This is a genomic window from Spiroplasma endosymbiont of Acasis viretata, from assembly GCF_964031275.1.
GTDB lineage: Bacteria > Bacillota_I > Bacilli_A > Mycoplasmatales > VBWQ01 > Spiroplasma_E > Spiroplasma_E ixodetis_A.
Genome location: NZ_OZ035019.1, coordinates 115,343 through 1,038,088 on the forward strand (window position 1 = coordinate 115,343; position 922,746 = coordinate 1,038,088).

Here is a 922,746-nt window from a genome sequence, read left to right on the forward strand (position 1 = left end):
TCTAATTTCAATTAAATTTTTAATAATCGGATTAACTTTTCCTACAATTTTATTATTGACTTTTAAAATATCAATACTATCATCACCAACAAATAAGTGCCCATTACGTAATAAATCTAATGTTGTTTCTGATTTACCAATACCACTTTCACCTGTAATTAGGACACCATAACCAAAAATATTTACTAAAATACCATGTAAACGTTTAGATTCAGATAAACGTTCAACAATATACGTAGAAACTGTTGCTGCAAATTCAGAAGTAAAAAATAATACTTCAATAATTGGAACTGTTGAATTAATTGATTTAGCACAGTCACATAATTCTTTTTTAAATTTAAAATTAGGTGTTACAAAAATAGCAGGAATATGATCTTCTAAAATATTACTAAAATGGTTCTTAAATTCTGTTTTTGGTAAAGAGGAAATATATTCGCTTTCTTTACTGCTTAATAAAATTATACGACGACTACGTGAGATTTGTTTAGTTTTAAATCCTGTTAACTCTAAACCACCACGATTAGTACCAATATTAGTAATAATTCTTTTTTCAATTGGAATTTTGGGATTAATATATAAAATTGTTAAATTAAATTTTGTTACTATTTCGCCAACACTAAGGTTTTCCATACTTAATTTCCTGCCTTTTATAATTAAAATTTTTGATTAATTTTAAACATAATATAATTATATATAATATATCAACAGAAAGTTTATTATTAACAAAAATATACATAAGTTTCTAAAAACATTAAAAAAACTATTGAATAATATAATAAAAAATTACTAAACATTTCATTATCAAATAAAAATTATTATGATATAATTCTTTAAAAATTGTTAAAAATTAAAATATTAGAAATTAGTGTTAACTTTTTATGAATAGCAACTATATTCCTTTTCAATTAGTATTAAAAAATATTATCTCATCATCTATCAATCAAAATTTAAATCATATTTATGAAACTATTGATAAAAATAAGAATGAAAAAATACTGGTGATTTAGTTTCTGAAAAATGAGATTATCATTTTATTAATTATTTAGGACAACTAAGTCCAAATGGAAGTGGCACGCCTCCACAATTACCACCAAGAAATAAAATATAAATAAATATTACTAGTTAATATTATCTAAAATTTGAATAATAGTTTTAACTATCTTTGCAGCATTTTTTTCATTCTTAAGAACATGTAAATAATCTTTTAAATATTTAAAATTTTCTATATCATTTTCTATTTTTATAAATATTTCTTTAGCAGCATAACCAGTTGAAGCTATAGGAATTATTATTTTATTTTTATTTCTAGCAATTTCAAATTCATTTAATACACCTTTTGATAAAACAATATTATTATTTTCATCCATTTTATTACCAAAAATAAATAGTACAATGTCTGCTTTATTTATTAACTGATTACGATATTCTGGTCAACTTTTTTTAAATTGTTGAGGAAATGGTCATACATCAAGAATTTTATCCAAAACAATACTATTTTCTTTAGCATACTTAACAGCACCACTTACTATTTCATCACCAACGCCGATTCCAAATGCATTTATTATTTTCTTATTTTCTTTACATAAAAAATTTGATAAATCAAATACAAATTTTTTACTTTTCTTTATAGTACCAAATTCTTCATATTTATTAGCTATACCCGAAATAAAAATATTTCTCTTCAAATTATTATTAATTTCAGAATTAAATATTTCTGCTTTTGAATCGCAATAATTGTTTAATAATAATGTTTTAAAATTAATGTTTTTAAAACAATTGTGACTTATAGAATTGAATAACTTACCATAAATTGTCAGAGAAAAAGAATCGTTTGAAAACCGTAATTCTGTTTCAGGAATAAATTTACTATATAAACTATTTTCTCGTATTGTTCCATTGCCAACACCATAATATTTATCATTAATATCCAAATTAAGTGCAGTTAAATCAATTGCATAATAATATCATACTTTAGTGCTTATTTTTGAAGCATAATGAGTACCTAAAAAGTAAATAGGTGTATCTTTTGTTAAAAAAAATACCAGTTTCTTCTCACATTTCATTATAAACTGTTTCCAAAGGATTATTATTTCCCACTCCACCAGTAATTGAACTATATTTACCCAAATTATTTTTATTAAATAAAGGATTACTCTCACATGTTTGCATAAAATAACGACTACCATCATCTTTAATTATAAATGGTAATATTGCAACACCTTTGTTATTACATCAAGGTTCTTCAACACCATGCATAAAGTCTACTTTAATTAATTTAACTCATTCTTTTTTCATATTTATTTTTTCCTTTATAATAAAATTATAACTCTTATAAATAAATATTTCTAATTAATTCTTATTATTATTTATTAATTTAATTAATTCTTGAGCGATAATATTATGTGCTCATTTATTAGGATGAATGCTATCAAAAAAGAAATAATTATTAATATTTTCTTCATTAACACCTTTATTGAAATGAGGAACAATAATACCATTATTAATTATCTCACTAAAATCAGTAGTAACTGCTGCATCAATAATATTGTTATTAATATTCAAGTTTTTAAACTTATTAATAGCGTTTGTTATTGCTGCAAACATATCATATTTAATAATATTTTTTTTATTTTTATTTAATTCTTCAATAACACCATCTAACATTTTATTAAAATTAGTAGTTAAATTTAAAATACGTTCCTTATCTTTTTCTTTATTTTTAAATAAAGGGATAATACTCATATTAGGAACATTACATAATAAAATATCTTGAGCACCTTTATTTATCAATTTAGTTAAAGCATTTTTTATTAACTCAACTGCTTTATTAATAATTTCTTCTTGGTCCTTTAATAACGATTGTTTAAAAGCATATAAAATATCATTACCACCAAACTCTACTAAAATTATATCATTAATATTAATATGATGCTGACTAATTAAAGCATCTACTTGATGAGTAATATCAAAATGATTAATAACAAAACTTTCTACTGTTAATTCTTTTTTTCTACTAGCTAAAGCTCCACTAACTGCATAATTATTACCAATTTGCTCATCAGCAAATAAAAAAAGGTCAAATCTTCAAGCAGAAGTTAAATTTATATGCAAATAATCGGCAATAATTTGTGCTGCCACAGGACCATTAGAAAAAGAATTTTTATAAAATGGTGGTAACATTTTAACTATTTTAGGTATTTTTAAATGCTTAAAAAGAGCTGTAAAACCACTTACTAATGCTCCTGTGTCTGATAAACTATCTCCCAGAACATAAAAGTTACCTTTAATTTTTTCTTTATTATTCATAACTTCTCCTTCTAACATAAACTTAAACTGAAAATATCTTAACATAATTGATTTAGCTTGTCATAGTACGGTGGTTGGCCCTTAATTACTGGACCATTTTTGATATAAAATTCTAAATTTTAATTTGTAAAATTGGTGGTTTTAGAAATTTAGAATGTATTCTTTCATAATTATAAAACATAACATATTGATTTACATCATTTATAGCTTCATTGATGGATAAATATTGATTTGATCCTTTAGGTAGTCATTCTTGAGATAAATGAGAAAATCAGTTTTCAGATAATACATTACCACCAATATCATAAGGTTGTTTTTTGCTTAAAATTATTTGTTTATCCTCTGCTCATTTTGTGATATCGTGACAATAAAATTCGTTGGCGTTATCTGAATGTAAAATAACATTTTTTATTTGATTTCAAGAAAATTGTTTGTTGATTTTTTCAAGAGCAGGAAGAATTAAATCCTGATATGATTTATTAGGAGCAATATTATAACTAACAACATTATTTGAATAAAAATCAATAATTACAAAAAGATATAATCATCCTTCTTTAGTATTTATTTGTTTAGTGTCCATTGATCAAATTTGATTTGAAGAGGTTGTACTTTTATAATCTTTGTTTACTTTATCCATTGTAGGTATTCACTTATTTGGATTTTTTTTGTTTTTAGGATAGTTATTTTTAGTTTGTTTTAATCCTTGAATATTGTGTTCTTTCATAATTTTTCGCATTTGTTTTATTGATAATTCTATATTTAAAATGATATTTTTTTCTTGTTTTAATCACTCTTTAAAAGCTGAAAAAATTCTTAAATATCCATAAATTCTGCCTTTTCTTGTAGAATGAAATTCGATTAAAAGTTGGCATATTTTTTGATATTTATGATTGCATTTAATAATATGATTTTCTTCTTTTTTAATAGGTTTTTGTTTATTTTTTAAAAAGTAATATGTTGATCTGTTTAATTGAAGATATTGACATAGGTTTCTAATTGAATATTGATTTTTACAATCATCAATAATTTTAATTTTTTCTTTGATATTTAATTTGTTAATTACTAATGCTATTTGTTTAATTTTATCCATTAATAAAAATCCTTTCAGGTTAAAATTAGTGTTAATTATATAACACAATTGTTTTTAGAATACATTCAGGTTTTTTAAATTAATGGGCTAGTAAAAAGGGCTAAGTGGCAAGTGGCAAGTGGCAAATGAACAAGGAATAATTGAAAAATATTGCATTAGAATTTTTAATTGTTATACTCATAAAATTAATATTTATAAAAATAGAAATAAATTACAAAATAAAATATGAGCATATATGATATTTAAACCAAGTGATAATATAACTCAAGATAAAGTATATGATTTTATATATACAACTGCTATTAATCATTATGATATTAACATTAATCATTTAACTGATGTATTTTGACAAAATAATAATTTAATTATTGGGGGAGATGGTGCATTATGAATTAGAGCAATGGCTAAATGATTTGGTGGAAAATATGTATTAGATTGTTTTCATGGTATTAGTTATTTATGAAAAGCATTTATAAATGTAAAAGGAAAGAAAAAAACTGATACAAATTGACCTAATTATTTTGATACATCATTTAATTTTAAAAATGGTAATTATAATCAATTACTTGATATTTTAAAACCTAATGTTGATAAACAAACATTTAATTACTTTGCTAATAATGAACAAGGAATTATTAATCAAGGTGCAGATTGAAATATTGGTTGTCATGCTGAAAGTACTGTTTCACATTTAGTTAAATCTTTAAAAGGTTATGGTGCAAAATCATATAATTATAAAATATTTGTAAATATGTTAAATACAAGAATTGCTCATATAAATAATCAAAATATAGTTATTTGTTAATAATATAAAATTAAATAATTCTAAACCTAAATATTTAGGAATTTTTATTTTTTATTAATAAAATAAAACACTAAAATACTTTACTTATTAAATATAATATGATATAATTATATCAAAAATTAAAGATATTTTTCTCTCATAAAAATATACTTTATACGCATTTTTTAAACGGCCAAATAATTATGCTAAAAGTGGAAATTATTATATTTAAATAATAGAATTTCCTCTTTGTTTATAATCTTTAATAATATTAATAGTAATTAATGTTGCCATTAAACAAGTAATAAAACTAATAATATTTAAAACAACAGCAACAATAGTAATTTGATATGAAAAAACTTTATTATCATTAAATTGAGGTAAAAGCACAATAACACTAATAATTTCGCAACTTGTTCCAATAATACCTAAACAAAAACTAATAAAATCAAGCGAAACACTAAATTGATCTTTTCGATATAATTTCATATTTTGTTTTATCAAAGTTTTCTTTAATCTAATTAAACGGAACATTAAGAAAAAAGGTAGAAAAGCTAAAGTAAAACTAGTAATATCAAAAAAAATTGCAACAACAGTTATTCAAAGTGATGCTTTATCATTATCTCAAAAAGGTTGTAATGCTAAAATACTTAGAATTCCCAAAAAAATACCTATTAAACCAGTTCCAAAACTTATTAAATCCATTTTAAGAATTTTTTTATTAAATTTTAAAAAATATACTCTTTTTTCCAAAGTGACAAATCCTTTCATGTCTATCATGTCTATATATAAGTAACATTTTATCATATAAATGGATATATTTTCTCCAATTTTAGATTATAAATAAATAAAAAGAATAACTATAATTGTGTTATTAATCTATTGTTTGTTGAAATTTCAATATTTTGTACATTAGACTTGGTGCAAAACTAAGGTAATTCAAAATTATATATTCCTGCTATTAAATTAAATCTTAATGCAAATCTTCGTATTTTATTGCGATATTTTAAAGTTAAAATTTTAAAACGTTTTAGTTTAGCAAATACGTGTTCAATTTTAATTCTAATTTTGCTTAAAGTTTTATTGTATTCTTTTTGAATTGGTATTAATTTATTGTATTTACTTTTTTTAAATGGCAAAAATGTATTTTTATGAATATTTTGTATTCCTTGATAACCTGAATCAACAAAAACTTGTTTTTCTGGATGAATAAAAGTTTTAGATTTTAAAAGTAATTTAAAATCATGAATGCTTCCAAAACAAAAAGCGGTTGAAATAATTTTTCCATTTAAAATATCAATAATTATTTGCGATTTAAGAGTATGATGTTTGTTTTTACCCGAAAAAAGTAATTTTAGTTTTTTTTAATTCTTTCAATTGGAGTTTCAGTAGCATCAATAGCTAGTAAAGTATTATTGATTCCTTTATTTTTGATTAAATCTTTTTTGCCAGATAAATTAAAAATTCCACTTTTTATTAAAGTATTTTCAATTCAAAAAATATTACGAATGCAGCTAGTATGACTAATATTATATCTTTTTGCAATAACTCTATAACTACTATACTCTTTTCAGTATTCTAATGTCATTAATAAACGATTTTCTATTGATAATTTATTAGGTTTACCACCATCTGCTTTTTTAATTGCTTCAGCTTTTTTTAAAATTTCAACCATTTTTTGAAATGTTTGTAGTTTTATTCCCACTAAACTATAAAATTCTTGTTCATCTTTGTATTTTTTTAACATAATAATTATCACCTTTGATATTAATAATAACCGTTAAATTATTAAAATTAAAGGTTTTGCACCAAGTATATTAATTGAATTTATTTCCTTAACAAGAGAGACAATATTTTCTTTAAATAAATTAAGTCTTTGTCTTTTTTTTCTAATTTTTATTTCAACTTTATTCAAACTTTTTTTGATAGCCACTTAGCCCTTTTTACTAGACCATTAATTTAAAAAACCTGAATGTATTCTAAAAACAATTGTGTTATATAATTAACACTAATTTTAACCTGAAAGGATTTTTATTAATGGATAAAATTAAACAAATAGCATTAGTAATTAACAAATTAAATATCAAAGAAAAAATTAAAATTATTGATGATTGTAAAAATCAATATTCAATTAGAAACCTATGTCAATATCTTCAATTAAACAGATCAACATATTACTTTTTAAAAAATAAACAAAAACCTATTAAAAAAGAAGAAAATCATATTATTAAATGCAATCATAAATATCAAAAAATATGCCAACTTTTAATCGAATTTCATTCTACAAGAAAAGGCAGAATTTATGGATATTTAAGAATTTTTTCAGCTTTTAAAGAGTGATTAAAACAAGAAAAAAATATCATTTTAAATATAGAATTATCAATAAAACAAATGCGAAAAATTATGAAAGAACACAATATTCAAGGATTAAAACAAACTAAAAATAACTATCCTAAAAACAAAAAAAATCCAAATAAGTGAATACCTACAATGGATAAAGTAAACAAAGATTATAAAAGTACAACCTCTTCAAATCAAATTTGATCAATGGACACTAAACAAATAAATACTAAAGAAGGATGATTATATCTTTTTGTAATTATTGATTTTTATTCAAATAATGTTGTTAGTTATAATATTGCTCCTAATAAATCATATCAGGATTTAATTCTTCCTGCTCTTGAAAAAATCAACAAACAATTTTCTTGAAATCAAATAAAAAATGTTATTTTACATTCAGATAACGCCAACGAATTTTATTGTCAAGATATCACAAAATGAGCAGAGGATAAACAAATAATTTTAAGCAAAAAACAACCTTATGATATTGGTGGTAATGTATTATCTGAAAACTGATTTTCTCATTTATCTCAAGAATGACTACCTAAAGGATCAAATCAATATTTATCCATCAATGAAGCTATAAATGATGTAAATCAATATGTTATGTTTTATAATTATGAAAGAATACATTCTAAATTTCTAAAACCACCAATTTTACAAATTAAAATTTAGAATTTTATATCAAAAATGGTCCAGTAATTAAGGGCCAACCACCATATTACAAATTTTTAATCCAATTTTATAAAGTTGCTCTTTTTGATTATTTAAAACAACTTTTTCACATTCTATTCTATTAACTAATCTTATTTCAAAATTATAATAACCAAAAGTTAAAAACTTAACTAATTTACTTTTAAATTTAAAAATCTTACTTGTTTTTTGTTTTTGAAAAACTTCTAATTTTTTAAGACTATTATTATGAAAATTTAAAATAATTTCTTGTTGATTATTAATTTTATATAATTTCTCTTTCAATTGTCATTTTTTACTACTTAATTTACAATTTAATTCTATTTTTAATGCTGTAATTTTATCAATGAGTTTATCCTTTTCCTTCTGTTTTTGTTCCTCTCATATTAAAGTAAATTCAAGTAATTCAAACTCTAGTTCTTTATCTCATGGGAAAAAATTTTTTTTTCAAACTTAAAAGTAAGAAATTTAAGTTCTTTTCTTTCATCATTAATTACTTCGTCTTTTACTTTCACTAAAAATTTTTGCATTCATTGATACTGTTTTTTCCATTATTTTTAAATTTTTTTTAAAAAAAATCTTTTTCAAAAAAAATAAATCAATATTCTAAGTATTGTATATTAGAAGAAGTACTAAAAACTTCTTTTAACTTTATTATATTACTTTTAACATTTTGTATAGTTGAATTTATAAGTATTTCTTTTAAATTTGGTACTACTTCTAAAGACATTTTATTTCTCCACTTCTTTTGTTAAAATTCAAGAATACTACAGAAAATATTTTAATTATTTTCTATTCAAATCGCGATTAATAACTGCTTTTAAATATTGTCCAGTATAAGACTTAGGATTTGTTATTACTTGTTCTGGTGTTCCTGTAGCAATGATTTCACCACCAAATTTACCACCCTCAGGTCCTAGATCAATAATGTAATCAGCAACTTTAATAACTTCTAAGTTATGTTCAATTACAACAACAGTATCACCATGATTAACGATTTTATTTAAAACTTCAATTAACCTTTTAATATCATCAACGTGTAAACCAGTAGTTGGTTCATCTAAAATATACATAGTTTTGCCAGTAGCACGTTTTTGTAATTCTTTAGCTAGTTTCACTCTTTGTGCTTCACCACCAGATAATTCAGTAGCAGGTTGCCCTAATTTTACGTATCCTAATCCTACTTCTTGTATCATTGCTAATTTTTTATGGATTTTTGGATGATTAGCAAAAAAAGTTAATGCTAAATCAACAGGCAGTTCTAGTACATCATAAATATTTTTACCTTTATATTTAACTTGTAATGTTTCACTATTATAACGTTTTCCTTCACAAATTTCGCAAGTTACATAAACATCTGGTAAAAAATGCATCGCAATTTTAATAACACCATCGCCAGAACAACGTTCACATCTTCCTCCTGGTACATTAAATGAAAATCTACCTTTAGCATATCCTCTAATTTTTGCTTCTGGTGTTTGTGTAAATAAATCACGAATATCATCAAAAACTGAAGTATAAGTAGCCGGATTACTCCTTGGTGTTCTGCCAATTGGTTCTTGCGAAATAGCAACAATTTTATCAATAAATTCAATCCCTTTTATTGCTTTATGTTTTCCTGGTCGTTGTCCCTTTAAACCCAAATACTTTTGAATACTAGTATATAAAATATCATTAACAAGCGTTGATTTACCACTTCCTGAAACACCAGTAACACAAATAAATTTACCTAAAGGTAATTTAACATTTATTTTACGTAAATTATTAGCTTGTGCTTCTTGAATTTCAATAACTTTACCATTACCACTTCTTCTTGATTTAGGTAACGCAATAAATTTTTCACCATTTAAATATTTTCCAGTAATTGAATTAGGATTATTAGCAACTTGCTGTGGTGTACCTTCAGCAATTACTTCACCACCATAAATTCCGGCTTTTGGACCAATATCAATTAATCAATCTGCTGCTCACATTGTATCTTCATCGTGTTCTACTACTAATAATGTATTATCAAGATCTCGCATTTGTTTTAAAGTTTCAATTAACTTAACATTATCACGTTGATGTAAACCAATTGAAGGTTCATCAAGAACATACAATACTCCCGTTAATTGTGAACCAATTTGAGTTGCTAATCGAATTCGTTGTGATTCACCACCAGATAAAGTTTGTGCCATTCGTGATAAGTTTAAATAACCTAAACCAACATTAGTTAAAAAACTTAAACGATTAATGATTTCTACTAATATTAATTTAGCAATTTCTTGTTGATAAGCTAATAATTTAATATTTAACATAAATGTTAAACTTTCTTCGATGTCTAAATTAGTATAATGACTAATATTCATTTCTTTATTATTTTCATCTTTAATTTTAACTGCCAATGCAAATTCATTTAATCTTGTTCCTTGACAAGTTAAACAAGTGCGTTCACTCATAAATTTACGATAATAATCACGGGCAAAATCACTAGTTGTTTCTAAAAAACGTCTTTCAATTAAAGTGGCAATGCCTTCAATATAATCATGATTAGGATATTTACGACCATTTGCCGAAGTAATACTGAAAGTAATGGCTTCATCACTACCACGCATAATATAATTAAGTTGTGTTTTTGTTAAATTTTTTAATGGCTGATTCAAATCAATTAAATAATGATAACAAAGAACTTTTAATTTTTGTCATTCTAAATTACTAGTACCAACTAAGTTTTTATAATACTCAATGCCACCATCATTAATTGATAGTTTTAAATCTGGCATTAATAATGGTGGTTGGCCCTTAATTACTGGACCATTTTTGATATAAAATTCTAAATTTTAATTTGTAAAATTGGTGGTTTTAGAAATTTAGAATGTATTCTTTCATAATTATAAAACATAACATATTGATTTACATCATTTATAGCTTCATTGATGGATAAATATTGATTTGATCCTTTAGGTAGTCATTCTTGAGATAAATGAGAAAATCAGTTTTCAGATAATACATTACCACCAATATCATAAGGTTGTTTTTTGCTTAAAATTATTTGTTTATCCTCTGCTCATTTTGTGATATCTTGACAATAAAATTCGTTGGCGTTATCTGAATGTAAAATAACATTTTTTATTTGATTTCAAGAAAATTGTTTGTTGATTTTTTCAAGAGCAGGAAGAATTAAATCCTGATATGATTTATTAGGAGCAATATTATAACTAACAACATTATTTGAATAAAAATCAATAATTACAAAAAGATATAATCATCCTTCTTTAGTATTTATTTGTTTAGTGTCCATTGATCAAATTTGATTTGAAGAGGTTGTACTTTTATAATCTTTGTTTACTTTATCCATTGTAGGTATTCACTTATTTGGATTTTTTTTGTTTTTAGGATAGTTATTTTTAGTTTGTTTTAATCCTTGAATATTGTGTTCTTTCATAATTTTTCGCATTTGTTTTATTGATAATTCTATATTTAAAATGATATTTTTTTCTTGTTTTAATCACTCTTTAAAAGCTGAAAAAATTCTTAAATATCCATAAATTCTGCCTTTTCTTGTAGAATGAAATTCGATTAAAAGTTGGCATATTTTTTGATATTTATGATTGCATTTAATAATATGATTTTCTTCTTTTTTAATAGGTTTTTGTTTATTTTTTAAAAAGTAATATGTTGATCTGTTTAATTGAAGATATTGACATAGGTTTCTAATTGAATATTGATTTTTACAATCATCAATAATTTTAATTTTTTCTTTGATATTTAATTTGTTAATTACTAATGCTATTTGTTTAATTTTATCCATTAATAAAAATCCTTTCAGGTTAAAATTAGTGTTAATTATATAACACAATTGTTTTTAGAATACATTCAGGTTTTTTAAATTAATGGTCTAGTAAAAAGGGCTAAGTGGCAAGTGGCAAGTGGCCTGTTTAATTAATTAGACTTGGTGCAAAACTAAGGTAATTCAAAATTATATATTCCTGCTATTAAATTAAATCTTAATGCAAATCTTCGTATTTTATTGCGATATTTTAAAGTTAAAATTTTAAAACGTTTTAGTTTAGCAAATACGTGTTCAATTTTAATTCTAATTTTGCTTAAAGTTTTATTGTATTCTTTTTGAATTGGTATTAATTTATTGTATTTACTTTTTTTAAATGGCAAAAATGTATTTTTATGAATATTTTGTATTCCTTGATAACCTGAATCAACAAAAACTTGTTTTTCTGGATGAATAAAAGTTTTAGATTTTAAAAGTAATTTAAAATCATGAATGCTTCCAAAACAAAAAGCGGTTGAAATAATTTTTCCATTTAAAATATCAATAATTATTTGCGATTTAAGAGTATGATGTTTGTTTTTACCCGAAAAAAGTAATTTTAGTTTTTTTTAATTCTTTCAATTGGAGTTTCAGTAGCATCAATAGCTAGTAAAGTATTATTGATTCCTTTATTTTTGATTAAATCTTTTTTGCCAGATAAATTAAAAATTCCACTTTTTATTAAAGTATTTTCAATTCAAAAAATATTACGAATGCAGCTAGTATGACTAATATTATATCTTTTTGCAATAACTCTATAACTACTATACTCTTTTCAGTATTCTAATGTCATTAATAAACGATTTTCTATTGATAATTTATTAGGTTTACCACCAACTGCTTTTTTAATTGCTTCAGCTTTTTTTAAAATTTCAACCATTTTTTGAAATGTTTGTAGTTTTATTCCCACTAAACTATAAAATTCTTGTTCATCTTTGTATTTTTTTAACATAATAATTATCACCTTTGATATTAATAATAACCGTTAAATTATTAAAATTAAAGGTTTTGCACCAAGTCTATTATCAAAATTTTGTTTTAACAAATCTGAATTTTCAATAATCTTTTCAATAGATCAATCTCATCACTTTATATTTTGTAATTTTTGAACTATTTTTTTAGAAAAACGATATTTTATAATTTTAGCAAGATTACCACCAACAATAGCATAAGGAGGCACATTTTTTGTAACTACACTTTTAGCTGCAATTACTGCCCCATTACCAATAGTTAGCCCTCTTAAGATTGCCACATCATGACCAATTCAAACATCATTTTCTATCGCTGTTGATGATTTAATCGGAAATTTATCTAATTTATCTTTTTCTGTAACTTCTGATAAATTTAATGATTTATAAAATAATGGTAAAGGAAATGTTGAAACTACACAATAATTATGATTGCCACCATTCATTATAAATAAAACACCTTGTGCAATTGAACAAAATTTACCAATAATTAATTCATCATTTATCATATTTGGAAAATGATAAATTATATTTTTATTTTCAAAATCAATAGCTGCTTGCTCACCATTAAAATCATGATAATAAGTATAATCACCAATAAAAATTTTAGGTTTAGTAATATAATTTTTTATTAAAAATATTATTGGTATATGAGTATTAATTTTAGTATTTACTCCTTTATTTTTCACTTTCAATACTCAAAATTAAATCACGAAGTGAAGCTGCCTTTTCAAAATTTAAATCTTTAGCTGCTTGTAACATTTCAACTCTTAAATCAGCAATTATCTTTGTTTTAGCAGCTATTTTTGTTTTACCTTTACTTGAATTTAAAATTTTTAAATCAACATCTAATTCTCTAGTACTTACGATTTCACTCAACGGTTTTTTAACAGTAACTGGTACTATATTATGTTTTTTATTATAAGCAAGTTGAATTTCTCTTCTTCTTTGCGTTTCTTCAATTGCTTGTGTCATTGCCTCTGTCTTAATATCTCCATATAGTATAACATGACCATTAACATTTCGTGCTGCGCGACCAATAGTTTGGATTAATGATTTAGTATTACGTAAAAAACCAGATTTATCAGCATCCAAAATACAGATTAATGACACTTCTGGTACGTCTAATCCTTCACGTAATAAATTAATACCAACAATAACATCAAAAACACCTTTTCTTAAATCTAACAAAACTTTAGTACGTTCTAATGTTTTTAATTCATTATGAATATAAGCAACTTTAATTTTTTGTTCTTGTAAAAAATTTGATAATTCTTCTGCCATTCTAATTGTTAAAGTAGTAATAAATACTCTTTCATTATTTTTTGTTCGTAATTTTATTTGATTAATAATATCTTCCATTTGATTTTTAGTTGGTTTAATTTCAATTGTTGGATCTAATAAACCTGTGGGACGAATAATTTGTTGAACTGGTACATTAAAAGGCTCAACTTCATTTTTAATTAATGCTAATTCATAATCAGCAGGAGTTGCTGAAGTATAAATAACTTGCTTTAACTTATTAGAAAATTCATTAAAATTTAAAGGACGATTATCCAAAGCACTAGGTAAACGAAAGCCATATTTTACTAATGTTTCTTTTCTGCTACGATCAGTATTATACATTCCTCTAATTTGCGGTAATGTCATATGAGATTCATCAATAATTGTTAAAAAATCATCTGGAAAAAAATCAATTAAAGTATATGGTGCTGAACCCACTTCTCTATTTTCTAAATGACGAGAATAATTTTCAATACCACTACAAATACCAAATTCTTTTAAGGATTCTAGATCATGTTCTGTTCTTTGTTCTAATCTTTGCGCTTCTACTAACATATTATTATTTCTTAGTTGTGCTAATGTTATTTTTAACTCTTCAGTAATTTTAATAATTGCCTGATCAACACGATTTTTACTAGTAATATAATTTTGCGCAGGAAAAATTGTAATAAAGGGAAAACGCTCTAAAACATTAGCACCTAATGTATCAATACGTGCTATTTCTTCAATTTCATCACCAAATAAACTAATTCTTAAATAAAATTGATCATTTCAAGATGGAGCTAACTTTATTAAATCACCTTTTGCACTAAAACTACCCGGTTCTAATGTAATATCATTACGTACATATCCATTTTTAATTAGTCTTAATAATAAATCTTTTCTATTAATTTTTTGTCCTTTTCTCAATTCAAAAAAGTTATCTTTATATGCTGTTGGTTCTTGTTCACCATAAATTGCTGCTACCGATGCCACAACAATAACATCTTTACTAATAGATAAACCATTTAAAGCACTTAATCTTAACATTTCAATTTCTTGATTTTGTTTAGAATTTTTATCAATATAAGTATCGGTTTTTGGTAAATATGCCTCAGGTTGATAAAAATCAAAATATGAGACAAAATATTCAACGCGATTTTCAGGAAAAAAAGTTTTCAATTCTCCATATAATTGCATAGCTAATGTTTTATTATGTACTAAAATTAAAGTTGGTTTTTGCACTTGCGCAATAACATTGGCCATTGTAAAAGTTTTACCCGTGCCAGTGGCTCCCAATAATACTTGGTATTTAATATTATTTTTAATAGCTACTACTAATTTACTAATTGCTTCGGGTTGATCACCTGTTGGTTTATAAGGTGCTTTTAATTTAAACATAACTTTATATTCCTTTAAAACTTCTATATACAATAACATATTATTTTAAATAAAATAATAATAAAACTTTTATATAATTAAAATTATTATAAAATAATATAAATACTATACTTATTTTTTGATTTTTATAAGTATAAAAAATTATAATAAATTTCTTAAAAAATTTAAAGTTTAGTATCAAATAAATCCAATGTTTAAAATTGAGTTATTATCTTTTATATTTTATTTTACTTAAAATATAGTAAAATTTTAGCCAGATAATTAAAATAATTTTTATATAAAGTAAAGAAACTAAATAAGGGGGGGATGATTATGAAAAAACTATTAACAACAGTAAGTCTTTTAACATTTGCAACAACCACAGGAAACTTAAATTCTATTTTAAGCACCGAAATTAAAACTACAAATATTTTAAATAATGAACCAATAAAATATGATGGTGAAGATAAAATTATTACTAACTATGAATTTCAATATGAACTTGCTATATCGTATATATACATTAATAGTAGTACTTTAGATAGTTGATTTAAACTTTTTTCTTTAAATGACCTTGAAAAATTAAGAGAAAAAATATACTATGATACTTCATCTTTTCCTTATCAAGGTAATGGATGAGAAAAGATTAGCATATATGAATTAACTGAAAAGTTAATAAATAATTTTTCGTCTTTAATTAATATACGTGGATATAATACGTATGGAATTATAGTAACTTATCATGAAGCACCTAAGGAATTATTTTTTTTAGCACCACAATTTTCACCAAATACTCACGATAAAAATATAATAGAAAAATATTATAAATTTTTATGACATGATACTTTAAAAATTGCAATAAGTCGATATGAATGACAAAAAATTTTAAATACTAATAAAAATAAAACTGAAATTTTTAATATTATTTCTAGATTTCCCGAATGAGATGCAAGTGGTTGAAAAGGTTATATTTCAAACGAAGATTTATATACTTTATCTGAAAAAATTATTGAGAATTTTAATCAATTAAAAACTAAATTCGAAAATAGTAATACAGGATGAAAAGTAGTCACTAACACTACTGGCTCATGAACAGAACTTGAACAAGAATAAAATATACTTACAAAAAAATAATGAAAAGAAAGAGAGAAAAAATATAATGTTTAAAAAATTTAAAGAAATTTTCAAAAAGAAAAAATGACATTGTGATTATTGTAAAGAAAATTATCCTCTACTTTGTCCAATCAAAGGATTAGAAAAAGATGGAGAAGATTTTGAAAAAAAACCAAAAGATTAATTTTATACTTTAGACTTGGTGCAAAACTAAGGTAATTCAAAATTATATATTCCTGCTATTAAATTAAATCTTAATGCAAATCTTCGTATTTTATTGCGATATTTTAAAGTTAAAATTTTAAAACGTTTTAGTTTAGCAAATACGTGTTCAATTTTAATTCTAATTTTGCTTAAAGTTTTATTGTATTCTTTTTGAATTGGTATTAATTTATTGTATTTACTTTTTTTAAATGGCAAAAATGTATTTTTATGAATATTTTGTATTCCTTGATAACCTGAATCAACAAAAACTTGTTTTTCTGGATGAATAAAAGTTTTAGATTTTAAAAGTAATTTAAAATCATGAATGCTTCCAAAACAAAAAGCGGTTGAAATAATTTTTCCATTTAAAATATCAATAATTATTTGCGATTTAAGAGTATGATGTTTGTTTTTACCCGAAAAAAGTAATTTTAGTTTTTTTTAATTCTTTCAATTGGAGTTTCAGTAGCATCAATAGCTAGTAAATTATTATTGATTCCTTTATTTTTGATTAAATCTTTTTTGCCAGATAAATTAAAAATTCCACTTTTTATTAAAGTATTTTCAATTCAAAAAATATTACGAATGCAGCTAGTATGACTAATATTATATCTTTTTGCAATAACTCTATAACTACTATACTCTTTTCAGTATTCTAATGTCATTAATAAACGATTTTCTATTGATAATTTATTAGGTTTACCACCAACTGCTTTTTTAATTGCTTCAGCTTTTTTTAAAATTTCAACCATTTTTTGAAATGTTTGTAGTTTTATTCCCACTAAACTATAAAATTCTTGTTCATCTTTGTATTTTTTTAACATAATAATTATCACCTTTGATATTAATAATAACCGTTAAATTATTAAAATTAAAGGTTTTGCACCAAGTCTTTTAAATAAAAATAGGCAAATGCCTATTTTTATTTTTTTCTGTTTATAAATTGATATAAATTAATAAATTCTTTACTAATTTCAATCATCATTTGTGTTGTTAACAAATGATCTTCAGAATGCATAAACAATACTGAAAAAGGTAATTGATAACCTTTACCTTCTTCAACAATGACGCTCATATGTGATTGCAAAGCTTTAGTAATATTATCATTTGCTTCATCAATCATTTTTAATGCTGTTTCAAATTGTGCTTCCTTAGCGAGAGTAATTGCTTCTATTGCTAAAGATTTTGCTTTTCCAGCAGAAGAAATTATTTCAAGTGAAATTTTTTCAAAATCAATATTACTACTTTTCTCTTTTTCTTTAATGCTCATAGTATTATTTTTTAATTTCTAATAAACTCATTGCTAATTCTAACGTTTCTTTACCTTGAACCATCGCATAAACTGCTGCTGGAATAACATTAAGAGCAGCATTTCCAATAATATTAGTAAAATCATTTTTCATATAACTTACTTGTGGTCCTAATAAAACAACATCCCATTTTTCACCTTTAGCAAAAGATGATTTTGCTTCAGTAGCACCTAATGCTTTCACTTCATAATCTAAATTTAACTCTTTAATATACTCTTTCATATTTGCTTCTAGTCTTAAAGTGCTCATACCAGCTGAACACGTAAGTAATATCTTTATCATCTATTTTCCTCCTAATAAACAAAAAATCAAATATACATAACTAAGAATATTATACATTGATATTTTTAAATTTGAATTTTAATGGTTTTAAAAAAATATAACTTTTAACTAAAGATTAAAAATATATTACTAATATATATTGTAACTTTGATAACTATTGTGTAAAATTCATAATACTATCTAAAAATAAAGGGACTGATTATATGAAAGGCAAAAAGAAAAAAACATAACTACATGAGGATTTATTATGTCAGTACTAGGTGTGCTGTAGGATTAGGAAGTATTTGGGGATTTCCAAATCAAATGAATAAACATGGTGGTATCTTTTTAATTCCATTCTTTATTGCACTAATTGTCTGTGCTTTACCAATTTTATTAATTGAAATCAATTTAGGTAATAAATATCGTAAAAATCATGTTGAAATTTTTAAAGATTTAGCAAAAACTCCCGGGACTTTCTTTGGATTTTTACAAACTGCAGTTGTTTGAATAATGGGTGTATTTTATAGTGTTCTTGTCGCTTGATCATTATTGGCAATAGTTATGTCTTTTCTTCCTGGTTTAAATCAACAAGGATTTTTCTTAAATAAATTAATTGGTCAAACTTCCAACGATGTACCACAAAGTTTTAGTCAATTGGGTAATATTAGTATTTGAGTTTTAATTAGTTTAATTATGGTTTGAATTATTACTGGTGTTATTTTGTTGGGTGGCGTTGTTAAAGGGATTGATTTAGCAAATAAAATTTTTATTCCTAGTCTATTTATCATGATTTTAATGATGATGATTTACGTTTTAACTTTGCCTGGTGCTCTAGATGGTTTAAAAACAATGTTTAGTTTTAATAGTGAAAAAATATTAACTAGTAGCATTTGAACTGATGCTTTTGGACAAGCCTTCTTTATGCTTTCAACTTGTACAGGTGTTATTATTATTTTTTCAAGTCATGCGCCAATTGGTACTAGTAATACTAATAAAGGTTTAATTATTATGGTTGGTACTGTTATTGTTGCTTTATTAACAACATGTACTGTTTTTGGAGGAATTGGTGCAATTGCATATAATCAGCATAAAACTATTGATGAAGTATTTATTTCGGGTCCAACTTTAATTTTTCAAGTTTTTCCACAAGTTTTTGCAATGATTACTGAGCAAACACATCTTCCATTTTTAAGTCACACTTTAGCTTTCCTTTTCTTTTTATCAGTATTTTTTGCTGGTATATCTTCATTAATAGCAATAGCTGAAGCCGTTGTTAATCCTCTAATTAGTTGTTATGGTATTAAACGTTATCAAGCATTATTAATAATGATTATTAGTAGTTTTATGCTTGGTTTAATATTCTGCTTTAATAATAGTAGTCCTTTAATTGATGGGCTCGCAATATGAGTTACTGGTATTTGACAAATGATTATTGGTATTTGTGAATTAATTGGTGTTATCCTTATTTGAAAATGTTATGATAGTTTAAAAGAATTTAATAATCAATATTCATGAGTTAAATGAAATAAAGGTTTCAAATATTTATGTTTAATCCTTATTCCAACAATTATTTTAATTAACTTGGTCTTTGCTTTATATCAATTAATTAATAATATAATTACTAATCCTTTTATATTTCTAACTATTGGCTGGTGGTTGGCCCTTAATTACTGGACCATTTTTGATATAAAATTCTAAATTTTAATTTGTAAAATTGGTGGTTTTAGAAATTTAGAATGTATTCTTTCATAATTATAAAACATAACATATTGATTTACATCATTTATAGCTTCATTGATGGATAAATATTGATTTGATCCTTTAGGTAGTCATTCTTGAGATAAATGAGAAAATCAGTTTTCAGATAATATATTACCACCAATATCATAAGGTTGTTTTTTGCTTAAAATTATTTGTTTATCCTCTGCTCATTTTGTGATATCTTGACAATAAAATTCGTTGGCGTTATCTGAATGTAAAATAACATTTTTTATTTGATTTCAAGAAAATTGTTTGTTGATTTTTTCAAGAGCAGGAAGAATTAAATCCTGATATGATTTATTAGGAGCAATATTATAACTAACAACATTATTTGAATAAAAATCAATAATTACAAAAAGATATAATCATCCTTCTTTAGTATTTATTTGTTTAGTGTCCATTGATCAAATTTGATTTGAAGAGGTTGTACTTTTATAATCTTTGTTTACTTTATCCATTGTAGGTATTCACTTATTTGGATTTTTTTTGTTTTTAGGATAGTTATTTTTAGTTTGTTTTAATCCTTGAATATTGTGTTCTTTCATAATTTTTCGCATTTGTTTTATTGATAATTCTATATTTAAAATGATATTTTTTTCTTGTTTTAATCACTCTTTAAAAGCTGAAAAAATTCTTAGAACCTGTTTAAAATCTTTTAGAGAATAGGATAAAATGATTATATATTTTAAAATAAGAGGTATATATGTGTAAAAATTATCCTAGTAATGTTAGCAAAGAGCAATTTGAAAATATAAAATCAATTTTAGAAAATACTAAAAAGAGAACTAAACCAAGAAGTTTAGATTTATATGAAGTATTTTGTGCAGTTTTATATGTATTAAAAAGTGGTTGCCAGTGAAGAATGTTACCAAAAAATTTTCCAAAATGACAAATTGTATATTATTATTTTCAAGCTTGAAGTAAAAATAATGATAAAGAACCTAGTGTATTACAATTAGTTTTAAAAAAAATTAGTCAAGGCATTTCGTATCAATAATGGTAGAAAAGAACAAACTAGTTTTTGTATAATTGATTCACAAAGTGTTAAAAATACAGATACTACTAAAAATAAAGGTTATGATGCTGGTAAAAAGATTTCAGGAATAAAGCGTCATATTGCTGTTGATTCTCAAGGTTTACCACATGCAATTTACATAACCACAGCAGAAAAAACAGATCGTAATAGTGCTATAATAATGATTGAAAATGAAAAAGAGAATCTTTCTGCAGTTCAAAAAATACTAGTAGATGCTGGTTATACTGGTGAAAAATTGGTAATGTTTAGTAATCTGTGTAACTTACAAAAATAACTATGTTTAATTAATTCTAGTAAATAGGTGGTTGGCCCTTAATTACTGGACCATTTTTGATATAAAATTCTAAATTTTAATTTGTAAAATTGGTGGTTTTAGAAATTTAGAATGTATTCTTTCATAATTATAAAACATAACATATTGATTTACATCATTTATAGCTTCATTGATGGATAAATATTGATTTGATCCTTTAGGTAGTCATTCTTGAGATAAATGAGAAAATCAGTTTTCAGATAATACATTACCACCAATATCATAAGGTTGTTTTTTGCTTAAAATTATTTGTTTATCCTCTGCTCATTTTGTGATATCGTGACAATAAAATTCGTTGGCGTTATCTGAATGTAAAATAACATTTTTTATTTGATTTCAAGAAAATTGTTTGTTGATTTTTTCAAGAGCAGGAAGAATTAAATCCTGATATGATTTATTAGGAGCAATATTATAACTAACAACATTATTTGAATAAAAATCAATAATTACAAAAAGATATAATCATCCTTCTTTAGTATTTATTTGTTTAGTGTCCATTGATCAAATTTGATTTGAAGAGGTTGTACTTTTATAATCTTTGTTTACTTTATCCATTGTAGGTATTCACTTATTTGGATTTTTTTTGTTTTTAGGATAGTTATTTTTAGTTTGTTTTAATCCTTGAATATTGTGTTCTTTCATAATTTTTCGCATTTGTTTTATTGATAATTCTATATTTAAAATGATATTTTTTTCTTGTTTTAATCACTCTTTAAAAGCTGAAAAAATTCTTAAATATCCATAAATTCTGCCTTTTCTTGTAGAATGAAATTCGATTAAAAGTTGGCATATTTTTTGATATTTATGATTGCATTTAATAATATGATTTTCTTCTTTTTTAATAGGTTTTTGTTTATTTTTTAAAAAGTAATATGTTGATCTGTTTAATTGAAGATATTGACATAGGTTTCTAATTGAATATTGATTTTTACAATCATCAATAATTTTAATTTTTTCTTTGATATTTAATTTGTTAATTACTAATGCTATTTGTTTAATTTTATCCATTAATAAAAATCCTTTCAGGTTAAAATTAGTGTTAATTATATAACACAATTGTTTTTAGAATACATTCAGGTTTTTTAAATTAATGGTCTAGTAAAAAGGGCTAAGTGGCAAGTGGCAAGTGGCATTTACTAATTTCTTTGCTCTTACAATACAAACCTCATGAAATAAAACTAATATTAATCGATCCTAAATGAGTAGAATTAGCAATTTATAATGATATCCCACATTTAATTATTCCAGTAATTAATCAAGCAAACAAAACACCAGCAGCATTACAAGTAGTAATTTTAGAAATGATGCGTCGATACCAACTATTTGCAAAAAATGGAAATCGTGATATTGAAAGTTATAATAAAAAAATAAGTCAAGAAATTGATAAATTACCTTATTATATTATTGTTATTGATGAATTAGCAGATTTAATGGTACAAGCAAGCAAGCAAGTTGAAGAAGGAATCATGCGAATTACACAAATGGGTCGAGCGGCAGGAATTCATTTAGTAATAGCAACACAAAGACCATCAGTAGATGTAATTACTGGCGTAATTAAAAATAATATTCCAGCAAGAATTGCTTTTAAAGTTGCATCTTGAATTGATTCAAAAACAATCCTTGATACTGCTGGAGCAGAAAAATTATTAGGTGCCACTTGCCACTTGCCACTTAGCCCTTTTTACTAGACCATTAATTTAAAAAACCTGAATGTATTCTAAAAACAATTGTGTTATATAATTAACACTAATTTTAACCTGAAAGGATTTTTATTAATGGATAAAATTAAACAAATAGCATTAGTAATTAACAAATTAAATATCAAAGAAAAAATTAAAATTATTGATGATTGTAAAAATCAATATTCAATTAGAAACCTATGTCAATATCTTCAATTAAACAGATCAACATATTACTTTTTAAAAAATAAACAAAAACCTATTAAAAAAGAAGAAAATCATATTATTAAATGCAATCATAAATATCAAAAAATATGCCAACTTTTAATCGAATTTCATTCTACAAGAAAAGGCAGAATTTATGGATATTTAAGAATTTTTTCAGCTTTTAAAGAGTGATTAAAACAAGAAAAAAATATCATTTTAAATATAGAATTATCAATAAAACAAATGCGAAAAATTATGAAAGAACACAATATTCAAGGATTAAAACAAACTAAAAATAACTATCCTAAAAACAAAAAAAATCCAAATAAGTGAATACCTACAATGGATAAAGTAAACAAAGATTATAAAAGTACAACCTCTTCAAATCAAATTTGATCAATGGACACTAAACAAATAAATACTAAAGAAGGATGATTATATCTTTTTGTAATTATTGATTTTTATTCAAATAATGTTGTTAGTTATAATATTGCTCCTAATAAATCATATCAGGATTTAATTCTTCCTGCTCTTGAAAAAATCAACAAACAATTTTCTTGAAATCAAGTAAAAAATGTTATTTTACATTCAGATAACGCCAACGAATTTTATTGTCAAGATATCACAAAATGAGCAGAGGATAAACAAATAATTTTAAGCAAAAAACAACCTTATGATATTGGTGGTAATGTATTATCTGAAAACTGATTTTCTCATTTATCTCAAGAATGACTACCTAAAGGATCAAATCAATATTTATCCATCAATGAAGCTATAAATGATGTAAATCAATATGTTATGTTTTATAATTATGAAAGAATACATTCTAAATTTCTAAAACCACCAATTTTACAAATTAAAATTTAGAATTTTATATCAAAAATGGTCCAGTAATTAAGGGCCAACCACCTATGTTATTTTTAGCTCCAGGACAAAATAATATCAATCGCTTACAAGCACCATGAATTAGTGATGAAGATGTTTCGGAATTAATAAAGTTTATTAAAGAACAATCTTCGGTTAAATATGATAATAATTTTATTGAAAAAATAAAAGAAATTAAAGATTCAAAAAAATAAAATAAGTTTTCTGTTAATTAACAGAAAACTTATTTTCATATTCCAAATGTAAAATAATTATTTTATTATTGAGGTAATTTTATATCTTCATAAATGGGAAATTTATTTAAAAGTATATCAACTTTTTTTCTTAATTCATGTAAACCATCATCATTAATACCCTTAGGTAATTTTCAAGCACTAATAATAATCTTTCCTAATTCAATAAACTGCTCTTCTTTAAAACCTCTCGTTGTCATTGCTGGACTACCAAAACGAACACCACTAGTAATAACAGCTGGTAAAGGATCAAAGGGAACACCATTCTTATTAGCAACAATATTAATCTTTTCTAAAATATCAACAGCTTCTTTACCATTTAAACCGTTAATATTAGTAACATTAACAGTTAATAAATGATTATCAGTTCCACCCGCCACTACATGAAATTTTGCATCAAGAAAAGTTTTTGCTAATGCTTGCGCATTTTTAATTACTTGCATTTGATAAGTTTTAAATTCTGGTGTTAATGCTTCATAAAAAGCTTGTGCTTTTGCTGCAATAATATGTTCCAATGGTCCACCTTGATTACCAGGAAATACCGCACTATCAATTTTCTTTTTTAATTCTTCAGTGCAAAGAATAGCACCACCACGTGGTCCTCTTAATGTTTTATGAGTTGTTGTTGTTGTAATATCAGCATAACAAATAGGATTTTGATGTAATCCAGCAGCAATTAATCCAGCAATATGCGCCATATCAACCATTAAATATGCTCCAACAGTATCAACAATTTTACGAAACTTTGATCAATCAATAAGTCTTGAATAAGCACTAGCTCCTGCTACAATAATTTTTGGTTTACATTCTTTAGCAATTTTTAAAATTTCATCATAATCTAAATATTCATCCTTTTTACTTACACCATAATTAACACCGTGATAAATTTTACCAGAAAAATTAATTTTATAACCATGAGTTAAATGACCACCGGCATCAAGTTCCATACCAAGAATAGTATCACCTGGACGTAATATAGCAGCATATGCTTCAGCATTAGCTTGACTACCAGAATGAGGTTGTACATTAGCATGAAAATTACCTTTTTTACATTGACCTGGTTTATGACTACAATTAAATAATTGTTTAAAACGCTCTATTGCCAAATTTTCAATTTTATCAACATTTTCGCAACCATTATAATATCTTCTGCCCGGATAACCTTCTGCATACTTATTAGTTAATATTGTTCCAGCGAGTGTAAGTACAGCTGGTGATACATAGTTTTCTGAAGCTATTAATTCAATATGATTTTGTTGACGTTGTCATTCATCTTTCACAATTTTTTTTAATTCTGGGTCAAGACCTTTATTAAAAGATTTATCCATTTTTAAACATCCTCTCTTTAATAATTTAATAGTAAAATTATTTTAGTTTTGTAACTCTTAATTGATGTCTTTTTTCATCACTTGTTTTAGTATTTAAAAATAATTTCACAAGTTCTACTGCTTTATAATCAGAAATAATTCTAGCACCTAGTGCTAAAACATTAGCGTCATTATGAAGTCTTGCCAATCTTACTGTTTCTTCCTCATAGCAAAGAGCACAACGAACACCATTAATACGATTGGTAGCAATGCTAATACCAATACCAGTAGCACAAATTACAATACCAAAATCTGCTTTTTTACTAACAATAGCATTTGCAACATTAAAACCAAAATTAGGATAATCAACAGATTCACTGCTATTTGTTCCTAAATCTAAAATTTGATAGCCTTCTGTATGTAAAAATTTAATAATTGGTTGTTTAAATTCATAAGCGGTATGATCATTACCAATAGCAATTACTAAACCATTAGTTTTCAACTTTATCACTTCCTTAGTTTAAATATTAGTTTTATTATACCTATTAATTTTAAAATTAATATATTTTCTTTTTAAAATAATTTTTATTACAAAAAGAAAAATATTTTTTTCCTATAATAATCAATTTTAATCATTATTGCTATTAATAAATATGTTAAAATACTGCTAAAAGAAAGGTGAGATTCTTATTATGAAAATTAAAAAAATGATCGGAAATAAGTATGCATTAATTATTGAAAAAGATGAAATGATTATTAAAACTTTAGAGCAATTTGCTATTAAAGAAAACATAGGAATGGCACAATTCCAAATGATTGGTGCTATTACTAATGTCACTTTAGGCTACATTCCTAAAAAAAGTACTGATTATGTAAAAAAAACTTTTCTTGAACAATATGAATTGTTATCAACAATTGGAACAATCATTTGAGATGAAAAAGATAGAAATAAACCAATTATTCATTGTCATACTACTTTTGGTGATGATAATTTTAACGTAATTGGTGGTCATATGTTAGACGCGAAAGTTGCTATTAAGGCCGAAGTAATAATTGATATTTTAAGTAATGAAAAAATATCACAAGTTATTGATAATAAAAGTAATTTTCATATTTGAAATTTATCTTAATTTAAGGAAAATTATTTAAAAATGGTCATATTAGTAATAATATGACCATTTTTTTAAGATTTTCCTAATGAACCAAATTCTGTTAATAATTCTTTAGCTTTAAGTTTAATTGCTTCCATTCCTGGCTTAAAAATTTTTCTAGGATCAAACCCTTTATCTTCATTAAGTTTTCCTTCCGTAACATATTTTTCAATAGCTGCGGCGAATACTTCTTGTAATTCAGTATTAACATTAATTTTACTAATTCCTAAATTAATAGCTTTTTTAACCTGATCTTTTGGAATTCCAGAACCACCATGTAATACCATTGGCTTATTTGAAGCTACTGATAAATTTTTTAACACATCAAAATTTAAACCATCTCAATTTTTAGGATACTTTCCATGAATATTATTTATTCCGGCTGCTAAAAAGTCAATTCCTAAAGCTGCTAATGATTTACAATCTTCCTCACTAGCAATCTCACCACTACCAATAACTCCATCTTCTTCACCACCAATAGTACCTGCTTCTGCTTCAACAGATGCATTTTTTTTCTTAGCATAAGTAACTACTTCTTTGGTACCTTTTATATTTTCATTAAAATCTAAATGAGAACCATCAAACATAACTGAACTAAAACCAGCATCTAATGCTTTCTTACAAGAATCTATTGATTGACCATGATCTAAATGTAATGCCACTGGAATAGTAATATTTAAATCATTCAATAACGCTAAAGTCATACTAACAACTGTGTTAAATCCACCCATGTATTTAATAGCACCTTCTGAAACACCTAAAATAACAGATGATTTAGTTTCTTGTGCAACTTCAAGAATAGATCTTGTTCATTCTAAATTATTAATATTAAAGTGAGCAACGGCATATTTACCTGCTTTTGCTTTATCAATCATATTTTTTGCACTAACAAATTTATTCATTTCTTTTCCTTCTTTCTTAAAATATTATAACCTTATATTATATATTTTCATAAAAAATCTAGTTGCATATCTAGTTGCATATATATTTTGAGAATATACAATTCATAAAAATTATAACAATTTTAAAATTAAATTTTCTTACTTAATCATTATTTTTTAATAATACTTTTAATTAATCCTAAAAATAAAGGATTTGGTTTATTAATTCTTGATGTGAATTCAGGATGAAACTGACTTGCAATAAAGAATGGATGTACTTCTTTTGGCAACTCAATCACTTCTACCAAATCTTCTTTATTATATATACCACTAAAAATTAATCCATTTTTTGCAAGTAATGTTTTATAACTATTATTAAATTCATAACGATGACGATGACGTTCAATAATAATAGTTTGTTTATAAAGAGATTTTGCTAATGAATCATTAATTAAAGTGGTTGGATAATTACCCAATCTTAAAGTTCCCCCAATTTGATCATTTTTATTTTTACCACGTAATAAATCAAAAATAGGATTTTTAGTTTTTTCATTAAATTCAGTAGAATTAGCATCTTGTAAATTACATACATTACGAGCATATTCAATACAAGCTAACTGCATACCTAAACATAATCCCAAGAAAGGAACTTTATTAACTCGAGTATAATTAATTGCATTGATTTTGCCTTCAACACCACGATTACCAAAGCCACCAGGAACAATTATTGCTTGGAAAGGGGAAAGCATAGAATTAATGTTTTTACTATCTAAACTTTCGGCGTTAATAATTTTATAATTAACTTTAGTATTAAGACTATAACCTGCAATTTTCAATGATTCAATTACTGATAAGTAAGCATCACTTAAATTCGAATACTTTGCCACAATACCAACAGTAACTTCTTGATTAATATTATCTAACTTTTTAACAATTGCATGTCATTCTGACATATCTGGTTTAGTTTTATTTAACTTTAATAATTCTGAAACTACTTCATCAATTTTTTGTTGTTCTAAACATAATGGCACTTTATAAATATTATCAAAATCAGGAATTGCTAAAACATGACTGCGTTTAATATTACAAAATAAAGATAATTTATCAAAAATATGATCAGGTGGCATAGTTTTACTACGACAAACCAAAATATCAGGTTGAATACCTAATGATAATATTTCTTTTACTGAATGTTGACTGGGTTTCGTTTTAAATTCACCAACCGAATGTAAATAAGGAATTAATGTAGTGTGAATAACAATAACATTTTCATGACCTTTTTCGTTTTTAACTTGTCTAATGGCTTCAATAAAAGCTAATGATTCAATATCACCAACTGTTCCACCAATTTCGGTAATAATAACATCAGCCTTACTATTAATTGCGGAATTAAAAATATGTTTTTTAATTTCATCAGTAACATTAGGTACAACTTGTACAGTTTTCCCTTCATAAAAACCATCACGTTCCTTTTTTAAAACAGTTTGGTATACTTTTCCGGCAGTAATATTGGAATCTCTAGTCAGATTTTCATCAATAAAACGTTCATAATGACCTAAATCTAAATCAGTTTCAGCACCATCACTAGTTACATATACTTCACCGTGTTGATAAGGACTCATAGTACCTGGGTCAACATTAATATAAGGGTCAAATTTTTGCATAAAAATCTTAATATTTTTTTGCTTTAATATACGCCCAAGCGATGCTGCTGTAATTCCTTTACCTAAAGATGATACAACACCACCAGTAATAAATATATACTTTGAATTCATTAGTTTTCTCCTAAATATTAATTAATAATATCATTATTATTCATCATCATAACTATCTTCTAATGGTTTAATACTAATGGTATCTAAATCATCATCTTCATCTTCTACGTCTTCACTTAAATCTATAGTTTCATCATTATCTGTAACTGTTTCAGTACTATCAATTTCGTCTTTTGTATTACTTGGAATTTCTACTCTTGTCATATGTTCTTTAATTTCCTCTAATGAGACTTCATTACGTGGATATCAAAGTTTATCATTTTTTAAGAAAAAATTGGTATTTAAAATAATTCCAGTATAAAGTTCACCAGCAATTTTTTCTTCATCTTCTTTAGAAATATTACATTGTTTTTTAACATGTGTTCAAATTTCATTAAAACTGCTTTTTTTCTTTTTGCATAAAAAACTATATGCTACTTCTACTAATGTTTGTTTGTTTTGCATTTCTTAATCACCTTCTAAATTGTATATTATAAATAATAAAAAATATATTTTTTACATCTTTTTAGGCGCATCCACACCAATTAAATTTAAAGCATTGGCCATTATTTGTTTTATTGCTAAAACTAATGTTAATCGTTGAATTGTTAATTGTTGATCTTCACTAATAACTTTATGTTTATTATAATAAGAATGAAATAACTTAGCTAATTTCTGAATATAATTTGTAAGTAAATGCGGTTGATGCTGTTTTTCAATTTTTTGCAAAATAATTATATATTCATCTAATGTAATCAATAATTCTTTTTCCTTTTGTTCTGTTAATAAATTAATACTATTTGCAATTTCAAATTTTGGATAATTCTCTATAATTTGATTTATACGTGCATGAACATATTGTGCATAATAAACAGGATTTTCGTTAGATTGTTGTTTAGCAAGTGCTAAATCAATATCAAGATGTGATTCAACTGATCTTGATACTAAAAAATAACGTAAAGCATCCTTTCCAATTAAATCTATCATATGTCTTAAAGTTATTGATGTTCCTGCTCTTTTTGACATTTTTTGTTCTTTGCCATTATCAATAACCTTTACCATTTGCATACATAAAATATCAAGTTTAGTGGCATCATTATTAAGCATATACAATCCTGCTTTAATTCGTGGAATATAGCCATAATGATCTGCTCCTCAAATATTAATTAACACATCACTACGTTGAAATTTAATATGATGATAAGCTAAGTCAGGAAGCATATATGTATAAGTTTTGTCTTTCTTAACAATTACACGATCTTTATCATCTTCAAATAAAGTAGTTTTTAAAAAAATAGCACCATCAAGTTGATAAGTATTGCCTTGCATTTCAAATTGTTTGATTAAATTAGAAATAATATTTTCTTTATATAAAAATGATTCAGAAAATCAAATATTAATTTTAACTTTAAATTTTTTTAAATCTTTTTTAATTTCTGAAAGCATATAATTAATACCAAATTCTTTAAAAATTAAAGAAGAGGTTTCATCAAAAGGTTTATTTGCAAATTTATTACCATTTAATTTCAAAAATGATTGTGCAGCAGTTAAAATTTCAGAACCACGATAACTTTCTTTTGGTAATTCAACAGCATTGCCACAAAGATTTTGATAATTTATGAAAATTGAATTGGCCAAAACATTAATTTGATTACCAGCATCATTAATATAGTATTCTCTAACTATATTATATCCTCTATGTTCTAATATATTAGCTAAACTATCACCAATAGCCGCATTTCTTGCATGTCCTAAATGTAAAAGTCCGGTTGGATTGGAACTAATAAATTCAATATTATAAGTAATATTTTTTTTATTAGATTGACCATATAATGATTTCTCATTAATAATTTTCATTAATAACAAACTAAATACTTCAACATTAATATTAATATTAATAAAACCAGGGGTAATATAATCAATTTTTTTAATTAATGGGTGTTTCTGATGAATATTTTTAACTATAATTTCAGCAATGTCTAATGGTTTTTGTTTATATTTTTTTGCTAATATCATTGCTATTGATGTAGAATAATCACCTAAGTCATTATTTTTATTAATTTCAATAATAACTTGATTCAATTCTATTTCATAATTTGCAAATGCTACTGCATCAAGAATAATAGTAGTGAGTTCATTAATAACATAACTGTCCACAGTTCAGACCCCTTTCAATATCTAAAATATTATACTCATAAATTTAATTTATATCATATAAAAAAAGAAAAATAAATACTTTTTTATAAAAGTTGCTCAATTGTATCATTAACATACTGTATAAATCCAATTCTGATTAAAAATTCCAAAATAGCAACATCATTGTAATTTAAATCAATTAATTCTTGATAGTTACCAAAAATTTGATTATCCAGTACATTTCTTAATTTATCATTAATTTTTTTTGGATCATCTTCGATCTTAATTCCTGAAACTTTAACTAATTCTAAATCAATTTTTTTTTGCATTTTAACTTTAGTATTATCATCTTTATATAATTCTATTAATTTTAAATATAATTCTTGTAATAAACTTAAAGCCTTGACAAAATTACTTAGTAATTCTTGTTCATTAACAATATACGAATTTAAATTATGAAAATAATTATGATTTATCTCAGCTTCATATCTTGCTGCTTGACCACCAGGATTAATTTGTTCAAAATAACGCAAACGTTCTCTTAAATTTAATAATATTTTACTCATTTCCTCACTTTCAACTCTTGTAGTACTAATTAATTTAATCAATCGTATTAAATTATGAAAATTAAATTTTTTCTTACTAGCTGAAGGTTCAACTTGAATATATTTTCTTAAACAATGCTTTAGTTTTAATTCTAACGATTGATATACTGAAAAAAGAGTAATATGAAAATTATCATATCCAATCCCTTTTTTAATATTTAAAATAGCGTTAACTGCATACATATTAGCGCGATCATTATCATTACCCAAAACATTAGTTAAATGCAAAGTTCTTGGAAACTTATTAATCATTGTAAGTAATGTTTCTTTAAATTTAATTTTTAACGTATTATCTTTAAATTTAATTTGATTTATTTTAACTGATTTTAAATCATTATATTCATTACCTATTATAAGGTAGGCAAAAATAGAAAAATAAACTATTACTTTTTCTTTAAAATTTATTCAAGTAAAATTTAAAGTTTTAATAGCATTTTCAATTTTTTCTTTATTAATTAATACGCCCAATATCACTATTACTTCTTGCGTTGCTAAGTGATACTCATGTGAATTTAAGTAAAAATCTCCTGGCGTTAAATCTAAAATATTTGGATACTCAAAAACTTTATTAATTGATTTTAAAATTTTCATAATTACCTCATTTTATAACAGTTTTAAATTTCTATTTCTTTTTTAAAAAATAAATTGTATTTGGTGCTTTAATTGGATCTTGCAAAATTTGTGAGATTTTTTCTAAAGTAATATACTCTTCGTTTTTTGTTTTAATAATAATTGGATCTTTTTTAAAAAAATAAAGTACATTTTTTAAATCTTGTTTAACCCCAATAACATTAGTGTTATTTTGACTTGTTAATAACAACAATTCATTTTCTCAGTTAAAACAAAATAAAATTACTTTTGATATTTTTACTAACTCATTGTCGTTTTCAAAATTAATAATATCTTGCATTAACTTAATTAAAGTAGCATCTGTTCAATTTAAATATGTTTTTATTTCAACGCTTTTTCCCTCAAAAATAGCAATAAAATCATGAATATTGACTTTAAATGAATAAGTTTTATCAAAATATAATTCAGTTATTCTTGAAAATAATTTTTGTAAATTAAGATCAAAAAAAATTCCACTTTTATGATAATAAACTTGAGAATACATATGGAACCTTGTGATTAAATAATTTTCAATAGCAGAAATTGCCTTGTATGAAAAAACTAAACCCTCTTTAATATCAATTATCATATTTGTAATAATTCAATCAATATCAATACTTCCATAACCAACTCCTGTAAAATATCCATCACGCATTAAATAATCAATACGATCACAATCTAATTGCGATGATACCAATTGAATTTGATATTTAGGATAATTTTTATAATCCTTCTTAAGGATACCAATAATAGCATTAATATTAATATTAAATTGTTTTAAAATCATGTTAATTTCAGTATTATTATCATTAATAATAGCACAAGTATAATCTTCATGAGTAAAATTTTCTTTTTTATTAACATTAAGGTTTATGATTTTTTCAAAAGTGTGTGAAAAAGGACCGTGTCCTAAATCATGTAATAAACCAGCAATTTTAATGTTTATTTTTTCCTCTTTAGTTAATAAAGAAGAACCTTCAACTTCACTAAGAACACGATTTAATATATGATAAACACCGATACTATGAACATATCTAGTATGAGTTGCATTAGGAAAAGCAATTTGGACACCACCAAGTTGATTAATTCATCTTAATCTTTGAAATTCTTTACAAGATATTAACGCCTGAATAACGGGTTCGCTGATATTAATATTTTTGTGTATAGCGTCACGAATAAAAGTTACTTTATAATTATTGCTTGACATAAATTTTAACCTCTCATTAATATCTTAATAAATTTTAGGTATTATTAATTTTTTATTTTAATAGTAACATAATATAAAATTTTTCTTCTATTTTAATAATTATTTTGAGTAAAAAGAACAATTTTATAATTTTTATTTATAACAAAAGTAAATATTATATTTTCTATATAAGTAATAATAATTATTTTTCTTTAATATTTAAAATTTAATTTCACATTATTAATAATGGTATCATAACCTAATAGTTTAATGGTGCTAACTAAATCAGGTCCATGCATTTGTCCTGTCGTAATAATTCTAATTGGCATAAATAATAATTTGCCGTTAACATTAGTTTCTTTTTTAACTTCATTAATAATGTTTTTAACATTATCACTAGTTCAATTTTTACAATCAATAATCTTTTTAATAAATGTTGTACAAACTAAGTTACATTCATTATCATTCAAAAAAGTCTTTGCTTCTATATCTACCTTAAAATTATTTTTAAAAAATAAACTTACCAATTCATTAATTTGACTACCATATTCTAACTGTGATTGATAAATTAATAATACTTCTTTTCATCATTCAATAGTTTTGCTATTTCAATTATATTTTTCTTTAATAAAAGGTGTTACTAAAGCTAAGTATTGTTCAACATTTAATCTTTTAATATAATAATTATTCATTCACACTAATTTTTCTGGATCAAACATGCTTGGTGCTTTACTTAAATATTTTGGGGTAAATAATTTAATTAATTGTTCTTTAGTATAAATTTCTTTTTCTTCATGCGAACTTCATCCTAATAAAGCAATAAAATTAAAAATTGCTTCTGGTAAATATCCTTCTTTACGATATTGATGAATAAATTGGATAATGCTACCATCACGTTTTGATAATTTTTTACGTTTATTATTAACAATTAATGTTAAGTGGGTAAAAATTGGCATTTTCCAATTAAAATACTCATAAATAACTAATTGTTTTGGTGTATTTGACAAATGTTCTTCACCACGAAAAACATGACTTATTTCCATTAAATGATCATCAATAACAACAGCGAAATTATAAGTGGCCACTCCATTTGATTTAATAATAATGTAATCTCCTAAATCTACTGAATTAAATTCAACATTACCACGAACTAAATCTTTAATTTTATAACTTTTATTAGTGGGAATTTTAACTCTAATAGCATATGAAATTTTATTTTCTAAATTTTCTTCAATTACAGACTGCTCTAATTTTGAACATGTTCCATCATACTGGAAAGCTAAAATATTTTTATCTGCTTGTTTCTTACGCATTTCTTCTAGATATTGAGGTGTACAAAAACAATAATATGCTTTTTTTTCTTTTATTAGTATTAATGCATGTTGAATATATATATTTAAACGTTCAGTTTGTTTATAAGGACCATATTTACCTGGTAAATCAATAGTTTCATCAGGAATTATTCCCATTCAACGTAAATTATCTAATTGTGAACTAATTCCATCTTCAATATTGCGTTCTAAATCAGTATCTTCAATTCTAACTATAAAATCTCCTTTGTTATTTTTTGCAAATAAATAATTAAATAATGCTGTTCTAGCACCACCAATATGTAAATACCCAGTAGGACTAGGTGCATATCGTACACGAATTTTCATATTTTCACCATCTTTATTAAATTTAAGATTTTTTAATCTTACTAACTTTTTTTTCTACTTTATTAGTCTTTTTTTTAGAATTTAATTTTTTTTTATTATTTTTAGAGGATTTCATTATTTTTTTACGATTAGTTTTAGATTGTAATTTTTCATTTACTTCTTCATCAAGAAAAATTGTAATAGTCTGTGTATCATTTGGATCAAATTCATTAGAACTTGGTAATGGTTGTTTTAATTCTGGTTCAAATTCAATTGCTTGTTCAATACGTTGACGATAAAAGTGATATGTTTGAACATTAATTAAATTTAATTTAAGTAATAAAATAACTGCTGCAACAAGTAATGCAAAATAAAAACCAAAAATTGATCAAACAATTGTTGAAGAAACTCAATTTCGATAATAAAAACTTGGTGTTTCAATTGTTCCACCCCTATTAGGTATTATTTGTGCACTATCATTACTTCATTCACAATAAAGCAATTGACCAGAAAAACTTATTAAAAATCCAACAACAAAAATTATAAAGTTTACAACTAAAAATACAAATTTAAAACGAGGAGATTTTTCGAGAAAAACTCTTACCGTAAAAATACAACTTATCAACCCAAAACTACTTACAATCAAACCTATTACTGGTAAATAATAAACTGCAGTATAACTTGAAGGATTAAAACTTGGTGAAGGTTCTGCAATTTGAAAACCATAATAATATAAATCTTTTAAAACTGTATTTTTTGACAAAGCAATTAAAAAAAATAATTCATAAATAATAAATGTGCTTAATAATAAATAAAAACTAATAAACCACCAATTACGAATTCTCATAAATCTGTCCCCCTTATTTAATATTCAAAGTTTTTTTACTAAATCTCTTTTCTTGTTTTTTAATTTTTTTTAATTCTTGTTTTCTAATTCGTCTTTGTTTTTTTTCCATACTTCTAGTAGTATAAATTTCATAATCTGAGTTCATAAATGTAAACTTTCTACGCATAATTCAAAAAAATAGTTGTGTAATCAAAATTAAAAAAAGACTAAAAATAATAAATATTCTTGCAATAATTGGATTAATTCAATGATAATTTTCATTATATAATATTCCAGATTGTGAAATATAAGTTAATTGTACTTCTGAACTTAACATTACACTAAGAATTAATAATCAAAAAGCAGTATAAAACATTCTACTGCTATACTTTGAAGAGACAATACTTACTCTAGGAGCAAATATTAATAAAATCATACTTACAGTAATTGCAATTAAACAAACAATTGGTGCATAAAATAAATTCAAAATAGGATAATTAAAATCAGTAAGTACATTATATAATTTATATTTTGATACATTAATAGCAGCAAATAATGAAAAAATAAAAACTGATAAAAAAAGAACTATTGATATTGTCAAATAAACAAAATATGCATTTTTAGTTTTTTGTTCATATGGAATAAAACATGTTTCTTTGTTTTTAAGATTATCTAAATCTTTAATTTTCATTATTTTCACCTACTTTATTTTTCATTAGGTAATTCTTCAACTACTAAAATTAAAATAATCGCTGCTATTACTTCACATATTCATACAATTAATGAGATTAATGAAAAAAATAATAATACTGGTATTGATCAAAAAACTAGACTACCGCTTAACATTAATGTTGATAATATTAATGTTGAAATAGCAGTAATTCTAAATGAAGATTTCTTTTTAAGTTTCTTTGCTGGTATCATAAAACAAATAATACTGACTAAAATTGCAATTCCAACATATGATAATGATAAAGCTAATTGTAGTTTACTAAATTCAAACTCCATTTTTTGCCCAACAAATGCATTAACTATTAATAGTATTAAAAAAGCAATACTACCAATAATTTGCACAATTGGTGATCAAAAAAGTAAAGCTCTTGAAACTTTTATTTTATTAAGAACATCAAACTTTTTAGTTTTTTTATTTGGAACATAATTGTTTTCTTGAATGTCAGAATTAGGATTTTGTAAATTACTTTTTAACATAATAATTTTTTCCTTTCTTGCTAGTATATTTTCAAATTAATTATAGCAAAACTATAACCTTTTTATAATTAATATTATCTTAAAACTAAACATTAAAAAGGAAATGACAAATATCACCATCTTCAACTATATAATTTTTACCTTCAACTCTCATTTTTCCCTTTTCCTGAACATTTTTTTCACTACCCAATAATTCTATATCTTGATAATTATAAACTTTAAGTCTAATAAAACCTTTCATGAAATCTGTATGAATGATACCAGCACACTCTGGTGCTTTCATTCCTTTAATAAAAGTTCAAGCATGAACTTCTTTGGGTCCAACAGTAAAATAAGTACCTAAATTTAATAGTTTATAAGTTGCTAATACAATTTGATCAATTCCTGATTCAAAAATATTTAACTCTTTAAACATTTCTTTTTTTTCTTCTGCTTCTAATTCAGAAAGTTCACATTCTGTCTTAGCACAAACAACAATTACAGTAATATTTTTTTTGCTCATATATTGTTGTAATTGTTCAACATATTTATTAGTTTTAGTTATTAAATCTTTTTCATTAATATTAGCAATAACAATTATTGGTTTAGCAGTTAAAAAATTATAAGGTTTAATCATTAGTAATTCTTCTGAATTTAACTTTTGATTGCGAATAGCAATACCATTGTTTAATTCATTATTAATTTTTTCTAATAAATCTACCTCAGCAATACCTTGTTTATCTCTAGTTATTTGCGATTTTTTACGAACTTTTTCTTTTCGTTTACTTATTACTTCTTGATCAACTAACATTAATTCTAATTCAATAATTTCAAAATCATTAATTGGATCAATTTTATTTTCAACATGAGTAACATTAATATCATCAAAACAACGAATAACTTCGCATATTGCATCAACCGTTCTAATATTGGCAAGAAATTGATTACCTAATCCTTCACCTTTACTAGCGCCTTTGACAAGTCCAGCAATATCATGTAATTCTAAAATTGTTGGTACAACTTTTTGTGGATTAAAAATTTTTATTAAATTTAAAATTCTTGAATCATTGACTGGAACGCTACCAATATTTGGTTTTATAGTAGCGAAAGGATAATTTTCAATTAATACTTGTGAATTGGTTATGGCTTTAAATAATGTTGATTTACCTACATTAGGTAAACCAACGATACCAGCAGTTAACATATAATATACACCTGTTTCTTTTACTTATATGATTACATCGTATCATATAAATTATAAAGAAAAATATAAAATTAATTATCAATTAAGAAAAATTTAATTTTGGAGTTGATTTGGATGGTAATGGTACAGTATTTACGGTGGTTGGTGGTTGGACCTTAATTACTGGACCATTTTTGATATAAAATTCTAAATTTTAATTTGTAAAATTGGTGGTTTTAGAAATTTAGAATAGACTTGGTGCAAAACCTTTAATTTTAATAATTTAACGGTTATTATTAATATCAAAGGTGATAATTATTATGTTAAAAAAATACAAAGATGAACAAGAATTTTATAGTTTAGTGGGAATAAAACTACAAACATTTCAAAAAATGGTTGAAATTTTAAAAAAAGCTGAAGCAATTAAAAAAGCAGTTGGTGGTAAACCTAATAAATTATCAATAGAAAATCGTTTATTAATGACATTAGAATACTGAAAAGAGTATAGTAGTTATAGAGTTATTGCAAAAAGATATAATATTAGTCATACTAGCTGCATTCGTAATATTTTTTGAATTGAAAATACTTTAATAAAAAGTGGAATTTTTAATTTATCTGGCAAAAAAGATTTAATCAAAAATAAAGGAATCAATAATACTTTACTAGCTATTGATGCTACTGAAACTCCAATTGAAAGAATTAAAAAAAACTAAAATTACTTTTTTCGGGTAAAAACAAACATCATACTCTTAAATCGCAAATAATTATTGATATTTTAAATGGAAAAATTATTTCAACCGCTTTTTGTTTTGGAAGCATTCATGATTTTAAATTACTTTTAAAATCTAAAACTTTTATTCATCCAGAAAAACAAGTTTTTGTTGATTCAGGTTATCAAGGAATACAAAATATTCATAAAAATACATTTTTGCCATTTAAAAAAAGTAAATACAATAAATTAATACCAATTCAAAAAGAATACAATAAAACTTTAAGCAAAATTAGAATTAAAATTGAACACGTATTTGCTAAACTAAAACGTTTTAAAATTTTAACTTTAAAATATCGCAATAAAATACGAAGATTTGCATTAAGATTTAATTTAATAGCAGGAATATATAATTTTGAATTACCTTAGTTTTGCACCAAGTCTATTGATATTTTAAATGGAAAAATTATTTCAACCGCTTTTTGTTTTGGAAGCATTCATGATTTTAAATTACTTTTAAAATCTAAAACTTTTATTCATCCAGAAAAACAAGTTTTTGTTGATTCAGGTTATCAAGGAATACAAAATATTCATAAAAATACATTTTTGCCATTTAAAAAAAGTAAATACAATAAATTAATACCAATTCAAAAAGAATACAATAAAACTTTAAGCAAAATTATAATTAAAATTGAACACGTATTTGCTAAACTAAAACGTTTTAAAATTTTAACTTTAAAATATCGCAATAAAATATGAAGATTTGCATTAAGATTTAATTTAATAGCAGGAATATATAATTTTGAATTACCTTAGTTTTGCACCAAGTCTATTAAATAAATTGGTTAAAATTGCTACATCTTCTTCAAAAATTTTTCTTTCTTTAAACAAATAATTAATCATTTTTACTCAATTAATTTCATCTTTATATTTTCTAAAAATAATACGTTTAAATAACGTATTCTTATCTTTTTCTGGCATATTTAATTTTCCTTTCAATGTTTTTTAAATAACATTATAACATCAAATATAATGATAAAAACTTTTACAATAGTATATAATTATAAATAAGTAAGGCTTAAAAATAAATATAACTTTTAGGAGGAAAATATGGAAAAGAAACTTTTAACTTATCCTCATGATATATCAAAAAAATTATTAATCATACTAGGTATAAGTAAAATTGCAATTGGTTTGTCTATCTTATTTGTTTTTATTACAAACTTAATTATCTATACTAATTCAGGATTAATATTTCCTTTTAGAGAAATAACATAAAATAAATTTACAAAATAAAAAATGAGTATAAATGCTTTAAAACATTTATACTCATTTTAAATTTATATTAATTTTAAAAATTCTAAAATTCGATTTAATTCTTTGTGATTACTATAATTGATGATTAGTTGTTTTTTATTGATTTTTACTTTAGTATCTAAAGTTCTTGATAAAGTATTTTCTAATGCTACTAAATGAAGATCTAACTTTTTATTAACATTTTGTTTTTGATTTAAACTTAATTGTTGCATCTTAATAACATCTTCAACCTTACGAACACTTCATTGTTCACTATATGCCCTTTTAGCAATAGTTATCATTAAATTAAGATTAGTACCTAAACTTAATAATGGTTTAACATGACCCATTGTTAATTCATTGCGTTGAAGCATTTGTAAAATCTCTACTGGCAATTGCAAAATTCGTAAAGTATTAGCAATGTGACTACGTGATTTATTAACTTTTTGTGAGAGTTGTTCTTGAGTTCATTTCATTTTACTAATTAAAGTTTGATATGCCTGTGCTTCTTCAAAAGCATTCAAATCAACACGTTGAATATTTTCAATCAAAGCAAATTCCATTAATTGTTGATCTGTTACTTCAATAGTTACTGCAGAGATCTCTGTTAAACCTGCTAATTTTGCAGCTTTAGTTCTACGTTCACCAGCAACTAATTGAAAAACACCATCTGTTATCGTTTTTTTAACAATAATTGGTTGAATTAAACCATGAATTTTAATTGAATCACTTAGTTCTTTAATTTCTTGTTCATTAAATACTACACGTGGTTGATATGGATTAGGAATAATTTTAGCAAGAGAAATAGTTTGTGAAAAAGTTTTAGCAATTTCTGGTGAACTTTCAATGTTAGTTATCAAATCATTTAAACCTTCACCAAAAATTGATGCTAAACCTTTAGCAGAAATACGATTTTTTTTATCATTAGACATTATTTAACACCTCGTTCACTAAACTTTGATAAGCAATAGCACCACTGCAACGTGGCCGATAACTAAAAATATTTTTACCATGACTTGGTGCTTCACTTAGGGTTACATTTCTTGGAATATAATTTTTATAAACTTTTTCTCTAAAATTTTTTTGAATTTCTTTGATAACTTCAACAGAAGAAGTTGTTCTAATATTAACCATAGTTAATAAAATGCCTTCAATTTCTAAATTGGGATTAAATAATTTTTGTACTAAACGAATAGTAGATAATAATTGTACCAAACCACCTAATGCATAAAACTCAGCTTGTAACGGAATAATAACTGAATTAGCTGAAGCTAAAGCATTACGATTAACTAATCCTAAACTAGGCGGACAATCAATAATAATAAAATCATATACTTCCTTTACGGGTTCTAATTTTTCTAATAAAATATTTCTTTTATTACGAGATTGCTCTAATAAAAATATTTCGGCTCCCGCCAAAGAAATGGTCGATGGTAATAAATCTACTCCTTGACAAACTTCAGTTTTAATGACTTTTTCCAATGGAACATCATGTACTAAAACATCATATATATCTTGTTCAACTTTATCAGCAGCAAAACCCATTGAAATAGTAGCACTACCTTGTGGATCCAAATCAATAAGTAACACTTTTTTATTTTTTATACCTAAACCTGCAGCAAGATTAGTAGCAGTAGTTGTTTTTCCAACTCCACCTTTTTGATTAGCAATTGCAATAATTTTGCCCATAATAATTACCTTTCTAAATTAATAGACTAATATTTTATCCTACTAATTAAGTTTAACACTAATTTTAATTAATATTATTTACAAAGGTTTACTTTTAATTTGTTGATAAGGTCTTGGATATTTTAAAGCACATAATTTATATTTTTGAAAATGAAGGATTGTTCTTTGACCATAGTTGTTTGGTAATTGAACAGTAAATTGATTAATTAACTTTGCACCCATTGTGTTAATACTATTTTGTGCCAACGCAAGTTCTTCTTCAACTTTAAGACCCTTATAGGCAATAAATAATCCTTCAACTTTTACTAATCCTAAACATAATTCACTTAAAATATTTAGCGGTGCTAATGCTCTTGCTGTTACAATATCAAATGTTTCACGATATTGATGAGCAAATGCTTCTGCTCTTTGATTAATTATATAAACGTTTTCTAAGTTTAATTCAGTAATTACTGTTTTTAGAAATTGACATTTCTTTGTATTTGATTCAATAATGGTTAATTGTAATTTGGGAAAACAAATTTTTAAAATTATTCCTGGTATACCAGCACCACTACCAACATCACAAATATTTTGATCATCCAAAGTGATGTTATTACTAATTAAAAGAGCATCATAGAAATGTTTATAATAAACTTCTACTTCTTCAATAATTGTTGTTAAGTTATATTTTTTATTTTCAGCAATTAAAATTTTATAATACCGACTTAATTGTTGTTCCATTATTGGTGTTAAAGTTAAATTAGTTAAACCTATAGTTCAATCTTTATTCATTGCTTACTCCTAAATCAATCTTTTAATAAAATACTTTATTTAAAGTAGACTATAAATATAATGCTTTAAATAATTAAATATAATTTAATTATAATTTTATATTTAATTATAATGTTTTTTTAGTATATGCTTGAAATTTTATCACATAACTACTATCCTTCAAAATTTAATGTTATTTTTAATTAATTATTAATTAAATAATTTAAAATGCTTAAAATATCATTTTCGTTGTATTTTCTTTAAACTCAAATATAATTAACACATATAATAATAATTATTAAACAAATTATAAAAGTTTTTTAACTCATTGCTTAATTTAAAGTAAATGAGTTTTTATGTTTTAATTGATACCATTGAAAGGAAAAATAAAAAAATGAAAATTTTACTTAATTTTTCAAAGGAACTAACAAAATCTATTAATAATAGTTCATTAAACACCATTATAGAAATTAATAATTGAACAAATCCTATCCAAGAACATAAAAATAAACTTGAAGAAATATATCAAAATTTTCTAAAATCACAAGAATTATCAAAGGTTTTATTTAATAAATCAATAAATACATATAAACCACATTTCATAAATAAAATGAAAAGAGAAGTACTATTTATTAAAATAAATGAAGAAAAAAAAGATATAAATCTACAAAATATAAATAAATTAACTACACATGAAATTCAAATACTCACAAAAAAAGAAGTACAGAGATTGACAACTGAAGAAATAGTAATTTTAACACCAAGACAAATACAAGCATTTACAGAATGACAAATTACTTGATTCACCATTGAACAAATCCAAATATTGACAAAATTACAAATTCAATCATTGACAAAAAAACAAATAGAATCATTTACTACTTTACAAATTTCTTGATTCACCAAAAAAACAAATATCATGATTCACAAAAATACAAATTACTTGACTTAGAAAAAACAAATAGCAGCATTTACAGAAATACAAATAAAAGCATTAACCAAAAAACAAATACCAGCACTCACAAGCGAACAAGCAGCAGCACTTACTGTTTGACAAATCACTTGATTTACCAAAAAACAAATACCACAATTTACAGAAACACATATAGCAACATTCACAAAAGATAAGATTTCTTGATTTACGAAAAAACAAGTACCCACATTCACAATAGAACAAATAGAAATATTTACAAAAGAACAAATACAAGCACTCACAATCGAACAAATACCCGAATTCACAACACATCAAATTAAAGCAATGACTGAATGACAAATTAGTTTATTTACAAAAAAACAAATACCCTGATTTACAGCAGAACAAATAGCAGCATTTCTATCTGAACAAATAGCAACATTCACAATAGAACAAATACAAGCACTTACTACAGAACAAATACCCGCACTCACAGAAAAACAAATTCAAGCACTCACAGAAAATCAAATGAAAGAATTAACTCTAAATCAAATTAGATGATTTGATTATAAACAAATACAAGTACTAACAGAAAAACAAATTTCTACTTTTACACCGATACAAATACAAATGTTTATACCAGAACAAATACAAGCACTAACAGAAAAACAAATACCCGCATTTACAAAAGAACAAATACCACATTTTACAACAAAACAAATATCTGCCTTCATAATTGATCAAATACAAGAATTTACGGCTTCACAAATAGCAGCACTCACAAAAGAACAAATACCAGCATTTACCGAAAAGCAAATTCAAGCATTTACAGATTGACAAATTACTTGACTAACAACTGAGCAAATACCCGCATTTACAAGCGAATAAATAGCAGCATTTCTATCTGAACAAATAGCAACATTCACAATCGAACAAATTAGTTGACTTACAAATCAACAAATAGAAGCACTCACAAAAGAACAAATACCCGCATTAAGTCCAAGAAAAATGGGAGCATTAAGTCTAGAAAAAAGAAAAATATTAAAATTATTAATTAATAAATACCAAAATCAAGAACAAAAAAGCAAATCTAAAAAAGATTTAACAAAAAAAATTTACCAACAAGAAGCAGAAAAAAAAGAAAGTATTAGCAGTACAAATCAAGAATATAAAGAATCTATATTATTAGAAAATGTAAAACCATTAAATTCACACATTAAATGATCAAAATCTTTGCATGAAGAAATAACAAAATATGAAAACCAAGATCTTAATATAACAACTAATCAATTTATTAATAAATACTAGTATTTAACTCTAAAATCTTTCTTTTTTAAAAATTATTATACAAATTATAAAAAATATTTTCTTAAAAAATAAATGTTTTAATTTACATTACTATACACTTATTTTTTTTAGATTTAAAACTTATTTCTTCATCATCATTAATTTTTTGATAGTTAATATTAGAACCTCTTTAAAATCTTTTAGAGAATAGGATAAAATGATTATATATTTTAAAATAAGAGGTATATATGTGTAAAAATTATCCTAGTAATGTTAGCAAAGAGCAATTTGAAAATATAAAATCAATTTTAGAAAATACTAAAAAGAGAACTAAACCAAGAAGTTTAGATTTATATGAAGTATTTTGTGCAGTTTTATATGTATTAAAAAGTGGTTGCCAGTGAAGAATGTTACCAAAAAAATTTTCCAAAATGACAAATTGTATATTATTATTTTCAAGCTTGAAGTAAAAATAATGATAAAAAACCTAGTGTATTACAATTAGTTTTAAAAAAAATTAGTCAAGGCATTTCGTATCAATAATGGTAGAAAAGAACAAACTAGTTTTTGTATAATTGATTCACAAAGTGTTAAAAATACAGATACTACTAAAAATAAAGGTTATGATGCTGGTAAAAAGATTTCACGAATAAAGCGTCATATTGCTGTTGATTCTCAAGGTTTACCACATGCAATTTACATAACCACAGCAGAAAAAACAGATCGTAATAGTGCTATAATAATGATTGAAAATGAAAAAGAGAATCTTTCTGCAGTTCAAAAAATACTAGTAGATGCTGGTTATACTGGTGAAAAATTTGCTTCTAAAATTAAAACAATTATAAATGCAAATGTTGAAGTTATAAAACGTAATGAATTACATTCTTTTGTAGTATTACCAAAAAGATGAGTTGTAGAACGAAGTTTTGCATGATTAGAAAAATGCAGAAGATTATGAAAAAATTGTGAAAAAAAAGGTAATGTTTAGTAATCTGTGTAACTTACAAAAATAACTATGTTTAATTAATTCTAGTAAATATAATTAAATGACTAGAAAGAGTGAGTTACAGATGGCTAAAAAGCAAAATATTAATAATAATGATCCAATATCAAAAGCAGTAGATTTATTATTAGAAAATACTGAAGATTTAATAACAGTTTTTAAAGAGAAAGGATTGTATAAAGAATTAACAAAAAGATTAGTAGAAAAAATGTTGAATTCTGAGATGCAAAATTATTTAGGATATGATAAGAATCAACATAGTAATAGTGACAATGCTCGTAATGGTATAAGTTCAAAAAAATTAATAACTCAACAAGGTAAAATTGAGATTGATGTACCACGAGATCGCAATAGTAATTTTAATCCTGTAATAGTTGCAAAAAGACAAAGAAGATTTGATGGTTTTGATCAACAAGTTCTTTCTTTATATGCAAAAGGTATGACATTATCAGATATTAGAATGCAATTACAAGAGTTATATCATGGTGCTGATATTAGTGAAAGTGTTATTAGCCAAATTACTGATGATGTTATTGATGATGTAAAAGCATGGCAAAATCGACCATTAGAAAGTGTCTATCCGATTGTTTATTTTGATTGCATAGTAGTGAAAGTACGACAAGATAAAAGGATTATTAACAAATCAGTTTATATAGCTTTAGGAGTTGATTTAGAAGGCAAAAAAGATGTTTTAGGTTTATGAATTAGTGAAAATGAAGGTGCTAAATTTTGATTAGCAAATTTAACAGAAATGAAAAATCGTGGCTTAAATGATATTCTTATTGCCTGCAGTGATAATTTAACAGGCATGTCAGAAGCAATACAATCAGTTTATCTTAAAACAGAACATCAATTATGCATAGTTCATCAAATTAGAAATAGTTTGAAATATGTCTCATATAAGCATAGAAAATCTCTAGTTGCAGATTTAAAACCAATTTATACTGCATGTAGTGAAGAACAAGCAATGCAGGCTTTAGAATCGTTTGAAAGTAAATGAAATAAACAATATCCTCAAATTGCTAAATCTTGATATAAAAATTGAGATAATTTAATGGTTTTTATTAGTTATCCAGTAGAAATCAAAAGAGTGATTTATACTACAAATGCTATTGAATCTGTAAATAGTCAATTACGAAAAGTTATCAGAAATAAAAAAGTTTTTCCTAATGATATGGCAGTTTTTAAAATATTTTATTTAGCAATTGAAAATATAACAAAAAAATGAACAATGCCCATTCAAAATTGAAATACAGCAATTGCTCATTTTATGATAAAATTTGAAGATAGAATTAATCTAAACTAGTACTTTGTAAAACAAAGAGGTAATGTTTAGTAATCTGTGTAACTTACAAAAATAACTATGTTTAATTAATTCTAGTAAATATAATTAAATGACTAGAAAGAGTGAGTTACAGATGGCTAAAAAGCAAAATATTAATAATAATGATCCAATATCAAAAGCAGTAGATTTATTATTAGAAAATACTGAAGATTTAACAACAGTTTTTAAAGAGGGAGGATTGTATAAAGAATTAACAAAACATTTAGTTGAAAAAATGTTGAATTCTGAGATGCAAAATTATTTAGGATATGATAAGAATCAACATAGTAATAGTGACAATGCTCGTAATGGTATAAGTTCAAAAAAATTAATAACTCAACAAGGTAAAATTGAGATTGATGTACCACGAGATCGCAATAGTAATTTTAATCCTGTAATAGTTGCAAAAAGACAAAGAAGATTTGATGGTTTTGATCAACAAGTTCTTTCTTTATATGCAAAAGGTATGACATTATCTGACATTAGAATGCAGTTGCAAGAGTTATATCATGGTGCTGATATTAGTGAAAGTGTTATTAGCCAAATTACTGATGATGTTATTGATGATGTAAAAGCATGGCAAAATCGACCATTAGAAAGTGTCTATCCGATTGTTTATTTTGATTGCATAGTAGTGAAAGTACGACAAGATAAAAGGATTATTAATAAATCAGTTTATATAGCTTTAGGAGTTGATTTAGAAGGTAAAAAAGATGTTTTAGGTTTATGAATTAGTGAAAATGAAGGTGCTAAATTTTGATTAGCAAATTTAACAGAAATGAAAAATCGTGGCTTAAATGATATTCTTATTGCCTGCAGTGATAATTTAACAGGCATGTCAGAAGCAATACAATCAGTTTATCTTAAAACAGAACATCAATTATGCATAGTTCATCAAATTAGAAATAGTTTGAAATATGTCTCATATAAGCATAGAAAATCTCTAGTTGCAGATTTAAAACCAATTTATACTGCATGTAGTGAAGAACAAGCAATGCAGGCTTTAGAATCCTTTGAAAGTAAATGAAATAAACAATATCCTCAAATTGCTAAATCTTGATATAAAAATTGAGATAATTTAATGGTTTTTATTAGTTATCCAGTAGAAATCAAAAGAGTGATTTATACTACAAATGCTATTGAATCTGTAAATAGTCAATTACGAAAAGTCATCAGAAATAAAAAAGTTTTTCCAAATGATATGGCAGTTTTCAAAATATTTTACTTAGCAATTGAAAATATAACAAAAAAATGAACAATGCCCATTCAAAATTGAAATACAGCAATTGCTCATTTTATGATAAAATTTGAAGATAGAATTAATCTAAACTAGTACTTTGTAAAACAAAGATACACAGATTACATAAAAGCCTCTTTATTTCTTTATTATTAGAAAGAAATAAAAACCTATTTGTTCAAGATTAACTTAATTCATTTTTAAATTCATAAATATGAATATCAGTTTTATCAACAACAAAACCAATAACATACGAAATACCACAAAGAAAATCTATAATTCTTCTTCGATCATTTTCAACAGTTGTTGTTAAATTAACTTTAATTGGTTTTTGTAAAATCATAGCATTAGCAATTGATTCAATTTCTTGATAATTTTTAGGAGCAAATTCTTGTATTTGTTCTTGAAAACTGGTTTTATAATTACTATTTTCATCACTGTCTTTATATTTTTTACTTCTTCATCCCATAATTAATTAAACTTCCTTTCGTCTTCGTAAAAATGATGGTAAATCATCATCTGCTTCCATTGCTGCTTCTTGGACTAAATTTTGTTGTTCTTCTTCTTTTTTCTTTGTTTGTTCTTTAATTTCTTCGCTTAAATATTGAGTCTTATTAGTAATAAATTCATGATTATCAACTTTTGAACTATAAACAAAATTATTGCCATTAGCACCTTCTTCATCAAAACCAGTGGCAATAACTGTTACAATCATTTCATCATTTAAATTTTCATTAACAGCGACACCAAAAATGATATTAACATCATTACCCGCAGCATCACGAACTAAATCAACAGCAATATTAGCATCAGTTAATGTCATTGTTGTTCCACCAGTAACATTAACAATAGCATTTTTAGCACCCTTAATTGTCACATCATCAAGTAAAGGAGAAGAAATAGCTTTTGTTGCGGCTTGTTTAGATTTATGTTCACCCTTTGACATTCCAATACCAAATAAGGCATTACCTTTATTTTCAATAATAGTACGAACATCAGCAAAATCTAAATTTATTAAAGCAGGAACAGCAATTAAGTCAGTAATAGTCTGTACACCTTGACGTAAAATATTATCTGCTTCTTTAAACGAATCTTTAAGAGGAATATTACCAATTACTTGTAATAATTTATCATTAGAAATAATAATAATTGCATCAACTTGTTTCTTTAAATTTTCAATTCCAACTACGGCATGAGCATTACGATTACGTCCTTCAAATTTAAATGGTTTAGTAACAATAGCAATTGTTAAAGCACCACATTCTTTAGCAATTCTTGCAACAATTGATGCAGCACCAGTACCAGTACCACCACCCATACCAGCAGCAATAAAAACCATATCTGCACCATCTAAAGCACGTTTAATCTCTGCTTCACTTTCAATTGCGGCTTGTTTACCAATTTCGGGATTAGCTCCCGCTCCAAGTCCCTTTGATAATTCTTTGCCCAAAATAATTTTATTTTCAGCTGGAGATGCATTAACTACTTGTGCATCAGTATTAGCAACATAAAAATCAACACCTTGTACCTCTGCTTCAATCATTCTATTAACAGCATTATTACCAGCACCACCAATACCAATTACCCGAATTGATGCTATTGGTTTAAATTGTGAATTATTATGTTCCATTTTATTTTCCTCCTGATTAATCAAATTGTCTTCTTCTATTTACTACCATCATTATACTGATAATTTGGTTGAAAGGGGGAATTATAATGCTTATTATCATGATTATTAGAATGCGTATAATGATTTAATTTTGATACAATTTCTGGTTTATGTATTGATGAAATATAATTATTACTAAAAACATTTACTAAATGTTGGTAGTGAGTATTACCGATTAAAGTAGTTCACTGATAACTATATGCACCAAGAGTTTGGCTAAGCATATATTTTACTTCTTTTAGTTTGCTATTATTTTTAAAATAGTTGGCAAAACCACATAAACCAATAGTAATTCCCGTAAAAATAATTTCCATATCTGAACTATTATTATCACTAACTTCATCAAGAAAATATTCAATACAAGCAATAATTTCATTAATTTGTTTTTTAACTGTTGCTTGTAAATCAGTTTTTGTTAAACGAACAATAGATTTTGTCTGCTCATCAACATACTTATCAACAACAACATCGCATAAATAATTACTACTTATATTAATAATTTTTTGTAAATATCTTTCAGCTTTATCATAACCACAATGCATTTGCTTCATTAATGATTGAATTATTTGATTTCAACCAATTTTAATATTTGTTGTTGCAAATAATACTGAATTACTAAAAACACTAATCTTAGTACTATTAATATTTCAATCAACTAAAACTGTATTACGATTAAAATCAGTATTTTTAATATTACATACTAATGCAAATTGATCTAAAGTAACCGTTAACAATTCTGTTTCGGCATTAGTTAATACTTCGAGGTGAGAATTATATAAACTTTTAGGTAATGAATAAACTAAAGCATCAACATGCATAACTTGTCCTTTTTTAGCAATTGGTAATGAACAATTACCAATTGCATGATCAACTTTAAAATTGTATGGTTTAGTTAAACAAATAATTTCACTATTATCAATAGTAATGTTTTTAGCCATTTCAATCACTTTACTACAATCTTCATCAGTAATAATGTGGTTAGCATCTTTAAAATCAAGTGATGCTTGTGATTGATAAATTTTTAAATTATTTGAAGGTAAAGTTAAGGCAATACGTTGTACTTTTATATTTAAAGTATTATTAATTTTATTAATAATTTGCCTTAATAACTTACCTGTAGCAATTGAATTAATAATTACACCATTTTCAGAAAACTGTTCAGTATCAACAGTTTCTTTATATAAAACCTGAATTTGATTATTAACATAATTATTAACCATAACTTTTAAACTAAAGTCTTCAATTTGACATACAACATATAATTCTTGAAAATTCATATTGTTCACCTCCAAACATTTTTATGAATCAATATAAGTAATAACTCTTAACTTTGCACTTCGTGCTCTTGGATTTTTATTTATTTCATCAGGCTTTGGTGTAATTGGTTTTTTAATTATTAATTGATATTTTGTTTTTCAATTATTATGAACTGGTAATTTAGCATATAATTGCGCTTGTGGATCAATTAAAACTTCATTAAAAGTTTGTTTAACAATACGATCTTCTAAAGAATGAAAACTAATAACAACAATTCTACCATTAGAATTTAATAATTTCAAAGATTGTTTTAAAGAAGATTTTAATGTTTCTAACTCGTTATTAACAGCAATTCTTAATGCTTGAAAAGTCTTTTTGGCAGGATGATGATGCTTATTTAATACTCTTACTGGTAATGATTTTTTAATAATCGTAACCAATTGTAAAGTGGTATCAATTGGTTGAAAAGTTCTTATTTTAATAATATTTTTAGCAATACTACTAGCAAATACTTCTTCACCATAATTTTTAATAATTGTTTTTAATTGCTCATAATTATAATTATTAACAATATCTCACGCATTTAATTTTTGACTTTGATCCATACGCATATCTAACTTAGCATCTTTCATATAACTAAATCCTCTAATATCTTCATCAACTTGTGGTGATGATATACCTAAATCATATAATATACCATCAACTTTAGTAATATTTCTTTTTAAAAGCTCAGATTGAATATTAGCAAAATTACTTTTAATTATTTCATATTTATCTTTAAAATCTTTTAAAATAATTTTACTATTATCAATGGCCATTTGATCTTGATCAAAAGCATATAGTTTGCCAGAGGTAAGTTTTGATAGTATAACTTTACTATGACCTGCTCGTCCTAATGTACAATCGACATAAATACCATCAGGTTTAATATTTAAGAAATCAATTGCTTCTGTTAACATTACAGAAATGTGTCTTGCATTGATATTATTCATAATTTTTATATCTCATCTAGAGCTGCTGCCGCTGACTCAAATTTATCCTTGGTATCTTGATTAAAACTATTTCAATTAGTTTCTGATCAAATCTCAATTTTATTGGATAGTCCAATCATAATTACTTTTTGTTTAATATCAGCTAGTGTCAATAATGAATGTGGAATATTAATGCGACCTTTACTATCAATAGTTAATTCTTCTGAATTAGCAAATACTTGTCTTGCCAAAATTCTGGCTTCTTTCTGACCTTCAGATTGTGATAAGATTTTATCTTGTCATTTAATAAATTCAATTTCGTTACGAATAACTAAACAGCCTTCAAAACCTTTAGAAACAATAATAATCTCATTGTTATGAAAATAACTTCTAAACTTAGAAGGAATTATCATTCGTTTCTTTTCGTCTAATGTTGACAATGATTGTCCTAGTAGCATAATATCACCCACACTTTCCCACTATTACCCATATTATATAACCTTTGGCATATAATTGCAATTGATTACTTTAAATGTATGACTAGTCAGTAAAATAAAAGAGCATACAATAATAAAAATAAAAACTCATTTACTTTAAAAAAATAAAGAAATGAGTTAAAACTTTTTAAACTTACCGTTTGTCAATATTATATGCTTTTATAAAAAACAAATATAATATTTTATTATACTATTCTAAGTTTTATTATAGTTAATTACTTAGAAATTAAATACTTTTGATCAAATTAAATAGTGTTATTAATAAAAAAGTTTTTAAATTTAGGTAATTTATTAGAGCCACTTGCCACTTGCCACTTGCCACTTAGCCCTTTTTACTAGACCATTAATTTAAAAAACCTGAATGTATTCTAAAAACAATTGTGTTATATAATTAACACTAATTTTAACCTGAAAGGATTTTTATTAATGGATAAAATTAAACAAATAGCATTAGTAATTAACAAATTAAATATCAAAGAAAAAATTAAAATTATTGATGATTGTAAAAATCAATATTCAATTAGAAACCTATGTCAATATCTTCAATTAAACAGATCAACATATTACTTTTTAAAAAATAAACAAAAACCTATTAAAAAAGAAGAAAATCATATTATTAAATGCAATCATAAATATCAAAAAATATGCCAACTTTTAATCGAATTTCATTCTACAAGAAAAGGCAGAATTTATGGATATTTAAGAATTTTTTCAGCTTTTAAAGAGTGATTAAAACAAGAAAAAAATATCATTTTAAATATAGAATTATCAATAAAACAAATGCGAAAAATTATGAAAGAACACAATATTCAAGGATTAAAACAAACTAAAAATAACTATCCTAAAAACAAAAAAAATCCAAATAAGTGAATACCTACAATGGATAAAGTAAACAAAGATTATAAAAGTACAACCTCTTCAAATCAAATTTGATCAATGGACACTAAACAAATAAATACTAAAGAAGGATGATTATATCTTTTTGTAATTATTGATTTTTATTCAAATAATGTTGTTAGTTATAATATTGCTCCTAATAAATCATATCAGGATTTAATTCTTCCTGCTCTTGAAAAAATCAACAAACAATTTTCTTGAAATCAAATAAAAAATGTTATTTTACATTCAGATAACGCCAACGAATTTTATTGTCAAGATATCACAAAATGAGCAGAGGATAAACAAATAATTTTAAGCAAAAAACAACCTTATGATATTGGTGGTAATGTATTATCTGAAAACTGATTTTCTCATTTATCTCAAGAATGACTACCTAAAGCATCAAATCAATATTTATCCATCAATGAAGCTATAAATGATGTAAATCAATATGTTATGTTTTATAATTATGAAAGAATACATTCTAAATTTCTAAAACCACCAATTTTACAAATTAAAATTTAGAATTTTATATCAAAAATGGTCCAGTAATTAAGGGCCAACCACCTAGAAACCTATGTCAATATCTTCAATTAAACAGATCAACATATTACTTTTTAAAAAATAAACAAAAACCTATTAAAAAAGAAGAAAATCATATTATTAAATGCAATCATAAATATCAAAAAATATGCCAACTTTTAATCGAATTTCATTCTACAAGAAAAGGCAGAATTTATGGATATTTAAGAATTTTTTCAGCTTTTAAAGAGTGATTAAAACAAGAAAAAAATATCATTTTAAATATAGAATTATCAATAAAACAAATGCGAAAAATTATGAAAGAACACAATATTCAAGGATTAAAACAAACTAAAAATAACTATCCTAAAAACAAAAAAAATCCAAATAAGTGAATACCTACAATGGATAAAGTAAACAAAGATTATAAAAGTACAACCTCTTCAAATCAAATTTGATCAATGGACACTAAACAAATAAATACTAAAGAAGGATGATTATATCTTTTTGTAATTATTGATTTTTATTCAAATAATGTTGTTAGTTATAATATTGCTCCTAATAAATCATATCAGGATTTAATTCTTCCTGCTCTTGAAAAAATCAACAAACAATTTTCTTGAAATCAAGTAAAAAATGTTATTTTACATTCAGATAACGCCAACGAATTTTATTGTCAAGATATCACAAAATGAGCAGAGGATAAACAAATAATTTTAAGCAAAAAACAACCTTATGATATTGGTGGTAATGTATTATCTGAAAACTGATTTTCTCATTTATCTCAAGAATGACTACCTAAAGGATCAAATCAATATTTATCCATCAATGAAGCTATAAATGATGTAAATCAATATGTTATGTTTTATAATTATGAAAGAATACATTCTAAATTTCTAAAACCACCAATTTTACAAATTAAAATTTAGAATTTTATATCAAAAATGGTCCAGTAATTAAGGGCCAACCACCCTTTTTTACTATCTGGTAAAAATGTAAATGCTGTCCCAAAAACACCCCTATTTAAAGCATTTGCTAAATTTAATCATTGTGAAACTTGACGAGCATTATGTAATAATTTAGTAGTTGCACCAGCACTACCAGCACCAATAGCATTTAAAGCAATAGTAATAATTTTTTTATACTGTTCTTGATTATTTATCATTTAATTACTCTTCTTTCTAAGTTAAAATTTCTCTAATTAAACAGCAAAAAAACCTGTTTAGGTAATAATACTAAACAGGCTTAATGATTTAAGCACATATTTCTTGTCTGTTCATATACATTATAAAATCAAAACATTTAAAAAACAATATTCAAAATAAAGAAAATAGAAAAATATTAAGTAATGTAAATAACAATCTTTACATTACTTTTTTTCTTCAATGGTATTTAAAATATTGATTAAATTTCCTATGGTTGTTGCAAGTGTTTTAACACTTAATCTTGTTAATAATGATTTCATAATTAGTCCCCTTTATTTTCCCCAATAACTTTTTCTTAAATCTATAACTTATCTATATTTTAAATTGTTTAAAGAAAAAATGCAATAGCCGTCTTGTATATTAAGATACTTTTTAAATTAAAATATCTAATTATTGAAGAAAATTATTAAAAATTATTGACTAATATGAAATAATTTTATTTTAAAGATTTTACTTGTAAGAAAATTAGCATTTTTAAATGTAATATCATAACTTTTATTATCTAAATTATTTTTAATTTTATAACTTAAAAATGCACTAACACTACCATCATCATGTTTAAATGTATTGATTGCAATATCACTTAAAGTAAAATAACTATTATTGTTAATATCAAAATATTTACTATACATATCTTTATATAAATTTTCTTGGTCCTTTAACATATTATCAAGAATACCATTATGATGTGTTTTATCAACTATTATATTTAGTAAGGAATTTAAACTACTAGTAGAAGTATTTAATCAATTAGAAAAGTTTGCAAAAACACTATCTTGTTTAAAATTAGTTTCACCACCAAATTGAACACCTAATAATTGTAATATTTCTTTAGTTTTACTAATATTATCTGTTGTTGGATGATTAATAATATATTTAAGATTATTTAAAGCATTAATAAAATCTTTACTACCGAAAGTTAAATCTAAATATTTTACTAAATCTTTTAAATCAATTAATGGATTTGTTGTTAAATATTTATTAGTAAACTCAAATATTTTATTAATTGTGCCACTAATTGGAACATTTTTAATTGCTGATTCTAAACTATTAACAACTTGTTGAGGAATATCACTAATAGCTGAAATAAAAGAAAATTTCTTTTGAATCTCAGGTAATGTTCAATATGAATCAGTTCATGCAAAGGTAGCTTTCGCAATAATATCTTCACCAAAAGGTCCGGTCATTAAATTGGTAACTAATTTAAGCATATTATCTTTTGAAGATATTAATTCTTGAAAAATAGTTAATACTTTTTTTAGTTGAACTGTATTATTTTTAAGTAGTGTTTTATCATCTCAAGTAATACTATCAATGCCAAAAGTTGGATTAGTTAATTTTAATACTTCGCTTTTAACCATTGGTATTATTGTTTTTATTAAATAAGGTCATGCCACTGGATTTGTTAAAATCTTATTAAGAGTTTCACTAAATATAGCATTAAAATTATCAGAATTAAAACCAATAGGTCCAGCACCTCATAAAGCATATTTAATATTATCGCTAATCATTTCACCAATATATTTTCCTGATATTGACTTAAACATATAATTAAAATTAACACCAGCTATATATTCATAAAATTGATTTCAATTTCAATTTTTTGCTTCATATTTAACATAGTATCACTTTTCATGACTTGGAATATTTCAAGCTTGAGCAAATGTCGCTTTCTTTGACATATAATCTTGCATTTTTTCAAAAGTAGTATTACCACTAAAATTATCTTCTTGATCTGAATCTGCTAATAATTCATCAATAGTATTAGTTATAATTGGAATATAATTAGTATAAGATAAGTAATCATTAATATTTGGTATTAAATTTTTAATATTTTTTAACATTCCATCAATCATATTAACAGTATCATCATTAGATAAAATAGAATTATTTAAATAATTTTTAACCATTGGCAATATGTCACGATAACTACTATAGCTATTAATATTATTGGCGATAGTGTCAACTTTAGATTGATTAATACCATTACGTTGAAATAAAGACTGAATAGTATTAATACTATTAGCATCTAAGTTGCTAGTTCAATCATTAATAAAATCATTTCCATTATTCTTACCTGTAAGATTATCAATTTGAATAGAAGGGGCTTGATTATACATATTATTTAATAAATTATTAGTATTAAAACCTTTATTTTTACCAATTAATAACGATTTACCAACAATAGAGGTTTCATTAGCATACTTAGTTGCTGTTTTAGTATCAACATTGTTGTTAGCAAAATTATTAATACTAATATTGTTTGTATCAATTGTGAATGCTAAAAGCGACATACTAGAACTTAATAAAAGGCTGGTAGTAAAAAATAAATTTAATTTTCGTCTCATATTTTACACTCCATTTATAATGATTTTCTTATTATTATAAACTATTACAAAATAATGTACAGTAAATTTTATTTTTAAAAAAAATATCTACTAATAAGTTAAATTAGTAGATACTTAATACATTTTAATTATGAATTTAATTAGATATTCCGTTTTTGTTAAGTTAGGACTAATAACTAGTAAAGGAATATTTATAAATTTATGAGAAAGTATGTTTATTATGTTTTTTTTGGTGTAGAAGCATTAGTTTGTGTTTTATTAAAAACATGTGTTGGTTTAAATGAATGATTATTCTCTTGAGTAAAATGAGAATGTTTTTTGTGTTGATGTAATTTATTATTACATTTATTAAACAAATGTTTAATCAAATGTAAGGGATTTACTATACAGTGATGATGACATAAAATATCAACAATATTAGTTAATAAATAATTAACATTTTTATTAGCTTCCAAATTATATTGGATAGGTTTTTCTAAAATGCTATAAAAGGTAGGAATAATATTATTATAGTTAGCGATATCTCTTTCCTGTAAATATGTTAACATTTCCAAAACTTTTTTATTATTTACTAAATCATTATTACTTTTAAACTTTCTATTCTTGATAATGCTATGATAAGAATTTGGAACACATAAACAATATTTTATTTTCCTTGATGATTTTATTTTCTTTTTTTCTTAATTTCAGAAAAAATATTATTATAAAACCAATTAAAAAAATAATAATCATGATAATAATTAACTTCATATATTGCTCCCTAATTTTATTTTTAATTAATAAGTATTAATTTAACATTTTATTTTATAAAATAAAATACTTTTTATTAAAAATAATAACGTTTAGCAGAACCTATCTTTCTTTCAACTAAACTAAATAAGATAAAGATAAAAATAAATCTTAAAATTTCAATACCAAGTAAAATAAATAATATAATTACTGAATGATTATTAAAATTAAGAATATTATTATCATATTCATCAGGTCTTGGTAGGTTAGGACTAAAATAAAGTACTACTAAAGTTAAAGCAAAAGATAAAGTAGCAATAATCGCATTTAAGGGTACTATTACTAGACCAGCACTTATTTTTTTGATAGTATCTACTTTTAAATTTTTACTTTTATTGCACAATTTAAAAAGATAGTAGTAAATAAAATAAAAAGAAACAATAAATAAAATATTAGCAATATTATCAAAGAAAATTTGAATTGGTGGATGATCACTATCTGCTAATAAATGTAATCAAGGTTCGATAATACCAATTGCTAATGTATAATATAAACCAATAATTGGTAAAGCAAAAGCAATAATTAATGAATCAAAAATTCTTAATGGTAAAATTACTCCCATAAACTGAATAGGTATTTCAATTAATGAAGAAGCAACAGCTAATCCCAATAAAATTCCTGTCAAAGTAATATTAAAAATTTGTTGTTTTGAATTAATCTTTATTTTTTTCTTTGTTTTTATATCTACTTTTTCTTTTTCTTGGTCAACACTTTTAACTCTCATTATAACTTCTCCTTTTTAAAATAGGTATTTAATTAAATAAATAATTATTTATAAAAATTATAAATTAATTTTAATTAAAAAACAAGACATTTATTAAATTTTTATAAAAACTATTAATACTACTCTAATTTAGAAAATTAATTAACAATGAAAATATCATAATAATAATTTGATAAATAATTTTTATTACAATAAAAATAACAAAAACTAAAAAATAAATTATAATATTAATCATTAATTTAAACAGTGTTAAATCCTTATATAGATATTTTTCTGTATTAGGATTTTTATTAAATTAAATATTGAAAAAGAAAAGGAAGATTAAAAGATGGCAAAAAAATATACACTCGAAATAAAAGAAAAAGCATTACAATATTTACAAGATGGTAAAAGTTATGATGAAATCAAAAAAGAAACTGGCATTTCAAAAACAACAATTTGAATTTGAAAACAAAAAGCAAGAAAGAATGAACTTAAAACAAAACATTCAGTCAAGTCAACTCCAAAAGATATATTAGAAGAAGCTATCAATATTGCGGAAATAAATTGTGATAATAATGAGAATCAAAATTATAAAGAAGAATTTTTAAATCAACAACAAGCAATAAATTTATTATCAGTAAATATTAACAAACAAATAGAAAACAACTATTTTGATAATTCAGAAGAAGATAGTGATTCAGAACGATTAGTAATTGATGAAGATTATAAAGAAGAAGTAAATATTTGAAGACCTTGAGAAGAATCAGAAATAAAACAAAATAATGAAGAATCTTTAGTAATAGAAATAAAAAAAGATCAATTAAAATATATTATTTAAATATTAAAATGTTGTACTAAAATTTGTACTGGCCTAACTAATAATAAATATAAAAACAAAACTGAAGTAAATTTAATTAAATTAAATGGTACAAATACAATTCAAATCTTATCTTTAAGATCAGCAGCACCATACATGTCTAAAATAAAAGCTCAATTATAAAAAGCACTAATTAATGATACTAAAATACAAGTAATAACAATTGTTGGTATTTCAATAATCATTAATCGTTTTCAAGAATTATTAGATTGCGTTTTTCAAAATGGTAATTGCTTAAATAATAATTTAAAACTACTATATAATAACAATAAAGTAATAGTATTTAACATATAAGCAAATTGACCAATTGGTTCAGCATTACCAGAAGGAAAATGAGGTAAGATTAAACTTAGTCAAGGAACAATAATGGCAATTAACAAACTATAAGGAAGTTTAATAATTAACAATGCAATTAAATTAATAGTATTACCAAAATCAATTTTTAAAAAAGGTAAAAAAATAGGTGGTGTTTCTAATAAGCTCATTAATGTCGTAACTGCTAATAAACTACTAACTAATGCTATTCTATGAGTAGTTAGTTTTAAAGAATTATTCATATTACTTTTAAATTGTTGTCACTTTTTCTCATATTTTAAACTCATCTTTTACTCCTTAAAATACATTTATTATTTTAATTATATATAAAAAAACGTTTATTTATTATATAATAAAATTAATTTTTAAAAGGAGATGAAGTATTAATGAATAAAAGCGAAAATAACATTGTGCAAATGGTAGTTGAAATTCCCAAAGGATCAAGTAATAAATATGAATATGATTGAAAATCTAAAACTATGATATTAGATCGTGTTCTTTATGGTGCTAATTTTTATCCCGGTGAATATGGATATATTCCTGAAACTTTAGATTACGATGGTGATCCTTTAGATATTATTAGTTTAATTACTTATCCAACTTTCCCTAGTTGCTTAGTAGAAGTTAGAATTTTAGGAATGATTAAAATGATTGACGGTGGTGAAGTTGATACTAAATTATTTGGTGTTGTTAATTCTGATCCACGCTTTAATCAGTATCAAGATCTAAAAGATGTACCACAACATTTACGTGATGAAATTGTTAATTTCTTTCTACAATATAAAGAATTACAAAAAAAGAAAGTCATAATTGAAGGTTGAGGTAACTTAAAAGAAGCATTAACTGAACTTACAACATGTAAAAATATGTTTAAACAACATCAAAATGAAATGAATAATTTACCAAAAGCACAATTAGTGTCATTATTAAACAAAAAATAAAGAAAAAATTTAATATATTAAAAATATATTAAATCATTTATCATTAAATACAACTAAATAAAATTAAATAGATGAACAACTGTTCATAAAAGGGAATTAAGTAATCTTAAGCTGCCCCAGCAACTGTGATACTGATAAAAGTTACATAATCCATTGAAATCAAAGATTTTGAGAAGGGTAACAAGTAAAATGAAGTTAAGCCAGTAGACCTATCTATTTAATACTACTAAAATAATCTCTGGGTGCAGATAACATTTATATAATTTTAATTGATGTTTTATCTCCGATTAGTATAACTAAACCACCTTTATGAGGTGGTTTTAAATTTAAAAAATAAAGAAAGCCGAGAACAAATAGGTAATGTTTAGTAATCTGTGTAACTTACAAAAATAACTATGTTTAATTAATTCTAGTAAATATAATTAAATGACTAGAAAGAGTGAGTTAAAGATGGCTAAAAAGCAAAATATTAATAATAATGATCCAATATCAAAAGCAGTAGATTTATTATTAGAAAATACTGAAGATTTAACAACAGTTTTTAAAGAGAAAGGATTGTATAAAGAATTAACAAAAAGATTAGTAGAAAAAATGTTGAATTCTGAGATGCAAAATTATTTAGGATATGATAAGAATCAACATAGTAATAGTGACAATGCTCGTAATGGTATAAGTTCAAAAAAATTAATAACTCAACAAGGTAAAATTGAGATTGATGTACCACGAGATCGCAATAGTAATTTTAATCCTGTAATAGTTGCAAAAAGACAAAGAAGATTTGATGGTTTTGATCAACAAGTTCTTTCTTTATATGCAAAAGGAATGACATTATCAGATATTAGAATGCAATTACAAGAGTTATATCATGGTGCTGATATTAGTGAAAGTGTTATTAGCCAAATTACTGATGATGTTATTGATGATGTAAAAGCATGGCAAAATCGACCATTAGAAAGTGTCTATCCGATTGTTTATTTTGATTGCATAGTAGTGAAAGTACGACAAGATAAAAGGATTATTAATAAATCAGTTTATATAGCTTTAGGAGTTGATTTAGAAGGTAAAAAAGATGTTTTAGGTTTATGAATTAGTGAAAATGAAGGTGCTAAATTTTGATTAGCAAATTTAACAGAAATGAAAAATCGTGGCTTAAATGATATTCTTATTGCCTGCAGTGATAATTTAACAGGCATGTCAGAAGCAATACAATCAGTTTATCTTAAAACACAACATCAATTATGCATAGTTCATCAAATTAGAAATAGTTTAAAATATGTCTCATATAAGCATAGAAAATCTCTAGTTGCAGATTTAAAACCAATTTATACTGCATGTAGTGAAGAACAAGCAATGCAGGCTTTAGAATCATTTGAAAATAAGTGAAATAAACAATATCCTCAAATTACTAAATCTTGATATAAAAATTGAGATAATTTAATGGTTTTTATTAGTTATCCAGTAGAAATCAAAAGAGTGATTTATACTACAAATGCTATTGAATCTGTAAATAGTCAATTACGAAAAGTTATCAGAAATAAAAAAGTTTTTCCTAATGATATGGCAGTTTTTAAAATATTTTATTTAGCAATTGAAAATATAACAAAAAAATAAACAATGCCCATTCAAAATTGAAATACAGCAATTGCTCATTTTATGATAAAATTTGAAGATAGAATTAATATAAACTAGTACTTTGTAAAACAAAGATACACAGATTACATAAAAGCCTCAAAAAAAATTAAATACTAGCTTACAAATGGTTGTTCTTGCCTTTATTTCAATTTTATTGAAAAGATTTTAAACAGGTTCTTAGAAATTTTATTAATTATTTTCTTCTCATTATTTTTAAATGTTTTTATTTTTTTAATATTTTTTTCTAAACTCTCATTGTTCTGTTCAGCCAATTTCTCAAAACTGTCATTTAAGTTTTTTACCATAATTTAAATTTCCCCTTTTTTCATTGTTTAATAAATTTATTATACACAATAAAAATAAAAACTTAATTTATTAAAAAACATTTAAAACATTAGAACCTGTTTAAAATCTTTTAGAGAATAGGATAAAATGATTATATATTTTAAAATAAGAGGTATATATGTGTAAAAATTATCCTAGTAATGTTAGCAAAGAGCAATTTGAAAATATAAAATCAATTTTAGAAAATACTAAAAAGAGAACTAAACCAAGAAGTTTAGATTTATATGAAGTATTTTGTGCAGTTTTATATGTATTAAAAAGTGGTTGCCAGTGAAGAATGTTACCAAAAAAAATTTTCCAAAATGACAAATTGTATATTATTATTTTCAAGCTTGAAGTAAAAATAATGATAAAGAACCTAGTGTATTACAATTAGTTTTAAAAAAAATTAGTCAAGGCATTTCGTATCAATAATGGTAGAAAAGAACAAACTAGTTTTTGTATAATTGATTCACAAAGTGTTAAAAATACAGATACTACTAAAAATAAAGGTTATGATGCTGGTAAAAAGATTTCACGAATAAAGCGTCATATTGCTGTTGATTCTCAAGGTTTACCACATGCAATTTACATAACCACAGCAGAAAAAACAGATCGTAATAGTGCTATAATAATGATTGAAAATGAAAAAGAGAATCTTTCTGCAGTTCAAAAAATACTAGTAGATGCTGGTTATACTGGTGAAAAATTTGCTTCTAAAATTAAAACAATTATAAATGCAAATGTTGAAGTTATAAAACGTAATGAATTACATTCTTTTGTAGTATTACCAAAAAGATGAGTTGTAGAACGAAGTTTTGCATGATTAGAAAAATGCAGAAGATTATGAAAAAATTGTGAAAAAAAATTAAATACTAGCTTACAAATGGTTGTTCTTGCCTTTATTTCAATTTTATTGAAAAGATTTTAAACAGGTTCTTATATTTATTAAACTTGATAAAGATTTTAAAATATTGCTAACATATAATTTTATTGTCATTTTCTACCTGCTTTAACATAAGGTTGCGCTCAACTTTTTACCAATTCTGTATTAGGACGAAAAATCATTAATGATACTAATGCTATTAAATATGGAAACATACCCCATAATCAACTTGGAATATTATTACTAATAACTATAAATGTTTGTGAAGCATTTATATACTGATATAAAAAAGAAAAAATAAAACAAATAATAGAAGTTAAAAAAAATCTACTGTGTGCCATCATTCATAAAGCAATTGCCAAAAAACCAATACCAGCAAAATTATTACTATAAATAAAAGTACTTGGAAGTACATAAAAAAATAAAGCACCTGAAAAACAAGCTAAAGAACTAGAAAATAGCGAAATATAAAATCGAGAACGACGAACATGAATATAATTTAAAGCTACTGCGGTTGGATTCTCACCAATTCCTTTAATGTATAATCCAAGCTTAGTCAAAAATAAAATAGCTGCAAAAATATAAATTGCTAAAAAGGTTACCAAAATTGCAATTCAAGAAAATTGATAAATATAAATACTTGCTAATGAATAATTTATTTCTCCAGTAAATGTTAATGGTAAAATTACTGCTAATCCATAACCAAAGTAATTAATAACCATTGATACTAAAAATTGATTAGTTCTAAACAATAAGGTTGCTAAACTATGAATTAAGCCAAATACAATTCCAATGATAATAGTGATAAAAAATGCCAAAATTGCAACTCCACCACCCAAATTATTTTTTAATTGTGAAACAATTATACAATATGTGGCAGCACCAGTACACATAATACCATCAAAACCAAAATTAACAATTCCTGCTCTAGTATTTAAAATTCCACCTATACATAACAACAATAATGGACAAGCAAATAATAATGTATTAACTAAAATTGTTGAAAATGAGAGTAACATAATTATTTTTTTCTCCTTTTCCTTTTAAATATTTTATTTTTTTTAAAAATTTTTGAAGATTTTGATTCAACATTAACAATTTTAACATTTTGTTGTTCATCCTTAATTAATTCTTTTTTTCATATTAACTTCTTTTTTAGTCTTATTAAATATTCTTTAATAGCAATAGAATGAGTTAAGTAATGCCAAATAAAAGGATAAATACCAATAATGTAAATGGTTATTGATAATACTATTATTGCAATTTCTGGATTTTTCAAATACATAAAAGCATTATTTTCAATAGGACTAATAAATAAACTCATAAAAAATGATGAAAATAAAATAACTCCTGGCGTATATCCCGCTAAAGCAGCTACTACTACACCATAAAATCCTTCTTGAATTGGAGCAGAAAGCGAAGGTAAATTATTATTAACTCCTAAAAAATAAAGATAACCAGCAATTCCTGCTATCGCTCCTGAAATTGGTAAAATTATTAAACCCTGATATTGGGGATTTAATCTGGCATATTTTGCAGCAACGGGGTTTTTAGCAATTGCATTTAATTTAAAACCAAGAGTGCGATTATTAAAAATAATAATTGCGATTAATAAGACAATAATAGCAATAATAATACCAGCAGAAAATAAATTACTAATGCTAAAAGGTCCACTAATTAATGAAAATCTAAGATTAGTAATTTGTGTTGGAATTTTTAAGTTATGATAAACATTACTGGCTATTAAACCTTTATATCCTTCTCAAGCAATAAAATTAAATAAAATAGTGCTAATAATTTCATGAATTTTAAAATAAGTTTTTAAAATTGCAATAATTAAACCAGCTAAAGCACCAATTAAAACTGCAATTAATAAAAGAAAAGGAGTAATTCATTGACTATAACCACCACTTTTATAAATAGCTACTGCCAATACATATGTTATCATAGCACTAAATAACATTTGACCACTAACTCCAAAGTTATAAATACGATACTTAAAAGTAATAGCTACTGCTAATCCTGTTAATATTAATACACTATATGTTTCAATTAAATTACTAAAACTTACTAAATTAGTTAAAGGATTAATAAAAATAGTTTTCCAAAATGATAATGGATTAACTTGTAAACATAACATTAATAAACTAACAAAAAATAGAGTTATTAGTAATAATAATGCACCCACTAATCAAAAATTTCATTTTTTAATATTTTCCAACATCTTTTAACCCAACCTTGACCTAATATTTTCCATTTTTTATTAATTCAACTAGTAATTTTGACAAATGGTCTTTTCAAATAATTAATTGTTCTAATTATTTTTTTCTTTTTCAAACTTCACTTTGTTTGTGGCAATTGATACATTTTATCAGTTTTAACAATTATTTCATTTGTAATAGGATAATCATTCCATAGTGCTGGATTGTTCATTATTTCAACTTTAATATTTTTATTTTCCAATTTACAAACAAATTGTTTGTGATAAATAACTGCTACTCGTTGACACAATAATTGTAATAAGTACGGATCAGTATCAATAATTAAAATACTTGAACCACTTTCGCGTAACTCTATTATCTTTTTAATAATTAATAACGAAGAATTTTCATCTAAATCAGAAAATGGATTAGATAAAATTAATAATTGTGGTTGCTCTTCAATACTTCTTGCTAATACAAATTTCTGCATTTCTCCTTTTGATAATTTATTAATTTTAATAAAAATATTATTATCGTTAAATATTTGATATTTTTTAATAATTTCTCGTACCTTTTTATTAACAACGGCTGTTTTGACAACTCCGGATTTAGTTACATATTTTTCTTTATTATAATTTCAAAAGGTAAAATTTTCAAATAAAGTGGCATCAGGAATTATAGCAGTATTACTATAATGTCCAGATATTCAATCAATTCCTAAATTACTAATTTCTTGCGGTTTAAAATAAGTTACTTCTTGTTCTTGAAAAAAAATGCGTCCTGTTTGCGTTTTAATCATACGTACTATACTTTCAAGTAAAACCTCGCTATAAAGGTTTTCATAATCATAAATACCATATATTTCACCAGGGCGAATTGCAAATTCAATTTTATGAAAATTTGAAATATTGGGTTTATTCAAAGAAAGATTATCAATATAAAGCATTGGTACTGAATTTATCGATTTTGGTTTTTTATAATTAAAAATCTTACCTGAATAATTAGTTGTAAACAATTTAGTATTTTCTTCTAATTTCATTACTTTTGTTTTACCAATATTTAAGTTTTCAATTCAAGATACTCGGTTAGCAACCATTTTAGCAAATTCTTCATCTCTAGTTGTGAAAAGGACCGTTATTTCTTCATTACGAAATGTTTTAAAAATCATTCAAAACTCTACTTTTTGACTATCAGATAAACCAACTGTTGGTTCATCTAACAACAATATTTTAGGTTCTTTGAATAAAGCACGAAGTAAAGATAATTTTTTTAATTCTTCAATCGCAAGTGTTGATACTCTCTTATTTAAATTAAGCTTAATTTTATATTTTTCCATTAAATTATTAATTTTAAATTCAGCTTCTTTTCAATTAGGAAAAATTTTAGCAATAGTTGGTTCATTACCAAGTATAATATTTTGTTTAACAGTAAGATTGTCTAAGAAAAAATCATCTTGACCAGCATAAGCCATTCTAAAATAAAGCATTTCACTAGGATCACGAGGAAAATAACATCCTTTTCTTAAACTATTAATAACAATTTTTCCTTTAGAAGGTTGTTCAAAACCAGCAAGCATTCTAATTAATGTTGATTTACCAACGCTATTATTACCAACAATGGCATGAATTTCTTGTGTTATTTCTAAATTAACATTTTCAAATATAACACGAGTATCATAATATTTACTAATTTTTTGTAACTTCAATATTATTTTTTCCATAATTATATATCTCCATACTGATTAGTAAAATCAATGTTATTAACACCATAAGTTTGGATTTTACTTTCTGAAGCACTAGGTATAATTTTAAAATTAGGATTAATCTCTTCTTTAAATGTTTCATCAATAATTTCCAAATCAGGCATAAAACCAAAAGCTAAATAATTAATATTATCATAAACATAGTCATTATTATTAATAATATTCGATCCAACAAAACTAATAGTTTTACTATAGGTTGGACGTGAAGATATTAACCTAGCAGTATAGGCAATAATACTGTTATATCAATAATTAGTATTAATAATAAAATTAACACCATGTGTCTCATATAATGATTGGGCAATCTGACCAACACCGGCAACACTATCAGCACTATAAATATTACTTGTTACAAAACTATCATGAGGATTAGCATAAATAATTTTATATGTAATTTTTGGATTATCAATACCATTAATTATTTCAGCAAATTGATTCAAAATAGTTTGATCATAATCAATGCCAATATTATTAATAATACCAATTCTAACTATCAATTTACCGTTGTCATCAACATCAAAGTTATATTTTTTATTTATTATTCGATCCTGAACATTTTCAACAAAATGTTCAGCAATTTTACTGCCATAATTTAAATGGCTACTAGTTACGTTATCAATATTATATCTAATATCATAAATATTATTAGTGACTTTAACCGTATCAGCAATAATATTATTAAAAAAATAAAATTTAACATTCTGAAATTGTTGTAATACTCTAATTAAGTTTTTAGTAGAATAACTACTAGTTTCACTATGATGTGGAATATACTTTTGAAAACTAGGATTTAAAATATAAACTTTTTTGATATTATATGTAGATAAAAAGTTTCTCAACATTAATGCATAATAATTATCATCTTGAGAACTAAACAATGTTACTACATGATCTTTACCATAAAAAGTTTGTAACTTTTGATAAACAAGTCGGTCATAAATGTTTTGATTTTGTGCTTGTTGATAACTTGTTATTAATAAAACTGTTGGTTGTAAATTTCAAGTACAAGCATAAATACTACTACTAATAGTAGTTATTGTTGGCAAAATTATAGTGAATAATAGAAAACGTCGAAACATAAAAACCACCTACTAATAATACTTATTTATAATTATACAAGAAATCTTAGTTTAATATCAAACAATCAATTTATTGCAAATTAATTAAACAGTTTATTAAAAAAATAATAAAGAATATAAATAAAAAGGATTTATGACAATTAATTTTATTAATAGTAATATTTGGTTTGTTATTATTTTCAAAGTTATTTTCTTTTGTTATTTCTAAAATGTAATGATGAGGAATTTTAATTTTATTTTTAGTCCCATTTACGTTCTTATTTATATCTTTTGCTAGATCATTCATTTGAAACTCTAATTTTTCAATGATTTTAAAAAACAAAAAAATAAATCATTTACTATTAACTTTAACTTATTTATATAAATTTTACATACTTTAAATTTATTTTTAATAAAAACTTAATTAATTGTAAAATACATAAAATTTAATAATATACAACCGTTATATAGTATATATAAATTTTAACCAATTACTTTTATAGGAAAGTAAATGGATTTTTTGTTAAAAGGAGGCATTAAAATGGCAGACAAAAATAAATCAGAAATATTTCAAAAAATAACAGCACAGCAAGACATGCCACTTGCCACTTGCCACTAAACTATAAAATTCTTGTTCATCTTTGTATTTTTTTAACATAATAATTATCACCTTTGATATTAATAATAACCGTTAAATTATTAAAATTAAAGGTTTTACACCAAGTCTATTGATTAGTGTATTTAATTTTAGATTAAAATATTAATTAGTAAAAATATAGTCTAATGGTATATCTCAATTATCGTGATTAATTATATAAGGAATTTTTTGAATAGCAAAACCAAGTCCTATTTTACTAAAGTTAAATTTATTTTTAGATAAATAACGGTCGTAAAAACCTTTACCATAACCAATACGGTAATAATCTTTATCAAAGGCAATTAATGGTACTAACATACAATCAATTTGACTTCCTATAACTTTTTGGCAATTTAAACTTGGTTGTTCAATTTTAAAATCATTATCAAATACGATATCGTTTCAACTATTAATAAAGTAAAATTCCAAATGTTCACCATTCATTCTTGGTAAACAAACTTGTTTTAGATTTTTTCATAATAATTCAATAATTTCTTTAGTTTCTACTTCATATGGTAAGGAATTATAAAGAGCAAATACATTATTTTGTTTAAAATAATGTGATTCATTAAATTTATTGAAAATAATTTTATTTCATTTTTGATAATTATTTTTAGAAACATTTTTTAATTTTTTTAAATAAATGGTTCTTAAACTAATTTTATCCTTAATTTCCATTTCCATTTTTTTCACATTCTTTCTCAATTATTTTATTAATACCATTAATACCAATAAGGGCACATTTAATTCGATTACGCTGTCTTGGTACATTTTTAAAAGCAATCATATTTTCAATTATTTTATCATTAAATTGCTTTTCTGATAACATTGCTTGATAATTAATAATAATTTCTTTTATTTGTGATATTGTTTTACCTTCAATTAAAATACAAAAAAGATCGGTTGCTGCAGTTGAAATAGCACACCCAATTCCAGTAAAGCGTGCGCTATTAATAACTTTATTTTTAATAGAAATTTCAACATGAAAATTATCAAAACATGATTCATTGTTTTGATGATATGTTAAACTATTTGGTAAATTTTTAAAACCTTTATTTTTTGGATTACTATAGTGTTCAACAATTAGTTTGCGATAATAGTCTTGATTGTTATTAAAAGAATTCATTTAAAAAATCTCCTCCTTCATTAATCCCTTTTTTTAAAGATATTACTAATAAGTCAATATCTTTTTTACAATTATATATGTAAAAACTAAGACGAATTGTTACTTCAGCGTTAATTATATTAGGTAATAATTTAGCACAATAAGTTCCACTGCGTACGCATATATTTTGTGTTCCTAAAAAATTAGCAACATCTTGTGCAAATACTTTTTTAATATTAAATATTATGTTACTACTATTGCCATCAATATTATAAATTTCAATATTATTTCCTAAATGCGCTGTTAATTGTTCAATTGCGTATTTTTTTAGTAAAATTTCATGATTTCTAATATTTTCAATACCAATGTTTAATAAATACTTAATAGCTGCACCTAGCCCAAATACACCCGCAATATTTTGTGTTCCACCTTCAAAACGATAAGGACTATTTAATAAGTTAAATTTCCCATTTTCATAAATATCACCATTCATGCCTCCACCCAATATTAGTGGATCTAGCATATTTAATCATTCGTTTTTTCCTCAAAAGACACCGATTCCAGTTGGACCAAAAACTTTATGACCAGAAAATCCAAAAAAATCAATATTTCAATTTTTAACATCAGTTTTTATATGTCCTATTGATTGTGCACCATCTATTATTACTAAAATATTTTTAAAAATTCAATTATCACTTTTAACATTTTTTTTACCATATTCTTTAATAAAATTAGTTAATGTTTCAGTATCATTTTCTATTGCTAAAGAATTATTAATATTTGCAAAAGCAACTATTCTGGTTTTAGGTGTTAAAACTTTTTTTAAACTTTCAACAGTAATGAATCCTTGTTTATTTGTTTCAATAAATTTTATTTTAATTTTTTTAGTTTGTATCAAACGATAAAATGGTAAGAGTAATGAGCTATGTTCTAAAGTGGTTAATAAAATTTCATCATTTTCTTGTAAATATTTTTCTAAGCCAAAAGCAATTTGATTATAAGCAAAAGTTGCTGAAGGACAAAAAACTATTTCGTTTTTGTTACTATTAATAAATTTACTAATTGTTTTTCTAGTATCTTCAAATATATCATTTCCCTTAACAGCAAGTTGATAATCTTGACTATGTGGATTAATACAATATTTTTCATAATAATCGCTAACAGCATCAATAACTATTTGTGGTTTTAGTGAAGAAGCGGCTGTATCTAAATAAACTAAATCAGGATTATTTTTAAAAAAGGGAAAATCAGTTTTAAAGGTATTATCATTAATGTTTATTTTTTTATTCATATTTACTCCTATATCATTACACCAAATATAATATACTTATACTAATGATTATACACTTAATTTTGTGCTAATTTTCTTAAAATTAAAAAATGAATAAAATATTATTTGTGCACTATAAAGTAATAATATTTAAAAAAAATAATATTTTAAATTTTTTAAAATAAATAATTGGTAATTAGTTATTTCATTTTAAAATTAATTAGAAAAAACTATCCCTTAAATATAAATTTTATGTTAAGATATCTTAGTAAAATAAATTAAAAAATCTTTTTTTGCTATAGATTTAATTAAAAGGAGTGAATAAAGTGCGCAATATTCTTGCCTTAGTTGCAGCTTTCACGTTATCATCAACATCAACTATGTCTATTATAGCTTGTAATAATTCAAATGAAAGAGGCACAACTAATGTTTTCGACTGAAATAGTGCTTTTATAGATACAAGTACTACGACTGACACCTTTTTTAATTACTTATTAAATAATCCCAATAGTGGATGAGGTAAAACATTATATACTGATATTAATCAATATATTAATCTTTCAATTTTAAAAAATACTCCAGAATATAAAGATGATTATCTTGCTGCTTTGACAGCAGCTCAATCTGAAATGGAAAATAAAATAAAATCATTACAAGCAAAATATGGTCGTTCATGAGAAAAACAATGAAAGAAAGTATTGGGCGATGATGATGTTAATACTTACATTGATAATATTTTAAAAAAGAGTGCTTTAGGTATTATTCAACGTAGTTATGTTACTAGTAATTATAAGGATTATAAATACTACAATCAAAATGAAATTAATATTTGATTAAAGGATTTATGAGAACAAGTAAAGAGCGAAAACAATCCAAATGGTACTTATGATAGTGTACAAGAATACATTAATGGTAAAGCAGGTAGTATCGCTCTTGGTAAATATTCTAGCAAAATTTGAATTGTTGCTAATGCTAATAATTCAGAATCAGATGCTATTGCAAAATTAAACGATAATGTCAAAATTGCTAAAACATGAACTGGTGTTAATATTAGTCTTCCTGTTGTAAAAACTAGTGATGATAAGAATGATAGTAATTATGAAACAGATTCATACAATACTATTGATGGCTTATTAAGTGATAATCAATCTAAAATAGCTAAAGTAATGTTAAGAAATCAAGAATTAATTTGAACTCGTCAAATTGTTATTCCTTTTGACTCTACTGCTAAACCTTTACAAGAAAAGATTAATGCTTCTCAGTTTTCTCAAAATAAAACTAAAATTAATGAAATTTTAAAGAATATTAGAACCAATGGTTTCGATCAAACATTCACCGAAGAAAAAGGGGCCGCTATTACTGATGTTAGTAAAACTGGTGATTTAGGATTAATGGATATTACTAAATCTTCACAAGAGAATAGTCCTTTTTATTATTACTTATATCGTTATGTAACTAGTGCTGAAGGTGTTGGTAAAAATGTTGATGGTATTCAACCATATAAATTAACACAATTTAATTCACCAACTGACAAGGAAAAGGGTTTAGATGACTTAATTCCTTATATAGACCGCGATAGTATTAAAGATAAAGGTAAAGATGGTACTAGTCAATATAATGATTTAGTTTATATGAAAGATATAAAAGGACCACAACTTCCTAATGCTGCAGTTAATAATGGACCTGGAGTTGGCATTTTTATTGATACTGGTGGTATTCATTTTATTCAAACGCCAGGTATCACATATCAACAGCAAGACAAACCTAAAAGCGATGAATTAACTTATAATATAATTAAAACATTTAAAAATCATAGAAAAGATACTTATCAGTGAAAAGACTTAGCACCGTTATCTGAGCGTCCAGGTGGATTATCTGATTCTCCTTATCTTGATTATTTACAAACTGGTTTTTTACTACAAAAATATACTCCAAATACAACTCCTACTTTTAATTTAAATGATGCATTAACAGCCTTTACTGGAGGTACTGGTAGCCTTGGTGATGCAACTTGATGAGATTATAATTTATACTTTAATAATAACTCAAGTTTAATTCATTGAAATTTACAGGATATATTTGGTTCAAGTCCTCTTGATCCAACTGATAAGAAAATTAATGACTTTGTTGAAAAAATGAAAAGTTGATTTGATAAAACTAAAGAAAATCGTTGAAACAATAGACAAGGTATTAATATTAATGCAACATTTAAGGATAATATTATAAAAACTAATAATACATGAGATGGCTTTACACAAGATGCACCAGTTGCTCGTATGGATACTAATATTGCTAATTATCTAGATGTTGTTGGGAAACGAACATTATGATGATATGATCCAAGTATCATTAGTTCTTAGACGGGAGGTATAAAAAATGAAAAAGATAAAAAAGATTTTACCATTATTAACTTCAGTTACTCTTTTATCTGGCCCTGTATTATTATTAGTTGCTTGTGATAATGAACGTGATATGAGTAATTTACCTAGTGGTAAAATTCCTGATGATTATAAAAATCGTGTATTATTTAATTTTTTAGGAGTAAACTTTAATGAAACGATTTCTGCTCAGTTTAAGAATACTTATTCACAAGGTCTTGATTTTATTTTAAAAGATGTTGAAGGAACAATTGCTCAGCAAAAATTTTATGAATTTTTTCATAAGAAACTTCATTATAGTGAAGACACAAAAAATGCAAATGGTACTACTACAATGGGAGAAGCCAATAAAGCTTTTATAAAACTTAAAGATGATTTAGGATTAAATTTATTAACTCAAAAGTACTTAAGTGGTATTAATACAGCTAATTCAATAGATAAAGTATCAGCAGCAGATAATAATGAGTTATTATTTCAAAATCAAAGTTGACATCAGGATGGTACAAGTAAATTTAATTATCAAAATGTAGAATTTTATAAAGAAAAAAATAAAGATACTGATAAAGTTAATGATCCTGATCAAATATTTACTCCTGATAGTTTATATAAAGATTATGGTGATAAAGATGCTGCTTTTGATGAACAATTAGCTGCCATTGCTAAACATCCAGATGACAATTATAGTAATGAAATTGGTAAATTATTACCAAATGATGCTAAAAAATGAAATAGTAGTGCTGGTATTAATAAAACACAAAAAGGTCTTTCTGGTACTGATATTCCAACTTATTCAAAATATTTAAAACGTTTCCAATGATGATTACGTTTTCGTTATCAACAATATTATCAATATCAAATTTTACCAGAATTAAATCAAACTTTATTTACAATGTCTTATATTTTAGACAATATTGTTGATATTAAAGATAATGAAGCAGGTAAACCTATAATTTCAACCCAAACAAATAACCTTTACATAAGTCAATTACAAGATACTACTGGTTGACAAAAGAGTAACTATAATGTAAATTGAAACTTTACTACTGATTTAGCAAATGCGCAAAGCATTGATCAAAAATGAAATAGTAGTCCTTCTGAATCTCCAAAGTGAGAGTCGATTGTTAAAAATGATGATTCAGGAAAAGAAAAAACTTTAAATTCTGATTTTTTTACTCAATTAACAAGCGGTAATGCCTCAACTATTAGTGAAATTGATCCTAATTTTGGTGCTAATGGTTTCTTAAGTATTGCTACTACCCAAGAAGCTGCAAGTTGAGTAACTAATGGTGGATTACATTACACTACGAATAATAATATTGCTACATTTACTTACTCTGCTCCTATTTATTTCCTAAACCTTTTACAAAATTTAGATTTTAGTTTTTTAAATAATAAAAACAAAGGCTGAGTTCCAGAAATTAGTAATTTAATTCATTCATGAAACAATAGTGGTAATGCTAGTCTTGAGACAGATTTCTCTAAGTATATAAGGGGTGATGCTAACGAAAGCACTATTACCCAAGAAACAAAGTGAAATATATTTTGACAAATGTTATATTCTATATCTGCTAGTGATTCTGCAACTAACGATTCACCAGTAGCTGAAAACTTTAAAATCGCTGCTCAAAATTTATTTCCAACATATATTCCAAAAAATAATATATATGAAGAAGGATTTTGAAATAAGGTAAAAGAGTTTTATCCATAATAATAGTTAATATTTTAAGTTATACTTATAAAGTAAGTTGAGGTGAAATATATGACAAATAAAGCATGCATTTTTTGTACAATTATTAAAGATACAAATAACTTAATTTTTGAAGATACAAATACAGCAGCATTCATGGATATCAATCCCGTAACTAAAGGACACATTCTAGTAATTCCAAAGCAGCATTTTGAAACTTTTATTGATACTACACCCAAAATAGTAAGTGATGTTAGTATCACAACTCATAAAATTGCTAATTTGCTAATAAAAACTATTCCCGAAATTAAAGGATTTAATATTTTAACTAATAATGGTAGCGAAGCATTTCAAGAAGTGTTTCATTATCATGTTCATATTATTCCAAAATATATTCGTGAAAAAGGGTTTTTAATTAATAGGACAAAAGAAAATGTTACAATTGATGATATTAATAATATTAAAAAAATACTAAAATCACAATTAATGTAAAAAATATTTAAGGAGGAAAAAAATGAAAAGTCTTAAGTTATTAACTTTACCTAAAATATTAATGCTAATTGGTGCTGTATGAATTATTGTTTTTAGTTTATTGTATGCAGCGGGAGTTATAACTTATAGTTTCTATGGCTGAAATGAAAATGGAGCTACATTAGTTATAATAGGTATTATTTATATTCTAATACCATTTTCAGTTAAACCTGGATTATGATCAAGACTATGAGCACTATTTATATCATTTCTTTCAGTTATAATAGTTATTGGTTTATTTGTTGGCAAAGATGTAGATTATAAGTCAACATGAACTTATATTAATGCTTTACCACATATTATCATGGCGTTTGGCTCTATTTTATGAATATTTAATAGTAAATAAGTCATAAAATAATTATTAATAACTTAAAATATTGGTTGAAAATAGTATTAAACCAATTTTTAATAAATAATTAATTGATGAGTGGCATAACTACCTTTTTGTTTTCATCAAAAAAGCATTTTTTATTAATGATGCTATAATTTTAAGCATTAATAAAAAAAATAAAGGAGATTGAGATATGAAAAAAAAGAAAAGGGTGGTTGGCCCTTAATTACTGGACCATTTTTGATATAAAATTCTAAATTTTAATTTGTAAAATTGGTGGTTTTAGAAATTTAGAATGTATTCTTTCATAATTATAAAACATAACATATTGATTTACATCATTTATAGCTTCATTGATGGATAAATATTGATTTGATCCTTTAGGTAGTCATTCTTGAGATAAATGAGAAAATCAGTTTTCAGATAATACATTACCACCAATATCATAAGGTTGTTTTTTGCTTAAAATTATTTGTTTATCCTCTGCTCATTTTGTGATATCGTGACAATAAAATTCGTTGGCGTTATCTGAATGTAAAATAACATTTTTTATTTGATTTCAAGAAAATTGTTTGTTGATTTTTTCAAGAGCAGGAAGAATTAAATCCTGATATGATTTATTAGGAGCAATATTATAACTAACAACATTATTTGAATAAAAATCAATAATTACAAAAAGATATAATCATCCTTCTTTAGTATTTATTTGTTTAGTGTCCATTGATCAAATTTGATTTGAAGAGGTTGTACTTTTATAATCTTTGTTTACTTTATCCATTGTAGGTATTCACTTATTTGGATTTTTTTTGTTTTTAGGATAGTTATTTTTAGTTTGTTTTAATCCTTGAATATTGTGTTCTTTCATAATTTTTCGCATTTGTTTTATTGATAATTCTATATTTAAAATGATATTTTTTTCTTGTTTTAATCACTCTTTAAAAGCTGAAAAAATTCTTAAATATCCATAAATTCTGCCTTTTCTTGTAGAATGAAATTCGATTAAAAGTTGGCATATTTTTTGATATTTATGATTGCATTTAATAATATGATTTTCTTCTTTTTTAATAGGTTTTTGTTTATTTTTTAAAAAGTAATATGTTGATCTGTTTAATTGAAGATATTGACATAGGTTTCTAATTGAATATTGATTTTTACAATCATCAATAATTTTAATTTTTTCTTTGATATTTAATTTGTTAATTACTAATGCTATTTGTTTAATTTTATCCATTAATAAAAATCCTTTCAGGTTAAAATTAGTGTTAATTATATAACACAATTGTTTTTAGAATACATTCAGGTTTTTTAAATTAATGGTCTAGTAAAAAGGGCTAAGTGGCAAGTGGCAAGTGGCTTTTTAACATATTTATCTGTTTAAAATAACTACTTTTTAAACTTAAATTTAAAATTTTTGACAATTTTTCAAAATCTTATTCATGAACATAAATTGGTGTTTTTTTTAGCATTCATATATAAATAACTACGTAAATATTCATATAAACGCATTGAATATTTAGTAGTAACTTCTTTTGTATAAGGCAAAAAAATATTTATATAATAGACTTGGTGCAAAACTAAGGTAATTCAAAATTATATATTCCTGCTATTAAATTAAATCTTAATGCAAATCTTCGTATTTTATTGCGATATTTTAAAGTTAAAATTTTAAAACGTTTTAGTTTAGCAAATACGTGTTCAATTTTAATTCTAATTTTGCTTAAAGTTTTATTGTATTCTTTTTGAATTGGTATTAATTTATTGTATTTACTTTTTTTAAATGGCAAAAATGTATTTTTATGAATATTTTGTATTCCTTGATAACCTGAATCAACAAAAACTTGTTTTTCTAGATGAATAAAAGTTTTAGATTTTAAAAGTAATTTAAAATCATGAATGCTTCCAAAACAAAAAGCGGTTGAAATAATTTTTCCATTTAAAATATCAATAATTATTTGCGATTTAAGAGTATGATGTTTGTTTTTACCCGAAAAAAGTAATTTTAGTTTTTTTTAATTCTTTCAATTGGAGTTTCAGTAGCATCAATAGCTAGTAAAGTATTATTGATTCCTTTATTTTTGATTAAATCTTTTTTGCCAGATAAATTAAAAATTCCACTTTTTATTAAAGTATTTTCAATTCAAAAAATATTACGAATGCAGCTAGTATGACTAATATTATATCTTTTTGCAATAACTCTATAACTACTATACTCTTTTCAGTATTCTAATGTCATTAATAAACGATTTTCTATTGATAATTTATTAGGTTTACCACCAACTGCTTTTTTAATTGCTTCAGCTTTTTTTAAAATTTCAACCATTTTTTGAAATGTTTGTAGTTTTATTCCCACTAAACTATAAAATTCTTGTTCATCTTTGTATTTTTTTAACATAATAATTATCACCTTTGATATTAATAATAACGGTTAAATTATTAAAATTAAAGGTTTTGCACCAAGTCTAATCTCTTTTTAAATCAATACAATGTTTTTTAAAAATATTTGTATTAGGTTCTACATATATTATGCCATTATGATAGCCACCAGAATTAAACAAATTAATTAAATCATATTTATTATTTGCTTCATCTAAAAACTCAAATTTTAAACTTGTTAATTCATCTATTTCTTTTTTTAAAACAGTAGTTTCTTTTTCTTTATAAATTATAGAATTATATAAAGCATTTTGATTTATAGAAAAATATTTACAAAAATCAGAAGCAAAAAAATGTATTTTATTTTTATTACCTTTTATATCATTTAAATTTTGTTCTTGTACAGTTTTTATTAAAAAGTTAAATAATCTTTGAGTCATAATTCCAGCACTTTGATTAGTAACTGCACGAACAATAACATTTGACTTTTTAATAAATTTATTATCTTTTTTATCAACTAAACTATTTGACATAAATTTACCCCTTTAATTTTTTTAATCTAAAAATTATTATAGCATATTCATATCAGTATATGTTGTAATTAATATCAGTATATGTTGTAATTCATATCAGATTTTATATATACAATATAGAAAATATAATAACATATAATATATAATAAATATTAATAATATATGATAAATATCATAATAACTTTTAAATCATTTTAAATTTAGAAATTATTAACACATAAAATAGTTAAATATAATAAAAAATATTAAATATTGAAATATTTTTTTATTTTTATTTACAACATATACTGATATAAACATTATTTGTAAAAACTATTATTTATAATTCACAATTTAAGTAATTTATTATACAATAATAAGGTTACTGGTGTGGCTTTGAATCGGTGGCACTAGTAGCGATTGTATTTAATTAAAGATTACACTGTCAATATCGAGTGAAAATTTCCCAAAAATATTTATTAAAAAATTAAATTATTTTGGAAAATTACAGTGTTAAATAAATACAAATTTCAAATAATGCTTAAAAATTTTAGTTCCTTGTTTTCATATAGGAACTTTTTTTGTATAATTTAATTAAACTTAATATAAGTTTTTAACTCATTATTTTATTTTAAAATAAATGAGTTTTTTTATTTGAGAGGAAGATTTTATGAATAAAATTATATTTCGACAAATGTATAAAAATACTTATAAAGTAATATTTAAAGAACTAATAGAAACTAAAAAAATGATTGATTTTATAGAAAAGTCTAAATTTAAGTGTAACGATAAGGAAGAACCAGAATTTGATGGTCTTGATAAAGAAGCTCTTAAAGAGTTATTTGGCCTTATGTGAAAAGATAGATTAAGTGATGAAAAACAAAAATTTGTTAATTTAGGTGCAAATTATATTAATCAATCACCTATTTTTCAAAATAAAAAACAAGAAAGAAAATTTTTAATTAATAAAAGTGAAATACTAAAACAGATGAATTTATTTTCAAATAAACCTTGTTTAATAACAGGAAACATTTTTAATCCTAAATTTCTAAAATCAAACGAAATTTTTTCATTGAATTGTAAAAATGAAATAAATTCTATAGATTTGCAAAATCAACTTTCAACAAGTAGTACTAAATTAAACTCAGTAAAAATTTAAATTATTAAGGACTGAACTTATTATGAAAAAGAAAATGAATCCAGAATGAGAAACAATGTTTTTAGAAAATAAAGAACAAAAACAAGATAGTATTGAATTAAAAATAATAAATACTAATAAAAATGAAATTGGTATTGAAGTCTTTGATTATTTTAAAGATGAAATTAATAAATCGAAAAAAAGAAATGACAATTTATTTATAGAAAATATAAATCAAAAAGTAAATTATTTAAATAAAAAAAATAACAATCTTATAGTTGAAAATAAGCAAATTAATGAAAGATTAAAACATTTAGACAAAAAACTTTTAAATCTTAAAAAAATGGCGTTGGAAATTAACCAAATAGAAAATAAAATATCAAAAAATATTAAATATTTAACAAGTAGCACTAAACCAAGCTCACCAAAAATGTAAAAAATAAGATATGGTGATTTCAATATCTTTATATATTTAAAATTAATTTTAAATCATTAAATTTGCTTATATACAAACGATTTAAAAATTTATATGATTTAATATTCAAAAAATAAAAATCTCTAATTAGAGATTTTTTAAATTAAATATTTGGTAGTATAAAATAACTTTATTTTTAGGAAATTATTATTCGATAATCAATGGGAAATTTTCACTAAATAATGACAAAATTAAAGATTACACTTGAAATTTTAATTAAATGTAATAAGATTAATCTATAAAAATTAAATACTAAGTATTAGGTACACCGATTCAAAATTATTTAAGCCTATCTATTTTTTTTATTTTAATCTTTTTTTCATTTTAAAGAAGTTTAAAAATAAACGCGTTGCAACCTATTACCTTGGTTGCGATTTTTATTTCTAAATTTTATTTGAAAGGAAGATTTTTTATGAATAAAGAATATTTAAAACTTATTAAAGTAGAATTCATGCACGGAGTTGAAGAACCTTGATGCAATAATCAAGGAGTTGCAATATTACCCTATGTTTTAAAAGATAATGAGTTTCATTATTTACTAACTAAAGAATATAACCCATTATTTAAAAATAAGAAAATTAGTGAATATAGTACTATCACAGGTGGATTAGAAAATAATAACCATTATCAAACTGTTATCAAAGAAATGCTAGAAGAAACTGGTATTGATGTTAGAAATGAAAAAATTAAAATTCATTATTTAGGTAAACATTATGCAAATAAATCAAGTACAAAATTGTGATATTTTTATGGAATTGATTTATCTAAATTAGGTTTAGATTTAACTGCAATTTACAACGGTACTGGTGATGGGGTGGTTGGCGGTGGTTGGCCCTTAATTACTGGACCATTTTTGATATAAAATTCTAAATTTTAATTTGTAAAATTGGTGGTTTTAGAAATTTAGAATGTATTCTTTCATAATTATAAAACATAACATATTGATTTACATCATTTATAGCTTCATTGATGGATAAATATTGATTTGATCCTTTAGGTAGTCATTCTTGAGATAAATGAGAAAATCAGTTTTCAGATAATACATTACCACCAATATCATAAGGTTGTTTTTTGCTTAAAATTATTTGTTTATCCTCTGCTCATTTTGTGATATCTTGACAATAAAATTCGTTGGCGTTATCTGAATGTAAAATAACATTTTTTATTTGATTTCAAGAAAATTGTTTGTTGATTTTTTCAAGAGCAGGAAGAATTAAATCCTGATATGATTTATTAGGAGCAATATTATAACGGTGGTTGGCCCTTAATTACTGGACCATTTTGGTGGTTGGCCCTTAATTACTGGACCATTTTTGATATAAAATTCTAAATTTTAATTTGTAAAATTGGTGGTTTTAGAAATTTAGAATGTATTCTTTCATAATTATAAAACATAACATATTGATTTACATCATTTATAGCTTCATTGATGGATAAATATTGATTTGATCCTTTAGGTAGTCATTCTTGAGATAAATGAGAAAATCAGTTTTCAGATAATACATTACCACCAATATCATAAGGTTGTTTTTTGCTTAAAATTATTTGTTTATCCTCTGCTCATTTTGTGATATCGTGACAATAAAATTCGTTGGCGTTATCTGAATGTAAAATAACATTTTTTATTTGATTTCAAGAAAATTGTTTGTTGATTTTTTCAAGAGCAGGAAGAATTAAATCCTGATATGATTTATTAGGAGCAATATTATAACTAACAACATTATTTGAATAAAAATCAATAATTACAAAAAGATATAATCATCCTTCTTTAGTATTTATTTGTTTAGTGTCCATTGATCAAATTTGATTTGAAGAGGTTGTACTTTTATAATCTTTGTTTACTTTATCCATTGTAGGTATTCACTTATTTGGATTTTTTTTGTTTTTAGGATAGTTATTTTTAGTTTGTTTTAATCCTTGAATATTGTGTTCTTTCATAATTTTTCGCATTTGTTTTATTGATAATTCTATATTTAAAATGATATTTTTTTCTTGTTTTAATCACTCTTTAAAAGCTGAAAAAATTCTTAAATATCCATAAATTCTGCCTTTTCTTGTAGAATGAAATTCGATTAAAAGTTGGCATATTTTTTGATATTTATGATTGCATTTAATAATATGATTTTCTTCTTTTTTAATAGGTTTTTGTTTATTTTTTAAAAAGTAATATGTTGATCTGTTTAATTGAAGATATTGACATAGGTTTCTAATTGAATATTGATTTTTACAATCATCAATAATTTTAATTTTTTCTTTGATATTTAATTTGTTAATTACTAATGCTATTTGTTTAATTTTATCCATTAATAAAAATCCTTTCAGGTTAAAATTAGTGTTAATTATATAACACAATTGTTTTTAGAATACATTCAGGTTTTTTAAATTAATGGTCTAGTAAAAAGGGCTAAGTGGCAAGTGGCAAGTGGCGTAGTGATAATTTAACAGGCATGTCAGAAGCAATACAATCAGTTTATCCTAAAACAGAACATCAATTATGCATTGTTCATCAAATTAGAAATAGTTTAAAATATGTTTCATACAAACATCGAAAAGGTCTAGTTGCAGATTTAAAACCAATTTATAGTGCATGTAGTGAAGAACAAGCAATGCAAGCTTTAGAATCGTTTGAAAGTAAATGAAATAAACAATATCCTCAAATTACTAAATTTTGATATAAAAATTGAGATAATTTAATGGTTTTTATTAGTTATCCAGTAGAAATCAAAAGAGTGATTTATACTACAAATGCTATTGAATCTGTAAATAGTCAATTACGAAAAGTCATCAGAAATAAAAAAGTTTTTCCAAATGATATGGCAGTTTTCAAAATATTTTACTTGGCAATTGAAAATATAACAAAAAAATGAGCATTGCCTATTCAAAATTGAAATACAGCAATTGCTCATTTTATGATAAAATTTGAAGACAGAATTAATCTAAATTAGTAACTTTGTAAAACAAAGATACACAGATTATTAAAAAGCCTCGAAAAAATATTTTTAGCAAGTTTTATTTTAGAAATTACATTTTTAATTTTTAATTCAATTTCATTAAATTCCCTAAGAACCTGTTTAAAATCTTTTAGAGAATAGTATAAAATGATTATATATTTTAAAATAAGAGGTATATATGTGTAAAAATTATCCTAGTAATGTTAGCAAAGAGCAATTTGAAAATATAAAATCAATTTTAGAAAATACTAAAAAGAGAACTAAACCAAGAAGTTTAGATTTATATGAAGTATTTTGTGCAGTTTTATATGTATTAAAAAGTGGTTGCCAGTGAAGAATGTTACCAAAAAATTTTCCAAAATGACAAATTGTATATTATTATTTTCAAGCTTGAAGTAAAAATAATGATAAAGAACCTAGTGTATTACAATTAGTTTTAAAAAAAATTAGTCAAGGAATTTCGTATCAATAATGGTAGAAAAGAACAAACTAGTTTTTGTATAATTGATTCACAAAGTGTTAAAAATACAGATACTACTAAAAATAAAGGTTATGATGCTGGTAAAAAGATTTCAGGAATAAAGCGTCATATTGCTGTTGATTCTCAAGGTTTACCACATGCAATTTACATAACCACAGCAGAAAAAACAGATCGTAATAGTGCTATAATAATAATTGAAAATGAAAAAGAGAATCTTTCTGCAGTTCAAAAAATACTAGTAGATGCTGGTTATACTGGTGAAAAATTTGCTTCTAAAATTAAAACAATTATAAATGCAAATGTTGAAGTTATAAAACGTAATGAATTACATTCTTTTGTAGTATTACCAAAAAGATGAGTTGTAGAACGAAGTTTTGCATGATTAGAAAAATGCAGAAGATTATGAAAAAATTGTGAAAAAAAATTAAATACTAGCTTACAAATGGTTGTTCTTGCCTTTATTTCAATTTTATTGAAAAGATTTTAAACAGGTTCTTACTAAATTCAATATACTTTATTCCATAAAGTTTAGAATCTAATGGTGGCTTCTTGCCACTTGCCACTTAGCCCTTTTTACTAGACCATTAATTTAAAAAACCTGAATGTATTCTAAAAACAATTGTGTTATATAATTAACACTAATTTTAACCTGAAAGGATTTTTATTAATGGATAAAATTAAACAAATAGCATTAGTAATTAACAAATTAAATATCAAAGAAAAAATTAAAATTATTGATGATTGTAAAAATCAATATTCAATTAGAAACCTATGTCAATATCTTCAATTAAACAGATCAACATATTACTTTTTAAAAAATAAACAAAAACCTATTAAAAAAGAAGAAAATCATATTATTAAATGCAATCATAAATATCAAAAAATATGCCAACTTTTAATCGAATTTCATTCTACAAGAAAAGGCAGAATTTATGGATATTTAAGAATTTTTTCAGCTTTTAAAGAGTGATTAAAACAAGAAAAAAATATCATTTTAAATATAGAATTATCAATAAAACAAATGCGAAAAATTATGAAAGAACACAATATTCAAGGATTAAAACAAACTAAAAATAACTATCCTAAAAACAAAAAAAATCCAAATAAGTGAATACGCCACTTAGCCCTTTTTACTAGACCATTAATTTAAAAAACCTGAATGTATTCTAAAAACAATTGTGTTATATAATTAACACTAATTTTAACCTGAAAGGATTTTTATTAATGGATAAAATTAAACAAATAGCATTAGTAATTAACAAATTAAATATCAAAGAAAAAATTAAAATTATTGATGATTGTAAAAATCAATATTCAATTAGAAACCTATGTCAATATCTTCAATTAAACAGATCAACATATTACTTTTTAAAAAATAAACAAAAACCTATTAAAAAAGAAGAAAATCATATTATTAAATGCAATCATAAATATCAAAAAATATGCCAACTTTTAATCGAATTTCATTCTACAAGAAAAGGCAGAATTTATGGATATTTAAGAATTTTTTCAGCTTTTAAAGAGTGATTAAAACAAGAAAAAAATATCATTTTAAATATAGAATTATCAATAAAACAAATGCGAAAAATTATGAAAGAACACAATATTCAAGGATTAAAACAAACTAAAAATAACTATCCTAAAAACAAAAAAAATCCAAATAAGTGAATACCTACAATGGATAAAGTAAACAAAGATTATAAAAGTACAACCTCTTCAAATCAAATTTGATCAATGGACACTAAACAAATAAATACTAAAGAAGGATGATTATATCTTTTTGTAATTATTGATTTTTATTCAAATAATGTTGTTAGTTATAATATTGCTCCTAATAAATCATATCAGGATTTAATTCTTCCTGCTCTTGAAAAAATCAACAAACAATTTTCTTGAAATCAAGTAAAAAATGTTATTTTACATTCAGATAACGCCAACGAATTTTATTGTCAAGATATCACAAAATGAGCAGAGGATAAACAAATAATTTTAAGCAAAAAACAACCTTATGATATTGGTGGTAATGTATTATCTGAAAACTGATTTTCTCATTTATCTCAAGAATGACTACCTAAAGGATCAAATCAATATTTATCCATCAATGAAGCTATAAATGATGTAAATCAATATGTTATGTTTTATAATTATGAAAGAATACATTCTAAATTTCTAAAACCACCAATTTTACAAATTAAAATTTAGAATTTTATATCAAAAATGGTCCAGTAATTAAGGGCCAACCACCTACCTACAATGGATAAAGTAAACAAAGATTATAAAAGTACAACCTCTTCAAATCAAATTTGATCAATGGACACTAAACAAATAAATACTAAAGAAGGATGATTATATCTTTTTGTAATTATTGATTTTTATTCAAATAATGTTGTTAGTTATAATATTGCTCCTAATAAATCATATCAGGATTTAATTCTTCCTGCTCTTGAAAAAATCAACAAACAATTTTCTTGAAATCAAGTAAAAAATGTTATTTTACATTCAGATAACGCCAACGAATTTTATTGTCAAGATATCACAAAATGAGCAGAGGATAAACAAATAATTTTAAGCAAAAAACAACCTTATGATATTGGTGGTAATGTATTATCTGAAAACTGATTTTCTCATTTATCTCAAGAATGACTACCTAAAGGATCAAATCAATATTTATCCATCAATGAAGCTATAAATGATGTAAATCAATATGTTATGTTTTATAATTATGAAAGAATACATTCTAAATTTCTAAAACCACCAATTTTACAAATTAAAATTTAGAATTTTATATCAAAAATGGTCCAGTAATTAAGGGCCAACCACCGCCAACCACCAATAAACGATTTTCTATTGATAATTTATTAGGTTTACCACCAACTGCTTTTTTAATTGCTTCAGCTTTTTTTAAAATTTCAACCATTTTTTGAAATGTTTGTAGTTTTATTCCCACTAAACTATAAAATTCTTGTTCATCTTTGTATTTTTTTAACATAATAATTATCACCTTTGATATTAATAATAACCGTTAAATTATTAAAATTAAAGGTTTTGCACCAAGTCTATAGTTATTTTTGTAAGTTACACAGATTACTAAACATTACCTTTTAATTTGTTTATTTGTTATTTTTTCATGTAATAATAAAATTTATTTCATAATAACAGTGTTTATTATTTTTATATAATATCAATGATGTTTTTATTTATCATTTTAATTAGTAAAATTAATGTAATATAAAGTATGATTTTTGTATATTATTTGCAATACGTTTTATACATGCTATTATTTAGGAATAGTTATCTTAAATATTAGAGATAAACTATATGCATTACTATAGGTAATTAACAAGAGATTTTAGAAATTGTTAATTAACTTTTTCAAATAAATTATAACTAATTTATTTTAGAATTGTTCCTTTGCTTATTTTAATGAAAATTTAAAATAAAAAATTTAAAAAAATATGTTTTTCAAGCCCATTATTTTATTTTTAATAAAATAAATGGGTTTTTTATTTGAAAGGATGTAAAGAAGTGCCTACAGAAAGTCAAGAAATAGGTTCTGATAATAAAAAGCAAAAAAATATTAAGCATTTTAGAAAAGAAATAATTTCTAAGATTACAAATGCAAAAATAGAAAGAAAGTATTGCAAACAATTAATAGTGATGACCTTGCTATATTTTTTAATAGTTTAATTAAAGCAGATTCATTATTTTGATTTTTAAATATTGTTCATCATCTTTATCAAGAGTTATTTTCTCTTTATAATAATAAAAAGTTTTTAGTATTTGATGAACTTTTATTAGAAAATTTAAAAAATTCATGACAATGAATTGAAAAAGAACGGCAAATTTTTAATGAAGAACATAATTTAATTACTGAATTAAAAAATATAGCTAAAGAAGAATTTCCAGAACAATATTTTGAAATTATAAAATTTAAACAAGAACAAGCGCGAATTAATTTTGATTACTTTTTTCCTGAATTAAAACTTCCCAATAATGCGATTAATTTTTGAAAACAAATTATACAAGAAGAAAATCTAGAACAGTTTTTATCGGTAGAGTGAAAAGAAAAAATTGCTGAGTTGTGTAACGTTTTTATTAATTTTGAAAAAAATATTAAAAAATTTAAAATTATTGGTGAAGATTATCAAGAATTTATTTTAAATCATAAAAGAAATCTAGAAAAAGTTAAAGAATGTAGTGAACAAGTGGCATTAGTTAGTAATGTGATGAAAAGAAAACAATTTTTAATTGATTTAGAAGATTATAATAATGAAAGTTATTATAATAGTTTTCAAAAAAAGATAGCAAAAAGTATAAATTAATTAAAAAATTTTATTAATAATATTGAAGATTCTAGGATAATGGATTATTATTATCAATTTCTTATTCTTAATAGTACTGAACAATTTGCAGCAGATAGTTTAGAATGAAATATTAATAGAATATGTGGTGCTATCAATAATGAATTTACTATATTAAAAAAAATAAGTGATTCATATACAAGTGACTTAGCAAAAAATTTCATAATGAAATATATAACAGAAGCAGTAAAATTAACAAAAAGTACTTCTGAAAGAATAAAAGAAATTACATTACAGTTTGATAGACATTGTGAACAATTAGTTGAAGAAGAAAGTAAATCGATTGAAGTTATTAATAAAAAAAATAGCAGCATTAGAAAATATTAATAAAACAGAAAGAACAACATATGAAAATTTGTCAAGAACTTTAGAAAATGTAAGTTTAGACAATGATAAAAAAGTGCTAGCAGAGTTAAAACAGCAAATTGAAAACATTAGAACTATTACAAAAGAAAAAATAACAGAAAGTAAAAAAAAGCAAAAAGAAGCTATTGAAGAAGAAAAACAAAAAACGCTTCAATTAGAAGAAACTAAACAGGGAATTATTAATAATACAAATTTAATGAAAGATAATATTAAAAATTATCATCAAAAAATTATTGAATTTATTAAGTCTTTTACAATTTCACTTTATGAATTTATTTTATGATTTAAAAATAATTAATGAGATCGTGAAAAATATAAATTAAACAATACGATCAATAATATTTTACAACCAGGATTAATTATTAAAATTGAATATAAAAATGATAATTTACAATATAAGTTACCATGATCAAATTTTATTTAAAAACAGAAAATGATAATCATTTGGTATTAGCAGTTCCCGATAGTGAAGAAGCTAATTTTCAAATATTAAATAAAGAAGGTAGAAAAATTTTGCTTAAAAAATTAATTGAAGAGGAAAAATATTATTTTTTATCTAGAAAATTTTGTAATTTATACACTAAATTTATATTAGTTGAAGATAATTTCTTAAGTGAAAAGGAAGTAAGCAAAATTTTTAAAAAAATAGAAGTATTAAAGAATATTAAAACTATTGAAAATGAAACTCCTCAATTAACAAATAATAAACAAAAAGAATTTTTTCAAGCAAAACTTAATGAAATATTTCAAAAAATTGAAGAACAATATCAGTCACTTGTAACATCATTAAAAGAATTTTTTCCTATTGAAAGATTAAAAGTTATTGATAGTTGAAAGACAATTGATAATAATGAAAATGTAGGAACTAAAGATGAAAGTTCTTTATTATTTGAAATGATTATTAAATATATTGATCATATATAGAAGATTCAATTCCAAAAATTAAAGCAGAAATTGAAAAAGAATGAGAAGAAAGCGAAGATGAAGATTGAGATGCAGTTGAAGCAATAACTACTGCTTTTAAATCTGAGTTTGAAAAAAAAGATACTGAAATTAAACATTTAAAAAAAATTATTGAAGAAAGAGAGGAAAAAATTGCACAACTAGAGACACAATTAAAAAATGTGCTACCTAAAAAAATAGTCCAATTATGAGTTTTAATGATATAAAAGAGCAATGTGATTTAGAATTATTACCAATTTTAGAAAACAATTTTGATGAACTTGAACAAAGTAAAGAAAGTGATTCTAGTAGAAATTTATCTTCAACTTTGCTTACTTCTTATTAAAATATTCATGTCAAAATTTAATTAATACTTTTTTTGTTAAATTAGCAAAAAAATTGTTATTATTATATTTAATTAAATATGATTTTGTTTTTCGAAGAGGAATAATTTGTGTTTTTATTATATAAGCAAAAATTTAAAGATTGAAGATTTTTATATAAATTATTAAGCTGTATATTCATTTTTATTTTATCAATATTGACTATCATCTTTTCTGTATTTACTGAATTTTGATATGTTAATAGTACTAATAAAGATAATTTTTATAATTCTATAGTATTACAAAACTTTGATATAATGTTATCATTTTGGTCTTCTCAAACAATATTTATTGTTAATATTTGGTTTTTATTTTCTTTAATTTATCATCAAAAAGAGCAGACAAATAGATTCACTAATATTTATAGTCAAATTAATTTAACAATATACATAACTATTACTGCCCTTATTTTTTGAGTGGGGATATTTATTGATAGTGTTTCAAAGTTAGATTTAGAACTTAATTGATTTTGAAAATTGAATAATTTATCTTTATTTTGTTCCTTTTTAGATCATTTAGTATCACCAATATTGATGATTACTTTTTTAATTTTAACTTTTAAAAAAATAAATTTAATATCAATATTAAAAAACAATTTATATTAGTAGTTATTTATCTAACTTATATTTATATTAGAGCCAGCATTTTACAAACAAATGATGTTAAAAATTTTATTTATCCTTATAATATTCTCAACTTTAATTATTCAATTATTGGAATTCCATTATGAATTAATAGTATCTTAGTTATAATGTTAATTATTAGTACTATTATTAGTACTACATTATTTTATTTGTGAATTAATAAATTTTATTATAAAACAATTAAAGAACAAATAATAATGCAAATAAAGTAATATTTCTGCTAAATCTTAGCAATAAATATTAAACTCATTCATGGTAAAATATAAATATATATTTTAAAATAGGTGAGGTAAGATGGCATTCTTAAAAAGAATTGAAGCATATGGTTTTAAGTCATTTGCAGAGCCTTTAACAATAGAATTTGATACTAATATTGTAGGTATTGTTGGTCCTAATGGTTCTGGAAAGTCTAATATTAATGATGCTATTCGTTGAGTTTTAGGTGAACAATCAGTTAAATCATTACGTGGTGAAAATAGTGAAGATATAATTTTTAATGGTGCTAAAGGTAAACAGCCATTAAATAGTGCTCAAGTTACTTTAGTTTTTGATAATACTAATAAAATATTTAAAGTTGATTTTAATGAAGTACAAATTACTAGAAAAACTTTTCGTAATAATTCAGAAAATGAATATTACATTAATAAAGCTCGTGTTCGTTTAAAAGATGTACAAGAAATTATTATGGGTACAGGTTTAGCTAAAGGTTCACTTGCAATTATTAGTCAAGGTAATGTTTCAAAATTTGCTGATTCTAAACCAGAAGAAAGAAGAACTTTATTTGAAGAGGCTGCGGGTGTTTCAAAATACAAAAAGAGGAAAGAAGAGTCATTACGTAAATTAGAGCGTACTAATGAAAATTTAGTTCGAGTTAATGATATTATTAGTGAAATAAGTAGAAAAATTGAACCATTAGCAAAACAAGCACAGAAAGCTAAAACTTATATTGAATTACGTGATAATTTAAAAAAATATGAAATTACTATTATTGTTAAAGATTTGGAGACATATCATAATCAATTAAAACTTACAACAGTCAGTATAAATGATAATGAAATTTTACAACAACAACTTAATTTAAATATTAGTAAGAATGAACAACAATTAAAATTTTTAAAAAACAAAAGTTATGATTTAGATAAAAACATTAATAGTTTAGAAATGAATTTATCTAATGTTAATAGTTTATTGCAAGTTTTAGAACAACAAAAATCATTAATGAAAACAAAACAAAGTGAAATAAAAGATCAAACAGAAGTTGAAAAATTAAAAAATGAAATTGAAACTTTGCTTACTATTATTGAACAAAAAACTTTTTTACAAAAAAAAGAACAAGAAAATTTTGATAAAATTAATAATTTATTTGAAGAACTAAATGTTCAACATCAAGATTTAATTTTAGGACAAAATAATATTCATCGTGGTTTAGGCGAAAAAAAAGCACAATTAGAATCGGTAATTAATTATCAACAACGACAAAATCAAAAATATTTGGGTGTTCAAACAATTTTAAATAATAAAGATAAACTATATGGCATCATTGGAGTAGTGAGTGATTTAATTTCGGTGCCCGATCTTTATAGTGAAGCGATTGTTAAAGTATTGGGTAATACTTTAAAAAACATTGTTACGGCGACTAACAAAGATGCAACCAAGGCTGTTGAATTTTTAAAACAAAATAAAGCGGGAATTGCCACTTTTTTACCTTTAAATTCAATTCAAGTTCGAACAGCGACTAAAGAAGATGAAATTATTGTTAATAGCAAATCGGGTTATTTAAGTTTTGCTCATCATTTAGTTATAGCAGTTGATAATAGAATTCAGCCGATTATTAATTTTCTTTTAGGTCGTACTATTATTTGTGAAGACTTAGAAAGCGCAAGAGTTATTTCACAATTAATTGCTGCTAAATATCAATGTGTAACTTTAGATGGTCAATTAATTAAAGCTGGAGGTGCTATTGTTGGAGGTTATCAACATCAAAATAGTATTAATGTTTTTAAAGAAAAGTTAATAGTTTCTGAATTAAAAGAAGAAATTAAATCATTAGAACAACAATTAGTTAATATAAATGTCCAAAGAACAAGTATTGAAACCGAATTAAATAATTATCAAGGTCAAAAGTTGACAATTACTTTAACAATAAATAAATTGATTAGTGAAATTAGTGATATCACTAATCAATCACAATTATTAACTACTCAATATCAAACATTGACTGGTAAAAAATTAGATATTGATACTACAAATCAATTAAATGATATTTTTATTCAATATGAAAATTCTAAATATGATCAAGCGACAATAAAAAGTCAATTACAATTAATTCGTAAACAGAAACATCAATTATTAGAACAAATGCAAACTTTAGAAAATGAATTATATAGTTTAAATCAAGAACATTTTATGACTAGTGATAAATTAAATAATCAAAAACTTGAGCAAGTAAAAATGGAGTCAAAAGTAGAACAACATTTAAGATGTTTAGTTGAAACTTATAATTTAACTTATGAATATGCTAGAGAACATTATAGTGAACCATTAGCAGATGAACAACAAGCACGTAATTTGGTACAACAATTACGTAGTGAGATTGAAGATTTAGGATTTGTAAATATTAATGCTATTGAAGAATTTGAAAATGAAAATGAACGTTATTTACGTTTAAAAACTAAACATGATGAATTGCAATTAGCATCACAATCGTTGTTAACAGCTATTGATGAAATGGATAATGTTATGGTAACGCAATTTGATGAAACAATAAAAGATATTAATATGGTATTGCCCGAAACATTTCAAACTTTATTTGGTGGAGGAACTTGTAGTTTACGATATACATCACCTGATGATATTTTAAATACAGGTCTGGAAGTGCTTGCTAATCCTCCTGGTAAAAGAATTAGTAATTTAAACTTATTATCAGGTGGTGAAAAATCATTAGTTGCATTAGCAGTATTATTTGCTATTTTAAAAGTCAAGCCATTGCCATTGACAATATTAGATGAGGTTGAAGCGCCATTGGATCCAGCTAATTTAGAACGTTTTGCTAGATATGTTCGTAGTTTTTCACAATATACGCAATTTATTATTGTTACTCATCGTCCAGGCACAATGGAAAATTGTGATGTATTATATGGGACAACTATGCAAAATCAAGGAATTACGAAAATGGTAGCCATTAAATTAGCAGATGCTAAAAAAATTATTGAAAGCGATAAATCAGTGAAAAATGTTAATTATGTTGTTTAATTAAAAAGGTAGTAATAACTACTTTTTTATGTTAAATTTAAATTAATCTATAATAGAAAGATGCAAAATTAAATGGCAGATTCAAAAGATTGTTGGTGGTTGGCCCTTAATTACTGGACCATTTTTGATATAAAATTCTAAATTTTAATTTGTAAAATTGGTGGTTTTAGAAATTTAGAAGGTAATGTTTAGTAATCTGTGTAACTTACAAAAATAACTATGTTTAATTAATTCTAGTAAATATAATTAAATGACTAGAAAGAGTGAGTTACAGATGGCTAAAAAGCAAAATATTAATAATAATGATCCAATATCAAAAGCAGTAGATTTATTATTAGAACCTGTTTAAAATCTTTTAGAGAATAGGATAAAATGATTATATATTTTAAAATAAGAGGTATATATGTGTAAAAATTATCCTAGTAATGTTAGCAAAGAGCAATTTGAAAATATAAAATCAATTTTAGAAAATACTAAAAAGAGAACTAAACCAAGAAGTTTAGATTTATATGAAGTATTTTGTGCAGTTTTATATGTATTAAAAAGTGGTTGCCAGTGAAGAATGTTACCAAAAAAATTTTCCAAAATGACAAATTGTATATTATTATTTTCAAGCTTGAAGTAAAAATAATGATAAAGAACCTAGTGTATTACAATTAGTTTTAAAAAAAATTAGTCAAGGCATTTCGTATCAATAATGGTAGAAAAGAACAAACTAGTTTTTGTATAATTGATTCACAAAGTGTTAAAAATACAGATACTACTAAAAATAAAGGTTATGATGCTGGTAAAAAGATTTCACGAATAAAGCGTCATATTGCTGTTGATTCTCAAGGTTTACCACATGCAATTTACATAACCACAGCAGAAAAAACAGATCGTAATAGTGCTATAATAATGATTGAAAATGAAAAAGAGAATCTTTCTGCAGTTCAAAAAATACTAGTAGATGCTGGTTATACTGGTGAAAAATTTGCTTCTAAAATTAAAACAATTATAAATGCAAATGTTGAAGTTATAAAACGTAATGAATTACATTCTTTTGTAGTATTACCAAAAAGATGAGTTGTAGAACGAAGTTTTGCATGATTAGAAAAATGCAGAAGATTATGAAAAAATTGTGAAAAAAAATTAAATATTAGCTTACAAATGGTTGTTCTTGCCTTTATTTCAATTTTATTGAAAAGATTTTAAACAGGTTCTGACAATTATTTATTAAATATTTTATCCAAACCAAATGATGGTCTTGTATTACCTAAATTACCAACCACATCTAACATATCATTAAATAACTTTAATGATATTCCAGAATTTAAAATTGGACAACCTAAATCAAAATTATTAGTTGATACAGATTTAACAAACTATCTAAAAAGTCCAATTTATTCTTTAGGAGAAAGAATTGCTGATCTTATGAAACAAGGTGACCACTTTAAAGTTAAAGTAAGTAAATCCGTAAATGATGGAACTTATTTTTCAAAAGGTGATGTTATTAAAGTAAAATTTTCAATTGGTGAAATTCAATTTAATAATGAATATACGCTAACTATTATTTAAAATAAAAAATGAATATAATAATTATTCATTTTTTTATTATTAATTAAATATTAAAAGGAACTTTCCTCTAATCTGTGTTTCTTTGCTAATTTACAAATGAATTTTTTCTAAAAACACAGTTTTTAGGAAAATCCCAATACAATCAGTTTATCCTAAAACAGAACATCAATTATGCATTGTTCATCAAATTAGAAATAGTTTAAAATATGTTTCATACAAAACATCGAAAAGGTCTAGTTGCAGATTTAAAACCAATTTATAGTGCATGTAGTGAAGAACAAGCAATGCAAGCTTTAGAATCGTTTGAAAGTAAATGAAATAAACAATATCCTCAAATTACTAAATCTTGATATAAAAATTGAGATAATTTAATGGTTTTTATTAGTTATCCAGTAGAAATCAAAAGAGTGATTTATACTACAAATGCTATTGAATCTGTTAATAGTCAATTACGAAAAATCATCAGAAATAAAAAAGTTTTTCCTAATGATATGGCAGTTTTCAAAATATTTTACTTGGCAATTGAAAATAGCCACTTGCCACTTGCCCTTGCCACTTGCCACTTAGCCCTTTTTACTAGACCATTAATTTAAAAAACCTGAATGTATTCTAAAAACAATTGTGTTATATAATTAACACTAATTTTAACCTGAAAGGATTTTTATTAATGGATAAAATTAAACAAATAGCATTAGTAATTAACAAATTAAATATCAAAGAAAAAATTAAAATTATTGATGATTGTAAAAATCAATATTCAATTAGAAACCTATGTCAATATCTTCAATTAAACAGATCAACATATTACTTTTTAAAAAATAAACAAAAACCTATTAAAAAAGAAGAAAATCATATTATTAAATGCAATCATAAATATCAAAAAATATGCCAACTTTTAATCGAATTTCATTCTACAAGAAAAGGCAGAATTTATGGATATTTAAGAATTTTTTCAGCTTTTAAAGAGTGATTAAAACAAGAAAAAAATATCATTTTAAATATAGAATTATCAATAAAACAAATGCGAAAAATTATGAAAGAACACAATATTCAAGGATTAAAACAAACTAAAAATAACTATCCTAAAAACAAAAAAAATCCAAATAAGTGAATACCTACAATGGATAAAGTAAACAAAGATTATAAAAGTACAACCTCTTCAAATCAAATTTGATCAATGGACACTAAACAAATAAATACTAAAGAAGGATGATTATATCTTTTTGTAATTATTGATTTTTATTCAAATAATGTTGTTAGTTATAATATTGCTCCTAATAAATCATATCAGGATTTAATTCTTCCTGCTCTTGAAAAAATCAACAAACAATTTTCTTGAAATCAAGTAAAAAATGTTATTTTACATTCAGATAACGCCAACGAATTTTATTGTCACGATATCACAAAATGAGCAGAGGATAAACAAATAATTTTAAGCAAAAAACAACCTTATGATATTGGTGGTAATGTATTATCTGAAAACTGATTTTCTCATTTATCTCAAGAATGACTACCTAAAGGATCAAATCAATATTTATCCATCAATGAAGCTATAAATGATGTAAATCAATATGTTATGTTTTATAATTATGAAAGAATACATTCTAAATTTCTAAAACCACCAATTTTACAAATTAAAATTTAGAATTTTATATCAAAAATGGTCCAGTAATTAAGGGCCAACCACCAATTAAACAGATCAACATATTACTTTTTAAAAAATAAACAAAAACCTATTAAAAAAGAAGAAAATCATATTATTAAATGCAATCATAAATATCAAAAAATATGCCAACTTTTAATCGAATTTCATTCTACAAGAAAAGGCAGAATTTATGGATATTTAAGAATTTTTTCAGCTTTTAAAGAGTGATTAAAACAAGAAAAAAATATCATTTTAAATATAGAATTATCAATAAAACAAATGCGAAAAATTATGAAAGAACACAATATTCAAGGATTAAAACAAACTAAAAATAACTATCCTAAAAACAAAAAAAATCCAAATAAGTGAATACCTACAATGGATAAAGTAAACAAAGATTATAAAAGTATAACCTCTTCAAATCAAATTTGATCAATGGACACTAAACAAATAAATACTAAAGAAGGATGATTATATCTTTTTGTAATTATTGATTTTTATTCAAATAATGTTGTTAGTTATAATATTGCTCCTAATAAATCATATCAGGATTTAATTCTTCCTGCTCTTGAAAAAATCAACAAACAATTTTCTTGAAATCAAGTAAAAAATGTTATTTTACATTCAGATAACGCCAACGAATTTTATTGTCACGATATCACAAAATGAGCAGAGGATAAACAAATAATTTTAAGCAAAAAACAACCTTATGATATTGGTGGTAATGTATTATCTGAAAACTGATTTTCTCATTTATCTCAAGAATGACTACCTAAAGGATCAAATCAATATTTATCCATCAATGAAGCTATAAATGATGTAAATCAATATGTTATGTTTTATAATTATGAAAGAATACATTCTAAATTTCTAAAACCACCAATTTTACAAATTAAAATTTAGAATTTTATATCAAAAATGGTCCAGTAATTAAGGGCCAACCACCATGGATAAAGTAAACAAAGATTATAAAAGTACAACCTCTTCAAATCAAATTTGATCAATGGACACTAAACAAATAAATACTAAAGAAGGATGATTATATCTTTTTGTAATTATTGATTTTTATTCAAATAATGTTGTTAGTTATAATATTGCTCCTAATAAATCATATCAGGATTTAATTCTTCCTGCTCTTGAAAAAATCAACAAACAATTTTCTTGAAATCAAATAAAAAATGTTATTTTACATTCAGATAACGCCAACGAATTTTATTGTCAAGATATCACAAAATGAGCAGAGGATAAATAAATAATTTTAAGCAAAAAACAACCTTATGATATTGGTGGTAATGTATTATCTGAAAACTGATTTTCTCATTTATCTCAAGAATGACTACCTAAAGGATCAAATCAATATTTATCCATCAATGAAGCTATAAATGATGTAAATCAATATGTTATGTTTTATAATTATGAAAGAATACATTCTAAATTTCTAAAACCACCAATTTTACAAATTAAAATTTAGAATTTTATATCAAAAATGGTCCAGTAATTAAGGGCCAACCACCATAGAGTTATTGCAAAAAGATATAATATTAGTCATACTAGCTGCATTCGTAATATTTTTTGAATTGAAAATACTTTAATAAAAAGTGGAATTTTTAATTTATCTGGCAAAAAAGATTTAATCAAAAATAAAGGAATCAATAATACTTTACTAGCTATTGATGCTACTGAAACTCCAATTGAAAGAATTAAAAAAAACTAAAATTACTTTTTTCGGGTAAAAACAAACATCATACTATTAAATCGCAAATAATTATTGATATTTTAAATGGAAAAATTATTTCAACCGCTTTTTGTTTTGGAAGCATTCATGATTTTAAATTACTTTTAAAATCTAAAACTTTTATTCATCCAGAAAAACAAGTTTTTGTTGATTCAGGTTATCAAGGAATACAAAATATTCATAAAAATACATTTTTGCCATTTAAAAAAAGTAAATACAATAAATTAATACCAATTCAAAAAGAATACAATAAAACTTTAAGCAAAATTAGAATTAAAATTGAACACGTATTTGCTAAACTAAAACGTTTTAAAATTTTAACTTTAAAATATCGCAATAAAATACGAAGATTTGCATTAAGATTTAATTTAATAGCAGAAATATATAATTTTGAATTACCTTAGTTTTGCACCAAGTCTTTTATATAATTTTAAGAAAAAGATGATTACTATAAAATATTCGAATTTATTTTATGTTATTATTAATTAATGTTACGTGTTACTTTAATAATTAAAATAATAGGAGGTAAACATGAATACATTTGTAATAGTTGGTATTATTATAATAGCTATTGCTATTATTAGTTTTATGTTATTATTTAAAATTATAAAATGACTTGCTATTTGTATTATTGTTGGTGGTATCATTTTGGCTGCATTATTTTTTGGTTTTGGTATATGGCCATTAGATAATATTCATTTTACTAATTTTATTAATATTAATAAAAATTAAAATAATAAATAATAATTAGTTTAAATCTTAACTATTAACTATAATATATTTTTGAATAAGAGGTAAAAAATGGAACGAATTAAGCAAGCACAATTTTTAACTAGTGCTATTAAAGAAGAACAATGGCCGCAGGATGAAATTCCTGAATTTTGTTTTGTTGGTCGCAGTAATGTTGGTAAATCAACATTTTTAAATACAATTTGTAATAATGGTAAGTTAGCTAGAGTTTCACAAACACCTGGTAAAACACAAATGCTAAATTTTTTTACAATTAATAATAATATTTGTCGCTTTGTTGATGTTCCTGGCTATGGTTTTGCTAAAGTATCAAATGAAAAAAAAATCCAATTTGCGACAATGATGGATGAATATTTTCAGTCACGAAAAAATTTAAAAGCAGTTTTTTTATTATTAGATTTAAGACATGCACCCAGTAAAGATGATATTGATATGTTGGAATATTTACAACATTATCATTTAAAAATTCATTTAATTGCTACTAAAGTTGATAAAGTGAAAAATAGTCAATTAGTAAAAAATAAAAAATTAATATTATCAACTTTAAAACTTAGCACTAATACTCCTATTATTTTATTTTCTAGTATTAGTAAACAAGGAATTGATTTAGTAATTAGTAAATTAGCAGATGATGTTAATACTAATGAAGTTGAAGTAGAAACTTAATAGTATAATATTTGTTGCTATAAAAAAAGATAAAAGTTGTTTAATATGTATATATTTATTAAAAATATCAATATTCACTATAGAATATAATAATAATTAAACTTAATATAAGTTTTTAACTCATTATTTTGATAAAAATAAATGAGTTTTTATTTGAAAGGAAGATTAAAAGAAATGCCTATAAAAAATGAAATTTTACAAAATCTTGAAGCAAAATCAGAAGAAAATGTAAAACAAAAACCTACAAAATGAAAAGAATTTAAAACAAAACATCGAACAACCGCAAAAATTATAAAAGTGACTAAAGGTGTTGCTACTGGTGCTGCTGTTGGTGCTTTGTATATTAATCCTATTGCTCAAATGAGCGGTTTAGTTGCTGCTACTGTTCCAGGTGGTGTCAGTGCTGTTAGTAACCGTTCTGAAGAACAATTAGAAACTGATATTATAACTGCTGCTACTAGTGCTGCTGCTATTGGTGGGATTGCCAATGCTGTAATAACCTGTTTTTATTCCTGTTGGTGCTGGTATTGCTGCTGTTGGTGGTGCTATTATTTTTGGCATAGATGCAGCAAAAAAATTTGATGAAAAACAAAGAAGACAAATTGAAGTTGACAATGATAAGTTTGCAGATAAAAAAACCGCTATAAATAATATAGATTCACAAATTGAAGTAAAAATAGAATCAAAGAAAATGGCCAGTTTATAATGAAATTTTAGATTTAAGGTAGTCTATGTTATAATATAAATATATTACTTTTTAATTACTTTTTAAGGTAATAAATCCCCAATAACATGATTGGGGATTTAGTTTTTTTAATATTTTTTAACATTAAAATGTGTATAATTTATTTTTGTATATATTGTGTGTTAAAAAATAATAAAAAAGATTAAAATATTAAAATTTGAGGAGATGAAGTTAATATGAATAATACAAGTGATATAAATGATAATTTTGTTATTAGTAGAGCAGTACTGTCAGATGTTTTATGTACCTCTTGTGCTAGTGTTATCGAAAGACATTTTACTAAAGAAGATGGTATTACTGTTAGTATCAATTTTGCTACTAAAAAAGCACAATTTAGTTATGATCCTAAGTTTTGAAATGAAAAAAAAATTAAAAAAGCAATGCATCATTTAGGATATGAAATTTGTAAGTTTGAAACTGAGATTAAAGATATAAAAACGAGTCACCAAGTTGATATGAAAGATATTACAGATGATCATAGTAGTCATAGTCATCATAGTAGTCATAGTCATAGTAGTGAACAACATCAATCTCATATGTCAGAACAACATCATAATCATCAACATAATGTTAAATTACGTGATTTAATTGAACTTATTATTGGTTGAATATTGTTACTACCATTATTATTAATTATGATACCTAATACTTCATTTTTTGATAGTTTACGTAATCCTTATGTTCAATTTGCACTAGCAATTCCAATTCAATTTTATTTTGGTCGTAAATTTTATATTGGTATTTATCGAGAATTAATTAAACAAAAATGACCTGGTATGCATACTTTAGTAGCACTAGGAACAACAACGGCATTTATTTTTTCTATTTATTTAATGATAATTAATAAAACCGAACACTTATATTTTGAAGTTAGTGCTTCAATTATTATGATTGTTTTACTTGGTGATTTAATTAGTACTGTTGCACAGAAAAGGGCTACTAGTGGCTTAGAAAGTTTAATGTCATTAAAGCAAAAATCAATCTTAAAATATGATTATAATACCAAAACAGAAACTTTTATTAATATTGAAGATGTACAATTAAATGATATTTTAATTATTCGAAAAGGTGAAAATATTCCTACTGATGGTCAATTAATTAGTGAAGAAGCATTTATTAATGAATCAATGTTAACTGGTGAATTGCAAGTTATTACGAAACAAGTTAACCAAAATTTAATTGGTGGAACTAATAATGTTGGTGATAGTTTTAGGATGAAAGCAACTAAAATTGGTAAAGACACAGTATTAGCAAGTATTATTAAGGCAGTTGAAGATGCACAATCTCAGAAACCAAAATTACAAAAATTGGCTGATAAAATCTCTGGGTGATTTACACCAACTGTTATTTTAATTGCCATTTTAGTTTTTCTTATTCGTTATTTTGCAGTAGGTAATGGTGTGCAAGAATCATTAGAAATTGCAATTGCAACTTTAATAATTGCTTGTCCTTGTGCATTAGGAATTGCAACACCATTAGCAGTTGCTGTTGGAATTAATAAAGCAACAAAAATAGGAATCATTTATAATAAGGCTAGTGCTTTTGAAAAAATTACTAAGATTGATACCATTTGTTTTGATAAAACAGGAACATTAACTACTGGTAATTTGGTTATTACTAAAATTTATGGTCAAGAAAAACATGTTAATAAGGCAATTGCTATGGAAAAGCATTCAACACATCCTTTGGCTTTAGCTTTTTCTTTATATTCTAATACTAATAATGTTGGACAATCATTGACAATTACCGAGGTTAAAGAACAAATTGGTTTTGGTATTAAAGCAAAATATCAAACTGAAGAATTACAAATTTCATCACTTGAAAATTTACAAAAAGCAAAAATGCCATTTAGTCCATTTCTAAAAACATTTGACTTTGAAACAGTTACTCCTAGCCAGAAAGTATTGGCATTGGCAATTAATAAAGTTGTTACTAATATTTTTATTTTAGAAGATGAATTACAAACAAATGCATTATTAACAATTGAAAAAGTTAAAAAACAAGGAATTGAGGTTATTTTAATTAGTGGTGATAATGAATCACAAACACTTGCTATTGCTAATCGTGTTGGGATAGAAACATCCTTTGCTAATGTTACACCACAAGGTAAATCACAAATTGTTGCTGATTTACAAGCAAAAGGTAAAAAAGTAGCGTTTGTTGGTGATGGTATTAATGATGTTATTGCCTTAGAACAATCTGATTTAGCAATTGCAATAGGATCTGGTAGTGATATTGCTAAAAAAATTGGTGATATTACTATTCTTGATAATGATATTAGTATTGTTTATAAGGCTATTGTTTTAACTAAAAAAACTAAAAATAATATTTGAATGAATTTTATTTGAGCATTTAGTTATAATATTATCATTATTCCATTAGCTGCTGCCGGATTTATTATTCCACCGTTGGCTGCAATTGCAATGGCTCTTTCTGATATAACTGTTGTTGGAAATTCATTAATTTTTAAATGAAGAAAATATAAATATTAGATAATATATAAATTAATAATAAATAAAAAAGTACTTTAATTTTTTAAAAGGTGGAATTTAAATGGCTAGACAAAATCAAGAAAAAAAAGCAGAGCTTGATCAAAAGATATCTATTTTACAAAAAATGATAGGTATTATAGAAGAAAAAAAATAATGTTGAACCAAAGCCTGATGAAAAGTTGATTAGAATTAATCAACTGATAATTGATGATTATAAGAACAAACTTTCTCTATTAGTAAAAGAAAGAGAAAATAATGATTGAGAAACAATTAATTTAGAAGATATTGATAAACCATCTACAAGTCAAAATAAATGAAGTTTATCAAAAATATAAACTTACCTTTCTCTATAACCCTACTAGGTAAGTATTTTGATTATACTTTATCATTGTTGATTTGTATAGCAATTTTAGTGTTTTTTTAAAATTTCAATATTTTTTTATATTTAAAAGAGTCAGATTTTAAATCTGACTCTTTTAAGCAATTATCTGTCTATCTATTTGTTTTTGGGATTTTCTTCAGCATTAGCTCATAATGCTGCTGCTTTTCCAAAAGTCTCAGTGTGTTTTAATTCTGGGTGTTCTGCTTTAACCTTTGGCAATGTAGTTTTCATAAAAATATTAAAAACAGTAGGTTTTTTTGCTGCCATATTTTCCTTCTCCTTTCACTTTTCTTATATTATTATAATAATATATTTTAATTATTAGTGTGTTAATAAACTATAAGAGTATATTTTTAAAAATATTAAGTTTTTATTTTTTAAAAACATAATTATTAATAATGTATCCAACTCCATGCTCATCATTATTTGGAGCAATAGTTTTACCATATGGTTTTAAAGCAATATTAGCATTTTCCATTACTATTGGATGACCAGATACTTCAAACATTGGTAAATCATTAAATTCATCACCAATCGTTAATGCATCTTTAGTGTCAATATTTAAATGATTACATAATCATTGTAGTGCCGAACCTTTATTAATGTTTTTATTACCAATTGAAAAAACATTTGTATGATATTGAACAATTGTTAAATCTGGAAAGTTAGTTTCAAAACTATTAATGAATTTTGTAATTTCATTAGCCTTTCAATATTTTTCTAAAATAACCATTACTTTTGAGATTGGCATTTTAATATCAGTACTATTAGTTAACTTAATAATTTTAATTTGCAGATTTTCAACTCATGTACTTCAACTATTAGCCGCATGGTTAACATACAAAGTATCAATACTATTAAAATGTAAAATCATTTGTTTATTATATTTGGTTAATCATTCATAAAGTTTAATTGTTATTTCTGAATTTAATTGTTGTAAATAAATTCATTTTTGTTTAGTATATGATCAAATTTCAGCACCATCATTACCAATAATATAACCATCATATTTTTCAGCATTAATCATTTTACCAACACGAATAGCATTTTCACCATATCTACCTGTATTAATTACAACTTTAATATTATTTTTTTGAGCTTTTAAACAAGCATTAAGATTAATTTCACTTAAGGCACTGCCACTATCAAATAAAGTACCATCTACATCAGTAAAAATTATTTTTACCATCAATCATTTCCTGCTTTCTTTTTTTCTATTATTTTATTAATATTATAAAGATAAAATAATAAAATACTATATATTTCCATAGAATAAAATTTCTTAAATTAAAATAAAATATTATGTTTAAAATATAATATTTTATTTTAATTTTTTATTAGACTTGGTGCAAAACCTTTAATTTTAATAATTTAACGGTTATTATTAATATCAAAGGTGATAATTATTATGTTAAAAAAATACAAAGATGAACAAGAATTTTATAGTTTAGTTGGAATAAAACTACAAACATTTCAAAAAATGGTTGAAATTTTAAAAAAAGCTGAAGCAATTAAAAAAGCAGTTGGTGGTAAACCTAATAAATTATCAATAGAAAATCGTTTATTAATGACATTAGAATACTGAAAAGAGTATAGTAGTTATAGAGTTATTGCAAAAAGATATAATATTAGTCATACTAGCTGCATTCGTAATATTTTTTGAATTAGACTTGGTGCAAAACCTTTAATTTTAATAATTTAACGGTTATTATTAATATCAAAGGTGATAATTATTATGTTAAAAAAATACAAAGATGAACAAGAATTTTATAGTTTAGTGGGAATAAAACTACAAACATTTCAAAAAATGGTTGAAATTTTAAAAAAAGCTGAAGCAATTAAAAAAGCAGTTGGTGGTAAACCTAATAAATTATCAATAGAAAATCGTTTATTAATGACATTAGAATACTGAAAAGAGTATAGTAGTTATAGAGTTATTGCAAAAAGATATAATATTAGTCATACTAGCTGCATTCGTAATATTTTTTGAATTGAAAATACTTTAATAAAAAGTGGAATTTTTAATTTATCTGGCAAAAAAGATTTAATCAAAAATAAAGGAATCAATAATACTTTACTAGCTATTGATGCTACTGAAACTCCAATTGAAAGAATTAAAAAAAACTAAAATTACTTTTTTCGGGTAAAAACAAACATCATACTCTTAAATCGCAAATAATTATTGATATTTTAAATGGAAAAATTATTTCAACCGCTTTTTGTTTTGGAAGCATTCATGATTTTAAATTACTTTTAAAATCTAAAACTTTTATTCATCCAGAAAAACAAGTTTTTGTTGATTCAGGTTATCAAGGAATACAAAATATTCATAAAAATACATTTTTGCCATTTAAAAAAAGTAAATACAATAAATTAATACCAATTCAAAAAGAATACAATAAAACTTTAAGCAAAATTAGAATTAAAATTGAACACGTATTTGCTAAACTAAAACGTTTTAAAATTTTAACTTTAAAATATCGCAATAAAATACGAAGATTTGCATTAAGATTTAATTTAATAGCAGAAATATATAATTTTGAATTACCTTAGTTTTGCACCAAGTCTATTATATAAAAATGTTAAAAAAGAAAAAAACCTTTAATGAAAAACATAAAGGTTAACAAAATAATGTATGGTGCGGAACAAGGGACTTGAACCCTCATGCCTTTCGGCGCCAGAGCCTAAATCTGGTGCGTCTGCCAGTTTCGCCAATTCCGCATTTTGGTGTCCCGTATAGGCCTCGAACCTACAACCCTCAGATTAAGAGTCTGATGCTCTGCCAATTGAGCTAACGAGACATCTAGGGGAATAAAAAACAAGTAATTATAATACTTGCAGTCTAAATATTAATTAATGGTGACTCGTACGGGGATCGAACCCGTAATGTAGGAATGAAAATCCTATGTGTTTACCAATTCACCAACGAGCCGTAGAAAACAAGAGTTTAGAATAATGGCGCCCAGTATAGGATTTGAACCTATGACACTTCGATTAACAGTCGAATGCTCTGCCGCTGAGCTAACCGGGCATTTACTAAACCTTAATTATTATATTGAAGAAAAGTATAATTTGCAATAACTAATAAAGTTTTTTTTATTTTTTTCTTGATTACGGCAATGTATATGCTTTATTAATCATTTTTTTAAATTAAATATAATAATAACTTAAGTATTATTTGTAATAATGAATACTATTAATGGTAAAAATAATTAGAAAGAAGTAAACATAGAAATCATGTAGAATTACATTATCAATATAAAGGGGTTTTAATTTATGAAGTTATTATTAGCAACATTAAGTTTTTTAACATTTGGAACAACTGTAGGAACTTTTGGAAATGTATTAAGTACGAATCTAAGCAAAATAAATAATAGTATTAAAGAAACTTATACTATAATTCCTAATTCATTTAGTTTGAAAAGTGAATTAAGAAAAGAAAAAATGAATACTGATAATATTGATGTTGATATGTTAGATGGAATGACAAAGGCTATTATTCCTTATATGCCAGATACAACAGATTTACCTTTTTTAGTTAAAGAGGTTAATTTGCTTTGACTAAGTAATGATATTAGTCAAATAATAACTAAAAAAGCATTGCCTTATAGTAAAAGTTTTGAAAAAAACGGAATAGTTGATAAAGATTTAATTTTAGAAGCAATTAATATTATGAATGGTACTAAGTTTTCTAATAATGATTTAGATGTACTAATTAATCAAGATAATAAAAATATTTCTTTAATAGCAAAAAGTAATAGTCACTTTCAAGGGAAAATAGATATTTTAAATAAGCCAGTAGAATTTTCGGATATTTTTTATGAACAAAATCTTGGAAAAATTTATTTTAATACTGATATGTATGAAAAAAGCACATTCGCCACTTGCCACTTGCCACTTGCCACTTGCCACTTAGCCCTTTTTACTAGACCATTAATTTAAAAAACCTGAATGTATTCTAAAAACAATTGTGTTATATAATTAACACTAATTTTAACCTGAAAGGATTTTTATTAATGGATAAAATTAAACAAATAGCATTAGTAATTAACAAATTAAATATCAAAGAAAAAATTAAAATTATTGATGATTGTAAAAATCAATATTCAATTAGAAACCTATGTCAATATCTTCAATTAAACAGATCAACATATTACTTTTTAAAAAATAAACAAAAACCTATTAAAAAAGAAGAAAATCATATTATTAAATGCAATCATAAATATCAAAAAATATGCCAACTTTTAATCGAATTTCATTCTACAAGAAAAGGCAGAATTTATGGATATTTAAGAATTTTTTCAGCTTTTAAAGAGTGATTAAAACAAGAAAAAAATATCATTTTAAATATAGAATTATCAATAAAACAAATGCGAAAAATTATGAAAGAACACAATATTCAAGGATTAAAACAAACTAAAAATAACTATCCTAAAAACAAAAAAAATCCAAATAAGTGAATACCTACAATGGATAAAGTAAACAAAGATTATAAAAGTACAACCTCTTCAAATCAAATTTGATCAATGGACACTAAACAAATAAATACTAAAGAAGGATGATTATATCTTTTTGTAATTATTGATTTTTATTCAAATAATGTTGTTAGTTATAATATTGCTCCTAATAAATCATATCAGGATTTAATTCTTCCTGCTCTTGAAAAAATCAACAAACAATTTTCTTGAAATCAAATAAAAAATGTTATTTTACATTCAGATAACGCCAACGAATTTTATTGTCAAGATATCACAAAATGAGCAGAGGATAAACAAATAATTTTAAGCAAAAAACAACCTTATGATATTGGTGGTAATGTATTATCTGAAAACTGATTTTCTCATTTATCTCAAGAATGACTACCTAAAGGATCAAATCAATATTTATCCATCAATGAAGCTATAAATGATGTAAATCAATATGTTATGTTTTATAATTATGAAAGAATACATTCTAAATTTCTAAAACCACCAATTTTACAAATTAAAATTTAGAATTTTATATCAAAAATGGTCCAGTAATTAAGGGCCAACCACCCTTCCTGCTCTTGAAAAAATCAACAAACAATTTTCTTGAAATCAAATAAAAAATGTTATTTTACATTCAGATAACGCCAACGAATTTTATTGTCAAGATATCACAAAATGAGCAGAGGATAAACAAATAATTTTAAGCAAAAAACAACCTTATGATATTGGTGGTAATGTATTATCTGAAAACTGATTTTCTCATTTATCTCAAGAATGACTACCTAAAGGATCAAATCAATATTTATCCATCAATGAAGCTATAAATGATGTAAATCAATATGTTATGTTTTATAATTATGAAAGAATACATTCTAAATTTCTAAAACCACCAATTTTACAAATTAAAATTTAGAATTTTATATCAAAAATGGTCCAGTAATTAAGGGCCAACCACCAAAATGGTCCAGTAATTAAGGGCCAACCACCAGTTATAATATTGCTCCTAATAAATCATATCAGGATTTAATTCTTCCTGCTCTTGAAAAAATCAACAAACAATTTTCTTGAAATCAAATAAAAAATGTTATTTTACATTCAGATAACGCCAACGAATTTTATTGTCAAGATATCACAAAATGAGCAGAGGATAAACAAATAATTTTAAGCAAAAAACAACCTTATGATATTGGTGGTAATGTATTATCTGAAAACTGATTTTCTCATTTATCTCAAGAATGACTACCTAAAGGATCAAATCAATATTTATCCATCAATGAAGCTATAAATGATGTAAATCAATATGTTATGTTTTATAATTATGAAAGAATACATTCTAAATTTCTAAAACCACCAATTTTACAAATTAAAATTTAGAATTTTATATCAAAAATGGTCCAGTAATTAAGGGCCAACCACCGTTTTATTATTATTTATTTAAAAGTTATAGATTTAAAATTAGGTTGGCACCTAATTAAAAAGTTACCTTATTGGTAACTTTTTTTATTTATATTTTTGGAACATTTTGTTTGTTTTCAATTTTTGAGGATTTATTTTCTAAATGTTTAGAATTTATTTCTTTTTTTATTTTTTCTAATTCTATATTTTTATTTGATTTTCTTATATACAATTCATTAATTTTTTTAAGATTTTTTAATATATTTTCTTTTCTTCTTCAAAGAAAATTTATTTTTTGTTCCATTATTTTATTTTTATTGATTTTTCCAAAAGTAAATATTTTTAATATTGAAAAATAAATTTTTTTAAAATTATTAGGTTTTAATTTATTTATTTTTGTATCAATATCAATAATTATATTTACGGCTTCATGAACTTTTTCTCTAATAAATTCAGAAGTAAATTCATTTTTATTATTAATTATTTTATCTAATTCATCATTAATTAATTTTTCTTTTTTTAAATATTCAATAATCATTTTTATTTTTCCTTTCAAAATAAAAACTCATTTACTTTGAAATAAAGTAATGAGTTAAAAACTATTATTAAGTTTATATTATTTTTATATCATAAATATTTATTAAATATAGATAAATTAGTTATTATTCTCAATCAAATTCATTAAAACTATCTTGTATTATTCGCATATATTCTTTATCATTATTTTTTCTTGCTTCTAATCACTGTTCCATTAATCATTTTGCTAAATCTCATTTAGTCATTATTTACTCCTTATTTTATCATTCATTAATAATTTCAGTTATAATGCCAATTATTGTTGAAATTATCATTAAAAATAATATTACTGATACTGATACTATAGTTAATATTTCTCATCAAACAATTATTTACTCCTTAATTTTCATTATTATCATTTCATTTAGGTATACTATCTCAATCAATATTTATACTTGTTCATTTGCCACTTGCCACTTGCCACTTAGCCCTTTTTACTAGACCATTAATTTAAAAAACCTGAATGTATTCTAAAAACAATTGTGTTATATAATTAACACTAATTTTAACCTGAAAGGATTTTTATTAATGGATAAAATTAAACAAATAGCATTAGTAATTAACAAATTAAATATCAAAGAAAAAATTAAAATTATTGATGATTGTAAAAATCAATATTCAATTAGAAACCTATGTCAATATCTTCAATTAAACAGATCAACATATTACTTTTTAAAAAATAAACAAAAACCTATTAAAAAAGAAGAAAATCATATTATTAAATGCAATCATAAATATCAAAAAATATGCCAACTTTTAATCGAATTTCATTCTACAAGAAAAGGCAGAATTTATGGATATTTAAGAATTTTTTCAGCTTTTAAAGAGTGATTAAAACAAGAAAAAAATATCATTTTAAATATAGAATTATCAATAAAACAAATGCGAAAAATTATGAAAGAACACAATATTCAAGGATTAAAACAAACTAAAAATAACTATCCTAAAAACAAAAAAAATCCAAATAAGTGAATACCTACAATGGATAAAGTAAACAAAGATTATAAAAGTACAACCTCTTCAAATCAAATTTGATCAATGGACACTAAACAAATAAATACTAAAGAAGGATGATTATATCTTTTTGTAATTATTGATTTTTATTCAAATAATGTTGTTAGTTATAATATTGCTCCTAATAAATCATATCAGGATTTAATTCTTCCTGCTCTTGAAAAAATCAACAAACAATTTTCTTGAAATCAAATAAAAAATGTTATTTTACATTCAGATAACGCCAACGAATTTTATTGTCACGATATCACAAAATGAGCAGAGGATAAACAAATAATTTTAAGCAAAAAACAACCTTATGATATTGGTGGTAATGTATTATCTGAAAACTGATTTTCTCATTTATCTCAAGAATGACTACCTAAAGGATCAAATCAATATTTATCCATCAATGAAGCTATAAATGATGTAAATCAATATGTTATGTTTTATAATTATGAAAGAATACATTCTAAATTTCTAAAACCACCAATTTTACAAATTAAAATTTAGAATTTTATATCAAAAATGGTCCAGTAATTAAGGGCCAACCACCTATCAAAGAAAAAATTAAAATTATTGATGATTGTAAAAATCAATATTCAATTAGAAACCTATGTCAATATCTTCAATTAAACAGATCAACATATTACTTTTTAAAAAATAAACAAAAACCTATTAAAAAAGAAGAAAATCATATTATTAAATGCAATCATAAATATCAAAAAATATGCCAACTTTTAATCGAATTTCATTCTACAAGAAAAGGCAGAATTTATGGATATTTAAGAATTTTTTCAGCTTTTAAAGAGTGATTAAAACAAGAAAAAAATATCATTTTAAATATAGAATTATCAATAAAACAAATGCGAAAAATTATGAAAGAACACAATATTCAAGGATTAAAACAAACTAAAAATAACTATCCTAAAAACAAAAAAAATCCAAATAAGTGAATACCTACAATGGATAAAGTAAACAAAGATTATAAAAGTACAACCTCTTCAAATCAAATTTGATCAATGGACACTAAACAAATAAATACTAAAGAAGGATGATTATATCTTTTTGTAATTATTGATTTTTATTCAAATAATGTTGTTAGTTATAATATTGCTCCTAATAAATCATATCAGGATTTAATTCTTCCTGCTCTTGAAAAAATCAACAAACAATTTTCTTGAAATCAAATAAAAAATGTTATTTTACATTCAGATAACGCCAACGAATTTTATTGTCAAGATATCACAAAATGAGCAGAGGATAAACAAATAATTTTAAGCAAAAAACAACCTTATGATATTGGTGGTAATGTATTATCTGAAAACTGATTTTCTCATTTATCTCAAGAATGACTACCTAAAGGATCAAATCAATATTTATCCATCAATGAAGCTATAAATGATGTAAATCAATATGTTATGTTTTATAATTATGAAAGAATACATTCTAAATTTCTAAAACCACCAATTTTACAAATTAAAATTTAGAATTTTATATCAAAAATGGTCCAGTAATTAAGGGCCAACCACCTCCTGCGGTTTCTAATAATTCTTTACACATGTAAGTATGAACTACTCCAGTTGTACAAGAAGAAACTCCAACAATTTTTTTTGTTTCCTTATTTTTCATTGTTTTTATTTCTTTTTTAGTACTATTTTTAACTGTTTCATCATTAATAAGCGATATTATTTCTTGTGAATTTGTTGCATTTTTTAATTTTTTACGAAAATCTTCATTTACAAGTTTGATTGCAAGTGTACTTAAAATATCTAAATGTAAATTTTCTGATTGTGTTTTAGGAATTATTAAAGCAATAATAAAAGTTGTTAATTGTCCATCTATTGCTTTTCAGTCAATACCATTATTATTACATAATATTAGAATTGCAGGTTTTTTAATTGATTTAATTCTAGCGTGTGGAATTGCAATTCCACCTTCAAAACCCGTTGATGATTCTTGCTCACGAGGAAGAAATGCTTTTAGTAATTCATCACGATTAGTAATATAACCTAATGAAAATGCCAAATCAGTAATTTTAGTTAGTGCTTCTATTTGATTTTTAATATTAGATTCAAAAATAATATGTGAGTTGTTTAATAAATCATTAGTTATTTTCAATTTTACCTTCCTTTCCAATGATTATTTTATCTCCTTTTTTTAATAAAAACCAGATATTTTTTCAGATAATTAAAATATATTTTTAACTATTTATTCAATTAAATTTAATATTTATAAAATTAGATATATTAAATACTTCAAAGTTTTTGCTGTTTTTTAAACAAAATATAATAAATAAAAATTATCAACATTAATCCCATATTTCCTTATAAATTAATATAAATAACTTATTTATAAAATCATGTAAAATTAATTTAGATAAAATTTATAAAATTTAAGTATTTTAAAGAAAGGGAAAATTAGAGAAATGTTTAAAACAAGAAAAGAAAATTTAAATCAGAAAAATAACAAACTTAAATCAATAACTGATTATCAATGATTAGCTTTAGATATCGGAACAGAAAACTTTAAAGCTAGACATATTAATATAGGTCTTAGATATGATGCTCCAACCTATTTAGCTGAAGACTATGAAAAAAATAGAATTCTTTACGGTGAAGAGGCTAAGGCTTTAACTGACAAAACAAATGAAAACGTTATTATTAAACGTCCAGTTCGTGATGGTAATATTGCTGATCCAGATGCTTTACAACGTATTCTTACTAAAATTTTTCAAGATTTTAGACTTGAAATTAAAGATTTAAAACAAAGTAAAAACAATTCTATAAAAAAAGATGAAAAATTAGATAAAAATCGTAACTTGATTGTGTTGATGGCAACACCAAGTGAAATTAATTCAGTACAAAAAGAAGCTTTAGAAAATATTGTATATCGTTTAGGAGCACTCCGTGGATTTGTACAAGAAGAAGTAAAAATGGCAGCCTTAGGTTCAGGGCAAGATATTTTTGGAAGTGCAATTATGTGCATTGATATTGGTGGTGGCAGTACTGATGTTGCTATTATTAGTAATAATTCAATATTATATTCATATACAACACATTGTGCTGGTGACTATTTAATACAAAAAGTTCAAGAATATATTATAAAAAAACATGCCTTAAAAGTTGGAATAAAAGAAGCTGAAGATGTTATTAAAAATATTGGTTCACTTATGAAATATCAAGATGAAAAACCATACACAATTTCGGGTTTTTCATTACCTAGATTAAATTCTCAGCCAGGAGAAACAATGTCAATTTCTAAAACTATTGAAATTACACCAGAAGAAATTCGTGCAAATGTTATGCAAGTTCAATTCAAAGAACATATTATTCCAGTCATTCGTAGAGTACTAAGAACTGCTGGTGACAAGGCTGCTGGAAGTATTAGTGATTTAAAGAAAAAAGGTAAGGGAATCACAATTTGTGGTGGTGGAGCTTATATTAAAAAAGTTGATAAATTTATTGAAGAAGAATTAGCTAAAGAATATTATATTGAAGTTAAAACTGAAAAAGGTACAAAACCAATGCGTCAAAAATATGAAGGAGATCTTTTTGAAGTGCGGACTGCTCCAAATCCTTTAGATAATGTTATTGATGGTTGTGTAAAATATCGTGATACAATTTACAAACAATTAATAATTGAACAAAATCCTAGTCGTGAAATTCTAATAAAGGACGAAGATTTAGGATAAAAAACTATAAAAATCTTAAATCAATTTAAAAATAGTGCTAATTAGCACTATTTTTAAACTAACTAGTATTTTAAATTATTAAAAATTTTTTAAACTTTGGTAATTTTTTTGAGTTATCAATTCTTGATTCAAAAAAAACATTCGTATTTCATAACATTAGATACATCTCAATTTGATATATTTTGATTAAAAGATATAGCACCATGAAACATTCAATTCATATTCGTAACATTTGAAGTATCTCAAGATAATAAATCTTGATTAAATGTTTCATAAAATATAAACATAAATTGTAAAGATGTAATTTCTGATGGTAATTGATTAGGTACTTTTTCAATTGTTCTTGGCATATTAACAACTTGAATTTCTCCCTGATCATTTTTATAAAAACCAATTTGAACAATTTCTTTACTATTTATATTTGATAAATCTCTTTCATTAGTTGTTATTTGTTTGCCATTTTTATCAATGTAAATTGTATCTTGTTGAGTTTTATTATTTAAAACATCATTTTTTTGTGAATTTGTGTTTAAAACAGTTACAGTTAAATTTCCTACAACCGATGCAAGTGTTAAAAAACTTAATGCTGTCAATATTTTTTTCATTTTTTCATCCTTCTATGAAGTTAATTTTACTTTACTACTTTTTGAAGGTAAATTCACAAAAATTATATTTTTTGACTAAAAATTTTTATTTTTTAAAGTTAAAACTTTTTTGCTGTTTCTTTAATATACTGTTCAAATTTATCCATCGTTTTTTCTGGTCCTAATGCTGGTAAACCTCCACCTTTTGCTAATATTTTAGAACCAATAAGTAAATTAGCGTCATTTTGATGAAGTTCTTGAACCTTAGTACCACAAATAAGAATTGGTTCTACTACTTTAGCACCTACAAATTCTCATGTTCCTTTTAAATAAGTTGCATGATTACCTCATAAATATCAGCCATATGGTGCTCCTTGTGTCGCCAAAATTTGAACTTTTAAATGTGGTAATAATCCTCTAGCTTCACCTTGTTTGGTATATTTATAATCAAAAGTTTTACCAGCAACTAAGATGTGATCTAAATAATTTTTTGTCATGCTAGTAACATTAAAATTTGTCATTGGTGTTGTATATATAACTTTATTAACATTTTTTAGTTGATTAATATAATAATCAGAATCTTTTTCATTAAAATATGAAGTAAAGTTTTTTTGCGTAATAGTAATACTTGCCATTGGTATTTGATTTAAATCTAATTCAATTATTGAATCTTCTGGATGAAATTCACGATAATATTTAACAAAACGAGATACTAAACTTTCAGAATAAGATAGTTCTTTTTTAATCATAGAAGAACGAATTACTAATACTTTATTTGCCATTATTTTTGCCTCCGAAATATCTAAAATAACTTTGTAATTTGATTTTATCAGTTTTTATTTATTATTTTTTAAAAAATATTAAAAAATAATAAATAAAAATATAGTTTTATAAAAAAATGAAATATTTATTAGACTTGGTGCAAAACTAAGGTAATTCAAAATTATATATTCCTGCTATTAAATTAAATCTTAATGCAAATCTTCGTATTTTATTGCGATATTTTAAAGTTAAAATTTTAAAACGTTTTAGTTTAGCAAATACGTGTTCAATTTTAATTCTAATTTTGCTTAAAGTTTTATTGTATTCTTTTTGAATTGCTATTAATTTATTTTATTTACTTTTTTTAAATGGCAAAAATGTATTTTTATGAATATTTTGTATTCCTTGATAACCTGAATCAACAAAAACTTGTTTTTCTGGATGAATAAAAGTTTTAGATTTTAAAAGTAATTTAAAATCATGAATGCTTCCAAAACAAAAAGCGGTTGAAATAATTTTTCCATTTAAAATATCAATAATTATTTGCGATTTAAGAGTATGATGTTTGTTTTTACCCGAAAAAAGTAATTTTAGTTTTTTTTAATTCTTTCAATTGGAGTTTCAGTAGCATCAATAGCTAGTAAAGTATTATTGATTCCTTTATTTTTGATTAAATCTTTTTTGCCAGATAAATTAAAAATTCCACTTTTTATTAAAGTATTTTCAATTCAAAAAATATTACGAATGCAGCTAGTATGACTAATATTATATCTTTTTGCAATAACTCTATAACTACTATACTCTTTTCAGTATTCTAATGTCATTAATAAACGATTTTCTATTGATAATTTATTAGGTTTAGCACCAACTGCTTTTTTAATTGCTTCAGCTTTTTTTAAAATTTCAACCATTTTTTGAAATGTTTGTAGTTTTATTCCCACTAAACTATAAAATTCTTGTTCATCTTTGTATTTTTTTAACATAATAATTATCACCTTTGATATTAATAATAACCGTTAAATTATTAAAATTAAAGGTTTTGCACCAAGTCTAATAAAACTTTAAGCAAAATTAGAATTAAAATTGAACACGTATTTGCTAAACTAAAACGTTTTAAAATTTTAACTTTAAAATATCGCAATAAAATACGAAGATTTGCATTAAGATTTAATTTAATAGCAGAAATATATAATTTTGAATTACCTTAGTTTTGCACCAAGTCTATAGTAATAGTGACAATGCTCGTAATGGTATAAGTTCAAAAAAATTAATAACTCAACAAGGTAAAATTGAGATTGATGTACCACGAGATCGCAATAGTAATTTTAATCCTGTAATAGTTCCTAAAAGGCAAAGAAGATTTGATGGTTTTGATCAACAAGTTCTTTCTTTATATGCAAAAGGTATGACATTATCAGATATTAGAATGCAATTACAAGAGTTATATCATGGTGCTGATATTAGTGAAAGTGTTATTAGCCAAATTACTGATGATGTTATTGATGATGTAAAAGGATGGCAAAATCGACCATTAGAAAGTGTCTATCCGATTGTTTATTGGTGGTTGGCCCTTAATTACTGGACCATTTTTGATATAAAATTCTAAATTTTAATTTGTAAAATTGGTGGTTTTAGAAATTTAGAATGTATTCTTTCATAATTATAAAACATAACATATTGATTTACATCATTTATAGCTTCATTGATGGATAAATATTGATTTGATCCTTTAGGTAGTCATTCTTGAGATAAATGAGAAAATCAGTTTTCAGATAATACATTACCACCAATATCATAAGGTTGTTTTTTGCTTAAAATTATTTGTTTATCCTCTGCTCATTTTGTGATATCTTGACAATAAAATTCGTTGGCGTTATCTGAATGTAAAAGGTGGTTGGCCCTTAGGTGGTTGGCCCTTAATTACTGGACCATTTTTGATATAAAATTCTAAATTTTAATTTGTAAAATTGGTGGTTTTAGAAATTTAGAATGTATTCTTTCATAATTATAAAACATAACATATTGATTTACATCATTTATAGCTTCATTGATGGATAAATATTGATTTGATCCTTTAGGTAGTCATTCTTGAGATAAATGAGAAAATCAGTTTTCAGATAATACATTACCACCAATATCATAAGGTTGTTTTTTGCTTAAAATTATTTGTTTATCCTCTGCTCATTTTGTGATATCGTGACAATAAAATTCGTTGGCGTTATCTGAATGTAAAATAACATTTTTTACTTGATTTCAAGAAAATTGTTTGTTGATTTTTTCAAGAGCAGGAAGAATTAAATCCTGATATGATTTATTAGGAGCAATATTATAACTAACAACATTATTTGAATAAAAATCAATAATTACAAAAAGATATAATCATCCTTCTTTAGTATTTATTTGTTTAGTGTCCATTGATCAAATTTGATTTGAAGAGGTTGTACTTTTATAATCTTTGTTTACTTTATCCATTGTAGGTATTCACTTATTTGGATTTTTTTTGTTTTTAGGATAGTTATTTTTAGTTTGTTTTAATCCTTGAATATTGTGTTCTTTCATAATTTTTCGCATTTGTTTTATTGATAATTCTATATTTAAAATGATATTTTTTTCTTGTTTTAATCACTCTTTAAAAGCTGAAAAAATTCTTAAATATCCATAAATTCTGCCTTTTCTTGTAGAATGAAATTCGATTAAAAGTTGGCATATTTTTTGATATTTATGATTGCATTTAATAATATGATTTTCTTCTTTTTTAATAGGTTTTTGTTTATTTTTTAAAAAGTAATATGTTGATCTGTTTAATTGAAGATATTGACATAGGTTTCTAATTGAATATTGATTTTTACAATCATCAATAATTTTAATTTTTTCTTTGATATTTAATTTGTTAATTACTAATGCTATTTGTTTAATTTTATCCATTAATAAAAATCCTTTCAGGTTAAAATTAGTGTTAATTATATAACACAATTGTTTTTAGAATACATTCAGGTTTTTTAAATTAATGGTCTAGTAAAAAGGGCTAAGTGGCAAGTGGCAAGTGGCAAGTGGCATTTTGATTGCATAGTAGTGAAAGTACGACAAGATAAAAGGATTATTAATAAATCAGTTTATATAGCTTTAGGAGTTGATTTAGAAGGTAAAAAAGATTTTTTAGGTTTATGAATTAGTGAAAATGAAGTTGCTAAATTTTGATTAGCAAATTTAACAGAAATGAAAAATCGTGACTTAAATGATATTCTTATTGCCTACAGTGATAATTTAACAGGCATGTCAGAAGCAATACAATCAGTTTATCTTAAAACAGAACATCAATTATGCATAGTTCATCAAATTAGAAATAGTTTGAAATATCTCTCATATAAGCATAGAAAATCTCTAGTTGCAGATTTAAAACCAATTTATACTGCATGTAGTGAAGAACAAGCAATGCAGGCTTTAGAATCCTTTGAAAATAAGTGAAATAAACAATATCCTCAAATTGCTAAATCTTGATATAAAAATTGAGATAATTTAATGGTTTTTATTAGTTATCCTGCAGAAATCAAAAGAGTCATTTATACAACAAATGCTATTGAATCTGTAAATAGTCAATTACGAAAAGTCATCAGAAATAAAAAAGTTTTTCCAAATGATATGGCAGTTTTCAAAATATTTTACTTAGCAATTGAAAATAGCCACTTGCCACTTGCCTTTATTTCAATTTTATTGAAAAGATTTTAAACAGGTTCTAAGAAGAACATTTAAAACACATATCAAAGTTGCAAAACATCATGTTCATTTATATGCTAAAGAAGCTGCATATAAATTCAACAAGATACCTAGTTTTGAAACTGTAATGCTATGTTTGATTTAAAAATGTGGGGAGAAGTCCGTTATTTTTTTCTTTTTTAATTTTTAATTAAAATATTTAACGTAAATAAGTGTTAAAATATAAAATAAAAGTGTTATAATTAAATTGTTCTTATTTTTTATAGAACAAATAATTTTAAAAAATGAATATAATTTAAACATAAACATAAATTCCAAATAACTCCTAAAAATTTTAGTTCCTATTTTTAATATAGGAATTTTTTTATTTTAAATGTAGTTCTTCATCAATAATTTAATTAAATTCCATTGCAATGAATTAAAATTTACAAATGAAAACTAGCAACTTTCAAATTCCAAATATTTAATTTATAACTTTATTCATATATAATTATGAATAACTTTTGGTTAGTAAAGAATGGGGAAATTAATAATGTTTTGAAATTTGACTGACAAAATTAAAAATTATATTTTATCAACATTTTGTTTTAAGTTAATAATTTATTGTATAGGTTTATTGGGTAAATCATTAATATATTTTAAAGTAAAAGGAAATTTTTTAGGTATAGCAAAGTCATTAATAATGTTTGAAAGTTTTGTCAATTGAATTGATAATTTAATATCAAATTCTATATTTTTTTAATAAACTTAATTATTAAATTATTAGGAATAAATGAACTTATTAACTTTAATATTGAATTGATAAATTTTTCAATTATATGTTTTTTAATCATTATGTTTATTTTATTTTCAGTTAAATTTTTAAAATATATATTAAATCATAACCCAAATAACATTTCTGAAAATCTAAATATTGAATCAGAAAATAATCAAAATTTTGATTCATTTATTCGAAATACAGTAAATCATCAAGACCCACAACCTTCAACAAGTACAATATATCATTCAAATTCCATGTTATAGTTTATTTTATTTCAAATCACTATTTTTTAAAAAAATAGTGATTTTTTATTATTTATTACACATTTTTTGTTTTAAAAATATATAATTTTCTTTGATATTTTAAGTATAGAAAAAAATATTCAAAAATAATAAAAGGAGATGTAATATGTGAAAATCATGTAATGATTGAAGTCAAGCCGAAAAAGATGAATATAATAAAAGAGCTAGAGAAACAAACAAAGCTTGAGGAGAAAAAAACGAACGCGAAAGAAGAGAAAGAGTTGCTAATGCTCTTGGATTTGAAAAAGATAAACCAAAAGTAAACAGTGAAACTTCAATAACTAAAACTCAAAGTTCTAGTAGTAAATCACAAAAAATGTAAAAAATAAGAGGTTGTAATTACAACATATTATAATTAATTTTATATAATAAAAATTAAAAAAGGGGAAAATAAATTATGTTAAATATAAATGACGAAGAAGTATTGTTTGATTCTAAATATATTCAAGTAAAAAAACAATAAAAAATGGTTTTATTCATGTAGAAGAACCTTGATGTAACAACCAAGGAGTTGCTATTTTACTCTATGTTTTAAAAGACAATGAGTATTATTTTTACAAATTCATAATGAAAAAAACCCAGCTCATGAAATATCTAAAATCAGTCAGTATAGTACAATTACTGGTGGACTTGAAACTATGGATTATTATACAACTGTTGTAAAAGAAATGTGAGAAGAGACAGGTATTGATATTAGTGGAAATAATGTAGTAATTGATAAATTTAATTGATCTTTTGCAAATAAATCAAGTAACAAAAAATGATTTTTGTATGCCATTGATTTGACTAATTTAAATTTAAATATTACCAAAACTTATTATGGAAAAGGTGGTGATGGTACTTATTTTGAAAAAGATATTCATGCTAAATTTATTAATAGCTTTACATTAGCAAGTGCTGGTGATACTTTATCTACTAGTATTTGAGGAAAATTAAATTTATTTAAAAAATACAAAGAAAAACAATACCAAAATTTCTTAAAAAAAATAGAAGATAAATTATTAACAATAAACAATTTAAATCAAAAAATAAATTTAAGATTACTATTTGATGAAAAATTTCTTAATAATGAATTATATGTAAAAAACACAAAAGAAACTACTAGTATTCGTACAGGTTTTCCTTTACATTATGGAGTAGATAATGGTTATTTTGAAATAGCTAAATTATTACTTGAAAAAGGTGCAGATCCAAATATTAAAGATGTTGGAGGAACTCCTTTACAAATTGCTGTATCAAATTTTAATAACAATATTGAAATAGTAAAATTACTTCTTGAAAATGATGCTGATATTAATATACAAAATAAATATGGTAATAATACTATTTTAGATGTTCTTTTTAAGAACAATAAAATTGAAATTATTAAAGAAATATTAATAAAAAAAATTATTAATGATTATAATGAAAAAAAATATATTGATATACTTTTAATTTATTTTTCAAAATATAATGATATATTGTCATTTAAGTGATTAAATGAAAATTTTAAAATTGATTCTAATATTGAAGATAAAGAAACTTTTTGTTCACCTTTATATTATGCAGTAAACAATAATAATATTGAAATAGTAAAATTACTTCTTGAAAATGATGCTGATATTAATGAACAAGATATAAATGGATCTACACCTTTACATTGAGCTATAGAATGTAATAATATTGAAATAGTAAAATTACTTCTTGAAAATGATGCTGATATTAATGAACAAGATATAAATGGATGTGCACCTTTACATTGAGCTATAGAATGTAATAATATTGAAATAGTAAAATTACTTCTTGAAAATGATGCTGATATTAATGCACAAGAGAAAAGTTTGGCTACTCCTTTACATCTTTCTATATATACAAATAATTTTGACATGATTAAATTATTACTTGAAAAAGGTGCAGATCTAAATATTAAAGATATTGGAGAGTTTACTACTTTAAATGTGTTATTAAAAAAATACAATATTAGTTCAGAAATAAGTCAATTATTATTCAAACAATTGAATTTTAAGAAAAATATCAAAAGAAAGTTTTTAAAAAAAGAATTAACTAATTCAACAAAATCAAAATTACCTAAGTTAATATTTGAAAAAGAGGAGATAAATGCTATAAATTTACAAAATCAACCCTCAACAAGTAAAACTCAAAGTTCTAGTAGTAAATCACAAAAAATGTAAAAAATAAGAGGTTGTAATTACAACATATTATAATTAATTTTATATAATAAAAATTAAAAAAGGGGAAAATAAATTATGTTAAATATAAATGACGAAGAAGTATTGTTTGATTCTAAATATATTCAAGTAAAAAAAACAATAAAAAATGGTTTTATTCATGTAGAAGAACCTTGATGTAACAACCAAGGAGTTGCTATTTTACCCTATGTTTTAAAAGACAATGAGTATTATTTTTTACAAATTCATAATGAAAAAAACCCAGCTCATGAAATATCTAAAATCAGTCAGTATAGTACAATTACTGGTGGACTTGAAACTATGGATTATTATACAACTGTTGTAAAAGAAATGTGAGAAGAGACAGGTATTGATATTAGTGGAAATAATGTAGTAATTGATAAATTTAATTGATCTTTTGCAAATAAATCAAGTAACAAAAAATGATTTTTGTATGCCATTGATTTGACTAATTTAAATTTAAATATCACCAAAACTTATTATGGAAAAGGTGGTGATGGTACTTATTTTGAAAAAGATATTCATGCTAAATTTATTAATAGCTTTACATTAGTAAGTACTGGTGATATTTTATCTACTAGTATTTGAGGAAAATTAAATTTATTTAAAAAATACAAAGAAAAACAATACCAAAATTTCTTAAAAAAAATAGAAGATAAATTATTAACAACAAACAATTTAAATCAAAAAATAAATTTAAGATTACTATTTGATGAAAAATTTCTTAATAATGAATTATATGTAAAAAACACAAAAGAAACTACTAGTATTCCTACAGGTTTTCCTTTACATTATGCAGTAGATAATGGTTATTTTGAAATAGCTAAATTATTACTTGAAAAAGGTGCAGATCCAAATATTAAAGATGTTGGAGGAACTCCTTTACAAATTGCTGTATCAAATTTTAATAACAATATTGAAATAGTAAAATTACTTCTTGAAAATGATGCTGATATTAATATACAAAATAAATATGGTAATAATACTATTTTAGATGTTCTTTTTAAGAACAATAAAATTGAAATTATTAAAGAAATATTAATAAAAAAAATTATTAATGATTATAATGAAAAAAAATATATTGATATACTTTTAATTTATTTTTCAAAATATAATGATATATTGTCATTTAAGTGATTAAATGAAAATTTTAAAATTGATTCTAATATTGAAGATAAAGAAACTTTTTGTTCACCTTTATATTATGCAGTAAACAATAATAATATTGAAATAGTAAAATTACTTCTTGAAAATGATGCTGATATTAATGAACAAGATATAAATGGATCTACACCTTTACATTGAGCTATAGAATGTAATAATATTGAAATAGTAAAATTACTTCTTGAAAATGATGCTGATATTAATGAACAAGATATAAATGGATGTGCACCTTTACATTGAGCTATAGAATGTAATAATATTGAAATAGTAAAATTACTTCTTGAAAATGATGCTGATATTAATGCACAAGAGAAAAGTTTGGCTACTCCTTTACATCTTTCTATATATACAAATAATTTTGACATGATTAAATTATTACTTGAAAAAGGTGCAGATCTAAATATTAAAGATATTGGAGAGTTTACTACTTTAAATGTGTTATTAAAAAAATACAATATTAGTTCAGAAATAAGTCAATTATTATTCAAACAATTGAATTTTAAGAAAAATATCAAAAGAAAGTTTTTAAAAAAAGAATTAACTAATTCAACAAAATCAAAATTACCTAAGTTAATATTTGAAAAAGAGGAGATAAATGCTATAAATTTACAAAATCAACCCTCAACAAGTAAAACTCAAAGTTCTAGTAGTAAATCACAAAAAATGTAAATATAATAATTACTTCAAAACTGCACAATTGTGCAGTTTATTTAGCAATTTTGTTTTTTTTAAAAAATATTTAACATAAATAAGTGTTATAATTAAATTGTTCTTATTTTTGTATAGAACAAAATAATTATAAAAAATGAATATAAAATTTGGTGGTTGGCCCTGGTGGTTGGCCCTTAATTACTGGACCATTTTTGATATAAAATTCTAAATTTTAATTTGTAAAATTGGTGGTTTTAGAAATTTAGAATGTATTCTTTCATAATTATAAAACATAACATATTGATTTACATCATTTATAGCTTCATTGATGGATAAATATTGATTTGATCCTTTAGGTAGTCATTCTTGAGATAAATGAGAAAATCAGTTTTCAGATAATACATTACCACCAATATCATAAGGTTGTTTTTTGCTTAAAATTATTTGTTTATCCTCTGCTCATTTTGTGATATCTTGACAATAAAATTCGTTGGCGTTATCTGAATGTAAAATAACATTTTTTATTTGATTTCAAGAAAATTGTTTGTTGATTTTTTCAAGAGCAGGAAGAATTAAATCCTGATATGATTTATTAGGAGCAATATTATAACTAACAACATTATTTGAATAAAAATCAATAATTACAAAAAGATATAATCATCCTTCTTTAGTATTTATTTGTTTAGTGTCCATTGATCAAATTTGATTTGAAGAGGTTGTACTTTTATAATCTTTGTTTACTTTATCCATTGTAGGTATTCACTTATTTGGATTTTTTTTGTTTTTAGGATAGTTATTTTTAGTTTGTTTTAATCCTTGAATATTGTGTTCTTTCATAATTTTTCGCATTTGTTTTATTGATAATTCTATATTTAAAATGATATTTTTTTCTTGTTTTAATCACTCTTTAAAAGCTGAAAAAATTCTTAAATATCCATAAATTCTGCCTTTTCTTGTAGAATGAAATTCGATTAAAAGTTGGCATATTTTTTGATATTTATGATTGCATTTAATAATATGATTTTCTTCTTTTTTAATAGGTTTTTGTTTATTTTTTAAAAAGTAATATGTTGATCTGTTTAATTGAAGATATTGACATAGGTTTCTAATTGAATATTGATTTTTACAATCATCAATAATTTTAATTTTTTCTTTGATATTTAATTTGTTAATTACTAATGCTATTTGTTTAATTTTATCCATTAATAAAAATCCTTTCAGGTTAAAATTAGTGTTAATTATATAACACAATTGTTTTTAGAATACATTCAGGTTTTTTAAATTAATGGTCTAGTAAAAAGGGCTAAGTGGCAAGTGGCAAGTGGCATTTTGATTGCATAGTAGTGAAAGTACGACAAGATAAAAGGATTATTAATAAATCAGTTTATATAGCTTTAGGAGTTGATTTAGAAGGTAAAAAAGATTTTTTAGGTTTATGAATTAGTGAAAATGAAGGTGCTAAATTTTGATTAGCAAATTTAACAGAAATGAAAAATCGTGGCTTAAATGATATTCTTATTGCCTACAGTGATAATTTAACAGGCATGTCAGAAGCAATACAATCAGTTTATCTTAAAACAGAACATCAATTATGCATAGTTCATCAAATTAGAAATAGTTTGAAATATGTCTCATATAAGCATAGAAAATCTCTAGTTGCAGATTTAAAACCAATTTATACTGCATGTAGTGAAGAACAAGCAATGCAGGCTTTAGAATCCTTTGAAAATAAGTGAAATAAACAATATCCTCAAATTGCTAAATCTTGATATAAAAATTGAGATAATTTAATGGTTTTTATTAGTTATCCTGCAGAAATCAAAAGAGTCATTTATACAACAAATGCTATTGAATCTGTAAATAGTCAATTACGAAAAGTTATCAGAAATAAAAAAGTTTTTCCTAATGATATGGCAGTTTTTAAAATATTTTATTTAGCAATTGAAAATAGCCACTTGCCACTTGCCTTTATTTCAATTTTATTGAAAAGATTTTAAACAGGTTCTAAGAAGAACATTTAAAACACATATCAAAGTTGCAAAACATCATGTTCATTTATATGCTAAAGAAGCTGCATATAAATTCAACAAGATACCTAGTTTTGAAACTGTAATGCTATGTTTGATTTAAAAATGTGGGGAGAAGTCCGTTATTTTTTTCTTTTTTAATTTTTAATTAAAATATTTAACGTAAATAAGTGTTAAAATATAAAATAAAAGTGTTATAATTAAATTGTTCTTATTTTTTATAGAACAAATAATTTTAAAAAATGAATATAATTTAAACATAAACATAAATTCCAAATAACTCCTAAAAATTTTAGTTCCTATTTTTAATATAGGAATTTTTTTATTTTAAATGTAGTTCTTCATCAATAATTTAATTAAATTCCATTGCAATGAATTAAAATTTACAAATGAAAACTAGCAACTTTCAAATTCCAAATATTTAATTTATAACTTTATTCATATATAATTATGAATAACTTTTGGTTAGTAAAGAATGGGGAAATTAATAATGTTTTGAAATTTGACTGACAAAATTAAAAATTATATTTTATCAACATTTTGTTTTAAGTTAATAATTTATTGTATAGGTTTATTGGGTAAATCATTAATATATTTTAAAGTAAAAGGAAATTTTTTAGGTATAGCAAAGTCATTAATAATGTTTGAAAGTTTTGTCAATTGAATTGATAATTTAATATCAAATTCTATATTTTTTTAATAAACTTAATTATTAAATTATTAGGAATAAATGAACTTATTAACTTTAATATTTAATTGATAAATTTTTCAATTATATGTTTTTTAATCATTATGTTTATTTTATTTTCAGTTAAATTTTTAAAATATATATTAAATCATAACCCAAATAACATTTCTGAAAATCTAAATATTGAATCAGAAAATAATCAAAATTTTGATTCATTTATTCGAAATACAGTAAATCATCAAGACCCACAACCTTCAACAAGTACAATATATCATTCAAATTCCATGTTATAGTTTATTTTATTTCAAATCACTATTTTTTAAAAAAATAGTGATTTTTTATTATTTATTACACATTTTTTGTTTTAAAAATATATAATTTTCTTTGATATTTTAAGTATAGAAAAAAATATTCAAAAATAATAAAAGGAGATGTAATATGTGAAAATCATGTAATGATTGAAGTCAAGCCGAAAAAGATGAATATAATAAAAGAGCTAGAGAAACAAACAAAGCTTGAGGAGAAAAAAACGAACGCGAAAGAAGAGAAAGAGTTGCTAATGCTCTTGGATTTGAAAAAGATAAACCAAAAGTAAACAGTGAAACTTCAATAACTAAAACTCAAAGTTCTAGTAGTAAATCACAAAAAATGTAAAAAATAAGAGGTTGTAATTACAACATATTATAATTAATTTTATATAATAAAAATTAAAAAAGGGGAAAATAAATTATGTTAAATATAAATGACGAAGAAGTATTGTTTGATTCTAAATATATTCAAGTAAAAAAAACAATAAAAAATGGTTTTATTCATGTAGAAGAACCTTGATGTAACAACCAAGGAGTTGCTATTTTACCCTATGTTTTAAAAGACAATGAGTATTATTTTTTACAAATTCATAATGAAAAAAACCCAGCTCATGAAATATCTAAAATCAGTCAGTATAGTACAATTACTGGTGGACTTGAAACTATGGATTATTATACAACTGTTGTAAAAGAAATGTGAGAAGAGACAGGTATTGATATTAGTGGAAATAATGTAGTAATTGATAAATTTAATTGATCTTTTGCAAATAAATCAAGTAACAAAAAATGATTTTTGTATGCCATTGATTTGACTAATTTAAATTTAAATATCACCAAAACTTATTATGGAAAAGGTGGTGATACTTTATCTACTAGTATTTGAGGAAAATTAAATTTATTTAAAAAATACAAAGAAAAACAATACCAAAATTTCTTAAAAAAAATAGAAGATAAATTATTAACAATAAACAATTTAAATCAAAAAATAAATTTAAGATTACTATTTGATGAAAAATTTCTTAATAATGAATTATATGTAAAAAACACAAAAGAAACTACTAGTATTCGTACAGGTTTTCCTTTACATTATGGAGTAGATAATGGTTATTTTGAAATAGCTAAATTATTACTTGAAAAAGGTGCAGATCCAAATATTAAAGATGTTGGAGGAACTCCTTTACAAATTGCTGTATCAAATTTTAATAACAATATTGAAATAGTAAAATTACTTCTTGAAAATGATGCTGATATTAATATACAAAATAAATATGGTAAAAAAATTATTAATGATTATAATAGACTTGGTGCAAAACTAAGGTAATTCAAAATTATATATTCCTGCTATTAAATTAAATCTTAATGCAAATCTTCGTATTTTATTGCGATATTTTAAAGTTAAAATTTTAAAACGTTTTAGTTTAGCAAATACGTGTTTAATTTTAATTCTAATTTTGCTTAAAGTTTTATTGTATTCTTTTTGAATTGGTATTAATTTATTGTATTTACTTTTTTTAAATGGCAAAAATGTATTTTTATGAATATTTTGTATTCCTTGATAACCTGAATCAACAAAAACTTGTTTTTCTGGATGAATAAAAGTTTTAGATTTTAAAAGTAATTTAAAATCATGAATGCTTCCAAAACAAAAAGCGGTTGAAATAATTTTTCCATTTAAAATATCAATAATTATTTGCGATTTAAGAGTATGATGTTTGTTTTTACCCGAAAAAAGTAATTTTAGTTTTTTTTAATTCTTTCAATTGGAGTTTCAGTAGCATCAATAGCTAGTAAAGTATTATTGATTCCTTTATTTTTGATTAAATCTTTTTTGCCAGATAAATTAAAAATTCCACTTTTTATTAAAGTATTTTCAATTCAAAAAATATTACGAATGCAGCTAGTATGACTAATATTATATCTTTTTGCAATAACTCTATAACTACTATACTCTTTTCAGTATTCTAATGTCATTAATAAACGATTTTCTATTGATAATTTATTAGGTTTACCACCAACTGCTTTTTTAATTGCTTCAGCTTTTTTTAAAATTTCAACCATTTTTTGAAATGTTTGTAGTTTTATTCCCACTAAACTATAAAATTCTTGTTCATCTTTGTATTTTTTTAACATAATAATTATCACCTTTGATATTAATAATAACCGTTAAATTATTAAAATTAAAGGTTTTGCACCAAGTCTAATGAAAAAAAATATATTGATATACTTTTAATTTATTTTTCAAAATATAATGATATATTGTCATTTAAGTGATTAAATGAAAATTTTAAAATTGATTCTAATATTGAAGATAAAGAAACTTTTTGTTCACCTTTATATTATGCAGTAAACAATAATAATATTGAAATAGTAAAATTACTTCTTGAAAATGATGCTGATATTAATGAACAAGATATAAATGGATCTACACCTTTACATTGAGCTATAGAATGTAATAATATTGAAATAGTAAAATTACTTCTTGAAAATGATGCTGATATTAATGCACAAGATATAAATGGATGTGCACCTTTACATTGAGCTATAGAATGTAATAATATTGAAATAGTAAAATTACTTCTTGAAAATGATGCTGATATTAATGCACAAGAGAAAAGTTTGGCTACTCCTTTACATCTTTCTATATATACAAATAATTTTGATATGATTAAATTATTACTTGAAAAAGGTGCAGATCTAAATATTAAAGATATTGGAGAGTTTACTACTTTAAATGTGTTATTAAAAAAATACAATATTAGTTCAGAAATAAGTCAATTATTATTCAAACAAGTGAATTTTAAGAAAAATATCAAAAGAAAGTTTTTAAAAAAAGAATTAACTAATTCAACAAAATCAAAATTACCTAAGTTAATATTTGAAAAAGAGGAGATAAATGCTATAAATTTACAAAATCAACCCTCAACAAGTAAAACTCAAAGTTCTAGTAGTAAATCACAAAAAATGTAAAAAATAAGAGGTTGTAATTACAACATATTATAATTAATTTTATATAATAAAAATTAAAAAAGGGGAAAATAAATTATGTTAAATATAAATGACGAAGAAGTATTGTTTGATTCTAAATATATTCAAGTAAAAAAAACAATAAAAAATGGTTTTATTCATGTAGAAGAACCTTGATGTAACAACCAAGGAGTTGCTATTTTACCCTATGTTTTAAAAGACAATGAGTATTATTTTTTACAAATTCATAATGAAAAAAACCCAGCTCATGAAATATCTAAAATCAGTCAGTATAGTACAATTACTGGTGGACTTGAAACTATGGATTATTATACAACTGTTGTAAAAGAAATGTGAGAAGAGACAGGTATTGATATTAGTGGAAATAATGTAGTAATTGATAAATTTAATTGATCTTTTGCAAATAAATCAAGTAACAAAAAATGATTTTTGTATGCCATTGATTTGACTAATTTAAATTTAAATATCACCAAAACTTATTATGGAAAAGGTGGTGATGGTACTTATTTTAAAAAAGATATTCATGCTAAATTTATTAATAGCTTTACATTAGCAAGTGCTGGTGATACTTTATCTACTAGTATTTGAGGAAAATTAAATTTATTTAAAAAATACAAAGAAAAACAATACCAAAATTTCTTAAAAAAAATAGAAGATAAATTATTAACAACAAACAATTTAAATCAAAAAATAAATTTAAGATTACTATTTGATGAAAAATTTCTTAATAATGAATTATATGTAAAAAACACAAAAGAAACTACTAGTATTCCTACAGGTTTTCCTTTACATTATGCAGTAGATAATGGTTATTTTGAAATAGCTAAATTATTACTTGAAAAAGGTGCAGATCCAAATATTAAAGATGTTGGAGGAACTCCTTTACAAATTGCTGTATCAAATTTTAATAACAATATTGAAATAGTAAAATTACTTCTTGAAAATGATGCTGATATTAATATACAAAATAAATATGGTAATAATACTATTTTAGATGTTCTTTTTAAGAACAATAAAATTGAAATTATTAAAGAAATATTAATAAAAAAAATTATTAATGATTATAATGAAAAAAAATATATTGATATACTTTTAATTTATTTTTCAAAATATAATGATATATTGTCATTTAAGTGATTAAATGAAAATTTTAAAATTGATTCTAATATTGAAGATAAAGAAACTTTTTGTTCACCTTTATATTATGCAGTAAACAATAATAATATTGAAATAGTAAAATTACTTCTTGAAAATGATGCTGATATTAATGAACAAGATATAAATGGATCTACACCTTTACATTGAGCTATAGAATGTAATAATATTGAAATAGTAAAATTACTTCTTGAAAATGATGCTGATATTAATGCACAAGAGAAAAGTTTGGCTACTCCTTTACATCTTTCTATATATACAAATAATTTTGACATGATTAAATTATTACTTGAAAAAGGTGCAGATCTAAATATTAAAGATATTGGAGAGTTTACTACTTTAAATGTGTTATTAAAAAAATACAATATTAGTTCAGAAATAAGTCAATTATTATTCAAACAATTGAATTTTAAGAAAAATATCAAAAGAAAGTTTTTAAAAAAAGAATTAACTAATTCAACAAAATCAAAATTACCTAAGTTAATATTTGAAAAAGAGGAGATAAATGCTATAAATTTACAAAATCAACCCTCAACAAGTAAAACTCAAAGTTCTAGTAGTAAATCACAAAAAATGTAAATATAATAATTACTTCAAAACTGCACAATTGTGCAGTTTATTTAGCAATTTTGTTTTTTTTAAAAAATATTTAACATAAATAAGTGTTATAATTAAATTGTTCTTATTTTTGTATAGAACAAAATAATTATAAAAAATGAATATAAAATTTAAATAAACATAAATTCAAAAATTCCAAATAACCCCTAAAACTTTAGTTTCTATTTTTAATATAGAAACTTTTTTTGTATAATTTAATTAAACTTAATATAAGTTTTTAACTCATTATTTTATTTTAAAATAAATGAGTTTGGAATGGCAATCCTTTTTAGGACTATTTTTTCGTAGACATTTGTTTTTGATAACTAACTGGAGTTAGGTAGTTTAGAGTACTGTGAATTCTTATGTTGTTATATCAATTGATGTAATCAAATAATTCTAATTTTAATTGGATTAATGATGTAAAATTTTTATCATTAATAAATTCAATTTTGAAAGTTTTAAAAGTTGCTTCAGCAACAGCATTGTCATAAGGACATCCTTTTTTGCTTAAAGATCGAGTTATGTTGAAAGCTAATAAAAGTTTATCAATAGTTTTATTATTGAATTCATTACCGCGATCAGTATGAAATATTTCAATATCTTTTAAACAGTCATTTGATTGCATAAATGCTTGATATACTAATGATGCATCTTTTTTAACTCCAACACTATGTCCAATAATTTCGCGGTTAAATAGGTCGATTAATAGGCAAATATAGTTTCATTTACCATTAACTTGAACATAAGTTAAATCACTAACAATAACTTCATTTTTAATTCTATTATTAAAGTTTCTATTAACAAGATTGGTTATTTGACTATCATTGACTTTATTATGATAATTTTTGAATGATAATTTAGTGTATTTTGATATTAAATTATGCTTATTCATAATTTCTTTAATTTTTCTGCGTGATAAATAAATTTCTTGGTTTGCTAGTATGACTTTTAATCTTCTAGTACCATAAACTTCTTTATTTTCTTTAAAAGCACTAATAACAGCTTGTTCATAAATATTATTTTGAATTTTATTTTTTTTCTTTAAATTAAAATAATATGTTGATTTAGAGAGTTTTAAAAAATGACACATTGTGCGAATTTTATTTCGGACTTCTCCCCACATGTACTTGTGGAGGGAATAATGAAACTGAATGAATTCAACAATGCTTTTCAAACTGAACAGCAATGTCTTGCATATATAGCAAATTTGAAAGAAAACAAATGTATTAGGTGTTTTAGTTTTAATTTGAATACTTCTGATTTAAAAAGAATGAGATGTTTAATGTAATCAAACATTTAGCATTCTTATAGGCACCATATTTTCAAGGTCACAAACATCTTTAACATCTTGGTTTTATCTTATCTTTAGATGAATAAACACCAAACATGGAATTCCATCAACAGATATTGCAAAAGAATTGGGAGTGACTTTGAAAACTGCTTGAAGAATGACTCATAAAATCAGAACACGTATTGCACAAAAACCTCAATTTATTGTTGAAGGTACAGTGCAAATTGATGAAATGTATCTTTCACATATGGGTTTTAAAAAACAAGGAAGATCCTTGGTGAATAAAACCTTGATTGTTGGCATTTATCAAAAAACAACCAATAATTTAATTGTGAAAGTATTGAAAAACGCAAAGAGTAAAAATCTTTTGCAGTTTGCAAAAAACCACATTTCTTCAAAATGTCTTGTATATACTGATTCTTGAAAAGGATATTGCGATTTTAAATCAGTTTTCACTAAGCATGAAACAGTTAACCATCAAGATGGCTATGTTTCAAAAATTGGTGTAAATACCAACCAAATTGAATCAGTTTGAAAACATATAAGAAGAACATTTAAAACACATATCAAAGTTGCAAAACATCATGTTCATTAGACTTGGTGCAAAACTAAGGTAATTCAAAATTATATATTCCTGCTATTAAATTAAATCTTAATGCAAATCTTCGTATTTTATTGCGATATTTTAAAGTTAAAATTTTAAAACGTTTTAGTTTAGCAAATAAGTGTTTAATTTTAATTCTAATTTTGCTTAAATTTTTATTGTATTCTTTTTGAATTGCTATTAATTTATTGTATTTACTTTTTTTAAATGGCAAAAATGTATTTTTATGAATATTTTGTATTCCTTGATAACCTGAATCAACAAAAACTTGTTTTTCTGGATGAATAAAAGTTTTAGATTTTAAAAGTAATTTAAAATCATGAATGCTTCCAAAACAAAAAGCGGTTGAAATAATTTTTCCATTTAAAATATCAATAATTATTTGCGATTTAAGAGTATGATGTTTGTTTTTACCCGAAAAAAGTAATTTTAGTTTTTTTTAATTCTTTCAATTGGAGTTTCAGTAGCATCAATAGCTAGTAAAGTATTATTGATTCCTTTATTTTTGATTAAATCTTTTTTGCCAGATAAATTAAAAATTCCACTTTTTATTAAAGTATTTTCAATTCAAAAAATATTACGAATGCAGCTAGTATGACTAATATTATGGTAATGTTTAGTAATCTGTGTAACTTACAAAAATAACTATGTTTAATTAATTCTAGTAAATATAATTAAATGACTAGAAAGAGTGAGTTACAGATGGCTAAAAAGCAAAATATTAATAATAATGATCCAATATCAAAAGCAGTAGATTTATTATTAGAAAATACTGAAGATTTAACAACAGTTTTTAAAGAGGGAGGATTGTATAAAGAATTAACAAAAAGATTAGTAGAAAAAATGTTGAATTCTGAGATGCAAAATTATTTAGGATATGATAAGAATCAACATAGTAATAGTGACAATGCTCGTAATGGTATAAGTTCAAAAAAAATTAATAACTCAACAAGGTAAAATTGAGATTGATGTACCACGAGATCGCAATAGTAATTTTAATCCTGTAATAGTTGCAAAAAGACAAAGAAGATTTGATGGTTTTGATCAACAAGTTCTTTCTTTATATGCAAAAGGAATGACATTATCAGATATTAGAATGCAATTACAAGAGTTATATCATGGTGCTGATATTAGTGAAAGTGTTATTAGCCAAATTACTGATGATGTTATTGATGATGTAAAAGCATGGCAAAATCGACCATTAGAAAGTGTCTATCCGATTGTTTATTTTGATTGCATAGTAGTGAAAGTACGACAAGATAAAAGGATTATTAATAAATCAGTTTATATAGCTTTAGGAGTTGATTTAGAAGGTAAAAAAGATGTTTTAGGTTTATGAATTAGTGAAAATGAAGGTGCTAAATTTTGATTAGCAAATTTAACAGAAATGAAAAATCGTGGCTTAAATGATATTCTTATTGCCTGCAGTGATAATTTAACAGGCATGTCAGAAGCAATACAATCAGTTTATCTTAAAACAGAACATCAATTATGCATAGTTCATCAAATTAGAAATAGTTTGAAATATGTCTCATATAAGCATAGAAAATCTCTAGTTGCAGATTTAAAACCAATTTATACTGCATGTAGTGAAGAACAAGCAATGCAGGCTTTAGAATCCTTTGAAAGTAAATGAAATAAACAATATCCTCAAATTGCTAAATCTTGATATAAAAATTGAGATAATTTAATGGTTTTTATTAGTTATCCAGTAGAAATCAAAAGAGTGATTTATACTACAAATGCTATTGAATCTGTAAATAGTCAATTACGAAAAGTCATCAGAAATAAAAAAGTTTTTCCAAATGATATGGCAGTTTTCAAAATATTTTACTTAGCAATTGAAAATAGCCACTTGCCACTTGCCACTTAGCCCTTTTTACTAGACCATTAATTTAAAAAACCTGAATGTATTCTAAAAACAATTGTGTTATATAATTAACACTAATTTTAACCTGAAAGGATTTTTATTAATGGATAAAATTAAACAAATAGCATTAGTAATTAACAAATTAAATATCAAAGAAAAAATTAAAATTATTGATGATTGTAAAAATCAATATTCAATTAGAAACCTATGTCAATATCTTCAATTAAACAGATCAACATATTACTTTTTAAAAAATAAACAAAAACCTATTAAAAAAGAAGAAAATCATATTATTAAATGCAATCATAAATATCAAAAAATATGCCAACTTTTAATCGAATTTCATTCTACAAGAAAAGGCAGAATTTATGGATATTTAAGAATTTTTTCAGCTTTTAAAGAGTGATTAAAACAAGAAAAAAATATCATTTTAAATATAGAATTATCAATAAAACAAATGCGAAAAATTATGAAAGAACACAATATTCAAGGATTAAAACAAACTAAAAATAACTATCCTAAAAACAAAAAAAATCCAAATAAGTGAATACCTACAATGGATAAAGTAAACAAAGATTATAAAAGTACAACCTCTTCAAATCAAATTTGATCAATGGACACTAAACAAATAAATACTAAAGAAGGATGATTATATCTTTTTGTAATTATTGATTTTTATTCAAATAATGTTGTTAGTTATAATATTGCTCCTAATAAATCATATCAGGATTTAATTCTTCCTGCTCTTGAAAAAATCAACAAACAATTTTCTTGAAATCAAATAAAAAATGTTATTTTACATTCAGATAACGCCAACGAATTTTATTGTCACGATATCACAAAATGAGCAGAGGATAAACAAATAATTTTAAGCAAAAAACAACCTTATGATATTGGTGGTAATGTATTATCTGAAAACTGATTTTCTCATTTATCTCAAGAATGACTACCTAAAGGATCAAATCAATATTTATCCATCAATGAAGCTATAAATGATGTAAATCAATATGTTATGTTTTATAATTATGAAAGAATACATTCTAAATTTCTAAAACCACCAATTTTACAAATTAAAATTTAGAATTTTATATCAAAAATGGTCCAGTAATTAAGGGCCAACCACCGTTTTGCACCAAGTCTAATATATAATAAATACCAAAATAATTTTTAAATCATTTTAAATCTATACATTATTAACATATAAAATAGTTAAATATAATATAAAACAAAAAATAATTGAAGTATTTTTTTATTTTTAATTTGACCATATACTGATATGAATATGTTAAGAATAATTATTAATTGATATAAAAAAGATATTTATATAAATTAAAAGTAGAAAATAATCTATTATTGATAATAGTTGAAGAAATTTCTCATTTTATAAATTGAGTTGTATCTGCAAGAAAAAATTCTTCAAATATTAATTATAGTTATGAAGTAAAAGATATAGGGTTGTATTAATAATTATTTAAACCAAATATATTTGAATATTGAAAAAGAAAAAAATAATTTTGATCAAATTATAATTATTTATAAAAATGCCAAACCGTTTATAAAACATATTTATATGTATTTAAATAAATAATATATTTTACTATTTATAATTTAAAAATTAAATTATTTTTTTTGGTAATTTAAAATTAAATAAAAAATAAATGTAAAATAGATAAATGATATAATTAACTAGTGTTTTACTTCTTTTATAATTAAAAATAATAACAAAATAGGTGACTTAAATTTTATGAGTAAAAAATTAAATTCTAATTTAAATATTGCTAAAGTTAAAAAAGATGATGAATTTTATACTTTTTTAAGTGATATAGAGAATGAGTTGAAATTTTATAAAGATCAATTTTTAAATAAAGTTATTTTAATGCCATGTGATGACCCAGAATTAATTTCAAATTTGCCAATTGGTAATTATCCAGAAGATAGAGCATCTAAATTTTGAGTTTATTTTCATAAAAATTTTAAGCATTTAGGAATTAAAAAAATTATCGCAACACATTATAATGAAAATTCAACTTCATATGCAATTGAATATAATGGTAAAGGAAATGATAATGATATTTTAGAATTTAAAAAAATAGATTTAACTGATGATGGGGATTTTAGGAGTAAAGAAGTTCAAAAAATTTATAAACAAGCTGACATTATCATAACAAATCCACCATTTTCTTTATTTATTCCTTTTTTAAAAAATTTGATTGAATTAAATAAAAAATTTTTAATTATTGCTTCTGAGACAAAATCTACATCTAAAAATGTATTTAAATATTTTAAGGAAAATAAAGTTTGGTTTGGATATACATCAGTAAAACAATTTATATATTGTGATAAAGAAAGAAAAACAACAGAAGTTAAAAAATTTGGAAATATTGCTTGAATGACAAATATGAATGTTACAAAAAGAAATGAAGAAATAATTTTATTAAAAAAATATAGTAAAGAAGAATATCCAAAATTTGAGAATATTGATGCAATATCGGTAGATAAAATTAATTTAATTCCTAATGATTATTGGGAATTAATGGGTGTACCTTCTAGTTTTTTAAAAAAATATAATCCAAACCAATTTGAAATATTAGACATAGATGAAAATTTTAAAGAAAATTTATATCCAGGTAAGAGAGCTTATTTATTTGGAAAAAAGAAATATGCAAGAATTATAATTAGGAGAATTAAATAATAATATGCAAATAAGAGAATTAAGATTAACTATTAAAGAATTGGTAGAAAATTATTCAAATAATGAAGAGGATGGAGTAATTGGTTGAAACAATAAATTAAATATTCGCCCTGCTTATCAAAGAGAGTTTGTATATAAAGAAAAGGAAAGAAATGCTGTAATCAAAACTGTTTTAGATGGTTTTCCATTAAATGTTATGTATTTTGCCAAAACCAATGATAATCAATTTGAAGTTATGGATGGGCAACAAAGAATTATTTCAATTTGTGAATTTTTAGCAAATAACTTTTCACTAGATAATAGAGGAATTTATTTTTATTCTTTACCGAAAGATGTTCAACAGAAAGTATTAAATTATGAGTTAATTATTTATGAATGTGTTGGAAAAAATAGTGAAATATTAGATTGATTCAGAGTAATTAATATAGCTGGAGTTGTTTTAACTCAACAAGAATTAAGAAATGTTTCTTATACAGGTAGTTGATTAAATAGTGCTAAAAAATATTTTAGTAAAACTAATTGTCCTGCTATAATAATTGCAAAAAATTTTATTACAGGAATTCCTAACAGACAAGAAATTTTAGAACTTGCTCTAAAATGAATAATAAAATCTACTAATGATAAAAGTATTGAAGAATATATGGGTAAACATATGTTAGATAAAAATGCTAATGAATTGTGAGAATACTTTAATAAAGTTATAAATTGAGTTCAGAAAACATTTCTAATTATCAGAAAACAAATGAAAAATGTGGATTGAAATGAGTTATTTTTAAACTTTAAAGATACTAAAATCAATGTAGATAATTTAGAACTAGAAATTAAAAATTTAATGTCTGATGAAGAAGTATTAAATAAAGTTGGTATATATAAATATGTTTTAACAAGAAATGAAAGTTATTTAAATTTAAGAACATTTAATGAATCGCAAAAAACAACAATGTTTGAATTACAAAATGGTAAATGTAATATCTGCAAAAATACTTTTTCAATTGAAGAAGTGGAAGCTGATCATATTGATCCATGAAGTCAGGGTGGAAAAACAATTATTGAAAACTGTCAAATTTTATGTAAAACTTGTAATAGAAGAAAATCTAATAAATAATAAAGAATACTTGGTGCAAAACCTTTAATTTTAATAATTTAACGGTTATTATTAATATCAAAGGTGATAATTATTATGTTAAAAAAATACAAAGATGAACAAGAATTTTATAGTTTAGTGGGAATAAAACTACAAACATTTCAAAAAATGGTTGAAATTTTAAAAAAAGCTGAAGCAATTAAAAAAGCAGTTGGTGGTAAACCTAATAAATTATCAATAGAAAATCGTTTATTAATGACATTAGAATACTGAAAAGAGTATAGTAGTTATAGAGTTATTGCAAAAAGATATAATATTAGTCATACTAGCTGCATTCGTAATATTTTTTGAATTGAAAATACTTTAATAAAAAGTGGAATTTTTAATTTATCTGGCAAAAAAGATTTAATCAAAAATAAAGGAATCAATAATACTTTACTAGCTATTGATGCTACTGAAACTCCAATTGAAAGAATTAAAAAAAACTAAAATTACTTTTTTCGGGTAAAAACAAACATCATACTCTTAAATCGCAAATAATTATTGATATTTTAAATGGAAAAATTATTTCAACCGCTTTTTGTTTTGGAAGCATTCATGATTTTAAATTACTTTTAAAATCTAAAACTTTTATTCATCCAGAAAAACAAGTTTTTGTTGATTCAGGTTATCAAGGAATACAAAATATTCATAAAAATACATTTTTGCCATTTAAAAAAAGTAAATACAATAAATTAATACCAATTCAAAAAGAATACAATAAAACTTTAAGCAAAATTAGAATTAAAATTGAACACGTATTTGCTAAACTAAAACGTTTTAAAATTTTAACTTTAAAATATCGCAATAAAATACGAAGATTTGCATTAAGATTTAATTTAATAGCAGAAATATATAATTTTGAATTATCTTAGTTTTGCACCAACTCTAGAGAAGAAAAATTAAAAGAACATAGTAGACAATATATAATTTAAAATTTTATTAAAAAAACAAAATTTTAATAATTTATAATTCATTAATTGATATATTTATTATACAATTATCTAGTTACTGGTGTGGTCGTAGAGGGCTGGCATCAGTAACGATTGTATTTAATTAAAGAATCAAACTTGTAATTTTTAATTAAATGTGATAGATTTAAATCATAAAAATTAAATACTGAATATAGGTACAGCCCTCTAATTTATACCTAAGACCTATCTATTTTTTTATTTTATCTTTTCTTTTCATGTAGAGAAATTTAAAAATAAGCGCGTTGTAACCTATATTGTTACAATTTTTATTTTTAAAAACACTTTTATTGAAAGGAAGATATTTTTTATGAATAAAGAATATTTAAAATTTATTAAAGTTGAGTTTATGCATGGTGTTGAAGAACCTTGATGTAATAACCAAGGAGTGTCAATATTACCCTATGTTTTAAAAGACAATGAATATCATTAGTTATTAACTAAAGAATATAATCCATTATTTAAGAATAAGCAAATTAGTCAGTACAGTACTATTACGGGTGGTTTAGAAAACAATAACCATTATCAAACTGTAATCAATGAAATGTTGGAAGAAACTGGCATTGATGTTACTAACAAAGAAGTTAAAATTTACTATTTAGGTAGACATTATGCTAATAAATCAAGTACAAAATTATGATATTTTTATGGCATTGATTTAACTAAATTGAATTTAGATTTAACAAAAATATACAAAGGTAATGGTGATTGTTCAATTGGTGAAAAAGAAATTAGTACAAAATTTGTAAGTCATAGAAAATTAAATAAATCAAATGACGCTTTAAGTTTAGTTACTTATGGAAAATTAAAGTTAAAAAATATGATTAATTTTGATAATAACATAAATCAAAAATTAGATATGATTTTACAAATTTTAAATGAACAAAAAAATAATACTGATAAATCTAACGAAATATCTTGAAAAGATTAGGAGGATAAAATTATGCAATTAACTCAAGAAGAACAAAAGCTTCTATCAACTTATCAAAAATGATTAAAAGAAAATAATTTAAACGGTAATTGTAATGCTTATTTTATTTCTAAAACTTCGATGTTGGTGTTTCAAGTGTGAGAATTCGAAAAATTGATAAGTGAAACCATTTGATTAAAAAGTAATAATGAAGAATGACAGTTTTATATTAAAAATTTAGATGAAAAAATTAATAAAACTTTTTTATTAGAAGAAATTTTAAAAATCGAAAAAGATTTTGTTTTAAAAACTTTTAAAGAAAAGCAGAATTGGTAAACAATATGGAACAATGTATAATAATATAGTGTTTAACAAATATAAAGCGTTGAATTAAGAATATGAATATAAAAACCATTCGTATTCTTAAACATCGCTAAAAATGGCAAATATGAGCCAAATAAGGGATGGTAATTATGAATCAAAATTTTTCAGAAAAAAATATCATATTATTAGAAAATATAGTATTAAAAATTATTGGTTATGGAGTTGGTGGTATTTTGTGTGTACTTGGAATTATAACTATGCCAGTCACGTATATTTAAAATTACCTTATCCAGATTGATTGATTATTGGTTTAGTTTCTACAATAATTGGTTTTATTTTAGTTATGACTCATATAATTTTTAATTTTACTATTAAATTAATTAAAATTAAAAAAGAAAAATAATAAGGAGAACAATAAAATGAACAAAGTTATATTAATAGGCAGACTTGCTCGTGATTTAAAATTATATAAAACTCAAAGTGAAAAACCTTTTGTTTTTTTTACTATTGCAGTTAATAATATTTCAAATCAAGCTGATTTTGTTTCATGTGTTGCATGAAATAAAGTTGCTGAAAAAATGTGTGAATATTTAGGTAAAGGTTCTTTAATATCGTTATCAGGAAGACTGTCAGTAAGAAAAATAATAAATCAAGATAGAAAAGAACAATATATTACTGAAGTAGTTGCAGAAAATGTTACTTTTTTAGATTATCGCAAGCAAAATAATAATTTAAATAATTTTAAAATTGATAGTTCACTAATAGAAACTGATAAGAAAATTGATTTAGATAGCGCTTTTAAAAATGTTAATTACACTTTAAATAATTCAGAAATTGAAAATTTATATGAAAATAATGATTTGGATTTTACTGAAGAAGTTATTGTTTGAGATAATTAATTGCGTTAAATAATTATAAATTAAAGGAGAACAATAATATGAAAAAAATATTAAGTATGCTTGCAGTTTCTACTTTGGTAGGTACAAATGCAAGTAACTTAAAACCATTGTTTGCAAATAATGTTAGAACCTGTTTAAAATCTTTTCAATAAAATTGAAATAAAGGCAAGAACAACCATTTGTAAGCTAGTATTTAATTTTTTTTCACAATTTTTTCATAATCTTCTGCATTTTTCTAATCATGCAAAACTTCGTTCTACAACTCATCTTTTTGGTAATACTACAAAAGAATGTAATTAATTACGTTTTATAACTTCAACATTTGCATTTATAATTGTTTTAATTTTAGAAGCAAATTTTTCACCAGTATAACCAGCATCTACTAGTATTTTTTGAACTGCAGAAAGATTCTCTTTTTCATTTTCAATCATTATTATAGCACTATTACGATCTGTTTTTTCTGCTGTGGTTATGTAAATTGCATGTGGTAAACCTTGAGAATCAACAGCAATATGACGCTTTATTCCTGAAATCTTTTTACCAGCATCATAACCTTTATTTTTAGTAGTATCTGTATTTTTAACACTTTGTGAATCAATTATACAAAAACTAGTTTGTTCTTTTCTACCATTATTGATACGAAATGCCTTGACTAATTTTTTTTAAAACTAATTGTAATACACTAGGTTCTTTATCATTATTTTTACTTCAAGCTTGAAAATAATAATATACAATTTGTCATTTTGGAAAATTTTTTGGTAACATTCTTCACTGGCAACCACTTTTTAATACATATAAAACTGCACAAAATACTTCATATAAATCTAAACTTCTTGGTTTAGTTCTCTTTTTAGTATTTTCTAAAATTGATTTTATATTTTCAAATTGCTCTTTGCTAACATTACTAGGATAATTTTTACACATATATACCTCTTATTTTAAAATATATAATCATTTTATCCTATTCTCTAAAAGATTTTAAACAGGTTCTTATAAATCATGGTTTTAAATCAAATCAATTAAATAAAAATTTAACTATGATTAATAGTCCATTTATTAATGATTTTCAAGACTTAAAAAATAAGAAAATTCAAAAAGTTATAATTGCTCCAAATGGAACAATATATGCAGGAAGTAGCACAACTGGTTTATGAAAAAGTACAGATGGCGTTAATTTCAAACAAGTAAGTGGTATCCCTAATAGTTATATTCGATCTTTTATATCTCTCAACGCAATAGGATTATCAAAATTAAGATTTTTAAAAATAAATGCTCCAACTTCACCACCCACAGGAGGATAAGCACCCAAATACATGTTATCGTGACTATCAATATTTATAACATTAAATGGTTTACTGTCATCATTTAAACATCTTATTGGTTTACTTGCCACTTGCCACTTGCCACTTGCCACTTAGCCCTTTTTACTAGACCATTAATTTAAAAAACCTGAATGTATTCTAAAAACAATTGTGTTATATAATTAACACTAATTTTAACCTGAAAGGATTTTTATTAATGGATAAAATTAAACAAATAGCATTAGTAATTAACAAATTAAATATCAAAGAAAAAATTAAAATTATTGATGATTGTAAAAATCAATATTCAATTAGAAACCTATGTCAATATCTTCAATTAAACAGATCAACATATTACTTTTTAAAAAATAAACAAAAACCTATTAAAAAAGAAGAAAATCATATTATTAAATGCAATCATAAATATCAAAAAATATGCCAACTTTTAATCGAATTTCATTCTACAAGAAAAGGCAGAATTTATGGATATTTAAGAATTTTTTCAGCTTTTAAAGAGTGATTAAAACAAGAAAAAAATATCATTTTAAATATAGAATTATCAATAAAACAAATGCGAAAAATTATGAAAGAACACAATATTCAAGGATTAAAACAAACTAAAAATAACTATCCTAAAAACAAAAAAAATCCAAATAAGTGAATACCTACAATGGATAAAGTAAACAAAGATTATAAAAGTACAACCTCTTCAAATCAAATTTGATCAATGGACACTAAACAAATAAATACTAAAGAAGGATGATTATATCTTTTTGTAATTATTGATTTTTATTCAAATAATGTTGTTAGTTATAATATTGCTCCTAATAAATCATATCAGGATTTAATTCTTCCTGCTCTTGAAAAAATCAACAAACAATTTTCTTGAAATCAAGTAAAAAATGTTATTTTACATTCAGATAACGCCAACGAATTTTATTGTCAAGATATCACAAAATGAGCAGAGGATAAACAAATAATTTTAAGCAAAAAACAACCTTATGATATTGGTGGTAATGTATTATCTGAAAACTGATTTTCTCATTTATCTCAAGAATGACTACCTAAAGGATCAAATCAATATTTATCCATCAATGAAGCTATAAATGATGTAAATCAATATGTTATGTTTTATAATTATGAAAGAATACATTCTAAATTTCTAAAACCACCAATTTTACAAATTAAAATTTAGAATTTTATATCAAAAATGGTCCAGTAATTAAGGGCCAACCACCATTTCTGTTTATTACCAACATAAGATTTACCCCTAATATTTCCAACATTATTTAAAAAAGAAATAGGTAAAACAACGTTTTTAACATAAGAAGCATAAAAAACCTTTTTGATATAAAAATCTTGTTGAATATCCATATATAAAACTTCACAATCTAGTTTTTAAAAACTAATTTTATACATTTTAATAACAAACAAATCTTAACATAAAAAATTATAAAAGCAAACACAAAACAAAAATGATACTTAATTTTAAACAAATATTTAGCACAAATAAAAAAATTTAGTTTTTTTATTAATAAATATAAAAAAGAACGTCAACAATTATTTGAAATATTAAGTGAATTAAATTTATTTGTAGGTGAATTAATAAATCAAGAAAACATAACAGATGAAGAATTACAATATTTATTTACAATATCTCATCAATTTTCAGAACAATTAAAAATGAAAAACCATTAGATTTATCACTATCAAGTAAAAAACAAAGACTACAACAAGAACCATTAGATTTATCATTACCAAATAAAAATCAAATATGAAAATTAACAACAAAAATTAACACATCTTTAATTAATAAAAACATTATACTAATACATTAGAAACACACACTAAAGACAGTTTATTTATTGAAATAAAAATATCAAAACCTAGTAGCAGTTTTATATATACAAATAATTTTAATGATATACAAACATATTTATTAACCCAACAAATACAACAAAATAATTTTTTAAATAATAATGATAAAAGTAAATATAGAAACAAAACTGATGAAAATGAAAAAAAATCACAAATCATAAGATTTAGATAATTATTATATGTCAAAAAATCATTTTAAATAAATTATTTTTTTAATTATTTTACTAAATTTAAAAATATTGCGTATAATTTATATAATGTCAAAATTTAAGAATAACGGAGAATGAATAATGTCTGAACAAGAAAAAGTTTCTGCTGAACAAAAAATTATTAATATTGCAGTGATAGCACACGTCGATGTTGGAAAGTCAACATTAGTTGATGCTTTATTAAAGCAATCAAATATTTTTCATCAAAACCAAGTTATTGTTGAACAAATAATGGATAGTAATGATCAAGAACGTCAACGAGGAATTACTATTTATTCTAAAAATTGTTCAATCATGCATGGTAATACAAAAATTAATATTATTGATACACCTGGTCATGCTGACTTTTCCTCTGAAGTTGAAAGAATTATGAAAACAGTAGACTGTGTTATTTTACTAGTTGATAGTGTTGAAGGACCAATGCCACAAACTCGTTTTGTATTGCAAAAAGCACTAGAACATAACTTAAATCCAATTTTAATGATTAACAAAATTGATAAAAAGGACCAAAGAATTGAAGAAGTAAAAGATGAAGTATTAGAACTTTTTATGGAATTAAATGCTAATGATGAACAGTTAGACTTTCCAACACTTTATGGAATTACTAAACAAGGTATTGCCCAATATGAATTGAATCAACCAAGCGAAAATTTAGAACCATTATTTGAAACAATTATTAAACATGCTAAAATTTCTAAATTAGTAAAATATAATGAGCCTTTACAAATGCAAATTAGTTCATTAGATTATGATAGTTTTATTGGCAGAATTGGAATTGGTAGATTATTTCAAGGTACTATTTCTGAAGGACAAGAAATAATTGTTGTTGATGATTATGATTTAAAAAGAAAAGCAAAAGTAAAATATTTATTTGTTTATCAAGGATTAAAACGAGTAGCTGTTAAAAACGCTGTTGCTGGTGATATTGTTTGCATAGCGGGTATTGAAAATATAACAATTGGTAATACTATTTGTGATAAAGATAATGTTGTGCCAATGGAACCAATTACAATACAGGCTCCAACAATGTCAATGAATTTCCTTGTCAATAATTCACCATTTTCTGGAACTGAAGGTAAACTAGTAACTAGTAATAAAATTAAAGAACGTTTAACAAGAGAATTAGAAACTAATGTTGGTTTAAAAATAGAACAATTATCCGGAAGTAATGCTGATGGTTTTAAAGTTTTTGGTCGTGGTGAATTACATTTATCTGTTTTAATTGAAAATATGCGTCGCGAAGGCTTTGAATTAGGTATTTCTAAACCGGAAGTAGTATTTAAAAAAGATGAAAAAGGACACACCACTGAACCAGTCGAAGAAATTATTTTAAATCATCCTACTGAATATAGTAGTACTGTTATTAATAATTTAAATCTAAGAAAAGGTATTATGACTAATATGGATTCTGATAATGTTCGTGATAAAATTATTTTTCATATTCCAACAAGAGGATTAATTGGATTTGGTCGTCAATACGTTAATATTACTCGTGGAACGGGTGTTATGGTTCGTAGTTTCCTTACATATGAACCATTAAAAGGCGAAATTAATAATAATAGAAATGGCGTTCTAGTAAGTATGATTACAGGGACAACATTACCTTATGCTTTAAATTCTTTAGAAGAACGTGGTACTTTATTTGTTAAACCACAAACTAAAGTGTATGAAGGAATGATTATTGGTTTAAGTAATCGTGATAAAGATTTAGATGTTAATCCTTGCAAAGCAAAACAATTAACAAATACTAGAAGTTCAGGTAATGATGAAGCTGTTAGATTAACACCACCAACTATTTTTAGTTTAGAAGAATCTTTAGAATTTATTGCTAGCGATGAATTAGTTGAAGTAACACCACAAAATATTCGTATGCGTAAAAAATTCTTGACTGAAAATGAACGTAAACAAAATAGAAATCGTAAGTAATGGTGGTTGGCCCTTAATTACTGGACCATTTTTGATATAAAATTCTAAATTTTAATTTGTAAAATTGGTGGTTTTAGAAATTTAGAATGTATTCTTTCATAATTATAAAACATAACATATTGATTTACATCATTTATAGCTTCATTGATGGATAAATATTGATTTGATCCTTTAGGTAGTCATTCTTGAGATAAATGAGAAAATCAGTTTTCAGATAATACATTACCACCAATATCATAAGGTTGTTTTTTGCTTAAAATTATTTGTTTATCCTCTGCTCATTTTGTGATATCTTGACAATAAAATTCGTTGGCGTTATCTGAATGTAAAATAACATTTTTTACTTGATTTCAAGAAAATTGTTTGTTGATTTTTTCAAGAGCAGGAAGAATTAAATCCTGATATGATTTATTAGGAGCAATATTATAACTAACAACATTATTTGAATAAAAATCAATAATGGTGGTTGGCCCTTAATTACTGGACCATTTTTGATATAAAATTCTAAATTTTAATTTGTAAAATTGGTGGTTTTAGAAATTTAGAATGTATTCTTTCATAATTATAAAACATAACATATTGATTTACATCATTTATAGCTTCATTGATGGATAAATATTGATTTGATCCTTTAGGTAGTCATTCTTGAGATAAATGAGAAAATCAGTTTTCAGATAATACATTACCACCAATATCATAAGGTTGTTTTTTGCTTAAAATTATTTGTTTATCCTCTGCTCATTTTGTGATATCGTGACAATAAAATTCGTTGGCGTTATCTGAATGTAAAATAACATTTTTTACTTGATTTCAAGAAAATTGTTTGTTGATTTTTTCAAGAGCAGGAAGAATTAAATCCTGATATGATTTAGGTGGTTGGCCCTTAATTACTGGACCATTTTTGATATAAAATTCTAAATTTTAATTTGTAAAATTGGTGGTTTTAGAAATTTAGAATGTATTCTTTCATAATTATAAAACATAACATATTGATTTACATCATTTATAGCTTCATTGATGGATAAATATTGATTTGATCCTTTAGGTAGTCATTCTTGAGATAAATGAGAAAATCAGTTTTCAGATAATACATTACCACCAATATCATAAGGTTGTTTTTTGCTTAAAATTATTTGTTTATCCTCTGCTCATTTTGTGATATCTTGACAATAAAATTCGTTGGCGTTATCTGAATGTAAAATAACATTTTTTATTTGATTTCAAGAAAATTGTTTGTTGATTTTTTCAAGAGCAGGAAGAATTAAATCCTGATATGATTTATTAGGAGCAATATTATAACTAACAACATTATTTGAATAAAAATCAATAATTACAAAAAGATATAATCATCCTTCTTTAGTATTTATTTGTTTAGTGTCCATTGATCAAATTTGATTTGAAGAGGTTGTACTTTTATAATCTTTGTTTACTTTATCCATTGTAGGTATTCACTTATTTGGATTTTTTTTGTTTTTAGGATAGTTATTTTTAGTTTGTTTTAATCCTTGAATATTGTGTTCTTTCATAATTTTTCGCATTTGTTTTATTGATAATTCTATATTTAAAATGATATTTTTTTCTTGTTTTAATCACTCTTTAAAAGCTGAAAAAATTCTTAAATATCCATAAATTCTGCCTTTTCTTGTAGAATGAAATTCGATTAAAAGTTGGCATATTTTTTGATATTTATGATTGCATTTAATAATATGATTTTCTTCTTTTTTAATAGGTTTTTGTTTATTTTTTAAAAAGTAATATGTTGATCTGTTTAATTGAAGATATTGACATAGGTTTCTAATTGAATATTGATTTTTACAATCATCAATAATTTTAATTTTTTCTTTGATATTTAATTTGTTAATTACTAATGCTATTTGTTTAATTTTATCCATTAATAAAAATCCTTTCAGGTTAAAATTAGTGTTAATTATATAACACAATTGTTTTTAGAATACATTCAGGTTTTTTAAATTAATGGTCTAGTAAAAAGGGCTAAGTGGCAAGTGGCAAGTGGCAGTTGCAGATTTAAAACTAATTTATAGTGGATGTAGTGAAGAACAAGCAATGCAAGCTTTAGAATCGTTTGAAAGTAAATGAAATAAACAATATCCTCAAATTACTAAATCTTGATATAAAAATTGAGATAATTTAATGGTTTTTATTAGTTATCCAGTAGAAATCAAAAGAGTGATTTATACTACAAATGCTATTGAATCTGTTAATAATCAATTACGAAAAATCATCAGAAATAAAAAAAGTTTTTCCTAATGATATGGCAGTTTTCAAAATATTTTACTTGGCAATTGAAAATATAACAAAAAAATGAACATTACCTATTCAAAATTGAAATACAGCAATTGCTCATTTTATGATAAAATTTGAAGACAGAATTAATCTAAATTAGTAACTTTGTAAAACAAAGATACACAGATTATTAAAAAGCCTCAAAAAATCCGACAATTTTATTTTGTGATGAGCCAACAGGAGCACTTGATGAGGAAATGGGGCGTAAGGTATTAGAGATTTTATTGGATGTTAATCGAGAATATAAAACATCAATTATTATGGTTACTCATAATCCTAACTTCCAATATGTTGCAAATACTGTTATTAACGTTAAAAATGGTAAAATTATTAGTGTAAAGAATAATGAAAAACCAATGAAACCAAATGAAATAAATTGATCATAAGAAAAGGGTATAGATGGGGGTTGATTTAATAAATATAAGAAAAATGCATATTTTCATGCATTTTTCTTATATTTATATAGAGTAAATACTTGTATAAAGAAAAAAAATATTAAATTATAAGAATCTAATAGAAAATACTATATTTTATTTAGTTTAATTATTTTTTAGAAAGAAAAAGGTGCAAGGCAATGAGTATTGGTTTAATTACATTTATTATATGAATATGTTTAGTAATTTGAATAGTATTTTTAATTTGAGGTATAAGTTTATGTAATAGTAATAATGCATTAGGCATCATATTATTATTTTTAACATTAAATTTAATTGGTTTAATAATAGGAATTTCTTTATTATATAATAAAAATAAGCAAAATGTAGATAACAAAAAAAATATTAATAGTAATATTAAAATAGAAGAACTAAGTTAAATATTCCTTTTTAGAAATTTTAATATTAAATTAAAAAATCATACCTTAATTTAATACAATTAAAAATAAAATAATAATAAATATTATCATATTAAAGTATGACTTAAAAATATTTAAATGAAACTTGCAAAAAAGTAATTATTTTAACACTGATTGATAAATTATTCAGATATTTTTGTTGAAGATAAATCATAAAATTTACCTTTAATAATATATACTATTGTTTCACAAATGTTAACTAAGTGATCACCTAGTCTTTCAATATATTTCAACTGTTGCATTGTTGATGTATATTGAGAGAGTTGATCATTATTTTTGTTTACTTTTAACATATTGACAATGTTTTTCATTGATTCACGAAAACGATTATCAATATCAATATCATATTCTGCTGCTTGATAAGCTTTATTAATATCATTTTCATTTATAGATTCACCAATTAAATCCATCATTTTAAATACTTTTTTCATTAATCCTGATAATTGAGATGTTAATTTAATTTCTGGTTTATATTTGACATTAAATTTGGATAAATTTTTAGCATAATTTGAAATACGTTCTAAATCACGAATAATATTCATATAGCCAATAATAGTACGTAAGTCAGTAGCAAAAGGATTTTGTTGAGCAATACTTCAAATTGCAGTAATTGTTAAACTTTCAGCGACTGTTCTAATTTCTTTATCGGTTTCAACAATTCTTTTTGACATATCAAAATCTTGGGTTTCCATTGCTATTAAAGCGTCTTTATGTTCTTTTTTTACTTCTTTTAATAAAGTTAATAAGTTTTGTTTTAAATTTATGATATCTAAATCAAATCTACGGTTAATTATTTTCATTTTTTCCTCCTTTCTCTATAATTAATTATATATATTTTTAACCAAATCTGCCGGTAATATAATCTTCTGTTCTTTTATCTTTTGGTCGTGAAAATATTTTTTTAGTATTATTATATTCAATGACTTCTCCATTTAAGAAAAAGGCAGTTTTATCAGAAATTCGTGCTGCTTGTTGCATTGAATGTGTAACAACAATAATTGTAAAGTCTGATTTTAAATCATTCATTAAGTCTTCAATTTTAGATGCGGCAATCGGATCTAGAGCTGAAGTTGGTTCATCCATTAATAGTACTTCTGGTTTTAGGGCAATAGCACGAGCAATACATAAACGTTGTTGTTGTCCACCTGATAATGATAATGCTGAATCGAATAAGTGTTGAGCAACTTCATCTCATAAAGCCGCTTTTTTTAAAGCATCTTCGACAATTTGATTTAGAATCTTTTTATTTTTAATGCCTTGATTTTTTGGGCCATATGCCACATTTTCATAAATTGACATTGGAAAGGGATTAGGTTTTTGAAATACCATTCCAACTTTAGTTCGTAATGAAATAATATTTTTTTTATTTTCATAAATATCTTCATTATTAAATAATATTTGTCCATTAATTTTAACACCATCAATTAAATCATTCATTCTATTTAAAGTTCGTAGTAATGTTGATTTGCCACAACCACTTGGTCCAATAAAAGCGGTTACTTGATTACGACTTATTTCTAAATTTATATTAAATAAAGCCTGTTTTTTGCCATGATTATAGAAGAAATTTAAATTTTTAATAGTAAAAACATAATTACTTTTTGGAATATTTTCTATATTTGATAAATTATTTGATTTGTTATTTGGTTTTTTCTTAAATTTATCTTTCACTTTTAAAAAGTAAGGTTTAATTACATTTACTTTTCTTTTTTTATTGCTATTCGTTGATTCTTTCTTGCTTTCATTTTTTCTTTTAATAATTCAATTGAGCATTTTGTTTTCACCCCGATTCCTGTTGTTAAACTTTTTTCAAAATGTTTTGCTATAAAGTTTAAAATAAATATTAGTATAACTGTTATTAGTGCTGTTTGGTACATCATTCCTAATTTATTAGGGTCATTTGATTCTTTATTAACTAATAAAATATGGGTTGTTAAAGTTTGTCCTGAACTTAAGAAACCTTTATTGGGAAAAGCAACAGTGCTTCCTAATGTTAGATAAACTGGTGCTGATTCACCAATAATTCTACCCATTGATAAAATCATACTAGTAATAATGCCACCAATGGCAGCTGGAATAACTACTTTTCTTATTGTTTCAAATTTACTAGCACCTAGTGCTAATGATGCTTCGCGATATTCAATAGGTACTGATTTTAATGTATCTTCTACTGCTCTAATAATAAGTGGTAAAATAACAATTGTTAATGTTAAACTAGCAGCAATTGCTGAGAAACTTATTTGTAAGAAAGTAATAAAAAAAGTAAATCCAAACATACCAAAGATAATTGATGGCGTAGAAGCTAAGGTATTTAGCACAAAACGTAATATTGAAGCAAATCAACCATTTTTGGCATATTCGTGAAGATAAATTGCACCAATAATACCTAATGGCATAGCAATAGTAATTGTTGTTAATACCAATAAACATGTCATTGTGATAATTGATAAGTAACCTTCATCACCAGTTGTTGAAATTAAAGCTGCAAAATTAAAATTGAAAATGCTACTACCAGCATTACCACTAATGTTGAAGATACCATTAATAATAATATCACCAATAATTCAAATAATTAATCCCATAGTAATAAAACAAGCTAGCCCCATAAAGAATAATCGAAAATAGTCTTTAAAGTGTTTTCAGCCTTGATTTTTAATAGTTTTTTCACTAATAGTTAACATTAGTTGATTATCAGATAGATTTATTTTTTTTAAATTATAATTTCGTGGTTTTTTATGACCTTTTGCTTTTTTATCACTACGTTTATAAATTATTAAAACAATAAAGTTAATTATTGAAACTATAATAAATAAAAATAAACCAATTCTATATAATGCTGATATTTGTTGAGAACTAACTGCTTCTCCAATTTCTAGTCCAATTACTCCCGCTAAAGTAGAAATTGAACTAAATAAAAATGCAAGTGGACCATGTGCAAAATTTGGGGTTAGAGTACTATTACCAGCAATCATAACAACGGCCATTGTTTCACCGATGACTCTTCCAAATCCAAAAATTATTGCACCAATGATTTTGGTTTTTGCTGCTTTAAAAATGACTTTAAAACTAGTGTCAGTCCTGCTAATACCTAGTGCTAATGATGCATATAGATAAGATTTTGGTACTCGAGTAATAGCATTAACAGATAATGAAATAATTGTTGGTAATGCCATCATTGATAAAATAAAACTTGCTGTCATCATATTTTCTTTGGTTGGTGCTCCCATTTTTACAAAAATAGGGCCAATGGTCATTAAACCAAAAGCACCAAAAACAACTGAAGGAATACCAGATAATAATTCTACTAAAGTTAATGTTGTTTTTTTTAATTTTGGTGGTAAAAATTCACATATAAATAATGATGTTAGTAAACTTAAAGGAACAGCAAGTATCATTGAAAATAGTGCAACTCAAAAAGTGGCAATGATAAAGGCAATAATACCAAAACTATTAGCACTAGGTAATCATTTACTATTTCCTAACATTTTAAATCAATTTAGAAAACTCATATTACTAAATGTTTGACCGATAATAAAACCAATTAATAATGAAGCGGCAATTAGTGCTAATGAAGATATAGACAATACACAAATTTTAGCAATCAGATCATAAGTATGTTTTTTTTGTTCACTAATAAAAACATTTTTTGGATCATGATTTTTATTAAAATGATTAAAAGTTATTTTATGTCAAAACTTTTTAAAAGATTTGGATTTCATTTATTAATACTCCTTTATGGAAAATTGTTTAATCACTGATTTAAATCATAATTTAATTTGTCAGTTAATGCTACTGCTGATTGTGCGTACTGAGTTTCTGAAAAAGCAGGAACTACGTATTCGTTATGACCTGGATAGTCAGGAATAAACAAGAATTTTAGAAATTTAACTAAAGTATTAATTTGTTTAAAATTTTTATTTATTAAACCTGTAAATGGTCGTGATAACTGATAAGTACCATTTTTAATGGTGTCTAAACTTGGAGCAATATTTTCTCAATTAGCAATATGAATATTAGTGAATTGTTTATTCGAATCTAATTGTTTTTTATCTGAATATGAACTATAGCCAACACCACCACTAGACATATTAAACATTTGTGTACTTGAATTAACAGTTATTGCTTGTGGATAATATGCTTTTGAATCACCCAGAACTTTTTCATTAAAAACATCTCGTGTTCCTGAACCATTTTCTCTAGTATAAGCTAAAATTTTGAGGTCACAAGTTGGTTTGATTCAACCTTGATTTGGTTCTGAAGTATTTTGTGGAAATAAATCTCTTCAGAAAATAGGTGATTTCGATAAATACATTTTTTTTACTTTATCTTGTGTAAAATTTAGAGGTTTATTATTACCTAAGCAATCTTGTGGCAAATTATAAACTAAAATCATGCCATCTTTTGATAAAACAAAAGAAATTAAATTATTATTAGGAGTTGTATATTCTTTCGAAAGTCAGCCAATACCAAACATATTTTTATTAACTGGAATTACTGCTGCATCTGAACCTAAACTGTTATAAGTAAAGTCTGCTTCTTTATGATTATCGGTATAGTCTTCCATTAATGTATGCATTAAAGGTGCTACTGAAGTTGAACCCCCCATAATAAAATAGGGTTTATGACTAACTAAAGTTACAATAAAAATACTAATCATTGTGATTAATCAAAATAATGACAAAATTCTTTTTTTTAGCATATAAATCCACCCAACTGAGAGTTTTCTTTATCATACACGTATTATAACAATATAATTGATAAAAACTAGAAAAATTATTTCATTTTTATAAAAAATGTAGGTTCTAGACTATATTATTAATATTTTTAATTTAATATAAAAAATAAAAGAAAAGTATTTCTTTCTTTTATTAGTATTCTTTATTTATATATTTCAAAAGATAAAATAACTTTATTTTTTATTATCTAAAGCATTATTTTTCTTTAAAGTTTTTAAAGTACGAGCACTAATCATTAAAGTTTTTCCACCAATTTTTACTGGTTGTAAGTTTGGATTTCATTTTCTTCTAGAAGAGTTCATCGCATGCGAACGGTTGTTACCAGCTAGTGGACCAATACCACTTAAAGCACATTTTCTTGCCATAGTTATTTTCTCCTTATTAATGTTTTAACTAATAAATAATACCATATTTATTTATTTATTTTAAAAAAAATTAAAATTTATTTGTAAAAAATTGAATATTTACTAGGTCATTATTTTAATAAGAAAAATTTAAATTATATATTTTTTTTAAAAAAATAAAAAATATGTTATAAATAAACTATATTATACAAATTTTTAAGAAATCTTGGAGGAAAAAAATGAATTGTATTATTTATGCTGTGCAAATTGATGATGAAAAAAAGATTGGTTTACATGCACGACCAATAGCCAAAATTGCAGCTGCTATTAGTAAGTATAAAAATATTGAGGTAGAAGTCATTAAATTACCTGATAATGCAGATATTACGAAGTCAGTAAAACTTACTGGTAATGAAACTAAAGTTAAAGCTAAGTCAGTTCTTAATTTTCTAGGTTTACAAGCAAAAAATTTTAGTAAAATTGCTTTTATTTTTACAAAAATGGATGAAAAAGTAGAAGATAAAAAACTTGAAGAAGTTAAATCAGAAATTATTTCTTTATTAAAAGAAGAAAAATTAATAAAGTAAATGGTTTTAAAAAAAGTATTCTTTTGAATACTTTTTTTAAAACCATTTATCCTTATGATATAATTATTTACGTTCTTAAAATATTAAATTATATAAATGGAGGCATTTAATGAGCGAAATTAACAAAAATAAAGAAATAATAATTTCAGAACAAGGTTTAGAAAAGTTAAAAACTGAATTATATAAACGAATTAATGTTGAACGTGAATCAATAAAAGAACGATTAAAAGCAGCTAGGGCTGATGGCGATTTATCAGAAAATGCTGATTATACTAGTGCGCGTGAAGAGCAAGGCAAAAATGAAGCACGCATTCAAGAACTTGAAACGATTATTACTAGTGCTGTTATTCTTGAAGAACAAAAACAACGTAAAAATAGTAATATCAAAGCAGTTCGTGTTGGTAGTTGAGTAACAATTGTAAAAATTAAAGATGGTAAAATTGTTTCTGAATCAGAAGAAAAATTTAAAATTGTTGGAAGTATTGAAAGTAATCCATTTGAAGGATTAATTTCTAATGAGTGCCCATTAGCAGTATCAATTATGAATTGTGTTGTTGGTGATATTGTTGATATTAAAGGTATTAAAGAAACATATAGGGTAAAAATTATAGAAGTAAAAAATCAATTATAAGTTTTGTTTTCTTTAGTATCTAAATTACTTTGTTGTTTGATTTTTTCAAAATTATTATCTGGGATTTTTAAGCAATTATTTAGTAATTCTTTTATGTTAGAATTTTCAATATTAAAGTTTTCACATATTTCTTTTAAAGAAAGTTTAGTTTCAAAGTATGTTTCATCATTTTTAATAGTTATACCTTCTTTAATAATTTTATTTTTTAAGTCATTAATTTCAGTTATATATGATGAATTTGGTAATTTTTTTTGATTAATTTCAAATTTTGGTAAATTAAAAGTTGCTGTTATTACTCATGGGATATCTATTTTTTAGATGCAACTGCATTATGGTAAGCATTTTTTAAAAATTCTTGTAATTCTTTAGAAAAAATGGTTGCTTTTGAACTATTGTAAATTGAGTGTTGAACATTAATTAGATCTTTTTGATTATAATCAATCATTATTTCTAAATTTAAACGTTTACTTTTTAATTTAAAAGTATTATTTTTTAATATTGTTTTTATAATTTCATATGATTTTGGCATATAAATATCCTTTCTTTTTTTTAACTTATTAAATAATTATTTAATACTAAATTAATTATATATTATGTTGGATTTTAATGTGGTAATAGGATTTTTAAATAACATTATAAGTTTAATTTAAAAAGATATTATTAAAATATTATTATTTTAGAATAATAAGTTATTTGGTGTACGAGGAAAAGGAATAACATCTCTAATATTATTAATACCAGTAATAAACATTAAAAATCTTTCTAGACCTAAACCAAAACCAGCACTTGGTGCATATCCATATTTTCTTAAATCAAAATATCATTGTAGATCATTACCTTCAATTTTGAATTGAGTTTTATTTTTTAGTAATTGTTCATAATTATCTTCACGAACAGAACCACCAATTAATTCACCAATCCCTGGCACTAATAAATCCATAGCTGCCACTGTTTTTTGTTGTGGATGATTACTATCAATTGGATTAAGTTTCATGTAAAAAGCTTTGATGGTTTGTGGATAGTTAATAACAAAAGTTGGTTGTTTAGTTATTTCTTCACATAAATATCTTTCATGTTCTGATTGTAAATCAATTCCTCATTTAATTTCATTAAATTCAAATTTTTTTCCTTTTTTTTGTGCATTTAAAAGTAATTCAATGACTTCTGTATAAGTAATAACTTTAAAATCAGATTTAAAATCGGCAATTTTTTCTAATTTTTCAATTAGTGATTGTTCATTTTTAGTTTCTTGTTTTTGTTCTAAGAATTTTAATTCAGAATTACAATTATTTAGAACATCTCTAATAACAGTTTTTATTAGTTTTTGGGCTAGTATAATATTATCTTGTAGATTACTAAAGGTAAATTCTGGTTCTACCATTCAAAATTCTGCTGCGTGACGTGTAGTATTAGATTTTTCAGCACGAAATGTTGGTCCAAATGTGTAAACTTTTTGTAAAGATTGAGCGTAGGCTTCAGCATTTAACTGACCACTAACAGTTAATGAGGCTTTTTTCCCAAAAAAATCCTTTTCATATTTATCATTAGTTATAGTAGTAACAATAAAATTTTCACCAGCACCTTCAGCATCATTAGCTGTAATAAGAGGACTATGTAGGTAAATAAATTGATTATCATGGAAAAATTTATGAATAGATCATGATACTTGATCACGAATTCTAAATAATGACAAGAAAGTATTAGTACGAACACGTAAGTGTGCGTGTTCACGAAGAAATTCATTTGTATGTTCTTTTTTTTGGATTGGATAATCATTAGCGCATATGTTGTAGACAGTAGCAGTAATTACTTTTAGTTCAAATGGTTGTTTTGCATTTGGTGTTAAAATTAAATTACCAGTAATAGTAACAGCACTACCAGTAGTAACATTAGTTAAATTGTTATTATTTTCTAAATTTGGATCATATACTACTTGTAAGTTATTAATTGAAGAACCATCGTTTAAATCTAAAAACCCAACTTTTTTACTATTTCGATTAGAACGAACCCAACCGTTAACAGTTACTTGTGTTGGTATTTTTTTAGTTTTATCGTTACTATTAATAAATAAATTATTAATTGTGTAAATCATTATTGTTCCTCCTATTTATTTTTATATAATAAATAAATTATATATTAACTATTATCTTAGTAGGGAATTATTTATGATTTTTTTCATTAATATTTGGGATAAATTTTATTTTTAGTTAGTATAAAATTTGAAATTCAATTTTAAGTTAATGTTATAATATTACTTATAGTAAAGGGGGTTTATTATGGGCAAATTTTTAAAGTTAATTACTAATGGCTTTATGATAGGTGTTAGTGAACCATGATGTAATAATGAAGGAGTTGCAGTTTTACCTTTTGTATATAAATATAATCAATATTGATTTTTATTAATGAAAGAGGGAGCGTGTCGAAGATGTCGATAACTAATCATTTTCAAAAATAAAAACTTTCTTTTTTTACCCTTGAATTAAAAATAAATGACAAAAGACGAGAATAAAATTCTTGTCTTTTTTTGTAATTGTAAAATTTTAAAATTTTTAATAAATCTCTTTAACGCTATTATCAACACGTGTTAGAACCTGTTTAAAATCTTTTAGAGAATAGGATAAAATGATTATATATTTTAAAATAAGAGGTATATATGTGTAAAAATTATCCTAGTAATGTTAGCAAAGAGCAATTTGAAAATATAAAATCAATTTTAGAAAATACTAAAAAGAGAACTAAACCAAGAAGTTTAGATTTATATGAAGTATTTTGTGCAGTTTTATATGTATTAAAAAGTGGTTGCCAGTGAAGAATGTTAGAACCTGTTTAAAATCTTTTAGAGAATAGGATAAAATGATTATATATTTTAAAATAAGAGGTATATATGTGTAAAAATTATCCTAGTAATGTTAGCAAAGAGCAATTTGAAAATATAAAATCAATTTTAGAAAATACTAAAAAGAGAACTAAACCAAGAAGTTTAGATTTATATGAAGTATTTTGTGCAGTTTTATATGTATTAAAAAGTGGTTGCCAGTGAAGAATGTTACCAAAAAATTTTCCAAAATGACAAATTGTATATTATTATTTTCAAGCTTGAAGTAAAAATAATGATAAAGAACCTAGTGTATTACAATTAGTTTTAAAAAAAATTAGTCAAGGCATTTCGTATCAATAATGGTAGAAAAGAACAAACTAGTTTTTGTATAATTGATTCACAAAGTGTTAAAAATACAGATACTACTAAAAATAAAGGTTATGATGCTGGTAAAAAGATTTCAGGAATAAAGCGTCATATTGCTGTTGATTCTCAAGGTTTACCACATGCAATTTACATAACCACAGCAGAAAAAACAGATCGTAATAGTGCTATAATAATGATTGAAAATGAAAAAGAGAATCTTTCTGCAGTTCAAAAAATACTAGTAGATGCTGGTTATACTGGTGAAAAATTTGCTTCTAAAATTAAAACAATTATAAATGCAAATGTTGAAGTTATAAAACGTAATGAATTACATTCTTTTGTAGTATTACCAAAAAGATGAGTTGTAGAACGAAGTTTTGCATGATTAGAAAAATGCAGAAGATTATGAAAAAATTGTGAAAAAAAATTAAATACTAGCTTACAAATGGTTGTTCTTGCCTTTATTTCAATTTTATTGAAAAGATTTTAAACAGGTTCTTACCAAAAAATTTTCCAAAATGACAAATTGTATATTATTATTTTCAAGCTTGAAGTAAAAATAATGATAAAGAACCTAGTGTATTACAATTAGTTTTAAAAAAAATTAGTCAAGGCATTTCGTATCAATAATGGTAGAAAAGAACAAACTAGTTTTTGTATAATTGATTCACAAAGTGTTAAAAATACAGATACTACTAAAAATAAAGGTTATGATGCTGGTAAAAAGATTTCAGGAATAAAGCGTCATATTGCTGTTGATTCTCAAGGTTTACCACATGCAATTTACATAACCACAGCAGAAAAAACAGATCGTAATAGTGCTATAATAATGATTGAAAATGAAAAAGAGAATCTTTCTGCAGTTCAAAAAATACTAGTAGATGCTGGTTATACTGGTGAAAAATTTGCTTCTAAAATTAAAACAATTATAAATGCAAATGTTGAAGTTATAAAACGTAATGAATTACATTCTTTTGTAGTATTACCAAAAAGATGAGTTGTAGAACGAAGTTTTGCATGATTAGAAAAATGCAGAAGATTATGAAAAAATTGTGAAAAAAAATTAAATACTAGCTTACAAATGATTGTTCTTGCCTTTATTTCAATTTTATTGAAAAGATTTTAAACAGGTTCTTAGGGAACTAAAAAAGTGAACTACAACACAGTTGTTAAAAATAGTAGCTAGCATGTGGACTTGCATGGATAAATAAAAAGTGGAGTGATACCTAATAAAATATACTAACCATTTAATGGTAATTCTTGGGGGCCACTTGCCACTTGCCACTTGCCACTTAGCCCTTTTTACTAGACCATTAATTTAAAAAACCTGAATGTATTCTAAAAACAATTGTGTTATATAATTAACACTAATTTTAACCTGAAAGGATTTTTATTAATGGATAAAATTAAACAAATAGCATTAGTAATTAACAAATTAAATATCAAAGAAAAAATTAAAATTATTGATGATTGTAAAAATCAATATTCAATTAGAAACCTATGTCAATATCTTCAATTAAACAGATCAACATATTACTTTTTAAAAAATAAACAAAAACCTATTAAAAAAGAAGAAAATCATATTATTAAATGCAATCATAAATATCAAAAAATATGCCAACTTTTAATCGAATTTCATTCTACAAGAAAAGGCAGAATTTATGGATATTTAAGAATTTTTTCAGCTTTTAAAGAGTGATTAAAACAAGAAAAAAATATCATTTTAAATATAGAATTATCAATAAAACAAATGCGAAAAATTATGAAAGAACACAATATTCAAGGATTAAAACAAACTAAAAATAACTATCCTAAAAACAAAAAAAATCCAAATAAGTGAATACCTACAATGGATAAAGTAAACAAAGATTATAAAAGTACAACCTCTTCAAATCAAATTTGATCAATGGACACTAAACAAATAAATACTAAAGAAGGATGATTATATCTTTTTGTAATTATTGATTTTTATTCAAATAATGTTGTTAGTTATAATATTGCTCCTAATAAATCATATCAGGATTTAATTCTTCCTGCTCTTGAAAAAATCAACAAACAATTTTCTTGAAATCAAGTAAAAAATGTTATTTTACATTCAGATAACGCCAACGAATTTTATTGTCAAGATATCACAAAATGAGCAGAGGATAAACAAATAATTTTAAGCAAAAAACAACCTTATGATATTGGTGGTAATGTATTATCTGAAAACTGATTTTCTCATTTATCTCAAGAATGACTACCTAAAGGATCAAATCAATATTTATCCATCAATGAAGCTATAAATGATGTAAATCAATATGTTATGTTTTATAATTATGAAAGAATACATTCTAAATTTCTAAAACCACCAATTTTACAAATTAAAATTTAGAATTTTATATCAAAAATGGTCCAGTAATTAAGGGCCAACCACCTAATATTGCTCCTAATAAATCATATCAGGATTTAATTCTTCCTGCTCTTGAAAAAATCAACAAACAATTTTCTTGAAATCAAATAAAAAATGTTATTTTACATTCAGATAACGCCAACGAATTTTATTGTCAAGATATCACAAAATGAGCAGAGGATAAACAAATAATTTTAAGCAAAAAACAACCTTATGATATTGGTGGTAATGTATTATCTGAAAACTGATTTTCTCATTTATCTCAAGAATGACTACCTAAAGGATCAAATCAATATTTATCCATCAATGAAGCTATAAATGATGTAAATCAATATGTTATGTTTTATAATTATGAAAGAATACATTCTAAATTTCTAAAACCACCAATTTTACAAATTAAAATTTAGAATTTTATATCAAAAATGGTTCAGTAATTAAGGGCCAACCACCAAATATCAATAATTATTTGCGATTTAATAGTATGATGTTTGTTTTTACCCGAAAAAAGTAATTTTAGTTTTTTTTAATTCTTTCAATTGGAGTTTCAGTAGCATCAATAGCTAGTAAAGTATTATTGATTCCTTTATTTTTGATTAAATCTTTTTTGCCAGATAAATTAAAAATTCCACTTTTTATTAAAGTATTTTCAATTCAAAAAATATTACGAATGCAACTAGTATGACTAATATTATATCTTTTTGCAATAACTCTATAACTACTATACTCTTTTCAGTATTCTAATGTCATTAATAAACGATTTTCTATTGATAATTTATTAGGTTTACCACCAATTTTTTAATTGCTTCAGCTTTTTTTAAAATTTCAACCATTTTTTGAAATGTTTGTAGTTTTATTCCCACTAAACTATAAAATTCTTGTTCATCTTTGTATTTTTTTAACATAATAATTATCACCTTTGATATTAATAATAACCGTTAAATTATTAAAATTAAAGGTTTTGCACCAAGTCTACTGAATATTATTGTTAATTTACTAACCCAAGCAATCATGCAAGCCAGTAACGTAAATATGAAAAATATTGGTTTATTTATTTTTAATTCCTCATTTGATAATGGAATACACAATTTTGATTATGTACCAGCCAGTTGAACATTTACTGACAGTAGCCATTTTAACTATTTACTATGCTTGTTTTCAGAAGGATTTATGATATACATTTTTTTATTAATTAGTTTATTTTTATTTTGACGTACTGCTGAACTATTAATTCTTTATGTTTTATCACCAATTGTAGTAGTATCAGCAATTCAAGATGAAGGACGAAGATTTAAAAACTGAAAAGAATTAACTGTCGCTCGTTTTATTAGTTTTAATATTATTTTTTTAGCATATAGTTTATTTTTATGAAGTATTACAGTCTTTGCAGAAATCGGAAATGCAATTCCTGACGCAACTACAAGACCAATTTTTACTTTATTAGGTATTTTTGCTTTTGGTATTGTAGTTGTTAAATCACCACAATTATTATCTTCTATTATGGGGGCCAATACATTATTAAGTGATGGAATTGGCAACATTATGGGATTAAAAGTAGCAACAAGTGCTTTTATGACTGGTGGTGCATTAACTGTAAGTGGTGTAAAAGCAAGTTATAGTTTAAGTAAAAAAGCAGCTCATGGAGCTGGTGTTGCTCGTGCAGTTCATCAAGGTGCCAAAGACTATGGTTTAAAAAACATTGCTAAATCACAATTTAAAACGGCTGTAACTAGTGATTACGCCAAAGGACATACCAAAGCAAGCGCAAAAATCAATCACTGATTTAATGACAAATAAAAGTGCTATAAGTCAACAAGGAAATTTAAAATATGGAAATTAAATGTAATGATTGAATAACTGTAAATATTTTTATAAATCGTAAACTAAAAAAAGAAACTGAAAAAGCAAATTTGTTTTCAATTCCATTTAACAAAGGCTTATCTGTATGAATTAGTAAAAAATGTATTCATGGTTCACGCAATAATATATATCTTGGTGTTGGTATTAAAAATAATGATGAATACAACATATGAGCATATGATAATCAAAAAAAGATACATTTTAAAAAAGAAGTTTGAAAAGGATATCTTTTAATTAACTTATATCAAAAAGAATGAAGCATTAAAGGAGAAAAATAATTATGGATGATAACAAAGCACGAATTATAACTAAAAGAGCAAGCAAAATTCGTTTTAATATTTCAAATGCTCTTGGTGGAATTGGAAAAGTGGAAATTGCAATCATAGTCATTGATTTTTTTATTACAGCATTATTTTTTTCTTTTTTATTTAAATATCAACTAATTGCTAGTGTTGTTCTCATTATTTTCATATGATTAATAAGTTTATTTTTAATGTTTCCAACCAAAAATGGAACCAAATTATACAGTGTTTTATGAACAGCATTCAAATATATTTTTATTAAAAAACATAATAATGATGTTTTAAAAATTAGTAAAATCAAAAAAATTGAAGACAACATTATCAATTTTGAAAACAAAATTGCTATTGTATATCGTATTGAAGCTAGTGATATATCACTAGCTAATCAACAAGAACGTGACATCCCTATTTATAAACTAGCTAGTATTTTAAAAACAATAGATATTGATTATGAAATTTGTAAAATTCAAATTCCCTATGAATTTAACGATCAAATTCAAAATATTGATATGATTTTAAAAAACGAGAAAATGAAAAATAAAAAAGAACAATTAGAAAATTGAAAAAATTGATTTTTAAATTTACAATATAATAATCAAAAATTAAAAACAACCTATTTTTTAATAATAAACGGGAATAATATTACTTCAATCAATCAAAAAGTTCGCTATGTTATTAATGAATTTGATAATAATATTAAATTCATTAAAGCAAACTTTGAAGAAACAAGTTTAGTAGTTCAACGAAATATTATTCCAACTAATAATATTGTTGATAAACCACAAAAAATAAAACAATTTTCTAACTACGTAACAATTGATAACAAATATTTTTCTTATTTAACCATATCTCAATATCCTTTGTTGGTGCCAGATACTTGACTAGGTTTTCTTGCAAATTTAAATAATGTGAATGTAAATATTAAAGTTCATCATATTTCAGAACAAGAAGCTTTAAAATTACTTGATAGTGCCATTAATCGAACTGAAATACAAACTACAAGTAAAACTAGCGAAGAAATTAAATATCAATCATATCTAGAACACTTTACTGAATTAATGAATATGGTTCAAAATGGCGGAGAAACATTAAAAATGATTTCAATCATTTTTACTTGTTTCGCTGATACAAAAAAAGAATTAGATAATATTAGCACAATTTTAATTAGTGAAATGACAAAAAAAGGTTTTGTTCCAGATGAATTAAAATTTCAGCAATTAAAAACCTATAACTTTATTTGAAGTAATGATATTAAAAATACTAATGAATGGTGACAAGAAATGCCAGTTACTTCATTGGCAAGTAGCTATCCATTTGTGGCAATACCATTAAATGATAAGCAAGGTTTATTATTAGGAACTAATGATATTGATGAACCAATTATTTTTGATATCAAACATCGTGATAGTTATCGTAACAGTAGTAATGCTTTTATTGTTGGAATGACTGGCAGTGGAAAAACATTTAAATTGATTATATTGCAATAACACAAAAATATATATTATTGACCCTGAACGTGAATATCATAAACTAGCAATTGATTATGGTGGACAAATTATTCCAATTGGTAAATCTGACAATGCACGAATAAATCCATTAGAAATTTTTTGTGATGACTTATTAGAACACATTTCATTATTAGAACAGTGATTTAAAATATTATATTATTCTTTAAGCGATATTGATTTAAGCTTGTTACAACAAACACTTTTAAAACTATACAAAAATTTTAAAATAACTGACAAGACAGAATTTAATAAATTAACTGCTAGTGACTATCCTACATTATCAGATTTATTTAATTTAATTCAAAAACAAGAAACTACCAAAAAAACAAAATCTAATTTATACAATATTTTATGAAAACTTGCAAAAGGTGCTGATGGGCATTTATGAAACGGAATAAGTAATTTATCTTTGAAAAGTGATTTAATAATTTTTGATACTCATGAATTAACTTCAAATAAAAACAGACAAAATGCACAATTGTTCTTAATGCTTTCTTTTTTAGACAAAATTGTAAAACAAAACAAAGCTAAAAACGAAAAATTGCCAATTACAGAACAACAATGAATTTGTATTGCTATTGATGAAGCACATTTATTAATTAATGAAAATAATATCTTGGTGTTGAATTTTTATTTGAAATGACGAAACGAATTCGTAAGTATAATGGCATTTTGTACATTATGACACAAAACATAAATGACTTTATGGGTAATGAAAATATTAAAACACAAGCACAAGGAATAATAAACAACTGTTTATATCAATTCGTTCATCATTTAGCAGCCAGTGATTTACAAGATTATGATAATTTAATTTCTGCAAGTGGCAGATTAAATGAATATCAAAAATCATCAATTGCAAGCTCACCAACTGGTACTTGTTTATTTTCTATTGGTTCTAATAAAAGAATGATATTAAATATTGAAGCTAGTGATATAGAACAAAAAAAACTTTTAGTTAGGAATTAAAGTTATGAATAAAATAAAACAATGATTTACAAAAATGAATAAATTTGAAAAAATAGTTTTAATATTATTTGCAATGTTTTTAACTTTCATTTTTTTGATTTGTTTAATTAACGTTGTTGTTGCTATTGCTTATGCTGGTATAAAACTAAAATCTGTTAATTGAAATAATTTTTCAATAGCATTTGTAGAAGATATTTGTTTCAATATTTCTGCAATTATTGCTACTTTAATTACACTGATTTTTTCTTCTTTTATTCTTTATCAAAAATGAAAAAACTTTGATATGTTTAGTTATGACCAAAAGAAAAAAGAAAAGAAAATCGCACAAGAATTTAAAAAAATTCCACCAAATAATTTAGTCATGTTAGACAATAAAATTGGTTTAATAAAATCTAATTTAACTCAACACACTTTATTGATTGGTACTACTGGTAGTGGTAAAACTACAACATTAATCAAAATTGTAAAACAACTAACATTTAAATTTGGTGAAACTACCATAATTATTGATGGGAAAGGTGATATTGATTTAATAAACAAAGTTAAAACTATCGATAATAATGCTTTTATTTGAACAATCAATGGTGACAATCAATATAATCCCTTAGCTTCTAAAAATAATATTGTTTTAGCAGATAAAATTATAAGCTTGCCACTTGCCACTTGCCACTTAGCCCTTTTTACTAGACCATTAATTTAAAAAACCTGAATGTATTCTAAAAACAATTGTGTTATATAATTAACACTAATTTTAACCTGAAAGGATTTTTATTAATGGATAAAATTAAACAAATAGCATTAGTAATTAACAAATTAAATATCAAAGAAAAAATTAAAATTATTGATGATTGTAAAAATCAATATTCAATTAGAAACCTATGTCAATATCTTCAATTAAACAGATCAACATATTACTTTTTAAAAAATAAACAAAAACCTATTAAAAAAGAAGAAAATCATATTATTAAATGCAATCATAAATATCAAAAAATATGCCAACTTTTAATCGAATTTCATTCTACAAGAAAAGGCAGAATTTATGGATATTTAAGAATTTTTTCAGCTTTTAAAGAGTGATTAAAACAAGAAAAAAATATCATTTTAAATATAGAATTATCAATAAAACAAATGCGAAAAATTATGAAAGAACACAATATTCAAGGATTAAAACAAACTAAAAATAACTATCCTAAAAACAAAAAAAATCCAAATAAGTGAATACCTACAATGGATAAAGTAAACAAAGATTATAAAAGTACAACCTCTTCAAATCAAATTTGATCAATGGACACTAAACAAATAAATACTAAAGAAGGATGATTATATCTTTTTGTAATTATTGATTTTTATTCAAATAATGTTGTTAGTTATAATATTGCTCCTAATAAATCATATCAGGATTTAATTCTTCCTGCTCTTGAAAAAATCAACAAACAATTTTCTTGAAATCAAGTAAAAAATGTTATTTTACATTCAGATAACGCCAACGAATTTTATTGTCACGATATCACAAAATGAGCAGAGGATAAACAAATAATTTTAAGCAAAAAACAACCTTATGATATTGGTGGTAATGTATTATCTGAAAACTGATTTTCTCATTTATCTCAAGAATGACTACCTAAAGGATCAAATCAATATTTATCCATCAATGAAGCTATAAATGATGTAAATCAATATGTTATGTTTTATAATTATGAAAGAATACATTCTAAATTTCTAAAACCACCAATTTTACAAATTAAAATTTAGAATTTTATATCAAAAATGGTCCAGTAATTAAGGGCCAACCACCTTTTCTAGTAATAAATCTACTGCTTTTGATATTGGATCATTATTATTAAAGTTATCTTTTTTAGCCATCTGTAACTCACTCTTTCTAGTCATTTAATTATATTTACTAGAATTAATTAAACATAGTTATTTTTGTAAGTTACACAGATTACTAAACATTTCCGTCAATTCAGTTATTTTTATTTAATAGAAGTAGTTCAACCACGTGTTCTTTTAACTGCTTCTTGTCAACCCTTATAAAAAGTTTCTGCTTTTTTTTCTGTCATAATTGGTTTATATTCTTTTTCAATTTTTTTTATTTTTTTAATATCATTAATATTTCAAAATCCAATTGCAAGTCCTGCTAAGTAAGCAGTACCCATTGCTGTAGTCTCAGTATTTTTAGGTTTAATTAAATTAGTACGACTAATGTCACTTTGGAATTGCATAATATATGAATTATTACTTGCTCCACCATCAACTTTAATCTTAATTTTTAAATCTTTTAAATCTTTATTTAATTTAACATCTGCTTGCATTGCCAGAATAACATCTTGTGACTGATAAGCTAATGATTCAATGGTACCTTTAACAATATGTTCACGTTTCGTACCACGTTCTAAACCAAATATAGCACCACGTGCTGTTGAATCTCAATAAGGGGCACCCAAACCAACAAAAGCAGGTACTACATAAATACGCTGTTCTTCTTTAGTATCAACAATTTGTGAATATCATAGACTTTCATCGGAACGATATAACATTCGTAATTGATCACGTAAAAACTGAACAGCAGCTCCTGCAATAAAAACTGAACCTTCTAAAGCAAAAACTGGTTCTTCGCCTGATATTTGATAAGCAATAGTGGTTAGTAAACCTTGTTTTGAAAAAAGAGGAGTATTTCCAATGTTCATTAAAATAAAACAACCAGTACCATAAGTATTTTTGATTTCACCAGGTGTTAAACATAATTGACCAAATAATGCAGCTTGTTGATCACCAATTGCAGCAGTAATAGGAATTTCTTGCTCATCATTTTGGAATAACATTCCTTTATAAGTAGTTCCAATTTTACCTGAACTGGGAACTACTTCTGGTAGCATATTTTTAGGAATATCAAATAATTCTAGTAATTCTTCATCTCATTTTTTAGTATTAATGTTGAATAACATTGTTCGTGAAGCATTTGTAATATCAATAACATGTTTAGTTTTTTCAACATTATTTTCAATACCATTTGTCATTTTATAAATTAATCAACTATCAATAGTACCAAAAGCTAGTTTTCCTTTTTTTGCTAATTCACGTGCATTTTTAACATTATCTAAAATTCATTTTATTTTAGTAGCAGAAAAATAAGAATCAATTAGTAAGCCGGTTTTTTTATGAATTTTTTCTTTTCATCCTTTTTTTGTTAACTCTTCACAGTAATCTGCTGTTCTGCGATCTTGTCAAACAATAGCGTTATAAATTGGTAAACTTGTATCACGATTTCATACTACTGTTGTTTCACGTTGATTAGTAATACCAATTGCTTCAATTTGATTAGATTTAATATTACTTTTATTTAAAGCTTGTTGCATTGTTGTTAATTGATTATTTCAAATTCCAAGTGCATCATGTTCAACTCAACCTGATTGAGGGGGGTAGTGCTGAGGTATATCAATTTGATGGATACCAGTAATTTTTCCTTCTTTATCAATAATTAAAGTACGACAACTAGATGTACCTTCATCTAATGCCATAATATATTTTTTTTCTTCTGACATATTATTTATCCTTTCTGTACTTTTATTAAAGTATTTCAATTACTTGAATTAAACCACCAGCAATAATTGCTCCTAAAATTGGTCCAATAACAGGCACTGGAGCATATTTTCAATCAGAACTTCCTTTATTTGCTATTGGTAAAATAGCATGAATAATTCTTGGTCCTAAATCTCGAGCTGGATTAATAGCAAAACCTGTTGGTCCACCAATAGCAAGTCCAATAACCATAACACCAATACCAACAGTCGCAGGTCCAGTAATAAACGCAGAACCACTATTAAATATTTTATAATTAATAACTAAATTTTTAATACCAATAGTAGCACAAACAATCATAACTAGCATAAATGTTCCAATAATTTCTGTTATAGTATTTCAAATATAACTACGTTCGGCTGGGGCTGTTGCAAAAGTTGCTAAAATTTTATTATTATCTTCAGTAATGTTATATTGTTTAAAATATGCTAAGTAAACAACTAATTGTCCTAACATTGCACCTAAAAATTGAAATAAAATATAAAATGGAATATAAAGGAAGTTTTCCCCAATAAAAGCTGTTTTTTTATTAGCAACTCATAATCCAATAGTAACAGCTGGATTTAAATGTGCTCCTGAAATTCCACTTAACATTGCAGCAATAGCAACAGCAAATCCTCATCCAGTACAAATAACAAGCCAACCACTATTTTCTCCCTTTGTTTTTTTTAATAAAACGTTGGCAACAACACAATTTCCTAGTAAAATTAGGATAAATGTGCCAAATAGTTCACCAATAATTACTTGTGAGACTTCTGGCATAATATTTTCCTCCTTAAATTAAATATTTTTTATCATATTTGCTACTAGTAAAGCAATTGCTGGTGCTGAACTTAGACCTGGTGATTTAATACCAGCAACATTAATAAAGTTAGGATTATTACTAGCAAATTTTATGAAAAAATCATCAGTTTCAACACAAATTGCTCGTGAACCACTAATTACTTTACAAGTTTTATTAATATTTAAAGTTGGAATAATTTTTAGACCAATTTTATTAATAAGTTCAATATCTTCAATTGTAATTAATCTAGTATCACTTTTCGGTACATTTTCATGAGAAGTAGGACCCACCAAGATATGACCATCAAGCATTGGGGCAACTATTACTCCTTTACCATGAATAGTAGGTATCATAAATAGAATGTGATTATTTATAATATGATTTTCGGTTTTTTCAAGAATACAATACTGTCCTCTTCTAGTTTTTAAAGTGAAATCTTGACAATTTATTAACTTTGCAATATCATCAGCATAATGACCAGCAGCATTAATAATATATTTTGAAGTAAAAGTTACTTTTTTTTGATTATTTAAACAAGTAACTCGAAAACTTGAATTTAATGTTTCAATATTAATTACTTGATGATCAACTTTTAGTTGTCCTTTATTTTTAATCATGCGATTAATTAAAGATTGTGTTAATAATACTGGATCAACAGCATATGAAGCAGAACAAAGTAGTGCACTAGTAACTTTTGGATTAACATTAGGTTCTAATGAAATTACTTCTTCTCTTGTTAATATTGATAATTCTTTTTTAGCAAGACCATTATTAATACCGCGTGCATATAATTTTTGTATTTCTGAGTTTTCTTCTTTGCTAAAAGCAAGTATTAAAGAATCAATTTTTTTTCATGGAAAATCTAAATTTTTAAATCAATCATTTTCATATAATTTTCTGCCCTCTAGATTTAATTTAGCATTTAGTTTTCCTGGTGTTGGATCAAATCCACCATGAATGACTCCAGAATTTCCTTCTGATGTTTCTTGGGCAATTCTTAAATTTTTTTCTAAAATAACTACTTTTAAGTTTCTTTTTGATAATTCATCACTAATAGCAGCACCAATAACACCAGCACCAATAGTAATAACATCAAAATCAAATTCCATTACTTTCACCTCTCTCTAAACATCATTAAGAACAAAAGTTCTATCTGTGTATAGTTTAATTATAATATATTTTTTTATTATTAACTTAATTCCAAATATTAGGTTAATTTTTAGACATTTTTAAATGAGATTTTATTAAAAAAAATAAGAAAAATTTGTGTTATATTATAAATAACGATATAAGTTCAATATCGTTATAATTTTAATGAGTATATATAAAAAGATATCTAATTATTAAAATTGTATTATTTAAAAGGTAGGTATATGAATGAAACAATTACTAATGACATTAAGTACATTAACAACATTAACTTTAACAAGTAATACTGTTATTAATAGTATTAATGATAATATTGTTAATAACAGTAGCTTAACAAATAAATCATCAATAAAGAATTCTACAAATTCATTATTTAATAATCAATGAAATGTTTTAGATACTAGTGATTGAATTACTAACCAATCAATAACTGATTATAAGTTTTACAGTTATGATACTTCAGCATTAAAAAATTATACTTTTGCCAATGCTCAAAATACTTTTTTAGTAGATACAACAGGTAATCTAGTTTATAATACCAAAGTCATTGTTCCTGATAAAGATAAATCAGATATTGAAAAGGTGGTTAGCCCTTAATTACTGGACCATTTTTGATATAAAATTCTAAATTTTAATTTGTAAAATTGGTGGTTTTAGAAATTTAGAATGTATTCTTTCATAATTATAAAACATAACATATTGATTTACATCATTTATAGCTTCATTGATGGATAAATATTGATTTGATCCTTTAGGTAGTCATTCTTGAGATAAATGAGAAAATCAGTTTTCAGATAATACATTACCACCAATATCATAAGGTTGTTTTTTGCTTAAAATTATTTGTTTATCCTCTGCTCATTTTGTGATATCTTGACAATAAAATTCGTTGGCGTTATCTGAATGTAAAATAACATTTTTTACTTGATTTCAAGAAAATTGTTTGTTGATTTTTTCAAGAGCAGGAAGAATTAAATCCTGATATGATTTATTAGGAGCAATATTATAACTAACAACATTATTTGAATAAAAATCAATAATTACAAAAAGATATAATCATCCTTCTTTAGTATTTATTTGTTTAGTGTCCATTGATCAAATTTGATTTGAAGAGGTTGTACTTTTATAATCTTTGTTTACTTTATCCATTGTAGGTATTCACTTATTTGGATTTTTTTTGTTTTTAGGATAGTTATTTTTAGTTTGTTTTAATCCTTGAATATTGTGTTCTTTCATAATTTTTCGCATTTGTTTTATTGATAATTCTATATTTAAAATGATATTTTTTTCTTGTTTTAATCACTCTTTAAAAGCTGAAAAAATTCTTAAATATCCATAAATTCTGCCTTTTCTTGTAGAATGAAATTCGATTAAAAGTTGGCATATTTTTTGATATTTATGATTGCATTTAATAATATGATTTTCTTCTTTTTTAATAGGTTTTTGTTTATTTTTTAAAAAGTAATATGTTGATCTGTTTAATTGAAGATATTGACATAGGTTTCTAATTGAATATTGATTTTTACAATCATCAATAATTTTAATTTTTTCTTTGATATTTAATTTGTTAATTACTAATGCTATTTGTTTAATTTTATCCATTAATAAAAATCCTTTCAGGTTAAAATTAGTGTTAATTATATAACACAATTGTTTTTAGAATACATTCAGGTTTTTTAAATTAATGGTCTAGTAAAAAGGGCTAAGTGGCAAGTGGCAAGTGGCACTTATTTACATTAGAACCTGTTTAAAATCTTTTCAATAAAATTGAAATAAAGGCAAGAACAACCATTTGTAAGCTAGTATTTAATTTTTTTTCACAATTTTTTCATAATCTTCTGCATTTTTCTAATCATGCAAAACTTCGTTCTACAACTCATCTTTTTGGTAATACTACAAAAGAATGTAATTCATTACGTTTTATAACTTCAACATTTGCATTTATAATTGTTTTAATTTTAGAAGCAAATTTTTCACCAGTATAACCAGCATCTACTAGTATTTTTTGAACTGCAGAAAGATTCTCTTTTTCATTTTCAATCATTATTATAGCACTATTACGATCTGTTTTTTCTGCTGTGGTTATGTAAATTGCATGTGGTAAACCTTGAGAATCAACAGCAATATGACGCTTTATTCCTGAAATCTTTTTACCAGCATCATAACCTTTATTTTTAGTAGTATCTGTATTTTTAACACTTTGTGAATCAATTATACAAAAACTAGTTTGTTCTTTTCTACCATTATTGATACGAAATGCCTTGACTAATTTTTTTTAAAACTAATTGTAATACACTAGGTTCTTTATCATTATTTTTACTTCAAGCTTGAAAATAATAATATACAATTTGTCATTTTGGAAAATTTTTTTGGTAACATTCTTCACTGGCAACCACTTTTTAATACATATAAAACTGCACAAAATACTTCATATAAATCTAAACTTCTTGGTTTAGTTCTCTTTTTAGTATTTTCTAAAATTGATTTTATATTTTCAAATTGCTCTTTGCTAACATTACTAGGATAATTTTTACACATATATACCTCTTATTTTAAAATATATAATCATTTTATCCTATTCTCTAAAAGATTTTAAACAGGTTCTTAGACTTGGTGCAAAACTAAGGTAATTCAAAATTATATATTTCTGCTATTAAATTAAATCTTAATGCAAATCTTCGTATTTTATTGCGATATTTTAAAGTTAAAATTTTAAAACGTTTTAGTTTAGCAAATACGTGTTTAATTTTAATTCTAATTTTGCTTAAAGTTTTATTGTATTCTTTTTGAATTGGTATTAATTTATTGTATTTACTTTTTTTAAATGGCAAAAATGTATTTTTATGAATATTTTGTATTCCTTGATAACCTGAATCAACAAAAACTTGTTTTTCTGGATGAATAAAAGTTTTAGATTTTAAAAGTAATTTAAAATCATGAATGCTTCCAAAACAAAAAGCGGTTGAAATAATTTTTCCATTTAAAATATCAATAATTATTTGCGATTTAAGAGTATGATGTTTGTTTTTACCCGAAAAAAGTAATTTTAGTTTTTTTTTAATTCTTTCAATTGGAGTTTCAGTAGCATCAATAGCTAGTAAAGTATTATTGATTCCTTTATTTTTGATTAAATCTTTTTTGCCAGATAAATTAAAAATTCCACTTTTTATTAAAGTATTTTCAATTCAAAAAATATTACGAATGCAACTAGTATGACTAATATTATATCTTTTTGCAATAACTCTATAACTACTATACTCTTTTCAGTATTCTAATGTCATTAATAAACGATTTTCTATTGATAATTTATTAGGTTTACCACCAACTGCTTTTTTAATTGCTTCAGCTTTTTTTAAAATTTCAACCATTTTTTGAAATGTTTGTAGTTTTATTCCCACTAAACTATAAAATTCTTGTTCATCTTTGTATTTTTTTAACATAATAATTATCACCTTTGATATTAATAATAACGGTTAAATTATTAAAATTAAAGGTTTTGCACCAAGTCTATAATATCAAGCATATAAGATTGCAGAAATGAAAGCTACTGCCATTCATAATGCAAGAAAAATAAAACTTCATATCATTGCAAAAATTCAAATTTTATGAAAAATATTTTCTTGTCACTTGTCTTTAAATCAATTTATCATCATTTTTTACTCCTTTTTAGTTATATGCCTTTATTTGGCTTATATTTGCTGTTTTTAGCGATTTTTTGATTTTGAATACAAAAAACTATTCATCCAGCCTTAGTTATGAAAATTTTTTATGTATTTCCAACAATTTCTACTTCGTCATCAATTTGTAAAACTTGAATTGGTAATTGTTCTTGTTTTGAGATTTTAAATCAAAATTTACCTTGGCTTGCTTTTGCAATGTAAGTTTTAATAGCTTCACTAAGTCCACCCGATTGTTTGTACATATCATTCAAATTATTTAAGTCGTTTGGTTGCATGCCACCAACTAAGGTGTATTGAACATTGTTGATAATGCCAGTAAATTTCTTTTTAACATTTTCACTACCAGTAAAATCCGCAATGTTTTGTGTTGCAATAATTAATGAACTTTTGCATTTTCTAATTCTTTTCATTAGACTTGGTGCAAAACCTTTAATTTTAATAATTTAACGGTTATTATTAATATCAAAGGTGATAATTATTATGTTAAAAAAATACAAAGATGAACAAGAATTTTATAGTTTAGTGGGAATAAAACTACAAACATTTCAAAAAATGGTTGAAATTTTAAAAAAAGCTGAAGCAATTAAAAAAGCAGTTGGTGGTAAACCTAATAAATTATCAATAGAAAATCGTTTATTAATGACATTAGAATACTGAAAAGAGTATAGTAGTTATAGAGTTATTGCAAAAAGATATAATATTAGTCATACTAGCTGCATTCGTAATATTTTTTGAATTGAAAATACTTTAATAAAAAGTGGAATTTTTAATTTATCTGGCAAAAAAGATTTAATCAAAAATAAAGGAATCAATAATACTTTACTAGCTATTGATGCTACTGAAACTCCAATTGAAAGAATTAAAAAAAACTAAAATTACTTTTTTCGGGTAAAAACAAACATCATACTCTTAAATCGCAAATAATTATTGATATTTTAAATGGAAAAATTATTTCAACCGCTTTTTGTTTTGGAAGCATTCATGATTTTAAATTACTTTTAAAATCTAAAACTTTTATTCATCCAGAAAAACAAGTTTTTGTTGATTCAGGTTATCAAGGAATACAAAATATTCATAAAAATACATTTTTGCCATTTAAAAAAAGTAAATACAATAAATTAATACCAATTCAAAAAGAATACAATAAAACTTTAAGCAAAATTAGAATTAAAATTGAACACGTATTTGCTAAACTAAAACGTTTTAAAATTTTAACTTTAAAATATCGCAATAAAATACGAAGATTTGCATTAAGATTTAATTTAATAGCAGGAATATATAATTTTGAATTACCTTAGTTTTGCACCAAGTCTATTGTATGAAATAAAAAGTCTAGTGCAACACTATTATTTTCATTAGCTAACAAGTGTGCTTCATCAACAGCAATAATAATTCGTTTTCAATCTTTTTCTTGTTTATTTTCGTTGTATGACTGAACTGCTGAAAGTTCAATTCCTAGCATTCGTAAAATCAACATCATTTGTAAATTGATTATTTTTTTATTGCTGTTTTCAAAAAGTTCTCTTAAATCAAAACAAACTATATTGGTTTTGCACCAAGTCTATTGAAATTTAGTATGGCCATTTCAATATTTAGCATATGTACCTTGTGTTAAAGCTGTTAACTTTGATTTTAAATTATCTAACTTTAAAATATTTGATGATGATTTTTCATCTTTAATTTTTTGACAAATTAAATTATATAAATCAGTAAATGTTGGATAATCTGTTGCTTTTAATTTTTCAAAATTAGTACTTGGTAAAATATTTTTTTGAAAATATACTTCTTTAATCAATTCTATTAATAAGTTTGTAGTTATGTCATCATCATTTAAATTTGGATATAACATAACAAAAAATGCTTCTAATAATGATAGTTGACTATTAAATGTATCTGCATTATCATGACTATTGTCTAATTTATAAATTTCTAGTGGATTTATAATATTTCCTTTGGCGCCTGAACCATTAACAACTTGTCCATTTAAGTAATTAGTCAAATTACTAAATTCACGTTCAGGATCTAAAATAAATATTTTTCGATTATTTTGATATGCTTGATTCAAAAGAATTTTTTTAGCAGTAAATGATTTTCCACTTCCACTTTCTCCTAAAATAACCATATTATGATTTATGCGTTGAGAATTTTTTTTAAATAAATCTCAAATTACTGGTTTTCCGGAATTAGTTTCAGCAAGTAAAAATCCTTGTTCATCTTTAAGTGGCATATCAGGAATCGGAAAACTTGTTGCAAAAATATCAAATGTCATTTCAATATCAGTTATTTTGGCAATATGATTTGTTCATGTATAACTTGCTAAAAGACTATCTTGTTGTAGAAATAATAAAGTTTCATATTTTCAACTAATAGTACTTGCCAAATCAATTAATTGCCTTTTAGTATTATTTAGTGTTTTTTTATTTCCATAAGCAATAATGAATATTGACATATCTTTTAAAAAATCAACATCATCAATAATTGCTTGTTGTTGATCTAAAAAAGCAATGTAATACTGTTCTGATTCACTTTTTTGACTTGGAGTTAAAGCATATTGTTCATTCGTTTTAATTTTACTTAAAGCATTATCTAATTGTTTTTTTGCTTTTTGTTTATTAATAGGATTTAAATTAATACAAATATTTACATTACTTAAATCAAACAATTTATTTAATCAAAAATAATTTATTTGTTTTGGCAAATCATTAATAGCTCATAAAAATCCTTTTTCATTTTTTCCTTGAAAATTTGAATAATTTGTTTTTATATTTTCGTTATTAAATGTAAAATTATTTAAAAAAATATTAATTTCATCTTGTAATAATTTTTTTATATTTAAACTACTAAATGAGTTATTAGAAATTAATGATTTTAATTGTGATAATGTATTTTCTTTATTTTCACTAGACTTGGTGCAAAACTAAGGTAATTCAAAATTATATATTCCTGCTATTAAATTAAATATTAGAACCTGTTTAAAATCTTTTCAATAAAATTGAAATAAAGGCAAGAACAACCATTTGTAAGCTAGTATTTAATTTTTTTTCACAATTTTTTCATAATCTTCTGCATTTTTCTAATCATGCAAAACTTCGTTCTACAACTCATCTTTTTGGTAATACTACAAAAGAATGTAATTCATTACGTTTTATAACTTCAACATTTGCATTTATAATTGTTTTAATTTTAGAAGCAAATTTTTCACCAGTATAACCAGCATCTACTAGTATTTTTTGAACTGCAGAAAGATTCTCTTTTTCATTTTCAATCATTATTATAGCACTATTACGATCTGTTTTTTCTGCTGTGGTTATGTAAATTGCATGTGGTAAACCTTGAGAATCAACAGCAATATGACGCTTTATTCCTGAAATCTTTTTACCAGCATCATAACCTTTATTTTTAGTAGTATCTGTATTTTTAACACTTTGTGAATCAATTATACAAAAACTAGTTTGTTATTTTCTACCATTATTGATACGAAATGCCTTGACTAATTTTTTTTAAAACTAATTGTAATACACTAGGTTCTTTATCATTATTTTTACTTCAAGCTTGAAAATAATAATATACAATTTGTCATTTTGGAAAATTTTTTGGTAACATTCTTCACTGGCAACCACTTTTTAATAAATATAAAACTGCACAAAATACTTCATATAAATCTAAACTTCTTGGTTTAGTTCTCTTTTTAGTATTTTCTAAAATTGATTTTATATTTTCAAATTGCTCTTTGCTAACATTACTAGGATAATTTTTACACATATATACCTCTTATTTTAAAATATATAATCATTTTATCCTATTCTCTAAAAGATTTTAAACAGGTTCTTAGTTTATTTAGCTTATTTAAGTCCTTACACGAACTAATTTTTTTAATAAAAAAAATATTATCATTTTTCAGGATTTCTATTTTCGTTTTCATAAATTCAATATTAGTAATATCTTTTTTAATAAAATCACTAAAATCACTAAATAATAAAGGATGATTAAAAACATTAATTATTAAAATAATTGAAATCAAACTTTTCAAACTGTATAAATTGGCTTGATCAATATATTGCAAAGAACTATGCAAATTTTTTCTAAACAATTGACTATCAAATTTTTCATCTTCCTGTTGATAATATTTGGCAATATTACTAATAGAACTCAATAGCATTATATTCTGCACAAGTTATATAAATAATATTAAGTGCAGTAATAATATCTTCTTTAGTTAATGTTGGTACTTGTGATTTTATTTTTTGTAAAATGTTAGAACCTGTTTAAAATCTTTTAGAGAATAGGATAAAATGATTATATATTTTAAAATAAGAGGTATATATGTGTAAAAATTATCCTAGTAATGTTAGCAAAGAGCAATTTGAAAATATAAAATCAATTTTAGAAAATACTAAAAAGAGAACTAAACCAAGAAGTTTAGATTTATATGAAGTATTTTGTGCAGTTTTATATGTATTAAAAAGTGGTTGCCAGTGAAGAATGTTACCAAAAAATTTTCCAAAATGACAAATTGTATATTATTATTTTCAAGCTTGAAGTAAAAATAATGATAAAGAACCTAGTGTATTACAATTAGTTTTAAAAAAAATTAGTCAAGGCATTTCGTATCAATAATGGTAGAAAAGAACAAACTAGTTTTTGTATAATTGATTCACAAAGTGTTAAAAATACAGATACTACTAAAAATAAAGGTTATGATGCTGGTAAAAAGATTTCAGGAATAAAGCGTCATATTGCTGTTGATTCTCAAGGTTTACCACATGCAATTTACATAACCACAGCAGAAAAAACAGATCGTAATAGTGCTATAATAATGATTGAAAATGAAAAAGAGAATCTTTCTGCAGTTCAAAAAATACTAGTAGATGCTGGTTATACTGGTGAAAAATTTGCTTCTAAAATTAAAACAATTATAAATGCAAATGTTGAAGTTATAAAACGTAATGAATTACATTCTTTTGTAGTATTACCAAAAAGATGAGTTGTAGAACGAAGTTTTGCATGATTAGAAAAATGCAGAAGATTATGAAAAAATTGTGAAAAAAAATTAAATACTAGCTTACAAATGGTTGTTCTTGCCTTTATTTCAATTTTATTGAAAAGATTTTAAACAGGTTCTTAGATTTAATTAATGAAGAAATGACAAAAATAAAAAAATGTTAAAAGGTTATTATTTGGGATTAGAAACTGCAAAATCTTATTTTATTTGTAGAGATGGACAATAATTATGACTAATTATTTACTTTCAATTGACCCAATTATAAAAAATACTGGATTTACTTTATGAGAAAAAACAAAAAGAATTAGTGAATGTGAAGTTGATTATAGAGAAACTGAATATATATACAAATGAAAACCAATATGAATAAATAGTTATAGTTTTGAAAAATTTAAAAATATTAATCCAACATTTGATGAACAAATAATAGTTGAATTATTTATAATTGGTAAAATTAAACATTTTGATAATATGAATATAATTATTGAACGTGGTACTTTTCATAGTAAAAATGGTATTGGTTATGAAACTCAAGAACATTTACGTGGTTTTATTGCTGGACAATTTAATAAATTATTAACAAAAAATATGCTTATTAGTTCTTCTTCATGAAAAAAATGATATATAAATAATTTAAAAGATAATTATAATTTACCTAAAAAACAAGAATTTATTTGAATAAAAAATAGCCACTTGCCACTTGCCACTTAGCCCTTTTTACTAGACCATTAATTTAAAAAACCTGAATGTATTCTAAAAACAATTGTGTTATATAATTAACACTAATTTTAACCTGAAAGGATTTTTATTAATGGATAAAATTAAACAAATAGCATTAGTAATTAACAAATTAAATATCAAAGAAAAAATTAAAATTATTGATGATTGTAAAAATCAATATTCAATTAGAAACCTATGTCAATATCTTCAATTAAACAGATCAACATATTACTTTTTAAAAAATAAACAAAAACCTATTAAAAAAGAAGAAAATCATATTATTAAATGCAATCATAAATATCAAAAAATATGCCAACTTTTAATCGAATTTCATTCTACAAGAAAAGGCAGAATTTATGGATATTTAAGAATTTTTTCAGCTTTTAAAGAGTGATTAAAACAAGAAAAAAATATCATTTTAAATATAGAATTATCAATAAAACAAATGCGAAAAATTATGAAAGAACACAATATTCAAGGATTAAAACAAACTAAAAATAACTATCCTAAAAACAAAAAAAATCCAAATAAGTGAATACCTACAATGGATAAAGTAAACAAAGATTATAAAAGTACAACCTCTTCAAATCAAATTTGATCAATGGACACTAAACAAATAAATACTAAAGAAGGATGATTATATCTTTTTGTAATTATTGATTTTTATTCAAATAATGTTGTTAGTTATAATATTGCTCCTAATAAATCATATCAGGATTTAATTCTTCCTGCTCTTGAAAAAATCAACAAACAATTTTCTTGAAATCAAATAAAAAATGTTATTTTACATTCAGATAACGCCAACGAATTTTATTGTCAAGATATCACAAAATGAGCAGAGGATAAACAAATAATTTTAAGCAAAAAACAACCTTATGATATTGGTGGTAATGTATTATCTGAAAACTGATTTTCTCATTTATCTCAAGAATGACTACCTAAAGGATCAAATCAATATTTATCCATCAATGAAGCTATAAATGATGTAAATCAATATGTTATGTTTTATAATTATGAAAGAATACATTCTAAATTTCTAAAACCACCAATTTTACAAATTAAAATTTAGAATTTTATATCAAAAATGGTCCAGTAATTAAGGGCCAACCACCATCATATATGTTCACTATTTATTTTCTATAGCATTAATACCAGGTAAATCCTTACCTTCTAGATATTCTAATGAAGCACCTCCACCAGTTGAAATGTGGCTAAATTTATTTTCATATCCAAATTTAACTGCTGCTGCTGCACTATCACCACCGCCAATTAGTGTAAATGCACCTTTTAATTGTGAAATAGTTTTACAAATATTTTTTGTTCCATTAACAAAGTTACTCATTTCAAAAACTCCTAATGGTCCATTTCAAAAAACAGTTTTAGCATTAATTAAAGTATTTTCAAATAATTTAATTGTTTTTGGACCAATATCCATTCCTTCATATCCATCATGAATATTTTCATTAGTAGTAATTTTACCTTTGATGTCCTTAAATTCCGGAGCAATTACAAAGTCAATAGGTAGTATTAATTTTTCTTTTCCTAATTCAATAATTTCTTTAGCAATATCAATTTTATCTTTTTCTAATAATGAATCACCAATTTTATAATTCAATGCTTTCATAAAAGTATAAGCCATACCACCACCAACAAGAACTTTATCAGCTTTTGTTAATAATTGTTTGATAACATCAATTTTATCTGATACTTTAGCACCACCAAGTACTGCTATAAAAGGATGTTCTGGATTAACGGTGATTTTATTAAGCATTGTTAATTCTTTTTCAATTAATAAACCAACACAACTATTTTTGATATTAGTAGCAATACCAACATTAGATGCATGAGCACGGTGTGCAGTACCAAAAGCATCATTAACAAATACATCACCTAAATGTGCTCAATATTTACCTAATTCGGGATTATTAGTAGATTCTTTATTACCATTTAAATCTTCAAAACGAGTATTTTCTATTAAAAGTAATTCTTTGTTTTTAAGATTATTAATAGCTGTTTCAAGATTTGTACCACGAGTTTCATTAATGAATATTACATTTTCTTTTAAGATTTCACTTAGTCTTTTTGCAACAGGCGCTAAAGTATTCTTCGCTTTATCAGCTTCAGATTTAATTCTTCCAAGATGTGATAACATGATTATTTTTGCATCTTGATTTTGTAAATACTTAATAGTTTCGATGCTTGCTTTTATTCTTGTATCATCGGTAATTTTATTATTTTCTAATGGTACATTGAAGTCAAAACGAACAATAACTTTTTTATTTTTAAAATCAAGATCCTTTAATGTTTTTTTATTCATATAATTTTCATCTCCTTTTTTCATATTATAATTTTAATATATTTTTAAAACGATTAATAAAAATGCATCTTGTAATTGGTAAGATGCACTTTTGTAGTTTAATATTTTAATTAAACTATTTAAAAATTATTTTAGCTTTGCTAAGTGTATTACTGTTCTTACTAATTGTGATACATATGACATTTCATTATCATATCAAGCAAAAACTTTAACAATTTGTTTGCCTTCAACTTCAATAACTTTTGTTAATGTTGCATCAAAAATTGAACCAAAACTTGAACCAATAATATCAGTTGAAACAATTGGATCTTCATTATAAGCAAATGATTCGCTACTATGTTTTTTCATTGCTGCATTAACTTGTTCAACAGTAACATTTTTCTTTAATTCAATTGTTAAATCAACAATTGAACCAGTAATGATTGGAACACGCATTGCTGAACCATCTAGTTTTCCTTTAACAGAAGGGATAACTAAACCAATAGCTGCAGCAGCACCTGTAGCTGCAGGAACAATATTAGACATAGCACTACGTCCTCTTCTGAAATCTGAATGTTCTAAGTCTAGTAAACGTTGGTCATTGGTTGCAGCATGAACTGTTGTCATTCATCCTTTAATAATTCCAAATTCTGATTCTAGAGCATGAACAACAGGAGCAAGACAATTAGTAGTACATGAAGCACCAGAAATAATATTATCAGTACTTTTTAGAATATCATGGTTAACATTATAAACAATAGTTTTTAAGTCTCCCTTAGCTGGTGCTGAAATCACAACTTTTTTAGCTCCAGCATCAATATGTGCTTGTGCTAATTCTTTTGTTGTAAAACGTCCAGTTGCTTCAATTACGATATCAACAGCATTGGCTTTTCATGGTAATGCTTTTGGATCTTTTTCTTGACAAACTTTAATTATTTTACCATCAACATTAATAGTATTTTTTGATTTGTCTGCTTTGATTTTTCCGTGTTTTCAAGTTCTATGTGCTGAATCATATTGTAATAGATATGCTAGGGCTTCTACATTTCCTAAATCATTGATAGCAACAATATCAATTTCTTTTTTGTCAAATAATTGACGGAAGGCAAGGCGGCCAATGCGCCCAAATCCATTAATTGCAATTTTAATTGCCATTATTAAGTCACTCCTTTTGTGTGTTTGTTTTTTATATTGATTAATGACTAGGTATATTATAAACAAATATTGTTAATATTTGTCATAAAATATGGATTTATTTATAAAACATTTATTTTATTAGTAAATTATTTCCTTTATTTTAATTATAGTTTTCATTATTTTATTATTTTATTTTTTTATGAAAAATACTATATTTTATATTGGTATATATTCTATTTTATTATTAATATTGTCAATATTATTATTTTCAATTGTAGTTTGTGATTCTTCAACAGTTAATTCAATTGGTATAGTTAAAGTTTGAATACGTTCTAATAAGCGTTTAACTTTAATTTCTTCTGATTTACTATTTTTTAAATAATAATGTTGATATAGTTCACTAATGCTATAGTTAGAATTAATAAATGTAGTTTTTAATGGTAAAATTCGTGCATTAAGAATACTAAATAATAATTCATCACGCTCTCAAGCGCTAACGGTTTCACCGCCTAAATCATCAATAAATAATAAGTCACATGATTTTAATTGTTCAATTTGCTGATTAGTATCAGTATCATTTTTAAAACTTTTTTTAATGTCCATAACAAATTCAGGTCATACAATAAAACAAACAGTTTGATTTTTTTGAATTAATTTATTTGCAAATAAGATAAAAATAAAAGTTTTGCCACTACCTGTGTCACCATATAAGTATAAACCTTGATAACTTTTGTGTTTTAAAGATTGATGTAAATACTGGATGATTTCTTTTCTTGCATTAGTTGAGGCATTAAAATTTTTACTTCATGAAAGTGATAAAAGTTTATCATCATAGTATTTAATTAAAAAATTATTATGTACTTGTTGTTGGACAGATCTATTAATAGAATGAAGACAATCCGTTAGTACTAAACTTATTTTTTGATTAGGTAACATTACTAGTTTATAACGATATCCTTTAACATTTTGTAGACATTTGCTAAGATTTTCTCGTTTTTTACATAAATTGTAGCTATCAATATAAGTTTTTAATAATTCAACATATGGTTCTAGTTTGCTGTTAGTTAAGTTGTTTTTTTTAATAAAGTCATGAAGTTCAGCATTGTTAATGTTTTCTTTTAAGATAGTTGTCGCTTTAAGTTTCATGATAATCATTTCCTTACTTAATAATAGTGTCTTTTAATAATTAAATTAATGGGCATCAAATTCCTTTAAAATATTCTTTATTTCTTCTTGAGTTAATGTTATATCTTTTTTATTAATATTATCAACCTTATATTTTTTAATTAATTTTTTATTGAAATTATTTGTTGTTGATTGTTCTGTAGTAGATCATAATGATTCTTGTTGAAATTGTTGCTGTGGATTTTTTTTGCTACGAGCATAAGCAAGTTTTAAATGAGATAAAGCATCATCAATAGTATTAATTTGATTTTCTTGAAAGGTTTCAGCAATTTTAATAATATAGTTTGGTTCTAAACGTTTATTATTTTTAAATCAAACATATTCAATTAAGCAGTTAATTACAGCATTATTTAATTGAAAGTTATTAGTTAATATTTCTAATGTTGTTTTTAATTTATCAGTTGGTATTTTACCAGTTAAATTTTTTAAATATTCTTCAGGTAATTTTTGTTGCATTAAATTTAATGTGGTATTAATAACATTAGAATTATCTTTAGATATAATTGTATTACCATTAGAATTTAAATTAACTTTCATAGTGTTAATTTGATTTTTATTTTGAAATGAATAAATTGGTCTAGAGATTGATGTTTGTTCTTGTTTAGCATAAATATTATTAAGTGCTGTTTTTAATTTTAAAGATTGAGGGATAGTATTTTCCTGTTGAGTAATATTAACATAATTTTCTGTAATTTCAATATCATTTTTCAAAAAATAAAATTTTTGTCTTTCGTAATTTAAAGTTCCTAATTGTTTAAGTAGTTCTGAGTTTAAATGGGTATTAGCAAAAAAATCATCAGCAGATAAGGGAGAACACAATTGATAAATGTAAGTAGATTTTAAAGAATAGTAGTAAGTATTAATAAGGTTAACAGATTCAAGTTGTTGGAAAGCAACAAGTAATTGAGTGGAAGTTATTTTTAATAAAGATTTAATTCGTCCGTGATTGAAATCAAGATTAATACGTTTTGTTAATAACTTTTCTTGAACTAAAGTTAAATATAAATTTATTGCTTCAATACCAATTATTGGTTGATATAACATAAATAAAATTTGGTAATCTTCGTTACTAATATATTCTGATTGGTTCAACTTAAAAATATCAATATCATTTATTGTTCTGTTCATATTCATTCCCTAACTTTCTTTTTACTATCCATTTCTTTCATGGTATGATAATTATATGCACATAAAGAATATAAATAAAGTGAAATGATTAAAACACATACTTATCCACATTTATTCCACTTTTTTTTATTAAAAATATTCTTTATTAATATATACTTTTGAGTTTTCCAGAGTTAATATTTAATTTGACAGTGATTACAAAAGTAAGTTCCGCGAAGGTTTATTTTTATTTTTTTGATAATAGTATGGCATTTAAAACAAGGCATTTTTGCTCTAGTATGAACTTGTAATTCTTGTTGATAGTAACCTGTTACACCAAGGCTTGAAGTATAACTACTAATTGTTGATCCGCCAAGTTTTATTGATTTATTAAGCACAAATTTTGCTTTATTAATGATTTCTTGTAATTGTTTAAGTATTAAGTTTTTAGTAATACTTTGCGGATGGATACTAGCATAAAATAATACTTCATCTGCATAAATATTTCCTAAACCACTCATAACATTTTGTTCTAATAATGTTGCTTTAATACTTTGACTTTTATTTTTTCATTTATTTTTTAAATATTCAGCAGTAACATTTTTATTAAAAGGTTCTGGACCAATATTAATATAAGGTTTTATTTTTTGATATTCATTTTTAGTTTGTAAATGAAAGGTTCCAAACTGTCTTGTGTCATGATATCTTAATTCGTATTTATTGTCTAATTCTAATATTAATAAGACATGTTTTCAATTTATTGATTGATTATTTTGTTGAAAATAATATTTTCCTTCCATTCGTAAATGACTTAATAATACATAATCATCTAATATAAATATTAATAATTTACCAACTCTTTGAACATCATTTATTGTTTGTCCAATAATTTGTTTTGTGAATTGTTCAATACTTGGTGTTTTGATAATTTTATTTAAAAGAATTCTAACACCAATAATTTTATGATTAGTTAAAAGTGGTTGTAAAGTTTTGCGAACAGTTTCAACTTCGGGTAATTCTGGCATTTTTATTTTCCTTCCAATAAAATATAATAAACTAATTTATTTTAAATATTAATAAATTTTTAAAAATTTATTTTAATTCAAATCAGTTATCACCAATACTAGTATTAATTAATAAGGGAACTTTTAATTTAGTAACATTAGACATAATTTTAGTAATTTTAGTAATAACATCATTAACTTTATTATCTTCAACTTCAAAAATTAATTCATCATGAATTTGTGCAATTAATATTGCATCAATATTTTGTTTTTTTATTTCTTTATAAATTTTATTCATTGCTAATTTTAAAATATCAGCAGCACTACCTTGAATTGGCATGTTCATTGCTATTCGTTTACCAAAATTTTGAATCACCTTATTTTTATTTGTAATTTCCATTACTTCTCTTCTACGATTAAAAATTGTTTGAACGTATCCATTTTTTTCACAAAAATCAATTATATTATTAATATAACTTTTAATTTTTGGAAAAACCGAAAAATATTTATTAATAAATATTTTAGCATCTTCAACTTTAATTCCTATTTGTTGTGATAAACCAAAACTAGAAATGCCATAAACAATTCCAAAATTAATAGCTTTTGCATTTTGTCTTTGTTCGTTAGTAACTTCTGCTAAAGGTATATTTAATATTTTACTTGCAGTTTCGCGATGAATATCATGCTTTTGCTGAAAAGCTTTAATTAAATTTTCATCTTCACTAATATGAGCTAATATTCTTAATTCAATTTGCGAATAATCACAGGATAGTATTTTAGTATGTGGTTTGCTTGGAATAAAGATTTTGCGAACTTCTCTTTGCTCTTTATCGCGAATACTAATATTTTGCATATTAGGATCTAATGAAGATAACCTGCCAGTACTGGTTTGCACTTGATTATAAATGCTATGAATTTTACCATCATCAAAAATATATTTTTGTAAACCAAGTAAGTAAGTGGAATATAATTTTTGTAATTTACGATATTCTAAAAGAATATCGATGATTGGATGTTGATTTTTTAAACTAATTAAAACTTCAAAAGCAGTACTACCTTTTTTATAATTAGGTAATTTTAATTCTTTAAATAAGTATTCACTAATTTGTTTTGGTGAATTTGGATTTAAATTACTATTACTTTCTTTTTTAATTTGTAATTCTAAATCTTGGATTTTTAGTAAAGTTTTATCAGTTAGTAGTTTTAATTTTTTTTGATCAATGTTAACACCATTACACTCCATATTTACTAATACAAAAGCAGCAGGTAGTTCAATCTCTTGATATAAATTTCAGTTATTAGTATCTTTTAATTTTTTTATAAGAATGAGATGAGAATCTGTTAAAAAATTTAATTTTTTTTCTAAAAAAATAGCTATTTCTTTTTCATCATTGGGAATATTTTTTTTAATACCTTTGCCATAGAAATCATCAGCGCTTAAATTATCTTTAACATTGACATTGAGCATAACAGCAATGTTTTCTGGTAATATTTTTTCATTAGCATAAAGAAGGTAAGCAGCTAACATATGGTCAAAAATAATATTATTTATTATTAATTTTAAACGTAGTCCTGCGATAATAACCTTTTTTAAATCTCAAGTTATTTTTTGTAGTTTTTTATTTTGTAAGAAATGTTGAAAATTAGAACAATTAATTGCATTGATTTTATTAATATAAAATGTTCCTTTTTTATTTTTAATACCAAAACCAATAATATTATCACGATTATAATTATCACCAAAAATTTCTAATCATAAGTAATTTGAATCACAATTTCATTCTTGACTTCACTTATTTATAATTTGAACGTGAGATGTACTATTTTTATTAGTTTTAGGATTAGTGTCTTGTGTTAATAAAGACTTCATATTATATTGTTTGTAAAAGTCTTGTAACTTTTCATTATTTAAATTTTCAACATTATAATTAAACGTTTCTAAATTACCAGTAATTGGTGTATTTAAATTAAGTTGTGCTAGTTGTTTAGAAATAATACCATTATTAAAGTTAAGTTTAATTAGTTTACTAACATTTGGTTTTAATTGTTCTACATTTTCAATAATATTTTCTAATGTGTCATATTCTTTTAATAAACTAATAGCAGTTTTTTGACCAATTCCTTTAATGCCAGGTAAATTATCAGAACTATCACCCATTAATCCCTTTAAATCGGTAATTTGATAAGGTAATAATTCATATTCTGATTGAAATGTAGAAATAGTAATAACCTTTAAATCACTCATCCCTTTTTGTGGATTAAGAATTTTAATATTGTTATCTAATAGTTGTAATAAATCTTTATCACTACTCATAATATCAATTTGATAATTACTAGCAACTTTATTTTTAACAATGCTGCCAATAATATCATCAGCTTCATAATTATTTATTTGTCCCCAAGGAATTTGTGCTAAGTCTAAAAATATTTTAACTAAATTAAATTGTTCAATTAACTCAACCGGAGTTTCACTTCTTTTTCCTTTATATGTTGCTAAAGTTTCATGGCGAAATGTTTTACGACCAGCATCAAATGCAACAAAAACACTAGCATAGTTGTTAGATTTTAAGTACTTAGTCAGCATTCTAATAAAAGCATAGACGGCATTAGTTGGAATACCCTGTAGCGAATGTAGATTAACTCCTTGGTATGCAGTAGCATAATATGCTTTAAATAATAAATTGTTACCATCAATAATTAATGCTTTTTTCATTTATTCACCTAATTTCATAAAATTATTATAACAATAAGTAAGTATAACTTCATATAAAATTAAAAAATTAGCATATAAAAAAAACAAGATTTTTTTCTTGCTATCGAACAATAATTAAGTTACAGATTTAATTGTGTAGAAAACATTATAAATATAAGGTTTTAGGGTTAATTTTAAGAGAATTATTATATTTATAGTGATTAGAGTTCTGTAACTTAATATTTAAATTAAGGATATTTATAAATAGATCCTTAAGTTTTATTATAACATTCAATTTTTAATTTTTAAATTCATTTTTTCTTTTTTATATATAAAAAACAAGAGCTTTTCAGCTCTTGTTTACACAAGAATTATTGCTAAGGTATATGTCATTTATAAAAAAAAAGGGGGGTTATTTATAAATAAAACTTAAGGTTATTGGGGTTATAGAGTTTAAATTAGGGGTTTTAGATTAATTTTAAATTTTTATATTTAAAAATATTATAATTGAATAATGTTTTGACATATTACCTTAATTTTAAAGGACCTAGGCTATCTAAATCCTTATAAGAATAATAACAAATAATATTTAAATTGCAAGGAAATTTGTTATTATTTTTAGAAATAATTTATATTTTCATTTTTTTTTCAAAAATATATTCATACTCTATATAAGTTTTTGATTTTTTTGATAAATATTTTTGGAAAAATTGCAATAATTTTACCCTACTTATCTTAATTTTATAAAAAATCTTAGTGCATTAATGGAGTGTTTATTTTTAGTAAAAATTTTTACATATTCAAAGGGCGCATCACTTTAATCCTTAGAACCTGTTTAAAATCTTTTAGAGAATAGTATAAAATGATTATATATTTTAAAATAAGAGGTATATATGTGTAAAAATTATCCTAGTAATGTTAGCAAAGAGCAATTTGAAAATATAAAATCAATTTTAGAAAATACTAAAAAGAGAACTAAACCAAGAAGTTTAGATTTATATGAAGTATTTTGTGCAGTTTTATATCTATTAAAAAGTGGTTGCCAGTGAAGAATGTTACCAAAAAATTTTCCAAAATGACAAATTGTATATTATTATTTTCAAGCTTAGACTTGGTGCAAAACGGTGGTTGGCCCTTAATTACTGGACCATTTTTGATATAAAATTCTAAATTTTAATTTGTAAAATTGGTGGTTTTAGAAATTTAGAATGTATTCTTTCATAATTATAAAACATAACATATTGATTTACATCATTTATAGCTTCATTGATGGATAAATATTGATTTGATCCTTTAGGTAGTCATTCTTGAGATAAATGAGAAAATCAGTTTTCAGATAATACATTACCACCAATATCATAAGGTTGTTTTTTGCTTAAAATTATTTGTTTATCCTCTGCTCATTTTGTGATATCTTGACAATAAAATTCGTTGGCGTTATCTGAATGTAAAATAACATTTTTTATTTGATTTCAAGAAAATTGTTTGTTGATTTTTTCAAGAGCAGGAAGAATTAAATCCTGATATGATTTATTAGGAGCAATATTATAACTAACAACATTATTTGAATAAAAATCAATAATTACAAAAAGATATAATCATCCTTCTTTAGTATTTATTTGTTTAGTGTCCATTGATCAAATTTGATTTGAAGAGGTTGTACTTTTATAATCTTTGTTTACTTTATCCATTGTAGGTATTCACTTATTTGGATTTTTTTTGTTTTTAGGATAGTTATTTTTAGTTTGTTTTAATCCTTGAATATTGTGTTCTTTCATAATTTTTCGCATTTGTTTTATTGATAATTCTATATTTAAAATGATATTTTTTTCTTGTTTTAATCACTCTTTAAAAGCTGAAAAAATTCTTAAATATCCATAAATTCTGCCTTTTCTTGTAGAATGAAATTCGATTAAAAGTTGGCATATTTTTTGATATTTATGATTGCATTTAATAATATGATTTTCTTCTTTTTTAATAGGTTTTTGTTTATTTTTTAAAAAGTAATATGTTGATCTGTTTAATTGAAGATATTGACATAGGTTTCTAATTGAATATTGATTTTTACAATCATCAATAATTTTAATTTTTTCTTTGATATTTAATTTGTTAATTACTAATGCTATTTGTTTAATTTTATCCATTAATAAAAATCCTTTCAGGTTAAAATTAGTGTTAATTATATAACACAATTGTTTTTAGAATACATTCAGGTTTTTTAAATTAATGGTCTAGTAAAAAGGGCTAAGTGGCAAGTGGCAAGTGGCTTTTACCTTGTTGAGTTATTAATTTTTTTGAACTTGTACCATTACGAGCATTTTCAGTAGTACTATGTTGATTTTTTTCATATCCTAAATAATTTTGCATTTCAGAATTCAACATTTTTTCAACTAATCTTTTTGTTAATTCTTTAGACTTGGTGCAAAACCTTTAATTTTAATAATTTAACGGTTATTATTAATATCAAAGGTGATAATTATTATGTTAAAAAAATACAAAGATGAACAAGAATTTTATAGTTTAGTGGGAATAAAACTACAAACATTTCAAAAAATGGTTGAAATTTTAAAAAAAGCTGAAGCAATTAAAAAAGCAGTTGGTGGTAAACCTAATAAATTATCAATAGAAAATCGTTTATTAATGACATTAGAATACTGAAAAGAGTATAGCAGTTATAGAGTTATTGCAAAAAGATATAATATTAGTCATACTAGCTGCATTCGTAATATTTTTTGAATTGAAAATACTTTAATAAAAAGTGGAATTTTTAATTTATCTGGCAAAAAAGATTTAATCAAAAATAAAGGAATCAATAATACTTTACTAGCTATTGATGCTACTGAAACTCCAATTGAAAGAATTAAAAAAAACTAAAATTACTTTTTTCGGGTAAAAACAAACATCATACTCTTAAATCGCAAATAATTATTGATATTTTAAATGGAAAAATTATTTCAACCGCTTTTTGTTTTGGAAGCATTCATGATTTTAAATTACTTTTAAAATCTAAAACTTTTATTCATCTAGAAAAACAAGTTTTTGTTGATTCAGGTTATCAAGGAATACAAAATATTCATAAAAATACATTTTTGCCATTTAAAAAAAGTAAATACAATAAATTAATACCAATTCAAAAAGAATACAATAAAACTTTAAGCAAAATTAGAATTAAAATTGAACACGTATTTGCTAAACTAAAACGTTTTAAAATTTTAACTTTAAAATATCGCAATAAAATACGAAGATTTGCATTAAGAACCTGTTTAAAATCTTTTAGAGAATAGGATAAAATGATTATATATTTTAAAATAAGAGGTATATATGTGTAAAAATTATCCTAGTAATGTTAGCAAAGAGCAATTTGAAAATATAAAATCAATTTTAGAAAATACTAAAAAGAGAACTAAACCAAGAAGTTTAGATTTATATGAAGTATTTTGTGCAGTTTTATATGTATTAAAAAGTGGTTGCCAGTGAAGAATGTTACCAAAAAATTTTCCAAAATGACAAATTGTATATTATTATTTTCAAGCTTGAAGTAAAAATAATAATAAAGAACCTAGTGTATTACAATTAGTTTTAAAAAAAATTAGTCAAGGCATTTCGTATCAATAATGGTAGAAAAGAACAAACTAGTTTTTGTATAATTGATTCACAAAGTGTTAAAAATACAGATACTACTAAAAATAAAGGTTATGATGCTGGTAAAAAGATTTCAGGAATAAAGCGTCATATTGCTGTTGATTCTCAAGGTTTACCACATGCAATTTACATAACCACAGCAGAAAAAACAGATCGTAATAGTGCTATAATAATGATTGAAAATGAAAAAGAGAATCTTTCTGCAGTTCAAAAAATACTAGTAGATGCTGGTTATACTGGTGAAAAATTTGCTTCTAAAATTAAAACAATTACAAATGCAAATGTTGAAGTTATAAAACGTAATGAATTACATTCTTTTGTAGTATTACCAAAAAGATGAGTTGTAGAACGAAGTTTTGCATGATTAGAAAAATGCAGAAGATTATGAAAAAATTGTGAAAAAAAATTAAATACTAGCTTACAAATGGTTGTTCTTGCCTTTATTTCAATTTTATTGAAAAGATTTTAAACAGGTTCTTACTTGAACATTATCTTTATCTAATTTTGTTGGTAAATTATTAGAACCTGTTTAAAATCTTTTAGAGAATAGGATAAAATGATTATATATTTTAAAATAAGAGGTATATATGTGTAAAAATTATCCTAGTAATGTTAGCAAAGAGCAATTTGAAAATATAAAATCAATTTTAGAAAATACTAAAAAGAGAACTAAACCAAGAAGTTTAGATTTATATGAAGTATTTTGTGCAGTTTTATATGTATTAAAAAGTGGTTGCCAGTGAAGAATGTTACCAAAAAATTTTCCAAAATGACAAATTGTATATTATTATTTTCAAGCTTGAAGTAAAAATAATGATAAAGAACCTAGTGTATTACAATTAGTTTTAAAAAAAATTAGTCAAGGCATTTCGTATCAATAATGGTAGAAAAGAACAAACTAGTTTTTGTATAATTGATTCACAAAGTGTTAAAAATACAGATACTACTAAAAATAAAGGTTATGATGCTGGTAAAAAGATTTCAGGAATAAAGCTTCATATTGCTGTTGATTCTCAAGGTTTACCACATGCAATTTACATAACCACAGAAGAAAAAACAGATCGTAATAGTGCTATAATAATGATTGAAAATGAAAAAGAGAATCTTTCTGCAGTTCAAAAAATACTAGTAGATGCTGGTTATACTGGTGAAAAATTTGCTTCTAAAATTAAAACAATTATAAATGCAAATGTTGAAGTTATAAAACGTAATGAATTACATTCTTTTGTAGTATTACCAAAAAGATGAGTTGTAGAACGAAGTTTTGCATGATTAGAAAAATGCAGAAGATTATGAAAAAATTGTGAAAAAAAATTAAATACTAGCTTACAAATGGTTGTTCTTGCCTTTATTTCAATTTTATTGAAAAGATTTTAAACAGGTTCTTACAATTTGTTATATATTTACCAAGTTCATTAACTTCACTAAAACAACATGGTATATTTTCTTTATTCATTATCAATGTCTGCCACTTGCCACTTAGCCCTTTTTACTAGACCATTAATTTAAAAAACCTGAATGTATTCTAAAAACAATTGTGTTATATAATTAACACTAATTTTAACCTGAAAGGATTTTTATTAATGGATAAAATTAAACAAATAGCATTAGTAATTAACAAATTAAATATCAAAGAAAAAATTAAAATTATTGATGATTGTAAAAATCAATATTCAATTAGAAACCTATGTCAATATCTTCAATTAAACAGATCAACATATTACTTTTTAAAAAATAAACAAAAACCTATTAAAAAAGAAGAAAATCATATTATTAAATGCAATCATAAATATCAAAAAATATGCCAACTTTTAATCGAATTTCATTCTACAAGAAAAGGCAGAATTTATGGATATTTAAGAATTTTTTCAGCTTTTAAAGAGTGATTAAAACAAGAAAAAAATATCATTTTAAATATAGAATTATCAATAAAACAAATGCGAAAAATTATGAAAGAACACAATATTCAAGGATTAAAACAAACTAAAAATAACTATCCTAAAAACAAAAAAAATCCAAATAAGTGAATACCTACAATGGATAAAGTAAACAAAGATTATAAAAGTACAACCTCTTCAAATCAAATTTGATCAATGGACACTAAACAAATAAATACTAAAGAAGGATGATTATATCTTTTTGTAATTATTGATTTTTATTCAAATAATGTTGTTAGTTATAATATTGCTTCTAATAAATCATATCAGGATTTAATTCTTCCTGCTCTTGAAAAAATCAACAAACAATTTTCTTGAAATCAAGTAAAAAATGTTATTTTACATTCAGATAACGCCAACGAATTTTATTGTCAAGATATCACAAAATGAGCAGAGGATAAACAAATAATTTTAAGCAAAAAACAACCTTATGATATTGGTGGTAATGTATTATCTGAAAACTGATTTTCTCATTTATCTCAAGAATGACTACCTAAAGGATCAAATCAATATTTATCCATCAATGAAGCTATAAATGATGTAAATCAATATGTTATGTTTTATAATTATGAAAGAATACATTCTAAATTTCTAAAACCACCAATTTTACAAATTAAAATTTAGAATTTTATATCAAAAATGGTCCAGTAATTAAGGGCCAACCACCCAATTTTGTCGAAAATAATAAAATTTTAATCTATAAAATTAATACTATTTTCTCTTTTCTCTTATTTTATGGTTAATATTCATGTTATTATTACTAAGTAATTAAAAAATATTAATGAGGTATAAGATGAGTATTGTCACAATTGAGAATTTAACACATGCTAATGGTGGAAAAGTTTTATATAAAAACGCCACTTTACAAATTAATAAAGGTGAACATGTGGCATTAATTGGTATGAATGGTGTTGGTAAAACAACATTATTAAATATTATTAATGGAACAGTATCTGCAGATCATATTAATTTAAATATTCATCCTAAAATTAAAATTGGTTATTTGGATCAACATCAAGAGGTTAATTTAGAATTAACAGTTTTACAATATTTGCGTGAAAGTTATCAAAAACTTTTTGAACGCGAACAACAAATGGAAAACTTATATGCAGAAATGGCTAATAATTATAGTGAAGAGTTATTAACGAAAGCAATGAAAATTCAAGATGAATTGACACACCAAGGATTTGATACTATTAGTAAAAAAATTGGTCGTTTAGTTGATGGATTGGGTATTAATTTACAACTTTTAGAACAAACTTTAGGTAGTTTAAGTGGTGGTCAAAGAGCAAAAGTGTTATTAGCAAAATTATTATTAAATGAAGATGATTTTTTATTACTTGATGAACCAACTAATTTTTTGGATATTGAACAAATTAATTGATTAGCTAAGTTTTTACAAAATTACCCTAGTGCATTTTTATTGGTGTCACATGATCGTAATTTTATTAATACAACATGTAATATTATTTTTGATATTGATAATTATATGATTACTCGTTATGTTGGTAATTTTGAAAGTTTTTTAGAACAAAAAAGTTTACATCATCGTCAATATGAATCAGCATATTCAAATCAAAAGAAATTAATTGAAAAATTAGAAACTTATATTAGTAAAAATGCAGCACGTGCTTCGACTGCTAAAAGTGCTGAATCAAGAAGAAAACAATTATCCAAAATTAATGTTTTAGAAAAACAGCAAATCCAGTCTCCTCCAAAGTTTTATTTTAAGTATTATAAAACAACAAGTTCAATTGCTGTCCAAGCTAAAAACCTTGAAATAGGTTATCATAAACCATTAATTAAGCCGCTTACTTTTGTTATTAAGACTGGTAGTAAGTGAGTTGTTAAAGGGTATAATGGAATTGGTAAAACTACTTTCTTGCAAACGTTAGCTGGTAATATTTCAGCACTTGCTGGAAATATTAATTTAGATGATCGAATGCAAGTAGCGTATTTTCATCAAACTGAAGTAATGACTAGTACTACTCCATTTAATTATTTAAAAGAGTTAGATATTAAATTAAATGATGTTGAGATTAGAAGAATTTTAGCAAGTTTTGGTTTGCGTAGTAATTTAGTAATGAAACCAATGAACTTACTTTCTGGTGGTGAACAAACTAAGGTTAGATTAGCAGCATTGGCATTAAAACCTTATAACTTATTAATTTTAGATGAGCCAACTAATCATATTGATGTTTTAGCTAAAGAGTCTTTATTAAAAGCATTGCAAGAATTTGAAGGCACTGTATTATTGACAACTCATGATACTAATTTTAATAATAGTTGAGTTGATGGGGTTTTAGATTTTGAAAAATTAACAAATTAGTGAAATTAAAATAGTTATTTTTAATATTTAATTTATACATTTAAACAAATAAAAAAAACTTATAACTAAATCTTAGTTATAAGTTTTTTTTATTTGTTTAAATTATCCTTTACGATTACGGTCGTCACGGTCTCGTCTGCTAAATCCACCACTGTTTCCTCAACTAGAATCACCACGGTCAGAACGTGGTCTAAAGTTTCCACGATCAGAAGAATTTCTATCCCCTTGTGTTCTTGCTCCACGTTCAGCAAAACGTTTTTCACGTTCTTCTATGATTTTTACAAGTGTTGTTAAACTTGCATTAATAGTAATTACTGTTTCTTTTAAAACTTTAATTTCTTCTAATAATGCTTCTATTGTTTGATTGTTTTCCATTAACAATGCCTCTTCTTTCTGGCGCCTAATTGATAAATCTGATAATAATATCTGATATAATGAGATTAATAAGCACTTAATTAAGTATAGCATTAAAATTAAAATTGTATAGTATATAGTCATATATTTTATAGTTAAAAATAATTATTATTATGATAACTATTATTTGTTTATTAGACTTGGTGCAAAACTAAGGTAATTCAAAATTATATATTCCTGCTATTAAATTAAATCTTAATGCAAATCTTCGTATTTTATTGCGATATTTTAAAGTTAAAATTTTAAAACGTTTTAGTTTAGCAAATACGTGTTTAATTTTAATTCTAATTTTGCTTAAATTTTTATTGTATTCTTTTTGAATTGGTATTAATTTATTGTATTTACTTTTTTTAAATGGCAAAAATGTATTTTTATGAATATTTTGTATTCCTTGATAACCTGAATCAACAAAAAGTTGTTTTTCTGGATGAATAAAAGTTTTAGATTTTAAAAGTAATTTAAAATCATGAATGCTTCCAAAACAAAAAGCGGTTGAAATAATTTTTCCATTTAAAATATCAATAATTATTTGCGATTTAAGAGTATGATGTTTGTTTTTACCCGAAAAAAGTAATTTTAGTTTTTTTTAATTCTTTCAATTGGAGTTTCAGTAGCATCAATAGCTAGTAAAGTATTATTGATTCCTTTATTTTTGATTAAATCTTTTTTGCCAGATAAATTAAAAATTCCACTCTTTATTAAAGTATTTTCAATTCAAAAAATATTACGAATGCAGCTAGTATGACTAATATTATATCTTTTTGCAATAACTCTATAACTACTATACTCTTTTCAGTATTCTAATGTCATTAATAAACGATTTTCTATTGATAATTTATTAGGTTTACCACCAACTGCTTTTTTAATTGCTTCAGCTTTTTTTAAAATTTCAACCATTTTTTGAAATGTTTGTAGTTTTATTCCCACTAAACTATAAAATTCTTGTTCATCTTTGTATTTTTTTAACATAATAATTATCACCTTTGATATTAATAATAACCGTTAAATTATTAAAATTAAAGGTTTTGCACCAAGTCTATTAAATATCAAGTATATAGGGACTACGTCCCTCGCCACTACGTGGCTCACCCAAATTATAGTCCCAGTGAACCTACTGGGACTATAATTATTTTTATTTATCTTTATTTTTAGGTTTATCTTTCTTTTTTAATATATTATCTAATTTATCCAAACCAGCAGATTTAATATCACTATAAGTCATATCAATACTACTTGCTTCTTTAAGAACCTGTTTAAAATCTTTTAGAGAATAGGATAAAATGATTATATATTTTAAAATAAGAGGTATATATGTGTAAAAATTATCCTAGTAATGTTAAGAATGTTACCAAAAAAATTTTCCAAAATGACAAATTGTATATTATTATTTTCAAGCTTGAAGTAAAAATAATAATAAAGAACCTAGTGTATTACAATTAGTTTTAAAAAAAATTAGTCAAGGCATTTCGTATCAATAATGGTAGAAAAGAACAAACTAGTTTTTGTATAATTGATTCACAAAGTGTTAAAAATACAGATACTACTAAAAATAAAGGTTATGATGCTGGTAAAAAGATTTCAGGAATAAAGCGTCATATTGCTGTTGATTCTCAAGGTTTACCACATGCAATTTACATAACCACAGCAGAAAAAACAGATCGTAATAGTGCTATAATAATGATTGAAAATGAAAAAGAGAATCTTTCTGCAGTTCAAAAAATACTAGTAGATGCTGGTTATACTGGTGAAAAATTTGCTTCTAAAATTAAAACAATTATAAATGCAAATGTTGAAGTTATAAAACGTAATGAATTACATTCTTTTGTAGTATTACCAAAAAGATGAGTTGTAGAACGAAGTTTTGCATGATTAGAAAAATGCAGAAGATTATGAAAAAATTGTGAAAAAAAATTAAATACTAGCTTACAAATGGTTGTTCTTGCCTTTATTTCAATTTTATTGAAAAGATTTTAAACAGGTTCTAAAGAGTTGAGGAAATTTAGGAGAATTTGATAATGAATAAAGAAAAATTAATTAATTGATTAAATAGACTTGGTGCAAAACCTTTAATTTTAATAATTTAACGGTTATTATTAATATCAAAGGTGATAATTATTATGTTAAAAAAATACAAAGATGAACAAGAATTTTATAGTTTAGTGGGAATAAAACTACAAACATTTCAAAAAATGGTTGAAATTTTAAAAAAAGCTGAAGCAATTAAAAAAGCAGTTGGTGGTAAACCTAATAAATTATCAATAGAAAATCGTTTATTAATGACATTAGAATACTGAAAAGAGTATAGTAGTTATAGAGTTATTGCAAAAAGATATAATATTAGTCATACTAGCTGCATTCGTAATATTTTTTGAATTGAAAATACTTTAATAAAGAGTGGAATTTTTAATTTATCTGGCAAAAAAGATTTAATCAAAAATAAAGGAATCAATAATACTTTACTAGCTATTGATGCTACTGAAACTCCAATTGAAAGAATTAAAAAAAACTAAAATTACTTTTTTCGGGTAAAAACAAACATCATACTCTTAAATCGCAAATAATTATTGATATTTTAAATGGAAAAATTATTTCAACCGCTTTTTGTTTTGGAAGCATTCATGATTTTAAATTACTTTTAAAATCTAAAACTTTTATTCATCCAGAAAAACAAGTTTTTGTTGATTCAGGTTATCAAGGAATACAAAATATTCATAAAAATACATTTTTGCCATTTAAAAAAAGTAAATACAATAAATTAATACCAATTCAAAAAGAATACAATAAAACTTTAAGCAAAATTAGAATTAAAATTGAACACGTATTTGCTAAACTAAAACGTTTTAAAATTTTAACTTTAAAATATCGCAATAAAATACGAAGATTTGCATTAAGATTTAATTTAATAGCAGGAATATATAATTTTGAATTACCTTAGTTTTGCACCAAGTCTAATAAACAAATTAGTATTTGTTTATGTGATTCTTTAAAAGAAGCCGGTAAACTTACTGCTTATTATAAAGTACTTGAATTTATAGAAAATGGAGAAGCCACTTGCCACTTGCCACTTAGCCCTTTTTACTAGACCATTAATTTAAAAAACCTGAATGTATTCTAAAAACAATTGTGTTATATAATTAACACTAATTTTAACCTGAAAGGATTTTTATTAATGGATAAAATTAAACAAATAGCATTAGTAATTAACAAATTAAATATCAAAGAAAAAATTAAAATTATTGATGATTGTAAAAATCAATATTCAATTAGAAACCTATGTCAATATCTTCAATTAAACAGATCAACATATTACTTTTTAAAAAATAAACAAAAACCTATTAAAAAAGAAGAAAATCATATTATTAAATGCAATCATAAATATCAAAAAATATGCCAACTTTTAATCGAATTTCATTCTACAAGAAAAGGCAGAATTTATGGATATTTAAGAATTTTTTCAGCTTTTAAAGAGTGATTAAAACAAGAAAAAAATATCATTTTAAATATAGAATTATCAATAAAACAAATGCGAAAAATTATGAAAGAACACAATATTCAAGGATTAAAACAAACTAAAAATAACTATCCTAAAAACAAAAAAAATCCAAATAAGTGAATACCTACAATGGATAAAGTAAACAAAGATTATAAAAGTACAACCTCTTCAAATCAAATTTGATCAATGGACACTAAACAAATAAATACTAAAGAAGGATGATTATATCTTTTTGTAATTATTGATTTTTATTCAAATAATGTTGTTAGTTATAATATTGCTCCTAATAAATCATATCAGGATTTAATTCTTCCTGCTCTTGAAAAAATCAACAAACAATTTTCTTGAAATCAAATAAAAAATGTTATTTTACATTCAGATAACGCCAACGAATTTTATTGTCAAGATATCACAAAATGAGCAGAGGATAAACAAATAATTTTAAGCAAAAAACAACCTTATGATATTGGTGGTAATGTATTATCTGAAAACTGATTTTCTCATTTATCTCAAGAATGACTACCTAAAGGATCAAATCAATATTTATCCATCAATGAAGCTATAAATGATGTAAATCAATATGTTATGTTTTATAATTATGAAAGAATACATTCTAAATTTCTAAAACCACCAATTTTACAAATTAAAATTTAGAATTTTATATCAAAAATGGTCCAGTAATTAAGGGCCAACCACCGTTAGCAAAGAGCAATTTGAAAATATAAAATCAATTTTAGAAAATACTAAAAAGAGAACTAAACCAAGAAGTTTAGATTTATATGAAGTATTTTGTGCAGTTTTATATGTATTAAAAAGTGGTTGCCAGTGAAGAATGTTACCAAAAAATTTTCCAAAATGACAAATTGTATATTATTATTTTCAAGCTTGAAGTAAAAATAATGATAAAGAACCTAGTGTATTACAATTAGTTTTAAAAAAAATTAGTCAAGGCATTTCGTATCAATAATGGTAGAAAAGAACAAACTAGTTTTTGTATAATTGATTCACAAAGTGTTAAAAATACAGATACTACTAAAAATAAAGGTTATGATGCTGGTAAAAAGATTTCAGGAATAAAGCGTCATATTGCTGTTGATTCTCAAGGTTTACCACATGCAATTTACATAACCACAGCAGAAAAAACAGATCGTAATAGTGCTATAATAATGATTGAAAATGAAAAAGAGAATCTTTCTGCAGTTCAAAAAATACTAGTAGATGCTGGTTATACTGGTGAAAAATTTGCTTCTAAAATTAAAACAATTATAAATGCAAATGTTGAAGTTATAAAACGTAATGAATTACATTCTTTTGTAGTATTACCAAAAAGATGAGTTGTAGAACGAAGTTTTGCATGATTAGAAAAATGCAGAAGATTATGAAAAAATTGTGAAAAAAAATTAAATACTAGCTTACAAATAGTTGTTCTTGCCTTTATTTCAATTTTATTGAAAAGATTTTAAACAGGTTCTAACAAACTCATTTGTACCTTTACGAACAACCCTTAAATCAATACCCTTAGCATTACCAGCATGTGGTCATCAATCGCGTATCATATTATAAGGTATTTTTCTATTAAAAATTATATGAAAATGAACTGCTCCACGCTCTTGATATTCATAAACATACATATATTTTAATTCACCCATATATTTAGCACGCTTACGGTCATTTCATCATTTCTTTAATTTAAGAAAAAATAAACGAATATCTTTTTTTGATTGTTTAACATCTTGCATATTTTCAGCATAAGTTAAAGTAACAAAACTTAACATATTACTATTATAAAAATTATGTAATGCTTTTTGAATTAAATTAGTTTTAGTACGAACAGTACTATTTCTTAATTTTTGCTTATTACCAACATAACATTTACCTTTCTTATTTCCAATATTATTTAAAAAAGAAATAGGTAAAACAACGTTTTTAACATAACAAGCATAAAAAATCTTTTTAACATAAAAATATTGTTGAATATCCATATATAAAACTCTACTATTCTAAGTTTTAAAAACTAATTTTATACATTTTAATAACAAATGAATTTTAACATAAAAAATTATAAAAACAAATATAAAACAAAAACGTTACTTAACTAACCTAGTAAATAATACATTAAAATTAGTTTTTTATTTTACTAAAGTAATACTTTTAAATTTAAAAGTACGTATACCTTGAAAATCAATTAAATTTTCAATATCAATAGCAGTGATAATAAAATGATATGTAGTGTTTTTAATTTTATATGTAAAATCATATTTTAAATTAATTGTTTCGATATTATTGATGGTAGTTTTAGTCATAGTAATATCAGAAGTATTACCTATTTTTTTATTAATGCCGGTTGTGTTATCAGCATCAAAATAAACTTCATAGTTATCTTTAATTCATTGATTATTATTAGCAGTAATAATATTTTTAATTCCTAATTTATGACTTTCATAAGTAGTACCAAGTAATAAATTTAAGATATTATTTAGTTGACTGTTTGGTTCAAGCATAGTTTTTTGTAAAATATCAAGTATTGAACCTTGAGTAAAAGTTGGATATTCTCGATCATCTTTATTAATGTGTCCACCTAATGATTTATATAATTCTTCGACATCGGTTGCTGTTACATCACTTTTATTAATTATGTTTTTTAGAGTAACAATAGTATCATTTTTAAGAATTATTAAGAGACCAGTAGTATTATTAAATAAAAAATTCTCTAAATCTTGTAGATCAATATTAATACCTTCATTACCTGGGTATTGTTCTGAAATTTTGGTAATTAGATCAGTAATACTAGTAATAATGTTTTTAACACTATATGTATTAATTGCTTTGATAATGGTATCAATTAATGGACTAGGATCATATGCACTATCACCAATAAGCCCGCCTAAGGTTAAATTTGCTGATATAGGTAAATGACCAATTTTAACTTTTAAATTAAGTTTAACATCATAAAGAAATGTATCGAAACCATGAGTTTCTTCTGTAGTTTTACCAAATACGGTTAGAAGTATTTGTTTTAATTTTTCTGGTTGGCTAATTAAAGATTTTATAGTATTGATAATATCAAGTAAATTATAGCTACCAGGACTTGGCTTTGATGGATAACCATTACCAATTGTTAAATTTTTAACACCTTCAGTAATATCGGGCATATCTAATATTCATTTTTTAATAACCGGAATAATTGCTTCAATAATTGTTAAGATATAAAGTGGGTTAGTTAAAAGATAGGGAAAGTATTTTTCAATATCAGCAAAAAATCCTTTATCATCAAATTGAACATCCGGTGGATTTATACCATTAACAGTTATATATTCTGAAAGAATATTACCTAAATACCTTGGAGTTTTACCATCTTTACCAAAAATTTTATTGTCTTCACTCATTTTTCAAAACAAGTAATTAATTAAAGTTCCACCATGATATAAATCATAATCTTGTTTTGATTTTCAATTTTCAACTTTATGACCAGGAAATTGACCAAAACTTGGACTTATTTTTCATTTTCCATCATCATTTCAAGCGCTATAAGGTTGACCACTATCATCTTTTCAATTATTCATAAACTTAGTTAATGTTTCTTCATCAGTGGGTGTAGAAGTTTGTTGATCAGATCAACTGCCATTGACTAAATTACCAAATATTCTAGTTAGCGGATTTAAAAAATTAGGACCATAGTTATTAATTAAATTAGCAACTAATTGTAATCCAGCTGGTAAACTGCTTAAGTCACCTTGTAATGATTTTAAAAAACTAGAAATGGGGTCCATACCAGCACCTACAACTATATTTTCTAATTGTGGGTTAGCCATAATTGATATAGTTCTAATATAATCAAGTGATGAAAAAACATCATTAACTTGCTTTTTACTATTGATGGTTTTAGTTAATTCACCTGTTCCAGAAGCTTTAAAAAAATTATTAGGATCAAAGTTATTTACATCAATTTTTCCATTTTCCCCTCAACGTGTTTGTAAATCACCTCAATTATTTAAACTAGTATTTTTAGTTAAATTATTAATACTATTATTTTTAATTTTTCCCATAATATCATCATTAGTACTACTAGTATCAGCACCTAACTCTTTTGACATAACCATACTTTTAATTAAAGCAGAAGTTTGGTCAGCAAAACTTTTAGCGATACTATTAGTTACACGGTTAACATAAAAATTAAAGGTACAAGCCGATAGAGGTAAAATAGTGGCACTTGTTATTAAGATAATTCCTAACTTGGTAAATACTTTTTTCATAGCAGTTCTCCTTAAATAAACTGTTATTTTTGTCAATTTTATTTTACTAAAATTTAATATATTTAACTCTGAAAATAATTAAATTCATTTCTTACAAATTGTATCATTAGTTATTTTAATTTTAAAATTTATTTAAATAAACAATTTAAATATGGTAATATATCAAACAGAGAAAAATTAAACATTATAAAAACTATCTATTATTTATTTTAAAATTATCCTATATATTAATTTTGTATAAGTGTGATATTATTAATCCATATGTGAACTTAATAATTAAAATTAAATGCAAAATTTTAATTTCAGGAATTAGGGAGAACTGTAATGGCAAGGTTAAATAAACGCGAAAAAGCGAATAATAAAAAAATGGTATCTACTAATAAGAAATCAAAAAAAAGTTTATTTAAGAATGCGTTACTATTAAAGCAGACTTTAGTTGCTACATGAAAAAGTAAATTACAATTAGTTATTTTACTATTACTTACTGCTTTTGCAACTTCGTTGGTTACTGGAAGTTGAATATCATACGTTAGAATGATTGAAGGAAGTAATCAATTAGGATTAAATGATCTTAAGTTTGATGCTGTTTTACCTTATTCACCAGTGTCGCAAGGTATTAAACAAATTGCTAATCAAGCTTTTAGTTTAAAGTTAGGTCGATTTTATGTTCAAGATGGAACTAATAGTAAAAGTACTAAAGCGCTTTATTTTGATGATACAAAAATAGGTACAGATCAAGAAATACTACCAATCACTAAAGATAACTTAACTATTGATTATACTCGTGATAATACTGGCAATATTACTGGGTTTAATGATATAAGATGAACAAATCCGGATAATCCTTTAGTTTTTAATTTGAATAATAATAATGTTAAAGCAAGCATCTATGGTCAATTATTATTAAAATCAAAAAATGCTGCTAATGAAAATTTAAAAAACCATTTTAAAACAGCAGCAGATGATTTATATCGCGATGTTTTCTTAAAAAAAACAGCACCCAATATTCTTCAATCTATTAATACTTTTATTAAGGAATGGATTACAAAACATTCAACAGATCCGATATTAAAGGAAACTGATAATGATAAAGTTACCACTTGAATTTTAGAAAATAAAATAAATTTTAGATCTTCTTCTAATGATGCTACTATTCCTGATAGTGTTAATTTGCAAGATCCAACAGAAAGAAATGAACTTTTTATTAAAGTAGTTAAGGAAACTGAAACTGATCCAAAATTAGATAATGAGTATGGTATGAATGGTCAATGAATGAGAATTTATCGTAATTTTTCTGCAGAAGAATCAGATAGTAAGATTTATACTAATTTTACTAATACTTCTATTGGTTATCATTCACCTTTTAACTATAATGTGATTAGTGATGGCACTGAAAGAGATGCATTTTCTACATATTTAATTCGTGCGGTTGCAGCATTACAAATGCGTGATTTATATGTTCGTAATCAATTTACTGCCAGTGCTGGAGTAATTAATAATACTCAAATTAATACTAAAATTATTGATATTAGTTTACCTAATGCTTTAAATCATACTAATCTAAAAGTATTTGAAGGTGTTGCACCAACAAGTAAAAATGAAATAGTTATTACGCCACAATATGCAAGAAAAAATAAAAGTAATAAAGCGTATAAACCAGGCTATCATATTAATATTAATGGTACTGACTTTATTGTTAGTGGTATTGGTGGTGATGCTTATGATATTTATCCAACGATTAGTGACTTAGATCCAATTCCTAATACAAGAACTGAATTTATTGCTTATGTTACACCTTCAGCATGAAATGATGGAAATTGATATAAGACAGCAGATAAAACCGATAATACTTTAATGTATTTTACAAAATGAAATAATATTCCTAAAAATAGTATTCATGAATTTGATGTTGATTTATTTAATGATTTTTTTCAAAAAACAATATTTAGTGATAATGGTGTTAGTGATTTAAATCAATATGATTATAATAAGTATTTAGTTGAGAAATATGGTAATACTAACCCAACACCACAATCATCTTCTACATATCTTATTAATCCAAATCCTGTAGTTACAAGTAGCAATAGTCAGTTTTCGCTTTATAATAGTAAAGAAAAGATATTTAATTCAGCAATAATTGGGTTTTTATTTGCAGCAATAGCAGGCGTATTATTTTTACTAGCGGTTGTTATTTTTATCACCACTTTAATTGTTAAAAAGGCAATCCAACATGGACAAGTTTCAATGGGTATTTTAAAATCAATAGGTTATAAAACATGACAAATTACGATTTCTTATTTGGCATATCCATTATTAACGCTATTAATTGCAATTCCAATTGGCTGAATTGTTGGTCTTGTAATTCAGGTATATTTAACTGAGATTTTTAATACTTTATTTGTTTTACCATATAATGTTTTTAACTTTGATGTTGTTCCATTATTTATTTCAATTGTTTTAATTATTGGTTTTATTACAGTTGTTACTTTATTAACTGCCTTTCGTCTTTTAAAACGTGATCCTTTATTTTTAATTAAAAAAGATAGTGATTTAGCTTTAGGTGTTCCTAAAAGTAGAGCTAGCAAGTTTTTACAAAATAATTTTCGTCTTCGTTTTTTATTATCATTATCAAAAACTAGTTGAAAAAAAATTTTAGTTACTTCGGGAGTTATTACTTTAGCTTCACTTTCAATTGTAGCAACAACACTAGTTCCTGCCACTATTAATAGTTTAAAAGTTAATTATTTCAAAACTCAAAAATATAAAAATTATTATGAGTATCAAACACCAATGCCGAATATGCCGATGAGTAAATATGGATTATATTCATGAGATTTTTTTAATCGACCAAGTGGTGAGAAATATTATCCAACTTATGGTGCTATGCCTTGACCTGAAGATAAAATTGTTTATGATGAGAAAAAGGCACGTGTTGGATGATATAATCCATTATTGTTTAAAAAAGAAAAATTAACTAATAATTTTGCTGATATTTTTACTTTCGATTCATCTTTTCCTGAATCTGAAAGAGCAGAGTTTATAAAAAAAATGTCCTCTTATTATCAAGAACAATCAACAGGGACATTAGATCTTAATGATTTAGTTTGATCATATAGTTGATTAGGTGGCAAAGCTTTTAGTAATCAGTTAATAACTGATTTAAGTAAAGAAGATAATACACCATCAAAAATATTTTCATATAATATTGTTAATTTTGCAAGTGGCCAATTACCTAATATTTTGCAGGTTCCCAATCCTGGAGTGCCCCCTGGTCCAGAGGCAATTAAAGAAATTTTAAATCAAGTATTACCGGGGTTTGTTCGTCAGAGTATTGATAGTTTGCCAAGACCTAATATTAAAGAAGATCCTTATGATTATTTTAGTATTGGTCATAATACTATTGCTTTTAATCCAAAAACTACTAATAATGGTGATATTAATGGACCAGATGAAGAATTAGTAACACAGTTTAAAGTTGGTGTTGATGAAAGTACAAAAATTGCTAAAAAAGAACTAATGGATGTTATTGGGATTAATCCCAATACTGCAATGTTAGTATTAAAAAATGATGAAGTTAAAGCTTTAAAATATAATGCTAATGCTAATGCTATTCCAATGGTTATCAATCGTGCTTTTCAATCTAAATTTGGATTAGATGTTGGTTCACAATTTAGTGGTGTACCACAAGTTAATACTTTATGTTATAAAAATATTCATGGTAAAAGTATTCCTTTATCAAAAGAAAATTGATATTACGGTGAAACACCACCAACAGATTCTTATACTACAAATGGTGGCATCTGATCAAAAAGTGGAACAAAATGAAATTATCGTGGTGATCAAAAAATAAAATTATCTGATAATAGTAAAGAATATAGTGATATCCATGGTACTAGGTATAATGGTATGTATGATGAAAAAGGACAACCAATTATAAATAATGAACCTAGTACTTGAAATAATGTTAATGATATTTGATTAAAATTGCCTTCTGATATTGATCATCATGCTATAGAGGGTACAATTCCAACAGCTGATGGGACTAAAATTATTGAATTTAATTTAGAAAATATTTCCGATTTAACAGGTAAATGAATTAGACCTTTTTCATATGATTTGGTAAAGTCATATAATGGATTTGATCCTAAAGATCCATTAAGTATTTTATTAAACCGCCCAGCAGAATGATTTATGGGAATGGTTAATAATAATATTTTAACTAAAGAAAATAATATTAATGCTGATAGTTTACAAGCAGATATTAAAAATAACATGCCAACATGATGAAAAAATATTACGGGTAATGATAATCCACTTCATACATATCAAGTTGTGGGAATTCAAGATTCTTATGATACTCCTAAAGCCTATGTTGATCAAAAATGAGCTAATGAAATTATGGGTTATAGTTATATTGATGATAATCCTTATTATTCAGGAACGGATGTATTTCAATGATTTAATGGTAAGTTAAGTGCTAATGCTAATGTTTTTGATTTAATTGGAAGAATGAGTTTTAAATCAAATTTAGATGATTATACTATTTATGCAACGACTAGTTTAAGTGGTAATCAAAATATACCAATGGTCAAAAAAAATTATTTATTATCAAGACAACAAGCAATGCTTACTAAAATGTCAGATATTGCTTTCAGTGCTAGTGCTTTATTTATTGTGACAACGATTATTTGTTCAATATTAATTGTTATTATGATTACTGATTTATTTACCGATCAATTTCGTCGTTTTATGGCTCATATGAAAGCAGAAGGATATACTAATTGAGAAATTAATTCTTTTACTTTAGGTATTTTTACACCTTGAGCATTACTTGGTTATATTGTAGGGTTTGCCCTAGGTTACCTTGCTATTTATGGTTTAATTAATATTCTTATTAGTTTTGTTGGTGTGGCTTTACCATTTACAATAACATGATGAATATTACCAGTAAGTTTTATCATAATTGGTGGTATATATATTTCAACATTTATTATTAATAATCATGAATTAAATAAAATGAATTTAATTGAATTATTAAAATCTGATGAATAAAATAAAGTTCACTAAAGAATGTTTGGTAAATTTAAATATTTAAATTTACCAAATTAATAGTCAAATATGTATACTTTATTTGAAAACTAAATATTGTTTTTAACTCATTACTTTATTTTAAAGTAAATGGGTTTTTTATTTTGAAAGGAGAAAAAAGAATTTTGAAAGATAAATCATTAATTTCTAATTATTATGATATATTAAATGTATTACCAACAGCATCAGTAGCAGAAATTAAAAAAAAATTCAAACAGACTGCTCTAAAAACTCACCCAGATAAAAATAATAATCCTCAATCAAAACTTAAAATGCAAGAATTGAATGAAGCAAAAAGAATATTAACAGATGAAAACTTAAGAAAAGTTTTTGATCAAAAACTTTTTATTTACTTTTTACAAAATGGTAATAATAAGGAAGTTATTTATTTTCTTACTAATAAAATAAATAATTTAAATATAAATGAAAAAGATAATTCTGGTAATACTCCTTTACATTATGCATGTTTTCATAATTTTTTAGAAACTGCAGATCTATTAATTAAATATGGCGCTAATATAAATATCAAAAATAATAGAGATAATACTCCTTTACATTATGCTATAATGGGTAATGCTGATTTAAAATTTATTAATTTATTAATTGATAAGGGTGCTAATTTTATTGAAAAAGATAAAATGGGTAATGATAGTTTATCTTTTGCCAAAGATTTTTCAAAAGATAAGAAAATTTCTGAATTTTTTTTAAAAAAAATGAAAAAATTAAAAATAAAACAAAATCAAAAAAATTTATTAAATATAACTAAAAAAATTACCAATATTGAAAGAGAAATTACCAATATTGAAAGAGATATTGCACATTTTGAACAGAAAAAAATAAATTCAGTATTAAATTATATTATTATTATTTTTACTTTTGGTTGTGTTAATAAGAACAAAGATATAAATAAGGATATTTTAATTAAAACTGATCAACTTAAAAATTTATTATTAGAAAAAGAAATTGCTAATAATGAGAAACATGTATTTGAAGAAAAAATCAACCGATTAAGTTTTAATAAAACTAAAAAAATAAATGCAATGGATTTACAAAATCAACCTTCAACAAGTGGATATAAACCATCAAATTCATCATGTATTTAATAAAACAAGTTAAAAAGATTGCAAAAGCAATCTTTTATTTTTAGTTAAAATCAAGAAAAATTGATTGATAGGTGGTTGGCCCTTAATTACTGGACCATTTTTGATATAAAATTCTAAATTTTAATTTGTAAAATTGGTGGTTTTAGAAATTTAGAATGTATTCTTTCATAATTATAAAACATAACATATTGATTTACATCATTTATAGCTTCATTGATGGATAAATATTGATTTGATCCTTTAGGTAGTCATTCTTGAGATAAATGAGAAAATCAGTTTTCAGATAATACATTACCACCAATATCATAAGGTTGTTTTTTGCTTAAAATTATTTGTTTATCCTCTGCTCATTTTGTGATATCTTGACAATAAAATTCGTTGGCGTTATCTGAATGTAAAATAACATTTTTTATTTGATTTCAAGAAAATTGTTTGTTGATTTTTTCAAGAGCAGGAAGAATTAAATCCTGATATGATTTATTAGGAGCAATATTATAACTAACAACATTATTTGAATAAAAATCAATAATTACAAAAAGATATAATCATCCTTCTTTAGTATTTATTTGTTTAGTGTCCATTGATCAAATTTGATTTGAAGAGGTTGTACTTTTATAATCTTTGTTTACTTTATCCATTGTAGGTATTCACTTATTTGGATTTTTTTTGTTTTTAGGATAGTTATTTTTAGTTTGTTTTAATCCTTGAATATTGTGTTCTTTCATAATTTTTCGCATTTGTTTTATTGATAATTCTATATTTAAAATGATATTTTTTTCTTGTTTTAATCACTCTTTAAAAGCTGAAAAAATTCTTAAATATCCATAAATTCTGCCTTTTCTTGTAGAATGAAATTCGATTAAAAGTTGGCATATTTTTTGATATTTATGATTGCATTTAATAATATGATTTTCTTCTTTTTTAATAGGTTTTTGTTTATTTTTTAAAAAGTAATATGTTGATCTGTTTAATTGAAGATATTGACATAGGTTTCTAATTGAATATTGATTTTTACAATCATCAATAATTTTAATTTTTTCTTTGATATTTAATTTGTTAATTACTAATGCTATTTGTTTAATTTTATCCATTAATAAAATCCTTTCAGGTTAAAATTAGTGTTAATTATATAACACAATTGTTTTTAGAATACATTCAGGTTTTTTAAATTAATGGTCTAGTAAAAAGGGCTAAGTGGCAAGTGGCAAGTGGCTTTTTTGGATTTATTATTAAATTAAAATATAATAAATTACTTATTAAATAAAACTTTTAAATCGTACTATTAATATTTTAATAAAATTAAAGTATTAATGTCATAAATAACTAGTTATTTATTGGTATAATAAACAATGTAGGTGAAAATATGGCATTTTTTAAAAATTTAAAGACAAAATTATTTGGTCAAAAGACAACTAAATATGATCAGGGCCTTAAAAAGTCAAGAACATTATTTGCATCTAAAATTAAAGCATTAGCAGCGCGTTATCATCAACTTGATGAACAATATTTTGAAGAATTAACTGAAGTATTAATTTTAGCAGATGTTGGATACAAAATGGCAGAAACTATTACTGATGAAATTCGTCATGAATCCAAAATCCAAAAATTAACAAAACCAAAAGATATTAATGATATTATTATTGATAAAATGTTTGTTATTTATACTGATGGTCAGTTGGTTTCTACAAGATTAAATTTTAGTAGTAATAATATTTCGTTATTTTTAGTTGTTGGTGTTAATGGTAATGGTAAGACAACATCAGCATCTAAATTAGCAGCTAAATTAAAGACACAAGGTAAAAAACCAATTCTAGTTGCTGCTGATACTTTTCGTGCTGGTGCAGTTGAACAATTACAAATTTGAGCAGAAAGAATTGGCATTCCTTGTTATTTAGGAACACCAAAGCAAGATCCAGCTAGTGTTGTTTATGCTGGAGTTGAAGCAGCTAAATCTGAAGGTTGTGATGTTATTATTGTTGATACGGCAGGAAGATTAGAAAATAAAGTTAATTTGATGCAGGAGTTAAAAAAGATTAATAAAATTATTACTCAGAAATTAGGACATGAAGCTAATGAAACATTGTTAGTAATTGATGGTACAACTGGACAAAACGGTATTAATCAAGCACAAGAATTTATGAAAATTGTTTCTTTGACTGGCATTATTTTAACAAAAATGGATGGCACTGCTAAAGGTGGTATTATTCTTGCTATTAAGGAAGAATTAGATATTCCTGTTAAATTAATGGGTTTTGGTGAAGATATTAATGACTTGGAAGAGTTTGATTTAGATAAGTATATTTTTAGTTTAACAAGTGATTTGTTTGTGGAGTATGAAAATGAATAGTTTAGAAAAACAAGTTTTATATTATAGTTTATTTGCTTTTTATAATACATTATTAACAGCAAAACAAAAACAATATTTTACAAATTACTTTATTGAGAATTTATCTTTACAAGAAATTGCTGATTTACAAAAAGTATCACGAACGGCTGTTCATGATAGTCTACAAAAAGTTATTATTTTATTAAATAAATATGAAAGTAAGTTGCATCTTTATGAAAAATATAAACAACGACAAGTAATATATGAAAAATATACGGAAAAGTATAATTTTATTAAAGTTTTACAAGAAATTGATAAAATAGAATAAAGCAGGTGGAAATTAATGAAAATTTTAATAATTGGTGATATTTACAGTATTGTTGGTAGACAAATGGTTAAATATTGAATTCCTAAAATAAAAAAGGAATATGAAAATCAATTTAAGATTCATTTAGTAGTTGCGAATGGTGAAAATACTACGCATGGTAAATCATTATGTAAAAAACACTATGATGAATTAAAAAATGCTGGTATTGATATTATTACTACCGGTAATCATATTTTTGGTCATCCTGATGTTCCTAAGTATATTAATACAACTCCCGATTTATTGCGTCCTTTAAATTATAATCCTTATCATCCAGGTAATGGTACAATTTTAGTTAAAGTTGGTAATAAAAAAGTGCGTGTAACAAACTTAATTGGTCGTACTTTCATGGATAAATCTGATAATCCTTATTTTGCTCTTGAACAACTTATTACGATTGATAAACAAAATAGTGAAGAAAAAAGTGACATTCATATTATTGATTTTCATGCTGAAGCAACAGCGGAAAAGTTATCTTTTGCTTGAAATTTTGATGGTCAAGTTACTTGTGTGGTAGGAACTCATACTCATGTTCAAACAGCAGATAATCGTTTATTACCAAAAGGTACCGCTTTTATTAGTGATGTTGGAATGACAGGTCCGTTTTATTCTATTATTGGTGCTAAAGCTGAAGAAGTTATTATTCGTGATAAAAAAAGTATGCCAGCAAAATTTAGTCCAGCAGATGGTGAAGGTCAATTTTCAGCTGTTTTATTAACTATTAATGATGAAACAAATAAAGCACAAAAAATTGAACGTATTTTTATTCATCCACAAGCACCTAATTTTAAAATTTACGAATAATTAGAAATATAGGAAGGGACTAACTTTAACATGATATGAAACAATGCTAATTTTTTTACTGAGCAAAATGGTTTATATTCGATTTTAATTGGGATTAGTATATTAGTAATTTTAAGAATTTTAAGAATTTTATTAATGGCAAAAATTAAAGACAATGTTCATGTACAACAAGCTGCTGAAATACGAGAAAAGGTAATTATTTTACGTGATGGTTATGAAGTAAAATTATTTAAGCAAATGGTTGATAAAAGTACAGTCATTATTATTGGTGCTCATGGCTTGCAAGGTCAAAAAGATGATTTTAAATTACTAAGTTCTTTTTATAAAAAATCACAACTATCTTTGATTACTTATGATCGAAGAGGTAATGGTAAAAATGGACAAGATTGAAAATTTAAATCATTAGGTACTGATATTAATGATTTAAAAGATATAATAAGTGCAGTAAAATCTAAATATCCCAATCAAAAAATTATTGTTTTTGGTGAATCATTAGGCGCAGCTATTGCTAGTCATGCTGTTAAAAATAATTCACAAGTATCAGCATTAATTACTAGTAATTTAGTAACTAAAAAAAATCTTTATCAATTTTCATTAAGTTTTATTATTTGTTTTTGTTTTGCTTTTATTTTTAATTCTAATATTCAAATGCCAATCTATGTTGAAAATCAAGATATTTCTAGTAATAATGCTCATATTACTAATATAAATCAAAGATATAGTAATCGTCAAAATTGATCATTACGTTTTTTACTACAATTTAAAAAAATTAATAAAAAAAGTATAATGGAAATTAGTAATTCAAAACTTCCAACGTTAATCTTGCAAAGCGCTGATGATGTATTTAGTGATTTTCATCAACTTAAAATTAATAAAAAATATTGGAAGAAACATCATAGTTATGTTTTTATTTTTGATGGTAAACATGCTTTAATTAATGAACCTAATATTAAAGATATATTTGATAATGAAATTATGCCATGAATTACAAAAAATATTTTACTTGAGAAAGGTTAAAAAATATGAAATTAATACCTAATATTACCCATCCTCTTTTTACTAGTGAGTCTGTTGCTCCTGGTCATCCTGATAAGATTTGCGATCAAATTGCTGATGCAATTTTCGATGCTTTTTTAAAACAAGATCCACATGCCAAAGTAGCATGTGAGGTTTTTATTACTACAAATTTTGTTTTAATTGGTGGTGAAGTTCATAGTCACGCTCAAGTTGATTATCAAGTAATTGCGCGAAAAGTTATTACTGAAATTGGTTATATAAATGATGAAATTGGATTCAATGGCTTTACTTGTGAAATTAAAGTGTTAATTCATGAACAATCACCTGATATTTTACAAGGTGTTGAATTAAAAAATCATCAAATTGGTGCTGGTGATCAAGGAATAATGTTTGGTTATGCATGTCAGCAAACATCAGAATATATGCCATTAGCAATTGTTTTAGCACATGAATTAATTAAACGAGCTACAAAATTACGAAAGGAAAAAAAATTTAAGTATGCACTTCTTGATATGAAAGCGCAAGTTACTATTGATCAAGAAGACCCTAAAAATTTAAAAATACATACTATTTTAATGAGCATTCAACATCAAGCAAATTATGATGAAAAACAATTTAAAACATTTATTCATACAGAAATTATGCAATATATTGCTAATAAATATCATTTAAATCTTGATTTTAAATATTTAATTAATCCAACCGGTAAATTTGTAATTGGTGGACCTGCTGGTGATACTGGTTTAACAGGAAGAAAATTAATGGTTGATACTTATGGTGGAGCTGCTTGTCATGGTGGGGGAGCTTTTTCAGGAAAAGATCCCACTAAAGTTGATAGAACTGGTGCTTATTATGCTAGGTATATTGCTAAAAATATTGTTGCTGCTAACTTAGCAAAGATTTGTGAAGTACAATTAGCTTATGCAATTGGAACTCCTGAACCAATTGCAATATTTGTTAATACTCATCAAACTATTATTTCCGGTTTAACAGAGGCAAAATTAACAGAAATAATTTATCAAGTCTTTGATTGTTCTGCTAGTGCTATGATTGATAAATTAGAGTTATTGAAACAAAATTATCAACAATTATCAACTTATGGTCATTTTGGTAGAAATGATTTACAATTACCTTGAGAGAAATTAGATAAAGTTAGTTTATTGAAAACTTATTTACCAAAAAAATAAGATGGGGAGAAATATTTTATGTTTTTAGAAGTAATAGCTACATCTTTAAAAGATATAGAAAAAATTAATAATTCTTTAGCTGATCAAGTTGAACTTTGTACTGCTATGGAATTTGGTGGTTATACTCCAAGTTATGAATTGATTGCTGAAGCATGTAAAATTTCATTGAAACCAGTAATGGTTATGGTTAGAAATAATAATAATGGTTTTAATGTTACTGATAATGATTTTAAAATCTTTAAAAGAGATATTGAATTTATTAAAACAACTCATGCATCAGGTATTGTTTGTGGTATTTTAACTAAAGATAATAATATTGATGTTGAAAGAATGAGTGAAATTATTAAATTAGCAAAGCCTTTAAAAATAACTTTTCATCGTGCTTTTGATGAAATTTTTAATAAAAAACAAGCTTTAGAACAATTAGTAAAATTAGGTGTTGGTGGTTGGCCCTTAATTACTGGACCATTTTTGATATAAAATTCTAAATTTTAATTTGTAAAATTGGTGGTTTTAGAAATTTAGAATGTATTCTTTCATAATTATAAAACATAACATATTGATTTACATCATTTATAGCTTCATTGATGGATAAATATTGATTTGATCCTTTAGGTAGTCATTCTTGAGATAAATGAGAAAATCAGTTTTCAGATAATACATTACCACCAATATCATAAGGTTGTTTTTTGCTTAAAATTATTTGTTTATCCTCTGCTCATTTTGTGATATCGTGACAATAAAATTCGTTGGCGTTATCTGAATGTAAAATAACATTTTTTATTTGATTTCAAGAAAATTGTTTGTTGATTTTTTCAAGAGCAGGAAGAATTAAATCCTGATATGATTTATTAGGAGCAATATTATAACTAACAACATTATTTGAATAAAAATCAATAATTACAAAAAGATATAATCATCCTTCTTTAGTATTTATTTGTTTAGTGTCCATTGATCAAATTTGATTTGAAGAGGTTGTACTTTTATAATCTTTGTTTACTTTATCCATTGTAGGTATTCACTTATTTGGATTTTTTTTGTTTTTAGGATAGTTATTTTTAGTTTGTTTTAATCCTTGAATATTGTGTTCTTTCATAATTTTTCGCATTTGTTTTATTGATAATTCTATATTTAAAATGATATTTTTTTCTTGTTTTAATCACTCTTTAAAAGCTGAAAAAATTCTTAAATATCCATAAATTCTGCCTTTTCTTGTAGAATGAAATTCGATTAAAAGTTGGCATATTTTTTGATATTTATGATTGCATTTAATAATATGATTTTCTTCTTTTTTAATAGGTTTTTGTTTATTTTTTAAAAAGTAATATGTTGATCTGTTTAATTGAAGATATTGACATAGGTTTCTAATTGAATATTGATTTTTACAATCATCAATAATTTTAATTTTTTCTTTGATATTTAATTTGTTAATTAGTAATGCTATTTGTTTAATTTTATCCATTAATAAAAATCCTTTCAGGTTAAAATTAGTGTTAATTATATAACACAATTGTTTTTAGAATACATTCAGGTTTTTTAAATTAATGGTCTAGTAAAAAGGGCTAAGTGGCAAGTGGCAAGTGGCTTTTTTGGATTTATTATTAAATTAAAATATAATAAATTACTTATTAAATAAAACTTTTAAATCGTACTATTAATATTTTAATAAAATTAAAGTATTAATGTCATAAATAACTAGTTATTTATTGGTATAATAAACAATGTAGGTGAAAATATGGCATTTTTTAAAAATTTAAAGACAAAATTATTTGGTCAAAAGACAACTAAATATGATCAGGGCCTTAAAAAGTCAAGAACATTATTTGCATCTAAAATTAAAGCATTAGCAGCGCGTTATCATCAACTTGATGAACAATATTTTGAAGAATTAACTGAAGTATTAATTTTAGCAGATGTTGGATACAAAATGGCAGAAACTATTACTGATGAAATTCGTCATGAATCCAAAATCCAAAAATTAACAAAACCAAAAGATATTAATGATATTATTATTGATAAAATGTTTGTTATTTATACTGATGGTCAGTTGGTTTCTACAAGATTAAATTTTAGTAGTAATAATATTTCGTTATTTTTAGTTGTTGGTGTTAATGGTAATGGTAAGACAACATCAGCATCTAAATTAGCAGCTAAATTAAAGACACAAGGTAAAAAACCAATTCTAGTTGCTGCTGATACTTTTCGTGCTGGTGCAGTTGAACAATTACAAATTTGAGCAGAAAGAATTGGCATTCCTTGTTATTTAGGAACACCAAAGCAAGATCCAGCTAGTGTTGTTTATGCTGGAGTTGAAGCAGCTAAATCTGAAGGTTGTGATGTTATTATTGTTGATACGGCAGGAAGATTAGAAAATAAAGTTAATTTGATGCAGGAGTTAAAAAAGATTAATAAAATTATTACTCAGAAATTAGGACATGAAGCTAATGAAACATTGTTAGTAATTGATGGTACAACTGGACAAAACGGTATTAATCAAGCACAAGAATTTATGAAAATTGTTTCTTTGACTGGCATTATTTTAACAAAAATGGATGGCACTGCTAAAGGTGGTATTATTCTTGCTATTAAGGAAGAATTAGATATTCCTGTTAAATTAATGGGTTTTGGTGAAGGTATTAATGACTTGGAAGAGTTTGATTTAGATAAGTATATTTTTAGTTTAACAAGTGATTTGTTTGTGGAGTATGAAAATGAATAGTTTAGAAAAACAAGTTTTATATTATAGTTTATTTGCTTTTTATAATACATTATTAACAGCAAAACAAAAACAATATTTTACAAATTACTTTATTGAGAATTTATCTTTACAAGAAATTGCTGATTTACAAAAAGTATCACGAACGGCTGTTCATGATAGTCTACAAAAAGTTATTATTTTATTAAATAAATATGAAAGTAAGTTGCATCTTTATGAAAAATATAAACAACGACAAGTAATATATGAAAAATATACGGAAAAGTATAATTTTATTAAAGTTTTACAAGAAATTGATAAAATAGAATAAAGCAGGTGGAAATTAATGAAAATTTTAATAATTGGTGATATTTACAGTATTGTTGGTAGACAAATGGTTAAATATTGAATTCCTAAAATAAAAAAGGAATATGAAAATCAATTTAAGATTCATTTAGTAGTTGCGAATGGTGAAAATACTACGCATGGTAAATCATTATGTAAAAAACACTATGATGAATTAAAAAATGCTGGTATTGATATTATTACTACCGGTAATCATATTTTTGGTCATCCTGATGTTCCTAAGTATATTAATACAACTCCCGATTTATTGCGTCCTTTAAATTATAATCCTTATCATCCAGGTAATGGTACAATTTTAGTTAAAGTTGGTAATAAAAAAGTGCGTGTAACAAACTTAATTGGTCGTACTTTCATGGATAAATCTGATAATCCTTATTTTGCTCTTGAACAACTTATTACGATTGATAAACAAAATAGTGAAGAAAAAAGTGACATTCATATTATTGATTTTCATGCTGAAGCAACAGCGGAAAAGTTATCTTTTGCTTGAAATTTTGATGGTCAAGTTACTTGTGTGGTAGGAACTCATACTCATGTTCAAACAGCAGATAATCGTTTATTACCAAAAGGTACCGCTTTTATTAGTGATGTTGGAATGACAGGTCCGTTTTATTCTATTATTGGTGCTAAAGCTGAAGAAGTTATTATTCGTGATAAAAAAAGTATGCCAGCAAAATTTAGTCCAGCAGATGGTGAAGGTCAATTTTCAGCTGTTTTATTAACTATTAATGATGAAACAAATAAAGCACAAAAAATTGAACGTATTTTTATTCATCCACAAGCACCTAATTTTAAAATTTACGAATAATTAGAAATATAGGAAGGGACTAACTTTAACATGATATGAAACAATGCTAATTTTTTTACTGAGCAAAATGGTTTATATTCGATTTTAATTGGGATTAGTATATTAGTAATTTTAAGAATTTTATTAATGGCAAAAATTAAAGACAATGTTCATGTACAACAAGCTGCTGAAATACGAGAAAAGGTAATTATTTTACGTGATGGTTATGAAGTAAAATTATTTAAGCAAATGGTTGATAAAAGTACAGTCATTATTATTGGTGCTCATGGCTTGCAAGGTCAAAAAGATGATTTTAAATTACTAAGTTCTTTTTGTAAAAAATCACAACTATCTTTGATTACTTATGATCGAAGAGGTAATGGTAAAAATGGACAAGATTGAAAATTTAAATCATTAGGTACTGATATTAATGATTTAAAAGATATAATAAGTGCAGTAAAATCTAAATATCCCAATCAAAAAATTATTGTTTTTGGTGAATCATTAGGCGCAGCTATTGCTAGTCATGCTGTTAAAAATAATTCACAAGTATCAGCATTAATTACTAGTAATTTAGTAACTAAAAAAAATCTTTATCAATTTTCATTAAGTTTTATTATTTGTTTTTGTTTTGCTTTTATTTTTAATTCTAATATTCAAATGCCAATCTATGTTGAAAATCAAGATATTTCTAGTAATAATGCTCATATTACTAATATAAATCAAAGATATAGTAATCGTCAAAATTGATCATTACGTTTTTTACTACAATTTAAAAAAATTAATAAAAAAAGTATAATGGAAATTAGTAATTCAAAACTTCCAACGTTAATCTTGCAAAGCGCTGATGATGTATTTAGTGATTTTCATCAACTTAAAATTAATAAAAAATATTGGAAGAAACATCATAGTTATGTTTTTATTTTTGATGGTAAACATGCTTTAATTAATGAACCTAATATTAAAGATATATTTGATAATGAAATTATGCCATGAATTACAAAAAATATTTTACTTGAGAAAGGTTAAAAAATATGAAATTAATACCTAATATTACCCATCCTCTTTTTACTAGTGAGTCTGTTGCTCCTGGTCATCCTGATAAGATTTGCGATCAAATTGCTGATGCAATTTTCGATGCTTTTTTAAAACAAGATCCACATGCCAAAGTAGCATGTGAGGTTTTTATTACTACAAATTTTGTTTTAATTGGTGGTGAAGTTCATAGTCACGCTCAAGTTGATTATCAAGTAATTGCGCGAAAAGTTATTACTGAAATTGGTTATATAAATGATGAAATTGGATTCAATGGCTTTACTTGTGAAATTAAAGTGTTAATTCATGAACAATCACCTGATATTTTACAAGGTGTTGAATTAAAAAATCATCAAATTGGTGCTGGTGATCAAGGAATAATGTTTGGTTATGCATGTCAGCAAACATCAGAATATATGCCATTAGCAATTGTTTTAGCACATGAATTAATTAAACGAGCTACAAAATTACGAAAGGAAAAAAAATTTAAGTATGCACTTCTTGATATGAAAGCGCAAGTTTCTATTGATCAAGAAGACCCTAAAAATTTAAAAATACATACTATTTTAATGAGCATTCAACATCAAGCAAATTATGATGAAAAACAATTTAAAACATTTATTCATACAGAAATTATGCAATATATTGCTAATAAATATCATTTAAATCTTGATTTTAAATATTTAATTAATCCAACCGGTAAATTTGTAATTGGTGGACCTGCTGGTGATACTGGTTTAACAGGAAGAAAATTAATGGTTGATACTTATGGTGGAGCTGCTTGTCATGGTGGGGGAGCTTTTTCAGGAAAAGATCCCACTAAAGTTGATAGAACTGGTGCTTATTATGCTAGGTATATTGCTAAAAATATTGTTGCTGCTAACTTAGCAAAGATTTGTGAAGTACAATTAGCTTATGCAATTGGAACTCCTGAACCAATTGCAATATTTGTTAATACTCATCAAACTATTATTTCCGGTTTAACAGAGGCAAAATTAACAGAAATAATTTATCAAGTCTTTGATTGTTCTGCTAGTGCTATGATTGATAAATTAGAGTTATTGAAACAAAATTATCAACAATTATCAACTTATGGTCATTTTGGTAGAAATGATTTACAATTACCTTGAGAGAAATTAGATAAAGTTAGTTTATTGAAAACTTATTTACCAAAAAAATAAGATGGGGAGAAATATTTTATGTTTTTAGAAGTAATAGCTACATCTTTAAAAGATATAGAAAAAATTAATAATTCTTTAGCTGATCAAGTTGAACTTTGTACTGCTATGGAATTTGGTGGTTATACTCCAAGTTATGAATTGATTGCTGAAGCATGTAAAATTTCATTGAAACCAGTAATGGTTATGGTTAGAAATAATAATAATGGTTTTAATGTTACTGATAATGATTTTAAAATCTTTAAAAGAGATATTGAATTTATTAAAACAACTCATGCATCAGGTATTGTTTGTGGTATTTTAACTAAAGATAATAATATTGATGTTGAAAGAATGAGTGAAATTATTAAATTAGCAAAGCCTTTAAAAATAACTTTTCATCGTGCTTTTGATGAAATTTTTAATAAAAAACAAGCTTTAGAACAATTAGTAAAATTAGGTGTTGGTGGTTGGCCCTTAATTACTGGACCATTTTTGATATAAAATTCTAAATTTTAATTTGTAAAATTGGTGGTTTTAGAAATTTAGAATGTATTCTTTCATAATTATAAAACATAACATATTGATTTACATCATTTATAGCTTCATTGATGGATAAATATTGATTTGATCCTTTAGGTAGTCATTCTTGAGATAAATGAGAAAATCAGTTTTCAGATAATACATTACCACCAATATCATAAGGTTGTTTTTTGCTTAAAATTATTTGTTTATCCTCTGCTCATTTTGTGATATCTTGACAATAAAATTCGTTGGCGTTATCTGAATGTAAAATAACATTTTTTATTTGATTTCAAGAAAATTGTTTGTTGATTTTTTCAAGAGCAGGAAGAATTAAATCCTGATATGATTTATTAGGAGCAATATTATAACTAACAACATTATTTGAATAAAAATCAATAATTACAAAAAGATATAATCATCCTTCTTTAGTATTTATTTGTTTAGTGTCCATTGATCAAATTTGATTTGAAGAGGTTGTACTTTTATAATCTTTGTTTACTTTATCGATTGTAGGTATTCACTTATTTGGATTTTTTTTGTTTTTAGGATAGTTATTTTTAGTTTGTTTTAATCCTTGAATATTGTGTTCTTTCATAATTTTTCGCATTTGTTTTATTGATAATTCTATATTTAAAATGATATTTTTTTCTTGTTTTAATCACTCTTTAAAAGCTGAAAAAATTCTTAAATATCCATAAATTCTGCCTTTTCTTGTAGAATGAAATTCGATTAAAAGTTGGCATATTTTTTGATATTTATGATTGCATTTAATAATATGATTTTCTTCTTTTTTAATAGGTTTTTGTTTATTTTTTAAAAAGTAATATGTTGATCTGTTTAATTGAAGATATTGACATAGGTTTCTAATTGAATATTGATTTTTACAATCATCAATAATTTTAATTTTTTCTTTGATAGGTGGTTGGCCCTTAATTACTGGACCATTTTTGATATAAAATTCTAAATTTTAATTTGTAAAATTGGTGGTTTTAGAAATTTAGAATGTATTCTTTCATAATTATAAAACATAACATATTGATTTACATCATTTATAGCTTCATTGATGGATAAATATTGATTTGATCCTTTAGGTAGTCATTCTTGAGATAAATGAGAAAATCAGTTTTCAGATAATACATTACCACCAATATCATAAGGTTGTTTTTTGCTTAAAATTATTTGTTTATCCTCTGCTCATTTTGTGATATCGTGACAATAAAATTCGTTGGCGTTATCTGAATGTAAAATAACATTTTTTATTTGATTTCAAGAAAATTGTTTGTTGATTTTTTCAAGAGCAGGAAGAATTAAATCCTGATATGATTTATTAGGAGCAATATTATAACTAACAACATTATTTGAATAAAAATCAATAATTACAAAAAGATATAATCATCCTTCTTTAGTATTTATTTGTTTAGTGTCCATTGATCAAATTTGATTTGAAGAGGTTGTACTTTTATAATCTTTGTTTACTTTATCCATTGTAGGTATTCACTTATTTGGATTTTTTTTGTTTTTAGGATAGTTATTTTTAGTTTGTTTTAATCCTTGAATATTGTGTTCTTTCATAATTTTTCGCATTTGTTTTATTGATAATTCTATATTTAAAATGATATTTTTTTCTTGTTTTAATCACTCTTTAAAAGCTGAAAAAATTCTTAAATATCCATAAATTCTGCCTTTTCTTGTAGAATGAAATTCGATTAAAAGTTGGCATATTTTTTGATATTTATGATTGCATTTAATAATATGATTTTCTTCTTTTTTAATAGGTTTTTGTTTATTTTTTAAAAAGTAATATGTTGATCTGTTTAATTGAAGATATTGACATAGGTTTCTAATTGAATATTGATTTTTACAATCATCAATAATTTTAATTTTTTCTTTGATATTTAATTTGTTAATTACTAATGCTATTTGTTTAATTTTATCCATTAATAAAAATCCTTTCAGGTTAAAATTAGTGTTAATTATATAACACAATTGTTTTTAGAATACATTCAGGTTTTTTAAATTAATGGTCTAGTAAAAAGGGCTAAGTGGCAACCACCGAAAAATAAACTGCTCAAATGGAGCAGTTTATCGTAATATTTATTAAACATTATCCAATTTTTAAATTGAATTACTTCTTTGTTTTTGGTTATTATCATTTTTAATAGAATTCTCTTTCATATTCTTATCAAAAATTATGTTTGCTATTTTTTCATATTTTTCGATTATTTTAGTTTTTATTTGTGATTTTTTGTCATCAAAATGACTAATTTCGCCCATCAAATATTTAATTTTTGTATTATTGTCTTGAATTTTGTGATTTAATTTTTTCTTTTTTAAAAAATTAAATAATCCAAAACTAATTACATTTAAAAAAGCGTATTTTTTGATAACTGATTTTTTATTTAAATTTAATTCTAATTCTTTATGTAGTGGTTCTATTTCTAAAACTATGTTTTTTATTTTTTCATCTAATTTTATAATTTCATTTTCAAAAATTTCAATTTCTTCTTGTAAATCTTTCTTTTTATCTTTCATCTAAACTTTCCTTTCAAAATAAAAACTCAATTACTTTAAAATTAAAGTAGTGAGTTAAAAACATGTATTAATTTTATATAAATAAATTATACAAAAAAAATTCCTGTATAAAATAAGGAACTAAAAGTTTTAAAGGTTATTTGAAATTTGTGTTTATATTTAAATTTTATATTCATTTTTTAAAATTGTTTTGTTCTATAAAAAATAAGAACAATTTAATTATAACAATTTTATTTTATATTTTAACACTTATTTATGTTAAATATTTTCATTAAAATTATACAAATAAAATTGCTAAAAAAAACTGCACAATTGTGCAGTTTTAAAGTATTTAAAATTTACATTTTTTGTGATTTACTACTAGAACTTTGATTTTTACTTGTTGAAGCTTCATTATTTATTTTTTTAATTTCTTTGAATCCCAAAGAATTACCAACTTTTTGTTTTTCTGTTCATACTTCTTTCAACTGTTCTTGTTCTTTTTTTATAGTGTCTTCTTTTTCAAATGCAAGAGTATTGGCAACTTTTTCTCGTCTTTCACGTTCGTTTTTTTCTGCTCAAGCTTTATTTATTTTATCAGCATTTTTAGCATGTGCATCTTTTTCAGCTTGACTTCATTTGTCATATGGTTTTCATGGCATGTTTGTCTTCTCCCTTATTATTTTTTGAATATTTTTTCTACCTTCAAATACTCACAAAAAATTATATATTTTTAAAACTAAAAATGTTAAAAAAATAATAAATAATCACTTTCATTAGAATTGTTAATTAATTATGTTGTTAATAAGCGTTTAACTTTATTTCAGTTATGATTTGAACTTGTTGAAGGTTGTTGTTCTTGTTGATTTATTGTATCTCGTACAGATGAATCAAAATTTTGATTTTCAGATTCAATATTTAGATTTTGAGAAATATTATTTAAATTATGATTTATAATGTTTTTATTTATTAGTTGGTCTGGATTTTTTTCTTTTTTGTTATCTAGTTCTTGTTTTAAAATTTCATATTGTGTTTGTAATTTAGTTTCTAATTTATCAGTTGATAAATTTTTAATTATTGATTGACGTTCTTTTTTTTCTTTCTCTTTTTGTTCTTTGTTTTTATAAAGTTTATTACCAAATCATACATCAACTTTTCTTGTTGCAGAAGAAAACAATGATGCAAATATTCTTATAAAACTAATACTAGAAAGTGTACCTACAACTTTTAATCCTATTGCTACAGTAGGTATAACAGCTACAGTTGGAAAAAAAAGAATTATGACACCTATGAAAGTAGATATGCCAGCTAATACAGCAATTGCTGTAAAAATATATCATAAAGTTCTTTCAATTTTAGTTGGTTTTAGTTTAAAATCTTGTTGTTGTTTTAAAAAATCTTTTACTGTTATTTTATTTAAAAATTGATTTTTTTTATCAATTAAACAAGTATTTTTTTTATATTCTTCAATATTCTGATATCTTTTAGCTTGTTTTCAAACTTCAATTTCATTTTTTTCATTATTATCAAAATATATTATTTCTTCAAAAATTGATCCATCATTATAAATTAAAGTTATTATAAAAAATAATTTATCTTCAATTGGTAAAATTTCTTCATGAATTTTATTAATATTTTTTTTTTCTTTGTTTTTCATCATAAATTGTTAAAGCATTATATTTAAACTTATCAAAATTAATATTGCTTTGTTTTAATTTTTCATTTTCTTTTTTAAGTTGTTGAATTTCCTGAGTTTGTTTTTGAATTGTTGTTTGTAATTTTAATATTTTTTCTGCTAAAATATCATTTAAATCATCTACAGTATCATAAGTATCATAAAATATTTCGTTTTCTGATAAGTCGTCATTAATTATTTGATTATTAGTATTATTAATTACAATTAATTTAAATGTTTTTCCACCATGTCTTCTTTTTTTTCTAATCTCAATGTTTGCTTGCTTTTTAATATCTTCTATGTTTTTATTTTCTGATAGAAAATTATATGTTTGAGATTTTGTCTTATTTATTGTTGCCATTATAATATCTCCTTTTAAACATTAAAACCCATTTACTTTGGCATAAAAGTAATGGGTTAAAACTTATATATTTGATAACAACTACATGTTATCAAATTTTGTGTATTTTACAATTAGGGTGGTTGGCCCTTAATTACTGGACCATTTTTGATATAAAATTCTAAATTTTAATTTGTAAAATTGGTGGTTTTAGAAATTTAGAATGTATTCTTTCATAATTATAAAACATAACATATTGATTTACATCATTTATAGCTTCATTGATGGATAAATATTGATTTGATCCTTTAGGTAGTCATTCTTGAGATAAATGAGAAAATCAGTTTTCAGATAATACATTACCACCAATATCATAAGGTTGTTTTTTGCTTAAAATTATTTGTTTATCCTCTGCTCATTTTGTGATATCTTGACAATAAAATTCGTTGGCGTTATCTGAATGTAAAATAACATTTTTTATTTGATTTCAAGAAAATTGTTTGTTGATTTTTTCAAGAGCAGGAAGAATTAAATCCTGATATGATTTATTAGGAGCAATATTATAACTAACAACATTATTTGAATAAAAATCAATAATTACAAAAAGATATAATCATCCTTCTTTAGTATTTATTTGTTTAGTGTCCATTGATCAAATTTGATTTGAAGAGGTTGTACTTTTATAATCTTTGTTTACTTTATCCATTGTAGGTATTCACTTATTTGGATTTTTTTTGTTTTTAGGATAGTTATTTTTAGTTTGTTTTAATCCTTGAATATTGTGTTCTTTCATAATTTTTCGCATTTGTTTTATTGATAATTCTATATTTAAAATGATATTTTTTTCTTGTTTTAATCACTCTTTAAAAGCTGAAAAAATTCTTAAATATCCATAAATTCTGCCTTTTCTTGTAGAATGAAATTCGATTAAAAGTTGGCATATTTTTTGATATTTATGATTGCATTTAATAATATGATTTTCGGTGGTTGGCCCTTAATTACTGGACCATTTTTGATATAAAATTCTAAATTTTAATTTGTAAAATTGGTGGTTTTAGAAATTTAGAATGTATTCTTTCATAATTATAAAACATAACATATTGATTTACATCATTTATAGCTTCATTGATGGATAAATATTGATTTGATCCTTTAGGTAGTCATTCTTGAGATAAATGAGAAAATCAGTTTTCAGATAATACATTACCACCAATATCATAAGGTTGTTTTTTGCTTAAAATTATTTGTTTATCCTCTGCTCATTTTGTGATATCGTGACAATAAAATTCGTTGGCGTTATCTGAATGTAAAATAACATTTTTTACTTGATTTCAAGAAAATTGTTTGTTGATTTTTTCAAGAGCAGGAAGAATTAAATCCTGATATGATTTATTAGGAGCAATATTATAACTAACAACATTATTTGAATAAAAATCAATAATTACAAAAAGATATAATCATCCTTCTTTAGTATTTATTTGTTTAGTGTCCATTGATCAAATTTGATTTGAAGAGGTTGTACTTTTATAATCTTTGTTTACTTTATCCATTGTAGGTATTCACTTATTTGGATTTTTTTTGTTTTTAGGATAGTTATTTTTAGTTTGTTTTAATCCTTGAATATTGTGTTCTTTCATAATTTTTCGCATTTGTTTTATTGATAATTCTATATTTAAAATGATATTTTTTTCTTGTTTTAATCACTCTTTAAAAGCTGAAAAAATTCTTAAATATCCATAAATTCTGCCTTTTCTTGTAGAATGAAATTCGATTAAAAGTTGGCATATTTTTTGATATTTATGATTGCATTTAATAATATGATTTTCTTCTTTTTTAATAGGTTTTTGTTTATTTTTTAAAAAGTAATATGTTGATCTGTTTAATTGAAGATATTGACATAGGTTTCTAATTGAATATTGATTTTTACGGTGGTTGGCCCTTAATTACTGGACCATTTTTGATATAAAATTCTAAATTTTAATTTGTAAAATTGGTGGTTTTAGAAATTTAGAATGTATTCTTTCATAATTATAAAACATAACATATTGATTTACATCATTTATAGCTTCATTGATGGATAAATATTGATTTGATCCTTTAGGTAGTCATTCTTGAGATAAATGAGAAAATCAGTTTTCAGATAATACATTACCACCAATATCATAAGGTTGTTTTTTGCTTAAAATTATTTGTTTATCCTCTGCTCATTTTGTGATATCTTGACAATAAAATTCGTTGGCGTTATCTGAATGTAAAATAACATTTTTTACTTGATTTCAAGAAAATTGTTTGTTGATTTTTTCAAGAGCAGGAAGAATTAAATCCTGATATGATTTATTAGGAGCAATATTATAACTAACAACATTATTTGAATAAAAATCAATAATTACAAAAAGATATAATCATCCTTCTTTAGTATTTATTTGTTTAGTGTCCATTGATCAAATTTGATTTGAAGAGGTTGTACTTTTATAATCTTTGTTTACTTTATCCATTGTAGGTATTCACTTATTTGGATTTTTTTTGTTTTTAGGATAGTTATTTTTAGTTTGTTTTAATCCTTGAATATTGTGTTCTTTCATAATTTTTCGCATTTGTTTTATTGATAATTCTATATTTAAAATGATATTTTTTTCTTGTTTTAATCACTCTTTAAAAGCTGAAAAAATTCTTAAATATCCATAAATTCTGCCTTTTCTTGTAGAATGAAATTCGATTAAAAGTTGGCATATTTTTTGATATTTATGATTGCATTTAATAATATGATTTTCTTCTTTTTTAATAGGTTTTTGTTTATTTTTTAAAAAGTAATATGTTGATCTGTTTAATTGAAGATATTGACATAGGTTTCTAATTGAATATTGATTTTTACAATCATCAATAATTTTAATTTTTTCTTTGATATTTAATTTGTTAATTACTAATGCTATTTGTTTAATTTTATCCATTAATAAAAATCCTTTCAGGTTAAAATTAGTGTTAATTATATAACACAATTGTTTTTAGAATACATTCAGGTTTTTTAAATTAATGGTCTAGTAAAAAGGGCTAAGTGGCAAGTGGCAAGTGGCATCCAAGTAAAAGTTATAAAGAATTAATTAGTAATATAAATAGTTTTGATGAATTTAAGTCAACACCATTAGCTGCTGGTTATCAACTTCAATTTTATAACGAAAATAATCAAGAAATAACAAACAATAAACAAGAACTTGAAAAAGTATCTAAAATAGTTGTCAAAATAAGTAGTAATTCAAATGATCCGAATTATCAAGGTTCAACAATGATTGATATAACTAAGCAAACAATTATTTCAGATAGTGATATGCAAAATTATTTTTCAAAGACAACTTTGCCATTCGCTTCATTAGCACCACCAAGTTCAACTAAAGCAACCATAAATAAACAAGAAGCCGTAACAGATGTTATAAATAAATTAAAAAAATTACAAAAAGATTCAGAATTAGTTATTAAATTATTATTAAAAGGTATTTATAAAGAAAAAATTGATTTTAATAAGCTTAGAAATGAAAATGAAATTTATGATAAAAATAAAGAGCCAGTACCTAATGATTGATTTAAAGATAAAGAAACAGATAAAGAAGCAAATGTATTGATTTTTTATGGTAATACAGAAACTGGTTATTTTTACCCTATAAAAATAAATATAAATTAATTAATTTATTAAAATTTATGATAAATAATAAAAACTCTCTTTTAATTAAAAGAGAGTTTTTATTATTTAAACTTTTTTATTATTTTCCTTTAAATTTTGATGTTTATAAAACATTCTATTTTCAATACTTGCAATACGAGCAGTTGATTCACCAACATTAATATTAACCAACGCTTCATCAATTGCATAGATTTTTGCATCTAAGTTATCTAAATGATGTAAAATTTCAGCTTCTATTGTTTTTGGTAAGACAGGTGAGCCATATTCATATTTACCATGACTAGCTAATATTAGATGCTGTAATAAAACTACGATTTCTTCCTCTAAGTTAATATTTAATTCCTTACAAGCAAGTGTAACTTGCATTGCACCTAATGAAATATGACCAATCATTTTACCTGATAGTGTATATGAACTAATAGGATTATTATTTAATTCAACCATTTTTCCATAATCATGCATAATGATTCCTGCATATAATAGTTCACTATTAATATTACGATCATTATAAAGTGCTACTACTTGTTTTGCCATTCTTAGCATTGTTACTGAGTGTCATAATAAACCGCTTTGAACAGCATGATGCATTTTAACTGCTGCTGGTCATTTTTTATAATCATCAATATTTTTTTTATTAAAAGATTGGATTAATACTTTTTTTAAAATTGGATTTTTAAATTCCTTTATTGTTTGACTAATTTCAGTTCATGCTTCAATAATATTAATTGGTGCTTGTGTAAGTAATAAATCATAATATTCACTAGGATTAGTAATAATAGTTCAATTATTAATTTTTAGTTGTATTTCATTATTATAATTAATGCTATTTGCTTCAATTTTAATTACTTGTCCTATTGTTAATTGTTCAATAGTTTCTTTGCTTACGTCTCAAATTCTTGCTGAAATTGTCCCAGTTTTATCTTGTAATTGTAAGTTTAAATAATTAGTATTGTTAGAAGCAACACCTTGAATTACTCGATTAATAATTACTACTAAACTTAAAACATTATTAGGTTTAATATCTTTAATTACAGTCATTTTTTAGTTCCTTTCTATCATTTTATATCTTTGATATTTAGATGTTTGATAGCTAATTCTTCATACATTTTTCTCATTTTTAATTGTGCATCATTAATGGTTTTATCAACACAAACAAAATAGAATTTAATTTTTGGCTCAGTTCCACTAGGTCTAACAGCAAATCATGAACCATCACTGAAGTAAAATTTTAGTAAATTTTGCGATGGCATTCCATGTAAACCAGTTTGATAATCTTCAACTTTAATTGTTTTAATATTATTAAGCGTTGGTATTTTACTAGTTCTTAATGTTTCTAACATATTATTAATAGTATTTTGTCCTGTTTTTCCTTTTAAAATAAGATTAACAGTATAACAGTAATAATATCCAAATTTTTGATAAATATTTTCTAAAACATCAACTAATGTTTTTTGTGAATTTTGATAATATCAAGCTGCTTCTGCTGCTACTATTGCTGATTGAATACCATCTTTGTCACGAGTAATATCTTTAATAACATAACCATATGCTTCTTCAAAACCAAAAACAAAGTTAATGTTACGTGCTTTTTCTTTTAGCATTTCTGCACCAATTCATTTAAAGCCAGTTAACGTTTTAATGACTTGACATCCGTATGATTTAGCAATCATATCAGATAAATTGGAAGTAACAAATGTATTGTACATAACGGGATTTTTTGGCATTGTTTTATTAAGTTGATAATGGCTTAATAAATATTCTAATAAAATTGGTGCTGTTTCATTACCTGTTAATAATACATAATCATTATTATGTTTTACAGCAATACCAATGCGATCAGCATCAGGATCATTTAAAATAATTAATGGTGCATCATGTTTTTTAGCGTGTTTAATTGCTAAATCAAATGTTGGTTTTACTTCGGGATTGGGCGACACCACACCTTTAAAATCAGGATCATAGTTAGCTTGCTCTGTTACTAAAATAATTTCATAACCGCATTGTTCTAAAATTGGTTTAACTCATTCACGACTAGTACCGTGTAGATTAGAAAATACAATTTTAAAGTTACGATTTTTAACTTGTGGATAAAACTGTAAATTTTTAATATCATCACGATAATTATCTTCTACTGTTGAAGGCACTTCTTTAATTAGGTTAGTATCATAATCGAATGTTAATTGAAAATCATCAGGCAATTGTTCCATTTTATTGCTAATTATATTGGTAACATTAGGAAGAAATTGACAGCCATATTGATCATAAATTTTATAACCATTATATTCAGGAGGATTATGACTGGCCGTAATAACAATTCCAGCAAGAGCATTAACTTTTCTAATACTATATGAAAGTACTGGTGTTGGTCTTAAATCATTATTTTTAAATAAAAAAATAGGAATTTTATGTTTGGCTAAAGTTTTTGCTGTTAACAATGTAAATTCTGCTGAAAAGTGACGATTATCATGAGCAATAATAACACCACGAAGTAAGTCTTTTTCAGAAAAAGCAGATTTTAAATATTGAATAAATGCGACAGTTGCTTTCATAATAATAATTTCATTAATTCTGCCGGTACCAACTCCAGTAATACCACGCATGCCAGCTGTACCAAATTCTAAAGTTGTAGTAAAAGCATCTTCAATTTCACTTTTAGACATTGTAGTTAATTGTTTTTTTAAGTGTTGTGGTAAGTTTTGCTTTTTTCAAATCTCATATGTTTTTAGTACATTCATTATTATTTCTCCTTTATAATAAAAAATTAAGTTTATAGGTAAATCATACTATAAAATAAGAAGAAAATAAATTTTAGTAGTTAATCTAAACATAAACTTTTAATTAAATAATAAAAAATAAAATTATTAAAAATTTCAATTTCAATCTTTAATAATTTTATTTTATTTTTATATTGATTGTGAATTGGTTTTATTTAGAATTGTTATTGGTTGTTTGTCGTTTTTAATAGAATTTATTGCTTTAATGTTTATTTTTTATTTGGTTCTGAAGTTTTAATTACTTTATATAATGGTACTTGTTTGTTATCTTTATTAAGATACTGATCACTAGTAATAGTACCAACAAGCTTTTCATTATTATTTAGTAATATTTCAGCAAGAGATGTTGTTATTGGTAATTGTGGTTTAATTTTTCTTGAATTTGTTGTTGTTTTTTCTTTAAAAACTTGTTTTTCTTTTTCTGTTATAAGATTTTCTGTTTTTTTACTATATAGCACTTCTAAATATCTCCTTTTTTAAATTAAAAACCTATTTACTTTAAAATAAAAGTAAATAGGTAAAAACTTATATTAATTTTAGAAAAATTATATCATAGTATCTATATTTAATATAGATATTTTTCATTTATTCTTGTATTAGATAACTATTGTTTAATTAGAAATAGTTATTTCCTTAGAAGTTTTATAATTTAATTATTTATAAAAAATACATGTATAGGAAATTAAATATTAATACTTATATAAGTGTTAATTATAATTTTCATCAAAAGTATTATTTTTTATGTTATTATATATTCATAATTTAATAACTGTTCAGTCCTAATATAGATATATTTCTATGTTAGGATTTTTATTAAATTAAAGTTTTAAAGAAAAGGAAAAAAAAGATTAAAAGAAATTCCTAAAGATAAAACTAAAACAAATTAATTAAAGTAGCAGTAAGCAATAGAACAGTTCTTGCTTATGCTTGAGACGCCAGATTAGTCAATAAGAAACATTGTGAGGTTGAGTTACAAATTATGAAACAAATGATTATTTTTGTTTCTATTGTTACACCTGACTATGTAGAGATGAAAAACTTAGTTAAAAAATGACAAAAACAAGTGAGTGATTTAATAAATAAAACTGAAGTTCCAATCAGTGAATATAAAAAATTTTGTTTTAAAAACAATTTCAGGACAATTATAAATAAAGATTGCATTTGCAATCTTTATTTATCTCTTTATATTAATTTTAAGTTATTAATTTTTTTTATTGATTTTACTTGGAATTTCTTGTAAATGAGTTACAATTGTATTAAAGTTTTAAAGGAACTTTGGAACAAAATATTTTGGTTTTTTTTATAGACCTCGTTTAAATTTTTGTATTTAAATTAGGTTTTTTGTTTTATTATATCGTTTAAAGGAGTGAGAAATATGAAATCACAATTTTATAGAGATGGAATAATTTATTATGCAATGAATTTAGAAAAGTGAGCAAATGTTGAAAATAAAACTTATTTTATAAAATATCATGATGTGATTTTAAAATTAACTGATATAATTAATTGTTATGATTTAAAAAATATTTCTGAAGTAAAAGTTTATAAGTTCTTAGCAGACGCTTTTAATAGTCGAATTTTAAAAGAAGTAGGGGATAACTAATGAAAATTAATTTAGAAGAATGCACAAATAATAAAATAAAATATTTAGAATCATTACCAGAAAGAACTAATGGAATGTCTTTAGTTATGTATCCAGTAAATTCATGAGCAGAAATAGTTAATAAATGTGCTTGCAGTAATTATAGTGATGAAGAAACAGCAGTAGTACTACAAACTAAAAAAGGTCCTAAAATATAAACCATTATAAAATAAAAAAAGGCGTATTAATTACGGCTTTTATTTTTTTATAATGGAGCGGGTGATGGGAATCGAACCCACGTCTTCAGCTTGGAAGGCTGTAATAATACCATTATACGACACCCGCAGTTATGTTAACCACCATGTATTTATATCATATTACTAAAATTAAAGTCAACTACTTTTGATAAACAAGTTAAAAAAAATTATTTTTTAATCTTTTTTTCAATATGTTTATTTTTTTTCTTTTTAAATAAAAGAAGTTTTTCTTTAAAGAAAAAAGAAAAAAAGAAAAAAAGAATTGAAGCTATAGCAAAAAAATGAGCAATTAATCATATAATTCAGAATTTATTAATATTTAAACTGAAAAGAAAAGTTGAACACAATATTGTGATAATTAGTGACAATGTTAAAAATACTAATAAAATTTCTTTTTTATTAGTAACTCATATTGGCATAATAAAAATAAATAGAATTATACTAGTAATTGGTCAAATCATAATTTGAATTGAAGTATTCATAATTTTGGCAACAAATGAGTTTTGAGATTTAGGAAAAAAATTATTAGTCATAAACATTAGTCAAACTAAAAATAAAAATAAAGAAGCAATTGTTAAAGTTATTTTGCTAATTAATAAAATTTGTTTTAATTTATTTTTTTCCATTTCACTCACCATTTAATAATAAGTTTTGTAATCTGGCATTTTGATGCCAGATTACAAAAAAACCTAATTATAATACTTTATCATAAGTATACTAAAATATTTTAAAAAATATTATTCTTTGTTATTTTCTTTTCTTTTTTGTTTTTTATGACTTTTAAAATCCATTATGACAAAGAAAATAAAAAGACCAATAATACTTACTAAAGAAATTACCATTAAAATAATTGCTCCAACATCCATGTTTTTTAACCTCTTTCAGTTTTTGTTTTTATTTTAAATAATTTATTAAAACCATTATGAATATTTTTATGATAAGTTAAGATAAAAGTTAAAAGTAAAACTAATCCAACACCAAGTGTTAGACCAACTGTACCATAGACAAAATTAGCATTGATAATATTAATAATAAAATCATAGATACCAGTAGCAATATTAATTAAAATTAAAATTGGTGCGATAATTAAAATTACTATTTTATATCCTTTTGTTCATTTCATTCATGAATTTTCATTATTATATAATTTTAATGTATCATATAATTTTCAGCCATATGGACTAATACCAATTAATAAAATAAACCCAATTATTAGTAATCAAATTTGTGCTACTCAGATTGCTAGCCCATTAAACAGCGCTGGTGAATTACTAAAGGTAAATAATACTGATACTGCCATTGCTCCTAATAATGATATTGCTAATGCTTGTTTGCGCTTTAAATGAATTTCATATTCTAGACCATTTACCATTGATTCAACTTGACCAATTAGTGAGGACATACCCGCAAAGAAAAGTGTAACAAAAAATAATATTGCTAAAATATTTCCTAAAATAGGAACTTGATTATTAATAATAGCAAATAATTTTGGTATTACTTGGAAAATCAAAGCAGGACCTGCTTGAAATACATCTTTAATATCAGTTTTACCTTGATTTTGAGCAATTGCACCTATTGAATTAAAAACAATAATTGTTGTTAATATACCAATAACGCTAGTACCAAAGGCTACTACAAAAGCTTGATTAGTACTATCTTGTTTTTCGGGAGCATGAGCTGCATAAATATAAATGGTTCCTGTACATGTTGATAACATAAAGAATGATTGACCAAAAGCATCTTTTCATAATCCAGGATTTAATAATTCTTTAGCATCTAAATCAAACATTACATTTAATCCAAGTTTAGCACCCGATAATGTACTAGTATAAATTGCTAAAATAATAATCATTAAAAATAAAAATGGAATCATAATTTTATTGGCTTTTTCAATTCCTTTTTCAACACCACCTAATAGAATGATACCCAAAATAATTCATACACCAATTGTTGCAAGTAAAATCATTCAATTTAAGTTACCTAGGCTATTTAAATTGCTAATATCTTGATCATTTGTTTGTTGTAAAATATTATGATAAAAATAAGAACCTTTATTTAAATTAGAAGTAAAACTAATAATAATATTAATTAAAGTTCATCCTACTAAAACACTATAATAAGTACTTAGTAAAATAACGGTTGTTGAATGCAATCAAGAGAAAAAAGCACCTTTTTTACCTCCAACCTCACTAAAAAATTCAATATGATTTTTGCGATATTTATTACCAATTGTCATTTCAATAAATAAAACTGGTATTGCACAAATTACCATACATATTAAAAAAGGGATTAGAAAAGCACCATGATGGTTATACATTTGAGTTGTAAATCCTCAAATACCACCTAATCCTACTGCCGAACCCATTACTGAAAGTAAGAATCCTAATTTTGAGATATTTAAGCGTTGTTTTTTCATATTAATAAATGACCTCCTTTATAACAGTTAATTATACAAAAAAAATATTTTATTAAAACCAATTTCAGTAAATAAAATTTTGCGATGTTATTTATTAATAATGTGTATTGAAAAATATATAGAAAATCAAAATTTTATTTTATTAAATAAAATGATATTATTAAAAATAAATAATAAGAAAAAACAAGGGTTTTGAGTAAATTTTAAAAAAGATTAATAAAAAATAAAACTTTTCCTTATATAAGGAAATAATAAAAATTTATTTTTTAGTGTTATTAATTTAATTATTTAAGTTTTTAAAATTATTTTTCATAATTTTAATATTAATGATTATATTACTTTCATTTATTTAATATAGGGTTATAATACAAGAAGTAATAAATAAAGACTAGAGTTTAGCTCATATTTAAGGATTATAATTCTTAATATGGGTTTTTTTATATTAATTTTATTACTTTAAATTATTTTTTAGAAAGGATGAAAAATATGGATTCATCACCAGCAAGAAGTTATTCTTCTACAGAACAATTATTACCAAATGATTTAATATCAACTAATAATAGAAATAGGGTAGCACCTACTATAAGAGATGTATTACTTACTATTGGTAATTCAATGGTAACTGGGGGTAACTATTTATTATATCAAGATGGAGTATTATCACTAGTACCAGCATTATGTTTTATGGTGGAAGGCGCAGTTAATTCAAAAATTTCGTTAACTAATTTAATATTAAGATATCGAAATATTAATAATGTAAGGATTAATAATTTATTAACAGGAGTAAGTTTTGCAACAGCACCATTATTACCACTAGCAGTAGCTTGACTTAACTGACCAACACCCAATCCAGATACATTACCTGTTACATATGCTTTTATTACAGCAGCAGCTTCAAGTTTAAATCACATAGTGACAATCAGTAAAAAAATATCAGAATGTTGTGCACCTAATAATCAAGAAAATGTAATAAATCAACAACGTAATATATGACAAAAAATAGGTAATACAGCAGCAAGTTTATTAGCACCAATAACTATTGTTAGTGCAATTACTGGTGTTAGTCTTTTTGCATATCATGAATTAAGTAATCCAAATAATAATGATGATGATCAACCATTTTATAAAAAAAGATCAATTGCTTTTTGAGAAACAATAGCTGGTCTTGCAACAGTTGGTACTGGTTTATTAATAAATACTGGAATGGAATTATATGAAAATTGATGTGCGGATGTTAATAATTTTGATGAAGAAGATACTTATGAAAATGTTTCTAGCAGTACATCTTCGCCATCATCATCAAGTTCTGAAGATAGTGATGATAATACTTCATTATTAAATAAATCTTTTAATCCAGAAAAAATTAATAATGGAGAGGAAACACAATCAGTCATGTCAACTTCTCATGTTGTTGAAATACCTGATCCTAAACCACTTAATATAGCAACATTAAATTCTGAAGAACGTTTGCCTATTAAACAACGATCTTCAGAACGTCGATTATCAGTTTAATAATATTTAATGTTATAAAAATAAAAAGCTATTCTTAAAATAATACCTTTTTATACTAATAATTTAATATTAGTGGTGCCCAGAGCGGGACTCGAACCCGCATGATTTCTCGGTAGATTTTGAGTCTACTGCGTCTGCCATTTCGCCATCTGGGCAAAATATAGTTTACTTATTTATAAAAAATGAGGAATACTTCCTCGTCATTAATAAATATATAAAATGGTGCCCAGAGCGAGACTCGAACTCGCACAACCTGTAAAAGTCATCGGATCTTAAGCCCGACGTGTCTGCCATTTCACCACCTGGGCATCAAATGGTGTCCCCGGCAAGGATCGAACTTGCGACACCTCGGTTAAAAGCCGAGTGCTCTACCGCTGAGCTACGAGGACAAATTAATAAAATATATGGCTGAGGTGGTTGGATTTGAACCAACGCATGACGGCGTCAAAGGCCGTTGCCTTACCGCTTGGCTACACCCCAATAAGTAATATGGTGGAGGGGGAGGGAGTCGAACCCCCGAACTCGAAGAGATCTGGTTTACAGCCAGGTGCAGTTGGCCACTTTGCTACCCCTCCATAAATAATAATGGTGCTGATGACAGGAATCGAACCTGCAACCTACGGTTTACAAAACCGTTGCTCTGCCGGATTGAGCCACATCAGCAGGTAAATGGTGGAGTATGACGGACTTGAACCGCCGACCTATTGCTTGTAAGGCAATTGCTCTCCCAGCTGAGCTAATACTCCTTATTTTTTGTTTTATTAGAATTATTTATTCTTAAAAAACCTTAATCATTATAATAGATATTTTTCACATTTACAATTATTTTTTAAAGATAATGTAAAATTATTTTATTTTTAATTATTTTTTAAAAGAAAACTTAAGAGAAAAAACCAAAAAAAGTAATTTTATGTTAAATATTACTATTTTATACCTATTTTCAGTTTTTATATATTTTAAATATAATATTTTTTTAGAGTTTGGCCACTTGCCACTTAGCCCTTTTTACTAGACCATTAATTTAAAAAACCTGAATGTATTCTAAAAACAATTGTGTTATATAATTAACACTAATTTTAACCTGAAAGGATTTTTATTAATGGATAAAATTAAACAAATAGCATTAGTAATTAACAAATTAAATATCAAAGAAAAAATTAAAATTATTGATGATTGTAAAAATCAATATTCAATTAGAAACCTATGTCAATATCTTCAATTAAACAGATCAACATATTACTTTTTAAAAAATAAACAAAAACCTATTAAAAAAGAAGAAAATCATATTATTAAATGCAATCATAAATATCAAAAAATATGCCAACTTTTAATCGAATTTCATTCTACAAGAAAAGGCAGAATTTATGGATATTTAAGAATTTTTTCAGCTTTTAAAGAGTGATTAAAACAAGAAAAAAATATCATTTTAAATATAGAATTATCAATAAAACAAATGCGAAAAATTATGAAAGAACACAATATTCAAGGATTAAAACAAACTAAAAATAACTATCCTAAAAACAAAAAAAATCCAAATAAGTGAATACCTACAATGGATAAAGTAAACAAAGATTATAAAAGTACAACCTCTTCAAATCAAATTTGATCAATGGACACTAAACAAATAAATACTAAAGAAGGATGATTATATCTTTTTGTAATTATTGATTTTTATTCAAATAATGTTGTTAGTTATAATATTGCTCCTAATAAATCATATCAGGATTTAATTCTTCCTGCTCTTGAAAAAATCAACAAACAATTTTCTTGAAATCAAATAAAAAATGTTATTTTACATTCAGATAACGCCAACGAATTTTATTGTCAAGATATCACAAAATGAGCAGAGGATAAACAAATAATTTTAAGCAAAAAACAACCTTATGATATTGGTGGTAATGTATTATCTGAAAACTGATTTTCTCATTTATCTCAAGAATGACTACCTAAAGGATCAAATCAATATTTATCCATCAATGAAGCTATAAATGATGTAAATCAATATGTTATGTTTTATAATTATGAAAGAATACATTCTAAATTTCTAAAACCACCAATTTTACAAATTAAAATTTAGAATTTTATATCAAAAATGGTCCAGTAATTAAGGGCCAACCACCGTAATTAAGGGCCAACCACCCTTAACTAAAGTAATTTTATCATTTTTTTAGAAAAAAAATACATTTTATGGTTCACTTTATAAAATGTTACTATATAATTTGATTACAGACCAGTAACATTTTTAAATTGGTTTGAAGATAACGTAGTTATAATAATATCTATAATAGACATTATAATTATAATTCTTAAAACATTAGGAGGAAATCTTTTATGGCAAAAAGTAATTCTAAAACAAAGACAGAAATTATTAAGATAGTGGCGCAAAAGTCTGACGTCACAATTGCCTTAGCGACTAATATTATTGATTTATTTTTTGAAGAGATAAAAGTTGAAGTTGCAAATGGTGGTAAAATTAATATACCAAAATTTGGAATATTTGAAACTATTATTCGTGAAGCAAGAACAGGTCGTAATCCCCAAACTGGTGAATCTATTGTAATTAGTGCTTCTAAAGCACCTAAATTTAAAGCTAGTTCTGAATTTAAAAAACATACTAATCAACAAACAGAAACTTTAGTTTCTTAAATTAAAAATTTTAAAAAATCAAGATAAAATGGATATATAATTTCTAATTTATATCCATTTTGTTCTATTTTTTTTATATGTCAGTGCTTTTTTTTGAACTTTTAAAAATTTTAATTTTTCTCAAAAAACTAAGAACCTGTTTAAAATCTTTTAGAGAATAGGATAAAATGATTATATATTTTAAAATAAGAGGTATATATGTGTAAAAATTATCCTAGTAATGTTAGCAAAGAGCAATTTGAAAATATAAAATCAATTTTAGAAAATACTAAAAAGAGAACTAAACCAAGAAGTTTAGATTTATATGAAGTATTTTGTGCAGTTTTATATGTATTAAAAAGTGGTTGCCAGTGAAGAATGTTACCAAAAAAATTTTCCAAAATGACAAATTGTATATTATTATTTTCAAGCTTGAAGTAAAAATAATGATAAAGAACCTAGTGTATTACAATTAGTTTTAAAAAAAATTAGTCAAGGCATTTCGTATCAATAATGGTAGAAAAGAACAAACTAGTTTTTATATAATTGATTCACAAAGTGTTAAAAATACAGATACTACTAAAAATAAAGGTTATGATGCTGGTAAAAAGATTTCAGGAATAAAGCGTCATATTGCTGTTGATTCTCAAGGTTTACCACATGCAATTTACATAACCACAGCAGAAAAAACAGATCGTAATAGTGCTATAATAATGATTGAAAATGAAAAAGAGAATCTTTCTGCAGTTCAAAAAATACTAGTAGATGCTGGTTATACTGGTGAAAAATTTGCTTCTAAAATTAAAACAATTATAAATGCAAATGTTGAAGTTATAAAACGTAATGAATTACATTCTTTTGTAGTATTACCAAAAAGATGAGTTGTAGAACGAAGTTTTGCATGATTAGAAAAATGCAGAAGATTATGAAAAAATTGTGAAAAAAAATTAAATACTAGCTTACAAATGGTTTTTCTTGCCTTTATTTCAATTTTATTGAAAAGATTTTAAACAGGTTCTAAGAAAAAGGCATTATGTTGTGAAAAATAAATAATAACAAAACTAATAGCATTAAGATAAAAAGCATTTTCTAAGTATTCAAGTTGATATTTTTTAAAATTATTTCATGGTAATGTTAAAGACTTAGTACTTTTTGCTTCAAAACACAAATATTTACCATGATAAACTCCATTATAATCAACATTACTTTTGGTAATGTTTAGTAATCTGTGTAACTTACAAAAATAACTATGTTTAATTAATTCTAGTAAATATAATTAAATGACTAGAAAGAGTGAGTTACAGATGGCTAAAAAGCAAAATATTAATAATAATGATCCAATATCAAAAGCAGTAGATTTATTATTAGAAAATACTGAAGATTTAACAACAGTTTTTAAAGAGGGAGGATTGTATAAAGAATTAACAAAAAGATTAGTAGAAAAAATGTTGAATTCTGAGATGCAAAATTATTTAGGATATGATAAGAATCAACATAGTAATAGTGACAATGCTCGTAATGGTATAAGTTCAAAAAAATTAATAACTCAACAAGGTAAAATTGAGATTGATGTACCACGAGATCGCAATAGTAATTTTAATCCTGTAATAGTTGCAAAAAGACAAAGAAGATTTGATGGTTTTGATCAACAAGTTCTTTCTTTATATGCAAAAGGAATGACATTATCAGATATTAGAATGCAATTACAAGAGTTATATCATGGTGCTGATATTAGTGAAAGTGTTATTAGCCAAATTACTGATGATGTTATTGATGATGTAAAAGCATGGCAAAATCGACCATTAGAAAGTATTTATCCGATTGTTTATTTTGATTGCATAGTAGTGAAAGTACGACAAGATAAAAGGATTATTAATAAATCAGTTTATATAGCTTTAGGAGTTGATTTAGAAGGTAAAAAAGATGTTTTAGGATTATGAATTAGTGAAAATGAAGGTTCTAAGTTTTGATTATCTAATTTCACAGAAATGAAAAATCGTGGCTTAAATGATATTCTTATTGCCTGCAGTGATAATTTAACAGGCATGTCAGAAGCAATACAATCAGTTTATCTTAAAACAGAACATCAATTATGCATAGTTCATCAAATTAGAAATAGTTTGAAATATCTCATAAGCATAGAAAATCTCTAGTTGCAGATTTAAAACCAATTTATACTGCATGTAGTGAAGAACAAGCAATGCAGGCTTTAGAATCCTTTGAAAGTAAATGAAATAAACAATATCCTCAAATTGCTAAATCTTGATATAAAAATTGAGATAATTTAATGGTTTTTATTAGTTATCCAGTAGAAATCAAAAGAGTGATTTATACTACAAATGCTATTGAATCTGTAAATAGTCAATTACGAAAAGTTATCAGAAATAAAAAAGTTTTTCCTAATGATATGGCAGTTTTTAAAATATTTTATTTAGCAATTGAAAATAGCCACTTGCCACTTGCCACTTAGCCCTTTTTACTAGACCATTAATTTAAAAAACCTGAATGTATTCTAAAAACAATTGTGTTATATAATTAACACTAATTTTAACCTGAAAGGATTTTTATTAATGGATAAAATTAAACAAATAGCATTAGTAATTAACAAATTAAATATCAAAGAAAAAATTAAAATTATTGATGATTGTAAAAATCAATATTCAATTAGAAACCTATGTCAATATCTTCAATTAAACAGATCAACATATTACTTTTTAAAAAATAAACAAAAACCTATTAAAAAAGAAGAAAATCATATTATTAAATGCAATCATAAATATCAAAAAATATGCCAACTTTTAATCGAATTTCATTCTACAAGAAAAGGCAGAATTTATGGATATTTAAGAATTTTTTCAGCTTTTAAAGAGTGATTAAAACAAGAAAAAAATATCATTTTAAATATAGAATTATCAATAAAACAAATGCGAAAAATTATGAAAGAACACAATATTCAAGGATTAAAACAAACTAAAAATAACTATCCTAAAAACAAAAAAAATCCAAATAAGTGAATACCTACAATGGATAAAGTAAACAAAGATTATAAAAGTACAACCTCTTCAAATCAAATTTGATCAATGGACACTAAACAAATAAATACTAAAGAAGGATGATTATATCTTTTTGTAATTATTGATTTTTATTCAAATAATGTTGTTAGTTATAATATTGCTCCTAATAAATCATATCAGGATTTAATTCTTCCTGCTCTTGAAAAAATCAACAAACAATTTTCTTGAAATCAAATAAAAAATGTTATTTTACATTCAGATAACGCCAACGAATTTTATTGTCAAGATATCACAAAATGAGCAGAGGATAAACAAATAATTTTAAGCAAAAAACAACCTTATGATATTGGTGGTAATGTATTATCTGAAAACTGATTTTCTCATTTATCTCAAGAATGACTACCTAAAGGATCAAATCAATATTTATCCATCAATGAAGCTATAAATGATGTAAATCAATATGTTATGTTTTATAATTATGAAAGAATACATTCTAAATTTCTAAAACCACCAATTTTACAAATTAAAATTTAGAATTTTATATCAAAAATGGTCCAGTAATTAAGGGCCAACCACCGATATTAGAGCAGTAGGATTAGATAAGTTGGATAATATATTACAAACTGAAAAGAAAGAAACTGAAAATACTGTATGCCGTGCTTGTTATTATAGAAATAAATATTCTCAGAAAAATAAGAAAAATGTTAAAATGAAATCATAAAATTAATATAGTTTTTAACCCATTACTTTATTTTTAAGTAAATGGGTTTTTATTTTGAAAGAAAGGTTAAAAGATTATGTGAAATTGAAATAAACAAAATAATGATTCAAATAGAGAACAATGAGAAAAACAAAAAGAAAGAGAAAGAGAAGCAGAAAAACAAGCTAAGCAATTAGAAAAAATAAAAGAATGAGAAAAACAAAAAGAAAGAGAAAGACAAAAAGACCAAGAAAAAAGAAATGAATTAATGAAAAGACAAGAAAAACAAAAAAGAGCTGATGATTTAAAAGAAAGAGGTAGAAGAGCTGAAGCCGAAGAGCAAAGAAAAAGAGAAGCTGAATATCAAAGAAACAAAGATTTAAAGTCTGGAAAACGTTTTAATCCATTTATGTAAAAAAGAAAGAGGTAAAAAAGTTATGGATACAAAAAATAAATATTTAAAACAAGAAAATAAATTATTTAAACAAAGATTAGAATTAGTTAGAAAAAAAATAGCGCTTAGCAGTAATGAAAATTTAAGTGTTGATGATCAATTAAAATGAAATCAGTTATTTAATGGTAAATCATTTAAAGTTAATATCAATAAAATTAATTCTATGAATTTACAAAATGAACCTTCAACAAGCGAAAATAAACAAAATTCACCTAAAATTTAAATAAACTTATATTATTGGTCGGAGCCAACCAGAACCTTGGTTGGTTGGCCGCGGGGTTTAGCCCCGCTGGGGTGAGTTGCGAAGCAACGAGGGGCAAAGCCCCTATTACTTGATTATTAAACGATTAATTTTTAAAAAATAGAGGTGAATAATGAAAAATAATGATTCATTTATTGAAATGATAAATAAAACTTTGGATAAAACAGTTAATTTAGATTTTAAAACTTTAAAAGGTCATAATATTATATTTATTGTTGATATGGTTAATGGCTTTGCTAAAAAAGGAAATTTATTTTCACCTAATATTAATTCAATTATTAAACCAATTAAAAATTTATTAGCAAAAGTAAATACTAATGAAACCAAAGTTATTGCTTTTAATGATGCTCATAATGAACATAGTCCCGAATTCCATACTTTTCCTAGTCATTGTTTGGAAAATACTATTGAATCAGAGTTAGTAGAAGAATTAAAATTTGACAATATTAAGATTATTAAAAAAAATAGTACTAATGGTTTTTTTGCTTTTGATTTTAAGCCAAATTTACAATGGGATAACATTATTATTGTTGGTTGTTGTACTGATATTTGTATTTATCAATTTGCTATTAGTTGTAAAACTTGATTTAATCAGCACAATAAAGAAGTAAATGTTATTGTTCCAATGACAATGACAAATACTTATGATCAACCAGAGCATCCAGCTCATATTTTAAATCAATATGCATGATATTCAATGCTTAAAAATGGCATTACTATTGTTAAGGATGTTATTTAATTAAAGTAGAGTTTTAAATAAAATAAATTTATATAAATAATAAATTTTATCCATATTATTTAATAATTTTTATATTTAGAATAGAAATTATGATAAAATAATAAAATAATTTAATAAATCTATAAATCTTTATACCTAATATAGAAATTAATCTATATTAGGTTTTATTAAATTAAAATATTAGAAAAGGAAGATTAAAAGATGGCTAGTAAAGTAATCCAATCAGAAAGTGAGTATCAAGAACTTGAAAATCAACAATTAATAATAAATATTTTTGAAAAATTTGAATTTAATTTAAATTTTATAAATATGAGTTATGAAGATTTATTAATATTAAATATAAAATTATTAAATAATGAATTTAATGATGTTTATCAAGAGATTATTAAGAATAATGAAATAAATGAAAAATTATCTTTCATTTTTATTGAATAGACTTGGTGCAAAACCTTTAATTTTAATAATTTAACGGTTATTATTAATATCAAAGGTGATAATTATTATGTTAAAAAAATACAAAGATGAACAAGAATTTTATAGTTTAGTGGGAATAAAACTACAAACATTTCAAAAAATGGTTGAAATTTTAAAAAAAGCTGAAGCAATTAAAAAAGCAGTTGGTGGTAAACCTAATAAATTATCAATAGAAAATCGTTTATTAATGACATTAGAATACTGAAAAGAGTATAGTAGTTATAGAGTTATTGCAAAAAGATATAATATTAGTCATACTAGCTGCATTCGTAATATTTTTTGAATTGAAAATACTTTAATAAAAAGTGGAATTTTTAATTTATCTGGCAAAAAAGATTTAATCAAAAATAAAGGAATCAATAATAATTTACTAGCTATTGATGCTACTGAAACTCCAATTGAAAGAATTAAAAAAAACTAAAATTACTTTTTTCGGGTAAAAACAAACATCATACTCTTAAATCGCAAATAATTATTGATATTTTAAATGGAAAAATTATTTCAACCGCTTTTTGTTTTGGAAGCATTCATGATTTTAAATTACTTTTAAAATCTAAAACTTTTATTCATCCAGAAAAACAAGTTTTTGTTGATTCAGGTTATCAAGGAATACAAAATATTCATAAAAATACATTTTTGCCATTTAAAAAAAAGTAAATACAATAAATTAATACCAATTCAAAAAGAATACAATAAAACTTTAAGCAAAATTAGAATTAAAATTAAACACGTATTTGCTAAACTAAAACGTTTTAAAATTTTAACTTTAAAATATCGCAATAAAATACGAAGATTTGCATTAAGATTTAATTTAATAGCAGGAATATATAATTTTGAATTACCTTAGTTTTGCACCAAGTCTAATGTATTAATCAAGGTTTTTCTGAAGAAAAAGCACAATATTCTATTCAAGAACAAATAACTAAGCATATAGTAGAAAGTTTTTTAATTAAAGAACAAGAACAAAAAATGGTAAATGAAATAAATCAATTTGATTTTATAAATGCACCATCAACTAGTACTGGTATATATCATTTACCATCATTTAAAATACAACTTAACTTATAATTACATTTATTTAGATTATTATTTGCAAAAAAATGTCATAATATAATATTGTAAATTAATAAGTGAAAAACAACTAAGTAAATTATATAAAAACCATTCTTTTCAGAATGGTTTTTATATAACTATATTTTAATGTTTTATTAAATTTATTATTAGAAAATTATTTTTTACCTAATAATGTAAACATTTTCTTTTTGTATACTTCAACACCAGGTTGGTTAAATGGGTCAACACCTAATAATTTTGCACTAACAGCACAAGCCTTCATAAAGAAATAACTAGCATAACCAAACATTTTGCTATCCATTGTATCCCATTCTAATAAAATATTTGGAGTTTTTCCTACTATTTCATCACTATGAGCTTCAATAGTTCCTTGTAAGGCAATATTATTAATTTCATGTAAAGAATGTTTTGTTAAATAGTTTAATTGATCATTGTTTTCTTTATCAAGTGGAATTTTGATATCTTCATTAGGTTTTTTGATTTTTATTACTGTTTCAAAAAACATTTTTGAACCTTCTTGAATAAATTGGCCCATTGAATGTAAATCAGTTGAAAAAACAACACTAGCTGGTAATAATCCTTTGCCATCCTTACCTTCTGATTCACCAAATAATTGTTTTCATCATTCACATAACATTTGCATTTGTAATTCATAGCTTACTAAAATTTCAACTGCTTTATTATTAGTTTTATGTAAATGATAGCGAGAAACTGCATATAAATAAGCATTATTAACATCAATTTTATCACTTTTACATTCTTTTGCTGCTAATTGTGCACTAGCAATAATTTCTTCACAGTTAATTCCTGCTACCATCATCGGAAAAATACCAACAGGAGTTAAAACAGAGTATCTACCACCGATATTATCGGGGATAACAAAGCTTTCATATCCTTCTTCTTTTGCCAAATCATGGAGTACTCCTCTTGTTTTATCAGTAGTAGCGATAATTCTGTTATTAACAATATTCTTATTTTTCTTTTGTTTAATTAATAGTTCTTTTAACAAACGAAAGGCAATTGCTGGTTCAGTAGTAGTTCCTGATTTAGAAATAACATTAATGGCAAATTCTTTATCTTTTAAATATGATAAAACTTGGTGAACATAAGTTGAACTCATAGTATTACCCATATAAATTACTTTAACAGGAGCAGTATTATTAAATAAACCTTGCACCATATCAATTCCTGCTCTAGCACCTAAATATGATCCACCAATACCAATTACTACTAAAACTTGTATTTCTTTTTGTAGTTTCAATGCTAGAGTTTTCATTCGCTTTCAAGACTCTTGAAAAGTAATGTCTTTTTGGTATGCAAATGGAAAATCAATTCATCCTAATCAACCATCTTCATTTTTAGCATTACTTTCCAGTTCGGCGTTAATCGCCGTTACTTTTTCTTGATATAAAGTTGATAATTCTTTCATATCTAAATTAGTAAACTTTAAATTAGTTTTTATCACTATTCTATAACCTCCTTATAGTATTTAAAATTAAAATATTAATTCGTAATAATACTATTTAATATTTATAATAAAAATATAGTTGTAAAAATTTTAGATTGCAAGAAAAAAATAAAAAATATTGCCATTAAATAGCAATATTTTTTATTATTTGGAAGAAAAATAGTATTTTAATTATTTTCTTCTTTTTTAAATCAATTATCAACAGTTTCTCTTATTGGTGCAAATCCTTTACCATTTTCTTCAATTGAAGAATTATTGTTTGCCACTAATCCTTGTTCTTTTGTACTTAAACTTAATTGTTGTTTAGTATGATCAATACCTGTTATTTCTGCTTTAACTGATGTACCAATTGTAAAATAATCACTAACATTTTTAACAAATTTAGTGGTAATACGACTAATGTGAATTAAACCAGAAAATCCATTTGGACACTTACAAAAAACTCCAAATTCCTTTATTCCAGTTGGAGTTACGGTAATAATGTCACCAACTTGAAATTGTTGAACATTTGATTCATTTTCTTCATTTTTAATAATTGTACTCATAATAAGTTAATTCCTCTTTCTTTTGTATAATTTAATAATACATAAAAATATTATAACATTATATTTAATCTTGAAGTTAAAATTAATAATATTAATTTTATGAATTTCTAAACATTAGAATGAGAAATTATTAATTGATTTTAAATTTAAAGATTATTAGAATATTAAATTTGTTAGCAACTTGTTTGTTTTTAAAGAAATGAATGTTATTTGTAACAATATCACTAATTTTTTTTAATATTTTTCTTTATGTTATACTTAAAACGGTAATTTAAAATAAATATTTTTATTTTAAAAATATTATTAAAAATATTGGAATTTATTATAGTAATCCAGATTTTTCAAGTAATTCTTCTAGAAAAGTTCCCTTGATTTTTTTTAATGCACCTCTACGGAAAATTTTTAAGATGAGAGGAACTTGTATATCATTAATTTTTTTCTTATCTCATAAAATATGAGTTGAATTCAATAGTACTCTAATATCATATGCTGAAGCAAAAACTTCTGGTATTCCTCTATCAACGTTTAATAATTTATAGACGGCTTCCATAGCAGTTCTCACTGAATATTCGGTTTTAAAAACTGTATCATCTTCAGTTTCACTAAAATTACCAATAAATGCTAAATTTTTTGAACCTTCTGGAACTACTAAAGGACGATCACCAATTTCTCTTGGCATAAAATATGAGGTAATAAATGGCATATAAACTGGTACCACATTACATGAGTTTTTAGCAAGTTCAAAGATTTCTTCTTCAGGAACACCAATATGATATAATCACTCTTGAGCTATTTCCATGCCAGAACATTCAGTAATACTTTTTTTAATATAATCTCCTTCCTTATTTGAAAGTAATCCATACATTCAAACAACTAATTGATCATCTGATTGGCTTTTAAAGTGTGGTTGACGATTTAAGGTATAACTTAAAATTCAACTGGAATCGATAGCTGTAACAATTCCACCGGTAATGTTTAGTAATCTGTGTAACTTACAAAAATAACTATGTTTAATTAATTCTAGTAAATATAATTAAATGACTAGAAAGAGTGAGTTACAGATGGCTAAAAAGCAAAATATTAATAATAATGATCCAATATCAAAAGCAGTAGATTTATTATTAGAAAATACTGAAGATTTAACAACAGTTTTTAAAGAGGGAGGATTGTATAAAGAATTAACAAAAAGATTAGTAGAAAAAATGTTGAATTCTGAGATGCAAAATTATTTAGGATATGATAAGAATCAACATAGTAATAGTGACAATGCTCGTAATGGTATAAGTTCAAAAAAATTAATAACTCAACAAGGTAAAATTGAGATTGATGTACCACGAGATCGCAATAGTAATTTTAATCCTGTAATAGTTGCAAAAAGACAAAGAAGATTTGATGGTTTTGATCAACAAGTTCTTTCTTTATATGCAAAAGGAATGACATTATCAAATATTAGAATGCAATTACAAGAGTTATATCATGGTGCTGATATTAGTGAAAGTGTTATTAGCCAAATTACTGATGATGTTATTGATGATGTAAAAGCATGGCAAAATCGACCATTAGAAAGTGTCTATCCGATTGTTTATTTTGATTGCATAGTAGTGAAAGTACGACAAGATAAACGGATTATTAACAAATCAGTTTATATAGCATTAGGAGTTGATTTAGAAGGCAAAAAAGATGTTTTAGGATTATGAATTAGTGAAAATGAAGGTGCTAAATTTTGATTAGCAAATTTAACAGAAATGAAAAATCGTGGCTTAAATGATATTCTTATTGCCTGCAGTGATAATTTAACAGGCATGTCAGAAGCAATACAATCAGTTTATCTTAAAACAGAACATCAATTATGCATAGTTCATCAAATTAGAAATAGTTTGAAATATGTCTCATATAAGCATAGAAAATCTCTAGTTGCAGATTTAAAACCAATTTATACTGCATGTAGTGAAGAACAAGCAATGCAGGCTTTAGAATCCTTTGAAAGTAAATGAAATAAACAATATCCTCAAATTGCTAAATCTTGATATAAAAATTGAGATAATTTAATGGTTTTTATTAGTTATCCAGTAGAAATCAAAAGAGTGATTTATACTACAAATGCTATTGAATCTGTAAATAGTCAATTACGAAAAGTCATCAGAAATAAAAAAGTTTTTCCAAATGATATGGCAGTTTTCAAAATATTTTACTTAGCAATTGAAAATATAACAAAAAAATGAACAATGCCCATTCAAAATTGAAATACAGCAATTGCTCATTTTATGATAAAATTTGAAGATAGAATTAATCTAAACTAGTACTTTGTAAAACAAAGATACACAGATTACATAAAAGCCTCAATAATTTCTTATCTATTATAATTATAACACTTTTCTATTATAATTAGAACACTTTTAATAATTGAATGAAGTATTTTTTGATTATGTAAAATAGTTATTAACTTGCTTTTAAATGAAAAAAGTTGGATGGGGCCACTTTATTCGACACTAATTACATAGACAAGTGAACAAATTAGTTAAAAGAAAGGAATTATAATTATGGTCACTATTAACTCATATTCAGATGAATTTAAAAAACAAATAGTAGCTTTATACCAAAGTGGCAAATCGGTATCTTGCCTTGCTAAAGAATACAATATACTTGGTGCAAAACCTTTAATTTTAATAATTTAACGGTTATTATTAATATCAAAGGTGATAATTATTATGTTAAAAAAATACAAAGATGAACAAGAATTTTATAGTTTAGTGGGAATAAAACTACAAACATTTCAAAAAATGGTTGAAATTTTAAAAAAAGCTGAAGCAATTAAAAAAGCAGTTGGTGGTAAACCTAATAAATTATCAATAGAAAATCGTTTATTAATGACATTAGAATACTGAAAAGAGTATAGTAGTTATAGAGTTATTGCAAAAAGATATAATATTAGTCATACTAGCTGCATTCGTAAGAACCTGTTTAAAATCTTTTCAATAAAATTGAAATAAAGGCAAGAACAACCATTTGTAAGCTAGTATTTAATTTTTTTTCACAATTTTTTCATAATCTTCTGCATTTTTCTAATCATGCAAAACTTCGTTCTACAACTCATCTTTTTGGTAATACTACAAAAGAATGTAATTCATTACGTTTTATAACTTCAACATTTGCATTTATAATTGTTTTAATTTTAGAAGCAAATTTTTCACCAGTATAACCAGCATCTACTAGTATTTTTTGAACTGCAGAAAGATTCTCTTTTTCATTTTCAATCATTATTATAGCACTATTACGATCTGTTTTTTCTGCTGTGGTTATGTAAATTGCATGTGGTAAACCTTGAGAATCAACAGCAATATGACGCTTTATTTCTGAAATCTTTTTACCAGCATCATAACCTTTATTTTTAGTAGTATCTGTATTTTTAACACTTTGTGAATCAATTATACAAAAACTAGTTTGTTCTTTTCTACCATTATTGATACGAAATGCCTTGACTAATTTTTTTTAAAACTAATTGTAATACACTAGGTTCTTTATCATTATTTTTACTTCAAGCTTGAAAATAATAATATACAATTTGTCATTTTGGAAAATTTTTTGGTAACATTCTTCACTGGCAACCACTTTTTAATACATATAAAACTGCACAAAATACTTCATATAAATCTAAACTTCTTGGTTTAGTTCTCTTTTTAGTATTTTCTAAAATTGATTTTATATTTTCAAATTGCTCTTTGCTAACATTACTAGGATAATTTTTACACATATATACCTCTTATTTTAAAATATATAATCATTTTATCCTATTCTCTAAAAGATTTTAAACAGGTTCTAAGAACCTGTTTAAAATCTTTTCAATAAAATTGAAATAAAGGCAAGAACAACCATTTGTAAGCTAGTATTTAATTTTTTTTCACAATTTTTTCATAATCTTCTGCATTTTTCTAATCATGCAAAACTTCGTTCTACAACTCATCTTTTTGGTAATACTACAAAAGAATGTAATTCATTACGTTTTATAACTTCAACATTTGCATTTATAATTGTTTTAATTTTAGAAGCAAATTTTTCACCAGTATAACCAGCATCTACTAGTATTTTTTGAACTGCAGAAAGATTCTCTTTTTCATTTTCAATCATTATTATAGCACTATTACGATCTGTTTTTTCTGCTGTGGTTATGTAAATTGCATGTGGTAAACCTTGAGAATCAACAGCAATATGACGCTTTATTCCTGAAATCTTTTTACCAGCATCATAACCTTTATTTTTAGTAGTATCTGTATTTTTAACACTTTGTGAATCAATTATACAAAAACTAGTTTGTTCTTTTCTACCATTATTGATACGAAATGCCTTGACTAATTTTTTTTAAAACTAATTGTAATACACTAGGTTCTTTATCATTATTTTTACTTCAAGCTTGAAAATAATAATATACAATTTGTCATTTTGGAAAATTTTTTGGTAACATTCTTCACTGGCAACCACTTTTTAATACATATAAAACTGCACAAAATACTTCATATAAATCTAAACTTCTTGGTTTAGTTCTCTTTTTAGTATTTTCTAAAATTGATTTTATATTTTCAAATTGCTCTTTGCTAACATTACTAGGATAATTTTTACACATATATACCTCTTATTTTAAAATATATAATCATTTTATCCTATTCTCTAAAAGATTTTAAACAGGTTCTTAAATTTGGAACACGAATAGGCATAGTAACAAAATTATATAAATCTTGCTGGTAAATATCATTATCAACCTTACCTTTAAAAACATATTTTGTATCACCAACATTATCTAAAAAAACTAAAAACAAAATTAGCAGTAAAAGTTTTAAAATATTCATATTCAAAATAAAACATAAAACCTTGAATATAAAAACTTAAAGGTTTATCAATTTCAAAATTTAACTGTGTTTGAAAATTTATAATACTTTTACCAGTATTAACAAAATTTAAATTATTAGTATTATTCTTTGCAACATAATTATGATTAAACATAATACGTGAAAATTCATCTAATTGTTTTCTATTAAAAGTATAAACACCAGTTCCCATATCTATCATTTGTGACGGAACACCAACTGTATCACTATAATAATAACACGTATATAAACCTTCATTATTACCTATAAATTCACCACTAACTAATTTTAAGTCTGGTTGGTCAACATCAAAATAAGCAGAATTTCATGGAATTGTTGCTCAATCATCAAAATCATGATATTTAACATGTTTAACCATTTCTTTTGTAGCCACTTGCCACTTAGCCCTTTTTACTAGACCATTAATTTAAAAAACCTGAATGTATTCTAAAAACAATTGTGTTATATAATTAACACTAATTTTAACCTGAAAGGATTTTTATTAATGGATAAAATTAAACAAATAGCATTAGTAATTAACAAATTAAATATCAAAGAAAAAATTAAAATTATTGATGATTGTAAAAATCAATATTCAATTAGAAACCTATGTCAATATCTTCAATTAAACAGATCAACATATTACTTTTTAAAAAATAAACAAAAACCTATTAAAAAAGAAGAAAATCATATTATTAAATGCAATCATAAATATCAAAAAATATGCCAACTTTTAATCGAATTTCATTCTACAAGAAAAGGCAGAATTTATGGATATTTAAGAATTTTTTCAGCTTTTAAAGAGTGATTAAAACAAGAAAAAAATATCATTTTAAATATAGAATTATCAATAAAACAAATGCGAAAAATTATGAAAGAACACAATATTCAAGGATTAAAACAAACTAAAAATAACTATCCTAAAAACAAAAAAAATCCAAATAAGTGAATACCTACAATGGATAAAGTAAACAAAGATTATAAAAGTACAACCTCTTCAAATCAAATTTGATCAATGGACACTAAACAAATAAATACTAAAGAAGGATGATTATATCTTTTTGTAATTATTGATTTTTATTCAAATAATGTTGTTAGTTATAATATTGCTCCTAATAAATCATATCAGGATTTAATTCTTCCTGCTCTTGAAAAAATCAACAAACAATTTTCTTGAAATCAAATAAAAAATGTTATTTTACATTCAGATAACGCCAACGAATTTTATTGTCAAGATATCACAAAATGAGCAGAGGATAAACAAATAATTTTAAGCAAAAAACAACCTTATGATATTGGTGGTAATGTATTATCTGAAAACTGATTTTCTCATTTATCTCAAGAATGACTACCTAAAGGATCAAATCAATATTTATCCATCAATGAAGCTATAAATGATGTAAATCAATATGTTATGTTTTATAATTATGAAAGAATACATTCTAAATTTCTAAAACCACCAATTTTACAAATTAAAATTTAGAATTTTATATCAAAAATGGTCCAGTAATTAAGGGCCAACCACCTGTTTTATAATTATGAAAGAATACATTCTAAATTTCTAAAACCACCAATTTTACAAATTAAAATTTAGAATTTTATATCAAAAATGGTCCAGTAATTAAGGGCCAACCACCTAAATAGCAACCAAATTGAATCAGTTTGAAAACATATAAGAAGAACATTTAAAACACATATCAAAGTTGCAAAACATCATGTTCATTTATATGGTAAAGAAGCTGCATATAAATTCAACAAGATACCTAGTTTTGAAACTGTAATGCTATGTTTGATTTAAAAATGTGGGGAGAAGTCCGTAGATAGGCTCTTCTCAGCATTTATGTGATAAAATTAAAATAGTACATAAAGGGAGAAAAGCCTTAGTAAATTGCTTAATTCAATTGTAAGTAGCTGCTCTTGTAACATTGTATTCTTTAGCAAGGCAAGATACCGATTTGCCACTTTGATATAAAGCTACTATTTGTTTTTTAAATTCATCTGAATATGAGTTAATAGTGACCATAATTATAATTCCTTTCTTTTAACTAATTTGTTCACTTGTCTATGTAATTAGTGTCCAATAAAGTGGCCCCATCCAATATAAAAATAATAAAATGAAATATTTATAATGCAAAAATACCTTTTACTACTAATTTTAGTAAAAAAAGATATAATTAGTCCTTATTATTCAATTAAAATTTATTAAAATTTTTAATTTATGATCAACTTTTAAAATTTTTTTCATTTTAATTGAAAGAAAACTAATTGAATTATTAATCAATAAAAAATTAAAAAAGGTTTTAAAACCTTTTTTAATTCCTTACGGAAGTAAGGCATACTTTTTATAGAGTGAAATCAGAATTCTAGTCAAATTATACACAAAAGTAATAATAATCTTTCAATTTTATTTTTGTTTTCTTTTTTCTAATCAATTTTTAACTGCATGATGTTTTATTAAATGTAAGAACCTGTTTAAAATCTTTTTAATAAAATTGAAATAAAGGCAAGAACAACCATTTGTAAGCTAGTATTTAATTTTTTTTCACAATTTTTTCATAATCTTCTGCATTTTTCTAATCATGCAAAACTTCGTTCTACAACTCATCTTTTTGGTAATACTACAAAAGAATGTAATTCATTACGTTTTATAACTTCAACATTTGCATTTATAATTGTTTTAATTTTAGAAGCAAATTTTTCACCAGTATAACCAGCATCTACTAGTATTTTTTGAACTGCAGAAAGATTCTCTTTTTCATTTTCAATCATTATTATAGCACTATTACGATCTGTTTTTTCTGCTGTGGTTATGTAAATTGCATGTGGTAAACCTTGAGAATCAACAGCAATATGACGCTTTATTCCTGAAATCTTTTTACCAGCATCATAACCTTTATTTTTAGTAGTATCTGTATTTTTAACACTTTGTGAATCAATTATACAAAAACTAGTTTGTTCTTTTCTACCATTATTGATACGAAATGCCTTGACTAATTTTTTTTAAAACTAATTGTAATACACTAGGTTCTTTATTATTATTTTTACTTCAAGCTTGAAAATAATAATATACAATTTGTCATTTTGGAAAATTTTTTGGTAACATTCTTCACTGGCAACCACTTTTTAATACATATAAAACTGCACAAAATACTTCATATAAATCTAAACTTCTTGGTTTAGTTCTCTTTTTAGTATTTTCTAAAATTGATTTTATATTTTCAAATTGCTCTTTGCTAACATTACTAGGATAATTTTTACACATATATACCTCTTATTTTAAAATATATAATCATTTTATCCTATTCTCTAAAAGATTTTAAACAGGTTCTAATATTTTTTGAATTGAAAATACTTTAATAAAAAGTGGAATTTTTAATTTATCTGGCAAAAAAGATTTAATCAAAAATAAAGGAATCAATAATACTTTACTAGCTATTGATGCTACTGAAACTCCAATTGAAAGAATTAAAAAAAACTAAAATTACTTTTTTCGGGTAAAAACAAACATCATACTATTAAATCGCAAATAATTATTGATATTTTAAATAAAAAAATTATTTCAACCGCTTTTTGTTTTGGAAGCATTCATGATTTTAAATTACTTTTAAAATCTAAAACTTTTATTCATCCAGAAAAACAAGTTTTTGTTGATTCAGGTTATCAAGGAATACAAAATATTCATAAAAATACATTTTTGCCATTTAAAAAAAGTAAATACAATAAATTAATACCAATTCAAAAAGAATACAATAAAACTTTAAGCAAAATTAGAATTAAAATTGAACACGTATTTGCTAAACTAAAACGTTTTAAAATTTTAACTTTAAAATATCGCAATAAAATACGAAGATTTGCATTAAGATTTAATTTAATAGCAGAAATATATAATTTTGAATTACCTTAGTTTTGCACCAAGTCTAATGTTACAAGAGCAGCTACTTACAATTGAATTAAGCAATTTACTAATTCAGATAGTTTTAAAACTAAAAATAATCTTTCAGATTTAGAAAAACAATTAATTCAAGCAAATAAAGAATTAAAACAGTTACGAATGGAAATTGATATTTTAAAGCAAGCAGCACCAATAATAGGCAGAAAGTAGAGATTATTGCAAATAATAAATCTAAATATAAAATTCGCACAATGTGTCATTTTTTAAAACTCTCTAAATCAACATATTATTTTAATTTAAAGAAAAAAAATAAAATTCAAAATAATATTTATGAACAAGCTGTTATTAGTGCTTTTAAAGAAAATAAAGAAGTTTATGGTACTAGAAGATTAAAAGTCATACTAGCAAACCAAGAAATTTATTTATCACGCAGAAAAATTAAAGAAATTATAAATAAGCATAATTTAATATCAAAATACACTAAATTATCATTCAAAAATTATCATAATAAAGTCAATGATAGTCAAATAACCAATCTTGTTAATAGAAACTTTAATAATAGAATTAAAAATAAAGTTATTGTTAGTGATTTAACTTATGTTCAAGTTAATGGTAAATGAAACTATATTTGCGTATTAATCGACATATTTAACCGGGAAATTATTGGACATAGTGTTATGCATCATTAGTATATCAAGCATTTATGCAATCAAATCACTGTTTAAAAGATATTGAAATATTTCATACTGATCGCGGTAATGAATTCAATAATAAAACTATTGATAAACTTTTATTAGCTTTCAACATAACTCGATCTTTAAGCAAAAAAGGATGTCCTTATGACAATGCTGTTGCTGAAGCAACTTTTAAAACTTTCAAAATTGAATTTATTAATGATAAAAATTTTACATCATTAATCCAATTAAAATTAGAATTATTTGATTACATCAATTGATATAACAACATAAGAATTCACAGTACTCTAAACTACCTAACTCCAGTTAGTTATCAAGAACAAATGTCTACCAAAAAATAGTCCTAAAAAGGGTTGCCATTCCACAAAATTTGTTGTAATCATATTAAATAATATTTATCATATTTATATTAGTTTTTTTAAAAAACTTTAAAATATTATTTTTTTTATATTATCATATTTATAGCATAAATATGATAATATAAAATTAAAAGAAAGGAGCAAAGGAAAATGCCAATTATACCTAAAAAAAATATTAATATTTTAGATAAAACAAAAAATACTGTTTCTCTTAATAAAGAGTTATATAAAAAAAAACAAATTAAATTGAATTCTATGACTTGTGATATTATTTTAATTTCAAAATTTAGTGAATTAGCAAAAAAAAGAAAATGAAGTAAAACAATGCTAATGAATGAAATTTTAAAAGATTATTTTAATAGATTGGAGAATAATAATGAAAATGATTAGTTTTTGTAATAAAAAAGGTGGAGTTGGAAAAACTACTATTTGTAAAAATATTCCTTATAAACTTGCTTTAGATAATAAAAAAGTTTTAATTATTGATTTAGACACGCAGGCAACAATATCATTTCTTATGCAAAATGAAAATATAGATATGTCAAAATCACTACATAAAGTAATTGCTAGTGATTGTGAAATGGTGGTTGGCCCTTAATGGTGGTTGGCCCTTAATTACTGGACCATTTTTGATATAAAATTCTAAATTTTAATTTGTAAAATTGGTGGTTTTAGAAATTTAGAATGTATTCTTTCATAATTATAAAACATAACATATTGATTTACATCATTTATAGCTTCATTGATGGATAAATATTGATTTGATCCTTTAGGTAGTCATTCTTGAGATAAATGAGAAAATCAGTTTTCAGATAATACATTACCACCAATATCATAAGGTTGTTTTTTGCTTAAAATTATTTGTTTATCCTCTGCTCATTTTGTGATATCGTGACAATAAAATTCGTTGGCGTTATCTGAATGTAAAATAACATTTTTTACTTGATTTCAAGAAAATTGTTTGTTGATTTTTTCAAGAGCAGGAAGAATTAAATCCTGATATGATTTATTAGGAGCAATATTATAACTAACAACATTATTTGAATAAAAATCAATAATTACAAAAAGATATAATCATCCTTCTTTAGTATTTATTTGTTTAGTGTCCATTGATCAAATTTGATTTGAAGAGGTTGTACTTTTATAATCTTTGTTTACTTTATCCATTGTAGGTATTCACTTATTTGGATTTTTTTTGTTTTTAGGATAGTTATTTTTAGTTTGTTTTAATCCTTGAATATTGTGTTCTTTCATAATTTTTCGCATTTGTTTTATTGATAATTCTATATTTAAAATGATATTTTTTTCTTGTTTTAATCACTCTTTAAAAGCTGAAAAAATTCTTAAATATCCATAAATTCTGCCTTTTCTTGTAGAATGAAATTCGATTAAAAGTTGGCATATTTTTTGATATTTATGATTGCATTTAATAATATGATTTTCTTCTTTTTTAATAGGTTTTTGTTTATTTTTTAAAAAGTAATATGTTGATCTGTTTAATTGAAGATATTGACATAGGTTTCTAATTGAATATTGATTTTTACAATCATCAATAATTTTAATTTTTTCTTTGATATTTAATTTGTTAATTACTAATGCTATTTGTTTAATTTTATCCATTAATAAAAATCCTTTCAGGTTAAAATTAGTGTTAATTATATAACACAATTGTTTTTAGAATACATTCAGGTTTTTTAAATTAATGGTCTAGTAAAAAGGGCTAAGTGGCAAGTGGCAAGTGGCATGAACATCAAAAAATACTGTTAAATGTCTTAGAACCTGTTTAAAATCTTTTCAATAAAATTGAAATAAAGGCAAGAACAACCATTTGTAAGCTAGTATTTAATTTTTTTTCACAATTTTTTCATAATCTTCTGCATTTTTCTAATCATGCAAAACTTCGTTCTACAACTCATCTTTTTGGTAATACTACAAAAGAATGTAATTCATTACGTTTTATAACTTCAACATTTGCATTTATAATTGTTTTAATTTTAGAAGCAAATTTTTCACCAGTATAACCAGCATCTACTAGTATTTTTTGAACTGCAGAAAGATTCTCTTTTTCATTTTCAATCATTATTATAGCACTATTACGATCTGTTTTTTCTGCTGTGGTTATGTAAATTGCATGTGGTAAACCTTGAGAATCAACAGCAATATGACGCTTTATTCCTGAAATCTTTTTACCAGCATCATAACCTTTATTTTTAGTAGTATCTGTATTTTTAACACTTTGTGAATCAATTATACAAAAACTAGTTTGTTCTTTTCTACCATTATTGATACGAAATGCCTTGACTAATTTTTTTTAAAACTAATTGTAATACACTAGGTTCTTTATCATTATTTTTACTTCAAGCTTGAAAATAATAATATACAATTTGTCATTTTGGAAAATTTTTTGGTAACATTCTTCACTGGCAACCACTTTTTAATACATATAAAACTGCACAAAATACTTCATATAAATCTAAACTTCTTGGTTTAGTTCTCTTTTTAGTATTTTCTAAAATTGATTTTATATTTTCAAATTGCTCTTTGCTAACATTACTAGGATAATTTTTACACATATATACCTCTTATTTTAAAATATATAATCATTTTATCCTATTCTCTAAAAGATTTTAAACAGGTTCTTAAATTTGGAACACGAATAGGCATAGTAACAAAATTATATAAATCTTGCTGGTAAATATCATTATCAACCTTACCTTTAAAAACATATTTTGTATCACCAACATTATCTAAAAAAACTAAAAACAAAATTAGCAGTAAAAGTTTTAAAATATTCATATTCAAAATAAAACATAAAACCTTGAATATAAAAACTTAAAGGTTTATCAATTTCAAAATTTAACTGTGTTTGAAAATTTATAATACTTTTACCAGTATTAACAAAATTTAAATTATTAGTATTATTCTTTGCAACATAATTATGATTAAACATAATACGTGAAAATTCATCTAATTGTTTTCTATTAAAAGTATAAACACCAGTTCCCATATCTATCATTTGTGACGGAACACCAACTGTATCACTATAATAATAACACGTATATAAACCTTCATTATTACCTATAAATTCACCACTAACTAATTTTAAGTCTGGTTGGTCAACATCAAAATAAGCAGAATTTCATGGAATTGTTGCTCAATCATCAAAATCATGATATTTAACATGTTTAACCATTTCTTTTGTAGCCACTTGCCACTTAGCCCTTTTTACTAGACCATTAATTTAAAAAACCTGAATGTATTCTAAAAACAATTGTGTTATATAATTAACACTAATTTTAACCTGAAAGGATTTTTATTAATGGATAAAATTAAACAAATAGCATTAGTAATTAACAAATTAAATATCAAAGAAAAAATTAAAATTATTGATGATTGTAAAAATCAATATTCAATTAGAAACCTATGTCAATATCTTCAATTAAACAGATCAACATATTACTTTTTAAAAAATAAACAAAAACCTATTAAAAAAGAAGAAAATCATATTATTAAATGCAATCATAAATATCAAAAAATATGCCAACTTTTAATCGAATTTCATTCTACAAGAAAAGGCAGAATTTATGGATATTTAAGAATTTTTTCAGCTTTTAAAGAGTGATTAAAACAAGAAAAAAATATCATTTTAAATATAGAATTATCAATAAAACAAATGCGAAAAATTATGAAAGAACACAATATTCAAGGATTAAAACAAACTAAAAATAACTATCCTAAAAACAAAAAAAATCCAAATAAGTGAATACCTACAATGGATAAAGTAAACAAAGATTATAAAAGTACAACCTCTTCAAATCAAATTTGATCAATGGACACTAAACAAATAAATACTAAAGAAGGATGATTATATCTTTTTGTAATTATTGATTTTTATTCAAATAATGTTGTTAGTTATAATATTGCTCCTAATAAATCATATCAGGATTTAATTCTTCCTGCTCTTGAAAAAATCAACAAACAATTTTCTTGAAATCAAATAAAAAATGTTATTTTACATTCAGATAACGCCAACGAATTTTATTGTCAAGATATCACAAAATGAGCAGAGGATAAACAAATAATTTTAAGCAAAAAACAACCTTATGATATTGGTGGTAATGTATTATCTGAAAACTGATTTTCTCATTTATCTCAAGAATGACTACCTAAAGGATCAAATCAATATTTATCCATCAATGAAGCTATAAATGATGTAAATCAATATGTTATGTTTTATAATTATGAAAGAATACATTCTAAATTTCTAAAACCACCAATTTTACAAATTAAAATTTAGAATTTTATATCAAAAATGGTCCAGTAATTAAGGGCCAACCACCAAAATGGTCCAGTAATTAAGGGCCAACCACCTAAATAGCAACCAAATTGAATCAGTTTGAAAACATATAAGAAGAACATTTAAAACACATATCAAAGTTGCAAAACATCATGTTCATTTATATGGTAAAGAAGCTGCATATAAATTCAACAAGATACCTAGTTTTGAAACTGTAATGCTATGTTTGATTTAAAAATGTGGGGAGAAGTCCGTAGATAGGCTCTTCTCAGCATTTATGTGATAAAATTAAAATAGTACATAAAGGGAGAAAAGCCTTAGTAAATTGCTTAATTCAATTGTAAGTAGCTGCTCTTGTAACATTGTATTCTTTAGCAAGGCAAGATACCGATTTGCCACTTTGATATAAAGCTACTATTTGTTTTTTAAATTCATCTGAATATGAGTTAATAGTGACCATAATTATAATTCCTTTCTTTTAACTAATTTGTTCACTTGTCTATGTAATTAGTGTCCAATAAAGTGGCCCCATCCAATATAAAAATAATAAAATGAAATATTTATAATGCAAAAATACCTTTTACTACTAATTTTAGTAAAAAAAGATATAATTAGTCCTTATTATTCAATTAAAATTTATTAAAATTTTTAATTTATGATCAACTTTTAAAATTTTTTTCATTTTAATTGAAAGAAAACTAATTGAATTATTAATCAATAAAAAATTAAAAAAGGTTTTAAAACCTTTTTTAATTCCTTACGGAAGTAAGGCATACTTTTTATAGAGTGAAATCAGAATTCTAGTCAAATTATACACAAAAGTAATAATAATCTTTCAATTTTATTTTTGTTTTCTTTTTTCTAATCAATTTTTAACTGCATGATGTTTTATTAAATGTAAGAACCTGTTTAAAATCTTTTTAATAAAATTGAAATAAAGGCAAGAACAACCATTTGTAAGCTAGTATTTAATTTTTTTTCACAATTTTTTCATAATCTTCTGCATTTTTCTAATCATGCAAAACTTCGTTCTACAACTCATCTTTTTGGTAATACTACAAAAGAATGTAATTCATTACGTTTTATAACTTCAACATTTGCATTTATAATTGTTTTAATTTTAGAAGCAAATTTTTCACCAGTATAACCAGCATCTACTAGTATTTTTTGAACTGCAGAAAGATTCTCTTTTTCATTTTCAATCATTATTATAGCACTATTACGATCTGTTTTTTCTGCTGTGGTTATGTAAATTGCATGTGGTAAACCTTGAGAATCAACAGCAATATGACGCTTTATTCCTGAAATCTTTTTACCAGCATCATAACCTTTATTTTTAGTAGTATCTGTATTTTTAACACTTTGTGAATCAATTATACAAAAACTAGTTTGTTCTTTTCTACCATTATTGATACGAAATGCCTTGACTAATTTTTTTTAAAACTAATTGTAATACACTAGGTTCTTTATTATTATTTTTACTTCAAGCTTGAAAATAATAATATACAATTTGTCATTTTGGAAAATTTTTTGGTAACATTCTTCACTGGCAACCACTTTTTAATACATATAAAACTGCACAAAATACTTCATATAAATCTAAACTTCTTGGTTTAGTTCTCTTTTTAGTATTTTCTAAAATTGATTTTATATTTTCAAATTGCTCTTTGCTAACATTACTAGGATAATTTTTACACATATATACCTCTTATTTTAAAATATATAATCATTTTATCCTATTCTCTAAAAGATTTTAAACAGGTTCTAAAAGAACAAAAGTAACCTTACCCCTAGTCCCCCTTTATATTCAAAATTAAAACATCGCTAAAAACAGCAAATATGAGTGTTTTAAGACTATATAGTAAAATTACATAACATAATCATATTTTTTCTTTAACTTTTTAAAAGTTGTAATATTAAACTTAGATTTAGATTTTATAAAAATAATTTTAAGGGGTAGTATTATTATGAAAAAAAATATTGCAAATATTTTTGTTTTAGCAACACTGTTAGCTACAAGTCCACAAATTAGTATCTTAACAACAGCAAATACTAAACTACACAAGGAAAACAATTTACAAAAATGAATATCAACACCAGAAGATTTTGAATATATAGAAAAATATTTTAATTTTAAAACTGAACAAGAAAAACAAGAATTAAAAGAAAATTTATTAACTGCTATTGGTTTAAAAAATGATGTAGTTGTATTTGATAAAACAAAATTAAATGAAAAAAAATGAGATTTAAAAATTTATCAAATTATTACTAGTGATGAGTATTTAAAAACTTTAAACTGACTTTATAAAAACAAAATGCTAACTTTTGATGAACAAGAAAAAGCACATTTTAATTTCCCAAAAATAAAAAATCTAAAAATTGATGGAATTTGATATGAAACATATTGATACTGATTTGGTTGAGCAAAATTGCATTTAAGTTCAAATAAAATTGAAGCATTTACTGATTTTGGAGAATCAACCACAGAAATTGCTGAGCAAATCATAGAAGCAGCACCTTATTTAGTACCCGTAGCACTAATTATTGCTAGCGTAATAACAACAAATGCAGCTATATTAAAATCTTATGATTATGGAAATGGTGCTTGGTTAGGTTTACTTTGATTTATACCAGATATGGGTTTTGGAAGTAATTAAGGGTGATTTAAGTGTTTAAAAGTCTATGAAAATATTTTAAAAATGATCCGTGTTGAAAAAATATAATGAAAATATGTGTTATTTATTCTTGTATCGGTATTCTTACTTTTTGATTATGTTTTGCATTAATGTTGATAAGTAAATTAAATAATGCAGATAAAAAATTTATTTCATATTCCATTTATGTTTTTGAAGCAGTTATTATTTCATATAGTTTAAGTATTTTTGTAATTAATAGTAATGAAATTCAACAACAAAAATATCGATTTTTATGATTATTTTTGTATTTTTTAGCATTAAATTCTTTTGGAATAATTAGTATTTTATTACTAATGAAAAAACAAAAAAACAAAAAAAATGATGTTGTAGCAATAAAAGAAACATCACAAATGATTAAAGTTGAAAAATGATTTATGTTATGAGCAATATATACATCAATTGCTATGATGATTTGTATTGTGACTATTCCATTATCAATCATAAATTTAATTAACATCAAAAAAAACTGAAAAAAAAAAGAAATTGATATTAAAGAACTAAAAAAAAATGCTTATTTTAGTAGTGACTGAACTTTAATACTTGCAAGCAAATTCGCTTTTTAAAAAAACTATAAAAACACTCAAGTTTGAGTGTTTTTATGGCTTTTCTCCCTTTATGTACTATTTTAATTTTATCACATAAATGCTGAGAAAAGCCTATCTATGGACTTCTCGCCACATTTTTAAATCAAACATAGCATTACAGTTTCAAAACTAGGTATCTTGTTGAATTTATATACAGCTTCTTTAGCATATAAATAGACTTGGTGCAAAACGGTGGTTGGCCCTTAATTACTGGACCATTTTTGATATAAAATTCTAAATTTTAATTTGTAAAATTGGTGGTTTTAGAAATTTAGAATGTATTCTTTCATAATTATAAAACATAACATATTGATTTACATCATTTATAGCTTCATTGATGGATAAATATTGATTTGATCCTTTAGGTAGTCATTCTTGAGATAAATGAGAAAATCAGTTTTCAGATAATACATTACCACCAATATCATAAGGTTGTTTTTTGCTTAAAATTATTTGTTTATCCTCTGCTCATTTTGTGATATCTTGACAATAAAATTCGTTGGCGTTATCTGAATGTAAAATAACATTTTTTATTTGATTTCAAGAAAATTGTTTGTTGATTTTTTCAAGAGCAGGAAGAATTAAATCCTGATATGATTTATTAGGAGCAATATTATAACTAACAACATTATTTGAATAAAAATCAATAATTACAAAAAGATATAATCATCCTTCTTTAGTATTTATTTGTTTAGTGTCCATTGATCAAATTTGATTTGAAGAGGTTGTACTTTTATAATCTTTGTTTACTTTATCCATTGTAGGTATTCACTTATTTGGATTTTTTTTGTTTTTAGGATAGTTATTTTTAGTTTGTTTTAATCCTTGAATATTGTGTTCTTTCATAATTTTTCGCATTTGTTTTATTGATAATTCTATATTTAAAATGATATTTTTTTCTTGTTTTAATCACTCTTTAAAAGCTGAAAAAATTCTTAAATATCCATAAATTCTGCCTTTTCTTGTAGAATGAAATTCGATTAAAAGTTGGCATATTTTTTGATATTTATGATTGCATTTAATAATATGATTTTCTTCTTTTTTAATAGGTTTTTGTTTATTTTTTAAAAAGTAATATGTTGATCTGTTTAATTGAAGATATTGACATAGGTTTCTAATTGAATATTGATTTTTACAATCATCAATAATTTTAATTTTTTCTTTGATATTTAATTTGTTAATTACTAATGCTATTTGTTTAATTTTATCCATTAATAAAAATCCTTTCAGGTTAAAATTAGTGTTAATTATATAACACAATTGTTTTTAGAATACATTCAGGTTTTTTAAATTAATGGTCTAGTAAAAAGGGCTAAGTGGCAAGTGGCAAGTGGCAAGTGGCCTTATAGGAAAAAGAAAAATGTTAGGTAAAAACCAAGATGGAGAAAGTAATGGGGTTTTAAATAGATTGCAAAGTGGTGGACTTGCAAAATTCGCCAAGTTTAGTACCAAAACAACTGTTGGTTCGGTCTTAGCTACAGCCGGATTTATTGGAGGAACAGTTGCTACATATAAAACATTTGGAGCAAAGGGTAGTTTAAAAAGAGCAGGTAAACATGCAATTGTAATTCCAACTAAAAAACTGGCAAATATTGTCAAGTCAAAAAGTTCTCAACAATATGCAAAAGGTACATCAAAACATGAATCACATAATTTAAAAAATCAATTTAAAAAACCTCCTTTAAAAAAAGAAAACATTGATAGTTCAACAAATATTGGTGAAACTACTAGTGTAAAAAAGGGTGTTATTTATGGCACAACAGGAAGATATACAAATAAACCTAGCAGTGAAGTTGACCAAAAGATTGTTGATAAATATTTTGAAAATGGTCAACCAAATTGATATGAAAATCAATCTAAAAATAATACAGAAAAACATAAAAGTGACTGATACGATACCAAAAAATTAGGTAAAAAACCTATGAGAAAAACAAAATCTAATTTGTCAATTGGTATAAAAAAAGATAATAAAGGAGAATAAAAATGGAAAAAGTAAATTTACCAAAAAGCACTAAAAAAATTCATTATCAAATTTTTCGGGGCATAAATCTAACTGATTTATTAGTATTATTGATTTTTATAAGTATATCTATTTCAATAGCATTCTTATTGTCGATTAATGTTTATTTAAAATTTTCTTTAAGTTTAATAATAATTGGACTTGGTTTTATTAGTATTCAAAAATTAAAAAATGAAACAAAAGCATATGAAATGATTATTCGTGCTTTTAAATATTTAACAATGATTGGTAAAAGTTCAACTGTAAATTTAAATCCTAATTTTGAATTAGAAAATGATAAAAACATTGTTAAATTGCCACTTGCCACTTAGCCCTTTTTACTAGACCATTAATTTAAAAAACCTGAATGTATTCTAAAAACAATTGTGTTATATAATTAACACTAATTTTAACCTGAAAGGATTTTTATTAATGGATAAAATTAAACAAATAGCATTAGTAATTAACAAATTAAATATCAAAGAAAAAATTAAAATTATTGATGATTGTAAAAATCAATATTCAATTAGAAACCTATGTCAATATCTTCAATTAAACAGATCAACATATTACTTTTTAAAAAATAAACAAAAACCTATTAAAAAAGAAGAAAATCATATTATTAAATGCAATCATAAATATCAAAAAATATGCCAACTTTTAATCGAATTTCATTCTACAAGAAAAGGCAGAATTTATGGATATTTAAGAATTTTTTCAGCTTTTAAAGAGTGATTAAAACAAGAAAAAAATATCATTTTAAATATAGAATTATCAATAAAACAAATGCGAAAAATTATGAAAGAACACAATATTCAAGGATTAAAACAAACTAAAAATAACTATCCTAAAAACAAAAAAAATCCAAATAAGTGAATACCTACAATGGATAAAGTAAACAAAGATTATAAAAGTACAACCTCTTCAAATCAAATTTGATCAATGGACACTAAACAAATAAATACTAAAGAAGGATGATTATATCTTTTTGTAATTATTGATTTTTATTCAAATAATGTTGTTAGTTATAATATTGCTCCTAATAAATCATATCAGGATTTAATTCTTCCTGCTCTTGAAAAAATCAACAAACAATTTTCTTGAAATCAAGTAAAAAATGTTATTTTACATTCAGATAACGCCAACGAATTTTATTGTCACGATATCACAAAATGAGCAGAGGATAAACAAATAATTTTAAGCAAAAAACAACCTTATGATATTGGTGGTAATGTATTATCTGAAAACTGATTTTCTCATTTATCTCAAGAATGACTACCTAAAGGATCAAATCAATATTTATCCATCAATGAAGCTATAAATGATGTAAATCAATATGTTATGTTTTATAATTATGAAAGAATACATTCTAAATTTCTAAAACCACCAATTTTACAAATTAAAATTTAGAATTTTATATCAAAAATGGTCCAGTAATTAAGGGCCAACCACCTATCAAAGAAAAAATTAAAATTATTGATGATTGTAAAAATCAATATTCAATTAGAAACCTATGTCAATATCTTCAATTAAACAGATCAACATATTACTTTTTAAAAAATAAACAAAAACCTATTAAAAAAGAAGAAAATCATATTATTAAATGCAATCATAAATATCAAAAAATATGCCAACTTTTAATCGAATTTCATTCTACAAGAAAAGGCAGAATTTATGGATATTTAAGAATTTTTTCAGCTTTTAAAGAGTGATTAAAACAAGAAAAAAATATCATTTTAAATATAGAATTATCAATAAAACAAATGCGAAAAATTATGAAAGAACACAATATTCAAGGATTAAAACAAACTAAAAATAACTATCCTAAAAACAAAAAAAATCCAAATAAGTGAATACCTACAATGGATAAAGTAAACAAAGATTATAAAAGTACAACCTCTTCAAATCAAATTTGATCAATGGATACTAAACAAATAAATACTAAAAAAGGATGATTATATCTTTTTGTAATTATTGATTTTTATTCAAATAATGTTGTTAGTTATAATATTGCTCCTAATAAATCATATCAGGATTTAATTCTTCCTGCTCTTGAAAAAATCAACAAACAATTTTCTTGAAATCAAATAAAAAATGTTATTTTACATTCAGATAACGCCAACGAATTTTATTGTCAAGATATCACAAAATGAGCAGAGGATAAACAAATAATTTTAAGCAAAAAACAACCTTATGATATTGGTGGTAATGTATTATCTGAAAACTGATTTTCTCATTTATCTCAAGAATGACTACCTAAAGGATCAAATCAATATTTATCCATCAATGAAGCTATAAATGATGTAAATCAATATGTTATGTTTTATAATTATGAAAGAATACATTCTAAATTTCTAAAACCACCAATTTTACAAATTAAAATTTAGAATTTTATATCAAAAATGGTCCAGTAATTAAGGGCCAACCACCATTTAAATATTTAAAAGACAATCTTTTTATGTCCGGTATTAAATTAGAAACAATAAATTTAACTTTATTAAATGAATCTCAACAAGCAACAGTGCTTGCTGATTTTGCTGATTTATTAAAAACAATTACAATGCCATGTAAAATCATAAAAACAAATCAAAATTATGATTTTATAGAACAAATTAATAATTTAAAATCACAAAAAACAAAAAGAAGTAGTGATGAAAATAATTATTTAATTGATTTACAAATTGAACAATTACAATCAATTCAAAAAACAAAATTATTAACTACACCATCAGTTTATATTGTTTTTTGTAGTAGACTTGGTGCAAAACCTTTAATTTTAATAATTTAACCGTTATTATTAATATCAAAGGTGATAATTATTATGTTAAAAAAATACAAAGATGAACAAGAATTTTATAGTTTAGTGGGAATAAAACTACAAACATTTCAAAAAATGGTTGAAATTTTAAAAAAAGCTGAAGCAATTAAAAAAGCAGTTGGTGGTAAACCTAATAAATTATCAATAGAAAATCGTTTATTAATGACATTAGAATACTGAAAAGAGTATAGTAGTTATAGAGTTATTGCAAAAAGATATAATATTAGTCATACTAGCTGCATTCGTAATATTTTTTGAATTGAAAATACTTTAATAAAAAGTGGAATTTTTAATTTATCTGGCAAAAAAGATTTAATCAAAAATAAAGGAATCAATAATACTTTACTAGCTATTGATGCTACTGAAACTCCAATTGAAAGAATTAAAAAAAACTAAAATTACTTTTTTCGGGTAAAAACAAACATCATACTCTTAAATCGCAAATAATTATTGATATTTTAAATGGAAAAATTATTTCAACCGCTTTTTGTTTTGGAAGCATTCATGATTTTAAATTACTTTTAAAATCTAAAACTTTTATTCATCCAGAAAAACAAGTTTTTGTTGATTCAGGTTATCAAGGAATACAAAATATTCATAAAAATACATTTTTGCCATTTAAAAAAAGTAAATACAATAAATTAATACCAATTCAAAAAGAATACAATAAAACTTTAAGCAAAATTAGAATTAAAATTGAACACGTATTTGCTAAACTAAAACGTTTTAAAATTTTAACTTTAAAATATCGCAATAAAATACGAAGATTTGCATTAAGATTTAATTTAATAGCAGAAATATATAATTTTGAATTACCTTAGTTTTGCACCAAGTCTATTGAAATATTTAATAATATTGATATTTAATAATTCAATTTTGGTTAAAACTTTAAATAATTGTAAAATACACAAAATTTGATAACATGTAGTTGTTATCCAATATATAAGTTTTAACCCATTACTTTTATACCAAAGTAAATGGGTTTTAATGTTTAAAAGGAGATATTAAAATGGCAACAATAGATAAGACTAAATCACAAACATATAATTTTCTATCAAAAAATAAATCCATAGAAGAAATTAAAAAACAAACAAACATTGAAGTTTTAGAAAAAAGTAGACATGGTGGTTCAGCATTTAAAATAATTGAAAAAGATGATGCTAATAATCAGCTAGTTAATAATGACCTATCAGAAATAAATCAAGAAAATTTAGAACCAATTGCAACTAGTTTAACAAATAACGAAAAAGAGCAAGAAACAAATAATGATATATGAACAAAATTAACTAATTACTTAAATTTACCAAAACCAAATGCAGAAGAACTAATACAAGTTCAAAGAAAAATTCAAGAACTAAAAAAGGAAATTCAACAACTTAAAAAAGAAAATGAAGAATTAAAACTAAAGCAAGGCAATGTAAATTTTGCTAAATTTAAATATAATGCCATAACAATTTATGATGAAAAGCAAAGAAAAGATACAGGGATTGAAAAAATTCACGAAGAAATTTTACCTATTAATAATGAACTATATTTTATTACAACTTTTGTTAATGCAAATAAATCTATAACTGAAGAAATATTAACTTTTCATAATATTAATGATGATAGTTTAAAAATAATAAAACAAACCAAATACTACAAAAATATAAATGAATATAAAAGTAATATTTTTTTAATTGATGAACAAAATCAAAATTTAAAAAAAATAACAGCAAAAGATTTTTTAAAACAACAACAAGATTTTAAACTAAAACCAAGTAAAAAAGAATGAAAAACATGAGGTATTATTATTGGAATTACTTTATTTCTTGGAGTTGTAGTTCCTATTTGTACTTTTGTTATTCCTGCACTTATACCTGCAACTGCAACAGCATTACTACTTGAAACAAAAGTTATAATTGCCGTTTCTTTTGCTGTTGCAGGTATTGTCTTTAAAGAAATTTCGTCACTATATGAAAATGCTACACAAAAAGTTAAATCATGATTTAGAAATAAATATTTTAAAAGTACAAACCAAAAAGTTAAAGAAAAAAAAGAGCGTGAAGCAATAATTAAAAATCTTACTAGTGATAAAAAAGAAATAAAATTAGAAACAAAATATAAGATTTTAAAACAAGAACTAGATAACAGAAAAGAAAAAAATACCAACGAACTAAGTAACAACATAATAAATCATAATTTAAACAATATTTCTGAAAATTTAGATATTAAATCAGAAAATAATCAAAATTTTGATTCATCTATACGAAATACAGTAAACTAACAAGAACAACTACTAGCAACAACTTCAAATCATAACTGAAATAAAGTAAAATGCTTATTAACATAATTAATAAAGTTTTAATCACTATTTTTGGTAATGTTTAGTAATCTGTGTAACTTACAAAAATAACTATGTTTAATTAATTCTAGTAAATATAATTAAATGACTAGAAAGAGTGAGTTACAGATGGCTAAAAAGCAAAATATTAATAATAATGATCCAATATCAAAAGCAGTAGATTTATTATTAGAAAATACTGAAGATTTAACAACAGTTTTTAAAGAGGGAGGATTGTATAAAGAATTAACAAAAAGATTAGTAGAAAAAATGTTGAATTCTGAGATGCAAAATTATTTAGGATATGATAAGAATCAACATAGTAATAGTGACAATGCTCGTAATGGTATAAGTTCAAAAAAATTAATAACTCAACAAGGTAAAATTGAGATTGATGTACCACGAGATCGCAATAGTAATTTTAATCCTGTAATAGTTCCTAAAAGGCAAAGAAGATTTGATGGTTTTGATCAACAAGTTCTTTCTTTATATGCAAAAGGTATGACATTATCTGACATTAGAATGCAATTACAAGAGTTATATCATGGTGCTGATATTAGTGAAAGTGTTATTAGCCAAATTACTGATGATGTTATTGATGATGTAAGAACCTGTTTAAAATCTTTTCAATAAAATTGAAATAAAGGCAAGAACAACCATTTGTAAGCTAGTATTTAATTTTTTGAGGCTTTTATGTAATCTGTGTATCTTTGTTTTACAAAGTACTAGTTTAGATTAATTCTATCTTCAAATTTTATCATAAAATGAGCAATTGCTGTATTTCAATTTTGAATGGGCATTGTTCATTTTTTTGTTATATTTTCAATTGCTAAATAAAATATTTTAAAAACTGCCATATCATTAGGAAAAACTTTTTTATTTCTGATAACTTTTCGTAATTGACTATTTACAGATTCAATAGCATTTGTAGTATAAATCACTCTTTTGATTTCTACTGGATAACTAATAAAAACCATTAAATTATCTCAATTTTTATATCAAGATTTAGCAATTTGAGGATATTGTTTATTTCATTTACTTTCAAAGGATTCTAAAGCCTGCATTGCTTGTTCTTCACTACATGCACTATAAATTGGTTTTAAATCTGCAACTAGAGATTTTCTATGCTTATATGAGACATATTTCAAACTATTTCTAATTTGATGAACTATGCATAATTGATGTTCTGTTTTAAGATAAACTGATTGTATTGCTTCTGACATGCCTGTTAAATTATCACTGCAGGCAATAAGAATATCATTTAAGCCACGATTTTTCATTTCTGTTAAATTTGCTAATCAAAATTTAGCACCTTCATTTTCACTAATTCATAAACCTAAAACATCTTTTTTACCTTCTAAATCAACTCCTAAAGCTATATAAACTGATTTGTTAATAATCCTTTTATCTTGTCGTACTTTCACTACTATGCAATCAAAATAAACAATCGGATAGACACTTTCTAATGGTCGATTTTGCCATGCTTTTACATCATCAATAACATCATCAGTAATTTGGCTAATAACACTTTCACTAATATCAGCACCATGATATAACTCTTGTAATTGCATTCTAATATCTGATAATGTCATTCCTTTTGCATATAAAGAAAGAACTTGTTGATCAAAACCATCAAATCTTCTTTGTCTTTTTGCAACTATTACAGGATTAAAATTACTATTGCGATCTCGTGGTACATCAATCTCAATTTTACCTTGTTGAGTTATTAATTTTTTTGAACTTATACCATTACGAGCATTGTCACTATTACTATGTTGATTCTTATCATATCCTAAATAATTTTGCATCTCAGAATTCAACATTTTTTCTACTAATCTTTTTGTTAATTCTTTATACAATCCTCCCTCTTTAAAAACTGTTGTTAAATCTTCAGTATTTTCTAATAATAAATCTACTGCTTTTGATATTGGATCATTATTATTAATATTTTGCTTTTTAGCCATCTGTAACTCACTCTTTCTAGTCATTTAATTATATTTACTAGAATTAATTAAACATAGTTATTTTTGTAAGTTACACAGATTACTAAACATTACCATTGTATTGCTTCTGACATGCCTGTTAAATTATCACTACAAGCAATAAGAATATCATTTAAGCCACGATTTTTCATTTCTGTGAAATTAGATAATCAAAACTTAGAACCTTCATTTTCACTAATTCATAATCCTAAAACATCTTTTTTGCCTTCTAAATCAACTCCTAATGCTATATAAACTGATTTGTTAATAATCCGTTTATCTTGTCGTACTTTAACTACTATACAATCAAAATAAACAATAGGATAAATACTTTCTAATGGTCGATTTTGTCATGCTTTAACATCATCAATAATATCATCAGTAATTTGACTAATAACACTTTCACTAATATCAGCACCATGATATAACTCTTGCAACTGCATTCTAATGTCAGATAATGTCATTCCTTTTGCATACAAGGAAAGAACTTGTTGATCAAAACCATCAAATCTTCTTTGCCTTTTAGGAACTATTACAGGAGTAAAATTACTATTGCGATCTCTTGGTACATCAATTTCAATTTTACCTTGTTGAGTTATTAATTTTTTTGAACTTATACCATTACGAGCATTTTCAGTAGTACTATGTTGATTTTTTTCATATCCTAAATAATTTTGCATTTCAGAATTCAACATTTTTTCAACTAATCTTTTTGTTAATTCTTTATATAAACCGCCAGGTTTAAAAACTGTTGTTAAATCTTCAGTATTTTCTAGTAATAAATCTACTGCTTTTGATATTGGATCATTATTATTAAAGTTATCTTTTTTAGCCATCTGTAACTCACTCTTTCTAGTGATTTAATTATATTTACTAGAATTAATTAAACATAGTTATTTTTGTAAGTTACACAGATTACTAAACATTTCCATAAAAACTATGAAATTAAACCAGCAATTTCTTTCACACTATGTGGATCAATTGGTGTTATTTGTGCTTACTTAAGTGTATTCTTATTATTACAAAATGGTCTTGGCTTAAATAAAGAACAACCTACTATGATTAATTATCGTAATAATTTGATATACATCTTCTTCACTAATAATTACATCAGTAAAAAATTTACGTAATTATAAAAAACAAAAATCACATCAGAAATTAATTATTGACTCTTAAACATCATAAAAGGTTGTTAATTAACAACCTTTTATTATTACTACTTAAATTTTATTATTGCTAAAATCATCAATTCCTTTTTTAATAATATTAAATACTTGCTTTGATAATACATCAGTAGATAATTTAATAAATTCACTTGGCTCAATTAGCTTATGAAAAATAAGATGAATATCTTTTTTGCCTTTATATTTTCGATCAAAAATTTGATAAGAATTAATAATAGTAACAGGAATAATTGGTACATAAGATTGATATGCCATATTAAAAGCACCTGCTTTAAATTCTTGCATTTCTTGTTGATGACTTCTTGTTCCTTCTGGAAAAATCATCATTGTACGCGGAATTCTAATTAATTCCTTTGCTTCTTGAAAAGCCGTAACGGCTGTTCGTGGATTATTACGATCAATAAATAAAACATCAATTAAAAAAATAAATCTTCGTGCCAAATGGCTTTTTTTTAATTCTTCTTTTGCAATAAAACCTAAAGGTGCATATAAACTATAATCATTTACCGATAATACTAATAATGGATCAAAATTTGATTGATGATTGGCAACCATTACACAACCTTTTCTTTTTGGTCAATTCTCAATGTTATGAACGGTTAATTTAATATTATATAATCATTTAATATAACGGACACGTTTTTTCAATCAAATATATCGTTTTGCTTCAGAAACTAAACTTGGGTCTTTTAATACCTTTCTTGTCATTGAACCTGATTTACTATAAGTTTGTAATAAATAAGGTCATGTTAAAATTGCTTTTCAAATGTTCATTATTATTTTTTTCCTTTCTTTGATACACATTCGCCACAAATTCTGCAAATTCTGTTGTTTTGATTAATTTAAAATCAGAAAAATTACTAATAGGAAATAAAAGATCACCATTATATAAATTTTTAATGACTGAAACATATAAATAATCAGCATAATCTCATGCCTGCTTATAAATTTCAGCACCACCAATAATACAAATATCTGTTTTTTTATTACCTTGATATTGTTTTAAATATGAAATAATATCATTTGTGAAAGTAATATTATTATCATTTAGAAATTGTTGATAACGTTCTTGATGATTAGTAACAACTATATTGTAACGATTTTTTAATGGTTTGCCAATACTTTCAAAAGTTTTTGAACCCATTAATACATTTTTATTTAAAGTAATGCTCTGAAAATATTGCATTTCTTCTTTAATTTTTCAGGGCAATTTATTATTAAAACCAATTACCTTTTCTTTGGTCATTGCTCAAACTAAAATTACCATTATACTGCAACCTGACCTCTAATCAACGGATATGGATCATATTGTTCTAATTTAAAATCTTCAAATTTAAAATTAAATAAATTAGTAATATTTTTATTAATAACTAAAATTGGTAATGATTTTGGTTTTCTACTTAATTGTTCATTAATTTGTGAAAAATGATTACTATAAATATGAGCATCACCTAAAGTGTGAATAAATTCTCCTAACTGATAGCCACATATTTGTGCTAACATTATTGTTAATAATGCATAAGAAGCAATATTAAAAGGAACTCCTAAAAAAATATCTGCACTACGTTGATATAATTGACAAGATAATTTTTTATCATCAGAAACGTAAAATTGAATTAAAGTATGACATGGTGGTAGTGCCATATTTTTAATTTCTGCAGGATTTCATGCTGATAAAATGTGTCTTCGTGAAAAAGGATTGTTGTTTAAATTTTCTATTAACTCCTGCAACTGATCAACACCATTAAAATTACGTCATTGTCTACCATAAACAGGTCCTAAATCACCAAATTCAAGAGCGAATTGATGATCAGTTTTAATTTTTTCAACAAATTCTTCTAAAGTTTCATTTTGATATTTTTTACTTTCCATAAATTTCTTATAAGGTCACTCATTTCAAATTCTAATATTATTTTTAACTAAATATTCAATATTAGTATCACCAGCAATAAATCATAATAACTCATGAACAATAGAAGCAAAATGAACTTTTTTTGTAGTTAATATGGGAAAACCTTTTTGTAAATCAAAACGCATTTGATAACCAAAAGTAGAAACAGTACCAGTGCCTGTTCTATCAGCTTTTTTATATCCTTTTTCTAAAACATATTGACATAAATCTAAATATTGTTTCATAATCATTACCTCTTTCATAAATCAAATCAAGTAATAGGGGCTTTGCCCCTCGTTGCTTCGCAACTCACCCCAGGGTGGTTGGCCCTTAATTACTGGACCATTTTTGATATAAAATTCTAAATTTTAATTTGTAAAATTGGTGGTTTTAGAAATTTAGAATGTATTCTTTCATAATTATAAAACATAACATATTGATTTACATCATTTATAGCTTCATTGATGGATAAATATTGATTTGATCCTTTAGGTAGTCATTCTTGAGATAAATGAGAAAATCAGTTTTCAGATAATACATTACCACCAATATCATAAGGTTGTTTTTTGCTTAAAATTATTTGTTTATCCTCTGCTCATTTTGTGATATCTTGACAATAAAATTCGTTGGCGTTATCTGAATGTAAAATAACATTTTTTACTTGATTTCAAGAAAATTGTTTGTTGATTTTTTCAAGAGCAGGAAGAATTAAATCCTGATATGATTTATTAGGAGCAATATTATAACTAACAACATTATTTGAATAAAAATCAATAATTACAAAAAGATATAATCATCCTTCTTTAGTATTTATTTGTTTAGTGTCCATTGATCAAATTTGATTTGAAGAGGTTGTACTTTTATAATCTTTGTTTACTTTATCCATTGTAGGTATTCACTTATTTGGATTTTTTTTGTTTTTAGGATAGTTATTTTTAGTTTGTTTTAATCCTTGAATATTGTGTTCTTTCATAATTTTTCGCATTTGTTTTATTGATAATTCTATATTTAAAATGATATTTTTTTCTTGTTTTAATCACTCTTTAAAAGCTGAAAAAATTCTTAAATATCCATAAATTCTGCCTTTTCTTGTAGAATGAAATTCGATTAAAAGTTGGCATATTTTTTGATATTTATGATTGCATTTAATAATATGATTTTCTTCTTTTTTAATAGGTTTTTGTTTATTTTTTAAAAAGTAATATGTTGATCTGTTTAATTGAAGATATTGACATAGGTTTCTAATTGAATATTGATTTTTACAATCATCAATAATTTTAATTTTTTCTTTGATATTTAATTTGTTAATTACTAATGCTATTTGTTTAATTTTATCCATTAATAAAAATCCTTTCAGGTTAAAATTAGTGTTAATTATATAACACAATTGTTTTTAGAATACATTCAGGTTTTTTAAATTAATGGTCTAGTAAAAAGGGCTAAGTGGCAAGTGGCAAGTGGCAATATAACAAAAAAATGAACATTGCCTATTCAAAATTGAAATACAGCAATTGCTCATTTTATGATAAAATTTGAAGACAGAATTAATCTAAATTAGTAACTTTGTAAACAAAGATACACAGATTATTAAAAAGCCTCAATTCATTCTAAACAGCCCTAAATTAGGGCTGTAAAAAAAACCATATAAATTTTAAATAGTTTGTATATGAGCAAATTTGGTGCCTTAAAATTAATTTTAAAGATATAAGAGATTGCTGTTGCAATCTCTTATTTTTACATTTGTGATGAACTTGGTTTATATGCACTTATTGAAGGTTGATTTTGTATATCTATCGAATTTATTCATTCTCCAATACCTTCATCATCAAAAGAATTTAGACTTATTTCTTCAAAATCATCTGTTTTTATATTTTCACTTTCTAAGAACCTGTTTAAAATCTTTTCAATAAAATTGAAATAAAGGCAAGAAAAACCATTTGTAAGCTAGTATTTAATTTTTTTTCACAATTTTTTCATAATCTTCTGCATTTTTCTAATCATGCAAAACTTCGTTCTACAACTCATCTTTTTGGTAATACTACAAAAGAATGTAATTCATTACGTTTTATAACTTCAACATTTGCATTTATAATTGTTTTAATTTTAGAAGCAAATTTTTCACCACTATAACCAGCATCTACTAGTATTTTTTGAACTGCAGAAAGATTCTCTTTTTCATTTTCAATCATTATTATAGCACTATTACGATCTGTTTTTTCTGCTGTGGTTATGTAAATTGCATGTGGTAAACCTTGAGAATCAACAGCAATATGACGCTTTATTCCTGAAATCTTTTTACCAGCATCATAACCTTTATTTTTAGTAGTATCTGTATTTTTAACACTTTGTGAATCAATTATACAAAAACTAGTTTGTTCTTTTCTACCATTATTGATACGAAATGCCTTGACTAATTTTTTTTAAAACTAATTGTAATACACTAGGTTCTTTATCATTATTTTTACTTCAAGCTTGAAAATAATAATATACAATTTGTCATTTTGGAAAATTTTTTGGTAACATTCTTCACTGGCAACCACTTTTTAATACATATAAAACTGCACAAAATACTTCATATAAATCTAAACTTCTTGGTTTAGTTCTCTTTTTAGTATTTTCTAAAATTGATTTTATATTTTCAAATTGCTCTTTGCTAACATTACTAGGATAATTTTTACACATATATACCTCTTATTTTAAAATATATAATCATTTTATCCTATTCTCTAAAAGATTTTAAACAGGTTCTAATATTTTTTTCTGCTTCTTTTAATTGTTGTTCTAATTTTTCTTTAATACCTTTAGATTCTCTTAATTCTGCTGCTTGTTTTGCTATAGTATATCTAGATTTTCTTAATTCTTTTTCTAAATTTTCATTATTATCCTTATAATCTTTAAGTTCTGTTTCTAGTTTTTCTTTATCATTTTCTACTTCTTTTAATTTTATTTCTAGTTTTGCATTATTATCTTGACTTTCTTTTAATTCTTCTTCTAGTTTTTCTCTATTATCCATATAATCTTGGATTATTTCTTGTAAATGTTCAATACTTTCTGTTGCTTCTTTTAAGTTTGTTTCTAATTTTGTATTTTTATCTTGAGTTGCTTTTAGTTCTTCTTCTAAATTTTGATTATTATCCTTATAATCTTTAAGTTCTGTTTCTAGTTTTTCTTTACTGTCTTGAAATTGTTTTAATTGTGTTTCTAATTCTTTTTTATTGTTTTTTGAATCATTTAATTCTGTTTCTAATTTTGTATTATTATCTTGAATTTTTTTTAATTCTTCTTTTAGTTCTTTAACTTTATATTCAAAATTTTTGTTTTCTTTTACTGATTTTGTATAAAGATTGCTTATTTCGTCTAATTTATTACATGTTTCTTGTAATTTTTTATTTAATTTCTCAATTTTTTTATCACATTTATTGCTAGTGGTAATACCTCATCAACTATCAACATCAGATTTTTTTACTATATTTTTATCTTTATCATTTATCATTTTTAAAGTACCCCTTTTTAAATATAAATATTTATTTTTAATAATTGAGATTTATTAAAATATTTTTAATTAAATTTTCATTTATTTTTTTAAATTACTTTAAATAAATCTCAAATAAAGTTTATATGTGAAAAAACAATATACAATAGACTTGGTGCAAAACTAAGGTAATTCAAAATTATATATTCCTGCTATTAAATTAAATCTTAATGCAAATCTTCGTATTTTATTGCGATATTTTAAAGTTAAAATTTTAAAACGTTTTAGTTTAGCAAATACGTGTTCAATTTTAATTCTAATTTTGCTTAAAGTTTTATTGTATTCTTTTTGAATTGGTATTAATTTATTGTATTTACTTTTTTTAAATGGCAAAAATGTATTTTTATGAATATTTTGTATTCCTTGATAACCTGAATCAACAAAAACTTCTTTTTCTGGATGAATAAAAGTTTTAGATTTTAAAAGTAATTTAAAATCATGAATGCTTCCAAAACAAAAAGCGGTTGAAATAATTTTTTTATTTAAAATATCAATAATTATTTGCGATTTAAGAGTATGATGTTTGTTTTTACCCGAAAAAAGTAATTTTAGTTTTTTTTAATTCTTTCAATTGGAGTTTCAGTAGCATCAATAGCTAGTAAAGTATTATTGATTCCTTTATTTTTGATTAAATCTTTTTTGCCAGATAAATTAAAAATTCCACTTTTTATTAAAGTATTTTCAATTCAAAAAATATTACGAATGCAGCTAGTATGACTAATATTATATCTTTTTGCAATAACTCTATAACTACTATACTCTTTTCAGTATTCTAATGTCATTAATAAACGATTTTCTATTGATAATTTATTAGGTTTACCACCAACTGCTTTTTTAATTGCTTCAGCTTTTTTTAAAATTTCAACCATTTTTTGAAATGTTTGTAGTTTTATTCCCACTAAACTATAAAATTCTTGTTCATCTTTGTATTTTTTTAACATAATAATTATCACCTTTGATATTAATAATAACCGTTAAATTATTAAAATTAAAGGTTTTGCACCAAGTATAATATATTTTTTCAAAGATAAAACTAAATAAAAAAACTATTTATTTGATTTTAAGCAAATTAATAAAAACACCTATAAGTTTTATTTTAATATATAATTTTTCATATATGAAAATAACTTAAATGATATTTAACATTAAAAAAATGTTTTTTTAATTTTCATAAAGCAAAAATGGTTTACAAAAAATATTAACTAGATATAGTAAATTATTATTTTTTTAACAATAATATCTGTATACTAAAATTATATGAAAAATAAAATAGTATTTTACACAAAAATGTTAACACTATATAATAAGAGTTTTTATTAATATAAAAAAGGAGTAAGAAATGCGTTTTATAGATGTAACAAAATTAAAAGTTACTGCTGGCAAAGGTGGTGATGGTGTTGTTGCTTTTCGTCGTGAACTTTATGTAGCCAAAGGTGGTCCATCTGGTGGAGATGGAGGAAGAGGCGGTAATATTATCTTTATTGGTGATTCGGGTATGAATACTCTATTAGACTTACGTAAAAATAAAGAGATAACTGCTGAAGATGGTAAAAATGGTGCACCCAAAAATATGCATGGACGTAAAGGAACCAATACTTATGTAAAAGTTCCATTGGGTACCATTATTAGAGATAACAAAACTCAAAATATTCTTGGTGATATTATTAAAGATAAACAAGAAATAAAAATTGCTGCCGGTGGTCTTGGTGGACGAGGAAATGCTCGTTTTGCTTCGGCAATAAATCGAGTACCTAAAATATGTGAAAAAGGAATGCCTGGACAACATTTTGAAATAATTTGTGAGTTGAAATTATTGGCTAATGCCGGATTAGTTGGGTTGCCTAACGCCGGTAAATCAACATTATTAGGAGCTATTTCTGCTTCAACTCCAGCAGTTGCTGATTATCCTTTTACTACTCTTAATCCGCATTTAGGTGTTGTTAGAGTTGATAAAAATAATAATTTTGTTATGGCGGATTTGCCTGGATTAATAGCGGGAGCTAGTTTAGGAAAAGGATTAGGTTTACAATTTTTGCGTCATATTGAACGTTGTCAAGTTTTAGTACATATGATTGATATTAGTGATAAGACTCAAGATCATTTTTTAAATTATCAATTAATTATGAGTGAATTAGAAAGTTATAATAAAGATTTGACAAAAAAACCGCATTTAATTGTTGCAAATAAAATTGATTTACCAGATGCAGAAACTAATTTAGAGAAATTAAAAGAACAAATTAAATTACCAATAATTGCAATTTCTGCTATGAAACATATTAGTTTGGATATATTAATTAAAGATATTGCTAAAGCTGTTGAAAAAGAACAACTGCATCAAGTTAATAATGATGAAAATAATGAAGAACATATTCTTTATGAATATATTAATAAAGAAGAAGTTCCACAAGTTTTTATTACTAAAATTGCAAGTAATCAATGAACTATTTCTGGTAAAACCGTTGAAGTAATATATCAAAAAAATCCTTTAAATAATTATCATAATATTTTATTATTTAAAATTAAATTACAAGATTTAGGAATTTATGATGAATTAAGAAAGCAAGGAATAAAAAAAGGTGATCATGTTAAGATTTTTAATTATGATATGATTTGAGAAGAAGAATAAAAAAGGGCAAAGGAAAATAGGAAATGGAAATAGTAATTAGTTTATTGGTAGTTATTTTAATTATTAGTAGTATTGGTGGATTAATAATTTATATGCAAATTAAAAAAAGTCAGAATGTTACTAGTGACCCAATTGCACAAGATTTTTTAAAAATGCAAGTAGAAACTTTAAAAGAACAATTAAATGATTTTAAAATATCATGAAATGGTTCAGATCGTGATAAAACCGAAAAATTAATTAATTTAATGAGTAATATTGATAATTTTCAAAAAAATTTAGATAAAAAAGAAGATGATTATAAACGCAATGCTGATGTCATTCAAAGACAAGTAGTAGATGTTATTAAAGATTTAGCAAAGTTACAAGAATCATCAACTGTTTTAGGAAAAATTAATGATAATATTCAAAGTTTACAAGAAGTTTTTATTAATACTAAAAAACGTGGTAATGTTGGTGAATTTGTTTTAGAAAAAATTTTGACTAATATGTTGGGTTCAAATCAAAAATTATGAGAACGACAATATAAAACAATTGATGGCAAAGTTGTTGATGCCTATGTAAAAACAGATTCTGAAAAAGAAGGAATTGCTATTGATTCAAAGTTTTCAATTGATAACTATCAAAGGTATTTAGTAAGTGAAGATATTAAAGTTAAAGAAAATTATTTAAAAGATTTTCGTAATGATATTCGTAAACGAATTGATGAAGTTGGAAAATATATTAATATTAAAAATAAGATTTCTAGCGCAGTAATGTTTATTCCTTCTGAAGAAATATTTGCTTTTATTTACGCACAATTTGCTGATGATATTGTTGAATATGCTTTTAAGAAACGTGTTTGAATTACCTCTCCTACTACTTTATCCGCTGTTTTATTTACAGTTGATAAAAATCGTAAAGACATTGATTTCAATAAAAATTTAGAAAAAATGGCAAAAAAATTACGTTTATTCAAAGATGATTTTGATCGTTGGGTTGATAGATGAGAAAAAGTTAAGTCTGGTTTTGATACAACTAATAAAGCTATTGAAACTTTAGATAAAACCCATAATAAAATTGCTGGACATTATAACAATATTTTTGAAATGTCTGAAGAAATAAAAGATAGTGAATAATTATGAATTTAGAACAATATTTAGATGAAATTATTAAATTTTTACAAAGTGAAGTAAAAAAAGCAAATGCCAAAGGTTTAATTGTTGGTTTAAGTGGTGGTGTTGACTCGGCAGTAGTAGCATTATTGATTAAAAAAGCTTTTCCTAATGATCATTTAGCATTAATTATGCCTTGTTTTTCACCAGATATTGATTTAGAATATGCAAATAATTTAGTTAATATTCATAAATTAAATGCCAAAGTAGTTAATTTAAATAATGTTTTTTTAAGTTTTAAAAAAACATTAGAAACTGAAATTAATATAGAAAAATCAAAATTAATTTTAGGAAATTTAAAAGCTAGATTAAGAATGAATACTATTTATGCATATGCACAAAATCATAATTATTTAGTTGTAGGAACAGATAATAGTGACGAATGACACATTGGTTATTTTACTAAATATGGTGATGGTGGTGTTGATTTATTACCAATTATTCATTTGTTAAAAAAAGATGTTTTTGCTGCAGCAAAGATATTAAAAGTTAATGAAGAGATCATTATTCGTAAGCCAACTGCTGGTTTATGAGATGGACAAACCGATGAAATGGAAATGCAATTTAAGTATGAACAATTAGATCAATATTTACTAGGAAATAAATCATTAATACCATCATCAGTAATTAATAAAATTGAATTTATGCATCAGAATAGTGCACACAAAAGAATACCTGTACCGCAAGCTCCAAAATGAACAAGAAAAAAATAAAGGAAGCCACTTAGCCCTTTTTACTAGACCATTAATTTAAAAAACCTGAATGTATTCTAAAAACAATTGTGTTATATAATTAACACTAATTTTAACCTGAAAGGATTTTTATTAATGGATAAAATTAAACAAATAGCATTAGTAATTAACAAATTAAATATCAAAGAAAAAATTAAAATTATTGATGATTGTAAAAATCAATATTCAATTAGAAACCTATGTCAATATCTTCAATTAAACAGATCAACATATTACTTTTTAAAAAATAAACAAAAACCTATTAAAAAAGAAGAAAATCATATTATTAAATGCAATCATAAATATCAAAAAATATGCCAACTTTTAATCGAATTTCATTCTACAAGAAAAGGCAGAATTTATGGATATTTAAGAATTTTTTCAGCTTTTAAAGAGTGATTAAAACAAGAAAAAAATATCATTTTAAATATAGAATTATCAATAAAACAAATGCGAAAAATTATGAAAGAACACAATATTCAAGGATTAAAACAAACTAAAAATAACTATCCTAAAAACAAAAAAAATCCAAATAAGTGAATACCTACAATGGATAAAGTAAACAAAGATTATAAAAGTACAACCTCTTCAAATCAAATTTGATCAATGGACACTAAACAAATAAATACTAAAGAAGGATGATTATATCTTTTTGTAATTATTGATTTTTATTCAAATAATGTTGTTAGTTATAATATTGCTCCTAATAAATCATATCAGGATTTAATTCTTCCTGCTCTTGAAAAAATCAACAAACAATTTTCTTGAAATCAAATAAAAAATGTTATTTTACATTCAGATAACGCCAACGAATTTTATTGTCACGATATCACAAAATGAGCAGAGGATAAACAAATAATTTTGAGCAAAAAACAACCTTATGATATTGGTGGTAATGTATTATCTGAAAACTGATTTTCTCATTTATCTCAAGAATGACTACCTAAAGGATCAAATCAATATTTATCCATCAATGAAGCTATAAATGATGTAAATCAATATGTTATGTTTTATAATTATGAAAGAATACATTCTAAATTTCTAAAACCACCAATTTTACAAATTAAAATTTAGAATTTTATATCAAAAATGGTCCAGTAATTAAGGGCCAACCACCAACCACCGAATGAGAATATGGCTGGACATTCACAATATGCAAATATTAAACATCGTAAAGATACCCAAGATAACAAACGTGGTAAAATTTTTCAAAAATTATCAAGAGAAATTTATGTTGCTGTTAAATTAGGTCGTGCAAATGTTGAAAATAATCCACGATTAAAATTAATGTTAGAAAAAGCACGACGTATAAATATGCCAAAGGATAATATTAATCGTGCTATTAATAAAGCTAGTAATAAAAATGAAACAACTAATTATGAAGCAGTCACTTATGAAGGATATGGACCAAGTAATATTGCCATAATTATTCATTAGACTTGGTGCAAAACTAAGGTAATTCAAAATTATATATTTCTGCTATTAAATTAAATCTTAATGCAAATCTTCGTATTTTATTGCGATATTTTAAAGTTAAAATTTTAAAACGTTTTAGTTTAGCAAATACGTGTTCAATTTTAATTCTAATTTTGCTTAAAGTTTTATTGTATTCTTTTTGAATTGGTATTAATTTATTGTATTTACTTTTTTTAAATGGCAAAAATGTATTTTTATGAATATTTTGTATTCCTTGATAACCTGAATCAACAAAAACTTGTTTTTCTGGATGAATAAAAGTTTTAGATTTTAAAAGTAATTTAAAATCATGAATGCTTCCAAAACAAAAAGCGGTTGAAATAATTTTTCCATTTAAAATATCAATAATTATTTGCGATTTAAGAGTATGATGTTTGTTTTTACCCGAAAAAAGTAATTTTAGTTTTTTTAATTCTTTCAATTGGAGTTTCAGTAGCATCAATAGCTAGTAAATTATTATTGATTCCTTTATTTTTGATTAAATCTTTTTTGCCAGATAAATTAAAAATTCCACTTTTTATTAAAGTATTTTCAATTCAAAAAATATTACGAATGCAGCTAGTATGACTAATATTATATCTTTTTGCAATAACTCTATAACTACTATACTCTTTTCAGTATTCTAATGTCATTAATAAACGATTTTCTATTGATAATTTATTAGGTTTACCACCAACTGCTTTTTTAATTGCTTCAGCTTTTTTTAAAATTTCAACCATTTTTTGAAATGTTTGTAGTTTTATTCCCACTAAACTATAAAATTCTTGTTCATCTTTGTATTTTTTTAACATAATAATTATCACCTTTGATATTAATAATAACCGTTAAATTATTAAAATTAAAGGTTTTGCACCAAGTCTATTGTTTAACTGATAATAAAAATCGAACTGCAAGTAATATTCGAAGTTATTTTAATAAATTGGGTGGTCATTTAGCTGCTACTAATTCTGTTCAATATTTATTTCAAACAACGGGGGTAATTCAATTTTCAAGTTTATTATCAGTTGAAGAAATATTGGAGTTAATAATTGATTTTGAAATTTTTAATATTGAAAAAAATGAAGATATTATTGATATTGAAGTTAATCCTAAACAGTTAAATGCTGTAACTAATTTATTAGAAAAAAATAATATTAATGATTTTATTAGTAATGAAATTGTTAATATTCCCCATGAATTGATTACCATTACTGATCAACAACAAATTAAATTAATTGATATATTGTTAGAAACAATTGAAAATGATGATGATGTGCTTTCAATTGAACATAATTTTAAAAAATAAAAAGGTTTATTTTTCTTTTTCATCTAATTAATAGTAAGAATAGAAAAGGAGGAATAAGTTATGGATGAATATTTTTAGGTATTATTAAAGAATTTTATGAAAATAAAATTATTTTTGAATGTAATGATCATGGATATATTATTGAAGGTGTTAATTTACAAACATTACCATTAAATATTAAAGTAAAAATTTATGTTTATTTTCATCAAAAACCAACTTATGAACAATTTTTTGGGTTTGTATCAAAACCAATAAAAACCTTTTTTATTCACTTACTTAATATTAGTAATATTGGACCAAAAACTGCTTTAAGATTATTAAATCAACTATCACTTGATAGTATTAAGTTGGCTATAAGCAAACAAGATTATAAGATATTGCAACAGTGTAAAGGTATAACTCATAAAATTGCTAATAATATTATTAATTATTTTAGTAATCATATTAAAGTAGTAAGTAATTTAACAACTAGTCAAAATGAAAAATCAGATTTAGTATTTGATACATTATTAAAATTAGGTTTTAGTTCAATAGTAATTAATAATTTTTTATTAAGAAATATTAATTGAGATTTGGCAGTTGAAGAAATTATTGCATTAGCTATTAAGGAAATAAAATATGGGTATTAGTAGTTTTAATAATTTTGTTGGACAAAATAATGTTATTGAACGTATTCTAATTTTAATCAAAGGTAGTAAAATTCAAAATATTGCTTTAAGTCATATTTTATTGATTGGTCCTCCTGGTATTGGAAAAACAACTATTGCACGATTAATAGCAGAAGAATTGCAAGTAAATTTTCATAGTTTAGAAGGAACAAGCATTAATAAAACTAGTGATATTATTAGTATTTTAGCAAATATCAAACAATCTGATATAGTTTTTATTGATGAAATTCATGTTGTTAACTATGAAATATTAGAAGTATTATATTCTGCATTAGAAGGTAATTTTATTAATATTATGATTGGTAAAGATTATAATAATAAAATTGTTAAAATTAATTTACCCACTTTTACATTTATTGGTGCTACTAATAAAGTAGGAATCTTAACTAAAGCGTTGATAAGTCGTATTCCTAATATTTTACAATTATCTGATTATAATTATCAGGATATTAAAAGTATTATTTCACAAGTTTCTTTGAGTTTAAATTGAAAATTAGAAAATAATATAATAAATATTATTGCTAATCATTGTTGTAATATTCCGCGACTCATTATTAACATCATTAAACAATTGTATAATTATTGCGTTGTTATGAATGTAGATTTAAATGAAACTAATATTTTGCAAATTTTATTTTTTTTGCAAATTTATCCTTTAGGGTTAGATAGTTTACAATTGGCATATTTAGCATTGTTTAATAATGTAAATTTAGATAAAAGTTTGAGTATTGAAACTATTTGTCAACTTTTGAATGAAGAAAGAAAAAATCTTGAAATTCATTATGAACCTTGACTTATTCATTAGACTTGGTGCAAAACCTTTAATTTTAATAATTTAACGGTTATTATTAATATCAAAGGTGATAATTATTATGTTAAAAAAATACAAAGATGAACAAGAATTTTATAGTTTAGTGGGAATAAAACTACAAACATTTCAAAAAATGGTTGAAATTTTAAAAAAAGCTGAAGCAATTAAAAAAGCAGTTGGTGGTAAACCTAATAAATTATCAATAGAAAATCGTTTATTAATGACATTAGAATACTGAAAAGAGTATAGTAGTTATAGAGTTATTGCAAAAAGATATAATATTAGTCATACTAGCTGCATTCGTAATATTTTTTGAATTGAAAATACTTTAATAAAAAGTGGAATTTTTAATTTATCTGGCAAAAAAGATTTAATCAAAAATAAAGGAATCAATAATACTTTACTAGCTATTGATGCTGCTGAAACTCCAATTGAAAGAATTAAAAAAAACTAAAATTACTTTTTTCGGGTAAAAACAAACATCATACTCTTAAATCGCAAATAATTATTGATATTTTAAATGGAAAAATTATTTCAACCGCTTTTTGTTTTGGAAGCATTCATGATTTTAAATTACTTTTAAAATCTAAAACTTTTATTCATCCAGAAAAACAAGTTTTTGTTGATTCAGGTTATCAAGGAATACAAAATATTCATAAAAATACATTTTTGCCATTTAAAAAAAGTAAATACAATAAATTAATACCAATTCAAAAAGAATACAATAAAACTTTAAGCAAAATTAGAATTAAAATTGAACACGTATTTGCTAAACTAAAACGTTTTAAAATTTTAACTTTAAAATATCGCAATAAAATACGAAGATTTGCATTAAGATTTAATTTAATAGCAGGAATATATAATTTTGAATTACCTTAGTTTTGCACCAAGTCTATTGTGGTTTAATTACTAAGACAACTAAGGGTCGTAAAATAACAATTATTGGTAAAGAGTATATTAATAATAATATAATTTTATTTAGAAAATAATTATTTTTGATATTACTGTAAAACAATTGTTATTTATAACGAATGTTGGTATTCTTATATAGTGCTTAAATAATATATAATCTATGTTTATACAAATAAATTGATTTAGGAGTGAAGAAATATGAACACTTCTTCTAAGACAAGAAAAACTAAAAATCTTGGATTTTTTTTAAGAATTTTTAGTTTAATAATTATTGTTTCTACAATAATAATTTCAGTAGTGTTTAGTGCTAAATATGTTGAAAATAATAGTAAATTAAGTATTGAGTTTGCTGGTGGTTATCAAACACAAGTTCAATATGATGGTAAAGATAAACAAAAAGATGTTATTAATTTATTAAAAGACAGAGTTGACCCTTTAGGTACTAGTAACGTTGACATTGAAAGCATTACTAGCAGTAATAATAATAAGTATAATTTAGCGTTGAGTAAAGATGCGGGAGTTGATATTTCTACTTTTGTTCATAGTGTATCACGACGTGGTTATTCTTATATTGTTGATAAAGATGGTAATGACTTATTAGCAACCGAAAAGAAAGATGACAAAGATACTACTTGAACAAAAAGAGATAAAAGATTATTAACTAGTGATGTGTTTTCTGCTATTAAAGCTGTTAATAATTCTGTTACTCATCGCCCAGAACTTGTTTTTGATGTTAAAAATGATTCAGTTTTAAAAGAACTTACTTCTGCCAAAGAAAATACATTTTACATTTATTCAGATATTGGTCAGTTATTAGATTATATTCGAAGTAGTATGGAGGGTATTCGCTCCCTTGCTTTTATAATTGATAATCTTAAAAATGATACTGATGGTAAGATTAAAGCATCATTAACATCATTATTAGATAATAATACACCAGGTCTTGGTAAAGGTACTGATATTTTAGCTAGAGCTAAAGCACAAGACCCTACTTTAGCACGACTATTAAATCCTAATCAAAATGGTCAATTTGGTATTAATTGAATTTATTCTGATAATTTAGGTTCAGTTCATAGTCTTTCTGTTGATACTAATGATGAAAAAAATACATATGATCCTGCTAATCGCTTTGATCCTTTTGCTTCCCCTATTGTTGGTTCACCTATGAATGCATGATTGCCTTATATTAAAGATTTATTACGTTTACCAGATGTTTCAGATATTTTACATGAAGATGTTATTGATTATCGTTATATTCCATATTGAGTTGGTGAAGTTAAAGTAACTAACAATAGTATTTCAATTAATTCAGATACTTTTAATCTTGAAACAGTTGAACAAATGAAAAGTGTTTTAACATCAGGATTGTCAAAAAATAATTTTACTATGTTATCTTATGCTAATGTTAGTCCAACGCTAGGTGCAACATCTTTAAAAATTGCAGTTGTTATTATTATATTAGTTACCTTTGTTCTTATGACTATTGTTCTGTTTTATTATCGTATGTTAGGAGTTATTGTTCTAATTATAATATCATTATTTTTATTATTTACTATTATTAGTTTTGTTTTCATTAATGGCATAATTGCTCCTGAAAGCGTAATTGCTTTAATTATTGGTTTTGCACTATTATTAGATACGATTATTAATTTGTTGGAACGTTTTAAAAATAAATATATGCAAGGTAAAACTTTGATTAGTGCTTTTAAATCAGCAAATAAGAAAACATTATATTCTTCATTAGATTGTAGCGCTATTATTTTAATTGTTAATTTAACTATTTTCTGATTTGGAACTCGTGCTATCAAAGGTTTTATTATTATGACTTCTATTGCTACTTTTGGTGTAATTATTTTTGGAATTATCTTATTAAGATTAATGTTATGAACATTATTACGAAATAACTGGTTAGAAAATAAACCTCAACTTTTAGGAACTAATAATATTAGTAGAAAAAGCACTATAGTTTTAAATAATTCAATAGATACAAATAATATTAAAACTGATGATAAAAAAATAAAAAAACAATTAATTTCAGAAAAATGTCAGTTTAAAATTAATTATAAAAATAAAGTTAAAGCATTAATTAAAAAATTTAAAGTTGATAAGCAGCAATTAAAAAAAGAACATAGTAAATCAAGATCAGTTTATAAGTCAAAAGTAAAAGATTTAAAATTAAATCTTTCACAAGAAATTAATAAATTGAAACAAGAATTAATTAATGCATTAAAACCGTTAAAAATTCAAATAGTTAAAGCAAAAGACAAAAAAATATTAGTTAATTTTAAAAATGTTTTTTCAAAACTTAAAATAAGTAACTGAAATTATTTTCATAAATTAACAAAATGAATTCTTTCAGGTTCTGCTGTTATTGTTCTTGCTTCAGGTATTACTTATGGTGTAATTGGTTCTAATTTTGGTTCTGGTTTTGATCAACGAACTGATTTTGTTGGAATGGGTACAATTACTCAAGATCCAAGTGATCCTAGTTACAATATTATTAAAGAAGCAGAATTAGCAAAAGATTTTATTAATAAAGAAATTCAAAATAATAGTCAATTTAGTAAATATTTTAAAAATATTAATTTTTCCTTAATTGCTGGTGGTGAAGGAAAACCATATCAGTTTAAGATTATTGTTCAAACAACAGTAAATTCTCAAAGTATGCAGCAAAGGTTTAAGAATTTTTTAGGAGAGATTACTAGAAATTGAAAACAAGAATCTATTTTACAATGAGGAGAAATTGATCTAGTTGTTGCTAAGTCAGGTGTAGATTTATTAGTTAATATGATTATTTCAATTGCTTTATCTTTTATTGTTATTTTAATTTATATTATTATTAGATTTCAATTGACTTATGTTATTCCTTTAATTTTAGCTATTATTTTTAGTTTACTAATGACACTTGCTATTATTAGTATTTTCCAAATTGTAATTTCTACTTCAATTGTTGGAATATTATTGGGAGTAATGATTTTAACAATAATTAGTATTATGTCAATTTTTGATAATATTCGTGAAATTAAGATTAATAATAATCAAACACAAGTTATTAGCACAGAAGAAATAATTCAAATTTCAAATAAAAGTGTTCAAAAGGCTTTACTAAGAACATTAGTTATTAATGGTGTAGTGTTAATAACATCAGTAATTGTTATGTTTATTATTCCTAGTTTCTGAATAGTTAGTTTATCATTATTAATAGGTTGTATAGTAAGTTTAGTATCATCTTACTTTATTGCTCCTTTTATTTGAACTTATTTTGAGAAATGAAGAGTTTATAGATATAAAAAACGTATTAATAAAATTAAAAAACATTTCATTGGTGCAGATGAATATGTTATTAAAGGTATTAATGAATAGGTGGTTGCAATGACAAAAGAATCATTAAAAAAAATTATTATTAATATTCCTGATTTTCCAATTAAAGGTATCCAATTTAAAGATATTAACCCAATATTAAGTAATCCAGAAGCATTTCAAAGTGTTGTTAATATTTTTGTAGATTTTATTAAAAAATGTGGATCAACAGCAATTTTAGCACCTGAAGCAAGAGGATTTATTTTTGGTGCTGCTATAGCATATAAGTTGGGTATTAAATTAGTTCTTGCACGTAAAAAAGGTAAATTACCAGGTAAAACCTATAAAGTAACTTATGATTTAGAGTACGGTACTGCTATATTAGAAATGCAGCAAAATGTACTTTCAACAAAAGATAAAGTAGTAATAATTGATGATTTGATTGCAACTTCAGGGACAATTAATGCTTGTCTTAATTTAATAAAGCAAAGTAACGCTCAATCAGTTGGTATTGCTGCTTTAATTTCGCTTTCTGAATTTGCTAATAAACATCATTTTGATAATATTCCGCTGTTAGAAATAATTAAGTTTTAATAAGTAGTAAATAATGAATAATTTAACTTGTAAAGATTTTAATCAATTATTAGCGGAAGCAAAAACATTTATCAAAGATCCTAAGCAAATTACAAAAATTAAAGTAGCTTATGAATATGCATTATTAAAACATAAAGATCAATATCGAAAGAATGGTGATCCTTATGTTTATCATGTTTTATCAACAGCATACAATTTAGTATTATGGCATTTAGATGTCTCTTCAATACAAGCAGGATTTTTACATGATATTTTAGAAGATACACCAACAACTTTTGATGAGTTAGTAGCAGAATTTGATTTGGAAGTTGCTAATTTAGTTTTAGCTGTAACTAAAGTTAGCCATTTTGCAAAAGAAAAAAGAAATGAAATTAAAGCTAATTATTTACGTAAATTATATTTAAGTTTAGCTCATGATATTCGTGTCATTATTATTAAAATGGCAGATCGTTTACATAATATTAGAACTATTAATTTTTTAAATCCTGAAAAACAAATAATTATTGCTAAAGAAACTTTAGAAGTTTATGCTTCTATTGCTCATCGTCTAGGTATGCGTAAATTACAATCAGAACTAGAAGATCGTTCTTTTGCAGTATTACATCCTAAAGAGTATAAAAAAATTGATAACCTTATTAATTTAGATCGTGAAAAACGTGAAAAATTAGTTAATGAAATTATTAAAGAATTAAGTAAAACATTATCACAACATAAAAATTTAATTTTTAAAATTTATGGTCGTAGTAAACACTTATATTCTATTTATCGTAAAATGTATTATTTTGGAAAAGATTTTGATGATATACATGATATTTTAGCAATTAGAGTTGTTACTAATTCTATTGATAGTTGTTATGCCATTTTGGGTTATATTCATCAAAGTTTTACTCCTGTTCCGGGTAGATTTAAAGATTATATTGCAACACCAAAAAATAATATGTATCAATCATTACATACATCTGTTGTTTTTGATAATGAAATTTATGAATTACAAATTAGAACTGAAGAAATGGAAGATTTTGCTGAAGTAGGTGCAGCTTCGCATTGAAGATATAAAGAAGGGGAAAATAAAAATCCTAAGAAACGTCAAGCAGAAATTGATGAAAAATTAAATATTTTTCAAGAAATATTAAATTTAAATGACTTAAATCCAAATGTTGATGAAAACATATTAGCAGATAATATTGCCAAAGATAATAATTTAGAAAAAGAAATTCGACAAGATATTTTTAGTGATTTAATTTATGTATTAACTCCAAATGGTAATGTTATAACATTACCATTTGGTTCAACTGTTTTAGATTTTGCTTTTAAAGTTCATACTGAAATTGGTGAAACAACAGTGGGTGCAAGAATAAATGGTATTTATTCTCCTATTAATACTGTTTTAAAATCAGGGGATATTGTTGAAATTAAAACTGCTAAAACTGCACGTCCTTCTCGTGATTGATTAAATATTGTTAAGACCAATTTTGCTCAACATAAAATAAAAAAATATTTAAATAATCAGCAAGAAAAATTTAATCAAGAAAATAAAATTAAAGATACAGAAAACAAAGAGAAAATAAAAAAAACAAAGGAAAAAATAGAAGAATATATTATTGAAAATCACATTCGTTGAAAAATTGCAAAACGTAATGTTATTATGTCAAGAATTAGATCATTAAAATATAAAACGTATGAAGATTTTTGCTTAGATGTTGCTAATGGAACTTATACAATTGAACAGGCGGTTACTACTATTTTATATAGTGATTCAGCAACATTTCAAGAATTAAAAACTAAACAACAAACAACAATGAATTTAAGTAGTAATAATGAAATTATTATTGAAAATGCCTCCAATACTAAAACATCATTGGCTCATTGTTGCTTACCTATTCCTGATGAACCAATTGCGGGTTATATTACTAAAGGGCAAGGTATTAAAGTTCATCGTTTAATTTGTCCTAATGTTAGTTTGCCAGAGCGGAAAGAACGTATTATTGATACTAAGTGAAATTTATTAGCAACCAGTCATCATCTTTATAATTCAAAAATTCAAATTCAATATTTAGATCGACCAGCATTGATGACTGATGTTTTAAATATTTTGTGCTATTTAAAGGCACAAATTCAAAGTATTGATGCTAATAATAAACTTAAGGAAAATCATGGAAGTTTAAAAATTTTAATTAAAGTTTCTAATATTGAACGTTTACATCAAATTATTTCATCAATTAAAAAAATTCCTGATATTATTGCAATAAACAGAATAATTATGTAATATTTTAGTATAATATTTTCAGCATTTAAAAGTAAATTTAGGGTAAACATTAAGAGACGGTGTGGTTGGTGCAAACACTGGTTAACTAATTTTATGACATTAAATAGCTTGTATTATTAATTAATTAAATATGATAAATTATAATTAAGTGCATTTATTTTGTAAATGAATTAGGATGGTACCGCGTTAAGAAACGTTCCTAAAATAAAGGAACGTTTTTTTAGAAGATTTATTTTTTATTAAAAGGAGTAAAAAAAAGTATGCAATTTCAAAAGCCAAGAGGAACACGTGATATGTATAATGAAGAGGTTATTATATATCGTAATATTATTAAATCTTTAACACAGTGTGCAATTAAATATAATTATCAAGAATTTATTACTCCTATTTTTGAAAATGCTCAATTATTTTTACGAGCTGTGGGAGATACAACTGATATTATTCAGAAAGAAATTTATCAATTTAATGATAAAAATGATAGATTATTAGCTCTTCGTCCTGAAGGAACAGCAGGTATTGTTCGTGCTATAATTGAAAATAAATTATATAAATCTAAGCAAACGTTAAAGTATTTTTATTATGGTTCGATGTTTCGATATGAAAGACCTCAAAAAGGGCGTCAACGTCAATTTAATCAATTTGGTATCGAAACTCTTGGTGTTAAACATCCTTTAGTTGATGTTGAAGTAATGATGATGGCCTTAGAAATGATAAAAAGTTTTTCAATACCAAATTTAACTTTAAATATTAATTATTTTGGATCTAATGAAACAAAAAATAAATATCAAATAGCACTTAAAGAACAATTATTAAATCAAAGTAAGCAATTGTGTGAAAATTGTCAAATTAGAGTTAATGTATCACCACTAAGAGTTCTTGATTGTAAAATTTGTACTAAATTAAATTTAGAAATACCATATTTAAATGATTTTTTAACTAATGAAGAAAAAACATATTTTACAACTATTATTAATAGTTTAAAAAATAATAAAGTTAATTTTATTATTGATGAGCATTTAGTTCGTGGTTTAGATTATTATAATGGTATTATTTTTGAAATAACTACTATTGATTCACGAATTGGTGAAAGTCAAAATACTTTACTTGGTGGTGGTAGATATGATAATTTATTTAATGAATTGGGCTCACCATTAAAAATTCCTGCTATTGGTTTTGCAATTGGTATTGAAAGATTAATGTTATTATTGGTAGAAAATAAAAATATTAATAAACCACCAATTATTGATTTACAAATTATTGCTTTAAGCGAATTAGGATTAATAATGGCTTCCGATTTATTATTACAATTACGTAAAGAAAATTATCATATTGATATGGAATATAATTTATATCAAGATAAAAATAAGTCACAGATTATTGATCGTAGTTTAGCCAAAAATATACTATTTTTAAAAGAAAAAAATCAGGTTAGTTTTTATTCTTTTGTTAAAAAAGAAATGATAAAATTAATTTTTGATACTGAACAGCAATTGCTTAGTAAGGTTAAAAATCTATTATTAGAGGAGAATGAAGAATATGGAAAAACTCTTTAGAACTCATACATGTGGTAATTTAACGCAGGGTGATATTACAAAAGAAATTATTATTAGTGGTTGAGTTAAAGATATTCGTATTAATAAATTTGGTATTTTTATTGATTTACGTGATATGTACGGAACAACACAAGTCATTGTTAAACCAGATAACGGATATTATCAAGAAATAAAAAATGTTAAAGTTGAATCTGTTTTAAAAGTAATTGGAACAGTTGTCTTACGAAAAAATAAAGATGCAAAAACTGCTAATGATATGATTGAAGTAGTAGCAAAAGATATTGAAATATTAAGCAATTCTATTAATTTACCATTTGTTATTAAAAATGATAATACGCTTGCTAGTGAAGAATTACGTTTACAATATCGCTATTTAGATTTAAGAAGACCAGCAATGAATTATAATATTAAATTTAAACACCAAGTTCTTAGTTGTTTACGAACATTTTTGAATCAAAATAATTTTTTAGAAATTGATACTCCTTGCTTAACAAAATCAACACCAGAAGGTGCTCGTGATTTTTTAGTTGCTGCTCGTATTCAAAAAAAACATTTTTATGCTTTACCACAATCACCACAAATTTATAAGCAATTATTAATGATATCAGGTATTGACAAATATTATCAAATCGCTAAATGTTTTCGTGATGAAGATTTTCGTGCTGATAGACAACCCGAATTTCAACAATTAGACTTAGAAATGGCATTTACTACTAGTAAAGAAATTAAATTAATAGTAGAAAATATGCTAATAAGTCTTTTTAATACTTTAAAAATTGGTAATATTCCTTCAACATTTTCATCAATTACCTATGATCAAGCAATGGATTTATATGGTAGTGATAAACCCGATTTACGTTGTACATGTAAGTTAATAAATATTAATATTAACAATAATAGTGATGGATTTATTTATAAGGGTTTTATAGTTAATGATAAAATGAACGAAACAACTATAAAAAAATTAACAGAAATTAGCAATCAGCATGGAGGAAAAACATTAATAATTTATGACTTAATTAAGAAAAAAATTATTCATAATAATTCTAAAGTAAAATTTGATGATTTAGTTTTATCAGAAGAAATATCAAAAATAAAATATAATAATAATTTTTTAATTTTCGTATATGAACAACAAGATATTGCTAATAAAGTTATGGGTGCTATTAGAAGTTTTTATATTAATGATTTGTCAAAACGAATTAATCATAAAGATTTTATGAATAATATTGAAAACTTTGAATTTATTTGAATTATTGATTGACCAATGTTTGAACAGGAAGAAAATAAATGACAAGCTTGTCATCATCCTTTTACAAGTCCAAAAAATATTGAAAAATTATTAGATATAAAAAATAAAGATTTAGGAACTTTAACTGCAGATGCTTATGATTTGGTTTTAAATGGTTTTGAAATTGCTGGTGGGAGCATTAGAATTCATGATTATAAATTACAGAAAAAGATTTTTGAATTATTAGATTTAAGTAAAACAGAAATTGAAAATAAATTTGGTTTTTTCTTATCAGCTTTTAATTACGGAGTTCCTCCACATGGTGGTATTGCTTTTGGCATTGATCGTTTATTAATGCTTTTAATTAAGAATGAATCAATTCGTGATACTATTGCTTTTCCTAAAAATAATCGTGGTATTTGTTTATTAACAAATAGTCCTAGTGAAATTTCATCTGATCAGTTATCAATATTAAATTTGGAATTTAAGAAGTAAAATTTTAATTTTAAAGTGATTAGAAGTTTAATAAAATTAGAAAATATAAATATTAAAAATCTCTAATGAAAAATAATTTAATTATTTTTCATTAGAGATTAATTATGTAATTTAATTGAAATCAATTTTTCAATAATGTTAAATTAATAATTATTAATTTCAATTATATTTTTTTGATATTTGTTAATATTCAAGTTCAATAAATGGTTCACTATCTTTGGTTTTTAGAACCTGTTTAAAATCTTTTAGAAAATAAAGTAAAATCATTATATACTTTAAAAGTAAGAGGGGTGGTTGGCCCTTAATTACTGGACCATTTTTGATATAAAATTCTAAATTTTAATTTGTAAAATTGGTGGTTTTAGAAATTTAGAATGTATTCTTTCATAATTATAAAACATAACATATTGATTTACATCATTTATAGCTTCATTGATGGATAAATATTGATTTGATCCTTTAGGTAGTCATTCTTGAGATAAATGAGAAAATCAGTTTTCAGATAATACATTACCACCAATATCATAAGGTTGTTTTTTGCTTAAAATTATTTGTTTATCCTCTGCTCATTTTGTGATATCGTGACAATAAAATTCGTTGGCGTTATCTGAATGTAAAATAACATTTTTTATTTGATTTCAAGAAAATTGTTTGTTGATTTTTTCAAGAGCAGGAAGAATTAAATCCTGATATGATTTATTAGGAGCAATATTATAACTAACAACATTATTTGAATAAAAATCAATAATTACAAAAAGATATAATCATCCTTCTTTAGTATTTATTTGTTTAGTGTCCATTGATCAAATTTGATTTGAAGAGGTTGTACTTTTATAATCTTTGTTTACTTTATCCATTGTAGGTATTCACTTATTTGGATTTTTTTTGTTTTTAGGATAGTTATTTTTAGTTTGTTTTAATCCTTGAATATTGTGTTCTTTCATAATTTTTCGCATTTGTTTTATTGATAATTCTATATTTAAAATGATATTTTTTTCTTGTTTTAATCACTCTTTAAAAGCTGAAAAAATTCTTAAATATCCATAAATTCTGCCTTTTCTTGTAGAATGAAATTCGATTAAAAGTTGGCATATTTTTTGATATTTATGATTGCATTTAATAATATGATTTTCTTCTTTTTTAATAGGTTTTTGTTTATTTTTTAAAAAGTAATATGTTGATCTGTTTAATTGAAGATATTGACATAGGTTTCTAATTGAATATTGATTTTTACAATCATCAATAATTTTAATTTTTTCTTTGATATTTAATTTGTTAATTACTAATGCTATTTGTTTAATTTTATCCATTAATAAAAATCCTTTCAGGTTAAAATTAGTGTTAATTATATAACACAATTGTTTTTAGAATACATTCAGGTTTTTTAAATTAATGGTCTAGTAAAAAGGGCTAAGTGGCAAGTGGCAAGTGGCAAGTGGCCTCCCCCTTTTATTCCAGACATTGGTTTAAAGTTTGTTTCTCCTGCTAAACATTTGTAAACTTCACCATTACTAGGAGATTGATATGAACCGGTTCAAACTCCTGCATAAATATTATCATCATTGTCAAAAGTTAAAGAAGAAACAGATTTATTTATACCATCCATTTTTTTAAAAGTATTTTGATTTTTTTGATATTTATAAACGTTACGTTTAAAACTACTTTCTCTAGTACCTATATAAACATTTTCATTTTTATCAATAGCTATTGTTCATATTTCACCATATATTCCTAATATTGGTTTAAAGTTTGTTTCTCCTGCTAAACATTTGTAAAAAGCACCATGTCAAGAACTATTTCTAGTTCCAAGATAAAGATTACCTTTTGTATCAGTTGCTAAAGAACATATTTCACCAGGTATTATTAAATTTATTTTTGGAATTATAATTTTTTTATTATTATTTTTTATTTCTGCTTGTTGTTGAGTTTCTGTTAACTGTGTTTCTAATTCTGTAATTTTATTTGCAAGATTTGTAATTATTTTTCTTTTATCTAATGCATCTCTTTCTGATTTTGCATAGAGATCACTTATTTCTTTTAAATCATCAAGAGTTTCTTGTAGTTTTTTATTTAATTTTTCAATTTTGGTTTTATATTTATTATTAGTTAGACTTTTTTTTCTAATATTTTCTTTTTATTATTTATCATTTTTTAATAAGTACCTTTTTCTTTAAATTAATATAAATATTAATTTTTAATATTAAGATTTACCAAAAATTTGATTTTTTATTATTTAATATCGTAGGTTTAGAAAAAAAATGTAAAATATTGTTAATTAATTTAATTCATATAAAAATTAGTCTTTTTATATTATTTATAAAGTTAAAATAGTAATAATAACATCATATATATATATATATAATTTAATCAATAATATATTACTAGTTTTGTTATAGATTTAAAAAAGTAGATTAATACTTAATTTTGTTGAAACAGTTTTGTATAAATTAGTAATGATAAATTCTAATATTTTTAATACTTATTTTAGGTAAATCTTAATTAAAGTTTATATGTGAAAAAAATAATATACAATAGACTTGGTGCAAAACTAAGGTAATTCAAAATTATATATTCCTGCTATTAAATTAAATCTTAATGCAAATCTTCGTATTTTATTGCGATATTTTAAAGTTAAAATTTTAAAACGTTTTAGTTTAGCAAATACGTGTTCAATTTTAATTCTAATTTTGCTTAAAGTTTTATTGTATTCTTTTTGAATTGGTATTAATTTATTGTATTTACTTTTTTTAAATGGCAAAAATGTATTTTTATGAATATTTTGTATTCCTTGATAACCTGAATCAACAAAAACTTGTTTTTCTGGATGAATAAAAGTTTTAGATTTTAAAAGTAATTTAAAATCATGAATGCTTCCAAAACAAAAAGCGGTTGAAATAATTTTTCCATTTAAAATATCAATAATTATTTGCGATTTAAGAGTATGATGTTTGTTTTTACCCGAAAAAAGTAATTTTAGTTTTTTTTAATTCTTTCAATTGGAGTTTCAGTAGCATCAATAGCTAGTAAAGTATTATTGATTCCTTTATTTTTGATTAAATCTTTTTTGCCAGATAAATTAAAAATTCCACTTTTTATTAAAGTATTTTCAATTCAAAAAATATTACGAATGCAGCTAGTATGACTAATATTATATCTTTTTGCAATAACTCTATAACTACTATACTCTTTTCAGTATTCTAATGTCATTAATAAACGATTTTCTATTGATAATTTATTAGGTTTACCACCAACTGCTTTTTTAATTGCTTCAGCTTTTTTTAAAATTTCAACCATTTTTTGAAATGTTTGTAGTTTTATTCCCACTAAACTATAAAATTCTTGTTCATCTTTGTATTTTTTTAACATAATAATTATCACCTTTGATATTAATAATAACCGTTAAATTATTAAAATTAAAGGTTTTGCACCAAGTCTAATAAAAAAAGTTTTTATTATTATTAAATAATAAAGAAATAAAAAAATAAAGATAGATGAAAAATAAATTTTATTTTTTTATTGATTACTAATAAGTATATCAGTAATCTACTGTTAAGAATCATGTACAATATTTTTACACAAGATTTATATAGAGAGGTGTTTGGATTTATGAAAAAATTTAAAAAAATATTAGCAACGACAGCTACTGTGGGAATATCAACAACAGCAACCCTTAGTACAGTTGCATGTGATAATTATTCATTACCACAATTAGACAGTAAATATGCACAATTATTAGGTTGATATGATACTGATGGTAAAAGTTTAATTTTACAAAAATTAAACTATGATAATACATCTGATAGTGAAAAATATTCGGTTATTGCAGATGATCACTTAATGAAAATTAATGATCTTTTTAAAAATAAATTGTTAAGAACATGTGTACCACCTCATAAATATAGGGCAGAAAATGCTAATGCAGCACATTTTTAAAAGATTTAGGTTTCAAAACTGGTGATGAAATTGGTATTTATTCAGATGAAGAATATGCTGAAATTGTTAGTTTAACTGTTAGTATTAAAAATACTTTTCCAGGAGAAATTAAAGAAAAATATACCGAAGATGGTTTTGAATTAGAAGCAGGTAAATGTCAAATTGATATTATCAAAAATAATGAAATTTTAAAATCTTATATTATTAATACAGCCGACAATAAGGATTTAGATGTTAGTGAAGAATTTCGAAAAATTTTACCTGATTTGAAACTTTATAATAATCTGGGAGTTAAAAAAGGAAGTTTAGCCTCTGGTTTTAAATTAGAATTTTCACCATATAAACAAAAGCAATGAGAAACTTTAATTGGTTTATTAAATACAAAAGTTTATACATTTTTTTATGATGCCGCTAAAAATGGTAATAAAATTACTAGATTTATTAATGTTCAGAGAGTGTGATTACAAGTAGATTTTGGGAAAGTAAATGCACTAAAAGATTCAAGAATTGGATCATTACCAGTTTTAGAACCTGTTTAAAATCTTTTAGAGAATAGGATAAAATGATTATATATTTTAAAATAAGAGGTATATATGTGTAAAAATTATCCTAGTAATGTTAGCAAAGAGCAATTTGAAAATATAAAATCAATTTTAGAAAATACTAAAAAGAGAACTAAACCAAGAAGTTTAGATTTATATGAAGTATTTTGTGCAGTTTTATATGTATTAAAAAGTGGTTGCCAGTGAAGAATGTTACCAAAAAATTTTCCAAAATGACAAATTGTATATTATTATTTTCAAGCTTGAAGTAAAAATAATGATAAAGAACCTAGTGTATTACAATTAGTTTTAAAAAAAATTAGTCAAGGCATTTCGTATCAATAATGGTAGAAAAGAACAAACTAGTTTTTGTATAATTGATTCACAAAGTGTTAAAAATACAGATACTACTAAAAATAAAGGTTATGATGCTGGTAAAAAGATTTCAGGAATAAAGCGTCATATTGCTGTTGATTCTCAAGGTTTACCACATGCAATTTACATAACCACAGCAGAAAAAACAGATCGTAATAGTGCTATAATAATGATTGAAAATGAAAAAGAGAATCTTTCTGCAGTTCAAAAAATACTAGTAGATGCTGGTTATACTGGTGAAAAATTTGCTTCTAAAATTAAAACAATTATAAATGCAAATGTTGAAGTTATAAAACGTAATGAATTACATTCTTTTGTAGTATTACCAAAAAGATGAGTTGTAGAACGAAGTTTTGCATGATTAGAAAAATGCAGAAGATTATGAAAAAAAATTAAATACTAGCTTACAAATGGTTGTTCTTGCCTTTATTTCAATTTTATTGAAAAGATTTTAAACAGGTTCTCAGAAGCAATACAATCAGTTTATCTTAAAACAGAACATCAATTATGCATTGTTCATCAAATTAGAAATAGTTTGAAATATGTCTCATATAAGCATAGAAAATCTCTAGTTGCAGATTTAAAACCAATTTATACTGCATGTAGTGAAAAACAAGCAATGCAGGCTTTAGAATCCTTTGAAAATAAGTGAAATAAACAATATCCTCAAATTGCTAAATCTTGATATAAAAATTGAGATAATTTAATGGTTTTTATTAGTTATCCTGCAGAAATCAAAAGAGTGATTTATACAACAAATGCTATTGAATCTGTAAATAGTCAATTACGAAAAGTTATCAGAAATAAAAAAGTTTTTCCTAATGATATGGCAGTTTTTAAAATATTTTATTTAGCAATTGAAAATATAACAAAAAAATGAACAATGCCCATTCAAAATTGAAATACAGCAATTGCTCATTTTATGATAAAATTTGAAGACAGAATTAATCTAAACTAGTACTTTGTAAAACAAAGATACACAGATTACATAAAAGCCTCAATAAATCTACTGCTTTTGATATTGGATCATTATTATTAAAGTTATCTTTTTTAGCCATCTGTAACTCACTCTTTCTAGTCATTTAATTATATTTACTATAATTAATTAAACATAGTTATTTTTGTAAGTTACACAGATTACTAAACATTTCCTAAATTTCATTAACAACTGTTAAAATCATAGGTAACTTACCAGTTTCTTTTTTAATATAATCTTGTAAATCATTTTTCATTTTAGTCTTAACTTCACTAAGACTAAAAGCAGTATTAGTTTTATATTTTTCAATAACATTAATAATAATGTTTTGCAATTTTTTCAACATTTCTTCATTATTAGTTAAATAAACAACACCACGCATTTGTGCATCAATTAAAGAAACAATTTCCTTAGTTTTACGATTTATTGTCACTCCTGTAATTAAAATACCATCACGTTGTAATTGTTTTCTTTCACTAATAACAATTGAACCAATATCACCAACACCAATACCATCTACATATACATCACCAGTTTTTATTAAGTTATCTGTTGTTTTATTAGTAGCATTTTTATCATTAAAACGAGAAGGACGTGCAACATACTGTTTAACAAAATTATCAATTAATTTACCATTTTCAAAAGTAATAACTTCACCATTATCATGAATTAAAGCATTGTTATGTAACACACCAGCATCAATGGCTGCTGCTTGTGCTGCTACAAAATCTTTATATAAACCTTTAACTGGTAAAAAATATTTTGGTTCAATAATATTAACCATTAACTTAATATCTTCATAAGAAGCATTTAAACTTCAAGCTTGTTTTTCTGATATATTAATAACTTTAACATCAGTACGTGCTAAGTCATCTAATAAGGCTGCATGAGCCAATTCATTTCCTGGAATTGGTGGAGTTGCTAAAATTATTGTATCTTGCGATTCAAGTTTTAAATAATCATCATTACCAATAGCAATTTTATTCATTCTAGTAAATAAACGTTCACCACTACCAGTAACAATAATTACTGTATCTTTAGTACCAATTGTTTGTGCTAAATTAATAATTTGTGATTTATCAATATTGAAAGCGTTTAAATCATTAACTTTTAATAAAATATCATATAAAGTTGCACCATAAACTGCAATTTTACGTTTAGAGTCAGTTTCTTTAATAGCATTAAGAATTTCACTAACACGATATAAATCTTGATCATAACATGCAAGAATAACCCTTCCTGGTGCTTCTTTTAATACTGGTTCAATAATAGTTTGAATTTTATGCTTAGGAGCTGTAAAAGCTTTTCTATTGGCACATGTTGCTTCACTAATTAATAATAAAACATCATTTTTAGAAACACTAGCTAAATGTTGAATATCAGTAGTAAAATCACTACGATGTTCACCATCAAAAATATAATCACCCGTATAAACAATTGTTTCATTTAATTTAATATTTTCACCATTATTTACAGTTAAAACAAAACCTAAACTACCTGGAATTGAAGTAGTTGTTTTAAATGTTTTAACAACAACATTACCAAACGATACTTTTTGTTCAGGCTCAATAGTTTTAATTATAATTTCATTTTGATTAATAAAACGAAAACGTTCTAATTTCTGCTTAATCATAAAATCAGTTAATTTACTAGTAAAGATTGGAACTTTATACTCGGGTTTTATTTTATTAAAATCTTTTAAAATATAAGGTAGTGCTCCAAAAGCATCATCAGATGGTTTTGAAATAAATATACCTTGAATACGATGTTTATTTTCTTTTAAATATGTATAATCTGGAATAATAATATCAATTCCTAAAATTTCTCTTTCTGGGAGTCTAATGCCGGCATCAAATACAAATATCTTATCATTTACTTCAACAACATATAAGTTTTTACCACGTTCATCTAATCCACCCAGAGCAAATACTTTTATCTTTACCATGTTTTCACCAGTTTTCAACTTTCTTTATTTTTATTTTATAAAATTTAATATCTTAGAAGAACATAAAAATTAAAATTTTAACTTAAATTCCCAAGATGCTGCTATATTATGTTATTAGTATTTTAACACTAATTTAATAATAAAACTGTAATTAATTTTCATTAAAAATAGTTTCAAATTATTTATCAATAATTTCTAAGCTAAGCTTACTATTATCTTCAACTTTAATTACTCGAACTTTAATTATATCATTGATTTTAACGACATTATTTAAATTATCAATACGTTTATTAAATTTTTTTGAAAATTCTGAAATATGAATTAAACCATCAATCTTATCTTGTAAATTAACAAAAACACCAAAATTAACAATTTTTACAACTTTACTATCAAATTCAGAACCGATTTTAATTTGAACAGGATTAACAATACTTTCAATAATTTGTCAAGCTTTATCAATGGCTGATTGTTCATTATGATAAATCATCAATCGTCCATCATCTTCAATATCAATTTTAACATTATCACAGTCGGTAATAATTTTATTAATAACTTTCCCACCAACACCAATAATATCACGAATTTTATCAATTGGAATTAACTTTTGAATAATTTTTGGAGCATTAGGTGCCAATGTAGTTCTAGGCTTTTTAATTACTTCATTCATGTTTGCTAATACTTGTAATCTCGCAACTCTGGCTTTTTCCAAAGCTTGTGTAATAATATTAAAATCAATACCAGTAATTTTAATATCCATTTGTAAAGCACAAATACCATTGGCTGTTCCTGCCACTTTAAAATCCATATCACCTAAGTGATCTTCTAATCCTTGAATATCAGTTAAAATTGTAAAATCTTTTTCTTCTTTAATTAAACCCATGGCAATACCAGCAATTGCAGCTCTAATTGGTACGCCACCAGCCATTAATGCCATTGATGAAGCACAAATTGCTGCTTGTGAAGTTGAACCATTTGATGCTAATACTTCTGATACTAATCTAATTGTATAAGGGAAATCTTTTTCAAGAGGAATAATTTGTAATAATGCTTTTTCACCAAGGGCGCCATGACCAATCTCACGTCGTGAAGGAACACCCATTCTTCCGGTTTCACCAACAGAAAATGGAGGAAAATTATAATGATGAATAAAAGGTTTATACTCTTCTTTACCTAATCCATCAATAATTTGATGTTCAGCAAGTGCACCCAACGTTAAAACTGATAAAACTTGTGTTTCACCACGAGTAAACATTGCACTACCATGAACAATAGGTAAAACATCAATCATACTTGTTAATTTTCTAATATCATCAGCTTTTCGTCCATCAACTCGTACATTATTTTTTAAAATCATAGTACGCATTACTTTTTGTAATAATTGATCAATACTTTTGCGTAAATTATGAATAGTTGTTTCTTCACCAATATTTAAAACTTCTTGATTAAATTCATTTTTAAAACTTTGAAATGTTTCTTCAACTAAATTTTTAATCAAGTTGCTTCGACTTTTTTTATCAACAGTAGTACTAATTTTACTAATTTGTGATTGACAATTTGTAGAAACAAATTGTTCAATATTAACAGGAATTAATGCTAACTGTGGCTCAAATTTATTTGGTTTTAATTTTTCAATGATACTTTCTTGAAAAATTATTAATTTAATAATATGTTCATGTGCAAATTTTAATGCTTTAATCATATCTTTTTCTAAAATATCATGACATCCTGCTTCAACCATATTGATGGCATCTTTTGTTCCACCAACAATTAATTCCATTTTTGAATTTAATAATTGCTCTTGTGTTGGATTAAGGACAAGTTCATCATTTATTTTACCAACAACAACAGTAGCACTAAGAGCCTGAAATGGCAAACTACTTAATCCTAAAGCAAGTGAAGTCCCAAAAGCTGCATTTACTCTAACATCACAAGCATCATCTAACGCAAAAACATTATTTACAACTTGCACTTCATTAACAAAACCTTTTGGAAATAATGGACGAATTGAACGATCAATTAATCTAGCACATAGTGTTGCATATTCACTAGGTCGACCTTCACGCTTTAAAAAACCACCCGGAATCTTACCAACTGAATATAACTTTTCTTGAAAAACTATTTGTAATGGAAAAAAATCTTGATTATTAATAACTTCATTATAAGATACAGTTGTTAATACAACTGTATTTCCATAAGTAATTTTTACTGATTTTTCTGCTAAATTAGCCATTGTACCTAATTCAACAATTAATTCATATTTTCCTTCTTTAAAAAGGAATTTTTCTTTTAACATTATTTTACTCCTTAACTTCCATTTTTTGTCGCAACTATGAGCATTATAGCATAATAAAATGTTAAAATAAGTTATAGAACAATTTTATTTTAGGAGGTCATAACTTATGTTTAAACATAAAATACAAAATGAAATTTCAATTTCAAATAAAGACTTTGATAAAATTAAAAATAAAGCTTTAATTATTGATGTTCGTGATGTTGCTGAATATCAAATTTTAAAAAAAATAACAAATGATAATGGTGAACTTAATATTGTTAATATTCCTTACTATGATTTGATTAAAAATCCTAGTAAATATATTGAAAGCAAAAATCAAGTGATTATAACTATTTGTAATGCAGGAAATCGTTCAACTGCTGCTGCACTAACACTCAGAGAATTGGGCTATACTAACACTTATGTTTTAATTAATGGTATTTATGGATATTACAAAAAATAACTTATTTCTCATTATTTAATTTAATAAGATCATTAATAGCAATACTTAAATTATTACAATAAGTTCCTAGGACTAAACTAACACTATCGTCTTGGTCTAAAATACCACGATTTTTAATTTTTTTAAGATTATTAAAATTAATTTTTGAATGATCAATAATCTCTACCTTAATTTTATTTGCTGTTGCTGTTGTCCCTTTAATATTATCAATTCCTCCTAAATCAACAATAAAATTTTGTAATTTAAATGGGAATTTTTGTGGTTTATTAATGGGTTTTAAACTACTTTCTTGTTGATTGCGTAATTTTTTAGCTGTACTAACATTTCATATTCAAATCCCAATACTAGCCACAGCAAATAACAATGCAATAACTAATAATACTATTTGTCAAATTGGCATGATTACCTTCCTTAATTAATATATTTTTAAATATTTTCTTAATCTTCTTGAATAAAAGCTTTTTTTACTTTAGCAAGTAAAGAATGATGATTAAGTCGATATTCTAAAACTTGTAACGTTAATTTTGATAATTTAATTGTTACCTTATCATTTAGTTTATCATTAAAATCAAAAGTATCAACAATTAATTTTCCAAAATCCCTCAATTTACTATCTTTTTGAATATTTTTCAAAGTAATTTCATGATTTTCATCCAAAATTAGTGGTGAATTTAAACTGCGATAACTATTATTAGCTACTGGAGCAATTTCATGAAATTGCATTAAGTTATGATTTGAAATTAAAACAGCACCACCAAGTGATTTCATTAAACCCGTCGAACCAGTTCTTGTTGCAATAACTAAACCAGAACCACGAAAGTTTTCAAATAATTGATTATTAATTAACACTTGACATGAAAGAGTTGTTGTTAAATTAACAAATTTAACTTCATTAATAGCATATAAAATCTTATTATTAATATTTACTTCTAATAATGAAAATTTATTTACTATTAAATTATTATCATTTTTATCAATTCACATTAATACTTTGTCAACTTCTGTGTTTAAAAAGTTTTCATAAAAACCAAGATTACCACATTTAAAACTAACAAACTTAACAGTATTGAGTATATTACTATAATCATGAACAGCTTTTAAAAATGTTCCATCACCACCAATAATAAAAACAATATCTGGAAAAGAAGTATCTTCAAGTGCTTTAAGGGCCAATAACTTGGCCCTTAATTCCTTAGCTAATGATTGAGAATTCTCATATTTATTAGCAATAATTGTAAATTTATAATTTTTCATCATGTATTCCAATCATATTTCAATTAAAATATTTCACAAGAATCTTCAAATTCGTTTTCAATAGAACCACGTAAAAATAATTCAATCTCATCTTCATTATAACCAATTTGAATACGTTGTTTATTTTCTTGAACAATAATTGGACGTTTTAAAACAGTTGGTGAAGTTTTAATTAAATCAAAAACTTGTAACATTGTTAACTTTTCAATATTAATAGCATGTGTTTTAATAAACTTTGCTCTTGTTGAAATAATATCACCAACACCATTTGGTACAAATTTTAATAATAATTTAATTTCAGTATCGGTCAATGGATTATGGATAATATTACGTTTAATATATGGAATTTTATGCTTATCAAAAAATTGAATAACTTTTTTTGAAGACAAACAACTTGGCGAAACATATATTTTAATCATGACAATACCCCTCTTTGCTTTTAGACTACATTTGATTTAAATACTCTTTTTTTAAAATTAATATTTTTTTATCTTTTAAAGATAAAAGTTAATAAACTCTACATTACTATAATAATATATATTTCCACACTATCTTTGACCAAACTTAGAAAATAAGTACATGAAAGACCTTTTCCGCTATATCCTTCACCCACATATTATATCATATTATTTTTTGAAAAATAGATACTTTTATTCCTTAAATTTTATAAAAAAATTTAACATATATTTTACTGTCAAATTTTATTTATAATTTGAATTATAATATAATGAAATTATAAAATTAAATTTTCTTTATTTTAAAGTAAATAATTAAAAATAAATAATTTTTATGCGTAAAAAACAAGGAGTTAACTAAACATGCCTATTCAAAATAATAACAGTAAATATTTTAAAGAATTTATAATTGGAACTATAATTAGTTCCACCGGAATATTATTAACTGGTCTTAGTTTATCAACTATTTTATTTTTTTTATGATAATACAAGAAATGGAAAATCAATAAAAGATAAATTAAATACTATTTTAAATCCAAATAATTTAGTAGTATGCATAATGGGTTCTGTATCTTTAATTCATAGTTTAAACATAACACAATTTGGTAATAAAAAAAGGTGGTTGGCCCTTAATTACTGGACCATTTTTGATATAAAATTCTAAATTTTAATTTGTAAAATTGGTGGTTTTAGAAATTTAGAATGTATTCTTTCATAATTATAAAACATAACATATTGATTTACATCATTTATAGCTTCATTGATGGATAAATATTGATTTGATCCTTTAGGTAGTCATTCTTGAGATAAATGAGAAAATCAGTTTTCAGATAATACATTACCACCAATATCATAAGGTTGTTTTTTGCTTAAAATTATTTGTTTATCCTCTGCTCATTTTGTGATATCTTGACAATAAAATTCGTTGGCGTTATCTGAATGTAAAATAACATTTTTTACTTGATTTCAAGAAAATTGTTTGTTGATTTTTTCAAGAGCAGGAAGAATTAAATCCTGATATGATTTATTAGGAGCAATATTATAACTAACAACATTATTTGAATAAAAATCAATAATTACAAAAAGATATAATCATCCTTCTTTAGTATTTATTTGTTTAGGCCACTTGCCACTTGCCACTTAGCCCTTTTTACTAGACCATTAATTTAAAAAACCTGAATGTATTCTAAAAACAATTGTGTTATATAATTAACACTAATTTTAACCTGAAAGGATTTTTATTAATGGATAAAATTAAACAAATAGCATTAGTAATTAACAAATTAAATATCAAAGAAAAAATTAAAATTATTGATGATTGTAAAAATCAATATTCAATTAGAAACCTATGTCAATATCTTCAATTAAACAGATCAACATATTACTTTTTAAAAAATAAACAAAAACCTATTAAAAAAGAAGAAAATCATATTATTAAATGCAATCATAAATATCAAAAAATATGCCAACTTTTAATCGAATTTCATTCTACAAGAAAAGGCAGAATTTATGGATATTTAAGAATTTTTTCAGCTTTTAAAGAGTGATTAAAACAAGAAAAAAATATCATTTTAAATATAGAATTATCAATAAAACAAATGCGAAAAATTATGAAAGAACACAATATTCAAGGATTAAAACAAACTAAAAATAACTATCCTAAAAACAAAAAAAATCCAAATAAGTGAATACCTACAATGGATAAAGTAAACAAAGATTATAAAAGTACAACCTCTTCAAATCAAATTTGATCAATGGACACTAAACAAATAAATACTAAAGAAGGATGATTATATCTTTTTGTAATTATTGATTTTTATTCAAATAATGTTGTTAGTTATAATATTGCTCCTAATAAATCATATCAGGATTTAATTCTTCCTGCTCTTGAAAAAATCAACAAACAATTTTCTTGAAATCAAATAAAAAATGTTATTTTACATTCAGATAACGCCAACGAATTTTATTGTCACGATATCACAAAATGAGCAGAGGATAAACAAATAATTTTAAGCAAAAAACAACCTTATGATATTGGTGGTAATGTATTATCTGAAAACTGATTTTCTCATTTATCTCAAGAATGACTACCTAAAGGATCAAATCAATATTTATCCATCAATGAAGCTATAAATGATGTAAATCAATATGTTATGTTTTATAATTATGAAAGAATACATTCTAAATTTCTAAAACCACCAATTTTACAAATTAAAATTTAGAATTTTATATCAAAAATGGTCCAGTAATTAAGGGCCAACCACCAATCTTCAGTATTTTCTAATAATAAATCTACTGCTTTTGATATTGGATCATTATTATTAATATTTTGCTTTTTAGCCATCTGTAACTCACTCTTTCTAGTCATTTAATTATATTTACTAGAATTAATTAAACATAGTTATTTTTGTAAGTTACACAGATTACTAAACATTACCATTATTGATGATTGTAAAAATCAATATTCAATTAGAAACCTATGTCAATATCTTCAATTAAACAGATCAACATATTACTTTTTAAAAAATAAACAAAAACCTATTAAAAAAGAAGAAAATCATATTATTAAATGCAATCATAAATATCAAAAAATATGCCAACTTTTAATCGAATTTCATTCTACAAGAAAAGGCAGAATTTATGGATATTTAAGAATTTTTTCAGCTTTTAAAGAGTGATTAAAACAAGAAAAAAATATCATTTTAAATATAGAATTATCAATAAAACAAATGCGAAAAATTATGAAAGAACACAATATTCAAGGATTAAAACAAACTAAAAATAACTATCCTAAAAACAAAAAAAATCCAAATAAGTGAATACCTACAATGGATAAAGTAAACAAAGATTATAAAAGTACAACCTCTTCAAATCAAATTTGATCAATGGACACTAAACAAATAAATACTAAAGAAGGATGATTATATCTTTTTGTAATTATTGATTTTTATTCAAATAATGTTGTTAGTTATAATATTGCTCCTAATAAATCATATCAGGATTTAATTCTTCCTGCTCTTGAAAAAATCAACAAACAATTTTCTTGAAATCAAGTAAAAAATGTTATTTTACATTCAGATAACGCCAACGAATTTTATTGTCAAGATATCACAAAATGAGCAGAGGATAAACAAATAATTTTAAGCAAAAAACAACCTTAGAACCTGTTTAAAATCTTTTCAATAAAATTGAAATAAAGGCAAGAACAACCATTTGTAAGCTAGTATTTAATTTTTTTTCACAATTTTTTCATAATCTTCTGCATTTTTCTAATCATGCAAAACTTCGTTCTACAACTCATCTTTTTGGTAATACTACAAAAGAATGTAATTCATTACGTTTTATAACTTCAACATTTGCATTTATAATTGTTTTAATTTTAGAAGCAAATTTTTCACCAGTATAACCAGCATCTACTAGTATTTTTTGAACTGCAGAAAGATTCTCTTTTTCATTTTCAATCATTATTATAGCACTATTACGATCTGTTTTTTCTGCTGTGGTTATGTAAATTGCATGTGGTAAACCTTGAGAATCAACAGCAATATGACGCTTTATTCCTGAAATCTTTTTACCAGCATCATAACCTTTATTTTTAGTAGTATCTGTATTTTTAACACTTTGTGAATCAATTATACAAAAACTAGTTTGTTCTTTTCTACCATTATTGATACGAAATGCCTTGACTAATTTTTTTTAAAACTAATTGTAATACACTAGGTTCTTTATCATTATTTTTACTTCAAGCTTGAAAATAATAATATACAATTTGTCATTTTGGAAAATTTTTTGGTAACATTCTTCACTGGCAACCACTTTTTAATACATATAAAACTGCACAAAATACTTCATATAAATCTAAACTTCTTGGTTTAGTTCTCTTTTTAGTATTTTCTAAAATTGATTTTATATTTTCAAATTGCTCTTTGCTAACATTACTAGGATAATTTTTACACATATATACCTCTTATTTTAAAATATATAATCATTTTATCCTATTCTCTAAAAGATTTTAAACAGGTTCTTATGATATTGGTGGTAATGTATTATCTGAAAACTGATTTTCTCATTTATCTCAAGAATGACTACCTAAAGGATCAAATCAATATTTATCCATCAATGAAGCTATAAATGATGTAAATCAATATGTTATGTTTTATAATTATGAAAGAATACATTCTAAATTTCTAAGAACCTGTTTAAAATCTTTTCAATAAAATTGAAATAAAGGCAAGAACAACCATTTGTAAGCTAGTATTTAATTTTTTTTCACAATTTTTTCATAATCTTCTGCATTTTTCTAATCATGCAAAACTTCGTTCTACAACTCATCTTTTTGGTAATACTACAAAAGAATGTAATTCATTACGTTACTTCAACATTTGCATTTATAATTGTTTTAATTTTAGAAGCAAATTTTTCACCAGTATAACCAGCATCTACTAGTATTTTTTGAACTGCAGAAAGATTCTCTTTTTCATTTTCAATCATTATTATAGCACTATTACGATCTGTTTTTTCTGCTGTGGTTATGTAAATTGCATGTGGTAAACCTTGAGAATCAACAGCAATATGACGCTTTATTTCTGAAATCTTTTTACCAGCATCATAACCTTTATTTTTAGTAGTATCTGTATTTTTAACACTTTGTGAATCAATTATACAAAAACTAGTTTGTTCTTTTCTACCATTATTGATACGAAATGCCTTGACTAATTTTTTTTAAAACTAATTGTAATACACTAGGTTCTTTATCATTATTTTTACTTCAAGCTTGAAAATAATAATATACAATTTGTCATTTTGGAAAATTTTTTGGTAACATTCTTCACTGGCAACCACTTTTTAATACATATAAAACTGCACAAAATACTTCATATAAATCTAAACTTCTTGGTTTAGTTCTCTTTTTAGTATTTTCTAAAATTGATTTTATATTTTCAAATTGCTCTTTGCTAACATTACTAGGATAATTTTTACACATATATACCTCTTATTTTAAAATATATAATCATTTTATCCTATTCTCTAAAAGATTTTAAACAGGTTCTAAAACCACCAATTTTACAAATTAAAATTTAGAATTTTATATCAAAAATGGTCCAGTAATTAAGGGCCAACCACCCTACTCCTTTACTTAATCAATTTTATTTAATAATTAATTGTTTTTAAATTTAAAAATTAATGAATATGTTGTGTTACCAACATATTAATTATAGTTAATATAATTAATACTTTTTATATAATTTTTTATTTTATAAATAAGATTTTCAATTTTTTGATTTTCATTATTGATAACTTATCATCTCTTAAATTTGAACATATTTACAATTTTTATTTTTGTTCATCATAAATGCAATCTATGCTAAATTTTAAAAATTAAAATCAAAAAAGATTTCATTTTAAAAAAATATTTAATAGACTTGGTGCAAAACTAAGGTAATTCAAAATTATATATTCCTGCTATTAAATTAAATCTTAATGCAAATCTTCGTATTTTATTGCGATATTTTAAAGTTAAAATTTTAAAACGTTTTAGTTTAGCAAATACGTGTTCAATTTTAATTCTAATTTTGCTTAAAGTTTTATTGTATTCTTTTTGAATTGGTATTAATTTATTGTATTTACTTTTTTTAAATGGCAAAAATGTATTTTTATGAATATTTTGTATTCCTTGATAACCTGAATCAACAAAAACTTGTTTTTCTGGATGAATAAAAGTTTTAGATTTTAAAAGTAATTTAAAATCATGAATGCTTCCAAAACAAAAAGCGGTTGAAATAATTTTTCCATTTAAAATATCAATAATTATTTGCGATTTAAGAGTATGATGTTTGTTTTTACCCGAAAAAAGTAATTTTAGTTTTTTTTAATTCTTTCAATTGGAGTTTCAGTAGCATCAATAGCTAGTAAAGTATTATTGATTCCTTTATTTTTGATTAAATCTTTTTTGCCAGATAAATTAAAAATTCCACTTTTTATTAAAGTATTTTCAATTCAAAAAATATTACGAATGCAGCTAGTATGACTAATATTATATCTTTTTGCAATAACTCTATAACTACTATACTCTTTTCAGTATTCTAATGTCATTAATAAACGATTTTCTATTGATAATTTATTAGGTTTACCACCAACTGCTTTTTTAATTGCTTCAGCTTTTTTTAAAATTTCAACCATTTTTTGAAATGTTTGTAGTTTTATTCCCACTAAACTATAAAATTCTTGTTCATCTTTGTATTTTTTTAACATAATAATTATCACCTTTGATATTAATAATAACCGTTAAATTATTAAAATTAAAGGTTTTGCACCAAGTCTAATATATAAAATTAGTAATTTTTCAATTAAAAAACTACTAATTTTTGTATTATCTATCTTTAAGGTTTAATAATTTTTTTTAAATTATTATATTAACTTCAAACATTATTATCACCCTCTATTACCGCATAAGTTGGAGCAAAAGAATATGCTAAAGATAAAACATAACCATTAAAATACATTCAAATATCAACAGTACCTAAAGACAAATTATCTATAATATATTTATTATTTTTTAATTTAGAATTTAATTGCGTGTTTTGTCATCTAAGACCTTTTTGCCCTAATTCATGACAATTAATTAATTCTAGTGAATCATTATTTTGAAAAAAACGATTCTTTTTTGCTAAATCAGTAGTTTTATCTTTTAAATATTTTAAAGTATCATTAAAATTATTATTTTCGTAAGCTTTAAAATCATTTTTATTCATTTTCATTGTAAAGTCACCTTCAAACTTACTGATAGTAAGACGATTGTTTCAAATACCATCTTTAGAACAAAATTTGGCTAATTTATCAGCAGTATTATTAATTCGATCTTGTATTGACATAGTATCGCGGATGACAACAGGAATTTTAATAGGGTCTAATGTTAAATTATGATATGTTCAACTATTAATTTCAAATTCTCCAAACAAACTTACTTTATCTAGATCTGAAATAATTTTGTTTCTATATTTTCAATTTTCAAATTTATTTTCAAAGGTTTGTGCATATGAATTAGCTTTATTAGTAAAAATTGATTTAACATCAGAACCTGATTGATTTAAAAATACTTTTTGTGCCATACTTTGAAAATCATTTTGTGTTTCTTTAGTGACACTTCAATTATTATTATTATTTGGCAATTGATAATTATGAAATTTCGTTTGATCACGAGCAATAAACTTAGCTCCCAATTTTGTTTTTATTTTTTCTAAAATCTTTTCTTTTAACTCATTACTATTTCATCATTTTGAAATATTTCATTTTAAATCTAAAGTAGTTTCGACAATATAATCTTTTAAACTATCTTCAATTTTGCTTGCTACTTTTTCAATTACGCCTTCAGTATTAGCATTTTGATTAATAAAGTTTATATCAAAAAAATCTATACTTAATTCACGATCTAATGTATTACCATCAAAATCTTTTCATTTTAAATCAAATTTTAGGCTTGATTTTAGAAGATTTCAAGATTCAATTTGATACTTTTCTTTATTATAATCATCCATCCCAAAAGCATTATTATTTTTTCATTCATTAAATTCAACTTTAGTAATTTTTGATTTATCAGTATTTAATTTTAAAATTTCATTAATATTAATACCAGAAAATAATGATTTTAAATTAGAATCATTACGTAGTTCAGAACCAAAATTACTAATGTTTTCTTTAATTACGTCATAAAAATGTTTAGTTAAATCTTGATTAGTAATTTCTTGATTATCAGGAATATTATTAATTTGATTTAATAGTTCTTGTCCAGAACTAGCAAAGTTATCTGGTCTTAAAATATTTTTTTTCTCTTTTATTAGATCCCCAAATAAACTGTTAACTTTTTCTTCTGCTATTTTTAATAAATCAGTATCACTCTGTTCTTTACCATGCTCTTCTGGTATTGGTTCATCATTATTTCCGCCACAAGCAATAATATTTGTAGTAGCAGTAGTACTTAAAATTATTGCCCCCAAAATACTTAATAATTTTTTCATAATTTATACCCCCATAAATAAATCTTTTTATATAATTAAATATATTCAGTACAACTATTATTGACATTAGTAATAAAAATGATTATTTTTTGTTTTAAAACATAATATTATTAAAATCAAACTTGGATAAAATATGTTTTTAATTTAATAAATTAAAGACATATTTAAATTGTTGAATATATTTACTTCATTTTATATTATTCTAAAATTATTTTTTATATTATGTTTTAAAGTTTTATAATAAACACCAATAGTATCATATTTAGTGATTTTTTATAAGTTTTTTTATGTTTTTACTTATTTTATTTTTTTAAAATAATAACTAGTTTTAAAATTTAACATTTACTGTATTTAATACTATTAAAACAAGATTTATTATATAAAACATAGTAAAATTTTACTAAGAAATTTTTCATATTATGCTTAATATTGATTATATAATTGCTAGTATATATTGTTGTTTCTAAATTAATAAAATTGTTTTTTTAAATAAAAATATTATAAACTAATACATTGAGAGGTTATTTAAGAGAGCTATGGTTGAAAAAGCAAATTTAGGTAAATTATTAGAGTTTATTTTTATTAAGGTTTATTATTCTTTTATTACAGTTTTTTTATTTATTTTATCAATATTTATATCTTTAACAATATCTATTGTTTTTTTTACTTTGAAATTAAGTTCAAATACTTTTTTCATTATTTTTCAATATTATATTATGATTTTGTATAGCATTTTTCTTTTTATTTTTGCTTTAATGAATTCTATTAAGTTATTTGGTACACAATTTGAAGATAATTCTTTTCTTCTAATACTAACAAGGCCATATTCAAGAAAAGTAATTATCATTTCACAATATTTCGTGTTATTTTTATCTTCATTATTTTTTATCGTATCTAATATTATTACTTTATTAGTTTTTGGAGGCATCATAGGAGTAATTCTAAAAATAATATATATTAAATTTTATATTTTAATTATTTTAAAATTATTTCTTTTTTTACTTTTTTTCTCAATTTTAGTAACTAATGGATCGGTAGCTATGTTAGCGTTTTTTTCATCAGAAAAGGTTTTTTTAATATTTGTTATTTTTTGTAGTTTATTCCTTTTGGGTGGTTTGCCTTCTTCTTTGATATTAAATAAAACAGAAAATTTACCAATTTCTTTTAAAGAAGGTGTTGGACCTTATTTGGTTAAACAAATTAAAGAAGCAATGTTATTTAATAAATATTATAAAATGGGATTAATTCGTTATCCTAATTTAACTAAAGATATTGCTGATTTTTATAATAGTTTAACAATTGATGAATTACAAAATATTAATAAAAAGGAAGTTATTAGTAAAAGACAAGATTTTTATAAAAAAGAAGGATTTCTTTTAAATAGTTCATTTAATAGTGGTGAAATGGAAGGTAAAATTGATGTTTGAAATGGACATAATGATTTTAATGGCAAAACAGTTAAAATAGTTTTAGTTTTTAATAAATACTTTATTAATTTAAAAGAATTAAAACAAAAAATTGAAGAATCTAATAACGATACTCAAAAAGATTTATTTCAATTATATGAAGATTATAATAATGAATTTGAAATTAATAATTTTTGTTATTTACAAAAATCAAAAATACCTGATTTGTTAGAATATGATCTTGCTAAATCTTATGTTGAGGAAGGTAGTAATAAAAAAACATTAACTAGTGATGATTGAACAAGAGCTTTTAAAGATGGTGGATATTATGTTAAATTTAGCAGTCCATTACGTAACAAATATGATAATCTTTTTTTTAATCCAATTTATATTTTATTAAGAACTGTGGAAGATTACATTTATAATCAAATATGAATTTATTATCAAGTTAAATCAGAAAAAGTTTTAAATGATGAAAATTTTATTGCATTTAAAAATAATATGAATTTATATACTTTGATTAACTATTTTAATTTTATTGAGCATTGAAACCAAATGTGAACAAATTATATGGGATGTTATGGTAATTTTTGATTTAAACCATTAGCTTTATCAAGTATTGATTTTAATGTTCAAAAAAATACTTTATTTAGTTATCCTGATTTTACTTTTCATTTAAATAGCGAATATAAAATTGATGTTAATAATACTACAAGCATACAAAATAATTTGATTGTTAGTTTATTTTACGGTGTGTTGTGTATTGTTTTATTTTTCTTATCATTTTGTTTTTTCTTAAAAAAGAATATTGGATAAGTTAGTTAGGAGAGTATTTATGTCAACAAATGATAAAAATAAAATTTTAATTAATGTTCAAAACTATAGTAAAAAATTTAAGAAATTTCACATGAATAATATTAGCTTTACTGTATTTGAAGGAACTATTCATGCTTTAGTTGGCCGTTCAGGAAGTGGTAAATCAGTACTGTTGAAATCAATTATTGGTGCTATTCCAAAAAGTAATTACGAAGGATTAATTACCATTAATGGCTATAAAGCGGGAACAACTTTTTCAAAAAATAGTTTAGGCTATTCTTTGAATATAGAAAATTTTCCTCAGGGATTAAGTGCTTATAATTTTTTGAAATTTTTAGGTAAAACAACAATAATTTCAGAAAGTAAATTACTAGTAAATTTAGAAAGATTATTAAAAAATTTTGGTTTATGAGAATCACGTAATAAATCTTTAAATTCATTTTCTTCAGGAATGAAAAATAGAATTATGTTGATTGTTGCCCTAGCACATGATCCAAACCTAGTTATTTTAGATGAACCAGGAGCTAATTTAGATTCAGAATCAAGAAAATTTTTTACTTCTGTTTTACAAGATTTAAAAAAAGAAGGAAAAACTATTTTATTAACAACTCATATGATTGATGAAACAAAAGATATTATTGATAATTGTACTATTATTGAATATGGTAAATTAATTTATACTGGGCCAATTGATAAATTTGGAGTTGGTAAAATTTTTGTTTTAAAAACAAGCAATAATCTTGTAGCATCATCACTTTTAAGTTTATATAATTTTCAATTTAAATATAATAAAGATACTGATAGTATTTTAATTAAATTAATTGATAAAAATTATATATCACAACTTAATTTTATTTTGAGTGAAAAGAAAATTGTTATATATGATTTACATGAAAAAGAATTAGATTTATTTTTTATCAATTCATTTTTTTAATTTATTTTTATTTTATAAATAAGATTTTCAAATTTTTTGATTTTCACTTAAAACATGTGCAGTAGGAGGATATTCATCAGCTAATTTGTTGATTGCATTTACCATTACTTCTTTTTGATAATTATTATTAAATTGTAATTCTTGTTTTGTTTTTTTCCTTTTTTGATATCATTTTTGATTATATATTTTCCTTTTTGCTTTTACCTCGGATTTTTGCTCATATTTTTGTTTTCTTGCCTTCACTTCTGGCTTTTGAGCATATTCTTTCATTTTTTCTTTATTTTTGATATCAAGCTTGATCATATTTTCTCCTTCTTTCCTTCACTTCAGGTCTTTGAGCATATTCTTTCTTTTTTGCTTTCACTTCAGGTCTTTGTTGATATTCTTGTATTCTTTTTTTATTTTTTTGAAAGTCAAGGTTTTTCTTATACTCTTTTTGTTTTTCATTATTCATAAATTTATCACCCCTTAAATATGTGTCATTGTTTCAGATTTACAATTTTTATTACTAGACTTGGTGCAAAACTAAGGTAATTCAAAATTATATATTTCTGCTATTAAATTAAATCTTAATGCAAATCTTCGTATTTTATTGCGATATTTTAAAGTTAAAATTTTAAAACGTTTTAGTTTAGCAAATACGTGTTCAATTTTAATTATAATTTTGCTTAAAGTTTTATTGTATTCTTTTTGAATTGGTATTAATTTATTGTATTTACTTTTTTTAAATGGCAAAAATGTATTTTTATGAATATTTTGTATTCCTTGATAACCTGAATCAACAAAAACTTGTTTTTCTGGATGAATAAAAGTTTTAGATTTTAAAAGTAATTTAAAATCATGAATGCTTCCAAAACAAAAAGCGGTTGAAATAATTTTTCCATTTAAAATATCAATAATTATTTGCGATTTAAGAGTATGATGTTTGTTTTTACCCGAAAAAAGTAATTTTAGTTTTTTTTAATTCTTTCAATTGGAGTTTCAGTAGCATCAATAGCTAGTAAAGTATTATTGATTCCTTTATTTTTGATTAAATCTTTTTTGCCAGATAAATTAAAAATTCCACTTTTTATTAAAGTATTTTCAATTCAAAAAATATTACGAATGCAGCTAGTATGACTAATATTATATCTTTTTGCAATAACTCTATAACTACTATACTCTTTTCAGTATTCTAATGTCATTAATAAACGATTTTCTATTGATAATTTATTAGGTTTACCACCAACTGCTTTTTTAATTGCTTCAGCTTTTTTTAAAATTTCAACCATTTTTTGAAATGTTTGTAGTTTTATTCCCACTAAACTATAAAATTCTTGTTCATCTTTGTATTTTTTTAACATAATAATTATCACCTTTGATATTAATAATAACCGTTAAATTATTAAAATTAAAGGTTTTGCACCAAGTCTAATGAATGAATTATTAGGAAATATAACTGAAACTGAAATTGGTACAAATGTAAGTGATTTTATTGGTGCATTAGGATTTACTCCAATGTTACAATTAACAAAAGCATATTTAAGATTAAATTATGGTCAAATTGCAGCAGATACTGTAGCAAGTGGCCAATTATATAAACAATCAGTATTTGGTATGTTTTTATATAAACATATGTTTTTAAATAAAGATATGGTTAAAGATACTAAAACTGGTTTACATTTAGAAAAAACATTTGATTTAAAAAAAGTATTAGGAGTTTTTGTACATAGAAATGCATTTGCACAACCTAATAGTTTTCAAAAAATTGTTAATTTAATTGATAATAATACATTAAATCAAAAAACATTAGGTAAAGCACTTTATGGTATAACAACAGCAATTCGTGGTTGATTATCATTTATTATTATGGAAAAAATGCCAACTGCTTATGAAATTAAAGAAGCACAAAAACGTTGTTGAACTAATTGAATTAAATTAACTCCAGCAGAAAGAGAAAAATCACCAGTAACATTTAAAATTGCTGATTTTGATGATTTTAGAATTAGTTTAAATGATTTAATTTATTTTAAAAATTTAGGAAAAATAACTATGGCTGGTGATACACCAACTAATGATGAATTAGAAACTGCAATAATAAATGCTGGTAATAATGGTTATGAAAAAGGTAAAGCAACATTTAGTAATATTACATCAACAAGTGCTACTATGACTGGTAATGATAAAGATTATATTAGACTTGGTGCAAAACTAAGGTAATTCAAAATTATATATTTCTGCTATTAAATTAAATCTTAATGCAAATCTTCGTATTTTATTGCGATATTTTAAAGTTAAAATTTTAAAACGTTTTAGTTGCCACTTAGCCACTTGCCACTTAGCCCTTTTTACTAGACCATTAATTTAAAAAACCTGAATGTATTCTAAAAACAATTGTGTTATATAATTAACACTAATTTTAACCTGAAAGGATTTTTATTAATGGATAAAATTAAACAAATAGCATTAGTAATTAACAAATTAAATATCAAAGAAAAAATTAAAATTATTGATGATTGTAAAAATCAATATTCAATTAGAAACCTATGTCAATATCTTCAATTAAACAGATCAACATATTACTTTTTAAAAAATAAACAAAAACCTATTAAAAAAGAAGAAAATCATATTATTAAATGCAATCATAAATATCAAAAAATATGCCAACTTTTAATCGAATTTCATTCTACAAGAAAAGGCAGAATTTATGGATATTTAAGAATTTTTTCAGCTTTTAAAGAGTGATTAAAACAAGAAAAAAATATCATTTTAAATATAGAATTATCAATAAAACAAATGCGAAAAATTATGAAAGAACACAATATTCAAGGATTAAAACAAACTAAAAATAACTATCCTAAAAACAAAAAAAATCCAAATAAGTGAATACCTACAATGGATAAAGTAAACAAAGATTATAAAAGTACAACCTCTTCAAATCAAATTTGATCAATGGACACTAAACAAATAAATACTAAAGAAGGATGATTATATCTTTTTGTAATTATTGATTTTTATTCAAATAATGTTGTTAGTTATAATATTGCTCCTAATAAATCATATCAGGATTTAATTCTTCCTGCTCTTGAAAAAATCAACAAACAATTTTCTTGAAATCAAATAAAAAATGTTATTTTACATTCAGATAACGCCAACGAATTTTATTGTCACGATATCACAAAATGAGCAGAGGATAAACAAATAATTTTAAGCAAAAAACAACCTTATGATATTGGTGGTAATGTATTATCTGAAAACTGATTTTCTCATTTATCTCAAGAATGACTACCTAAAGGATCAAATCAATATTTATCCATCAATGAAGCTATAAATGATGTAAATCAATATGTTATGTTTTATAATTATGAAAGAATACATTCTAAATTTCTAAAACCACCAATTTTACAAATTAAAATTTAGAATTTTATATCAAAAATGGTCCAGTAATTAAGGGCCAACCACCGCCAACCACCAATTTTGCTTAAAGTTTTATTGTATTTTTTTTGAATTGGTATTAATTTATTGTATTTACTTTTTTTAAATGGCAAAAATGTATTTTTATGAATATTTTGTATTCCTTGATAACCTGAATCAACAAAAACTTGTTTTTCTGGATGAATAAAAGTTTTAGATTTTAAAAGTAATTTAAAATCATGAATGCTTCCAAAACAAAAAGCGGTTGAAATAATTTTTCCATTTAAAATATCAATAATTATTTGCGATTTAAGAGTATGATGTTTGTTTTTACCCGAAAAAAGTAATTTTAGTTTTTTTTAATTCTTTCAATTGGAGTTTCAGTAGCATCAATAGCTAGTAAATTATTATTGATTCCTTTATTTTTGATTAAATCTTTTTTGCCAGATAAATTAAAAATTCCACTTTTTATTAAAGTATTTTCAATTCAAAAAATATTACGAATGCAGCTAGTATGACTAGTATTATATCTTTTTGCAATAACTCTATAACTACTATACTCTTTTCAGTATTCTAATGTCATTAATAAACGATTTTCTATTGATAATTTATTAGGTTTACCACCAACTGCTTTTTTAATTGCTTCAGCTTTTTTTAAAATTTCAACCATTTTTTGAAATGTTTGTAGTTTTATTCCCACTAAACTATAAAATTCTTGTTCATCTTTGTATTTTTTTAACATAATAATTATCACCTTTGATATTAATAATAACCGTTAAATTATTAAAATTAAAGGTTTTGCACCAAGTCTAATATATAAAATTAGCGAACTTAATTAAAAAATCGCTAATTTATTAAATATTTAAATTTGGATATTTGCGTTTTAAAAAAAATAATAAAACTTGAATATCAGCAGGACTAACACCAGAAATTCTTGTAGCATGACCAATTGTTAATGGTCTAACACGCTTTAATTTTTCTCTAGCTTCACCAGTAATACTTTCTACTAAATCATAATCAATATCACCAGGAATTTGTTTTTTTTCTAAACTATTAGTTTGTTGCGCCATTTTTAGTTGTTGATTAATATACCCTGAATATTTAATTGTAATTTCTAATTCCATTAATTGATGATATTGTAAATCATTTATTAAAGGTAACTGTGAAGTAAACATTGATAATTTGACACCTGGACGTTTTAATAATTCATAAGCAATAATATGATTATCGGGAATTGGACCTAAATTATTATTATTAATATACTTAGCAACTTCTGAATTGGGACTAACTTTAATAGTTTTTAATTTTTCAACAATATTAGACATTAATTTTTGTTGAATTTTAAATTGTGATCAACGTTGTTCACTAACTAAGCCAACTTGATAACCATATTTAATTAATCTTGTTTGAGCATTATCATTTCGTAATAATAAACGATGTTCAGCTAAAGAAGTTAATAAACGATAAGGTTCAACTGTTCCTTTTGTTACTAAATCATCAATTAAAACTCCGATATATGCTTCATCACGCTTTAAAATTAATGGTTTTTCTTTTTTTATTTTTAAATGTGCGTTAATTCCGGCCATTAAACCTTGACACGCTGCTTCTTCATAACCACTAGTACCATTAATTTGACCAGCACTAAATAAGTTTTTAATTAATTTAGTTTCCAATGTTGGTCATAATTGTGTTGGTTCAAAAGCATCATATTCAATAGCATATGCTCATTTTAATACTTCACAATTTTCTAAACCAGGTAATGTTCTCAACATTTTATCTTGCACATCAATTGGCATCGATGTTGAAAAACCTTGGACATAAATTGAATCCAAAGCAAGTGATTCTGGCTCTAAGAAAATTTGATGACGAGGCTTATCAGCAAAACGTACTACTTTATCCTCAATACTTGGACAATAACGTGGTCCAGTACCTTGTGCTTCACCATTATACATTGGTGATTTATCTAAATTACCATTAATAATGGTATGAGTTTTATCATTTGTATAAAGTAAATAACAAGGTAACTGTTTTGCTAATGGTAAAAAATTTTTAGTTTCATGTGAAAATGCTAAAGGTAAATTACTACCTAGTTCAATATTAGTTTTGTCAAAATCAATACTATTTTTTTTAATACGAGGTGGTGTTCCTGTTTTTAAACGTATCATATTAAAGCCTACAATTTTTAATTGTTCAGAAATACCATTACTTGTTCTTTGACCATCTGGTCCTTCTGATTTCTTATTATGACCTTGTAAAGTTAAAGCTGTCATATAAGTGCCAGTAGTTAAAATCACAATTTCACTAGTAATTTTTTCGCCATTCTCTAAAATAACACCCTTAGCAGTGTTTTCTTCAATTATTAATGATTGTACCATAACTTCTAAAATTGTTAAATTTTCTTGTTTATTTATTGCATTTTGCATATATTGTGAATAAGCAATTTTATCAGATTGAGCACGAATAGCTCAAACTGCTGGACCACGTGAATGATTTAATAGTTTCATTTGCAAAGCAGTAGCATCTGCTGCTTTAGCCATTTCGCCACCAAGTGCATCAATTTCACGAACCACAACTCCTTTGGCGGGTCCACCAATAGAAGGATTACATGGCATTAATGCAATTTTAGTTTTATCAAGAGTAATAATAGCGGTTTTATGACCTGCTCGTGCAGAAGATAATGCCGCTTCAACACCAGCATGACCAGCACCAATTACAATAATTTCATAGTCATATTTCATTGATTTCACCTCCATTTCATAAAATATTACATATCAAAATTCATAACATCAAAAATCAGAAATTTTATTTTTAATTTCTTTAGTAAAGTTATCATAAACAAGCAAAATATTCATGTACTTTTTAGACTTTTATTAAATAAAATTGAATTTTAGTTAATAATCTTCTCAATTATAATTCATTATCTTTTATACAAGATATAAATATTATTTAAAGAATTAGTGCTGCACCTAAAAATAGCAACTTTTTTAATTAATAATCATTAATACTAATTAAAAGCCAGTAATTACTTACTTTTAAGTATTTTATTTATTAGCACAAGATGTGTTTTTATTGAAAAGACACTTTTATCATTAACATTGGTGACTGTATCCAATGGTGATAAAACATATGCAACATCTATTTCTTTTTCCATAACTGTAACCTCTTTTGTATACAATTTGACTTAAATAATTTATCTTAATATCCCTACATAAGTATAATTATAATGTTAATTTTTAAATTTGCAAATTTTTATTTACTATACCTTTAAACTTAAAAAGTATTTTTATATATAAAAATACATCTTAGAACCTGTTTAAAATCTTTTCAATAAAATTGAAATAAAGGCAAGAACAACCATTTGTAAGCTAGTATTTAATTTTTTTTCACAATTTTTTCATAATCTTCTGCATTTTTCTAATCATGCAAAACTTCGTTCTACAACTCATCTTTTTGGTAATACTACAAAAGAATGTAATTCATTACGTTTTATAACTTCAACATTTGCATTTATAATTGTTTTAATTTTAGAACCTGTTTAAAATCTTTTCAATAAAATTGAAATAAAGGCAAGAACAACCATTTGTAAGCTAGTATTTAATTTTTTTTCACAATTTTTTCATAATCTTCTGCATTTTTCTAATCATGCAAAACTTCGTTCTACAACTCATCTTTTTGGTAATACTACAAAAGAATGTAATTCATTATGTTTTATAACTTCAACATTTGCATTTATAATTGTTTTAATTTTAGAAGCAAATTTTTCACCAGTATAACCAGCATCTACTAGTATTTTTTGAACTGCAGAAAGATTCTCTTTTTCATTTTCAATCATTATTATAGCACTATTACGATCTGTTTTTTCTGCTGTGGTTATGTAAATTGCATGTGTTAAACCTTGAGAATCAACAGCAATATGACGCTTTATTCCTGAAATCTTTTTACCAGCATCATAACCTTTATTTTTAGTAGTATCTGTATTTTTAACACTTTGTGAATCAATTATACAAAAACTAGTTTGTTCTTTTCTACCATTATTGATACGAAATGCCTTGACTAATTTTTTTTAAAACTAATTGTAATACACTAGGTTCTTTATCATTATTTTTACTTCAAGCTTGAAAATAATAATATACAATTTGTCATTTTGGAAAATTTTTTGGTAACATTCTTCACTGGCAACCACTTTTTAATACATATAAAACTGCACAAAATACTTCATATAAATCTAAACTTCTTGGTTTAGTTCTCTTTTTAGTATTTTCTAAAATTCATTTTATATTTTCAAATTGCTCTTTGCTAACATTACTAGGATAATTTTTACACATATATACCTCTTATTTTAAAATATATAATCATTTTATCCTATTCTCTAAAAGATTTTAAACAGGTTCTAAAATAAATATTTTTCGATTATTTTGATATGCTTGATTCAAAAGAATTTTTTTAGCAGTAAATGATTTTCCACTTCCACTTTCTCCTAAAATAACCATATTATGATTTATGCGTTGAGAATTTTTTTTAAATAAATCTCAAATTACTGGTTTTCCGGAATTAGTTTCAGCAAGTAAAAATCCTTGTTCATCTTTAAGTGGCATATCAGAAATCGGAAAACTTGTTGCAAAAATATCAAATGTCATTTCAATATCAGTTATTTTGGCAATATGATTTGTTCATGTATAACTTGCTAAAAGACTATCTTGTTGTAGAAATAATAAAGTTTCATATTTTCAACTAATAGTACTTGCCAAATCAATTAATTGCCTTTTAGTATTATTTAGTGTTGCCACTTGCCACTTGCCACTTGCCACTTAGCCCTTTTTACTAGACCATTAATTTAAAAAACCTGAATGTATTCTAAAAACAATTGTGTTATATAATTAACACTAATTTTAACCTGAAAGGATTTTTATTAATGGATAAAATTAAACAAATAGCATTAGTAATTAACAAATTAAATATCAAAGAAAAAATTAAAATTATTGATGATTGTAAAAATCAATATTCAATTAGAAACCTATGTCAATATCTTCAATTAAACAGATCAACATATTACTTTTTAAAAAATAAACAAAAACCTATTAAAAAAGAAGAAAATCATATTATTAAATGCAATCATAAATATCAAAAAATATGCCAACTTTTAATCGAATTTCATTCTACAAGAAAAGGCAGAATTTATGGATATTTAAGAATTTTTTCAGCTTTTAAAGAGTGATTAAAACAAGAAAAAAATATCATTTTAAATATAGAATTATCAATAAAACAAATGCGAAAAATTATGAAAGAACACAATATTCAAGGATTAAAACAAACTAAAAATAACTATCCTAAAAACAAAAAAAATCCAAATAAGTGAATACCTACAATGGATAAAGTAAACAAAGATTATAAAAGTACAACCTCTTCAAATCAAATTTGATCAATGGACACTAAACAAATAAATACTAAAGAAGGATGATTATATCTTTTTGTAATTATTGATTTTTATTCAAATAATGTTGTTAGTTATAATATTGCTCCTAATAAATCATATCAGGATTTAATTCTTCCTGCTCTTGAAAAAATCAACAAACAATTTTCTTGAAATCAAATAAAAAATGTTATTTTACATTCAGATAACGCCAACGAATTTTATTGTCAAGATATCACAAAATGAGCAGAGGATAAACAAATAATTTTAAGCAAAAAACAACCTTATGATATTGGTGGTAATGTATTATCTGAAAACTGATTTTCTCATTTATCTCAAGAATGACTACCTAAAGGATCAAATCAATATTTATCCATCAATGAAGCTATAAATGATGTAAATCAATATGTTATGTTTTATAATTATGAAAGAATACATTCTAAATTTCTAAAACCACCAATTTTACAAATTAAAATTTAGAATTTTATATCAAAAATGGTCCAGTAATTAAGGGCCAACCACCGAAAATCATATTATTAAATGCAATCATAAATATCAAAAAATATGCCAACTTTTAATCGAATTTCATTCTACAAGAAAAGGCAGAATTTATGGATATTTAAGAATTTTTTCAGCTTTTAAAGAGTGATTAAAACAAGAAAAAAATATCATTTTAAATATAGAATTATCAATAAAACAAATGCGAAAAATTATGAAAGAACACAATATTCAAGGATTAAAACAAACTAAAAATAACTATCCTAAAAACAAAAAAAATCCAAATAAGTGAATACCTACAATGGATAAAGTAAACAAAGATTATAAAAGTACAACCTCTTCAAATCAAATTTGATCAATGGACACTAAACAAATAAATACTAAAGAAGGATGATTATATCTTTTTGTAATTATTGATTTTTATTCAAATAATGTTGTTAGTTATAATATTGCTCCTAATAAATCATATCAGGATTTAATTCTTCCTGCTCTTGAAAAAATCAACAAACAATTTTCTTGAAATCAAGTAAAAAATGTTATTTTACATTCAGATAACGCCAACGAATTTTATTGTCAAGATATCACAAAATGAGCAGAGGATAAACAAATAATTTTAAGCAAAAAACAACCTTATGATATTGGTGGTAATGTATTATCTGAAAACTGATTTTCTCATTTATCTCAAGAATGACTACCTAAAGGATCAAATCAATATTTATCCATCAATGAAGCTATAAATGATGTAAATCAATATGTTATGTTTTATAATTATGAAAGAATACATTCTAAATTTCTAAAACCACCAATTTTACAAATTAAAATTTAGAATTTTATATCAAAAATGGTCCAGTAATTAAGGGCCAACCACCATATCTTCAATTAAACAGATCAACATATTACTTTTTAAAAAATAAACAAAAACCTATTAAAAAAGAAGAAAATCATATTATTAAATGCAATCATAAATATCAAAAAATATGCCAACTTTTAATCGAATTTCATTCTACAAGAAAAGGCAGAATTTATGGATATTTAAGAATTTTTTCAGCTTTTAAAGAGTGATTAAAACAAGAAAAAAATATCATTTTAAATATAGAATTATCAATAAAACAAATGCGAAAAATTATGAAAGAACACAATATTCAAGGATTAAAACAAACTAAAAATAACTATCCTAAAAACAAAAAAAATCCAAATAAGTGAATACCTACAATGGATAAAGTAAACAAAGATTATAAAAGTACAACCTCTTCAAATCAAATTTGATCAATGGACACTAAACAAATAAATACTAAAGAAGGATGATTATATCTTTTTGTAATTATTGATTTTTATTCAAATAATGTTGTTAGTTATAATATTGCTCCTAATAAATCATATCAGGATTTAATTCTTCCTGCTCTTGAAAAAATCAACAAACAATTTTCTTGAAATCAAATAAAAAATGTTATTTTACATTCAGATAACGCCAACGAATTTTATTGTCACGATATCACAAAATGAGCAGAGGATAAACAAATAATTTTAAGCAAAAAACAACCTTATGATATTGGTGGTAATGTATTATCTGAAAACTGATTTTCTCATTTATCTCAAGAATGACTACCTAAAGGATCAAATCAATATTTATCCATCAATGAAGCTATAAATGATGTAAATCAATATGTTATGTTTTATAATTATGAAAGAATACATTCTAAATTTCTAAAACCACCAATTTTACAAATTAAAATTTAGAATTTTATATCAAAAATGGTCCAGTAATTAAGGGCCAACCACCGTTACCGTCCCAAATAATTTCCCCATTTTAATATTAAGATTATTACATAAAGTTTTTAAATGGTAATGTTCACTGAAATGTATATTAATTAATTTATGTAAAGTGGTAACATCTGTCAATGGATCATGATGATCAAATTTAATTTGATTACTATGAGCAAGAGCACTTAAACGGTTATTAAGATAATCATATGTTCTTCTAAATAACTTAACTGAACAAATGTAAAAAAAATTAGGACATTTTAAATCATAATGATTAATTAATGATCTTAAGATATTAATGTTAAAGTTAGCGTGATGAGCAATAACAACAGTATTTTCAGTAAAAAAAGTAACGATGTCTACTCATAATTCTTTAAAATTTGACATTAAAGATACGCTTTCACTTGTAATTCCATGAACATGAGAAAAAGTAAATTCTTCGGGATGTGGTTTAATTAATGAACTATAAGTTTTGACAATTTTACCTTGTGTTACTTTTATCATAATTAATTGACAAGCACTTGTTTTATTAGAATTTGCAATTTCAAAATCAATAAAAACATAATTAGTATTATCAATCCCTCAATCATGAACACTAAATTTTTTCTTACTATTTAATTTTGATTGCTTTCTTTTTAATAACATTTTTTTAGCAAAAAGATTTTTACTATCTTTACTTTTATACTGTTTAAAAGGTGTAATTATTTCTTGTTTTCCTTCTATATTACCTTTTGATTCAGAATTATCATCTGTTTCAAAATCATCATTTGTCTTCTTGAATTTTACACTTTTAAAAAACATATTAATGGCAATAGCACCTTTCTATCTAAATTTTCATAAATTAATATTAGTTATTCCTTTGATAAATTATAACATTGATAAGTTAGAGTAACTATATTTTTACTTATAAAACTTCATTTTTTGCAAAATTCATTAATTAATTATCATTCTTTAACAAATAACTTAATATAATTTATAAAAATAATATTATGAATAAAATATTATATTGTTGACAATAAAAAAGATGGTGGTTGGCCCTTAATTACTGGACCATTTTTGATATAAAATTCTAAATTTTAATTTGTAAAATTGGTGGTTTTAGAAATTTAGAATAGACTTGGTGCAAAACCTTTAATTTTAATAATTTAACGGTTATTATTAATATCAAAGGTGATAATTATTATGTTAAAAAAATACAAAGATGAACAAGAATTTTATAGTTTAGTGGGAATAAAACTACAAACATTTCAAAAAATGGTTGAAATTTTAAAAAAAGCTTAAGCAATTAAAAAGCAGTTGGTGGTAAACCTAATAAATTATCAATAGAAAATCGTTTATTAATGACATTAGAATACTGAAAAGAGTATAGTAGTTATAGAGTTATTGCAAAAAGATATAATATTAGTCATACTAGCTGCATTCGTAATATTTTTTGAATTGAAAATACTTTAATAAAAAGTGGAATTTTTAATTTATCTGGCAAAAAAGATTTAATCAAAAATAAAGGAATCAATAATACTTTACTAGCTATTGATGCTACTGAAACTCCAATTGAAAGAATTAAAAAAAACTAAAATTACTTTTTTCGGGTAAAAACAAACATCATACTCTTAAATCGCAAATAATTATTGATATTTTAAATGGAAAAATTATTTCAACCGCTTTTTGTTTTGGAAGCATTCATGATTTTAAATTACTTTTAAAATCTAAAACTTTTATTCATCTAGAAAAACAAGTTTTTGTTGATTCAGGTTATCAAGGAATACAAAATATTCATAAAAATACATTTTTGCCATTTAAAAAAAGTAAATACAATAAATTAATACCAATTCAAAAAGAATACAATAAAACTTTAAGCAAAATTAGAATTAAAATTGAACACGTATTTGCTAAACTAAAACGTTTTAAAATTTTAACTTTAAAATATCGCAATAAAATACGAAGATTTGCATTAAGATTTAATTTAATAGCAGAAATATATAATTTTGAATTACCTTAGTTTTGCACCAAGTCTATTGAAATATTTCTTTTAATAATTTCAAAAATATTATCACTTCTAAATGATTTTAATATTTCTTGTTCTAATTTTTTAGAATCTTTTCTTAGAACCTGTTTAAAATCTTTTCAATAAAATTGAAATAAAGGCAAGAACAACCATTTGTAAGCTAGTATTTAATTTTTTTTCACAATTTTTTCATAATCTTCTGCATTTTTCTAATCATGCAAAACTTCGTTCTACAACTCATCTTTTTGGTAATACTACAAAAGAATCTAATTCATTACGTTTTATAACTTCAACATTTGCATTTATAATTGTTTTAATTTTAGAAGCAAATTTTTCACCACTATAACCAGCATCTACTAGTATTTTTTGAACTGCAGAAAGATTCTCTTTTTCATTTTCAATCATTATTATAGCACTATTACGATCTGTTTTTTCTGCTGTGGTTATGTAAATTGCATGTGGTAAACCTTGAGAATCAACAGCAATATGACGCTTTATTCCTGAAATCTTTTTACCAGCATCATAACCTTTATTTTTAGTAGTATCTGTATTTTTAACACTTTGTGAATCAATTATACAAAAACTAGTTTGTTATTTTCTACCATTATTGATACGAAATGCCTTGACTAATTTTTTTTAAAACTAATTGTAATACACTAGGTTCTTTATCATTATTTTTACTTCAAGCTTGAAAATAATAATATACAATTTGTCATTTTGGAAAATTTTTTGGTAACATTCTTCACTGGCAACCACTTTTTAATACATATAAAACTGCACAAAATACTTCATATAAATCTAAACTTCTTGGTTTAGTTCTCTTTTTAGTATTTTCTAAAATTGATTTTATATTTTCAAATTGCTCTTTGCTAACATTACTAGGATAATTTTTACACATATATACCTCTTATTTTAAAATATATAATCATTTTATCCTATTCTCTAAAAGATTTTAAACAGGTTCTTAGAACCTGTTTAAAATCTTTTTAATAAAATTGAAATAAATGAAAGAATAATAATTTGTAAACTAGTATTTAATTTTCTTTCACAATTTTTTCATAATCTTCTGCATTTTTCTAATCATGCAAAACTTCGTTCTACAACTCATCTTTTTGGTAATACTAGAAAAGTATGTAGTTCATTATGTTTTACAACTTCAACATTTGCGTTTATAATTTCTTTTATTTTAGAAGCAAATTTTTCACCACTATAACCAGCATCTACTATTATTTTTTGAAATGCAGAAAGATTTTCTTTTTTATTTTGAATCATTATTATAGCGCTATTACGATCTGTTTTTTCTGCTGTGGTTATGTAAATTGCATGTGGTAAACCTTGAGAATCAACAGCAATATGACGTTTTATTCCTGAAATCTTTTTACCAGCATCATAACCTTTATTTTTAGTAGTATCTGTATTTTTAACACTTTGTGAATCAATTATGCAAAAACTATTTTGTTCTTTTCTACCATTATTGACTCGAATTTTTATAACTTATTTTTTTTAAAATTAGTTGCAATACAATAAGTTCTTTGCCATTATTTTTACTTCAAACTTGAAAATAATAATATACAATTTGTCATTTTGGAAAATCTTTTTGTAACATTCTTCATTGACAACCACTTTTTAATACATATAAAACCGCACAAAACACTTCATATAAATCTAAATTTCTTGGTTTTGTTTTCTTTTTGCTATTTTCTAAAATTAATCTTATGTTTTCAAATTGCTCTTTGCTAACATTACTAGGATAATTTTTACACATATATACCTCTTATTTTAAAATATATAATCATTTTATCCTATTCTCTAAAAGATTTTAAACAGGTTCTAAGGATAGAAAAAAATATTTAAAAATAATATAAAGAAAGGAAAAATAATTATGCCATGAGAACCATATGACAAATGAAGTCAAGCGGAAAAAGATTCATGAAAAAAAGAGCTGAAGAAACAAACAAAGCATGAGGAGAAAGTAAGGAAAAAGAAAGAAGAGAAATAGTTGCTAATGCTCTTGGATTTGAAAAAGAAGACACTATAAAAAAAGAACAAGAACAGTTGAAAGAAGTATGAACAGAAAAACAAAAAGTTGGTAATTCTTTGGGATTCAAAGAAATTAAAAAAATAAATAATAAAGCTTCAACAAGTAAAGGTCAAAGTTCTAGTAGTAAATCACAAAAAATGTAAATCTTAAATACTTTAAAACTGCACAATTGTGCAGTTTATTTAGCAATTTTATTTGTATAATTTTAATGAAAATATTTAACTTAAATAAGTTTTAAATATAAAATAAAAGTGTTATAATTAAATTGTTATTATTTTTTATAGAACAAAATAATTATAAAAAATGAATATAAAATTTAAACATAAACACCAAGTTCAAATAACCTTTAAAACTTTTAGTTCCTTATTTTATACAGGAACTTTTTTTATTTTCAAATTTTTACTTAGCAACTTGATAATATTTAATATGTTAAACATTACCCTTTTATTTTTTCATTTTATTTTTTTGATTGTCAAAAATTGATTTTAATTTTTTATCAGCTTTAATTTCTGATTTATTTTTCTGATAATTAAAAGCAAATTTTACTTGTTCTTTATAATTATCAATTGGTTTAAATTTTAATCATATACACCTCTTACTTTTAAAGTATATAATGATTTTACTTTATTTTCTAAAAGATTTTAAACAGATTCTAACACTTTTATTTTATATTTTAACACTTATTTATTTAATATATATTTTTAAACAGATTTTTACAACTTGCTGTTTTGTCTTTAAATAAAGGTCATATATGACCTTTATTTAATTATTTATGCTCGGTTTCGTTTTTATTTTCAAATTCTGATTTTGCAACTGGTTTATTTTTATTTTCACATGAACCAGTTTTACATTTTCTATTTTTAAATTTTTCTTTTAATTTATTAAACATTTGTTTTTACCTCAGTTTCTTTTTGAATAATTGCTGATTTAAATTGTTTGTTTGTAAATAGATTTTGGTTGAAATTTTGGTGAGTAATATTCACTCATTTGTAAAGTTTGACCAGTTCTAGGATTTCTTACTATTCTTGCGTTCTTTTTAACAATCATGAACTTTCCAAGATTTGAAATATCAACAAATTCCCCAGTTGAATTTTTAGTGATGATGATTTCTGAAAGTTTATCAATGCAGTTTTCAACATCTTTTTGATTTAGATTAATTTCATTACTTATTCCTTTTACTAATTATTTTTTATTCATACTATCCCTCCAAAAATTTTAATTTTTAATTATTTTTATTCTTCGGAACTTTCCTCTAATCTGTGTTTCTTTGCTAATTTACAAATGAATTTTTTCTAAAAACACAGTTTTTAGGAAAATCCCTATTCTTTTTTAAGAATTTCACGGTTAGGATTTTGTTCAGCTATTATTTGTTTATAAATTGTATCACGATATTTTACACAACCATCAATAACATTTTCTAAAGGATTTTGAGCAATACGTACTTCAAAGATATCTCCTTCATATTTTTGACGAACTGGTTTTGTACCAGATTTATTAGATTTAATTTCAATGAAATATTCTTTAGATAATTCTTCCATAATAAATTCATCTATTTTTTTAATATAAGCTCCACCACCACAAATTGTGATTCCCTTACCTTTTTTCTTTAAGTCACTAACACTTCCAGCAGCTTTGTCTCCGACAGTTCTTAACACTGTTCTAATTGTAGGAATAACATGCTCTCTAAATTGAACTTGCATAACACTTTCACGAATTTCTTCGGGTGTAATTTCAATAGTTTTAGAAATTGACATTGTTTCTCCGGGTTGAGAGTCCAATCTAGGTAATGAAATCCCCGAAATAGTATACGGTTTTTCATTTTGATATTTCATAAGTGAACCAATTTTTTTAAGAACATCTTCAGCTTCTTTTGTTCCAATTTTTATAGCATGTTTTTTAGCAATGTATTCTTGAATTTTTTGTGTTAAAAAATCTCCAGCACAATGTGTTGTATATGAATATAAAATTGAATCATTATTAATGACAGCAATATCAGTGCTTCCTCCACCAATATCAATACACATAATTGCTGTTCCAAAAATATCTTGTCCCGAACCTAAAGCTGCCATTTTAACTTCTTCTTGTACAAATCCACGAAGTGCTCCTAATTGATGAACAATATTTTCTAAGAACCTGTTTAAAATCTTTTAGAGAATAGGATAAAATGATTATATATTTTAAAATAAGAGGTATATATGTGTAAAAATTATCCTAGTAATGTTAGCAAAGAGCAATTTGAAAATATAAAATCAATTTTAGAAAATACTAAAAAGAGAACTAAACCAAGAAGTTTAGATTTATATGAAGTATTTTGTGCAGTTTTATATGTATTAAAAAGTGGTTGCCAGTGAAGAATGTTACCAAAAAAATTTTCCAAAATGACAAATTGTATATTATTATTTTCAAGCTTGAAGTAAAAATAATGATAAAGAACCTAGTGTATTACAATTAGTTTTAAAAAAAATTAGTCAAGGCATTTCGTATCAATAATGGTAGAAAAGAACAAACTAGTTTTTGTATAATTGATTCACAAAGTGTTAAAAATACAGATACTACTAAAAATAAAGGTTATGATGCTGGTAAAAAGATTTCAGGAATAAAGCGTCATATTGCTGTTGATTCTCAAAGTTTACCACATGCAATTTACATAACCACAGCAGAAAAAACAGATCGTAATAGTGCTATAATAATGATTGAAAATGAAAAAGAGAATCTTTCTGCAGTTCAAAAAATACTAGTAGATGCTGGTTATACTGGTGAAAAATTTGCTTCTAAAATTAAAACAATTATAAATGCAAATGTTGAAGTTATAAAACGTAATGAATTACATTCTTTTGTAGTATTACCAAAAAGATGAGTTGTAGAACGAAGTTTTGCATGATTAGAAAAATGCAGAAGATTATGAAAAAATTGTGAAAAAAAATTAAATACTAGCTTACAAATGGTTGTTCTTGCCTTTATTTCAATTTTATTGAAAAGATTTTAAACAGGTTCTAAGAGACCACGTACTTTACATACGCTTAGTAATCATAACGGTATACGGTTTATCTTAAAGGACTTTATTACATTATAACATATTAAAAACTTATTAAAGTAAACTTTAATAAGAATTTTTGGATTATTAAAGTAAGTATTATTGTTGACTAATATTTTTCAAGTGTTATGATTAGCATACAATTGCATATTAAAGTCTAAATTATTCTCGTCTAACTTTATAATTTAAAGACAATAAATGAATGTTATAGACAACATCGGTATGCTCCCAAAAATTTTAAAAATTTTCTTTTCTTTAAAGTATTTATTTTTAATTAAAATTTGATAATTATTAAGTATTTTCACTTAATTTAAACATTATATATCAAAACAAAAAACCTTAATATATTTTTTTCATTTTTTAAATATTTTTTAATAAATTATATGTATCTTGACAAATCATTAATTCTTCATTTGTTCTAATTTTAAAAATTTTCTTTTCTTTAAAGTATTTATTTTTAATTAAAATTTGATAATTATTAAGTATTTTCACTTAATTTAAACATTATATATCAAAACAAAAAACCTTAATATATTTTTTTCATTTTTTAAATATTTTTTAATAAATTATATGTATCTTGACAAATCATTAATTCTTCATTTGTTCTAATTTTAAAAATAGGAACTTCTGATTGTTTATCACTAATTTCTAAGTAATCATTATACTTATCATTATTTTTATTAGTTACTAATTTTAAAGTAAACACTTTAATTTCGTCAATAACTAATTGACGAATAATTGCAGAATTTTCACCAATACCTGCTGTAAATACTAATGCATCAATATTACTATCTAAATCATTACCATATTGAACAATATAATTAGCAATTCTTTGAACAAACATTTTTATTGCTAATTGTGATTGTAAATGATATTTATGGTTTTTATCATTACTACTTGCAAGAACATCACGTAAATCAGAAGAATGTCCACTAATTCCTAATAAACCTGAACTTTTATTTAAATCATTAGTAATAGTTTCAATAGTTGCTTCTGCTTTAACATTACACATATAACCATGAATAGAAGGGTCAATGATACCACTTCTAGAACCCATAATTAAACCATCTAATGGTGTTAATCCCATGCTAGTATTAAAACTTTTACCATTTTTAATAGCACAAATACTAGCACCATTACCTAAATGACAAATAATAGCATTAATCTTATCTTTTGGTTTATTTAAAATATTAGTTAATTTATCTAAAATATAACGATAACTAGTACCATGAAAACCATATCTTCTTACCTCATATGTTTTATATCAATCATATGGAACTGAGTAAAGATATTTTTCTTCAGGAATAGTACTATGAAATGAAGTATCAAATACTGCCACATGTTTAGCATGTGGAACTAATTTTTGAAAAGATGATAATCCTTTTAAAGCTGGTGGATTATGTAATGGTGCTAATGGAATACATGCTTTGATACCAGCAATGACTTTCTCATCAATAACAATTGAGTTATTAAATTTTTGACCACCGTGAACCATACGATGACCAATTCGTTTAATATCATCAAAATTATTAATGACCTTATACTCAATTAATGCATCAATAACTGTTTGTGCTCCTATAACATGATCGGCAATATCTTTCGTTACTTCATGTTTAATAAAGTTATCACCATTAGCAATTTCAATAATAAAATTACTATTTTTAATAGCTATCCTTTCAACTAAACCTTTACAAAGAATAGTAAAATGAGGTTGTTTATCATTATTAATAGCATTAAAAAGTTGAAATTTAATAGAACTACTTCCAGCATTAATAACTAAAATTTTATTTTGTTCTGACATATTTGTTTTATCTCCTTATTAATTCTTAATTAATGTTTGAATAGCAGTGATCAATGCTGTGTAATAAATGTCATCAATAGTAGCACCACGAGAAAGATCATTAACTGGCTGATTTAAACCCAAAACAATAGGACCAATAGCTTTATAATCACCTAATCTTTGAGCAATTTTATAACCAATATTAGCAGCATCTAAAGTTGGGAAAATAAATGCATTACAATGATTTTTAATTGTTAATTCTGGGAATTTTTTATTTCGCACTTCTTGATCTCAAGCAGCATCAAATTGAATTGGTCCTGCTACTTGCACATTCTTTAATTTTAAATGCTGAACAAAGTTAGTAGCATTACGTACTTTATCAACACTTTCACCACTACCACTAGTATTAGTAGAATAAGATAACATTGCTAATTTAATTGGATTAAATTCTAAAAGTTCGCCAAAGTGAATTGTAGATTTTGCAATATCTGCTAATTGTTCAGCTGTTGGATTTAAATTAATTGAACCATCACTAAATAAAAATATTTCTTCATTTTTATTCATAATAAATGTACTTGAAACAGTTTTAGTACCTGCTTTTGGTCCAATAATTTGTAAAGCCGGACGTAAAATATCAGCAGTAGTAAAAGTAATACCACCAACAAAACCATTAACTTCTTTATTATTTAATAACATCATTCCATAGTAATTACGACTTAATACCAATTTATTAGCTGCTTCTAAAGTTAAACCCTTTGCTTTTCTTAATTCATATAATTGATTAGTAAAATTTGTTACTTGATTTTCTTCAATAGATAATGTTTTAATATTAGAATTTTTAATATTACTAGGAATTTCTTTATCATTATTAAATAATAAAACTGGTGTAATAAAATTTTTAACAGGTGAATTATCATTAATAATTTTTAAAGCTACTGCCTGTACTTTTTCATTATCACCTTCTGGAAATAAAATTCTGATTGATGTTTTGCTTTTTTGTAAAATAGATAAAATAAAATCTAATAGTTTCATATTATCTTCTCTCCTTTAATTTGTTAATTTTGATTGCTAATAATAGTTGCAATTGCTTTATTTTGTACTGCTTTAATGATATTATTTTCAACCTTAATATCAAATACCATAATTTTCAAGTTAGCTTCCATGCACATTGTTGAAGCAGTTAAATCCATTACTTTTAATTGTTTATTAGTAATATCTTGATATGATAAATGTGAATAACGAATAGCATTTTTGTTAATATTTGGATCTTTATCATAAACACCATCAACGCCATTTTTTGCCATTAATAATATATCCGCATTAATTTCAATAGCACGAAGTGCTGCTGCAGTATCCGTTGTAAAGTACGGTGAACCAGTACCACCAGCAAAAATACAAACATAGCCTTTTTCAAAACTACTAATAGCTTTTTTGTAATAAAAAGGTTCAGCAACTTGATTAATATCTAATGATGTTTGCACAATAACTTTTACGTTAAGAGCTTTTAACTTTGATTCAATTACCAAAGCATTCATAATAGTTGCTAACATTCCCATATAATCAGCATTAATTCTTTTTAAACCAATCTTTTCTCCCTGTTTAGCACCACGTCAAATATTACCACCACCAATTACTAAACCAACTTCTACTTTTGCCTTAACTAGGGTTTGAATTTGTTGACAAACATTATCAATACTTTCATTATTATATAATTCATTACTACCATCACCTAAAGCTTCACCACTAATTTTTAATAATATTCGTTTATATTTAAATTGTTCCATTTTTGATCATCCTCCTTAAATTTAATATTATAAAAAGCCACAGATTGCTTTGTGGCTTCTTATTTATTTACTGTTATCACTAGATAATGAATCATTATTTGCGCTTTCAGCGACAGTTTCTAATTCAACGTTAGCAATAACTTTTTGTGCTAAATGATCTTTAACAAAAAGTTGTGCTTGTGGAGTAATAATTGTTAAACGTTTTTTAATTTTTTTAATACCCTGTTCATAAACAATTTTTAAAACATTTTTCTTTTGTTCCAATGCAACAATTTTACTAGTATTAACGCTTTGTCCAAAGAAATAAATATTATGTTCATCAACTGCGATACCAAAATCAAAACTAAAAATATATGCTAATCCTAACATGATAACTAAAAATATATACTCTACTATTAATAAACTTAAAAAAGCAGGATCAGATTTAATATATTCTGGTTCAAATCTTCAAACTTGCATTCCAATTGGAACAATCGAGATAACTAAACCAATTACCCCAACTATTAATGTTGCTATTAATAATTTTAAATTCAAAAATTTAATAGTTGTTTTTGGTTTATTAAAACTATATCATCCTCAAACAAGAATAACTAATAATAATATAAACATTACTAATGCAATATAATATATAATTTGAAAATTCACTTTATTTACCTCCTAAATGTTTATTTGGCAGAACTATCAATTTTTTCACCTAATTGATAACGTATCATAGCTATAATTGTAGCATGATTTTTAGTTAAATACTCTTTAACCTTAATTGTATTATCTTTAATATAAAGTTGATCAACAATAGTTAATTCAGATAATACTTTTTCAAAACGACCTCTTATAATATTTTCAAGAATATTATCAGGACGTTTTTTTGCTTTCAATTTTTCTTCTTCTTTTGTTTTTTCACTAATAATTGATAATTCTTTATCACGAACTGTTGCGGGTATGTGATCAATATCAATATATTTAGCATCTGCTGATACTAATTGCATAGCAACATTATTTGGAATATCACTTTCCTTATCAACACCTTTGATAATAACTAAACCACTATATTTACCACCACCATGGACATATGAACCAAAAACTTCATCACTATTTTTACTTAAATATTGAAAACGATTTAAAACAATATTTTCACCTAATTTAGCGATAGCAAATCTTATCTCATCATTTAAACTTTCACTACTTCCATCAGCTTTTAACATTAAAGCTTCTTCAATAGTTTTAGGTTGATGTTTTAAAATTGTTTCTAAAATCTTAGTAAATAAATCATTAAAATCTTCTAAATCAGCAACTTGTTCAGTTTGACAATTTAATTCAGCAATAATTGCATTATTACCACTAATAACAACTTTAGTAACCCCTTCAGTGGCTTTATTAATACTTTTTTTCTCTGCTTTTGCTAAACCTTTAATTTTTAATAGGGAAAGTGCTGCTTCAAAAATATTATTTTTTTCCATCAAAGCTTCTTTACAATCAGTAATTGGTAAATCGGTTGTATCTCTTAATTTTTTCAATAATTTAACATCTACTTTAACTTCTGACATATAAACTATTCTCCTTTATTCTTTATTTTTTCAATTCCATTTTCAGTTTTATTTTGATCAAGACTAGTAGTTTCTTCTAGTACTATTTCTTTTTTATCAATAACTGGTTTTACACTTTGTCCTTCATTAATAGCTTCAGCAATTTTCTTTGTAATTAAAGTAATTGATTTTGTAGCATCATCATTACCAGGAATAATATAATCAATATTATCTGGATTTGAATTACTATCACAAATCGCAATAATTTTGATACCAAGTTTAACTGCTTCTTCGACAGCAATTTTATTAGTAATAGTATCAGTAACAAAAATAGCTTCTGGTAATTTATACATATTTCTAATACCACCAAGATTACGTTCTAAACGCGCTTTTTCTTTAATTACTAGCATTTGCTCTTTTTTTGTTAAAAGTTTAATTTCTCCACTTTTTTCTTTATTTTCAATATCAATTAACTTTTTAATACTTGATTTAATAGTTTTAAAATTAGTTAAATTACCACCTAATCAACGTTCTGTTACATAAGATGAATTACAACTAATTGCAAGTTCTTGCACAGCTTCTTTGGCTTGTTTTTTTGTACCTACAAATAAAACTTTACCACCATTTTCACTAGTTTCTTTAACAAAGTGACAAGCTTCATCTAATTTACGCATTGATTTTTGTAAATCAATAATATGAATACCATTTCTTTGACCAAAAATATATTTACGCATCTTTGGATCTCATCTTTTAGTTTGGTGACCAAACTGAACTCCCGCTTCAAGGAGTTGTTCACGTGTTACAACTGACATATTGTCTCCTTCTAATTTGTTTTTCTTCCATTTATTTCTAACATTGGCCACTTTTTAATTAAAAAGCACTAGGCAATGAATTCACAAATGTGTTGCTTATTTTCATTAAATTAAGCCTATATATTTTATCATATTTTTTATATTTTAAACAAATTATTTTTAAACATAAAAATAGAATTGTATTTTAATAAACTATATTATAAAAATATTTTTTTATTTTTCTTAAAAAAATAATACCAATAAAAACGGTGGTTGGCCCTTAATTACTGGACCATTTTTGATATAAAATTCTAAATTTTAATTTGTAAAATTGGTGGTTTTAGAAATTTAGAATGTATTCTTTCATAATTATAAAACATAACATATTGATTTACATCATTTATAGCTTCATTGATGGATAAATATTGATTTGATCCTTTAGGTAGTCATTCTTGAGATAAATGAGAAAATCAGTTTTCAGATAATACATTACCACCAATATCATAAGGTTGTTTTTTGCTTAAAATTATTTGTTTATCCTCTGCTCATTTTGTGATATCGTGACAATAAAATTCGTTGGCGTTATCTGAATGTAAAATAACATTTTTTACTTGATTTCAAGAAAATTGTTTGTTGATTTTTTCAAGAGCAGGAAGAATTAAATCCTGATATGATTTATTAGGAGCAATATTATAACTAACAACATTATTTGAATAAAAATCAATAATTACAAAAAGATATAATCATCCTTCTTTAGTATTTATTTGTTTAGTGTCCATTGATCAAATTTGATTTGAAGAGGTTGTACTTTTATAATCTTTGTTTACTTTATCCATTGTAGGTATTCACTTATTTGGATTTTTTTTGTTTTTAGGATAGTTATTTTTAGTTTGTTTTAATCCTTGAATATTGTGTTCTTTCATAATTTTTCGCATTTGTTTTATTGATAATTCTATATTTAAAATGATATTTTTTTCTTGTTTTAATCACTCTTTAAAAGCTGAAAAAATTCTTAAATATCCATAAATTCTGCCTTTTCTTGTAGAATGAAATTCGATTAAAAGTTGGCATATTTTTTGATATTTATGATTGCATTTAATAATATGATTTTCTTCTTTTTTAATAGGTTTTTGTTTATTTTTTAAAAAGTAATATGTTGATCTGTTTAAGGTGGTTGGCCCTTAATTACTGGACCATTTTTGATATAAAATTCTAAATTTTAATTTGTAAAATTGGTGGTTTTAGAAATTTAGAATGTATTCTTTCATAATTATAAAACATAACATATTGATTTACATCATTTATAGCTTCATTGATGGATAAATATTGATTTGATCCTTTAGGTAGTCATTCTTGAGATAAATGAGAAAATCAGTTTTCAGATAATACATTACCACCAATATCATAAGGTTGTTTTTTGCTTAAAATTATTTGTTTATCCTCTGCTCATTTTGTGATATCGTGACAATAAAATTCGTTGGCGTTATCTGAATGTAAAATAACATTTTTTACTTGATTTCAAGAAAATTGTTTGTTGATTTTTTCAAGAGCAGGAAGAATTAAATCCTGATATGATTTATTAGGAGCAATATTATAACTAACAACATTATTTGAATAAAAATCAATAATTACAAAAAGATATAATCATCCTTCTTTAGTATTTATTTGTTTAGTGTCCATTGATCAAATTTGATTTGAAGAGGTTGTACTTTTATAATCTTTGTTTACTTTATCCATTGTAGGTATTCACTTATTTGGATTTTTTTTGTTTTTAGGATAGTTATTTTTAGTTTGTTTTAATCCTTGAATATTGTGTTCTTTCATAATTTTTCGCATTTGTTTTATTGATAATTCTATATTTAAAATGATATTTTTTTCTTGTTTTAATCACTCTTTAAAAGCTGAAAAAATTCTTAAATATCCATAAATTCTGCCTTTTCTTGTAGAATGAAATTCGATTAAAAGTTGGCATATTTTTTGATATTTATGATTGCATTTAATAATATGATTTTCTTCTTTTTTAATAGGTTTTTGTTTATTTTTTAAAAAGTAATATGTTGATCTGTTTAATTGAAGATATTGACATAGGTTTCTAATTGAATATTGATTTTTACAATCATCAATAATTTTAATTTTTTCTTTGATATTTAATTTGTTAATTACTAATGCTATTTGTTTAATTTTATCCATTAATAAAAATCCTTTCAGGTTAAAATTAGTGTTAATTATATAACACAATTGTTTTTAGAATACATTCAGGTTTTTTAAATTAATGGTCTAGTAAAAAGGGCTAAGTGGCAAGTGGCAAGTGGCTATTGTTATCAATGATAATGTTTGATGTGAAGTGTTAAATATTTCAGGTAATAGAAACGAAATTACATCAACTATAGTAGCAAAAGCAGTAGTTATTTTAAAAAAAATTTTATTAAGTTTTTAAAATTTAAAAAGGAATTATCTTAGAACCTGTTTAAAATCTTTTCAATAAAATTGAAATAAAGGCAAGAACAACCATTTGTAAGCTAGTATTTAATTTTTTTTCACAATTTTTTCATAATCTTCTGCATTTTTCTAATCATGCAAAACTTCGTTCTACAACTCATCTTTTTGGTAATACTACAAAAGAATGTAATTCATTACGTTTTATAACTTCAACATTTGCATTTATAATTGTTTTAATTTTAGAAGCAAATTTTTCACCAGTATAACCAGCATCTACTAGTATTTTTTGAACTGCAGAAAGATTCTCTTTTTCATTTTCAATCATTATTATAGCACTATTACGATCTGTTTTTTCTGCTGTGGTTATGTAAATTGCATGTGGTAAACCTTGAGAATCAACAGCAATATGACGCTTTATTCCTGAAATCTTTTTACCAGCATCATAACCTTTATTTTTAGTAGTATCTGTATTTTTAACACTTTGTGAATCAATTATACAAAAACTAGTTTGTTCTTTTCTACCATTATTGATACGAAATGCCTTGACTAATTTTTTTTAAAACTAATTGTAATACACTAGGTTCTTTATCATTATTTTTACTTCAAGCTTGAAAATAATAATATACAATTTGTCATTTTGGAAAATTTTTTGGTAACATTCTTCACTGGCAACCACTTTTTAATACATATAAAACTGCACAAAATACTTCATATAAATCTAAACTTCTTGGTTTAGTTCTCTTTTTAGTATTTTCTAAAATTGATTTTATATTTTCAAATTGCTCTTTGCTAACATTACTAGGATAATTTTTACACATATATACCTCTTATTTTAAAATATATAATCATTTTATCCTATTCTCTAAAAGATTTTAAACAGGTTCTTACAGAGTTATTAATATTTTGTAGGGTGATTTTATGGAAATAAACATTAAAGAAAAAGAGCAATTATTAGAAAAGGCCATTAAGCAAATTGAAAAAGAATTTGGCAAAGGTGCTATTATGTTACTAAGTGATAGTGGTATTGGCGATATTGAAGTTATTAGTTCAGGAAGTATATTATTAGATGATATTTTAGGTGTTAAAGGTTTTCCAAAAGGTCGTATTATTGAAGTTTATGGACCAGAATCTGCAGGTAAAACTACATTAGCATTAATGGCTTTAGCAGAAGTTCAAAAACAAAATGGTAGAATAGCATTTATAGATGCTGAACATGCATTAGATCGTAAATATAGTCAAAAATTAGGTGTTGATATTAGTCGTTTATTAATTACACAACCAGATTCAGGAGAACAAGCATTAGAAATACTAGATATTCTTGTTAAATCAGAGGCTTTAGATATGATTGTTGTTGATTCAGTAGCTGCATTAGTTCCACAAATTGAACTTGATGGTGATATGAATGATCAAACAATTGGTGCTCAAGCGCGATTAATGTCTAAGGCATTACGAAAAATTAGTGGAAATATCGCAAAAACTAATTGTATTGTTTTATTTATTAATCAAATTCGAGAAAAAGTTGGTATTATATATGGTAATCCTGAAATAACACCCGGAGGAAAAGCATTACGTTTTTATAGTACAATTAGACTAGAAGTACGTAAAGGTGAACAATTAATCAAAAGTGCCACTTGCCACTTAGCCCTTTTCTTTCAAAAATAAAAAACCACTTGCTTTAAAACTAAAGCAATGGCCAAACACTTTTATTTTTGTAATTACATTTTATAGAAATTATGATTATAGTTAAGGAATATACTTACTTATATTATTGAATATAATAAAGAAATTTTTATCTTTGATTCTTATTATTTTTAATGTTAAAATTATTCAAATTAAATATGTAAAATGCCTTTTATATATAAAAATTATTAATAAGCAAAGTACGAAAAATTTATAGATTACATTTTATAAATAAAATAATATAAAATAATATTAGAAGGATATGGGCAAACAGATAGGGTTGATTTTTATGAACGCAAAAGAATTAATTGCAAGAGTATCAGATAAAACTAAATTTAACATTCAAGATATTGAAATAGTTTTTAATTGTGTAATTGAAGAAATTAAAAATATTAACCAACTAGGTAAAGTAATTACTATTTCTAATTTTGGTACTTTTAAAATCAAAAAAGTAAAACCTTGTTTACGACGAAATAGTAAAAATAATGGACAACACGTAGTTAGCAAATACAAATATATTAAATTTATACCTTATAAAAAATACAAAAAATATATTCGTTGTAAACCAAAACCAACAATACTAAATAAGATCGACTATTAAAATGTATGACCTAAAATGTGAGGAAAACTAATGAAACAAAGTAGTATTAATAGAATAAAATTAAGACAAAAAGTTAATATAAATTCAATTGAAATGTTTAAAGCATGCTTGCAATATAATTCTCAATCTCAACCGAAAGTTAAAATTGAATTAGCAAAATGGCCAATGTATTTTGAATATTGAGAATACCTAGAAAAACATGAAAATATAATTCCTTTTTCAATTAAAACATCAATTGACAATTTAACATTATACGGTAATCTTTTAAAAAGTCCCCTTAAAAATGAAAATAATAATAAAACAATAATTTTATTACACGGAATAACTAATACAAGATTTTGAATATTTAAACAGGCTTTCATTTTTTTACGTGCTGGCTATAATGTTATTTGATATGATGCTCGTAACCATGGTGAAAGTGATGCATCACCAACAACTTTTGGTTTAAAAGAATCACAAGATTTACAAGACATTATTGAATACTGTTGTAAAACATATAAGCAAGAAACTACTGCTTTAGGATTATATGGTTTTTCATTAGGTGGCGCAACAGTAGTAATGTGAAGCGATTTATATGCAAAACATAAAATTAATCAAAAAGTAAAATTCATTATTTCTGATTGTACATTTAGTCGCTTAGATCGTACGTATAGTGAAAAACTATACAATTATGCTTTCTTACCTACTAATTTAATGCTGAAATTAAGTCGGAAAAAAGCACAAAAAACATTTGGTGTCAATGGTTTACAAGAAATACAACCAATTAAATATTTAAAATTAATACCTGATATGCCAATGTTATTTCTTCATGGTCAAAATGATCACTTTATTAACTACACTAATGCTAACGAATTATTTCAAGAAAAAATTCGATATGAAATACCAAAAAAAAGTTCATTATACACTATCCTTGATGCTAACCACGGTCAAAGTTTTTTAATTGGTGATTTAGACCACACAGTTGTTAATAAATATAATTTAGTAACTGATAAAGGTATTAGTGACACTACTTTAGAATTTGTTCAAAAATGAATCAATACTTAAGATAAATACTATTAATTGATATTTTTATTAAATATATATTAGACTTGGTGCAAAACCTTTAATTTTAATAATTTAACGGTTATTATTAATATCAAAGGTGATAATTATTATGTTAAAAAAATACAAAGATGAACAAGAATTTTATAGTTTAGTGGGAATAAAACTACAAACATTTCAAAAAATGGTTGAAATTTTAAAAAAAGCTGAAGCAATTAAAAAAGCAGTTGGTGGTAAACCTAATAAATTATCAATAGAAAATCGTTTATTAATGACATTAGAATACTGAAAAGAGTATAGTAGTTATAGAGTTATTGCAAAAAGATATAATATTAGTCATACTAGCTGCATTCGTAATATTTTTTGAATTGAAAATACTTTAATAAAAAGTGGAATTTTTAATTTATCTGGCAAAAAAGATTTAATCAAAAATAAAGGAATCAATAATACTTTACTAGCTATTGATGCTACTGAAACTCCAATTGAAAGAATTAAAAAAAACTAAAATTACTTTTTTCGGGTAAAAACAAACATCATACTCTTAAATCGCAAATAATTATTGATATTTTAAATGGAAAAATTATTTCAACTGCTTTTTGTTTTGGAAGCATTCATGATTTTAAATTACTTTTAAAATCTAAAACTTTTATTCATCTAGAAAAACAAGTTTTTGTTGATTCAGGTTATCAAGGAATACAAAATATTCATAAAAATACATTTTTGCCATTTAAAAAAAGTAAATACAATAAATTAATACCAATTCAAAAAGAATACAATAAAACTTTAAGCAAAATTAGAATTAAAATTGAACACGTATTTGCTAAACTAAAACGTTTTAAAATTTTAACTTTAAAATATCGCAATAAAATACGAAGATTTGCATTAATATTTAATTTAATAGCAGGAATATATAATTTTGAATTACCTTAGTTTTGCACCAAGTCTATTATAATTAATGAGAGTGGAGCGATGATAAAAATGAAAATTAAAGTTATTATTATTGGTGCTGGCGCGACTGGGATGGGAGTTGCGAGTAAATTATTACGTAGTGAAAAAAATAGTGATAAAAATTTTGATATCCATGTTTATCAAGAAAAAAACTATATTTCACTTGGTGCTTGTGGTATTCCTTATTATATTGCTAATGAATTTAAAGATAAAAAACTTTTAAATGATCGTACAAAAAAAGATTTTTCAGAAAAAACTAATAATAAAAATAAAATTAAAATTCATTTAAATCAAAATGTTATTAAAGTCTATACAGCAAAACAAGAAATTCATGTCAAAAAAACAACAGACGATAAAAATAAAGCAAAAGTTGTATCTTATCATGCCTTAGTTATTGCAACAGGAGCCAAACCAAAAATTCCGCCACCTTTTAGTCATGGTATTTTGCCACATAATGTTTATAATGTTTTTACTAAAGAAGATGCCATAAATCTAAAAAAAGCAATGAAAAATGCTAAAAAAATAGTTATTATTGGCGGTGGATTCATTGGCATGGAAATGGCAGAAGCATGCTTAAAACAAAAAAAAGATGTCACAATCGTTGAAATGAAAGATCGATTAATGGCAGACGCTGTTGATAAAGAATTTAGCCAATTAATTTATGATGAAATAACCAAAAAAAATATTAATCATAAAACTAAATCAAAAAACGATGCCACTATTTTACTAAACTATCAAGTTGAAGAACTAATGATGACTCATAATAATGTTAATGATTTGCGTTTAAGAAGTGTAAGTGATAAAAAAAATGGAAAAACAATACCTTGTGACTTAGTAATACTAGCAGTTGGTTTTGAACCAAATACGAATTTTTTACAAAATAGCAACATTGAATTAAATAAAAATAAAGCAATTATTATTAACGAATTCTGTCAAATTCCTTCTAAAGAAAATGTTACAAAAAAGTTTTCAAATATGTATAGTGGTGGTGATTGTGCACAAATATATAGTCAATTTGATAAATCATCAATATATGTTCCCTTGGCAACTAATGCTAATAAAATGGCACGTATTATTGCTGATAATATTAAAAACCCAGAACATAAATATCCAGGAACTTTAGGATCAAGTATTTTACGTGTTGGTAATTTAGAAATAACAAAAACTGGTAGTTTCGATACGATTGATAAAAATAAAATTGGTAGTGTTTATATTAAAGATTATGATCTACCAAGATACTTAAAACAATCTCGTCCTTTATACTTGAAACTATTATTTCCAATTACTGGCAGCACAAATGGCAGGCTATAATCATGCCACATTAAGAATTAATGCTCTTGCTACTGCCATTTGAAATAAAATGGACATCCGTGATTTACAAAATTTAGATTTAGTTTATTCACCTCCTTTTGCTCGTACTAGTGATATTATTCATATAGCAAGCAGAAAAGTAACATCGTCATAACCTATAAAAAATAAAAAGAATGAGGTAGCAACTATGACAACTCTTAGTAATGACAATATTAACTTATTAAGAGACTTTGTTGGTATTTCACACTGACAAAGTCTAATCGGGATAATTGTCTTTTTTAGTATTATCCTAGAACTTTCTATTTTTATTAAAAAAACTAAACCTAAATTTCCAATTCGTATTTTTACTGGAATGGGATTAGGACTAATTTTTGGTATTATTATCCAAGTTATTACTGGTTTTAATAATCATAACATTACTTATCCTAACTTACCTGGAACACCAATAAAACCTAATCCTGACTATATACCCTGAGTTGCAGAAATTGTACACTGAATTGAATTATTAAAAACTATTTTTATTATTGGTATTACTATGTTAACTATTCCATTAGTATTTTTAGCTATTGCTAGAATTACTAGTAAAAAAAATAGTAACTCAAAAACAATAACTAAAGTTTCAGGAGTTGGTATTACTATTTTATTAATAAATGTGGCTATTGCTTTTACTATTGCCTTTGGACTAGGAATTGCTTTTAAAATTGGCCAAGGTTTTAATTTAACTGATGGTGGTAGTTACGATAAAACTACTGCCAAAACAATTCCCGAAATTATCATTAGTTACGTTCCTAGCAGCTTAATTGGTGTTTTTACTCAAACATTAATTATTCCAATCATTGTCCTTGGTGCTTTAATTGGATTTGCAATTAAAAAACTAACTAAGCATAATGAAGAACGAATGGACAAAGCAAGAAACACTTTAGAAACAATGTGAAAAATTATTATTTCAATATTAATGATGTTTATTAAAACTATGCCATTTGCTGTTATGAGTATGCTAGCAACAGCAATTATTAATCAACCAATTGGTGCACTTGCTAATATTGGCATTATTATTGGAGTCGCTTATTTAGCACTACTTATTACTTTCTTATGACATTTATTATCATTATATTTATTTGGTATTAATCCTTATCGTTGATTATTAAAAGCACAGAAACCAATTATTGCTGGTTTTACAACTCAGTCTTCTAATGCCGCTTTACCAATTGCTATGAATACCTTAAAAGAAGATTTAAAAGTGAAAGAAGAGGGTAGTGATACAGTAATGCCACTTTCAACAACAATAGGTTTAAGTGGCTGTGCTGGAGTGCAAGCTGGCATTATTTTATCTTTCTTATGATTTAGTGTTATCCTTCCTGGTAATTTCCCCAACTGAACAATTGCTATTTTATTTATTAATGGCTTAATTGTAACATTAGTTGCTTCATTAGGAATTGCGGGAGTACTAGGAACTGCTGCTGTTGTAACAGCTGGTGTTTTAGGTGGTCTTGGTTTTGGTAGCTATTATGCTGCTGTTTATGGTATTATTGGTGCTTTAGATGGTTTATTTGATATGGGCAGAACTGCAGTTAATATTTCTGGTGGTTTACAAGCTACTGTTATTGCTTCTCGCAATCAAGAATTAATTGAAGATGAAAAACTTTTATTAAAAAAATACCCTTTTATGGGTTTACACATTTTAACAAAGAAAGTTGGAGCCAAATTGTTAATTAGATCTGAAAAAAATGATAAGATTCAAGCATTAAAAAAAGATACTAAAGTTAAAATTGAAGCATTAAAAAAAGTAAAAAATAGTGAGAATGATATTAAATTTTTAAAAGAGCAGTTAAAAAAAGATATTAAAACAATTAAAAGTGGTAAAGATATCTAATTTCCAATTATTATCTAAATAAATTTTTAGTAATCTATTTCATAAAGATATCACAAAACTAAATATATAGTAGAAATTAAGTGAGGAAAATAACTAATTTTTTGATATGGACTAATAAAAATTAATTGATGCGCTAATACATTTCTACCTTCAATAATACCTTTTATTAAAGGACTCTTACCAAATCTTAATGTATAATCATTATACTTTGATTAAATTTTTGAATTTTCTTTAAACTATCTGTAACATTTGCAATTGCCTGCTGTTTATCTGATGTTACTGGTTTAGTTTTCTCTGCAAAATAATTTTGCATATAAATATCTGAAATATTTGTTTGTTTAGTTATATCAATAATTATTGAACTTTGATAACTTTTATCATTAAAACTACTAATTATTTTTACACTTTATTTTAGAAATTTTTTGTCATTCTTATTTATTGCCGTGAATAATATTATATAATGGTATTTAAGTTTTATTTTATATAATTTATATGAAGGTAAATGAATTTAAAGGAGAAAAATAAAATAGACTTGGTGCAAAACCTTTAATTTTAATAATTTAACGGTTATTATTAATATCAAAGGTGATAATTATTATGTTAAAAAAATACAAAGATGAACAAGAATTTTATAGTTTAGTGGGAATAAAACTACAAACATTTCAAAAAATGGTTGAAATTTTAAAAAAAGCTGAAGCAATTAAAAAAGCAGTTGGTGGTAAACCTAATAAATTATCAATAGAAAATCGTTTATTAATGACATTAGAATACTGAAAAGAGTATAGTAGTTATAGAGTTATTGCAAAAAGATATAATATTAGTCATACTAGCTGCATTCGTAATATTTTTTGAATTGAAAATACTTTAATAAAAAGTGGAATTTTTAATTTATCTGGCAAAAAAGATTTAATCAAAAATAAAGGAATCAATAATACTTTACTAGCTATTGATGCTACTGAAACTCCAATTGAAAGAATTAAAAAAAACTAAAATTACTTTTTTCGGGTAAAAACAAACATCATACTCTTAAATCGCAAATAATTATTGATATTTTAAATGGAAAAATTATTTCAACCGCTTTTTGTTTTGGAAGCATTCATGATTTTAAATTACTTTTAAAATCTAAAACTTTTATTCATCTAGAAAAACAAGTTTTTGTTGATTCAGGTTATCAAGGAATACAAAATATTCATAAAAATACATTTTTGCCATTTAAAAAAAGTAAATACAATAAATTAATACCAATTCAAAAAGAATACAATAAAACTTTAAGCAAAATTAGAATTAAAATTGAACACGTATTTGCTAAACTAAAACGTTTTAAAATTTTAACTTTAAAATATCGCAATAAAATACGAAGATTTGCATTAAGATTTAATTTAATAGCAGAAATATATAATTTTGAATTACCTTAGTTTTGCACCAAGTCTAATGAAAAATTTATTAAAATTATTATCAATTTTAGCAATATCAACACCAATACCATTAACTGTAGTTGCTTGCGATACACCAGACTCAAAAAAAAGATACAAAAATTGATATTTCAACAAAAATTCCTAATAATATAAATTTAGATACATTAAAATTTAAAAAAAATATAAAATCTGAATTTTTAAATAAATTACAAGCAAAATTAGTAGCAATATCAGGTTTAAAAACTATTACAAGTGATGACTATGATGTTTATATAAAAATTTTTGAAAAATATTTTTACTTTAAAGATTTATACTTGCCACTTGCCACCATTTTTGTTTTGAAGAAGGATTTTCAAAAATTAGTGAAATCATTACAATTGCTGTTGAGAAAGAAGTTATTAATAAATCTGGTGGATGATACACTTATGAAGATGTAAAATTAGGACAAGGAAAAATAAAAGCAAAAGAAAGTTTAGAAGCAAATACTTTTCTTTTAGAACAAATTAAGGAACGAATCATGTTTTAAATATTAATATTTAAAACATGCTAAAATTAATGTAGGATTATTATCCTACTTATTTGTGTGTAGATATTAAAGAAGAAAAATATAAAATTTTAATTTTATTTAAGTTTTTGAGTGTAATGATTCTTTTTCTTGTAGGTGTTTTACAGCAAGGAGAGAAATATAAATGGAAAAAAATATGTTAGCTATATTATCAAATATAAGTAGTCAACAGTTTGGAATGTGAGTAGGTATATCAATTTTTCTAGCAATGATAGTAGGGATAATTGCTGGATTTCTAATTAGAAAAATGTATTTAAAAATTAAAGAACAACAAAGTTTTATTAATATTTTAAAGAGAAAAAAAGAATCTCAAAAATTAATTCAATCCTCAAGAGCCGATGCAAAAATTGAAATAAGTAAAATGAAAAAAGATTTGTATTTAGAGATTGAATATCGTAAAGAACAAAATTTAGAATATGAGAAACTTTTAAATAAAAGAGAACGCAAATTAAGTGAACGTGAAGAAATAATTGAAACACAAACACAAAATCTTTATCATCAACGTGAAATTGTAAAAAATGTTAAATTAGAATATCATCAAAAAATTGATCAAATTATTATGGAATTAGAAAAAATTTCTGGTATGAGTCGAAATGAAGCAAAAGATGAATTGTTTAGTAAATTAAAAGAAAAATTATCATTAGAATTTAATAAAATTATTAAAAATCATGAATATAATATTAAACTTCAATCTAAAGAGTTAGCCAATAATATTGTTAGTGAAGCAATAGAACGTTATGCAAGTAATTTTATTGTTGATAAGTCAGTATCATACGTTAAGTTGCCTAATGAAGAAATGAAAGGCAGAATTATTGGTAAAGAGGGTAGAAATATTAAATCTTTTGAGTTAACAGCAGGTGTAGATATTATCATTGATGATACGCCAGAAACAATTCAAATTTCTTCATTTAATCCGATCAGAAGAGAAATTGCAACTAGAGCTTTAGAAGATTTAGTTAAAGATGGAAGAATTCATCCAATTAGAATTGAAGAAATCTTGAGATTTCATGAGCAGGAATTAAATGAAGGTTTTAAAGTTGATGGTAAAAAAATTATTGATGAGTTAAAATTAACTGGTTTTGAACCAGAGTTAGTATCTTATATTGGAAGATTAAAATATCGTACAAGTTATGGTCAAAATGTTTTATTGCATTCCTTTGAAGTTGCCAAACTTGCAGGAGCAATGGCAGCTGAATTGGGTTTAGATGTTAATATTGCAAAACGTGCTGGTTTATTACATGATATTGGTAAAGCCGCTGATTATGAATTAGAAGGTTCACATGTTTATAATGGTGTGATTTTAGCAAAAAAATATGGTGAAAGTGATATTATTATTAATGCTATTCATTCTCATCATGGTGATGTTGCAAAAGATAATGTTTATTCTTCTTTAGTTTCAGCTGCTGATACATTATCAGCAGCTAGACCTGGTTCAAGAAATAATTCATTAGAAGAATTTATAACTAGAATTAAAGAAATTGAAGATTTGTGTAAATCTGTTAAAGGCGTAGAAAAAGCATATGCTGTTCAGGCCGGAAGACAAATTAGAGTTATTGTTGATCCTAAAGTTATTAATGATTTTGATGCTCATATATTAGCAAGAAACTTAAAACAAAAATTAGAACAAATGATTACAATACCAGGTGATATTCATATTACTGTTATTCGTGAAGTAAGAGCAACAGAATTAATTAATTAAAAATTTTTTAGAGAACCCTTAGGTTCTCTTTTAACTTTATAAAATATATAATTTGTTAATTCAAATATTTATTTTTTCATTATTATTTTAGTGTTAAAATAATATAGTCTTAAAAATAGAGGAGAATATAAATATGAGTTTTGCTGACATTATGTCAAAAAAAGTACAAAAAACATTAGAAAAAAATTTAAGTAAAAAAACTTTAACCATGGAAAATATGGAAGCAACAATTAAAGAATTCAGATTAATTTTGTTAGAGGCTGATGTTAATTTTAGGGTGGTTAAAACTTTAACTAATGAAATTATTAATAAAGCAAAAGGTGAATTTATTAAAGAAGGCTTAGATGAAAAAGAAATGTTAATTAAAATTATTCATGATGAATTAACAAAGATTATGGGTACTAAGAATGTTGAATTAGATTTATCTACTAATCCTACTGTTATTATGATAGTTGGTTTACAAGGTTCTGGTAAAACAACAACAATATCTAAACTAGCAAAGTTGTTAACAGATAAATATCAAAAAAAATGTTTACTAGTTGCAGGAGATATTTATCGTCCAGCTGCTGTTGAACAATTAAAAGTTTTAGGAAAACAATTGAATATTGAAGTTTTTTCCCAAAAAAATGAAACCCCTACTAATATTGTTAAAAATGCTCAAATATATGCTAATAAAAATAAGTTTGATGTAATATTAATTGATACAGCTGGAAGATTACACATTGATGAAAAATTAATGCAAGAACTAGCAGAAATAAGAAAAATTACTTCACCAAAAGAAGTTTTACTTGTTTGTGATGGTATGGCAGGACAAGATATAATTAATGTTGCTATTGAGTTTAATAATACTATTCCTATTACTGGAAGCATAATCACTAAATTAGATGGTACTGCTAAGGGTGGTTCAGCTCTTTCAATTTCTTATTTAACAAAGATTCCTGTTAAGTTCTTAGGAATGGGTGAAAAGGTAACTGATTTAGAGGTTTTTTATCCAGAAAGAATGGCAGAACGTATTTTAGGAATGGGTGATCTTACTACATTAATGGAGAAGGCCGAAAGTATAGTTTCAACTCGTGATGTTGAAGAAACTATGAATAGAATGATGTTAGGTCAATTTGATTTGAATGACCTTGTTAATCAAATGAAGCAAATTCAAAAAATGGGTAAATTGGGATCACTTGTAAAAATGATTCCTGGTATGTCTGCTAAAATTAGTGATGCTAAAATTAGTGATGCTGAAACTGATTTAAAAATAGCAGAATATATTATTGCTTCAACAACTGCTCAAGAACGTGAAAAGCCACAAATTTTACGTTATCCAACTAGAAAAGCAAGAGTATTAAAAGGCTCAGGTCGTTCAGAAAAAGAATTAAATAAAGTTTTAAACCAATTTGAAAAAACTAAAAAAGTTATGGATCAAATTGCTGGTCAGATTAAAAAAGGAGAAATGCCAAATATTCCAGGATTAGATAAGTTAATAAAAAGTTAGAAAAATAAAAAAAATTTGTTATTTTTTGTTAATTTGTTAAAATTTATTTAACTCAAGAAATGTATAAAACTTTGATTTCTTGAGTTTTTATAGATATTATTTTATTAAAATTTTTTTAAATTTTCTTCTTTGTTTTTAAAAATTTAATTTATTTTTTAAAGTAAAACTAGATTTTAAAAAGAAAATAGTGTTTAAATAGTGGGTTATTTTAAATTAAAAATATAACAAAAATTTATTTTTTCTTTTTCAGTTGATTAATAATATTTAGGGAACAAGATAACTTTGAATTGTGTTTAGTAAACAAATTAAATTCAGTTAGGAGACAATGATTATGAAAGATACGTATACATCTGTTCGATTAGCTCAAAAGCCACAAAATTCTTTTGCTTGCTATCGATGTGGTAGAGTAATTTTGATAGCTGATTACTTAGAAGGAATAAATATTCAAGTTAATTGCAGTCGTTGTGGCTTTAAGAAGCGTGTTAATAGTATAAAGATAGAGAAAATAAACAGTAAACCAAATTCAGCGCTAAATTCTAATGAAATTTCAAAAGAAAAGATAAATGAAATTTTTAATTCCTAAAACTATTAAATTTGTAAAATTACAAATTTGGAGAAGTGTTGGTTTAATTGATTTATTAATTATTTTAATGGTAGTTGGATTTGCTTCAATTATTATTTTATTGTTGCAAATTGATATTATTTTTAAAATATTAGCTGTTATTTTAGTTGGTTGTGCTACTATTCCGCTTACTTTTTATTGACAGCCAAGAAAAAAAGGATGAGAAATTATTTTATTATGATTTAAATTTCATAGTAAAAATCGTTATTATAAATCTGAAAAAAATTCACAAATATTAGTACCATTTAAAAAAATTATTAGTAAGAATGTGATGCAATTAAATGTGAAAAATACAAATTATACTAGAGCTTTATTATTGGAGGGTTTTAATATTACATTATTATCTAATGAAGAAGCCTCAAATAAAATTAAAGATTTAGCTGCAGCTTTTAAAATTATTAATATTTCTATGTCTTTAATAAAGATTGATATGCCTTTAGATATAACTGTACAAACTAATTTTTATAAAGAACAACTCGAAAAAATTGATTTAGAAAATATTAGTGAAAAAGCAAAATTAGCAAGAAAATTTCAAATGATATCAGCAATTAATGCTAATAATGAAATTCAAAATCAAAATGAAATGACGCAACCATTTTTTTACTTATTTTTTTATTCATCAAATCAAGAAAAATTAAAAGAAGAAGTAAATGCTTTTAAAAATTATATCAGTCGTAGTGGTGTTAAAGCTAGTGATATTAATTGTTTTGAAATGATGGTTGTTTATAGTAAATTAATAAATTCTAATGAAAATGCTTCCTTAGAAGAAATGTTTACTACAAAAAAAGAAGAAACTGTTAAAAGTAAAGATTTAACTAATGATTTGGCGATTAAAGAATTATTAGTTCATAAGAATAATTTAGAATTTGCTAATTGTTTTCAAACTGTTTATAACATATATGATTATCCATTTGAAGTTTCAGCAGTCTGATTAGCAAATTTAGTAAATATTCCTAATACTAGTTTAATCTTTACTTTTAATAGTATCAGTGAAGAAAGTGCTAAAAAACAATTGAATAAAGCTATGCAAAATTTAGCAACTTTAAATTTTATGACAAAATCATTATCAGAACGAAGAGATTATGATTATCATTATCAATCATTAAATGAATTATTAGATCAAATTGCTGGTGGTGGTGAAAAAATATTTAATACTAATATGTATTTGTTAATTAATGGTGCTGATCGTAAGCAACTTAAACAAAATATTAGTACTGCCGAATACGAAATAAAAAATAATAATATGAAGTTTGATAAATTATATTATCGTCAATTAGAAGCTTTTTTATCAGTAATGCCAGATAGTGCTGATTGATTTAAAGAAACAGGTCACGAAATGCCATGTTTAACAATAGGTGCTAGTTTTCCTTTTTTAAATCAAGAATTAAATGATAAACAAGGATTATTTCTTGGATTTAATGAAAGTGGTAATAAAGTATTTTTTGATCAAAGAACTAAAAGTAGTACTCGTAAAAATCATAATCAACTAATTATTGGTACTAGTGGTTCAGGAAAATCTTATACTTCTAAAAAAGAAGTAAATTATCAAATTATGCTTGGTCATAAAGTAATTGTTATTGATCCTGAACGTGAATATCGCGATTTATGTAATTATCATGATGGAAGTTGAATTGATGTTGGTGATGGTTCTTCTGGCAATATTAATCCATTTCAAATTACATTGGCACTGAGTGATGATAATACTAATGATAATAATACTCGTGATATTTTAGCACCACATATGCAATTCTTAGAACAATTTTTAAACGTTGCTACTGGTGGATTAACGAGAAATGAATCAAGTTTATTAATGATTTATGTAAATTTAATGTATGAAAAATTTGGTATTACTTCTCGAACAAAAATTCATTTATTAAAACCAAATCAATTTCCAATTTTTCAAGATTTATATGATATTATTGAATCTGATATGGTTAAAGAAGAAGAGATTAGAAGTAAAAATGAATTAAAAAATTTACTAATTATATTATCAAGATTTGCAACTGGTGGTACTGATGCTAATTTATGAAATGATCATACTAATATTAATAGCAGTAGTTTATTACAAGTTTATGATTTATATACTTTAACGCAATCAGGGAATAAACGTTTAGTTAACGCTCAAATGTTTTTAATTTTGAAATATATTGAAAATGAAGTACGAAAGAATAAAAATGATAATGAAATTAATAATAAACAACAATGAATTTCAATTACTATTGATGAAGCCCATTTACTTATTGATAAAGAATTTCCAGCAGCATTATTATTTATGTATCAAATTGTTAAGAGAATTCGTAAGTATACAGGTATGATAAATATTATTACACAAAATATTAACGATTTTCTTGGTTCTGAAGAAATTAAAAAATATACTACTGCTATTATTAACTCAAGTCAATATTTAAAAGTATTAAACTTACAACCTCATGATTTAGCAGCATTAAATGAATTGTATTCTTCATATGGTGGCATTTCTGCTAATGAAACTGATTTTATTGCTCGTGCTAAAGTTGGTGAATGTCTTTTTGCTATTTCTAGTTTATATCGTATGTGTTTAAATATTAATGTTAGTGATGCTGAAAAACAAGCAATTAAAAATATAAAAAATAAAGAAATTGAAAATTAGTATATTTTTTATACATTAGACTTGGTGCAAAACCTTTAATTTTAATAATTTAACGGTTATTATTAATATCAAAGGTGATAATTATTATGTTAAAAAAATACAAAGATGAACAAGAATTTTATAGTTTAGTGGGAATAAAACTACAAACATTTCAAAAAATGGTTGAAATTTTAAAAAAAGCTGAAGCAATTAAAAAAGCAGTTGGTGGTAAACCTAATAAATTATCAATAGAAAATCGTTTATTAATGACATTAGAATACTGAAAAGAGTATAGTAGTTATAGAGTTATTGCAAAAAGATATAATATTAGTCATACTAGCTGCATTCGTAATATTTTTTGAATTGAAAATACTTTAATAAAAAGTGGAATTTTTAATTTATCTGGCAAAAAAGATTTAATCAAAAATAAAGGAATCAATAATACTTTACTAGCTATTGATGCTACTGAAACTCCAATTGAAAGAATTAAAAAAAACTAAAATTACTTTTTTCGGGTAAAAACAAACATCATACTCTTAAATCGCAAATAATTATTGATATTTTAAATGGAAAAATTATTTCAACCGCTTTTTGTTTTGGAAGCATTCATGATTTTAAATTACTTTTAAAATCTAAAACTTTTATTCATCTAGAAAAACAAGTTTTTGTTGATTCAGGTTATCAAGGAATACAAAATATTCATAAAAATACATTTTTGCCATTTAAAAAAAGTAAATACAATAAATTAATACCAATTCAAAAAGAATACAATAAAACTTTAAGCAAAATTAGAATTAAAATTGAACACGTATTTGCTAAACTAAAACGTTTTAAAATTTTAACTTTAAAATATCGCAATAAAATACGAAGATTTGCATTAAGATTTAATTTAATAGCAGGAATATATAATTTTGAATTACCTTAGTTTTGCACCAAGTCTATTATCGATTTCATCAATAATTGTTAATTTATTTTTAAATTAAATAAAGATACTTTCATATTAATAAAACTTATAAGTTTTATTAATATGATTTTATTTAAATAATAAATTTTATAAAATAATAAAAAATAAGTTGATAAAATTGAAAATTTTTATTTACTTTATTTTAAAACCAACTATAATTAATGTGTATCAACATTATTTATAACATATGAATTTGACTGTAAGTCCTAATTTATCTCTTTAAGGAGTAAAATAAGGCTTATTATATTATTAGATAAATTCATGCTTTATAAACAATTTTGATTAGTAAATAATTTTATTTTTTTATTATTTAAGGAGAAAAAACTTATGATTTTTAATTATCTATCAGATGGACCTGATATAAATAAAATCATTGATGTAGCAAAACCTTATGTTTCGGCACTTGCAGGATTGCTAATTGCTGCTTTAATTGCATTTAGTGTTTTTAAAATAATTATATTGGCAAAAGATTTAGCGGCTGCTGGTGATGATCCACAACGTAGAAGTGAGATTAAAAAAGCGTTTATGTATACATTAATTGCACCAATTATTGGTATTACTGCATCAGCAATAATAATTGCTCTTGTGCAAGCCTTTGGTGGTAATCCAAATATTCTTCCTACTAACTAAAGAAAGTTATATATTAACTTGATATTAAGTTATAAGAGAAAAGAGATGAAAATATGGATTGACTAACAGATATTATACTAGGAGCTTTATTATTTATACCTTGACTTATTTTCATTCAAGGACCATTATATTTAATTGACATTTTATTGAGATCACCTAATCATGGTCATGGCGGCATATTTGATTATTTAACAACTGATGCGATAACTAATTTAGTTTTTGGAGATTTTACTAAAGACCCACTTAATAGTAAAAATTTACCAGTATTTTTTTCAGCATTAGCAATTGTTTCAATTGGCGTAATACTTATTATGTTTATTATGCAATTAATTATTATCCAATTTACTGAAACACATACAATTAGAGAAAAATTAGGTAAGGCTATAAAAAATACATTTTTAGCTTTTTTAGTAATTGTTTTCATTCCATTTTTTATGAGTACTATAAATTATTTAATAACAGGATTATTGGCAGTTTTACAAATTACAGCTTTAGGAAAAAATGCTAGTTTAGCTGATTTATTATGAGGTATTGGTGCACCCGATGCTAATGCTGCTCAGCATGATCCTGGTGTTTATTCAATGCCATCTATTTCTCAATTAAAACATTGAAACTTTATTCTTGAAATTATTGCGGTGTGATTTACTTTATATGTATTATTTGTTGCATCAATGACATTGGTTGAAAGAATTATTGATTTATTACTTTTATTTTCAATATCACCAATTGTTGCTTCTATGATGCCTGTTGATCAAGGAAAAAGATTGGGTGTTTGAAAAGAAATGGTAATAGGTAAGTTTATTATTGGTCCAGGAACGATGTTACCTATTTATATATTCCTTGAAATATTACCAAAAGCAATAGTAGATATTACTAATAATACTAATTTTAGTTGACTTGAAAAACAAGTTTTATATACATTATTTTGTACAGCCGGTGCTATTAGTTGTTTAAGAACTCAAAAAATTATTAATCACTTAGTAACACAAAACTTAGGTGTACAAAGTGCTATTGATTCTAATGGAGCAGCTATTGCTGGAAATATTATGGGTAAAGCTCGGACTTTTGCTAGCCTTGCAGCCGGTGGTGCTGGTGCATTAAAACTTGGAAAACAAATTGCATTTGGTGGTGCTAAAGATGGAAGAAATCCTGATGGTAGCGAAAAGAAAGCAAATGGACTATTAAAAAATGGTATCGCGGGTTATTTAGGTAAAGGTACTAAAGGAGTTGCTAAAGGAATTGGTAAATTTCAAAATTCTAATGATCATGGTACTAAATGACAAGATACAAAAAATAATTTAAAAAATCCTTTCGTTGGATTAAAAAATATGGCTAATGCTGCTTTTAAGCAACCTGTTGTAAATTTAAATAATATTAGAAAGAATGCAAGAAGAGGAGATTCTGATGAATAAAAAAGTAAAATATTAAAATCTTGGAGAAATAATCATGAAATTTAAAAAAACAAAAAATGAATTTAAAAAGAAAAAAAGTTATCGTTGAAGACGTAATGTAACTATTGGTATTTTATTATTAATAATATCAAGTATTGCTGGTGTTATTTCCCAATATGGGTAAAATATAAATTATTATAAAATATATAAAAAATAAAGGAACATAAAAATGAAATTTATTCGTGAAAAAAAATGAGTACTACCAGCAGTAATTATAATTGTTATACCCTTTTTAGTATTAATAAATACTTTATTAGTTTATGCTTTAGTCTTTGTTCGTAACATGTTTTCTCATATTGGCGATAATCAACAACCATTTACACTTAAATTTTTAATACAGGATGTTATTAATTATTGATTAATATTTTTAATTCTATTTCTTATTGAATTTTCAGTTTTATTATCTTACTTTATGATTCATAAATATAAAATTTATCGTGAAACTCATAATAAAAGTCGCTTTTTACGTGATTCAAAAAATAAAGTGTATGGATCTGCTGCTTGATTAACACCCACTGAAATTGCTAATACCTTTCCTTTATCAAAAACTGTTGAAAATGATTACGGTATTGTTGTTCAAACAACAAAGACTAAAATTGGTGGTGTCCAATTTAATATTAAGTCTGATGCTCATAATATTGTAATTGGGGGAACAGGAAGTGGTAAAACTCAAAAATTAGTTATTCCAACTATATATTTAAATGCCCAATCAAAAATTAAACCATCAATGGTTATTACTGACCCAAAAGGAGAATTATTTCAAAATCATTCTAAAATATTAAAAGATAATGGTTACGATGTTTATGTTATTAATTTACGTGATACATCAGTATCTAATTCATGAAATCCTTTTGTTAAAGTATATGATTTTTATGTAGAATCAATGCGTTTAAAAAAAGAAAATAATCCTTTAAATGAATCAATTACTTATGAATCAATGGCATTATCATGAATTAATGATATTGTTGAAGCCTTATTTCCTGAATCAGATCCAAAACAAAAATTTTGAAATCAATCAGCGATGCAAGTTGTTAAATCAATTATGTTATTTATGCTAGAACAACTTGAAGATCAACCTGATGTTCCGTTAAAATACTTTAGTATGTCAAATGCTGCTATTGTTGCTACTAATCGTCAACGATATGTTGAAATTCTAAAAAAAATGCCAACTCATAGTTTAGCTCGTCAAATTGGTTTAGGTGCATTAGAAGGTGCTGAAGAAACTGCGGGATCAATTAGTCAAATGGTTGCTAATGGATTACGTTTATTTACTGATCCAGTGACACGAAATATTAGTTGTAGTAATGATATAAATTTAGATGAAATTGTAAAAAAACCAAGTGCTGTTTTCTTAGTTGTACCTGATGAAAGTAATGAACGTAATGCTTTTGTATCAATGTTTATTGCACAGTTATATAAAAATACAATTCGTTATGCAAGTACTTTGCCTGATATTAAATTACCACGTCCTTTATACTTTTTATTTGATGAGTTTGGTAATATACCAACGATTGCTAGTATGGCACAAATGATTACTGTTGCACGAAGTCGTAATATTTTTTTCATGATGATTATGCAAGATTTACAACAATTAACACAAAAATATGGTAAAGAAACAGCAGAAACTATTTTTAATAACTGTATTTTGCATACTTTTTTGCAAACTATGGATTTACAAACTGCTAATAAATATTCAGATATGTTCGGTGAAAAAACAATTATTAATTATAGCCATTCTGGTAATAAAGATAAAAAAGCTGATAATATTAATTCATCATTACAAGGTAAAAAATTAATTACAGGTAGTGAGTTAATGAAATTAGATTTTGATACTGCTGTTATTTTTTTAGCAAAACATAATCCAGCAAAAACACGTTTAATTCCGTTTTATGAATGAGGAAGTAAACCGGCAGGACAAGCAACTGTTACAAATGCTTCACGTTTAATTGATTTTAATAAAGATTATTATTTAAGTTATATTGGCTTATTCTATTATATTGAGAAAAGAAAAAATCCACAAGCTGCTGCCGAAAGAGAAAAATCAGAAAAATAAAAAACAAACAATAGTTAAGAAATTGTATATAAAAGAATATTTATTTTAATATATAAATGTATATTATTGATAGATATAGAAAATAACGATATACTTATTTCATGAATAGATCAAAAATATAAGTTTTACTTTTTATAAATTATGCTAAAAAAGGTAAGTACATAATAATGTTAAATATTATAAATAAACTTATATGAAAGGATTTTAAATATGAATGTTCCCAATATTATTTCTTTAATAAGATTAATATTAGTTCCAATTATTGTTAGTTTAATGATTATCGGTCCAATAGATAATGATAATTTTTATCATCTTTGAATAACAAGTATTAATATTAATAATTATAGTTTACCAATTAGTTGGTTAATAGCAGCAATTTTATTTATTATTGCTGCCATTAGTGATTTTATTGATGGATGATGAGCAAGAAAATTTAATCAGGTAACAACTTTTGGTAAATTTTTTGATTCAATTGCAGATAAACTTTTAACTAATGGTGTTTTAATTGTAATGGCATGTGGTACTATAATTCCGGTTTGAATGGTAGTTATTTTGGTATTACGTGATTTTATTATTGATGTAGTTCGTCAAATTTTGGCTACTAAAGGCACAGTAATGGCTGCTGATAAATATGGTAGAATAAAGGCAGCAGTACAAATGTTAGGAATTACAATTTTATTTTTTATTAATTGACGATTTTTAAATGGTAGTGTTAATGGTCATAGTAATAATGATCAATATGGTTTAATTAATCAATTAGTAATGATACCAATGTATGTTGCTACAGTATTAAGTATTTTTAGTGCTTATAATTATATTAGTTCAAATAGTAAAAAAATGTTTAATATCTAAAAATAAAAGGAGTATTAATATAAATGATAAATAAAGTAATTGTTTTGAATCAGTGAGCAGTAGTTACAGGAGCGTCTAAAGGATTGGGATATTATTACTGTCAAGCATTATTAGCACAAGGTTATCACGTATTAGGGGTATCACGTGATAGTAAAAAAATATTAGAATTAGCAGATAAGTATCCATACTTACAAGTTAAAAATTATGATTTAGATTTATCTGATTTAAAAAATATTTATAAATTATTTGAGTTATCAAAAGAATTAAATATAACAGTAGTTATTAATAATGCTGGTTATGGTGTTTGAGGAACATTTGCAGATAGCATGTTAGAACAAGAATTAAATATGATTAATTTAAATATTTCTTGTTTACATATTTTAACAAAGTTATTTGTTCAACGTTTTAGTAAAAATAATTATGGTCGTGTTATTAATATTGGAAGTATGGCAGCTTTTAGTCCAGGGCCTGTTTTTGCTAGTTATTATGCTTCTAAATCATATGTTTGAAGTTTAGGTGTTGCAGTTAATTATGAATTAAAAAGAGCAAAAAGTAAAGTAAGAGTAATTACAATTTGTCCAGGTCCATTAAAAACTGAATTTTGAAATCGTAGTAGTAATGGTAAAGGAAATAAAGAACATTATAGTTCATTATTACCAGTTTTAGATACTGAAACTTATGCTAAAAAGTCTTTACAAACAGCCTTAAAAACAAAAAGAAAAAGTTTTATTATTACAGGAATTTCTAATAAAATTACAAGAACTATTATTAGAATATTACCCTTAAAAAAGGTACTTAAATTAGTATATAATTATCAAAAAAATCGCTAATGGTGGTTGGCCCTTAATTACTGGACCATTTTTGATATAAAATTCTAAATTTTAATTTGTAAAATTGGTGGTTTTAGAAATTTAGAATGTATTCTTTCATAATTATAAAACATAACATATTGATTTACATCATTTATAGCTTCATTGATGGATAAATATTGATTTGATCCTTTAGGTAGTCATTCTTGAGATAAATGAGAAAATCAGTTTTCAGATAATATATTACCACCAATATCATAAGGTTGTTTTTTGCTTAAAATTATTTGTTTATCCTCTGCTCATTTTGTGATATCTTGACAATAAAATTCGTTGGCGTTATCTGAATGTAAAATAACATTTTTTATTTGATTTCAAGAAAATTGTTTGTTGATTTTTTCAAGAGCAGGAAGAATTAAATCCTGATATGATTTATTAGGAGCAATATTATAACTAACAACATTATTTGAATAAAAATCAATAATGGTGGTTGGCCCTTAATTACTGGACCATTTTTGATATAAAATTCTAAATTTTAATTTGTAAAATTGGTGGTTTTAGAAATTTAGAATGTATTCTTTCATAATTATAAAACATAACATATTGATTTACATCATTTATAGCTTCATTGATGGATAAATATTGATTTGATCCTTTAGGTAGTCATTCTTGAGATAAATGAGAAAATCAGTTTTCAGATAATACATTACCACCAATATCATAAGGTTGTTTTTTGCTTAAAATTATTTGTTTATCCTCTGCTCATTTTGTGATATCTTGACAATAAAATTCGTTGGCGTTATCTGAATGTAAAATAACATTTTTTATTTGATTTCAAGAAAATTGTTTGTTGATTTTTTCAAGAGCAGGAAGAATTAAATCCTGATATGATTTATTAGGAGCAATATTATAACTAACAACATTATTTGAATAAAAATCAATAATTACAAAAAGATATAATCATCCTTCTTTAGTATTTATTTGTTTAGTGTCCATTGATCAAATTTGATTTGAAGAGGTTGTACTTTTATAATCTTTGTTTACTTTATCCATTGTAGGTATTCACTTATTTGGATTTTTTTTGTTTTTAGGATAGTTATTTTTAGTTTGTTTTAATCCTTGAATATTGTGTTCTTTCATAATTTTTCGCATTTGTTTTATTGATAATTCTATATTTAAAATGATATTTTTTTCTTGTTTTAATCACTCTTTAAAAGCTGAAAAAATTCTTAAATATCCATAAATTCTGCCTTTTCTTGTAGAATGAAATTCGATTAAAAGTTGGCATATTTTTTGATATTTATGATTGCATTTAATAATATGATTTTCTTCTTTTTTAATAGGTTTTTGGGTGGTTGGCCCTTAATTACTGGACCATTTTTGATATAAAATTCTAAATTTTAATTTGTAAAATTGGTGGTTTTAGAAATTTAGAATGTATTCTTTCATAATTATAAAACATAACATATTGATTTACATCATTTATAGCTTCATTGATGGATAAATATTGATTTGATCCTTTAGGTAGTCATTCTTGAGATAAATGAGAAAATCAGTTTTCAGATAATACATTACCACCAATATCATAAGGTTGTTTTTTGCTTAAAATTATTTGTTTATCCTCTGCTCATTTTGTGATATCGTGACAATAAAATTCGTTGGCGTTATCTGAATGTAAAATAACATTTTTTATTTGATTTCAAGAAAATTGTTTGTTGATTTTTTCAAGAGCAGGAAGAATTAAATCCTGATATGATTTATTAGAAGCAATATTATAACTAACAACATTATTTGAATAAAAATCAATAATTACAAAAAGATATAATCATCCTTCTTTAGTATTTATTTGTTTAGTGTCCATTGATCAAATTTGATTTGAAGAGGTTGTACTTTTATAATCTTTGTTTACTTTATCCATTGTAGGTATTCACTTATTTGGATTTTTTTTGTTTTTAGGATAGTTATTTTTAGTTTGTTTTAATCCTTGAATATTGTGTTCTTTCATAATTTTTCGCATTTGTTTTATTGATAATTCTATATTTAAAATGATATTTTTTTCTTGTTTTAATCACTCTTTAAAAGCTGAAAAAATTCTTAAATATCCATAAATTCTGCCTTTTCTTGTAGAATGAAATTCGATTAAAAGTTGGCATATTTTTTGATATTTATGATTGCATTTAATAATATGATTTTCTTCTTTTTTAATAGGTTTTTGTTTATTTTTTAAAAAGTAATATGTTGATCTGTTTAATTGAAGATATTGACATAGGTTTCTAATTGAATATTGATTTTTACAATCATCAATAATTTTAATTTTTTCTTTGATATTTAATTTGTTAATTACTAATGCTATTTGTTTAATTTTATCCATTAATAAAAATCCTTTCAGGTTAAAATTAGTGTTAATTATATAACACAATTGTTTTTAGAATACATTCAGGTTTTTTAAATTAATGGTCTAGTAAAAAGGGCTAAGTGGCAAGTGGCAAGTGGCAAGTGGCAAGTGGCTTTAGTAATTTGAGGATATTGTTTATTTCATTTACTTTCAACGATTCTAAAGCTTGCATTGCTTGTTCTTCACTACATGCACTATAAATTGGTTTTAAATCTGCAACTAGACCTTTTCGATGTTTGTATGAAACATATTTTAAACTATTTCTAATTTGATGAACAATGCATAATTGATGTTCAGTTTTAGGATAAACTGATTGTATTGCTTCTGACATGCCTGTTAAATTATCACTACAAGCAATAAGAATATCATTTAAGCCACGATTTTTCATTTCTGTGAAATTAGATAATCAAAACTTAGAACCTTCATTTTCACTAATTCATAATCCTAAAACATCTTTTTTGCCTTCTAAATCAACTCCTAATGCTATATAAACTGATTTGTTAATAATCCGTTTATCTTGTCGTACTTTAACTACTATACAATCAAAATAAACAATAGGATAAATACTTTCTAATGGTCGATTTTGTCATGCTTTAACATCATCAATAATATCATCAGTAATTTGACTAATAACACTTTCACTAATATCAGCACCATGATATAACTCTTGCAACTGCATTCTAATGTCAGATAATGTCATTCCTTTTGCATACAAGGAAAGAACTTGTTGATCAAAACCATCAAATCTTCTTTGCCTTTTAGGAACTATTACAGGATTAAAATTACTATTGCGATCTCTTGGTACATCAATTTCAATTTTACCTTGTTTGAGTTATTAATTTTTTTGAACTTGTACCATTACGAGCATTTTCAGTAGTACTATGTTGATTTTTTTCATATCCTAAATAATTTTGCATTTCAGAATTCAACATTTTTTCAACTAATCTTTTTGTTAATTCTTTATATAAACCGCCAGGTTTAAAAACTGTTGTTAAATCTTCAGTATTTTCTAGTAATAAATCTACTGCTTTTGATATTGGATCATTATTATTAAAGTTATCTTTTTTAGCCATCTGTAACTCACTCTTTCTAGTCATTTAATTATATTTACTAGAATTAATTAAACATAGTTATTTTTGTAAGTTACACAGATTACTAAACATTTCCTAATTTAGAAATTTAACTTATTTTTTTGAATACCTTTTTCTGTTGGATATTCTCTTAAAGTTTCTTCTGATGGTTTAATTTTTTCTTTTAGATTATTAATCACTTTTGGTATTTGTGGTTTTTGTTGTTTATTTAAAGACAATGAATTACTTGAAGGTAAAGAATTTGTTGATGTAGATTTCGAATGAAATCGTTCATCACTACTGCTAGATAATAATTTATTTTCTAAATCACAAATTTTCTCATTAAGTTTAAATATTTCTGATTCATATTTTTCAATCGTTTGTTCATCAACTTTGATAATTACTTTTTGTTGTTTTTGATTTAATAAGTTAAATAATAAATTACTATTATTTTGTAATAATTTATTATTATGGTTCAATAATTTATTTATATTTTCAGTTATTTTATTAATATTAGTTATTAAATTTTTATGATTTTCTTTTTTTTCATTATAAGTTAAATTTAAAGTTTCAATTTTTTTCTGATTATTTAAATTTGTTTCTTTTAATAATTCACAATTTTTCTCTTCTTGTTGAATTAAATTATTAATATTTTGATTTATATTGATTTTTCCAAATGAAAAAATTTTAATAAAAAAATTTTTAAATATATTAATTTTTTGTTTTTTTAACTTTAAAATTTGATTTTTATAATTAATTATTTTTGTTTCTATTTTTTCCTTTTGTTCACTTCAAAAAATAATATTAGTTTTAAAATTTTTTATTGTAATTTCATTTATTGAAATTTCGTTTTGAAAATAATTTCTTTCTTTTTCTAAATTTTGAATTTGTTTTTCAATTTCTTCAATATTTTTTTGATTTTCTAATATTTGACCATTAATAAAATCTTGTTCTTTTTTTGTAATCATATTTTTTAAATCTCCTTAAAAATAAAAAAATCATTTACTTTAAAAATAAAGCAATGAGTTAAAAAAAATTTATTTAGTTCTTATTGAAATTATATATGTTTATATATAAATATCAATATTATTTGTTAAAATATCCATCGGGATATTTGCCATCTCAGTTTATATCTCCTTGATGTCTTGATTTAATATCAAAATACAAAAATATTTTGTGTTGATTATTCATAGGTTGTGACCATATAATTGCTCCTTTACCACCAACAGTTTTTATACGGTCATAATTATAAAATGATAAATCTTTACTATTTTCGTGGGTAAGCACCCCCCATGATTAATCCTATTGTTCCGGTTGTAGCACCAGTTAGTGCTAATGCTAATGTTATTTTACTTAAATTTGTTTTTATTCATGTTTTCATCTTTAATTACTCCTTTTTTCCTTGATTTTACTTATAAATTGTACTATTTTTGATTATTTTTACAAGTATCCTTTTAAATGCAAAATATCGCCTAAATTAAAAGCGTTTATTTTGTGAGACCTATACTATTAATTATATGTAACTTGTTGATTATATTGAAAATATGGGTGGTTGGCCCTTAATTACTGGACCATTTTTGATATAAAATTCTAAATTTTAATTTGTAAAATTGGTGGTTTTAGAAATTTAGAATGTATTCTTTCATAATTATAAAACATAACATATTGATTTACATCATTTATAGCTTCATTGATGGATAAATATTGATTTGATCCTTTAGGTAGTCATTCTTGAGATAAATGAGAAAATCAGTTTTCAGATAATACATTACCACCAATATCATAAGGTTGTTTTTTGCTTAAAATTATTTGTTTATCCTCTGCTCATTTTGTGATATCGTGACAATAAAATTCGTTGGCGTTATCTGAATGTAAAATAACATTTTTTATTTGATTTCAAGAAAATTGTTTGTTGATTTTTTCAAGAGCAGGAAGAATTAAATCCTGATATGATTTATTAGGAGCAATATTATAACTAACAACATTATTTGAATAAAAATCAATAATTACAAAAAGATATAATCATCCTTCTTTAGTATTTATTTGTTTAGTGTCCATTGATCAAATTTGATTTGAAGAGGTTGTACTTTTATAATCTTTGTTTACTTTATCCATTGTAGGTATTCACTTATTTGGATTTTTTTTGTTTTTAGGATAGTTATTTTTAGTTTGTTTTAATCCTTGAATATTGTGTTCTTTCATAATTTTTCGCATTTGTTTTATTGATAATTCTATATTTAAAATGATATTTTTTTCTTGTTTTAATCACTCTTTAAAAGCTGAAAAAATTCTTAAATATCCATAAATTCTGCCTTTTCTTGTAGAATGAAATTCGATTAAAAGTTGGCATATTTTTTGATATTTATGATTGCATTTAATAATATGATTTTCTTCTTTTTTAATAGGTTTTTGTTTATTTTTTAAAAAGTAATATGTTGATCTGTTTAATTGAAGATATTGACATAGGTTTCTAATTGAATATTGATTTTTACAATCATCAATAATTTTAATTTTTTCTTTGATATTTAATTTGTTAATTACTAATGCTATTTGTTTAATTTTATCCATTAATAAAAATCCTTTCAGGTTAAAATTAGTGTTAATTATATAACACAATTGTTTTTAGAATACATTCAGGTTTTTTAAATTAATGGTCTAGTAAAAAGGGCTAAGTGGCAAGTGGCAAGTGGCTATTTTCAATTGCTAAATAAAATATTTTAAAAACTGCCATATCATTAGGAAAAACTTTTTTATTTCTGATAACTTTTCGTAATTGACTATTTACAGATTCAATAGCATTTGTAGTATAAATCACTCTTTTGATTTCTACTGGATAACTAATAAAAACCATTAAATTATCTCAATTTTTATATCAAGATTTAGCAATTTGAGGATATTGTTTATTTCATTTACTTTCAAACGATTCTAAAGCCTGCATTGCTTGTTCTTCACTACATGCAGTATAAATTGGTTTTAAATCTGCAACTAGAGATTTTCGATGCTTATATGAGACATATTTCAAACTATTTCTAATTTGATGAACTATGCATAATTGATGTTCTGTTTTAAGATAAACTGATTGTATTGCTTCTGACATGCCTGTTAAATTATCACTGCAGGCAATAAGAATATCATTTAAGCCACGATTTTTCATTTCTGTTAAATTTGCTAATCAAAATTTAGCACCTTCATTTTCACTAATTCATAAACCTAAAACATCTTTTTTACCTTCTAAATCAACTCCTAAAGCTATATAAACTGATTTATTAATAATCCTTTTATCTTGTCGTACTTTCACTACTATGCAATCAAAATAAACAATCGGATAGACACTTTCTAAGAACCTGTTTAAAATCTTTTCAATAAAATTGAAATAAAGGCAAGAACAACCATTTGTAAGCTAGTATTTAATTTTTTTCACAATTTTTTCATAATCTTCTGCATTTTTCTAATCATGCAAAACTTCGTTCTACAACTCATCTTTTTGGTAATACTATAAAAGAATGTAATTCATTACGTTTTATAACTTCAACATTTGCATTTATAATTGTTTTAATTTTAGAAGCAAATTTTTCACCAGTATAACCAGCATCTACTAGTATTTTTTGAACTGCAGAAAGATTCTCTTTTTCATTTTCAATCATTATTATAGCACTATTACGATCTGTTTTTTCTGCTGTGGTTATGTAAATTGCATGTGGTAAACCTTGAGAATCAACAGCAATATGACGCTTTATTCCTGAAATCTTTTTACCAGCATCATAACCTTTATTTTTAGTAGTATCTGTATTTTTAACACTTTGTGAATCAATTATACAAAAACTAGTTTGTTCTTTTCTACCATTATTGATACGAAATGCCTTGACTAATTTTTTTTAAAACTAATTGTAATACACTAGGTTCTTTATCATTATTTTTACTTCAAGCTTGAAAATAATAATATACAATTTGTCATTTTGGAAAATTTTTTGGTAACATTCTTCACTGGCAACCACTTTTTAATACATATAAAACTGCACAAAATACTTCATATAAATCTAAACTTCTTGGTTTAGTTCTCTTTTTAGTATTTTCTAAAATTGATTTTATATTTTCAAATTGCTCTTTGCTAACATTACTAGGATAATTTTTACACATATATACCTCTTATTTTAAAATATATAATCATTTTATCCTATTCTCTAAAAGATTTTAAACAGGTTCTAAGTAAATTTAGTAAATATGAAATTGATTTAAATTCATTATTAGACCCTACATTATTAATTAATACTTTTAATGATTTACAAAGATTTTACAAAAGTATAACAATATATTATAGTTATAAGATTGAAACAATATCAAATTTAAAAAGTTCTGATTTAAATACTATTGATATTAATAACGAAACTTTTAATCCTTCAAAAGAAGTAAAAGCTACAAGTATAACTATTGATTTAAAAGATTTAAAAATAAATAAAGGCAATTTTCCAGAATCTGAATTTTTTAGTAAGTTTGGTACAATTGTTCCTAATGAAGTTAATGATTATTTTGCAAATGCTTATTATAAAAGTTTTAGCAAATATAATATTTTTACTTCATATTCTTTCTGTAATTACGAATTTGATTTAAAAATTAAGAAGAGTTATAATTCTTATGAACAAAAAATAAATAATGATTATCCTATAGTGTTTAGCATAGTTAATAACTCTGAAAAATTAAATTGAATTATTTATTTACAAGGTAATTTAGGTAAAATAGAATATACCAATTCTGCACAAAGAGAACCAGATAAAAGTTGAGCATATAGATATATATCAAATATTAAATCTAATATTAATAAAGTAGTTTTAAATGCAAGATAATTTGGTAAAATAAAAATATAATTAAATTTTAGGAAGTGAATAAAAATGTATTTTTTAAATCGTAATGAATTTTGACCATGATGAAATGATTTTATAAATTCTCCTTACACAATTTCAATTGCAATATCTCTAACATTTTTATTTATAATGTTTGTACCATACAAATTATTTATTCGTTTTTGTGATAATAAGAATTTTAAAAACTATATATACTAGTTTAACTTTTTTTCTTATATGTCCTTTACTTTTTTATTTTTTTGCTAATAATTTAAATATAAAAAGTGTTTATTACATATTTATTATTTTTGGATGTATTGAGTTATTATGTTTTTACTTTATTCCAATAATTCTAAAAATAATTAAAAAATTTCCAAAATTAAAATCCATTTTTAAACTTAAAAGAAAATCTAATCAAAATAATATTTCCTCACAATCTTAAATAATGTATAATTATAGTACTTACATAAGTAAGTATATGAAATAAAAAAGTTCTCAAACTTATATTGTTGTTAGGTTGGCACCTAATTAAAAAGTTACCAATTAAGGTAACTTTTTTTATTTATAAAATAATACAATGATTATGATTAGAATAATTATCTGTATTTAGTAAATTTTCTTCATTATTTATATTTAATATTTGTTCTTGCAATAGTAGACTTGATTTATCTTCATGTACTTGGTATGAAATATTTAAATTAGATTTATTTTCTTCTTCTCATAACTTATAAAGTTCATTATAAATTTCACAAATTTCTTTTTGATATTTTTCAATTTCATGATTATAAAATTTTATAAATTTACTGTCTGGATTTTTTTTATTAATTTCAATATTATTTTTTTTCTCAATAAAGTGAATCATTCCATTTTTTATTTCAATCTCTTTTTCTAATTCTTTAATTCGTGATTGTAAATTATTCATAAAATCTTCCTTTCAAAATAAAAACTCATTTACTTTGAAATAATCATTTAATAATTCAATTATTTCATTTATAAAATTTTCATTAAATGAACTAGATAATGCTATATTTTCATAAATTAAATCATTTTCAAAATCTAATTTAATATTTTTATCTTTATCAATTTTTCATTTAATTAAAAATTCACGTTTAGTCATTATTTACTCCTTATTATAATTTAATCTTTCTTTTTTTGTATCTGGAAATAATCTGGAAAATGATTATAATTTTGTATTAATTGATTATCTAATTTAATAAATACCATAATTTCATTTGGATATTGTTTATATGATAAAACTTTTCAGTCTGCTAATTCATAACCTAGTAAAATACGGTCATCATCTAATTCACTACTTCCACCATTTCATGAAAAATATATTTCTTTATCTTCAGTAAATATTTTAAAAACATTATATTTATCACTATATTTTAAAAAGTCTCATAAATTCATAATTTACTCCTTATTTTTAAATTCATTTTTAATTTCTTTTATTTTATTTTTAAATTGTTTTTTATGAAAATAACACATATTAAAAAATTGAATTACACTATCTTCAATAGACTTGGTGCAAAACTAAGGTAATTCAAAATTATATATTCCTGCTATTAAATTAAATCTTAATGCAAATCTTCGTATTTTATTGCGATATTTTAAAGTTAAAATTTTAAAACGTTTTAGTTTAGCAAATACGTGTTCAATTTTAATTCTAATTTTGCTTAAAGTTTTATTGTATTCTTTTTGAATTGGTATTAATTTATTGTATTTACTTTTTTTAAATGGCAAAAATGTATTTTTATGAATATTTTGTATTCCTTGATAACCTGAATCAACAAAAACTTGTTTTTCTGGATGAATAAAAGTTTTAGATTTTAAATTACTTTTAAAATCATGAATGCTTCCAAAACAAAAAGCGGTTGAAATAATTTTTCCATTTAAAATATCAATAATTATTTGCGATTTAAGAGTATGATGTTTGTTTTTACCCGAAAAAAGTAATTTTAGTTTTTTTTAATTCTTTCAATTGGAGTTTCAGTAGCATCAATAGCTAGTAAAGTATTATTGATTCCTTTATTTTTGATTAAATCTTTTTTGCCAGATAAATTAAAAATTCCACTTTTTATTAAAGTATTTTCAATTCAAAAAATATTACGAATGCAGCTAGTATGACTAATATTATATCTTTTTGCAATAACTCTATAACTACTATACTCTTTTCAGTATTCTAATGTCATTAATAAACGATTTTCTATTGATAATTTATTAGGTTTACCACCAACTGCTTTTTTAATTGCTTCAGCTTTTTTTAAAATTTCAACCATTTTTTGAAATGTTTGTAGTTTTATTCCCACTAAACTATAAAATTCTTGTTCATCTTTGTATTTTTTTAACATAATAATTATCACCTTTGATATTAATAATAACCGTTAAATTATTAAAATTAAAGGTTTTGCACCAAGTCTAATATTTAAAGTTTTTAAAGTAACTAATACTTTACTATTACAATCTTTAACAATACATTTAAGTAATACTTTTTCTTGTTTTTGCTTTTGCATTATTTTACTTCCTTTTTACAAGTACATAAATTAATTGATATTTCTAAGTTTTTTAATTTTTTTAATTTTCCTATATTTTCACTAAATTCTTGTATACTTTTCATTGCATAATAATCTGTTTCAAACTTACTCATTTTTATTCTCCTTATTTAAATAATATCAACCAATTAATAAACTATCTGCTTCATCATGATTTGATATTGTTATATTTCAATTATTTTGTTCAATTAATAATACTTTTGCTAGTCTTATTGAACTTTCTTTATCTCATTCATCATTAATTAAAATATTTATAAATGATTGACTTCTATATCATTTCTTTCATGAAGAAGGACTAATTAACATATTTTTTGTTAATAATTTATTAAATTGTCCAGCAATAAAACCTCTTAAATGTTCTTGTGTTTCATAACCAATACCATTTTTGGAATGAAAAGTACCACGTTCAATAATTAAATTTAATTCATCATTACCAGCTTTTATAGCTCAATAAAAACTTCTTTTTCCTTTATAATTTTTAAAACTATAACTAGTTACTAATATTGGTCTTTTATTTTCTCATAAAGTAAATCCAGTATTTTTTATACTTGGGTCAATTGAAAGTAAATAATTAGTCATAATTATTTCTCCTTAATTTAAACTTAGTCTTTTTAATATTTTCATTAATTGTTTTTCTTTTTTTGCTACTTTAATTCCATGTTCAACTTGTTTTCTTTTATTCATTTTTAAATACCAAATTATCTAATTTACTTATATTTTCTTCTAATTGTTGAAAATTTATATTATTTTCAATTACATTATTAGTATTTGGATTATCAATATATATTTTTTCATTTTCACTAATAATTGCTTGGTCACTTTCATATGCAATTTGCATTTCAGTACTCATAATTCCCCATTTTCTTAATAATTGAGTTAATACAGTTTTTAATGCCATACTATCAAAATCACTAACAACAAATTCTTTATTTTTTGCATAAGTTTTTGAATATTTTAAAAAATGTTTTTCAATTTGTTCTTTTGACATATATAAAGTTTTTTCAAAACCATTTACTAACTGAAAATATGCTACATAACCAATAATAGGTTGTTTCAATCTTTCTAAATCATCTTGTATTCAATTAAATTCAATTCCCTTAAGTCTATCTACTTTTTTAATTTCTGTTAATCTAACATCACTTACATTAATTTCTTTATATTGTTGTGAACGTAATGCTAATTGAATATAACCTTTATATCCCATTTGAAATTGAGCATTATTTACTTTTGTATTACTATCTCAATAAGGTACAATATAACAATAACCAAAATTCTTTTCTAATGGTAAATTCAATAATACTGCTTGATAACAACTATTAATAATAGTTTCTGGATATGCTTTATCTAAACCATATTGATTTGAAATTGATAATACATTACTTTTAAATTTTTGAATTTCTAAATTATTAATAATACCTTTTTGTCTAATAAATTTTTCTACATTACCATTATTAATATTTTTAACTAATAATTCATTTGCCATTTTATTTTAATTCCTTTCATGTTCAAATTGCTTTTTCTCATTCAATTAATAATTCATTTGTTATTTCTACTTTTATTAATTCAATTTCAGTTTCTTTAACTCAACATATAAAATGAATATTTGATAATTCATAATTATTATTTTTTAATAATCAATAATATGCTATTATTTGTAATTTTGATTTTTCTAATAATTCTTTAGTAAAAACTTTATAAGTTTTAAAATCTATTATTATATTTAAATTATTTTCTTTATAAATTAAATCTGGTGTTCCAGCAACAATATCATAATTAAATATTTTTTCACTAATATATTCATTATTATTAATAAATTTAATAGGTAAATAATCTAATAATGTATAACAATAATTTAAATAATTTTGTGAAAATAAATCTTTAATATAATTTTTAATTTGATTACTAATATTTTTAATATTTATATTTTTAAAATATAATTCTGCTACTTTATGAACTGCATTACCACGAATTTTTGCATTATAAATATTAAAACAATATTTACATTTATTACATTTACAATATGAATTACCTAAATAATAATCAAGTATTTTACTTACTGATATTAATTCTTTATTTTTAATAAAATATTGATGTGTTTCTTTTTTAAAAATTAAATTATTTTTTTGATTGTTTAATTGCATTTTTAATTAAATTCTTTACAAAACTATTAATTGTAATATCATATTCTAAACACATCTTTTTTAATTCATAATAATCATTTTTATTTAATCTAATATGAATTTGTTTAATAATTAAATCTTCTGGTTTCTTTTTTGGAGCTGCTACCATATTTATTCATTTCCTTTAACCTTTAATAATTCTTTTATAATCAATAATTGCTTGTTCTAATTTATTTACATTTTCATAATTAAAATAATCATTACTAATGTTTAATTCATAATCATCATCAATTCTAACGTCTAAACTATTTTCATATTTACTATTAAATTCTTCTTGTAATTCTTCAAATTTTTCTATTAATTTTCTTGCATTTTTTAATTCTAATCTATTCATTATTTTTACACTCCTTTAAAATTTTCTAATTGTAATTCATTAATATAATATTCTTCTAAGTAATCTCAATTATCACTTGTTAAATACATATCTGGACGTATTGCAACCTTAGTTAGATTTAATAAAAATATAAATGAGAGATAAAACTCTCATTTTTAATTGTTTAACAATTAAAATTAATTATTTTATTAAACCAGCACTTTATTAAAGTAATTAATTATTCCATAACTAAATAAAAAATTATGTAGGCTATTGTGCTGGAATATTCCAATAGTAATTTTTGTGTTGCTCTTTGAAAATTTCAGAAATTTTGGTTCCCTTCCCCTAGAACCCCTACCCTCCAAGGCTTTGCTACTTACAGTAGCATAAGCCTATACGTAGAGTAGTATAAGTATTTAGTTAGTAGTATATAAGCCTTTTATCACTGTAGGTGATAAGGCTTATACGTAGAAGTAGAAAGGATTCATAATGATTAATGTTAATTTAGAACCTGTTTAAAATCTTTTCAATAAAATTGAAATAAAGGCAAGAACAACCATTTGTAAGCTAGTATTTAATTTTTTTTCACAATTTTTTCATAATCTTCTGCATTTTTCTAATCATGCAAAACTTCGTTCTACAACTCATCTTTTTGGTAATACTACAAAAGAATGTAATTCATTACGTTTTATAACTTCAACATTTGCATTTATAATTGTTTTAATTTTAGAAGCAAATTTTTCACTAGTATAACCAGCATCTACTAGTATTTTTTGAACTGCAGAAAGATTCTCTTTTTCATTTTCAATCATTATTATAGCACTATTACGATCTGTTTTTTCTGCTGTGGTTATGTAAATTGCATGTGGTAAACCTTGAGAATCAACAGCAATATGACGCTTTATTCCTGAAATCTTTTTACCAGCATCATAACCTTTATTTTTAGTAGTATCTGTATTTTTAACACTTTGTGAATCAATTATACAAAAACTAGTTTGTTCTTTTCTACCATTATTGATACGAAATGCCTTGACTAATTTTTTTTAAAACTAATTGTAATACACTACATTCTTTATCATTATTTTTACTTCAAGCTTGAAAATAATAATAATATACAATTTGTCATTTTGGAAAATTTTTTGGTAACATTCTTCACTGGCAACCACTTTTTAATACATATAAAACTGCACAAAATACTTCATATAAATCTAAACTTCTTGGTTTAGTTCTCTTTTTAGTATTTTCTAAAATTGATTTTATATTTTCAAATTGCTCTTTGCTAACATTACTAGGATAATTTTTACTGTGTTATATTGGTAAAAAAGGCCAATTAATAAAGTGAAAAAATTAATATATAAAAAATAAGAACATATGTTCTTATTTTTTATATATTAATTTATTAAATTCTTTTTATTGCACTATTAACAAAATCTTCATTTGGATCAAATTTAGTTTCGTTATTAATATTTCATAATTTTTCTTGCTCTGTTTTAGTAACTTTATTAGGCATTTGTATATCAAGAATAACATGTAAATCACCACGTTTACTACTATTAGGGTAATAGAATCCTTGATTTTTTAAAGTAATTTTGTCACCGTATTGTAGTCCTAATGGTAATTTATGTTTAATTATTCCTTCAAAGGTAGGAATCATAATAATATTTCCCAAAATAATATCTAAGTAAGATACTGGTAATTTAATATACATATCACTACCTTGACGATCTAAGAAAGCGTGTCGCTTAATATTAATACCAACAAATAAATCGCCTTGAGTGCCACCATTATGACCAATTTTACCTTTACCTTTAATTCTAATTTGTTGACCATCAAAAATACTGCGAGGAATATCAAATTCTAATTTTTGATTTTCAATATAATAGCGATGTCCTTTGCATTTTAAACATTTTTGACGAATAATTTTACCAAGTCCTTGACATTGGTTGCAAACACCTTGATGTCTAAACATACCTAATGGTGATTGTTGAACATATTCAAGAACTCCTTTACCTTTACATTTATCACATGTACTAATATCATTAGGAGTTCTAGCACCAGTTTCTTTACAATCCTTACAAGCAACATCAATGTTAATACTAATGGTCATTTTTTTGCCAAAGAATACATCACGATAACTAATTTCAACTTTTGTTAGGATATTATCACCTGGTGTTTTACCATTATAGCGTTGTTGTTGTTGTCTTCTATTACCACCAAATAAGTCACCAAATAAGTCACCAAATGCTGAACTAAAGTCACCGAAACCACCAAAATCACCGAAACCAGAAGAACTGCCAACTCCAGGCATATCATGACCAAATTGATCATATTTTGCTCTTTCATTAGTATCAGATAAAACTTGATAAGCTTCACTTATTTCTTTAAATCGAGCTTCATCACCACCACTTGGTGAATCAGGATGATATTTTTTTGCAAGCGTACGAAACGCTTTCTTAATTTCATCTGGAGTAGCATTACGTGAAACTCCTAGAATTTCATAATAATCACGTTTTTTACTTGCCATTTTGTCCACCTCTAATTATTTTATTTAGTTGTTGCGTCAACATCAATAACATCATCACTTTTATTATCATCTTTTTTAATATGATCTGTTGGTTCTTGTTTTTGTTGGTTCATAAATTGTTGTGCAGCAGCAAACGCTTGTTTTAATTGTTCTAGTTTTTCTTTTAAATCATCATATTTTTTTTCATCTAGTGATTTTTGTAAGTCATGACGTAGTTTTTTTATTTCAGCAATTTGTGGATTTTCTGCTTCACCTTCTTTTGCTGATTTAGTAACTTCAGCAGTCATTTTATCAATATCATAAATATAGGCTTGTGCTTGATTAGATAATTCAATTTCTTCTTTATGTTTTTCATCGTTTTCACGATTCTTTTCAGCATCTTGTACCATTTTTTCAATTTCGTCTTTACTTAAAGTACCACTATTGCTGATAGTAATTTTTTGTTCTTTATTAGTTTTTAGATCTTTAGCACTAACAGATACAATACCATTAACATCTATATCAAAAGTAACTTCAATTTGTGGAACACCTCTTGGTGCTGGTTCGATGCCACTTAATTGGAAACGACCTAGTGAATGATTATCTTTAGCTAGTGGACGTTCTCCTTGTAAAACACTAATATCAACAGCGGGTTGATTGTCTTCAGCAGTTGAAAATACTTGTGACTTTTTAGTAGGAACAGTAGTATTACGAGAAATTAATGGTGTCATTACTCCTCCTAAAGTTTCAATACCTAATGATAAAGGAGTTACATCTAATAGTAAAACGTCAGTAACATCACCCGATAATACTCCTCCTTGAATAGCAGCACCTAAAGCTACTACTTCATCAGGGTTAACACCACGATGTGGTTCTTTACCAATTTCGTTTTTAATAACTTCTTGCACAGCAGGGATTCTTGTTGAACCACCAACTAAAATAACTTCATCAATTTCATTTTTGCTTAATTTAGCTTCTTTTAAGGCATCACGAACAGGAGCAATAGTTCTTTCAACTAGTGATTTTGTTAGTTCATTAAATTTGGCACGTGTTAATTTTTCATTTAAATGTAATGGACCTGAGGCATTCATTGAAATAAACGGTAATGAAATATCAGCTTGTACTACTCCTGATAAGTCTTTTTTCGCTTTTTCAGCAGCATCTTTTAAACGTTGCATTGCCATTTTATCTTTTGATAAGTCAACACCATTACTTTTTTTGAATTCACTAACTAAATGTTGAACAATTAAGTCATCAAAGTCATCACCACCAAGTTTGTTATCACCACTAGTTGATAATACTTCAAATGTTCCACCCGCTAATTCTAGAACTGAAACGTCAAATGTTCCACCACCTAAGTCAAATACTAAAATTTTGTGATCTTTATCTTGTTTATCTAAACCATAAGCAATGGCAGCAGCAGTTGGTTCGTTAATAATTCTTTCTACTTTTAATCCCGCAATAATTCCTGCATTTTTAGTAGCTTCACGTTGTTCATTGTTAAAGTAAGCAGGAACAGTAATAACTGCTTTTGATATTTTTTTACCTAGTTTTGATTCAGCAAAGGTTTTAATAGTGCGTAAAATTTCTGCAGACACTTCTTCTGGTTTACGTGTTTTAGTACCGGCTTTAACTGTTTCTTTAGTTCCCATAATTCTTTTAATTGAACTAACAGTATTATCTGGATCAGTAATAGCTTGACGTTTAGCAACTTCACCAACCATAATTTGACCATCTTTGTAAGCAACAACTGATGGTGTTGTTCTTCCACCTTCGGCATTTTCAATAACTTTTGGCTTATCACCTTCCATTACGGCAACACATGAATTAGTTGTTCCTAGATCGATTCCTAAAATGATTTCTTTATTTGTTGTTTTATTTGTAGACATAATATTTTCACTCCTTAATTTTTCTTTGTTTCTGTTTTTTCTTCTTTAGTTTGAAAAACTTTAACTTTAGTAGTGCTAATGACACGATTATGCAATTCATAACCATTAGCTATAACTTCAACAATAGTATTATTTTTTACATTTTGATAAGCATTGTTTGTATTATCATTAATAATTTCTACTGCCTCATGTTGGTGAGAATTAAATTGATCTCCAACTTTAGCAGTAATTTCTTTTAAACCTTCTTTACCAAGTGCTTTAATTAATTCTTCATAGATAAATTTAAAACCAACTAGGAAATTTTGAACTGCTGCATTATCAGTTTTAAAGTTTAGTGCTCGTTGGAAATTTAATAAACTATGAACTAAATCTTTAATAATTTTTTGGTTAGCATATTTAATGTGTTCTTTATTTTGAATTTCTAATTCTTTAATGGTATTTAATCTAGTAGCTAGCATTAATTGCTTTTGCTGTGAATTAATTTTATTAAGTTCTGTTGTTAATTCTTTAATTTTTGTTTCTAATTCGATTTCTTTATTTAATGATATTTTTTCTTCTTCGACACTTACTGGTGTTTCAGTAACAGGAGTTGAAATAGTTGTATCTTTAGTTTCTGTTGCTGATACGTTATCAATGTTATCTTTTTTAGCTTTTGTCATTTTATCATCTCATTTCTATTTAAAGTTTTTAATCAATGTTTGATTAATCCAATTTAGAATTTCGGTTAGTTTTTCATATTCTAAACGTTTTGGTCCAACAATTGCAATTTGTCCTTGTTCACCATCATGAATTTTAAAAGTAGTAGTAATCATTGCCATATCGTTATTTTCATTGCCCAGTTCTTCACCAATTTTAATTTGTAGTTGATTATTATTTAATTCATCAAAATACATTCATGGTGATTGTGATTCAATGAATTTAATAATTGTTTTAACCTTATTAATATCATTAAATTCAGAATTTTCTAACATATATTGAACACCATGTGTTGTTGATAGTGGTCGTGAGAAATTAATTAAAGTGTTAACAAATCCTTGAATAATATATTCTGATTTTTGTACTTGTTGTTCAAGAATTGGTTTTAATAAATTTACTTTCTCACTAATTTCACTAATTTTAGTACCAATTAATCTGGTGTTAAAAATATCAATAGCAATTGATAAATCGGTTAATGATGTTTCTTGAATATTAAACATTTTGTTTTGAACATGACCATTACTAGTAATACAAATTGTTAAAGCATTATCATTACTAATCGGTATTAATTCAATTTTCTTTAAAGTATCTTCATTAAGATTAGGACCAGTAACAATACTAATCAAATTAGTCATTTCACTTAAAATACTACTAGTTTTATTTAATACTTCGGTAATTACTAAGTTACGGTTATTAAATACTTCTGCTATTTTTTTCTTCAAGATTTCTAGTTCTTGGTGTTCACCCATATTCATTAAATTATCAACATAATAGCGATAACCTTTTGTTGAAGGAATACGACCACTAGAACTATGTGCTTTTTCTAATAATCCTAATGTTTCTAATTCAACACATTCATTACGAATAGTAGCACTAGAAAAATTAATATTGTTATTATTTTCTAAAATAGTTTTGCTACCAATTGGTAATCCTGTTTTAATATATTTTTCAACAATGATTTTTAAAATTTGTGATTGTCTGTTACTTAACATTGTTCACCACCTTTTTTAGCATTCATTAACATTGAATGCCAATACTTATATAATTATAACTGAGAGTGTAATAATATCAAGACTTAATTGAATTTTATTTTTTTACTGAGAATAAACATATTATCTTTATTGATAGTAATTACCATTCGTTTGTGGGGTATTAGTTCTTCTTTAATAATAGCTTGTGCGATAATAGTTTCAATATAGTGTTGAATATAGCGTTTAATCGGTCGTGCGCCATATTCTTCATCATAAGCATCTTTTAGTATTTTATTAACTACTTCTGATTCATAAGATAATTGTAAATTTTTTTCTTGTCTTAATCGTAATAATAAAGTATCTAATTCTTTAATAATAATTTCTGTTATTACTTTTTTACTTAATGGATTGAAGATAATAATTTCATCAATTCGATTAATAAATTCTGGTCGAAATGATTTTTTTAAGATATTTAATGCTTGTTCTTTACTGTTATCTTTACCACTTAATAGTTCTTGTGAACCAAGATTTGAAGTCATAATAATTATTGTGTTTTTAAAGTCAATTAAGAGACCGTGACTGTCTGTAATTCTACCTTCATCAAGAATTTGTAATAAAATATTTAATACTTCAGGATGGGCTTTTTCGATTTCATCAAAAAGAATGATACTGTAAGGATTTCTTCTTACTTTTTCGGTTAATTGTCCACCATTTTCATAACCAACATAGCCAGGAGGTGAACCTAGTAATTTGCTAACTGCGTGTTTTTCCATAAATTCTGACATATCAATACGAACCATATTTTTTTCGCTATCAAATAAAATATCAGCTAAGGTTCTGGCAACTTCAGTTTTTCCAATACCGGTTGGACCCAAGAAAATAAATGAACCAATTGGACGATTGGGATCTTTAATACCAGCACGAGCTCTAATTAAAGCATCACTTACCAACTGTAGGGCATTACTTTGACCTTTAATTCTTGTATTTAAAGTTAAGGGTAATTTTAATAATTTTTCTTTTTCGGTTGCTAATAAACGAGTAACAGGAATGCCGGTTCATTTTGCAACAACTTTTGCAATATCTTCACTAGTAACATCTTCGCGTAGTAAAGGATTATCTTTTTTTATATTTTCACTATCTTTAAGTTCTTTTTCTAAGTTGGGAATAATACTATATTGTAGTTCACCAGCTTTTGTAAAATTACCTGATAATTGATACAATTCTAGTTCTGATTTAGCATTTTCTAATTTATTTTTTAAACTAGTAATATGGTCTAATGCTGACTTTTCTTTGATTCATTTATCTTCTAATTGTTGTAAAGTATTTTTTTTAGTTTTTAATTGTTTATCGACTTCAATTAGTCTTGTTTGCGAGTTTTCATCTTTTTCTTTGCTTAAGGCTGCTTGTTCAATTTTTAATTGTAAGACTTTTCTTCTTATATCATCTAAATCACTAGGAACCGAAGCAATTTCAGTTTTAATACTAGCACAAGCTTCATCAATTAAGTCAATTGCTTTATCAGGTAAGTAACGATCATTAATATATTTATTAGATAGATAAACAGCTTCTCGTAATGCACTATCATGAATTTTTACACCATGATAAGCTTCAAAACGTTCTTTTAAACCACGTAAGATAGCAGTTGTATCTTCTGTTGTTGGTTCTTTAATAATCATCTTACGAAATCTTCGTTCAAGGGCTGCATCTTTTTCAATGTATTGACGATATTCGTCAAGCGTTGTGGCACCAATACAACGTAGCTCACCACGCGCTAACATTGGTTTTAGTAAATTAGAAGCATCCATTGAACCTTGTGTTCTACCAGCACCAACAATTAAATGTAGTTCATCAATAAATAAAATAATTTTTCCATTAGAATTTTTAATTTGGTTAATAACCGCTTTTAATCGTTCTTCAAACTCACCTTGGAATTTAGCGCCAGCAATTAGTGCTCCCATATCTAGTTCATAAATAATTTTATCTTTTAAGTTACTAGGAACATCACCACGAACAATACGTTGGGCTAAACCTTCAATAATAGCAGTTTTACCAATACCAGGTAAACCGATTAAGACGGGGTTGTTTTTAGTTTTTCGTGAGAGTATTTCTTGTACTTTACGAATATCTTCATCACGTCCAATAATAGGATCCATTTTTCCTGTTTTAGCTTGTACAATTAGATTACGAGCGAATTTATCAAGAATTTTAGGATCATTACTATAGTTAGGGATTTCATTTAATTGCATAATGTCACTCCTTTTTTTAGCACTATAATTACTTGATTGCTAATCATATTAATATACTAACAAATAAAATTAGCAGTTTCAAGTAGTAACTGCTAATTTTATATTTAATTGACTTAGGGATAAGTATTTTCAATTAAAGAAACTTAATATAATATTAATATTTGTGATAGATCTTGTAGGTATTTTAGATCTTAAATATATATTTCTCGTGTAAATAATATATATCATATTTTTAAAAGAATTGATATACTAATTACATAATTGCTAGATAAAAATAAATAATAGTAATTTATTAAGTAACACAATTCACCGCAAGATAATTTATTAATTATTTTGTTTTTTTGTTATGATTATTTTGTTATTAAATTATATAAAATAAAAAAGATACTTGATAACTTTTAAATATTAAATTTATAAGGAAATATTATGAAACAATTTAAACAAAAATTAATTTTATTACTTAGTGCTAGCAGTTTATTAGTAACCTCAGTATTAAGTATTAGTTTTAATAATAAAAATCATCAAACTAGTAATAGTAAAGTTAGCGGCTTTCATATTACTGTTAAGTCATCAAATCGTAACTTAGTTAATAGTATTAAATCTTGAAATAATGATTCACAATATTTATATAATAATGTTAAAAATAAACCATTAAATGTTAATTTTGATAGTTATGATCAAATTATTAATAATGATTGAACACATAGTAATATTGAAACCAATGATATTATTAATGATCAAGGTTATAGTCAATTAAAAAATATTATTAATGATAATAGTAGTTATTTTAAAAATGCAGAAGGTTTTCTTACTGCAGGTGTTTTTGGTCATACTTTTAATGAAAAAAGTAATAATTTAATTTTACAATATCATCAAACAATTAAAGAAAGTATTGATGCAGGACTTTTTGCAACAATATATGAAGCAAGTGACATTAATACTTTAATGGAAGTTCCATATAATTTACAACCAACTACTAATTTTCAAAAATCTAATTTTGAAACGCGTGCTAAAATATTTCCAATTGGACCATTTGCAAATACTAAGGATAGTTTTAGTAATGAAATGTTTGTTTTTTATGTGCATCCTCCTTTTAAAAAATTAGGATTAGAAATTTCTATTAATAATGAAAACAGAGAAATAAAAAAAATTGTTAAAACTAATAGTAATAAAACTTTTGACTATGCTATTTTAAACCAAGATTATAGTAAAAATAAGCCCACTATATATAATGTTAAATGAAATGATAGTGATGGTAGTACTGTTTTAAGACAAGAAACACTTACTATTAATAGTTCTATGCCAGACATTCAAGTTATTAATGAAAAAGAAGATAAATCTTGATTAATTCATCAATATTTTATTAATGATGAAAAAAATAGTAATTTACAAATGATTGCTTTTAGTCAAATTAAATCAGAAGCTGTTATTACTGCTAATGTTAGTGAAGATAAATGAACATATCAGCGTGTTGATGATAATCTTGTTCCGCAAGAAGAAAAGGTAACACCTATTTCAAATCAACCATTAAAAACATATCAATCTGAAGATCATACTATTTATTTATTACAAAGAATAGTAAATGATAAAGTTGATAATTCTTCAAGACAATATTTAAATATTTATAATATTAATCCTTTATCAACTAAGTTTTCTGGTTTTACTAATTTTGCTAATAGTCAATCTGGTATTCAATTTAATCAGTATTTACAAGAAACTACTAATATAGATTGTGCAATTGATGTACTAAATCCAGGTCAATTACATTATTGATTATTATTTTATGAGCACGATTTAATTACTCATTTATATGCTAATGTTAAACATGATGAAAAAAATAAAAATAACCCTTTTGCTTTAGCAGAAATAAAACCAAAGACAACAACTTTAATTAATAATTGAAATATTATAATTATTGGTAGTACTTTTTTATTAGTTATTATTGCTATTCCAGTAGTTATAGCAATATTAAGAAGAATAAAAATTAAAAAGTAAGTGGTTAATTGAAGTAAGCCTAGTCATTATAGATATAGTTTATTAAATTTTAATCATATAGATAGTATAAAAATTTATGTAATATTGATAAAAATAATTAAATTTTCGATACTAAATATAGAAAATATGATATTATTTTTTTAAAAATTAATATAAGTTTTAAATTCATTACTTATTCAAAAGTAAATGAGTTTTTTTTATTTTTTTAAAAAAGGAGAAGTTAATAATGACTTGATTAGAAGTAGAAAAGGCAATTGCAGATTTAGATGAAAGACAAAAAGATGAAACTAATTTTATATTAGTTGATAGTAATTATCATCCAGAAATGACTAAGAAAAAATACAAATACTGAAAAAAATTTAAAACAAAACATTCAACAGCAGCAAAAACATTAAAAATTATTTCTGCATCTACTAAAGGACTTGTTAAGGGGGGTTATGAAGGTATTCCTGAAGGTGCTGTTAGAGGTACTATTATTGGTGCTGGTGGTGTTTTGGTTACAACTTTTTTTGTATCTCCACCTGCCGGCATTATTGTTGCAGGAGCTGCTGTTGCTGGTGGTGTTACTTATGCAGTTGTTAAAGGTAGTCATGTAGATATTATAAAAGGAAAAGTAGCAGCAAAAAAATTTGATGAAAAGAAAAAAGTACAAAAACAAGATTTAGAAGAAGCACAAAAACACGCAATAAATTCTAAGAACCTGTTTAAAATCTTTTAGAGAATAGGATAAAATGATTATATATTTTAAAATAAGAGGTATATATGTGTAAAAATTATCCTAGTAATGTTAGCAAAGAGCAATTTGAAAATATAAAATCAATTTTAGAAAATACTAAAAAGAGAACTAAACCAAGAAGTTTAGATTTATATGAAGTATTTTGTGCAGTTTTATATGTATTAAAAAGTGGTTGCCAGTGAAGAATGTTACCAAAAAATTTTCCAAAATGACAAATTGTATATTATTATTTTCAAGCTTGAAGTAAAAATAATGATAAAGAACCTAGTGTATTACAATTAGTTTTAAAAAAAATTAGTCAAGGCATTTCGTATCAATAATGGTAGAAAAGAACAAACTAGTTTTTGTATAATTGATTCACAAAGTGTTAAAAATACAGATACTACTAAAAATAAAGGTTATGATGCTGGTAAAAAGATTTCAGGAATAAAGCGTCATATTGCTGTTGATTCTCAAGGTTTACCACATGCAATTTACATAACCACAGCAGAAAAAACAGATCGTAATAGTGCTATAATAATGATTGAAAATGAAAAAGAGAATCTTTCTGCAGTTCAAAAAAATACTAGTAGATGCTGGTTATACTAGTGAAAAATTTGCTTCTAAAATTAAAACAATTATAAATGCAAATGTTGAAGTTATAAAACGTAATGAATTACATTCTTTTGTAGTATTACCAAAAAGATGAGTTGTAGAACGAAGTTTTGCATGATTAGAAAAATGCAGAAGATTATGAAAAAATTGTGAAAAAAAATTAAATACTAGCTTACAAATGGTTGTTCTTGCCTTTATTTCAATTTTATTGAAAAGATTTTAAACAGGTTCTAACAAGCAACAGAGATATTAAACATATTAAAGTTTTAGAACATGATTATTGAATGAATCATACTTTATTGGCACCTATTAACTTTATTAATTTTAATATTAATATTGAAGGTCAAAATAAATCTCCTTATGGATTTGGTTTAGGACCATATTTCATGTGTATTGGAATGTGAGTAGGTACTTTATTATTAACTTTTACTTTTATTAGAAATAAAGATATTCCAAAAACTAAATTTTGATCAAACTATTTAGCTAAATCAGCATGAATGATTATTTTTGGTTTAATTCAGTCAACAATTTTAGTAACTTCATTATTACTATTATTTAATAATATTGATTTATGACAACGTTTTTGACAAGTGTTTTTATACATGTGATTAATAGCAATTATTTTTGACTTGGTTGTTCAATCAATTGCTCACATGTTTCGTAATCATGATTTAGGTAGATTTTTAATTGTTATTCTTTTAATATTACAACTTTCTTCATCAAGTGGTACTTTTCCTGTTGAATTAGAACCCAAGTTTTTTCAAGTAATGTATAATTTTTTACCATTTAGTTATGCAATAAAAGGACTAAGAGAAATTCTTATTAATCCTAATCCAATGACTATTTTATGAAGTATTGGTTGTTTATTAATATTTATTATTATTTTAGTACCATTATCATTGTTACTTAATTGATGATATGATCATAAAGATGCAAAAAATCAAGTTGGAAATAAAAAAATTAAATTAGTTGTTAATAATTCTTCATCATTAAATAATAAAACTACTACTGATGAAAATTAAACATTATATTTTTAGGTGTCCTTTTTTATTAATATTTTCTAATAAAAATAGAGTACTTTAAAGAATGTTATATATTATTTTTTCAAAAAAACTTAATTTATAAAATAAAAAACATAAAAAAGTAAAAGAAGAAAATGACTTATGTATTAAAAAATTATTAATAATGTTACTATAACATATTTTGCTAGTTAAGGGACTATGCTTTTAATTAATACTCATGTTTCTAATAATAAATTGATTAAAATTTCTTTTGTAATAACCATGAAACATTTTCAAAATTGGAAGGAGTAAGTGGTGTAATTTAATTAATAACTAGCGAACAAAAAGGAATGTTTATTATGTGTAGAAATATATGATATATTCATATAGTTTAAAGATAATTTTATGATGTATTGTTAGCTGTTTAATAGTAATAATTAAAGTACTTTAATTATTAATCAAAGTGGAAAATTTTCTTAGCCCACACTTTATATATAATTTGATAAAATAGACTTAGAAAATATTAGAGTTAGGAGTAGAAAATGAAGAAAATTATTTTAAATCCAAATATTTGTGCTGATGAGATTGAACTTACTATTAAAAAACAAGGATGAGAAATTATTGATAAAAAATATGATTTTTATCAACCATACGTTAGTATTTTTGATAATTTAAATTATGAAGCAAAAGTAGATTTGTATATTGCTTTTAAAACTGCAGGTAACTTTGTTCATAAGGTATATTGCTATTTTTTAGAATTTGATACAAATAATATTTTTAAAATATCAGAAATTAAATCACCAGAACATCCTAAGGGACAAATGACAACACGAATTGCTGATTTTAAGTATTATAAAACTACTGGTAATCTAGGTTTTACTCCTTATAAAAGTCCAATATCTGGTCAACCATATAACTTAAGTCATAATTATCACAGTTTTTTTAATTCATTAATTGAATCAGAAGCAAGAAATGAATTAAACTATGTTTGTATTTTATTAAAATATGATAATCATGCTCGAAGCAAGAAAAGACTTCGATATTTTGTTAATTCGTATAAAAAGTTTATTAAATCATTTCTTTTTAAATTTGAAAAATTTGAAATTAGAAAAACACGTGCTTTATTAAGAGCAGAAATATTAAAAGGACAAAAAAAGAAAAAAGTTACCAATCCCGCAAAGCGAAACGTTATTAAACCTAATAATACTGAAACCGTTATTATTGAAGGTAATTTAAAAACTATTTTTGATCATAAAAATATGACTGTTAAAGTTATTAAAGAAACAGATAATATAGAAAAATCTACTTTAGAATCTAAAAATAAACTTAAAAATAGTAATCAAAAAAATAAAAAATAAATGTTGATAAACCTTCACTTAAAATTGTTAAAGAAGTGTTATAATTATTTATAAAAGGGAGGAAATATTTATTATGCTACTAACTTTTATTTTATATACAACTTCATTTGAATCCGAACACTTAGATTCTTTTTTAGCAAAGATTTTTGTAAATAAAAAAACTAATTTTGAAGTTGTTGTTGTTGATGATGGCATTAACAATAAAAATTTGGAGATATTTAGTAAATATTTTAAATTATATCCACAAAATTTAAAAATGATTACTAATTATCAAGTATCAGGTATTGCCATTAGTCGTAATCTTGGTCTTAAATATATTTCCGGACAATATGTAGTTATTTTAAATCCAACTGAAATTCTTAGCGTTAATTTTATTGAAACAGTTAATAAAATTTTAGATAATAATAAAGATTTAGATTGTATTGAATATTGTGTTCGTTATGAATTTGATATAAATAATGTTTTTCATTCAACAATTAGAACTGAAGTTAATAAATTATATAATTTAAATACAACACAAGGAAAAATAGTCTTTGCTTTAACAACACCAGTTTTAACAACAAAAATCATGAAAGTTAGTATTATTAATGAATATAATTTACAATTTCGTAAAGAAATCCAATTTGATAGTTTATTTTTATACTCATTTTTAGCACATTGTAAAACATATTATGCAATTAATGAAACATTATTAACGTCTAAAAATAACACATTGGAAAATGATAATATTTTTGAACTAATGCATCAATGAATACATATTTTAAACTATTATAATAATTATAAAATTAAAAAAGTTTTATATGAAGAGTTGGAATATGCTTTTGTTAGATACTATCTATATACTCTTTTAAGATTTATTAGTATTTCTAAAAAACCTGCATTAATTGAAAAAACATATAATCGTGTCAAAGAAATTATTGAATTTAAATTTAAAAATTTTAAAAAAAATTCTTATTTTAATACTATTAATCCAAATGATAAATTTACCACTTATGCTCCTGATCTAAGTACTTATTTTAAGAAATATTTTAAAGATAATAATATTAGAGATGATTCAAAATATTGAGAGTAAAAAAATGAATATTAAAAAATTAGATACAACCGAAACATATATAATAGCTAAAACATGAAAACGTATTATTGCACGTATTTTTGACGTGATTTTTGTTAGTTTAATCCCATTAATAATTGGATTAGCAATCCATTATTTAGATAATAAAGGTAATCAAGAATTATGACAATTAATAATTATTTTTATTATTAATATAATTATTGTTATTATATATTTTGTTATTATTCCATGAAAATGTAAGGGTCAAACTTTAGGAAAATTAATTTTTCAAATAAGATTAGTAAATGAAAAAAATCAAGATTTAAAGTTAAAACATTTTTTTTATCGTGAACTATTTTTAGTTTTTATTCCTTTATTATTAACCACTTCAATAATTCTTTTTATGAAATTGACTTTTAATGAAAACATTGCTACTATTAATAGTAATAGTACTTTAAATTCTTGATTAAATATTCTTATTCGTTCTGTAGTTAGTTTTGATTTTGCTTGGTATTGTGGGATTATGATCGTCACTAAAATTGATAAATATCATCAGCTATTCTTTGATCGTAATCATAAAACTTTTGTCATTAACAAGAAATCGCTTGCAACTAATAAACGGAAGATATTAACTAACGTTAATGATGCACATATTCATTTAGTTTATTCTCAACCAGGAAATATTAATGATGACGAATTAGAAAATATAAATAGTCTTTAATAGTATATACTCTTACTAACTTAAGGATAAATAACATGGATAAAACAAAACTTTTAGAAAATCTAAATGAACAACAACTACAAGCAATTATTAATGTTAATGGCCCATGTCGTATTATTGCGGGGGCTGGAGTTGGAAAGACGCGGGTTATAACATATAAAATTGCTTACTTAATTAATGTAATTAAAATTGCTAGTGAAAAAATATTGGCATTAACTTTTACTAATAAAGCAGCACGCGAAATGAAAGAACGAATAATGCAACTTTTAAATGATATCAACATTAATGTTAATATTGTTACTTATCATGCATTATGTGCCAAAATATTAAGAAGAGATATTCATCATTTAAATATTAATAATAATTTTAATATTATTGATCAAGAAGATCAACGAAAAATATTAAAAGATATTTTTCAAAAAGAATTTTCACATAAAGCTGAATTGCAGGAGTTAAGATTATTAAGTTCTAATATTTCTAACTGAAAAAATAATTATCTTTCTCAAGATGAATTATTAGCTGATTATCAAAATCAAGATGAGTGAATTTTACGTATCAAAGTTTTTGAATCGTATAAAAAATATCAATTTATTAATTCATGTTTAGATTTTGATGATTTATTATTATTAGTTGAACGTCTATTTAAAGAATTTCCACATATTTTAACAAAATGAGAAAAGAAATTTGATTTTATTTTAGTTGATGAATTTCAAGACACTAATGATATTCAATATAATATTTTATTGTCACTTGCTAAAAATCATAAAAATATTACTGTAGTTGGTGATCCCGATCAAACTATTTATAGTTGAAGAGGAGCAAATATTAATTTAATATTGAATTTTACTAAACAATTTCCTAATACACAAACATTTATTTTAAATCAAAATTATCGTTCAACAACTAAGATTTTAAATACAGCTAATAGTTTAATTAAAAATAATGTTCAACGTATTGAAAAAGAACTGTTTACTAAAAATGATCTTGGTAATGATATTGTTATGTATCATGCTAGTAGTAGTGATCAAGAAGCACATTGAGTTGCAACAACTGTTAAAAAAATTCATTTAAAATATCATTTAGATTTGAATAAAATTGCTATTCTTTATCGTAATAATTATTTATCAAAAGATTTAGAACAAGCTTTGATTAATAATAATATAAATTATAAAATTTTTGGTGGTTATAAATTTTTTGAACGTAAAGAAATTAAAGACATTTTGGCATATTTAAAAATTATTGTTTGAAATGATAATATATCAATGATTAGAATTTTAAATGCAACACCTAAAATTGGACCAAAAGCTATTGATAACTTATTATTACTTGCTAATGAACAATCACTAACTTTAAATGAATACTTATTTAAATTTCAGTATGGATTACCAAAAAATTATCATCAACATTTACAACCTTTAATTAATTTAATTAATGAGATGCAAACTAATATCAAAGATGTTACTTCTTTACATAACATGGTTGAAAATTTATTAAATAAAACTAATTATTTAAAAAAACTAGAAGATAACCTTGAAAAAGAAAGAATTGAAAATGTTCAACAATTATTAGAACAATTGCTTGAATATGATAGTAGTAATAATGAATTACAAGGCGAAGAATTATTAACGTCATTTTTACAAGAAGTAAGTTTATATACTGATTTAGATGAAAATAGTACTAATAAAGCCGTTAATTTAATGACAATTCACAGTGCTAAAGGTTTAGAATTTGATGTTGTTTTTATAGTTGGCATTAATGAAGGTATTTTGCCTGGAATAGGTAAATCTAGTATAGAAAACTTAGATAAAATTGAAGAAGAACGACGACTTTTTTATGTTTCAATTACTAGGGCAAAAAAATGATTATTTTTATCTAGTGCCGGTGGATATTCATATATCTTGGATCGTATGAAACAACCATCTCGTTTCTTAAAAGATTTAGATCTTAAATATTTAAAAATCATTAATAACGAACATCAAGAAATGGCAGCAACTTATCAAAATCGTAATCATTCTAAATTTAATTACTATAAAGCTGATAATAAAGATAAGGTTGAAATAACTAATAATTGAAATGTTGGAGATATAATTATTCATGAAATTTTTGGCAAAGGTATTATTACTAAATTAATTGGTGATAAAATTCAAGTTGCTTTTCATAAAAATCATGGTGGTATTAGAATTATTAGTTCTAATCATAGTGCTATTAAAAAATTTGTATAAATTTATTTTTAGGTGGTTGGCCCTTAATTACTGGACCATTTTTGATATAAAATTCTAAATTTTAATTTGTAAAATTGGTGGTTTTAGAAATTTAGAATGTATTCTTTCATAATTATAAAACATAACATATTGATTTACATCATTTATAGCTTCATTGATGGATAAATATTGATTTGATCCTTTAGGTAGTCATTCTTGAGATAAATGAGAAAATCAGTTTTCAGATAATACATTACCACCAATATCATAAGGTTGTTTTTTGCTTAAAATTATTTGTTTATCCTCTGCTCATTTTGTGATATCTTGACAATAAAATTCGTTGGCGTTATCTGAATGTAAAATAACATTTTTTACTTGATTTCAAGAAAATTGTTTGTTGATTTTTTCAAGAGCAGGAAGAATTAAATCCTGATATGATTTATTAGGAGCAATATTATAACTAACAACATTATTTGAATAAAAATCAATAATTACAAAAAGATATAATCATCCTTCTTTAGTATTTATTTGTTTAGTGTCCATTAGACTTGGTGCAAAACCTTTAATTTTAATAATTTAACGGTTATTATTAATATCAAAGGTGATAATTATTATGTTAAAAAAATACAAAGATGAACAAGAATTTTATAGTTTAGTGGGAATAAAACTACAAACATTTCAAAAAATGGTTGAAATTTTAAAAAAAGCTTAAGCAATTAAAAAGCAGTTGGTGGTAAACCTAATAAATTATCAATAGAAAATCGTTTATTAATGACATTAGAATACTGAAAAGAGTATAGTAGTTATAGAGTTATTGCAAAAAGATATAATATTAGTCATACTAGCTGCATTCGTAATATTTTTTGAATTGAAAATACTTTAATAAAAAGTGGAATTTTTAATTTATCTGGCAAAAAAGATTTAATCAAAAATAAAGGAATCAATAATACTTTACTAGCTATTGATGCTACTGAAACTCCAATTGAAAGAATTAAAAAAAACTAAAATTACTTTTTTCGGGTAAAAACAAACATCATACTCTTAAATCGCAAATAATTATTGATATTTTAAATGGAAAAATTATTTCAACCGCTTTTTGTTTTGGAAGCATTCATGATTTTAAATTACTTTTAAAATCTAAAACTTTTATTCATCCAGAAAAACAAGTTTTTGTTGATTCAGGTTATCAAGGAATACAAAATATTCATAAAAATACATTTTTGCCATTTAAAAAAAGTAAATACAATAAATTAATACCAATTCAAAAAGAATACAATAAAACTTTAAGCAAAATTAGAATTAAAATTGAACACGTATTTGCTAAACTAAAACGTTTTAAAATTTTAACTTTAAAATATCGCAATAAAATACGAAGATTTGCATTAAGATTTAATTTAATAGCAGGAATATATAATTTTGAATTACCTTAGTTTTGCACCAAGTCTATTGATATTTTAAATGGAAAAATTATTTCAACCGCTTTTTGTTTTGGAAGCATTCATGATTTTAAATTACTTTTAAAATCTAAAACTTTTATTCATCCAGAAAAACAAGTTTTTGTTGATTCAGGTTATCAAGGAATACAAAATATTCATAAAAATACATTTTTGCCATTTAAAAAAAGTAAATACAATAAATTAATACCAATTCAAAAAGAATACAATAAAACTTTAAGCAAAATTATAATTAAAATTGAACACGTATTTGCTAAACTAAAACGTTTTAAAATTTTAACTTTAAAATATCGCAATAAAATATGAAGATTTGCATTAAGATTTAATTTAATAGCAGGAATATATAATTTTGAATTACCTTAGTTTTGCACCAAGTCTATTGATCAAATTTGATTTGAAGAGGTTGTACTTTTATAATCTTTGTTTACTTTATCCATTGTAGGTATTCACTTATTTGGATTTTTTTTGTTTTTAGGATAGTTATTTTTAGTTTGTTTTAATCCTTGAATATTGTGTTCTTTCATAATTTTTCGCATTTGTTTTATTGATAATTCTATATTTAAAATGATATTTTTTTCTTGTTTTAATCACTCTTTAAAAGCTGAAAAAATTCTTAAATATCCATAAATTCTGCCTTTTCTTGTAGAATGAAATTCGATTAAAAGTTGGCATATTTTTTGATATTTATGATTGCATTTAATAATATGATTTTCTTCTTTTTTAATAGGTTTTTGTTTATTTTTTAAAAAGTAATATGTTGATCTGTTTAATTGAAGATATTGACATAGGTTTCTAATTGAATATTGATTTTTACAATCATCAATAATTTTAATTTTTTCTTTGATATTTAATTTGTTAATTACTAATGCTATTTGTTTAATTTTATCCATTAATAAAAATCCTTTCAGGTTAAAATTAGTGTTAATTATATAACACAATTGTTTTTAGAATACATTCAGGTTTTTTAAATTAATGGTCTAGTGTTACCAAAAAATTTTCCAAAATGACAAATTGTATATTATTATTTTCAAGCTTGAAGTAAAAATAATGATAAAGAACCTAGTGTATTACAATTAGTTTTAAAAAAAATTAGTCAAGGCATTTCGTATCAATAATGGTAGAAAAGAACAAACTAGTTTTTGTATAATTGATTCACAAAGTGTTAAAAATACAGATACTACTAAAAATAAAGGTTATGATGCTGGTAAAAAGATTTCAGGAATAAAGCGTCATATTGCTGTTGATTCTCAAGGTTTACCACATGCAATTTACATAACCACAGCAGAAAAAACAGATCGTAATAGTGCTATAATAATGATTGAAAATGAAAAAGAGAATCTTTCTGCAGTTCAAAAAATACTAGTAGATGCTGGTTATACTGGTGAAAAATTTGTTTCTAAAATTAAAACAATTATAAATGCAAATGTTGAAGTTATAAAACGTAATGAATTACATTCTTTTGTAGTATTACCAAAAAGATGAGTTGTAGAACGAAGTTTTGCATGATTAGAAAAATGCAGAAGATTATGAAAAAATTGTGAAAAAAAATTAAATACTAGCTTACAAATGGTTGTTCTTGCCTTTATTTCAATTTTATTGAAAAGATTTTAAACAGGTTCTTAGAACCTGTTTAAAATCTTTTAGAGAATAGGATAAAATGATTATATATTTTAAAATAAGAGGTATATATGTGTAAAAATTATCCTAGTAATGTTAGCAAAGAGCAATTTGAAAATATAAAATCAATTTTAGAAAATACTAAAAAGAGAACTAAACCAAGAAGTTTAGATTTATATGAAGTATTTTGTGCAGTTTTATATGTATTAAAAAGTGGTTGCCAGTGAAGAATGTTACCAAAAAATTTTCCAAAATGACAAATTGTATATTATTATTTTCAAGCTTGAAGTAAAAATAATGATAAAGAACCTAGTGTATTACAATTAGTTTTAAAAAAAATTAGTCAAGGCATTTCGTATCAATAATGGTAGAAAATAACAAACTAGTTTTTGTATAATTGATTCACAAAGTGTTAAAAATACAGATACTACTAAAAATAAAGGTTATGATGCTGGTAAAAAGATTTCAGGAATAAAGCGTCATATTGCTGTTGATTCTCAAGGTTTACCACATGCAATTTACATAACCACAGCAGAAAAAACAGATCGTAATAGTGCTATAATAATGATTGAAAATGAAAAAGAGAATCTTTCTGCAGTTCAAAAAATACTAGTAGATGCTGGTTATACTGGTGAAAAATTTGTTTCTAAAATTAAAACAATTATAAATGCAAATGTTGAAGTTATAAAACGTAATGAATTACATTCTTTTGTAGTATTACCAAAAAGATGAGTTGTAGAACGAAGTTTTGCATGATTAGAAAAATGCAGAAGATTATGAAAAAATTGTGAAAAAAATTAAATACTAGCTTACAAATGGTTGTTCTTGCCTTTATTTCAATTTTATTGAAAAGATTTTAAACAGGTTCTAAGAAAAATAAGAAAGATGTTAAAATAGAGTAAACCTATATTATTGGTCGAAGCCAACCAGAACCTTGGTTGGTTGGCCGTGGCGTTTACGCCACTGGGGTAAGTTGCGAAGCAACTAGGGGCAACGCCCCTATATACTTGTTCTTTTTTAGTATTTGATATTTTTATTTTTTGTTGTTTATAAAGATTATTTAATTCATTAAATTTGTCGATAAGAATTCATATTGATTCATGATATTTTTTATTTCTAAATTTAGTTGATTAATTTCTATTTTCTGTTTTTCAGTCATTTTAACTACCTTTTATAAATTAATTATTTAAAAAATAATTAATTTATATTTCCTTTCATTTTTCTAAATAAAAAACTATTATTCTTATTTAAAAAATAATAGCTTAAAAACTCATATGAAGTTTAACTAAATACTATCATATTTGATTAATAAATATAGAAAATTGATTAGAAGATTTATAATTATATTTCAACTCCTTTTAAATCATTGATGTTTACTCCTATTTTTGATATAAATAATTTGTATTTAAAATAATACAAATTTTTATTGAAAATAGAAGAATATTATTCTTAAATATTTGGTAGTTTTAAGAACTTTATTCACTAAAATAAAGTTCTTTTGATTTTAGTATACAATTAAATTATACGTTTGAAGAAAGGTTGGTTGATAATGCAATTTTTTAAAAAGAAGCATATAGAACAAAAAACAACAACCATGTTTAAACAATTTTCGCAACTATCGAAAGAAGAAGTTATCCAACAATTAGATGGTAGTATGTACGGATTAAAAAAGGAAGAAGTAGAAGACAGACTTAAAAAATATGGTAAAAATGTTTTTTCTCATAAACGATTTGTTTGATACAAAAAATTAATGCACAATATTTTTAATCCTTTTATTATTGTTTTAATGATAATAGTTATCTATAATTTTATTAGTTACAGTATTATTGATACTAATACTGATAAAAATGTTGATTTGTACAGTGCTATTATTGTTTTAGTAATGATTATTTTGAGTGTTTTTATATCTTACTTTCAAGATTATCGTTCCTATAAATCTTCAGAAAAATTACGACAATTAATTGAAACAACAGCCAGTGTTTTTAGATTTAGTAATAAAAATAAAAAAATTGATTTTAATGCTTTAAATAGTGTTGCGAATTTTACAAAAGAAGTATTAATTGAAAATTTAGTACCAGGTGATATTATTTTCTTATCTTCTGGTGATATGATTCCTGCTGACGTTCGAATTTTAGTTTCAACCGATCTATTTATTAATCAATCGGCACTAACTGGTGAAACATTTCCTGTTGAAAAACACGCTATTCATACTAAAGATCATAATAAAAAAAGTAGTATCCTAGAATTAGAAAACATATGTTTTATGGGTACTAGTATTGTTTCAGGTGGTGCTATTGCTATTGTTATTGCATCAGGTGTTAATACTTATTTTGGATCAATTGCTAGTGCAGTAACTAGTAAACGTCCTGTTACTAGTTTTAGTAAAGGTATTAAAAAAGTTACTCACATTCTTATTGGTTTTATGTGTGTAATGGTACCATTAATATTTATTGTTAATGTAATTACTAAAAATAATATTTTAACAGCGTTAATATTTTCAATATCAGTTGCTGTTGGTATTACCCCCGAAATTCTACCAATGATTGTTAGTGCTAACTTAGCAAAAGGTGCAATTAGATTATCACATAAAAAAGTAATTGTTAAAAATTTAACTAGTATTCAAAGTTTTGGTGCAATGGATGTTTTATGCACTGATAAAACTGGTACTTTAACTGAGGATAGAATTGAGTTGGTTAAACACTTAGATCCAGAAGGTGTTGAATCAAACAAAGTTTTAGAAATGGCATATTTAAATAGTTCTTTACAAACTGGATTAAAAAATAATATTGATAAAACAATTGTCCAACACATTAAAGCTCATCATAATAAAATAGTTGAAATGCCCTATCGTAAAATTGATGAAATACCTTTTGATTTTATAAGAAGACGAATGTCAATAGTAGTTTCAAAAGATAAAATTAATAATACTTTAATTTGCAAAGGAGCAGTAGAAGAAATATTAAAAATTTGTACTAAAGTTGAAATTGGAGGGAAAGTAATTGCCTTAACTGATAAAATTAAAGAAAATGTTTTAAAATTAAGTACGGAATTAAATAATGATGGTTTACGAGTAATTGCAATTGGTTATCAAGACTTTGCTAGTGACAAAACAATTTTTAAAATAGAAGATGAATCCAATTTAGTTTTATTAGGATATATAGGTTTTTTAGATGTACCTAAACCTAGTGCTATTAAAGCAATAACAACTCTTAATCAACACGGAATTGATGTTAAAATTTTGACTGGTGATAATGAAATTGTTACTAAAGCAATTTGTAAAAAGGTGGGGTTAGAACCAGGAATTCCTTTATTAGGTAGTGACATTGAAGATATGGATGATCAACATTTACAAGCATTAGTAAATAAAACTACTATTTTTGCGAAAATGGAGCCATTACAAAAATCAAGAATTATTGATATTTTAAAGTTAAATGGTCACACTGTTGGCTTTTTAGGTGATGGTATTAATGATGCTGTTGCTTTGCATCACGCTGATGTTGGAATATCTGTTAATAGTGCTACTGATATTGCCAAAGAAGCATCTGATATTATTTTATTAGAAAAAGATTTAGATGTTTTAGAGCAAGGAGTGATCAGTGGTAGAAATACTTTTGGTAATATTTTAAAATATATTAAAATTACTATTTCCTCTAATTTTGGTAATTCATTAAGTATTTTAATTGCTTCAATTTGATTACCTTTTTTACCAATGATGGCAATTCAAATTTTACTACAAAATTTATTATATGATATTTCTCAATTAGCAATTCCTTGAGATAGGGTTGATGAAGACTTTATTAAAAAACCACAAAAATGAAATGCAAAAAGCATTTTACCTTTTGCATTCTGGAATGGACCGCTAAGTTCAATATTTGATATAACCACCTTTTTATTTTTAGGATACGGTTTACATATATTTGCCAACTTTGCTAATGTAGATCCTAATAGTGCTGCTGGCATATATCAACAATCATTATTTCATACTGGATGATTTATTTTAGGAGTTACTTCACAAACATTAATTGTACAATTATTACGAACTTCTAAGGTACCTTTTATTCAAAGTATGCCATCTCATCAGCTATTTTTAACAACAATTATAATTACTATTATTGGCATTAGTATTCCATATACACAATTAGGAGCTACTATTGGTTTAACACCAATTCCTTTAATTTTTTATGCTTATTTAGCTGGCGTTGTCATTGTTTATTTCATTGCTAGTCAATTATTAAAAATGATATATATAAAGGTTAATAAACGCTGATTGTAAACTAAATTTTAATTTTAAGATAAATGTATTCGATTTTTTTAAAAATTATGATATAAATAAGTGTAAAACTAAAGAAAGTTTTTGTATTCCTGTTACTTTTAATAAAGTAACAGGAATTTCATATTATAGATAGGAACAGATAAAAGTATGCTAACATTAAATTACCTTATTGATCAATTTCAAAATAAAAAAATTCAATTTTCTATTATTGAAGATTTTATGAATAATCCAAACATTAGTGATGAGGAAGTTATTGGTTTAGATAATAATAGAAATGCCCTTCATAATAGTTTTTTATTAGATTTAGATGAAGGAGCAGAAATAGAAGATGAATATAACTATGATCCACACGAGGAAGGTTGAGAAACTTCAAGTGAATTAATAGAATTTACAACTAATAAAATAAAACTTATTAATTGATTAATAAATTTTAAAAAAAATGATAAAAATTTTTTAAATCAACAAGATATTGAAGGAAATTCACCTTTACATTTAGCAATTATGAAACAATATATTGTAGACTGAAAACTTGGAGGAGAGTTTAAAAATATAGCAAAGCAACTAATTAATAATTCACAAGTTAATCCCAATTTAGTAAATTTGCAAAATGAAACTCCATTTTGCAAATTATTAATACAAGAAATTAATAAAGCTGATGCATATCCGACAAATAAAGAAATTCGTGAATTAGTTAATGATTTTCAAAATAATTCTCATTTTAATATTAATAGTGTTAATATTAAAAATAAAAATCTTTTACATATTATTGCTAAAGGGTGGTTGGCCCTTAATTACTGGACCATTTTTGATATAAAATTCTAAATTTTAATTTGTAAAATTGGTGGTTTTAGAAATTTAGAATGTATTCTTTCATAATTATAAAACATAACATATTGATTTACATCATTTATAGCTTCATTGATGGATAAATATTGATTTGATCCTTTAGGTAGTCATTCTTGAGATAAATGAGAAAATCAGTTTTCAGATAATACATTACCACCAATATCATAAGGTTGTTTTTTGCTTAAGAACCTGTTTAAAATCTTTTAGAGAATAGTATAAAATGATTATATATTTTAAAATAAGAGGTATATATGTGTAAAAATTATCCTAGTAATGTTAGCAAAGAGCAATTTGAAAATATAAAATCAATTTTAGAAAATACTAAAAAGAGAACTAAACCAAGAAGTTTAGATTTATATGAAGTATTTTGTGCAGTTTTATATGTATTAAAAAGTGGTTGCCAGTGAAGAATGTTACCAAAAAATTTTCCAAAATGACAAATTGTATATTATTATTTTCAAGCTTGAAGTAAAAATAATGATAAAGAACCTAGTGTATTACAATTAGTTTTAAAAAAAAATTAGTCAAGGCATTTCGTATCAATAATGGTAGAAAAGAACAAACTAGTTTTTGTATAATTGATTCACAAAGTGTTAAAAATACAGATACTACTAAAAATAAAGGTTATGATGCTGGTAAAAAGATTTCAGGAATAAAGCGTCATATTGCTGTTGATTCTCAAGGTTTACCACATGCAATTTACATAACCACAGCAGAAAAAACAGATCGTAATAGTGCTATAATAATGATTGAAAATGAAAAAGAGAATCTTTCTGCAGTTCAAAAAATACTAGTAGATGCTGGTTATACTGGTGAAAAATTTGCTTCTAAAATTAAAACAATTATAAATGCAAATGTTGAAGTTATAAAACGTAATGAATTACATTCTTTTGTAGTATTACCAAAAAGATGAGTTGTAGAACGAAGTTTTGCATGATTAGAAAAATGCAGAAGATTATGAAAAAATTGTGAAAAAAAATTAAATACTAGCTTACAAATGGTTGTTCTTGCCTTTATTTCAATTTTATTGAAAAGATTTTAAACAGGTTCTAAAATTATTTGTTTATCCTCTGCTCATTTTGTGATATCTTGACAATAAAATTCGTTGGCGTTATCTGAATGTAAAATAACATTTTTTACTTGATTTCAAGAAAATTGTTTGTTGATTTTTTCAAGAGCAGGAAGAATTAAATCCTGATATGATTTATTAGGAGCAATATTATAACTAACAACATTATTTGAATAAAAATCAATAATGGTGGTTGGCCCTTAATTACTGGACCATTTTTGATATAAAATTCTAAATTTTAATTTGTAAAATTGGTGGTTTTAGAAATTTAGAATGTATTCTTTCATAATTATAAAACATAACATATTGATTTACATCATTTATAGCTTCATTGATGGATAAATATTGATTTGATCCTTTAGGTAGTCATTCTTGAGATAAATGAGAAAATCAGTTTTCAGATAATACATTACCACCAATATCATAAGGTTGTTTTTTGCTTAAAATTATTTGTTTATCCTCTGCTCATTTTGTGATATCTTGACAATAAAATTCGTTGGCGTTATCTGAATGTAAAATAACATTTTTTATTTGATTTCAAGAAAATTGGGTGGTTGGCCCTTAATTACTGGACCATTTTTGATATAAAATTCTAAATTTTAATTTGTAAAATTGGTGGTTTTAGAAATTTAGAATGTATTCTTTCATAATTATAAAACATAACATATTGATTTACATCATTTATAGCTTCATTGATGGATAAATATTGATTTGATCCTTTAGGTAGTCATTCTTGAGATAAATGAGAAAATCAGTTTTCAGATAATACATTACCACCAATATCATAAGGTTGTTTTTTGCTTAAAATTATTTGTTTATCCTCTGCTCATTTTGTGATATCGTGACAATAAAATTCGTTGGCGTTATCTGAATGTAAAATAACATTTTTTATTTGATTTCAAGAAAATTGTTTGTTGATTTTTTCAAGAGCAGGAAGAATTAAATCCTGATATGATTTAGGTGGTTGGCCCTTAATTACTGGACCATTTTTGATATAAAATTCTAAATTTTAATTTGTAAAATTGGTGGTTTTAGAAATTTAGAATGTATTCTTTCATAATTATAAAACATAACATATTGATTTACATCATTTATAGCTTCATTGATGGATAAATATTGATTTGATCCTTTAGGTAGTCATTCTTGAGATAAATGAGAAAATCAGTTTTCAGATAATACATTACCACCAATATCATAAGGTTGTTTTTTGCTTAAAATTATTTGTTTATCCTCTGCTCATTTTGTGATATCTTGACAATAAAATTCGTTGGCGTTATCTGAATGTAAAATAACATTTTTTATTTGATTTCAAGAAAATTGTTTGTTGATTTTTTCAAGAGCAGGAAGAATTAAATCCTGATATGATTTATTAGAAGCAATATTATAACTAACAACATTATTTGAATAAAAATCAATAATTACAAAAAGATATAATCATCCTTCTTTAGTATTTATTTGTTTAGTGTCCATTGATCAAATTTGATTTGAAGAGGTTGTACTTTTATAATCTTTGTTTACTTTATCCATTGTAGGTATTCACTTATTTGGATTTTTTTTGTTTTTAGGATAGTTATTTTTAGTTTGTTTTAATCCTTGAATATTGTGTTCTTTCATAATTTTTCGCATTTGTTTTATTGATAATTCTATATTTAAAATGATATTTTTTTCTTGTTTTAATCACTCTTTAAAAGCTGAAAAAATTCTTAAATATCCATAAATTCTGCCTTTTCTTGTAGAATGAAATTCGATTAAAAGTTGGCATATTTTTTGATATTTATGATTGCATTTAATAATATGATTTTCTTCTTTTTTAATAGGTTTTTGTTTATTTTTTAAAAAGTAATATGTTGATCTGTTTAATTGAAGATATTGACATAGGTTTCTAATTGAATATTGATTTTTACAATCATCAATAATTTTAATTTTTTCTTTGATATTTAATTTGTTAATTACTAATGCTATTTGTTTAATTTTATCCATTAATAAAAATCCTTTCAGGTTAAAATTAGTGTTAATTATATAACACAATTGTTTTTAGAATACATTCAGGTTTTTTAAATTAATGGTCTAGTAAAAAGGGCTAAGTGGCAAGTGGCAAGTGGCAAGTGGCGAAGGTAATAAAACTGATTTTAGAATTAATTTTGCCATCACTAAAAAAACTAATTTTTATCAAATAGATGATAATGGTAATATACCTTATGAAATAGCAATCCTAAACAACAATTTTGATATGTTAGAAATAATAGAAAATTGCAAATATTTTGATATTAATACACCTATTGATGAGTTTAATAACACTATATTACATAGAGCAATTAGAAGTAATAATAAAAAAATTATAAGAACACTATTATTAAAAAATGAAAATGGTGATTTAGAAATTAATTTTGATATTAAAAATAAAAATAATGAAAAACCTTTTAAATTTGAAGATATGATAATTGATTGATTACATCAATTACCAAGAAATCAAAATCAAATTGAAATGATGATTATTGATTTTTTAATAACAAATGAATGTAATTATAATAATTATATAACTAGAGAAGGATTAACTTGATGAACTTTAGCTATTAAATATAACTTAAAAGAAGTTACTAATTATTTGGTTAATAGTGTATTAACTGATATTAACAAAATAGATAGTAATCCTTTTAAAAATAAAAATTATCTTCTTGATAATGAGATAAAAGAAGAAGTAGATAGTATGTTAGATGATTTATCATATGTTGATTCAAAAATTATAACATTTATTAAAAAACTTCCAAATTGTCCTAATTTTAATGAATTACAAAAAGATGTTTTAGAACAACGAGTAACTGCTTTTCATAATTTCAAAAAATATCAAACTGATCAAAATTTATCTGATAATGAAAAAGCAATTTTTAAGATATACCTAGATGCAATATTAGATGAAGATGATACAAATTGATCAGAAGAAAAGAAAACAGATTTTAATAAAGTAAAAGAATAATTAACAAAAGAAGAAGTTAACAAAGAAAAGCGTAAATTAGAAAATACAGAAAAAAATGATAGCGAAAAAAGAAGAAAGTTATCAATTGGATAACTACTACTAAAAATTTTCTTAAAAATTAATATTTTAATAAAAAAAACTGTAAAATAATAATAAATAGTTTCCATATTATTTATAAAAATAGATAAACATTAGAGGCTTTTTAATAATCTGTGTATCTTTGTTTTACAAAGTTACTAATTTAGATTAAGAGGCTTTTATGTAATCTGTGTATCTTTGTTTTACAAAGTACTAGTTTAGATTAATTCTATCTTCAAATTTTATCATAAAATGAGCAATTGCTGTATTTCAATTTTGAATGGGCATTGTTCATTTTTTTGTTATATTTTCAATTGCTAAGTAAAATATTTTGAAAACTGCCATATCATTTGGAAAAACTTTTTTATTTCTGATAACTTTTCGTAATTGACTATTAACAGATTCAATAGCATTTGTTGTATAAATCACTCTTTTAATTTCTGCAGGATAACTAATAAAAACCATTAAATTATCTCAATTTTTATATCAAGATTTAGCAATTTGAGGATATTGTTTATTTCATTTACTTTCAAAGGATTCTAAAGCCTGCATTGCTTGTTCTTCACTACATGCATTATAAATTGGCTTTAAATCTGCAACTAGTGATTTTCGATGTTTGTATGAAACATATTTCAAACTATTTCTGATTTGATGAACTATGCATAATTGATGTTCAGTTTTAGGATAAACTGATTGTATTGCTTCTGACATGCCTGTTAAATTATCACTGCAGGCAATAAGAATATCATTTAAGCCACGATTTTTCATTTCTGTGAAATTTGCTAATCAAAATTTAGAACCTTCATTTTCACTAATTCATAAACCTAAAACATCTTTTTTACCTTCTAAATCAACTCCTAAAGCTATATAAACTGATTTATTAATAATCCTTTTATCTTGTCGTACTTTCACTACTATACAATCAAAATAAACAATGGGATAAATGCCTTCTAATGGTCGATTTTGTCATGCTTTGACATCATCAATAACATCATCAGTAATTTGACTAATAACACTTTCACTAATATCAGCACCATGATATAACTCTTGTAATTGCATTCTAATATCTGATAATGTCATTCCTTTTGCATATAAAGAAAGAACTTGTTGATCAAAACCATCAAATCTTCTTTGTCTTTTTGCAACTATTACAGGAGTAAAATTACTATTGCGATCTCGTGGTACATCAATCTCAATTTTACCTTGTTGAGTTATTAATTTTTTTGAACTTGTACCATTACGAGCATTGTCACTATTACTATGTTGATTTTTTTCATATCCTAAATAATTTTGCATCTCAGAATTCAACATTTTTTCTACTAATCTTTTTGTTAATTCTTTATACAATCCTCCCTCTTTAAAAACTGTTGTTAAATCTTCAGTATTTTCTAATAATAAATCTACTGCTTTTGATATTGGATCATTATTATTAAAGTTATCTTTTTTAGCCATCTGTAACTCACTCTTTCTAGTCATTTAATTATATTTACTAGAATTAATTAAACATAGTTATTTTTGTAAGTTACACAGATTACTAAACATTACCTAGATTAATTCTGTCTTCAAATTTTATCATAAAATGAGCAATTGCTGTATTTCAATTTTGAATGGGCATTGTTCATTTTTTTGTTATATTTTCAATTGCCAAGTAAAATATTTTGAAAACTGCCATATCATTAGGAAAAACTTTTTTATTTCTGATGATTTTTCGTAATTGACTATTAACAGATTCAATAGCATTTGTACTATAAATCACTCTTTTGATTTCTACTGGATAACTAATAAAAACCATTAAATTATCTCAATTTTTATATCAAGATTTAGTAATTTGAGAATATTGTTTATTTCATTTACTTTCAAACGATTCTAAAGCTTGCATTGCTTGTTCTTCACTACATGCACTATAAATTGGTTTTAAATCTGCAACTAGACCTTTTCGATGTTTGTATGAAACATATTTTAAACTATTTCTAATTTGATGAACAATGCATAATTGATGTTCTGTTTTAGGATAAACTGATTGTATTGCTTCTGACATGCCTGTTAAATTATCACTACAAGCAATAAGAATATCATTTAAGCCACGATTTTTCATTTCTGTGAAATTAGATAATCAAAACTTAGAACCTTCATTTTCACTAATTCATAATCCTAAAACATCTTTTTTGCCTTCTAAATCAACTCCTAATGCTATATAAACTGATTTGTTAATAATCCGTTTATCTTGTCGTACTTTAACTACTATACAATCAAAATAAACAATAGGATAAATACTTTCTAATGGTCGATTTTGTCATGCTTTAACATCATCAATAACATCATCAGTAATTTGACTAATAACACTTTCACTAATATCAGCACCATGATATAACTCTTGCAACTGCATTCTAATGTCAGATAATGTCATTCCTTTTGTGCATACAAGGAAAGAACTTGTTGATCAAAACCATCAAATCTTCTTTGCCTTTTAGGAACTATTACAGGAGTAAAATTACTATTGCGATCTCTTGGTACATCAATTTCAATTTTACCTTGTTGAGTTATTAATTTTTTTGAACTTGTACCATTACGATCATTTTCAGTAGTACTATGTTGATTTTTTTCATATCCTAAATAATTTTGCATTTCAGAATTCAACATTTTTTCTACTAATCTTTTTGTTAATTCTTTATATAAACCGCCAGGTTTAAAAACTGTTGTTAAATCTTCAGTATTTTCTAGTAATAAATCTACTGCTTTTGATATTGGATCATTATTATTAAAGTTATCTTTTTTAGCCATCTGTAACTCACTCTTTCTAGTCATTTAATTATATTTACTAGAATTAATTAAACATAGTTATTTTTGTAAGTTACACAGATTACTAAACATTACCGATTTTTTGCTAGTGCTCTACCAATCGATACTCTTTGTTGTTGTCCACCTGATAATTGAGTTGGAAATTTATTCATATGTTCATCGATTTCAATAACTTGAAAAATATCATCAATACTCATATTTTTATTTTTAGCAAGATTTTCACCAACTTCAGCATTTTCACGAGCAGTTAAGTTAGTTAATAAATTAGACTTGGTGCAAAACTAAGGTAATTCAAAATTATATATTCCTGCTATTAAATTAAATCTTAATGCAAATCTTCGTATTTTATTGCGATATTTTAAAGTTAAAATTTTAAAACGTTTTAGTTTAGCAAATACGTGTTCAATTTTAATTCTAATTTTGCTTAAAGTTTTATTGTATTCTTTTTGAATTGGTATTAATTTATTGTATTTACTTTTTTTAAATGGCAAAAATGTATTTTTATGAATATTTTGTATTCCTTGATAACCTGAATCAACAAAAACTTGTTTTTCTAGATGAATAAAAGTTTTAGATTTTAAAAGTAATTTAAAATCATGAATGCTTCCAAAACAAAAAGCGGTTGAAATAATTTTTCCATTTAAAATATCAATAATTATTTGCGATTTAAGAGTATGATGTTTGTTTTTACCCGAAAAAAGTAATTTTAGTTTTTTTTAATTCTTTCAATTGGAGTTTCAGTAGCATCAATAGCTAGTAAAGTATTATTGATTCCTTTATTTTTGATTAAATCTTTTTTGCCAGATAAATTAAAAATTCCACTTTTTATTAAAGTATTTTCAATTCAAAAAATATTACGAATGCAGCTAGTATGACTAATATTATATCTTTTTGCAATAACTCTATAACTACTATACTCTTTTCAGTATTCTAATGTCATTAATAAACGATTTTCTATTGATAATTTATTAGGTTTACCACCAACTGCTTTTTAATTGCTTCAGCTTTTTTTAAAATTTCAACCATTTTTTGAAATGTTTGTAGTTTTATTCCCACTAAACTATAAAATTCTTGTTCATCTTTGTATTTTTTTAACATAATAATTATCACCTTTGATATTAATAATAACCGTTAAATTATTAAAATTAAAGGTTTTGCACCAAGTCTATTGTATTGTTGAAAAATAAAACCAACATTATCTCGTCTAAATTTAGTTAAATGACTATCTTTTAATAAAGATAAATTGTATCCCGCCACAAAAACATCACCAGTATTAGGTTTATCCAATCCCGAAATAATATTTAATAATGTTGTCTTACCACTTCCCGATGGTTCTAAGATAACAACAAAATCACCTAATTTAATTTTTAAATTAACTCCTTTTAATACTTCATATTCTAAGTCTCCAGTTAAGTAAGATTTTTTAAAATCAAATAATTCAATAACATTAGTTTGAGTATCAGGAGTATTATTAGTCATTGATATAATTTTACCTGCTAAAATTTCTTTTGAATGAGTTTTTGTTAATTTTTAATTGCTTTTTGATTATCTTTAAAAGCTTGCAATTTGGCTTTATTAGCTTCTATTTCTTCCTTTGATTCTGGTTTATCATGAGATTTATGGGTTACTGGTGGTATTGCACCTTCATTTTTAGATACTGACTTCTTTGTAAAACTAGATTCTAACTTATTTTTAGTTACTTGTTCACTTGAATTTTTAGTGTTTTTTTTATCATTTTTCATGTTTTTATTCCCTTCTGCTTTTAATCAATTTCATTTAAAGTTTTAATTGGATTAATCTTCTTCATGGCATATCAATCAATAATAAAGGTTGTTGCATAAATACCAAAGACAATTAAACCAACCACAAGCGGTAATCATCAAACAAAGAATAATGGTAAAACCCATGTTGTATTAGCAGCTAAATAGTTAAGAATAAACTTAACAATTATTCATCCTACGGGAAAACCAATAACAAACATAACAGCAATCACTGGTAAATACATACCAATAACAATATTAGTTATTTTTGCATCACTATAACCAAGTGTTTTCATTGTTGCTATTGTTTTACGATTTTCATAAATTACTAAATTACTTGTTAATAAAATAATAAAGAACGAAATGATTAATGAAAAGATAATAAATGCAACCAATACTGTATCAACTAAAGCAGTAATTTGATTTAACAACTGATGATGGATATCTTGTGGCGTAATATTAACAGCACTACCTGCACCATAACCTTGATAAGTACCAGAACCATCAGTACCACCATTTAAACCAAAAGCACTGTAATCTCCATACATTTGCGAAGTTGAAAATGAATTAGTTATATCTGGTAATGATTGCGAATTTGAAAATTTAAAATTAAAAATTGGATTTTCATTTTCAAATATTTGATTAAGTTTATAAATAACGGGATCATTTAATTGATTAAGAAAATTTTGATATTCATTAAATGATTTTAATTTACCAAAATCAACATCACAAGTTGTTTTTTTGTCTTCTCATTCTTTTTTAAATAATAAAAATAAAAATTCTTTTGTTTTATTAAATGATAAAACTTTATCAGCATTAGTTTTACTAATATAAGCATTAGGTTGACCATAACCATTATATATACCAACTACTTTATACGTTGGTGTTTTAGAACTTATCTTATCATTATAAGAATTAACAACCTTACCAGCAGTAACTTCTTTTAACATATTTGTAACATTAATACCCATATTATCATAAGCCCCATCCTTTAACTCATCAACTTGTGTATAACCAGTTTGTTGTCTTAATAATGTAACATTATTAACATTTTTACTATCACCAACAATGTTATCAATATTAATTTTATCCAAATCAAAAGGTTTCAATTTATTATTATCTTTAAATTTCATAGTATTACCATTACTACTCATTTTAAATTCATCATTTATTTTTAAATTTAATTGTTTAGCAATCGTTTGATTAATAACAAGACTAATACTATCATCACTATTTTCTTGTTCTAAAAGTGGATTTAATGAAGAACCTCCAGCATCATATAATTGCATCATTGAAGGTTTGCCTAACTGTTGTTGATTTTGTAAACCATAAACTTTCATTAAATATTTGTTCTGTTTAAATAATTTTTCAGGAGTACCAATAAAGTAAGTTCCTAATTCATCAGTTTCTTTATCAAAAGGCACAACATTAAAAGCAACATTAAAAGGAGCATTGGGATCACTATAAGCTTTGGCAATATTTTGACGAATAAAATATGGGCTTTTAGTATAAGCACCTTGCACTACAGTTTGTCCCATTCTATTATAAAATAAAGCACCAAATCAAATTCCAACTTTATTAATTCAACTATCACGCTCTTTGTCACTAATTTCAGATGCATTATTATTCAATAATTGTGTTTCATTAGTTAAATGTCACGGATATAATTTATCGCTAGTATCAAAACTTAAATTATCAATATCATTAATAAAAGTAGGACCCTTACTTGAGGCATTTTTGTAAGCAGGAATATTACTATTTGCTCAATCTTTGAATTTTGTAATATCTAAATCATTAGGATTAGTACTAATCTTACCAGTCTTTGAAATCGTACCACTAATATTCATTGCCACTGTTGTTCGATAGTTTTGATAAAATTTTCTAATAATATTATAAGTATTCTCACTATAAAAACTGTTAATATTAGTATTTTTTAAAACTGTGTCATACATTGGTAATGCATTTGGTCAAGCCATTTGTACCATAATTCCAACAATCACAGAAGCATCTTTAATATCACTAGAATCTAATCCATTTAAAAAGTTTTTAGTAAGCATTTTACCATTTAAATACGTTAAACCAGTATATCCTAAATCACTAATAGCACCACGGGGATTAGATTCATCTGACATTGGAGCATATGCTTCAGCATTAATATTATTTTCTAATAATTCTTTAACAAAAGTATCATTTAATGGTCCAGAATTATCAAAACGTGGTGGATGTCAATATGTATCACCAGTAGTACTATCAACAGTAGAAGTATAAGTTCAATCATCTTTATTATTTGGATTATAAGTTTTATAAAAACTATATGGAGAATTATAAGTCGGAATGTCATATTCAACTAAGGAGTGATAATTCATACCAGTAAAAGAAAGTAATTTATTATCAGCCATAATTTTTGGACCAATAATAGATGTTGTCATTAACGTTGTTCCTAAAAACATAGTTAATGATGCTGCTGCCATTTTTCCAATTGATGATGTAAATAGTGATAAACGGAATCTTGTTAAAAATCCACGATTAATACTTTTTGTTTTAATAATTCGACTAAAGCGAGAATTAACAGTAGCTGATTCGTTTTTAATTAAATCTATTGGTTTTTTAATAACTGTTAAAGCGCTAATAACTCATGCAATAATTGATAAAAAACCAAATATTAAAATTAAACAATATATAAATCCTAAACCATCAAAAATAAAACGACCAAAATCTAGATTAAAATAGTTGGCAAATGTTTGAACTATAATTACTTGTAAACCACTTGCTGGTAAAAACACTAAAATAGTACCAATAAGTGCTGCTACCATTGGATAAGCTAAAGATGTAATTAAAATTTTAATATTACTATAACCTAATGATTTTAAAATTCCAATTTGTGTTCGTGAATTATCAATATTTTTATAAGTAATTAATATTACTGTAATTCCTGTAATAATTAAAACAATTAACAATAAACCAATTAATAAACTTTTAAATCCAATAATAGTTGCATTCAAAGTAGCAGTACGATTATTAAATGTATACTTATTATTTCCTAACTTATATACTAAAGCAGCATCAGAATCAATAGTATTAATATATTTACTTCTTAAACTTTGTGAAATTAATTTAATATCATTAATTTTACCTATTGTTGATTTTCCAACAAAATAAATTTCGCGATCATTATCAGAAGAAATTGTGATTTTTTCATTAGCTTTATCATATGATCAAATATAATTATTTTTTTCTAACCTTTTACTCAAACCAAATTGCATTGGATCAACGTATAATAAACCTTCACGAGTTTTATTTGGAATTGGTGTAGTTTGATCAATAATTGGGGTTGTGAAATCAGCAGATACACCATATCCAACAATTTTTAATCAATTATAACTACTATAAGCAGCATCATTTAAATCATATCCTGAAACTTTTAAACTACTTCCTAATTGATCTGATTGCACACGAATTGTATCATTAATATGCAAATTATTTTTTTGAGCAAATTCTTTATTAATAACTACCTGTTTTCAACTTGGATTTTTATCTGGATTTTTACTATCTCCTATTTGATAACCATCACTAATGATTAATTTATCAATACGAGCATCTTGATTATAAGTTAATATTTTTAAAATTCTAGGATTACTATTATTATCTAATTGCATAGTTCTGCCTTCAACACGATCTCATATAAATTCATTACCAGCATCATTTGCAATATTGTTAATATCAAAATCATTCTTTTCATCAACAGCAGTTGTTGATGTTGAGATTTTATTAGAAACAGTTTTTGGAGTAGTATTAGATAAATCAATAACAAAATCATGTAAATTAGATTTTGCAACTAATGTTGAATATTCATCAGAAATTCTTGCTAAACTTGTTTGCATTAATGAAAAAATAGTTGATGATAATAATACTAAAACAATTAAACCAACTAATTGAATTTTATTACGAAATGCTTGTTTAAACGCATTTTTAAAAAGCAAAAATGATTGTTTTTTCATATTCGTTCTTCCTTTCTTTTAAATTTTAAAACAAAAAAAGTTATTGAATTAAAGCCATTTTTCAACCATTAATTAAAGTTTTTAAATCTTGAATAGTTTTAGTAATAAGTAGTGTTAATTGGGCACTTAAAAAATAAGTTAAATTCTTCTTAAAAATAGCAATTAAAAGTTTTTTATTATTATCAGTAATAAAAACTTGGTGGTCAAAATTAGTAAACATTTGTTTTTTAAATTGCCATGTTAAAATGATAATTTTAGTTTTAGTATATGCTTTTACTGGAAATTGTTTATTAATAATATTAGGTAATGAAGAATTACTAAATAATGTCACTCAAGTTTTTTTCATTAAATTAAAAATTGTAAATAAATTATCACTAAACATTTTTCATGAAAAAAAACCTAATCAATAGTAAAAGAACACTAAAATTAGTATTGAAACAAAGTTATTTATTGATGGTAATGATATTTTAATCATAGTAAAATTAAATTGTAAAATAATGGCAATTATAATAATTGACAAAATAGTAAAAGGCATCACTTTCATAATCTGATTATTATTACGGCTTAAAAAACTAAAACAAATAAATAAATGTAAAATTGAAATCAATGATAGCATTGGTAAACTTTCTAAATCTAAAAAATTAATATTAATTACCATTTCTTGAACTGGTAATAAAAATAAACAAAATTGTGCTAAAAATCATAAACTAAATTGAAGAATAATGATTTTTGTTTTATTAAATATTTTTTTATTATTAATACTATTTTTATGAAAATTAATAGTAATTAAAAAAGTTAATTTCATAATTAAAAGTAAAAAAAGAACTGGTAAACCAAAAAAAATAAATAATTGTTCAAAATTATTAATACTATTAATTTTTAAAATATTACTACTACGTAACATTATATTCACCTTTAAATAAACTTTGCTATTATTATAATTATAAACTATTAAAATTAAATAATGCAATTATTTAGTTTTAGATAGTGTTCAAATATTCAAAAAAAAAGGAAAAAAAGAAAATGTTATGAAACTGCTGTATTAAATTCTTTAGTAATAATTTTGATAATGAATATCAATATTTACAACCTATGGATTCAAACTATATGTACTACCCCACTAGTAATGGTGGTTGCCACTTGCCACTTGCCACTTAGCCCTTTTTACTAGACCATTAATTTAAAAAACCTGAATGTATTCTAAAAACAATTGTGTTATATAATTAACACTAATTTTAACCTGAAAGGATTTTTATTAATGGATAAAATTAAACAAATAGCATTAGTAATTAACAAATTAAATATCAAAGAAAAAATTAAAATTATTGATGATTGTAAAAATCAATATTCAATTAGAAACCTATGTCAATATCTTCAATTAAACAGATCAACATATTACTTTTTAAAAAATAAACAAAAACCTATTAAAAAAGAAGAAAATCATATTATTAAATGCAATCATAAATATCAAAAAATATGCCAACTTTTAATCGAATTTCATTCTACAAGAAAAGGCAGAATTTATGGATATTTAAGAATTTTTTCAGCTTTTAAAGAGTGATTAAAACAAGAAAAAAATATCATTTTAAATATAGAATTATCAATAAAACAAATGCGAAAAATTATGAAAGAACACAATATTCAAGGATTAAAACAAACTAAAAATAACTATCCTAAAAACAAAAAAAATCCAAATAAGTGAATACCTACAATGGATAAAGTAAACAAAGATTATAAAAGTACAACCTCTTCAAATCAAATTTGATCAATGGACACTAAACAAATAAATACTAAAGAAGGATGATTATATCTTTTTGTAATTATTGATTTTTATTCAAATAATGTTGTTAGTTATAATATTGCTCCTAATAAATCATATCAGGATTTAATTCTTCCTGCTCTTGAAAAAATCAACAAACAATTTTCTTGAAATCAAATAAAAAATGTTATTTTACATTCAGATAACGCCAACGAATTTTATTGTCACGATATCACAAAATGAGCAGAGGATAAACAAATAATTTTAAGCAAAAAACAACCTTATGATATTGGTGGTAATGTATTATCTGAAAACTGATTTTCTCATTTATCTCAAGAATGACTACCTAAAGGATCAAATCAATATTTATCCATCAATGAAGCTATAAATGATGTAAATCAATATGTTATGTTTTATAATTATGAAAGAATACATTCTAAATTTCTAAAACCACCAATTTTACAAATTAAAATTTAGAATTTTATATCAAAAATGGTCCAATAATTAAGGGCCAACCACCCAATTACCAGCATTTTTAAAGTTATATTTGATAATAAACTATATTAGAAAATTAAACTATTATTTATTCAAACTCTGATTTAGGAAATACATATTTATCGATAGCTTTTGCAACACCACCACAAGTATTTTTACTAGTAACATCATATGCTATTTCTTTTAAATTAGGATGAGCATTTTGCATTGCAATACCATATTTAGCCCACTTTATTAATTTATAATCATTCATACCATCACCACAAGCTAGTACTTGGTCAGGAGTAATATTTCATTTTTTGCATAAAAATTGTACAGCAGCAGCTTTATTAATACCAATTGGATTAATTTCGATAACACTATGAGAAGAAGTAGCAAGTTCTAAATCTTTTATAGTATTTAATTGTTCTAAAATTGGATTAACTTGTTTTTTCTTTTTACAAAATAATAAAATTTTATACATACCCTCATCGGTATTCTCATCAATTTGTTTAGTTGGTAGGTTATTAAAATTTTCCATAATTTTAACTTTTAGTGATCTGCGATTAATTAAGCCTGTTTTATTATCGGTACTATATCCTCACATTGCTAAATTATTTTTATTAGCAAATTTAACTATTGTTTGTATTTGCTCTTTTGTTAATGATTTTTCATATAATATATCTAATCTATTATCATTAGTAATATCAAGGATGTTACCACCATTATAACAAATAATATGACCGGTTTTTTCGTGCATTAAACATGCTTTTGCAATATCAATGGTTGAACTTGGTGATCTTCCTGTTGCAATAATAACTTTAATATTTTTTTGATATGCTTTTTGAATTGCAATTAGATTTTTAGGATGAATTTTTCATCTACTTTTTAGTAAAGTTCCATCTAGATCAAGAACAATTAATTTAATAGCCATTATAAATACCTTATTTTCCCATTTCTTCGATAATATTAGTCATATCTTTTTCAGAAACTAAACCAAAAGTTTTTTTAACTTCTTTTCCTTCTTTATTAAAATAAATTAATGTTGGAATTGATTGGATTTCATACTCTTTTGCTAGTTCTTTAGCTTTGTCAACATCAACTTTAATAAAATTAATATTTTTGTGTTTTTCGTCATTAGCAACATTTTCAAATCTTGGCCCTAACATTTTACAAGGACCACATCATTCTGCTGAAAAATCAATTACTGTTATTTTTTTTAATTGTAAAAGTTGCTCAACTTCTTTTATAGAATTAATATGTTGTATTTTGCTTTCATTATGCATCTGTTCACTACCTTTTCTTTTAATTTATTTTATGGTTTAATTTTATCATTAGTTTTAATTTTTAAAACATTAAACGATAAAATATTTTTTTAATTTTAGTTATTACTATATAAATATTTATAATTTTTTTAGAATAAATTTATAAGAAAATTGTAAATTATTTTGTTTAAAATTAAAAAAATATCTTTTCAATTTTAGAATATATCTGTTATAATCTGAAATATATAGGTTAGGACTAAACAATTTGAGAAGGGGATAAATAAATTATTAGTATATTTTATAAAACTGTTTAATAAATAGATGTAAATGAATTTTAAAAGGTGTAGAGTTAATATTTATTTATGGTATTTCAAAAAAAATAGTTTGGTAGAGAGTTATTTTTTAATTTTTAATATTATTTATTTTTCCACAAAAACAAAAATTGTAAAAACCTATGTGTTAAAGTATGTTTATATTAAGTTTTTAAGAGCAGGTTATTTGGGTTACTATAATTTATGCATCCTTTTAGAAGGAGAGTAAAAAATGTCTGTTTTTAATAGACTTGCATGTGTTTTTAAGCCACCTGCAAAAAAAGAAATTTTTAGTGAAGACTTAAAGCAAGTTAATAAAAAATTTATTATTTTACGTAATCAAGTTTTTGGTTTTAGCATTTTATCATATATTCTTTACTACTTTACTCGTCAAGCGTATACAGTAGCGGGTTCTGCTTTAGAAAGCAATGGTAGCATAACTAAAATGGAGTATGCTTTAATGGGAACAATTTTTGCGGTTGTTTATGGTGGTGCTAAATTTATTCTTGGAAATGTCGCTGACCGTAGTTCAGGAAGAGTAATCATGATTGTTGGATTATTTGTTTCTTCTATTTTAAATATTATTATGGGTGGTGTAGTTGCTTTTGCTGGAACTAAAATTAGTGTTGGCCCATTTGTAATGATGTTGAGTTTGATTGCGATGTTGGCTGTTTTCCAAGGTATGGGTTGACCAGCTACAGCTAGACTATTTTCTCATTGATTTACTGATAAAGAACGTTCAGGACGTATTGGAATTTGAAACTCAGGACAAAATATTGGTGCTGCTTTATTACCAGTTGTTGTTATTTCTTTAGTAACAGTACTTGATCCGGGTGGAACAATTTATGGTTTATATTTTTGAATTCCTAGTATTTTTGCTTTAGCTATGATTCTATTATGTTTATGAGGATTACGTGATCGCCCCGAAGCAGAAGGGTTACCTACTGTTGAAAAATGAAAAGGTGTTCTAGAACATAAAGAAGAAAAAGCAGAACTTAATTGAAAAGAAATTTTTGTAAAGTATATTTTAAAAAATAAATTTTTATGAATATTAGCATTTGCTAATATTTGAGTATATGTTGTACGACAAGGACTGGCAGGATGAACATTAATTTTAATGAAAGATGTTCATGGTTTAGATTTAAAACATAGTAAATGATTTGCTGCCTGTTTTGAATTATCTGGTTTATTTGGTGGTATTTCTGCAGCATATTTTGCTAAGTGATTTTTTAATAATCGTAAAGCACCATTAATGATATTTGGATTATTAATTGCACTTTGTGGACTGGTTTTATTGCAAGTTGCTCCTCGTGCTAATATGCCTATGCTTATTACTGCTTTAATGATTGCTGGTTTTGGTGTTTATATGCCACAAGCAATGATTGGTGCTACTGCTATTGAACTAACAAATAAGAAAGCAGCTGCTACTGCTTCAGGATTTACAGGATTATCTGGTTATTTTCTTGGTGATGCTCTTTTTTCAAAAGTAGTAATTGCTGGTATTGGTAATGAAAACTGAGATTATGTATTTTATTACTTTTATGGTTGTATTGCTGCTGCTATTATTTCATTAGCTTTACTATGAACAAAAAATCAAGATAATAAAATATTATAAAAATATTATTAAATTAGCACCATAATAAGGGTGCTAATTTTTTTATTTAAAATGATATTTTAATAATAAAATTAATAAAATTTTATTTATTTTCAAAGTTGCGGTGTTATAATAAATTAAGTATCCCAATTGTTTTGTGTTTGCTTTTTTAATTTTTTATGTTAAGATTTGTTTGTTATTAAAAAATATAAAATTGGTTTTTAAAAACCTAGAATTCAGGAATTTTATATATGGATATTCAACAAGATTTTTATGTTAAAAAGGTTTTTTATGCTTGTTATGTAAAAAATATAGTATTACCTATTTCTTTTTTAAATAATATTGGAAATGTTAGTGGTAAATCTTATATTGGTAATAAACAAAAATTAAGAAATAATACTGTTCGTACTAAAAATAATTTAATTCAAAAAGCCTTACATAATTTTTATGATAGTAAAATGTTGAGTTTTGTTACTTTAACTTATAAAGATAATATACAAGATATTAAAAAAGCAAAGAAAGATATTCGTTTATTTTTTCTTAAATTAAAGAAATGATGAAATGACCCTAAACGTTTTGAAAATTTAGGGGAGTTAAAATATTTTTATGTTTATGAGTATCAATCTCGTGGTGCTATTCATTTTCATATAATTTTTAATAGAAAGATACATAAAAGTATGTTATTAGAATGATGAACTCACGGTTTTAATGATTTAAAAGTCGTTAAAAAAGGTACAAATGAATTTGTTATTAAATATTTAGGAAAATATGTTACAAAAGCAATGGATGATGTTAAATCTATAAATCAGACAGATGTAGGTGTAAGAGCGTATGCTTTTAGTCGTAATTGTAAAAATCCTATTATAGTTCGTGGAATTAAAAAAAATAACAATTGGAGATATAATTAAAGCAAGTTTTAATGCAACAAATGTATTTTATTTTAAAACTCAAAGAGATAGTAATGGTGATACTGTTATGATTGGTGGTATTATTGAAAGTACTGTTGTTAATGATTATTTTAAAGACTATGAAGATTATGAACGATATGTATATTTAAGTGCTTTATCGTATAAAGAATATTTGCGGACTAGTGAAATTGGTTATTTAATTCAAAGAGATAAAGATGTTTTGACTTGGTCAGAGAAAATTTTTGGTAATAAAGTTGAGAAAATTGATTTTAAGAAAAGAGTTTTACATTAGAAAAAAAACTAATTTTTTCTATAATTTTACTTGTATATATATATATATATATATATAATGGTTAATAGCACTAATAATTACCTGAATTCTTATTAGTGCTTTTTTTTATTTGATTTTTATTTTTTTGTGTTATACTTAATTTGTAAGTATACGTTTACCCTACTATGCTTAACTTATTAAGTTTTTAATTTAATGAATTCAGGAGGTTAAGTATTTTTTTATGTTTAAAGTACAGTTAGTTAATATTGAAAAAGGGCGTATTATTCCCGATAAAAATAATAAAGGTCAAACATTGAAGTTTGATGTTTTGAAGTTTGTAGAAATAAATAAGCAAACAAGCGTGCCAACTGGTCAAACACGTGATAAATGATATAATCCGGAATTTGCTAGTGATTTTAATAATTGTTTATCTGCTGTTGATTTAAAAGTTGGTAATTTTTATTCACTTGAACTTGATTTAAGCTGTAATATTAAAAAACTTTCTAATTGAAAATAGTTATTTATTAAAAGGGTAATTTTAAATAATTATTAATATGTTAGGAGTTAAGTTTAAATTATGGTTAAAAATGATAATTGTTCATGTGAGCAAGCATTTCATTTAGCAATTTATATATGTAAACTTTGTGACCAAGTTATTTGTCCTAAAAGAGTTTTACAAAACTTATATACTAAAAATTATTATTGTCCTAATTGTATATTAGATATTGCTTTAAATAAGGCAATGAGACAACAAGAAAGTAAGTTTAATTATGAGACATAAGTGTAGTGATTGAACTTATGAACAAGTATATGGTTGTGAAATGTGTTAGAACCTGTTTAAAATCTTTTCAATAAAATTGAAATAAAGGCAAGAACAACCATTTGTAAGCTAGTATTTAATTTTTTTTCACAATTTTTTCATAATCTTCTGCATTTTTCTAATCATGCAAAACTTCGTTCTACAACTCATCTTTTTGGTAATACTACAAAAGAATGTAATTCATTACGTTTTATAACTTCAACATTTGCATTTATAATTGTTTTAATTTTAGAAGCAAATTTTTCACCAGTATAACCAGCATCTACTAGTATTTTTTGAACTGCAGAAAGATTCTCTTTTTCATTTTCAATCATTATTATAGCACTATTACGATCTGTTTTTTCTGCTGTGGTTATGTAAATTGCATGTGGTAAACCTTGAGAATCAACAGCAATATGACGCTTTATTCCTGAAATCTTTTTACCAGCATCATAACCTTTATTTTTAGTAGTATCTGTATTTTTAACACTTTGTGAATCAATTATACAAAAACTAGTGGCAACCACTTTTTAATACATATAAAACTGCACAAAATACTTAATATAAATCTAAACTTCTTGGTTTAGTTCTCTTTTTAGTATTTTCTAAAATTGATTTTATATTTTCAAATTGCTCTTTGCTAACATTACTAGGATAATTTTTACACATATATACCTCTTATTTTAAAATATATAATCATTTTATCCTATTCTCTAAAAGATTTTAAACAGGTTCTTATAGAGTTGCTAATGAAATGGAACGAATAAGAAAAGAAAATAAAAGAAATAAGTAAAAATTAAATAAGCTCCTTATTAGTATATAAAGTAAGGAGTTTTATTTATGCCTAATGATTTAGAACAAACTAGTAATTATACTTTAACTAAAATTTTAAGAACTGGATTAAGTCCATTAAGTGCTATGGTAGGAGTTAGTGCTTATTATGGTCAATATTTAAAAGACCCAATTTTAGGTTCTATTAATTCTTTGTTATTTAGTAAAAAGTTAGGAAGGTGGTTGGGCCACTTGCCACTTAGCCCTTTTTACTAGACCATTAATTTAAAAAACCTGAATGTATTCTAAAAACAATTGTGTTATATAATTAACACTAATTTTAACCTGAAAGGATTTTTATTAATGGATAAAATTAAACAAATAGCATTAGTAATTAACAAATTAAATATCAAAGAAAAAATTAAAATTATTGATGATTGTAAAAATCAATATTCAATTAGAAACCTATGTCAATATCTTCAATTAAACAGATCAACATATTACTTTTTAAAAAATAAACAAAAACCTATTAAAAAAGAAGAAAATCATATTATTAAATGCAATCATAAATATCAAAAAATATGCCAACTTTTAATCGAATTTCATTCTACAAGAAAAGGCAGAATTTATGGATATTTAAGAATTTTTTCAGCTTTTAAAGAGTGATTAAAACAAGAAAAAAATATCATTTTAAATATAGAATTATCAATAAAACAAATGCGAAAAATTATGAAAGAACACAATATTCAAGGATTAAAACAAACTAAAAATAACTATCCTAAAAACAAAAAAAATCCAAATAAGTGAATACCTACAATGGATAAAGTAAACAAAGATTATAAAAGTACAACCTCTTCAAATCAAATTTGATCAATGGACACTAAACAAATAAATACTAAAGAAGGATGATTATATCTTTTTGTAATTATTGATTTTTATTCAAATAATATTGTTAGTTATAATATTGCTCCTAATAAATCATATCAGGATTTAATTCTTCCTGCTCTTGAAAAAATCAACAAACAATTTTCTTGAAATCAAGTAAAAAATGTTATTTTACATTCAGATAACGCCAACGAATTTTATTGTCAAGATATCACAAAATGAGCAGAGGATAAACAAATAATTTTAAGCAAAAAACAACCTTATGATATTGGTGGTAATGTATTATCTGAAAACTGATTTTCTCATTTATCTCAAGAATGACTACCTAAAGGATCAAATCAATATTTATCCATCAATGAAGCTATAAATGATGTAAATCAATATGTTATGTTTTATAATTATGAAAGAATACATTCTAAATTTCTAAAACCACCAATTTTACAAATTAAAATTTAGAATTTTATATCAAAAATGGTCCAGTAATTAAGGGCCAACCACCTCTTCAATTAAACAGATCAACATATTACTTTTTAAAAAATAAACAAAAACCTATTAAAAAAGAAGAAAATCATATTATTAAATGCAATCATAAATATCAAAAAATATGCCAACTTTTAATCGAATTTCATTCTACAAGAAAAGGCAGAATTTATGGATATTTAAGAATTTTTTCAGCTTTTAAAGAGTGATTAAAACAAGAAAAAAATATCATTTTAAATATAGAATTATCAATAAAACAAATGCGAAAAATTATGAAAGAACACAATATTCAAGGATTAAAACAAACTAAAAATAACTATCCTAAAAACAAAAAAAATCCAAATAAGTGAATACCTACAATGGATAAAGTAAACAAAGATTATAAAAGTACAACCTCTTCAAATCAAATTTGATCAATGGACACTAAACAAATAAATACTAAAGAAGGATGATTATATCTTTTTGTAATTATTGATTTTTATTCAAATAATGTTGTTAGTTATAATATTGCTCCTAATAAATCATATCAGGATTTAATTCTTCCTGCTCTTGAAAAAATCAACAAACAATTTTCTTGAAATCAAGTAAAAAATGTTATTTTACATTCAGATAACGCCAACGAATTTTATTGTCAAGATATCACAAAATGAGCAGAGGATAAACAAATAATTTTAAGCAAAAAACAACCTTATGATATTGGTGGTAATGTATTATCTGAAAACTGATTTTCTCATTTATCTCAAGAATGACTACCTAAAGGATCAAATCAATATTTATCCATCAATGAAGCTATAAATGATGTAAATCAATATGTTATGTTTTATAATTATGATAAGATATTTTTATATTTATATTAGTTTTTTTGCTTTTAAATTTTTTTTTTATTAATAAAATAAATAAAAGGGTTTTGGTCTTTAAAAAAAACTGGTGTAAATAAAAACAATTATTTAGAAAATCAATATCAAAATAATTAGAGATAAATTGTTTTTTAACTTTTTACTAGCAAATAATGAAATATTGATATTTAAAATAAATAAATGCAGTATTAGTTGGATTGTTAATCTTAAGGAATTAAAAAAATTAACGTATAATTAAACTATCAATAATATAATATAATATTATTTAAGGTTTCTTAAATTATTTTTTGTTTTTAGGAGGAACTATGAAAATTGCTTTTGATGTAATGGGTTCAGACCATGGTAGTTTGCCCGCTATTGCTGCAGCGTTAGAAGTTATTAAAGAATTCAAAAACGTTGAAATTTGTTTAGTTGGTGATGAAAAACAAATTAATGGAAACTTGCAGATTTTATTAAAAAATAAGCCATTATCATCAAGAATAACAATACTAGCAACAACCCAAGTAATAACTATGAATGATGGTCCACTCGCTGGTATTAGAATGACTGATTCTTCTATGAATCAAGCCATTCAGTTATTTAAAAATAAAAAAGCAGATGGGATTCTAACTTCGGGTTCAACTGCTGCCTATCTTGGTGCTTGTCATTTTTTATTAGGCGAAATCAAAGGCATTAAACGTCCGGCATTCATGCCAATTATGCCTACTTTAATAAAAGATCGACAAGTAGTATTATTGGATGTTGGAGCAAATATTGAAAACACTGTTGATGAATTAATTAATTTTGCATTAATGGGTCATATTTATTGTCAAACTATTCAAAATATTTCACGTCCTAAAATTGGTTTATTAAATATTGGCATTGAAGAAAGCAAAGGTCCAGAAGTAACTAAAGCAACATATGCTAAACTAAAACAATTAACACAAAAAAATGAAAAGTTAAGTTTTTTAAATTTTCACGGTAATATTGAACCACGAAATGTTTTAAGTGGTGATGTTGATATTATTATTTGTGATGGTTATTCAGGTAATATTGTTTTAAAATCAGTTGAAGGCATGGCATCATTATTATTTACATTAATTAAAAATGGTTATAAAAAAAATTTATGAACTAAATTTTTAGGTTTAATGTCAATTGGTATTTTTAAAAATATTAAAAAGACTTTTGATTATAAGAATACAGGTGGTGCTCAATTAATAGGTATTAATGGCATTGCTTTTAAAGCACATGGATCTAGTGATAAAAAATCTTATTATAGTACTTTAAAACTTTTAATTCGTGCTATTGAGCAAGATGTTACTAATAAAATAGCTAAACAAATTCAAGAATTATAATTTATAAATAAGTATTAAGGAGAAAAATATGATTAATATTGAACATATTTTAAAATCGAGTATTTTAGAAAAAATTAAATCTAATCGTAATTATCGTGAAGCGTTTACTCATAGTTCTTTTTCAAACGAACATAATTTAGATTATTCATATGAGCGATTAGAATTTTTGGGTGATTCGATTTTAGGGGAAAATATTTCAACTTACATTTGGCACTTATTTCCAAATAAAGATGAGGGACAATTAACAAGTTTACGTAGTAAAGCAGTTAGACAAGAAACATTGGCAGCAGTGGCAATTGCTCTAGGATTACAAGATTATTTATTTTTGGGAAATGGTGAAAAAAATACAGGTGGGCAACAACGCGAAAGTATTTTATCAGATGTTTTTGAATCATTTCTTGCTGCAGTATATCTTGATTTAGGAAATAGTGCCGTTAAAAAAATCTTAGATTTAACTTTATTTGAATTAATTAAAACTAATCAGTTAGAAACAATTATTGATTATAAAACTAAATTACAAGAATTAGTACAGGCAGAAAAAAGAGATCCTATTAATTATAAAACTATGGAACAAATTAAAAAAGATAATATTACTTATTTTATTGTTCATGTGTATTTAGATAATAAAATACTAATGGGGAAAGGAGTAGGAACAAATAAAAAGAAAGCTGAGCAAGAAGCAGCAAAGTCAGCTTTAGCAAAACTGTCAAAATCTAATTTATTAATAAGTGATCATAAGAAGGGATAATCATGTTTAAATTATTACGTAATTATATTCGTGAACAAAAAAACAATTTATTACAAATGTTTGGTTTAGGTTTTTTAGTAATGATTATGATTATTGCCTTTTTATCATTAAATTTTTCTAATAATTATTTATTTGAACAATATGTTAACGATATTGCTCATAATGAATTTAACCAATATACATTTTTTTCACCAGTGGAATATGTTAATTTTGATGGAAAATATAATGAAAAAGATAAAAATGGTTCTTATTTAAATAATATTAATTATTATCAAAAAGATAATACTATTGATAAAGAAAAGATGGCAAAAGCTACTTTTCAGTTAACAATACCAGATGCTACTAGACCTGATATATATCGTTTTACTTTTTATGGAGGACTCGCTAATAGTAAAGAATATTTTGCTATTGGTGATAGTCTTTTTAATGATACTAGCCATAAATATATTGATTTTAAAATTAATATTCCTATTAATTATCCATCTTATGATACTCATAAAGCAACGATAGAACAATATGCTAATATTCTAAATCAATATCTATATGATCCATTACATCCAGAAAATGCAACAAATTTTATGATTACTAGTGAAGCTGCTTTACAGTTTTATAATGATAATTTTAAAGGAAAAACTGAGTATCCATATGCTAATCGAAACTATAGTGAAATAGATATTAAAAATGAAGCTAAGTTATATGAAATAATGTCAATGGGAATGTTATATAAAGATATTGAATGACAACATGCTGTTATGGTCCGTGATTTATTAATTACTAGTAAAAATTTTGCTTTTATTGAAACAGGACTTGAATATATTGTTAATAAAGCAATTATTGTCAAAGATGGTGGCCCAAGTTTAACAGAAAAACCATTACAAGATAATGAAATTTTAATTTACAAACATTTTGCTGAACTAAATAATTTACATATTGGTCAAAATTATGTAATTGCTGGACAAACGTTTATTATTCGTGGTTATGCTACAAGCTCATTAGCAGCATTTGTTGGTCGTTATTTTGGTAATTCACTTGATTTAAAAAATAATACTGTTGCTTTTACTAATGGTAATACGATGCACAAAGTTGAATCTGATTTAAAGGCATTTAGCAGTAATATTGATGATTTTTTTTTAGGTATTAATCCTGATTTGGCTAAAAATATTGATTCACAAATAAATAATGAATGAATTTATAATTATCTTCATGCAACTTATAAAACACCTACTGATATAGCAAGTACAAAATATTATAATAATGGTATTGAATATAATAAAATAGTTTCACCTTTAAATATCAATAATCCTAGATTTTATACTAGTATGCAAGAATGATCTTTTAGTTCCATTAATAATAGAATTAATGTTATTGAAGAGATTTCTAGTTTATTTTTAATTTTAATTTTTATTGTGACTACTATTATTATTTTTATTATTACTTTTAAAATGATTGATCGTAATAAAAAATTAATTGGAATTTTAAAAGCAACAGGATATAAAAGTTGACAATTAAGTATATCATTAGTAATTTCAATTATTGCTCCTTTATTTATTTTTGCTATTATTGGTTTTTTAATTTCGATTCCAGTTGCGCATTATTTAATTTATATTACTAATATTAGTACTGTTGCCTTAATTAGTTATGGTTGGTATTTTAATATTGTTACTGCTATTTTATTACTTGTTATTCCAATCATTAGTTTAACTTTCATTAGTTTTTTAATGGTATTATTCTTATTAAAAAATAAACCCTTAGATTTAATTACTAATAATATTTCAAAACAAAAATATAAAATAAATATTAGTTCAACTTTTACTTTTATTGCAAGATATGTGATTGGTAGATTTAGTTATCGTAATAAGTTGGCCGTTACTACTTCACTACGTAGTTTTGGTAAAACATTAATTATGTGTTTTACTAGTATTTTTGCTGCAACATTAGTATTCTTTGCGCTTGCTGCTAGTGGTTTAGTTAATAATATGTTAGGTTCACAATTTGCGGGAACTAATTTTAATTATCAAAATGGTTATCAATTTGATGATAATATTAAAACTAACTTTATTAATAACGAAAATAAATTAATGTATCAATTTAATAGTGTTGATAATATTAAAAGTAAAATTTCATTATATCCAGAATTATTAGCGGCAATTAAAAAATTTGATCCTCTTAATCCTAATAAATCAATTGTGATTAATGTTCAAAATCGTTATATTATGGGTAGTGAATTATTAAAAATAAAACAATGAATTGATGCTAATCCATCAAACATTCCATCAATAATTAAGAATTTTTTAGAAAAAAATAAAATATTATTTAATTATTTAACCAATAATAATGGTAAAAACAATACTGATTTATTGATAAGTTTTGGTTTAATTCCTTATGATGAACAGTATGAAGTACCATACACACAATTAGAACTTGATAAGGCTAATCTGTTACTTCCTAATCAGCGTGGTGCTGTTTTTGATAATGATACACAAACCTTATCAAAAGAATCTTTTAAAAATTGAAGTGCACCAAGAACTGCTTATGGTATTGATGATAGTTTAAGTGATTTTTTATCTCTAAATTTTAGTATAAGTGATTTCTCTACTTTTAGTAAATTAAATTTAACTGATATGGAAGTTTCTAATAATTGGCAAGATAAACAATTTATTAATATTCGTAATCATTTAATTCAAAAATTAGGAATTAAAAATCCAGATAGTAGTCCTGTTCAATTTATTCCAATGGCTACTTCTGCTTTACCTTCGGTTGTTAATGTTTATAATGGTGGAGAACAACTTAATAATAGTGTTATTTATAGGTATAAAGGATTAGATAATCAAACAAAATATATAATTGGTGTTGCTTATGATTATATTAATAAATTAGATCCAAAAATAATAGTAATGCCCAAACTTTGACTTAATGAGATTTTATTTGGTAGTAAAAGTGATTTATTAGAAAATAATTTTGCTAATAGTAAATTAAGCAAATTTACTGATAATGAGTTTAAACATTACTTACCAATTATTAGTAATAAAAATGATTATAATATTGATTTAGCACAAATTTCACACTCAGGATATTTGGAAAGTAAAGGTATTAGTACTTCATTATCATCGCTGTATGATATTAGTAATTTACGTAGTATTATGAAGAATAATCAATATAGTTTACAAATAATAATTTCATTTTTTGGTATTTTTAGTGTTACATTATCACTAATGATTATTGTTATTGTTACTAATATTAGTGTTCGTGATAATTTAATATTAATTAATATTTTACGAAGTTTAGGTTATACTGCATTAGAAGTTTCTTATAATTTCTTTCTGGTAATAATACCTACATTGGTAATGAGTAGTTTGGTTGCTGTTTTTATTGTTCCTTCTTTAGTAATGGTACTTTCTAATTTATTAGCAACTTTTGCAAAAATCGCATTTCCTATTGTTTTTCGTTGATGATATTTTGCATTGATGATTAGTATAAATATTTTAATTTATTTAGTCTCATACATTATTACTTGAAAGTTAAACGTTAATAATAAACAATTAATGACATTAACTAAATAATATATAATCTGGTTTACTGCTTAAAATAAAAAATTACACATTAAAATGTTTTAATTTTAAAAAATATTTTTAAATTGATAAAATTAACTTGAAGTATCAACTGGGGTTAGTGGAATATGGTAAAAATATTTTTCAATTATTTGCGTGAACAAAGAAAAAATATTATTCAAGTTTTAGGGTTAGGCTTTTTAGTTATGATTATGATTATAACTTTTTTAAGCATTCAATTTTCTGATCAATATGTAGAAAATCAATATTTAAATGATATTAGTCAAAATACTAATTTTCAAGAATTAAATGAATTACCAATTGAAAAAATAGTTTTGAAAAAGAATATAATTATTATAAGACACATTTAGGATTATGATTGGAAAATATGTCATATTATGGTGGTTGGCCCTTAATTACTGGACCATTTTTGATATAAAATTCTAAATTTTAATTTGTAAAATTGGTGGTTTTAGAAATTTAGAATGTATTCTTTCATAATTATAAAACATAACATATTGATTTACATCATTTATAGCTTCATTGATGGATAAATATTGATTTGATCCTAGGTAGTCATTCTTGAGATAAATGAGAAAATCAGTTTTCAGATAATACATTACCACCAATATCATAAGGTTGTTTTTTGCTTAAAATTATTTGTTTATCCTCTGCTCATTTTGTGATATCGTGACAATAAAATTCGTTGGCGTTATCTGAATGTAAAATAACATTTTTTATTTGATTTCAAGAAAATTGTTTGTTGATTTTTTCAAGAGCAGGAAGAATTAAATCCTGATATGATTTATTAGGAGCGGTGGTTGGCCCTTAATTACTGGACCATTTTTGATATAAAATTCTAAATTTTAATTTGTAAAATTGGTGGTTTTAGAAATTTAGAATGTATTCTTTCATAATTATAAAACATAACATATTGATTTACATCATTTATAGCTTCATTGATGGATAAATATTGATTTGATCCTTTAGGTAGTCATTCTTGAGATAAATGAGAAAATCAGTTTTCAGATAATACATTACCACCAATATCATAAGGTTGTTTTTTGCTTAAAATTATTTGTTTATCCTCTGCTCATTTTGTGATATCGTGACAATAAAATTCGTTGGCGTTATCTGAATGTAAAATAACATTTTTTATTTGATTTCAAGAAAATTGTTTGTTGATTTTTTCAAGAGCAGGAAGAATTAAATCCTGATATGATTTATTAGGAGCAATATTATAACTAACAACATTATTTGAATAAAAATCAATAATTACAAAAAGATATAATCATCCTTCTTTAGTATTTATTTGTTTAGTGTCCATTGATCAAATTTGATTTGAAGAGGTTGTACTTTTATAATCTTTGTTTACTTTATCCATTGTAGGTATTCACTTATTTGGATTTTTTTTGTTTTTAGGATAGTTATTTTTAGTTTGTTTTAATCCTTGAATATTGTGTTCTTTCATAATTTTTCGCATTTGTTTTATTGATAATTCTATATTTAAAATGATATTTTTTTCTTGTTTTAATCACTCTTTAAAAGCTGAAAAAATTCTTAAATATCCATAAATTCTGCCTTTTCTTGTAGAATGAAATTCGATTAAAAGTTGGCATATTTTTTGATATTTATGATTGCATTTAATAATATGATTTTCTTCTTTTTTAATAGGTTTTTGTTTATTTTTTAAAAAGTAATATGTTGATCTGTTTAATTGAAGATATTGACATAGGTTTCTAATTGAATATTGATTTTTACAATCATCAATAATTTTAATTTTTTCTTTGATATTTAATTTGTTAATTACTAATGCTATTTGTTTAATTTTATCCATTAATAAAAATCCTTTCAGGTTAAAATTAGTGTTAATTATATAACACAATTGTTTTTAGAATACATTCAGGTTTTTTAAATTAATGGTCTAGTAAAAAGGGCTAAGTGGCAAGTGGCAAGTGGCAAGTGGCCTATACAGAAATTATTGCTGATCGTATTATTTATTTAACTTAAAACTAATTAAAAAATAGTCTTAATTACTCAATAATTAAGACTATTTTTATTTTTACTACTAATAAGTTTATAGTCACTTTATATTTTTTCAAATTAAAACGATATATAGTAAAATAAATTTGTTATAATTTTACTATAATTTATTAGTATAAAAGGTTAGGAGCAAACAAAATGAAAATTGGAATTGTAAGTGATTCAGCTACTGGTTTTACCCTTGAAGATATGAAAAAATATCCTGAAATAATAATTATTCCTTTAAATATTATTGAAGGAGAAAATGCTTATGATGATAATAATATTGATATTGATAGTGAAACAATTCGTAAAAAGATGATTGATGAACACTATATTTTAAAAACTAGTCAAACTAGTCGTGGTAAAATTGAACAATATTGAGATAATGCTTTGAGTAAATATGATCAAATTTTATTTTTACCAATTGCTAATAATGCTTCAGGACAATATGCAAGTTCGCAAGTTTTACAAAAAGAAGAAAAATATAAAAATAAAGTCCATATTTTAGAAACAGGTGCTGCTTCAATACCTTTAAAATTTATGGTTTTAATTGCTTTTACTCTTGTTAAAAATGGAAAAAAAATTCCTGAAATTTTAGAAATTTTAAATAAATTCCGCAAAACTTATGAATCTTATATTGCTCCTAATGATTTAAAATTTTTAGCTCGTGGTGGTAGATTACCAATGAGTAAAGCAAGAATTGGTAATTTTTTACGTTTTAAACCAATTTTAAGATGTAAAGAAACAATTGATAATATTGGTAGAGTTAGAACTTTAAGTAAAGCTATGGAAGAAATGTTAGATATTATTACTAAAATTAAAGATGTTACTAAAGAAACAATATATATTATTGATGGTTGATGTAGAAAAGATATTATTGATGAAGCAATTAAAAAAGTAAAAAATAGAGGATTTACCAAATATAAAGTTGAACCATTATGTAATATTTTAAAAACACATACTGGTAATAATACTATTGGTTTTTCAGTAGTACCTAATCAATGAGTAAAAGAAGTCTAATAAAAAAGTAGTTTTATAAAAGATTGATTAAGTATGCTGTTTTTTTAGAAAAATATATAAAAAAATTTAAATCTAAAAAAGAATGTTAGTAAAGGTTAATTTAGTTTACTAACATTCAGATTTTTTTCAAATTATAAATAATAAAATATTAAATATTATGATTTAAATTCTTATTAATAGTTAAATTTTTAAACTAAAGAAATAATTGAAAAAATTTAATAAAATAAATATCTATAAATCAAAGTAATGGTTTTTTAATTTATTGAGCTTTAACTATAAAATTAAAAAATATTTTTATTAAGTATCCTTAACCATTTCATAGTATAACTATTTTATTTTTTTAATTTTAATAGCGATTTTCATTTAGTGGTATTTTAAATCAAAAACCTTCATAACAAACAACATTTCCAAAATTATTTTTATATTTTTGATAAGAACGACAAATATTATTATAGGCTTGATAATAGCGTTTTTTATTAGTTTTATCAATGTGGTAAACTTTTAATATTGCTTCTTCCATAGTGTCATAAACACCTAAACAGTTATCTTCTTTATCATATCTCGCATAAATAAAATTATTTTTTTTCATTTTTAACTCCAATACTTTTTTATATATTCCCATAATTTAAGATTTACTTAGAACATAGATTATATTTATAATATTTAGGATTTTAAAAAAATACGAAATGGTGTAAGAACATTAAATTAGTTTGTAAATTTATAAAAAATAAAATGATAAGTTAAATTTATGACAATATTAAAAATATTGTTAATAACATAAATTGATAACAAATTATTTTTTATAGAATATAGTTTTAATTGAAAAATTATTATTTATTGTTTATTTTTGAATTCTAAGTAAATCTTAATTTAAGTCTATAATTAAAAAAATGAATATACAATAAAAAAATCACTTTTTTATAAAAAGGCGAATTTATTTCATAATTTTATATTTATTAGACTTGGTGCAAAACCTTTAATTTTAATAATTTAACGGTTATTATTAATATCAAAGGTGATAATTATTATGTTAAAAAAATACAAAGATGAACAAGAATTTTATAGTTTAGTGGGAATAAAACTACAAACATTTCAAAAAATGGTTGAAATTTTAAAAAAAGCTGAAGCAATTAAAAAAGCAGTTGGTGGTAAACCTAATAAATTATCAATAGAAAATCGTTTATTAATGACATTAGAATACTGAAAAGAGTATAGTAGTTATAGAGTTATTGCAAAAAGATATAATATTAGTCATACTAGCTGCATTCGTAATATTTTTTGAATTGAAAATACTTTAATAAAAAGTGGAATTTTTAATTTATCTGGCAAAAAAGATTTAATCAAAAATAAAGGAATCAATAATACTTTACTAGCTATTGATGCTACTGAAACTCCAATTGAAAGAATTAAAAAAAACTAAAATTACTTTTTTCGGGTAAAAACAAACATCATACTCTTAAATCGCAAATAATTATTGATATTTTAAATGGAAAAATTATTTCAACCGCTTTTTGTTTTGGAAGCATTCATGATTTTAAATTACTTTTAAAATCTAAAACTTTTATTCATCTAGAAAAACAAGTTTTTGTTGATTCAGGTTATCAAGGAATACAAAATATTCATAAAAATACATTTTTGCCATTTAAAAAAAGTAAATACAATAAATTAATACCAATTCAAAAAGAATACAATAAAACTTTAAGAACCTGTTTAAAATCTTTTCAATAAAATTGAAATAAAGGCAAGAACAACCATTTGTAAGCTAGTATTTAATTTTTTTTCACAATTTTTTCATAATCTTCTGCATTTTTCTAATCATGCAAAACTTCGTTCTACAACTCATCTTTTTGGTAATACTACAAAAGAATGTAATTCATTACGTTTTATAACTTCAACATTTGCATTTATAAGACTTGGTGCAAAACTAAGGTAATTCAAAATTATATATTCCTGCTATTAAATTAAATCTTAATGCAAATCTTCGTATTTTATTGCGATATTTTAAAGTTAAAATTTTAAAACGTTTTAGTTTAGCAAATACGTGTTCAATTTTAATTCTAATTTTGCTTAAAGTTTTATTGTATTCTTTTTGAATTGGTATTAATTTATTGTATTTACTTTTTTTAAATGGCAAAAATGTATTTTTATGAATATTTTGTATTCCTTGATAACCTGAATCAACAAAAACTTGTTTTTCTAGATGAATAAAAGTTTTAGATTTTAAAAGTAATTTAAAATCATGAATGCTTCCAAAACAAAAAGCGGTTGAAATAATTTTTCCATTTAAAATATCAATAATTATTTGCGATTTAAGAGTATGATGTTTGTTTTTACCCGAAAAAAGTAATTTTAGTTTTTTTTAATTCTTTCAATTGGAGTTTCAGTAGCATCAATAGCTAGTAAAGTATTATTGATTCCTTTATTTTTGATTAAATCTTTTTTGCCAGATAAATTAAAAATTCCACTTCTTATTAAAGTATTTTCAATTCAAAAAATATTACGAATGCAGCTAGTATGACTAATATTATATCTTTTTGCAATAACTCTATAACTACTATACTCTTTTCAGTATTCTAATGTCATTAATAAACGATTTTCTATTGATAATTTATTAGGTTTACCACCAACTGCTTTTTTAATTGCTTCAGCTTTTTTTAAAATTTCAACCATTTTTTGAAATGTTTGTAGTTTTATTCCCACTAAACTATAAAATTCTTGTTCATCTTTGTATTTTTTTAACATAATAATTATCACCTTTGATATTAATAATAACCGTTAAATTATTAAAATTAAAGGTTTTGCACCAAGTCTATAATTGTTTTAATTTTAGAAGCAAATTTTTCACCAGTATAACCAGCATCTACTAGTATTTTTTGAACTGCAGAAAGATTCTCTTTTTTATTTTCAATCATTATTATAGCACTATTACGATCTGTTTTTTCTGCTGTGGTTATGTAAATTGCATGTGGTAAACCTTGAGAATCAACAGCAATATGACGCTTTATTCCTGAAATCTTTTTACCAGCATCATAACCTTTATTTTTAGTAGTATCTGTATTTTTAAGACTTTGTGAATCAATTATACAAAAACTAGTTTGTTCTTTTCTACCATTATTGATACGAAATGCCTTGACTAATTTTTTTTAAAACTAATTGTAATACACTAGGTTCTTTATCATTATTTTTACTTCAAGCTTGAAAATAATAATATACAATTTGTCATTTTGGAAAATTTTTTGGTAACATTCTTCACTGGCAACCACTTTTTAATACATATAAAACTGCACAAAATACTTCATATAAATCTAAACTTCTTGGTTTAGTTCTCTTTTTAGTATTTTCTAAAATTGATTTTATATTTTCAAATTGCTCTTTGCTAACATTACTAGGATAATTTTTACACATATATACCTCTTATTTTAAAATATATAATCATTTTATCCTATTCTCTAAAAGATTTTAAACAGGTTCTTAATCCTTCAAAAGAAGTAAAAGCTACAAGTATAACTATTGATTTAAAAGATTTAAAAATAAATAAAGGCAATTTTCCAGAATCTGAATTTTTTAGTAAGTTTGGTACAATTGTTCCTAATGAAGTTAATGATTATTTTGCAAATGCTTATTATAAAAGTTTTAGCAAATATAATATTTTTACTTCATATTCTTTCTGTAATTACGAATTTGATTTAAAAATTAAGAAGAGTTATAATTCTTATGAACAAAAAATAAATAATGATTATCCTATAGTGTTTAGCATAGTTAATAACTCTGAAAAATTAAATTGAATTATTTATTTACAAGGTAATTTAGGTAAAATAGAATATACCAATTCTGCACAAAGAGAACCAGATAAAAGTTGAGCATATAGATATATATCAAATATTAAATCTAATATTAATAAAGTAGTTTTAAATGCAAGATAATTTGGTAAAATAAAAATATAATTAAATTTTAGGAAGTGAATAAAAATGTATTTTTTAAATCGTAATGAATTTTGACCATGATGAAATGATTTTATAAATTCTCCTTACACAATTTCAATTGCAATATCTCTAACATTTTTATTTATAATGTTTGTACCATACAAATTATTTATTCGTTTTTGTGATAATAAGAATTTTAAAAACTATATATATACTAGTTTAACTTTTTTTCTTATATGTCCTTTACTTTTTTATTTTTTTGCTAATAATTTAAATATAAAAAGTGTTTATTACATATTTATTATTTTTGGATGTATTGAGTTATTATGTTTTTACTTTATTCCAATAATTCTAAAAATAATTAAAAAATTTCCAAAATTAAAATCCATTTTTAAACTTAAAAGAAAATCTAATCAAAATAATATTTCCTCACAATCTTAAATAATGTATAATTATAGTACTTACATAAGTAAGTATATGAAATAAAAAAGTTCTCAAACTTATATTGTTGTTAGGTTGGCACCTAATTAAAAAGTTACCAATTAAGGTAACTTTTTTTATTTATAAAATAATACAATGATTATGATTAGAATAATTATCTGTATTTAGTAAATTTTCTTCATTATTTATATTTAATATTTGTTCTTGCAATAGTAGACTTGATTTATCTTCATGTACTTGGTATGAAATATTTAAATTAGATTTATTTTCTTCTTCTCATAACTTATAAAGTTCATTATAAATTTCACAAATTTCTTTTTGATATTTTTCAATTTCATGATTATAAAATTTTATAAATTTACTGTCTGGATTTTTTTTATTAATTTCAATATTATTTTTTTTCTCAATAAAGTGAATCATTCCATTTTTTATTTCAATCTCTTTTTCTAATTCTTTAATTCGTGATTGTAAATTATTCATAAAATCTTCCTTTCAAAATAAAAACTCATTTACTTTGAAATAAAGTAATGAGTTAAAAACTTATATTAAGTTTATATTATTTTTATATCATAAATAATTATTAATTATAAATAATTTAATTATTATCTCATTCAATATTTTTATAATCATTTAATAATTCAATTATTTCATTTATAAAATTTTCATTAAATGAACTAGATAATGCTATATTTTCATAAATTAAATCATTTTCAAAATCTAATTTAATATTTTTATCTTTATCAATTTTTCATTTAATTAAAAATTCACGTTTAGTCATTATTTACTCCTTATTATAATTTAATCTTTCTTTTTTTGTATCTGGAAATAATCTGGAAAATGATTATAATTTTGCATTAATTGATTATCTAATTTAATAAATACCATAATTTCATTTGGATATTGTTTATATGATAAAACTTTTCAGTCTGCTAATTCATAACCTAGTAAAATACGGTCATCATCTAATTCACTACTTCCACCATTTCATGAAAAATATATTTCTTTATCTTCAGTAAATATTTTAAAAACATTATATTTATCACTATATTTTAAAAAGTCTCATAAATTCATAATTTACTCCTTATTTTTAAATTCATTTTTAATTTCTTTTATTAGACTTGGTGCAAAACCTTTAATTTTAATAATTTAACGGTTATTATTAATATCAAAGGTGATAATTATTATGTTAAAAAAATACAAAGATGAACAAGAATTTTATAGTTTAGTGGGAATAAAACTACAAACATTTCAAAAAATGGTTGAAATTTTAAAAAAAGCTGAAGCAATTAAAAAAGCAGTTGGTGGTAAACCTAATAAATTATCAATAGAAAATCGTTTATTAATGACATTAGAATACTGAAAAGAGTATAGTAGTTATAGAGTTATTGCAAAAAGATATAATATTAGTCATACTAGCTGCATTCGTAATATTTTTTGAATTGAAAATACTTTAATAAAAAGTGGAATTTTTAATTTATCTGGCAAAAAAGATTTAATCAAAAATAAAGGAATCAATAATACTTTACTAGCTATTGATGCTACTGAAACTCCAATTGAAAGAATTAAAAAAAACTAAAATTACTTTTTTCGGGTAAAAACAAACATCATACTCTTAAATCGCAAATAATTATTGATATTTTAAATGGAAAAATTATTTCAACCGCTTTTTGTTTTGGAAGCATTCATGATTTTAAATTACTTTTAAAATCTAAAACTTTTATTCATCTAGAAAAACAAGTTTTTGTTGATTCAGGTTATCAAGGAATACAAAATATTCATAAAAATACATTTTTGCCATTTAAAAAAAGTAAATACAATAAATTAATACCAATTCAAAAAGAATACAATAAAAATTTAAGCAAAATTAGAATTAAAATTGAACACGTATTTGCTAAACTAAAACGTTTTAAAATTTTAACTTTAAAATATCGCAATAAAATACGAAGATTTGCATTAAGATTTAATTTAATAGCAGGAATATATAATTTTGAATTACCTTAGTTTTGCACCAAGTCTAATATAATCTTTATCATTACCAGTCATAGTAGCACTTGTTGATGTAATATTACTAAATGTTGCTTTACCTTTTTCATAACCATTATTACCAGCATTTATTATTGCAGTTTCTAATTCATCATTAGTTGGTGTATCACCAGCCATAGTTATTTTTCCTAAATTTTTAAAATAAATTAAATCATTTAAACTAATTCTAAAATCATCAAAATCAGCAATTTTAAATGTTACTGGTGATTTTTCTCTTTCTGCTGGAGTTAATTTAATTCAATTAGTTCAACAACGTTTTTGTGCTTCTTTAATTTCATAAGCAGTTGGCATTTTTTTCCATAATAATAAATGATAATCAACCACGAATTGCTGTTGTTATACCATAAAGTGCTTTACCTAATGTTTTTTGATTTAATAGACTTGGTGCAAAACTAAGGTAATTCAAAATTATATATTTCTGCTATTAAATTAAATCTTAATGCAAATCTTCGTATTTTATTGCGATATTTTAAAGTTAAAATTTTAAAACGTTTTAGTTTAGCAAATACGTGTTCAATTTTAATTCTAATTTTGCTTAAAGTTTTATTGTATTCTTTTTGAATTGGTATTAATTTATTGTATTTACTTTTTTTAAATGGCAAAAATGTATTTTTATGAATATTTTGTATTCCTTGATAACCTGAATCAACAAAAACTTGTTTTTCTAGATGAATAAAAGTTTTAGATTTTAAAAGTAATTTAAAATCATGAATGCTTCCAAAACAAAAAGCGGTTGAAATAATTTTTCCATTTAAAATATCAATAATTATTTGCGATTTAAGAGTATGATGTTTGTTTTTACCCGAAAAAAGTAATTTTAGTTTTTTTTAATTCTTTCAATTGGAGTTTCAGTAGCATCAATAGCTAGTAAAGTATTATTGATTCCTTTATTTTTGATTAAATCTTTTTTGCCAGATAAATTAAAAATTCCACTTTTTATTAAAGTATTTTCAATTCAAAAAATATTACGAATGCAGCTAGTATGACTAATATTATATCTTTTTGCAATAACTCTATAACTACTATACTCTTTTCAGTATTCTAATGTCATTAATAAACGATTTTCTATTGATAATTTATTAGGTTTACCACCAACTGCTTTTTTAATTGCTTCAGCTTTTTTTAAAATTTCAACCATTTTTTGAAATGTTTGTAGTTTTATTCCCACTAAACTATAAAATTCTTGTTCATCTTTGTATTTTTTTAACATAATAATTATCACCTTTGATATTAATAATAACCGTTAAATTATTAAAATTAAAGGTTTTGCACCAAGTCTAATGAATGAATTATTAGGAAATATAACTGAAACTGAAATTGGTACAAATGTAAGTGATTTTATTGGTGCATTAGGATTTACTCCAATGTTACAATTAACAAAAGCATATTTAAGATTAAATTATGGTCAAATTGCAGCAGATACTGTAGCAAGTGGCCAATTATATAAACAATCAGTATTTGGTATGTTTTTATATAAACATATGTTTTTAAATAAAGATATGGTTAAAGATACTAAAACTGGTTTACATTTAGAAAAAACATTTGATTTAAAAAAAGTATTAGGAGTTTTTGTACATAGAAATGCATTTGCACAACCTAATAGTTTTCAAAAAATTGTTAATTTAATTGATAATAATACATTAAATCAAAAAACATTAGGTAAAGCACTTTATGGTATAACAACAGCAATTCGTGGTTGATTATCATTTATTATTATGGAAAAAATGCCAACTGCTTATGAAATTAAAGAAGCACAAAAACGTTGTTGAACTAATTGAATTAAATTAACTCCAGCAGAAAGAGAAAAATCACCAGTAACATTTAAAATTGCTGATTTTGATGATTTTAGAATTAGTTTAAATGATTTAATTTATTTTAAAAATTTAGGAAAAATAACTATGGCTGGTGATACACCAACTAATGATGAATTAGAAACTGCAATAATAAATGCTGGTAATAATGGTTATGAAAAAGGTAAAGCAACATTTAGTAATATTACATCAACAAGTGCTACTATGACTGGTAATGATAAAGATTATATTAGACTTGGTGCAAAACTAAGGTAATTCAAAATTATATATTCCTGCTATTAAATTAAATCTTAATGCAAATCTTCGTATTTTATTGCGATATTTTAAAGTTAAAATTTTAAAACGTTTTAGTTTAGCAAATACGTGTTCAATTTTAATTCTAATTTTGCTTAAAGTTTTATTGTATTCTTTTTGAATTGGTATTAATTTATTGTATTTACTTTTTTTAAATGGCAAAAATGTATTTTTATGAATATTTTGTATTCCTTGATAACCTGAATCAACAAAAACTTGTTTTTCTAGATGAATAAAAGTTTTAGATTTTAAAAGTAATTTAAAATCATGAATGCTTCCAAAACAAAAAGCGGTTGAAATAATTTTTCCATTTAAAATATCAATAATTATTTGCGATTTAAGAGTATGATGTTTGTTTTTAGAACCTGTTTAAAATCTTTTAGAGAATAGGATAAAATGATTATATATTTTAAAATAAGAGGTATATATGTATAAAAATTATCCTAGTAATGTTAGCAAAGAGCAATTTGAAAATATAAAATCAATTTTAGAAAATACTAAAAAGAGAACTAAACCAAGAAGTTTAGATTTATATGAAGTATTTTGTGCAGTTTTATATGTATTAAAAAGTGGTTGCCAGTGAAGAATGTTACCAAAAAATTTTCCAAAATGACAAATTGTATATTATTATTTTCAAGCTTGAAGTAAAAATAATGATAAAGAACCTAGTGTATTACAATTAGTTTTAAAAAAAATTAGTCAAGGCATTTCGTATCAATAATGGTAGAAAAGAACAAACTAGTTTTTGTATAATTGATTCACAAAGTGTTAAAAATACAGATACTACTAAAAATAAAGGTTATGATGCTGGTAAAAAGATTTCAGGAATAAAGCGTCATATTGCTGTTGATTCTCAAGGTTTACCACATGCAATTTACATAACCACAGCAGAAAAAACAGATCGTAATAGTGCTATAATAATGATTGAAAATAAAAAAGAGAATCTTTCTGCAGTTCAAAAAATACTAGTAGATGCTGGTTATACTGGTGAAAAATTTGCTTCTAAAATTAAAACAATTATAAATGCAAATGTTGAAGTTATAAAACGTAATGAATTACATTCTTTTGTAGTATTACCAAAAAGATGAGTTGTAGAACGAAGTTTTGCATGATTAGAAAAATGCAGAAGATTATGAAAAAATTGTGAAAAAAAATTAAATACTAGCTTACAAATGGTTGTTCTTGCCTTTATTTCAATTTTATTGAAAAGATTTTAAACAGGTTCTAAGCAAAATTAGAATTAAAATTGAACACGTATTTGCTAAACTAAAACGTTTTAAAATTTTAACTTTAAAATATCGCAATAAAATACGAAGATTTGCATTAAGATTTAATTTAATAGCAGGAATATATAATTTTGAATTACCTTAGTTTTGCACCAAGTCTATTGTAAAATTAAAATTTTATTTAATTTTTAACTAATATTTTTTAAATTTATTATTTTATTTTAAATAAATTTTTACTATTTTAGTGGTTTTTTATTTTTTTATTATAAATTATTTTTAATTTTTTTAGATTTATTTGAAAAAATATTAATTAAACACTTTCTATTTTAAATGATTAAAAGTAAAATAATGTTGTTTTTAATAAAACAAGAAATAAATATATTAATAGTTTTAAAAAAACTACTAAAATATTTTTAAAATTTAATGGAGGATGAAAATGCAAACTTTTATTGGAATTATAGGTTATTTAACCGGAATATTATCTATTATAACATTTATTCCACAAGCAATAAAAACAATAAAAACTAAGGAAACTAAACATATAATCTTATCAACTTATATAATTTATAATATTGCTAATCTTTTTTTCTTGATATTTGGAATACTTTCAGTAACATTACCAGTAATGTGACCAGAAGGTGCTGATACTCTTGAAATTGCAATTTGAGGTTCTACCTTAATAATACCGTATACAGTAACAATGACTGCAACTAATTGTATTATTTATGTTAAAGTAAAAAATATGAAAACGTTGGGCGAAAATGCTAGAACTTTGGAGGAATAAAAATAATGGCAAATACTGAATGATGAATTATTACTATAATAGGGATTATTGGAGCACTTATTGCTGTTATAGCATTTTGTCCACAATCTTTAAAAACAATAAAAACTAAAAAAACAGATGGTATTTCTTTACTTACATTTATTCTTTATACAACAGCTAACAGTTTATGAGTATTATGGGGCATTATTCATTTATCATATCATGGCGGATCTGAATCAACAATTTTAATGAAAGATTTAGTTATAATTTGTGCTAATACACCTTGTGCAATATGATCAGGAATTATTCTTGGTATTAAAATTAATAATATGTATAAATATTGTGAAGTTTGTAAAAAATGAAAAGGTAAAGTAAATATAAAGAGCAACTTTTAATAGTTTATTTTTTATTAAAAATAATAATTTATTACTAAAAATGCATTGTAATGATGCATTTTTTAATAGTTATAATAGTAAAATACTTATCAAAATTAAAAATAATAATTTAAGTTATAATATATGTATAATTAAAAATTTTGTGGGGTTAAATAATGATAATTCAAAATGATGTTTATAAAATTCTAGTACAAGTAATCCTAGAAAAAGGTCATTGTAATGTTTTATTAGCACAAATGATGCGAGATAAAAATCTAACATTATCAGAAAAAGAAGCAATTGAAAAGATAGTACTAGGAACTTTAAAAAATCAAATTTATTTAGATTATATATTAAATCAAATATGAAATGTTTTCAAATCAGTAATTACTATTCCTTTTCACATAACTATTTTATTATGAATAGTTTTATATGAAATCTATTTTTTAGAAATTACTAATAAAGAAATTTTCATTGAAAATACTTTAAAAAAAGTAAGCACCATTGATAATAAACTAACATTTATTATTTCTAAAGTATTAGATTTATGTTTTACTGAATTTAGATCAGAATTTAACTTACAAAAAGAAAGTAAACAAAATATTAAATTAATTAAATATAGTTATCCTAGTTGATTATATTCTTTAATAAAATCACAATTTAGTATTAATATTGCAAATCAATTGATAAAAGATAACTTAAGAATGCCATTAATTAGTTTTAGAGTTAATACATTAAAAACTACTGTTAATAAAGTGTTAAACAATGAAAATTATAAATCTTTTAACTTTTGTTTAAGCGAGATAGTATCTGATGGTATTATTAGTTCAAAGTCAATTTTTAACACAAAATTATATGAAAATGGTGAAATTATTAAACAAGACCAAGCAAGTATGTTAGTTAGTCATTTTTTAGATCCACAACCATATGATGAAGTATTAGATATGTGTGCAGGAATTGCTAGTAAAACAGCTCATATGGCAGCTTTAATGTCTAATCACGGTAAGATAGTTGCTTGTGATATCAATGAAGAACGATTAAAAATTGGTGCTACTTATTTAAAAAAATTAGGCGTAACAAATACTGAACTTAAATATGGTGATTCTACAATATTGGATTTTAATAATAAGTTTGACAAAATTTTAATTGATGCTCCTAGTACTGCTTGAGGTTTAATTAAAAGAAAACCAGAAGTTAAACTTATCAATTGAAGTAAAGAAGAAATTAATCACTTAATTACTGTTCAAGCAAAATTATTAAATAAGGCTTATCAACTTTTAAAACCCGAAGCGATAATTGTGTATGTTACTTGTACTTTCAATATTAAAGAAAATCAAAATCAAATTGAGAAGTTTGTTAAAAATCACGCAGATATGACAATCATTACAGAAAAACAATTTTTTGGTTTTAATAACAATACTGATGGATTTTATATTTGTAAATTAAAAAAAGGAATATAGGGGGTCAGTTTATGAAAATAAATGCTAGTTATAAAACAGATGTTGGTAATTATCGTACAAATAATCAAGATGCCGTTTTATATTTAACAAATAATATGGGACAAGTTATTGGTGTTGTTTGTGATGGTTTGGGTGGTCATAAATGTGGTGAAGTGGCCAGTAATATGGCTGTTAGTATGTTAAAAAAATTTTTTGAAACAACAGATTTTACTAAATTAAAACATGATAAACAAATTCATGCATGATTACAAGAAAAGATAGATATTATTCAAATTGAAATGAATAATTTTAGTTTAAGTAATGAACAAGCGCTTGATATGGGAACAACTATGGTAATAATTTTAATTACTAATAACAAAGCTTATTTAGTAAATATTGGTGATTCACGTATTTATCAATATAGTGAACAAGGATTAAAACAGTTAACAGTTGATCATAATATTTTAAATCTATATTTACAAAAAAACACAACTAAAGAATTAAGTGTTGATTTAAATCACACTTATTGAAAGGCATTAACTAGTGCTCTTGGTCCACGTAAGCCATTAAAAACCGATATTTTTCATTTACCCTTAATAATTCCATCATATTTTCTTTTAACTAGTGATGGTGTTCATGATTTTTTAGAAGAATATGAAATAGTTAATATTTTAGAAAAAAATGGAAATATTAATAACAAAGTTAAGTTATTAATTAAGCAAGCATTACTTAATGTTTCAACTGATAATGTTACTGTATTATTAATGGAAATAAAATTTTAGTCTTTTGACATTTTTGTGTAAAATATAAATTATAAATAAGTTAGTAATTTTTAAAAAATAAATTTAAAAGTAATGGTGAAACTAATGGAAATAAATAAATTATTGAATAATCGTTATCATATTTTAAAAATTATTGGTTCGGGTGGTATGGCTAAAGTTTATGAAGCACAAGATAAATATTTAAATCGGCAAGTTGCTTTAAAAGTAATTAATCCAATTTCACCACTAGATGACTTAATAAAAGAACGATTTTTGCAAGAAATTAGAGCAGTATCTAGAGTTAGACATCCCAATGTTATTTTGGTATATGATGTTTTTATTGATAAGAAAGATTGATGCTTAGTTTTTGAATTATTAGAAGGTAAAACATTAAAAGAATATTTAAGTAATTATTCAGTTTTATCAGTTAATGAAGTTATAGTTATTATGAAAGAAATTTTAAAAGGGGTTAATGCGTGTCATGCAGTCAATATTATTCATCGTGATTTAAAACCCGAAAATATTATTTTAACTAGTAGTGGAGCAATTAAAGTTTTAGACTTTGGTATTGCTGTTATTGATGATTATGAAGTTAAAAAACACGCTAATCAAGTTGTAGGAACAATGAAATATATTGCTCCAGAAGTAGTAAAATTTCAAAAACCAACAATTCAAAGTGATATTTATGCTTTAGGTATTATATTATATGAATTATTAGTTGGTAAACCACCTTTTTTTCATAAAAATCCACAAATATTAGCGGCCAAACATATTAAAGAACCAATGCCATTAATTCATGAAATTAATAAAAATATTCCACAAAGTTTAGAAAATATTATTTTGAAGGCAACTGCTAAGGATATTAATGATCGCTATCGGACAATTAGTGAATTGAGTAATGATTTAGATTGTTGTTTAAAAATGGAAAATAAAAATAATATGTTATTTAAGAAAAATTACTTAAATTCACAAAAATTAAAAAAACCATTTTATTTAAAAAAAGAATTTTTATCATCTTTAATTTTAATTATATTATTACTTATTGGTGTTATTATAAGCATATTAATTTTATATTAATTGGAGGACACTATGAACTTTAAACAAGGAATAGTTATTGGAGTTGCAAATAACTTTGTTGAAGTAAGAATTCAAAATCAAATTTATTCTTGTTTAATCAAAGGAAATTTAAAATTTCAAACAGCAAAAATTTTAGTTGGTGATTATGTTAAAGTTAATTTTAAAGATGATAAAAATCCTTTGGTTGAATCAATTTTACCTCGATTTAATGAACTATATCGACCAAGCATTGCTAATGTTGATCAAGTATTAATTGTTAGTTCTCTTGTTAATCCTTTTCTTAGTAGTTTTCTATTAAATAAATTATTAACTATTTTTAATTATTATCATTTAAAAATAATTTTAATATTTACAAAAATTGATTTGGTAACTAAAGATAATGAAGTTTGAACAAAAGTTAAAGCATATCAGAATTTAAATTTACCAGTAATTTTTATTTCAAATGTTAAAAAAAATGGTATTGAAGATTTAAAAAAAGTTTTTACAAACAAGTTATCAATATTAACAGGTACTTCAGGAGTGGGAAAGAGTTCAACTTTAAATAGTTTGGATAATAATTTAAAACTATGAACACAGGATATTTCTAAAAGTTTAAATCGTGGTAAACATACCACAACTAAAACTCGCCTTTATTTTTTACATGATGGTATTATTGCAGATACACCTGGTTTTTCGGTCTTTCAATTGCAAGGTTTAAGTAGTATTGATATTGCTACTAATTTTCCTAGTTTTACTAATATTTGACAAAATTGTAAGTTTCGTACTTGCTTACATCAGCAAGAACCAGAATGTGCAATTAAAAAAGCAGTTGCAAATAAAATAATTTCTGGTTTTTTTTATGAAGATTATTGTAAAATTTTAATAGAATTCAATAAAATTAATAATTTAAAATAAAGGATGGTAATATATGAAAAAAGAAGTAACAATTGCCGCTAGCATTTTAACTGCTAACTTTCTATCTTTAAAAGATGATTTATTAAATTTACAAAATGCAGGAATTAATTGAATTCATTTTGATGTTATGGATCATCATTTTGTTGAAAATTTAAGTTTTGGTGCAAAAATATTAAGTGATGTATGTAAATTTAGTTCTAATATCAATATTGATTGTCATATGATGGTAAAGATAACAACATTAAAAGTATGTGATTATTTAAAACCATTTATAATTTTACCGCAAGTTAAAAATATTACTTTGCATTATGAAGCATTAACAGAAGAACAATTAAAAGAATTTCTGCAGTGAAAAAAACCTGGTTTTAAAAAAGGAATTGCCATTAATCCTGATACACCAATTTCAAAAATTTATGATTATTTGAAAGATCTTGATACAATTTTAATTATGAGTGTGCAACCAGGTGCGGGTGGACAACGTTTTTTAGATTTAACTATTAATAAAATTAAAATGTTAGTAAAACATATCGATAATAATTTTCCAAATATTACAATTGCTGTTGATGGCGGCATTAATAATTTAACAGCAAATGATTGTATTACTGCTGGTGCTAATTACCTAGTAGCGGGTAGTTATTTATTAAATAGTGATAATTCAGTAAAAAAACAAGTTGCGATGTTAACAAATTATGAAAAATAGTGATATTAAACAATTAGTAATTGTTTGTCGTGATTATAATTTAAATTGAGAACAATTTATTAATCCAATTTTTATTGGTGTTGAAACTGGTGTTTTATCATTATTAAAATATAAAAAACCAATTAAGTTTATTTGTGGTGATAATGATACCATTAATAAACAACAGTTAAAGATTTTAAATGATCAAAGTAAAATAGACTTGGTGCAAAACTAAGGTAATTCAAAATTATATATTTCTGCTATTAAATTAAATCTTAATGCAAATCTTCGTATTTTATTGCGATATTTTAAAGTTAAAATTTTAAAACGTTTTAGTTTAGCAAATACGTGTTCAATTTTAATTCTAATTTTGCTTAAAGTTTTATTGTATTCTTTTTGAATTGGTATTAATTTATTGTATTTACTTTTTTTAAATGGCAAAAATGTATTTTTATGAATATTTTGTATTCCTTGATAACCTGAATCAACAAAAACTTGTTTTTCTAGATGAATAAAAGTTTTAGATTTTAAAAGTAATTTAAAATCATGAATGCTTCCAAAACAAAAAGCGGTTGAAATAATTTTTCCATTTAAAATATCAATAATTATTTGCGATTTAAGAGTATGATGTTTGTTTTTACCCGAAAAAAGTAATTTTAGTTTTTTTTAATTCTTTCAATTGGAGTTTCAGTAGCATCAATAGCTAGTAAAGTATTATTGATTCCTTTATTTTTGATTAAATCTTTTTTGCCAGATAAATTAAAAATTCCACTTTTTATTAAAGTATTTTCAATTCAAAAAATATTACGAATGCAGCTAGTATGACTAATATTATATCTTTTTGCAATAACTCTATAACTACTATACTCTTTTCAGTATTCTAATGTCATTAATAAACGATTTTCTATTGATAATTTATTAGGTTTACCACCAACTGCTTTTTTAATTGCTTCAGCTTTTTTTAAAATTTCAACCATTTTTTGAAATGTTTGTAGTTTTATTCCCACTAAACTATAAAATTCTTGTTCATCTTTGTATTTTTTTAACATAATAATTATCACCTTTGATATTAATAATAACCGTTAAATTATTAAAATTAAAGGTTTTGCACCAAGTCTAATACATAATTTTGAAATTATTACTTTTAATAAAGAAAAAGATTTTATTGATAGTGAACTTGCGATAGTTACTGCAATTTCCAAAAAAATTAATTTTCAACAAATAGTGATAGTAAGTGATGGAATACGTTGGGATATGTTACTTGCTAGTATTAATATAATAAAAAAATATGAATGTTTTAACCCAATTTTATTAGGTGAAAATAATTATTGTTTTTTATTAAAAGCAAAATCAGAATATATTTTTTACAATTGACAATTAACATATAAATATATTTCTTTTTTTATTTTAGACAATAGACTTGGTGCAAAACCTTTAATTTTAATAATTTAACGGTTATTATTAATATCAAAGGTGATAATTATTATGTTAAAAAAATACAAAGATGAACAAGAATTTTATAGTTTAGTGGGAATAAAACTACAAACATTTCAAAAAATGGTTGAAATTTTAAAAAAAGCTGAAGCAATTAAAAAAGCAGTTGGTGGTAAACCTAATAAATTATCAATAGAAAATCGTTTATTAATGACATTAGAATACTGAAAAGAGTATAGTAGTTATAGAGTTATTGCAAAAAGATATAATATTAGTCATACTAGCTGCATTCGTAATATTTTTTGAATTGAAAATACTTTAATAAAAAGTGGAATTTTTAATTTATCTGGCAAAAAAGATTTAATCAAAAATAAAGGAATCAATAATACTTTACTAGCTATTGATGCTACTGAAACTCCAATTGAAAGAATTAAAAAAAACTAAAATTACTTTTTTCGGGTAAAAACAAACATCATACTCTTAAATCGCAAATAATTATTGATATTTTAAATGGAAAAATTATTTCAACCGCTTTTTGTTTTGGAAGCATTCATGATTTTAAATTACTTTTAAAATCTAAAACTTTTATTCATCTAGAAAAACAAGTTTTTGTTGATTCAGGTTATCAAGGAATACAAAATATTCATAAAAATACATTTTTGCCATTTAAAAAAAGTAAATACAATAAATTAATACCAATTCAAAAAGAATACAATAAAACTTTAAGCAAAATTAGAATTAAAATTGAACACGTATTTGCTAAACTAAAACGTTTTAAAATTTTAACTTTAAAATATCGCAATAAAATACGAAGATTTGCATTAAGATTTAATTTAATAGCAGAAATATATAATTTTGAATTACCTTAGTTTTGCACCAAGTCTAATGAAGAAGTAATTTATAATTTTAGTGGTTGTAAGTTTTATCCAAATCAGGATATTACTGTTACTAATAATAGTACACAAACTATTAGTAATGAATTGCCACTTGCCACTTGCCACTTGCCACTTAGCCCTTTTTACTAGACCATTAATTTAAAAAACCTGAATGTATTCTAAAAACAATTGTGTTATATAATTAACACTAATTTTAACCTGAAAGGATTTTTATTAATGGATAAAATTAAACAAATAGCATTAGTAATTAACAAATTAAATATCAAAGAAAAAATTAAAATTATTGATGATTGTAAAAATCAATATTCAATTAGAAACCTATGTCAATATCTTCAATTAAACAGATCAACATATTACTTTTTAAAAAATAAACAAAAACCTATTAAAAAAGAAGAAAATCATATTATTAAATGCAATCATAAATATCAAAAAATATGCCAACTTTTAATCGAATTTCATTCTACAAGAAAAGGCAGAATTTATGGATATTTAAGAATTTTTTCAGCTTTTAAAGAGTGATTAAAACAAGAAAAAAATATCATTTTAAATATAGAATTATCAATAAAACAAATGCGAAAAATTATGAAAGAACACAATATTCAAGGATTAAAACAAACTAAAAATAACTATCCTAAAAACAAAAAAAATCCAAATAAGTGAATACCTACAATGGATAAAGTAAACAAAGATTATAAAAGTACAACCTCTTCAAATCAAATTTGATCAATGGACACTAAACAAATAAATACTAAAGAAGGATGATTATATCTTTTTGTAATTATTGATTTTTATTCAAATAATGTTGTTAGTTATAATATTGCTCCTAATAAATCATATCAGGATTTAATTCTTCCTGCTCTTGAAAAAATCAACAAACAATTTTCTTGAAATCAAATAAAAAATGTTATTTTACATTCAGATAACGCCAACGAATTTTATTGTCAAGATATCACAAAATGAGCAGAGGATAAACAAATAATTTTAAGCAAAAAACAACCTTATGATATTGGTGGTAATGTATTATCTGAAAACTGATTTTCTCATTTATCTCAAGAATGACTACCTAAAGGATCAAATCAATATTTATCCATCAATGAAGCTATAAATGATGTAAATCAATATGTTATGTTTTATAATTATGAAAGAATACATTCTAAATTTCTAAAACCACCAATTTTACAAATTAAAATTTAGAATTTTATATCAAAAATGGTCCAGTAATTAAGGGCCAACCACCCCCAAATTAAATATCAAAGAAAAAATTAAAATTATTGATGATTGTAAAAATCAATATTCAATTAGAAACCTATGTCAATATCTTCAATTAAACAGATCAACATATTACTTTTTAAAAAATAAACAAAAACCTATTAAAAAAGAAGAAAATCATATTATTAAATGCAATCATAAATATCAAAAAATATGCCAACTTTTAATCGAATTTCATTCTACAAGAAAAGGCAGAATTTATGGATATTTAAGAATTTTTTCAGCTTTTAAAGAGTGATTAAAACAAGAAAAAAATATCATTTTAAATATAGAATTATCAATAAAACAAATGCGAAAAATTATGAAAGAACACAATATTCAAGGATTAAAACAAACTAAAAATAACTATCCTAAAAACAAAAAAAATCCAAATAAGTGAATACCTACAATGGATAAAGTAAACAAAGATTATAAAAGTACAACCTCTTCAAATCAAATTTGATCAATGGATACTAAACAAATAAATACTAAAGAAGGATGATTATATCTTTTTGTAATTATTGATTTTTATTCAAATAATGTTGTTAGTTATAATATTGCTTCTAATAAATCATATCAGGATTTAATTCTTCCTGCTCTTGAAAAAATCAACAAACAATTTTCTTGAAATCAAATAAAAAATGTTATTTTACATTCAGATAACGCCAACGAATTTTATTGTCAAGATATCACAAAATGAGCAGAGGATAAACAAATAATTTTAAGCAAAAAACAACCTTATGATATTGGTGGTAATGTATTATCTGAAAACTGATTTTCTCATTTATCTCAAGAATGACTACCTAAAGGATCAAATCAATATTTATCCATCAATGAAGCTATAAATGATGTAAATCAATATGTTATGTTTTATAATTATGAAAGAATACATTCTAAATTTCTAAAACCACCAATTTTACAAATTAAAATTTAGAATTTTATATCAAAAATGGTCCAGTAATTAAGGGCCAACCACCGAAAGTTTGTTAACATTTATTTGAAATAATATTACAACATAAATGTAAATATTGATATAATTTAATCAAAAAGAAGTTAGGTAGATAAATGCCAGCAAAAATTAATATTGTAAATATTTACAATGATCATAACTATGACATTAAAAATTTTAATATTTTATCAGAAAAAATTTTAAATGCAGTAGCTATTAAGTTAAAACAGAAAATTACATGGTGTATTGCTGCTATTTTTAATGACGAACAGACTAGTATTGAATTAAATAAAATGTATCGTCATAAAGATTATGTTCCTGATGTTTTATCATTTGGAAATAATGATGATGATTTTCCAAATATTAATATTGATATTAGAGATTTAGGTGATGTTTATATTTGTTATTCAAAGGCAGTAGCGCAAGCACAAGAATATGGCCATAGTTTAATTAGAGAATTATCATTTCTTTTTATTCATGGATTACTTCATACATTAGGATATGATCATCAAAATAGCGTAGAAGAAAAGGTTATGTTTGATTTACAAGATGAAATTTTAAATATTCTTGGTATTACTAGAAAATAAGGGGTGGTATAATGGAACAAGATATAGATTTATTAGTATTATTGAAAAAAGCAAAAGCAATACAAAAAAATGCTTATGCTCCTTATTCTTTATTTAGAGTTGCTGCAATAGTACTTTTGAAAAATAGTAAAGAAGTGTTAGGAGTAAATGTTGAAAATGCTGCATACTCAGTAGGCATTTGTGCTGAAAGAGCGGCTTTGTCACAAGTTATTGCTCAAGGTTATAAAAAAGAAGATATTATTAGTCTATTTTTAATTACTGATAGTGAAACTGTTGGTTCTCCTTGTGGTATGTGTCGTCAATTTATGATTGAAATTATGCCAGAAACATGTCCTATTTATATTAGTAATAAAAATGAAAATAATGATACTAAAACAATTTGTAAAATATTAGTAAAAGACTTATTACCTTTAGCGTTTAAACCAAGTTCATTGAAAGGGAATTAATTTATGAATAATAATTTTAAATCAGGTTTTGTTAGTTTTATTGGTAGAAGTAATGTTGGAAAATCAACTTTATTAAATACCATTCTTCAAGAAAAAAAGGCAATTGTGTCTAATAAACCACAAACAACCAGAAATCAAATTCAAGGTATTTATAATAGTGATGATATGCAAATCATATTTTTTGATACTCCCGGCATTCATAAACATAATAACCAACTTGGACGAATGATGAATCGCGATGCTAATCGCGCCATTAAAGAAACTAACATTATTTGTTTATTAGCGCCATGTAATGAATACATTGGAAATAGCGATAAACATATTATTAAATTATTATCAGAAAGGGTAAATACAACTATTCTACTTTTATTAACTAAGGTTGATTTAGTAACAAAAGAAAAATTAATGGATAAAATTAATGAGTGAAAAGATTTATTACCATTTAAAGAAATAATTCCAATTTCTGCTATAAAAGAAATGAATTTAGATATATTATTGAAAAAACTATATGAGTATTTACCAATTGGTGAAAAGAATCATTTAATCGAAAATAACGATGATGTTTCAGATAATACTTTAATTAAGGAAATTATTCGTGAAAAAATTTTAAATTTAACAGAAGAAGAAATTCCTTATAGTGTAGCAGTATTAATTGAAAGTATTAATTATAATCCAAATACTAATATTACTGATATTAATGCTGTTATTGTTGTTGAACGAGACTCACAAAAAGGAATTATTATTGGTAAAGGAGGTAGTATGATTAAAGAAATTGGAATAAGAGCTAGAACAGATTTAGAAAGTATTTTTGATTCTCATATTATATTAAAAACTTTTGTAAAAGTAATACCTGATTGAAGAAATAATCCTAGAAAATTAAAAGAGTTAGGTTATAGTTAAAATATGTTTAATATTGATACTGGTTTGATTTTAAACATTAACTACATTAAATCAATAAATAATGTTACTATTTTAACATCAAATTATGGTGTTAAAATAGTTTCTTTACCAGAAATAAAAATCAATTTAAATAAATATAGTCTTTTAGATTGTTGAATTTTTATTTTTAATCAAAATTATGATTGTTCAAACTTATGTATAACATATAAAAAAATAAAAAGTTTTAATAGTTTTATAAATGAAAAAAGTTATCAATTGATTAAGAGTTTTAACAAGATAGTTATTAATTATTTAGAAAAAATTATTATTAATAATAAAAATATCTTTTCTTTTTTATTTAATTTATATGAACAGTTAATGATAAATAGTAATTTTAAGAAAGTTTATGTTTTTTTCTTATTTCATAGTTTAATATTTCAAGGAATTCAGTTTAACTTTACTAATTGTATTAATTGTAATCAAATAACTAATTTGTATTTAATTAATTATGATTTGGGTGGTGTTTTTTGTAAAAATTATTCTTTAAAATTAGCTATAATTAATTTTGACATTGTTTTGTTTAAAAAAATATATCAACTTTATTTATTAAATTATCAAGATATTAATAAATGAAAAGTTGAAAAAGAAGAACTTAATAAAATTCTTAATATTTTAGAAAACCACTGTCAAAAATATAATAATAAATTAATAATTACATAAATATTTTAATAACTAGTTGTTATATTTTTTTTAATAATATATAACACTTATAATAGGTTGACAAAAACTATCTATGAACATATTATTAACAAGATTATTCTTTTTAGAGATTTTATGTATTATTTAAGATATTTAAGAAAATTTTTATGATTAATGGAGGGGCAATGATTAATAAAATTATCAATGATAAGTCAATGAAGGAAATAATTACTCATTTAAAAGAAAATGGTTTTATTTTTCAAGGATCAGAAATTTATTCAGGTCTTGCTAATAGTTGAGATTATGGTCCGCTTGGTGTAGCACTTAAAAATAATATTAAGAAAAGTTGATGAGTTTTTTTTGTCGAAAAAAATCCATACAATGTTGGGCTAGATAGTTCAATTATTATGAAATCTAAAGTTTGAGAAGCTTCAGGGCATTTGAGTAATTTTAGTGATCCATTAATTGATTGTAAAAAATGTAAGTCTCGCTTTCGAGTTGATAATTTAATTAATCATTATTTTCCTAGTATTAATTGTGATAATTGAAGTAATGAAAAATTAGAAACATATATTAATCAAAATCATATTAAATGTATTAAATGCAATAATGAAGATTGAACTAAAGTTAGACAATTTCAATTAATGTTTGAAACATATCAAGGTGTTTTAAAAGAAGATAAAAATAAAATTTATTTAAGACCTGAGACCGCACAAGGAATATTTATAAATTTTAATAATGTAAGAAATAGTTGTAATAAAAAAGTACCATTTGGTATTGGTCAAATTGGTAAAAGCTTTAGAAATGAGATAACTCCTGGTAATTTTATTTTTCGTACTAGAGAATTTGAACAAATGGAATTAGAATTTTTCTTTATTCCAAAGGATAAAAATGATAATACTTGATTTAATTATTGAGTTGATCAATGTAAAGAATTTCTCTCTCTAGTAGGTTTATTGAATTCAAAAAATATAAAATTTAAAAATCATGAACAAAATCAACTAGCACATTATGCATTAGCAACTACTGATATTGAATATAATTTTCCTTTTGGTATGAGTGAATTATGTGGTATAGCTAATCGTGGGAATTATGATTTAACAAAACATAGTGAGAATTCTGGTGTAAATTTTGAGATTCAAGATCCTAATGTTACAGTAAAAAGAATGGTTATTCCTTCAGTTATTGAACCTTCAATTGGTGTTGAAAGGCTTTTATTAGCTTTAGTTTGTGAAGCATTTACAAAAGAAGTTTTAAAAGACGATAAAGAACGGTTAGTGTTAAAATTAAATAAGAGTATTTGCCCTTATCAAGTAGCTGTTATGTCTTTAAATAAAACAAAATTAGGTAAAGAGGCATATGAAATTTTTGAAATGTTAAATAAAACACAATTAAGAGTAATTTATGAAGCATCATCAAGTGTTGGTAAATCTTATCGTTATCAAGATGGTATTGGTACTATGTATTGTGTAACAATTGATTATTACACAAAAACTAAAGGTACTGTTACAATTAGAGATCGTGATACTACAAATCAAGTTATAGTTAAAGTTGATCAACTTAAAGAATATTTATATGACAAATTAGACATTATTTGTTAGAATTGTGTGAAAAAATATGGATATCGAGTTTAATAAAAAAATTAATGAAGTTAAAGCAAAAATTAATATTGTCGAAGTTATGGGTAAATATTTAAATTTGATCCGTAAAGGCAATAATTTTTGAGCTATCTGTCCTTTTCATGAAGACTCTACTCCTTCATTATCAATTTCACAAGAAAAACAAATTTATAAATGTTTTTCTTGTGGTGAACAAGGAAATGTTTTTATTTTTTTACAAAAATATAAAAATATTAATTTTATTAATGCTCTTAAAGAAGCAGCAGATAATGTTAATTTAAATTTAAAAGAGTTTGATATTAATTTATCTGAATTTAATGTTGAAACTAAAAAAAATCCACTAAAAATTTTAAATAATATTGCAATGAATTTTTTTAGTTATCAGTTACTAACTGATATTGGTCAAGAAGCAATGAAATATTTACAAAATCGTAATATTACTACTGAAAATATTAAATATTTTAATATTGGTTATGCACCTATTAATAATGAATTAATAGATTATCTTAATGCACAAGGTTATAAAGATAATATTGAATTTGTAAAATTAGGACTTATGAAAATTAATAATAAGGATCAACTTCTTCCTACCTTTTCAAATCGAATTATGTTTGCTATTAAAGATGAAGATGGAGACTGTGTTGGTTTTTCTGCAAGAAATTATAATAGAGAAGATAAAAGTTATAAATATATTAATAGTCAAGAAACAGATTTTTTTAAGAAAAGTAAAATTTTATATAACTTTAATAATGTTAGAAATTATATTAAAAAAAATGAAGTTATTTATTTGACTGAAGGTTTTATGGATGTTATTGCTCTAAATAATCAAAATATTAAAAATGTTGTTGCTTTAATGGGAACAAATTTAACAAAAGAACATATTTTACTTTTAAAAAAAATTACTACTATTATTATTATTTTTTTAGATGGTGATTTACCAGGAAAAATAGCATCTTTAAAAATAGCTAGTGTTTTATTATCAAATAATTTTAAAGTACAAATTATCAATAATGATACTAAATTTGATCCTGATGAATTAATAAATAAATTTCCTCAAAAATTTTATGAAATAATAAAAAAAACTATTCATCCTTTTGAATTTGCAATTAATTTATCATTAACTAAATATAACATTAAAAAAGATAGTTATGAACTTAATGAATTTTTAAAATCATTAGTTCCAATTTGAACAAAAATTAATGATGTTATTACTCAAAAGTTTTATTTAAATATGTTAGCAAAAATAACTAATTTATCCACTGAAGACTTAATACAAATTTTAAATATTGATAATAATTTAGTAACTACAACTTTTAGTATCAAAAATAAATCTAAAATAGAAGTAAAAAATATTTTTTTTGAAGCACAAGAACAACTTATTTTTTTAGTAATGTTATCAAGAAATGTTTATTTAATTTTAGAAAAAGAAAAATTTATTTTTCCAAATCAAGATTTTATGAATTTATACTTTTTAATTAGTCAAAAATATCAAAATAATCAAATAGAAGCAATTAATTTTGATTTAATTTTAGAAGAACTTAAAGGTAATTCACTTTTAAATATTTTAGAAAAACTTCTTGATAAGTATAAAAATAAAAAGTTTGATTTAAAACCTCAAATTATTAATGATTACTTAAAAATTATTAATAATCAACTAATTGATTATGAAATAAAAATGATCAATGATAAATTGAAATCTGAAAAAAATATTGAAAAACAAATATTGTTATTAAAAGAAATATCAGTATTAAAAAATAAAATAAAGAAAAAATAAGTTTGATGATAAATTAAGGATAAGGTGAAAATATGGCTGCTATACAACAAAAAATGAAATTGAAAAAACTTTTAACTTTAGAGGAAGTAGAAAGTAATTTAATTAAAAAATTAGAAAAGAGTCAAACAAAAGAATTAAAACAAGAAGATGTCATTAAAGAGTTTGCACATTTAAAATTAGATGATGATACAATTGAGGAAATTTTTGATCGGTTAGAAAAAGAAGGAGTAGTCTTTACTGATATTTTGATGGATGAAGTTGAAGATGATGCTAATTTTCCCGATATTGATGATGAACAATTACCTGATGATTTAGATATTGATATTTTAGTTAGTGATTTGAGTTTTAAAAATACAATGGGGATCTCTAATGATACAAGAAGAAAAGATGGAATTAAGTCTTATTTTAATATTTTGGGAACAAGTCAAATATTGAGTCAAAGTGAGGAAATTAAATATGCTAAAATGTTAGAATCAAAAGATGTTGAGGAAAGAACATATGGTCGTGAGCAATTAATTAAATCAAATTTAAAATTAGTAGTTTCTGTTGCTAGAAAACATTTAAATCGTGGTTTAGATTTTGCTGATTTAATTGAAGAAGGTAATATTGGTCTTATTAAAGCAGTTGATAAATTTGATTATCGCCGTGGTTTTAAATTTTCAACTTATGCTACTTGATGAATTAGACAATCAATTACACGAAGTTTAGCTGATCAAGGTAAAATGGTTCGTGTACCTGTTCATATGGTTGAAAGAATTAATAAGTTAACAAGAATTGAAAGAAACTTAACACAAGAATTAGGTCGTGATCCTACTCATGAGGAAATTGCCAATAAAATGGGACAAAACATGACAGCCGATCGTGTTCGTGAAATTAAAAAACTTGCTATTGAACCAGTATCTTTAGAAAAACCAATTGGTGAAGAAGATGATACACATTTTGGTGATTTTATTAAAGATAAAAATATGCTATCTCCCGATGAATATGCTGAAAGACATTGATTAAGAGAACAATTGGATCGTGTTTTTGCTGAAGTATTAACAAAACGAGAAGAAAAAGTTATTAGAATGCGTTTTGGAATTTTACCAACAAAATTAAGAAGATTATTAGAACTTTGTGAAGATGAAAAAGAAATTACTGAATTAAAAACAGTAGTTAATAATTTACAGTTACACTATGATACTAGTTTAGATAAAACAGAATTGTTAAGTGATAAGGTTGTTCATCGTCATATTACTAAGTACGATTCTCCAAAAACTCTAGAAGAAGTTGGTAAAGAATTTATTGTTACAAGAGAAAGAATTAGACAAATAGAAGCAAAGGCAATTAGAAAATTAAAACATCCGTCTAAATCTAAACATATTAAAGAATTTTATAAAGGATAATAGTTAACATGTTAACTATCAATAATATAATTAATGTTTTAGAAACATATTTTCCTTTAAAAGATGTTTGTGAATGAGATTTTTCAGGAATACAAATTAAATCAAAAACAAAAACCAATATTAATAAAATTTTAGTTTGTTTAGATGTTACTAATGAAGTTTTAACTGAGGCCATTAATAATAATATTGATTTAATAATTTCTCATCATCCATTAGTTTTTGCTAAAGATATTAATCAATCTAATATTTCAAATTGAAAAAAAGAATTATATAGTAAAATACTAATAGCAGATATTAATGTATATTCATTACATACTAATTTTGATATATCATTAGTAGGTATGAATATGTTGATGGCTAAAGAATTAAAAATTAAAAATATTCATTTTATTAATGAAGAAAACTTGGCAATAGTTGGTAAATTTGATAGACAAATGCCATTAAAAGAATTGATTAATAACTTAAAAAAATATTTTAATGTTGCAAATATACAATTGGTTAATAATAAATTGAGTGATAACAATATAGTGACTGTTGCTTTATCTGCTGGTGCTGGTGGTGATATTATTAGTAATTTATCTAACAATATTGATTTATTAATTACTGGAGAAATGAAATGAAACTATATTATGGAAGCTAAAGATAGAAAAATTAATGTTATTTTGGTTGGTCATTATATGGAACAAAAATTTGTTGATTTTCTTTTTCAATTACTTATTGAAAAATTATCAACAAAAGTTAAAGTTTTTAAATATAATTTAGAAAATCCTATTACTTTTTTTTAAACTTATAAAATTTAAAAAGGAAAAAACTATTTTTTAAATAAAAATAAGTTTTAGGGGGTTGATAAATATGATTTTAGAAGATTTAGAACCAATGACTGATCAAGAGTGTCAGGCAGTTAGTGGTGGTTTTGCTCAATTTTTAATGGGTGCCGTGTTAGCGGGGATAGCAATTCCTGTTATTAAAAATTTATGAAATAGTGTTTCAGGAAGTACTAAGTTACCAGGTGGTATTGAAAGTAAATGAGACAGTTCTAAAGATGATAGTAAAGATTTAGCAAAAATTAAAGATGAATTTAATAAATTTCAAGAAAAATTAACACATTTAATACCGCCTTTTATGAATTTTAAAGAACTTAATAATACAAAAAAACCAAGAGAAAAAGCCATTAAATATGGCTTTGACGCTCTTAGTGATAATGAATTATTAGCAATTATTTTGCGAACAGGAACTAAAGAAAAAAATGTATTATTTTTAGCGCAAGAAATAATTACTAATTTTAATGGTCTTGAAAATTTAAATAAAGTAACTATTAAATCTTTAATGAGTATTAAAGGTATTGGTGTTAGTAAGGCTTTAGAAATTTTAAGTTGTTTAGAAATAGTAAAAAGAATAAGAACTATTGAAAGTCAAAAAAAATATTTTAAAATTATTATTCCCGAAGATGTTTTTAATTTAGTTAATGCATATTATCAAAATTTAACGCAAGAACATTTTTATTTATTATTATTAAATAATCAAAATAAATTAATTCATCAAAATTTATTATATAAGGGTACTAATGATACTATGAAAATTGATGTTAAAGATATGTTGCATCTGGCACTTATTCATAAATCAAGTAAAGTAATTTGTATTCATAATCATCCTAGTGGTAATAGTGAACCCTCACTATCTGATTTATATATCACCGAAGAAATTAAAAAAAATTTTCAGGTTTTTAATATTACCTTAGTTGATCATATTATTATTGGCAAAGGTAATTATTTTAGTATAAATTTAAATAAAAAATATTATAAGCTTAAATAAAAACTTAAAAAAATACATTACTTAAATTTAAAAATATAGTAAAATTATTATGGTTTAGTGTGTAAATAATATTTAATTTACCAAGAATGGACTAGTTATTAAACATAGTTTGTTATTAGATATTGATAAGAAAGGAGAAAATTATGTCAACAATTAAACCTAGCAATGAATCATTTACTGCCCAACCGTCACTATTTGGAAAAATTATGGTTTATTTATCTTTTGTTTTAATATTTCCAATAATTTTATTTATTGTTTCTCGTAATAATTTTCTAAGATTACAACAATCAATTGAAGAAACTGCTTCTGATATTGATGTACAATTAAAGCGTCGTTTTGATTTATTAACAAAATTAGTAGATGCTACTAAAGGTTATATGAAATTTGAAAAAAGTACATTAACAGATGTTGTATCTTTACGAAGTGGAAAAATGGAAACAATGAGTGATCTTTCAAAAGCAGATAGTGGACTTAATGCAGCTTTTGGAAAATTTAATGCTTTATTAGAAAATTATCCTGATTTAAAAGCAAATACTACTGTTTTACAATTACAATCAGGTGCCAAAGATTGTGAAGATAATATTGCTGCTGCTAGAAGATTTTATAATGCTAATGTTAAAGTGTTCAATAGTAAAATTAAAACCTTTCCAAGTAATGTTGTAGCATCAACATTAAATTTAGTTTCAAAAGATTACTTTCTTGCATCAGATAGCGATCGTCAAGATATTAAAATTGACTTATAAAATTAAATTTATTTTTGAAAATATATTTAAATTAGTTTTTTATCCCTTTCTTTAGACAAATAAATTGTTTTGAATAAACATTTATGATTTGTTTGAAGAAAGGGTATTTTATTTAAAATTAAAATTTATATTAATTAGATTTAATTATTTTATTCTTTATTTCATTTTTTTATTTAAGAAAAATTATATTTTGGTATAATCTAACTCATTAAGTAAGTTCTTAATAAATATTAAAGAAAGTAGTAAAGTAATATGAATATTTTTTTTCAAATTTTTTCAAATTTTTCTTTTTTAATGTTTTTATTATGAATTTTTTTGTTTGCATATTTATTTTTTTAAAATTATTAAAAATAAATTAGTTATTAATTATAAAATATTAAATTTTCAAAGAAAACATGTTTTTGGTGATATTAGTTATCAAAAGATTTTTTATTTATTGTTATTAATGTTTTTATGGGACGGTAACAAAAACGGAGGATATAATTACTTTTTAAACATTTCTTTTAAATTATAGACAAGAAATAATTGTAATTATATGCAATTGTATATACATCTTACTACTAAATTAAATGAATTTCAATTAAAATACAAATATTAAAAAAATAACTAATAAAATTTAATATTTATACACAACAAAAATTCTTATTAACTTTTAATTTAATAAGTTTTTAAAATTTTAATAAAAAAAATTAATTAAGTTATGTTTTTAAATTTATTTGATTACATTTAAAAATAACCATTTTAATATAAATATTTATGTTATAAGGGTAATGTTTAGTAATCTGTGTAACTTACAAAAATAACTATGTTTAATTAATTCTAGTAAATATAATTAAATGACTAGAAAGAGTGAGTTACAGATGGCTAAAAAGCAAAATATTAATAATAATGATCCAATATCAAAAGCAGTAGATTTATTATTAGAAAATACTGAAGATTTAACAACAGTTTTTAAAGAGGGAGGATTGTATAAAGAATTAACAAAAAGATTAGTAGAAAAAATGTTGAATTCTGAAATGCAAAATTATTTAGGATATGATAAGAATCAACATAGTAATAGTGACAATGCTCGTAATGGTATAAGTTCAAAAAAATTAATAACTCAACAAGGTAAAATTGAGATTGATGTACCACGAGATCGCAATAGTAATTTTAATCCTGTAATAGTTGCAAAAAGACAAAGAAGATTTGATGGTTTTGATCAACAAGTTCTTTCTTTATATGCAAAAGGAATGACATTATCAGATATTAGAATGCAATTACAAGAGTTATATCATGGTGCTGATATTAGTGAAAGTGTTATTAGCCAAATTACTGATGATGTTATTGATGATGTAAAAGCATGGCAAAATCGACCATTAGAAAGTGTCTATCCGATTGTTTATTTTGATTGCATAGTAATGAAAGTACGACAAGATAAAAGGATTATTAATAAATCAGTTTATATAGCTTTAGGAGTTGATTTAGAAGGTAAAAAAGATGTTTTAGGATTATGAATTAGTGAAAATGAAGGTGCTAAATTTTGATTAGCAAATTTAACAGAAATGAAAAATCGTGGCTTAAATGATATTCTTATTGCCTGCAGTGATAATTTAACAGGCATGTCAGAAGCAATACAATCAGTTTATCTTAAAACAGAACATCAATTATGCATAGTTCATCAAATTAGAAATAGTTTGAAATATGTCTCATATAAGCATAGAAAATCTCTAGTTGCAGATTTAAAACCAATTTATACTGCATGTAGTGAAGAACAAGCAATGCAGGCTTTAGAATCCTTTGAAAATAAGTGAAATAAACAATATCCTCAAATTGCTAAATCTTGATATAAAAATTGAGATAATTTAATGGTTTTTATTAGTTATCCAGTAGAAATCAAAAGAGTGATTTATACTACAAATGCTATTGAATCTGTTAATAGTCAATTACAAAAAATCATCAGAAATAAAAAAGTTTTTCCTAATGATATGGCAGTTTTCAAAATATTTTACTTGGCAATTGAAAATATAAAAAAAAAATGAACATTGCCTATTCAAAATTGAAATACAGCAATTGCTCATTTTATGATAAAATTTGAAGACAGAATTAATCTAAATTAGTAACTTTGTAAAACAAAGATACACAGATTATTAAAAAGCCTCGATATAAGAGATTGCAACAGCAATCTCTTATTTTTACATTTGTGATGAACTTGGTTTATATGCACTTATTGAAGGTTGATTTTGTATATCTATCGAATTTATTAACTCTCCAATACCTTCATCATCAAAAGAATTTAGACTTATTTCTTCAAAATCATCTGTTTTTATATTTTCACTTTCTAAAAAAGATTTGTCTCTAGATACATCAAGATATAATGTTTTAAGTATGTCTGACAATGTTTTTAAACGTTTTTCGAAAATAGTCTTTTCTATTTGTATTTTTAGTGATTTAATTTTAAATTCACCAAATCAATTTTCATATTGATTTAATTTAAGAATTCTATGGTTTTTATCTTGAAAATAATCATCTAATACTTTCTTTCATATTTTATTTTCTAGATTTCGTATTTCTCTATCTTCTTTTGATAAACAAATTTCATTTTTATCACTATTTTTTAGTAATTCACATCTTTTTAATTCTAAATTTTTAATCTTTTCTAAATGTTCTTCTTTAATCAAATTTAATGTTTTGATTTTTTTCTTTTTTTCAGTCATTATATTTTCACATTGTTGCATTAACTTTTCATTTCTTTTTTCAGTTGCTTTTTGATATTTTTTTGCAATTTTGTTTTTTGAATTTTCTTTTTTTCTAATTTTTTTTTCTAATTCTTCTAATATATTTAATATTTTTTCTTCTTCAAGAAATTCAAAATTATAATTTAAATTATAATTTTTATTATATAATTTCATATATTCTGAATTTTTTATTTCTTCTTTTTCGATTTTTTGTTTGAAAAGATTCATTCAATCATTTATTTCTTTTGAATTAACTAATTCTAATATTTTTTCTGTATTCATATATTTTTTCATACCTCTCCTCTTCTTATTTTTATTTCAATTTTATAAAAAAACCCATTTACTTTTAAAATAAAATAATGAGTTAAAAACTTATATTAAGTTTAATTAAATTATACAAAAAAAGTTAGCAAATAAAAATTTGCAACTAAAGTTTTAGGGGTTATTTGGAATTTTTGAATTTATGTTTATTTAAATTTTATATTCATTTTTTTAAAATTATTTTGTTCTATAAAAAATAAGAACAATTTAATTATAACACTTTTATTTTAAATTTTAAAACTTATTTAATTTAAATATTTTCATTAAAATTATACAAATAAAATTGTTAAGCAAACTGCACAATTGTGCATTTTTGAAGTATTTAAAATATTTACATTTTTTGTGATTTACTACTAGAACTTTGATTTTTACTTGTTGAAGCTTCACTGTTTACTTTTGATTTATCTTTTTCAAATCCAAGAGCATTAGCAACTCTTTCTCGTCTTTCTTTCTCTTTACTTTCTCCTCAAGCTTTGTTTACTTCATCGGCTTTTTTATTATGAGCATCTTTTCTGTCTTGACTTCATTCATTACATGATCTTCACATATTTATATTCTCCTTTATTATTTTTGAATATTTTTTTTACCTTTAAAATATTCACACAAAAAGTATATATTTTTAAAACAAAAAATGTGTAAAAAATAATAAAGAATAGTGATTTGAAATAAAATAAACTATAACATGGAATTTGAATGATATATTGTACTTGTTTTAGGATGTGCTTCTTGTTGGTTTACATTATTGACATTTACTGGTTCAATATTTGAACTATTATTTAAGAGTTCATTTATAGTTTTATCTTTTCTATTGTCTAATTCTTGTTTTAAAATTTCATATTGTGTTTGTAATTTAGTTTCTAGTTTATCGTTTGTTAAATTCTTAATTATTGATTGACGTTCTTTTTTTCTTTATCTTTTTTTTCATCATTTTTGCATATTTTATTATATCATCAAGATTCTACTTTTTTTGTTGCAGGCCACTTGCCACTTGCCACTTAGCCCTTTTTACTAGACCATTAATTTAAAAAACCTGAATGTATTCTAAAAACAATTGTGTTATATAATTAACACTAATTTTAACCTGAAAGGATTTTTATTAATGGATAAAATTAAACAAATAGCATTAGTAATTAACAAATTAAATATCAAAGAAAAAATTAAAATTATTGATGATTGTAAAAATCAATATTCAATTAGAAACCTATGTCAATATCTTCAATTAAACAGATCAACATATTACTTTTTAAAAAATAAACAAAAACCTATTAAAAAAGAAGAAAATCATATTATTAAATGCAATCATAAATATCAAAAAATATGCCAACTTTTAATCGAATTTCATTCTACAAGAAAAGGCAGAATTTATGGATATTTAAGAATTTTTTCAGCTTTTAAAGAGTGATTAAAACAAGAAAAAAATATCATTTTAAATATAGAATTATCAATAAAACAAATGCGAAAAATTATGAAAGAACACAATATTCAAGGATTAAAACAAACTAAAAATAACTATCCTAAAAACAAAAAAAATCCAAATAAGTGAATACCTACAATGGATAAAGTAAACAAAGATTATAAAAGTACAACCTCTTCAAATCAAATTTGATCAATGGACACTAAACAAATAAATACTAAAGAAGGATGATTATATCTTTTTGTAATTATTGATTTTTATTCAAATAATGTTGTTAGTTATAATATTGCTCCTAATAAATCATATCAGGATTTAATTCTTCCTGCTCTTGAAAAAATCAACAAACAATTTTCTTGAAATCAAATAAAAAATGTTATTTTACATTCAGATAACGCCAACGAATTTTATTGTCACGATATCACAAAATGAGCAGAGGATAAACAAATAATTTTAAGCAAAAAACAACCTTATGATATTGGTGGTAATGTATTATCTGAAAACTGATTTTCTCATTTATCTCAAGAATGACTACCTAAAGGATCAAATCAATATTTATCCATCAATGAAGCTATAAATGATGTAAATCAATATGTTATGTTTTATAATTATGAAAGAATACATTCTAAATTTCTAAAACCACCAATTTTACAAATTAAAATTTAGAATTTTATATCAAAAATGGTCCAGTAATTAAGGGCCAACCACCTAATGTTGTTAGTTATAATATTGCTCCTAATAAATCATATCAGGATTTAATTCTTCCTGCTCTTGAAAAAATCAACAAACAATTTTCTTGAAATCAAATAAAAAATGTTATTTTACATTCAGATAACGCCAACGAATTTTATTGTCAAGATATCACAAAATGAGCAGAGGATAAACAAATAATTTTAAGCAAAAAACAACCTTATGATATTGGTGGTAATGTATTATCTGAAAACTGATTTTCTCATTTATCTCAAGAATGACTACCTAAAGGATCAAATCAATATTTATCCATCAATGAAGCTATAAATGATGTAAATCAATATGTTATGTTTTATAATTATGAAAGAATACATTCTAAATTTCTAAAACCACCAATTTTACAAATTAAAATTTAGAATTTTATATCAAAAATGGTCCAGTAATTAAGGGCCAACCACCGAAATTAATAAATATCATCATGATCATGATGGAAGTAGTCCATCAGCAATGGCAATTTCAGTTTCTTAAAATTATTGTTATATTCATTTACTGAACAAAGAAAGAGTTGTAACTATTAAATAAAAAGTGATAAAATAATGTATATATTTGTATTTGTGATTACACAATAAAAGAAATTGAAAAAAAGTAATAAGTAAGAGAGGATTTTAGCATGGAAAGAAAACAAAAGATAGTTGTTATAGGTGTTAATCATGCCGGAACAACAGCATTAAAGGCAATTATGAGGTCTAATCCAAATAGTGAAGTAGTAGCATATGATCGTAATGATAATATTTCATTTTTAGGATGTGGAATTGCGCTTTGAGTTGGTAAAGAATTTACTGATCCAAAAGGATTATTTTATGCCACAATTGAAAAGTTAAGAGCATTAGGTGTTAAAATTAAAGAAAAACATGAAATGATTAAATATGATAGTAAAGCAAAAACTGTTACTATTAAAAATTTAGATACTAATGAAGTATTTATTGAAAGTTATGATAAGTTAGTATTAGGAATTGGTTCATGACCAATCTTAAATCCAGGTGGTAAAGAAATTCCTGGTTTAATTGCTCATAAAGATGGTGCGATTGTTAAAGATACTTTAAATGGTGTTAAATTAACAAATGGCATTCATTTATCAAAACTATACCAACATGCTCAAGAAATTATTTCTGATTTGAGTAAACCGGAAGTAAAAAAAGTAGTAGTAATTGGTGCAGGTTATATTGGTATTGAATTAGTAGAAGCTTTTTATAAAGATAAAAAAGAAGTTACTTTAATTGATTTTGAAAATCGTATTATGCCTCGTTATTATGATGAAGAATTTACAAATGATGTTGAAGCAGATATGAAAAAAGTAGGAGTAAAATTACAATTAGGAGAAACTTTACAAGAATTTATTATTAAAGATGATAAAGTGAGTGAAGTAAAAACTAATAAAGGAACATATAAAGCTGATTTAGTAATTATGGCTGTTGGTTTCTTACCAAATACTGCTATCTTGAAAGATGAGAATGGTAAAGTTCAACTTAACTTAGATCCTCGTGGTGCAATTGAAGTTAATGAATATTTTCAAACTTCAGATCCTAATGTTTATGCAATTGGTGATTGTATTAATATTCGTTCAAATGCTTGAAATAAAAATGTTAATATTGCCTTAGCAACTAATGCTGTACGTAGTGGTTTAATTGCTGGATTAAATGTTGCAAAAACAGATCCTAAAACAAGAATCGCCTTTCCTGGTGTTCAAGGAACAAATGCAATTGCTGTTTTTGGTTGAAAGTTATGTGCTACTGGTTTATCAGAAGTTTCTGCAAAAGCAATTTTAGGTTCTAATAATGTAGAAGCATATTTTTATCAAGATACAGTGTTTCCACCTTTTATGAGTGAAAATCATGAAGTAAAAATTAAAATTATATGAGAAAAGAGTTCTCGTCGTATTGTTGGAGCTGAAATTGGTTCAACTCATGATCATACAGAAACAATTGCAATGTTTTCATTAGCAATATTGAAAAAGGTTACTATTGATGAAATTCCATTAATTGATATGTATTTTTTACCACACTTTAATAAGCCTTATAACTTTGTTACTGCGGCAGCACTTTTAGCAACAGGAATTTTAACAAAAGAAGATGTTACATATCCAGATCCATATTTAAAAGGTAAGAAAAAATAGATTGCCTTATCAAATTAATTTTGAGAGGAATAAAATATAATGGTTAGTAATGAAAAATATTTAAAACTTAGAGCAAGAATGACTTCACCAGTTAAAGAAAGTAAATATAAAATTGCTTGATGATTAAAAATTATTTTGATATTTACTTTTCCATTATGGATTATTCCTTTTTTAATTACTAATTTTTTTATTGGTTTAATGATGCGAAATGTTATGGAAAATTTTCAACGAATTGGACGAAGTACTAATCCAAATTTTGATAAAATTGATCTTAATACTTTGAGTTTTTATAATCGAGATATGGAATTACAAAATTCTCTACAACTAATGATTGATGATAGTAATTGGGATATGATGGAAGCACAAGATATGACGATAACTACTTATGATAATCGCTTGTTATCAGCTTTTTTCATTAATAATCATCAATCTAATAAAAATCATAAATGAATAATTGCAACTCATGGTTGACAACAAAATCGCTATAGCATTTTATATTTAGTTAAACATTTTTATGAGCAGGGATATAGTATTGTTACTTATGATACAAGAGGTCATGGTAGTAATAATATTCATGATGCAATTACTTTTGGCAATAAAGAAGCAGATGATTTATATGCTGTTATTTTAAGTCTTAATAATTATTTAACAGAAACAGATTTTAAACAACCCCCCAATATTACTTTAATTGGTAATAGTATGGGTGCTAGTACTGTTTTGGAAACAATATCTCGATTTGATACTGGTAAATTTGGTGTTAAATGTGCAATTTCTGATTGTGGATTTGATAGTTTTAGTCATATTATTAAAATTATGGGTAAACAATACTTTAACCTTCATTGATTTTGATTTTATTATGGTGTTAAATTTTTCTTTAGGTTAAAAGATAAATTTAATATTAATAGTATTGATCCTATTAATAAATTAAAATATTGTTCTTCAATTCCTGTATTATTTATTCATGGTAATGATGATGAAACTGTACCAGCAACAATGGCACAAAAAATGTATGAAGAGAAAATAAATTATGAAGAAGAAACAATAAGTGAATTATTAATTATGCCATTTGCTAAACATATAAGAGCCGTCACTACCGATTATGATACATATTGCAAAACTACTTTAAAATTTGTTAATAAATGAACAAATTTTAAAACTGAAGATAAAGGAGATTAAATTAATAATGATTTATTATATTAATAATAGCAAAGACCCATATTTTAATTTAGCAGCCGAAGAATATTTGATTACTAATCCTTATATAACTGATGAAATCTTATTATTATGACAAAATAATAATACTATTGTTGTTGGTAGAAACCAAAATACAATTGAAGAAATTAATAATGAATATGTAAGAACAAAAAAAGTTAATGTTGTACGAAGATTATCTGGTGGTGGAGCTGTTTATCAAGATTTAGGAAATTTAAATTTTACTTTTATTTTTGATAAAAATAAAGATAATGCTCGTAATTATGCTCTTTTTACAAAACCAATAGTTAATGTTTTACAAAGTCTAGGTTTAAATGCTCAATTTAGTGGTAAAAATGATATTTTAGTTGATGATAAAAAAATATCGGGTAATGCCCAATATACATATAAAAATCGAATTTTACATCATGGTACTATTCTTTTTAATGTTGATATGCAAATGTTACCAAAAGTATTAAAACCTGATTTGGATAAATTAAAATCAAAAGGTATTAAATCAGTACAAGCACGAGTAACAAATATTTTACCATTATTAAATCCACCAATAACAATTGAAGAATTTCAAAATTTAATTATTGAACAATTAAAAAGTACAAAAAATACAAAGATTATGGAATTTTCTGAAAAAATGATTGCTGATATTGAATTATTAGCAAATACTAAATATCGAACTTGAGATTGAGTTTATGGTAAATCTCCAGATTTTGATTTAAAGCATAAAACACTTTTTCCTAGTAAAGGAACTATTCACGTTTGAATGAATGTTAAGGCAGGAATTATTGAAAATATTAAAATATATGGTGATTTCCTAGGCTCAGCAGGTACTACTAGTTTAGAAAAAAAACTAGAAAAACAAAAATATAATTTAGCAACTATTACTAATATCATTGAAAATGCTAATATTAATGAAATTTTTGGTGAAAATTTTCTTGTTGAAGAAATCATAAAAAGTATAATAAAATAATGAATAAAATTCTTATTTATGATATTCTTACTTTTATAACTAATATTAAAGAGGAAATATGAAGAAATATTTATGGATTTTATTTATAATGTTTATTTTTATAAAACCAATTAGCAATGTTATTACATTTTGAGGCTTTTATGTAATCTGTGTATCTTTGTTTTACAAAGTACTAGTTTAGATGGTGGTTGGCCCTTAATTACTGGACCATTTTTGATATAAAATTCTAAATTTTAATTTGTAAAATTGGTGGTTTTAGAAATTTAGAATGTATTCTTTCATAATTATAAAACATAACATATTGATTTACATCATTTATAGCTTCATTGATGGATAAATATTGATTTGATCCTTTAGGTAGTCATTCTTGAGATAAATGAGAAAATCAGTTTTCAGATAATACATTACCACCAATATCATAAGGTTGTTTTTTGCTTAAAATTATTTGTTTATCCTCTGCTCATTTTGTGATATCGTGACAATAAAATTCGTTGGCGTTATCTGAATGTAAAATAACATTTTTTATTTGATTTCAAGAAAATTGTTTGTTGATTTTTTCAAGAGCAGGAAGAATTAAATCCTGATATGATTTAGGTGGTTGGCCCTTAATTACTGGACCATTTTTGATATAAAATTCTAAATTTTAATTTGTAAAATTGGTGGTTTTAGAAATTTAGAATGTATTCTTTCATAATTATAAAACATAACATATTGATTTACATCATTTATAGCTTCATTGATGGATAAATATTGATTTGATCCTTTAGGTAGTCATTCTTGAGATAAATGAGAAAATCAGTTTTCAGATAATACATTACCACCAATATCATAAGGTTGTTTTTTGCTTAAAATTATTTGTTTATCCTCTGCTCATTTTGTGATATCTTGACAATAAAATTCGTTGGCGTTATCTGAATGTAAAATAACATTTTTTATTTGATTTCAAGAAAATTGTTTGTTGATTTTTTCAAGAGCAGGAAGAATTAAATCCTGATATGATTTATTAGGAGCAATATTATAACTAACAACATTATTTGAATAAAAATCAATAATTACAAAAAGATATAATCATCCTTCTTTAGTATTTATTTGTTTAGTGTCCATTGATCAAATTTGATTTGAAGAGGTTGTACTTTTATAATCTTTGTTTACTTTATCCATTGTAGGTATTCACTTATTTGGATTTTTTTTGTTTTTAGGATAGTTATTTTTAGTTTGTTTTAATCCTTGAATATTGTGTTCTTTCATAATTTTTCGCATTTGTTTTATTGATAATTCTATATTTAAAATGATATTTTTTTCTTGTTTTAATCACTCTTTAAAAGCTGAAAAAATTCTTAAATATCCATAAATTCTGCCTTTTCTTGTAGAATGAAATTCGATTAAAAGTTGGCATATTTTTTGATATTTATGATTGCATTTAATAATATGATTTTCTTCTTTTTTAATAGGTTTTTGTTTATTTTTTAAAAAGTAATATGTTGATCTGTTTAATTGAAGATATTGACATAGGTTTCTAATTGAATATTGATTTTTACAATCATCAATAATTTTAATTTTTTCTTTGATATTTAATTTGTTAATTACTAATGCTATTTGTTTAATTTTATCCATTAATAAAAATCCTTTCAGGTTAAAATTAGTGTTAATTATATAACACAATTGTTTTTAGAATACATTCAGGTTTTTTAAATTAATGGTCTAGTAAAAAGGGCTAAGTGGCAAGTGGCAAGTGGCTATTTTCAATTGCTAAATAAAATATTTTAAAAACTGCCATATCATTAGGAAAAACTTTTTTATTTCTGATAACTTTTCGTAATTGACTATTTACAGATTCAATAGCATTTGTTGTATAAATCACTCTTTTGATTTCTACTGGATAACTAATAAAAACCATTAAATTATCTCAATTTTTATATCAAGATTTAGCAATTTGAGGATATTGTTTATTTCACTTATTTTCAAAGGATTCTAAAGCCTGCATTGCTTGTTCTTCACTACATGCAGTATAAATTGGTTTTAAATCTGCAACTAGAGATTTTCGATGCTTATATGAGACATATTTCAAACTATTTCTAATTTGATGAACTATGCATAATTGATGTTCTGTTTTAAGATAAACTGATTGTATTGCTTCTGACATGCCTGTTAAATTATCACTGCAGGCAATAAGAATATCATTTAAGCCACGATTTTTCATTTCTGTGAAATTTGCTAATCAAAATTTAGCACCTTCATTTTCACTAATTCATAAACCTAAAACATCTTTTTTACCTTCTAAATCAACTCCTAAAGCTATATAAACTGATTTATTAATAATCCGTTTATCTTGTCGTACTTTCACTACTATGCAATCAAAATAAACAATCGGATAGACACTTTCTAATGGTCGATTTTGCCATCCTTTTACATGGTGGTTGGCCCTTAATTACTGGACCATTTTTGATATAAAATTCTAAATTTTAATTTGTAAAATTGGTGGTTTTAGAAATTTAGAATGTATTCTTTCATAATTATAAAACATAACATATTGATTTACATCATTTATAGCTTCATTGATGGATAAATATTGATTTGATCCTTTAGGTAGTCATTCTTGAGATAAATGAGAAAATCAGTTTTCAGATAATACATTACCACCAATATCATAAGGTTGTTTTTTGCTTAAAATTATTTGTTTATCCTCTGCTCATTTTGTGATATCGTGACAATAAAATTCGTTGGCGTTATCTGAATGTAAAATAACATTTTTTACTTGATTTCAAGAAAATTGTTTGTTGATTTTTTCAAGAGCAGGAAGAATTAAATCCTGATATGATTTATTAGGAGCAATATTATAACTAACAACATTATTTGAATAAAAATCAATAATTACAAAAAGATATAATCATCCTTCTTTAGTATTTATTTGTTTAGTGTCCATTGATCAAATTTGATTTGAAGAGGTTGTACTTTTATAATCTTTGTTTACTTTATCCATTGTAGGTATTCACTTATTTGGATTTTTTTTGTTTTTAGGATAGTTATTTTTAGTTTGTTTTAATCCTTGAATATTGTGTTCTTTCATAATTTTTCGCATTTGTTTTATTGATAATTCTATATTTAAAATGATATTTTTTTCTTGTTTTAATCACTCTTTAAAAGCTGAAAAAATTCTTAAATATCCATAAATTCTGCCTTTTCTTGTAGAATGAAATTCGATTAAAAGTTGGCATATTTTTTGATATTTATGATTGCATTTAATAATATGATTTTCTTCTTTTTTAATAGGTTTTTGTTTATTTTTTAAAAAGTAATATGTTGATCTGTTTAATTGAAGATATTGACATAGGTTTCTAATTGAATATTGATTTTTACAATCATCAATAATTTTAATTTTTTCTTTGATATTTAATTTGTTAATTACTAATGCTATTTGTTTAATTTTATCCATTAATAAAAATCCTTTCAGGTTAAAATTAGTGTTAATTATATAACACAATTGTTTTTAGAATACATTCAGGTTTTTTAAATTAATGGTCTAGTAAAAAGGGCTAAGTGGCCATCATCAATAACATCATCAGTAATTTGGCTAATAACACTTTCACTAATATCAGCACCATGATATAACTCTTGTAATTGCATTCTAATATCTGATAATGTCATACCTTTTGCATATAAAGAAAGAACTTGTTGATCAAAACCATCAAATCTTCTTTGTCTTTTTGCAACTATTACAGGATTAAAATTACTATTGCGATCTCGTGGTACATCAATCTCAATTTTACCTTGTTGAGTTATTAATTTTTTTGAACTTATACCATTACGATCATTGTCACTATTACTATGTTGATTCTTATCATATCCTAAATAATTTTGCATCTCAGAATTCAACATTTTTTCTACTAATCTTTTTGTTAATTCTTTATACAATCCTCCCTCTTTAAAAACTGTTGTTAAATCTTCAGTATTTTCTAGTAATAAATCTACTGCTTTTGATATTGGATCATTATTATTAAAGTTATCTTTTTTAGCCATCTGTAACTCACTCTTTCTAGTCATTTAATTATATTTACTAGAATTAATTAAACATAGTTATTTTTGTAAGTTACACAGATTACTAAACATTACCTTGAGATAAAGTTAATGATAGAATAATAATTTCTTTACAAATGCAAAATGATACCATTGCTATCGTTAGTGACCCTACAAGATTTGGCCAACTTTTAAAATTAGAAGAATTACAGGAATAATATTATGTTTTTTAAAATTATAAAAATTATTTTAGGTTTAATTGGAGTTTTATTATCTTCTGCTGTTGCTGGTTTAATTATATTTATTATAGTAAAAATTGTATTAAAAATTAATCAAATATTTTAGAACCTGTTTAAAATCTTTTCAATAAAATTGAAATAAAGGCAAGAACAACCATTTGTAAGCTAGTATTTAATTTTTTTTCACAATTTTTTGGGCGTATCAAGTTAATAGTTAGATTTAATAAGAACTTAAATGAGAGATAATACTCTCATTTTTAATTGTTAAACAATTATAATTATTAATTTTTATAAACCAGCACTTTATGAGAATTAATAATTATTACATAACTAAATAAAAAAATTATTTAGGCTATTGTGCTGGAATTAACCAATAGTAATTTTTGTGTTGCTCTTTGAAAATTTCAGAAATTTTGGTTCCCTTCCCCTAGAACCCCTACCCTCCAAGGCTTTGCTACTTACAGTAGCATAAGCCTTACGTAGTAGTAGTATTAGTTAGTAGTATATAAGCCTTTTATCACTGTAGGTGATAAGGCTTATACGTAGAAAGGATTCGTAATGATTAATGTTAATTTAGATATTAAAAATAAAGTTAGAGAAACAACTAAAGGTATGTTATTAGAAATTGGTGAATATGAAACATGATTTCCAATTAAAGATACTACTATTAATAAAAATAATAAAAAAATAACATTAAAAATAATTGAAGATTTTAATTATAAATTAGGTAAAAAATCAATTACAAAAGATATTGAAAGTATTAAAGGTAGTGATATTTTAAAATATATTAAAAATATTTCAGATATTACTACAAATGAAAATGAATTAATATCTTGTGAATTTTATGAACAATATAATGGTTATTATATTTTTAAAAATAATAATAATCAAGAATGTTTTAAATATAACATTACATGAGAACAAGATATGAAAAGTTTTAAAATAAATAATCCATATAACGATAATGATTTAGCAATAAATTATATTGTTATGCCAATGAAAGATATAAATACTCATAATGAAAAAATATTTTATTTAAAGTATTAAAGGAAATTAATATGTTATTAAATGTTGAAAAAATAGAATTAATAAAAAATTTATGTAATGAAAAATTACTTAAAAATAAAAAATATATAGAAATTGAAGAAATATTAAAAATTATAGAAAGAGAGAATTAATTATGTTGAATTTAAACGAAGAAAAAAGAATGTATTTAAAACATGAAATAAAAGTATATGGTTCATGTGATATTTGTCATAAAAATTCATCATTTGCAAATAGAACTTGTAATAAATGTTTTTATAAATTAATAGGTGAAAATAATGAAATGTAATATTCATAATGAAAAATATATTTGATTTAGTGAAATAGATAATACATATTATTGTAATAAATGTATTGATGACATGATTGAAGAAGATATGTATTTAACAAGTGATAATTGAGATTACTTAGAAGAATATTATATTAATGAATTACAATTAGAAAATTTTAAAGGAGTGTAAATATGAATAGATTAGAATTACAAAATGCAATGAAATTAATAGAAAAATTTGAAGAATTACAAGAAGAATTTAATAGTAAATATGAAGATTTTGAAGTTGAAATTGATAATGATGGGGATTTAAAAATTAGTAATGATTATTTTATATATGAAGATGTAAATAAATTAGAACAAGTAATTATTGATTATAAAAGAATTTTTAAAGGTTAAAGGAGATGAATATAAATGGTAGCAGCTCCTAAAAAGAAACCAGAAGATTTAATTATTAAACAAATTATTGTTCATTTAAGATTTACTGAAAAAGATTATGAAACATTAAAAGAAATTTGTGAAGAAAAAAATATGAAAATTAATGGATTTGTAAGGAGTTTAATTAAAAATGCAATTAAACAATCAAAAAAATAATTTAATTTTTAAAAAAGAAACTCATCAATATTTTATTCAAAATAAAGAATTAATATCAGTAAGTAAAATACTTAATTATTATTTAGTAAATTCATATTGTAAATGTAATAAATGTAAATATTGTTTTAATATAAATAATGCAAGAATTCGTGGTAATTGTGTTCATAAAGTAGCAGAATTATATTTTAAAAATATAAATATTAAAAATATAAGTAATCAAATTAAAAATTATATTAAAGATTTATTTTCACAAAATTATTTAAATTATTGTTATACATTATTAGATTATTTACCAACTAAATTTATTAAAAATAATGAATATATTAGTGAAAAAATATTTAATTATGATATTGTTGCTGGAACACCAGATTTAATTTATAAAGAAAATAATTTAAATATAATAATAGATTTTAAAACTTATAAAGTTTTTTCAAAAGAATTATTAGAAAAATCAAAATTACAAATAATAGCATATTATTGATTATTAAAAAATAATAATTATGAATTATCAAATATACATTTTGTATGTTGAGTTAAAGAAAATGATATTGAATTAATAAAAGTAGAAATAACAGATGAATTATTACATGAATGAAATATGGCAATTGCACTTTGAAAGGAAGATAAATATGGCAAATTTAATATTACCTAAAACAATTACACAAAATCAAATTAATGATTTTAAAAAATATTATGAAATTACTAAATTAAATGATAAAAAATTATCCACATTTAATCCACAATCATTATTAAATACATTAGCAACTATATTTGAATTAAATTTATCAAATAATCCTATTAAAAAAGAATTAGCATTAATTCCATATGGAAATGATTTACAAGTACAAATACAAGAAGATGGTTTTTTAACTTTATTACAAAGAAGTAATTGTATTATTGATTTTCAAAGAGAAATTATTACAAATAAACATATTTATAATGATAAAACAAAACATTGAGAAATTAATCCAGCAAAAATATTTGAATCAAAAGAAATTATTGGTTATTATGGCATGATTTGTATTAAAGATTATTTAGGTAAAAATATTACTTTTATTAAAGGAATGACTAAACATGAATGTGAAGAACATAGAAAGAAATATAGTAAAGCAAATGGTAATAGTCCTTGAAATACTAGTTTTGATGCTATGGCTTTAAAAACAGTTATAAAAGCAATTATTAGAGATATTAATAAAAATCCAAGTATTAAATTAGAAAATCAAAATTTAATTAATAAAGCATTACAAGTTGACCAATCAGCAATAATTGATGAAGAAATTGTTTATATTGATAATCCAAATACTAATAATGTAATTGAAAATAATACAAATTTTCAACAATTAGAAGAAAATATAGATAAATTAGATAAAGTGGTATTTAAAAATGAATAAATGTAAATATTGTAAGAAAAAAATTTGATTAACAAATTATTGATGTATGAATTGTTTAAAAATATTAGTTATTAATTTAAATAAAAATAAGGAGAAAAAATAATGAATAAAAGAAAACAATTTAAATATAATGAAAAATTAGTTGAACATGGAATTAAAGTAGCAAAAAAAGATAAACAATTAATGAAAATATTAAAAAGACTAAGTTTAAATTAAGGAGAAATAATTATGACTAATTATTTACTTTCAATTGACCCAAGTATAAAAAATACTGGATTTACTTTATGAGAAAATAAAAAACCAATATGAATAAATAGTTATAGCTTTAAAAAATATAGTACTGGAGTTGAAATTAGTAAATCAGATTATATTTATAATAATAACTTTAATTATTTAATACTTAATCAAATAGAAAAAGAATTAGATTTTCAATTAGGAAGTAAAAATTCAAAATCCAACTTTAATTTAATTATTGAACGTGGTACTTTTCATTCAAAAAATGGTATTGGTTATGAAACTCAAGAACATTTAAGAGGTTTTATTGCAGGAACATTTAATAAATTATTAACTAAAAATATGTTAATAAGTCCTAAAGAATGACAAAATTGATATTTAAAAGAATTAAGATATGAAGAAGATGATTTATTTAAAAATAAAAAATGAAATAAAGAAAAATCATTATATATAGTTGGAGGTTTAATTAGACAACAAAAATGAAATATAAAAATATCAAATCATGATGAAGCAGATAGTTTATTAATTGGTTGATATTATTTAAATAAGGAGAATAAGTAATGAAAAAAGAAAAATTAGTTAATTATATTAGAAAAGAACAAGAAAAATATGAAGGTACAGAAATAGATGTAGTACTGGATATTTTATTACAAAAAATAAATAATGGAGTATTTAATTAATGCCAAAACAAGAAAAAGTATTACTTAAATGTATTGTTAAAGATTGTAATAGTAAAGTAGTAGTTACTTTAAAAACTTTAAATATAGAAGATAGTGTAGTTCAATTTTTTAATATGTGTTATTTTCATAAAAAACAATTTAAAAATAAAGTAAAAGAAATAAAAAATAAGGAGTAAATAATGACTAAACGTGAATTTTTAATTAAATGAAAAGTAGATAAAGAAGTAGATATTAAATTACATTATGTTGGTAAAGCTAATTTAGTTTTAAAACATGAATATGAAGATGAATATGATGAAGAAAAATTTGATTTTGTAAAAAATGATATTGATAATTATATTGAATTATTAAATGATTATAAAAATGTTGAATGAGATAATAATTAAATTATACATATTTAGTAAATATTTATGATATAAAAATAATATAAACTTAATAATAGTTTTTAACTCATTACTTTCTTTCGAAGTAAATGAGTTTTTTTATTTTGAAAGGAAATGAAAATGAAAAATAAAATTTTTAAATCACAACCAAGTACTTCTCAAGAAATAAATGAAAATACACCATTATTAATAAATTCACAACCAAGATTAAATGAAAATAAGTTTTTATTAATTAATACTAGTGATGAAATACAGAACCAATCATTAATTCAAGAAATAAATAATTCTCAAAATGAAAAAAATATTGCTGATTTTTTTAATGAAACTATGATAGAAATAATTTCAATGAAATGTACAATTTCATAAAATAAAAAAAGTTACCTTATTGGTAACTTTTTAATTAGGTGCTAACCTAATAATTACATAATTTTGAGAACTTTTTTATTTCATATACTTACATAAGTAAGTATTTTTATTATACATTATTTAAGATTATGGGGAAATATTATTTTCTATTTTTTGTTTTGTACTAAGTATTAGCAGAAATTTTTCCAGAAATATAATAAAAATTAACATAAGATGCATATTTAACAATTGTAATATAACCATTATAAATACTAGTATTATTTATTATATTTTCAATAATTTCTTCATTATTATTTATATTTAAACCATAAATATTTAAAAATTTTTCAAGTATTTCTCCACCAATTTCAAATTTTATATAACCATAATTATTATAAAAATCTCTAAGAAATCCAGTAGGTTTTATAACATCTTTTTTGTAAAGTAATAAATCCATTACTGGTATTGAGAGTTTTGTATTAATGATACTAACAGAAAATTTATTAATTTTATCAAATGTTCCTGTAAAAAGTTCTGGTGAACCTTGTTTAGTACCACAAGCATTTACATTTATAACTGATAATGATGTTAAAATAACTGATGATAATAATTTTAAAATGAATTTCATATTTTATATTTCCTTATCTATATAATATTGATAATAATTAATTATATATTATTTTATCTTGCGTTTAAAACTATTTTAATAATATTAGCATTTGCTTTATTTGTATATATTTTAGCATAATTATTATTAGAACCAGAATTATATTGTTCTGTATGTGCTTTACTTGGTGTTATAAAAATATTAATTTTTCAATTTAAATTATTATTTGAATTACTTAAAATATCAAAACCAATTGGATTTTTATTAATAAAATCTAAAGAAGAAACTGAATCATATACTTTAAAAGAGTAATTTAATAAATTAAATTGTGATTTATTACCTTGATAATAAGCATAAGAAAAAGCTCTTCAATTGCCACTTCCACCTAGTGGTTTAAATTCAGTTTTTTTATCAATATTAGGTATTGATTTTGAAAATATTAAATTTTTTAAATTAATTTCAATTGAACTAGTTAATTCTTTTGCAGGATTAAAAGTTTCATCAGTTCCTCATTTATTAGCATTAGAATCGCTAACAGAACCTATATTATAATTATAATATATAGTTATTGATTTATAATATCTTTTTAAATCATTAAAAGTATTAATTAACAATGTTTGGTCTAAATAATCTTTTAAATTAATATCTATATTTTTAGAAACTGGACTATTTTTATTAAATCATTCTTGTGTATTATTATGTGGGTCACCAGTATTATTAATTACTAGTGGTATATCAGTATAATTTAATTCTATTTTTAAATCTGGATTAATAATAATTGATTTTGCTATATTTTGTGGACTTGGTGGTAATATTTTTGCTGGATAACTAAATGTAGTTTCTTCACTTTCTTCATATTCATCATGATTTAATTTATACAAAGTCGTTCAATTAAAAGCATTACCAGTTAAATAACCCATATTATTATAACGAAATTGAGCAACTGATATTTCATTATAATCACCTTGATAAGTAAAAGGATTATCACTATAAAATGTATGTCTTTCTTCTCCTTGATGTAATGATTGAGTTACAATTGTATCAATAATATAAGCATAATTTGAACCATCAATAACTCCATTACTTGTAGGATTTCATTCACAATCTTTATCTTCATTTGTAAAAGGACTTGCTATATCTAAAAACTCTGTATCTTCTGCTAAAATATAAACTTTATTATTTTTCTTTTGTGATAAATCAACAGTTGATATTTGCTCTTTTGTAGTTAATTTCTTACCAGTAGTAGGGTCTCATGGATAAACACTTATTCTATCACTTAATTTCATAGTCATAGCAGTTGTTGAAACATTAGCACCTAATAATTTACCAATAGTAAAATCATTATCATTTGTAAATGCATTTAATGGAATTAAACCACCATTACCAATAATACTTTCTAAATTACTTGTAAAAAATGCACTCATAAAACCATTAAAATATAACATTTTTTTATATTGTTGAGCATTTTGAGTAATAACTCAACTACTTCATATACCTAATGTTAAAGCATTTAATAATTTACCAATTAAAGGAATATCACTTAAAGCAAATGGTAATCATTGTTGACTATCATAAGGCATTTGTATTAAAGGACTAAATACTACACTATTAAAATTTAATATTGCTGACATATATTTTTGACTTATTTTTGAATAATCTACAGTTGGACTACCAATAATTAAATGAGTATCTGGGTCTTTATATTTAAAATTACTTGACATATCTACATTATAATTACCCGTTAAATTATTTATATTTCATTCACTATCTCAAAAGAATTTAGCTTCTCCTACTGATGTACCATTACTTAATCTTGCCTTATCTTTATCAAAAGCAAGCATACCTTTAAAATCTTTTGTTACAAATAAATTATCTTGAAAATTTAATGAAGTTTTTAATCATTCTGTAAAATTTTTAAAATTAGTAAATCCAGTTGGTTTTGCGTCCATAATATTATAAAATGTAGTTTCTGGATGACTACTTGTTGTTATTTTATCATTTATACCAGCAATTAAACCACCATTATTTTTAATATCAGTTGTAGATTTTTCATTATTACCAGCAATAAATAATCTTCTTGAAGCAAATACTTTACTTTCAAATATTTCTTCATTATTTTGTTGAATAGGTTCTTGACCTTGAATTATTGGTCTTCCATAATAATAACAACTTGATAATAATTCTAATCCATAACTTTGTCTATGACTATATCTTACTCCTATATCACGCATTAAAGTACGATTTAATGTTACTTTTCCTTGTTGAATAGTAGGGAAAGCATAACCACTACCCGGGCTTGCATATTGTACAAAATCAAGTGTATTTTGACCACTTGCAACTACTCTATCATTTAAACTACTAAAAGTTAATACTTGCATACTAAATGCACCATTATAAGGACTATAATAATTTGTTACATTTGAAATATATAATAATTGTCTATCTTGATTTTTACCTGAATTACCACCAATATTTTCATTTTCATCATTAAATACAACAAAAAATTGTAAATAATCATCAATTGTAATATGTTCTTCAAACATAACTAAAGTATATTGTCTTTTTGTTTGTACTGTTTTAAATATTTGACTATTTGGTAAATTACTAAAATCAACACCACTTGTATCATCAATTAAATAAGCATTTCAATAATCACCAATTTTATATTGTTTTGTATAAAATTCATCTTGACCATTAGGTTTATGTGTTATAGGGTCAATTTTACCTTTATTTTTTTGATATATTTTTGTACTATTTTTTCAAATACATACAACTGGAGTAGTACCAGTTAATATTAATTCATATTGACCAAAATCACTTATTTTACTATTAATTGGTTTATAACCAGTTTCAGTTAAAGGAATTGCACCATTATTTATAACAAATGGAAATATTTTTCAATAACTACATCTTTTAATTAGTAATTGTTGTCTTTTTAATTGAAGATGTAGATGTTTCATTAATTGAATTTGTTGATGTATCATTTTCTTTTTCTCCTAATAATTTTATTTCTTCTTTATCTTCTTCCATTATTTCTTTATAATGTTTTTTTGCTTGTTGTTTTGTTACTTCATCTAATTCAGCAATAGCTTGTGTATATGACATTGTTCTATCTGCTAATCTTTGACTAATCATTTCTTGTTTTAATAATTGGTCAGTCATAGCAATAGGTAAAAATTTAAAACTATAAGGTCTATCACCAATACCATCTCATAATTTTTCATGAATTAATAACATATCAAAAAATCTATAAAAATAATATGAATAATGACTTATTTTAGTTTCTGTAGTTTCCATATCATTTTTATTATTAAATAATGATTTAGTTTTATTTTCATAATTTACACCAGAAAATTCATTATAATCATATCCAGCACCATTTCATATATCTTTCCCTAAATCATCTTTATCTAAAATATAATTACTAGCTTTAAAATCACCTTGTATAACTTCCATACCACCAGCACCAGATTTATTATAGCCAGCAGTACCTACATTAACTACAATATTTTTTTTAGGATTATCAATTATTTTTCCATGTTCAATCATATTTTTAACAGTTTCATTATCAAATGCACCAAATAAAGTTGTAACATTTAATTCTCTATCAACATTTCTTTGAGTATAAGATTTATGATAATATTCAATTAAATTTCAAACTGGATAAGTATCTGGATATGCATTTAATGTTGTTGAATTACCATAAAAATTAACCATTGGTAAATTTGTTATTTCTAATATTGGTAAATAATTTCAAGGATTTTTAATTTCATAACTATATTTTGGTGTGAATTCTGGTTTTAATTTTGTATGTGCTGTTCCTAAAATAATTTCTTTTTCATTTTTATTATCATTTTTATAAGTTTCAAATCTTATTTTTCCATTTTCAGCAATTACTCAAGTTAAAGTTGCACTATCTGCTTGTTCATTTATAAAAAAGAATTCTGCACATTGTTCTTCTTCATTATATTTAGCAACTCTACCAGCAAATGAATTAGGTAATACTTTTAAACTTGTACTATTATCTTTATAAATAATAGGCATTATATATACTTTTCCAAGTAAACTTTCTTGTATTCCAAATTTATATAATTTTTCAAATCATTTATCACTAATAATTTTATTAGTAAAATATTTTAAAATATTTTCTTTTTCACTATCAAATAATAAACCTTTACCTAATCATAATTTAGTTGATTTTTGAGCAATTCTCATAGGAATATCACTATATCATTCTCTTCTATTACAAGAAAGATATTCTAATGGATTATTCATTTTTATCACTCCTAAAATTTATTTTTATTAATTAATAATTCATTATTAATATTATTAATTAATCATTTCATTTTATGCATTGAAGCATACATTCTTGCGTCTCAACAATTATCATATAAATCAAGCATTTGTGGTTCATTATTTGAATTTTCTAATTTAGATTTTGCTAATCATTGCATTTTTGATAATTCTTCATGTGTATTAGGACATCTTTTTCAATTAATACTTAATATACCTTTAATCATACAAATAGTATCTCAATCAATTCTATCTCTTAAATACATTGTAGTTTTATCTACTGGAGTAAAATGTAATCAATTTATTTTTCTTTTTTCTACTTCTTTTTTTAAAATATCAATAACTGCTAATCCACCACTACCATAATCAACATAACAAGTAAATCCAAATTTCATCGCTTGAAATTTAATACTTTCATCTAAATAATAATCAATAATATTATTTGCTAATTCATAAGTATCTTTAAATTTCATTATTGCATTACTATGATAAAATTCACTTTCTTGATGTATTCTTCTAGTTTTTTCATTTTCACCAATAAAACATAAAACAGCAACAGTAGGATGTGCTTGTGAACTTGTAGCAAAACCTAAATCTAAACCACCAACTATTTCATTAACATTAAAATCTAATTCAGTTTTAAGTTTATCTAAATATCTTGCAAATATAGAACCTTGTAAAACACTAGGTACACCATAATATCAACTTTGTGCTTTAATAGGGTCTAATTCTTTTAATTCTTCTAAATCATTAATTTTATCTTGTTTTAAATTATGTTCATTTAATTTTCAATTTGAATAATGAAATAATTTAAACATTTGATTTTCTTCTATTGATTTAATTTGTTCATTATTTTTTTTCATTAATTCTAAATTAAAAGGTACACGTTTATTCATATATTCAATAAAATATTGATAAATATTATCTGGATTACAACTTCTAATTTTAATAGTTTTTTTAGCATTACCTAATGCAAAAGTAATTGCTTGAAATTCTGCTTGACTAAATTCATTTGCTTCTTCACATCATTCAATTGCTAAATCAAAACCTTTTATTTCACTACGAGAAAGCCCTTTAAGTGGTATTCTATCATTACTATTACTATATACACCCATAACTCTAATAAATGATTTACTACCTTTAAAACGAAAATCTGCTTGTTTATTTGGATATTTTAAATTAAAATCTTTATAATCAAAACCAATATTAATTAATGCTTCATCAATTTCTTTAGTTAATTCATTAATATCTTTATTTAATTTTCTAAAACAATATATAGCAATTGATTTATTAACTTTAATTGAAATTGCTATTAATATTACTAATTCTTCTGCAATACTATATGTTTTACTTGAATATCTACTACCACTTAAATTATATTCACTATGAGTAAAATCACTTTTATTTAATAATCAATAACTAATTTCATGTAAATAAGTAAATTCTTTATTCATAATATTATTCCTGTAATTCTTCTAATTTTCATGTATTACCTTTATCATTACCTTTTAAAGAATAAATAGTAATAAATTTTGCATGATTTACTGATAAAACTAATACATTAGTATTATTGTTAAAAACTTCTATGGGTACACCTGCTATTTTTGTATCAGTTATAATAAATTCTTGAATTGCAAAAACCGGATTATATATATTTCAAGAATAATAAACTCTGTATCGTTTATTAACTATAAAATCATAAGTAATTTGTCAATTATCTCATTTATTCTTTTCTCGTGTGCCAACTTCTTTTCAATTGTCTTTACTTGGACTTGGTGTTGGATTATTTTTTAATTCAATATCTCAAATATTTTCTTCTACTTCATTTGTAGTTAAACTACCCGACCTTATTTGTAATTTTGATTGAATATCTACTTTAATAGTATCTTGTAATTCTTCTAATGAAAATATATTCCCATATTGGTTATTTCCACCAATAATAATTAATTGACTTTTATTACCATCAACAGTTCCTAATTTAATAATTAATGAAGCATCTTCATTATCAATTTTACCTTTAACAAGCATATAATCTCCACCTATATATGCAGAACTTTTAAACTCTATTTTTAGTTTTACACTTGTTTGATTAAAAGGTGGTTTATCTCATGTTATAAATACTCTATAATATTTATTAAAACTAAGAGCAAAATCTTCTCATGTACGATTATCAAGACTTTTACCTATTATTTTTCAATTTTCTTTATCTTGTTTTTTATCAATATTAGTTTTATTTTCATTAATAGCACCAACAATATTTTTTTTATTAGTTTCTAATCTTTCATAAGTATTATTATGTAATAATGATATAGCAAGAGAACTACTTGAACTATCATTTATTCATAATTGGTCTCTATCATCTTTATATGTAAAATATCCTTTCACAAAAACAGATTTTTTATAATAATCAGATAAATCTATTTTACCACCAGTAGCACTAATAACTTTCTTTTCTTGACCTTCTTTACCATCAACTAATTTCATAGTATCATTACTAAAATATTTAGTAAATAATTCAAGTGTTGTTAAATTATCAAATGATTTTATACCACTAGTATCAATATCAACTATTGTTCCAATAATATTTTTTTGATGTATTTTTTTAATTTCAACTCTTGGGTCACTTGATTTTAAATTTGTAATTTCAACATATCTTGTAAAAGGACTATCTTCACCATAATTACTATAAAAATTACTAAAAAAATCATTTCTTTTAGGTAAAACATCTAAATTAAAACCAGTAATATTTGGATATTCTTTAATTTTTCTTAAACAATTAAATACTTCTGGAACAATATAATAAGGTTCATTAGGATTATTTTCACTATAAGTCATACCACCTTGACTAATACTTGATTGACCACGAATATAATTACTATCTTTTGTTAATAAAAATCTAACATAATATGCAGTTGCAGTTTGTATTTCATCAGTAAATTCTGTTAATGTAGTTTCTGGTCATTTTTTTGAAATAGAATGTCCACTTAAATAATCAATATTATTACTTGCAACTGAAATAGCAAATCAAATTTCATTATCTGGTGTTGTAGTATCATCAAATTCTAATTTATTAAAACCTTTTCAATTTTTAAATTCTTCAATTGTAATAAACATTAATGGGTCTTTAATAGCCATAATAATTTACTCCTTAATGTAAAATAAAGGGTATTTAAACCCTTTAAATTTTAAATTTAGTTACTTTCTTTTTATCTTTTTCAGATAATTCTTTCTTTTTAGATTTTTGTGCTATTACAAAATTATCTATTTGTTCTTGTTCTACATTAAAACTATCAAGTAATTTAGCAGTTGATGTAGTTTCTAATTGTAATTGAGAATTTATTTGTTTAATATTTGCTTTAATAAATTCTAATTCTTTATTATTTTTTAATTCTTTTGCTAAATTTGATTGTTTTGATTTTTTAATAAATTTTGATAATAAAAGTAAAACAATAGTAACTATTACTCCACTAGCAACTGCTCCACTTAATAATGCTGATATTACTGTTGTAGATAAATTCATTTTTTATTCCTCCAATTGTATTTTATTTGAATGTTGTTTACATAAATGACATTCTTTTTTATGTTTTCTAATTTCTTTATATTGATATATTAAATAAGGACTTGTAATAATAATTGGTATTGTTATCAATGCATATTTAATTAATTTTCCATAATTACCTAATTTAGTTATTAAATTTAATCCAATATGACCAAACATAGGAAATAAAGTTAATATTAAATGGTCAGGTCAAGTAAAATTATATTGATTAGTATAATTACCTATTCCCATTTCTATTGGTATTTTAGGTATTAATCAAGGTGTTATTGTAAAAAATAATGTTATAAACATACCTATAATATGACTTGTTATTTTTAAAATATTTGATATTAAAATTTTTATTTTATCAATATGAGTACTATTTTTATTAAATCAAATCTTATTTAATCTTTTATATTCTTTATTATCTTTACTTAATGGATTAATAGTATTTCATATACCAATTGGTTTAATTGGTTTATCTAATTGAATAATAATTACCACCTACTTTCATGTTTTATAAAAATTAGAATTTCTTTTAATTTTTATATATTTATTTGTACGTAAAGAATTTTTTAATAATTGTTTTCTTTCATATCTTCATTGTGTACTTCCAATTTCATTTTTAGATAAAGTTTTATATTCTTTTAATTTAAAAAAACCTTTTTCTAATCTATTAATAAAATGCATAGTTTTTTGTACATTAATATTATTTGGATAAATTACTTTGGTATCTTGTGAACCATAATATTTACCTTTTTTTGCTAATTCACTTTTAACATATTTTCTTAATTGACTTGGTAATCATTTTCTATTTCAAAATTTTCAAAATATAGTTCCAGCACCAGAACCATTTTTACCTTTTGCTTGTGTCATTAATATTCATATTTCTTGTGGAAATGTTGGATAAGTATATGGACCATATCATATTTGTCTTTTATCATTATCACTTTGAAATAATGTTGTTAAAGTTCCAATTTTTAAATTTTTATTATCAACAATAAATCTTCCTTTTTTAAATCATGAACTTGATAATACTTCTCATGCATTATTTGGGATTTCTTCTTCATTTTCTTTAAATAAATTATCAAATTTATTTACATAATTTTTAACTGTTCTAATTTCTGTTGGTATAATTAATTTTTTAATACTATTTATTTGATTTTTAAATTTATTAATTTCATTTTGTAATAATGATAATTCAGTTGGTTTTAATACACTTATTAATTTTTTAAGTATATTTGGATTAAAAACACTATATGGTTGATGTATTTCTTTTTCACTAATATTTTCACTATCAAATACTGCTTTTAATGATTGATTTTTATAATAAGTTTTTAAAGCATTAATTAATGCTAATTTAATATCATTACTTGCTAAAGCATAATAAATTCATTCAATAATTAAAGGTAACATTATAAACTCATGTGATTATAATCTCAATTTAATGAAGAATTATTTAGTGAAACTTCACTCATGTTATCACTACCATAAGTACTTCTATTATCATTTATTAATCTTGCAGTTTCATTTGTAAATGGTGTTTCTTGCATTTCTTCAATATGATTTGTAGTTTCCATAGGTAGTAAATTATGGATAATTTCACTTCCACCAGCAACAATGGTAGGTACTGCATAAGCATTATTAAAATCATTATTAATACCCATTGCTACACCACTTGATATTAAACATCCACCATTAGCCATATTTGCTATTTTACGTATATTTTCAAATCTATTTGGGATTAATTCAGTTAATCCACTAATAAGATTTGAAATACCATAAGCATTTAAACTAATATATGTATCTCAATCCATTAAATGATTATCAGTGCTATTATTACTAAATAATAAATCATCTGGAAATGGATTAATTGGTGTTGTAGTAGTTATTGGATTTTCTGTTGGATTTGGATTAATAGAAGAGTTAGTAAATTTACTATAATTTGCTAAACCAATTGTTCCTAAACCTAATAATATTTTTTTACTACTATTAATTAATTTAGTTTTAGTAGTTGGTCTTTGATTTAAATTTCAAATATCTAAACCTAATTTTTTACCAAATAATAAACTATTAATTGAACCTAATATTGGATTACCTATTAATTGACCATAATAAGCACTAGTTCCAATCATTGCTGAAATTGGACTAATTCCAGTTCTTATTAATTTAGTTAATGTATAGTTATTTGATTGTATATTCTCAGAAATTGGCATTTTCATTAACTCCTTTTAATAAATTAGTTTGTTTTTTAACTTGAATTCTAACTGTTCCTTGACAATTTATATTATCTCCAACACATATAGCAAAATTATCATGTACATTACTTACTATAAAATAATCATTTCTTAATTTAGGATATTCATCTAATAAAATTGCTCTTATATCATTAGATGTAGTTAAATCCTCTGGTTTGGCTGAATAAATAGTAATATGTGCTTTTTCATCAAAATATTTATAAATATATTCCATAATTATTTTTTAGTAAATTCTAATTTTACTGTTCCATAATAATCTTTATTATCACCAGTCATAGTAGCACTTGTATCAGTTATATTACTATATACTGCTTTAGTTGCTTCAAATCCATTATTACCAACTTTAACTATTGCAGTATCTAATTCATCATTAGTAGGTTTATCACCAGCCATAGTAATTTTTCCTAAATTTCTATAATAAATAACATCTTCTAAATTTAATTTATTTATATCATCATATAAAGTTGATTGATAAGTTGCATTTTCATTTTTAGGATTAGTTAAAAAATCTTTTTTTCTTGCTTCTTTTATTTCTTCAACTGTAGGCATAGTTGGTCTAATTAAATACATTAAATTTGGTCTAATAGCACTAGGTAATGCAAATAAACATTTACCAATAATTTTAATATTATCTGTATCATTATCTAATTTTTGTCTTATTTTAGTAAATGAAATAGGCATACCTCACATATATCTATTAACTACAAAACCATGTGTATTTTTTAAACTATAATCTTTTTCTAAATGCATTGCTTTTTCAGTATCATGAATAAATTCTTGTTCTAAATAAAAACTTTCTCAAAATTCCATACCAGCAATTAAACTTGTATATCTTCTACCATATGCTAATGTATCTGCTGAAATTTGACTATAATTTAAAACAGTAAATGCTTTTGATAATCCTAAATTACTATCAATACCAGTTGCTCCCATTAAATCTTCTCTATTAGTTCCTACAGTAATATAATTTACTAATTTAATTAATTTATTATTTCTTGCTCAAATTTTATAATAAGCTTCTTTTGCTTGTTCTGCATTCATATTAATTAAATCTAAAGGTAATACTAATGATTTAGCAATAGCATAATCTTGAATACCATTTAAAAATATTAATTCTAAATTTTCTCCTAAATTTCTCATAAATGAAGCTGTTCAATTTGAAACAATTTGTACTGCAATATCTTTTGGTGCTTTCATAAATCTTTCAATATCAAATTCTGGAATTTCAAAATCAATTGTTAAATATTTATTAATTTCTAATTTAGTTGTATATACATCACCTTTTTGTCTTTTAGTACCTTGTTTTCAATCTCATGTTGAACCTCATAATACACGAACTGTTGCACGATATATTGCAATACCAACTCCAGCCATTTCACCAATTTGAGCAGCACTACAAGTTCCACGCATAAACATTGTTGATTTTTCACTTGTTAATTCACCACGTACTTGTGCTTCAAGTACACTTAAAATAGCATTTTCTGTAGGATTATTACCTTTAATAAAAAATGCTTCAGGTATTTTTATTGCTCCCATAATAAAACTTCTTTCTATTTACTAATAGATTGAAAAGCTTCATTTCTAGTAATTTCAACTAAATCTTCTAATTCTTTTTTATTAGTCATTCCTTCTGTTTTTGCTTTATTTTTTAAATCTTGAGCAATTTTAAAATGGTCTAATGAATTATTATGTAATTGTAAAATTAAATCAGTAGGATTAATTGAATTATCTTGTTGTTTATTTTCTTGTTTAATAGGTTCTGTTTTATCAATTAAAAAATCTTTATAATCTTCATTTATTTTATTAAATGCTTCTTGTTTAGATAAAGATTTATAATTATCAGTACTCATTAAATTTTTAATTAAATTTACTTTTTTAGTATCTTTAATATTTGAAAATAATTGTTGCTCTTCAAAACTATTAATTTTATTTTCATATTCTTTTATTTTTGTTTGATATTCATTTATTTTTGGTTCTAATTCTTTTTTAAGAAATTCATCTTTTGCTTGAGCATAAACAACATTTCTTTGTTGTTTTAAAGTTTCTTGTAATTCTTCAAAAGTATAAGTTTCTTTTTTTTCTTTAACTTCAAAATTAGACATAAAAATACTCCCTTGTTAATAATCGCTTTTTTGATAATCCCTTGTAACTTATGTTAATAAATAACATAATCGCTTTATTAAATTATATCATTTTTTCCCTTTAAAATAAAGAAAAAACCTATATTTATTATAGGTTTCTAATCATTATTTTCTATTTTTCTAGGTTCAGAAATATTGATAATTATATTACTTTTTGAGTTATGTTCTTCTAAATTATTTTGTAAATCATCAAATTCTTCTGGATGACATTTTCTTAAATATTCTCATTGATATTTTGGGTCTTTCATAGTACTTCGTAATAAATAATTAGCAATTTTTTGACATGCTTTATCATAATCTTTTAGGAAATTTTGTTGTCATTTTGTCTGGTAGCGTCGGCAATCAAATATATATTTTCTATCAATTCCCAATGCTAAATTCAAACCAGTTTTTGTCATTCTGGTTGGTACATTTTTATTGTCTCTAAAATAATCATTGATCTTTTCTTTATAATTTCCTAATTCTTTTCTTTTTGCTGGCATATTATCACCTTATTTAAAACTTATATAGTAATTATAACATTTTCAAAATTATTAAATTACAACATTTTATTTTTAATAAAACTATAATCAAATCATAAATTAAGAAGGGGATTAATATTATGAATTTTCTTAGTGATGAACTTAATTATGATGAACTTGATAATCAAATTATTAATAATGGTTTAAATTATTTTACAAATCTATTAAAAGCATATGATGATTTTTGACATAAAAATATATATGATAAAAGTAAACATAAATATGTTAAAACCGCTCCTAGAAGTCCAAATACTCAATATGGTAAAGTAAATGATTTTTATCGTAGATGTTATTTAATATTAGAAACTAATAAATATTATTATCCTTTAGATGATTATATAAAAATTAAAAAAAGAAAAAGAACACTTACAAGTTTAGAACATACAATAATAAAAAATTCAGGTAATGGTAAAAGACAATCTGATGTACAAGATATAATAAAAAATAGTAATTTTTCTAAAACATATATGACTAATGTAATGAAAAATTCAGTAATAAATATTGAAGAAATAAAGGAAAAGAAAGTAGTATTACCAACTGAAAAATTATTTATAAATATGGATGATTGTTTTATATCTTCATTATTTAATAATAAAAAACAAAAAAATCGTATTCGTACAATTAGTGCAAATAAAGGTAAAGATTTAGAAAAATCTACTAAAAGTAGAAACGTTTTAAAAGATAAAAAAATTACTTATATGAAAACTAAAAATGGTCAAAGAATTAAAAAACAAGAATTAATTGATAAAATTTATGAATTTCTTGATTTACAATTTATTTATAGTAAAAGTAGTTTAGTATTTATTGGTGATGGTGCACCTTGAATTAAAACTACTGCTAAAAAAGAAAATATTCCTTATGTAATTGATAGACATCATGCATTTAAAGCACTTAAAAAAGGATTTATTATTAATAGAAAAGTAGATAATAAAAAATTAACAAATGCATATGATTTATTTGTTAATGGTGAATATTATCAATTATTAGATTTTTTAAAAGAAAATAAAGTTGATGAACAAATATATAAATATTTTAAAAATAATAAAGATGGTGTTATAAATCAAAAAGAAAATTGAAATCAAGGAGTTTGTGCTGAAAGTGATGTATCACATTTAGTTAAATCTTTAAAAGGATATGGTGCTAAAATTTTTAATGATAAAGTACTTGATAATATGCTTATAATTAATTCAGCAAGAATTAATAAGTTAAAACTTTTACTTTAATTTTTTAAAACTTAATAAATCTAAACCTAAATAGTTAGGAATTTTTGTTGTTTATAATTGTAAAATAATAATCTAAAACACTTGATTATATTCATAAAAAGGTATATAATTTAACCAACAATTAATAATTTATTTTGTCTTTTATTTAAAGAAAATTAAATTATAACTATTAACTTTACTCACCCCAATTTTTTCATAATCTTCTGCATTTTTCTAATCATGCAAAACTTCGTTCTACAACTCATCTTTTTGGTAATACTACAAAAGAATGTAATTCATTACGTTTTATAACTTCAACATTTGCATTTATAATTGTTTTAATTTTAGAAGCAAATTTTTCACCAGTATAACCAGCATCTACTAGTATTTTTTGAACTGCAGAAAGATTCTCTTTTTCATTTTCAATCATTATTATAGCACTATTACGATCTGTTTTTTCTGCTGTGGTTATGTAAATTGCATGTGGTAAACCTTGAGAATCAACAGCAATATGACGCTTTATTCCTGAAATCTTTTTACCAGCATCATAACCTTTATTTTTAGTAGTATCTGTATTTTTAACACTTTGTGAATCAATTATACAAAAACTAGTTTGTTCTTTTCTACCATTATTGATACGAAATGCCTTGACTAATTTTTTTTAAAACTAATTGTAATACACTAGGTTCTTTATCATTATTTTTACTTCAAGCTTGAAAATAATAATATACAATTTGTCATTTTGGAAAATTTTTTGGTAACATTCTTCACTGGCAACCACTTTTTAATACATATAAAACTGCACAAAATACTTCATATAAATCTAAACTTCTTGGTTTAGTTCTCTTTTTAGTATTTTCTAAAATTGATTTTATATTTTCAAATTGCTCTTTGCTAACATTACTAGGATAATTTTTATACATATATATACCTCTTATTTTAAAATATATAATCATTTTATCCTATTCTCTAAAAGATTTTAAACAGGTTCTAAAAACAAACATCATACTCTTAAATCGCAAATAATTATTGATATTTTAAATGGAAAAATTATTTCAACCGCTTTTTGTTTTGGAAGCATTCATGATTTTAAATTACTTTTAAAATCTAAAACTTTTATTCATCTAGAAAAACAAGTTTTTGTTGATTCAGGTTATCAAGGAATACAAAATATTCATAAAAATACATTTTTGCCATTTAAAAAAAGTAAATACAATAAATTAATACCAATTCAAAAAGAATACAATAAAACTTTAAGCAAAATTAGAATTAAAATTGAACACGTATTTGCTAAACTAAAACGTTTTAAAATTTTAACTTTAAAATATCGCAATAAAATACGAAGATTTGCATTAAGATTTAATTTAATAGCAGAAATATATAATTTTGAATTACCTTAGTTTTGCACCAAGTCTAATATAATCTTTATCATTACCAGTCATAGTAGCACTTGTTGATGTAATATTACTAAATGTTGCTTTACCTTTTTCATAACCATTATTACCAGCATTTATTATTGCAGTTTCTAATTCATCATTAGTTGGTGTATCACCAGCCATAGTTATTTTTCCTAAATTTTTAAAATAAATTAAATCATTTAAACTAATTCTAAAATCATCAAAATCAGCAATTTTAAATGTTACTGGTGATTTTTCTCTTTCTGCTGGAGTTAATTTAATTCAATTAGTTCAACAACGTTTTTGTGCTTCTTTAATTTCATAAGCAGTTGGCATTTTTTCCATAATAATAAATGATAATCAACCACGAATTGCTGTTGTTATACCATAAAGTGCTTTACCTAATGTTTTTTGATTTAATGTATTATTATCAATTAAATTAACAATTTTTTGAAAACTATTAGGTTGTGCAAATGCATTTCTATGTACAAAAACTCCTAATACTTTTTTTAAATCAAATGTTTTTTCTAAATGTAAACCAGTTTTAGTATCTTTAACCATATCTTTATTTAAAAACATATGTTTATATAAAAACATACCAAATACTGATTGTTTATATAATTGGCCACTTGCTACAGTATCTGCTGCAATTTGACCATAATTTAATCTTAAATATACTTTTGTTAATTGTAACATTGGAGTAAATCCTAATGCACCAATAAAATCACTTACATTTGTACCAATTTCAGTTTCAGTTATATTTCCTAATAATTCATTCATTAGACTTGGTGCAAAACCTTTAATTTTAATAATTTAACGGTTATTATTAATATCAAAGGTGATAATTATTATGTTAAAAAAATACAAAGATGAACAAGAATTTTATAGTTTAGTGGGAATAAAACTACAAACATTTCAAAAAATGGTTGAAATTTTAAAAAAAGCTGAAGCAATTAAAAAAGCAGTTGGTGGTAAACCTAATAAATTATCAATAGAAAATCGTTTATTAATGACATTAGAATACTGAAAAGAGTATAGTAGTTATAGAGTTATTGCAAAAAGATATAATATTAGTCATACTAGCTGCATTCGTAATATTTTTTGAATTGAAAATACTTTAATAAAAAGTGGAATTTTTAATTTATCTGGCAAAAAAGATTTAATCAAAAATAAAGGAATCAATAATACTTTACTAGCTATTGATGCTACTGAAACTCCAATTGAAAGAATTAAAAAAAACTAAAATTACTTTTTTCGGGTAAAAACAAACATCATACTCTTAAATCGCAAATAATTATTGATATTTTAAATGGAAAAATTATTTCAACCGCTTTTTGTTTTGGAAGCATTCATGATTTTAAATTACTTTTAAAATCTAAAACTTTTATTCATCCAGAAAAACAAGTTTTTGTTGATTCAGGTTATCAAGGAATACAAAATATTCATAAAAATACATTTTTGCCATTTAAAAAAAGTAAATACAATAAATTAATACCAATTCAAAAAGAATACAATAAAACTTTAAGCAAAATTAGAATTAAAATTGAACACGTATTTGCTAAACTAAAACGTTTTAAAATTTTAACTTTAAAATATCGCAATAAAATACGAAGATTTGCATTAAGATTTAATTTAATAGCAGAAATATATAATTTTGAATTACCTTAGTTTTGCACCAAGTCTAATGTAGTTTCTGGATGACTACTTGTTGTTATTTTATCATTTATACCAGCAAGTAAACCACCATTATTTTTAACTTCAGTTGTAGATTTTTCATTATTACCAGCAATAAATAATCTTCTTGAAGCAAATACTTTTTGTTCAAATATTTCTTCATTATTTTGTTGTATTGGTTCTTGACCTTGAATTATTGGTCTTCCATAATAATAACAACTTGTTAATAATTCTAAACCATAACTTTGTCTATGACTATATCTTACTCCTATATCACGCATTAAAGTACGATTTAATGTTACTTTTCCTTGTTGAATAGTTGGGAAAGCATAACCACTACCTGGTGAAGCATATTGTACAAAATCAAGTGTATTTTGACCACTAGAAACTACTCTATCATTTAAACTACTAAAAGTTAATACGCCACTTGCCACTTAGCCCTTTTTACTAGACCATTAATTTAAAAAACCTGAATGTATTCTAAAAACAATTGTGTTATATAATTAACACTAATTTTAACCTGAAAGGATTTTTATTAATGGATAAAATTAAACAAATAGCATTAGTAATTAACAAATTAAATATCAAAGAAAAAATTAAAATTATTGATGATTGTAAAAATCAATATTCAATTAGAAACCTATGTCAATATCTTCAATTAAACAGATCAACATATTACTTTTTAAAAAATAAACAAAAACCTATTAAAAAAGAAGAAAATCATATTATTAAATGCAATCATAAATATCAAAAAATATGCCAACTTTTAATCGAATTTCATTCTACAAGAAAAGGCAGAATTTATGGATATTTAAGAATTTTTTCAGCTTTTAAAGAGTGATTAAAACAAGAAAAAAATATCATTTTAAATATAGAATTATCAATAAAACAAATGCGAAAAATTATGAAAGAACACAATATTCAAGGATTAAAACAAACTAAAAATAACTATCCTAAAAACAAAAAAAATCCAAATAAGTGAATACCTACAATGGATAAAGTAAACAAAGATTATAAAAGTACAACCTCTTCAAATCAAATTTGATCAATGGACACTAAACAAATAAATACTAAAGAAGGATGATTATATCTTTTTGTAATTATTGATTTTTATTCAAATAATGTTGTTAGTTATAATATTGCTCCTAATAAATCATATCAGGATTTAATTCTTCCTGCTCTTGAAAAAATCAACAAACAATTTTCTTGAAATCAAGTAAAAAATGTTATTTTACATTCAGATAACGCCAACGAATTTTATTGTCAAGATATCACAAAATGAGCAGAGGATAAACAAATAATTTTAAGCAAAAAACAACCTTATGATATTGGTGGTAATGTATTATCTGAAAACTGATTTTCTCATTTATCTCAAGAATGACTACCTAAAGGATCAAATCAATATTTATCCATCAATGAAGCTATAAATGATGTAAATCAATATGTTATGTTTTATAATTATGAAAGAATACATTCTAAATTTCTAAAACCACCAATTTTACAAATTAAAATTTAGAATTTTATATCAAAAATGGTCCAGTAATTAAGGGCCAACCACCAATTAAAATTTAGAATTTTATATCAAAAATGGTCCAGTAATTAAGGGCCAACCACCGCCAACCACCGTTTTTGTATCAGTAATGATTATCACAATTGAAAATGTTTTTTTAACAGATAATTCTGATATGACCTTTGCACAAGTAATTTTTGATGTTTCAAGTGCTTTTGGAACAACAGGACTTTCATTATTTGATAATTCCAAATTAGGTATTTTTAGTCAACTTAGTTTAATTTTTGTCATGTTTGTGGGACAATTAGGAGTATCAACTACTGTTCTTGCTTGAAGTGATCGTAAATCAAAACCAACGATAAGTAGAGTTGAAGAAAACGTATTAATTGGATAAATTAAGAAACGGTGAACACATATGATAAAAATTTTAGATGGTAAAATAATTGCCCAGCAAATTAAAGCAAAAATTAAATCACAAGTAATAACTATTACTAATCGCAAACCTAAACTAGCAGTAATAATTATTGGTGAAGATTTAGCATCACAAATGTACGTACGAACTAAAATTAAAGCATGTCAAGAATGTGGTATTGATGGACAAGTATTTTCACTAACAACAACAGTAACACAAAAAGAAATAATTAATAAAATTGAACAATTAAATAGTGACAATAATATTGATGGAATTTTAGTACAATTACCACTACCAAAACATTTAGATACATTAGCAATTATTAATAGCATTACTATTAATAAAGATGTTGATGGTTTAACAAATATTAATGCCGGAAAATTATTACAAGGTGATAAAAAAGCAATGTTGCCTTGTACAGTAAAAGGTATTTTAAAATTACTAAATCACTATCAAATTCCCATTTCTAAACAAAATATTACTATCATTAACGATAGTAATATTGTTGGTAAACCATTGGCTTTATCATTAACTAATATGGGAGCAACTGTTAGCATTGTTCATAAATTAACCAAAGACTTAACTATTTATACTAAAGAAGCTGATATCATTTGTAGTGCTACTGGTGTCTATAATATTATTAATAGTAGTCAAGTTAAACGTGATGTTGTTATTATTGATGTAGCAATTAATTATCAAGGTAAAGAAAAAAAAGTTGTTGGTGATATTAATTTTGAAATAATGAAAAATACCGCTTCAGCAATTACTCCTGTGCCTGGTGGTGTTGGACCAATGACTATTGCCATGTTATTAGAAAATTTAATGATTTGCTATCAATTAAATAATAAATATAATTAAATTGGAAAATTAAATGTTAAAGAAAAATTGGATTAAAAAAAGATTAAATAATATTGAAAAAAATAATTTAGAATTATTAAAATTTAATTTTTTAAAAGAAACTATTTCAACAAATAGTGTTTATTTTGATAGTCCTTTACATTTTTTAAAACCTGAAAATTATTCAGATTATCAAATACATAATGAAAATAATACTATTATTTTTAAAATAGAAGTTAATACACAAAAATTATATGATGATTGAATAAAAGGAATGAATAATTTTGCTTGAGATTATATTTTAAGTAAAAAATATATAAATATTAACACTGAATATAATTTAAAAACTAATGATTTTATTAATAAACTTAATCAAAACTTATTTCTTTTAAAAAATAATTTAATATCAAAAAATAATATTTATGTTGTAAGAGTTTGAACTTCAAAAATAAAAAAAATAATTTCAATATTTCTTCCTTTGAAAAAGATTGAGAAGAATTTAGCGATGTTGGATATTGATGAACAGATAAAGACACTTTAAATAAAGAAGTTTCTTTAAATAAAAAATTACGTTTTACTTTTAGAACCTGTTTAAAATCTTTTCAATAAAATTGAAATAAATGAAAGAATAACCATTTGTAAACTAGTATTTAATTTTCTTTCAGAATTTTTTGATAATCTTCTGCATTTTTCTAATCATGCAAAACTTCGTTCTACAACTCATCTTTTTGGTAATAATACAAAAGTATGTAGTTCATTACGTTTTACAACTTCAACATTTGCGTTTATAATTTCTTTTATTTTAGAAGCAAATTTTTCACCACTATAACGATAATCTACTATTATTTTTTGAACTGCAGAAAGATTTTCTTTTTCATTTTGAATCATTATTATAGCACTATTACGATCTGTTTTTTCTGCCGTAGTTATGTAAATTGCATGTGGTAAACCTTGAGAATCAACAGCAATATGACGTTTTATTCCTGAAATCTTTTTACCAGCAGCATAACCTTTATTTTTAGTAGTATCTGTATTTTTAACACTTTGTGAATCAATTATACAAAAACTAGTTTGTTCTTTTCTACCATTATTGACTTGAATTTTTATAACTGATTTTTTTTTAAAATTAGTTGCAATACACTAGTTTCTTTGCCATTATTTTTACTTCAAACTTGAAAATAATAATATACAATTTGTCATTTTGGAAAATCTTTTGGTAACATTCTTCATTGACAACCACTTTTTAATACATATAAAACCGCACAAAACACTTCATATAAATCTAAACTTCTTGGTTTTGTTTTCTTTTTGCTATTTTCTAAAATTAATCTTAGAACCTGTTTAAAATCTTTTCAATAAAATTGAAATAAAGGCAAGAACAACCATTTGTAAGCTAGTATTTAATTTTTTTTCACAATTTTTTCATAATCTTCTGCATTTTTCTAATCATGCAAAACTTCGTTCTACAACTCATCTTTTTGGTAATACTACAAAAGAATGTAATTCATTACGTTTTATAACTTCAACATTTGCATTTATAATTGTTTTAATTTTTTCTGCTGTGGTTATGTAAATTGCATGTGGTAAACCTTGAGAATCAACAGCAATATGACGCTTTATTCCTGAAATCTTTTTACCAGCATCATAACCTTTATTTTTAGTAGTATCTGTATTTTTAACACTTTGTGAATCAATTATACAAAAACTAGTTTGTTCTTTTCTACCATTATTGATACGAAATGCCTTGACTAATTTTTTTTAAAACTAATTGTAATACACTAGGTTCTTTATCATTATTTTTACTTCAAGCTTGAAAATAATAATATACAATTTGTCATTTTGGAAAATTTTTTGGTAACATTCTTCACTGGCAACCACTTTTTAATACATATAAAACTGCACAAAATACTTCATATAAATCTAAACTTCTTGGTTTAGTTCTCTTTTTAGTATTTTCTAAAATTGATTTTATATTTTCAAATTGCTCTTTGCTAACATTACTAGGATAATTTTTACACATATATACCTCTTATTTTAAAATATATAATCATTTTATCCTATTCTCTAAAAGATTTTAAACAGGTTCTTATGTTTTCAAATTGCTCTTTACTAACATTACTTGGATAATTTTTAATCATATACACCTCTTACTTTTAAAGTATATAATGATTTTACTTTATTTTCTAAAAGATTTTAAACAGGTTCTTAGAACCTGTTTAAAATCTTTTCAATAAAATTGAAATAAAGGCAAGAACAACCATTTGTAAGCTAGTATTTAATTTTTTTTCACAATTTTTTCATAATCTTCTGCATTTTTCTAATCATGCAAAACTTCGTTCTACAACTCATCTTTTTGGTAATACTACAAAAGAATGTAATTCATTATGTTTTATAACTTCAACATTTGCATTTATAATTGTTTTAATTTTAGAAGCAAATTTTTCACTAGTATAACCAGCATCTACTAGTATTTTTTGAACTGCAGAAAGATTCTCTTTTTCATTTTCAATCATTATTATAGCACTATTACGATCTGTTTTTTCTCCTGTGGTTATGTAAATTGCATGTGGTAAACCTTGAGAATCAACAGCAATATGACGCTTTATTCCTGAAATCTTTTTACCAGCATCATAACCTTTATTTTTAGTAGTATCTGTATTTTTAACACTTTGTGAATCAATTATACAAAAACTAGTTTGTTCTTTTCTACCATTATTGATACGAAATGCCTTGACTAATTTTTTTTAAAACTAATTGTAATACACTAGGTTCTTTATCATTATTTTTACTTCAAGCTTGAAAATAATAATATACAATTTGTCATTTTGGAAAATTTTTTGGTAACATTCTTCACTGGCAACCACTTTTTAATACATATAAAACTGCACAAAATACTTCATATAAATCTAAACTTCTTGGTTTAGTTCTCTTTTTAGTATTTTCTAAAATTGATTTTATATTTTCAAATTGCTCTTTGCTAACATTACTAGGATAATTTTTACACATATATACCTCTTATTTTAAAATATATAATCATTTTATCCTATTCTCTAAAAGATTTTAAACAGGTTCTTAGAAATTCATCAGACTCTTTAATAAAAGAACTATTATTTAAAGGAAACCATGAAATTACAATAAAATATGTTGAAACTGAAACTGAAATTACTAATAAAGGTTATTAATATAAAAATTCTAATTGATGAAAAAGAAATTGATCATCATTTATTTCAATATTTATTTCAATTTTAGCACTTTTATTGGTAATGTTTAGTAATCTGTGTAACTTACAAAAATAACTATGTTTAATTAATTCTAGTAAATATAATTAAATGACTAGAAAGAGTGAGTTACAGATGGCTAAAAAGCAAAATATTAATAATAATGATCCAATATCAAAAGCAGTAGATTTATTATTAGAAAATACTGAAGATTTAACAACAGTTTTTAAAGAGAAAGGATTGTATAAAGAATTAACAAAAAGATTAGTAGAAAAAATGTTGAATTCTGAGATGCAAAATTATTTAGGATATGATAAGAATCAACATAGTAATAGTGACAATGCTCGTAATGGTATAAGTTCAAAAAAATTAATAACTCAACAAGGTAAAATTGAGATTGATGTACCACGAGATCGCAATAGTAATTTTAATCCTGTAATAGTTGCAAAAAGACAAAGAAGATTTGATGGTTTTGATCAACAAGTTCTTTCTTTATATGCAAAAGGAATGACATTATCAGATATTAGAATGCAATTATAAGAGTTATATCATGCTGCTGATATTAGTGAAAGTGTTATTAGCCAAATTACTGATGATGTTATTGATGATGTAAAAGCATGGCAAAATCGACCATTAGAAAGTATTTATCCTATTGTTTATTTTGATTGTATAGTAGTTAAAGTACGACAAGATAAGCCACTTGCCACTTAGCCCTTTTTACTAGACCATTAATTTAAAAAACCTGAATGTATTCTAAAAACAATTGTGTTATATAATTAACACTAATTTTAACCTGAAAGGATTTTTATTAATGGATAAAATTAAACAAATAGCATTAGTAATTAACAAATTAAATATCAAAGAAAAAATTAAAATTATTGATGATTGTAAAAATCAATATTCAATTAGAAACCTATGTCAATATCTTCAATTAAACAGATCAACATATTACTTTTTAAAAAATAAACAAAAACCTATTAAAAAAGAAGAAAATCATATTATTAAATGCAATCATAAATATCAAAAAATATGCCAACTTTTAATCGAATTTCATTCTACAAGAAAAGGCAGAATTTATGGATATTTAAGAATTTTTTCAGCTTTTAAAGAGTGATTAAAACAAGAAAAAAATATCATTTTAAATATAGAATTATCAATAAAACAAATGCGAAAAATTATGAAAGAACACAATATTCAAGGATTAAAACAAACTAAAAATAACTATCCTAAAAACAAAAAAAATCCAAATAAGTGAATACCTACAATGGATAAAGTAAACAAAGATTATAAAAGTACAACCTCTTCAAATCAAATTTGATCAATGGACACTAAACAAATAAATACTAAAGAAGGATGATTATATCTTTTTGTAATTATTGATTTTTATTCAAATAATGTTGTTAGTTATAATATTGCTCCTAATAAATCATATCAGGATTTAATTCTTCCTGCTCTTGAAAAAATCAACAAACAATTTTCTTGAAATCAAATAAAAAATGTTATTTTACATTCAGATAACGCCAACGAATTTTATTGTCAAGATATCACAAAATGAGCAGAGGATAAACAAATAATTTTAAGCAAAAAACAACCTTATGATATTGGTGGTAATGTATTATCTGAAAACTGATTTTCTCATTTATCTCAAGAATGACTACCTAAAGGATCAAATCAATATTTATCCATCAATGAAGCTATAAATGATGTAAATCAATATGTTATGTTTTATAATTATGAAAGAATACATTCTAAATTTCTAAAACCACCAATTTTACAAATTAAAATTTAGAATTTTATATCAAAAATGGTCCAGTAATTAAGGGCCAACCACCGCCAACCACCAACATTTGCATTTATAATTGTTTTAATTTTAGAAGCAAATTTTTCACCAGTATAACCAGCATCTACTAGTATTTTTTGAACTGCAGAAAGATTCTCTTTTTCATTTTCAATCATTATTATAGCACTATTACGATCTGTTTTTTCTGCTGTGGTTATGTAAATTGCATGTGGTAAACCTTGAGAATCAACAGCAATATGACGCTTTATTCCTGAAATCTTTTTACCAGCATCATAACCTTTATTTTTAGTAGTATCTGTATTTTTAACACTTTGTGAATCAATTATACAAAAACTAGTTTGTTCTTTTCTACCATTATTGATACGAAATGCCTTGACTAATTTTTTTTTAAAACTAATTGTAATACACTAGGTTCTTTATCATTATTTTTACTTCAAGCTTGAAAATAATAATATACAATTTGTCATTTTGGAAAATTTTTTGGTAACATTCTTCACTGGCAACCACTTTTTAATACATATAAAACTGCACAAAATACTTCATATAAATCTAAACTTCTTGGTTTAGTTCTCTTTTTAGTATTTTCTAAAATTGATTTTATATTTTCAAATTGCTCTTTGCTAACATTACTAGGATAATTTTTACACATATATACCTCTTATTTTAAAATATATAATCATTTTATCCTATTCTCTAAAAGATTTTAAACAGGTTCTTAAAATAAAACCTATATATCATAGCAAGACATGCCAAACCACAATCATTTTCTGTTTCTTGTTGAACAAAAGGATATTTCATATAAAAAATCACCGCCAATAATAATTAACAGTGATTACCATTTTTTCCTTTTTATTACTTACGATGTTTTTTCTTTTTAGCAGCAGCGCTTTGTTTTTCGCGTTTTTCATCACGCGCAGAAAGAAAATGTTTATGTCTTTTTTCTGCTCTTTTAGTCTCTTGGGCCTTTTTACTAAATCCTTTTAAAAGACGTTGAAACTCTTGTTCACTACTTGTTCGTTCTTCGTTTTCTTTGTTGTCTGATGATGGTGATTTTTTCACTGAATGCATTCATGTCAGCTCCTATTTTTTATTTTACTTTAACAATTATATTAGTAAATTAAAAAATTATCAATATTTTTATACAATATTAAACTTTTTATTTTAAAAAAAATTAAAAGTAAGATTATCTTTTAAAATTTCACGGTGGTTGGCCCTTAATTACTGGACCATTTTTGATATAAAATTCTAAATTTTAATTTGTAAAATTGGTGGTTTTAGAAATTTAGAATGTATTCTTTCATAATTATAAAACATAACATATTGATTTACATCATTTATAGCTTCATTGATGGATAAATATTGATTTGATCCTTTAGGTAGTCATTCTTGAGATAAATGAGAAAATCAGTTTTCAGATAATACATTACCACCAATATCATAAGGTTGTTTTTTTGCTTAAAATTATTTGTTTATCCTCTGCTCATTTTGTGATATCTTGACAATAAAATTCGTTGGCGTTATCTGAATGTAAAATAACATTTTTTATTTGATTTCAAGAAAATTGTTTGTTGATTTTTTCAAGAGCAGGAAGAATTAAATCCTGATATGATTTATTAGGAGCAATATTATAACGGTGGTTGGCCCTTAATTACTGGACCATTTTTGATATAAAATTCTAAATTTTAATTTGTAAAATTGGTGGTTTTAGAAATTTAGAATGTATTCTTTCATAATTATAAAACATAACATATTGATTTACATCATTTATAGCTTCATTGATGGATAAATATTGATTTGATCCTTTAGGTAGTCATTCTTGAGATAAATGAGAAAATCAGTTTTCAGATAATACATTACCACCAATATCATAAGGTTGTTTTTTACTTAAAATTATTTGTTTATCCTCTGCTCATTTTGTGATATCTTGACAATAAAATTCGTTGGCGTTATCTGAATGTAAAATAACATTTTTTATTTGATTTCAAGAAAATTGTTTGTTGATTTTTTCAAGAGCAGGAAGAATTAAATCCTGATATGATTTATTAGGAGCAATATTATAACTAACAACATTATTTGAATAAAAATCAATAATTACAAAAAGATATAATCATCCTTCTTTAGTATTTATTTGTTTAGTGTCCATTGATCAAATTTGATTTGAAGAGGTTGTACTTTTATAATCTTTGTTTACTTTATCCATTGTAGGTATTCACTTATTTGGATTTTTTTTGTTTTTAGGATAGTTATTTTTAGTTTGTTTTAATCCTTGAATATTGTGTTCTTTCATAATTTTTCGCATTTGTTTTATTGATAATTCTATATTTAAAATGATATTTTTTTCTTGTTTTAATCACTCTTTAAAAGCTGAAAAAATTCTTAAATATCCATAAATTCTGCCTTTTCTTGTAGAATGAAATTCGATTAAAAGTTGGCATATTTTTTGATATTTATGATTGCATTTAATAATATGATTTTCTTCTTTTTTAATAGGTTTTTGTTTATTTTTTAAAAAGTAATATGTTGATCTGTTTAATTGAAGATATTGACATAGGTTTCTAATTGAATATTGATTTTTACAATCGGTGGTTGGCCCTTAATTACTGGACCATTTTTGATATAAAATTCTAAATTTTAATTTGTAAAATTGGTGGTTTTAGAAATTTAGAATGTATTCTTTCATAATTATAAAACATAACATATTGATTTACATCATTTATAGCTTCATTGATGGATAAATATTGATTTGATCCTTTAGGTAGTCATTCTTGAGATAAATGAGAAAATCAGTTTTCAGATAATACATTACCACCAATATCATAAGGTTGTTTTTTGCTTAAAATTATTTGTTTATCCTCTGCTCATTTTGTGATATCGTGACAATAAAATTCGTTGGCGTTATCTGAATGTAAAATAACATTTTTTATTTGATTTCAAGAAAATTGTTTGTTGATTTTTTCAAGAGCAGGAAGAATTAAATCCTGATATGATTTATTAGGAGCAATATTATAACTAACAACATTATTTGAATAAAAATCAATAATTACAAAAAGATATAATCATCCTTCTTTAGTATTTATTTGTTTAGTGTCCATTGATCAAATTTGATTTGAAGAGGTTGTACTTTTATAATCTTTGTTTACTTTATCCATTGTAGGTATTCACTTATTTGGATTTTTTTTGTTTTTAGGATAGTTATTTTTAGTTTGTTTTAATCCTTGAATATTGTGTTCTTTCATAATTTTTCGCATTTGTTTTATTGATAATTCTATATTTAAAATGATATTTTTTTCTTGTTTTAATCACTCTTTAAAAGCTGAAAAAATTCTTAAATATCCATAAATTCTGCCTTTTCTTGTAGAATGAAATTCGATTAAAAGTTGGCATATTTTTTGATATTTATGATTGCATTTAATAATATGATTTTCTTCTTTTTTAATAGGTTTTTGTTTATTTTTTAAAAAGTAATATGTTGATCTGTTTAATTGAAGATATTGACATAGGTTTCTAATTGAATATTGATTTTTACAATCATCAATAATTTTAATTTTTTCTTTGATATTTAATTTGTTAATTACTAATGCTATTTGTTTAATTTTATCCATTAATAAAAATCCTTTCAGGTTAAAATTAGTGTTAATTATATAACACAATTGTTTTTAGAATACATTCAGGTTTTTTAAATTAATGGTCTAGTAAAAAGGGCTAAGTGGCAAGTGGCAAGTGGCAAGTGGCTATTTTCAATTGCTAAATAAAATATTTTAAAAACTGCCATATCATTAGGAAAAACTTTTTTATTTCTGATAACTTTTCGTAATTGACTATTTACAGATTCAATAGCATTTGTAGTATAAATCACTCTTTTGATTTCTACTGGATAACTAATAAAAACCATTAAATTATCTCAATTTTTATATCAAGATTTAGCAATTTGAGGATATTGTTTATTTCATTTACTTTCAAACGATTCTAAAGCCTGCATTGCTTGTTCTTCACTACATGCAGTATAAATTGGTTTTAAATCTGCAACTAGAGATTTTCGATGCTTATATGAGACATATTTCAAACTATTTCTAATTTGATGAACTATGCATAATTGATGTTCTGTTTTAAGAACCTGTTTAAAATCTTTTCAATAAAATTGAAATAAAGGCAAGAACAACCATTTGTAAGCTAGTATTTAATTTTTTTTCACAATTTTTTCATAATCTTCTGCATTTTTCTAATCATGCAAAACTTCGTTCTACAACTCATCTTTTTGGTAATACTACAAAAGAATGTAATTCATTACGTTTTATAACTTCAACATTTGCATTTATAATTGTTTTAATTTTAGAAGCAAATTTTTCACCAGTATAACCAGCATCTACTAGTATTTTTTGAACTGCAGAAAGATTCTCTTTTTTATTTTCAATCATTATTATAGCACTATTACGATCTGTTTTTTCTGCTGTGGTTATGTAAATTGCATGTGGTAAACCTTGAGAATCAACAGCAATATGACGCTTTATTCCTGAAATCTTTTTACCAGCATCATAACCTTTATTTTTAGTAGTATCTGTATTTTTAACACTTTGTGAATCAATTATACAAAAACTAGTTTGTTCTTTTCTACCATTATTGATACGAAATGCCTTGACTAATTTTTTTTAAAACTAATTGTAATACACTAGGTTCTTTATCATTATTTTTACTTCAAGCTTGAAAATAATAATATACAATTTGTCATTTTGGAAAATTTTTTGGTAACATTCTTCACTGGCAACCACTTTTTAATACATATAAAACTGCACAAAATACTTCATATAAATCTAAACTTCTTGGTTTAGTTCTCTTTTTAGTATTTTCTAAAATTGATTTTATATTTTCAAATTGCTCTTTGCTAACATTACTAGGATAATTTTTACACATATATACCTCTTATTTTAAAATATATAATCATTTTATCCTATTCTCTAAAAGATTTTAAACAGGTTCTAAGATAAACTGATTGTATTGCTTCTGACATGCCTGTTAAATTATCACTGCAGGCAATAAGAATATCATTTAAGCCACGATTTTTCATTTCTGTTAAATTTGCTAATCAAAATTTAGCACCTTCATTTTCACTAATTCATAAACCTAAAACATCTTTTTTACCTTCTAAATCAACTCCTAAAGCTATATAAACTGATTTATTAATAATCCTTTTATCTTGTCGTACTTTCACTATTATGCAATCAAAATAAACAATCGGATAGACACTTTCTAATGGTCTATTTTGTCATGCTTTGACATCATCAATCACATCATCAGTAATTTGGCTAATAACACTTTCACTAATATCAGCACCATGATATAACTCTTGTAATTGCATTCTAATATCTGATAATGTCATACCTTTTGCATATAAAGAAAGAACTTGTTGATCAAAACCATCAAATCTTCTTTGTCTTTTTGCAACTATTACAGGATTAAAATTACTATTGCGATCTCGTGGTACATCAATCTCAATTTTACCTTGTTGAGTTATTAATTTTTTTGAACTTATACCATTACGAGCATTGTCACTATTACTATGTTGATTCTTATCATATCCTAAATAATTTTGCATCTCAGAATTCAACATTTTTTCTACTAATCTTTTTGTTAATTCTTTATACAATCCTTTCTCTTTAAAAACTGTTGTTAAATCTTCAGTATTTTCTAATAATAAATCTACTGCTTTTGATATTGGATCATTATTATTAATATTTTGCTTTTTAGCCATCTGTAACTCACTCTTTCTAGTCATTTAATTATATTTACTAGAATTAATTAAACATAGTTATTTTTGTAAGTGCCACTTGCCACTTGCCACTTAGCCCTTTTTACTAGACCATTAATTTAAAAAACCTGAATGTATTCTAAAAACAATTGTGTTATATAATTAACACTAATTTTAACCTGAAAGGATTTTTATTAATGGATAAAATTAAACAAATAGCATTAGTAATTAACAAATTAAATATCAAAGAAAAAATTAAAATTATTGATGATTGTAAAAATCAATATTCAATTAGAAACCTATGTCAATATCTTCAATTAAACAGATCAACATATTACTTTTTAAAAAATAAACAAAAACCTATTAAAAAAGAAGAAAATCATATTATTAAATGCAATCATAAATATCAAAAAATATGCCAACTTTTAATCGAATTTCATTCTACAAGAAAAGGCAGAATTTATGGATATTTAAGAATTTTTTCAGCTTTTAAAGAGTGATTAAAACAAGAAAAAAATATCATTTTAAATATAGAATTATCAATAAAACAAATGCGAAAAATTATGAAAGAACACAATATTCAAGGATTAAAACAAACTAAAAATAACTATCCTAAAAACAAAAAAAATCCAAATAAGTGAATACCTACAATGGATAAAGTAAACAAAGATTATAAAAGTACAACCTCTTCAAATCAAATTTGATCAATGGACACTAAACAAATAAATACTAAAGAAGGATGATTATATCTTTTTGTAATTATTGATTTTTATTCAAATAATGTTGTTAGTTATAATATTGCTCCTAATAAATCATATCAGGATTTAATTCTTCCTGCTCTTGAAAAAATCAACAAACAATTTTCTTGAAATCAAATAAAAAATGTTATTTTACATTCAGATAACGCCAACGAATTTTATTGTCAAGATATCACAAAATGAGCAGAGGATAAACAAATAATTTTAAGCAAAAAACAACCTTATGATATTGGTGGTAATGTATTATCTGAAAACTGATTTTCTCATTTATCTCAAGAATGACTACCTAAAGGATCAAATCAATATTTATCCATCAATGAAGCTATAAATGATGTAAATCAATATGTTATGTTTTATAATTATGAAAGAATACATTCTAAATTTCTAAAACCACCAATTTTACAAATTAAAATTTAGAATTTTATATCAAAAATGGTCCAGTAATTAAGGGCCAACCACCGAAAATCATATTATTAAATGCAATCATAAATATCAAAAAATATGCCAACTTTTAATCGAATTTCATTCTACAAGAAAAGGCAGAATTTATGGATATTTAAGAATTTTTTCAGCTTTTAAAGAGTGATTAAAACAAGAAAAAAATATCATTTTAAATATAGAATTATCAATAAAACAAATGCGAAAAATTATGAAAGAACACAATATTCAAGGATTAAAACAAACTAAAAATAACTATCCTAAAAACAAAAAAAATCCAAATAAGTGAATACCTACAATGGATAAAGTAAACAAAGATTATAAAAGTACAACCTCTTCAAATCAAATTTGATCAATGGACACTAAACAAATAAATACTAAAGAAGGATGATTATATCTTTTTGTAATTATTGATTTTTATTCAAATAATGTTGTTAGTTATAATATTGCTCCTAATAAATCATATCAGGATTTAATTCTTCCTGCTCTTGAAAAAATCAACAAACAATTTTCTTGAAATCAAATAAAAAATGTTATTTTACATTCAGATAACGCCAACGAATTTTATTGTCAAGATATCACAAAATGAGCAGAGGATAAACAAATAATTTTAAGCAAAAAACAACCTTATGATATTGGTGGTAATGTATTATCTGAAAACTGATTTTCTCATTTATCTCAAGAATGACTACCTAAAGGATCAAATCAATATTTATCCATCAATGAAGCTATAAATGATGTAAATCAATATGTTATGTTTTATAATTATGAAAGAATACATTCTAAATTTCTAAAACCACCAATTTTACAAATTAAAATTTAGAATTTTATATCAAAAATGGTCCAGTAATTAAGGGCCAACCACCTGATCTTTATTATGAGCTGGAATTATGTTTGGTGGTACTTATGGGTGAAGTAATATAGTAACAGCAAATTTTATTGGAGAATCTATCTCATTTATTATCTTAATTTTCTTTTCATCAATGGGTTTAGGAATGTTATTAGCCTCAATTTTCAAATCAGTAACTGCTTTAGTTGCAGCATCAAATGTAATTTATTTTCCAGTTGCACTTTTAAGTGGGGTATTTTTCCCGGCTGAGTTAATTAATAGTAGTCCTGTTTTAAAATACGCAACTTACTTTAATCCATTCAAATACGCTATGGATCCATTTATTCAAGCTTTAAGTGGAACAAGTTTTACTTTTACAACAACTTATGGAATATATCTAGGAGTTGCACTTGGATTGATTGGTATTTACACAATAGTTGCAAGTTCAAAATTACGTTGACAAGCATAATAAAACTAATAATTAAAAATAATAAAATTAAAAAGGACTAAAAGTCCTTTTTAATTTTATTATTTAAATAAATCACTATTACGTCAAAATTTATGATCTTTTGTATCTTTTTTATTATCATTATCTCAACTATCATCAAAAAGTGATGGATCGATTTCATAGGGTTTACCACTTAAAGCATTATTAATAACATTTTGATATTCCGAATTGGCTCTCATAATTTTATTACGATCAATTTTTGGATTAAGAATAGCAATAACTAGTATAATAGCAATTGGTAAAATTGCTGATGCTGCTGTAATATATGTTAATATTTGAAAAGCTTTAAAAGTTGCTAATCCTTTTAATCAGGGTAAAGCATTAGGATTAATTTTGTCACCTTTATCTAAAAAAGAAGTAAATGTTCTTAATAATGAATCATCTGTTGTCATATAAAATAAATTTGAAATTGTATAAATTATTCAAAAAATTAAAATAACTATTAAAAAATATGATGTTCGATATAAATCACGACCTAATTTTGGTGGTTTTAAAATTGAATATAAAAAGCCTCCATTTAAAACTATTGTTGTAACAATAGTGAAAACTATAGTTTTTGATTGTTGTGCAAAATTATAATAAACGGGTGATGTAATATTATCTTTAATTTGAAAAGTACCTGCTATAAAATAAGTTAGTATATAAGTAGCTATTGCTAGCACTGTTGTTAATAAGAAAAAAGCTGATAATATTTTCTTTAAAAGTGGAATATATTTTGGTTTATTCATATAAGGGTAAAATTTAGGATTTGTGGCGGGATGTTGCGGTAATACACCTAACTTCGCTAAATTTGCTAAACTATTATTATCAAGATTATTAATATTTAAATTATTACCTAGATTCCCAATGCCACCAATATTAGGATTTGTATCAACATTATTATCAACATTCTGATTATTTGGAGTAACACTTGGCTTAACCTCAGTAGCATCATCACTAAAATTATTTAATGCAGTAATTTGATCATTTAATTCATTAAAAGTATTATTATCAAACTGTCTTATTCGTTCAAGAGTTTCTTTTTCCACAGTCTTACAAATATTAGTAATTGTAACTATTAATAAGTTACGCTCTTCAAGAATTTCAATACGATTTTTAGGAGAACTTTTAGTAATACTCAAACTACGATTTACCAAATTAGAAATTAACTGCAAAAATTCTATTGCATACTTTTTATCTTTTAATTCTTTTAGTTCTTTTTCAAGAAAAAATAAATTAGAAATTTGTAATTCTAAAATTTTTAAAAGTTCTTCATTAGCAAAAATAGATTTTCTAACAATTAAATTATTTAAACTGTTATATATAGTACTTGATATTTCATAGTATAATGCAACATTTAAATCTTCTTCTGAGTACACTTTTTCGGTTTTTTTCTTTGTAACTCTTTTTACTTTTGGTTTAACCAATGTAATGTCACTATTTTCTTCTACTAACTTTTTTTCTGTAACATCAGTATTTTTATTACTTTTCATTATATGTATCACCTCTTGAGTTTAAAACATCTATAATTATATACTAAATATTCAAAAAAAATAAATCAATTGCAATATTTTTATTAAACTTTCCTTTTTTGATATTGTAATCTAATTCATATAATTTTAACAAAATATTATTAATATTTAAATTAATATTTAAATATTGTTCTAATATTTTTACTTGAAACTTGGAAATATTTAATATATTGGAAATATCTTCATTACTTTTTTTTTGTTTAACTAAAATTTTGATATCTCTAATTAATTCTAATTGATATACAAGAATATTAATCAATTTAATTTTATCATAATTAATAACATTATAATAGTTATATTGTGTTCAAAAATTGTTATAATCTTTTTTTAATATATATTCAACAGTTTTAAAAATATTTGTTTCAAAATATTTAGGAACCACCTCAATAATAATATCTGAAGTTATTTTTTTTCCAATTAACCTTAATTTTGATAACTCATTTAAAATAATACTGACATCATTTGGCAAGTATTCTAAAAGAAAATTAGTTGCTTCTTGAGTAATGTTAACTTTAAAACTATTGCAAACTTTATTAATTAATAATAATAATTGTGATTTTGTATAATTTTTAATTTTGATAATATTAAATTGTTGAAATTCTCTACTAATTTTAAAATCAACATTTAAACTTTTAATAATTATCATTGTTTTTTGATTATGATTAAGCAAAGCATTAACAAATTTTTTTTCTTTAATATATTTTTGCCATAAATTACTGCTATCATTAATTACGATTACTTTATTTTCTTCAAATATACTCATAATTTGAATTTCATTAATAATATTAACAATTGTATCCTCTTGTAATTCATATAGATTATAATCATAATTTTCTTTTTTATGATTTTTTTTAATTAATTGTTCAATATTTTTTCTTACTAAATACTCATCTTGACCATGAACAATATAAACCATGTTTCCAACCTCACAAAATTATTAATATATTTTATGTTAATGTTATAATATCATAATGTTTCATATATAATCACACTTTTATTTTTTCCTCAATAATAAACTTTTTTAAGATTATTCAGTGTTTCAATATTCGGAAAACACTTTCGTTTTTGATAATATTCCAAATTTGAACTTTTATCTTATATACTAATTGTTATATCTAATGTTTTAAAACATTATCACTTTTCAACTAAATTATAAAGATCTTCAGCAACTGCTTGTGCACTAATGTTGTTGGATGAACTTCATCAAAAGACTTGGTGCAAAACTAAGGTAATTCAAAATTATATATTTCTGCTATTAAATTAAATCTTAATGCAAATCTTCGTATTTTATTGCGATATTTTAAAGTTAAAATTTTAAAACGTTTTAGTTTAGCAAATACGTGTTCAATTTTAATTCTAATTTTGCTTAAAGTTTTATTGTATTCTTTTTGAATTGGTATTAATTTATTGTATTTACTTTTTTTAAATGGCAAAAATGTATTTTTATGAATATTTTGTATTCCTTGATAACCTGAATCAACAAAAACTTGTTTTTCTAGATGAATAAAAGTTTTAGATTTTAAAAGTAATTTAAAATCATGAATGCTTCCAAAACAAAAAGCGGTTGAAATAATTTTTCCATTTAAAATATCAATAATTATTTGCGATTTAAGAGTATGATGTTTGTTTTTACCCGAAAAAAGTAATTTTAGTTTTTTTTTAATTCTTTCAATTGGAGTTTCAGTAGCATCAATAGCTAGTAAAGTATTATTGATTCCTTTATTTTTGATTAAATCTTTTTTGCCAGATAAATTAAAAATTCCACTTTTTATTAAAGTATTTTCAATTCAAAAAATATTACGAATGCAGCTAGTATGACTAATATTATATCTTTTTGCAATAACTCTATAACTACTATACTCTTTTCAGTATTCTAATGTCATTAATAAACGATTTTCTATTGATAATTTATTAGGTTTACCACCAACTGCTTTTTTAATTGCTTCAGCTTTTTTTTAAAATTTCAACCATTTTTTGAAATGTTTGTAGTTTTATTCCCACTAAACTATAAAATTCTTGTTCATCTTTGTATTTTTTTAACATAATAATTATCACCTTTGATATTAATAATAACCATTAAATTATTAAAATTAAAGGTTTTGCACCAAGTCTAAAGAAGAAATAATTATTTAATGTTTCTTTTGTTGAACCATTAACATATGTTGCTGTAACAGCACCATCTAATGCCATATGAGCATAATCAGATTCAATTGCATTTTGAGTAATATTTTTTCCTTCTTGTTGAAATATCAACGCATATTTAGTTAATTCTTCTCTTAAACTAAATCTTCTAATAAAATTAGGATAATTAGTTGTATATAAAGATATCTCATGATTTCAAAGTGTTTTATAAGAATCAGATAATTGTTTTGCTAAAACTTGCGATTTAGTTCCATGCCACTTGCCACTTGCCTATTCAAAATTGAAATACAGCAATTGCTCATTTTATGATAAAATTTGAAGACAGAATTAATCTAAATTAGTAACTTTGTAAAACAAAGATACACAGATTATTAAAAAGCCTCTATATATTTATTGATACAAATTAATTACATACTCAAATTCTATTTTTATTATATTAATAATTTAAAATATTTTTACTTATAATATCAACTATCTGTTTAGAAACTTCCACTTTTGAACCAATCAAATTATAATTATTATTTTTAAAATAAAAATTAATTTCTGTTTCATTTTTACCCATAACACTAATATTATTAATACAAATACCATCGCAATTTTTAATTTTCATTTTTTCGATACCAAGATTTTTATCATTAACTTCTTGAGCAGCAAAACCAATTAAAACTTGTTGTGCTTTCTGCTTACCTAAAAATGCCAATACATCAATATTAGCAATCAGTGATAAAGATAAATTTTCATTCTTATTTTTAATTATTTTATTAGGAATATATTTACTTACTTTATAATCATTTAAAGCAGCACCACATATTACAATATCAGCATTATCAAAGTTTTCTTTCATTGCTAAGAACATTTTTTCATTAGTATTCGCTTTAATAATAGTTAGGTTTTTTTGCGATTTAATTTCAAAATCACAATCACCTGCAACTAATACTACTTTAGCGTTAGTTTTAAGAAAAGCATCTACTAATGCTTTACCCATTTTTCCTGAAGAATTATTAGTAATATAACGAATTGGATCAATATAAGTTCTAGTGCGACCAATATTAATTAAAATTTTTTTATCAGATAAATCAATATTTTTTTTAAAAAAATCTTTAATTATTGCTAATGCATTATCTGGACTTTTAACCCGTCCATCACCAATCATCTTACAGGCTAACATTCCTGAATCTGGAGGAATAATAGTAATATTTTCAAAATTAGATAATTCTAATAAATTTTTTTGAAAACTTTGATTGTGATACATATTATGATTCATTGCTGGAAATAATATCTTTTCTGCTTTGGAAGCTAAAAATACTGATAATGCTAAACTATCAGCAATTGCTAAATTTGCTTTACTAATAAAACTCATAGTAGCAGGATAAACAACAATTAAATTTGTTTTAATCGCTAAATTAGTATGAGTAATTAAATCTCCTTTAACATATGATTCTTGTTCAAACATTTCAGAATAATAAGAAAATGTTTTATCTTCTAGAAAATGTAAAGAACTTTTAGTACAAATAATATCAACTAAAAATTCTTTTTTTAATTGTTTTAATAAAATTAAGGCTTTGTTTGCTGCAATACTACCAGTAATTATTAAAGTAATATGTTTCATTATTTTCTCCTATCATATCATTAAACATAAAATAAACAAACAAAACCTATCTTCAAAATATGATAGCATTGAAAATAGGTTTTTATTATTAAAAATTTATTTTTACTTTTTATCAAGTATAACTGAAACTCGTGTTTTATTTTTTTTAAAAATAGTATACTTAACAATTCCTGATTTTAAAGCAAATAAGGTATCATCACCACCACGTCCTACATTTTCACCAGGGTGAATTTTAGTTCCACGTTGACGATAAATAATTGTTCCCTCTTTTAAACTTTGTCCATCACCAATTTTAGCACCTAAACGTTTAGAATGTGAATCACGACCATTACGAGTTGAACCCACTCCTTTTTTTGAAGCAAATAATTGTAAATTTAATTTATAAAACATAATTACACCTCCTTTATGTTAATATATTTTGGATATTGTTCTTTAATAGTTTTTAATTGTCAAAGCATTGTTTTTAAAATGATTTGACTATTATTAGTGAAACTAGCAACTTTAAGTTTAACTAATCCAGCAGTATTATTAATTACTTGAACTTGATTATTATCAAGTTCATGAAGTGCATTTAATGTACCAATAACAATGGCTGAAATCCCTGCACAAACAATATCATTTCCAATTTTTGAAAAATTAGCATGACCAGTAATTATAACTTCTACAATGTTACTATTTTGGTAATTATAAGTAACTTTAACCATAATTTAATATTACCTTAAATTATTTTTTATTATTTTCATCATCTTCTTTAACAACTTTAACAGTCATATTTTTATGATCAAAAATAGTTTTTAAATTACCTTCACTAACAACAGTTTTAGTGTTATCTGGTTCTGTAATATTATCCTTAACAACTGATTTAGTTTTAACAACTTTTTCTTTTGTAAGTTCTTTTTTTACTTTACTAACTACTGATTTTGGCTCTTTAATAATAGGAGTTACTACTTCAGAAATTACTTCTTTTTTTACTTCATCTTTAATTACTGGTTTTGATTGTTCAGTCTTCTTATCAACAAGACTTTTACCACCAAGTAAGATATCAGTAATTAATACCTTTGTATATGGTTGACGGTGTCCATACATTGTTTTTGAATTTTTCTTAGGTTTATATTTAAACACTCGAATCTTTTTTGATTTATCTTGTTTAATAATCTCACCATGAACTTCAGCACCTTTTAGGAAAGGTTTACCGAATTGTTGATCAATCATCAATATTTTGTCAAAAATAATCTTATCTTTAGCTTTGCCAACAAGTTTTTCAACAAAAATCTCTTGACCATAGGAAACGTTAATTTGTTTTCCTCCTGTTTGAATAACTACAAACATTTTTCTTATTACCTCCAGTTTAGACTCGCCTTATAGGTGGAATAAATCACTTGTTAACCTAAAGTAGAGCGGTTGAAACTGCATAAACAGTCTTAAATATTATAAAGTATTTTTTATTAAAAGCAATACAAAATTTAGTAATTATATACATAATTTAAATATAAAAATTACTAAAAAAGAAAAATAAAAAAATATATCTTTAATATTTAATGTAACTATAATTATATCTACACTAAATTATGTAATTAATATTTTTTTATAATTATTATTAAAATTATGATATTATTTTTCTAAACTTAATATAAGTTTTTAACTCATTACTTGTTAAAAAGTAAATGATTTTTTTTATTTTTAGAAAGGAAGATTAAAAGAGATGGCTAAAGATAAAAATATCATTAATGAAACAATTGATTATTTACCGTTGTTTGGTGCTGGATTAGGAGCAATTGACGGTCTTTCATGAACAAATCCAGTGCCTGTTACCAACATTGCGATTGGTGCTGCAGCCGGAGGAATAGCAGGTTATCAAATTAAAAAAGCTGTAAAAAATAAAGATAAAAATAAAACTAAAGTTGGAACATCATTAATTTGTGGTGCTGGTGCTGGTGTATTAAATGCAGTATTAAATCCAGAAGCATCATTAATGAATACATTAAAAGCAACTGCTGGTGGTATTGTAATTGCTAAAGGTGGTAAATATATTGTTGATAAAGGCAGTAGTTATGTAAAATCTAGACCAGAATATCAAATATTAAAACAAGGATATCAAATTAATAAAAAAGTAAATAAGATTCAAGATTTTTCTTCAATAGACTTGGTGCAAAACTAAGGTAATTCAAAATTATATATTCCTGCTATTAAATTAAATCTTAATGCAAATCTTCGTATTTTATTGCGATATTTTAAAGTTAAAATTTTAAAACGTTTTAGTTTAGCAAATACGTGTTTAATTTTAATTCTAATTTTGCTTAAATTTTTATTGTATTCTTTTTGAATTGGTATTAATTTATTGTATTTACTTTTTTTAAATGGCAAAAATGTATTTTTATGAATATTTTGTATTCCTTGATAACCTGAATCAACAAAAACTTGTTTTTCTGGATGAATAAAAGTTTTAGATTTTAAAAGTAATTTAAAATCATGAATGCTTCCAAAACAAAAAGCGGTTGAAATAATTTTTCCATTTAAAATATCAATAATTATTTGCGATTTAAGAGTATGATGTTTGTTTTTACCCGAAAAAAGTAATTTTAGTTTTTTTTAATTCTTTCAATTGGAGTTTCAGTAGCATCAATAGCTAGTAAAGTATTATTGATTCCTTTATTTTTGATTAAATCTTTTTTGCCAGATAAATTAAAAATTCCACTTTTTATTAAAGTATTTTCAATTCAAAAAATATTACGAATGCAACTAGTATGACTAATATTATATCTTTTTGCAATAACTCTATAACTACTATACTCTTTTCAGTATTCTAATGTCATTAATAAACGATTTTCTATTGATAATTTATTAGGTTTACCACCAACTGCTTTTTTAATTGCTTCAGCTTTTTTTAAAATTTCAACCATTTTTTGAAATGTTTGTAGTTTTATTCCCACTAAACTATAAAATTCTTGTTCATCTTTGTATTTTTTTAACATAATAATTATCACCTTTGATATTAATAATAACCATTAAATTATTAAAATTAAAGGTTTTGCACCAAGTCTAGTAAATAAAAAACATATATTTAAAAAGGTGCGTAACATATATTACGCGCCTTTTTTTCGTTTTATTTTTTTAGATTTATATCACTTATTATAACTTAATATATGATTTTTTTTGTTTTTTTCTTAATACTAATAATAAAATAATACTCGTTAAAAAAATACCAATAACAGCACCAGCGATTGAAATAATAAAACGTATTAAAATTTGTTGAGGAGTTAAAAAGTATCCTGACAAATAAAATAATGATAAAACAAAAGCAAATGGAATACTATATGTAAATTGATCTAATTGATGTAATTTTAACTTATATGTAATAAAGGTTATAATAAAAGTAAATATAATTAAACTTAAACTAGAAAGTACCATTATTCAAAAAGGCAATTTAAAAGTAAAATCAGTACTAGTAGTAAAAAAAAGAATAATTCCTGGAATTAATACTTGTATTATTAAATAACCAACACTTAGAAAAAAATTAGTTCTTGGAAATGTATTTTCACTATTATTTTCAAAATTAACTTCTTGGTTTTTATTTTCCATACTTATCCTCTTCTATAATATAATTCTTTACAATTTTAACATGCTTTTATCAATAATTAAATAAGATTTATATTTATTAAATAACACTTATTTTAATACAAAAATTTAAAATAAAAATAAAAATAGTTTTCCACAATTTAATGAAATTAAAAATTACCTATCCTATAAATTAATTGATTTTTTTGATTTAGTTTTTGTTTTATTTTGTAAATCTGTATTAGAACCTGTTTAAAATCTTTTCAATAAAATTGAAATAAAGGCAAGAACAACCATTTGTAAGCTAGTATTTAATTTTTTTTCACAATTTTTTCATAATCTTCTGCATTTTTCTAATCATGCAAAACTTCGTTCTACAACTCATCTTTTTGGTAATACTACAAAAGAATGTAATTCATTACGTTTTATAACTTCAACATTTGCATTTATAATTATTTTAATTTTAGAAGCAAATTTTTCACCAGTATAACCAGCATCTACTAGTATTTTTTGAACTGCAGAAAGATTCTCTTTTTCATTTTCAATCATTATTATAGCACTATTACGATCTGTTTTTTCTTCTGTGGTTATGTAAATTGCATGTGGTAAACCTTGAGAATCAACAGCAATATGAAGCTTTATTCCTGAAATCTTTTTACCAGCATCATAACCTTTATTTTTAGTAGTATCTGTATTTTTAACACTTTGTGAATCAATTATACAAAAACTAGTTTGTTCTTTTCTACCATTATTGATACGAAATGCCTTGACTAATTTTTTTTAAAACTAATTGTAATACACTAGGTTCTTTATCATTATTTTTACTTCAAGCTTGAAAATAATAATATACAATTTGTCATTTTGGAAAATTTTTTGGTAACATTCTTCACTGGCAACCACTTTTTAATACATATAAAACTGCACAAAATACTTCATATAAATCTAAACTTCTTGGTTTAGTTCTCTTTTTAGTATTTTCTAAAATTGATTTTATATTTTCAAATTGCTCTTTGCTAACATTACTAGGATAATTTTTACACATATATACCTCTTATTTTAAAATATATAATCATTTTATCCTATTCTCTAAAAGATTTTAAACAGGTTCTTACACTATCAATATTAGCATTAAATTGTTCACCATGAAGACCTAAACCAGGAACAGCAATTGAAAGAATACCATAAATTTCTTTTAAAATTGGTTGTAAATGCTGATAACCTGAATCAGAAGCATCTTTATCTCAATAATCAAATACTTGATCACTAATAACAACAGGTAAAAACTTACTAAAAATATTATCTTTTAATGCATTTAAAGCAAAATCATTAATTTCACCTAAAATCGGACTAACTTTATATGAAGCTTGTAAACTAATTTTTGGTCTAATAGTAATTTGATTAATAAGATTCCAAATTCTTCCTGGAGTTTTAATATTTTCAATAACTACTTTAAAAGCTTTTTTAAAAAAATCATTAAAATCCTTAGTAAAACAACTATCAATAATAATTTCAGTTAAAAAAGTTTTGTCATTTTGATGTTGATAATAACTTTTTCAATCATCATAATAATAAACAGTAAATGTTTTTTTCTCATTGTTAATTTGTAAATCATTAATTTTAAATTCATAAGCACCACTACTATTAGGATTTTCATCATCCAAATTTAAATTATGTCTATTAATAACACGATTAATTCCTACTGCAGAACTATCATTATTAACTAAAGCAATTGGTAAACAATTAATATTTCCCAATGGATTAAAAAAAAGCTCATAAAGCAATAAACGCATATAAAAATGGAATAAAACATGAGGCTTTTATGTAATCTGTGTATCTTTGTTTTACAAAGTACTAGTTTAGATTAATTCTATCTTCAAATTTTATCATAAAATGAGCAATTGCTGTATTTCAATTTTGAATGGGTATTGTTCATTTTTTTGTTATATTTTCAATTGCTAAGTAAAATATTTTGAAAACTGCCATATCATTTGGAAAAACTTTTTTATTTCTGATGACTTTTCGTAATTGACTATTTACAGATTCAATAGCATTTGTAGTATAAATCACTCTTTTGATTTCTACTGGATAACTAATAAAAACCATTAAATTATCTCAATTTTTATATCAAGATTTAGCAATTTGAGGATATTGTTTATTTCATTTACTTTCAAAGGATTCTAAAGCCTGCATTGCTTGTTCTTCACTACATGCAGTATAAATTGGTTTTAAATCTGCAACTAGAGATTTTCTATGCTTATATGAGACATATTTCAAACTATTTCTAATTTGATGAACTATGCATAATTGATGTTCTGTTTTAAGATAAACTGATTGTATTGCTTCTGACATGCCTGTTAAATTATCACTGCAGGCAATAAGAATATCATTTAAGCCACGATTTTTCATTTCTGTTAAATTTGCTAATCAAAATTTAGCACCTTCATTTTCACTAATTCATAAACCTAAAACATCTTTTTTACCTTCTAAATCAACTCCTAAAGCTATATAAACTGATTTATTAATAATCCTTTTATCTTGTCGTACTTTCACTACTATGCAATCAAAATAAACAATCGGATAGACACTTTCTAATGGTCGATTTTGCCATGCTTTTACATCATCAATAACATCATCAGTAATTTGGCTAATAACACTTTCACTAATATCAGCACCATGATATAACTCTTGTAATTGCATTCTAATATCTGATAATGTCATTCCTTTTGCATATAAAGAAAGAACTTGTTGATCAAAACCATCAAATCTTCTTTGTCTTTTTGCAACTATTACAGGATTAAAATTACTATTGCGATCTCGTGGTACATCAATCTCAATTTTACCTTGTTGAGTTATTAATTTTTTTGAACTTATACCATTACGAGCATTGTCACTATTACTATGTTGATTCTTATCATATCCTAAATAATTTTGCATCTCAGAATTCAACATTTTTTCTACTAATCTTTTTGTTAATTCTTTATACAATCCTCCCTCTTTAAAAACTGTTGTTAAATCTTCAGTATTTTCTAGTAATAAATCTACTGCTTTTGATATTGGATCATTATTATTAATATTTTGCTTTTTAGCCATCTGTAACTCACTCTTTCTAGTCATTTAATTATATTTACTAGAATTAATTAAACATAGTTATTTTTGTAAGTTACACAGATTACTAAACATTACCTAAAACATACTGCAATACTTTTAATAACTGTTCTTTTATTTTTATAAATGTATTTAGTCCCCACTGCTTTAAAAACCACTTTAAATTCTTGAATCACAATTTTAAATTTATTTAAAATTTTTAACACTTTGTTACTCCTTAATAGATTATCTTTAATAAATTTAGTTATAATAATATTATAAATACATTTGATAAAAAGGGAGAAAAAATATTATGTTGCAATTAACAATTAAAGGTAAGCCCGTTCATATTAAAAATGAAATAATCAAAGTTGGAGATACTTTATCATTTTCTGCAGTTAATAAAACAATGGATAATATGAATTTGGAAAAATTCACTAATAAATTTAAAATTATTTCTAGTGTACCAAGCATTGATACTAAAACTTGTGCTTTACAAACTATACACTTTAATAAAGAGGCCACTAAATTAAAAGATTTAGTTATTATTACTATTTCCAAAGATTTACCATTTGCTCAAAATCGCTTTTGTGAAAAACTAAAAATGAATAATAATTTTCATATTTTAAGTGATTATCGTAATAATGAAAATAATTTTAGTAATACTACTAATTTATTAATTGATGAAATCCAATTATTAGCACGTACTATTATCATTGTTGATAAAAATAACAAAGTTATATATTTACAAATTGTTAAAGAAGTAACATTAGAACCAAACTATAATGAAGTTCTAAAATTTATTAAAACTTTAACATAAAAAAAGTTAGGTAATATTTTTAAAATAAGTATTACCTAACTTTTTTTTATTTATCAGTAGACTTTTAAAAAACTATTTATTTTGAAAATGAAATATGTTTTTTTGATTGCTGTTCTTTTTTAGTACTATCTGCTTTTTCCTTTTCACGTGCTGCTTTCTCAGCTTTTTGTGCTAGTCTTTCTTTCATATCTTTAGCTCTTTGCATAGCTGATTTAGTAAGTATTTTATCTACTTTTTCTTTTTCTTTTTCATCCATAATGTGTCTCCTTTTTTAAATTATAAACTTGCTCTTCTCATATTTTTAACTGGTGATTTCTTTCTAATATCTTCTCTTTCAAGATTATCATTTTTTTCAGGATTTTCAAATAAATTTCTTACATTTTCCATTTTTTTTCTTCTTGAAATTCTTCTCATACTTGTTTTGGTTTATAAAAAACCATCACACATATGCTTTTTAGTTGCATCACTTTCATTAAAAACTTCTTTTATTTTGCTGATATCTCTAGGTTTTAAATTTTGTGAAAATTCAACTGTTTCATTTCAATTTTCATTTCATTGTTGAACTTTTTGAGCATAAATTTTTGAAAATTCTTGAGTTTTTACATCTTGTTTATTTTTTCAAATTTTTTACTTAATTCTTTTTGAATATTTTCAAATGTTTTATTTTTATTACTATCTCAAATTTTACCAAAACTTTTTGCAAATGCCTGTACTTTTGCTTCACGCGTTAAACTTAAAAATCATTGTTTTGATTTTGTCTTTCCTTTTCTTAATTCTTTTTGTAATTGTAAATCTTTTTTACGTTTTCAATTAGGTAATAATCATGCTTTTATTTTGTCTTTATATGTTTCTCATGCTATAACAGTTCCACCAACGATAGCTCCACAAGTTAAAGCAATTAGTGCTCCTGCAACAAGTGGTGGTACAAGGCCACTTGCCAAATCAATATTCAATTAGAAACCTATGTCAATATCTTCAATTAAACAGATCAACATATTACTTTTTAAAAAATAAACAAAAACCTATTAAAAAAGAAGAAAATCATATTATTAAATGCAATCATAAATATCAAAAAATATGCCAACTTTTAATCGAATTTCATTCTACAAGAAAAGGCAGAATTTATGGATATTTAAGAATTTTTTCAGCTTTTAAAGAGTGATTAAAACAAGAAAAAAATATCATTTTAAATATAGAATTATCAATAAAACAAATGCGAAAAATTATGAAAGAACACAATATTCAAGGATTAAAACAAACTAAAAATAACTATCCTAAAAACAAAAAAAATCCAAATAAGTGAATACCTACAATGGATAAAGTAAACAAAGATTATAAAAGTACAACCTCTTCAAATCAAATTTGATCAATGGACACTAAACAAATAAATACTAAAGAAGGATGATTATATCTTTTTGTAATTATTGATTTTTATTCAAATAATGTTGTTAGTTATAATATTGCTCCTAATAAATCATATCAGGATTTAATTCTTCCTGCTCTTGAAAAAATCAACAAACAATTTTCTTGAAATCAAATAAAAAATGTTATTTTACATTCAGATAACGCCAACGAATTTTATTGTCAAGATATCACAAAATGAGCAGAGGATAAACAAATAATTTTAAGCAAAAAACAACCTTATGATATTGGTGATAATGTATTATCTGAAAACTGATTTTCTCATTTATCTCAAGAATGACTACCTAAAGGATCAAATCAATATTTATCCATCAATGAAGCTATAAATGATGTAAATCAATATGTTATGTTTTATAATTATGAAAGAATACATTCTAAATTTCTAAAACCACCAATTTTACAAATTAAAATTTAGAATTTTATATCAAAAATGGTCCAGTAATTAAGGGCCAACCACCATATTTCTTTTTAAAATAAAATAATAAATTTAGAACTATATTAAATTTTATTTCATAAGTTTTTATCTAAAATTAAATAATGAGATTTAAATTTTCGGATTTCTTGATTTATGTTTGTTTATTTGTTTTTCTTCTTCAATTTTTTTTAATGTCTCTTCTTGTTTCTTAGCTTTTACAAGTAATAAATCAAGTCTTCTACTTTCTTGTCCTGCATCATGTAATAATTTTGCTGCTTTTTCTTTTTCATTCATAATATTTTTTCTCCCTTTCTTTTAAATATTTATTTTTAAAAATATCCAAAATACAGTATAAAATTTTTCATAAAAATTAAAAGATAAAATAAATATTTTTAAATAAAATTATGATTTATTAACTCAAAAGTAAGGATGTTATTTTTTTAATTATTGTGCTTAAAAATTGAAAATATGTTATACTAACAACATAATAAACTAAATTATTAAAGACCATTAGGTTCGACTTATTCTTTTTTATTAGATAAGTGGAACCTAATTATTTTTAAATAAAAAAGGATGTGAAAAATTATGTCAGCACAACAACAGCAACAACCAAATAAAGAAATTTTTGATAAATTACAAGGTGAAAAAGATAAAAAAGAAAAAGCAAATACTTCTTCTGGTGGTAGTAGTAGAAATTGAATTGTAAAATTTGCAAAAGATGTCGCTTATATTTCTTTTTTTCCATACATATGATTAAAAAAACTTTTAGTTTCACTATTTAATAATCGAACTAAAAAACCTAAACTAAATCAGTCAGTTAATATTATTAAAAATAAAGATAATGTTAATCAAAACAATAATGTTATTGCTCGTAGTAATGGACAAGTTAGTTTTAAAGAAGTAGATGCACTAGATCCAGAAAATGAATCAGTAGCAGAAACAACAGCAGAAGCACTAAAATTAAAGGGTAATACTACTAATCCATTCCAAAATGTTGCACATAGTTGTAATCGTGAAGAAATTCCAGTAGTTTCAACATCAACTTCTGGAAAAAAATTAACTACTTAAATTATTTAAAATATTTATTAGTTCGTTCTAAATCAATAATATTATCAACATCCCAATGACAATCAAATGATAAAACATAAGGTTTTAATTCAAAATTATGTTTAATACTATTACTAATTAAATATTTACCAACCATTGTTGTTTGCAATACAAGTTCTTGTTGTGGATTTATTAAATCTTCACCAAGAACTTTTGCTCATTTTTTAGTAATATAACTTCATTCTCCTGCCAAGAAACTATCCTTTTTTTTATTTTTAATAATATCAATAATATTACCATTCTTGTTTAATTTATAACTTCAATCTTCTTTGATATTATCATGATCACGATTAATAGCGGCCATCATATTAGTTGAAAAATTATTTAAAAAAATATTTTTTGTACTAATCATATCACCAGAAATAATAAAAATATCATCTTGACCATTAAAATATGATGATACTAATGTCAAAGCATAACCACTATTATAATCAAGGAAATGTTGATTATTTATTAAAATTAATTTTGAATATTTATGAGTAAGAAAATTAAATTCATCTTTTAAATGACCAGTAATGACAATAATTTTTTTTAAATCATGTATTTCAATTAAATGATTAATTATATGTTCAATTAAAGTTAAACCTTTAAATTTAATTAACGATTTATGAACATTATTTGAGATAGGTTGTAATCTAGTGCCAATTCCTGCTGCAAAAATAATAGCAACTTTCATTATTCCTCCTTTACTTAACAACAAAATTAACAATCTTATTTGGTATACAAATTGTCTTAATAATTGTTTTATCTTGCAATCAATATTTTACTTTTTCTTCATTATTAACTACTTTTAAAAGTTCTTGATTATTTAAATTTTCTTTTACTACTAAAGTTATTTTCGTTTTACCATTAATCTGAATAGCAATAGTAACTTCACTAGTAATCAAAAATTTTTCATCATAACTTGGAAACTGACTTTTATTAATACTTTCTTTATTACCAAATTGAAATCATAATTCTTCAGCAATATGTGGAGCAAATGGATTTAATAATTTTAAAAAATTAACTAAATATTGTTGATAAATAGTTGGTGCTTTATAACAAGCATTGATAAAAATCATAAGTTGTGCAATAGCAGTATTAAAATTTAAATCGTTAATATCATTAGTTATTTTTTTTACAGTTTGATGATAAATTGTATCTAATGATTTATCATTCTTAGTAGTAATTTTTATTTTATACTCATCTTTATTAACAAGACGATAAATACGCATTAAAAACTTATAACAACCAACTAAACCACTATTTAATCACGGTAAAGATGCTGTTAATGGTCCCATAAACATTTCATATATTCGTAAAGTATCAGCACCATACTCATTAATAATATCATCTGGATTAACAACATTACCGCGTGATTTAGACATTTTTTCATTATTTTCACCAAGAATCATACCTTGATTTACCAATTTTAAAAATGGCTCTTTAACACTAACTAATTTTAAATCATATAGTACTAAATGTCAGAAACGAGCATACAATAAATGTAAAACAGCATGTTCTTGACCGCCAATATATAAATCAACTGGTAATCAATAGTTAAAACGTTTTTGCGCAATAGCACTATTAAAATCACAATAAGTACCATCATCATTTTTTAAAATATATGCTAAATAATATCAACAGCTACCTGCTCATTGTGGCATTGTATTAATTTCTCTTTTTCCTTTTACACCATCTTTTCTAGTTACATGTAATCAGGAATTTGGTGCATTAGTTAAAGGTGCATTCCCCGAATTAGATGGCTTAATATTAGTCATTTTTGGTAATAATACTGGTAATTGTTGTTCATCTACTGTTGAGATTGTACCATCTTCTCAATAAATTATCGGAAAAGGTTCACCTCAATAACGTTGACGAGAAAAAAGTCAATCTCGTAACTTATATGCAGTATGTACTTTTCCTTGTTTTAAAGTTAGTAATTTTTTAACAATTAAATTAGTAGCTGTTTCTAAATCCTTACCATTAATAAAATCAGAGTTAATATATTCACTAGTACCCAAAAATGGTTCATTTTTATTATTAGTTTTCATAATAAAATTGATTGGTAAATTTTTATTTTTAGCAAAAATAAAATCACGACTATCATGTGCAGGAACACCCATAATTGCTCCTGTCCCATAATGATTTAAAACATAATCACCAACTCAAATTGGTAATTTACTTTTAGTAAAAGGATGAATAGCATAACTTCCAGTAAAAACACCAGATTTTAAAGTATCATCTCCTTGACGCATTAAATCTGTTTTAGTTTTAGCATCTAAACAGTATTGAGTAATTGCTTGCGAATATTCACTAGTTGTTAAATCATGAATTAATGGATGTTCAGGAGCAAGTACTAAAAATGAAACACCAAAAATAGTATCAACCCTTGAAGTAAAAATAGAAACCTTACATTTATTATTTTCAACTACAAAATCAACTAATGTTCCAACACTTTTACCAATTCAATTACGTTGTAATTCCTTAACACTATTTGGTCAGTCTAAATCATCTAATCCTTTTAATAATTTTTCAGCATACTTAGTAATTTTTAAAACCCACTGACGCATTGGTTTTTTAATAACTGGGAAATTACCACGTTCAGAAACCATATGACCATTAATGTTAATTATTTCTTCATTAGCTAAAACAGTTCCTAACTGTTCACAAAAATTAACTTCAACATCTTTAATTTCAGCTAACCCTTGTTCATAAAGTTTAATGAAAATTCATTGTGTTCACTTATAATATTGAGGGTCTGTAGTATTAACTTCTTTATTATAATCAAAACTTAGACCAATACTTTGTAATTGTTTACGAAAATTATTAATGTTTTGTTTAGTAAATGTCTCTGGATTATTACCTGTATTTAAGGCATATTGCTCAGCTGGTAAACCAAAAGCATCTCAACCAATTGGATGCAAAACATTAAAACCATTCATTATTTTAACTCGAGAAATAACATCAGTAGCACAATAACCTTTAGGATGGCCAACATGTAAACCTGATCCTGAAGGATAAGGGAACATATCAAGAATATATGATTTTGGTTTTTTATTATCATCAATGTTTGTTTTAAAAGTTTCATTTTTTAATCAATACTGCTGTCATTTTTTTTCTATTTGTTGGTGATTATAACTCATGTTTTTCTCCTTTAATATGTTCAGGTAAAGTAATCATAAAACCATAATATCATAATCATTTAACAAGTTGCAATGTTTACTTATTGATTAAATTATATTTTAAATATTTTGTTAATTATCGCCACTTGCCCTTGCCACTTAGCCCTTTTTACTAGACCATTAATTTAAAAAACCTGAATGTATTCTAAAAACAATTGTGTTATATAATTAACACTAATTTTAACCTGAAAGGATTTTTATTAATGGATAAAATTAAACAAATAGCATTAGTAATTAACAAATTAAATATCAAAGAAAAAATTAAAATTATTGATGATTGTAAAAATCAATATTCAATTAGAAACCTATGTCAATATCTTCAATTAAACAGATCAACATATTACTTTTTAAAAAATAAACAAAAACCTATTAAAAAAGAAGAAAATCATATTATTAAATGCAATCATAAATATCAAAAAATATGCCAACTTTTAATCGAATTTCATTCTACAAGAAAAGGCAGAATTTATGGATATTTAAGAATTTTTTCAGCTTTTAAAGAGTGATTAAAACAAGAAAAAAATATCATTTTAAATATAGAATTATCAATAAAACAAATGCGAAAAATTATGAAAGAACACAATATTCAAGGATTAAAACAAACTAAAAATAACTATCCTAAAAACAAAAAAAATCCAAATAAGTGAATACCTACAATGGATAAAGTAAACAAAGATTATAAAAGTACAACCTCTTCAAATCAAATTTGATCAATGGACACTAAACAAATAAATACTAAAGAAGGATGATTATATCTTTTTGTAATTATTGATTTTTATTCAAATAATGTTGTTAGTTATAATATTGCTCCTAATAAATCATATCAGGATTTAATTCTTCCTGCTCTTGAAAAAATCAACAAACAATTTTCTTGAAATCAAATAAAAAATGTTATTTTACATTCAGATAACGCCAACGAATTTTATTGTCAAGATATCACAAAATGAGCAGAGGATAAACAAATAATTTTAAGCAAAAAACAACCTTATGATATTGGTGGTAATGTATTATCTGAAAACTGATTTTCTCATTTATCTCAAGAATGACTACCTAAAGGATCAAATCAATATTTATCCATCAATGAAGCTATAAATGATGTAAATCAATATGTTATGTTTTATAATTATGAAAGAATACATTCTAAATTTCTAAAACCACCAATTTTACAAATTAAAATTTAGAATTTTATATCAAAAATGGTCCAGTAATTAAGGGCCAACCACCGTTCAAAAAATACTAGTAGATGCTGGTTATACTGGTGAAAAATTTGCTTCTAAAATTAAAACAATTATAAATGCAAATGTTGAAGTTATAAAACGTAATGAATTACATTCTTTTGTAGTATTACCAAAAAGATGAGTTGTAGAACGAAGTTTTGCATGATTAGAAAAATGCAGAAGATTATGAAAAAATTGTGAAAAAAAATTAAATACTAGCTTACAAATGGTTGTTCTTGCCTTTATTTCAATTTTATTGAAAAGATTTTAAACAGGTTCTTAAATCGCAAATAATTATTGATATTTTAAATGGAAAAATTATTTCAACCGCTTTTTGTTTTGGAAGCATTCATGATTTTAAATTACTTTTAAAATCTAAAACTTTTATTCATCCAGAAAAACAAGTTTTTGTTGATTCAGGTTATCAAGGAATACAAAATATTCATAAAAATACATTTTTGCCATTTAAAAAAAGTAAATACAATAAATTAATACCAATTCAAAAAGAATACAATAAAACTTTAAGCAAAATTAGAATTAAAATTGAACACGTATTTGCTAAACTAAAACGTTTTAAAATTTTAACTTTAAAATATCGCAATAAAATACGAAGATTTGCATTAAGATTTAATTTAATAGCAGGAATATATAATTTTGAATTACCTTAGTTTTGCACCAAGTCTATTATATCTTTTTGCAATAACTCTATAACTACTATACTCTTTTCAGTATTCTAATGTCATTAATAAACGATTTTCTATTGATAATTTATTAGGTTTACCACCAACTGCTTTTTAATTGCTTAAGCTTTTTTTAAAATTTCAACCATTTTTTGAAATGTTTGTAGTTTTATTCCCACTAAACTATAAAATTCTTGTTCATCTTTGTATTTTTTAACATAATAATTATCACCTTTGATATTAATAATAACCGTTAAATTATTAAAATTAAAGGTTTTGCACCAAGTCTAATGGATAAAGTAAACAAAGATTATAAAAGTACAACTTCTTCAAATCAAATTTGATCAATGGACACTAAACAAATAAATACTAAAGAAGGATGATTATATCTTTTTGTAATTATTGATTTTTATTCAAATAATGTTGTTAGTTATAATATTGCTCCTAATAAATCATATCAGGATTTAATTCTTCCTGCTCTTGAAAAAATCAACAAACAATTTTCTTGAAATCAAATAAAAAATGTTATTTTACATTCAGATAACGCCAACGAATTTTATTGTCAAGATATCACAAAATGAGCAGAGGATAAACAAATAATTTTAAGCAAAAAACAACCTTATGATATTGGTGGTAATGTATTATCTGAAAACTGATTTTCTCATTTATCTCAAGAATGACTACCTAAAGGATCAAATCAATATTTATCCATCAATGAAGCTATAAATGATGTAAATCAATATGTTATGTTTTATAATTATGAAAGAATACATTCTAAATTTCTAAAACCACCAATTTTACAAATTAAAATTTAGAATTTTATATCAAAAATGGTCCAGTAATTAAGGGCCAACCACCTCATATTAATTGCAATTGCGATTAAGTTTTTAATGTTTTGAGTATTTATTATAATTGCTACTATTATTTATTTTACTTATTATAAACCAAAACTAAAACAAAGATTAATAACAAATCCAGAATATCAAAATCAATTAGATAAAGAATTTATTTTTAATTCTCATCTAGTAGTTAATTAAATTACTTAAAAATTATATTATCTTATTATCGCCAAAAATAAACTAAATGAGTTGCTGGTTTTTTACAAAAACAAGTACCAGTAGTAGTTGTACTTTTTAATTTAGCATATGCTTGAAAATGTTCAGATCAACCAATATCAATTGTATGTTGAGCATGTTTTCCTAATTCAATTGCTGCTAATACAACCTTTTTCTCATTTAATGCTTTATTCATTAATTTAATATCACCATCCATAATAATAATATCTTCTTTGATTATTTCATCATTTTTCATTATAATCACCCTTTCTATCAATTAATATTATAACGCTATTTAAAAAAGAAATAGTAATTACAATTACTATTCTAACGATATCTTTCTACATAGTGACTAACTAAACCACGATAAATAAAAGGTATTGTTAATTGCATAATTGGATAAGTAAACAAAAAAATATGAATAAAATTGTAAACTAATGAGTAAAAAAGAGGATTAAATCCTGATCAAATATTTTTACTTCCGTCAGCATTAGTAATTTGTGATCAAATAAAATATCCTGCTATTGTTTGTCAAAAATAAATAATTAAACAAACTAAAAAACAATGTAAAAAATAATTAATATAAGTAAAAATTGATTTATCAGCTTTTAAATTAAAACGTAATAATGAAATAATAGCGGGCGTTGTCATTGGCAAAAAATAATCTAATAAATAACTTCAAGCATTAATAACATAACCACCACCAATAAATAATAATGACATTAAAGCACTAATCATACCCGTTAATCATCCACCTGCAAAGCCAATAATATAACTAATAACCATTAAAGGTATATATTTAATAGCAATACCGCCGCCGTATGGCATTTTTGGTAATAAATTTTGTTCAATAAAAGCACAAGCAATAGTTACACCAGTAAATAAACCAATAATTGTATAATCAATAACTAATCATCGTTTAATACCAAATGCAAATTTAAAATTAGTTCATCATCTTGTTTTTAAAATGGCAAAAGTTTCTTCTTTTTGTCATTGATAATGTTTAATTCAATTAAAAATTAATGCAATGGGATTGATACTAAAAATTGATAGTAATGTAAAAATAACAATATTTTTATGCATATCTTCTATTTTAACTGTTCATGTAATAACAGATAATAAAATTGCTGAAATTAATAATAAACAAAGAATTAATATTAAATAAATTTTACTGCTATAAAATTGTCAACCAATAATAGTAGTAACTTTAAAAAAGTGATTAATACTACTAGCAGGTAAAATACTAATAATAACTGTTAATGTTAAAAGAGTAATTAAACTAAAAATGGCTGATGCTTTAATTAACATTCCTACCCCCAGTTTGCTTTTAATTTTATTATAATTGATAGTTGTTAATAGTTGTTCTTTAAACATAATAAAATGATAACTCCTTTAATTTATCTTACATAACAAAAAGGAGTTATCATTTTTTAAAATATAAAAAATAAAGTCTCCCTCCGCTAGTACTAACTAGATCAGGTTATAGGGTATTTCTCAGGCAATGCCACCCCTGCTTTATATAATATATGCAAATTAATCCATATTTAGTACTATTATAACATTCAAAATATTTTTTTAAATATAAAATATATTTTTTTATGATTTTTAGTTTAAATTAAAATTTGTTCTATTTTTATTTGAAATTTATTTGAAAAAAAATAAAATATATTCACTTCTTAAAAATAAGAACCTGTTTAAAATCTTTTAGAGAATAGGATAAAATGATTATATATTTTAAAATAAGAGGTATATATGTGTAAAAATTATCCTAGTAATGTTAGCAAAGAGCAATTTGAAAATATAAAATCAATTTTAGAAAATACTAAAAAGAGAACTAAACCAAGAAGTTTAGATTTATATGAAGTATTTTGTGCAGTTTTATATGTATTAAAAAGTGGTTGCCAGTGAAGAATGTTACCAAAAAATTTTCCAAAATGACAAATTGTATATTATTATTTTCAAGCTTGAAGTAAAAATAATGATAAAGAACCTAGTGTATTACAATTAGTTTTAAAAAAAATTAGTCAAGGCATTTCGTATCAATAATGGTAGAAAAGAACAAACTAGTTTTTGTATAATTGATTCACAAAGTGTTAAAAATACAGATACTACTAAAAATAAAGGTTATGATGCTGGTAAAAAGATTTCAGGAATAAAGCGTCATATTGCTGTTGATTCTCAAGGTTTACCACATGCAATTTACATAACCACAGCAGAAAAAACAGATCGTAATAGTGCTATAATAATGATTGAAAATGAAAAAGAGAATCTTTCTGCAGTTCAAAAAATACTAGTAGATGCTGGTTATACTGGTGAAAAATTTGCTTCTAAAATTAAAACAATTATAAATGCAAATGTTGAAGTTATAAAACGTAATGAATTACATTCTTTTGTAGTATTACCAAAAAGATGAGTTGTAGAACGAAGTTTTGCATGATTAGAAAAATGCAGAAGATTATGAAAAAATTGTGAAAAAAAATTAAATACTAGCTTACAAATGGTTGTTCTTGCCTTTATTTCAATTTTATTGAAAAGATTTTAAACAGGTTCTTAGGCAAATCCCTTAATTAGGGATTTTTATTTTAATTTATAATAACATGGCAGTATTTATTTGATAGCATTTAAAATTAACCATTTTTGTATACATATCAATGTTATAAGTTCTATCACCAATCATATGCTTTAAAATTTGTTTAATATTAGTTTCAGTAAAGCAACCAATATTTTCAACTAATGCTTGGTTTAATACACCATCTTTTGCATTAATAAAATAACCAACTTTTAATTTTTTATATTAGACTTGGTGCAAAACTAAGGTAATTCAAAATTATATATTCCTGCTATTAAATTAAATCTTAATGCAAATCTTCGTATTTTATTGCGATATTTTAAAGTTAAAATTTTAAAACGTTTTAGTTTAGCAAATACGTGTTCAATTTTAATTCTAATTTTGCTTAAAGTTTTATTGTATTCTTTTTGAATTGGTATTAATTTATTGTATTTACTTTTTTTAAATGGCAAAAATGTATTTTTATGAATATTTTGTATTCCTTGATAACCTGAATCAACAAAAACTTGTTTTTCTAGATGAATAAAAGTTTTAGATTTTAAAAGTAATTTAAAATCATGAATGCTTCCAAAACAAAAAGCGGTTGAAATAATTTTTCCATTTAAAATATCAATAATTATTTGCGATTTAAGAGTATGATGTTTGTTTTTACCCGAAAAAAGTAATTTTAGTTTTTTTTAATTCTTTCAATTGGAGTTTCAGTAGCATCAATAGCTAGTAAATTATTATTGATTCCTTTATTTTTGATTAAATCTTTTTTGCCAGATAAATTAAAAATTCCACTTTTTATTAAAGTATTTTCAATTCAAAAAATATTACGAATGCAACTAGTATGACTAATATTATATCTTTTTGCAATAACTCTATAACTACTATACTCTTTTCAATATTCTAATGTCATTAATAAACGATTTTCTATTGATAATTTATTAGGTTTACCACCAACTGCTTTTTTAATTACTTCAGCTTTTTTTAAAATTTCAACCATTTTTTGAAATGTTTGTAGTTTTATTCCCACTAAACTATAAAATTCTTGTTCATCTTTGTATTTTTTTAACATAATAATTATCACCTTTGATATTAATAATAACCGTTAAATTATTAAAATTAAAGGTTTTGCACCAAGTCTATTATATAAATAATTTAAATATTATTAAATTTTGAGATATATAATAATTATTTAAAATAAAAGAGTTACCATTATTGGTAACTCCTATTCACTGTTAGGTGCCAACCGCAATGAATATTTACTTACCCTTAACTAAGTAAGTATTTTTATTATACTACTAAAATAAAGTTTTTTTTAGTTTTATTTACTAAAAAAAATAAAACCTTTTTAATTTTATATATTTTTGATAATAATTTGATTTAAAAAAAGAAATCAACAAATAAATATTGAATAGTTGCAGAAATAGAGTCTATATTATTCACTTTTGTTTTAATGTCTTCAAATAAATTTTTTTGTGATTTCTGTTTTTGTGAAGAGAAATAACAATTTAGTTTATTGCCACTTGCCACTTAGCCCTTTTTACTAGACCATTAATTTAAAAAACCTGAATGTATTCTAAAAACAATTGTGTTATATAATTAACACTAATTTTAACCTGAAAGGATTTTTATTAATGGATAAAATTAAACAAATAGCATTAGTAATTAACAAATTAAATATCAAAGAAAAAAGTTAAACAAAATTAATAAAATTATTGATGATTGTAAAAATCAATATTCAATTAGAAACCTATGTCAATATCTTCAATTAAACAGATCAACATATTACTTTTTAAAAAATAAACAAAAACCTATTAAAAAAGAAGAAAATCATATTATTAAATGCAATCATAAATATCAAAAAATATGCCAACTTTTAATCGAATTTCATTCTACAAGAAAAGGCAGAATTTATGGATATTTAAGAATTTTTTCAGCTTTTAAAGAGTGATTAAAACAAGAAAAAAATATCATTTTAAATATAGAATTATCAATAAAACAAATGCGAAAAATTATGAAAGAACACAATATTCAAGGATTAAAACAAACTAAAAATAACTATCCTAAAAACAAAAAAAATCCAAATAAGTGAATACCTACAATGGATAAAGTAAACAAAGATTATAAAAGTACAACCTCTTCAAATCAAATTTGATCAATGGACACTAAACAAATAAATACTAAAGAAGGATGATTATATCTTTTTGTAATTATTGATTTTTATTCAAATAATGTTGTTAGTTATAATATTGCTCCTAATAAATCATATCAGGATTTAATTCTTCCTGCTCTTGAAAAAATCAACAAACAATTTTCTTGAAATCAAATAAAAAATGTTATTTTACATTCAGATAACGCCAACGAATTTTATTGTCAAGATATCACAAAATGAGCAGAGGATAAACAAATAATTTTAAGCAAAAAACAACCTTATGATATTGGTGGTAATGTATTATCTGAAAACTGATTTTCTCATTTATCTCAAGAATGACTACCTAAAGGATCAAATCAATATTTATCCATCAATGAAGCTATAAATGATGTAAATCAATATGTTATGTTTTATAATTATGAAAGAATACATTCTAAATTTCTAAAACCACCAATTTTACAAATTAAAATTTAGAATTTTATATCAAAAATGGTCCAGTAATTAAGGGCCAACCACCTACATTCTAAATTTCTAAAACCACCAATTTTACAAATTAAAATTTAGAATTTTATATCAAAAATGGTCCAGTAATTAAGGGCCAACCACCCTTTTAAGTTTTATAAAATCTTATTATTAAAATAAAGTAAATATTATACAAATTTCAAGTAATTACTAGTATAATGATTTAAGAATAAAAAAGAATAATTAGTACAAATAAAACTTGTTATTTTAAAGGAGAATAATATACATGAATAAAAACTATAAAGATACATTATTAATGCCTCAAACTAACTTTGAAATGCGTGCTAATTTAACTATAAAAGAACCACAACTACAAAAATATTGACAAGACCAAAAAATATATCAACAACTAATTAACAAAAATAAAAAATCTACGAAAACTTTTATCCTTCATGATGGACCTCCATATGCTAACGGTGATCTACATTTAGGACATGCATTAAATAAAATTTTAAAAGATATTATTGTTCGCTATTATAATAGTAGCAATTATTATGCACCCTATATTGCAGGTTGAGATACGCATGGTTTACCTATTGAAACAGCAGTTACTAACTCAGGAATTAATCGTAAAACAATATCAGTATCAGATTTTAGAAAACAATGTCAAAAATATGCAGAACTGCAAGTTGCTAATCAAATTAATCAATTTAAAACATTAGGATTACTAACAGATTTTGAAGATCATTATGTTACTTATGATAAAAAATATGAATCTGAACAAATTAAAGTTTTTGCTAAAATGGTAGAAAAAAAACTAGTATATCGTAATTTATATCCTGTATATTGATCACCATCAAGTGAAAGTGCCTTAGCTGAAGCTGAAGTTGAATATTTAACAAAAACTAGTGCTGCTATTTATGTTGCCTTTTTACTAAATGATGAAAAAAAAATATTTAACTTACCTACCTCACTAGTAATTTGAACAACAACACCATGAACCATTCCTAGCAATCAAATGTTAGCAGTAAATGAAGAATTTACATATAGTATTATTAAGACTAATGAACAACAATATATTATTGCACAACCATTGATTGATTCTTTTACTAAAGCAAACAACATCACCGATTTTACAATTGTTAAAACAATTTCTGGTAAAGATTTAATTGGATTAACAGCATTACATCCATTATATCAAAGAAAAACCCCAATCGTTCATGGTTCTCATGTTACTATAAATGATGGAACTGGAATTGTTCATACTGCTCCAGCGTTTGGTGAAGAAGATTTTGATTTAGGATTAAAACATAATATCAAAATTCTTTGTCCAATTAATGATCAAGGTCAATTTACAGCAGAAATCAATGATGAACAATTAGTCAATAAGTTTTATGATGATACTAATAAAATTATTGTTGAGCGCTTAAAAAATAATGGTACATTAATTGGTATGAAATGATTTAAACATCAATATCCACATGATTGACGAACTAAAAAACCCGTTATTTATCGTGCTACTTTACAATGATTTATCGCTATTGAAAAAATCAAACCATTACTTACTAAAAATATTAATAAAGTAAATTTTGTTCCTGAATGAGCAAAAAAAAGAATGTTATTAATGACAAATAATCGCTATGATTGATGCATTTCTCGTCAACGTGCTTGAGGATTACCAATTCCAATTTTTTACACTGAAAAAAAAGAACCAATCATGGATATAAACCTTATTAATCATGTGGCTGATTTATTTGCTAAACATGGTTCAAATATTTGATTTGAAAAAGAAGCAAAAGATTTATTACCACCTAAATATCAACATAAAGATAGCCCAAATGGTATTTTTTATAAAGAACAAGATATCATGGATGTTTGATATGATAGTGGTGTTTCCCACTTAGCAGTTATTAAAAATAATAATTTACCTTGACCAGCAGATTTATATTTGGAGGGTAATGATCAATTTCGTGGTTGATTTAATTCAAGTTTAACAACAGGAACTATTACTAATAATAGTAGTCCATATAAAAACTTGTTAGCACATGGTTTTGTAACTGATGCTAAAGGCAATAAAATGTCAAAATCAATTGGTAATGTTATTAGTGTTAAATCAATTTGTGATACTAATGGTGCTGATATTTTACGATTATGAGTAGCCAGTGTTGATTTTACTGATGATACAAGAATTGGTACTGAAATTTTAAAACAAGTTAGTGAAAACTATCGTAAAATCAGAAATATTTTTCGTTTCTTACTAGGTAATTTATTTGATTTAGATATCAAAACTATTGAAAATAAAACAGAAGAAGAAATTATTAATAGTTTATCAGAAGTTGATCAATATATTTTAAATAAATTAAACGGATTAGTGATTAAAATTAATGAAAATTATCAAACTTACCAATTTAATACTATCTATCATTTAATTTTAAATTTTGTTACTAATGATTTGTCTGCTTTTTATTGTGATTTTACTAAAGATATTTTATATGTTAATAGCAAAAAAGACATTAGAAGAAAACAAGTACAAATAACAATGTTTTTAATAGTAAAAACTTTAATTGGTTTATTAGCCCCTATTTTACCACACACTACTGAAGAAGCATTCCAAAGTTTAACTAAAAAAGATTTAAACACAAGCAGTGATTCTATTCATTTAAAAAAATTTCCACAACCATGAAATTTAAACAAACCAACAAAACTAATGGAAAAATGAGAATATTTTATTAACTTTAAAAATGAAGTTAATAAAGTTATTGAACAAGCTAAAAAAGACAAAATTGTTAAAACAGCCCTAGAAACAATAGTAAATATTATTTTTAAAGATAATCATAATATCTTATCAACAATTGATGAAAAAGAATTAGCACAATTATTAATTGTTAGTGAAGTTAATATTAATTATAATAATAGCAACGTTAATGATTGAACTATTAATGTTAAAACAAAAGATGGTACTAAATGTCCTCGCTGTTGATTAATTGTTAATGAAACAAAAGAAGATGTTTGTAATCGTTGTTTTGAAGTGTTATCATTAATAATGTAAATAACTAATATTAGTTTAGAAAGAAGTAATTATGGAATTTTCTTGATTAGCAATTAAAAATCATTTAAAAACACGTGATTGAAAATGATTAACTAAAATAATTTGTTTTTGCGTAATTATTATTCTAATTATCACTGATCAAATGATAAAATTAGCAGTACAAAATGGAATAAAAGCTGGTGAAGAATATAAATTCATACCCGGATTTATTAATTTAAAATTTATTATTAATTATGGTTCTGCTTTTAGTTTTTTTCAAAATCAAAGAATCTTTCTAATAACTTTTGCTTTTCTAGTAGCAATTGCTAGTAGCACCTGACTATTATTTACTAAATCTATTAACAGAGCACTATGTCTCAGTTTTGTTATTGCAGGAACAATCGGTAATTTAACAGATAGATTTTTACACAAAGGTGGTGTTATTGACTTTTTATTATGACAACTATTCCAACCATATACTATTTTTAATACTGCGGATATATTCATTACCATTGGTATCACAATTATTATTCTACAAATAATTATTGGAACCATAATTAATGCCTATCAAGAAAAGTTTGGAGAACACAATAATGAAGTCAACAATGGAACATTTACAACAATCATCAATGACAGAAAATCAAAAGATGATAAAACTAAAATATCATGAAAACAAAAATATCCGCATCGACAAATATTTAGCAATGGTATTAACAGAACATCATTATTCACGAAATTTTATCCAAAATTTAATCACTAATGGGCAAGTAATAGTTAATAATAAAACTATTTCATCAGCTAACTTATTATTAAAAAATAATGATGAAATAAATATTATTATTAAAAATGACAAAGATAACACTTTAAAAACAACTGCAATTGATTTTGAAATAGTTTATGAGGATAATGAAATTCTTGTTATTAACAAACCTAATAATTTGGTTGTCCACCCAGGAGCAGGTAATTGAGATAATACTTTAGTTAACGGATTATTATTCCAGTCTAAAATTGAAAATATTGAAGAAAATAATTTACGTCCAGGCATTGTTCATCGTATTGACAAACAAACGACAGGATTATTATTAGTAGCTAAAAATAAAATTAGTCATCATATTTTAGCAGAACAATTACAAAAACATGAAATTAAACGAATTTATATTGCATTAGTTCATGGTACAATTAAAGGTAGATCAGGAACGATTAAAGCACCTATTGCTAGAAGCAATAATAATCGTCTAAAAATGATGGTCAATGAACAAAATAGTAAGAAAGCAACTACTCATTTTACAGTTATTGAGCGATTTAAAGACTATACTTTAGTTCAATGTCAATTAGAAACTGGCCGAACACACCAAATTCGTGTTCATTTTCAGTGAATTGAACATCCAATTGTAAATGACCCTTTATACAGCAAGTTTAAATTGGAAAATGCTAATATTGGACAATACTTACATGCTAAAGTCATTACTTTTACTCATCCCACAACTAAAAAAGTTATGACTTTTGAATGTAATTTACCTGATTTTTTTGAAAATAAATTACAATTATTACGAAAGGAAAGTGTTAAATAATGGATGATAATATTCTAGATATTTTAGGTTTACAATTAGTTGATTATTTTATTAGTCATCAAGATTATCGACCATTTAATGTTCCTAAAGAATTAAAACTACATGTTAAAGGTGAAGTATATCTAACTAATAAAGATACTAATACTTATCATATCATTAAAATTATTAAAGAAAATAATTTTAATCCTCACCATTTAAAAAACAAAGATGAAGTTTATGAAATTTTACATAAACAATTAGCAGATGAAGGTGTTAAAGATATTCGTTATTTAATGGTTATCTTAAATGATGATAACCAAAACGAAAATCGAATGTCACCAGCAGTTGATGTTATTATTGCTACTAGTGATAAAATTGTTCAAGAATTATCTAAATTTTATCCTAGTATTACTAAATTTATTAAGGTAGACTTACCCCAACTTGAAACTGAAACTGAAAATAATGAAGAGACTAATGAAGATAATAGTACTGGAACTTTAAGTGATAATTGAAAAAAAGTTAATTTTCAAAATCGTCGTTACTTAAGCGAAACATTAAAAAAATGTACTAATGCTAATTTGGCAGTTACCTGATTTCTTTTTATAATTCCTATTATTACACTTGTTGTTTTTCTAGTAATTATAAATCTTAGTCAAGATGATTGATTAGCATTAGATTATAAAAAACAACATTTGCTTTTTGGTGCCAATTATCATAACTTAATATTTGGTGCTTATCAATATTGAAGGTGATTAATTTATCCATTTGCTGGTAATGATATAAATCCTTCAGCTCCTATTAATTTAATATTTTCACTTTGAATTTTTTATCGTGTTGGCAGATTTGTTGAAGGATTTTATGGATGATGAAAAGCAATTTTCATTTGAATTGGTGCAATGATTCTAACTGGTATTTTACAAAGTGTTGTTGATAATATTAATATCATGTCAGGATTTTGAGTTTTTCCTGTAATTTCATTAGGAGCAATGTTACCTTTCATTTGAAATTATAAATTATTTAAAACTCCAATTATGAGTCGTTTCTTTACAACTATTTTATTAATGTTAATATTTTGATTTATAACTGATCAACAAGTAGTGACATTATTATATTGAATGATTGCTTTTGTCACAGGATGATTATTTGCTTCTTTAATCGGATATCATAATCGTAAAATAACTGTGTATTATGCTTTTAATCCAATTGCTATTGGTTCATTAGTATTATTTGCTGGTTTGCTTTGAGGTTTAAATAATTATTATCCTGCTGATGATAATAACTATACTTTAGAAGTATTAAAACAATTTCAAAAACTTGGCTTAATTAGTCAAAGTACTATTAATAGCATTATGCTTAATTACTTTCATATACAAGTATAAAAAAAGTAGGATTTTTCCTACTTTTTTTATAAATAAAATTCTATATTTTTTTTAATGCGTCAAATAAATACTTTTCTTCCTCTTTCGTAAGAAGATTAGTATTAATAACTATTTGTCTACTATTAATATCAATAATTTTAAAATCTATAGCAATATATGAATAATTATTAAAATTAATTTTTAATCTTTCTGATCATTCAATTATCATAAAATTATTCATCATTATTTCATAATATTCTTCTAAATGAGGATTAATTAAACGATAAGCATCCATATGAATTAAATTTCATTCATATTTAGTTTGATACTTATTTCAAATAATAAAAGTTGGTGAATTAATAATATTTTTAACTCCAAGTAAATTACCAATTAATTTAGCAATTTGCGTTTTACCACTACCAAGCGGACCATTTAATAATAAAATTAAATTTGGTTTAGCAATTTTACCAATTATTTTGGCAAGAGTATTAGTGTCATCTAATTTTTTTAATATATATACATTTTTTTTCATAATAACCTTCTTTGATAATTATTTTATACTTTACAAACTATTATACAAAATAATAACTTATTTTCTAAATTATTATTTTTCTTATTTAAAAGTTATTACTGGGTGGTTGGCGGTGGTTGGGGTGGTTGGCCCTTAATTACTGGACCATTTTTGATATAAAATTCTAAATTTTAATTTGTAAAATTGGTGGTTTTAGAAATTTAGAATGTATTCTTTCATAATTATAAAACATAACATATTGATTTACATCATTTATAGCTTCATTGATGGATAAATATTGATTTGATCCTTTAGGTAGTCATTCTTGAGATAAATGAGAAAATCAGTTTTCAGATAATACATTACCACCAATATCATAAGGTTGTTTTTTGCTTAAAATTATTTGTTTATCCTCTGCTCATTTTGTGATATCGTGACAATAAAATTCGTTGGCGTTATCTGAATGTAAAATAACATTTTTTATTTGATTTCAAGAAAATTGTTTGTTGATTTTTTCAAGAGCAGGAAGAATTAAATCCTGATATGATTTATTAGGAGCAATATTATAACTAACAACATTATTTGAATAAAAATCAATAATTACAAAAAGATATAATCATCCTTCTTTAGTATTTATTTGTTTAGTGTCCATTGATCAAATTTGATTTGAAGAGGTTGTACTTTTATAATCTTTGTTTACTTTATCCATTGTAGGTATTCACTTATTTGGATTTTTTTTGTTTTTAGGATAGTTATTTTTAGTTTGTTTTAATCCTTGAATATTGTGTTCTTTCATAATTTTTCGCATTTGTTTTATTGATAATTCTATATTTAAAATGATATTTTTTTCTTGTTTTAATCACTCTTTAAAAGCTGAAAAAATTCTTAAATATCCATAAATTCTGCCTTTTCTTGTAGAATGAAATTCGATTAAAAGTTGGCATATTTTTTGATATTTATGATTGCATTTAATAATATGATTTTCTTCTTTTTTAATAGGTTTTTGTTTATTTTTTAAAAAGTAATATGTTGATCTGTTTAATTGAAGATATTGACATAGGTTTCTAATTGAATATTGATTTTTACAATCATCAATAATTTTAATTTTTTCTTTGATATTTAATTTGTTAATTACTAATGCTATTTGTTTAATTTTATCCATTAATAAAAATCCTTTCAGGTTAAAATTAGTGTTAATTATATAACACAATTGTTTTTAGAATACATTCAGGTTTTTTAAATTAATGGTCTAGTAAAAAGGGCTAAGTGGCACTTACAAAAATAACTATGTTTAATTAATTCTAGTAAATATAATTAAATGACTAGAAAGAGTGAGTTACAGATGGCTAAAAAGCAAAATATTAATAATAATGATCCAATATCAAAAGCAGTAGATTTATTATTAGAAAATACTGAAGATTTAACAACAGTTTTTAAAGAGGGAGGATTGTATAAAGAATTAACAAAAAGATTAGTAGAAAAAATGTTGAATTCTGAGATGCAAAATTATTTAGGATATGATAAGAATCAACATAGTAATAGTGACAATGCTCGTAATGGTATAAGTTCAAAAAAATTAATAACTCAACAAGGTAAAATTGAGATTGATGTACCACGAGATCGCAATAGTAATTTTAATCCTGTAATAGTTGCAAAAAGACAAAGAAGATTTGATGGTTTTGATCAACAAGTTCTTTCTTTATATGCAAAAGGTATGACATTATCAGATATTAGAATGCAATTACAAGAGTTATATCATGGTGCTGATATTAGTGAAAGTGTTATTAGCCAAATTACTGATGATGTTATTGATGATGTAAAAGCATGGCAAAATCGACCATTAGAAAGTGTCTATCCGATTGTTTATTTTGATTGCATAGTAGTGAAAGTACGACAAGATAAAAGGATTATTAATAAATCAGTTTATATAGCTTTAGGAGTTGATTTAGAAGGTAAAAAAGATGTTTTAGGTTTATGAATTAGTGAAAATGAAGGTGCTAAATTTTGATTAGCAAATTTAACAGAAATGAAAAATCGTGGCTTAAATGATATTCTTATTGCCTGCAGTGATAATTTAACAGGCATGTCAGAAGCAATACAATCAGTTTATCTTAAAACAGAACATCAATTATGCATAGTTCATCAAATTAGAAATAGTTTGAAATATGTCTCATATAAGCATAGAAAATCTCTAGTTGCAGATTTAAAACCAATTTATACTGCATGTAGTGAAGAACAAGCAATGCAGGCTTTAGAATCCTTTGAAAGTAAATGAAATAAACAATATCCTCAAATTGCTAAATCTTGATATAAAAATTGAGATAATTTAATGGTTTTTATTAGTTATCCAGTAGAAATCAAAAGAGTGATTTATACTACAAATGCTATTGAATCTGTAAATAGTCAATTACGAAAAGTCATCAGAAATAAAAAAGTTTTTCCAAATGATATGGCAGTTTTCAAAATATTTTACTTAGCAATTGAAAATATAACAAAAAAATGAACAATGCCCATTCAAAATTGAAATACAGCAATTGCTCATTTTATGATAAAATTTGAAGATAGAATTAATCTAAACTAGTACTTTGTAAAACAAAGATACACAGATTACATAAAAGCCTCGATATTCTTATTGCCTGCAGTGATAATTTAACAGGCATGTCAGAAGCAATACAATCAGTTTATCTTAAAACAGAACATCAATTATGCATAGTTCATCAAATTAGAAATAGTTTGAAATATGTCTCATATAAGCATAGAAAATCTCTAGTTGCAGATTTAAAACCAATTTATACTGCATGTAGTGAAGAACAAGCAATGCAGGCTTTAGAATCCTTTGAAAGTAAATGAAATAAACAATATCCTCAAATTGCTAAATCTTGATATAAAAATTGAGATAATTTAATGGTTTTTATTAGTTATCCAGTAGAAATCAAAAGAGTGATTTATACTACAAATGCTATTGAATCTGTAAATAGTCAATTACGAAAAGTCATCAGAAATAAAAAAGTTTTTCCAAATGATATGGCAGTTTTCAAAATATTTTACTTAGCAATTGAAAATATAACAAAAAAATGAACAATGCCCATTCAAAATTGAAATACAGCAATTGCTCATTTTATGATAAAATTTGAAGATAGAATTAATCTAAACTAGTACTTTGTAAAACAAAGATACACAGATTACATAAAAGCCTCGTTATAAGTTCTATTACCAAGCATTTCTTTTAAAATATGTCAAATATTACCTTCTGTAAAACAACCTATATTTCACTTTGCACCTTGATTTTCAATACCTTGTTTATTATTTTTAAAATATTGTTTTTTTAATTTTTTATGGTTTTTTAATATTTCATTCATATATTTTATTAACTCATCATATTGACCATTTTCAATAAAATTTCTACAAATATTATATTCATCTCAATATTTTCCTTTATTTCCAGCAATAATTCCAACATATAATTTTTTAACTAAATGAAATTTATCTAAGAACCTGTTTAAAATCTTTTAGAGAATAGGATAAAATGATTATATATTTTAAAATAAGAGGTATATATGTGTAAAAATTATCCTAGTAATGTTAGCAAAGAGCAATTTGAAAATATAAAATCAATTTTAGAAAATACTAAAAAGAGAACTAAACCAAGAAGTTTAGATTTATATGAAGTATTTTGTGCAGTTTTATATGTATTAAAAAGTGGTTGCCAGTGAAGAATGTTACCAAAAAATTTTCCAAAATGACAAATTGTATATTATTATTTTCAAGCTTGAAGTAAAAATAATGATAAAGAACCTAGTGTATTACAATTAGTTTTAAAAAAAATTAGTCAAGGCATTTCGTATCAATAATGGTAGAAAAGAACAAACTAGTTTTTGTATAATTGATTCACAAAGTGTTAAAAATACAGATACTACTAAAAATAAAGGTTATGATGCTGGTAAAAAGATTTCAGGAATAAAGCGTCATATTGCTGTTGATTCTCAAGGTTTACCACATGCAATTTACATAACCACAGCAGAAAAAACAGATCGTAATAGTGCTATAATAATGATTGAAAATGAAAAAGAGAATCTTTCTGCAGTTCAAAAAATACTAGTAGATGCTGGTTATACTGGTGAAAAATTTGCTTCTAAAATTAAAACAATTACAAATGCAAATGTTGAAGTTATAAAACGTAATGAATTACATTCTTTTGTAGTATTACCAAAAAGATGATTTGTAGAACGAAGTTTTGCATGATTAGAAAAATGCAGAAGATTATGAAAAAATTGTGAAAAAAAATTAAATACTAGCTTACAAATGGTTGTTCTTGCCTTTATTTCAATTTTATTGAAAAGATTTTAAACAGGTTCTTATATAATTAACACTAATTTTAACCTGAAAGGATTTTTATTAATGGATAAAATTAAACAAATAGCATTAGTAATTAACAAATTAAATATCAAAGAAAAAATTAAAATTATTGATGATTGTAAAAATCAATATTCAATTAGAAACCTATGTCAATATCTTCAATTAAACAGATCAACATATTACTTTTTAAAAAATAAACAAAAACCTATTAAAAAAGAAGAAAATCATATTATTAAATGCAATCATAAATATCAAAAAATATGCCAACTTTTAATCGAATTTCATTCTACAAGAAAAGGCAGAATTTATGGATATTTAAGAATTTTTTCAGCTTTTAAAGAGTGATTAAAACAAGAAAAAAATATCATTTTAAATATAGAATTATCAATAAAACAAATGCGAAAAATTATGAAAGAACACAATATTCAAGGATTAAAACAAACTAAAAATAACTATCCTAAAAACAAAAAAAATCCAAATAAGTGAATACCTACAATGGATAAAGTAAACAAAGATTATAAAAGTACAACCTCTTCAAATCAAATTTGATCAATGGACACTAAACAAATAAATACTAAAGAAGGATGATTATATCTTTTTGTAATTATTGATTTTTATTCAAATAATGTTGTTAGTTATAATATTGCTCCTAATAAATCATATCAGGATTTAATTCTTCCTGCTCTTGAAAAAATCAACAAACAATTTTCTTGAAATCAAATAAAAAATGTTATTTTACATTCAGATAACGCCAACGAATTTTATTGTCAAGATATCACAAAATGAGCAGAGGATAAACAAATAATTTTAAGCAAAAAACAACCTTATGATATTGGTGGTAATGTATTATCTGAAAACTGATTTTCTCATTTATCTCAAGAATGACTACCTAAAGGATCAAATCAATATTTATCCATCAATGAAGCTATAAATGATGTAAATCAATATGTTATGTTTTATAATTATGAAAGAATACATTCTAAATTTCTAAAACCACCAATTTTACAAATTAAAATTTAGAATTTTATATCAAAAATGGTCCAGTAATTAAGGGCCAACCACCATTTTTATTCAAATAATGTTGTTAGTTATAATATTGCTCCTAATAAATCATATCAGGATTTAATTCTTCCTGCTCTTGAAAAAATCAACAAACAATTTTCTTGAAATCAAATAAAAAATGTTATTTTACATTCAGATAACGCCAACGAATTTTATTGTCAAGATATCACAAAATGAGCAGAGGATAAACAAATAATTTTAAGCAAAAAACAACCTTATGATATTGGTGGTAATGTATTATCTGAAAACTGATTTTCTCATTTATCTCAAGAATGACTACCTAAAGGATCAAATCAATATTTATCCATCAATGAAGCTATAAATGATGTAAATCAATATGTTATGTTTTATAATTATGAAAGAATACATTCTAAATTTCTAAAACCACCAATTTTACAAATTAAAATTTAGAATTTTATATCAAAAATGGTCCAGTAATTAAGGGCCAACCACCATCATAACTATAATATTTATGATCAGTTATTGATTGATTAGTTATTATATCACTATCATTTAAATAACCATATTGATTATTAAATAATGAAGTTACAGAATCACTTATTGATGATTTATTTGCTAATAATTTATTAATGGTAGTACTAGTATCATCAATAGTATTAATAATACTACCATTTGTTAAAGTTAATGTTGTTAATGTACTTAAAATGATTAGTAATTGTTTCATATTAGTTTTTCCTTTTTTTAACTTACTAACTGGTAATTAAAATTAAAATTAAAATCAGGGAATGTTAAAGTAGCACGATCACTAATAGTTTTGCCAGCAAATCTTTCTGATAAATCAAGAGTATAAAGTGTATTATCTTTAGTTGGTTGTGTTTCGCTGTCAGTAAATACTAGTTTTACATTATTTAACTCTCAACCCGATTTTGTTGTTACTGCAACATCGGTTTCTAGAAAAATACTTTTTGTTTGAGTAATTAAATCTCAGAAATTATTTACCTTACCAACTTTAATATCTTTACTAATATCAACTGACATACCACTTGGTTTTGTTTCACCATCTAATAAATAATTCATAGTGAACTGTCCAGTAAATGCATTCTCAACTGGACGATAAGAATTGTTATTAATTGTATTTAATAAACTATCTTTATTAGTAATTCAATTACCTAATAAATTATCTTGTTCATAAAAATGTTGACCTTCTTGTAAAATATTTGCATCTTGACCATCTTTTAATCAAATACCTTTTAATGCAAAATTTTTTGGTGAAGAATAATTACCAGTAATATTATTTTTATTATGACCATGAACAATTGCTTTAATGCTATCTAAACTTTTTGTTAATTTATGATCATTAGGACTAGCAGTTATTTTTATTTCAATATTTTTACCTAACTTATTATTAAAGATATTATCACCAACTTTTAAATTTGTTGATATTGTATAATCACTATCTTCAATATTAAGATCTGAATAATTTTTTTGGAAATAATTTTGACAAATTGTTTGAACACCTTTAATAATTTGATCATTAATAAATTTAAGATTATCTTCTGATAAACTAACATCAGCATTAATATAGTTACCATTTTTATCTTTTTGATTATCTAAAGTAATTTGAAAGTTTTTATTATCTTTATCATTATTATATTGTGCTTCAATTTCATTAGTTAATTCTTTCATACTACTTAAATCAGCAATATCATTTTTAACATTTATAGTGCAATCATCTTTTTTTCCTGTAAAGTTTCAAGGATTATTATCTAAAGATGTAATTGAAAATTGAACAGGAACACTTTTAGTAAAGTTTTGTGATTCTGAACCATTTTGAAATTCAATTTTGTAATAACTAGGTTTAATTTCTTTTTTGGGTACATTTAATGCTTTACTTAAAGTTGTTGCAAATTGATCTTGAATTGTTGGAATTAATCATTTATCTTTTATTGAATCAATAGTAGCATTTTCAGGATTAGTAATATTAATAATTTTATCAGGAAAGTTAACTGGTAAACTAGCAATATTAATTGCAACTTGATTTATAATATTAATATTAATTTCGATATTAATGTTAGTATTTTCAATACCAAAAATTGATGCTTGATCATTAGTTGTTAAATTTAAAACATAACTTTTAGACTCATTAAAGTTCTTTGGCAAAATAAAAGAAGTATTAGTTATCGGTTTTTTATCCTTACCAACAGTAAACTTAACTGCTGGATTATAATTAGCATTTAAGAAAAAATTAATTGGTAATAAATTTGAATTATCATTATCAATATCACTTTCAATTTTAGGATCAGTTTTTTGTAAATTATTATCAATACTACTTAAAACATTTGTAAAATCAATATTACCATTATCAACAGCATTTTCAATAACATTAAAATTAACAATATTTGTTGATTTACTAAAATAAGCAATAGTAGAATTTAAACTAATAGGTTTAGAGTTACGATGATGTTTTTGATAATAATCATCTCATAATTTATTATTAGAATTAGGATTAAATTCAGAATTATTGAAAGCAGCAGTAGTATGTAAGAGTAATATTGTAGTAACTGTTGTAGAACCAAATGCTAATAAATACAAGGAAAATAATAAGATTCTTTTCTTCTTATTTTTTTTAACATTAATTGTATATATTGAATTAGATCCTGTTTTTATTTTTTTATGTTTATCCTGATTAACCATATCTTTACTCGGCTATTACTATTTATTTTATATTTCATTTTAACAATCCTTTCCTAGCATTATTTTTTAAATAATCTAAAGATTAATAATTTTAATAATTATATAAACTTTGCTATACACCTATTAAAATTATAAGGAAAGAAATACTCTGTCCTTAAAAATAATATTACACTTATTATAAAAAAAGACAATATTCTTTTTAAAAAAAGATTGAATATTTTTAATTAAAAAGAACACTAATAGTAAAATAATTTTCAAAATAATTTTTTTTAATTAAGATAAAAATTAAATTAAAAATTCAATGATTGAATTAAATAGTCATTGAATTTTTAATTTATGATTAATTTTTTTTAATATTACATTCAACATGCATTGGTTGTAAATTTTCTAAACTATTATTATTTGGATCACCATCAATGTGATCAATATTTCAAGCAAATGCTGAAGTTGGTTGTTCACCTTGATAAGCACCTTTTATCATTGGCAAACAACATCACGGACAAGGAGCTTGCACATTCAATGTTCAAAATTCAGATAATCCTTTAAAATATTTCTCCATTTTTTGAATAGAATAGTTTCATATTTTTTCTTTGTCTTCTTTTTCTCACTTTTTACGACGTGCCACAATGAATTAACCCCTTTCGTATTAAATTATACTATAAGTTACAATATTTTTTTATATTTTTTTAAACTTAATATTACAATTTATTTTATTAACGTGCTAATAATCTATTATAAGCAGTTTGCATTTGTGGGTCAAAACTACGAGTATATAAACCGTTAAAATATCCTTCATGATGCTTACTTGGATCTAATGGATCAGGTAATTGACCATTTTTTGGAATATATACATGCTTTCAAATTTCTGCTGAAAAATTAGTACTAACTTCATCCATAGCTGCTTGTAAAGGTGAGGTATAACCAAATTCACTACTTAAATCAACTTGTGTTTGTTTTTGCATTATATAATTAATAAATTTAAAAGCTAAATCTTTATGAGGAGAATCTTTACTAATTACCATATCATCATTTCAAACATTAGTCCCCATATATGGTCTAACAACAAGGTACTTACCATTATAAGAAGCAGGATCATCAGCAATTGCAGATAATAAATCACCGTTATACATCATTGCTACATCCCAATTATTTTCATTACTAATTTCATCAACAATATCATCATTTAATAATTTTGTATTTTTATTTTTGACAACTGGTTCTAACCAATCACTTGCATCTTTAATTTCAATTGGACTATGAGCATTAATATTATCAGAAAATTCATTTCCTACTTGATTATATTGACCTGAACCAGTATTTTCTCCTCATTTATTTTTATAGTGTAAATCAGTAAGCGCAGTCATAAATAAGTTATGCATATCATCATTTAAAACGATACGTTTACCCAATTTTGCAGCATCTGTTAAAACACTTCATTGAACATTTGAACCATCAGCTTTAATACCAAGATCACTAAGATTATTTGTATTAGTAGTATTAATTACTAATACAACATCACCTCAAAAATAAGGAATACTATAACTATTTAAACCAAATTTATTTAAAATTCCATCACTATTTTCAACTCGATAATTATTCATTAATTCATATAAATCATGATTTATATCTTCTTTGGGATTAAAATCAATTCTACTATCATATTCAATATCACCTGCAGAATTTTTTGATGCAATTGGAAAAAGTCTATCTTCACTTGCTAATTTAGCCACCATATAATCACTAGGAACCATTACATCATAACTAGTAGTATACAATTTAGCATACAATGATTCATTATCATCAAAAGTTGAATATTTTATTTTAACTTGATATTTATTTTCAAATTCTTTTAAAATATTGGGATTCATATATTCGCCTCAATTAGCAATTGATAAATCATAAACATTAGTATAAATGTAGAAAGCACCCAAACTAATAAAACTTGATAATAAGATGATACTAATCATAATTAATTTTCACGGTCATAGTAAAAAACGATACTTCTCTCTTCTTAATTTTGAGCGTTCTTCTTTTAACTCTTTCTTTTTTTTAATCTTATTCTTTATATGTTCAATTCAAATTGATTCCATCTCAAGTTTTGCTTCAAGTTTAGAAATTTGATTAATAAGTTTCGGGTGATTTTTAATATAATCTTGAATTTTAATAATATCTTGCTCAGTTACAATTTCAAAATTACCATCACTATATAATGATTTACGCTTTCTACCTTTACTCTTAACCTTTTTATAGTTAAAACCATTTAATTGTAAATAATATTTAGTTAACAACTTCTCAGTTTTAATAATTTTTTTATCATGATAAATACCTTTATCAATTTTTTCATTACGTTGTTTAATTTGTTTTTTGCAAAGAATATAAGTATTTCAAGAAATAATAAGTACTGCAATTAATAAAATAATTATTGTTGAAAAAGCATTAATATAAGGCTTAATTCGTTTTAAAGAATAAATAAAAGTTGAAACGTTAGAAGTATTACCGCCAGTAAAATAAGAAATTAAAAAATCATCAAAACTCATAGCAAACGCAATAGCTGCACCGGCAATTATTGCCGGTTTAATTGTTGGTAATACAATTTTACGTAGCGTATATCAAGGGGTCGCTCCTAAATCTTGACTTGCTTCTAATTGTGACATATTTATTGATCTAATTTTTGGTAAAACAGTAATAATAACATAAGGAATATTAAAAGAAATATGAGCGAAAATTAATGTTCCAAGACCAAAACTAAAACCAAATGCCATAAATAATAACATTAAAGAAACAGCAGTAACAATATCAGCATTAACTAAAGGAATATTAGTAATCCCTAAAGTAATATTACGTGTTATTTTTTTTGTTTTACTTAAACCCAAAGCAGCAAACGTACCAATAATAACAGCAACAAAAGTAGAAATAAAAGCAACAATTAATGTTACACTAACCGATTCTCAAAGTTCACTTTGTTGAAATAAATCGTAATAAGGTTGCAATGATCAAGAATTTCAACTGCGAACTGAATCGCCACCATTAAAAGAGAATATCATTAAAACTAAAATTGGAGTATAAAATAATAAAAAGATAATAGCTAAATAACTATTTTTAAAAAAAGATCTCATTAATTAATACCTCCTATTTTTTTACCAGTAGCTCAACTACCAATCGCTTTTAAAGTAAAAATAATAATTAAAACAATAATACCTAAAATAACAGAAATAGCAGCACCATAAGCAAAATTAGCACCACGATAAAAATATGATTCAATAATATTTGCAATTAAAATAGTTTTTCCTTCACCAATATATTTAACTACTACTAGTGAAGTCATAGCACTTAACATCATTAAAGTAAAACCAGAAACAATACCAGGCACTGAAAAACGAAAGGTAACTTTTCAAAATGTTTTCATCTTAGAAGCTCCTAAATCTTGACTTGCTTCTAATAAATTGCGATCTGTTTTTTCTAAAGAATTATAAATTGGTAAAATAACGAAAGGCATAAACATATAAACCATTGCTAAAATAATACCAATTGGAGTTCCTAATAAAACATTAGGACCTAAAATACTAAAAATAATTTGTAATCCAATTGTACGTAATAAAATGTTAATTCAAATTGGTAAAGTAACTAAAACCCAAATATTTTTTGAAGCAATTTTTGTGGACATAAAAGCCATAATATAAGCAATGGGATAACCAAAAATAACAGCAATTAAAGTGGCAACAAATGAATAACCAATTGAACGTAATAAAACCATAACATAACTATTTTCTTTAAAAAAATCATTAAAATTACTAAATGTAAAACGAAATATTCAAGCATTATTAGTTGCTTTAATAATTGAATATAAAATTACAATTAATAATGGCAATACAATTAAAATTACCATCACCAATAAATATGGATAAGCAAGCGTAACTCATGATTTAAAACCAAAATTTACTGATTTATCTTTGATTTTATTTTTAATAAAACTTATTTTTTGGTTTGTTTTTTTTCAACATAACAATGCTTTTTTCTTTTTTACTCGTTTCATTTTCGATTTATTTTTTGCTACCTCTTGTAAAGAAACATTATTTTTTTTAAGTTTAAACCATTTTTTAAATCTATACTTTTTTTTATTTTGATTATCAATAATTTTTTCTGGATTTGAATTATTAACTAACATATCTTGTGATTTTAAATTTTTCATTTTACTCTTCAATTTCCTTTCACATAACATGAATATCTTCAACATTTCATTTTAAACCAACACGGTTACCTACTTCAAAATTATCAGTAGTATGAACTATCCATTTGCGTTTATTAGCAATAATTTCAATTTCTCATAATAATCCTTTAAAAGCAATAGTTTTAATAGTTCCATCAAAAAAACCACTACCTGCATTAACTAAATCAATATCTTCTGGTCGAATAACAATATCAATATTACGTTCTTGTTCACCAAAACCAGTATCAGAGCATGCAAATTTTTTACCGTCAAAACGAACACAATAATCATTAACAAATACACCATTTTCAATAACATTCGAGCTACCAACAAACTGTGATGTTCATTTATTTTCAGGCTCATTGTAAATATCTTGTGGTGTCCCAATTTGTTGAATTTGACCTTGATTTAAAACAACTACCCGATCTGACATAATAAATGCTTCTTCTTGATCATGAGTAATAAAGATAAAAGTAATATTAATTTCTTCTTGAATTTTTTTTAATTCTACTTGCATTTGTTGACGTAATTTCAAATCCAAAGCAGCAAAAGGTTCATCTAATAATAAAATTTTAGGATTAAGAACTAATGCTCTAGCTACTGCTACTCTTTGTTTTTGACCACCAGATAAATCATTAACATCTTTATCTTCCATACCATTTAATTTAGCCAAATCTAAAGCTTTTTTAACTTCTTTTTTGATTTTTTCACGATCAATTTTTCTTAACTTTAAACCATAAGCAATATTATCAAAAACATTTAAATGTGGAAATAAAGCATAATTTTGAAAAATAGTATTTATTTCTCTTTTATGAATTGGAATTTTAGTTAAATCCTTACCTTTAAACAATAATTGACCATTGTTTGGTTGTTCAAAACCAGCAATAATCCTTAATAATGTTGTTTTTCCACAACCACTAGGACCAAGAATGGTAAGAAATTCACCTTCATGAATATTTAAACTAATTCCTTTTAAAACAACTTTACCATCATATTCTTTGGTAATATTACGTAATTCTAAAATATTTACACTCATAATTTCCTCCTTTAAATGGTTTAAAAAATTGGTGGATTTGAAACTCATAAAATAGTTGCAATTGAATTATTGGGATTTTCTAAATAATGTTTTTCATTACCTTTAATATAAAATGCTTCATTAGCTACTGCTTTTACTCTCGTTGCACCATAATGAACAAATACTGTTCCACTTAATACATATCCAAAGATCTGACCTTGAAATGGCGGAATTTTATTTGAATTACCAAATGGTTTTAAAGTTAAAATTACTGGTTCTAATGTTAATTTTTGAGCATTAGGAATAATTCATTTTATTTGATAATCTTCTTCGTCACTAACAGTAACATCTTGTGATTTAAAAACTATTTTTTCTTTTACTTCACCAGCAAAAAAGGTTGATAATGGACAATCAAAAATGTCTAAAATACTTTTTAGTGTTTCAATACTGGGTGAAGAAACATCATGCTCTAACTGACTAATAAATCCCTTTGATAAATCACAACGTTTCCCTAACTCTTCCATAGTTAAATTGTGTTTCAATCTTAAAGTTTTTAACTTTCTTCCAATTTTCATATTGATTATTTTCTCCTTTTGTTTATTTATACTAAACTTTAAGTTAAATAATACAAATAAAATTATATAATATTTTTTTAAAAAAACAATTATTTATTTTATTTTTAATAAATAAAATAAATATAAAATTATTAGTGTAAAAATGTGTAATAAAAAGAATAATTTTTTCATTTTTCTACTATAAAATTAAAATAGACTTGGTGCAAAACTAAGGTAATTCAAAATTATATATTCCTGCTATTAAATTAAATCTTAATGCAAATCTTCGTATTTTATTGCGATATTTTAAAGTTAAAATTTTAAAACGTTTTAGTTTAGCAAATACGTGTTCAATTTTAATTCTAATTTTGCTTAAAGTTTTATTGTATTCTTTTTGAATTGGTATTAATTTATTGTATTTACTTTTTTTAAAGGTGGTTGGCCCTTAATTACTGGACCATTTTTGATATAAAATTCTAAATTTTAATTTGTAAAATTGGTGGTTTTAGAAATTTAGAATGTATTCTTTCATAATTATAAAACATAACATATTGATTTACATCATTTATAGCTTCATTGATGGATAAATATTGATTTGATCCTTTAGAACCTGTTTAAAATCTTTTCAATAAAATTGAAATAAAGGCAAGAACAACCATTTGTAAGCTAGTATTTAATTTTTTTTCACAATTTTTTCATAATCTTCTGCATTTTTCTAATCATGCAAAACTTCGTTCTACAACTCATCTTTTTGGTAATACTACAAAAGAATGTAATTCATTACGTTTTATAACTTCAACATTTGCATTTATAATTGTTTTAATTTTAGAAGCAAATTTTTCACCAGTATAACCAGCATCTACTAGTATTTTTTGAACTGCAGAAAGATTCTCTTTTTCATTTTCAATCATTATTATAGCACTATTACGATCTGTTTTTTCTGCTGTGGTTATGTAAATTGCATGTGGTAAACCTTGAGAATCAACAGCAATAGCCACTTAGCCCTTTTTACTAGACCATTAATTTAAAAAACCTGAATGTATTCTAAAAACAATTGTGTTATATAATTAACACTAATTTTAACCTGAAAGGATTTTTATTAATGGATAAAATTAAACAAATAGCATTAGTAATTAACAAATTAAATATCAAAGAAAAAATTAAAATTATTGATGATTGTAAAAATCAATATTCAATTAGAAACCTATGTCAATATCTTCAATTAAACAGATCAACATATTACTTTTTAAAAAATAAACAAAAACCTATTAAAAAAGAAGAAAATCATATTATTAAATGCAATCATAAATATCAAAAAATATGCCAACTTTTAATCGAATTTCATTCTACAAGAAAAGGCAGAATTTATGGATATTTAAGAATTTTTTCAGCTTTTAAAGAGTGATTAAAACAAGAAAAAAATATCATTTTAAATATAGAATTATCAATAAAACAAATGCGAAAAATTATGAAAGAACACAATATTCAAGGATTAAAACAAACTAAAAATAACTATCCTAAAAACAAAAAAAATCCAAATAAGTGAATACCTACAATGGATAAAGTAAACAAAGATTATAAAAGTACAACCTCTTCAAATCAAATTTGATCAATGGACACTAAACAAATAAATACTAAAGAAGGATGATTATATCTTTTTGTAATTATTGATTTTTATTCAAATAATGTTGTTAGTTATAATATTGCTCCTAATAAATCATATCAGGATTTAATTCTTCCTGCTCTTGAAAAAATCAACAAACAATTTTCTTGAAATCAAATAAAAAATGTTATTTTACATTCAGATAACGCCAACGAATTTTATTGTCAAGATATCACAAAATGAGCAGAGGATAAACAAATAATTTTAAGCAAAAAACAACCTTATGATATTGGTGGTAATGTATTATCTGAAAACTGATTTTCTCATTTATCTCAAGAATGACTACCTAAAGGATCAAATCAATATTTATCCATCAATGAAGCTATAAATGATGTAAATCAATATGTTATGTTTTATAATTATGAAAGAATACATTCTAAATTTCTAAAACCACCAATTTTACAAATTAAAATTTAGAATTTTATATCAAAAATGGTCCAGTAATTAAGGGCCAACCACCCAAAAAAGATGTTTTAGGATTATGAATTAGTGAAAATGAAGGTTCTAAGTTTTGATTATCTAATTTCACAGAAATGAAAAATCGTGGCTTAAATGATATTCTTATTGCTTGTAGTGATAATTTAACAGGCATGTCAGAAGGAATACAATCAGTTTATCCTAAAACAGAACATCAATTATGCATTGTTCATCAAATTAGAAATAGTTTAAAATATGTTTCATACAAACATCGAAAAGGTCTAGTTGCAGATTTAAAAACAATTTATAGTGCATGTAGTGAAGAACAAGCAATGCAAGCTTTAGAATCGTTTGAAAGTAAATGAAATAAACAATATCCTCAAATTACTAAATCTTGATATAAAAATTGAGATAATTTAATGGTTTTTATTAGTTATCCAGTAGAAATCAAAAGAGTGATTTATACTACAAATGCTATTGAATCTGTTAATAGTCAATTACGAAAAATCATCAGAAATAAAAAAAGTTTTTCCTAATGATATGGCAGTTTTCAAAATATTTTACTTGGCAATTGAAAATATAACAAAAAAATGAACATTGCCTATTCAAAATTGAAATACAGCAATTGCTCATTTTATGATAAAATTTGAAGACAGAATTAATCTAAATTAGTAACTTTGTAAAACAAAGATACACAGATTATTAAAAAGCCTCTTATTTGCTTAGAATCTTTATTAATACAGTTCAATACTACTGATTGTAAACATTCTTTTTCTAATCCTAATAATTGCTTTGAAATAGTTATTTCTGTTGTTAATTCTTTACGAAATACTTGTGTTGCTGCTACTCAAAGTATTTTTAACGCAGCCGCTTTTTTATTAGGTGATGTTTTTAACTTTAATCTATCTAAATGACTAATCTTTGTTTGACTTTTTTCTTTATTCATAAATTTTCTCCATTCAAATTAATAATCTTATTTAATTTTATTATATGACCAAGTTCTCCATTAATGCCTAATATTTTAACTATTAATAAATTCATTATTTAAATAACATAGTTATTCGAAAATTATTATTTTTATTTATTTTACTGTTTTATTTAACATATCTTTTTATCTTCCTTTTCTCTAAAACTTTAATTAAAACTTTAATTTAATAAAAATTATAGTTTATTTTTTTAGTCTATCAATAAATATGCTTGTTACTAATTTTATTAACACTATAAAATGTAAGTAAATATTATAATCTTAATAAAAAGACTTTCATTTTATTTAAAAAACCAATATTAATTAGAATAATATATTAATATTATTCATTTTTCCAGTCCAATTAATTACACGACACTATCTTAATTTTTAATTTGATATAATTATAAAAAGAGTAAGTATATTAAAAATAGATTGGGGTATTTTTATGATAGAGGAAATAAATTCTAGTTCAATGAAAGAACCAAAAATTTATCGTATTGGTCTATATAGCAAATTAACAATTCTTATTAATGGTCTTCTAATTACTACAAGTTTAATGATAGGTTGGGCTTTATGAGCAACTATTGGTCGAGATGCAGTTGATAACTATATTAAATGATTCAATAATCCACAACAGCCTAATTCTAATTTACAAATTAGTTTCAATATAATAAGTATTATTGTTTTCATAGTTTCTGGTTTATCTTTAGCATTAGTAGTCGTACCTTTTATTTTTTTAAAAACTAAAAATAGTGTATCAGCACTTTTTTGTTTAATAAGTTTTATTTTTTCAGCAATATTTGTTATCTTTCTTATTGTATTTTTTATTTTTAGATTTAAAACTTTTACTTTCTTAGCTAATAAAAAAGACGGCGAAATAATAAATACAACTGGTAACTTTCTAATAACTTTTTTACCATGAATGTTGGCTGAGCTATTTGCAATACTTTTATTAATCCACAGTCTTTGATTAATTATTAATATTACCTCTAAATACAAATCAAATACACTATTAATGCCTATTCCTAAACCAAAAGCAAAACAAGAAACAGTAATAGCAAAACAAGAAGTTGATGATACGATAACGCTTCCTAACGTCGTACCAATACCAGTAACTCAAAATAATGAAGAACAACAAATAGCAAAGCAAGAAACTAACAATACTGTTCTTAAGCAAGATCTAACACAAGAAAAAATAATCACTAACCCTTCAACAGCAACTGTCCATTATACTAATCATGAACTATCACAAACACCAACGCAAGGTGCCTATCATGCCGAAACTGTTTCACCAACACCAGGTACTCTTACTAATCTTAAATCCGAATCTATTACAAATGAAGAAGAAATAAATGATAATATTGAAAATATAAGAATATATTCAGAACCAACAGTTGAAAAAACAAGTGTAGAAGATACAACAATATATTCAAAATCACCAACAACAGAAAGTAATATTAATACCGAAACTAATTACCAACCAAAAAATCAAGGTGGTTTTGATGTTAAATACAGTAGTTATTCTGAATCTGAAACATCTAATTTTAATGAACAAGCAACAACAATAACTGTTCAAGAAACACAACCAATAATAGAGAAAACAAACACAAAAACAAAAAAAGAAACAATCGAAGTGCAAAAAGTTACTACTCACCATTGAACATTAGAACAAATTGAAGCTGTTTGAGAAAAAGCGGAAATAATTGATGGTGTTAGTGATAAATTATATCGTAAAGATTATAGTGGTGCTTGAATGTTTCGTGATTCATTTACCACTGATTATAGCGCAGCAGATAACTTAGAAACTTACTCTTGAACTATTGTTCTACATCGTCCTACTAGTCAACAAGGAACAACTGAATTATATAATCTAGATCCAATGAATATTGTTAATGCAAAAAGTAAAGATGAAAATTACCCTTCTTGAAAAACTAAAATTTCTTCAAAAGGAAATAAAAATATTGCGAAAGAACAACATTGAAAAGCAAGAACATAATAAATATAATATCATTTATTTATGAATGGGGTAATGTTTAGTAATCTGTGTAACTTACAAAAATAACTATGTTTAATTAATTCTAGTAAATATAATTAAATGACTAGAAAGAGTGAGTTACAGATGGCTAAAAAGCAAAATATTAATAATAATGATCCAATATCAAAAGCAGTAGATTTATTATTAGAAAATATTGAAGATTTAACAACAGTTTTTAAAGAGAAAGGATTGTATAAAGAATTAACAAAAAGATTAGTAGAAAAAATGTTGAATTCTGAGATGCAAAATTATTTAGGATATGATAAGAATCAACATAGTAATAGTGACAATGCTCGTAATGGTATAAGTTCAAAAAAATTAATAACTCAACAAGGTAAAATTGAGATTGATGTACCACGAGATCGCAATAGTAATTTTAATCCTGTAATAGTTGCAAAAAGACAAAGAAGATTTGATGGTTTTGATCAACAAGTTCTTTCTTTATATGCAAAAGGAATGACATTATCAGATATTAGAATGCAATTACAAGAGTTATATCATGGTGCTGATATTAGTGAAAGTGTTATTAGCCAAATTACTGATGATGTTATTGATGATGTAAAAGCATGGCAAAATCGACCATTAGAAAGTGTCTATCCGATTGTTTATTTTGATTGCATAGTAGTGAAAGTACGACAAGATAAAAGGATTATTAATAAATCAGTTTATATAGCTTTAGGAGTTGATTTAGAAGGTAAAAAAGATGTTTTAGGTTTATGAATTAGTGAAAATGAAGGTGCTAAATTTTGATTAGCAAATTGGCAAGTGGCCATATATTAAAACAGAAGATAAAGCAATAATAATTACTAATAGCAATAACATTAATAATAACAATCAAAAAAATAGTATCTTATCAACAAATGAAATTTTAATCCAAAAATTAATACAAGGTTTATTACTAAAAAAGGGAATAAAATTTAACAAAAGTGATAACATTCTAGAGCAGCCACTGATTAGTAAATTAATCAAAAATAAACAAGTAAAAATAAAAAATAATCATTTATCTTGCACAAATAGTTCCTGATTATTGTTAAATGATTTAATAGTTGATATTATAACTAATACTACTATTTAAATTTATATATCAAGGAGTGAATAAATATGAAATTCAATGAAAAATTGTTAAAAGAAAAATATTTTCCGCAAGCACTAACAAAAATAAAAGAAATTGTTAAAATTCAATCATATGCTCAACCACCCACAACAACAGCACCTTATGGTCCTGGTGTTAAAGAAGGAGGCTTTTATGTAATCTGTGTATCTTTGTTTTACAAAGTACTAGTTTAGATTAATTCTATCTTCAAATTTTATCATAAAATGAGCAATTGCTGTATTTCAATTTTGAATGGGCATTGTTCATTTTTTTGTTATATTTTCAATTGCTAAATAAAATATTTTAAAAACTGCCATATCATTAGGAAAAACTTTTTTATTTCTGATAACTTTTCGTAATTGACTATTTACAGATTCAATAGCATTTGTAGTATAAATCACTCTTTTGATTTCTACTGGATAACTAATAAAAACCATTAAATTATCTCAATTTTTATATCAAGATTTAGCAATTTGAGGATATTGTTTATTTCATTTACTTTCAAACGATTCTAAAGCCTGCATTGCTTGTTCTTCACTACATGCAGTATAAATTGGTTTTAAATCTGCAACTAGAGATTTTCGATGCTTATATGAGACATATTTCAAACTATTTCTAATTTGATGAACTATGCATAATTGATGTTCTGTTTTAAGATAAACTGATTGTATTGCTTCTGACATGCCTGTTAAATTATCACTGCAGGCAATAAGAATATCATTTAAGCCACGATTTTTCATTTCTGTTAAATTTGCTAATCAAAATTTAGCACCTTCATTTTCACTAATTCATAAACCTAAAACATCTTTTTTACCTTCTAAATCAACTCCTAAAGCTATATAAACTGATTTATTAATAATCCTTTTATCTTGTCGTACTTTCACTACTATGCAATCAAAATAAACAATCGGATAGACACTTTCTAATGGTCGATTTTGCCATGCTTTTACATCATCAATAACATCATCAGTAATTTGGCTAATAACACTTTCACTAATATCAGCACCATGATATAACTCTTGTAATTGCATTCTAATATCTGATAATGTCATACCTTTTGCATATAAAGAAAGAACTTGTTGATCAAAACCATCAAATCTTCTTTGTCTTTTTGCAACTATTACAGGATTAAAATTACTATTGCGATCTCGTGGTACATCAATCTCAATTTTACCTTGTTGAGTTATTAATTTTTTTGAACTTATACCATTACGAGCATTGTCACTATTACTATGTTGATTCTTATCATATCCTAAATAATTTTGCATCTCAGAATTCAACATTTTTTCTACTAATCTTTTTGTTAATTCTTTATACAATCCTTTCTCTTTAAAAACTGTTGTTAAATCTTCAGTATTTTCTAATAATAAATCTACTGCTTTTGATATTGGATCATTATTATTAATATTTTGCTTTTTAGCCATCTGTAACTCACTCTTTCTAGTCATTTAATTATATTTACTAGAATTAATTAAACATAGTTATTTTTGTAAGTTACACAGATTACTAAACATTACCTAAAGAAGTATTAGAACCTGTTTAAAATCTTTTCAATAAAATTGAAATAAATGCAAGAACAACCATTTGTAAGCTAGTATTTAATTTTTTTTCACAATTTTTTCATAATCTTCTGCATTTTTCTAATCATGCAAAACTTCGTTCTACAACTCATCTTTTTGGTAATACTACAAAAGAATGTAATTCATTACGTTTTATAACTTCAACATTTGCATTTATAATTGTTTTAATTTTAGAAGCAAATTTTTCACCAGTATAACCAGCATCTACTAGTATTTTTTGAACTGCAGAAAGATTCTCTTTTTCATTTTCAATCATTATTATAGCACTATTACGATCTGTTTTTTCTGCTGTGGTTATGTAAATTGCATGTGGTAAACCTTGAGAATCAACAGCAATATGACGCTTTATTCGTGAAATCTTTTTACCAGCATCATAACCTTTATTTTTAGTAGTATCTGTATTTTTAACACTTTGTGAATCAATTATACAAAAACTAGTTTGTTCTTTTCTACCATTATTGATACGAAATGCCTTGACTAATTTTTTTTAAAACTAATTGTAATACACTAGGTTCTTTATCATTATTTTTACTTCAAGCTTGAAAATAATAATATACAATTTGTCATTTTGGAAAATTTTTTGGTAACATTCTTCACTGGCAACCACTTTTTAATACATATAAAACTGCACAAAATACTTCATATAAATCTAAACTTCTTGGTTTAGTTCTCTTTTTAGTATTTTCTAAAATTGATTTTATATTTTCAAATTGCTCTTTGCTAACATTACTAGGATAATTTTTACACATATATACCTCTTATTTTAAAATATATAATCATTTTATCCTATTCTCTAAAAGATTTTAAACAGGTTCTTAGATTATGCTATTAATTTAGGGCAAGAATTAGGTTTTAAAACTTATCGTGACAAAAACAATAAATATGGATATTTAGAATATGGTGAGGGTAAAGAAATATTTGCCATATTAGGTCATCTTGATGTTGTACCACCAGGTAATTTAGAAGAATGAAAAATTTCACCTTTTTCGCCAGAAATTATTAATGATATTTTATATGGACGAGGTGTATTAGATGATAAAGGTCCAACAATTATTATTCTATACTGTTTAAAATATTTAAAAGATCATGGTTATCAACCAAATCGTCGAATTAGAGTTATCTTTGGTTTAACTGAAGAAACAACATGAGATTCAATTAACACATATATAAAGCAAGAAGGTACTCCAACTTTTGGTTTTACTCCTGATGGTATGTTTCCGCTAGTATATGCTGAAAAAGGAATTATTAACTTAGATATTATTGGTATAGGTCATAAATCCATTGTTATTAATGCAAGTGATGCTTACAATGTCACTTGTTCTACTAGTAATATATTAATGGTGTTGATATTGAATCATTTGTTAAAATTGGGAAAAATAAGAACTATCGAATTGAAAATAATAATCAACAAATTACCATTCATGGTAAACCAGCACATGGGTCACGACCAGATGAAGGAATTAATGCAGGATTAAGAAGTTTATTAATTTTAAATGAACTTAAAGTTGAACACAATCTAATTAAATTTGTTGGTGATATTTTACAAGAAGATACTGCTTTAACAAAATATTTTGGTGATTTAGATGATGAATCTGGAAGTTTTACTATTAATGTTGGCATCGTTGAAATTAATAGCAAAAATTCAAAATTAGGATGTAATATCCGTATTCCAGTTAAAACTGATTTACAAGAAATTTTAAATAGATTAACAAAAATATTAAAACCTTATAATTTAACAATAAAACAACAACATTATGATAAACCATTATATATGCCACAAGAATCAACAATTGTTATTAAATTAATGGAAATTTATCAAGAAGTTACTGGTGATAAAAAAGCAAAACCAATTGCAATTGGTGGTGGAACTTATGCTAGAGCAATGCCAAATTGTGTAGCATTTGGTGCAATATTTGATCATACTAACTCAACTGAACATCAATATAATGAATGTATTAAAGTTGACGAATTATGAAAATCAATGTTAATTTATGTACGTGCTATTAGTACACTGGGAAGTTTAGAAATTGGTAAATTATAAAAAAAGTTAGAATAGTTTATTCTAACTTTTTTTATTTTCATTCAAATAAATTTTATGCAATTGAAGGATTTCTAGGAGAACCACCAAATGCAGGACCATTAATACTATTAATAACACTCACCAATTCATCATTAAAGTTATTAGTTAATTGTCGTTCATCACTACTATTAATACTCATATAATTACTATTAGTTACTATTTCCTCTAATTCATTATTTGGAGTAGACTTAAAAAATTTCTGTCATTGTTTTTTAGCATATTTATTTAATACTTTATTACCAATAGTATCATTGATAATTAAACCAAACATAATAGCAAACATTGGAACTTGAAAAAATATAGATTCAAATTCTGGTAATCTATCAGCAGTATACATAACAGCTGCAGTTTTAATTGCATTATCTATTATAGTTGCTATTACCATTGCTGTTAAATAACCACCACTTTTTAAAAGACTCATACATTTTGATTGTTGAGAAAATAATGATTCTAACTCATCATTTTCATTAATATTATTATTTAAACAATTAAAATATCTTTTGAAAGCAAACCACATATGTGTTTTTGTTAAATATTCTATACCCTTATCTATTAAGATAGAAGTATAACATAAAACTTCTGCTCGTATAATTGTTGATAAAATATTTGGTCCATAAATAATTTTACTTCAATATTCAGCTAAACTAGTTAAAGAACCAACTGAATACATACTAGAAGCAGTAATCATAAAATGATTCGAAATTCAATATCCAACTTTTGCTATTAGCATTTTTCCAAAAATAGATGTTTTTGAAAGACATGAATAACCTTCTTCAACACCAATTTCGGAATATAAAGATAAAAGTGGACTCATTTCTTGATCAGCAGTTCTATTAAATACTGTTCTTCCTTCTTGTCAAATTTTTTCTGCTCCCCATTTTCATAAATTCATTGCTTGTGTACTAATTACCAATTGTACTGGAGTTACTCCAAAATCAACTAAATTATTTAAAGGATTTACTTTATTTCAATCAAATGATCCAATACTAGTAACTGCTACCTGAAATACTCGTTGTACAGTTTTCAAACCAACTGCTGCTGTTAATAAACCAGCTGTTCCAATTATTTTTTTAGTATCTGATCATATTAAACTACTTCAACTATTATTAATAGTATTTGCTTCTATATTACTATCTATATCATTATTTATTAATAACTCTTCTTCTTGTGGCATTTTTTCTCTTCTCTCTATTTCTTTATTAAAACATAAAAAACACATTAGTAACAAACTTTACAAAAGTGGTTATAAACCATATTTTGTTAAATTGCTTTTATGTGTTTTAACATTAGTATAAAGGATTATCACTTAATAATCAATATGTAAATTCAATAATTTAAAAATATTTATTTGGGTATTTATTATATATTTGTTACAATTATTAAGCATTTATGAAAAGTACTAAGGAGTAATAAAATGACAGAAAAAAAACGCATTGTTGTTGGTATGAGTGGTGGAGTTGATTCATCAGTAACAGCAGCACTTTTACAAGCAGAAGGCCATGAAGTTATTGGTCTTTTTATGCGTAATTGAGATTCACTTTTAAATAATGATTTACAAGGTAACAATAATCAAGATATTTGTCCACAAGAACAAGATTATCTTGATGCTTTAGCTGTTTGCCAAAAATTAAATATTAAATTAGAAAGAATTGATTTTGTTAAGGAATATTGAGATAATGTTTTTACTTATTTTCTTGAAGAATTTAAAAAAAGCCGTACTCCCAATCCCGATATTTTATGTAACAAATATATTAAATTCGATGCTTTTTTAAAATATGCACAAAAAAATTTACAAGCAGATTATATTGCAATGGGGCACTATGCACGAATTAACTACAACCCAATTACTAAACAATATCAGTTATTAAAAGGAATTGATGATAATAAGGATCAAAGTTATTTTTTATGTCAATTAACACAAAAACAATTAAAATATAGTTTATTTCCTTTAGGTAATAAAACTAAAACTGAAGTTAGGGAATTAGCAAAAATATATAATTTACCAACAGCAACAAAAAAAGATTCTACTGGCATATGTTTTATTGGTAATCGTAATTTTCAAACATTTTTAACAAATTATTTACCAGCTAATCCGGGCAAAATTGTTGATATTAATACCAAAACTACTATTGGTAATCACAATGGTGTTTACTACTATACACTTGGCCAAAGAAAAGGTATTAATCTTTCAGGAATGAAAGTTCCGTATTTTGTTGTTGAAAAAGATGTTACTAATAATATTCTTTATGTTGCTAATGAAAATGAAAATAAATGACTAATGAATAGCGGTTGTACTGTTAAATCATTGAATTGAATTAATAATAGTACATTAAAAAATTCTTTAAAATGTAATGCAAAATTTCGCTATCGTCAATCTGATGTTGCTGTTATTATTAATTTTATTAATAATGATGAAATTAAGGTTGAATTTTCAGAAAAGATACGCGCTATTACGCCTGGTCAAACCGCTGTTTTTTATGATGGTGATATTTGTCTTGGTGGTGGAGTTATTGACCAAATATTTCGCTAATCAATTATTAAAAAACTAATATAAATAATAAAATTTTAATTACATATTTTTTTATAATTTTCAAGATTCAAAAATTACTATTAAACTATTTTTTTAGTTTTTAGATACTTTTATTGCATTTTCTTTTTTACGTTCTTAAAATATAAAATAACCTATTATTATAAAAGTTATAGAAAAAAACAAAAAGGAGAGTTTTAATGAAAAAAATATTAACAATATTAACTACCTTAGCATCTACAATAACTATTGAAAATTGTATTAGTAATTTTAACTTAAGGACAATCACATTACAAAATGATTGTTTTAAAAAAAATGTTCATCAAAGCAATAATGATTTTATTTTTTCTGATTTATATAAAAATAATAAAGGCGAAATATATTCAATAACTAATGATGGTATTTATAAATATACTAATGATAAAAATACATTCATAAAAATAAAAGGCATAAATGGATTAATAATAAGTTTAAAATTTGACGCAAAAGATAATATTTATGCTTTAAAAACTAATGGCATTTATAAATGTCTAGTCAATAAAAATGAATTTAAAAAAATGAAAGTAACAACTAATACTAATAATTATTCTTTTACAAATATTAAAATAGATTCATCAAACAATGTATATGTATGATCAAAGAAAGATGGTGTTTATAAATGTCTAGTCAATAAAAATGAATTTAAAAAAATAGGAGGTATCTATTTAAGTCAAACAGATAATTTTAGAATATATTTACTTTTTTCAAAAAATAATCTTTATGCTTTAACAACTGAATATAATGATTATCATAATAAAATAATTTATAAACTTTTAGCTAATGAAAATGAATTTACTTTAATTGACTATAAAACAGAAATAAATAATAACTATAATATTGAATCATACCGTTTTGCTGTTGATAATATTGGAAATATTTATATATTAAGTAAAAACTGAAATAATAACACAACAATTGTTTATAAATATTTATTTGAAAAAAACAGTTTTATAGAATTAAATGGTTTACCAACAAAAAATATTATAAACAGTAGCGTTGATCTAAGAGTTGATAGTAAAAATAATATTTATATATTAAACTTACATAATAAATTTTATAAATGCTTAGCTAATGAAACTCAATTTAAAGAAATTTTATTAATAAATAATAATAATAACATTCAGATAAGTACTATAGTATTTGATAGTGAAAACAATATTTATGTTGCACAAACTGATGGTGTTTATAAATGTCTATCTAACAAAATGAAATTAAAAAAAATGACAATAGAAGATAATTACACACCAAGAAGCATATCAATTGATAAAAATAATAATATTTATCTAATAGATACTGATGGTCATATTTATAAATGCTTAGCTAATGAAATGGAATTTAAACGTATATTAGGATAACCAGGCATGCCATGTACTTTATTATTTGATAAAAATAATAATACTTATGCTTGATTTAAAAACGGAATTTATAAGTGTTTAACTAATGAAATGGAATTTAAACAAATGACAGGATTAGCAAGATCTATTACAAATGTAAAATTTGATGATAAAGATAATATTTATGTATTAGCTAAAAAAAATTATCCTTATAAATGCTTAGCTAATGAAATGAATTTTAAAGAAATTTGTAATAAACAAACATTCAATGATGAAAATCAATTTCAAGTAACGTATCGTTTTGCTGCTCACGATTGAATAATTATAAAAATTAGTTATGATATTTTTTTGAATATGGAACAAATATATAATAGACTTGGTGCAAAACCTTTAATTTTAATAATTTAACGGTTATTATTAATATCAAAGGTGATAATTATTATGTTAAAAAAATACAAAGATGAACAAGAATTTTATAGTTTAGTGGGAATAAAACTACAAACATTTCAAAAAATCGTTGAAATTTTAAAAAAAGCTGAAGCAATTAAAAAAGCAGTTGGTGGTAAACCTAATAAATTATCAATAGAAAATCGTTTATTAATGACATTAGAATACTGAAAAGAGTATAGTAGTTATAGAGTTATTGCAAAAAGATATAATATTAGTCATACTAGCTGCATTCGTAATATTTTTTGAATTGAAAATACTTTAATAAAAAGTGGAATTTTTAATTTATCTGGCAAAAAAGATTTAATCAAAAATAAAGGAATCAATAATACTTTACTAGCTATTGATGCTACTGAAACTCCAATTGAAAGAATTAAAAAAAACTAAAATTACTTTTTTCGGGTAAAAACAAACATCATACTCTTAAATCGCAAATAATTATTGATATTTTAAATGGAAAAATTATTTCAACCGCTTTTTGTTTTGGAAGCATTCATGATTTTAAATTACTTTTAAAATCTAAAACTTTTATTCATCTAGAAAAACAAGTTTTTGTTGATTCAGGTTATCAAGGAATACAAAATATTCATAAAAATACATTTTTGCCATTTAAAAAAAGTAAATACAATAAATTAATACCAATTCAAAAAGAATACAATAAAACTTTAAGCAAAATTAGAATTAAAATTGAACACGTATTTGCTAAACTAAAACGTTTTAAAATTTTAACTTTAAAATATCGCAATAAAATACGAAGATTTGCATTAAGATTTAATTTAATAGCAGAAATATATAATTTTGAATTACCTTAGTTTTGCACCAAGTCTAATGATGAAAATCAAAGTAATTTTCAAAAATTATTTTATAACATTATTATTGATTTTACTAAAAAAGATGAGACTGGGTTTGCTGGTGGTATTTTAGAATCAGATTATACTACAGCAATTTCAATAATAATTGAACATTTTGAAGAAATTAATCAATTTTTTAAAACTTTATCACAAGGTCAAGGTATAAAAATTATTACAAATAGAATTGGATCATGAGATAAAAATGATAATATGGGAATATTTAATTAGTAAAACCTAATTATAATTAAGTAATATTTAGTTTTTATTTTGATATTTTTTTCTAAAATTAAATTGTAAAAAAATATTAATTTAAAATTCGTGGTTTAGATTGAAAAGTATTACTAATACCATTATTACTACTATTACTATCAATAGTATTATTTATAATTGGCTTAATACGCATATCAAATATAGTAATAGCAACATTTTTAATACTAATAAAAAATTGCTTTAAAAAATCTAATTGTTCAAATGTAAAATTTAGTTCTTGATTACTAATCAAATCATTAATTTTTTTAATATCATAATTATTTTCATAATACACAGCAAAATTATCACATTGATTTTGTTTGATCAACATAAAAAAAGAATCAATAGTATTATTATCCAACTCTTCAATTGGTAATGCTTTTAAAATTTTAGGTTCAGTATCATTATAAGTTGTTGTTACTTTATATAAAATTTTTAAATCATTATCAATTTTATATTTTTCTAATTTATAATTTTTTAATTGATTGTTATTATTAACATAATATGATTTGTTTGCCATTTGATTACCACCTTTAAATAAAATAAATCCTTTTTCAATTTAAATAAATGAAAAGAGATTTAAGAAATCAAGTATTAGTTCTTATTTAATTTTACAACTAAATTATTTAGAAATAAAGTAAATCTATAATAAAATAATATATTTTATTATAGATTTAAATTTAATTTATATTAATTAGAAAATTTATTATTTGCCTGGAGTTCCAACAGCCATTTTTTGTGCAAGAATAACACTATCAAAATGTAACTGTAAAAATGCGGGTTCACCATCATTAAAAGTTTTTATTTCTTCTGTGCCGGTAGGTGAACTAAAAAAATGAGTTGTAAAAGATGTATTTAATACTTTAAGTAAAGACTCAAACTTTGTTTTGTTTAATTCATCAGTAAACTCTAATTTAAAACCAGAAGTTGGCTGATCGACCTTGAATCCTTGATCAGCAGTTAGTTTTAAATCATTTAAAGGTTCTTTTATAATATTACTTGTTATTACCTTTGAAACATTTAAATTTGCTGCCTTTATATTAATATTATAAGATTTAACAAGCTTAGCAGCAGTTTTGCTACTCATAATATCAATTTGACAAATACCACATCCGCTACTTTAAAGTCAGTTGTGTCAGCAACTGATATTTCACCTGGAGCAGCAGTTTTAATTGTTACAATTAAATTGGTAATAGCATCAACATCGGGTTCTGAATAATCATTATCTTGATTACCAGATGTAAATCCCAATTCCCTTAAAAAGGTTGCAGAATCAGTATTTTTTGCTTTCCATTTACCATCAGTAGAACCTTCAACTAATAACTTTTCTTTAAACAACTTATCTTTAATAAGATTAGTAGAGTCAGCAGTGATAATACAAGTTCCAAGATTATCAAAATTTATTACTTCATCAATTATACTTGTATTTTCATCACTATATCATCCTAATAATTCTGCATATTTGCCATTTAATTGCGGATTATTAGGAATATTTGAACCATTATTACCGCATGCAACAACTGAAGGAGTTGCTCCTGCTGTTAATGCAAGGGCACCCATTAATCTTAATATATTTTTCATATTCACATATACCTCCAATAATATTATTTAAACTTATTATAATAACTATAAATTAACAACTTAGTTACTTTTTTCCAAATATAATATCATATAATAAGTTATCCAATATTTATATGTTTATAATGTTTAAAAATATGAAAAAAATAAACATTTTGTAAAATAAAATACTCCTTTTAAATTAAAAGGAGTATTAATATTATTTTTATTTTATAAAATTATGCAAGTGTTAATTCAGTTTTTGCTTCAAAAGTAACATCACCAGTTTTATAAGTTATTTCTAATTTATCACCAGCAGCTCAAGCATCACCACCAGCAGTAATTGTTCCTAAATTTGCCGCAATTTTTAAAGCAGTTAGAGTATTTAAAGCATTAAACTGTTTTACTTGATCTGATTCTCCTTTAATTTGTATTGGTTCTCCTGGTTTTTTTGCAGTTTCTGGAATTGTAGTACCATCTACAAACATAATTTTTTGATTTGTAGTAACATCAGTATCTACTATTTTAATTTTAGCAGCTATTGTAGTAAGAGCAGCAGCAATAACACCTTTTGTTTTATCAGCTTTTAACTTAATACCATAAACATTACCAAGTGCCTCTTCACCTTTTTTAAATTGGAAATTAAAAGTACCACCAGTAATAGCATAATCTTTACCATCATCCATTTTAGCTAATTCTGGTTTAAAATCAGTAACTGCACCAGTAATTTTATCTAATTCTTCTTTATTAAATTTTCCATCTGTAGCTGTTTGTTTTAATTTACCAGTAAGAAAATCAGCACATGCTTGATTAGCAGCTTTATTATCTTCTCCTAATAATGCACTAGCTTTAATTGGTGTTTTTAAAGCATCAACAGTTCAAGTAACATTATCCTTGACAGTTGTATCAAGTGAAGCTGCTTGTACACCTTCTCCTTTATCATCTGTTAACCCTAATTGTTTTGATACTTCTACGTTCATGGCTACACCAGCTTTATCACCACAAGCAACAACTGAAGTAGTAGCTGCTGTTGTTAATGTTAATGCACCCATTAATCTTAATATATTTTTCATATTCATATATAGTACCTCCAATAATATGACTTTTGAACTACAAATACAATAACCACAATTTAGAATTACTTCTAAACATAATATTGAAATGAATCCAATTAACATTATACATCATATTTTACTTTTTACCATCAATATACTTTATAATAATATAAAAAAATATTCATTATTAACACCTTTAATATTACTATAAAAATTTGTCAAAAATAATAAATACTAAAAATGTATTAGTTATAATAACTAATACATTTTTAAACTTTTTTTATTCTTCATCTTCACGCCATTCGCCTTCTGACATCAATAATTCTTTACGTACATTTTTAGCAATTATATAATTAGGGTTTTTATCATCACCATTAATTAAAACATTACGTACTAAATAATTTTCAATTTCATTTTGTAGATTTTTTGCAACAAAAGGTCAATCATCTTTCACTCTAAATTCGCTATCCAATTCTTCTTGTAATTTAGGATTTGTAAGTGCTCTTTTTCTTTGCATTGGTTTATAATAAGCAAAGTATCAAATTAGAGCAAATGCAATGCTAGCAATTAAATAAACTAATTGTAAAACATTAGAAGTTATATCAGATATTCCTTTTGTAGTATCAGTTCCACCTTTACCAATAAGATTTGCTCCTGAAATTAAACCATTGATTAAAGATCTTAATCATTCTTCAAATTGTCAAACTAAGAAAAGTGTTGCTGCAAGTCAAATAATAATTTCAAAAATATTTTTTTTCAATTTCTTTTCTATAGACAGTTTAATTGCAATGGAAAGTACAAAAACATAAATAATAACCATAATAATACCGGCTTCAGCAGTTAATGTTCCATAATTAACAATCGAACTTAAAACTAATTGTCCATCCTTATAAACAGGATGTAACGTATCAACTATTACTCCAATAATATCAGGTAAAATTAATCATACAAAAGCTGAAGAAAAAGTAATAATTAAATTTAATCTAGAAGCTTTAAACGGAATGTTATCTTTTGATAATTCTTTATATTTAGGTGAAATATACCCTTCAACAGATAATGGTTCTAAAATAGCACCACTATATAAAGCATTTTGCATTCCAGCATTAGACTTTAATGAAATAGTACAAATTAACATTACAAGGATACCAATTATTCCTAATCATTGTGCATGAGCTTTATCACCTAAAATTTTAAAAATACTTAAGTTGGGATTATCTAAAAAATTGCCAGCAACAGCACCAATCATAAGAATTGTTACTGCCATATAAAAAATAGTAGATAAAATCATAACAATAACTAATGAACGACTAATATTTTTTTCAGGATTTCTAACATTTTTACCAATTGTTGAATAGGTTTCAAATCCTAAAAAGAAAAAGAAACACATGGCAAAAGCTTGTGAAAAGTTATTGGCAGTTAATTGTTGATGAGAAGTAGTCATATCTCAATTTGAAGTTCCTGCCATCACAAATAATATAATAGTTGCTATGATTAATAAAAAAGTTGTTCCTCATTTTAAATAACTAGAAATATTGACAAATTTTTTAAATGCAGCCATTCCTAAAAATAATACACAAGAAGCTAAACCATAAATTAGAATTCCAATCAAATCTAATCCTAAATGTTGTAATACTCCTCAATTAGCATATAAAAAAGAAGATGGATCAGTAAAGTTAATTCTAATCATTGATACAATTTGTGAACTAACTATAACAGGTAAAGTAGCATACTGTAAAAAAGAAATTAATCAACCTCAGAAGCGACCATAACTACTTCTAACATAAATATAAGCAGCACCATTATTACCCGGATGTACTCTTGAAAGTCTTGAAAAAGCTCAAGCACAAGTTCCTGCAATTAATCCTTCTACTAAAAAAATTCAAATCATATGAGAACCTAAATTTAAACTATCTTTATTAATTAAAATTGCAAAGTTAGCAGTAAAAGTAATTCCAACAGTATAATTAAAACCAAACCAGACTAATTCTGATAAAGTTAATTTATGATTTGTCCTTTCTTTTTTCTTAAAAAATTTTAACATAATATTCTCCTTTCAATTATAATAATTATATACCTTTAAAGTGATTTCATTAATTAATAAAATAGTCAATAAAATCAAAAAAATAAAAAAATATATGTAATTTATAATAACTAATTTTATTTTAAAATACTACTAATATTTAATTAAATTTTCAAATAATACTAATAAAAAAATAACATTTTTTTAAAAACTATTATTATAATAGTGTTACTTAAATAAAAATACTACTTTTTTAATAAGTTATTTTAAAAAATAAGCTTAAACATCTTTTATTCTACATGATAAATAGTGTATTATATAATAATACTTTTAAAAAAATAAAGAAGGAGGTATTAATCATATATGGGAATTACCAAAAAGAAAAAATTTCGTTTATTTCCATTTAAAATGCCAACAGCAATTACAGTCTTATTCTTTATTATTGCTCTAATTATCATTATTTCTTGGATTCCAGGAACAACAGGTAAATGATTAGAAGATGAATCAAAGCCTGTAAGCACCGATAACCCTTGACAAGACGGTGGGCCATTAGGTATCATGGACTTATTTTTGGCTCCAATTAAAGGTTTCATTGGTAGCAGTGATATTATTGTTTTTGTTTTAGTAATTGGTGGATATATTGGCATAGTTATGAAATCAGGTGCACTAGATGCAGGAATTGGTCGTTTAGTTAAACGTCTAAACGGAAAAGAAATTTGAATTATTCCTTCAATTATGACTATCCTATCGATTGGTGGAACAGTTGAAGGAATGTGTGAAGAAACTATTCCTTACTATTTAATTATTATTCCAGCAATGTTAGCTGCTGGTTTTGATGTTGTTACAGCTGTATTAATGATTTTATTGGGTGCTGGTGTTGGTGTTATGTTTTCAACACTTAATCCCTTTGCTATTGCTACAGCTTCACAAGCTAGTGGTTTAAATCCTGGTGATGGAATCATCTGACGTTTAATTTGTTGATTTTTAGCAACTATCGGTACTATTGCTTTTGTTATGTGATATGCAATCCGTGTTAAACGTAATCCTGAAAAATCAGTTGTTTTTCACTTACATAGCGAGCATCATGAAGAATTTATTAATAAAGAAGAAATACCTGAATTTACTAAACGTCGTAAAATTATTTTAGCACTATTTGGATTAACATTTTTAATTATGGTGCTTTGTATTATTCCATGAGGTAAAATTACAGGAACAACTATTTTTGATGATTTTCACAATACATTAATTAAATATTTTCCATATTTCACAAGTCAAATTAATGCATTTGGTGACTGAAACATTGAAATGTTAGCTTTCTTATTTTTCTTTGTTTCAATTATCATTGCAGCAATTGATTGAAAAGGCGAAGAACAATATGTTCGTAATTTTATTAGTGGTTCTTCAGAATTATTAGGTGTTGCTTTAATAATTGCTGTTGCTGGTGGAATTGGCTGATCATTACAACATTCAGGAATGCAACATGTTGTTGTTGGACAATTGCAAAGTATTGATAAATTACCAAGATTTGCTATTGTTATTATTGGTTTTTTTGCTTTTCTTTTGATTGCCTTTGTTATTCCTTCAACATCAGGATTTGCAAAAGCCGTTTTCCCTATTGTTTCAAAAATAGTAATTCCTTTAGGATTAGGTTCAGGAATGATTACTACTTTTGTTATGGCTAGTGGTTGAATTAATTTATTTGCACCAAGTGCAGGTGTAATGATGGCAGGACTTGCCATTGCTAAAGTTCCCCTAACAAGTTTTTATCGAGCAATTTGACCATATACTATTGGTATTACTGTCTTTGCCTTAATAATGTTAAGTATTGGAACTTTATTACCTCAATCAATATTTTAGTAGAATTTAAAGCACTATGTTAATTAAAACTTTTCTCTAATTAGAGAAAAGTTTTTTTATTTTTTATTTCATTTTTATAAAATTAAACAGTATTTGGGAAAACATTCACTTTCACGATTTGTTTGCGTTTGTTCATTATTTAGTAGACTTAATTGATCATCTGCTAATTCTGAAATTTCTACAACTTCATCTTCTGGTAAAAAAATTTGTTCTAATATTTTATTAATATTATTTCAATCATTTACAAAATTTTCACTCATTTTACTGTCTTTAATTATTTTTTCCAGTAGCAGGATCATATTCTGTTGATTGACAAGAATTTAACAACATTTCTTCAACAAAAGCAGAAACTTTATAAATAATTAATAATTTTTGGTTAATATTATCATCACTTTTTTCTTTCTGTAATTGCTGTTTATACTTACTTAATTCATCTCATAATGATTTAATATTTTCCTTTTTTGCTGCTATTTTTCTAAAAATTTCTATAATTTCTTTATAATCAAATTTTATTTCAGATAGTAAAGATTTTAAATTCATATTTTTCCCCTTTCAAAATAAAAAACCTACTTGCTTAAAACTTAAACAATAGGTCAAAAACTTATATTTTTTTATTTATAGAAATATTAGAACCTGTTTAAAATCTTTTCAATAAAATTGAAATAAAGGCAAGAACAACCATTTGTAAGCTAGTATTTAATTTTTTTTCACAATTTTTTCATAATCTTCTGCATTTTTCTAATCATGCAAAACTTCGTTCTACAACTCATCTTTTTGGTAATACTACAAAAGAATGTAATTCATTACGTTTTATAACTTCAACATTTGCATTTATAATTGTTTTAATTTTAGAAGCAAATTTTTCACCAGTATAACCAGCATCTACTAGTATTTTTTGAACTGCAGAAAGATTCTCTTTTTCATTTTCAATCATTATTATAGCACTATTACGATCTGTTTTTTCTGCTGTGGTTATGTAAATTGCATGTGGTAAACCTTGAGAATCAACAGCAATATGACGCTTTATTCCTGAAATCTTTTTACCAGCATCATAACCTTTATTTTTAGTAGTATCTGTATTTTTAACACTTTGTGAATCAATTATACAAAAACTAGTTTGTTCTTTTCTACCATTATTGATACGAAATGCCTTGACTAATTTTTTTTAAAACTAATTGTAATACACTAGGTTCTTTATCATTATTTTTACTTCAAGCTTGAAAATAATAATATACAATTTGTCATTTTGGAAAATTTTTTGGTAACATTCTTCACTGGCAACCACTTTTTAATACATATAAAACTGCACAAAATACTTCATATAAATCTAAACTTCTTGGTTTAGTTCTCTTTTTAGTATTTTCTAAAATTGATTTTATATTTTCAAATTGCTCTTTGCTAACATTACTAGGATAATTTTTACACATATATACCTCTTATTTTAAAATATATAATCATTTTATCCTATTCTCTAAAAGATTTTAAACAGGTTCTTATACTTTATTATTTTTATTTTTTTCAGATATTACTTTATAAAAATAAATACTAATATAATTTTAATTTTTAATATAATAAAAATATATTAAAAATTAAAATTATAAGTGTTTTTTTATTTAATTTTACTATTAATAATTTACAAATACACTCTTAAAGGTTTAAAAAAACAATAAAATTTTTTTTATGTATTATAATAGTGTTAGTGAGTTATTTAAAATAATATGTTTTACATAAGATTATTGAAGATAATTTCTCACATCTATTCTAGATTTAACTGAGGAGGTTAAGAGAAAAATGAGGAATATGAGAACTTTATTAAAGTTATTAGGTGCTAGTGTCATAACAACAGTACCAGTAACTACTGTTATAGCTTGTGGTAACAACAAAGAAGATCAGGTAAAAATATTACTAGATCAAGTATCAATAAATTTAGGTTTAACAAATGATGAAGGAAACAGTTTAAAAACTATTAGACTTAATTGAGAAAAAGATACATCCTTTTTCTGAATTGATAATTCCGATATTTTGGTTACTAAATTATTAGAAAAAGAGGCAACTACTGGTCAAGCCAAAGCTAAAGATAAAGACAGTTTCTATTTTTTAAAATCTGTTTTACAACAGAAATTAACATCAGGAACAACACCTGAAGATGGTACTTTTGATGCAGCGGAAGTTGCTAAAATTAAAAATAAAATATCTAATATAAAAGTTTCTACTAGTAAATTTGTAGAACCAAATGATGATGAAAAACTTGTAGTTGGTGATGGGACATATAATTTACAATTCTTTAAAGAAGATGGTAAAACAAATTTAGGGGATAAATATACAGTAAAAGTAATGACTGGAACTGATGCTTTATTTAATATTTTTGCAAGTGATAGTCCTGCTAAGTTAAGTTATAATGAATTTGTTTATGAAGGAAGTTCTATTGAGTATTTCCAAGCGGGTTATAAATTAGAAGAAACTGTTAATAAATGATTAAAAGATAAAACAGAAGTACCATTAATAAGCAAAAGCAGAACTGAAAAAGCTATTAAATTTAATAACTTTGAACAATTGGTTGGTTGAAAAGCAAAATTTAATGTTATAAATTTTGAAAGAACAGGAATAACTCGTCCAAATAATTTAACAGACGGAGATGAACTAACACTTTCTATTGCTTTAGTAAAAAACCAAGAAACTATTTCTTTAAAGTCAACAATAATAATAAGAATAAACAATTAATAGTAAAATAATAATGATATGATTAGCATAAAATTATTATTCAACTTTTCTAAAATATATTAATTAAGGTAATACTAGTCTAGTAGGACGTATAAGTTTAACTCATAGAATTAAATAACATTTACAATATAACTTGAAAATTCTATGATTTGTTAATTAAATTATACCATAAAATTTAAAAATACTAAAAAATATAATTATAAAATTACATTTAAATAACACAAAAATACTAATCTTAAAATTAGTTTATAAAAATATTAAGTTTTAAATTTTTAAGTACTATTAAGATAACTTCTAGAATTTAAATAATTTGCTTTTGCTATTAACATATTATTTAATGTTTGATAATTATATATTTTTGCTCCATTAGTTAAAGATTTTAAAAAATGATATACATCACTTTCAGCAGAACAACCAATATTTCAACTAGCATTTTGATTGACAATACCATGAGCATTATTTTTAAAATAATTATAAGTTTTTTCATTAACATTTGGTTTTAAAAAACTAAGTAATTGATTACAATCACCACTTGCAAAAGTAGTTGTTCCATCAATATATTTAGTTCAATCATGAGATTCTTTTTTCTTACCACGAACTCCAACAAAAGATTTTCATAAATAACTATAAGCATGATATTTATCTAAAATATAGTAACATCCCAATCAAGTAGCCATTGCTTTAATTCATAATGCACCATCACCAGCAACTACTAAATTATAATTATGATATTCTCATTGAACACCTAATATATTTAAATTAATATCATAATGATTCAAAATAGTTTGTGTTGTAAAATTATATAATTGTTCTTGATTTAAACCATTACCAGATTTAAATAATAAAAATGCAGTTATTTTCTTGTCTAATTTATTTCTATATGAATAAATTTCTTTTTTTCCTAAATTAAAAGTTAAAATTCTACAACAATATTGCTGTTTTAAACCATTTTCATCTCAACAAGTAATAAAAGCATCATCTGCACATATATTTAATTTTTGATTATCTAATACTTTAATTTTTTCTTCTGGTATTCATTTTTCAATTTTTGCATTTTTAAAAATTCTTGAAATAAGATTTTTAGAAAAAGAAGTATATTTAAATTCTGATTGAATATTAAAATAACCTTTTTTACTTATTAAGTTTTCAATTAAATTATCTAATATATCAAAATATAAATCATTAGTAATTCTTGCTCTTTTTTTAATACCAAACTCTTCATAAATTGGATAATAATATTGTTTATTAATTTTATCTCAATAAACTCTTTGTCTAAAAGTTCCCATTCCAATTGGAGTATTTACTGTTCTATTAACTCTTGAATCAATTTTATATTGATTTTTATCTCTATTTTGAAAAAAATATTCATCAAAATCATGGATTTTTTGAAAATATTTTGCTAAAATATTAGTGATTTCAGATTTTAGAAATTCTTTAAAACTAAACATTTTTCAACAGCTTTCTATTGATTTTTTTGTCCTAACTATTCTAACAAATTTGTTAAAATATTGTTGAAAAATGTTTGGTTTTAGAGTATAATATTAACAAACGTTTAATAACTTGAAAATTCTATTTACGTTTAAAAGATAACTTTTATTAGTTATCTTTTCTTTTTTAATAAAATAATGTACAATAAAGAAAAATGTAAATAGAAAAGGAAAATAAAAATGCAAATATTATGATTATGAATATCTTTAGGAATAATAGGTTTAATAGCAATAATTTTAATTACTATTAAAGGATTAATGTTATGTTATAAAAATAATGGATTTGGTTTATTGTTATTATTTGTTTCATTAAACTTATTTGGTTTAATTACAGGTATAGCAATTTTGTGAAATAATAAAAAAATTGAAGAAGAAACATATAATAAAAATTATTGAAAAATAAAAAAAGATATTGATAAAAAAAATAAAAATGAAAAATTTAAAAATAAATGAGAAAATGGTAAGATAATTAAATGAGAAAAAGACCAAATAATAAAAAAATAGCACTATAAATGCTATTTTTTGTTATAATTATATTATAAAAATTAAATAAAAAAATATATGAAGTAATTAATAAAATTCATAAGTTATTTTTCAGCACATTTAACTTAAAGATTATATTAATTATATCATAAATTTTTGTGTTTTAAAAGCATATGAAAGGAGATTTTTATGTGCAAGAAGAAAAAATAAAAATAAGAACAATTTTTAATGATGCAAAAGCATTAAGAGAAAAATTAGAAGAATATTTTAATCATTGTAAACAAACCGAAGAAGTACCTACTAAAATTGGTGTGTTAGTTTATTTAGATATTACAGAAAATACTCTTTATAGTTGAAAACAAAAAAAGAGAAATACTTTTTTACAACAAATTAATTGAGCATATTTACAAATACGCCATATTAATACACAAAGATATTTAAAAGCAAATGCAAATAATACTGCATGATATTTAGAAAGAGCATTTGTGAAAGAATATCATTTATCTACAAAAATTGATATAAAAAGTAGTGATAATACAGCCCCTATAGCAATTAGTTTAGAAAATAAAGGTAAGAATAAATGTTAAGTAATTTTGGTTATTTATTAGATATTGCTAAAAGAATGTATTTAAAACAACCTTTAAATATTAATAAAATTAAGCAATTAGGTTCACGAAAATCTGGTAAAACATTTAGTGATATTGAATTTCTTGGTATTTTATTAATGTTAGAAAATATTAATATTCATGCTTATTTAATTCGTAATATGTCAAAACAATTAAATGATAGTTGACAAGAATTAAAGCAAATTATTAGAGCAACCTATCCTAGTATTAATTTTATTATTAGTGAAACTAAAAAAACTATTGAATTTAATGGTAGTAAAATAACTTGTAAATATTTACATTCACAAGATAATAGTAATGTTAAATTAACTGGATTAGCAAGTAATTATTTATATGATTATGTAATTATATGAAGTGATGAAAGATATGAAATTACTGAAAATGATTATCAAGATTTAAAAGATGCTATTCGTGGAGCAAATCAATTATTAGAAATTGAGAGTTGTAATCCTTGGTCAATTCTTAATGAATTTATTAAAAAAACTATAAATGCTTGTCCTCAAAATGAAAAACAAATTATTAATGAATATGAACAATTTACTATTATTGATAATACTATTTATCATTATCAAAATTAAAAATTAAATACTTATTTAAAAGATAGTGATAAACAACAATTATTAGAAATAGAAACTCTTGACCCAATATCTGCAAGAGTAAGAAGTCATGGTTTAGTAGGTTATGAATCTGGTGGGATATATTCACATCTTATTCATAAAATTAGTAGATTATTACAACCAAGTTATAGATTTAGTGCTGGATTAGATTATGGGTTTAAAGATGATGCTTTAGCATGTATATTAATAGGTTTTGATTATAATTTTAAATTTGTTAATGTTATTGATTGTTTAAAAATAGAAAATAAATTAGTACGTTATGATAATAAACAATTAGCAAGATTAGTAGTTGAGTTTTATATTAAATTAGCAAAAGAAAATAATTTGTTATATGAATATGGTTTAACTGTATATTGTGATTTTAGTAATTATACATTTATTGAAATGTTAAATGATACAGCAATTAAATATAACGTTAATTCATGGCTCTATTTTAAAGATTGTGTGAAATTAAGACTTGAGTTTAGAATAGGTAAGAATGTGGCTTTAATGGAATCAGAACGCTTAAATATTAGTATGAATGCACAAGCATTATTAGATGAGTTTAGATTGGCTGTATGAGACCCTAAAAGTATTAAACAAATACCATTAGCAGGTAATGACCATTTACGAGATGCATTTGATTATGCTATAGAACCATATATGAGAAATTTAAGTGCAAATATAAATCCTTATTTTGAAAGGAAATAACATATGAATAATCATAATACTGAAATATTAACTCCTAATTGATGTATGATAAATCTTCAAGAAATTATAGCAAATCATGCAAGTAAATTATTATGAGGTAATGGTTATACTTTAACAAGTGAATATGAAGAATATAAAAGAGCAATTGAAAAATTAAAAAGAATGAAATAATTTTGATTCATTATTTTATCAAGATTGTCATATTAAATCTGGTTATGGTTATAGTATTGTTCAAATTGATAGAAGTAAAACTGGAAGAATAGCATTAAATTTTGCTCAACCACATGCTCAATCAAGGATGGCAAGAGTATTAGAAACTGAATATAGTGCATCAACATGGTTAAGAGTACAATATGATGACCAAAGTATTTATGTTAAAACAACATATACTCCAAATCAAATTATTAGATATTTTACTAGTGATTATGTTACTTTAGATGGTTTACAAGAAAAAATAAGTAAAGATTTACAATTACCATTAATAAAAAATCATAATTTAGGTATTATTCCAGTTAAATTTATGCAAAATTTACCAAAGAAAAACTTTTTTGGTGGAGTAATTGGTGATTATTATCCGGATATGACTCCAATTAAGAAATTACAAGAATTATTAAATAAAACATTTGAATCAATTGAACATGAACTTGAATATAATGTTACTCGTGTATTTTTAGATATTACTGAACAAGAAATAAATCAATCTAAAACTGCTTTTGATTTAAAAAAATTAATAGGTAAATTTATTTTACAAGCAAATTTAAGAAGTTTAGGAAGTACTAGTGGAACACCACCAATTGCAATATTACAAGGTAATCCAATATTAGATAAATATGCAGATTTTATACAATTTATTATTGATAAAGCATTTGAGGGTAGTGGATATAGTCCAGTAAATGATACTACAAGTCAAAAAACAGAAGCAGAAGGGTGGTTGGCCCTTAATTACTGGACCATTTTTGATATAAAATTCTAAATTTTAATTTGTAAAATTGGTGGTTTTAGAAATTTAGAATGTATTCTTTCATAATTATAAAACATAACATATTGATTTACATCATTTATAGCTTCATTGATGGATAAATATTGATTTGATCCTTTAGGTAGTCATTCTTGAGATAAATGAGAAAATCAGTTTTCAGATAATACATTACCACCAATATCATAAGGTTGTTTTTTGCTTAAAATTATTTGTTTATCCTCTGCTCATTTTGTGATATCTTGACAATAAAATTCGTTGGCGTTATCTGAATGTAAAATAACATTTTTTATTTGATTTCAAGAAAATTGTTTGTTGATTTTTTCAGGTGGTTGGCCCTTAATTACTGGACCATTTTTGATATAAAATTCTAAATTTTAATTTGTAAAATTGGTGGTTTTAGAAATTTAGAATGTATTCTTTCATAATTATAAAACATAACATATTGATTTACATCATTTATAGCTTCATTGATGGATAAATATTGATTTGATCCTTTAGGTAGTCATTCTTGAGATAAATGAGAAAATCAGTTTTCAGATAATACATTACCACCAATATCATAAGGTTGTTTTTTGCTTAAAATTATTTGTTTATCCTCTGCTCATTTTGTGATATCGTGACAATAAAATTCGTTGGCGTTATCTGAATGTAAAATAACATTTTTTACTTGATTTCAAGAAAATTGTTTGTTGATTTTTTCAAGAGCAGGAAGAATTAAATCCTGATATGATTTATTAGGAGCAATATTATAACTAACAACATTATTTGAATAAAAATCAATAATTACAAAAAGATATAATCATCCTTCTTTAGTATTTATTTGTTTAGTGTCCATTGATCAAATTTGATTTGAAGAGGTTGTACTTTTATAATCTTTGTTTACTTTATCCATTGTAGGTATTCACTTATTTGGATTTTTTTTGTTTTTAGGATAGTTATTTTTAGTTTGTTTTAATCCTTGAATATTGTGTTCTTTCATAATTTTTCGCATTTGTTTTATTGATAATTCTATATTTAAAATGATATTTTTTTCTTGTTTTAATCACTCTTTAAAAGCTGAAAAAATTCTTAAATATCCATAAATTCTGCCTTTTCTTGTAGAATGAAATTCGATTAAAAGTTGGCATATTTTTTGATATTTATGATTGCATTTAATAATATGATTTTCTTCTTTTTTAATAGGTTTTTGTTTATTTTTTAAAAAGTAATATGTTGATCTGTTTAATTGAAGATATTGACATAGGTTTCTAATTGAATATTGATTTTTACAATCATCAATAATTTTAATTTTTTCTTTGATATTTAATTTGTTAATTACTAATGCTATTTGTTTAATTTTATCCATTAATAAAAATCCTTTCAGGTTAAAATTAGTGTTAATTATATAACACAATTGTTTTTAGAATACATTCAGGTTTTTTAAATTAATGGTCTAGTAAAAAGGGCTAAGTGGCAAGTGGCAAGTGGCAAGTGGCTATGTAAAATATCCTTTCATAAAAACAGATTTTTTATAATAATCTGATAAATCTGTACTTCCACCAGTAGCACTAATTTTATTATTTTCATCAATAGTTATATTAGTACCAGCAGTTAATTTATCTTGTTTTTTATCTAATAAATTATTAGTTTCTAGTTTTGTATAATAATCACGTTCAGTACCTTCTTCTGCTATAAATTCAGTTGGTGTCCCAGTTCCTTGATATTGATATATATTATGAATTATTGGTGTATACTTTTTTGTGCTATTAGTAATAGTAAACTTTATTAAATCAACATCATATAATAATGTTACTTTGTCAATATTAACATCAATATTTTCAATTATTATTTGTTTTTGTTCTATTTGACCATTAGTAATTCTTATATTAGATTTAGTTAATTTATTATTACTTATAATAAGTTGTTTACTATCGATAAAATAATATGTTCAATCAATAATATATCATGTATCTGTTTTAATATTTTCATTTTTAACTTTTTTTCATAATGGACTAGTTTCAATATTAAATCAATTATTTTTAACATCATTAATACTTTCATTTGCTTTAATTAATTCAGTATTTAATTTGGTAATTTCATTTTCATTAGTAGTAATTCGTTTTTGTTGTTTAGCAGAAAAATCACAAGTTGGTGCATGTGTATAATCACCAATTTGTGGATTATTTTGTAATGCTTCGGGTGGTAATGTACCAATTTCATCAGGTCAATCTAAAATCATTGTTTCAGTTTCTTTATCATAACCAGTTGCAACATAACCTTTATTAACAAATTTACTAACAGGACCTCTATATATTTCATTTTCATTATCATCAACTAAATCATCATATAATTTAATTTGTTTGTGTTCTTGCAGAAGTTGACATTTTAGAAGAAGAATTTAAAAAAATGCTCAGTGAAAAAACTAATAATGAACCTGAATGTGAAATTGCAGAGGAAGCAATTGAAGTACTAAGTAAAAAAAGAAGGTCATTTTGTTCACAAGATAGTGGTTTTGACTCAAATGCAAGTAGCGATAGTGAAGAATCTTCTTATCCAGAAAAATTAAATCCATTTATTAATGATGATGTAAGTTCTCAATCAACCAGTATTTTTAGTAAACCAATTTTGCCAAAAATATAAATAGATAAATGTAGTTATTAAAATTAACAATTATTTTAATAATTAAATATTAATAAATAAATTATTTAAATACTTATATCAGTAAGTGTTTTTAATAAAAAAACTTATTTATTTAAAAAAATATGTAACTTAGTAAAAATAAAGAAATTATTATTTTAAAATCTTTTTATCTGTTAAGTATTTTAACTTGACATCATTATGTGAATAAGATATTATTAAAAAGGTTTATTTGCCACAAATTAATAGAAGGAGGTAATTTATGGTTAAATTACGCTTAATACCAACAGGAAAAAGTAAATCAGTGCAACCTAGTTACAGAATTGTTGCGATTGATGCAAGAACAAAACTTAATGGTAGATATATTGATAAATTAGGTACTTATAATCCAACAAGCAAAGAAAAACAAGTAACTATCGATGAAGTAAAAGCATTAAAATTTTTATCAAATGGTGCTCAACCAACAGAAACTGTTCGTAGTTTATTATCAACAGAAGGAATTATGACTAAATTTCATAATTTAAGACAAGAGAGAAAAAGTAGCAAACCTAAAAAAATAACAAAAAAAGTTACTGTAAAAAATAAAAAAAAAGAAGAAGCACCTGCTACTTAATATTAAAATATGCTACAAGTGATTAATTAATATGTATGTAACATTGTTAGAACATTTAATTGAACCAATTTTACTTGATAAAATTTGTGAAGTTGAGATTCGCGAATTAGTAGAAAAAAATCACTATGATTTAATATTAATGGTACCAAAATCATTAATATCAGTATTGATTGGTAAAAAAGGAAATACTATTCGTGCATTATCAACAATTATTGAAAGTAAAGCATATTTAGAAAATAATACTATTAAATTAGTAATTAATGAGTTTTAAGATGAAATATTTAGAATTAGGTACTATTGTTAATACTCATGGTCTTATTGGTGAAGTTAAGGTTTTATGTAATTATTATGGTAATAAATTTTCATGAAAAGAAAAAACAACAGTTTATTTAGAAGAAACTAAACAACTAACACCTTTAATTATTTCAAGAGTAAGAAATCATAAGCAGTTTTTATTATTAAAATTTGAAAATTATAATACTATTGAGTTAGTAGAAGGTATGAAAAATAAAAATTTAGTTATTAATACTGAAGAAATAATTAATGACAACTTACCTTGATTTTATGAAGATATTCTAAATTATGAAGCATTTGATGCTAATAATAATGCTTTTTTAGGAAAAGTTATTGCTTTCTTAGATAATAATCATCAAGGTTTATGAGAAATAAAAATGACTAATAAAAAAACCTTTTTTATTCCTAATAATAAAGTATTTATTAATAAAATTAATAAAGAAGAACAAAAAGTTTATTTTAATATTATTGAAGGATTAATTAATAATGACTAAAAACCAATTCACAATTATAACTTTATTTCCCAATGCTTTTAATGATTTTATGCAAACATCAATTATCAAACGAGCTATTACTAAAAAACAAATTAGCATTGATATTATTGATATTAGAAATTTTGCTAATAATAAACACCAACAAGTTGATGATGCTCCTTATGGTGGTGGCAATGGTATGGTTTTACAAGCAATGCCAGTAATTAATGCTATTAATAGCGTAAAACTTAAATATCCTGAGGCTAAAACAATTTTACTTAGTCCACAAGGTCAACAATGAAATCAACAATTAGCTTATAAATATAATCAAAAAAATATTAATTATATTTTAGTTTGTGGTCATTACGAAGGTATTGATGAACGCATTATGTCTTATATTGATGAAGAGATTTCAATTGGTGATTATGTATTAACTGGTGGTGAATTACCAGCAATGGTTATTATTGATTGTATTACTAGGTTAATTCCTAATGTTATTCAACATCAATCTCATCTTAATGATTCTTTTAATAATTCATTATTGGATTATCCAACATATACAAGACCAGAAGAAGTATTAGGTATGAAAGTTCCAGAGGTTCTAATTGGTGGTCACCATGAAAAGATAGCAGAATATCGTCATCAACAAGCATTAATTAATACTTATAAAAAAAGAATTGATTTATTTAAAAAATATCAATTATCTGCAAAAGATAAAATAATAATTGAAGAATATAAATCTTCACTTAAAAAAAAAATAAACGAAAGGAGAAATAAAACATGCAAAATGCAATTATTAAATTAGTTAGTGAAAGTCAACTAAATCATAATCTTCCTAATTTTAAATCTGGAGATACAATCCAAGTATTTTCTAAAATTAAAGAAGAAAAAAAAGAACGTATTCAAATGTTTGAAGGGGTAGTTATTGCTCGCAAAGGTTCAGGAATTACGCAAAATGTTATTGTTCGTAAAACTGTTGGTGGTAAAGGTGTCGAAAAAACATTTGCTTTACATTCACCATTAATTGATAAAATTAATGTTATTCGTAAGGGTAAAGTAAGAAGAGCACGTATTTTCTACTTACGTAAATTAAGCGGTAAAGCTGCTAGAATTAAAGAAATTAAAACAGTAAAACCTGTTAAATAATAATTAAACCACCGTTATTAAAATCAATGGTGGTTTTCTAAATTGATATAAAATAATAATAAAATGTATTAAAGGAGTTAAAAAAAATGCCTAATGAAAGTACCCATAATCAAATTCATTGATTCCCTGGTCATATGATGAAAGCCATTAAAGCAATTGAAACTAAGTTACCAATTATTGATGTTGCAATTGAAGTTTTAGATGCACGAGCACCATTAGCAACAAAAAGTACTTTATTAGATCGTTTATTAGAGAAAAAAATAAGAATTATTGTTCTTAACAAAGTTGATTTAGCAGATGATAATTTTACTAAAGAATGAGTTAATTTTTTTGAAAGTCAAGGTTTTTCTGTTTTATTGGCAAAATCATTAACTACAAAAATGAAACCGCAGTTATTAAATTTAATTACTAAATTAATGGAGCCACAAATGGAAAAACAATTGGCAAAAGGTATTGTTAATCCAAAAATTAAGGTATTAATTATGGGATTACCAAATACGGGGAAATCAACATTTATCAATAATTTATTACAACGTAAAGTAACACAAACTGCTAATATACCTGGTGTTACTAGAGGTCAACAATGAATTAAATTAAATCCAACGATTGATTTGTTAGATAGTCCTGGTATTTTACCACCAAAAATGAATGATCAAAAAGTAGTAATGATTTTAGCTTTAATTAAAGCAATTCCTGTTAAACATTTATTTTTAGAAGAAATGGCTAATTTTGCTTTAACCTTTTTACTTGAGAATTATTATGAAAGATTAGTAAAATATTATAATATTAATTTTGAAATTAAAAATATTAATGATGAAACATTATTTCTTTATTTTAAGAAATTAGCACAAAAATATCATTTAAAATTGGCTAATGATGAAGATAATACTCATCGTGCCATGAATTTATTTATTAATGATTTACAAGTAGGGAAATTAGGATTAATTTCATTTGAAATACCACGTAAGATTTTAAAACATGAAAAGTAGTTTACGATACGAAATTGATAATTATTCATCAGGAACATTAATTGCTGGTTTTGATGAAGTGGGAAGGGGAGCTATTGCAGGACGAATTGTTGTTGCAAGCGTTATTCTTAAACCAAACTTTAATCATCCTTTAATTAAAGATTCAAAACAATTATCAACAAAACAACGAATAGCAATGTATCAAATTATAATTGATAATGCACTAACAGTTGCTGTTAGTATTAAAAGTCATCAATTTGTTAATATTCATAATCCTAAGCAGACTAGTATTTTAGCAATGATAGAAGCATTTAATAAATTAAAAATAGTACCTGATGTGTGTTTAGTTGATTTTGAAAAACCACAATTTCCTAATTTTCTAGGAAAAGTTGAAGCAATAGTTAAAGGTGATCAAAAATCACTTAATATTGCTAGCGCTTCGATTATTGCTAAAGTAGTAAGAGATAAAATTATGATTAATTATGATACTAAATATCCTAATTATGGGTTTAAAAATCATAAAGGGTATTATACAAAAAATCATCAGATAGCATTACAAAATTATGGTATTTGTGATATTCATCGTATTAGTTGTGCGCCCGTTAAAAAATATAGTGGGATTATATAATAGAGAAACTTTTATTATTACAATTATTTATTGGTAATAAGTTATTATCTAATTTATTTATATCTGTGGTAATGTTTAGTAATCTGTGTAACTTACAAAAATAACTATGTTTAATTAATTCTAGTAAATATAATTAAATGACTAGAAAGAGTGAGTTACAGATGGCTAAAAAAGATAACTTTAATAATAATGATCCAATATCAAAAGCAGTAGATTTATTATTAGAAAATACTGAAGATTTAACAACAGTTTTTAAAGAGGGAGGATTGTATAAAGAATTAACAAAAAGATTAGTAGAAAAAATGTTGAATTCTGAGATGCAAAATTATTTAGGATATGATAAGAATCAACATAGTAATAGTGACAATGCTCGTAATGGTATAAGTTCAAAAAAATTAATAACTCAACAAGGTAAAATTGAGATTGATGTACCACGAGATCGCAATAGTAATTTTAATCCTGTAATAGTTGCAAAAAGACAAAGAAGATTTGATGGTTTTGATCAACAAGTTCTTTCTTTATATGCAAAAGGAATGACATTATCAGATATTAGAATGCAATTACAAGAGTTATATCATGGTGCTGATATTAGTGAAAGTGTTATTAGCCAAATTACTGATGATGTTATTGATGATGTAAAAGCATGGCAAAATCGACCATTAGAAAGTGTCTATCCGATTGTTTATTTTGATTGCATAGTAGTGAAAGTACGACAAGATAAACGCATTATTAACAAATCAGTTTATATAGCTTTAGGAGTTGATTTAGAAGGTAAAAAAGATGTTTTAGGTTTATGAATTAGTGAAAATGAAGGTGCTAAATTTTGATTAGCAAATTTAACAGAAATGAAAAATCGTGGCTTAAATGATATTCTTATTGCCTGCAGTGATAATTTAACAGGCATGTCAGAAGCAATACAATCAGTTTATCTTAAAACAGAACATCAATTATGCATAGTTCATCAAATTAGAAATAGTTTGAAATATGTCTCATATAAGCATAGAAAATCTCTAGTTGCAGATTTAAAACCAATTTATACTGCATGTAGTGAAGAACAAGCAATGCAGGCTTTAGAATCCTTTGAAAGTAAATGAAATAAACAATATCCTCAAATTGCTAAATCTTGATATAAAAATTGAGATAATTTAATGGTTTTTATTAGTTATCCAGTAGAAATCAAAAGAGTGATTTATACTACAAATGCTATTGAATCTGTAAATAGTCAATTACGAAAAGTTATCAGAAATAAAAAAGTTTTTCCTAATGATATGGCAGTTTTCAAAATATTTTACTTAGCAATTGAAAATATAACAAAAAAATGAACAATGCCCATTCAAAATTGAAATACAGCAATTGCTCATTTTATGATAAAATTTGAAGATAGAATTAATCTAAACTAGTACTTTGTAAAACAAAGATACACAGATTACATAAAAGCCTCGATAATACATTACCACCAATATCATAAGGTTGTTTTTTGCTTAAAATTATTTGTTTATCCTCTGCTCATTTTGTGATATCTTGACAATAAAATTCGTTGGCGTTATCTGAATGTAAAATAACATTTTTTATTTGATTTCAAGAAAATTGTTTGTTGATTTTTTCAAGAGCAGGAAGAATTAAATCCTGATATGATTTATTAGGAGCAATATTATAACGGTGGTTGCCACTTAGCCCTTTTTACTAGACCATTAATTTAAAAAACCTGAATGTATTCTAAAAACAATTGTGTTATATAATTAACACTAATTTTAACCTGAAAGGATTTTTATTAATGGATAAAATTAAACAAATAGCATTAGTAATTAACAAATTAAATATCAAAGAAAAAATTAAAATTATTGATGATTGTAAAAATCAATATTCAATTAGAAACCTATGTCAATATCTTCAATTAAACAGATCAACATATTACTTTTTAAAAAATAAACAAAAACCTATTAAAAAAGAAGAAAATCATATTATTAAATGCAATCATAAATATCAAAAAATATGCCAACTTTTAATCGAATTTCATTCTACAAGAAAAGGCAGAATTTATGGATATTTAAGAATTTTTTCAGCTTTTAAAGAGTGATTAAAACAAGAAAAAAATATCATTTTAAATATAGAATTATCAATAAAACAAATGCGAAAAATTATGAAAGAACACAATATTCAAGGATTAAAACAAACTAAAAATAACTATCCTAAAAACAAAAAAAATCCAAATAAGTGAATACCTACAATGGATAAAGTAAACAAAGATTATAAAAGTACAACCTCTTCAAATCAAATTTGATCAATGGACACTAAACAAATAAATACTAAAGAAGGATGATTATATCTTTTTGTAATTATTGATTTTTATTCAAATAATGTTGTTAGTTATAATATTGCTCCTAATAAATCATATCAGGATTTAATTCTTCCTGCTCTTGAAAAAATCAACAAACAATTTTCTTGAAATCAAATAAAAAATGTTATTTTACATTCAGATAACGCCAACGAATTTTATTGTCACGATATCACAAAATGAGCAGAGGATAAACAAATAATTTTAAGCAAAAAACAACCTTATGATATTGGTGGTAATGTATTATCTGAAAACTGATTTTCTCATTTATCTCAAGAATGACTACCTAAAGGATCAAATCAATATTTATCCATCAATGAAGCTATAAATGATGTAAATCAATATGTTATGTTTTATAATTATGAAAGAATACATTCTAAATTTCTAAAACCACCAATTTTACAAATTAAAATTTAGAATTTTATATCAAAAATGGTCCAGTAATTAAGGGCCAACCACCAACCACCAACCACCAATGCTAATGTTATTTTACTTAAATTTGTTTTTATTCATGTTTTCATCTTAAATTACTCCTTTTTTCCTTGATTTTACTTATAAATTGTACTATTTTTGATTATTTTTACAAGTATGCTTTTAAACAAAAAATAACGCCTAAATTAAGGGCGTTTATTTTGTGATACCTATACTATTAATTATATTGAAATTATTTATTATATAGCAAATGTGAAGATACTTTTTTTCACAGTAGCATTATTTTTACCCCTAATTACATTTTTATATGGATACAAGGCATAAAACAAAGCATCATATGGGTCTTGGTACATATTTTTGTCTGGAATGTTAGTTTTTGTTTCGTCATAACGTAATTCTTCTAAACATTGAGTAGTTTTTGGTAAATCATCTTTATTAGCATAAAAATTTCCATAACTCATAATATTACGCATTCAAACTACTCTATTAGTTAATCCTGCTTCTTGATTTAAATTTGAAGCATGTTTAATAGCAGTTTGTGTTATTAGAATAGTATTATGCTCATCTATTAATTTTTGACTTAATCAATCAATAGCAGTTCTAGCTTTATCATCATAAAAATAAATTGCTTGTTCAAAATTCTCAAAATTATCCATTAATCCTAAAATTTCATTAACATAAGCATTAATTTTTTCATTTTCATTAATAAAATCATTTGGAGTAACTACTAATTCACAAATAATATAAGCATCATAATAACCAGTATTATTATATTCTTTAAAACCAACTACCATAAATACAGTATGGTCTTTTGGTCCCGTAGCTCAATCAATACCAACACTATAAAAATCAAATTTATACATTTCTTTTTCTTGATTATAAAATTGTTTTAAATCATATGATTGTCAATATTTTACTGTTTTTTGAAATGGGAAAATTGTTGCATCACTATCTAAAAATTCAAAACCATAATAAACAGTATTAAATTCATCGGGATTACTTTTTTTCATTTCTAATAATGTTCTTTTTTGAATGTCTGGTAATTTATTTCAAAATGGTTGAATAGTAAATCTTAAAACAAATAAACCTAAGCCACTAAACATTTCTTTATTTTCATAATAAACTTTACCAACTTTTTTAAGATTTTCCATAATTTTATCATTTAATGGTAAAAATGGCGTGCAATACTTTAAATAAAATGGATAGTATTTATCGTATGGATTACATGTAAAAGTAATAAAGAAACTTTTATAAAAATAACGAGTAATCTTTTGTCCAAAGATAGAACTATATATATTATTATCAATAAAAGTTCAACTTCATTCTTTAATAGGTTCATTTGATACTTTAATACGATTACTTCTAAACATAGAGTTTTGTAAACGTTCATATCGATAGGTTAATTGCTTTTCAGTTAATGTTTCTTTTTCTTCTGCCATAATAATTTCATCTGTTCTTGAACCTAAAAAACTTGAACCACCTGCTTCTTTTCCAAAAATTTTATTACCATTAGCATAACCAATAAAGTCAATTTGTTGATTATTAGGAAAAATAATACAACCACCATCCTTAGTAATTTTTCATTTAATTCCATGTGGATTATTAGGTAGTAAATTAATATTATATGTATCTAATAAAACTTGACAAACATTCATTAAAGCACCAATTGTAGTTTCACTATGAGTATTTTCATATCTTCTTACTTCTTGAACACTACTATCACTAAAATTACAACATATAAATAAATCAAATGCTAAACAGTTTGAAGTTTTTCTTGTTCCACGTGCAGTTGGTACAAAACGATAAAAACAATTGGTAGTAAAAAAATCTGCTCATTCATCACCAACAAATTGTTTAAAAATATCTCAACTAAAACCATAATTATTATCACTAAAATTAAGACTATATTTTTTATTTAATTGTGCATAACTAGTGATAAAAGCCATATTTACTCGTTATTAACATATATAAGAACCTGTTTAAAATCTTTTCAATAAAATTGAAATAAAGGCAAGAACAACCATTTGTAAGCTAGTATTTAATTTTTTTTCACAATTTTTTCATAATCTTCTGCATTTTTCTAATCATGCAAAACTTCGTTCTACAACTCATCTTTTTGGTAATACTACAAAAGAATGTAATTCATTACGTTTTATAACTTCAACATTTGCATTTATAATTGTTTTAATTTTAGAAGCAAATTTTTCACCAGTATAACCAGCATCTACTAGTATTTTTTGAACTGCAGAAAGATTCTCTTTTTCATTTTCAATCATTATTATAGCACTATTACGATCTGTTTTTTCTGCTGTGGTTATGTAAATTGCATGTGGTAAACCTTGAGAATCAACAGCAATATGACGCTTTATTCCTGAAATCTTTTTACCAGCATCATAACCTTTATTTTTAGTACTATCTGTATTTTTAACACTTTGTGAATCAATTATACAAAAACTAGTTTGTTCTTTTCTACCATTATTGATACGAAATGCCTTGACTAATTTTTTTTAAAACTAATTGTAATACACTAGGTTCTTTATCATTATTTTTACTTCAAGCTTGAAAATAATAATATACAATTTGTCATTTTGGAAAATTTTTTGGTAACATTCTTCACTGGCAACCACTTTTTAATACATATAAAACTGCACAAAATACTTCATATAAATCTAAACTTCTTGGTTTAGTTCTCTTTTTAGTATTTTCTAAAATTGATTTTATATTTTCAAATTGCTCTTTGCTAACATTACTAGGATAATTTTTACACATATATACCTCTTATTTTAAAATATATAATCATTTTATCCTATTCTCTAAAAGATTTTAAACAGGTTCTAAGTTAAAATTAAATTATTTAAAAGAAAGGAACATTAAAAATGTTAACACTACCATTCCCTAATCATTTTGATTGAGACAAACACTATTTTAATCAAGATGAATTAAATTTACAACAAACAGAAGAATTATTTAAAAAAATAGATGATTATTTATGAAATACATGTAATAAATCTTTATATAAATCATATAGATTTAGAAAAAGAAAATTAAAAACAAAAAAAGGTTTATTAAATTATAAACGACGTATTTGTACATATTATAACCCAAAAACACAAAAAAAGGAATTTGTTTCATTATTAGATATATATCTTGGTGTTAAAAAGTATAGTAAATTAGCACCAGATGTTATTAAACAAATTTTAAAATATTTTGCTGATGGTAAAAAGTATCGTGATGTTTGTGATACTTTTATTGAAGATTTAATAAGTAATAGTACAGTTTGTAGAAGATATCAAAAATTTGAATTACCAAAAGCAAATATTCCCAAAATACCATTACAACCAAATCAAAATTTATATGTAAATATTGATGATGGTCATCGAAAATTTAAGTTTAATGAAAAACACAATACTAAAAATTGTAAAAAATGTTCGATGAGATTAATAGTAATGTGTACTGGTAAAAAGAAAAATGGAAAATTAATTAATAAAAGAGCAGTTTGTAAAATAAGAGTTTCAAAAACAGAAATTGGTGCTGAAAAAACCGCAAAATTAATAGAAAAATATGGTAATTTATTTTTTGAAAACTTTGACCAAGCAAATTTAATAGTTTGTGGTGATAGTGCAAAATGAATTAGAAAAACTGCTACAATTTTAAATGCCAAATTTATTTTAGATAAATTTCATGCTTTTCATGTTTTATTTCTTGGTATCATGGCTGGAAGAAGAAAAAATCAAATTGCTAAATTACACTATCAAAATGCAATAAATTTATTTGCCAAAGGTGAATATTATGAATTAATTGATTTTTTACAATAGACTTGGTGCAAAACTAAGGTAATTCAAAATTATATATTTCTGCTATTAAATTAAATCTTAATGCAAATCTTCGTATTTTATTGCGATATTTTAAAGTTAAAATTTTAAAACGTTTTAGTTTAGCAAATACGTGTTCAATTTTAATTCTAATTTTGCTTAAAGTTTTATTGTATTCTTTTTGAATTGGTATTAATTTATTGTATTTACTTTTTTTAAATGGCAAAAATGTATTTTTATGAATATTTTGTATTCCTTGATAACCTGAATCAACAAAAACTTGTTTTTCTGGATGAATAAAAGTTTTAGATTTTAAAAGTAATTTAAAATCATGAATGCTTCCAAAACAAAAAGCGGTTGAAATAATTTTTCCATTTAAAATATCAATAGACTTGGTGCAAAACTAAGGTAATTCAAAATTATATATTTCTGCTATTAAATTAAATCTTAATGCAAATCTTCGTATTTTATTGCGATATTTTAAAGTTAAAATTTTAAAACGTTTTAGTTTAGCAAATACGTGTTCAATTTTAATTCTAATTTTGCTTAAAGTTTTATTGTATTCTTTTTGAATTGGTATTAATTTATTGTATTTACTTTTTTTAAATGGCAAAAATGTATTTTTATGAATATTTTGTATTCCTTGATAACCTGAATCAACAAAAACTTGTTTTTCTAGATGAATAAAAGTTTTAGATTTTAAAAGTAATTTAAAATCATGAATGCTTCCAAAACAAAAAGCGGTTGAAATAATTTTTCCATTTAAAATATCAATAATTATTTGCGATTTAAGAGTATGATGTTTGTTTTTACCCGAAAAAAGTAATTTTAGTTTTTTTAATTCTTTCAATTGGAGTTTCAGTAGCATCAATAGCTAGTAAAGTATTATTGATTCCTTTATTTTTGATTAAATCTTTTTTGCCAGATAAATTAAAAATTCCACTTTTTATTAAAGTATTTTCAATTCAAAAAATATTACGAATGCAGCTAGTATGACTAATATTATATCTTTTTGCAATAACTCTATAACTACTATACTCTTTTCAGTATTCTAATGTCATTAATAAACGATTTTCTATTGATAATTTATTAGGTTTACCACCAACTGCTTTTTTAATTGCTTCAGCTTTTTTTAAAATTTCAACCATTTTTTGAAATGTTTGTAGTTTTATTCCCACTAAACTATAAAATTCTTGTTCATCTTTGTATTTTTTTAACATAATAATTATCACCTTTGATATTAATAATAACCGTTAAATTATTAAAATTAAAGGTTTTGCACCAAGTCTAATATAAAAAATTAAAAGTTGGTTATTTTATTAATGCAAAAGATGGTGTATTAAACCAAGCATTAGTTGAAAATATTGGTTGCTTTACTGAAACTAATATTAAAGAAATTTTAAAGCATATGATTGGTGATAGAACTTATAACATTGATATGTATACAAAAATGGTTAATTTTAAATGCTATCAAATAAATACTGCCATCCAGTTATTATAAATTAAAATAAAAATCCCTAATTAAGGGATTTGCCTAAGAGACCACGTACTTTACATACGCTTAGTAATCATAACGGTATACGGTTTATCTTAAAGGACTTTATTACATTATAACATATTAAAAACTTATTAAAGTTTTCTTTAATAAGAATTTTTGTGTTATAAAAGTAAGTATTATTGTTGACTAATATTTTTCAAGTGTTAAGATTAACATACAATTGCATATTGAAGTCAAAATTATTTTCGTCTAACTTTATAATTTTAAGACAAATTTGAATCTTATTGACATCTTCGACACGCTCCCTTTTTATAAACTTATTTATATTAACTAAATCATTTATCATTCTTCTTTACCTCTTATTTTTTTTTATTAATAAACCCATTTACTTAAAAAAAGCAATGGGTAAAAAACTTATATTAAACTTAATAATTATATTGTACATATTATTTTTTGTTTTACAAAATTTATTTATTTTTCATAAAATTAGTTTTTTACTCTTATTAAAGTCAAAATACTACGATTTTAATAATCTATTTTATAATTAATTTATAGTAAAAAATGCTTTTAACCAATAATTATCGCTAATACTAAATTTTTTTTTACAATTAATAATAATTTCCAAAAAGAAGAAGTTTCAAATATTATGTGTTAGAATAAGAATACAAGATTCACACTATCACATCTTGTCCCATAAGTGTTTAACTAAGTTTTTGATTATAAAATTAATATTTAAAAAATTAGAAAAAATATAAAAGTTTATAAAAAACTTGCATAACAAATTATACTTATTTAAAAATTATTAGACTCTCTTGTATAAAGAATTTGAGATAAAATATGAGCATTACTTCAATTTTAAAGTATATGTTGATGTTATATAAATATAATAATAATAATAACCTACTTTAAAATCATTAAATAATTTTAAAAATAACATTTTAGAATTTAAAGTTAATAATATTTTTAACTTGTTTAAAAAATATTAAAATTGGTAATTTTTACTAAAATTTAAAAAAAGTCATTTATAATGATAGAATATTAAAGAAAATAGTTGACCTTAAAACACTTTTTAATTAAATTATTAAAACTACAAAAAAAGAAAGTTAGGTGCCAAATAATGTTAATTAATATAACAACTAATAATTGCATCATTAAAATAGATTTTTTTATTTCAATGTTTCATTGATGCAAACTTAACTATTGAACAAAAAAAATACATCTGATTATCTAATGATTTAAAAAATTTTTAAATATTTTTTCAAGTCATTTAAAAAACTAAAGTTAATAGTCATTTTTTAACTTGTTTAAAAAAATATTAAAATTGGTAATTTTTACTAAAATTTAAAAAAAGTCATTTATAATGATAGAATATTAAAGAAAATAGTTGACCTTAAAACACTTTTTAATTAAATTATTAAAACTACAAAAAAAGAAAGTTAGGTGCCAAATAATGTTAATTAACAAAACAGCTGATGAGTGTATCATTGAAACTGGCGGTGCTTTATTCCAATGTTTCGTTGATACAAATTTAACTGTTGATCAAAAAAAAATGTGTATAAATTGAATTGTTTTATTTTTAAACTATCAAGATGCAGTTATTCTTTGTGATGAAGAAAAAATTAATAGTTTACAAAAAGAACTTTCAGAAACATTCACAACAGATTATTATAAAAATGCTTTAAAAGAATTTAATAATGCAAATCTTATATATAAAAAAACTATACTTACCAATTTTAAAAACGTATGTTTGGAAAATACTTCACAAGATATTATTAATATTATCACTCAATTCCATCAGTCATTTATTAAAACAATAGATGAACATAAAAAATCAATTACCTTTTTGAATTTAAATAAAATATATGAAAATCTTTTATTATTATTTTTTATAATTCACTACCATTTAGGCTATCAATTTAAACAAGAATTAATTCCAATCATTAGAAGTTTCACTAATATGATTAAAATTCCTATTTATATTGAACAAAATGATAGTCATGTTAAAATGTTATTAATGAAAAAAATTTTGCAAGATAATGAACAATTATTTGAAGATCTTGAATTAATTCAATTGAGAAATTTTATTCATAGTTTAGATGATATATTTGCTAATGGTCTTAATATTAGTAGTGCCATTGAAAAATTAATATTAACTAGACCACATAAAATAAAACATTCAATGAATATGTTATTTAAAAAACACGGTATTAAACTACAAGAAATACTTTGAAAAAATAACAAAGAAAGTAATCCTACCATTGGTAATATGATTATGCACTTATTTGCTTATGAAACATATTATGTGCAAAGAAATCACAACTATGAAACATATGAACAACTAGTATTAAATAATGTTTTAACAGATCCTCTTTTTCAAAAAATATTTGTTGAATATAAAACAAAAAATCAAATTAATAAGGTTATTTAAAAATAATAATTACTTTAATTTTCTAAGTAAAAAATTAAAGTAATTTTTTACACTTTTTTATACAAATTAAAAAACATAAATCAAAATATATATTATTTTTTTTATATCTAATCTTGATATTTAAAAATATTTATATTTTTAAATATCATTATAAAATTAACTTGTCACTACTATTGGTTTTTTCTCCAAAGTGACATAATTAACATTTTTTTTATATTGAAAGGAACAATAATAAAATGTCAACAAATAAATATGATTTTGATATTGAAAAAGATAAAAATTGAGAACAAGCAGTGAAATGTAAAGAAAATATTTTTATTAAATGCCGAACAGAAAAAAATAGCATTATATGCAAATTATTAGAAGATAAAGATAAAACAGAAATGCAACAAAATGAAGTAAAAACATTTCAAACACTATTTAAAAAAAAGAACGTCAGAAAATAATAATTTATGTAATGAAAATTTAGAAAATATACAATTTGAACAAATAACTACATGAAATAAATATTTACAAAAAGAAATTAACAGTAATACCACTAATTATTTTTTTGATAAAAAAAGAAGAAGCAATACTTTCAAGTATATAGGGGCGTTGCCCCTAGTTGCTTCGCAACTTACCCCAGTGGCGTAAACGCCACGGCCAACCAACCAAGGTTCTGGTTGGCTTCGACCAATAATATAGGTTTACTCTATTTTAACATCTTTCTTATTTTTCCAGGCTTTTATGTAATCTGTGTATCTTTGTTTTACAAAGTACTAGTTTAGATTAATTCTATCTTCAAATTTTATCATAAAATGAGCAATTGCTGTATTTCAATTTTGAATGGACATTGTTCATTTTTTTGTTATATTTTCAATTGCTAAGTAAAATATTTTGAAAACTGCCATATCATTTGGAAAAACTTTTTTATTTCTGATGACTTTTCGTAATTGACTATTTACAGATTCAATAGCATTTGTAGTATAAATCACTCTTTTGATTTCTACTGGATAACTAATAAAAACCATTAAATTATCTCAATTTTTATATCAAGATTTAGCAATTTGAGGATATTGTTTATTTCATTTACTTTCAAACGATTCTAAAGCCTGCATTGCTTGTTCTTCACTACATGCAGTATAAATTGGTTTTAAATCTGCAACTAGAGATTTTCTATGCTTATATGAGACATATTTCAAACTATTTCTAATTTGATGAACTATGCATAATTGATGTTCTGTTTTAAGATAAACTGATTGTATTGCTTCTGACATGCCTGTTAAATTATCACTGCAGGCAATAAGAATATCATTTAAGCCACGATTTTTCATTTCTGTTAAATTTGCTAATCAAAATTTAGCACCTTCATTTTCACTAATTCATAAACCTAAAACATCTTTTTTACCTTCTAAATCAACTCCTAAAGCTATATAAACTGATTTATTAATAATCCTTTTATCTTGTCGTACTTTCACTACTATGCAATCAAAATAAACAATCGGATAGACACTTTCTAATGGTCGATTTTGCCATGCTTTTACATCATCAATAACATCATCAGTAATTTGGCTAATAACACTTTCACTAATATCAGCACCATGATATAACTCTTGTAATTGCATTCTAAGAACCTGTTTAAAATCTTTTAGAGAATAGGATAAAATGATTATATATTTTAAAATAAGAGGTATATATGTGTAAAAATTATCCTAGTAATGTTAGCAAAGAGCAATTTGAAAATATAAAATCAATTTTAGAAAATACTAAAAAGAGAACTAAACCAAGAAGTTTAGATTTATATGAAGTATTTTGTGCAGTTTTATATGTATTAAAAAGTGGTTGCCAGTGAAGAATGTTACCAAAAAATTTTCCAAAATGACAAATTGTATATTATTATTTTCAAGCTTGAAGTAAAAATAATGATAAAGAACCTAGTGTATTACAATTAGTTTTAAAAAAAATTAGTCAAGGCATTTCGTATCAATAATGGTAGAAAAGAACAAACTAGTTTTTGTATAATTGATTCACAAAGTGTTAAAAATACAGATACTACTAAAAATAAAGGTTATGATGCTGGTAAAAAGATTTCAGGAATAAAGCGTCATATTGCTGTTGATTCTCAAGGTTTACCACATGCAATTTACATAACCACAGCAGAAAAAACAGATCGTAATAGTGCTATAATAATGATTGAAAATGAAAAAGAGAATCTTTCTGCAGTTCAAAAAATACTAGTAGATGCTGGTTATACTGGTGAAAAATTTGCTTCTAAAATTAAAACAATTATAAATGCAAATGTTGAAGTTATAAAACGTAATGAATTACATTCTTTTGTAGTATTACCAAAAAGATGAGTTGTAGAACGAAGTTTTGCATGATTAGAAAAATGCAGAAGATTATGAAAAAATTGTGAAAAAAAATTAAATACTAGCTTACAAATGGTTGTTCTTGCCTTTATTTCAATTTTATTGAAAAGATTTTAAACAGGTTCTAATACACTACGTTCTTTATCATTATTTTTACTTCAAGCTTGAAAATAATAATATACAATTTGTCATTTTGGAAAATTTTTTGGTAACATTCTTCACTGGCAACCACTTTTTAATACATATAAAACTGCACAAAATACTTCATATAAATCTAAACTTCTTGGTTTAGTTCTCTTTTTAGTATTTTCTAAAATTGATTTTATATTTTCAAATTGCTCTTTGCTAACATTACTAGGATAATTTTTACACATATATACCTCTTATTTTAAAATATATAATCATTTTATCCTATTCTCTAAAAGATTTTAAACAGGTTCTAATATCTGATAATGTCATTCCTTTTGCATATAAAGAAAGAACTTGTTGATCAAAACCATCAAATCTTCTTTGTCTTTTTGCAACTATTACAGGATTAAAATTACTATTGCGATCTCGTGGTACATCAATCTCAATTTTACCTTGTTGAGTTATTAATTTTTTTGAACTTATACCATTACGAGCATTGTCACTATTACTATGTTGATTCTTATCATATCCTAAATAATTTTGCATCTCAGAATTCAACATTTTTTCTACTAATCTTTTTGTTAATTCTTTATACAATCCTTTCTCTTTAAAAACTGTTGTTAAATCTTCAGTATTTTCTAATAATAAATCTACTGCTTTTGATATTGGATCATTATTATTAATATTTTGCTTTTTAGCCATCTGTAACTCACTCTTTCTAGTCATTTAATTATATTTACTAGAATTAATTAAACATAGTTATTTTTGTAAGTTACACAGATTACTAAACATTACCTATTTTTCTTAGAATATTTATTTCTATAATAACAAGCACGGCATACAGTATTTTCAGTTTCTTTCTTTTCAGTTTGTAATATATTATCCAACTTATCTAATCCTACTACTCTAATATCATCAACAGTAAAATCTAATGCTTGTGATTGTTCATAGTCTTTAACAGTACTTAATTCACTCTTTAAAGAATGAATATAATTTAAAGCACGACTATTATATCTTTGTAAATAAGACCTAGGAAATCATAAACTAAAAGTCATAGTTTCACCACTATAACTTGGTGGTAAACCATCACGTTTAATTATTCGCTTTGTTTGTCTTTTAGATAATACAACTTTATTAGACTTGGTGCAAAACCTTTAATTTTAATAATTTAACGGTTATTATTAATATCAAAGGTGATAATTATTATGTTAAAAAAATACAAAGATGAACAAGAATTTTATAGTTTAGTGGGAATAAAACTACAAACATTTCAAAAAATGGTTGAAATTTTAAAAAAAGCTGAAGCAATTAAAAAAGCAGTTGGTGGTAAACCTAATAAATTATCAATAGAAAATCGTTTATTAATGACATTAGAATACTGAAAAGAGTATAGTAGTTATAGAGTTATTGCAAAAAGATATAATATTAGTCATACTAGCTGCATTCGTAATATTTTTTGAATTGAAAATACTTTAATAAAAAGTGGAATTTTTAATTTATCTGGCAAAAAAGATTTAATCAAAAATAAAGGAATCAATAATACTTTACTAGCTATTGATGCTACTGAAACTCCAATTGAAAGAATTAAAAAAAACTAAAATTACTTTTTTCGGGTAAAAACAAACATCATACTCTTAAATCGCAAATAATTATTGATATTTTAAATGGAAAAATTATTTCAACCGCTTTTTGTTTTGGAAGCATTCATGATTTTAAATTACTTTTAAAATCTAAAACTTTTATTCATCTAGAAAAACAAGTTTTTGTTGATTCAGGTTATCAAGGAATACAAAATATTCATAAAAATACATTTTTGCCATTTAAAAAAAGTAAATACAATAAATTAATACCAATTCAAAAAGAATACAATAAAACTTTAAGCAAAATTAGAATTAAAATTGAACACGTATTTGCTAAACTAAAACGTTTTAAAATTTTAACTTTAAAATATCGCAATAAAATACGAAGATTTGCATTAAGATTTAATTTAATAGCAGGAATATATAATTTTAAATTACCTTAGTTTTGCACCAAGTCTATTATAATCATCAATATTAGTGTAAATATTTAGTTTAAACTTAACTAAAAATAACAAAATACGCATTCTTTTAACTTGCACAATATATTCCACTTTTTCACGTGCTTGTTTTGGTATTCTATCGCGGTGTTGTTCAATCATATACATAATTCCATTAAAATTATGAGCTATTAATTTACAAAACATTCCCAAACTTTCTTGTGTTTCTTTAAATTCGGGTGACAAATCATTACTATTAATTTTCAAACCTAACTCATCTAAAACAACCATATCACACTCTTTAAAAGCATAATTACTATTTAATTGATTAAATTTAAAAACATCATCATAAGAACAACGATAACTATATTCATTGCGTACTTTAATAGGAATAGGACTTACTACTCTACCTTTATGTTTTTGTGCTAAACAACAAGCAAGAGCAGATTTACCAGTTCTTGGAGGTGCAGAAATAATATAACTACCTACACGTTGTAATATCTTTATATTTTTTCTAGTTATTAAAAATGGATACAATATTATTAATAATAAAAGTCCTAAAAGAACATAACCATATCAAGGCATTATTTCAACTCCTAACCAACTAAAAACCCAACTGCTTTTAAAAATACTCACAATGTTAAAACTTGTTCTAAACCACTAGTAAAATCAACATTTAAAACAGAACTAATAGTATCATCAAAAATACGTCTCAATAATCCGTCAAGTTTAGTAAAAAACTCTCTTAATGGTTCTACTGGTAAAACTTTACCAACAACGCCATAAAGTACTCACCTAAAAGCATTACGCAAATGACCAAAAACATCATATCAACTAACACGCTCATACTCAGGATTAAAAGGACTATTTGGTGGTACTGGGGTTACTTTCTCACTTGAAAAAATATTAATTTGACCAAAATTTAACCGTGGTGACATATGTGAAAATGAATCACCATGAACATCAAAAAATACTGTTAAATGTCTTAAATTTGGAACACGAATAGGCATAGGGTGGTTGGCCCTTAATTACTGGACCATTTTTGATATAAAATTCTAAATTTTAATTTGTAAAATTGGTGGTTTTAGAAATTTAGAATGTATTCTTTCATAATTATAAAACATAACATATTGATTTACATCATTTATAGCTTCATTGATGGATAAATATTGATTTGATCCTTTAGGTAGTCATTCTTGAGATAAATGAGAAAATCAGTTTTCAGATAATACATTACCACCAATATCATAAGGTTGTTTTTTGCTTAAAATTATTTGTTTATCCTCTGCTCATTTTGTGATATCGTGACAATAAAATTCGTTGGCGTTATCTGAATGTAAAATAACATTTTTTATTTGATTTCAAGAAAATTGTTTGTTGATTTTTTCAAGAGCAGGAAGAATTAAATCCTGATATGATTTATTAGAAGCAATATTATAACTAACAACATTATTTGAATAAAAATCAATAATTACAAAAAGATATAATCATCCTTCTTTAGTATTTATTTGTTTAGTGTCCATTGATCAAATTTGATTTGAAGAGGTTGTACTTTTATAATCTTTGTTTACTTTATCCATTGTAGGTATTCACTTATTTGGATTTTTTTTGTTTTTAGGATAGTTATTTTTAGTTTGTTTTAATCCTTGAATATTGTGTTCTTTCATAATTTTTCGCATTTGTTTTATTGATAATTCTATATTTAAAATGATATTTTTTTCTTGTTTTAATCACTCTTTAAAAGCTGAAAAAATTCTTAAATATCCATAAATTCTGCCTTTTCTTGTAGAATGAAATTCGATTAAAAGTTGGCATATTTTTTGATATTTATGATTGCATTTAATAATATGATTTTCTTCTTTTTTAATAGGTTTTTGTTTATTTTTTAAAAAGTAATATGTTGATCTGTTTAATTGAAGATATTGACATAGGTTTCTAATTGAATATTGATTTTTACAATCATCAATAATTTTAATTTTTTCTTTGATATTTAATTTGTTAATTACTAATGCTATTTGTTTAATTTTATCCATTAATAAAAATCCTTTCAGGTTAAAATTAGTGTTAATTATATAACACAATTGTTTTTAGAATACATTCAGGTTTTTTAAATTAATGGTCTAGTAAAAAGGGCTAAGTGGCTAGTAACAAAATTATATAAATCTTGCTGATAAATATCATTATCAACCTTACCTTTAAAAACATACTTTGTATCACCAACATTATCTAAAAAACTAAAAACAAAATTAGCAGTAAAAGTTTTAAAATATTCATATTCAAAATAAAACATAAAACCTTGAATATAAAAACTTAAAGGTTTATCAATTTCAAAATTTAACTGTGTTTGAAAATTTATAACTCTCCTATCAACATTAACAAAATTCAAACGATTAGTATTCTTTTCTGCAACATAATTATGATTAAACATAATACGTGAAAATTCATCCAATTGTTTTCTATTAAAAGTATAAACACCAGACCCCATATTTATCTCTTGTGACGGAACACCAACTGTATCACTATAATAAGAACATATATAAGTACCTTGATTACCAATAAATTCACCACTTACTAATTTTAAATCCTTTTGGCATACTAATCACCTCCCTCCTCTAACTCTTTTCTTGCTCTTTCTTTACGCTTTTGTTCTTTACAATATCAACAATCTGGATCAACTATATTGTGTTTTCTATGTTTAAATTTTCAAACTATCTTTTTAATAGTACCTTTAAAAGCCCAAGAAGTACCAAGCACAGCAATTATCACAACTATTCACTTAACCATTATTTTTTACCCCCTAATAAAAAATCATCATAATTCATATTTTCACTTAATCTTTGGTCAAAATTTCTTTTTGCTTTTTTCTTATGCAACTTTTGTCTTGACATATTTTTTCATTTATCTTTTTTCATAAAATTAATTCACTCCTTATAAAATAAATGTTCTTATAGTTTTATTTTGTTCATTATTTCTTAAATTTTCATTATTAATTTCTAATAATTTACTTTGAAATTCTAATGTTTGTTTTAATTCTTTTACTTGATTATTTAAATTTTGAAATTTTCTTTCTAATTTTTGTTTTTCATATCTTTTTCTTTCAACTTTTAAATCATTCTTTTTAATAAATTTATTTTCTTTTCTCTTAAAAACTCAATTTGTTATTTTATTTTGCCACTTGCCACTTAGCCCTTTTTACTAGACCATTAATTTAAAAAACCTGAATGTATTCTAAAAACAATTGTGTTATATAATTAACACTAATTTTAACCTGAAAGGATTTTTATTAATGGATAAAATTAAACAAATAGCATTAGTAATTAACAAATTAAATATCAAAGAAAAAATTAAAATTATTGATGATTGTAAAAATCAATATTCAATTAGAAACCTATGTCAATATCTTCAATTAAACAGATCAACATATTACTTTTTAAAAAATAAACAAAAACCTATTAAAAAAGAAGAAAATCATATTATTAAATGCAATCATAAATATCAAAAAATATGCCAACTTTTAATCGAATTTCATTCTACAAGAAAAGGCAGAATTTATGGATATTTAAGAATTTTTTCAGCTTTTAAAGAGTGATTAAAACAAGAAAAAAATATCATTTTAAATATAGAATTATCAATAAAACAAATGCGAAAAATTATGAAAGAACACAATATTCAAGGATTAAAACAAACTAAAAATAACTATCCTAAAAACAAAAAAAATCCAAATAAGTGAATACCTACAATGGATAAAGTAAACAAAGATTATAAAAGTACAACCTCTTCAAATCAAATTTGATCAATGGACACTAAACAAATAAATACTAAAGAAGGATGATTATATCTTTTTGTAATTATTGATTTTTATTCAAATAATGTTGTTAGTTATAATATTGCTCCTAATAAATCATATCAGGATTTAATTCTTCCTGCTCTTGAAAAAATCAACAAACAATTTTCTTGAAATCAAGTAAAAAATGTTATTTTACATTCAGATAACGCCAACGAATTTTATTGTCAAGATATCACAAAATGAGCAGAGGATAAACAAATAATTTTAAGCAAAAAACAACCTTATGATATTGGTGGTAATGTATTATCTGAAAACTGATTTTCTCATTTATCTCAAGAATGACTACCTAAAGGATCAAATCAATATTTATCCATCAATGAAGCTATAAATGATGTAAATCAATATGTTATGTTTTATAATTATGAAAGAATACATTCTAAATTTCTAAAACCACCAATTTTACAAATTAAAATTTAGAATTTTATATCAAAAATGGTCCAGTAATTAAGGGCCAACCACCCAATAAAACAAATGCGAAAAATTATGAAAGAACACAATATTCAAGGATTAAAACAAACTAAAAATAACTATCCTAAAAACAAAAAAAATCCAAATAAGTGAATACCTACAATGGATAAAGTAAACAAAGATTATAAAAGTACAACCTCTTCAAATCAAATTTGATCAATGGACACTAAACAAATAAATACTAAAGAAGGATGATTATATCTTTTTGTAATTATTGATTTTTATTCAAATAATGTTGTTAGTTATAATATTGCTCCTAATAAATCATATCAGGATTTAATTCTTCCTGCTCTTGAAAAAATCAACAAACAATTTTCTTGAAATCAAGTAAAAAATGTTATTTTACATTCAGATAACGCCAACGAATTTTATTGTCAAGATATCACAAAATGAGCAGAGGATAAACAAATAATTTTAAGCAAAAAACAACCTTATGATATTGGTGGTAATGTATTATCTGAAAACTGATTTTCTCATTTATCTCAAGAATGACTACCTAAAGGATCAAATCAATATTTATCCATCAATGAAGCTATAAATGATGTAAATCAATATGTTATGTTTTATAATTATGAAAGAATACATTCTAAATTTCTAAAACCACCAATTTTACAAATTAAAATTTAGAATTTTATATCAAAAATGGTCCAGTAATTAAGGGCCAACCACCCAATAAAACAAATGCGAAAAATTATGAAAGAACACAATATTCAAGGATTAAAACAAACTAAAAATAACTATCCTAAAAACAAAAAAAATCCAAATAAGTGAATACCTACAATGGATAAAGTAAACAAAGATTATAAAAGTACAACCTCTTCAAATCAAATTTGATCAATGGACACTAAACAAATAAATACTAAAGAAGGATGATTATATCTTTTTGTAATTATTGATTTTTATTCAAATAATGTTGTTAGTTATAATATTGCTCCTAATAAATCATATCAGGATTTAATTCTTCCTGCTCTTGAAAAAATCAACAAACAATTTTCTTGAAATCAAATAAAAAATGTTATTTTACATTCAGATAACGCCAACGAATTTTATTGTCAAGATATCACAAAATGAGCAGAGGATAAACAAATAATTTTAAGCAAAAAACAACCTTATGATATTGGTGGTAATGTATTATCTGAAAACTGATTTTCTCATTTATCTCAAGAATGACTACCTAAAGGATCAAATCAATATTTATCCATCAATGAAGCTATAAATGATGTAAATCAATATGTTATGTTTTATAATTATGAAAGAATACATTCTAAATTTCTAAAACCACCAATTTTACAAATTAAAATTTAGAATTTTATATCAAAAATGGTCCAGTAATTAAGGGCCAACCCACTGCCAACCACCTAAAAATCTTGTTGAATATCCATACATAAAAATCGCTAATTCTAGGTTTTAAAAACCAATTTTATATATTTTAATAACAAACAAATCTTAACATAAAAAATTATAAAAACAAACAATAAAACAAAAACGTTACTTAATTTAATTTAATCAATATTATATTAATTTTACAATAAAAATGTACCTAAAAATTTAAAGGTACATTTTTATTATTTTCTATTTTTTATTAACTTTGTATCATTCTAATTCTAAATCTTGTGCAACATCCATAACTACTTCTGACATTGTTGGATGTGGATGACAAGAAGAGGCTAATTCAACAATAGTACCTTCCGTTTGCATAATATTAACAATTTCAGCAATTATATCAGTAGCCGTTGAACATAAAATATGAGCACCTAGGATTTCTCCATATTTTTTATCAATAATTATTTTAACAAAACCATCAGTCTCACCATCAGCCAATGCCTTACCATTAATAGTAAATGGTATTTTCTTCATCAAATATTCTTTACCTAAAGATTTACATTCAGTTTCAGTTAAACCAACACTTGCCACTTCTGGGAATGAATAAATACAACTAGGCATTTTATTATAATCTACTTCTTGCTCTTTCAATGGATGATTATCAGTATCCGTTCTACCTTCTTTAACTAAAATATTATTAAGCGCTGCTAATCCTTGTGTTGATGCAACATGAGCAAGCATTCTTTGACCATTAGCATCTCCAATTACATATATATTATCAATAACATTATTGTTAGCATCTAAAGCTTCCAATTTATTATTTACGGCAAATGCTTGATTAGGCTTAATTTGAATTCCCAAATTAGTAAAACCTTCAGTAATCGGCGTTCTTCCAGTACTTAATAAACAATAGTCACTAGTTACTGTTAATGGTTTTTTATGTTCTTTATCGGTTGCAGCATAATAAGTTAAAGTTTTATCCTTTAATTCATTAACACTATGACCAGTAATAATATTAACAGCATTTTTTTCAAGAATTTTAGTTAAAGTTGTGCTAATATCTTCATCTAGTAATGCTAAAATACGATCTAAATATTCAATAATAGTAACTTTAGTACCAAGTGTACTAAATAAACAAGCAAACTCAATTCCAATAACACCACCACCAATAATAGTTAGTGTTTTTGGAACTTCTTTTAAAGAAAGAATTTCAGTCGAAGTTAATAATGTTTGGTTTGTTTTTAAATCTTTTTCACTTAAACCTTGTGGACCATTAGGATTATCAAACATTTTTACTTTTGAACCAGTAGCAATTATCATATATTTAGTAGTATATTTCTTTTCTTTACCATCTTTAGCTTTCACTAAAATCGTATTTTTATCAATAGCACTTCCAATCCCTAATAATTGTTCTACTTTATTAGCTTTCATTAAAAAGCCAACTCCACCAGTTAAACCTTTAACAACACCAGTTTTACGATCTTGCATTACTTTTCAATTAATTTCAATATTTTTTTTATCTTTAATAGCAACACCATATTTATCAGCATTTTCAATATAATGAAAAACTTTTGCGCCCTTTAGTAACGTCTTAGTAGGAATACATCCAACATTTAAACAGACTCCACCTCAGTTATCTTTTTCAACAATTGCAGTTTTTAAACCCATCTTTGCTGCTCGAGCCGCTGTTACATAACCACCAGGGCCTGCCCCGATAATTATTAAATCAAAATCATAGTTAGACATCTTTTACATTTTCTCCTTAAGCTAAAATTAATGTTGGATTTTCTAATAACTCTTTAAGTCGAGAAAGGAAATAACCAGCAGGTGCACCATCAATAACACGATGATCAATTGAAAGTGATAATGGAAAGAACTTATGTTCAACAATTTTACCATCAGCAATAATTAGTTTTTTTTGCATCATCCCTAGACCCAAAATTGCTACCTCTGGATAATTAATAACTGGTGTTCCCATTTCAATTCCTGCTGAACCAAAATTAGTAATAGTAAATGATCCACCTTGCATTTCATCACCTTTTAATAGCCCCTTACGAGCTTTATCACCTAATGAATTAACTTGTCTTGCTATTTCAAATAATGAAAGTTGATCAGCATTTTTAATAACAGGAACTACTAAACCCTTTTCAGTATCAGCTGCCATACCAATGTTATAATATTTTTTAACAAGAATTTCATTATTAACCATGTTCAAAGTTGAATTAAGTAATTTAAATCGTTCTTCTTTTAACGCTTTAGCAACAGCCTTTACAAAGAATGGCATAAATGTTAATTTAGCACTACCATCTGGATCTTTTTCCGCTGGTTCTTTTAAAGTTGCACGTAATTGTACTAAGTTTTCAGCATCAACATTAATCATTAAACTAACATGTGGTGCTGTATAAACTGATAATGACATTTGATTAGCAACAGCCTTACGAATTCCTGATAATGGTAAATGTTCAACATTACCAAAACTTTCGATTTTAGTAACATTAATACCTTGTGAACTAATAGTTGTAGCAGAAACTGAAGATATTGAATTAATAGGTGTTGTTGATGCAGTAGTACTGGTTGTTGTACCACCATTCTTGGCATTTAATAAATCATCTTTTAAAATTCTACCACGAGGACCAGTTCCTTTAATTGTTCCCATATCAACACCTAAGTCACGAGCCATTCTACGTGCTAATGGTGTTGCTAATACTTTACCCGTTTGTTGAATAGGTTGCACATTTTGTTTTGGTAATTCAACTGGTGATACTGTAGATGTACTAGCAACTGATTCAGATTTTGGTGAAGAATTTGTTGATGAAGGACTTTTATTATCACTAATCGTTCCACCAAACTCAACAATAACAGCACCTGATTTAATACTATCTCCTTCTTTAACAAGAATCTTAGAAACTTTACCATCCGCTTCGGCTTTAATACTATCTGAAGCTTTATCTGCTTCAATATCAACAACATTATCACCTTTTTTTACATTATCTCCAACTTTAACATGAATTTGAGTTACAGTAACTTCATCGATTCCATCCATATCTTTAAACTTCAATTCCATCTTTTCACTTTCCTTTCTTTAAACAACTAACTAAACTGGATAATTCATCATTAGTTTAACTTTTTCCATAATTTTATCTGGACTAATTATAAATCATTTTTCACCTTTAGACAGTGGAACAGTAATATCATAACCTGTTAATCTTGTTGGAGGACATTCTAAATATTCAAAACACTTTTCATTAACAACGGTAATAATTTCTGAAGCAACTGAAAATGAACGAACCGCTTCTGAAACAACTAATAATCTTCCTGTTTTTTTAACAGAATTAACAACTGTTTCTTCATCTCATGGTTGTAATGTTTGTAAATCAATTAATTCAATTTTAAAATTTTCTTTTTCTTCTAAAATTTTAACAGCAGCTTCACAATCATAAACTTTTGAACCATAAGTTACAATCGTTAAATCAGGTTTTTCTTCAGACTTATATTCTTTAAGAACTTTAGCTTTACCAAGAACAGCCACTTCATAAGCATCACTAACTTCTTCTCTAACATCATATGTATAATTATTGCTAGTATAACTATTGAAATAAGTTCCTAAACATTCTAAAACAATAACAGGATCTGGACTTTCAATTGCTGCCAATAATAATTTTTTAGTATCATTAGGTTTTGAAGTCATAACTACTTTTAAACCTGGAATATGACAAAATAAAGCTTCAATTGCTTCTGAATGATGCTCCAAAGCACCATTATTACCGTTATTTCAATCATATGAAGGCATACGTACTACCATTGGACAAGTGAATCTACCACGAGAACGATTTCTCATTCGTGCAGCATGACATAACAATTGTTGAAAAGCAGGGAAAGCAAATCCTGAAAATTGCATTTCAATAATTGGATTTAAACCATTAATTGCCATTCCAACGGCACTACCAGCAATAACTGCTTCAGCAATTGGTGCATCAAAACAACGATTAACGCCAAATTTTGCTTGTAAACCTTTAGTTGCTCGAAAAACACCACCAACATTACCGGAATCTTCACCATAAACAACAACATTAGGATTTTTTTTCATTGCTAATTCTAAGCCTAAAGTAATAGCTTGCACATTATTTCTTTTCATAATTATTTTTTCTCTCCTTCATTGAAGAAAGCTTTTGCTTCTGCTTTTTGTTCTATTAATTGTGGTGTTAATTTTTCATATGTATAATCAAATATTTCATCAATTGAAACATTTTCATTTTTTAATGCTCAAGTAATTGCATCATTAACCTTTTTAGTAATTTGTTTATCTAATTCTGCTTGTTTGTTGTCATCTCAAAGTTTAATTGATTTTAAATATTCTCTAATACGATCAATTGGATCTTTTTTTAATCATTCTTGTTCAATTTTATAATCTTCAGCAGAAAAATAATCTTTTTTAATATCAAAAGCAGAATGCGCATTTTGACGATAAGTAACAGCTTCAATTAATGAAGGACCATTACCTTTTTTTGCTCTTTCAATTGCTTCTTGTGTAGCATAATAAACAGCAAAAAAATCATTACCATCAACACGAATATTAGGTACGCCAAATGCTGTTCCTTTTTGTGCAAAAGTTGGACTCATTGTTGCTTTAGCAGTTGGTGTATCTAATGACCACTGATTATTTTCAACAAAGAAAACAACAGCTAATTTATGGATAGCAGCAAAATTAATTGCTTCAGAAAACTCACCTTCAGAAGTACCACCATCACCAATCGTAGTAATAACAATTCCTTTATCTTTTTTATATTTTTCAGCAAAAGCAATACCTGTTGCATGTGAATATTGAGTAGCAATTGGAATATTAACTGGTAAAATATTAACACCTTTCGGCATTTGACTTCCCATTTCATTTCCTAATCAATATTGAATTACTTTTTCAACTGGATATCCAGCAGTAATTCATGCTGCATTATTACGATAGGCTGGTACTAATCAATCAATACCTGGTCGTAAACAACTAGCATAAGCAACTTCAACACCTTCTTGACCTTTTGAAGATAAAAAGTTAATAACTTTTCCGATTACTTTTGGAATTCCATTTACTAATTTAACTTGTCCTTTTTCATCTTTTTCATAGTTTAATTCCATTTGCATTTGTTCTTGTATTCGTGAAAAACACATGTTTTCATATGCTTTTAATAAAACCTTACTATCAAATTTTTTTAAATAATCAACAAAATTAGGATTAATTACTCCTTTTTCATTTAATATTTGAAAAATTTCTTTTTGGGGATTATCAAATTTCTCAACTCACATTTAAATTTTCCTCCTAAATATTTTAGCTAATTGCAGTTACACTTTTAATTATACTAATTCTTAAAATAATGAATGAACATACCTTTTCATTATACTACTAATAATTGTTGGTTCAAGATAATTTGTAGTAAAATATTAATTTATCTCCCGTTTTATTAATATCGTATTTTTTTATTTCCTATTATGGTGGTTGGCCCTTAATTACTGGACCATTTTTGATATAAAATTCTAAATTTTAATTTGTAAAATTGGTGGTTTTAGAAATTTAGAATGTATTCTTTCATAATTATAAAACATAACATATTGATTTACATCATTTATAGCTTCATTGATGGATAAATATTGATTTGATCCTTTAGGTAGTCATTCTTGAGATAAATGAGAAAATCAGTTTTCAGATAATACATTACCACCAATATCATAAGGTTGTTTTTTGCTTAAAATTATTTGTTTATCCTCTGCTCATTTTGTGATATCTTGACAATAAAATTCGTTGGCGTTATCTGAATGTAAAATAACATTTTTTACTTGATTTCAAGAAAATTGTTTGTTGATTTTTTCAAGAGCAGGAAGAATTAAATCCTGATATGATTTATTAGGAGCAATATTATAACTAACAACATTATTTGAATAAAAATCAATAATTACAAAAAGATATAATCATCCTTCTTTAGTATTTATTTGTTTAGTGTCCATTGATCAAATTTGATTTGAAGAGGTTGTACTTTTATAATCTTTGTTTACTTTATCCATTGTAGGTATTCACTTATTTGGATTTTTTTTGTTTTTAGGATAGTTATTTTTAGTTTGTTTTAATCCTTGAATATTGTGTTCTTTCATAATTTTTCGCATTTGTTTTATTGATAATTCTATATTTAAAATGATATTTTTTTCTTGTTTTAATCACTCTTTAAAAGCTGAAAAAATTCTTAAATATCCATAAATTCTGCCTTTTCTTGTAGAATGAAATTCGATTAAAAGTTGGCATATTTTTTGATATTTATGATTGCATTTAATAATATGATTTTCTTCTTTTTTAATAGGTTTTTGTTTATTTTTTAAAAAGTAATATGTTGATCTGTTTAATTGAAGATATTGACATAGGTTTCTAATTGAATATTGATTTTTACAATCATCAATAATTTTAATTTTTTCTTTGATATTTAATTTGTTAATTACTAATGCTATTTGTTTAATTTTATCCATTAATAAAAATCCTTTCAGGTTAAAATTAGTGTTAATTATATAACACAATTGTTTTTAGAATACATTCAGGTTTTTTAAATTAATGGTCTAGTAAAAAGGGCTAAGTGGCAAGTGGCAAGTGGCAAGTGGCCTATAAGAATTAGTACAAGCATGTGAAAAAGCAAAAGAATTTTATTTATTTAAAACAAAACCAAATGAACAAGGTATTACTAATTTAATTGGTGGAAGTTATGATTATGTTGCTAATACCGATTATTTTAAAGATTTTCAATATTATGTAAGTTTAGAAAGTTTGAGATTTAGATATTGATTAAAAAATAAATTTAATAAAAATGATGTTTTAGAACCTGTTTAAAATCTTTTCAATAAAATTGAAATAAAGGCAATAACAATCATTTGTAAGCTAGTATTTAATTTTTTTTCACAATTTTTTCATAATCTTCTGCATTTTTCTAATCATGCAAAACTTCGTTCTACAACTCATCTTTTTGGTAATACTACAAAAGAATGTAATTCATTACGTTTTATAACTTCAACATTTGCATTTATAATTGTTTTAATTTTAGAAGCAAATTTTTCACCAGTATAACCAGCATCTACTAGTATTTTTTGAACTGCAGAAAGATTCTCTTTTTCATTTTCAATCATTATTATAGCACTATTACGATCTTTTTTTTCTGCTGTGGTTATGTAAATTGCATGTGGTAAACCTTGAGAATCAACAGCAATATGACGCTTTATTCCTGAAATCTTTTTACCAGCATCATAACCTTTATTTTTAGTAGTATCTGTATTTTTAACACTTTGTGAATCAATTATACAAAAACTAGTTTGTTCTTTTCTACCATTATTGATACGAAATGCCTTGACTAATTTTTTTTAAAACTAATTGTAATACACTAGGTTCTTTATCATTATTTTTACTTCAAGCTTGAAAATAATAATATACAATTTGTCATTTTGGAAAATTTTTTGGTAACATTCTTCACTGGCAACCACTTTTTAATACATATAAAACTGCACAAAATACTTCATATAAATCTAAACTTCTTGGTTTAGTTCTCTTTTTAGTATTTTCTAAAATTGATTTTATATTTTCAAATTGCTCTTTGCTAACATTACTAGGATAATTTTTACACATATATACCTCTTATTTTAAAATATATAATCATTTTATCCTATTCTCTAAAAGATTTTAAACAGGTTCTTAGATTTTCTTTATAAAGTTTTTGATAAAAGTAAAATTGAAAAAATATTTTTAAATAAACGAATTTTACATTAGTTTTTTTAATATTTGTATTTTTTTGTTGTTTTGTTATACTTTAATTGTAGTAAGTATTTTAAGTTGTTCTTCCACGAAGCTTAGAATGCTTACTTATTTTTTATATTTGTTGAAAATATTATTAATTATGTTAGAACCTGTTTAAAATCTTTTCAATAAAATTGAAATAAAGGCAAGAACAACCATTTGTAAGCTAGTATTTAATTTTTTTTCGGTAATGTTTAGTAATCTGTGTAACTTACAAAAATAACTATGTTTAATTAATTCTAGTAAATATAATTAAATGACTAGAAAGAGTGAGTTACAGATGGCTAAAAAGCAAAATATTAATAATAATGATCCAATATCAAAAGCAGTAGATTTATTATTAGAAAATACTGAAGATTTAACAACAGTTTTTAAAGAGAAAGGATTGTATAAAGAATTAACAAAAAGATTAGTAGAAAAAATGTTGAATTCTGAGATGCAAAATTATTTAGGATATGATAAGAATCAACATAGTAATAGTGACAATGCTCGTAATGGTATAAGTTCAAAAAAATTAATAACTCAACAAGGTAAAATTGAGATTGATGTACCACGAGATCGCAATAGTAATTTTAATCCTGTAATAGTTGCAAAAAGACAAAGAAGATTTGATGGTTTTGATCAACAAGTTCTTTCTTTATATGCAAAAGGTATGACATTATCTGACATTAGAATGCAGTTGCAAGAGTTATATCATGGTGCTGATATTAGTGAAAGTGTTATTAGCCAAATTACTGATGATGTTATTGATGATGTAAAAGCATGGCAAAATCGACCATTAGAAAGTGTCTATCCGATTGTTTATTTTGATTGCATAGTAGTGAAAGTACGACAAGATAAAAGGATTATTAATAAATCAGTTTATATAGCTTTAGGAGTTGATTTAGAAGGTAAAAAAGATGTTTTAGGTTTATGAATTAGTGAAAATGAAGGTGCTAAATTTTGATTAGCAAATTTAACAGAAATGAAAAATCGTGGCTTAAATGATATTCTTATTGCCTGCAGTGATAATTTAACAGGCATGTCAGAAGCAATACAATCAGTTTATCTTAAAACAGAACATCAATTATGCATAGTTCATCAAATTAGAAATAGTTTGAAATATGTCTCATATAAGCATAGAAAATCTCTAGTTGCAGATTTAAAACCAATTTATACTGCATGTAGTGAAGAACAAGCAATGCAGGCTTTAGAATCGTTTGAAAGTAAATGAAATAAACAATATCCTCAAATTGCTAAATCTTGATATAAAAATTGAGATAATTTAATGGTTTTTATTAGTTATCCAGTAGAAATCAAAAGAGTGATTTATACTACAAATGCTATTGAATCTGTAAATAGTCAATTACGAAAAGTCATCAGAAATAAAAAAGTTTTTCCAAATGATATGGCAGTTTTCAAAATATTTTACTTAGCAATTGAAAATATAACAAAAAAATGAACAATGCCCATTCAAAATTGAAATACAGCAATTGCTCATTTTATGATAAAATTTGAAGATAGAATTAATCTAAACTAGTACTTTGTAAAACAAAGATACACAGATTACATAAAAGCCTCTTTTTTTCACAATTTTTTCATAATCTTCTGCATTTTTCTAATCATGCAAAACTTCGTTCTACAACTCATCTTTTTGGTAATACTACAAAAGAATGTAATTCATTACGTTTTATAACTTCAACATTTGCATTTATAATTGTTTTAATTTTAGAAGCAAATTTTTCACTAGTATAACCAGCATCTACTAGTATTTTTTGAACTGCAGAAAGATTCTCTTTTTCATTTTCAATCATTATTATAGCACTATTACGATCTGTTTTTTCTGCTGTGGTTATGTAAATTGCATGTGGTAAACCTTGAGAATCAACAGCAATATGACGCTTTATTCGTGAAATCTTTTTACCAGCATCATAAACTTTATTTTTAGTAGTATCTGTATTTTTAACACTTTGTGAATCAATTATACAAAAACTAGTTTGTTCTTTTCTACCATTATTGATACGAAATGCCTTGACTAATTTTTTTTAAAACTAATTGTAATACACTAGGTTCTTTATCATTATTTTTACTTCAAGCTTGAAAATAATAATATACAATTTGTCATTTTGGAAAATTTTTTGGTAACATTCTTCACTGGCAACCACTTTTTAATACATATAAAACTGCACAAAATACTTCATATAAATCTAAACTTCTTGGTTTTGTTTTCTTTTTGCTATTTTCTAAAATTGATTTTATATTTTCAAATTGCTCTTTGCTAACATTACTAGGATAATTTTTACACATATATACCTCTTATTTTAAAATATATAATCATTTTATCCTATTCTCTAAAAGATTTTAAACAGGTTCTTATATTTTTAGTATAAGTTTATATTAATTTGAAATTAGTTTTTAAGTTAATGTTTAACTTATTTAAATTGGTTAACAATTTCGTGGAAGAAATAGTTAAATATTAATATTAAGAACTTTTTATTTATTAAATTAATTTTATAGTTTTGTATTTTTAATTTAATTATTTATAATTGTTTGCCAATTTAATCTATTTTTAAAATTATAGAAAGGGTTGGCAATTTTTATGTTTAAAGTTCAATTGGTTAATATTGATAAAAATAGAATGATACCAAATAAAAATAATCATGGTCAAAATTTGAAATTTGATGTTTTAACTTTTTTAGAAATTAATAAACAAACTAATATACCTACCGGTAAAGTACGCGATAAATGATATAACCCGTTAGTAGTTAATGATTTTACACAATATTTACATAAACTTAGTTTTAAAGTTGGTAATTATTATGATTTAAAATTAGATTTATCCGCTACTATTGTAGATATTACTGAATGAAAATAATAATAGACTTGGTGCAAAACCTTTAATTTTAATAATTTAACGGTTATTATTAATATCAAAGGTGATAATTATTATGTTAAAAAAATACAAAGTATGAACAAGAATTTTATAGTTTAGTGGGAATAAAACTACAAACATTTCAAAAAATGGTTGAAATTTTAAAAAAAGCTGAAGCAATTAAAAAAGCAGTTGGTGGTAAACCTAATAAATTATCAATAGAAAATCGTTTATTAATGACATTAGAATACTGAAAAGAGTATAGTAGTTATAGAGTTATTGCAAAAAGATATAATATTAGTCATACTAGCTGCATTCGTAATATTTTTTGAATTGAAAATACTTTAATAAAAAGTGGAATTTTTAATTTATCTGGCAAAAAAGATTTAATCAAAAATAAAGGAATCAATAATACTTTACTAGCTATTGATGCTACTGAAACTCCAATTGAAAGAATTAAAAAAAAACTAAAATTACTTTTTTCGGGTAAAAACAAACATCATACTCTTAAATCGCAAATAATTATTGATATTTTAAATGGAAAAATTATTTCAACCGCTTTTTGTTTTGGAAGCATTCATGATTTTAAATTACTTTTAAAATCTAAAACTTTTATTCATCCAGAAAAACAAGTTTTTTTTGATTCAGGTTATCAAGGAATACAAAATATTCATAAAAATACATTTTTGCCATTTAAAAAAAGTAAATAAAATAAATTAATACCAATTCAAAAAGAATACAATAAAACTTTAAGCAAAATTAGAATTAAAATTGAACACGTATTTGCTAAACTAAAACGTTTTAAAATTTTAACTTTAAAATATCGCAATAAAATACGAAGATTTGCATTAAGATTTAATTTAATAGCAGAAATATATAATTTTGAATTACCTTAGTTTTGCACCAAGTCTAATGTATAAATTAAAAATTAAATAAGGGGCTTATATATGGATTATATATTTTTCGTTAAGCCCCAATGGATTAGATTATAATTCATATACAAGCTCCTTATTAGTATATAAAGTAAGGAGTTTTATTTATGCCTAATGAGTTAGAACAAACTAGTAATTATACTTTGACTAAAATATTAAGAACTGGATTAAGTCCTTTAAGTGCTATGGTAGGAATTAGTGCTTATTATGGTCAATATTTAAAAGACCCAGTATTAGGTTCTATTAATTCTTTGTTATTTAGTAAAAAGTTAGGAATTGATATATGGAATATTAACCAAAGACGCCACTTGCCACTTGCCACTTAGCCCTTTTTACTAGACCATTAATTTAAAAAACCTGAATGTATTCTAAAAACAATTGTGTTATATAATTAACACTAATTTTAACCTGAAAGGATTTTTATTAATGGATAAAATTAAACAAATAGCATTAGTAATTAACAAATTAAATATCAAAGAAAAAATTAAAATTATTGATGATTGTAAAAATCAATATTCAATTAGAAACCTATGTCAATATCTTCAATTAAACAGATCAACATATTACTTTTTAAAAATAAACAAAAACCTATTAAAAAAGAAGAAAATCATATTATTAAATGCAATCATAAATATCAAAAAATATGCCAACTTTTAATCGAATTTCATTCTACAAGAAAAGGCAGAATTTATGGATATTTAAGAATTTTTTCAGCTTTTAAAGAGTGATTAAAACAAGAAAAAAATATCATTTTAAATATAGAATTATCAATAAAACAAATGCGAAAAATTATGAAAGAACACAATATTCAAGGATTAAAACAAACTAAAAATAACTATCCTAAAAACAAAAAAAATCCAAATAAGTGAATACCTACAATGGATAAAGTAAACAAAGATTATAAAAGTACAACCTCTTCAAATCAAATTTGATCAATGGACACTAAACAAATAAATACTAAAGAAGGATGATTATATCTTTTTGTAATTATTGATTTTTATTCAAATAATGTTGTTAGTTATAATATTGCTCCTAATAAATCATATCAGGATTTAATTCTTCCTGCTCTTGAAAAAATCAACAAACAATTTTCTTGAAATCAAATAAAAAATGTTATTTTACATTCAGATAACGCCAACGAATTTTATTGTCACGATATCACAAAATGAGCAGAGGATAAACAAATAATTTTAAGCAAAAAACAACCTTATGATATTGGTGGTAATGTATTATCTGAAAACTGATTTTCTCATTTATCTCAAGAATGACTACCTAAAGGATCAAATCAATATTTATCCATCAATGAAGCTATAAATGATGTAAATCAATATGTTATGTTTTATAATTATGAAAGAATACATTCTAAATTTCTAAAACCACCAATTTTACAAATTAAAATTTAGAATTTTATATCAAAAATGGTCCAGTAATTAAGGGCCAACCACCATATTTAAAAATATTAAAATCATTTTTATTTATAAAAAGTTTAAATTATAATAAATATTTTATACAATATTTCATTTTTTTTATTATAATTTAGTAGACTATTAATAAACATATTTTATAAGGAGTGAAATATATATAATGTTAAAAATGAAAGGTATTGGTGCTAGTAATGGCATTGCTCTAGCCAAAGCATTAATCTTAAAACATGAAACTATCAAAACTAATCCTAAAAAAATTAATGAAAAAGAAATAGAAGGAGAAGTTAAAAAGTTACATGATGCCTTAAAAATAGTAGGTGATGAAATTAAACAACTCATCCAAAATACAACAAAAACTTTGGGTGAAGAAAAAGCCGCTGTTTTTGAAGCTCATTTTTTAGTAACAACTGATCCAGTATTAATTGAAGATACTGAAAAGTTAATTAAAGAAGAAAAATATAATGCTGCTAATGCTTTAGAAAGTACTGCTAATAAAGCAATTGCAACATTGCAAGCAATGGATGATGATTATTTTCGTGAACGTGCTGCTGATGTTATTGATGTTCGTGATCGAATTTTACGTAAAATTTTAAATATTAAAACTATTGATTTAAGTGCAATTAAAGAAGAAACAATTATTGTTAGTCATGATCTAACACCTTCAGAAACAAGTCAATTGAATCCTAAGTTTGTTAAAGGATTTTTATGTGATATTGGTGGTAGAACTTCTCATGCAGCAATTATGGCTCGTAGTCTTGGTATTCCAGCAGTTCTTGGGTTAAAAAATGTTACTACAAAAGTAAAAAATAATCAATTTTGTGTATTAGATGGTAATACTGGTGAAATTGAAATTGATTTAAATAGTAGTGAAAAAAATAAATGAGTTGCTAAACAAAACGCATGAATTGAAGAACAAAAAGAATTATTAGTATTTAAAGGTAAATTAACTAAAACCAGTGATAATCATGAAGTAAAGTTAGAAGCAAATATTGGTTCACCTAAAGATATGATTAAAGCAATTGAATATGATGCACAAGGAGTAGGACTTTTTAGAAGTGAATTTCTTTATATGGAAAGTAGTGATTTTCCAAGTGAAGATATTCAATTTGAAGAATATAAAAAAGTATTGTCTGCTACTAAACATAAAGTTGTTATTAGAACTTTAGATATTGGTGGTGATAAAGAATTATCATATTTAGATTTACCAAAAGAAATGAATCCTTTCCTTGGTTATCGTGCCATTCGTTTGTGTTTAGATCGTAAAGATATTTTTAAAACTCAGTTACGTGCTTTAATTCGTGCTTCAGCTTTTGGTAAATTAGCTATTATGTTTCCAATGATTGCTACTGTTGAAGAATTTAAAGCAGCTAAATCATTATATGAAACTTGCAAAAAAGAATTAATTAAAGAAAAAGTTAAAGTTAGTGATGATATTCAAGTTGGAATGATGATTGAAATTCCAGCAGCAGCAGTTAATGCAGAAATATTTGCTAAATATGCGGATTTCTTTTCAATTGGAACTAATGATTTAATTCAATATAGTTTAGCCGCTGATCGTATGTCAGAAAAAGTGTCTTATTTATATCAACCATATCATCCATCAATTTTACGTTTGATTAAGATGACAATTGATGGTGGACATAAATATAATCGTCCTGTTGCCATGTGTGGTGAAATGGCTGGTGATAAAATTGCTGTTCCACTACTAGTTGGTCTAGGGCTAGATGAATTTTCAATGTCTGCATCTAGTGTTTTAGAAACTAGAAAAATTATTAGTACTTTAAATAAAAAGGATACAGAAATATTAGCATCAAAAGCATTACAATGTGAAACCAATGAAGAAGTTAAATCATTAGTAGAAAAATTTTTATCAAAAAAATAAAAATATTATTTATTTTTAAAGTTACATTATTTAATGTTAAAATTATAAACATCTAATTTACATAATTTTGAGGAGAATCGACATATGTTTTTCAAGAAAAAAAAACAATTACCTTTATTAATTTATGCACCAGTTACTGGTAAAGTTATTAACCTTAGTAAAGTTGAAGATCCAGTATTTGCTCAGGAAATGTTAGGGACTGGTTTTGCTATTATTCCTGAATATAAAGGTAAAGATGGAGTTGAATTTGTATCACCATTTGATGGAAAATTAGCAACAGTATTTAATACAGGACATGCTTATGGTATTAAAGATGTAAATACAGGTATTGAATGTTTAGTTCATATTGGTATTGATACTGTTGAATTAGCTGGTAAGGGCTTTGATATTAAAGTTGAACAAGGTAAACCAATTAAAAAATCAGAAGTAATGGTAGTTGCTAATTTACAAGAAGTTAAGAATAAAGGTAAAAAAGTAACAACACCAATTGTTTTCACTAATGAAACAATGGAAGGTTATGTTGTAAAGCAAGTAGTAAAAGATGATGAACAAGTAACGGTTGGTCAATTAATTGCTGAAGTCACTAAGAAATAAATATTTTTATTAAAACAAAACCATTTAAGGTTTTGTTTTAATAAAAATAAAATTAATTTGATAAAATATTAATAAGTATTTATATATTATTGGAGGGTATCATTTATTATGGATAATTTTTGGCAACATTATTGATGAGCAATACTTATCGTAGTTTTAGCTATGTTAATAATACTTTATATTTTATATAGAATTTATCAAATTTTCCATATTGATTATCACTGAGAACTGAATCCTCATTTTCCACAATGAAGTAACGAGGGAATCATCACTAGGGATAACTATTTTTTACATACTAAATTTAAATCTGTTGATAATAGTAAATATATTATTATTGGTATTCATGGTATGGGTGCCTCTTTAACAGACTTTAAAACAGCTGCTAAGTTTTTTACTAAACATGGTATTTCATTTTTAAGTTTTGATCAACGAGGTTGAGGAGAAAATGAAAAATGAAAATATCATACTTTAGGAACAACTATTAATGATATTAAAGATATTATAACAGTTTTGAATGAACGTTATCCTAATAAAAAAATTTTATTAATGGGTGAATCATTAGGTTCTGCATTAACAGCATTAGCAATTAAAAGATTACCAAAAATGATTGATGGTGCAATTTTAACTAATTTTGTTACGGTGGTTGGCCCTTAATTACTGGACCATTTTTGATATAAAATTCTAAATTTTAATTTGTAAAATTGGTGGTTTTAGAAATTTAGAATGTATTCTTTCATAATTATAAAACATAACATATTGATTTACATCATTTATAGCTTCATTGATGGATAAATATTGATTTGATCCTTTAGGTAGTCATTCTTGAGATAAATGAGAAAATCAGTTTTCAGATAATACATTACCACCAATATCATAAGGTTGTTTTTTGCTTAAAATTATTTGTTTATCCTCTGCTCATTTTGTGATATCGTGACAATAAAATTCGTTGGCGTTATCTGAATGTAAAATAACATTTTTTATTTGATTTCAAGAAAATTGTTTGTTGATTTTTTCAAGAGCAGGAAGAATTAAATCCTGATATGATTTATTAGGAGCAATATTATAACTAACAACATTATTTGAATAAAAATCAATAATTACAAAAAGATATAATCATCCTTCTTTAGTATTTATTTGTTTAGTGTCCATTGATCAAATTTGATTTGAAGAGGTTGTACTTTTATAATCTTTGTTTACTTTATCCATTGTAGGTATTCACTTATTTGGATTTTTTTTGTTTTTAGGATAGTTATTTTTAGTTTGTTTTAATCCTTGAATATTGTGTTCTTTCATAATTTTTCGCATTTGTTTTATTGATAATTCTATATTTAAAATGATATTTTTTTCTTGTTTTAATCACTCTTTAAAAGCTGAAAAAATTCTTAAATATCCATAAATTCTGCCTTTTCTTGTAGAATGAAATTCGATTAAAAGTTGGCATATTTTTTGATATTTATGATTGCATTTAATAATATGATTTTCTTCTTTTTTAATAGGTTTTTGTTTATTTTTTAAAAAGTAATATGTTGATCTGTTTAATTGAAGATATTGACATAGGTTTCTAATTGAATATTGATTTTTACAATCATCAATAATTTTAATTTTTTCTTTGATATTTAATTTGTTAATTACTAATGCTATTTGTTTAATTTTATCCATTAATAAAAATCCTTTCAGGTTAAAATTAGTGTTAATTATATAACACAATTGTTTTTAGAATACATTCAGGTTTTTTAAATTAATGGTCTAGTAAAAAGGGCTAAGTGGCAAGTGGCAAGTGGCTTGTCTTTATTTCTAACTTCTAAATTTTCTTGATGATATCCATTAACATGTTCTTGACTTGTTGATGGTTGATCTTGACTTTTGATTGCATTGTAATTATTGTTATTTTTATTTAATAAAGGTGTTTGTTCTGAATTGTTTTTTGTTTTCATTTTTCCCCCTTTTAATTATAAAAGTCCTGCTTTACTTTTAATAAGTAAAATAGGACTACTTAAACATACATTTCAATTGAATGACATTCTCTTTTAATACTTATAAATAAAAATTATAATTAATAAACTAGATTGTTACTAAATTATTTTTATTGTTTTACAATAAAAGAGTGTAAATAAAAATTAGAAATTTTAATAGTAACTAATACTAACTATGATATATAATTTTTATGATTTAACTTTACCATATTTAATTAAAAAAAATAGAAAAATAATAATATCAGTATAGTTATTAAAATGGTTCAATATATATTTTATTAAAGAAGATTTTGTTGTGAATTTGAACAACTGTTTAAAAAGGGATTATTTAATTCTTCATCATTTGCTGATTGTTTATCAAATTTTTTTTCATCAGTTACTCTTTGATCTTGTAATAATGGCATAGTTTCCCTTGAAATTAATGGTGAATTTGGTGTTTCATTATTTTTTATCTCTAATAACAAATTTTTAATTTCAATATTTTTAGCATTTATTATTTCTTTTATTTCTTTATTTTTATTAATACATCCAAAACTAAAAATTTTAATAATAAAATTTAAAATTCGATTTATCTTTTTTTTCTCTAGCTTGACAATATCACTTTTTAATTTTGTTATTTTTTCTTGTTTTAATGATAATTTATCTTCTAAATGTCTTTCTTCTTGTTTTATTTTATATTCTTCTTCAGTTATGAATATAATAAATGAAGTTCCTAGACGTGAATTTATTTCATTTATTTTTTCTAATATTTGTTTTTGTTTATTAGGTGGATGACTATCAAATTCCAATTTTGATAAACAAATTTGTTTTATATCACGTGCAAATAAGATTCTAGAATAAACATGAGCCTCTATATAATTTCCTTCACTTTTACCATAATTACTATGAGGAACAAAATTTTTTCCATTAGCTTTATTAATTAAACTTTCTAAACAATTATATCCAAATAAATCATTTTGACAATATCTTATCAATCTTGGGAAGTGTAAAAAAGTAGATATTTTATCTTTTAATTTCCCACGAGTGAACGTAGGTCGTGAATACGTATCATAAGGACTATATGTACAATTATGTTTTACATAATCTTTTAGTATAATAAAAGATTTTCCATACATAGAAGCTCCACCCATAGGATTTTCCAAAAAATCTAATGCCGCATAGCAAGGTCTACTTGTTCACTGAAAATTAGCACTTCTTTTTGTTTGATCACCAGTAGGGGTTGAAAAACGTCCAAATTTTTCATATTTACTATTATCAAATAATTGATTTAGATAAAATGCAACTTCCTCTACACTTGCTCGACCTACATTATAGTTAGAAATTTCATTTGGTTTTTTCTTATAAGCAAAACAATTTAAAACCTCTGGTCATTTATTATTAATATCGTATATTTTTGAAAAATCAAAATTAATTGTTAACCTTGATGATTGTAATATTTTAGTAATCTTTTCTAATAAATCTTTTGCATTTTCTTGACTCATCTTGCATTTTTTAGATAATATTTTTAAAGCAGATTCATAATCTTCTTGTTGAGAGGATTCGCATAGTTCATAAATTTGATGTAAAATTTCACTTCTAAACAATTGACCATAAATCTCTTTTTTTAATCTTTCTTCATCTTTTGAATTATTTGATGAAGTTGAAGGCAAACCACCATTAATATGTGATAAATCAGATTGTTTGTTATATGCCATAATATTTATCTCCTCTATACTTAAGATGGACATTTGAAATCTATTTTATTGGTCTAAACAATAGAGTATTTCCAATACACCTATTGTATTTTTTATGTTTTTTATTTATTAAATATAATAAAAACTCATTTATTTTTTAAATTAAAATAATGAGTTAAAAAACCAATATTTAGTTTACACTTAGTTATTTTATTAAATTTTAGAAAAAATACAAGTTATTAATTAAAAAAATATATTTTTTTCAAAATTATTATCACTACTATTTTCCTATATTTCATCAATAAGAAATTATAAAAGATTCTGCAATTACTATAATAATGTTATATATGATTGTAAAAAATTATTGACGTTGAACATATATTATTGTATATTATAATATTTATATAAATTAATACATATAAGTATTAAGTTTAATAGACTTGGTGCAAAGTTTTATTGTATTCTTTTTGAATTGGTATTAATTTATTGTATTTACTTTTTTTAAATGGCAAAAATGTATTTTTATGAATATTTTGTATTCCTTGATAACCTGAATCAACAAAAACTTGTTTTTCTGGATGAATAAAAGTTTTAGATTTTAAAAGTAATTTAAAATCATGAATGCTTCCAAAACAAAAAGCGGTTGAAATATTTTTCCATTTAAAATATCAATAATTATTTGCGATTTAAGAGTATGATGTTTGTTTTTACCCGAAAAAAGTAATTTTAGTTTTTTTTAATTCTTTCAATTGGAGTTTCAGTAGCATCAATAGCTAGTAAAGTATTATTGATTCCTTTATTTTTGATTAAATCTTTTTTGCCAGATAAATTAAAAATTCCACTTTTTATTAAAGTATTTTCAATTCAAAAAATATTACGAATGCAGCTAGTATGACTAATATTATATCTTTTTGCAATAACTCTATAACTACTATACTCTTTTCAGTATTCTAATGTCATTAATAAACGATTTTCTATTGATAATTTATTAGGTTTACCACCAACTGCTTTTTTAATTGCTTCAGCTTTTTTTAAAATTTCAACCATTTTTTGAAATGTTTGTAGTTTTATTCCCACTAAACTATAAAATTCTTGTTCATCTTTGTATTTTTTTAACATAATAATTATCACCTTTGATATTAATAATAACCGTTAAATTATTAAAATTAAAGGTTTTGCACCAAGTCTAATATATAATTTTATTAATTTCTTTTTCTGTAATAAACTTATCAATCTTCCCTTGCGCTAAGATTGGGCTACCACCACCCTTACCATTATATGTTTTTAATATTTTTTGTAAAATATTATTACTTTGATACTGTTTATTATTATGCAATTCTTTACTTGAAGCAACTAATACTAAATATTCTTGATTATTAATTTTATTAATAAAAATAATAATAATATTTTGATATTGATTACGATAATGTTCAATTATTTCTCTTAATGTTTTAATATCTAAATTTTCAAAATTTGCAATTAATAATTTATAATTATTTTCATTTTTTGGAACTAAAGTTAAATATTTTTTCACTATCTTCTGACGATTTAATTCTTCAAAATTAATTTGTCATTTTTTAAATAAACCATGTAATTCTAGTAATAACATTTTTCCTTTTCTTCAATCAGCAGCTACCACTTTTAAATTATTAATAGTATCATATATTTTTTCAATTTCTTCTTGCATACAATTATCTTTATTTTTTTGATATTGAATAAATAAACTATTGCTTTGTTCTTTAATCATCATTATTTGTTGTGTTAAGTATTCATTAATAGTTTTTAATGATGTTAAAGCATGAATTCGATAAGAACCAGATCCTTTTGACTCAACATTAGTTATTAATAATTGTTCTACTTCTTGTGAATTATAACAATGAGTACCCCCACAAAGTTCAATTGAAAAATTACCAAACTTAATTACTCGAACTTTTTCTTCATATTTTTCACCAAAAAAAGCTAAAGCTCCAATTTTGATTGCTTCTTCATATGTACAATAAATAATTTCACAAGGATATTTACCTTTAATTCATTTACTTACTTGTTGTTCTATACTTATAATTTGTTCTAAAGTTAACATTTGATAATGACTAAAATCTAATCGTAAATATTGATAATTATTAAAACTTCCAGATTGCATAACATGTAAACCTAATAATTTTCTTAAAGCAGCATGTAATAAATGAGTTCCTGAATGATTTTTTCTTGTATAAAAACGATGTGAACTATTAATTTGTGCTTCAACAATTTCTGTTTGTGTTAATTCACCTTTTACTTCCACTTGATGAATATGCTGTTTTTGTGGTCCTTGTTGTACATCAATAACAGAGGCCGTTCCATTTTCTCCTGTGATAATGCCATCATCAGATGCTTGTCCCCCCTTTTCTGCATAAAAAGGTGTTTCATTTAAAATTAAATAACCTTTTTCATTTTTTAAAAATTTTACCTCATGCTCTGATTTAAACATAAAAACAATATTTGTATTTATTTGTTCTTTATCATAACCAACAAAGGTTGAAGGAACTTTTAAATTAGTTAGTAATGAAGATTGAATTGTTAATGCTTGATGATTAATTCTTACTTTTCTTGTATTATCTTTACTGTTATCCAATAACTTTTGAAAACCTTTTAAATCAACAGTAGCATTTTCTTCATTTGCAATCTCTAATGTTAATTCAATAGGATAACCATAGGTATCAAATAATTTAAAAGCCGCAGTTGCATCTACTTTTTTATTATCACTAATAACTTGTAATAATAATTGTTTTCCTGTTATTAATGTTGTTCAAAATTTTAATTCTTCGCTTTTAATAATATTAGTTACTAAATCGACTTTTTCATGTAATTCTTGATAATGTTGACCCATAACTTTTATAATAATTGAAACTAACTTAAACAAAAATGGTTCATTAATATTAAGTTTTTGTCCATATACAACAGCTCTTCTAATCAATCTTCGTAATACATAACCACGATCTTTATTACTAGGAAAAACACCATCACTAATTGCAAAAACTAAGCAACGAATATGATCAGCAATAATTTTAAATGCAGTATTAATAGTTTTTTGCTTAATCTCTTGTGTAAAATAATTATTAATATCATAACGAAAATTTGTCAATTTTTCACATTCATGAATAATATTTTGAAATAAATCAGTATCAAAGTTAGTTGGCACATCTTGTAAAATTGCTACTAGTCTTTCTAATCCTGCACCAGTATCAATATTTTTTCTTGGTAAATCAGTATAATTATTTTTGCCATCATTATTAAATTGTGAAAAAACAATATTTCAAATTTCAATATAACGATCATTTTCAATATCATCTTTTAATAATTTAATACCAATATTTTTAGGATCATATTTAATACCACGATCATAATAAATTTCAGTATTAGGACCACAAGGACCTTGACCCATATCTCAAAAGTTAGTAGATCTTGTACCTTTAATAATACGTTCTTTTGGTAATTTAATAATATTTAATCATAAATTATATGTTTCTTCATCTTCATTAAAAACTGTTACATATAATAAATTAGCATCTAAATTTAATCATTTTTTACTAGTTAAAAATTCTCATCCTCAAATAATAGCTTCTTTTTTAAAATAATCACCAATTGAAAAATTACCTAACATTTCAAAAAAAGTTTGATGTCTTGCTGTAATACCAATATTTTCAATATCATTAGTTCTAATTGCTTTTTGTGAATTTGCTAATCTTTTAGCAATTGGGGTTTGTCGTCCATCAAAATATGGTTTTAATGTAGCAACTCCAGAATTAATCCACAATAATGAAGGATCATCATTTGGAACAAGTGATGCACTTTCTAAAATGTGATGATCATAACTTTTAAAAAAATTTAATCAAGTTGTTCTAACTTTATCTGTTGTTCATTTTATTAACATAATAATTTCTCCTCAAAATAATAAAAATTCCTATCAAAATAGGAACGTTTTTTAACGCGGTACCATCCTAATTCACTTACAAAGTAAATGCGCTTAATTAATGATTAAAATTGTTAAATTAGGAGCTTCTAATTAATAATGGTTAAGTGCTTACACTATTCACTCTCGCTGAAAACTAATTATTATTAATTATACTTATCTAATTTAGATTAATATAAATATTAATTTCAATTTTAATATTAACCATAAATATTAGTTATTACAAGCAAAAAGATAAAATTATGAAATATTTTTAATTAAATAGAAAAAAATATTAATTATTAACTTTATATAATAAAAATTACAAGAAAGATTTTTTCTATTTAATTAAAAATATAATTTAACTGGTATTTTTTTTATTGTATATTCATTTTTTCAGATATAAACTTTAGTTAAGATTTGCTTAGAATAACTTTTAAAAAATAAAAATTTATCATTAAATTATATAAAATTAATTCATTTAATTCAATATTACTTACTATTTAATATAGTAACTAATTTAATATATTAATGCATTTTTTATATTTTTAAATCTATAATTTTAAATAAAAAAATATTTTAAGTAAATCTTAAATATAAAAAATAAAAATGATAATTAATTGAAGTTTTACAATCAAATCTAGCATTAAAAATTTTATTAATTTATTAAAATTAATCCTTGTAAGAACAATAACTATTAAATTACTATTCATTTTTTTAAAATAGACTTGGTGCAAAACCTTTAATTTTAATAATTTAACCGTTATTATTAATATCAAAGGTGATAATTATTATGTTAAAAAAATACAAAGATGAACAAGAATTTTATAGTTTAGTGGGAATAAAACTACAAACATTTCAAAAAATGGTTGAAATTTTAAAAAAAGCTGAAGCAATTAAAAAAGCAGTTGGTGGTAAACCTAATAAATTATCAATAGAAAATCGTTTATTAATGACATTAGAATACTGAAAAGAGTATAGTAGTTATAGAGTTATTGCAAAAAGATATAATATTAGTCATACTAGCTGCATTCGTAATATTTTTTGAATTGAAAATACTTTAATAAAAAGTGGAATTTTTAATTTATCTGGCAAAAAAGATTTAATCAAAAATAAAGGAATCAATAATAATTTACTAGCTATTGATGCTACTGAAACTCCAATTGAAAGAATTAAAAAAAACTAAAATTACTTTTTTCGGGTAAAAACAAACATCATACTCTTAAATCGCAAATAATTATTGATATTTTAAATGGAAAAATTATTTCAACCACTTTTTGTTTTGGAAGCATTCATGATTTTAAATTACTTTTAAAATCTAAAACTTTTATTCATCTAGAAAAACAAGTTTTTGTTGATTCAGGTTATCAAGGAATACAAAATATTCATAAAAATACATTTTTGCCATTTAAAAAAAGTAAATACAATAAATTAATACCAATTCAAAAAGAATACAATAAAACTTTAAGCAAAATTAGAATTAAAATTGAACACGTATTTGCTAAACTAAAACGTTTTAAAATTTTAACTTTAAAATATCGCAATAAAATACGAAGATTTGCATTAAGATTTAATTTAATAGCAGGAATATATAATTTTGAATTACCTTAGTTTTGCACCAAGTCTAATGAAATTTTAAACAACTGAATTTATTTATTATTTCAAAAAACAAAAAAATAATTTAATTTCTACTCTAAATTTGTGTTTTATTAAAATATTACTATAAAAGGAGTCCAAAAATAAATCAAATTAATAAATAAAAAGGAGACAAATTTTATGTCAAGTAAACTAAATAATAATGAAATAGATAATACAATAAATGAATTTGAAGAAGAAACTGAAGAAGAAAAAGAGGAAGAAGAAAATGTTAACACAGAATTAGAAAAAATTAAACAAGAGAAAGAAGAAATTCAATCTAAATTAAATGAAACACAAATTAAATTAGAAGAAGCCAACAAAGAAATAGAACAACTATTAGAAGAAATTGAAAACAATAAAGATAGTGAATAACTACAAGAACTAAAAAATAAACTAGAAAATACAGAACTTGAAAAAAAGCAATTGAAGATAAATTAAATGAAATAGAATCTAAGTGGCAAGTGGCATTTTGATTGCATAGTAGTGAAAGTACGACAAGATAAAAGGATTATTAATAAATCAGTTTATATAGCTTTAGGAGTTGATTTAGAAGGTAAAAAAGATGTTTTAGGTTTATGAATTAGTGAAAATGAAGGTGCTAAATTTTGATTAGCAAATTTAACAGAAATGAAAAATCGTGGCTTAAATGATATTCTTATTGCCTGCAGTGATAATTTAACAGGCATGTCAGAAGCAATACAATCAGTTTATCTTAAAACAGAACATCAATTATGCATAGTTCATCAAATTAGAAATAGTTTGAAATATGTCTCATATAACCATAGAAAATCTCTAGTTGCAGATTTAAAACCAATTTATACTGCATGTAGTGAAGAACAAGCAATGCAGGCTTTAGAATCCTTTGAAAATAAGTGAAATAAACAATATCCTCAAATTGCTAAATCTTGATATAAAAATTGAGATAATTTAATGGTTTTTATTAGTTATCCAGTAGAAATCAAAAGAGTGATTTATACTACAAATGCTATTGAATCTGTAAATAGTCAATTACGAAAAATCATCAGAAATAAAAAAGTTTTTCCTAATGATATGGCAGTTTTTAAAATATTTTATTTAGCAATTGAAAATATAACAAAAAAATGAACAATGCCCATTCAAAATTGAAATACAGCAATTGCTGGTAATGTTTAGTAATCTGTGTAACTTACAAAAATAACTATGTTTAATTAATTCTAGTAAATATAATTAAATGACTAGAAAGAGTGAGTTACAGATGGCTAAAAAGCAAAATATTAATAATAATGATCCAATATCAAAAGCAGTAGATTTATTATTAGAAAATACTGAAGATTTAACAACAGTTTTTAAAGAGAAAGGATTGTATAAAGAATTAACAAAAAGATTAGTAGAAAAAATGTTGAATTCTGAGATGCAAAATTATTTAGGATATGATAAGAATCAACATAGTAATAGTGACAATGCTCGTAATGGTATAAGTTCAAAAAAATTAATAACTCAACAAGGTAAAATTGAGATTGATGTACCACGAGATCGCAATAGTAATTTTAATCCTGTAATAGTTGCAAAAAGACAAAGAAGATTTGATGGTTTTGATCAACAAGTTCTTTCTTTATATGCAAAAGGAATGACATTATCAGATATTAGAATGCAATTACAAGAGTTATATCATGGTGCTGATATTAGTGAAAGTGTTATTAGCCAAATTACTGATGATGTTATTGATGATGTAAAAGCATGGCAAAATCGACCATTAGAAAGTGTCTATCCGATTGTTTATTTTGATTGCATAGTAGTGAAAGTACGACAAGATAAAAGGATTATTAATAAATCAGTTTATATAGCTTTAGGAGTTGATTTAGAAGGTAAAAAAGATGTTTTAGGTTTATGAATTAGTGAAAATGAAGGTGCTAAATTTTGATTAGCAAATTTAACAGAAATGAAAAATCGTGGCTTAAATGATATTCTTATTGCCTGCAGTGATAATTTAACAGGCATGTCAGAAGCAATACAATCAGTTTATCTTAAAACAGAACATCAATTATGCATAGTTCATCAAATTAGAAATAGTTTGAAATATGTCTCATATAAGCATAGAAAATCTCTAGTTGCAGATTTAAAACCAATTTATACTGCATGTAGTGAAGAACAAGCAATGCAGGCTTTAGAATCCTTTGAAAGTAAATGAAATAAACAATATCCTCAAATTGCTAAATCTTGATATAAAAATTGAGATAATTTAATGGTTTTTATTAGTTATCCAGTAGAAATCAAAAGAGTGATTTATACTACAAATGCTATTGAATCTGTAAATAGTCAATTACGAAAAGTCATCAGAAATAAAAAAGTTTTTCCAAATGATATGGCAGTTTTCAAAATATTTTACTTAGCAATTGAAAATATAACAAAAAAATGAACAATGCCCATTCAAAATTGAAATACAGCAATTGCTCATTTTATGATAAAATTTGAAGATAGAATTAATCTAAACTAGTACTTTGTAAAACAAAGATACACAGATTACATAAAAGCCTCCAAATGCTCATTTTATGATAAAATTTGAAGATAGAATTAATCTAAACTAGTACTTTGTAAAACAAAGATACACAGATTACATAAAAGCCTCTATATGATTTTTAATTACTTTTTTTAACTTAGATATTTTTTTAAAACTTTTTTTAATTTTTTTATTCATAAAACCTTTTTCTCCTTATTTTAATTAAAAACCCTTTACCTTAAAACTTAAGTAAATGGGTATAAACTTATATTAAGTTTATAAAATTATACCATATTGTCTATATTAGATATCAATAATTGATAATAAGTAAACTATTCTAAAACAGTTATTTTTTTATTTTTTAAATAATCAAATTCTTGATCATTTCAAAAACTATAATTTGATCTAATCTTATTTTTACTAAGAGCATAATAAAGTGGAATAGCAACAAAATAAGCAAAGATAGCTTGAATACTATCAGTAATTAATTCATTAACTGTAATAGCATAATCTTGATAAATTACTAAATAAGACAATGGGTAAATAAGTAATAAAATACCAGCAAAAAAGAAAGTATAAATAGTACTTCATCAAGATTTATTAATTAATAACTTAATAACAAAAAACATTAAAATTCTAATAAAAATTGTAATAGGAATAACCACAATTTTAACACCACTAATTAAATCAAAAATGCCACCCGCAATTGGTCCTGCAAATAACAGCATTGGCCCTTCAAAAAAAGCACAAAACGGAATAAAAACAGCATCAAATAATTGCAAAGTAGAATTTCCACCAAATAAACTAGTAATTGCTCAACCAAAAAGAAAAGTTGAACAATAACCAATTGTTACTAATAAACCAGTAATAATACCAGTCATTGCTAGATATTTAATTGAGCGAAAACGATACATCTTTTCCTCCTAGATTACCAAAAAATATTAGTTATTTTTTTATTACTATTTAAAGATAAAACCAATTGCAATTGGATTAATTTTAGAACCATAGTAACAAGCTGCTATAATTTCTTTTTTACCTGCTGGTTGAATAACCTTAATTACTATGTTATTAGTTTTAGTGGCAACAATAATACCTAATTTATTTATTGCAACAATTGTTCCTGGCAGAGCATTTGATAATTCATTAGTTACTGTTACTTGATGAATTTTGTATATATTATCATTCAATGTAGTATAAGCGATTGGTGTATTATACAATCCACGAACATGACATGAAATTAATTGTGCTGAAAGATTTCAATTAATTTTTTCATCACTTCTTTTAATATTTAAACCAAAAGTTACTTTATTTTCATCTTGTTCTTGCTCTTGTATTTCATTATTAATGATTTTTAATAAATATTTTATTAACATATTTTGTGCTAAAGTTATCAACTTATTAACTAAAGAAGTATATGTATCCTCAATACCAATTGAAACTTGTTCTTGAACATAAATTGCTCCTGCATCCATTTTACTTACCATTTTCATTAATGTAATACCAGTAGTTTGTAATCCATTAATAATTGCTCATTGAATAGGGGCACCACCACGCAATGATGGTAATAATGAAGCATGAATATTTAAACATTTATATTTTGGTAAATTTAAAATTGCTTTTGGTAAAAATTGACCATAAGCACAAGTAAGAATAACATCAATATTTAATAATTGTAAACTTTTTAAACTTTCAATAATATTTTCTGGTTGGAAAACAGGGATTTGATATTCTTCTGCCAATTGTTTAATTGCTAAAGGAACAACTTCTTGTTTACGACCAATTTTACGATCTGGCTGACAAACAACACCAACTATTTCAACTTCATTTTTCATTGTTATTAATAATGTTTTTAAAATATTTTCAGAAAAAAAAGAAGAACCCATAAATAAAATTTTAAATTTTTTCATAATTTTCGCCCTCAATTTTTGCTTTGTACATTTCAATAATATTTTTTACATGTCAGAATAATACTACCATACCTAAAGTATCTTGAGCACAATATTTTAACATATTTTCACGAAAATTATGAATTCAATTAGTTAAACTAATGTTATTTTCAACTCTTCTACGAAAAACTTCTGATGCCATATCTCCTTTTTTAATAACTAATCCTTCATAAGAAAAGGAAGGTTCAAATGCTGGTAAAGTTTTTTTAATTGAAAGAGAACCATAAAACTGTTCTTTATAAATTTTAAATTCTTTAAAAAAATCTTGTAAATCAATAGTACCATCATGGATTAATGATAATTTATTTTTATATTGAGGATAATAATAAGCTAATTTTTTAAGAACAGATTTCTCAAATGATTGATTATAAGCAACATACGTACCCTTACCATGAATATTAATTAAATCATGACATAATTTTTTTGTTAACATTTCTCTTGGATCATCATTTCCATCTGCTAAAAATTCATAATGTTTAATTGATTTATAAGTTTTAAAATCAAAATCTGGTGCCAATAATACATGGACAGAATATTGAAAAGGAATTTGTTGATATGGTTTACTATTTTTAAACTTAGGTATTGCAGATTTCATAGTCTCAAAATCATACATATAAATTGGATATTGGTACTTTTTATATTCAATTTTTAAATCAACAAATTTATTGCCATCAATTAATTTTTCACCATTTTTAATTACATCATATTGTCTTAAATGTAAATTAGACTTTGTTAAAAATGGTAATAATCTTTCATCATTAATTTCTAACAAATCTTCTTCATAATATCACAATGCTTTCTTAGTTTTTCTTAAACGATATAATTCAAAAATAGTATTATGAATAGAAAAATATTTAAAAATATGAGGACAAAATTGATTACTATTTTCATGACAATAAGGTAAAGTTAATAATTTAACTATTTCATCAATATCACTAATTTTAATAATATTCTTAATATTTTCATATTGTAATTTCAAATTATTATTTAAAATTTCATCTTGAATTGATTCAAAAAGACTAAAACTTTTTTTAGTATTAGGACTTTTTTGCCAAGTTGATCCATTAACAATAAATAATTCATTTAAATCTATTTTTTCTTTTTTAACATAATTATTATTTAAATACATAATATAAGTATTAACTACTTTAATTCCACATTTGGTTAAAATATCATACTGATAAAGTAAATCTCACATATGTTCTTCTTTAACTCAAGTTACTGCTTTTACTTCAATTAAATCCCAACCATCATTATTTCGTTTTAAAATATCACACTTAGTAACACAGCCCTGATATTCAAATCTTGGTTCAAATAAAACATCATACTCTTTATTATTAATAATTTCTATGACATTATTACCCGGTTCAGACTCAAAATTAAAATAAGAATATTTTACTTTAAAATATTCTTGAGCATAGTGCCCAGTTTCAATACCATCTGCAATTGTTTCACCAAGATAAAATTCAGAATCATCTTCTTCATTATAATTATTTTCAAATGTATCATCATCTAAATCAGAAATAGTAATTAAATTAGATTTAAATTTACTACTTGTTTTAGTATGCGTTAGTTCAACAAAATTTATTATCTTTTTCTCTTCAATTAAATGCTTAGCTAAAGCATAATTTTTTGCATTTAAAAATCATGAAAGTTTTCGACAAATACGGAAATGCTTATAATCATCTTTATAAATTTTCATTACATATCACCCAATTGCCTACTTAAAAATAAAGATTTATTTATCTTTTCATCCAGAAAATTTATCATGAATTGCAATTTTAGGTTTTTCTAAATTTTTAGCACGTTTTTTATTTTCTTTATTTTGTAAACGTTCTTCTTCAATTGCAAGTTTAACGGCTTCATTTTCTTTTTTAATTGCTGTTTTTTCTTCTGCTGTCTTTCTTTTTATTTTAATTTTACCACTACGTTTTTTTGACATTTCAATTTTCTTAAGTGTTTCTTCTAAATCCAATTCACAATTTACTTTTCAAATTGTTTCAAATTCTTTCTTTGATAATTGCTTAGTAAATCCTTCTACCTCAAATGCTTTAGTTGCAAATAAATCATTTTTCTTAGAATCATATAATTTTACAATTACATCAAAAACATCACGATAGCGATATTCTTTACTACTACGTGAAACTACTTGTTCAAACTCTACTGTTTTATGTTGCAATTTTAATTCATCACGCATAAAGGATTTAATAATATTTTTTACTTCTTTTTGACGTTGTTTTTTCTCTTCTTTTTTCTTCTTTTTTGCTGAAATGGTTGTAAAAATAAAAATTATTAAAACTACTCCTATAAGCGCTAACATTCATCATTGACTAGATAAATTTCCCATTTTTTATTCCTCTTTTTTTGATTTATAAATTTTCCTCGATTACTGCTAATAGTTTAGTTGGACTCATCGGTGAAATTGTTAAAATTAAATTAACATCTTTTTTAATTACAAAATAAAGATGTGTTTTATTTACTCTAATATATTTAAAACTTTTTGTCTCTTCAATATCATAAGACTCATTAATCAATTTTAAACAATATTCACGTAATTGGATATCATTTAAGTCTTGCAATTTTAATCTTGTTCTAATCCTACCAATACTATGGTAAGAAAATTGATAAGGGTTACGAAAATAGTAACTCATTTATTTACCACACCTACATTTATCATTAAAGTTTTTAAACAAATAATTTACATTAAAAGTGTAAAAAAATTAAAATATACTATTAACAAAAAGCTAACACATTAATTATACTGAAAAAATAAAAAATATTATACAACATTTATGATTTTTGTTATAATTATTTTTGTTGTAATTAATCTATAAAACATGTTCAAAACAAAAAAGGAGAAAAAATGGCTAACATTGCATCACAAATTAAAAGAATTAAAACAAACCAAAAAAGAAATGAAATTAATAAAAGTTATAAATCTAAAGTTAAAACTGCTTTAAAAAAAGCTGAAATATCAATAAAAAACAAAGCAGAAAATGCTACAGTACTTGTTAATGAAGTATGTAGTTTAATTGATAAAACTGTTGTTAAAGGCATTTATCACATTAATAAAGCTGCTCGTCAAAAATCTAAAATTATGACTAAATTAGCAAAAGCAAAATAACTATAATTTATTTTAAAAAGAGACACTATTAATAGTGTCTCTTTTTAAAATATAATTGATATTTTTAAACTAAATTTTTGGGTGGTTGGCCCTTAATTACTGGACCATTTTTGATATAAAATTCTAAATTTTAATTTGTAAAATTGGTGGTTTTAGAAATTTAGAATGTATTCTTTCATAATTATAAAACATAACATATTGATTTACATCATTTATAGCTTCATTGATGGATAAATATTGATTTGATCCTTTAGGTAGTCATTCTTGAGATAAATGAGAAAATCAGTTTTCAGATAATACATTACCACCAATATCATAAGGTTGTTTTTTGCTTAAAATTATTTGTTTATCCTCTGCTCATTTTGTGATATCTTGACAATAAAATTCGTTGGCGTTATCTGAATGTAAAATAACATTTTTTACTTGATTTCAAGAAAATTGTTTGTTGATTTTTTCAAGAGCAGGAAGAATTAAATCCTGATATGATTTATTAGGAGCAATATTATAACTAACAACATTATTTGAATAAAAATCAATAATTACAAAAAGATATAATCATCCTTCTTTAGTATTTATTTGTTTAGTGTCCATTGATCAAATTTGATTTGAAGAGGTTGTACTTTTATAATCTTTGTTTACTTTATCCATTGTAGGTATTCACTTATTTGGATTTTTTTTGTTTTTAGGATAGTTATTTTTAGTTTGTTTTAATCCTTGAATATTGTGTTCTTTCATAATTTTTCGCATTTGTTTTATTGATAATTCTATATTTAAAATGATATTTTTTTCTTGTTTTAATCACTCTTTAAAAGCTGAAAAAATTCTTAAATATCCATAAATTCTGCCTTTTCTTGTAGAATGAAATTCGATTAAAAGTTGGCATATTTTTTGATATTTATGATTGCATTTAATAATATGATTTTCTTCTTTTTTAATAGGTTTTTGTTTATTTTTTAAAAAGTAATATGTTGATCTGTTTAATTGAAGATATTGACATAGGTTGGTGGTTGGCCCTTAATTACTGGACCATTTTTGATATAAAATTCTAAATTTTAAGGTGGTTGGCCCTTAATTACTGGACCATTTTTGATATAAAATTCTAAATTTTAATTTGTAAAATTGGTGGTTTTAGAAATTTAGAATGTATTCTTTCATAATTATAAAACATAACATATTGATTTACATCATTTATAGCTTCATTGATGGATAAATATTGATTTGATCCTTTAGGTAGTCATTCTTGAGATAAATGAGAAAATCAGTTTTCAGATAATACATTACCACCAATATCATAAGGTTGTTTTTTGCTTAAAATTATTTGTTTATCCTCTGCTCATTTTGTGATATCGTGACAATAAAATTCGTTGGCGTTATCTGAATGTAAAATAACATTTTTTATTTGATTTCAAGAAAATTGTTTGTTGATTTTTTCAAGAGCAGGAAGAATTAAATCCTGATATGATTTATTAGGAGCAATATTATAACTAACAACATTATTTGAATAAAAATCAATAATTACAAAAAGATATAATCATCCTTCTTTAGTATTTATTTGTTTAGTGTCCATTGATCAAATTTGATTTGAAGAGGTTGTACTTTTATAATCTTTGTTTACTTTATCCATTGTAGGTATTCACTTATTTGGATTTTTTTTGTTTTTAGGATAGTTATTTTTAGTTTGTTTTAATCCTTGAATATTGTGTTCTTTCATAATTTTTCGCATTTGTTTTATTGATAATTCTATATTTAAAATGATATTTTTTTCTTGTTTTAATCACTCTTTAAAAGCTGAAAAAATTCTTAAATATCCATAAATTCTGCCTTTTCTTGTAGAATGAAATTCGATTAAAAGTTGGCATATTTTTTGATATTTATGATTGCATTTAATAATATGATTTTCTTCTTTTTTAATAGGTTTTTGTTTATTTTTTAAAAAGTAATATGTTGATCTGTTTAATTGAAGATATTGACATAGGTTTCTAATTGAATATTGATTTTTACAATCATCAATAATTTTAATTTTTTCTTTGATATTTAATTTGTTAATTACTAATGCTATTTGTTTAATTTTATCCATTAATAAAAATCCTTTCAGGTTAAAATTAGTGTTAATTATATAACACAATTGTTTTTAGAATACATTCAGGTTTTTTAAATTAATGGTCTAGTAAAAAGGGCTAAGTGGCAAGTGGCCTAAACCAACATACATTATTGATTGGAGCAACTGGTTCGGGGAAAACTACAACAGCATTATCAATAATCAATCAACTTGTTTATAAATTAAATCAAACAGTAATTATTGTTGATGGAAAAGGTGACAATGATTTAATAGACTTGGTGCAAAACTAAGGTAATTCAAAATTATATATTCCTGCTATTAAGGTAATGTTTAGTAATCTGTGTAACTTACAAAAATAACTATGTTTAATTAATTCTAGTAAATATAATTAAATGACTAGAAAGAGTGAGTTACAGATGGCTAAAAAGCAAAATATTAATAATAATGATCCAATATCAAAAGCAGTAGATTTATTATTAGAAAATACTGAAGATTTAACAACAGTTTTTAAAGAGGGAGGATTGTATAAAGAATTAACAAAAAGATTAGTAGAAAAAATGTTGAATTCTGAGATGCAAAATTATTTAGGATATGATAAGAATCAACATAGTAATAGTGACAATGCTCGTAATGGTATAAGTTCAAAAAAATTAATAACTCAACAAGGTAAAATTGAGATTGATGTACCACGAGATCGCAATAGTAATTTTACTCCTGTAATAGTTGCAAAAAGACAAAGAAGATTTGATGGTTTTGATCAACAAGTTCTTTCTTTATATGCAAAAGGAATGACATTATCAGATATTAGAATGCAATTACAAGAGTTATATCATGGTGCTGATATTAGTGAAAGTGTTATTAGCCAAATTACTGATGATGTTATTGATGATGTAAAAGCATGGCAAAATCGACCATTAGAAAGTGTCTATCCGATTGTTTATTTTGATTGCATAGTAGTGAAAGTACGACAAGATAAAAGGATTATTAATAAATCAGTTTATATAGCTTTAGGAGTTGATTTAGAAGGTAAAAAAGATGTTTTAGGTTTATGAATTAGTGAAAATGAAGGTGCTAAATTTTGATTAGCAAATTTAACAGAAATGAAAAATCGTGGCTTAAATGATATTCTTATTGCCTGCAGTGATAATTTAACAGGCATGTCAGAAGCAATACAATCAGTTTATCTTAAAACAGAACATCAATTATGCATAGTTCATCAAATTAGAAATAGTTTGAAATATGTCTCATATAAGCATAGAAAATCTCTAGTTGCAGATTTAAAACCAATTTATACTGCATGTAGTGAAGAACAAGCAATGCAGGCTTTAGAATCCTTTGAAAGTAAATGAAATAAACAATATCCTCAAATTGCTAAATCTTGATATAAAAATTGAGATAATTTAATGGTTTTTATTAGTTATCCAGTAGAAATCAAAAGAGTGATTTATACTACAAATGCTATTGAATCTGTAAATAGTCAATTACGAAAAGTCATCAGAAATAAAAAAGTTTTTCCAAATGATATGGCAGTTTTCAAAATATTTTACTTAGCAATTGAAAATATAACAAAAAAATGAACAATGCCCATTCAAAATTGAAATACAGCAATTGCTCATTTTATGATAAAATTTGAAGATAGAATTAATCTAAACTAGTACTTTGTAAAACAAAGATACACAGATTACATAAAAGCCTCGCTATTAAATTAAATCTTAATGCAAATCTTCGTATTTTATTGCGATATTTTAAAGTTAAAATTTTAAAACGTTTTAGTTTAGCAAATACGTGTTCAATTTTAATTCTAATTTTGCTTAAAGTTTTATTGTATTCTTTTTGAATTGGTATTAATTTATTGTATTTACTTTTTTTAAATGGCAAAAATGTATTTTTATGAATATTTTGTATTCCTTGATAACCTGAATCAACAAAAACTTGTTTTTCTAGATGAATAAAAGTTTTAGATTTTAAAAGTAATTTAAAATCATGAATGCTTCCAAAACAAAAAGCGGTTGAAATAATTTTTCCATTTAAAATATCAATAATTATTTGCGATTTAAGAGTATGATGTTTGTTTTTACCCGAAAAAAGTAATTTTAGTTTTTTTTAATTCTTTCAATTGGAGTTTCAGTAGCATCAATAGCTAGTAAATTATTATTGATTCCTTTATTTTTGATTAAATCTTTTTTGCCAGATAAATTAAAAATTCCACTTTTTATTAAAGTATTTTCAATTCAAAAAATATTACGAATGCAGCTAGTATGACTAATATTATATCTTTTTGCAATAACTCTATAACTACTATACTCTTTTCAGTATTCTAATGTCATTAATAAACGATTTTCTATTGATAATTTATTAGGTTTACCACCAACTGCTTTTTTAATTGCTTCAGCTTTTTTTAAAATTTCAACCATTTTTTGAAATGTTTGTAGTTTTATTCCCACTAAACTATAAAATTCTTGTTCATCTTTGTATTTTTTTAACATAATAATTATCACCTTTGATATTAATAATAACCGTTAAATTATTAAAATTAAAGGTTTTGCACCAAGTCTAATAATAAAATATTTAATAAAACTGCTCAATTGAGCAGTTTTATTTTAAAAAATGTTATTTTTGAATTAAATATTTTATATAAACTTTAAATTGGTTGTTCTGGATTGACTGTAACATCTAATTCATTAGATTTACCATATAAGGTTAATGGAATAGAATAATATAGTTCGTTATTGTTAGCATACATTAAACAATTATTAGCAAATTGATTTTTATTTAATTCTGTTAGAAGCTCATAGAAATTATATGTTTGTCAACCTTTATTAACATTATCTTCTCAATAATATAAATTTCCAGAAAAAGTTGAACTCTTATCTAATTTTAAAGTTAGAATATAATCAGATTTAGTATTATTTAAAAATATATCATAATCTATGTTTACCTTTTTATGAGGTAATACATTTATTTTTTGAGATGGATATTTTAATGTTACTGATTCAGAATTTGTATTTGTGGTACTATGACCAAAGTTAAAATTAAAGGTTGTTTCTTCAAAAGGTATTGATATTTTTTCACTTATACCAACATCATATGTATTAGTAACAGAATAAGTATTTGTTACTTCTTTATCGTATTCTTGTGTACTAAGTTGTTGTTCAAGGTTTGTATTATTTTTAAGTTCTGTTTGTTCAGAAGTTTCAAAGGTCTTAGTTAAATTTATTAATGAAATTTTATCAAATGATAAAATTTCATTATTTTTAATATTAAGTTTCATATTTTCTAATCAATAACCTTTATTTTTCATATGACCCATTACAAGAATGTCTAGAAAATTTCATATATTAAAATCAAATTCTTGTCTATAACTTAAAGTAATTTCACCTTTATAGTCGCCAGTTCCTTCAATTATAGCACTTGTACTATTAATAGATCCTTTAATATTAAAATCATTAATAGTTAAAATACTAGCATCATAATTTATGCTTTTGATACCAATTAAAAGTTCCTCTTTGGTTGGAATTAAATTTTTTGCTAAAATTTTAATAAATCCTAGATTTTGATTTGCTATAAGTAAATTTAAGTCTTTTTTCTCTTGTGTGGTTGTAATATTTATATTTATCGTTTTTTCACCTATAAAGTTTATAGAAGTACTTAATCCAATTATTTTTATAATTAATTTTCTATTTTTAATATCAGCATCTTGTAGAGGTGTATTATTATTTTTACTAATTTTTACATCGCTTAGTTGTAAATTTGAAAATGTTTTTTTTCTTAATTTATTAATTAATTCAACTTTAAAAACTTTTACATTATTATCAAGTGTTGTAATGTCTAAGTTATCAGATAAACCTTTTAAATCTTTTTTATGTACAGGATATACTGTTCCTCCACAAGCAACTAAACTAATACTTGTTGGTGTTGCAACCATTAAAGATAATATAAATTTTAGCAGTTTTCTCATAATTATTTACCACCTTATTTTTTTCTTATTATTTTTTTTATTGTTTAAATTTTGGTAATTTATTGGGATTATCAATTTTTGAGCCAGTAGCAAAATTACTGTGTTCTATTATTTTTTTTACATTTCATTTTGAAAGGTTTTGATTGAATGATCTTGCATTAAAAAACATTTTATTCATATTTGTTACATTAGAAGTATTTCAATTTGAAATATTTTGATTAAATGTTAAAGCATCAGCAAACATTGAATTCATATTTATTACATTTGATGTATTTCAATCTGCAAGACTTTGATTAAATGCAATAGCATTTTGAAAGATAAGACTTAAATCTGTTACTTTTGAAATGTCTCACTTTGAAATATCTTGATTGAAGACAATAGCATCTCAAAACATGTGTTTTAAAGAAGTTATTTCTGGTGGTAATTGATCTGGCACTTTTTGAATTGTTTTTGGCATTTTAACCACTTGAATTTGATTAATGATGTTTTTATAAAATCCAATTTGAACAATTTCTTTGCTATTTATATTTGATAAATCTGTTTCATTAGTTGTTATTTGTTCTCCATCTTTGTCAATGTAAATTGTGTCTTGTTGAGTTTTATTAATTATATGTGCATTTTGTTGCGAACTACTATTTAAATTAACATTATTTACATTTCCAACAGTAATTGTAATTGCTAAAATACTTAATGTTGTTAATATTTTTTTCATATTACTAACACCCTCCCTCCTTTATTTTTTGTTATTATAATTTTACATGATTTTAAAAACTAGTTATTTATGTATATATCTTTTCATATATTGTTAAGTGATAGTTTAATTATATTTATAAGATTATCTGCAACTTTCGATTTAATTTTATTTAAACTTTGATATACTAAAACATAGTAAATAGTTTATAAGCAAAAGATAGGTGAATAAATAATATTATGAGTATCGATAAAAAATACATTAGAAATTTTTCAATTATTGCCCATATTGATCATGGTAAATCAACTTTGGCTGATCGTATTTTAGAATTAACTAATGCCGTTTCAAAAAGGGAAATGAAAAATCAATTGTTAGATTCACTGGATTTAGAACGTGAACGTGGCATTACAATTAAACTAAATAGTGTACAGCTTAAATATCAATCATTAGATGGTCATACTTATTTGCTTCACTTAATTGATACTCCAGGTCATGTTGACTTTACTTATGAAGTATCGCGTAGTTTAGCAGCATGTGAGGGTGCCATTTTAGTAGTTGATGCTGCTCAGGGTATTGAAGCACAAACTTTAGCAAATGTATATTTAGCATTAGATAATGACTTAGAAATTATTCCTGTTATTAATAAAATAGATTTACCAAGTGCTGAACCAGAAAAAGTTAAAGAAGAAATTGAAAAAGTATTGGGTTTACCTGCTGATTATGCGCCTTTAATTTCTGCAAAAACAGGTATTAATATTCGCGATGTTTTAGAAGCAGTTATTAAATATATTCCTTATCCAATTGATGCTGACGATAATGAACCATTACGTGCTTTAATTTTTGATTCATTATATGATAAATATCGTGGAGTGATGGCATTTATTAGAATCAAAACTGGTGTAATTAAAGTTGGTGATAAAGTAAGAATGATGTCAACTGGTGCTGAATATGAAATTACTGAATTAGGAGTACGCACACCAAAAGAAGAAAAGAGAGAAATGTTAACAGCTGGTGAAGTTGGTTGAATTAGTGGTGCAATTAAAATAATTAGTGATATTCATGTTGGTGATACGATTACTAGTGTTATTAATCCTGCTGATGCACCATTACTAGGTTATAAAACTTTAAAACCAATGGTTTATTGTGGTTTATATCCAATTGATACTAATAAATATCAAGAATTAAAGGATGCATTATATAAAATTCAATTATCGGATGCCTCATTAATTTTTACTGCTGAAACATCACAAGCATTAGGTTTTGGTTTTCGTTGTGGTTTTTTAGGGTTATTACATATGGATGTTATTCAAGAGCGTTTAGAGCGTGAATATAATTTAGTTTTAATTTCAACAGCTCCTTCTGTAATTTATGAAGTAAATTTAACTAATGGTGAAAAGTTAATAATTGATAATCCAGCAAAATGACCAACTGTGCAAACAATTAAAAGTGTAGAAGAACCATTTGTACAAGTAACAATAATGACACCAGAACAATATGTTGGTGCATTGATGCAATTATGTCAGGATAAACGCGGAACTTATTTAGATCTAAAATATGCTGATAATTTACGAAGAACTCTTATTTATAATATGCCACTGAATGAAATTGTCATTGATTTTTTTGATAAATTAAAATCAATATCAAAAGGTTATGCTTCATTAGATTATGAGTTAATTGATTATCAGGAAAGTAAATTAGTGAAAATGGATATTTTATTAGCAGGTAATATTGTTGATGCATTATCTGTTATTGTTCATAAGGATTTTGCTTATGATCGTGGGCGTGTTTTATGTGAAAAATTAAAAAAATTAATTCCGAAACAAAATTTTGAAGTTGCTATTCAGGCTGCTATTAATAATAAAATTATTGCTCGTCAAACTGTGCAAGCAGTTAGAAAAGATGTTATTGCTAAATGTTATGGTGGTGATATTACAAGAAAAAGAAAACTTTTAGAAAAACAAAAAGAAGGAAAGAAAAAAATGAAATCGATTGGTAATGTTGAATTACCACCAGAAGCATTTCGTGCTGTTTTAAAAATAGATGAAGAAAATTAAAAAAAATGTATATATATTTGATTTGTATTTTTCTAAATTGAATTATTTGAAAATAAAAAAATAATTGACTTAAATAGAACAATTATTTTTTTATTTTTATAAATCATATTTTTAGATTAAAATCAGATTTCTCACAATTTTATGTTAAATATATAGTATTTTTTTTAATTCTGCAATTATTTCCATTTTAATTTTGATGTAATTTTTTTGCATTTCAATATTAATTAAATTTTCTTGAGTTTTTGACTGATTATTTTCTAAATTATTTTTAATTATTGCGTGACACTCAATTTCTCTAGAGAAATTTTTAATCATATTTTTTATGTTATTAATCATTTTATATTCCCCATTTCAAAGTTTTATAAATAATTTATTTATATTTTTTATTATATCATTTTATTTATAAAAATTATAAATAAAATGATATAATTTTCTATAATAAATCTAGTATTCATAGAAAAATAAATTAAAAGCAAGTTTAAATAAAATGATATAATAAAAAAACAATTCCCTAAGAACCTGTTTAAAATCTTTTCAATAAAATTGAAATAAAGGCAAGAACAACCATTTGTAAGCTAGTATTTAATTTTTTTTCACAATTTTTTCATAATCTTCTGCATTTTTCTAATCATGCAAAACTTCGTTCTACAACTCATCTTTTTGGTAATACTACAAAAGAATGTAATTCATTACGTTTTATAACTTCAACATTTGCATTTATAATTGTTTTAATTTTATTTTTCACCAGTATAACCAGCATCTACTAGTATTTTTTGAACTGCAGAAAGATTCTCTTTTTCATTTTCAAGAAGCAAATCATTATTATAGCACTATTACGATCTGTTTTTTCTGCTGTGGTTATGTAAATTGCATGTGGTAAACCTTGAGAATCAACAGCAATATAACGCTTTATTCCTGAAATCTTTTTACCAGCATCATAACCTTTATTTTTAGTAGTATCTGTATTTTTAACACTTTGTGAATCAATTATACAAAAACTAGTTTGTTCTTTTCTACCATTATTGATACGAAATGCCTTGACTAATTTTTTTTAAAACTAATTGTAATACACTAGGTTCTTTATCATTATTTTTACTTCAAGCTTGAAAATAATAATATACAATTTGTCATTTTGGAAAATTTTTTGGTAACATTCTTCACTGGCAACCACTTTTTAATACATATAAAACTGCACAAAATACTTCATATAAATCTAAACTTCTTGGTTTAGTTCTCTTTTTAGTATTTTCTAAAATTGATTTTATATTTTCAAATTGCTCTTTGCTAACATTACTAGGATAATTTTTACACATATATACCTCTTATTTTAAAATATATAATCATTTTATCCTATTCTCTAAAAGATTTTAAACAGGTTCTAAGAAATTGATAAAATTTTAATTTATAATAAGTATATTAATAATAATTACTTAAATGGGGAGTAGGGGGTTATGTGAAAATTTTATTAAAAATAATTGATTGTTTGAACCCAATTTCTATTTTTAAAAGTATTAAAAACTATAGACTTGGTGCAAAACCTTTAATTTTAATAATTTAACGGTTATTATTAATATCAAAGGTGATAATTATTATGTTAAAAAAATACAAAGATGAACAAGAATTTTATAGTTTAGTGGGAATAAAACTACAAACATTTCAAAAAATGGTTGAAATTTTAAAAAAAGCTGAAGCAATTAAAAAAGCAGTTGGTGGTAAACCTAATAAATTATCAATAGAAAATCGTTTATTAATGACATTAGAATACTGAAAAGAGTATAGTAGTTATAGAGTTATTGCAAAAAGATATAATATTAGTCATACTAGCTGCATTCGTAATATTTTTTGAATTGAAAATACTTTAATAAAAAGTGGAATTTTTAATTTATCTGGCAAAAAAGATTTAATCAAAAATAAAGGAATCAATAATACTTTACTAGCTATTGATGCTACTGAAACTCCAATTGAAAGAATTAAAAAAAACTAAAATTACTTTTTTCGGGTAAAAACAAACATCATACTCTTAAATCGCAAATAATTATTGATATTTTAAATGGAAAAATTATTTCAACCGCTTTTTGTTTTGGAAGCATTCATGATTTTAAATTACTTTTAAAATCTAAAACTTTTATTCATCCAGAAAAACAAGTTTTTGTTGATTCAGATTATCAAGGAATACAAAATATTCATAAAAATACATTTTTGCCATTTAAAAAAAGTAAATACAATAAATTAATACCAATTCAAAAAGAATACAATAAAACTTTAAGCAAAATTAGAATTAAAATTGAACACGTATTTGCTAAACTAAAACGTTTTAAAATTTTAACTTTAAAATATCGCAATAAAATACGAAGATTTGCATTAAGATTTAATTTAATAGCAGAAATATATAATTTTGAATTACCTTAGTTTTGCACCAATTCTTATATAGAAAATAGATCTAAGATTGAAGCAAAATTAATTGATAAAGAAAAGCAAAGACAACATGAAAAAGATTTACAAGATTCTAGATTTAAACATGAATCACTTGAAAATGAAAAAGACAGAAAATTACAAAAAGAATTAGCTGAAGAAAAAACTAAAAGATTAGGGTTAATATTAGAAAATAAATTAATTATAAATAGACAAAATTATTATTTAAAACATGATAATAATCCTAAATTAGAATTAGATTGTTTAAATTTCATTTTCATTCCCCCTTTTTTTAAAAAATAAATTAAGATTTATCAAAAATACATTATTTTTTGTATTTGTTTTTTGGTAAATCTTAATTTAAGTTTATATTTGCAAAAAATAATATACAATAAAAAATCTAAAAAAATGTGAATTACAATTACACTTTATCAAAATTATATATGCAATATGTATTGTTTGTCTTTATTTATATTGTGATTCTTAGTTAGTTATGGTATTCTATTATGGTATTCTATATTAAAAGATGGTCTTGTAAGTGAGGTGTTTGTTATGTTAAATTTAGATTTTGTTGGACCTCACGGCATTACTGATACTTATGGTGGATGATTTCATGTTTATGCATTTGCTATTATGTCAGGTATTTTTGCTTCAATTATTGCTTCTTGAGTAAAATTTAAACGTTATCGTGTTCCTACTGATTCTTTAGCATGATCAATAATATTTATTATTCCTGCTTCATTATTTGGTGCTAGTTTTCTTGGTAAGGATGATCCTGATAAGTCAATTAGTTTTTTTGAAAAATTTGCATTTTGAAAACCAGGGATGTCTATTCATGGTGGTGTTTTATTTGGCATTATTGCTGGTGCAATTATTTTTTACTTTGTTGGTCGTAAGTATAAAATATCATTATGAATATATGGCGATTTAATTATTCCTAATATTTTATTAGGGCAGATATTAGGACGTTGAGGTAATTTCTTTAATCATGAATTACTTGGTAACGTTGTAAGTTATGATTCATTATCATGATTACCTGCTTTTATTCGTGATAATTGTTTTAAATTAATTGGTGGACCAAGTGGTAATCCCGAAACGATTAATGGTGAAATTGTTTATCATGCACCAATATTTCTTTATGAATCAATTGCTAATTTAGGTTTATGATTAGCGATTACATTTATTGTTCCAAATCTTGGTAAATGATTTGGTAAAAAGCCATGAAAAGTGGAACCAGATAAGTTTCAATTTGATTTTAAAGATAATTTTAAATACTGAGGAAAAATAACTTTTAATCCAAAATATTGAAATAAAGTAAATCGTGACCCAAAGCATTTGACTTGAACTAAAATGTGAAATGAAGTTTACTATTATAATCAAGTACCAAAAAATGTAGTAAATAAAGCATTAGCAGAAGTCAAACTTTCTGGTAAGAAAATTAATGATTATATAAATAAAAGCAAAAAACTTTATGAAATAAATAATCCACATCATTATCGAATGATGCATGCAGGTGTTCAAATGGGACTTTACTTTTTTGGATGAAATTTAATTAGATTTATTTTAGAGTTACAGCGCCCACCAGAAGATTTATTTTTAATTAATCGTCCAATCCTTGATTATACAATTTTATTATTGATTACTTTCTTTGGTCTGTTTCTAGCAATATTTGCACAATTTGTTGCAGCAAAATATTTACGTAGCGAAGGATGAACATATGAAAAAGAATATTAATAATATTCTTTTTTATTATTAAAATAATTATTATAACAGAAAATAAGCTATTAAATAGATAATATTAATTAGATTTGGTGTTTTTGTTATAATATTTATATACTAATGTATGAGGTGAAATTAGTGTTAGCAGTAGTAAGTGATGATAGTAGTACTAATACCATTAAGTTTTTAGGTTTTGAGATTCCAATTACTACTTTTTTATATTCAATGGGTGGGTTAGCACTTTTGATTTTTCTGTTATTATTATCAATTTTATTAATAATGTATTTACGCAAAAGGATTTCTATTAAAGGATACTTAAGTTTAGAAGAAAAAGATTATCAATTTGAAGATAAAATTTTGGAAATTGAACATGAAATTGCCAAATTACAAAGAAAATTTTATTCAAGTAAACATATTTCTAAAAAGACAAAAAAATATTTTAACTAATTAAATGTAGGTGATGTATATGTCTAAAATAAAATTTAAATTATTTGATAAATTTTTTTCACAAAAAAATAGGTTATCAGATAAAGAAGATTATCAAAAATCAACTAATAATAACACTTATTTTAGCAATGTTGTACCACCAATTAATAAAAATAAAGAAAATATTCATAATTCTGATTTTAATGAAAACGATTATAATGAAAAAAAATATGATGGTAAAAATATACAAGTTACTAGTTCTTATATAATACCTTTACAAGAAAAAAAGACAGTGCCGATCAATGAAAACTTTACTAAAGAAAAAGATATGTATTATGATCAACCACAAACATTTAATACTATGGAAATAGTTAGTTATAAAAATAGTTTTAAAATTCCAAAACCAATTAGCAGAGAAATTAAATCAGAGAAGCTAAAACAATTGATTTTATTATTTATTGGTGTTATGACATTAATTATTGCTTCAACTTTTATTAGTTTATATTTTGGTATGATTAACATAAAAATTATTCCTCATCCTGTAATTACTATTGCATTAGCAATTATTGCTCTTACTATTATTTTGATTAATATTATTGAATTTGTGACATTAAGAAGAGAAGTGGATTTATATATTGAAAGAACACTAAAAGGATCGCTATTACCTCCTAATTTTATAATTAGAAATTATCGTAAAATTCATGCTAACTTGATAATTATTAATTGAATAAGTATTAGTAGTTATATTGTTCTTGGTATTATTATTGGCATTATGTTTTTGATTAGTGGTCAGAAATTAACTTTTATTATTCAAAAATGAACAGTTAATGTTCCTGATATTATTAAAGATGCAATAACATTAACAATTATTTTAGGTGTTATTTTCTTTATTCATATGATTAATATTGTTATTTTTAAATTTCGTAAACGTAATATTATAAGTTATTATGGCTATGAAATTATTAATCCACAAGAGTTAAATCAGTACAAAAAAAAGATAAATAGAATATGTATGATTATTACTATTGGTTTTACTGCTTTAATATTTTTTGCAATTGTTATTCCAATATTTGTATTAAAAATAAGAAAGAAAAAGTAGTTATTATTTATAATATATATAGTAATAATCATTTTTATAAGGTGTTAATTATGTCAAAAAATTTAAATAAATGAGGAAGAGAAACAATTACTTTCAATGAATTCCAAAATAAAAAATGTCAATTTAAAAGTTCTGAAGAAAATATTTTTAGTCATAGTTTAGATTTAAATTATTTTAAAAAAATGATTTCTGAACATTTAACAAATTTAAATAAATTAGAACAAGAACAAGAGTTATTTAAATTTAGTAACTCTATATATGCAGATGATTTTTGTAAGAATCATTTAATTAAGATATACTTATCTTATCTAAAAGAAATTGATTTTATTAATTTTTTAGTTCCCCATTCTAATGAATAAATAGAATCATGATTGGTGGTTGGCCCTTAATTACTGGACCATTTTTGATATAAAATTCTAAATTTTAATTTGTAAAATTGGTGGTTTTAGAAATTTAGAATGTATTCTTTCATAATTATAAAACATAACATATTGATTTACATCATTTATAGCTTCATTGATGGATAAATATTGATTTGATCCTTTAGGTAGTCATTCTTGAGATAAATGAGAAAATCAGTTTTCAGATAATACATTACCACCAATATCATAAGGTTGTTTTTTGCTTAAAATTATTTGTTTATCCTCTGCTCATTTTGTGATATCGTGACAATAAAATTCGTTGGCGTTATCTGAATGTAAAATAACATTTTTTACTTGATTTCAAGAAAATTGTTTGTTGATTTTTTCAAGAGCAGGAAGAATTAAATCCTGATATGATTTATTAGGAGCAATATTATAACTGGTGGTTGGCCCTTAATTACTGGACCATTTTTGATATAAAATTCTAAATTTTAATTTGTAAAATTGGTGGTTTTAGAAATTTAGAATGTATTCTTTCATAATTATAAAACATAACATATTGATTTACATCATTTATAGCTTCATTGATGGATAAATATTGATTTGATCCTTTAGGTAGTCATTCTTGAGATAAATGAGAAAATCAGTTTTCAGATAATACATTACCACCAATATCATAAGGTTGTTTTTTGCTTAAAATTATTTGTTTATCCTCTGCTCATTTTGTGATATCTTGACAATAAAATTCGTTGGCGTTATCTGAATGTAAAATAACATTTTTTACTTGATTTCAAGAAAATTGTTTGTTGATTTTTTCAAGAGCAGGAAGAATTAAATCCTGATATGATTTATTAGGAGCAATATTATAACTAACAACATTATTTGAATAAAAATCAATAATTACAAAAAGATATAATCATCCTTCTTTAGTATTTATTTGTTTAGTGTCCATTGATCAAATTTGATTTGAAGAGGTTGTACTTTTATAATCTTTGTTTACTTTATCCATTGTAGGTATTCACTTATTTGGATTTTTTTTGTTTTTAGGATAGTTATTTTTAGTTTGTTTTAATCCTTGAATATTGTGTTCTTTCATAATTTTTCGCATTTGTTTTATTGATAATTCTATATTTAAAATGATATTTTTTTCTTGTTTTAATCACTCTTTAAAAGCTGAAAAAATTCTTAAATATCCATAAATTCTGCCTTTTCTTGTAGAATGAAATTCGATTAAAAGTTGGCATATTTTTTGATATTTATGATTGCATTTAATAATATGATTTTCTTCTTTTTTAATAGGTTTTTGTTTATTTTTTAAAAAGTAATATGTTGATCTGTTTAATTGAAGATATTGACATAGGTTTCTAATTGAATATTGATTTTTACAATCATCAATAATTTTAATTTTTTCTTTGATATTTAATTTGTTAATTACTAATGCTATTTGTTTAATTTTATCCATTAATAAAAATCCTTTCAGGTTAAAATTAGTGTTAATTATATAACACAATTGTTTTTAGAATACATTCAGGTTTTTTAAATTAATGGTCTAGTAAAAAGGGCTAAGTGGCAAGTGGCAAGTGGCAAGTGGCATTTTTCAATTTTTTAATACATAATAAAACTAATGATGAATGATTAAGATACTATCATGATAATAAAGAACCCGATATTTTAAGACCTAGTTTAAAAAAAATAATTCCTAATACATTTTTGAAACAACTAATTACCGAAAAATTTTCAAAAGTGCATAATATTGATAGTGAAATTAGATGATTTAATGAATCTAGACATTATTTATCTATTCCTATAATTATAAGAAAGAATTATATTTTAAAAGAATATATAGGTACTACAAAAGAACAAGGTAGATTAAATGGCCCAGATTTTATTTTAGAAAATATAAATAATAAAAAAACATTAGGACTTGAAATTGTTGAATTAAATCCTGTGTTGTTTGTTTTTCCTAATGGAGTAAGAGATTTTGAAAAAGTTGGTAAAAAGTTAGATAAACAAATTAATGAACAAAAAGGTGGAAATTTTTATAGAAATTGAATTAATTTAATTAAAATAGTTGAAGATAAAATTAATAAGTGAAAAAAATTTCAAAAAACTGATGAAAAGGCAATTGGAATAATATTAAATAATTCAGTTCCGAGGCTTTTATGTAATCTGTGTATCTTTGTTTTACAAAGTACTAGTTTAGATTAATTCTATCTTCAAATTTTATCATAAAATGAGCAATTGCTGTATTTCAATTTTGAATGGGCATTGTTCATTTTTTTGTTATATTTTCAATTGCTAAGTAAAATATTTTGAAAACTGCCATATCATTTGGAAAAACTTTTTTATTTCTGATGACTTTTCGTAATTGACTATTTACAGATTCAATAGCATTTGTAGTATAAATCACTCTTTTGATTTCTACTGGATAACTAATAAAAACAATTAAATTATCTCAATTTTTATATCAAGATTTAGCAATTTGAGGATATTGTTTATTTCATTTACTTTCAAAGGATTCTAAAGCCTACATTGCTTGTTCTTCACTACATGCAGTATAAATTGGTTTTAAATCTGCAACTAGAGATTTTCTATGCTTATATGAGACATATTTCAAACTATTTCTAATTTGATGAACTATGCATAATTGATGTTCTGTTTTAAGATAAACTGATTGTATTGCTTCTGACATGCCTGTTAAATTATCACTGCAGGCAATAAGAATATCATTTAAGCCACGATTTTTCATTTCTGTTAAATTTGCTAATCAAAATTTAGCACCTTCATTTTCACTAATTCATAAACCTAAAACATCTTTTTTACCTTCTAAATCAACTCCTAAAGCTATATAAACTGATTTATTAATAATCCTTTTATCTTGTCGTACTTTCACTATTATGCAATCAAAATAAACAATCGGATAGACACTTTCTAATGGTCGATTTTGCCATGCTTTTACATCATCAATAACATCATCAGTAATTTGGCTAATAACACTTTCACTAATATCAGCACCATGATATAACTCTTGTAATTGCATTCTAATATCTGATAATGTCATTCCTTTTGCATATAAAGAAAGAACTTGTTGATCAAAACCATCAAATCTTCTTTGTCTTTTTGCAACTATTACAGGATTAAAATTACTATTGCGATCTCGTGGTACATCAATTTCAATTTTACCTTGTTGAGTTATTAATTTTTTTGAACTTATACCATTACGAGCATTGTCACTATTACTATGTTGATTCTTATCATATCCTAAATAATTTTGCATCTCAGAATTCAACATTTTTTCTACTAATCTTTTTGTTAATTCTTTATACAATCCTTTCTCTTTAAAAACTGTTGTTAAATCTTCAGTATTTTCTAATAATAAATCTACTGCTTTTGATATTGGATCATTATTATTAATATTTTGCTTTTTAGCCATCTGTAACTCACTCTTTCTAGTCATTTAATTATATTTACTAGAATTAATTAAACATAGTTATTTTTGTAAGTTACACAGATTACTAAACATTACCTCAGTTCCCGATATTTGATATTATATTTTTGAAATATCTTTAAAATTTTCCAAATTTAATAATGAAATTGATTATTTTTTTATTCTTTAAAACAAAATTATTTTTTTTATTTTTATGAAAGCAATAAAAGAATTTTAGAAAACAATTATTAGTAGATGAAATTAATGATTATAGATTGACATATTATAATAAAAGTTATCTAATGGTAACTTTTATTATAATTAAATTTTTAAATATGATTACTTCCATAAGAAGGTAAATCAATTATTGCTCATTCATCTTCATCATTTATTGCTTCTTTTGCATCATCTAACATATCATATTCTTCTTCAACATTTTTGCTATTGTTATTATCTAAAATTATTTGATTAATTTTAGTTGCATTATCTAATTTCATATTACATTCATATTTACTTATATTACTTGCTTCATTATTTACTAGATTGTTTGAGTCTAATGTAGTTTTTTCTTTATATTCATCTAAATATTTTTTTTCATTTTCATTTTTTTCTATTACTTTTATATTTAATTCTTGTTTTTTATTTTTGTAAAAATTTCATGAATAGTAATCAATTCCACCAGCAAGACACACTAATCCCACTGTAAGAACCTGTTTAAAATCTTTTCAATAAAATTGAAATAAAGGCAAGAACAACCATTTGTAAGCTAGTATTTAATTTTTTTTCACAATTTTTTCATAATCTTCTGCATTTTTCTAATCATGCAAAACTTCGTTCTACAACTCATCTTTTTGGTAATACTACAAAAGAATGTAATTCATTACGTTTTATAACTTCAACATTTGCATTTATAATTGTTTTAATTTTAGAAGCAAATTTTTCACCAGTATAACCAGCATCTACTAGTATTTTTTGAACTGCAGAAAGATTCTCTTTTTCATTTTCAATCATTATTATAGCACTATTATGATCTGTTTTTTCTGCTGTGGTTATGTAAATTGCATGTGGTAAACCTTGAGAATCAACAGCAATATGACGCTTTATTCCTGAAATCTTTTTACCAGCATCATAACCTTTTTTTTAGTAGTATCTGTATTTTTAACACTTTGTGAATCAATTATACAAAAACTAGTTTGTTCTTTTCTACCATTATTGATACGAAATGCCTTGACTAATTTTTTTTAAAACTAATTGTAATACACTAGGTTCTTTATCATTATTTTTACTTCAAGCTTGAAAATAATAATATACAATTTGTCATTTTGGAAAATTTTTTGGTAACATTCTTCACTGGCAACCACTTTTTAATACATATAAAACTGCACAAAATACTTCATATAAATCTAAACTTCTTGGTTTAGTTCTCTTTTTAGTATTTTCTAAAATTGATTTTATATTTTCAAATTGCTCTTTGCTAACATTACTAGGATAATTTTTACACATATATACCTCTTATTTTAAAATATATAATCATTTTATCCTATTCTCTAAAAGATTTTAAACAGGTTCTAAGAGGATTATTTGGAAGTATTGATTTTAATAAATTAGAAAGTATTTCAGAATTAATTTCGCTCTCATTTGTGTTTAAAAACTTCATTTTTATGTTCCTTTCAAATCAAAATAAAAACCTATTTATTTACAAAAATAAATAGGATAAAAACTTATATTAAATTTTTACTAAATAAATATAGCATAATTTATATATTAATTGTTAATAAGTTATTTAAAATTTTTATAAAAAAGCATATATCCAAAAAAATATTGACTTTCGCGTTAAAGTTATATATATTACAAAATAGTATTTGAATAAAGTTAATAAATTATATATAGAGGAAGATATAAGATGCCATCAAAATTAGTAATCATGGAATCTCCAGTTAAAAGTAAAGCAGTACAATCATATTTAGGTAATGATTATTTAGTGTTATCTTCGGATGGACACATTCGTAATTTAGCAATTAAAGGTCAATATGGTTTGGGAATTGATTTAGAAACTTTTGAACCAATTTACAAAATTGATCGCAAAAAAATGCCAAAGGTAAAAGAATTAAAAAGTAAATTAAAAAGTATTACTCATGTTTATCTAGCAACCGATCATGATCGCGAAGGAGAAGCAATTGCTTATCATTTAGATCAAGTATTAGCAACAAGTAATATATCATCACGAATAACTTTTAATGAAATTACTAAAGATGCAATTTTAACAGCATTTAAATCTCCACATAGTATTGATTTACCATTAGTTCGTAGTCAAGAAGCAAGAAGAATGGTTGATCGTATCATTGGTTTTCGCTTAAGTAATCTATTACAAAAAAAGATCGGTTCACGTAGTGCAGGGAGAGTACAATCAGTAGCATTAAAATTAATAGCAACAAGAGAACGTGAAATTACTAATTTTATTAGTAAAGAATTTTGAACAATTAATAGTACTTATCAAAAAAAAATAATATTAAATTGTGAAAAATATAAAGAAGAACTGTTAGTTATTAATAATGAACAAGAAGCAGTTGCTATTAAAAATGCATTAAGTGATAGTTATCAAGTAATTTCTGTTACTGAACAAAATCGTAAGCGTAATTCATTAAATCCATTTACTACTAGTAGTTTATTACAAGCAGCATCAACGCAATTAAATTTTAGTACTGCTAAAACAACGCTTATTGCTCAGCAATTGTATGAAGGAATTGATGTTAATGGAACACTTACCGGATTTATTAGTTATCCTCGTACTGATTCAATACGTTTAAATGATAAATTTATTGAAAATGCCAAAACATTAATTGTTAATGAATATGGTGACCAATATCTTGGGCAGAAGAAAGAACAGACTAATAAAAAAAATGTGCAAGATGCTCATGAAGCAATCAGACCAACTGATTTAACAATGAATAATAAACGTGCTATTGATTTTTTAAATAAAGATCAATTAAAACTTTATAATTTAATTTATTTTCGTGCCCTTAGTTCATTAATGCCACCAGCACAATTAATTAGTACTACTGTTTTATTTAAAAATAATGATTATCAATTTCGTTTAACAGGACAACAAATCAAGTTTAAAGGATTTTTAACGCTTGATATAGAAAGTCTTGAAAATGAAGAACTTTTAGTTTTACCAAAATTTGAAAAAAATCAAATTATTAAAGTTGAGTCAGTAAATTTACAGCAACACTTTACTAAACCAAAGCCAAGATACACAGAAGCTAAATTAATTAAAACATTAGAAGAACTAGGAATTGGTCGACCATCAACTTATAATCCAATTATGAACACTATTAAAGAACGCGGTTATGTTATTATTGAAAATAAGTCTTTTAAAGCTACTGAGAAAGGTCTTTTAACTAATGATAAACTTCAAGAGTTTTTTTATGATATTATTAATGAGACATATACTTCACAAGTTGAAACTCAATTAGATCAAATTGCTCATGGTAATTTTGATATGCATCAAGTGGTAAAAGACTTTTGAGTTAAGTTTGAACCAAGGATTGATGATGCTTTTGATAAAATGACTGAGTTTAAAATTAAACCAGTTTTATTAGATCAAGATTGTCCACTTTGTGGTGCCCCACTTGTGCAAAGAACAGGAAGATATGGTAAATTTAACGGTTGTTCAGCATTTCCAAAATGTCGATATATTCAAAAACAATTAGAAAAAATTAAACCTTGTTTAGTATGTACAGATGGTTGAATGGTTGTTAAATCTTCAAAACAAAATCGAAAATTTTTAGGGTGTACTAATTATCCAAATTGTAAACATGTTGAAAAGTATCAAGAAATAGCTTCTGATAAAGAAGTAAAGTAGGTGAAACGCATGTTAAAAGATTATATATTATTAATAGATAAACCTTCATTTATGACATCACAAGATTGTCTTGTTGTTATTAAAAAACGTTTGAAATTAAATAAAATTGGTCATACAGGTACGTTAGATCCTTTAGCAACAGGACTAATGGTAGTACTTGTGAATGAAGCAACCAAAATTAGTGATTTTATTTTAAAAAGTGATAAAGTTTACATTGCAAAAATGCAACTATTTTTAAAAACCGACACCGGCGATATTACTGGTAAAATTATTGAATCAAAACCACATCTTGATTTAAAAGAATCAGAAATTGTTAAAGCACTTGAATTTTATAATAATCGTCAATATGAGCAAATAATTCCTGCTTATGCAGCAGTTAAAATTAATGGTAAAAAACTTTATGAATATGCTCGCGAGAATATTCCTGTTGAATTACCAAAACGTAAGGTTTATATTAAATCTTTAAAATTAATTAGTTTTAATAATGATTTAGTTACTTTTGAAGTAGTATGTTCAAAAGGAACTTATGTTCGAGCTTTGGTTACTGACATTGCTAGAATTTTACATACATCAGCAACTTTAACTTATTTGAGAAGAATTCATCAATCGGGTTTTGATTTAAGTAATGCCTTAAATTTAGATGTTATCAATGAAGAAACAGTTAGTAAAAATCATATTAGTATTTATGATGGTGTTAAAAATATTATGCCAGCGATTGTTGTTGATAATAGTAAAAGTGTTATTGATGGTAAACCTTTAGTTATTGATAGTACTAATGAGCCATATGTTTTAGTTGTTAATTCTGAACATTTGCCATTAGCTATTTATCGTAATCAAAAAAATAATTTATACGTAAGCCAACGAGGTTTTAAATGTAATGAAGATATTAAAATTGAAAAATCTAAATATTCAAAATCAAAAATTGATGTCTAAACCAATTATTGCTTGTTGAGGATTTTTTGATGGTATTCATCAAGGTCATCAAGCCTTATTTAAACAATTATTAGTTAATTCAACAATAAATAATTATCAAACATGTATTATTAGTTTTGATAGAAAACCACAAAGTGTAATTAGTAATAAAAATAATGAGGTTTTATTAAGTAATGAAGATAAAATTAAAACAATTGCTAAATATAATTTTGATTATTATTGGGAAATTAAGTTTAGTAAAGAAATAGCAACACTTTCACCAGAGCAATTTATTTCGTGATTATTGGCAAATAATGTTAAAGCAGTAGTTGTTAATCCAAATATTAGGTTTGGTTATCAAGGGCAAGGTAATATTAAAACATTACAACAATCTTCATTACAAGTTTATCTTTGTAATGATATTATTATTAATAATAACAAAGTTTCTTCAACTTATATTAAACAACTTTTACAAAATAAAGATATTAGTAGTGCTAATCTTTGTTTACAACAAGAGCCATATACAATTAGTGGTAAAGTAGTTCATGGTATTAAAGAGGCTAGAACGATTAATTTTCCAACTGCTAATTTATCGTTATTAACAAACTATGCACTACCAGGTCTTGCTACTTATATTACGCTTACTGAAGTAGATAATAAATGATATCAAAGTATGACAGTAATTATGTTACGTAATAATAAGCCGTTAGTTGAAACTTACTTATTAAACTTTAATCAAGATTTATATGGAAAAATCATTAAAGTTAGATTTTTAGATTTTCTTCGTGATAATTTAAAATTTACTAATTTAGATGATTTAAAAAAACAAGTGGATAAAGATTTAATAGAAACATTAAATTTTATTGTATATGCTAATGAAAAATAAAAAAGAAAAAAGGGAGTAAATAAATAATGAAATATTGAGTAAAAGAATTTATAAATCAAATAAAAGATAATAATGAAATTTGTGCAAACTGTGATTATAAAGAAAATTTACATAAAAATATTACTTCAAATGATAATTGTCAAATTGTAAATGATGAAAGAATGCCATTGTTACAAGAACACACTTCAAATAATAAATGTATAGTTATTGAAATAGAATCAAACATTTCAGCTGTTAATAATATAGTAGAAATAAATTTACAAGGAAAACAAATTGAACAAAAAAAACAGACTACTAATAAATTACCTAATTATGGTTCAATTTGTTAAGAAGTTAAAACTACATAATCAGACTTAAAATGATGAATTATTTAAATAACTTATTTTAATAGATTAGTTAATTTACTTTCACTAATTTCTTTATATATGTTTAAATTAGTTTGTTCGTATAAATAACAAGCTCAATAATATCAAATTAAATTTTGATAATTCATTCATTTTTTAGCAATAATTGTTTGTTCATTATTTAAATTAAAACAATTAAATCAAGTATTAATTTCGGTTTCAGAAGTTAAACTTTCAGAAGCAAAAGAGGCAATATCAAATAATTCATCATTTCAACAGGCAAAATCTCAATCAATTAAATATCAGCAATTATTTTTTTTAACAAAATTATTTAATGTTAAATCATTATGAGATAAAACAATTGTTGTTGGTTGATAAGTAGCAATTCATTTGATTACCTCACTGGTTATTTTTTCTAAGCAAGGATTACTAGTAGTTAAATTACAGTATAAATTAAGTTGTTCTAAGCCTTTTCAAGTTTTAATTAATGATTTATTATCAAATTTAATATTATGTAGTTGTTTTACCAATGATGAAATTTGTTCTAATATTTGTTTATTAATTATTTGTTCGCTTAAATTAATTAAATTATGATAATATGGCATTAAGGTTAATAGTTTATTATTATTAATATTGACTTCATTAATAGGTAATGTAAATTTTTTTGATTTAATTAATTTAATAACATTAATTTGATTTGTAAAATTCAAAAAAGGTTGCAAAATATCTTTAGATTGTTTTAAAAAAAAATGTTTATTTACTAAAAATAAGTCATTGGTTAAACCTTTTGTTTTTAATAGTTCTAATTGATATGGTGGTTTAATAGTTTTAAATTTCAAAATGACACCTCTATTTTGCTTGTATTATCCGTAATAAAATTATACAATTTATTAAATAAAAATTATTGAAAGTAAGTGATAGTATGTTAAAAAAAGGTTATATTCATATTTATAAAGGTGAAGGAAGAGGTAAAACATCAATTCTTAATGGTATGGTAATTAGAGCATTGGGTAATAATCTTAATGTTAGTTACTTACGTTTTTTAAAAAATCGTCCTTCTGGTGAAATTAATTTTTTAAAACAAAATACTAAACTTAAAATTGAAAGTTTTTATGAATCTTCGCAAAAATTTTTTTGAGAAATGGATGAAGAAGAAAAAAATAAATTAAAACAAGAAACTAATTATGGTCTTAATTGTTGTTGATAAAATTTTAGGGTGTATTCAAAATAATTTGATTAAAGAACAAGACTTAATTGAAATTTTAAAAAATAAAAAAAGACATATTGAAATTGCATTATATGGTAGATATGCATCTTTTGCCTTAGAACAATGTGCTAATTTAATTAGTGAAGTTAAATCAATTAAACATTATTTTGAACAAGGTCAAATTGCTCGTGAAGGGATTGATTATTAATGACTGCTAAAACGTTATGGTTTGCATCTAATAATATCGGTAAAATTAATGAATTAAAGAGTATATTACAAACAAAGGGATATAATGTCAAATCAATGTTAGATCTTAATTCTCCTCTTGAAATTAATGAAACAGGTACATCATTTATTGAAAATGCAATTTTAAAAGCAACAACACTTGCAAAATTAGTGAATGGTCCTGTTATTGCTGATGATTCAGGATTAGAAATATTGGCTTTAAATAATTTTCCTGGTATTAACTCAGCACGATGAAAGGGAGAAATGTCCTATCATGATGCAATGTTAGACATTTTAGAACAAATGGAAGGTGAAACTAATCGTGCAGCAGTATTTATTTCTGCTATTGCTTATGTTGATTTTGATCATAAGATTACTAAAGCATTTATTGGTAAACTTGAAGGTGAAATCACTACTGAGATAAAAGGTAATGATGGTTTTGGTTACGATCAAATATTTTATGTTCCAGTAGTACATGCTACTTTAGGTGAATTGTCATTAGCAGATAAAAATAAAATTTCTCATCATAATTCAGCAATTGAGCAATTATTAACATTTTTACAAGAACAAAATTAGATAGTTAAAATGAAAATAAAAATGATGATTTAATTTTGTCATAATCATTAACAGATTCATAATTACCATTATTAACTGGTAATAACAATAATATTAAAACTACCACTACTCCTATTTGAAAATCAGGAATAAAACCATTTAGTTTAATTAGTTTATCATGAACAGTTTCAATAATTATGTCACCAATTGTGGCAATAACTAACTATTGAAAAAATACTACCAAATTTGAATTTGTAAATGGATGAAATGACTTTATTATGAGACCCACTACTTTTATTAGTAGTGAATTAATTAATTCTTTTTTATAGTTTTTCTTTTTTAAAGATTAATTTTTGTTTAGAAACTATTTTAAATAATAGTTTAAGTAAAATAGATAAATTAAAAAAATTTAGTAAAGATACTATGTTAGTTATATCATTTTAGTAATAGTTTACTTGCTTATTTTTTAGTGATATTTTTAAAAAATGAAAGAATGGTTTTATATAAAAAAATAAGGCAAAATGAAGTTGATTCATTAGACTTGGTGCAAAACCTTTAATTTTAATAATTTAACGGTTATTATTAATATCAAAGGTTTTGCACCAAGTCTAATATAAGTTATTTTAAATTGATTTTTAAAAAGATTGTAACTTTTAAGTTACAATCTTTTTTTACATTTTTGGTAAATTTGGCTTAAATTCAGTTGTTGTTGATTGATTTTGCGAATCCATGGTGTTAATTTTTGTGATTACTTGTTTTGGTCAAAATACTTCTTTTTGTTCTTTTGTAAAGAGTTCAATTTGTTCTTTGGTGAATGCAGGTATTTGTTCACTTGTAAAACTTTGTATTTGCTCAGGTAATAATGCTTGTATTTGTTTTTCTGTTAGTACTTGTATTTGTTCTGTTGTAAAAGCAGAGATTTGTCAAAATGTAAATTGTTCAATTTGATGTGGCATTAATGCGGGTATTTGTTCGCTTGTGAGTGCTTGTATTTGTTGAAGTGTAAAACTTTTTATTTGTTCTGCTGTAAATGTTTTAATTTGTCAATTTGTTAATCATTTTATTTGTTTTGTTGATAATCTTTGTATTTGTTCAGTTGTGAGTGTTGAAACCAATATATTTGTGCTTCTTTTTTTATGTCTATTTTTGTTTTTAGTTGTTGTTAATGGCGTTGTTATTTGTTGTCTTAACTTTTTTCCTCATTCTTGTGATTTTAAAAAATTTTGATATGTTTGTTCAACTTTATTTTTGTATTCTTGAATAGAATTTTTTCAAGTAATATTTTTTATATTAGTAGGATCTGTACTGTTAGTATTAAAAGTTACCAATTCACTGGTATTATTAATAAGTAAATCATTCATTTTAGATACCTCTTTTAACTATAAAACTCATTACTTTTTTTAAAGTAATGAGTTAGAACCTGTTTAAAATCTTTTAGAGAATAGGATAAAATGATTATATATTTTAAAATAAGAGGTATATATGTGTAAAAATTATCCTAGTAATGTTAGCAAAGAGCAATTTGAAAATATAAAATCAATTTTAGAAAATACTAAAAAGAGAACTAAACCAAGAAGTTTAGATTTATATGAAGTATTTTGTGCAGTTTTATATGTATTAAAAAGTGGTTGCCAGTGAAGAATGTTACCAAAAAATTTTCCAAAATGACAAATTGTATATTATTATTTTCAAGCTTGAAGTAAAAATAATGATAAAGAACCTAGTGTATTACAATTAGTTTTAAAAAAAATTAGTCAAGGCATTTCGTATCAATAATGGTAGAAAAGAACAAACTAGTTTTTGTATAATTGATTCACAAAGTGTTAAAAATACAGATACTACTAAAAATAAAGGTTATGATGCTGGTAAAAAGATTTCAGGAATAAAGCGTCATATTGCTGTTGATTCTCAAGGTTTACCACATGCAATTTACATAACCACAGCAGAAAAAACAGATCGTAATAGTGCTATAATAATGATTGAAAATGAAAAAGAGAATCTTTCTGCAGTTCAAAAAATACTAGTAGATGCTGGTTATACTGGTGAAAAATTTGCTTCTAAAATTAAAACAATTATAAATGCAAATGTTGAAGTTATAAAACGTAATGAATTACATTCTTTTGTAGTATTACCAAAAAGATGAGTTGTAGAACGAAGTTTTGCATGATTAGAAAAATGCAGAAGATTATGAAAAAATTGTGAAAAAAAATTAAATACTAGCTTACAAATGGTTGTTCTTGCCTTTATTTCAATTTTATTGAAAAGATTTTAAACAGGTTCTTAGAAATGTTTAGAATTATTGTTATTTTTACTAAATTTGCTTATCTACTAAAATTTTAGCACCTTATAAATAAAATACAATAAAAAATAAACACTTATTTTAGTTATATAAATTTATAAAAAATGGAATAAAAAATATTAAGAAATAAAAAAGTAAAAGAAGATATATAATTATCTTCTTTTAAAAATTATATAGTTTTTTAGCAGCAGTTTTTAATAGACTACCTGTGATTAAAGCTGTTAGTTGATCAAAAAACTGATTTGGACCATCAATAGTTCCTCATTTTTGACCAACAGTTATTAGTTTACCTTTATTAACAATAAAAACAATTGGTAAAGCTTTAAATGCTCTTTCTTTATCAACAGGATTTTGAATTTCCTTGACACCTGAATCAGCAACAGGTGCTGAACTATTATCAGAAATTTTATGGTCAAGTAGTCAATGATAAATTTGTTGTTGTCAACTAATTTTTTTATCATTTCAAAATTGGTTAACAATATCACTACTAGGGTTGGCATAAGGAGATTTTTCATAAATTTTAATATCAATAGTTCCATTAGTAGTAACACTGTTTATTTCAGTTTTCATTTCTGTTAATCAGTTATCTCATTTACTTGGTACATTATTATTTTTGATTTGCATTGTGTGTAAACCGTCAATAATTTGCTTAGAAAGTGGATTATCAGCAGCACCAAGTATGCCAAAAAAAGCATGCCCACTATTAACATCACTAATAAATTCTTGATATTTTGAATCATCTGTACAAGCACTAACTTGTAAACTAGTTGTTGTGCCTATTATTAAGGCTGCTATTAGTCCAAATTTTTTACGCATTTATTTTCATCACCTTCAATATAATATCATAAAGTTATATGAGTAATAAATTAATAATATATAACGTACTAAGTATACTATGTTATAATCTTAATAACAATATAAAAATCAAAAGGAGTAGTTTTTTTCTATATGGACAGTAATTGGTATATTTATTTAATAATATTGCTAGTTTTATTATTTTTAAGTGGTTTTTATTCATCTGCTGAAACATCATTAACTTCTTTAAATGTTATAAGAATTAAATCTATTGGTAAATTACGTAGTAAGAAAAGTCGTCGTGCTAATATTGTATTTAAGTTAGTTAAAAATTATAATGTAACTTTAACAACAATTTTACTTGGTAACACAGTAATTAATGTTGGAATTGGTACTTTAAGTACCATATTATTTATTGATTCTTTTCATGTTTCTCCTACTTATGGTCCTTTAATATCAACTTTAGTTTCGGCGATTGTTGTTTTAATTATTGGTGAAATTATACCTAAAAGTGTTGCAAAATTACATCCTGAGACAATAGCTTTAAATTATGCATATATTTTGTATATTCTTAATATTATTTTTTATCCAATAACTTTTATTGTTACTTTATTTCAATTTAAAAGTAAAAAACCAACAAGTTCTGAACAAGAACTTATTGAACTGATTTCAATAATTGAAAGAGAAGGAGTTCTTGAAAAAGCAGAACGTGATTTAATTGAATCTGCAATTAAATTTGATGAAAAATCAGTTTTTCAAGCTATGCATCCCAAAAGTAAAATTAAATATATTTATGATGATACGCCACCTAAAGTTATTAAACATCTATATTTAGAAGAAAAATATAGTAGAATTCCTGTTTTAGATCATGTTAATCAAAATGTAATTGGTATTTTAAATATTAAAGAATTTATTATTAATATGTTAGAAAATGAAAATCCAGATTTATTACAATTAATGTTACCAGCAATTTTTATTTCTAAGCGTATTAAGTTAAATGAAGCATTGGAAATTTTACAAACCGAAAGAATGCATATGGCTATTGTCTGCAATAATAAAGATAAAAAAGATTTTAATGGTATTATTACACTTGAAGATATTCTTGAAGAATTAGTTGGTGAAATTTATGATGAAACTGATGAAATTGGATTGATACAAGAAATAGGAACACATAAGTTTCGTGTTGATGGTTCTTCAAAACTTGAAGTATTATTTAAACGTTATTTAAAAAGAAAACCTCCAAATTATAATAAACAAACTGTCCAAGAATGATATATGTTTAAAACAAAAGTAAAGAAAGTAAGGAAAAATAGCCCACTTTTAAAATTTCGAAATTTTTCATTTAAAGTTATAAAGGTTCGCAAAGAATTTGCTGTTTTTGAAGTTGAAATTTTTACTAATAAAAAAATTAAAAATAAATGAGAATAGTTAGTGCAGTATTTTTATTTAAATGCTACAATGTAAAATCATAATTATAATTATGATATGAAGGGGAGGTTAATTATGAAAAAAGGTATTAAATTAGTAACTATGATTACAGCATTAAATCTTGTAACAGTTAATGGTTTAATGTTAACGTTTTCTCCAGACAGTGATCATTATGTCTATTTAAATAAGCATGAGGTGGCTGATGCTAATGCTAGTTTATTAAAATGAAAACTTTCACCAGAAGATGCAAAGATGGTAAAAAAATATGAATATAAAATACATCAAATGGCAAGTAAAGAAAGTATTGATGAATTTAATAACTTGTATGATAATAATAAAAGTGATGTAATTTGAAGTAATTATGATAGTTTACAATATGATTTAACTCATACTAAAATTGGTGGTAAAACCATTGATGTTAATTGAGTTGAAATGTATAAAAAAGCTGGTTTAAATAATAGACTTGGTGCAAAACTAAGGTAATTCAAAATTATATATTCCTGCTATTAAATTAAATCTTAATGCAAATCTTCGTATTTTATTGCGATATTTTAAAGTTAAAATTTTAAAACGTTTTAGTTTAGCAAATACGTGTTTAATTTTAATTCTAATTTTGCTTAAAGTTTTATTGTATTCTTTTTGAATTGGTATTAATTTATTGTATAGACTTTTTTTAAATGGCAAAAATGTATTTTTATGAATATTTTGTATTCCTTGATAACCTGAATCAACAAAAACTTGTTTTTCTAGATGAATAAAAGTTTTAGATTTTAAAAGTAATTTAAAATCATGAATGCTTCCAAAACAAAAAGCGGTTGAAATAATTTTTCCATTTAAAATATCAATAATTATTTGCGATTTAAGAGTATGATGTTTGTTTTTACCCGAAAAAAGTAATTTTAGTTTTTTTTAATTCTTTCAATTGGAGTTTCAGTAGCATCAATAGCTAGTAAAGTATTATTGATTCCTTTATTTTTGATTAAATCTTTTTTGCCAGATAAATTAAAAATTCCACTTTTTATTAAAGTATTTTCAATTCAAAAAATATTACGAATGCAGCTAGTATGACTAATATTATATCTTTTTGCAATAACTCTATAACTACTATACTCTTTTCAATATTCTAATGTCATTAATAAACGATTTTCTATTGATAATTTATTAGGTTTACCACCAACTGCTTTTTTAATTACTTCAGCTTTTTTTAAAATTTCAACCATTTTTTGAAATGTTTGTAGTTTTATTCCCACTAAACTATAAAATTCTTGTTCATCTTTGTATTTTTTTAACATAATAATTATCACCTTTGATATTAATAATAACCGTTAAATTATTAAAATTAAAGGTTTTGCACCAAGTCTAATGAACAATTACAATTAGCAGAGCAACAACAATTACGTTTTTATAATATTTTTGGTAAAGTTTTTCATAAAAACACTGTTATTAAACTAATTCAAAAAGTAGCACCAGTTGCTGTAAGTGATAGCACAGTAGCATGAACTGCTTTTAATTCAAAAGCTGATAATCAACGTATGGGTTATGGTCCTGAATTTGCAAATATTAATTTAATTGATCAACAATTTCAAGAGGGATTTTGATCTTCAGATCAAATAATTAGTGTTACAACTCACGAATATGGTCATGCTTTAAGTAATTTTATTGGTTTAAGTGCTGATGAAAGAAATTCATTTAATGCTAATTGAAAGTGACCAGATAGCAGTTATAGTGATATTAATACTAATATGACATCAGTTTCTCATAAACTAACCGTTAACAATGATAACAAACAAATTTATGATCGTACTTGATATTTAATTGATTATTTAGGTCAACAAGCAAAATTAACTAATATTAAGCAAAAATTATTATTTGGTTTAATAACAGTTAATAGTAATTATGGTCGTAGTGCCTGATTTAATGGTAAATATAATATAAATCTTGATGATGAATTTTTTGCCGAAAGTTTTGCTAGGTGAATTTTAGCGCCCCAGAATCAGCGTGATTGAGGATGAGAATTAGAAAATAGTTTTTTCTTACATTATTTACCAACGGTTTTATAGCATTTTACTAGTTAAAAAGGAGAATTATTTCTCCTTTTTTATTATTTGGTATAATAAATTTAAATAAAAGAATTGAGGAAAGTAGGTAATTTTATGTTTGGCAAAAATATCCATGATCATGAATCACAGCAAAAAAGTTGTTTAAAATGTCAGTATGAAAAACTTTTTAAAACAGGTAAAATATTATTTGATGAATGAGATAAACAACCACCAGCATCTGCTCAATTACTTAAAATAAAAAAGCAATTAAATGAATTAAAAATTAAAATTGAAGAACAAAAAAATGATTCGGAATTAAAGTTTTGTGCCAATCACCCAGAAATTTTTGACTTCTTGCCTTTAGAAGTTTTATAGTTTTTTTGTATTAATAGTATTAAAATATTTATATTTAGTAGAAATTAATGCCCTATTGTTTTAAAAAATAAAACAATAGGTTTTTTTATTTTAGTATATTAAATTTATAAAAAACTTTTTTAAATAAAAACCTATTTACTTTAAAAATAAAGTAAATAGGTTAAAAACTTATATTAATTTTTAAAAACTATATCATATTACAAATATAGAAATAATAGTTAATATATTTTCATTCCTATTAAATATAAATTTCACTTTCTTCATAAAGATTTAATAATTTTGCTAAATGATCACCAACTCCACCCTCATCATTAGTTTTAGTAGTAATATCATTGGCAATACTTTTAATAACAATATTACCATTTTTCATTGCTACACCATAGCCAACTTCCATCAACATTTCTTTATCATTAATTTCATCACCATAAGCAATAACATCTCTAATATCAACATTATAATATTGAGCCAAAATGCGAGCTGTCATTCCTTTATCAATAAATTTACTTGAAATTTCAAAGATTAGTTTATTATTATCATAGCGATTTCAAGTATTTACCTTAATTGAGTTTGAATATTTTTCTAAGTCACGATATACTTGATCAAGATTAGTATTTTCTTTAAATTCAATTAAAATGGCATTAGCGCTCCCTTTTCAATCACGAATTAATTTACTAATTGTAAAAGTATCATTCTCAATAGTATCTAAATGAAAATAAGTTTCAAAGAAATCATCTTTTTTTCAACATACTGCTTTGTTGTAATATTCAATAACCGCGTTTTCAATTTGTTGAAAAATATAGTCTTCATTTAAAATATGTTTAACAATTGTTTCAGAAATTGGAAAAACTAATCGTTTGAATTTTTTGATTTTTGGATCATGAATATGGCCACCATTAAAATTGCATAGTAATGTATTAAGACCTAATTCACGATAAAATTTAATTGATCCACGATAAGGTCGACCAGTGACAATACAAACAATATGACCTTGTTTTTGAGCATCAATTAGTGCTTTTTTAGTATTAATATGAATTTCTCGACCACCATTTTTTAATAGAGTACCATCTAAATCAACTAGGATTAAATGTTTTTGTTTTTTATTGTATAAAGACATTATATCTTCCTCCTATCTTTCTTTCTCGATAAAATTAATACCCATTGTGTCTTGAACAAAGTTTAATTTTTTAGTAGCAATATTATTAGCAAAATTTGCACCTTCTTCTAAATATTTTGCTAATTGTGATGATTTTTCGTTAATAAATTCTTGGTGTTTTTTTTGCATTGGTTCTAATAAATGATTTATTACTTTAATTACTTCTTCTTTTAAAAAACCATAATTGTGATTGCTGAAGTATTGTTCACAAGTTTTGATATCTTTTTTAGTAATGCTAGCATAAATAGTTAATAAATTACTAACTCCAGGCTTATGTTCTGGATCAAATTTAATAATATTTTCTGAATCAGTAACTGCTTTTTTAATTTTATTGGCAACTTCTTGTTTGCTATCGCTTAAAAAAATAGTATTTTTTAGATTAGTATCAGATTTTGACATTTTTTTTTCAGGTTCTTGTAAACTCATAATTTTCTGTGCTTGTTTATCAATAATGATTTTAGGAATTTTGAATAAATCAGTTTTATAATTGTTATTCATTCTTGTTGCTAAAGTTTTTGTCAATTCTAAATGTTGAGTTTGATCAACACCAACTGGCACAAAATCAGCGTCATATAGTAAAATATCAGCAGCCATTAATGCTGGATATGTAAGAATACCTGTTGGAATACTAATCGTTTTATTTTGTTGATTTGTCATTTTTTGACTTTTATCTTTAAATTGTGTCATTCGTTCTAATTCACCGACATAACTATTACATAATAATATATATCCTAATTGACTATGGGCTAAAACATCAGATTGAATAAAAATATGAGATTTATTTGGTATAATACCAGCAGCAAAATATCAAGCGGCAATATCTTTAATATTATCTCTTAATTCTTGTGCTTTTATTGGTAGTGTTAATCCATGTAAATTTGCAACAAATATTAAGAGTTCATGTTCTTCTTGCAATTTTAAAAAATTATTAATTGCTCCCAAGTAGTTACCAAGAGTTAATTTTCCAGTGCTAGTTATTCCGGATATAATACGAGCCATATATTTTGCTTCCTCCAAATTATTTTTTTAATATAATTAATTATCAATGATAAAGTTAAATAATTCAATTAATTATATTAAAATTTGTTTGATTTTGATATAATAAAAACATAAATTAAAAATAGTTTTTTACCCATAGCTTTTATTTTTTAAGAGTAATGGGTTTTTTACTTTATAAAGGAGTTTTTTTATGTTATTTGGAGAAGAAAAATATAAGGATGATTTACAAAAATATTTAAAGAAAATAAAAGATCGAAACAATGTGAAAGAATATCTTCAAACTCTTGGGTTAAAACTCGAGGAATTAGAAATCAAGAAACAAAATATTGCTGAAAAACAAGCAAGTTTTGAATTTGAAAGAAAACAACTAGAAGATATATTGAAGAAAGCTGAAAGTCAATTAAGAAATATCAAAGATAGTGAAGATAAAAAAACATTTATTGAACAATATGTTAATCAGATGACTGATAAATTAAAAGCAGTTAATGAATATATATACTTTAGAAGTTGAAAGTAAAGAAACTAGTAAAGATATAAAAAACAGAAATCTAGACAGAGTAGATAACAGAAGAACCTTAGAAAGAATTAGAAATGAATTATTTAATTTAAAAAAAATAATTCAAGAATCATCTTTTTTTAATGGTAGTTTAAAAGCATTAAAAGAAAATATGACAAAATTACAAGAAGAAAAAACTAAAATATTAAATTTAAAAAAAGAAATTTTAAAAAAAGAAGAATTGAAAGTGGAATTACAAAGTTTAGAAAAGTTAATTGCATTAATAAAACAAAAATCAGAAATTGAATTAGAAATTGAAAGATTAGAAAAAAACAAGGAACAATTAACAACAGAGATTGATGTAAATAACGGTCAAATACAATCTATTTTTAATGATAATGAAACTTCTAAAGAACAATTAATCACAAAAATAGATGAAATAAATTTAAATATTAAAACATTAAATGACAAGATAGATGCAAAAACTAATTCAATTTCTCGTTTAGAAGAAGAAATTGAAAGTAATGATAAAGATATTAATTTAAAAGTAAAAGATTGAAGAGATAGTAATTGACGTCGTGTTATTGCAATATTAACTTTTGGCATTTTTTGTAGTTACAAAAGTGTTCAAAAAAAATTAGATAAAGAATTTGTTAATCGAAGTAATATAAATAAAGAAATTGCTGATTTACGAATGACAAATGAAAGTAAAATAAAACAAAAAAAAGATTTGTCTGATGAAATATTAAAACATAAAAAAGAGACAAATATATTAAAGGAAAATTGACTAGTATTAAAAGCACAATTAAGCAAAAAGAATAATACTAAAGAAATAGAAGATTTAAAAGTAACTAATAGTCAAAAACAATTTTTATTAGAAAATACAATACTAAAAATTAAACAACAAAGAGAAAAATTAAAAAATATTTCAATTGAAAATACGCAACCATTAACTGATTTAGAAATACTTCAAAAAGAAAAAAGTGATAAATTAAATTGATTAAATGCCATTAGTTTAGATAAACTTGATAAAAATATAGAAACAGTAATAGTAAGAGAAAGTGAATTAAAAATAAAAATTAATGAAAATGAATCATCTATTTCAGATTCTAGTTTAGATAATTTTAAGATAGAAGTAGAAATTGAAACAAAAAAACAACTTTTAGAAATAGAACCATTTACTAAAGTAAAGCCACTCTTAGAAAAGAGTAATTCTAACGATTCTGGTATTGATATAACAACAGAATCAATTAAAATGATAAGTTCAGTTTAATTTATTAAAGTATTTAAATTAAATTTTATTCATAAAATAAAAAGACTTAGTAAAAATACTAAGTCTTTTTATTTGTCTTTAAAAGATAAATATTTATAAAGTATTAATTGTTACTTTATTATTTATATTATTGACTGGGTTTTGTAATTCAAAGTTATTGATGTTCGTTACATCATTATTTGCTAATAAAGGAGTTGTTTTTTTAGATTTTGAAAATGATGGTAATGTTTAGTAATCTGTGTAACTTACAAAAATAACTATGTTTAATTAATTCTAGTAAATATAATTAAATGACTAGAAAGAGTGAGTTACAGATGGCTAAAAAGCAAAATATTAATAATAATGATCCAATATCAAAAGCAGTAGATTTATTATTAGAAAATACTGAAGATTTAACAACAGTTTTTAAAGAGAAAGGATTGTATAAAGAATTAACAAAAAGATTAGTAGAAAAAATGTTGAATTCTGAGATGCAAAATTATTTAGGATATGATAAGAATCAACATAGTAATAGTGACAATGCTCGTAATGGTATAAGTTCAAAAAAATTAATAACTCAACAAGGTAAAATTGAGATTGATGTACCACGAGATCGCAATAGTAATTTTAATCCTGTAATAGTTGCAAAAAGACAAAGAAGATTTGATGGTTTTGATCAACAAGTTCTTTCTTTATATGCAAAAGGAATGACATTATCAGATATTAGAATGCAATTACAAAAGTTATATCATGGTGCTGATATTAGTGAAAGTGTTATTAGCCAAATTACTGATGATGTTATTGATGATGTAAAAGCATGGCAAAATCGACCATTAGAAAGTGTCTATCCGATTGTTTATTTTGATTGCATAATACTGAAAGTACGACAAGATAAACGGATTATTAACAAATCAGTTTATATAGCATTAGGAGTTGATTTAGAAGGCAAAAAAGATGTTTTAGGTTTATGAATTAGTGAAAATGAAGGTGCTAAATTTTGATTAGCAAATTTAACAGAAATGAAAAATCGTGGCTTAAATGATATTCTTATTGCCTGCAGTGATAATTTAACAGGCATGTCAGAAGCAATACAATCAGTTTATCTTAAAACAGAACATCAATTATGCATAGTTCATCAAATTAGAAATAGTTTGAAATATGTCTCATATAAGCATAGAAAATCTCTAGTTGCAGATTTAAAACCAATTTATACTGCATGTAGTGAAGAACAAGCAATGCAGGCTTTAGAATCCTTTGAAAGTAAATGAAATAAACAATATCCTCAAATTGCTAAATCTTGATATAAAAATTGAGATAATTTAATGGTTTTTATTAGTTATCCAGTAGAAATCAAAAGAGTGATTTATACTACAAATGCTATTGAATCTGTAAATAGTCAATTACGAAAAGTCATCAGAAATAAAAAAGTTTTTCCAAATGATATGGCAGTTTTCAAAATATTTTACTTAGCAATTGAAAATATAACAAAAAAATGAACAATGCCCATTCAAAATGGTAATGTTTAGTAATCTGTGTAACTTACAAAAATAACTATGTTTAATTAATTCTAGTAAATATAATTAAATGACTAGAAAGAGTGAGTTACAGATGGCTAAAAAGCAAAATATTAATAATAATGATCCAATATCAAAAGCAGTAGATTTATTATTAGAAAATACTGAAGATTTAACAACAGTTTTTAAAGAGAAAGGATTGTATAAAGAATTAACAAAAAGATTAGTAGAAAAAATGTTGAATTCTGAGATGCAAAATTATTTAGGATATGATAAGAATCAACATAGTAATAGTGACAATGCTCGTAATGGTATAAGTTCAAAAAAATTAATAACTCAACAAGGTAAAATTGAGATTGATGTACCACGAGATCGCAATAGTAATTTTAATCCTGTAATAGTTGCAAAAAGACAAAGAAGATTTGATGGTTTTGATCAACAAGTTCTTTCTTTATATGCAAAAGGCATGACATTATCAGATATTAGAATACAATTACAAGAGTTATATCATGGTGCTGATATTAGTGAAAGTGTTATTAGCCAAATTACTGACGATGTGATTGATGATGTCAAAGCATGACAAAATCGACCATTAGAAAGTGTCTATCCGATTGTTTATTTTGATTGCATAGTAGTGAAAGTACGACAAGATAAAAGGATTATTAATAAATCAGTTTATATAGCTTTAGGAGTTGATTTAGAAGGTAAAAAAGATGTTTTAGGTTTATGAATTAGTGAAAATGAAGGTGCTAAATTTTGATTAGCAAATTTAACAGAAATGAAAAATCGTGGCTTAAATGATATTCTTATTGCCTGCAGTGATAATTTAACAGGCATGTCAGAAGCAATACAATCAGTTTATCTTAAAACAGAACATCAATTATGCATAGTTCATCAAATTAGAAATAGTTTGAAATATGTCTCATATAAGCATAGAAAATCTCTAGTTGCAGATTTAAAACCAATTTATACTGCATGTAGTGAAGAACAAGCAATGCAGGCTTTAGAATCCTTTGAAAGTAAATGAAATAAACAATATCCTCAAATTGCTAAATCTTGATATAAAAATTGAGATAATTTAATGGTTTTTATTAGTTATCCAGTAGAAATCAAAAGAGTGATTTATACTACAAATGCTATTGAATCTGTAAATAGTCAATTACGAAAAGTTATCAGAAATAAAAAAGTTTTTCCTAATGATATGGCAGTTTTTAAAATATTTTATTTAGCAATTGAAAATATAACAAAAAAATGAACAATGCCCATTCAAAATTGAAATACAGCAATTGCTCATTTTATGATAAAATTTGAAGACAGAATTAATCTAAACTAGTACTTTGTAAAACAAAGATACACAGATTATTAAAAAGCCTCTTCAAAATTGAAATACAGCAATTGCTCATTTTATGATAAAATTTGAAGATAGAATTAATCTAAACTAGTACTTTGTAAAACAAAGATACACAGATTACATAAAAGCCTCTTGCATCTCAGAATTCAACATTTTTTCTACTAATCTTTTTGTTAATTCTTTATACAATCCTTTCTCTTTAAAAACTGTTGTTAAATCTTCAGTATTTTCTAATAATAAATCTACTGCTTTTGATATTGGATCATTATTATTAATATTTTGCTTTTTAGCCATCTGTAACTCACTCTTTCTAGTCATTTAATTATATTTACTAGAATTAATTAAACATAGTTATTTTTGTAAGTTACACAGATTACTAAACATTACCTCACTATTACTATGTTGATTCTTATCATATCCTAAATAATTTTGCATCTCAGAATTCAACATTTTTTCTACTAATCTTTTTGTTAATTCTTTATACAATCCTTTCTCTTTAAAAACTGTTGTTAAATCTTCAGTATTTTCTAATAATAAATCTACTGCTTTTGATATTGGATCATTATTATTAATATTTTGCTTTTTAGCCATCTGTAACTCACTCTTTCTAGTCATTTAATTATATTTACTAGAATTAATTAAACATAGTTATTTTTGTAAGTTACACAGATTACTAAACATTACCTCACTATTACTATGTTGATTCTTATCATATCCTAAATAATTTTGCATCTCAGAATTCAACATTTTTTCTACTAATCTTTTTGTTAATTCTTTATACAATCCTTTCTCTTTAAAAACTGTTGTTAAATCTTCAGTATTTTCTAATAATAAATCTACTGCTTTTGATATTGGATCATTATTATTAATATTTTGCTTTTTAGCCATCTGTAACTCACTCTTTCTAGTCATTTAATTATATTTACTAGAATTAATTAAACATAGTTATTTTTGTAAGTTACACAGATTACTAAACATTACCTCACTATTACTATGTTGATTCTTATCATATCCTAAATAATTTTGCATCTCAGAATTCAACATTTTTTCTACTAATCTTTTTGTTAATTCTTTAGACTTGGTGCAAAACCTTTAATTTTAATAATTTAACGGTTATTATTAATATCAAAGGTGATAATTATTATGTTAAAAAAATACAAAGATGAACAAGAATTTTATAGTTTAGTGGGAATAAAACTACAAACATTTCAAAAAATGGTTGAAATTTTAAAAAAAGCTGAAGCAATTAAAAAAGCAGTTGGTGGTAAACCTAATAAATTATCAATAGAAAATCGTTTATTAATGATATTAGAATACTGAAAAGAGTATAGTAGTTATAGAGTTATTGCAAAAAGATATAATATTAGTCATACTAGCTGCATTCGTAATATTTTTTGAATTGAAAATACTTTAATAAAAAGTGGAATTTTTAATTTATCTGGCAAAAAAGATTTAATCAAAAATAAAGGAATCAATAATACTTTACTAGCTATTGATGCTACTGAAACTCCAATTGAAAGAATTAAAAAAAACTAAAATTACTTTTTTCGGGTAAAAACAAACATCATACTCTTAAATCGCAAATAATTATTGATATTTTAAATGGAAAAATTATTTCAACCGCTTTTTGTTTTGGAAGCATTCATGATTTTAAATTACTTTTAAAATCTAAAACTTTTATTCATCCAGAAAAACAAGTTTTTGTTGATTCAGGTTATCAAGGAATACAAAATATTCATAAAAATACATTTTTGCCATTTAAAAAAAGTAAATACAATAAATTAATACCAATTCAAAAAGAATACAATAAAACTTTAAGCAAAATTAGAATTAAAATTGAACACGTATTTGCTAAACTAAAACGTTTTAAAATTTTAACTTTAAAATATCGCAATAAAATACGAAGATTTGCATTAAGATTTAATTTAATAGCAGGAATATATAATTTTGAATTACCTTAGTTTTGCACCAAGTCTTTTATACAATCCTCCCTCTTTAAAAACTGTTGTTAAATCTTCAGTATTTTCTAATAATAAATCTACTGCTTTTGATATTGGATCATTATTATTAATATTTTGCTTTTTAGCCATCTGTAACTCACTCTTTCTAGTCATTTAATTATATTTACTAGAATTAATTAAACATAGTTATTTTTGTAAGTTACACAGATTACTAAACATTACCGATTTTCTCATTTATCTCAAGAATGACTACCTAAAGGATCAAATCAATATTTATCCATCAATGAAGCTATAAATGATGTAAATCAATATGTTATGTTTTATAATTATGAAAGAATACATTCTAAATTTCTAAAACCACCAATTTTACAAATAAAAGAATATGCTTGAACACCAACATCTTTTTGATTCAAAGATTTAATATTCTCTTGTACTTTTGTTACATATTTACTTAAATATTTAACTACAAATTCATTTGTACCTTTATGTACTACTTTTAAATCAATACCTTTATTATTACCAACATGTGGTCATCATGTAGTTATCATACTATAAGGTATTTTACGATTAAATAATATATGAAAATGAACTGCACCACGCTTTTGATATTCATAAACATAAAAATATCTTAATTCACCTAAATGTTTAGAACGTTTAGGGTCATTTCATCAACGTTTTAAACGTTTAAAAAATAATTGTAAGTCATGTTTTGCTTTTTTAATATCAGTTTCATTTTTATGATAAGTTAAGGTTAAAAAACTTAAAATTCTTGCATTATAAAAATTATGTAATGCTTTTTGAACTAATTTACATTTAGTACGAACATTATTATTTCTTAACTTAGTAACATTACCAATATTCTTTATACCTAATTTATTTCTTTCATTTTTTAAAATATCAATAGGTAAAACAACATTTTTAACATAACAAGCATAAAAAATTTTTTTAACATAAAAATTATATGAAATATTCATTTAAAACCATTCTTCCACGAACTTCTTAAATATTAAAAAATTAATGATTTATAAATAAATATAAATCTTAATATATCTTATCATAGAAAATAAAAAATTATCAAACTTTACACTTGCGGTGAAAAATGATACTTAACTAAATCAATTATATTTTAACAAAAAATATTTTTTTATCTAAGTTTTAATTTTATTATTTATTTTATATACATATTCAAAAATTTGTAAAATACACTAGACTTGGTGCAAAACCTTTAATTTTAATAATTTAACGGTTATTATTAATATCAAAGGTGATAATTATTATGTTAAAAAAATACAAAGATGCCACTTGCCACTTAGCCCTTTTTACTAGACCATTAATTTAAAAAACCTGAATGTATTCTAAAAACAATTGTGTTATATAATTAACACTAATTTTAACCTGAAAGGATTTTTATTAATGGATAAAATTAAACAAATAGCATTAGTAATTAACAAATTAAATATCAAAGAAAAAATTAAAATTATTGATGATTGTAAAAATCAATATTCAATTAGAAACCTATGTCAATATCTTCAATTAAACAGATCAACATATTACTTTTTAAAAAATAAACAAAAACCTATTAAAAAAGAAGAAAATCATATTATTAAATGCAATCATAAATATCAAAAAATATGCCAACTTTTAATCGAATTTCATTCTACAAGAAAAGGCAGAATTTATGGATATTTAAGAATTTTTTCAGCTTTTAAAGAGTGATTAAAACAAGAAAAAAATATCATTTTAAATATAGAATTATCAATAAAACAAATGCGAAAAATTATGAAAGAACACAATATTCAAGGATTAAAACAAACTAAAAATAACTATCCTAAAAACAAAAAAAATCCAAATAAGTGAATACCTACAATGGATAAAGTAAACAAAGATTATAAAAGTACAACCTCTTCAAATCAAATTTGATCAATGGACACTAAACAAATAAATACTAAAGAAGGATGATTATATCTTTTTGTAATTATTGATTTTTATTCAAATAATGTTGTTAGTTATAATATTGCTCCTAATAAATCATATCAGGATTTAATTCTTCCTGCTCTTGAAAAAATCAACAAACAATTTTCTTGAAATCAAGTAAAAAATGTTATTTTACATTCAGATAACGCCAACGAATTTTATTGTCAAGATATCACAAAATGAGCAGAGGATAAACAAATAATTTTAAGCAAAAAACAACCTTATGATATTGGTGGTAATGTATTATCTGAAAACTGATTTTCTCATTTATCTCAAGAATGACTACCTAAAGGATCAAATCAATATTTATCCATCAATGAAGCTATAAATGATGTAAATCAATATGTTATGTTTTATAATTATGAAAGAATACATTCTAAATTTCTAAAACCACCAATTTTACAAATTAAAATTTAGAATTTTATATCAAAAATGGTCCAGTAATTAAGGGCCAACCACCATTATGAATTTAATCAGACCAATCTTAATTGCTAGTAGATCACTAACAAAAATAGATACTAATGGTAATTTCATCATTAATGATGAAAATTTAAGCAAAGAAGAAATCGAAAATTTTTGAAAACAAATTGATAAAGTTAGAAAAGATTTAATAGAAAACAAATACTTATATTTTATTTCAATACTTTCACTTTCAACTGCAACTAATGAACAAATCAAAAAATTATTAAACTACACAGATCAGTATAAAATACATAAAAAAGAAACATTATAAAAATAATTTTTTTTAAAAAATTCTTATATTATGTTGCTTTTTAATAGATTTTTTAAATTATATATGTGTATAATTAAAATGGAATATTATTATTAATATCATAATAATTTTCAATAAATATTAATAAGAAACTAAAATAAAATTAATAACTAACACAAAACAAGTAACTATTTAATTAAAAAATTATAATACTAAATTTTTTTATTTTTTTTAAACTAATACCCCAAATTATAAATATAAAAGTTATATATTTTTTTCTCGTATTATGTTTAACATTTTATGGATAAAACTAAGGAAAAGCAGATTGACTACAACTAAAATATTTAATTGAATAGCTTATATTTCAAGTATTGCTTTACTTATTTTTTTCATATTACTTTTAATGTTTTTACTAATAAAATTTTTATTAAATTATAAACAAAAAAACAAAGTTAAAAGGATACTTTCTTCAAATGATTTTAATCAAATCATAGGAACGAAAAAAAGAATTAAAAATAAAACTAAGAAAATATTTTAAAGAAATATTTATTAGAGATGTTGATATAAATTTATTTAAAAAATTCCTAAAATCAGAAAGTGGAGTTAATAAAAAACCAACAAAAATTGCCTGAAATTTTTTTATAATTTTGACAAGTTCAATATTAGTAAATAAATCCGAAGGAAGAGTTTCTGAAGCAATCAAAAGTATTAAAAATACTTTTGATGAAAGTAAACAAATATTATTAACTTCCGATAAGAATAATTTAGTAACAGATGTAATTTTAAAAATTATGAATTTAAAAATCAGACCAATCTTAATTGCTAGTAGATCACTAACAAAAATAGATACTAATGGTAATTTCATCATTAATGATGAAAATTTAAGCAAAGAAGAAATCGAAGATTTTTGAAAACAAATTGATAAAGTTAGAAAAGATTTAATAGAAAACAAATACTTATATTTTATTTCAATACTTTCACTTTCAACTGCAACTAATGAACAAATCAAAAAATTATTAAACTACACAGATTAAAATATTAAATGTTTAAATAAAATATAAGTAAAAAACAAATTTAAATTTTTAAAACAATATCTTTAAAATTACCTATTAAGACTTATGTTTTATAATCAAAAAAATTATAAAACATAATTTTTAATAATGTTAAAAAAGGAGTTAAACAGTGAGAAAAATTTTTATTTCATATCATCATCTAAGAGAACAAGAAGAAAAAGACCAATTAGCAGAGTTAATTAAAAAGTATGCTAATTATTTAAATATAAAAGACATGTCTGTAGAAATAGGGGATATTGATACCACATGATCAAATAATGAAATCGCTAAAACTATTAGACAAAATCATTTAAAAGATACAACTATTACTATTCTTATTCTAGGAATACATACAAAATGTAGACAACATATTGACTGAGAAATTGAAGCTTCATTAAATAAATATGGAAGTTTAAATAGAAGAAAGAAGATAAATAGTTTTATAATACTTTTAACTGCTGATTTTATTAAAAAAGCAAAAATAAATTGTAATTTTAATAACACTTGTGATTATTCTTCTTTAATCACCCAAGAAAATGCTGGTCAAAGAATATATGAAACCGTAATAAATAAACATGCAATTATTGCTACTTATGATGAAATCTTTTCAGATATAATAATTCTTAAAAATTTACTTGATAAAGTTCAATCTAATCATAAAAAAGAAGAAATGTTTTATCAAAATGTTATCAGCCCTAGTTTTTTAAAACCAACTGTTTTAAAAGATAATACTAAAGATAGTGTTTTTAATGAAAAAAAAGAAATAGATAATGCAAAATTATCTTCAAATAAAGATAATGGTTTTAAAGAAGAAGATAGTGATATTGAAATACTTTCTGAATCAGACGAAGAAATAGAAAATGCAAAATTATCTTCAAATAAAGATAATGGTTTTAAAGAAGAAGATAGTGATATTGAAATACTTTCTGAATCAGACGAAGAAATAGAAAATGCAAAATTATCTTCAAATAAAGATAATGGTGTTAACAAAGAAAATGATGATAATGATAGTGTAGTACCTTCTAAATCAGAGGAAAAAATAAATAATGAAAAATTAACTTCAAGTCAAGATAGTGGTTTTAACGAAGATGATGATAGTAATATTGTAGTACCTTCTAAATCAGAGGAAAAAATAAATGATGCAATATTAACTTTGAGTAAAGATAATGATTTTAACAAAGATGATGATAGTAATATTGTAGTACCTTTTAAATTAGAGGAAAAAATAGATAATGTAATATTAACTTCAATTCAAGATAGTGAAATTAATAATCAATTACTACAAGAAACTACAACCAACTTTACTAAAGATGATAATAAAAGTAATCTTTTAAGAAAATTATCTTTAAAACATAATAGTAAAGATAGTGGAATTGGTAGTCAACTACAAAAAATAAGTATAATGAAAGATGAAAATTTTAAAAGAATACATCTCCATAAAAAAGGTAATTCAGAAGAATGTGAAGCAAAAGAAAAAGAAGAAAAAACAATGGAAGAGTTTACTAAAAAAACAAAAAAATTTATAAATTCTGGTAAAACTAATTATACAGAAGAATGTCCAGAAATAGGTGGTTGGCCCTTAATTACTGGACCATTTTTGATATAAAATTCTAAATTTTAATTTGTAAAATTGGTGGTTTTAGAAATTTAGAATGTATTCTTTCATAATTATAAAACATAACATATTGATTTACATCATTTATAGCTTCATTGATGGATAAATATTGATTTGATCCTTTAGGTAGTCATTCTTGAGATAAATGAGAAAATCAGTTTTCAGATAATACATTACCACCAATATCATAAGGTTGTTTTTTGCTTAAAATTATTTGTTTATCCTCTGCTCATTTTGTGATATCTTGACAATAAAATTCGTTGGCGTTATCTGAATGTAAAATAACATTTTTTATTTGATTTCAAGAAAATTGTTTGTTGATTTTTTCAAGAGCAGGAAGAATTAAATCCTGATATGATTTATTAGGAGCAATATTATAACTAACAACATTATTTGAATAAAAATCAATAATTACAAAAAGATATAATCATCCTTCTTTAGTATTTATTTGTTTAGTGTCCATTGATCAAATTTGATTTGAAGAGGTTGTACTTTTATAATCTTTGTTTACTTTATCCATTGTAGGTATTCACTTATTTGGATTTTTTTTGTTTTTAGGATAGTTATTTTTAGTTTGTTTTAATCCTTGAATATTGTGTTCTTTCATAATTTTTCGCATTTGTTTTATTGATAATTCTATATTTAAAATGATATTTTTTTCTTGTTTTAATCACTCTTTAAAAGCTGAAAAAATTCTTAAATATCCATAAATTCTGCCTTTTCTTGTAGAATGAAATTCGATTAAAAGTTGGCATATTTTTTGATATTTATGATTGCATTTAATAATATGATTTTCTTCTTTTTTAATAGGTTTTTGTTTATTTTTTAAAAAGTAATATGTTGATCTGTTTAATTGAAGATATTGACATAGGTTTCTAATTGAATATTGATTTTTACAATCATCAATAATTTTAATTTTTTCTTTGATATTTAATTTGTTAATTACTAATGCTATTTGTTTAATTTTATCCATTAATAAAAATCCTTTCAGGTTAAAATTAGTGTTAATTATATAACACAATTGTTTTTAGAATACATTCAGGTTTTTTAAATTAATGGTCTAGTAAAAAGGGCTAAGTGGCAAGTGGCAAGTGGCATGATCCAATATCAAAAGCAGTAGATTTATTACTAGAAAATACTGAAGATTTAACAACAGTTTTTAAACCTGGCGGTTTATATAAAGAATTAACAAAAAGATTAGTTGAAAAAATGTTGAATTCTGAAATGCAAAATTATTTAGGATATGAAAAAAATCAACATAGTACTACTGAAAATGCTCGTAATGGTACAAGTTCAAAAAAATTAATAACTCAACAAGGTAAAATTGAAATTGATGTACCAAGAGATCGCAATAGTAATTTTACTCCTGTAATAGTTCCTAAAAGGCAAAGAAGATTTGATGGTTTTGATCAACAAGTTCTTTCCTTGTATGCACAAAAGGAATGACATTATCTGACATTAGAATGCAGTTGCAAGAGTTATATCATGGTGCTGATATTAGTGAAAGTGTTATTAGTCAAATTACTGATGATGTTATTGATGATGTTAAAGCATGACAAAATCGACCATTAGAAAGTATTTATCCTATTGTTTATTTTGATTGTATAGTAGTTAAAGTACGACAAGATAAACGGATTATTAACAAATCAGTTTATATAGCATTAGGAGTTGATTTAGAAGGCAAAAAAGATGTTTTAGGATTATGAATTAGTGAAAATGAAGGTTCTAAGTTTTGATTATCTAATTTCACAGAAATGAAAAATCGTGGCTTAAATGATATTCTTATTGCTTGTAGTGATAATTTAACAGGCATGTCAGAAGCAATACAATCAGTTTATCCTAAAACAGAACATCAATTATGCATAGTTCATCAAATTAGAAATAGTTTAAAATATGTTTCATACAAACATCGAAAAGGTCTAGTTGCAGATTTAAAACCAATTTATAGTGCATGTAGTGAAGAACAAGCAATGCAAGCTTTAGAATCGTTTGAAAGTAAATGAAATAAACAATATCCTCAAATTACTAAATCTTGATATAAAAATTGAAATAATTTAATGGTTTTTATTAGTTATCCAGTAGAAATCAAAAGAGTGATTTATACTACAAATGCTATTGAATCTGTTAATAGTCAATTACGAAAAATCATCAGAAATAAAAAAGTTTTTCCTAATGATATGGCAGTTTTCAAAATATTTTACTTGGCAATTGAAAATATAACAAAAAAATGAACATTGCCTATTCAAAATTGAAATACAGCAATTGCTCATTTTATGATAAAATTTGAAGACAGAATTAATCTAAATTAGTAACTTTGTAAAACAAAGATACACAGATTATTAAAAAGCCTCCTTTTTATTTTTATTTTAATTTAGTATTCTTCTTCAAGTGAAGAATTACCCATACCTATTAACTTCTCAGTTGGCATTAAACCAGTACCGGCCGGTATCAAGTTTCCTAAAATAACATTTTCCTTTAAACCACGTAAATTATCTTGTTTTGACTTAATAACAGCATTAGTTAATACTCTTGTTGTATCTTGGAAAGAAGCAGCAGCCAAGAATGATTCTGATTCTAATGGTGCTTTTTTAATCCCTAAAATAATTGGATGACCAAAAGCGGGTTTTTTACCAGCAACAATAATTTTGGCATTAACATTCTTAAATTCTTTGATATCAACAATCGCTCCAGGCAATAATGGTGAATCATTACCTTCAACTACAAAAATACGATTCAACATTTGTTTTACAATAATTTCAATATACTTATCAGAAATTTCAATTCCTTGTAAACGATAAACACGTTGTACTTCTTTTAAAATATATTGTTGAACTTCAATGATTCCTGCTACTTCTAGTAATTGTGTAATATTAATTGCACCTTCAGTTAGTTTTTGGCCAATCTTAACATTATCACCAATTTTAATTCTTACCTGCGCATTATATTGAGTTTTATATTCTTTATAGTCAAGTTTTGACTTTACAGTAATTGTATAAATTCCTTGCTCTTCACGAATATCTGTTACTTTACCATCAAACTCACTAATAATAGCAACAGCACCTTTGGGATTAGTAATATCTAATAATTCTTTAATTCTTGGTAATCCTTGGGTAATATCACTACCACCAGCAACTCCTCCAGTATGGAAAGTTCTCATCGTTAGTTGAGTTCCTGGTTCACCAATTGATTGCGCTGCAATAATTCCAACTGCTTCACCAATAGCAACAATAGAACCTGTTGTTAAATTAATACCATAACATTTTTGACAAACACCATAACTTGCTTCACAAGTTAAAATTGAACGAATATTTATTTTTGTAATTTTTGCCTCTAATATTGTTTCTACTAATTTTTCAGTAATTAATTCATTATTTGCAACAATTACATTATTGTTACTATCAACAACATCACCTTGAACAAAACGTCCAAATAAACGGTCACGTAAGGGCACAATAATATTATTACGTTTTTGGTCAACAACGTCACTAATTATAAAGCCATTACCGGTATTACAATCTTCTTCAGTAACAATAATATCTTGTGAAACGTCAACTAGTCTTCTTGTTAAATAACCTGAGTCAGAAGTTTTAAGCGCCATATCTGCCATTCCTTTACGAGCACCATGGGTAGAAATAAAGAACTCTGAAACATTTAATCCTTCACGGAATGAAGATTTAATTGGTAATTCAATAACTTCTCCTTTTGGATTATTCATTAAACCACGCATCCCTACTAATTGAGTAAAGTTACTAATATTAGTTCTAGCACCTGAATCTCACATCATAAAGATTGGATTTTCAATATCTTTTCTTAAAACTGTTTCTAGTTCAACTTGAATATTATTTTTAATACCACTTCATTTATTAATAATATGGTAATGACGCTCACGATTAGTTAACATACCTTGTTTATAAAACTTGTTAATTGTTTTAACATATTCATCTGCTTCTTTAAATAATCTTGTTTTACCTGAATAAGATACAACATCGCCTGCAGAAATTGTTGTTCCTGAAATTGTTGAAAATTTAAAACCAAGATTTTTCATTTTATCTAACATTTGTGCAGTTAATTGAGTTCCAAAAGTTTTAAAATATTTATGAATAATATCTGCTAAAGCTTTTTTCTTAAATGGTTCAACAATAACTCTTTTTTTAATAAATTCACGAAAATCAACATCAGTTGTAACTAAATCTTCATTATGGGTTTCAGTTAAATTAATAATATTTGGGCGATTAATAAATGGCATTCTTTCTGAAAACATTTGATTAAAAATAATCTTACCAATAGTAGTAATTAAAAATTTGTTTTGATCGGTAGCAGCAAATTTACTTGCACCTAAACTAGCAACACGAATTCCAATAATAGCATGTAATGAAACTTGTTTTGTATCATAAGCTTTAATTGCTTCATTAACATCTTTAAAAATTGAACCTTGACCTAATTCATCTAATTTTTCAATAGTTAAATAATAATTACCAAGAACCATATCTTGAGTTGGCGTAACAATTGGTTTACCATCTTTAGGACTTAAAATATTTTTTGAACCTAACATTAAACTTCTTGCTTCAGCTACTGCTTCTTGGGTAATTGGCACGTGAACAGCCATTTGGTCACCATCAAAGTCAGCATTAAAAGCAGGAGTTACTAGTGGATGTAAACGAATAGCTTTCCCTTTAACTAGAATTGGTTCAAATGCTTGAATTCCTAAACGGTGTAAAGTTGGGGCACGGTTTAATAAAACAGGACGATCTTTAATTACTTCTTCTAAAACATCTCAAATTCGTTCATCTTGGATTTCAATTAATTTTTCAGCAATTTTAATATTTAAAGCTAATTCTTGATGAACTAATCTTTGCACAACAAAAGGTTTGAACAAAATAATTGCCATATCACGAGGAATACCACATTGATACATTTTTAATTCCGGACCAACAGCAATAACACTTCGACCTGAATAATCAACACGCTTACCTAATAAGTTTTGACGGAAACGTCCTTGTTTTCCTTTTAATGTTGAAGTTAAAGATTTTAATGGACGTTTATCTCTTCCTGTTACTGGACGTGCTTTACGTTCATTATCAAATAAAGCATCAACTGATTCTTGCAACATTCTTTTTTCATTATTAATAATTAAGATTGGTGCTCCCATTTGTTTTACTTTTTTTAAGCGTTCATTACGAATAATAATTCTTCGATATAAATCATTAATTTCTGATGTTGTAAAACGACCACCATCTAACTGAATAATTGGACGAATATCAGGTGGAATCACCGGAATAGCGTGTAATACCATTCATTCTGGTTTATTTCCTGATTTAGCAAATGAATCAATAACATCTAAACGACGTTCTAGTTTTCTACGATCAGTTTGTGATTTCTTGTTTGTCAATTGTTTTTTAATGGCAAGAAATTCTTTTTCTAAATTAATATTTTTTAATAAATACTCAATAGCTGAAGCACCAATTCCAAATTTTGTTCCAGTATGTTTAGTAATAAATTGAGCACATTCATCCATTGAAAATGGACGTGAAGTATCTGCTAAAGTATCAGTTAACATTTGAGCACGAGTATAAGCAAAAGAAGAAGGTTCTAATTGTTCTAAAATTTGTGCAAATACTTTACGTAAACGATTACGAGTATCAGTTGAAGATTTAGCATTACCTAAATCCATAATCATTTTTTGTTTTAAACCTTTAGCGGTCCCTGGGTCTAAAACAATATAAGAAACAAAATATGCTACTTCTTCTAAGTCTTTAGCTTTCATATCTAATGCTAACGCAATTCTTGAAGGAGAAGCCTTTAACATTCAAATATGAGTTACTGGGTCTTCTAACTCAATGTGTCCTAAACGTTCACGTCGAACAATTGCTTCAGTAATTTCTACTAAACAACGTTCACAAACTTTACCTTTATTTTTTATTTTCTTATATTTACCACAAGTACATTCATAATTTTTAGTTGGTCCAAATATTCGTGCATCAAATAATCCATCTTTTTCAGGTTTTAATGACTTATAATTAATTGTTTCTGGCTTTGTAATTTCTCCATGTGATCATGAGCGAATTTGATCGGGAGAAGCAAGAGAAATTTTAAGGGCAGTATAATGTTTTGAATTTTTTTGCATTTGCATATATTTATTACTCCTTTTCTAATCCTCAAGATAACTTTCGACTTCTTCATCGTAAGTTACCACTTTTTGTTCTTGACCTTTTTCGTCAATTAACACAATATTTATTCCTAAACCTTGTAGTTCTTTTGTTAAAACATTAAATGATTCAGGGATACCTGGCGTTGGAATCTGTTTATTACGTAGAATCGCTTCATAAGTTTTAATTCTACCTTTAATATCATCAGATTTAATAGTTAGGATTTCTTGTAAAGTATGAGCAGCACCATAAGCTTCTAATGCTCAAACTTCCATTTCTCCAAATCTTTGTCCACCATTTTGTGCCTTACCACCTAATGGTTGTTGAGTAATTAATGAATATGGACCCACATTACGAGCATGTAATTTATCATCTACCATATGTGATAGTTTTAGCATATACATAACACCAACAGAAATTTTCTTGGCAAACTTTTCACCAGTTAAACCATCATATAATGTTAATTTATCAAAATCATTATATTTTGCTTCTTTCATAATATCTAACAAGTCTTGATTTTTTGCACCATCAAAAACAGGGGTTGCTACTTTAATTCCTAAAGTTTTAGCAGCCATTCCTAAGTGTAATTCAAGAATTTGTCCAATATTCATCCGCGATGGTACTCCTAATGGATTTAACATAATATCAACCGGTGTTCCATCTTCTAGGAAAGGCATATCTTCAATTGGTAAGACTTTAGAAATAACACCTTTATTTCCGTGTCTTCCAGCCATTTTATCTCCTTCTCGGATTTTACGTTTTTGGACAATAAATACTTTAACTACTTCTTCTACTTCTGAAGGTAAGTCAAAACCATCTTCACGTTTATAACGTTTAATACCTTGAACAATTCCAGCACCACCATTAGGTACTCGTAATGAATTATCTTTAACATTACGTGATTTTTCACCAAAAATAGCTGCTAATAATTTTTCTTCAGCAGTTGATTGTGTTTGACCTTTTGGTGTAACTTTACCAACAAGAATTTCTCCTTCTTTAACTTCAGTTCCAATTAAAACAATTCCTTCATCATCAAGATAACGTCTTGATTGTTCAGAAGTATTAGGGATTTCACGTGTAATTTCTTCTTTACCTTGTTTTGTTTTTCGACATTCTAAATTATATTCTTCAATATGCATTGAAGTATAAACATCATCTTTTACTAAACGTTCACTAATAATAATAGCATCTTCATAGTTATAACCATGTCAAGTCATGAAAGCAATAATTACATTTTGTCCTAATGCAAGTTCGCCATCTTTCATCGAAGGTCCATCTGCTAAAATTTGATTAACTTCAACTTTATCACCAACTTTTACTAATGGCACATGAGTTACTGCTGTTCCTTGATTACTACGTTCAAAACGACTTAACTCATAAGTTGTTATTTCATCTTCTGATTTAATAATAATTTCATGAGAATCAACATATTGTACAACTCCCGGTAAATTAGCAACAATAGCTAATCCTGAGTCACGAGCAACAGCATACTCAACACCCGTACCAACAATTGGTGTTTGGGGTTTTAATAATGGAATTGCTTGACGTTGCATATTAGCTCCCATTAAAGCACGGTTAGCATCATCATTTTCTAAAAAGGGAATACAACTTGTAGCTATTGACACAATTTGTTTTGGTGAAACATCAATATATTCAACTTCGTTTGGTCCAACAATAATATTTTGACCATTACTACGAGCAATAACATTATTATTTTTAATAACATTATTAGTATCTAATTCAATATTAGCTTGTGCAATGATATAATTCTTTTCTTCACCAGCAGTTAAATATTTAATTTCATTAGTAATTTTACCTGCAATTACTTGACGGTAAGGTGTTTCAATAAAACCGTATTCATTAATACGAGCATAAGTGGCTAAATTATTGATTAAACCAATATTAGGTCCTTCAGGAGTTTCAATCGGACAAATTCTTCCATAGTGAGAATAGTGAACATCACGAACTTCTAAACTAGCACGATCACGTGATAATCCACCAGGTCCTAAAGCAGTTAAACGTCTTTTATTAGCCAATTCTGCTAATGGATTAGTTTGATCCATAAATTGTGATAATTGTGATAAGTTAAAAAACTCACCAATAACAGCTGTTAATGGTTTATTATTTGTAATATTTGCTGGTTTCATTTTATCACTATCAGTAGTTGACATTTTTTCTTTAACGTTTTTTTCAATACGTCCCATTCCAATACGAAATTGGTTTTGTAGTAATTCACCAATTGTACGAATACGACGATTTGCTAAGTGATCAATATCATCAGCATTACCAATACCATGAACAAAATTTAAAATATAAGAAAGAGTTGCTAAAATATCAGCAATAGTAATAATTACTTCTTTACATTTAGGATTAATTCCAACAACATTAATAACTTCATTTAATCTTTCTTTATCATTATAAACTTTAATTAACTGCACATAATGTTTTGGTTCACTATCACTGATTGATGTTTTTAAAGGTACTAAACATGCTCCTTCTTCTAATACTGTTTTTAGAATTTCTAATTGTGATTTACCAATTACTGTTTTTTTGGATAAAACAACATTACCTCTAATATCTTTAATATCTTCAGCTAGAGTATAATTTAAAACACGATCTGTAATAGCTAATTTTTGAATTAGCTTATATCTTCCTGCTTTTGTTAAATCATATTTTTTTGAATCAAATAATAATCCAGTTAAAAATTTTGCAGCACCATCAACACTGGCAGTTTCTCCGGCTTTAATTTTTTTATAAATTTCTTGTACTGCTGCTGGTCAATTTTGATGTTCATCATATTCATAAGTATTTAATAAAACATCATCTTTACCAATGATATTAATAACATCATCTTTAGTTAATCCTAAGGCAGTAAGTAAAGTGGTTACTGCAATTTTACGTGATTTTTCAATTTTAACTTGAATAATATCTTTAATTGCATTTTTATTACGAACTAATTTATTACGTTTAGAATCAGTTTCAAATTCTAGTCAAGTTCCACGTGATGGAATTAAATCACCTAAAAATTTATATAATCCGGTTTTTGGATCAATTTCAATTTTAAAATATGCACCTGGTGAACGAACTAATTGTGAAACAACAACCTTTTCACTTCCATTAATAATAAATGTTCCTTTTTGTGTCATTAATGGAAAATCACCTAAAAATACATCTCCTTCACGAGTTAATGTATAATCAACAATTAAAACATCTTCTTCTCTACTTTTAATAGTAACTTCAATAGTTGAAAATTCACTATTAGCATGAACATTTTTTTCTTCAAAATAATATATATTATCGCTAACTTTTGGTTCATTAATGTTTTTAATACCAAATTGGTCTTTAATTCAACGCATTAAATAATCTAAAATATTATCTTTAGCAGCAATAGTTAAATGACGATTATTTTCATGAATTGATAGAGATAATTTTGTATAGATTGGTGCTTCATAAGTTTTTGACTCATCTTTTGCTTCTTTTAATGTTCTTCTTGGTTTACGAAATTCTCAATCAATCAATGATAAAATAATACGATTATCATTATCAGTTACCGGAAATATTTCATTAAATACTTCTTGTATTCCTGTATCAATAAATCATTTATAAGTATCACGTTGAATTGAAATTAAATCAGGAAGATCTAAATTTCCTGATACTTTAGTATAGTCACGTCTTTTAGCATAATGACCAAATTGTTTTGTAGTATATGACATTGGTTCATCTCCAATTTTAAAAATTTATTAAAATCAAATAATTTGATTTCAGTTAATTAGTATTAAATTACTAATTAGTTTGATAAAATATTAAGTTTTAAGTTGATAATTTTTAGTTAAATAACAAACAGAAAACCAGTTTTAATTAATACTGGTTTTCATATAAATTTTTAATATTTGAACTACTTAACTTCAACAATAGCACCAACGGCTTTTAACGTTGCTTCGTGTTCTGTTGCTTTTGCTGTATCAATATTTTCTAAAATCTTTTGTGGTCCTGTTGCTACTGCATCAACCATTTTTTTAGCATCCATTAAAGACATTGTTCCACCAACAATTGCCTTAACTGCTTTAATAACATCAACTTTTTTGTCTCCTACTTCTTTTAAGATTACAGAAACTGTTGATGGTTTTGTTGCTTCTTCTTTAGCTGCTGCTGGTGCAGAAGCAACTGCTGCAGTTACTCCAAAAGTTGTTTCAATTAATTCAACTAATTCTTTTAATTGAACTGCTGTCATTGTTTTAACATGTTCAATAATTTGTTTATTTGTAATATTTTCCATTATTTTTTCCTCCATATATTTTTTTATTTAATAAGTGTTAATTATGCGTTTTCTTTTTGTTGGGCTACTGCTTTAATTGCTAAAGCCAAATTGCGAACTGGTGCTTGTAAACAAGAAGCTAACATTGAAATTAATTCTAATTTTGATGGTAATGAAGCTATTTTTTGTAACTCACTTTGGTCAATAACTTTCCCTTCAAAAATGCCACCTCTTAATACTAATAATTTATTAATTTTAGCATAATTAGAAACTATTTTAGCTGTTTCTAAGTCGTTTTCAAATCCAAAGATAAAACCATTTGGACCAACTAAACTACTTTCAAGCGATGAATATTCTTTTTTTAAAGCACGAGCAACTAAATTATTCTTATAAATAGTGAATGTTGCACCTTTAGCTCTTAATTCCTTACGTAAAGAACTAATTTCTTCAACATTCATACCTTGATATTGTACAACAATTGTTGTTTTTGAATCATTAATTTGCTTAGCAATTAAATCAATAGTTTTTTGTTTTTCAACCATTGCTGGGCGCATAAGTACACCTCCTTATTATTCTGAAATAACTAGCAATAAGTAGTAAATAAAACTCGTAGCAAAACCGAGTAAATCACATGCATATATAATGATGGAAATTACCTGAGCAACATAATTAAGACAAAAGTCCGTTGCTGTCTTTGGCTTATTCTAGCTTGTATATTATATGATATATATATATTAAAATCAAGAAAAATTTACAAAAGATTAAATAAATAATTTTTTATTATATATCTTTTAAGATATAAACACTATTTTTAATAACATAAATGCTAATTTCATCAATATCTTAATTAAGATTAAAAAAATAAATTAAAATAAACTTCATATTGAAGTTTATTTTAATTAAAAAAATTGTTTTTTTTATAACTGATTACTATTTTTACTACTAGAGTTTTTGCTTTCACTTGAAGAAGATTCACTATTTATTTTTGATTTATCTAACTCAAGATTTTTACGGTGGTTGGCGGTGGTTGGCCCTTAATTACTGGACCATTTTTGATATAAAATTCGGTGGTTGGCCCTTAATTACTGGACCATTTTTGATATAAAATTCTAAATTTTAATTTGTAAAATTGGTGGTTTTAGAAATTTAGAATGTATTCTTTCATAATTATAAAACATAACATATTGATTTACATCATTTATAGCTTCATTGATGGATAAATATTGATTTGATCCTTTAGGTAGTCATTCTTGAGATAAATGAGAAAATCAGTTTTCAGATAATACATTACCACCAATATCATAAGGTTGTTTTTTGCTTAAAATTATTTGTTTATCCTCTGCTCATTTTGTGATATCTTGACAATAAAATTCGTTGGCGTTATCTGAATGTAAAATAACATTTTTTATTTGATTTCAAGAAAATTGTTTGTTGATTTTTTCAAGAGCAGGAAGAATTAAATCCTGATATGATTTATTAGGAGCAATATTATAACTAACAACATTATTTGAATAAAAATCAATAATTACAAAAAGATATAATCATCCTTCTTTAGTATTTATTTGTTTAGTGTCCATTGATCAAATTTGATTTGAAGAGGTTGTACTTTTATAATCTTTGTTTACTTTATCCATTGTAGGTATTCACTTATTTGGATTTTTTTTGTTTTTAGGATAGTTATTTTTAGTTTGTTTTAATCCTTGAATATTGTGTTCTTTCATAATTTTTCGCATTTGTTTTATTGATAATTCTATATTTAAAATGATATTTTTTTCTTGTTTTAATCACTCTTTAAAAGCTGAAAAAATTCTTAAATATCCATAAATTCTGCCTTTTCTTGTAGAATGAAATTCGATTAAAAGTTGGCATATTTTTTGATATTTATGATTGCATTTAATAATATGATTTTCTTCTTTTTTAATAGGTTTTTGTTTATTTTTTAAAAAGTAATATGTTGATCTGTTTAATTGAAGATATTGACATAGGTTTCTAATTGAATATTGATTTTTACAATCATCAATAATTTTAATTTTTTCTTTGATATTTAATTTGTTAATTACTAATGCTATTTGTTTAATTTTATCCATTAATAAAAATCCTTTCAGGTTAAAATTAGTGTTAATTATATAACACAATTGTTTTTAGAATACATTCAGGTTTTTTAAATTAATGGTCTAGTAAAAAGGGCTAAGTGGCAAGTGGCAAGTGGCAACCACCTAATTATTGATTTTTATTCAAATAATGTTGTTAGTTATAATATTGCTCCTAATAAATCATATCAGGATTTAATTCTTCCTGCTCTTGAAAAAATCAACAAACAATTTTCTTGAAATCAAATAAAAAATGTTATTTTACATTCAGATAACGCCAACGAATTTTATTGTCAAGATATCACAAAATGAGCAGAGGATAAACAAATAATTTTAAGCAAAAAACAACCTTATGATATTGGTGGTAATGTATTATCTGAAAACTGATTTTCTCATTTATCTCAAGAATGACTACCTAAAGGATCAAATCAATATTTATCCATCAATGAAGCTATAAATGATGTAAATCAATATGTTATGTTTTATAATTATGAAAGAATACATTCTAAATTTCTAAAACCACCAATTTTACAAATTAAAATTTAGAATTTTATATCAAAAATGGTCCAGTAATTAAGGGCCAACCACCTTATTTCAAAAATGAAAAACTTGATATGTAACTTTTTTTGGTTTAAATAAAAATTGCTCGTTAATCAGGCTCCTTTCTTTACGTAATTTTCTTTTAAATAAAAAAAAACACAAGAAAAATAATACCAACACAAATCAAACCAATGATAAACATTATTCACATTGCCGATGTTGATAAACTTTTATTGTGCGATTCTAATGTTAAAAAATTTAGCATAATCATTTACACTTTCTAATCATTAGTTTTTTATCTTAATTTAATAAATATTATTATACAATAATTTTCTTTAAAATAAATATAATCACAAAATTTTACACTTTTTTATTGTTTATTATACAATGACTTACGCATTCTAAATCTTAATTTAATTGGTACACCCTGAAAACCAAATCGTTCACGAATTTGATTAATTAAAAAACGTTCATAAGAAAAATGACATCGTTGTGGATCATTTACCATTAAAATAAAAGTAGGCGGATTTTTTTCAACCTGTGTTGTGTAATATATCTTTAATCTACCACCTTTAAAGTAAGGCGGCTCATTAATTAATTGAGCTTTATTAATTATTTCATTAAGAATACTTGTTTTAATTCTTAAATTCATATTAACTAATACTTCATTAATAGTAGCAAATAAAGTATGAATTCTAGTATTTTCTAAAGCAGATAAATATACAACAAAAGAATACTCAAGATATTTAAATTTTTCTTTAATTTTTTTAGTAAACTCTTGCATTGTTTTTTCATTTTTTTTAACTAAATCTCATTTATTAACAATAATAATAACTGGCTTATCTAAATTTTTTGCCATTCCTGCTATTGTTAAATCTTGTTCTTGAATTTCAACACTACCATCTAATAAAAACAAAACAATATCACTACGTTCAATGGCATTAGTAGTTCTAATTAAACTATATTTTTCTAAATCTTCAGTAATTTTTCCTTTTCTACGAATTCCCGCAGTATCAATAACACAATATTGTTTTTTATTATAAACAAAATTACTATCAATAGCATCAGTTGTTGTTCCTGCTATTGGTGAAACAATAACTCTATTCTCTTGAAGAATAGTATTAACTAAACTTGATTTACCAACATTGGGACGACCAATAATTGCTAAATTAATATTTTCTTTTTTTTCTGTATGAACCTCTTTTGGTAACTTAGTAATTATCATATCTAATAAATCACCAAAACCAACACCATGACTAGCAGATACTAAAATTGGTTCGCCAAAGCCAACTTTTAAATAATCATAAATTTTATCATTATCTTTTTGAACATTATCATATTTATTTGCAATAATAATAACCGGTTTCTTAGTTCTGTATAATAATTTGGCAATATCTTCATCTTCGTGAGTTAGACCTTCTTGATAAGAACAAACAAATAAAACAATATCAGCCTCAGCTAAAGCAATATTAACTTGTTGATTGATTTGTTGAGTAAAATTAGTAATCGTTTTAGTAATACCACCCGTATCAATAATCACAAAATTTTGTGTTAATCATTCACCAATGCCATAAATTCGATCTCTAGTTGCTCCAGTCATATCTTCAATTATTGCTACTTTTTTTTGTAATATACGATTAAAAATTGAAGATTTACCAACATTAGGGCGTCCTACAATTACTACTTTTGGTAACTTATTCATTTTATTCAAATCCTTATATTTAAAATATTATTTTTTATGACTAAAGTAATTATCATATAAAATTTTTAATTTATCAACGGTCGTTTGTAAATTATAATCACTATTATCTAAAATAACTGCATCTTCAACAATTACTAGTTGGCCAGTGCTACGAGTTTTATCAACATTATCACGAATTACCATATCGTTATATACTTGTTCTTGCGTAATATTAATACCCTCTTTAATATACTGTTTATATCTTCTTTCACTACGAGCGTGTAAACTAGAAGTTAAAAAAATCTTTAATTGAGCATCAGGTAAAACAACACTACTAATATCTCTGCCAACGACAATAAAGCCTTGACTTCTAACCATTTCTTGAATTCTAGCAACCATAACTTTTCTAACTTCAGATAACGAAGCAATTATTGGTACTTTACTAGTAACATTTTTATCATAAATTTCTTCTGTTGGTGGTTGATCATTAAATAAAAAATGACCATTAACTCATCTTATATCAAAAAGTTCTAGTGCTGCAAGTATTAAATCTTCACTTTCAAAAGCAATTTTATTTTTTAAACAATGATTAGTAAAACTACGATACATAATTCCTGTATCCATAAATTGATAATCAATTTTTTTAGAAAGCAAATATGCTGCCGCTGATTTACCACTAGCTGCTGGACCATCTATTGCAATATTAATCTTTGGGTACATTGTTTTTCTCCATTCTCTACTTAATAAATAATATTAATGATAATACTAACACGACTATTAAAATTAAACAAATAATGATAATACTAAATACTGTTAAACTTCATTTATAATTATGCTTAATTTTAATTTTTTGTAATTCATCTTGAAAATTATTATGTTCTTGATTAATTTCTTTTAGTACTTTATTAAGATCACTATTATTTATTTTATACTTTTTATATTTAAATTCTAAATTTTTAACAAAATTTTTGACATCATGAATTTTACTTTCTAAGTCTTTTTGAAATTCATTTATTTTATTATGCATACTATTAATTAACGTTTGATATTCCAAGTTAGTACTTATTAATGGCACATCAACTATTTCAAAATCAATATTTTCACTATATTTTTTTAAAATATTATTAATATTTTCTAACATATTTTCCAATATTAATTTATCATTATCATCTAAATGTTCTTCATTATTTTTAATAAAATAATTTTCAAAATTAACTAAATTTAAATCAGAATTTAATTTTTGAAAAATTGGCTCAAAATATGATTGATCAATTTTTATTAGTTGCTGATAATAATTTTCTATTTTTTGTTCTTGTTCTCAAAGCTTACTATTTTCTTTAATTTCTTTAGTAATTTGTTCACGTAAACTTTTATACTTTTCCATTCTTGTCATTAAAGCACCCACAAATTAATATTTAAAAAATTCCAATACTGATTTATTTTTAATAGTAATAATAATTTTCTTGATTATAACATAAATATATAAAATCATTATAATATACAAATTTAACTATTGATAATATTGATAATATTTTAAAAAATAATTGTTTTTGCTTAGTTTTGTTTTAAACATTATTAAAATAAAATATTAGAACCTGTTTAAAATCTTTTTAATAAAATTGAAATAAATGAAAGAATAATAATTTGTAAACTAGTATTTAATTTTCTTTCACAATTTTTTCATAATCTTCTACATTTTTCTAATCATGCAAAACTTCGTTCTACAACTCATCTTTTTGGTAATACTACAAAAGTATGTAGTTCATTATGTTTTACAACTTCAACATTTGCGTTTATAATTTCTTTTTATTTTAGAAGCAAATTTTTCACCACTATAACCAGCATCTACTAGTATTTTTTGAAATGCAGAAAGATTTTCTTTTTTATTTTGAATCATTATTATAGCGCTATTACGATCTGTTTTTTCTGCCGTAGTTATGTAAATTGCATGTGGTAAACCTTGAGAATCAACAGCAATATGACGTTTTATTCCTGAAATCTTTTTACCAGCATCATAACCTTTATTTTTAGTAGTATCTGTATTTTTAACACTTTGTGAATCAATTATACAAAAACTAGTTTGTTCTTTTCTACCATTATTGACTCGAATTTTTATAACTTATTTTTTTTAAAATTAGTTGCAATACAATAAGTTCTTTGCCATTATTTTTACTTCAAGCTTGAAAATAATAATATACAATTTGTCATTTTGGAAAATTTTTTGGTAACATTCTTCACTGGCAACCACTTTTTAATACATATAAAACCGCACAAAACACTTCATATAAATCTAAATTTCTTGGTTTTGTTTTCTTTTTGCTATTTTCTAAAATTAATCTTATGTTTTCAAATTGCTCTTTACTAACATTACTTGGATAATTTTTAATCATATACACCTCTTACTTTTAAAGTATATAATGATTTTACTTTATTTTCTAAAAGATTTTAAACAGGTTCTAAGAGTTATTGTTGTTAATATTTTTTTCATATTATTTGTTCTCCTCTTGTTGTAATGATACTTCTGATTTAGAAGAAATGTTAATATTTTTTGATTCAGAAATTTCATTTTCAATATTTTGTTTTTTTACCATTGCATTTTTTTGATTATTAATTTTTATAATCATTTTATTGGTTTGTAATATTTTTTCTTTAAATAATTCTATTATAGAATTATTATATTTTATCTTGTTTTCAATTTTTCTATTTCAATCATAAAACCCAAAACTTATTATTTTAAAAAAAATATTTTTAAATTTTCCATTTTTTTGTTTTTTTAAATCTAATATATCCTGATTACATTTTTCTATAACTTCATTAAATTCTTTTATACTTTTTTTAAGTTTATTTTCTTTTTTAGTCATTATTTTATTTACTCCTTATTTTTTGTCTATATTTAAATTTTTAGTACTTAATGAAAGTTTTTTATTATCATTATCAATACTAATAATTTCAACTTTGATGACTTCACCAATTGAAAAATAATCTCCTACATTATTTACAAAACTGTTACTTATATTAGAAATATGTATTAGTCCTGTGTAATTATTTGGACATTTACAAAAAACACCAAAATTTACAATATTATTAATTGATACTTCAATAATATCTCCAATTTTAAACTGTGCTTGTTTCATTAATTTCACCCCTTAAATTTTTATAAAATTAATTAAATTTGAAATAACTTGACTTTGAGAAGTATTTTTTAATTTTGCAATCTTTTTTAATTTTTCAACATCATGTTTTGATAAATAAAAAGTTGTATAAATTTTTTTTCTCGATTTCCTGTTTTAATTATTTCAAGATTACTTTGATTTTCTAAAATTAATTTTTCTAAATTATCTGTTTCATTAATAGTTAACTTATCTTTCTCCTGTTTTGGTTTTAATTCTAAATCTTTATTTCAATTTTTAAAAGCATCTAATTTCGGTTCTTTTTTAGTCATTATTTTTCATCCTCTCTTAGAACCTGTTTAAAATCTTTTTAATAAAATTGAAATAAAGGCAAGAACAACCATTTGTAAGCTAGTATTTAATTTTTTTTCACAATTTTTTCATAATCTTCTGCATTTTTCTAATCATGCAAAACTTCGTTCTACAACTCATCTTTTTGGTAATACTACAAAAGAATGTAATTCATTACGTTTTATAACTTCAACATTTGCATTTATAATTGTTTTAATTTTAGAAGCAAATTTTTCACTAGTATAACCAGCATCTACTAGTATTTTTTGAACTGCAGAAAGATTCTCTTTTTCATTTTCAATCATTATTATAGCACTATTACGATCTGTTTTTTCTGCTGTGGTTATGTAAATTGCATGTGGTAAACCTTGAGAATCAACAGCAATATGACGCTTTATTCCTGAAATCTTTTTACCAGCATCATAACCTTTATTTTTAGTAGTATCTGTATTTTTAACACTTTGTGAATCAATTATGCAAAAACTAGTTTGTTCTTTTCTACCATTATTGATACGAAATGCCTTGACTAATTTTTTTTAAAACTAATTGTAATACACTAGGTTCTTTATCATTATTTTTACTTCAAGCTTGAAAATAATAATAGACTTGGTGCAAAACTAAGGTAATTCAAAATTATATATTCCTGCTATTAAATTAAATCTTAATGCAAATCTTCGTATTTTATTGCGATATTTTAAAGTTAAAATTTTAAAACGTTTTAGTTTAGCAAATACGTGTTCAATTTTAATTCTAATTTTGCTTAAAGTTTTATTGTATTCTTTTTGAATTGGTATTAATTTATTGTATTTACTTTTTTTAAATGGCAAAAATGTATTTTTATGAATATTTTGTATTCCTTGATAACCTGAATCAACAAAAACTTGTTTTTCTGGATGAATAAAAGTTTTAGATTTTAAAAGTAATTTAAAATCATGAATGCTTCCAAAACAAAAAGCGGTTGAAATAATTTTTCCATTTAAAATATCAATAATTATTTGCGATTTAAGAGTATGATGTTTGTTTTTACCCGAAAAAAGTAATTTTAGTTTTTTTTAATTCTTTCAATTGGAGTTTCAGTAGCATCAATAGCTAGTAAAGTATTATTGATTCCTTTATTTTTGATTAAATCTTTTTTGCCAGATAAATTAAAAATTCCACTTTTTATTAAAGTATTTTCAATTCAAAAAATATTACGAATGCAGCTAGTATGACTAATATTATATCTTTTTGCAATAACTCTATAACTACTATACTCTTTTCAGTATTCTAATGTCATTAATAAACGATTTTCTATTGATAATTTATTAGGTTTACCACCAACTGCTTTTTTAATTGCTTCAGCTTTTTTTAAAATTTCAACCATTTTTTGAAATGTTTGTAGTTTTATTCCCACTAAACTATAAAATTCTTGTTCATCTTTGTATTTTTTTAACATAATAATTATCACCTTTGATATTAATAATAACCGTTAAATTATTAAAATTAAAGGTTTTGCACCAAGTCTAATATACAATTTGTCATTTTGGAAAATTTTTTGGTAACATTCTTCACTGGCAACCACTTTTTAATACATATAAAACTGCACAAAATACTTCATATAAATCTAAACTTCTTGGTTTAGTTCTCTTTTTAGTATTTTCTAAAATTGATTTTATATTTTCAAATTGCTCTTTGCTAACATTACTAGGATAATTTTTACACATATATACCTCTTATTTTAAAATATATAATCATTTTATCCTATTCTCTAAAAGATTTTAAACAGGTTCTTAGTTTTAATAAGTTTAATTCTTTACATAAATCAAAATATATTTTTGAATGAACATTTTTAGGCTTATTTAATATTACTGGTAAATTAAAAAATGTTATAGTTTCGGCTTGTTTTATTGATATTGGTATATTTGTTTTAGTTATTATTATTTTTTCTTTTTTAGATTCTTTTTTAAGTTGCTCAATCATAATTTTATGTAAATTTGTTCTTTGATTTACCATTGTTGGAATTATTGCTTTAATTAAAGTTTTTAATCCATAATCTTGTTTAAATCGGTTGATATATAATAATAGCCTATTAAAACCTTGATAACTATATGCTTCTGGTTGAATTGGAATAAAAATTTCATCAACAACAAATAAAATATTATCCATAACAATACTAGTACTTGGAGGACTATCAATAAAAATATAATCATAATCATTTTTTAATTTTTGAATTAAATTTATTAAATTTTTATACATATATATTTCATCTGTTTTTTGATTTAAGAATTTTTTTATAATTGTTTTTTCAAAAAAAATCATATTTGAATTTGAAGGAAGTATATCAATCTCACCACCTAAATCATTTTTAATAACTAAATTTAACAAAACTTTTTTAAAATCTATTTCGTTAAATATAACATCATAAATAGTATATTTTAATGCTTCTACATTTTGACCAAAACTAGATCCAACATTACCTTGTGCATCCATATCAATAATCAATACTTTATATCCCTTAATTGCTAAAACACTAGCACAATTTATAGTTAAAGTAGTTTTTAAAACTCCGCCTTTATTATTAATAAAGGATAAAACCTTTGACATAAGAAAAACTCCTAAATTTATTTAAAAATAAACATTTTAATAAATACTTATTTAAATTTTTTATTATATTTTTATTTTATATTATTGATTACTTATTAAATTATTTAAATAGACTTGGTGCAAAACCTTTGATATTGATAATAATCATTAAATTATTAAAATTAAAGGTTTTGCACCAAGTCTATTATATATTCTATTGAAATCTAAAACTTAAAAATTGTTTTTATATGAATAAAAAAATATTATTTACATAATTGATACATTTTTCAGTTAATTAAATACAATAAAAAATATTTACTTTCAGTAATTAAAGATAAAACTTTAATTTGTAAATGATTAGTACTGCTTTGATATTTTTTAATACCTAATGCTAAATTAGAAAGATAAACATAACGATATTTATATTTATCTCAATGTTTATATCGATTGATGGCTATAAGTTAAAATCACCAAAGATATTATTAATTTTCCTTTTTTTGATTTTGAATGGAATGTTTCTTTATCTTCATATTCAAACTTTAAATCTTCTAATGCTCTTTTAAAAACATCAACTAATTTTTGTGATAAAAAACAATACTAATTTGTTCTTGTATTGATATCAATTTCCTATTCTGCTTTTAAAAATTAATTAATACTACATTAATTTTACTAAGTAAATAAAAAATAACCCACTTAAAAGTTTAACTCTAAGTGGGGAATATGGTGTTACAATTTTAAATTAATAATTCTTTTTTTATTTTTAAAATATCTTCTTTAATTAATTTAATTTCTCTATTAAATATATTTGCAAATGTTAAAACTATTTGATTATTTATATTTTCTTTATCTTCTTTAATTAAAGATAAATTAATTATTTCGCTTTTTTCTAAATCTTTTTTGAGGCTTTTATGTAATCTGTGTATCTTTGTTTTACAAAGTACTAGTTTAGATTAATTCTATCTTCAAATTTTATCATAAAATGAGCAATTGCTGTATTTCAATTTTGAATGGGCATTGTTCATTTTTTTGTTATATGCCACTTGCCACTTGCCACTTAGCCCTTTTTACTAGACCATTAATTTAAAAAACCTGAATGTATTCTAAAAACAATTGTGTTATATAATTAACACTAATTTTAACCTGAAAGGATTTTTATTAATGGATAAAATTAAACAAATAGCATTAGTAATTAACAAATTAAATATCAAAGAAAAAATTAAAATTATTGATGATTGTAAAAATCAATATTCAATTAGAAACCTATGTCAATATCTTCAATTAAACAGATCAACATATTACTTTTTAAAAAATAAACAAAAACCTATTAAAAAAGAAGAAAATCATATTATTAAATGCAATCATAAATATCAAAAAATATGCCAACTTTTAATCGAATTTCATTCTACAAGAAAAGGCAGAATTTATGGATATTTAAGAATTTTTTCAGCTTTTAAAGAGTGATTAAAACAAGAAAAAAATATCATTTTAAATATAGAATTATCAATAAAACAAATGCGAAAAATTATGAAAGAACACAATATTCAAGGATTAAAACAAACTAAAAATAACTATCCTAAAAACAAAAAAAATCCAAATAAGTGAATACCTACAATGGATAAAGTAAACAAAGATTATAAAAGTACAACCTCTTCAAATCAAATTTGATCAATGGACACTAAACAAATAAATACTAAAGAAGGATGATTATATCTTTTTGTAATTATTGATTTTTATTCAAATAATGTTGTTAGTTATAATATTGCTCCTAATAAATCATATCAGGATTTAATTCTTCCTGCTCTTGAAAAAATCAACAAACAATTTTCTTGAAATCAAATAAAAAATGTTATTTTACATTCAGATAACGCCAACGAATTTTATTGTCAAGATATCACAAAATGAGCAGAGGATAAACAAATAATTTTAAGCAAAAAACAACCTTATGATATTGGTGGTAATGTATTATCTGAAAACTGATTTTCTCATTTATCTCAAGAATGACTACCTAAAGGATCAAATCAATATTTATCCATCAATGAAGCTATAAATGATGTAAATCAATATGTTATGTTTTATAATTATGAAAGAATACATTCTAAATTTCTAAAACCACCAATTTTACAAATTAAAATTTAGAATTTTATATCAAAAATGGTCCAGTAATTAAGGGCCAACCACCCTCTTGAAAAAATCAACAAACAATTTTCTTGAAATCAAGTAAAAAATGTTATTTTACATTCAGATAACGCCAACGAATTTTATTGTCACGATATCACAAAATGAGCAGAGGATAAACAAATAATTTTAAGCAAAAAACAACCTTATGATATTGGTGGTAATGTATTATCTGAAAACTGATTTTCTCATTTATCTCAAGAATGACTACCTAAAGGATCAAATCAATATTTATCCATCAATGAAGCTATAAATGATGTAAATCAATATGTTATGTTTTATAATTATGAAAGAATACATTCTAAATTTCTAAAACCACCAATTTTACAAATTAAAATTTAGAATTTTATATCAAAAATGGTCCAGTAATTAAGGGCCAACCACCATGGCACATTGGCAAAATAAATTCCACAATTTATAATATTATGCATTTAATAAACCTCATTTTCTAAAGTTTTAATAATACTTTTACTATAAACAAACTTAATTACCATAAAAGAGTAAATTTGACCTTAAACTTAATACTTTTAAATTATAATGATATAAATTTTAAAATGTTTTTAATTATTAGTCTGTATAAATTTTGGTTTAAGGGTAAGTGGGAATATTAATTTATGAAATTGGAATAGATATTAAATTGAGTTTTTAAACTAAATTAAAGACTCATATCAATAAATTAAAATACAAAACCCTTACATGAAAATTACTCATATAAGGGCATAAAGCCAAATTTACAATTTTAAATTAATTAAACTGATGTTTTGTCCTAAAGTTTTAGGACAAATATAATAATAACAAATTTAAACCAAATTACAATAGAATCTCATACTGTATATAATATATTTTGATTAATCATTATTATAAATTATTATTAATGCTTTAATTAATTTTATAATATAAATAGGGAGCATACCGATGTTGTCAATAATATTCAAATTTGTCTTAAAATTATAAAGTTAGACGAGAATAATTTTGACTTCAATATGCAATTGTAAGTTAATCTTAACACTTACTAAATATTAGTCAACAATAATACTTACTTTTATAAGTCAAAAATTCTTATTAAAGTTTACTTTAATAAGTTTTTAATATGTTATAATGTAATAAAGTCCTTTAAGATAAACCGTATACCGTTATGATTACTAAGCGTATGTAAAGTACGTGGTCTCTTAGGCAAATCCCTTAATTAGGGATTTTTATTTTATAATAATTGTACTGCTGTGTTTATTTGATAGCATTTAAAATTAACCATTTTTGTATACATATCAATGTTATAAGTTCTATCACCAATCATATGCTTTAAAATTTGTTTAATATTAGTTTCAGTAAAACAACCAATATTTTCAACTAATGCTTGGTTTAATACACCATCTTTGGCATTAATAAAATAACCAACTTTTAATTTTTTATATTGTAAAGTTAATGATTGTAAAAAATCAATTAATTCATAATATTCACCTTTTTCAAATAAATTTATTGCATTTTGATAGTGTAATTTAGCAATTTGATTTTTTCTTCTTCCAGCCATTATACCAAGAAATAAAACATGAAAAGCATGAAATTTATCTAAAATAAATTTAGCATTTAAAATTGTAGCAGTTTTTCTAATTCATTTTGCACTATCTCCACAAACTATTAAATTTGCCTGGTCAAAATTTTCAAAAAATAAATTACCATATTTTTCAATTAATTTTGCAGTTTTTTCAGCACCAATTTCTGTTTTTGATACTCTTATTTGACATGCAGCTCTTTTATTAATTAATTTTCCATTTTTCTTTTTACCAGTACAAAATACTATTAATCTCATAGAACATTTTTTACAATTTTTAGTATTGTTTTTTTCATTAAATTTAAATTTTCTATGTCCATCATCAATATTTATATATAATGTTTGATTTTTTTCTAATACTATTTTAGTAATATTAACTTTTGGTAATTCAAATTTTTGATATGTTCTACAAACTGTACTATTACTTATTAAATCTTCAATAAAAGTATCACAAACATCACGATACTTTTTATCATCAGCAAAATATTTTAAAATTTGTTTAATAACATTTGGTGCAAGTTTACTATATTTTTTAATACCAAGATAATTATCTAACAATGGGAAGTGATAATTTATATTCAACATAATCAATAAGAATAGATTGTTGTTTATCTTTAACAATTTGTTCTTTTTTAAATTCTATTTGCATAATAATCCTTTCCTAATATGTTCTGTTGCTTCTAGCATAAAGAACATATATTTTGATTTTTAGATTATTAATAATACTACTATTCGTTTTATTAATTCCAGCAATTCTGGGCTCAAAAATAAATTGTGAAATTTTAAAAAATATTGAGGCATTCGATTCAATATTTATTTAATTTGCATTTAGCAAATTAATATTTTAATTGAACCGGCCCCACTCATTTTTTTTACAAGTTTGAAATTTATTTTCTCGCCCAAAAAAATTTTTCAAAAAAAATAAAAAATAAAACCAACACTTGCTCACTGGGGAGTGGCAAGGTTGGTTAAATAAAGAATAGAATTAATACAATAGGTCCCTATAATAGGTCTATATATACTAGTTTCCAATTCGCTCCCACCCCAAGAATTACCATTAAATGGTTAGTATATTTTATTAGGTATCACTCCACTTTTTATTTATCCATGCAAGTCCACATGCTCTGGCTACTATTTTTAACAACTGTGTTGTAGTTCACTTTTTTAGTTCCCTAACACGTGTTGATAATAGCGTTAAAGACGGTTATTAAAAATTTTAAAATTTTACAATTACAAAAAAAAGACAAGATTTTTATTCTCGTCTTTTGTCATTTATTTTTAATTCAAGGGTAAAAAAAGAAAGGATCTATTTTTAAAACTTTTTAGTTACTGACATCTTCGACACGCTCCCGTTATCCAGTAGAAATGAAAAGAGTGATTTATACTACAAATGCTATTGAATCTGTTAATAGTCAATTACGAAAAATCATCAGAAATAAAAAATTTTTTCCTAATGATATGGCAGTTTTCAAAATATTTTACTTGGCAATTGAAAATATAACAAAAAAATGAACATTGCCTATTCAAAATTGAAATACAGCAATTGCTCATTTTGTGATAAAATTTGAAGACAGAATTAATCTAAATTAGTAACTTTGTAAAACAAAGATACACAGATTATTAAAAAGCCTCAAGTTTTTCCTAATGATATGGCAGTTTTTAAAATATTTTATTTAGCAATTGAAAATAGCCACTTGCCACTTGCCCTTAGCCACTGCCACTTGCCACTTGCCACTTAGCCCTTTTTACTAGACCATTAATTTAAAAAACCTGAATGTATTCTAAAAACAATTGTGTTATATAATTAACACTAATTTTAACCTGAAAGGATTTTTATTAATGGATAAAATTAAACAAATAGCATTAGTAATTAACAAATTAAATATCAAAGAAAAAATTAAAATTATTGATGATTGTAAAAATCAATATTCAATTAGAAACCTATGTCAATATCTTCAATTAAACAGATCAACATATTACTTTTTAAAAAATAAACAAAAACCTATTAAAAAAGAAGAAAATCATATTATTAAATGCAATCATAAATATCAAAAAATATGCCAACTTTTAATCGAATTTCATTCTACAAGAAAAGGCAGAATTTATGGATATTTAAGAATTTTTTCAGCTTTTAAAGAGTGATTAAAACAAGAAAAAAATATCATTTTAAATATAGAATTATCAATAAAACAAATGCGAAAAATTATGAAAGAACACAATATTCAAGGATTAAAACAAACTAAAAATAACTATCCTAAAAACAAAAAAAATCCAAATAAGTGAATACCTACAATGGATAAAGTAAACAAAGATTATAAAAGTACAACCTCTTCAAATCAAATTTGATCAATGGACACTAAACAAATAAATACTAAAGAAGGATGATTATATCTTTTTGTAATTATTGATTTTTATTCAAATAATGTTGTTAGTTATAATATTGCTCCTAATAAATCATATCAGGATTTAATTCTTCCTGCTCTTGAAAAAATCAACAAACAATTTTCTTGAAATCAAATAAAAAATGTTATTTTACATTCAGATAACGCCAACGAATTTTATTGTCACGATATCACAAAATGAGCAGAGGATAAACAAATAATTTTAAGCAAAAAACAACCTTATGATATTGGTGGTAATGTATTATCTGAAAACTGATTTTCTCATTTATCTCAAGAATGACTACCTAAAGGATCAAATCAATATTTATCCATCAATGAAGCTATAAATGATGTAAATCAATATGTTATGTTTTATAATTATGAAAGAATACATTCTAAATTTCTAAAACCACCAATTTTACAAATTAAAATTTAGAATTTTATATCAAAAATGGTCCAGTAATTAAGGGCCAACCACCGGTAATGTATTATCTGAAAACTGATTTTCTCATTTATCTCAAGAATGACTACCTAAAGGATCAAATCAATATTTATCCATCAATGAAGCTATAAATGATGTAAATCAATATGTTATGTTTTATAATTATGAAAGAATACATTCTAAATTTCTAAAACCACCAATTTTACAAATTAAAATTTAGAATTTTATATCAAAAATGGTCCAGTAATTAAGGGCCAACCACCAACCACCATCAAATTTATCACAAATATAAAAAAAATTTATATAAAAAAAGTAAATACTTGTTTTTAGTATTTACTTTTTTAAAGTTATAGTTATTAATAATTTAATTAGATTTTAACCTTCATCAATAATACTTGAAGTTGGTTTAATATTATTAATAGGTGATTGAATTTTTGCTTTATGTTTATTAAAAATAAAATCATATACTTCAGAATAAAATTCAACTGAAACAATATTTAATTTTTTCTTTACTTCTTCTGGAATATCTTCTAAGTCTTTTATATTAGCTTTTGGAATTAAAATTGTTTTTAGTCCACTACGATGAGCAGAAATTGATTTTTCTTTTAATCCACCAATTGGTAATACATGACCACGAAGTGTAATTTCACCTGTCATACCAATATCTTTTGATACAGGTCTACTTGTCAGAGCAGAAATAATTGCAGTTGTTAAAGTAATACCAGCACTTGGACCATCCTTTGGCACTGCTCCTTCAGGAACATGGATATGAATATCATGTTCTGCAAAGAAAGTATCAGGAATATTGAAAGTAATAGCATTTGCTTTAATATAATCTAAAGCAATAGTAGCAGATTCTTTCATAACTTCACCTAATTTACCAGTTAATACTAAATTACCTTTTCCTTTAAAGTAGTTTACTTCAATTGGTAAGATATCACCACCATATTGAGTATAAGCAAGACCAGTTACCACTCCAATTTGTGATTCATTTTCTTTTTTAGTATAATCGAAAATTTGTTTTCCTAAATAATCTTTAACATTATCAGCAACAATTTCTTCAGTACTAATTTTTTTATTCAAAAGTTTAACAATAAATTTACGAGCAATTTTATTTAATAATCTTTCTAATTGTCGAACACCTGATTCTCTTGTATAATATTTAATTATTTCTTCAATTGAATTTGGTTTAAATTTTAACATTTTATTATTTAAACCAGTAATTTCAATAACACGAGGAATTAAATATTTTTTTGCAATTTCAAGTTTTTCTAATTCTGTATATGAAGAAAGCTCAATAATTTCCATTCGATCTTTTAATGGTTCAGGGATACCTTCCATATAATTAGCTGTTGCTAGAAACATAACTTGTGATAAATCATAATTTTCTTCAATATAATGATCTGAAAAATTAGCATTTTGTTCAGGATCTAATACTTCTAACATAGCACTAGCTGGATCACCACGATAATCAGATGACATTTTATCAATTTCATCTAATAAAAATAATGGATTAATAACTTTAGCACGTTTCATACCTTGGATAATTCTTCCTGGCATCGCACCAATATAAGTTTTACGATGACCACGAATTTCAGATTCATCTTTAACTCCACCAAGTGAAACTTTAACGAAAGTACGCCCCATCGCTTCAGCAATTGATTTAGCTAAAGAAGTCTTACCAACACCAGGAGGACCAACTAAACAAATAATTTGCCCTGGCATTGCCTTAGCCATTTTTTTAACAGCAAGATATTCAATAATTCTTTCTTTAACTTTTTCTAAACCATAGTGATATTTATCAAGAATTTTTTTTGCATTAATTAAATCAAATTTTTCTTCACTTTTTTGAAATCAAGGTAAAGTCATCATTCAATCAATGTATGTACGAATTATATTTGATTCACTTGAAGCTTGTGGCATATCTTCATAACGACTAATTTCTTCTTTAACACGAGTTTTGATTGCTTCAGGAAACTCTTCTGTTTCTAAACGTTCTAAATAACGTTTCATTTCATTAGACTTACCATCAATTTCGCCTAATTCTTCTTTAATAGCACGCAATCTTTCTCGTAAATAATATTCACGTTGTTGTTCATCAATACGATCTTTAATTTTAGCTGTTAAATCCTTTTCAATAGCACCAACTTGTTTTTGACCACCAACATCTTTCAATAATAAATCTAAACGTTTATTAATATCAATTTCTTGTAAAATTTCTTGGCGTTTATTGATAGTTAAAAATGGTAAAAATTGAGCCATTTTATCAATAATTTCACTAGCTTTCATTCCATCGGTGATTTGACTAATTACACCTTGTGGAATTGAACCATGAACATCTAAAATCTGTTGTAAATTATTTACAATTCTTTGGATCAACTCTTCTTCTAATGATTTTGAAACATTAGGACTAACTAAAGTTTCAGCATCTCCTGTATAAAATTTATCATCATAAAACTTAGAAACTTTAACTCTTTGTTGTCCATAAAAAAATACGGTAAGTGTACCATCATTATGATTTTTTTGAATTTGCACTTTACACAAAGTACCATGATTGTAGACTTCACTTAATTGAGGATTATCTACTTTTGGATCCTTTTGCGAAACTAAAATAATTTCTGAATTAAACTTAGCTACCGATTCATTAATTGCCGCTACTGATTTATGTCTGCCAACTTCTAGTTCTATTTCAACTGTTGGGAAAACAAAACTTCCTCTTGTTACTAGTACTGGAATATTAGTAATATTTTTTATCTTCATTGTCTCACCTCAAATAATGTATTAACTGGATTATAATATAAAACATTAGCACTTGCAATACTTAATTGCTAAAATATCTAATTTTTGATTTATACTATACTATTACAGCAGCACTTATTAATTCATATTTAATTTATACTAGTAGTATTTTATTACATTTATTTTTTTTTTGATAATTTTTACTTTTTGAAAAAAAATAAACGATAAAATAACCTAATTATTAAATTGGTAATTAGGTTATATAATAATTATCAAATTAAATTAATTAAGCACTTGTTGTTTGCTTTTGGTTTTTACCGTTACTTTCTCATAATAAATCAAAGGCTTTATTACGTTTTAGGGTAGTAGTCACTAAACTTAAATCTTTAATATTTGCTTTAACTTCTTCAATGCTTATTTTAAATTGGTCGGCAAATGTTGTTAATTGTTTTTGAACTTCTTCTTCGGTAATTTCTATTTTTTCTTGTTTAATAATTTCTTCAATAACTAAAAAATTCTGAAGTTGCATAATTGCATCCTTTTTTATTTCATTAATAATTTCTTCATGAGATAAACCAGTTGCTGCCATATAGTTTTCAATTGTAAAGTTTTGATTAGCTAATTGTTTTTTAAATTCATTTTCTAAACGTTCAGTTTCATTTTTAACAGCAAAATTTGGAATTATTATTTTTGAATCTTTAACAATTTTAGCAATAAGTTCTTCCATAAATTGTTCCTTAATTATCATTATTTTTTGTACTTCAATTTGTTTTTTAATATTTTCTAATAATTGTTCAGTAGTAGTAACATCTGGAATGTTAACATCTTTTACTAATTCTTCTAAATCTTCATTAATAACTTTTGTTTTTATTTCGTTTAATTCAATTTCAAATTGTACTAATTGACCTTTTAAATTTGGAACATGATAATCTTCTGGGAAAGTTACTTCAATAGTTTTTTTAGATTTAGGTTCCATACCGATCATTCCTTCTTCAAAACCAGGAATAAATTTACCAGAACCAATTTCTAATTCCATGTTTTTAGCTTCACCGCCAGGGAATTTTTTACCTTCTAAAAAACCAGTAAAATTAAAAACCGCAGTATCACCTTTTTCTAATTTTCCTTTTTCTTTTGGATTAAAAATAGCAAAACGATCTTGTAATAGTTTAATTTGAGTATCAATTTCTTCTTGATTAACAGTTGCTACAGGTTTTACTATATCAATAGCACGATATTTACCAATAGTAATTTCTGCTGGTAAATCAAATACAAACATTATTTCACACTCTTTAATAGTAGATTTTTCCACATTAACTTCGGGTTGATTAGTAGGCATTAAGTTAGGTTTTTGTTTTAAGGCAAAATCATAAGCAATAGTAATAACTGCTTTAGTTGCTGTTTGTAAAGTTTGTTCTTCAGTTACATGTTTTTTAGCCATTTTAGTAGGAACTTTTCCTTTACGAAATCCAGGAATTTCTACTTGTGCAATCAATTTATTTTCAGCTTTTGCCAATTGATCTTTTCAAGTTTTAGCATCAATGGTAACATGTCATTTTCCAAGACCATTTTTTTCATCTTTTATAATATTTAATGTCATTTTTCAAATCTCTCCTTATGTAATTTGTTGTTGAATCATAATACTTAAGTATTTTTTTATTAAAGTAGTAGTAGTTTTAAATTTTTTAGCACTTTCTACCAATTTTACACTAATAAATTGGAAACTACAAGCACGAATATACAAAGCAGCTGCTAATGCTGCTGCTTGATTTTTATTAGGTAATGTTGGAAACAAATTCTCAAAATAACTATCCAATAAAAACAAGCAAATACCATAAATACCTGGATTATCAATATGAACTTCATCTTCAAATATTTTTGTAATCTTTAAATAAACGAGTGATTCTTGTCATTGTGTTATTTTTTTTGGATTAATTTTAAATGTATCATGACCTTTTATTACTTCTATTTCTTCATCAATACCTTGATTATTTAATATAAATAATAGTTGTGTTTTATTTATATTATTTATATTTTTATTTGTAAGATAAATCTTAATTGTTGGCAAAATTAACCTAGCATTATGACTTTGTAAATAATAAAATGCCACCGGATGAAGATCTTCATCAAATGGATTCATTAATACATGACTTATTCTCTCTAAATTTCACTCATGACTTTCATTTTTACTATTTAATCTAATATGAGTAGTAATATTATGATGTAACTCTTGTAATGTAACTTCATGATGAATAGGAATATAAGGCATCTCTAATTCATGTTTGACCAACTTCATTGCTTGATCTCATTTATTTTCACTAATGAGGTGGTTAATTTTACCAATAATGTCTTGATAATAATTGTCATGATTTATCATTATTTAGTTAAACCTTCTTAGTATTTTAAAATTTAATGGCGCCCACGAGAAGATTCGAACTTCTGACCCCCGCCTTAGAAGGGCGGTGCTCTATCCACTGAGCTACGTAGGCATAACATTTACCATAAGTAATCTTAACTTGTTTGATTAAAAAATGCAATTATTAATTGGCTACTTTTCAATAAAATAATAATAATATATTTAATATTATTTTGATATTTCATTATGTACCTTTAAGTAATATTTTTTTTAAAAAAAATAAAATATTTTCATTTTTTTATATTATAATATTTTTTATAATTTAATAATTGTTCATTACTAATATAGAAATAATTTCTATATTAGGATTTTTATTAAATTAAATATTGAAAAAAAAGGAAGAAAAGTATTATGCCTAGTGAAATAAGTACAAGGTGGTTGGCCCTTAATTACTGGACCATTTTTGATATAAAATTCTAAATTTTAATTTGTAAAATTGGTGGTTTTAGAAATTTAGAATGTATTCTTTCATAATTATAAAACATAACATATTGATTTACATCATTTATAGCTTCATTGATGGATAAATATTGATTTGATCCTTTAGGTAGTCATTCTTGAGATAAATGAGAAAATCAGTTTTCAGATAATACATTACCACCAATATCATAAGGTTGTTTTTTGCTTAAAATTATTTGTTTATCCTCTGCTCATTTTGTGATATCTTGACAATAAAATTCGTTGGCGTTATCTGAATGTAAAATAACATTTTTTATTTGATTTCAAGAAAATTGTTTGTTGATTTTTTCAAGAGCAGGAAGAATTAAATCCTGATATGATTTATTAGGAGCAATATTATAACGGTGGTTGGCCCTTAATTACTGGACCATTTTTGATATAAAATTCTAAATTTTAATTTGTAAAATTGGTGGTTTTAGAAATTTAGAATGTATTCTTTCATAATTATAAAACATAACATATTGATTTACATCATTTATAGCTTCATTGATGGATAAATATTGATTTGATCCTTTAGGTAGTCATTCTTGAGATAAATGAGAAAATCAGTTTTCAGATAATACATTACCACCAATATCATAAGGTTGTTTTTTGCTTAAAATTATTTGTTTATCCTCTGCTCATTTTGTGATATCTTGACAATAAAATTCGTTGGCGTTATCTGAATGTAAAATAACATTTTTTATTTGATTTCAAGAAAATTGTTTGTTGATTTTTTCAAGAGCAGGAAGAATTAAATCCTGATATGATTTATTAGGAGCAATATTATAACTAACAACATTATTTGAATAAAAATCAATAATTACAAAAAGATATAATCATCCTTCTTTAGTATTTATTTGTTTAGTGTCCATTGATCAAATTTGATTTGAAGAGGTTGTACTTTTATAATCTTTGTTTACTTTATCCATTGTAGGTATTCACTTATTTGGATTTTTTTTGTTTTTAGGATAGTTATTTTTAGTTTGTTTTAATCCTTGAATATTGTGTTCTTTCATAATTTTTCGCATTTGTTTTATTGATAATTCTATATTTAAAATGATATTTTTTTCTTGTTTTAATCACTCTTTAAAAGCTGAAAAAATTCTTAAATATCCATAAATTCTGCCTTTTCTTGTAGAATGAAATTCGATTAAAAGTTGGCATATTTTTTGATATTTATGATTGCATTTAATAATATGATTTTCTTCTTTTTTAATAGGTTTTTGTTTATTTTTTAAAAAGTAATATGTTGATCTGTTTAATTGAAGATATTGACATAGGTTTCTAATTGAATATTGATTTTTACAATCATCAATAATTTTAATTTTTTCTTTGATATTTAATTTGTTAATTACTAATGCTATTTGTTTAATTTTATCCATTAATAAAAATCCTTTCAGGTTAAAATTAGTGTTAATTATATAACACAATTGTTTTTAGAATACATTCAGGTTTTTTAAATTAATGGTCTAGTAAAAAGGGCTAAGTGGCAAGTGGCAAGTGGCCAAAAAGAAAAGTAATTGCTGGTGTCACAATAACTACAGGAATAACAACAGCTTGTGTTGCTGCAGCACCTATGACTGGTGGTGCTTCATTATTACCAGTTGCTATTGGTACAACTTTAATAGCTGGTGGAATGGCTACTACTACAAATTTTGGAAGAAAAGAATCAAGAATTAACAAATTTTTAAGAACAAATCCTACTATCTCCACAGTAAGAGTATCAAAAGAAAATGTTAATCCTAATGACATTAAAGAATCACGATTTAAGGAATTTTTAAGATTAAGTGGTTTTGTTTCTACAAAAAAAGTATCAAAAGCAAATATTACTCTTGATTACATTAGAGTATCTAATGAACTAGAAAATTCATCAAAAGAACCAGTTATGAGAACCAGAAGTTTAACAGTAACTTCTGTCTAAAAAAACAAATTACATATTCATTTAAAAAATATTAAATTATAATTCATAAAATGCATAATATAACAAAAATAATTAATTTATATTATAATTATTTTATAATTTAATAAATGTTCAATAAATGTTCATACCTAATATAGAAATTATTTCTATATTAGGATTTTTATTAAATTAAATTTAAATGAAAGGACAAAGATTAAAAGATATGCCTACAGAAAATCAAATATTATTTAGCAAAGCAGAACTTAAACGACTTACTAAAACACAAATACAATCATTTACAAACACTGTCAATAAACAAGAAATTGATAAATTTATTTTAAGTATCATTAAAGCAAATGATAATAATGGGTTACCAATTTGAAGACAATTATTGCAACTATTAAGCCCATATCAAGTTTCAACAATTAATTCCAACTTAATTCCCTTATTTACAAAAAATAATTTACTGCTTTATGCTTTTTCAAAAAAACAAATGAAAGCACTTACAAAAATACAAATACAAGCATTTACAACAGAACAAATAAAAAATTTCAGTTATAATAAGTTTTCACTACTAGAAAAAGGAATAAGAAAAGCATTAAAAACAATTAATAATCAATTAACAATAGAATATGATTTTTATGAATTTAAATTTCAAATTGAATCATTAACTCCAAAACAATTAAAATGATTTACTTCTAAGAACCTGTTTAAAATCTTTTAGAGAATAGGATAAAATGATTATATATTTTAAAATAAGAGGTATATATGTGTAAAAATTATCCTAGTAATGTTAGCAAAGAGCAATTTGAAAATATAAAATCAATTTTAGAAAATACTAAAAAGAGAACTAAACCAAGAAGTTTAGATTTATATGAAGTATTTTGTGCAGTTTTATATGTATTAAAAAGTGGTTGCCAGTGAAGAATGTTACCAAAAAATTTTCCAAAATGACAAATTGTATATTATTATTTTCAAGCTTGAAGTAAAAATAATGATAAAGAACCTAGTGTATTACAATTAGTTTTAAAAAAAATTAGTCAAGGCATTTCGTATCAATAATGGTAGAAAAGAACAAACTAGTTTTTGTATAATTGATTCACAAAGTGTTAAAAATACAGATACTACTAAAAATAAAGGTTATGATGCTGGTAAAAAGATTTCAGGAATAAAGCGTCATATTGCTGTTGATTCTCAAGGTTTACCACATGCAATTTACATAACCACAGCAGAAAAAACAGATCGTAATAGTGCTATAATAATGATTGAAAATGAAAAAGAGAATCTTTCTGCAGTTCAAAAAATACTAGTAGATGCTGGTTATACTAGTGAAAAATTTGCTTCTAAAATTAAAACAATTACAAATGCAAATGTTGAAGTTATAAAACGTAATGAATTACATTCTTTTGTAGTATTACCAAAAAGATGAGTTGTAGAACGAAGTTTTGCATGATTAGAAAAATGCAGAAGATTATGAAAAAATTGTGAAAAAAAATTAAATACTAGCTTACAAATGGTTGTTCTTGCCTTTATTTCAATTTTATTGAAAAGATTTTAAACAGGTTCTAATCAAAAGGCAGCATTTACCAAAGAACAAATACAAGTGTTTACAAAAGAACAAAAAAAATCTTTTAATAAACCATCTATACAAACAAGAAATCAACAATTAAATTCAAATTTTAATGTGAATAATATAAATGCTATTTTTGAAACCGAAACATTACCTAAAACAAATAATCCAATAACACCTTCATGATAAAAAGTAATGCCTAATATTTAGGCATTACTTTTTATTGTAATTAAATTATTTTGTTTTTATTTTTTTATATAAGAATAAGAATAAGAATTTTAATTAAGTTATAATTAAAATATGAAATTTGATTAAACATTAGAATAATGATTTAATATATTTTAATTAAAATATAGTTATTATTGTTAATTATTTAGTATTAAGAGAGGGAAAAATATATGAACCAAGATTTGCAAAAACTTTTCCATGAAATGGATTTTAATGATGTTAATAATGAATTTAATCATGCCACTATTAAAAAAGTACAATATTTTCATCATAATCAACAAGTAATAATTACCATCAATTTACCTAATTTTCTAACAACTACTACTTTAAAAAGTTTTGAACAACATTTTGAAAAATTACCTGTTTCGAATATTAGTGTCGATTTTAATGTTTCTCTTACTGCTGATGAATCAACTGTATTAACATATTTTCATTATATTAAAACTCATAAATTGCAACTATTAGCTGGCATTTATTATTCTTTACCCGACTCAGCAATTAATTATAAAAATAATATTATTACCATTACTATTCATAATAGTATTGAAGAGAAATTAATAACTAATGAATTTTTACAATTTATTAATTACTTTCAACAATATGGTTTTAAAAAAATTCAATTAAAAACTAAAATAAATAAAGCAGAGCAACCATTTATTAGTTATGAAAATGAATCTAAAACAGAAATTAGCAAAATTACCAACAATTTAAAAACTAAAATTACTAAAAATAATGTAAGTAAAAATTTTAGTACCACTACTTATCGCAAAAAAGCAAAAGTTAATTTAGAAATAACAGACCCAACTCATAGCATTAAAGATATCATTGGCGACGAACCCAATATTATTATTAGTGGTAAAGTTTTTAAAATTAATAAATTTTTAACCAAAACTCAAAAATGATTTTATTCATTTTGAATTACTGATTATAGCGATGCAATTACTTGCAAAGCATTTATTAATAGCGATCAACCAGATGAGAAATTTGATAATATTAAAGTTGATGATTGAATAAAAATTAATGCTAATAGTCGTTATGATAATTATAGTAAAGAACAAGTACTATGAATTGATGATTTAATTATCGATTTAAATAATAAAAATGCTAACAATAATGATGATGCTAAAACTAAAAGAATTGAATTTCATACTCATACTAAAATGAGTGCTATGGATGGTATTACTTCAGCAAGTGATTATATCAATCAAGTAGCTAAATGAGGACACCAAGCAATTGGTTTTACTGATCACTTAAATATACAAGCATACCCAGATATTGCTAATGCTGCTAAAAAACATCCAAACTTAAAAGTAATGTATGGTGTTGAAATGGATTTAATCCCCGATAATATTAGTATTACTAAAAATAATATTAATACATCATTATTAGATTTAGAATACATTGTTCTTGACTTAGAAACAACTGGTTTATCAACCAATTATCACGAAATTATTGAATTTGGTTATACAATTGTTAAAGACAATATGATTTTAAAACAAGATACAATTTTAATTAAACCAAATAATCCCATACCTGAACATATTACTGAACTTACTAGTATTACCAATGTTATGCTAAAAGATAAACAAACATTACAACAAATATTGCCAACAATTATTGAAATAATTGGTAATAAAACAATAGTTGCTCATAATGCTAACTTTGACTTTGGTTTTTTACAAGCAGCAATGAAACAATTGGGTTTCATGCCTTTAAATAATCCTGTCATTGATACTTTGCAATTATCTAGAGCAATTCTACCACAACTAAAATATTATCGATTAGGTACTATTTGTCGTACTTATGGCATTAAATATGATGATGAAATTGCTCACCGTGCTGATTATGATGCTAATGTATTAGCACAAGTATTTTTAAAAATGTTACAACAATTAAAAACAGAATTTAATTGTATTAATTTACAAGAAATTAATAACTTAATTAATGAACAAATTAATTATAAACTTCGTGGTGAACATATTACTATTTTTGCAAAAAATCAATTAGGTTTAAAAGATTTATATCAATTAGTTTCACTATCTCATACAAAGTATTTTTATAAAACACCAAAAATCATATCAGAAGCAATTAATGAAAATAGAAAAGAATTATTAATTGGTAGTAGTTGTATAAATGGTGCTGTTTTTGAAACAGCATTAAATAAAAGTGAAGAAGAACTAATTAAAATAATGAAGTGATTTGATTTTATTGAAATCCAACCACCTACTGTTTATAAACACTTAATACAGTTAGGAAATATTACTAAAGAACAATTACATGATACTATTAAAAAAATTATTAATAATGCCCTTAAATTAAATAAATTAGTAATTGCTACTAGCGATGCCCACTATTTACATCCCCATGAAAAAATATATCGTGATGTTATTATTAATAGCAAAGCAATTGGTGGTTTATTGCACCCATTATTTGATCGTAAAGGTAAAGTTACATCATATCCTGATCAACATTTAAGAACTACTAATCAAATGTTAACAGAATTTAATTTTTTAGATGACCCTAATTTAATTAATGATATTGTTATTAATAATCCTTTGCAATTAGCTAAACAATTTGAAATGATTAAACCAATCAAAGATGGCTTATTTACACCAAGTATTATTAATGTTGATACTAAATTACGTAATCTTTGTTATGAACAAGCATGAAATCTTTACGGTAATCCATTACCAACATATGTAGAAAAACGTTTAACTCGTGAATTAGATGCAATTATTACTCATGGTTTTGCTGTTGTTTATTGAATTGCACACAAATTAGTAGAAAAATCTTTACAAGATGGTTATCTTGTTGGTAGTCGTGGCTCAGTTGGTTCATCTTTAGTAGCTACTTTTGCTAACATTACTGAGGTTAACCCACTACAACCACACTATTTATGTCCACAATGTAAAACTAGTGAATTTATTAGTAATGGTTCTTATAAGTGTGGTTATGATTTACCAAAAAAAATGTGTTCACAATGCAATATTGATTTAATTACTGATGGTCATGATATTCCTTTTGAAACATTCTTAGGATTTGATGGTGATAAAACACCTGATATTGATTTAAACTTTTCTGGTGAATATCAAAATAAAGCTCATGATTTTACTAAAGAAATGTTTGGTGAAGAAAATGTTTTTCGTGCCGGAACAATTTCAACAATTGCCAATAAAACAGCTTATGGTTATGTTAAAGCTTATGCAGAAAAAATTGGTCAATCAGATATGCGTGCAGCAAAACTAGAGTTACTAAGTCAAGGATGTGTTGGAATTAAAAGAACAACTGGTCAACATCCTGGTGGTATTATTGTTGTACCAAAAGAATATAATATTAATGATTTTACACCAATTAATTTTCCAGCTGATGATACTAGTTCTACATGAAAAACTACCCACTTTGATTTTAATGCTATTCATGATAATTTATTAAAATTAGATATTCTAGGTCATGTTGATCCAACAGCATTAAAAATGTTAGAAAATTTAACTGGTATTGATCCAAAAACAATTCCTAATCAAGATGAAAAAGTTTTATCATTATTTTCTAATTTAAGTTCCTTAAATATTGCTAGTGATGATTTACTTGGCGAAAAAACAGGAGCAATTGGTATCCCTGAATTTGGTACTGGTTTTGTTCGTAAAATGTTAAGTGATACATTACCTACTTCATTTTCTGAATTAGTACAAATATCTGGTTTATCACATGGTACTGATGTTTGATTAAATAATGCTGATGAATTAATTTCACAACAAGGTTTAAAACTAAAAGATGTAATTGGTTGTCGTGATGATATTATGACTTATTTAGTATATCAAGGCTTACCAGCAAAAATTGCTTTTAATATTATGGAAGATGTCCGTAAAGGAAAAGGCATTAAACAAGAATATGAAAAGTTAATGCAAGAAAAGAAAGTTCCTAATTGATACATTCAATCTTGCAAAAAAATTAAATATATGTTTCCTAAAGCACACGCTACTGCTTATGTATTAATGGCATGAAGAGTAGCTTGATTTAAAGTTTATTATCCACATGAATATTATGCTACTTATTTTACAACAAGATGCGAAATTTTTGATATTAAAACTATGTTACAAGGTATTGGTGCTATTACTAATAAATTAAAAGATATTAATAACAGATTAAGAAAAAATGATGGTCAAAAAAATACAGTTACTACTAAAGAAAAAGATTTAATCCCATTATTAGAAGTGGCATTAGAAATGAATGCTAGAAATATTAAATTTAGCAATATTAGTTTAGAACATTCTGATGCTAAACTTTTTCAAGTTAAAGTAATAAATGGTGAAAAACAAATTTTACCACCATTTATTACTTTAGATGGATTGGGTGAAATTGTGGCTAATTCAATTGTTAAAGCAAGGAGTGAACAAGCAATTACTTCAAAAAATGATTTACAACTACGAACTAATATTACTAAAACTAATTATCAACTATTAAATAAGTTAGGAGTATTAGAACATTTAGAAGAAAATACACAATTAATGTTAGAATTATAATACAAAGAAAAAAGAAAAGATGTGGGATTATTATGTATAAATTAAGTAACAAAGCCAACTTTTATATACGTTTATCTGCATTAATAATGATAATTTTATTTTTAATTATTGATTTAATTAGTGCAATATATTATCCAATGGAAAAATTTGAACATTTAGGATATGGTGAACGAGTAAGTAACTACTATGCTTTTTTTACTACTGAGAGTAATTATATGGTTGTTATTTATTTTTGTGTTTATTTATTTGATTCTTATTTTCGTGGTACTAAACCAAGTTTTCAAACTCGATTAGCAGTAACTGTTTATATTACTATTACGATGTTAGTATTTTGAATAGGTATTTTCACTGCTGAGCAAGATCCAAAACAATACAGTGCTTATAATTGAATTACAACATTAATTTTACACTTATTAATGCCAATAATTATGATTACTAGTTTTATTGTTACGTCAGGTCATCAATATATTAATATCAAACAACAACATAAAATATATTTATGATTAATTGTTATTTATCCAGCAATTTATTGTATTGTTATTCTAATTAGAGGTAATTTACGTTATTTAGATTTTATAGAAACTGGTCATCCACCAAGAGATACATGATATCCATATTTTTTCTTTGATTATTCAAATGGCGAATATGGATGATTAATCGCTGCTAGTGCTGTTGTTTTTGTTTTTGGTTTAGTTTTCAGTTTACAATATTTTTATATTTGAATTAATAACTTAATGTTCAAACGTTATCAAACTTCTGAACATCGTTTATATGATTTTTATCAAAAAATATTACGTCAACTTAATAAAAAAAAAGAAAAGCAAAATTAAAAAGAAAAGAAAAAAGTAAAAATTTAAAACATATCTTATATTCCTTACATGATAAATATTATTGATATAATTAAAAAAAAGAAAAGTTAGGTGATTGTAATTGAAAATTAACTTGAAAACAATGTTAAAACATGCACAAATTAACAAATACGCAATCCCAAGTTTTAACTTTGATAATTTAGAAATGTTAATTGCAATTACTAATGCAGCCGAAAAACAAAAAGCACCAATATGTTTAATGATAACACCTAACACTATTAATTGTATTGATTTAAAATATGTACTTGCTATTATTAATAATGTTATTAATCATGCAAAAGTACCATTTTTTTACAACTAGACCACTGTCTTGATCCACACTTTATTAAAACTAAAATTACATCTGATTTTAGTTCAGTTATGTTAAATTACAGTAACTATCCAATTAAAGAAAATATTGAAAAAACTAAAGATATTGTTCATTTTGCTGCTCCTTTGGGTATTATTGTTGAATCAGAGATTTTTTACAATAATACAAAAGGAGTATATTACTAATGATATTAATTTAATTGAACAAGCAATATTATTTAGAAATAAAACTAATATTAATTGTCTTGTATTTACTGCTATCAATAATCATCATCAAGATAATAGACAAGATTTAAAAATTTCTCTAATTAAAGAAATTGCTATTAAAATGCCTGAAATTTTTTTAGTATTACATGATAATATTACTATTAATGATGAACAATTAACTCTAGCAATTAAAGCTGGTATTACTAAAGTTAATATTAGTAGTGATTTAAGAAAGATTTACGTTGAAAGTCTAAAAAAAAGTTTGCAAACTAATTCTAATTTGTCTAATCTTAATACATTAACAGAAAATGCAATGATAGCTATTCAGAAATTTGTTGAAGAAAAAATAATTCTCTTAGAAGCAAATAATCGATATAAATTTTAGTTTTTATACTTATAAAGTATATTTCAAAATAAAATAAAAAGTGAACAATATTGTTCACTTAAAATAGTAACTATTTTATTTTTTTAAAATATAAATAATTAAGAAAATTACTCAAAACTTTTTCATTCAAATTTATTATCCTATTTATAATAAGATTTTATTATAAAGTAAAGATTAAAAAAATATATCTTTAATAGTAATAGCAATAAAGATAACTAAAAATAATATAGCTCCAGCAATACTGACAATAATTTTATATTTTTCATTTAATTTTTTTCTTGTTACCGCTTCAACTGCATTTTCAACAAATTTATAACCATCCAATGGCGGAATTGGTAACATATTTAATAAAAATAAATTAGATGATAATAATGCTGCTCAACGAAAATATGTACTTGCTGCTTGTGTTGATGATAAATCAGGATTTAAAAAACTATTAGTTGATTTAACAATACCAACAGGTCCTGATAAATTTTGTCAATGAAAAGTAACTAATTGTCCTAATGCTTGTAAAAAACTGTAACTATCTTTAAAAGTATCAATGATACCATTACTAATAACTTGCCCTGCATTTAAATAATAACTACCTTGACTAACACCAATGAATAGTACACCTTTTTGTTCTACTGGTTTAAAAATAACAGTTTTATCATTTTTATTATCAAAAGTAATTTCGTAATCAGCAATAACTGTACCATTAGTAGTCTTTTTATTATATTTACTTAATCATGCTTCTAAATCATAATATGATTTAATTGATTGTTTAGATTCAATATCACCAGTATTATAAATACTAGTAATAGCATCAGTATCTAAAATTTTAAAAGTTGGATTATGTTCATTATATTCTTTAACTGCTTCATATAATGGTCCTGTTGTTGCATAAGTTGGTGGCAAGTTAGGATCATATTTATGTGGATAAATTCCATATCCAATCATTAATAAAATAAAAGCTAATAATAAATTCATTAGTGCACCTGCACTAATGAAAGCTGCTTTTTTACCACGTTGCAAGTTTTCCATCATTCGTTTACCATCAATTACTTCATCTTCTCGTCCTTTAGGAGCATCAGCAATTTCTGAAGCAATAGAAACATAACCACCCAATGGTAATAGTCTTAAAGTATAACGTGTTTCTTTTTTACCTCACTGCAAAAGTTTTGGTCCCATACCAATAGCAAATTCATATACATATGCTCCTGATAATTTAGCAATTACAAAATGAGCAAATTCATGCAATGTAATTAAAAATAATATTGTAAATAAACCAATTAAAATGGCTAAAAATATATACATAACTTCATCCTTAAATTTTATATATTAAGCAATAGCTGCTAGAGTAATTAGAGAACCAAAAATAACTACTGTTGAAAATGAATCTAAACGATCTAATAATCCTCCATGTCCAGGTAAAATATTTGAAAAATGCTTAACATGATAATTACGTTTCAAATAAGAAAATAATAAATCACCCATTTGACTAACGATTGAAAGAATAAAACTAGTAGCAAAATAAGCAATATAGATTGGTGCTTTACTATTAACTTCTAAAAAAGGCAATGGATTATAATTACTTGTTTCTAAAAAAACAGTTACTGTTATCATACTTAAAATAACTGCTGTTATTAAACCAGTAATAGCACCTTCTCAAGTTTTATTTGGTGATATACTTGGTGCCATTTTTGTTTTACCATAAATTATACCACCAATAAAAGCACCAACATCATTAGACATAACAATAATGAATAAAAACAATAATGTTCGTCATCCTAGTTTTGAAAGTTTAATTTCTGATAACATTAAAAAATTAACAGCTTTAACAACAAATACTAAATAAATAATTCAAGTAAAAATAAAAATAACATCACTTAATTGAAAATTTTTACTTCGTCAAGCAATTAAAATAAAAATACAAATGAAAAATAATAAAGTTAATAAAGTCATTCAAGTTTCAAATCAATAATGATTATAAATATATGGACCAAAAGTTTCTTTACCAAGCGGAACTCATAAAAGTATGACTCCTGTTAAAATTATAGAAATTTTAAGTACAATTGATCAATTTGATTCTTTTTTTAAATTAATAATTTCTCATAAACAACCAATAAAAATTAAAGTATTAATTATCATAAATGTATAGGCTGATCACTGTGGTTTATTACCAAAAATTGGTTCTAAATAAACTGCCCCAATAAACATTCATAATACACCACAAGCAATTAACATAAAGCTTGTAAGAATACGATTTTGATAGGTTCTAAAAAAATTACTAAGTTTTGCAAAAAAAGAAATTTTAGATTTTATATTTTCTTTATTTATTATCTTTTTTTTCACAATATTTAACCCCTAACTTTTTATTGCTTTATTGCTAAATTTTCATTAAATCGGCTTTTTTATTGTTTTCTATTAATACAAGTTCTTTAATTTTACTATCAGTTAAATCTTGAATTGTAGTTTCTGCATGCTTTTCTTGATCTTCTGGTAATTTTATTTTTTTCAGATTTTGAACAGCATCACGTCGACAATTACGGATTTTAACTTTATATTCTTCAGTTTTTTTACTCAAATCTTTAACTAAAGATTTACGAACGTCTTCTGTTAATTGTGGGAAAATTAAACGTATATTCTCTGCTTCGCTTTTAATTTGTAATTTCAAATCAGCTTTTGTAACAGCTTCTGTAATGTCTTTAATTAAACTGCGATCATATGGTTTAATTAATAATTGATGTGCTTCTGCTACTTTAACTTGCGCAATATTACTTAAACTATCAACACCACCATAACATTTAACATTAACTCCTTCTAAGATATTAGGATTAGCTCTTCCGGTGCGAATTTTGTTAATTTCATTTTTATAACGTAAAATTATTTCATTCATCAGATTTGTGGCTTCTAAAATAATAACTTCCATATTTGTTTTCCTCCTAGTTAATAATTTTAAGTTGTTTTTAAATCAAACTATAAAAATTATATAATAATTTTTATTAAAACCAATGGAAAACTATTTAAAAAAATAAAAAACATCATTAATTGGTGGTTGGTGGTTGGCCCTTAATTACTGGACCATTTTTGATATAAAATTCTAAATTTTAATTTGTAAAATTGGTGGTTTTAGAAATTTAGAATGTATTCTTTCATAATTATAAAACATAACATATTGATTTACATCATTTATAGCTTCATTGATGGATAAATATTGATTTGATCCTTTAGGTAGTCATTCTTGAGATAAATGAGAAAATCAGTTTTCAGATAATACATTACCACCAATATCATAAGGTTGTTTTTTGCTTAAAATTATTTGTTTATCCTCTGCTCATTTTGTGATATCTTGACAATAAAATTCGTTGGCGTTATCTGAATGTAAAATAACATTTTTTATTTGATTTCAAGAAAATTGTTTGTTGATTTTTTCAAGAGCAGGAAGAATTAAATCCTGATATGATTTATTAGGAGCAATATTATAACTAACAACATTATTTGAATAAAAATCAATAATTACAAAAAGATATAATCATCCTTCTTTAGTATTTATTTGTTTAGTGTCCATTGATCAAATTTGATTTGAAGAGGTTGTACTTTTATAATCTTTGTTTACTTTATCCATTGTAGGTATTCACTTATTTGGATTTTTTTTGTTTTTAGGATAGTTATTTTTAGTTTGTTTTAATCCTTGAATATTGTGTTCTTTCATAATTTTTCGCATTTGTTTTATTGATAATTCTATATTTAAAATGATATTTTTTTCTTGTTTTAATCACTCTTTAAAAGCTGAAAAAATTCTTAAATATCCATAAATTCTGCCTTTTCTTGTAGAATGAAATTCGATTAAAAGTTGGCATATTTTTTGATATTTATGATTGCATTTAATAATATGATTTTCTTCTTTTTTAATAGGTTTTTGTTTATTTTTTAAAAAGTAATATGTTGATCTGTTTAATTGAAGATATTGACATAGGTTTCTAATTGAATATTGATTTTTACAATCATCAATAATTTTAATTTTTTCTTTGATATTTAATTTGTTAATTACTAATGCTATTTGTTTAATTTTATCCATTAATAAAAATCCTTTCAGGTTAAAATTAGTGTTAATTATATAACACAATTGTTTTTAGAATACATTCAGGTTTTTTAAATTAATGGTCTAGTAAAAAGGGCTAAGTGGCAAGTGGCAAGTGGCGTATAAGATTTTACTACACTATCATCATCTTTGCTTATAATATCAATTTGACAAGTACCAGCAAGAACTTTAAAATCAGTTCCTGTATTATTTTCTTCAGTTTTACCCGCTTCAGTACTTGTAATTTTTGCAGATAAGGTAGTAATTTTTTTAACATCATCAGATTAATATTCTTCATTTTCACTACCACTTGTAATCCCTAATTCTTTCAAAAATGCTGCAGCATCAGCATCTTTTGCTTGATTTGGATTTCTAATTTCGTTTGCGTTTAATAAACTGTTTTTAAAATTAGTCATCATAATTTTTGTGTCATCAGCCTCAATTGAATACTTCTCTTTACCAGTAGTTTTATCCCTCTTTAATTCTTGATTAATTAAACTTGTATTTTCATCACTATATCATCCTAATAATTTTGCATATTTACCATTTAATATTGGTCCTTTTGTTTCAAAATCACAGGCAACAATTGAACTTGCTACAGTTGTAATTAAAGTAGTAGCAGCCATTAATGGTAATAATGTTTTTATATTTCTCATATAATATTTTCTCCCCTTTTAGATAATTTTCTAAAAAATATAAATTATTTTCTGCTATTTATTATATATTCTTCTTGATTTGAAACTATTTTTATAATTTTAATTATTAATAATATTTTTTAAATGATAAAAAAAGAATATAAATTAAAAAAGATTGCAATTGCAATCTTTTAAAATATATTTAAGCTTGTGGAGTTCCAAAATTTAGAGTATTTGTAACTTTTACTTCTCCAAATTTTACGGTTAAGTAGACTTTTTGAGCTGTATACTTAGGTATCACTGTTTGACCTTGATCATCAGAAGTTCAAACTAATGATACTTTATCTTTGCTAAATAAGTTAACTAAAGAATTATATAGATTTTTTTCTTTAGAATTCTTAGTTTTTCAAGGTAAAGACTTAAGTACATCTTTGCCTTGTTCAAATCCATTAGCTTTAGTTAAATCCAATTTTGCTGATTGTACAAGCGTATCTACTTGAGTAGGAACACCTAATGTATCTTTCTTAAGAGTACTAATAGTATATTTTTTTACAGATTTGGCATCATCTCCAGTTGCCTTATCCATAATATTAATTTGACAAGTACCAGCTGCAACTTTAAAATCAGTTGTACCAACAGCTTCAATTTTACCTGCTTCAGTACTTTCAACTTTTGCAGATAAAGCAGTAATAGATGTAACTTCTTCAGCTTTATAAAAAGCAGTAGTGCTACCAGATGTAAATCCTAAATCTTTTAAAAACGCTGCAGCATCAGCATCTTTTGCTTTAAATTTGTCAACATCAGCACCGTCACCTGCTTTTAATAATTTTTCGTTAAATTTAGTTGCTGTAATTTTTGTACTATCAGCAGCAGGAACAGAAATTGAATAACTTTCTTTACCAGCAGTATCATCCTTTTTTAGTTCTTGATTAATTGTACTTGTATTTTCATCACTATATCATCCTAGTAATGCTGCATATTTGCCATCTAATGTTGGCGCTTTTGTTTGAGTTCCACATGCAACAACTGAACTTGCTGCAACTGTTGTTAAAGCAGCAGCACCCATTAGTCGTAGTAATGTTTTCATGTTTCTCATATTGTTTTTCCCCCTTAGATAATTTTTCTGAAAAATATAAACTATTTTCTGTTCATAATTATACATTCTTTTTTATTTGGTGTTCTTTTTATAATATTTTTCATTATTAAGTGTTATTTTGCTTTTTTTAAAAAAATAATTTCAAAAATGTTAGGATTAAATTGTTCATTAACTGAACATTCTTATTATTTTTTATATATACTATACAGTACTTCCAAGATTATTGAGTAATATAATGTAAAAAGACCTGAAAATTTTTCAGGTTTTTTTATATTTAAAAATTAAGAACAGAAAATAAAAATACATTTTTTTAATTAAAATTTCAAGGACAGAAGATTATTAGAAAAATTAATTTATTAAATTTTGTTCGCTTATAAATGTTTTTTTAATAGTCTAATTGTTCTTTATGAATTTGAATGTTTTCTGGATTATTATTATTTAAAATAATTTGATTCATTATATTTCTTTGAATATTAGAAGAAGAAGTACATTTTCCTGAATTTTCTTCAATTTTATTTTTAATATATTCAGATAATTCAAATAAATTTAATGCTTTCTCATTTATTTTTAAGTTACTATTTTCAGTAATTTGTAAATTATTTTGAACAAATACTACAAGACTAAAAAATTTAAATTGTTTTAAATTAATGTTTTCTTTTTTTTAAAAGATACAGAATAGTTCTAAGAACCTGTTTAAAATCTTTTAGAGAATAGGATAAAATGATTATATATTTTAAAATAAGAGGTATATATGTGTAAAAATTATCCTAGTAATGTTAGCAAAGAGCAATTTGAAAATATAAAATCAATTTTAGAAAATACTAAAAAGAGAACTAAACCAAGAAGTTTAGATTTATATGAAGTATTTTGTGCAGTTTTATATGTATTAAAAAGTGGTTGCCAGTGAAGAATGTTACCAAAAAATTTTCCAAAATGACAAATTGTATATTATTATTTTCAAGCTTGAAGTAAAAATAATGATAAAGAACCTAGTGTATTACAATTAGTTTTAAAAAAAATTAGTCAAGGCATTTCGTATCAATAATGGTAGAAAAGAACAAACTAGTTTTTGTATAATTGATTCACAAAGTGTTAAAAATACAGATACTACTAAAAATAAAGGTTATGATGCTGGTAAAAAGATTTCACGAATAAAGCGTCATATTGCTGTTGATTCTCAAGGTTTACCACATGCAATTTACATAACCACAGCAGAAAAAACAGATCGTAATAGTGCTATAATAATGATTGAAAATGAAAAAGAGAATCTTTCTGCAGTTCAAAAAATACTAGTAGATGCTGGTTATACTGGTGAAAAATTTGCTTCTAAAATTAAAACAATTATAAATGCAAATGTTGAAGTTATAAAACGTAATGAATTACATTCTTTTATAGTATTACCAAAAAGATGAGTTGTAGAACGAAGTTTTGCATGATTAGAAAAATGCAGAAGATTATGAAAAAATTGTGAAAAAAAATTAAATACTAGCTTACAAATGGTTGTTCTTGCCTTTATTTCAATTTTATTGAAAAGATTTTAAACAGGTTCTAAGAACAAATTAGTATTGAAAATCGATTTAGTTCCCCTTGATTTTAAAAAAATAGAAACTTTAAAATGAATGTTATATCTTTCAATGATAATAGAACAAAAACAATTACGACTATATAGATAATTATATTTAATCAATTTAAAACTTGAAAATTACCATTAATATAATGAAAGATATTTCTACAATATAATCTACGATAATAAAACTCTATCCTTTAATAAATTTCTATTGTTTTCAAATTAATAATATTGTATAATGAACAATGAATTAGAATTATAGCAAGACAGCTACCAGCTGTCTTTATTATTTCTAGTGTAATATATTTTTTTATTTAAGTATATTTTCATTTTGAAATAAATCTATTTCAAATACTATTAAATAATAAACAACAATGTTTATAAAAAACAAGGAGGAGAAAAAGTGGAGAAAGAAATTAGTCAAATCATTTTAAATGCCATAAATGAAATTGCTGAAGAAAAACAAATAGCAAAAGAAGATATCATTGAAGCTTTAAAAGAAGGACTAAAAAAAGCATATGAATATCAAAGTCATCGTGATGATAGTACAAATATCAGAATTGAAATTGATCAAAATAAAGGTACTATTAAAATTTTAAAGGATTTAATTGTTGTTCCAAAAGTTGAAGATCCTGAATTAGAAATTGCACTTTCAACTATTAAAACAAAGAATCCCGGCTTAACAATTGGTGATACATATACGCAAATAATTCCTAGTGATCAATTCTCTCGTTTATCAATTTTTAAAGCCATTCAAGTAGTTAAACAATCAATTCGTGAAGCAGAAAAAACATCAATTTATGATGAATTTATTGATAAAAAAGATCACATATTAATTGGTACTATTGAAAGCGTTGAAGAAACTTATATGTTAATTAAAATTGGTAGAGCCTATGCTTTCTTACCAAAACAAAATCAAATCCCTAGTGAGATCTTACCAAAAAATAAACCAATCGCTAATAATACTTATATCAAATTTTATGTTGAAGATATTATTAAAAATAAAAACTATGGTCAAATTTTAGCATCAAGAACTCACGTTAATTTTTTACGTTGTTTACTAGAATTAGAAGTTCCTGAAATCGCACAAGGTGTAATCGAAGTTAAAGATATTGCTCGTATTCCTGGAATTAGAGCTAAGGTTGCAATTGTTAGTCATGATCCAAGCATTGATGGGATTGGTGCATGTATTGGCTCAAAAGGCGAAAGAACAAAACTAATTACGCAAGAATTAAGTGGCGAAAAAATTGACATTATTGCCTGAAATCCTAATATAAAAGAATATATAATTAACGCTTTAACACCAGCTAAAGTTATTTCAATTGATATTAATGAAGAAGAAAAACAAGCAAATATTATTGTTCCTACTGAACAATTATCATTAGCTATTGGTAAAAATGGTATGGCTGCTAAATTAGTTGCCGGTGTAACTCACTGAAATATTAATATTACTTCATTAGAACAAGCAAAAGAAAATAATATTAAATTTACTTGAAATGGTAATATTAAAGAAAGTGAATATGAAAAGTTTATATCTGAATTATTAAAAAAAACACAATGAAAAAATAAAAATCAATAAACAATAAAGTAGGTCGTTATGAATAAAATACCTTTAATTCAAAGTAAAAAAATACCAATGCGTAAATGTATAGTTACAAATACTATTTTACCTAAACGTGAATTAATTAGAATTGTTATTAATAAAGAAGGACAATTATTCATTGATAAAACTGGCAAACAAAATGGTCGAGGTGCCTACATCCAACCTAAACTTGAATTAATACCTTTGCTTATTAAAAAGCAGGCATTAGAACGAGCATTAAAAACAAAAATTCCAAATGAATTTTATGAACAATTAATTAATGAAATTAAAAAAAATTGAGATTAATTTTCCCAAGCGAAAGGCGGGATGCAAATGGCAAAAAAACGAATATCTCAACAAACACAAAATATTAATCAACAACTAAAACAAAAAACATCTCAAATTAATGAAAAAGGAGTATTTTTATATAACGAACCATTAACTATTTCAGAATTTGCTAAAGCATTGCATCATCCAGTAACTGACATTATTAAATACTTCATGAAACAAGGCAAACTATTTAATCAAAATCAAATATTAACTCAAGAATTAATGCTTGAACTTTGTTTGGAATGAAATATTGATTTTGAAAAAGCTAAAGTGGTAACATATGAAAACTTATTAGAAAATATTAATCTCGAAGATGATAAAAAAAATTTAGTAACTCGACCACCTGTTGTTACAATTATGGGCCACGTTGATCATGGAAAAACAACACTATTAGATACTATCCGTAATTCTAAAGTTACTAATCAAGAACACGGTGGTATTACTCAACATATTGGTGCTTATCAAATTAAAACTAATAATAAATTAATTACTTTTATTGATACCCCAGGTCACGAAGCATTTACTGAAATGCGTTCACGTGGTTCTAAAATTACTGATATTGTTGTTTTAGTAGTTGCTGGTGATGATGGTGTGATGCCACAAACTCGTGAAGCAATTGACCATGCAAAAGTAGCTGGTGTTTCAATTATTGTTTTTGTTAATAAAATGGATAAACCAAATGTTAATACTGATCGCATTATGAATGAACTAGCTAATTGTGATTTAACTAGTGAAGAATGAGGTGGCGATATTATTTTTGTTTATGGTAGTGCTTTAAAAAATCAAGGAATTGATGAATTATTAGAAGCAATATTAGTAATTGCTGAATTAAAAGAACTAAATGCTAATCCAAATCGATTTGCTAATGGAACTGTTATCGAATCTCATCATGATAAAAATGTTGGTTCAATTTGTACTTTATTAATACAAGGTGGAACACTAAAAGTTACTGATATTGTAGTTGCGGGTAGTGTTAAAGGAAAAATTAAACGCCTTATTAATGATACTGGTAAAATAATTACTAAAGCCGGACCTTCAATGCCTGTTCAAGTTTTAGGATTTGAAACAGCCCCTACTCCTGGTGAATCTTTTATTGTTTTTAATGATGATAAATTAGCAAGAAAAGTAGCACTAGTACGCCAAACAGAAGAAACAAATAAAATTAGAAATAATCGACAAATTAGTTTAGGTAATTTAACACAAGATGTTACTACAGGTGAATTAAAACAAATTAATGTTATTTTACGAGCAGATACTCAAGGTTCAGTGCAAGCAATCGTTCAAGCAGTAAATAAAATTAATGTTAATGATATTACTGTTAAGTTTATTAGAGCAACTATTGGTGGTATTAGTGAATCAGATATTAAACTTGCTCAAACTTCACGAAGTATTATTTATGGTTTCAATGTTCGTCCCAATCATGTTATTCGTGAAGCTGCTAACAATACCGGTGTTGAAATTAGATTACATAATATCATTTATAAAATAACTGAAGAATTAGAATTGGCTGCTAAAGGTTTATTAGAACCAACTTATGAAGATAAAATTATTGGTCAAGCACGAGTTATTAAAACTTTTCATTTTTCAAAAGTAGGAACAATTGCTGGTTGTGTTGTCATTAATGGTTTCATTCAACGTAATAGCAAAGTTCATATCATTCGTGATGATGTTGTTATTTATAACGGTGAAATCAGTGGTTTAAAACATGAAAAAAATGATTTAAAAATTGCTAAAAAAGAAACTCAATGCGGTATTACTATTAAAAATTTTAATGACTTAAAAGAAAATGATATTATTGAATCATATTTAGTAGAAGAAGTGGAGACAAAATAGTATGTCTATCATTAAATTTGAACAACAAGAAAGTTTCTTAAAAAAAGAAATTACTAATATATTAAAAAAAGAATCAAAAAATATTCTTTTCAAAGATATCACTATTACTAATGTAAAAATAACAAAAGATAACAGTTATGCTACCATTTATTGAACAGTTTACTTAGATAATTTAGATATTAAAACCATTAGTACTGCTTTAGAAAAAGCGAAAGGTTTTTGTCGAAGCGCACTTGCTAAAACAAGTAATAAATATAAAGTTCCAGAATTACGCTTTAAATATGATAATACCAACACTAGAGTTAAAAACATTGAAGAAATATTAAAAAATATCAAAAATAATAATTCTTCAAATGAATAAAAGAGGCTTTTATGTAATCTGTGTATCTTTGTTTTACAAAGTACTAGTTTAGATTAATTCTATCTTCAAATTTTATCATAAAATGAGCAATTGCTGTATTTCAATTTTGAATGGGCATTGTTCATTTTTTTGTTATATTTTCAATTGCTAAGTAAAATATTTTGAAAACTGCCATATCATTTGGAAAAACTTTTTTATTTCTGATGACTTTTCGTAATTGACTATTTACAGATTCAATAGCATTTGTTGTATAAATCACTCTTTTAATTTCTGCAGGATAACTAATAAAAACCATTAAATTATCTCAATTTTTATATCAAGATTTAGCAATTTGAGGATATTGTTTATTTCATTTACTTTCAAAGGATTCTAAAGCCTGCATTGCTTGTTCTTCACTACATGCATTATAAATTGGCTTTAAATCTGCAACTAGTGATTTTCGATGTTTGTATGAAACATATTTCAAACTATTTCTGATTTGATGAACTATACATAATTGATGTTCAGTTTTAGGATAAACTGATTGTATTGCTTCTGACATGCCTGTTAAATTATCACTGCAGGCAATAAGAATATCATTTAAGCCACGATTTTTCATTTCTGTGAAATTTGCTAATCAAAATTTAGAACCTTCATTTTCACTAATTCATAAACCTAAAACATCTTTTTTACCTTCTAAATCAACTCCTAAAGCTATATAAACTGATTTATTAATAATCCTTTTATCTTGTCGTACTTTCACTACTATACAATCAAAATAAACAAACAATCGGATAAATGCCTTCTAATGGTCCATTTTGTCATGCTTTGACATCATCAATAACATCATCAGTAATTTGACTAATAACACTTTCACTAATATCAGCACCATGATATAACTCTTGTAATTGCATTCTAAATATAAAGAAAGAACTTGTTGATCAAAACCATCAAATCTTCTTTGTCTTTTTGCAACTATTACAGGAGTAAAATTACTATTGCGATCTCGTGGTACATCAATCTCAATTTTACCTTGTTGAGTTATTAATTTTTTTGAACTTGTACCATTACGAGCATTGTCACTATTACTATGTTGATTTTTTTCATATCCTAAATAATTTTGCATCTCAGAATTCAACATTTTTTCTACTAATCTTTTTGTTAATTCTTTATACAATCCTCCCTCTTTAAAAACTGTTGTTAAATCTTCAGTATTTTCTAATAATAAATCTACTGCTTTTGATATTGGATCATTATTATTAAAGTTATCTTTTTTAGCCATCTGTAACTCACTCTTTCTAGTCATTTAATTATATTTACTAGAATTAATTAAACATAGTTATTTTTGTAAGTTACACAGATTACTAAACATTACCGAATAAAAAGTGGTTGGCGGTGGTTGCCACTTAATTACTGGACCATTTTTGATATAAAATTCTAAATTTTAATTTGTAAAATTGGTGGTTTTAGAAATTTAGAATGTATTCTTTCATAATTATAAAACATAACATATTGATTTACATCATTTATAGCTTCATTGATGGATAAATATTGATTTGATCCTTTAGGTAGTCATTCTTGAGATAAATGAGAAAATCAGTTTTCAGATAATACATTACCACCAATATCATAAGGTTGTTTTTTGCTTAAAATTATTTGTTTATCCTCTGCTCATTTTGTGATATCTTGACAATAAAATTCGTTGGCGTTATCTGAATGTAAAATAACATTTTTTACTTGATTTCAAGAAAATTGTTTGTTGATTTTTTCAAGAGCAGGAAGAATTAAATCCTGATATGATTTATTAGGAGCAATATTATAACTAACAACATTATTTGAATAAAAATCAATAATTACAAAAAGATATAATCATCCTTCTTTAGTATCCATTGATCAAATTTGATTTGAAGAGGTTGTACTTTTATAATCTTTGTTTACTTTATCCATTGTAGGTATTCACTTATTTGGATTTTTTTTGTTTTTAGGATAGTTATTTTTAGTTTGTTTTAATCCTTGAATATTGTGTTCTTTCATAATTTTTCGCATTTGTTTTATTGATAATTCTATATTTAAAATGATATTTTTTTCTTGTTTTAATCACTCTTTAAAAGCTGAAAAAATTCTTAAATATCCATAAATTCTGCCTTTTCTTGTAGAATGAAATTCGATTAAAAGTTGGCATATTTTTTGATATTTATGATTGCATTTAATAATATGATTTTCTTCTTTTTTAATAGGTTTTTGTTTATTTTTTAAAAAGTAATATGTTGATCTGTTTAATTGAAGATATTGAGGTGGTTGGCCCTTAATTACTGGACCATTTTTGATATAAAATTCTAAATTTTAATTTGTAAAATTGGTGGTTTTAGAAATTTAGAATGTATTCTTTCATAATTATAAAACATAACATATTGATTTACATCATTTATAGCTTCATTGATGGATAAATATTGATTTGATCCTTTAGGTAGTCATTCTTGAGATAAATGAGAAAATCAGTTTTCAGATAATACATTACCACCAATATCATAAGGTTGTTTTTTGCTTAAAATTATTTGTTTATCCTCTGCTCATTTTGTGATATCTTGACAATAAAATTCGTTGGCGTTATCTGAATGTAAAATAACATTTTTTATTTGATTTCAAGAAAATTGTTTGTTGATTTTTTCAAGAGCAGGAAGAATTAAATCCTGATATGATTTATTAGGAGCAATATTATAACTAACAACATTATTTGAATAAAAATCAATAATTACAAAAAGATATAATCATCCTTCTTTAGTATTTATTTGTTTAGTGTCCATTGATCAAATTTGATTTGAAGAGGTTGTACTTTTATAATCTTTGTTTACTTTATCCATTGTAGGTATTCACTTATTTGGATTTTTTTTGTTTTTAGGATAGTTATTTTTAGTTTGTTTTAATCCTTGAATATTGTGTTCTTTCATAATTTTTCGCATTTGTTTTATTGATAATTCTATATTTAAAATGATATTTTTTTCTTGTTTTAATCACTCTTTAAAAGCTGAAAAAATTCTTAAATATCCATAAATTCTGCCTTTTCTTGTAGAATGAAATTCGATTAAAAGTTGGCATATTTTTTGATATTTATGATTGCATTTAATAATATGATTTTCTTCTTTTTTAATAGGTTTTTGTTTATTTTTTAAAAAGTAATATGTTGATCTGTTTAATTGAAGATATTGACATAGGTTTCTAATTGAATATTGATTTTTACAATCATCAATAATTTTAATTTTTTCTTTGATATTTAATTTGGGTGGTTGGCCCTTAATTACTGGACCATTTTTGATATAAAATTCTAAATTTTAATTTGTAAAATTGGTGGTTTTAGAAATTTAGAATGTATTCTTTCATAATTATAAAACATAACATATTGATTTACATCATTTATAGCTTCATTGATGGATAAATATTGATTTGATCCTTTAGGTAGTCATTCTTGAGATAAATGAGAAAATCAGTTTTCAGATAATACATTACCACCAATATCATAAGGTTGTTTTTTGCTTAAAATTATTTGTTTATCCTCTGCTCATTTTGTGATATCGTGACAATAAAATTCGTTGGCGTTATCTGAATGTAAAATAACATTTTTTACTTGATTTCAAGAAAATTGTTTGTTGATTTTTTCAAGAGCAGGAAGAATTAAATCCTGATATGATTTATTAGGAGCAATATTATAACTAACAACATTATTTGAATAAAAATCAATAATTACAAAAAGATATAATCATCCTTCTTTAGTATTTATTTGTTTAGTGTCCATTGATCAAATTTGATTTGAAGAGGTTGTACTTTTATAATCTTTGTTTACTTTATCCATTGTAGGTATTCACTTATTTGGATTTTTTTTGTTTTTAGGATAGTTATTTTTAGTTTGTTTTAATCCTTGAATATTGTGTTCTTTCATAATTTTTCGCATTTGTTTTATTGATAATTCTATATTTAAAATGATATTTTTTTCTTGTTTTAATCACTCTTTAAAAGCTGAAAAAATTCTTAAATATCCATAAATTCTGCCTTTTCTTGTAGAATGAAATTCGATTAAAAGTTGGCATATTTTTTGATATTTATGATTGCATTTAATAATATGATTTTCTTCTTTTTTAATAGGTTTTTGTTTATTTTTTAAAAAGTAATATGTTGATCTGTTTAATTGAAGATATTGACATAGGTTTCTAATTGAATATTGATTTTTACAATCATCAATAATTTTAATTTTTTCTTTGATATTTAATTTGTTAATTACTAATGCTATTTGTTTAATTTTATCCATTAATAAAAATCCTTTCAGGTTAAAATTAGTGTTAATTATATAACACAATTGTTTTTAGAATACATTCAGGTTTTTTAAATTAATGGTCTAGTAAAAAGGGCTAAGTGGCAAGTGGCAAGTGGCAAGTGGCCATGGTACATTTTTCTTTCTTCAAATCCTTCTGGAAGTTTTATTTCTTCTTTAATTTCAGCAATTAATTTATATATACTTTAAAAATTAAAATAATGAGTTAAAAACTTAAATTAAGTTTAAAAAATTATATCATAATATCTAGAATATTTGGTGTTAAATTTTTATACATATTTTTAAAATATAAAAAAATAGTTATAGATAAATAAAACTACTCAATTGAGTAGTTTTATTTATCTTCTTCAATTTTTACTGTCATTTCTTGATCATCAAAAACAAATTTAACTTTTTTATCATCTTTTTTATTAACAGCATCACTGGGTTTATCATTTTTTTTATTTTCAAATAAAGGTTTTGGTTTTTTCTTTAATTCTTTTTCATTTTTTAAATAATATTTTTGAACTATATCAAAAAGTTCATTATTTAAACTACCATCTTTATATCTCTTTTTAAATTTATAAAAATACTTATAACGCTTATCTAAAATTATTGATTTAATTTCATTAAAGAGTATAAAAGCATTTCTACTTGAAAATTTATAATTATTTTTACCTATTTTTACTAAATTATCACTTATAATATTATTTATTTTAAACTTAAATCTTTTTCTTTTAAAAAGAAAAATAACTAAAATAAAAATAAAAGTTAGCATTAATAATAATATTGATAATCCTATGATTATTCAGTCCTTTATTGAAAAATCTGATCAATTAACTAAAAACATTATATTTAAATTATTTTGCATATAAATAACCCCCTAAATTTTCTTAATATATAAATTTGCGTCATTTTATAAACAAGTTCTTCTTATCTTTTATTTTGGATAAATTACATTTAAAATTACACTTCCAATAACTAAAGGGTCATCATAAGTCATTTCAACTGTTAAAGTAGTTGGTTTAATGTTCATATTATTATATTTTAAATTACCTAAAATAATTTTTTCTTTTATTAAATTTGATTGTGTATTACTTTCAATTAGTCTCTCTTTAATAACCTCCTTTACAGTTTCTGGACTTGTCATTTTCAATTTGTCTTCAGGTTTTAATTGCAGATTTGTTTTGTTTTTGAAAATTACTGCTAAAGTTTGTTTATTATCACTAATTGATAATTGTTTAGAGATCGAATCATTTGATTTTTTTTATTTTTTTCTTCCTCTTCTTCTTTTTCTCCTTCTGTTTCGGCAATAGCTGTCATACCACCAGCAATGGTGGCTCCAATTAAAGCTGCAGAGCCGATAAGACCAGCAATAATTTTTGTTCATTTCTTCTTCTTTTTCTTTTCTTCTTCATCTTCTTCTGACATAAATTACAAACCTCTTTTCTAAGCCCTTAATTTTTTTCTAAGTTAATTTTACATGATTAAAAATAATCTATTGACATTTTACTTTTATTAGAGTAGAAATTTAAATAAACAATTAGTTGTATAAATTACTGATGTATTTTTTTATTTTTTGAAAATTAATAATCTTAGAACCTGTTTAAAATCTTTTAGAGAATAGGATAAAATGATTATATATTTTAAAATAAGAGGTATATATGTGTAAAAATTATCCTAGTAATGTTAGCAAAGAGCAATTTGAAAATATAAAATCAATTTTAGAAAATACTAAAAAGAGAACTAAACCAAGAAGTTTAGATTTATATGAAGTATTTTGTGCAGTTTTATATGTATTAAAAAGTGGTTGCCAGTGAAGAATGTTACCAAAAAAATTTTCCAAAATGACAAATTGTATATTATTATTTTCAAGCTTGAAGTAAAAATAATGATAAAGAACCTAGTGTATTACAATTAGTTTTAAAAAAAATTAGTCAAGGCATTTCGTATCAATAATGGTAGAAAAGAACAAACTAGTTTTTATATAATTGATTCACAAAGTGTTAAAAATACAGATACTACTAAAAATAAAGGTTATGATGCTGGTAAAAAGATTTCAGGAATAAAGCGTCATATTGCTGTTGATTCTCAAGGTTTACCACATGCAATTTACATAACCACAGCAGAAAAAACAGATCGTAATAGTGCTATAATAATGATTGAAAATGAAAAAGAGAATCTTTCTGCAGTTCAAAAAATACTAGTAGATGCTGGTTATACTAGTGAAAAATTTGCTTCTAAAATTAAAACAATTACAAATGCAAATGTTGAAGTTATAAAACGTAATGAATTACATTCTTTTGTAGTATTACCAAAAAGATGAGTTGTAGAACGAAGTTTTGCATGATTAGAAAAATGCAGAAGATTATGAAAAAATTGTGAAAAAAAATTAAATACTAGCTTACAAATGGTTGTTCTTGCCTTTATTTCAATTTTATTGAAAAGATTTTAAACAGGTTCTTAAACATTAAAATAGTAATTATTATTACTTTTAATAAAGTTTTTTATCTTATTTTTTAAAGAACTTAGTAAAAATAAGATAAAATATTAATATTGCATTAAAGAAAAAGGTGAACGCATGTCATTTCAACAATTTAATTTACAACCATGACTAATTGAAAATTTAAAAAAAGAAAAACTAATTAATCCAACACCAGTCCAAACCGAAATTATTCCTTTAGCATTAACTAATAAAAACTTAATTATTAAAAGTGCTACTGGTAGTGGTAAAACTCATACTTATTTAATTCCAATTTTAAATAATTGTAATGTTACTTTAAAAGTAACACAAGCAGTTATTATTACACCTACTCGTGAACTTGCTCAACAAACGTTCAATTTTTTAAAAGCTTTAATCAAAGATCAAAATATTAGCATTGCTTGTTTAGTGGGTGGCAAAGATATTATTCGTCAAAGTAATAATTTAAGTAATAATCAACCACAAATTGTAATTGGAACTCCAACTAGATTAAAACGTTTATATGAACTTAATATGTTAGCAATTACTACTACTAACACTTTAGTTATTGATGAATGTGATATGTTATTTGATATGGGATTCATGGAAGATTTAGATTTTTTAATTACTAAAATGAATAAAAATACTCAAATTATGACTTTTTCAGCAACAATATTACCCCAACTAGTTACTTGATTAAAAAAATATATTACTAACGCTACTACAATTAGTATTGATAATAAATCTCAAAAAATTCAACATATTTTTATTAATCGTCATCATCAAGATAGTAAAAAACAACTACAATCATTATTAACAATGTTTGATCCTTATTTATGCTTAATTTTTGTTAATAACAAAGAAAATATTGAAGAAATTGCAAACGTCTTAATTGAAGAAAATAAAAAAGTAGCAATCTTACATGGTGGATTACCAGCACGAGAACGTTCTCAAACTTTTAAACGTATTAAAAATTTTGAATATCAATATGTTGTTTGTTCAGATATCGCAGCACGTGGTATTGATATTGAAGGGGTATCTCATGTTATCTCTTTACAATTACCGACAAATAATCTAGAATATTATTTTCATCGAGCAGGGCGAACAGGACGAGCTAACTATTCAGGTATTTCTTATGTATTTTATGATAAGAGTGATAATTCTACTATTCATAAGTTAAAAAATTTAAATGTTCCAATAGAATACTATAAAATTAAAGATAATAAGTTACTACCAGAAATTAGTAATGACAACATCGTTGCTCATAAACGAAAAATAAAAAGAAATAAAGAAGAGCAATATGTTATTAATCGCTTTAAAAAAAATAAAAATGTAACTCCTGGTTATAAGAAAAAATTTAATAAAGATTTAGAAGCAATAAAAAAAGAAACAAGAAAACAACACATTAAAGCATCAATTAAGAAAATTAAAAAAACACAAGCAATTGCAAGAAGAAAAAAACTTTTTGATGAAAATTAATAATGAAAGAGGAAGCAAGATGGAAAATGACAAATTAATTATTGGATCTCATGTTTCAATGAAAGCACCAAAATATTTATTGGGTGCTCTTGAAGAGGCTCTAAGTTATAATGCCAATACGTTTATGTTTTATACACGTGCTCCACAAAATACAATTCGTAAACCAACCAAAGCATTATTTATTAAAGAATTTACAGAAAAACTAATTGAAAAAAATATTGATATTAATAATCTTATTGTTCATGCTCCTTACATTATTAATCTGGCTAATAGTATTAACAAAAGTACTTACCAATTAGCAGTAGATTTCTTACGACAAGAAATAATTCGCTGTCAAGATATTGGCATTAAAACTTTGGTTTTACATCCAGGTAGCGCTGTTGGTGCTTTACCACAAACTGCTTTAGAACAAATTGTTAAAGGACTAAATGCAGCATGTTTAGAAAAACAAACTGTAAAAATTGCTTTGGAAACAATGTCAGGAAAAGGTAGTGAAGTAGGAACTACTTTTGAACAACTTCAATATATTATTAATAATGTAAAAAGACCCGAACTAATTGGTGTTTGTTGAGATACTTGTCACTTATCTGATGCTGGTTATGATCTTAATAATAATTTAGAACAAATAATACAAAAATTTGATCAACTTATTGGATTAGATAAATTATTAGTTATTCATGTTAATGATTCTAAAAACCCAATCAATGCTCATAAAGATCGTCATGCTAACTTAGGAATGGGTTATCTTGGTTTTCAAACTTTAATTAACATTATTTATCATCCATTGTTGCTTACTAAAATAAAAATTTTAGAAACGCCATGAATTAATGGTCATCCACCTTATTTACATGAAATTAAAATGATAAGAACAAAAAAATATAATAAAGAAATTTTAGAATCATTAGGAACTAGCAAATAATGAAAAGAATTGGCATTTTTGGTGGAACTTTTGATCCATTTCATAATCAACATTTAAACATTGCAAATACAGCTTATCATAAACTTTCACTTGATGAAGTTTGAATTTTACCAACAAAACAAAATCCGTTAAAAGATAGTGTCAGTGCCAGCGATCAACAAAGAGTCGATATGATTAATTTAGTTATTAAAAACTATTCTTGAATAAAATTAAATGATTATGAACTAACAAGTAAGCAACCTAGTTATACTATTAATACTATTAACTACTTTATTGAAAACTATCCAAATCATAAATTCTTTTTTATTATTGGTTCTGATAATTTATATACCTTAAATAAATGACAAGGAATTGAACAGTTAATTAATTTAGTTAAAATTATTGTTGTTAATCGCCCTCATTATCGTAAAACATTAGAACTAATGTCAAAATACAAATGTCAAAATTTAGTAGTTCGACCAAGCAGTGATATTAGCTCTGCCAAAATTAGAAATGGTGAAATTATTAATCAAATCGATATTAAAATTAATGATTATATTAACAATAATTTAATATATAGTTATGAGCGTTTAAAAACAAATTTGGATAACAATAGAACTGAACATTGTATTAATGTTGGTAAAATGGCTGCTAAATTAGCAATCCATTATAACGAAGATGCTAATAAAGCCCTAATTGCTGGAACTTATCATGACCTTTGCAAACAATGAAGTAAAAATAAAATGACTAAATTTTTAACAAAATATAATAAAGAAATTTTACAAGAACCATTTCCAGTTTGACATGGTTATGTAGCAGCATTGTATTTAAAAAATCATTATCAGTACCATGATGATTTAGTTCTTCATGCAATTGCTAAACACACTACTGGTGCAAACGAAATGAAAAATTTAGAATTAATAGTATTATTAGCAGATAAAATATCAATTGAACGTAACCATTATTATGTTGAAGAATTAAGAAAACTTGCCTTTCAAGATTTAACTGTTGCTTTTAAATACTATCTAGAAATTTTAAAAAAGCATTTACTACAGCAAAAAAAACCATTAAATAATAAGTTTTTAACAATATATGAAGCGTGAAGTAATAAAAATTAACAAATAGTATCTATAGTAAAATACTTATTTATTAATTATTTAATATATAATATTAAAGAAAAGGGAAGTATAACTTAAAACAGAAGATGTATTTATTCAGTAATGATTGCAAAATTGAATACTGATATTTATTAAGTGATTGATTTAAAAAACCAGAATATAAAGATACTTTAAATTATATAATAGATAGTAATTGTCGTTATTTTTTTAATTATATTCCATTAAAAGAATTGGGTTTACCACTATAACAAATAAAAATAAATTATTAATAAGGAGAACAAATATTATGTCCAAAAAAAATAAAACAAAAATTACTGCTTCGCCGACAAAAGAAAATACAACAGCAAAAATAAAAAAAAGCGTGACTGATTATAATGAATTAAAAATAAAAAAAAGTGGTTTCTTAAGCGCAGTTATTCAATACTTTAAAAAATATCCACTACTTTATCTAATTGCAATACTAACCACTATTGCTTCTTCAATAATTTCAGTAATTATTCCTAAAATTACTAATAATTTTTTAGCTACCCCCGATGGTTTTCAATGAGAAAAAATTACTACTTTAGCTTATATTTTAATTAGTTTACAAATTGCATCAGGATTATTTATGTACTTTCGTAATTTAACAGGAAGCATCATTGGTGTTAAAGTTGAAATTGAATATCGAAATAAAGTTTTAAAACATTTACTAGATTTAGATATGTCATATTATGAAGATCGCAAAATTGGTGACACTTTAACAAAACTAATTAGTGATACTAGTGTTATTGGTGAAAATATGCAATCTATTCCTTTAACTATGCTTAGTTCAATTGTGACTTTTTTTGGTTCAATTTACGTTATTTTTTCTTTAAATTGACAATTATCATTAATTGTTTTAGGTATTGTTTTATCAATTTTAATAATATCAGTATTAAATGTTCAAATTATTCGTTATTTAAACTATAAATGAAGAAAAGTTTACACTGAAGTTAATGCTGATATTACTGATCGACTAAATACTATTACTTTAATTAAAAGTAATGCTACAGAAAAAAGTGAAAATAAAAGATTTTCTAATGAACATCTTAAATATTATCAAGCAGCAAAAAAAACTATTACTTTTGAAAGTTTTACTAGAGCATTACTAATTACATTACTAACAGGAATTAACATTGTTGGTTTAGTTGCTGGTTTCATTTTTGTAAGTAAACACATCATTAGTGTTTCAACACTAATTGCTTTTTTATTAGCAGTCAACACTTTAATTTTCCCAGTTATTCAAAGTATTCAATTCTTAGGTAATTGAGCTAAAACATCAACTTCAATTTTAAGAGTTAATGAAATTCTTAATATTAAACCAAAAATAGTTAATAAAAAAAAAGCCTTACCAGTAAAACAAATTACTAGTGATATTATTTTTGAAAATGTTAATTTCCGCTATGATGAAAAAGAAGACTGAATTTTAAATAACTTCTCTTTCACTTTTGAAAAAGGTAAAAGTTATGCTATTGTTGGTGCAACTGGTGTCGGAAAAACTACTATTTCTAAGTTATTACTACGTTACTATGACCCTGCTGAAGGAAGAATTTTAATTAATAATAATACTGATTTACGTCATATTGACTTAGCACAATACTTACATCATATTGGCTATATTGAACAAGATCCACAAATTTTATTTGGCACATTTGCCGAAAACATTAGTTATACTAAGCAAGGAGCAACTTTAGAAGAAATCAAAATTGCTGCAAGTAAAGCTAACTTACATGATTACATTGAACAATTACCTAATGGTTATAATACAATTTTAGGTGAACGTGGGATTAACTTATCTGGTGGTCAAAAACAAAGAGTAGCTATTGCTCGTATCTTTTTAAAAAATCCAGAATTATTAATTTTAGATGAAGCTACTAGTGCTTTAGATAATATTGTCGAAAAGGAAATACAAGCACAATTTAATAAATTAATGATTGGTCGTACTAGTATTATTATTGCACATCGTTTATCAACAATTAAAACTGTTGATAAGATTTTAGTTTTAGAAAAAGAAAAAGGTTTAGTTCAAGTTGGTACTTTTGATGAATTAAAAGTTAAAGAAGGTCACTTTAAACATTTATATGAAGCTGGAGTTATGGGGTAAAATTTTTAATAGACTTGGTGCAATAGTTAAATTAGAAAGTTATATATTTGAATATATAGATTTTTTTGCTTCAGTTTTATTAAATGAGACTTCTAAAGAAAAAAAGTGATCTTATGATCAAAAACAAATACAAAAATTACTAAATGCTAGAGTTAATATTACAAGTATTAGTAATGATTTAATTATATTAGAAAAATCTAAATGTAGTATTATCACTAATATTAGAACTTTAGTAAATTATTTATATGATGTGTATGAACTTGTTTATTTTTCTTTTGAAATTTTAAACATATATAAAAGTAAAAATTTAACTAAAAAAAATAAAAGTAAAATAAATAAAATTAAAAATAATTTTGAGAAATTAAATATTATTTTTTGATTAAAATTTATGCGTAATTTATTAACACATAGTATTTTTATGCAAGGTTACAATTCAGAAAAAAAGCAAGTATCATATGAAAATTTAAAAACAAAATTAAATTTTGCAGTTAAAAATAATTTAATTATGTTATCTGAAAAACAGATTTTTAATAAAAACAAAATTATTAATCAACAACTAAAAAATGGATTATGATAATTTAATTATTAATAGTTTTATTCATTATTTTAAAATAGTTAATGATAATGAAAGAAGTACATGAATTTTAAATCTTATTAAAGAAAAAAAATGGAAAAATATATTTCAATCAATCAAATAAATTCAAATCCTAATTATTTATGAATTTGAGTTGATCCTAATTATAATTATTATGAATTTATTGATAATAGAAAAAATTATATATTTATTTTTGGATTTAATGTTATTAAAACATTAAAATTATTTGTAGAAGAAATTTGCAAAATTTTAAATCAAATTTTAACAGAATTAAAAGCTCCTAGACTAGTAATAAGTACTGAAAATTTTCAAATTAAATCTTTTTTTGAATCTATGAGAAAAGTTAAACAAATATTTAACTCATAATTGTAGAATTTCGCTAAAAGTACTATAATATAAATAACGATAGTTTAATATCGTTATAATTTTAATAAAGATATAAAGTTTATATCATCATTAAAATTATATATTAACTTTAAAGGTATAAAATATGAGAAAAACAATAAATATTTTAACAGTTGGTATTTTTTCACTAGCAACAAGTACCACTATTTTAACTAGTGTGAATCACTTTAATAGTAGCAAAAATGATTTACAAAAAGCAAACGCCACTACTAATCAAACATCATTATTTAATAATCAATATCAATATTTAAATAATAGTGACTGAATTACTAACCAATCAACAACCGATCATAAATTTTATAGTTATGATACTTCAGCATTAAAAAGTTATACTTTTACCAATGCTAGAAACGTCTTCTTAGTAGATACAACAGGTAACCTAGTTTATAATACCAAAGTTACTATTCCTAATGAAGATAAATTAAATATTGAAAATACAAAACAAGAAATGAACAGCCACAAAAAAGTAACATCACTTAAAAGCAATCCTAATTATTCTGATGCTTACAATTTTAGTGAATATCAACAAAATAATTTTATTGGTGACAATAATTGAACATATTTACAATTTGGTGGTCTTGAACAAAATATTGATATTTCTAACATTGCTGGTGCTTCTAAAATTGAAAATAATAACAATCTTAGTGAAAACTTAGGATTATATTACATTGCTGATGCTGCTATTAATAATAAAATTTCTTTAGCAATAGCTTATAATATTAGTCAACAATTCATTAATAAAAGCAGTTTAAACAAACTAATTAGTAACCAATTAACAAATAATATTATTAACTTAATTGTTGAAAATAATAACATCTTTAACTTTATTAAAAATTCACCCCTTTTCCTAAATATAAAAGATTATTCATTAAATTTTATTTTTGATAATGATAATAACTTAGTAGCAATTTACTATACAAAATGAAATGTCCAAAATATAAAACAAAGTATTAACTATAATTATAAAGAAGACTTTAGCAATATTAATAAAAATGATTGATCAAAAAATAGTGATCAACAAATCATTTTAAATTGAACTAAATATGCAAAAAATTGAGAACAATTTTCACAACTTTATCCTAAATTTAATTTTAATAATTCTAAACTATCAATTAATAATATGGGTACATATAAAGAAAATAATAATCTTACTGGTGATACTAATAATATTACTACTAATAAAAATATTAAATATGAACTACAAAATCCTTATAATGTTGTAGCAATTTCTGATCTTATTATTCAACTTCCAATTATTGAACTTTATGTATACCATGATGATAATAATATTTATTATCAATGAAATGCACGTGTTACTTCATCACCAAATTTAATTGCTGGTTGTAGTTTAGCAATTGATTTAGATAATATTAGTTTTCAATTTAAAAAATAATTAAATTTAATATATAAAAAATGATGCCTTAATTAAGGCATTATTTTTACAATGAATGTTGTCTTACACTACTTTGATTAGATGCTGATGGTTGGTTTTCTGCCATTTGATTAGAATTATTAATTAAATATTCTTCGTGAATTTCTAAACACTCAACTTTAAGGTTTTCAATTCTTTTTAAAAATTCTGGATTATTAGATGTTTTGGAAATGTTTAGTAATCTGTGTAACTTACAAAAATAACTATGTTTAATTAATTCTAGTAAATATAATTAAATGACTAGAAAGAGTGAGTTACAGATGGCTAAAAAAGATAACTTTAATAATAATGATCCAATATCAAAAGCAGTAGATTTATTACTAGAAAATACTGAATATTTAACAACAGTTTTTAAACCTGGCGGTTTATATAAAGAATTAACAAAAAGATTAGTTGAAAAAATGTTGAATTCTGAAATGCAAAATTATTTAGGATATGAAAAAAATCAACATAGTACTACTGAAAATGCTCGTAATGGTATAAGTTCAAAAAAATTAATAATTCAACAAGGTAAAATTGAGATTGATGTACCATGAGATCGCAATAGTAATTTTAATCCTGTAATAGTTGCAAAAAGACAAAAGACTTGGTGCAAAACCTTTAATTTTAATAATTTAACGGTTATTATTAATATCAAAGGTGATAATTATTATGTTAAAAAAATACAAAGATGAACAAGAATTTTATAGTTTAGTGGGAATAAAACTACAAACATTTCAAAAAATGGTTGAAATTTTAAAAAAAGCTGAAGCAATTAAAAAAGCAGTTGGTGGTAAACCTAATAAATTATCAATAGAAAATCGTTTATTAATGACATTAGAATACTGAAAAGAGTATAGTAGTTATAGAGTTATTGCAAAAAGATATAATATTAGTCATACTAGCTGCATTCGTAATATTTTTTGAATTGAAAATACTTTAATAAAAAGTGGAATTTTTAATTTATCTGGCAAAAAAGATTTAATCAAAAATAAAGGAATCAATAATACTTTACTAGCTATTGATGCTACTGAAACTCCAATTGAAAGAATTAAAAAAAACTAAAATTACTTTTTTCGGGTAAAAACAAACATCATACTCTTAAATCGCAAATAATTATTGATATTTTAAATGGAAAATTATTTCAACCGCTTTTTGTTTTGGAAGCATTCATGATTTTAAATTACTTTTAAAATCTAAAACTTTTATTCATCCAGAAAAACAAGTTTTTGTTGATTCAGGTTATCAAGGAATACAAAATATTCATAAAAATACATTTTTGCCATTTAAAAAAAGTAAATACAATAAATTAATACCAATTCAAAAAGAATACAATAAAACTTTAAGCAAAATTAGAATTAAAATTGAACACGTATTTGCTAAACTAAAACGTTTTAAAATTTTAACTTTAAAATATCGCAATAAAATACGAAGATTTGCATTAAGATTTAATTTAATAGCAGAAATATATAATTTTGAATTACCTTAGTTTTGCACCAAGTCTAAAGAAGATTTGATGGTTTTGATCAACAAGTTCTTTCTTTATATGCAAAAGGTATGACATTATCAGATATTAGAATGCAATTACAAGAGTTATATCATGGTGCTGATATTAGTGAAAGTGTTATTAGCCAAATTACTGACGATGTGATTGATGATGTCAAAGCATGACAAAATAGACCATTAGAAAGTGTCTATCCGATTGTTTATTTTGATTGCATAGTAGTGAAAGTACGACAAGATAAAAGGATTATTAATAAATCAGTTTATATAGCTTTAGGAGTTGATTTAGAAGGTAAAAAAGATGTTTTAGGTTTATGAATTAGTGAAAATGAAGGTGCTAAATTTTGATTAGCAAATTTAACAGAAATGAAAAATCGTGGCTTAAATGATATTCTTATTGCCTGCATTGATAATTTAACAGGCATGTCAGAAGCAATACAATCAGTTTATCTTAAAACAGAACATCAATTATGCATAGTTCATCAAATTAGAAATAGTTTGAAATATGTCTCATATAAGCATAGAAAATCTCTAGTTGCAGATTTAAAACCAATTTATACTGCATGTAGTGAAGAACAAGCAATGCAGGCTTTAGAATCCTTTGAAAGTAAATGAAATAAACAATATCCTCAAATTGCTAAATCTTGATATAAAAATTGAGATAATTTAATGGTTTTTATTAGTTATCCAGTAGAAATCAAAAGAGTGATTTATACTACAAATGCTATTGAATCTGTAAATAGTCAATTACGAAAAGTTATCAGAAATAAAAAAGTTTTTCCTAATGATATGGCAGTTTTTAAAATATTTTATTTAGCAATTGAAAATATAACAAAAAAATGAACAATGCCCATTCAAAATTGAAATACAGCAATTGCTCATTTTATGATAAAATTTGAAGACAGAATTAATCTAAACTAGTACTTTGTAAAACAAAGATACACAGATTACATAAAAGCCTCAAAATTGAGGCTTTTTTCTTATGCAACTTTTGTCTTGGCATATTTTTTCATTTATCTTTTTTCATAAAATTAATTCACTCCTTATAAAATAAATGTTCTTATAGTTTTATTTTGTTCATTATTTCTTAAATTTTCATTATTAATTTCTAATAATTTACTTTTAAATTCTAATGTTTGTTTTAATTCTTTTACTTGATTATTTAAATTTTGAAATTTTCTTTCTAATTTTTGTTTTTCATATCTTTTTCTTTCAACTTTTAAATCATTCTTTTTAATAAATTTATTTTCTTTTCTCTTAGAACCTGTTTAAAATCTTTTAGAGAATAGGATAAAATGATTATATATTTTAAAATAAGAGGTATATATGTGTAAAAATTATCCTAGTAATGTTAGCAAAGAGCAATTTGAAAATATAAAATCAATTTTAGAAAATACTAAAAAGAGAACTAAACCAAGAAGTTTAGATTTATATGAAGTATTTTGTGCAGTTTTATATGTATTAAAAAGTGGTTGCCAGTGAAGAATGTTACCAAAAAATTTTCCAAAATGACAAATTGTATATTATTATTTTCAAGCTTGAAGTAAAAATAATAATAAAGAACCTAGTGTATTACAATTAGTTTTAAAAAAAATTAGTCAAGGCATTTCGTATCAATAATGGTAGAAAAGAACAAACTAGTTTTTGTATAATTGATTCACAAAGTGTTAAAAATACAGATACTACTAAAAATAAAGGTTATGATGCTGGTAAAAAGATTTCACGAATAAAGCGTCATATTGCTGTTGATTCTCAAGGTTTACCACATGCAATTTACATAACCACAGCAGAAAAAACAGATCGTAATAGTGCTATAATAATGATTGAAAATGAAAAAGAGAATCTTTCTGCAGTTCAAAAAATACTAGTAGATGCTGGTTATACTGGTGAAAAATTTGCTTCTAAAATTAAAACAATTATAAATGCAAATGTTGAAGTTATAAAACGTAATGAATTACATTCTTTTGTAGTATTACCAAAAAAATGAGTTGTAGAACGAAGTTTTGCATGATTAGAAAAATGCAGAAGATTATGAAAAAATTGTGAAAAAAAATTAAATACTAGCTTACAAATGGTTGTTCTTGCCTTTATTTCAATTTTATTGAAAAGATTTTAAACAGGTTCTAACACAATCATGAATTTTAACATCATAACTATTAAATAAATTTTCATAATCAACATTAAATGGCGCTAGTAATTGGTTTTTACTAGAAAAACGAGTAATTAATAAGTGCAAATAATGATGATCATTATTAGCATTTAAAGTTTGTTCATAATAAGCGAACCGTTCTTTATACTTAAATTGAATTGCTAATACTTTAAAATTATGTGATAAATAATTACGAACATCTTTAATATATTCTAACTGTTCTAATAAAATTTTACTATCATTAAATTCTTTGATACCAAAATAATGAGCAATCTTAGCGATACTTTTATCATTTAAAGTTTGTAATAATTTCATTGTTCATTCAAATGACATAACTTCTATTAAACTGCGTATTGTTCGTGATTTTAAAACACCACTTCTATTATATTTATTATAACCAGCACGAATCAAACGTAAAGCTGTTTTCATTTGAGCTAGGTGTTCTGGATTAAGAAAAGTAGCATTATCTAAATTTTGAACATTATCATTAAAAAGTTGATGTAATAAAGCATTTTTTAAAGAATTTTCAATCATTAAAATATGTTTTAAATACAATAAACGTAAATCAATGTTCAATAAAAATAAATCTTTAAGTTGATGTTGAGGATAATTACGCTTTAATAATTCTAAATATTTTTCTTCAACAATATTTTCTACAAATCATTCTTCATTTAATAACATGTAATTCACTCCTTAAATAAACTAACCTCTAATTTTATAAATACCAACGCGAATAGAAGAATTTTCAGATTCTTTTGTTTCACTTTTAATATCTACTTCTTTTTTTCTTCGTAACAACTCTTGTTCAATAAAGTCATCAACGTTCATATTGGTACTTTGATAAGTAGCAGTTCAATCAAATGTTTTATTAGTAAAGTTATTTTTAGGTTTATTACTATCTTTAAAAAATTCTTGTACTTCTTGATTCATAAATGCTTTTTGCTTACGTTTACGTGAAAATAAATTAGTAAAAAATTTCTTAAAATTAAAAATTGATCAAAACTGACGAAAATTAATAGTCATTGCTAAACCAAAAATTAAAATTGATGAATACAATAATGAATAACCGATAACTCGTAATACAAAACTATAATCTGTGAAATTATATGTTGGTGGATATTTATCAAAGAAATAAAGACATCCAAATAATGTTACTGCTAAAATTGGAATAATTAACACTAAAGTATTTTGAATAATAAAACGTAAATCACTATTATACGTCAAATGTTTTCAAACATAAACTCAGATTGAAATTAAACGATAAACTCAACCAATACAACTTGATAAAAGAATCATATATAAACTTAATGATAAATATTGATAACTTTGATGTTTTCAACCTAAATTTGATAGTATTCAACCCAAAATAACACCTAAAACAAGATTGATTATTGATTGAATATATGAACCTCAAATTGTTTCTTTGTGTTTTACAGTAGCATTTACAATAACTTTTCCTGGTTCGGTTGCCACTTGAATTGTATTTTTTAAAGATAAAAGTAAAATAAATCATGGTTGTGACAAAAATAAATTAATAAAAAGATTTTTTGAAGAATCAAAATTACCATCAGAATTATTAATATTTGTAATACTTAAAGCAGACACTAAATATTGAGTAATAATAAATTGATTAATAAATAAAAAACCAGCAATCATATAAGCATATAACTCAAATTTAGTATAGACAGTTCATCTAATTCGTCCACTTTTGGCAATTCAATATCCAAAAACTTCGCGAAAAGAACTAATTAAAATTAAAGCAATTGAGCGCATCGTTGTAGCAATAATAATATAAATAGTGTAAATTGATGTTGTTGTCAGTGATAAAAATAAAGTAATTAAAATAATATCAATGTTAGAAATAATCATGTCAGGTAAACGATTCAGGGCTACTCATCACGATTGTTTTAGCATCCTTTTTTGTTGTGTTCATTTTTTATGTTGTAATCATGGATATTCAATTTTAATAACGATAAAAGTAACAAATGCTTTTAATACACCACAAACAAAATAAGCAAAAAAAGGAATATACATATCTATCGGTTTACCATCAGACTTTCTAATAACTAATAACGTCATTAGTAAAATATACATAATAATCTCTGAAAAAATAAAAATTAAACGATTTAAATAACCTTTTTGATCAGCTTGAATTAAATTTTGATAAGCACCACTAAAATAAAAAAAGATTAATTCACGTGATCCTAAAGAAATAATAATAAGTGCTACTTGTCAAAAAGGAATTTCCATATCTAAACCAATTTCTGGTAAATGAACACTAGCTAATCCTAAAATAAAACCAGCACTAACAAGAATAATTAAATATATTCTTCCTGAATGATGATAATTTTTTCTTGTCGTATTAATAATATCGTTGACGGTTTCATAATCATCATTTTGTAACGGACGATATAAAGAAAAAATGGTAATTAAACCAAGTCCTCCTTCTGTCAAACTAAGGTAAGTCAAAAAAGAAATAATAACACGAATTAAACCATTAATTTTTTCACCGTATGCTAAACCAGTAACATAAAGAAAAGTTAACTGTAAAATAGAGATAACAATTGTCATGATAACACCAACAATTGTATTAAAAATACCTTTTTTAGTTGTCATTACTTCACCCAATCTATATAAATAAAACTAATTTTGTTTTTTATTTAAATATGTTAACAACCCAAAATTAAAAGTTCAATATTATTAATCACTATTAAAAATAAAAAATAGCAAAAAAATAAAAATGTAATCTATATATTAGTATAGATTAATTTTATCATTTTTCTTTTTTAATCTGTTTAATTAAATCTGTTTTTAAATCTTTTATTATAAAATTTTGATCATTCAAATAAGTAAATGGTTCTTCTAAATCATTAAATGACAAATAATAAGCAAATAATGCAATTTTATTAGGGGTAACTATTGTTGACCCATACTTAGTGTCACCAACAATTGGCAAATTTAAAAATTGTAAAGTACTACGAATTTGATGTTTTCTACCAGTAACTAATTGACACTCAACTAAAGTAAAGTCTTTAGTATTAAATATTGGTGTAAAGATGGTGCTACAACTTTTACTTTGTTCACTTGGTTCAATTGAAAATTTCATTTTCATTGTTAACTCATCATGAGTAATATAACCAGAAATATTTAAATTTTTAGTTAATTGGCCAGAACAAATAGCCAAATATTTTTTAATAATTTGACCATTTTTAGTAGCATTATGAAGTGCGTTTTGTGTCATTTTATTTTTTGGATAAATAATTAAACCCTTAGTTAGTTTATCTAAACGATACTGATGACTAATATTAAATGTTTGCTCACGTTTCTTCTTCGGGTATTTTTGTTGTAAATAATATTTTACCATGTTATCTAAGCAAGAACCATATGGTTGGTGGACAACAATATTATGATCTTTATTAACAATTAAAAAATTATCATCTTCATAAAACAATTCAATTGGTGCTTCTTTAGTAATTTTTTCTGGTTTATAGTTAACAACTAAATTACTTTCATAAATGACTACTAAATCATTTTCTTGTAAGCGATATTTAAAATCAGTAGTAGTTTTATTATTAACTCTGATTTTTTTTGTTCTAAATAAACGATAAATTTTTGACAGTGGTAGTGTTTTAAATACTTTTTTTAAATAATTAATTAAAGTTTGATCAGCATCATTGGCAGTAATTGTTAAGGTAGTCATAATTTTTCCTTTTAATTTTTATTAATAAAACCAGAAATAGTTGCAATTAGATTAGAAAAAGCATGTAAACCAATACTATATGTAGTATTACCCCGTGTCATTATAAATAATAAGGGTAATATAATACTAAATCCTAAATAACCAATAATATTATTTCAATCACCACTATCCATAACATGCATTGATGGGAAATAAATTAATGAAGCTGCATATGCTAATCAACGATAACGAACAATGGTAAAAGTACCATGACGATATGATATTTCTTCATTAATTGGAGCAATAAAAATAGTACTAAGAACTAAAACAAAAATGCCATACGGACTATTCATTAATAAGTTTAAAACATCTTGATTTTTTGAAGTATTATTACTTGTTAACATATTAAATTCACTAAATTTAGGAATTATGTTGAAAATAATATTTAAAATAGTACCAATAACAGCAAAAATGGTAACTCAAGTTATTAAATCTAATTTTGCTTCTTTTAAAGTAGTAATAATTCTCTCACGTAATGATCTACAAAATACTAATACTAAAATTGATCCTAACAATTGAAATAACTGTTGAATTAAAAATGTAGTAGCAAGCGAAGTTACATCATCATCTTTACCACTAATAACTTTTGTTGCAATAAAAAATAAAAGAACAAATACTACACTAATAAAACCAAATACACTATGACTATAAGCAGCCCACCCGCCTTTTTTAATCATAGCTTCTCAATCAATACCAAGTGAAACAACTAAGCCAAAAATTGGCAATAAACTAAAAATAAAAAGACTAAGAAATGAACTTTGACTAGTATCTTTTACAGCATAAGTTTTGATTAAACTATAAAGAATTGGAATTATAATAAAAGATATAAGATAAATTATTGTTAGAGTTCAACTGGCTGTTTTGAAATTAAAGTTATTGGTGTCATCACAACTAAGTGATTTTGAAGTAAATTTATCAATAAATGATTGTTTTTGTTCATTTTTTTCTAAATTATTACTATTAATGTTATCAGTTTGGTTTACATTAATTCTACGTATGATATCATTGTTGTGAGAAACATTAATTTGATTAGATTTTTTATTAAACATGTATAAGTACTGCACGAAAACTTTCACCCTTTGTTAGTAAAATTAGTATTTAATATTAATTTTTAGTATAACATATAGTGAGAAATCTTGTAATATAATAAACTTGTAATTTTACATTAATTTATTATAATGCAATGCAATATTTATATGTCAAGAGTTTAAAAAGAAAAGGAGGATAGAAAAGAATGCCTAAATACAAGATTAATATTATCGATTTACCATATAATTATGATGGTTTAGAACCTTACATTTCACAAGAAACAATTAAACATCATTATGAAGAACTTCATAAGAAATATTTAACTTCTTTAAAATTAGTGATGGATAAACATCCGAAAGTTTTTTCTGATTATAATCTTGAAACTAAAGGGGAACTAAATCGTTTATTAAGTAATTATTGTAAATTAGAAGATATATGTGAGGATAAAGAAACTTGTAATGTAAAAAAATTACAAAGTAGCATTCGACAATTTGGTGGGGGAGTAATTAATCATAATCTTTTCTTTTCACTATTGGGGAAAAATAAAGGTTTTAATGAAAAATCAGCTATTGGTAAAGCAATCATTAATCGCTTTGAATCTTATGAAAAATTTGAAGCTGCTTTAACAAAAACTGCCATGGATATTTTTGGAAGTGGTTGAGCATGATTAGTAATTGATAATAATGGTACATTAAGACTATACAAAACTTTTAATCAAGACAATCCATGATTCTTGAACATGTACCCATTGATCGCTATTGATGTATGAGAACATGCACATTATCTACAATATAAAAATGAACAAGAGAAATACTTACAAGCATTATTAAAAGTTATCAATTGAGAACAAGTAAATAATAATTATCAAGAGTATTTAAATGAAAAAAATAAAAAATAAGTAAAAAAGAACTCAGTTGAGTTCTTTTTTTTATAATATTATTAATATTAATCTAAGCTAAGTTATTTTTTAGAAGAATTTTTGGAAGAAATAGCAGCAATTCTAGTTTTTTTAATTTCTGATTTTTTTTCTATTTTGATTTTTTCAACATGTTTTTTAAAACCACATCGATTACAATTCAATTGAATATTTTTTGCTTCTAAAAATTCGGCAATTAAAATAACCCTACCACAACGATGACAAGCAAAAGCATTTTCTGGCTTTTGTGCTAAACGAACAGATGCATATGTATCTTTCATAACTTACTCCTAACTCATATAAAATTAAAGTAATTATCTTTAGTTTTAATACTATACTTAAAACTTATCAAAGGTTAATATTAAAAAATGTGTCTAGTTATATACAAAAAAAACTTTAAGTTAAATAAACTTAATAGGAGTTTAAAAAACCAAATACTTAATTAGCCATTATTTTTTAATACTAATTTTATTATAATCATTTTTTTAAAAAAAATGTATATTATTATTTATTTATTTTATTTACATTACTAAATTATACTTTTATAAAACAATATTACAATTAAAGTAATAATTCATTTATAATTAATTATGTCTTATTAACAAACCAATTAGGGGAGAAAGTAATATGAGTAACAAAAATAATGATATTAAAATTGAAATAATACAATTAAGAAACCAAATTAAACAATGAAATTATGAATATCATGTTTTAGATGCACCTACTGTTAGTGATGAACTTTATGATAGCGCCTATCATAGATTAGTAAAATTAGAAGAACAATATCCCCAATTTAATAGTAATGATTCTCCAACTAAAACTGTTGGTAATAAACCAATTAATTCTTTAACAAAAATTTTTCACCAACAACCAATGCTAAGTTTGGGTAATGCCTTTAATTATGAAGATTTACTAAAATTTGATCAACAAATTAAAAAAACATTATCAGAAAATAACATTGAATATGTTTGTGAACTAAAAATTGATGGTCTATCAATTTCCATAACTTATGAAAAAGGAGAATTAAAAACTGCTGCTACCAGAGGTGATGGAATTGCTGGTGAAGACATTACCAATAATATTTTGACAATTAAAACAATACCAAAAATAATACCAATTAATTCTAAATTAGAAGTAAGAGGAGAAATATATTTAAGTAAAGAAGAATTTAATCGCATTAATGAAAAACAACAACAACAAAACTTACCACTCTTTGCTAATCCTCGCAATGCTGCAGCTGGTACTATTCGTCAACTTGATATTAATATTGTTAATTCAAGAAAATTAGATGGCTTTCTTTACTATTATATTAATGCTACTAATGATAATATTAAAACCCATGAACAAGCATTATTTACCTTACAAAAATATGGTTTCAAAATTAATGAACAATGACAGTTATGTAAAAATATTGAAGAAGTATGAATTTATATTCAGAAATATGAAAAGTTAAGAAATACATTACCATATGAAATTGATGGTATTGTCATTAAAATTAATGATCTAACCAGTTATGATATGTTAGGAAGAACTAATAAGGCACCAAAATGAGCAATAGCTTATAAATTTCCTGCTGTTACTAGTGTTACTAAACTTTTAGATATATTTCCAACTGTTGGTAGAACAGGAAAAATAACCTATAATGCTAGATTACAACCAGTGATAATTGCTGGTACTACCGTTACTTTTGCCACACTTCATAATGGTGATTATATTATTAATCGTGATTTACGTATTAATGATTTAGTAAGTGTTAAAAAAGCTGGTGATATTATTCCAGAAGTAATTGCACCAATTATTAGTAATCGTCAAATAAACAATATTATTTTTAAAAAAGCTATACATTGTCCGGTTTGTAAAAAAAAATTAGAACAAGTTCCGCCAGAAGTTGATCAATTTTGCATTAATAGTGACTGTCCATCACGAATTCTTAAATCATTAATGCACTTCTGTTCAAGAAATGCTATGGATATTATTGGTTTAAATGAAAAAATATTATTACGTTTTTTAGATTTAAAATGAATTAAAACTATTAGTGATATTTACAATTTAGTTAATTTACGAAAAGAAATACTATCATTACCACGTTTTGGTGAAAAATCTTTCACTAATCTTGCTAATTCAATTATTCTATCAAAACAAAATTCCTTAGAAAGACTTTTATTCGGTTTGGGAATTCGCCATGTTGGTCAAAAAACAGCAATTATTCTTGCAAAAAAATATTTAACTTTAAATAACTTAATGGAAGCAACCTTTGATGATCTAGCTAATACTAATGAAATTGGTCCAATAATCGCTACTAGTGTTATTGATTATTTCCTTAATCCTACTAATCAACAACTAATTAATAACTTGCAAAACTTTAAACTTAACTTTAATTATTTACAAAAAAACCAATCACAAGTATTGAATGGTAAAACTTTTGTCTTAACAGGAACTTTAACTAAAAGTCGTAACGAATTCATTGAATTATTAAATAACTATGGTGCTAAAATTACCAATACTATTAGTAATAATACTTCTTATTTAATTGTTGGAGAAAATCCAGGAAATAAATTAGCACAAGCACGCAAACTTAATGTTAAAATTATTAATGAAGAGCAATTACAAAATTTATTGAAAGAGGTAGCTAAAAATGGATAAAATTGAAAAGAAAATGACAACAAAAATGCTACATGAATTTGCTAACGAACTTATGTTCAATTTAAGCGAAGAACAATGTGAAAATCTTTTACTAGAATTTAAAGCTATTGAAAAACAAATGGAAATTGTAACAAATATCAATACAAATGATATTGAACCTTTAAATTACCCATTTCCTATTATTAATAATTTATTACGTTCCGATAATGTTGGAGCTCATTTAACTTCTAAAAGTGTTTTAAATATTGCTCCAGAAGTTGAAAATAATTACATTAGTATTAATCAGGTGATTAATCATGAAAATTAATTACCACCAACTTTCAATTCGTCAACTTCATGAATTATTAAAAACAAAAATACTTACTCCAGATCAATTAACTAAATTAGTATACAAACGATTAGAACAATTCAAAAAATTAAATGCTGTTGTTACTTCACTAGAACAAAATGCCATTAAACAAACAAAATTAATTACTGAACAAGAAATTAATGATAATTTATTAGCAGCAATTCCATTTGTAATGAAAGATAATATTGCTACTATTAATTTCTTAACAACAGGTTCATCAAAAATTCTTGCTAATTTTATTCCTAATTATGACAGTACTGTTAATATGTTATTAACAAATAATAAAGCCATTAATATAGCTAAAACTGCTCTTGATGAACTAGGAATGGGTGGAGATGGTTTATATGCAGCTACTGGTCATGTCTTAAACCCTTGGAATTTAAAACATATCACTGGTGGTAGTTCTAGTGGCAGTGCAGCTTTAGTCGCTGCTGGAATTGTACCATTTGCTTTAGGAACAGATACTGGTGATTCAATACGTAAACCTGCCGCTTATTGTGGTATTGTTGGTTTTAAACCAACGTATGGTTTAATTTCACGAAATGGTGTTTTTCCTTATGCTCCAAGTTTAGACACAGTTGGTATATTTACTAATCATGTCGAAGATATTGCCATTGTCTTGGATAGTATTGCTTTATTTGATGAACAAGACTTTACTAGTGTTCAAAGTAAAGAAAAAAACTATACTAAAAACTTAAATCAAAATATAGAAGGTAAAAATATTGCTATTTTAAATTATAATGATTATCAGTGAAATGATATAGTTAAATCTAGTTTTGATGAAGCAATAAAGCATTTAACTGATGGTGGTGCAAAAGTTCAACAAATTGAATTTAATAAAGAATTATTACAATCTTTATTACCAGTCTACATGATTATTTCTTTTGCTGAAGCAACCAGTTGCCATGCAAATCTAACTGGTATTAATTTTGGTGTTCGTAAAAATGGTAAAAATTATCAAGAAGTTATGACAAATTCACGAACATTTGGTTTCGGTGATATGGTAAAACGCAGATACATTATTGGTGCATATGCTTTATCTGAAAATCATCAAGAAGAATTATTTAACAAAGCTAAAAAAGTAAGAAGATTAATTGTTGAACATTTAAATACTATCTTTAAAAAATATGATGCTTTCATTATTATGCCAAATATTAATCCAGCTCCAAAAATTAAAGATGTATTAGAACAAAAAAAAGTTATTAAAAGTGAACATGATTATTTAGAAGACTTACTACTACTTTCTAACTTAAATGGTGGACCAAGCATTAATATTCCGTTAACTACTGTTAATGGTTTACCGATTGGTTTTAATATTAATGGTGCACCTTTCAATGATCAAGTTATATTGAATATTGCTTTATTTTTAAGTAAAAAAATTAATTTTAATAATAAACTACTAGGTGATAATCATGAATAATAAATATGATGTTGTAATGGGTATTGAAATCCACTGTGAATTAAAAACTAAAACTAAATGTTTTTCCAACGCCGCCAATACTTTTGGTCAAAAACCAAATACTCAAATTAATGCCATTGATTGTGGCTATCCAGGAACATTACCAACAGTTAATCAAGCTGTTATTATAATGGCAATTCAAACATGTACTGCTTTAAAAATGAATATTGATCCACTATTACGTTTTGATCGAAAAAGTTATTTTTATCCCGATTTACCTAAAGGTTATCAAATCACACAATTTTTTCATCCAATTGGTACAAACGGTGAATTACCAATAGTTGTAAATAATGAAGAATTTATTGTTAGCTTTGAACGCTTACATATTGAAGAAGACACAGCAAAACAAATTCATAATAATAAAAAAACATTACTAGACTATAATCGAGCAGGAATTCCCTTATTAGAAATTGTTACTAAACCAATTTTTAACACAAGCGAACAAGTAGTAGCATATATTAATACTCTACGTCAATTATTAATTCATTTACAAGTTAGTGATGCTAAAATGAATGAAGGTTCATTACGATGCGATATTAATATATCGTTAAAACCACATGGTAGTGATACTTTAGGTACCAAAGTTGAAATTAAAAATTTAAATTCTACACATAATATTACTTTAGCAATAAATGATGAAATTAATCGTCAAACTAATATTTTAAATAAAAAACAAAAAATTAATCTTGAAACTAGAAGATTTGATGAAAAAACTAATAAAACCATTAGCATGCGTAGCAAAGAAAATAAAATTGATTATAAATACTTTCCTGAACCAAATATTTTTCCAATTCAACTAGACGAAAAATGAATCAAAATGATTGCTAAAAATCCTCCTGAATTGCCTAAACAAATAATGGAAAGATTAAAAAAACAATACAATTTACCAATAAAAGATATTAATTTATTAATTGACAAAGTAGAAATATTAACTATTTTTGAACAAACAGTTGCCATTAATAATTTAATATTACCTACGTTTAATTATTTAGTAGGTCCTGTGCAAGCTTATTGTAATATTAATAACACTACTATTAAAAACAGCGAACTTACTGCTAATAATCTATCACAATTAGTTAGTCTAGTTTATGAGCAAAAAATTAATGATAAACAAAGTAAACAGTTATTAAATGCAATTATGATTAATAGTGAAAAAAGCCCTACCGATCTTATTAGAACATTAGGTATTACTTTAGTAAGTGATAGTAATGATTTAGAAAAAATATTAATCACAATTTTAAAAGCAAATGAAAACATGATTACTATTTATAAAGTCAATCCAGAAAAAGCATTAAAATTTTTTATGGGTCAATTAATGAAACTAACTAAAGGCCAAGCAAATCCACAAGTTTCTAAAGAAATATTAAAAAAATTGATTGAAAACTATAATTAGTTTCAATCAATTTTTAATTATGAATTTTTATATTATACTTTGAATATTTTTATTATAAATTATATACTAATATTTTATTTAAAATGGAAATGTTTAGTAATCTGTGTAACTGGTGGTTGGCGGTGGTTGGCCCTTAATTACTGGACCATTTTTGATATAAAATTCTAAATTTTAATTTGTAAAATTGGTGGTTTTAGAAATTTAGAATGTATTCTTTCATAATTATAAAACATAACATATTGATTTACATCATTTATAGCTTCATTGATGGATAAATATTGATTTGATCCTTTAGGTAGTCATTCTTGAGATAAATGAGAAAATCAGTTTTCAGATAATACATTACCACCAATATCATAAGGTTGTTTTTTGCTTAAAATTATTTGTTTATCCTCTGCTCATTTTGTGATATCCTGACAATAAAATTCGTTGGCGTTATCTGAATGTAAAATAACATTTTTTACTTGATTTCAAGAAAATTGTTTGTTGATTTTTTCAAGAGCAGGAAGAATTAAATCCTGATATGATTTATTAGGAGCAATATTATAACTAACGGTGGTTGGCCCTTAATTACTGGACCATTTTTGATATAAAATTCTAAATTTTAATTTGTAAAATTGGTGGTTTTAGAAATTTAGAATGTATTCTTTCATAATTATAAAACATAACATATTGATTTACATCATTTATAGCTTCATTGATGGATAAATATTGATTTGATCCTTTAGGTAGTCATTCTTGAGATAAATGAGAAAATCAGTTTTCAGATAATACATTACCACCAATATCATAAGGTTGTTTTTTGCTTAAAATTATTTGTTTATCCTCTGCTCATTTTGTGATATCTTGACAATAAAATTCGTTGGCGTTATCTGAATGTAAAATAACATTTTTTATTTGATTTCAAGAAAATTGTTTGTTGATTTTTTCAAGAGCAGGAAGAATTAAATCCTGATATGATTTATTAGGAGCAATATTATAACTAACAACATTATTTGAATAAAAATCAATAATTACAAAAAGATATAATCATCCTTCTTTAGTATTTATTTGTTTAGTGTCCATTGATCAAATTTGATTTGAAGAGGTTGTACTTTTATAATCTTTGTTTACTTTATCCATTGTAGGTATTCACTTATTTGGATTTTTTTTGTTTTTAGGATAGTTATTTTTAGTTTGTTTTAATCCTTGAATATTGTGTTCTTTCATAATTTTTCGCATTTGTTTTATTGATAATTCTATATTTAAAATGATATTTTTTTCTTGTTTTAATCACTCTTTAAAAGCTGAAAAAATTCTTAAATATCCATAAATTCTGCCTTTTCTTGTAGAATGAAATTCGATTAAAAGTTGGCATATTTTTTGATATTTATGATTGCATTTAATAATATGATTTTCTTCTTTTTTAATAGGTTTTTGTTTATTTTTTAAAAAGTAATATGTTGATCTGTTTAATTGAAGATATTGACATAGGTTTCTAATTGAATATTGATTTTTACAATCATCAATAATTTTAATTTTTTCTTTGATATTTAATTTGTTAATTACTAATGCTATTTGTTTAATTTTATCCATTAATAAAAATCCTTTCAGGTTAAAATTAGTGTTAATTATATAACACAATTGTTTTTAGAATACATTCAGGTTTTTTAAATTAATGGTCTAGTAAAAAGGGCTAAGTGGCAAGTGGCAAGTGGCTAAGTTCAAAACAATTATTAACTAATCCATTAGCAACTCCTAAAATTATTGGTGCTTTAATGGTATTAGTACAAGATGTTTTCAACTGAGATTATTTCGAAAATCACCCAAAAAATAAAAATAAAATAACAAATTATAAAGGAAATATAAAATTAACAAAACATGAACAAGATGCTTATAAGCATATTCAATATTATTTAAAAAATCATAAAAAAATATTAATTTTTGATAATTATTTAAGGAAATTATAAAGATGAAAGAGAAAGTAAATTATGTCAAATTAACAGTAAAACTGAGTAACAGTATTGAAGCAAAATATTACGAAAAAGGTAATAAAGGATTATATTATAGTGTTCATGGACAATGAAATGGATTAAACTATGTTACTTTAATTTTTAACAATCCAAAGCTTTATAACCGAAACAAAAACGATGAAATTATAGTAACTGGTCAAATCTTTAATACTTTAAATATTCCTAAAAATCGTGCATTTTGTTCAATTAATGTTAAATGATTTAAAAAATGAAAAGAGTAAAAAATGATATTATGAAAAATTTTATTAATAGTACCAATATTAATAACAAGTATAACACTAATAATATTTTTAATATTTATTATTAAAGAATTAAAAAATGAATATAAAGTATTGAAAATATTAAGTGAAATTGCTAATCAAATTAAAAATAAGGAGAATAATTAATGATTATATTACCTACTTTGTTTGAAAATAAAGATGAAATTGAAATATTATCACCATTTCCAAAAGCAATTCATACAAGTAATGATATTAGAGCAATTATTTTAAGACAATACCCAAATGTTAAATCAAAACACATAATTGTTTCTGACCCCGAAAGTAATGTTGCATTAATAGTTGGTGATAATTACGTTTATCAAGGTTAAATTAAAGTAACAATTAAAAAATTAGAAAATTAAAGGAAAATAAAATGATTAATGATTATGAATGACTATGATATTGTGATAGTTATGGTTCTAAAAATAATAATAGTAATCAAGAAATATATGTTTGCTCAATTAAAAAAGATACAAAATTAGGATTATGTAAAACTCATTTTAATAATTACAAAAATATAACAATTGATTATGTTATTGAAATTAAAGGAGAATAAAAAAATGAAAAAGGAAAAAATTAAAATTAGAAATTATGAATTTGAATTAAATTCTTATGTAGTAGATTCTTTATTAGATGTTATAAGAGAACTGATAAAAACAAATAAAGGAGAATAAAAATGGAAACAAATAATTATACTTTAATCAAATTAATTAGAACTGGTATAAGTCCTATTTGTGCAATGATTGGTAAAAGTGCTTATTATGGTCAAGTAATAAGTAATCCATTATTAGGTTCAATTAATAGTTTATTATTTGGTAAAAAATTAGGTTTAGATATATGAAATTTAAATCAAAGACCAAATACTAAAACTAAGTTAATTAATAGTAGTAAAAAAATATTATTAGGTTTAGGAACAATTGGATTAGCAAATTATAGTAAATGAAGTGAAAATAATATTACTCCTATTATTCCAACAACACCAACTCCAATAACTACTACAACTACAACAGAAGGTCCTCCATGATTACTATTAAATAAACAAGAAAATCAGTCATTAATGGATTGAGATACTTATATTTCATTAAATGCTTATGGTATATCAAATCTTATCAGTGGATTAACTGAATTAATTCCTAATAGATTTGAAACAATAAGAACCTGTTTAAAATCTTTTAGAGAATATGATAAAATGATTATATATTTTAAAATAAGAGGTATATATGTGTAAAAATTATCCTAGTAATGTTAGCAAAGAGCAATTTGAAAATATAAAATCAATTTTAGAAAATACTAAAAAGAGAACTAAACCAAGAAGTTTAGATTTATATGAAGTATTTTGTGCAGTTTTATATGTATTAAAAAGTGGTTGCCAGTGAAGAATGTTACCAAAAAATTTTCCAAAATGACAAATTGTATATTATTATTTTCAAGCTTGAAGTAAAAATAATAATAAAGAACCTAGTGTATTACAATTAGTTTTAAAAAAAATTAGTCAAGGCATTTCGTATCAATAATGGTAGAAAAGAACAAACTAGTTTTTGTATAATTGATTCACAAAGTGTTAAAAATACAGATACTACTAAAAATAAAGGTTATGATGCTGGTAAAAAGATTTCAGGAATAAAGCGTCATATTGCTGTTGATTCTCAAGGTTTACCACATGCAATTTACATAACCACAGCAGAAAAAACAGATCGTAATAGTGCTATAATAATGATTGAAAATGAAAAAGAGAATCTTTCTGCAGTTCAAAAAATACTAGTAGATGCTGGTTATACTGGTGAAAAATTTGCTTCTAAAATTAAAACAATTATAAATGCAAATGTTGAAGTTATAAAACGTAATGAATTACATTCTTTTGTAGTATTACCAAAAAGATGAGTTGTAGAACGAAGTTTTGCATGATTAGAAAAATGCAGAAGATTATGAAAAAATTGTGAAAAAAAATTAAATACTAGCTTACAAATGGGTAATGTTTAGTAATCTGTGTAACTTACAAAAATAACTATGTTTAATTAATTCTAGTAAATATAATTAAATGACTAGAAAGAGTGAGTTACAGATGGCTAAAAAGCAAAATATTAATAATAATGATCCAATATCAAAAGCAGTAGATTTATTATTAGAAAATACTGAAGATTTAACAACAGTTTTTAAAGAGAAAGGATTGTATAAAGAATTAACAAAAAGATTAGTAGAAAAAATGTTGAATTCTGAGATGCAAAATTATTTAGGATATGATAAGAATCAACATAGTAATAGTGACAATGCTCGTAATGGTATAAGTTCAAAAAAATTAATAACTCAACAAGGTAAAATTGAGATTGATGTACCACGAGATCGCAATAGTAATTTTAATCCTGTAATAGTTGCAAAAAGACAAAGAAGATTTGATGGTTTTGATCAACAAGTTCTTTCTTTATATGCAAAAGGAATGACATTATCAGATATTAGAATGCAATTACAAGAGTTATATCATGGTGCTGATATTAGTGAAAGTGTTATTAGCCAAATTACTGATGATGTTATTGATGATGTAAAAGCATGGCAAAATCGACCATTAGAAAGTGTCTATCCGATTGTTTATTTTGATTGCATAGTAGTGAAAGTACGACAAGATAAAAGGATTATTAATAAATCAGTTTATATAGCTTTAGGAGTTGATTTAGAAGGTAAAAAAGATGTTTTAGGTTTATGAATTAGTGAAAATGAAGGTGCTAAATTTTGATTAGCAAATTTAACAGAAATGAAAAATCGTGGCTTAAATGATATTCTTATTGCCTGCAGTGATAATTTAACAGGCATGTCAGAAGCAATACAATCAGTTTATCTTAAAACAGAACATCAATTATGCATAGTTCATCAAATTAGAAATAGTTTGAAATATGTCTCATATAAGCATAGAAAATCTCTAGTTGCAGATTTAAAACCAATTTATACTGCATGTAGTGAAGAACAAGCAATGCAGGCTTTAGAATCCTTTGAAAGTAAATGAAATAAACAATATCCTCAAATTGCTAAATCTTGATATAAAAATTGAGATAATTTAATGGTTTTTATTAGTTATCCAGTAGAAATCAAAAGAGTGATTTATACTACAAATGCTATTGAATCTGTAAATAGTCAATTACGAAAAGTCATCAGAAATAAAAAAGTTTTTCCAAATGATATGGCAGTTTTCAAAATATTTTACTTAGCAATTGAAAATATAACAAAAAAATGAACAATGCCCATTCAAAATTGAAATACAGCAATTGCTCATTTTATGATAAAATTTGAAGATAGAATTAATCTAAACTAGTACTTTGTAAAACAAAGATACACAGATTACATAAAAGCCTCTACAAATGGTTGTTCTTGCCTTTATTTCAATTTTATTGAAAAGATTTTAAACAGGTTCTAATACACTAGGTTCTTTATCATTATTTTTACTTCAAGCTTGAAAATAATAATATACAATTTGTCATTTTGGAAAATTTTTTGGTAACATTCTTCACTGGCAACCACTTTTTAATACATATAAAACTGCACAAAATACTTCATATAAATCTAAACTTCTTGGTTTAGTTCTCTTTTTAGTATTTTCTAAAATTGATTTTATATTTTCAAATTGCTCTTTGCTAACATTACTAGGATAATTTTTACACATATATACCTCTTATTTTAAAATATATAATCATTTTATCCTATTCTCTAAAAGATTTTAAACAGGTTCTTAAATCGCAAATAATTATTGATATTTTAAATGGAAAAATTATTTCAACCGCTTTTTGTTTTGGAAGCATTCATGATTTTAAATTACTTTTAAAATCTAAAACTTTTATTCATCCAGAAAAACAAGTTTTTGTTGATTCAGGTTATCAAGGAATACAAAATATTCATAAAAATACATTTTTGCCATTTAAAAAAAGTAAATACAATAAATTAATACCAATTCAAAAAGAATACAATAAAACTTTAAGCAAAATTATAATTAAAATTGAACACGTATTTGCTAAACTAAAACGTTTTAAAATTTTAACTTTAAAATATCGCAATAAAATACGAAGATTTGCATTAAGATTTAATTTCATAGCAGAAATATATAATTTTGAATTACCTTAGTTTTGCACCAAATCTAATCTACTAAATAATATTTATTTTCTTTTTTATCTAAATAAGCCACTTGCCACTTGCCACTTGCCACTTAGCCCTTTTTACTAGACCATTAATTTAAAAAACCTGAATGTATTCTAAAAACAATTGTGTTATATAATTAACACTAATTTTAACCTGAAAGGATTTTTATTAATGGATAAAATTAAACAAATAGCATTAGTAATTAACAAATTAAATATCAAAGAAAAAATTAAAATTATTGATGATTGTAAAAATCAATATTCAATTAGAAACCTATGTCAATATCTTCAATTAAACAGATCAACATATTACTTTTTAAAAAATAAACAAAAACCTATTAAAAAAGAAGAAAATCATATTATTAAATGCAATCATAAATATCAAAAAATATGCCAACTTTTAATCGAATTTCATTCTACAAGAAAAGGCAGAATTTATGGATATTTAAGAATTTTTTCAGCTTTTAAAGAGTGATTAAAACAAGAAAAAAATATCATTTTAAATATAGAATTATCAATAAAACAAATGCGAAAAATTATGAAAGAACACAATATTCAAGGATTAAAACAAACTAAAAATAACTATCCTAAAAACAAAAAAAATCCAAATAAGTGAATACCTACAATGGATAAAGTAAACAAAGATTATAAAAGTACAACCTCTTCAAATCAAATTTGATCAATGGACACTAAACAAATAAATACTAAAGAAGGATGATTATATCTTTTTGTAATTATTGATTTTTATTCAAATAATGTTGTTAGTTATAATATTGCTCCTAATAAATCATATCAGGATTTAATTCTTCCTGCTCTTGAAAAAATCAACAAACAATTTTCTTGAAATCAAATAAAAAATGTTATTTTACATTCAGATAACGCCAACGAATTTTATTGTCACGATATCACAAAATGAGCAGAGGATAAACAAATAATTTTAAGCAAAAAACAACCTTATGATATTGGTGGTAATGTATTATCTGAAAACTGATTTTCTCATTTATCTCAAGAATGACTACCTAAAGGATCAAATCAATATTTATCCATCAATGAAGCTATAAATGATGTAAATCAATATGTTATGTTTTATAATTATGAAAGAATACATTCTAAATTTCTAAAACCACCAATTTTACAAATTAAAATTTAGAATTTTATATCAAAAATGGTCCAGTAATTAAGGGCCAACCACCAAGTCTAATATTGATTTTTGATTAATTAGTATACGTTATAAAACCACCAATAAAATATTTAGAAGCACCAGCAATACTAGTAATCTCTTGAGCAAAAAGTCCACCAGTAATACTTTCATAACAACTAATTCTAAAATTAAATTTATCTAATAAAACTAAAAGTTCAGTCATTTTCAAACCTTCAATCAAATAATTTACAATACAAAAAAAGAATAAAAAAATCATAAGCCACGTTCTGTTCTTGCTTCTTGCAAGTGCTAACCATTTATCTACTATTGTAAACAATAGTTCGGTTTATTATTCATTTCTAATAAACCAATGCCCCTACCTAAATTTGGGTTTCTCGCTTGTGGGGTTTATCTCGTTCCAGCTTTTAAGTTTCCTTAAAACTCGTCTCTATGACACTTTTATAGATTAGAACCTTATTTAATAAAAAACTTAGGTTTTTGTCAGCCGTCAGAATTACTGCTTAGAGTTATCGTTTTCTCTAACACAAACATTACTTTCATCACAGAAAGTGCGAGCGTGGACTTTCCTCTACATACTAATGCAGCGATTAGCTCATTTTTTATTCTTTTAGAAGAAAATTATAACATATTTATTCTTCATGTACAATACTTTCTAATTTGCTTAATCTCGTAATAATATCAACATTTTCTACACCTTTTTCTTCTAATTTTTGTTTTTCTTGTTTTAAAACTAAAATTTGTGTTTTTAAAATATCAATTTCTTTAAGTAACTTGTAATTATTATTTTCTAAAATTGCATTTTGCTTTTTTAGTTTATTTACAAATTCTTCTAGTATTTCATAATTAGTAGCTACTAAATCAAGAAATAAATCTACTTCTTTAGAATCATAGCCTTTATAATCAACAGTAAATTCTTTATCTATAATATCCTTTTTACAAATATTCATATTTATACCTCCTTTAATTAAAAGGAAAACTATTCCAAAGTTAGTAATATTCTATATGTAAGAGGGAATTAAAATAATGTTTTATGCTAACCGCGGAATGTTTCTTGAAACTATAATTAATTATACTATTGAAATTATAAATAATGAAAAACAAGCACTAATTTTTAAACAAAATCCACCAAGTTTATATCAAAACAATAAAATTTTTAAAGAAAAAAGGGTGGTTGGCCCTTAATTACTGGACCATTTTTGATATAAAATTCTAAATTTTAATTTGTAAAATTGGTGGTTTTAGAAATTTAGAATGTATTCTTTCATAATTATAAAACATAACATATTGATTTACATCATTTATAGCTTCATTGATGGATAAATATTGATTTGATCCTTTAGGTAGTCATTCTTGAGATAAATGAGAAAATCAGTTTTCAGATAATACATTACCACCAATATCATAAGGTTGTTTTTTGCTTAAAATTATTTGTTTATCCTCTGCTCATTTTGTGATATCTTGACAATAAAATTCGTTGGCGTTATCTGAATGTAAAATAACATTTTTTATTTGATTTCAAGAAAATTGTTTGTTGATTTTTTCAAGAGCAGGAAGAATTAAATCCTGATATGATTTATTAGGAGCAATATTATAACTAACAACATTATTTGAATAAAAATCAATAATTACAAAAAGATATAATCATCCTTCTTTAGTATTTATTTGTTTAGTGTCCATTGATCAAATTTGATTTGAAGAGGTTGTACTTTTATAATCTTTGTTTACTTTATCCATTGTAGGTATTCACTTATTTGGATTTTTTTTGTTTTTAGGATAGTTATTTTTAGTTTGTTTTAATCCTTGAATATTGTGTTCTTTCATAATTTTTCGCATTTGTTTTATTGATAATTCTATATTTAAAATGATATTTTTTTCTTGTTTTAATCACTCTTTAAAAGCTGAAAAAATTCTTAAATATCCATAAATTCTGCCTTTTCTTGTAGAATGAAATTCGATTAAAAGTTGGCATATTTTTTGATATTTATGATTGCATTTAATAATATGATTTTCTTCTTTTTTAATAGGTTTTTGTTTATTTTTTAAAAAGTAATATGTTGATCTGTTTAATTGAAGATATTGACATAGGTTTCTAATTGAATATTGATTTTTACAATCATCAATAATTTTAATTTTTTCTTTGATATTTAATTTGTTAATTACTAATGCTATTTGTTTAATTTTATCCATTAATAAAAATCCTTTCAGGTTAAAATTAGTGTTAATTATATAACACAATTGTTTTTAGAATACATTCAGGTTTTTTAAATTAATGGTCCAGTAATTAAGGGCCAACCACCAGTGGCAAGTGGCAAGTGGCTATTTTCAATTGCTAAATAAAATATTTTAAAAACTGCCATATCATTAGGAAAAACTTTTTTATTTCTGATAACTTTTCGTAATTGACTATTTACAGATTCAATAGCATTTGTAGTATAAATCACTCTTTTGATTTCTACTGGATAACTAATAAAAACCATTAAATTATCTCAATTTTTATATCAAGATTTAGCAATTTGAGGATATTGTTTATTTCATTTACTTTCAAAGGATTCTAAAGCCTGCATTGCTTGTTCTTCACTACATGCAGTATAAATTGGTTTTAAATCTGCAACTAGAGATTTTCTATGCTTATGAGACATATTTCAAACTATTTCTAATTTGATGAACTATGCATAATTGATGTTCTGTTTTAAGATAAACTGATTGTATTGCTTCTGACATGCCTGTTAAATTATCACTGCAGGCAATAAGAATATCATTTAAGCCACGATTTTTCATTTCTGTGAAATTAGATAATCAAAACTTAGAACCTTCATTTTCACTAATTCATAATCCTAAAACATCTTTTTTACCTTCTAAATCAACTCCTAAAGCTATATAAACTGATTTATTAATAATCCTTTTATCTTGTCGTACTTTCACTACTATGCAATCAAAATAAACAATCGGATAAATACTTTCTAATGGTCGATTTTGCCATGCTTTTACATCATCAATAACATCATCAGTAATTTGGCTAATAACACTTTCACTAATATCAGCACCATGATATAACTCTTGTAATTGCATTCTAATATCTGATAATGTCATTCCTTTTGCATATAAAGAAAGAACTTGTTGATCAAAACCATCAAATCTTCTTTGTCTTTTTGCAACTATTACAGGATTAAAATTACTATTGCGATCTCGTGGTACATCAATCTCAATTTTACCTTGTTGAGTTATTAATTTTTTTGAACTTATACCATTACGAGCATTGTCACTATTACTATGTTGATTCTTATCATATCCTAAATAATTTTGCATCTCAGAATTCAACATTTTTTCTACTAATCTTTTTGTTAATTCTTTATACAATCCTCCCTCTTTAAAAACTGTTGTTAAATCTTCAGTATTTTCTAATAATAAATCTACTGCTTTTGATATTGGATCATTATTATTAATATTTTGCTTTTTAGCCATCTGTAACTCACTCTTTCTAGTCATTTAATTATATTTACTAGAATTAATTAAACATAGTTATTTTTGTAAGTTACACAGATTACTAAACATTACCAAAAGTAATGTTGATTATAATGGAGTTTATCATGGTAAATATTTGTGTTTTGAAGCAAAAAGTACTAAGTCTTTAACATTACCATGAAATAATTTTAAAAAATATCAACTTGAATACTTAGAAAATGCTTTTTATCTTAATGCTATTAGTTTTGTTATTATTTATTTTTCACAACATAATGCCTTTTTCTTAGAACCTGTTTAAAATCTTTTCAATAAAATTGAAATAAAGGCAAGAACAACCATTTGTAAGCTAGTATTTAATTTTTTTTCACAATTTTTTCATAATCTTCTGCATTTTTCTAATCATGCAAAACTTCGTTCTACAACTCATCTTTTTGGTAATACTACAAAAGAATGTAATTCATTACGTTTTATAACTTCAACATTTGCATTTATAATTGTTTTAATTTTAGAAGCAAATTTTTCACCAGTATAACCAGCATCTACTAGTATTTTTTGAACTGCAGAAAGATTCTCTTTTTCATTTTCAATCATTATTATAGCACTATTACGATCTGTTTTTTCTGCTGTGGTTATGTAAATTGCATGTGGTAAACCTTGAGAATCAACAGCAATATGACGCTTTATTCCTGAAATCTTTTTACCAGCATCATAACCTTTATTTTTAGTAGTATCTGTATTTTTAAGACTTTGTGAATCAATTATACAAAAACTAGTTTGTTCTTTTCTACCATTATTGATACGAAATGCCTTGACTAATTTTTTTTAAAACTAATTGTAATACACTAGGTTCTTTATCATTATTTTTACTTCAAGCTTGAAAATAATAATATACAATTTGTCATTTTGGAAAATTTTTTGGTAACATTCTTCACTGGCAACCACTTTTTAATACATATAAAACTGCACAAAATACTTCATATAAATCTAAACTTCTTGGTTTAGTTCTCTTTTTAGTATTTTCTAAAATTGATTTTATATTTTCAAATTGCTCTTTGCTAACATTACTAGGATAATTTTTACACATATATACCTCTTATTTTAAAATATATAATCATTTTATCCTATTCTCTAAAAGATTTTAAACAGGTTCTTAGTTTTTTGAGAAAAATTAAAATTTTTAAAAGTTCAAAAAAAAAGCACTGACATATAAAAAAAATAGAACAAAATGGATATAAATTAGAAATTATATATCCATTTTATCTTGATTTTTTAAAATTTTTAATTTAAGAAACTAAAGTTTCTGTTTGTTGATTAGTATGTTTTTTAAATTCAGAACTAGCTTTAAATTTAGGTGCTTTAGAAGCACTAATTACAATAGATTCACCAGTTTGGGGATTACGACCTGTTCTTGCTTCACGAATAATAGTTTCAAATATTCCAAATTTTGGTATATTAATTTTACCACCATTTGCAACTTCAACTTTTATCTCTTCAAAAAATAAATCAATAATATTAGTCGCTAAGGCAATTGTGACGTCAGACTTTTGCGCCACTATCTTAATAATTTCTGTCTTTGTTTTAGAATTACTTTTTGCCATAAAAGATTTCCTCCTAATGTTTTAAGAATTATAATTATAATGTCTATTATAGATATTATTATAACTACGTTATCTTCAAACCAATTTAAAAATGTTACTGGTCTGTAATCAAATTATATAGTAACATTTTATAAAGTGAACCATAAAATGTATTTTTTTTCTAAAAAAATGATAAAATTACTTTAGTTAAGTATCATTTTTCACCGCAAGTGTAAAGTTTGATAATTTTTTATTTTCTATGATAAGATATATTAAGATTTATATTTATTTATAAATCATTAATTTTTTAATATTTAAGAAGTTCGTGGAAGAATGGTTTTAAATGAATATTTCATATAATTTTTATGTTAAAAAAATTTTTTATGCTTGTTATGTTAAAAATGTTGTTTTACCTATTGATATTTTAAAAAATGAAAGAAATAAATTAGGTATAAAGAATATTGGTAATGTTACTAAGTTAAGAAATAATAATGTTCGTACTAAATGTAAATTAGTTCAAAAAGCATTACATAATTTTTATAATGCAAGAATTTTAAGTTTTTTAACCTTAACTTATCATAAAAATGAAACTGATATTAAAAAAGCAAAACATGACTTACAATTATTTTTTAAACGTTTAAAACGTTGATGAAATGACCCTAAACGTTCTAAACATTTAGGTGAATTAAGATATTTTTATGTTTATGAATATCAAAAGCGTGGTGCAGTTCATTTTCATATATTATTTAATCGTAAAATACCTTATAGTATGATAACTACATGATGACCACATGTTGGTAATAATAAAGGTATTGATTTAAAAGTAGTACATAAAGGTACAAATGAATTTGTAGTTAAATATTTAAGTAAATATGTAACAAAAGTACAAGAGAATATTAAATCTTTGAATCAAAAAGATGTTGGTGTTCAAACATATTCTTTTAGTAGAAATTGGTGGTTGGCCCTTAATTACTGGACCATTTTTGATATAAAATTCTAAATTTTAATTTGTAAAATTGGTGGTTTTAGAAATTTAGAATGTATTCTTTCATAATTATAAAACATAACATATTGATTTACATCATTTATAGCTTCATTGATGGATAAATATTGATTTGATCCTTTAGGTAGTCATTCTTGAGATAAATGAGAAAATCAGTTTTCAGATAATACATTACCACCAATATCATAAGGTTGTTTTTTGCTTAAAATTATTTGTTTATCCTCTGCTCATTTTGTGATATCTTGACAATAAAATTCGTTGGCGTTATCTGAATGTAAAATAACATTTTTTACTTGATTTCAAGAAAATTGTTTGTTGATTTTTTCAAGAGCAGGAAGAATTAAATCCTGATATGATTTATTAGGAGCAATATTATAACTAACAACATTATTTGAATAAAAATCAATAATTACAAAAAGATATAATCATCCTTCTTTAGTATTTATTTGTTTAGTGTCCATTGATCAAATTTGGGTAATGTTTAGTAATCTGTGTAACTTACAAAAATAACTATGTTTAATTAATTCTAGTAAATATAATTAAATGACTAGAAAGAGTGAGTTACAGATGGCTAAAAAGCAAAATATTAATAATAATGATCCAATATCAAAAGCAGTAGATTTATTATTAGAAAATACTGAAGATTTAACAACAGTTTTTAAAGAGGGAGGATTGTATAAAGAATTAACAAAAAGATTAGTAGAAAAAATGTTGAATTCTGAGATGCAAAATTATTTAGGATATGATAAGAATCAACATAGTAATAGTGACAATGCTCGTAATGGTATAAGTTCAAAAAAATTAATAACTCAACAAGGTAAAATTGAGATTGATGTACCACGAGATCGCAATAGTAATTTTAATCCTGTAATAGTTGCAAAAAGACAAAGAAGATTTGATGGTTTTGATCAACAAGTTCTTTCTTTATATGCAAAAGGTATGACATTATCAGATATTAGAATGCAATTACAAGAGTTATATCATGGTGCTGATATTAGTGAAAGTGTTATTAGCCAAATTACTGATGATGTTATTGATGATGTAAAAGCATGACAAAATCGACCATTAGAAAGTGTCTATCCGATTGTTTATTTTGATTGCATAGTAGTGAAAGTACGACAAGATAAAAGGATTATTAATAAATCAGTTTATATAGCTTTAGGAGTTGATTTAGAAGGTAAAAAAGATGTTTTAGGTTTATGAATTAGTGAAAATGAAGGTGCTAAATTTTGATTAGCAAATTTAACAGAAATGAAAAATCGTGGCTTAAATGATATTCTTATTGCCTGCAGTGATAATTTAACAGGCATGTCAGAAGCAATACAATCAGTTTATCTTAAAACAGAACATCAATTATGCATAGTTCATCAAATTAGAAATAGTTTGAAATATGTCTCATATAAGCATCGAAAATCTCTAGTTGCAGATTTAAAACCAATTTATACTGCATGTAGTGAAGAACAAGCAATGCAGGCTTTAGAATCGTTTGAAAGTAAATGAAATAAACAATATCCTCAAATTGCTAAATCTTGATATAAAAATTGAGATAATTTAATGGTTTTTATTAGTTATCCAGTAGAAATCAAAAGAGTGATTTATACTACAAATGCTATTGAATCTGTAAATAGTCAATTACGAAAAGTTATCAGAAATAAAAAAGTTTTTCCTAATGATATGGCAGTTTTTAAAATATTTTATTTAGCAATTGAAAATATAACAAAAAAATGAACAATGCCCATTCAAAATTGAAATACAGCAATTGCTCATTTTATGATAAAATTTGAAGATAGAATTAATCTAAACTAGTACTTTGTAAAACAAAGATACACAGATTACATAAAAGCCTCCAAATTTGATTTGAAGAGGTTGTACTTTTATAATCTTTGTTTACTTTATCCATTGTAGGTATTCACTTATTTGGATTTTTTTTGTTTTTAGGATAGTTATTTTTAGTTTGTTTTAATCCTTGAATATTGTGTTCTTTCATAATTTTTCGCATTTGTTTTATTGATAATTCTATATTTAAAATGATATTTTTTTCTTGTTTTAATCACTCTTTAAAAGCTGAAAAAATTCTTAAATATCCATAAATTCTGCCTTTTCTTGTAGAATGAAATTCGATTAAAAGTTGGCATATTTTTTGATATTTATGATTGCATTTAATAATATGATTTTCTTCTTTTTTAATAGGTTTTTGTTTATTTTTTAAAAAGTAATATGTTGATCTGTTTAATTGAAGATATTGACATAGGTTTCTAATTGAATATTGATTTTTACAATCATCAATAATTTTAATTTTTTCTTTGATATTTAATTTGTTAATTACTAATGCTATTTGTTTAATTTTATCCATTAATAAAAATCCTTTCAGGTTAAAATTAGTGTTAATTATATAACACAATTGTTTTTAGAATACATTCAGGTTTTTTAAATTAATGGTCTAGTAAAAAGGGCTAAGTGGCAAGTGGCAAGTGGCAAGTGGCGCCAACCACCCTTGTTTGGGTAGGTGTTAAGTATGAGTGTTTTAGAAATTTACAATAAAATACATCAATGTATAGTTGATTATTGAACTATGTTTATAGGTAATCCAGTTGATGATTTTACTACTATTTTATGAAATTTAGTAGTTTATGGTACACAGTTTTTTATTGGATTTGTTTTGTTTTATGGTTCATGGTGAATTTTAAAATGTTTATTTGGTAAATAATTATGTGATTTAAGTTTGCAAAAATATTTTTTGTTGTAAATACTTCTGTTCAAACACCAACTTCTTTAATTGTTTCAAATGACCCTAATGTTGTTAATTATGATATTACAAAAGAAATGGTTAAACATGTTAAATACCATAGTTTTGATGATTGAGCCACTATTCCTTGAAATTCTGCTTATTTTGATGTTGACCAACCAGATTTAAAATTAGTAAGTGGTGAATTTATTGGTAATCAGGGTACTTATATATGTTCTTATTATAGTGATACAGTTGGTGTTCCAAAACAACAGATAAATATGGGGTCTGGCGTTTATACTTTTAATAGAAAACAATTGGATGAATTTTCACGTATTATGTTTAATCATAATTATGTTGCAGAAAAGAATACTAATCGTTTGAATTTTGTTAATAATGATAGGAGAGTGGAGAGTTATAAATTTTCAAACACAGTTAAATTTTGAAATTGATAAACCTTTAAGTTTTTATATTCAAGGTTTTATGTTTTATTTTGAATATGAATATTTTAAAACTTTTACTGCTAATTTTGTTTTTAGTTTTTTAGACAATGTTGGTGATACAAAGTATGTTTTTAAAGGTAAGGTTGATAATGATATTTATCAGCAAGATTTATATAATTTTGTTACTATGCCTATTCGTGTTCCAAATTTAAGACATTTAACAGTATTTTTTGATGTTCATGGTGATTCATTTCCATATATGTCACCACGGTTAAATTTTGGTCAAATTAATATTTTTTCAAGTGAGAAAGTAACACCAGTTCCACCAAATAGTCCTTTTAACCCTGAGTATGAGCGAGTTAGTTGATATGATGTTTTTGGTCATTTGCGTAATGCTTTTAGATGAGTACTTTATGGTGTTGTTGGTAAAGTTTTACCGGTAGAACCATTAAGAGAATTTTTTACTAAACTTGATGGATTATTGAGACGTATTTTTGATGATACTATTAGTTCTGTTTTAAATGTTGATTTTACTAGTGGTTTAGAACAAGTTTTAACTTTATGAGTATTTTTAAAAGCAGTAGGATTTTAGTTGGTCATAAATAATGCCTTGATATGGTTATTTACTTTTAGGAATTTTATTATTAATAATATTATATCCATTTTTAATAACTAGAAAAAATATAAAGATATTACAACGTGTAGGTAGTTATATTATTTCAGCACCACCACGTACTGGTAAATCTGCTCTTGCTTGTTGTTTAGCACAAAAACATAAAGGTAGGGTAGTGAGTCCTATTCCTATTAAAGTACATAATGAATATAGTTATCATTGTTCTTATGATGATTTTTTTAAATTTAATCAATTAAATAGTAATTATGCTTTTAAAGAGTGTGATATGGTTGTTTTAGATGAGTTAGGTTTGAAAATTAATAGTAATGATTTGTCGCCCGAATTTAAAGAAACACAAGAAAGTTTAGGAATGTTTTGTAAGTTAATAGGTCATAATTTTAATGGAATTATGTATATGATTGAACAACACCCCGATAGAATACCAAAACAAGCACGTGAAAAAGTAGAGTATATTGTTCAAGTTAAAAGAATGCGTATTTTGTTATTTTTAGTTAAGTTTAAACTAAATATTTATACTAATGTTGATGATTATAATAAAGTTGTATTATCTAAAAGACAAACAAAGCGAATAATTAAACGTGGTGGATTAGCACCTAGTTATAGTGGTGAAACTATGACTTTTAGTTTATGATTTCCTAAGTCTTATTTACAGAAATATAATAGTCGTGCTTTGAATTATATTCATTCGTTGAAAAGTGAATTAAGTAGTGTTAAAGACTATGAACAGTCACAAGCATTAGATTTTACTGTTGATGATATTAGAGCAGTAGGATTAGATAAGTTGGATAATATATTACAAACTCAAAAGAAAGAAACTGAAAATACTGTATGTCGTGCTTGTTATTATAGAAATAAATATTCTCAGAAAAATAAGAAAAATGTTAAAATGAAATTATAAAATTAATATAGTTTTTAACCCATTACTTTATTTTTAAGTAAATGGGTTTTTATTTTGAAAGAAAGGTTAAAAGATTATGTGAAATTGAAATAAACAAAATAATGATTCAAATAGAGAACAATGAGAAAAACAAAAAGAAAGAGAAAGAGAAGCAGAAAAACAAGCTAAGCAATTAGAAAAAATAAAAGAATGAGAAAAACAAAAAGAAAGAGAAAGACAAAAAGACCAAGAAAAAAGAAATGAATTAATGAAAAGACAAGAAGAAGAAAAAAGAAAACGAGAATATGAAAAACAAAAAGAAAGAGAAAGAGAAGCAGAAAAACAAGCAAAAGAAATAGAAAGAATTAAAAAGTACGCTGAAGAACAGCAAAGAAAAAGAGAAGCTGAAAAAGAAAGGATAATGAAAGAAGCAGAAAAACAAAAAAGAGCTGATGATTTAAAAGAAAGAGGTAGAAGAGCTGAAGCCGAAGAGCAAAGAAAAAGAGAAGCTGAATATCAAAGAAACAAAGATTTAAAGTCTGGAAAACGTTTTAATCCATTTATGTAAAAAAGAAAGAGGTAAAAAAGTTATGGATACAAAAATTAGTTAGAAAAAAATTAGAGGTAATGTTTAGTAATCTGTGTAACTTACAAAAATAACTATGTTTAATTAATTCTAGTAAATATAATTAAATGACTAGAAAGAGTGAGTTACAGATGGCTAAAAAGCAAAATATTAATAATAATGATCCAATATCAAAAGCAGTAGATTTATTATTAGAAAATACTGAAGATTTAACAACAGTTTTTAAAGAGAAAGGATTGTATAAAGAATTAACAAAAAGATTAGTAGAAAAAATGTTGAATTCTGAGATGCAAAATTATTTAGGATATGATAAGAATCAACATAGTAATAGTGACAATGCTCGTAATGGTATAAGTTCAAAAAAATTAATAACTCAACAAGGTAAAATTGAGATTGATGTACCACGAGATCGCAATAGTAATTTTAATCCTGTAATAGTTGCAAAAAGACAAAGAAGATTTGATGGTTTTGATCAACAAGTTCTTTCTTTATATGCAAAAGGAATGACATTATCAGATATTAGAATGCAATTACAAGAGTTATATCATGGTGCTGATATTAGTGAAAGTGTTATTAGCCAAATTACTGATGATGTTATTGATGATGTAAAAGGATGGCAAAATCGACCATTAGAAAGTGTCTATCCGATTGTTTATTTTGATTGCATAGTAGTGAAAGTACGACAAGATAAAAGGATTATTAACAAATCAGTTTATATAGCTTTAGGAGTTGATTTAGAAGGCAAAAAAGATGTTTTAGGTTTATGAATTAGTGAAAATGAAGGTGCTAAATTTTGATTAGCAAATTTAACAGAAATGAAAAATCGTGGCTTAAATGATATTCTTATTGCCTGCAGTGATAATTTAACAGGCATGTCAGAAGCAATACAATCAGTTTATCTTAAAACAGAACATCAATTATGCATAGTTCATCAAATTAGAAATAGTTTGAAATATGTCTCATATAAGCATAGAAAATCTCTAGTTGCAGATTTAAAACCAATTTATACTGCATGTAGTGAAGAACAAGCAATGCAGGCTTTAGAATCCTTTGAAAGTAAATGAAATAAACAATATCCTCAAATTGCTAAATCTTGATATAAAAATTGAGATAATTTAATGGTTTTTATTAGTTATCCAGTAGAAATCAAAAGAGTGATTTATACTACAAATGCTATTGAATCTGTAAATAGTCAATTACGAAAAGTCATCAGAAATAAAAAAGTTTTTCCAAATGATATGGCAGTTTTCAAAATATTTTACTTAGCAATTGAAAATATAACAAAAAAATGAACAATGCCCATTCAAAATTGAAATACAGCAATTGCTCATTTTATGATAAAATTTGAAGATAGAATTAATCTAAACTAGTACTTTGTAAAACAAAGAAACACAGTTTTTAGGAAAATCCCAATTTAAATTTTTTCCAAAAACACAGTTTTTAGGAAAATCCCAATTTTTTCACAATTTTTTCATAATCTTCTGCATTTTTCTAATCATGCAAAACTTCGTTCTACAACTCATCTTTTTGGTAATACTACAAAAGAATGTAATTCATTACGTTTTATAACTTCAACATTTGCATTTATAATTGTTTTAATTTTAGAAGCAAATTTTTCACCAGTATAACCAGCATCTACTAGTATTTTTTGAACTGCAGAAAGATTCTCTTTTTCATTTTCAATCATTATTATAGCACTATTACAATCTGTTTTTTCTGCTGTGGTTATGTAAATTGCATGTGGTAAACCTTGAGAATCAACAGCAATATGACGCTTTATTTCTGAAATCTTTTTACCAGCATCATAACCTTTATTTTTAGTAGTATCTGTATTTTTAACACTTTGTGAATCAATTATACAAAAACTAGTTTGTTCTTTTCTACCATTATTGATACGAAATGCCTTGACTAATTTTTTTTAAAACTAATTGTAATACACTAGGTTCTTTATCATTATTTTTACTTCAAGCTTGAAAATAATAATATACAATTTGTCATTTTGGAAAATTTTTTGGTAACATTCTTCACTGGCAACCACTTTTTAATACATATAAAACTGCACAAAATACTTCATATAAATCTAAACTTCTTGGTTTAGTTCTCTTTTTAGTATTTTCTAAAATTGATTTTATATTTTCAAATTGCTCTTTGCTAACATTACTAGGATAATTTTTACACATATATACCTCTTATTTTAAAATATATAATCATTTTATCCTATTCTCTAAAAGATTTTAAACAGGTTCTAAGAGGACTATCAACTTTAGAATTACGATTATGAAGATCTTGCAAAAATGCAAGAATAATTGCAGCAAGATTAAAAGAACATCCTAAGATTAAAAAAGTATTTTATCCTGGACTAACTAATTCAGCAACAGAACAAGTACTTTATGAACAACAAATGAAATTACCGGGAGCAATGATTAGTTTCGAATTAAAATGTGGATATGATGGAGGAATCAAACTATTAAATAATTTAAAATTAATAATTTTGGCAGTTTCTTTAGGTGGAGTTGAGTCATTGATTGAACATCCAGCTTCAATGACACATTCTACTTATAATGCACAAGAATTAGCAGATACAAATATTTCAGAAGGTCTTGTTCGTCTTTCAATTGGTATTGAATATGTTGAAGATTTATGAAATGATTTGGAACAAGCATTAAAAAAAACTATAATAATTATTTATTAGCAATATGCAACCATCAATAACATGTTTCCACTTAAACAAAAATCAGTATAACCATTTGGTAAAATAAATGAGTCACCTTTTTTAATACTAGTATCATCAATTATACCATTACCATCCAATACTGAGATTTGCAATCATCTAGTATTACGATAACTATAATGCTTAATTCCCTCATTAATTAATTTAATTAACTTAAAAAACTTATTATCAACTAAATAATTATCATGACCATTAGCTTCACTACTATTTAAATCAGGAGCTAAAACAATAGTTGATGCTTCTTTCAAATGCAAATTTCGTAAATTACCAAGTTCATCTTTACGACCATAATCATATAAACGATATGTAATATCTGATGATTGTTGTAGTTCAAAAACCATAGTATGTGCCAATAAGCCATGAATTTTTAGAGAAGGAACATAAATAAATTGATCTTTTTTAATTGGAATATATTTTAATAGTTTATGTCATTGTTCTTTTACCAATCATTGATTAAACTGATCTTTGGTTTTAGCATTATGACCCAAGATAACTTTACCTTTGGGTAAACATTCTAATATATACCAACATTCAGTTTTTCCTAAACATTGATGATTTTTTTCTGCGAATTTATCATCAGGGTGAATTTGAACGCTTAAACTATCATTTGCGTCTAAAATTTTTGTTAACAACGGATATTCTTTATTAATCACATTACCTGAACTATCAAGATTAGCAAATAAACTGGGTTGCTGTTTAAACAATTCTGCTAAACTTAATCCCTTATACTCGCCATTTAAAACATAACTCATTCCATTGGGATGAGCACTAACTAATCATGCTTCACCAATTGGTGTATTTTTAGGTAAATCAAAATTAAATTTGTGTGCTAATTTTTGACTACCTCATAATTTGCGAATAAAAGCAGGTTTTAAAAAAATTATTTGTGATGTGCTATTATTCATATTCATTCTCCTAAACTTTGATTATTTGTTCAATTAAACTTTATTTTTACTATTTTTAGATTTAGATTTTTTACTATTAAATATTTTCATGATTCTTTCATTCATTAATTTAAAAACCTTAATATTACGTGATTGAATAATTAATAATTGGTGGTTGGTGGTTGGCCCTTAATTACTGGACCATTTTTGATATAAAATTCTAAATTTTAATTTGTAAAATTGGTGGTTTTAGAAATTTAGAATGTATTCTTTCATAATTATAAAACATAACATATTGATTTACATCATTTATAGCTTCATTGATGGATAAATATTGATTTGATCCTTTAGGTAGTCATTCTTGAGATAAATGAGAAAATCAGTTTTCAGATAATACATTACCACCAATATCATAAGGTTGTTTTTTGCTTAAAATTATTTGTTTATCCTCTGCTCATTTTGTGATATCTTGACAATAAAATTCGTTGGCGTTATCTGAATGTAAAATAACATTTTTTACTTGATTTCAAGAAAATTGTTTGTTGATTTTTTCAAGAGCAGGAAGAATTAAATCCTGATATGATTTATTAGGAGCAATATTATAACTAACAACATTATTTGAATAAAAATCAATAATTACAAAAAGATATAATCATCCTTCTTTAGTATTTATTTGTTTAGTGTCCATTGATCAAATTTGATTTGAAGAGGTTGTACTTTTATAATCTTTGTTTACTTTATCCATTGTAGGTATTCACTTATTTGTATTTTTTTTGTTTTTAGGATAGTTATTTTTAGTTTGTTTTAATCCTTGAATATTGTGTTCTTTCATAATTTTTCGCATTTGTTTTATTGATAATTCTATATTTAAAATGATATTTTTTTCTTGTTTTAATCACTCTTTAAAAGCTGAAAAAATTCTTAAATATCCATAAATTCTGCCTTTTCTTGTAGAATGAAATTCGATTAAAAGTTGGCATATTTTTTGATATTTATGATTGCATTTAATAATATGATTTTCTTCTTTTTTAATAGGTTTTTGTTTATTTTTTAAAAAGTAATATGTTGATCTGTTTAATTGAAGATATTGACATAGGTTTCTAATTGAATATTGATTTTTACAATCATCAATAATTTTAATTTTTTCTTTGATATTTAATTTGTTAATTACTAATGCTATTTGTTTAATTTTATCCATTAATAAAAATCCTTTCAGGTTAAAATTAGTGTTAATTATATAACACAATTGTTTTTAGAATACATTCAGGTTTTTTAAATTAATGGTCTAGTAAAAAGGGCTAAGTGGCATCCACCATATACTAAACAAGTAACAATACTTCCAACAATAATGGCTAAAAAGAATAAAAGAATACTTACCCAAAGCACATAATTAACTGAACTAACTGCACCTAAGATAGCAACAATAGGACCACCATGACCCGCAGCATCAGTTAATAATAAAGTACCAGCAATACTACCAGCAACAGCACTACCAATAATATTACTAATAATAGCACGTTTTGGATCTCTTACTGCAAAAGGAATCGCACCTTCAGAAATACCAATACACCCCATTAACATAGCTGTTAAACCTAATGTACGTTCACTTTCATTAAAGAATTTACGAAAAATCAAAGTTGTTAAACCCATTCCAAGTGGTGCAACAGGAATAGCTGCAGCTACTGCTCCCATAAATAATTGTGAACTAGGATCAGCAGTTATCGTTGTTGAAGCTGCTAAAAAAAGCAACTTTGTTAATTGGACCACCCATATCAAATCCAACCATTGCTCCTAGCAACATTCCAATTGCTGCCATTGCTTCACGTGGCATGTGGGTTAACCCATTTTGAAATTGTTCCATTATTCAACCAATTGGAGCTCCAATTGCATAAATAAAAGTGAAACTAATTAAAAATGTTACTACAATAGGAATAAAGAAAATTGGCATAATTGGAGCAATAGTCTTTGGTACTTTTCAAGTAATAATTCATCTTACTAAATATCCAACACTTGGACCAATTAATAATGCTCCTAAAAATCCAGCAGAAACCTTTGGCTCTAAACCAGCAATTGGATAAACTAATCCTGCTGTATTAGCAACATATGCACTTACCATTGTCGGAACCAAGGCAGCACGTCCTGCAATTGAATTAGCGATAAAACCAGCTAAAATTGGAATCATTAATCTAAAAGCAATACTTCCGGCTTGATTCATAAAATAAAGAAAATGATTGTGTGGTAACTTGAAAATATCAAAGTCAGCACCATAAACTGCTTTAGCAATACCAATTGATAATGCTAACATAATTCCACCAAAAACAACAAATGGAACCATATAGCCAACACCAGCCATAATATGTTTCATAATTCCTTGTTTATCAGTAGTAAATAAATCATTTGATTTATTTTCTTTTTCCGCTTTTTGTCCCGATTCTGACTTGTTTATTTCATAAGGTTTTTCGTTAGCAAAAGCATCATTAACAATACTTTCAGGATTTTTAATAGCTTTGCTAATTTCTACTTTATATAATGGTTTATTATTAAAACGTTCTAATTTTAAATCTGCAACACCGGCTGATACTGCAATAATAACTAAATCAGCATTGGCAATATCAGTTGCTGTAAAAGCACCTTTAATACCAATACTACCATGAGTTTCAACTTTAATATTATAGCCTAAATTTTTTGCAGCAATTTCTAATTTATCTTGTGCAATATAAGTATGTGCTACCCCAACTGGACAAGCAGTAATTGCTATAATATTTTTAGTTTTTTTTGAAGAACCTTTCATATCTTCACTAATAGTTTTACTACTAGTTTCAACATTAGGTTTATTATTAATATTTAGTGATTGAATAATTGCTTTTTTATCTTTTGAATTAAATAATATTGATTGAAATTCCGGTTTTGTTAATCTTTGTGCCACTTTTGATAAAATTTCCAAGTGTTCATTACCAGCACTTTTTAGTGGCACAATTAAAGCAATTATTGCTTTAACGGATTGTTCATCTAGTGCTTTCCAAGGAATTGGCTGTTTAAAACGCATAATAAAAATTCCTGATTTAACAATATCTTCATTACGGGCATGCGGCACAGCAACACCATCACCAAAACCAGTAGTTCCTTCTCCTTCTCTTTGTAGAAAACTATTAACTAGTGATTTTTCACTAATATTTTTTTTCAAAAAACCTAATTTTTTAGCAGAAGTTGCTATTTCTTGAAAAGCTTCTGCTTGTGTTTTACAATCAGATTCAAGAAAAACATGTTCTACTGTCAAAATATCATCTTGTTTAGACACCATACTTCATCTCCTTACTTAATAAATATTCATGACATAATATTAAATTATTATTTTTAAAAAAACAGTTTTTTTATTTAAAAAATTAATTAAATTTTTTAATTACTTTATTAGTTTTAATTCTATTTTCTAAATATCAATCTTTATGCTTTGATTTTAATAAATATGTTGTTACTAAATCATTAAAATAAGTAATAGCAAATAATGGAGAAATAAATATTTCTTGTGCTTCATAAAGTCCTGAAGAAACAATATTAAATGTTCAATCAGCATAAGTCACTAATTCAGTTTTATCTTGTGATGTAACAACTGCAATTTTAGCATTATTCTTTTTAGCAAGTTTAGCTGTTTCAACAATAGTAGCGGTTTTACCTGATAATGAAAAAAGAATTATTACATCTTCTGGAATAATTAAAGAAGCATGCATTAAAATACTATCATCATCTTTATTTAAACAGATTGATCGTAAACCAAACCGATATAATTTATTTGATAAATCCTCCGCACCTAAACCAGAATGACCAATGCCTGCTAAATAAATACAAGCTTTACGATTATCATCTATTCAATTAATAAATCTTTGTAATTCCTCATAATTAATCGTTGAATCATTTAAATCCATCAGTTTTTTATAATGTTCTTTTAAAACACTACGATCACCAAAAAACTCACGATTTAAAGTTTTGAAAGTAGTTTCTTGCGCAGCTAAACTAATGATAAATTCACGATAACCTTTAAATCCCAACTTCTTAATTAAATTATAAACAACACTATAACCAACAGTATTTTCTTTAGCCAAAGAACTAATAGTAACTTGATCCATTTTTTGACTATTCTTATTAATATAGTTAATAAGAACTTTTTCTTTTTTTGTGAAATTATTTTCTTCCTTTGATACTCTAGATCAAAAATTATCATTGATAAGCATGTAAAAACTCCTTTTTAAACTAATGTAAAATATTTAAATATTATTATTTTTTAATTATGTGATGAAAATGGATCATTAATATAATATGGTTGCAAATCTTCCATGTTTTTTACTTCGATAAAATATGGTGACAACTTTTGAAAATTTTCCACAATATTACACTTTTCTAAATTTTCAATTATTTTATAATCTAGTAAATCACTAATAATACCAATTTTAGCATTTTCATCTACTAATTGCGGCTGAATAATTATTTTTTCATTATCACATACTGCCAAATAACTTTTATTATTGTATGCTGACAAAACACTTATTGATTTTATTAATCCTGCCTGTAATAATAAACTATTAATAGTAAAAACCGTTAAAAAACTATTCAAAACTTTAAGTGTTTTGACAAAAGTAATTGCTACTCTAATTCCAGTATAACTGCCAGGACCATTTGCAATAACTACTTTTGAAATATCTTTTAATTTTATTTTACATTTTACAAGTAAATTAGTAATAGTTGGAATTGCCAATTCTGTTTGTTTTTGTCAAGCAATAAATGATGAACTTGCTAAAATTTTATTACCTTGCAAAATCACCACTGTTAATTTGTTATTTGTTGTATCTAAATATAATTGATACATAACATCACCTTATTATTTCATTTAGTTGCTATTAATAATTTTCTAATATCTTACATACTTATTATAATATCATGTATAATGTAATTAAAATAGAAAAAATATAGAATTGTGAGTTGATCCATATGGGAATAAGAAAAAATATAGGATTTAAAAGTAAATTTTCTGATTTTTTACTTTGATCTGGGCTAATTATTGCTGTTATAGGTCTAATAATGCAATTTGCAATAGTTTTAATTGAGTATAAACCAATAACAGTTGGAACACCTAATCCTCATAATTTATGAACTCCAGATGGCCCATGAGTTGGTATTTGAACAATGATTTCTACCTTTACTATTCAATCAAATTTTTTAGTTTTTCTTTTCTTTTGTTTTGTATTAACAAATCGTTTTCATGACAATCGCGCACAATTTGTTTTTGGGCGATTTTCATTAGCAATTACTGTTTATATTACCGTAACTCTTATCGTATTTTTTGCTGTATTATTTAAACCAATGATAAATAATTTAGATAGTAGTAATAGTATTAGCATATTAAATTTTATAAATACATTTTTATTACATTTAATAGTACCAGTGATAGTGATTTTATATTTTATGTTTTCTGCTGGTAAATACTACTGAAAACTCGGAAAACAAACATATCTTTGAATACCAATTATTTCTATTTACATGTTTGCATATTTAGGTTATGCACTTGCTAAAGGAAATTTTGTTGGTTTTTTAAGAAAAGGAACGACAGAAATTGATTATTCATTTCCATATCCATTTTTAGATTTTCATAAAAGTTTAACTACTTTCTTTATTTATATCTTTGCAATTTTAATCTTATACATAATTTTGATGTTACTTTTTACTCTTTATAATAATATTCTTTATAAGAAAAATAATAAACCAATAGCAGCTTTAAGAGATACAAATTTTTAATGTAAAATAATTTATAAATAAAGTGTACTAGTTTATAAACTAGTACACTTTATTACTATTATTTATTATTTAAAAAATATTGAAAAATAATTGTAGGGAGGAATATATATTTGTGAAAAGTAAAATTTGAAATTGTATTATTTTTTTAAATATTATTTTGTTATTTTTTCCCTCCTTTTTCTTAATATATTTTATTTTAAAATTATATAAAAACTCCTTGTATAGCATATATAGCATACAAGGACTTAAAGTCAAATATAAAATTAAAACCGGCATTACTTAAATATTTTCTAAATATTTATAACTGCCATTTTTATTGTAACTCACTAAAAAGAAAAAACAAGTAATAACATTTTTTACACTTATCATTTTATATTTTTATATAATATATTGCATTTTAACAAGTACTACTTAAAAATAATAAACTTTATTTTAAATATTTCTTTTTACGAATAATAACAACAACTATTGGAATTATAGTTAAAAAACTAATAATGAAGCCACAAATGATAATAATATTTCAATTATTAACTAACATTTTAGTTGTTAATGGTATATTAACATCTCAGGGACGATCTGAATTATTACTTTGTAAATAATTAACATAATTTTGTTTAGTAATATCACCTTGATATTGAATAAATCATGATAAAAAATCACCAGCAGCATTATTTTTTAAATCTTCAATTTTAATACTATTATTAGTAGTACTATTTAAATATTGTTGAAAACCTGCTAATAAATTATTAGTTTTTTCAAAAAAATCAGTACAATTTGGAAAATTAGGTATTTTTGTATTGCTTCTATAAACAGTAATATATTGTTCAGAAGCAGCTTGACGTTGTAAGTCAGATGTATCTAAACCTATACAATAAACTTGAAAATTACTTCCTTGATTAAGAGTTAAATTATCACCATCTTTAATAGGTGTTCCTGAATCATTTTTTGCTTTTTGTAAAGTTTGTGAATCAACTTTTCATTTTAGTCAATGTTGTTGTGAATCACTAATATTTACTTTAGCTTTCTCAATAGCTTTATTCATAACTATTAATGTATTTTTATTATCTTGTGAATTATTTTGAACTAAATATTGAGGTGTAATTACAGGATTTTCTTTAACTTTTTCATCACTAATAGTAATAAATTGAATATTTGAACTATTATTTGTTAACTTAATAGTTTTACTATAGCCACTATCTTTAACACTAACATTAAAACTAGTTGATTTTAAATGATCGTCTGGTTTATGATTTAATATTGCATAACTAATTGAACCATTATCAAAAACTTCATCATTTTTATCATTTATTAATAATTGTTCATTCTTATCATTTTTATTTTTTGCTAAAATAGCTAACATTGGTTGATTAGTATCATTGGGATTACCATTATTAAGTGGTAAAATTGCTAACCGATCTTGAACGCTTTTATGACTATTTAAAAAATCATCGCTTGGTTTAATCATATAAGGAATACTAAAATAATTATTAAAATCTGCCCTAGGATTTACCGTTGCAAAAATACCATTGTTAATCTGTGCTGGTAAACTATTATCATGGTAACCAACATAAACATAACCAAAACTAGCAATATCATTAAAACTTTGTTTAGCAACACTACGACCAATAACTTTATCAGTAAAATATTTAATACCATTATCTGGTAAGATATTATTAGCTTTGTTTTCGATTTGTTCCTTAAATTTCTTATTAACTTCTTTACTAATATCATCATTTGAATTATTATTAACCTTATTAATAAGGTCTGATCAATCATTAAATTGTTCTGTTATTACTTCTTTATGCAATCTAATAAAATCTTCATACTTATTATTAATTGAATTTCAAGTATTCGCTTCACTAATTAAATTTTTATTATTTTCCTTAACAGTAATATGAAACCCAGAAAGTTTGTTACTGTCATTAACAGTACTAATATTAGATTGATGATTAGTAACTATCATTAAACTACTAGTAAGAGATAATGCCAAAGCCAAACTTATTGTTTTAAAACTTTTAGTTTTTTTAAAACTAAAAGATAAGAAATTTGTCATTATGATTACTCCTTTTTTACCTATTATTTGTGTTTATAATTATAATATTAAATTAAGTATATTTAATTAAATACTTAAAATATTAGTTTTAATAAAATAAAACTAAGGATATATAATCAATTATTAAACTTTTTGTTAAATCAAATTATATAATTTTAATACTTATATAATTACTTATATATTCATTAAAATTATAAGGATAAAATTATATCCTTAACATTAATAATAAACTTTATTACCAAAAAATCAAGATTAAATAATTAATAAGTTAATTTTTTTAACTTATTAAGTGTTTTAAATAATCAGTTAGTAAATATTAATAGTGATAAGAAAAAACTTGATATACTAAATAAGTAGCATATTCAATCATAATAAAAAATTAAATTTCCTATCAAAAATTTAATTAAATTTAATTCTAATATAAATAGGAGAAAAAATATGAATTGAAAAAATAGTAGTGAATACCGATTAAAAAAAAGAAATCTTATTAAATTTATTTGACGTTTATTTGGTCTACTTACTATTTCTTTATTCTTAATTTTTGATTTAATAATTACTATTAATTATCCCAATGCTTTCATTGTTCCTAATGTTGATAAACCAACTGAAAGATTGGCAATTTATTATTTTTATTTTACAACTCAAACTAATTATTTAGTACTCATTTATTTATTTGCTTTTTTATTTGAAAGTAAATTTAAAGAAAATTTAAAACCAAGTTTTTATATTTTATTAAGCATTACTATTTATATTACAATTACAATGTTAGTATTTTGAATAGGTATCATTAGTAATAGCCAAGAAAGAAGTAAATATGGAACTGATATTTATTTATGATTTAAAACAATAATTCTAAATCTAATTATGCCAATTGTTATGATTTTAAATTTTGCTTTATCATGTGGACGTGATTTTTATTCACTAAAAAATCATCATAAACTTTATATGTGATTTATTTTATTTTATCCTTGTTTTTATGTAGTAATGGTAATGGTTCGTGGTGTACTACGTGTTAAACAAGGAGAAAATATTAATACTTGTTATCCTTACTTTTTTTTCAACTACCAAAAATATGGTGTAGGAGTATTAGTTACTGCTATTATTTTTCTGTTAATTATTAGTATTGGTTTACAATACCTTTATTTATGAATTAATAACATACAATATAAAAAAAAGCATGATGATGATAAACCAAATTTTCCAATCATTACTTATCCTTATGGTTTTAAATTATAAAAAATAAAATAAGGCTTTTAATTTCTAAAGCCTTATTTATACAATTTATTAAATATTTTTAATTATTCATTTACCATAGAAACTACTTCTTCTGGTTTATTAGTAACTGGAAGATATTTACCAATAATTAATAATACACCTGAAGCAATATTAAGTCCTAAAAAAATAATATTAATACCACTAATAAAATTAAAATTTGATGAAAACATAACTATTAAAGAAAAACCTGCTAAAACCAAAGTTACAATTCCAACAGCTAAACCACTATTAGTATTTCCTTTTAAAATATTATTGCACATAATAATTATTGCAATTGAAAATCCAATAGTAATTAAAAGTCCAAAAATCAATCCAACAATAAATATTGTACTAACTCCTGATGTTAATGAAGTGTGATCATATTTTGTAAAACTTTTAAAAATAACACTACTTGCTGTTGCTAAAATAATTGTAATAATTACACTTCAAATAATATTTATAATATTTGTTATGAATCCAATTTTAGCTCCAATATATAATTTTTTATCTAATTTCTTTTCAACCTTATCCATTTTTTCTCCTTTTTTCTTAAAATCTTTTTTACATTTTAATACTCTCAATCTTAACATAAAAAAAAATTTAAATTTTAAATTAAATACTAACACAAACAAAAAAATTTGGCATCGTGCTATTTTCCCATTGCTGGTATTTTCGCCGCTGAAGTGCTTAACTGCTGTGTTCGAAATGGGAACAGGTGTGACCACTCCGCCATGGACACCAAATAGTTTAGCAATTGCTCCCTAAAAACTAGAAACAGACATCTTTAAATTTGATTACTTTTGATTTGCAATAGAGAATATATTCTTCAATAAATCCTCGATCTATTAGTATCAGTAAGCTGAACATATCACTATGCTTACACACCTGACCTATCAACCTTGTAGTATTCAAGGGATCTTACTTCTTTCGAATGAGAAATCTCATCTTGGAACTGACTTCGCGCTTAGATGCTTTCAGCGCTTATTCATGCCCTACATAGCTACCCAGCTGTGCCACTGGCGTGACAACTGGTGCACCAGAGGTAGGTCCATTCCGGTCCTCTCGTACTAGGAACAGCTTTCCTCAAATTTCTTGCGCCCACGACAGATAGGGACCAAACTGTCTCACGACGTTCTGAACCCAGCTCGCGTACCGCTTTAATGGGCGAACAGCCCAACCCTTGGAAGCGACTACACCTCCAGGATGCGATGAGCCGACATCGAGGTGCCAAACCTCCCCGTCTATATGAACTATTGGGAGAGATTAGCCTGTTATCCCCGGGGTAACTTTTATCCGTTGAGCGACGGCCTTTCCACACAGCACCGCCGGATCACTAAGCCCAACTTTCGTTCCTGCTCGACTTGTATGTCTCGCAGTCAAGCACCCTTTTACCTTTGCGCTCTACATATGATTTCCATTCATATTGAGGGTACCTTTGGGCGCCTCCGTTACTTTTTAGGAGGCGACCGCCCCAGTCAAACTACCCACCAGACACTGTCCTTAGACCAGATTATGGTCTCAAGTTAGAATTTCAATATAGCAAGGGTGGTATCCCAATGGTGACTCCATGCCTACTAGCGTCTGCATATCAACGTCTCCCACCTATGCTGTACAAACTACACCAAAATTCAATATCAAGTTGTAGTAAAGCTCCACGGGGTCTTTCCGTCTAATCGCGGGTAACCTGCATCTTCACAGGTACTAAGATTTCACCGAGTCTATAGCCGAGACAGCGTCCGGATCGTTACGCCTTTCGTGCGGGTCAGAACTTACCTGACAAGGAATTTCGCTACCTTAGGACCGTTATAGTTACGGCCGCCGTTCACTGGGGCTTCAGTTCAAAGCTTCGCTTACGCTAACAAATCTCTTTAACCTTCCAGCACTGGGCAGGCGTCACCCCCTATACATCGTCTTACGACTTAGCAGAGAGCTGTGTTTTTGCTAAACAGTCGCCCGGACCTCTTCACTGCGACTCATATTGCTATGAGCTCCCCTTCTCGCTAACTTACGGGGTTATTTTGCAGAGTTCCTTAGCTATAGTTATCTCGCTTGCCTTAGGATATTCTCCTTGACCACGTGTGTCCGTTCTCGGTACAGGCACCATGGTGATGTCTTTAGAAACTTTTCTTGGAAGTATGGCATCAAATGCTTCGTTACTAAGCGAACCGTTCACTCCCCATCGTAATTCAAGGTTAACGCTGTGCGGATTTGCCTACACAACCCTCTTTGTACTTAGCCCAGCACTACCAACCACTGGGACATTTTAGCCTTCTCCGTCATTCCATCAGTCACCATGGTGGTACAGGAATATCAACCTGTTATCCATCGACTACGCCTTTCGGCCTCGCCTTAGGTCCTGACTAACCCTGGTTGGACGAACCTAGCCCAGGAAACCTTGGTCAATCGGCATGAAGGATTCTCACCTTCAATCGTTACTCACGCCGGCATTCTCACTTCTAAACGCTCCACTAGTCCTTCCGGTCTAACTTCGTCGCAGATTAGAACGCTCCCCTACCGCCCACAATATATGTAAACATATATATAGACCCATAGCTTCGGTACAATGCTTAGCCCCGGTACATTTTCCGCGCAGAATCATTCGACTAGTGAGCTGTTACGCACTCTTTAAAGGATGGCTGCTTCTAAGCCAACCTCCTAGCTGTCTGAACAATTCCACATCGTTTTCCACTTAGCATTGATTTGGGGACCTTAGCTGATGATCTGGGCTGTTTCCCTCACGTCCATGGACCTTATCACCCATAGACTGACTGCCAGATATGTAACAATGGCATTCGCAGTTTAATTGCATTCAGTACCCCGAGGTGGGGCCATCATACATTCAGAGCTTTACCTCCATTGCACTAATTCTGACGCTAGTCCTAAAACTATATCGGGGAGAACCAGCTATCTCTAGGTTCGATTGGAATTTCACCGCTAGCCACAAGTCATCCACGGTCTTTTCAACGAACGTTGGTTCGGTCCTCCATTAACTGTTACATTAACTTCAACCTGCTCATGGCTAGATCACCTAGTTTCGGGTCTACGACCACATACTAAACGCCCTATTCAGGCTCGCTTTCACTTCGGCTCCGTCTTTTCAACTTAACCTTGCATGTAATCGTAACTCGCCGGCTCATTCTACAAAAGGCACGCCGTCACCCATTAACGGGCTCCGACTTGTTGTAAGCATATGGTTTCAGAAACTATTTCACTCCCCTCTCGGGGTACTTTTCACCTTTCCCTCACGGTACTGGTTCACTATCGGTAATTGGTTAGTATTTAGCCTTACGCAGTGGTCTGCGCAAATTCCGACAAGGTTTCACGTGCCTCGCCGTACTCAGGATACTGTCAAGAGATTTATACATTTCGCATACTGGGCTTTCACCATCTATGGCGTTGCTTCCCAACAACTTCTGCTATATATAAATTTTGTAACTCTTCATAGGTCGAACCTAATAGACAGTCCTATAACCCCATTCTGACGACTGGTTTAGGCTGCTCCCTTTTCGCTCGCCGCTACTAAGGGAATCGCATTCGCTTTCTTTTCCTCTAGGTACTAAGATGTTTCAATTCTCTAGGTATCACTCTGCACAACTATGAATTCATTGTACAGTACTATCTGATTAAAGATAGTGGGTTTCCCCATTCGGACATCTCCGGATCAAAGCTTATTTCCAGCTCCCCGAAGCTTATCGCAGGTAATCGCGTCCTTCATCGTCTTCCAATTCCAAGGCATCCACCATACGCTCTTAATAATTTATTTTTAGAATATCCTATTGCAAGATAAAAATTATCTTATTTTTTTAAAAGATGTCTATTATCCAGTTTTTAAAGAACAATTGTTCAGAGAAAACAATCCCTGAAAACTAAACAGAACAAAAGAAGTAATCCAATAAATCATCCATCTAATTTTTCTTGTTGTCTTGGTTTCTTATTACAAACTAAACTCCATAGAAAGGAGGTGATCCATCCCCACCTTCCGGTAGGGATACCTTGTTACGACTTAACCCCAATCATCAACCCTGCCTTTGGCAGCTCCCTCCTTGCGGTTAGGACACCGACTTCTGGCATTGCCAACTCTCGTGGTTTGACGGGCGGTGTGTACAAGACCCGAGAACGTATTCACCGCGACATTGCTGATTCGCGATTACTAGCGATTCCGACTTCATGAAGTCGAGTTGCAAACTTCAATCCGGACTGAGACTGACTTTTTGAGATTTGCTTGACCTCGCGGTTTAGCGACTCTTTGTATCAGCCATTGTAGCACGTGTGTAGCCCAGGTCATAAGGGGCATGATGATTTGACGTCGTCCCCACCTTCCTCTAGCTTACACTAGCAGTCTCCTTAGAGTCCCCAACTTAATGCTGGCAACTAAGGACAAGGGTTGCGTTCGTTGCTGAACTTAACCAAACATCTCACGACACGAACTGACGACAACCATGCACCACCTGTATCCTTGTTAACCTCTACTATATCTCTATAGCTTCGCAAGGTATGTCAAGACCTGGTAAGGTTCTTCGCGTTGCTTCGAATTAAACCACATGCTCCACCGCTTGTGCGGGTCCCCGTCAATTCCTTTGAGTTTCACTCTTGCGAGCATACTACTCAGGCGGAGTACTTAATGCGTTAGCTACAGCACTGCCTCATGGCAACACTTAGTACTCATCGTTTACGGCGTGGACTACTAGGGTATCTAATCCTATTTGCTCCCCACGCTTTCGTGCCACAACGTCAGTAATAGGCCAGTTAGCCGCCTTCGCCACTGGTGTTCCTTCATATATCTACGCATTCCACCGCTACACATGAAATTCCACTAACCTCTCCTATACTCTAGTAATGTAGTTTCCAAGGCGGTTAGGGGTTGAGCCCCTAAATTTAACCTCAGACTTGCAAAACCGTCTACGCACGCTTTACGCCCAATAAATCCGGATAACGCTTGCCACCTATGTATTACCGCGGCTGCTGGCACATAGTTAGCCGTGGCTTTCTGGTAAGGTATGGTCGATACTAAAATCATTTCCTATTCTAGCACTTCTTCCTTTACAACAGACCTTTACAATCCGAAGACCTTCATCAGTCACGCGGCATTGCTCCATCAGGCTTTCGCCCATTGTGAAAAATTCCCTACTGCTGCCTTCCGTAGAAGTTTGGGCCGTGTCTCAGTCCCAATGTGGCCGTTCATCCTCTCAGATCGGCTACGCATCGTTACCTTGGTAAGCCATTACCTTACCAACTAGTTAATGCGCCGCATCCCCATCAATTAGCGAAGCAAATGCTCCTTTCATTATTTATCATTGCAAATAAATAACATATGCGGTATTAGCTGTCGTTTCCAACAGTTATTCCCCACTAAATGGTAGGTTAGATACGTGTTACTCACCCGTTCGCCACTAAAGTATTGCTACTTTCGTTCGACTTGCATGTATTAGGCATGCCGCCAGCGTTAATCCTGAGCCAGGATCAAACTCTCAATAAAATTGTTTTTGTTAAAAGATGATGTCTGACTTATTTAATTTTTAATAAAAAATTGACGGATTAATTCTTGTTCTATTTAGTTTTCAAAGATCGTTTTTTCTAGTTTGTAACCCATTTATTTTTGGGACAATAATAATTTTACAACATGCCATAATTATTGTCAACCTAATTATCATAAAAAAACATTATTTTTTTAAAATTAAAATCATTAAAATTTTTTATAAAATTAAAAAAATAAAATATTATTTATTAGACTTGGTGCAAAACTAAGGTAATTCAAAATTATATATTTCTGCTATTAAATTAAATCTTAATGCAAATCTTCGTATTTTATTGCGATATTTTAAAGTTAAAATTTTAAAACGTTTTAGTTTAGCAAATACGTGTTCAATTTTAATTCTAATTTTGCTTAAAGTTTTATTGTATTCTTTTTGAATTGGTATTAATTTATTGTATTTACTTTTTTTAAATGGCAAAAATGTATTTTTATGAATATTTTGTATTCCTTGATAACCTGAATCAACAAAAACTTGTTTTTCTGGATGAATAAAAGTTTTAGATTTTAAAAGTAATTTAAAATCATGAATGCTTCCAAAACAAAAAGCGGTTGAAATAATTTTTCCATTTAAAATATCAATAATTATTTGCGATTTAAGAGTATGATGTTTGTTTTTACCCGAAAAAAGTAATTTTAGTTTTTTTTAATTCTTTCAATTGGAGTTTCAGTAGCATCAATAGCTAGTAAATTATTATTGATTCCTTTATTTTTGATTAAATCTTTTTTGCCAGATAAATTAAAAATTCCACTTTTTATTAAAGTATTTTCAATTCAAAAAATATTACGAATGCAGCTAGTATGACTAATATTATATCTTTTTGCAATAACTCTATAACTACTATACTCTTTTCAGTATTCTAATGTCATTAATAAACGATTTTCTATTGATAATTTATTAGGTTTACCACCAACTGCTTTTTTAATTGCTTCAGCTTTTTTTAAAATTTCAACCATTTTTTGAAATGTTTGTAGTTTTATTCCCACTAAACTATAAAATTCTTGTTCATCTTTGTATTTTTTTAACATAATAATTATCACCTTTGATATTAATAATAACCGTTAAATTATTAAAATTAAAGGTTTTGCACCAAGTCTATTCTACTAAAAATTTAATAGTAATATAATCACTCTTAATTGTTAATTGATATTGACCAATACCAATAAAGTCATACAACTTTAAAGCAAGATTTTTAAATTTTTTATTACAATCATTATTTAAAAATAATATTTTTTCAATATTATTATTTTGTAAATCTTTCACTAATTTTGAATTAATCGTTTTATTTTCTGGTATTGATCAGTAATATTCTTTTGTTAATTTATTATAACTAGTTAATTTACCATAATTTGTTCCATCAATATCTGCAAAAATTACTGATTTATTTTCATTAAATGTCAAATGACCCGCTTGAAAGGCAATAATTTTTAAAGGTCCAAGTTTTTTATTAAAATTAACACGATTAATTGTACATAGTGCCTGATGCACAGTAAATGTTGAATGATAAGATAATAAAGGATAATCTTGATTAAAATGTTCATTAAGTAACAATGTTTCATAATCTAGTTTATATTTAAGAATAATTTTTAGTTCATTAACAACCAATTTGTTATTTTCAATGAAATTTGTAACTAAACATGGTATTTCATTAAAATTTGGAAAAATATGATTAAATACTTTATTACTTGTAACCTCATATAATAATGATGCTATTAATAAATTGTCATAATGATAATTAATTAATTCAGTATCTAATTCTTGACTTAATCTTAAATAAAAATAATTAACTATTTGATAATCATTTAAAAATAAGAATTGTTTTAAGATATTTTGATTACGATTAGTATCATTATCATGGGTTTGATAATTTTTTATTTTTTTTGCTATTCGTAAATAAAAATCATTTAAAAAATTATAAAATTCTTGAATTGTCAAATCATAATCAATTAATATTTTAAAAATAGCATTATCATTATAAAGTTGATAATATGATTGAATTACCAAATAAATTTTTTTTCGTGATTGATATCATTGCTTTAAATTAGTTAAAATGACGTTTTGACTTCTTGGTTCTAAAGTAATAGTACATCCATAAGGTAAATTAAAACTATTAGTTAATTGTTTATTAATATTTATAATATGTGAGTTAGAAAGATTTTTAATACCAATGGTTATGTCATATTTTTTATCAATATTAGCAATTAAATCATAAACCTCTAAACAATGTTTAGTTTCTGTTTTTCTCAATCCTCTTCCTAATTGCTGTAAATATACTGTTTTTGAATTAGTTGGTCGTAATAAAATAATAGTATCAATTTCAGGAATATCAATTCCCTCATTAAAAATATTTACTACACATAAATAATTAATAATTCTATTTTTAAAATCATTAATTATTTTACTACGATTAGTTTGATTTTTACTTGTTAAAAAATCTGCTTTTAAGCCCTGATTTTGCAAAAATCTAGCAACAATTTGTGCATGAGTAATGTTAATACAAAAAATTAAACAAATCCGATTACTATAAAATCCAATATAGTCATTAATTACATCTAATAATAACTTATTTCTTGCTTCAGTATTTAATTTTTTAAATAATTGTTGATCATTATTTAAATCAATACCAGTTAAATCAGCAGTAATGTCATCAATACAATAATAATCAAATGGTGATAAAAGTTTTTCATTAATTGCATCTCACAATCGTAATTCATGTGCAAACTCATTATCAAAATAATTAATAATGTTTTTATTATCTTCTCGTTCTGGTGTTGCTGTTAAACCAATAATTTGTTTAGGATAAAAATAATTTAAAATTGTCTGAAAAGTTTTGGCAGCCAAATGATGAGCTTCATCAAAAATAATAATATCAAATTGTTGACGTTTAAACTTATTTAGATGTCTATGTACAGTTTGTACTGTTGCAAATAAATATTGTTCTTGAAAATTATTTTGTTTACTATTTAAAATAGTTGCAAATTTTTTATCATTTATTACTTTTCGAAAAGTAATAATTGCTTGTTCAATAATTTCTCTTTGATGTGCTAAAAATAAAATTGAAGGTTTTTGATTATTATTTTCTTTGATTTGATTTAAATAGTCAAAAGCAGATACTACTGTTTTACCAACACCTGTTGCCATGACAATTAAATGTTTTGTTTTTTTAAGTTTTCTTCTTAACTTTAATTTATTAATTAAGGCAATTTGAAAATCATAAAGAAAATAATTAGTTGCTAATCATTGTTCATCTTTTTTATTTACAAGCAATCGATTATATTCAATTCGTGATAGTAATTGTAATCGTTGTTGTTCATCATTTAAATCAACTAAATTATCATTTCATAATTTATAATACTGATTTAAAATGTTTTGATATAGTTGCTTATTATCAAATTCATTAATTTTAATATTTCATTCACGACCACTAGCTAAACCTTTTTGCGTTAAATTTGATGAACCAATTATTGCTGAAGAAAAACCTGAATTTCGTTTAAAGATAGCAGCTTTAATATGAATTCTTTCACTACGTTTTTCTAAATTATTTTCAACTTTAACTTTAATATTAGGATACTTTTTTATTATTTTAACTAATGCATATAAATTAACAAATAAAGCCATATCATCAAAAGTAGTAGTAATAAAATTAATAGTAATATTATGATTTAAAGCGTAAGTAAATGATGAACGTAACTTATTAATAATTGAATTTGATATAAAAGGATAAATGAAGTATACTTCATCACAAGTTCTAATTTCCTGATTTAAATGATTAATTAATACTTGTTGGTTTTCATTAGTAAATAGATAATTATCACTTAATCTAATATTAGAAGTTAAAGGATTATCTATGATATTATCATTTACTTGTAATAAAATGTTATTACTAAATTTATTAGTAGTAAAATTACTTATGATTTGATTTAAAAAATCAATTTTTGCTTCTGGTGATTTAATCGTTTTTAATTTTTCAATTAAAGTATTATTTAGTTGTTTAACTAAATAATGATCAATGTCTTTAATTAATTGTTTTTCATCATTAATATGTGATATTTGGAAGTTATTGCTAATATCATCACTAATCTTTAATAATAAATCATAATAACCCTTATTTTTCATACTCTACACTTCCTAATAAATAGTGTCTATTTTAATAAATTATAATCTATATTTTAATATATTATTAACTATTATAAAATAATTTTGTAAAGTAAAAAACCTCTAATATTTAAAATAATATTTTAAATAAATAATGAGGAAGGTAATCTAAGATAAGATATATTCATATTTTATTTTTTTTCTGTTGATGATGTTTTTTCTGCTTGTAATGGATTAGTAATACTTACACCTTTGTATGTCTTGCATTTCATACAGGCATGATGTGGTTTAGTAATTGCTCCACAATTTAAACAGTTAGTTGTAGTTGTTGCAGATAAACTATCATGGGCACGACGTGTATTTTTACGCATTTTTGACGTTCTTCTTGCTGGTACTGCCATAGTCTGTTGCCTCCTTACTTTCGTATCTCATAAATTATATATTGATTTATCAGAAAAATCTATTTTTTTTTGATAAGTTTTTCAAATTTTTGGAAATAAAATACTAATAAATCAAATATTTTATTTGGAATGATAAAAAGATTGGTGAAATATTTAAAAATAAGACTTGGTGCAAAACTAAGGTAATTCAAAATTATATATTCCTGCTATTAAATTAAATCTTAATGCAAATCTTCGTATTTTATTGCGATATTTTAAAGTTAAAATTTTAAAACGTTTTAGTTTAGCAAATACGTGTTCAATTTTAATTCTAATTTTGCTTAAAGTTTTATTGTATTCTTTTTGAATTGGTATTAATTTATTGTATTTACTTTTTTTAAATGGCAAAAATGTATTTTTATGAATATTTTGTATTCCTTGATAACCTGAATCAACAAAAACTTGTTTTTCTAGATGAATAAAAGTTTTAGATTTTAAAAGTAATTTAAAATCATGAATGCTTCCAAAACAAAAAGCGGTTGAAATAATTTTTTTATTTAAAATATCAATAATTATTTGCGATTTAATAGTATGATGTTTGTTTTTACCCGAAAAAAGTAATTTTAGTTTTTTTTAATTCTTTCAATTGGAGTTTCAGTAGCATCAATAGCTAGTAAAGTATTATTGATTCCTTTATTTTTGATTAAATCTTTTTTGCCAGATAAATTAAAAATTCCACTTTTTATTAAAGTATTTTCAATTCAAAAAATATTACGAATGCAGCTAGTATGACTAATATTATATCTTTTTGCAATAACTCTATAACTACTATACTCTTTTCAGTATTCTAATGTCATTAATAAACGATTTTCTATTGATAATTTATTAGGTTTACCACCAACTGCTTTTTTAATTGCTTCAGCTTTTTTTAAAATTTCAACCATTTTTTGAAATGTTTGTAGTTTTATTCCCACTAAACTATAAAATTCTTGTTCATCTTTGTATTTTTTTAACATAATAATTATCACCTTTGATATTAATAATAACCGTTAAATTATTAAAATTAAAGGTTTTGCACCAAGTCTATAGAATGTAATTATGAGAAACTGCTTATTTTTTACTATAAAAAATTACCATTTTAAACAATTTTTTCTAAAAATTTTCTATTTCTAAAATTTTTATTAATTCAATAATTTCTTTACCTTGAATTAATATTCTTCCATTTTTATAGTGCGTTAATGTTCAAAAATTCACCTTTTGATATATATTTTCTATCAAAACATTATTATTTACTTTTTTAAACTCTTTAATTTTATCTATTTTTTTAACATTTACTAGATTTACATGTGTAACATGTGTATTCTTTGTTGTTTTTACTTCATCTTTTTCAATTATTTTTTTATTATGATAATCTTCATAATCTCATATTAGTTTATTATTTAATTCCCAGTCATTAATAAAATTTATAGGTTGTGAATGTTCAGGATAATTTTTTTTTACAAAAATTATATTAGCAATATAATCTGCCATTTGAATATCTAAATTTGTTTTAGAATCTAAATATTTTACATTTAATTTTATATTTTCATTAATATTACATAGTTTTCAATTTTGTTTTAAATATTGTTCTAAACCATTTGGAAATAATCCTTTATCTTGTCTTTCATCAATCCTAAAATTAATTTCACTTTCATCTTCAAAATATTCTTTAATATTTTCAAAAATTTTATTTAACATAACTTTAGTTAAAAAATTATATTTATCTGCAATATGTTTTATATTTTTTAAAAGTTTTGGATTTTTTGCATTAATATAAATTCCTATTAATTTAACATCATTTAAGGTTAATAATTGATTTATAAAAATTGCTTTTTCTGTAACATTTAAATCTGTAGCTTTTATTTCAATTTTATTTTTTAAACTTTCTTTTAAATTATTTTTTACTTTGTTATATATAAATTTTACTTTTCTTATATCTTTACATATATAGCCTGCTATGACAAAATATTTATGTCTATTATTTATTGATAAAGTCCCGGATTCATCTAATATTATAAATACCATTATATACTACACTTTCATAAGTTATCAAATTTATTATACTTGAATCATATATAAAAGTATAGTAAAATATAATAAAGTCCTTTAAGATAAACCGTGTACCACTTGATTACTAAGCGTATGTTAAGTACGTGGTTTCTTAGAACCTGTTTAAAATCTTTTCAATAAAATTGAAATAAAGGCAAGAACAACCATTTGTAAGCTAGTATTTAATTTTTTTTCACAATTTTTTCATAATCTTCTGCATTTTTCTAATCATGCAAAACTTCGTTCTACAACTCATCTTTTTGGTAATACTACAAAAGAATGTAGTTCATTATGTTTTACAACTTCAACATTTGCATTTATAATTGTTTTAATTTTAGAAGCAAATTTTTCACCAGTATAACCAGCATCTACTAGTATTTTTTGAACTGCAGAAAGATTCTCTTTTTCATTTTCAATCATTATTATAGCACTATTACGATCTGTTTTTTCTGCTGTGGTTATGTAAATTGCATGTGGTAAACCTTGAGAATCAACAGCAATATGACGCTTTATTCCTGAAATCTTTTTACCAGCATCATAACCTTTATTTTTAGTAGTATCTGTATTTTTAACACTTTGTGAATCAATTATACAAAAACTAGTTTGTTCTTTTCTACCATTATTGATACGAAATGCCTTGACTAATTTTTTTTAAAACTAATTGTAATACACTAGGTTCTTTATCATTATTTTTACTTCAAGCTTGAAAATAATAATATACAATTTGTCATTTTGGAAAATTTTTTGGTAACATTCTTCACTGGCAACCACTTTTTAATACATATAAAACTGCACAAAATACTTCATATAAATCTAAACTTCTTGGTTTAGTTCTCTTTTTAGTATTTTCTAAAATTGATTTTATATTTTCAAATTGCTCTTTGCTAACATTACTAGGATAATTTTTACACATATATACCTCTTATTTTAAAATATATAATCATTTTATCCTATTCTCTAAAAGATTTTAAACAGGTTCTTAGGCAAAATCCCTTTAATTAGGGATTTTTTATTAATAAAAGTTACCTAGGTAACTTTTATTTTTTACATATAATTAATATTTTTAAATATCTTAATTTCTTTTTTTTATTTATTATAATTATCAATATATCTATTTAATCTATTTAATAACCACCCTTAGCTTCATGCCCTGAAATAATAGCAACACCATTACTAGTACCAATTCTAGTAGCACCAGCATTAATCATCGCCATTGCATCATCTTCATTTTTAATACCACCAGAAGCTTTAATTGCAACATGAGGACCAATATTTGCTTTCATTAATTTAATATCAGCAACCGTTGCACCACCATTAGCAAAACCAGTTGAAGTTTTAATAAAATCTGCTTTTACTTTAGTTACTAACTGACAAGCAATAATTTTTTGTTCTGTTGTTAATAAACTACACTCAATTATTACTTTTAAAATAATATTTGACGGACATGCATTACGAACTGCTTGTAGATCTTGCAATACAAGTTTTTGATCATTATCCTTTAGTGCCCCAATGTTAATAACAACGTCAATTTCTTGAGCACCATCTTTAATCGCATTAATTGTTTCTGCTACTTTAGTTTGTGTAGTATTGGCACCCAATGGAAAACCAACCACTGTACATACTTTAACATTACTATTTTTTAATAAAGTAACAGCACGATTAACATAAAATGGATTAATACAAACTGCTTTAAAATAATAAGTTTTAGCTTCTTTACATAATGTATCAATCATTGATAATGTTGCTTCTGGTTTTAATAATGTATGATCAATATATTCATTTAAATTAATATTACTTTTCATAAACTTCAACTCCTAATTCATTTTCACTTTTAATAATTGCTTCAATAACTTCAAGATTCATTAAACTATGATTTAATCAATAATCTCGACTTAAATAATCTTTATTTTTAATCATTTTTACAAAGTCATTTAATTCATATGTCATTAAACTTTCTTCATTGGTATTATCTGCGATTTCTTTTATTCCGTTTTTAGTATAAACCTTAATTCTACTTAATGGATGAACTTGTGATAAAACAAGACTACTATTATGACCTATAAATTCACTTTGTGCATAAGAGGTTACTCCTTTACTACAAGTAATAGTAGTAATAGTTCCATTTTCATGCTTCAAAATAACATGATTACTTAAATTAACACCATTAGGTAATTTAATTGCCATCGCTTTAACTGTTTTTACTTTACCTAATAAATACAATACTAATTGTAATGAATATACTAAACTATCATAAGTTGAACCTTTACCAAAATCTTTATCAAAAACAGAATCATATATTCCTTTTTCAACTGATGGCATTCTTGAAGAAATACGATTAAAATTAAGGTTAACTACTTCTGGATTTATTTCATGCACTAATTTTTTTAATTTAGAAAAAATAGGTAAATGAACAGTAACATAAGCTTCTAATAAAATTATTTTTTTACTTCTTGCTAAAGAAATTAGGTTTTTAACTTCTTCAACTGTAAAAGTAATAGTTTTTTCTACCAAAACATGAATATTATTTTTTAAAAATAATTTACTTTGTTTGTAATGCAAACGATTTGGTGAAGCAATATAAATAGCATCAATATGTTCTATCATTTTATTTAAATCATCAGTACTATGGGCAATATTATATTTTTTTGATCATGTTTCTGCTTTATCTAAACTTCTTGAATATATACAAGTTATTTTAACTTTTTTATTAGTTAACGCTTGCTTTATAAATCTTTGAACAATTTTTCCAGTTCCAATAATACCAATTCTAATCATCTTGTACTCCTCTAACTTTTTAAACTTGTTTCATAATTAATGATTGACATTAAAAATAAAGGTGCAGTTTCAGCACGTAAAATTAATTTTCCTAAACTAATATTACTAAAATTAAGTTGTGTTAAAGTTGCAATTTCTTCTTTAGTGATTCCTCCTTCGGGTCCAACTATAATTGTTATTGATGATAATTTATTATTTATTTGACTAATTCAACTAGTTTCTAATGAATTTTCATATGCAACCAAATTAAGATGAGACCGATATCGCTCTAATTGTTTTAAATCAAAAACAACGGGTGTAACAATCGGAATTAAATTGCGATTTGATTGTTTGGCAGCAGCTTTTGCAATATTTTGTCAACGTAAAACTTTCTGTTCTGCTTTTGTTCTTGTTAAAACACTAACACATCGTTTTAACTGCAATGGCACAATTTGATAAACTCCCAATTCTACTGCTTTTTGAATGACTAAATCAAATTTTTGTTCTTTTAATAAAGATATTACTAATGTGATTTTACATCTTAATTCTGAATTACTATTTGGCACTGTTTTTATAATTTCGCATTTAATAACTGATGTAATTTCAATAATTTTTGTTAAATATTTTTGTTCTTGATGAATAATAACTATTTCATCATTAATTTTATGACGTAATACTTTAATTAGATGTTTACTATCTTCTTCATCCAATATTAAAATATTATTAGTTTTATGGTTAGTAAAGTAGCATTCCATAGTCCACCTCTAATTTGATTATAACATAAGGTAAAACTCAAATTAACAAGTTTTAACTATCATCTTTAATTTATAAAATATAAAATTTCTTTTTTCTTTTATCATGAAACTGGTCGTTGGCCCTTAATTACTGGACCATTTTTGATATAAAATTCTAAATTTTAATTTGTAAAATTGGTGGTTTTAGAAATTTAGAATGGGTGGTTGGCCCTTAATTACTGGACCATTTTTGATATAAAATTCTAAATTTTAATTTGTAAAATTGGTGGTTTTAGAAATTTAGAATGTATTCTTTCATAATTATAAAACATAACATATTGATTTACATCATTTATAGCTTCATTGATGGATAAATATTGATTTGATCCTTTAGGTAGTCATTCTTGAGATAAATGAGAAAATCAGTTTTCAGATAATACATTACCACCAATATCATAAGGTTGTTTTTTGCTTAAAATTATTTGTTTATCCTCTGCTCATTTTGTGATATCTTGACAATAAAATTCGTTGGCGTTATCTGAATGTAAAATAACATTTTTTATTTGATTTCAAGAAAATTGTTTGTTGATTTTTTCAAGAGCAGGAAGAATTAAATCCTGATATGATTTATTAGGAGCAATATTATAACTAACAACATTATTTGAATAAAAATCAATAATTACAAAAAGATATAATCATCCTTTTTTAGTATTTATTTGTTTAGTATCCATTGATCAAATTTGATTTGAAGAGGTTGTACTTTTATAATCTTTGTTTACTTTATCCATTGTAGGTATTCACTTATTTGGATTTTTTTTGTTTTTAGGATAGTTATTTTTAGTTTGTTTTAATCCTTGAATATTGTGTTCTTTCATAATTTTTCGCATTTGTTTTATTGATAATTCTATATTTAAAATGATATTTTTTTCTTGTTTTAATCACTCTTTAAAAGCTGAAAAAATTCTTAAATATCCATAAATTCTGCCTTTTCTTGTAGAATGAAATTCGATTAAAAGTTGGCATATTTTTTGATATTTATGATTGCATTTAATAATATGATTTTCTTCTTTTTTAATAGGTTTTTGTTTATTTTTTAAAAAGTAATATGTTGATCTGTTTAATTGAAGATATTGACATAGGTTTCTAATTGAATATTGATTTTTACAATCATCAATAATTTTAATTTTTTCTTTGATATTTAATTTGTTAATTACTAATGCTATTTGTTTAATTTTATCCATTAATAAAAATCCTTTCAGGTTAAAATTAGTGTTAATTATATAACACAATTGTTTTTAGAATACATTCAGGTTTTTTAAATTAATGGTCTAGTAAAAAGGGCTAAGTGGCAAGTGGCAAGTGGCCATAACAAATCGCTTTACTATTTTTATCTCTTAAAAAATATTTTCTTGTTTTTATATCATTAGTATTAAAGAATAAATAATCTAATTTATTTTGTTTACATGTTCAACAAAAATACTTTTTCATTATGAGTTGAAATTTCCTTATAAGAAGTAACTATATAATTAATTGGTAAATCATCATGTTTATATTGATTATTTATTTTAAAACCTTTTCTGTTTTCTTCTCACGTAATGTTATATTTAAAACAAGGATTAGTAATTTTTGTTTTGTTATCTGTTATTTCACCCATAAATCAACTATTATGCTGTTCATAAAATGTTAATGGTTCAAGTTTTATATCATTAAGATAATATTCTTTTGGAGCAGTTGGTTTATTAACAGTTATTTTCTGTTCAGAAATATATGGTTCTAATAATTTTGTTAATTCATCACCATTTAATTCTCTTTTAATATTTTTAGAATTAAAAACTCAATATGTGTAATTATTATCAACAATAAAAGAATTATTTTTAATCATTCATTTTGGAAGTGATAATTTATATTCAACATAATCAATAAGAATAGATTGTGGTTTATCTTTAAGAACCTGTTTAAAATCTTTTCAATAAAATTGAAATAAAGGCAAGAACAACCATTTGTAAGCTAGTATTTAATTTTTTTTCACAATTTTTTCATAATCTTCTGCATTTTTCTAATCATGCAAAACTTCGTTCTACAACTCATCTTTTTGGTAATACTACAAAAGAATGTAATTCATTACGTTTTATAACTTCAACATTTGCATTTATAATTGTTTTAATTTTTTCTGCTGTGGTTATGTAAATTGCATGTGGTAAACCTTGAGAATCAACAGCAATATGACGCTTTATTCCTGAAATCTTTTTACCAGCATCATAACCTTTATTTTTAGTAGTATCTGTATTTTTAACACTTTGTGAATCAATTATACAAAAACTAGTTTGTTCTTTTCTACCATTATTGATACGAAATGCCTTGACTAATTTTTTTTAAAACTAATTGTAATACACTAGGTTCTTTATCATTATTTTTACTTCAAGCTTGAAAATAATAATATACAATTTGTCATTTTGGAAAATTTTTTTGGTAACATTCTTCACTGGCAACCACTTTTTAATACATATAAAACTGCACAAAATACTTCATATAAATCTAAACTTCTTGGTTTAGTTCTCTTTTTAGTATTTTCTAAAATTGATTTTATATTTTCAAATTGCTCTTTTCTAACATTACTAGGATAATTTTTACACATATATACCTCTTATTTTAAAATATATAATCATTTTATCCTATTCTCTAAAAGATTTTAAACAGGTTCTTATGTTTTCAAATTGCTCTTTACTAACATTACTTGGATAATTTTTAATCATATACACCTCTTACTTTTAAAGTATATAATGATTTTACTTTATTTTCTAAAAGATTTTAAACAGGTTCTTAGAACCTGTTTAAAATCTTTTCAATAAAATTGAAATAAAGGCAAGAACAACCATTTGTAAGCTAGTATTTAATTTTTTTTCACAATTTTTTCATAATCTTCTGCATTTTTCTAATCATGCAAAACTTCGTTCTACAACTCATCTTTTTGGTAATACTACAAAAGAATGTAATTCATTACGTTTTATAACTTCAACATTTGCATTTGTAATTGTTTTAATTTTAGAAGCAAATTTTTCACCAGTATAACCAGCATCTACTAGTATTTTTTGAACTGCAGAAAGATTCTCTTTTTCATTTTCAATCATTATTATAGCACTATTACGATCTGTTTTTTCTGCTGTGGTTATGTAAATTGCATGTGGTAAACCTTGAGAATCAACAGCAATATGACGCTTTATTCCTGAAATCTTTTTACCAGCATCATAACCTTTATTTTTAGTAGTATCTGTATTTTTAACACTTTGTGAATCAATTATACAAAAACTAGTTTGTTCTTTTCTACCATTATTGATACGAAATGCCTTGACTAATTTTTTTTAAAACTAATTGTAATACACTAGGTTCTTTATCATTATTTTTACTTCAAGCTTGAAAATAATAATATACAATTTGTCATTTTGGAAAATTTTTTGGTAACATTCTTCACTGGCAACCACTTTTTAATACATATAAAACTGCACAAAATACTTCATATAAATCTAAACTTCTTGGTTTAGTTCTCTTTTTAGTATTTTCTAAAATTGATTTTATATTTTCAAATTGCTCTTTGCTAACATTACTAGGATAATTTTTACACATATATACCTCTTATTTTAAAATATATAATCATTTTATCCTATTCTCTAAAAGATTTTAAACAGGTTCTAACAATTTGTTCTTTTTTAAATTCTATTTGCATAATAATCCTTTCCTAATATGTTCTGTTGCTTCTAGCATAAAGAACATATATTTTGATTTTTAGATTATTAATAATACTACTATTCGTTTTATTAATTCCAGCAATTCTGGGCTCAAAAATAAATTAGACTTGGTGCAAAACCTTTAATTTTAATAATTTAACGGTTATTATTAATATCAAAGGTGATAATTATTATGTTAAAAAATACAAAGATGAACAAGAATTTTATAGTTTAGTGGGAATAAAACTACAAACATTTCAAAAAATGGTTGAAATTTTAAAAAAAGCTGAAGCAATTAAAAAAGCAGTTGGTGGTAAACCTAATAAATTATCAATAGAAAATCGTTTATTAATGACATTAGAATACTGAAAAGAGTATAGTAGTTATAGAGTTATTGCAAAAAGATATAATATTAGTCATACTAGCTGCATTCGTAATATTTTTTGAATTGAAAATACTTTAATAAAAAGTGGAATTTTTAATTTATCTGGCAAAAAAGATTTAATCAAAAATAAAGGAATCAATAATACTTTACTAGCTATTGATGCTACTGAAACTCCAATTGAAAGAATTAAAAAAAACTAAAATTACTTTTTTCGGGTAAAAACAAACATCATACTCTTAAATCGCAAATAATTATTGATATTTTAAATGGAAAAATTATTTCAACCGCTTTTTGTTTTGGAAGCATTCATGATTTTAAATTACTTTTAAAATCTAAAACTTTTATTCATCCAGAAAAACAAGTTTTTGTTGATTCAGGTTATCAAGGAATACAAAATATTCATAAAAATACATTTTTGCCATTTAAAAAAAGTAAATACAATAAATTAATACCAATTCAAAAAGAATACAATAAAACTTTAAGCAAAATTAGAATTAAAATTAAACACGTATTTGCTAAACTAAAACGTTTTAAAATTTTAACTTTAAAATATCGCAATAAAATACGAAGATTTGCATTAAGATTTAATTTAATAGCAGAAATATATAATTTTGAATTACCTTAGTTTTGCACCAAGTCTATTGTGAAATTTTAAAAAACATTGAGGCATTCGATTCAATATTTATTTAATTTGTGTTAAACAAATTAATATTTTAATTGAACCGGCCCCGCTCAATTTTTTTTACAAGTTTGAAATTTATTTTCTCGCCCAAAAAAATTTTTCAAAAAAAAATAAAAAATAAAACCAACACTTGCTCACTGGGGAGTGGCAAGGTTGGTTAAATAAAGAATAGAATTAATACAATAGGTCCCTACAACAGGTCTATATATACTAGTTTCCAATTCGCTCCCACCCCAAGAATTACCATTAATGGTTAGTATATTTTATTAGGTATCACTCCACTTATTATTTATCCATGCAAGTCCACATGCTCTGGCTACTATTTTTAACAACTGTGTTGTAGTTCACTTTTTTAGTTCCCTAACACGTGTTGATAATAGCGTTAAAGACGGTTATTAAAAATTTTAAAATTTTACAATTACAAAAAAAAGACAATATTATTTCTTGTCTTTTTCCTTAATAAGTTTGAGAATAATTTTTTTTAAATGTATATTTTTTAAAATACGTCGAATATAAATTTAAATTTAAGGGTTAAAGAGAGTAATTTTGTCTAATTTTCATTATTTTTCAAATAATTCATTTTTGGAAATAAGTTACTAATATAATAATTAATTATTTCGTAAATTTGACAAGGACGTATAAGTTTAACTCATAGAATTCAATAACATTTACAATATAACTTGAAAATTCTATGATTGCCACTTGCCACTTGCCACTTAGCCCTTTTTACTAGACCATTAATTTAAAAAACCTGAATGTATTCTAAAAACAATTGTGTTATATAATTAACACTAATTTTAACCTGAAAGGATTTTTATTAATGGATAAAATTAAACAAATAGCATTAGTAATTAACAAATTAAATATCAAAGAAAAAATTAAAATTATTGATGATTGTAAAAATCAATATTCAATTAGAAACCTATGTCAATATCTTCAATTAAACAGATCAACATATTACTTTTTAAAAAATAAACAAAAACCTATTAAAAAAGAAGAAAATCATATTATTAAATGCAATCATAAATATCAAAAAATATGCCAACTTTTAATCGAATTTCATTCTACAAGAAAAGGCAGAATTTATGGATATTTAAGAATTTTTTCAGCTTTTAAAGAGTGATTAAAACAAGAAAAAAATATCATTTTAAATATAGAATTATCAATAAAACAAATGCGAAAAATTATGAAAGAACACAATATTCAAGGATTAAAACAAACTAAAAATAACTATCCTAAAAACAAAAAAAATCCAAATAAGTGAATACCTACAATGGATAAAGTAAACAAAGATTATAAAAGTACAACCTCTTCAAATCAAATTTGATCAATGGACACTAAACAAATAAATACTAAAGAAGGATGATTATATCTTTTTGTAATTATTGATTTTTATTCAAATAATGTTGTTAGTTATAATATTGCTCCTAATAAATCATATCAGGATTTAATTCTTCCTGCTCTTGAAAAAATCAACAAACAATTTTCTTGAAATCAAATAAAAAATGTTATTTTACATTCAGATAACGCCAACGAATTTTATTGTCAAGATATCACAAAATGAGCAGAGGATAAACAAATAATTTTAAGCAAAAAACAACCTTATGATATTGGTGGTAATGTATTATCTGAAAACTGATTTTCTCATTTATCTCAAGAATGACTACCTAAAGGATCAAATCAATATTTATCCATCAATGAAGCTATAAATGATGTAAATCAATATGTTATGTTTTATAATTATGAAAGAATACATTCTAAATTTCTAAAACCACCAATTTTACAAATTAAAATTTAGAATTTTATATCAAAAATGGTCCAGTAATTAAGGGCCAACCACCCTAAATCTATCTATTAAATTAATGCGCCCTTAATTTTTTTAAAACAAAAATAGTTATAAAAGTAATTTTTATGTTTTCAAAAAGGAACTAAAAATTTATTAATTAACTATTAGTAGTAAAAATAAAAGTTAAACCTTCATATTTATTACCAAAAGCAATATCCTTTGAATTTTTACCCTCTAATCCAATTTTTATATAATCATAATATTTATCACCAAATTTTTTATTACCAGTAATAGCAATAACATTATTATATCCACCAGCATTTAACAAATATGGTTTAAAATTATCAAAAGTTAACCAAGTAACGGGTTTTTTTGGAATAAAATTTAACAATGGAACTAAAATATTACCAAGTAAAGGGTTTTTCACTTCTTCAGAAGGAATTCACTCTTGAAATGATTTTCAAAAATTTTCAGCTGCATCTGAATTATTTCTTAAATATTGTTCTTTTTGATTTTTTTCTTCTCTTTTAAAAGTAGCACCAGCAGTAACTAAATCATTATAAAATCGACCACTATCCTTTTTATTAATTGATAAATATTGTGTTCCATTAACTAATGGTTCTAATTTTTCATTTATATAATCTTGTAATGGACTAAAATTAGCATTAAAACTACAATCTTTTACTGCAGAATTATTATAAATAGTTAAATGAATTTTAATGTTAGTACTATTAATTTTTTTTATTTCATCTTGACCATTAGTAATTTCATAAGTAATATTACTAAAATCTTCTGGAGCAGTATTAAACAAGTTCCAAATATTGTCTTCAATTAATTTTTTAAAATCAGAAACATGAGTTTTATTTTCGGGTTTTAAAAAATTAGTAAAATTGGGATAAGTATTATTAGCAATTAAATTTGCAGCATCTTCTAATAATTGCTGATAATCAACTGATGAATTGTGAAAAACATCACATGCGCTAATATTAATACTAGTAAATGCAAAAACACTTATAATTTTTAATATTTTTTTCATAATAAACTTCCTTAGAACCTGTTTAAAATCTTTTCAATAAAATTGAAATAAAGGCAAGAACAACCATTTGTAAGCTAGTATTTAATTTTTTTTCACAATTTTTTCATAATCTTCTGCATTTTTCTAATCATGCAAAACTTCGTTCTACAACTCATCTTTTTGGTAATACTACAAAAGAATGTAATTCATTACGTTTTATAACTTCAACATTTGCATTTATAATTGTTTTAATTTTAGAAGCAAATTTTTCACCAGTATAACCAGCATCTACTAGTATTTTTTGAACTGCAGAAAGATTCTCTTTTTCATTTTCAATCATTATTATAGCACTATTACGATCTGTTTTTTCTGCTGTGGTTATGTAAATTGCATGTGGTAAACCTTGAGAATCAACAGCAATATGACGCTTTATTCCTGAAATCTTTTTACCAGCATCATAACCTTTATTTTTAGTAGTATCTGTATTTTTAACACTTTGTGAATCAATTATACAAAAACTAGTTTGTTCTTTTCTACCATTATTGATACGAAATGCCTTGACTAATTTTTTTTTAAAACTAATTGTAATACACTAGGTTCTTTATCATTATTTTTACTTCAAGCTTGAAAATAATAATATACAATTTGTCATTTTGGAAAATTTTTTGGTAACATTCTTCACTGGCAACCACTTTTTAATACATATAAAACTGCACAAAATACTTCATATAAATCTAAACTTCTTGGTTTAGTTCTCTTTTTAGTATTTTCTAAAAGATTTTAAACAGGTTCTTAGATAATCACTACTTTTTTAGTATTATCTTCAAATTTTTCTTTTTTGTATTAATAATTCTATTTTTAATTTGTGAAATTTCAGCGTGATCTGTTATTTCATAAAATAAATGATAATAAATATATTTCAACTCACTAACTTTAATATTTTGTTTTTCAACAAATATTAGAAATTGATAAATTTCATGTAAAAGTTCAAATATTTTATTTTTTTCTTCATTAGTTAATACTTTTTGTTTTAATTCATTTCGAATAATTATTGGTGCTTCTTTAACAAATAGAAAATCACTAATGATATTTTTATAATCTCAATTATAAAATATTTTAAAATCATCAACTTTGGTTTTAACATCTTTAATATTTTTTAAAATAGTTTTAACATCGTTTTTAACTAAACTTTGAATAAAGACTGCTAATATTAATGCTAAAGAACTAGCGGGAATAAAGTACTTTAAAACTTGATCAATGTTAATAGCACCCTTAGTAAAATTCAAAATTGAATTTTTTACAATTAAATATAAAACTTCAAAACCTAAAATAATAAATAATGATCGTTTTTCTATATCTTTTCATCAAGGATTACCAAGAATCTGATTTTTTTCTTCTAATATTTTTTCTAAAATAATATAAATAATAAAATAACAAAATCAATAAGTTAAAACAAATAATGTGGTAAAAACATTAGTAAAACAAAAAATATAAGTAATGTTTCTAGCAACATTTAATACTAATAAAGCTTTAAAAATAAAGAAATTATTTTCAAAATTTGAAATTACCTTATATTTATTTTCAATATATTTTTTCATTCAACATCTGATTTGAATAAATATTAAAGTATTACTTGCAATACAACTACTAAAAATAGCAATATATAAATAAGTTTTTAAAGTAATAATAGTTTCATCAGTAATACTAGCATTATTAAAAAAATCAAATGTTAAAATTTTATTAAAAATACTACTTTTAACTTCTCATAAAATTGCACAAATAATCAAACAAATTGTTAACAATATTCATAAGATCGTCTGCATCAAATATTTATTGTTAAATCATTTTCAACTTGATTTTAATAATTGATAGTTATTCATAATTTTATCTACCTTATTTTTAAATTATTGTAAAGTAATTTATATAAATTATTATTATAATTGTAAGCTATTAACTCACATTTGTGCTTGCGTTAAATTTAAAATATCTTTACTAATCATTGCTAATAATTTATTAATAAACTTTTCAAGATTAGTAGTAGTGGGTAAAACCATCAATTTTCCTTTTCCATCATTATATGGATTTTTTCCTAATTCATATTTTCAACTTAATGTTAATTGTTCATTTTCTATGTGAATAACTGGTAAATCCTTATTTCCTAAACTATAAGCAAATTCATTAAGTAAATTCATTACTTTTGGTTCTAAAATTAATCTTAATTTAATTTGATTATCACATTTTACTTCAAATAAATCTTCAAATAAATGTGATTCTAATTGAACTTTCTTTTTACTACGAAATTTTTTTGAAAATATATTACGTGGTGTTAATGTCATTGTAAAATTATTATTCCTAATAATAGTTGTGTAATAAACAAAACGTGTATAATAACAAGTAATTTTTTCTGTTTCAATAACTTGAGCAGCACTATTATATCCAGAACTTGTTTCATACATAACTTTTTGGTTAATGATACTTCCATAGTTAAAATTTTGACCATTAATACTTCCTATCATTACTTGTTCGCAATAATTATAATAATAATTAGGTTGTTCATCTAAAGGTAAATTACCTTGTGGTTCAATTGTTCAATAATTACTAATAGTTGTTAAATTCATTTGTGAATTATTATCTTTAATAACTCATTGATAATAGTTAATAATTGGTAATTCTTCTATTAATTTTTCATGAATTTTAGTTTTTAATACAAAACTCTGTACTAATAAAAAACATCCAACAATAAATCCAATAATACTAATAATGGTAAATGGTTTTTTAATAAATGATGATTTGTTAATACCAATACTAGCACCAATAGCAATTAGAGCAATAATGGTAGTAATAATTCATAAACGATTATTTATTAATTTAATTCATCAATGATTACTACTATTATTATAGTCAGTATGAATATTATTAAGAATCTCATTTACAACCTTTGGTGATAAATTATGTTTCATAATTATTCCATTCTTTTTTAATTCTTAATATAGTTTATAACTAATTTTGTTTTATAAAAAATAGAAAAAGACTAACTATAGATGTAATAATCTATTTAGAAGTCTAAAAACCTATTATTATAAAACTAATTACATTATAACATATATATTATTAGTTTTTTTCTAAAAAATCATTAATTTCAGTAATATTAACAGGTGCATTTTGTGGAGGTTTACCTGCATTACCACCATGCATATATTTTGCAAGAACTGCTACCATAAAAACTTTAGGATCGATTCGAACTATTTTTGTTTTAAAAAAATTATATTCTAATAATGACATTGTTGTCATCATCATTTTATATTCATTACCTGAATACAAACCTTTCACATTTCAAACATTACCACCACGTAAATAATTATTTCGATAAATATCATTACGGATTTGCTCTAATTCATTAGAAATAATAAAGACACTCATCAACATATATTTTGGATAAACTCTATTCATAACAAAAGCTGCTACATAAATATAAACAAGCGTTGACATAAAATAAGGTCTAACTAAAAAATTATCAACAAGACTAGTTTTCTGTAAAAAAGTTCCATCAAGAATTAAAACAATAACAACAATAATAATATTAGTATTTCTAATAATAGTAGCAATTGAATATTTACGTTTCATAGAAATATAAGTACTAATAAAATCCATACCACCACTAGATCCACCAGTTTTAAATAAAATACCAATACCAGCACCATAAATTAATCCACCTAAAGCAGCAAAAATAAAAGTACGTGGTAAAACTAAGTGCCAATAATCTGTAGTACCTTTTAATGGCTCATTACCTAAAACTTGAAAATTTTTAAGAACATCAATTGATGTTAACAAAAAGTTAATTCCGTTTTGAAATAACAAATAAATAATAGTATAAAGAGTAAAACGAAATCCAACCTTGAATAATCCTCAAATAATGATAGGACCATTAATAAGAAAATATACTGGATAAAATCAAAATGCTTGGGTTGTTTCTTGTTCAGTAATACTGCCATTATAAGATAAGGCAATAAATTTAGCTATTAATTGTGCAAAAGCTGATAAACCATTAGTATATAAACCAGCACGATTAATAAAATAAAAAAAGGAAACAGTTGTTAAAAAAGCACCAATAAAAATTAATAATAAATTTTTGGAAGTTATTTTTCAATTAAAGTTTTTTCATGAAGAATGGATCTCTTGCTTAACACCAATATTTTTAAAAGTAAAGGCATCAACAATTAACGCTGGCTCTTTATCTTTATTTTTTGCTTCTGAATTATTGGACATATTAAACTCCTTTTTAACTATTAAATTGAAGTATTGTTGGAACATAATTACTATCATCATAAGGCGAAGGTAAAGACATGTCAATTAATGAATCTTGAAAACTAATCACAAAATTAACTTTAAGTTCTAATTTATTAGGACCAGAACTTGTAACTTTTTGACCATCAATTCCTTTGATATTAATATTAACAGAATTAACATGAGGATTATTATTTAATGCTAAACTTATTCCTTCTTGAACTAAAGTTTTAGTTTTTTGAGAAAAATCAGCATATGTTTTATCAATATCAGGTTTAGTTTTTTCATCAACACTAATTGGTACTATTTGTTCTGATAATTTAGTAACATCACTAACACAACTATAAACTATGTAATCGCTTTGTGTATAAGAACATTTTATATTAAAATTTTTTTTATGTATTGTTCAACTTTAAAACTTTTATCATTATTTACTACTCCAACTTGATAAGTAATATTAATACTAATTCTACCAGTTGAAGCATCAACATCTCAAGTTCTTGATTTTGTTAATTCATCTATTTTACCATTATCAATCGTAAAATAATAACATTTAGTACCCACTTCTAATTCACTATCAAATCAAGTTGGTTCTTTAATATTTGCTTTATCTAAAATTAATTTGGCAAGTGATTGTGCAAGACTGTTTTCTAATGCTTCATTTTTAATAACTTGTTCTTTTTCAGGTCTTTGACCATCAATAGGAACATCCACTGGTTTTTTAATACCAACTTTTGACAAAGTTGCTTCTCAACCATTATAATTACCATTACCATTAGTAATTGCTTTTAAAATACTATCTTGTTGTTGATCAGAACAAGCTAAAACTGGCGTTACTATTCCACTACCAAAAGCAATAGTACCCATTAATGTTAAAATTTTTTTCATAATTATAATCATTCCTTAATTTATAAAATATCATATATAAATTGTAACTTATTTTTATTATTTTGCTATACACTATCTTCAAAATCTTTATAATTAATATTAGTTTATATTAAAGGAATTGATAATATGTTTAAAATTTTATATACACTAGTTACTATTTCACTAGTCACTTTTACTAATTTAAGCCAAGTGAAAATAAATAATTATCATCATAAAGAAATAAAATCAGAAAATACTATCCTAAACGAACAAAGTTTAACCTTAGCTTTTGAAAGTGGAAATTTTTATAATTGAAATGAAAATGATTCAACTAATTCTATTGCTGGTATTTTTACAAATTCACAAGCGGTGGTTGGCCCTTAATTACTGGACCATTTTTGATATAAAATTCTAAATTTTAATTTGTAAAATTGGTGGTTTTAGAAATTTAGAATGTATTCTTTCATAATTATAAAACATAACATATTGATTTACATCATTTATAGCTTCATTGATGGATAAATATTGATTTGATCCTTTAGGTAGTCATTCTTGAGATAAATGAGAAAATCAGTTTTCAGATAATACATTACCACCAATATCATAAGGTTGTTTTTTGCTTAAAATTATTTGTTTATCCTCTGCTCATTTTGTGATATCGTGACAATAAAATTCGTTGGCGTTATCTGAATGTAAAATAACATTTTTTACTTGATTTCAAGAAAATTGTTTGTTGATTTTTTCAAGAGCAGGAAGAATTAAATCCTGATATGATTTATTAGGAGCAATATTATAACTAACAACATTATTTGAATAAAAATCAATAATTACAAAAAGATATAATCATCCTTCTTTAGTATTTATTTGTTTAGTGTCCATTGATCAAATTTGATTTGAAGAGGTTGTACTTTTATAATCTTTGGGTGGTTGGCCCTTAATTACTGGACCATTTTTGATATAAAATTCTAAATTTTAATTTGTAAAATTGGTGGTTTTAGAAATTTAGAATGTATTCTTTCATAATTATAAAACATAACATATTGATTTACATCATTTATAGCTTCATTGATGGATAAATATTGATTTGATCCTTTAGGTAGTCATTCTTGAGATAAATGAGAAAATCAGTTTTCAGATAATACATTACCACCAATATCATAAGGTTGTTTTTTGCTTAAAATTATTTGTTTATCCTCTGCTCATTTTGTGATATCGTGACAATAAAATTCGTTGGCGTTATCTGAATGTAAAATAACATTTTTTACTTGATTTCAAGAAAATTGTTTGTTGATTTTTTCAAGAGCAGGAAGAATTAAATCCTGATATGATTTATTAGGAGCAATATTATAACGGTGGTTGGCCCTTAATTACTGGACCATTTTTGATATAAAATTCTAAATTTTAATTTGTAAAATTGGTGGTTTTAGAAATTTAGAATGTATTCTTTCATAATTATAAAACATAACATATTGATTTACATCATTTATAGCTTCATTGATGGATAAATATTGATTTGATCCTTTAGGTAGTCATTCTTGAGATAAATGAGAAAATCAGTTTTCAGATAATACATTACCACCAATATCATAAGGTTGTTTTTTGCTTAAAATTATTTGTTTATCCTCTGCTCATTTTGTGATATCTTGACAATAAAATTCGTTGGCGTTATCTGAATGTAAAATAACATTTTTTATTTGATTTCAAGAAAATTGTTTGTTGATTTTTTCAAGAGCAGGAAGAATTAAATCCTGATATGATTTATTAGAAGCAATATTATAACTAACAACATTATTTGAATAAAAATCAATAATTACAAAAAGATATAATCATCCTTCTTTAGTATTTATTTGTTTAGTGTCCATTGATCAAATTTGATTTGAAGAGGTTGTACTTTTATAATCTTTGTTTACTTTATCCATTGTAGGTATTCACTTATTTGGATTTTTTTTGTTTTTAGGATAGTTATTTTTAGTTTGTTTTAATCCTTGAATATTGTGTTCTTTCATAATTTTTCGCATTTGTTTTATTGATAATTCTATATTTAAAATGATATTTTTTTCTTGTTTTAATCACTCTTTAAAAGCTGAAAAAATTCTTAAATATCCATAAATTCTGCCTTTTCTTGTAGAATGAAATTCGATTAAAAGTTGGCATATTTTTTGATATTTATGATTGCATTTAATAATATGATTTTCTTCTTTTTTAATAGGTTTTTGTTTATTTTTTAAAAAGTAATATGTTGATCTGTTTAATTGAAGATATTGACATAGGTTTCTAATTGAATATTGATTTTTACAATCATCAATAATTTTAATTTTTTCTTTGATATTTAATTTGTTAATTACTAATGCTATTTGTTTAATTTTATCCATTAATAAAAATCCTTTCAGGTTAAAATTAGTGTTAATTATATAACACAATTGTTTTTAGAATACATTCAGGTTTTTTAAATTAATGGTCTAGTAAAAAGGGCTAAGTGGCAAGTGGCAAGTGGCAAGTGGCAATAAACAAAATAATAATTTTGATGCAAGAAAATATATGATTTCATCATTAGCAAAAGGAACTAAGATTAATAATAAATCTTATCAAAAACTTTTAAGTTATGGTATTGTTAGAACCTGTTTAAAATCTTTTAGAAAATAAAGTAAAATCATTATATACTTTAAAAGTAAGAGGTGTATATGATTAAAAATTATCCAAGTAATGTTAGTAAAGAGCAATTTGAAAACATAAGATTAATTTTAGAAAATAGCAAAAAGAAAACAAAACCAAGAAGTTTAGATTTATATGAAGTGTTTTGTGCGGTTTTATATGTATTAAAAAGTGGTTGTCAATGAAGAATGTTACCAAAAGATTTTCCAAAATGACAAATTGTATATTATTATTTTCAAGTTTGAAGTAAAAATAATGGTAAAGAAACTAGTGTATTGCAACTAATTTTTAAAAAAAATCAGTTATAAAAATTCAAGTCAATAATGGTAGAAAAGAACAAACTAGTTTTTGCATAATTGATTCACAAAGTGTTAAAAATACAGATACTACTAAAAATAAAGGTTATGATGCTGGTAAAAAGATTTCAGGAATAAAACGTCATATTGCTGTTGATTCTCAAGGTTTACCACATGCAATTTACATAACTACGGCAGAAAAAACAGATCGTAATAGCGCTATAATAATGATTCAAAATGAAAAAGAGAATCTTTCTGCAGTTCAAAAAATAATAGTAGATTATCGTTATAGTGGTGAAAAATTTGCTTCTAAAATAAAAGAAATTATAAACGCAAATGTTGAAGTTGTAAAACGTAATGAACTACATACTTTTGTATTATTACCAAAAAGATGAGTTGTAGAACGAAGTTTTGCATGATTAGAAAAATGTAGAAGATTATCAAAAAATTCTGAAAGAAAATTAAATACTAGTTTACAAATGGTTATTCTTTCATTTATTTCAATTTTATTAAAAAGATTTTAAACAGGTTCTTAGAAGTTGATATGGAAGAACATCATATATTGACTTATTTCCAGAAGCTTTTGGTCGTTGAATAATGACTCTTGAACAAAATCGTGATCTTGGATGAGAAAAATTAGATAAATTTTTTCGAATAGATTTACTTAAATTATTATAATAATAAAAAATATATCTTTATAATCATAATAAGGACAAAATAAACTTTGTCCTTATTATTAATTTTGTTTATTAATTAAAAATTGTAAATAAAGTTATTAATTGTTCATTATGTTATCAAAATTTATGTTGTTTAATGCAATGTTAACATATGTCATACGACCAAATGAAGAATTTAAAAAACAATACCATTGAAAGTAAATATTATCATTATCATGTCAAAGATCTAAGTTAAGAGCAATTTCTGTTCCTCATCCTCCACCATCTTTAGTATTAATATAAGCAATAAAAAGAACATTAGCATTACCGGGGTTTTTATATTGTTCAATTTTTGCAGTATTAGTTGATAGTGTTGGACTACTTTCAATTCCTGTTGAAGTTGATACTTTGAAATATGAATTAATAAAACAAAAAGTTGGATACATATTACTGAAGGTATTTCAGTCTCTCGCATAATTGCTTCACTTAAGAATATTATAAATATTAGAATTATCAGTAGCGATTGATGTTCCATTATGTGAATCTGAAAAAGAATAATTTATTTTATCATTAATAATATTATTAGTGTTTTTTCAATTATTATAATAAATAGCAACTAGATTATTACTTTTATCAAAAATTCAATTTAATGAATAGTTTTTAGTAGTTAATGTTAGTGGTGATTTATTCAAAAAATTATAAACATTTTGATTATCAATAATTAAATTAATAATGTTACTAGTTAATTGATTGTTAATTTGCCCTTTTAAACTAGTTTGATTAATAAAATACATTGCTAAGTTATTAGCTATTGTCTTACTAATTTTATTATCATGTGTTGCTTTAGCAATATAATATAAACCTAGTGTTTCATTTAGATTATTGCTATGTTCAACTTTATCAGCACCTGCTTGATTAGAAATATCAATATGTTTTTCAATATCACCTTGTTGAATATATTTTCAATTATTATAACCATTAAAGTATGAATCATAATATTCACTTTTACTATATGGATTATAATCATCTTTAATAATAGTTACTTTTTTGTGGCTGTTCATTTCTTGTTTTGTATTTTCAATATTTACTTTATCTTTATCAGGAATATTTATATTAGGGTTATAAACTAGGTTACCATAGTTATCTACTAAAAAAGTATTCCTTGCTTTAGGAAAAGTGTATTTTGCTAAAGATAATGTATCATAACTATAAAATTTATGATCTGTTATTGATTGATTAGTAATTCACTCACTATTGCTTAAATAGTTAAATTGGTTATTGAATGAAGCATTATTTTCTTCTAATTGATTTATTAGTACAGTATTTTCAATATTTATATTATTAATATTGTTTCCTAAAAAAGTTAAAGGTGGTATCACACTTAAAAAAATTAAATATTTATTCATAATTTTATACCTCTATTTTTTAAATAATTATTTAAAAAATTAATAAATATATATTTTATAACACTTTAGTCATTAAAAAGTGTTGATTTAATTATAAACATTTTATTTGAAATTAGCAAAAACTAAAAAATTTAAATAAATAATGTGTATTAAACGTACTTTACAATATGTTTCAATATTAATAATTTGCATATTAAATAAGTCCTTTTTTAAGTTATAATATTTATTTATAACTCAATAGACTTGGTGCAAAACCTTTAATTTTAATAATTTAACGGTTATTATTAATATCAAAGGTGATAATTATTATGTTAAAAAAATACAAAGATGAACAAGAATTTTATAGTTTAGTGGGAATAAAACTACAAACATTTCAAAAAATGGTTGAAATTTTAAAAAAAGCTGAAGCAATTAAAAAAGCAGTTGGTGGTAAACCTAATAAATTATCAATAGAAAATCGTTTATTAATGACATTAGAATACTGAAAAGAGTATAGTAGTTATAGAGTTATTGCAAAAAGATATAATATTAGTCATACTAGCTGCATTCGTAATATTTTTTGAATTGAAAATACTTTAATAAAAAGTGGAATTTTTAATTTATCTGTCAAAAAAGATTTAATCAAAAATAAAGGAATCAATAATACTTTACTAGCTATTGATGCTACTGAAACTCCAATTGAAAGAATTAAAAAAAACTAAAATTACTTTTTTCGGGTAAAAACAAACATCATACTCTTAAATCGCAAATAATTATTGATATTTTAAATGGAAAAATTATTTCAACCGCTTTTTGTTTTGGAAGCATTCATGATTTTAAATTACTTTTAAAATCTAAAACTTTTATTCATCCAGAAAAACAAGTTTTTGTTGATTCAGGTTATCAAGGAATACAAAATATTCATAAAAATACATTTTTGCCATTTAAAAAAAGTAAATACAATAAATTAATACCAATTCAAAAAGAATACAATAAAACTTTAAGCAAAATTAGAATTAAAATTGAACACGTATTTGCTAAACTAAAACGTTTTAAAATTTTAACTTTAAAATATCGCAATAAAATACGAAGATTTGCATTAAGATTTAATTTAATAGCAGGAATATATAATTTTGAATTACCTTAGTTTTGCACCAAGTCTAATGAAAAAAAATAATACGAATTTATTGGAAAAATATTATTATTATGATAATATTCTACAAAAGAATATAAAGTTTTTTAATCCTCTTATTTTAATTTTAAAATAAATGGGTTTTTTTATTTTTAGAAAGGAAGAAGAAATAATGGCAGCTGAAACTTATATTAGAAAATTAAAATTATCGCCAACATTTGCATTCACAACACAACAAATCCGTTCATTGACAAAAGAGCAAAGAGAAGCGATTGATAAAAAACAAACACCAGTATTTACAATGGAACAAATGAGAACATTCACACTTGAACAAATGGAACAACTTGCAATTGATCCAGGTCTTATTGATGAAATCATGAGATTATCAGAAGAAGAAGAACAAGTGGAACTGGCAAAAAAATTATCGTTAGAAAAAGAAAAACAATCTGACATAATAGTAAAAGAATTTAAAGAAACATCAATTCCCTCATCACAAAAATTTAAAGTAGAGACAGAAGTAAAATTAGTTACTGAAGAGGAAATACTAAAACAAGGAGTAAGACCCAAAGGAAGTAAGATTGTTCAACGTCAAATTCAACATACAAATAATAATCATCAAGAAAAGGCAATAATTTCCGAACCAACCATTTCACCATCTCTTTATGAAAGTAGTTTAGATTTACAAGCAACCAATGAAGATGATGAATTTGGTTTTGTAGTTGTTGATGAACCTTATAAAACATTACAATCAGAAGAAGTATCTGAGAAAGAAAGAGAAGATATTGATAGAGCGATTGCATTAGAAGCTTTATCATTAAAAAGACAAGAAAGAAATAATAAAGCAATTGGTTTATATTTAGAAGAACAAGAAGAACTTGAAAAATCAGCAAAAAGACAATCAAATTTAATTCAAGTAATCAAAAAATCTGAAATAGAAGAAATTAAAGTTTTAGAACAACAAAAAATAAATAAATTTTTAAATTTATTTATTAAATTAGTAACTTTTGGAAAAATTAATAAAAATAAGAAAATTGAATTAGAAATTAGTAAAAAATGAAAAAAAATATCAGAATCATGTAGTAAAAAGCCAAAAACAAATCCAACATTATTTTCAAAATCATCTGGAAAAGCTTTTAATAAACAATAAGTAAACAATGACTCAACAAACGCACCATTAACAAATTTAAATAAACCAAGAACATCACAAATGTAAAATATTAAGAAAAGAGTTATCTTATTTAAGATGAAATATTATTTTTTTTTTTATCTTGGGGTGATCTTTTCTTGAGGCTTTTTAATAATCTGTGTATCTTTGTTTTACAAAGTTACTAATTTAGATTAATTCTGTCTTCAAATTTTATCATAAAATGAGCAATTGCTGTATTTCAATTTTGAATAGGCAATGTTCATTTTTTTTGTTATATTTTCAATTGCCAAGTAAAATATTTTGAAAACTGCCATATCATTAGGAAAAACTTTTTTATTTCTGATAACTTTTCGTAATTGACTATTTACAGATTCAATAGCATTTGTAGTATAAATCACTCTTTTGATTTCTACTGGATAACTAATAAAAACCATTAAATTATCTCAATTTTTATATCAAGATTTAGTAATTTGAGGATATTGTTTATTTCATTTACTTTCAACGATTCTAAAGCTTGCATTGCTTGTTCTTCACTACATGCACTATAAATTGGTTTTAAATCTGCAACTAGACCTTTTCGATGTTTGTATGAAACATATTTTAAACTATTTCTAATTTGATGAACAATGCATAATTGATGTTCTGTTTTAGGATAAACTGATTGTATTGCTTCTGACATGCCTGTTAAATTATCACTACAAGCAATAAGAATATCATTTAAGCCACGATTTTTCATTTCTGTTAAATTTGCTAATCAAAATTTAGCACCTTCATTTTCACTAATTCATAATCCTAAAACATTTTTTTTGCCTTCTAAATCAACTCCTAATGCTATATAAACTGATTTGTTAATAATCCGTTTATTTTGTCGTACTTTAACTACTATACAATCAAAATAAACAATAGGATAAATACTTTCTAATGGTCGATTTTGTCATGCTTTAAGAACCTGTTTAAAATCTTTTCAATAAAATTGAAATAAAGGCAAGAACAACCATTTGTAAGCTAGTATTTAATTTTTTTTCACAATTTTTTCATAATCTTCTGCATTTTTCTAATCATGCAAAACTTCGTTCTACAACTCATCTTTTTGGTAATACTACAAAAGAATGTAATTCATTACGTTTTATAACTTCAACATTTGCATTTATAATTGTTTTAATTTTAGAAGCAAATTTTTCACCAGTATAACCAGCATCTACTAGTATTTTTTGAACTGCAGAAAGATTCTCTTTTTCATTTTCAATCATTATTATAGCACTATTACGATCTGTTTTTTCTGCTGTGGTTATGTAAATTGCATGTGGTAAACGTTGAGAATCAACAGCAATATGACGCTTTATTCCTGAAATCTTTTTACCAGCATCATAACCTTTATTTTTAGTAGTATCTGTATTTTTAACACTTTGTGAATCAATTATACAAAAACTAGTTTGTTATTTTCTACCATTATTGATACGAAATGCCTTGACTAATTTTTTTTAAAACTAATTGTAATACACTAGGTTCTTTATCATTATTTTTACTTCAAGCTTGAAAATAATAATATACAATTTGTCATTTTGGAAAATTTTTTGGTAACATTCTTCACTGGCAACCACTTTTTAATACATATAAAACTGCACAAAATACTTCATATAAATCTAAACTTCTTGGTTTAGTTCTCTTTTTAGTATTTTCTAAAATTGATTTTATATTTTCAAATTGCTCTTTGCTAACATTACTAGGATAATTTTTACACATATATACCTCTTATTTTAAAATATATAATCATTTTATACTATTCTCTAAAAGATTTTAAACAGGTTCTAACATCATCAATAACATCATCAGTAATTTGAATAATAACACTTTCACTAATATCAGCACCATGATATAACTCTTGCAACTGCATTCTAATATCTGATAATGTCATACCTTTTGCATATAAAGAAAGAACTTGTTGATCAAAACCATCAAATCTTCTTTGTCTTTTTGCAACTATTACAGGATTAAAATTACTATTGCGATCTCTTGGTACATCAATTTCAATTTTACCTTGTTGAGTTATTAATTTTTTTGAACTTGTACCATTACGAGCATTTTCAGTAGTACTATGTTGATTTTTTTCATATCCTAAATAATTTTGCATCTCAGAATTCAACATTTTTTCTACTAATCTTTTTGTTAATTATTTATATAAACCGCCAGGTTTAAAAACTGTTGTTAAATCTTCAGTATTTTCTAGTAATAAATCTACTGCTTTTGATATTGGATCATTATTATTAAAGTTATCTTTTTTAGCCATCTGTAACTCACTCTTTCTAGTCATTTAATTATATTTACTAGAATTAATTAAACATAGTTATTTTTATAAGTGCCACTTGCCACTTGCCACTTAGCCCTTTTTACTAGACCATTAATTTAAAAAACCTGAATGTATTCTAAAAACAATTGTGTTATATAATTAACACTAATTTTAACCTGAAAGGATTTTTATTAATGGATAAAATTAAACAAATAGCATTAGTAATTAACAAATTAAATATCAAAGAAAAAATTAAAATTATTGATGATTGTAAAAATCAATATTCAATTAGAAACCTATGTCAATATCTTCAATTAAACAGATCAACATATTACTTTTTAAAAAATAAACAAAAACCTATTAAAAAAGAAGAAAATCATATTATTAAATGCAATCATAAATATCAAAAAATATGCCAACTTTTAATCGAATTTCATTCTACAAGAAAAGGCAGAATTTATGGATATTTAAGAATTTTTTCAGCTTTTAAAGAGTGATTAAAACAAGAAAAAAATATCATTTTAAATATAGAATTATCAATAAAACAAATGCGAAAAATTATGAAAGAACACAATATTCAAGGATTAAAACAAACTAAAAATAACTATCCTAAAAACAAAAAAAATCCAAATAAGTGAATACCTACAATGGATAAAGTAAACAAAGATTATAAAAGTACAACCTCTTCAAATCAAATTTGATCAATGGACACTAAACAAATAAATACTAAAGAAGGATGATTATATCTTTTTGTAATTATTGATTTTTATTCAAATAATGTTGTTAGTTATAATATTGCTCCTAATAAATCATATCAGGATTTAATTCTTCCTGCTCTTGAAAAAATCAACAAACAATTTTCTTGAAATCAAGTAAAAAATGTTATTTTACATTCAGATAACGCCAACGAATTTTATTGTCACGATATCACAAAATGAGCAGAGGATAAACAAATAATTTTAAGCAAAAAACAACCTTATGATATTGGTGGTAATGTATTATCTGAAAACTGATTTTCTCATTTATCTCAAGAATGACTACCTAAAGGATCAAATCAATATTTATCCATCAATGAAGCTATAAATGATGTAAATCAATATGTTATGTTTTATAATTATGAAAGAATACATTCTAAATTTCTAAAACCACCAATTTTACAAATTAAAATTTAGAATTTTATATCAAAAATGGTCCAGTAATTAAGGGCCAACCACCGTATTTTCAATTCAAAAAATATTACGAATGCAGCTAGTATGACTAATATTATATCTTTTTGCAATAACTCTATAACTACTATACTCTTTTCAGTATTCTAATGTCATTAATAAACGATTTTCTATTGATAATTTATTAGGTTTACCACCAACTGCTTTTTTAATTGCTTCAGCTTTTTTTAAAATTTCAACCATTTTTTGAAATGTTTGTAGTTTTATTCCCACTAAACTATAAAATTCTTGTTCATCTTTGTATTTTTTTAACATAATAATTATCACCTTTGATATTAATAATAACCGTTAAATTATTAAAATTAAAGGTTTTGCACCAAGTCTAATGGATAAAGTAAACAAAGATTATAAAAGTACAACCTCTTCAAATCAAATTTGATCAATGGACACTAAACAAATAAATACTAAAGAAGGATGATTATATCTTTTTGTAATTATTGATTTTTATTCAAATAATGTTGTTAGTTATAATATTGCTCCTAATAAATCATATCAGGATTTAATTCTTCCTGCTCTTGAAAAATCAACAAACAATTTTCTTGAAATCAAATAAAAAATGTTATTTTACATTCAGATAACGCCAACGAATTTTATTGTCAAGATATCACAAAATGAGCAGAGGATAAACAAATAATTTTAAGCAAAAAACAACCTTATGATATTGGTGGTAATGTATTATCTGAAAACTGATTTTCTCATTTATCTCAAGAATGACTACCTAAAGGATCAAATCAATATTTATCCATCAATGAAGCTATAAATGATGTAAATCAATATGTTATGTTTTATAATTATGAAAGAATACATTCTAAATTTCTAAAACCACCAATTTTACAAATTAAAATTTAGAATTTTATATCAAAAATGGTCCAGTAATTAAGGGCCAACCACCTTATTATTTATACTTTTTTAATTATTTTTAAAAAATTACTTATTTTATTAAGAATATTGTTAATATTATATTAAATAATAACTATTAAAAATTTAAGGAGAAATTATGGAAAATAAAATTAATTTAGATAAATTAACTATTAATTCAATTCGTATGTTAGGAGTACAAGCAGTTAATGCTGCTAAAAGTGGCCATCCTGGTATTGTTTTAGGTGCTTCACCAATGACTTTTTCTTTATTCAAAAATCATTTATCTTTTAATCCAAAAAATCCAAAATGATTTAATCGTGATCGATTTGTTTTATCAGCAGGTCATGGTAGTGCTTTATTATATTCAATATTACATCATGCTGGTTATAAATATACAATCAATGATATAAAACAATTCCGTCAATTAAATAGTAATACACCCGGTCATCCCGAATATCATTTAGACTATGGAGTAGAGACGGCTACTGGGCCATTAGGTCAGGGTATCGCTAATGCTGTTGGAATGGCGCTTACTGAGAGTTTTCTTGGTGCTAAATATAATCAAAAAGATCTTAATATTATTGATCATTATACATATGCAATTTGTGGTGATGGTGATTTACAAGAAGGTATTGCGCAAGAAGCACTTAGTTTTGCTGGACATTTTAAATTAAATAAACTAATTATTTTATATGATTCAAATGATGTTCAATTAGATTCATCTGTTAAATTAGTGTATTCAGAAAATTTAAAAATGCGTCTTCAAGCATTAGAGTGAAATTATTTAAAAGTTGAAGATGGTGAAGATGATAAACTTATTTCTGAAGCTATTAAAAAAGCAAAACTTAGTGATAAACCAACTTTAATTGAAATTAAAACTATAATTGGTTATGGGGCTAGTAAACAAGGAACACCCAGTGTTCATGGCTCTCCTTTAATGGAAGATATTAAAACAGTTGCTAAAAATTTAAACTGAGAATATCCTGAATTTACTGTTCCAAAAGAAGTAAGTACTTACTTCACACAAACAGCACTTAATCATGGTTCTAAAATAGAATTAATTTGAAATCAAAAAGTTGAAAAATATGCAAAATTATATCCAAAATTGTATAATGAAATTAAATCAGCATTGAAAAATGAAATTTTTAATGAAGATTATCAATTAAATAAAATTGATTGAACTTCAATTATTGGAGTAAATCCACAAGCAACAAGAGTAGACTCTGGTAATATTTTAAAACTTTTATCAGCTCATTGTCCAACATTAATTGGTGGTAGTGCTGATTTAGCTGGCTCAACTAAAGCATTAGTAACAGATAAAGACTTTTTACCTCTTGATCATTCAGGAAGACATATTCATTATGGAGTAAGAGAATTTGCAATGGGCGCTATTGTTAACGGTATGACGTTACATCAAGGCACAATTCCTTTTGGTTCTACTTTTCTTGTGTTTAGTGATTATCTAAAGCCTGCATTACGATTAGCAGCTTTAATGTCAATTCCATCTTTGTTTATTTTTAGTCATGATAGTATCGCAGTTGGCGAAGATGGTCCTACCCATGAACCAGTTGAACAACTAACAATGTTAAGAACTATTCCTAATTTTAATGTAATTCGCCCCGCTGATACAAAAGAAACAATTGGTGCATATTTAATCGCATTATCTAGCAAAACTAACCCTAGTGCTATTATTATTACTAGACAAAATTTACCACAACTTGCAAATAGTAATATTGAGGCAGTTCAAAAAGGTGCTTATATTATTATTAAAGAGAAGAGTAGTAAAGCTTTAGATTTAATTATTATTGCTACCGGTAGTGAAGTTTCGTTGGCTATTGCTAGTCAAGAACAACTATGAAACGATCAAAAACTTAATGTTCGTGTAGTTTCAATGCCTTCTATTTTTATTTTTGATAAACAAGATAAAACATATCAAAATAAAATTTTACCTAATGATATTATAAAAGTTGCTATTGAAATGGGTTCTAAAGATAGTTGATATAAATATGTTGCAGGTAATGGCTTTGTTATTGGCGTAAGTACTTTTGGTATTTCTGCTCCTGATAAGGTAGTACTAGAAAAATATGGCTTTACATCAAATCAAGTGTGTGATAAAATTAATAAGTTTTTAAACAGTAAGTAAGGAGAAATTAATAATGATGGTTTGGTGAGCAGTATTAATCATTGGCATTGCTAGTGCGTTAATTGGTGGATTAGTTGGTTTTATTGTTACTAAGAAGATTTTCGAAAAACAATTACAGAAAAATCCTCCTATTAATGAAAATATGATTCGTGCAATGTATTTACAAATGGGGCGTAAACCTACTGAATCTCAAATTAAATCAGTAATGCAAGCAATGAAACTTCAACAAAGTACTATTAAAAAACGATAATTTTTATTAAATATAAATTGTAAAATAGTTACCATAATGGTAACTATTTTTATTCATTATATTTGTGATAAATTTAATGTTTTATATATATCCGCTTGTTGATGGCTTATTTTGTGGATAATTTTCTTCTTTTAATTCTTGTTTAATTTTTTTCTGTCATTTTTTTTCTTTTTCTTGATTAGTATTTAATTTATTAATGTTACATTTAAATATTTTCTTTATTCTTTGTTCAATTTTTAAAATTTTTTTCTTATTGATTTTTAATCCAATTAATATTAAATTTTCTTTTATATTTTTTACTGAATTATTTGTATTTAAATGTATTAATATATTATCTTTAATATCATGAAATAATGAGTTATTTGAAAATTCTGGCCTATATTTAATAATTTCTACTTTCGCCTTATTTGTAATATATTCTTCATATTCTTGATAAAATATGTTTTCTAATATATTTTTTATGTTTTTATCATAAAATAAACTATTATTAATAATGATTGTCAAAGCCGTATCACCATTTTGATTTATGAAATGAATATTTGCATTATTTATTAGTAAAGTATTAACTATTTGTGCTAGTCCATTTTTAGCAGCTAAATGCAAGGCTGTATCACCATTTTGGTTTGCGTGGTTGATATTAGCGCCATTTTCTATTAAAACATTAATTATACTTAAATAACCTTTTTTAGTAGATATTATTAGTGCTGTATCACCATTTTGGTTTGCGTGGTTGATATTAGCGCCATTTTCTATTAAAATTTTAATGGAATCTATAAGTTGATAATAGTGACTTGATAAGTTGATAATAGTGACTTGCTACTATTAAAGGACTATCACCATTTTCGTTTGTATAATTTAGATTAGCATTTTTTCTATTAAATTATTGATCTCTTTTTTTATTTCAGAACTAATTTTTTCTTCTTTAATTATATAATCCCAATAATTAAAATATGTAATATTTTGATATGAAGTGACAGAATTTAAAATAACTGATATTATTTTTTTATGGTTTAAATCATTTGTAAATTTATTTCTATGTTTAATATTATTTAGATGTATATAAAAAAAATCAGTATTAATAAGTAAATACTGATTTAATATTAGTTATCTTTTAGTGATAGTGCTGTTAATAATTTATTGTATGTAGCAACATCTTGTTTTTTAAAGTATTTTAAGAAGCGTTTTCTGCTTGCTACCATTTTTAACAAACTTCGTTTTGCAGTAATATCTTTTTTTTGTACTTGTAGATGGGCTGTTAATTCTAAAATTCTTTTTGTTAAATTAATAATTTGAACTGCAGAAGAACCAGTATCTTTGGCATTTAAGCGAAATTTTTTAATCAATTCATCTTGTTTAATTTGTTCCATATTTGACAACTCTCCTTTAAATATAATTCGGCTTAAGCAAAGCTAATATCGGAGAGAATATTAACAATGTTAAGTCAACACGCTTATAATATTACATTAATTTTAAAAATAAAACAAGCATTTTTTAAAAAAATATTTTTATTAATTTTGTATAAAGAGATGATTTTTTATTTTTTTTCTTCATTTGCTTTTTTATTTTTTTTATCAAAAATAGTCACTTTACGTTCAGTATGATTAAGAATTCTTTTACAATTATCTCAATGACGAATAATAATTAATATTCAAATTAGAGCCATAATTATATTAACAATATAGTATTGAGTGTCTTGTTGGGAAAGAAAAGCATGCAGTGGCATATTCGGTATTCATGATAAGATAAAAGCAAGTATCATCATTAACATTGAAGATAAAGATGATATTCTACTTAAATATAAAATAAATCATCAACTAGCAATTGTGATAACGCAATAAATAGGATTAATCATTAATAGTACTCCTAATGAAGATGCAGCTCCTTTACCACCACGAAAACCATAAAATAGTGGTCAACAGTGACCAATAATTGCAGCAAGACCAGTTGGATAAATATATGCTTGTTTAAACATTGTTTCATAATTAGGATTAGTAATATTGATAAAGGTTAAACCGTATGCAATTAAAATAGGAATAGCGGGCTTAAAACCGTCAATAATTAAAATAATAGCTCCTCATTTACCACCCATAACTCGTGTTGAATTAGTAGCACCAGCATTTTTAGAGTAATAATCTCTAACATCGGTTTTAAATTTTATTTTACTAATAATAATTGAAGGTGAGATTGAGCCAATTAAATAACCAATGATAATAAAAATAAAAGTTCCTAATAGATTAATATGTTCCATTTTTTTCTCCATTCTTGTGCAAGTATTATGTTAATAAAAATTTTATTTTTTGGAAGTTAAATTGTTCTTTTTATCTTTATTATTATAATATAAATTATAAATTATTAATGTTAATAATATGATATTAATAACTGTGCCAAAGGCATTTGCTGCTAGTAAGGGAATGTTTTTAATTAAACTAGCATAAATTATGAATGAAGTTAATCCTATTTGATATATGCTATAAGAAATTAACGATAAACCTTTTGTGTTTTTAGTTTTAATTAGTTTAATAGTTTGTGGTAAAAAGGCAACCGAAATAAAAAAGGCACCTATATATCCAATAATATCAATTGCAATATTAGACATTTTTTTCCTCCTTATTTTTTTGTTTAATTAAATTGTTAACAATAATCCCAATTATTATGAAATTTAGTATAGCAGTAATAGTTTGACAAGTAATCATGGGAATATCATTACGAAGTATGCCAAATATTAAAAAAGTAAGACCTCCCAGTTGATAGATACTATATGAAAAAATAGAAAGACCTGAAGTATTTCTTGTTTTAATTAGTTTAATAGTTTGTGGTAAGAATGCCAAAGGAATACAAATGGCTGCAAGATACCCCAATATTTCTATAAAAATGTTCATTTTTTCTCCTTTTAATTAATTTAATTTATCATAGTAATTATAATAAAATATTGTGAAAATAGTTATTTATTTTATTTTAAATAATAAAAAATGTGTTTTGCTAAACACATCATTAATTTATTTTTCTTCTTCTTTAATGAAACATTTTTTACATAAAGATTTCCCTTCTTTTGTATCAAGAATGTCAAAAGGTTCAAACATCATTTCGCAATCAAAACATTTTACGGTTTTTGTTAAAGGTTCATCATCAGTTTTTTTGTTTTTTTTATTGAATCATTTCATTATATCCTTCCTTTCTAAATATATTAAATAAGTGTGTTAATGACACACTTATTTAATATATTTATTTAGCACAATCTTTACACAAACATTTACCATCTGCTGCTTTAGTACATTCAGATGAACTTTTCATTTTCCCACAACCATCACATTTTTTTTGATCTTTTGCTTCTCCGATTTTATCCCTTTTTTTAAATGGTCACATGTATATAACTTCCTTTCCTCATATCATAATTACTCTACTCAATTATAACAAATTTTATTATTTTCTATGGTATTAACTATTTTTAAAACTTTTTTGTTAAATTTTGATTAATTATTTTTTTCTATTTTAAGAATATTATTTTTGATTTCTTCAATTTCTTCAATATCAGTTATTCTATTAAATAAGTGAAAAAGCATATAGTTTAATTCTTTTGGTTTATGAAAGTGTTTTTTAAAAAATATTATTGTTTCATCAATAGTTGCCATTAGCATTACTGCTTGTTTGGTGTTAATGCTATTATTTTGTAATGGTATACGAACAAGTGTTGGCAACTGACTAACAAACATGTAGTCTTCTAAAGATTTTTCTTTTTGTGTATAATAGAAAATTTGAAAAGCACTAATTTTAGCACCAATTGTTTTAATAGCATTTTTTACTGCTGTAACTTGTGAATTAAGCATATTTTTGATTAATAAGGTAATAAAGATGGTAATTGTTCCAATTGGTAAAATAATTGATAAAATTAAGTCTAAGTTAACATTAAACTTTTGAGCAAATATTGATTTTAATAAAGTATAACCATTTTGGAATAAAATAACAGATAAAAATAAAGCAAAGTTTGGTGTTTTTCATCATTTATGCATAATTAATATTTCTGTTTTAATTTTTAAAATATATCAAAAGAAATAAGAAGTTAATACCAAGATAATACCATAAATTAATACAATGATAGTTGTTAGAAAATTGAAAAAACTAAAAACAATAGCTAAATTAACTGTAAAACCTAGATACATTTTAATATCATAAATTGGATAATCATTTGCAAATTGAGTTGTTAAACCATATTTTCTTTGAAATGCTCGACGACGATAAAGTTTAATGATTATAATAATATAAAAAAGTAAAGCAATTAAAGCGATTAAAATTGTAATAAAGATATATGAATAAGCAGTATTAATACTATTTAAACGTTGTGTTCATGCACTTCCTCAGTCACTTATTGGTGCATCATCATGTTGAGTAAAAATAAATGACATTAATGAAAAATCAATTAATGGATAATAAATAGCCATTAATTTTTTATAGAAAGGAGTTTTGTCACTTTCTTGTTTTGCGTTAGCAATTTGTTCTAGTAGTTCTTTAACATTATTTTCTTTATCAATTCTTGTTCTTTCATTTAAAAATAAGACTAATGCAGTAATTAGTAATGTAATAAATATTATTCAAAAAAATAATAAAACAAAATATTGCCCTCCCAAAAAATTATGCGGTCGTAATTTTTTAAATTGAATTTTTTGTACTTCCAAAATTTATTCCCTCCCCCAAAAAAATATTTTTTAAAATCGCTTACTTAAATTATAGCACTAATTAAAAATTCACTTATTAATTGGTAAAATTTACTAATTGTTAAATTAAATTTAAAAGGAGAAAACATGAAAATTGAAATAGTTAATAATATTGAAATGTTAGAACCTGTTTAAAATCTTTTAGAGAATAGTATAAAATGATTATATATTTTAAAATAAGAGGTATATATGTGTAAAAATTATCCTAGTAATGTTAGCAAAGAGCAATTTGAAAATATAAAATCAATTTTAGAAAATACTAAAAAGAGAACTAAACCAAGAAGTTTAGATTTATATGAAGTATTTTGTGCAGTTTTATATGTATTAAAAAGTGGTTGCCAGTGAAGAATGTTACCAAAAAATTTTCCAAAATGACAAATTGTATATTATTATTTTCAAGCTTGAAGTAAAAATAATGATAAAGAACCTAGTGTATTACAATTAGTTTTAAAAAAAATTAGTCAAGGCATTTCGTATCAATAATGGTAGAAAAGAACAAACTAGTTTTTGTATAATTGATTCACAAAGTGTTAAAAATACAGATACTACTAAAAATAAAGGTTATGATGCTGGTAAAAAGATTTCAGGAATAAAGCGTCATATTGCTGTTGATTCTCAAGGTTTACCACGCCACTTAGCCCTTTTTACTAGACCATTAATTTAAAAAACCTGAATGTATTCTAAAAACAATTGTGTTATATAATTAACACTAATTTTAACCTGAAAGGATTTTTATTAATGGATAAAATTAAACAAATAGCATTAGTAATTAACAAATTAAATATCAAAGAAAAAATTAAAATTATTGATGATTGTAAAAATCAATATTCAATTAGAAACCTATGTCAATATCTTCAATTAAACAGATCAACATATTACTTTTTAAAAAATAAACAAAAACCTATTAAAAAAGAAGAAAATCATATTATTAAATGCAATCATAAATATCAAAAAATATGCCAACTTTTAATCGAATTTCATTCTACAAGAAAAGGCAGAATTTATGGATATTTAAGAATTTTTTCAGCTTTTAAAGAGTGATTAAAACAAGAAAAAAATATCATTTTAAATATAGAATTATCAATAAAACAAATGCGAAAAATTATGAAAGAACACAATATTCAAGGATTAAAACAAACTAAAAATAACTATCCTAAAAACAAAAAAAATCCAAATAAGTGAATACCTACAATGGATAAAGTAAACAAAGATTATAAAAGTACAACCTCTTCAAATCAAATTTGATCAATGGACACTAAACAAATAAATACTAAAGAAGGATGATTATATCTTTTTGTAATTATTGATTTTTATTCAAATAATGTTGTTAGTTATAATATTGCTCCTAATAAATCATATCAGGATTTAATTCTTCCTGCTCTTGAAAAAATCAACAAACAATTTTCTTGAAATCAAATAAAAAATGTTATTTTACATTCAGATAACGCCAACGAATTTTATTGTCACGATATCACAAAATGAGCAGAGGAAAAACAAATAATTTTAAGCAAAAAACAACCTTATGATATTGGTGGTAATGTATTATCTGAAAACTGATTTTCTCATTTATCTCAAGAATGACTACCTAAAGGATCAAATCAATATTTATCCATCAATGAAGCTATAAATGATGTAAATCAATATGTTATGTTTTATAATTATGAAAGAATACATTCTAAATTTCTAAAACCACCAATTTTACAAATTAAAATTTAGAATTTTATATCAAAAATGGTCCAGTAATTAAGGGCCAACCACCCACATGCAATTTACATAACCACAGCAGAAAAAACAGATCGTAATAGTGCTATAATAATGATTGAAAATGAAAAAGAGAATCTTTCTGCAGTTCAAAAAATACTAGTAGATGCTGGTTATACTGGTGAAAAATTTGCTTCTAAAATTAAAACAATTATAAATGCAAATGTTGAAGTTATAAAACGTAATGAATTACATTCTTTTGTAGTATTACCAAAAAGATGAGTTGTAGAACGAAGTTTTGCATGATTAGAAAAATGCAGAAGATTATGAAAAAATTGTGAAAAAAAATTAAATACTAGCTTACAAATGGTTGTTCTTGCCTTTATTTCAATTTTATTGAAAAGATTTTAAACAGGTTCTTAGAACAAGCATTTTTGATTAGAAAAAAAGTGGGAGCGTGTCGAAGATGTCGATAACTAAAAAGTTTTAAAAATAGCTCCTTTCTTTTTTTACCCTTGAATTAAAAATAAATGACAAAAGACGAGAATAAAAATCTTGTCTTTTTTTGTGTAATTGTAAAATTTTAAAATTTTTATTATTAACACTCTTTAAATATCTACTACACGCAGTGACCAAGTAGGAGAAAGTTAATAATTAATAATCTTCTTTAACGCTATTATCAACACGTGTTAGGGAACTAAAAAAGTGAACTACAACACAGTTGTTAAAAATAGTAGCTAGAACATGTGGACTTGCATGTATAAATAAAAAGTGGAGTGATACCTAATAAAATATACTAACCATTTAATGGTAATTCTTGGGGTGGGAGCGAATTGGAAACTAGTATATATAGACCTGTTGTAGGGACCTATTGTATTAATTCTATTCTTTATTTAACCAACCTTGCCACCCCCCAGTGAGCAAGTGTTGGTTTTATTTTTTATTTTTTTGAAAATTTTTTTGGGCGAGAAAATAAATTTCAAACTTTTAAAAAAAATTGAGCGGTGCCGGTTCAATTAAAATATTAATTTATTAAACATAAATTAAATAAATATTGAATCGAATGCCTCGATTTCTTTTTAAAATTTCACAATTTATTTTTGAGCCCAGTTTTCATGGAATGAATAAAACTAATAGTATTAATAATATAAAAATAAAAATATATGTTCTTTATGCTAGAAGCAACAGAACATATTAGAAAGAACTATTATGAAAAAGTATTTTTGTTGAACATGTAAACAGCATAAATTAGATTATTTATTCTTTAATACTAATGATATAAAAACAAGAAAATATTTTTTAAGAGATAAAAATAGTAAAGCGATTTGTTATGATTGTATTTTAAATATTAGGTTAAGTAGGAGGTATAAATATGGATAAAGAATATTTAACTAAAAGAGGAACGATTTGCATACCAGACAGTGATGATATTGAATTTAAAATAGGACTAATTAAACTGATTGATGATTTAAAAAAAGATAATTTAGTTTGTGGTCATAAAGAATTTATTGAAGAATGTAAATATTGTTGATGTAATTGTAATTTAGAAATTATTAAAACAGTTATTAGAGGTTAACTTAATTAATGCAATATGACTTAATTATTGGAATTGACCCCGCTGGAATTGGTAATAATGGAATTGTTATATATTCAAATGAAACTAATAATATTATTTTTAATGAAACATTCAATACATTAACTGTTTTATGAACTAAAAATATGTATAAAGAAAAATTTCAATTAATTAAAGAAAAATTTATTGATAAAAAAATATTAGTTATTGTAGAAAATTTCTTTTTAAATTCAAAACAATTACTAACTAATCCATTATCAACGCCTAAAATCATTGGTGCATTAATGGTATTAGTTCAAGATGTTTTCAACTGAGATTATCTAGAAAACCACCCAAAAAATAAAAATAAAATAACAAATTATAAAGGAAATATAAAATTAACAAAACATGAACAAGATGCTTATAAGCATATTCAATATTATTTAAAAAATCATAAAAAAATATTAATTTTTGATAATTATTTAAGGAAATTATAAACATGAAAGATAAAGCAAATTATGTCAAATTAACAGTAAAACTTAGTAACACTATTGAAGCAAAATATTACGAAAAAGGTAATAAGGAATTATATTATAGTGTTCGAGGTCAGTGAAATGGTTTAAACTATGTTACTTTAATTTTTAACAACCCAAAATTTTATAGACGCTGTATTTTATTAAACAAAAACGATGAAATTATAGTAACTGATCAAATTTTTAATACTTTAAATATTCCTAAAAATCGTGCATTTTGTTCAATTAATGTTAAATGATTTAAAAAATGAAAAGAGTAAAAAATGATATTATGAAAAATTTTATTAATAGTACCAATATTAATAACAAGCATAACACTAATAATATTTTTAATATTTATTATTAAAGAATTAAAAAATGAATATAAAGTATTAAAAATATTAAATGAAATTGCTAATCAAATTGAAAATAAGGAGAAATAATATGAAATATGAAGATAAATGTTCTATGTGCAATAAAGTAAAAGAAAACTTTTTATCCAATACCTGTAATAGTTGTTGATTAGAATCAGTTAATAAATGAAATAGAAGAAGTTGAAGAAATTTAGGAGATATTGATAATGAATAAAGAAAAATTACTTAAATATATGAAAGATATAATTAAATGAACTAAAAAAATTAATTATACAAACTCTGATTTTGACAAAAATATTTTAAATTTATTAATTGAAAAAATAGAAAAAGGTGAATTTGACTAATGATAATATTACCTACTTTGTTTGAAAATAAAGATGAAATTGAAATATTATCACCATTTCCAAAAGCAATTCATACAAGTAATGATATTAGAGCAATTATTTTAAGACAATACCCAAATGTTAAATCCAAACACATAATTGTTTCGGACCCAGAAAGTAATGTTGCATTAATAGTTGGTGATAATGATGTTTATCAAGGTTGAATTAAAGTAACAATTAAAAAATTAGAAAATTAAAGGAGAATAAAATGCCAAATATAGAAAATCAATCAAATTATACTTTAATTAAATTAATTAGAACTGGAATAAGTCCAATTTGTGCAATGATTGGTACAAGTGCTTATTATGGTCAAGTAATTGTAAATCCAGTATTAGGTTCAATTAATAGTTTATTATTTGGTAAAAAATTAGGTTTAGATATTTGAAATTTAAATCAAAGACCAAATACTAAAACTAAATTAATTAATAGTTCTAAAAAAATATTATTAGGTTTAGGAACAATTGGATTAGCAAATTATAGTAAATGAAGTGAAAATAATATTACTCCTATTATTCCAACAACACCAACTCCAATAACTACTACAACTACAACTGAGGGTCCTCCATGATTATTATTAAATAAACAAGAACATCAGTCATTAATGGATTGAGATACTTATATTTCATTAAATGCTTATGGTATTTCAAATCTTATTAGTGGATTAACTGAGTTAATACCTAATAAATTTGAAGCGATAAGAAAGATTTGTAATATGGCTACTGGTGGATGTTTAATATCAAGTGGTGTTGCAATGGGTATTAATAATGATTTTAATAATGCTTATTCAGTACCTACCATAATTGCTGGTGCAAGTGAAATAATCCATAATTTACTACCTATGGAAACTACAAATCATATTCAAGAAATGCAAGAAACATCATTTAATGATGAAACTGCAAGATTAGTAAATGATAATAGATTCACAATTAATAGTGAAACAACTAGTCAATACGGTAGTGATAATATGAGCGAAGTAGCATTAAATCACGATAATGCTTCATTAAATTGAGATTATAATCACATGAGTTTATAAAGGAGGTGAATAATTTATGAATAAAGAAAAAATACTTGAATATTATAATAATGAAATAAAAACATATAACGAACAAATAGAAGAATTAGAAAGAAAACTATCTTTATTAGTAGAAGTTGTAAGTAATTCACAATCAATGATTGAAAGAATTAATGGTGGTCAATTTGATGAATAATTAAAAAATAAACAATTGAAAGGAAAATATTGAGATGAAAGAATTTTTACATGAATTAATAATTATTGGAACAAGTGTTGGAACATTAATTTGCAGAGAAATTATTGTTTTATTAAAAAGATTTATCACAACTCCAAAACATGTTAGAGCAAATAACAAAATTATCAAACATCAAAAAAAATTAGCAAAATTAAATGAAAAAATTAATAAAGAAAATAAATAATAAAGAGGTGATGTAAATGTTAGAAAATGAAAATAATGTTCAACAAACAACTGAACCTTTAACTGAAAACAATGCTTCTTCACAAGAAATAGAAAATAAAGTTAATGAAGCAGAAAATAAGTTAAATAAACTTAATCAAGAAATTAAAGAAAAAGAAATAATTAATATATTTAAAAAATATCAAGTTAAAACTGAATTTTATGATTTTTTAAAATTTAAAACTAATAATTTAGAAAATTCAAAAATTGAAGAAACTATTAAAAAAATTATTAAAGAACAACCAGTATTTAAAGAAATAATTAATACAGGTGGTAAACCACAAACAATACTAACAAATGAGCCAATTTCAATAAAAAGTACTTTATTGGATTATAAAAAGAAAAATAATTTATAACAGAAAGGAAATAAAAAAAATGTCAGTACCATTCAAACAAAATTTAGATAATACCGAAAAATTAGTAGAAGCACCAGAATTTATAGAATTTTTTAAACAATCAAATAGTCCATGGGCAAGTTTTTTTCCTATCGAAATGGTTAATTCAACAAGAATTGAATTTATAGTTAAAAAACCAAAAGACCCAAAAGTTAAAGTTCTTCAATGAAATGATAAGAGTAAAAGAATAGATGTCGGATATGCTGATACAGATAAAATTATTAAAGAAATTACAGAAGAAGCTGTTGCTGGCGAAACAATTGCAGCAAAAGATTTATTAGCAGAAAATGGACAAAATTTATTACAAAGTATGCAATATGAAGTTGCTAATGATTTAGCAGATTATTTAGCTAATAACAATACTAATGTAATTGCAAAATATGCAATTAAATTTATGATTGAAAAATCAACAGAACCAAAATCACAAGCAATTAAATATGTAGAAGCAATGTTGGGGGCATGAAATACATTATTTCAATATAGAAATATTGCAAATTGTAGATTCTTTATTACTAATGCTCTTTATGATAGTATAGTTTACTTGGCAGATAATAAAGGTTTAATTACTGATAATGAAATTGCACAACAATTAAGATTAAATGGTAATGATTTATATATTAAAGGTGTATTATGTCAAATTGTAATGGATGACTATATGACTTTTAAAAATGATAAAAATGATGATGAAATTATGTCATTTGTTTTAGCAACGCCAAGAGCAATGAAAAGATATATGTTGCAAGATACAATTATTTATGTTCAAGAAGTGGCAGATGGTAAAGTTGGAAGAATGTATTTAGTTGGTGGAGAAGTTACAGGTCAAGCAATACCTTATATTTCTAATAATGAAACAACATCACGTTGAATGGCATGTGGAATTATTAATACTGATAAAACTGATTTAAAAACTAAAATTACAAGTTTAACAACTGATATTACTGCAAATGTTAATAACAATAATAGTGAATTAAATACACAAATAAAAAGTACTAATGAACTTAAATCATTAAATCCTAATTTAACAAATCCAACTATTAAATATTTTAGTGATGCACAAGGAAAAACTAATGTAAGTAATCAAAAACAAAAAGCAGGTGACTTATACATAACTATTACTGCTAATGTTAATGACTTAAATTATAAAGGAACAACAAATCTGATTAAAATAACTCTTAAATAAAGGAAATTAATATCATGCCAATCGGTACAACTAGTACAGCAATACTTTTAAACATAAATAAACCAAAACATACTAGAATAAGTAAACAACAAGAAAATAAAAGTTTTTGATGAGAAATTTTAGAAATGATTGGTGTACAAGTTATAGCAGTAGCACTTGCTCCTTTTACTGGTGGATTAAGTGAAAGTGTAGCCCTTGGATTAGGTGCAAGTGATTTTATTGCAAGTACTATTAATTTTGGTATTTATGCTACAACTGATTTTACTATTAATCAAGTTTATGATTATTTAAAAGGAAATGTAACAAAATTAAATACTTTTTTAAATTTATTACCTGCATTTGCTGGACTTAATAAAATTAGTCGTGGTTATCGCACAACTAAATTTATTAAACTAGCACAAGAAACTAAAACATTAGAACAAGTTGGTATTAAAGAAGCAAAAAATTTACAAGAAATTATTAGTCAAGTAAGTGGAAAAGAAATTTTAACAGATAAAATTATTGGTAATAAACGTTATTTAATGAATTATAGTTTTACTCCTAATCGTGAAACAGTATTACGAGATTTAGGTTATGTTGCTGAAAGAGAATATAAAAATAATTTTCAAAAATTAGAAATAAAAAAGTTAAAAGAACACTTATTATTACAAAATACATTAATAAAATTAAGTCCACAATTAACTCCTAAATTTAAAATTAAAGATATTGAAAAAGCAAATAACTTTTTTAAAAAATTTAATACTGATTTAAAAAAAGTACTATCTATGAACCAACATGATTGATTAAATTTAGTTCATACAATACATTCAGAAAGTAGATATGGAAAAACTTTAATTTTAGATTTACAAAAAATTCGTGCTAATTCTATTAAATTTAATTTTAAAAATAATGTTATTCATCAACTTGTTTTAAAAGCAAATCAAAGTTTTAAATATTTTGATATTAGATTTTACTTAAAAAAAGGTTTTAATAAATTTTGAAAAGAAACACCATATTTTGAAAAATTACGAGAAAGTATATATAAATTACAAGAAAAATTTGAAAAATTAGAAAAACAAGCATTTGAAAAAATTAATAAATTAAAAGAAAAAGCAACAGATTTATTTACTAGTGCAGAGAAAAAAGCAATTAAACATGCACAATTAATTCCATTAAATTCCCCAGTATTTATGGGTTGTAAAATTCAACCTTTGTCATTAGATAAAAGTGCAATTACTATTTATCATCGCAATCCTAAATATAAACCAATTACAGTTGTTGATAGTATTCTTAAAGCAAAAACTTTTGTTACTCAAATACATCCATTCCATTGATATCGTTGATATAGTGGTTGATACATTGGTTATGGTGTTAATCGTAATAAATGATTAAAAGCAATAGCATTTGCTCCACCAGTTTTACAACAAGTAATTAGAGATAGTTTTAAAGTATATAGAGAAATATTTAGAATAATAAGAACTTATCATAAAGTAGTAAATGTTATTAATAATCCTATTGAAAATATTAACAAATCATTTAAAAATGTTGGTTTAAAGTTTTCAGTTAATACTTTATTTGGTACTGGATTATTACATCATTTAGAAAAGTTTGCATATAGTCAAGTTGTAACAAAAAGTAAGAAAAAATTAAAAAAAAGTAAAAATAAAATACAAAAAGAAATTGAGCATATAACACATAAAAAAACAAAAAAACATACTCATCATTATAAACAAGCATTTTTTAAGGAATGATAAATTATGATTAATAAACTTTGAACTGATGTCAGTCTTGAAAATTATAATAACTGATATCCATTAACTGGAAAAATTACAGAAACTCCACAGCAATATATACAAACATGATCTAATGTTAATGATTGATTTAAAACTTTTGCTATTCGTGCTCAAAATGATATTAATGCTTATCTTGATTTTATTTTATCTAAATTTCCTTTCGATAGTTTTAAAGATGAATTAATTAAAGAAACATTAAGAGATATGGTTTATGTTATGGTTGAACATTGAGTATTTAATCGTACACCAATTGAATTTAATGTTGATGCTACTATTCAATTTAATAATGGTACTCAATTTAGTGCAAATAGTACTCCTACAATTAATGTTTGAGATTTAGCACCTAGTAGAATGAAAATATGAGCAAGATTAACAGAATTAAAACAAATATTTTCAAGTTATAATGATGATGAAATAGATGTTGAAAAAATTGACTTAAAAGCATTTTATACTAGAAATCAAGTTGATGAATTAATTCAACAACAAAAAGAATTTACATTATCAAAACAAATTAAATTATATGATGATTTAGTTGATGATAATGAAAATGAAATATATAGAGGTCCTGTTAGTAAATTTATTAATAAAGGTTATGTTGCAACAGATTATGACCCAAAAACTGAAACAATGATTTTAGATTGACCTGATGAAATTGGTACATTACCACCCGAAGCATTACAAAATAATCCACAAATTGGTGATTATACGCATGCACCAACTTGTGATTTTTCTGCTAAACAACAAAAACGAATTACTACAAATGAAAATGAAATTACCAAATTAAATACTGAATTAATTAAAGCAAATGAAAATATTAATGATGTTAAAAATAATTGATTTAATATTGAAACTAGTCCTTTATGAAAAAAAATGAATTCTTTTATCCCTAGTAATCAATTTGGTAAAACATATTTAGCAATATGAGGTTACATTTATCAATCTTCTAGTGATCCTACTGATAATTATATATATGGGGATAAAAAAACTATATTTAATCTACGTGGTGAAATTCAAAGAACAACACAAAAAACTATTAAATTAGATGAGTTAAATGTAAATGATAATGTAAAAATACAATTATTATTTACTAAGAAAGGAAATGATATTACTGTTGTCTCTAATAATGATAATTACACATCTGCTTCTATTCTTTTATATCAATATATTGGAAAAGGAACACCAACTGAATTTATAGCAGAAGAAGGTACTGAACGTGATTATTATACAAAAATAGAAACTAATAATTTATTAGATAAAAAACAAAATAAATTAATTGCTGGTGAAAATATTACTATTGATAAAAATAATAAAATTAGTGCTATTGGTGGTTCTACTGATTTATCTGATTATTATAAAAAAGAAGAAGTAGATAAAAAAATAGAAGATAAAATGGATAAAGACCAATTTCAATATGCTTTTGGTATCAATACTATTGGTACTAAAATTCCTAGTTTAGAAACTACTAATAAAACAGTTGTTGGTGCTATTAATGAAAATAAAACTAATATTGATAAAAAACAAGATAAAGAAAATTGAAAAATAATAGGTAAAAGTCTTGATAATCGTACATGAGAAGATTTTGCTCTTAGTTTTAATAAATATTATAGAGTATTTATAACATGAGATAAACCACCTTTTAATCAAACAAGTGTAAAACTAAAAATAGAATTTAAATCTAGTTCTACTCATATAGGTGGAGATTATATGCTTGTTAAAGGTAAAATTGATAATGAAGATGCTTCATTAATTATTAAATTAGGAACTGTTAATAGAAAAAGTCAATTAATTATTATTGGAGGAAATAAACAATATGGAAATATATTTTCATTAGAAGAATTACAAGATACTATTAAAATAGATATTACACCAAAATTAAAAATTAATTCAAGAAGTTTAGAAACTAATGAAATTGAAGAAAATATTTGAGATATTGAATTAAAAGATATTCCTCCAACACCAAGTCCAAGTGGTTCAAATTGAAAAGAAGTAGGAACAAGAGAAAAAAATAAATGAGATAATTGACAAATTACTTATAATTTTATAGTTAATAAACGATACAGAGTTTATTATTCTTGAAATATATATAATCCAGTTTTTGCAATTCAAGAATTTATTATAACTGATAATAAAATAGCAGGTGTAGAAATAGAAGTCTTTAACAATAATAGTAATGTATTAGTTTTATCAGTTAATCATGCAAAATTTATTACTATTTATTCTTTAAAAGGTAATGATAAAGGAAATACATGAAAATTAGAAGAATTACAGGAATAAGATTATGTTTTTTAAAATTATAAAAATTATTTTAGGTTTAATTGGAGTTTTATTATCTTCAGCTGTTGCTGGCTTAATAATATTTATTATTGTAAAAATTGTATTAAAAATTAATCAAATATTTTAAAAAAAGGTGGTGAATATTATGTTAAGTCTATTTAAAAGAAAAGAAAAAAGTAATATTAGTGATAATCAAAATGAAAAAGTAAAATTTTTAACTAATAAAAATAAAAGTACACATGCTTCAATTTTAAATTATTTTGGTTTTAATGATTTTAATCATGAAACTTATTTTACTGATTTTGTAGCAGAAAATAATGCTAATTTATATAATGCTCCATTAGACATTAATAATGAAACTATTAAACAATATTTAATTCAACAAGAATTTTATAGAAAAAATTGAAATTCAATTTTTAAATTAAGTAAATTAGGAATTAGTGCTTATTTAATTTATATTGCTAATGATGACTTATATTTTCAAGTAGTAGATATACAACAAAGAGTTTATGACATTACTGGTAAATTAATTCAATGTACTATTTTTTATGACAGTTATCAACAAAATGCACAAACTGTAAGATTATTTGAAATTTATACACTAAATAATGAACAAGTAATAATTAACCGTGCAATTTATAGTATTAATGATAGTAAAAACCAATTTCCATTAGATTTTAACTCATTTATTAATAATCCTAATCTATTACAAGAACAAACACTAAATATTAATTATATACCAATAGCAATTATGCGAAATAAAGCAAATGAATTAGCAGATTGTGATAAAGTAATGGATAAAATTAAAGCATTAGATGTTATTTATGAACAAATTGTTTTAGATACCATTTTAAATTCACCTAAATTTATATTTAGTCAAACTTATGGTAATGTTCAATCAGCATTAGAAGAAGCAGTAAGAACTTTGGTTACTAAAAACTACATATTTAAAAGTGGCGGAGATAATAATGAACAAAATGAAAATATCAATATGACAAATAGCAATTTTAAAGGTAAAAATTTAACTGATATATACGATTGAAATGTTAATGAAATATTTAAACGTTGTGGTATTCATATACCAAGTCAAAAGAAATCTGCACAACAATCAGTTCCCGAAAGTACAGCAGTAAATATTTCAACTATTAATTATATTGAACAAAAATTATGACAATTTAACATTGATATTCTTAAATTTATTCAAATATTAGTACATTTAGATAAAGACTTATTAAATAGTAAAACATTTAATATTAATGATGAACAAGAAATTAATAATTTAACAGTTAAATTAAAATTATTTAATCCCGAAAATAACCAATTAATAGGAGAGAACAATGGAAAACAACAACAAACCACAAACGAAGTTTCCACAGAAACAGAAACAAACTAAACTTAATCAAGCAGAAGTAGAAAATGATTATTTAATTGATAATATTCCTTATGACTTTACTAATATGATGGGTGCTACTAGTGACCCAGATATTAATAGAGCATACGATGAATTTAAAAAAAGAACAATTTATATTTATGAAATTGAACGTTTATTTAAAAATAATGAAAATAATAGTTTAAGATTTTCAGCAAATACTATTAAACTAGGTTTTATTGATATTGATAAAGTATTAAAAACCACTGCTGTTGAAACATCTGACTTTACTATGCAATTAAATCAAAGAGCAAGTACAAATATTAATGATAATACAATTGAATATAGTATGACTGATATTAAAAATTTAATATTTCAAGAAATAAATTTATTAAATCAATTTAAGTTATATGCAGTTAGTATAAATGAACCATTAACTGAAAATAATATTGATAATTTATATATCATTAATAATTATTCACAACCTTATCAAAATCCAAAAACAAGAAGTACTAAAAATATTACTATTATTAAAATTAAAGATTTTAAAACAAGAGATGGTTATCCAATCATTATTAAATTACAAAAACCATTAGATAAAGATACAAAAGTTACTGGTTTAAAAATTAAAGCCCCTAGAAGCATGATTTTCGGCAATATAAAGGTACTTGGTGAAGTTGACAATATGGAAGTATACCCAAAGTTATTTGTCAAAGATAAGATAGCATTTCCGCTATTATCAATGCCTATTGAAACTCAACCAAAAGTTAGAATTTTACAACAATGATTTAGTGAACAAATATTACCTTGAAATTTAGCAAAACAATTTATAGGACAAGAAAAATCAGTTTTAGATTTAATTGCTATTAGTGAGGGTAAAGAAACAAGAAAAGAAATTATAAAAAACGCAAGAGTTACACATGCTTGATTAGGATATGAGTTTAGTAATGTTTTAGGTGGTAAATGACCATTAAAAAGCCAAAAAGAATTAAAGGATAAAGAAGTTTGAGATTTTGTAGGTGAAAGTCAATTTTATCAATATGTTGCAACTAATAATAAATTTGATGACATTGAAATAGAAATTAAAGATGCACCAACTATTGATAGTTTACAACAACTATTATTAGATATGCTAAATTATACATATAACTATAATAGAAATTTTGAAGGTGCTACATATGATGATAAAAATGGTAAACCATTAAATGATATTGCTAAATTACGTGCAAAATTTGAAGGACAAAAACCTGATGAAGTAATTATGAATTTATTTAAACAATGAGAATTAGATTATCCAAATTATGTAAATTTACCACAAATGCAAATATTTAAGCAAGTATTTATAATGTTATCAAAATATATTTATTCATCATTAGCAATTAATAAAGGTTTAAATGATGATAATAAAATTCTGTTACCCTATTATTTTGAATTAAAATCGAGTCCAATACATCCTAATGAAAATAAAATTTGAAAATATAAAGATGTAAAAGTTATATTAAAATCTCAATATTTTGATTTTACAGATATTAATAATATTAAATTAAAAAATAATGATATTAGTCAAAATAAATTATTTAAACTAGATGATAATCAATTTAACTGATTATCTATAACTAATGAATTAGAAAGTAATAATATTCCATCATTAATCCCAGCAGATTGAACATTAGCAAATGGTGAATATGGTAAGTATTTTACAAGAGCAATTATTAGTAATAATAAAATTGAAAATGCTTTAAATTTATATGGTTCAAATAAATCACAATTATTTTCTAAACTGGAATTTTATAAAGAAATTTTAAAAATTGATAATAATAGTGAATTTGAATTACAAATAGAAAATCCTATTAATAACTTAAATAGGATTGAAATTAGTGGAATATTTGGTGCTGGTAATTATGACTTAATTTTAATAACTGATAAACAAGAAATAAGTTTAAATAATATTAATTTATTTGATAAATATAATGAAAATATTTCTTATATAAATCTAGAAATTTAATTATTTAATAAAATATCCATCAGGATATCTACCATCTCATTTTATATCTGTGCTATAGTATCAATTTTGATAAGATGTATCAAATTGTCTAGTTTTTGGTTTATCTGCAAAATATAACTCAAATTTATAATCTTTTTTTAAAGTATCATTAGGATTAGTTGTCCAAATAGTTTGAACACCTCATTCAACTTGTTTATGTGGAGTTAAAAAATACTTAACTCCACTAACATTATGGGTAAGCAGCCCCCCCATGATTAAACCAATTGTTCCCGTTGTAGCACCAGTTAGTGCTAATGCTAATGTTATTTTACTTAAATTTGTTTTTATTCATGTTTTCATATTAAATTACTCCTTTTTTCCTTGATTTTACTTATAAATTGTACTATTTTTGATTATTTTTACAAGTATGCTTTTAAATGCAAAATAACGCCTAAATTAAAGGCCTTTATTTTATGAGACCTATACTATTAATTATATTGAAATTGTTTATTATATAGCAAATGTGAAGATACTTTTTTTCACAGTAGCATTATTTTTACCCCTAATTACATTTTTGTATGGATATACTGCATAAAACAAAGCATCATATGGGTCTTGATACATACTCTTGTCAGGAATGTTAGTTTTTGTTTCATCATAACGCAATTCTTCTAAACATTGAGTAGTTTTTGGTAAATCATCTTTATTTGCATAAAAGTTTCCATAACTCATAATATTTCTCATTCATACTACTCTATTAGTTAATCCGGCTTCTTGATTTAAATTTGAAGCATGTTTAATAGCAGTTTGTGTTATTAGAATAGTATTATGTTCATCTATTAATTTTTGATTTAATCAATCCATGGCTGTTCTTGCTTTATCATCATAAAAATAAATTGTTTGGTCAAAATTTTCAAAATTATCGATTAATCCTAAAATTTCATTAACATAAGCATTAATTTTTTCATTTTCATTTATAAAGTCATTTGGAGTAACTACTAATTCACAAATAATATAAGCATCATAATAACCAGTATTATTATATTCTTTAAATCCAACTACTATAAATACAGTATGGTCTTTTGGTCCCGTAGCTCAATCAATACCAACACTATAAAAATCAAATTTATACATATCTTTTTCTTGATTATAAAATTGTTTTAAATCGTATAATTGTCAATATTTTACAGTTTTTTGAAATGGAAAAATTGTTGCATCACTATCTAAAAATTCAAAACCATAAAAAACAGTATTAAATTCATCAGGATTACTTTTTTTCATTTCTAATAATGTTCTTTTTTGAATGTCTGGTAATCTATTTCAAAATGGTTGAATAGTAAATCTTAAAACAAATAAACCTAAACCACTAAACATATCTTTATTTTCATAATAAACTTTACCAACTTTTTTAAGATTTTTCATGACTTCATCATTTAATGGTAAAAATGGTGTACAGTATTTTAAATAAAATGGATGATATTTATCATAAGGATTACATGTAAAAGTAATGAAAAAACTTTTATAAAAATAACGAGTAATCAATTTTCCAAAAGTAGGACTATATATATTATTATCAATAAAAGTTCAACTTCATTCTTTAATAGGTTCTTTGGATACTTTAATACGATTACTTCTAAACATAGAGTTTTGTAAACGTTCATATCGATATGTTAATTGCTTTTCTGTTAACGTTTCTTTTTCTTCTGCCATGATTATTTCATCTGTTCTTGAACCTAAAAAACTTGACCCACCCGCTTCTTTTCCAAAAATTTTATTACCATTAGCATAACCAATAAAGTCAATTTGTTGATTATTAGGAAAAATAATACAACCACCATCCTTAGTAATTTTTCATTTAATTCCATGTGGATTATTAGGTAGTAAATTAATATTATATGTATCTAATAAAACTTGACAAACATTCATTAAAGCACCAATTGTAGTTTCACTATGAGTATTTTCATATCTTCTTACTTCTTGAACACTACTATCACTAAAATTACAACATATAAATAAATCAAATGCTAAGCAATTTCAAGTTTTTCTTGTTCCACGTGCTGTTGGTATAAAACGATAAAAACAATTAGTAGTAAAATATTCGGCTCATTCATCACCAACAAATTTTTTAAAAATATCTCAACTAAAATCATAATTATTATCACTAAAATTAAGATTATATTTTTTATTTAATTGTGCATAACTAGTGATAAAAGCCATATTTACTCCTTATTAACATATATAAGTTAAAATTAAATTATTTAAAAGAAAGGAACATTAAAAATGTTAACACTACCATTCCCTAATCATTTTGATTGAGACAAACACTATTTTAATCAAGATGAATTAAATTTACAACAAACAGAAGAATTATTTAAAAAAATAGATGATTATTTATGAAATACATGTAATAAATCTTTATATAAATCATATAGATTTAGAAAAAGAAAATTAAAAACAAAAAAAGGTTTATTAAATTATAAACGACGTATTTGTACATATTATAACCCAAAAACACAAAAAAAGGAATTTGTTTCATTATTAGATATATATCTTGGTGTTAAAAAGTATAGTAAATTAGCACCAGATGTTATTAAACAAATTTTAAAATATTTTGCTGATGGTAAAAAATACCGTGATGTTTGTGATACTTTTATTGAAGATTTAATAGGTACTAGTACAGTTTGTAGAAGATATCAAAAATTTGAATTACCAAAAGCAAATATTCCCAAAATACCATTACAACCAAATCAAAATTTATATGTAAATATTGATGATGGTCATCGAAAATTTAAGTTTAATGAAAAACACAATACTAAAAATTGTAAAAAATGTTCGATGAGATTAATAGTAATGTGTACTGGTAAAAAGAAAAATGGAAAATTAATTAATAAAAGAGCTGTATGTAAAATAAGAGTTTCAAAAACAGAAATTGGTGCTGAAAAAACCGCAAAATTAATAGAAAAATATGGTAATTTATTTTTTGAAAACTTTTACCAAGCAAATTTAATAGTTTGTGGAGACAGTGCAAAATGAATTAGAAAAACTGCTACAATTTTAAATGCCAAATTTATTTTAGATAAATTTCATGCTTTTCATGTTTTATTTCTTGGTATCATGGCTGGAAGAAGAAAAAATCAAATTGCTAAATTACACTATCAAAATGCAATAAATTTATTTGCCAAAGGTGAATATTATGAATTAATTGATTTTTTACAATCATTAACTTTACAATATAAAAAATTAAAAGTTGGTTATTTTATTAATGCAAAAGATGGTGTATTAAACCAAGCATTAGTTGAAAACATTGGTTGCTTTACTGAAACTAATATTAAACAAATTTTAAAGCATATGATTGGTGATAGAACTTATAACATTGATATGTATACAAAAATGGTTAATTTTAAATGCTATCAAATAAACACAGCAGTATAATTATTATAAAATAAAAATCCCTAATTAAGGGATTTGCCTAAGAGACCACGTACTTTACATACGCTTAGTAATCATAACGGTATACGGTTTATCTTAAAGGACTTTATTACATTATAACATATTAAAAACTTATTAAAGTAAACTTTAATAAGAATTTTTGACTTATAAAAGTAAGTATTATTATTGACTAATATTTTTCAAGTGTTAAGATTAACATACAATTGCATATTGAAGTCAAAATTATTCTCGTCTAACTTTATAATTTTAAGACAAATTTGAATATTATTGACAACATCGGTACGCTCCCAAAAAAGTTTTTGTTAATGAGCAAAAGGTTCCTTTTGAAGAAGAAATTGATCAATTTGAAGATGTATCGATTCACTTTTTAGTTTTTGATGATCATAATAAACCAATAGCTACTAGTAGAATGCGAAAAGTTGAAGATATTGTAAAGATTGAAAGAGTGTGTATATTGCAAGAATATCGTAAATTGGGTATTGGTAAAAAATTAATGGAATTTATGGAAAAAGTTGCAATTAAAAATCAATTTAAAGTTATATCTCTTTATGCCCAAATTCAAGCACTAAATTTTTATAAAAATTTGGGTTATAAAGTTTGTTCTGAAATATTTTTGGACGCTGGTATTAAACATTGTAAAATGGAGAAAAAAATATATAATGAAGGTAAATTTTAAAAAATAATATTTTAAATACATTGTTTTTAAAAAACAATGAAAGGAAAAGAATATGTTTGAGTGAGTTAGAGAAATATTTGGAATAAATATAAATATTAATAACAAAGAAGCAAAAATGATAGATGCTATTAAAAATAAAAAGTTAGATGTAGTTAATAAAATATTAAAATATGATATTAATATTGATTATATTGATAGAACTGGTTATACGCCTTTAATGTGGGCCGCTGAAAAAGGTTATCTAGAAATAGTTAATGTTTTATTAGAACATAATGCTAATATTAATTACATATCTGTAAATGGTAATACTGCTTTAATCTTAGCTGCTAAAAAAAAAATATACAAAAATAGTTAATCTGTTATTAGAACATAATGCTAATGTTAGTTGTGAGGATCAATTTGGTAATACTGCTTTAATTTTAAGTACTGAAAATGGAAATTTGGAAATAGTTAAAACTTTATTAACACTTAATGTTAATGTTAATCATGAAAATCGATATGGCGAAACTGCTTTGTTAGTGGCTGCTAAAAATGGATATACAGAAATAGTTAATGATTTACTAGCAAATGGCGCTAATATTAATCATGTCTCTATAAATGGTAATACTGCTTTAATATTAGCAATTAAATCTAATTATTTAGAAATAGCTAATGCCTTATTAACAAATTATCCTAATGTTAATAGAAAAAATATGTTTGGTTATACGCCTTTAATGTGGGCTGCGAGGAATGGTCATTTAGAAATAGTCAGAACTTTATTAGAATTGGGAGCTAATGTTAATTGTATAAATGAAAATGGTCATACGCCTTTAATGTGGGCTGCGAGGAATGGTCATTTAGAAGTAGTTAATTTGTTATTAAATAAAGGTGCAAATGTTTATTCTATAACAAAAATTTGTGGTTATACTGCTTTAATTGCTGCAGCTGGTAGAGGTCATTTAGATGTAGTTAATACTTTAATCAAAAATGGCGCTAATGTTAATCATGTAACTATTGATGGTTTGAGTGCTTTAATGTGAGCTGCTGAAAAAGGTCATTTAGAAATAGTTAATACTTTAATCAAAAATGGCGCTAATGTTAATCATGAAAATATAATTGAAGAAACCGCTTTAATTGTTGCTGCTAAAAATGGACATTTGGATATAGTTAAAACTTTATTAATAAATAGTGCAAATGTTAATTTTATAAACGAAAAAGGTTGCAATGCTTTAATATGAGCTGCTAAAAATGGACATTTGGATATAGTTAAAACTTTATTAGCACATAATGCTAATATTGATGATGTAGATGTAAATGGCAATACTGCTTTATTATTTGCAACCAAATATAATCATTGACAGATAAAAAAGATAATTATTGAAGTAAATAGTTTAAAAAGAGAAAATTTATTAAATGTTAAAAAAATGATAAATAAAATGAATATTATTTTTATTAAAAATAAAGAAAGAATTTATTCAAAAAAAATAGAAAGAAAATTTATTAAAATATTGCAAAATTATGAAGATTATATTAATAAAAAAACCAAAAATATTGATGGACAACTAAATCTTTTTTTTAAAAAAGAATTTATTAATAGTCTAAAATTTGAAGAGGAAAATTATTCATTATTGCATATAGCAGTATTAAATGATTGACAAAAATTAGTAACTTATTTAGTAACAAAATGACCGGTTGATATTGATTATAAAGATAGTTCGGGGAATTCGGCATGAAATCATGCTTGTATGTTACTAAAAAAAGAAAATGCTTTAGCAATTAAATCAAAAGTTCAAATAAATGAAGAAGATAAAATATTTTTAGAAAAAAATATTGATTTATTATCAAGAAAAGAATCTTGTTTTATTAAACCTTTAAATAAAAAAGATAAAAATGCTAATAAAAATAGATTTAACATTATAAATTATTATTATGATGTAGATGAAGTTGCTATTGATGCTTTTGATTATTTTAAAAATAACATAAATTTAATTGAAGATGATAATACTTTTTTAACAATTAATAATAAACAAACTTTACAAATATAAAGGTAATTTTCATTTAATTATACAGATTAAATTTTAAGTAAACACTCAAATCATAATAAAATAATAATTAATGTAATATAACAAAAATTATATATAATAGGTATAGTAAAAAAGATTTAAAGATTGAGGAGAAAAATATGAATATTATAAAATCGGTATTAAGATTAATGTCGGCAGTTGCTTTAACTACAGTTAGCACAAGCTCAGTTATTGCATGTGATAATCAAGATTTCGAAGAAAATTTATTAAATGCAAAAGTTTCACAAGGTTTAAAATTGACTAATGCTACTGGTGAAGGATTATTAATGCCTACTATTAATATTGATGAAAATGATAAATCACAAGTAACTTGAAAAATCAATACAACTAATATTAAGGTAATAAATTTGATTAAAAATGATAAAAAAGCTAAAGATGAAGAAAGTTTTCAATTTTTAAAAATTTTTTAAATATTAAAATTGATAGTGGCACAAAATTAGAAGATGCTATTTTTAATGAAACAGAATTAAATAATGTAACTACTATTATTTCAAATATTAATGTTGATTTAAATACAGTAACACAGAAAAATGATTTTTATTTAAAAAACAGATTTTAATAGTAATTTTCAAAGTGAATTTAAAATAGGCCAATCAGTAAGTAAATTTCAAATTAAGAGTGATTTGACTTCAATGTTAGATAATTCTAAAGATAATGTTAAAACAATCTTTGGAATCCAAAAATTATTAAATAAAGGTTCACTAAAATTATTAGTAACAAAAAATGATAAATCAACAGGTAATTTTATAGCCACTGATAAAATTACAGTTAGATTTAAAATCGGTGAAGTTATGATTTTTGTAGGAGAAGAATTAATAATTAACCCTTAATAATAACATCATACTCAATGCTAATTATTTTAATAAAATATATCAAAAAAATAAAAAATAGTTTTAAAAACTATTTTTTATTTAATATAACAGGAATAATTAAAGGGTTTCTTCTTTTCTTTTTAAATATATAAGGTGCTAATGTTGATTTGATAGCATTTTTTATTGTGGCAAAAGTAGGTCTTTCGCTTTTTAATACTTCATTAATAGATTTTGTTAATAATGATATTGCTTCAGATACTAAAGGTGCTGCATCGCGAACATAGAAAGAACCGCGAGAAATAAACGTTGGTGGTGCTAATAATTTATTATTTTGTGAATCAATAGAAATAACAATTGCAATTAAACCATCTTTAGAAAGAATTTCTCTATCACGGATTACTGCAGCAGTTGTTACTCCTGACATATCTTTACCACCATCAACATAAATAGGATCAGCAGCAATGCGTTTATCACTTAAAGAACATTTACCATTATCCATAATAATTGGATCACCGTTAGCACAAATAAATATATTTTCTTCAGGGATTCCAATTGATACAGCTGTTTCTTTATGAACTTTTAACATTCTATAATCACCATGCATTGGCATAAAGTATGATGGTTTAATTAAATTTAACATTAGTTTTTGTTCTTCTTGTGAAGCATGACCAGAAGTATGTAATCAATTTAATGGTGAATTTTCTTCAACAATCGCACTAAGTCGTGTTAGTTTATTAACTACTCTTTCAACGTCAGCACGGTTACCAGGAATTGCCGATGAAGAGAATATTACTGTATCACCGGGTATAATTTTTATTTGACGATGTTCGCGATTAGCAATTCTTGATAATGCTGCCATTGGTTCACCTTGGGAACCCGTACAAATAATAACAATTTGATTATTATCATATTTTTTAGCTTCTTCTGCTTTAATAAATGAACTATCGCGAACTTTTAAATGTCCCATTTGACGAATAACATTAACTATTCTTTCTAAACTTCTTCCAACAACAATAACTTTTCTATTATGTTTTGTTGCAACTTCAATAATTTGTTGTAAACGGTGTACATTAGAAGCAAAAGTAGAAATTAAAATTCTGCCCTTCGCTTTAGCAAATATTTCACTAATTCTTTTAACAACAAGCATTTCTGTCATTGTATAACCGGGTACTTCAGCATTGGTTGAATCTGCTAAAAATAATGTTACTCCTTTTTGACCCATTTGTGCCATTTTATCAATATCTGCTTTATGACCTAAAGGTGTTCAATCGAATTTATAATCACCTGTTGTTACAACAGTTCCATTTGAATTTTCTACACAAATTCCATATGCATCAGGAATTGAATGATTAACAGCAAAGAAACTAATAATAAATCTGTTAGTTTTAATTTTACTATTACCATCAACAATATTTATTTTTATTTTTGATTTTATCCCTTTGTCTTTAATTTTATGACGAATTAAAGCTGCTGCTAAATTAGGAGCGTAGATAGCCGGAATATCACTAATTTCTTTTAATAAGTATGGTATACCACCAATATGATCTTCATGACCATGAGTAATAAATATTCCTTTAATTTTATGTTTATTTTCTTTTAGGTAGCTATAATCAGGAATTACTGCTTCAATTCCTGGCATAGAAGCATCAGCAAATTTTACTCCAGCATCAATAATAATAATTTCATTATCTTGTTCAATTACATAAGTATTTTTTCCAACTTCTTCTAGCCCACCAAGCGCAAAGATTTTCGTGACGAACTTTTTAACTGGTATAGTATTTTTTGTCGATGTATCACTCATATTTTTTCTCCTTCATTCATTAAAATTATAAGAAAATAACATAAAACATAACATAAAAAAATGTAATGAATTTAATCATGTTTTTACTTATTACTTATTTGGTATATTATATTTAACTATAATAAAACAATTTAAAAACTTAAGTTTATCATTCTACTTTATATCATAATCCATTTATCATCATTAAGTCAAGGATTATCCTTATTAATGTGATGATAAAAGAGTTTTCCTTCTAAATGGTCTTGCTCATGTTGAAAAACAATTGCTTCATAACCTCTAACAATTAAAGTTACTTTTTTCTTTTTTAAATAGTCATAACCTGTAACGTTGATTTTATAACTACGTGGAACTAAACCTTCATGAGGGTGATTAGTTACACTTAAACAACCTTCACCTTTTTTTAAATAAGCTATTTGTTCGCTTTTACCAATGATTTTTGGATTTATTAATGCATGTTCATAGTAAATAATCTTTTCATTTTTATCAGGAATTGGTAATAAAATATAATACATTTTTATATTTTCTCCAATTTGTGGTGCAGCAATACCAATAGCTTCGGTTAAAATGTTGTTAGCATTAAATTCTTTATCTTGTGATGCTTTTACTCAATCAATCATACGTTTCATAATATTTTCATCTTTAGGTGTTAAGGGTAAAATAACATCAGCACAAGGTTTTAATAAACTAGCTTTTGTATCTTCAGTAATTCAAGATGCTGATGGTACTTCGTTTTGTAATTTGTTTAACATTGCAGATCCTTTCATCAGTTTGTAATAAATAATAAATTAAACTAATTTGCTTTTATCAAATTTAATGATAAAGTTATTATAAACTAAATTTTGGAGAAAACATGAAAATTATTGCTGGAAAATTAAAAGGAAAAAAAATAATTACTTTAGATGGTTTATCAACACGGCCAACATTAAATCGAATTAAAGAAAATATTTTTAATATTATGTTAAATTATTGTAGTTTTGAAGATAAAATTGTTGTTGATTTATTTGCTGGAAGTGGTAATTTAATTCTTGAAAGTTTATCACGAGGGGCAAAATTTGCTTTTGCAAATGATATTAACAAAGCTGCTTGTAATATTATTAATCAAAATTGTTTTGCTTGTAATTTACAAGAACAAGTTAAATTAAGTAATTTGGATTATCAAATTTTTAGTAAAACACTAGTACAACAGTGTGATATTGTTTTTATTGATCCACCGTTTGTAAATATTACTTGTCAACAGTGAATTATTGATTTCTTTTATAAAAATAATTTACTTGCTAATAATGCTTTAATTGTTTTAGAAACAAATGTACCACTTGAAAATTTACAATTAAATTTCCATTTTAAAGTAGTATCTAATAAAAAATACGGTAAAATATATATTAAAATAATTCAATTTTATGAAAAGTAGAAAGTAGAATCTAAATGGCACAAAAAAAAGGAAAATTAATTATTCTTTCTGGACCAAGTGGTGTTGGTAAGGGTGCAATTATTGCTAAATTATTTGCTGATAAATCATTAAATTTAGCATATTCAGTTTCGATGACAACAAGAAAACCACGTAATAAAGAACAAGATGGCATTAATTATTTTTTTGTTGATGTATCAACTTTTTTAAATCATGTTAAAGGTAATGATTTTTTAGAATATACAAATTTTATTGGTAATTACTATGGTACTAGTAAGAGTTATGTTTTAAATTTGCAAAATCAAGGTTATAATGTTATTTTAGAAATTGAGGTTGATGGTGCTAGTCAAGTTTTAAAAAATTATGAATATCGCAATGATATTATGAGTATTTTTATTATGCCTCCTTCTTATCAAGAATTAGAACAAAGAATTCGTATGCGTGCTAGTGAGTCAGAAGCAATTATTGAGAAAAGGTTAAATAAAGCAAAAGAAGAATTTAAAGTTCAACATGAATATGATTATATTGTTATTAACGATGACTTAGATATTGCTGTTAAAGAAATAACAGATATTATTAAAAATAATATTAATTAGTTTTTGATTTGATAGTTTAGAATTAAATATTAAAAACATTTAACGATGTTAATTTGTATAAAAATATAATGGTATAGAAAACTATATTACAATAATTTTATAAACTTAATATCAAGTTTATTTTAAATCCTATTTCTTTAATTTTAAAGCAATAGATTTTTTGTAAACTTTTTAAATGTTAAAAATTTTTTTTATGATTTTTTTGTAATTTTGGTAACCAGAATCAGCCAAAATTTGTATTTTTGGATTAATAAAAAGTAAAAATTATAAGTAGTGCTAAAAGAAAAAAAGTGTTGAAATAAGTTTTGGTATTAAAAATTATTAAAAACTAATAAGTGTTACAATTAAACAAAGGGGGAAGTATATTATGGATTTAAGTTGATATGATTGTATTAAGGATTGAAAATTTTATTTTAAATTAGGTTTTGGTTTATTTTTTCTAGCAGTTTTATTATATGGATTATTATCACCTTTAATTAATGGAATTACTGTAACTGATCAACAAAAAAAAGATGCTAGAAATTGAATGTGATTTACTGAAGATAAAGGAGATTTTATTTTAAATTATTTTTCTTTTTTTACAATTCAAACTAATGTTTTTGTTATTATTTGATTAATATCATCTGCTATTTTTTGAGAACAAGAAGGTAGAATTAATAGTAAATGATTTGGCCAATATATGACTTTAGCAGTAACAACTTTTATTACTATTACAGGTATTGTTTTTAATGTTATGTTATTACCAACTTTAGTAAATCAACTACAAACCTTTTATGCATGATTTACTAATATTGTCCAACATATCGTAGTTCCAATTATAATGATTATTTACTTTTTTATTATGCCAAGAGAACAAGGTAGTGTTTTCACAACTAAAGAATTTTGAAAAAAGCGTATGTGAATGTACTATATTTATCCAGTTATTTGAGCAGTTATAATGTTAATTCGTGGTGAATTTCGTTGACAAGCAGGAAAGGTTTGAGCTTATCAATATTTCTTTTAAACATTCACAAATCTTTTTATGGTATTCCAGGGGCTATATGATTATTAATAACTGCATTATTAATTATTTTGATTATTTTTAGTATTTCAACTTTATTTAATTTAAAACAATTAAAACGAAAATATCATACATATTATTTAAATGATACGACAAAATAAAAAAACAAATCTTGCTATGATCGTGTTTCGTTTGGTTTATAGTTTTATGAAAAGAGATTACAATTATTATATTTGTTAATTTTAATTATAGAATACTTTAATATACTAATATTATTAATTTATAATAAAGGTTAACAATTAAGGTAGGTTTAGAATAATCTTTAAGTGTGTATTCATTTTTAAAAACAAAACAGGCATAATTGTGTTAGTCATAAATTTAAATAAAAATAATAAAGTTAAATCAAAGAATATAACAAAATAATTTGCTAAAAGTACTATTTATAATTAAAAAGTAGATTATAACGTAAAGTATTTTTACGTTATGAAAAGAGAATTTAAAAAATATTAGATAAAAACTAAATAAAAAAATATAGAAAAGAAATGATTAAAGATAATGAATGTATAGTATTTTTATTGATAAAGATTAATAAATTTCATTTCTTAAAAAATATTGTAAGAAGTATTTTTATCTTTAAAGGAATTAGCAAAACTATCAAATGCATTAAAAATGATAATACAATTAAAACAAAAATTATCTTCAAGAGAAAATAGTAAAGATAGTGATAATGATTTTTTAATAAAAGCAGAAGTAAATGAGAATTTACCAACATTATCGGTAGTAAATAAAAATAATGTTCATAACACTGTACCAAATTTATAGTAAATAAAGATAATTAACAAATAATAATTTTATAAACTTATATAAGGTAAAATCTAAAATTATTAGTAATATTAATACTCCTTTTAAAAATAAATTTAAAAGGAGTATTTTGTAAATTATGATAAGTTGTTATACTAATAATATCAAAAATAATTTTTTTACTTTATAATTAAAGTAGTGGAATCAAAAAATAAAGGAATGGTGGTATTTAATATGAGTGTATTACCGTTAAATATTATTTCGACTGTAATTTCAGCAGATATTGGAACAGTTATTGCTGAAATAGCGGTTTTATTTGGAATAACCATTTCTTTATTAATGACAATTCTTATTTTAATAGTTATGAATACTTTTATTCGTGGTAAAAAAGTTTGATGAACAACAAGAAATAAATCTCATATGAAACTACTAGCAACTTCAGAAAAGAGAATGTTAGCAAGTGTTTTAGCAGAAGCAGTGATTAAATTAGCAGAAGAAAAAATTGGAGCACTAATTACTATTGAAAGGAATGTTTCATTAAATGAATATACTGATTTGGGAGTAAAAATTGATGGTGAAGTTACTTCACAACTATTACAGTCTATTTTTATTAAAGGTTCACCATTGCATGATGGTGCAGTTATTATTCGTTTAGGTCGTATTGAATGTGCCTCTACTTATTTTCCACTAACTAATAAAAAAATATCTAGTCAATTTGGTTCACGTCATCGTGCTGCTATTGGAATATCAGAGCAAACCGATGCAGTATCAGTTATTGTCAGTGAAACTAATGGTTCTGTTTCAATAGCTCGTAGTGGTAAGTTTTTACAAGTTGAAAACTTAAATAATCTTGTTCGTACACTATATGATGAATTAGCTTCAACTAAAGAAATGGTTCAACAAGTATAATAATGAAAAGTTTGTTATTAGTAGATATTGGTAATACATTAATTAAGATTGCTATGATTTATGATAGTGAAATTATTGAACAATGAGCAGTAATAGAAACCAAAAGTAAAACTGCAATTGATCAATTGAAAAAAGCATTTAAATTAAATAAAAAATTACATTTTGAAGAAGCTGTTATTAGTTGTGTTGTTCCAAATTTTTTAATAATAATAGAAAAATTAATTGTTTTTACATATAATTTAAAACCGTTAATTGTTGATTTTAATTTGCTAAGTTCTTTACCTTTAAAACTTAATTTAGAAAATCGCCAATTAGGTAGTGATTTGATAGCATTATCATATGCTGCTTATACTAAGTATCACAATGCGATAGTTGTTAGTTTGGGAACTGCTACTACCTATAGTATTGTTGTTAATGATGTTTTGGTTGGCGTTATTATTGGACCTGGATTTAGTACAAGTAAAGATGCATTGATTGATAATGCTGCTTTACTTGTCGATTTTGAAATGCAACATTATCAATCAATGTTAGGTAAAAATACTAATCATGCTTTATCAATTGGTTATGGTTATGGTTTTAGTGCAATGATTAATAGTATAGTTGTTAGGATTCAAAATGAAACAAATATTAGTTTACCTGTAATTTTAACAGGAGGTAGTGTACCAATTTTAAAATCTTATTTTGATTTTTGTTATATTTATGAACCACAAATGTTATTTTTAGGTTTAGTTGATATTATTAAATATTTTAGAAGTAATAATAAAATAAAAGATTAATATCTTTTAATATATTTAAAATATAAGGAAAGGAGAAAAAAACTATGTTAATGTTAATAAAAATTTATAAATTAACTAGTGCACAAATTATTATAATAACTATTATTAGTTTATTAATTTTTACTATTATCGTTTTAACAAGTTTATTAGTAATTTTTAGTTCGTATAAAAATAAACAATTTATGGTTTATAAAAATTTGCAATATATTCAAAATATTAATATTAAAGAAAGATTAAATCGTATTAATCAAATGGTACAAGCAAATGAACAATATAGTTCTATTTTAGGAATTTGAATTAGTCGTTATAATCTTTTTTTAAAAAAAGATTTAAATAAGGTTTTTAAAAATTATATTCAAATTTTAAAATTACAAAATAATAAAGAATTATGAAAAAGATATAAATTAATGTATAGAATGCATAATAAGAGTAATAATTTAAAAAATCAGTTGCAGTTATTAACAATTGAAATAGATTATTTTATTAGTATTGATCAATTATTACGAGAATATCAATTATTTTTTAAACAAAATTTTAATTATTTACAAGATCAAATGATCAAAATTAATTTACAAAACGATCTTAATCGAGAACAATTAGATGAAGTTATTAAGATAATTAATGATATGTTTAAAGAATTAGAAACAAATATTAATGCTATTAATGTTAGTCAAATTATTACTATTTTAAGTGAGATTGCGATTGCTGTTGTAACATTGGCAGAAATTTTAGATAATTTACCAACACTTCGTTATATTATAACATATGAAATTAAACAGAAAATGGCTGCCTTAAAAAATAAATATCAAATGATAAAAATAAATAATACTTTACTTTTACAATACGAACAATTAGTAGCAAACGTTGAAGAAAAGTTAAGTTTTATTAATAAACAAATTAATAATTTACAATACAAAAAAGCTAAGGTTAACACTCAAGAAATATTAAAATTAATTGCCACTTTTAGTAATAAAATTGATAAAGAACAAATATTTTATAATATTTTTAAACAAAATTATGAAAAATTTTTAGTTATGAGTTTTAATTTTAATGAAATATTTGAAACTATTAAAAATGAAATTGCTCTTTCAAATAAAATTAATTCTAAAATGATAGAAAATAGCAAAATAACTAACTTAGAAACTATTATTAATAAACAACTTGCTACTGTTAATCATTTTGATAATTTATTAATCATAGAACATCAAAAATCAATAAAAAATACTAGTTATGAAACATTAGTGATGTTATTAGCGGCGTTATTTGAAAATAGTATTGTTGTTTTTAATAGTTTAAAAGAGTATAATAAATTGTTGAATGAACAAAATAAAGCAAAAATTAAATTTAAAACTTATGTTGATAAAATCAATTCAATGATGTTACAAATTGATAATATTTTAAATAATATTAATTTTTATTATTTAAATGAAATTTATAAAGAAAAGTTTAGTGATTTACAATATTTAATAAATGATACTATTTTAAATTTTAAAAATGGAAATTATGATAATTCTTCTTTTAGTAAATTTAATGATTTACAAAATAAAATTTTTCATCTTTATACTGAATTAAAAATGGAAATTACTATTCATAAATTATCACATTTAACTCTTGTTTATGCTAATCGTCATCGTTCAATTAATCAGCAACTTAATAGTAAATTTAATGAAATTGAAAATAATATCACTAATAATCATAATCAAAAAGCATTAACATTATTATTGGAATTAATGGAATAAATTTTAAAAAAGAGGAAAATTAAATGGTACCAATTATTATTATTCGTTATGGTGAATTAACAACTAAAAGTAAAAATCGGATTGATTTTATTAAACAATTAAAAATAAATATTAAGTATGCTATTAGTGATTATAAACAAATAAATATTATTCATTTTCATGATCGGATGGAACTAACCAATTTATCTCTTGATGTAATGAATGATGTTATTAATATTTTGGTGAAAATATTTGGTATTAGTTCATTATCACCTACTTTTAGAATTGCTAAAAATATGGAAATATTATCAGAAAAAGTAATATCATTAATTTTAAGTCAAGATCTAACAAATTTTAAAACATTTAAACTTTTTGTTAGTCGTAGTGATAAGAGTTTTTCATTAAATTCAGAACAAATAGTTAAAATTATAGCTTCTATAATTTTAAAGAAAACAGATTTAAAAGTTAATGTTACTAATCCTGATTTAAAAATAAATATCAAAGTTAATAACGATGATATTTATTTATTTGCAAATAAAATTATTGGTGCTGGTGGATTTCCAGTAGGTAGTTCAGGGAAAGTGTTATTATTATTGAGCGGTGGTATTGATTCCCCTGTAGCAGCATATAAATTAATGAAACGAGGATTACAAGTTCAATATTTACATTTTGCTAATCCACCTTTTACTTTACCAACAGCATTAAAAAAAGTAGAAACTTTAGTTGAAATTTTAGCACCTTATAATGCTGGTAGTAAAAATTTATATATTTGCAATTTTACTAACTTGCAAAATGAATTAAGTCATATTAAGAAAGAAAGTTATCGTATTACTTTAATGCGTAGAATGTTTATTAGAATTGCTAGTTTATTTGCAGAAAAATATAAAATTCAAGCATTAGCAACTGGTGAATCAATTGGTCAGGTTGCTTCACAAACATTAGCAAGTATTAATGCTATTAATATTGTTAGCAATTTACCAATTTTGCGTAGTTTAATTGCCGAAGATAAAGTTGATATTATTAATCTTGCTAAAAAAATTGGTACTTATGAAACATCAATTTTACCATTCGCTGATTGTTGTTCATTATTTGTTCCCAAAAACCCTGTTACACAACCAAAGATTAAAGAATGTGAACTTTTAGAAAATGATTTAAAGCAAATAATTGATTGAGAACAAATTTTAATAAATAGTTTTAAAGATATTGAAAAAATATAAATAAATTTATTAATAATTTAATAGTTTTAATAAATTGTAGTTTATTTACTTTAAAAAGAGGCTTTTATGTAATCTGTGTATCTTTGTTTTACAAAGTACTAGTTTAGATTAATTCTATCTTCAAATTTTATCATAAAATGAGCAATTGCTGTATTTCAATTTTGAATGGGCATTGTTCATTTTTTTGTTATATTTTCAATTGCTAAGTAAAATATTTTGAAAACTGCCATATCATTTGGAAAAACTTTTTTATTTCTGATGACTTTTCGTAATTGACTATTTACAGATTCAATAGCATTTGTAGTATAAATCACTCTTTTGATTTCTACTGGATAACTAATAAAAACCATTAAATTATCTCAATTTTTATATCAAGATTTAGCAATTTGAGGATATTGTTTATTTCATTTACTTTCAAAGGATTCTAAAGCCTGCATTGCTTGTTCTTCACTACATGCAGTATAAATTGGTTTTAAATCTGCAACTAGAGATTTTCTATGCTTATATGAGACATATTTCAAACTATTTCTAATTTGATGAACTATGCATAATTGATGTTCTGTTTTAAGATAAACTGATTGTATTGCTTCTGACATGCCTGTTAAATTATCACTGCAGGCAATAAGAATATCATTTAAGCCACGATTTTTCATTTCTGTTAAATTTGCTAATCAAAATTTAGCACCTTCATTTTCACTAATTCATAAACCTAAAACATCTTTTTTACCTTCTAAATCAACTCCTAAAGCTATATAAACTGATTTATTAATAATCCTTTTATCTTGTCGTACTTTCACTATTATGCAATCAAAATAAACAATCGGATAGACACTTTCTAATGGTCGATTTTGCCATGCTTTTACATCATCAATAACATCATCAGTAATTTGGCTAATAACACTTTCACTAATATCAGCACCATGATATAACTCTTGTAATTGCATTCTAATATCTGATAATGTCATTCCTTTTGCATATAAAGAAAGAACTTGTTGATCAAAACCATCAAATCTTCTTTGTCTTTTTGCAACTATTACAGGATTAAAATTACTATTGCGATCTCGTGGTACATCAATCTCAATTTTACCTTGTTGAGTTATTAATTTTTTTGAACTTATACCATTACGAGCATTATCACTATTACTATGTTGATTCTTATCATATCCTAAATAATTTTGCATCTCAGAATTCAACATTTTTTCTACTAATCTTTTTGTTAATTCTTTATACAATCCTCCCTCTTTAAAAACTGTTGTTAAATCTTCAGTATTTTCTAATAATAAATCTACTGCTTTTGATATTGGATCATTATTATTAATATTTTGCTTTTTAGCCATCTGTAACTCACTCTTTCTAGTCATTTAATTATATTTACTAGAATTAATTAAACATAGTTATTTTTGTAAGTTACACAGATTACTAAACATTACCTTTAAAAATAACAAAAAGAGTGAAACTTCACTCTTTTTGTTATTTTTTAATAGTAAACTATAAAATATTACAATAAGTATTTTGATTACTTGTTGAAGCTTGATTTTGTAAATCGATTGCATTTATTTCATTTACTAATAATTTTGTTTTTTCAATTCTTTTATTGATTTCATTTATTTTTTTCTTATCAATTTCTAATTGAGCAAGTTTTAAATTTATTTGTAATTTTTGATATGGATTTGGTTCTCTAAAATCAATATTGGTTTTTATTTTTTGTACTTCATTTGCTAATTCTTGAAGAGATTTAACTTCAAAATTATTTTTATTGGTTGTAACATTAAGAATAGTAGGTAATCCAAATTTATATCGTTGCTTTATTTCTTGTTCATAAATTTCATAGGCTAATCTTTCAACTATTTTTGGGTGTTTGTTTTTAGCAGCTATTGTTAAAGCTGTATCACCATTTTCAATAGTATCTAGTAGTTATAATAACCATTTGTTTTTAAATATTTGGCTATAATTATTTGTCCATTAATATTATTTAATATTCAAGGATCAGGTCTATTTTTAACTACATGATAAATATTAACATCATTATCTATTAAAATATTAACTACATCTAAATGACCATTTTGCGCTGCTCATATTAAAGCGGTTATATCATCGCATATATAATTAACATTGCCACCATTTTTAATTATTTTTTTAATTACTTGTAGATCACCACTTTTAGCAGCTTTTATTAAATTAATATTTTGAATGTCCATTTTTTTCTCCTTATTTGATTAAAAATAACAAACTCACTTACTTTAAAATGAAGTAATAAGTTGAAAACTTATATTAAGTTTATGCAGATTTTATCATATTATTGGTTTTAATATGCAAAAAATATATTATAATTTTTCCAAGTTATTTATTATTAATTATTGAAAAAAATAATGTTTATTTTTTCTTTTTTAATATAAATTTTAGAAATAAAATAAAAATATAAATTTTATTTCTAAAAAAGTTTATTTTAAGTGTTTTAAATAGTTTTGTATTGAAAACAATAACTTAAGAATAACCTAGCAAGATAAAATGATGTTAAAATTAACTTGTAATATAAGTCATTCAAGAATTGTAGGGGATAGTATGAAATATATAGTTAATTTAAATGTTCGTTCTAATTATTCATTTCTTTCATCAACTATTAAAATAAGTGATTATATTGAATTTGCTAAAAAAAATAATTTAAAAGTTCTATCTTTAGTAGATAAAAATATAATGTATGGTGCTTATGAATTTTGTAATTTATGTATAGAGAATGAAATTAAACCATTAATTGGTTTAAATTGCGTTTGAGAAAGTGCTAGTGATAAAGTTGAATTAACTATTATGGCAACTTCATATGCTGGTTATCAAAGATTAATAGAACTTTCTACTATTATTAGTACTAATAATAATATTGTTACTACTAATGATGTAAAAAAATATCTTAATCAAACACGTGAAGTTTTAGTTATTATTCATGCTAATAACAAAAATATTAGATATATTAAAAATAATTATGATATTTTAAATTCAACAGGTCATGAACTAGTTTATTTTGGTTTAGTACCTAGTGATATGGATAATATTACTTTATTAAAATCGATTACATCTAATATTATTCCAATTGATTTGGTTTTATATTTAGATGAAAAACAACATCGTATTTATCAAATTTTACAAGCTATTAAAGAACAAAAAACATTAAAATCAGAAGATTTATCAAAAAGTAATCAGTTTTTATATAAAACTAAACAAGATTTAATGCAACATTATCCAAATGAAATTATTGAAAACATTGAAAAGGTTATTTGATTATGTAATTTAAAATTTCCTAAAAATAAGCCAAATAGTGCAGAATTAAGTTTACCAAAATTTACTTGCCCTAATAATCTTATTAGTAATTTATATTTGCAAGAATTATGTAAGCAGGGATTAGAAGCGCATTTTCAAAGTCGTGAAATTCCTGAAACATACGTTAAAAGAGTTTTATATGAATTACAAGTAATTAATGAAATGGGTTTTGCTGATTATTTTTTAATTGTTAATGATTATGTTAAATTTGCAAAAAGCAAGAATATAATGGTTGGACCAGGTAGAGGAAGTGTTGCTGGTAGTTTAGTGGCATATGTTTTAGGAATTACTGGTGTTGATCCTATTGCTTATAATTTAATTTTTGAAAGATTTTTAAATCCAGAACGAATATCATTACCAGACATTGATATCGATTTTGAAGATACAAGAAGAGATGAAGTTATTAAATATATTCATCAAAAATATGGCAAAGAACATGTTGCATATATTGTTACTTTTCAAACAATTGCTAGTAAAATGGCAATTCGTGATTTGGGAAGAGTTTTTCAAGTTAATATTGAAGATATTAATGAAATGACAAAATTAATACCAATTCAATATAATTTTGAAATAGATATGGCTATTAAACAATCACCAAAATTAGCATGATATGCAAATAAGTATCCTTTATTGTTTACTTTAACCAAAGAAATTCTTGGTTTTCCACGACAAACTAGTACTCATGCAGCAGGAATCGTTATTACAAGTGCACCATTAGTTACTGCTATTCCATTACAATTAGGATTTCAAGGTATTTATCAAACGCAATTTCCAATGCAAACCCTAGAAGCTCTTGGTTTGATAAAAATGGATATTTTAGGATTACGTAATTTAACTATTTTGCAAAATATTTTACAACAAGTAAGTAAACATTATTTTTTAAATTTAAAATTATCTCAAATTCCTTTAAATGATGAAAAAAGTTTTAGCATTATTAAAAATGGTGATACAACCGGTATTTTTCAATTGGAATCTTCAGGAATGCGTCAAATTTTAATTAAAATGAAAGTTGATAGCTTAGAAGATATTATTGCTAGTTCTTCTTTATTTCGTCCTGGACCACAAGAGTACATTCAAGATTATATTAATCGTAAATTAGGAAAACAAAAAGTTACGTATATTCATGAAGATTTAAAACCTTATTTAGCATCAACTTATGGTATTATTATTTATCAAGAACAAATATTATTAATTTTACAGAAAGTTGCTGGTTATTCATTAGGAAAAGCTGATTTAATTCGTCGTGCAATTAGTAAAAAAGATACTACAGTTATGAAAGAACAAGCAAACTCATTTATTAAAAGTGCTGTTAATAGAGGTTATTCATCAAGAGTTGTTAAGAAAATATGAGAAGATATTGAAAAATTTGCTAGTTATGGATTTAATCGATCTCATGCTGTTGCTTATTCATTAATTAGTTATTATTTAATTTATTTAAAAGCAAATTATCCATTGGCATTTATGGTATCGTTATTAAGTAGTGTTATTGGTAATGATCAAAAAATGTTACAATATTTGAATGAATCTCAAAAATATCAAATTAAAGTTTTACCACCATCAATTCAATTTTCTGGCATTGATTTTTTAATTGATGATGCTAAAAAAGCTATTCGTTATAGTTTACAAGCAATTAAGCAAATGAGTCAAGGTAGTTGTAGTAATCTTATTAAAGAACGTACTAGTAATGGATTTTTTCAAGATTTTTTTAATTTTTGTGCTCGAGCAATATTTATTGGTTTGAATCGTAAAAACATTCAACATTTAATTGCCGCTGGTGCTTTAGATGATATTCAATCAAATCGAACAATGTTATTATTAAACTTGGATGCTGCATTAGAATATGCCAATATGGTGCAGGTAAAAGATGAAACTAGTGGCGAATTATCATTAAATTTTAATTTAATTGCTAAACCAATTATGTTACAAAGAGAAGATGATTGAAATAATAATAGTATTAATGAACATCGTGCATTAGGACTTTATTTAAAATATAATCCTAAATTACTATGAAAAGAACAATTAGATCCTCATAATAAAGCTATTGATTTAGCATATATTAATAATTATGTTGATCAACATGTTAGAGTATATGGAGTTATCAATAATATTAGAGTAATTAAAACTAAAACTAAAAAATTAATGGCTTTCTTTGAAATGCAAAATGATACTAATGTTATTGAAGTAACGGTTTTTGAAAAGTTATATCAAATATACCAAGAATATTTACAAGTTAATAAAGTAATTTTAATGGAAGGAAAGGTAGAAATTTATAATGATAATATTCAGTTAATTTTATCAAGAGTAATTAAAAATTTATAGTAAGCATAGATAAAATTATATGCTTACTATATTAAATAATAAATATAATCAATAGTTTTTAAATTTCTTACTTTAATTTCTAATAATAAATAAAAAATTAATGAACATAATAATTATTAATAATTTCACAATTTTCAATAGCATCTCAAAAGTTATTATCTACTTTTTTTATTTTTAAATAAATATTTAAAAAAATTAGTAATATAGTTATAAATAATAAAATTGGACTTAAAATTATAGCAAAAACAATTCCAATTTTTAGTTGTACTAATGATTTAAGATTATAGTTTTCAACAATATTTTGGAAGAGGTAATGTTTACAAAAATATAATTTATTATTAGTTGCCACTTGCCACTGGTGGTTGGTGGTTGGCCCTTAATTACTGGACCATTTTTGATATAAAATTCTAAATTTTAATTTGTAAAATTGGTGGTTTTAGAAATTTAGAATGTATTCTTTCATAATTATAAAACATAACATATTGATTTACATCATTTATAGCTTCATTGATGGATAAATATTGATTTGATCCTTTAGGTAGTCATTCTTGAGATAAATGAGAAAATCAGTTTTCAGATAATACATTACCACCAATATCATAAGGTTGTTTTTTGCTTAAAATTATTTGTTTATCCTCTGCTCATTTTGTGATATCTTGACAATAAAATTCGTTGGCGTTATCTGAATGTAAAATAACATTTTTTACTTGATTTCAAGAAAATTGTTTGTTGATTTTTTCAAGAGCAGGAAGAATTAAATCCTGATATGATTTATTAGGAGCAATATTATAACTAACAACATTATTTGAATAAAAATCAATAATTACAAAAAGATATAATCATCCTTCTTTAGTATTTATTTGTTTAGTGTCCATTGATCAAATTTGATTTGAAGAGGTTGTACTTTTATAATCTTTGTTTACTTTATCCATTGTAGGTATTCACTTATTTGGATTTTTTTTGTTTTTAGGATAGTTATTTTTAGTTTGTTTTAATCCTTGAATATTGTGTTCTTTCATAATTTTTCGCATTTGTTTTATTGATAATTCTATATTTAAAATGATATTTTTTTCTTGTTTTAATCACTCTTTAAAAGCTGAAAAAATTCTTAAATATCCATAAATTCTGCCTTTTCTTGTAGAATGAAATTCGATTAAAAGTTGGCATATTTTTTGATATTTATGATTGCATTTAATAATATGATTTTCTTCTTTTTTAATAGGTTTTTGTTTATTTTTTAAAAAGTAATATGTTGATCTGTTTAATTGAAGATATTGACATAGGTTTCTAATTGAATATTGATTTTTACAATCATCAATAATTTTAATTTTTTCTTTGATATTTAATTTGTTAATTACTAATGCTATTTGTTTAATTTTATCCATTAATAAAAATCCTTTCAGGTTAAAATTAGTGTTAATTATATAACACAATTGTTTTTAGAATACATTCAGGTTTTTTAAATTAATGGTCTAGTAAAAAGGGCTAAGTGGCAAGTGGCAAGGGTGGTAATGTATTATCTGAAAACTGATTTTCTCATTTATCTCAAGAATGACTACCTAAAGGATCAAATCAATATTTATCCATCAATGAAGCTATAAATGATGTAAATCAATATGTTATGTTTTATAATTATGAAAGAATACATTCTAAATTTCTAAAACCACCAATTTTACAAATTAAAATTTAGAATTTTATATCAAAAATGGTCCAGTAATTAAGGGCCAACCACCAAATCAATAGTGATAGTGTTATTAAATTTATTTTTTTAAGTTTCTGAATTTTCATTTTTAAAAATCTCCTTATATTTTATTTATAGGTTAATTTTATTTGTTAGGAAAGTATTATAATATATTTTTTATTAGACTTGGTGCAAAACCTTTAATTTTAATAATTTAACGGTTATTATTAATATCAAAGGTGATAATTATTATGTTAAAAAAATACAAAGATGAACAAGAATTTTATAGTTTAGTGGGAATAAAACTACAAACATTTCAAAAAATGGTTGAAATTTTAAAAAAAGCTGAAGCAATTAAAAAATTGGTGGTAAACCTAATAAATTATCAATAGAAAATCGTTTATTAATGACATTAGAATACTGAAAAGAGTATAGTAGTTATAGAGTTATTGCAAAAAGATATAATATTAGTCATACTAGCTGCATTCGTAATATTTTTTGAATTGAAAATACTTTAATAAAAAGTGGAATTTTTAATTTATCTGGCAAAAAAGATTTAATCAAAAATAAAGGAATCAATAATACTTTACTAGCTATTGATGCTACTGAAACTCCAATTGAAAGAATTAAAAAAAACTAAAATTACTTTTTTCGGGTAAAAACAAACATCATACTCTTAAATCGCAAATAATTATTGATATTTTAAATGGAAAAATATTTCAACCGCTTTTTGTTTTGGAAGCATTCATGATTTTAAATTACTTTTAAAATCTAAAACTTTTATTCATCCAGAAAAACAAGTTTTTTTTGATTCAGGTTATCAAGGAATACAAAATATT

The 922,746-nt window shown here is 24.0% G+C and carries 908 protein-coding genes, 13 tRNA genes, 3 rRNA genes, 1 other RNA gene, 113 pseudogenes, 2 riboswitches and 2 other annotated features (2 of these 1042 only partly in view); of the genes and pseudogenes, 523 read left to right on the plus strand and 515 right to left on the minus strand.

All coding sequences use genetic code 4. The features are described from left to right. The 5 genes from hprK to AAHM96_RS00645 form a co-directional block, all read right to left on the minus strand. Window positions 1-630, minus strand: partial view of an HPr(Ser) kinase/phosphatase gene (gene hprK, locus AAHM96_RS00625; RefSeq protein ID WP_338975345.1) — the 5' portion only. 318 nt of this gene lie to the left of the window's left edge; the window shows 630 of its 948 coding nt (coding positions 1-630); it begins with the start codon at window positions 628-630; the stop codon falls past the left edge of the window. 488 nt (window positions 631-1,118) lie between these two features. Continuing rightward, entirely contained in the window at window positions 1,119-1,931 is an 813-nt protein-coding gene (locus AAHM96_RS00630) for a hypothetical protein (RefSeq protein WP_342273285.1), read from the minus strand. 40 nt (window positions 1,932-1,971) lie between these two features. Then, on the minus strand, window positions 1,972-2,295 hold the full coding sequence (locus AAHM96_RS00635) for a hypothetical protein (RefSeq protein WP_342273286.1): 324 nt from the start codon (window positions 2,293-2,295) through the stop codon (window positions 1,972-1,974). A 54-nt stretch (window positions 2,296-2,349) separates the two neighbouring features. Then, the gene (locus tag AAHM96_RS00640) at window positions 2,350-3,306 is read right to left on the minus strand and encodes an SGNH/GDSL hydrolase family protein (RefSeq protein WP_342273287.1); all 957 of its coding nucleotides are present in this window, start codon (window positions 3,304-3,306) and stop codon (window positions 2,350-2,352) included. Window positions 3,307-3,418: 112 nt separating this feature from the next. After that, window positions 3,419-4,396: an IS3 family transposase gene (locus AAHM96_RS00645; RefSeq protein ID WP_342272762.1), complete on the minus strand. Its 978-nt coding sequence runs from the start codon at window positions 4,394-4,396 to the stop codon at window positions 3,419-3,421. A gap of 118 nt (window positions 4,397-4,514) precedes the next feature. Here AAHM96_RS00645 and AAHM96_RS00650 point away from each other — a divergent pair, with 118 nt between their 5' ends. Further along, window positions 4,515-5,201, plus strand: a complete 687-nt coding sequence (locus AAHM96_RS00650; RefSeq protein WP_342273038.1) for a hypothetical protein — start codon at window positions 4,515-4,517, stop codon at window positions 5,199-5,201. A 207-nt stretch (window positions 5,202-5,408) separates the two neighbouring features. Here AAHM96_RS00650 and AAHM96_RS00655 read toward each other — a convergent pair whose 3' ends face one another. The 3 genes and pseudogenes from AAHM96_RS00655 to AAHM96_RS00665 all read right to left on the minus strand — a co-directional run bounded on the left by AAHM96_RS00655 (window position 5,409) and on the right by AAHM96_RS00665 (window position 7,113). Further along, window positions 5,409-5,933 carry a hypothetical protein gene (locus AAHM96_RS00655; RefSeq protein WP_342273039.1) on the minus strand — a complete coding sequence of 175 codons (525 nt, stop codon included), beginning with the start codon at window positions 5,931-5,933 and terminating at the stop codon, window positions 5,409-5,411. Window positions 5,934-6,109: 176 nt separating this feature from the next. Continuing rightward, window positions 6,110-6,927 (minus strand): annotated as a pseudogene (locus tag AAHM96_RS00660) (IS5 family transposase). A 33-nt stretch (window positions 6,928-6,960) separates the two neighbouring features. After that, a complete protein-coding gene (locus AAHM96_RS00665) occupies window positions 6,961-7,113 on the minus strand; it encodes a hypothetical protein (RefSeq protein ID WP_342273288.1) in 153 nt (50 codons plus the stop codon). Between the two features lie 104 nt (window positions 7,114-7,217). Here AAHM96_RS00665 and AAHM96_RS00670 point away from each other — a divergent pair, with 104 nt between their 5' ends. After that, the gene (locus AAHM96_RS00670) at window positions 7,218-8,195 is read left to right on the plus strand and encodes an IS3 family transposase (RefSeq protein WP_342272797.1); all 978 of its coding nucleotides are present in this window, start codon (window positions 7,218-7,220) and stop codon (window positions 8,193-8,195) included. Window positions 8,196-8,222: 27 nt separating this feature from the next. Here the strand turns inward: AAHM96_RS00670 and AAHM96_RS00675 are convergent, their stop codons facing one another. The 7 genes and pseudogenes from AAHM96_RS00675 to uvrB all read right to left on the minus strand — a co-directional run bounded on the left by AAHM96_RS00675 (window position 8,223) and on the right by uvrB (window position 15,653). Then, window positions 8,223-8,498 (minus strand): hypothetical protein, encoded by a 276-nt coding sequence (locus AAHM96_RS00675; protein WP_342273289.1) that lies wholly within the window; start codon window positions 8,496-8,498, stop codon window positions 8,223-8,225. A gap of 283 nt (window positions 8,499-8,781) precedes the next feature. Continuing rightward, window positions 8,782-8,943: a hypothetical protein gene (locus AAHM96_RS00680; RefSeq protein WP_338974573.1), complete on the minus strand. Its 162-nt coding sequence runs from the start codon at window positions 8,941-8,943 to the stop codon at window positions 8,782-8,784. A 55-nt stretch (window positions 8,944-8,998) separates the two neighbouring features. Beyond that, window positions 8,999-10,981, minus strand: a pseudogene (uvrA, locus tag AAHM96_RS00685) (excinuclease ABC subunit UvrA); the annotation flags it as partial. 44 nt (window positions 10,982-11,025) lie between these two features. Continuing rightward, window positions 11,026-12,003, minus strand: coding sequence for an IS3 family transposase (locus AAHM96_RS00690; protein WP_342272797.1), 978 nt, complete (start codon window positions 12,001-12,003; stop codon window positions 11,026-11,028). Window positions 12,004-12,155: 152 nt separating this feature from the next. Then, window positions 12,156-12,973, minus strand: a pseudogene (locus tag AAHM96_RS00695) (IS5 family transposase). Between the two features lie 33 nt (window positions 12,974-13,006). Further along, a complete protein-coding gene (locus AAHM96_RS00700) occupies window positions 13,007-13,684 on the minus strand; it encodes a CatB-related O-acetyltransferase (RefSeq protein ID WP_425288752.1) in 678 nt (225 codons plus the stop codon). Continuing rightward, a complete protein-coding gene (gene uvrB / locus AAHM96_RS00705) occupies window positions 13,668-15,653 on the minus strand; it encodes an excinuclease ABC subunit UvrB (RefSeq protein ID WP_342273291.1) in 1,986 nt (661 codons plus the stop codon). The genes AAHM96_RS00700 and uvrB overlap by 17 nt, the downstream gene beginning before the upstream one ends. A gap of 312 nt (window positions 15,654-15,965) precedes the next feature. Between uvrB and AAHM96_RS00710 the strand changes: the two genes are divergently transcribed. Continuing rightward, a complete protein-coding gene (locus AAHM96_RS00710; RefSeq protein WP_342273292.1) occupies window positions 15,966-16,745 on the plus strand; it encodes a hypothetical protein in 780 nt (259 codons plus the stop codon). Between the two features lie 46 nt (window positions 16,746-16,791). Continuing rightward, complete coding sequence (locus AAHM96_RS00715) at window positions 16,792-16,929, plus strand: hypothetical protein (RefSeq protein WP_252320481.1); 138 nt, start codon at window positions 16,792-16,794, stop codon at window positions 16,927-16,929. A gap of 26 nt (window positions 16,930-16,955) precedes the next feature. On the opposite strand, the gene AAHM96_RS08340 is transcribed toward AAHM96_RS00715, so the two are convergent. The 4 genes from AAHM96_RS08340 to AAHM96_RS00730 form a co-directional block, all read right to left on the minus strand. Then, the gene (locus AAHM96_RS08340) at window positions 16,956-17,378 is read right to left on the minus strand and encodes a transposase family protein (protein WP_425288769.1); all 423 of its coding nucleotides are present in this window, start codon (window positions 17,376-17,378) and stop codon (window positions 16,956-16,958) included. A 2-nt stretch (window positions 17,379-17,380) separates the two neighbouring features. Then, window positions 17,381-17,773: a transposase family protein gene (locus AAHM96_RS08345; protein ID WP_342272766.1), complete on the minus strand. Its 393-nt coding sequence runs from the start codon at window positions 17,771-17,773 to the stop codon at window positions 17,381-17,383. 98 nt (window positions 17,774-17,871) lie between these two features. Further along, a complete protein-coding gene (locus tag AAHM96_RS00725; RefSeq protein ID WP_281749073.1) occupies window positions 17,872-18,219 on the minus strand; it encodes a PTS lactose/cellobiose transporter subunit IIA in 348 nt (115 codons plus the stop codon). 4 nt (window positions 18,220-18,223) lie between these two features. Beyond that, window positions 18,224-18,541: a PTS sugar transporter subunit IIB gene (locus AAHM96_RS00730; RefSeq protein WP_281749072.1), complete on the minus strand. Its 318-nt coding sequence runs from the start codon at window positions 18,539-18,541 to the stop codon at window positions 18,224-18,226. A 234-nt stretch (window positions 18,542-18,775) separates the two neighbouring features. Here AAHM96_RS00730 and AAHM96_RS00735 point away from each other — a divergent pair, with 234 nt between their 5' ends. Continuing rightward, entirely contained in the window at window positions 18,776-20,221 is a 1,446-nt protein-coding gene (locus AAHM96_RS00735) for a sodium-dependent transporter (protein WP_342273293.1), read from the plus strand. Here the strand turns inward: AAHM96_RS00735 and AAHM96_RS00740 are convergent. Then, window positions 20,218-20,841 carry a DDE-type integrase/transposase/recombinase gene (locus tag AAHM96_RS00740; RefSeq protein WP_342273294.1) on the minus strand — a complete coding sequence of 208 codons (624 nt, stop codon included), beginning with the start codon at window positions 20,839-20,841 and terminating at the stop codon, window positions 20,218-20,220. The two genes, AAHM96_RS00735 and AAHM96_RS00740, sit on opposite strands and share 4 nt — an antisense overlap. 146 nt (window positions 20,842-20,987) lie before the next feature. On the opposite strand from AAHM96_RS00740, the pseudogene AAHM96_RS00745 reads away from it, so the two are divergent. Next, window positions 20,988-21,552: pseudogene (locus tag AAHM96_RS00745) on the plus strand (IS5 family transposase); the annotation flags it as partial. Window positions 21,553-21,663: 111 nt separating this feature from the next. Here the strand turns inward: AAHM96_RS00745 and AAHM96_RS00750 are convergent. Continuing rightward, window positions 21,664-22,641, minus strand: a complete 978-nt coding sequence (locus AAHM96_RS00750) for an IS3 family transposase (protein ID WP_342272762.1) — start codon at window positions 22,639-22,641, stop codon at window positions 21,664-21,666. Window positions 22,642-22,766: 125 nt separating this feature from the next. Here AAHM96_RS00750 and AAHM96_RS00755 point away from each other — a divergent pair. The 3 genes and pseudogenes from AAHM96_RS00755 to AAHM96_RS00765 form a co-directional block, all read left to right on the plus strand. Continuing rightward, window positions 22,767-23,285, plus strand: a pseudogene (locus AAHM96_RS00755) (FtsK/SpoIIIE domain-containing protein); the annotation flags it as partial. A gap of 123 nt (window positions 23,286-23,408) precedes the next feature. Continuing rightward, window positions 23,409-24,386 carry an IS3 family transposase gene (locus tag AAHM96_RS00760; protein WP_342265776.1) on the plus strand — a complete coding sequence of 326 codons (978 nt, stop codon included), beginning with the start codon at window positions 23,409-23,411 and terminating at the stop codon, window positions 24,384-24,386. 44 nt (window positions 24,387-24,430) lie between these two features. Continuing rightward, the gene (locus AAHM96_RS00765; RefSeq protein ID WP_339043248.1) at window positions 24,431-24,598 is read left to right on the plus strand and encodes a hypothetical protein; all 168 of its coding nucleotides are present in this window, start codon (window positions 24,431-24,433) and stop codon (window positions 24,596-24,598) included. Between the two features lie 65 nt (window positions 24,599-24,663). On the opposite strand, the gene glyA is transcribed toward AAHM96_RS00765, so the two are convergent. Next, on the minus strand, window positions 24,664-25,965 hold the full coding sequence (gene glyA / locus AAHM96_RS00770) for a serine hydroxymethyltransferase (RefSeq protein ID WP_342273296.1): 1,302 nt from the start codon (window positions 25,963-25,965) through the stop codon (window positions 24,664-24,666). A gap of 37 nt (window positions 25,966-26,002) precedes the next feature. After that, window positions 26,003-26,446, minus strand: coding sequence for a ribose 5-phosphate isomerase B (rpiB, locus tag AAHM96_RS00775; RefSeq protein WP_342273297.1), 444 nt, complete (start codon window positions 26,444-26,446; stop codon window positions 26,003-26,005). Between the two features lie 190 nt (window positions 26,447-26,636). Between rpiB and AAHM96_RS00780 the strand changes: the two genes are divergently transcribed. Beyond that, window positions 26,637-27,074 carry a PPC domain-containing DNA-binding protein gene (locus AAHM96_RS00780; protein WP_338977998.1) on the plus strand — a complete coding sequence of 146 codons (438 nt, stop codon included), beginning with the start codon at window positions 26,637-26,639 and terminating at the stop codon, window positions 27,072-27,074. Window positions 27,075-27,127: 53 nt separating this feature from the next. Here the strand turns inward: AAHM96_RS00780 and fba are convergent, their stop codons facing one another. The 11 genes from fba to ychF form a co-directional block, all read right to left on the minus strand. Then, window positions 27,128-27,997: a class II fructose-1,6-bisphosphate aldolase gene (gene fba / locus AAHM96_RS00785; RefSeq protein ID WP_281749064.1), complete on the minus strand. Its 870-nt coding sequence runs from the start codon at window positions 27,995-27,997 to the stop codon at window positions 27,128-27,130. A gap of 149 nt (window positions 27,998-28,146) precedes the next feature. After that, window positions 28,147-29,751, minus strand: coding sequence for a CTP synthase (locus tag AAHM96_RS00790; protein WP_342273298.1), 1,605 nt, complete (start codon window positions 29,749-29,751; stop codon window positions 28,147-28,149). 36 nt (window positions 29,752-29,787) lie between these two features. After that, on the minus strand, window positions 29,788-30,195 hold the full coding sequence (rpoE, locus tag AAHM96_RS00795) for a DNA-directed RNA polymerase subunit delta (protein WP_338961844.1): 408 nt from the start codon (window positions 30,193-30,195) through the stop codon (window positions 29,788-29,790). A gap of 51 nt (window positions 30,196-30,246) precedes the next feature. Next, the gene (gene argS, locus AAHM96_RS00800; protein WP_342273299.1) at window positions 30,247-31,887 is read right to left on the minus strand and encodes an arginine--tRNA ligase; all 1,641 of its coding nucleotides are present in this window, start codon (window positions 31,885-31,887) and stop codon (window positions 30,247-30,249) included. A gap of 83 nt (window positions 31,888-31,970) precedes the next feature. Next, on the minus strand, window positions 31,971-33,062 hold the full coding sequence (locus AAHM96_RS00805) for a hypothetical protein (RefSeq protein WP_281749060.1): 1,092 nt from the start codon (window positions 33,060-33,062) through the stop codon (window positions 31,971-31,973). Window positions 33,063-33,093: 31 nt separating this feature from the next. Next, on the minus strand, window positions 33,094-34,287 hold the full coding sequence (locus tag AAHM96_RS00810) for an HD domain-containing protein (protein ID WP_342273300.1): 1,194 nt from the start codon (window positions 34,285-34,287) through the stop codon (window positions 33,094-33,096). 191 nt (window positions 34,288-34,478) lie between these two features. Continuing rightward, the gene (gene gltX / locus AAHM96_RS00815; protein WP_342273301.1) at window positions 34,479-35,924 is read right to left on the minus strand and encodes a glutamate--tRNA ligase; all 1,446 of its coding nucleotides are present in this window, start codon (window positions 35,922-35,924) and stop codon (window positions 34,479-34,481) included. A gap of 22 nt (window positions 35,925-35,946) precedes the next feature. Then, the gene (locus AAHM96_RS00820) at window positions 35,947-36,750 is read right to left on the minus strand and encodes a hypothetical protein (RefSeq protein ID WP_342273302.1); all 804 of its coding nucleotides are present in this window, start codon (window positions 36,748-36,750) and stop codon (window positions 35,947-35,949) included. A 13-nt stretch (window positions 36,751-36,763) separates the two neighbouring features. Continuing rightward, a complete protein-coding gene (locus tag AAHM96_RS00825; protein ID WP_342273303.1) occupies window positions 36,764-37,420 on the minus strand; it encodes a hypothetical protein in 657 nt (218 codons plus the stop codon). Between the two features lie 14 nt (window positions 37,421-37,434). Then, window positions 37,435-37,938, minus strand: coding sequence for a hypothetical protein (locus AAHM96_RS00830; protein ID WP_342273304.1), 504 nt, complete (start codon window positions 37,936-37,938; stop codon window positions 37,435-37,437). A gap of 85 nt (window positions 37,939-38,023) precedes the next feature. Next, entirely contained in the window at window positions 38,024-39,121 is a 1,098-nt protein-coding gene (gene ychF / locus AAHM96_RS00835) for a redox-regulated ATPase YchF (RefSeq protein ID WP_342273305.1), read from the minus strand. Between the two features lie 299 nt (window positions 39,122-39,420). Here ychF and AAHM96_RS00840 point away from each other — a divergent pair. Further along, window positions 39,421-40,238: pseudogene (locus AAHM96_RS00840) on the plus strand (IS5 family transposase). Window positions 40,239-40,262: 24 nt separating this feature from the next. Beyond that, window positions 40,263-40,625, plus strand: coding sequence for a transposase family protein (locus AAHM96_RS00845; protein WP_342273677.1), 363 nt, complete (start codon window positions 40,263-40,265; stop codon window positions 40,623-40,625). On the opposite strand, the gene AAHM96_RS00850 is transcribed toward AAHM96_RS00845, so the two are convergent. Beyond that, window positions 40,617-40,790, minus strand: coding sequence for a hypothetical protein (locus AAHM96_RS00850; RefSeq protein ID WP_342273306.1), 174 nt, complete (start codon window positions 40,788-40,790; stop codon window positions 40,617-40,619). The two genes, AAHM96_RS00845 and AAHM96_RS00850, sit on opposite strands and share 9 nt — an antisense overlap. A gap of 129 nt (window positions 40,791-40,919) precedes the next feature. On the opposite strand from AAHM96_RS00850, the gene AAHM96_RS00855 reads away from it, so the two are divergent. Then, window positions 40,920-41,087: a hypothetical protein gene (locus AAHM96_RS00855; RefSeq protein WP_281749041.1), complete on the plus strand. Its 168-nt coding sequence runs from the start codon at window positions 40,920-40,922 to the stop codon at window positions 41,085-41,087. Between the two features lie 62 nt (window positions 41,088-41,149). Here AAHM96_RS00855 and AAHM96_RS00860 read toward each other — a convergent pair whose 3' ends face one another. From AAHM96_RS00860 to rsmG, 3 genes are all read right to left on the minus strand, one after another. Further along, complete coding sequence (locus AAHM96_RS00860; RefSeq protein ID WP_342273307.1) at window positions 41,150-42,037, minus strand: ParB/RepB/Spo0J family partition protein; 888 nt, start codon at window positions 42,035-42,037, stop codon at window positions 41,150-41,152. Further along, window positions 42,030-42,794, minus strand: a complete 765-nt coding sequence (locus AAHM96_RS00865; RefSeq protein ID WP_342257693.1) for an AAA family ATPase — start codon at window positions 42,792-42,794, stop codon at window positions 42,030-42,032. Before AAHM96_RS00865 ends, AAHM96_RS00860 begins: the two co-directional genes overlap by 8 nt. Window positions 42,795-42,872: 78 nt before the next feature. Then, window positions 42,873-43,517, minus strand: coding sequence for a 16S rRNA (guanine(527)-N(7))-methyltransferase RsmG (gene rsmG, locus AAHM96_RS00870; RefSeq protein WP_342273308.1), 645 nt, complete (start codon window positions 43,515-43,517; stop codon window positions 42,873-42,875). A gap of 424 nt (window positions 43,518-43,941) precedes the next feature. Between rsmG and AAHM96_RS00875 the strand changes: the two genes are divergently transcribed. The 6 genes and pseudogenes from AAHM96_RS00875 (at window position 43,942) to AAHM96_RS00900 (ending at window position 49,407) form a co-directional block, all read left to right on the plus strand. Beyond that, on the plus strand, window positions 43,942-44,499 hold the full coding sequence (locus AAHM96_RS00875) for a hypothetical protein (protein WP_342273309.1): 558 nt from the start codon (window positions 43,942-43,944) through the stop codon (window positions 44,497-44,499). 306 nt (window positions 44,500-44,805) lie between these two features. Next, window positions 44,806-45,348 carry a hypothetical protein gene (locus AAHM96_RS00880; protein WP_342273310.1) on the plus strand — a complete coding sequence of 181 codons (543 nt, stop codon included), beginning with the start codon at window positions 44,806-44,808 and terminating at the stop codon, window positions 45,346-45,348. Between the two features lie 120 nt (window positions 45,349-45,468). Beyond that, entirely contained in the window at window positions 45,469-45,768 is a 300-nt protein-coding gene (locus tag AAHM96_RS00885) for a hypothetical protein (RefSeq protein ID WP_342273311.1), read from the plus strand. 227 nt (window positions 45,769-45,995) lie between these two features. Next, window positions 45,996-46,735 (plus strand): annotated as a pseudogene (locus AAHM96_RS00890) (IS5 family transposase). An 82-nt stretch (window positions 46,736-46,817) separates the two neighbouring features. Then, window positions 46,818-48,056 carry an IS256 family transposase gene (locus AAHM96_RS00895; protein WP_342273678.1) on the plus strand — a complete coding sequence of 413 codons (1,239 nt, stop codon included), beginning with the start codon at window positions 46,818-46,820 and terminating at the stop codon, window positions 48,054-48,056. Window positions 48,057-48,168: 112 nt separating this feature from the next. Then, window positions 48,169-49,407: an IS256 family transposase gene (locus AAHM96_RS00900; protein WP_342273679.1), complete on the plus strand. Its 1,239-nt coding sequence runs from the start codon at window positions 48,169-48,171 to the stop codon at window positions 49,405-49,407. Window positions 49,408-49,495: 88 nt separating this feature from the next. Here AAHM96_RS00900 and sepF read toward each other — a convergent pair whose 3' ends face one another. Genes sepF through mraZ form a run of 5 tightly spaced genes read right to left on the minus strand, consistent with a single transcriptional unit; the run spans window position 49,496 to window position 53,666 of the window. Then, window positions 49,496-49,780 carry a cell division protein SepF gene (sepF, locus tag AAHM96_RS00905; protein WP_281748120.1) on the minus strand — a complete coding sequence of 95 codons (285 nt, stop codon included), beginning with the start codon at window positions 49,778-49,780 and terminating at the stop codon, window positions 49,496-49,498. A gap of 6 nt (window positions 49,781-49,786) precedes the next feature. Next, window positions 49,787-50,941, minus strand: a complete 1,155-nt coding sequence (gene ftsZ, locus AAHM96_RS00910; protein WP_342273312.1) for a cell division protein FtsZ — start codon at window positions 50,939-50,941, stop codon at window positions 49,787-49,789. Window positions 50,942-50,976: 35 nt separating this feature from the next. Beyond that, entirely contained in the window at window positions 50,977-52,257 is a 1,281-nt protein-coding gene (locus AAHM96_RS00915; RefSeq protein ID WP_342273313.1) for a hypothetical protein, read from the minus strand. 21 nt (window positions 52,258-52,278) lie between these two features. Further along, complete coding sequence (rsmH, locus tag AAHM96_RS00920; RefSeq protein WP_342273314.1) at window positions 52,279-53,229, minus strand: 16S rRNA (cytosine(1402)-N(4))-methyltransferase RsmH; 951 nt, start codon at window positions 53,227-53,229, stop codon at window positions 52,279-52,281. Window positions 53,230-53,234: 5 nt separating this feature from the next. Further along, window positions 53,235-53,666: a division/cell wall cluster transcriptional repressor MraZ gene (mraZ, locus tag AAHM96_RS00925; RefSeq protein WP_342273680.1), complete on the minus strand. Its 432-nt coding sequence runs from the start codon at window positions 53,664-53,666 to the stop codon at window positions 53,235-53,237. Between the two features lie 465 nt (window positions 53,667-54,131). Here mraZ and AAHM96_RS00930 point away from each other — a divergent pair, with 465 nt between their 5' ends. Together AAHM96_RS00930 and AAHM96_RS00935 are read left to right on the plus strand one after the other, a co-directional pair. Next, on the plus strand, window positions 54,132-55,109 hold the full coding sequence (locus AAHM96_RS00930) for an IS3 family transposase (protein WP_342273315.1): 978 nt from the start codon (window positions 54,132-54,134) through the stop codon (window positions 55,107-55,109). A 302-nt stretch (window positions 55,110-55,411) separates the two neighbouring features. After that, on the plus strand, window positions 55,412-56,035 hold the full coding sequence (locus AAHM96_RS00935; protein WP_342265927.1) for a DDE-type integrase/transposase/recombinase: 624 nt from the start codon (window positions 55,412-55,414) through the stop codon (window positions 56,033-56,035). Here the strand turns inward: AAHM96_RS00935 and AAHM96_RS00940 are convergent. From AAHM96_RS00940 to AAHM96_RS00955, 4 genes are all read right to left on the minus strand, one after another. Next, window positions 56,032-56,271, minus strand: coding sequence for a hypothetical protein (locus AAHM96_RS00940; RefSeq protein ID WP_342273316.1), 240 nt, complete (start codon window positions 56,269-56,271; stop codon window positions 56,032-56,034). The genes AAHM96_RS00935 and AAHM96_RS00940 overlap by 4 nt on opposite strands. A 453-nt stretch (window positions 56,272-56,724) precedes the next feature. Continuing rightward, on the minus strand, window positions 56,725-58,605 hold the full coding sequence (locus tag AAHM96_RS00945) for a hypothetical protein (protein ID WP_342273317.1): 1,881 nt from the start codon (window positions 58,603-58,605) through the stop codon (window positions 56,725-56,727). A gap of 272 nt (window positions 58,606-58,877) precedes the next feature. Next, window positions 58,878-59,207 (minus strand): hypothetical protein, encoded by a 330-nt coding sequence (locus tag AAHM96_RS00950; protein WP_342273318.1) that lies wholly within the window; start codon window positions 59,205-59,207, stop codon window positions 58,878-58,880. Window positions 59,208-59,485: 278 nt separating this feature from the next. Further along, a complete protein-coding gene (locus AAHM96_RS00955) occupies window positions 59,486-60,172 on the minus strand; it encodes a hypothetical protein (RefSeq protein ID WP_338962254.1) in 687 nt (228 codons plus the stop codon). A gap of 328 nt (window positions 60,173-60,500) precedes the next feature. Between AAHM96_RS00955 and AAHM96_RS00960 the strand changes: the two genes are divergently transcribed. Beyond that, window positions 60,501-60,992 carry a helix-turn-helix domain-containing protein gene (locus AAHM96_RS00960; protein ID WP_342273319.1) on the plus strand — a complete coding sequence of 164 codons (492 nt, stop codon included), beginning with the start codon at window positions 60,501-60,503 and terminating at the stop codon, window positions 60,990-60,992. On the opposite strand, the gene AAHM96_RS00965 is transcribed toward AAHM96_RS00960, so the two are convergent. Beyond that, the gene (locus AAHM96_RS00965) at window positions 60,989-61,633 is read right to left on the minus strand and encodes a hypothetical protein (protein WP_342273320.1); all 645 of its coding nucleotides are present in this window, start codon (window positions 61,631-61,633) and stop codon (window positions 60,989-60,991) included. The genes AAHM96_RS00960 and AAHM96_RS00965 overlap by 4 nt on opposite strands. A gap of 99 nt (window positions 61,634-61,732) precedes the next feature. On the opposite strand from AAHM96_RS00965, the gene AAHM96_RS00970 reads away from it, so the two are divergent. Both AAHM96_RS00970 and AAHM96_RS00975 read left to right on the plus strand, forming a co-directional pair. After that, window positions 61,733-62,287, plus strand: coding sequence for an inorganic diphosphatase (locus tag AAHM96_RS00970; protein WP_342273321.1), 555 nt, complete (start codon window positions 61,733-61,735; stop codon window positions 62,285-62,287). A gap of 52 nt (window positions 62,288-62,339) precedes the next feature. Further along, a riboswitch (cobalamin riboswitch) is annotated at window positions 62,340-62,518 on the plus strand. 219 nt (window positions 62,519-62,737) lie between these two features. Further along, window positions 62,738-63,976, plus strand: a pseudogene (locus AAHM96_RS00975) (IS256 family transposase). Window positions 63,977-64,059: 83 nt separating this feature from the next. On the opposite strand, the gene AAHM96_RS00980 reads toward AAHM96_RS00975, so the two are convergent. Next, window positions 64,060-64,224 carry a hypothetical protein gene (locus tag AAHM96_RS00980; RefSeq protein WP_342273322.1) on the minus strand — a complete coding sequence of 55 codons (165 nt, stop codon included), beginning with the start codon at window positions 64,222-64,224 and terminating at the stop codon, window positions 64,060-64,062. 158 nt (window positions 64,225-64,382) lie between these two features. Between AAHM96_RS00980 and AAHM96_RS00985 the strand changes: the two are divergent. After that, a pseudogene (locus AAHM96_RS00985) lies at window positions 64,383-65,174 on the plus strand (IS5 family transposase). Window positions 65,175-65,233: 59 nt separating this feature from the next. On the opposite strand, the gene AAHM96_RS00990 reads toward AAHM96_RS00985, so the two are convergent. The 7 genes from AAHM96_RS00990 to AAHM96_RS01020 form a co-directional block, all read right to left on the minus strand. Continuing rightward, window positions 65,234-66,148 carry an ABC transporter permease subunit gene (locus AAHM96_RS00990; protein ID WP_342273323.1) on the minus strand — a complete coding sequence of 305 codons (915 nt, stop codon included), beginning with the start codon at window positions 66,146-66,148 and terminating at the stop codon, window positions 65,234-65,236. Window positions 66,149-66,150: 2 nt separating this feature from the next. Beyond that, complete coding sequence (locus tag AAHM96_RS00995; RefSeq protein WP_342273324.1) at window positions 66,151-67,269, minus strand: ABC transporter permease subunit; 1,119 nt, start codon at window positions 67,267-67,269, stop codon at window positions 66,151-66,153. Between the two features lie 47 nt (window positions 67,270-67,316). Next, a complete protein-coding gene (locus AAHM96_RS01000; RefSeq protein WP_342273325.1) occupies window positions 67,317-69,050 on the minus strand; it encodes an ATP-binding cassette domain-containing protein in 1,734 nt (577 codons plus the stop codon). Between the two features lie 2 nt (window positions 69,051-69,052). Continuing rightward, window positions 69,053-70,138 (minus strand): hypothetical protein, encoded by a 1,086-nt coding sequence (locus AAHM96_RS01005; RefSeq protein ID WP_342273326.1) that lies wholly within the window; start codon window positions 70,136-70,138, stop codon window positions 69,053-69,055. Between the two features lie 772 nt (window positions 70,139-70,910). Next, window positions 70,911-71,471 (minus strand): 5-formyltetrahydrofolate cyclo-ligase, encoded by a 561-nt coding sequence (locus AAHM96_RS01010; protein WP_342273327.1) that lies wholly within the window; start codon window positions 71,469-71,471, stop codon window positions 70,911-70,913. Continuing rightward, window positions 71,455-71,913 carry a Fe-S cluster assembly sulfur transfer protein SufU gene (sufU, locus tag AAHM96_RS01015; protein ID WP_342273328.1) on the minus strand — a complete coding sequence of 153 codons (459 nt, stop codon included), beginning with the start codon at window positions 71,911-71,913 and terminating at the stop codon, window positions 71,455-71,457. The genes AAHM96_RS01010 and sufU overlap by 17 nt, the downstream gene beginning before the upstream one ends. Then, entirely contained in the window at window positions 71,900-73,183 is a 1,284-nt protein-coding gene (locus tag AAHM96_RS01020; protein ID WP_342273329.1) for an aminotransferase class V-fold PLP-dependent enzyme, read from the minus strand. Before AAHM96_RS01020 ends, sufU begins: the two co-directional genes overlap by 14 nt. Window positions 73,184-73,479: 296 nt before the next feature. Between AAHM96_RS01020 and AAHM96_RS01025 the strand changes: the two genes are divergently transcribed. From AAHM96_RS01025 to AAHM96_RS01040, 4 genes are read left to right on the plus strand one after another with little or no spacing between them, the layout of a single operon-like run. Further along, window positions 73,480-75,522 carry a hypothetical protein gene (locus AAHM96_RS01025; protein ID WP_342273330.1) on the plus strand — a complete coding sequence of 681 codons (2,043 nt, stop codon included), beginning with the start codon at window positions 73,480-73,482 and terminating at the stop codon, window positions 75,520-75,522. Window positions 75,523-75,538: 16 nt separating this feature from the next. Next, window positions 75,539-77,248 (plus strand): hypothetical protein, encoded by a 1,710-nt coding sequence (locus tag AAHM96_RS01030; RefSeq protein WP_342273331.1) that lies wholly within the window; start codon window positions 75,539-75,541, stop codon window positions 77,246-77,248. 51 nt (window positions 77,249-77,299) lie between these two features. Then, a complete protein-coding gene (locus tag AAHM96_RS01035; RefSeq protein WP_281748311.1) occupies window positions 77,300-77,719 on the plus strand; it encodes an HIT family protein in 420 nt (139 codons plus the stop codon). A 22-nt stretch (window positions 77,720-77,741) separates the two neighbouring features. Then, a complete protein-coding gene (locus AAHM96_RS01040) occupies window positions 77,742-78,104 on the plus strand; it encodes a hypothetical protein (protein WP_252318892.1) in 363 nt (120 codons plus the stop codon). Window positions 78,105-78,342: 238 nt separating this feature from the next. Here the strand turns inward: AAHM96_RS01040 and AAHM96_RS01045 are convergent, their stop codons facing one another. From AAHM96_RS01045 to AAHM96_RS01055, 4 genes are all read right to left on the minus strand, one after another. Continuing rightward, window positions 78,343-79,320, minus strand: coding sequence for an IS3 family transposase (locus tag AAHM96_RS01045; RefSeq protein ID WP_342272762.1), 978 nt, complete (start codon window positions 79,318-79,320; stop codon window positions 78,343-78,345). Window positions 79,321-79,663: 343 nt separating this feature from the next. Then, window positions 79,664-80,086, minus strand: a complete 423-nt coding sequence (locus AAHM96_RS08350; RefSeq protein WP_342273704.1) for a transposase family protein — start codon at window positions 80,084-80,086, stop codon at window positions 79,664-79,666. A gap of 2 nt (window positions 80,087-80,088) precedes the next feature. Further along, the gene (locus AAHM96_RS08355) at window positions 80,089-80,481 is read right to left on the minus strand and encodes a transposase family protein (protein WP_342272745.1); all 393 of its coding nucleotides are present in this window, start codon (window positions 80,479-80,481) and stop codon (window positions 80,089-80,091) included. Window positions 80,482-80,548: 67 nt separating this feature from the next. Then, entirely contained in the window at window positions 80,549-80,995 is a 447-nt protein-coding gene (locus tag AAHM96_RS01055) for a RepB family plasmid replication initiator protein (protein WP_342273332.1), read from the minus strand. Between the two features lie 649 nt (window positions 80,996-81,644). On the opposite strand from AAHM96_RS01055, the gene AAHM96_RS01060 reads away from it, so the two are divergent. The 3 genes from AAHM96_RS01060 to AAHM96_RS01070 all read left to right on the plus strand — a co-directional run bounded on the left by AAHM96_RS01060 (window position 81,645) and on the right by AAHM96_RS01070 (window position 83,449). After that, window positions 81,645-82,133 carry a hypothetical protein gene (locus tag AAHM96_RS01060; protein ID WP_342273333.1) on the plus strand — a complete coding sequence of 163 codons (489 nt, stop codon included), beginning with the start codon at window positions 81,645-81,647 and terminating at the stop codon, window positions 82,131-82,133. Window positions 82,134-82,155: 22 nt separating this feature from the next. After that, a complete protein-coding gene (locus AAHM96_RS01065; protein ID WP_342273334.1) occupies window positions 82,156-82,548 on the plus strand; it encodes a hypothetical protein in 393 nt (130 codons plus the stop codon). A 451-nt stretch (window positions 82,549-82,999) separates the two neighbouring features. Beyond that, window positions 83,000-83,449, plus strand: a complete 450-nt coding sequence (locus AAHM96_RS01070) for an NUDIX hydrolase (protein WP_342273335.1) — start codon at window positions 83,000-83,002, stop codon at window positions 83,447-83,449. Window positions 83,450-83,913: 464 nt separating this feature from the next. On the opposite strand, the gene AAHM96_RS01075 is transcribed toward AAHM96_RS01070, so the two are convergent. Then, entirely contained in the window at window positions 83,914-84,891 is a 978-nt protein-coding gene (locus AAHM96_RS01075; RefSeq protein ID WP_342272762.1) for an IS3 family transposase, read from the minus strand. A gap of 125 nt (window positions 84,892-85,016) precedes the next feature. On the opposite strand from AAHM96_RS01075, the pseudogene AAHM96_RS01080 reads away from it, so the two are divergent. From AAHM96_RS01080 to AAHM96_RS01100, 5 genes and pseudogenes are all read left to right on the plus strand, one after another. After that, window positions 85,017-85,532 (plus strand): annotated as a pseudogene (locus tag AAHM96_RS01080) (IS256 family transposase); the annotation flags it as partial. Window positions 85,533-85,716: 184 nt separating this feature from the next. Then, window positions 85,717-86,506 (plus strand): IS5 family transposase gene (locus AAHM96_RS01085; protein ID WP_342273337.1). Its coding sequence is split into 2 segments (ribosomal slippage): window positions 85,717-85,977 and window positions 85,979-86,506, totalling 789 coding nucleotides; the frame shifts between segments, so codons are not numbered across the junction. 180 nt (window positions 86,507-86,686) lie between these two features. After that, window positions 86,687-87,169: a hypothetical protein gene (locus AAHM96_RS01090; protein WP_342273338.1), complete on the plus strand. Its 483-nt coding sequence runs from the start codon at window positions 86,687-86,689 to the stop codon at window positions 87,167-87,169. A 74-nt stretch (window positions 87,170-87,243) separates the two neighbouring features. After that, entirely contained in the window at window positions 87,244-88,221 is a 978-nt protein-coding gene (locus tag AAHM96_RS01095; protein WP_342265776.1) for an IS3 family transposase, read from the plus strand. Window positions 88,222-88,272: 51 nt separating this feature from the next. Further along, on the plus strand, window positions 88,273-88,797 hold the full coding sequence (locus AAHM96_RS01100; protein WP_342266766.1) for a DDE-type integrase/transposase/recombinase: 525 nt from the start codon (window positions 88,273-88,275) through the stop codon (window positions 88,795-88,797). A 4-nt stretch (window positions 88,798-88,801) separates the two neighbouring features. On the opposite strand, the gene AAHM96_RS01105 is transcribed toward AAHM96_RS01100, so the two are convergent. Then, complete coding sequence (locus AAHM96_RS01105; RefSeq protein WP_342273339.1) at window positions 88,802-89,008, minus strand: hypothetical protein; 207 nt, start codon at window positions 89,006-89,008, stop codon at window positions 88,802-88,804. 536 nt (window positions 89,009-89,544) lie between these two features. Between AAHM96_RS01105 and AAHM96_RS01110 the strand changes: the two genes are divergently transcribed. The 13 genes and pseudogenes from AAHM96_RS01110 (at window position 89,545) to AAHM96_RS01170 (ending at window position 100,421) form a co-directional block, all read left to right on the plus strand. Next, window positions 89,545-89,706, plus strand: a complete 162-nt coding sequence (locus AAHM96_RS01110) for a hypothetical protein (RefSeq protein WP_342273340.1) — start codon at window positions 89,545-89,547, stop codon at window positions 89,704-89,706. Continuing rightward, window positions 89,658-90,341, plus strand: a complete 684-nt coding sequence (locus AAHM96_RS01115) for a hypothetical protein (protein ID WP_342273341.1) — start codon at window positions 89,658-89,660, stop codon at window positions 90,339-90,341. The genes AAHM96_RS01110 and AAHM96_RS01115 overlap by 49 nt, the downstream gene beginning before the upstream one ends. Window positions 90,342-90,380: 39 nt before the next feature. Continuing rightward, entirely contained in the window at window positions 90,381-90,707 is a 327-nt protein-coding gene (locus tag AAHM96_RS01120; protein ID WP_342273342.1) for a hypothetical protein, read from the plus strand. Beyond that, window positions 90,664-91,044, plus strand: a complete 381-nt coding sequence (locus AAHM96_RS01125; RefSeq protein WP_342273343.1) for a hypothetical protein — start codon at window positions 90,664-90,666, stop codon at window positions 91,042-91,044. Before AAHM96_RS01120 ends, AAHM96_RS01125 begins: the two co-directional genes overlap by 44 nt. Window positions 91,045-91,151: 107 nt before the next feature. Beyond that, window positions 91,152-91,670, plus strand: a complete 519-nt coding sequence (locus AAHM96_RS01130) for a hypothetical protein (protein WP_342273344.1) — start codon at window positions 91,152-91,154, stop codon at window positions 91,668-91,670. 226 nt (window positions 91,671-91,896) lie between these two features. Continuing rightward, the gene (locus AAHM96_RS01135; protein ID WP_342273345.1) at window positions 91,897-92,034 is read left to right on the plus strand and encodes a hypothetical protein; all 138 of its coding nucleotides are present in this window, start codon (window positions 91,897-91,899) and stop codon (window positions 92,032-92,034) included. A gap of 975 nt (window positions 92,035-93,009) precedes the next feature. Then, a complete protein-coding gene (locus tag AAHM96_RS01140) occupies window positions 93,010-95,967 on the plus strand; it encodes an AAA family ATPase (protein WP_342273346.1) in 2,958 nt (985 codons plus the stop codon). A gap of 403 nt (window positions 95,968-96,370) precedes the next feature. Then, window positions 96,371-97,161, plus strand: a pseudogene (locus AAHM96_RS01145) (IS5 family transposase). 219 nt (window positions 97,162-97,380) lie between these two features. Next, window positions 97,381-97,524: a hypothetical protein gene (locus AAHM96_RS01150; RefSeq protein ID WP_338975298.1), complete on the plus strand. Its 144-nt coding sequence runs from the start codon at window positions 97,381-97,383 to the stop codon at window positions 97,522-97,524. Window positions 97,525-97,660: 136 nt separating this feature from the next. Next, window positions 97,661-98,051, plus strand: a pseudogene (locus AAHM96_RS01155) (IS256 family transposase); the annotation flags it as partial. A gap of 140 nt (window positions 98,052-98,191) precedes the next feature. Next, on the plus strand, window positions 98,192-99,169 hold the full coding sequence (locus tag AAHM96_RS01160) for an IS3 family transposase (protein WP_342272824.1): 978 nt from the start codon (window positions 98,192-98,194) through the stop codon (window positions 99,167-99,169). Between the two features lie 279 nt (window positions 99,170-99,448). After that, on the plus strand, window positions 99,449-100,072 hold the full coding sequence (locus tag AAHM96_RS01165; RefSeq protein ID WP_342273348.1) for a DDE-type integrase/transposase/recombinase: 624 nt from the start codon (window positions 99,449-99,451) through the stop codon (window positions 100,070-100,072). A gap of 43 nt (window positions 100,073-100,115) precedes the next feature. Then, entirely contained in the window at window positions 100,116-100,421 is a 306-nt protein-coding gene (locus tag AAHM96_RS01170) for a DDE-type integrase/transposase/recombinase (RefSeq protein WP_342273349.1), read from the plus strand. Between the two features lie 215 nt (window positions 100,422-100,636). Here the strand turns inward: AAHM96_RS01170 and AAHM96_RS01175 are convergent, their stop codons facing one another. After that, window positions 100,637-100,807: a hypothetical protein gene (locus AAHM96_RS01175; RefSeq protein ID WP_342273350.1), complete on the minus strand. Its 171-nt coding sequence runs from the start codon at window positions 100,805-100,807 to the stop codon at window positions 100,637-100,639. 78 nt (window positions 100,808-100,885) lie between these two features. On the opposite strand from AAHM96_RS01175, the gene AAHM96_RS01180 reads away from it, so the two are divergent. From AAHM96_RS01180 to AAHM96_RS01205, 6 genes are all read left to right on the plus strand, one after another. Next, window positions 100,886-101,308, plus strand: coding sequence for a transposase family protein (locus AAHM96_RS01180; RefSeq protein ID WP_342273681.1), 423 nt, complete (start codon window positions 100,886-100,888; stop codon window positions 101,306-101,308). 127 nt (window positions 101,309-101,435) lie between these two features. Continuing rightward, the gene (locus AAHM96_RS01185) at window positions 101,436-101,636 is read left to right on the plus strand and encodes a hypothetical protein (RefSeq protein ID WP_252320689.1); all 201 of its coding nucleotides are present in this window, start codon (window positions 101,436-101,438) and stop codon (window positions 101,634-101,636) included. Window positions 101,637-101,705: 69 nt separating this feature from the next. Continuing rightward, the gene (gene yihA, locus AAHM96_RS01190; protein ID WP_286640905.1) at window positions 101,706-102,320 is read left to right on the plus strand and encodes a ribosome biogenesis GTP-binding protein YihA/YsxC; all 615 of its coding nucleotides are present in this window, start codon (window positions 101,706-101,708) and stop codon (window positions 102,318-102,320) included. Between the two features lie 174 nt (window positions 102,321-102,494). Continuing rightward, window positions 102,495-102,941, plus strand: a complete 447-nt coding sequence (locus AAHM96_RS01195) for a hypothetical protein (protein WP_342273351.1) — start codon at window positions 102,495-102,497, stop codon at window positions 102,939-102,941. Between the two features lie 300 nt (window positions 102,942-103,241). Next, complete coding sequence (locus AAHM96_RS01200; protein ID WP_342273352.1) at window positions 103,242-105,557, plus strand: cation-translocating P-type ATPase; 2,316 nt, start codon at window positions 103,242-103,244, stop codon at window positions 105,555-105,557. Between the two features lie 179 nt (window positions 105,558-105,736). After that, window positions 105,737-105,892 (plus strand): hypothetical protein, encoded by a 156-nt coding sequence (locus AAHM96_RS01205; RefSeq protein ID WP_174480153.1) that lies wholly within the window; start codon window positions 105,737-105,739, stop codon window positions 105,890-105,892. A gap of 161 nt (window positions 105,893-106,053) precedes the next feature. Here the strand turns inward: AAHM96_RS01205 and AAHM96_RS01210 are convergent, their stop codons facing one another. Continuing rightward, window positions 106,054-106,206, minus strand: a complete 153-nt coding sequence (locus AAHM96_RS01210) for an HMG-box domain-containing protein (RefSeq protein WP_342273353.1) — start codon at window positions 106,204-106,206, stop codon at window positions 106,054-106,056. A 103-nt stretch (window positions 106,207-106,309) separates the two neighbouring features. Continuing rightward, window positions 106,310-107,128, minus strand: coding sequence for a Cof-type HAD-IIB family hydrolase (locus AAHM96_RS01215; protein WP_338975333.1), 819 nt, complete (start codon window positions 107,126-107,128; stop codon window positions 106,310-106,312). Window positions 107,129-107,347: 219 nt separating this feature from the next. Here AAHM96_RS01215 and AAHM96_RS01220 point away from each other — a divergent pair, with 219 nt between their 5' ends. Genes AAHM96_RS01220 through AAHM96_RS08365 form a run of 3 tightly spaced genes read left to right on the plus strand, consistent with a single transcriptional unit; the run spans window position 107,348 to window position 108,492 of the window. Further along, window positions 107,348-107,641: a transposase family protein gene (locus AAHM96_RS01220; RefSeq protein WP_342273354.1), complete on the plus strand. Its 294-nt coding sequence runs from the start codon at window positions 107,348-107,350 to the stop codon at window positions 107,639-107,641. A 33-nt stretch (window positions 107,642-107,674) separates the two neighbouring features. Further along, window positions 107,675-108,067 carry a transposase family protein gene (locus tag AAHM96_RS08360; protein ID WP_342272745.1) on the plus strand — a complete coding sequence of 131 codons (393 nt, stop codon included), beginning with the start codon at window positions 107,675-107,677 and terminating at the stop codon, window positions 108,065-108,067. A gap of 2 nt (window positions 108,068-108,069) precedes the next feature. Further along, window positions 108,070-108,492: a transposase family protein gene (locus AAHM96_RS08365; protein WP_342273670.1), complete on the plus strand. Its 423-nt coding sequence runs from the start codon at window positions 108,070-108,072 to the stop codon at window positions 108,490-108,492. Window positions 108,493-108,575: 83 nt separating this feature from the next. Here the strand turns inward: AAHM96_RS08365 and AAHM96_RS01230 are convergent. The 4 genes from AAHM96_RS01230 to AAHM96_RS01245 all read right to left on the minus strand — a co-directional run bounded on the left by AAHM96_RS01230 (window position 108,576) and on the right by AAHM96_RS01245 (window position 108,970). Continuing rightward, window positions 108,576-108,660: transfer RNA gene (locus AAHM96_RS01230), tRNA-Leu, on the minus strand. Window positions 108,661-108,664: 4 nt separating this feature from the next. Beyond that, a tRNA-Lys gene (locus AAHM96_RS01235) sits at window positions 108,665-108,740 on the minus strand. 56 nt (window positions 108,741-108,796) lie between these two features. Next, window positions 108,797-108,871 (minus strand) — tRNA-Glu (locus AAHM96_RS01240). A gap of 24 nt (window positions 108,872-108,895) precedes the next feature. Next, window positions 108,896-108,970, minus strand: a tRNA-Asn gene (locus AAHM96_RS01245). A 245-nt stretch (window positions 108,971-109,215) separates the two neighbouring features. Here AAHM96_RS01245 and AAHM96_RS01250 point away from each other — a divergent pair. Further along, a complete protein-coding gene (locus tag AAHM96_RS01250) occupies window positions 109,216-109,881 on the plus strand; it encodes a hypothetical protein (RefSeq protein ID WP_342273355.1) in 666 nt (221 codons plus the stop codon). A gap of 74 nt (window positions 109,882-109,955) precedes the next feature. Then, the gene (locus AAHM96_RS01255) at window positions 109,956-110,933 is read left to right on the plus strand and encodes an IS3 family transposase (protein ID WP_342272797.1); all 978 of its coding nucleotides are present in this window, start codon (window positions 109,956-109,958) and stop codon (window positions 110,931-110,933) included. A 979-nt stretch (window positions 110,934-111,912) separates the two neighbouring features. On the opposite strand, the gene AAHM96_RS01260 is transcribed toward AAHM96_RS01255, so the two are convergent. Then, entirely contained in the window at window positions 111,913-112,341 is a 429-nt protein-coding gene (locus AAHM96_RS01260) for a hypothetical protein (RefSeq protein WP_342273356.1), read from the minus strand. Window positions 112,342-112,628: 287 nt separating this feature from the next. Here AAHM96_RS01260 and AAHM96_RS01265 point away from each other — a divergent pair, with 287 nt between their 5' ends. The 3 genes from AAHM96_RS01265 (at window position 112,629) to AAHM96_RS01275 (ending at window position 114,862) form a co-directional block, all read left to right on the plus strand. After that, window positions 112,629-112,820 (plus strand): hypothetical protein, encoded by a 192-nt coding sequence (locus AAHM96_RS01265; protein ID WP_342273357.1) that lies wholly within the window; start codon window positions 112,629-112,631, stop codon window positions 112,818-112,820. Between the two features lie 87 nt (window positions 112,821-112,907). Continuing rightward, the gene (locus AAHM96_RS01270) at window positions 112,908-113,885 is read left to right on the plus strand and encodes an IS3 family transposase (RefSeq protein ID WP_342272762.1); all 978 of its coding nucleotides are present in this window, start codon (window positions 112,908-112,910) and stop codon (window positions 113,883-113,885) included. Window positions 113,886-114,238: 353 nt separating this feature from the next. Beyond that, the gene (locus AAHM96_RS01275) at window positions 114,239-114,862 is read left to right on the plus strand and encodes a DDE-type integrase/transposase/recombinase (protein ID WP_342272751.1); all 624 of its coding nucleotides are present in this window, start codon (window positions 114,239-114,241) and stop codon (window positions 114,860-114,862) included. 4 nt (window positions 114,863-114,866) lie between these two features. On the opposite strand, the gene AAHM96_RS01280 is transcribed toward AAHM96_RS01275, so the two are convergent. Beyond that, window positions 114,867-115,493: a fructose PTS transporter subunit IIA gene (locus AAHM96_RS01280; RefSeq protein WP_342273358.1), complete on the minus strand. Its 627-nt coding sequence runs from the start codon at window positions 115,491-115,493 to the stop codon at window positions 114,867-114,869. A 307-nt stretch (window positions 115,494-115,800) separates the two neighbouring features. Between AAHM96_RS01280 and AAHM96_RS01285 the strand changes: the two genes are divergently transcribed. Continuing rightward, complete coding sequence (locus tag AAHM96_RS01285; protein WP_342273359.1) at window positions 115,801-117,066, plus strand: rod shape-determining protein; 1,266 nt, start codon at window positions 115,801-115,803, stop codon at window positions 117,064-117,066. Between the two features lie 113 nt (window positions 117,067-117,179). Here AAHM96_RS01285 and AAHM96_RS01290 read toward each other — a convergent pair whose 3' ends face one another. The 3 genes and pseudogenes from AAHM96_RS01290 to AAHM96_RS01300 all read right to left on the minus strand — a co-directional run bounded on the left by AAHM96_RS01290 (window position 117,180) and on the right by AAHM96_RS01300 (window position 119,395). Then, the gene (locus AAHM96_RS01290; protein ID WP_342273360.1) at window positions 117,180-117,671 is read right to left on the minus strand and encodes a BspA family leucine-rich repeat surface protein; all 492 of its coding nucleotides are present in this window, start codon (window positions 117,669-117,671) and stop codon (window positions 117,180-117,182) included. A gap of 98 nt (window positions 117,672-117,769) precedes the next feature. Beyond that, window positions 117,770-118,432, minus strand: coding sequence for an FMN-dependent NADH-azoreductase (locus AAHM96_RS01295; RefSeq protein WP_342261520.1), 663 nt, complete (start codon window positions 118,430-118,432; stop codon window positions 117,770-117,772). A gap of 145 nt (window positions 118,433-118,577) precedes the next feature. Further along, a pseudogene (locus AAHM96_RS01300) lies at window positions 118,578-119,395 on the minus strand (IS5 family transposase). A gap of 78 nt (window positions 119,396-119,473) precedes the next feature. Between AAHM96_RS01300 and AAHM96_RS01305 the strand changes: the two are divergent. Beyond that, window positions 119,474-119,620, plus strand: coding sequence for a transposase (locus AAHM96_RS01305; protein ID WP_425288770.1), 147 nt, complete (start codon window positions 119,474-119,476; stop codon window positions 119,618-119,620). A 17-nt stretch (window positions 119,621-119,637) separates the two neighbouring features. Continuing rightward, window positions 119,638-119,973 (plus strand): annotated as a pseudogene (locus AAHM96_RS01310) (transposase); the annotation flags it as partial. Window positions 119,974-120,359: 386 nt separating this feature from the next. Here AAHM96_RS01310 and AAHM96_RS01315 read toward each other — a convergent pair. Further along, window positions 120,360-121,337, minus strand: a complete 978-nt coding sequence (locus tag AAHM96_RS01315) for an IS3 family transposase (protein ID WP_342272824.1) — start codon at window positions 121,335-121,337, stop codon at window positions 120,360-120,362. 129 nt (window positions 121,338-121,466) lie between these two features. Between AAHM96_RS01315 and AAHM96_RS01320 the strand changes: the two are divergent. The 4 genes and pseudogenes from AAHM96_RS01320 to AAHM96_RS01335 form a co-directional block, all read left to right on the plus strand. Further along, window positions 121,467-122,087 (plus strand): annotated as a pseudogene (locus AAHM96_RS01320) (IS256 family transposase); the annotation flags it as partial. A 1,207-nt stretch (window positions 122,088-123,294) separates the two neighbouring features. Continuing rightward, window positions 123,295-123,510 carry a hypothetical protein gene (locus tag AAHM96_RS01325; protein WP_342273363.1) on the plus strand — a complete coding sequence of 72 codons (216 nt, stop codon included), beginning with the start codon at window positions 123,295-123,297 and terminating at the stop codon, window positions 123,508-123,510. Window positions 123,511-123,826: 316 nt separating this feature from the next. Next, on the plus strand, window positions 123,827-125,359 hold the full coding sequence (locus AAHM96_RS01330) for an ankyrin repeat domain-containing protein (protein ID WP_342273364.1): 1,533 nt from the start codon (window positions 123,827-123,829) through the stop codon (window positions 125,357-125,359). Between the two features lie 75 nt (window positions 125,360-125,434). After that, window positions 125,435-127,210: an ankyrin repeat domain-containing protein gene (locus AAHM96_RS01335; protein ID WP_342273365.1), complete on the plus strand. Its 1,776-nt coding sequence runs from the start codon at window positions 125,435-125,437 to the stop codon at window positions 127,208-127,210. A 207-nt stretch (window positions 127,211-127,417) separates the two neighbouring features. On the opposite strand, the gene AAHM96_RS01340 is transcribed toward AAHM96_RS01335, so the two are convergent. Next, window positions 127,418-128,395, minus strand: a complete 978-nt coding sequence (locus AAHM96_RS01340; RefSeq protein WP_342272797.1) for an IS3 family transposase — start codon at window positions 128,393-128,395, stop codon at window positions 127,418-127,420. Between the two features lie 122 nt (window positions 128,396-128,517). On the opposite strand from AAHM96_RS01340, the pseudogene AAHM96_RS01345 reads away from it, so the two are divergent. The 3 genes and pseudogenes from AAHM96_RS01345 to AAHM96_RS01355 all read left to right on the plus strand — a co-directional run. Beyond that, window positions 128,518-129,138: pseudogene (locus AAHM96_RS01345) on the plus strand (IS256 family transposase); the annotation flags it as partial. A gap of 1,207 nt (window positions 129,139-130,345) precedes the next feature. Continuing rightward, the gene (locus tag AAHM96_RS01350) at window positions 130,346-130,561 is read left to right on the plus strand and encodes a hypothetical protein (protein ID WP_342273363.1); all 216 of its coding nucleotides are present in this window, start codon (window positions 130,346-130,348) and stop codon (window positions 130,559-130,561) included. A 75-nt stretch (window positions 130,562-130,636) separates the two neighbouring features. Then, a complete protein-coding gene (locus AAHM96_RS01355; protein WP_342273366.1) occupies window positions 130,637-131,536 on the plus strand; it encodes an ankyrin repeat domain-containing protein in 900 nt (299 codons plus the stop codon). On the opposite strand, the pseudogene AAHM96_RS01360 reads toward AAHM96_RS01355, so the two are convergent. Continuing rightward, window positions 131,528-132,345 (minus strand): annotated as a pseudogene (locus AAHM96_RS01360) (IS5 family transposase). The gene AAHM96_RS01355 and the pseudogene AAHM96_RS01360 overlap by 9 nt on opposite strands. Before the next feature lie 126 nt (window positions 132,346-132,471). Here AAHM96_RS01360 and AAHM96_RS01365 point away from each other — a divergent pair. After that, window positions 132,472-133,182: an ankyrin repeat domain-containing protein gene (locus AAHM96_RS01365; protein WP_342273367.1), complete on the plus strand. Its 711-nt coding sequence runs from the start codon at window positions 132,472-132,474 to the stop codon at window positions 133,180-133,182. Between the two features lie 75 nt (window positions 133,183-133,257). Then, window positions 133,258-134,934, plus strand: coding sequence for an ankyrin repeat domain-containing protein (locus AAHM96_RS01370; RefSeq protein WP_342273368.1), 1,677 nt, complete (start codon window positions 133,258-133,260; stop codon window positions 134,932-134,934). A gap of 313 nt (window positions 134,935-135,247) precedes the next feature. On the opposite strand, the gene AAHM96_RS01375 is transcribed toward AAHM96_RS01370, so the two are convergent. After that, complete coding sequence (locus tag AAHM96_RS01375) at window positions 135,248-136,078, minus strand: IS3 family transposase (protein WP_342273369.1); 831 nt, start codon at window positions 136,076-136,078, stop codon at window positions 135,248-135,250. A 307-nt stretch (window positions 136,079-136,385) separates the two neighbouring features. On the opposite strand from AAHM96_RS01375, the gene AAHM96_RS01380 reads away from it, so the two are divergent. After that, window positions 136,386-136,841, plus strand: a complete 456-nt coding sequence (locus AAHM96_RS01380; protein WP_342273370.1) for an IS1595 family transposase — start codon at window positions 136,386-136,388, stop codon at window positions 136,839-136,841. Between the two features lie 13 nt (window positions 136,842-136,854). Here the strand turns inward: AAHM96_RS01380 and AAHM96_RS01385 are convergent, their stop codons facing one another. Further along, window positions 136,855-137,277: a transposase family protein gene (locus AAHM96_RS01385; RefSeq protein WP_342273682.1), complete on the minus strand. Its 423-nt coding sequence runs from the start codon at window positions 137,275-137,277 to the stop codon at window positions 136,855-136,857. Window positions 137,278-137,552: 275 nt separating this feature from the next. Here AAHM96_RS01385 and AAHM96_RS01395 point away from each other — a divergent pair. From AAHM96_RS01395 to AAHM96_RS01440, 11 genes and pseudogenes are all read left to right on the plus strand, one after another. Beyond that, window positions 137,553-138,696: pseudogene (locus tag AAHM96_RS01395) on the plus strand (IS256 family transposase); the annotation flags it as partial. 127 nt (window positions 138,697-138,823) lie between these two features. Further along, the gene (locus AAHM96_RS01400; protein WP_342272762.1) at window positions 138,824-139,801 is read left to right on the plus strand and encodes an IS3 family transposase; all 978 of its coding nucleotides are present in this window, start codon (window positions 138,824-138,826) and stop codon (window positions 139,799-139,801) included. 663 nt (window positions 139,802-140,464) lie between these two features. Continuing rightward, window positions 140,465-141,412, plus strand: coding sequence for an adenine-specific methyltransferase EcoRI family protein (locus tag AAHM96_RS01405; RefSeq protein ID WP_342273372.1), 948 nt, complete (start codon window positions 140,465-140,467; stop codon window positions 141,410-141,412). Between the two features lie 4 nt (window positions 141,413-141,416). Continuing rightward, window positions 141,417-142,517, plus strand: a complete 1,101-nt coding sequence (locus AAHM96_RS01410; RefSeq protein ID WP_342273373.1) for an HNH endonuclease family protein — start codon at window positions 141,417-141,419, stop codon at window positions 142,515-142,517. A gap of 75 nt (window positions 142,518-142,592) precedes the next feature. Next, window positions 142,593-142,985, plus strand: coding sequence for a transposase family protein (locus tag AAHM96_RS08370; protein ID WP_342272745.1), 393 nt, complete (start codon window positions 142,593-142,595; stop codon window positions 142,983-142,985). A 2-nt stretch (window positions 142,986-142,987) separates the two neighbouring features. Next, complete coding sequence (locus tag AAHM96_RS08375; RefSeq protein WP_425288771.1) at window positions 142,988-143,410, plus strand: transposase family protein; 423 nt, start codon at window positions 142,988-142,990, stop codon at window positions 143,408-143,410. Between the two features lie 406 nt (window positions 143,411-143,816). Then, a complete protein-coding gene (locus tag AAHM96_RS01420; RefSeq protein WP_342273374.1) occupies window positions 143,817-143,939 on the plus strand; it encodes a hypothetical protein in 123 nt (40 codons plus the stop codon). Window positions 143,940-144,050: 111 nt separating this feature from the next. Further along, the gene (locus tag AAHM96_RS01425) at window positions 144,051-144,437 is read left to right on the plus strand and encodes a hypothetical protein (protein ID WP_342273375.1); all 387 of its coding nucleotides are present in this window, start codon (window positions 144,051-144,053) and stop codon (window positions 144,435-144,437) included. 12 nt (window positions 144,438-144,449) lie between these two features. After that, window positions 144,450-144,752, plus strand: coding sequence for a hypothetical protein (locus tag AAHM96_RS01430; RefSeq protein ID WP_342273376.1), 303 nt, complete (start codon window positions 144,450-144,452; stop codon window positions 144,750-144,752). Between the two features lie 137 nt (window positions 144,753-144,889). Further along, entirely contained in the window at window positions 144,890-145,018 is a 129-nt protein-coding gene (locus tag AAHM96_RS01435) for a hypothetical protein (protein WP_342273377.1), read from the plus strand. Between the two features lie 141 nt (window positions 145,019-145,159). Then, window positions 145,160-145,639 carry a single-stranded DNA-binding protein gene (locus AAHM96_RS01440; protein ID WP_342273378.1) on the plus strand — a complete coding sequence of 160 codons (480 nt, stop codon included), beginning with the start codon at window positions 145,160-145,162 and terminating at the stop codon, window positions 145,637-145,639. Window positions 145,640-145,773: 134 nt separating this feature from the next. Here AAHM96_RS01440 and AAHM96_RS01445 read toward each other — a convergent pair. Further along, a pseudogene (locus AAHM96_RS01445) lies at window positions 145,774-146,563 on the minus strand (IS5 family transposase). Between the two features lie 113 nt (window positions 146,564-146,676). Between AAHM96_RS01445 and AAHM96_RS01450 the strand changes: the two are divergent. Next, on the plus strand, window positions 146,677-146,940 hold the full coding sequence (locus AAHM96_RS01450) for a hypothetical protein (protein ID WP_342273379.1): 264 nt from the start codon (window positions 146,677-146,679) through the stop codon (window positions 146,938-146,940). 217 nt (window positions 146,941-147,157) lie between these two features. Next, window positions 147,158-148,135, plus strand: a complete 978-nt coding sequence (locus AAHM96_RS01455) for an IS3 family transposase (RefSeq protein ID WP_342265776.1) — start codon at window positions 147,158-147,160, stop codon at window positions 148,133-148,135. Here AAHM96_RS01455 and AAHM96_RS01460 read toward each other — a convergent pair. Then, on the minus strand, window positions 148,132-148,314 hold the full coding sequence (locus AAHM96_RS01460) for a hypothetical protein (protein WP_342273380.1): 183 nt from the start codon (window positions 148,312-148,314) through the stop codon (window positions 148,132-148,134). The genes AAHM96_RS01455 and AAHM96_RS01460 overlap by 4 nt on opposite strands. 794 nt (window positions 148,315-149,108) lie before the next feature. On the opposite strand from AAHM96_RS01460, the gene typA reads away from it, so the two are divergent. Next, entirely contained in the window at window positions 149,109-150,953 is a 1,845-nt protein-coding gene (typA, locus tag AAHM96_RS01465) for a translational GTPase TypA (RefSeq protein WP_338956865.1), read from the plus strand. Between the two features lie 914 nt (window positions 150,954-151,867). Here the strand turns inward: typA and AAHM96_RS01470 are convergent. Further along, entirely contained in the window at window positions 151,868-152,845 is a 978-nt protein-coding gene (locus tag AAHM96_RS01470; protein ID WP_342272797.1) for an IS3 family transposase, read from the minus strand. 127 nt (window positions 152,846-152,972) lie between these two features. Between AAHM96_RS01470 and AAHM96_RS08380 the strand changes: the two are divergent. Both AAHM96_RS08380 and AAHM96_RS01485 read left to right on the plus strand, forming a co-directional pair. Continuing rightward, window positions 152,973-153,357: pseudogene (locus AAHM96_RS08380) on the plus strand (transposase); the annotation flags it as partial. Window positions 153,358-153,397: 40 nt separating this feature from the next. Continuing rightward, window positions 153,398-153,643 (plus strand): annotated as a pseudogene (locus tag AAHM96_RS01485) (ABC transporter ATP-binding protein); the annotation flags it as partial. A 589-nt stretch (window positions 153,644-154,232) separates the two neighbouring features. On the opposite strand, the gene phoU reads toward AAHM96_RS01485, so the two are convergent. The 5 genes from phoU to rpmB all read right to left on the minus strand — a co-directional run bounded on the left by phoU (window position 154,233) and on the right by rpmB (window position 159,211). Then, window positions 154,233-154,910, minus strand: coding sequence for a phosphate signaling complex protein PhoU (gene phoU, locus AAHM96_RS01490; protein WP_174480791.1), 678 nt, complete (start codon window positions 154,908-154,910; stop codon window positions 154,233-154,235). A 37-nt stretch (window positions 154,911-154,947) separates the two neighbouring features. After that, window positions 154,948-155,883, minus strand: coding sequence for a phosphate ABC transporter ATP-binding protein PstB (gene pstB / locus AAHM96_RS01495; RefSeq protein ID WP_342273384.1), 936 nt, complete (start codon window positions 155,881-155,883; stop codon window positions 154,948-154,950). Continuing rightward, the gene (pstA, locus tag AAHM96_RS01500; RefSeq protein ID WP_342273385.1) at window positions 155,808-157,829 is read right to left on the minus strand and encodes a phosphate ABC transporter permease PstA; all 2,022 of its coding nucleotides are present in this window, start codon (window positions 157,827-157,829) and stop codon (window positions 155,808-155,810) included. The genes pstB and pstA overlap by 76 nt, the downstream gene beginning before the upstream one ends. A gap of 14 nt (window positions 157,830-157,843) precedes the next feature. Then, entirely contained in the window at window positions 157,844-158,809 is a 966-nt protein-coding gene (locus AAHM96_RS01505; protein ID WP_342273386.1) for a PstS family phosphate ABC transporter substrate-binding protein, read from the minus strand. Between the two features lie 210 nt (window positions 158,810-159,019). Further along, window positions 159,020-159,211, minus strand: coding sequence for a 50S ribosomal protein L28 (rpmB, locus tag AAHM96_RS01510; protein ID WP_252320665.1), 192 nt, complete (start codon window positions 159,209-159,211; stop codon window positions 159,020-159,022). 218 nt (window positions 159,212-159,429) lie between these two features. On the opposite strand from rpmB, the gene AAHM96_RS01515 reads away from it, so the two are divergent. Both AAHM96_RS01515 and greA read left to right on the plus strand, forming a co-directional pair. Then, the gene (locus AAHM96_RS01515) at window positions 159,430-159,777 is read left to right on the plus strand and encodes an HPr family phosphocarrier protein (RefSeq protein WP_342273387.1); all 348 of its coding nucleotides are present in this window, start codon (window positions 159,430-159,432) and stop codon (window positions 159,775-159,777) included. A gap of 109 nt (window positions 159,778-159,886) precedes the next feature. Further along, window positions 159,887-160,408, plus strand: coding sequence for a transcription elongation factor GreA (gene greA / locus AAHM96_RS01520; RefSeq protein WP_338973629.1), 522 nt, complete (start codon window positions 159,887-159,889; stop codon window positions 160,406-160,408). 307 nt (window positions 160,409-160,715) lie between these two features. Here greA and AAHM96_RS01525 read toward each other — a convergent pair whose 3' ends face one another. Further along, entirely contained in the window at window positions 160,716-160,937 is a 222-nt protein-coding gene (locus AAHM96_RS01525; protein WP_342273388.1) for a hypothetical protein, read from the minus strand. Between the two features lie 147 nt (window positions 160,938-161,084). Then, complete coding sequence (asnS, locus tag AAHM96_RS01530; RefSeq protein WP_338960353.1) at window positions 161,085-162,500, minus strand: asparagine--tRNA ligase; 1,416 nt, start codon at window positions 162,498-162,500, stop codon at window positions 161,085-161,087. A 184-nt stretch (window positions 162,501-162,684) separates the two neighbouring features. On the opposite strand from asnS, the gene AAHM96_RS01535 reads away from it, so the two are divergent. The 5 genes and pseudogenes from AAHM96_RS01535 (at window position 162,685) to AAHM96_RS01555 (ending at window position 165,966) form a co-directional block, all read left to right on the plus strand. Next, the gene (locus tag AAHM96_RS01535) at window positions 162,685-162,843 is read left to right on the plus strand and encodes a hypothetical protein (RefSeq protein ID WP_342273389.1); all 159 of its coding nucleotides are present in this window, start codon (window positions 162,685-162,687) and stop codon (window positions 162,841-162,843) included. A 218-nt stretch (window positions 162,844-163,061) separates the two neighbouring features. Then, a pseudogene (locus AAHM96_RS01540) lies at window positions 163,062-163,226 on the plus strand (transposase); the annotation flags it as partial. A gap of 66 nt (window positions 163,227-163,292) precedes the next feature. After that, window positions 163,293-164,082 (plus strand): IS5 family transposase gene (locus tag AAHM96_RS01545; RefSeq protein WP_342272742.1). Its coding sequence is split into 2 segments (ribosomal slippage): window positions 163,293-163,553 and window positions 163,555-164,082, totalling 789 coding nucleotides; the frame shifts between segments, so codons are not numbered across the junction. Window positions 164,083-164,090: 8 nt separating this feature from the next. Further along, window positions 164,091-164,718 (plus strand): annotated as a pseudogene (locus tag AAHM96_RS01550) (IS5 family transposase); the annotation flags it as partial. A 270-nt stretch (window positions 164,719-164,988) separates the two neighbouring features. Further along, the gene (locus AAHM96_RS01555) at window positions 164,989-165,966 is read left to right on the plus strand and encodes an IS3 family transposase (protein ID WP_342265776.1); all 978 of its coding nucleotides are present in this window, start codon (window positions 164,989-164,991) and stop codon (window positions 165,964-165,966) included. Between the two features lie 531 nt (window positions 165,967-166,497). Here AAHM96_RS01555 and AAHM96_RS01560 read toward each other — a convergent pair. Then, the gene (locus AAHM96_RS01560; RefSeq protein ID WP_342272935.1) at window positions 166,498-166,731 is read right to left on the minus strand and encodes a transposase family protein; all 234 of its coding nucleotides are present in this window, start codon (window positions 166,729-166,731) and stop codon (window positions 166,498-166,500) included. Window positions 166,732-166,745: 14 nt separating this feature from the next. Beyond that, a complete protein-coding gene (locus AAHM96_RS01565) occupies window positions 166,746-166,886 on the minus strand; it encodes a hypothetical protein (RefSeq protein ID WP_342273390.1) in 141 nt (46 codons plus the stop codon). Between the two features lie 106 nt (window positions 166,887-166,992). Between AAHM96_RS01565 and AAHM96_RS01570 the strand changes: the two genes are divergently transcribed. The 7 genes from AAHM96_RS01570 (at window position 166,993) to AAHM96_RS01600 (ending at window position 172,372) form a co-directional block, all read left to right on the plus strand. After that, the gene (locus AAHM96_RS01570) at window positions 166,993-167,778 is read left to right on the plus strand and encodes an Mbov_0396 family ICE element transmembrane protein (RefSeq protein ID WP_342273391.1); all 786 of its coding nucleotides are present in this window, start codon (window positions 166,993-166,995) and stop codon (window positions 167,776-167,778) included. 32 nt (window positions 167,779-167,810) lie between these two features. Further along, complete coding sequence (locus tag AAHM96_RS01575) at window positions 167,811-168,119, plus strand: hypothetical protein (protein ID WP_342273392.1); 309 nt, start codon at window positions 167,811-167,813, stop codon at window positions 168,117-168,119. 2 nt (window positions 168,120-168,121) lie between these two features. Further along, window positions 168,122-169,630, plus strand: a complete 1,509-nt coding sequence (locus tag AAHM96_RS01580; protein ID WP_342273393.1) for a hypothetical protein — start codon at window positions 168,122-168,124, stop codon at window positions 169,628-169,630. Continuing rightward, on the plus strand, window positions 169,596-170,348 hold the full coding sequence (locus AAHM96_RS01585; RefSeq protein WP_342273394.1) for a hypothetical protein: 753 nt from the start codon (window positions 169,596-169,598) through the stop codon (window positions 170,346-170,348). The genes AAHM96_RS01580 and AAHM96_RS01585 overlap by 35 nt, the downstream gene beginning before the upstream one ends. Next, window positions 170,333-170,620 carry a hypothetical protein gene (locus tag AAHM96_RS01590; RefSeq protein ID WP_342273395.1) on the plus strand — a complete coding sequence of 96 codons (288 nt, stop codon included), beginning with the start codon at window positions 170,333-170,335 and terminating at the stop codon, window positions 170,618-170,620. Before AAHM96_RS01585 ends, AAHM96_RS01590 begins: the two co-directional genes overlap by 16 nt. Before the next feature lie 4 nt (window positions 170,621-170,624). Further along, a complete protein-coding gene (locus AAHM96_RS01595) occupies window positions 170,625-171,320 on the plus strand; it encodes a type IV secretion system DNA-binding domain-containing protein (RefSeq protein WP_342273396.1) in 696 nt (231 codons plus the stop codon). A 74-nt stretch (window positions 171,321-171,394) separates the two neighbouring features. Further along, window positions 171,395-172,372, plus strand: a complete 978-nt coding sequence (locus AAHM96_RS01600; RefSeq protein WP_342272824.1) for an IS3 family transposase — start codon at window positions 171,395-171,397, stop codon at window positions 172,370-172,372. Window positions 172,373-172,593: 221 nt separating this feature from the next. On the opposite strand, the gene glpK is transcribed toward AAHM96_RS01600, so the two are convergent. The 3 genes from glpK to glpO are packed head-to-tail and all read right to left on the minus strand — an operon-like array spanning window position 172,594 to window position 176,092. Continuing rightward, window positions 172,594-174,162 carry a glycerol kinase GlpK gene (gene glpK / locus AAHM96_RS01605; RefSeq protein ID WP_342273397.1) on the minus strand — a complete coding sequence of 523 codons (1,569 nt, stop codon included), beginning with the start codon at window positions 174,160-174,162 and terminating at the stop codon, window positions 172,594-172,596. 25 nt (window positions 174,163-174,187) lie between these two features. Continuing rightward, complete coding sequence (locus AAHM96_RS01610; protein WP_338975066.1) at window positions 174,188-174,961, minus strand: MIP/aquaporin family protein; 774 nt, start codon at window positions 174,959-174,961, stop codon at window positions 174,188-174,190. An 18-nt stretch (window positions 174,962-174,979) separates the two neighbouring features. Then, window positions 174,980-176,092 carry a type 2 glycerol-3-phosphate oxidase gene (glpO, locus tag AAHM96_RS01615; protein ID WP_342273398.1) on the minus strand — a complete coding sequence of 371 codons (1,113 nt, stop codon included), beginning with the start codon at window positions 176,090-176,092 and terminating at the stop codon, window positions 174,980-174,982. Window positions 176,093-176,360: 268 nt separating this feature from the next. On the opposite strand from glpO, the gene AAHM96_RS01620 reads away from it, so the two are divergent. After that, a complete protein-coding gene (locus AAHM96_RS01620; RefSeq protein WP_342273399.1) occupies window positions 176,361-176,729 on the plus strand; it encodes a hypothetical protein in 369 nt (122 codons plus the stop codon). Window positions 176,730-176,756: 27 nt separating this feature from the next. Here the strand turns inward: AAHM96_RS01620 and AAHM96_RS01625 are convergent, their stop codons facing one another. The 5 genes and pseudogenes from AAHM96_RS01625 to AAHM96_RS01645 all read right to left on the minus strand — a co-directional run bounded on the left by AAHM96_RS01625 (window position 176,757) and on the right by AAHM96_RS01645 (window position 180,222). Continuing rightward, the gene (locus AAHM96_RS01625; protein ID WP_342265776.1) at window positions 176,757-177,734 is read right to left on the minus strand and encodes an IS3 family transposase; all 978 of its coding nucleotides are present in this window, start codon (window positions 177,732-177,734) and stop codon (window positions 176,757-176,759) included. Window positions 177,735-177,879: 145 nt separating this feature from the next. Further along, window positions 177,880-178,670: pseudogene (locus AAHM96_RS01630) on the minus strand (IS5 family transposase). Window positions 178,671-178,753: 83 nt separating this feature from the next. Beyond that, window positions 178,754-179,572, minus strand: a complete 819-nt coding sequence (locus AAHM96_RS01635) for an IS5 family transposase (RefSeq protein WP_342273400.1) — start codon at window positions 179,570-179,572, stop codon at window positions 178,754-178,756. A gap of 33 nt (window positions 179,573-179,605) precedes the next feature. After that, window positions 179,606-179,785 carry a hypothetical protein gene (locus AAHM96_RS01640; RefSeq protein ID WP_342273401.1) on the minus strand — a complete coding sequence of 60 codons (180 nt, stop codon included), beginning with the start codon at window positions 179,783-179,785 and terminating at the stop codon, window positions 179,606-179,608. A 113-nt stretch (window positions 179,786-179,898) separates the two neighbouring features. Continuing rightward, window positions 179,899-180,222 (minus strand): hypothetical protein, encoded by a 324-nt coding sequence (locus AAHM96_RS01645; RefSeq protein ID WP_342273402.1) that lies wholly within the window; start codon window positions 180,220-180,222, stop codon window positions 179,899-179,901. Between the two features lie 70 nt (window positions 180,223-180,292). Here AAHM96_RS01645 and AAHM96_RS01650 point away from each other — a divergent pair. Further along, a pseudogene (locus AAHM96_RS01650) lies at window positions 180,293-181,110 on the plus strand (IS5 family transposase). Here AAHM96_RS01650 and AAHM96_RS01655 read toward each other — a convergent pair. The 4 genes and pseudogenes from AAHM96_RS01655 to AAHM96_RS01670 form a co-directional block, all read right to left on the minus strand. Then, the gene (locus AAHM96_RS01655) at window positions 181,107-181,274 is read right to left on the minus strand and encodes a hypothetical protein (RefSeq protein ID WP_342273403.1); all 168 of its coding nucleotides are present in this window, start codon (window positions 181,272-181,274) and stop codon (window positions 181,107-181,109) included. The pseudogene AAHM96_RS01650 and the gene AAHM96_RS01655 overlap by 4 nt on opposite strands. Before the next feature lie 99 nt (window positions 181,275-181,373). Beyond that, window positions 181,374-182,510: a helicase HerA domain-containing protein gene (locus tag AAHM96_RS01660; RefSeq protein ID WP_342273404.1), complete on the minus strand. Its 1,137-nt coding sequence runs from the start codon at window positions 182,508-182,510 to the stop codon at window positions 181,374-181,376. A gap of 274 nt (window positions 182,511-182,784) precedes the next feature. Then, a pseudogene (locus AAHM96_RS01665) lies at window positions 182,785-183,574 on the minus strand (IS5 family transposase). A 37-nt stretch (window positions 183,575-183,611) separates the two neighbouring features. Beyond that, the gene (locus AAHM96_RS01670) at window positions 183,612-183,965 is read right to left on the minus strand and encodes a hypothetical protein (RefSeq protein ID WP_342273405.1); all 354 of its coding nucleotides are present in this window, start codon (window positions 183,963-183,965) and stop codon (window positions 183,612-183,614) included. A 170-nt stretch (window positions 183,966-184,135) separates the two neighbouring features. Here AAHM96_RS01670 and AAHM96_RS01675 point away from each other — a divergent pair. From AAHM96_RS01675 to AAHM96_RS01685, 3 genes are all read left to right on the plus strand, one after another. Then, window positions 184,136-184,925 (plus strand): IS5 family transposase gene (locus tag AAHM96_RS01675; RefSeq protein WP_342272742.1). Its coding sequence is split into 2 segments (ribosomal slippage): window positions 184,136-184,396 and window positions 184,398-184,925, totalling 789 coding nucleotides; the frame shifts between segments, so codons are not numbered across the junction. Between the two features lie 117 nt (window positions 184,926-185,042). Then, a complete protein-coding gene (locus AAHM96_RS01680) occupies window positions 185,043-185,525 on the plus strand; it encodes a hypothetical protein (protein WP_342273406.1) in 483 nt (160 codons plus the stop codon). Window positions 185,526-185,625: 100 nt separating this feature from the next. Beyond that, window positions 185,626-186,603, plus strand: a complete 978-nt coding sequence (locus AAHM96_RS01685) for an IS3 family transposase (RefSeq protein ID WP_342272797.1) — start codon at window positions 185,626-185,628, stop codon at window positions 186,601-186,603. A gap of 57 nt (window positions 186,604-186,660) precedes the next feature. Here the strand turns inward: AAHM96_RS01685 and AAHM96_RS01690 are convergent, their stop codons facing one another. From AAHM96_RS01690 to polA, 6 genes are all read right to left on the minus strand, one after another. Next, window positions 186,661-187,851, minus strand: coding sequence for a phosphoglycerate kinase (locus tag AAHM96_RS01690; RefSeq protein ID WP_338978870.1), 1,191 nt, complete (start codon window positions 187,849-187,851; stop codon window positions 186,661-186,663). Window positions 187,852-187,977: 126 nt separating this feature from the next. Then, on the minus strand, window positions 187,978-188,985 hold the full coding sequence (gap, locus tag AAHM96_RS01695; protein ID WP_338976033.1) for a type I glyceraldehyde-3-phosphate dehydrogenase: 1,008 nt from the start codon (window positions 188,983-188,985) through the stop codon (window positions 187,978-187,980). Window positions 188,986-189,183: 198 nt separating this feature from the next. Then, complete coding sequence (locus tag AAHM96_RS01700) at window positions 189,184-190,113, minus strand: ATP-binding protein (protein WP_342273407.1); 930 nt, start codon at window positions 190,111-190,113, stop codon at window positions 189,184-189,186. Between the two features lie 45 nt (window positions 190,114-190,158). After that, on the minus strand, window positions 190,159-191,280 hold the full coding sequence (locus AAHM96_RS01705) for a DnaD domain protein (protein ID WP_342273408.1): 1,122 nt from the start codon (window positions 191,278-191,280) through the stop codon (window positions 190,159-190,161). A 173-nt stretch (window positions 191,281-191,453) separates the two neighbouring features. Continuing rightward, window positions 191,454-192,284: a DNA-formamidopyrimidine glycosylase gene (gene mutM / locus AAHM96_RS01710; protein WP_281748612.1), complete on the minus strand. Its 831-nt coding sequence runs from the start codon at window positions 192,282-192,284 to the stop codon at window positions 191,454-191,456. A 67-nt stretch (window positions 192,285-192,351) separates the two neighbouring features. Further along, window positions 192,352-194,976, minus strand: a complete 2,625-nt coding sequence (gene polA / locus AAHM96_RS01715; RefSeq protein WP_342273409.1) for a DNA polymerase I — start codon at window positions 194,974-194,976, stop codon at window positions 192,352-192,354. 872 nt (window positions 194,977-195,848) lie between these two features. Between polA and AAHM96_RS01720 the strand changes: the two are divergent. Continuing rightward, window positions 195,849-196,055, plus strand: a pseudogene (locus tag AAHM96_RS01720) (transposase); the annotation flags it as partial. 66 nt (window positions 196,056-196,121) lie between these two features. On the opposite strand, the gene AAHM96_RS01725 reads toward AAHM96_RS01720, so the two are convergent. After that, window positions 196,122-197,099, minus strand: coding sequence for an IS3 family transposase (locus tag AAHM96_RS01725; protein WP_342272797.1), 978 nt, complete (start codon window positions 197,097-197,099; stop codon window positions 196,122-196,124). A 124-nt stretch (window positions 197,100-197,223) separates the two neighbouring features. Further along, window positions 197,224-197,367: pseudogene (locus AAHM96_RS01730) on the minus strand (transposase); the annotation flags it as partial. A gap of 69 nt (window positions 197,368-197,436) precedes the next feature. Here AAHM96_RS01730 and AAHM96_RS01735 point away from each other — a divergent pair. The 6 genes from AAHM96_RS01735 (at window position 197,437) to AAHM96_RS01760 (ending at window position 202,863) form a co-directional block, all read left to right on the plus strand. Beyond that, a complete protein-coding gene (locus AAHM96_RS01735) occupies window positions 197,437-197,829 on the plus strand; it encodes a transposase family protein (RefSeq protein WP_342272745.1) in 393 nt (130 codons plus the stop codon). Between the two features lie 2 nt (window positions 197,830-197,831). Beyond that, window positions 197,832-198,239 (plus strand): transposase family protein, encoded by a 408-nt coding sequence (locus AAHM96_RS01740; RefSeq protein ID WP_342273685.1) that lies wholly within the window; start codon window positions 197,832-197,834, stop codon window positions 198,237-198,239. Window positions 198,240-198,276: 37 nt separating this feature from the next. Next, window positions 198,277-199,066, plus strand: a protein-coding gene (locus AAHM96_RS01745) for an IS5 family transposase (protein WP_342273410.1) whose coding sequence is annotated in 2 segments (ribosomal slippage) — window positions 198,277-198,537 and window positions 198,539-199,066 — 789 coding nt in all. Because the reading frame shifts where the segments join, the coding sequence is not laid out codon by codon here. Window positions 199,067-199,184: 118 nt separating this feature from the next. Further along, window positions 199,185-199,974 (plus strand): IS5 family transposase gene (locus AAHM96_RS01750; RefSeq protein ID WP_342273411.1). Its coding sequence is split into 2 segments (ribosomal slippage): window positions 199,185-199,445 and window positions 199,447-199,974, totalling 789 coding nucleotides; the frame shifts between segments, so codons are not numbered across the junction. A gap of 206 nt (window positions 199,975-200,180) precedes the next feature. Beyond that, complete coding sequence (locus AAHM96_RS01755) at window positions 200,181-201,158, plus strand: IS3 family transposase (protein WP_342273412.1); 978 nt, start codon at window positions 200,181-200,183, stop codon at window positions 201,156-201,158. A gap of 169 nt (window positions 201,159-201,327) precedes the next feature. Beyond that, on the plus strand, window positions 201,328-202,863 hold the full coding sequence (locus AAHM96_RS01760) for an ABC-F family ATP-binding cassette domain-containing protein (RefSeq protein ID WP_342273413.1): 1,536 nt from the start codon (window positions 201,328-201,330) through the stop codon (window positions 202,861-202,863). A gap of 102 nt (window positions 202,864-202,965) precedes the next feature. Here AAHM96_RS01760 and AAHM96_RS01765 read toward each other — a convergent pair whose 3' ends face one another. Together AAHM96_RS01765 and AAHM96_RS08385 are read right to left on the minus strand one after the other, a co-directional pair. After that, window positions 202,966-203,238 carry a hypothetical protein gene (locus tag AAHM96_RS01765; protein WP_281748939.1) on the minus strand — a complete coding sequence of 91 codons (273 nt, stop codon included), beginning with the start codon at window positions 203,236-203,238 and terminating at the stop codon, window positions 202,966-202,968. A gap of 190 nt (window positions 203,239-203,428) precedes the next feature. Continuing rightward, a pseudogene (locus AAHM96_RS08385) lies at window positions 203,429-204,246 on the minus strand (IS5 family transposase). A 383-nt stretch (window positions 204,247-204,629) separates the two neighbouring features. Between AAHM96_RS08385 and AAHM96_RS01780 the strand changes: the two are divergent. From AAHM96_RS01780 to AAHM96_RS01795, 5 genes and pseudogenes are all read left to right on the plus strand, one after another. Beyond that, window positions 204,630-205,251 (plus strand): annotated as a pseudogene (locus AAHM96_RS01780) (IS5 family transposase); the annotation flags it as partial. A 143-nt stretch (window positions 205,252-205,394) separates the two neighbouring features. Then, complete coding sequence (locus AAHM96_RS08390; RefSeq protein ID WP_342272745.1) at window positions 205,395-205,787, plus strand: transposase family protein; 393 nt, start codon at window positions 205,395-205,397, stop codon at window positions 205,785-205,787. 2 nt (window positions 205,788-205,789) lie between these two features. Continuing rightward, window positions 205,790-206,212, plus strand: a complete 423-nt coding sequence (locus tag AAHM96_RS08395) for a transposase family protein (protein WP_425288769.1) — start codon at window positions 205,790-205,792, stop codon at window positions 206,210-206,212. Window positions 206,213-206,446: 234 nt separating this feature from the next. Further along, window positions 206,447-207,424 (plus strand): IS3 family transposase, encoded by a 978-nt coding sequence (locus tag AAHM96_RS01790; RefSeq protein ID WP_342272797.1) that lies wholly within the window; start codon window positions 206,447-206,449, stop codon window positions 207,422-207,424. Between the two features lie 67 nt (window positions 207,425-207,491). Beyond that, a protein-coding gene (locus AAHM96_RS01795; protein ID WP_342273687.1) for an IS5 family transposase occupies window positions 207,492-208,233 on the plus strand; the annotation gives its coding sequence in 2 pieces (ribosomal slippage) (window positions 207,492-207,704 and window positions 207,706-208,233; 741 coding nt in all). Here the strand turns inward: AAHM96_RS01795 and AAHM96_RS01800 are convergent. Continuing rightward, on the minus strand, window positions 208,216-208,752 hold the full coding sequence (locus tag AAHM96_RS01800; protein ID WP_342273414.1) for a rolling circle replication-associated protein: 537 nt from the start codon (window positions 208,750-208,752) through the stop codon (window positions 208,216-208,218). The genes AAHM96_RS01795 and AAHM96_RS01800 overlap by 18 nt on opposite strands. Before the next feature lie 147 nt (window positions 208,753-208,899). Beyond that, window positions 208,900-210,870: a hypothetical protein gene (locus AAHM96_RS01805; RefSeq protein WP_342273415.1), complete on the minus strand. Its 1,971-nt coding sequence runs from the start codon at window positions 210,868-210,870 to the stop codon at window positions 208,900-208,902. Between the two features lie 477 nt (window positions 210,871-211,347). Between AAHM96_RS01805 and AAHM96_RS01810 the strand changes: the two genes are divergently transcribed. Both AAHM96_RS01810 and AAHM96_RS01815 read left to right on the plus strand, forming a co-directional pair. Continuing rightward, the gene (locus AAHM96_RS01810) at window positions 211,348-216,075 is read left to right on the plus strand and encodes an ABC transporter permease (protein WP_342273416.1); all 4,728 of its coding nucleotides are present in this window, start codon (window positions 211,348-211,350) and stop codon (window positions 216,073-216,075) included. A gap of 140 nt (window positions 216,076-216,215) precedes the next feature. Continuing rightward, on the plus strand, window positions 216,216-217,214 hold the full coding sequence (locus AAHM96_RS01815) for a DnaJ domain-containing protein (protein ID WP_342273417.1): 999 nt from the start codon (window positions 216,216-216,218) through the stop codon (window positions 217,212-217,214). 113 nt (window positions 217,215-217,327) lie between these two features. Here the strand turns inward: AAHM96_RS01815 and AAHM96_RS01820 are convergent, their stop codons facing one another. After that, a complete protein-coding gene (locus AAHM96_RS01820) occupies window positions 217,328-218,305 on the minus strand; it encodes an IS3 family transposase (protein WP_342272797.1) in 978 nt (325 codons plus the stop codon). A gap of 272 nt (window positions 218,306-218,577) precedes the next feature. On the opposite strand from AAHM96_RS01820, the gene ftsY (AAHM96_RS01825) reads away from it, so the two are divergent. Genes ftsY (AAHM96_RS01825) through AAHM96_RS01850 form a run of 6 tightly spaced genes read left to right on the plus strand, consistent with a single transcriptional unit; the run spans window position 218,578 to window position 223,395 of the window. Further along, window positions 218,578-219,561 carry a signal recognition particle-docking protein FtsY gene (gene ftsY / locus AAHM96_RS01825; RefSeq protein WP_342273418.1) on the plus strand — a complete coding sequence of 328 codons (984 nt, stop codon included), beginning with the start codon at window positions 218,578-218,580 and terminating at the stop codon, window positions 219,559-219,561. Beyond that, the gene (ylxM, locus tag AAHM96_RS01830; protein WP_174481096.1) at window positions 219,554-219,868 is read left to right on the plus strand and encodes a YlxM family DNA-binding protein; all 315 of its coding nucleotides are present in this window, start codon (window positions 219,554-219,556) and stop codon (window positions 219,866-219,868) included. Before ftsY (AAHM96_RS01825) ends, ylxM (AAHM96_RS01830) begins: the two co-directional genes overlap by 8 nt. Window positions 219,869-219,883: 15 nt before the next feature. Beyond that, on the plus strand, window positions 219,884-220,711 hold the full coding sequence (locus AAHM96_RS01835) for a TIGR00282 family metallophosphoesterase (protein ID WP_342273419.1): 828 nt from the start codon (window positions 219,884-219,886) through the stop codon (window positions 220,709-220,711). 30 nt (window positions 220,712-220,741) lie between these two features. Next, window positions 220,742-221,728 carry an alpha/beta fold hydrolase gene (locus AAHM96_RS01840; protein WP_342273420.1) on the plus strand — a complete coding sequence of 329 codons (987 nt, stop codon included), beginning with the start codon at window positions 220,742-220,744 and terminating at the stop codon, window positions 221,726-221,728. An 11-nt stretch (window positions 221,729-221,739) separates the two neighbouring features. Next, complete coding sequence (metK, locus tag AAHM96_RS01845) at window positions 221,740-222,915, plus strand: methionine adenosyltransferase (RefSeq protein ID WP_425288772.1); 1,176 nt, start codon at window positions 221,740-221,742, stop codon at window positions 222,913-222,915. A gap of 18 nt (window positions 222,916-222,933) precedes the next feature. Beyond that, window positions 222,934-223,395 carry a copper homeostasis protein CutC gene (locus AAHM96_RS01850; RefSeq protein ID WP_342273422.1) on the plus strand — a complete coding sequence of 154 codons (462 nt, stop codon included), beginning with the start codon at window positions 222,934-222,936 and terminating at the stop codon, window positions 223,393-223,395. A 4-nt stretch (window positions 223,396-223,399) separates the two neighbouring features. Here the strand turns inward: AAHM96_RS01850 and AAHM96_RS01855 are convergent, their stop codons facing one another. Next, window positions 223,400-224,377 carry an IS3 family transposase gene (locus tag AAHM96_RS01855; protein ID WP_342273423.1) on the minus strand — a complete coding sequence of 326 codons (978 nt, stop codon included), beginning with the start codon at window positions 224,375-224,377 and terminating at the stop codon, window positions 223,400-223,402. A gap of 273 nt (window positions 224,378-224,650) precedes the next feature. Between AAHM96_RS01855 and ftsY (AAHM96_RS01860) the strand changes: the two genes are divergently transcribed. From ftsY (AAHM96_RS01860) to AAHM96_RS01885, 6 genes are all read left to right on the plus strand, one after another. Continuing rightward, on the plus strand, window positions 224,651-225,634 hold the full coding sequence (gene ftsY, locus AAHM96_RS01860; RefSeq protein WP_342273424.1) for a signal recognition particle-docking protein FtsY: 984 nt from the start codon (window positions 224,651-224,653) through the stop codon (window positions 225,632-225,634). After that, window positions 225,627-225,941: a YlxM family DNA-binding protein gene (gene ylxM, locus AAHM96_RS01865; protein WP_174481096.1), complete on the plus strand. Its 315-nt coding sequence runs from the start codon at window positions 225,627-225,629 to the stop codon at window positions 225,939-225,941. The genes ftsY (AAHM96_RS01860) and ylxM (AAHM96_RS01865) overlap by 8 nt, the downstream gene beginning before the upstream one ends. Before the next feature lie 15 nt (window positions 225,942-225,956). Continuing rightward, window positions 225,957-226,784 (plus strand): TIGR00282 family metallophosphoesterase, encoded by an 828-nt coding sequence (locus tag AAHM96_RS01870; RefSeq protein ID WP_342273419.1) that lies wholly within the window; start codon window positions 225,957-225,959, stop codon window positions 226,782-226,784. Between the two features lie 126 nt (window positions 226,785-226,910). Continuing rightward, entirely contained in the window at window positions 226,911-227,792 is an 882-nt protein-coding gene (locus AAHM96_RS01875; protein ID WP_342273425.1) for an alpha/beta fold hydrolase, read from the plus strand. An 11-nt stretch (window positions 227,793-227,803) separates the two neighbouring features. Further along, window positions 227,804-228,979: a methionine adenosyltransferase gene (metK, locus tag AAHM96_RS01880; RefSeq protein ID WP_425288773.1), complete on the plus strand. Its 1,176-nt coding sequence runs from the start codon at window positions 227,804-227,806 to the stop codon at window positions 228,977-228,979. A gap of 18 nt (window positions 228,980-228,997) precedes the next feature. Continuing rightward, window positions 228,998-229,459, plus strand: a complete 462-nt coding sequence (locus AAHM96_RS01885; protein WP_342273422.1) for a copper homeostasis protein CutC — start codon at window positions 228,998-229,000, stop codon at window positions 229,457-229,459. A 4-nt stretch (window positions 229,460-229,463) separates the two neighbouring features. Here AAHM96_RS01885 and AAHM96_RS01890 read toward each other — a convergent pair whose 3' ends face one another. From AAHM96_RS01890 to AAHM96_RS01930, 9 genes are all read right to left on the minus strand, one after another. Then, complete coding sequence (locus AAHM96_RS01890; protein ID WP_342273427.1) at window positions 229,464-230,087, minus strand: DDE-type integrase/transposase/recombinase; 624 nt, start codon at window positions 230,085-230,087, stop codon at window positions 229,464-229,466. Window positions 230,088-230,440: 353 nt separating this feature from the next. Further along, on the minus strand, window positions 230,441-231,418 hold the full coding sequence (locus tag AAHM96_RS01895; RefSeq protein WP_342272762.1) for an IS3 family transposase: 978 nt from the start codon (window positions 231,416-231,418) through the stop codon (window positions 230,441-230,443). A gap of 177 nt (window positions 231,419-231,595) precedes the next feature. Then, on the minus strand, window positions 231,596-232,012 hold the full coding sequence (locus AAHM96_RS01900) for a hypothetical protein (RefSeq protein ID WP_342273428.1): 417 nt from the start codon (window positions 232,010-232,012) through the stop codon (window positions 231,596-231,598). A gap of 338 nt (window positions 232,013-232,350) precedes the next feature. Beyond that, a complete protein-coding gene (locus AAHM96_RS01905) occupies window positions 232,351-232,653 on the minus strand; it encodes a hypothetical protein (RefSeq protein ID WP_342273429.1) in 303 nt (100 codons plus the stop codon). Between the two features lie 131 nt (window positions 232,654-232,784). Beyond that, window positions 232,785-233,651 (minus strand): hypothetical protein, encoded by an 867-nt coding sequence (locus AAHM96_RS01910; protein WP_342273430.1) that lies wholly within the window; start codon window positions 233,649-233,651, stop codon window positions 232,785-232,787. Continuing rightward, window positions 233,620-234,027, minus strand: a complete 408-nt coding sequence (locus AAHM96_RS01915) for a hypothetical protein (protein WP_342273431.1) — start codon at window positions 234,025-234,027, stop codon at window positions 233,620-233,622. Before AAHM96_RS01915 ends, AAHM96_RS01910 begins: the two co-directional genes overlap by 32 nt. A gap of 160 nt (window positions 234,028-234,187) precedes the next feature. Continuing rightward, window positions 234,188-234,811, minus strand: coding sequence for a DDE-type integrase/transposase/recombinase (locus AAHM96_RS01920; RefSeq protein WP_342272751.1), 624 nt, complete (start codon window positions 234,809-234,811; stop codon window positions 234,188-234,190). Between the two features lie 220 nt (window positions 234,812-235,031). After that, window positions 235,032-235,655: a DDE-type integrase/transposase/recombinase gene (locus AAHM96_RS01925; RefSeq protein WP_342273037.1), complete on the minus strand. Its 624-nt coding sequence runs from the start codon at window positions 235,653-235,655 to the stop codon at window positions 235,032-235,034. Window positions 235,656-235,976: 321 nt separating this feature from the next. Continuing rightward, entirely contained in the window at window positions 235,977-236,954 is a 978-nt protein-coding gene (locus AAHM96_RS01930; protein WP_342265776.1) for an IS3 family transposase, read from the minus strand. Window positions 236,955-237,058: 104 nt separating this feature from the next. On the opposite strand from AAHM96_RS01930, the gene AAHM96_RS01935 reads away from it, so the two are divergent. Beyond that, window positions 237,059-237,679 carry a hypothetical protein gene (locus AAHM96_RS01935; RefSeq protein WP_342273432.1) on the plus strand — a complete coding sequence of 207 codons (621 nt, stop codon included), beginning with the start codon at window positions 237,059-237,061 and terminating at the stop codon, window positions 237,677-237,679. A 66-nt stretch (window positions 237,680-237,745) separates the two neighbouring features. Here the strand turns inward: AAHM96_RS01935 and AAHM96_RS01940 are convergent, their stop codons facing one another. The 3 genes from AAHM96_RS01940 to AAHM96_RS01950 form a co-directional block, all read right to left on the minus strand. Next, window positions 237,746-238,717, minus strand: coding sequence for a 3'-5' exoribonuclease YhaM family protein (locus AAHM96_RS01940; RefSeq protein ID WP_342273433.1), 972 nt, complete (start codon window positions 238,715-238,717; stop codon window positions 237,746-237,748). A gap of 14 nt (window positions 238,718-238,731) precedes the next feature. Further along, window positions 238,732-240,414, minus strand: a complete 1,683-nt coding sequence (locus tag AAHM96_RS01945) for a phospho-sugar mutase (protein WP_342273434.1) — start codon at window positions 240,412-240,414, stop codon at window positions 238,732-238,734. A 248-nt stretch (window positions 240,415-240,662) separates the two neighbouring features. Beyond that, window positions 240,663-240,911 carry a hypothetical protein gene (locus tag AAHM96_RS01950; RefSeq protein WP_339043395.1) on the minus strand — a complete coding sequence of 83 codons (249 nt, stop codon included), beginning with the start codon at window positions 240,909-240,911 and terminating at the stop codon, window positions 240,663-240,665. Window positions 240,912-241,828: 917 nt separating this feature from the next. On the opposite strand from AAHM96_RS01950, the gene AAHM96_RS01955 reads away from it, so the two are divergent. Beyond that, window positions 241,829-242,056, plus strand: coding sequence for a hypothetical protein (locus AAHM96_RS01955; protein ID WP_174481002.1), 228 nt, complete (start codon window positions 241,829-241,831; stop codon window positions 242,054-242,056). Next, on the plus strand, window positions 242,056-242,253 hold the full coding sequence (locus tag AAHM96_RS01960; RefSeq protein WP_286642463.1) for a hypothetical protein: 198 nt from the start codon (window positions 242,056-242,058) through the stop codon (window positions 242,251-242,253). Before AAHM96_RS01955 ends, AAHM96_RS01960 begins: the two co-directional genes overlap by 1 nt. Before the next feature lie 53 nt (window positions 242,254-242,306). Here the strand turns inward: AAHM96_RS01960 and AAHM96_RS01965 are convergent. The 4 genes from AAHM96_RS01965 to AAHM96_RS01980 all read right to left on the minus strand — a co-directional run bounded on the left by AAHM96_RS01965 (window position 242,307) and on the right by AAHM96_RS01980 (window position 245,619). Then, a tRNA-Gly gene (locus AAHM96_RS01965) sits at window positions 242,307-242,380 on the minus strand. Window positions 242,381-243,029: 649 nt separating this feature from the next. Continuing rightward, the gene (locus AAHM96_RS01970; RefSeq protein ID WP_281749467.1) at window positions 243,030-243,158 is read right to left on the minus strand and encodes a hypothetical protein; all 129 of its coding nucleotides are present in this window, start codon (window positions 243,156-243,158) and stop codon (window positions 243,030-243,032) included. Between the two features lie 5 nt (window positions 243,159-243,163). Further along, window positions 243,164-244,708 carry a sodium-dependent transporter gene (locus AAHM96_RS01975; RefSeq protein WP_342273435.1) on the minus strand — a complete coding sequence of 515 codons (1,545 nt, stop codon included), beginning with the start codon at window positions 244,706-244,708 and terminating at the stop codon, window positions 243,164-243,166. A gap of 632 nt (window positions 244,709-245,340) precedes the next feature. Further along, on the minus strand, window positions 245,341-245,619 hold the full coding sequence (locus AAHM96_RS01980; RefSeq protein WP_342273436.1) for a hypothetical protein: 279 nt from the start codon (window positions 245,617-245,619) through the stop codon (window positions 245,341-245,343). 1 nt (window position 245,620) lies between these two features. Between AAHM96_RS01980 and AAHM96_RS01985 the strand changes: the two genes are divergently transcribed. Next, window positions 245,621-246,220, plus strand: a complete 600-nt coding sequence (locus tag AAHM96_RS01985) for a hypothetical protein (protein ID WP_342273437.1) — start codon at window positions 245,621-245,623, stop codon at window positions 246,218-246,220. Between the two features lie 73 nt (window positions 246,221-246,293). On the opposite strand, the gene AAHM96_RS01990 is transcribed toward AAHM96_RS01985, so the two are convergent. The 7 genes from AAHM96_RS01990 to AAHM96_RS02020 form a co-directional block, all read right to left on the minus strand. After that, a tRNA-Leu gene (locus tag AAHM96_RS01990) sits at window positions 246,294-246,375 on the minus strand. A gap of 65 nt (window positions 246,376-246,440) precedes the next feature. Then, a tRNA-Leu gene (locus tag AAHM96_RS01995) sits at window positions 246,441-246,528 on the minus strand. Window positions 246,529-246,534: 6 nt separating this feature from the next. Further along, window positions 246,535-246,609: transfer RNA gene (locus AAHM96_RS02000), tRNA-Lys, on the minus strand. 16 nt (window positions 246,610-246,625) lie between these two features. Next, window positions 246,626-246,700: transfer RNA gene (locus tag AAHM96_RS02005), tRNA-Gln, on the minus strand. Window positions 246,701-246,710: 10 nt separating this feature from the next. Continuing rightward, a tRNA-Tyr gene (locus AAHM96_RS02010) sits at window positions 246,711-246,795 on the minus strand. A gap of 11 nt (window positions 246,796-246,806) precedes the next feature. Then, window positions 246,807-246,883: transfer RNA gene (locus AAHM96_RS02015), tRNA-Thr, on the minus strand. 7 nt (window positions 246,884-246,890) lie between these two features. Beyond that, window positions 246,891-246,966, minus strand: a tRNA-Val gene (locus AAHM96_RS02020). 353 nt (window positions 246,967-247,319) lie between these two features. Here AAHM96_RS02020 and AAHM96_RS02025 point away from each other — a divergent pair. The 3 genes and pseudogenes from AAHM96_RS02025 (at window position 247,320) to AAHM96_RS02035 (ending at window position 249,855) form a co-directional block, all read left to right on the plus strand. Next, window positions 247,320-248,297: an IS3 family transposase gene (locus AAHM96_RS02025; RefSeq protein ID WP_342272797.1), complete on the plus strand. Its 978-nt coding sequence runs from the start codon at window positions 247,320-247,322 to the stop codon at window positions 248,295-248,297. Between the two features lie 254 nt (window positions 248,298-248,551). Continuing rightward, the gene (locus tag AAHM96_RS02030; RefSeq protein ID WP_281749389.1) at window positions 248,552-248,866 is read left to right on the plus strand and encodes an HU family DNA-binding protein; all 315 of its coding nucleotides are present in this window, start codon (window positions 248,552-248,554) and stop codon (window positions 248,864-248,866) included. A gap of 198 nt (window positions 248,867-249,064) precedes the next feature. Further along, window positions 249,065-249,855, plus strand: a pseudogene (locus tag AAHM96_RS02035) (IS5 family transposase). Here the strand turns inward: AAHM96_RS02035 and AAHM96_RS02040 are convergent. After that, window positions 249,852-250,121: a Holliday junction resolvase RecU gene (locus tag AAHM96_RS02040; protein ID WP_342273688.1), complete on the minus strand. Its 270-nt coding sequence runs from the start codon at window positions 250,119-250,121 to the stop codon at window positions 249,852-249,854. The pseudogene AAHM96_RS02035 and the gene AAHM96_RS02040 sit on opposite strands and share 4 nt — an antisense overlap. Window positions 250,122-250,149: 28 nt before the next feature. On the opposite strand from AAHM96_RS02040, the pseudogene AAHM96_RS02045 reads away from it, so the two are divergent. From AAHM96_RS02045 to AAHM96_RS02075, 7 genes and pseudogenes are all read left to right on the plus strand, one after another. Further along, window positions 250,150-251,288: pseudogene (locus AAHM96_RS02045) on the plus strand (IS256 family transposase); the annotation flags it as partial. A 127-nt stretch (window positions 251,289-251,415) separates the two neighbouring features. After that, window positions 251,416-252,393: an IS3 family transposase gene (locus tag AAHM96_RS02050; protein WP_342272797.1), complete on the plus strand. Its 978-nt coding sequence runs from the start codon at window positions 251,416-251,418 to the stop codon at window positions 252,391-252,393. Between the two features lie 263 nt (window positions 252,394-252,656). Then, complete coding sequence (locus AAHM96_RS02055) at window positions 252,657-252,974, plus strand: hypothetical protein (RefSeq protein ID WP_342273438.1); 318 nt, start codon at window positions 252,657-252,659, stop codon at window positions 252,972-252,974. A gap of 22 nt (window positions 252,975-252,996) precedes the next feature. Beyond that, the gene (locus AAHM96_RS02060; protein ID WP_342273439.1) at window positions 252,997-253,236 is read left to right on the plus strand and encodes a hypothetical protein; all 240 of its coding nucleotides are present in this window, start codon (window positions 252,997-252,999) and stop codon (window positions 253,234-253,236) included. Between the two features lie 151 nt (window positions 253,237-253,387). Continuing rightward, on the plus strand, window positions 253,388-254,014 hold the full coding sequence (locus AAHM96_RS02065) for an isochorismatase family cysteine hydrolase (protein WP_338962067.1): 627 nt from the start codon (window positions 253,388-253,390) through the stop codon (window positions 254,012-254,014). A gap of 201 nt (window positions 254,015-254,215) precedes the next feature. After that, the gene (locus tag AAHM96_RS02070; protein WP_342273440.1) at window positions 254,216-254,449 is read left to right on the plus strand and encodes a hypothetical protein; all 234 of its coding nucleotides are present in this window, start codon (window positions 254,216-254,218) and stop codon (window positions 254,447-254,449) included. A gap of 67 nt (window positions 254,450-254,516) precedes the next feature. Further along, window positions 254,517-255,335: pseudogene (locus AAHM96_RS02075) on the plus strand (IS5 family transposase). 381 nt (window positions 255,336-255,716) lie between these two features. On the opposite strand, the gene AAHM96_RS02080 reads toward AAHM96_RS02075, so the two are convergent. The 3 genes and pseudogenes from AAHM96_RS02080 to AAHM96_RS02090 all read right to left on the minus strand — a co-directional run. Further along, window positions 255,717-257,027 carry a glucose-6-phosphate isomerase gene (locus tag AAHM96_RS02080; RefSeq protein WP_338975999.1) on the minus strand — a complete coding sequence of 437 codons (1,311 nt, stop codon included), beginning with the start codon at window positions 257,025-257,027 and terminating at the stop codon, window positions 255,717-255,719. Window positions 257,028-257,197: 170 nt separating this feature from the next. Continuing rightward, the gene (locus AAHM96_RS02085; RefSeq protein ID WP_342273441.1) at window positions 257,198-257,575 is read right to left on the minus strand and encodes a S1 RNA-binding domain-containing protein; all 378 of its coding nucleotides are present in this window, start codon (window positions 257,573-257,575) and stop codon (window positions 257,198-257,200) included. A gap of 322 nt (window positions 257,576-257,897) precedes the next feature. Continuing rightward, window positions 257,898-258,578: pseudogene (locus tag AAHM96_RS02090) on the minus strand (oleate hydratase); the annotation flags it as partial. 58 nt (window positions 258,579-258,636) lie between these two features. Here AAHM96_RS02090 and AAHM96_RS02095 point away from each other — a divergent pair. From AAHM96_RS02095 to AAHM96_RS02105, 3 genes are all read left to right on the plus strand, one after another. Then, the gene (locus AAHM96_RS02095; RefSeq protein WP_342273690.1) at window positions 258,637-259,875 is read left to right on the plus strand and encodes an IS256 family transposase; all 1,239 of its coding nucleotides are present in this window, start codon (window positions 258,637-258,639) and stop codon (window positions 259,873-259,875) included. A 240-nt stretch (window positions 259,876-260,115) separates the two neighbouring features. After that, window positions 260,116-260,250 carry a transposase gene (locus tag AAHM96_RS02100; RefSeq protein ID WP_342273442.1) on the plus strand — a complete coding sequence of 45 codons (135 nt, stop codon included), beginning with the start codon at window positions 260,116-260,118 and terminating at the stop codon, window positions 260,248-260,250. A 33-nt stretch (window positions 260,251-260,283) separates the two neighbouring features. Beyond that, a complete protein-coding gene (locus AAHM96_RS02105) occupies window positions 260,284-260,565 on the plus strand; it encodes a transposase family protein (protein WP_342273443.1) in 282 nt (93 codons plus the stop codon). On the opposite strand, the gene AAHM96_RS02110 is transcribed toward AAHM96_RS02105, so the two are convergent. The 4 genes from AAHM96_RS02110 to AAHM96_RS02125 form a co-directional block, all read right to left on the minus strand. Further along, window positions 260,537-261,326 (minus strand): IS5 family transposase gene (locus AAHM96_RS02110; RefSeq protein ID WP_342273444.1). Its coding sequence is split into 2 segments (ribosomal slippage): window positions 260,537-261,064 and window positions 261,066-261,326, totalling 789 coding nucleotides; the frame shifts between segments, so codons are not numbered across the junction. The genes AAHM96_RS02105 and AAHM96_RS02110 overlap by 29 nt on opposite strands. A 77-nt stretch (window positions 261,327-261,403) precedes the next feature. Beyond that, a protein-coding gene (locus tag AAHM96_RS02115) for an IS5 family transposase (RefSeq protein WP_342272742.1) occupies window positions 261,404-262,193 on the minus strand; the annotation gives its coding sequence in 2 pieces (ribosomal slippage) (window positions 261,404-261,931 and window positions 261,933-262,193; 789 coding nt in all). A gap of 37 nt (window positions 262,194-262,230) precedes the next feature. Continuing rightward, window positions 262,231-262,386 (minus strand): hypothetical protein, encoded by a 156-nt coding sequence (locus AAHM96_RS02120; protein ID WP_342273445.1) that lies wholly within the window; start codon window positions 262,384-262,386, stop codon window positions 262,231-262,233. After that, a complete protein-coding gene (locus AAHM96_RS02125; RefSeq protein WP_342273446.1) occupies window positions 262,364-262,828 on the minus strand; it encodes a hypothetical protein in 465 nt (154 codons plus the stop codon). Before AAHM96_RS02125 ends, AAHM96_RS02120 begins: the two co-directional genes overlap by 23 nt. A gap of 111 nt (window positions 262,829-262,939) precedes the next feature. Here AAHM96_RS02125 and AAHM96_RS02130 point away from each other — a divergent pair, with 111 nt between their 5' ends. Continuing rightward, a complete protein-coding gene (locus AAHM96_RS02130) occupies window positions 262,940-263,917 on the plus strand; it encodes an IS3 family transposase (protein ID WP_342272797.1) in 978 nt (325 codons plus the stop codon). Window positions 263,918-264,217: 300 nt separating this feature from the next. On the opposite strand, the gene AAHM96_RS02135 is transcribed toward AAHM96_RS02130, so the two are convergent. Beyond that, window positions 264,218-264,457, minus strand: coding sequence for a transposase (locus AAHM96_RS02135; RefSeq protein ID WP_342273447.1), 240 nt, complete (start codon window positions 264,455-264,457; stop codon window positions 264,218-264,220). A 449-nt stretch (window positions 264,458-264,906) separates the two neighbouring features. Beyond that, a protein-coding gene (locus tag AAHM96_RS02140; protein ID WP_342273050.1) for an IS5 family transposase occupies window positions 264,907-265,696 on the minus strand; the annotation gives its coding sequence in 2 pieces (ribosomal slippage) (window positions 264,907-265,434 and window positions 265,436-265,696; 789 coding nt in all). 219 nt (window positions 265,697-265,915) lie between these two features. On the opposite strand from AAHM96_RS02140, the gene AAHM96_RS02145 reads away from it, so the two are divergent. The 5 genes from AAHM96_RS02145 (at window position 265,916) to AAHM96_RS02165 (ending at window position 267,978) form a co-directional block, all read left to right on the plus strand. Continuing rightward, window positions 265,916-266,338, plus strand: coding sequence for a transposase family protein (locus AAHM96_RS02145; protein ID WP_342273691.1), 423 nt, complete (start codon window positions 265,916-265,918; stop codon window positions 266,336-266,338). A 239-nt stretch (window positions 266,339-266,577) separates the two neighbouring features. After that, complete coding sequence (locus AAHM96_RS02150) at window positions 266,578-267,015, plus strand: IS3 family transposase (RefSeq protein ID WP_342273448.1); 438 nt, start codon at window positions 266,578-266,580, stop codon at window positions 267,013-267,015. A gap of 14 nt (window positions 267,016-267,029) precedes the next feature. Beyond that, window positions 267,030-267,362, plus strand: a complete 333-nt coding sequence (locus tag AAHM96_RS02155; RefSeq protein WP_342273449.1) for an IS3 family transposase — start codon at window positions 267,030-267,032, stop codon at window positions 267,360-267,362. 168 nt (window positions 267,363-267,530) lie between these two features. Further along, window positions 267,531-267,770 (plus strand): hypothetical protein, encoded by a 240-nt coding sequence (locus AAHM96_RS02160; RefSeq protein WP_342273450.1) that lies wholly within the window; start codon window positions 267,531-267,533, stop codon window positions 267,768-267,770. Beyond that, the gene (locus AAHM96_RS02165) at window positions 267,757-267,978 is read left to right on the plus strand and encodes a ParA family protein (protein WP_342273451.1); all 222 of its coding nucleotides are present in this window, start codon (window positions 267,757-267,759) and stop codon (window positions 267,976-267,978) included. The genes AAHM96_RS02160 and AAHM96_RS02165 overlap by 14 nt, the downstream gene beginning before the upstream one ends. 44 nt (window positions 267,979-268,022) lie before the next feature. Here the strand turns inward: AAHM96_RS02165 and AAHM96_RS02170 are convergent, their stop codons facing one another. The 4 genes from AAHM96_RS02170 to AAHM96_RS02185 all read right to left on the minus strand — a co-directional run bounded on the left by AAHM96_RS02170 (window position 268,023) and on the right by AAHM96_RS02185 (window position 270,588). Next, window positions 268,023-269,000, minus strand: a complete 978-nt coding sequence (locus AAHM96_RS02170) for an IS3 family transposase (RefSeq protein WP_342272824.1) — start codon at window positions 268,998-269,000, stop codon at window positions 268,023-268,025. A 163-nt stretch (window positions 269,001-269,163) separates the two neighbouring features. Continuing rightward, a protein-coding gene (locus AAHM96_RS02175; RefSeq protein WP_342272742.1) for an IS5 family transposase occupies window positions 269,164-269,953 on the minus strand; the annotation gives its coding sequence in 2 pieces (ribosomal slippage) (window positions 269,164-269,691 and window positions 269,693-269,953; 789 coding nt in all). A 37-nt stretch (window positions 269,954-269,990) separates the two neighbouring features. Beyond that, window positions 269,991-270,146, minus strand: a complete 156-nt coding sequence (locus AAHM96_RS02180; RefSeq protein WP_342273445.1) for a hypothetical protein — start codon at window positions 270,144-270,146, stop codon at window positions 269,991-269,993. Beyond that, entirely contained in the window at window positions 270,124-270,588 is a 465-nt protein-coding gene (locus AAHM96_RS02185) for a hypothetical protein (protein ID WP_342273446.1), read from the minus strand. The genes AAHM96_RS02180 and AAHM96_RS02185 overlap by 23 nt, the downstream gene beginning before the upstream one ends. A 111-nt stretch (window positions 270,589-270,699) precedes the next feature. On the opposite strand from AAHM96_RS02185, the gene AAHM96_RS02190 reads away from it, so the two are divergent. Further along, window positions 270,700-271,677, plus strand: coding sequence for an IS3 family transposase (locus AAHM96_RS02190; protein WP_342272797.1), 978 nt, complete (start codon window positions 270,700-270,702; stop codon window positions 271,675-271,677). On the opposite strand, the gene AAHM96_RS02195 is transcribed toward AAHM96_RS02190, so the two are convergent. The 3 genes from AAHM96_RS02195 to AAHM96_RS02205 form a co-directional block, all read right to left on the minus strand. Beyond that, window positions 271,674-271,799, minus strand: coding sequence for a hypothetical protein (locus AAHM96_RS02195; protein WP_342273452.1), 126 nt, complete (start codon window positions 271,797-271,799; stop codon window positions 271,674-271,676). The two genes, AAHM96_RS02190 and AAHM96_RS02195, sit on opposite strands and share 4 nt — an antisense overlap. A 98-nt stretch (window positions 271,800-271,897) precedes the next feature. Beyond that, window positions 271,898-272,137: a transposase gene (locus AAHM96_RS02200; protein WP_342273447.1), complete on the minus strand. Its 240-nt coding sequence runs from the start codon at window positions 272,135-272,137 to the stop codon at window positions 271,898-271,900. 449 nt (window positions 272,138-272,586) lie between these two features. Further along, a protein-coding gene (locus AAHM96_RS02205; RefSeq protein WP_342273050.1) for an IS5 family transposase occupies window positions 272,587-273,376 on the minus strand; the annotation gives its coding sequence in 2 pieces (ribosomal slippage) (window positions 272,587-273,114 and window positions 273,116-273,376; 789 coding nt in all). A gap of 268 nt (window positions 273,377-273,644) precedes the next feature. On the opposite strand from AAHM96_RS02205, the gene AAHM96_RS02210 reads away from it, so the two are divergent. After that, window positions 273,645-274,334, plus strand: coding sequence for a hypothetical protein (locus AAHM96_RS02210; RefSeq protein WP_342273453.1), 690 nt, complete (start codon window positions 273,645-273,647; stop codon window positions 274,332-274,334). A 332-nt stretch (window positions 274,335-274,666) separates the two neighbouring features. Continuing rightward, window positions 274,667-274,936: a hypothetical protein gene (locus AAHM96_RS02215; RefSeq protein ID WP_342273454.1), complete on the plus strand. Its 270-nt coding sequence runs from the start codon at window positions 274,667-274,669 to the stop codon at window positions 274,934-274,936. Between the two features lie 255 nt (window positions 274,937-275,191). Here AAHM96_RS02215 and AAHM96_RS02220 read toward each other — a convergent pair whose 3' ends face one another. Beyond that, window positions 275,192-276,169 carry an IS3 family transposase gene (locus AAHM96_RS02220; RefSeq protein WP_342272797.1) on the minus strand — a complete coding sequence of 326 codons (978 nt, stop codon included), beginning with the start codon at window positions 276,167-276,169 and terminating at the stop codon, window positions 275,192-275,194. Window positions 276,170-276,287: 118 nt separating this feature from the next. Here AAHM96_RS02220 and AAHM96_RS02225 point away from each other — a divergent pair, with 118 nt between their 5' ends. The 9 genes and pseudogenes from AAHM96_RS02225 to AAHM96_RS02260 form a co-directional block, all read left to right on the plus strand. Then, window positions 276,288-276,938 carry a hypothetical protein gene (locus tag AAHM96_RS02225; protein ID WP_342273455.1) on the plus strand — a complete coding sequence of 217 codons (651 nt, stop codon included), beginning with the start codon at window positions 276,288-276,290 and terminating at the stop codon, window positions 276,936-276,938. Window positions 276,939-277,066: 128 nt separating this feature from the next. Next, complete coding sequence (locus AAHM96_RS02230; RefSeq protein ID WP_342273456.1) at window positions 277,067-277,288, plus strand: hypothetical protein; 222 nt, start codon at window positions 277,067-277,069, stop codon at window positions 277,286-277,288. Between the two features lie 100 nt (window positions 277,289-277,388). Beyond that, window positions 277,389-278,366, plus strand: coding sequence for an IS3 family transposase (locus AAHM96_RS02235; protein WP_342272824.1), 978 nt, complete (start codon window positions 277,389-277,391; stop codon window positions 278,364-278,366). A gap of 353 nt (window positions 278,367-278,719) precedes the next feature. After that, window positions 278,720-279,343 (plus strand): DDE-type integrase/transposase/recombinase, encoded by a 624-nt coding sequence (locus tag AAHM96_RS02240; protein ID WP_342273457.1) that lies wholly within the window; start codon window positions 278,720-278,722, stop codon window positions 279,341-279,343. Between the two features lie 71 nt (window positions 279,344-279,414). After that, window positions 279,415-279,744 (plus strand): hypothetical protein, encoded by a 330-nt coding sequence (locus tag AAHM96_RS02245; RefSeq protein WP_342273458.1) that lies wholly within the window; start codon window positions 279,415-279,417, stop codon window positions 279,742-279,744. A gap of 33 nt (window positions 279,745-279,777) precedes the next feature. After that, window positions 279,778-280,170: a transposase family protein gene (locus AAHM96_RS08400; protein WP_342272745.1), complete on the plus strand. Its 393-nt coding sequence runs from the start codon at window positions 279,778-279,780 to the stop codon at window positions 280,168-280,170. 2 nt (window positions 280,171-280,172) lie between these two features. Next, complete coding sequence (locus AAHM96_RS08405; protein ID WP_342273670.1) at window positions 280,173-280,595, plus strand: transposase family protein; 423 nt, start codon at window positions 280,173-280,175, stop codon at window positions 280,593-280,595. Window positions 280,596-280,783: 188 nt separating this feature from the next. Next, window positions 280,784-282,040 (plus strand): hypothetical protein, encoded by a 1,257-nt coding sequence (locus AAHM96_RS02255; RefSeq protein ID WP_342273459.1) that lies wholly within the window; start codon window positions 280,784-280,786, stop codon window positions 282,038-282,040. 186 nt (window positions 282,041-282,226) lie between these two features. Beyond that, window positions 282,227-282,706: pseudogene (locus tag AAHM96_RS02260) on the plus strand (transposase); the annotation flags it as partial. A 116-nt stretch (window positions 282,707-282,822) separates the two neighbouring features. Here the strand turns inward: AAHM96_RS02260 and AAHM96_RS02265 are convergent. From AAHM96_RS02265 to AAHM96_RS02305, 9 genes and pseudogenes are all read right to left on the minus strand, one after another. Next, window positions 282,823-284,061 (minus strand): IS256 family transposase, encoded by a 1,239-nt coding sequence (locus AAHM96_RS02265; protein ID WP_342273692.1) that lies wholly within the window; start codon window positions 284,059-284,061, stop codon window positions 282,823-282,825. A gap of 95 nt (window positions 284,062-284,156) precedes the next feature. After that, window positions 284,157-284,915, minus strand: a pseudogene (locus AAHM96_RS02270) (IS256 family transposase); the annotation flags it as partial. A 384-nt stretch (window positions 284,916-285,299) separates the two neighbouring features. Then, a complete protein-coding gene (locus tag AAHM96_RS02275; protein WP_338975327.1) occupies window positions 285,300-286,037 on the minus strand; it encodes a lysophospholipid acyltransferase family protein in 738 nt (245 codons plus the stop codon). Next, the gene (locus AAHM96_RS02280; protein ID WP_342273462.1) at window positions 285,985-286,530 is read right to left on the minus strand and encodes a dihydrofolate reductase; all 546 of its coding nucleotides are present in this window, start codon (window positions 286,528-286,530) and stop codon (window positions 285,985-285,987) included. Before AAHM96_RS02280 ends, AAHM96_RS02275 begins: the two co-directional genes overlap by 53 nt. After that, complete coding sequence (thyA, locus tag AAHM96_RS02285) at window positions 286,530-287,399, minus strand: thymidylate synthase (RefSeq protein WP_342273463.1); 870 nt, start codon at window positions 287,397-287,399, stop codon at window positions 286,530-286,532. Before thyA ends, AAHM96_RS02280 begins: the two co-directional genes overlap by 1 nt. A 116-nt stretch (window positions 287,400-287,515) precedes the next feature. After that, the gene (locus AAHM96_RS02290) at window positions 287,516-288,493 is read right to left on the minus strand and encodes an IS3 family transposase (RefSeq protein WP_342265776.1); all 978 of its coding nucleotides are present in this window, start codon (window positions 288,491-288,493) and stop codon (window positions 287,516-287,518) included. 553 nt (window positions 288,494-289,046) lie between these two features. Beyond that, window positions 289,047-289,836 (minus strand): IS5 family transposase gene (locus tag AAHM96_RS02295; RefSeq protein WP_342273464.1). Its coding sequence is split into 2 segments (ribosomal slippage): window positions 289,047-289,574 and window positions 289,576-289,836, totalling 789 coding nucleotides; the frame shifts between segments, so codons are not numbered across the junction. A gap of 37 nt (window positions 289,837-289,873) precedes the next feature. Further along, complete coding sequence (locus tag AAHM96_RS02300) at window positions 289,874-290,647, minus strand: hypothetical protein (protein WP_342273465.1); 774 nt, start codon at window positions 290,645-290,647, stop codon at window positions 289,874-289,876. Between the two features lie 162 nt (window positions 290,648-290,809). Further along, window positions 290,810-291,627, minus strand: a pseudogene (locus tag AAHM96_RS02305) (IS5 family transposase). Window positions 291,628-292,025: 398 nt separating this feature from the next. Here AAHM96_RS02305 and obgE point away from each other — a divergent pair. The 5 genes from obgE (at window position 292,026) to AAHM96_RS02330 (ending at window position 296,631) form a co-directional block, all read left to right on the plus strand. Then, window positions 292,026-293,312 (plus strand): GTPase ObgE, encoded by a 1,287-nt coding sequence (gene obgE, locus AAHM96_RS02310; protein ID WP_342273466.1) that lies wholly within the window; start codon window positions 292,026-292,028, stop codon window positions 293,310-293,312. A gap of 23 nt (window positions 293,313-293,335) precedes the next feature. Continuing rightward, entirely contained in the window at window positions 293,336-294,427 is a 1,092-nt protein-coding gene (locus AAHM96_RS02315) for a DNA recombination protein RmuC (protein ID WP_342273467.1), read from the plus strand. Window positions 294,428-294,429: 2 nt separating this feature from the next. Beyond that, window positions 294,430-295,176 carry an NAD(+) synthase gene (gene nadE / locus AAHM96_RS02320; RefSeq protein WP_342273468.1) on the plus strand — a complete coding sequence of 249 codons (747 nt, stop codon included), beginning with the start codon at window positions 294,430-294,432 and terminating at the stop codon, window positions 295,174-295,176. Window positions 295,177-295,290: 114 nt separating this feature from the next. Beyond that, on the plus strand, window positions 295,291-296,268 hold the full coding sequence (locus AAHM96_RS02325; RefSeq protein WP_342272762.1) for an IS3 family transposase: 978 nt from the start codon (window positions 295,291-295,293) through the stop codon (window positions 296,266-296,268). 60 nt (window positions 296,269-296,328) lie between these two features. Continuing rightward, window positions 296,329-296,631 (plus strand): hypothetical protein, encoded by a 303-nt coding sequence (locus AAHM96_RS02330; protein WP_342273469.1) that lies wholly within the window; start codon window positions 296,329-296,331, stop codon window positions 296,629-296,631. Between the two features lie 13 nt (window positions 296,632-296,644). Here AAHM96_RS02330 and AAHM96_RS08410 read toward each other — a convergent pair whose 3' ends face one another. Then, a complete protein-coding gene (locus AAHM96_RS08410) occupies window positions 296,645-297,091 on the minus strand; it encodes a transposase family protein (protein ID WP_425288744.1) in 447 nt (148 codons plus the stop codon). Then, window positions 297,051-297,461 carry a helix-turn-helix domain-containing protein gene (locus AAHM96_RS08415; protein ID WP_425288754.1) on the minus strand — a complete coding sequence of 137 codons (411 nt, stop codon included), beginning with the start codon at window positions 297,459-297,461 and terminating at the stop codon, window positions 297,051-297,053. The genes AAHM96_RS08410 and AAHM96_RS08415 overlap by 41 nt, the downstream gene beginning before the upstream one ends. A gap of 56 nt (window positions 297,462-297,517) precedes the next feature. On the opposite strand from AAHM96_RS08415, the gene AAHM96_RS02340 reads away from it, so the two are divergent. From AAHM96_RS02340 to aspS, 10 genes are all read left to right on the plus strand, one after another. Then, complete coding sequence (locus tag AAHM96_RS02340; protein ID WP_342273470.1) at window positions 297,518-297,955, plus strand: YebC/PmpR family DNA-binding transcriptional regulator; 438 nt, start codon at window positions 297,518-297,520, stop codon at window positions 297,953-297,955. Window positions 297,956-298,038: 83 nt separating this feature from the next. Next, entirely contained in the window at window positions 298,039-298,584 is a 546-nt protein-coding gene (ruvA, locus tag AAHM96_RS02345; RefSeq protein WP_342273693.1) for a Holliday junction branch migration protein RuvA, read from the plus strand. Continuing rightward, window positions 298,574-299,428: an AAA family ATPase gene (locus tag AAHM96_RS02350; protein ID WP_342273471.1), complete on the plus strand. Its 855-nt coding sequence runs from the start codon at window positions 298,574-298,576 to the stop codon at window positions 299,426-299,428. The genes ruvA and AAHM96_RS02350 overlap by 11 nt, the downstream gene beginning before the upstream one ends. Window positions 299,429-299,495: 67 nt before the next feature. Continuing rightward, window positions 299,496-299,888 (plus strand): helix-turn-helix domain-containing protein, encoded by a 393-nt coding sequence (locus tag AAHM96_RS08420; RefSeq protein ID WP_425288755.1) that lies wholly within the window; start codon window positions 299,496-299,498, stop codon window positions 299,886-299,888. Between the two features lie 2 nt (window positions 299,889-299,890). Further along, on the plus strand, window positions 299,891-300,313 hold the full coding sequence (locus AAHM96_RS08425) for a transposase family protein (protein WP_425288769.1): 423 nt from the start codon (window positions 299,891-299,893) through the stop codon (window positions 300,311-300,313). Window positions 300,314-300,544: 231 nt separating this feature from the next. Then, window positions 300,545-303,709, plus strand: a complete 3,165-nt coding sequence (gene secDF, locus AAHM96_RS02360; RefSeq protein WP_342273472.1) for a protein translocase subunit SecDF — start codon at window positions 300,545-300,547, stop codon at window positions 303,707-303,709. 9 nt (window positions 303,710-303,718) lie between these two features. Continuing rightward, the gene (locus AAHM96_RS02365; RefSeq protein ID WP_342273473.1) at window positions 303,719-304,240 is read left to right on the plus strand and encodes an adenine phosphoribosyltransferase; all 522 of its coding nucleotides are present in this window, start codon (window positions 303,719-303,721) and stop codon (window positions 304,238-304,240) included. Between the two features lie 13 nt (window positions 304,241-304,253). Next, on the plus strand, window positions 304,254-306,506 hold the full coding sequence (locus tag AAHM96_RS02370; RefSeq protein WP_342273474.1) for a RelA/SpoT family protein: 2,253 nt from the start codon (window positions 304,254-304,256) through the stop codon (window positions 306,504-306,506). A gap of 260 nt (window positions 306,507-306,766) precedes the next feature. Then, window positions 306,767-308,059 carry a histidine--tRNA ligase gene (gene hisS / locus AAHM96_RS02375; protein WP_342273475.1) on the plus strand — a complete coding sequence of 431 codons (1,293 nt, stop codon included), beginning with the start codon at window positions 306,767-306,769 and terminating at the stop codon, window positions 308,057-308,059. Then, window positions 308,043-309,785 (plus strand): aspartate--tRNA ligase, encoded by a 1,743-nt coding sequence (gene aspS / locus AAHM96_RS02380; RefSeq protein ID WP_342273476.1) that lies wholly within the window; start codon window positions 308,043-308,045, stop codon window positions 309,783-309,785. Before hisS ends, aspS begins: the two co-directional genes overlap by 17 nt. Window positions 309,786-310,117: 332 nt before the next feature. Here the strand turns inward: aspS and AAHM96_RS02385 are convergent, their stop codons facing one another. The 3 genes and pseudogenes from AAHM96_RS02385 to AAHM96_RS02395 form a co-directional block, all read right to left on the minus strand. Next, complete coding sequence (locus tag AAHM96_RS02385; protein ID WP_342272762.1) at window positions 310,118-311,095, minus strand: IS3 family transposase; 978 nt, start codon at window positions 311,093-311,095, stop codon at window positions 310,118-310,120. A 74-nt stretch (window positions 311,096-311,169) separates the two neighbouring features. Beyond that, window positions 311,170-311,391, minus strand: coding sequence for a hypothetical protein (locus AAHM96_RS02390; protein WP_342273477.1), 222 nt, complete (start codon window positions 311,389-311,391; stop codon window positions 311,170-311,172). A 942-nt stretch (window positions 311,392-312,333) separates the two neighbouring features. Continuing rightward, a pseudogene (locus tag AAHM96_RS02395) lies at window positions 312,334-313,151 on the minus strand (IS5 family transposase). 240 nt (window positions 313,152-313,391) lie between these two features. Between AAHM96_RS02395 and AAHM96_RS02400 the strand changes: the two are divergent. The 4 genes and pseudogenes from AAHM96_RS02400 to AAHM96_RS02415 all read left to right on the plus strand — a co-directional run. After that, window positions 313,392-313,718, plus strand: coding sequence for a hypothetical protein (locus tag AAHM96_RS02400; protein ID WP_342273478.1), 327 nt, complete (start codon window positions 313,392-313,394; stop codon window positions 313,716-313,718). Window positions 313,719-313,984: 266 nt separating this feature from the next. Further along, entirely contained in the window at window positions 313,985-314,257 is a 273-nt protein-coding gene (locus AAHM96_RS02405) for a hypothetical protein (RefSeq protein ID WP_342273479.1), read from the plus strand. Between the two features lie 54 nt (window positions 314,258-314,311). Next, a pseudogene (locus AAHM96_RS02410) lies at window positions 314,312-315,090 on the plus strand (IS5 family transposase). Next, window positions 315,087-315,593 (plus strand): annotated as a pseudogene (locus AAHM96_RS02415) (IS256 family transposase); the annotation flags it as partial. The pseudogenes AAHM96_RS02410 and AAHM96_RS02415, both read left to right, overlap by 4 nt. Here AAHM96_RS02415 and AAHM96_RS02420 read toward each other — a convergent pair. The 3 genes from AAHM96_RS02420 to AAHM96_RS02430 form a co-directional block, all read right to left on the minus strand. Beyond that, window positions 315,580-315,717 carry a hypothetical protein gene (locus AAHM96_RS02420; RefSeq protein WP_342273480.1) on the minus strand — a complete coding sequence of 46 codons (138 nt, stop codon included), beginning with the start codon at window positions 315,715-315,717 and terminating at the stop codon, window positions 315,580-315,582. The pseudogene AAHM96_RS02415 and the gene AAHM96_RS02420 overlap by 14 nt on opposite strands. 69 nt (window positions 315,718-315,786) lie before the next feature. Then, complete coding sequence (locus AAHM96_RS02425; RefSeq protein ID WP_342273481.1) at window positions 315,787-317,556, minus strand: ribonuclease J; 1,770 nt, start codon at window positions 317,554-317,556, stop codon at window positions 315,787-315,789. A gap of 178 nt (window positions 317,557-317,734) precedes the next feature. Further along, window positions 317,735-319,849: a polyribonucleotide nucleotidyltransferase gene (locus tag AAHM96_RS02430; RefSeq protein ID WP_342273482.1), complete on the minus strand. Its 2,115-nt coding sequence runs from the start codon at window positions 319,847-319,849 to the stop codon at window positions 317,735-317,737. Window positions 319,850-319,955: 106 nt separating this feature from the next. Here AAHM96_RS02430 and AAHM96_RS02435 point away from each other — a divergent pair, with 106 nt between their 5' ends. Continuing rightward, a complete protein-coding gene (locus tag AAHM96_RS02435) occupies window positions 319,956-320,291 on the plus strand; it encodes a rhodanese-like domain-containing protein (protein ID WP_281749170.1) in 336 nt (111 codons plus the stop codon). Window position 320,292: 1 nt separating this feature from the next. Here the strand turns inward: AAHM96_RS02435 and AAHM96_RS02440 are convergent, their stop codons facing one another. The 4 genes from AAHM96_RS02440 to AAHM96_RS02455 form a co-directional block, all read right to left on the minus strand. Further along, window positions 320,293-320,691: a hypothetical protein gene (locus tag AAHM96_RS02440; RefSeq protein WP_281749171.1), complete on the minus strand. Its 399-nt coding sequence runs from the start codon at window positions 320,689-320,691 to the stop codon at window positions 320,293-320,295. A gap of 38 nt (window positions 320,692-320,729) precedes the next feature. Further along, the gene (locus tag AAHM96_RS02445) at window positions 320,730-321,548 is read right to left on the minus strand and encodes an NAD(+)/NADH kinase (RefSeq protein ID WP_342273483.1); all 819 of its coding nucleotides are present in this window, start codon (window positions 321,546-321,548) and stop codon (window positions 320,730-320,732) included. 20 nt (window positions 321,549-321,568) lie between these two features. Next, complete coding sequence (locus AAHM96_RS02450; RefSeq protein WP_281749173.1) at window positions 321,569-321,964, minus strand: Spx/MgsR family RNA polymerase-binding regulatory protein; 396 nt, start codon at window positions 321,962-321,964, stop codon at window positions 321,569-321,571. A gap of 696 nt (window positions 321,965-322,660) precedes the next feature. After that, window positions 322,661-323,140, minus strand: coding sequence for a DDE-type integrase/transposase/recombinase (locus AAHM96_RS02455; protein WP_342273484.1), 480 nt, complete (start codon window positions 323,138-323,140; stop codon window positions 322,661-322,663). Window positions 323,141-323,244: 104 nt separating this feature from the next. Between AAHM96_RS02455 and AAHM96_RS02460 the strand changes: the two genes are divergently transcribed. Next, window positions 323,245-324,222 (plus strand): IS3 family transposase, encoded by a 978-nt coding sequence (locus tag AAHM96_RS02460; RefSeq protein ID WP_342272762.1) that lies wholly within the window; start codon window positions 323,245-323,247, stop codon window positions 324,220-324,222. Here AAHM96_RS02460 and AAHM96_RS02465 read toward each other — a convergent pair. Continuing rightward, the gene (locus AAHM96_RS02465; RefSeq protein ID WP_342273485.1) at window positions 324,219-324,368 is read right to left on the minus strand and encodes a hypothetical protein; all 150 of its coding nucleotides are present in this window, start codon (window positions 324,366-324,368) and stop codon (window positions 324,219-324,221) included. The two genes, AAHM96_RS02460 and AAHM96_RS02465, sit on opposite strands and share 4 nt — an antisense overlap. A gap of 361 nt (window positions 324,369-324,729) precedes the next feature. Here AAHM96_RS02465 and AAHM96_RS02470 point away from each other — a divergent pair, with 361 nt between their 5' ends. Continuing rightward, window positions 324,730-325,161 (plus strand): DDE-type integrase/transposase/recombinase, encoded by a 432-nt coding sequence (locus AAHM96_RS02470; protein ID WP_342273486.1) that lies wholly within the window; start codon window positions 324,730-324,732, stop codon window positions 325,159-325,161. Window positions 325,162-325,168: 7 nt separating this feature from the next. Here AAHM96_RS02470 and AAHM96_RS02475 read toward each other — a convergent pair. From AAHM96_RS02475 to AAHM96_RS02490, 4 genes and pseudogenes are all read right to left on the minus strand, one after another. Further along, window positions 325,169-325,958, minus strand: a protein-coding gene (locus tag AAHM96_RS02475) for an IS5 family transposase (RefSeq protein ID WP_342272742.1) whose coding sequence is annotated in 2 segments (ribosomal slippage) — window positions 325,169-325,696 and window positions 325,698-325,958 — 789 coding nt in all. Because the reading frame shifts where the segments join, the coding sequence is not laid out codon by codon here. Between the two features lie 241 nt (window positions 325,959-326,199). Beyond that, a pseudogene (locus tag AAHM96_RS02480) lies at window positions 326,200-326,984 on the minus strand (IS5 family transposase). A 450-nt stretch (window positions 326,985-327,434) separates the two neighbouring features. Continuing rightward, window positions 327,435-328,252 (minus strand): annotated as a pseudogene (locus tag AAHM96_RS02485) (IS5 family transposase). Between the two features lie 161 nt (window positions 328,253-328,413). Beyond that, on the minus strand, window positions 328,414-330,015 hold the full coding sequence (locus AAHM96_RS02490; protein WP_342273487.1) for a lipoprotein: 1,602 nt from the start codon (window positions 330,013-330,015) through the stop codon (window positions 328,414-328,416). A gap of 1,127 nt (window positions 330,016-331,142) precedes the next feature. On the opposite strand from AAHM96_RS02490, the gene AAHM96_RS02495 reads away from it, so the two are divergent. Together AAHM96_RS02495 and AAHM96_RS02500 are read left to right on the plus strand one after the other, a co-directional pair. Beyond that, entirely contained in the window at window positions 331,143-332,237 is a 1,095-nt protein-coding gene (locus AAHM96_RS02495) for a hypothetical protein (RefSeq protein ID WP_338961772.1), read from the plus strand. Window positions 332,238-332,256: 19 nt separating this feature from the next. After that, window positions 332,257-333,171, plus strand: a complete 915-nt coding sequence (locus AAHM96_RS02500; protein WP_342273488.1) for an ABC transporter ATP-binding protein — start codon at window positions 332,257-332,259, stop codon at window positions 333,169-333,171. Window positions 333,172-333,183: 12 nt separating this feature from the next. On the opposite strand, the gene AAHM96_RS02505 is transcribed toward AAHM96_RS02500, so the two are convergent. The 4 genes from AAHM96_RS02505 to AAHM96_RS02520 all read right to left on the minus strand — a co-directional run bounded on the left by AAHM96_RS02505 (window position 333,184) and on the right by AAHM96_RS02520 (window position 334,514). Next, complete coding sequence (locus AAHM96_RS02505) at window positions 333,184-333,474, minus strand: hypothetical protein (RefSeq protein ID WP_338976092.1); 291 nt, start codon at window positions 333,472-333,474, stop codon at window positions 333,184-333,186. Then, on the minus strand, window positions 333,449-333,625 hold the full coding sequence (locus AAHM96_RS02510; protein WP_342273489.1) for a hypothetical protein: 177 nt from the start codon (window positions 333,623-333,625) through the stop codon (window positions 333,449-333,451). The genes AAHM96_RS02505 and AAHM96_RS02510 overlap by 26 nt, the downstream gene beginning before the upstream one ends. 71 nt (window positions 333,626-333,696) lie before the next feature. After that, on the minus strand, window positions 333,697-334,119 hold the full coding sequence (locus AAHM96_RS02515; protein ID WP_342273695.1) for a transposase family protein: 423 nt from the start codon (window positions 334,117-334,119) through the stop codon (window positions 333,697-333,699). A 2-nt stretch (window positions 334,120-334,121) separates the two neighbouring features. Next, the gene (locus AAHM96_RS02520; RefSeq protein WP_342272745.1) at window positions 334,122-334,514 is read right to left on the minus strand and encodes a transposase family protein; all 393 of its coding nucleotides are present in this window, start codon (window positions 334,512-334,514) and stop codon (window positions 334,122-334,124) included. Between the two features lie 70 nt (window positions 334,515-334,584). Between AAHM96_RS02520 and AAHM96_RS02525 the strand changes: the two genes are divergently transcribed. Then, window positions 334,585-335,370 (plus strand): hypothetical protein, encoded by a 786-nt coding sequence (locus AAHM96_RS02525; RefSeq protein ID WP_342273490.1) that lies wholly within the window; start codon window positions 334,585-334,587, stop codon window positions 335,368-335,370. Window positions 335,371-335,592: 222 nt separating this feature from the next. Then, a complete protein-coding gene (locus AAHM96_RS02535) occupies window positions 335,593-336,570 on the plus strand; it encodes an IS3 family transposase (RefSeq protein WP_342272762.1) in 978 nt (325 codons plus the stop codon). Here the strand turns inward: AAHM96_RS02535 and AAHM96_RS02540 are convergent. The 7 genes and pseudogenes from AAHM96_RS02540 to AAHM96_RS02570 form a co-directional block, all read right to left on the minus strand. Next, window positions 336,567-336,911 carry a transposase family protein gene (locus AAHM96_RS02540; protein ID WP_342273696.1) on the minus strand — a complete coding sequence of 115 codons (345 nt, stop codon included), beginning with the start codon at window positions 336,909-336,911 and terminating at the stop codon, window positions 336,567-336,569. The genes AAHM96_RS02535 and AAHM96_RS02540 overlap by 4 nt on opposite strands. Window positions 336,912-336,913: 2 nt before the next feature. Beyond that, the gene (locus AAHM96_RS02545; protein WP_342273491.1) at window positions 336,914-337,306 is read right to left on the minus strand and encodes a transposase family protein; all 393 of its coding nucleotides are present in this window, start codon (window positions 337,304-337,306) and stop codon (window positions 336,914-336,916) included. 112 nt (window positions 337,307-337,418) lie between these two features. Continuing rightward, the gene (mnmG, locus tag AAHM96_RS02550) at window positions 337,419-339,302 is read right to left on the minus strand and encodes a tRNA uridine-5-carboxymethylaminomethyl(34) synthesis enzyme MnmG (RefSeq protein ID WP_425288774.1); all 1,884 of its coding nucleotides are present in this window, start codon (window positions 339,300-339,302) and stop codon (window positions 337,419-337,421) included. Between the two features lie 284 nt (window positions 339,303-339,586). Further along, the gene (locus AAHM96_RS02555) at window positions 339,587-339,715 is read right to left on the minus strand and encodes a hypothetical protein (RefSeq protein ID WP_255495891.1); all 129 of its coding nucleotides are present in this window, start codon (window positions 339,713-339,715) and stop codon (window positions 339,587-339,589) included. Between the two features lie 162 nt (window positions 339,716-339,877). Continuing rightward, window positions 339,878-340,063, minus strand: a pseudogene (locus AAHM96_RS02560) (transposase); the annotation flags it as partial. A gap of 36 nt (window positions 340,064-340,099) precedes the next feature. Next, window positions 340,100-340,889 (minus strand): IS5 family transposase gene (locus tag AAHM96_RS02565; protein ID WP_342273493.1). Its coding sequence is split into 2 segments (ribosomal slippage): window positions 340,100-340,627 and window positions 340,629-340,889, totalling 789 coding nucleotides; the frame shifts between segments, so codons are not numbered across the junction. Window positions 340,890-340,943: 54 nt separating this feature from the next. After that, the gene (locus AAHM96_RS02570) at window positions 340,944-341,372 is read right to left on the minus strand and encodes a hypothetical protein (RefSeq protein ID WP_342273494.1); all 429 of its coding nucleotides are present in this window, start codon (window positions 341,370-341,372) and stop codon (window positions 340,944-340,946) included. A gap of 104 nt (window positions 341,373-341,476) precedes the next feature. Here AAHM96_RS02570 and AAHM96_RS02575 point away from each other — a divergent pair, with 104 nt between their 5' ends. The 3 genes from AAHM96_RS02575 to AAHM96_RS02585 all read left to right on the plus strand — a co-directional run bounded on the left by AAHM96_RS02575 (window position 341,477) and on the right by AAHM96_RS02585 (window position 344,209). After that, a complete protein-coding gene (locus AAHM96_RS02575) occupies window positions 341,477-342,454 on the plus strand; it encodes an IS3 family transposase (protein WP_342272797.1) in 978 nt (325 codons plus the stop codon). Between the two features lie 220 nt (window positions 342,455-342,674). Continuing rightward, complete coding sequence (locus AAHM96_RS02580) at window positions 342,675-343,298, plus strand: DDE-type integrase/transposase/recombinase (RefSeq protein ID WP_342265927.1); 624 nt, start codon at window positions 342,675-342,677, stop codon at window positions 343,296-343,298. A 287-nt stretch (window positions 343,299-343,585) separates the two neighbouring features. Then, the gene (locus AAHM96_RS02585) at window positions 343,586-344,209 is read left to right on the plus strand and encodes a DDE-type integrase/transposase/recombinase (RefSeq protein WP_342273495.1); all 624 of its coding nucleotides are present in this window, start codon (window positions 343,586-343,588) and stop codon (window positions 344,207-344,209) included. Window positions 344,210-344,236: 27 nt separating this feature from the next. Here AAHM96_RS02585 and AAHM96_RS02590 read toward each other — a convergent pair whose 3' ends face one another. Beyond that, window positions 344,237-345,034 (minus strand): exonuclease domain-containing protein, encoded by a 798-nt coding sequence (locus tag AAHM96_RS02590; RefSeq protein WP_342273496.1) that lies wholly within the window; start codon window positions 345,032-345,034, stop codon window positions 344,237-344,239. Window positions 345,035-345,573: 539 nt separating this feature from the next. On the opposite strand from AAHM96_RS02590, the gene AAHM96_RS02595 reads away from it, so the two are divergent. Both AAHM96_RS02595 and AAHM96_RS02600 read left to right on the plus strand, forming a co-directional pair. Beyond that, complete coding sequence (locus AAHM96_RS02595) at window positions 345,574-345,807, plus strand: transposase family protein (protein ID WP_342272935.1); 234 nt, start codon at window positions 345,574-345,576, stop codon at window positions 345,805-345,807. Window positions 345,808-345,809: 2 nt separating this feature from the next. Continuing rightward, entirely contained in the window at window positions 345,810-346,232 is a 423-nt protein-coding gene (locus tag AAHM96_RS02600) for a transposase family protein (protein WP_342273697.1), read from the plus strand. A gap of 114 nt (window positions 346,233-346,346) precedes the next feature. Here AAHM96_RS02600 and AAHM96_RS02605 read toward each other — a convergent pair. After that, a pseudogene (locus tag AAHM96_RS02605) lies at window positions 346,347-347,136 on the minus strand (IS5 family transposase). Window positions 347,137-347,213: 77 nt separating this feature from the next. Beyond that, window positions 347,214-348,003, minus strand: a protein-coding gene (locus tag AAHM96_RS02610) for an IS5 family transposase (RefSeq protein WP_342273497.1) whose coding sequence is annotated in 2 segments (ribosomal slippage) — window positions 347,214-347,732 and window positions 347,734-348,003 — 789 coding nt in all. Because the reading frame shifts where the segments join, the coding sequence is not laid out codon by codon here. Window positions 348,004-348,143: 140 nt separating this feature from the next. Here AAHM96_RS02610 and AAHM96_RS02615 point away from each other — a divergent pair. After that, window positions 348,144-348,422 carry a hypothetical protein gene (locus tag AAHM96_RS02615; RefSeq protein WP_342273498.1) on the plus strand — a complete coding sequence of 93 codons (279 nt, stop codon included), beginning with the start codon at window positions 348,144-348,146 and terminating at the stop codon, window positions 348,420-348,422. A gap of 623 nt (window positions 348,423-349,045) precedes the next feature. Here AAHM96_RS02615 and AAHM96_RS02620 read toward each other — a convergent pair. The 3 genes from AAHM96_RS02620 to AAHM96_RS02625 all read right to left on the minus strand — a co-directional run bounded on the left by AAHM96_RS02620 (window position 349,046) and on the right by AAHM96_RS02625 (window position 350,423). After that, the gene (locus AAHM96_RS02620; RefSeq protein WP_342273151.1) at window positions 349,046-349,168 is read right to left on the minus strand and encodes a hypothetical protein; all 123 of its coding nucleotides are present in this window, start codon (window positions 349,166-349,168) and stop codon (window positions 349,046-349,048) included. 38 nt (window positions 349,169-349,206) lie between these two features. After that, window positions 349,207-349,461, minus strand: coding sequence for an HU family DNA-binding protein (locus AAHM96_RS08430; RefSeq protein ID WP_425288775.1), 255 nt, complete (start codon window positions 349,459-349,461; stop codon window positions 349,207-349,209). A gap of 137 nt (window positions 349,462-349,598) precedes the next feature. Further along, entirely contained in the window at window positions 349,599-350,423 is an 825-nt protein-coding gene (locus AAHM96_RS02625; protein ID WP_342273698.1) for a rod shape-determining protein, read from the minus strand. 51 nt (window positions 350,424-350,474) lie between these two features. On the opposite strand from AAHM96_RS02625, the pseudogene AAHM96_RS02630 reads away from it, so the two are divergent. Beyond that, window positions 350,475-351,265: pseudogene (locus tag AAHM96_RS02630) on the plus strand (IS5 family transposase). Window positions 351,266-351,673: 408 nt separating this feature from the next. On the opposite strand, the gene AAHM96_RS02635 reads toward AAHM96_RS02630, so the two are convergent. The 9 genes from AAHM96_RS02635 to AAHM96_RS02675 all read right to left on the minus strand — a co-directional run bounded on the left by AAHM96_RS02635 (window position 351,674) and on the right by AAHM96_RS02675 (window position 359,381). Continuing rightward, window positions 351,674-351,805: a hypothetical protein gene (locus tag AAHM96_RS02635; protein WP_342273499.1), complete on the minus strand. Its 132-nt coding sequence runs from the start codon at window positions 351,803-351,805 to the stop codon at window positions 351,674-351,676. Between the two features lie 55 nt (window positions 351,806-351,860). Further along, window positions 351,861-353,114, minus strand: a complete 1,254-nt coding sequence (locus tag AAHM96_RS02640) for an acetate kinase (protein WP_342273500.1) — start codon at window positions 353,112-353,114, stop codon at window positions 351,861-351,863. 18 nt (window positions 353,115-353,132) lie between these two features. Then, entirely contained in the window at window positions 353,133-354,125 is a 993-nt protein-coding gene (gene pta / locus AAHM96_RS02645; RefSeq protein WP_338975242.1) for a phosphate acetyltransferase, read from the minus strand. 23 nt (window positions 354,126-354,148) lie between these two features. Beyond that, a complete protein-coding gene (pyrH, locus tag AAHM96_RS02650) occupies window positions 354,149-354,877 on the minus strand; it encodes a UMP kinase (RefSeq protein ID WP_342273501.1) in 729 nt (242 codons plus the stop codon). A 63-nt stretch (window positions 354,878-354,940) separates the two neighbouring features. After that, complete coding sequence (locus AAHM96_RS02655) at window positions 354,941-355,522, minus strand: hypothetical protein (RefSeq protein WP_342273502.1); 582 nt, start codon at window positions 355,520-355,522, stop codon at window positions 354,941-354,943. Window positions 355,523-355,542: 20 nt separating this feature from the next. Then, window positions 355,543-356,421, minus strand: a complete 879-nt coding sequence (gene tsf, locus AAHM96_RS02660; protein ID WP_338974964.1) for a translation elongation factor Ts — start codon at window positions 356,419-356,421, stop codon at window positions 355,543-355,545. Between the two features lie 5 nt (window positions 356,422-356,426). Then, window positions 356,427-357,212: a 30S ribosomal protein S2 gene (gene rpsB, locus AAHM96_RS02665; protein WP_342273503.1), complete on the minus strand. Its 786-nt coding sequence runs from the start codon at window positions 357,210-357,212 to the stop codon at window positions 356,427-356,429. 290 nt (window positions 357,213-357,502) lie between these two features. Then, window positions 357,503-358,126: a DDE-type integrase/transposase/recombinase gene (locus AAHM96_RS02670; RefSeq protein ID WP_342273037.1), complete on the minus strand. Its 624-nt coding sequence runs from the start codon at window positions 358,124-358,126 to the stop codon at window positions 357,503-357,505. Window positions 358,127-358,403: 277 nt separating this feature from the next. Then, window positions 358,404-359,381 (minus strand): IS3 family transposase, encoded by a 978-nt coding sequence (locus tag AAHM96_RS02675; RefSeq protein WP_342272824.1) that lies wholly within the window; start codon window positions 359,379-359,381, stop codon window positions 358,404-358,406. 118 nt (window positions 359,382-359,499) lie between these two features. Here AAHM96_RS02675 and AAHM96_RS02680 point away from each other — a divergent pair, with 118 nt between their 5' ends. Further along, on the plus strand, window positions 359,500-359,628 hold the full coding sequence (locus tag AAHM96_RS02680; RefSeq protein ID WP_342273504.1) for a hypothetical protein: 129 nt from the start codon (window positions 359,500-359,502) through the stop codon (window positions 359,626-359,628). 30 nt (window positions 359,629-359,658) lie between these two features. On the opposite strand, the gene AAHM96_RS02685 is transcribed toward AAHM96_RS02680, so the two are convergent. Then, window positions 359,659-360,448 (minus strand): IS5 family transposase gene (locus AAHM96_RS02685; RefSeq protein WP_342272742.1). Its coding sequence is split into 2 segments (ribosomal slippage): window positions 359,659-360,186 and window positions 360,188-360,448, totalling 789 coding nucleotides; the frame shifts between segments, so codons are not numbered across the junction. Window positions 360,449-360,548: 100 nt separating this feature from the next. Between AAHM96_RS02685 and recA the strand changes: the two are divergent. The 22 genes and pseudogenes from recA to AAHM96_RS02785 form a co-directional block, all read left to right on the plus strand. After that, window positions 360,549-361,262 (plus strand): annotated as a pseudogene (gene recA / locus AAHM96_RS02690) (recombinase RecA); the annotation flags it as partial. A gap of 337 nt (window positions 361,263-361,599) precedes the next feature. Beyond that, entirely contained in the window at window positions 361,600-361,911 is a 312-nt protein-coding gene (locus tag AAHM96_RS02695) for an HU family DNA-binding protein (RefSeq protein ID WP_342273506.1), read from the plus strand. Window positions 361,912-361,941: 30 nt separating this feature from the next. Continuing rightward, window positions 361,942-362,955, plus strand: coding sequence for an alpha/beta hydrolase (locus AAHM96_RS02700; RefSeq protein WP_342273507.1), 1,014 nt, complete (start codon window positions 361,942-361,944; stop codon window positions 362,953-362,955). 109 nt (window positions 362,956-363,064) lie between these two features. After that, the gene (locus AAHM96_RS02705) at window positions 363,065-363,457 is read left to right on the plus strand and encodes a transposase family protein (RefSeq protein ID WP_342272745.1); all 393 of its coding nucleotides are present in this window, start codon (window positions 363,065-363,067) and stop codon (window positions 363,455-363,457) included. 2 nt (window positions 363,458-363,459) lie between these two features. Beyond that, window positions 363,460-363,882, plus strand: a complete 423-nt coding sequence (locus AAHM96_RS02710; RefSeq protein WP_342273699.1) for a transposase family protein — start codon at window positions 363,460-363,462, stop codon at window positions 363,880-363,882. 39 nt (window positions 363,883-363,921) lie between these two features. Beyond that, the gene (locus AAHM96_RS02715; RefSeq protein ID WP_342273508.1) at window positions 363,922-365,211 is read left to right on the plus strand and encodes an FAD-dependent oxidoreductase; all 1,290 of its coding nucleotides are present in this window, start codon (window positions 363,922-363,924) and stop codon (window positions 365,209-365,211) included. Next, window positions 365,198-365,365 carry a hypothetical protein gene (locus AAHM96_RS02720; RefSeq protein ID WP_342273509.1) on the plus strand — a complete coding sequence of 56 codons (168 nt, stop codon included), beginning with the start codon at window positions 365,198-365,200 and terminating at the stop codon, window positions 365,363-365,365. The genes AAHM96_RS02715 and AAHM96_RS02720 overlap by 14 nt, the downstream gene beginning before the upstream one ends. A gap of 33 nt (window positions 365,366-365,398) precedes the next feature. Beyond that, entirely contained in the window at window positions 365,399-367,084 is a 1,686-nt protein-coding gene (locus AAHM96_RS02725; protein WP_342273510.1) for a dicarboxylate/amino acid:cation symporter, read from the plus strand. A gap of 597 nt (window positions 367,085-367,681) precedes the next feature. Next, window positions 367,682-368,074 (plus strand): transposase family protein, encoded by a 393-nt coding sequence (locus AAHM96_RS02730; RefSeq protein ID WP_342272745.1) that lies wholly within the window; start codon window positions 367,682-367,684, stop codon window positions 368,072-368,074. Between the two features lie 2 nt (window positions 368,075-368,076). Next, on the plus strand, window positions 368,077-368,499 hold the full coding sequence (locus tag AAHM96_RS02735) for a transposase family protein (RefSeq protein ID WP_342273697.1): 423 nt from the start codon (window positions 368,077-368,079) through the stop codon (window positions 368,497-368,499). Between the two features lie 397 nt (window positions 368,500-368,896). Further along, window positions 368,897-369,025: a hypothetical protein gene (locus AAHM96_RS08435; protein WP_425288776.1), complete on the plus strand. Its 129-nt coding sequence runs from the start codon at window positions 368,897-368,899 to the stop codon at window positions 369,023-369,025. A gap of 163 nt (window positions 369,026-369,188) precedes the next feature. Further along, complete coding sequence (rny, locus tag AAHM96_RS02740; protein WP_342273511.1) at window positions 369,189-370,763, plus strand: ribonuclease Y; 1,575 nt, start codon at window positions 369,189-369,191, stop codon at window positions 370,761-370,763. Window positions 370,764-370,896: 133 nt separating this feature from the next. Continuing rightward, window positions 370,897-372,252 (plus strand): signal recognition particle protein, encoded by a 1,356-nt coding sequence (gene ffh, locus AAHM96_RS02745; protein WP_342273512.1) that lies wholly within the window; start codon window positions 370,897-370,899, stop codon window positions 372,250-372,252. A 331-nt stretch (window positions 372,253-372,583) separates the two neighbouring features. After that, window positions 372,584-372,835, plus strand: coding sequence for a hypothetical protein (locus AAHM96_RS02750; RefSeq protein WP_174480064.1), 252 nt, complete (start codon window positions 372,584-372,586; stop codon window positions 372,833-372,835). Then, window positions 372,816-375,503 (plus strand): Mbov_0397 family ICE element conjugal transfer ATPase, encoded by a 2,688-nt coding sequence (locus AAHM96_RS02755; RefSeq protein WP_342273513.1) that lies wholly within the window; start codon window positions 372,816-372,818, stop codon window positions 375,501-375,503. The genes AAHM96_RS02750 and AAHM96_RS02755 overlap by 20 nt, the downstream gene beginning before the upstream one ends. An 86-nt stretch (window positions 375,504-375,589) precedes the next feature. Then, complete coding sequence (locus tag AAHM96_RS08440; protein ID WP_342272745.1) at window positions 375,590-375,982, plus strand: transposase family protein; 393 nt, start codon at window positions 375,590-375,592, stop codon at window positions 375,980-375,982. A 2-nt stretch (window positions 375,983-375,984) separates the two neighbouring features. Further along, window positions 375,985-376,407, plus strand: coding sequence for a transposase family protein (locus AAHM96_RS08445; RefSeq protein ID WP_342273704.1), 423 nt, complete (start codon window positions 375,985-375,987; stop codon window positions 376,405-376,407). Between the two features lie 366 nt (window positions 376,408-376,773). Next, window positions 376,774-377,076 carry a hypothetical protein gene (locus AAHM96_RS02765; protein ID WP_281749399.1) on the plus strand — a complete coding sequence of 101 codons (303 nt, stop codon included), beginning with the start codon at window positions 376,774-376,776 and terminating at the stop codon, window positions 377,074-377,076. Window positions 377,077-377,129: 53 nt separating this feature from the next. Next, on the plus strand, window positions 377,130-378,488 hold the full coding sequence (locus AAHM96_RS02770) for an Mbov_0396 family ICE element transmembrane protein (protein ID WP_342273514.1): 1,359 nt from the start codon (window positions 377,130-377,132) through the stop codon (window positions 378,486-378,488). Between the two features lie 208 nt (window positions 378,489-378,696). Then, on the plus strand, window positions 378,697-380,580 hold the full coding sequence (locus tag AAHM96_RS02775) for a VirD4-like conjugal transfer protein, CD1115 family (RefSeq protein ID WP_342273515.1): 1,884 nt from the start codon (window positions 378,697-378,699) through the stop codon (window positions 380,578-380,580). 210 nt (window positions 380,581-380,790) lie between these two features. Then, window positions 380,791-381,432 (plus strand): CDP-diacylglycerol--glycerol-3-phosphate 3-phosphatidyltransferase, encoded by a 642-nt coding sequence (gene pgsA / locus AAHM96_RS02780; protein ID WP_281749402.1) that lies wholly within the window; start codon window positions 380,791-380,793, stop codon window positions 381,430-381,432. A 23-nt stretch (window positions 381,433-381,455) separates the two neighbouring features. Continuing rightward, window positions 381,456-382,262: an SDR family NAD(P)-dependent oxidoreductase gene (locus AAHM96_RS02785; RefSeq protein WP_342273516.1), complete on the plus strand. Its 807-nt coding sequence runs from the start codon at window positions 381,456-381,458 to the stop codon at window positions 382,260-382,262. Window positions 382,263-382,766: 504 nt separating this feature from the next. Here the strand turns inward: AAHM96_RS02785 and AAHM96_RS02790 are convergent. The 23 genes and pseudogenes from AAHM96_RS02790 to AAHM96_RS02905 form a co-directional block, all read right to left on the minus strand. Further along, on the minus strand, window positions 382,767-383,390 hold the full coding sequence (locus tag AAHM96_RS02790) for a DDE-type integrase/transposase/recombinase (RefSeq protein ID WP_342272751.1): 624 nt from the start codon (window positions 383,388-383,390) through the stop codon (window positions 382,767-382,769). A gap of 241 nt (window positions 383,391-383,631) precedes the next feature. After that, window positions 383,632-384,609, minus strand: coding sequence for an IS3 family transposase (locus AAHM96_RS02795; RefSeq protein ID WP_342272748.1), 978 nt, complete (start codon window positions 384,607-384,609; stop codon window positions 383,632-383,634). Between the two features lie 134 nt (window positions 384,610-384,743). Further along, window positions 384,744-385,706, minus strand: a pseudogene (locus tag AAHM96_RS02800) (IS256 family transposase); the annotation flags it as partial. Window positions 385,707-385,804: 98 nt separating this feature from the next. Beyond that, window positions 385,805-386,671, minus strand: a complete 867-nt coding sequence (locus AAHM96_RS02810) for a hypothetical protein (protein ID WP_342273518.1) — start codon at window positions 386,669-386,671, stop codon at window positions 385,805-385,807. Window positions 386,672-387,293: 622 nt separating this feature from the next. Next, window positions 387,294-388,271 carry an IS3 family transposase gene (locus AAHM96_RS02815; RefSeq protein ID WP_342272762.1) on the minus strand — a complete coding sequence of 326 codons (978 nt, stop codon included), beginning with the start codon at window positions 388,269-388,271 and terminating at the stop codon, window positions 387,294-387,296. A gap of 127 nt (window positions 388,272-388,398) precedes the next feature. Beyond that, window positions 388,399-389,052: pseudogene (locus AAHM96_RS02820) on the minus strand (IS256 family transposase); the annotation flags it as partial. After that, window positions 389,052-389,840 (minus strand): annotated as a pseudogene (locus tag AAHM96_RS02825) (IS5 family transposase). The pseudogenes AAHM96_RS02820 and AAHM96_RS02825, both read right to left, overlap by 1 nt. A gap of 1,263 nt (window positions 389,841-391,103) precedes the next feature. Continuing rightward, a complete protein-coding gene (locus tag AAHM96_RS02830; RefSeq protein ID WP_342273519.1) occupies window positions 391,104-391,658 on the minus strand; it encodes a hypothetical protein in 555 nt (184 codons plus the stop codon). A gap of 20 nt (window positions 391,659-391,678) precedes the next feature. Further along, window positions 391,679-391,951 carry a hypothetical protein gene (locus tag AAHM96_RS02835; RefSeq protein ID WP_342273520.1) on the minus strand — a complete coding sequence of 91 codons (273 nt, stop codon included), beginning with the start codon at window positions 391,949-391,951 and terminating at the stop codon, window positions 391,679-391,681. Between the two features lie 123 nt (window positions 391,952-392,074). After that, a pseudogene (locus AAHM96_RS02840) lies at window positions 392,075-392,892 on the minus strand (IS5 family transposase). A gap of 33 nt (window positions 392,893-392,925) precedes the next feature. Continuing rightward, entirely contained in the window at window positions 392,926-393,054 is a 129-nt protein-coding gene (locus AAHM96_RS02845) for a hypothetical protein (RefSeq protein WP_342273521.1), read from the minus strand. Next, entirely contained in the window at window positions 393,054-393,188 is a 135-nt protein-coding gene (locus AAHM96_RS02850; protein ID WP_339040950.1) for a hypothetical protein, read from the minus strand. Before AAHM96_RS02850 ends, AAHM96_RS02845 begins: the two co-directional genes overlap by 1 nt. Further along, window positions 393,181-393,672 carry a hypothetical protein gene (locus AAHM96_RS02855; protein WP_342273522.1) on the minus strand — a complete coding sequence of 164 codons (492 nt, stop codon included), beginning with the start codon at window positions 393,670-393,672 and terminating at the stop codon, window positions 393,181-393,183. The genes AAHM96_RS02850 and AAHM96_RS02855 overlap by 8 nt, the downstream gene beginning before the upstream one ends. A gap of 97 nt (window positions 393,673-393,769) precedes the next feature. Continuing rightward, window positions 393,770-394,576, minus strand: a complete 807-nt coding sequence (locus tag AAHM96_RS02860; RefSeq protein ID WP_342273523.1) for a recombinase RecT — start codon at window positions 394,574-394,576, stop codon at window positions 393,770-393,772. Between the two features lies 1 nt (window position 394,577). Further along, window positions 394,578-395,234, minus strand: coding sequence for a PD-(D/E)XK nuclease family protein (locus AAHM96_RS02865; protein WP_342273524.1), 657 nt, complete (start codon window positions 395,232-395,234; stop codon window positions 394,578-394,580). Continuing rightward, window positions 395,209-395,382 carry a hypothetical protein gene (locus AAHM96_RS02870; RefSeq protein WP_342273525.1) on the minus strand — a complete coding sequence of 58 codons (174 nt, stop codon included), beginning with the start codon at window positions 395,380-395,382 and terminating at the stop codon, window positions 395,209-395,211. The genes AAHM96_RS02865 and AAHM96_RS02870 overlap by 26 nt, the downstream gene beginning before the upstream one ends. A 15-nt stretch (window positions 395,383-395,397) precedes the next feature. Next, complete coding sequence (locus AAHM96_RS02875) at window positions 395,398-395,607, minus strand: hypothetical protein (protein ID WP_342273526.1); 210 nt, start codon at window positions 395,605-395,607, stop codon at window positions 395,398-395,400. Window positions 395,608-396,101: 494 nt separating this feature from the next. Continuing rightward, a protein-coding gene (locus tag AAHM96_RS02880) for an IS5 family transposase (protein ID WP_425288777.1) occupies window positions 396,102-396,846 on the minus strand; the annotation gives its coding sequence in 2 pieces (ribosomal slippage) (window positions 396,102-396,620 and window positions 396,622-396,846; 744 coding nt in all). Between the two features lie 139 nt (window positions 396,847-396,985). After that, window positions 396,986-398,110 (minus strand): DnaJ C-terminal domain-containing protein, encoded by a 1,125-nt coding sequence (locus AAHM96_RS02885; RefSeq protein WP_342273527.1) that lies wholly within the window; start codon window positions 398,108-398,110, stop codon window positions 396,986-396,988. A gap of 20 nt (window positions 398,111-398,130) precedes the next feature. Further along, window positions 398,131-399,978 carry a molecular chaperone DnaK gene (gene dnaK / locus AAHM96_RS02890; protein ID WP_342273528.1) on the minus strand — a complete coding sequence of 616 codons (1,848 nt, stop codon included), beginning with the start codon at window positions 399,976-399,978 and terminating at the stop codon, window positions 398,131-398,133. Window positions 399,979-399,992: 14 nt separating this feature from the next. Further along, on the minus strand, window positions 399,993-400,637 hold the full coding sequence (locus AAHM96_RS02895; protein WP_342273529.1) for a nucleotide exchange factor GrpE: 645 nt from the start codon (window positions 400,635-400,637) through the stop codon (window positions 399,993-399,995). Between the two features lie 15 nt (window positions 400,638-400,652). Further along, window positions 400,653-401,666, minus strand: a complete 1,014-nt coding sequence (gene hrcA, locus AAHM96_RS02900; protein WP_342273530.1) for a heat-inducible transcriptional repressor HrcA — start codon at window positions 401,664-401,666, stop codon at window positions 400,653-400,655. 83 nt (window positions 401,667-401,749) lie between these two features. After that, window positions 401,750-403,891: an ATP-dependent Clp protease ATP-binding subunit gene (locus tag AAHM96_RS02905; protein ID WP_342273531.1), complete on the minus strand. Its 2,142-nt coding sequence runs from the start codon at window positions 403,889-403,891 to the stop codon at window positions 401,750-401,752. Between the two features lie 426 nt (window positions 403,892-404,317). Here AAHM96_RS02905 and AAHM96_RS02910 point away from each other — a divergent pair, with 426 nt between their 5' ends. From AAHM96_RS02910 to AAHM96_RS02945, 8 genes and pseudogenes are all read left to right on the plus strand, one after another. Then, the gene (locus tag AAHM96_RS02910; protein WP_342273532.1) at window positions 404,318-405,886 is read left to right on the plus strand and encodes a hypothetical protein; all 1,569 of its coding nucleotides are present in this window, start codon (window positions 404,318-404,320) and stop codon (window positions 405,884-405,886) included. Window positions 405,887-406,112: 226 nt separating this feature from the next. Then, window positions 406,113-406,604, plus strand: coding sequence for a hypothetical protein (locus tag AAHM96_RS02915; RefSeq protein ID WP_342273533.1), 492 nt, complete (start codon window positions 406,113-406,115; stop codon window positions 406,602-406,604). 44 nt (window positions 406,605-406,648) lie between these two features. Further along, window positions 406,649-407,439, plus strand: a pseudogene (locus AAHM96_RS02920) (IS5 family transposase). A 76-nt stretch (window positions 407,440-407,515) separates the two neighbouring features. After that, complete coding sequence (locus AAHM96_RS02925) at window positions 407,516-408,238, plus strand: YhgE/Pip family protein (RefSeq protein WP_342273534.1); 723 nt, start codon at window positions 407,516-407,518, stop codon at window positions 408,236-408,238. A gap of 521 nt (window positions 408,239-408,759) precedes the next feature. Beyond that, window positions 408,760-409,575, plus strand: a complete 816-nt coding sequence (locus tag AAHM96_RS02930; RefSeq protein WP_281749372.1) for a hypothetical protein — start codon at window positions 408,760-408,762, stop codon at window positions 409,573-409,575. A gap of 73 nt (window positions 409,576-409,648) precedes the next feature. After that, entirely contained in the window at window positions 409,649-410,647 is a 999-nt protein-coding gene (locus AAHM96_RS02935) for a glycosyltransferase family 2 protein (RefSeq protein ID WP_342273535.1), read from the plus strand. Between the two features lie 4 nt (window positions 410,648-410,651). Next, window positions 410,652-411,347, plus strand: a complete 696-nt coding sequence (locus tag AAHM96_RS02940) for an RDD family protein (RefSeq protein WP_342273536.1) — start codon at window positions 410,652-410,654, stop codon at window positions 411,345-411,347. A gap of 35 nt (window positions 411,348-411,382) precedes the next feature. After that, window positions 411,383-413,569, plus strand: a complete 2,187-nt coding sequence (locus tag AAHM96_RS02945) for an ATP-dependent helicase (protein ID WP_342273537.1) — start codon at window positions 411,383-411,385, stop codon at window positions 413,567-413,569. Between the two features lie 54 nt (window positions 413,570-413,623). Here the strand turns inward: AAHM96_RS02945 and AAHM96_RS02950 are convergent, their stop codons facing one another. After that, window positions 413,624-414,091 (minus strand): DDE-type integrase/transposase/recombinase, encoded by a 468-nt coding sequence (locus AAHM96_RS02950; RefSeq protein WP_342272852.1) that lies wholly within the window; start codon window positions 414,089-414,091, stop codon window positions 413,624-413,626. 70 nt (window positions 414,092-414,161) lie between these two features. Between AAHM96_RS02950 and AAHM96_RS02955 the strand changes: the two are divergent. Together AAHM96_RS02955 and AAHM96_RS02960 are read left to right on the plus strand one after the other, a co-directional pair. Next, window positions 414,162-414,978 (plus strand): annotated as a pseudogene (locus AAHM96_RS02955) (IS5 family transposase). Window positions 414,979-415,002: 24 nt separating this feature from the next. Next, complete coding sequence (locus tag AAHM96_RS02960) at window positions 415,003-415,365, plus strand: transposase family protein (RefSeq protein WP_342273677.1); 363 nt, start codon at window positions 415,003-415,005, stop codon at window positions 415,363-415,365. Here AAHM96_RS02960 and AAHM96_RS02965 read toward each other — a convergent pair. Continuing rightward, window positions 415,362-415,892 (minus strand): hypothetical protein, encoded by a 531-nt coding sequence (locus tag AAHM96_RS02965; RefSeq protein WP_342273538.1) that lies wholly within the window; start codon window positions 415,890-415,892, stop codon window positions 415,362-415,364. The genes AAHM96_RS02960 and AAHM96_RS02965 overlap by 4 nt on opposite strands. Window positions 415,893-415,982: 90 nt before the next feature. On the opposite strand from AAHM96_RS02965, the pseudogene AAHM96_RS02970 reads away from it, so the two are divergent. The 5 genes and pseudogenes from AAHM96_RS02970 to AAHM96_RS02990 form a co-directional block, all read left to right on the plus strand. Further along, window positions 415,983-416,613: pseudogene (locus AAHM96_RS02970) on the plus strand (IS5 family transposase); the annotation flags it as partial. A 77-nt stretch (window positions 416,614-416,690) separates the two neighbouring features. Further along, window positions 416,691-417,479: pseudogene (locus AAHM96_RS02975) on the plus strand (IS5 family transposase). A 689-nt stretch (window positions 417,480-418,168) separates the two neighbouring features. After that, window positions 418,169-420,892, plus strand: a complete 2,724-nt coding sequence (mgtA, locus tag AAHM96_RS02980) for a magnesium-translocating P-type ATPase (protein WP_342273539.1) — start codon at window positions 418,169-418,171, stop codon at window positions 420,890-420,892. Window positions 420,893-421,039: 147 nt separating this feature from the next. Next, window positions 421,040-421,714, plus strand: coding sequence for a hypothetical protein (locus tag AAHM96_RS02985; RefSeq protein ID WP_342273540.1), 675 nt, complete (start codon window positions 421,040-421,042; stop codon window positions 421,712-421,714). Window positions 421,715-421,989: 275 nt separating this feature from the next. Further along, window positions 421,990-422,780, plus strand: a protein-coding gene (locus AAHM96_RS02990; RefSeq protein ID WP_342272742.1) for an IS5 family transposase whose coding sequence is annotated in 2 segments (ribosomal slippage) — window positions 421,990-422,250 and window positions 422,253-422,780 — 789 coding nt in all. Because the reading frame shifts where the segments join, the coding sequence is not laid out codon by codon here. Between the two features lie 1,029 nt (window positions 422,781-423,809). Here AAHM96_RS02990 and AAHM96_RS02995 read toward each other — a convergent pair. Further along, window positions 423,810-424,787 carry an IS3 family transposase gene (locus AAHM96_RS02995; protein ID WP_342272885.1) on the minus strand — a complete coding sequence of 326 codons (978 nt, stop codon included), beginning with the start codon at window positions 424,785-424,787 and terminating at the stop codon, window positions 423,810-423,812. A gap of 118 nt (window positions 424,788-424,905) precedes the next feature. Between AAHM96_RS02995 and AAHM96_RS03000 the strand changes: the two genes are divergently transcribed. Continuing rightward, window positions 424,906-425,781: an ankyrin repeat domain-containing protein gene (locus AAHM96_RS03000; protein WP_342273541.1), complete on the plus strand. Its 876-nt coding sequence runs from the start codon at window positions 424,906-424,908 to the stop codon at window positions 425,779-425,781. A 291-nt stretch (window positions 425,782-426,072) separates the two neighbouring features. Here AAHM96_RS03000 and AAHM96_RS03005 read toward each other — a convergent pair whose 3' ends face one another. The 10 genes and pseudogenes from AAHM96_RS03005 to AAHM96_RS03050 all read right to left on the minus strand — a co-directional run bounded on the left by AAHM96_RS03005 (window position 426,073) and on the right by AAHM96_RS03050 (window position 435,320). Further along, complete coding sequence (locus AAHM96_RS03005) at window positions 426,073-427,311, minus strand: IS256 family transposase (RefSeq protein WP_342273702.1); 1,239 nt, start codon at window positions 427,309-427,311, stop codon at window positions 426,073-426,075. A gap of 82 nt (window positions 427,312-427,393) precedes the next feature. After that, window positions 427,394-428,640, minus strand: a pseudogene (locus AAHM96_RS03010) (IS256 family transposase). Between the two features lie 95 nt (window positions 428,641-428,735). Continuing rightward, window positions 428,736-428,924 (minus strand): annotated as a pseudogene (locus AAHM96_RS03015) (ATP-binding cassette domain-containing protein); the annotation flags it as partial. Between the two features lie 15 nt (window positions 428,925-428,939). Next, window positions 428,940-429,362 carry a transposase family protein gene (locus tag AAHM96_RS03020; protein WP_342273704.1) on the minus strand — a complete coding sequence of 141 codons (423 nt, stop codon included), beginning with the start codon at window positions 429,360-429,362 and terminating at the stop codon, window positions 428,940-428,942. A gap of 2 nt (window positions 429,363-429,364) precedes the next feature. After that, the gene (locus tag AAHM96_RS03025; RefSeq protein WP_342272935.1) at window positions 429,365-429,598 is read right to left on the minus strand and encodes a transposase family protein; all 234 of its coding nucleotides are present in this window, start codon (window positions 429,596-429,598) and stop codon (window positions 429,365-429,367) included. A gap of 14 nt (window positions 429,599-429,612) precedes the next feature. Then, entirely contained in the window at window positions 429,613-429,756 is a 144-nt protein-coding gene (locus AAHM96_RS03030) for a hypothetical protein (RefSeq protein WP_342273542.1), read from the minus strand. 33 nt (window positions 429,757-429,789) lie between these two features. After that, complete coding sequence (locus AAHM96_RS03035) at window positions 429,790-430,137, minus strand: ATP-binding cassette domain-containing protein (RefSeq protein ID WP_342273543.1); 348 nt, start codon at window positions 430,135-430,137, stop codon at window positions 429,790-429,792. Between the two features lie 44 nt (window positions 430,138-430,181). Next, window positions 430,182-430,400 carry a hypothetical protein gene (locus AAHM96_RS03040; protein ID WP_342273544.1) on the minus strand — a complete coding sequence of 73 codons (219 nt, stop codon included), beginning with the start codon at window positions 430,398-430,400 and terminating at the stop codon, window positions 430,182-430,184. A 20-nt stretch (window positions 430,401-430,420) separates the two neighbouring features. After that, window positions 430,421-434,416, minus strand: a complete 3,996-nt coding sequence (locus AAHM96_RS03045) for an ABC transporter permease (protein WP_342273545.1) — start codon at window positions 434,414-434,416, stop codon at window positions 430,421-430,423. A 40-nt stretch (window positions 434,417-434,456) separates the two neighbouring features. After that, a complete protein-coding gene (locus AAHM96_RS03050) occupies window positions 434,457-435,320 on the minus strand; it encodes a hypothetical protein (RefSeq protein WP_342273546.1) in 864 nt (287 codons plus the stop codon). A gap of 119 nt (window positions 435,321-435,439) precedes the next feature. Here AAHM96_RS03050 and AAHM96_RS03055 point away from each other — a divergent pair, with 119 nt between their 5' ends. Further along, window positions 435,440-435,574, plus strand: a complete 135-nt coding sequence (locus AAHM96_RS03055) for a hypothetical protein (RefSeq protein ID WP_342273547.1) — start codon at window positions 435,440-435,442, stop codon at window positions 435,572-435,574. 100 nt (window positions 435,575-435,674) lie between these two features. Next, window positions 435,675-436,652, plus strand: a complete 978-nt coding sequence (locus AAHM96_RS03060) for an IS3 family transposase (protein ID WP_342272762.1) — start codon at window positions 435,675-435,677, stop codon at window positions 436,650-436,652. Window positions 436,653-436,758: 106 nt separating this feature from the next. Here the strand turns inward: AAHM96_RS03060 and AAHM96_RS03065 are convergent, their stop codons facing one another. Both AAHM96_RS03065 and trxA read right to left on the minus strand, forming a co-directional pair. Next, entirely contained in the window at window positions 436,759-437,583 is an 825-nt protein-coding gene (locus AAHM96_RS03065; protein ID WP_342273548.1) for an HAD family hydrolase, read from the minus strand. A gap of 10 nt (window positions 437,584-437,593) precedes the next feature. Next, complete coding sequence (gene trxA / locus AAHM96_RS03070) at window positions 437,594-437,935, minus strand: thioredoxin (protein WP_342273549.1); 342 nt, start codon at window positions 437,933-437,935, stop codon at window positions 437,594-437,596. A 522-nt stretch (window positions 437,936-438,457) separates the two neighbouring features. On the opposite strand from trxA, the gene AAHM96_RS03075 reads away from it, so the two are divergent. The 4 genes from AAHM96_RS03075 to AAHM96_RS03090 all read left to right on the plus strand — a co-directional run bounded on the left by AAHM96_RS03075 (window position 438,458) and on the right by AAHM96_RS03090 (window position 441,515). Beyond that, the gene (locus AAHM96_RS03075; RefSeq protein WP_342273550.1) at window positions 438,458-439,840 is read left to right on the plus strand and encodes an MFS transporter; all 1,383 of its coding nucleotides are present in this window, start codon (window positions 438,458-438,460) and stop codon (window positions 439,838-439,840) included. Between the two features lie 230 nt (window positions 439,841-440,070). Further along, the gene (locus tag AAHM96_RS03080) at window positions 440,071-440,727 is read left to right on the plus strand and encodes a rolling circle replication-associated protein (RefSeq protein ID WP_342273551.1); all 657 of its coding nucleotides are present in this window, start codon (window positions 440,071-440,073) and stop codon (window positions 440,725-440,727) included. Then, window positions 440,690-441,019, plus strand: a complete 330-nt coding sequence (locus tag AAHM96_RS03085; RefSeq protein WP_342273552.1) for a hypothetical protein — start codon at window positions 440,690-440,692, stop codon at window positions 441,017-441,019. The genes AAHM96_RS03080 and AAHM96_RS03085 overlap by 38 nt, the downstream gene beginning before the upstream one ends. Window positions 441,020-441,239: 220 nt before the next feature. Further along, window positions 441,240-441,515: a hypothetical protein gene (locus AAHM96_RS03090; RefSeq protein ID WP_342273553.1), complete on the plus strand. Its 276-nt coding sequence runs from the start codon at window positions 441,240-441,242 to the stop codon at window positions 441,513-441,515. A gap of 320 nt (window positions 441,516-441,835) precedes the next feature. On the opposite strand, the pseudogene AAHM96_RS03095 reads toward AAHM96_RS03090, so the two are convergent. Further along, window positions 441,836-442,466, minus strand: a pseudogene (locus tag AAHM96_RS03095) (IS5 family transposase). Between the two features lie 171 nt (window positions 442,467-442,637). Between AAHM96_RS03095 and AAHM96_RS03100 the strand changes: the two are divergent. The 7 genes from AAHM96_RS03100 to AAHM96_RS03130 all read left to right on the plus strand — a co-directional run bounded on the left by AAHM96_RS03100 (window position 442,638) and on the right by AAHM96_RS03130 (window position 450,791). Continuing rightward, complete coding sequence (locus tag AAHM96_RS03100) at window positions 442,638-442,844, plus strand: hypothetical protein (RefSeq protein WP_342273554.1); 207 nt, start codon at window positions 442,638-442,640, stop codon at window positions 442,842-442,844. Between the two features lie 87 nt (window positions 442,845-442,931). Then, window positions 442,932-443,909, plus strand: a complete 978-nt coding sequence (locus AAHM96_RS03105) for an IS3 family transposase (RefSeq protein ID WP_342272932.1) — start codon at window positions 442,932-442,934, stop codon at window positions 443,907-443,909. A gap of 284 nt (window positions 443,910-444,193) precedes the next feature. Continuing rightward, on the plus strand, window positions 444,194-444,790 hold the full coding sequence (locus AAHM96_RS03110) for a DDE-type integrase/transposase/recombinase (RefSeq protein WP_342273555.1): 597 nt from the start codon (window positions 444,194-444,196) through the stop codon (window positions 444,788-444,790). A gap of 305 nt (window positions 444,791-445,095) precedes the next feature. Then, window positions 445,096-446,124: a phosphate acyltransferase PlsX gene (gene plsX / locus AAHM96_RS03115; RefSeq protein ID WP_342273556.1), complete on the plus strand. Its 1,029-nt coding sequence runs from the start codon at window positions 445,096-445,098 to the stop codon at window positions 446,122-446,124. 28 nt (window positions 446,125-446,152) lie between these two features. Then, window positions 446,153-446,872, plus strand: a complete 720-nt coding sequence (gene rnc / locus AAHM96_RS03120; protein WP_342273557.1) for a ribonuclease III — start codon at window positions 446,153-446,155, stop codon at window positions 446,870-446,872. Window positions 446,873-446,874: 2 nt separating this feature from the next. Then, window positions 446,875-450,432, plus strand: a complete 3,558-nt coding sequence (locus tag AAHM96_RS03125; RefSeq protein ID WP_342273558.1) for an ABC transporter permease — start codon at window positions 446,875-446,877, stop codon at window positions 450,430-450,432. Between the two features lie 116 nt (window positions 450,433-450,548). After that, entirely contained in the window at window positions 450,549-450,791 is a 243-nt protein-coding gene (locus AAHM96_RS03130) for a hypothetical protein (RefSeq protein ID WP_342273559.1), read from the plus strand. A gap of 72 nt (window positions 450,792-450,863) precedes the next feature. On the opposite strand, the gene AAHM96_RS03135 is transcribed toward AAHM96_RS03130, so the two are convergent. Both AAHM96_RS03135 and AAHM96_RS03140 read right to left on the minus strand, forming a co-directional pair. Further along, window positions 450,864-451,040, minus strand: coding sequence for a hypothetical protein (locus tag AAHM96_RS03135; RefSeq protein ID WP_342273560.1), 177 nt, complete (start codon window positions 451,038-451,040; stop codon window positions 450,864-450,866). Window positions 451,041-451,279: 239 nt separating this feature from the next. Then, window positions 451,280-452,257, minus strand: a complete 978-nt coding sequence (locus AAHM96_RS03140) for an IS3 family transposase (RefSeq protein ID WP_342272762.1) — start codon at window positions 452,255-452,257, stop codon at window positions 451,280-451,282. A 344-nt stretch (window positions 452,258-452,601) separates the two neighbouring features. Here AAHM96_RS03140 and AAHM96_RS03145 point away from each other — a divergent pair, with 344 nt between their 5' ends. After that, window positions 452,602-453,465, plus strand: coding sequence for a DegV family protein (locus tag AAHM96_RS03145; RefSeq protein ID WP_342273561.1), 864 nt, complete (start codon window positions 452,602-452,604; stop codon window positions 453,463-453,465). A 346-nt stretch (window positions 453,466-453,811) separates the two neighbouring features. On the opposite strand, the gene AAHM96_RS03150 is transcribed toward AAHM96_RS03145, so the two are convergent. Beyond that, window positions 453,812-454,087: a hypothetical protein gene (locus tag AAHM96_RS03150; protein WP_342273562.1), complete on the minus strand. Its 276-nt coding sequence runs from the start codon at window positions 454,085-454,087 to the stop codon at window positions 453,812-453,814. Window positions 454,088-454,492: 405 nt separating this feature from the next. Here AAHM96_RS03150 and AAHM96_RS03155 point away from each other — a divergent pair, with 405 nt between their 5' ends. After that, entirely contained in the window at window positions 454,493-454,885 is a 393-nt protein-coding gene (locus AAHM96_RS03155; RefSeq protein WP_342272745.1) for a transposase family protein, read from the plus strand. 2 nt (window positions 454,886-454,887) lie between these two features. Then, window positions 454,888-455,193 (plus strand): transposase family protein, encoded by a 306-nt coding sequence (locus AAHM96_RS03160; protein WP_342273705.1) that lies wholly within the window; start codon window positions 454,888-454,890, stop codon window positions 455,191-455,193. Here the strand turns inward: AAHM96_RS03160 and AAHM96_RS03165 are convergent. The 7 genes and pseudogenes from AAHM96_RS03165 to AAHM96_RS03195 form a co-directional block, all read right to left on the minus strand. Continuing rightward, window positions 455,176-455,358, minus strand: a pseudogene (locus tag AAHM96_RS03165) (transposase); the annotation flags it as partial. The gene AAHM96_RS03160 and the pseudogene AAHM96_RS03165 overlap by 18 nt on opposite strands. 31 nt (window positions 455,359-455,389) lie before the next feature. Then, a complete protein-coding gene (locus AAHM96_RS03170; protein WP_342273704.1) occupies window positions 455,390-455,812 on the minus strand; it encodes a transposase family protein in 423 nt (140 codons plus the stop codon). A 2-nt stretch (window positions 455,813-455,814) separates the two neighbouring features. After that, window positions 455,815-456,207 carry a transposase family protein gene (locus tag AAHM96_RS03175; protein WP_342273563.1) on the minus strand — a complete coding sequence of 131 codons (393 nt, stop codon included), beginning with the start codon at window positions 456,205-456,207 and terminating at the stop codon, window positions 455,815-455,817. A gap of 47 nt (window positions 456,208-456,254) precedes the next feature. Beyond that, window positions 456,255-456,870 (minus strand): annotated as a pseudogene (locus tag AAHM96_RS03180) (IS5 family transposase). A 1,079-nt stretch (window positions 456,871-457,949) separates the two neighbouring features. Then, window positions 457,950-458,309, minus strand: coding sequence for a hypothetical protein (locus AAHM96_RS03185; RefSeq protein ID WP_342273564.1), 360 nt, complete (start codon window positions 458,307-458,309; stop codon window positions 457,950-457,952). Window positions 458,310-458,424: 115 nt separating this feature from the next. Then, window positions 458,425-458,607, minus strand: coding sequence for a hypothetical protein (locus AAHM96_RS03190; RefSeq protein ID WP_342273565.1), 183 nt, complete (start codon window positions 458,605-458,607; stop codon window positions 458,425-458,427). A gap of 20 nt (window positions 458,608-458,627) precedes the next feature. Next, on the minus strand, window positions 458,628-458,900 hold the full coding sequence (locus tag AAHM96_RS03195; RefSeq protein WP_342273566.1) for a hypothetical protein: 273 nt from the start codon (window positions 458,898-458,900) through the stop codon (window positions 458,628-458,630). Window positions 458,901-459,012: 112 nt separating this feature from the next. Between AAHM96_RS03195 and AAHM96_RS08450 the strand changes: the two genes are divergently transcribed. Beyond that, window positions 459,013-459,405 carry a transposase family protein gene (locus tag AAHM96_RS08450; protein WP_342272745.1) on the plus strand — a complete coding sequence of 131 codons (393 nt, stop codon included), beginning with the start codon at window positions 459,013-459,015 and terminating at the stop codon, window positions 459,403-459,405. A gap of 2 nt (window positions 459,406-459,407) precedes the next feature. Next, window positions 459,408-459,830, plus strand: coding sequence for a transposase family protein (locus tag AAHM96_RS08455; RefSeq protein ID WP_425288778.1), 423 nt, complete (start codon window positions 459,408-459,410; stop codon window positions 459,828-459,830). On the opposite strand, the gene AAHM96_RS03205 is transcribed toward AAHM96_RS08455, so the two are convergent. From AAHM96_RS03205 to AAHM96_RS03215, 3 genes are all read right to left on the minus strand, one after another. Beyond that, the gene (locus tag AAHM96_RS03205) at window positions 459,822-460,163 is read right to left on the minus strand and encodes a hypothetical protein (protein ID WP_342273567.1); all 342 of its coding nucleotides are present in this window, start codon (window positions 460,161-460,163) and stop codon (window positions 459,822-459,824) included. The two genes, AAHM96_RS08455 and AAHM96_RS03205, sit on opposite strands and share 9 nt — an antisense overlap. Before the next feature lie 101 nt (window positions 460,164-460,264). After that, the gene (locus AAHM96_RS03210; protein ID WP_342273697.1) at window positions 460,265-460,687 is read right to left on the minus strand and encodes a transposase family protein; all 423 of its coding nucleotides are present in this window, start codon (window positions 460,685-460,687) and stop codon (window positions 460,265-460,267) included. 2 nt (window positions 460,688-460,689) lie between these two features. Beyond that, a complete protein-coding gene (locus tag AAHM96_RS03215; protein ID WP_342272745.1) occupies window positions 460,690-461,082 on the minus strand; it encodes a transposase family protein in 393 nt (130 codons plus the stop codon). A gap of 70 nt (window positions 461,083-461,152) precedes the next feature. Between AAHM96_RS03215 and AAHM96_RS03220 the strand changes: the two genes are divergently transcribed. After that, window positions 461,153-461,938 carry a hypothetical protein gene (locus AAHM96_RS03220; protein ID WP_342273490.1) on the plus strand — a complete coding sequence of 262 codons (786 nt, stop codon included), beginning with the start codon at window positions 461,153-461,155 and terminating at the stop codon, window positions 461,936-461,938. Here AAHM96_RS03220 and AAHM96_RS03225 read toward each other — a convergent pair. After that, a pseudogene (locus AAHM96_RS03225) lies at window positions 461,930-462,325 on the minus strand (transposase family protein); the annotation flags it as partial. The gene AAHM96_RS03220 and the pseudogene AAHM96_RS03225 sit on opposite strands and share 9 nt — an antisense overlap. 79 nt (window positions 462,326-462,404) lie before the next feature. On the opposite strand from AAHM96_RS03225, the gene AAHM96_RS03230 reads away from it, so the two are divergent. The 10 genes from AAHM96_RS03230 to AAHM96_RS03275 all read left to right on the plus strand — a co-directional run bounded on the left by AAHM96_RS03230 (window position 462,405) and on the right by AAHM96_RS03275 (window position 469,425). Continuing rightward, window positions 462,405-463,194 (plus strand): IS5 family transposase gene (locus tag AAHM96_RS03230; protein WP_342273568.1). Its coding sequence is split into 2 segments (ribosomal slippage): window positions 462,405-462,665 and window positions 462,667-463,194, totalling 789 coding nucleotides; the frame shifts between segments, so codons are not numbered across the junction. Next, the gene (locus tag AAHM96_RS03235) at window positions 463,154-463,348 is read left to right on the plus strand and encodes a transposase (protein ID WP_425288756.1); all 195 of its coding nucleotides are present in this window, start codon (window positions 463,154-463,156) and stop codon (window positions 463,346-463,348) included. Before AAHM96_RS03230 ends, AAHM96_RS03235 begins: the two co-directional genes overlap by 41 nt. 291 nt (window positions 463,349-463,639) lie before the next feature. Then, window positions 463,640-463,987 carry a SemiSWEET family sugar transporter gene (locus tag AAHM96_RS03240; RefSeq protein WP_338975962.1) on the plus strand — a complete coding sequence of 116 codons (348 nt, stop codon included), beginning with the start codon at window positions 463,640-463,642 and terminating at the stop codon, window positions 463,985-463,987. Between the two features lie 5 nt (window positions 463,988-463,992). Then, window positions 463,993-464,361: a SemiSWEET family sugar transporter gene (locus AAHM96_RS03245; protein WP_339043132.1), complete on the plus strand. Its 369-nt coding sequence runs from the start codon at window positions 463,993-463,995 to the stop codon at window positions 464,359-464,361. A gap of 155 nt (window positions 464,362-464,516) precedes the next feature. Beyond that, a complete protein-coding gene (locus tag AAHM96_RS03250) occupies window positions 464,517-465,800 on the plus strand; it encodes a methyltransferase domain-containing protein (RefSeq protein ID WP_342273569.1) in 1,284 nt (427 codons plus the stop codon). Window positions 465,801-465,811: 11 nt separating this feature from the next. After that, on the plus strand, window positions 465,812-466,561 hold the full coding sequence (locus AAHM96_RS03255; RefSeq protein ID WP_342273570.1) for a PP2C family protein-serine/threonine phosphatase: 750 nt from the start codon (window positions 465,812-465,814) through the stop codon (window positions 466,559-466,561). 84 nt (window positions 466,562-466,645) lie between these two features. Then, the gene (locus tag AAHM96_RS03260; protein ID WP_338977401.1) at window positions 466,646-467,617 is read left to right on the plus strand and encodes a serine/threonine-protein kinase; all 972 of its coding nucleotides are present in this window, start codon (window positions 466,646-466,648) and stop codon (window positions 467,615-467,617) included. A 12-nt stretch (window positions 467,618-467,629) separates the two neighbouring features. After that, window positions 467,630-468,511 carry a ribosome small subunit-dependent GTPase A gene (gene rsgA / locus AAHM96_RS03265; protein ID WP_342273571.1) on the plus strand — a complete coding sequence of 294 codons (882 nt, stop codon included), beginning with the start codon at window positions 467,630-467,632 and terminating at the stop codon, window positions 468,509-468,511. Between the two features lie 13 nt (window positions 468,512-468,524). Beyond that, entirely contained in the window at window positions 468,525-469,211 is a 687-nt protein-coding gene (locus tag AAHM96_RS03270; RefSeq protein WP_342273572.1) for a ribulose-phosphate 3-epimerase, read from the plus strand. After that, window positions 469,201-469,425, plus strand: coding sequence for a hypothetical protein (locus AAHM96_RS03275; protein ID WP_342273573.1), 225 nt, complete (start codon window positions 469,201-469,203; stop codon window positions 469,423-469,425). Before AAHM96_RS03270 ends, AAHM96_RS03275 begins: the two co-directional genes overlap by 11 nt. Here AAHM96_RS03275 and AAHM96_RS03280 read toward each other — a convergent pair. Together AAHM96_RS03280 and AAHM96_RS03285 are read right to left on the minus strand one after the other, a co-directional pair. Next, window positions 469,422-469,844 carry a transposase family protein gene (locus tag AAHM96_RS03280; RefSeq protein ID WP_342273697.1) on the minus strand — a complete coding sequence of 141 codons (423 nt, stop codon included), beginning with the start codon at window positions 469,842-469,844 and terminating at the stop codon, window positions 469,422-469,424. The two genes, AAHM96_RS03275 and AAHM96_RS03280, sit on opposite strands and share 4 nt — an antisense overlap. Before the next feature lie 2 nt (window positions 469,845-469,846). After that, window positions 469,847-470,239, minus strand: a complete 393-nt coding sequence (locus AAHM96_RS03285) for a transposase family protein (RefSeq protein ID WP_342272745.1) — start codon at window positions 470,237-470,239, stop codon at window positions 469,847-469,849. Window positions 470,240-470,675: 436 nt separating this feature from the next. Between AAHM96_RS03285 and AAHM96_RS03290 the strand changes: the two genes are divergently transcribed. The 15 genes from AAHM96_RS03290 (at window position 470,676) to AAHM96_RS03360 (ending at window position 485,760) form a co-directional block, all read left to right on the plus strand. After that, window positions 470,676-471,068 (plus strand): transposase family protein, encoded by a 393-nt coding sequence (locus tag AAHM96_RS03290; protein WP_342272745.1) that lies wholly within the window; start codon window positions 470,676-470,678, stop codon window positions 471,066-471,068. Window positions 471,069-471,070: 2 nt separating this feature from the next. Further along, window positions 471,071-471,493, plus strand: a complete 423-nt coding sequence (locus tag AAHM96_RS03295; protein WP_342273697.1) for a transposase family protein — start codon at window positions 471,071-471,073, stop codon at window positions 471,491-471,493. A 243-nt stretch (window positions 471,494-471,736) separates the two neighbouring features. Then, window positions 471,737-472,714: an IS3 family transposase gene (locus AAHM96_RS03300; protein WP_342272797.1), complete on the plus strand. Its 978-nt coding sequence runs from the start codon at window positions 471,737-471,739 to the stop codon at window positions 472,712-472,714. A 364-nt stretch (window positions 472,715-473,078) separates the two neighbouring features. Then, a complete protein-coding gene (locus AAHM96_RS03305; RefSeq protein WP_342273574.1) occupies window positions 473,079-473,702 on the plus strand; it encodes a DDE-type integrase/transposase/recombinase in 624 nt (207 codons plus the stop codon). Between the two features lie 131 nt (window positions 473,703-473,833). Continuing rightward, window positions 473,834-474,304 (plus strand): rRNA maturation RNase YbeY, encoded by a 471-nt coding sequence (ybeY, locus tag AAHM96_RS03310; RefSeq protein ID WP_281748062.1) that lies wholly within the window; start codon window positions 473,834-473,836, stop codon window positions 474,302-474,304. 11 nt (window positions 474,305-474,315) lie between these two features. Then, window positions 474,316-474,750, plus strand: a complete 435-nt coding sequence (gene cdd / locus AAHM96_RS03315; protein ID WP_281748063.1) for a cytidine deaminase — start codon at window positions 474,316-474,318, stop codon at window positions 474,748-474,750. A gap of 3 nt (window positions 474,751-474,753) precedes the next feature. Next, window positions 474,754-475,650, plus strand: coding sequence for a GTPase Era (era, locus tag AAHM96_RS03320; protein WP_338976253.1), 897 nt, complete (start codon window positions 474,754-474,756; stop codon window positions 475,648-475,650). Between the two features lie 3 nt (window positions 475,651-475,653). Then, window positions 475,654-476,349 carry a DNA repair protein RecO C-terminal domain-containing protein gene (locus AAHM96_RS03325; RefSeq protein ID WP_342273575.1) on the plus strand — a complete coding sequence of 232 codons (696 nt, stop codon included), beginning with the start codon at window positions 475,654-475,656 and terminating at the stop codon, window positions 476,347-476,349. 164 nt (window positions 476,350-476,513) lie between these two features. Next, on the plus strand, window positions 476,514-477,929 hold the full coding sequence (locus AAHM96_RS03330; protein WP_342273576.1) for a glycine--tRNA ligase: 1,416 nt from the start codon (window positions 476,514-476,516) through the stop codon (window positions 477,927-477,929). A gap of 4 nt (window positions 477,930-477,933) precedes the next feature. After that, window positions 477,934-479,721, plus strand: a complete 1,788-nt coding sequence (dnaG, locus tag AAHM96_RS03335; RefSeq protein ID WP_342273577.1) for a DNA primase — start codon at window positions 477,934-477,936, stop codon at window positions 479,719-479,721. Between the two features lie 32 nt (window positions 479,722-479,753). Beyond that, window positions 479,754-481,106, plus strand: coding sequence for a sigma-70 family RNA polymerase sigma factor (locus AAHM96_RS03340; protein ID WP_425288757.1), 1,353 nt, complete (start codon window positions 479,754-479,756; stop codon window positions 481,104-481,106). An 8-nt stretch (window positions 481,107-481,114) separates the two neighbouring features. After that, window positions 481,115-481,891 (plus strand): Nif3-like dinuclear metal center hexameric protein, encoded by a 777-nt coding sequence (locus AAHM96_RS03345; RefSeq protein ID WP_342273579.1) that lies wholly within the window; start codon window positions 481,115-481,117, stop codon window positions 481,889-481,891. Between the two features lie 67 nt (window positions 481,892-481,958). After that, complete coding sequence (gene radC, locus AAHM96_RS03350; RefSeq protein ID WP_342273580.1) at window positions 481,959-482,918, plus strand: RadC family protein; 960 nt, start codon at window positions 481,959-481,961, stop codon at window positions 482,916-482,918. Window positions 482,919-483,061: 143 nt separating this feature from the next. Beyond that, a complete protein-coding gene (locus AAHM96_RS03355; RefSeq protein ID WP_252319773.1) occupies window positions 483,062-483,661 on the plus strand; it encodes a LemA family protein in 600 nt (199 codons plus the stop codon). 860 nt (window positions 483,662-484,521) lie between these two features. Beyond that, a complete protein-coding gene (locus AAHM96_RS03360) occupies window positions 484,522-485,760 on the plus strand; it encodes an IS256 family transposase (RefSeq protein ID WP_342273706.1) in 1,239 nt (412 codons plus the stop codon). A 75-nt stretch (window positions 485,761-485,835) separates the two neighbouring features. Here the strand turns inward: AAHM96_RS03360 and AAHM96_RS03365 are convergent, their stop codons facing one another. Further along, window positions 485,836-486,672, minus strand: a complete 837-nt coding sequence (locus tag AAHM96_RS03365; protein ID WP_342273581.1) for a hypothetical protein — start codon at window positions 486,670-486,672, stop codon at window positions 485,836-485,838. A gap of 358 nt (window positions 486,673-487,030) precedes the next feature. Further along, complete coding sequence (locus tag AAHM96_RS03370) at window positions 487,031-487,246, minus strand: hypothetical protein (RefSeq protein WP_342273582.1); 216 nt, start codon at window positions 487,244-487,246, stop codon at window positions 487,031-487,033. A gap of 552 nt (window positions 487,247-487,798) precedes the next feature. On the opposite strand from AAHM96_RS03370, the gene AAHM96_RS03375 reads away from it, so the two are divergent. From AAHM96_RS03375 to AAHM96_RS03390, 4 genes are all read left to right on the plus strand, one after another. Further along, window positions 487,799-488,776 (plus strand): IS3 family transposase, encoded by a 978-nt coding sequence (locus tag AAHM96_RS03375; protein WP_342272762.1) that lies wholly within the window; start codon window positions 487,799-487,801, stop codon window positions 488,774-488,776. A gap of 694 nt (window positions 488,777-489,470) precedes the next feature. After that, a complete protein-coding gene (locus tag AAHM96_RS03380; protein WP_342273583.1) occupies window positions 489,471-490,973 on the plus strand; it encodes an FAD-dependent oxidoreductase in 1,503 nt (500 codons plus the stop codon). 39 nt (window positions 490,974-491,012) lie between these two features. Then, a complete protein-coding gene (locus AAHM96_RS03385) occupies window positions 491,013-492,149 on the plus strand; it encodes an alpha/beta hydrolase (protein ID WP_338974969.1) in 1,137 nt (378 codons plus the stop codon). 7 nt (window positions 492,150-492,156) lie between these two features. Continuing rightward, complete coding sequence (locus AAHM96_RS03390) at window positions 492,157-493,149, plus strand: lipoate--protein ligase (RefSeq protein ID WP_338975246.1); 993 nt, start codon at window positions 492,157-492,159, stop codon at window positions 493,147-493,149. Between the two features lie 636 nt (window positions 493,150-493,785). Here AAHM96_RS03390 and AAHM96_RS03395 read toward each other — a convergent pair. The 4 genes and pseudogenes from AAHM96_RS03395 to AAHM96_RS03410 form a co-directional block, all read right to left on the minus strand. After that, window positions 493,786-494,763, minus strand: a complete 978-nt coding sequence (locus AAHM96_RS03395; protein WP_342272797.1) for an IS3 family transposase — start codon at window positions 494,761-494,763, stop codon at window positions 493,786-493,788. Between the two features lie 127 nt (window positions 494,764-494,890). Continuing rightward, window positions 494,891-495,559: pseudogene (locus AAHM96_RS03400) on the minus strand (IS256 family transposase); the annotation flags it as partial. Between the two features lie 45 nt (window positions 495,560-495,604). Continuing rightward, window positions 495,605-496,582, minus strand: a complete 978-nt coding sequence (locus AAHM96_RS03405; RefSeq protein ID WP_342272824.1) for an IS3 family transposase — start codon at window positions 496,580-496,582, stop codon at window positions 495,605-495,607. Window positions 496,583-496,692: 110 nt separating this feature from the next. Next, a pseudogene (locus tag AAHM96_RS03410) lies at window positions 496,693-497,166 on the minus strand (transposase); the annotation flags it as partial. 794 nt (window positions 497,167-497,960) lie between these two features. Between AAHM96_RS03410 and AAHM96_RS03415 the strand changes: the two are divergent. From AAHM96_RS03415 to AAHM96_RS03460, 10 genes are all read left to right on the plus strand, one after another. After that, window positions 497,961-498,449: a hypothetical protein gene (locus AAHM96_RS03415; protein ID WP_342273585.1), complete on the plus strand. Its 489-nt coding sequence runs from the start codon at window positions 497,961-497,963 to the stop codon at window positions 498,447-498,449. A gap of 275 nt (window positions 498,450-498,724) precedes the next feature. Beyond that, the gene (locus tag AAHM96_RS03420; RefSeq protein ID WP_342273083.1) at window positions 498,725-498,907 is read left to right on the plus strand and encodes a hypothetical protein; all 183 of its coding nucleotides are present in this window, start codon (window positions 498,725-498,727) and stop codon (window positions 498,905-498,907) included. 2 nt (window positions 498,908-498,909) lie between these two features. After that, on the plus strand, window positions 498,910-499,116 hold the full coding sequence (locus AAHM96_RS03425) for a hypothetical protein (RefSeq protein ID WP_174480552.1): 207 nt from the start codon (window positions 498,910-498,912) through the stop codon (window positions 499,114-499,116). A 15-nt stretch (window positions 499,117-499,131) separates the two neighbouring features. After that, the gene (locus AAHM96_RS03430) at window positions 499,132-499,311 is read left to right on the plus strand and encodes a hypothetical protein (RefSeq protein WP_342273084.1); all 180 of its coding nucleotides are present in this window, start codon (window positions 499,132-499,134) and stop codon (window positions 499,309-499,311) included. Next, a complete protein-coding gene (locus AAHM96_RS03435; RefSeq protein ID WP_342273586.1) occupies window positions 499,286-499,963 on the plus strand; it encodes a PD-(D/E)XK nuclease family protein in 678 nt (225 codons plus the stop codon). Before AAHM96_RS03430 ends, AAHM96_RS03435 begins: the two co-directional genes overlap by 26 nt. Beyond that, on the plus strand, window positions 499,941-500,702 hold the full coding sequence (locus tag AAHM96_RS03440; RefSeq protein ID WP_342273086.1) for a recombinase RecT: 762 nt from the start codon (window positions 499,941-499,943) through the stop codon (window positions 500,700-500,702). Before AAHM96_RS03435 ends, AAHM96_RS03440 begins: the two co-directional genes overlap by 23 nt. 228 nt (window positions 500,703-500,930) lie before the next feature. Next, complete coding sequence (locus AAHM96_RS03445; RefSeq protein WP_342273587.1) at window positions 500,931-501,497, plus strand: hypothetical protein; 567 nt, start codon at window positions 500,931-500,933, stop codon at window positions 501,495-501,497. Between the two features lie 118 nt (window positions 501,498-501,615). Then, window positions 501,616-501,792, plus strand: coding sequence for a hypothetical protein (locus tag AAHM96_RS03450; protein ID WP_342273088.1), 177 nt, complete (start codon window positions 501,616-501,618; stop codon window positions 501,790-501,792). A 3-nt stretch (window positions 501,793-501,795) separates the two neighbouring features. Next, window positions 501,796-502,002 carry a hypothetical protein gene (locus tag AAHM96_RS03455; protein ID WP_342273089.1) on the plus strand — a complete coding sequence of 69 codons (207 nt, stop codon included), beginning with the start codon at window positions 501,796-501,798 and terminating at the stop codon, window positions 502,000-502,002. A 117-nt stretch (window positions 502,003-502,119) separates the two neighbouring features. Then, window positions 502,120-502,365: a hypothetical protein gene (locus AAHM96_RS03460; RefSeq protein WP_342273588.1), complete on the plus strand. Its 246-nt coding sequence runs from the start codon at window positions 502,120-502,122 to the stop codon at window positions 502,363-502,365. A gap of 163 nt (window positions 502,366-502,528) precedes the next feature. Here the strand turns inward: AAHM96_RS03460 and AAHM96_RS03465 are convergent, their stop codons facing one another. The 13 genes from AAHM96_RS03465 to AAHM96_RS03525 form a co-directional block, all read right to left on the minus strand. Beyond that, entirely contained in the window at window positions 502,529-502,972 is a 444-nt protein-coding gene (locus tag AAHM96_RS03465) for a hypothetical protein (protein ID WP_342273589.1), read from the minus strand. 53 nt (window positions 502,973-503,025) lie between these two features. Then, entirely contained in the window at window positions 503,026-505,935 is a 2,910-nt protein-coding gene (locus AAHM96_RS03470; protein WP_342273590.1) for a hypothetical protein, read from the minus strand. Then, on the minus strand, window positions 505,865-507,226 hold the full coding sequence (locus tag AAHM96_RS03475) for a hypothetical protein (RefSeq protein WP_342273092.1): 1,362 nt from the start codon (window positions 507,224-507,226) through the stop codon (window positions 505,865-505,867). Before AAHM96_RS03475 ends, AAHM96_RS03470 begins: the two co-directional genes overlap by 71 nt. Before the next feature lie 11 nt (window positions 507,227-507,237). Beyond that, the gene (locus AAHM96_RS03480; protein WP_342273093.1) at window positions 507,238-508,698 is read right to left on the minus strand and encodes a phage terminase large subunit; all 1,461 of its coding nucleotides are present in this window, start codon (window positions 508,696-508,698) and stop codon (window positions 507,238-507,240) included. Between the two features lie 4 nt (window positions 508,699-508,702). Then, window positions 508,703-510,379 (minus strand): hypothetical protein, encoded by a 1,677-nt coding sequence (locus AAHM96_RS03485; protein ID WP_342273094.1) that lies wholly within the window; start codon window positions 510,377-510,379, stop codon window positions 508,703-508,705. Window positions 510,380-510,422: 43 nt separating this feature from the next. Continuing rightward, on the minus strand, window positions 510,423-510,764 hold the full coding sequence (locus tag AAHM96_RS03490) for a hypothetical protein (protein WP_342273095.1): 342 nt from the start codon (window positions 510,762-510,764) through the stop codon (window positions 510,423-510,425). A 3-nt stretch (window positions 510,765-510,767) separates the two neighbouring features. Then, window positions 510,768-511,286 carry a hypothetical protein gene (locus tag AAHM96_RS03495; protein WP_342273096.1) on the minus strand — a complete coding sequence of 173 codons (519 nt, stop codon included), beginning with the start codon at window positions 511,284-511,286 and terminating at the stop codon, window positions 510,768-510,770. Continuing rightward, window positions 511,287-512,198, minus strand: coding sequence for a hypothetical protein (locus AAHM96_RS03500; protein WP_342273591.1), 912 nt, complete (start codon window positions 512,196-512,198; stop codon window positions 511,287-511,289). It lies immediately after the preceding gene. Next, window positions 512,198-513,004 carry a hypothetical protein gene (locus tag AAHM96_RS03505; protein ID WP_342273098.1) on the minus strand — a complete coding sequence of 269 codons (807 nt, stop codon included), beginning with the start codon at window positions 513,002-513,004 and terminating at the stop codon, window positions 512,198-512,200. Before AAHM96_RS03505 ends, AAHM96_RS03500 begins: the two co-directional genes overlap by 1 nt. Then, window positions 512,967-513,254 (minus strand): hypothetical protein, encoded by a 288-nt coding sequence (locus tag AAHM96_RS03510; protein WP_342273099.1) that lies wholly within the window; start codon window positions 513,252-513,254, stop codon window positions 512,967-512,969. The genes AAHM96_RS03505 and AAHM96_RS03510 overlap by 38 nt, the downstream gene beginning before the upstream one ends. A gap of 2 nt (window positions 513,255-513,256) precedes the next feature. Then, window positions 513,257-514,576, minus strand: coding sequence for a hypothetical protein (locus AAHM96_RS03515; protein ID WP_342273100.1), 1,320 nt, complete (start codon window positions 514,574-514,576; stop codon window positions 513,257-513,259). A 14-nt stretch (window positions 514,577-514,590) separates the two neighbouring features. Beyond that, entirely contained in the window at window positions 514,591-515,142 is a 552-nt protein-coding gene (locus AAHM96_RS03520) for a hypothetical protein (RefSeq protein ID WP_342273101.1), read from the minus strand. Between the two features lie 137 nt (window positions 515,143-515,279). Next, window positions 515,280-515,663, minus strand: a complete 384-nt coding sequence (locus tag AAHM96_RS03525; protein WP_342273102.1) for a hypothetical protein — start codon at window positions 515,661-515,663, stop codon at window positions 515,280-515,282. Window positions 515,664-515,782: 119 nt separating this feature from the next. On the opposite strand from AAHM96_RS03525, the gene AAHM96_RS03530 reads away from it, so the two are divergent. Beyond that, a complete protein-coding gene (locus tag AAHM96_RS03530; protein ID WP_342273103.1) occupies window positions 515,783-516,925 on the plus strand; it encodes an Mbov_0401 family ICE element transposase-like protein in 1,143 nt (380 codons plus the stop codon). 187 nt (window positions 516,926-517,112) lie between these two features. On the opposite strand, the pseudogene AAHM96_RS03535 reads toward AAHM96_RS03530, so the two are convergent. Then, window positions 517,113-517,827, minus strand: a pseudogene (locus AAHM96_RS03535) (IS5 family transposase); the annotation flags it as partial. Between the two features lie 81 nt (window positions 517,828-517,908). Between AAHM96_RS03535 and AAHM96_RS03540 the strand changes: the two are divergent. Next, window positions 517,909-518,304 (plus strand): annotated as a pseudogene (locus tag AAHM96_RS03540) (transposase family protein); the annotation flags it as partial. On the opposite strand, the gene AAHM96_RS03545 reads toward AAHM96_RS03540, so the two are convergent. Continuing rightward, window positions 518,296-519,081 carry a hypothetical protein gene (locus AAHM96_RS03545; RefSeq protein WP_342273592.1) on the minus strand — a complete coding sequence of 262 codons (786 nt, stop codon included), beginning with the start codon at window positions 519,079-519,081 and terminating at the stop codon, window positions 518,296-518,298. The pseudogene AAHM96_RS03540 and the gene AAHM96_RS03545 overlap by 9 nt on opposite strands. 70 nt (window positions 519,082-519,151) lie before the next feature. On the opposite strand from AAHM96_RS03545, the gene AAHM96_RS08460 reads away from it, so the two are divergent. Together AAHM96_RS08460 and AAHM96_RS08465 are read left to right on the plus strand one after the other, a co-directional pair. Next, window positions 519,152-519,544, plus strand: coding sequence for a transposase family protein (locus tag AAHM96_RS08460; RefSeq protein ID WP_342272745.1), 393 nt, complete (start codon window positions 519,152-519,154; stop codon window positions 519,542-519,544). Window positions 519,545-519,546: 2 nt separating this feature from the next. After that, window positions 519,547-519,969 (plus strand): transposase family protein, encoded by a 423-nt coding sequence (locus AAHM96_RS08465; protein WP_342273670.1) that lies wholly within the window; start codon window positions 519,547-519,549, stop codon window positions 519,967-519,969. Here the strand turns inward: AAHM96_RS08465 and AAHM96_RS03555 are convergent. Continuing rightward, window positions 519,966-520,409 (minus strand): hypothetical protein, encoded by a 444-nt coding sequence (locus AAHM96_RS03555; protein WP_342273593.1) that lies wholly within the window; start codon window positions 520,407-520,409, stop codon window positions 519,966-519,968. The genes AAHM96_RS08465 and AAHM96_RS03555 overlap by 4 nt on opposite strands. A gap of 104 nt (window positions 520,410-520,513) precedes the next feature. Between AAHM96_RS03555 and AAHM96_RS03560 the strand changes: the two genes are divergently transcribed. The 4 genes and pseudogenes from AAHM96_RS03560 to AAHM96_RS03575 all read left to right on the plus strand — a co-directional run bounded on the left by AAHM96_RS03560 (window position 520,514) and on the right by AAHM96_RS03575 (window position 523,275). Continuing rightward, on the plus strand, window positions 520,514-521,491 hold the full coding sequence (locus AAHM96_RS03560) for an IS3 family transposase (RefSeq protein ID WP_342265776.1): 978 nt from the start codon (window positions 520,514-520,516) through the stop codon (window positions 521,489-521,491). A 169-nt stretch (window positions 521,492-521,660) separates the two neighbouring features. Then, window positions 521,661-521,753, plus strand: a pseudogene (locus AAHM96_RS03565) (hypothetical protein); the annotation flags it as partial. Between the two features lie 147 nt (window positions 521,754-521,900). Continuing rightward, window positions 521,901-522,755, plus strand: a complete 855-nt coding sequence (locus AAHM96_RS03570) for a bifunctional 5,10-methylenetetrahydrofolate dehydrogenase/5,10-methenyltetrahydrofolate cyclohydrolase (protein WP_281749445.1) — start codon at window positions 521,901-521,903, stop codon at window positions 522,753-522,755. A 13-nt stretch (window positions 522,756-522,768) separates the two neighbouring features. Next, on the plus strand, window positions 522,769-523,275 hold the full coding sequence (locus AAHM96_RS03575; RefSeq protein ID WP_342273594.1) for a hypothetical protein: 507 nt from the start codon (window positions 522,769-522,771) through the stop codon (window positions 523,273-523,275). A 50-nt stretch (window positions 523,276-523,325) separates the two neighbouring features. On the opposite strand, the gene AAHM96_RS03580 is transcribed toward AAHM96_RS03575, so the two are convergent. The 3 genes and pseudogenes from AAHM96_RS03580 to AAHM96_RS03590 form a co-directional block, all read right to left on the minus strand. Next, window positions 523,326-524,116 (minus strand): IS5 family transposase gene (locus AAHM96_RS03580; RefSeq protein WP_342273595.1). Its coding sequence is split into 2 segments (ribosomal slippage): window positions 523,326-523,853 and window positions 523,856-524,116, totalling 789 coding nucleotides; the frame shifts between segments, so codons are not numbered across the junction. Beyond that, window positions 524,076-524,754 (minus strand): annotated as a pseudogene (locus AAHM96_RS03585) (IS5 family transposase). The gene AAHM96_RS03580 and the pseudogene AAHM96_RS03585 overlap by 41 nt, the downstream one beginning before the upstream one ends. Before the next feature lie 196 nt (window positions 524,755-524,950). Then, window positions 524,951-525,740, minus strand: a protein-coding gene (locus tag AAHM96_RS03590; RefSeq protein ID WP_425288758.1) for an IS5 family transposase whose coding sequence is annotated in 2 segments (ribosomal slippage) — window positions 524,951-525,478 and window positions 525,480-525,740 — 789 coding nt in all. Because the reading frame shifts where the segments join, the coding sequence is not laid out codon by codon here. Between the two features lie 347 nt (window positions 525,741-526,087). Here AAHM96_RS03590 and AAHM96_RS03595 point away from each other — a divergent pair. Both AAHM96_RS03595 and AAHM96_RS03600 read left to right on the plus strand, forming a co-directional pair. Then, window positions 526,088-526,648, plus strand: a pseudogene (locus AAHM96_RS03595) (transposase); the annotation flags it as partial. A 115-nt stretch (window positions 526,649-526,763) separates the two neighbouring features. Beyond that, the gene (locus AAHM96_RS03600) at window positions 526,764-527,741 is read left to right on the plus strand and encodes an IS3 family transposase (RefSeq protein WP_342272797.1); all 978 of its coding nucleotides are present in this window, start codon (window positions 526,764-526,766) and stop codon (window positions 527,739-527,741) included. On the opposite strand, the gene AAHM96_RS08470 is transcribed toward AAHM96_RS03600, so the two are convergent. From AAHM96_RS08470 to AAHM96_RS03635, 9 genes and pseudogenes are all read right to left on the minus strand, one after another. Further along, window positions 527,738-528,157 (minus strand): transposase, encoded by a 420-nt coding sequence (locus AAHM96_RS08470; RefSeq protein WP_425288779.1) that lies wholly within the window; start codon window positions 528,155-528,157, stop codon window positions 527,738-527,740. The two genes, AAHM96_RS03600 and AAHM96_RS08470, sit on opposite strands and share 4 nt — an antisense overlap. Then, the gene (locus AAHM96_RS08475; RefSeq protein ID WP_425288759.1) at window positions 528,130-528,402 is read right to left on the minus strand and encodes a transposase; all 273 of its coding nucleotides are present in this window, start codon (window positions 528,400-528,402) and stop codon (window positions 528,130-528,132) included. The genes AAHM96_RS08470 and AAHM96_RS08475 overlap by 28 nt, the downstream gene beginning before the upstream one ends. 44 nt (window positions 528,403-528,446) lie before the next feature. Beyond that, window positions 528,447-528,551, minus strand: a complete 105-nt coding sequence (locus tag AAHM96_RS08480) for a cysteine peptidase family C39 domain-containing protein (protein ID WP_425288760.1) — start codon at window positions 528,549-528,551, stop codon at window positions 528,447-528,449. A 54-nt stretch (window positions 528,552-528,605) separates the two neighbouring features. After that, entirely contained in the window at window positions 528,606-528,812 is a 207-nt protein-coding gene (locus AAHM96_RS03610) for a hypothetical protein (RefSeq protein WP_342273597.1), read from the minus strand. Window positions 528,813-529,428: 616 nt separating this feature from the next. Continuing rightward, a complete protein-coding gene (locus tag AAHM96_RS03615; RefSeq protein WP_342272751.1) occupies window positions 529,429-530,052 on the minus strand; it encodes a DDE-type integrase/transposase/recombinase in 624 nt (207 codons plus the stop codon). A gap of 325 nt (window positions 530,053-530,377) precedes the next feature. After that, window positions 530,378-531,355, minus strand: coding sequence for an IS3 family transposase (locus AAHM96_RS03620; protein ID WP_342272762.1), 978 nt, complete (start codon window positions 531,353-531,355; stop codon window positions 530,378-530,380). Between the two features lie 134 nt (window positions 531,356-531,489). Then, window positions 531,490-531,861, minus strand: a pseudogene (locus tag AAHM96_RS03625) (IS256 family transposase); the annotation flags it as partial. Between the two features lie 10 nt (window positions 531,862-531,871). Continuing rightward, window positions 531,872-532,661, minus strand: a protein-coding gene (locus tag AAHM96_RS03630) for an IS5 family transposase (RefSeq protein WP_342273599.1) whose coding sequence is annotated in 2 segments (ribosomal slippage) — window positions 531,872-532,399 and window positions 532,401-532,661 — 789 coding nt in all. Because the reading frame shifts where the segments join, the coding sequence is not laid out codon by codon here. 61 nt (window positions 532,662-532,722) lie between these two features. Further along, window positions 532,723-533,499, minus strand: a pseudogene (locus AAHM96_RS03635) (IS256 family transposase); the annotation flags it as partial. Window positions 533,500-533,693: 194 nt separating this feature from the next. Between AAHM96_RS03635 and AAHM96_RS03640 the strand changes: the two are divergent. The 3 genes from AAHM96_RS03640 to AAHM96_RS03650 all read left to right on the plus strand — a co-directional run bounded on the left by AAHM96_RS03640 (window position 533,694) and on the right by AAHM96_RS03650 (window position 535,990). Continuing rightward, window positions 533,694-534,671 (plus strand): IS3 family transposase, encoded by a 978-nt coding sequence (locus AAHM96_RS03640; RefSeq protein ID WP_342272797.1) that lies wholly within the window; start codon window positions 533,694-533,696, stop codon window positions 534,669-534,671. A gap of 220 nt (window positions 534,672-534,891) precedes the next feature. Next, window positions 534,892-535,515: a DDE-type integrase/transposase/recombinase gene (locus AAHM96_RS03645; protein WP_342272751.1), complete on the plus strand. Its 624-nt coding sequence runs from the start codon at window positions 534,892-534,894 to the stop codon at window positions 535,513-535,515. Window positions 535,516-535,582: 67 nt separating this feature from the next. Further along, window positions 535,583-535,990: an ABC transporter permease gene (locus AAHM96_RS03650; RefSeq protein ID WP_342273601.1), complete on the plus strand. Its 408-nt coding sequence runs from the start codon at window positions 535,583-535,585 to the stop codon at window positions 535,988-535,990. 59 nt (window positions 535,991-536,049) lie between these two features. Here the strand turns inward: AAHM96_RS03650 and AAHM96_RS03655 are convergent, their stop codons facing one another. The 8 genes and pseudogenes from AAHM96_RS03655 to rplU form a co-directional block, all read right to left on the minus strand. Further along, window positions 536,050-537,501: a hypothetical protein gene (locus tag AAHM96_RS03655; RefSeq protein ID WP_342273602.1), complete on the minus strand. Its 1,452-nt coding sequence runs from the start codon at window positions 537,499-537,501 to the stop codon at window positions 536,050-536,052. A gap of 43 nt (window positions 537,502-537,544) precedes the next feature. Further along, window positions 537,545-538,456: a DNA polymerase III subunit delta gene (gene holA, locus AAHM96_RS03660; protein WP_338975289.1), complete on the minus strand. Its 912-nt coding sequence runs from the start codon at window positions 538,454-538,456 to the stop codon at window positions 537,545-537,547. 307 nt (window positions 538,457-538,763) lie between these two features. Then, entirely contained in the window at window positions 538,764-539,423 is a 660-nt protein-coding gene (locus tag AAHM96_RS03665; RefSeq protein ID WP_425288761.1) for an IS5 family transposase, read from the minus strand. Between the two features lie 193 nt (window positions 539,424-539,616). Beyond that, window positions 539,617-539,793 carry a hypothetical protein gene (locus AAHM96_RS03670; RefSeq protein ID WP_342273604.1) on the minus strand — a complete coding sequence of 59 codons (177 nt, stop codon included), beginning with the start codon at window positions 539,791-539,793 and terminating at the stop codon, window positions 539,617-539,619. 325 nt (window positions 539,794-540,118) lie between these two features. Then, window positions 540,119-541,291 (minus strand): bifunctional phosphopantothenoylcysteine decarboxylase/phosphopantothenate--cysteine ligase CoaBC, encoded by a 1,173-nt coding sequence (gene coaBC / locus AAHM96_RS03675; RefSeq protein WP_342273605.1) that lies wholly within the window; start codon window positions 541,289-541,291, stop codon window positions 540,119-540,121. 102 nt (window positions 541,292-541,393) lie between these two features. Then, entirely contained in the window at window positions 541,394-541,681 is a 288-nt protein-coding gene (gene rpmA / locus AAHM96_RS03680; protein WP_174481212.1) for a 50S ribosomal protein L27, read from the minus strand. Between the two features lie 2 nt (window positions 541,682-541,683). Further along, a complete protein-coding gene (locus tag AAHM96_RS03685) occupies window positions 541,684-541,995 on the minus strand; it encodes a ribosomal-processing cysteine protease Prp (RefSeq protein WP_281748879.1) in 312 nt (103 codons plus the stop codon). A 334-nt stretch (window positions 541,996-542,329) separates the two neighbouring features. After that, window positions 542,330-542,620: pseudogene (rplU, locus tag AAHM96_RS08485) on the minus strand (50S ribosomal protein L21); the annotation flags it as partial. 11 nt (window positions 542,621-542,631) lie between these two features. Then, window positions 542,632-542,704 (minus strand) — a sequence feature (ribosomal protein L21 leader region). Window positions 542,705-542,993: 289 nt separating this feature from the next. On the opposite strand from rplU, the gene AAHM96_RS03695 reads away from it, so the two are divergent. After that, complete coding sequence (locus AAHM96_RS03695) at window positions 542,994-543,449, plus strand: hypothetical protein (RefSeq protein WP_342273606.1); 456 nt, start codon at window positions 542,994-542,996, stop codon at window positions 543,447-543,449. On the opposite strand, the pseudogene AAHM96_RS03700 reads toward AAHM96_RS03695, so the two are convergent. The 5 genes and pseudogenes from AAHM96_RS03700 to AAHM96_RS03720 form a co-directional block, all read right to left on the minus strand. Further along, window positions 543,446-544,263: pseudogene (locus AAHM96_RS03700) on the minus strand (IS5 family transposase). The gene AAHM96_RS03695 and the pseudogene AAHM96_RS03700 overlap by 4 nt on opposite strands. Window positions 544,264-544,420: 157 nt before the next feature. Beyond that, window positions 544,421-544,870, minus strand: a complete 450-nt coding sequence (locus AAHM96_RS03705) for a DxFTY motif-containing membrane protein (RefSeq protein ID WP_342273607.1) — start codon at window positions 544,868-544,870, stop codon at window positions 544,421-544,423. A 228-nt stretch (window positions 544,871-545,098) separates the two neighbouring features. After that, a protein-coding gene (locus AAHM96_RS03710; RefSeq protein ID WP_342273608.1) for an IS5 family transposase occupies window positions 545,099-545,888 on the minus strand; the annotation gives its coding sequence in 2 pieces (ribosomal slippage) (window positions 545,099-545,626 and window positions 545,628-545,888; 789 coding nt in all). Between the two features lie 37 nt (window positions 545,889-545,925). Then, a complete protein-coding gene (locus AAHM96_RS03715) occupies window positions 545,926-546,600 on the minus strand; it encodes a hypothetical protein (protein ID WP_342273609.1) in 675 nt (224 codons plus the stop codon). Window positions 546,601-546,697: 97 nt separating this feature from the next. Next, on the minus strand, window positions 546,698-547,936 hold the full coding sequence (locus AAHM96_RS03720; RefSeq protein WP_342273707.1) for an IS256 family transposase: 1,239 nt from the start codon (window positions 547,934-547,936) through the stop codon (window positions 546,698-546,700). A gap of 307 nt (window positions 547,937-548,243) precedes the next feature. On the opposite strand from AAHM96_RS03720, the gene tpx reads away from it, so the two are divergent. Then, window positions 548,244-548,750: a thiol peroxidase gene (tpx, locus tag AAHM96_RS03725; RefSeq protein WP_342273610.1), complete on the plus strand. Its 507-nt coding sequence runs from the start codon at window positions 548,244-548,246 to the stop codon at window positions 548,748-548,750. 76 nt (window positions 548,751-548,826) lie between these two features. Here the strand turns inward: tpx and AAHM96_RS03730 are convergent, their stop codons facing one another. Both AAHM96_RS03730 and AAHM96_RS03735 read right to left on the minus strand, forming a co-directional pair. Beyond that, window positions 548,827-549,006 (minus strand): hypothetical protein, encoded by a 180-nt coding sequence (locus tag AAHM96_RS03730; RefSeq protein WP_338960250.1) that lies wholly within the window; start codon window positions 549,004-549,006, stop codon window positions 548,827-548,829. A gap of 343 nt (window positions 549,007-549,349) precedes the next feature. Further along, window positions 549,350-549,691, minus strand: a complete 342-nt coding sequence (locus AAHM96_RS03735) for a hypothetical protein (RefSeq protein ID WP_342273611.1) — start codon at window positions 549,689-549,691, stop codon at window positions 549,350-549,352. Between AAHM96_RS03735 and AAHM96_RS03740 the strand changes: the two genes are divergently transcribed. Further along, a complete protein-coding gene (locus AAHM96_RS03740; RefSeq protein ID WP_342273612.1) occupies window positions 549,667-550,587 on the plus strand; it encodes an IS3 family transposase in 921 nt (306 codons plus the stop codon). The two genes, AAHM96_RS03735 and AAHM96_RS03740, sit on opposite strands and share 25 nt — an antisense overlap. A 129-nt stretch (window positions 550,588-550,716) precedes the next feature. On the opposite strand, the gene AAHM96_RS03745 is transcribed toward AAHM96_RS03740, so the two are convergent. Beyond that, entirely contained in the window at window positions 550,717-550,881 is a 165-nt protein-coding gene (locus tag AAHM96_RS03745) for a hypothetical protein (protein WP_342273613.1), read from the minus strand. 291 nt (window positions 550,882-551,172) lie between these two features. On the opposite strand from AAHM96_RS03745, the gene AAHM96_RS03750 reads away from it, so the two are divergent. After that, the gene (locus AAHM96_RS03750; protein ID WP_342273614.1) at window positions 551,173-551,655 is read left to right on the plus strand and encodes a hypothetical protein; all 483 of its coding nucleotides are present in this window, start codon (window positions 551,173-551,175) and stop codon (window positions 551,653-551,655) included. 1 nt (window position 551,656) lies between these two features. Here AAHM96_RS03750 and AAHM96_RS03755 read toward each other — a convergent pair whose 3' ends face one another. After that, on the minus strand, window positions 551,657-552,370 hold the full coding sequence (locus AAHM96_RS03755) for a sugar phosphate nucleotidyltransferase (protein ID WP_342273615.1): 714 nt from the start codon (window positions 552,368-552,370) through the stop codon (window positions 551,657-551,659). A gap of 10 nt (window positions 552,371-552,380) precedes the next feature. Then, window positions 552,381-554,819 (minus strand): leucine--tRNA ligase, encoded by a 2,439-nt coding sequence (gene leuS / locus AAHM96_RS03760; protein WP_342273616.1) that lies wholly within the window; start codon window positions 554,817-554,819, stop codon window positions 552,381-552,383. Between the two features lie 242 nt (window positions 554,820-555,061). Here leuS and AAHM96_RS03765 point away from each other — a divergent pair, with 242 nt between their 5' ends. From AAHM96_RS03765 to AAHM96_RS03785, 5 genes and pseudogenes are all read left to right on the plus strand, one after another. Beyond that, a complete protein-coding gene (locus AAHM96_RS03765) occupies window positions 555,062-556,039 on the plus strand; it encodes an IS3 family transposase (RefSeq protein WP_342272797.1) in 978 nt (325 codons plus the stop codon). A gap of 43 nt (window positions 556,040-556,082) precedes the next feature. Continuing rightward, a pseudogene (locus AAHM96_RS03770) lies at window positions 556,083-556,346 on the plus strand (transposase); the annotation flags it as partial. After that, window positions 556,306-556,743 (plus strand): transposase family protein, encoded by a 438-nt coding sequence (locus AAHM96_RS03775; protein WP_425288762.1) that lies wholly within the window; start codon window positions 556,306-556,308, stop codon window positions 556,741-556,743. The pseudogene AAHM96_RS03770 and the gene AAHM96_RS03775, both read left to right, overlap by 41 nt. A 302-nt stretch (window positions 556,744-557,045) precedes the next feature. After that, window positions 557,046-557,570: a DDE-type integrase/transposase/recombinase gene (locus AAHM96_RS03780; protein ID WP_342273617.1), complete on the plus strand. Its 525-nt coding sequence runs from the start codon at window positions 557,046-557,048 to the stop codon at window positions 557,568-557,570. A 75-nt stretch (window positions 557,571-557,645) separates the two neighbouring features. After that, window positions 557,646-557,792, plus strand: coding sequence for a hypothetical protein (locus tag AAHM96_RS03785; RefSeq protein WP_342217804.1), 147 nt, complete (start codon window positions 557,646-557,648; stop codon window positions 557,790-557,792). A gap of 25 nt (window positions 557,793-557,817) precedes the next feature. Here the strand turns inward: AAHM96_RS03785 and AAHM96_RS03790 are convergent, their stop codons facing one another. Next, window positions 557,818-558,066: a hypothetical protein gene (locus AAHM96_RS03790; protein WP_338975120.1), complete on the minus strand. Its 249-nt coding sequence runs from the start codon at window positions 558,064-558,066 to the stop codon at window positions 557,818-557,820. Between the two features lie 71 nt (window positions 558,067-558,137). Then, entirely contained in the window at window positions 558,138-559,118 is a 981-nt protein-coding gene (locus tag AAHM96_RS03795) for an energy-coupled thiamine transporter ThiT (protein WP_342273618.1), read from the minus strand. A 126-nt stretch (window positions 559,119-559,244) separates the two neighbouring features. Further along, a riboswitch (TPP riboswitch) is annotated at window positions 559,245-559,332 on the minus strand. Window positions 559,333-559,562: 230 nt separating this feature from the next. Here AAHM96_RS03795 and AAHM96_RS03800 point away from each other — a divergent pair. Beyond that, window positions 559,563-560,352, plus strand: a protein-coding gene (locus AAHM96_RS03800) for an IS5 family transposase (protein ID WP_342272742.1) whose coding sequence is annotated in 2 segments (ribosomal slippage) — window positions 559,563-559,823 and window positions 559,825-560,352 — 789 coding nt in all. Because the reading frame shifts where the segments join, the coding sequence is not laid out codon by codon here. Window positions 560,353-560,621: 269 nt separating this feature from the next. Here AAHM96_RS03800 and AAHM96_RS08490 read toward each other — a convergent pair. The 3 genes from AAHM96_RS08490 to AAHM96_RS03810 all read right to left on the minus strand — a co-directional run bounded on the left by AAHM96_RS08490 (window position 560,622) and on the right by AAHM96_RS03810 (window position 561,897). Continuing rightward, the gene (locus AAHM96_RS08490) at window positions 560,622-561,044 is read right to left on the minus strand and encodes a transposase family protein (RefSeq protein WP_342273704.1); all 423 of its coding nucleotides are present in this window, start codon (window positions 561,042-561,044) and stop codon (window positions 560,622-560,624) included. 2 nt (window positions 561,045-561,046) lie between these two features. Further along, on the minus strand, window positions 561,047-561,439 hold the full coding sequence (locus tag AAHM96_RS08495) for a helix-turn-helix domain-containing protein (protein WP_425288763.1): 393 nt from the start codon (window positions 561,437-561,439) through the stop codon (window positions 561,047-561,049). Between the two features lie 308 nt (window positions 561,440-561,747). Continuing rightward, window positions 561,748-561,897 (minus strand): hypothetical protein, encoded by a 150-nt coding sequence (locus AAHM96_RS03810; protein WP_342273619.1) that lies wholly within the window; start codon window positions 561,895-561,897, stop codon window positions 561,748-561,750. A 472-nt stretch (window positions 561,898-562,369) separates the two neighbouring features. Here AAHM96_RS03810 and AAHM96_RS03815 point away from each other — a divergent pair, with 472 nt between their 5' ends. The 5 genes from AAHM96_RS03815 (at window position 562,370) to AAHM96_RS03835 (ending at window position 568,938) form a co-directional block, all read left to right on the plus strand. Next, window positions 562,370-562,993, plus strand: coding sequence for a DDE-type integrase/transposase/recombinase (locus tag AAHM96_RS03815; RefSeq protein WP_342272751.1), 624 nt, complete (start codon window positions 562,370-562,372; stop codon window positions 562,991-562,993). A 274-nt stretch (window positions 562,994-563,267) separates the two neighbouring features. Continuing rightward, on the plus strand, window positions 563,268-566,030 hold the full coding sequence (ileS, locus tag AAHM96_RS03820; protein WP_342273620.1) for an isoleucine--tRNA ligase: 2,763 nt from the start codon (window positions 563,268-563,270) through the stop codon (window positions 566,028-566,030). A gap of 31 nt (window positions 566,031-566,061) precedes the next feature. Further along, the gene (gene lspA / locus AAHM96_RS03825; protein WP_342273621.1) at window positions 566,062-566,769 is read left to right on the plus strand and encodes a signal peptidase II; all 708 of its coding nucleotides are present in this window, start codon (window positions 566,062-566,064) and stop codon (window positions 566,767-566,769) included. Continuing rightward, window positions 566,714-567,580 (plus strand): RluA family pseudouridine synthase, encoded by an 867-nt coding sequence (locus tag AAHM96_RS03830; protein ID WP_342273709.1) that lies wholly within the window; start codon window positions 566,714-566,716, stop codon window positions 567,578-567,580. Before lspA ends, AAHM96_RS03830 begins: the two co-directional genes overlap by 56 nt. Beyond that, on the plus strand, window positions 567,580-568,938 hold the full coding sequence (locus tag AAHM96_RS03835; RefSeq protein WP_342273622.1) for a rhomboid family intramembrane serine protease: 1,359 nt from the start codon (window positions 567,580-567,582) through the stop codon (window positions 568,936-568,938). The genes AAHM96_RS03830 and AAHM96_RS03835 overlap by 1 nt, the downstream gene beginning before the upstream one ends. A gap of 40 nt (window positions 568,939-568,978) precedes the next feature. Here AAHM96_RS03835 and tsaE read toward each other — a convergent pair whose 3' ends face one another. Together tsaE and AAHM96_RS03845 are read right to left on the minus strand one after the other, a co-directional pair. Then, window positions 568,979-569,449: a tRNA (adenosine(37)-N6)-threonylcarbamoyltransferase complex ATPase subunit type 1 TsaE gene (tsaE, locus tag AAHM96_RS03840; RefSeq protein ID WP_342273623.1), complete on the minus strand. Its 471-nt coding sequence runs from the start codon at window positions 569,447-569,449 to the stop codon at window positions 568,979-568,981. 163 nt (window positions 569,450-569,612) lie between these two features. Further along, window positions 569,613-570,590 carry an IS3 family transposase gene (locus AAHM96_RS03845; RefSeq protein WP_342272762.1) on the minus strand — a complete coding sequence of 326 codons (978 nt, stop codon included), beginning with the start codon at window positions 570,588-570,590 and terminating at the stop codon, window positions 569,613-569,615. Window positions 570,591-570,770: 180 nt separating this feature from the next. On the opposite strand from AAHM96_RS03845, the gene AAHM96_RS03850 reads away from it, so the two are divergent. Both AAHM96_RS03850 and AAHM96_RS03855 read left to right on the plus strand, forming a co-directional pair. Next, entirely contained in the window at window positions 570,771-572,009 is a 1,239-nt protein-coding gene (locus tag AAHM96_RS03850) for an IS256 family transposase (protein ID WP_342273710.1), read from the plus strand. A gap of 41 nt (window positions 572,010-572,050) precedes the next feature. Continuing rightward, window positions 572,051-572,584, plus strand: a pseudogene (locus tag AAHM96_RS03855) (IS256 family transposase); the annotation flags it as partial. 26 nt (window positions 572,585-572,610) lie between these two features. Here the strand turns inward: AAHM96_RS03855 and AAHM96_RS03860 are convergent. After that, entirely contained in the window at window positions 572,611-572,787 is a 177-nt protein-coding gene (locus AAHM96_RS03860) for a hypothetical protein (RefSeq protein ID WP_342273624.1), read from the minus strand. A gap of 198 nt (window positions 572,788-572,985) precedes the next feature. Here AAHM96_RS03860 and AAHM96_RS03865 point away from each other — a divergent pair. After that, window positions 572,986-573,775, plus strand: a protein-coding gene (locus tag AAHM96_RS03865) for an IS5 family transposase (RefSeq protein WP_425288764.1) whose coding sequence is annotated in 2 segments (ribosomal slippage) — window positions 572,986-573,246 and window positions 573,248-573,775 — 789 coding nt in all. Because the reading frame shifts where the segments join, the coding sequence is not laid out codon by codon here. A gap of 51 nt (window positions 573,776-573,826) precedes the next feature. After that, window positions 573,827-574,804 carry an IS3 family transposase gene (locus tag AAHM96_RS03870; protein WP_342272797.1) on the plus strand — a complete coding sequence of 326 codons (978 nt, stop codon included), beginning with the start codon at window positions 573,827-573,829 and terminating at the stop codon, window positions 574,802-574,804. 457 nt (window positions 574,805-575,261) lie between these two features. Here AAHM96_RS03870 and AAHM96_RS03875 read toward each other — a convergent pair whose 3' ends face one another. From AAHM96_RS03875 to AAHM96_RS03915, 9 genes and pseudogenes are all read right to left on the minus strand, one after another. Continuing rightward, window positions 575,262-575,531, minus strand: a complete 270-nt coding sequence (locus tag AAHM96_RS03875) for a hypothetical protein (RefSeq protein ID WP_342273626.1) — start codon at window positions 575,529-575,531, stop codon at window positions 575,262-575,264. A gap of 17 nt (window positions 575,532-575,548) precedes the next feature. Beyond that, window positions 575,549-577,501: a hypothetical protein gene (locus AAHM96_RS03880; RefSeq protein ID WP_342273627.1), complete on the minus strand. Its 1,953-nt coding sequence runs from the start codon at window positions 577,499-577,501 to the stop codon at window positions 575,549-575,551. 340 nt (window positions 577,502-577,841) lie between these two features. Next, window positions 577,842-578,126 (minus strand): HNH endonuclease signature motif containing protein, encoded by a 285-nt coding sequence (locus AAHM96_RS03885; RefSeq protein WP_252319983.1) that lies wholly within the window; start codon window positions 578,124-578,126, stop codon window positions 577,842-577,844. An 88-nt stretch (window positions 578,127-578,214) separates the two neighbouring features. Continuing rightward, on the minus strand, window positions 578,215-580,617 hold the full coding sequence (locus AAHM96_RS03890; protein WP_342273628.1) for an extracellular solute-binding protein: 2,403 nt from the start codon (window positions 580,615-580,617) through the stop codon (window positions 578,215-578,217). After that, window positions 580,617-581,690, minus strand: a complete 1,074-nt coding sequence (gene potB / locus AAHM96_RS03895; protein WP_342273629.1) for a spermidine/putrescine ABC transporter permease — start codon at window positions 581,688-581,690, stop codon at window positions 580,617-580,619. Before potB ends, AAHM96_RS03890 begins: the two co-directional genes overlap by 1 nt. Window position 581,691: 1 nt before the next feature. Next, window positions 581,692-582,744 (minus strand): spermidine/putrescine ABC transporter ATP-binding protein, encoded by a 1,053-nt coding sequence (gene potA / locus AAHM96_RS03900; RefSeq protein ID WP_342273630.1) that lies wholly within the window; start codon window positions 582,742-582,744, stop codon window positions 581,692-581,694. A 20-nt stretch (window positions 582,745-582,764) separates the two neighbouring features. Then, complete coding sequence (locus tag AAHM96_RS03905) at window positions 582,765-583,298, minus strand: helix-turn-helix domain-containing protein (protein WP_174481534.1); 534 nt, start codon at window positions 583,296-583,298, stop codon at window positions 582,765-582,767. A 208-nt stretch (window positions 583,299-583,506) separates the two neighbouring features. Further along, window positions 583,507-583,698, minus strand: a pseudogene (locus AAHM96_RS03910) (transposase family protein); the annotation flags it as partial. A gap of 193 nt (window positions 583,699-583,891) precedes the next feature. Further along, window positions 583,892-584,269, minus strand: a pseudogene (locus tag AAHM96_RS03915) (IS5 family transposase); the annotation flags it as partial. 110 nt (window positions 584,270-584,379) lie between these two features. On the opposite strand from AAHM96_RS03915, the gene AAHM96_RS03920 reads away from it, so the two are divergent. Together AAHM96_RS03920 and AAHM96_RS03925 are read left to right on the plus strand one after the other, a co-directional pair. Further along, entirely contained in the window at window positions 584,380-585,357 is a 978-nt protein-coding gene (locus AAHM96_RS03920; protein WP_342272797.1) for an IS3 family transposase, read from the plus strand. A 47-nt stretch (window positions 585,358-585,404) separates the two neighbouring features. Continuing rightward, window positions 585,405-586,029, plus strand: a pseudogene (locus AAHM96_RS03925) (IS256 family transposase); the annotation flags it as partial. On the opposite strand, the gene AAHM96_RS03935 reads toward AAHM96_RS03925, so the two are convergent. Further along, a complete protein-coding gene (locus tag AAHM96_RS03935; RefSeq protein WP_342273632.1) occupies window positions 586,016-586,303 on the minus strand; it encodes a hypothetical protein in 288 nt (95 codons plus the stop codon). The pseudogene AAHM96_RS03925 and the gene AAHM96_RS03935 sit on opposite strands and share 14 nt — an antisense overlap. 493 nt (window positions 586,304-586,796) lie before the next feature. On the opposite strand from AAHM96_RS03935, the gene AAHM96_RS03940 reads away from it, so the two are divergent. The 3 genes and pseudogenes from AAHM96_RS03940 (at window position 586,797) to AAHM96_RS03950 (ending at window position 589,646) form a co-directional block, all read left to right on the plus strand. After that, the gene (locus AAHM96_RS03940) at window positions 586,797-588,320 is read left to right on the plus strand and encodes a hypothetical protein (protein WP_342273633.1); all 1,524 of its coding nucleotides are present in this window, start codon (window positions 586,797-586,799) and stop codon (window positions 588,318-588,320) included. Window positions 588,321-588,443: 123 nt separating this feature from the next. Then, window positions 588,444-589,121 (plus strand): annotated as a pseudogene (locus tag AAHM96_RS03945) (IS256 family transposase); the annotation flags it as partial. Between the two features lie 339 nt (window positions 589,122-589,460). Then, window positions 589,461-589,646: a hypothetical protein gene (locus AAHM96_RS03950; protein ID WP_342273635.1), complete on the plus strand. Its 186-nt coding sequence runs from the start codon at window positions 589,461-589,463 to the stop codon at window positions 589,644-589,646. On the opposite strand, the gene AAHM96_RS03955 is transcribed toward AAHM96_RS03950, so the two are convergent. Both AAHM96_RS03955 and AAHM96_RS03960 read right to left on the minus strand, forming a co-directional pair. Further along, window positions 589,638-590,876 (minus strand): IS256 family transposase, encoded by a 1,239-nt coding sequence (locus AAHM96_RS03955; RefSeq protein ID WP_342273672.1) that lies wholly within the window; start codon window positions 590,874-590,876, stop codon window positions 589,638-589,640. The two genes, AAHM96_RS03950 and AAHM96_RS03955, sit on opposite strands and share 9 nt — an antisense overlap. 115 nt (window positions 590,877-590,991) lie before the next feature. After that, a protein-coding gene (locus AAHM96_RS03960; RefSeq protein ID WP_342273636.1) for an IS5 family transposase occupies window positions 590,992-591,781 on the minus strand; the annotation gives its coding sequence in 2 pieces (ribosomal slippage) (window positions 590,992-591,519 and window positions 591,521-591,781; 789 coding nt in all). A 165-nt stretch (window positions 591,782-591,946) separates the two neighbouring features. Between AAHM96_RS03960 and AAHM96_RS08500 the strand changes: the two genes are divergently transcribed. The 3 genes and pseudogenes from AAHM96_RS08500 (at window position 591,947) to AAHM96_RS03965 (ending at window position 593,073) form a co-directional block, all read left to right on the plus strand. Further along, window positions 591,947-592,507 carry a M20/M25/M40 family metallo-hydrolase gene (locus AAHM96_RS08500; protein ID WP_425288780.1) on the plus strand — a complete coding sequence of 187 codons (561 nt, stop codon included), beginning with the start codon at window positions 591,947-591,949 and terminating at the stop codon, window positions 592,505-592,507. After that, a pseudogene (locus AAHM96_RS08505) lies at window positions 592,450-592,746 on the plus strand (peptidase M20); the annotation flags it as partial. The gene AAHM96_RS08500 and the pseudogene AAHM96_RS08505, both read left to right, overlap by 58 nt. A gap of 57 nt (window positions 592,747-592,803) precedes the next feature. Continuing rightward, window positions 592,804-593,073, plus strand: a complete 270-nt coding sequence (locus AAHM96_RS03965; RefSeq protein WP_342273637.1) for a hypothetical protein — start codon at window positions 592,804-592,806, stop codon at window positions 593,071-593,073. Window positions 593,074-593,125: 52 nt separating this feature from the next. Here AAHM96_RS03965 and AAHM96_RS03970 read toward each other — a convergent pair whose 3' ends face one another. Continuing rightward, window positions 593,126-594,286 carry a hypothetical protein gene (locus AAHM96_RS03970; protein ID WP_342273638.1) on the minus strand — a complete coding sequence of 387 codons (1,161 nt, stop codon included), beginning with the start codon at window positions 594,284-594,286 and terminating at the stop codon, window positions 593,126-593,128. A 240-nt stretch (window positions 594,287-594,526) separates the two neighbouring features. Between AAHM96_RS03970 and mnmA the strand changes: the two genes are divergently transcribed. The 5 genes from mnmA (at window position 594,527) to AAHM96_RS03995 (ending at window position 598,271) form a co-directional block, all read left to right on the plus strand. Next, window positions 594,527-595,642, plus strand: a complete 1,116-nt coding sequence (mnmA, locus tag AAHM96_RS03975; protein ID WP_342273639.1) for a tRNA 2-thiouridine(34) synthase MnmA — start codon at window positions 594,527-594,529, stop codon at window positions 595,640-595,642. A 197-nt stretch (window positions 595,643-595,839) separates the two neighbouring features. After that, on the plus strand, window positions 595,840-597,033 hold the full coding sequence (locus AAHM96_RS03980) for a hypothetical protein (RefSeq protein WP_342273640.1): 1,194 nt from the start codon (window positions 595,840-595,842) through the stop codon (window positions 597,031-597,033). 6 nt (window positions 597,034-597,039) lie between these two features. Further along, the gene (locus AAHM96_RS03985) at window positions 597,040-597,420 is read left to right on the plus strand and encodes a hypothetical protein (RefSeq protein ID WP_342273641.1); all 381 of its coding nucleotides are present in this window, start codon (window positions 597,040-597,042) and stop codon (window positions 597,418-597,420) included. A gap of 33 nt (window positions 597,421-597,453) precedes the next feature. Then, a complete protein-coding gene (locus AAHM96_RS03990; protein ID WP_342273642.1) occupies window positions 597,454-597,846 on the plus strand; it encodes a transposase family protein in 393 nt (130 codons plus the stop codon). Between the two features lie 2 nt (window positions 597,847-597,848). Beyond that, on the plus strand, window positions 597,849-598,271 hold the full coding sequence (locus tag AAHM96_RS03995; RefSeq protein ID WP_342273697.1) for a transposase family protein: 423 nt from the start codon (window positions 597,849-597,851) through the stop codon (window positions 598,269-598,271). Window positions 598,272-598,614: 343 nt separating this feature from the next. On the opposite strand, the gene AAHM96_RS04000 is transcribed toward AAHM96_RS03995, so the two are convergent. From AAHM96_RS04000 to AAHM96_RS04020, 5 genes are all read right to left on the minus strand, one after another. After that, window positions 598,615-599,079 (minus strand): hypothetical protein, encoded by a 465-nt coding sequence (locus AAHM96_RS04000; RefSeq protein WP_342273643.1) that lies wholly within the window; start codon window positions 599,077-599,079, stop codon window positions 598,615-598,617. A 186-nt stretch (window positions 599,080-599,265) separates the two neighbouring features. Beyond that, window positions 599,266-599,646, minus strand: a complete 381-nt coding sequence (locus AAHM96_RS04005) for a hypothetical protein (RefSeq protein ID WP_342273644.1) — start codon at window positions 599,644-599,646, stop codon at window positions 599,266-599,268. Continuing rightward, entirely contained in the window at window positions 599,595-600,146 is a 552-nt protein-coding gene (locus tag AAHM96_RS04010) for a hypothetical protein (RefSeq protein ID WP_342273645.1), read from the minus strand. The genes AAHM96_RS04005 and AAHM96_RS04010 overlap by 52 nt, the downstream gene beginning before the upstream one ends. A 209-nt stretch (window positions 600,147-600,355) precedes the next feature. Continuing rightward, window positions 600,356-601,195 carry a hypothetical protein gene (locus AAHM96_RS04015; protein ID WP_342273646.1) on the minus strand — a complete coding sequence of 280 codons (840 nt, stop codon included), beginning with the start codon at window positions 601,193-601,195 and terminating at the stop codon, window positions 600,356-600,358. A gap of 256 nt (window positions 601,196-601,451) precedes the next feature. Next, window positions 601,452-603,212: an APC family permease gene (locus AAHM96_RS04020; protein WP_342273647.1), complete on the minus strand. Its 1,761-nt coding sequence runs from the start codon at window positions 603,210-603,212 to the stop codon at window positions 601,452-601,454. Between the two features lie 342 nt (window positions 603,213-603,554). On the opposite strand from AAHM96_RS04020, the gene AAHM96_RS04025 reads away from it, so the two are divergent. After that, window positions 603,555-605,048: a YfcC family protein gene (locus AAHM96_RS04025; RefSeq protein WP_252319388.1), complete on the plus strand. Its 1,494-nt coding sequence runs from the start codon at window positions 603,555-603,557 to the stop codon at window positions 605,046-605,048. 74 nt (window positions 605,049-605,122) lie between these two features. Here AAHM96_RS04025 and AAHM96_RS04030 read toward each other — a convergent pair whose 3' ends face one another. From AAHM96_RS04030 to AAHM96_RS04040, 3 genes are all read right to left on the minus strand, one after another. Further along, window positions 605,123-605,308, minus strand: a complete 186-nt coding sequence (locus AAHM96_RS04030; RefSeq protein WP_342273648.1) for a hypothetical protein — start codon at window positions 605,306-605,308, stop codon at window positions 605,123-605,125. A 10-nt stretch (window positions 605,309-605,318) separates the two neighbouring features. Further along, window positions 605,319-605,588 (minus strand): hypothetical protein, encoded by a 270-nt coding sequence (locus tag AAHM96_RS04035; protein WP_342273649.1) that lies wholly within the window; start codon window positions 605,586-605,588, stop codon window positions 605,319-605,321. Between the two features lie 97 nt (window positions 605,589-605,685). Continuing rightward, a protein-coding gene (locus tag AAHM96_RS04040) for an IS5 family transposase (protein ID WP_342272742.1) occupies window positions 605,686-606,475 on the minus strand; the annotation gives its coding sequence in 2 pieces (ribosomal slippage) (window positions 605,686-606,213 and window positions 606,215-606,475; 789 coding nt in all). A 373-nt stretch (window positions 606,476-606,848) separates the two neighbouring features. Between AAHM96_RS04040 and AAHM96_RS04045 the strand changes: the two genes are divergently transcribed. Continuing rightward, a complete protein-coding gene (locus tag AAHM96_RS04045) occupies window positions 606,849-607,769 on the plus strand; it encodes a hypothetical protein (protein ID WP_342273650.1) in 921 nt (306 codons plus the stop codon). A 272-nt stretch (window positions 607,770-608,041) separates the two neighbouring features. On the opposite strand, the gene AAHM96_RS04050 is transcribed toward AAHM96_RS04045, so the two are convergent. After that, a complete protein-coding gene (locus AAHM96_RS04050; protein ID WP_342273651.1) occupies window positions 608,042-609,217 on the minus strand; it encodes an Mbov_0401 family ICE element transposase-like protein in 1,176 nt (391 codons plus the stop codon). A 219-nt stretch (window positions 609,218-609,436) separates the two neighbouring features. On the opposite strand from AAHM96_RS04050, the gene AAHM96_RS04055 reads away from it, so the two are divergent. From AAHM96_RS04055 to AAHM96_RS04080, 6 genes are all read left to right on the plus strand, one after another. Next, a complete protein-coding gene (locus tag AAHM96_RS04055; protein WP_342273652.1) occupies window positions 609,437-609,760 on the plus strand; it encodes a hypothetical protein in 324 nt (107 codons plus the stop codon). Between the two features lie 170 nt (window positions 609,761-609,930). Continuing rightward, window positions 609,931-610,326 (plus strand): terminase small subunit, encoded by a 396-nt coding sequence (locus AAHM96_RS04060; RefSeq protein ID WP_342273653.1) that lies wholly within the window; start codon window positions 609,931-609,933, stop codon window positions 610,324-610,326. Continuing rightward, window positions 610,320-610,943 (plus strand): phage terminase large subunit, encoded by a 624-nt coding sequence (locus tag AAHM96_RS04065; RefSeq protein ID WP_342273654.1) that lies wholly within the window; start codon window positions 610,320-610,322, stop codon window positions 610,941-610,943. Before AAHM96_RS04060 ends, AAHM96_RS04065 begins: the two co-directional genes overlap by 7 nt. A 363-nt stretch (window positions 610,944-611,306) precedes the next feature. Continuing rightward, a complete protein-coding gene (locus AAHM96_RS04070; RefSeq protein WP_342273655.1) occupies window positions 611,307-611,672 on the plus strand; it encodes a hypothetical protein in 366 nt (121 codons plus the stop codon). A 3-nt stretch (window positions 611,673-611,675) separates the two neighbouring features. Continuing rightward, on the plus strand, window positions 611,676-611,843 hold the full coding sequence (locus tag AAHM96_RS04075) for a hypothetical protein (RefSeq protein ID WP_342273656.1): 168 nt from the start codon (window positions 611,676-611,678) through the stop codon (window positions 611,841-611,843). Window positions 611,844-611,970: 127 nt separating this feature from the next. After that, a complete protein-coding gene (locus tag AAHM96_RS04080) occupies window positions 611,971-612,645 on the plus strand; it encodes a hypothetical protein (protein ID WP_342273657.1) in 675 nt (224 codons plus the stop codon). Window positions 612,646-613,018: 373 nt separating this feature from the next. On the opposite strand, the gene AAHM96_RS04085 is transcribed toward AAHM96_RS04080, so the two are convergent. Both AAHM96_RS04085 and AAHM96_RS04090 read right to left on the minus strand, forming a co-directional pair. Then, window positions 613,019-613,996 (minus strand): IS3 family transposase, encoded by a 978-nt coding sequence (locus tag AAHM96_RS04085; protein WP_342272824.1) that lies wholly within the window; start codon window positions 613,994-613,996, stop codon window positions 613,019-613,021. A gap of 129 nt (window positions 613,997-614,125) precedes the next feature. After that, window positions 614,126-614,869 (minus strand): hypothetical protein, encoded by a 744-nt coding sequence (locus AAHM96_RS04090; protein WP_342273658.1) that lies wholly within the window; start codon window positions 614,867-614,869, stop codon window positions 614,126-614,128. Window positions 614,870-615,036: 167 nt separating this feature from the next. Between AAHM96_RS04090 and AAHM96_RS04095 the strand changes: the two genes are divergently transcribed. The 10 genes from AAHM96_RS04095 to AAHM96_RS04140 all read left to right on the plus strand — a co-directional run bounded on the left by AAHM96_RS04095 (window position 615,037) and on the right by AAHM96_RS04140 (window position 622,141). Further along, window positions 615,037-615,270: a hypothetical protein gene (locus AAHM96_RS04095; RefSeq protein WP_342273659.1), complete on the plus strand. Its 234-nt coding sequence runs from the start codon at window positions 615,037-615,039 to the stop codon at window positions 615,268-615,270. Between the two features lie 259 nt (window positions 615,271-615,529). After that, window positions 615,530-615,880 carry a 30S ribosomal protein S16 gene (rpsP, locus tag AAHM96_RS04100; protein ID WP_342273660.1) on the plus strand — a complete coding sequence of 117 codons (351 nt, stop codon included), beginning with the start codon at window positions 615,530-615,532 and terminating at the stop codon, window positions 615,878-615,880. 43 nt (window positions 615,881-615,923) lie between these two features. Then, on the plus strand, window positions 615,924-616,151 hold the full coding sequence (locus AAHM96_RS04105) for a KH domain-containing protein (RefSeq protein WP_342273661.1): 228 nt from the start codon (window positions 615,924-615,926) through the stop codon (window positions 616,149-616,151). After that, complete coding sequence (gene rimM, locus AAHM96_RS04110; protein WP_342273662.1) at window positions 616,141-616,668, plus strand: ribosome maturation factor RimM; 528 nt, start codon at window positions 616,141-616,143, stop codon at window positions 616,666-616,668. The genes AAHM96_RS04105 and rimM overlap by 11 nt, the downstream gene beginning before the upstream one ends. Continuing rightward, window positions 616,661-617,452, plus strand: a complete 792-nt coding sequence (gene trmD / locus AAHM96_RS04115; RefSeq protein ID WP_342273663.1) for a tRNA (guanosine(37)-N1)-methyltransferase TrmD — start codon at window positions 616,661-616,663, stop codon at window positions 617,450-617,452. The genes rimM and trmD overlap by 8 nt, the downstream gene beginning before the upstream one ends. Continuing rightward, window positions 617,428-617,793, plus strand: coding sequence for a 50S ribosomal protein L19 (gene rplS, locus AAHM96_RS04120; RefSeq protein ID WP_252319419.1), 366 nt, complete (start codon window positions 617,428-617,430; stop codon window positions 617,791-617,793). Before trmD ends, rplS begins: the two co-directional genes overlap by 25 nt. 86 nt (window positions 617,794-617,879) lie before the next feature. Then, window positions 617,880-618,782: a ribosome biogenesis GTPase YlqF gene (gene ylqF / locus AAHM96_RS04125; RefSeq protein WP_342273664.1), complete on the plus strand. Its 903-nt coding sequence runs from the start codon at window positions 617,880-617,882 to the stop codon at window positions 618,780-618,782. Beyond that, window positions 618,772-619,389 (plus strand): ribonuclease HII, encoded by a 618-nt coding sequence (locus AAHM96_RS04130; protein ID WP_342273665.1) that lies wholly within the window; start codon window positions 618,772-618,774, stop codon window positions 619,387-619,389. The genes ylqF and AAHM96_RS04130 overlap by 11 nt, the downstream gene beginning before the upstream one ends. Before the next feature lie 161 nt (window positions 619,390-619,550). After that, on the plus strand, window positions 619,551-620,789 hold the full coding sequence (locus AAHM96_RS04135; RefSeq protein ID WP_342273712.1) for an IS256 family transposase: 1,239 nt from the start codon (window positions 619,551-619,553) through the stop codon (window positions 620,787-620,789). 374 nt (window positions 620,790-621,163) lie between these two features. After that, a complete protein-coding gene (locus tag AAHM96_RS04140) occupies window positions 621,164-622,141 on the plus strand; it encodes an IS3 family transposase (RefSeq protein ID WP_342272762.1) in 978 nt (325 codons plus the stop codon). 254 nt (window positions 622,142-622,395) lie between these two features. On the opposite strand, the gene AAHM96_RS04145 is transcribed toward AAHM96_RS04140, so the two are convergent. Together AAHM96_RS04145 and AAHM96_RS04150 are read right to left on the minus strand one after the other, a co-directional pair. Beyond that, entirely contained in the window at window positions 622,396-624,102 is a 1,707-nt protein-coding gene (locus tag AAHM96_RS04145; protein WP_342273666.1) for a hypothetical protein, read from the minus strand. 33 nt (window positions 624,103-624,135) lie between these two features. Then, window positions 624,136-624,925 (minus strand): IS5 family transposase gene (locus AAHM96_RS04150; protein WP_342273667.1). Its coding sequence is split into 2 segments (ribosomal slippage): window positions 624,136-624,663 and window positions 624,665-624,925, totalling 789 coding nucleotides; the frame shifts between segments, so codons are not numbered across the junction. A 107-nt stretch (window positions 624,926-625,032) separates the two neighbouring features. Here AAHM96_RS04150 and AAHM96_RS04155 point away from each other — a divergent pair. Next, window positions 625,033-625,971 carry an Mbov_0401 family ICE element transposase-like protein gene (locus AAHM96_RS04155; protein WP_342273668.1) on the plus strand — a complete coding sequence of 313 codons (939 nt, stop codon included), beginning with the start codon at window positions 625,033-625,035 and terminating at the stop codon, window positions 625,969-625,971. 13 nt (window positions 625,972-625,984) lie between these two features. Here the strand turns inward: AAHM96_RS04155 and AAHM96_RS04160 are convergent, their stop codons facing one another. From AAHM96_RS04160 to AAHM96_RS08515, 3 genes are read right to left on the minus strand one after another with little or no spacing between them, the layout of a single operon-like run. Beyond that, the gene (locus AAHM96_RS04160; RefSeq protein WP_342273713.1) at window positions 625,985-626,356 is read right to left on the minus strand and encodes a transposase family protein; all 372 of its coding nucleotides are present in this window, start codon (window positions 626,354-626,356) and stop codon (window positions 625,985-625,987) included. Between the two features lie 15 nt (window positions 626,357-626,371). After that, window positions 626,372-626,818, minus strand: coding sequence for a transposase family protein (locus tag AAHM96_RS08510; protein WP_425288765.1), 447 nt, complete (start codon window positions 626,816-626,818; stop codon window positions 626,372-626,374). After that, window positions 626,778-627,188: a helix-turn-helix domain-containing protein gene (locus AAHM96_RS08515; RefSeq protein ID WP_425288766.1), complete on the minus strand. Its 411-nt coding sequence runs from the start codon at window positions 627,186-627,188 to the stop codon at window positions 626,778-626,780. The genes AAHM96_RS08510 and AAHM96_RS08515 overlap by 41 nt, the downstream gene beginning before the upstream one ends. A 1,728-nt stretch (window positions 627,189-628,916) precedes the next feature. Between AAHM96_RS08515 and AAHM96_RS04170 the strand changes: the two genes are divergently transcribed. Both AAHM96_RS04170 and AAHM96_RS04175 read left to right on the plus strand, forming a co-directional pair. Further along, window positions 628,917-629,894, plus strand: coding sequence for a hypothetical protein (locus tag AAHM96_RS04170; RefSeq protein ID WP_342272739.1), 978 nt, complete (start codon window positions 628,917-628,919; stop codon window positions 629,892-629,894). Window positions 629,895-630,130: 236 nt separating this feature from the next. Further along, a complete protein-coding gene (locus AAHM96_RS04175; RefSeq protein ID WP_342272740.1) occupies window positions 630,131-630,340 on the plus strand; it encodes a hypothetical protein in 210 nt (69 codons plus the stop codon). A gap of 312 nt (window positions 630,341-630,652) precedes the next feature. Here AAHM96_RS04175 and AAHM96_RS04180 read toward each other — a convergent pair. Continuing rightward, a pseudogene (locus tag AAHM96_RS04180) lies at window positions 630,653-631,504 on the minus strand (IS256 family transposase); the annotation flags it as partial. Between the two features lie 65 nt (window positions 631,505-631,569). On the opposite strand from AAHM96_RS04180, the gene AAHM96_RS04185 reads away from it, so the two are divergent. Continuing rightward, window positions 631,570-632,359, plus strand: a protein-coding gene (locus AAHM96_RS04185) for an IS5 family transposase (RefSeq protein ID WP_342272742.1) whose coding sequence is annotated in 2 segments (ribosomal slippage) — window positions 631,570-631,830 and window positions 631,832-632,359 — 789 coding nt in all. Because the reading frame shifts where the segments join, the coding sequence is not laid out codon by codon here. Window positions 632,360-632,394: 35 nt separating this feature from the next. Here AAHM96_RS04185 and AAHM96_RS04190 read toward each other — a convergent pair. The 3 genes and pseudogenes from AAHM96_RS04190 to AAHM96_RS04200 form a co-directional block, all read right to left on the minus strand. Continuing rightward, window positions 632,395-632,616: pseudogene (locus AAHM96_RS04190) on the minus strand (transposase); the annotation flags it as partial. A gap of 52 nt (window positions 632,617-632,668) precedes the next feature. Beyond that, window positions 632,669-633,073: pseudogene (locus AAHM96_RS04195) on the minus strand (transposase); the annotation flags it as partial. An 89-nt stretch (window positions 633,074-633,162) separates the two neighbouring features. Then, window positions 633,163-633,426, minus strand: a complete 264-nt coding sequence (locus AAHM96_RS04200; protein WP_342272744.1) for a hypothetical protein — start codon at window positions 633,424-633,426, stop codon at window positions 633,163-633,165. 150 nt (window positions 633,427-633,576) lie between these two features. Between AAHM96_RS04200 and AAHM96_RS04205 the strand changes: the two genes are divergently transcribed. Further along, complete coding sequence (locus AAHM96_RS04205; RefSeq protein WP_342272745.1) at window positions 633,577-633,969, plus strand: transposase family protein; 393 nt, start codon at window positions 633,577-633,579, stop codon at window positions 633,967-633,969. A 2-nt stretch (window positions 633,970-633,971) separates the two neighbouring features. After that, entirely contained in the window at window positions 633,972-634,394 is a 423-nt protein-coding gene (locus tag AAHM96_RS04210) for a transposase family protein (RefSeq protein WP_342273714.1), read from the plus strand. On the opposite strand, the gene AAHM96_RS04215 is transcribed toward AAHM96_RS04210, so the two are convergent. From AAHM96_RS04215 to AAHM96_RS04240, 6 genes are all read right to left on the minus strand, one after another. Then, entirely contained in the window at window positions 634,386-634,973 is a 588-nt protein-coding gene (locus AAHM96_RS04215; protein WP_342272746.1) for a hypothetical protein, read from the minus strand. The genes AAHM96_RS04210 and AAHM96_RS04215 overlap by 9 nt on opposite strands. A gap of 11 nt (window positions 634,974-634,984) precedes the next feature. Next, complete coding sequence (locus AAHM96_RS04220) at window positions 634,985-635,398, minus strand: hypothetical protein (protein WP_342272747.1); 414 nt, start codon at window positions 635,396-635,398, stop codon at window positions 634,985-634,987. 45 nt (window positions 635,399-635,443) lie between these two features. Next, entirely contained in the window at window positions 635,444-636,421 is a 978-nt protein-coding gene (locus AAHM96_RS04225) for an IS3 family transposase (RefSeq protein WP_342272748.1), read from the minus strand. A 74-nt stretch (window positions 636,422-636,495) separates the two neighbouring features. Next, complete coding sequence (locus AAHM96_RS04230; RefSeq protein WP_342272749.1) at window positions 636,496-636,873, minus strand: hypothetical protein; 378 nt, start codon at window positions 636,871-636,873, stop codon at window positions 636,496-636,498. 110 nt (window positions 636,874-636,983) lie between these two features. Further along, window positions 636,984-637,172, minus strand: a complete 189-nt coding sequence (locus AAHM96_RS04235; protein WP_342272750.1) for a hypothetical protein — start codon at window positions 637,170-637,172, stop codon at window positions 636,984-636,986. Beyond that, the gene (locus AAHM96_RS04240; RefSeq protein WP_281749165.1) at window positions 637,172-637,300 is read right to left on the minus strand and encodes a hypothetical protein; all 129 of its coding nucleotides are present in this window, start codon (window positions 637,298-637,300) and stop codon (window positions 637,172-637,174) included. The genes AAHM96_RS04235 and AAHM96_RS04240 overlap by 1 nt, the downstream gene beginning before the upstream one ends. A gap of 374 nt (window positions 637,301-637,674) precedes the next feature. Here AAHM96_RS04240 and AAHM96_RS04245 point away from each other — a divergent pair, with 374 nt between their 5' ends. The 3 genes from AAHM96_RS04245 to AAHM96_RS04255 are packed head-to-tail and all read left to right on the plus strand — an operon-like array spanning window position 637,675 to window position 640,008. After that, window positions 637,675-638,652 (plus strand): IS3 family transposase, encoded by a 978-nt coding sequence (locus AAHM96_RS04245; RefSeq protein WP_342265776.1) that lies wholly within the window; start codon window positions 637,675-637,677, stop codon window positions 638,650-638,652. 54 nt (window positions 638,653-638,706) lie between these two features. Beyond that, on the plus strand, window positions 638,707-639,330 hold the full coding sequence (locus tag AAHM96_RS04250) for a DDE-type integrase/transposase/recombinase (protein WP_342265927.1): 624 nt from the start codon (window positions 638,707-638,709) through the stop codon (window positions 639,328-639,330). A 54-nt stretch (window positions 639,331-639,384) separates the two neighbouring features. Then, a complete protein-coding gene (locus AAHM96_RS04255; RefSeq protein ID WP_342272751.1) occupies window positions 639,385-640,008 on the plus strand; it encodes a DDE-type integrase/transposase/recombinase in 624 nt (207 codons plus the stop codon). 267 nt (window positions 640,009-640,275) lie between these two features. Here the strand turns inward: AAHM96_RS04255 and lpdA are convergent, their stop codons facing one another. From lpdA to AAHM96_RS04285, 6 genes are all read right to left on the minus strand, one after another. After that, window positions 640,276-641,772, minus strand: coding sequence for a dihydrolipoyl dehydrogenase (gene lpdA, locus AAHM96_RS04260; protein WP_342272752.1), 1,497 nt, complete (start codon window positions 641,770-641,772; stop codon window positions 640,276-640,278). 16 nt (window positions 641,773-641,788) lie between these two features. After that, window positions 641,789-643,090 carry a dihydrolipoamide acetyltransferase family protein gene (locus AAHM96_RS04265; RefSeq protein ID WP_342272753.1) on the minus strand — a complete coding sequence of 434 codons (1,302 nt, stop codon included), beginning with the start codon at window positions 643,088-643,090 and terminating at the stop codon, window positions 641,789-641,791. A gap of 30 nt (window positions 643,091-643,120) precedes the next feature. Then, window positions 643,121-644,161: an alpha-ketoacid dehydrogenase subunit beta gene (locus AAHM96_RS04270; protein ID WP_342272754.1), complete on the minus strand. Its 1,041-nt coding sequence runs from the start codon at window positions 644,159-644,161 to the stop codon at window positions 643,121-643,123. A 2-nt stretch (window positions 644,162-644,163) separates the two neighbouring features. After that, on the minus strand, window positions 644,164-645,321 hold the full coding sequence (locus AAHM96_RS04275; protein ID WP_281749245.1) for a thiamine pyrophosphate-dependent enzyme: 1,158 nt from the start codon (window positions 645,319-645,321) through the stop codon (window positions 644,164-644,166). A gap of 228 nt (window positions 645,322-645,549) precedes the next feature. After that, the gene (locus tag AAHM96_RS04280; RefSeq protein ID WP_342265776.1) at window positions 645,550-646,527 is read right to left on the minus strand and encodes an IS3 family transposase; all 978 of its coding nucleotides are present in this window, start codon (window positions 646,525-646,527) and stop codon (window positions 645,550-645,552) included. Window positions 646,528-646,878: 351 nt separating this feature from the next. Then, window positions 646,879-647,668 (minus strand): IS5 family transposase gene (locus tag AAHM96_RS04285; RefSeq protein ID WP_342272755.1). Its coding sequence is split into 2 segments (ribosomal slippage): window positions 646,879-647,406 and window positions 647,408-647,668, totalling 789 coding nucleotides; the frame shifts between segments, so codons are not numbered across the junction. A gap of 448 nt (window positions 647,669-648,116) precedes the next feature. Here AAHM96_RS04285 and AAHM96_RS04290 point away from each other — a divergent pair. After that, window positions 648,117-649,355: an IS256 family transposase gene (locus AAHM96_RS04290; RefSeq protein ID WP_342273672.1), complete on the plus strand. Its 1,239-nt coding sequence runs from the start codon at window positions 648,117-648,119 to the stop codon at window positions 649,353-649,355. On the opposite strand, the gene AAHM96_RS04295 is transcribed toward AAHM96_RS04290, so the two are convergent. Further along, a protein-coding gene (locus AAHM96_RS04295) for an IS5 family transposase (protein ID WP_425288740.1) occupies window positions 649,342-650,122 on the minus strand; the annotation gives its coding sequence in 2 pieces (ribosomal slippage) (window positions 649,342-649,851 and window positions 649,853-650,122; 780 coding nt in all). The two genes, AAHM96_RS04290 and AAHM96_RS04295, sit on opposite strands and share 14 nt — an antisense overlap. A 292-nt stretch (window positions 650,123-650,414) precedes the next feature. On the opposite strand from AAHM96_RS04295, the gene AAHM96_RS04300 reads away from it, so the two are divergent. The 7 genes and pseudogenes from AAHM96_RS04300 (at window position 650,415) to AAHM96_RS04330 (ending at window position 656,173) form a co-directional block, all read left to right on the plus strand. Beyond that, window positions 650,415-650,690 (plus strand): hypothetical protein, encoded by a 276-nt coding sequence (locus tag AAHM96_RS04300; RefSeq protein ID WP_342272757.1) that lies wholly within the window; start codon window positions 650,415-650,417, stop codon window positions 650,688-650,690. Between the two features lie 233 nt (window positions 650,691-650,923). Continuing rightward, window positions 650,924-651,583, plus strand: a pseudogene (locus AAHM96_RS04305) (IS5 family transposase). 143 nt (window positions 651,584-651,726) lie between these two features. Next, a complete protein-coding gene (locus tag AAHM96_RS04310) occupies window positions 651,727-651,945 on the plus strand; it encodes a hypothetical protein (protein WP_342272758.1) in 219 nt (72 codons plus the stop codon). A gap of 204 nt (window positions 651,946-652,149) precedes the next feature. Continuing rightward, the gene (locus tag AAHM96_RS04315) at window positions 652,150-653,022 is read left to right on the plus strand and encodes a DDE-type integrase/transposase/recombinase (protein WP_342272759.1); all 873 of its coding nucleotides are present in this window, start codon (window positions 652,150-652,152) and stop codon (window positions 653,020-653,022) included. 178 nt (window positions 653,023-653,200) lie between these two features. After that, on the plus strand, window positions 653,201-654,925 hold the full coding sequence (ptsP, locus tag AAHM96_RS04320; protein WP_425288781.1) for a phosphoenolpyruvate--protein phosphotransferase: 1,725 nt from the start codon (window positions 653,201-653,203) through the stop codon (window positions 654,923-654,925). Window positions 654,926-655,009: 84 nt separating this feature from the next. Then, window positions 655,010-655,519, plus strand: coding sequence for a PTS glucose transporter subunit IIA (locus AAHM96_RS04325; RefSeq protein WP_338975419.1), 510 nt, complete (start codon window positions 655,010-655,012; stop codon window positions 655,517-655,519). A gap of 108 nt (window positions 655,520-655,627) precedes the next feature. After that, entirely contained in the window at window positions 655,628-656,173 is a 546-nt protein-coding gene (locus AAHM96_RS04330; protein WP_342272761.1) for an alpha/beta hydrolase, read from the plus strand. Between the two features lie 27 nt (window positions 656,174-656,200). Here AAHM96_RS04330 and AAHM96_RS04335 read toward each other — a convergent pair whose 3' ends face one another. The 5 genes from AAHM96_RS04335 to alaS form a co-directional block, all read right to left on the minus strand. Beyond that, window positions 656,201-657,178, minus strand: coding sequence for an IS3 family transposase (locus tag AAHM96_RS04335; protein ID WP_342272762.1), 978 nt, complete (start codon window positions 657,176-657,178; stop codon window positions 656,201-656,203). A gap of 74 nt (window positions 657,179-657,252) precedes the next feature. After that, window positions 657,253-657,453 carry a hypothetical protein gene (locus tag AAHM96_RS04340; protein ID WP_342272763.1) on the minus strand — a complete coding sequence of 67 codons (201 nt, stop codon included), beginning with the start codon at window positions 657,451-657,453 and terminating at the stop codon, window positions 657,253-657,255. A gap of 317 nt (window positions 657,454-657,770) precedes the next feature. Then, on the minus strand, window positions 657,771-659,186 hold the full coding sequence (locus AAHM96_RS04345; protein WP_342272764.1) for a DUF3626 domain-containing protein: 1,416 nt from the start codon (window positions 659,184-659,186) through the stop codon (window positions 657,771-657,773). 705 nt (window positions 659,187-659,891) lie between these two features. Next, window positions 659,892-660,284, minus strand: a complete 393-nt coding sequence (locus AAHM96_RS04350) for a transposase family protein (protein WP_342272745.1) — start codon at window positions 660,282-660,284, stop codon at window positions 659,892-659,894. 67 nt (window positions 660,285-660,351) lie between these two features. Next, window positions 660,352-663,075: an alanine--tRNA ligase gene (gene alaS, locus AAHM96_RS04355; RefSeq protein WP_342272765.1), complete on the minus strand. Its 2,724-nt coding sequence runs from the start codon at window positions 663,073-663,075 to the stop codon at window positions 660,352-660,354. Between the two features lie 811 nt (window positions 663,076-663,886). On the opposite strand from alaS, the gene AAHM96_RS04360 reads away from it, so the two are divergent. From AAHM96_RS04360 to AAHM96_RS04380, 5 genes and pseudogenes are all read left to right on the plus strand, one after another. Then, entirely contained in the window at window positions 663,887-664,279 is a 393-nt protein-coding gene (locus AAHM96_RS04360) for a transposase family protein (RefSeq protein ID WP_342272766.1), read from the plus strand. Between the two features lie 2 nt (window positions 664,280-664,281). Beyond that, window positions 664,282-664,704, plus strand: a complete 423-nt coding sequence (locus AAHM96_RS04365; protein ID WP_342273715.1) for a transposase family protein — start codon at window positions 664,282-664,284, stop codon at window positions 664,702-664,704. A gap of 165 nt (window positions 664,705-664,869) precedes the next feature. Then, entirely contained in the window at window positions 664,870-665,103 is a 234-nt protein-coding gene (locus AAHM96_RS04370) for a hypothetical protein (protein ID WP_342272767.1), read from the plus strand. 93 nt (window positions 665,104-665,196) lie between these two features. After that, a pseudogene (locus AAHM96_RS04375) lies at window positions 665,197-665,883 on the plus strand (IS256 family transposase); the annotation flags it as partial. A gap of 82 nt (window positions 665,884-665,965) precedes the next feature. Next, complete coding sequence (locus AAHM96_RS04380) at window positions 665,966-667,204, plus strand: IS256 family transposase (protein WP_342273672.1); 1,239 nt, start codon at window positions 665,966-665,968, stop codon at window positions 667,202-667,204. A 335-nt stretch (window positions 667,205-667,539) separates the two neighbouring features. Here the strand turns inward: AAHM96_RS04380 and AAHM96_RS04385 are convergent, their stop codons facing one another. From AAHM96_RS04385 to AAHM96_RS04405, 5 genes are read right to left on the minus strand one after another with little or no spacing between them, the layout of a single operon-like run. Continuing rightward, window positions 667,540-668,121, minus strand: coding sequence for a hypothetical protein (locus tag AAHM96_RS04385; RefSeq protein WP_338960836.1), 582 nt, complete (start codon window positions 668,119-668,121; stop codon window positions 667,540-667,542). A 45-nt stretch (window positions 668,122-668,166) separates the two neighbouring features. Then, on the minus strand, window positions 668,167-669,114 hold the full coding sequence (gene fmt, locus AAHM96_RS04390) for a methionyl-tRNA formyltransferase (protein WP_338977334.1): 948 nt from the start codon (window positions 669,112-669,114) through the stop codon (window positions 668,167-668,169). Further along, the gene (locus tag AAHM96_RS04395; RefSeq protein ID WP_338975295.1) at window positions 669,101-670,855 is read right to left on the minus strand and encodes a DUF2779 domain-containing protein; all 1,755 of its coding nucleotides are present in this window, start codon (window positions 670,853-670,855) and stop codon (window positions 669,101-669,103) included. The genes fmt and AAHM96_RS04395 overlap by 14 nt, the downstream gene beginning before the upstream one ends. Window positions 670,856-670,891: 36 nt before the next feature. Then, complete coding sequence (locus AAHM96_RS04400) at window positions 670,892-671,500, minus strand: hypothetical protein (RefSeq protein WP_281747823.1); 609 nt, start codon at window positions 671,498-671,500, stop codon at window positions 670,892-670,894. A gap of 22 nt (window positions 671,501-671,522) precedes the next feature. After that, window positions 671,523-671,804 (minus strand): hypothetical protein, encoded by a 282-nt coding sequence (locus tag AAHM96_RS04405; protein ID WP_174480491.1) that lies wholly within the window; start codon window positions 671,802-671,804, stop codon window positions 671,523-671,525. A gap of 212 nt (window positions 671,805-672,016) precedes the next feature. On the opposite strand from AAHM96_RS04405, the gene rpsT reads away from it, so the two are divergent. Beyond that, window positions 672,017-672,277: a 30S ribosomal protein S20 gene (gene rpsT, locus AAHM96_RS04410; RefSeq protein ID WP_342272768.1), complete on the plus strand. Its 261-nt coding sequence runs from the start codon at window positions 672,017-672,019 to the stop codon at window positions 672,275-672,277. A 123-nt stretch (window positions 672,278-672,400) separates the two neighbouring features. On the opposite strand, the gene AAHM96_RS04415 is transcribed toward rpsT, so the two are convergent. Next, a complete protein-coding gene (locus AAHM96_RS04415) occupies window positions 672,401-673,024 on the minus strand; it encodes a DDE-type integrase/transposase/recombinase (RefSeq protein ID WP_342265927.1) in 624 nt (207 codons plus the stop codon). Window positions 673,025-673,376: 352 nt separating this feature from the next. After that, window positions 673,377-674,354 (minus strand): IS3 family transposase, encoded by a 978-nt coding sequence (locus AAHM96_RS04420; protein WP_342272762.1) that lies wholly within the window; start codon window positions 674,352-674,354, stop codon window positions 673,377-673,379. A gap of 104 nt (window positions 674,355-674,458) precedes the next feature. Here AAHM96_RS04420 and AAHM96_RS04425 point away from each other — a divergent pair, with 104 nt between their 5' ends. Then, window positions 674,459-674,626 (plus strand): helicase HerA domain-containing protein, encoded by a 168-nt coding sequence (locus AAHM96_RS04425; protein WP_342272769.1) that lies wholly within the window; start codon window positions 674,459-674,461, stop codon window positions 674,624-674,626. A gap of 126 nt (window positions 674,627-674,752) precedes the next feature. Continuing rightward, window positions 674,753-675,991 carry an IS256 family transposase gene (locus tag AAHM96_RS04430; RefSeq protein WP_342273717.1) on the plus strand — a complete coding sequence of 413 codons (1,239 nt, stop codon included), beginning with the start codon at window positions 674,753-674,755 and terminating at the stop codon, window positions 675,989-675,991. On the opposite strand, the gene AAHM96_RS04435 is transcribed toward AAHM96_RS04430, so the two are convergent. From AAHM96_RS04435 to AAHM96_RS04450, 4 genes are all read right to left on the minus strand, one after another. Then, window positions 675,978-676,427 (minus strand): transposase family protein, encoded by a 450-nt coding sequence (locus AAHM96_RS04435; RefSeq protein ID WP_342273718.1) that lies wholly within the window; start codon window positions 676,425-676,427, stop codon window positions 675,978-675,980. The two genes, AAHM96_RS04430 and AAHM96_RS04435, sit on opposite strands and share 14 nt — an antisense overlap. A 2-nt stretch (window positions 676,428-676,429) precedes the next feature. Beyond that, window positions 676,430-676,822 carry a transposase family protein gene (locus AAHM96_RS04440; protein WP_342272766.1) on the minus strand — a complete coding sequence of 131 codons (393 nt, stop codon included), beginning with the start codon at window positions 676,820-676,822 and terminating at the stop codon, window positions 676,430-676,432. Window positions 676,823-676,977: 155 nt separating this feature from the next. Continuing rightward, window positions 676,978-678,294 carry an ETX/MTX2 family pore-forming toxin gene (locus AAHM96_RS04445; RefSeq protein WP_342272770.1) on the minus strand — a complete coding sequence of 439 codons (1,317 nt, stop codon included), beginning with the start codon at window positions 678,292-678,294 and terminating at the stop codon, window positions 676,978-676,980. A 37-nt stretch (window positions 678,295-678,331) separates the two neighbouring features. Further along, window positions 678,332-679,006, minus strand: a complete 675-nt coding sequence (locus AAHM96_RS04450; protein ID WP_342272771.1) for a BspA family leucine-rich repeat surface protein — start codon at window positions 679,004-679,006, stop codon at window positions 678,332-678,334. A 224-nt stretch (window positions 679,007-679,230) separates the two neighbouring features. Here AAHM96_RS04450 and lepA point away from each other — a divergent pair, with 224 nt between their 5' ends. Further along, window positions 679,231-681,039: a translation elongation factor 4 gene (gene lepA, locus AAHM96_RS04455; protein WP_425288782.1), complete on the plus strand. Its 1,809-nt coding sequence runs from the start codon at window positions 679,231-679,233 to the stop codon at window positions 681,037-681,039. 144 nt (window positions 681,040-681,183) lie between these two features. On the opposite strand, the gene AAHM96_RS04460 is transcribed toward lepA, so the two are convergent. Together AAHM96_RS04460 and AAHM96_RS04465 are read right to left on the minus strand one after the other, a co-directional pair. Further along, the gene (locus tag AAHM96_RS04460) at window positions 681,184-681,354 is read right to left on the minus strand and encodes a hypothetical protein (protein ID WP_342272773.1); all 171 of its coding nucleotides are present in this window, start codon (window positions 681,352-681,354) and stop codon (window positions 681,184-681,186) included. Window positions 681,355-681,562: 208 nt separating this feature from the next. Beyond that, window positions 681,563-682,352 (minus strand): annotated as a pseudogene (locus AAHM96_RS04465) (IS5 family transposase). Between the two features lie 278 nt (window positions 682,353-682,630). Between AAHM96_RS04465 and AAHM96_RS04470 the strand changes: the two are divergent. The 6 genes from AAHM96_RS04470 (at window position 682,631) to AAHM96_RS04495 (ending at window position 687,054) form a co-directional block, all read left to right on the plus strand. Next, on the plus strand, window positions 682,631-683,023 hold the full coding sequence (locus AAHM96_RS04470; RefSeq protein ID WP_342272745.1) for a transposase family protein: 393 nt from the start codon (window positions 682,631-682,633) through the stop codon (window positions 683,021-683,023). 2 nt (window positions 683,024-683,025) lie between these two features. Then, the gene (locus AAHM96_RS04475) at window positions 683,026-683,448 is read left to right on the plus strand and encodes a transposase family protein (RefSeq protein ID WP_342273719.1); all 423 of its coding nucleotides are present in this window, start codon (window positions 683,026-683,028) and stop codon (window positions 683,446-683,448) included. Window positions 683,449-684,003: 555 nt separating this feature from the next. Beyond that, window positions 684,004-685,185: a prolipoprotein diacylglyceryl transferase gene (locus tag AAHM96_RS04480; RefSeq protein ID WP_342272774.1), complete on the plus strand. Its 1,182-nt coding sequence runs from the start codon at window positions 684,004-684,006 to the stop codon at window positions 685,183-685,185. 123 nt (window positions 685,186-685,308) lie between these two features. After that, complete coding sequence (locus AAHM96_RS04485; protein WP_174480536.1) at window positions 685,309-685,617, plus strand: hypothetical protein; 309 nt, start codon at window positions 685,309-685,311, stop codon at window positions 685,615-685,617. A 19-nt stretch (window positions 685,618-685,636) separates the two neighbouring features. After that, on the plus strand, window positions 685,637-686,695 hold the full coding sequence (locus AAHM96_RS04490; protein WP_342272775.1) for an MSC_0882 family membrane protein: 1,059 nt from the start codon (window positions 685,637-685,639) through the stop codon (window positions 686,693-686,695). A 50-nt stretch (window positions 686,696-686,745) separates the two neighbouring features. After that, window positions 686,746-687,054: a hypothetical protein gene (locus AAHM96_RS04495; protein WP_342272776.1), complete on the plus strand. Its 309-nt coding sequence runs from the start codon at window positions 686,746-686,748 to the stop codon at window positions 687,052-687,054. A gap of 487 nt (window positions 687,055-687,541) precedes the next feature. Here the strand turns inward: AAHM96_RS04495 and AAHM96_RS04500 are convergent, their stop codons facing one another. After that, window positions 687,542-688,519: an IS3 family transposase gene (locus AAHM96_RS04500; RefSeq protein ID WP_342265776.1), complete on the minus strand. Its 978-nt coding sequence runs from the start codon at window positions 688,517-688,519 to the stop codon at window positions 687,542-687,544. A gap of 104 nt (window positions 688,520-688,623) precedes the next feature. Here AAHM96_RS04500 and AAHM96_RS04505 point away from each other — a divergent pair, with 104 nt between their 5' ends. After that, window positions 688,624-689,265, plus strand: coding sequence for a hypothetical protein (locus AAHM96_RS04505; RefSeq protein ID WP_342272777.1), 642 nt, complete (start codon window positions 688,624-688,626; stop codon window positions 689,263-689,265). Here AAHM96_RS04505 and AAHM96_RS04510 read toward each other — a convergent pair. The 3 genes and pseudogenes from AAHM96_RS04510 to AAHM96_RS04520 form a co-directional block, all read right to left on the minus strand. After that, window positions 689,252-690,490 (minus strand): annotated as a pseudogene (locus AAHM96_RS04510) (IS256 family transposase). The gene AAHM96_RS04505 and the pseudogene AAHM96_RS04510 sit on opposite strands and share 14 nt — an antisense overlap. A 323-nt stretch (window positions 690,491-690,813) precedes the next feature. After that, a complete protein-coding gene (locus AAHM96_RS04515) occupies window positions 690,814-691,239 on the minus strand; it encodes a hypothetical protein (protein WP_342272778.1) in 426 nt (141 codons plus the stop codon). Further along, window positions 691,199-691,987, minus strand: a pseudogene (locus tag AAHM96_RS04520) (IS5 family transposase). The gene AAHM96_RS04515 and the pseudogene AAHM96_RS04520 overlap by 41 nt, the downstream one beginning before the upstream one ends. 400 nt (window positions 691,988-692,387) lie before the next feature. Between AAHM96_RS04520 and topA the strand changes: the two are divergent. The 4 genes from topA to AAHM96_RS04540 are packed head-to-tail and all read left to right on the plus strand — an operon-like array spanning window position 692,388 to window position 696,476. Continuing rightward, window positions 692,388-694,349, plus strand: a complete 1,962-nt coding sequence (gene topA, locus AAHM96_RS04525) for a type I DNA topoisomerase (protein WP_342272779.1) — start codon at window positions 692,388-692,390, stop codon at window positions 694,347-694,349. 9 nt (window positions 694,350-694,358) lie between these two features. Then, the gene (truB, locus tag AAHM96_RS04530; RefSeq protein WP_252320746.1) at window positions 694,359-695,282 is read left to right on the plus strand and encodes a tRNA pseudouridine(55) synthase TruB; all 924 of its coding nucleotides are present in this window, start codon (window positions 694,359-694,361) and stop codon (window positions 695,280-695,282) included. After that, on the plus strand, window positions 695,275-696,147 hold the full coding sequence (gene ribF, locus AAHM96_RS04535) for a riboflavin biosynthesis protein RibF (RefSeq protein WP_342272780.1): 873 nt from the start codon (window positions 695,275-695,277) through the stop codon (window positions 696,145-696,147). Before truB ends, ribF begins: the two co-directional genes overlap by 8 nt. Before the next feature lie 26 nt (window positions 696,148-696,173). After that, complete coding sequence (locus AAHM96_RS04540) at window positions 696,174-696,476, plus strand: hypothetical protein (RefSeq protein ID WP_338978938.1); 303 nt, start codon at window positions 696,174-696,176, stop codon at window positions 696,474-696,476. A 50-nt stretch (window positions 696,477-696,526) separates the two neighbouring features. Here the strand turns inward: AAHM96_RS04540 and AAHM96_RS04545 are convergent, their stop codons facing one another. Further along, the gene (locus tag AAHM96_RS04545) at window positions 696,527-697,330 is read right to left on the minus strand and encodes a phosphotransferase (protein WP_338978937.1); all 804 of its coding nucleotides are present in this window, start codon (window positions 697,328-697,330) and stop codon (window positions 696,527-696,529) included. 83 nt (window positions 697,331-697,413) lie between these two features. Here AAHM96_RS04545 and AAHM96_RS04550 point away from each other — a divergent pair. Together AAHM96_RS04550 and rdgB are read left to right on the plus strand one after the other, a co-directional pair. Next, window positions 697,414-697,906, plus strand: a pseudogene (locus AAHM96_RS04550) (cob(I)yrinic acid a,c-diamide adenosyltransferase). Next, window positions 697,906-698,499 (plus strand): RdgB/HAM1 family non-canonical purine NTP pyrophosphatase, encoded by a 594-nt coding sequence (rdgB, locus tag AAHM96_RS04555; RefSeq protein ID WP_338978935.1) that lies wholly within the window; start codon window positions 697,906-697,908, stop codon window positions 698,497-698,499. Before AAHM96_RS04550 ends, rdgB begins: the two are co-directional and overlap by 1 nt. Window positions 698,500-699,149: 650 nt before the next feature. On the opposite strand, the gene AAHM96_RS04560 is transcribed toward rdgB, so the two are convergent. Continuing rightward, a complete protein-coding gene (locus tag AAHM96_RS04560) occupies window positions 699,150-699,839 on the minus strand; it encodes a hypothetical protein (RefSeq protein ID WP_342272781.1) in 690 nt (229 codons plus the stop codon). A 121-nt stretch (window positions 699,840-699,960) separates the two neighbouring features. Here AAHM96_RS04560 and AAHM96_RS04565 point away from each other — a divergent pair. Beyond that, window positions 699,961-700,750, plus strand: a protein-coding gene (locus tag AAHM96_RS04565) for an IS5 family transposase (protein ID WP_342272742.1) whose coding sequence is annotated in 2 segments (ribosomal slippage) — window positions 699,961-700,221 and window positions 700,223-700,750 — 789 coding nt in all. Because the reading frame shifts where the segments join, the coding sequence is not laid out codon by codon here. Window positions 700,751-700,939: 189 nt separating this feature from the next. Here AAHM96_RS04565 and AAHM96_RS04570 read toward each other — a convergent pair. Further along, window positions 700,940-701,593, minus strand: a complete 654-nt coding sequence (locus AAHM96_RS04570; protein ID WP_342272782.1) for a hypothetical protein — start codon at window positions 701,591-701,593, stop codon at window positions 700,940-700,942. 132 nt (window positions 701,594-701,725) lie between these two features. Here AAHM96_RS04570 and AAHM96_RS04575 point away from each other — a divergent pair, with 132 nt between their 5' ends. Next, window positions 701,726-703,000 carry a hemolysin family protein gene (locus tag AAHM96_RS04575; protein WP_342272783.1) on the plus strand — a complete coding sequence of 425 codons (1,275 nt, stop codon included), beginning with the start codon at window positions 701,726-701,728 and terminating at the stop codon, window positions 702,998-703,000. Between the two features lie 75 nt (window positions 703,001-703,075). Beyond that, window positions 703,076-703,483 carry a hypothetical protein gene (locus AAHM96_RS04580; RefSeq protein WP_342272784.1) on the plus strand — a complete coding sequence of 136 codons (408 nt, stop codon included), beginning with the start codon at window positions 703,076-703,078 and terminating at the stop codon, window positions 703,481-703,483. Here the strand turns inward: AAHM96_RS04580 and AAHM96_RS04585 are convergent. Both AAHM96_RS04585 and AAHM96_RS04590 read right to left on the minus strand, forming a co-directional pair. Continuing rightward, the gene (locus AAHM96_RS04585) at window positions 703,475-703,897 is read right to left on the minus strand and encodes a transposase family protein (RefSeq protein ID WP_342273720.1); all 423 of its coding nucleotides are present in this window, start codon (window positions 703,895-703,897) and stop codon (window positions 703,475-703,477) included. The genes AAHM96_RS04580 and AAHM96_RS04585 overlap by 9 nt on opposite strands. A 2-nt stretch (window positions 703,898-703,899) precedes the next feature. Beyond that, entirely contained in the window at window positions 703,900-704,292 is a 393-nt protein-coding gene (locus AAHM96_RS04590) for a transposase family protein (RefSeq protein ID WP_342272785.1), read from the minus strand. 240 nt (window positions 704,293-704,532) lie between these two features. Here AAHM96_RS04590 and AAHM96_RS04595 point away from each other — a divergent pair, with 240 nt between their 5' ends. Both AAHM96_RS04595 and AAHM96_RS04600 read left to right on the plus strand, forming a co-directional pair. Further along, complete coding sequence (locus tag AAHM96_RS04595) at window positions 704,533-705,060, plus strand: hypothetical protein (RefSeq protein ID WP_342272786.1); 528 nt, start codon at window positions 704,533-704,535, stop codon at window positions 705,058-705,060. A 93-nt stretch (window positions 705,061-705,153) separates the two neighbouring features. Beyond that, window positions 705,154-705,414: a hypothetical protein gene (locus AAHM96_RS04600; RefSeq protein WP_281749201.1), complete on the plus strand. Its 261-nt coding sequence runs from the start codon at window positions 705,154-705,156 to the stop codon at window positions 705,412-705,414. A gap of 238 nt (window positions 705,415-705,652) precedes the next feature. Here the strand turns inward: AAHM96_RS04600 and AAHM96_RS04605 are convergent, their stop codons facing one another. Beyond that, window positions 705,653-706,528 (minus strand): Cof-type HAD-IIB family hydrolase, encoded by an 876-nt coding sequence (locus AAHM96_RS04605; RefSeq protein WP_342272787.1) that lies wholly within the window; start codon window positions 706,526-706,528, stop codon window positions 705,653-705,655. Window positions 706,529-706,540: 12 nt separating this feature from the next. After that, window positions 706,541-707,566 (minus strand): tryptophan--tRNA ligase, encoded by a 1,026-nt coding sequence (trpS, locus tag AAHM96_RS04610; RefSeq protein WP_342272788.1) that lies wholly within the window; start codon window positions 707,564-707,566, stop codon window positions 706,541-706,543. A 190-nt stretch (window positions 707,567-707,756) separates the two neighbouring features. On the opposite strand from trpS, the gene AAHM96_RS04615 reads away from it, so the two are divergent. The 4 genes from AAHM96_RS04615 to AAHM96_RS04630 all read left to right on the plus strand — a co-directional run bounded on the left by AAHM96_RS04615 (window position 707,757) and on the right by AAHM96_RS04630 (window position 712,161). Further along, the gene (locus AAHM96_RS04615) at window positions 707,757-708,083 is read left to right on the plus strand and encodes a hypothetical protein (RefSeq protein ID WP_342272789.1); all 327 of its coding nucleotides are present in this window, start codon (window positions 707,757-707,759) and stop codon (window positions 708,081-708,083) included. Beyond that, window positions 708,052-709,335, plus strand: coding sequence for a hypothetical protein (locus tag AAHM96_RS04620; protein WP_342272790.1), 1,284 nt, complete (start codon window positions 708,052-708,054; stop codon window positions 709,333-709,335). The genes AAHM96_RS04615 and AAHM96_RS04620 overlap by 32 nt, the downstream gene beginning before the upstream one ends. 314 nt (window positions 709,336-709,649) lie before the next feature. Beyond that, window positions 709,650-710,840: an IS256 family transposase gene (locus AAHM96_RS04625; protein WP_342273721.1), complete on the plus strand. Its 1,191-nt coding sequence runs from the start codon at window positions 709,650-709,652 to the stop codon at window positions 710,838-710,840. 82 nt (window positions 710,841-710,922) lie between these two features. After that, a complete protein-coding gene (locus AAHM96_RS04630) occupies window positions 710,923-712,161 on the plus strand; it encodes an IS256 family transposase (protein WP_342273722.1) in 1,239 nt (412 codons plus the stop codon). A gap of 150 nt (window positions 712,162-712,311) precedes the next feature. Here AAHM96_RS04630 and AAHM96_RS04635 read toward each other — a convergent pair. The 3 pseudogenes from AAHM96_RS04635 to AAHM96_RS04645 form a co-directional block, all read right to left on the minus strand. Next, window positions 712,312-712,473: pseudogene (locus tag AAHM96_RS04635) on the minus strand (IS256 family transposase); the annotation flags it as partial. A gap of 93 nt (window positions 712,474-712,566) precedes the next feature. Then, a pseudogene (locus AAHM96_RS04640) lies at window positions 712,567-712,770 on the minus strand (IS256 family transposase); the annotation flags it as partial. Between the two features lie 93 nt (window positions 712,771-712,863). Next, a pseudogene (locus AAHM96_RS04645) lies at window positions 712,864-713,067 on the minus strand (IS256 family transposase); the annotation flags it as partial. Window positions 713,068-713,322: 255 nt separating this feature from the next. Between AAHM96_RS04645 and AAHM96_RS04650 the strand changes: the two are divergent. Next, window positions 713,323-714,140: pseudogene (locus tag AAHM96_RS04650) on the plus strand (IS5 family transposase). Here AAHM96_RS04650 and AAHM96_RS04655 read toward each other — a convergent pair. Together AAHM96_RS04655 and AAHM96_RS04660 are read right to left on the minus strand one after the other, a co-directional pair. After that, window positions 714,138-714,269: pseudogene (locus AAHM96_RS04655) on the minus strand (IS256 family transposase); the annotation flags it as partial. The pseudogenes AAHM96_RS04650 and AAHM96_RS04655 sit on opposite strands and share 3 nt — an antisense overlap. 197 nt (window positions 714,270-714,466) lie before the next feature. Beyond that, window positions 714,467-715,114 (minus strand): rolling circle replication-associated protein, encoded by a 648-nt coding sequence (locus tag AAHM96_RS04660; RefSeq protein ID WP_342272794.1) that lies wholly within the window; start codon window positions 715,112-715,114, stop codon window positions 714,467-714,469. A 439-nt stretch (window positions 715,115-715,553) separates the two neighbouring features. On the opposite strand from AAHM96_RS04660, the gene AAHM96_RS04665 reads away from it, so the two are divergent. The 4 genes from AAHM96_RS04665 (at window position 715,554) to AAHM96_RS04680 (ending at window position 719,484) form a co-directional block, all read left to right on the plus strand. After that, window positions 715,554-716,531, plus strand: a complete 978-nt coding sequence (locus tag AAHM96_RS04665) for an IS3 family transposase (RefSeq protein ID WP_342265776.1) — start codon at window positions 715,554-715,556, stop codon at window positions 716,529-716,531. A 46-nt stretch (window positions 716,532-716,577) separates the two neighbouring features. Further along, a complete protein-coding gene (locus AAHM96_RS04670) occupies window positions 716,578-716,847 on the plus strand; it encodes a hypothetical protein (protein WP_342272795.1) in 270 nt (89 codons plus the stop codon). A gap of 626 nt (window positions 716,848-717,473) precedes the next feature. Then, window positions 717,474-717,860, plus strand: a complete 387-nt coding sequence (locus tag AAHM96_RS04675; protein WP_338973496.1) for a hypothetical protein — start codon at window positions 717,474-717,476, stop codon at window positions 717,858-717,860. Between the two features lie 148 nt (window positions 717,861-718,008). Then, on the plus strand, window positions 718,009-719,484 hold the full coding sequence (locus AAHM96_RS04680) for a TIR domain-containing protein (RefSeq protein ID WP_342272796.1): 1,476 nt from the start codon (window positions 718,009-718,011) through the stop codon (window positions 719,482-719,484). A gap of 4 nt (window positions 719,485-719,488) precedes the next feature. Here the strand turns inward: AAHM96_RS04680 and AAHM96_RS04685 are convergent, their stop codons facing one another. Then, on the minus strand, window positions 719,489-720,466 hold the full coding sequence (locus AAHM96_RS04685; protein ID WP_342272797.1) for an IS3 family transposase: 978 nt from the start codon (window positions 720,464-720,466) through the stop codon (window positions 719,489-719,491). 104 nt (window positions 720,467-720,570) lie between these two features. Here AAHM96_RS04685 and AAHM96_RS04690 point away from each other — a divergent pair. Beyond that, window positions 720,571-721,802 (plus strand): annotated as a pseudogene (locus AAHM96_RS04690) (IS256 family transposase). Window positions 721,803-721,864: 62 nt separating this feature from the next. Here AAHM96_RS04690 and rpoC read toward each other — a convergent pair. From rpoC to AAHM96_RS04715, 5 genes are all read right to left on the minus strand, one after another. Continuing rightward, window positions 721,865-725,617, minus strand: coding sequence for a DNA-directed RNA polymerase subunit beta' (gene rpoC / locus AAHM96_RS04695; protein WP_342273723.1), 3,753 nt, complete (start codon window positions 725,615-725,617; stop codon window positions 721,865-721,867). 24 nt (window positions 725,618-725,641) lie between these two features. Then, window positions 725,642-729,352 carry a DNA-directed RNA polymerase subunit beta gene (locus tag AAHM96_RS04700; RefSeq protein ID WP_342272798.1) on the minus strand — a complete coding sequence of 1,237 codons (3,711 nt, stop codon included), beginning with the start codon at window positions 729,350-729,352 and terminating at the stop codon, window positions 725,642-725,644. A gap of 182 nt (window positions 729,353-729,534) precedes the next feature. Next, window positions 729,535-729,915, minus strand: a complete 381-nt coding sequence (rplL, locus tag AAHM96_RS04705) for a 50S ribosomal protein L7/L12 (protein WP_252320298.1) — start codon at window positions 729,913-729,915, stop codon at window positions 729,535-729,537. Between the two features lie 41 nt (window positions 729,916-729,956). Further along, entirely contained in the window at window positions 729,957-730,448 is a 492-nt protein-coding gene (gene rplJ, locus AAHM96_RS04710) for a 50S ribosomal protein L10 (RefSeq protein ID WP_252320296.1), read from the minus strand. Between the two features lie 36 nt (window positions 730,449-730,484). Further along, window positions 730,485-730,610: a sequence feature (ribosomal protein L10 leader region), on the minus strand. Between the two features lie 393 nt (window positions 730,611-731,003). Further along, entirely contained in the window at window positions 731,004-731,981 is a 978-nt protein-coding gene (locus AAHM96_RS04715; RefSeq protein WP_342272797.1) for an IS3 family transposase, read from the minus strand. Between the two features lie 111 nt (window positions 731,982-732,092). On the opposite strand from AAHM96_RS04715, the gene AAHM96_RS04720 reads away from it, so the two are divergent. Beyond that, window positions 732,093-732,530 (plus strand): hypothetical protein, encoded by a 438-nt coding sequence (locus AAHM96_RS04720; RefSeq protein WP_342272799.1) that lies wholly within the window; start codon window positions 732,093-732,095, stop codon window positions 732,528-732,530. A gap of 364 nt (window positions 732,531-732,894) precedes the next feature. Here the strand turns inward: AAHM96_RS04720 and der are convergent, their stop codons facing one another. The 11 genes and pseudogenes from der to AAHM96_RS04775 form a co-directional block, all read right to left on the minus strand. Beyond that, window positions 732,895-734,226 (minus strand): ribosome biogenesis GTPase Der, encoded by a 1,332-nt coding sequence (der, locus tag AAHM96_RS04725; RefSeq protein ID WP_342272800.1) that lies wholly within the window; start codon window positions 734,224-734,226, stop codon window positions 732,895-732,897. A gap of 27 nt (window positions 734,227-734,253) precedes the next feature. Further along, window positions 734,254-734,925 carry a (d)CMP kinase gene (gene cmk / locus AAHM96_RS04730; protein WP_281749412.1) on the minus strand — a complete coding sequence of 224 codons (672 nt, stop codon included), beginning with the start codon at window positions 734,923-734,925 and terminating at the stop codon, window positions 734,254-734,256. Between the two features lie 16 nt (window positions 734,926-734,941). Beyond that, a complete protein-coding gene (locus AAHM96_RS04735) occupies window positions 734,942-735,589 on the minus strand; it encodes a hypothetical protein (RefSeq protein WP_342272801.1) in 648 nt (215 codons plus the stop codon). 215 nt (window positions 735,590-735,804) lie between these two features. Then, window positions 735,805-736,595 (minus strand): annotated as a pseudogene (locus AAHM96_RS04740) (IS5 family transposase). Window positions 736,596-736,694: 99 nt separating this feature from the next. Further along, a complete protein-coding gene (locus AAHM96_RS04745) occupies window positions 736,695-737,066 on the minus strand; it encodes a hypothetical protein (RefSeq protein ID WP_342272802.1) in 372 nt (123 codons plus the stop codon). 15 nt (window positions 737,067-737,081) lie between these two features. Further along, window positions 737,082-737,339: a S1 RNA-binding domain-containing protein gene (locus tag AAHM96_RS04750; RefSeq protein ID WP_342272803.1), complete on the minus strand. Its 258-nt coding sequence runs from the start codon at window positions 737,337-737,339 to the stop codon at window positions 737,082-737,084. Window positions 737,340-737,425: 86 nt separating this feature from the next. Next, the gene (locus AAHM96_RS04755; RefSeq protein WP_342272804.1) at window positions 737,426-737,647 is read right to left on the minus strand and encodes a hypothetical protein; all 222 of its coding nucleotides are present in this window, start codon (window positions 737,645-737,647) and stop codon (window positions 737,426-737,428) included. A gap of 27 nt (window positions 737,648-737,674) precedes the next feature. Next, window positions 737,675-738,272, minus strand: a pseudogene (locus AAHM96_RS04760) (IS5 family transposase); the annotation flags it as partial. Window positions 738,273-738,283: 11 nt separating this feature from the next. After that, window positions 738,284-739,101, minus strand: a pseudogene (locus AAHM96_RS04765) (IS5 family transposase). Between the two features lie 70 nt (window positions 739,102-739,171). Next, window positions 739,172-739,369, minus strand: a pseudogene (locus AAHM96_RS04770) (transposase); the annotation flags it as partial. Between the two features lie 37 nt (window positions 739,370-739,406). Then, window positions 739,407-740,249, minus strand: a complete 843-nt coding sequence (locus AAHM96_RS04775) for a ParA family protein (RefSeq protein WP_342272805.1) — start codon at window positions 740,247-740,249, stop codon at window positions 739,407-739,409. A gap of 1,137 nt (window positions 740,250-741,386) precedes the next feature. Between AAHM96_RS04775 and AAHM96_RS04780 the strand changes: the two genes are divergently transcribed. Continuing rightward, complete coding sequence (locus AAHM96_RS04780; protein ID WP_342272797.1) at window positions 741,387-742,364, plus strand: IS3 family transposase; 978 nt, start codon at window positions 741,387-741,389, stop codon at window positions 742,362-742,364. A 1,240-nt stretch (window positions 742,365-743,604) separates the two neighbouring features. Here the strand turns inward: AAHM96_RS04780 and AAHM96_RS04785 are convergent. Further along, complete coding sequence (locus AAHM96_RS04785; RefSeq protein WP_425288741.1) at window positions 743,605-744,537, minus strand: Mbov_0401 family ICE element transposase-like protein; 933 nt, start codon at window positions 744,535-744,537, stop codon at window positions 743,605-743,607. Between the two features lie 768 nt (window positions 744,538-745,305). On the opposite strand from AAHM96_RS04785, the pseudogene AAHM96_RS04790 reads away from it, so the two are divergent. Both AAHM96_RS04790 and AAHM96_RS04795 read left to right on the plus strand, forming a co-directional pair. Then, a pseudogene (locus tag AAHM96_RS04790) lies at window positions 745,306-745,542 on the plus strand (transposase); the annotation flags it as partial. A 249-nt stretch (window positions 745,543-745,791) separates the two neighbouring features. Continuing rightward, window positions 745,792-746,769: an IS3 family transposase gene (locus tag AAHM96_RS04795; protein ID WP_342272762.1), complete on the plus strand. Its 978-nt coding sequence runs from the start codon at window positions 745,792-745,794 to the stop codon at window positions 746,767-746,769. Between the two features lie 381 nt (window positions 746,770-747,150). Here the strand turns inward: AAHM96_RS04795 and lon are convergent, their stop codons facing one another. From lon to AAHM96_RS04820, 5 genes are all read right to left on the minus strand, one after another. After that, entirely contained in the window at window positions 747,151-749,535 is a 2,385-nt protein-coding gene (gene lon / locus AAHM96_RS04800) for an endopeptidase La (RefSeq protein ID WP_342272807.1), read from the minus strand. Window positions 749,536-749,800: 265 nt separating this feature from the next. After that, a complete protein-coding gene (gene tig, locus AAHM96_RS04805) occupies window positions 749,801-751,111 on the minus strand; it encodes a trigger factor (protein ID WP_342272808.1) in 1,311 nt (436 codons plus the stop codon). Between the two features lie 15 nt (window positions 751,112-751,126). After that, window positions 751,127-751,888, minus strand: a complete 762-nt coding sequence (locus tag AAHM96_RS04810; RefSeq protein WP_342272809.1) for a DUF3196 family protein — start codon at window positions 751,886-751,888, stop codon at window positions 751,127-751,129. A 36-nt stretch (window positions 751,889-751,924) separates the two neighbouring features. Continuing rightward, window positions 751,925-752,000: transfer RNA gene (locus AAHM96_RS04815), tRNA-Arg, on the minus strand. Between the two features lie 772 nt (window positions 752,001-752,772). After that, window positions 752,773-753,750 carry an IS3 family transposase gene (locus AAHM96_RS04820; protein WP_342272797.1) on the minus strand — a complete coding sequence of 326 codons (978 nt, stop codon included), beginning with the start codon at window positions 753,748-753,750 and terminating at the stop codon, window positions 752,773-752,775. A 104-nt stretch (window positions 753,751-753,854) separates the two neighbouring features. On the opposite strand from AAHM96_RS04820, the gene AAHM96_RS04825 reads away from it, so the two are divergent. The 7 genes and pseudogenes from AAHM96_RS04825 (at window position 753,855) to AAHM96_RS04855 (ending at window position 762,356) form a co-directional block, all read left to right on the plus strand. Then, window positions 753,855-754,289 (plus strand): hypothetical protein, encoded by a 435-nt coding sequence (locus tag AAHM96_RS04825; protein WP_342272810.1) that lies wholly within the window; start codon window positions 753,855-753,857, stop codon window positions 754,287-754,289. 178 nt (window positions 754,290-754,467) lie between these two features. Further along, entirely contained in the window at window positions 754,468-754,992 is a 525-nt protein-coding gene (locus AAHM96_RS04830) for a hypothetical protein (protein WP_342272811.1), read from the plus strand. A gap of 44 nt (window positions 754,993-755,036) precedes the next feature. Then, window positions 755,037-755,826, plus strand: a protein-coding gene (locus tag AAHM96_RS04835; protein ID WP_342272812.1) for an IS5 family transposase whose coding sequence is annotated in 2 segments (ribosomal slippage) — window positions 755,037-755,297 and window positions 755,299-755,826 — 789 coding nt in all. Because the reading frame shifts where the segments join, the coding sequence is not laid out codon by codon here. Between the two features lie 410 nt (window positions 755,827-756,236). Next, a complete protein-coding gene (locus AAHM96_RS04840) occupies window positions 756,237-760,586 on the plus strand; it encodes a PolC-type DNA polymerase III (RefSeq protein ID WP_342272813.1) in 4,350 nt (1,449 codons plus the stop codon). A gap of 32 nt (window positions 760,587-760,618) precedes the next feature. Further along, window positions 760,619-761,416, plus strand: coding sequence for a Pr6Pr family membrane protein (locus AAHM96_RS04845; RefSeq protein WP_342272814.1), 798 nt, complete (start codon window positions 760,619-760,621; stop codon window positions 761,414-761,416). Window positions 761,417-761,537: 121 nt separating this feature from the next. Next, a pseudogene (locus AAHM96_RS04850) lies at window positions 761,538-761,950 on the plus strand (class II fructose-bisphosphate aldolase). Next, a complete protein-coding gene (locus AAHM96_RS04855; protein WP_342273724.1) occupies window positions 761,904-762,356 on the plus strand; it encodes a class II fructose-bisphosphate aldolase in 453 nt (150 codons plus the stop codon). The pseudogene AAHM96_RS04850 and the gene AAHM96_RS04855 overlap by 47 nt, the downstream one beginning before the upstream one ends. 174 nt (window positions 762,357-762,530) lie before the next feature. Here the strand turns inward: AAHM96_RS04855 and AAHM96_RS04860 are convergent, their stop codons facing one another. The 6 genes from AAHM96_RS04860 to AAHM96_RS04885 all read right to left on the minus strand — a co-directional run bounded on the left by AAHM96_RS04860 (window position 762,531) and on the right by AAHM96_RS04885 (window position 768,150). Continuing rightward, complete coding sequence (locus AAHM96_RS04860; protein WP_342272815.1) at window positions 762,531-763,652, minus strand: site-2 protease family protein; 1,122 nt, start codon at window positions 763,650-763,652, stop codon at window positions 762,531-762,533. 24 nt (window positions 763,653-763,676) lie between these two features. Then, window positions 763,677-764,690, minus strand: a complete 1,014-nt coding sequence (locus AAHM96_RS04865) for a phosphatidate cytidylyltransferase (protein ID WP_342272816.1) — start codon at window positions 764,688-764,690, stop codon at window positions 763,677-763,679. A gap of 34 nt (window positions 764,691-764,724) precedes the next feature. After that, the gene (locus tag AAHM96_RS04870) at window positions 764,725-765,267 is read right to left on the minus strand and encodes a ribosome-recycling factor (RefSeq protein WP_338960208.1); all 543 of its coding nucleotides are present in this window, start codon (window positions 765,265-765,267) and stop codon (window positions 764,725-764,727) included. Window positions 765,268-765,438: 171 nt separating this feature from the next. Beyond that, window positions 765,439-766,416, minus strand: coding sequence for an IS3 family transposase (locus AAHM96_RS04875; protein ID WP_342272797.1), 978 nt, complete (start codon window positions 766,414-766,416; stop codon window positions 765,439-765,441). Between the two features lie 287 nt (window positions 766,417-766,703). Continuing rightward, the gene (locus AAHM96_RS04880) at window positions 766,704-767,075 is read right to left on the minus strand and encodes a hypothetical protein (RefSeq protein ID WP_342272817.1); all 372 of its coding nucleotides are present in this window, start codon (window positions 767,073-767,075) and stop codon (window positions 766,704-766,706) included. Between the two features lie 181 nt (window positions 767,076-767,256). After that, window positions 767,257-768,150, minus strand: a complete 894-nt coding sequence (locus AAHM96_RS04885) for a hypothetical protein (protein WP_342272818.1) — start codon at window positions 768,148-768,150, stop codon at window positions 767,257-767,259. 751 nt (window positions 768,151-768,901) lie between these two features. Between AAHM96_RS04885 and AAHM96_RS04890 the strand changes: the two genes are divergently transcribed. The 5 genes from AAHM96_RS04890 (at window position 768,902) to rbfA (ending at window position 773,823) form a co-directional block, all read left to right on the plus strand. After that, a protein-coding gene (locus AAHM96_RS04890; protein ID WP_342272819.1) for an IS5 family transposase occupies window positions 768,902-769,691 on the plus strand; the annotation gives its coding sequence in 2 pieces (ribosomal slippage) (window positions 768,902-769,162 and window positions 769,164-769,691; 789 coding nt in all). Window positions 769,692-770,120: 429 nt separating this feature from the next. After that, on the plus strand, window positions 770,121-771,296 hold the full coding sequence (gene nusA, locus AAHM96_RS04895; RefSeq protein ID WP_342272820.1) for a transcription termination factor NusA: 1,176 nt from the start codon (window positions 770,121-770,123) through the stop codon (window positions 771,294-771,296). A gap of 18 nt (window positions 771,297-771,314) precedes the next feature. Continuing rightward, window positions 771,315-771,605: an RNase P modulator RnpM gene (gene rnpM, locus AAHM96_RS04900; protein ID WP_342272821.1), complete on the plus strand. Its 291-nt coding sequence runs from the start codon at window positions 771,315-771,317 to the stop codon at window positions 771,603-771,605. A gap of 27 nt (window positions 771,606-771,632) precedes the next feature. Continuing rightward, on the plus strand, window positions 771,633-773,462 hold the full coding sequence (gene infB, locus AAHM96_RS04905) for a translation initiation factor IF-2 (protein ID WP_342272822.1): 1,830 nt from the start codon (window positions 771,633-771,635) through the stop codon (window positions 773,460-773,462). Window position 773,463: 1 nt separating this feature from the next. Continuing rightward, complete coding sequence (rbfA, locus tag AAHM96_RS04910) at window positions 773,464-773,823, plus strand: 30S ribosome-binding factor RbfA (protein ID WP_281747920.1); 360 nt, start codon at window positions 773,464-773,466, stop codon at window positions 773,821-773,823. Between the two features lie 43 nt (window positions 773,824-773,866). Here the strand turns inward: rbfA and AAHM96_RS04915 are convergent. From AAHM96_RS04915 to AAHM96_RS04945, 7 genes and pseudogenes are all read right to left on the minus strand, one after another. Next, window positions 773,867-775,084, minus strand: a pseudogene (locus tag AAHM96_RS04915) (IS256 family transposase). A gap of 155 nt (window positions 775,085-775,239) precedes the next feature. Then, window positions 775,240-775,848 carry a DDE-type integrase/transposase/recombinase gene (locus AAHM96_RS04920; protein WP_342272823.1) on the minus strand — a complete coding sequence of 203 codons (609 nt, stop codon included), beginning with the start codon at window positions 775,846-775,848 and terminating at the stop codon, window positions 775,240-775,242. 290 nt (window positions 775,849-776,138) lie between these two features. Further along, a complete protein-coding gene (locus AAHM96_RS04925; protein ID WP_342272751.1) occupies window positions 776,139-776,762 on the minus strand; it encodes a DDE-type integrase/transposase/recombinase in 624 nt (207 codons plus the stop codon). Between the two features lie 362 nt (window positions 776,763-777,124). Then, window positions 777,125-778,102 carry an IS3 family transposase gene (locus tag AAHM96_RS04930; RefSeq protein WP_342272824.1) on the minus strand — a complete coding sequence of 326 codons (978 nt, stop codon included), beginning with the start codon at window positions 778,100-778,102 and terminating at the stop codon, window positions 777,125-777,127. A 358-nt stretch (window positions 778,103-778,460) separates the two neighbouring features. Then, on the minus strand, window positions 778,461-778,976 hold the full coding sequence (locus AAHM96_RS04935; RefSeq protein WP_252320024.1) for a hypothetical protein: 516 nt from the start codon (window positions 778,974-778,976) through the stop codon (window positions 778,461-778,463). Window positions 778,977-779,045: 69 nt separating this feature from the next. Next, a complete protein-coding gene (locus AAHM96_RS04940) occupies window positions 779,046-779,255 on the minus strand; it encodes a hypothetical protein (protein WP_342272825.1) in 210 nt (69 codons plus the stop codon). Window positions 779,256-779,311: 56 nt separating this feature from the next. Further along, window positions 779,312-779,536 (minus strand): hypothetical protein, encoded by a 225-nt coding sequence (locus AAHM96_RS04945; protein ID WP_342272826.1) that lies wholly within the window; start codon window positions 779,534-779,536, stop codon window positions 779,312-779,314. Window positions 779,537-779,769: 233 nt separating this feature from the next. On the opposite strand from AAHM96_RS04945, the pseudogene AAHM96_RS04950 reads away from it, so the two are divergent. The 13 genes and pseudogenes from AAHM96_RS04950 (at window position 779,770) to AAHM96_RS05005 (ending at window position 792,213) form a co-directional block, all read left to right on the plus strand. Continuing rightward, window positions 779,770-780,560: pseudogene (locus tag AAHM96_RS04950) on the plus strand (IS5 family transposase). A gap of 126 nt (window positions 780,561-780,686) precedes the next feature. Further along, a complete protein-coding gene (locus AAHM96_RS04955; protein WP_342272827.1) occupies window positions 780,687-782,045 on the plus strand; it encodes a DEAD/DEAH box helicase in 1,359 nt (452 codons plus the stop codon). Between the two features lie 19 nt (window positions 782,046-782,064). Then, window positions 782,065-782,964 carry a deoxyribonuclease IV gene (locus tag AAHM96_RS04960; protein ID WP_342272828.1) on the plus strand — a complete coding sequence of 300 codons (900 nt, stop codon included), beginning with the start codon at window positions 782,065-782,067 and terminating at the stop codon, window positions 782,962-782,964. Then, a complete protein-coding gene (locus AAHM96_RS04965) occupies window positions 782,964-784,061 on the plus strand; it encodes a nicotinate-nucleotide adenylyltransferase (protein WP_342272829.1) in 1,098 nt (365 codons plus the stop codon). The genes AAHM96_RS04960 and AAHM96_RS04965 overlap by 1 nt, the downstream gene beginning before the upstream one ends. 286 nt (window positions 784,062-784,347) lie before the next feature. Continuing rightward, entirely contained in the window at window positions 784,348-786,183 is a 1,836-nt protein-coding gene (locus tag AAHM96_RS04970; protein WP_342272830.1) for an ABC transporter ATP-binding protein, read from the plus strand. Further along, window positions 786,161-786,760: a hypothetical protein gene (locus AAHM96_RS04975; RefSeq protein WP_342272831.1), complete on the plus strand. Its 600-nt coding sequence runs from the start codon at window positions 786,161-786,163 to the stop codon at window positions 786,758-786,760. The genes AAHM96_RS04970 and AAHM96_RS04975 overlap by 23 nt, the downstream gene beginning before the upstream one ends. Before the next feature lie 90 nt (window positions 786,761-786,850). Beyond that, complete coding sequence (locus tag AAHM96_RS04980) at window positions 786,851-787,144, plus strand: hypothetical protein (protein WP_342272832.1); 294 nt, start codon at window positions 786,851-786,853, stop codon at window positions 787,142-787,144. A 124-nt stretch (window positions 787,145-787,268) separates the two neighbouring features. Then, entirely contained in the window at window positions 787,269-788,576 is a 1,308-nt protein-coding gene (locus AAHM96_RS04985) for a hypothetical protein (protein WP_342272833.1), read from the plus strand. A 299-nt stretch (window positions 788,577-788,875) separates the two neighbouring features. Further along, window positions 788,876-789,199, plus strand: a pseudogene (locus tag AAHM96_RS04990) (transposase); the annotation flags it as partial. A gap of 67 nt (window positions 789,200-789,266) precedes the next feature. Next, window positions 789,267-789,659, plus strand: coding sequence for a transposase family protein (locus tag AAHM96_RS08520; RefSeq protein ID WP_342272745.1), 393 nt, complete (start codon window positions 789,267-789,269; stop codon window positions 789,657-789,659). A 103-nt stretch (window positions 789,660-789,762) separates the two neighbouring features. Next, entirely contained in the window at window positions 789,763-790,083 is a 321-nt protein-coding gene (locus AAHM96_RS08525; protein WP_425288783.1) for a transposase family protein, read from the plus strand. A 20-nt stretch (window positions 790,084-790,103) separates the two neighbouring features. Then, window positions 790,104-791,018 (plus strand): annotated as a pseudogene (locus AAHM96_RS05000) (IS256 family transposase); the annotation flags it as partial. 405 nt (window positions 791,019-791,423) lie between these two features. Beyond that, window positions 791,424-792,213, plus strand: a protein-coding gene (locus tag AAHM96_RS05005) for an IS5 family transposase (RefSeq protein ID WP_342272835.1) whose coding sequence is annotated in 2 segments (ribosomal slippage) — window positions 791,424-791,684 and window positions 791,686-792,213 — 789 coding nt in all. Because the reading frame shifts where the segments join, the coding sequence is not laid out codon by codon here. Here AAHM96_RS05005 and AAHM96_RS05010 read toward each other — a convergent pair. From AAHM96_RS05010 to AAHM96_RS05025, 4 genes are all read right to left on the minus strand, one after another. Further along, window positions 792,196-792,927 carry an Abi family protein gene (locus AAHM96_RS05010; protein WP_342272836.1) on the minus strand — a complete coding sequence of 244 codons (732 nt, stop codon included), beginning with the start codon at window positions 792,925-792,927 and terminating at the stop codon, window positions 792,196-792,198. The genes AAHM96_RS05005 and AAHM96_RS05010 overlap by 18 nt on opposite strands. A gap of 21 nt (window positions 792,928-792,948) precedes the next feature. Continuing rightward, complete coding sequence (locus AAHM96_RS05015) at window positions 792,949-794,862, minus strand: hypothetical protein (RefSeq protein WP_338956634.1); 1,914 nt, start codon at window positions 794,860-794,862, stop codon at window positions 792,949-792,951. Window positions 794,863-795,016: 154 nt separating this feature from the next. Continuing rightward, on the minus strand, window positions 795,017-795,946 hold the full coding sequence (locus tag AAHM96_RS05020) for an RluA family pseudouridine synthase (RefSeq protein WP_281748084.1): 930 nt from the start codon (window positions 795,944-795,946) through the stop codon (window positions 795,017-795,019). A gap of 11 nt (window positions 795,947-795,957) precedes the next feature. Continuing rightward, a complete protein-coding gene (locus AAHM96_RS05025; protein WP_342272837.1) occupies window positions 795,958-797,034 on the minus strand; it encodes a type II CAAX endopeptidase family protein in 1,077 nt (358 codons plus the stop codon). Window positions 797,035-797,219: 185 nt separating this feature from the next. On the opposite strand from AAHM96_RS05025, the gene AAHM96_RS05030 reads away from it, so the two are divergent. Continuing rightward, a complete protein-coding gene (locus tag AAHM96_RS05030; RefSeq protein ID WP_342272838.1) occupies window positions 797,220-797,912 on the plus strand; it encodes a superoxide dismutase in 693 nt (230 codons plus the stop codon). Window positions 797,913-797,974: 62 nt separating this feature from the next. Here the strand turns inward: AAHM96_RS05030 and AAHM96_RS05035 are convergent, their stop codons facing one another. Then, window positions 797,975-798,211 carry a hypothetical protein gene (locus AAHM96_RS05035; protein ID WP_281748081.1) on the minus strand — a complete coding sequence of 79 codons (237 nt, stop codon included), beginning with the start codon at window positions 798,209-798,211 and terminating at the stop codon, window positions 797,975-797,977. A gap of 346 nt (window positions 798,212-798,557) precedes the next feature. Between AAHM96_RS05035 and ligA the strand changes: the two genes are divergently transcribed. The 4 genes from ligA to gatB are packed head-to-tail and all read left to right on the plus strand — an operon-like array spanning window position 798,558 to window position 803,774. Then, complete coding sequence (gene ligA, locus AAHM96_RS05040; protein ID WP_342272839.1) at window positions 798,558-800,573, plus strand: NAD-dependent DNA ligase LigA; 2,016 nt, start codon at window positions 798,558-798,560, stop codon at window positions 800,571-800,573. Next, entirely contained in the window at window positions 800,566-800,880 is a 315-nt protein-coding gene (gatC, locus tag AAHM96_RS05045; RefSeq protein ID WP_286640705.1) for an Asp-tRNA(Asn)/Glu-tRNA(Gln) amidotransferase subunit GatC, read from the plus strand. Before ligA ends, gatC begins: the two co-directional genes overlap by 8 nt. Then, window positions 800,870-802,342: an amidase family protein gene (locus AAHM96_RS05050; RefSeq protein WP_342272840.1), complete on the plus strand. Its 1,473-nt coding sequence runs from the start codon at window positions 800,870-800,872 to the stop codon at window positions 802,340-802,342. Before gatC ends, AAHM96_RS05050 begins: the two co-directional genes overlap by 11 nt. Beyond that, entirely contained in the window at window positions 802,335-803,774 is a 1,440-nt protein-coding gene (gatB, locus tag AAHM96_RS05055) for an Asp-tRNA(Asn)/Glu-tRNA(Gln) amidotransferase subunit GatB (RefSeq protein ID WP_342272841.1), read from the plus strand. Before AAHM96_RS05050 ends, gatB begins: the two co-directional genes overlap by 8 nt. 597 nt (window positions 803,775-804,371) lie before the next feature. Here gatB and AAHM96_RS05060 read toward each other — a convergent pair. Next, the gene (locus AAHM96_RS05060; RefSeq protein WP_342272797.1) at window positions 804,372-805,349 is read right to left on the minus strand and encodes an IS3 family transposase; all 978 of its coding nucleotides are present in this window, start codon (window positions 805,347-805,349) and stop codon (window positions 804,372-804,374) included. Window positions 805,350-805,453: 104 nt separating this feature from the next. On the opposite strand from AAHM96_RS05060, the gene AAHM96_RS05065 reads away from it, so the two are divergent. The 7 genes from AAHM96_RS05065 to AAHM96_RS05095 all read left to right on the plus strand — a co-directional run bounded on the left by AAHM96_RS05065 (window position 805,454) and on the right by AAHM96_RS05095 (window position 809,347). Then, window positions 805,454-805,723, plus strand: coding sequence for a hypothetical protein (locus AAHM96_RS05065; RefSeq protein WP_342272842.1), 270 nt, complete (start codon window positions 805,454-805,456; stop codon window positions 805,721-805,723). Window positions 805,724-805,725: 2 nt separating this feature from the next. Next, a complete protein-coding gene (locus AAHM96_RS05070; RefSeq protein ID WP_342272843.1) occupies window positions 805,726-806,007 on the plus strand; it encodes a hypothetical protein in 282 nt (93 codons plus the stop codon). Between the two features lie 164 nt (window positions 806,008-806,171). Further along, complete coding sequence (locus tag AAHM96_RS05075; protein WP_342272844.1) at window positions 806,172-806,375, plus strand: hypothetical protein; 204 nt, start codon at window positions 806,172-806,174, stop codon at window positions 806,373-806,375. Window positions 806,376-806,419: 44 nt separating this feature from the next. Further along, the gene (locus AAHM96_RS05080; protein ID WP_342272845.1) at window positions 806,420-806,602 is read left to right on the plus strand and encodes a hypothetical protein; all 183 of its coding nucleotides are present in this window, start codon (window positions 806,420-806,422) and stop codon (window positions 806,600-806,602) included. A 120-nt stretch (window positions 806,603-806,722) separates the two neighbouring features. Beyond that, window positions 806,723-807,274, plus strand: a complete 552-nt coding sequence (locus AAHM96_RS05085) for a hypothetical protein (protein WP_342272846.1) — start codon at window positions 806,723-806,725, stop codon at window positions 807,272-807,274. Beyond that, window positions 807,267-808,026, plus strand: a protein-coding gene (locus AAHM96_RS05090) for an IS5 family transposase (RefSeq protein WP_342272847.1) whose coding sequence is annotated in 2 segments (ribosomal slippage) — window positions 807,267-807,527 and window positions 807,529-808,026 — 759 coding nt in all. Because the reading frame shifts where the segments join, the coding sequence is not laid out codon by codon here. Before AAHM96_RS05085 ends, AAHM96_RS05090 begins: the two co-directional genes overlap by 8 nt. An 82-nt stretch (window positions 808,027-808,108) precedes the next feature. Further along, window positions 808,109-809,347, plus strand: a complete 1,239-nt coding sequence (locus AAHM96_RS05095; protein ID WP_342273672.1) for an IS256 family transposase — start codon at window positions 808,109-808,111, stop codon at window positions 809,345-809,347. A 126-nt stretch (window positions 809,348-809,473) separates the two neighbouring features. On the opposite strand, the pseudogene AAHM96_RS05100 reads toward AAHM96_RS05095, so the two are convergent. Beyond that, window positions 809,474-809,695: pseudogene (locus AAHM96_RS05100) on the minus strand (transposase); the annotation flags it as partial. Between the two features lie 32 nt (window positions 809,696-809,727). Here AAHM96_RS05100 and AAHM96_RS05105 point away from each other — a divergent pair. Both AAHM96_RS05105 and AAHM96_RS05110 read left to right on the plus strand, forming a co-directional pair. Beyond that, on the plus strand, window positions 809,728-810,150 hold the full coding sequence (locus AAHM96_RS05105; RefSeq protein WP_342273725.1) for a transposase family protein: 423 nt from the start codon (window positions 809,728-809,730) through the stop codon (window positions 810,148-810,150). Between the two features lie 186 nt (window positions 810,151-810,336). Next, window positions 810,337-811,314, plus strand: coding sequence for an IS3 family transposase (locus AAHM96_RS05110; protein ID WP_342272762.1), 978 nt, complete (start codon window positions 810,337-810,339; stop codon window positions 811,312-811,314). Window positions 811,315-811,378: 64 nt separating this feature from the next. Here the strand turns inward: AAHM96_RS05110 and AAHM96_RS05115 are convergent, their stop codons facing one another. From AAHM96_RS05115 to AAHM96_RS05125, 3 genes are all read right to left on the minus strand, one after another. Continuing rightward, window positions 811,379-811,528, minus strand: coding sequence for a CinA family protein (locus AAHM96_RS05115; protein WP_342272848.1), 150 nt, complete (start codon window positions 811,526-811,528; stop codon window positions 811,379-811,381). 48 nt (window positions 811,529-811,576) lie between these two features. Then, window positions 811,577-811,926: RNase P RNA component class B (gene rnpB, locus AAHM96_RS05120), an RNA gene on the minus strand. Between the two features lie 29 nt (window positions 811,927-811,955). Continuing rightward, entirely contained in the window at window positions 811,956-812,273 is a 318-nt protein-coding gene (locus AAHM96_RS05125; RefSeq protein ID WP_281749393.1) for a DivIVA domain-containing protein, read from the minus strand. Window positions 812,274-812,349: 76 nt separating this feature from the next. Between AAHM96_RS05125 and AAHM96_RS05130 the strand changes: the two genes are divergently transcribed. Further along, on the plus strand, window positions 812,350-812,508 hold the full coding sequence (locus AAHM96_RS05130; protein ID WP_342272849.1) for a hypothetical protein: 159 nt from the start codon (window positions 812,350-812,352) through the stop codon (window positions 812,506-812,508). A 27-nt stretch (window positions 812,509-812,535) separates the two neighbouring features. On the opposite strand, the gene AAHM96_RS05135 is transcribed toward AAHM96_RS05130, so the two are convergent. Next, window positions 812,536-813,513, minus strand: coding sequence for an IS3 family transposase (locus tag AAHM96_RS05135; RefSeq protein ID WP_342272797.1), 978 nt, complete (start codon window positions 813,511-813,513; stop codon window positions 812,536-812,538). A gap of 54 nt (window positions 813,514-813,567) precedes the next feature. Beyond that, window positions 813,568-814,788, minus strand: a pseudogene (locus tag AAHM96_RS05140) (IS256 family transposase). A gap of 88 nt (window positions 814,789-814,876) precedes the next feature. On the opposite strand from AAHM96_RS05140, the gene AAHM96_RS05145 reads away from it, so the two are divergent. Then, window positions 814,877-815,086 (plus strand): Holliday junction resolvase RecU, encoded by a 210-nt coding sequence (locus tag AAHM96_RS05145; protein ID WP_342273726.1) that lies wholly within the window; start codon window positions 814,877-814,879, stop codon window positions 815,084-815,086. On the opposite strand, the gene AAHM96_RS05150 is transcribed toward AAHM96_RS05145, so the two are convergent. Beyond that, a protein-coding gene (locus AAHM96_RS05150; RefSeq protein WP_342272850.1) for an IS5 family transposase occupies window positions 815,083-815,872 on the minus strand; the annotation gives its coding sequence in 2 pieces (ribosomal slippage) (window positions 815,083-815,610 and window positions 815,612-815,872; 789 coding nt in all). The genes AAHM96_RS05145 and AAHM96_RS05150 overlap by 4 nt on opposite strands. A 199-nt stretch (window positions 815,873-816,071) precedes the next feature. Beyond that, entirely contained in the window at window positions 816,072-816,386 is a 315-nt protein-coding gene (locus AAHM96_RS05155) for an HU family DNA-binding protein (RefSeq protein ID WP_281749389.1), read from the minus strand. A gap of 322 nt (window positions 816,387-816,708) precedes the next feature. On the opposite strand from AAHM96_RS05155, the gene AAHM96_RS05160 reads away from it, so the two are divergent. Beyond that, entirely contained in the window at window positions 816,709-817,365 is a 657-nt protein-coding gene (locus AAHM96_RS05160; RefSeq protein ID WP_342272851.1) for a rolling circle replication-associated protein, read from the plus strand. Here AAHM96_RS05160 and AAHM96_RS05165 read toward each other — a convergent pair. After that, the gene (locus AAHM96_RS05165; RefSeq protein WP_342272852.1) at window positions 817,362-817,829 is read right to left on the minus strand and encodes a DDE-type integrase/transposase/recombinase; all 468 of its coding nucleotides are present in this window, start codon (window positions 817,827-817,829) and stop codon (window positions 817,362-817,364) included. The genes AAHM96_RS05160 and AAHM96_RS05165 overlap by 4 nt on opposite strands. Window positions 817,830-817,935: 106 nt before the next feature. On the opposite strand from AAHM96_RS05165, the gene AAHM96_RS05170 reads away from it, so the two are divergent. Continuing rightward, window positions 817,936-819,174 (plus strand): IS256 family transposase, encoded by a 1,239-nt coding sequence (locus AAHM96_RS05170; protein ID WP_342273710.1) that lies wholly within the window; start codon window positions 817,936-817,938, stop codon window positions 819,172-819,174. Here AAHM96_RS05170 and AAHM96_RS05175 read toward each other — a convergent pair. Then, entirely contained in the window at window positions 819,161-819,721 is a 561-nt protein-coding gene (locus AAHM96_RS05175) for a hypothetical protein (protein WP_342272853.1), read from the minus strand. The genes AAHM96_RS05170 and AAHM96_RS05175 overlap by 14 nt on opposite strands. A 356-nt stretch (window positions 819,722-820,077) precedes the next feature. On the opposite strand from AAHM96_RS05175, the gene AAHM96_RS05180 reads away from it, so the two are divergent. The 5 genes from AAHM96_RS05180 to AAHM96_RS05200 all read left to right on the plus strand — a co-directional run bounded on the left by AAHM96_RS05180 (window position 820,078) and on the right by AAHM96_RS05200 (window position 824,003). Next, on the plus strand, window positions 820,078-820,548 hold the full coding sequence (locus tag AAHM96_RS05180) for a hypothetical protein (protein ID WP_342272854.1): 471 nt from the start codon (window positions 820,078-820,080) through the stop codon (window positions 820,546-820,548). Window positions 820,549-820,576: 28 nt separating this feature from the next. Beyond that, entirely contained in the window at window positions 820,577-821,128 is a 552-nt protein-coding gene (locus AAHM96_RS05185; protein ID WP_342272855.1) for a hypothetical protein, read from the plus strand. A gap of 13 nt (window positions 821,129-821,141) precedes the next feature. After that, window positions 821,142-822,068, plus strand: a complete 927-nt coding sequence (locus AAHM96_RS05190; protein WP_342272856.1) for a hypothetical protein — start codon at window positions 821,142-821,144, stop codon at window positions 822,066-822,068. Window positions 822,069-822,144: 76 nt separating this feature from the next. Further along, complete coding sequence (locus AAHM96_RS05195; protein ID WP_174479938.1) at window positions 822,145-822,615, plus strand: hypothetical protein; 471 nt, start codon at window positions 822,145-822,147, stop codon at window positions 822,613-822,615. A gap of 149 nt (window positions 822,616-822,764) precedes the next feature. Continuing rightward, on the plus strand, window positions 822,765-824,003 hold the full coding sequence (locus tag AAHM96_RS05200; protein ID WP_342273727.1) for an IS256 family transposase: 1,239 nt from the start codon (window positions 822,765-822,767) through the stop codon (window positions 824,001-824,003). A gap of 44 nt (window positions 824,004-824,047) precedes the next feature. Here AAHM96_RS05200 and AAHM96_RS05205 read toward each other — a convergent pair. Next, window positions 824,048-824,813 (minus strand): IS5 family transposase gene (locus AAHM96_RS05205; protein WP_342272857.1). Its coding sequence is split into 2 segments (ribosomal slippage): window positions 824,048-824,551 and window positions 824,553-824,813, totalling 765 coding nucleotides; the frame shifts between segments, so codons are not numbered across the junction. A gap of 32 nt (window positions 824,814-824,845) precedes the next feature. Here AAHM96_RS05205 and AAHM96_RS05210 point away from each other — a divergent pair. Next, window positions 824,846-825,325, plus strand: a complete 480-nt coding sequence (locus AAHM96_RS05210) for a PLP-dependent transferase (protein WP_342273728.1) — start codon at window positions 824,846-824,848, stop codon at window positions 825,323-825,325. On the opposite strand, the gene AAHM96_RS05215 is transcribed toward AAHM96_RS05210, so the two are convergent. From AAHM96_RS05215 to tsaB, 6 genes are all read right to left on the minus strand, one after another. After that, entirely contained in the window at window positions 825,322-826,269 is a 948-nt protein-coding gene (locus tag AAHM96_RS05215) for a type I phosphomannose isomerase catalytic subunit (RefSeq protein ID WP_281749621.1), read from the minus strand. The genes AAHM96_RS05210 and AAHM96_RS05215 overlap by 4 nt on opposite strands. Window positions 826,270-826,468: 199 nt before the next feature. Then, on the minus strand, window positions 826,469-827,446 hold the full coding sequence (locus AAHM96_RS05220) for an IS3 family transposase (protein ID WP_342272858.1): 978 nt from the start codon (window positions 827,444-827,446) through the stop codon (window positions 826,469-826,471). Window positions 827,447-827,520: 74 nt separating this feature from the next. Continuing rightward, the gene (locus AAHM96_RS05225) at window positions 827,521-828,030 is read right to left on the minus strand and encodes a hypothetical protein (protein ID WP_342272859.1); all 510 of its coding nucleotides are present in this window, start codon (window positions 828,028-828,030) and stop codon (window positions 827,521-827,523) included. Beyond that, entirely contained in the window at window positions 827,954-829,549 is a 1,596-nt protein-coding gene (locus tag AAHM96_RS05230) for a PTS fructose transporter subunit IIABC (RefSeq protein ID WP_342272860.1), read from the minus strand. The genes AAHM96_RS05225 and AAHM96_RS05230 overlap by 77 nt, the downstream gene beginning before the upstream one ends. A gap of 82 nt (window positions 829,550-829,631) precedes the next feature. Then, on the minus strand, window positions 829,632-830,474 hold the full coding sequence (locus AAHM96_RS05235; protein WP_342272861.1) for a MurR/RpiR family transcriptional regulator: 843 nt from the start codon (window positions 830,472-830,474) through the stop codon (window positions 829,632-829,634). A gap of 50 nt (window positions 830,475-830,524) precedes the next feature. After that, a complete protein-coding gene (gene tsaB / locus AAHM96_RS05240; protein WP_342272862.1) occupies window positions 830,525-831,106 on the minus strand; it encodes a tRNA (adenosine(37)-N6)-threonylcarbamoyltransferase complex dimerization subunit type 1 TsaB in 582 nt (193 codons plus the stop codon). A gap of 122 nt (window positions 831,107-831,228) precedes the next feature. On the opposite strand from tsaB, the gene AAHM96_RS05245 reads away from it, so the two are divergent. Beyond that, complete coding sequence (locus AAHM96_RS05245) at window positions 831,229-832,032, plus strand: hypothetical protein (protein ID WP_342272863.1); 804 nt, start codon at window positions 831,229-831,231, stop codon at window positions 832,030-832,032. Window positions 832,033-832,459: 427 nt separating this feature from the next. On the opposite strand, the gene AAHM96_RS05250 is transcribed toward AAHM96_RS05245, so the two are convergent. After that, window positions 832,460-834,085 carry a hypothetical protein gene (locus tag AAHM96_RS05250; RefSeq protein ID WP_342272864.1) on the minus strand — a complete coding sequence of 542 codons (1,626 nt, stop codon included), beginning with the start codon at window positions 834,083-834,085 and terminating at the stop codon, window positions 832,460-832,462. 438 nt (window positions 834,086-834,523) lie between these two features. On the opposite strand from AAHM96_RS05250, the gene AAHM96_RS05255 reads away from it, so the two are divergent. Continuing rightward, window positions 834,524-835,321 (plus strand): Pr6Pr family membrane protein, encoded by a 798-nt coding sequence (locus AAHM96_RS05255; RefSeq protein ID WP_342272865.1) that lies wholly within the window; start codon window positions 834,524-834,526, stop codon window positions 835,319-835,321. A 62-nt stretch (window positions 835,322-835,383) separates the two neighbouring features. Here the strand turns inward: AAHM96_RS05255 and AAHM96_RS05260 are convergent, their stop codons facing one another. The 20 genes and pseudogenes from AAHM96_RS05260 to AAHM96_RS05345 all read right to left on the minus strand — a co-directional run bounded on the left by AAHM96_RS05260 (window position 835,384) and on the right by AAHM96_RS05345 (window position 854,542). Next, the gene (locus AAHM96_RS05260) at window positions 835,384-835,872 is read right to left on the minus strand and encodes a hypothetical protein (protein WP_342272866.1); all 489 of its coding nucleotides are present in this window, start codon (window positions 835,870-835,872) and stop codon (window positions 835,384-835,386) included. 103 nt (window positions 835,873-835,975) lie between these two features. Beyond that, window positions 835,976-836,082, minus strand: a 5S ribosomal RNA gene (gene rrf, locus AAHM96_RS05265). Between the two features lie 82 nt (window positions 836,083-836,164). Beyond that, a 23S ribosomal RNA gene (locus AAHM96_RS05270) occupies window positions 836,165-839,102 on the minus strand. A 191-nt stretch (window positions 839,103-839,293) separates the two neighbouring features. Next, window positions 839,294-840,815 (minus strand): 16S ribosomal RNA (locus AAHM96_RS05275). Together the 16S, 23S and 5S rRNA genes form the textbook arrangement of a ribosomal RNA operon. A 265-nt stretch (window positions 840,816-841,080) precedes the next feature. Next, window positions 841,081-841,503, minus strand: coding sequence for a transposase family protein (locus tag AAHM96_RS08530; RefSeq protein WP_342273670.1), 423 nt, complete (start codon window positions 841,501-841,503; stop codon window positions 841,081-841,083). 2 nt (window positions 841,504-841,505) lie between these two features. Next, entirely contained in the window at window positions 841,506-841,898 is a 393-nt protein-coding gene (locus AAHM96_RS08535; protein WP_342272766.1) for a transposase family protein, read from the minus strand. 67 nt (window positions 841,899-841,965) lie between these two features. Continuing rightward, window positions 841,966-844,986 carry a DEAD/DEAH box helicase family protein gene (locus tag AAHM96_RS05285; RefSeq protein ID WP_342272867.1) on the minus strand — a complete coding sequence of 1,007 codons (3,021 nt, stop codon included), beginning with the start codon at window positions 844,984-844,986 and terminating at the stop codon, window positions 841,966-841,968. Between the two features lie 170 nt (window positions 844,987-845,156). Further along, window positions 845,157-845,366, minus strand: a complete 210-nt coding sequence (gene rpmF / locus AAHM96_RS05290) for a 50S ribosomal protein L32 (RefSeq protein ID WP_281747878.1) — start codon at window positions 845,364-845,366, stop codon at window positions 845,157-845,159. 177 nt (window positions 845,367-845,543) lie between these two features. After that, a complete protein-coding gene (locus AAHM96_RS08540; RefSeq protein ID WP_425288784.1) occupies window positions 845,544-845,966 on the minus strand; it encodes a transposase family protein in 423 nt (140 codons plus the stop codon). 2 nt (window positions 845,967-845,968) lie between these two features. Then, window positions 845,969-846,361: a transposase family protein gene (locus tag AAHM96_RS08545; protein ID WP_342272745.1), complete on the minus strand. Its 393-nt coding sequence runs from the start codon at window positions 846,359-846,361 to the stop codon at window positions 845,969-845,971. A gap of 136 nt (window positions 846,362-846,497) precedes the next feature. Continuing rightward, window positions 846,498-847,409 (minus strand): DUF3800 domain-containing protein, encoded by a 912-nt coding sequence (locus AAHM96_RS05300; RefSeq protein ID WP_342272868.1) that lies wholly within the window; start codon window positions 847,407-847,409, stop codon window positions 846,498-846,500. A gap of 147 nt (window positions 847,410-847,556) precedes the next feature. After that, window positions 847,557-848,346, minus strand: a protein-coding gene (locus AAHM96_RS05305; RefSeq protein WP_425288742.1) for an IS5 family transposase whose coding sequence is annotated in 2 segments (ribosomal slippage) — window positions 847,557-848,084 and window positions 848,086-848,346 — 789 coding nt in all. Because the reading frame shifts where the segments join, the coding sequence is not laid out codon by codon here. A 211-nt stretch (window positions 848,347-848,557) separates the two neighbouring features. Beyond that, window positions 848,558-849,235, minus strand: a complete 678-nt coding sequence (gene deoC, locus AAHM96_RS05310) for a deoxyribose-phosphate aldolase (protein WP_281747882.1) — start codon at window positions 849,233-849,235, stop codon at window positions 848,558-848,560. Continuing rightward, a complete protein-coding gene (locus AAHM96_RS05315) occupies window positions 849,225-850,208 on the minus strand; it encodes a Gfo/Idh/MocA family oxidoreductase (RefSeq protein ID WP_342272870.1) in 984 nt (327 codons plus the stop codon). Before AAHM96_RS05315 ends, deoC begins: the two co-directional genes overlap by 11 nt. An 11-nt stretch (window positions 850,209-850,219) precedes the next feature. After that, the gene (locus AAHM96_RS05320; protein ID WP_342272871.1) at window positions 850,220-850,942 is read right to left on the minus strand and encodes an RsmE family RNA methyltransferase; all 723 of its coding nucleotides are present in this window, start codon (window positions 850,940-850,942) and stop codon (window positions 850,220-850,222) included. 242 nt (window positions 850,943-851,184) lie between these two features. Next, window positions 851,185-852,162 carry an IS3 family transposase gene (locus tag AAHM96_RS05325; protein WP_342272872.1) on the minus strand — a complete coding sequence of 326 codons (978 nt, stop codon included), beginning with the start codon at window positions 852,160-852,162 and terminating at the stop codon, window positions 851,185-851,187. A 100-nt stretch (window positions 852,163-852,262) separates the two neighbouring features. Further along, window positions 852,263-852,409: a hypothetical protein gene (locus AAHM96_RS05330; RefSeq protein ID WP_342272873.1), complete on the minus strand. Its 147-nt coding sequence runs from the start codon at window positions 852,407-852,409 to the stop codon at window positions 852,263-852,265. Further along, complete coding sequence (locus AAHM96_RS05335) at window positions 852,381-852,917, minus strand: hypothetical protein (RefSeq protein ID WP_342272874.1); 537 nt, start codon at window positions 852,915-852,917, stop codon at window positions 852,381-852,383. Before AAHM96_RS05335 ends, AAHM96_RS05330 begins: the two co-directional genes overlap by 29 nt. Continuing rightward, window positions 852,877-853,556, minus strand: a pseudogene (locus tag AAHM96_RS05340) (IS5 family transposase). Before AAHM96_RS05340 ends, AAHM96_RS05335 begins: the two are co-directional and overlap by 41 nt. A 196-nt stretch (window positions 853,557-853,752) precedes the next feature. Continuing rightward, a protein-coding gene (locus tag AAHM96_RS05345; protein ID WP_342272875.1) for an IS5 family transposase occupies window positions 853,753-854,542 on the minus strand; the annotation gives its coding sequence in 2 pieces (ribosomal slippage) (window positions 853,753-854,280 and window positions 854,282-854,542; 789 coding nt in all). Between the two features lie 335 nt (window positions 854,543-854,877). Between AAHM96_RS05345 and AAHM96_RS05350 the strand changes: the two genes are divergently transcribed. From AAHM96_RS05350 to AAHM96_RS05360, 3 genes are all read left to right on the plus strand, one after another. Further along, complete coding sequence (locus AAHM96_RS05350) at window positions 854,878-855,228, plus strand: transposase family protein (RefSeq protein ID WP_342272876.1); 351 nt, start codon at window positions 854,878-854,880, stop codon at window positions 855,226-855,228. A gap of 2 nt (window positions 855,229-855,230) precedes the next feature. Beyond that, a complete protein-coding gene (locus tag AAHM96_RS05355; protein ID WP_342273729.1) occupies window positions 855,231-855,653 on the plus strand; it encodes a transposase family protein in 423 nt (140 codons plus the stop codon). 877 nt (window positions 855,654-856,530) lie between these two features. Then, window positions 856,531-857,508 carry an IS3 family transposase gene (locus tag AAHM96_RS05360; protein ID WP_342272797.1) on the plus strand — a complete coding sequence of 326 codons (978 nt, stop codon included), beginning with the start codon at window positions 856,531-856,533 and terminating at the stop codon, window positions 857,506-857,508. A 145-nt stretch (window positions 857,509-857,653) separates the two neighbouring features. Here AAHM96_RS05360 and AAHM96_RS05365 read toward each other — a convergent pair whose 3' ends face one another. The 5 genes from AAHM96_RS05365 to AAHM96_RS05385 form a co-directional block, all read right to left on the minus strand. Beyond that, window positions 857,654-858,532, minus strand: coding sequence for a hypothetical protein (locus AAHM96_RS05365; RefSeq protein ID WP_342272877.1), 879 nt, complete (start codon window positions 858,530-858,532; stop codon window positions 857,654-857,656). 22 nt (window positions 858,533-858,554) lie between these two features. After that, window positions 858,555-859,285, minus strand: a protein-coding gene (locus AAHM96_RS05370; RefSeq protein WP_425288785.1) for an IS5 family transposase whose coding sequence is annotated in 2 segments (ribosomal slippage) — window positions 858,555-859,082 and window positions 859,085-859,285 — 729 coding nt in all. Because the reading frame shifts where the segments join, the coding sequence is not laid out codon by codon here. A gap of 29 nt (window positions 859,286-859,314) precedes the next feature. Beyond that, a complete protein-coding gene (locus tag AAHM96_RS05375) occupies window positions 859,315-860,313 on the minus strand; it encodes a hypothetical protein (protein ID WP_342272878.1) in 999 nt (332 codons plus the stop codon). Between the two features lie 132 nt (window positions 860,314-860,445). Next, the gene (locus AAHM96_RS05380; RefSeq protein WP_342272879.1) at window positions 860,446-861,471 is read right to left on the minus strand and encodes a DUF3137 domain-containing protein; all 1,026 of its coding nucleotides are present in this window, start codon (window positions 861,469-861,471) and stop codon (window positions 860,446-860,448) included. Window positions 861,472-861,622: 151 nt separating this feature from the next. Further along, the gene (locus AAHM96_RS05385; protein ID WP_342272880.1) at window positions 861,623-862,777 is read right to left on the minus strand and encodes a YitT family protein; all 1,155 of its coding nucleotides are present in this window, start codon (window positions 862,775-862,777) and stop codon (window positions 861,623-861,625) included. A gap of 77 nt (window positions 862,778-862,854) precedes the next feature. Here AAHM96_RS05385 and AAHM96_RS05390 point away from each other — a divergent pair, with 77 nt between their 5' ends. Further along, on the plus strand, window positions 862,855-863,142 hold the full coding sequence (locus tag AAHM96_RS05390) for a hypothetical protein (RefSeq protein WP_342272881.1): 288 nt from the start codon (window positions 862,855-862,857) through the stop codon (window positions 863,140-863,142). Between the two features lie 31 nt (window positions 863,143-863,173). Here AAHM96_RS05390 and AAHM96_RS05395 read toward each other — a convergent pair whose 3' ends face one another. Then, window positions 863,174-863,683: a hypothetical protein gene (locus AAHM96_RS05395; RefSeq protein WP_342272882.1), complete on the minus strand. Its 510-nt coding sequence runs from the start codon at window positions 863,681-863,683 to the stop codon at window positions 863,174-863,176. A gap of 126 nt (window positions 863,684-863,809) precedes the next feature. Here AAHM96_RS05395 and AAHM96_RS05400 point away from each other — a divergent pair, with 126 nt between their 5' ends. Further along, entirely contained in the window at window positions 863,810-864,046 is a 237-nt protein-coding gene (locus AAHM96_RS05400) for a hypothetical protein (RefSeq protein WP_342272883.1), read from the plus strand. A gap of 27 nt (window positions 864,047-864,073) precedes the next feature. Here AAHM96_RS05400 and AAHM96_RS05405 read toward each other — a convergent pair whose 3' ends face one another. Together AAHM96_RS05405 and AAHM96_RS05410 are read right to left on the minus strand one after the other, a co-directional pair. After that, window positions 864,074-864,541: a DDE-type integrase/transposase/recombinase gene (locus AAHM96_RS05405; RefSeq protein ID WP_342272884.1), complete on the minus strand. Its 468-nt coding sequence runs from the start codon at window positions 864,539-864,541 to the stop codon at window positions 864,074-864,076. Window positions 864,542-865,056: 515 nt separating this feature from the next. Beyond that, the gene (locus AAHM96_RS05410) at window positions 865,057-866,034 is read right to left on the minus strand and encodes an IS3 family transposase (RefSeq protein WP_342272885.1); all 978 of its coding nucleotides are present in this window, start codon (window positions 866,032-866,034) and stop codon (window positions 865,057-865,059) included. A 118-nt stretch (window positions 866,035-866,152) separates the two neighbouring features. Here AAHM96_RS05410 and AAHM96_RS05415 point away from each other — a divergent pair, with 118 nt between their 5' ends. Both AAHM96_RS05415 and AAHM96_RS05420 read left to right on the plus strand, forming a co-directional pair. Continuing rightward, the gene (locus tag AAHM96_RS05415) at window positions 866,153-866,305 is read left to right on the plus strand and encodes a hypothetical protein (protein WP_342272886.1); all 153 of its coding nucleotides are present in this window, start codon (window positions 866,153-866,155) and stop codon (window positions 866,303-866,305) included. A 38-nt stretch (window positions 866,306-866,343) separates the two neighbouring features. Next, window positions 866,344-867,134 (plus strand): IS5 family transposase gene (locus AAHM96_RS05420; RefSeq protein ID WP_342272887.1). Its coding sequence is split into 2 segments (ribosomal slippage): window positions 866,344-866,604 and window positions 866,607-867,134, totalling 789 coding nucleotides; the frame shifts between segments, so codons are not numbered across the junction. A gap of 251 nt (window positions 867,135-867,385) precedes the next feature. Here the strand turns inward: AAHM96_RS05420 and AAHM96_RS05425 are convergent. Continuing rightward, window positions 867,386-868,672 (minus strand): hypothetical protein, encoded by a 1,287-nt coding sequence (locus tag AAHM96_RS05425; RefSeq protein WP_342272888.1) that lies wholly within the window; start codon window positions 868,670-868,672, stop codon window positions 867,386-867,388. A 308-nt stretch (window positions 868,673-868,980) separates the two neighbouring features. On the opposite strand from AAHM96_RS05425, the pseudogene AAHM96_RS05430 reads away from it, so the two are divergent. Together AAHM96_RS05430 and AAHM96_RS05435 are read left to right on the plus strand one after the other, a co-directional pair. Further along, a pseudogene (locus AAHM96_RS05430) lies at window positions 868,981-869,798 on the plus strand (IS5 family transposase). Between the two features lie 157 nt (window positions 869,799-869,955). After that, window positions 869,956-870,930, plus strand: coding sequence for a hypothetical protein (locus tag AAHM96_RS05435; protein WP_342272889.1), 975 nt, complete (start codon window positions 869,956-869,958; stop codon window positions 870,928-870,930). 191 nt (window positions 870,931-871,121) lie between these two features. Here AAHM96_RS05435 and AAHM96_RS05440 read toward each other — a convergent pair whose 3' ends face one another. The 4 genes and pseudogenes from AAHM96_RS05440 to AAHM96_RS05455 form a co-directional block, all read right to left on the minus strand. Beyond that, window positions 871,122-871,364: a transposase gene (locus AAHM96_RS05440; RefSeq protein WP_342272890.1), complete on the minus strand. Its 243-nt coding sequence runs from the start codon at window positions 871,362-871,364 to the stop codon at window positions 871,122-871,124. Continuing rightward, window positions 871,364-871,924, minus strand: a complete 561-nt coding sequence (locus AAHM96_RS05445) for an IS256 family transposase (protein ID WP_342272891.1) — start codon at window positions 871,922-871,924, stop codon at window positions 871,364-871,366. The genes AAHM96_RS05440 and AAHM96_RS05445 overlap by 1 nt, the downstream gene beginning before the upstream one ends. Then, window positions 871,884-872,673, minus strand: a pseudogene (locus tag AAHM96_RS05450) (IS5 family transposase). The gene AAHM96_RS05445 and the pseudogene AAHM96_RS05450 overlap by 41 nt, the downstream one beginning before the upstream one ends. A 64-nt stretch (window positions 872,674-872,737) precedes the next feature. Further along, window positions 872,738-873,217 (minus strand): annotated as a pseudogene (locus tag AAHM96_RS05455) (transposase); the annotation flags it as partial. Between the two features lie 194 nt (window positions 873,218-873,411). On the opposite strand from AAHM96_RS05455, the gene AAHM96_RS05465 reads away from it, so the two are divergent. Further along, on the plus strand, window positions 873,412-874,389 hold the full coding sequence (locus tag AAHM96_RS05465; protein ID WP_342272824.1) for an IS3 family transposase: 978 nt from the start codon (window positions 873,412-873,414) through the stop codon (window positions 874,387-874,389). 27 nt (window positions 874,390-874,416) lie between these two features. On the opposite strand, the gene AAHM96_RS05470 is transcribed toward AAHM96_RS05465, so the two are convergent. Continuing rightward, the gene (locus AAHM96_RS05470; RefSeq protein ID WP_342272892.1) at window positions 874,417-874,698 is read right to left on the minus strand and encodes a transposase family protein; all 282 of its coding nucleotides are present in this window, start codon (window positions 874,696-874,698) and stop codon (window positions 874,417-874,419) included. A 70-nt stretch (window positions 874,699-874,768) separates the two neighbouring features. On the opposite strand from AAHM96_RS05470, the gene AAHM96_RS05475 reads away from it, so the two are divergent. From AAHM96_RS05475 to AAHM96_RS05485, 3 genes are all read left to right on the plus strand, one after another. Beyond that, window positions 874,769-874,996 carry a DDE-type integrase/transposase/recombinase gene (locus tag AAHM96_RS05475; protein WP_342272893.1) on the plus strand — a complete coding sequence of 76 codons (228 nt, stop codon included), beginning with the start codon at window positions 874,769-874,771 and terminating at the stop codon, window positions 874,994-874,996. Window positions 874,997-875,440: 444 nt separating this feature from the next. After that, window positions 875,441-877,447: a transketolase gene (gene tkt, locus AAHM96_RS05480; protein ID WP_342272894.1), complete on the plus strand. Its 2,007-nt coding sequence runs from the start codon at window positions 875,441-875,443 to the stop codon at window positions 877,445-877,447. A 13-nt stretch (window positions 877,448-877,460) separates the two neighbouring features. Then, window positions 877,461-877,697: a YneF family protein gene (locus AAHM96_RS05485; protein WP_342272895.1), complete on the plus strand. Its 237-nt coding sequence runs from the start codon at window positions 877,461-877,463 to the stop codon at window positions 877,695-877,697. Between the two features lie 81 nt (window positions 877,698-877,778). On the opposite strand, the gene AAHM96_RS05490 is transcribed toward AAHM96_RS05485, so the two are convergent. The 8 genes from AAHM96_RS05490 to AAHM96_RS05525 all read right to left on the minus strand — a co-directional run bounded on the left by AAHM96_RS05490 (window position 877,779) and on the right by AAHM96_RS05525 (window position 882,367). After that, the gene (locus tag AAHM96_RS05490; protein ID WP_342273731.1) at window positions 877,779-878,504 is read right to left on the minus strand and encodes an ankyrin repeat domain-containing protein; all 726 of its coding nucleotides are present in this window, start codon (window positions 878,502-878,504) and stop codon (window positions 877,779-877,781) included. Window positions 878,505-878,797: 293 nt separating this feature from the next. After that, window positions 878,798-879,064: a 30S ribosomal protein S15 gene (gene rpsO / locus AAHM96_RS05495; protein WP_252319942.1), complete on the minus strand. Its 267-nt coding sequence runs from the start codon at window positions 879,062-879,064 to the stop codon at window positions 878,798-878,800. A 167-nt stretch (window positions 879,065-879,231) separates the two neighbouring features. Beyond that, window positions 879,232-879,957: a glycerol-3-phosphate 1-O-acyltransferase PlsY gene (plsY, locus tag AAHM96_RS05500; RefSeq protein WP_342272896.1), complete on the minus strand. Its 726-nt coding sequence runs from the start codon at window positions 879,955-879,957 to the stop codon at window positions 879,232-879,234. Window positions 879,958-879,987: 30 nt separating this feature from the next. Next, window positions 879,988-880,293: a SemiSWEET family sugar transporter gene (locus AAHM96_RS05505; protein WP_281748102.1), complete on the minus strand. Its 306-nt coding sequence runs from the start codon at window positions 880,291-880,293 to the stop codon at window positions 879,988-879,990. After that, entirely contained in the window at window positions 880,286-880,576 is a 291-nt protein-coding gene (locus AAHM96_RS05510) for a SemiSWEET family sugar transporter (RefSeq protein ID WP_338978737.1), read from the minus strand. Before AAHM96_RS05510 ends, AAHM96_RS05505 begins: the two co-directional genes overlap by 8 nt. Window positions 880,577-880,693: 117 nt before the next feature. Continuing rightward, a complete protein-coding gene (locus AAHM96_RS05515; RefSeq protein ID WP_281748104.1) occupies window positions 880,694-880,858 on the minus strand; it encodes a hypothetical protein in 165 nt (54 codons plus the stop codon). 61 nt (window positions 880,859-880,919) lie between these two features. Continuing rightward, the gene (locus tag AAHM96_RS05520; protein WP_342272897.1) at window positions 880,920-881,060 is read right to left on the minus strand and encodes a hypothetical protein; all 141 of its coding nucleotides are present in this window, start codon (window positions 881,058-881,060) and stop codon (window positions 880,920-880,922) included. Between the two features lie 107 nt (window positions 881,061-881,167). Further along, window positions 881,168-882,367 carry a hypothetical protein gene (locus tag AAHM96_RS05525; protein ID WP_281748107.1) on the minus strand — a complete coding sequence of 400 codons (1,200 nt, stop codon included), beginning with the start codon at window positions 882,365-882,367 and terminating at the stop codon, window positions 881,168-881,170. Window positions 882,368-882,595: 228 nt separating this feature from the next. On the opposite strand from AAHM96_RS05525, the pseudogene AAHM96_RS05530 reads away from it, so the two are divergent. From AAHM96_RS05530 to AAHM96_RS05615, 18 genes and pseudogenes are all read left to right on the plus strand, one after another. Then, a pseudogene (locus AAHM96_RS05530) lies at window positions 882,596-883,055 on the plus strand (IS5 family transposase); the annotation flags it as partial. Window positions 883,056-883,144: 89 nt separating this feature from the next. Beyond that, window positions 883,145-884,122, plus strand: a complete 978-nt coding sequence (locus tag AAHM96_RS05535) for an IS3 family transposase (protein WP_342272898.1) — start codon at window positions 883,145-883,147, stop codon at window positions 884,120-884,122. Between the two features lie 42 nt (window positions 884,123-884,164). Continuing rightward, window positions 884,165-884,518 (plus strand): annotated as a pseudogene (locus AAHM96_RS05540) (transposase); the annotation flags it as partial. A gap of 422 nt (window positions 884,519-884,940) precedes the next feature. Beyond that, the gene (locus AAHM96_RS05545; RefSeq protein WP_342272899.1) at window positions 884,941-885,135 is read left to right on the plus strand and encodes a hypothetical protein; all 195 of its coding nucleotides are present in this window, start codon (window positions 884,941-884,943) and stop codon (window positions 885,133-885,135) included. Window positions 885,136-885,479: 344 nt separating this feature from the next. After that, the gene (locus AAHM96_RS05550) at window positions 885,480-885,683 is read left to right on the plus strand and encodes a hypothetical protein (protein WP_281748220.1); all 204 of its coding nucleotides are present in this window, start codon (window positions 885,480-885,482) and stop codon (window positions 885,681-885,683) included. A gap of 8 nt (window positions 885,684-885,691) precedes the next feature. Next, window positions 885,692-886,156 carry a hypothetical protein gene (locus AAHM96_RS05555; RefSeq protein WP_342272900.1) on the plus strand — a complete coding sequence of 155 codons (465 nt, stop codon included), beginning with the start codon at window positions 885,692-885,694 and terminating at the stop codon, window positions 886,154-886,156. Window positions 886,157-886,158: 2 nt separating this feature from the next. Beyond that, window positions 886,159-886,452: a hypothetical protein gene (locus tag AAHM96_RS05560; RefSeq protein WP_342272901.1), complete on the plus strand. Its 294-nt coding sequence runs from the start codon at window positions 886,159-886,161 to the stop codon at window positions 886,450-886,452. Between the two features lie 299 nt (window positions 886,453-886,751). Next, a complete protein-coding gene (locus tag AAHM96_RS05565) occupies window positions 886,752-886,889 on the plus strand; it encodes a hypothetical protein (protein WP_281747958.1) in 138 nt (45 codons plus the stop codon). Further along, complete coding sequence (locus AAHM96_RS05570; RefSeq protein ID WP_174480108.1) at window positions 886,889-887,125, plus strand: hypothetical protein; 237 nt, start codon at window positions 886,889-886,891, stop codon at window positions 887,123-887,125. Before AAHM96_RS05565 ends, AAHM96_RS05570 begins: the two co-directional genes overlap by 1 nt. An 11-nt stretch (window positions 887,126-887,136) precedes the next feature. Next, window positions 887,137-887,961, plus strand: coding sequence for a hypothetical protein (locus AAHM96_RS05575; RefSeq protein WP_342272902.1), 825 nt, complete (start codon window positions 887,137-887,139; stop codon window positions 887,959-887,961). Window positions 887,962-887,977: 16 nt separating this feature from the next. Continuing rightward, window positions 887,978-888,136: a hypothetical protein gene (locus AAHM96_RS05580; protein WP_338978877.1), complete on the plus strand. Its 159-nt coding sequence runs from the start codon at window positions 887,978-887,980 to the stop codon at window positions 888,134-888,136. A gap of 34 nt (window positions 888,137-888,170) precedes the next feature. Next, a complete protein-coding gene (locus tag AAHM96_RS05585) occupies window positions 888,171-888,359 on the plus strand; it encodes a hypothetical protein (protein WP_174480113.1) in 189 nt (62 codons plus the stop codon). Between the two features lie 16 nt (window positions 888,360-888,375). Then, window positions 888,376-888,753, plus strand: a complete 378-nt coding sequence (locus AAHM96_RS05590; RefSeq protein ID WP_342272903.1) for a hypothetical protein — start codon at window positions 888,376-888,378, stop codon at window positions 888,751-888,753. Window positions 888,754-888,772: 19 nt separating this feature from the next. Then, entirely contained in the window at window positions 888,773-889,972 is a 1,200-nt protein-coding gene (locus tag AAHM96_RS05595) for a hypothetical protein (RefSeq protein ID WP_342272904.1), read from the plus strand. Between the two features lie 14 nt (window positions 889,973-889,986). After that, window positions 889,987-891,705: a hypothetical protein gene (locus tag AAHM96_RS05600; protein ID WP_342272905.1), complete on the plus strand. Its 1,719-nt coding sequence runs from the start codon at window positions 889,987-889,989 to the stop codon at window positions 891,703-891,705. 3 nt (window positions 891,706-891,708) lie between these two features. After that, a complete protein-coding gene (locus AAHM96_RS05605) occupies window positions 891,709-894,018 on the plus strand; it encodes a hypothetical protein (RefSeq protein WP_342272906.1) in 2,310 nt (769 codons plus the stop codon). Between the two features lie 145 nt (window positions 894,019-894,163). Then, a complete protein-coding gene (locus AAHM96_RS05610; protein ID WP_342272907.1) occupies window positions 894,164-895,411 on the plus strand; it encodes a hypothetical protein in 1,248 nt (415 codons plus the stop codon). Beyond that, complete coding sequence (locus AAHM96_RS05615; protein ID WP_342272908.1) at window positions 895,356-897,392, plus strand: hypothetical protein; 2,037 nt, start codon at window positions 895,356-895,358, stop codon at window positions 897,390-897,392. The genes AAHM96_RS05610 and AAHM96_RS05615 overlap by 56 nt, the downstream gene beginning before the upstream one ends. Here AAHM96_RS05615 and AAHM96_RS05620 read toward each other — a convergent pair whose 3' ends face one another. Continuing rightward, window positions 897,393-897,731, minus strand: coding sequence for a hypothetical protein (locus tag AAHM96_RS05620; protein ID WP_342272909.1), 339 nt, complete (start codon window positions 897,729-897,731; stop codon window positions 897,393-897,395). It abuts the gene before it with no gap. Window positions 897,732-897,881: 150 nt separating this feature from the next. After that, the gene (locus tag AAHM96_RS05625) at window positions 897,882-899,588 is read right to left on the minus strand and encodes a hypothetical protein (protein ID WP_342272910.1); all 1,707 of its coding nucleotides are present in this window, start codon (window positions 899,586-899,588) and stop codon (window positions 897,882-897,884) included. A gap of 63 nt (window positions 899,589-899,651) precedes the next feature. Here AAHM96_RS05625 and AAHM96_RS05630 point away from each other — a divergent pair, with 63 nt between their 5' ends. The 6 genes and pseudogenes from AAHM96_RS05630 (at window position 899,652) to AAHM96_RS05655 (ending at window position 904,390) form a co-directional block, all read left to right on the plus strand. After that, window positions 899,652-900,803, plus strand: coding sequence for an Mbov_0401 family ICE element transposase-like protein (locus tag AAHM96_RS05630; RefSeq protein ID WP_342272911.1), 1,152 nt, complete (start codon window positions 899,652-899,654; stop codon window positions 900,801-900,803). A gap of 322 nt (window positions 900,804-901,125) precedes the next feature. Next, window positions 901,126-901,497 (plus strand): annotated as a pseudogene (locus AAHM96_RS05635) (GNAT family N-acetyltransferase); the annotation flags it as partial. Window positions 901,498-901,549: 52 nt separating this feature from the next. Beyond that, window positions 901,550-901,852: an ankyrin repeat domain-containing protein gene (locus AAHM96_RS05640; protein ID WP_342272912.1), complete on the plus strand. Its 303-nt coding sequence runs from the start codon at window positions 901,550-901,552 to the stop codon at window positions 901,850-901,852. A gap of 7 nt (window positions 901,853-901,859) precedes the next feature. After that, window positions 901,860-903,521: an ankyrin repeat domain-containing protein gene (locus AAHM96_RS05645; RefSeq protein ID WP_342273732.1), complete on the plus strand. Its 1,662-nt coding sequence runs from the start codon at window positions 901,860-901,862 to the stop codon at window positions 903,519-903,521. A 137-nt stretch (window positions 903,522-903,658) separates the two neighbouring features. Then, a complete protein-coding gene (locus tag AAHM96_RS05650; protein WP_342272913.1) occupies window positions 903,659-903,970 on the plus strand; it encodes a hypothetical protein in 312 nt (103 codons plus the stop codon). 222 nt (window positions 903,971-904,192) lie between these two features. Next, window positions 904,193-904,390, plus strand: a complete 198-nt coding sequence (locus AAHM96_RS05655; protein ID WP_342272914.1) for a hypothetical protein — start codon at window positions 904,193-904,195, stop codon at window positions 904,388-904,390. 70 nt (window positions 904,391-904,460) lie between these two features. Here the strand turns inward: AAHM96_RS05655 and AAHM96_RS05660 are convergent, their stop codons facing one another. Both AAHM96_RS05660 and def read right to left on the minus strand, forming a co-directional pair. Then, window positions 904,461-906,173, minus strand: coding sequence for a ribonuclease J (locus AAHM96_RS05660; RefSeq protein ID WP_342272915.1), 1,713 nt, complete (start codon window positions 906,171-906,173; stop codon window positions 904,461-904,463). A gap of 158 nt (window positions 906,174-906,331) precedes the next feature. After that, entirely contained in the window at window positions 906,332-906,922 is a 591-nt protein-coding gene (gene def, locus AAHM96_RS05665) for a peptide deformylase (protein ID WP_342272916.1), read from the minus strand. A 101-nt stretch (window positions 906,923-907,023) separates the two neighbouring features. On the opposite strand from def, the gene AAHM96_RS05670 reads away from it, so the two are divergent. The 8 genes from AAHM96_RS05670 to thiI all read left to right on the plus strand — a co-directional run bounded on the left by AAHM96_RS05670 (window position 907,024) and on the right by thiI (window position 914,595). Then, window positions 907,024-907,581, plus strand: a complete 558-nt coding sequence (locus AAHM96_RS05670; protein ID WP_338976230.1) for an RsmD family RNA methyltransferase — start codon at window positions 907,024-907,026, stop codon at window positions 907,579-907,581. 14 nt (window positions 907,582-907,595) lie between these two features. Beyond that, the gene (gene gmk, locus AAHM96_RS05675; RefSeq protein ID WP_342272917.1) at window positions 907,596-908,174 is read left to right on the plus strand and encodes a guanylate kinase; all 579 of its coding nucleotides are present in this window, start codon (window positions 907,596-907,598) and stop codon (window positions 908,172-908,174) included. A 367-nt stretch (window positions 908,175-908,541) separates the two neighbouring features. Next, window positions 908,542-909,177 carry a Pr6Pr family membrane protein gene (locus AAHM96_RS05680; RefSeq protein ID WP_342272918.1) on the plus strand — a complete coding sequence of 212 codons (636 nt, stop codon included), beginning with the start codon at window positions 908,542-908,544 and terminating at the stop codon, window positions 909,175-909,177. Between the two features lie 666 nt (window positions 909,178-909,843). Continuing rightward, window positions 909,844-909,996 (plus strand): hypothetical protein, encoded by a 153-nt coding sequence (locus tag AAHM96_RS05685; protein WP_338976226.1) that lies wholly within the window; start codon window positions 909,844-909,846, stop codon window positions 909,994-909,996. A gap of 213 nt (window positions 909,997-910,209) precedes the next feature. Continuing rightward, window positions 910,210-910,884, plus strand: a complete 675-nt coding sequence (locus AAHM96_RS05690) for a diadenylate cyclase (protein ID WP_252320291.1) — start codon at window positions 910,210-910,212, stop codon at window positions 910,882-910,884. A 2-nt stretch (window positions 910,885-910,886) separates the two neighbouring features. Beyond that, window positions 910,887-911,660 (plus strand): type III pantothenate kinase, encoded by a 774-nt coding sequence (locus AAHM96_RS05695; RefSeq protein ID WP_342272919.1) that lies wholly within the window; start codon window positions 910,887-910,889, stop codon window positions 911,658-911,660. Between the two features lie 44 nt (window positions 911,661-911,704). Beyond that, on the plus strand, window positions 911,705-913,399 hold the full coding sequence (locus AAHM96_RS05700) for a hypothetical protein (RefSeq protein WP_342272920.1): 1,695 nt from the start codon (window positions 911,705-911,707) through the stop codon (window positions 913,397-913,399). Between the two features lie 23 nt (window positions 913,400-913,422). Then, window positions 913,423-914,595 (plus strand): tRNA uracil 4-sulfurtransferase ThiI, encoded by a 1,173-nt coding sequence (thiI, locus tag AAHM96_RS05705; protein ID WP_342272921.1) that lies wholly within the window; start codon window positions 913,423-913,425, stop codon window positions 914,593-914,595. A 98-nt stretch (window positions 914,596-914,693) separates the two neighbouring features. On the opposite strand, the gene AAHM96_RS05710 is transcribed toward thiI, so the two are convergent. Together AAHM96_RS05710 and AAHM96_RS05715 are read right to left on the minus strand one after the other, a co-directional pair. After that, the gene (locus AAHM96_RS05710; protein ID WP_342273733.1) at window positions 914,694-915,932 is read right to left on the minus strand and encodes an IS256 family transposase; all 1,239 of its coding nucleotides are present in this window, start codon (window positions 915,930-915,932) and stop codon (window positions 914,694-914,696) included. Between the two features lie 570 nt (window positions 915,933-916,502). Continuing rightward, window positions 916,503-916,793 (minus strand): ankyrin repeat domain-containing protein, encoded by a 291-nt coding sequence (locus AAHM96_RS05715; RefSeq protein ID WP_338978710.1) that lies wholly within the window; start codon window positions 916,791-916,793, stop codon window positions 916,503-916,505. 364 nt (window positions 916,794-917,157) lie between these two features. On the opposite strand from AAHM96_RS05715, the gene AAHM96_RS05720 reads away from it, so the two are divergent. After that, window positions 917,158-920,226 (plus strand): DNA polymerase III subunit alpha, encoded by a 3,069-nt coding sequence (locus tag AAHM96_RS05720; RefSeq protein WP_342272922.1) that lies wholly within the window; start codon window positions 917,158-917,160, stop codon window positions 920,224-920,226. Between the two features lie 407 nt (window positions 920,227-920,633). On the opposite strand, the gene AAHM96_RS05725 is transcribed toward AAHM96_RS05720, so the two are convergent. Continuing rightward, window positions 920,634-921,611 carry an IS3 family transposase gene (locus AAHM96_RS05725; protein ID WP_342265776.1) on the minus strand — a complete coding sequence of 326 codons (978 nt, stop codon included), beginning with the start codon at window positions 921,609-921,611 and terminating at the stop codon, window positions 920,634-920,636. A 104-nt stretch (window positions 921,612-921,715) separates the two neighbouring features. Between AAHM96_RS05725 and AAHM96_RS05730 the strand changes: the two genes are divergently transcribed. Together AAHM96_RS05730 and AAHM96_RS05735 are read left to right on the plus strand one after the other, a co-directional pair. Then, a complete protein-coding gene (locus AAHM96_RS05730) occupies window positions 921,716-921,916 on the plus strand; it encodes an IS3 family transposase (protein ID WP_342272923.1) in 201 nt (66 codons plus the stop codon). Between the two features lie 242 nt (window positions 921,917-922,158). Beyond that, a pseudogene (locus AAHM96_RS05735) lies at window positions 922,159-922,746 on the plus strand (IS5 family transposase); it runs 225 nt beyond the window's last position.